At 47.0% G+C, this 672510-nt stretch carries 551 protein-coding genes, 4 tRNA genes, 6 pseudogenes, 1 CRISPR repeat array, 1 riboswitch and 2 other annotated features; of the genes and pseudogenes, 441 read left to right on the top strand and 120 right to left on the bottom strand.

The window, feature by feature from the left end; genetic code table 11:
- Both HNP82_RS02780 and HNP82_RS02775 read right to left on the bottom strand, forming a co-directional pair.
- Positions 1-491: GDP-mannose 4,6-dehydratase (locus HNP82_RS02780; RefSeq protein WP_183771206.1), on the bottom strand; the 491-nt coding region annotated here is incomplete at its 3' end.
- A 106-nt stretch (positions 492-597) separates the two neighbouring features.
- On the bottom strand, positions 598-1668 hold the full coding sequence (locus HNP82_RS02775; protein WP_183771281.1) for a mannose-1-phosphate guanylyltransferase: 1071 nt from the start codon (positions 1666-1668) through the stop codon (positions 598-600).
- 461 nt (positions 1669-2129) lie between these two features.
- Here HNP82_RS02775 and HNP82_RS02770 point away from each other — a divergent pair, with 461 nt between their 5' ends.
- Positions 2130-4463, top strand: a complete 2334-nt coding sequence (locus HNP82_RS02770) for a type I phosphomannose isomerase catalytic subunit (RefSeq protein WP_183771204.1) — start codon at positions 2130-2132, stop codon at positions 4461-4463.
- A 25-nt stretch (positions 4464-4488) separates the two neighbouring features.
- Positions 4489-6213: a phospho-sugar mutase gene (locus HNP82_RS02765; protein WP_183771202.1), complete on the top strand. Its 1725-nt coding sequence runs from the start codon at positions 4489-4491 to the stop codon at positions 6211-6213.
- A 310-nt stretch (positions 6214-6523) separates the two neighbouring features.
- On the opposite strand, the gene HNP82_RS02760 is transcribed toward HNP82_RS02765, so the two are convergent.
- The 6 genes from HNP82_RS02760 to HNP82_RS02735 all read right to left on the bottom strand — a co-directional run bounded on the left by HNP82_RS02760 (position 6524) and on the right by HNP82_RS02735 (position 12746).
- Positions 6524-7465, bottom strand: coding sequence for a coiled-coil domain-containing protein (locus HNP82_RS02760; RefSeq protein ID WP_183771200.1), 942 nt, complete (start codon positions 7463-7465; stop codon positions 6524-6526).
- A 354-nt stretch (positions 7466-7819) separates the two neighbouring features.
- Positions 7820-8425: a dTDP-4-dehydrorhamnose 3,5-epimerase gene (gene rfbC, locus HNP82_RS02755; protein ID WP_183771198.1), complete on the bottom strand. Its 606-nt coding sequence runs from the start codon at positions 8423-8425 to the stop codon at positions 7820-7822.
- A gap of 17 nt (positions 8426-8442) precedes the next feature.
- Positions 8443-9330, bottom strand: a complete 888-nt coding sequence (gene rfbD / locus HNP82_RS02750; protein WP_183771196.1) for a dTDP-4-dehydrorhamnose reductase — start codon at positions 9328-9330, stop codon at positions 8443-8445.
- A 107-nt stretch (positions 9331-9437) separates the two neighbouring features.
- Positions 9438-10457 carry a dTDP-glucose 4,6-dehydratase gene (rfbB, locus tag HNP82_RS02745; RefSeq protein WP_183771194.1) on the bottom strand — a complete coding sequence of 340 codons (1020 nt, stop codon included), beginning with the start codon at positions 10455-10457 and terminating at the stop codon, positions 9438-9440.
- 19 nt (positions 10458-10476) lie between these two features.
- Positions 10477-11376 carry a glucose-1-phosphate thymidylyltransferase RfbA gene (rfbA, locus tag HNP82_RS02740; protein WP_183771192.1) on the bottom strand — a complete coding sequence of 300 codons (900 nt, stop codon included), beginning with the start codon at positions 11374-11376 and terminating at the stop codon, positions 10477-10479.
- Between the two features lie 188 nt (positions 11377-11564).
- Positions 11565-12746 carry a MerR family transcriptional regulator gene (locus HNP82_RS02735; RefSeq protein ID WP_183771190.1) on the bottom strand — a complete coding sequence of 394 codons (1182 nt, stop codon included), beginning with the start codon at positions 12744-12746 and terminating at the stop codon, positions 11565-11567.
- Between the two features lie 162 nt (positions 12747-12908).
- Between HNP82_RS02735 and HNP82_RS02730 the strand changes: the two genes are divergently transcribed.
- The 20 genes and pseudogenes from HNP82_RS02730 to HNP82_RS02640 all read left to right on the top strand — a co-directional run bounded on the left by HNP82_RS02730 (position 12909) and on the right by HNP82_RS02640 (position 30837).
- Positions 12909-14678 carry an LCP family protein gene (locus tag HNP82_RS02730; protein WP_183771188.1) on the top strand — a complete coding sequence of 590 codons (1770 nt, stop codon included), beginning with the start codon at positions 12909-12911 and terminating at the stop codon, positions 14676-14678.
- Positions 14679-15093: 415 nt separating this feature from the next.
- The gene (locus tag HNP82_RS02725; RefSeq protein WP_183771186.1) at positions 15094-15279 is read left to right on the top strand and encodes a hypothetical protein; all 186 of its coding nucleotides are present in this window, start codon (positions 15094-15096) and stop codon (positions 15277-15279) included.
- Between the two features lie 655 nt (positions 15280-15934).
- Positions 15935-16918 carry a DUF4367 domain-containing protein gene (locus HNP82_RS02720; RefSeq protein ID WP_183771184.1) on the top strand — a complete coding sequence of 328 codons (984 nt, stop codon included), beginning with the start codon at positions 15935-15937 and terminating at the stop codon, positions 16916-16918.
- Positions 16915-17376, top strand: coding sequence for a hypothetical protein (locus HNP82_RS02715; protein WP_183771182.1), 462 nt, complete (start codon positions 16915-16917; stop codon positions 17374-17376). Before HNP82_RS02720 ends, HNP82_RS02715 begins: the two co-directional genes overlap by 4 nt.
- 203 nt (positions 17377-17579) lie before the next feature.
- Positions 17580-17825: pseudogene (locus tag HNP82_RS18745) on the top strand (double zinc ribbon domain-containing protein); the annotation flags it as partial.
- Positions 17826-18356, top strand: a complete 531-nt coding sequence (locus tag HNP82_RS02710; RefSeq protein WP_183771180.1) for a ComF family protein — start codon at positions 17826-17828, stop codon at positions 18354-18356.
- A 710-nt stretch (positions 18357-19066) separates the two neighbouring features.
- Entirely contained in the window at positions 19067-19231 is a 165-nt protein-coding gene (gene rpmG, locus HNP82_RS02705; protein ID WP_207720528.1) for a 50S ribosomal protein L33, read from the top strand.
- A 25-nt stretch (positions 19232-19256) separates the two neighbouring features.
- Positions 19257-19460 (top strand): preprotein translocase subunit SecE, encoded by a 204-nt coding sequence (gene secE / locus HNP82_RS02700; protein WP_183771176.1) that lies wholly within the window; start codon positions 19257-19259, stop codon positions 19458-19460.
- A 14-nt stretch (positions 19461-19474) separates the two neighbouring features.
- Positions 19475-19990, top strand: a complete 516-nt coding sequence (nusG, locus tag HNP82_RS02695) for a transcription termination/antitermination protein NusG (RefSeq protein ID WP_183771174.1) — start codon at positions 19475-19477, stop codon at positions 19988-19990.
- Positions 19991-20069: 79 nt separating this feature from the next.
- Positions 20070-20495 carry a 50S ribosomal protein L11 gene (gene rplK, locus HNP82_RS02690; protein WP_183771172.1) on the top strand — a complete coding sequence of 142 codons (426 nt, stop codon included), beginning with the start codon at positions 20070-20072 and terminating at the stop codon, positions 20493-20495.
- A 78-nt stretch (positions 20496-20573) separates the two neighbouring features.
- Positions 20574-21266, top strand: coding sequence for a 50S ribosomal protein L1 (rplA, locus tag HNP82_RS02685; protein WP_183771170.1), 693 nt, complete (start codon positions 20574-20576; stop codon positions 21264-21266).
- A gap of 45 nt (positions 21267-21311) precedes the next feature.
- Positions 21312-21467: a sequence feature (ribosomal protein L10 leader region), on the top strand.
- Between the two features lie 129 nt (positions 21468-21596).
- The gene (gene rplJ, locus HNP82_RS02680; RefSeq protein WP_183771168.1) at positions 21597-22091 is read left to right on the top strand and encodes a 50S ribosomal protein L10; all 495 of its coding nucleotides are present in this window, start codon (positions 21597-21599) and stop codon (positions 22089-22091) included.
- A gap of 66 nt (positions 22092-22157) precedes the next feature.
- Positions 22158-22532: a 50S ribosomal protein L7/L12 gene (rplL, locus tag HNP82_RS02675; protein ID WP_183771166.1), complete on the top strand. Its 375-nt coding sequence runs from the start codon at positions 22158-22160 to the stop codon at positions 22530-22532.
- Between the two features lie 215 nt (positions 22533-22747).
- Positions 22748-23755: an N-acetylmuramoyl-L-alanine amidase family protein gene (locus HNP82_RS02670; protein ID WP_183771164.1), complete on the top strand. Its 1008-nt coding sequence runs from the start codon at positions 22748-22750 to the stop codon at positions 23753-23755.
- 159 nt (positions 23756-23914) lie between these two features.
- A complete protein-coding gene (locus HNP82_RS02665) occupies positions 23915-25249 on the top strand; it encodes a YARHG domain-containing protein (RefSeq protein ID WP_183771279.1) in 1335 nt (444 codons plus the stop codon).
- Positions 25250-25397: 148 nt separating this feature from the next.
- Positions 25398-26729 (top strand): MurT ligase domain-containing protein, encoded by a 1332-nt coding sequence (locus tag HNP82_RS02660; RefSeq protein WP_243164607.1) that lies wholly within the window; start codon positions 25398-25400, stop codon positions 26727-26729.
- A gap of 33 nt (positions 26730-26762) precedes the next feature.
- Positions 26763-27497 carry a type 1 glutamine amidotransferase gene (locus HNP82_RS02655; RefSeq protein ID WP_183771160.1) on the top strand — a complete coding sequence of 245 codons (735 nt, stop codon included), beginning with the start codon at positions 26763-26765 and terminating at the stop codon, positions 27495-27497.
- Between the two features lie 477 nt (positions 27498-27974).
- Positions 27975-29351 (top strand): sensor histidine kinase, encoded by a 1377-nt coding sequence (locus HNP82_RS02650; RefSeq protein WP_243164606.1) that lies wholly within the window; start codon positions 27975-27977, stop codon positions 29349-29351.
- Complete coding sequence (locus HNP82_RS02645; RefSeq protein ID WP_183771155.1) at positions 29344-30033, top strand: response regulator transcription factor; 690 nt, start codon at positions 29344-29346, stop codon at positions 30031-30033. Before HNP82_RS02650 ends, HNP82_RS02645 begins: the two co-directional genes overlap by 8 nt.
- A 69-nt stretch (positions 30034-30102) precedes the next feature.
- Positions 30103-30837, top strand: a complete 735-nt coding sequence (locus HNP82_RS02640; RefSeq protein WP_183771153.1) for a histidine phosphatase family protein — start codon at positions 30103-30105, stop codon at positions 30835-30837.
- A gap of 123 nt (positions 30838-30960) precedes the next feature.
- Here the strand turns inward: HNP82_RS02640 and HNP82_RS02635 are convergent, their stop codons facing one another.
- Positions 30961-32115 (bottom strand): ROK family transcriptional regulator, encoded by a 1155-nt coding sequence (locus HNP82_RS02635; protein WP_207720527.1) that lies wholly within the window; start codon positions 32113-32115, stop codon positions 30961-30963.
- 318 nt (positions 32116-32433) lie between these two features.
- On the opposite strand from HNP82_RS02635, the gene HNP82_RS02630 reads away from it, so the two are divergent.
- The 5 genes from HNP82_RS02630 to HNP82_RS02610 all read left to right on the top strand — a co-directional run bounded on the left by HNP82_RS02630 (position 32434) and on the right by HNP82_RS02610 (position 38962).
- Positions 32434-33255, top strand: a complete 822-nt coding sequence (locus tag HNP82_RS02630; RefSeq protein WP_183771149.1) for a NifB/NifX family molybdenum-iron cluster-binding protein — start codon at positions 32434-32436, stop codon at positions 33253-33255.
- A 209-nt stretch (positions 33256-33464) separates the two neighbouring features.
- Complete coding sequence (gene uvrA, locus HNP82_RS02625; protein ID WP_183771147.1) at positions 33465-36317, top strand: excinuclease ABC subunit UvrA; 2853 nt, start codon at positions 33465-33467, stop codon at positions 36315-36317.
- Between the two features lie 258 nt (positions 36318-36575).
- Positions 36576-37046: a DUF2798 domain-containing protein gene (locus HNP82_RS02620; protein ID WP_183771277.1), complete on the top strand. Its 471-nt coding sequence runs from the start codon at positions 36576-36578 to the stop codon at positions 37044-37046.
- Positions 37047-37281: 235 nt separating this feature from the next.
- Positions 37282-38031: a class I SAM-dependent methyltransferase gene (locus HNP82_RS02615; RefSeq protein WP_183771145.1), complete on the top strand. Its 750-nt coding sequence runs from the start codon at positions 37282-37284 to the stop codon at positions 38029-38031.
- 61 nt (positions 38032-38092) lie between these two features.
- A complete protein-coding gene (locus tag HNP82_RS02610; protein WP_183771143.1) occupies positions 38093-38962 on the top strand; it encodes a DegV family protein in 870 nt (289 codons plus the stop codon).
- Positions 38963-39070: 108 nt separating this feature from the next.
- Here the strand turns inward: HNP82_RS02610 and HNP82_RS02605 are convergent, their stop codons facing one another.
- On the bottom strand, positions 39071-39463 hold the full coding sequence (locus HNP82_RS02605; protein ID WP_183771141.1) for a helix-turn-helix domain-containing protein: 393 nt from the start codon (positions 39461-39463) through the stop codon (positions 39071-39073).
- Positions 39464-39844: 381 nt separating this feature from the next.
- Between HNP82_RS02605 and HNP82_RS02600 the strand changes: the two genes are divergently transcribed.
- The 5 genes from HNP82_RS02600 (at position 39845) to HNP82_RS02580 (ending at position 51782) form a co-directional block, all read left to right on the top strand.
- The gene (locus tag HNP82_RS02600) at positions 39845-41437 is read left to right on the top strand and encodes a peptide chain release factor 3 (protein WP_183771139.1); all 1593 of its coding nucleotides are present in this window, start codon (positions 39845-39847) and stop codon (positions 41435-41437) included.
- Between the two features lie 88 nt (positions 41438-41525).
- Positions 41526-42404, top strand: coding sequence for a DegV family protein (locus HNP82_RS02595; RefSeq protein WP_183771137.1), 879 nt, complete (start codon positions 41526-41528; stop codon positions 42402-42404).
- Between the two features lie 233 nt (positions 42405-42637).
- On the top strand, positions 42638-46486 hold the full coding sequence (gene rpoB / locus HNP82_RS02590) for a DNA-directed RNA polymerase subunit beta (protein WP_183771135.1): 3849 nt from the start codon (positions 42638-42640) through the stop codon (positions 46484-46486).
- Positions 46487-46503: 17 nt separating this feature from the next.
- A complete protein-coding gene (gene rpoC, locus HNP82_RS02585) occupies positions 46504-50349 on the top strand; it encodes a DNA-directed RNA polymerase subunit beta' (protein WP_183771133.1) in 3846 nt (1281 codons plus the stop codon).
- A 974-nt stretch (positions 50350-51323) separates the two neighbouring features.
- Positions 51324-51782 (top strand): HNH endonuclease, encoded by a 459-nt coding sequence (locus HNP82_RS02580; RefSeq protein WP_207720526.1) that lies wholly within the window; start codon positions 51324-51326, stop codon positions 51780-51782.
- A 426-nt stretch (positions 51783-52208) separates the two neighbouring features.
- On the opposite strand, the gene HNP82_RS02575 is transcribed toward HNP82_RS02580, so the two are convergent.
- The 5 genes from HNP82_RS02575 to HNP82_RS02555 all read right to left on the bottom strand — a co-directional run bounded on the left by HNP82_RS02575 (position 52209) and on the right by HNP82_RS02555 (position 56910).
- Positions 52209-52610, bottom strand: coding sequence for a hypothetical protein (locus HNP82_RS02575; RefSeq protein ID WP_183771131.1), 402 nt, complete (start codon positions 52608-52610; stop codon positions 52209-52211).
- A 71-nt stretch (positions 52611-52681) separates the two neighbouring features.
- A complete protein-coding gene (locus HNP82_RS02570; RefSeq protein WP_183771129.1) occupies positions 52682-53305 on the bottom strand; it encodes a response regulator transcription factor in 624 nt (207 codons plus the stop codon).
- Positions 53302-54333, bottom strand: coding sequence for a sensor histidine kinase (locus tag HNP82_RS02565; protein WP_183771127.1), 1032 nt, complete (start codon positions 54331-54333; stop codon positions 53302-53304). Before HNP82_RS02565 ends, HNP82_RS02570 begins: the two co-directional genes overlap by 4 nt.
- Complete coding sequence (locus HNP82_RS02560) at positions 54330-55970, bottom strand: hypothetical protein (RefSeq protein WP_183771124.1); 1641 nt, start codon at positions 55968-55970, stop codon at positions 54330-54332. Before HNP82_RS02560 ends, HNP82_RS02565 begins: the two co-directional genes overlap by 4 nt.
- 694 nt (positions 55971-56664) lie before the next feature.
- The gene (locus tag HNP82_RS02555) at positions 56665-56910 is read right to left on the bottom strand and encodes a hypothetical protein (protein ID WP_183771122.1); all 246 of its coding nucleotides are present in this window, start codon (positions 56908-56910) and stop codon (positions 56665-56667) included.
- 271 nt (positions 56911-57181) lie between these two features.
- Between HNP82_RS02555 and HNP82_RS18740 the strand changes: the two are divergent.
- The 11 genes and pseudogenes from HNP82_RS18740 to HNP82_RS02510 form a co-directional block, all read left to right on the top strand.
- Positions 57182-57247 (top strand): annotated as a pseudogene (locus HNP82_RS18740) (zinc-ribbon domain-containing protein); the annotation flags it as partial.
- Between the two features lie 99 nt (positions 57248-57346).
- Entirely contained in the window at positions 57347-58558 is a 1212-nt protein-coding gene (locus HNP82_RS02550) for a hypothetical protein (RefSeq protein WP_243164605.1), read from the top strand.
- Positions 58559-58612: 54 nt separating this feature from the next.
- Positions 58613-59458, top strand: a complete 846-nt coding sequence (locus HNP82_RS02545; RefSeq protein ID WP_183771118.1) for a hypothetical protein — start codon at positions 58613-58615, stop codon at positions 59456-59458.
- Positions 59459-59548: 90 nt separating this feature from the next.
- A complete protein-coding gene (locus tag HNP82_RS02540; RefSeq protein ID WP_183771116.1) occupies positions 59549-60412 on the top strand; it encodes a zinc ribbon domain-containing protein in 864 nt (287 codons plus the stop codon).
- A gap of 53 nt (positions 60413-60465) precedes the next feature.
- Positions 60466-61932, top strand: a complete 1467-nt coding sequence (locus tag HNP82_RS02535) for a hypothetical protein (RefSeq protein ID WP_183771113.1) — start codon at positions 60466-60468, stop codon at positions 61930-61932.
- A gap of 298 nt (positions 61933-62230) precedes the next feature.
- Positions 62231-62620, top strand: coding sequence for a hypothetical protein (locus HNP82_RS02530; protein ID WP_183771111.1), 390 nt, complete (start codon positions 62231-62233; stop codon positions 62618-62620).
- Positions 62621-62751: 131 nt separating this feature from the next.
- Positions 62752-63135, top strand: coding sequence for a GIY-YIG nuclease family protein (locus tag HNP82_RS02525; protein WP_183771109.1), 384 nt, complete (start codon positions 62752-62754; stop codon positions 63133-63135).
- Positions 63063-63416: a reverse transcriptase domain-containing protein gene (locus HNP82_RS17900; RefSeq protein WP_330599387.1), complete on the top strand. Its 354-nt coding sequence runs from the start codon at positions 63063-63065 to the stop codon at positions 63414-63416. Before HNP82_RS02525 ends, HNP82_RS17900 begins: the two co-directional genes overlap by 73 nt.
- 5 nt (positions 63417-63421) lie before the next feature.
- A complete protein-coding gene (locus HNP82_RS18555) occupies positions 63422-63706 on the top strand; it encodes a group II intron maturase-specific domain-containing protein (protein WP_334298257.1) in 285 nt (94 codons plus the stop codon).
- Positions 63707-63956: 250 nt separating this feature from the next.
- Entirely contained in the window at positions 63957-64724 is a 768-nt protein-coding gene (locus HNP82_RS02515) for a hypothetical protein (protein ID WP_183771107.1), read from the top strand.
- A 287-nt stretch (positions 64725-65011) separates the two neighbouring features.
- Positions 65012-66364, top strand: coding sequence for a glucose-6-phosphate isomerase (locus HNP82_RS02510; RefSeq protein WP_183771105.1), 1353 nt, complete (start codon positions 65012-65014; stop codon positions 66362-66364).
- A gap of 64 nt (positions 66365-66428) precedes the next feature.
- On the opposite strand, the gene HNP82_RS02505 is transcribed toward HNP82_RS02510, so the two are convergent.
- On the bottom strand, positions 66429-67811 hold the full coding sequence (locus HNP82_RS02505) for a heavy metal translocating P-type ATPase (protein ID WP_334298260.1): 1383 nt from the start codon (positions 67809-67811) through the stop codon (positions 66429-66431).
- 2 nt (positions 67812-67813) lie between these two features.
- Here HNP82_RS02505 and HNP82_RS02500 point away from each other — a divergent pair, with 2 nt between their 5' ends.
- The gene (locus tag HNP82_RS02500; RefSeq protein WP_279288875.1) at positions 67814-68152 is read left to right on the top strand and encodes a TetR-like C-terminal domain-containing protein; all 339 of its coding nucleotides are present in this window, start codon (positions 67814-67816) and stop codon (positions 68150-68152) included.
- Between the two features lie 70 nt (positions 68153-68222).
- On the opposite strand, the gene HNP82_RS02495 is transcribed toward HNP82_RS02500, so the two are convergent.
- Genes HNP82_RS02495 through HNP82_RS02480 form a run of 4 tightly spaced genes read right to left on the bottom strand, consistent with a single transcriptional unit; the run spans position 68223 to position 73416 of the window.
- The gene (locus HNP82_RS02495) at positions 68223-68798 is read right to left on the bottom strand and encodes a flavin reductase family protein (RefSeq protein ID WP_183771103.1); all 576 of its coding nucleotides are present in this window, start codon (positions 68796-68798) and stop codon (positions 68223-68225) included.
- 16 nt (positions 68799-68814) lie between these two features.
- Positions 68815-70482, bottom strand: coding sequence for a putative manganese-dependent inorganic diphosphatase (locus tag HNP82_RS02490; RefSeq protein WP_183771101.1), 1668 nt, complete (start codon positions 70480-70482; stop codon positions 68815-68817).
- 12 nt (positions 70483-70494) lie between these two features.
- Positions 70495-72210: a putative manganese-dependent inorganic diphosphatase gene (locus HNP82_RS02485; RefSeq protein WP_408609650.1), complete on the bottom strand. Its 1716-nt coding sequence runs from the start codon at positions 72208-72210 to the stop codon at positions 70495-70497.
- The gene (locus tag HNP82_RS02480; protein ID WP_183771097.1) at positions 72211-73416 is read right to left on the bottom strand and encodes a DNA polymerase Y family protein; all 1206 of its coding nucleotides are present in this window, start codon (positions 73414-73416) and stop codon (positions 72211-72213) included.
- Between the two features lie 285 nt (positions 73417-73701).
- Between HNP82_RS02480 and HNP82_RS02475 the strand changes: the two genes are divergently transcribed.
- From HNP82_RS02475 to HNP82_RS02445, 7 genes are all read left to right on the top strand, one after another.
- Positions 73702-74217, top strand: coding sequence for a shikimate kinase (locus HNP82_RS02475; protein WP_183771095.1), 516 nt, complete (start codon positions 73702-73704; stop codon positions 74215-74217).
- Positions 74214-76841 carry a YfhO family protein gene (locus HNP82_RS02470; RefSeq protein WP_183771093.1) on the top strand — a complete coding sequence of 876 codons (2628 nt, stop codon included), beginning with the start codon at positions 74214-74216 and terminating at the stop codon, positions 76839-76841. The genes HNP82_RS02475 and HNP82_RS02470 overlap by 4 nt, the downstream gene beginning before the upstream one ends.
- Positions 76842-77104: 263 nt before the next feature.
- Positions 77105-78397, top strand: coding sequence for a UDP-N-acetylglucosamine 1-carboxyvinyltransferase (locus HNP82_RS02465; RefSeq protein ID WP_183771091.1), 1293 nt, complete (start codon positions 77105-77107; stop codon positions 78395-78397).
- A gap of 49 nt (positions 78398-78446) precedes the next feature.
- Positions 78447-78545: riboswitch (SAM riboswitch) on the top strand.
- A gap of 158 nt (positions 78546-78703) precedes the next feature.
- Positions 78704-79891 carry a methionine adenosyltransferase gene (gene metK / locus HNP82_RS02460; RefSeq protein ID WP_183771082.1) on the top strand — a complete coding sequence of 396 codons (1188 nt, stop codon included), beginning with the start codon at positions 78704-78706 and terminating at the stop codon, positions 79889-79891.
- A gap of 176 nt (positions 79892-80067) precedes the next feature.
- Entirely contained in the window at positions 80068-81423 is a 1356-nt protein-coding gene (locus HNP82_RS02455; RefSeq protein ID WP_183771080.1) for an MATE family efflux transporter, read from the top strand.
- Between the two features lie 279 nt (positions 81424-81702).
- Complete coding sequence (locus HNP82_RS02450) at positions 81703-82422, top strand: ABC transporter ATP-binding protein (RefSeq protein ID WP_183771078.1); 720 nt, start codon at positions 81703-81705, stop codon at positions 82420-82422.
- On the top strand, positions 82419-85076 hold the full coding sequence (locus tag HNP82_RS02445) for an ABC transporter permease (protein WP_183771076.1): 2658 nt from the start codon (positions 82419-82421) through the stop codon (positions 85074-85076). Before HNP82_RS02450 ends, HNP82_RS02445 begins: the two co-directional genes overlap by 4 nt.
- A 4-nt stretch (positions 85077-85080) precedes the next feature.
- On the opposite strand, the gene HNP82_RS02440 is transcribed toward HNP82_RS02445, so the two are convergent.
- A complete protein-coding gene (locus HNP82_RS02440) occupies positions 85081-85872 on the bottom strand; it encodes an SDR family NAD(P)-dependent oxidoreductase (protein WP_183771074.1) in 792 nt (263 codons plus the stop codon).
- A gap of 426 nt (positions 85873-86298) precedes the next feature.
- Here HNP82_RS02440 and HNP82_RS02435 point away from each other — a divergent pair, with 426 nt between their 5' ends.
- The 4 genes from HNP82_RS02435 (at position 86299) to HNP82_RS02420 (ending at position 90640) form a co-directional block, all read left to right on the top strand.
- On the top strand, positions 86299-87387 hold the full coding sequence (locus tag HNP82_RS02435; RefSeq protein ID WP_183771072.1) for a PucR family transcriptional regulator: 1089 nt from the start codon (positions 86299-86301) through the stop codon (positions 87385-87387).
- Between the two features lie 16 nt (positions 87388-87403).
- Positions 87404-88087, top strand: coding sequence for a cell division ATP-binding protein FtsE (ftsE, locus tag HNP82_RS02430; protein ID WP_183771070.1), 684 nt, complete (start codon positions 87404-87406; stop codon positions 88085-88087).
- The gene (ftsX, locus tag HNP82_RS02425; protein ID WP_330599372.1) at positions 88056-88988 is read left to right on the top strand and encodes a permease-like cell division protein FtsX; all 933 of its coding nucleotides are present in this window, start codon (positions 88056-88058) and stop codon (positions 88986-88988) included. Before ftsE ends, ftsX begins: the two co-directional genes overlap by 32 nt.
- 356 nt (positions 88989-89344) lie before the next feature.
- Positions 89345-90640, top strand: a complete 1296-nt coding sequence (locus HNP82_RS02420) for a S41 family peptidase (RefSeq protein WP_183771066.1) — start codon at positions 89345-89347, stop codon at positions 90638-90640.
- Between the two features lie 65 nt (positions 90641-90705).
- Here HNP82_RS02420 and HNP82_RS02415 read toward each other — a convergent pair whose 3' ends face one another.
- Both HNP82_RS02415 and HNP82_RS02410 read right to left on the bottom strand, forming a co-directional pair.
- Positions 90706-91188, bottom strand: coding sequence for a hypothetical protein (locus tag HNP82_RS02415; RefSeq protein ID WP_183771064.1), 483 nt, complete (start codon positions 91186-91188; stop codon positions 90706-90708).
- Positions 91189-91338: 150 nt separating this feature from the next.
- The gene (locus tag HNP82_RS02410; protein WP_183771061.1) at positions 91339-92073 is read right to left on the bottom strand and encodes a lysophospholipid acyltransferase family protein; all 735 of its coding nucleotides are present in this window, start codon (positions 92071-92073) and stop codon (positions 91339-91341) included.
- A gap of 227 nt (positions 92074-92300) precedes the next feature.
- Between HNP82_RS02410 and HNP82_RS02405 the strand changes: the two genes are divergently transcribed.
- The 6 genes from HNP82_RS02405 to HNP82_RS02380 all read left to right on the top strand — a co-directional run bounded on the left by HNP82_RS02405 (position 92301) and on the right by HNP82_RS02380 (position 101010).
- Positions 92301-92765 carry a hypothetical protein gene (locus HNP82_RS02405; RefSeq protein WP_183771059.1) on the top strand — a complete coding sequence of 155 codons (465 nt, stop codon included), beginning with the start codon at positions 92301-92303 and terminating at the stop codon, positions 92763-92765.
- 141 nt (positions 92766-92906) lie between these two features.
- Positions 92907-94118, top strand: coding sequence for a class I SAM-dependent methyltransferase (locus HNP82_RS02400; protein ID WP_183771057.1), 1212 nt, complete (start codon positions 92907-92909; stop codon positions 94116-94118).
- Positions 94102-96621, top strand: coding sequence for a hypothetical protein (locus HNP82_RS02395; RefSeq protein ID WP_183771054.1), 2520 nt, complete (start codon positions 94102-94104; stop codon positions 96619-96621). The genes HNP82_RS02400 and HNP82_RS02395 overlap by 17 nt, the downstream gene beginning before the upstream one ends.
- A gap of 58 nt (positions 96622-96679) precedes the next feature.
- Positions 96680-98071 (top strand): asparagine--tRNA ligase, encoded by a 1392-nt coding sequence (asnS, locus tag HNP82_RS02390; RefSeq protein WP_183771052.1) that lies wholly within the window; start codon positions 96680-96682, stop codon positions 98069-98071.
- Positions 98072-98086: 15 nt separating this feature from the next.
- Entirely contained in the window at positions 98087-99169 is a 1083-nt protein-coding gene (locus HNP82_RS02385; RefSeq protein ID WP_183771050.1) for a metallophosphoesterase family protein, read from the top strand.
- The gene (locus HNP82_RS02380) at positions 99169-101010 is read left to right on the top strand and encodes an ATP-binding protein (protein WP_183771048.1); all 1842 of its coding nucleotides are present in this window, start codon (positions 99169-99171) and stop codon (positions 101008-101010) included. Before HNP82_RS02385 ends, HNP82_RS02380 begins: the two co-directional genes overlap by 1 nt.
- Before the next feature lie 145 nt (positions 101011-101155).
- Here the strand turns inward: HNP82_RS02380 and HNP82_RS02375 are convergent, their stop codons facing one another.
- From HNP82_RS02375 to murC, 4 genes are all read right to left on the bottom strand, one after another.
- Positions 101156-102337 carry a ribose-phosphate pyrophosphokinase gene (locus HNP82_RS02375; protein WP_183771046.1) on the bottom strand — a complete coding sequence of 394 codons (1182 nt, stop codon included), beginning with the start codon at positions 102335-102337 and terminating at the stop codon, positions 101156-101158.
- Positions 102338-102538: 201 nt separating this feature from the next.
- The gene (locus tag HNP82_RS02370; RefSeq protein ID WP_183771044.1) at positions 102539-103555 is read right to left on the bottom strand and encodes an ATP-binding protein; all 1017 of its coding nucleotides are present in this window, start codon (positions 103553-103555) and stop codon (positions 102539-102541) included.
- A 3-nt stretch (positions 103556-103558) separates the two neighbouring features.
- A complete protein-coding gene (locus HNP82_RS02365; RefSeq protein ID WP_183771042.1) occupies positions 103559-104710 on the bottom strand; it encodes a DnaD domain protein in 1152 nt (383 codons plus the stop codon).
- 284 nt (positions 104711-104994) lie between these two features.
- Complete coding sequence (gene murC / locus HNP82_RS02360; protein ID WP_183771040.1) at positions 104995-106371, bottom strand: UDP-N-acetylmuramate--L-alanine ligase; 1377 nt, start codon at positions 106369-106371, stop codon at positions 104995-104997.
- A gap of 546 nt (positions 106372-106917) precedes the next feature.
- Between murC and HNP82_RS02355 the strand changes: the two genes are divergently transcribed.
- The 10 genes from HNP82_RS02355 (at position 106918) to HNP82_RS02310 (ending at position 119638) form a co-directional block, all read left to right on the top strand.
- On the top strand, positions 106918-108189 hold the full coding sequence (locus tag HNP82_RS02355) for a glucose-1-phosphate adenylyltransferase (protein WP_330599371.1): 1272 nt from the start codon (positions 106918-106920) through the stop codon (positions 108187-108189).
- Positions 108189-109313, top strand: a complete 1125-nt coding sequence (glgD, locus tag HNP82_RS02350; protein WP_183771038.1) for a glucose-1-phosphate adenylyltransferase subunit GlgD — start codon at positions 108189-108191, stop codon at positions 109311-109313. Before HNP82_RS02355 ends, glgD begins: the two co-directional genes overlap by 1 nt.
- Before the next feature lie 52 nt (positions 109314-109365).
- Entirely contained in the window at positions 109366-109656 is a 291-nt protein-coding gene (gene spoVG, locus HNP82_RS02345; RefSeq protein WP_183771036.1) for a septation regulator SpoVG, read from the top strand.
- A gap of 159 nt (positions 109657-109815) precedes the next feature.
- Entirely contained in the window at positions 109816-110385 is a 570-nt protein-coding gene (pth, locus tag HNP82_RS02340) for an aminoacyl-tRNA hydrolase (RefSeq protein WP_183771027.1), read from the top strand.
- 58 nt (positions 110386-110443) lie between these two features.
- The gene (gene mfd / locus HNP82_RS02335) at positions 110444-113929 is read left to right on the top strand and encodes a transcription-repair coupling factor (protein ID WP_183771270.1); all 3486 of its coding nucleotides are present in this window, start codon (positions 110444-110446) and stop codon (positions 113927-113929) included.
- Positions 113930-114049: 120 nt separating this feature from the next.
- A complete protein-coding gene (locus HNP82_RS02330) occupies positions 114050-115357 on the top strand; it encodes a peptidylprolyl isomerase (RefSeq protein WP_183771025.1) in 1308 nt (435 codons plus the stop codon).
- 179 nt (positions 115358-115536) lie between these two features.
- A complete protein-coding gene (locus tag HNP82_RS17895; protein WP_183771023.1) occupies positions 115537-116346 on the top strand; it encodes a class B sortase in 810 nt (269 codons plus the stop codon).
- A 136-nt stretch (positions 116347-116482) separates the two neighbouring features.
- Positions 116483-117694: an acetate/propionate family kinase gene (locus HNP82_RS02320; protein ID WP_183771021.1), complete on the top strand. Its 1212-nt coding sequence runs from the start codon at positions 116483-116485 to the stop codon at positions 117692-117694.
- An 81-nt stretch (positions 117695-117775) separates the two neighbouring features.
- On the top strand, positions 117776-118708 hold the full coding sequence (spoIID, locus tag HNP82_RS02315; protein WP_183771019.1) for a stage II sporulation protein D: 933 nt from the start codon (positions 117776-117778) through the stop codon (positions 118706-118708).
- A gap of 96 nt (positions 118709-118804) precedes the next feature.
- A complete protein-coding gene (locus HNP82_RS02310) occupies positions 118805-119638 on the top strand; it encodes a M23 family metallopeptidase (RefSeq protein WP_183771017.1) in 834 nt (277 codons plus the stop codon).
- A gap of 455 nt (positions 119639-120093) precedes the next feature.
- Here the strand turns inward: HNP82_RS02310 and HNP82_RS02305 are convergent, their stop codons facing one another.
- Positions 120094-120711, bottom strand: coding sequence for a flavodoxin family protein (locus HNP82_RS02305; protein WP_183771015.1), 618 nt, complete (start codon positions 120709-120711; stop codon positions 120094-120096).
- A 239-nt stretch (positions 120712-120950) separates the two neighbouring features.
- Here HNP82_RS02305 and HNP82_RS18550 point away from each other — a divergent pair.
- The 8 genes and pseudogenes from HNP82_RS18550 to HNP82_RS02270 all read left to right on the top strand — a co-directional run.
- Positions 120951-121154: pseudogene (locus HNP82_RS18550) on the top strand (GIY-YIG nuclease family protein); the annotation flags it as partial.
- 57 nt (positions 121155-121211) lie between these two features.
- On the top strand, positions 121212-122567 hold the full coding sequence (locus tag HNP82_RS02300) for a carboxylesterase/lipase family protein (protein ID WP_207720537.1): 1356 nt from the start codon (positions 121212-121214) through the stop codon (positions 122565-122567).
- 12 nt (positions 122568-122579) lie between these two features.
- A complete protein-coding gene (locus HNP82_RS02295) occupies positions 122580-123110 on the top strand; it encodes a hypothetical protein (protein WP_183771011.1) in 531 nt (176 codons plus the stop codon).
- Positions 123103-123588: a GNAT family N-acetyltransferase gene (locus HNP82_RS02290; protein WP_207720525.1), complete on the top strand. Its 486-nt coding sequence runs from the start codon at positions 123103-123105 to the stop codon at positions 123586-123588. Before HNP82_RS02295 ends, HNP82_RS02290 begins: the two co-directional genes overlap by 8 nt.
- Before the next feature lie 17 nt (positions 123589-123605).
- Entirely contained in the window at positions 123606-124277 is a 672-nt protein-coding gene (locus HNP82_RS02285; RefSeq protein ID WP_183771009.1) for a response regulator transcription factor, read from the top strand.
- A 12-nt stretch (positions 124278-124289) separates the two neighbouring features.
- Positions 124290-125276, top strand: a complete 987-nt coding sequence (locus HNP82_RS02280) for a sensor histidine kinase (RefSeq protein ID WP_183771007.1) — start codon at positions 124290-124292, stop codon at positions 125274-125276.
- 411 nt (positions 125277-125687) lie between these two features.
- Positions 125688-126452, top strand: coding sequence for an ABC transporter ATP-binding protein (locus HNP82_RS02275; RefSeq protein ID WP_183771005.1), 765 nt, complete (start codon positions 125688-125690; stop codon positions 126450-126452).
- Complete coding sequence (locus HNP82_RS02270; RefSeq protein ID WP_183771003.1) at positions 126449-128467, top strand: ABC transporter permease; 2019 nt, start codon at positions 126449-126451, stop codon at positions 128465-128467. Before HNP82_RS02275 ends, HNP82_RS02270 begins: the two co-directional genes overlap by 4 nt.
- Before the next feature lie 54 nt (positions 128468-128521).
- Here the strand turns inward: HNP82_RS02270 and HNP82_RS02265 are convergent, their stop codons facing one another.
- The 5 genes from HNP82_RS02265 to thiS all read right to left on the bottom strand — a co-directional run bounded on the left by HNP82_RS02265 (position 128522) and on the right by thiS (position 132170).
- A complete protein-coding gene (locus tag HNP82_RS02265) occupies positions 128522-129205 on the bottom strand; it encodes a thiamine phosphate synthase (protein ID WP_183771001.1) in 684 nt (227 codons plus the stop codon).
- Positions 129195-130361, bottom strand: coding sequence for a 2-iminoacetate synthase ThiH (gene thiH, locus HNP82_RS02260; protein ID WP_183771266.1), 1167 nt, complete (start codon positions 130359-130361; stop codon positions 129195-129197). The genes HNP82_RS02265 and thiH overlap by 11 nt, the downstream gene beginning before the upstream one ends.
- Positions 130362-130463: 102 nt before the next feature.
- Positions 130464-131231: a thiazole synthase gene (locus HNP82_RS02255; RefSeq protein WP_183770999.1), complete on the bottom strand. Its 768-nt coding sequence runs from the start codon at positions 131229-131231 to the stop codon at positions 130464-130466.
- Between the two features lie 97 nt (positions 131232-131328).
- Positions 131329-131976, bottom strand: coding sequence for a sulfur carrier protein ThiS adenylyltransferase ThiF (thiF, locus tag HNP82_RS02250; RefSeq protein WP_183770997.1), 648 nt, complete (start codon positions 131974-131976; stop codon positions 131329-131331).
- Entirely contained in the window at positions 131976-132170 is a 195-nt protein-coding gene (gene thiS, locus HNP82_RS02245) for a sulfur carrier protein ThiS (RefSeq protein ID WP_183770995.1), read from the bottom strand. Before thiS ends, thiF begins: the two co-directional genes overlap by 1 nt.
- 701 nt (positions 132171-132871) lie before the next feature.
- Here thiS and HNP82_RS02240 point away from each other — a divergent pair.
- On the top strand, positions 132872-133732 hold the full coding sequence (locus HNP82_RS02240) for a hypothetical protein (protein WP_183770993.1): 861 nt from the start codon (positions 132872-132874) through the stop codon (positions 133730-133732).
- A gap of 36 nt (positions 133733-133768) precedes the next feature.
- Positions 133769-134047 carry a glycine radical domain-containing protein gene (locus HNP82_RS17800; protein WP_183771257.1) on the top strand — a complete coding sequence of 93 codons (279 nt, stop codon included), beginning with the start codon at positions 133769-133771 and terminating at the stop codon, positions 134045-134047.
- Positions 134048-134148: 101 nt separating this feature from the next.
- Here the strand turns inward: HNP82_RS17800 and HNP82_RS02230 are convergent, their stop codons facing one another.
- A complete protein-coding gene (locus HNP82_RS02230; protein WP_183770990.1) occupies positions 134149-135117 on the bottom strand; it encodes a FliH/SctL family protein in 969 nt (322 codons plus the stop codon).
- 246 nt (positions 135118-135363) lie between these two features.
- Entirely contained in the window at positions 135364-136212 is an 849-nt protein-coding gene (locus HNP82_RS02225; protein WP_183770988.1) for a MerR family transcriptional regulator, read from the bottom strand.
- 223 nt (positions 136213-136435) lie between these two features.
- On the opposite strand from HNP82_RS02225, the gene HNP82_RS02220 reads away from it, so the two are divergent.
- Together HNP82_RS02220 and HNP82_RS02215 are read left to right on the top strand one after the other, a co-directional pair.
- Entirely contained in the window at positions 136436-137110 is a 675-nt protein-coding gene (locus HNP82_RS02220; protein WP_330599368.1) for a YitT family protein, read from the top strand.
- 165 nt (positions 137111-137275) lie between these two features.
- Positions 137276-137818: an isochorismatase family protein gene (locus HNP82_RS02215; protein WP_183770986.1), complete on the top strand. Its 543-nt coding sequence runs from the start codon at positions 137276-137278 to the stop codon at positions 137816-137818.
- A gap of 24 nt (positions 137819-137842) precedes the next feature.
- On the opposite strand, the gene HNP82_RS02210 is transcribed toward HNP82_RS02215, so the two are convergent.
- Positions 137843-139690: a GH39 family glycosyl hydrolase gene (locus HNP82_RS02210; RefSeq protein WP_183770984.1), complete on the bottom strand. Its 1848-nt coding sequence runs from the start codon at positions 139688-139690 to the stop codon at positions 137843-137845.
- A gap of 297 nt (positions 139691-139987) precedes the next feature.
- On the opposite strand from HNP82_RS02210, the gene HNP82_RS02205 reads away from it, so the two are divergent.
- Positions 139988-141577 (top strand): extracellular solute-binding protein, encoded by a 1590-nt coding sequence (locus HNP82_RS02205; protein WP_183770982.1) that lies wholly within the window; start codon positions 139988-139990, stop codon positions 141575-141577.
- 182 nt (positions 141578-141759) lie between these two features.
- Here HNP82_RS02205 and HNP82_RS02200 read toward each other — a convergent pair whose 3' ends face one another.
- The gene (locus tag HNP82_RS02200) at positions 141760-143223 is read right to left on the bottom strand and encodes a nicotinate phosphoribosyltransferase (RefSeq protein ID WP_183770974.1); all 1464 of its coding nucleotides are present in this window, start codon (positions 143221-143223) and stop codon (positions 141760-141762) included.
- Positions 143224-143597: 374 nt separating this feature from the next.
- On the opposite strand from HNP82_RS02200, the gene HNP82_RS02195 reads away from it, so the two are divergent.
- Positions 143598-145166, top strand: coding sequence for a CapA family protein (locus HNP82_RS02195; protein ID WP_183770972.1), 1569 nt, complete (start codon positions 143598-143600; stop codon positions 145164-145166).
- A 124-nt stretch (positions 145167-145290) separates the two neighbouring features.
- On the opposite strand, the gene HNP82_RS02190 is transcribed toward HNP82_RS02195, so the two are convergent.
- Together HNP82_RS02190 and HNP82_RS02185 are read right to left on the bottom strand one after the other, a co-directional pair.
- Positions 145291-145683, bottom strand: a complete 393-nt coding sequence (locus tag HNP82_RS02190) for a C-glycoside deglycosidase beta subunit domain-containing protein (protein ID WP_183770970.1) — start codon at positions 145681-145683, stop codon at positions 145291-145293.
- A 13-nt stretch (positions 145684-145696) separates the two neighbouring features.
- Positions 145697-146707: a sugar phosphate isomerase/epimerase family protein gene (locus tag HNP82_RS02185; protein WP_183770967.1), complete on the bottom strand. Its 1011-nt coding sequence runs from the start codon at positions 146705-146707 to the stop codon at positions 145697-145699.
- Positions 146708-146936: 229 nt separating this feature from the next.
- Between HNP82_RS02185 and HNP82_RS02180 the strand changes: the two genes are divergently transcribed.
- From HNP82_RS02180 to HNP82_RS02155, 6 genes are all read left to right on the top strand, one after another.
- Positions 146937-147791, top strand: a complete 855-nt coding sequence (locus tag HNP82_RS02180) for an AraC family transcriptional regulator (protein WP_183770965.1) — start codon at positions 146937-146939, stop codon at positions 147789-147791.
- Between the two features lie 159 nt (positions 147792-147950).
- Positions 147951-150560, top strand: a complete 2610-nt coding sequence (gene clpB / locus HNP82_RS02175; protein ID WP_183770963.1) for an ATP-dependent chaperone ClpB — start codon at positions 147951-147953, stop codon at positions 150558-150560.
- Positions 150561-150749: 189 nt separating this feature from the next.
- Positions 150750-151574, top strand: a complete 825-nt coding sequence (locus HNP82_RS02170; protein ID WP_183770961.1) for a MurR/RpiR family transcriptional regulator — start codon at positions 150750-150752, stop codon at positions 151572-151574.
- Positions 151575-151721: 147 nt separating this feature from the next.
- Positions 151722-153383: a DUF3502 domain-containing protein gene (locus tag HNP82_RS02165; RefSeq protein WP_183770960.1), complete on the top strand. Its 1662-nt coding sequence runs from the start codon at positions 151722-151724 to the stop codon at positions 153381-153383.
- A gap of 276 nt (positions 153384-153659) precedes the next feature.
- Complete coding sequence (locus HNP82_RS02160) at positions 153660-154205, top strand: prolyl-tRNA synthetase associated domain-containing protein (RefSeq protein WP_207720524.1); 546 nt, start codon at positions 153660-153662, stop codon at positions 154203-154205.
- A 321-nt stretch (positions 154206-154526) separates the two neighbouring features.
- Positions 154527-156008: an aldehyde dehydrogenase family protein gene (locus tag HNP82_RS02155; RefSeq protein WP_183770958.1), complete on the top strand. Its 1482-nt coding sequence runs from the start codon at positions 154527-154529 to the stop codon at positions 156006-156008.
- 183 nt (positions 156009-156191) lie between these two features.
- Here the strand turns inward: HNP82_RS02155 and HNP82_RS02150 are convergent, their stop codons facing one another.
- The 5 genes from HNP82_RS02150 to HNP82_RS02130 form a co-directional block, all read right to left on the bottom strand.
- On the bottom strand, positions 156192-156377 hold the full coding sequence (locus tag HNP82_RS02150) for an Arc family DNA-binding protein (RefSeq protein WP_183770956.1): 186 nt from the start codon (positions 156375-156377) through the stop codon (positions 156192-156194).
- A 21-nt stretch (positions 156378-156398) separates the two neighbouring features.
- Complete coding sequence (locus HNP82_RS02145) at positions 156399-157409, bottom strand: SPFH domain-containing protein (protein WP_183770954.1); 1011 nt, start codon at positions 157407-157409, stop codon at positions 156399-156401.
- Positions 157410-157585: 176 nt separating this feature from the next.
- The gene (locus HNP82_RS02140) at positions 157586-158083 is read right to left on the bottom strand and encodes a TVP38/TMEM64 family protein (protein WP_243164601.1); all 498 of its coding nucleotides are present in this window, start codon (positions 158081-158083) and stop codon (positions 157586-157588) included.
- A 198-nt stretch (positions 158084-158281) separates the two neighbouring features.
- A complete protein-coding gene (locus tag HNP82_RS02135) occupies positions 158282-158533 on the bottom strand; it encodes an HPr family phosphocarrier protein (RefSeq protein WP_183770952.1) in 252 nt (83 codons plus the stop codon).
- 338 nt (positions 158534-158871) lie between these two features.
- Positions 158872-159831, bottom strand: coding sequence for an AEC family transporter (locus tag HNP82_RS02130; protein WP_183770950.1), 960 nt, complete (start codon positions 159829-159831; stop codon positions 158872-158874).
- A gap of 198 nt (positions 159832-160029) precedes the next feature.
- Here HNP82_RS02130 and HNP82_RS02125 point away from each other — a divergent pair, with 198 nt between their 5' ends.
- Positions 160030-161658, top strand: a complete 1629-nt coding sequence (locus HNP82_RS02125) for a putative polysaccharide biosynthesis protein (RefSeq protein WP_183770948.1) — start codon at positions 160030-160032, stop codon at positions 161656-161658.
- 502 nt (positions 161659-162160) lie between these two features.
- Here HNP82_RS02125 and HNP82_RS02120 read toward each other — a convergent pair.
- From HNP82_RS02120 to HNP82_RS02095, 6 genes are all read right to left on the bottom strand, one after another.
- Positions 162161-164170, bottom strand: coding sequence for an FtsX-like permease family protein (locus HNP82_RS02120; RefSeq protein WP_183770946.1), 2010 nt, complete (start codon positions 164168-164170; stop codon positions 162161-162163).
- Entirely contained in the window at positions 164163-164972 is an 810-nt protein-coding gene (locus HNP82_RS02115; RefSeq protein WP_183770944.1) for an ABC transporter ATP-binding protein, read from the bottom strand. The genes HNP82_RS02120 and HNP82_RS02115 overlap by 8 nt, the downstream gene beginning before the upstream one ends.
- A gap of 71 nt (positions 164973-165043) precedes the next feature.
- A complete protein-coding gene (locus tag HNP82_RS02110; protein ID WP_183770942.1) occupies positions 165044-166063 on the bottom strand; it encodes a sensor histidine kinase in 1020 nt (339 codons plus the stop codon).
- 12 nt (positions 166064-166075) lie between these two features.
- Complete coding sequence (locus tag HNP82_RS02105; RefSeq protein WP_183770940.1) at positions 166076-166747, bottom strand: response regulator transcription factor; 672 nt, start codon at positions 166745-166747, stop codon at positions 166076-166078.
- A gap of 2 nt (positions 166748-166749) precedes the next feature.
- Positions 166750-167961, bottom strand: a complete 1212-nt coding sequence (locus HNP82_RS02100; protein WP_183770938.1) for a helix-turn-helix domain-containing protein — start codon at positions 167959-167961, stop codon at positions 166750-166752.
- On the bottom strand, positions 167930-169186 hold the full coding sequence (locus HNP82_RS02095) for a PucR family transcriptional regulator (protein WP_183770936.1): 1257 nt from the start codon (positions 169184-169186) through the stop codon (positions 167930-167932). The genes HNP82_RS02100 and HNP82_RS02095 overlap by 32 nt, the downstream gene beginning before the upstream one ends.
- A 196-nt stretch (positions 169187-169382) precedes the next feature.
- Between HNP82_RS02095 and HNP82_RS02090 the strand changes: the two genes are divergently transcribed.
- The 7 genes from HNP82_RS02090 to HNP82_RS02060 all read left to right on the top strand — a co-directional run bounded on the left by HNP82_RS02090 (position 169383) and on the right by HNP82_RS02060 (position 176854).
- Positions 169383-171164 (top strand): B12-binding domain-containing radical SAM protein, encoded by a 1782-nt coding sequence (locus HNP82_RS02090; protein ID WP_183770934.1) that lies wholly within the window; start codon positions 169383-169385, stop codon positions 171162-171164.
- A gap of 54 nt (positions 171165-171218) precedes the next feature.
- A complete protein-coding gene (locus HNP82_RS02085; RefSeq protein ID WP_183770931.1) occupies positions 171219-171947 on the top strand; it encodes a 3'-5' exonuclease in 729 nt (242 codons plus the stop codon).
- Between the two features lie 196 nt (positions 171948-172143).
- The gene (locus tag HNP82_RS02080; protein WP_183770929.1) at positions 172144-173619 is read left to right on the top strand and encodes a VanW family protein; all 1476 of its coding nucleotides are present in this window, start codon (positions 172144-172146) and stop codon (positions 173617-173619) included.
- A gap of 46 nt (positions 173620-173665) precedes the next feature.
- Complete coding sequence (locus HNP82_RS02075; protein WP_183770927.1) at positions 173666-174682, top strand: AIR synthase related protein; 1017 nt, start codon at positions 173666-173668, stop codon at positions 174680-174682.
- A complete protein-coding gene (locus tag HNP82_RS02070) occupies positions 174679-175161 on the top strand; it encodes an Lrp/AsnC family transcriptional regulator (protein WP_183770925.1) in 483 nt (160 codons plus the stop codon). Before HNP82_RS02075 ends, HNP82_RS02070 begins: the two co-directional genes overlap by 4 nt.
- Positions 175158-176348, top strand: a complete 1191-nt coding sequence (locus HNP82_RS02065) for an aminotransferase class I/II-fold pyridoxal phosphate-dependent enzyme (RefSeq protein ID WP_183770923.1) — start codon at positions 175158-175160, stop codon at positions 176346-176348. Before HNP82_RS02070 ends, HNP82_RS02065 begins: the two co-directional genes overlap by 4 nt.
- The gene (locus HNP82_RS02060; protein WP_183770921.1) at positions 176345-176854 is read left to right on the top strand and encodes a tRNA (cytidine(34)-2'-O)-methyltransferase; all 510 of its coding nucleotides are present in this window, start codon (positions 176345-176347) and stop codon (positions 176852-176854) included. Before HNP82_RS02065 ends, HNP82_RS02060 begins: the two co-directional genes overlap by 4 nt.
- Before the next feature lie 160 nt (positions 176855-177014).
- On the opposite strand, the gene pepF is transcribed toward HNP82_RS02060, so the two are convergent.
- The 3 genes from pepF to HNP82_RS02045 all read right to left on the bottom strand — a co-directional run bounded on the left by pepF (position 177015) and on the right by HNP82_RS02045 (position 182466).
- On the bottom strand, positions 177015-178814 hold the full coding sequence (gene pepF, locus HNP82_RS02055; RefSeq protein ID WP_183770919.1) for an oligoendopeptidase F: 1800 nt from the start codon (positions 178812-178814) through the stop codon (positions 177015-177017).
- Positions 178815-178968: 154 nt separating this feature from the next.
- Positions 178969-179808 (bottom strand): undecaprenyl-diphosphate phosphatase, encoded by an 840-nt coding sequence (locus HNP82_RS02050; protein WP_183770916.1) that lies wholly within the window; start codon positions 179806-179808, stop codon positions 178969-178971.
- Between the two features lie 198 nt (positions 179809-180006).
- Positions 180007-182466 carry an endonuclease MutS2 gene (locus tag HNP82_RS02045; RefSeq protein ID WP_183770914.1) on the bottom strand — a complete coding sequence of 820 codons (2460 nt, stop codon included), beginning with the start codon at positions 182464-182466 and terminating at the stop codon, positions 180007-180009.
- Positions 182467-182859: 393 nt separating this feature from the next.
- Here HNP82_RS02045 and HNP82_RS02040 point away from each other — a divergent pair, with 393 nt between their 5' ends.
- The 5 genes from HNP82_RS02040 to HNP82_RS02020 all read left to right on the top strand — a co-directional run bounded on the left by HNP82_RS02040 (position 182860) and on the right by HNP82_RS02020 (position 187224).
- Positions 182860-183810, top strand: a complete 951-nt coding sequence (locus tag HNP82_RS02040; RefSeq protein WP_183770912.1) for a 3'-5' exoribonuclease YhaM family protein — start codon at positions 182860-182862, stop codon at positions 183808-183810.
- Between the two features lie 15 nt (positions 183811-183825).
- A complete protein-coding gene (rlmD, locus tag HNP82_RS02035; protein ID WP_183770910.1) occupies positions 183826-185208 on the top strand; it encodes a 23S rRNA (uracil(1939)-C(5))-methyltransferase RlmD in 1383 nt (460 codons plus the stop codon).
- A 278-nt stretch (positions 185209-185486) separates the two neighbouring features.
- Positions 185487-185630: a hypothetical protein gene (locus HNP82_RS02030; RefSeq protein ID WP_183770908.1), complete on the top strand. Its 144-nt coding sequence runs from the start codon at positions 185487-185489 to the stop codon at positions 185628-185630.
- A 314-nt stretch (positions 185631-185944) separates the two neighbouring features.
- Positions 185945-186499 carry a hypothetical protein gene (locus HNP82_RS02025; protein ID WP_183770906.1) on the top strand — a complete coding sequence of 185 codons (555 nt, stop codon included), beginning with the start codon at positions 185945-185947 and terminating at the stop codon, positions 186497-186499.
- A gap of 179 nt (positions 186500-186678) precedes the next feature.
- Positions 186679-187224 (top strand): hypothetical protein, encoded by a 546-nt coding sequence (locus tag HNP82_RS02020; RefSeq protein ID WP_243164600.1) that lies wholly within the window; start codon positions 186679-186681, stop codon positions 187222-187224.
- Between the two features lie 288 nt (positions 187225-187512).
- On the opposite strand, the gene HNP82_RS02015 is transcribed toward HNP82_RS02020, so the two are convergent.
- From HNP82_RS02015 to HNP82_RS01995, 5 genes are all read right to left on the bottom strand, one after another.
- Positions 187513-188868, bottom strand: coding sequence for an ABC transporter permease (locus HNP82_RS02015; RefSeq protein ID WP_183770904.1), 1356 nt, complete (start codon positions 188866-188868; stop codon positions 187513-187515).
- A gap of 9 nt (positions 188869-188877) precedes the next feature.
- Positions 188878-191634: a hypothetical protein gene (locus HNP82_RS02010; protein WP_183770902.1), complete on the bottom strand. Its 2757-nt coding sequence runs from the start codon at positions 191632-191634 to the stop codon at positions 188878-188880.
- The gene (locus HNP82_RS02005; protein WP_207720523.1) at positions 191631-192392 is read right to left on the bottom strand and encodes an ABC transporter ATP-binding protein; all 762 of its coding nucleotides are present in this window, start codon (positions 192390-192392) and stop codon (positions 191631-191633) included. The genes HNP82_RS02010 and HNP82_RS02005 overlap by 4 nt, the downstream gene beginning before the upstream one ends.
- A 14-nt stretch (positions 192393-192406) precedes the next feature.
- Complete coding sequence (locus HNP82_RS02000) at positions 192407-193933, bottom strand: efflux RND transporter periplasmic adaptor subunit (RefSeq protein WP_183770900.1); 1527 nt, start codon at positions 193931-193933, stop codon at positions 192407-192409.
- A 197-nt stretch (positions 193934-194130) separates the two neighbouring features.
- Entirely contained in the window at positions 194131-194883 is a 753-nt protein-coding gene (locus HNP82_RS01995) for a LytR/AlgR family response regulator transcription factor (protein ID WP_183770898.1), read from the bottom strand.
- 144 nt (positions 194884-195027) lie between these two features.
- Between HNP82_RS01995 and HNP82_RS01990 the strand changes: the two genes are divergently transcribed.
- On the top strand, positions 195028-195501 hold the full coding sequence (locus HNP82_RS01990) for an accessory gene regulator B family protein (RefSeq protein WP_183770896.1): 474 nt from the start codon (positions 195028-195030) through the stop codon (positions 195499-195501).
- Between the two features lie 4 nt (positions 195502-195505).
- Here HNP82_RS01990 and HNP82_RS01985 read toward each other — a convergent pair whose 3' ends face one another.
- The gene (locus tag HNP82_RS01985; RefSeq protein WP_183770894.1) at positions 195506-196816 is read right to left on the bottom strand and encodes a sensor histidine kinase; all 1311 of its coding nucleotides are present in this window, start codon (positions 196814-196816) and stop codon (positions 195506-195508) included.
- A gap of 284 nt (positions 196817-197100) precedes the next feature.
- On the opposite strand from HNP82_RS01985, the gene HNP82_RS01980 reads away from it, so the two are divergent.
- The 23 genes from HNP82_RS01980 to HNP82_RS01870 all read left to right on the top strand — a co-directional run bounded on the left by HNP82_RS01980 (position 197101) and on the right by HNP82_RS01870 (position 222755).
- On the top strand, positions 197101-197253 hold the full coding sequence (locus tag HNP82_RS01980) for an AgrD family cyclic lactone autoinducer peptide (RefSeq protein ID WP_183770892.1): 153 nt from the start codon (positions 197101-197103) through the stop codon (positions 197251-197253).
- A gap of 1 nt (position 197254) precedes the next feature.
- Entirely contained in the window at positions 197255-198325 is a 1071-nt protein-coding gene (locus tag HNP82_RS01975) for a hypothetical protein (protein WP_183770890.1), read from the top strand.
- A 23-nt stretch (positions 198326-198348) separates the two neighbouring features.
- On the top strand, positions 198349-199122 hold the full coding sequence (locus HNP82_RS01970; protein WP_183770889.1) for a hypothetical protein: 774 nt from the start codon (positions 198349-198351) through the stop codon (positions 199120-199122).
- An 84-nt stretch (positions 199123-199206) separates the two neighbouring features.
- Complete coding sequence (locus HNP82_RS01965; protein WP_183770888.1) at positions 199207-200052, top strand: hypothetical protein; 846 nt, start codon at positions 199207-199209, stop codon at positions 200050-200052.
- A gap of 1 nt (position 200053) precedes the next feature.
- Complete coding sequence (locus tag HNP82_RS01960; protein ID WP_183770887.1) at positions 200054-200764, top strand: hypothetical protein; 711 nt, start codon at positions 200054-200056, stop codon at positions 200762-200764.
- The gene (locus tag HNP82_RS01955) at positions 200757-201422 is read left to right on the top strand and encodes an ATP-binding cassette domain-containing protein (protein ID WP_183770886.1); all 666 of its coding nucleotides are present in this window, start codon (positions 200757-200759) and stop codon (positions 201420-201422) included. The genes HNP82_RS01960 and HNP82_RS01955 overlap by 8 nt, the downstream gene beginning before the upstream one ends.
- 343 nt (positions 201423-201765) lie before the next feature.
- Positions 201766-202026: a hypothetical protein gene (locus HNP82_RS01950; RefSeq protein ID WP_183770885.1), complete on the top strand. Its 261-nt coding sequence runs from the start codon at positions 201766-201768 to the stop codon at positions 202024-202026.
- 131 nt (positions 202027-202157) lie between these two features.
- Positions 202158-202550, top strand: a complete 393-nt coding sequence (locus tag HNP82_RS01945; RefSeq protein WP_183770884.1) for a hypothetical protein — start codon at positions 202158-202160, stop codon at positions 202548-202550.
- A gap of 88 nt (positions 202551-202638) precedes the next feature.
- Positions 202639-203568, top strand: coding sequence for a hypothetical protein (locus tag HNP82_RS01940; protein WP_183770882.1), 930 nt, complete (start codon positions 202639-202641; stop codon positions 203566-203568).
- 68 nt (positions 203569-203636) lie between these two features.
- Positions 203637-203903: a DUF2500 family protein gene (locus HNP82_RS01935; RefSeq protein ID WP_183770881.1), complete on the top strand. Its 267-nt coding sequence runs from the start codon at positions 203637-203639 to the stop codon at positions 203901-203903.
- Between the two features lie 482 nt (positions 203904-204385).
- Positions 204386-207499 carry an isoleucine--tRNA ligase gene (gene ileS / locus HNP82_RS01930; protein WP_183770879.1) on the top strand — a complete coding sequence of 1038 codons (3114 nt, stop codon included), beginning with the start codon at positions 204386-204388 and terminating at the stop codon, positions 207497-207499.
- 15 nt (positions 207500-207514) lie between these two features.
- Complete coding sequence (locus HNP82_RS01925; RefSeq protein ID WP_330599367.1) at positions 207515-210016, top strand: glycogen/starch/alpha-glucan phosphorylase; 2502 nt, start codon at positions 207515-207517, stop codon at positions 210014-210016.
- Between the two features lie 241 nt (positions 210017-210257).
- The gene (locus tag HNP82_RS01920; protein ID WP_183770875.1) at positions 210258-210875 is read left to right on the top strand and encodes a hypothetical protein; all 618 of its coding nucleotides are present in this window, start codon (positions 210258-210260) and stop codon (positions 210873-210875) included.
- Positions 210876-211168: 293 nt separating this feature from the next.
- Positions 211169-211939, top strand: a complete 771-nt coding sequence (truA, locus tag HNP82_RS01915) for a tRNA pseudouridine(38-40) synthase TruA (RefSeq protein WP_183770873.1) — start codon at positions 211169-211171, stop codon at positions 211937-211939.
- Position 211940: 1 nt separating this feature from the next.
- The gene (locus HNP82_RS01910) at positions 211941-212627 is read left to right on the top strand and encodes a response regulator transcription factor (protein ID WP_183770871.1); all 687 of its coding nucleotides are present in this window, start codon (positions 211941-211943) and stop codon (positions 212625-212627) included.
- Between the two features lies 1 nt (position 212628).
- Positions 212629-213621 (top strand): sensor histidine kinase, encoded by a 993-nt coding sequence (locus HNP82_RS01905; RefSeq protein ID WP_183770869.1) that lies wholly within the window; start codon positions 212629-212631, stop codon positions 213619-213621.
- Positions 213622-213653: 32 nt separating this feature from the next.
- A complete protein-coding gene (locus HNP82_RS01900; RefSeq protein WP_183770867.1) occupies positions 213654-215252 on the top strand; it encodes a helix-turn-helix domain-containing protein in 1599 nt (532 codons plus the stop codon).
- Between the two features lie 11 nt (positions 215253-215263).
- Positions 215264-216286: a sensor histidine kinase gene (locus tag HNP82_RS18325; RefSeq protein ID WP_183770865.1), complete on the top strand. Its 1023-nt coding sequence runs from the start codon at positions 215264-215266 to the stop codon at positions 216284-216286.
- A 2-nt stretch (positions 216287-216288) separates the two neighbouring features.
- Positions 216289-217752, top strand: a complete 1464-nt coding sequence (locus HNP82_RS01890; RefSeq protein ID WP_183770863.1) for an ATP-binding cassette domain-containing protein — start codon at positions 216289-216291, stop codon at positions 217750-217752.
- Between the two features lie 141 nt (positions 217753-217893).
- Complete coding sequence (locus HNP82_RS01885; RefSeq protein WP_183770862.1) at positions 217894-219009, top strand: sugar ABC transporter substrate-binding protein; 1116 nt, start codon at positions 217894-217896, stop codon at positions 219007-219009.
- 114 nt (positions 219010-219123) lie between these two features.
- Positions 219124-220602 (top strand): sugar ABC transporter ATP-binding protein, encoded by a 1479-nt coding sequence (locus HNP82_RS01880; protein WP_183770860.1) that lies wholly within the window; start codon positions 219124-219126, stop codon positions 220600-220602.
- 14 nt (positions 220603-220616) lie between these two features.
- The gene (locus HNP82_RS01875; protein WP_183770858.1) at positions 220617-221582 is read left to right on the top strand and encodes an ABC transporter permease; all 966 of its coding nucleotides are present in this window, start codon (positions 220617-220619) and stop codon (positions 221580-221582) included.
- A 207-nt stretch (positions 221583-221789) separates the two neighbouring features.
- The gene (locus HNP82_RS01870; RefSeq protein ID WP_183770856.1) at positions 221790-222755 is read left to right on the top strand and encodes a flavodoxin family protein; all 966 of its coding nucleotides are present in this window, start codon (positions 221790-221792) and stop codon (positions 222753-222755) included.
- Between the two features lie 49 nt (positions 222756-222804).
- On the opposite strand, the gene HNP82_RS01865 is transcribed toward HNP82_RS01870, so the two are convergent.
- Entirely contained in the window at positions 222805-223449 is a 645-nt protein-coding gene (locus HNP82_RS01865) for a YczE/YyaS/YitT family protein (RefSeq protein WP_207720521.1), read from the bottom strand.
- Positions 223450-223641: 192 nt separating this feature from the next.
- Here HNP82_RS01865 and HNP82_RS01860 point away from each other — a divergent pair, with 192 nt between their 5' ends.
- The 7 genes from HNP82_RS01860 to yihA all read left to right on the top strand — a co-directional run bounded on the left by HNP82_RS01860 (position 223642) and on the right by yihA (position 233346).
- Entirely contained in the window at positions 223642-224280 is a 639-nt protein-coding gene (locus tag HNP82_RS01860) for an endonuclease III domain-containing protein (RefSeq protein ID WP_183770854.1), read from the top strand.
- A gap of 36 nt (positions 224281-224316) precedes the next feature.
- Positions 224317-226596, top strand: a complete 2280-nt coding sequence (locus HNP82_RS01855; RefSeq protein ID WP_183770851.1) for a bifunctional diguanylate cyclase/phosphodiesterase — start codon at positions 224317-224319, stop codon at positions 226594-226596.
- A gap of 414 nt (positions 226597-227010) precedes the next feature.
- The gene (tig, locus tag HNP82_RS01850) at positions 227011-228294 is read left to right on the top strand and encodes a trigger factor (RefSeq protein WP_183770848.1); all 1284 of its coding nucleotides are present in this window, start codon (positions 227011-227013) and stop codon (positions 228292-228294) included.
- 62 nt (positions 228295-228356) lie between these two features.
- Positions 228357-228941: an ATP-dependent Clp endopeptidase proteolytic subunit ClpP gene (gene clpP / locus HNP82_RS01845; protein ID WP_183770846.1), complete on the top strand. Its 585-nt coding sequence runs from the start codon at positions 228357-228359 to the stop codon at positions 228939-228941.
- A 15-nt stretch (positions 228942-228956) separates the two neighbouring features.
- Positions 228957-230255: an ATP-dependent Clp protease ATP-binding subunit ClpX gene (gene clpX, locus HNP82_RS01840; protein WP_183770843.1), complete on the top strand. Its 1299-nt coding sequence runs from the start codon at positions 228957-228959 to the stop codon at positions 230253-230255.
- Between the two features lie 104 nt (positions 230256-230359).
- Positions 230360-232675, top strand: a complete 2316-nt coding sequence (lon, locus tag HNP82_RS01835; protein WP_183770841.1) for an endopeptidase La — start codon at positions 230360-230362, stop codon at positions 232673-232675.
- 29 nt (positions 232676-232704) lie between these two features.
- On the top strand, positions 232705-233346 hold the full coding sequence (gene yihA, locus HNP82_RS01830; protein ID WP_183770838.1) for a ribosome biogenesis GTP-binding protein YihA/YsxC: 642 nt from the start codon (positions 232705-232707) through the stop codon (positions 233344-233346).
- Between the two features lie 65 nt (positions 233347-233411).
- Here the strand turns inward: yihA and HNP82_RS01825 are convergent, their stop codons facing one another.
- The 4 genes from HNP82_RS01825 to HNP82_RS01810 form a co-directional block, all read right to left on the bottom strand.
- Positions 233412-233936: a DUF4364 family protein gene (locus tag HNP82_RS01825; protein WP_183770836.1), complete on the bottom strand. Its 525-nt coding sequence runs from the start codon at positions 233934-233936 to the stop codon at positions 233412-233414.
- Positions 233937-233965: 29 nt separating this feature from the next.
- Complete coding sequence (locus HNP82_RS01820; RefSeq protein WP_183770834.1) at positions 233966-234976, bottom strand: TIGR01212 family radical SAM protein; 1011 nt, start codon at positions 234974-234976, stop codon at positions 233966-233968.
- A complete protein-coding gene (locus tag HNP82_RS01815; RefSeq protein ID WP_183770831.1) occupies positions 234969-236141 on the bottom strand; it encodes an NAD(P)-dependent malic enzyme in 1173 nt (390 codons plus the stop codon). The genes HNP82_RS01820 and HNP82_RS01815 overlap by 8 nt, the downstream gene beginning before the upstream one ends.
- A gap of 125 nt (positions 236142-236266) precedes the next feature.
- The gene (locus tag HNP82_RS01810; RefSeq protein ID WP_183770828.1) at positions 236267-237274 is read right to left on the bottom strand and encodes a LacI family DNA-binding transcriptional regulator; all 1008 of its coding nucleotides are present in this window, start codon (positions 237272-237274) and stop codon (positions 236267-236269) included.
- Between the two features lie 237 nt (positions 237275-237511).
- Here HNP82_RS01810 and HNP82_RS01805 point away from each other — a divergent pair, with 237 nt between their 5' ends.
- Genes HNP82_RS01805 through HNP82_RS01790 form a run of 4 tightly spaced genes read left to right on the top strand, consistent with a single transcriptional unit; the run spans position 237512 to position 241981 of the window.
- Positions 237512-238591 (top strand): ABC transporter ATP-binding protein, encoded by a 1080-nt coding sequence (locus tag HNP82_RS01805; RefSeq protein ID WP_183770826.1) that lies wholly within the window; start codon positions 237512-237514, stop codon positions 238589-238591.
- Positions 238575-239438: an ABC transporter permease gene (locus HNP82_RS01800; RefSeq protein ID WP_183770824.1), complete on the top strand. Its 864-nt coding sequence runs from the start codon at positions 238575-238577 to the stop codon at positions 239436-239438. Before HNP82_RS01805 ends, HNP82_RS01800 begins: the two co-directional genes overlap by 17 nt.
- 15 nt (positions 239439-239453) lie before the next feature.
- Positions 239454-240926 (top strand): GldG family protein, encoded by a 1473-nt coding sequence (locus tag HNP82_RS01795; protein WP_183770822.1) that lies wholly within the window; start codon positions 239454-239456, stop codon positions 240924-240926.
- Complete coding sequence (locus tag HNP82_RS01790) at positions 240923-241981, top strand: DUF4340 domain-containing protein (protein WP_183770820.1); 1059 nt, start codon at positions 240923-240925, stop codon at positions 241979-241981. The genes HNP82_RS01795 and HNP82_RS01790 overlap by 4 nt, the downstream gene beginning before the upstream one ends.
- Positions 241982-242053: 72 nt before the next feature.
- Here the strand turns inward: HNP82_RS01790 and HNP82_RS01785 are convergent, their stop codons facing one another.
- The 6 genes from HNP82_RS01785 to HNP82_RS01760 all read right to left on the bottom strand — a co-directional run bounded on the left by HNP82_RS01785 (position 242054) and on the right by HNP82_RS01760 (position 248485).
- Entirely contained in the window at positions 242054-242995 is a 942-nt protein-coding gene (locus HNP82_RS01785; protein ID WP_183770818.1) for a glycosyltransferase family 2 protein, read from the bottom strand.
- 83 nt (positions 242996-243078) lie between these two features.
- A complete protein-coding gene (locus tag HNP82_RS01780) occupies positions 243079-245022 on the bottom strand; it encodes a hypothetical protein (protein WP_183770816.1) in 1944 nt (647 codons plus the stop codon).
- Positions 245019-246068, bottom strand: a complete 1050-nt coding sequence (locus HNP82_RS01775; RefSeq protein ID WP_183770814.1) for an aldose epimerase family protein — start codon at positions 246066-246068, stop codon at positions 245019-245021. The genes HNP82_RS01780 and HNP82_RS01775 overlap by 4 nt, the downstream gene beginning before the upstream one ends.
- Positions 246049-246693, bottom strand: coding sequence for a YdcF family protein (locus HNP82_RS01770; protein ID WP_243164599.1), 645 nt, complete (start codon positions 246691-246693; stop codon positions 246049-246051). The genes HNP82_RS01775 and HNP82_RS01770 overlap by 20 nt, the downstream gene beginning before the upstream one ends.
- 138 nt (positions 246694-246831) lie before the next feature.
- Positions 246832-247605 carry a polysaccharide deacetylase family protein gene (locus HNP82_RS01765; RefSeq protein ID WP_183770811.1) on the bottom strand — a complete coding sequence of 258 codons (774 nt, stop codon included), beginning with the start codon at positions 247603-247605 and terminating at the stop codon, positions 246832-246834.
- 151 nt (positions 247606-247756) lie between these two features.
- Positions 247757-248485: a UTRA domain-containing protein gene (locus HNP82_RS01760; protein ID WP_183770809.1), complete on the bottom strand. Its 729-nt coding sequence runs from the start codon at positions 248483-248485 to the stop codon at positions 247757-247759.
- Positions 248486-248848: 363 nt separating this feature from the next.
- Here HNP82_RS01760 and treP point away from each other — a divergent pair, with 363 nt between their 5' ends.
- The 4 genes from treP (at position 248849) to rpoN (ending at position 254756) form a co-directional block, all read left to right on the top strand.
- Positions 248849-250867 carry a PTS system trehalose-specific EIIBC component gene (gene treP, locus HNP82_RS01755; RefSeq protein ID WP_183770793.1) on the top strand — a complete coding sequence of 673 codons (2019 nt, stop codon included), beginning with the start codon at positions 248849-248851 and terminating at the stop codon, positions 250865-250867.
- An 18-nt stretch (positions 250868-250885) separates the two neighbouring features.
- Positions 250886-252535 carry an alpha,alpha-phosphotrehalase gene (gene treC, locus HNP82_RS01750; protein WP_183770791.1) on the top strand — a complete coding sequence of 550 codons (1650 nt, stop codon included), beginning with the start codon at positions 250886-250888 and terminating at the stop codon, positions 252533-252535.
- A 136-nt stretch (positions 252536-252671) separates the two neighbouring features.
- On the top strand, positions 252672-252929 hold the full coding sequence (locus HNP82_RS01745; RefSeq protein WP_183770789.1) for an HPr family phosphocarrier protein: 258 nt from the start codon (positions 252672-252674) through the stop codon (positions 252927-252929).
- A gap of 465 nt (positions 252930-253394) precedes the next feature.
- Positions 253395-254756 carry an RNA polymerase factor sigma-54 gene (gene rpoN, locus HNP82_RS01740; protein ID WP_183770787.1) on the top strand — a complete coding sequence of 454 codons (1362 nt, stop codon included), beginning with the start codon at positions 253395-253397 and terminating at the stop codon, positions 254754-254756.
- A gap of 132 nt (positions 254757-254888) precedes the next feature.
- Here the strand turns inward: rpoN and HNP82_RS01735 are convergent, their stop codons facing one another.
- Entirely contained in the window at positions 254889-256124 is a 1236-nt protein-coding gene (locus tag HNP82_RS01735) for an MFS transporter (protein ID WP_183770786.1), read from the bottom strand.
- A 357-nt stretch (positions 256125-256481) separates the two neighbouring features.
- On the opposite strand from HNP82_RS01735, the gene HNP82_RS01730 reads away from it, so the two are divergent.
- The 3 genes from HNP82_RS01730 (at position 256482) to sdaAA (ending at position 259144) form a co-directional block, all read left to right on the top strand.
- Positions 256482-257486, top strand: a complete 1005-nt coding sequence (locus HNP82_RS01730) for a hypothetical protein (protein WP_183770783.1) — start codon at positions 256482-256484, stop codon at positions 257484-257486.
- A gap of 102 nt (positions 257487-257588) precedes the next feature.
- Complete coding sequence (gene sdaAB, locus HNP82_RS01725; RefSeq protein WP_183770781.1) at positions 257589-258257, top strand: L-serine ammonia-lyase, iron-sulfur-dependent subunit beta; 669 nt, start codon at positions 257589-257591, stop codon at positions 258255-258257.
- Positions 258258-258268: 11 nt separating this feature from the next.
- A complete protein-coding gene (gene sdaAA, locus HNP82_RS01720) occupies positions 258269-259144 on the top strand; it encodes an L-serine ammonia-lyase, iron-sulfur-dependent, subunit alpha (RefSeq protein WP_183770779.1) in 876 nt (291 codons plus the stop codon).
- A 130-nt stretch (positions 259145-259274) separates the two neighbouring features.
- Here sdaAA and HNP82_RS01715 read toward each other — a convergent pair whose 3' ends face one another.
- Complete coding sequence (locus HNP82_RS01715) at positions 259275-259697, bottom strand: winged helix-turn-helix transcriptional regulator (RefSeq protein ID WP_183770776.1); 423 nt, start codon at positions 259695-259697, stop codon at positions 259275-259277.
- Positions 259698-260066: 369 nt separating this feature from the next.
- On the opposite strand from HNP82_RS01715, the gene HNP82_RS01710 reads away from it, so the two are divergent.
- From HNP82_RS01710 to HNP82_RS01645, 14 genes are all read left to right on the top strand, one after another.
- On the top strand, positions 260067-260414 hold the full coding sequence (locus tag HNP82_RS01710; protein ID WP_183770774.1) for a cupin domain-containing protein: 348 nt from the start codon (positions 260067-260069) through the stop codon (positions 260412-260414).
- A 41-nt stretch (positions 260415-260455) separates the two neighbouring features.
- Complete coding sequence (locus HNP82_RS01705) at positions 260456-261250, top strand: SDR family NAD(P)-dependent oxidoreductase (protein WP_183770772.1); 795 nt, start codon at positions 260456-260458, stop codon at positions 261248-261250.
- A gap of 27 nt (positions 261251-261277) precedes the next feature.
- Positions 261278-262225 (top strand): 3-hydroxyacyl-CoA dehydrogenase family protein, encoded by a 948-nt coding sequence (locus tag HNP82_RS01700; protein ID WP_183770769.1) that lies wholly within the window; start codon positions 261278-261280, stop codon positions 262223-262225.
- A gap of 136 nt (positions 262226-262361) precedes the next feature.
- Complete coding sequence (locus HNP82_RS01695) at positions 262362-263318, top strand: cyclase family protein (RefSeq protein WP_183770767.1); 957 nt, start codon at positions 262362-262364, stop codon at positions 263316-263318.
- Positions 263319-263483: 165 nt separating this feature from the next.
- Entirely contained in the window at positions 263484-264329 is an 846-nt protein-coding gene (locus HNP82_RS01690) for a BKACE family enzyme (RefSeq protein ID WP_183770765.1), read from the top strand.
- Positions 264330-264341: 12 nt separating this feature from the next.
- Positions 264342-264530, top strand: coding sequence for an excinuclease ATPase subunit (locus tag HNP82_RS01685; protein WP_183770763.1), 189 nt, complete (start codon positions 264342-264344; stop codon positions 264528-264530).
- Between the two features lie 312 nt (positions 264531-264842).
- Positions 264843-265619, top strand: coding sequence for an enoyl-CoA hydratase-related protein (locus tag HNP82_RS01680; protein WP_183770761.1), 777 nt, complete (start codon positions 264843-264845; stop codon positions 265617-265619).
- Positions 265620-265728: 109 nt separating this feature from the next.
- Complete coding sequence (locus tag HNP82_RS01675) at positions 265729-266580, top strand: 3-hydroxybutyryl-CoA dehydrogenase (RefSeq protein ID WP_207720520.1); 852 nt, start codon at positions 265729-265731, stop codon at positions 266578-266580.
- 186 nt (positions 266581-266766) lie between these two features.
- Complete coding sequence (locus tag HNP82_RS01670; protein ID WP_183770759.1) at positions 266767-267918, top strand: acyl-CoA dehydrogenase; 1152 nt, start codon at positions 266767-266769, stop codon at positions 267916-267918.
- A gap of 12 nt (positions 267919-267930) precedes the next feature.
- Entirely contained in the window at positions 267931-268713 is a 783-nt protein-coding gene (locus HNP82_RS01665; RefSeq protein ID WP_183770757.1) for an electron transfer flavoprotein subunit beta/FixA family protein, read from the top strand.
- A gap of 24 nt (positions 268714-268737) precedes the next feature.
- Positions 268738-269784, top strand: coding sequence for an electron transfer flavoprotein subunit alpha/FixB family protein (locus tag HNP82_RS01660; RefSeq protein WP_183770755.1), 1047 nt, complete (start codon positions 268738-268740; stop codon positions 269782-269784).
- 391 nt (positions 269785-270175) lie between these two features.
- The gene (locus HNP82_RS01655) at positions 270176-270883 is read left to right on the top strand and encodes an MBL fold metallo-hydrolase (RefSeq protein ID WP_183770753.1); all 708 of its coding nucleotides are present in this window, start codon (positions 270176-270178) and stop codon (positions 270881-270883) included.
- Between the two features lie 30 nt (positions 270884-270913).
- Positions 270914-272005 (top strand): HAD hydrolase-like protein, encoded by a 1092-nt coding sequence (locus tag HNP82_RS18320; RefSeq protein WP_183770751.1) that lies wholly within the window; start codon positions 270914-270916, stop codon positions 272003-272005.
- Positions 272006-272413: 408 nt separating this feature from the next.
- Positions 272414-273709, top strand: coding sequence for an adenylosuccinate synthase (locus HNP82_RS01645; RefSeq protein WP_183770749.1), 1296 nt, complete (start codon positions 272414-272416; stop codon positions 273707-273709).
- Positions 273710-273807: 98 nt separating this feature from the next.
- Here the strand turns inward: HNP82_RS01645 and HNP82_RS01640 are convergent, their stop codons facing one another.
- A complete protein-coding gene (locus HNP82_RS01640; RefSeq protein WP_183770748.1) occupies positions 273808-275310 on the bottom strand; it encodes a carboxypeptidase M32 in 1503 nt (500 codons plus the stop codon).
- Between the two features lie 282 nt (positions 275311-275592).
- Here HNP82_RS01640 and deoC point away from each other — a divergent pair, with 282 nt between their 5' ends.
- The 3 genes from deoC (at position 275593) to HNP82_RS01625 (ending at position 278212) form a co-directional block, all read left to right on the top strand.
- Positions 275593-276240, top strand: coding sequence for a deoxyribose-phosphate aldolase (deoC, locus tag HNP82_RS01635; RefSeq protein ID WP_183770746.1), 648 nt, complete (start codon positions 275593-275595; stop codon positions 276238-276240).
- 17 nt (positions 276241-276257) lie between these two features.
- Positions 276258-277319 carry an acyltransferase family protein gene (locus HNP82_RS01630; protein WP_183770744.1) on the top strand — a complete coding sequence of 354 codons (1062 nt, stop codon included), beginning with the start codon at positions 276258-276260 and terminating at the stop codon, positions 277317-277319.
- A gap of 65 nt (positions 277320-277384) precedes the next feature.
- Positions 277385-278212, top strand: a complete 828-nt coding sequence (locus tag HNP82_RS01625) for a helix-turn-helix transcriptional regulator (protein WP_183770742.1) — start codon at positions 277385-277387, stop codon at positions 278210-278212.
- On the opposite strand, the gene HNP82_RS01620 is transcribed toward HNP82_RS01625, so the two are convergent.
- Positions 278184-279539, bottom strand: coding sequence for an MATE family efflux transporter (locus tag HNP82_RS01620; protein WP_183770740.1), 1356 nt, complete (start codon positions 279537-279539; stop codon positions 278184-278186). The two genes, HNP82_RS01625 and HNP82_RS01620, sit on opposite strands and share 29 nt — an antisense overlap.
- 104 nt (positions 279540-279643) lie before the next feature.
- On the opposite strand from HNP82_RS01620, the gene HNP82_RS01615 reads away from it, so the two are divergent.
- The 15 genes from HNP82_RS01615 to HNP82_RS01545 all read left to right on the top strand — a co-directional run bounded on the left by HNP82_RS01615 (position 279644) and on the right by HNP82_RS01545 (position 298660).
- Positions 279644-282067: an ATP-dependent DNA helicase gene (locus HNP82_RS01615; RefSeq protein WP_183770738.1), complete on the top strand. Its 2424-nt coding sequence runs from the start codon at positions 279644-279646 to the stop codon at positions 282065-282067.
- Between the two features lie 120 nt (positions 282068-282187).
- Complete coding sequence (locus HNP82_RS01610; RefSeq protein ID WP_183770736.1) at positions 282188-283066, top strand: NAD(P)-dependent oxidoreductase; 879 nt, start codon at positions 282188-282190, stop codon at positions 283064-283066.
- 243 nt (positions 283067-283309) lie between these two features.
- Positions 283310-283549 (top strand): NAD(P)H-dependent oxidoreductase subunit E, encoded by a 240-nt coding sequence (locus HNP82_RS01605; RefSeq protein ID WP_183770734.1) that lies wholly within the window; start codon positions 283310-283312, stop codon positions 283547-283549.
- 2 nt (positions 283550-283551) lie between these two features.
- Positions 283552-285273 (top strand): [Fe-Fe] hydrogenase large subunit C-terminal domain-containing protein, encoded by a 1722-nt coding sequence (locus HNP82_RS01600; protein ID WP_183770732.1) that lies wholly within the window; start codon positions 283552-283554, stop codon positions 285271-285273.
- The gene (locus HNP82_RS01595; RefSeq protein WP_183770730.1) at positions 285270-286445 is read left to right on the top strand and encodes a SpoIIE family protein phosphatase; all 1176 of its coding nucleotides are present in this window, start codon (positions 285270-285272) and stop codon (positions 286443-286445) included. The genes HNP82_RS01600 and HNP82_RS01595 overlap by 4 nt, the downstream gene beginning before the upstream one ends.
- Before the next feature lie 31 nt (positions 286446-286476).
- Entirely contained in the window at positions 286477-287934 is a 1458-nt protein-coding gene (locus HNP82_RS01590; RefSeq protein ID WP_183770728.1) for a 4Fe-4S dicluster domain-containing protein, read from the top strand.
- A 491-nt stretch (positions 287935-288425) separates the two neighbouring features.
- Positions 288426-290681, top strand: coding sequence for an anaerobic ribonucleoside triphosphate reductase (locus tag HNP82_RS01585; RefSeq protein ID WP_183770726.1), 2256 nt, complete (start codon positions 288426-288428; stop codon positions 290679-290681).
- A 73-nt stretch (positions 290682-290754) separates the two neighbouring features.
- The gene (gene nrdD / locus HNP82_RS01580) at positions 290755-290910 is read left to right on the top strand and encodes an anaerobic ribonucleoside-triphosphate reductase (RefSeq protein ID WP_183770724.1); all 156 of its coding nucleotides are present in this window, start codon (positions 290755-290757) and stop codon (positions 290908-290910) included.
- Complete coding sequence (gene nrdG / locus HNP82_RS01575; protein ID WP_183770722.1) at positions 290900-291406, top strand: anaerobic ribonucleoside-triphosphate reductase activating protein; 507 nt, start codon at positions 290900-290902, stop codon at positions 291404-291406. Before nrdD ends, nrdG begins: the two co-directional genes overlap by 11 nt.
- Positions 291407-291777: 371 nt before the next feature.
- Positions 291778-292320: an NADH peroxidase gene (locus tag HNP82_RS01570; protein ID WP_183770720.1), complete on the top strand. Its 543-nt coding sequence runs from the start codon at positions 291778-291780 to the stop codon at positions 292318-292320.
- Between the two features lie 148 nt (positions 292321-292468).
- Positions 292469-292870: a Fur family transcriptional regulator gene (locus HNP82_RS01565; RefSeq protein WP_243164597.1), complete on the top strand. Its 402-nt coding sequence runs from the start codon at positions 292469-292471 to the stop codon at positions 292868-292870.
- Positions 292871-293157: 287 nt separating this feature from the next.
- A complete protein-coding gene (locus tag HNP82_RS01560) occupies positions 293158-294138 on the top strand; it encodes a LacI family DNA-binding transcriptional regulator (RefSeq protein ID WP_183770718.1) in 981 nt (326 codons plus the stop codon).
- 89 nt (positions 294139-294227) lie between these two features.
- A complete protein-coding gene (locus tag HNP82_RS01555; RefSeq protein ID WP_183770716.1) occupies positions 294228-296219 on the top strand; it encodes a PTS beta-glucoside transporter subunit IIBCA in 1992 nt (663 codons plus the stop codon).
- 18 nt (positions 296220-296237) lie between these two features.
- Positions 296238-297683 carry a glycoside hydrolase family 32 protein gene (locus HNP82_RS01550; protein WP_183770714.1) on the top strand — a complete coding sequence of 482 codons (1446 nt, stop codon included), beginning with the start codon at positions 296238-296240 and terminating at the stop codon, positions 297681-297683.
- Complete coding sequence (locus tag HNP82_RS01545; RefSeq protein WP_183770712.1) at positions 297680-298660, top strand: carbohydrate kinase family protein; 981 nt, start codon at positions 297680-297682, stop codon at positions 298658-298660. The genes HNP82_RS01550 and HNP82_RS01545 overlap by 4 nt, the downstream gene beginning before the upstream one ends.
- 40 nt (positions 298661-298700) lie before the next feature.
- Here HNP82_RS01545 and HNP82_RS01540 read toward each other — a convergent pair whose 3' ends face one another.
- From HNP82_RS01540 to HNP82_RS01525, 4 genes are all read right to left on the bottom strand, one after another.
- Positions 298701-299201, bottom strand: a complete 501-nt coding sequence (locus HNP82_RS01540; protein WP_183770710.1) for a Gx transporter family protein — start codon at positions 299199-299201, stop codon at positions 298701-298703.
- A 52-nt stretch (positions 299202-299253) separates the two neighbouring features.
- A complete protein-coding gene (locus tag HNP82_RS01535) occupies positions 299254-299637 on the bottom strand; it encodes a NusG domain II-containing protein (RefSeq protein ID WP_183770708.1) in 384 nt (127 codons plus the stop codon).
- Between the two features lie 3 nt (positions 299638-299640).
- Entirely contained in the window at positions 299641-300747 is a 1107-nt protein-coding gene (locus tag HNP82_RS01530) for an FAD:protein FMN transferase (protein WP_183770706.1), read from the bottom strand.
- 67 nt (positions 300748-300814) lie between these two features.
- Positions 300815-302323, bottom strand: coding sequence for a DUF4214 domain-containing protein (locus tag HNP82_RS01525; protein WP_183770704.1), 1509 nt, complete (start codon positions 302321-302323; stop codon positions 300815-300817).
- A 280-nt stretch (positions 302324-302603) separates the two neighbouring features.
- On the opposite strand from HNP82_RS01525, the gene HNP82_RS01520 reads away from it, so the two are divergent.
- From HNP82_RS01520 to HNP82_RS01505, 4 genes are all read left to right on the top strand, one after another.
- The gene (locus HNP82_RS01520) at positions 302604-303617 is read left to right on the top strand and encodes a nucleoid-associated protein (RefSeq protein WP_183770702.1); all 1014 of its coding nucleotides are present in this window, start codon (positions 302604-302606) and stop codon (positions 303615-303617) included.
- Between the two features lie 105 nt (positions 303618-303722).
- Entirely contained in the window at positions 303723-304631 is a 909-nt protein-coding gene (metA, locus tag HNP82_RS01515) for a homoserine O-acetyltransferase MetA (RefSeq protein ID WP_183770700.1), read from the top strand.
- A gap of 40 nt (positions 304632-304671) precedes the next feature.
- Positions 304672-307032, top strand: a complete 2361-nt coding sequence (locus tag HNP82_RS01510; protein WP_183770698.1) for an HAD-IC family P-type ATPase — start codon at positions 304672-304674, stop codon at positions 307030-307032.
- Between the two features lie 76 nt (positions 307033-307108).
- A complete protein-coding gene (locus tag HNP82_RS01505) occupies positions 307109-307612 on the top strand; it encodes a hypothetical protein (RefSeq protein WP_183770696.1) in 504 nt (167 codons plus the stop codon).
- A 343-nt stretch (positions 307613-307955) separates the two neighbouring features.
- Here the strand turns inward: HNP82_RS01505 and HNP82_RS01500 are convergent, their stop codons facing one another.
- Positions 307956-309239 (bottom strand): peptidoglycan-binding protein, encoded by a 1284-nt coding sequence (locus tag HNP82_RS01500; protein ID WP_183770694.1) that lies wholly within the window; start codon positions 309237-309239, stop codon positions 307956-307958.
- A 420-nt stretch (positions 309240-309659) separates the two neighbouring features.
- Between HNP82_RS01500 and HNP82_RS01495 the strand changes: the two genes are divergently transcribed.
- The 6 genes from HNP82_RS01495 (at position 309660) to HNP82_RS01470 (ending at position 318063) form a co-directional block, all read left to right on the top strand.
- Positions 309660-310772: a carbamoyl phosphate synthase small subunit gene (locus HNP82_RS01495; protein ID WP_183770692.1), complete on the top strand. Its 1113-nt coding sequence runs from the start codon at positions 309660-309662 to the stop codon at positions 310770-310772.
- Positions 310756-313959 (top strand): carbamoyl-phosphate synthase large subunit, encoded by a 3204-nt coding sequence (gene carB, locus HNP82_RS01490; RefSeq protein WP_183770690.1) that lies wholly within the window; start codon positions 310756-310758, stop codon positions 313957-313959. The genes HNP82_RS01495 and carB overlap by 17 nt, the downstream gene beginning before the upstream one ends.
- 280 nt (positions 313960-314239) lie before the next feature.
- The gene (gene dapF, locus HNP82_RS01485) at positions 314240-315178 is read left to right on the top strand and encodes a diaminopimelate epimerase (protein ID WP_183770673.1); all 939 of its coding nucleotides are present in this window, start codon (positions 314240-314242) and stop codon (positions 315176-315178) included.
- Between the two features lie 210 nt (positions 315179-315388).
- A complete protein-coding gene (locus tag HNP82_RS01480; protein ID WP_183770670.1) occupies positions 315389-316165 on the top strand; it encodes a MurR/RpiR family transcriptional regulator in 777 nt (258 codons plus the stop codon).
- An 81-nt stretch (positions 316166-316246) separates the two neighbouring features.
- Positions 316247-316504, top strand: coding sequence for an HPr family phosphocarrier protein (locus HNP82_RS01475; protein WP_183770668.1), 258 nt, complete (start codon positions 316247-316249; stop codon positions 316502-316504).
- Positions 316504-318063 carry a discoidin domain-containing protein gene (locus tag HNP82_RS01470; protein ID WP_183770666.1) on the top strand — a complete coding sequence of 520 codons (1560 nt, stop codon included), beginning with the start codon at positions 316504-316506 and terminating at the stop codon, positions 318061-318063. The genes HNP82_RS01475 and HNP82_RS01470 overlap by 1 nt, the downstream gene beginning before the upstream one ends.
- A gap of 15 nt (positions 318064-318078) precedes the next feature.
- On the opposite strand, the gene HNP82_RS01465 is transcribed toward HNP82_RS01470, so the two are convergent.
- On the bottom strand, positions 318079-318285 hold the full coding sequence (locus HNP82_RS01465) for a hypothetical protein (RefSeq protein WP_183770664.1): 207 nt from the start codon (positions 318283-318285) through the stop codon (positions 318079-318081).
- A gap of 227 nt (positions 318286-318512) precedes the next feature.
- Here HNP82_RS01465 and spoIIR point away from each other — a divergent pair, with 227 nt between their 5' ends.
- The 7 genes from spoIIR to fba all read left to right on the top strand — a co-directional run bounded on the left by spoIIR (position 318513) and on the right by fba (position 324429).
- Positions 318513-319121 carry a stage II sporulation protein R gene (gene spoIIR, locus HNP82_RS01460; protein ID WP_183770662.1) on the top strand — a complete coding sequence of 203 codons (609 nt, stop codon included), beginning with the start codon at positions 318513-318515 and terminating at the stop codon, positions 319119-319121.
- Between the two features lie 166 nt (positions 319122-319287).
- Positions 319288-320355 carry a D-alanine--D-alanine ligase family protein gene (locus tag HNP82_RS01455; RefSeq protein WP_183770660.1) on the top strand — a complete coding sequence of 356 codons (1068 nt, stop codon included), beginning with the start codon at positions 319288-319290 and terminating at the stop codon, positions 320353-320355.
- Positions 320356-320367: 12 nt separating this feature from the next.
- Complete coding sequence (murI, locus tag HNP82_RS01450) at positions 320368-321174, top strand: glutamate racemase (protein ID WP_183770658.1); 807 nt, start codon at positions 320368-320370, stop codon at positions 321172-321174.
- A gap of 113 nt (positions 321175-321287) precedes the next feature.
- Positions 321288-321731, top strand: a complete 444-nt coding sequence (locus HNP82_RS01445; RefSeq protein ID WP_183770656.1) for a DUF1934 domain-containing protein — start codon at positions 321288-321290, stop codon at positions 321729-321731.
- Positions 321732-321743: 12 nt separating this feature from the next.
- Positions 321744-322634: a UTP--glucose-1-phosphate uridylyltransferase GalU gene (gene galU, locus HNP82_RS01440; protein ID WP_183770653.1), complete on the top strand. Its 891-nt coding sequence runs from the start codon at positions 321744-321746 to the stop codon at positions 322632-322634.
- Between the two features lie 132 nt (positions 322635-322766).
- Positions 322767-323390 carry a cytidylate kinase-like family protein gene (locus tag HNP82_RS01435; RefSeq protein WP_183770651.1) on the top strand — a complete coding sequence of 208 codons (624 nt, stop codon included), beginning with the start codon at positions 322767-322769 and terminating at the stop codon, positions 323388-323390.
- Positions 323391-323565: 175 nt separating this feature from the next.
- Entirely contained in the window at positions 323566-324429 is an 864-nt protein-coding gene (gene fba, locus HNP82_RS01430) for a class II fructose-1,6-bisphosphate aldolase (RefSeq protein WP_183770649.1), read from the top strand.
- Between the two features lie 147 nt (positions 324430-324576).
- Here the strand turns inward: fba and HNP82_RS01425 are convergent, their stop codons facing one another.
- Positions 324577-325641 (bottom strand): GH25 family lysozyme, encoded by a 1065-nt coding sequence (locus HNP82_RS01425; protein ID WP_183770647.1) that lies wholly within the window; start codon positions 325639-325641, stop codon positions 324577-324579.
- 159 nt (positions 325642-325800) lie between these two features.
- Complete coding sequence (locus HNP82_RS01420; RefSeq protein WP_183770645.1) at positions 325801-326748, bottom strand: flavodoxin family protein; 948 nt, start codon at positions 326746-326748, stop codon at positions 325801-325803.
- Between the two features lie 271 nt (positions 326749-327019).
- On the opposite strand from HNP82_RS01420, the gene cls reads away from it, so the two are divergent.
- Positions 327020-328549 carry a cardiolipin synthase gene (cls, locus tag HNP82_RS01415; protein ID WP_183770643.1) on the top strand — a complete coding sequence of 510 codons (1530 nt, stop codon included), beginning with the start codon at positions 327020-327022 and terminating at the stop codon, positions 328547-328549.
- A gap of 10 nt (positions 328550-328559) precedes the next feature.
- Here cls and HNP82_RS01410 read toward each other — a convergent pair whose 3' ends face one another.
- Positions 328560-329438, bottom strand: coding sequence for a radical SAM/SPASM domain-containing protein (locus tag HNP82_RS01410; RefSeq protein WP_183770640.1), 879 nt, complete (start codon positions 329436-329438; stop codon positions 328560-328562).
- Positions 329439-329556: 118 nt separating this feature from the next.
- Between HNP82_RS01410 and thiD the strand changes: the two genes are divergently transcribed.
- A complete protein-coding gene (gene thiD / locus HNP82_RS01405; RefSeq protein ID WP_183770638.1) occupies positions 329557-330336 on the top strand; it encodes a bifunctional hydroxymethylpyrimidine kinase/phosphomethylpyrimidine kinase in 780 nt (259 codons plus the stop codon).
- On the opposite strand, the gene HNP82_RS01400 is transcribed toward thiD, so the two are convergent.
- Genes HNP82_RS01400 through HNP82_RS01380 form a run of 5 tightly spaced genes read right to left on the bottom strand, consistent with a single transcriptional unit; the run spans position 330314 to position 333703 of the window.
- Positions 330314-331039, bottom strand: a complete 726-nt coding sequence (locus HNP82_RS01400; protein WP_183770636.1) for a PHP domain-containing protein — start codon at positions 331037-331039, stop codon at positions 330314-330316. The genes thiD and HNP82_RS01400 overlap by 23 nt on opposite strands.
- A gap of 11 nt (positions 331040-331050) precedes the next feature.
- Positions 331051-331389 (bottom strand): hypothetical protein, encoded by a 339-nt coding sequence (locus tag HNP82_RS01395; RefSeq protein WP_183770634.1) that lies wholly within the window; start codon positions 331387-331389, stop codon positions 331051-331053.
- Between the two features lie 20 nt (positions 331390-331409).
- Positions 331410-332900 (bottom strand): [Fe-Fe] hydrogenase large subunit C-terminal domain-containing protein, encoded by a 1491-nt coding sequence (locus tag HNP82_RS01390; protein WP_183770632.1) that lies wholly within the window; start codon positions 332898-332900, stop codon positions 331410-331412.
- A 31-nt stretch (positions 332901-332931) separates the two neighbouring features.
- Positions 332932-333357, bottom strand: coding sequence for an ATP-binding protein (locus HNP82_RS01385; protein ID WP_183770631.1), 426 nt, complete (start codon positions 333355-333357; stop codon positions 332932-332934).
- A complete protein-coding gene (locus HNP82_RS01380; protein WP_183770630.1) occupies positions 333350-333703 on the bottom strand; it encodes a DRTGG domain-containing protein in 354 nt (117 codons plus the stop codon). The genes HNP82_RS01385 and HNP82_RS01380 overlap by 8 nt, the downstream gene beginning before the upstream one ends.
- 276 nt (positions 333704-333979) lie before the next feature.
- On the opposite strand from HNP82_RS01380, the gene HNP82_RS01375 reads away from it, so the two are divergent.
- From HNP82_RS01375 to HNP82_RS01355, 5 genes are read left to right on the top strand one after another with little or no spacing between them, the layout of a single operon-like run.
- A complete protein-coding gene (locus HNP82_RS01375) occupies positions 333980-334474 on the top strand; it encodes an NADH-quinone oxidoreductase subunit NuoE family protein (protein WP_183770628.1) in 495 nt (164 codons plus the stop codon).
- Positions 334475-334478: 4 nt separating this feature from the next.
- Complete coding sequence (locus tag HNP82_RS01370; RefSeq protein WP_183770626.1) at positions 334479-335036, top strand: ATP-binding protein; 558 nt, start codon at positions 334479-334481, stop codon at positions 335034-335036.
- A 50-nt stretch (positions 335037-335086) separates the two neighbouring features.
- Entirely contained in the window at positions 335087-335458 is a 372-nt protein-coding gene (locus HNP82_RS01365; RefSeq protein ID WP_183770624.1) for a (2Fe-2S) ferredoxin domain-containing protein, read from the top strand.
- A 12-nt stretch (positions 335459-335470) separates the two neighbouring features.
- Positions 335471-337261, top strand: a complete 1791-nt coding sequence (nuoF, locus tag HNP82_RS01360) for an NADH-quinone oxidoreductase subunit NuoF (protein WP_183770622.1) — start codon at positions 335471-335473, stop codon at positions 337259-337261.
- Positions 337262-337275: 14 nt separating this feature from the next.
- Positions 337276-339021, top strand: coding sequence for an NADH-dependent [FeFe] hydrogenase, group A6 (locus tag HNP82_RS01355; protein ID WP_183770621.1), 1746 nt, complete (start codon positions 337276-337278; stop codon positions 339019-339021).
- 83 nt (positions 339022-339104) lie between these two features.
- Here the strand turns inward: HNP82_RS01355 and HNP82_RS01350 are convergent, their stop codons facing one another.
- Positions 339105-339995, bottom strand: coding sequence for a hypothetical protein (locus HNP82_RS01350; RefSeq protein WP_183770619.1), 891 nt, complete (start codon positions 339993-339995; stop codon positions 339105-339107).
- A 293-nt stretch (positions 339996-340288) separates the two neighbouring features.
- Between HNP82_RS01350 and HNP82_RS01345 the strand changes: the two genes are divergently transcribed.
- Complete coding sequence (locus HNP82_RS01345) at positions 340289-341245, top strand: hypothetical protein (RefSeq protein ID WP_183770617.1); 957 nt, start codon at positions 340289-340291, stop codon at positions 341243-341245.
- Positions 341246-341343: 98 nt separating this feature from the next.
- Here HNP82_RS01345 and HNP82_RS01340 read toward each other — a convergent pair whose 3' ends face one another.
- Positions 341344-342708 carry an MATE family efflux transporter gene (locus HNP82_RS01340; protein ID WP_183770615.1) on the bottom strand — a complete coding sequence of 455 codons (1365 nt, stop codon included), beginning with the start codon at positions 342706-342708 and terminating at the stop codon, positions 341344-341346.
- Positions 342709-343077: 369 nt separating this feature from the next.
- Between HNP82_RS01340 and HNP82_RS01335 the strand changes: the two genes are divergently transcribed.
- The 6 genes from HNP82_RS01335 (at position 343078) to HNP82_RS01310 (ending at position 349255) form a co-directional block, all read left to right on the top strand.
- A complete protein-coding gene (locus tag HNP82_RS01335; protein ID WP_183770613.1) occupies positions 343078-344082 on the top strand; it encodes a substrate-binding domain-containing protein in 1005 nt (334 codons plus the stop codon).
- Between the two features lie 106 nt (positions 344083-344188).
- The gene (pstC, locus tag HNP82_RS01330) at positions 344189-345058 is read left to right on the top strand and encodes a phosphate ABC transporter permease subunit PstC (protein WP_183770611.1); all 870 of its coding nucleotides are present in this window, start codon (positions 344189-344191) and stop codon (positions 345056-345058) included.
- A complete protein-coding gene (pstA, locus tag HNP82_RS01325) occupies positions 345048-345893 on the top strand; it encodes a phosphate ABC transporter permease PstA (protein WP_183770609.1) in 846 nt (281 codons plus the stop codon). Before pstC ends, pstA begins: the two co-directional genes overlap by 11 nt.
- 6 nt (positions 345894-345899) lie before the next feature.
- A complete protein-coding gene (gene pstB / locus HNP82_RS01320; RefSeq protein WP_183770607.1) occupies positions 345900-346652 on the top strand; it encodes a phosphate ABC transporter ATP-binding protein PstB in 753 nt (250 codons plus the stop codon).
- Positions 346653-347306, top strand: a complete 654-nt coding sequence (gene phoU, locus HNP82_RS01315) for a phosphate signaling complex protein PhoU (protein WP_183770605.1) — start codon at positions 346653-346655, stop codon at positions 347304-347306.
- A 200-nt stretch (positions 347307-347506) separates the two neighbouring features.
- On the top strand, positions 347507-349255 hold the full coding sequence (locus tag HNP82_RS01310; RefSeq protein ID WP_183770603.1) for a [Fe-Fe] hydrogenase large subunit C-terminal domain-containing protein: 1749 nt from the start codon (positions 347507-347509) through the stop codon (positions 349253-349255).
- Between the two features lie 61 nt (positions 349256-349316).
- On the opposite strand, the gene HNP82_RS01305 is transcribed toward HNP82_RS01310, so the two are convergent.
- Together HNP82_RS01305 and trkA are read right to left on the bottom strand one after the other, a co-directional pair.
- Entirely contained in the window at positions 349317-350756 is a 1440-nt protein-coding gene (locus tag HNP82_RS01305; RefSeq protein WP_183770595.1) for a TrkH family potassium uptake protein, read from the bottom strand.
- Positions 350757-350887: 131 nt separating this feature from the next.
- Positions 350888-352243, bottom strand: a complete 1356-nt coding sequence (gene trkA / locus HNP82_RS01300) for a Trk system potassium transporter TrkA (RefSeq protein ID WP_183770593.1) — start codon at positions 352241-352243, stop codon at positions 350888-350890.
- Between the two features lie 315 nt (positions 352244-352558).
- Here trkA and HNP82_RS01295 point away from each other — a divergent pair, with 315 nt between their 5' ends.
- The gene (locus tag HNP82_RS01295) at positions 352559-353722 is read left to right on the top strand and encodes a SpoIIE family protein phosphatase (RefSeq protein ID WP_183770591.1); all 1164 of its coding nucleotides are present in this window, start codon (positions 352559-352561) and stop codon (positions 353720-353722) included.
- A 104-nt stretch (positions 353723-353826) separates the two neighbouring features.
- On the opposite strand, the gene trhA is transcribed toward HNP82_RS01295, so the two are convergent.
- Positions 353827-354489: a PAQR family membrane homeostasis protein TrhA gene (gene trhA, locus HNP82_RS01290; RefSeq protein WP_183770589.1), complete on the bottom strand. Its 663-nt coding sequence runs from the start codon at positions 354487-354489 to the stop codon at positions 353827-353829.
- Positions 354490-354890: 401 nt separating this feature from the next.
- Here trhA and HNP82_RS01285 point away from each other — a divergent pair, with 401 nt between their 5' ends.
- Together HNP82_RS01285 and HNP82_RS01280 are read left to right on the top strand one after the other, a co-directional pair.
- A complete protein-coding gene (locus HNP82_RS01285; protein ID WP_183771239.1) occupies positions 354891-356417 on the top strand; it encodes a DEAD/DEAH box helicase in 1527 nt (508 codons plus the stop codon).
- Positions 356418-356537: 120 nt separating this feature from the next.
- Positions 356538-357458 carry a helix-turn-helix domain-containing protein gene (locus tag HNP82_RS01280; protein ID WP_183770579.1) on the top strand — a complete coding sequence of 307 codons (921 nt, stop codon included), beginning with the start codon at positions 356538-356540 and terminating at the stop codon, positions 357456-357458.
- A gap of 110 nt (positions 357459-357568) precedes the next feature.
- Here the strand turns inward: HNP82_RS01280 and HNP82_RS01275 are convergent, their stop codons facing one another.
- Positions 357569-358603, bottom strand: a complete 1035-nt coding sequence (locus HNP82_RS01275; RefSeq protein ID WP_183770577.1) for an NAD-dependent epimerase/dehydratase family protein — start codon at positions 358601-358603, stop codon at positions 357569-357571.
- A gap of 276 nt (positions 358604-358879) precedes the next feature.
- Here HNP82_RS01275 and HNP82_RS01270 point away from each other — a divergent pair, with 276 nt between their 5' ends.
- From HNP82_RS01270 to HNP82_RS01245, 6 genes are all read left to right on the top strand, one after another.
- On the top strand, positions 358880-359476 hold the full coding sequence (locus HNP82_RS01270; protein WP_183770575.1) for a TetR/AcrR family transcriptional regulator: 597 nt from the start codon (positions 358880-358882) through the stop codon (positions 359474-359476).
- Positions 359477-359617: 141 nt separating this feature from the next.
- Positions 359618-360058, top strand: coding sequence for a cytidine deaminase (locus tag HNP82_RS01265; protein WP_330599354.1), 441 nt, complete (start codon positions 359618-359620; stop codon positions 360056-360058).
- 308 nt (positions 360059-360366) lie between these two features.
- Positions 360367-361713 carry a phosphoglucosamine mutase gene (gene glmM, locus HNP82_RS01260; protein ID WP_183770573.1) on the top strand — a complete coding sequence of 449 codons (1347 nt, stop codon included), beginning with the start codon at positions 360367-360369 and terminating at the stop codon, positions 361711-361713.
- A gap of 92 nt (positions 361714-361805) precedes the next feature.
- Positions 361806-362855, top strand: coding sequence for a sugar ABC transporter substrate-binding protein (locus HNP82_RS01255; protein WP_183770571.1), 1050 nt, complete (start codon positions 361806-361808; stop codon positions 362853-362855).
- Between the two features lie 160 nt (positions 362856-363015).
- Positions 363016-363594 (top strand): RNA polymerase sigma factor, encoded by a 579-nt coding sequence (locus tag HNP82_RS01250; RefSeq protein ID WP_330599385.1) that lies wholly within the window; start codon positions 363016-363018, stop codon positions 363592-363594.
- Positions 363595-363624: 30 nt separating this feature from the next.
- The gene (locus HNP82_RS01245) at positions 363625-363846 is read left to right on the top strand and encodes a hypothetical protein (RefSeq protein ID WP_183770567.1); all 222 of its coding nucleotides are present in this window, start codon (positions 363625-363627) and stop codon (positions 363844-363846) included.
- A gap of 202 nt (positions 363847-364048) precedes the next feature.
- On the opposite strand, the gene HNP82_RS01240 is transcribed toward HNP82_RS01245, so the two are convergent.
- Positions 364049-365017 carry a hypothetical protein gene (locus tag HNP82_RS01240; protein WP_183770566.1) on the bottom strand — a complete coding sequence of 323 codons (969 nt, stop codon included), beginning with the start codon at positions 365015-365017 and terminating at the stop codon, positions 364049-364051.
- 286 nt (positions 365018-365303) lie between these two features.
- Here HNP82_RS01240 and HNP82_RS01235 point away from each other — a divergent pair, with 286 nt between their 5' ends.
- From HNP82_RS01235 to HNP82_RS01110, 26 genes are all read left to right on the top strand, one after another.
- Complete coding sequence (locus HNP82_RS01235; protein ID WP_183770564.1) at positions 365304-366158, top strand: hypothetical protein; 855 nt, start codon at positions 365304-365306, stop codon at positions 366156-366158.
- 57 nt (positions 366159-366215) lie between these two features.
- Positions 366216-366782 carry an RNA polymerase sigma factor gene (locus tag HNP82_RS01230; RefSeq protein WP_183770562.1) on the top strand — a complete coding sequence of 189 codons (567 nt, stop codon included), beginning with the start codon at positions 366216-366218 and terminating at the stop codon, positions 366780-366782.
- A complete protein-coding gene (locus HNP82_RS01225) occupies positions 366748-367512 on the top strand; it encodes a hypothetical protein (protein WP_183770560.1) in 765 nt (254 codons plus the stop codon). The genes HNP82_RS01230 and HNP82_RS01225 overlap by 35 nt, the downstream gene beginning before the upstream one ends.
- Positions 367493-368380, top strand: a complete 888-nt coding sequence (locus HNP82_RS01220; protein WP_183770558.1) for an ABC transporter ATP-binding protein — start codon at positions 367493-367495, stop codon at positions 368378-368380. The genes HNP82_RS01225 and HNP82_RS01220 overlap by 20 nt, the downstream gene beginning before the upstream one ends.
- Positions 368361-369593 (top strand): MATE family efflux transporter, encoded by a 1233-nt coding sequence (locus HNP82_RS01215; protein WP_183770556.1) that lies wholly within the window; start codon positions 368361-368363, stop codon positions 369591-369593. The genes HNP82_RS01220 and HNP82_RS01215 overlap by 20 nt, the downstream gene beginning before the upstream one ends.
- A complete protein-coding gene (locus HNP82_RS01210) occupies positions 369590-370297 on the top strand; it encodes a M15 family metallopeptidase (RefSeq protein ID WP_183770554.1) in 708 nt (235 codons plus the stop codon). Before HNP82_RS01215 ends, HNP82_RS01210 begins: the two co-directional genes overlap by 4 nt.
- A 265-nt stretch (positions 370298-370562) precedes the next feature.
- Positions 370563-371927 carry an MATE family efflux transporter gene (locus HNP82_RS01205; protein WP_183770552.1) on the top strand — a complete coding sequence of 455 codons (1365 nt, stop codon included), beginning with the start codon at positions 370563-370565 and terminating at the stop codon, positions 371925-371927.
- Complete coding sequence (locus tag HNP82_RS01200) at positions 371924-372715, top strand: PP2C family protein-serine/threonine phosphatase (protein WP_183770550.1); 792 nt, start codon at positions 371924-371926, stop codon at positions 372713-372715. Before HNP82_RS01205 ends, HNP82_RS01200 begins: the two co-directional genes overlap by 4 nt.
- A 52-nt stretch (positions 372716-372767) precedes the next feature.
- Positions 372768-375311, top strand: coding sequence for a serine/threonine protein kinase (locus HNP82_RS01195; RefSeq protein ID WP_183770548.1), 2544 nt, complete (start codon positions 372768-372770; stop codon positions 375309-375311).
- Positions 375312-375376: 65 nt separating this feature from the next.
- A complete protein-coding gene (locus HNP82_RS01190; protein WP_183770546.1) occupies positions 375377-375952 on the top strand; it encodes an N-acetylmuramoyl-L-alanine amidase family protein in 576 nt (191 codons plus the stop codon).
- Positions 375953-376180: 228 nt separating this feature from the next.
- A complete protein-coding gene (locus HNP82_RS01185) occupies positions 376181-377725 on the top strand; it encodes a murein hydrolase activator EnvC family protein (RefSeq protein ID WP_183770544.1) in 1545 nt (514 codons plus the stop codon).
- 270 nt (positions 377726-377995) lie between these two features.
- A complete protein-coding gene (locus tag HNP82_RS01180; RefSeq protein WP_183770541.1) occupies positions 377996-378472 on the top strand; it encodes a hypothetical protein in 477 nt (158 codons plus the stop codon).
- 5 nt (positions 378473-378477) lie between these two features.
- A complete protein-coding gene (locus tag HNP82_RS01175; RefSeq protein WP_183770539.1) occupies positions 378478-379278 on the top strand; it encodes a histidinol-phosphatase HisJ family protein in 801 nt (266 codons plus the stop codon).
- Between the two features lie 62 nt (positions 379279-379340).
- Positions 379341-379964, top strand: a complete 624-nt coding sequence (locus HNP82_RS01170) for an NUDIX hydrolase (RefSeq protein ID WP_183770537.1) — start codon at positions 379341-379343, stop codon at positions 379962-379964.
- Between the two features lie 27 nt (positions 379965-379991).
- The gene (locus tag HNP82_RS01165) at positions 379992-380639 is read left to right on the top strand and encodes a rhomboid family intramembrane serine protease (RefSeq protein WP_183770535.1); all 648 of its coding nucleotides are present in this window, start codon (positions 379992-379994) and stop codon (positions 380637-380639) included.
- 110 nt (positions 380640-380749) lie between these two features.
- Entirely contained in the window at positions 380750-381451 is a 702-nt protein-coding gene (gene pyrH, locus HNP82_RS01160) for a UMP kinase (protein WP_183770533.1), read from the top strand.
- Between the two features lie 90 nt (positions 381452-381541).
- Complete coding sequence (frr, locus tag HNP82_RS01155; RefSeq protein ID WP_183770531.1) at positions 381542-382096, top strand: ribosome recycling factor; 555 nt, start codon at positions 381542-381544, stop codon at positions 382094-382096.
- 215 nt (positions 382097-382311) lie between these two features.
- Positions 382312-383010: an isoprenyl transferase gene (locus tag HNP82_RS01150; protein ID WP_183771235.1), complete on the top strand. Its 699-nt coding sequence runs from the start codon at positions 382312-382314 to the stop codon at positions 383008-383010.
- A gap of 2 nt (positions 383011-383012) precedes the next feature.
- Positions 383013-383825, top strand: a complete 813-nt coding sequence (locus HNP82_RS01145; RefSeq protein WP_183770529.1) for a phosphatidate cytidylyltransferase — start codon at positions 383013-383015, stop codon at positions 383823-383825.
- A 59-nt stretch (positions 383826-383884) separates the two neighbouring features.
- On the top strand, positions 383885-385027 hold the full coding sequence (locus tag HNP82_RS01140; RefSeq protein WP_183770527.1) for a 1-deoxy-D-xylulose-5-phosphate reductoisomerase: 1143 nt from the start codon (positions 383885-383887) through the stop codon (positions 385025-385027).
- Between the two features lie 3 nt (positions 385028-385030).
- Positions 385031-386068: an RIP metalloprotease RseP gene (rseP, locus tag HNP82_RS01135; RefSeq protein ID WP_183770525.1), complete on the top strand. Its 1038-nt coding sequence runs from the start codon at positions 385031-385033 to the stop codon at positions 386066-386068.
- A 190-nt stretch (positions 386069-386258) separates the two neighbouring features.
- Positions 386259-387173 carry a sugar phosphate isomerase/epimerase family protein gene (locus tag HNP82_RS01130; RefSeq protein ID WP_183770523.1) on the top strand — a complete coding sequence of 305 codons (915 nt, stop codon included), beginning with the start codon at positions 386259-386261 and terminating at the stop codon, positions 387171-387173.
- Between the two features lie 243 nt (positions 387174-387416).
- The gene (locus HNP82_RS01125) at positions 387417-388256 is read left to right on the top strand and encodes a sugar phosphate isomerase/epimerase family protein (protein WP_183770521.1); all 840 of its coding nucleotides are present in this window, start codon (positions 387417-387419) and stop codon (positions 388254-388256) included.
- Between the two features lie 80 nt (positions 388257-388336).
- Complete coding sequence (locus HNP82_RS01120) at positions 388337-389623, top strand: Gfo/Idh/MocA family protein (protein WP_183770519.1); 1287 nt, start codon at positions 388337-388339, stop codon at positions 389621-389623.
- 126 nt (positions 389624-389749) lie between these two features.
- The gene (locus tag HNP82_RS01115) at positions 389750-390988 is read left to right on the top strand and encodes a helix-turn-helix domain-containing protein (RefSeq protein WP_183770517.1); all 1239 of its coding nucleotides are present in this window, start codon (positions 389750-389752) and stop codon (positions 390986-390988) included.
- Between the two features lie 28 nt (positions 390989-391016).
- Positions 391017-391886, top strand: coding sequence for a LysR family transcriptional regulator (locus HNP82_RS01110; RefSeq protein WP_183770515.1), 870 nt, complete (start codon positions 391017-391019; stop codon positions 391884-391886).
- 76 nt (positions 391887-391962) lie between these two features.
- On the opposite strand, the gene HNP82_RS01105 is transcribed toward HNP82_RS01110, so the two are convergent.
- Complete coding sequence (locus HNP82_RS01105; protein ID WP_183770512.1) at positions 391963-393513, bottom strand: xylulokinase; 1551 nt, start codon at positions 393511-393513, stop codon at positions 391963-391965.
- Positions 393514-393919: 406 nt separating this feature from the next.
- Here HNP82_RS01105 and HNP82_RS18545 point away from each other — a divergent pair, with 406 nt between their 5' ends.
- From HNP82_RS18545 to HNP82_RS01075, 6 genes are all read left to right on the top strand, one after another.
- A complete protein-coding gene (locus HNP82_RS18545; RefSeq protein ID WP_243164595.1) occupies positions 393920-394972 on the top strand; it encodes a zinc-binding dehydrogenase in 1053 nt (350 codons plus the stop codon).
- 801 nt (positions 394973-395773) lie between these two features.
- Positions 395774-397684 (top strand): BglG family transcription antiterminator, encoded by a 1911-nt coding sequence (locus HNP82_RS01095; protein ID WP_183770510.1) that lies wholly within the window; start codon positions 395774-395776, stop codon positions 397682-397684.
- 39 nt (positions 397685-397723) lie between these two features.
- Positions 397724-398542 (top strand): HAD hydrolase family protein, encoded by an 819-nt coding sequence (locus HNP82_RS01090; RefSeq protein ID WP_183770508.1) that lies wholly within the window; start codon positions 397724-397726, stop codon positions 398540-398542.
- A gap of 181 nt (positions 398543-398723) precedes the next feature.
- Positions 398724-399251, top strand: coding sequence for a nitroreductase family protein (locus HNP82_RS01085; RefSeq protein WP_183770505.1), 528 nt, complete (start codon positions 398724-398726; stop codon positions 399249-399251).
- Positions 399252-399501: 250 nt separating this feature from the next.
- Positions 399502-401274, top strand: a complete 1773-nt coding sequence (locus tag HNP82_RS01080; protein ID WP_183770503.1) for a DUF4214 domain-containing protein — start codon at positions 399502-399504, stop codon at positions 401272-401274.
- A 239-nt stretch (positions 401275-401513) separates the two neighbouring features.
- Entirely contained in the window at positions 401514-402908 is a 1395-nt protein-coding gene (locus tag HNP82_RS01075; protein WP_183770501.1) for an ATP-binding protein, read from the top strand.
- Between the two features lie 107 nt (positions 402909-403015).
- On the opposite strand, the gene HNP82_RS01070 is transcribed toward HNP82_RS01075, so the two are convergent.
- On the bottom strand, positions 403016-404749 hold the full coding sequence (locus HNP82_RS01070; RefSeq protein ID WP_183770499.1) for an ABC transporter ATP-binding protein: 1734 nt from the start codon (positions 404747-404749) through the stop codon (positions 403016-403018).
- Between the two features lie 279 nt (positions 404750-405028).
- Here HNP82_RS01070 and ispG point away from each other — a divergent pair, with 279 nt between their 5' ends.
- Together ispG and HNP82_RS01060 are read left to right on the top strand one after the other, a co-directional pair.
- Positions 405029-406090: a flavodoxin-dependent (E)-4-hydroxy-3-methylbut-2-enyl-diphosphate synthase gene (gene ispG, locus HNP82_RS01065; protein ID WP_183770497.1), complete on the top strand. Its 1062-nt coding sequence runs from the start codon at positions 405029-405031 to the stop codon at positions 406088-406090.
- The gene (locus tag HNP82_RS01060) at positions 406087-410622 is read left to right on the top strand and encodes a PolC-type DNA polymerase III (RefSeq protein WP_183770495.1); all 4536 of its coding nucleotides are present in this window, start codon (positions 406087-406089) and stop codon (positions 410620-410622) included. Before ispG ends, HNP82_RS01060 begins: the two co-directional genes overlap by 4 nt.
- 46 nt (positions 410623-410668) lie before the next feature.
- On the opposite strand, the gene HNP82_RS01055 is transcribed toward HNP82_RS01060, so the two are convergent.
- Positions 410669-413164 carry a GH39 family glycosyl hydrolase gene (locus HNP82_RS01055; RefSeq protein WP_183770493.1) on the bottom strand — a complete coding sequence of 832 codons (2496 nt, stop codon included), beginning with the start codon at positions 413162-413164 and terminating at the stop codon, positions 410669-410671.
- 285 nt (positions 413165-413449) lie between these two features.
- On the opposite strand from HNP82_RS01055, the gene HNP82_RS01050 reads away from it, so the two are divergent.
- The 4 genes from HNP82_RS01050 to HNP82_RS01035 all read left to right on the top strand — a co-directional run bounded on the left by HNP82_RS01050 (position 413450) and on the right by HNP82_RS01035 (position 418890).
- Positions 413450-415033, top strand: a complete 1584-nt coding sequence (locus HNP82_RS01050; RefSeq protein WP_183770490.1) for an ABC transporter substrate-binding protein — start codon at positions 413450-413452, stop codon at positions 415031-415033.
- Positions 415034-415047: 14 nt separating this feature from the next.
- The gene (locus HNP82_RS01045) at positions 415048-417498 is read left to right on the top strand and encodes a glycoside hydrolase family 2 TIM barrel-domain containing protein (RefSeq protein ID WP_183770488.1); all 2451 of its coding nucleotides are present in this window, start codon (positions 415048-415050) and stop codon (positions 417496-417498) included.
- Between the two features lie 19 nt (positions 417499-417517).
- A complete protein-coding gene (locus tag HNP82_RS01040; RefSeq protein ID WP_183770486.1) occupies positions 417518-418345 on the top strand; it encodes an alpha/beta hydrolase in 828 nt (275 codons plus the stop codon).
- Positions 418346-418653: 308 nt separating this feature from the next.
- Positions 418654-418890 carry a DUF3502 domain-containing protein gene (locus HNP82_RS01035; RefSeq protein WP_183770484.1) on the top strand — a complete coding sequence of 79 codons (237 nt, stop codon included), beginning with the start codon at positions 418654-418656 and terminating at the stop codon, positions 418888-418890.
- A 73-nt stretch (positions 418891-418963) separates the two neighbouring features.
- Here HNP82_RS01035 and HNP82_RS01030 read toward each other — a convergent pair whose 3' ends face one another.
- Positions 418964-419965, bottom strand: a complete 1002-nt coding sequence (locus tag HNP82_RS01030; protein WP_183770482.1) for a LacI family DNA-binding transcriptional regulator — start codon at positions 419963-419965, stop codon at positions 418964-418966.
- 303 nt (positions 419966-420268) lie between these two features.
- Here HNP82_RS01030 and HNP82_RS01025 point away from each other — a divergent pair, with 303 nt between their 5' ends.
- The 7 genes from HNP82_RS01025 (at position 420269) to HNP82_RS00995 (ending at position 426732) form a co-directional block, all read left to right on the top strand.
- Positions 420269-421711 carry a 6-phospho-beta-glucosidase gene (locus HNP82_RS01025; protein WP_183770480.1) on the top strand — a complete coding sequence of 481 codons (1443 nt, stop codon included), beginning with the start codon at positions 420269-420271 and terminating at the stop codon, positions 421709-421711.
- 19 nt (positions 421712-421730) lie between these two features.
- Positions 421731-422357 (top strand): PTS transporter subunit EIIB, encoded by a 627-nt coding sequence (locus tag HNP82_RS01020; protein ID WP_183770478.1) that lies wholly within the window; start codon positions 421731-421733, stop codon positions 422355-422357.
- On the top strand, positions 422246-422566 hold the full coding sequence (locus HNP82_RS01015) for a PTS sugar transporter subunit IIA (RefSeq protein WP_183770476.1): 321 nt from the start codon (positions 422246-422248) through the stop codon (positions 422564-422566). Before HNP82_RS01020 ends, HNP82_RS01015 begins: the two co-directional genes overlap by 112 nt.
- 144 nt (positions 422567-422710) lie before the next feature.
- Positions 422711-423826, top strand: a complete 1116-nt coding sequence (locus tag HNP82_RS01010; RefSeq protein WP_183770474.1) for a hypothetical protein — start codon at positions 422711-422713, stop codon at positions 423824-423826.
- Between the two features lie 190 nt (positions 423827-424016).
- Complete coding sequence (locus HNP82_RS01005) at positions 424017-424901, top strand: DegV family protein (RefSeq protein WP_183770472.1); 885 nt, start codon at positions 424017-424019, stop codon at positions 424899-424901.
- Between the two features lie 217 nt (positions 424902-425118).
- Positions 425119-426357, top strand: coding sequence for an ammonium transporter (locus HNP82_RS01000; RefSeq protein ID WP_183770470.1), 1239 nt, complete (start codon positions 425119-425121; stop codon positions 426355-426357).
- Positions 426358-426375: 18 nt separating this feature from the next.
- A complete protein-coding gene (locus HNP82_RS00995; RefSeq protein ID WP_183770468.1) occupies positions 426376-426732 on the top strand; it encodes a P-II family nitrogen regulator in 357 nt (118 codons plus the stop codon).
- A gap of 70 nt (positions 426733-426802) precedes the next feature.
- Here HNP82_RS00995 and HNP82_RS00990 read toward each other — a convergent pair whose 3' ends face one another.
- Positions 426803-428353, bottom strand: a complete 1551-nt coding sequence (locus tag HNP82_RS00990) for a DUF4214 domain-containing protein (protein ID WP_183770466.1) — start codon at positions 428351-428353, stop codon at positions 426803-426805.
- A gap of 526 nt (positions 428354-428879) precedes the next feature.
- Here HNP82_RS00990 and HNP82_RS00985 point away from each other — a divergent pair.
- The 22 genes from HNP82_RS00985 to HNP82_RS00880 all read left to right on the top strand — a co-directional run bounded on the left by HNP82_RS00985 (position 428880) and on the right by HNP82_RS00880 (position 451850).
- Positions 428880-429344: a ribosome maturation factor RimP gene (locus HNP82_RS00985; protein WP_183771232.1), complete on the top strand. Its 465-nt coding sequence runs from the start codon at positions 428880-428882 to the stop codon at positions 429342-429344.
- Positions 429345-429412: 68 nt separating this feature from the next.
- A complete protein-coding gene (gene nusA / locus HNP82_RS00980; RefSeq protein ID WP_183770464.1) occupies positions 429413-430591 on the top strand; it encodes a transcription termination factor NusA in 1179 nt (392 codons plus the stop codon).
- Between the two features lie 18 nt (positions 430592-430609).
- Positions 430610-430888 (top strand): RNase P modulator RnpM, encoded by a 279-nt coding sequence (rnpM, locus tag HNP82_RS00975; RefSeq protein WP_279288874.1) that lies wholly within the window; start codon positions 430610-430612, stop codon positions 430886-430888.
- Positions 430875-431186 (top strand): L7Ae/L30e/S12e/Gadd45 family ribosomal protein, encoded by a 312-nt coding sequence (locus HNP82_RS00970; RefSeq protein ID WP_183771230.1) that lies wholly within the window; start codon positions 430875-430877, stop codon positions 431184-431186. The genes rnpM and HNP82_RS00970 overlap by 14 nt, the downstream gene beginning before the upstream one ends.
- A gap of 17 nt (positions 431187-431203) precedes the next feature.
- Positions 431204-433969, top strand: a complete 2766-nt coding sequence (gene infB, locus HNP82_RS00965; protein ID WP_183770460.1) for a translation initiation factor IF-2 — start codon at positions 431204-431206, stop codon at positions 433967-433969.
- Between the two features lie 11 nt (positions 433970-433980).
- Complete coding sequence (rbfA, locus tag HNP82_RS00960) at positions 433981-434412, top strand: 30S ribosome-binding factor RbfA (RefSeq protein WP_183770458.1); 432 nt, start codon at positions 433981-433983, stop codon at positions 434410-434412.
- Positions 434405-435367: a DHH family phosphoesterase gene (locus HNP82_RS00955; RefSeq protein WP_183770456.1), complete on the top strand. Its 963-nt coding sequence runs from the start codon at positions 434405-434407 to the stop codon at positions 435365-435367. Before rbfA ends, HNP82_RS00955 begins: the two co-directional genes overlap by 8 nt.
- Positions 435360-436346: a tRNA pseudouridine(55) synthase TruB gene (gene truB / locus HNP82_RS00950; RefSeq protein WP_183770454.1), complete on the top strand. Its 987-nt coding sequence runs from the start codon at positions 435360-435362 to the stop codon at positions 436344-436346. Before HNP82_RS00955 ends, truB begins: the two co-directional genes overlap by 8 nt.
- A gap of 14 nt (positions 436347-436360) precedes the next feature.
- Complete coding sequence (gene ribF / locus HNP82_RS00945; RefSeq protein WP_183770453.1) at positions 436361-437350, top strand: riboflavin biosynthesis protein RibF; 990 nt, start codon at positions 436361-436363, stop codon at positions 437348-437350.
- Between the two features lie 437 nt (positions 437351-437787).
- Positions 437788-439125 carry a putative DNA modification/repair radical SAM protein gene (locus HNP82_RS00940; RefSeq protein ID WP_183770451.1) on the top strand — a complete coding sequence of 446 codons (1338 nt, stop codon included), beginning with the start codon at positions 437788-437790 and terminating at the stop codon, positions 439123-439125.
- Positions 439126-439139: 14 nt separating this feature from the next.
- Positions 439140-439910 carry a TIGR03915 family putative DNA repair protein gene (locus HNP82_RS00935; protein WP_183770449.1) on the top strand — a complete coding sequence of 257 codons (771 nt, stop codon included), beginning with the start codon at positions 439140-439142 and terminating at the stop codon, positions 439908-439910.
- Positions 439911-440142: 232 nt separating this feature from the next.
- Complete coding sequence (locus tag HNP82_RS00930) at positions 440143-440856, top strand: Maf family protein (protein WP_330599349.1); 714 nt, start codon at positions 440143-440145, stop codon at positions 440854-440856.
- On the top strand, positions 440857-442137 hold the full coding sequence (locus tag HNP82_RS00925; protein WP_183770444.1) for a hypothetical protein: 1281 nt from the start codon (positions 440857-440859) through the stop codon (positions 442135-442137).
- A 295-nt stretch (positions 442138-442432) separates the two neighbouring features.
- Positions 442433-443539: an ABC transporter ATP-binding protein gene (locus HNP82_RS00920; RefSeq protein WP_183770442.1), complete on the top strand. Its 1107-nt coding sequence runs from the start codon at positions 442433-442435 to the stop codon at positions 443537-443539.
- Positions 443540-443709: 170 nt separating this feature from the next.
- The gene (locus HNP82_RS00915; protein WP_183770440.1) at positions 443710-444798 is read left to right on the top strand and encodes a PucR family transcriptional regulator; all 1089 of its coding nucleotides are present in this window, start codon (positions 443710-443712) and stop codon (positions 444796-444798) included.
- A 442-nt stretch (positions 444799-445240) separates the two neighbouring features.
- Positions 445241-446587 (top strand): electron transport complex subunit RsxC, encoded by a 1347-nt coding sequence (gene rsxC / locus HNP82_RS00910; RefSeq protein WP_183770438.1) that lies wholly within the window; start codon positions 445241-445243, stop codon positions 446585-446587.
- Positions 446588-446595: 8 nt separating this feature from the next.
- Complete coding sequence (locus HNP82_RS00905; RefSeq protein ID WP_183770436.1) at positions 446596-447546, top strand: RnfABCDGE type electron transport complex subunit D; 951 nt, start codon at positions 446596-446598, stop codon at positions 447544-447546.
- Entirely contained in the window at positions 447543-448106 is a 564-nt protein-coding gene (locus tag HNP82_RS00900; protein WP_183770434.1) for an RnfABCDGE type electron transport complex subunit G, read from the top strand. The genes HNP82_RS00905 and HNP82_RS00900 overlap by 4 nt, the downstream gene beginning before the upstream one ends.
- Positions 448106-448795 (top strand): electron transport complex subunit RsxE, encoded by a 690-nt coding sequence (gene rsxE / locus HNP82_RS00895; RefSeq protein WP_183770432.1) that lies wholly within the window; start codon positions 448106-448108, stop codon positions 448793-448795. Before HNP82_RS00900 ends, rsxE begins: the two co-directional genes overlap by 1 nt.
- Positions 448795-449415 carry an electron transport complex protein RnfA gene (locus HNP82_RS00890; RefSeq protein WP_183770430.1) on the top strand — a complete coding sequence of 207 codons (621 nt, stop codon included), beginning with the start codon at positions 448795-448797 and terminating at the stop codon, positions 449413-449415. The genes rsxE and HNP82_RS00890 overlap by 1 nt, the downstream gene beginning before the upstream one ends.
- Before the next feature lie 12 nt (positions 449416-449427).
- Positions 449428-450201 carry an RnfABCDGE type electron transport complex subunit B gene (locus HNP82_RS00885; protein ID WP_183770428.1) on the top strand — a complete coding sequence of 258 codons (774 nt, stop codon included), beginning with the start codon at positions 449428-449430 and terminating at the stop codon, positions 450199-450201.
- A 362-nt stretch (positions 450202-450563) separates the two neighbouring features.
- A complete protein-coding gene (locus HNP82_RS00880) occupies positions 450564-451850 on the top strand; it encodes a PLP-dependent aminotransferase family protein (protein WP_183770427.1) in 1287 nt (428 codons plus the stop codon).
- Between the two features lie 243 nt (positions 451851-452093).
- On the opposite strand, the gene HNP82_RS00875 is transcribed toward HNP82_RS00880, so the two are convergent.
- Genes HNP82_RS00875 through HNP82_RS00865 form a run of 3 tightly spaced genes read right to left on the bottom strand, consistent with a single transcriptional unit; the run spans position 452094 to position 455432 of the window.
- Entirely contained in the window at positions 452094-453350 is a 1257-nt protein-coding gene (locus HNP82_RS00875; RefSeq protein WP_183770425.1) for a DUF4129 domain-containing protein, read from the bottom strand.
- Positions 453343-454476 (bottom strand): DUF58 domain-containing protein, encoded by a 1134-nt coding sequence (locus HNP82_RS00870; protein WP_183770423.1) that lies wholly within the window; start codon positions 454474-454476, stop codon positions 453343-453345. Before HNP82_RS00870 ends, HNP82_RS00875 begins: the two co-directional genes overlap by 8 nt.
- Positions 454473-455432, bottom strand: coding sequence for an AAA family ATPase (locus HNP82_RS00865; protein WP_183770421.1), 960 nt, complete (start codon positions 455430-455432; stop codon positions 454473-454475). Before HNP82_RS00865 ends, HNP82_RS00870 begins: the two co-directional genes overlap by 4 nt.
- Before the next feature lie 376 nt (positions 455433-455808).
- Here HNP82_RS00865 and asd point away from each other — a divergent pair, with 376 nt between their 5' ends.
- The 4 genes from asd to HNP82_RS00845 all read left to right on the top strand — a co-directional run bounded on the left by asd (position 455809) and on the right by HNP82_RS00845 (position 462599).
- The gene (asd, locus tag HNP82_RS00860; protein ID WP_183770419.1) at positions 455809-456897 is read left to right on the top strand and encodes an aspartate-semialdehyde dehydrogenase; all 1089 of its coding nucleotides are present in this window, start codon (positions 455809-455811) and stop codon (positions 456895-456897) included.
- Positions 456898-457262: 365 nt separating this feature from the next.
- Positions 457263-460604, top strand: coding sequence for a tetratricopeptide repeat protein (locus HNP82_RS00855; RefSeq protein WP_183770417.1), 3342 nt, complete (start codon positions 457263-457265; stop codon positions 460602-460604).
- Between the two features lie 5 nt (positions 460605-460609).
- Positions 460610-462304, top strand: coding sequence for a molecular chaperone HscC (locus tag HNP82_RS00850; protein WP_183770415.1), 1695 nt, complete (start codon positions 460610-460612; stop codon positions 462302-462304).
- A gap of 224 nt (positions 462305-462528) precedes the next feature.
- Positions 462529-462599 (top strand) — tRNA-Gly (locus HNP82_RS00845).
- 123 nt (positions 462600-462722) lie between these two features.
- Here the strand turns inward: HNP82_RS00845 and HNP82_RS00840 are convergent.
- Positions 462723-462810, bottom strand: a tRNA-Ser gene (locus HNP82_RS00840).
- Positions 462811-463315: 505 nt separating this feature from the next.
- On the opposite strand from HNP82_RS00840, the gene HNP82_RS00835 reads away from it, so the two are divergent.
- The 30 genes from HNP82_RS00835 (at position 463316) to HNP82_RS00690 (ending at position 503023) form a co-directional block, all read left to right on the top strand.
- Entirely contained in the window at positions 463316-464032 is a 717-nt protein-coding gene (locus HNP82_RS00835) for a class I SAM-dependent methyltransferase (RefSeq protein ID WP_183770413.1), read from the top strand.
- 75 nt (positions 464033-464107) lie between these two features.
- On the top strand, positions 464108-465049 hold the full coding sequence (gene nikB / locus HNP82_RS00830) for a nickel ABC transporter permease (protein WP_183770411.1): 942 nt from the start codon (positions 464108-464110) through the stop codon (positions 465047-465049).
- Positions 465050-465955, top strand: coding sequence for a nickel transporter permease (nikC, locus tag HNP82_RS00825; protein WP_243164594.1), 906 nt, complete (start codon positions 465050-465052; stop codon positions 465953-465955).
- A gap of 31 nt (positions 465956-465986) precedes the next feature.
- Positions 465987-467609: an ABC transporter substrate-binding protein gene (locus tag HNP82_RS00820; RefSeq protein WP_183770409.1), complete on the top strand. Its 1623-nt coding sequence runs from the start codon at positions 465987-465989 to the stop codon at positions 467607-467609.
- Between the two features lie 8 nt (positions 467610-467617).
- Positions 467618-468418 carry an ABC transporter ATP-binding protein gene (locus HNP82_RS00815; RefSeq protein WP_183770407.1) on the top strand — a complete coding sequence of 267 codons (801 nt, stop codon included), beginning with the start codon at positions 467618-467620 and terminating at the stop codon, positions 468416-468418.
- Positions 468402-469367: an ABC transporter ATP-binding protein gene (locus tag HNP82_RS00810; protein WP_183770405.1), complete on the top strand. Its 966-nt coding sequence runs from the start codon at positions 468402-468404 to the stop codon at positions 469365-469367. Before HNP82_RS00815 ends, HNP82_RS00810 begins: the two co-directional genes overlap by 17 nt.
- A gap of 181 nt (positions 469368-469548) precedes the next feature.
- Positions 469549-470220, top strand: a complete 672-nt coding sequence (locus HNP82_RS00805; protein ID WP_243164593.1) for a GTP pyrophosphokinase — start codon at positions 469549-469551, stop codon at positions 470218-470220.
- 463 nt (positions 470221-470683) lie between these two features.
- The gene (locus HNP82_RS00800; RefSeq protein ID WP_183770401.1) at positions 470684-471460 is read left to right on the top strand and encodes a PP2C family protein-serine/threonine phosphatase; all 777 of its coding nucleotides are present in this window, start codon (positions 470684-470686) and stop codon (positions 471458-471460) included.
- A gap of 3 nt (positions 471461-471463) precedes the next feature.
- Entirely contained in the window at positions 471464-473320 is a 1857-nt protein-coding gene (locus tag HNP82_RS00795) for a serine/threonine protein kinase (protein ID WP_183770398.1), read from the top strand.
- Positions 473320-473916 (top strand): hypothetical protein, encoded by a 597-nt coding sequence (locus HNP82_RS00790; protein ID WP_183770395.1) that lies wholly within the window; start codon positions 473320-473322, stop codon positions 473914-473916. Before HNP82_RS00795 ends, HNP82_RS00790 begins: the two co-directional genes overlap by 1 nt.
- Before the next feature lie 180 nt (positions 473917-474096).
- Positions 474097-481902, top strand: a complete 7806-nt coding sequence (locus HNP82_RS00785) for a hypothetical protein (protein ID WP_183770392.1) — start codon at positions 474097-474099, stop codon at positions 481900-481902.
- 241 nt (positions 481903-482143) lie between these two features.
- Positions 482144-482392 (top strand) — a binding site (T-box leader).
- Between the two features lie 130 nt (positions 482393-482522).
- Positions 482523-484289 carry a threonine--tRNA ligase gene (thrS, locus tag HNP82_RS00780; RefSeq protein WP_183770389.1) on the top strand — a complete coding sequence of 589 codons (1767 nt, stop codon included), beginning with the start codon at positions 482523-482525 and terminating at the stop codon, positions 484287-484289.
- Between the two features lie 227 nt (positions 484290-484516).
- Positions 484517-485431 (top strand): aryl-sulfate sulfotransferase, encoded by a 915-nt coding sequence (locus tag HNP82_RS00775; RefSeq protein WP_183770386.1) that lies wholly within the window; start codon positions 484517-484519, stop codon positions 485429-485431.
- A gap of 212 nt (positions 485432-485643) precedes the next feature.
- The gene (infC, locus tag HNP82_RS00770; RefSeq protein ID WP_183771226.1) at positions 485644-486138 is read left to right on the top strand and encodes a translation initiation factor IF-3; all 495 of its coding nucleotides are present in this window, start codon (positions 485644-485646) and stop codon (positions 486136-486138) included.
- Positions 486139-486172: 34 nt separating this feature from the next.
- Positions 486173-486370 carry a 50S ribosomal protein L35 gene (gene rpmI / locus HNP82_RS00765; RefSeq protein WP_183770384.1) on the top strand — a complete coding sequence of 66 codons (198 nt, stop codon included), beginning with the start codon at positions 486173-486175 and terminating at the stop codon, positions 486368-486370.
- Between the two features lie 26 nt (positions 486371-486396).
- On the top strand, positions 486397-486753 hold the full coding sequence (gene rplT / locus HNP82_RS00760; protein ID WP_183770381.1) for a 50S ribosomal protein L20: 357 nt from the start codon (positions 486397-486399) through the stop codon (positions 486751-486753).
- Positions 486754-486893: 140 nt separating this feature from the next.
- Entirely contained in the window at positions 486894-487439 is a 546-nt protein-coding gene (locus tag HNP82_RS00755; RefSeq protein ID WP_183770378.1) for a hypothetical protein, read from the top strand.
- Positions 487440-487655: 216 nt separating this feature from the next.
- Positions 487656-490007 (top strand): ABC transporter substrate-binding protein, encoded by a 2352-nt coding sequence (locus HNP82_RS00750; RefSeq protein WP_183770375.1) that lies wholly within the window; start codon positions 487656-487658, stop codon positions 490005-490007.
- A gap of 373 nt (positions 490008-490380) precedes the next feature.
- Positions 490381-491367, top strand: coding sequence for an ABC transporter permease (locus HNP82_RS00745; protein WP_183770373.1), 987 nt, complete (start codon positions 490381-490383; stop codon positions 491365-491367).
- A gap of 15 nt (positions 491368-491382) precedes the next feature.
- A complete protein-coding gene (locus tag HNP82_RS00740; RefSeq protein ID WP_183770370.1) occupies positions 491383-492915 on the top strand; it encodes an ABC transporter permease in 1533 nt (510 codons plus the stop codon).
- A gap of 14 nt (positions 492916-492929) precedes the next feature.
- On the top strand, positions 492930-494129 hold the full coding sequence (locus HNP82_RS00735; protein ID WP_183770367.1) for an ABC transporter ATP-binding protein: 1200 nt from the start codon (positions 492930-492932) through the stop codon (positions 494127-494129).
- Entirely contained in the window at positions 494129-495154 is a 1026-nt protein-coding gene (locus HNP82_RS00730; protein ID WP_183770364.1) for an ABC transporter ATP-binding protein, read from the top strand. The genes HNP82_RS00735 and HNP82_RS00730 overlap by 1 nt, the downstream gene beginning before the upstream one ends.
- Positions 495155-495232: 78 nt before the next feature.
- Positions 495233-495445 carry a hypothetical protein gene (locus tag HNP82_RS00725; protein ID WP_183770361.1) on the top strand — a complete coding sequence of 71 codons (213 nt, stop codon included), beginning with the start codon at positions 495233-495235 and terminating at the stop codon, positions 495443-495445.
- Between the two features lie 95 nt (positions 495446-495540).
- A tRNA-Asn gene (locus tag HNP82_RS00720) sits at positions 495541-495613 on the top strand.
- Positions 495614-495811: 198 nt separating this feature from the next.
- Positions 495812-496759 (top strand): magnesium transporter CorA family protein, encoded by a 948-nt coding sequence (locus HNP82_RS00715; RefSeq protein ID WP_183770358.1) that lies wholly within the window; start codon positions 495812-495814, stop codon positions 496757-496759.
- Positions 496760-496821: 62 nt separating this feature from the next.
- Positions 496822-499887, top strand: a complete 3066-nt coding sequence (locus HNP82_RS00710; protein ID WP_183770355.1) for an ATP-binding domain-containing protein — start codon at positions 496822-496824, stop codon at positions 499885-499887.
- Positions 499888-500027: 140 nt separating this feature from the next.
- The gene (locus tag HNP82_RS00705; protein ID WP_183770352.1) at positions 500028-500543 is read left to right on the top strand and encodes a YIP1 family protein; all 516 of its coding nucleotides are present in this window, start codon (positions 500028-500030) and stop codon (positions 500541-500543) included.
- 114 nt (positions 500544-500657) lie between these two features.
- On the top strand, positions 500658-501119 hold the full coding sequence (gene bcp / locus HNP82_RS00700) for a thioredoxin-dependent thiol peroxidase (protein ID WP_183770349.1): 462 nt from the start codon (positions 500658-500660) through the stop codon (positions 501117-501119).
- Positions 501120-501122: 3 nt separating this feature from the next.
- Positions 501123-501881 carry a peroxide stress protein YaaA gene (gene yaaA / locus HNP82_RS00695; RefSeq protein WP_183770347.1) on the top strand — a complete coding sequence of 253 codons (759 nt, stop codon included), beginning with the start codon at positions 501123-501125 and terminating at the stop codon, positions 501879-501881.
- Between the two features lie 266 nt (positions 501882-502147).
- Complete coding sequence (locus HNP82_RS00690) at positions 502148-503023, top strand: FKBP-type peptidyl-prolyl cis-trans isomerase (RefSeq protein ID WP_183770345.1); 876 nt, start codon at positions 502148-502150, stop codon at positions 503021-503023.
- Between the two features lie 85 nt (positions 503024-503108).
- On the opposite strand, the gene HNP82_RS00685 is transcribed toward HNP82_RS00690, so the two are convergent.
- On the bottom strand, positions 503109-503870 hold the full coding sequence (locus HNP82_RS00685) for a 4Fe-4S binding protein (protein ID WP_183770343.1): 762 nt from the start codon (positions 503868-503870) through the stop codon (positions 503109-503111).
- A gap of 338 nt (positions 503871-504208) precedes the next feature.
- Here HNP82_RS00685 and HNP82_RS00680 point away from each other — a divergent pair, with 338 nt between their 5' ends.
- The 18 genes and pseudogenes from HNP82_RS00680 to HNP82_RS00595 all read left to right on the top strand — a co-directional run bounded on the left by HNP82_RS00680 (position 504209) and on the right by HNP82_RS00595 (position 527249).
- Positions 504209-505354 (top strand): aldo/keto reductase, encoded by a 1146-nt coding sequence (locus HNP82_RS00680; RefSeq protein ID WP_183770340.1) that lies wholly within the window; start codon positions 504209-504211, stop codon positions 505352-505354.
- 26 nt (positions 505355-505380) lie between these two features.
- Complete coding sequence (locus tag HNP82_RS00675) at positions 505381-506121, top strand: metallophosphoesterase (RefSeq protein WP_183770337.1); 741 nt, start codon at positions 505381-505383, stop codon at positions 506119-506121.
- Between the two features lie 113 nt (positions 506122-506234).
- Positions 506235-506507 (top strand): hypothetical protein, encoded by a 273-nt coding sequence (locus HNP82_RS00670; RefSeq protein ID WP_183770335.1) that lies wholly within the window; start codon positions 506235-506237, stop codon positions 506505-506507.
- 79 nt (positions 506508-506586) lie between these two features.
- Entirely contained in the window at positions 506587-507525 is a 939-nt protein-coding gene (gene bsh, locus HNP82_RS00665) for a choloylglycine hydrolase (protein ID WP_183770332.1), read from the top strand.
- Positions 507526-507543: 18 nt separating this feature from the next.
- Positions 507544-508314 (top strand): MurR/RpiR family transcriptional regulator, encoded by a 771-nt coding sequence (locus HNP82_RS00660; RefSeq protein WP_183770330.1) that lies wholly within the window; start codon positions 507544-507546, stop codon positions 508312-508314.
- Positions 508315-508484: 170 nt separating this feature from the next.
- On the top strand, positions 508485-509402 hold the full coding sequence (locus HNP82_RS00655; protein WP_183770327.1) for a glycyl-radical enzyme activating protein: 918 nt from the start codon (positions 508485-508487) through the stop codon (positions 509400-509402).
- 18 nt (positions 509403-509420) lie between these two features.
- The gene (locus tag HNP82_RS00650) at positions 509421-511817 is read left to right on the top strand and encodes a pyruvate formate lyase family protein (RefSeq protein WP_183770324.1); all 2397 of its coding nucleotides are present in this window, start codon (positions 509421-509423) and stop codon (positions 511815-511817) included.
- Between the two features lie 79 nt (positions 511818-511896).
- A complete protein-coding gene (locus HNP82_RS00645; protein WP_183770321.1) occupies positions 511897-513537 on the top strand; it encodes an ABC transporter substrate-binding protein in 1641 nt (546 codons plus the stop codon).
- Positions 513538-513802: 265 nt separating this feature from the next.
- A complete protein-coding gene (locus HNP82_RS17870) occupies positions 513803-513958 on the top strand; it encodes a hypothetical protein (RefSeq protein WP_243164592.1) in 156 nt (51 codons plus the stop codon).
- A 318-nt stretch (positions 513959-514276) separates the two neighbouring features.
- Positions 514277-516823, top strand: a complete 2547-nt coding sequence (gene cas3, locus HNP82_RS00635) for a CRISPR-associated helicase Cas3' (RefSeq protein WP_330599383.1) — start codon at positions 514277-514279, stop codon at positions 516821-516823.
- Between the two features lie 39 nt (positions 516824-516862).
- Complete coding sequence (gene cas5c / locus HNP82_RS00630) at positions 516863-517606, top strand: type I-C CRISPR-associated protein Cas5c (protein ID WP_330599347.1); 744 nt, start codon at positions 516863-516865, stop codon at positions 517604-517606.
- Entirely contained in the window at positions 517603-519732 is a 2130-nt protein-coding gene (cas8c, locus tag HNP82_RS00625) for a type I-C CRISPR-associated protein Cas8c/Csd1 (RefSeq protein ID WP_183770313.1), read from the top strand. Before cas5c ends, cas8c begins: the two co-directional genes overlap by 4 nt.
- Positions 519729-520583, top strand: coding sequence for a type I-C CRISPR-associated protein Cas7/Csd2 (gene cas7c, locus HNP82_RS00620; protein ID WP_183770311.1), 855 nt, complete (start codon positions 519729-519731; stop codon positions 520581-520583). Before cas8c ends, cas7c begins: the two co-directional genes overlap by 4 nt.
- Positions 520583-521240: pseudogene (gene cas4, locus HNP82_RS18540) on the top strand (CRISPR-associated protein Cas4). The gene cas7c and the pseudogene cas4 overlap by 1 nt, the downstream one beginning before the upstream one ends.
- Positions 521237-522268, top strand: coding sequence for a type I-C CRISPR-associated endonuclease Cas1c (gene cas1c / locus HNP82_RS00610; protein ID WP_183770308.1), 1032 nt, complete (start codon positions 521237-521239; stop codon positions 522266-522268). Before cas4 ends, cas1c begins: the two are co-directional and overlap by 4 nt.
- A gap of 83 nt (positions 522269-522351) precedes the next feature.
- On the top strand, positions 522352-522648 hold the full coding sequence (gene cas2, locus HNP82_RS00605; protein ID WP_183770306.1) for a CRISPR-associated endonuclease Cas2: 297 nt from the start codon (positions 522352-522354) through the stop codon (positions 522646-522648).
- Positions 522649-522898: 250 nt separating this feature from the next.
- Positions 522899-524957: direct repeats of the CRISPR family, unit length 33 nt; unit sequence GTCGTCCTACGTAAGTAGGACGTGAATTGAAAT.
- Positions 524958-525120: 163 nt separating this feature from the next.
- The gene (locus HNP82_RS00600; RefSeq protein ID WP_183770304.1) at positions 525121-525915 is read left to right on the top strand and encodes an HD domain-containing protein; all 795 of its coding nucleotides are present in this window, start codon (positions 525121-525123) and stop codon (positions 525913-525915) included.
- Complete coding sequence (locus tag HNP82_RS00595) at positions 525912-527249, top strand: MATE family efflux transporter (protein ID WP_183770302.1); 1338 nt, start codon at positions 525912-525914, stop codon at positions 527247-527249. The genes HNP82_RS00600 and HNP82_RS00595 overlap by 4 nt, the downstream gene beginning before the upstream one ends.
- 128 nt (positions 527250-527377) lie before the next feature.
- On the opposite strand, the gene HNP82_RS00590 is transcribed toward HNP82_RS00595, so the two are convergent.
- The gene (locus tag HNP82_RS00590) at positions 527378-528508 is read right to left on the bottom strand and encodes a DUF362 domain-containing protein (protein ID WP_183770299.1); all 1131 of its coding nucleotides are present in this window, start codon (positions 528506-528508) and stop codon (positions 527378-527380) included.
- A gap of 202 nt (positions 528509-528710) precedes the next feature.
- On the opposite strand from HNP82_RS00590, the gene HNP82_RS00585 reads away from it, so the two are divergent.
- From HNP82_RS00585 to HNP82_RS00525, 13 genes and pseudogenes are all read left to right on the top strand, one after another.
- Positions 528711-528986 carry a PB1 domain-containing protein gene (locus HNP82_RS00585; protein ID WP_183770297.1) on the top strand — a complete coding sequence of 92 codons (276 nt, stop codon included), beginning with the start codon at positions 528711-528713 and terminating at the stop codon, positions 528984-528986.
- The gene (locus tag HNP82_RS00580) at positions 528983-529174 is read left to right on the top strand and encodes a DUF6472 family protein (protein ID WP_183770295.1); all 192 of its coding nucleotides are present in this window, start codon (positions 528983-528985) and stop codon (positions 529172-529174) included. Before HNP82_RS00585 ends, HNP82_RS00580 begins: the two co-directional genes overlap by 4 nt.
- A gap of 40 nt (positions 529175-529214) precedes the next feature.
- A complete protein-coding gene (gene glpK / locus HNP82_RS00575) occupies positions 529215-530708 on the top strand; it encodes a glycerol kinase GlpK (protein ID WP_183770293.1) in 1494 nt (497 codons plus the stop codon).
- A complete protein-coding gene (locus tag HNP82_RS00570) occupies positions 530709-532100 on the top strand; it encodes an MATE family efflux transporter (protein WP_183770291.1) in 1392 nt (463 codons plus the stop codon).
- 172 nt (positions 532101-532272) lie between these two features.
- On the top strand, positions 532273-533715 hold the full coding sequence (locus tag HNP82_RS00565) for an NAD(P)/FAD-dependent oxidoreductase (protein ID WP_183770289.1): 1443 nt from the start codon (positions 532273-532275) through the stop codon (positions 533713-533715).
- Position 533716: 1 nt separating this feature from the next.
- Positions 533717-534997 (top strand): NAD(P)/FAD-dependent oxidoreductase, encoded by a 1281-nt coding sequence (locus HNP82_RS00560; protein WP_183770287.1) that lies wholly within the window; start codon positions 533717-533719, stop codon positions 534995-534997.
- A 17-nt stretch (positions 534998-535014) separates the two neighbouring features.
- Positions 535015-535374 (top strand): DUF1667 domain-containing protein, encoded by a 360-nt coding sequence (locus tag HNP82_RS00555; protein ID WP_183770285.1) that lies wholly within the window; start codon positions 535015-535017, stop codon positions 535372-535374.
- 280 nt (positions 535375-535654) lie between these two features.
- Positions 535655-536221, top strand: a complete 567-nt coding sequence (locus HNP82_RS00550; protein WP_183770283.1) for a glycerol-3-phosphate responsive antiterminator — start codon at positions 535655-535657, stop codon at positions 536219-536221.
- 215 nt (positions 536222-536436) lie between these two features.
- A tRNA-Leu gene (locus HNP82_RS00545) sits at positions 536437-536521 on the top strand.
- A gap of 234 nt (positions 536522-536755) precedes the next feature.
- Positions 536756-536938, top strand: a pseudogene (locus HNP82_RS18735) (Fic family protein); the annotation flags it as partial.
- Between the two features lie 114 nt (positions 536939-537052).
- Positions 537053-537526, top strand: a pseudogene (locus tag HNP82_RS18730) (PDDEXK nuclease domain-containing protein).
- Positions 537486-537740 (top strand): GNAT family N-acetyltransferase, encoded by a 255-nt coding sequence (locus HNP82_RS18725; RefSeq protein WP_408609648.1) that lies wholly within the window; start codon positions 537486-537488, stop codon positions 537738-537740. The pseudogene HNP82_RS18730 and the gene HNP82_RS18725 overlap by 41 nt, the downstream one beginning before the upstream one ends.
- Before the next feature lie 373 nt (positions 537741-538113).
- Positions 538114-539706 (top strand): carboxylesterase/lipase family protein, encoded by a 1593-nt coding sequence (locus tag HNP82_RS00525; protein WP_183770279.1) that lies wholly within the window; start codon positions 538114-538116, stop codon positions 539704-539706.
- A 66-nt stretch (positions 539707-539772) separates the two neighbouring features.
- Here the strand turns inward: HNP82_RS00525 and HNP82_RS00520 are convergent, their stop codons facing one another.
- A complete protein-coding gene (locus HNP82_RS00520; protein WP_183770277.1) occupies positions 539773-541914 on the bottom strand; it encodes an LTA synthase family protein in 2142 nt (713 codons plus the stop codon).
- Between the two features lie 205 nt (positions 541915-542119).
- Here HNP82_RS00520 and HNP82_RS00515 point away from each other — a divergent pair, with 205 nt between their 5' ends.
- From HNP82_RS00515 to HNP82_RS18165, 34 genes are all read left to right on the top strand, one after another.
- Positions 542120-542617, top strand: a complete 498-nt coding sequence (locus tag HNP82_RS00515; protein ID WP_183770275.1) for a hypothetical protein — start codon at positions 542120-542122, stop codon at positions 542615-542617.
- 522 nt (positions 542618-543139) lie between these two features.
- A complete protein-coding gene (locus HNP82_RS00510) occupies positions 543140-544849 on the top strand; it encodes a CvpA family protein (protein WP_183770273.1) in 1710 nt (569 codons plus the stop codon).
- Between the two features lie 203 nt (positions 544850-545052).
- Complete coding sequence (gene gltX / locus HNP82_RS00505; RefSeq protein ID WP_183770271.1) at positions 545053-546519, top strand: glutamate--tRNA ligase; 1467 nt, start codon at positions 545053-545055, stop codon at positions 546517-546519.
- Positions 546516-548522: an ATP-dependent helicase gene (locus tag HNP82_RS00500; protein ID WP_183770269.1), complete on the top strand. Its 2007-nt coding sequence runs from the start codon at positions 546516-546518 to the stop codon at positions 548520-548522. Before gltX ends, HNP82_RS00500 begins: the two co-directional genes overlap by 4 nt.
- A 374-nt stretch (positions 548523-548896) precedes the next feature.
- Positions 548897-549235: a DUF1292 domain-containing protein gene (locus tag HNP82_RS00495; RefSeq protein WP_183770267.1), complete on the top strand. Its 339-nt coding sequence runs from the start codon at positions 548897-548899 to the stop codon at positions 549233-549235.
- 331 nt (positions 549236-549566) lie between these two features.
- Entirely contained in the window at positions 549567-550793 is a 1227-nt protein-coding gene (locus tag HNP82_RS00490) for a M20 metallopeptidase family protein (RefSeq protein ID WP_183770265.1), read from the top strand.
- A gap of 13 nt (positions 550794-550806) precedes the next feature.
- A complete protein-coding gene (locus HNP82_RS00485; RefSeq protein ID WP_183770263.1) occupies positions 550807-552207 on the top strand; it encodes a YfcC family protein in 1401 nt (466 codons plus the stop codon).
- A gap of 94 nt (positions 552208-552301) precedes the next feature.
- Complete coding sequence (locus tag HNP82_RS00480; protein WP_183770261.1) at positions 552302-553921, top strand: M20/M25/M40 family metallo-hydrolase; 1620 nt, start codon at positions 552302-552304, stop codon at positions 553919-553921.
- A gap of 14 nt (positions 553922-553935) precedes the next feature.
- Positions 553936-555039, top strand: a complete 1104-nt coding sequence (locus HNP82_RS00475) for a putative NPN-dependent ornithine cyclodeaminase (protein ID WP_183770259.1) — start codon at positions 553936-553938, stop codon at positions 555037-555039.
- Between the two features lie 39 nt (positions 555040-555078).
- Positions 555079-556086 (top strand): DUF7309 domain-containing protein, encoded by a 1008-nt coding sequence (locus HNP82_RS00470; protein ID WP_183770257.1) that lies wholly within the window; start codon positions 555079-555081, stop codon positions 556084-556086.
- A gap of 14 nt (positions 556087-556100) precedes the next feature.
- Positions 556101-558191, top strand: a complete 2091-nt coding sequence (ftsH, locus tag HNP82_RS00465) for an ATP-dependent zinc metalloprotease FtsH (protein WP_183770255.1) — start codon at positions 556101-556103, stop codon at positions 558189-558191.
- A 133-nt stretch (positions 558192-558324) separates the two neighbouring features.
- Entirely contained in the window at positions 558325-560184 is a 1860-nt protein-coding gene (gene uvrC, locus HNP82_RS00460; RefSeq protein ID WP_183770252.1) for an excinuclease ABC subunit UvrC, read from the top strand.
- Between the two features lie 103 nt (positions 560185-560287).
- A complete protein-coding gene (gene hprK, locus HNP82_RS00455; protein ID WP_183770250.1) occupies positions 560288-561265 on the top strand; it encodes an HPr(Ser) kinase/phosphatase in 978 nt (325 codons plus the stop codon).
- Positions 561266-561391: 126 nt separating this feature from the next.
- Positions 561392-562336, top strand: coding sequence for an ROK family glucokinase (locus HNP82_RS00450; protein WP_183770248.1), 945 nt, complete (start codon positions 561392-561394; stop codon positions 562334-562336).
- A gap of 321 nt (positions 562337-562657) precedes the next feature.
- Positions 562658-564703 (top strand): polyphosphate kinase 1, encoded by a 2046-nt coding sequence (ppk1, locus tag HNP82_RS00445; RefSeq protein WP_183770239.1) that lies wholly within the window; start codon positions 562658-562660, stop codon positions 564701-564703.
- Positions 564704-564848: 145 nt separating this feature from the next.
- On the top strand, positions 564849-566222 hold the full coding sequence (locus HNP82_RS00440; RefSeq protein ID WP_183770237.1) for a PhoH family protein: 1374 nt from the start codon (positions 564849-564851) through the stop codon (positions 566220-566222).
- Positions 566223-566324: 102 nt separating this feature from the next.
- A complete protein-coding gene (locus HNP82_RS00435) occupies positions 566325-566996 on the top strand; it encodes an HD domain-containing protein (protein ID WP_183770234.1) in 672 nt (223 codons plus the stop codon).
- Between the two features lie 187 nt (positions 566997-567183).
- Complete coding sequence (gene murB / locus HNP82_RS00430) at positions 567184-568110, top strand: UDP-N-acetylmuramate dehydrogenase (protein WP_183770233.1); 927 nt, start codon at positions 567184-567186, stop codon at positions 568108-568110.
- Positions 568111-568170: 60 nt separating this feature from the next.
- Positions 568171-569046 carry an RNase adapter RapZ gene (gene rapZ / locus HNP82_RS00425; protein WP_183770231.1) on the top strand — a complete coding sequence of 292 codons (876 nt, stop codon included), beginning with the start codon at positions 568171-568173 and terminating at the stop codon, positions 569044-569046.
- A 28-nt stretch (positions 569047-569074) separates the two neighbouring features.
- The gene (gene whiA / locus HNP82_RS00420; protein ID WP_183770229.1) at positions 569075-570028 is read left to right on the top strand and encodes a DNA-binding protein WhiA; all 954 of its coding nucleotides are present in this window, start codon (positions 569075-569077) and stop codon (positions 570026-570028) included.
- A gap of 30 nt (positions 570029-570058) precedes the next feature.
- Complete coding sequence (locus HNP82_RS00415) at positions 570059-570325, top strand: HPr family phosphocarrier protein (protein ID WP_183770228.1); 267 nt, start codon at positions 570059-570061, stop codon at positions 570323-570325.
- A 208-nt stretch (positions 570326-570533) separates the two neighbouring features.
- A complete protein-coding gene (locus HNP82_RS00410) occupies positions 570534-570932 on the top strand; it encodes a PaaI family thioesterase (protein ID WP_183770226.1) in 399 nt (132 codons plus the stop codon).
- Positions 570933-571013: 81 nt separating this feature from the next.
- Positions 571014-574484, top strand: coding sequence for a DNA polymerase III subunit alpha (locus HNP82_RS00405; RefSeq protein WP_183770224.1), 3471 nt, complete (start codon positions 571014-571016; stop codon positions 574482-574484).
- Positions 574485-574618: 134 nt separating this feature from the next.
- Positions 574619-575596, top strand: a complete 978-nt coding sequence (gene pfkA, locus HNP82_RS00400; RefSeq protein ID WP_183770222.1) for a 6-phosphofructokinase — start codon at positions 574619-574621, stop codon at positions 575594-575596.
- Between the two features lie 159 nt (positions 575597-575755).
- On the top strand, positions 575756-576547 hold the full coding sequence (locus tag HNP82_RS00395) for a TrmH family RNA methyltransferase (RefSeq protein ID WP_183770220.1): 792 nt from the start codon (positions 575756-575758) through the stop codon (positions 576545-576547).
- Between the two features lie 128 nt (positions 576548-576675).
- Positions 576676-577113 carry an NfeD family protein gene (locus HNP82_RS00390; RefSeq protein ID WP_183770218.1) on the top strand — a complete coding sequence of 146 codons (438 nt, stop codon included), beginning with the start codon at positions 576676-576678 and terminating at the stop codon, positions 577111-577113.
- Positions 577114-577159: 46 nt separating this feature from the next.
- Positions 577160-578089, top strand: a complete 930-nt coding sequence (locus HNP82_RS00385; protein ID WP_408609649.1) for an SPFH domain-containing protein — start codon at positions 577160-577162, stop codon at positions 578087-578089.
- A 323-nt stretch (positions 578090-578412) separates the two neighbouring features.
- Positions 578413-579348, top strand: a complete 936-nt coding sequence (gene argF, locus HNP82_RS00380) for an ornithine carbamoyltransferase (RefSeq protein WP_183770216.1) — start codon at positions 578413-578415, stop codon at positions 579346-579348.
- Between the two features lie 201 nt (positions 579349-579549).
- Positions 579550-579909: a DUF6145 family protein gene (locus HNP82_RS00375; RefSeq protein ID WP_183770214.1), complete on the top strand. Its 360-nt coding sequence runs from the start codon at positions 579550-579552 to the stop codon at positions 579907-579909.
- Positions 579910-579912: 3 nt separating this feature from the next.
- Complete coding sequence (locus tag HNP82_RS00370; RefSeq protein WP_183770212.1) at positions 579913-580686, top strand: type III pantothenate kinase; 774 nt, start codon at positions 579913-579915, stop codon at positions 580684-580686.
- A 1-nt stretch (position 580687) separates the two neighbouring features.
- Positions 580688-581698: a tRNA dihydrouridine synthase DusB gene (gene dusB, locus HNP82_RS00365; protein ID WP_183770210.1), complete on the top strand. Its 1011-nt coding sequence runs from the start codon at positions 580688-580690 to the stop codon at positions 581696-581698.
- A gap of 226 nt (positions 581699-581924) precedes the next feature.
- Positions 581925-582410: a transcription elongation factor GreA gene (greA, locus tag HNP82_RS00360; RefSeq protein ID WP_183770208.1), complete on the top strand. Its 486-nt coding sequence runs from the start codon at positions 581925-581927 to the stop codon at positions 582408-582410.
- 20 nt (positions 582411-582430) lie between these two features.
- On the top strand, positions 582431-584356 hold the full coding sequence (gene lysS, locus HNP82_RS00355) for a lysine--tRNA ligase (protein ID WP_183770206.1): 1926 nt from the start codon (positions 582431-582433) through the stop codon (positions 584354-584356).
- A 280-nt stretch (positions 584357-584636) separates the two neighbouring features.
- On the top strand, positions 584637-584771 hold the full coding sequence (locus tag HNP82_RS18165; protein ID WP_279288873.1) for a hypothetical protein: 135 nt from the start codon (positions 584637-584639) through the stop codon (positions 584769-584771).
- 330 nt (positions 584772-585101) lie between these two features.
- Here HNP82_RS18165 and HNP82_RS00350 read toward each other — a convergent pair whose 3' ends face one another.
- Both HNP82_RS00350 and HNP82_RS00345 read right to left on the bottom strand, forming a co-directional pair.
- Positions 585102-587009, bottom strand: a complete 1908-nt coding sequence (locus HNP82_RS00350; RefSeq protein ID WP_183770204.1) for a heavy metal translocating P-type ATPase — start codon at positions 587007-587009, stop codon at positions 585102-585104.
- A 265-nt stretch (positions 587010-587274) separates the two neighbouring features.
- Positions 587275-587550, bottom strand: coding sequence for a metal-sensing transcriptional repressor (locus HNP82_RS00345; RefSeq protein ID WP_183770202.1), 276 nt, complete (start codon positions 587548-587550; stop codon positions 587275-587277).
- Between the two features lie 269 nt (positions 587551-587819).
- On the opposite strand from HNP82_RS00345, the gene HNP82_RS00340 reads away from it, so the two are divergent.
- The 42 genes from HNP82_RS00340 to HNP82_RS00135 all read left to right on the top strand — a co-directional run bounded on the left by HNP82_RS00340 (position 587820) and on the right by HNP82_RS00135 (position 642952).
- The gene (locus HNP82_RS00340) at positions 587820-589931 is read left to right on the top strand and encodes an NAD(P)-dependent oxidoreductase (RefSeq protein ID WP_183770195.1); all 2112 of its coding nucleotides are present in this window, start codon (positions 587820-587822) and stop codon (positions 589929-589931) included.
- Between the two features lie 16 nt (positions 589932-589947).
- Positions 589948-590847, top strand: a complete 900-nt coding sequence (locus HNP82_RS00335) for a hypothetical protein (protein WP_183770193.1) — start codon at positions 589948-589950, stop codon at positions 590845-590847.
- Positions 590844-592691 (top strand): DUF2194 domain-containing protein, encoded by a 1848-nt coding sequence (locus HNP82_RS00330; protein ID WP_183770191.1) that lies wholly within the window; start codon positions 590844-590846, stop codon positions 592689-592691. The genes HNP82_RS00335 and HNP82_RS00330 overlap by 4 nt, the downstream gene beginning before the upstream one ends.
- A gap of 18 nt (positions 592692-592709) precedes the next feature.
- Positions 592710-594134: a GT4 family glycosyltransferase PelF gene (gene pelF, locus HNP82_RS00325; RefSeq protein WP_183770189.1), complete on the top strand. Its 1425-nt coding sequence runs from the start codon at positions 592710-592712 to the stop codon at positions 594132-594134.
- The gene (gene pelG, locus HNP82_RS00320) at positions 594115-595575 is read left to right on the top strand and encodes an exopolysaccharide Pel transporter PelG (RefSeq protein WP_183770187.1); all 1461 of its coding nucleotides are present in this window, start codon (positions 594115-594117) and stop codon (positions 595573-595575) included. The genes pelF and pelG overlap by 20 nt, the downstream gene beginning before the upstream one ends.
- Positions 595572-597374, top strand: coding sequence for a CotH kinase family protein (locus HNP82_RS00315; RefSeq protein WP_243164589.1), 1803 nt, complete (start codon positions 595572-595574; stop codon positions 597372-597374). Before pelG ends, HNP82_RS00315 begins: the two co-directional genes overlap by 4 nt.
- Positions 597364-598131: a polyphosphate polymerase domain-containing protein gene (locus HNP82_RS00310; protein WP_183770185.1), complete on the top strand. Its 768-nt coding sequence runs from the start codon at positions 597364-597366 to the stop codon at positions 598129-598131. The genes HNP82_RS00315 and HNP82_RS00310 overlap by 11 nt, the downstream gene beginning before the upstream one ends.
- Positions 598132-598160: 29 nt before the next feature.
- Positions 598161-598832 (top strand): DUF4956 domain-containing protein, encoded by a 672-nt coding sequence (locus HNP82_RS00305; RefSeq protein WP_183770183.1) that lies wholly within the window; start codon positions 598161-598163, stop codon positions 598830-598832.
- Between the two features lie 20 nt (positions 598833-598852).
- Positions 598853-600211: a DUF4832 domain-containing protein gene (locus HNP82_RS00300; RefSeq protein ID WP_243164588.1), complete on the top strand. Its 1359-nt coding sequence runs from the start codon at positions 598853-598855 to the stop codon at positions 600209-600211.
- A 168-nt stretch (positions 600212-600379) separates the two neighbouring features.
- On the top strand, positions 600380-603571 hold the full coding sequence (locus tag HNP82_RS00295; protein ID WP_183770179.1) for a bifunctional diguanylate cyclase/phosphodiesterase: 3192 nt from the start codon (positions 600380-600382) through the stop codon (positions 603569-603571).
- 13 nt (positions 603572-603584) lie between these two features.
- Complete coding sequence (locus tag HNP82_RS00290) at positions 603585-606125, top strand: chemotaxis protein CheB (RefSeq protein WP_183770177.1); 2541 nt, start codon at positions 603585-603587, stop codon at positions 606123-606125.
- A 162-nt stretch (positions 606126-606287) separates the two neighbouring features.
- Positions 606288-608048 (top strand): molecular chaperone DnaK, encoded by a 1761-nt coding sequence (gene dnaK / locus HNP82_RS00285; protein ID WP_183770175.1) that lies wholly within the window; start codon positions 606288-606290, stop codon positions 608046-608048.
- A 274-nt stretch (positions 608049-608322) separates the two neighbouring features.
- The gene (locus HNP82_RS00280) at positions 608323-609495 is read left to right on the top strand and encodes an SAM-dependent methyltransferase (protein ID WP_183770167.1); all 1173 of its coding nucleotides are present in this window, start codon (positions 608323-608325) and stop codon (positions 609493-609495) included.
- Between the two features lie 230 nt (positions 609496-609725).
- Positions 609726-610670 (top strand): ABC transporter permease, encoded by a 945-nt coding sequence (locus HNP82_RS00275; RefSeq protein ID WP_207720517.1) that lies wholly within the window; start codon positions 609726-609728, stop codon positions 610668-610670.
- A gap of 27 nt (positions 610671-610697) precedes the next feature.
- Positions 610698-611624, top strand: coding sequence for an ABC transporter permease (locus HNP82_RS00270; RefSeq protein WP_183770166.1), 927 nt, complete (start codon positions 610698-610700; stop codon positions 611622-611624).
- A complete protein-coding gene (locus tag HNP82_RS00265; RefSeq protein ID WP_183770164.1) occupies positions 611625-612623 on the top strand; it encodes an ABC transporter ATP-binding protein in 999 nt (332 codons plus the stop codon).
- Positions 612616-613632, top strand: coding sequence for an ABC transporter ATP-binding protein (locus HNP82_RS00260; protein ID WP_243164587.1), 1017 nt, complete (start codon positions 612616-612618; stop codon positions 613630-613632). The genes HNP82_RS00265 and HNP82_RS00260 overlap by 8 nt, the downstream gene beginning before the upstream one ends.
- Before the next feature lie 84 nt (positions 613633-613716).
- Entirely contained in the window at positions 613717-615312 is a 1596-nt protein-coding gene (locus HNP82_RS00255; protein ID WP_183770162.1) for an ABC transporter substrate-binding protein, read from the top strand.
- Between the two features lie 467 nt (positions 615313-615779).
- Positions 615780-617327: a hypothetical protein gene (locus HNP82_RS00250; RefSeq protein ID WP_183770160.1), complete on the top strand. Its 1548-nt coding sequence runs from the start codon at positions 615780-615782 to the stop codon at positions 617325-617327.
- On the top strand, positions 617324-618325 hold the full coding sequence (locus tag HNP82_RS00245; RefSeq protein ID WP_183770158.1) for a glycosyltransferase family 2 protein: 1002 nt from the start codon (positions 617324-617326) through the stop codon (positions 618323-618325). Before HNP82_RS00250 ends, HNP82_RS00245 begins: the two co-directional genes overlap by 4 nt.
- Entirely contained in the window at positions 618303-619943 is a 1641-nt protein-coding gene (locus HNP82_RS00240; RefSeq protein ID WP_183770156.1) for an amidohydrolase, read from the top strand. Before HNP82_RS00245 ends, HNP82_RS00240 begins: the two co-directional genes overlap by 23 nt.
- A 233-nt stretch (positions 619944-620176) precedes the next feature.
- Complete coding sequence (locus tag HNP82_RS00235) at positions 620177-620617, top strand: hypothetical protein (protein ID WP_183770154.1); 441 nt, start codon at positions 620177-620179, stop codon at positions 620615-620617.
- The gene (locus HNP82_RS00230; RefSeq protein WP_183770152.1) at positions 620601-621938 is read left to right on the top strand and encodes a hypothetical protein; all 1338 of its coding nucleotides are present in this window, start codon (positions 620601-620603) and stop codon (positions 621936-621938) included. The genes HNP82_RS00235 and HNP82_RS00230 overlap by 17 nt, the downstream gene beginning before the upstream one ends.
- 99 nt (positions 621939-622037) lie before the next feature.
- On the top strand, positions 622038-622919 hold the full coding sequence (gene cdaA / locus HNP82_RS00225) for a diadenylate cyclase CdaA (RefSeq protein WP_456298367.1): 882 nt from the start codon (positions 622038-622040) through the stop codon (positions 622917-622919).
- Positions 622897-624213, top strand: a complete 1317-nt coding sequence (locus HNP82_RS00220; protein WP_183770148.1) for a CdaR family protein — start codon at positions 622897-622899, stop codon at positions 624211-624213. The genes cdaA and HNP82_RS00220 overlap by 23 nt, the downstream gene beginning before the upstream one ends.
- Before the next feature lie 28 nt (positions 624214-624241).
- Entirely contained in the window at positions 624242-624505 is a 264-nt protein-coding gene (locus HNP82_RS00215) for an HPr family phosphocarrier protein (RefSeq protein WP_183770146.1), read from the top strand.
- A gap of 377 nt (positions 624506-624882) precedes the next feature.
- A complete protein-coding gene (leuA, locus tag HNP82_RS00210) occupies positions 624883-626556 on the top strand; it encodes a 2-isopropylmalate synthase (RefSeq protein ID WP_183770143.1) in 1674 nt (557 codons plus the stop codon).
- A gap of 4 nt (positions 626557-626560) precedes the next feature.
- Positions 626561-627136, top strand: a complete 576-nt coding sequence (locus HNP82_RS00205; RefSeq protein ID WP_207720516.1) for a GNAT family N-acetyltransferase — start codon at positions 626561-626563, stop codon at positions 627134-627136.
- A gap of 69 nt (positions 627137-627205) precedes the next feature.
- Positions 627206-628318, top strand: coding sequence for a UDP-galactopyranose mutase (gene glf / locus HNP82_RS00200; protein WP_183771210.1), 1113 nt, complete (start codon positions 627206-627208; stop codon positions 628316-628318).
- Positions 628319-628363: 45 nt separating this feature from the next.
- Positions 628364-629341: a glycosyltransferase family 2 protein gene (locus HNP82_RS00195; protein ID WP_183770139.1), complete on the top strand. Its 978-nt coding sequence runs from the start codon at positions 628364-628366 to the stop codon at positions 629339-629341.
- Positions 629325-629738: a GtrA family protein gene (locus tag HNP82_RS00190; protein WP_183770137.1), complete on the top strand. Its 414-nt coding sequence runs from the start codon at positions 629325-629327 to the stop codon at positions 629736-629738. The genes HNP82_RS00195 and HNP82_RS00190 overlap by 17 nt, the downstream gene beginning before the upstream one ends.
- 128 nt (positions 629739-629866) lie before the next feature.
- Positions 629867-630967: a hypothetical protein gene (locus HNP82_RS00185; protein WP_183770135.1), complete on the top strand. Its 1101-nt coding sequence runs from the start codon at positions 629867-629869 to the stop codon at positions 630965-630967.
- A gap of 221 nt (positions 630968-631188) precedes the next feature.
- Entirely contained in the window at positions 631189-631728 is a 540-nt protein-coding gene (locus HNP82_RS00180) for an RNA polymerase sigma factor (RefSeq protein ID WP_183770133.1), read from the top strand.
- A 173-nt stretch (positions 631729-631901) separates the two neighbouring features.
- A complete protein-coding gene (locus HNP82_RS00175) occupies positions 631902-633515 on the top strand; it encodes a S1C family serine protease (protein ID WP_183770131.1) in 1614 nt (537 codons plus the stop codon).
- Between the two features lie 340 nt (positions 633516-633855).
- Positions 633856-635289, top strand: a complete 1434-nt coding sequence (gene clpX / locus HNP82_RS00170; RefSeq protein WP_183770129.1) for an ATP-dependent Clp protease ATP-binding subunit ClpX — start codon at positions 633856-633858, stop codon at positions 635287-635289.
- A gap of 69 nt (positions 635290-635358) precedes the next feature.
- Positions 635359-637062, top strand: a complete 1704-nt coding sequence (locus HNP82_RS00165; RefSeq protein WP_183770127.1) for a S8 family peptidase — start codon at positions 635359-635361, stop codon at positions 637060-637062.
- A 57-nt stretch (positions 637063-637119) separates the two neighbouring features.
- Positions 637120-637587, top strand: coding sequence for a zinc ribbon domain-containing protein (locus HNP82_RS00160; protein WP_183770125.1), 468 nt, complete (start codon positions 637120-637122; stop codon positions 637585-637587).
- Between the two features lie 13 nt (positions 637588-637600).
- The gene (locus HNP82_RS00155) at positions 637601-639034 is read left to right on the top strand and encodes an aminopeptidase (protein ID WP_183770123.1); all 1434 of its coding nucleotides are present in this window, start codon (positions 637601-637603) and stop codon (positions 639032-639034) included.
- Positions 639035-639630: 596 nt separating this feature from the next.
- Positions 639631-640947 carry a thiolase family protein gene (locus tag HNP82_RS00150; RefSeq protein WP_183770121.1) on the top strand — a complete coding sequence of 439 codons (1317 nt, stop codon included), beginning with the start codon at positions 639631-639633 and terminating at the stop codon, positions 640945-640947.
- Between the two features lie 15 nt (positions 640948-640962).
- Positions 640963-641379: a Zn-ribbon domain-containing OB-fold protein gene (locus tag HNP82_RS00145; RefSeq protein WP_183770119.1), complete on the top strand. Its 417-nt coding sequence runs from the start codon at positions 640963-640965 to the stop codon at positions 641377-641379.
- A gap of 92 nt (positions 641380-641471) precedes the next feature.
- Complete coding sequence (locus HNP82_RS00140) at positions 641472-641711, top strand: acyl carrier protein (protein ID WP_183770117.1); 240 nt, start codon at positions 641472-641474, stop codon at positions 641709-641711.
- Positions 641712-641947: 236 nt separating this feature from the next.
- Complete coding sequence (locus HNP82_RS00135) at positions 641948-642952, top strand: phosphate acyltransferase (protein ID WP_183770115.1); 1005 nt, start codon at positions 641948-641950, stop codon at positions 642950-642952.
- Positions 642953-643131: 179 nt separating this feature from the next.
- On the opposite strand, the gene HNP82_RS00130 is transcribed toward HNP82_RS00135, so the two are convergent.
- Positions 643132-643743, bottom strand: a complete 612-nt coding sequence (locus HNP82_RS00130) for a 4'-phosphopantetheinyl transferase family protein (RefSeq protein ID WP_183770113.1) — start codon at positions 643741-643743, stop codon at positions 643132-643134.
- A gap of 154 nt (positions 643744-643897) precedes the next feature.
- Here HNP82_RS00130 and HNP82_RS00125 point away from each other — a divergent pair, with 154 nt between their 5' ends.
- Complete coding sequence (locus tag HNP82_RS00125) at positions 643898-644647, top strand: polysaccharide deacetylase family protein (RefSeq protein ID WP_183770111.1); 750 nt, start codon at positions 643898-643900, stop codon at positions 644645-644647.
- Between the two features lie 33 nt (positions 644648-644680).
- A complete protein-coding gene (locus HNP82_RS00120; protein WP_183770109.1) occupies positions 644681-645577 on the top strand; it encodes a deoxyribonuclease IV in 897 nt (298 codons plus the stop codon).
- A 27-nt stretch (positions 645578-645604) separates the two neighbouring features.
- Here HNP82_RS00120 and HNP82_RS00115 read toward each other — a convergent pair whose 3' ends face one another.
- The gene (locus tag HNP82_RS00115) at positions 645605-646369 is read right to left on the bottom strand and encodes a DUF6062 family protein (RefSeq protein WP_183770107.1); all 765 of its coding nucleotides are present in this window, start codon (positions 646367-646369) and stop codon (positions 645605-645607) included.
- A gap of 286 nt (positions 646370-646655) precedes the next feature.
- On the opposite strand from HNP82_RS00115, the gene HNP82_RS00110 reads away from it, so the two are divergent.
- The 5 genes from HNP82_RS00110 to HNP82_RS00090 all read left to right on the top strand — a co-directional run bounded on the left by HNP82_RS00110 (position 646656) and on the right by HNP82_RS00090 (position 652306).
- The gene (locus HNP82_RS00110) at positions 646656-647918 is read left to right on the top strand and encodes an O-acetylhomoserine aminocarboxypropyltransferase/cysteine synthase family protein (protein ID WP_183770105.1); all 1263 of its coding nucleotides are present in this window, start codon (positions 646656-646658) and stop codon (positions 647916-647918) included.
- A 187-nt stretch (positions 647919-648105) separates the two neighbouring features.
- Positions 648106-648762, top strand: a complete 657-nt coding sequence (locus HNP82_RS00105) for a hypothetical protein (RefSeq protein WP_183770103.1) — start codon at positions 648106-648108, stop codon at positions 648760-648762.
- 19 nt (positions 648763-648781) lie between these two features.
- Positions 648782-650419: an ASKHA domain-containing protein gene (locus HNP82_RS00100; RefSeq protein ID WP_183770101.1), complete on the top strand. Its 1638-nt coding sequence runs from the start codon at positions 648782-648784 to the stop codon at positions 650417-650419.
- Between the two features lie 121 nt (positions 650420-650540).
- A complete protein-coding gene (locus HNP82_RS00095; protein WP_183770099.1) occupies positions 650541-651374 on the top strand; it encodes a transketolase in 834 nt (277 codons plus the stop codon).
- Positions 651368-652306: a transketolase family protein gene (locus tag HNP82_RS00090; RefSeq protein ID WP_183770097.1), complete on the top strand. Its 939-nt coding sequence runs from the start codon at positions 651368-651370 to the stop codon at positions 652304-652306. Before HNP82_RS00095 ends, HNP82_RS00090 begins: the two co-directional genes overlap by 7 nt.
- Positions 652307-652332: 26 nt before the next feature.
- Here HNP82_RS00090 and HNP82_RS00085 read toward each other — a convergent pair whose 3' ends face one another.
- The gene (locus HNP82_RS00085; RefSeq protein WP_183770095.1) at positions 652333-652962 is read right to left on the bottom strand and encodes a GNAT family N-acetyltransferase; all 630 of its coding nucleotides are present in this window, start codon (positions 652960-652962) and stop codon (positions 652333-652335) included.
- A 170-nt stretch (positions 652963-653132) separates the two neighbouring features.
- Here HNP82_RS00085 and HNP82_RS00080 point away from each other — a divergent pair, with 170 nt between their 5' ends.
- Positions 653133-653909 carry a ZIP family metal transporter gene (locus HNP82_RS00080; RefSeq protein ID WP_183770093.1) on the top strand — a complete coding sequence of 259 codons (777 nt, stop codon included), beginning with the start codon at positions 653133-653135 and terminating at the stop codon, positions 653907-653909.
- A 115-nt stretch (positions 653910-654024) separates the two neighbouring features.
- Here HNP82_RS00080 and HNP82_RS00075 read toward each other — a convergent pair whose 3' ends face one another.
- On the bottom strand, positions 654025-654762 hold the full coding sequence (locus HNP82_RS00075; protein WP_183770091.1) for a hypothetical protein: 738 nt from the start codon (positions 654760-654762) through the stop codon (positions 654025-654027).
- Positions 654763-655094: 332 nt separating this feature from the next.
- Here HNP82_RS00075 and purB point away from each other — a divergent pair, with 332 nt between their 5' ends.
- Positions 655095-656525 (top strand): adenylosuccinate lyase, encoded by a 1431-nt coding sequence (gene purB / locus HNP82_RS00070; protein WP_183770089.1) that lies wholly within the window; start codon positions 655095-655097, stop codon positions 656523-656525.
- Between the two features lie 95 nt (positions 656526-656620).
- Positions 656621-657118 (top strand): DUF5721 family protein, encoded by a 498-nt coding sequence (locus HNP82_RS00065; RefSeq protein WP_183770087.1) that lies wholly within the window; start codon positions 656621-656623, stop codon positions 657116-657118.
- Between the two features lie 227 nt (positions 657119-657345).
- On the opposite strand, the gene HNP82_RS00060 is transcribed toward HNP82_RS00065, so the two are convergent.
- Positions 657346-657795, bottom strand: coding sequence for a hypothetical protein (locus HNP82_RS00060; RefSeq protein ID WP_183770085.1), 450 nt, complete (start codon positions 657793-657795; stop codon positions 657346-657348).
- 424 nt (positions 657796-658219) lie between these two features.
- Here HNP82_RS00060 and htpG point away from each other — a divergent pair, with 424 nt between their 5' ends.
- The gene (gene htpG, locus HNP82_RS00055; protein ID WP_183770083.1) at positions 658220-660214 is read left to right on the top strand and encodes a molecular chaperone HtpG; all 1995 of its coding nucleotides are present in this window, start codon (positions 658220-658222) and stop codon (positions 660212-660214) included.
- Between the two features lie 125 nt (positions 660215-660339).
- On the opposite strand, the gene HNP82_RS00050 is transcribed toward htpG, so the two are convergent.
- The 6 genes from HNP82_RS00050 to HNP82_RS00025 all read right to left on the bottom strand — a co-directional run bounded on the left by HNP82_RS00050 (position 660340) and on the right by HNP82_RS00025 (position 667228).
- Entirely contained in the window at positions 660340-661635 is a 1296-nt protein-coding gene (locus HNP82_RS00050; protein WP_183770081.1) for a M18 family aminopeptidase, read from the bottom strand.
- A 119-nt stretch (positions 661636-661754) separates the two neighbouring features.
- The gene (locus HNP82_RS00045) at positions 661755-662240 is read right to left on the bottom strand and encodes a TspO/MBR family protein (protein ID WP_243164586.1); all 486 of its coding nucleotides are present in this window, start codon (positions 662238-662240) and stop codon (positions 661755-661757) included.
- Positions 662241-662404: 164 nt separating this feature from the next.
- Positions 662405-662668 carry a metal-sensing transcriptional repressor gene (locus HNP82_RS00040; RefSeq protein ID WP_183770079.1) on the bottom strand — a complete coding sequence of 88 codons (264 nt, stop codon included), beginning with the start codon at positions 662666-662668 and terminating at the stop codon, positions 662405-662407.
- An 18-nt stretch (positions 662669-662686) separates the two neighbouring features.
- A complete protein-coding gene (locus HNP82_RS00035) occupies positions 662687-665401 on the bottom strand; it encodes a heavy metal translocating P-type ATPase (RefSeq protein ID WP_183770071.1) in 2715 nt (904 codons plus the stop codon).
- 266 nt (positions 665402-665667) lie between these two features.
- Positions 665668-666471 carry an ABC transporter permease gene (locus HNP82_RS00030; protein ID WP_183770069.1) on the bottom strand — a complete coding sequence of 268 codons (804 nt, stop codon included), beginning with the start codon at positions 666469-666471 and terminating at the stop codon, positions 665668-665670.
- Positions 666461-667228, bottom strand: a complete 768-nt coding sequence (locus tag HNP82_RS00025) for an ABC transporter ATP-binding protein (RefSeq protein WP_183770067.1) — start codon at positions 667226-667228, stop codon at positions 666461-666463. Before HNP82_RS00025 ends, HNP82_RS00030 begins: the two co-directional genes overlap by 11 nt.
- Positions 667229-667563: 335 nt before the next feature.
- Here HNP82_RS00025 and HNP82_RS00020 point away from each other — a divergent pair, with 335 nt between their 5' ends.
- The 4 genes from HNP82_RS00020 to pcrA all read left to right on the top strand — a co-directional run bounded on the left by HNP82_RS00020 (position 667564) and on the right by pcrA (position 672477).
- Positions 667564-668385 carry a hypothetical protein gene (locus HNP82_RS00020; RefSeq protein WP_183770065.1) on the top strand — a complete coding sequence of 274 codons (822 nt, stop codon included), beginning with the start codon at positions 667564-667566 and terminating at the stop codon, positions 668383-668385.
- 96 nt (positions 668386-668481) lie between these two features.
- Entirely contained in the window at positions 668482-669291 is an 810-nt protein-coding gene (locus HNP82_RS00015; protein ID WP_183770063.1) for a SurA N-terminal domain-containing protein, read from the top strand.
- 15 nt (positions 669292-669306) lie between these two features.
- Positions 669307-669987, top strand: coding sequence for a DNA/RNA nuclease SfsA (gene sfsA, locus HNP82_RS00010; protein WP_183770061.1), 681 nt, complete (start codon positions 669307-669309; stop codon positions 669985-669987).
- Between the two features lie 21 nt (positions 669988-670008).
- Positions 670009-672477 carry a DNA helicase PcrA gene (gene pcrA, locus HNP82_RS00005; RefSeq protein WP_183770059.1) on the top strand — a complete coding sequence of 823 codons (2469 nt, stop codon included), beginning with the start codon at positions 670009-670011 and terminating at the stop codon, positions 672475-672477.
- Positions 672478-672510: the final 33 nt, after the last annotated feature.

Here is a 672510-nt window from a genome sequence, read left to right as displayed (position 1 = left end):
CTTTCACGGTAGTTTTTGGTAATCCAGTGGCCGTAAAGCTTTGCTACGCCGTAGGGGCTTCTGGGATAGAAGGGGGTCTTCTCTGTCTGAGGGATTTCCTGGACAAGGCCGAACATCTCAGAGGTAGAAGCCTGGTAGAAATGGGCGGACGGCTTTACAATGCGGATAGCTTCCAGCATGTTGGTCACGCCTAAAGCGTCGATGTCTGCGGTAGCCAAAGGCTGCTCCCAGCTTGTGGCCACAAAGGACTGGGCGGCCAGGTTATATACCTCGTCGGCCTGGGAGATCTTCATGGCGGTGATCAGGGACACCGGATCGGTCATGTCGGCGTAGATAAAATGGATCTTATCTTTGATGTGATCCACGTTGCCGTAGTCTACAACACTTTTTCTGCGCATGATACCATACACATTGTAGCCTTTTTCAAGGAGCAGTTCGGCAAGATAGGAGCCGTCCTGTCCGGTAATACCTGTGATCAATGCGTTTTTCATAATAAAAATCCTCCTGAATATCTATGATTGGCTGGCGTAAAGGTCTGTAAATCTCCGGAGAAAGGCGCCTGTTTAAGATGCCGCCTGCCGGATGCCAGCTAAAAATCTATAAATAAGTTTCTTTATTTTGACTGCGGAGCAGATCTAAAAGCTTTTTGATTTCGCCGGTCTTTTCCTTGTGGCAGATCAGGGTGGCATCAGGTGTGTCCACCACAATGATATCTTTCAGGCCGACGGCGGCGATGAGCTTATCCTGGCCTTCAATGATACAATGGGATGTATCTATAGCCACAACATTGCCGGTGAAGGTGTTTTCATCAGCGTCGGTGCCTTTAATCCGCTCAATGGCCAGCCATGAACCCACATCGTCCCAGCCGAAGTCTCCTGGGAGAATGTTAATGCCGGAAGCTTTCTCCATAACGCCATAGTCGATGGATTCAGACGGAAGTGAGGGAAAAACTTCTTTTAAGACATGTTCCTGGTCAGGTGTGCCGATAGCCTTTTGGATAGCGCTAAGCCCCTCAAAGGTGGCGGGCATATGATTTTTAAGGTTTGTCAGGATGGAAGAAAGCTTCCATATGAACATGCCGCTGTTCCAGTAATATTCGCCGCTCTGGACATACTGGCGGGCAAGATCAAGATCCGGCTTTTCAACAAAGCGCTCCACCAAGTAGGCTGGACCGTTGGGGGTGTTTTTGTCCGCCTTGATATAACCGTAGCCGGTTTCCGGGTAATTGGGTGTAATGCCCAGGGTAACAAGGTTCTGTCCCTGCTCTGCGATCTGGCAGGCGTCGGTCAGTGTCTGTACAAACATCTCATTATTTTTTATGAGATGATCTGAGGGAAGAACCATCATGATGGCATCCTCATATTTGTGATGGATATGGACGGCCCCAAGTCCGATACATGGGGCCGTGTTGCGTCCCACAGGTTCGCATAAAATATTTTCCTCCGGAAGCTGCGGGAGCTGCTGGCGCACCAGAGGCCGGTAAGCTTCGTTGGTGGCAATATATATGTCCTCCATGGCAACCAGCGGCAAAATACGCTCAACAGTAAGCTGGATCATAGTTTTCCCGTCGTTAGTTAACGAAAGAAACTGTTTGGGAAGACTTTTCCTGCTGCGGGGCCAAAAACGCTCACCGCGGCCGCCGGCCATGATTAATGCTGTTTTTTTCAATGACATTCATCCTCCATTTATAAATTTTTACAGCCGCTTCGCACTTTTACAGGCGAAAGGCTGTTTTTTCTCAATAAGAATCATACACTAAAGAGTTTTAAAAAACAATAGTTTGCCTTTATTTTTTCCGGAAAGACCGTGGAAAAGAACGGCAATTTCTGCCTGCTGTTAAAACCTTAGGAGTAATTTGTTCTTTTTCGGCAATATTTATAGTAAACGACAAATATATTTATCGTTTACTATATTTACAACCCGGAATGAAATGGGTATACTATAGGAAACGTCATAATAATTTTTATTATGACGTTTCCTGCGCCGGTTTTTGCTGCGCAAAGCGCCGATCTTTCCTTGCAAAAATCGTGCGCATCCCCCGGAGGTTTTATATTAAACGACAAATATATTTGTCGTTTAATATAAAACCATGATTGAAGAAGCAGTTTGATTATAGAAGGAGAATGTAAATGAAATGTATCATACTGGCAGGCGGCAAAGGGAACAGTATGTGGCCGCTGTCACGGGAAAATTATCCAAAGCAGTTTATGGAGGTTAAGGAAGGCCGCTCTCTGTTGCAGGAGATGGTGGCTAAAAATATTCCCTTTTGTGATGAATTTATCATTTCGTCGAATTTGAACTATAAATTTATTATCGAAAGCCAGATGAAAGCCTTCCAGGGGCTGCGCTATCGGTGTTTCCTTGAGGAGGATGCCAAAAAGACAGCTCCGGCGGTGGCCATGATCTGTATGGGCCTGAATCCATCGGAGCTTGTCTTTGTTTTGTCTGCAGATCAGATCATTGAAGGGGAGAATTATAAGGATACTGTGATCCGTGCCCAGAATATGGCTCGGGAAGGCGCTCTTGTTACTTTTGGCATGCAGCCGGACTCCCCTAATAACGGCTACGGTTACATCCAGTATGATGGTGAAAAAGTGCTGGCATTTAAGGAAAAACCGGATGTGGAGACAGCTAGCCGCTATATCCGGTCCGGGGATTATCTGTGGAACAGCGGAAACTTTTTATTCCGGTCCGGAGATTTTCTTCATGAGCTGAAGCTTCACGCTCCGCAGATCTATTCTTCCTGCGAGAATGCTGAGAAAAAGATTAATTACGGGCGGCAGATGATCCTTTTAGATAAGAAGTCCATGGCGCCGGTTCCGGCTATGAGTATTGAACACGCAGTTTTTGAAAAATCGGACAATGTGCGGGTCATTAAATCCGGTTTCCAGTGGTTTGATATCGGCGACCTGGAAAAACTTTCCGATTATACAAAATCCGGGGTCGGCAAAAATGTCATTGAAGAAAAATGTGGCAATGTTACTGTGATCAACCGCTCCAAAGAACAGCTCGTTGTGGCCAATGGTCTGGAGGATACCATCATTGTCAACACTGACGACGCTCTGTATATTTCAAAGAAAGGACAGTCAGGGAATATTAAGGAGATCATGCGTAAAAACCATGATCAGTACAGCCGCTTTTTTGAGAACCACAGTACATTCTATTATGAGTGGGGAACCCAGCAGGTGCTTGAGGATGATTCCTTCTTTAAGGTCAAAAAAGTGGTTGTATTTCCCGGAAAGACCCACCATCTCCACAAACACGGCATGCGCAGTGAGCAGTGGACGGTGGTCAAAGGCGTGGCGTCCATTACTCTTGGGAAGGAATGCCGGGATTACCGGGCAAAAGAGACGGTGTACGTGCCTGTTGGCGTGGAACATGCTGTGTCCAATAATACCGATTCCGAAGTGATCATTATTGAGATTTCCATTGGGCAGAAACTTGTGGACGAGGATTCTATTAAATCAGAGACGATGCCAAGACGCTATATCCAGGATGCCGGATTTGTCAAACTGGAGCCGGCCTTCAAAGATTACCTGTGGGGCGGAACGAAGCTGAGGGATATTTATCACAAAAAATGTGATTATGACGTGATCGCTGAGAGCTGGGAGCTGTCCTCCCACAAAGACGGGCAGAGTATTATCGCCGAGGGCCCTTACAAGGGTATGCTTTTTGGCGAGTACATTAAAGGCATTGGCGAAGAGGGGCTGGGATGGAAATGCCAGGCGTTTGAGCGTTTTCCCATTTTGATCAAGTTTATTGACGCGAAAAATCCTCTGTCCATTCAGGTTCATCCCAATGACGAATACGCTCTTAGCCGCGAAAACGAGTATGGAAAAAATGAAATGTGGTACATTATGGACTGCGATCCTGGAGCCAGTATTTATTATGGCGTGAACAGGGATATTTCCAAAGAGGAGCTGCAGCAAAGGGTAAAAGACAATACAGTTCTTGAAGTTCTCAATAAAGTGGAGGTTCACAAAGGCGATACATTTTTTGTCAAGGCAGGAACTATCCACGCCATCGGCGCCGGAATCCTGATCTGTGAGATCCAGCAGAACTCCAACTGCACTTATCGTCTTTATGATTATGACCGCCGGGACAAATTCGGAAATCCCCGGGAACTCCACCTGGAGAAAGCTACCGATGTTTCAACCCTTGAGGTTCTTCATAATAAAGCGGTGAACGTGGCGGACCGGATCACCACAGGCAACGGCTTTGAAATCGAGCTTCTGGGAAGCTGCAAATATTTTGAGAGCAGTAAATATACAGTAGGCAAAGAGGTTACACTGGATATTGATGAAACGTCCTTTAATTCCATTTTAATCATTGATGGGGAGGGCCATATCAGTTGTGATAAAAAAGTCCTTTCTTTTAAGCCGGCAGACAGCTTTTTCGTGCCGGCGGGACGTAAGAAAATACAGATCAGCGGCAAATGTACGTTTATCCGTACCCATGTTTAATAGGCCCTGACGAGGAGGAATAAAAATGAGTTATCAAGACACTTATCGCTTCTGGCTGGAAAATGATTATTTTGACCAGGCGACCAGGGAAGAACTGAAAAATATTGAAGGCAATGAGAGCGAGATTGAAGACCGTTTTTACAAAGACCTGGAATTTGGCACCGGTGGCCTGCGCGGCGTTATCGGCGCAGGGACAAACCGGATGAATGTATATACAGTCCGCAAGGCCACCCAGGGGCTGGCAAATTTTATTATTTCTGAAAATGGTCAGGACAAGGGCGTTGCCATCGCCTACGATTCCAGACATATGTCCCCGGAATTTTCTAGGGAGGCAGCTCTGTGCCTTAACGCCAATGGCATTAAGACTTACCGTTTTGATTCCCTGCGTCCTACGCCGGAGCTTTCATTTGCGGTGCGTCAGCTTGGCTGTGTGGCAGGCATCGTCATCACTGCCAGCCATAATCCGCCGGAATACAACGGCTACAAAGTTTACTGGGAGGATGGCGCCCAGATCACTTACCCGAAAGATAAGGAGATTATTTCCGAGGTCAATAAAGTGACCGATTATCATGATGTTAAGACTATGTCTGAGGCGGACGCGGTAAAGGCCGGACTGTATCACACCATCGGCAAAGAGATTGACGACGCATATATTGAGGCTATTAAAACCCAAATCATCCACCCGGAATATATTCAGCAGGTGGCCGAGGATATTAAGATTGTCTATACGCCCCTTCATGGAACCGGCAATCTCCCTGTGCGCCGTGTGCTTGAGGAACTGGGATTTAAAAATGTTTATGTGGTGTCTGAACAGGAACTTCCCGACGGAGATTTCCCTACAGTAAGCTATCCAAATCCGGAAGATCCCAAAGCCTTTGCTTTGGCCCTTGAGCTTGCGAAAAAAGTGGACGCGGACATTGTACTGGCTACGGACCCAGACGCTGACCGTCTCGGCGTGTATGCTAAGGATAGCGCTACCGGAGAGTATGTAAGTTTTACCGGAAATATGTCCGGTATGGTCATTGCGGAATATATTCTCCGTCAGCGGAAAGAAAACGGCACACTTCCTGAAAACGGCGCCCTGGTAAAGACTATTGTGACCACCAACATGGCGGACGCTCTGGCGGAGGCGTACCATGTGAAGCTCATTGAAGTCCTTACCGGCTTTAAATATATCGGTGAGCAGATTAAATTTTTTGAGCAGCAGCACACATATTCCTATGTTTTCGGTCTGGAAGAAAGCTACGGCTGCCTTGTAGGCACTCATGCCAGGGATAAGGATGCTGTGGCGGCTGTTATGGCGCTGTGCGAGGTGGCTTCCTGGTGCAAAATCCAGGGCAAGACTCTCTGGGATCAGATGATGGATATTTATAGACAGTACGGATATTACAGAGAGGGCCTTCAGTCCATTACACTGAAAGGTATTGACGGCGTAGAAAAGATTCATGCGATGATGGAAAAACTTCGCATCAATCCGCCGAAAGCATTTGATACTTTTAAGGTGGAAGCTGTTCGGGACTATAAAACTTCCATTCGTCTGGATATGAACACCGGCGCAAAGACAAAACTGGATCTTCCGGTGTCTAATGTTCTCTATTACGAATTGGAAAATGATGCATGGTGCTGTGCAAGACCTTCAGGTACAGAACCAAAGATCAAGTTTTATATGGGCGTTAAGGGAACATCTATTGAAGATGGAGACCGGATGCTGGCTAAACTGACAAAAGCGCTGATGGCGCTGGCGGAATAAAATGAGACAAGCGACAAAAGGTCATAATTTTCATGCTTGCATGAAAATTTATGACTTTGTGGCGCGTAAAACACCGAAAAGGAGCCATTTTTCGTAGAAAAATGTGCGGATTTGAGGTGTTTTAGGGCGCTGGGCGTCCGGGGGACGGCCGCTTAGCGCCGACCGAAGCGGAGCGAAGACGCGAAAATACGAAGTGCGGAGCAATCCGTGTCTCATGCCCATTTGTCGGGCAACTCATAAAATAAGGGGGACAGTCATGAATATGATACTTTTATGGCTGTCCCCCTGGTTTTGTCAGATTTTATCTTGCCTATGCTGTTTCACTGAGCTGTCTTTCATGACGGTTGACTAAAATCTTATATATCTCTTGTTCTGCATAAACTTGATTGGATATTTGGATAGCGTTGTCCAGTTTCCGGGACAGATCCAGATGCCCTTCCGCAACTATTTTGATATTGCGGTTAGTTTCCATATCCAGAATGACTTTAAGCAGCTCCAACGTCTCAGTATTTCTTTTTACCTGATTTTTAAGGAAGGCGATATCAGACTTCATCGCTAACGTCTCTTCTTTCAGGAAAGTAATGTCTGTCTTCATCATTGCCGTCTCTTCTTTCAGGAACGCAATGTCTGTCTTCATCATTGCCATCCCTTCTTTCAGGGAAGCAATGTCTGTCTTCATCACTGCCGTCTCTTCTTTTAGGAAAGTAATGTCTGTCTTCATCATTGCCGTCTCTTCTTTCAGGGAAGCAATGTCTGTCTTCATCACTGCCATTTCTTCTTTCAGGGAAGCAATGTCTGTCTTCATCATTGCCGTCTCTTCTTTCAGGAACGCAATGTCTGTCTTCATCATTGCCATCCCTTCTTTCAGGGAAGCAATGTCTGTCTTCATCACTGCCGTCTCTTCTTTCAGGGAAGCAATGTCTGTCTTCATCACTGTCATCTCTTCTTTCAGGGAAGCAATGTCTGCTTGCATTCTGGCGGATCCTTCCTTTAATAGAGTGATTTCAGATTTTACATTAGACATATCAGTCTTTAAATTTGCGACGTCGAGTTTAAGTCCAGCAACGTCGTCTTTGAGCGTGGCAACGTCGTCTTTGAGCGTGGCAACGTCGTTTTTGAGAGTGGCGACATCCTGTTTGAGATCAGAAATCTCTTCTTTAAGAAAGTTAATGTCCTCCTTCATGGCGCTAATATCTGCCTTTACATTTTGCAAATCGCCATAAATCGCCTGCAGCAATTGTGTGTCTGTCATAGAATTCCTCCTTAATGTGACTGCCTTTAATAAGGCTGGTCCCTGTGGCACTGTTCCGGACGATCAATGATGGGGCTTTTGGCGGTATATATGCGGTAAAAGACCATCCGGGCGCAGATTATAAAAGTGGCGTTTGCTTCATTGGCAGTTCCTCTGTCTTTAGGACAAAGACGCAGCGCGGATTGTAAATCCAAACGCTGCGTTACTGCCTGTTTTATCTTTAGTATTTTGTAGATTTGAAATCTTGAAAAAATTATAGCATAGAAAAAAGGAATGCGCAATTAAAAAATGTCAAATGCGCAAATGAATTGTAATAATTCGTTACTATTCACGGCAGCCGGAAACACTTGCTGTTTACGCCTGAAGTGAGGTCAGCCCTGGCCAGAGCTGATCTTTTTCGCTGAGAATCAGCGGCGTGCCGTCGGTCAGGGTGTAGCCCTTAGCGCTGGCTGTGCCGTCATAGGTTCCCTGGACCTGGGGCCATGCGATGCCGATGGACGGATCGTTCCATGCGAGACCGCCTTCGTCTCCGGGGTGATAAAAGTCGGTGCATTTATAGCAAAATTCTGCAATGTCGCTGAGGACAAGGAAGCCGTGAGCAAAACCTTTAGGGATATAGAACTGCTTTTTGTTTCCTTCCGTCAGCTCAATACCAAACCATTTGCCGTATGTCTGGCTGCCGGGACGAAGATCCACGGCTACATCAAAAACAGAGCCTTTAATGACCCGGACAAGCTTGCCCTGGGGAAACTGTTTCTGAAAGTGAAGACCGCGAAGCACCCCTTTGACAGAGCAGGACTGGTTGTCCTGGACAAAGGTCATATCAAGACCGGCTTCTTTCATGTCATTTTGATTGTAGGTTTCAACAAAATAGCCCCGCTCATCTCCGTGGACTGTGGGGGTGATAACACATAATCCGGAGATTCCTCCGGCATTTTTTTCTACAGTAATCTGTCCCATGACAGTCATCTCTCCTTTTAATATTCAATCTCCCGCAAATATCTGTGCAGGGCGTCCTTCCAGTCTGGCAGGGGCATAAAACCATTTTCCTCAAGCTTGCTTTTATCAAGGCGGCTGTTAAAAGGGCGGGCTGCTTTTGAAAGACCGTATTCCGCTGTGGTCACCGGGTGGACTGTAAGGTGTTTTTCGTCATATTCTTCGTGACCGTCGGCAGCGGCCTGGCGGAAAATCTCACAGGCAAAGTCATACCAACTAATATAGCCGCCGGAATTGGTGGCGTGGTAAATGCCGTATTTGTCTGTCTCGATCATATCCACAAGGAGCCGGGCCAGATCAAAGGTATATGTCGGTGTACCGATCTGGTCGTTAACTACCCGAAGCTCATCATGATTTTTTCCGATTTTTAGCATAGTCTTAATAAAGTTGTTCCCGTTTTTTCCGAAAACCCAGGCAATGCGGACAATAAAAAACCGGGATAGCGCCGCTGTCACCGCCTGTTCGCCGCAGAGTTTTGAATCTCCGTAAATATTGAGAGGTTTGTAATCGACGCAGTCCGGCGTCCATGGTTTTGTGCCTGTGCCGTCAAAAATATAATCTGTGGAAATGTACATCATTTTAATATCAAGATCCCGGCATACCAGGGCAATATTTTCAGTACCGCCGCCGTTGACTTTATATACTTTGGCCTGATTTTCCTCCGCTTCAGCCGCGTCCACAGCGGTCCAGGCGGCACAGTGGATTACGGCATCGGGATGAACCTGGGTGATCACCTGGCGGACACTCTCACTGTCGGTGATGTCCATTTCATCAATATCCACGCCCACAGCGGTGTGATTTCTCTTCTCAAGTTCATGGATCACATCATAGCCTAACTGGCCTTTGGAGCCTGTAACTAATACTTTCATAATAACCTCCTAAAACTTGGCCCAATCCGGACATGAGCCGCTAAGCCCGCAGCCGGAAGATTAAAAACTTCAGTGGCAGCCGCGTACTTTAGCGGTTGTCAGCAATTTTACCGATTGCCGTACATTTTTTCATAATAATTCTGATATTCACCGGAAATAATAGTTTCCCACCATTCTCTGTTGTCAAGGTACCACTGGATCGTTTTTTTAAGACCATCGTCAAATTTTGTCTCGGGAAGCCATCCAAGCTCGTTGTGGATCTTGGTGGGGTCAATGGCGTAGCGCATGTCGTGTCCTTTACGGTCAGTGACATATGTGATCAGACTTTCAGGTTTTCCAAGGGCTTTACAGATTAATTTAACAATGTCAATATTTTTTTTCTCATTGTGGCCGCCTACATTGTAAACCTCGCCTACTCGCCCCTTGTGAATGATCAGGTCAATGGCCTTGCAGTGATCCTCCACATAAAGCCAGTCGCGGACATTTTCGCCGGTTCCATACACCGGGAGAGGCTTATCATTGAGGGCGTTGATGATCATTAAAGGGATCAGTTTTTCAGGAAAATGATAGGGGCCGTAATTGTTGGAGCAGCGGCTGATGGTCACAGGAAGGCCGTAAGTGCGGTGGTAGGCAAGGACGAGAAGATCGGCGCCGGCCTTGGAGGAACTGTAAGGGCTGCTTGTGTGGATGGGGGTTTCCTCGGTAAAGAACAGATCCGGGCGGTCTAAAGGCAGATCGCCGTAAACTTCATCGGTGGATACCTGGTGATACCGCTGGATGCCGTACTTGCGGCAGGCGTCCATAAGGACGGCAGTCCCCTTAATGTTTGTGTCCAGGAAAATTTCCGGGTTCTCGATGGAGCGGTCCACATGGCTTTCCGCAGCAAAATTGACAACAATATCCGGATGCTCCTCCTCAAAGAGGTTGTAAATAGCCTCCCGGTCGGTAATGTCGATTTTCGCGAAGCGGAAGTTTGGCTTATCCATAACCGGAGCTAAAGTAGAGAGATTGCCTGCATAAGTCAGGCAATCTACGCAGATGATCCGGTACTCCGGATATTTTTTCAGCATATGAAAAATAAAGTTGCTTCCAATAAAACCGGCGCCGCCGGTAACAATAATGTTCATAATGAACCTCCTTATAAATTTATCCGTGGAGTACATCCAGGTATTTGCCGTCGATGACGTCTTTTAAATACTGGCCGTACTGATTATTTTTCATTTTTGTGGAAACAGCTAAGACGTCATCCTTGCTGATCCATCCGTTAAGATAGGCGATCTCCTCAAGGCAGGCAATCTTCCGGTGCTGGTGCTTTTCTACGGTCTGAACAAAATTTGTGGCTTCCACAAGACTTTCGTGGGTGCCTGTGTCTAACCATGTAAAGCCCTGGCCTAAAAGCTCCACATTAAGCTTGCCCTTTTCTAAGTAGATCCGGTTCAGATCTGTGATCTCAAGCTCACCCCTTGCGCTTGGCTTTAAATTTCTGGCATATTCTACAACGTCATTGTCGTAGAAATACAGGCCGGTAACACAGTAGTTGCTCTTTGGATGTTCTGGCTTTTCTTCAATGGAAATGGCCTTACCGTTTTTATCAAATTCCACGATGCCAAAACGCTCAGGGTCATCCACATAATAACCAAAAACAGTAGCTCCTTTGCCTGTGGACGCATTTTCCACAGCGGCTTTAAGCCGTTTGTTCAGGCCGTGTCCGGCAAAAATATTGTCACCCAAAACCATAGCAACAGCGTCATTACCGATAAAATCCTTTCCGATAATAAATGCCTGGGCAAGACCGTCAGGGCTTGGCTGGATGGCGTAGGAAAGCTGGATGCCCAATTGATGTCCATCTCCAAGAAGTTCCTCAAAACGGGGCGTATCCTGAGGTGTGGAAATAATAAGGATTTCCCGGATGCCCGCGTTCATAAGGACAGACATAGGATAGTAGATCATCGGCTTGTCATAGACAGGCAGCAATTGTTTGGATGTGACCATGGTCAGGGGGTACAGGCGGGTTCCGGAGCCGCCTGCCAGAATAATACCTTTCATAAAAATTCAACTCCTCTTGTGTCATTGTTGACGTTTACACTGAAATTTATAATTGGATTATAAATGGTGACGTAACGTAAGCTTCAAGAAGAATTTTATGAATCCGTTTGTTACTATTCAAATCGGACTGCGAAGCAGGAACTCCACAAAATGAGCGAGCATAGCTGCGGAAGCAGCGGGGTATTTGACTATGGCCGGCAAACAAATATTCCCGCTTCTTTTGTAATATGAAAGCCTTTTTTTGTCTGTTTTTCCACGTAATTGCGGAAATCTCTGTAGCGGTCAAGAAGATACTGGTTCTGATTGCCGTGACAGGATAAAATATAGTCGATCAAAGGCTGTGGGTCATGGATTTCAATGGAGTCTTCATATTGAATACATTCCACAGAGGAAAAAAATTCAGAGAGTATATTTTTCCCGTTTTCAAGGCCAAACTTATAGTATAAGATTTCATCGGAGAGAGTGATATGCCGGTCAAAGCCGGTGACCAGTTCGCTGATCTCCCGCATATGATGGCGGCCGTAGGTGCTGCACACAAAAGTGCCGTCGGGAAGCAGGGTGCGGCAAACCTGGGACAGGGTATGGCCGGTCTCGTCCAGATAAAATAGAAGATGATTGGCGAGTATCAGATGGAATATGTGATCATCATATGGAATATCCTGGCAGTCAAATTGTTCAAAGGTGAACCGGGGATCATCTTTGCCGATATTTCTCCGGGCATCTGAGAGCATACCGGAAGAAATATCCGATAAAATAATATGGCAGTTTGGCGGTATCTTTTCAATATTTTCGTACCACAGAGCGCCGTTGCCGCAGCCAAGTTCCAGAATTTTTGCGTGATCTTTAATATGGCATTGCTGGAAAATCCATGGAAACCATCCCTGGGGATTGACCGAATAATTTCTGTGGAGCCGTATCCGGGCATTAATGTTGGAGGCGTCCTGATATTGGCGGCGCAGCCGGTTTTCCCGGTTGGTCAGGTGGATGAGATGGAGCATGTGGCTCCAGTCGATTTCGTGGGAATCCCGGATCTCCTCAATAGTGCTGTCAATGGCCTGTTCCACCTGTTCCATCTGCTCGATCCGGTCCTGGATCAGTTTTTTTTGGAGACGCAGGGAATTGACCATCAAAGGCAGGTCTGTCTCCTTTATGGTCAGCTTTTGGATATCATCCAAAGAAAAACCCAGATATTTTAAAAGGAGAATTTGCTGGAGCCGGGCCAGGTCAGAGTCTGTATAAAAACGGGCGCCGGAGGGCGCAATATAAGATGGTTTTAATATATTTTTAGCGTCATAAAAGCGTATCGTGCGCACTGAAACGTTGGCCAGCCGGGCAAACTGACCGGAAGAATAGTAACCTTCGAGTTTCATATTATCGCCTCCTTGGGATTATTATATCAAAAAACGGAAAAAAATGCGCTTTTTGTTTGAAATCATAGGATATCCGTAGTATAATGGTGAATTGTTTAATAGCAAAGTCAGATGTATCCTGGCTTTGCATTGTTTAGAAATCGAATAAAAAAGAGGTGTGTCATGGACAGAGATCGTCGAAAATCTCGGTATCAGCGGCAGAATCCGGACGAAATCGCCAAGGGAAGCCGGCGCCGCAGCCGTGGAGGATATGAAGAAGATTATACTCCCCATTACAGCAGCCAGAACCGTCAGAATAATCAAAACAATTATACAGCATCATCTGCTGGCAGCGAAAACCGTTTCCGGGTGAAACGTTCCTCTGATGCATACAGAGATCAGAGCTTTGCCGGGGAAAAAACTCATAGAAAAATGCCTGATCCCAGAAATGAGATGGGTGGAGATTTCTCAGGCAAACAAAAAGGAAATCATAAAAAGAAGCATATGGTAGGGCGGGTGCTTGCCATTATCCAGGGCGGCTTATCAATTGTTGTCTTAGGTTTTCTTCTCCTTCTGGACATTCTTCCGATCCGCTATATTGCCATCGCGGCAGTGCTTTTACTGATCTTATGGGTATTTGCTTATTTTTCTCAGTTTACCAGGGGAACTCATATTGCGGGAAAAGTGGAATCCGTGATCCTATGCGTTGTTCTCGCAGTGGGAAGTTACTATTTATTTGTTACTAACAGTTTCCTCGGTGCCATTACAGGGACAACCACCCAGGTGGATAATATTGTCATCGCAGTGCTTGCCGATGACCCGGCCCAGACGCTGGCAGACGCGGCGGACTATACCTTTGGTATTCAGACCACTATCGACCGGGAAAATGTGGACAAAACCATTGAACAGATTAATGAAAATCTAGGCAAGGAGATTACTACCGCAGGGTACGACGGCATTCAGGCCCAGATTAATGCCCTGTATAACGGCGAAGTAGGAGCTATTATCTATAATGAAGCCTTTAACGGAAATATTGTGGAAGAGTTTCCCACATTTAATGATGACATCCGTGTTCTGGACAATGTAAAAATCGAGACACAAGTACAAGTGGCTGCTTCTGATAAAAAGGTTACGAAAGAACCTTTCACCATTTATATCAGCGGCAATGACGCCTACGGAACTATTTCTTCCAACGGCCGAAGCGACGTAAATATCCTGGCCACAGTAAATCCGGAGACAAAGCAGATTATTCTCACAACAACGCCGAGAGATTACTATGTGGAATTTCCGGGCGTAACTAACGGACAACTGGATAAGCTGACCCATGCGGGAATTTATGGTGTGGACTGCTCTATGCGCACACTGGAAGAGATTTATGGTATTAATATTGATTATTATGTGAAGGTCAACTTTACATCGCTGGTAAACATTGTGGACCAGTTAGGCGGTGTTGAGGTTTACTCAGATTATAGTTTTACAAGTTTTGATGGAAAGACTTTCCAGCAGGGCTATAACTATATGGATGGCGAGACTGCTCTGTCCTTTGCCAGAGAGCGAAAATCCCTGGCTGGCGGAGATAATCAGAGAGGAAAGAATCAGCAGGCAGTGCTGACCGCTTTAATCCAGAAAGCCATGTCACCGGCGATCCTTACCAATTACACAGGTTTGCTCAGCAGCCTTACCGGTAATTTTGAGACGAACATGAGCATGAATGATATTACAGAACTGATCAAAATGCAGTTGGATGACGGTTCCGAGTGGAATATTGTGTCACAGAGTGTTGTGGGAAGCGACGGTAATGATTATTGTTATTCTCTCAATGATACAGCTTATGTTATGATTCCGGATCAGGCGTCTGTTCAGGCAGCTTCCGATAAGATCAATCAGGTACTTAACGGACAGGTTGTATCAACAGATGATGCCTCTGAGACGGAAACTCAGCCGGCCTATTAATAAAATGGAATAAATGAAGGTCTATAAGTACACCGTCACCAGGAAAATGTCCCTGGTGGCGGTGTTGTTTTCTTGTTCAGCTAAATTTCTTATAAAAGTATTTGAGACAGTAAGCTTTGGAATAGCTCAGCTTATTCATTCCCCTCTGTCCAGTGAACCGGAACATGCGCTTAAATTATGCAAAATTGGCTTCGAAAATAGTTTAGGCGTATGCCTGAATTACTGGTTTACGCCGAAAGCAGCAAGTATTTCCACAACTGTGAGTAGCAGCGAACCGTTGCCACAGGTTAAAAAATAAAAATAGGTATTGACAACAGAACATTTGTTCGATATAATAAGGATGAAATTTCAACAAAGGTGTTTATACCTTTTCTTCCGGAAGACAAAGAAGGTGACCGTCAGGAGGATTATGATTATGAACACTGGTCCAGACAGAATATTAAAAAAACAGCTTTGTCCCAACTGTTCCAAGCGAATTTTCGATATTTGCGCGCCAAACTCCGGTCATGTGATCGTAGAGTTGAAGTGCCCCCACTGCAAGAAGATCGTTACGGTAGATTACCAAAGTGCGGACAGACATTGCAAAGACATGACGGGATGATGCTTGCAACACAGGTTTTTCTTTTTATACGATGGAAAAGATTTAAGAAAGTACTATCTAGCGAGATGGGTCCGATTTTGCGAGACACCTTACGGCAGAAGACGTTTCAGGAAGTTCTGAAGATGTTTTCTGCCTTTTTTATTTCTGACGGCAGCGAACGTTTATGTAAGCTTATCTTGCTGAAAGTACCTGTGTTCCCTCTGAATGGATCGGCGATGTGGGCCGCGAGGCAGGATGCTGTCCCCTTTTTTGGCCACTGTCCTGTGCCGGGCGGTATGGACAAGGAAAGAACACATATGCGTTATGATCATGTTGCAAAAAGTTAATAGCAATTTACCAAAGTTGTGTTATTATGAAGGGAGGAGATATAGTAGTGCCGGAAAACAAAGGAGCGGCGTGGGTTACAGGCCACTGCGTTACGCGCGGCCCAGCGTCCGCACCGGGACACAGTCGCGATTATTGTTGTCCGACAGCTATCGGGCGGTTAGCCCCGTTAGTGCCAGGAAGCCTAAAAACCGTAGCGGGGTGTAACTTTTTTAAATCCGGTGATTAATGATAAAAAACTGAATTATTTTGTCACAAAACCTTTGTTTAATGTGTTTTATCTATTGCAGAATATTTCAGTTCGGCTCCACAGTTGAAAGGAGGGGCGGGCATGACAGTGAAAAGAGAAGAGTGTGCGGCGGCTGAAAGTTCTGACAACACACAAAAAGCACAAATTAAAGGAGATGGAGCAGCGAACGATATCCACATCTATTCTGATGACTCTGACAGAACTGTGTCAGAAGGAGAGACTTCTGATTTGGAAGTTGGCGGGCCTGACCAAACGGACCTGGAAGATGAGTGGTTCCCTGAAGATGATCTGCTGAAAGAGGCTTTACAGCAATACGAAGATAATATGATCAATGAATTGCTGTCAGATACTGGGGATGAGAAGCCTTTCGCCCTTTCTCCGGAAGGTCGGAAAAATATGGAGCAGCTTTTTACCCAGTGGCTCGGCCCTGAAAAGGCGAGAGAGATCATGGATCAGGAGAAGAAAAATTACAGGGAGGACCTCCGCCGATGGAAGCAGCGGCGCAACGCGCGCCTGCTTCAATATCTGAAAAAAGGGGGAATGGTGGCCGCCGCCGCAGTTGTTGTGGTCATACTCAGTATTGCCAATTTCGATGATTCATTAGCTTTTAAATTGCCTGAAGCCGGATTTGAGGCTGTGTTGAAAGAGGATTATACGAAGTTGCTTCCGGAAAAATTTATTTATAATAATAATTTTGGAGAGTCGGAACAAAATAATACTTACGAAAAAAATAGGTATGTTTTGGGAAGAATTATTCCTAATTATAGATTGATAGATTCTGTAGATACCTATTTTGTATCTTATGATATATATGAAAATGAGGAAACTGATGATAGATATATTTTTTATCAACAAAGAGATTCAATTAAATTAGGTGTAAATACAGAATATTCTAATGTACAAGAACTAAATACAATGTATGGTTTGGCGCAATTATACCAGTTTGAGTCCGGATATGGTTTGGCTTGGCAATATAATGGATATCTATTTAGGATAGAAGGAAAATTAACTGAAGAACAATTAACTGATTTACAGGAAAGTTTGAGAAGTGAGGTAAAAGAATGAAAAAGATTTTATTGAAGATTATGTTGGCAGTGTCTATTATGGTATTGTCCATTAGTTCAATGGCTATGGCAAGTCCTGTTGAGGATAACAATGATTTCATGGAAGATGAATATCATGTGGAGGGAACGCCAAACTTATCAAGATGGAGTTACACAAGTTCGTATACTCTGGATATGGGTATTGAAAATGGAACAGCAATCATGGATGCAACAGTCACAGGATATAGTGGAATAACAACAAAAATTGAAATTTATTTTTATCTACAACAGTATTACGATGGTGGATGGAAGAATTATAAAACCTGGAAAGATACCGTTAATGATGATTATGCTGTAGTGGAACATACCTATTCCGTCCCCAAAGGGTATAAATACCGCCTGCGTTGCAGCTATTATGTTTACAGCGGAAGAAGTTACGACCACTTTATGGATTATTCTTATGAAGTGAATTACTATTGATTTAGCACAAAGCATTTGAAAACTCACTGACGCCCCAATAAAATAAGTACCAGGAAGGAAATAGAAGCCGATATGGACACACGTCTATTTCCTTCCAATCCCTTATCATTTCATTACATTTCTAAGAATCATATCCCAATATTATCATTATAAAAATTAAAATTGTAACGGCTTATCCTGTACTATCGCTAAGCTGCATACACATGCTTATTGCCGCCAAACTGCTATTAAAATTTCCCACACCTGGAGAGACGCTGGGAAAGGAAACTATGAATATTCAATCACTGATATCCCTTATTTATCCACCGAGATGTCCGGTATGCTTTGAAATTTTGGATGATACTAAAAGAAAGGTGCATGAAAAATGCGAAAAGAAGCTTATCTATGTAAAACCACCGGTATGTCTCAGGTGCGGAAAACCTGTGTACAGTCCTCTGCAAGAGTATTGTATGGATTGCTCCAGATCAGATGCTCCTATTGATGGAGGTACTGCTGTGTGGGTATACACAAAAGAGATGGCCCAATCCATTGCGAAATATAAATATGAAGGAAAAAAGGAATACGCTGGATTTTATGTGGATCGGGCAGTACGACAATGTGGGGAGTGGATTTGCCAGCGAAGGCCGGACTGCATTACAGCGGTTCCATTGAATCCACGGAAACAGCGGATGAGAGGTTTTAACCAGGCTTTGCTCATCGCCCAGGGGATTGGAAAAATGCTGAACATCCCTGTGGATAATGAATTGCTGGTACGTTCCAGATATACTGAACCTCAGAAAAATCTTACGCCGACACAGCGGCTGAAAAATCTACAGAAAGCCTTTGGTCCAGGAAAAAATATAAGAAAATATAAAAGTGTCCTTCTGGTGGATGATATTTATACTACTGGAAGTACAGCGAAAATATGCAGTTCTATTCTTAAAGGCGCAGGCGTAAGTTATGTATGGATTCTTAATTTGTGTATTGGAAGTGACTACTGAAGATTTTTAAAACTTTTTTATTCATTGGACAGAGCTTTTTATAAATTTCTTTTATAATGACCGGGAAACCAGAGCTGGGGGGACACTGGTCTTTTTTGCCCTGGCCCTCTATCTGTACTATAATTGTACAGAAGTGACAAAGAGAGTCTTGCGGCTGGTGTATGTCGCATTTTCTCTAGTCCTGTTCATTGATGTGATTTATTACAATTACTTTAATCAACTGGTCGCAATGAATCAGATTTGACAGTGCTGTGCTTTTTGGAAATTAAGTTCAGGAAAGGTTCTCTTGTACGGCCTTAAAGAATATTTTCAGAAAGCTGTGACGGTCACTGTGATATCTAAATATATTCTTGAACATGATCAGGCCGTGCCATTTGCAAAGACGCGCTAACGCGCTGATTCGCGGCTGAATCCTCGCTGATGGCTAAACACCATATGTCGGAGGAAGAAAGAAATTCTGCGCAAGTAAACTTGCTCAGTTTCTTTTTTCCTCTGACTCATGGCTGAATAGTTACCCAAAATCTTTTTTTCATGCTTGACGAATGGTGTCAAGTATGCTATATTAGACTAGCTATGGAAGGCGGTCTTTTTTTTATGCCTAAAAATCAGACCAGACAACATTTCATATACTGCCTGCGTTTTCGCAGGTGAACCCGTAAAGTGCGGCGATGCAGTGATTTTACTGGATGCCGCGTCAACGAATAAACGATATGGAGGTGGAAGTTGTGCGCGTTAAGATCACATTGGCATGTACGGAGTGCAAACAGCGTAATTACAACATGACAAAGGAAAAGAAGGCTCACCCGGACAGAATGGAGACTAAGAAGTACTGCAGATTCTGTAGAAAGCATACAATGCACAAAGAAACAAAGTAATTGGATAATTACAAGGAGGCAACTTATGGGTGACACAGCTCAGAAGGTAAAAAAACCCAGTAAATTCAGCCAGATAAAGGCAGAATTTAAAAAAGTTATCTGGCCTGACAAGGCGACTGCTGCAAAGCGGACGATCGCTGTCGTTGTAATTTCCGTTATACTTGGAGTAATTATCGCGATTCTCGATTTTATCTTTAAGTATGGTATTGATTTCCTTATATCATTGTAGGAAAAGGTGAGAATATGGCAGAAGCAAAATGGTACGTAGTCCATACCTATTCAGGCTATGAAAACAAAGTCAAAGCAAATATTGAAAAGTCCATCCAGAATCTTCACCTTGAAGATCAGATCTTAAATGTCGAAGTTCCACTGGAGGACGTTGTCGAGGTGCGTAATGGCCAGAAAAAAGTTGTGCAGAAAAAGCTCTTTCCGGGCTATGTACTGCTTCATATGGTCATGAATGATGAAACCTGGTATGTCGTGCGCAATACCCGCGGTGTTACAGGTTTTGTCGGTCCGGAATCTAAGGCCGTACCTTTGACAGAAGCTGAGATGGCCAACCTGGGCATTCGTCCGGAACAGCTTCAGATTGATTATGAGGTTGGAGATACAGTTAAGGTGATTTCCGGTGTCTGGGAAAATACGGTGGGACAGATCAAAGCGATCAACATGAGTAAATCCACAGTGACTATCGGTGTGGATATGTTTGGCCGCGAAACTGCCGTTGAGATCAGCTTCTACGATATCAAAAAGATGTAACATATGAAATACGGCTTTTTCGTGAGAGCCGGTGGGAGGGACATTCCCGCATTACCACAATATTCAGGAGGTGCCTAAAATGGCAAAGAAAGTAACAGGATATATTAAATTACAGATCCCTGCTGGTAAGGCAACACCAGCACCCCCAGTTGGTCCTGCTTTAGGTCAGCATGGTGTAAATATTGTTCAGTTCACAAAGGAATTTAACGCAAGAACTGCAGATCAGGACGGAATGATCATTCCTGTTGTTATTACTGTATATAACGACAGAAGCTTCAGCTTCATTACAAAGACTCCGCCTGCAGCCGTTTTATTAAAGAAAGCCTGCAAGATCCAGTCTGGTTCCGCGAACCCGAAAAAGACAAAAGTTGCTTCCATTTCCAAAGCTGAGATCCAGAAGATCGCCGAGTTAAAGATGCCGGACTTAAATGCTGCAAGCCTTGAGGCTGCTATGAGCATGATCGCCGGAACAGCGAGAAGCATGGGTATCACAGTAGAAGACTGATCCTTTCGCAGGGATTAAGTTTGTTGCAAACAATCGTGGGAGGGTCGCTCCCGATATGACCACAAGGAGGATTTTATAATGAAAAAAGGTAAGAGATATGTTGAGGCTACAAAGTTAGTAGACCGCTCCAATCTTTATGATGTAGAAGAAGCAGTGGCTCTTGTTAAAAAGGCTGCCAGCGCAAAATTTGATGAGACAATCGAAGCTCACATTCGTCTGGGCGTTGATGGACGTCACGCAGATCAGCAGGTACGTGGCGCAGTTGTATTACCTCATGGAACAGGTAAGACTGTACGCGTTCTTGTATTTGCCAAAGGCGACAAGGTTGCCGAGGCGGAAGCTGCCGGCGCAGATTATGTAGGCGGCGAGGAGCTGATTCCGAGAATCCAGAACGAAGGCTGGTTAGACTTTGACGTTGTTGTTGCTACACCGGATATGATGGGTGTTGTAGGTCGTCTGGGCCGTATCCTTGGACCTAAAGGCTTAATGCCAAACCCGAAGGCTGGTACAGTAACAATGGATGTTACAAAAGCTGTCAACGATATCAAAGCCGGTAAGATTGAGTACAGACTGGATAAGACAAATATTATCCATGTTCCAGTTGGAAAGGCTTCCTTTACCGAAGAACAATTAGCGGACAACTTCCATACATTAATGGGTGCAATCATTAAGGCAAAACCAGCAGCAGCCAAAGGCCAGTATTTAAGAAGCGTTGTAATTTCTTCTACAATGGGCCCTGGCATTAAGATCAACACTGTTAAACTGGCTTAAAAAATCTGCGGTTTGTGATTGACAACCGATATATATTATGCTATACTAGCAAAGCGAATGCTGCCAAAGACAGCAGGTGCCGTAAGGCATAAGTTTGAAAACGCCTGCCGAGGAAGATTATAAGCGCGCTCTTATGAGCATTTCTTATAGTGATTTACGCCTCTTTGTCTTTTGGACGAAGGGGCGTTTCCTTTTTCTAAGACCGGACGAAAACCGGCGCTTATAAAGGCAGTTCTCACCGTGTGTGGGGCATTGATTTTGCGTAACAGTTCAGCTATCAGAAATAGAGCTGGCTAAACTGTTGCGACTTTATAAGGAGGTGCGACCAGAATGGCAAAAGTAGAATTAAAACAGCCGATTATCGAAGAGATTTCTTCTTTACTTGACGGCGCTCAGGCGATGGTCATTGTTGACTACCGTGGACTTACAGTAGAAGAAGATACAAAACTTCGTAAAGCGTTAAGAGAAGGTGGCGTGACATACAAGGTATTCAAAAATACCTACATCAAACGTGCCATTGCCGGTACAGAGTTTGAAGCTGTTGCCGATCTTCTTGAAGGACCGACAGCCATTGCGGTAAGCAAAGAAGACGCTACAGCTCCGGCAAGAATCCTTGCGAAGAACATTAAAGATATGCCGAACCTTGAATTCAAGGGCGGTGTTGTAGCAGGTACATTCTACGACGCGAAGATGATCGAAGTAATCGCAAGCATCCCATCCAAAGAAGTTCTTCTTGGAAGACTGCTTGGAAGTATCCAGGCTCCGATCGCAAACTTTGCGCGTGTTATTAAGCAGATTGCTGAAAAGGACGAAACGGCTGCTTAATGGATGTTTTAGCCCTTGGTTAAAACAGGATTTATTAAACCATTTGAAAATTGGAGGTAAAATATCATGGCAAAATTAACAACAGCTGAATTTATTGAAGCTATTAAAGAGTTATCCGTTTTAGAGTTAAATGAATTAGTAAAAGCATGTGAAGAAGAATTTGGCGTATCCGCAGCCGCTGGTGTTGTTGTAGCAGCCGCTGGTGATGCAGGCGCAGCAGCAGAAGAAAAGACTGAGTTCGACGTTGAGCTTACAGAAGTTGGCCCGAACAAAGTTAAAGTTATCAAAGTTGTTCGTGACATCACAGGTCTTGGCCTTAAAGAGGCTAAAGAAGCTGTTGACGGCGCTCCTAAGGTTATCAAAGAAGCTGTCAGCAAAGAAGAAGCAGAAGACATCAAGTCCAAATTTGAAGCAGAAGGCGCTAAAGTTACAATTAAATAATTTTAGCATGCGATTTAAGCTATCGGCCCGGTACAGATCTATTTCTGTTCCGGGCTTTTTCTTATTCGTCACGGTAAGACTATAAGCGCTTACGCTGCGGCCGGCGAGGGATAATCTATTATGAATCCTCTGGGATTTTTTCGCTTTGGGGTGCGCGGTGCGCGACAATGTGATATACTGTGGAGGAAGAAATAAAATACGGAGGAGTAGCGATCGTGAAAAAGAATCCTAAGATAAAATGGCTGCTTTGCGGAGTGATCGCTGTTTTGGCGGTCATACTCTGTGCCATTATTTTTCTTGTGTTTCGCACTTTGTCACCGGCCCGGACGCCGGTGAATGACACAGCGGCAGGCGCTGAGATTGAGACAGAAATCGACAGCTCCACTGAAAGTGACGGCGGTATTCAGACGGCGGAGCAGAGCCAGAGCGCAGGTGAAAATCAGAAGGTGGATGACAGCGCGGCGCAGACAAAGGCGGAAACCGAAACTGCGGCGGTAGAGGAAAACATGACAGAATCAGAAACCGCTGCTGAAACTGAGATAGATATTGAGCCGGAGACTGAGGCGGAAGCAGAGGCGGATCCCATCCGAATTGTCCTTGATCCGGGACACGATGATATTTGTTCAAGGAATCATCCCGATCTTGGATTTAACGAACAGGACCTGAACTTAAAGATTGCTCTGGCCTGCCGGGAGGAACTGGAAACTTACAAGGGCGTGGAGGTCTTTATGACCCGTGAGGATGGCTCATGTCCAGACAACGGGGAAGGTTCTGACGATGTTACAGGGAGGACAGCCTATGCCGAGAGCGTTGGAGCGGATCTTTTTGTGAGTTTACATAATAATGCCACCGGACTGGGATATCCATCAGAGGCCAATGGCACAGAGGTTTACGTGACTGTTTACTCCCCTTTCCATGAGGAAAGCCAGAAGTTAGGGGAATGTATTCTTGAGGAACTGACAACACAGGTGGATCTCGCGGGGAGAGGCGTCCTGACCCGGACAAAACCGGAGAAGGGCTATTACGATGACGGAAATGTAAAAGATTGGTATTATCTCATCAGCACAAGTGTAGAGCGAGGCTTTCCCGGAATTATTGTGGAACATGCTTTTATGGATAATCCCCATGACAACGCCCTGCTGAAGGAGGACGAAAATCTAAAGGCTATGGGTATTGCCGATGCCACCGGCATCGCTAGGTATTTTGGCCTGGAAAAGAAGTAATAGGCCGTAAAAAAGAAGGCGCTGCAAAGAATTGCACATTCGTTTCAGATGTGGTAAACTAACATATAAACAACGGACCGGCGGTGTGACTGCCGCCGGAAATTTTTTCCGGCGCTCTGAATTTCAGGGCGCGGCGAAATCGCAGAGGAGGGTAAGTGTATGTTTTGTCCAAATTGTGGCAGCTCCATTGATGATGATTCTCTGTTTTGCACCAATTGCGGTGCGAAAATTGAAGATGAAGACCGTCCGTCTCAGACACCGGTAAGACCGGATTTTTCAGGGGCGCAGGGCCAGGAAGCCGGCGGGCAGCCATCCCAGACATTTTTTCCCGGACCTGGGCCGGGAATGGGGGCGGCACCTGGCAGCAGGCCTGTAAATGCCGGACCCAATCCCCAGAATACCAGAGGGAATCAGCCAAAACCGGCGAAGAAGGGGAAAGGCGGGATGATCGCCCTTATAGTGATCATTGCAGTTCTTGTTGTGGCTATCATTGCGGGTGCCGTTATTTTTATTATGATACAGAGAAACCGGAGTCAGCAGATTGCTGCTTTCCGCGACGCGGTGGAACGTTTTGAGGAGCAGCTTGATTCGTCCAATTACACAAGTATTCAAGACGCAGTCAGCGATCTGATGGCAGAGTGCCAGCAGGCTATTGAAAACCGTGATGTGGGCAGTATCAGCGAGCTGGAAGAGAGGATCAATGATCTGAGTCAGCAGCTTACGGCCATTACTGATCAGATTACATCTCTTGAGGAGCTTAAAAATACATATCAGGAGCTGATCGCTGATCAGTACTATGTCCCTGAGGATCTCCAGCAGTATGTGGATGATATTTTTGCAAGTCTCCAGCAGGCCATTGATGATGGCGCCGGCGACCAGCTTGAAAATATGCGTTCGCAGATGGAGGAGCTGATTCAGGGGCTTGAGGAAAAAAATCAGGAAATGATTGATTCTTTCCTCAGCGCCGGCGATAGCCTTGACGAGAAGAATATGACCGATGACGAGAAAAACTCCCTTCAGAGCTGTCTGGATGAAGTTACGGAGCTTGTGGAAGCGAAAAACTTTAAACAGGCCATTGAGAGAGCCCAGGAATATGCTAATCGGGCGGAACAGGTAGCTATGGCTATTCTTGCCCGGCAGGAGGAGAGCGAAGAAGCGGCCCGCCAGAGTGAGGAGGAGGCTCGCAGACAAAGCGAGGAGGAGGCCCGCCGACAGAGCGAAGAAGAGGCGAAGAATGATTATATCTGCCCGGACAGCAGCACCAGATATCTTACTGAGGCGGATCTGGCCGGACTGAGCGACTGGGAACTTCTTCTGGCAAGAAATGAGATCTATGCCCGCCATGGCCGTCAGTTTGACGATCCAGATATCCGCGCTTATTTTGAATCAAAGAGCTGGTACAACGGCACGATCGCTCCTGATGCCTTTGACGCTTCCGTATTTAATCAGTACGAGAAGGCCAACATTGCTTTTATACAGGAGCATGAGCAGTAAAAATTAGTGACGCAATTTGAGCCGTCTTTTGGAGGGGGAGCTTCAGAGAGGAAGTTTCCGCCAAAAGGCGGCCTTGTTTTTAGCAGGGGGGTGTGCTATAATCACCATTATGAAAATTAGAACAATCCTTTCAGTAGCAGCTTGTAAGATGTCGCGGAGTATATTAAGATGGCTGGGAAAAGGTGGAACAAATGTCCCCGGCCGGGTGGCGCTGAAATTGTACCCGACCCTCCTTGGAGAGCTGGCCCAAGGCGTTACTACCATTATTGTTACTGGAACCAACGGAAAAACAACGACATCGCGAATGATTGAAAAGAGTCTGGCGGACTCAGGAATACGTTATTTTGCTAACAAATCTGGGGCAAATATGCTTCCCGGTATTACCGCGGAATTTGCCATGAATTCATCACTTGGAGGTAAAAATAAATATGACGTCGCCCTTGTAGAGTGCGACGAGGCAGCATTTAAAACCGTTAGCAAGTATGTGGACGCCAAGTGTGTGGTTGTCACCAATGTTTTCAGGGATCAGCTTGACCGGTATGGTGAAGTGACCCACACATTGAATAGTATTCTCACGGGCATTAAAAATTCTCCTAACGCTGTGGTATGTATTAATGCCGATGATTCTCTGTCCGTGTCCATGAAAGATGAGATTTCCAATAAAGTGGTATTTTACGGCGTGGAAAGCGAGATTTATAAAAACCGTGTCCATGAGGTATCTGACGCCCCCTACTGTATCCACTGCAAGACGGAGTATGTCTACGACTATGTGACTTACGGTCATTTGGGTGGATTTCGGTGTCCTAATTGTGGATATCACCGTCCAAAGACAGAGATCGCTGTGGAAAAAGTGCTGGAAAGTACCGCCGACGCTTCCACGATCGAGATCCGGGTGGGCGGAAAGCATTATCAGGCCACCATTAATCTGCCCGGCGGCTATAATATTTACAATGCAATTGCCACGGTGGCCGCAGGTCATGTTCTTGGACTGAAGGACGAAGTAGTTATTGCGGCATTAAACAGTTTTGAATGCGGTTTTGGCCGCATGGAGAAATTTACCATTGAAAATACAGATATCCGCATGATCCTGATCAAAAACCCTGCCGGTTGTAATCAGGTATTGAACTTTTTGAGCAATACGACCCAGCCAGCCCTTTTTGTGGTGGCACTTAATGACCGCTACGCTGACGGAACAGATATTTCCTGGATTTGGGATGTGGATTTTGAAAAACTGAACACAGTGGAGGAACGGCTTACCGGAATCTGGGTGACTGGACGTCGTGCCGACGAGATGGCTATGCGCTTTAAATATACCGGCCTTCCTATGGAGAAGATCCGGGTGATCAAAGATTACGATCAGCTTATTGAGCAGATGATTCTTCAGAATGCTCCGGTTTACATAATGCCGACATATACAGCTATGTTGGATATTCGGGAGAAGATCAGCAAAAAGTTTGGCTTTAAAGAGTTTTGGGAATAAAGCGCCAGGATACTTGAGAATGGAGAAAATAAAATGTATGAATTGAGAATTTGTCATTTATATCCGGACATTTTAAATCTTTATGGTGACCGGGGAAATATTATCTGCATGACTAAACGTATGGAATGGCGCGGTATCAAAACCCAGGTGACGGGAATTTCCGTGGGCGATGCCCTGAATTATGAGGACTATGATATCTTCTTTATTGGCGGCGGCCAGGATTTTGAACAGGGGGTTCTCCTGGAGGATCTGGCACAGGGAAAAGCCAGGCAGATTACTGAGGCCATTGAAGCGGAAAAAGTCTTTTTGGCTATCTGCGGAGGATATCAGATGCTGGGCCAGTATTATAAGACATGGGATGGACAGCAGTGCGATTTCATCGGAGCTTTGGATCTGTACACTGTAGGTGAGAAGGAGCGCATGATCGGAAACTATATGTATCAGTGCGGAGCCGGGGACGGCAATCTTACCGTGGTGGGCTTTGAGAATCATTCCGGAAAGACTTATCTTGGACAAGGCGTGCGGCCTATGGGTACAGTGCTTGCCGGCTATGGAAATAACGGCAAAGATAAGACAGAGGGCGCCCGCTATAAAAATGTGTTTGCAACCTACAGTCACGGCCCGCTTTTGCCGAAGAATCCAAAGTTGGCCGATCATATTTTAAAAACGGCGCTGCTGCGCCGGTATCCGGATCTTTGTCTGGAAGAACTGGATGATACTTTCGAGAACAATGCTCATGATTATATGCAGCACCTTCTGCATGGATAAAGAATGCAGGATTTTCTATTTTCTTGTCCCTAAGAGGCTGGTCCCTTTGAGGGAAGGTCCCACAGTCGGCTGCGGCAGCGCGGCCTGTCTGTGGGGCTTTTATTATTCACCGGAAAATGTTGCCTCGTATATCCGGTGGGAAGATGATTACCACCACAATAGGTCGTGAGTAACAAATGAGTATCAGGGGAGGAAGTTAATTTCCCTCCGCCGGATATGCGACCTGTGAGTCTTGAATTAATAAAAAGTTTATAAATATATGAAATTGTTTAGACACTCTTTTTATCAAGTATGCTATAATCAAAAAGAGACTAAAGGCAGGGAGAAGTCTGCTTTTAGGCGGGATTTCACATAGAAAAAGGTGATCGTTTGAAACTTTTTACCCGAATTAAGATTTCTTATTTCTTATTGTGTATTGTTCCTGTTTTACTGATATGCGCTGTCACCTATGCTGTAAGTATGCTGGGATCAAACTCATTGCAGAAGCGCTATGACGTTTCAGATGGTAGCGTGGATATGCTTACAAATCCTATGGAAATATTAGGGAGCCTGACAAGCAGCATCAAGTCAGAACTTGATGAAGTTATGGCGTCGGAGCCTGAGAAACTTGAGAATATGGAATATCTTCAGTCTGTCAATTCAGAGCTGATGGGATATTCCTCTTATTTAATTGTGAGGAAAAATGGCGAGACGATCTATTCCGGGAAACCGGAATCGGAGAAAGATTATCTCGATGAGGCATATTTGGAGCTGGACATTGGGGAAGGGAATATTTACGTCCCTGATCCTGTTCCTTATCATCTGACCCAGATGGGATTTACTTTCCCTGATGGCAGCAGCGGCAGGGTATGTATTGTGACGAACCTTTCCGCTATGGTTCCCCAGCTTCGCTCATCGGCGCTCCAGTGGATTGTGCTGGCCATTGCCGTCCTTGTCTTGTGCGGGGCAGTGTTGACGATGTGGCTTTATAAAAGTATTATCAAGCCTATCGGCCTTTTAAAAGCGGCCACTGAGAATATTAAAGAAGGAAACTTGAACTTTAATGTGAAAGCGGAAACCAATGACGAGATCGGTGAACTGTGCATTGCCTTTGAGGAGATGCGCCAAAAGCTGAAAGAGCAAATTGATATCAGTATGCAGTACGAGCGGGAAAATAAAGAGCTGATCAGCAATATTTCCCATGACTTAAAGACTCCGATTACAGCCATCAAAGGCTATATTGAAGGGATCATGGACGGTGTGGCGGATACGCCGGAGAAGTCGGAGAGGTACTTGAAGACTGTTTACACAAAGGCTACGGATATGGAAAAGATGATTGAAGAATTGTTTCTTTATTCCAAGTTGGACAGCAATTCAGTGCCGTATTCTTTTATTAAACTTAATCTTAACGACTATTTTCAGGACTGTGTTGAGGAGATCAGCATGGACTTAGAGCGGAAAAATATTGACCTGGGATTTTTTAATTACGCTGACAAAGATGTGGTCATTATCGCAGACCCGGAGCAGCTTAAACGGGTGATCATTAATATTGTGAATAATTCATCCAAATATATTGGTAATAAAAAGGGGATTATTAACATCCGTATCCGGGAGGAGGCGGAATTTGTCCAGATCGAGATTGAGGACAATGGCAAAGGGATTGCCAAAGAAGATATCGGCCATATCTTTGAGCGCCTTTACCGGGCGGACGCATCCCGAAATTCTGCTCAAAGCGGCAGTGGCCTGGGACTTTCCATCGCTAAGAAGATTATTGAGGAGCATGGCGGCCGTATCTGGGCTACCAGCAAAGAAAATATAGGGACAAGCATCTGTTTTGTCCTGAGAAAATATGAGGAGCATAAAATTGATGAGTAAGATATTAATTATTGAAGACGAGATCAGCATAGCAGAGCTTGAGAAGGATTATCTGGAACTGAGCGGTTTTAATGTGATTATAGAAGAAACCGGCGATAAAGGACTGGAAACGGCCCTCAGAGAAAATGTGGATCTGATCATCCTCGATTTAATGCTTCCAAATATGGACGGCTTTGACGTGTGCAAAAAAGTGCGGGAAGTGAAAAACATCCCCATTATTTTAGTCTCAGCTAAAAAAGAGGATATTGACAAGATCCGGGGCCTGGGCCTAGGCGCCGACGATTATATTACAAAACCATTTAGCCCCAGCGAGCTTGTGGCCAGAGTTAAGGCTCACCTGGCCCGGTATGATCGCCTTGTAGGCAGCGGCGCGAAAAAGAACGAAGTGATTGAGATTCGCGGAATTAAAATTGACAAGACGGCCCGCAGGGTCTATGTTAACGGTGAGGAGAAGGCTTTTACTACCAAAGAGTTTGATCTGCTGACTTTCCTGGCGGAAAATCCAAACCATGTATTTACCAAGGAAGAGCTTTTCAGCAAGATCTGGGATATGGAGTCTGTGGGCGATATTGCCACAGTCACCGTCCATATTAAAAAGATCCGGGAAAAGATTGAGTTTAACACATCTAAACCCCAGTATATAGAGACAATCTGGGGTGTTGGCTACCGGTTTAAAGTTTGATCCTGATAAAGGCGGAGCGGGTGAAAGACTACTTTATGATGGGAGAAGCCGGGCACAAAGGAGAATGTTATGAAATTATTGATTGTAAGACACGGGGATCCGGATTATGAGCGGGATTCTCTGACCCCTAAGGGCTGGCGGGAGGCGGAGTATCTTTCCAGACGTCTTGAAAATGCGGGGATTAAGGCGGCCTATGTGTCCCCTTTGGGGCGGGCCAAAGATACGGCATCCCTCACTCTTAAAAAGATAGGGATCGCAGGAAGAGAGTGTTTGTGGCTGAGAGAGTTTGATACTCATATATGGCGGCCGGATGTGAGAGATCACCAGAAGATTGCCTGGGACTGGCTGCCTCAGGACTGGACCCGTGAGGAGCGTTTTTTTAGTTATGACCAGTGGTATGATGTGCCGGTCATGGCCCAGGGACGGGTTAAGGAGGAATATGACTGGGTAGTTGATGGGCTGGATCAGGTTTTGAAAGACCACGGCTATGTCCGGGACGGGCATTTCTATCGTGCGGTTAATGCCAGTAATGACGCCATCGCGTTTTTCTGCCATTTTGGAGTGGAGTGCGTGCTGCTTTCCCATCTGCTGAATATTTCCCCCATGGTTTTGTGGCATGGGTTCTGCGCGCCTCCGTCATCAGTGACAACGCTGATCACGGAAGAGCGGCGGCAAGGCATCGCCTATTTCCGGATGAACGGATTTGCGGATATTTCTCATCTCTATGCCAATGACGAGCCGCCTTCATTTGCCGCCCGTTTTTGTGAAACTTATGAAAATAGCTGGGAGCGCCACGATGACTAATGGCGCTCCCTTTATTAATGCAACCGCAGCGAAGAGAAAACCAAAGCCCTGAAGCTTACGCTGTGTTGACTGTTTTTATACCCCGTCAGCTTGCTGCGGGGTATTTAACTTGACTGTGTGGATTTATGTTTTTAACTGGAGATCTTTGATCTTGAGAAATTTTTTGGCGCAGACGCAGCATCCGCCCAGAAGAATCACTGTTTCCTGATCCTGGGACGCAGGCACAAAAGTGCAGTTTCGGTTAAATGTGTTGCGCATATGCCGGGATATTTCATCGGTCAGTCCGGGAATGCCAGTGGTAAAATCGCTGTTGATAATCACAATATCCGGATTGAAAATATTGAGGATATTGTTGAGGGCGATGGCCATGTACCGCACAAAAATATCAATACAGCGGACAGCTTCCGGACGCCCTTTATTGTAGGCGCGGCACAGATCTGCAGCGGTCATCTGAGGATCCCTGGTGATCTCACGAAACATGGATACAATGGCTCTGCGGGATGCATACTGTTCGATGCAGCCCCGGTTTCCGCAGGGACAGGGCTTCCCGCCGGGCTCAATGATGGTGTGGCCAAACTCTCCGGCGTATCCGTTTTGACCGGTATAAAGGCGGTGATCCAGAATAATACCCATACCTATACCGGCGTGGATGTTTAGATTGATCAGGTTGGGATAAAAATGGAAAAATGTCCGTTCTCCCTGGGCCGCAAGGTTGGCCTCATTCTCAATATACACTGGAATATGAAAACGCTGTTCCAGAAGGTCGCCAAGGTCCGGGCAGTTTAGATCATAGTATGGGGTAAACTCAATCCGGTTTTTGTGGACAACTCCGAGAACGCCAACAGCGATCCCTACAATGTGATAGCGGGAGGGCGGGCAGTGGCTCATGGCGTCCTGAATGTATTCGCACAGTTTTTCAAGCGGGCTTGGATTCCCTGAAATGCCTGGATAAGAAAAAAACTGCCGCTGTTCTCCGGTGAGGCTGGCAATGAGTATAGATGTGGCATCCACATCCAGATACACCGACAGAGTGAATCCACAGTTCCCGTTAAATTGGAGAAGAATGGGTTTGCGGCCTTTTGTTGTATCCAGGCTGCCGATTTCCCAGACGTAACCGTCATCAATAAACGTCTGTACAATGGAAGAAACTGTGGCCTTTGTCAGTCCCAGAGCCTTTGAAATGTCTGCCCTGGATATAGGTCCATGGTGTATGATGTGCTGGAGGACCAGCCGGCTGTTCATGTCACGTATATATTCCTGATTCCCCAAAGATGGCATAGTGATTGTTCGCTCCGTTTCCTGATGTCATGATACAAGTGTCAAAATACCTTTTGATGTCTTTGTCATATTATTTCAGGCGGCAGTCAGTCTGACGCCATTTGCATTAAGATAGTTATTTAAAATTTATTTTAACATATATTTTACATAAAAACATCTATTTGGGGAAAATTTTTGAAAAACAGAGGTAACTATTCAGCCATGCGGCTGGTTTAATAAAAATACGGCGCAAGTTTACTTACAGAAAATTATTGACATATTCCAATAAAAGATATATTATAAACATATGTTAATAAACTTTGGAGAGGAGGCGCTGCAATGCCGCGGCCAAATAAACCGAAAATTGTTGGTAAGATTCCTTCCTGTACGCTGTTTGTTTCGTGTAAAGACGATGATGGTGAGGGAGAAACTTCTGTTTTAGGGAAAAGTTCCCCGCAAATCTGTATGAATTGTGAGGAGTATGAGACGATCCGCCTGATTGACTATATGGGGATGACCCAGGAGGAGGCCGCCGGACGTATGAATGTGGGCCGGGCGACGGTACAGGCGTTGTATATGGGTGCGCGGCAGAAGCTGGCAAGGTTTTTGGTGGAGGCTGCCAGCCTGAAAATCGGCGGAGGAAATTATGTAGTGGATACCAGAACTTCAGATCAGGTTTTGGGCAACGGAAAACAAGAGAAATTTCAGAGAGGAGAATTGAATATGACAATCGGTGTAACTTATGAAAATGGACAGGTTTTTCAGCATTTTGGCCATTCCAGCCAATTTAAGATCTACACTGTGGAGGATGGAAAGATCAAAGAATGCCGTGTGGTGGATACTAATGGCAGCGGCCATGGAGCCCTGGCCGGATTTCTTAAAGACCAGGGCGTAGATGTGCTGATCTGCGGCGGTATTGGCGGAGGGGCCCGCAACGCGCTGGCGGCTGCAGGCATCCGTTTATTTCCGGGAGCCAGCGGGGATGCTGACGCTCAGGTAGAGTCTTTCCTGGCCGGTAATCTCAATTATAATCCGGATACAGTGTGCAGCCATCATGAACATCACGGGGAACACGAATGCCATGGCCATGGTGATCACCAGTGCGGCGGTCATGGAGGTCATGAATGCGGCGGCCATGACGGACAAGGCTGTGGTCATTAATAGAGCGGTGACAGACAAAAGGGCAGTTTTTGCATAAAAAATGTGCGAAAACTGCCCTTATCTTTGTGACCTTTTAAAACGAACAAATGTTTGAACTTTTTTGCGGCCTATGCTATACTGAGAACTACACAGCAGCAGATTTGTTGTAACAGTTTATCGTCTGAATGGTTCGGGCAAAGCTGTTACGATTTGTTGAAAGAGGAATGACTATGGCAAAAAAAGATATTGTTAAAGAATATATTACAATTAAAGGGGCCAGAGAGCATAATCTGAAAGGCATCGACATCCGGATTCCGAGAAACGAGCTTGTGGTTCTGACCGGCCTTTCCGGGTCGGGAAAGTCTTCCCTGGCCTTTGACACAATATATGCGGAGGGGCAGCGGCGCTATATGGAGTCTTTATCTTCCTACGCCCGTCAGTTCCTGGGGCAGATGGAGAAGCCGAATGTGGACAGTATTACCGGACTTCCGCCGGCCATTTCCATTGATCAGAAATCTACCAACCGGAATCCCCGCTCCACTGTAGGTACAGTGACGGAGATTTATGACTATCTCAGGCTGTTATACGCCAGAATTGGCATACCCCACTGTCCTAAGTGCGGCAAGGAGATCAAGAAGCAGACCGTTGATCAGATGGTGGACGCGGTGATGGCTCTTCCGGAGCGGACCCGATTCCAGGTTTTAGCTCCGGTTGTCCGGGGGCGCAAGGGCGAGCATGTAAAGCTTTTTGAGAATGCCCGGCGCAGCGGCTATGTCCGGGTTATGGTGGATGGGAACCTTTACGATCTGTCTGAAGAGATTAAACTTGAGAAAAATAAAAAGCATAACATTGAGATCGTTGTGGATCGTCTGGCCATCCGGGAGGGCATTGAAAAGCGTCTGACCGATTCCCTGGAGAACGCTCTCAAGCTGGCAGAAGGTCTGGTGATCGTGGACGTGATCGGCGGCGAGCCGATGACTTTCAGCCAGAGCTTCTCCTGCCCGGACTGCGGGATCAGTCTGGATGAGATTGAGCCGAGAGTGTTCTCCTTCAATAACCCTTTTGGCGCCTGCCCGGTCTGCGCCGGTCTTGGCTATCGAATGGAGTTTGACGCGGACCTCATGATTCCGGATAAGTCGTTAAGTATTGCCCAGGGAGCCATTGTAGCTATGGGGTGGCAGTCAGCCACAGACAGTTCCAGTTTCACCCATGCTATCCTCGTTGCTCTGGCAAAGGAATATGATTTTGACCTGAACACACCTTTCCAGGATTATCCGGAGAATATTAAGAATATCCTCATCCATGGAACTAACGGTCATGAGGTGAAGGTTCATTACAGAGGGCAGAGAGGTCAGGGGGTTTACGATGTGGCTTTTGACGGCCTGATTAAAAATATGGAGCGCCGTTATCGTGAGACAAGCTCCGAGACCCTCAAGCAGGAGTATGAGAATTTTATGACTATTACCCCATGTACCGAGTGCGGCGGGCGGCGTCTCAAAAAAGAAGCGCTGGCAGTAACGGTATGTGATAAAAATATTTCACAGCTTACAGATATGTCTATGCTGGAACTGTCGGATTTTATGGAACATATGGATCTGACCCATCAGCAGCGTTTGATTGGCGACCAGATCATTCGGGAGATCCGTTCCCGTGTGGGATTTCTCATTGATGTGGGGCTGGATTACCTGATGCTGTCCCGGGCTACCGCTACTTTGTCCGGCGGTGAGGCCCAGCGCATCCGTCTGGCCACTCAGATCGGTTCCGGGCTTGTGGGTGTGGCCTATATTCTGGATGAGCCCAGCATCGGTCTTCATCAGAAAGATAATGATAAGCTCCTCAAGACTTTAAAAAATCTGAGAGATCTGGGAAATACCCTGATTGTTGTGGAACATGACGAGGATACCATGCTGGAGGCGGACTACATTGTGGATATCGGACCGGGAGCCGGAGAACACGGGGGATATGTGGTGGCTCAGGGTACAGCTCAGGATATTATGGACAATAAAGATTCACTCACCGGCGCTTATCTCAGCGGAAGAATAAAGATTCCGGTGCCAAAGATCCGTAGAAAGCCTACAGGCTGGCTGACCGTGAGAGGCGCCCGTGAGAACAACCTTAAAAATATAGACGTAAAGTTCCCTCTTGGGGTGTTTACCTGCGTTACCGGCGTGTCTGGCTCAGGCAAGAGTTCTCTTGTCAATGAGATCCTTTATAAACGGCTGGCGAGAGACCTGAATCATTCGAGGACAGCCCGGCCGGGCAAGCACAGAGCCATTGAGGGGATTGAACAGTTGGACAAGGTGATCGACATTGATCAGTCGCCCATTGGGCGGACGCCCCGGTCTAATCCAGCAACTTACACCGGGGTGTTTGATATGATCCGGGATCTTTTCGCGGCGACTACAGACGCCAAGGAGCGGGGATATAAAAAGGGCAGGTTCAGCTTTAATGTGAAGGGCGGCCGCTGCGAAGCCTGCGCTGGCGATGGTATTATCAAGATTGAGATGCACTTTTTGTCTGATATTTATGTGCCCTGCGAGGTTTGCCGGGGAAAGAGGTATAACCGGGAGACGCTGGAAGTGAAGTATAAAGGCAAGAATATTTACGACGTTCTGGATATGACTGTGGAGGAGGCACTCGCATTTTTTGAAAATGTACCTTCTATACGGCGCAAGCTGGAGACGCTTAATGATGTGGGGTTATCCTATATTAAGCTGGGGCAGCCATCAACTCAGCTTTCCGGCGGTGAGGCCCAGCGGGTGAAGCTGGCCACAGAGTTGAGCCGCCGCAGCACGGGAAAGACGGTGTATATTTTGGATGAGCCCACCACCGGGCTTCATTTCGCGGATGTCCATAAACTGATTGATATTCTTCACCGGCTGGCAGAAGGAGGAAATACGGTCATCGTCATTGAGCATAATCTTGATGTGATCAAGACCGCAGACTACATTATTGATATTGGTCCCAATGGCGGCGACCGTGGCGGAACCGTTATCGCCAAAGGCACGCCGGAGCAGGTGGCTCAGGTTCCTCAATCCTATACCGGCGCTTATATAAAGAGGATTTTGGAGAAATCTATGTAAAGTTCCCCTACTCCGGGCTATTTCCAATGGCTGAATTGCTGCAAATCTATAAATTGACGAAAACGGATTGTTGTGATACAATCGTTAAGGTTTAATAAACAGGTATCTCTGGTATAATTGGAAACGTACAGATTTTTCTGCTAACGAACAACACACGTGAACTGTTAAGATACTGTGAAAGCCGCCAATAGGCTTTCCTGTGTGGTGGCACCGCCGGGAGCGGACCATGGAAGTTATACAGAAAAGGAGTTTTTAATGATGCCAAAGACAAAATTTCAAAATGTGATTTTCACCCTGATGATGGCATTTCTCATGGTTTACGTGATGATCTGCTACAATATCGCCCTGAACAGGGGAGATATGACCAACGAGGTATTTATCCTCGCTTTTCATGAATTGGCGATTATGTGGCCTGCAGCCTTTATTCTGGAGTTCTTTATTGTGGATAAGGTGGCCCATAGACTTGCTTTCCGTGTGGTGGACCCACAGACGGACCGGCCGATTTTTATTACGCTGGCCATATCTATTATGATCGTCTGTATCATGTGTCCGGTAATGAGTCTGATCGCAACTATTCTGTTTAAGGATGCTGGAAGTGAGTTTGTAGCTGTATGGTTTAAGACAACAGTCATGAATTTTCCTATGGCGTTTTTCTGGCAGATGTGCTACTGCGGCCCGCTGATTCGTCTTATCTTTAGGGCCATTTTTCGCAGGACGTTGGAAAAATAATGGGTTTGAGCGGCGTAAGCTGAGGGGCAGCGCGTATGCGCGGCAGAGCCGATGGCGCGGGCTGAATTGCCGTTATTGCCGCAACAGACTATACTGCACACACATAAGATAAAACTGAGCGGACATACCAGAAAGTCTGCGCCGGTAAAGGCAGTGGCTTTTTGGTGTGTCCGTTTTTAATTTTCAGGTATGTATGACGGTGGCGGTAACGCTGCCGGGAAGGAGATGTTTTCCGATGAAAGAAAATAAATATGACGATCCGGTCTTTTTTGCAAAGTACGGTCAGATGAGCCGCTCAGTCCAGGGATTATCAGGAGCGGGGGAATGGCGCACACTTAAAGAAGTACTTCCGGATTTCTCCGGCCAAAAAGTGTTGGATCTTGGATGCGGCTATGGGTGGCATTGCGCTTACGCTGCCGCAGAAGGAGCTAGCTATGTTTTAGGAACAGATATTTCCGGGAAAATGCTGGAGATTGCCAGGGAAAAAAACAGCGCCGGAGTGATCCAGTACCGGCAGGCAGCCATGGAGGATCTGGAGTTTCCAGATGAGAGCTTCGATGTGATTTTTAGTTCTCTGGCCTTCCACTATGTAAAAGATTTCGGCGCTCTGGCCGGAAAGATTTACCGTTGGCTGGCAACTGGGGGAAAGTTTGTTTTTTCTGTGGAGCATCCGGTGTTTACAGCCATGGGAAGTCAGGATTGGTATTATAATGACGAGGGAGAGATCATGCATTTTCCTGTAGATAATTACTATTATGAGGGGGATCGGGACGCAATATTTCTTGGGGAACATGTGACAAAGTATCACAGGACATTGACAACCTATCTTGAAACCCTTCTGAAACTTGGGTTTTGCTTGGAACATGTGAAAGAACCTGAGCCTCCGGAAGATATGATGGATATTCCCGGAATGAAGAACGAAATGCGCAGACCGATGATGCTTATTGTTGCCGCCGGCAAGAAAAAGAACCTGTACAAGGGCTGACAAGGATGTTATAATAAAAACAGTGATATCTGGTTTTTGAAACTATATTGGAGGCGCTTGTATGAGAAAATTTTTGATTACTACCGATGGCAACAGTGATTTGACAGAGGCTTATGGGAGGGAACATCAGATCCGTCTGATTCCTCTGTATTATAATATGGACGGAAGGATTTACGGGGGAGACGATGTGCTGCCGCCGGAAGATTTTTACAATATGATGCGGGCGGGGAAGATGCCTACGACTATGGCGGTAAATCCGGAAGTTGTGGAAAAAACATTTCGCTCGGTCCTGGAAGACGGATATGATATTTTACATATTGCCTTTTCGTCAGCGCTCAGTGGAAGTTATAATGTGGCGGCCATGGTGGGGCAGCAGCTTGAGGAGGCGTTCCCCCAGGCAAAGATTTTTGTCATAGATTCTCTGTGCGCGTCTTTAGGCCAGGGGCTTTTGATCCATAAGGCTAACGGTATGAGAGAGAAGGGCGCTTCTATCGAAGAGACTGCCGCCTGGGTAGAAGAGCATAAAGGCCACATATGCCATCAGTTTACAGTGGATAGCCTTTTCCATCTGTTTCGGGGCGGACGGGTATCCAGAACAGCCGCAGTGCTGGGGACATTGGTTCAGGTGAAGCCGGTGCTTCACGTAGATGATGAGGGGCGGCTTGTGGCTGTAGGAAAAGTCCGTGGGCGTAAGAAGTCGTTAAATGCCCTTGTGGACAAGATGGCGGAGACTATAGGCAGTTACCGGGATGAAAATGACATTGTATTTATCAGCCACGGGGATTGCCTGGAGGATGCCAGGTATGTGGCGGATTTAGTGAAGGAACGCTTTGGTATTGAAAAGTTTTACATTGATATGGTCAATCCAACGATCGGAGCCCATTCCGGGCCTGGGACAGTGGCATTGTTTTACTTGGGCGATAAGCGATGAAAAAATTGAAAAGGCCGCAGATTACTTAGGACTGCGGCCTTATATGTCTGTTTTTCTGTCTTTGTTTTTTTATTCTTTTCTGTCTGTTATTTCCATGTCTGTTTTGTTTCAGAAGATTTCCAGATAGCAACGGAGGGATTCTTTAAAGTATTGTTTGGCTTTATCCGGGAGCTGCTGGATTAATACATAAAGTTCATCGTCTATGGGATAGAGGTGGGCGTCGCGGGTGGAAAAATAGGAGCTGGGCTGCTGGCCGTCCTCCACGCTTTCCCCTGAGACCGGATATAGGTGAGTCTGCGGATTCTGTTCAAGGAGAGATGCGGCGGATACATTTAATACTCTGGCAATGCGCAGTAGCTTAGAAACACTGACCATAGTGCGACCCGTTTCCAGACGGCTGATCACGCTTAAAGAGACGTCAATCCTCTCAGCAAGTTTTTCCTGAGTAAATCCCGCTTTGATCCGCGCCCTTTTTATGTTTTCCCCAATATATTTCTCCATAGCTCTCCATCCCTCATCTTTTTATTCAGTGTAGCAGGTCAAAATAAAATTGTGAAATAACTAAAAAGACAATAACTAATATGCATATAACAATATAGCCATATATCAGGTGCCAAGAGACTTCTTCTTCTCTAGGCGGCAAGCAATAAATTAGTGCCTGCGGCGGGGGTCAATCCCCACCTGATATACGTTCCGGTATTTTGAAGGCGCAGTTTAGCCCCGCAGCCGAAGAGGAACTTTTTCAATGACTTGACAAGTGATGTGCGAAACAGATATAATAACTTAGTTTAAGAGATAGTATGCCCAAAATGTGAAATACTATAGATAACGGGTTCGTATAAGAGAACGGAAAACTTTCAAGAGATATGAGGAGGTCATTTTGTGGCGGATTTGAAAAAAGAGATTGAGCGTCGAAGGACATTTGCGATCATTTCCCACCCTGACGCGGGAAAGACCACCCTGACGGAAAAGTTTCTCCTTTACGGCGGCGCCATTAATCTTGCCGGATCGGTGAAGGGAAAAAAGACGGCAAAACACGCGGTTTCTGACTGGATGGAGATTGAAAAAGAGCGTGGTATTTCTGTAACTTCATCGGTAATGCAGTTTAATTATGACGGGTACTGTATTAATATCCTGGATACGCCGGGCCATCAGGATTTCTCGGAAGATACCTACCGGACGCTTATGGCGGCAGACTCTGCGGTTATGGTCATCGACGCGTCAAAGGGTGTGGAGGCGCAGACGATTAAGCTGTTTAAAGTCTGCCTTCTGAGAAATATCCCTATTTTCACCTTTATTAATAAGATGGACCGGGAAGCGAGAGATCCTTTTGATCTTATGGATGAGATCGAATCTGTCCTGGGCATAAAAACCTGTCCCATTAATTGGCCTATTGGAAACGGCAAGGATTTCCGCGGCGTTTATGACCGGCGGACACGGCATATCCACGCATTCACAGCGTTTGCCAACGGCCAGAAAGAAGTGGATGACACGGATCTTACGGTGGATTCCCCTGATGTGGTCAGCGTTATCGGTGATACGCTTTACGAGAAGCTTATTGAGGATGTGGAGCTGTTAGACGGGGCTAGCAATGAATTTGATATTAAGGAAGTCACAGAGGGAAAGCTGTCTCCGGTATTTTTCGGGTCGGCGCTGACAAATTTCGGTATCGAGCTGTTTTTAAATTATTTCCTTGAAATGACTTCGCCGCCGCTGCCGAGAATGTCTGATGAAGGGCTTATTGATTCTTTTGATCCGGATTTTTCCGCCTTTGTATTTAAGATCCAGGCCAACATGAATAAGGCTCACCGGGACCGCATTGCATTTATGCGCATTTGCTCCGGGCGCTTTGATGCCGGTATGGAGGTATACCACGTCCAGGGCAATAAGAAACAAAAACTTTTGCAGCCCCAGCAGTTAATGGCGTCGGAGCGTAAGGTTGTGTCCGAGGCTTATGCTGGAGATATTATCGGAGTTTTTGATCCGGGTATTTTTTCTATCGGAGATACGCTGTGTGTGCCGGGGAAAAAGTTCCGGTTTGAGGGTATTCCCACATTTGCGCCGGAACATTTTGCCAGAGTTCGTCAGGTGGATACGATGAAGCGCAAGCAGTTTATTAAAGGTATTTCCCAGATTGCCCAGGAAGGCGCTATACAGATTTTTCAGGAGTATAACACCGGTATGGAGGAAATTATTGTCGGTGTCGTGGGTGTTTTGCAGTTTGATGTGCTGAAACACCGTCTCCACTCAGAATATGGCGTTGAGATCCGCATGGATATGATGCCTCATGAGTATATCCGGTGGATTGCTAATAAAGACGAGGTGGACGTAGCCCGCATTGTTGGAACATCGGACATGAAGCGCATTAAGGATCTTAAAGGAAATCCGCTTCTCCTGTTTGTCCATGAGTGGGCGGTCAATACAGTCCTTGATAAAAATAAGGGCCTTGAGCTGTCAGAATTTGGCCGCTGGTAAAAGGCATACATGATGGAAATGTGGCAGAGGATAAAGTGAAGATACAAAAGAAGGTTTAAATTTTTACATCTTGATAAGGAGGATAAATATGGGAAAGATAGCAGTGATGACGGACAGCAACAGCGGCATCACACAGAGTCAGGGGAAAGAACTTGGGGTTTATGTTATCCCGATGCCCTTTAACATTGGGGATAAGACTTATTATGAAGATATTGATCTGACACAGCAGCAGTTTTATGATATGCTGGGGGACGGCGTGGATATAGGAACATCCCAGCCAACTCCGGAAAATGTTCTCAATACATGGGATGAACTTTTAAAGGATTATGATGAGATTGTTCATATCCCTATGTCCAGCGGCCTTTCTGGCTCCTGCGATACGGCACGGATGCTGTCGGAAGATTATGACGGCCGCGTCTGTGTTGTCAATAATCACCGCATTTCCGTAACCCAGCGTCAGAGCGTTCTTGATGCCCTGGAACTGGCGAAGCGGGGCTATAATGCACGTCAGATCTGTGATATTTTGGAACGGGAGCGCCAGGAATCCAGTATTTATATTATGGTAGATACTTTAAAATATCTGAAAAAAGGCGGGCGTGTGACGCCAGCAGCCGCGGCGCTGGGCACACTTTTGCGTTTAAAGCCGGTGCTGCAGATCCAGGGCATGAAGCTGGACGCTTTTGCCAAGGCCCGCACTGTAAAGCAGGCACGGTCGATTATGATCGACGCTATGAAGGATGATCTGAAAAAGCGCATCGGTATGTCTGAAAAAGGAGAAAAGGTCTACCTTGAGATTGCCCACACTCAGAATCAGGAGTTGGCGGAGGACTTTCGCGAGGAGATATTAAAGTCCTTCCCTGACCATGATATTTATATCGCGCCATTGTCTTTGAGTATTTCCTGTCATATCGGGCCGGGAGCCCTGGCCATCGCCTGCTCAAAGATGATCCCCGAACTTGAAGACTAAGTCATATGAAAGCCGTACTTTGACCGGACTGTCAGAGTACGGCTTTATTTCTGTGCCCCACCAGCTTGCCGGGGATCAAGTTGCTGTAAAAAAAACTTGACAATTTTATCCTTTTCGTGGTAAGATATTATACTGCAATTAGTGTGGGGTGCTAGGCCATTTGGCCGGAAAGCCCACTGTCAAACTGCACAAAAGGAACTCGTACACAACGATTTAAGGGGTGAAAACGTCTAATGAATAGCAAACGAATTAAACCAGTAAAAGCCGGTAAAGGCATCCGAATGAGCTATTCTCATCGAAAAGAAGTCCTTGAGATGCCCAACCTGATCGAGGTCCAGAAAAATTCCTACAATTGGTTTCTGGAAAAGGGTCTGAAGGAAGTTTTTGATGATATATCTCCAATCGCTGATTACAGCGGGCATCTGAGCCTTGAGTTTACAGACTTCACATTATGTGAAGATGATGTTAAGTATAGTATTGAAGAGTGTAAGGAACGCGACGCGACCTACGCGGCTCCGCTGAAGGTTAAAGTCCGTCTTATTAACAAGGAAACTGATGAGATCAATGAGCATGAGATCTTTATGGGCGATCTGCCGATTATGACAGAGACAGGTACCTTCGTGATCAACGGTGCTGAGCGTGTTATTGTCAGCCAGTTGGTGCGTTCTCCGGGTATTTATTATGGTATTGGCCACGACAAGATCGGTAAGAAGCTGTTTACATGTACAGTTATCCCTAACAGAGGCGCATGGCTGGAATATGAGACAGATTCTAATGATGTTTTCTATGTTCGTGTGGATCGTACCCGTAAGGTACCTATTACTGTGCTGATCCGTTCTCTGGGCGTTGGCACTAACCAGGAGATCATTGATCTGTTTGGCGAAGAGCCAAAGATTCTTGCCAGCATGACCAAGGATACTTCTGACAATTATCACGATGGTCTCCTGGAACTGTATAAAAAGATCCGTCCGGGCGAACCTCTGTCTGTGGAGAGCGCGGAGAGTCTGATCAACGCTATGTTCTTTGATCCGAGAAGATATGATCTGGCCAAGGTGGGCCGCTATAAATTTAATAAGAAGCTGGCATTCAAATACCGGATCAAAAATTTTACTTTGGCTGAGGATGTAGTTGACACTTCCACAGGGGAGATTCTGGCGGAAGCAGGAACTACCATTACGGAAGAACTGGCGGTAGCCATCCAGAACGCTGCTATCCCCGCAGTATTTATTACAAATGAGGAAGGCCGTAAGGTAAAAGTGCTGTCCAACATGGCTGTAGATCTTTCCGCTTATGTGGATGTAGATCCGAGAGAACTTGGCGTGACAGAACTGGTTTACTACCCTGTGCTTAAATCCATTCTTGACGAGTTTGATGATATAGAAGATATTAAGAGAGCGATCCGGAAAAATGTCCATGAGCTTGTGCCTATGCATATTACAAAGGAAGATATTTTTGCTTCCATCAACTACAATATGCATCTGGAATATGGTGTTGGAACATCTGACGATATCGACCACCTGGGCAACCGCCGTATCCGCGCTGTCGGAGAGCTTCTCCAGAACCAGTACCGCATCGGTCTTTCCAGAATGGAACGTGTGGTGCGTGAACGTATGACTACCCAGGATCTGGAAGGTATCTCACCACAGTCTCTCATTAACATCAAACCGGTAACTGCGGCGGTGAAGGAGTTCTTCGGAAGCTCCCAGCTTTCTCAGTTCATGGATCAGAATAACCCTCTGTCCGAGCTGACTCACAAGCGTCGTCTCTCAGCCCTGGGTCCCGGAGGTCTCTCCCGTGACCGTGCCGGATTCGAGGTCCGCGACGTTCACTATACTCATTACGGACGTATGTGTCCGATCGAGACGCCTGAAGGTCCCAATATCGGTCTGATCAACTCTCTGGCTACCTATGCCCGCATTAACGAGTATGGTTTCATTGAGGCGCCTTACCGCAAGGTGGACAAATCTGACCCGATGAACCCAAAGGTAACAGATGAGGTTGTTTATCTGACAGCCGATGAGGAAGATAATTACATTGTGGCTCAGGCTAACGCGCCTCTGGATGAGGAGGGCCACTTTGTGGAACATAACGTATCCGGACGTTTCCGCGAGGAGACATCCCAGTTTGCCCGCTCCAGGATCGACCTGATGGACGTATCCCCGAAGATGGTATTTTCTGTGGCTACATCCATGATCCCCTTCCTGGAAAATGACGACGCCAACCGAGCCCTCATGGGTTCCAACATGCAGCGTCAGGCAGTGCCTCTCATGCTTACCGATTCATCTATCGTAGGTACAGGTATGGAGGGCAAGGCCGCTGTGGACTCCGGCGTGTGTGTCATTGCCAAGCGTTCCGGTGTGGTTGAGAAATCTTCCGCCAGCGAGATCGTTGTCAAGACAGATGACGGTGACAAGGACCGCTATAAATTGCTGAAATTTATTGGAAGCAACCAGGGGGCCTGCTATAATCAGCGCCCAATTGTCTATAAAAATGACCGTGTCAATGCCGGTGATGTTCTGGCCGACGGCCCGTCCACATACAATGGAGAGCTGGCCCTTGGAAAGAACCCGCTGATCGGTTTTATGACATGGGAAGGCTATAACTACGAGGACGCCGTACTGCTCAGCGAGCGTCTTGTTCAGGAAGACGTTTACACATCGATCCACATTGCCGAGTATGAGGCGGAAGCCAGAGATACAAAGCTGGGGCCGGAAGAGATCACAAGAGATGTTCCGGGCGTCGGTGATGAAGCACTGAAGAACCTGGATGAGCGGGGAATTATCCGTGTGGGTGCCGAGGTGCGCGCCGGGGATATCCTTGTAGGTAAAGTTACACCTAAGGGCGAGACTGAGCTGACCGCTGAGGAGCGCCTGCTCCGGGCGATTTTCGGCGAGAAGGCCCGTGAAGTCCGCGATACATCACTGAAAGTGCCTCACGGCGAGTACGGTATTATCCTGGACGCCAAGGTATTTACAAGGGAAAACGGCGATGAGCTGTCTCCAGGCGTTAATGAATGTGTTCGCGTCTATATCGCCCAGAAACGTAAGATTTCCGTAGGTGATAAGATGGCCGGCCGCCACGGTAATAAGGGTGTTGTTTCCCGTGTACTTCCTGTGGAAGATATGCCTTTCCTGCCCAACGGACGTCCGCTGGATATTGTTCTTAACCCCCTGGGCGTGCCTTCACGTATGAATATCGGACAGGTGTTGGAAGTCCATCTGGGGCTTGCGGCAAAAGCTCTCGGATTTAAGATTGAGACTCCGGTCTTTGACGGCGCCCACGAGGAAGATATTATGGATACCCTGGAAATGGCTAACGATTACGTGAACACTTCCTGGGAAGAATTTACAGAGAAATGGAAAGATAATCTTGACCCTGAGGTTTATGATTATCTGGATAAAAATAAAGCTCACAGAGAGGAATGGAGGGGCGTTCCTATCAGCCGTACCGGTAAGATCCGTCTCCGCGACGGCCGCACCGGCGAGGAATTCGACAGCCCGGTTACGGTAGGTTACATGCATTACCTGAAACTTCACCATCTGGTTGATGATAAGATCCATGCCCGTTCCACCGGCCCGTACTCCCTTGTAACCCAGCAGCCTCTGGGCGGTAAGGCGCAGTTCGGCGGACAGCGTTTCGGTGAGATGGAGGTTTGGGCGCTGGAAGCCTACGGCGCATCCTATACCCTTCAGGAAATCCTTACCTTCAAGTCCGATGACGTGACCGGACGTGTGAAGACCTATGAAGCGATTATCAAAGGCGAAAATGTCAGCGAGCCCGGTATCCCTGAATCCTTTAAGGTACTTCTCAAAGAGCTTCAGGCACTGGCTTTGGATGTGCGCGTTCTTCGTGATGACCAGACAGAGGTTGAGATTGGCGAGAACATCGACTACAGCGATGAGGATATTACTAATATGATGAACGGCAGCCATAATTTCGAGTATGATAATGAATCTATGGGCGATTATGGTTATAAGGAGCAGGAGCTTGATGACAATAATGAACTGATTGATGTTGAGGAGTCTGACGATGATTTTGATGACTTTTTCGACAGCAGCAGTGATTCCGATTTAGATGACTAAAGAAGGGAGTGCCATATATGCCTGAAACAAAAACCAATGAAACCTACCAGCCGATGACATTTGATGCCATCAAGATTGGCCTGGCTTCACCTGAAAAGATTAGACAGTGGTCACACGGCGAAGTGAAAAAGCCGGAAACCATTAATTACAGGACATTAAAGCCGGAAAAAGACGGTCTGTTCTGTGAGCGGATCTTCGGGCCCAGCAAAGACTGGGAGTGCCACTGCGGCAAATATAAGAAAATCCGTTATAAAGGCGTAGTCTGCGACCGCTGCGGCGTGGAAGTTACAAAATCCAGCGTGCGCCGTGAGCGTATGGGACATATTGAACTGGCAGCTCCGGTATCCCACATCTGGTATTTCAAAGGAATCCCAAGCCGTCTGGGTCTGATCCTGGATATGTCTCCAAGGAATCTGGAAAAGGTTCTGTATTTTGCCTCCTATGTTGTGCTGGATAAGGGAAATACAGATCTCACTGAAAAACAGGTACTTTCCGAAAAAGAATACCGGGAAGCCTACGATAAATACGGCAATACTTTCCGTGCCGGCATGGGCGCAGAATCCATTCAGGAGCTTTTAAAGCGCATTGACCTGGATAAAGATGCTGAGACTCTTAAAAAAGAGTTAAAGGACGCTTCCGGCCAGAAACGTGCCCGAATCATTAAACGTCTGGAAGTTGTGGAGGCCTTCAGAAGCTCCGGCAATCGTCCAGAATGGATGATCCTTGACGTGATCCCGGTGATCCCGCCGGATATCCGTCCTATGGTACAGTTGGATGGCGGACGTTTCGCTACATCCGACTTAAATGATCTCTACCGCCGTATTATCAACCGTAATAACCGTCTGAAAAGACTGCTTGAGCTTGGCGCTCCGGACATTATTGTCCGCAACGAAAAGCGTATGCTCCAGGAGGCTGTGGATGCCCTTATTGATAACGGACGCCGGGGCCGGCCTGTGACAGGCCCCGGAAACCGTGCCTTAAAATCCCTGTCCGATATGCTTAAAGGTAAACAGGGACGTTTCCGCCAGAACCTTCTTGGTAAACGTGTGGACTACTCCGGACGTTCTGTTATCGTTGTAGGCCCTGAGCTGAAAATTTATCAGTGCGGTCTGCCCAAAGAGATGGCCATCGAGCTGTTTAAGCCGTTTGTTATGCGCCAGCTTGTGGCTAAAGGACTGGCGCACAACATTAAATCCGCCAAGAAGATGGTTGAACGCCTTCAGCCGGAAGTGTGGGATGTTCTGGAAGACGTGATCAAAGAGCATCCGGTAATGCTTAACCGTGCCCCGACGCTCCACCGTCTCGGTATCCAGGCTTTCGAGCCTATCCTTGTGGAAGGAAAAGCGATCAAGCTCCATCCCCTGGTGTGTACCGCTTTCAACGCCGACTTTGACGGCGACCAGATGGCCGTTCACGTACCGCTGTTTGTGGAAGCCCAGGCGGAGTGCCGTTTCCTCCTGCTGTCACCCAACAACCTGTTAAAGCCTTCCGACGGCGGTCCTGTGGCCGTTCCTTCCCAGGATATGGTCCTTGGTATTTACTACCTGACCCTGGACAAACCGGGAGACATTGGCGAGGGTAAGGCATTCAAGAGCATGAACGAAGCCATTCTGGCCTATGAAAATAAAGTGATCACTCTCCACTCCAAGATTAAAGTGCGCCGTGAAGGCGAGATCAACGGAGAGCATGTGGTGAGAAATATCGAAACCACACTGGGACGTCTTCTCTTTAATGAGATCATCCCTCAGGATCTGGGCTTTGTAGACCGTACAAACCCAGACAATTACTTCCTTCCGGAAATTGATTTCCTCGTAGGAAAGAAGCAGTTAAAGAAGATCATTGACAAGCTGATCAATAACCACGGCGCCACAAAGACTGCCGAAGTTTTGGACGATATTAAGTCTATCGGCTACAAGTATTCTACCATCGGTGCTATGACTGTATCTATTTCAGATATGACCGTGCCTAAGGAGAAAAAAGAATACTTGGCTGAGGCTGAAAAGACCATCGACGCTATTACAAAGAACTTTCGCCGTGGTCTTGTGACCGAAGAAGAGCGTTATAAAGCGGTTATCGAAGCCTGGAAGACTGCCGATGATAAGATTACAAACGCTCTGTTGACGGGTCTTGATAAATATAACAACATCTTCATGATGGCGGACTCCGGCGCCCGTGGTTCTAACCAGCAGATCAAACAGTTGGCCGGTATGCGTGGTCTTATGGCCGATACATCCGGACGTACCATCGAGTTGCCGATCAAGTCCAACTTCCGTGAAGGTCTTGATGTACTGGAATACTTCATTTCCGCCCACGGCGCGCGTAAAGGTCTCTCCGATACGGCTCTTCGTACCGCTGACTCCGGTTATCTGACCCGCCGTCTTGTAGACGTTTCTCAGGATCTTATTGTCCGTGAGACCGACTGCTGCGAGGAAGGTAAGGAGATTCCGGGAATGTGGATCGAGGCATTTACAGATGGCCGTGAAATGATCGAGAGCCTTGAAGATCGTATGACTGGACGCTATGCCGCAGAGGATATTGTTGATCCTGAAAGCGGTGAGGTGATCGTTAAGGCTAACCACATGATCACTCCTAAGCGGGCGGCTAAAGTTGTGGCTGCCGGTATTGAGCGGGTGAAGATCCGTACTGTACTGTCCTGTAAGTCGCATATTGGTGTGTGTGCTAAGTGCTACGGCGCTAACATGGCTACTGGCCAGGCTGTTCAGGTGGGCGAGGCTGTAGGTATTATCGCTGCCCAGTCTATCGGTGAGCCGGGTACACAGTTGACCATGCGTACATTCCACAGCGGCGGTGTTGCCGGTGACGATATCACACAGGGTCTTCCCCGTGTCGAGGAGCTTTTCGAGGCCCGTAAGCCTAAGGGTCTTGCTATTATCGCTGAGTTTGCCGGCGTGGCTACCATCAAGGATACAAAGAAAAAACGTGAAGTTATTGTCACTAACGATGAGACTGGTGAATCCAAGGCATACCTCATTCCTTACGGTTCCCGTATCAAAGCCATCGACGGCCAGAAACTGGAGGCCGGTGATGAGCTGACAGAAGGTAGCATTAATCCTCATGATCTGTTAAAGATCAAAGGCGTGCGCGCTGTTCAGGATTATATGATCCGGGAGGTTCAGCGTGTATACCGTCTCCAGGGTGTTGAGATCAACGATAAGCATGTTGAGGTGATTGTTCGCCAGATGCTCAAAAAGATCCGTATTGAACACAGCGGAGACACGGATTATCTTCCGGGCACACTTGTAGATGTCCTTGATTTTGAGGAGATCAATGAAAACCTTGTGGATGCAGGAAAGAAACCGGCGGAAGGCACACAGGTAATGCTTGGTATTACAAAAGCCTCCCTTGCCACAAATTCCTTCCTGTCCGCGGCTTCCTTCCAGGAGACGACGAAGGTTCTCACAGAGGCCGCTATCAAAGGAAAGGTTGACCCGCTGATCGGTCTGAAGGAAAATGTTCTCATCGGTAAGCTGATCCCTGCGGGTACAGGTATGAAGCGCTACCGCAGCGTAAAGCTGGATACAGATGAGGCTTTTGAGGCCGAGATGGCTAAAAAGCGCGAGGAGGAGGCTGCTGTCCAGAGAGCTATGGAAGAGCAGAAAGCCGCTGAAAAGGCGGAGCGGGCTCAGAAAGCCGCTCAGAAAGCGGCCCTTGAAGCTGAGGCTGCGGAAAGTGAAGCCATGGAGGACGTGTCTGACGAGATCATTGACGACGAAGAAGATATGGAGGATATCCTTGCAGATGCCCCGACAGAGGGAGAAGAGGATGCTTTCCTTGCTGAGACAGATGAGAATATGGACGTAAGCGATGACGTTTCTGAGGACAATGACGACAGCGAAGAATAATATGTCAATCCTATCCAATCGAGGAGCTTTGAGAGAAATCTCAGGGCTCCTTTTTTAGTTCGCCCGCCATGGGCGGGCTCTAACGGGTGAAAGTCCCGAGTGCGCGTAGGCAACGACGAAGCACATAGCTGAACAGCAAGGGTGCCCATCGTGAGGTGGAATCTGGAGGAAGCTGTAGGCAAACCTCTGTGTTAGGACGTCACTCTGATAGCAGAATATGCATTTCTCACGGCTTTGCTTTGCGGTTACGCCTAGAGCGAAAGCCGTGAGAAAATGAGAATTTGCACCAATTTTTGTACTGGTCGGCGAGCGGCAATGCTATAGCTTAATATTCAGTGTCTTATCTTGCCAAAATGAAGCTTTGTAGTGAAGCACTGGACTAGCGTCATCTTTAAGTACTTGAAAATAGAGATCAGCAGACTTTTTACCTTCGAAGCTAAATCACTACTATTGAGGGCGTCATCTACTGTAAACTGTGAGTCCGCATCAGTAACCCGAATGTTGCTATCGCTATCTTGAATCTCCCAATAATATGAATTGTAAGAAAGTTTCTTGTTAGATCTCGATTGATGAAAATCATTCTGAACTCATTAAGCTCGGCAATAATGTCAAGGCATTGGATGATTTACTATCTATTCACTAACAATGTCGATACTAATCTGACTTAGCCAAACGGGTAATGGATGCCTACAGGGTGATTATATCCTGCAGGCAATAATTCTATAGCATGTAAATCTCGTCTTCTGAAAACCAACAGTTTGATAAGGCCGTATCTTTAACCGATTCCAGATTTTCCGTATGCTGTGTATTCCGGTACATGGACCACTGAAGCGAAAAAGTATTTTAGCAAGACAAATTGCGTTGCCTACAATCTTGCCAGTGACTATTTAAACGGGAGTCCAATCCGACAGGATTATTTACATACAGTTCTTACCTGGATATCTGACGCTGAAGGTATAGCTCTCGAAGATTATATGGCGAAACATCAGCATGATACCTCAGCCAATGATTTATGGATGTATTTCCAAAATGTTATTAACTGGGTCAAAACTGTATTTCCTAACTATCGCAAATATATGAAAGGGCTTCCGTGGGGGATTTATTACAATCGCCATAAAGATGAGCATTATAACTCCGATGAACTTGAAGCAAGAGTTGCAGAGCTTGAAATGGATGACGATGTTACAAATAACAAAGGCATCTATGCATATTTGTTAACCGGGGAGGAAAAGCATCTCAATATCCGAACTTTTAACGAAAAAGATAAATTACGTAAGTACAACGAACAAGAAGGCGTATGCGCTAAATGTGGCAATCACTTCGCGTATACCGATATGGATGGTGATCATATTCTGCCCTGGTCAAAAGGAGGAAAAACGGAATATGATAATCTCCAAATGCTTTGTATTTCCTGTAATAGAAGCAATCTATGACAACCAAAATTAAATATAAAAAATGCTGAGTTTTAGATTATAGAATATGCCATAAGCGGTCAATAGGACGCAGTAGAGGACCAGAATCGTCGCGAGAAAAACGAGCCACTAATGCGTATGGAATAAAATAGACATAAAAATAAGCTCGCTTTGCTGCGAGCCTATTTTTATGTTATCTTTTTTAGTTTTCTATATAACTTATAGCGTCCCCACGTAGCCTCAATCCACCAAACTATTTTCTCGAGCATATCGAGTCTCCTGATTAATTGTAGAAACAAGATAACTTATATAGGAAAGCATTAAAAGCATAAGTTCGATGCTTTTATACTTTTAGATCGGCTCTCCTAAAAATCAATCCGCAACAGAATTGAGCCGAGAAGTTTCACGCGAGTAAAAGACCGTCGAGCTAAACTCGGCGGTCTAAAATTATCTTGCATTTATTCCATTCACGAAAGCTAAATAGCAGGCGAAGTCTCCGATGGCTTTGCGGTTATATGGATTATCCTCTTCATAGCCAAGTTCGTCACGCCATGCGGCGGCTTTGCCTTGTTGTTTTAAATAACGCACCAGCATATTGAAATGCGTTATCACGGAGTTGTGGCAGGAAGTCCTGCCAGAGTCCTGCTCGCTTTTCTCCTCACGGCTAAGCAGTAGCCAATTTGCCCGGATTGCAGCATAGCGAGTTGCAACCTTCATTAACTCGTCATATAGCTCTAGTGCTTCCGTGTCTGCGCCAATCTCGGCAAGCATTTCCGCATGAAATATTTGCATTTTTCCAAATGTAATCGCTTTTGGTTGCTTTAAATATTCTTCATAAGTGCAAACCATAATAACCCCGCCTTTCCTTTTTAGAAGTATAGCTTACGGCATATGTTGCAGGAAGTCCAGTGGATTCTTAATTAATATTTTGGTAAAATCAATCGTTTTTCTACGACCTCAGCCACCAACTGCAAGGTGTTCTGATAGCCCGTTTTCTGCAAGATATTCTTGATGTGGTACTTGACTGTATTTAGTGTAATATCCAGATCTGCCGCAATCTCCTCGTATTTTCTGCCTTGCACCAGCTCCCGGATAATATCAAATTCTCGACTGGTAAACTCAGCGCTGTTGCTATACCCAATACGAATTACCGGCGTGTCCTCGGGATAAACAAATTCGCCGTTCATCACCCGGTCGCAAACCTCCATCAAAGCAGTGCTGCCATATTCCTTGTACCAAAAGCCATTACAACCGCATGTTTTCGCCTTTTGGATAAAGGAATGCTCCGGCATGGAAGTCATAATGACAATCTTGATTTTAGGATTGTACTGTTTGATCTTTGCCGCAGCTTTCAGCCCTGATTCTTCATCGGCAGTGCAGACATCCATCAGGATCAAATCGACACTTCCACGCAGACAGGCAATTTCTGCATTTGCCGCATTTTCTATGGAGGCGTACAGGACATATTTTTTTGATTTGGCAATCTGGCTCTCGATGGCGTCCCGGGTAATCCTGGAATCTTCTACTACTAAAACTTGTATCATTTCCGTCCTCCTTTCTGTGGCTTATCAAAATCAAAGGGAATATCTACAAGCAGAGAAACACTGCCATTGCAGCATACTTCCAAAGAAGCCCCTTCCTGCTCCAGCCGCTGTCTTAATGCGCTAAGGCCGTTGCCTTCCGTGATTTTTGAGACAGTGACGCTGCCGTTATTGGATATCTCTATGTGATAACTTTTCTCGTTCTGCTCGATTTTTACCGTCAGTTCCGTAGCGTCCGCATAGCGTACCGCATTGGTGAGTGCCTCGCGGACGGCGGCATACAAAAGCTGTAATGCCTTGCGACTTTTTGGCTGTTCGCCAAGGAATACAACCTTACAGCCAATCAGCTCTGCCACCTGCATCAGTTCGGGCTGCAGAGAGGAATCGGGAACCGTCCACACGGTAGAAATATTGGAAAAATCCTGAATGGTACTGTTCCAGCTTTTCCGCAGTGTGTCGGCATTCTCAGCCAGACTGTCTTCCGTAATTGCCTTAGTGGTGGCCAGCAGACAATGACCCAGCTCATCATGGATATGCATTTTCGCGGTGAGAATCTCTTTATTCAAATTGACTTCAACGATACTGTCCAGCAAGGCTTTCTGACGCTTTTGCATATCCTGTAGCCGAATGGTGTTCTCGTACAGTTCTTCGCTGAGTCGGTAGAGTTCTGTAATTTCCGCCGCCTCGATCTGAACGGTATTGGAATCAAGAAATCTCAGTTCAAAACGCCAGACCGAGCTGTCGGAGAAGCGGAAGAACAACTGTTGGTGGGTGCTTCCATTTTCATTGTCCGGATCTTTCGGTAACCAGGACTGATTCAGTTTTTCCGCCTTGCCGTTATTGGCAAAGTTTGCGAGTTCCTCCCATACCACCTTTGCATTCAAAATCGTGTGTCCGGTCAGTTCAAGCATCAGCTGATTCATTTTCTCATTAACAAGAATGACCCGCCCGTCCAATGCAGAGAAACAGATACCGCCGGGATAGGAATCGATTGCCTTTTTGATCATTTTGGCTGATGTTTTCTTTTTCATGACTGCCCCACCTCTCCTTCTTTCAAAAGTAGAAGCCGATAGCCTGCCGGAATTTTCTCTGTCTGAAGGCTATATCCGCCTTCTAAAGAACGGGAAACAAACTCGTGATCTGTACCGGTAATCTCAAAGCAAACCGTATCGCTGATTTGGATTGCCACAGAAGTCAGACGAAAATCTGCCTCCTCTAAAATCTCTTCCAAAGTTTTCATGATGAGAAGAATCAGCTCTGGTTCTAAATTCGATATGGGACAAAAATCCAGGCTTGTTCGGATGCCGATATTCTTCATACATTTGGCCATGTCCTGTAAGCTGAGAGCCAAATCACCCATCGGTATCGTTTGTGTTTCCTGATAAGTAAGCTGCAGATTGCAGAATCGTTTGATATAAGTACCGATGAGGCAGATGTGATTCCAGTCGTCTGACGAAAGGGATTCCTTCGATAAAAGCTTTGTCAGCAGGGTGAGCTGTCCGGCAACCTCTGAGGATAAGCTGTCATAAATACCATTGCGCGCCTGAATGCTTGCCTCATCTGATTGAACGCGGATTTCCTGCGCCAGCAGATCTTGTTCTTCTTCCAGTTCCGCATTCAGTCTCTGAAGCTCCCGTAAAGCCTGATTGATCTGCGAGAGATCGGTCTGCCAGACCATATACCCACCCGGGATTTGATGCAGGTGCATGATAACATCTTCCGTAACAGAAAAATGCTGATTCTGCTTTAGGGATTCCAGTATAACCGGTGTGATATCTGCCGCGTTTTCCGATGTTGCAATCGTCTCCCCACTTGGGGAAAGAGTCTGCATTGCCACCGTAGACCGCCGGAACACTTCGCCGTACTGCGTGTTTACGGGAATCAGCCCAGTCAAAATATAGAGCTGCCAGCAAAGCACGATGATGAAAATCAGTCCCGCCGAATATTCCACAAGCTCAAACCGCACTACGTAGGCCGTCGCAGCATAAGGAATACTGAACAGAAAGAGTAAAATCGGCTCGTAGAAGGGAGCCAGCTTTCGGTAAAACGGATCTGACTTTGCCGTGCCGTTACGTTGATAAATCACATACACCTGATATGCAATGATACTAAGCGCCCATATGTGAATCATATATGTGCCAATGTATGGGTGAAAATACAAATTCGGCTGTGGCTCATTTGGCACGATATAATAGAAAAAATGATGCAGATCGTTGGTCAGCGCCATTACGCTCAGAAAACAAGCCGGTATCAGGAGCAGATACCACTTTTTGCTGATTCGGTAATCCTCAGCTTTGCCAAGATAGAATGCACTGTAAAGACCGAACAGCGGTATGAAAACGGCGGCTATATTGATAAAGTATCCGGTAAAGCGCATCCATGGAATATCGGTGTAGAGGAAGGCGTCCTGGACGAAGCGAACCGTTAAATACAGGATACTGACGATATTCTGCGCCGTCAGGTGGCTGCGCATGGACTTCTGCATGATTTTTGTTGTAATGGTATGCTGCCAGCCAAAGAGGAGCAGCATATAGACCGCCCAGACAAGATATGGCTGTAGAAAATCCTCCGGCCAATACCGCATGCTGAGCTGCCGGTATGCGGAGACTGCAAACAACAGCGTTGCTGCCGCAAAAAGACGGACAACGGATTTTTTGCGCTCGCCCATCGAATCCCCCCCTTACAAAAGATGGTTCCAGCCGATGGATACAGTTAGAACAGGATAAGGATATTATAGCACAATAAGCCAAATTCGCCCCACACAAAAGGGTAGGGATAACGATTTTTCTGAAGACAGGCCTTCCTTTCGAACTATTTATAAACGAGTATCGTCAACGCAACTACGCTGTATAAAAAATGCCACGCCTCTTATGGCGTGGCATCTTGGCCTAAAAGCCAAGTTTAGCTTTATGGAACAGTAACAAAATAGAGATCGGTCTCAAATGCGGGCTCAATACTATAGCGATAGTAATCTACCAAGTACGCATATACAACAATCTGATCAAATGACACATATACACTGCTTTTTCCAATTAAATATGGATCGTTTGATATGTTTTCGCTCGCTATAACATCCCCACTGAACTTGATAACATCGCCCGACGCGTCAATACACGACACTGACCACGTGTGAGACCTCCTCTCGCCACTTGGCAAATCATAGTCATTCCCAGTATGCTGTTCGCTTATTCCAGCGCGGCTACCGTCTTCATAAGTAAAAACAGATGCACCATATCCGCCTGAAATAACATCCCAACCAAGATCATCGGCTATCCCACTCAGATTCACGCGATCGTATGGCGTATCGTTAGTGATGTAATCCTAGACATTTACGCAGGTCCTTATCTCGGTTTGCACGCCGTCTAATGTAATAACATAGACGTAGTTACCATCAGCATCTTGCGTTGGCGTGTCGCCCACAGGCGAACCACATCGGTTATATCGTCATTATCTGACTCTACAACTCCATCACCGTTCTCCACGGTCTCATTCTGACCTTCAGAACCGGTTGCTCCCGTGTTCTGCTCGCCTTGCTGCCCGCAGCCCGTAAGAGCCAGGGCGAACACCATGAGTACTGCTAAAATCCCTAATAAACTTTTCTTCTTCATATGGTTGTCTCCTCCTGTACATAATCTGATAAATATCCGCATTTCAGAATTTACGCCATATCGGCAATACGTGACGCTTGTCCTTGTTCAATATTATATTTGCAGAAAGGGACTTTGCCCCCACACAAAAGGGTAGTGCACAGAATAATTTCAAATTATTTTCTGAAAACTACCTGATTGTGTGGGGTGCTTTTTTGTCGGTTCAGGTAAAATGGGATAGAAAATAAGCTGGGGTTGCTTTTGTCTCCGGCAAGCGAGAGGAGTAGAGATTATGTTCTGTTCAAAGTGCGGAAATCCTTTGTCGGATGACGCGAGATTTTGCAGTGTGTGTGGTGCACCTGTAAAGATATCACAAGAAGCTTCGCCGGTGCCGCAGCAACCGGCAGGTATATCGGATGAAACGGAAAACATCCAAACACCGAAACCGGAGCCACTGATGCAGGAGCCTAATTTTAATGGGCAAATGGGCTATGGTGCGGCGGCTCCGGTTCAAAAGAAATCTAAAAAGGGGCTTATCATCGGCCTTTCTTTTGGCGGCGTGCTGCTTGCGGTCATTCTTGCCGCGGGGCTGATTTTTGTGTTCGGCCTGAAAGGCGGCTCTAAAGGCAACGACGGCTCTATCAATCTGGGATATTCCACAGTTGTTTACGATGACCAGTATACATATTTTCTAAGTGAGACCGAAACCTGGGCGCCCTGTATTAAGCGGGTCAGCAATGATCTGAGCGGACAGCCGGAGATTCTATACGAAACAGAGAAAATTGAAGGCGATGGATGGTCCAAGTATCCGCTGGGAGCGCTGTTTCTATGGAACGATAAGATCTGCTTTCTGGAATTCACAAATGCCACAGAGCAGGGCGATGAAGAATACGAAATTCACTGGCTCAGCAAAGACGGCAAGGAAAACGGCACCCTTGTAAGCTATGAGGACTTCATTGGATATGCTAGGTCACTGTATCGAGACGATTTTCAGCCCCTAATGGAAGAGGTTTACTTCTTTGGAGACTATCTCATCTTCAGCGACAGATATTCCTTCTGTCAGTTGAATCTGAATACCGGTGGGATGTTCGAATACGACACTCTGCTTTCCATCCAGGGGCCTGCCTGCTTTGTCGCGTATAACGACGGATACTATTATTACTTTGTTCCCGATACAGAGAATAATCGCATGGGCGAAACCCTGTACCGAATGTATAGAGATATTGAGGAAGGGGTACTCGGAGAGGCAGAGGAAATCGGGAAAGTGCCATTGCGGGACGATGAAGACGTGCTGGATTTCCGGGAGAAATATTACCCCTTCATTCCCAAAGGTGACTATCTGTATTATGCAGATTCGGAAAATATCTACCGATTAAGCATCAACGACGGCGAGATCGAAAAGCTTACATCTTATGACGATAGCACATATAACCGATTTGCCTTATGCGAGAATGGACTCTACTATTATAAGGATATGACCCTCCACTTCCTCAATACAGAGACCCTGGAGGAAACGATTTTTGACGAGGTTGAAGGGATTCCGAACTTGATTTATGCCGGAGCTGATGATGCATGCTGGATGCAGGATGATGCAACCAGTCATCGGTATAACTGCTTCCGCCCGGATAAACAAGGTGAATCGTTTATTTATTTTGGAGAATCCGATTAGGACGCTTCCATAGATCATCAGGAGACTGTCAATACCGCCGAGCTGTATGCGGATGTGATTGACCGAACCATTGCAGAGCATGGCGCTCTTTGGTTTGATGAAGTTGAGTATGAATGCTGCGCACGTGGAGTATTCAAAATTGATTTGATGGACTTTAATCAGGATGGTACTAAGGAATTGGTGATGCTCTATAACAATCGCGAGAGTATTTTTCCGTTTGTTGATGTATGGACAGTAAAAAACGGCGAAGCGGTTCAGCTTTTCTGCGAAAGGCAGCAGGAGGAAAACCACGAAGCTGCCATTAGCAGCCGCATTTATCAAAATGGCGGAAACCTGTATGTTCCGGTATATGATTCTCTGGATCAAAATCCCGTGTATGTTCATTTATATGGCTTCGACGAGAATGGGGAATTTGGAGAGGTTTATCAATATGAAAACAACGCCTTTTATATGAATCAGCTTCCGGATGATATGGAATTTACGGAATATAGCTCAGTTCAGTTCTACGTATGCGACCGTGTCACTGATTACGGAGCACAAAAAAACCTGATGAAGGAATCACTCCAGACAGATATGGAAGATATCCTGAAACGGTTGGAGCTTACTGTTCCAGAGAATTCATCAACGCAGACCAGCCAATCGGAATTTGACATCACCTCTATGCTGGGCGAGTGGACGCTTGAAGTTGCGCAGCCCAATACGGAAAATGTCAGCCGTCACCTGATTAGACTGAACGCTGACGGTACGATGACTTTAAGAGCCGAGGACGGAAGCTGGCTTGATTATACCTATACGATGGATGAAACACATTTTTATTACACCTATTCGGCAACCGGTATCACAGGCGGCGGAACGTATGCGATCTCCGGGGACAAGATCATCCTTTCCAAAGAGAGCTAGAAAAGGATCTAGGCTTTTGGCGGCGCATATGCTCTGCCGATAGCGATTGCGGCCATTGGCGGTCTAATTATATTTCTTGGAGGTAGAAACATGAACGAAACGAAGAAGATTAAATTCCCGATTGCCTCTATTTTCACGGCAATTCTGGCTTTTGGCCTCCTGACCAATTTACAGTGGCTGCGGGCCGGAAGCGCTTGGATGGACGGCAAAATCGGCTACCGCATGGTGGTGGAGTTTGGTAGCACCTACTCTGTTCTCCATATCCTATACCAAGTTCTGCTGATTGGCAGCATGATCCTGCTGGCGGTTCTGCTGTTCATGCGGAAGCGGAACAGCCTTCTGGCGGGCGCACTATCAATTCAAGTACTTTTGCCCGCTTTTACGCTTACGAGCTTTCTTATGAACTGCAGTTCCCGGGACTTTTTTGATGTGTATGAGTATGAGCTTCATTTTGGCCCGATGATGTGGGCAATCGGCATCTGCGGCTGCTATGTGTTGGAAATTCTATGCTATCTGCTCCTTACCCTCATGACGATCACGCCGTGCGCCGAGGACGGTGAGCACAAGCGTAGGCTGCACAGGCTGTGGTTCCTGCCTGGCATACTCGGTGTCTTTATCGCCTTTGCGCATCTTGTGGGAAATATCTATTTTATGCGTAGCGACTTCTACTGTTTGTCTATCCTGTTCCTAGTTCCTATGACATTCCTGCTGGGCTGGTGGCTGACACATCCTTATAAAAAGGAGAAACCGGTCTATCAAATGCCCGTCGCGCAGCCTTATGGACAGCCGGTCTATCAGAGCGTTGGCGTTTCAGACGCCGCACAAAAGGTATTCTGTACTGGCTGCGGCAGAGAGCTTCCGCCGGATGAGGATTTCTGCGGTGCCTGCGGTACAAAGCGTCCCACAATCAAAGGAAGTGATCATACGAAGCAAGGCAACCATATTGAACTATGAGGACATCCCTGTTGGATGAGAATACGGAAATACTAAAAACGGAGGAAATCTAAATGAAAAAATGCATCACAATTTCCCTTACTTTCTGCATGCTTCTAGCTTTAGCCTCTTGCGGCAAGACGGATACGAGTTCACCAGAAAACAGCATAAGTATCGATACAGAGAATATGGAAGAATCAGAGGAAGCTGAATATTCCGAATCAGAACAATCCGAATATACTGAGTCGGAAGAAGAATTCATCACCGTTGACAGATCAACTATAAAGAACGCCACCGGCTATCACAATGGGTACAACTACGTCACCTTCAATGACGGAACCTCTGCTGTCTTTGATATGGACGGAATCGAGGTTGCCCGGTTCCCCTTTGCCATGGAATACGAATATACCAACTGGCTCAATGATGACCTGCTGGTGGTGGCAAGAGAAGGTGTCCATTTTGCGGTTTATTACGACGAATTCGCAATTCTCAGTATTTCCGAAGGCATCATCTATGACAGCACAAAGGACGATGAGCATGATTGGACCTACCTTGGAGGCTATGGGAACACCATTTTGGTGCAGCGTTATTTGCAGGGCTTTAACGTTGACGCCACCTATCAGATTGCTTTTACCGATCCATATGGTTCGGAGCCGGAAGCCTGGACGGACGTAGCAGACCGATTCGCATATGACTATGATCTGGGTGAAGGGATGTACCTGCTGAATACCGGTTCCTCGGGAAGCGCAGAGACGGATGATATACGGCTGTGCAGTTTGTCGGACCGAAGTATTGTCAAGCTTTCAGAATTTCCCGGCTTGCTTGACGGCGCTAAGTTCTATGACGGATATATTGTTGAAGGTTCCGAGGACTGCAAAAAGATGGATATGTCCGGGAATGTTTCACGGACATTTGGTGAGGACATACACGCTGGCGGACCTAGTTGGGGAAATACCGTTTATGCAGAAGGTTTGATTGGATTTATAAGTGTCTACCCGTATGATAACTATGATGATTATCGGTCCGGGTACTTTGATGTCAACGGAAATTGCATTGTCGATCTGAAAGAATACACCGAACGATATTATTTTGACAGCATGGGCGCTTTCCTGAATGGCCACGCCGGGGTAATTCTGGAGGCAAAAGACAACGGAAGCAAATTCTATGCCTGCTTCGATTCCCAGGGCAATCTGATGTATGAACCCTTTATGTGTGAAGACGGCTCTTCGGATATTGAATTGATTGACGGCGGGTATTTTCTCGCAAAAGCCTATGGAGCAGACAATACCTTCTATGACGTCACCGGCGAAACCTATATCCCCCTTACAGATGACATGAGCTTCTTGCCCGACAATGTGACCTTTGAGGGCGTCACCACAGATGGTGACCAGTATTCATACAGCGAGGGAATTTTCACAGTCAAGGCAGATCTCGGGACGGGCTATGCCCATGTCTACGAGCCTTGCTATGAATTTTACCAAAAAGACGGAACTCAAATTTACCTTCAGATGAAAGTAGACCCCATGGATGGCGAATTCTAAGTGTGATGGATACTCTTTTCTATTTGAAGGGAGAACAAAGGAGAAAGCGATTATGAAAGCAAAAGAAACATGTAGCTGCGGTCTGTACTTCTGACCGTCATCCTGTGTGCGACCATGCTGAGTGCCTGCGGAGGCGGCAGTGATTTGCCGTTCTTGTCCGGGTACTATGAATGTGAGAGCTATGCCTTTGACATCTGTGCCTTATAATTTGAATCGAACGGAACCGCAACGTTCTACATGGACTGGAACTATACAGGTACATACAAAGGATAAGTATATCTCAGCATGCAGAACGCAGATGGACGAAGCGGACGCTCTCGAAAAAATACGTTCTAAGCGCGAGAAGGCGGAAGCAGCACTAGCAACGGACATGGCTAAAATCCAAGGCCTCGTGCGCGAAAACGCCTACATCTCCCAAGATCAGCAGGTTTATCGTCAGCGATTCGAGGAGATGTCGGAACAAATTGAGCGTCAGAAGAATACTATCGCAGAGCTTCAAGAACAGGAGCTTCGTCTCGTAGGTGTTCGCGAGAAATTATCCCGCTTTGTCGAGGCGCTTGAGTCCTTCGATTCGGAACCGATATTTGATTCGGTAACATGGAATTCCCTCGTTGAGCGAGTCCTTGTAAACCCGAAAAATCTTATCTTCGAGTTTAAGAATGGCGAGAAGATAAAAATCACAATCTAATCTCAACGCAAACTATATACCAAGAATATGAGCGGCCAGCAATGACCGCTCTTTTTTATGCAATTCCATCCGTGATACAATAGCCCCATCAGTTCAACGCAATTATCGCAAATCGAGAGGAAAATTGAAACATGCAAGAAAAAGGATATGTATATATTTTAACGAATCCCAGTTTTCGAGAGGATTGGGTTAAGATTGGGAAAAGCTCTAGGCCCGTAGATGTTCGTTCAAAAGAATTAGACAATACTGCTGTGCCGCTACCATTTGAAATCTACGCCACAGTAAAGAGTAATAAGTATTCTTACATTGAATCAAGTCTCCACAAAATTCTTACAGATTTAGCAGATAAGCGTATTCGTAAGAACCGCGAGTTCTTTAATATAAAGCCGGAAGAAGCCTTGACCGCTTTGTACAACAGGCAGTCGCACAAGTACTCACACCAATCTTTGAGGAGCAGTTCCATGACCATAGTTATGGATTCCGACCGAATCGGTGTGCGCAACAGGCAGTGCTGAAAGCATTAGAAATGATGAATGACGGGCATAGCTGGATAGTGGATATCGACCTTGCAAAGTTCTTCGACACGGTAGACCATGACAAACTGATGACGATTTTCGGACGGACAATCAAGGACGGAGACGTTATTTCAGTGGTAAGGAAATTTCTGGCCAGTGGAGTGATGATTGATGACGAGTATGAGGATACAATCGTCGGCACACCGCAGGGCGGGTTATGTGGAGTTCCACATAACCCGCCTTATGCGGACACTTTCATTATGCTGAGTCAATCAGCATAAATGCGATGAAGGGATTATGTGAGCGTCTAGACAGTAACATACGGTACCGACTGCGGATGTGTATTTGGAAGCATTGGAAAACACCACAGAATAGGGCAAAGAACCTGATGAAGCTGGAAGTACCCCGCTGGGCGGCATACAATATTTCTTACTGCGGAAACCGATATGCGCGGCTAGCTCATAACGGCTGGGTACACAAAGCAATAAGCAACGAAAGACTAGCCGCATTTGGTCTAGTCGCCATGAGCAACTACTACGCCGAGAGGTGTGTCATATGTGAAGTTGATTGAACCGCCGCTTGCGGAACCGCATGAGCGGTGGTGTGAGAGGTCGGAAATTCCTCAATCAGAGGAATTTTCTCCTACTCGATTGGATTTTTTCTCTGAGCGTGTTGAGTAATGACAAATACTGCGACCGATGATAAGTGAAAAAACCATTTTTCTTATATATAATACTCATATGAAAAAAACAACAGTTTAAGCCCGTTTATTCTGTGCCTTAACTGTTGTCTGTCAAAAAACTTGAAAGGGAGCATTTTTTATGAGAGATTGGATCGTTGGACAAGGTGTGATTTTGTATATTCTCACAGGCTGTCTTATTGTGGGGCTTTTGTCGGCTTTTATGGCGAATCATGGCTACAAAAAGCTGATACGGGAGTCAGAGATTATGGGAAATACCCAGAATCGGCTGCTCAAGTACATAAAACTTAAATTTGGCAGTTACTATAAGCTGAACATGCGGCCACAGGATACAAGGGCGCTGACCCGCCATTATATGTACAAATGCAAAACCGGCTTTTTAAGCGTAACTACATGGATACAACTGTCAAAGCTGGCAGCGGGGGCCATCGGCATCGTGGCTTTGGGATATATGCTTTTTCTGATCTGGGAAAACGCGGCTGTTTCACGGATCGCTACCATTCTGTGCTGTGCCATTATCGGCGTCGGCCTCGTATATATCCAGCATCGGGTTTATGACTTCTCTGAAAAAAGAGATATGCTGGAATGGTATTTACTGGATTACCTGGAAAATTTTCTGAAAAACAAAATTGAGTCGGGAACCCGTCTACAGACAGATGCGTCTTCGGATAAGGGGAATGTCCAGAGGACAGAAGATCGTCAGTTATTTAACGAGGACGGAAAACTGCGTATGGATCTGGCGGAAGAGAGAGGGACTGCAAGAGCCGAAAAGAAAAATTTGAGAGCAGACGGCAGCAGCGAAGCCGCCGCGTCCCGGATCCGGGGGGACGCGCCGGAAGATGAGATTGACGCCGGGATCGTGGCGGATATATTGAAGGAGTTTTTGTAACTGTTCAGTCCGCGCCATTCGCAAAGCCGCGCTGACGCGCTGACCCACGGCTTACGCCGCTCCTTTGCTCATAATCTGGCGCTCCGTTCATCAGGGACAGGTCAGGCTGGCCCTTATGCAAGCATAAGCCATCCTGCCCTGTCCCTGATGGCTGAACGGTTGTAAAAAATTCCATGATTTAGTTGATAAATATTTGTCGATTTGCTATTATTAATCTGGTACATATACAATGAACCTGAAAACTGCGGCCTTAGGCCGCAACATGACGAAAATGGAGGTAAAAAATAATGGCAAATAAGGTTACGTTTGATTATTCAAAAGCCAAAGTATTTATCAGGGAAAACGAAGTGAAGCTGATGAGTAAACTGGCACAGGATGCGAAAGATGCCCTTATTAATAAAACATGTGCAGGGAATGATTTCCTTGGATGGATTGATTTGCCAGTGAATTATGATAAAGAGGAGTTTGCCCGGATTAAGAAAGCGGCGGAGAAGATCAAAGAGGATTCAGAAGTTCTCTTAGTCATCGGTATTGGCGGTTCCTATCTCGGCGCCCGGGCAGCTATTGAATTTTTACAGAATAATTTCTACAATATGCTTCCAAAGGAAGCCCGCAAAACACCGGAGATTTATTACTGTGGCAACAATTTAAGCAGTTCTTACCTGTATGACCTGATGGGACTTGTGGGAGACAGAGATTTCTCTATTAATATGATCTCAAAATCCGGAACAACCACAGAGCCGGCGGTAGCTTTCAGAGTATTTAAAGAAAAACTTGAAAAGAAATATGGCAAAGAAGAGGCCGCAAAGCGTATTTACTGCACCACAGATAAAGCGAAAGGCGCGTTAAAGCATCTTGCCGATGAGGAAGGCTATGAGACTTTTGTTGTGCCTGACGATGTGGGAGGACGTTTTTCCGTGCTTACAGCCGTAGGTCTTCTCCCAATCGCTGTCAGCGGCGCGGATATTGACCAGCTTATGGCCGGAGCTGCCAGCGCCAGAGAGCGGTGCCTGAACAACGCTTTCGAGGAAAATGACGCTATGCAGTACGCGGCGATCCGCAATATTTTACTGCGCAAAGGCAAATCTGTGGAGATCACAGCCAGCTATGAGCCATCCCTCCAGTATATTGGCGAGTGGTGGAAACAGCTTTTCGGCGAGAGCGAAGGCAAAGACCAGAGAGGTATCTTCCCGGCATCAGTTACCCTTACTGCCGATCTTCACTCCATGGGCCAGTTTATTCAGGATGGCTCCCGCATTATGTTTGAGACGGTTCTGAATGTGGAGAAGCCTAAGGCTCAGATCACTATCAACGAGGAGCCAGTAGACTTAGACGGTCTGAACTATCTTGCCGGAAAAGATATGGATTTTATTAACAAGAGCGCTATGAACGGCACAATCCTTGCTCACACTGATGGCGATGTGCCGAACCTGATGTTCTCTATTCCGGAACAGAACGAGTTCTATCTGGGCGAACTGTTCTACACCTACGAATTTGCCTGCGGCGTCAGCGGCAACATTCTCGGCGTCAATCCATTTGATCAGCCAGGTGTTGAAAGCTATAAGAAGAATATGTTTGCTCTTCTTGGAAAACCGGGATATGAGGCTATGACAGCCCAGCTTCTTGAGCGCTTAAAATAATAGAGTAAAAATACCCCGCCCGTGCAGCGGGGTATTTTAATGTCGCAGGAAACTTTTATGAGGATTATTCAAATTTTCTGTCATAAAGCAGGGCGGCAATCAAAACGACAAAACATGAACCGGCATTATGCACCAGCGCCCCGGTAGTCGGTGTCAGCACTTCCATAAGCGAGAGGACGATCGCCGCGAAATTGATGCACATGGACAGGGTAATGCTGGCTTTGATTGTAGCTACCGTTCCATTGGACAGGCGTTTTAAATATGGAATTTTGGAAAGATCATCGCTCATAAGGGCGATTTCGGCGGCATTTATGGCGATGTCGCTTCCCATAGTTCCCATGGCTACGCTTACATCTGCTGTTTTCAAAGCCGGAGCGTCGTTGACTCCATCGCCGATCATACAGACTCTGTGATTTTCTGCCTGAAAATTCTCGATGCTGCGCACTTTTTCTTCCGGCAGCAATTCTGCACAAACCCTGGAGATGCCAACCTGGCGTGCAAAATAATCGGCAGTCTTTTGATGATCGCCGGTAAGTAAAACAGTCTGGGTGTGCATATCTAAAAGCCGGGCGACCATGTCTTTCGCTTCCGGACGCAGTACATCTGAAAGGGCGATAACCCCCAAACATTTGCCTCCTTCACCGACAAGGACAGAGGCTTTTCCCTGTGCGCGAAGCTGTTCTAATGTATCCTGAACATTAGTGTCGGTCAGAACTCCGTTTTCAGTGATAAATTTTTCGCTGCCGCAGAGTAAACGGCGCTCATTTACCGTTGCGAAAATCCCCTTGCCGGCAGTCATTTTGAAACTGTTAGATTCGGTCAATGGGATTCCCCTGCTTTTGGCGCAGGCGACAATAGCCTTTCCCAGCGGATGTTCACTTTTGGCTTCGGCGGAAGCGGTCAGAGAAAGCATGTCTGTTTCACTGAGGGTTTCATCAAAAGAAATGATATCGCTGACATCTAAACGGCCATAGGTTAAAGTGCCGGTCTTATCAAATGCAATCGTATCCACTTTTCCCATTTTTTCAAGGGCTTCCCCGGACTTGATGATTACACCGTGTTTTGTCGCCTGACCGATGGCTGCCATTATCGCGGTAGGTGTGGCTAATACAAGGGCGCAGGGACAGAATACAACCAACACGGTTACGGCGGTAATGATATTTTCGGTGAATACATAGGATCCGACCGCGATAAGTAAAGCCACGGGAACAAGCCAGCTCGCGGCCCTGTCGGCAATTCTCTGCATGGGCGCCTGCTTGTTTTCGGCGTCCTGTATCATGCGGATCAGCTTTTGCAGCGAACTGTTTTCTCCCACTTTTGTCGCTGTGATATCAATGGATCCAAAGCAGTTGATGGTACCGCAAAACACCTCTTCTCCAGGACCTTTGTCTATCGGCAGGGATTCTCCGGTCATAACAGACTGGTCAACAGATGTCTCCCCGTTTATGATTGTTCCATTTATATTCTGACAGAAACGAGCCGGAGTCTGTATTCTGCCATCTATTACAACACTTGCAGGAAAACGAGAATAACATTCTTGAGCTGCTTTCCTGCGAAAGCGGAGAACCGTTTTTGCGGTATTTCAAAAACAGTTTAAACGACTTGATTCAAAAACAGTTTGTTATCCAAAATAGAAAAAATAACAGGAATATTCCACAGGATTTTTTAATCAATCATATCTCAGGAAGCTTTGTGGAAATGGTATTGTGGTGGATTAAAGGCCGGATGAAGGAAACTCCGGAAGAATTAGACCGCTATTTCCGGGCGGTCATTGAGCCGATACTGTAAGATAAACAGTCGACAGCAAAGCGCCTGATCCATTGAAAATCAGGCGCTTTTGCGGCAGGGATACCTGAACTTAATTTTTTTTCTTCTTTTTCTCCACAGAGTAGCCGAACTTTCCAATATGGCGGCCGGTGCCGTAGTACTGGCCGTGAGAGTAGATAAGGGGTTTGGCCTTTTCCAGGTCAAAGCGGCCATTGACGTCCATATATTTTTCGTCGGCATGGACGGCGGCCACTTTTGCCATAAACATATCGTGGCTCCCCAGCTCTAAAATCTGTGTCACTTCACATTCAATACATACCGGACTTTCATCAATCATTGGAGCGTACTTCAGAGTGCCTTTCACCGGAGTCAGGCGAAGAGTTTTGAACTTATCCATATCTCTTCCGGAGCGCACTCCGGCAAAATCTGTGGCGTAGGCCAGATCTTCGGTAGTCAGGTTAATACAGAACTGGCCGCTCTCTTTGATCATATGGTGAGAATAGCGGCTTTTCCGTATAGATACATAGACCATGGCCGGGTCGGAGCAGATGGTTCCTGTCCACGCCGCAGTCATGACGTTAATATTTCCTTCTTTATCGCCGCAGCTCACTAAAACTGCCGGCAGGGGATAGACCATGTTCCCCGGTTTCCATTGTTGTTTTGCCATTAATGGCCCTCCTTTTCTAATTTTGCTGCAGCTCTTCCATAAGTTTTGGAATGAGCTGCTTTTTTCTGGAGACAACTCCGGGAAGAGGGATCAGGTCGCCTCCCGCCTCCATGGAGAATGCATCGGCGGCGATCTTCGCCGCGTTGTCCGGACAGCACAAAAGCTGGGTGGACTGAGACAAAATATTGGTAAGCATAAAATAGATCATATCCACCTCATGGTGAGACCGGGCGAGGGACATATATTCTTTCAATCTTGGAAGAACTTCGTCCAGCTCCTCCTGGTTCATAGAGGATACCTGGCCCACGCCAAAGGTAGTATTGCCCGCAGTGAACTTTTTAAAATCCTGATAAAAAATTTCTTCCGCTGCCTTATTTTTCAGATTGCTTCCTGCGGTAAACATGTCCCGTGCATAGCTTTCCATGTCAATACCGGCAATGTGTGCCAGTGCCTGTGCTGCTTTTTTATCCACCGGCGTACATGTGGGGGAGCGAAAAAGAAGGGTATCCGAGATAATAGCGGAACACATGAGGCCGGCAATGTCTTTAGGGATATCTATTTTATTTTCCTGGTACATCATGTAAATGATCGTGCTGGTACACCCTACCGGCTGGTTGCGAAAACTTACCGGCTGTAAGGTTTCCACATGGCCCAGCTTGTGATGGTCGACGATTTCCAGAAGCTGGGCATCGTCAATGCCATCCACAGCCTGGGATTTTTCATTGTGGTCCACAAGGATCATTTTTTTCTTATCCATGTCAATGAGGCTGTGGCGGGAGAGCATACCGATAAAACGGTCTTCATTGTCCAGCACCGGGAAATCCCTGTGGCGCTGTCTGGACATAATAGGGCGTATATCTTCCACAAAATTATCCTGGCGGAAGGTGATGAGATGTTCCCGGACCATAAAGTGGGAAATAGGGATGCTTTGATTCAGGAGACGGGCGGTGATAAATGTGTCGTATTCAGTCGTCATAATGGCACAGCCTTTTTCCGCTGCCAGCTTTAAAATTCCATCGGACACTTGGGCGCCCATGCAGACAATAAGGCAGGAGGCATTCATCTCAATAGCGCAAAGCTGGGATTCGTACCGGTCGCCCAGGATCACAATATCCCCTTCCTCAATATAATTTTCCATAAGATCCGGATTTGCGGCAGCAATCAGCACTTTGCCCCGGTCCACCTTCTGGTCTGCGGAACCGGCGAGCAGTTTGCCGTCGATCGTTTCGAGAATATTTTTATAAGGAGTTCCGGCCTCTGATAAAATAGTGCTGCCGTAAACGCCCATAAATGATTTGGCAATATCCCCCAGGGTAATGAGCCCTGTGAGATGTCTTTGGCTGTCTACCACAGGGAGGGTTGCAAGATGTTCCTCGTTTAAAATACGCCAGGCATTTTTCAGGGACATGTGGCAGGAGACAGGGTGGCTCTCGTCAAGAGCGGCATCACCGACCTGGCTGCGCACATCATTTATATAGGAAGGAACATCCTTATGAAAATAGTTGAGGACAAAGGCAGTCTCTGAACTGATCTGCCCGGCGCGGCGGGCGGTGTAGTGGTTAGAGCCTCCCTGGCGCTCCTCGATCTGATTTTTCAGCCAGGCATAGGCGATGGCTGAACAAATGGAGTCTGTGTCCGGATTTTTATGCCCGATAATATTGATCTCTTTTGAATGTAATTGCATAATAAGACCCTCCTACTGCTGTAATGTGGCCATAAGCCTGGGAATCAATTGCTTTTTACGAGAAACGACGCCGGCCAGATAGAGCTGGTCATTTTCTGCGGGGATCATGAAACTGTTCTCGGCCACCTCCCGGGCCTGTTCGTCGGAATAAAGAAGTTGGGTAGACTCATCCATAATATTGGTGAGCATAAAAAATACCATATCTACCCCGTGATTCTTCTTTGCTTTGTGCATGTACGGGATCATCCGGGCCTTGATCTCGTCCAGTTCGTTCTGGGTCATGGACATGATCTGGCCTACGCCGAAAGTGACGCTGCCTGCGGTAAAGCGTTTGAAATCCTGGTAGAAAATCTCCTCATCAGATTTTGAGTGAAGGTCGCTTCCGGCGGCGAACATGGCCTGAGCCAGCTCATGGGTCTTAATATGGGCAATGTCCGCCAGAGCTTCCGCCGCCGCCCGATCCTCCGGGGTGCAGGTGGGGGAACGGTATAAAAGGGTGTCGGATAAAATGGCGCCGCACAAAAGTCCTGCGATATTTTCCGGGATATCTACGGCATTTTCCACAAAAATCTGGTAAATGATAGTGGCCGTGCATCCCACCGGCTGATTGCGTACCGAGATGGGACTCATAGTCTCGATGGTCCCCAGTTTGTGGTGGTCTACGATCTCAATAACACTGGCGTCGGTGATCCCGTCCACTGCCTGGTCGATCTCATTGTGGTCCACAAGGATGATCTGCTTGGATGGCATATTAATAAGAGAACGGCGGGAGATCATGCCTACAAACCTTTTGCTTCTGGAAAGGATAGGGAAATCCCGGTGCCGCTTCTTTAACATAGTCCCTTTGATCTCCGCGATAAAATCGGTGGTTTTAAAGGTGACAAGATCCTCTTTTTTCATGAAATAGCTGACCGGTACGCTCTGGTTAATGAGACGGGCCACAGTGTAGGTATCATAGGGGGTGCTGATGACTGCGCTGCCGTTTTGCTCCGCGATCTTTTGGATGGTGCGTGACACAGGGGAACCTTCACATACAATGAGGAGCGCAGCGTGCTGCTCAATGGCGCACAATTGAGTTTCATACCGGTTGCCAAGGATGATCACATCTCCGGGATGAATATGATCCCGGATCATTTCTGTAGTGGCTGTAGCGATGGTCACAGTCCCATCCTTTACATATCCGTCAGAAGTTCCCACGATCATAGTGCCGTCCAGGGCGTCAAGAATATTGGTAAATGGCGTGTGGGACTTGCCAAGGATGGTATTGTCATAGACAGCCATATAGGAACGGGCAATATCGCCGATGGTGATCAGTCCTTTTAACGTCCGGTCTTTATTGAGGACCGGAAGGGTGGCGATATTGACAGAACGCATAATTGTCCACGCCTGTTTTAGTGAGAGAGTCTCCTTAATGCCGTCAACTTTCCGGATATCAATATCACTGACCTGAACCCGCACGTCGTTAGTGTAGACCGGGGCCGGGGTGTTAAAACGTTTAAGGAGATATTCGGTTTCAGGGCCAAGTTGTCCGGCCCGGCGGGGGACATAAACTGTATCCGGCTGCTGTTCCTGGGCATAAGCCTGAGCCGTTAGGGAGGCGAAGGAATCCCTGGCCTGGGCTCCGATCTGGTTTTTCAGCCAGGCGTAGGCAATGGCCGAGCATATGGAGTCCGTATCGGGATTCTTGTGACCGAAAACATAAATTTCTTTTTTTGCAGTATCCATAATTTAAACTCCTTTTGAAATATCTTTAAGCTGGCTGGCCCGGACAATAGACTGGCTGCCGTACTTCTGGCGGATGGCGTCAAGAGCGGTGTCCAGCTTTTTTTGCTTTTCTGTCTCCGGATGGTCAAAAATGCTCAATTGCTGTATATCATCGGAAGACAGATTGGCCGTCCGTATGCCAAGGAGACGTATGGGACCACCTTTCCAAAGCTCGTCGAAAAGGCGGCAGGCGGTTTTGTAAATGGCATTGGTAGTGTTTTCCGGCGTCAGCAGGCGGGTCTGGTGGGATACCGACTCAAAGGTGCTGTACTTGATCTCAACGCTGATCGTGCCGGCAAGGACATGATGCTGCCTTAAACGGCGGGATACTGACTCCGACAGTTCCATGAGAAAATACCGGGCAGTCTCCCGGTCAGTGACATCAAAGGAGATGGTGGTGGAGTTGCCTATCCCCTTGGCCTCAGTTTTTGACCGGGTGTCGATGGATGTATGTTCAATACCATTGGCGTATTCCCAGATAACCTTTCCGTGAGTCTTTAAATGGGAGGTGAGGATTTCTGGGTCTGTGTGTGCCAGATCTCCGATGGTTCGGATACCTAAAAGTCTCAGGCGGGCCGCGCTGGAACGGCCGACCATGAACAGATCCTCAACCGGGAGAGGCCACATTTTTTTCGGTATTTCTTCCGGAAAAAGGGTGTGGACCAGATCCGGCTTTTTAAAGTCTGAGGCCATTTTGGCCAGGAGGCGGTTGGAGGAAATCCCTATGTTGACAGTAAAGCCAAAGGTATCCCGGATACGGTCTTTAATGCGGCATGCAGCCTCTGCGGGGGAATTGGCGCCTGGAAGAGGCACATATTCCATAAAGCACTCGTCGATACTGTACTGGCTGATAGATGGTGAGTATTCCTCAAGAAGGCGGATCATATTCTGGCTGTAGCGGGCGTAAAGCTTGTGATCCGGGGCAAAGCTGCGCAGGCCCGGACATTTTTTAAAGGCGTCCACCACAGGTTCCCCGGTGACGATCCCGTACTTTTTTGCCGGAATGGATTTGGCCAGGACAACTCCCCGGCGGCGGGAAATGTCACCGCCGATAATGGAAGGAACTGTCCGTATATCCAGTGTGTCCTTATCTCCCTTTTTTAGCCGCTCCACAGCAGTCCAGCTTAAATAGGCACTGTTGACGTCAATATGAAAAATAATATTGGCCATGGCCATCACCTCTGATATAAGTATAAAAGTTTGAAATAACTGTGTAAATAGTTGTCTTTCATTTTTTTTGGTGATAAAATGGTTATTATTCACGGTGGCCGGAAACACTTGCTGTTGCCGGCGTAAGAAAGTGATTCAGGGGTGCGCTTAAACCATTTGCGCAGCGAATTTTGCATGGTTTAAGCGCATATTACTGTTCACTCCGTGAACAGTAATATAAAATGAGGGCGTGTTGCTGGTCATAGAATGGGCAGTAACAATGTGTTTAATTGGGAGATGAATACTATGAAAAATATTGTATTAATCGGTATGCCCGGCGCCGGGAAAAGTACCATCGGAGTGGTGTTGGCGAAAATCCTGGGCTACCAGTTTATTGACTCAGACCTTCTGATCCAACGTCAGGAAGGAAAAGTTCTCCATGAGCTGATTGAAGAACACGGAATTGAGGGATTTTTATCCATAGAAGAACAGGTGAACCGGGATATCCATGTCACCCACAGCGTGATCGCCACCGGCGGAAGTGTAGTTTATCGTGAGCCGGCTATGGAATCCCTTGGAAAAGAAGGCGTTATTGTATACATACAGTTGTCCTACGAAAATATTAAAGCACGGGTAGGAGATTTGGATAAGAGAGGCGTGGTGATCCATAATGGCTGCACTCTTCTGGATCTGTACAAAGAGCGCTGCCCTCTCTATGAAAAGTATGCGGATGTGACTGTTAACGTGGACAGCATGACTATTGAAGGGGCGATCGCGAAAGTCCGCACAGCGGTGCAGGAGGCCCTGGAAGGAGAAGTATGAATAGTAAAATAAAAAGCTGTCTTAGAACTTTTTATGCGGACAACAGGGTCGGACGGCTGGTTTTTCGGTATAGATATTATCTTTTGGCTTTTATTATCCCGCTGCTCATATTGACGGTGGCCTATGTGGCTATCGGGGTTTATCCCTTTGGGGATCGGCAGGTACAGATTATTGACTCTTACCATCAGTATGCGCCTTTTTTCTCAGAACTTCACCGGAAAATCTGGGGCGGGGAAAGTCTTTTTTACAGTTGGAACGGCGGCCTTGGCATGAATTTCTGGGCTATTGTGGCCTACTATCTGGCAAGCCCGCTCAACATACTGCTTCTTCTGTTCCCGTCAGGGCTGCTTTTGGAAGGATTCACTTTTATTCTGATGCTGAAGATCGCTCTGACAAGCACAGTTTTTGCATGGTACATCCGCCGGCGCTTTTGCCGCTATAATATTACTATTGTCTATTTTGCCCTTGCCTACGCCCTGTGCGGCTGGACTTTAGGGTATAACTGGAATATTATGTGGCTGGACTGCCTTGTTCTCCTTCCGGTGATTATCCTGGGGCTGGAGCGTCTGGTGGAGCAGGGGAAGGGATGGATGTATGGCATTTCTTTGGCCCTGTGTATTATCTGTAATTACTACATTGCCATTATGGTGTGTATTTTCCTTGTTCTTTATTTCTTTGTGACATTTTTTGCCATGAAGAAAAAATCCGTGGCCTTATTTTTCAGGCGGGGATTTCTCTTTGCGGGTTATTCTCTCCTGGCGGGAGCTGCCAGCGCTATTTTGGTACTGCCTACCCTGAGCGCTCTTGCGGTGTCTAATTCCGCCGGGTCAAAGTTCCCCACGGAGATAGAGTTTTATCACAGTTTTACCCAGCTTTTGAGCCAGCAGTTTGCCTTTGTTAAGCCTACGGATCTCAGCGGTGATCCCAACCTGTATTTTGGCGTGCTGACCTTACTTTTAGTAGTGCTGTATATTTTTGCCAGAGGTATCCCTGTCCGAACCCGGATACTTAAACTGGGCCTTTTGGCTTTTATACTGTTTTCCACCAATTTCAGAATACTGGATTATATCTGGCATGGTTTTCACTTTCCAAATAGCCTGCCGGCCAGATTTACATTTATTTACGCGTTTCTGGCCCTGTCCATGGCATATGAGGTTGTGATCCGCATCCAGAGGTACCGATTCTGGCAGTATTTTCTCGCCTTTGCCATGATGCAGGGGCTTGTGTGCTGGTGCTGGATGGATGACCAGGTGGATCATGAATCCTACGCATATATTATTACGGAAATCCTTTTGCTGCTGTATTTTATATGGATGTGCCTGTATAAGATCAGCTTTCGGCGCAGACGTATTTTGCGGGGCGCTCTGATGGCTGTACTCACCATTGAGGTAGCGGGCAATAGTATTTACGGTTTATGTGAGAATGGCAGTATTAACCGAACAAGCTATAATCAATATCTGGAATCTGCCGGGGAGCTTAAAAGTATAGCCGATGACCGGGAGAGCGGCGGATTTTACCGCATGGAACTGGATTCTTTCAGTGCCCGGAACAATAATATGTGGCTGGATCTTCCAGGAGTTTCACTGTTCGCATCTACTATGGGGGCAGATATTAATGACCTTATGGGCCGGGTGGGCTATTTTGAGGCGACCAATAAGTACAGCTATGTGGGAGCTACACCTTTGACGGACAGTATTTTCGGGATTAAATATCTTCTGGCCACAGAGGATACAGACCATATAAGGACATTTACCCAGTTGTATTCATCGGGAAACCAGTACCTCTATGAAAATCCTTATGCTCTGTCTCTCGGTTTTATGGTGGATGAGGCATATGCAGACTGGAATTGGACCGTTGGACGTCCGGAGTATGTTCTCAATGATTTTGTCCAGAAAACCACAGGAACGAACCGTTTTATGTTTATGGATGAAGAAGTCGGGGAGCTGACCGGGGAAAACTGTCAGGTTTCTGATGTGGGTGACGGACAGTATTCCTATACAAAGGACAATGCGGGCGATGAGGCGAGTGTAAGACTTACGATGGATATTACGGATGGACAGACCCGGTATATTTACTACAGGGCGTCCAACTGCAGCAGCCTGAAGGTCAGCCGGAATGACTCTGTGGAAACATACTCGGATACCCGGGGCCACATTGTGGAGCTGGGTGACAGCGGCCATGTGGAGCTGGAATTTGTCACTGACAGCGACCACAGCAGCGGCACTATTGAGATTTACCAGTTTACTTATAATCCAGAAGTTTTTGAAGAGTTTTATAACGAAGTCAGCCAGAATCAGTGGGAGATCAGTGAATTTTCCGATACCCATATTTTTGGAACCATCCACGCCGATGAGGACGGTATTATGTTTACGTCTATTCCATACGACAGCGGCTGGACGGTAAAAGTGGACGGTCAAAAAGTGGAGACAGAGTCTATTGACGGTACTCTGCTGTACATTCATCTTTCCGCCGGCGATCACACCGTGGAAATGACATATACTCCTACGGGATTTATTCCCGGTTTTATCATCACTGCGGGAAGCTGTCTGATATTTGCTGTGATTTTCTTTAGAAAACAGAAAAAGAGAGCCCATGACCTTAAACAGTTCCACACAACTCTGTAATAAAAACTTAAAAACTAATTTACAAATCAGGCCAATATGGTATAATAGTCGCAGAGCGGCTATTATACCGCGTCTTTTGCGCAGCGACCGAAGGGAGCATTCATCTGCGCAAAAGTACGCATCCGGGCGGAGCCCTGCGAGGCGAGCAGGATAAGGAAAAGCCCCTGCCGCTGAAATTTTGGTCAGAGGCGCGGCAGCATCCGCGTAGAAATCCGTAGCTATTCGGCCGCGGCTGGATAGATACACATATTAAGAGGTGTGCAATGGAACAATATATAATCAAAGGCGGCAACCCTCTGGTTGGCGAAGTTAATATCAGCGGTGCGAAAAACGCGGCCCTCGGTATTCTGGCAGCCGCAGTCATGTCCAATGACGACGTACTTGTTGAAAATATGCCAAATGTAAACGACACAAATATTTTGCTTCAGGCGATTGCTTCTGTGGGAGCAAAGGTGGAGCGCATTGATAATAATACAGTAAAGATTAACGGGGCCAATATTAGGTCTTTGTGTATTGATGATGGTTTTATCCGAAAGATCCGGGCGTCCTACTATCTGCTGGGAGCCCTTCTTGGAAAGTATAAACGGGCCAGAGTGGCCCTGCCCGGAGGCTGCGCTATCGGCAGCCGGCCCATTGACCAGCACATTAAAGGTTTTCGGGCACTGGGGGCCAAGGTGAGCATTGAGAACGGCATGATTGTTGCCGAAGCGGATCAGTTGGTGGGAGCCCACATTTACTTTGATGTGGTTACAGTAGGTGCTACCATTAACGTGATGCTGGCGGCCTCCATGGCCGAAGGCCGTACCGTTCTTGAAAACGCCGCGAAGGAACCGCACATTGTGGATGTGGCCAACTTCCTTAATAGCATGGGCGCGGATATTAAAGGCGCAGGAACCGACGTGATCCGTATCCGTGGCGTAAAGCGTTTCAAAGGTACAGAATATGCTATTATTCCGGATCAGATCGAGGCTGGAACGTTTATGTGCGCTGCTGTGGCCACCAAAGGCGATATCACTGTGAAAAATGTTATTCCAAAACATCTGGAGTCCATCACTGCGAAGCTTCTGGAAATGGGCGCGCAGATTGAGGAATCCGATGACGCTGTACGGGTGGTTGCCACACGCCGGTGTCATCCTACCAATATTAAGACTTTGCCATATCCTGGTTTTCCGACAGATATGCAGCCACAGATACTCATTGCCCTTGGGCTTTCTGATGGCACCAGTATTGTTACTGAAAGTATTTTTGAAAACCGGTTTAAATATGTGGATGAACTGGCACGGATGGGAAGCAATATTAAAGTCGAAGGAAATACGGCTTTTGTCACCGGAGTCAGTGAGTACCGGGGCGCCAAAGTGACGGCACCGGATCTCAGAGCGGGAGCGGCACTTGTGATTGCCGGTCTTGCCGCCGAAGGCTTCACAACAGTGGACGACATTCATTATATCCAGCGGGGTTATGAAAATTTTGAAGGAAAGCTTCGTTCCCTGGGCGGTATGATCGAGCGCGTCAACAGTGAAAAGGAAGCTCAGAAATTTAAATTAAAAATTGGATAAAGGCGTAGCTGTGCGGCCATTTTGTGGCTGATCAGTTACAAGAAAAACTCTCTTATTCAGAGCAATGGAGACTAAGGATCTGCGAAATTGCGGCAACCCCTAATATGGAAGGTGCCTTACCCAAGCGAGTGAAATCGAACAATAAGAGGATTTGAAAAGATGAAATCAAGTCCGCTTTACAGCGGACTTTTTTCTGACATAAAAATATTGACTGTTTTGTTATGCTTTTCGGATTACCGGAAGAAATGCAGGGATTAGCCTGTTCGCGGCAAAACAGTTACACATTATGAAAGGAGTATTTTACCAATGGAAAAATTACTATTTACCTCCGAGTCTGTAACCGAAGGACATCCGGATAAAATGTGCGACCAGATCTCAGACGCGATCCTGGACGCTTTACTGGAACAGGATCCTATGAGCCGTGTGGCCTGCGAGACATGTACCACGACAGGTCTTGTTATGGTTATGGGTGAGATCACAACTAATGCCTATGTGGATATCCAGAAGATTGTGCGCGACACTATCGCTGAGATTGGCTATACACGGGCAAAATTCGGCTTCGATGCGGAAACCTGCGGCGTTATGACCGTTATTGACGAGCAGTCCGCAGATATTGCCATGGGCGTGGATAAAGCTCTGGAGGCAAAGGAAAACAAAATGTCTGACGAGGAGATTGACGCCATCGGCGCCGGCGATCAGGGTATGATGTTTGGTTACGCAACCAACGAAACTGAAGAGTATATGCCTTATCCCATTGCCCTGGCACACAAATTGGCCCGTCAGCTTACAAAAGTCAGAAAAGACGGTACACTGCCTTACCTTCGTCCCGACGGCAAGACACAGGTGACCGTTGAATATAATGAGGACGGAAAGCCTTTCCGTCTGGATGCTGTCGTATTATCCACACAGCATGATGAAAATGTAACTCAGGAACAGATTCATGAGGATATTAAGAAACATGTATTTGACGTGATCCTTCCGAAAGATATGGTTGACGGAGAAACAAAATTCTTTATCAACCCTACAGGCCGTTTCGTTATCGGCGGACCTCACGGCGACAGCGGTCTCACAGGCCGTAAGATCATTGTAGATACCTATGGCGGCTATGCCCGTCACGGCGGCGGCGCATTCTCCGGAAAAGACTGCACAAAGGTAGACCGCTCCGCAGCTTACGCTGCAAGATATGTGGCTAAAAATATTGTAGCCGCAGGTATCGCTGACAAATGCGAGATCCAGCTCTCCTATGCTATCGGTGTGGCTCACCCCACATCTATCATGGTAGATACTTTTGGCACAGGCAAACTTTCAAATGAAAAGATTGTTGAGATCATCCGTGAAAACTTTGACCTCCGCCCGGCTGGTATTATCAAAATGCTGGATTTAAGACGTCCTATCTACAAACAGACTGCAGCTTACGGTCACTTTGGCCGCAATGATCTGGATCTGCCGTGGGAAAAGCTGGACAAAGTAGAGCTTCTTAAAAGCTATTTATAAGTAACAGTTCAGCCAGCAGGAATGGGCAGGCTGCTTGCAGACCGAAAAGTCTTTGCATTAAGATTCAAAAACGTATGAATATGATTGTAAGCCCGGCCGTATATTTCGGCCGGGCTTTGCTGTCAAAAACAGAGATATTGAAAAGGTGTATGGAGGGAAATAGGAGGAGAGAGATAATGGAAGATGAGAAAAAAATAGAGTTGTTTGAAAAAGTGCCTATTATCCGGGCAGTTACTAAACTAGCCATACCTACTATATTAAGTTCGTTGGTGATGGTTCTTTATAATCTGGCGGATACATTTTTTGTGGGCATGCTTAATGACCCGGTACAAAACGCGGGAGTTGCCCTTGCGGCGCCGGTTCTTTTGGCATTTAATGCGGTGAACAATCTTTTTGGCGTAGGTACTTCAAGTATGATGAGTCGGGCTCTGGGAAGGAAAGATTATGAAACGGTTTATCGGAGTTCTGCCTTCGGGTTTTACTGTTCCATTATCTGTGGTATTGTTTTTTCACTGCTTTGCACCCTGTTTAGCGGCCCGCTGTTATCTCTACTCGGTGCGGATGCCACAACCGTCCAGGCTACGGAAGCTTATATGTTCTGGACAGTGACCTGTGGCGCTGCTCCGGCTATTTTAAATGTTGTAATGGCTTATCTTGTCCGATCGGAGGGGGCAGCTATGCATGCAAGTATCGGAACGATGAGCGGATGCTTTTTGAATATGCTTCTTGACCCTGTATTTATTCTCCCCTGGGGGCTTCATATGGGCGCCGCAGGAGCTGGACTTGCCACTTTTTTATCCAACTGCGTGGCATGTATTTACTTCTTTGTTCTTCTTTATGTGAAGCGGGGGCATACTTATGTGTGTATACGTCCGGCCATGTTCTCTATCCGGAAAAAAATTGTCCTTGGAGTTTTTGGCGTGGGAATTCCCGCATCTATTCAGAACCTTCTTAACGTGACCGGAATGACTGTTTTAAATAATTTTACTTCCTCTTTTGGCGCTGACGCGGTGGCCGCTATGGGGATTACTTATAAAGTCAATATGGTTCCCATGAATATTTCCATGGGAATGTCTCAGGGTATTATGCCTCTGATCAGCTACAATTATGCCAGCGGCAATCATAAACGGATGAAAAAAACAGTTGTATTTGCCTATAAGGCAGCGCTTATTTTTATTATCCTTATGGCACTTATTTATTTTGTCGGCGCGCATTTTGTAGTGGGGCTGTTTATGGATAATCCGTCCATCGTTGATTTTGGCACCCGGTTTTTGCGGGGATTTTGCCTGGGATTACCTTTTTTGTGTATTGATTTTCTTGCTGTAGGAGTATTTCAGGCTGTCGGTATGGGAAAGGAAGCCCTTATTTTTGCTGTTTTAAGAAAAATTGTTCTGGAAATCCCGGCTCTGTGTATTTTAAACTGGCTGTTCCCTCTGTACGGGCTTGCCTATGCTCAGATGACAGCAGAAATTGTTTTGGCGGCGGCCGCTGTTCTTGTTTTATCCCGGTTTTTTGGAAAATTAGAAAAATGACAGAATTGTCACTTTTTTTGTCACCGCCGGGTCATTCCCCAGGGATATACTATGAGTTGCCCGACAAATGGATATGAGACACGGATTGCTCCGCACTTCGTACTCCCGCAATCCTAAAAACACCTCAAATCCGCTCATTTTTCTGCGAAAAATGGCTGCTTTTCGGTGTTTTGCGCGTCACAAGGTCATGCTTGCCTGTGCAAGCGCAGCCCGCATGACCTTTTGCCGCTTGTCTCATACTATGTTTGTCAAAAGGAAAAAAGAAAGCGAGAGGACATTATGAATATTCTGGAAGTCAGTCATTTGACAAAAATTTATGGAAAAGGGGAGAACGCGGTAAAGGCTTTGGATGACGTCAGTTTTACTGTAGAAAAAGGCGAGTTTGTAGCGATTACCGGGCCTTCAGGATCGGGAAAATCCACCCTGCTCCACATTATCGGCGGCGTGGATGCGCCCACCGGAGGAAATGTGACAATTGAAGGGACAGACATTTATAAACTTAATGAGACAAAGCTGGCGATTTTCCGGCGCCGGCAGATCGGCCTGATCTATCAGTTTTACAATCTTATTCCGGTGCTGGATGTGCTGGAAAATATGACGCTTCCCCTGCTTTTGGACGGGCAGAAACCGGATCAGGACTATGTGAAGGAGCTTGTGAAAACTCTGGGGCTGGGTTCCCGGCTTCATCATTTGCCAAACCAGCTCTCCGGAGGGCAGCAGCAGAGGGTGTCCATCGGACGGGCTTTAATGACCCATCCGGCCCTTGTCCTGGCCGACGAGCCTACGGGCAATCTGGACCGGAAAAACAGCAGAGAAATTGTGGAGTTGCTGAAATATTCCAACCGGCGCTACCGCCAGACATTGATCGTTATTACCCATGACGAGAGTATCGCTCTTCAGGCGGACCGCATTATTAATATTGAGGATGGCCGGATTACCAGGGATGAGGTGTTGCGCCAGCCGTCCCACAGGGAGTATATGCCGGAGGTGACACCATGAGTATTGTATCCAAAGTCACATGGCGGTATATGAAAAAGAATAAAAAACGAACTCTCGTGACTATGTTTGGGGTCATTATTTCTGTGGCCATGATCACTGCCGTGCTGACATCCATAGGATCGTTTTTAGATTTATTTCTCCGTCGGGAAATAGAAAACGGAGGCGCATGGATGGCAGAGTATGACGGCATTGACCAGGAAGGATTGGATCAGCTTTACGCTCAGTCGGATATTTCAGCAGTTATGCTGCGGACAGAACTGGGATACAGCCCTTTGCCGGAAGAAAATATGCGGGACATGAATAAACAGTACCTCTATATAGAGGCGGCAGACGCCGGAGCTATGGAAGATATGGGGCTAAAAGTGTCCCAGGGCAGGCTTCCTGAGGCCCCCGGTGAAATTGCGATTTCCAACCAGCTTCTTGCAGATATGGGCGATATTTATGCCATTGGGGATGAGATTACCCTGGATATTGGCCACCGGGAGATGGAGATGGATGGAACGACACAGATCCTTGGTCAGGACTGGGGGTATGTGAATAACCAGCAATATCCCGATTCCGGGGGAGAGCGTTTTGTCTCTGATGATCTGGAAGTCACATACACGGTGGTAGGTTTTGTCAATGTGGGAAGCACCGATTACACCTGGTCTGCCGGGTATAACGCGGTGACTTTTCTTGACCTGGATACATGGCCGGCGGAGAAAAAACTTTCCGCTAGAGTAATTTTCGACCATGTAGACAGAAATATTTATGAGCGGGGCAGACAGATCTCTGAACTTACCGGCTGCGAAAACTTCCGTATGCATGACGACCTTCTCCGTTACTACGGAGTAACACCAAATGATCATATGAACGACTTCCTTTATGTGTTTGCAGGCTTTCTTATCGTCCTTATTGTGGTGGGTTCCGTGTTGCTGATCTACAATGCTTTCGCCATATCTTTGTCGGAGCGGAGCCGGCAGCTTGGTATGCTTTCCAGTGTTGGCGCAACAAAAGCCCAGAAGCGGCGGTCTGTATTTTTTGAAGGGGCAGTCATCGGCGGGATCAGCATTCCCCTGGGCCTTGTGGCCGGTTTCGGCGGAATGACAATCACTTTCCGGTGCATTTCCCCCATGGTTTCTATGGTTATGGACTCCAATCTGGCAATCCGCTGTGTGATTCGTCCGGATATTGTGGCTGCCGCCGCAGGGCTGGCGGTTCTCACAATTTTTATATCCTCCTGGATTCCTGCGGCCCGTGCTTCCAGAATTTCGCCTATAGATACGATCCGCCAGAACAAGGATATTAAGCTGACCCGGCGGAAAGTCAAGACCTCCCGGCTGACCCGGTTTTTATTTCGTTTTGAGGGGGATCTGGCTGTCAAAAATATGAAAAGAAATAAAAAGGGTTACAGGATCACGGTTGTTTCTCTTGTGTTGAGTTTTACACTGTTTCTGGGAGTGGCGGGATATGCGTCCATGATCCAGAGAGCTATGGATGTCAGTGACAATACAAGTAGTTACGATGTGTATGTAACCATGAACCCGGATCGGATTGAGCAGGCGTCTTTGTGTACTTCTCTGGACCAGGTGGATGATTACAATATTATTGTGCGCAATTACCTGTCACTCTATTTTAAAGAGGCAGACAGCCAGAAAATTATTACACAGGATTACCGGAATATTACTATGGATTTTCAATGGGAGGATTACGGCGTACAGTTTATCGGTATGCCCAGAGAAGAACTGGAGAAATATGTGGCGTCGGCGGAACTGGACGCATCGGTGATGGACACTTTTGATGAAAGTCTTGAAAATGGCCAGATACCAGTAATTTTTCTGAATCAGTATAATGTGGTGACCGACAGTTATCAGTGGGCTCAGATGGAAGTGGCGGACGTGGCTTCCGGTGACACTTTTGGAATGACATTGTTTGGATATGATGTTGACGGCAACAGTCATCCTATTAGTGATTTTACACAGATGACGGTGGCGGCAGTGACAGACCAGGTACCGATGGGGATTGCACAGCGGTTCAGACCATTCACTGATTTTTATGTGATCACACTGGATCAGTGTGTTACAGATATGCTAAAGCAGTCTCAGAACTATAAATATAATATCGGCGGAAGCAATACCGCATTTGTCTATATGTCATCTTCAGATCCCAAAGAGCTGTCTGAGGCCGTATCCCAGGTTTATGACGAGCATAGAGGTATTTTTATTGATTACTATTCAGTGTGGGAGACAGAGCAGAGCGACCGGTCTCTGGCCTTTGTCATGCAGGTGTTCTGCTACGGCTTTATTGCCCTCATGACGCTGATCTGTATCGCCAATATTTTAAATACTATATCCACCAGCATTGATCTGAGGCGGCGGGAGTTTGCCATGCTGAAATCTGTGGGCATGGACTCGAAAGCCTTTAACCGGATGCTTGTGTTTGAGAGCCTGCTCTACGGGATAAAGACGCTGATATACGGCATTCCCCTGAGTATCCTTCTGATCTTGGCAGAGTTTGAGATGATGAGAGGCACGTTTTCTTTTGGATTTTTCTTGCCTCTGCCTTACTATATCGGTGCGATCGCAGCTCTCTTTGGCGTTGTTCTCCTTGCCATGGCCTACTCATTCAGCAAGGCGCGCCGGGAGAATATACTGGATGGACTGAGAACGGAATAGGATTTCATATCCATCCCCCGTCTAAAGTAATAATCTGGCCGGTAAGATAGTCATGGCCTGTGGCCAGAGCGAAGATAAGTTCCGCCACCTCCTCAGGGCGGCCCATGCGGCAGGCAGGAATTTCGTCAATAATATCCTGCTGTTCCTTGGGAGAGAGGGTGCTGTTCATATGGGTTTGAATCAGACCACAGGCGATGGCGTTAACTTGAATACTGCTTGGTCCGAGTTCTTTGGCCAGGGCTTTTGTAAAGGCGTTGACGCCGCCTTTTGCGGCGGAGTAGACTGCCTCGCAGGAGGCCCCCACGCTTCCCCATACCGAAGAAATGTTAATGATCTTGCCCTGATGGCGGCGAACCATGGCAGGAATGGCCAGGTGGCAGCAGTTTAGCACAGACAGAAGATCGGTCTGCAAAAGCCGCTTCCACTGGTCCGGATTCATGTCGGTAAAAAGGCCGATGTGGGCGGCCCCGGCGTTGTTGACTAAAACATCAACATCGCCGAAATTTTTCCGGATCTCCTCAAACATAGAAGCGCAGAAATTATAGTTTCCTACATCCCCGGTCAGAGCCAGGCACGGGACGTTTAGAGCCCGGATCTGGCTGGCGGTATCTTCCAGAGCCTCCGGGCTGTGGCTGCTGTTGATAACAATATTCCACTGTGGCCGGGCCCCAGCGCTGTTTTTAACGCTGTGGGTCTGCCCGGCATCACGGGCAAAGCGCAGAGCGGCGGCCTGTCCGATTCCCCGGCTTGAGCCGGTGATGAGGACCGTTTTTTTTGTGTTCTCTATAGTTGACATAAGTTATTGTTCCTTTCATCAAGATGATGTTGAAGTTAAATTATAGCAAACCTCATAATTCTTTTTATTATGACATTTGCTGTGGCGTTACCCTTCCCTGACGGATGACTATCACATGAAAACAGTGTACCTTAAATTGTCAGAGAAGACAAGGAAGTCATGGGCAAAATTCACAACTTTTTTACAATGAAATTATACAAAATCAAGGCTTACATCTTGACAAATCATAGAAATGCAATTATTATGTAACAGAAATGTAAAGAAATAAACCGTTCCATGAAAAAAAATACAAATTCCTCTTTATTTTTTGTGGTTATTGCATTAATATATAGATAGAGTGCAGCCGGAAGTGGGGATGTGTGGTTTTCCGGCGCATTCCGGCTTATGGGTCGTGTAATAAAACATATATGAATAGGGGAGAAAAATATGATATCAAATCAGATTCTTCAAAACACGATGGAAGGTTTGAAGACAATTACACGTGTCGATTTGTGTGTGATGGACACAGAGGGCAACACTCTGGCGTCAACCTTTGATAATGCCCAGGATTACGCCAAGGCAGTGCTGGATTTTGTTAATTCACCGGCGGACAGCCAGGTATTACAGGGGATACAGTTTTTTAAGGTTTTTGATGAACATCAGTTGGAATTTGTGATTCTGGCCAGGGGAGACAGCGAGGATGTTTATATGGTTGGAAAGATCGCCTCTTTCCAGACTCAGAATCTTCTTGTGGCTTATAAAGAGCGGTTTGATAAAGACAACTTTATTAAAAACCTTTTGCTGGACAACCTGCTCCTTGTGGATATTTACAATCGCTCCAAAAAGCTCCATATTGATACGGACGCCCGGCGCATTGTATTTATTATAGAGACCAACATGGACAGAGATCAGAACGCTTTGGAGACGGTGCGGGCCATTTATTCCAGTAAGACTAAAGATTTTATTACTGCAGTGGATGAGAAGAGCGTGATTCTTGTCAAGGAAGTGGCTCCCTCAGAGTCCTACGAGGAACTGTGTAAGTCGGCTAAAGGGCTTCGGGATATTCTTGTGGGAGAAAATCTTCCCGATGTGCGTGTGGCTCTTGGCACCATAGTCAATGAGATTAAAGACGTTTCCCGCTCCTACAAGGAAGCAAAGATGGCTCTGGATGTGGGCAAGATCTTTTACAGCGAGCGCAATGTTGTGGCTTACAGTAACCTGGGGATTGGCCGTCTGATCTATCAGCTTCCCATTCCTCTGTGCAAGATGTTTATTCGCGAGATTTTTGATGGAAAGTCCCCGGATGATTTTGATGAGGAGACATTAACAACTATTAATAAATTTTTTGAGAACAGTCTCAATGTTTCCGAGACAAGCCGCCAGCTCTATATCCACCGGAATACCCTTGTATACCGTTTGGATAAGCTCCAGAAAAGCACAGGGCTGGATCTGAGAGTTTTTGAAGATGCCATTACATTTAAGATTGCTCTTATGGTTGTCAAATATATGAAATATATGGAGACATTTGAGTATTAAGGAGGAAAACCATACCATGATTGCTTTGGATAATGTCTATAAGACTTATTCCACCGGCGTATCTGCTCTTAACGGGATAAGCATGAGGATCAAAAAAGGTGAATTTGTTTTTGTAGTGGGCAGCAGCGGTTCCGGTAAGACGACATTATTTAAGCTGTTATTAAAAGAACTGGAGCCAACTTCCGGTACCATCTATATCAATAATAAAAATATCGGCCGTCTGAGACGGCGCAAGATCCCTAAAATGCGCCGGGGCATCGGCGTAGTGTTCCAGGACTTCCGCCTTTTAAAGGATCGGACAGTCTATGAAAATATTGCTTTTGCTCAGCGGGTAGTCGGAAAATCATCAAAGCAGATCAGGTCCAGCGTGCCTGCCCTTTTAAGCCTTGTAGGCCTTTCCGATAAGGAGAAGGCCTACCCCAACGAGCTGTCCGGCGGTGAGCAGCAGCGCGTCGCCCTGGCCAGAGCCCTGGCCAATAATCCGCCGGTGCTTCTCGCCGATGAGCCCACAGGTAATCTGGATCCTAAGAATGCTTGGGAAATCATGAAACTTCTTGAGGAGATTAATCTTCGGGGAACAACAGTAGTTGTTGTCACTCACAATAAAGACATTGTGGAACAAATGCAAAAACGGGTGATCACACTGAGCAACGGCGTGATTATCAGCGATGAACAAAAAGGTGGATATTATGAGGATTAGCAACTTTTTTTACTGTATAAGGCAAGGTTTGAAAAATATTTTCCGAAACCATACGTTTTCCCTGGCGTCTATAGGTACGATCACATCCTGCCTTTTCCTGTTTGGTATTTTTTTCTGTGTCCTTGTAAATTTTCAGGGATTAATGAAAAATATGGAGACGTCCGTTGGAGTGACTGTGTTCTTTAAAGATGGGGTAACGGAAGAACGTATTCTGGAGATCAGAGACACAGTTGAGCTGAGAGATGAAGTGGCCTCAGTGACCTATGTATCTGAGGATGAAGCCTGGAATCAGTTTAAAGAGCAGTATTTCCCCGATGGGGATGAAGGTATCCTCACTAATCTGGATGAGGACAACCCTCTGACTGGTATGGCCAACCTGGAGATCTCCCTCAGTGATGCTTCACAGCAGAGCGATCTGGTGACTTACCTGGAATCTTTTGAGGAGGTGGATCATGTCAACTCCCTGGATTCAGTGGCGGCCAGTTTTGCGGATATCAGCCGGCTGGTCAGCTATGTGGCCCTGGCTATTATCCTTATACTTATCCTTGTGGCCATCTTCCTTATCAGTAATACGGTGCGCATCGGTATCGCGGTGCGCAGGGAAGAGATAGCTATTATGAAGTATATCGGCGCTACAGATATTTTTGTCCGGGGACCGTTCCTTGTGGAAGGTATTGTTATTGGTCTTGTCGGTTCTCTTATCCCTGTGGCTATTATCCGTTTCCTCTATGTGGAGGTTGTCCAGTTCGTTACGGGGCAGTTCCCGGTGATGAATGTGCTGATGAATTTTGTGCCTGTCCAGAGGATTTTTATTATCCTTTTGCCGGTCTCCCTTGTGATTGGCCTGGGAATCGGCTTTATCGGAAGTTATATTACACTTAGAAAACATATCCGTGTCTAAACATAAAAGGCTCTCTGTACAAATGTGCGGAGGGCCTTTGTAACTATTCAGCCATGCCTCTCGGATTCCCGCAGCTAACGCTGCTTTCCCGCCGCTTGCGCGGCTGGATCCTCGATTATGGCTAAACGCCATATGTCTGGTTTAATAAAAAATCCTCTGCAAGTAAACTTGCGCCGTATTTTTATTAAACCAGCCGCATGGCTGAATAGTTACGAGCCTTTTGTGAATTTATGGTGAATCGGGTTTTATTCCGAAAAGTTTTGTGGTAACATAGAATGAAATGAGACCGGGTTGCCGCCGGCGGCGAGACACCGGTGCAGATGATTTAATCTATCATAGAAAGAAGAGGCAATATCATGGGCAAGAAAAGAATTGTATACGCAGTTCTGGCCGGATCGCTGGTACTTAATTGTATGTTTGTGTTTGCCGGGTGTATGGGGTCCTGGGATTTTTCAAGCTTTTTTCAGGCTCAGGATCAGGGCGGACAGGAAGAATCCTATGAAACAGGAGTGGCAGACGCGGCCAGCCATGCGGATGAGATCGCAGCAAAGCTTGGCACCATTGACGAGATTATTAACAATTACTATCTTAATGAATCTGAGATTGACGAGGAGGCCATGATCGAAGGCATGTATGCCGGGTATGTGGCGGGCCTTGGCGAAGCTTACACCACCTACTATACAGCAGAAGAGTATGCAGATCTTATGGAATCTTCATCGGGAGAGTACTCCGGCATTGGTGTCAGCGTGAGCCAGAATGTGGAGACAGGTATTATTACCGTAGTCAATCCTTTTGAAAATGGTCCTGGATATGAAGCCGGAATCCGCAAGGATGATATCCTTTACGCGGTGGAAGGTGAGGAAGTGACAGGCGAAGATATTAACAATGTTGTGGCCAAGATCAAAGGTGAAGAAGGCACCACAGTAAATTTGACAGTATACCGCCCGTCCACAGGGGAATACCTGGATCTGACCGTGGAGCGCCGGGTTGTACAGAATCCTACAGTGACCTATGAGATGCTGGAGAACAATATCGGCTATATCCAGATCACTGAATTTGACAAGGTGACTGTGGAGCAGATGAACGCAGCGATTGATGATCTTTCCGGCCAGGGGATGAAGGGTCTGATCTTTGATGTGAGAGATAATCCGGGAGGACGGCTGGACAGTGTGTGCAGTATGCTGGACCGGATCCTGCCGGAAGGGGATCTTATTGTCTATACTATGGATAAAGACGGAAACAGGGAAGACCACTATGCCCAAGACGCGGATACTCTGGATATTCCTATGATCGTTCTTGTCAACGGCAACAGCGCCAGTGCCTCGGAGATATTTACCGCAGCCCTTCAGGACTATGGTAAGGCAACGATCATGGGAACAACAACCTTTGGCAAAGGCATTGTCCAGGTGATCCTGCCGCTGGATGATGGTTCCGCAGTGAAAGTGACCCAGTCCCAGTATTATACCCCAAATGGCGTCTGTATCCACGGCGAGGGCGTGACCCCGGATATTGAGGTGGAGCTGGAGACAGGCAGCGAAGCGGCCACCGATGGCGGGACGGCGGCAGACAGTGAGACAGCCGCGGAGGATGAGAATGACATAGATAATCAGCTTCAGGCGGCCATCGACCAGATGAAAACCATGATTCAGTAGAAAAATACAGGCCAGAGCATATATCCGATGCTCTGGCCTGTATTTGATTTTCATGGAGTGTGTAATTATTTTTTCATGACTTTGTTTTTCATGCGCTGTACGAATCCTACTTTCTTTGGAGCTACAAGGGCAGGTCCTCTGAGACTGCGCACTTTAGTAATGTAAATGCCGCTGACAGTGGCTTTAACTTCCTGCTTTACAGGGATCATATCAAAAATTTTATCATCGGAGATGAGAACCATAACTCTAGGGCCGACCTTAGCCTTGACCACCGGTACTTTGGAACGGCGGAGAAGCTTTGGCGTGGCATCCACAACGACCTGTGGGAGCCCGGCCTGTTTTAGAGGCATCTTCTTTTTATCAATGATCAGCATGGTTACATTCTGAGCGTTGGCTTCGATCTCTTTCTGGGATTCATCCATACGCTTCTGCTGTTTCTTTCCCCAGATGGAAAGTACAATAATGGCCGCTACAAGGATCGCCAGAACGACAATGAGAACGATGATCCATGGGGATACGGAAAAAAGTGTGAGTGGTGTTAATGTCACAATAGACCCTCCTTATTCGTTATTGCTCACTGGTGAACAGTAACATTTATTCTTAAGTTACAAAACCGGAATCAGCGATGCAGCCTTGGGGCCGAATCACAGCGGCAAAATACATTGTAGCATTTTTTCCTGTAAAAGGAAATAGGCAATTTAAACAGCGCCCCGGTTTTTTTCCACCATTTCTTTAATGATGGACTGAACATGCTGCCCAAGGTGTTTTTTGTCATCCCGGCTCATGCTCTTAACATCCAGAGGCGTGCCGAATTCAAAGATTACATGGCTGCCTTTGACCCAGGGAATGTGATTCTCAAAAATGGATTCCGTGTTATTAATGGACACGGGGATGATGGGACAGCCGGATTTCTCGGCAATCTTAAAACTGCCTTCCTTGAAGGGAAGCATTTCGTCACCGGGAGTTCGGGTACCTTCGGGAAAGATCCATATGGATGTCCCGGATTTTACCAGATCAATACAGTGGAGAACCATTTTCAGTCCGGCTTTAATGTCATCCCGGTCAAGAAACTGGCAGTTAAGAAATTTCATCCACAGACTGACAAAGGGAAGTTTCTCCATCTCTTTTTTGGCGATAAAACCTGTGTTATTTTTCGCCAGGGTGTATCCAATAATAATATCAAAATAGCTGCGATGGTTGGCCACATAAAGGACGGGAATACCTTTGGGGATATTCTCCCTGCCTTTTACTGTCAGCTTTACACCGGAGAGGAAAAGAATGGGTTTAAAGCCCAGTTTGCAGACGACCCACTGGGAGCTTTTGACTTTCGCCTCCTTGTTGATCCACCCGATGATTGTTTCAATGAGAAACATGGGAATGCTGAAAATAAAATAAAGGATCAAAAAAAGTATAATAAAAATAAGCCGGATCATAATGTATGCCTCCCTGAACTGTTGCTTTCCAGTCTGGTCTGCAAGCAGCCCGATCGGCTTTGCTTTGAGACTGGCTTTCATAATATATCATACACGATTTTTGGCAGAAAGCATAGAGAAAAAATAAAAAATGTACTTCTTTTCCCATGGGGGCGCATATAATGGGATATATGTGTTTTAGGGAATGCTCCGGGAGTATGGCGGGGGCATGAAGGAAAGGAGCAGTTATGGTATTGGAAAATAAAGGGTCAGGGGTGGAACCAAAGGCCATGGATGAGAAGTGGATAGAAGAGGCGCTTATGGCATCGGATATGTGGCAGTTTATAGGAGATGCGGAATATATGCGTCTGTTTTATCCGCCCATGGCCAGAGAAATCCTGGGATATGTTTCGATAGTGTGTGACCGGGCGGAATATGAGGGCAGTCTCATCTATGATCAGTATCCGGATCGGGTAGGATTCCTGAAAATGGCTGATGATGTGTATCAGATGGCGTCCTACATGGATAATATGTTCCGCCCCGTTCTCGAAGAGGATGAGGAAATTGATCCCCAGGGACATTGTGTGAGCTGCCGGGGAACCCAGAGCTGGCTTAAAAATCTTATTGACGTTATTCTAGCAGGGGAGCTTGTGTATCGCCGATACAGATATTTCACCGGCAAAAACATCTCACAGTCTCCGGCGTGGCGGTAAATGGAGCCGGATTTATCTTGTTTCACAGGGAAAAATGGTCTATAATATGAGACAAGTGACAAAAGGGATAAAGGTATTTTGACGCCTGTGACACTCAGATTGCGATTTGCGTCAGATCCCATCAAGTATAGGAGAATTTGCATGGAACAGATAAATGCTTTGTTAAAAGAAATTTTAACAATTGATCTTATAAATATTACTATCAGCGGCGTCAGGGGAGATGAACCGGCGTCTAAGATAAAAATACGGCCTGTGCTTATGAAAAAAGAGCTTTACTTTCAGGCTACCAGTTACATTGACACAAAAGTGATCCACTCCAACGATAAGGCGGAGGCGATGGCAAAAAAAATAGCTGGCTGGATGGAGGGCAGCTATAAGCAGATGCAGATCACGACCGGCACAGAGGAGATTTCTGTGCTGGTCAGTAAAAAGGGAAAGGTCACTGTGAAGCGGCGTAAGAAGGCCGTGTCTGTCAGCCCCTTTGAGATGGTGGCTTCTCACAACCGGGAAAAGCGTTATATACTCAAAGAGGGACAGCCGGTAGATTTTCTCGTGGATCTTGGCGTTATGACCAGGGAAGGACAGGTTGTCCACTCAAGATACGACAAGTTTCGCCAGATTAACCGCTTTTTGGAGTTTATTGAAGATATCCTGCCGGCCCTGGATAAAGGGCGGACTGTCCATATTATTGATTTCGGGTGTGGCAAGTCCTACCTTACTTTTGCTATGTATTATTATCTGAAAGTTCTGAATGGCTACGATATCCAGGTGACAGGACTTGATCTTAAAAAAGATGTGATCGAACACTGTAACCAACTGGCCCGGCGCTACGGCTACGATAGCCTGAGATTCCTTCATGGGGATATTGCGTCCTATGAAGGACAGGATCAGGTGGATATGGTAGTAACCCTTCATGCCTGCGATACAGCCACGGATTACGCCCTTTTCAAGGCGGTTTTGTGGAATGCCAGGGTTATTTTATCAGTGCCCTGCTGCCAGCATGAGCTGAATCAGCAGATGGAGTGCGGGGCTCTGACGGCAGTCTTTCAGTACGGCATTCTAAAGGAGAGGATGGCTGCTCTTGTCACCGACGGGCTGCGGGCCGAGCTTCTCACATGTGCCGGGTATAAGACTCAGGTGCTGGAATTTATCGACATGGAGCATACCCCGAAAAATATACTTATCCGGGGCGTGCGGGAAAAAGGGGAAAAGCCTTTTGCCCTAAGTGACAAGTATCTTTCATGCCGTGGGCTCCTTCATGTGTCCCCTACGTTGGAAAGACTTCTGACAGGGGCCTTTGGCCAAAAGACTCCTGACGGGAAGGAGGAAAGCCACAGTGAAACGAAGGACTAAGCTCATTCTGGCGGCGGGATATGTGCTGACCTTTGTCTTCGTTCTGGTGGCCACCTGCTTTATTCAGAATTATGGCGTAGGGGGAGATTCTTTTGAGACTTCGGCAGGGTTGCCTGTACTTTATGTAAACTATCAGGAAACTCAAGTCAATAAAATGAACGCCTATGTCACTCCCATTGACTGCGGCTATCTCAGAGAAAGCGTATCTCTGCTGGACAGCGACGGAAGTATTACTTTTCAGGTGATCAGCAATGGCCATACGCCGGTGTCCCTGGGTTATACTCTGTCAGATGCCGCCAATGAATATGTGACGGAGGAAGGGACTGTTCAGGCTGTCTCTTCCGGGGAGAGCGGTGCCGGGGGATACCGGCTGACTTTTAAAAATCCTTTGGTGGAGGACCGGGAGTATTGCCTCACATTGACGCTCGCCGACAGTGAAGATCAGGTTTACTATTTTTATACCAGGGTGATTTCCGGGCAGAATTACCGTCTGTCGGACAAGCTGGATTTTGTATGGCAATTTAACCAGAATACTATGGACCCGGACATGAGCGGTACAGTGGGGGATTATCTTGAGACTTCCGGTCTTAATGATAATTCCACGTTTGCAGATGTAGATATTTATTCCAGCACATCCATGGTCATGTGGGGCGGCCTTGAGCCGGCAGTGACCGGGACTATGGCGACGACTATAAAGGCCATCAGCGCCGATGCGGCTACAATCCAGCTCCGCTACAAAGTTCAGATTTATCAGGACGCCTCCGATTATACGGAATATTATGTGGATGAGTATTATACGATCCAATGGGACAATAATGTGTGGCATTTGCGTGATTTCCACAGATCCCTCAGTGAGATACCGGGAACCAGCGGTTTTGAGATCTCCTCAAATATGCTCCGCCTGGGAGTTGTGTCCCCGGAGAAAACCGGACTACTTGCCGGTGAGACTGGGGACGGCTACAGCGCCGCTTTTGTTATGGACGGCCGTTTATGGTACTATGATGTGGGGAATAATATTCTCACATGTGTCATGTCCATGGACCCGGACGATTCGGCGGCCTGCTCCGGGGATTATCCCTACGGGATCAAGGCGCTGGATATTGCGTCCGATGGAACGCTTTATTATATTGTATACGGATATATGACCGGGGGAAGCCATGAAGGTGAGAATGGCATCGCCGTCTACGTGTTTGACCCGTCTAAAAACACCATCCAGGAACAGGCGTTTATCCCTTCAGACCGGGGATACGAGATGCTTATGATGGATGTGGAAAAACTGGCTTTCATGAACGACAATCATCAGCTTTATTTGTGCTTAAATGATATTGTCTACCGAATTGACTATATGACTGGCCAGGCCAGAGAAGTCATCGAGCAGTTGGATATTGAAAATTACAAACTCAGCGGTGACGGAACCATTCTGGCCATGCCAAGTTCGCCTACGGCTCAGGATGCGGATCAGATCCTTGTCTATTATCTGGATACAGGACAGACGCGGACGATCCAGTCGGAGGGCAAGGTGATGCGTCTTCTTGGATTTTTTCAAAATGATATTGTCTATGGTACAGCAGACCCTTCCAGAGTTTATGAGGACAGCGTGGGTACCCAGATCGTGCCCATGGATACCCTTTACATTGCCGACAGCGAACTGAATGTGGTTCGACAATACAGCGTGGAAGGACAGTATATTGTCAATGTCCGCCTTAACGAGACAACAGTGGATATTTCCCTGGCCCGTGCCGTGGAGGAAAACGGGAGGACTGTCTATGAAAATATGCCAGGTGATTACCTTGTCCACAATGAAAAGGAGACGGAGGAAGATATTTACCTGACTACAGTAGATGACGCCACTATGCGCAGCGAGACATATATCCAGCTTCCATCATCCCTGTCCTCGGAAGTTCTGGCAGGGGAGGCCGTTGTCCGTGACAGCGGTGAAATCGTCTTTGAGATTGACGGGCCCGCCAAACCGGCTCAAAAGTATTATCTCTATACAGGGGATGGGCTGTATCAGGACTATACCAGTCTTGTGGAGGCTATTGAGGACTGCACCCAGCCGACAGGCCTTGTGGTCAGCGAGAGCAAGCAGATCGTCTGGGAAAAGTCTATACGCAGTTCAGAGTACCGGACATCCTTTAATTCCATTTCACAGGGAGACATGATCACATCTGTGGTATCGGCGATATGTGCTTACGCGGAGGGGAAGGAATCGGTCTCTGTGGACAGCTCTATGACATTGAGTCAGGCCCTGGCGGCCAATCTGACCGAACATACGGTGGTAAATTTAAGGGGATTGTCTTTGGATGACGTGCTGTATTTTGTTTATGCCGACCGGCCGGTGATCGCTCAGCTTCGGGAAAATGAGTTTGTGGTGATCGTGGGATATAATCCTTATTATCTCCAGGTGGCAGACCCGTCCACCGGGGAGATCAGTGACTGGAATTATGAAACTTACAGCCAGGTATTTGAGGAAGAAGGCAATATATTTTTAAGCTATTATTGATATCCTGTGGGCAACTGTGATAAGATAAAAGAATCGTAACGATTAGGAGGAATATGTGATGAACTTAACAACTGTGCGGGATTTATACAGGGACCGTGAAAAATATGTTGGACAAACTGTTAAAGTGGGCGGATGGCTCCGCAATATCCGTGATTCCAAAACTTTTGGCTTCCTTGTAATGAATGACGGAAGCTGTTTTTCGACGCTTCAGGTCGTATATACAGATCAACTGGAAAATTTCAGCGATATCAGCCGCTTAAATGTGGGCGCCTCTGTGATTGTGAAAGGCACCCTTGTGGAGACGCCAAAGGCAAAACAGCCCTTTGAGATACAGGCAGAGGAAGTGGTCATTGAGGGAACGTCCATGCCGGACTACCCTCTTCAGCCTAAACGGCACACCTTTGAATATCTCCGAACCATTCCTCATTTAAGAGCGCGGACCAATACTTTTCAGGCGGTATTCCGTGTCCGCTCTCTGATCGCATACGCCATCCACAAGTTTTTCCAGGAGCAGGGCTTTGTCTACGTACACACGCCGCTGATCACCGGAAGCGACTGTGAGGGCGCCGGAGAAATGTTTCAGGTAACCACCATGGATTTGAACAATATCCCAAAAACTGAAGATGGGCAGGTAGACTATAAAAAGGATTTCTTCGGAAAACCGACAAACCTTACAGTGAGCGGGCAGCTTAACGGTGAGACCTACGCTATGGCTTTCAGAAATATTTACACTTTCGGCCCCACATTCCGGGCGGAAAATTCCAACACTACCCGTCACGCGGCGGAGTTTTGGATGATTGAGCCGGAGATGGCTTTCGCTGATCTTGAGGACAACATGAACATGGCTGAGGCTATGATCAAGTATATTATCCAGTACGTCCTTGAAAATGCTCCCGAAGAGATGGCCTTCTTTAACCAGTTTGTGGACAAAGGTCTCCTTGACCGTCTCAACCATGTGGCCACCTCCCAGTTTGCTCATGTGACTTACACGGAAGCGGTGGACATTCTTATGAAGAACAATGATAAGTTTGATTATAAAGTATCTTGGGGCGTGGATCTTCAGACAGAGCATGAGCGGTATCTCACAGAGCAGGTGTTTAAACGCCCTGTATTTGTCACCGATTATCCAAAGGAGATCAAAGCTTTCTATATGAAACTCAATGATGACAACAAAACTGTGGCGGCTATGGACCTCCTTGTGCCGGGTATTGGTGAGATCATCGGCGGAAGCCAGAGAGAGGACGATTACGATAAGCTGGCGGCCCGCATGGATGAGCTTGGTTTAAATCGTGAAGATTACGACTTTTATCTGGATCTGCGCAGATACGGTTCCGTATACCATTCCGGCTATGGACTTGGCTTTGAGCGGTGTGTGATGTATCTTACAGGTATGTCCAACATCCGTGATGTACTTCCATTCCCAAGAACTGTCAACAACTGCGAACTGTAATTGGAGGCAAGACTATTGCGTTTTTTTCACCTTGCCGATGTTCATCTCGGAGCTGTGCCGGATAAAGGCACAGCCTGGAGCGATGAACGGGCCCGGGGAATTTATGAAAGTTTTTATCAAGTGCTTGAGACGGCGCGGCTGGAGCAGGTAGATGGAGTGTTTATCTGCGGCGATCTCTTTCACCGTCAGCCCCTTTTGCGAGAATTAAAAGAGGTGAGCTACCATTTTGCCAGGTGCGCTCCGGTAAGGATCTTTATCATCGCGGGTAATCACGATCCTGTGACAGAACGGTCGAATTATGTCAACTATTCCTGGCCGGACAACGTCATATTTTTTAAGGGGGATGCCTGTGCCCGAACATATATCTCTGAATGGAACTGCTATATTTATGGCCTCAGCTACCATGACAGGGAAATAATCCGCCCCCTCTATGCTAACCTGCGCCCGGATCTTTTTGGGGCAGCGGCCCCGGACAGCACTCATATTCTATTGGCCCATGGCGGTGACAGCCGGCATATTCCCGTTCATTTTAATGAATTGGAAAATGCCGGTTTTGATTATATCGCTTTTGGACATATTCACAGGCCATGGCTGGCTAAAAGTGGGAGGATTGCCTACAGCGGTGCCTTAGAGCCTGTGGACAAGGAGGATGAGGGGCCCCACGGCTATATGGAGGGGGAGGTCACGGCAAAAGGTGTCCGGGTAAGATTTGTGCCTCAGGCAACATGGACTTATGTCAACTTAAATGTGGAGATCAACGGGCAGATGTCCTGGGAAGAGATCAAAGACAGGGCAAAGCAATTGATGGATAGGGCAGTGAAACCAGGACGGAAGGCGGTTTTTAAGGTGACAATCATCGGAACCAGGGACATGGATATGGTCTGGGATTTGGATGAATTATACCGGCTGGGCCAGGTGATCCAGGTTACGGACGCCTCAGAGTATGACATTGATATTGAGCGCCTTTATAGCCAGAATAAGGATAACCTTTTAGGCCGTTTTATTGAGCGGGCAAAAGATCTGGATATGGATGAGGATATGAAGAAGAAAGTGCTTTATTACGGCATACGTTCCCTTTATGACACAGGAGACAGGTAATGATTATTAAAGAATTGTGGCTGACCCATTTTGGAAAATTTCATGATTTCCATATGGAGCTTGGGCCGTCTATGAATATTATTTCCGGCGGCAATGAGGCGGGAAAGTCTACCGTCTATCATTTCATTGAGGCTATGTTTTTTGGAGCGAGACGTCTACGGGGCCGGGCGGCGTCCTCGGATATGTACAGCCGCTTTCAGCCCTGGGAAGGGAAAAACAGCTATGAGGGAACGATGATCTTTGAGCATCAGGGCATGACTTACCGACTCTACCGGAATTTTTACAAGACGGAGGTCAGCGTCACCCTTGTATGTCTGGATACCAATAAAGTAATTCCTCTGCCTGACGGCACACTGGAAAATTTTATAGAAAATTTTACAGAAGAAAATTTTGAAAATACTATAGGTGTGGCTCAGACCCAAAGCCGTCTGTCCCGGTCATTTGCCAGGACGCTCCAGACCCAGGCAGTTAACATGGCTATGACGGGCAGTTCCAGACTTCGTCTTGACAGTGCCCTGGAATGCCTGGAAAGAGAACGGCGCAGACTTCGCCGCGGGAGCGCTGATGGGGAACTGGAAGCTCTGGGAAAAAAGGAAACTTACTGCCGGCAGGAACTTGAGGAAAACCGTCAGCGCCTGGAGATGCTTGATGGGGAGCTGGAAAAGTTTTCGGAGGAAGATTTAAAAAGAAAGCTTGAAAGCAGTGAAAAAGGGCTGGAAAGCTGTCAGATGGCCATTGGAGCCCTATCTGAGAAGCTTTCCCAACATGCGGCCCAAGCTGGACGAAACAGGGCGCCGTTATCCCCCAGGCAGCCGCCCCTGGGCAGTCATGGTTCATCCACGGACCGTCCATCCTACGGGCTGACCAGCCACGGGCATGATCCAAGATTGGAAAAAACGGGAAGCCGGCTTCCTGTCTGGCTCTATGGAGTTTTGTTAGTGGCCGGGATTTTGACGGGAGTGATTTTGGCTGGTATCCATGAACATATCCCTCTGCCTGCCCTAAGGCTTTTCCTGGTTTTAACAGCCTTTTTGATGGTTTGCGGTTTGCTGGGATTTGTCCGGGGGATCTTTGAGCAAAGGCGGGAACTGTCCGGGAGAGCTTTTGATGAGGAGCGCCACCGTTCCATCAGGGAGAGTGACGGGGAAGAGGAATCCCACGGCCGTGAAGCCGCTGGCCTTCAGATGGAATTGGCCCGGATGGAGGAGAAGAAAAGGGCTCTGGAACAGCGGCACAAAATCTGCCTTCAGGCACTGGAACAGTACCGCCAGATAAGAGAGCGCAGGGCATGGGAGCAGGAGCAGTACAGCAGGATCAGCAACACTCTGGAGGACGTAATTGAGGAAGATCAGCGTCTTAGAGATAAGATCAGGGAAGAAAAGAAGGAGGAATTGTGCGTGGATACCGCCAGAAAGATATTGGAAGAACTGGCAGGGGAAATCCACGAAAGTTTTGGCAAGCCTCTGGCTGATCGGGCTTCTGAGCTTATGAACCGGATTACAGGAGAGGAGCGGCAGTTTATCATTAATGAAAAGCTGGAGATGATGGTTGACAATTCTCAGGATTTTGTGCCGGTCAGCCGTTTAAGTGAGGGGGCATTGGAGCAGCTTTATCTGGCAGTGCGCCTTGGGGCTGCCAAACTTCTTTTTAAAGATGCGACAGTGCCTCTTATACTGGACGATACTTTTGCCTATTATGACGATCAGCGTCTGAGAACAGTACTGTCCTGGTTTGCGTCAGAGTATAAAGGCCAGGTGATCGTGCTGACCTGTCAGCACCGGGAGTGTGATATTCTGGATGGGCTCAATGAAGATTATAATTATGTAAACTTAGAGCGGTAAAAGTTTGGCGGCCATTTATGGCCGCCATTGCTGTATCGTAAGGAATAATGTTCCGGCATTTTGTTGCCGCCGCCTGTAGAGGCGGTGGTATCGCCCATCAGATATAATCGGATGGGAGAAGGAATCTTCCCTCACCTGATTAAGATCAGATTTTTTGATGTTTGCGGTATTTCTCCAGAAGAGCGTCGATCTTGTCGTAAGGATCAAGAAGACGGCTGATGGAGTGGTCGTGGTTAATGGAATCAATGAGGAGAGCGATATACTTGCTCAGATCCACATTGATATAATACTCCCGGCTTAACAGCTCCGGTGTCTGGTAGATCACATTGGATGTCAGCACCTTGTCGATCAGACCGTTGGCGTAATATTTATCGAATTCCGCCATGCCGTTGGTAAATAATCCAAATGTGGCAGCCACAAAGACACGTCTCGCTTTGCGCTTTTTAAGCTCTCTGGCCACATCCAGCATACTCTCGCCGGAGGAGATCATGTCGTCCACAATAAGAACGTCCTTGCCTTCCACAGAGGCGCCTAAAAACTCGTGTGCAACAATAGGATTGCGCCCGTTGACGATGACTGTATAATCACGGCGCTTATAGAACATACCCACATCAACGCCAAGGACAGTTCCGTAGTAAACGGCCCTGGTCATGGCACCTTCATCGGGGCTGATGACCATCATATGATCGCTGTCGATCTCCATATCCGGTACGTTCTGGCATAAAGCTTTGATGAACTGGTATGTGGGCTGGATATTGTCAAAACCATTAAGGGGGATAGCGTTTTGTACACGGGGATCGTGGGCGTCAAAGGTGAGGATGTTCTCTACGCCCATATCGTTCAGCTCTTTTAAGGCAAGGGCGCAGTCCAGAGATTCACGTTTGGAACGCTTGTGCTGGCGGCTCTCATAAAGGAAGGGCATGATCACATTAATACGGCGGGCCTTACCTGCGGCGGCGGAAATAATACGCTTGAGATCAGCGAAGTGATCGTCCGGTGACATCCGGTTTTCATAGCCGCAGAGTGAATATTTAATGCTGTAGTTGGTGACATCCACAAGAAGGTACAGGTCTTTTCCGCGGACAGATTCGTTAATGGAACCCTTTGCTTCGCCGCTTCCGAAACGGGAACACTTGGCGTCGATAATATAGTTATCTCTCTGGTATCCTTCAAAATGGATGGATGACATATGGGCTCCGTTCCGGTCTTTACGCCAGTCAACAATATAGTCATTGACACGCTTTCCAAGCTCGCTGCAGCTTTCAAGCGGAATAATCCCCAGTTCGCCTACAGGAACAGTTTCCTTAAAATTATCAGTCTGATTCATGTTCTACCTCCATGATATATGTGCGCAGATTTGTTGTATGGCAAAAAGATTTCGCGCGTAAAATGATTATTTTTCACATTCATTGTATATAAGATAGTTCCATAACACAAGAGCAAAAAAAAATTTTGTAAGGATTCGTCGAATTTTGTAAAAATCTGTAAAAAACTCTGTTAATAATGAATAAAGATCATAGGATGTAGTTTATGATGATATGGCCTTTTTTACCCGTATATCTTCCCCAAAAATGAAAAGCACCTGGTATTCGCTGACAATCCGGGAAAAGATCCGTTCGCTGTACTCCCTCTGGAGCTTGTCCAGGGACAGATTGGTGGATATGATGGTGGATCGCCGGCGAAGGAGCCTCTCATTAATGCAGAGAAAAAGCTGGGATGTTATAAAGGTATTGTTCATCTCTGTTCCGAGATCGTCAATGATCAGCAGATCGCAGTCCAGAATATAGGTAAACATATTTTCAGTGACATCGCTGTCTTCATCTTTCCCAAAAGTATTGTCTTCGAGAATATCCACAAGCTGGAAGGCCGTAAGGTAGATCACAGTGTGAGCCCGGTCCAGAAGGGCCTTGGCAATGCAGTTGGAAAGAAAGGTCTTGCCTACGCCGGTGCTGCCGTAGAGAAGAAGATTTTTAGGCCCCTGGTCAAAATGTTCAATAAAGTTATGGCAGGCAGCGACTACGTTTTCCATGTTTTCCCTGGGACTTATCCCAAGACGCGGGTCTTTTTCCGGGGAGTAGTAGTCCATGCGGAAGGTGTCAAAATTCTCAGACTCCAGGCGGCTGCGGATGTTGGACTGGGCGTACACAAGATCCACCACAGCCTGTTTAAAACAGTGACATTTCCGGCTTCCGATAAATCCCGTATCTTTACAGTCCCGACAATGGTAAACCGGTTCCAGATAGTCGTTTGGGTAGCCGTGATCTGTGAGAAGCCGACTCTTTTCCCGGTTCAGCCGTTCCATGTCCGAATGAAAGGCTGAGAGAGCGCCGTTTCCGCTCTCATGGCCTTTCTCTTGGCTTGTTTCCAGGACAGCCCTGCGGGCATAATCGGCTCCGGTGCGGGCGATGGCTTCGTCCAGCCGGGCGATTTCAGGGATAGCATTGTAGATCTCTTCTTGACGCTGCTCAAGCTGGCGCTGATTTTGGGCCTGTAGTTGATCATACCACCGGAGGATGGTATTGTATTGTGAGTTTTTCAGCGGCATGTCTTACCTCCCATCGTTGTTTTTCATGGACCGTCCCCATAACACCTGCTCAAGCTGGTCATAATCATAGGAGCGCTGGTCAAAGTTGTGAAAACGGTTGGTTTTCCTGGCGTTGTGGTCCTTGGATCCGTCAGCGGTGCCGGTGGATTCCTGGCGTTTGGCAGCCTCCGCTTTTTCCTTTTCGTGGATGTTGTCCAGCCGCTTAACATCGTCCAGACTGCCTACATTATTTTTATACCACCGTTCCAGAATTCCCTGAGCGTAGGCGAAGCTGGGCTGATGGGTGGCCTCGATGGTGCGGCGGCACGCCTCCAGAATCACCGGCATAGGGAAACCGTACTCCCTGGTCCAGCGGCGGATGTGTTCCATCTCACCGGGGGCAGGATTCCGGTTGGTAATGCCAAAGGCCCGGAGAATTTCAAAGCAGGTCTTATTATAGTAGGTTGTCCTGGCTTTTGCTTTGGCCACAGTGTCAATACCGTCTTTTGCCCAGGCGATGGCCGTCTTCTCAATATAGTGAATACTGTAGTGATCGTTGGAAACACAGTACTCAAACAGATATTCAATAAGGTCTGCGGAAAAGCCAAGCTGTTCACCGATAAAAACTATAATATTAATGTCTGTGGAACCTAAAGGTTTGCCGAGATACTGCTCAATAACAAAGAAAAGCTGCTGGCCCTTGTCCTTCTTAAAATGCTCCAGATCCGCGGCAGAGTATGCGGGGGTACCATTGTACATGTTGGTGGGGCCGGCGGTGTCCGGCATAATAGGTTCGGCGATGGTGATAGCAGGCTCTGACTCTGACGGACCTGCCGCTGCCTGGGGAACCGGCATTTCGGTCTGGGGCTGGCAGGAAGTATCAGTGATAGGGAGCAGGCGGATGGAGGTAATCAGGCGGTCGGTATAGCCAAGCAGGATCAGCCCTTCCCGTTCCCAGTATTTTAAAGCGCGGACAATGTCGCTTTCGGTCATACAGAAAGTGTCAGCGGCGCTGGCAAGGCTGACGCCAGCCCCAGGACAGGCACTATAGCGGAGAAAATAAAGGTAAACCTTGACAAAATCTCCGCTGGCTCCCGGCATATATTGGTCAATAAAAATGTTGGACAGGGGGGTGACGGAACTGTCATCCGGACCCTGAAGTGTCAATGTATTCATGGGATCACCTTCACTTTTGGCTTCTGAGGGTAGTATAGCACATTTGTCGGAAAATGAGAATAGGAGGAAAAATTTGAGGACTGTGTATAATATAAATGTGGATAATGTGGATAATGTGAATAAACGGTGGACATAATAAGTCGAATAATGTCTGGGAAATGGCGTAAAATACAGGAAAAACATAAATTATGGCGAAACTTCCCGGTGGATTTATGTAAATAAAAATATCCACAAATCTATAAACATAAAATTGTTTATAAATTTGTGGATATTGTGGATAACTCTTAACGAATCAGATCTTCACCAATGTTTACAACGTCTCCCGCACCCATAGTTATCAACAAATCACCGTGGGTACAATTTTTTTGAAGAAAATTTTCAATCTCCTCAAAGGATGGAAAATACCATACATCTTTTCCCTGATCAGCGAGGAGTTTCTGTATATCCCTGGAGTGGATATCTCCTGGATCAGTTTCCCGGGCTGGGAAAATATCCGCCAGAACAACTTTGTCCGCCGCACTGAGAGCTTTGGCGAAATCCGGCAAAAAGGCCTTTGTCCGGGAGTAAGTGTGGGGCTGGAAAACGCACCACAGTGTTTTGTGGGGATATTTCTGGGCTGTGGTCAGCGTGGCGTGGATTTCTGTGGGGTGGTGGGCGTAATCGTCGATTACTGTAACGCCGTTAAAGGAACCTTTATATTCAAAACGGCGATCTGTCCCATCATAGTTTAAAAGGCCCTGCCGGATATCCGCCATGGGGATATTAAGGCGTACAGCGGCGGCGATGGCTGCCAGAGCGTTGGTAATATTGTGGAGCCCTGTGACATTTAACTGGATGTGATCAACAAATTCATTGCGGATCATCAGGTCGAAGCTTCCCAGAGCCATATCATCAAAAGTAATATTGGAGGCGGAAAAATCGTTTGACCGGTCAAGACCGAATGTGACAACCTCACAATTCAGCCCTTCGGTGATCTCCTGGAGATGACTAATGCCGCCGTGGATGATCAGCGTCCCGTTCTCTGGAAGTTTATGGGCAAATTCCCGGAAGGAATGGCGGATATCCTGTAGATCTTTAAAGAAATCCAGATGGTCTTCTTCTATATTAAGTATGACAGACATTTTAGGAGCGAGTTTTAGAAAACTGTTGGTGTACTCGCAGGCTTCAGTGACAAAATAGGGGGAGCGGCCGATGCGGAAATTCCCGTGGATAGCTTTGAGAATACCGCCCACGCTGATGGTGGGGTCGCACTTGTTTTCAAGGAGAATATGGGACAGCATGGATGTCGTTGTTGTTTTTCCGTGAGTCCCGGCAATAGCCACAGAATTTTTATAGTGCTTCATGATCTGTCCTAAAAGTTCTGCCCTGTCCATCATAGGGATATTGTGCTGTTTGGCCGCTACAAATTCAGGGTTATCCGGGTGAATGGCAGCGGTATAGACAATAAGATCAATATCGTCGGTAATATTCTGGGCGCACTGCCCGTAGTGTATGGCAACACCCTGGGATTCAAGATGGCGGGTGATGCTGCTTTCGTGGCTGTCAGAACCGGTCACTGTAAAGCCCCGGTCCAGGAGTACTTCTGCCAAGCCGCTCATACTGATACCGCCGATGCCCATGAAATGTACTTTAATAGGGCTGTCAAAATTTAACTGGTACATAAATTATACACATCCTGTCTGTTATTTATAAAAGCCCGGCCATTTGGCGAACCCCGTGAGGGGGCTATATGCCAGTGCCAGGTGAAATATTAATTTGACCTTCATCATGATTTATGTTCATTATAAACACAGTTTATAAAAAAAGCAAAGGCTTTATGTAAAAAAGGGGAACTGTTACGAAAAGCATAACAGTTTATGACTTTTCACAGAAGCCATAATCCTTGCTGCTTCCGGCGTAAAATAGTGATCCTTGTGAGGGTCAAACAGTTGTGTAGGGTAAAAATATCTAAAAAATGGTCTTTGCTCCTGTGTAAATATATTCAAAAGAACGAATCGAATTGAGACGAAAAAACTCGAAAAATGGTAAGATTGCATAGATTAGAAGCTTAAAAATAAAAAAAACTGGTAAAAGTATTCACATTTAGAAGGAATGGTGGTATAATGAAAAACACATGGTGGACATGTACTGCTGCTTTATTATTAAGGCCAGTCAGCCCGCCGATAAACTCAGTTTAACACATAAATAAAACAACAAGAGGTGATTGCGTGATCAAGAAAGAAATGATAGCAATGCTGCTGGCGGGAGGCCAGGGCAGCAGGCTGGGAGTCCTGACTGCCAATGTGGCCAAGCCCGCCGTTGCATTTGGCGGCAAATATAGAATCATTGATTTCCCTTTAAGCAACTGCATCAACTCCGGTATCGACACGGTAGGTGTTTTGACGCAGTACAGACATTTAAAGCTGAATACCCATATCGGCATCGGTGTTCCATGGGATCTGGACCGTAATTACGGCGGAGTGACCCTTCTTCCGCCTTACGAGAAGACCGAACATTCCGATTGGTACTCCGGTACAGCCAACGCCATCTATCAGAATATGGAGTACATAGAGAGTTATCATCCAGAATATGTACTGATCCTTGGAGGAGATCATATTTATAAGATGGACTATGAGGTGATGCTGGACTATCACAAATCAAGAAATGCCGATGTGACCATCGCCTGTATGCCGGTGCCCTGGGAGGAGGCCAGCCGGTTTGGAGTTGTGGTGGCGGATGCCACCGGCAATATTCAGGAATTTGAGGAGAAGCCGGAGAAACCCAGCAGCAATCTGGCGTCCATGGGTATTTATATTTTTAACTGGAGTGTTTTGAAGGAAGCACTTCTGACATTAAAGAGCGTCCCCGGTTGTGATTTTGGAAAGCATGTGATCCCTTACGTTCATGATAAAAACCATAACTGCTATGTTTATGAGTTTAATGGATACTGGAAAGATGTGGGAACTTTAGGTTCCTACTGGGAAGCCAATATGGAGCTGATCGACATTATTCCCGAATTTAATTTGTATGAGGAATTTTGGAAGATCTACACCAACAATGATATTATCACGCCTCTTTACTTTGGGGAGTCCTCAAAAGTGGAGCGGTGCATCATCGGCGAGGGCGCTGAAGTTTACGGCGAAGTGTCCGGAAGCGTCATTGGCGCCGGCGTGACCATCGGCGAGGGCGCCGTGGTGAAAAATTCTATTATTATGCGGGGCGCGTCCATCGGAGCCGGCTGTGTCATTGATAAGGCCATTATCGGCGAGAATGTGAAGGTGGGCGATCATGTGGAGATGGGCGTGGGCGAGTTTGCGCCTAGTGTCTTAAACCCCAAGGTTTACGCTTTTGATCTTGTGACGATCGCTGAAAACTCAGAGATTCCGTCAGATGTAAAGATCGGTAAAAATACAGCGATTTCCGGCGTTACTTTTGCAGAAGATTATCCGGATGGGTTACTGGCAGGCGGACAGGCAATAATTAAGGCAGGTGATATGTGATGAGAGCAATAGGTATTGTATTGGCAGGCGGAAGCAATAATAAGATGGAAGAATTATCCAAACGCAGAGCTGTCGCGGCGATGCCCGTTGCGGGAAGCTTTCGCTGTGTGGATTTTGCTCTGAGCAATATGACCAATTCCCATATTAAGAAAGTCGCTGTCATGACCCAGTATAACGCCCGGTCATTAAATCAGCATTTAAACTCATCCAAATGGTGGGATTTTGGCAGAAAGCAGGGAGGACTTTTTGTTCTCACTCCCACCATCACCGATGATAACAGTTACTGGTACCGGGGGACGGCAGATGCTATTTATCAGAACCTGGATTTCCTGAAGGACTGTCATGAACCCTATGTGATCATCACTTCCGGGGACTGTATCTACAAACTGGATTACAATAAAGTGCTGGAATATCATATTTCCAGAAAAGCGGACATCACTGTTGTCTATAAAGAGATGGATCCTGAGGAAGACGATCTGACCCGCTTTGGTGTTATAAAGCTGGATGATCAGGAACGTATCACTGATTTTGAGGAGAAACCTCTGGTGGCCCGTCAGAATCTTGTGTCTACGGGAATTTACGTAATCCGGCGCAGGCATCTCATTGAGCTTCTGGAGAAAGCCCATGGGGAGCAGAGAAATGATTTTGTTCAGGATATTCTTGTAAGATATAAGGAGCAGAAACGGATCTTCGGCTATAAGATGGAAGGGTACTGGCGCAATATCGCCACCCTGGATTCCTATTTTAAGGCCAATAAGGATTTCCTAAAAAAAGAAGTGAGGGATTACTTTTTCAAGGAATATCCCAGCGTTTACTCAAAGATTGCGGACTTGCCGCCGGCCAAGTTTAATCCCGGAGCCAACGTGAAAAACAGTCTGATCTCCAGTGGCTGTATTGTCAACGGGGATGTGGAAGATTCTGTTCTTTTTAAGAAAGTTTATGTTGGAAACAACTGTGTGATCCGCAATTCCATCATTTTAAATGATGTCTATATCGGCGATAATACAGTGATTGAGAACTGTATTGTAGAGAGCAGAGATACGATCCGGGCAAATACTTCCTACACCGGTGAAGATGGAAAGATAAAAGTTGTTATTGAAGACAATGAGCGCTATATTCTTTGATTAAGGCAGCCATTGAATTGAATATGTTAAGAACTTAAGGGGGACTTGCACTATGCAGATTACAGATGTGAGAGTACGAAAAGTCAGCAAAGAAGGTAAAATGAAAGCCGTTGTATCCATTACCCTGGATAATGAGTTTGTTGTCCATGATATTAAAGTGATTGAAGGAGAAAAAGGCTTATTTATCGCAATGCCCAGCAGAAAAGCGGCAGACGGGGAGTATCGTGATATTGCCCATCCTATTAATTCCGAGACACGGGAGAGGATACAAAATATCATTCTCCAGAAATACGAGATCGCTGCTCTGGAAAGTGAAGAGGAAGAAGCGCAGGCCCAGTTTTAAAGAAGGCTAAAAAGGCTGTCTGAAAGAATTTTAAGACCGCATGGCGGACATTATCTGTCCGCAGTGCGGTCTTTTTAATAAGTTTCTCCGGCTGCCCCTTGCAAAGGGCTTTTTTTTGTGCGTATAATAGAGGGGCAACAAAAAGAAAGCTGGTGAGATATGTATATAATCGCAGGGTTGGGAAATCCGACCAAGACTTATGAAGGAACCCGCCATAACATTGGCTTTGAGGTAATCGACCGCCTGGCAGACCGGTGCCGTACACAGGTCACTGTGAGAAAGAATAAAGTTCTGTACGCAAAGGCTATACTGGAAGGTGAGCGGGTGATTTTGATCAAACCCCAGACCTATATGAACCTGTCCGGCGAGGCGGTTCGTGAAGTGGCGGATTACTATAAAACGGAACCTGAAAATATTATCGTTATCTACGATGATATTAATCTGGAACCGGGGCAGCTCCGTGTCCGGCAAAAAGGCAGCGCCGGTGGGCATAACGGCATTAAAAATATTATCGCTCATCTGGGAACACAGGAATTTCCACGAGTCCGGGTGGGCGTGGGAGAGAAGCCCAAAGGCTGGGATCTGGCAGATTATGTGCTGGCCCGTTTTAGTCCGGAGGACAGGAAGATTATGGACGAGGCGGTAGATCTGGCTGCGGACGCTGTGGAAATGATCCTGAGGGAAGGCGTGGCCGCGGCGATGAACACATATAACGCAAAGAAAAAATGACAGCTTTGTAAAACGGGAGGGAGACCATTTGAAAGCTTTTTTTGAACCGTTGCAGGAGATGGGCGAATTTGAGAAAATCCGGGAGGATATCGGGAAAGACCGGCTGCCTATCCATATTGACGGATGCATTGACGCCCAGAAAAGTCACTTTGCCTGGGCTCTTTCCGGGGATTTTAAGTATAAGATCCTGATCACTTATGACGAGGCAAAAGCCAGGGAGCTTTATGAAGACTACCGTTTTTTTGACCGGAACGTTCTTTTTTATCCGGCGAAAGATGTGATTTTTTACAACGTGGATATTCATGGCAATCTGATTGTCAGCCAGCGGCTGAAAGTGATCCGCCGGCTTTTGGATGGCGAACCCCTCACCGTGGTCACAACCATTGATGCTCTCTTAGACCGGGTACTTCCCCTGTCGCTGATCCGTTCCCATCAGATCATTGTGGAGAGCGGGGCAGTCGTTGATACGGAGGATTTAAAGATCCGGCTGCTGAATATGGGCTTTGAGCGTGTGGGACAGGTGGAAGGTCCCGGACAGTTTGCCGTCCGCGGCGGCATTATCGACATTTATAATATGTCCGATGACTGCCCTTATCGTATTGAGTTGTGGGACGATGAGGTGGATTCTATTCGCAGCTTTGATGTGGAGAGCCAGCGTTCTATTGAGCAGGTGGAAACATTGACCATTTATCCCGCCTCAGAGTTTGTATTTACAAAAGAGATCTTAAATGCAGGCGTGGATAAAATACGCCGGGCCAGAGATGAAGGGGTAAAGAAATTTTTAAAAGACAAAAATAATGACGCGGCCCTCCATCTGAACCAGACGATCGACGAGCTTTTGGAAGGGATCGAGGAAACTTACTCTTCTATAAATATTGACAGCTTTATCCCCTACTTTTACGGAAATACATGTTCTTTTTTGGAATATTTTTCAAGGGAAGAAACAGTCTTTTTCCTGGATGAGCCGGTGCGGCTGGAAGAAAAGTGCCGGGCGGTGGAGCTGGAGTTCCATGAGGGGATGACCGGGCGTCTGGAGAAGGGCTATATTCTTTCCGGACAGATGGACGTGCTTTTTATGAGCCGGACCATTTTTGCCCGTCTGGAAATGGGAAAAACGGTGATGCTCAGCACTATCGCCCAGCGGATACGGGAGCTTACGGTGAAAGAGAGCTATAATCTGACAGTAAAATCCATCAATCCATACAACAGCAATTTTGAGCTGCTTGTAAAAGAACTGGAGCGGTGGAAAAGGGGGCAGTACCGGATCATTTTAGTGTGCCGCTCCCAGACCCGCGCCCAGCGGCTGGCCAAAGACCTGACAGAATATGATCTGAACGCTTTTTATACCCCGGATATGGACCGGATTGTCCAGAGCGGGGAAATCATGATCGTCCACGGCAGCCTTGGCCGGGGGATGGAGTACCCTCTTATTAAGTTTGCCATTGTGGCGGAGAGCGATATTTTCGGGGAAGAAAAGAAGAAAAAACGCCGCCCTAAAATCCATGAAGGGGAGAAGGTCCGCAGTTTTGCTGATCTTTCCGTGGGCGACTATGTCATCCATGAAAATCATGGATTGGGAGTTTACCAGGGGATTGAGAAGGTGGAGGTGGACGGTGTTACCAAGGATTATATAAAGATTCAGTATGCCGCCGGAGGAAACCTTTATATTCTGGCCACCCAGTTGGATATGATACAAAAGTACGCCGGAGCCGGAGGGCGGCATCCGAAATTGAACAAGCTGGGCGGCCCTGAGTGGGGGAAGACCAGGGCAAAGGTACACAAGGCTGTCCGGGAACTGGCCACAGACCTTATCCGCCTTTACGCTGCAAGGGAGTCAAAGACCGGATTTGCCTACAGTCCGGATACAGTGTGGCAGCGGGAGTTTGAGGAAATGTTTCCCTATGAAGAAACGGCGGATCAGCTCACAGCTATTGAGGCCACGAAAAAGGATATGGAAAGCACAAAGATTATGGACCGGCTCATCTGCGGCGACGTGGGCTACGGAAAGACTGAGGTGGCCATCCGGGCCGCCTTCAAGGCAGTGCAGGATGGAAAACAGGTGGTGCTGTTAGTGCCTACCACCATCCTGGCCCAGCAGCACTATAATACCTTTGTCCAGAGGATGAAAGATTATCCGGTGACTGTGGATCTTTTATGCCGGTTCCGGTCAAAAGCCCAACAGACGGCCACCTTGAAGGAATTGAAAAAAGGCATGGTGGATATCCTTATCGGAACCCACCGGGTACTGTCCAAAGATGTGGAATTTAAAGACCTGGGCCTACTCATTGTCGATGAGGAGCAGCGCTTCGGGGTGACCCACAAAGAGAAAATTAAAAAAATGAAGGAAAACGTGGATGTTCTTACGCTGACAGCCACACCTATACCAAGGACCCTCCATATGAGCCTGGTGGGGATACGGGATATGAGTGTGCTGGAAGAACCGCCCATGGACCGCATGCCTGTTCAGACCTATGTCATGGAGTTTAATGAGGAAATGGTCCGGGAGGCGATTAACCGTGAGCTGTCCAGAGGGGGCCAGGTCTACTATGTATTTAACCGGGTCAACGGTATCCAGGAAATGGCTGCGGCTATCAGCCGGCTAGTGCCTGACGCCCAGGTGGCCTACGCCCACGGGCAGATGAACGAGCGGGAGTTGGAAAAGATCATGTATGGTTTTATTAACGGTGAGATCGACGTCCTTGTATCCACAACCATTATTGAGACGGGACTTGATATTTCCAATGTGAATACAATGATCATCCATGACGCGGATAAACTTGGACTGTCCCAGCTCTATCAGCTCCGCGGCCGGGTAGGGCGGTCCAACCGCACTGCCTACGCCTTTTTAATGTACCGGCGTAACACTATCCTTCGGGAAGTGGCGGAAAAACGTCTGTCGGCTATCCGTGAATTTACAGAGCTTGGCTCCGGGTTTAAGATCGCTATGAGAGATCTGGAGATCCGGGGGGCGGGAAATCTTCTCGGTGAGCAGCAGAGCGGACATATGGAGGCTGTAGGTTATGATCTGTACTGCAAAATGCTCAACGAGGCGGTGAAGGAACAGCGGGGCGAAGAAGTTGAGGAAGATTTCGAGACGACTATTGACCTTGATATGGACGCCTATATTCCTGCAACCTACATTCGCAACGAGTTCCAAAAGCTGGATATTTATAAGCGTATTGCGGCCATATCTTCCCAGGAGGAATATGAGGAGATGGCCGACGAGCTGATGGACCGGTTTGGAGAGCTGCCTAAAGCTGTCCAGAATCTTCTAGGCATTGCCTTGGTGAAAGCCCTTGCTCACAGCGCGGGGGTTTCTGCGATTACCCATCGGGGCAATGAGACAAAAGTGACTATGTTTCCACGGGCCAAAGTTCGGGGGGAGCGTATTGGTCCTCTTCTGGAAAAGTACCGGGGGGCCATGAAGTTTACTATGGGGGATAACCCTTACTTTTCAGTGAAAACAAAAAGCGGGCCGGGATTTGACCTGATCCGCTGTGAGAAGATACTTATCTCAGATATAAAAACATTAACAGGGGAATAATTTTTCGTAACAGTTTAGGGCGGCGGGAAAACATCCGATGCTTCTTGTCCGGCCACAGGACGGACAAGAAGATGCGCCGCCCCGAATAGTTACAACTTTTCCCGGAAAGGATATTGGAACATGATTAAATTACTGAAAAAAACAACTGCAGCGGCTGCGGCGCTCTGCCTCGCGGCTGGAATGATCGCCGGCTGCGGAGAAAATACGGCGGATACTAACGGGCAGACCCAGGCGTCCCAGACAGAGGAGAGCGGGGCGCAGACCGGCGGGGAATCGGAGACGGATGTTCAGGAGACGGAGGCTGTGACTGAAAACCAGCCGGTGGACCCTGACGCTGTGGCCCTGACCATCGACGGCGTGGATATTATGGCGCCGGAGCTGTTTTATAATTATCTGAGTATGCGAACTCAGATGGAATACACCGGGTCTATTGACTGGACAATGACTTTGTCGGAGGACGGGATGACCTACGGAGATTATCTGAAACGTCTTGTGGAAAGCCAGGTTCTCCAGACCGCGTTCTGGAATACCATGGCAGAGGAGGATCAGATCACCTTATCTGATGACGATCACGAACAGATCGCTGAAAACCTTGCCAGCTTCAACGCCAATGTCTCTGATGCGGACAAGGAATTTTACGGTTTTAATGATGAAAATGTGACCCAGATCCTTGAGCATCTGTCCATCGCGGCGAAAGTGCTGGATACAGAGGTGGAAAAGCAGATCGCCCAGTTTACGGAAGATGAGCAGCAGGACTGTATTTTCCGCACAGTTGATCATATTCTCCTGCTGACGGCTGCACCTGAGGAGACCAATGACTCCGGGGAAACACAAAGCATGTCTGAGTCAGAAGCCCAGAGCTACAAAGAGTCCCGTTACGCTCAGGCCCAGGAAATTCTTGAGCGGGCCCAGGCCGGAGAGGATTTTGAGGCACTGGCGGAAGAATATAATGAGGATAGCGGTTTTGAGTATTCTCTTAACCGGAACGGGGAGAGTCCTGACGGAGTGACTTATGTCCAGGAATTTACCGATGGCGCCTTTGCCCTGGCTGAAGGGGAGATGGCTATTGTTGAGACAGAGTACGGTTATCATGTGATGAAGTGCGTTTCTGAAAATAACGAGGAGCTTACCCAGTCCGCCCAGCGCAGTCTGGCGGTGAGCAAGTATAACGAGACTTACCAGCAGTGGCTGGAGGATAATAACCCTGAGTTTTATCAGGGATGGCAGGACTTTGTCGTGTTGAACACGCCTGCCCAGGAGAGCAGCGGTGAGACAGAGGCGTCTGACCAGAGCGGCAGCGAGGCGGACACAGCCGCCGCAGACAGCTCCAGTGACACAGCCGCCGCAGACAGCGGTGAAGGGGATGCAGGCGCCGGCCGCGGCGACAGTGAGACTGACGCCGGACAGACGGAGACGGCGGCTCAGTAACGGGAAAAGGACAGACCGGTGGTGGGTTACTGTTCACTGGCAAGCCAGTGAGCAGTAACCTTCGCAGGCTTATTTAAAGTTTTGCTTCGCAAAAGAAGCCTGCGAACACCTGAATCACGTTCTTACGCAGCCATACAGCAAGTGTCTGGCTGCTGTGTGAAGGTAACGGAGGTGGTACTGTGAAAAAGGGAAAAAAGAAGAAAAACATTGTCCTTAACGTTATTTTGGTGATCGCACTGATCTGCTTTGTAGGGAGTGGCGGATATTTGCTGAAATATTACTGGGATGGATGGCAGTCTCAGCGGGAGATTTCTGCTCTGGAAGATCTCATCCTGCCTGATGACCAGGTGGCCGACCAGTCCTCATCGGAAAGGGAAAATCCGGAGACTTCCGGCGAAGGGGCTGAGACAGAGGCTTCTAACCGCTACGCCAGGCTTGTGGAGCAGAATCCGGATTTTGTGGGCTGGATTGAGATCGAGGGTACTGCTGTCAGCTATCCGGTGATGTACACTCCTGAGGACTCTCAGTATTATCTTCACAGGAACTTTGACAAAGAGTATGAGTACAGCGGTCTGCCCTTTGTGGACGGGGCCTGTACTCTGGAGCCTCGAAGTACCAACGTGATCATTTACGGCCACAATATGAAAAATGATACGATGTTCAGTCATCTTCTGGACTACCAGGATGAGGATTTTTATAAAGAACACCCGGAAATTACTTTCAATACCATTTACGGCGACGGGCAGTATGCCATTGTGTCCGTGATCCTTGGCCGGGCGCTCTATGAAAATGAAGATGGATTTCGCTACTATGGTCTGATCAATGCTGCCTCCAAGGAGGAGTTTGATCAGTATATGGACAACATCCATGCACTTGAGCTGTATGACACCGGAGTGGACGCCTCCTACGGCGATGAACTGCTTACCCTGTCCACCTGCGAGTATTCCCAGGAAAACGGGCGGCTGGCCATAATTGCAAAAAAGATATAGCCTTAACCGGGAAAATGTGCTACAATACACTCAGTACCATTGGTAAAAACTACTAATGATAGAGCGAAATAAATTCGTTAAATTATCAAGAAACAACAAAAAACGCGGTACGGCAATTAAACCAGGAGGTAGCTTTATGAATGTATTTGTAGTAAACTGTGGTAGCTCATCATTAAAATACCAGCTTATTGACGCCCAGTCGGAAGTGGTGCTGGCCAAAGGTCTTTGCGAGCGCATTGGCATTGAAGGCAGTCAGATCGTCTATAAGCCGGCCAGAGGCAAAAGAAGCGGCGATAAGATTGTGATCCAGTCCCCTATGCCTGATCACACCAATGCCATCCGCATGGTGCTGGAATGTCTGGTTAACGAAGACTATGGTGTGATCGGTTCTCTGGAGGAGATCGGTGCTATCGGACACCGGGTAGCTCACGGCGGCGAAAAGCTGGCGTCCTCTGTAGTCATTGATGATGAGGTTCTCAAAGATATTGAGGAGTGCTGTGAACTGGCTCCTTTACATAATCCGGCCAATCTCATCGGCATCAATGTGTGTCATGATCTGATGCCCCATGTTCCCATGGTTGCTGTGTTTGATACAGCATTTCATCAGACTATGCCGGAAAAAGCCTATCTGTATGGTCTTCCCTACCGCTATTATACTGATTATAAGATCCGCCGTTACGGTTTCCACGGGACTTCTCACAGCTATGTGTCTAAAAAGGCAGCCCAGATCCTTGACAAACCTTATGAGTCCTTAAAGACTATCGTCTGCCATCTGGGTAACGGCGCCAGCATATGCGCCGTTAAAAATGGAAAATCTGTGGATACAAGTATGGGATTTACTCCGGTGGCAGGACTGGTCATGGGTACCCGCTGCGGCGACATTGACCCGGCCATCGTAGATTATCTTGTAGAGAAAGAACACAAGACTGTTCATGAGATCAATACGATTCTTAATAAGGAATCGGGGATCTACGGCCTGTCCGGCGGCCTGGTAGACTTCCGTGACATCCGCAAGGGCTGTCAGGAAGGGGATGAAAAGTGCCTGCGGGCCATGGACGTCTTTATGTATAATATTGCCACACGTGTGGGCGCCTACGCGGCAGCTATGAACGGCGTGGATGTTATCGTTTTTACCGCCGGCATCGGCGAGAACGGCGACCAGATGCGCAAGGATATCTGTGAGCAGTACTGGTCCTATATGGGTATAAAGATTGACGATGAGAAGAATCGTCTCTCCGGAGAGGATGTGGTTATTTCCACACCGGATTCTAAAGTGACTGTGATGGTTATCGGAACAAACGAGGAACTGATGATCGCCAGGGAGACAATGGCTCTTGTAAAGGAATGAAAAGGATTCTCCGGGCATATTCTGTAACAATCATGTGGGCCGGATAAAGTCCGGCAGGGATATGTCAAAGGTGGGGATCTTATGAAGGGAAAGATTCTGCCAATTATGGTAATCGGTATTATTTTATATCTGATTCCCTGGGCGGTAACATTATGCATACGAAAGAACATCCCTGAGGAGAAGGGCGAAACCTTTGACTCAGGGATTCGTGTTTATTTAAGCAATGGCGATCAGGTAAACTCCATGGATCTGGACGAATATCTGGTGGGGGTGGTGGCTGCTCAGATTCCGGGGGATTCTCCACTGGAAGCCTTAAAGGCTCAGTCAGTCATTGCCAGGACCTATGCTATGAACACTATTGGAGAGCGGAAAAGCGTGGAGGCTACAGAGCTTTCTCTTCCCTATTATTCCGATGGAGTTTTGCGCAGCGAATATGGGGAAAATTACAGCGCCTATCACGGAGCAATCTGTCAGGCTGTGAATGGCACCACGGAAGAAATCCTTACCTATGAGGGCAGCGCAGTCATCCCGGTATTTTTTAAATGCGGCAGCGGAAAGACCCGGGACGCCGGGGAGGTATGGGGAAGCTCTATTCCCTATCTTGTTTCCGTGGACAGCGCCTGGGACACGGACTGTGAGACCTGCCCACAGGAGATCGTTATGGATGTGGAAAAATGTATTGACCTGCTCAAAGGCGGGTTTAAGGATTTCCAGGCGTCACCGGAAACCTTTAAGGATACGGTGCAGATCCTTGAGCGGGACGGCAGCGGTTATGTGACCCGCATACAGATGGGAAACTGTGAGTTTACAGGGGAGGAGGCGCGTACTGCCCTGAATCTTCCGTCTTCTAATTTTGAGGTGCGGGCAAAAAGCAAAACGATTACCTTTAACGTGACGGGAATCGGACACGGCGTAGGATTGAGCCAGTGGGGAGCCTGCGCCATGGCCCAGGAGGGACAGGGGTACGAGCAGATCCTGTCCTGGTATTTCCCCGGCACAGCCATTGACACCTGAAGACTTTTGGGAGCGAAGAATCATTCTTCCCAGGATTCTTTAAGTCTTATATGTATAAAACTTCGGATTATGGTGAGACTATAGTCAGAGGTGATAATGGTGAAAAGGAATCTATTTAATTTTTTCAGAAACAAAGGATTTTATCTGGCCATCGGAGTATGCGCCTTAGCGATCGTGGCAGTCGCGGGGGTTGTTAATTATCAGTCATCCATGCAGGATCAGCAGATTGCTGAGAATGCGGCCGGATTTGAAGACGTGCCTGAGTCTGCCAGCGGCGCTGATGCCGTGGCGGATAACCGGACAGAAGATAATGATTACGATATGGATTACACCGAAGGTTATAATGCTGATGAGGTACAGGAGATTTTAAATGAAATGCAGGAGGAAGCGGCAAGAGCCCAGAGTGACGCCATCGCCGCCAATTCCGGGGAAGTTTCAGGCGTTGACGGCGCCCAGACTTCCGGTGAGGAAGATCAGGAAAGTACCGGTGAGTCCGCGCAGAGTACCTTTGCCGGATTTGATGGGACACAGAAGATGAGCTGGCCGGTTCAGGGGGATATCCTTCTGGATTACAGTATGGATACCACTGTATACTACAAAACTTTGGATCAATATAAATGCAATCCGGGAGTGCTTATTGCCACATCCATCAACACTCCTGTCAATGCGGCCTATGAAGGTACTGTTGCCTCGGTTACCAATGATGCGGCTCTGGGAACTGTTGTTACCATTGACATGGGCAACGGTTATCAGGCTTCTTACGGCCAGCTTAAAGATGTTACCGTCGAAGCTGGAAATACTGTTGAGAAAGGACAGACCATAGGAACAGTGGCTCAGCCGACAAAATACTTTGGCGAAGAAGGAAGTCATCTCTATTTTCAACTGACAAAAGACGGACAGCCAACCGATCCCAAAACCTTTATGGAATAAGAGAGGGGCAGGCATGTCCCTTGCACCAACCTGGCAGGCGTTTGCCGGATCATTGATTCCGGAAAACGCCTGCTTTTTATGTCCGGAAAGTGGACGGCGCAGGGAACACATTGCCGTTCCGGCGCATATATTATAACAAACGGCAAAAACTGCAGTAATTTGGCCGTTTGATCAGGTCTGAGGGCAGACCTGATGCGAGCAGCCGGTGTGTCATGTCAGCGGTGAATCCAATATGGAGCTGTTTTGGACAGTACATATTGAAAATCCGCAGCATATGAATTTTTACAGTGTCATCCACCGCCCCATAACATTTCAGGCTGCTTAATTATAGAGGGCCGGCTTTTGGCCGGCCTGTACATATATTAACTGTTTGGCCCGTCTATTCCGGATGGCTGAACATGAGAGAGTGACCGTTCAGCCCGCGCCTACGCTGCGCCGCGCTGATGGGTTGGACTTTAACGTATAAAGTTTGTGAAAATGGCCGGCTCTTTTTCAGGAAATCCGAAGGCTTCTTTGCCAAGCTGGATACTTTTAATGAGGAAGGCCATATTCTGTCCGAGAATGCGCATGGTCTGGAGCCCTTCTTTATCCTGGAGAGCTTCCTGGGCGTTGTTGCCGTGGATCATGTTCCAGTAACGGCTGGAGGCGATGGGCATATTGGAAATGGTAAAGTATTTGTTCAGCTCGTCAAAGGTTGCCGTATTTCCTCCTCTGCGGCAGCTTACCACGGAAGCGCCCACTTTCATGGATTTATCTGCATTGGAGCTGTAAAACAGCCGGTCTAGGAAGGAAATAAGGGTACCGTTGGCGGAAGCATAGTAGACGGGAGAACCGATGACCAGCCCGTTGCAGCGCTCAAATTTCGGGGCAACCTCATTGACCATATCGTCAAATACACATTTTCCAAGCTGAGAACATTTACGGCAGGCAATACATCCCCGAATGTCTTTGTTTCCCACGTGGATGATCTCCGTATCAATATTTTCACGGTTTAATGCCTGAGCCACTTCGTTGAGGGCAGTGTAAGTACATCCGTTGGCATGTGGGCTGCCATTAATCAATAAAACATTCATTCCAATTCCTCCTTGACGTGATCGTCTTCTTTTCGTTACAATATGGTGTAGGATAACCGTTTTGCCATCAGGAATACGCGGGCTGAACGGTTACGATGTAGGAGCAAAAAAAATCTTTTGACCCTGGCATCGTATTATGAGTTGCCCATTTGTCGGGCAACTCATCGTATTATTTCACAATATATTTAATCATTAAACAAGGTATCCGGTCAAGAGTAAATGAAAGCGGGCTCAGATTTATGAATTATACATACATTGTTCAATGCAGCGACGGGACGCTGTATACAGGCTGGACCAATGATATTGACAGACGGGTAAAAAACCATAACTTGGGCAGGGGGGCCAAATATACCCGGAGCCGGCGGCCGGTAAAGCTGGTTTACTGCCAGCCTTTTTTGACAAAAACAGAGGCGGCCAGAAGGGAATATTGGATTAAACAAATGCCGAGGAAAGAAAAGGAAAAGTTATGTAAACTATATAGTGAAAATGGAGGAATACAGATGAAAGAACAAACCGTTATGACAAAACAGGGTATGCTTGAGGGCGTACGGGAAGATGGATGTATTGTATTTAAAGGCGTGCCTTATGCTGAGCCACCGGTGGGAGAACTCCGGTGGAAGGCGCCAAAGCCTCTGAAACCCTGGCAGGGTGTGTTAAAAGCGGATCATTTTGGAAACCGTCAGGCTCAGACGGACCGCCAGGATCCGGCCTCTTTTTATGGAAAGGAATTTTACCAGGATACGGTATACGCTACTCCGGTGTCAGAGGACGGACTTTACTTAAATATCTGGGTGCCGGAGGACGCCCGTGAAAAGAACGCCGGGGAAGATTCCCTACTCCCTGTTGCCTTTTATATTCACGGCGGAGGTTTTTTGGGCGGCTGCGGCCATGAAGTGGAATTTCGCACCAACGCCTATGCCAGACAGGGCGTGATCCTTGTGACCATCAATTACCGCCTGGGAATCTGGGGCTTTTTTGCTCATCCATGGCTTGCCGCGGAGGATGAGGCGGCCTGCGGCAATTATGGGATCATGGATCAGTTGGCAGCGTTAAAATGGGTTCGGGAAAATATTTCCGCTTTCGGCGGAGATCCGGAAAATATTACGATTTTCGGCCAGTCCGCCGGATGTATCAGCACCCAGACATTAATATCCTCACCCTATGCCAAAGGTCTTTTTGCCAGAGCGATTTTGCAGAGCGGCGCAGGATATCCAATACTTCTGCAAAAAGATGTGAGCCTGGAGGACGCCTTTGAGCTGGGAGAACGGATTGTGAAAAAGGCAAAGGCGGACTCTGTGGAGGCGCTTAGAGCCCTTCCGGAGGAGATACTCTGTGATATTCAGACAAAACTTATTGTTGAAAATATGAGCGCCGGCAAAGGACTGCCGTTTTGGCCAGTGATGAATGGAAAGTTCCGTACCGGTACTTTTGATGAACTGACAAGAACCGGTCAGATTGCCGATGTCCCCATTATGATCGGTTCTACAAAGGACGATATTACCGTGACCCCTGATGAGGCCAAAAACAAAAACAGCCATTTGCGGCAAAGCTGTAAGGATTTTGCCCTTGAGACAGATAAGAACAGCCACAAACCATGCTATGTCTATTATTTCCAGAGAGACCTGCCGGGGGATGAAGCGGGGGCATTCCATTCCGCAGAGCTTTGGTATATGTTCGGCACTTTGGGTCAGTGCTGGCGGCCTATGACTTCCGGGGATTTTGCCCTTTCGGATCAGATGGTCCGCTATTGGACAAACTTTATGAAGAATGGCGATCCTAACGGTGCGGGCCTTGAAAAATGGCGGCCCTGCAGGGTGGACGACCCATTTGAGATGATTTTTGACGTGGAAAAATAAGGCAGAACCATTATGTCAAGGTGGAAAAACAGGATTCTCAATCCCCTGATCATGTTCCTGGCGGGGCTGGCTTCCGGTTTCATTGTTAAAGAGATTGACATTCATTTTTATGCCCAGCATTTTGGAATATCTTTAAGCGAAATTTTTTCACAGGCCGGCGTGTGGGTGCTTATAGGCGTTGCCATCAGCCTGTTCAGCAGAAACAGAAAATATGCCATGGCCAATATTTTTACATATTGCGCGGGAATGCTGATCACATATTACCTGACGGCCATGTGGACCCATTCGGTTTACGGATGGACATTTATTAAAGGCTGGGCGGTATTTGCCTGCCTTTCGCCGGTGATGGCCTATATAGTTACATTGACCAAAGGCCGGGGATTTCTCCCCATGGTGATCAAAATCGGTATTTTTGCAGGATATATTGGGTTAAATATTCTTTTGGGTGGCTTTATTAAGATTTATGATATTTTATTTTTAATTTTATTAGTCTATCTGTTATTTATAAAAAATTTCACTCAGACTGGAGAGCGTGATGATTAATATTTTTCAGCTATCCCAGACTTTTAACGTGAGAAAATTAACACCGGATGATGTGGATCAGATTCTTAAATTAAGTCTGGGAAATGAAATTTTTTACCAATATCATCCGCCGGTGGCTACGAGGGACAGTATTCTCAAGGATATGGAGATGCTTCCGCCGGGGAAAGATCTATCGGATAAGTTTTATATTGGGATTTTTAAAGAACTGCAGTTGATAGCCGTTATGGATCTGATCAGCGGTTATCCGGATTTGGAGACCGCGTATATTGGTCTGTTTATGATGGATATAAAATTTCAGGGCAAGGGAACAGGATCGCAGATTATTGAAGAATGCGCTTGTGGCCTGAAAAAGATGGGGTACAGGAAAATACGCCTGGCCGTGGATTGGGACAATCCTCAGAGCAATAGCTTCTGGCGAAAAAATCATTTTATTGTGACTGACGAAGAAAGGTATATCTCTATGGAGAGAATATTATAGAGCGCGGAGGTAAGACAATGTACAAGATTTTGATTATAGAGGATGACACATCTATGGCAAAGGCCATGAAGAAACATCTGGAATCCTGGGGCAATACTGTGGAGTATGTGAAAGACCTGGCCCATGTGATCACAGAGTTTACCTCCTTTGATCCCCATCTTGTACTTGTGGACATTATGCTGCCTTTTTACAACGGCTATCACTGGTGCAGTGAGATCCGGAAAATTTCCAATGTTCCGGTGATTTTTATATCGTCGGCCTCGGATAACATGAATATTGTTATGGCCATGAATATGGGCGGCGATGACTTTATTGCCAAGCCTTTTGACTTAAATGTCCTCACGGCCAAAATCCAGGCTGTGCTGCGCCGGACCTATGATATGGCGGGGAAAATACCGGTGCTGGAGCATAAGGGCGCGATACTGAATTTAAACGATACAACTCTTGTCTATGAAGATCAAAAAATTGATCTGAGCAAAAATGAGTTCCGTATTTTACAGACCTTAATGGAAAATAAAGGCAAGGTGGTCAGCAGAGATACACTGATGATGCGTCTGTGGGAGAGCGATGTGTATGTGGAGGAAAATACCCTCACAGTCAATATTGCCCGGCTGAGGAAAAAGCTGGATGGCGCCGGTCTGAAAGGATTTATTACAACAAAAGTGGGCGGCGGCTATATTATACAGTAGGGAGCGAAAGACATGGTGTTTTTTAAATATTTGCGCCAGTGCCGCAGGTGTATCCTGGGAATGGTTTTGTGTCTGGGGATTTATGGGGCTATTTTTGCCATGTATAAAGAACCGTGGGCGGTGATCTGGTATCCGGCGGTTCTGTGTGTTCTTGTAGGTGTGATTTTGTTTGTTGCCGGGTTTTTGGCGTATTACCGGAGGCATAAAGAATTGCTCCATGTCAGGGACAATATTGAACTTCTCTGGAAAAAACTGCCTGCGCCTCTGAATCCTGAGGAGGAAGATTACCAGAGCCTTTTAAAGTCCCTTGGCAGCAGAAGGGATGAGGAATACTGCCGCTGGCAGTCAAAACAGGCGGAGATGGCGGACTATTACGCCACCTGGGTCCATCAGATCAAAGCGCCCATTGCTGTTATGCGTGTGATTTTACAGAGCGAGGATACCCCGTCTAACCAGGAGCTATTGTCGGAACTTTTCCGGGTGGAGCAGTATGTGGAAATGGTGCTGTACTATGTTCGTCTGGATGAAGGGGCGTCGGATTTGGTCATTGAGGAGTGCAGTCTGGACAAGATTATCCGTCAGGCGATCCGAAAGTACGCGGGACAGTTTATCCGGGGGCGTATCCGTCTGGTTTATGAGGGTACCGGACGCACCGTCCTCACCGATGAGAAATGGCTGGGATTTATGCTGGAGCAGCTTTTGTCTAACGCGGTGAAATATACGGAAAAGGGGATGGTAACTATTTCGGTGGATGACAGCGATCATCTTATTGTGGAAGATACAGGGATTGGCATAGCGCCGGAAGATATGCCCCGGATCTTTGAGAAGGGATTTACCGGATATAATGGCCGTTCCGAGAAAAAGTCTACCGGTCTTGGTCTGTATCTGTGCAAAAGCGCCGCAAAGAAACTGGGGCATAAAATTTCTGTCTCCTCGGTTCTGGGACAGGGTTCACGGTTTGTTATTGATCTTGGCCATTATGATTTTAAAGGGGAATAGGCGCTCCTTTGCTCACGATCTGGCGCTCTGATGGCTGAACCATATGAGGCAGCAGTTCAGCCCGCGCCATTCGCAAAGCCGCGCTTGCGCGCTGACCCGCGGCTGTCGCCGCTCCTTTGCTCATTGTCTGGCGCTCTGCTCATCCGAAATGGGGCGGGCTGATTTTTATGCAAGCATAAATCATCCCGCCCATTTCGGATGGCTGAACTGCTGTTACAAAATTGTCACATTGGGATGTCCTATTGTCATGCCTTTCGATGGTTGATAATGGGGCATTTTGTTATTATAAGCCTATAGAAGTTTACACAGTGATCCGGCAGATATGTTAAATCGCCGGGAATGCCTGTATAGATGGCGGCTGTCCACTCTGTAAATAGCAGCAATATTTGGTACACCAGGAGGTTTATAGAGATGTCAATTTTAGAAGTTCATAATCTGGAAAAAATTTATACGACCCGCTTTGGGGGCAATCAGGTGAGGGCTCTCCACAACGTGTCTCTGGCCGTAGAGTCTGGGGAGTATGTGGCGATTATGGGCGAGTCCGGCTCAGGAAAGACGACACTGCTGAATATTCTCGCCACGCTGGATAAGCCTACCCACGGGGACGTGATCCTTGACGGGAAGCCGGTATCCAAGATACGGGACAAAGATCTGTCCGCCTTCCGGAGAGATAATCTTGGATTTGTGTTTCAGGATTTTAATCTTCTGGACACATTTTCCCTGGAGGACAATATTTTTCTGCCCCTTGTGCTTGCCGGGCAGAAATACAGCCAGATGTCTAAAGAGTTAACTCCGCTGGCGCAAAAACTTGGCATTACCCAGCTTTTGAAAAAATACCCTTATGAAGTTTCCGGCGGGCAGAAGCAGAGGGCGGCAGTGGCCAGAGCCCTTATCACTCATCCCCGGCTGATTCTTGCCGATGAGCCTACAGGGGCGCTGGATTCCCGGTCTTCCGACGAGCTTTTGGATCTTTTCGCCCAGATCAACAGGGATGGTCAGACTATTTTAATGGTGACTCATTCCGTAAAGGCGGCCAGCCATGCAGGGCGGATCTTATTTATTAAAGACGGGGAGCTTTTCCACCAGATTTACCGGGGAGAGAATACGAATGAAGAACTTTATGAAAAGATTTCACGGACACTGACAATGATCGCGACAGGTGGTGACAGACGATGAAAATGTTTTTCTACTGGAAGCTGGCGGGGACGGGAATCTTTAAAAACCGGAGAATCTATTTCCCATATATTTTAAGTTGTATCGGCATGGTCATGATGGAGTATATTATTATATTTCTGGCAAGTGACCCCAGCGTTACAAGCCTGCCTGGAGGCGGCGACATGCAGATGTTTATCCAGCTTGGCGTTGGAATTATCGCCGTATTTTCAACATTTTTCCTCTTTTATACTAATTCCTTCCTCATGCGGAGGAGAAAAAAAGAGTTTGGTCTGTACAGCATTTTAGGTATGGGACAAAGAAACCTTGTTCTTGTATTGTTCTGGGAAAGCGTTTTTATTACGCTGATCGCTCTTATTGCCGGGGTTTTACTGGGAATTATATTTTCTAAAGGCGCCCAGATTGTTATGGCCTATATGCTCCACGCTACTGCGGGATTTTCCCTCTCTGTGGGTGGGAAAGCCATTGAAACCACATGTGTTATCTTTCTTGTGATCTTTGCCCTCCTCTTTCTCAACGGGCTGCGCCAGGTGTACCGGGCAAAGCCTGTGGAACTGCTTAAAAGCGAGACAGTGGGGGAGAAGCCGCCGAAGGCTAACTGGGCCCTTGCTATTATCGGGGTGGTTATCTTAGGGGCAGGCTACTACCTTGCCATAATCATTGAGGAGCCTCTGTCAGCCATGCTGATGTTTTTCGTGGCTGTGATCTTCGTTATCGTGGGGACTTACTTTCTGTTTATTGCCGGTTCTGTGGTCTTGTGCCGCCTGCTGAAAATGAACAAAAGGTATTATTATAAAACAAGCCATTTTATTTCCGTATCTTCTATGAGCTATCGGATGAAGCGCAACGGCGCCGGCCTGGCGGCGATCTGTATTTTAAGCACGGCGGTGCTGGTGATGATCTCTTCCACAGCTTCCCTCTATTTTGGAAGCAACAACCTGCTGGAACACCGGTTTCCACGCCAGATCACAGCCAACATGGACACAGTGGATGACGCTGCGGCGCAGAAAATTTCAGATCTGTCCGATGCTATTTTGACAGACTACGGTCTGACCAGGGAAAATACTCTTGTCTATAAAAGTCTGGATTTAAGCGGGCTCATGGAGGGGGATACGCTGTATTTTGATCAGAGCCGGCTGACCAGCCTGACCGATTACGCCGCTGTGCGCCAGATTTTCGTGATCTCCCTGGATGACTATAACCGGCTGATGAATACCGATAAGACGCTAGCGGAGGATGAGATCATGCTTTACTGCACAAAGACATCCTATCATCAGGATATCTTAAACATTGAAGGCTACGGTACAGTGAAAATTAAAGAAAACCTGGATTCCTTTGTGGCCAACGGCATTGACACCCAGCAGGTCATGGCGTCTATGTTTATATTTGTCCCGGATTTCGATACGGCTATCCAGCGTTTTGACGCCATGCTTACATCCTACGGCATGGACAGCGAAGCCATTAGCAGCTACAAACAGACCTTTTTCGGTTTTGACATGGCGGGAGATAAAGAGACACAGATCGAAATTTATAACCGGCTGACCCAGGCACTGGCCGCAGACACGTCATTTCCAGAGGCGATTCTTGAGAGCCGGGCCAGCTCCTATGACGGCTTTATGGGCCTATACGGCGGTATGTTTTTTCTTGGAATCCTCCTTGGGATTGTCTGCCTGTGCGCCGCTGTGCTGATTATGTATTACAAACAGGTGACAGAGGGCTATGAAGATCAGGACCGGTTTGATATTTTACAGAAAGTGGGAATGACCCGGAAAGAAGTGTCAAAAATTATTCATTCTCAGATTCTTACTGTATTTTTTGCCCCGCTCATCGGCGCGGGAATCCATATGGCTGTGGCTTTTAAAATACTTACGGTGCTGCTGGCCATGTTCGGCCTGTATGATACAGGATTTACGGCCATAGTGACGCTGATCTGCTTTGCAGTTTTTGCGCTCTTTTATGTGTTGGTATATTTTGGCACATCCAAGGCATATTACCGGATCGTCAGCAAGGGGAGATAATTGAAGCTTGTGAAAAAGGCGCAGCAGTTCGGCTGCGCCTTTGGTAAAATTCCCTTACGGGCTGATCAGGCTTTCGGGATTTTCGGCAGTCATCAGGGACGACATCATACATCCCCCGGCGGCGCCGGCCTTTAAAATGTCCGGCATATTTTCAGGGGTAATGCCGCCGATGGCAAAGACGGGAACGGGACTTTCTTTACAGATCAAAGAGAGAAAGTCAAGGCCCCGTCCGGGCAGTCCGGCTTTGCACTGGGTGTTAAAAATATGTCCGGCGGTCATGTAGTTTGCCCCAAGAGCGGCGGCACGCCGGGCCTCATCCAGGGAGTGGACGCTTGTCCCCACTGCCTGAAAATCTGAAAGCAGTCCGGCATTTGCCTCAAGGACCGGCAGAGGCAGATGAATGCTGCAGATTTGCGCCGCCCTGGCCGCCTGAATAAAGGTGTGGGCGAAAAGAGGAACCTTATAGTTCTGACAAATGTCCCGGCACTGGATGAGGAGATCCAGATAATCCCTCTCATTCATGTCTTTTTCCCGGAGAATGATCTTTAACGGCCGGGCTTTTGCGATAGCCCGGAGCTGTTCCAGAAAAGGCCGGCGGCAAAGATTTCTCTGGGTAACGCAGATGACCCGGCCGGAATGGGTGACATAACCGGTCTGGCCAATATGGATGGTTTGCTGGTTTTTCCCGGATTTTGCGCTGGCAGGACAGCTATTGGGAATGTTGTGATCAGCAGGCATGGTTTCTTAAATCCTCCGGGAAATCTTCCGTCCACAGGTAATCGCTGTAAACCGGCTGGAGACCGTGAGCCCGGATGGCCGTGTCAACTTCAGCCACACTTCTTGGATCTGAAATTTCAAACTGTTCGTCCCCTTTGGCTTCCTCCTCATGTCCGCCGACGCCCACACTGACGCCGGCGGATATTTTTGTAGCGGCAAGGCCGATAACGTTGTCACGGAACCCGGCCCGCTCCCGTGTGGAGATAGTAATGCCGGCATAGGGCAAAAACAGGCGGTAGGCCATCATGACCTGAAGAAGCTGAGGCTCATGGACGTCTTTGGGGTTATTTTCCTCATTGTTGATGTAAGGGCGCAGCCGTGGCGTGGAAAATGAAATTTCCGCATGGGGGTATTTGTGCTGGATAAGGCTGGCGTGAAGTCCTGTTGCGAAGGCATCTTTGCGGAAATCATCCAGGCCGAGGAGAGCGCCGAAAGCAACGCCCCGCATACCGCCCATAAGGGCACGCTCCTGGGCGTTAAAGCGGTAGGGGAAAATCCTCTTTGGCCCGGAAAGATGCATTTGCTCATATTTTACAGGATTATAAGTCTCCTGGTACACACAGACATAATCCGCGCCGCACCGGTGAAGATAGGTGTACTCGTCGGTATTTAAGGGATAGATTTCCAGGGATATGGAAGAAAAATACTTCTGGGCGATTTTCAGAGCTTCGCCGATATACTCCACATCGGACATATGGCGGGACTCCCCGGTGAGGATCAGAATATCTTTCAGACCGGTTTTGGCGATGGTGGATAGCTCCCGGTCGATCTCTTCCATAGTCAGACGTGCCCGGTGGATTCTATTTTTACAATTAAAACCGCAGTAAATACAGTTATTTTCACAATAGTTGGCAATGTAAAGGGGAGTGAAAAGGGAAATGCTGTTGCCAAAGTGCTTCCGTGTTTCCGATTTTGCCCGGCGGGCAATATCTTCCAAGTGAGGAAGGGCGGCGGGGGACAGGAGCGCTTTGTAATCCTCTACAGTGATAGCGTCGTGGTTTAAAGCCCTAAAAACATCCTGTTCTGTGTATTTTTCATAATCATAATCTGCGGTGGCGGCAAGAACCGTGTCCATAATGGAATGGTCAATGGCTTCCATGCCGTCCATATAGGTCATATGGTCTGTTTTTGCTGTATTCAATGTGAATGCCTCCTAAAAATGTTACGGCAGCAATTTGGCTATCAGGGATAGGGCGGACGAAACTGCTGCACAGATGTATCAGTCCTGCAAAAATCCAGTCAGAGGGCTGGACGCCTCGCCTTTGTGTTCGAGAACACGGCCGGGTCCGGCAAGATAGGCCAGGCGGCCCGCCTCAATGGCAAGCTTAAATGACCGGGCCATAACGGCCACATCCCCTGCTGTGGCAATGGCTGTGTTGGCCATGACAGCGGCTGCTCCGATTTCCATAGCCTCACATGCCTGGGACGGGCGTCCGATGCCGGCGTCAACAATAATGGGAAGATCAATTTCTTCAGCAAGAATTTTAACAAAATCTCTGGTGAGGAGTCCCTTGTTGCTGCCGATGGGCGCGCCGAGAGGCATGATGGCCGCTGCTCCTGCATCAGCCATAGCTCTGGCGGCGGCGAGATCCGGCATCATGTAAGGCATAACAATAAATCCTTCTTTGGCCAGGATTTCTGTGGCCTTAATTGTTTCCCGGTTGTCAGGGAGAAGGTATTTGGAATCATGTATGACTTCCACTTTAACAAAATCGCCGCAGCCAAGCTCCCTTGCCAGGCGGGCGATGCGTACAGCCTCTTTGGCGTCCCTGGCGCCGGATGTATTTGGGAGCAGTGTAATGCCTTCCGGCATATAGTCAAGAATATTCTCTTCACCTCCGGCATTGGCCCGGCGAAGGGCCAGTGTCGCCATTTCAACGCCGCCGTTTTCGATAACGGCTTTCGTCATTTCAAGAGAAAATTTCCCTGAACCTAAAATAAAACGTGAGTTAAAGGTGTGTCCTCCAATAATTAATGGATCATTCATTGTGTGTGTCCTCCTGTATATTGTGTGATCTGAAAGATACCAGGGTCAAATTTTAATTTTACCTCAACATTATCTAAAAAGAATAGGGTCAGACGGATTACGGCTGGTCAATTCCCAGGATAAGCCGCAGGACCATGTTGGCCTGGTGAGCGGCGCACAGGGCAGCTCTGGGAGCCATGAGGCAAAGGCCGTCCTCAATACCGCTTTCATTGTCCCCACACAGATAAAGGTTTTTCATGACCCTGTGGGTTTTTATGTCATTGGCACTTCCATAGCCGGCAAGACCGGAAGCGGCCACCAGTTTTTTCCCCGGCTCCTGATCCAAAATGGAATTAACAAGGGCCGCTTTTGCGTCCGGGTCATCGAAAGCCTCACAGATAATTTCACAGCTTTTAAAAATATGAGGGGCGTTTTGGGCTGTGATTTTTTCCTTGTAAAGGGTGAGGTCAATGTAGGGATTGATCTGGTAAAGCTGCTGTGCCAGCGCCTTTGTTTTATCCATGCCTACGTGGGTGAGCATATAGTGCTGGCGGTTTAAATTGGACAGATCTACCTGGTCAAAATCTGCCAAAACAAGATGACCGACGCCCAGGCGGGTGAGCATGACGGCAATGTTTGAGCCAAGGCCGCCAAGACCGGCAATGCCCACATGAGCCGCTGCCATGGCATCAAAGACCGGGCGGGTATGGCGTCTAATCAGTGCCTCGTCCAGCATTTCTTTGGTGGGAAGTATTGTCTTTTCCATCAGCCGCCTCCCACAAAATGGACAACTTCAAGAGTATCGGCGTCGGATAGCATTGTTGTTTCATAGGCCCCTTTTGGGATAATGTCCCCATTTAATTCCACAGCCACCCGATCAGAATTAAAGCCTTTCTCTTCAAGGAAATCTTTAAGGCTTAACGGCTGGGCCAGTGAATAAATTTTTCCGTTGACTTTCATTTTTTGCCTCCTTAATTGAACCATCTCTAAAGCAGGACCATCCAGGATTGCAAGCAACCTGTTTGGCCTGCTTTGAGACTGGCTTCAGTTGTATCTGATATGCCGCGCGATGCGCGGCAACACCACGGATGAAAGCCACGGATGGCTCCGTGCAACGCACTCTCGCCATCCTACCCGTATTCGTACTCTACGGGCTGCCTATGGCATCCCTCGTACTCATACGGGTTAGCGTCTCTAAAGCAGGACCATCCAGGATTGCAAGCAGCCTGTCTGGCCTGCTTTGAGACTGGCTTTCATTGTAAAAAAATGCACAAAAAGGGCCGCACCCGCGGTGGTGCGCCCCTTCAATTAACGTTACCAGTATGAAAATGATCTGTCTCGGAAATCATATAAGTGATATATTCCGAACGTAAATAACTTAGCATAAAATAGCGGATTTGTCAACAAGAAGGGACATGTTTTGATTGTATTATAAGGGACATGTTTTTGATTGTATATTTTATCCATTGATTTTCATTGGCAAATATCATATATTATAGCTGTGAGCTGCGTCAAAAAGTAAAAAAGAATTTTTCAATCTTTGATGCCGCAGCTTTCTCTGCATTTACTGCTTCCTGAAAGCATTTGAGGGTTCATGTATGGAAAGAAAAAAATGAGGAAAACTATAAGGATATTAGAATAGGAAAAGGAGTGTGACAGTGATGAAAAAAACAGCAGCTTTTTTATGCCTTATTTTATCATTAAGTCTTATGGGATGTTCTGGCAAAGACCAGACACAGGGTGAAACCGTGGCCACTAATGCCAGTGAGAGCCAGACAGTAACCGATACGCAGACAAAGCAGGAAGCTGTCCGGGCCGTATATTTGAAAAATGACCAGGGCGCTTTATTTATAAACCTTGATCAGGAGAGTCCATTTACGGGGACATTGCCCCAGGACATTACCGATGAGGATGGCAGCGCTATTTCCGCAGATGATTTAAACAGCGGAGACGTAGTGGAAGTTTACGGCGACGGTATTATGCTCAATTCCTATCCCGGACAGTATCCCGGCATTACCCGGATCGTGCGGGTAGAAAAAGAAAATCAGGATTATGTGGAAAAATACGGGGAATTGCTGGATCAGTTCTTCCCGGCGCCAGATACGTCAAATCCGCCGGAATTATCCCTTAATTATACACAGACTGACGCTATTGTGACTGCGGTGTGTGACCGGTTTGGATATACATGGAGCTATACCAACGAAAATGGTGAGACGGAGGGGATTGCTGTTGATTCAGAACATGTTCTTCAAAGCGATGGCCTTGTGACCTTCACTCTGGAAGGAGAGACTGCTATGACTGTGGTTTCCGCCTATACGCCTGAGAGTGTTACTGTAACCCGGTGGACTGAAGAGGATCGTGAGGGCAGCAAAGATTCTATCCCTGATGGCGAAAATGTGACTGTGGAAAGCACAGAGGAAGGACTGACATTTACAGCTCAGCCGGGATATATTTATGAGATCGTCGGCCAGTGGCCGGAAGGGGAGGCAACCTACGGGTTTGAAGCGGTTGAAAAATCATGATGGCCGCAGCATGGATAATCTGGACGTTGACTAAAAATAGAGATAAAAGTATATATAAAATTCCATCCTGTGGCATTAAAGACCGACGAAGATCTGATGAAACTGGCCTTTGCCACAAAGACTTACCTTCTCAACGGCGGTAAGCAGGTGCAGTTTAACGTGGTTGACCGGGATGTGTTGATCGACGCCCAGAAAAATCCTCAGAACCACCGTGATCTTATTGTCCGGGTAGCGGGATACAGCGCCTATTTCACAACACTGACAAAAATGATCCAGGACGAAGTCATTGAACGAACTGGATTTCAAAATATGTAAATACGTATAGCATAACAACGGGGCGTCACCTGATCACAGGTGGCGCCCTTTAAAATCACAGGAACATACTTTATCATTTGTGAAATAAAATCAGCTAAAATTTATGCTTTTTTGTGATGAGGACTTTCTATTGTAATGCGATATTCTTCAAGTAGTTTATTACGGTACTCTTTATCAATGGTCGCCCGTTTCAGATCATCAATGCGGGCGTCGTTTAAAAGACAGGAATACAGATGGCTCACACGTTCCGCTCCTTGTTCGAGCCCTTGTTCGAGCCCTTGTTCGAGCCCTTGTTCGAGCCCTTGTTCGAGCCCTTGTTCAAGCCCCCGTTCAAGTCCCTGTTCCTGACCTTGTTCAAGGCCTTGCGCTAATCCCTGTTCAAGTCCCTGCGCTAAGCCCTGTGCCATTCCGCGCTCATGACCTAGCTCAAGGCCCTTGTCAAAAATCATCTGACCAAGCCTTGTCATAAACATCACCTCTTTCACTTCGTCCAAATCTTCTTCATTTTTGACAAATTTTTCAGCGAAAGCATAAAGCATTGCCAAAATCTGGATCTTATCATCCTCCGAAACCTCCTTTATGATGGATACAGCCGTGAGAATGCGGTCTTTTATGGAGGATGTTCCGCCCATGACCGGAGTGAGGGCAAGTTTTACCAGATCTTCGCGGGTCAGGAGTAGCCCCTCACTCTGCATTTTTTTTAATTGGGATAAGGTGAGATCGCCGTCCTCCTCGGCCATGGATATAGGTATAGTACGGTAAGTGTTAATACCGTAATGTTCCTCATAAACCTTCTTTTTTATACCTCCGGTAAAAATAACATATGTAATCACTTCTCTTTTTGTAACATAGTGAAGATGGGCTTCATAGGAATGAAAACGCCTTAAATCTTCGTCGCCGCCATCATGGCTCTGAAATTCAAAGTGAAGATATTTCCCCGTGGTTGTTAAAAAAGTATTGTCCATGTACATATTTGTCAGTATGAGAAGAGGAAGTTCTGTGAGCCCATTGTCGGCTTCGATCTCATCGGTGATCCCCCAGAAGGGGAGCAGTTCTTTGCCAAAAAACAAATGGGCTGTCTTAAAAATAATATCTTCGTAATGTGAGTTGCCGCTCAAATAGTCATTCCTTTCGTATGATTTGTCTGTTATCTTTTGTATTATCCAGAGCGTTTATACGAAAGTAAATTTGCCTGTCTTGCTTTGAGACAGACGTTCGTTGTACCTTTTATGTTCCTGACTCTAATATACCAAATTAAAAAAGGCAGCTCAAGACCTTCGACAAAATAAACTAATTTTCCTGTAACAGTTCAGCCATCAGGGATGGGCGGGATGAACTGTTACATTTTCCCTGACATAAAACATGATCTTAGTAATATACTCATTTTCATCATCGGTGGTGATATAGTCATTGACGCAGAACTCATAAGAATCCGACAAAATTTCCAGATGATGCTCACTGCAGTAGTCCAGTATTTTTTTATAGGAATTGCCAATGGACATATAATCGCCTACATGAAAAATGCTTGCGCATAATCCCTCCGGGAGGCGGCGGATAGAGGAACTTTTGTCAGTCTTTTCAATGGGAAGAAACGCGTGGGAAGCCTGGGTACAGCGGCCGCTGATAATACGCTCCATGGGTACAATGACGCCGCACTCAAAAAAAACGGGGAGAGAATCTTTAAAGGCGCCGGCAAAACACTGTTTTGTGGCAATGCTGATTTCCCGCATAGAGTAGGGGGCATCCACTTTTTCAAGAAGAATATATTGACTGGGCACATTCTCCACAATGACGGAGACTTCCTTTTTAATATAACCTTTGGCCTGCTCCATCTGGGAGCAGCGGTGGGAGAGACGGTTTTCAATGAGGCGAAGCTCACGGATCTGTTGGCGGATAACAGTCAATTGCCTGCGCAAAACCACCAGGCTGCTATCAATAGTGTAGTCTTTCATATATTCCCGGATTTCCTTTAATGAGAATCCAATCTTTTTCATGATCAATATTGTATCCAGCTTGTCGATCTGACTGGTGCTGTAATAGCGGTAGCCGTTGTCTGGATCTACATAGGCGGGACGAAACAATCCAATCTTATCATAGTAAATTAGAGTCTGATTGGAAATATTCTGATATTTTGATAATTCCCCAATAGAAAAATAGTTGTCCATAGTTTCACCCCTTTTATGTTCCATGGCTCTTGACATTATAGTTACTATAGCCTTTATGCTTTGATTATAGAACAGCGGTTTGGCCATACAATGAATAGTCCTATTATATCCTTATAAAAGGAAAATGGCAAGGCCGCGTGACAGCGCGGAACAAACTGTTACGCTGCGCTGCAGGACTGCGGTCTTTTGTTTCCGCCGTCAAAAATGACTAGGAGGTTTTATTGTGTTAAAAAAATGGTTTTCAAGAGACAGGATACTAGATGGTCTGTCCTGGAAACGGATTCTGTTAATTATTATTGGCGCTGCCATCTGTACCTTTGGTATTCACAACATCCATCAGCGCACCAGTATTACAGAGGGTGGTGTGATCGGAATGATGCTTCTTGTGGAGCGGTGGCTTGGCTTGTCCCCGGCAGTGATTACGCCTGTGCTGGATATTACATGTTATCTTTTGGCTTTTAAATATCTGGGCGGACGTTTTATTAAGATTTCGGTAATCTCTACTATGGCTGTCTCCCTTTTTTATAAGGTCTGGGAAATGTTCCCGCCTATACTTCCGGACTTTTCTGGATACCCCCTGGCGGCTGCAGTGTGCGGCGGCCTGTTTGTAGGTGTAGGCGTAGGAATTATTGTGCGCCAGGGAGGCTCCAGCGGCGGCGATGATGCCCTGGCCCTGACGATTTCCAGAGTAACCCGGTGGCGTATTTCTCGGTCCTATCTCTTTACCGATTTCACAGTTTTGGCATTATCTCTGACTTATATTTCATGGCAAAGGATTATTTTTTCAGTGATCACGGTGACTATCTCGTCATTCCTTATTGATTATATTCAAAATATGGGAAATGACAGATCCGGGCAAACTAAAGGTAAAAAGTCTCAAAATGCAGAAGTTTCTTAAAAACAGTGAACATAGGATGTGGTGAGAAAAAACGGAGATTAAAAACTGCAGGACCGCGTTGTCAAAAAAAGAAATATCCGATATACTGTATATGAATTGGGCCGGGCTTGCAGAAAAGTGTCCGGCTTTCAATCAAAGAGGTCTAGATCAGGAGGTTCAGAGACGATGCGTTTATTATTAGAAGAGACAATGGCGCTGGTGGTGGATTATCAGGAGCGGCTTATGCCGGTCATCTACGACAATGAGGAACTTGAACGGCGCAGCGCTGTTTTGCTGAAAGGCTTAAAAACACTGGGGGTTCCCATGGTGATGACACAGCAGTATACTAAAGGGATCGGTATGACGGTTCCGGCGATTACTGAAGCTGTAGGAAGCAGTGATTATTTTGACAAAATTACTTTCAGTTGCTATGAAGACGGCGCTGTGCGGGCGAGGATTGAGGAACTTGGAAAGAAAAATGTGATTGTATGCGGTATTGAAGCGCATATTTGTGTACTTCAGACATGTATTGATCTCAAAGCTGCCGGATATACGCCGGTGCTTGTGGCGGACTGTATCAGCTCAAGAAAGTCTTATGATACAGAAATCGCGCTGCTGCGGGCCCAGAGCGAAGGCATATATGTAACTACCACGGAAGCTGTTTTGTTTGAACTTACACGCAAAGCAGGAAGCCCGGTATTTAAAGAAATTTCCCGGCTGATTAAATAGCCGGGAAAGAAGTGACATTATTTTTTATTCCACAGGGCACAGGGAAATATAACAAATTTCGTAAGCTTTAAGTTCTTCAGAAATTTCCAACTGCTGGCCGGAGGCTGTCAGATGGAGGACATTCATTGCCGGACGGGCTGTGTGCCAGAGATATTCCAGTTCATCTAAAGTGATTTCCACGGATTCCCCGAATTTTTGTAGATGGCCTAAAAGATCATTTTGTCCGGGAGTGAGCCGGGTGATCTGCTGTCGATAAGCAGTATGGGAAGTATGTATGCCTAGTCTGAAAGTATATGTGCTTCCCATAGACAGATCCTGAAGAACAATGCGATTGGTGATTTCATATTCTTTCAGATGATAATATAGATCCGGCAGAGGACAGGCATTAAATAAAAGAAGATCAAAGCGTCCGGCCTGGTCTGTGGTGATGATATATCCCGGACCATGGGCAATAAGCCATGACGGCATCTTTTTGTAGAAAAGCAGGGCATAAAAGGACGGTTTGTAGAAAGAATTTCTCGTCATCAGGCCATTGCCGCCAAAAGTGAGTGGAAGTGTGTCAAGCTGAGAAACGCCGATGTCGCTGACATGACAGTAGACAATGGGATCTGTGTGATCCAGTGTTTCTTCCATATTGCTTAAAAGGCTGCACGCCGCGATACAACTGTCATTGATAGCGTTCCTTGGGGATACGGTTATGTTCCACTGAGTGATATATACAGGAATATGTTCCATGTGGTGTTTTCTCAGAATGCCATTCATAATATCCAGCGCCATTTTGGTAAACTGCGTCTGCCGCAGCTTTACCGGCGCCTCATTTTCCCCTTTTTGGTAAGGAAAACAAAACATTGAAATAAAGTCCGGTTCGGCATCGGAAGGCCAGTGTCCCAGAAGCGTGTCGATTTCCGCGGCCATACTGGGGAGCGCGTTTCCAACAGCGCCCAGCCGTGCTTTTGGTATAAGATTTTTGATCAATTTCCGGATCAAAATAAAGGTCAGGAGGTAATTATCCCTGTAGTCCGGGTCAAGGCTTCTGTCATTGTACCAACATTCAAATCTCCACTGGGAGACGGTATCGCTGCCATAGCGGATGATCCAGTGTTTCAGGAGATTTTCGTAAAATATTGAAGAATCTTCCGGGGACAGGGCGATATCCTCTTCCGGAGGCGTTGATGTAATATTTTCGATATCTTTTAGCGGGACATCGGAGCTTTTTGTCAGGTTGATCCACGGTTTAAGGTTATGGTTTACCAGAAAGTCAAAAATACTGTCCAGATGGTTGAAATCCAGCCGTGTAGGTTCGCCAAAACCGCAGGGAAAGATCTCTTTGGAGAAAATATCCCACAGCCTCACATAAGAGATGGATAATTTTTTTGTGACGTCCAGAAGCTGCTTTTGAAAATCGGAGCGTATGAGGATACAGGCTTCCCCCGCGTTGATTGCGTCAAGCCAGGGCTTTTTGTAGGGGATCGCTGTCTTTTGGGATACCTCCATGGATGTTTCGGCCGGGGTGGGCTTTTCTTTCCGGTCACTTGATTTATATTTTTTGCGAAAGTCCGAAGGACTTAATTTAGTATACTGGCGAAAAATTTTGCTGAACACGGAACTGTTGGAAAATCCGTGTTCCATGGCGATGTCTGTGAGAGGCCGTCCGGTGGTGATCAGGTCTTTTTGGGCGTGTTCCACACGGAGTCGGTTAATATAATCGGTAAAGCTGCACTGAGTGAGCTGAAAAAAATATCTGGAGTAAGTCGCCGGCGACATATAGTTCTGCCGGGCTAGGGTGTTTAAGTGGAGCTGCTGATTATAGCTTTCATTTATGAGATGGATGGAGTTTTCCATAATTTCTGTAATTTCAGATGGGCGTTTCATAGGACTTATCCTCCCTCCTGTGTCGATGTATTTATGAAATCTTTACAGAACTATTTTATAATATGCTCAAAGAAATGTCAAAAGAAGAAAGAATGAATGGCAAAATGAAAGCTGTTTTTTTGATGGATTTGAATATTTTTCCTAAAAAATGGGAGTATTTTAATGAAATATTATCTAAAATGCCCTGTTTTTGAAATGAAAAACAAATTTTATGAAAGAAACGGCAAGTAAAAATTTACACTTCCAGGTATAATTGAAACATCCTGTTAAACGATGTATATAAAGGGAGGAACGTAAATGCTGAGAAAAAAACTTTCAAGTATTATTGCTGTTGCACTTTGTATGGCCTTCGGACTGAGCGCCTGTGGAAACAGTGAAACACCGGCGGCTTCTTCAGACAGTACTCAGGCTGTTTCAGAAGATGCTTCGGCTGATGCCGGAGATACCACCGCTTCAGATGCCGATGGCGGAGAAGATTTGGAAGATATGGCAGAGATTGAGATGTATTATTATGCCTTCATTGCGCCTAAGGATGTTCAGCATGTGGAGGACGCGGTCAATGCTATTACTGAGGACGCCATCAATGTCCATGTAAATATTAATGTTCTTGATGTCAACAGTTTTATCCAGCAGATGAGTATTATGATGGCTGGAAGTGAGCGGATCGACCTGATGATGACCGGTTTCGCATCGGCTTCCTACTCTAACATGATGGCTCAGAACCAGTTGATGGATATCGCTCCGTACATTGAGGAGTATGGCCCTAACATTACAGAGACTCTGGGAGATATGCTCGACGCCACAACGATCGGCGACGCTATCTACGGCGTTCCCGCTTACCGGAATGTTGTATCATCCGCCTATATCTTTATGAGACAGGATGTTCTGGACGATCTTGGGCTCACTGAGAAAGCCCGCAACATGACATCCTTTGATGAATTTGTGGAAATCCTTGAGGCTGTACATTCCAGTGAAAAGTGGAGTTATCTCTATCCGTATCTGTACCAGCAGGGTTCTGGCCCGTTACAGACCAACGCCAATGTCAGCGGCAATTTTGCCGACGCTGATGTGTTCGATACACTGGGAGATACATTAGGTATTGTCCATGCCGATGAAAACGGCCAGGTAACATTAAATATGTCCACAGAATCCTACCAGGCGGCAGCGGCCATGGTGAGAGAGTGGGAGGCTGACGGATACAGTTATTTTGACCTGAGCGGTTCCGGTGGTTCCTGCGAGGACTATATTAAAAATGACGCTCTGTTTTCCTTTATTTCCTCTGCAGAGTTTGGCGCTGAGACAGCCAAATCCGCGGCGGCAGGTACGCCTATGGTCGCTGTAAAACTGTACAACAGCACCATATCTTCAGAAGCATGTACAAAATTTGCATTCTGTGTTCCCAGCACAGCCAAAGAACCTGCAGCTGCTGTGAAATTCCTGAATCTGGCCATTACAAGCCCTGAGATCAATAATCTTCTGGCATGGGGCGTTGAAGGCGTGGACTATGAAGTTGTAGACGGCGTTGCTCAGTATATCGAGGGCAATGAAGAGCCGGACTACCATCTGTTTGACTACAGCGTGCCTAACCAGTTCCTTTGCTACCCATGGGACGGCGATCCGGCAGATTTCAGAGAGCAGTCTGAGGCTGATCTCAAAGCATCGGAAGTTTCCCCATACCTTGGATTCTCCTGCGATCTTTCCGACTTTGTCAATGAGTCCGCGGCAGTGTCCAGTGTTATTGAGGAGTACCGTGATCAGATCGGCAGCGGTCAGGGATCAGAAGCAGTCCTTCAGGAGTATATTGATAAGCTCAACTCTGTAAATGTTCAGGCACTTATTGACGAGTATCAGAGACAGCTTGACGAGTGGATAGCTGCACAGGAGTAATATGCTCCAGTGAGGGTAATATGACCCAAGGCCCTGCATTGAACTAAACATCTCATAAAATACTGCCTGATGGGCAGATAAAAAACGCACCTTTGCATGAAAGCGGGGTGCGTTTTTTTATCGGTATTTTTCTTGATCAAAAATATGGGCGCCCGGCCACAGTCCCAGGCGCCGCAAAAATATCATTTCTTATCTTTAAAGTTGTGAATATTATCCAGGAGTTGATTTTTAAGCTCCCACAGAGGGCGGGATAAGTCCACGTAGACGGTCTGCGGGTTGGCAAGACGGCGGGACTCATCCCAGAGCGTATTCAGTTCTTTTTGGCAGTAAGTCTGGATATCCATAACGCAGGGGGATGTGTAGACACATTGTCCGCCCATAAAAATCGGGACGAGGAGTTCCCGGATAGTGTAGGAGCCTCCTTCCAGATAGGTGCGCTTCCATGTGGCGATAGGATCAAAAATGATCAGAGACTGCTGACTGTCATAAGTTTCATCGGCCAGAGCGATGAGGTCGCCGCGGATCTTTCCGGTCTCTTTGTCGTAGATCCGGAAGATGGTTTTGTTTCCGGGATCGGTGACTTTTTCAATATTTTCAGATACCTTGATTTTGGGGATAAACTTGCCGTCCGGGCCCTGGACGGCAGCCAGTTTGTAAACGCCCCCAAAGGCGGGACAGTCTTTGGAAGTGATGAGATTAGTGCCTACTCCCCAGGATGTGATCTGGGCGCCCTGGCTTCTAAGGCTCTCAATGAGATATTCGTCCAGATCGCTGGAGGCGGAGATCACTGCGTCTGTAAATCCTGCGGCGTCCAGCATTTTCCGGGCTTTTTTGGACAGGTAGGCAAGATCACCGCTGTCTAAGCGGATACCGTAGACCGAGGGCTTTGGAAGTCCGGCTTCTTTCATCTCGGTAAAAACCTGAATGGCGTGGGGAACACCGGATTTTAATGTGTCGTAGGTGTCCACCAAAAGGAGGCAGTTATCTGGATAAAGTCTGGCGTAATTGCGGAAAGCCTCCAGTTCTGTCTTAAAACTCATGATCCAACTATGGGCATGGGTTCCTTTTATAGGGATATTAAAAAGCTTTCCGGCAAGAACGTTGGAAGTTCCCACACATCCGGCAATGACGGCGGCTCTGGCCCCGTAAGTGCCGGCATCCGGACCCTGGGCCCGGCGCAGGCCAAATTCCATAACCCCGCCTCCGGCAGCATAAACCACCCGGGATGCCTTTGTGGCGATTAAGCTCTGGTGGTTGATAATATTTAAGATGGCTGTTTCCACAAGCTGGGCTTCCATAATCGGAGCGATAACTTTCAGCAATGGTTCTTTTGGAAATACGACAGTCCCCTCTGGGATGGCATAAATATCGCCGCTGAAAGAAAAATCAGCGAGATATGCGAGAAAACTTTCCTGAAAGATACCTGTAGACCGGAGGTATTCAATATCCTCCGCCTCAAAACGGAGATTTTTAATGTAATCAATGATCTGATCCAGTCCTGCGGCTATGGCATAGGCTCCGCCGCTTGGATTGTTCCGGTAAAAGACGTCAAAAACAACAGTTTCGTTGGTATTATTTTCGTAATAGCCCTGCATCATGGTTAATTCATATAAATCTGTGAGTAGAGTCAGATTATATCGGCTCATATCGGTTCCCCCCATTATTAAAAAATTGTTACTGCTCACCACGTGAACAGTAACACGCGCTTAAATTACGTGAAATTCGCTGCGCGAATAGCTTAAACGCGCACATGTATCACTGTTTTATTCCGGAAACGGCAAGTGATTCCGCTATCGTCAATAGTAACGAATAGTTATTATTTTAAAGCCTTTTGGAACAAAAAGCAATGACATTATCCGCTTTGGCGTACAGCTTGAAAGAAATGTAGAAAATTGTCTCGACATCAGGGCGGATATTCTTTATAATCAAATAAACAGGAGAAAAAATATAACAGTTCATCCCGCCCCATTCCTGATGGCTGAACTGTTACAAAAAATACTATGGGATTCAGGTGATAGTTATGAGTGATGGGAGAAAACTTCCTGGGAAGGATGGCCTAAACCACGGCGGAATGGAGAAGATCAGGAGAAAATTCCTGGAACAGACCATACGGGGCAAGTTTATACGACTGGCAGCATTTATGGTGCTGGGGGCATTGCTTGGCTGCATTATAGGTCCGGTCCGGGCGGCAGCGGTCAAAGAACCTACGTCGGTAAATGAAGATATTTCACCTCAGGGGAACGCACCGGAGGAAGCCGGCGCTGTGAGTGGCGGTGAAACTGCCGGCAGCGGCGCTGAAAGCGACGGAGGGGAGGTAAGCGGAGCGGCCTCGGATTCAGAATCTTTGGGGGCGGCTCAGGAATCCGGCGCGGCGGTCGGCAGTATGGATGAAGGAGAGAGCCAGGCGGCGGCCGGAGCCCAGTGTGTAAAGACGGTCAATCTTCTGGCTGTGGGAGATGATCTGATTCACTCCGGCATTTTTAAATCCGGACTTCAGGCCGACGGCTCCTACAATTTTGATCACTTGTACGCCAATGTTAAGGACGAGATTGAAGCCGCGGACCTGGCTATTGTCAACCAGGAAACTATTTTTACATACGACCGGAACGATTATTCCGGCTATCCTGTATTTGCCGGGCCTGTGGAGATCGGGGATGCGCTGGTGGCTGCCGGATTTGACGTGGTCACTCACGCAACGAACCATGTCTACGACCGGGGCGTTCAGGGAATCGAGGATACTCTGGATTTCTGGAAGACAAATCATCCGGAAGTGACGGTCCTTGGCATCCATGAGAGCCAGGAGGACGCAGACACTATTAAGACTGTGGAGTGCAACGGCATTACTTTTGCCATGCTCAACTATACTTACGGCATGAACGGTTTTGTACTGCCAGATGATCAGCCGTACCTTGTGGACATTCTCGATAAGGAGAAAGTGGCGGCGGATATTGCCAAAGCAAAGGAGATTAGCGATTGTGTCATTTTTTTCCTGCACTGCGGTGTGGAATATACATACACTCCCGCTGATGAGACAAAAGAGTGGGTGCAGTTCCTGCTGGAAAACGGTGTGGATATTACTATTGCCTCCCACCCCCATGTGCTAGAACCTTACGCTTACCTTACCGGGGAGGATGGCCATGAGATGCTTGTCTACTATTCCATGGGCAATTTTATTTCCACCCAGGATGAATATCCCCGCCTTATCGGCGGTATGGCAGAGATTACCGTTCAGCTTAAAGGCCAGGGAGATAACGCCCAGTTATCTGTTCTGGATTACGGTCTGGAACCTTTGTATACTCATTATAACCATAATACAGGCGTTTATACCGTTTATAAATTCAGGGACTATACGGACGAGCTGGCCCTTCAAAATGGCCTGAATGGAAAGAACGGGGTGACGCTGAGCCGTCAGGTCATCTGGGATGAGTTTGACGAAATTATGTCAACTTCCATTGAACAGCCGGGGGCGGTCTCCGTGGTTCAGCCGTGGCTGGAAACAGAACACAGTCTCCCGGCTGTGGGCGAACGGATTACCTTACAGGAGGCTGGATCTGCCGACGGGCCGGCTCTATCTGGAGCAGCACAGTAAACGGACATGCCAAACTCTGGGATGTAACGCTACAGATAATGGGGATTTAAGATGATATAAAAAATAGCTCTGCCGGAAAATACCATCTCCTGCAGAGCCATTTTTTATATTTGGGGATATAGATTTATTCGATGACTACCGTCCGTGTCATTGTCCCTTCCAGGGGCATGGGGATGTAGGCGGTGCGGGTGCAGACTGTAAGTGTCACCTGATGAGTGCCTTTGGAAAGTCCGCCCTCCGCAAGGACACGGACTGTTCCTGGTTCGCCGTATTCCCATTTGATAGTTCCCACAGTTTCCATCTCTTTTAATGTAAACCAGTCAATGTGATCCGGTGTAAAGCGGATATTTTCAGGATTCACTTTGACCCCGTCCACTTCTACGGCAATATAGTTGATCATGGAAAGAGGAATGCCTCTGTAGTAGGTAATATACGTCTGCATTTCATAGCCGATCACTTTTCCGTCTTCAACAACATTTTTACAGGTACCGTCAATAAATACATTATTATCAAACATAGTGATATCCTCCTTACCCTTCGATCTCTTTGATAAGTTTCTGAATTAACTTCTGATGGGCGGCTACCTGCTCTTTTTCCGGGATCTCATGATCCGGAAGTACCCACCGGTTGCCTTCATACTCTGTGGATACATAGCCGTTGTAGCCGTGTTTGTGGAGATACTCCAGGACTTCTTTATAATCAATGCTGTATTCTGTGCCTTCTTCGGTCATTTCATATAATTTAAAATGGAAATGTTTAATATATTTCACATAAGGGTCCATGCAGGAAAGGGGCCGGTTTTCGTAGCCTTCCAGATTCTGGGCGAAAAACATATCCTTAGCAGGGTCCTTGATCAGTGATTTCAGTTTTGGATCCATACCGCCGTTTTTCACATTCAGGGCAAAGAAATCCGTTCCACTGGCAAAAACTTCCTCAGCGTATTTGATAATTTCCGGGTTGGTTCCATAAACCTGCCGGCAGTAGTCACTGACAACTCTTGGAGGCCGGCGGCAGAACAGGCTTGTATCAGGAACAATACCTATGTAGGGGGAGTCCAGGCGGATCATTTCCTTCAAAAATTCTTCTGTTTTTGGCACGTCAAAGCCAAGGCCGCCGTGAACCTCAATGCAGAGGGCAACGTCGTTTTTAGCCGCTGTTTCAAGACAGGGCTCAAGAATCCAGGCCGGAACCATGGATACAAGGCGGATGACTTTAAAGCCAAGGCGGTGGGCCATGATAATTTCCTTTTTGATCAGGTCAATACACTCTCTTTTTGTCAGTTCCCTGTTTTTATAGAGATTTGTATTGAGGAAAATATCATCGCAGGCAAGACCAAGGCCGTATTTATTTACAAGATTATGCCACATGGCATAGGTTTCTTCTGATGGCTCCGGCGTGCCTTTGAGCATCTGGTCGGGGAGAAGCTCGATGCCGTCCACATGAAGATCTTTCATGTATTTAAAAAGATCCTCCAGTGTCATTTTTCCCCACAGAAACTGGTACTGCAGACTGTATAAACTTACACTTGATTTGATTCCCATATGAATCCATCCTTTCTTAATACCCCATATGGCCAAAAAACGCTTTTTGCCTCTTTATGGGGATTATTTTACGTTTCTTGTTTATGCTTATATTATAAGGCTTTAAAAGGTTTATAAACATATCTGAAAGCTGTCATAGACATGGACAAAACGATCTACATGAAGTAAAATAAACAAAAGAAGTCCGTTACAATGCTGTCGGATTTGCGGGCAAAGGAGGGATAAACAGATGAATGTTTCAGGTGTGGGAAGGTCTGGCCATGCATATTACAGTTTTCCGATGCATAAGCACGGTTACTGGGAGATCATGATAAATGTGAGAGGAAAAGGGCAGATGGAGATTGACGGCGAAAAATATAGTTTCCGTCCGGGTGATATTTTTGTTATTCCTCCGGCGCTGCCCCATAAAAAGCAGTCTGAGGAGGGCTTTGAAGATATCTGTATGTTTATTGAGGATTTCAGGAATATAGGTAACCCCGGGGTGAAGTATTTTCGGGATGACGATCATGGAAATGTGAGAAAGATCATGGATATGGCCTTTGAGTTTTGGAATAAAAGTGATAATAAGTGTAATACAGCGGTTGTCAACGCTATGGGCGATCTTCTTTATCAGTTGCTGGCCTTTATTTATAATCAGGGTCAGAAGCAGGACATCCGCATTGAGGCAGTGTTGGAGCAAATGCACGAAAATCTTGGCAATCCAAAGTTTTCCCTGGCAGACGCGGTAGACCGGTGCGGATACTCTCCATCTTATTTCCGGAAGATTTTCAGAAACGTAATGGGGGAATCGCCTCTGAGTTATTTTAACCGCCTTCGCGTATCTCTTGGGAAATCTCTGATCCAGCAGTACGGGGACAGCCGGAAGGTTAAAGATATTGCCGCGGACTGTGGATTTTCCGATGCCCTGTATTTTTGCCGGGTCTTTAAAAAATATGAGAACATCAGTCCGGCGGAGTATCAGAAAAAGGTTCAGGTCATTGATGTGGGGCCGATTTTTCTTGATAAATCCGAGGAAACTTTGCAGCGGGAAGCGATTTGCGATAGTTCACTCAGTTCCGTATCTGATAGCAGACCTGTTATTTGAATATAGCAAAAAAAGATTAAAAAAGGTATTGCATTTTATCACAAACTCTGTTATATTACATATAGAACAATTGTAACATTTGCGGCGGCCTGGTTTTTGAGAAAAGAGATTTTCCTCGGGCCGGGCCGCTGTTGACAGAGATAGAAGGAGGAAAGTCTTATGGATGTGAATAAATTTACACAGAAATCGTTGCAGGCTGTGCAGAATTGTCAGAAGATCGCCTATGAGTATGGCAACCAGGAGATCGACCAGGAACATCTGCTCTACAGCCTTTTGACTATGGATGACAGTCTCATCGCCAAATTGATCAATAAGATGGATATTAACAGCCAGGGCTTTGTAAATCAGGCTGAGAAGCTTGTGGCCAAGCGGGTGAAAGTTTCCGGACAGGTCCAGGTTTATATGAGCGACGCCCTCAACCGCGCTCTGATGCAGGCTGAGACGGAGGCCAAGCAGATGGATGACGAGTATATTTCCGTGGAACATCTGTTTCTGGCTCTGCTGGCTGTCCCAAACAGAGAGCTTAAAACATTATTTAAGAATTTTAACATTACCCGGGATAACTTCCTTTTGGCCCTGTCCAGCGTCCGGGGAAATCAGAGAGTGACTACAGATAATCCGGAGGACACTTACGACAGTCTGGCCAAATACGGCGAGAATCTTGTGGAGAAGGCGAGAAATCAAAAGCTTGATCCGGTGATCGGCCGTGACAGCGAGATTCGTAATATTATCCGTATTCTTTCAAGAAAGACGAAAAATAACCCGGTGCTGATCGGTGAGCCTGGTGTCGGTAAGACCGCCGTTATTGAAGGTCTGGCCCAGCGTATCGTCCGGGGCGATGTGCCGGAAGGTCTTAAAGATAAGCAGATCTTTTCCCTGGATATGGGCGCCCTTGTGGCCGGTGCCAAGTACCGGGGTGAGTTTGAGGAGCGCCTGAAGGCGGTCCTTGAGGAAGTCCGCAAAAGCGAGGGCAAGATCATCCTCTTTGTGGATGAGCTTCACCTGATCGTGGGCGCGGGCAAAACGGAGGGCGCCATGGACGCGGGCAATATGTTAAAGCCTATGCTCGCCCGGGGTGAGCTGCACTGTATCGGCGCCACAACTCTTGACGAGTACCGCCAGTACATTGAAAAGGATAAAGCTCTTGAGCGGCGTTTCCAGCCGGTGATGGTGGATGAGCCTACAGTGGAAGATACTATCTCCATCCTCCGTGGCCTGAAAGAGCGGTACGAAGTATTCCACGGCGTGAAGATCACCGACAGCGCTCTTGTGGCCGCCGCTGTCCTTTCCAACCGTTATATTTCCGACCGTTTCCTTCCGGATAAAGCCATCGACCTTGTGGATGAAGCCTGCGCCCTTATTAAGACGGAGCTGGATTCCATGCCCACAGAGCTGGACGAAGTATCCAGAAAGATCATGCAGCTGGAGATCGAGGAGGCTGCCTTAAAGAAAGAGGACGATCATTTAAGCCAGGAGCGTCTGGCCCATATTCAGGCGGAACTTGCCCAGCTTAGGGAAGATTTCCAGCTTAAAAAAGCTCAGTGGGATGAAGATAAGAAAGCTGTGGAGGGAGTTCGGACGATCCGTGAGCAGATTGAAGATCTGAATAAACAGATTGAGAAGGCTCAGCGTGAGTATGATCTGAATAAAGCCGCCGAACTTCAGTACGGACGCCTGCCTCAGCTTAAAAAACAGTTGGAGGAAGAGGAAGCCCGCATTCACGACCGTGAGGATACTCTTGTCCGCGAGCAGGTGACAGAGGATGAGATCGCCAAGATCGTTTCCCGCTGGACCGGCATTCCGGTGACAAAACTGACGGAGAGCGAGCGCAATAAGATCCTCAACCTGGATAAAGTCCTCCACAAACGTGTCATTGGCCAGGATGAGGCTGTGACCAAAGTGACAGAGGCTATCATCCGCTCCAAGGCCGGCATTAAAGATGAGACAAAGCCGATCGGTTCCTTTATGTTCCTCGGGCCTACCGGCGTCGGTAAGACAGAGCTTGCCAAGACCCTGGCCGAAGCGCTCTTTGATGACGAGAATAATATGGTTCGTATTGATATGAGTGAGTATATGGAGAAGTTTTCCGTGTCCCGTCTCATCGGAGCGCCTCCGGGATATGTAGGATATGAGGAGGGCGGACAGCTGACAGAGGCTGTGCGGCGCAGACCTTACTGCGTTGTCCTCTTTGATGAGATTGAGAAGGCCCACCCGGATGTGTTTAATGTTCTCCTTCAGGTACTGGATGACGGACGTATTACCGATTCCCAGGGCCGGACGGTGGACTTTAAAAATACCATCCTCATCATGACCTCAAATATTGGCTCCTCCTATCTTCTTGACGGCATTGACGATCAGGGCGATATCAGTGAGCAGAGCCAGGAACTTGTCATGAACGATCTGAGAGCCCACTTCCGCCCCGAGTTTTTGAACCGTCTCGACGAGATCATTATGTTTAAGCCGCTGACGAAAGATAATATCCGCCACATTATTGATATTATGGTGGATCGTCTGAATAAACGGATCGCTAACCGGGAGCTTAGCATTGAGCTTACGGACGCAGCCGCCGCCTACATTACAGATCATGGCTATGATCCTGTTTACGGTGCCCGCCCGCTGAACCGTTTCCTCCAGAAACATGTGGAAACCCTTGTGGGCCGCATGATTTTAAGTGATGATGTCCGCGCCGGGGACGTGATTGTCATCGACTGCGAGAGTGAGGACAGTGGTCTTGTGGCAAAGATCCGCCAGAATGTCCAGGCATCCTGACAAATGATTTATAATTGATATATGTGCTGCCCGCCTGTTGGCGGGCAGTTGTTGTTTTTGTGGGTTTCTTGAAATCGGGGCATCTTTTTGTTAATATATATCAGGAGAATTGTAACATTTCAGCCCGCACCAGCTCAGATGGCTGAACCGTCACGGAAAATCATTGATGCTAAGAACAGGAAGATAGTGATGAAAACTGAGGGAATATCAAAAAATTATAATCGAAACGCGGAAAATGTGGTTGCGGTCCTTGTGGGTTGTTATACATTTTTAGGCGAATCGGATATTAATAAGCGGATTGCCCAGATGACCCTTAAAAATGTATCCCGGATTCCGGAAATGTCGGTGGAAGAAATTGCCGGGGAATGCGGCGTATCTGTATCGTCCTATTTAAGATTCTGTAAGGAAATAGGATATAGGTCTTTTACTGATTTTAAACTTCGTCTCAGCAGTTCCCTGAAAAAATATTTATATATGGGTTCAACGCCTATTGCAGAATACTTTACGCCGGATAATTTTTTTGATCTATATAAGGAATTTGTCTATCAGGATTTTGAAAAATTGGAAAAGCTAATGGACCCGGAAGTTTGCCGTCAGGCTGTGGAAAGTTTGGATCAGGCGGAGAATATTTATATGGTGGATCTTTTTTATTCAACGATACGTTTTGCCCTCCAGGGAGATTTGGCATTCGCGGGAAAGTGTGTGACAATGGAGGCGCCATCGGACGCTCTGATCGAGCGCTTTAAGGCCGGGCTTCCGGAAAAGAGTCTTGTCCTTCTTTTTCTCGACGGGACATATCGCACGGAAAATATGTGTTTGGCTATCCCTGAGTTAAAGAAGATGAATGTTCATGTAACGGCAATCTCCTGTAATAAACATTTTAAGCATTGGGAAGAATGTGACGAAATTATTCATACAGGTCCCGGATCTTCTCCCATTTCCTCGATGATGATACACGATCTGGTAATTCATTATCTGTCAATACTTTATCGGCATTTTCATATTTCAAAATAGATTGCCGACATGTCAGATTCTGACATCTGGAGGGACAATCGGGAAGCTTATGGAAAAACAGCCCTGTGGTATAATATTTTTATTCCATTCCGAAATATTTACCTTTTGCAGGAAGGGAATAAAAGAAACCAACAAGGGGGTTTATCTATGAGAATGAAACGTTTAATGGCTATGGCGCTTGTACTAGCTATGGGAACGGCGATGGCAGCCTGCGGAAACAATGAAAGTTCCGGTAATCAGTCACAGGTTGATACGGCGGCTGCGTCCACTGATGCGCCGGCGAGTGCTTCTGAAGAAGCCGGAGGCCAGGACAGTCAGGCCGCGGCGACAGAGGGCGGCAGTGAAACTGCAGCTTCCGGTGACTATAATGTAACCTGGGAGGATACGGCGGAGATTGTTGTTTTGTATCCGTCAATGACGTCCATACCTTCCGGGCTTCAGGCTGTGGAGGACGCTATTAATGAGATCACAGAAGCAGAGATCAATACCCATGTTACATTGAACATGATTGAAGTAGGCAATTATGAGCAGCAGGCGAATTTGATGGTATCTTCCAATGAGAAGCTTGACCTGATGATCACATTGCCAGGTGGCCCTACATCCTTTAGTACAATGGCATCCCAGCACCAGTTATTGGATGTTGGAGAACTTATGGACACTTATGCGCCGACGCTGAAAGCCACAGTCGGAGATCTGGTCAATGGCCTGCAGGTCGATGGCGTAACCTATGGATTTCCTCTTTATAAAGGATATGCCGGCTCCATTGATATTTTAATGCGTACCGATGTTCTGGAAGATTTGGGGATGGTAGACAAAGCGAAAAACCTGACTTCTTTTTCTGAGTTTGAAGAGATTCTTGAAGCTGTAAAGAACAGTGAAAAATGGGGATATCTTTCCGGCATAGCGGCGTGTGACGGTCATGGTTCTGTCCTTCCATCCTGCGCCACAGTCGCCTATGCGGATAATTTCGCGGACACAAAAGTTGTGGATAATCTGGGAAATACCCAGTTTGCTGTCTGTGTGGAGGATGGAAATAACACAGTTGTAAATACATACGCCACAGATATGTACCGAAATAATTATGAGCTGATTAAAAGCTGGTATGATAAAGGATATGTGTATAAGGATTCAGCGACCACACAGGAGATGGGGGCTTCCCTTGTCAAATCAAACATTACATTTTCTTATGTCAATGCTGTGGAGCTGGGCAATGAGGCTGCAGTCAATACAAGCTGCGGCATGGATATGACCTGGGTTAAAATTGTTGATATGCCGATTTCCACAGGCAGTATCACCAAGTTTACATGGGCGATCCCCACAACTGCCAGAGAGCCGGAAGCCGCGGCAACATTTTTGGAACTGATGTTTACTGACACCCGTGTCGCCAACCTTTTCGCCTGGGGTATTGAGGGCGTGGATTATGAAGTTGGGGACGACGGAGTTGCCAGATTTATTGAAGGCAACGAAAACCCAGCTTACCATGCGGTTGACTTTTTGAACCCCAATGGTTTCCTCCTTCACCCATGGGATGGACAGGAGCCGAATGCCAATGAGATTCGTCAGCAGTATATGGAGGAGGCGACATACAGCCCCTATCTTGGATTTTCTGCCGACACATCGGCTGTTTCCGACACTGTCAGCGCTATAACAAACGCTATGGAACAGTACACCGCCCAGATTACCAGCGGTGTGGCCACTGAGGAGACTTATCAGGAATTTCTTGATAAATTGGAGATTGGCGGCATTGACCAGCTTGTAAGTATGTATCAGGAATCCCTGGATACATGGCTGGAAGCTACTGGAAATTAATAATAAAATTTTTAAATGGATGTGTATGTGTGCAGATACTCTGTGTTGCAAAACATAGGGTATCTGCTTTTTAGTCAGAAAAACATTTTTAGTCAGAGGTTTTGCTGCCGGAAGGGGGATTATTCTAAGTGTTGGCAGTTGATGTCTTTGCCGCAAACTGCTACAATTACACCGTGGCCTTTGAAAAATGAGGCAAAGAAGCGGCGTAAGCCGCGGGTCAGCGCATAGCCGCGGCACAGCGTTGCGGCAGAACTGTTACATTGGAGGAATGAATTTATGAGCGAATCAATCACTGTATGCCATGGCCGCCCTGAAAATGTCCAGGGGCGCAGCGAGGCAGAGATAAAAACTTATGACGTTTTGGAACAGCTGGGGATATTTTATGAGCGGATCGACCACCCGGCAGCGATGACCATGGAAGACTGCCAGTGCGCTGACGATGCTTTCGGCGTGCCGGCCTGCAAAAATCTGTTTTTAAGAAACAGTCAGAAAACAAAATTTTATCTGCTGCTCATGCCGGGAGAGAAAAAGTTTAAGACAAAAGATCTGTCCCATCAGCTTGGAATTGCCCGTCTGTCCTTTGCGGAGGAAGAATATATGGCCAGGTATCTGGGCGTTCATCCCGGAGCTGCGACTGTTATGGGACTGATCAATGACGCCGGACACCATGTGTCTCTCGTTATTGACCAGGAGGTTGTTGACGCCGGATATATTGTGTGCCATCCCTGCGCCAATACATCCAGTATAAAAGTCGCTGCCGAAGATATTCTGGAAAAATTGCTCCCCTTTACAGGTCATACGCCGGCCTTTGTTAACCTGTAGACGATAATGGCCTTTTTTGCAATTTTTTGCCCGTTTTCTTTCAAATGACTTTGTTAAAATTATATTTTTCTAGGGGCAGAATTGGAAGCCTGTATGGCGGAGCATCTGTCCCTGTGGATTAGCCCGGCTTATGGATTCCCCTTGAGACTTTTTGCGTTTTTTTGCGATTATATATAAGTAATGCTTATATATAGAATTTTCTGAAAATATATCATAATTAACAATAAATAACAGCTAAAAGGTTAATAAAATAACTATTGTTGACACATATTTTGGCGAATGTTATGATATTTACATAGAAGTTTCAAAGGGGGAATTTACATGGAAATTCGAAACTATATTAATGAATCTTATAAGATGTTTATCGACGGGCAGTGGTGTGATGCCTCTGATCAGGGGACATTTAAGTCTTATTGTCCGGCAAATGGAGAATTTCTGGCCCAGTGCCCTCAGGCGACCAAAGAAGATGTAGACCGGGCGGTGGACAGCGCTTGGAAAGCATTTGTAAGCTGGAAGAATACCACTGTCAGCGAGAGATCCGATATCCTTATGAAGATCGCTGATGTAATCGACGCCAACAAGGAGCGGCTGGCTATGGTGGAGAGTCTGGATAATGGCAAGCCGATTCGTGAGACAATGGCTATTGATGTGCCTTACGCGGCGGATCATTTTCGTTATTTCGCAGGTGTGATCCGCGGGGAAGAGGGCAGTGCCGCGATGCGGGATAACAATACGCTGAGTTTGATTCTGAGAGAACCTATCGGGGTGGTAGGACAGATCGTGCCGTGGAATTTTCCATTTTTAATGGCGGCCTGGAAGCTGGCGCCTGTTCTGGCGGCGGGATGCTGTACTGTATTTAAACCGTCTAGCACCACATCTCTGAGTGTTTTAGTTTTTGCGGAGCTGATTCAGGATATTTTGCCCGCCGGAGTCTTTAATGTGATTACCGGCAGTGGTTCAAAATCCGGAAATTACATGTTGGAACATAAAGGCTTCCGTAAGCTGGCATTTACCGGATCTACAGAGGTGGGGCTGGACGTGGCCAGAGCGGCAGCGGATAAGCTGATCCCCTCCACTCTGGAATTGGGCGGAAAATCAGCGAACATTTACTTCCCGGACTGCAAGTGGGATATGGCCATGGACGGGCTTCAGCTCGGTATTTTGTTCAATCAGGGACAGGTATGCTGCGCTGGCTCCAGAGTATTTGTCCATGAGGATATTTACGACCGTTTTATCGAAGACGCAGTGGCGGCTTTTAACAAAGTGAAAGTGGGTATGCCATGGGAGAGCGATACCCAGATGGGCGCTCAGATCAATGAGGGCCAGGTAAAGAAGATTCTTGGATGGATCGAGGAGGCCAAATCTGAGGGGGCCAAAGTGGCCTGCGGCGGTGAACGGGCCACGGAAGGCGAGCTGGCCAAAGGATGCTTTATGAAGCCGACACTCCTGGTGGACGTGACCAATGATATGAAAGTTGCCCAGGAGGAGATTTTTGGGCCGGTAGCCTGTGTCATCAAGTTTAAAGATGAAGATGAAGTAATCCGCATGGCTAACGATAGCCGGTATGGTCTCGGCGGCGCTGTGTGGACAAGGGATATTAACCGTGCCATCCGCGTATGCCGCGGCATTGAGACCGGCCGTATGTGGGTGAATACATATAACTCCATTCCGGCGGGAGCGCCTTTTGGCGGCTACAAGGAATCCGGTATCGGTCGGGAGACCCATAAAGTGATCCTGGATCATTATACCCAGATGAAAAATATTATGATTAACCTGTCTGAAAATCCGTCAGGATTTTATTGATGCGGGCAATGAGCCAAGGGGCGCTACTAGCTTGATGTCCCATTGTTTGCAGCGAGGGATATGACTGATAGCAGGGAGGCGCAGTCCTATCTTTTGAATATCCGAACCTGAAATGTATTTTGATAAAAAAGCGGGCGCCTGGAAATTTCCGGGCGCCCTTGTGCTGAAAGCAAGCGAAGTACATTAGACATTCTCTTTTTTGGGGTGCTTTTTACGGTATTTGACACACTCTGTGAGTAAATATTCAATCTGTCCGTTGACCGAGCGGAATTCGTCTTCCGCCCAGGCCGCCAGATCCGCGTAAAGGGAAGCGGACAGACGTAAAGGCACCTGTTTTTTAGCTTTTTCTTTAGGTGTTCTTTCTTCCATAGCTTCCCCTGCCTTTCATGATTAATAGATGCTTCCGCTGTTTACAATGGGCTGGGCGTCCTTGTTGCCGCACAGGACAACAAGGAGGTTGCTGACCATGGCAGCTTTGCGCTCTTCATCTAATTCCACGATATTATTTTCATTGAGTTTTGTCAAGGCCATTTCTACCATGCTGACGGCGCCATCAACGATCTTCTGGCGGGCGTCAATAATAGCCGCTGCCTGCTGCCGCTGGAGCATAGCTGAAGCGATCTCCGGTGCATAGGACAGATTGGCGATACGTACTTCAAGAATTTTAAGGCCGGCAATGGAAACCTTTTCCTGAAGCTCCTGCTTCATAATATCGGCGACTTCCTGGCTGCTGCCGCGAAGGGACTTTTCATCGCCGCTCTCACAGGTGTCGTAAGGGTAGCAGCGGGCAGTGTTGCGCACAATAGAATCGCACTGGATGGACAGGAAAGTTTTGTAATTCTGCACATTAAACACGGCTTTCACCGGGTTGACAACCTGCCAGATGACAACTGTGCCGATAATGATAGGATTACCCAGTTCATCGTTGACTTTCTGCTGGTTGTTGTCCAGGGTCATGGCCTTCAGGGAAACTTTTTTGCTCAATGTACTTCCCGTGGAGCCTGTGCTGACCCGGCCGGTATTGGCAATCTGGGAAAGGCCGGAGCTAAACACAGACACTGTGGGGTTGACTGCGGTACAAAATGGGTTGACATAATAGAAGCCTTCGCTTTTTAATGTGCCGTAGTAGTTACCGAACAAAGTCAAAACAAGAGCTTCGTTGGGGCCAAGAACTTTGAATCCGGGAAAAATAAAACAGGACAGACACAAAACAACGATTCCCGCTCCAAGGAGCAGTCCTCCGGCGACTGTCTGCTCATTATAGAGCATCATACTCCCTACAACGATGGCCGCCACAGATGCCGCAATAATGACAATGGTTACAAACAGCATGAGAAAACCATTGACAGACGGCGCCTTCTTTTCTTCATACACCTTTTTAGATACAAATTGATCTTCCATAAAATCCTCTCCTTTGATCTGCAAGTCAGCTTTATGCTGACTATTTTGATATCAATTTGATATCATCATAATATCTCAAGAACGGTGAAATGTCAAGAACGAAATGAAAAAGGGGGCTGTCGGATTTCCCGGCGGACCTGCAGCATGAACACCATGTTTGTAGATATGGGATGATTTTATAAAAAATCCAGAATCTGGGAAAAACGGGCGGTGCCGATGCTGTAGAGAGCAATGACAAATGGTTTCCCAAGAAGGATGATTGTTACAAATTTTTTTCCTTTTTCAAGCCAGCGAATATATTTATTATAGGTTTCCTCTTTGATCAGCTTTTGTACCAGCGTTGTTCCGTATCTTCGCGCTAGATAAAAAGCGGCTATGGATCCGATACATACGCCGATATAGCTGTATATAAAACCGGCCACAGGGCCAAAGATCAGTGCCCCGGCAATACATGTGACAAAACCGGGGAGCATGGGGATAACGACCTGGAGCGCCTGGATGATCATGAAGATTACCGGTCCCCACAAGCCTGCGCTTCCGATAAAGGCCCGGAGGGAGTCCACAGAATCAAAAATGCCCGCCCGGTATCCGGCAAAAGCCAGGACGGCGCACGCAAGAATCAGCAGGACGGTCATAATACCGGATATAAGTGAAACATAATTTTTCTTGATCATAGCGGCTGTCGCTCCTTTGAAAGTATTTGATGGGATCAGTGGTATTTTGCGCGCCACAAAGCCATGCTTACACCTGCGCAAGCGAAGTCCGCGCCGGATGGCCGATCGGTTACAAAAAAATATAAAAGACAAAACAAAAAGGTTTTGACAGGAACTGGATCAAATAAATCCGTCTGTCAAAACCTTTTTTGGATTACGTTACATCTTTGAAAGAAAACCTTCAATACGATTGAGGGCATTCTCCTCATCCCTTCCTGAAGTATATAATGTAATTTCATCTCCGCTTTTCAGACAAATACCCAGAACACCAACGATGCTCTTGACATTAATCGTCTGGCTGCCTTTTTGTAAGTAGATACTGCTGTCGAACCGTGATGCTGTCTGTACGAGTAACGAAATCGGCTTTGGGTATGTACCACTCGATGAGCCAACAACAACCTGCTTTTCCATAGGCACACCTCCTTGTCCTGCTAGAGAAGCAAAGAAAAAGGATTTTAGGTTACGTCCTCATAACCTAAAGTTTACATTTTCAGTATACACTAAAGTTGTGGGAAATGCTAGTAGTAGTTTATTAAATTTTTGTTAAAATTGGGCATTGTGATAATATATCCAGAAAGTCAAGAGAAAAGTCTGAAAAAAATGTCGAAACAGATAAATTTTTTTGGGCTAAAAATGGCCGAAAATTGTATATTTTTCTGAATGCTCATTCAAAAGCCTCGATATTCCTGGATATTACTCCCCCATTGCAGGAAACGGAGGAGTAACATCCAGGATTAACGTTTGCGCCGTCAAATCAGGTTAAGACTACGCAGTAAAAATACCCAGAAAGTGAGGGTTATGGAAGATAGAAGTGTTGCCGTTACAACGATACTCGAAGAGAGGACTTCATCATTGCCCATATTTTTGGCCATAATGTAGCAGGTGACGGTGGTAGGTGAACCAAGCATCACCAGGATAGCCACAAGTTCGCTGCCCCTAAATCCCATGGCCACGGCAAATGGGAAGAAGATGGCCGGGAGGGCCACAAGTTTGATAAATGTGGCAGCCATAGTAGGCTTGATCTTTTTGATCGCTTTGCGGCCTTCAAAACCAGCGCCGACGACAAGAAGAGCGATAGGGGTAGCCGTGTTGGCAATGTTCGTGATAGCGTTGTATGGGATCGTAAAGGCGTCGCCGGTAATGTCAATTCCAAGAAGGGAAAAGGGCAGTCCGGCAACAATTCCGATAATAATGGGATTTTTTAGTACATTTAAAAAGGTGGTGCGGATCTGGTGGCCCCGGTCAGCGTTTTTGTCATTGGAGCAGACCGAGAGGATGATCACCGAAAAAATGTTGTACAGAGGGACAGCGGCCACGATCATCATGGGCGCCATGCCTGATGAACCGTATATATTATTGACAAAAGCGATGCCTAAAACTGCCGCGCTGCCCCGGGCGCTGGCCTGGACAAAAGCGCCCACCATGGTTTTATCTTTCATGAAAATGCTGGTCAGGCCCCAGACGCCTAAAAACATAATTGTCGTAGAGATCATGCAGAAAAAGAAGAACCTGGGGTCAAATTCACTGCGTATATCCGCGGTGGCAATATCGTGGAACAGAAGGACCGGAAGGGCAACCTTAAAGACATATTTATCCGCGGCGGCATTAAAGCCTTTGGTAAGGATTCCCAGCTTCATTAAAAACCATCCCAGAACAATGAGAATAAAGATTGGAATGGTGGCGTTTAAGCTGAAAATAAAGTTGTTCATGTTCATTCCCCGTTTCTTTTGAATTTATCATGCTAATACGGTAGCACATATTTTTCAGGGTGTCAATGCGGGTAAAAGACAGAGCCTTGCTGCTTTACGCCTGAGGCAGAAAGGGTTTTGGGGCTGCCTGAAATCCTGACGAATGATTCCCTCTGCGTCGGAATATATTTTACAGATAAAAGATTACCGGAGACGGCAATGTCCGCTGCGGTAAAAGATCTGGGGGAAATTTTGGAAGAATTAGGTTCATCAATAAAAAAGCAGGTTCTGTGGGGGACTGTGATCCTGGCCGGCACAGGTGTTGTCACCCGGTTTCTTGGACTTTATAACAGGGTGTTTCTGGCAAATATTATCGGCGCTGGGCAGATCGGCATCTATCAGATGATTTTTCCGGTATTTATGGTCTGCAACGCGGTGTGCTGTTCCGGGATCGAGACGGCCCTCTCCCGGCTGGTAGCTACCTATGGGGGGATGGGCTGTCAGAAAAATGTTGGACGCCTGGTCCGGATCGCTGTTAGTTTAAGTATGGTTCTGGCGCTGCTCTTTGCCGTAGGGGTTTTTTGGGGCGCTGAGTTTATCAGCACCTATCTTTTAAATGAGCCGAAGTGCGCGGCCTGTCTGAAAGTCATGTCTCCGGTGATCCTGTTTTCCACAGCCCATTCCTGCATCCTGGGGTATTTTTATGGACTGAAAAAGACTGTCATACCTGCGTCATCCCAGTTAGTGGAACAGATTTTCCGAGTTCTGGCCATCTATATTTTGGCGGAAGCATGGTATAACCAGGACGCGGACGGAGCCCTGCTGGCTGTTTTTGGAATGGCGGCCGGGGATGGTATCTCATGTATTTACACTTTTATTGCCTACAAAATCCATGTCCGGGGGGAGAGAAAGAGGACTCTGAGTTCCAGGCAGCCTGCGGCGCCATATGGTTTTCTATTTAAAAAACTTATGGGAGACGCTCTGCCGCTGACGGTGAATCGTCTTGCCCTGACCATGCTCCAAAGTGTTGAGGCGGTTCTGATCCCGGCAATGATGAAACTTTATTATCTGGCTGAGGGCGAGGCCATGGAAATTTATGGTATCATTACAGGTATGGCCATGCCATTTATTACTTTCCCTTCAACTCTGACCGGTTCCCTTGCGTCCATGCTCTTGCCGACAGTGGCGGAAGCTGTGGGGAGAGGGGACTATTCTCTTGTAAAGCGGGCGGTTTCCAAAAGCCTTCACTATTGCCTTATTATCGGTATTTTGAGTATGAGTATTTTCGGCCTTTACGGAAATGGTCTCGGCACGGTTTTCTTTAATAATTCGGCGGCGGGACAGATATTGGCCGCTTTTGCCCTGCTGTGTCCCTTTTTGTACACATCCGCTTCACTGGCCAGTGTGTTAAATGGCCTGGGAAAAACTCAGATGACACTCCTTCACAATGTGGTCAGTTCAGGGCTGCGTATGATCTTTATCGTGGCTCTTGTGCCGTCCATGGGAATTTCCGGCTATTTGTGGGGGATGCTTGCCTCCAGCATCCTTTTGTGTCTTCTGCACACCATCCAGATTGGACGTATCTGCGGCCTCCGCTTTAATGTAGTCAAAACGCTGGTTGTCCCATTTGCCGGGACTGTTCTGGGAGCCTTTGTCTCCAGAGCCGTATACCGCTGGACTTTAAATGCCTGGTCCCTGTCTCCAATAGCGGTTATCGCAATCCCATGTTTTTCTATGGCTGTTGTCTATGTTCTTGTTCTCATGGCTGCGGGCAGTATTCCTTCTGTAAATCCTCTGGATTTTTTATGGAAAGAAGTCAGAATAATCAGACAAAATAAAAATAAGTAAAAAATCAGTAAAAAATAAACAAAGAAGTATTGACAATTGTGGCGAGAAAGGGTATAATAAAACCATCAAAAGGAACTTGTAAAAATAAGGCGAAAGAGAGGTACGGACCACCGGACACGTAATTTAAAACTCAAAAAGCTTTAAAAATTCATCTTTTAATCGTGTTAACTCAGCAGACCTGGTTTCATTTAATCAGAAGATCGCGTTGGATCTTATAAGTTGATGAAGAGGATTAACATATATATGTTGATGAGAACATAAACAAAGAAGATTAAATCATAATCAGCACCGGTTGAAAGTAGCAGGATTGCAGGAAGAATTATTTAAAGGAAGATTAGAGAATTCAGCGAAAGAAGAGGTAAAGTCCAATGGATTCAATAGTCTTATAAGGAGAGTGTCATTAAAGTCGATGAACACTCTCCTTTTTTGTATGTGCGGTATGCCGGGAGGGGGCTGCGTGCCAGTCCGGCCCAGCCCTGGTATCACGAGACCAAATTTAACATTATAACATTTTTACAGCTACAATTTTGTGATAAACTCGTGCTGTAATTAGATAAACAATGGTGTAAAACAGGGCAAAGACCCCAATAGTACATACAAGACCAATAATATAGAGGCTTGTGTTGTTCATCATGAGAAGCGCCAGAAGCCTTGTGATGATGGGAAAGGCGAAGGCTGTATGGACGCAGGCCATTCCCAGAGGAAGGAAAAACACAGACAGAACCTGAGTTTTTATAGTCCCTCTGACCTCCTGGCGGCTCATTCCCACATGCTGCATGATCTCAAAACGGGCCTGATCTTCATAGCCTTCAGTCATCTGTTTGTAATAAATGATCAACACGGTAGCCATTAAAAAGAGAATACCGAGAAAGATGCCGATAAAGAGCAGGCCGCCGTAAAGCTGATAATAACTGTCAGTGGACTCTGCCACGCTGGTGATAGAACCCTCTATACTTACAGGAACCAGGCCGCTGTCAAAGATTGCCTTGGTTAATGCGTTTTTGCAGGCAATCTGGGCATCGTCATTACCGTCAACGTCAAAGGCATAAACGTAGCTGGTGAAAGCTACATCGCCGTATTTTTCAGCGAGAGGGTCCCTTAAAGCCTGGACAGCAGCGTCATCTTTGGCGATGATGTAGTATGTGTCCACCATATATTTTAGTGCGCCGTCTGCAATCTCAAAAGAAGGGATGCGTTTCTGGATGTGCAGGCTTGTATTTTCCAGGACAAGAGTATCTTCCTGAAAACTGTCTTTAGGTGCCACAAGATAAATATCGTCAGCATTTTCCAGAGTAAGATTTTCCCCGGTCAGTCGGTTATAGTCTGCCAGAGTGAGGAGATTAACAAGGACTGTACCGTTTTCCGAGTAAGCGTTGACATTTATGTCAAAATAAAACCTGTTTCCCTCGGTGAAGAGGAGGAGGGAAGTTTCGTGGAAGCGCTGGAGATTTTCTGCAGAAACAGATAAGTCTGCTACCGTCTGGTCGATGAATGCTTCAACAGCGGGAATGTCCTCTGTGTTTATGGAATTTATGTCAATTTCAATATTTCGCGGATAGTTGGTCCGCTGCTGGTCGCCGATGCTGACATACAGAAGAATGGATGTGGACAGCATGACAAGGACCATAGTGGATAAAATACAAATGTTGGCAAGGCCCACGGCGTTCTGTTTCATGCGATAGAGCATACCGGAAATAAAGGTGAAATGCCGGGGAGTATAGTAATATTTTTTCCGGCGGCGCAAAAACTTTAAAAAAGCGATGGTGACAGAGGTGAACAGGGCGTAGGTCCCCAGGATGACCAGGATGACGGCAAAGAAAAACAGCCCCACCGTCTCCATGGGGGAAGTGGCGGTAATGGAAATATAGTAACCGCCGCCAAGACACGCAATCCCTCCAATGACAAGAAGAATTTTGGCTTTAGGCTCTTTTTCTCCTACCTGAGAGCCTTTTAGCAGCTCAATGGGGCTGACGGCGCCAATCTGGCGAAGGGTGTTTAGAAAAGTGAGAAAAAACAGGATGCCAAAAAAGAACACCGTGGAGGCCGCCGCGCCAGGAGAGAGAAAACCGCCGGGGATGGATTCAAGATGGACGAGTTTCATAAGGAAAAGCTGAGACGCCCGGTATAAAAGGATGCCAAAAAACAGGCCAAGAATCAACGTGATCAGGGCACAGTAAAGGGTTTCAAGAAACAGGACGAGGGCGATATGTTTCTTTTCCATACCCAGAATGTTGTAAAGCCCAAGCTCTTTTTTGCGCCGTTTGAGGATAAAACTGTGAGTGTAAAACAAAAACACAAAGGCAAAGATGCCCACGATCCACTGGCCGTAGGACAAAAAAGCCCGGACTTCTCGCAGACCGTAGAGTTGATCCAGATCGCTGGCGGTTGCCAGGGCGGACATGATGTAAAACATGGCAATAGTGATCACGCATGTGATCATATAGGAAAAGTAGCTGCTCCGGTTTTTGCCAAGGTTTTGAAAAGCAAGCCGTGGGCAAAAATATTTACGCATTTTGTTCACCGCCCCTTCCGAAAGATGGCTCTCCAGACAGACGCCGGGCACCGCCGGTGGCAATTAGTGTGAGGGTGTCGGAGATTTTTTGATACATATTTTCATAGGAATTGCCTGCCCGGTAAATCTGGTGGAATACGGAGCCGTCCTTGATAAAAAGCACACGGCTGGCGTGACAGGCGGCGTTAGTGCTGTGGGTGACCATTATAATTGTTTGACCGCTGCGGTTAATGTCCTCAAAGAGTTTTAAGAGACTGTCAGACGACCGGGAATCCAGGGCTCCTGTGGGCTCATCGGCAAGGACGAGATCGGGATTAGTGATCAGGGCTCTGGCCACAGCGGCCCGCTGTTTCTGGCCGCCGGAAACTTCATAGGGAAATTTGTTAAGAATGTCCGTGATTTCAAGGCGCCGGGCAATAGGTTCAAGCTTTTCTTCCATGGCGGCGTAAGGTGTGCGGGATAAAACCAGGGGAAGAAAAATATTGTCTTTCAGTGAAAATGTGTCCAGCAGATTAAAATCCTGAAAGACGAAGCCAAGATGGTCTCTGCGGAAAGAGGAAAGCTCTTTTTCACGGATTTTTACAATATCTTTTCCGTTTAAGAGAACCTGTCCCCCGGTAGGGCGATCCAGAGCCGCCAGGATATTTAAAAGGGTTGTCTTGCCTGAACCGGATTCCCCCATAATTGCCACAAACTCTCCCGACTCCACAGAAAAGGAGACATTTTGGAGGGCCTGAACGTGCTGACCGCCGAAGCGGGTCGTATAAACTTTTTTCAGATTGTTTACTTCAAGAATTGTCATGAACTCACCTCAATAATATTTGATCATCCAAAGTATAGCAAAGGATTGGGGCGGCAAGCCATAATTCTGACTTACAATTCCCTGCCAAACCTTACATTCCTGTAAGTATCCAGTCCGATGCGCACCGATGTGCCCTGGCCTGGGGCGGAGGTAATGTGGATGGTGTGGGAGAGGCGGTCAAGGATGCGGCGGCACAGGTACAGGCCGAGACCTGTGGATTTCTGGCCGGAGCGGCCGTTGTATCCGGTAAAGCCTTTCTCAAAAATCCGGGGAAGATCATCGGGCCGTATCCCGATGCCTGTGTCGGAGATAATGAGGGCTGGCTGCTTTCGGTCAATAGTTATGGTGACGCTGCCCTCTTTTGTGTATTTCAGGGCGTTGGATAAAATCTGTTCAATAACAAAAGAAAGCCATTTTCCATCAGAGAGAACATAAAATTCTTCCTCCTGGAAGTTCAGACCAATCTTTTTCATGACAAAAATGCGGGCATATTTGTGGATGCTTTCCTGCACTGTTTTTACAAGGGGACAGGGGGCAATGATAAAATCTGTGGAATCGCTGTCCAGCCGGAGGTAGGAGAGAACCATGTCTACATATTGTTCAATCTTAAACAATTCCCCTAAAAGGGCGGTACTCTCCTGAGTGTGTGAGGGGCGCAGCAAAAGGTTCATGGCGGCGATAGGGGTTTTGATCTGGTGAGCCCACATAGTATAATAATCCATCATCTCTGTGCGGCTGGCGTCATTTTTTTCCATAAGCTGGCGGTGATAGCCATAAAAGCAGGTAAGGATCTCCTGATAGTCTTTTTCAATAAATGTGCTTTTGGGCCACTGACGGTCCAGTTCTACAGTGATCCGGTCTTTTATATCTGTAAGGGCCCGGTGTTTGTCCAGGAAGTTTTTAAATGAACGGATAAATATAATGAAAAGAAAGGTGGCGCACAGCACAAGGGCGTAGGCAACCGCTTCCAGCGGCAGGCTGTAAAGGTAAAACACCCCGCAGAAGATGGCCGCGCAGACCAGCCCGGACGCCAGCATAGTGATCTTGCCTTTAAAGTATTCCCAAAGCAGTCCCCAAAAGGATCTTTCCATAAACTTTGCCTCCTATTCGATGATGTAGCCCACGCCTTTTTTCGTCTGTATAAAATCTTTCAGGCCGCAGGCCTCAAGCTTTTTGCGAAGCCTGGTCATGTTGACGGTCAGGGTGTTTTCGTCCACGTAGCAGTCCGTCTCCCAGAGGCGGGTCATTAAAGTGTCTCTGGTGACAACAGTTCCCTTATTTTCCATGAGTGTGAGGAGAATGCGGTAATCATTTTTCGTCAGGTCGATTTTCTCATTGTTGCAGGTGAGGGTGGCGTCGGATGTATTTAAGATCGCCCCTTTATGTTCCAGAAGCCCGGAAGGAGTGCCGAAATCGTAGGTGCGGCGCAGGATGGCCAGCACTTTGGCGGTGAGAACGTCCATATCAAATGGCTTTGAGATAAAATCGTCGCCGCCCATGTTCATGGCCATGACAATGTTAAAGTTGTCTGAGGCGGAGGAAATAAAAATAATAGGGACTTTGGAAATATTGCGGATCTGACTGCACCAGTGGTAGCCGTTGAAAAAGGGCAGAGAGATATCCAACAGCACAAGGGAGGGGCTGTACTTGGCAAATTCGGACAATATATCCTCAAAGTTCTGGGCGCATTGTGTATCGCATCCCCAGTTTTTTAAGTGGGCGGCAATAGCTGAGGCAATGACAGCGTCATCTTCCACAATAAATATTTTGTGCATATCTAGTCCTCCTTTTCATAGTCCATAAGAATAATTGAAAAATACAGATTAAAAAGGCACTGGGGCGATTCAAAATTCTGCTCCGTGATCTTTTTGATCCGCTCAAGAATACGGTAAATGCTGGCCTTGCTCAAATGCATTTTTTCGGCGGTTATCTGGACATTTTTTCCGGTTTGAGCGTAGATCTTCAACACTTTTACATAATCGGTGCGGTTTTGCCGGTCATAGTCCAAAAGGCGTAAGACGCCGGGATGGCAATAAGCTTCAAGGCGGTCTTTATGTTCCTTTAGAAAAAGAAATGTGGCAGCGCTCTCGTACCGGTAGATGCCGGCTCCCTTTCTCGGAGCAAAAAATTCGATAGTATCTGCAGCCTGGCGATAATGGACATACAGATCGCTGATCTGGAAAAAACAGGCGCTGACGCCGCCGATAATTCCCCAGTTTGCCAGGTAGTCGTTCATCTGGCGGCAGGGCTCAGAGAAGGCCGGGAGAAGGTGGAGAGGCCCCTGGCGGATCAGGACAATATTGCCGTCAAAAAGGACGCAAAGCTTTGTGCCGCACATGTCCATGAGGGTTCGGGTAATGGCCAGGGCCGGAGTGTTAGCTTTGGAATATCCCAGAATTTTAAAAACAATGACATACAGGCTGGTGTTTTTTTCAAGGCCCAGGCTGATGGTCAGGTCCGCGTTGTTGTGGAGGGGGTTTTTAAGGCCCGAAAGAAGGCGCTTTAAGGTGTGGTCCCAGGGTTTGCTCTGGGGAAAAAAGGCGGAAGGATTTTTTCCCAGTTCGGCCTGGACTGCGTCACGGATCAGGCATACAAGGGCCATATCATTTTCCCGGACCGGATGTCGGGCCATGAGGACGCTTAAATATCCGGTAATCTGACGGTGGACGGTGAGCCGGGTGATAATGGTCTGGTAACCGCCATACTGAGGCGGTGTCAGGACCGGTTTTTCACTGTAGTAGGCGGCCTCGTTGTATTTAATAAATTCATTATCTGTAGAAAAATCCGGGGGAATGATCCCTGTGTGGGACATAGGTACGCTTTCCGGCATATTTTCCGATATAAAATGAACAGTAAGGCTGGTATCCCCCAGGGCAACAGGATTGTCCATGATCTCGCCGGCCAGTTGGATAAGGGATTTTGGGCCTTCATTTTTTGCCAGGGCCAGCATAAGCATTTCACTGGCCTGGGCCAGGGATATGTTTTTCATGTTGATCGTCTCCTTTAAAAACTGTTCCAGTCAGTTCCATAGATTTAAAAGACAGATATAGCATCAGGAAAGTTCCCGAATCCTCCAGGGACAAATCAATGATTTGGATGATCCGTCCAAGACGATATTTTAGCGTATTATAGTGGACATGAATGGCGGTGGCCGCGTCCCTCATGCTGCAAAAATGGGTGATGTAGGCGTAGAGGGTGCGGGTGTAGTCTGTTTTGTGTTTGGTGTCATATTCCTGAAGGCGACGGATACAGGGATGGCAGAAGCTGCCCTGAATATTCAGCTCTTCGATAAAGCGGTAGACCGCGTAATCCTCATAGTGATAAAAAAGTTGGTGGGGTTGGATGATGGACCCGTATTCCAGAGCGAGGACAGTCTGCATGTAAGCCGGGTAAATATAGGCCAGATCCTCGAAGGGGATGGAAATGGCCGCAGTCAGCCCGTATTTTTTCAGCAGGGGCATAATCCCGCAGGAAGGAAATGTGACGGAGCTGAATATGTTTTCCGTGAGGATGGTGACGGTCCGGTTGTGGTGAACCACGGTTTTGCATTTGTGAAACAGATTTTCCAAATGGCTCCGGACCATATTCAATATGGAGGGGGCGGCGATATTTCCGGGATGACATATGGTCAATATCTGCATAGGTGGTCTGGGATAAAAGGACACGATCTTACTCCGCTCTGCAACAGAGGAGGAATCAATGTCCGGGGTGTCCAAAAGATCGCAGATGAGATAGTCGCTGGCGTGGATCTTTGGGCCGCTGTCTGGGTAGCACTCATCCAGTATGGTGGAAAGACTTGTGGCGGTTATGGCCAAAAGATTTTTGTCTTCCTCACAAAAAGGCTGATTTTTTTCAAGGACGATCAGGTTCGCCCGGAAATTGCTTGGCGTTCGGAGGCCGCACACAATGAGATTGACGCTGCCCGGCGCATTGGTGATCAATGTGGGTGACAGGCTGCCTCGGATCTTTTGTACATTCATACGGCAGGTACTCTGATAAGTCTCATGGTCAATATAGCCTTTTTCTTCAATGCCGTCCCAGATGGGATCCACAGGGCTGTTTCCACGGGAACAGGCCAGAAGTTTTCCTGTCAGATCGGTCAGATGTATAGGGTTGTGGAGATAGTCCCTCGCTGTGTTTAAGATCGCTTCCATATTTTGAGGGTCGCCTAAAAGCTGGATCAGTTCATAGGAAAGCTGTGATTGTCTGGACATAAGATTCCTCCAAGATGTTCTGATGTGTTTATCCTACCACAAAAGGGGCTGAGTGAACAAGGGAAACAGTTCAGATGGCCGAACTTCTGACAGGATTTTAGCGCGTATATTTGACTTTCCATCCCAGGAAAACTGTGGTAAAATGTACGCAATAGTCAGGGCATGGTCAACTGCCCCTGTGAGAAAGGATTTTTTTATGAAAATTGTGCTGGCGGCTATTAACGCCAAATATATCCATTCAAACCTGGCGGTATATTCATTAAAAGACTCTGCTTGGGCGGAGGGCGTGGATATTTCCATCGAGGAATTTACCATTAACAATTATATTGACGAAATACTGGCCCGGCTCTATAAGAGCCGCCCGGATATTCTGGCGTTTTCCTGCTACATATGGAATATTTCCATGGTAGAGGAGCTGGCAGACCTTCTAGGCAAAGTGCTGCCCGAAACGTCTATATGGGTGGGAGGCCCGGAGGTGTCCTATGACGCCGGGGACGTCCTGAAAAGAAATCCGGCCATTGATCTGGTCATGTGCGGCGAGGGGGAGGAAACTTTTCGTGAGCTTGTGGAAGCCGCAGCAAAACAATTTCCCCTGGAGGGGGAGCTGCTCTCAGACATTGCCGGTATTGTATTCAGGGGGAGGGACGGCCGGATCACAGACACCGGCGCCCGGCCGCCTTTATCTATGGATCTGCTGCCATTTCCTTATAAAAATATGGAGCTTTTTAAAAACAGGATCATTTATTATGAGAGCAGCCGGGGATGTCCCTTTTCCTGCAGCTATTGCCTGTCTTCCATTGACCGCCATGTCCGTTTCAGGAGCATGGACAAGGTGAAGAAAGAGCTTTCAGTATTTCTGGAAGCTAAAGTCCCCCAGGTGAAGTTTGTGGACAGGACTTTTAACTGCCGCCATGATCGTACTTTGGAAATATGGCGGTTTATCCGGGATAAAGATAACGGGGTGACCAACTTTCATTTTGAGATTACAGCGGACCTTCTCAATGAGGAGGAGCTGGAACTTTTGGAATCTATGAGGCCGGGGCTCGTCCAACTTGAGATCGGCGTTCAGTCGGTGAATCCGGACACCCTGCAGGCGATACAGCGAAGTATGGACTTTGAAAAACTGGCGGGGATTGTCCGGCGTCTAGGTAAAAACAGGAATATCCATCAACACCTTGATCTCATCGCCGGGCTGCCCTGGGAGGATATGGACAGTTTTGCCCAGTCATTTAACAAAGTCTACAGCCTGGAGCCATCTCAGCTTCAGTTAGGCTTTTTGAAAGTACTGAAAGGGTCTCCCATGCATGATATGCAGGAAGAATATGCTCTTGTTTATCGGACCCGCCCTGTGTATGAAGTTATGTCTACCCGATGGATGTCTTTTGACGATATTCTCTTCCTCAAGGAAATTGAGGAGATGGTGGAAGTCTACTATAACAGCGCCCAGTTTTGCCAGAGTCTAAAATATCTGGAACATTTTTTTGAACATCCCTTTGAACTGTTTTCCAGGCTGGCTTTTTTTTACCGGAATGGAGATTTTGCCGGACGCCATTATTCCAGGTTCGAGCGATATGAACTGCTGAGAACTTTTGCTGCCCAGGTTTTGGGGGATGTCCGGGGATTCTTGCAGGAGCTTTTTGATGAGATATTAACCTATGATTTATATTTGAGAGAGAATGTGAAAAGCCGTCCCTGCTGGGCCCCGGACCAGACACCGTGGAAAAAGGCTGTTGCCGCTTTTTACAGCAACCCGGCGATGATCGAAAGGTATTTTAAAGACTACAGAGATAAAAACTACCGTCAGATACGCAATCTGACCCATGTGGAAGTATTTCACTGGGATATTATAGAAAGCGCCCAGGCGGGAGAAGGCCGGACATCCGGAAAGGGATTAGGCGCCATGGTGTTTTACTACGACCATAAAGACTGTCTGACCTACGGCGGCAGGGCGATTTTACTTGAAGAAGAATTGGAGTAACTGTTTGTCCATTCGGGACAGGCGGTTACGATTTTAACGGAGGTTTCAAAAGAAATGCTCAGATCCTATGTTGCTTTTGACCTGGAAACCACAGGCCTTAGTGTGGAGGAGAACTGTATTATTGAAGTCGGCGCGCTGAAAGTGAGGGACGGCGCTGTGGCAGGGCGTTTTATGACTTTTGTAAAACCGGAGGAGACGATTTCTCCAAAGATCACAGAGATTACAGGGATAACCAACGCCATGGTAGAAAAGGCTCCGACGGCGGACGAAGTGATGAAGGCTTTTGTAGATTTTTGTGAGGATGATGTGCTTATCGGACATAACCTGATGTTTGATTATTCTTTCGCAAAAAAATATGCCGGGCGCATTGGATGCCCTTTTGAAAAGCGGGGCATTGACACTCTGAAAATAGCAAGGGCCGTGTGCAGCGGCATTGTCTCCAAAAGCCTTGGCGCCCTGTGTGATCACTATGGTATTACAAACGACCAGGCTCACCGGGCATATCACGACGCTTTGGCTACGGCCAAGCTCTACCAGACATTGTCCCACTATTATGAGAACGGCCATGAGGACTTGTTTGTCCCTGCCCCCTTGATCTGGAAAGAAAAAAAGGTCCAGCCGGCGACGGCAAAGCAAAAAGCCTACTTGAAGGAATTGATCAAATATCATAAAATAGACTTTAATGAGGACATAGAGACGATGAATCGAAGCCAAATGTCAAAGGCTATTGATAAAATTATACTGAATCATGGTATCATGCCCCGTAAACGGGGAAATATATAAGAAAGAAGGAATTTTGCATGTTTTATAACCGTAAATCGAAACGTATCGTGTCCGGTGTTATTATTGGAATTGTGATCTTTGCCATGGTTGCCGGGATCATTGCCAGTTTCGGCGCGTAAAAAGCCTGCAACTAAAGGTTTGGGCCGCTGGTATCACCAAAGAGATAAGCTGCCGGCTTCTTGAAAGGAAAATGCCTATGAAAAAAATTATACGAAATATACTGGCGGCGCTGGCTATAGTCCTGCTGGGCTGTATGTTTCCGGCGCTGACCTCTAGTGCCGCTTCTGAACCTACCATCCCCGATGGTGTTACGGTGGAGGGAATCGCTCTGGGGGGGATGACTGCGCAGGAGGCAAAAGACACCTTAAACGGTTATGTGGAGCAAGTTAAAGGACAGACCCTTCATTTGACTGCCGGGGAGGATACTGTGGTGGATATTCCTTTTTCCCAGTTTGGCGTGGATATTTCTGATCCTGGGGTCATTGATACGATCAGCCAGATCGGCAGCGGTAAAAATATATTAGCGCGCTATAAAGCCCTTCGGGATGTGACCAATGAAAATGCTGCCTACACCCTGACTTTTACATGTGATCGGGACGCCCTGGCGGGGGTTCTTAATGAGCGGGCGGGGGAAGTAAACCGGGAACCTCAGGACGCTATTTTAGTCCGCCACGGGGGACAGCTTCTTATTACAGATGAAGTGATCGGACGCACTTTACAGCCGGACGCTACTGCTGATCAGGTGGCTGCCGCAATTTCCGGGGACTGGGATCAGAAAGATCTGACTGTGGCCATGACTGTGGAGGAGACTCAGCCGGAACATACGGCTCAGGAACTGTCGGTGGTCCAGGACGTTCTAGGGACATATTCCACAAGTTTTGCGGGGAGCAGCTACAACCGTATTGAAAATATTAAAAACGGAGCGGCCAAAATTGATGAGACTGTCCTTTATCCGGGAGAAGTGTTTTCATTTACGGAAAAAGTAACACCCTTTACATCGGATAACGGATATTATATTGCCGGGGGCTATGCATCGGGAAGAAATGTGGACAGTATGGGCGGAGGTATCTGCCAGGTATCTTCCACACTGTACAACACGGTGCTGCGTTCAGAGCTGACTGTGGTGGAGCGGACAAACCATATGATGACTGTCGGTTACGTGCCCCTGGGAGCGGATGCTACTATCGCCGAGCCGACCATTGATTTTAAATTTAGAAATGACTATGAGTACCCTGTATATATTGAGGCATACACGTATAACGGCTCTGTGACAGTGACGTTTTATGGGAAAGAAACCCGGCCGTCCAACCGGACGGTGGAGTTTGAGAGTGTGACCGAGCAGACCATCGCCCCAGGGGCAGATGTTGTGACGGAGGATCCGACCTTGCCGGCGGGATATGAGGAAGTGACTCAGAGCGCCCATACCGGCTATGTGGCCTCATTTTATAAACTGGTCTATGTGGACGGTGTTCTGGAGAGCCGGGAACTGGTGAATCGAAGCACTTACAATGCTTATCCCAGGTATGTGATCCGGGGCACATATGTTCCGGAAACGGAGCCTCCACAGACAGAAACTCAGGCTCCGGCGGATACCCAGGCTCCGGCGGACCCGGCCGGGACACCCGCCGATCCGGCGGCGGTGCCTTCGCCGGATCCGTCCAGCGGAATATGAGGATATTTAAAACGGATGACACCAGGAAGACAGGAGGTTTGTGTATTTGAAAATTGGAAAATTGCAGGAGAGCATTTTAGACCGTTCTGTTTTCAAGCAGATTCATAAAAGAAATGATAATATATTATGTAAACCTAAAGTAGGGCTGGGATACCAGATTATGAGAACCGGCCCGGATACATACGCTGCCGCCGCAGTGAATACTGTGGAAGGGACGCCCTTTCAGGTGGGAGTTCTGGCTGTGCCAAGAGGTGTCAACAGTCTTGCATGTGCCGGCGTCCTTCCGGAGGGGATCATGGTTTCCCTCACTGTGCCTGAGAACACCCAGGAACAGGATTTCAGAAAGATGATCGAGGCTATGGAACAGGCATGTCGGGCGGAAGGGATTGATCTTGCCGGAGGTCATACTCAGATCAGCCCTAATGTGACGAAAGTGGTTGCTTCTGTCACTGCATTAGGCGTTCCAGGGAATACTGACGCCGGGATATTGCCGGGAGGCAATCCAGCGGCCCCCTCGGAGGGGCAGAGTATAGTAATGACAAAATGGGCCGGACTGTCAGGTTCCTGGCTTTTAGAGCAGGACTGCCACGAGGCTTTTGTAAAAAAATATAATCATGATATTGCCGATGCTATTGCCGGTATGGATCAGTTTTTTTCTGTCAGCCGGGAGGCTTATATTGCGGCAAAACTTGAACCGTCGTTTATGTTTGATCTGTCGGAAAGCGGCATCTTCGGAGGCTTGTGGGAGGCGGCCCAGATGGGCCATGTGGGCCTGGAGGTCGATCTGAAAAAAATACCTGTCCGTCAGGAAACGGTGGAGTTGTGTGATTTTGTGGATGTGAATCCTTACAAAATACCGTCGTTGGGATCGCTGCTCATCGCCACCGACCACGGGGAGCGGCTGACCCATCTGTTAAAGCAGCAGGGGATTGACGCTGCGGTTATCGGCTGTTTTACATCAGGCAATGACAGGGTGATTATCAATGACGATGAGAGGCGCTATCTGGAACCTCCAAGAGGTCTGGAAGAATGTATAAAAATGAAAGGAAGGCAGATAGAATGAAGGAGAAAATATTATCTGTTATAGAGAAAAACAGCAAGATCAGTGTAGAAGACCTGGCCATCGTGCTGGGTGAAAAGGAAGAAGATGTGGCCCAGGCCATTTATGAAATGGAGAGGGACAAAACCATCTGCGGTTACCATACTATTATCAACTGGGGAAACACTTCCGTGGACAAGGTTGTGGCTCTTATTGAAGTCCGGGTGACACCTCAGAGAGGGCAGGGCTTTGACAAGATCGCTGAGCGCATTTACAATTTCAGCGAGGTAGATACGGTGTATTTGATCTCCGGCGGCTTTGATCTGCTTGTGATCCTTGAGGGCAAGTCTTTACAGGAAGTGGCTCATTTCGTATCTTCCAAGCTGGCCACTATGGAGTCTATTTTAAGCACGGCCACTCATTTTGTATTAAAGAAATATAAAGACCACGGAACGATTATGATTCCGGAAACGAAAAAGGAAAGGATGCTGATTACACCTTGAGAAATCCATTGTCAAAAACTATAACACAGATTAAGCCTTCCGGCATCCGGAAATTTTTCGACCTTGTGACTGAAATGAACGACCCGGACGTGATATCCCTGGGCGTAGGCGAGCCGGATTTTGATACTCCGTGGTTTATTCGGGAGGAAGGAATTTACTCCCTGGAAAAAGGGCGCACTTTTTACACTTCCAACTCTGGCCTGAAGGAACTGCGGGAGGAGATTTCCCATTATCTGGAGCGCCACTGCAATGTTACATATGATTATCAGCATGAGATCCTGGTGACTGTGGGTGGTTCTGAGGCCATTGATATCGGTCTGCGGGCTATGCTTGATCCTGGCGATGAAGTGCTGATCCCCCAGCCAAGCTATGTGTCCTATGAGCCATGTACTATTTTGGCCGGAGGGGTGCCGGTGATCATTAACCTGAAAGAAAAAAACGAGTTTCGGCTGACGAAGGAAGAACTGCTGGCGGCCATCACTCCAAAGACCAAAGTACTGATCATGCCTTTCCCCAATAATCCAACAGGGGCAATCATGGAGAAAAAAGATCTGGAAGATATTGCAAGGATCTGTATTGAAAAAGATATATTTGTCATGTCTGATGAGATTTACGGTGCCCTGACCTACGGGGCAGATCACGTGTCCATCGCCTCCCTGCCGGGGATGAAAGAGCGGACCATCCTGATTAACGGTTTTTCTAAGGCATTTGCCATGACCGGTTGGCGTCTGGGCTATGCCTGCGGACCGAAAGATATTATTGAGCAGATGATAAAGATTCATCAGTTTGCCATTATGTGCGCCCCTACCACCAGCCAGTACGCCGCGGTTCAGGCATTAAAATACGGGGATGCCGAGGTGGAAAAGATGCGCCAGTCTTATGACCAGCGCCGCAAGTTCCTTGTTCACACTTTCCGAAAAATGGGACTGGAATGTTTTGAGCCTTTCGGGGCCTTTTACATTTTTCCAAGCATTAAAAGCCTGAACATGACTTCAGATGAGTTTGCCCAGAAACTTCTCCAGGCGGAGAAAGTGGCTGTAGTTCCGGGAACTGCCTTTGGTGACTGCGGCGAAGGATTCCTGCGTATTTCCTACGCTTATTCCCTGGAAGAATTAAAGACGGCTACAGACAGGATCGCCCGCTTTGTAGATTATGTGAGAAATCATCCGGAAGGTGAAACAAAATGATGAACATTGTTTTGCTGGAGCCGGAAATGCCGGCCAATACCGGCAATATCGGGCGGACATGCGTGGCCACGGGAACCCGTCTCCATCTCATTGAGCCTCTGGGCTTTAAAGTCAATGACAAGACAGTAAAGAGGGCCGGGCTGGATTACTGGGATGATCTGGATGTGACCATCTACGACGATTTTAAGGATTTCCTTGAGAAAAATCCTCAGTGCGCTGGAAAACTGTATATGTTTACTACAAAGTCCAGACAGTGTTACTGTGACGTGACCTACCCAAAGGACGCCTGGCTTATGTTTGGCAAAGAGAGTGCGGGAATCCCAGAGGAAATTCTTGTGGACTATGAGGATTACTGTGTCCGTATTCCTATGATCGGTCAGATCCGCTCACTGAACCTGTCAAATTCAGTGGCTATTGCTCTTTATGAAGCTTTGCGGCAAAATGGCTTTGACCAGCTCAATCCAAAAGGTGATCTTCACCGTCTTCACTGGAAGTCGGAGAACTGAGAAGGCGCACCGGCTTTTCCTTCCCAAACATTGATAGTTGAATATCAGAAAAAAGAAAAGGCATCGGCGAATATCAAAATGCACATTGATATTCGGGATGCCTTTTTTAACAGGGGATACCCCGATCGGTGCTTCGGGGTATCTGATTAAGAGATTTACATTACATAAGTTCCTCCATCTCGTCGATGAGGCTGGAGAAGAGTTTTAATGCTTCCTCAATTGGCTTAGGAGATTCCATATCTACCCCTGCGCCTCGAAGCAGAGAGATAGGGTCTTTGGAGCAGCCGCCGGACAGGAAGGAAATATAGTCTTTCACCGCTGGCTCCCCTTCTTTTAAAATGCGCTGGGACAGGGCGATGGCGGCGGAAAATCCTGTAGCGTACTGGAAAACGTAGAAGTTGTAGAAGAAATGGGGGATGCGGGCCCATTCCATATCAATCTCGCGGTCTACAACAACGTCCTCGCCGTAGTATAAAACGTTCAGGTCGTGATAGAGTTTATTTAAATAGTCCGCAGTAAGTCCCACGCCTTGTTCACTGGCTTCGTTGATCTTCATTTCAAATTCCGCAAACATGGTCTGACGGTACAGAGTCGTGCGGAACTGTTCAAGGAAATAGTTGATCAGGTAGGCGCGGACTTTTTTGTCCTCTGTATTTTTAAGGAGATACTGCATCAGCAGAGCTTCATTGCAGGTGGAAGCCACCTCCGCCACAAAGATCACGTACTCCGCGTCCGGCGCCGGCTGATTCTTGTTGGAGAGCCAGGAGTGGATGGCATGTCCCATCTCATGGGCCAGAGTGAACTCGGAATTTAATGTATCTTTATGGTTCAGCAGCACGAAAGGATGGACTTTATGTCCGGCGGAATAAGCGCCGGAGCGTTTTCCTTTATTTTCATAGACGTCGATCCACCGGTTGTCAAAGCCTTCTTTTAAAATGGCCTGGTAGTCTTTCCCAAGGACAGCTACAGCTTCCATGACATTTTTCTTGGCTTCCTCAAAGGTGATCTTAACGTCAGCGTCAGGCACCATGGAAGTGTACAGGTCATACATATGAAGTTCGTCAAGGCCAAGGAGCTTTTTGCGAAGCTTCATGTATTTGTACATATATCCCATGTTGTCGTGAACAGTGTTGATCAGGTTTTTATAAACGCTGACAGGAACGTTGGTCACGTTGAGGGCCGCTTCGATGGTTGAAGGGTATTTCCGGGCCTGGGCGAAGAATTTAAGCTGGTTGACCTGGGCTGCTAAAACAGCGGCGGAGGTGTTTTTGTGACCTTCCAGCGTGTGGTACAGGTTCATGAAGGCGTCACGGCGGATTCGGCGGTTACTGTTCTCCATAAGAGAGATAAAACTTCCGTGGGTTAGAGGAAGCTCTTTGCCATCATCGTCGATAACAGGAGGAAAGACGGCGTCGGCATTGTCCATCATGGAGAAAATCGTCTCCGGGCCGTTGGCCACTTCTCCGGCGGCAGCCAGAAGCTTTTCTTCCGCCGGGGAGAGAATGTGGTCTTTTAAGCGGCGGATCTCCATAATGCTCCGGCGGTAGATGGAAAGGCGGGGCTCATCTTTAAAAAACTGTTCCAGGATATCATCGGGAATGGCGAGAATCTCAGGGCTTGAAAAGGACAGACGTCCCACACAGTCTACATAGATAGATGTGGCCCTAGACATCATAGCCTGATAGGTGCTGTTGGTGGTGTCTACATCGTACTGGCGGTTCGCGTAGCCGTAAATATTCTCGATATTTTCATTGATCTGAGTTTCCAGGGCGCAGTAGCCGTAAAGGGACTGGGCGCTGTCCCCAAGTTTTCCCTGGTATTTTACAATTTCATCGGTCTGTGCCTGAAGCTGTTTCACAGCTTCCTCCCATGCCTCGTCGGAGGGGAAAAGATCTTCAATAGCCCAGGTATCTTTTGGGTCAACTTCACTTCTTAATAAAATTTTTGTTGCGTCTGACATATGTGTCACTCCTTTATTGTTTATTATCCTGGCGGTGAGCCGAAGGGACACGCCTGCGCGCCCCTTTGGACAGCACCGCGAGGGTTAAGCTCGCGGCGGTGAGCCAAACGAACGCGCTCGCGCGTCCGCTTGGCGAACTGCCCGCGGAAATAAATTAAAATGTCTGGACGGCGAACCATATCAGGATCAGTATACCTAAAACAATACGGTACCATCCAAAAACTTTAAAATCATGTTTTTTTATGTAAGTCATAAGGAACTTAATGGCCAGGATGGATACAATAAATGCCACAGCCATTCCTACAATGAGGATGAGAAGTTCCTGGGATGTAAAGCTGAAACCGAACTTTACAAGTTTTAAGGCACTGCCGCCAAGCATGGCCGGGATGGCCAGGAAAAATGTAAATTCGGCGGCGGTTGTCCGGGAGATCCCGATAAGCAGGGCGCCTACGATAGTAGCGCCGGAGCGGGAGGTGCCGGGGAATACGGCCGCGATCATCTGGAATACGCCGATGATCAGGGCGGCGGTGTAAGTGATTTCCGCGATGGAGGTCACTTGGGCATTTTTGCTGAAACGGCTGTTTTCAATGACAATAAAAAGGACACCGAAAATGATCAGCATAATGGCAACAGTGACATAGTTATAAAACATGGCGTTGAGCCAGTCGTCCAGGAACAGTCCTACAATGGCCGCCGGGACTGAAGCGATGATAATTTTCAGCCACATGATCAGCATAGGACGGTCGGCTGTCAGCCGTGAGCGGCCTTTTTCCTTTTCAATGCCGAAGGGGAACAGACGTTTCCAGTAAATGACTACAACGGCAAGAATGGCGCCAAGCTGGATGACAACGAGGAACATTTCAAGAAATTCCGGGGTGACATTTAAGGGCATAAATTCATCCAGCAGTATCATGTGCCCGGTACTGCTGATAGGAAGCCACTCGGTGATTCCCTCTACAATGCCAAAAATGATCGCCTTAATTAACTCTATCATAGTAAGTCCTTTCTGGGGTTTTTTTTGTCAAGCAGACATGCTTTTTCATACAAGTATGTCTGCTTGACTTAGGTATCACTATCATATGACCGGCTTTACAGAGTTATACGCCGGGAATAATGTTTTATGGACGCGGGAACGGGCCGTGGGCCGGCCCATACTTTTAAGGCCTGCGGTCCCGCTGTATTGAAGCTCTTTTCAGTCTTTAAATTCTACTATAGTGACGCCGGTCTCTCCCTCTCCGAAGGTACCCAGGCGGAAAGATTTAATATTTTTCATTTTTCTGAGGCGCTGGTGAACAGCGTTTCTCAGGGCGCCGGTACCCCGTCCGTGGATAATGGTGATCTGGGACAGATGGGCCAGGTAAGCGTCATCCAGGTATTTTTCCATTTCAGGGATGGCCTCGTCCACGGTTTTGCCGATCAGGTTAATACTTGTAGAAACGGTGGCAGACTTGCTCATCTTAATCTTTCCCGCGCCGGTTTTTTTAAGGATTGGTGTTTTGATCACTTCTTCGTCTAAAAGTTCAAGATCGCTTAGCGCTACACGGGATTTTAAGATTCCCATCTGCACCTGGACATTTCCTTTGGAGTCGGGAAGGGAGGAGACAATACCTTTAATACCCATGCTGCGCACCATGACGCTGTCGCCGGGCTTAATATCGCCGGGTTTAAGCCGGTTTTTCTTTCCAGTCCCGCCAAGAGTCAGACCACTGCTGACCTTGCCAAGCTTTTCACGGACAGCGCTGCGCTTAGCCTCCATGGCTTTGGCATTGCCGCCGCCAGCCGCCAGTTTGTTCATATCGCGGATGGTCTGATCCGCAAAGTCCTTGGCGTCCTGAAGAATTTTCTGAGCCTGTTCCCTGGCTTCCCTAAGAATCCGCTCTTTTTGTTGGGCGAGATTTTCCTGTTTTGTTTCCAGACGATCTTTTAAGGCGGCTACCTGAGCTTTGTAGCTTTCAATTTCTTCCCGCTCGTTTTCAATCGTTTTGCGGCTCGTCTCCAGATCAGAGAGGAGATCTTCAAAATCCTGGTCCGCCGCGTCCATATTTTTTCGGGCGTCGTTGATAATGTATTCCGGCAGTCCCAGCTTTTTGGAAATGGCAAAGGCGTTGCTCTTTCCGGGAACCCCGATGAGAAGTCGGTAGGTGGGGCTTAACGTGGCTACGTCAAACTCGCAGCAGGCGTTGCAGGCCCCTTCCTGGGACAGAGCGAAAACTTTCAGTTCGCTGTAATGGGTGGTGGCCATGGTGGTCACGTCCCGTCTTAAAAGGTTTTTCAATATGGAAATGGCCAGTGCAGCCCCCTCTGTGGGGTCTGTCCCCGCGCAAAGCTCATCTAAAAGGACAAGGCTTTTATAGTTGGAGGCGTCCAGTATTTTTATAATGTTGGTCATGTGGGAGGAAAATGTACTCAGACTTTGCTCAATACTCTGCTCATCGCCGATATCCGCGAAAACATTTTCAAATACCGCCAACTGGGAGTCGTCAAAGGCGGGAATGTGGAGCCCGGCCTGACCCATCAGGGTAAAAAGTCCCACAGTTTTTAAGGACACGGTTTTTCCGCCGGTGTTGGGGCCGGTGATGATGAGCAGCTTAAAGTCTTTGCCCATAGTAATGTCAATAGGCACCACCTTCTTTTTGTCCAGGAGAGGATGGCGGGCCTTTTTGATCTGGATAAAACCCTTTTCATTAAAGCGGGGCTGAGTGCCGTTGTACGTCCGGGAAAGAGCCGCACGGGCGAAAATAAAGTCCAGGGCGGTCAGGGCGGAAATATTGCTCTCCAGGGCGTCGGTGTACTGGGCGGCCTGGGCGCTCAACTGGGCCAGAACTTTTTCGATTTCCTCTTTTTCCTGGATCTCCAGCTCCCTAAGGTCATTGTTCAGCTTGACAACAGCCATGGGCTCGATAAATAAAGTGGAGCCGGAGGAGGACTGGTCGTGGATCATCCCCTGGACCTGGCTGCGGTACTCAGCCTTTACCGGGAGACAGTAGCGTCCGCCACGCATGGTAATAATGTTGTCCTGAAGTTTTGTGGCCATACTGGGGGAGTTGACCATGGTATTAAGCTGGGAACGTATACGGTCATTAGTGAGGCGTATATTGCGCCGTACCGCTTTTAAGGCGGGGCTGGCATCGTCGGCAATGTCCTCCTCGGAGAGGATGCACCGCCGGATCTCATGGTTGAGAGGGCTTAATGGCTCGATCACAGCAAAGAGACTTTCCAGGCTGTCGCCCTGGTTGTCGCTGTCTCTTCCGTTGGGTCCGCTGCTCCGGTCATCCGTCCCGCTGCTGTGCCTATCGGGATCATTGCTTCGACTATCCGTCCCGCCATCCCGGCGTCCGTAGGATTTGGCTCTCAGAGCAACGTCCAGGAGGGAGGCGATAGACAATAGTTCGGGAATATTCAGCGTGGATCCTACATTCAGCCTCAGCAGTGAGCCGCGGATGTCTTTAAGGCCGGAAAATGACAGTGAGCCCTTGGCGTAGATACGGGAAAGGGCGTCGCTGGTCTGTGTCTGCATCTGGTTAATGGTTCCCAGATCTGTGGAGGGCTGGAGATTTTTGCAAAGCTCCTTACCCATGGGAGATCCGGCCAGTTCGGTCAGTTTGTCAATGATTTTATTATATTCCAGTATGCGGAGTGCTTTTTCGTTCAAATTTAATCACCTGCGATTCTTTTATTATTTTTTTGTAAGAGTTCAGGATGGCGGGAAAAATCGGGAGATACGCCGCTCTGCATAGTCGCAGTTTTTGCATAACCGTTCAGGCGAAATGGTTTATGCCTGTACAGGCGCAAGCCCCGCGGGCAATTGGCTGCGCGGCGGCAATGCAACATTTCTATTGTAACCTATATGGGAAGAAAAGGGAAGGATTTCGAGGGATTCTTTATTTTTATATAGAAAAATCTATATCTATGAAGTATAATACTTGTGGTTATGTTGTTATAAAATTTATAGAAGTCACAGTTTTGCCATCAGGATGAGCAAGGCTGGGCCGTGATTTATTATAATAATAGAAAGAGGATTTTTAATAATAGAAAGAGGATTTTCATGAAATTTATTGAGACATTTCGCGAGGGAGAAAATATATCGGACATTTATCTTTGCAAATCCAAGCAGACAATGAAGACAAAGGCTGGGAAAACTTATTATTCTCTGATCCTCCAGGATAAAACCGGAACCATCGACACAAAAGTATGGGAAATTTCCGGCGGCATTGAGCATTTCGAGGCCCTGGATTTTATTAAGGTGGACGGACAGGTCACAAGTTTTCAGGGGGCCCTGCAGCTTAACGCCCGCCGCATCCGCCGGGTTCAGGAGATGGAGTACAATCCCCAGGATTATATGCCTACAAGCCAGTATAAAGTGGAAGATATGTACAAGGAGCTGACCGCTTTCATTTCCGGGATCAAGGAACCCCATTTAAAGGCGCTGGCGGAAAGCTATTTTATAAAGGATAAAGAATTTATCCAGAGTTTCGTGCGCCATTCCGCCGCAAAAAGCGTCCATCACGGCTTTGTCGGCGGTCTTTTGGAGCATACGCTGAGTGTCATGAAGCTCTGCGATTTTTATTGTACCCGCTATGCCATGCTGAATCGGGATCTTCTCATGACCGCTGCTCTTTTTCACGATATCGGGAAGACAAAGGAGCTGTCTCTGTTTCCGGCCAATGATTACACTGATGCCGGACAGTTGATCGGCCATATTGTCATCGGCGTGGAGATGATCCATGACCGTATCCGGGAAATCCCAGGTTTTCCACAAGTGCTGGAAAATGAGCTGAAACACTGTATTGTGGCTCATCACGGGGAACTGGAATACGGATCGCCAAAGAAACCGGCCCTCATGGAGGCTATGGCTTTGAATCTGGCAGACAATACAGATGCGAAGATGCAGACAATGACAGAGATTTTCAAGGCTGCCGGGGACAATATGGAGTGGCTTGGCTTTAACCGCATTCTGGATTCCAATGTGCGCCGTACGTCAAAACCCAATCAGTAAAGGAAAGGATCACCTATGATTAAAAAAAACGATGAATTTATATTGGAGATCACTGATCTTGGGACTAATGGCGAGGGTATTGGCAAGCTGACGCAGGAAGGGGAGGACAAGGGCTACACCCTCTTTGTCAAGGACGCCCTTATTGGGGACTGTGTCCGTGTCAAGGTGATCAAAAGCAAGAAAAACTACGGCTACGGGCGTCTGATGGAGATTCTTACCCCGTCGCCTTTCCGTGTCCCGGCCAAATGCCCTGTGTCCCGAACCTGTGGCGGCTGCCAGATCATGCATTTGGACTATAAAGAGCAGCTTCGTTTTAAAGAAAATAAAGTGAGAAATCTTCTGGAACGTGTGGGAAAACTTCAGGATTTCCAGATGCTTCCCATTATCGGAATGAAAGAGCCTTATTATTATCGTAATAAGGCTCAGTTTCCCGTGGGAAAAAATAAAGAAGGAAAGATCGTTATGGGCTTTTATGCCGGACACACTCATTCCATTGTAGATACAGAACACTGTTACATTCAGCATCCTTTAAATGAGATACTGGTCCATAAAATTAAGGGATGGATGGAAGAGTATTCAGTGGAACCCTACAATGAATCCACAGGCCAGGGACTGGTGCGTCATGTCCTGACCCGCATCGGCGAATCCACAGGTCAGGTGATGGTCTGTCTCGTGATCAACGGCGAAAAAATTCCCCATGCCCAAGAGCTGATTGGCATCCTGACGGCTGTGGAGGGCATGACCAGCATTTGCCTGAACATTAACCGGGAAAAAACCAATGTGATCCTGGGAGATAAGGTTGAGACGCTGTGGGGACAGCCCTATATCACCGATTATATTGGGAAGATTGCCTACCAGATTTCACCGCTGTCTTTTTATCAGGTCAATCCCAGACAGACCCGGATTCTTTATGAGACTGCCTTGAAATTTGCCGCCTTAAGGCCAGGGGAAGTGGTGTGGGATCTGTACTGCGGCATTGGAACCATTTCTCTTTTCTTGGCCCAGACGGCCTCACGGGTCTGCGGCGTGGAGATTGTCCCCCAGGCTATTGATGATGCCCGATCCAACGCCCGCCTGAACCATATGGAAAACGTGGAATTTTTTGTAGGGAAGGCGGAGGAAGTCCTGCCGCGGGAATATGAGAGCAATGGTATTTATGCCGATGTGATCGTGGTGGACCCGCCGCGGAAGGGCTGTGATCCGGAACTGCTGGAATGTATGGTCAAAATGGCTCCCAATCGCATCGTCTACGTGAGCTGCGATCCTGCCACCCTGGCCAGAGACTTAAATTATCTAAGCGGGAATGGATATAGGGTGGAAAAGGTTCAGTGTGTGGACATGTTTGGACATAGTGTGCATGTTGAGACGGTAGTATTGATGTCAAAAGTCAAAGAATAGGATAGCGAAAAAGTGTAGAAAACAAGGGATTTCCGGGAGCCGGGGCTTGTCAGAGGACAGGTTCGGGTTCCCGGATTTTTATTTTTTATGAATACAATAAAAGATGGCTATGTCCAATCTAAAATTGCCCGTTATATTACTGTCAGGATGTCAGAATTTTGCAAGTACAGAGAAATTCGTGGAATCGTGGAGCAAAGATATAATGAGTATCCGTTGATTTTCAGAAAACTCTTGACTTATAAATTTTACAAGCGTAATGTTTATGGAGGAGAGGATGAATGAACAGTTTTGATTTACAAGCGGCTGTGTTAATATTGATGGTGAGCGGTCACGGGACAGAATTTTTGCCGGGAATGACCGTTTGGATGTGTTGGCTGGGGAGATTAGGAGTTCCCATTTTTAAGGGCTTTTGGAATAAATGATCTTAGAGATATAAGAAAGAGAGAAAATAATATGAAACTGGAATAGAAATTTTTGCAGACAGATTCAGATGCTTTACAGGCAGACCGAGTTTTTATGCGGATATGAAAGTTGTTTTGGAATACAAAAATTTTCTTTTTATAAAAGCAGATGGTTGATGGCTCGTCATCAAAGCCGATGATAATGAAAAGAAGGTCATACTTTTAAAGATCAGGGAAAAAGGGAACGTTGGTTTTGTGGAACTGAAAGAAATATTTGATCTGCGGAAATTTCAATGATGAACGTGGGTATAAATAGCACTGGAAAAGAGGTTTTCATGAGTGGATACCAACAGATAAGTGAAAAATGTAAAAAATATTGGGGCGTTATTCCCCTTCTTCTGTTTTTGGCGGGAAAGACTGCTGTTGTGCTGATCGAAGTTTTCACGGATTCAGCATTGCGCAGTGTCCCTCAGATGATATTGTCCTGGTTTGGAGGGATATCTGTGGGTATATTGATCTTCTGGATCGGAAAACGCATGCTTTGGAAAAAGAGAGAAAAAGTTTCTGCGGCAATCCGGGTATTGCGGGCTATACTATGTATGATCTATTGCGTAGTTGTGGCAGCGGCGGTGTGCATAGGTTTTGTGATCAATGTGTTCGTCTATCATCCGGAACATGTTGTGGAGAAAAATGGGACGCCTATGGTAGCCAGTGTCAGCAGTTTTCTCCAGGAGACGGTGACCTATTATGACTACAAAAATGTTTTGTTTCGCGGAAGGGAAGCCATCGGCTGGGAAGATTATGGAAATGGCGGAGGAGATCCCTTTGAGCAGGGGATAGAACCCGGAAGTTCCTATTTTAGAGATACAGATATAAATAGTGAAAGATGATTAGAAAACGAACTGGCGGACAGTGATCCGCCACCCGATCAGAAAAATCTGAATGAAACAACAATACAGGCAGGAGTGAATTTTTCACAAACATTGCAGGAAGCTTTGTTGGTAAAATTAAATATTAGCAAATAATTTGATTTGAAAAGAAAAGAGGAGCAAAAAGGGGCTGACAAATAGTGAAAATAAATTGCGTATGGGAACACAATGGAAATGATACTCTTCTGTATGCGGTAAATCTTCCCGGAGCGTACACCAGAGGTGAGCGTCTTGAAATTGCAATGGGGAAAATGAGTGCAGAAGCATTTTCTTATCTTAGATGGAAAAATGCTCCATGTCCGGATGAGATATTTGTAGAGGTTGTACAGGAGGCACCTTGCAGCCTGCAAGTACGTGACGCGGATTCAGATGTGCTGTTTGAGGGAGAAAAAGCGCCCCTTTCTATGGATGAATATTTGGAATTAAAAGATTTGGTTTTGAAATCGGCATCGGATTTTTTTGCACTTTATCGGTCGATCCCTGACAAAGATAGAAGCAATAGGCCGAGGCGAAAAACTTTTTACGGTCAGGTTCCCCGTTCTGCCAAAGAAATGTATACGCATACTAAAAATGTGAATGCGTATTACTTTGGTGAACTTGATGTGGCAGGGGATAATGAAGGTGATATTTATGATTGCAGATACAGGGGCTTTAAATTGTTGGAACAAAAAAAGATTTCCTTTTAAATTCAGTGTATCAAGGGAGTTATGGCGAATACTGGACATTGCGAAAAATGCTGCGCCGCTTTCTCTGGCATGACCGTATTCACGCAAAGGCTATGTACCGCATGGCATCAAATATTTTTGGCACTGTTAATATTTCCAATCCATTCTGCTTTTGAAAAAGCTAAACCGCCCTTTTGCCTGGAAAAAGCCGTCGCTTTTCGATGATTTTTCATCGTCAAAGCGACGGCTTTCTTTACTTTCCTGGCGCGGATGGACAAACTTTCTGGCCGGCAGTTTGCCACAGGCCGTTTATTCGTGCCGCAGGGCGTCGATAGGATTAAGGTTTGCCGCCTTAATGGATGGCAGCAGACCGAATATAATACCGATGACTACGGAGAAGAGGACGGAGCCGACAATGGCGGGGACGCTTATAGCCACCGGCGTGGACGAGATCCGGGAGATCACTTCCGCCAGGATGATACCGGCGATGATGCCGATGAGACCGCCAAGGCTTGTCAAAACTGCCGCCTCAGTGAGAAACTGGCCGAGAATACGGCTTTTTCTGGCACCGATGGCTTTTTTCAGGCCGATTTCCTGTGTACGTTCTGTGACGGATACAAGCATAATATTCATAACGCCGATGCCGCCCACCAGCAGGGAAATGCTGGCGATCCATATGAGCTGCTGGTTGGTTGAGGCGCTTAATTCCTGAAGATTTCTCGCTGTCTCCATAATATCCGTGCCTCGGTAAGTGTAAGGCTGGCTGGAGGTGCCGGAGTCCATGGAGGACATGTCTGAAGCGGCGGCATCAAGGGCCATATCCTCAGTGAGAAGATCATCTCCGGAAGGAACCTGGGTGCCGTCTGTGGAAACGCCGATAAATGCATTGATAGCGTCCTCCGCTTTCTGCCCGGCGGTACTCATGGAATCTGTATCTACGGCCCGGACAACCACGTTGGGGATTTCGTCGTAACAGTAGATGATCGGCCATGAATCGTAAGGAATATAAATGGTTGTCATCTGATTTCCGCTGTACTGGTAATAATCTTCCAGTGTATTGATCACCGGTTTAAAAGTGGATGCTTTGTCTACTACGCCGATGACGGTAAAGGGCTCTCCGTTGATTTCCAGTGTTTTTCCCAAGGGATCTTCACTGGGAAAGATCGTTGAGGCGGAATCCTTATCTAACACCACCACCTTTCGGAAATCGGTAAAATCCTGATCTACAAAGGTGCGTCCTTTGGTGCTGATAAAACCGCAGGTGTCGAAGTACTGACGGTCAACGCCGTAAATCTGCATATTTGTATAGGATGTATTTTGATAGTACAAACTGTCGCTGTAATTGCGGTGGAGATAGTAGGACACATTATCCACCTCAGGGATAGCAAGTAGTTCCTCCCGCAAAGATTCATCCAGGATAGGGATGGAAGATGGAATATTATAATTATCTGGATAGTATTCATAATTATTTTCCATCAGCTTAATATCAATGGTATTATTTCCCGCGCCTACAAGGTTTTGTTTAATCTGCTCATTAGTACCCTTGATAGTGGAGACAATGGCAATGATGGATGCGATACCAATGATAATGCCTAGCATTGTCAGGAAGGAGCGCATCTTATGGGACCATACCCCCTGAAATGAGAGTCGAATATTTTCTAACATGGCAACCTCCTAATAATACATGACTCCGTTTTCTTCATTGATTTCGGTTTTTACGCCTTCTTTAATATTCTTTCCGTAGGGGAAAGCCAGGTAATCGCTCTCGGTAACAGCACCGTTGGTGATTTCAATATAACTTCCCAGAACCTTTCCGGTGACAACGACCCTGCGCTCTAAACGCCCTTCACTGTTGGCGGCAAAAACACAGTTTTCACCGTTATCTTCGGTGCGGATATATGCTTTGGAGAGATACAGGTTTTGGCCGGTCATATCCGGGTTGATCATGCTGTTGTTTCCTGTGGTGATCTCCACGTTTTCATTTTCCATCAGCCCCTCCGGGGGATCACTGATCAGGGCGATAAACGGATAGCTGGAAGAATTTGGATTCTGCCCATAGCTGTCCGCGCTGGTTGTTGGGTAGGGAGAAACCTCTTTGATCACCGCGTCAAAGGATGCCCCGGTGTTCCAGGACATAGCGGAGATGGTCTGCCCGACTGTCAGCGTTCCCAAATCCAGCTCGTTGATGGCGCCGGTGAGATAGAGCCCTTCTGTGCTGTTGATAACCATAAATGGATCGGAGGTATTGGTGTTTTCATTTAATTCGGACATCTGAGTGACTACGCCGTTGACAATACTGGTCACTGTAGCGTTTTCAAGCTGGGTTTGCAGTTTGGCCAGGTCAAGCTGGGCCTGGCGTTTCTGGGTCTGGAGACGACTTAGTTCAAGCTGTTTTGCTTTAAGCATTTCCTGGATTTCTTCTGCGGTATAGGAAATACCGCCGCCGCCGATTTCAATACCGCCGCCCCAAATATCGTCACCGGGAAGCTCTGTTGTTTCATCAGGTTCTTCATTTAAAGCGATACCGTTGGCAATAAAATCAGCGATAGGGGTATCCATAGCTTTTTCCGAGGGTTCTTCCATTTTGCTGCCGTCCAGTGTGATCCAGCTTGCGTGTCCCTCGATCTTTAAGATTACGGAAATTTTTTCTTCACGGATGCGGTTAATAAAATCTTTGGTGATAATGGTTGACTCATCGCAGTAAATTTCATAAACTTCCCGATGATCGTGGGAAACATCTAAGGCCGTATCTTTATTCAGTTCTTTTACAGGCTCCTGGGCAAGTTCAAAGTCGTTGGCTATAAAATCGGCCAGGGACGTGGCGATGGATGTCACGTAGGGCAGGGGCAGAGTTTCAGGATCAAGGAGACACAAATCTTCTCTTTCATCGGTATCCGCTGCGTCCTCCGCATCCTCCATCCATAAAAGAGCGCTGTGGGAAATGCCGTCTTTGTTCTCGCTGCCGTCAGCATTTCTACCCAGAAGTATGTAAATAAATTCCGGAGTGAGCTGTGTCTGTGATGTACACTGGATCAGTATAGGCCGGTCAGTGATCTCTGCCGTCTGGGGATAGTCTGTAAAAAAGTCTTTATTAAGCTCGGCGATTTCATCCACAGGCATCTGAAAATCGTTGTCAATAAACGCCTGGAGCGTACACTCTTTCTGAGTGTTTATAAAAGGCTCGTTTAATTTGTTGCCATCCAGTAGCAGCGTTTTGTCATAATCTTTAATGGTTAGCCGGACTTTTTTTGCCGGAACCGGGATAGTCTTATCCGGGTTATCTGGATCGGGGATGTCTTCCGGTGTGGAGCCATCAGGATTTTTTCCGCGGATAAGATTGATAAATTCCGGGGTGATTGTTGTTGTCAATGTGCAGGGAATCACCATCTCTCCTTTGTCATTGACAGCATTTTCATATTTGGAAAAATCAAAATCTTTATCCAGAGTCTTTTCCTCTTTAACTTCCTCAGAAGGTTCTTCGGTCTGAGATTCTCCAGTCTGAGATTCTCCGGTCTGAGGCTCTTTTGTCTGAGACGTATCCGACCCCGGAGTCTGAGTGTCTGTTTGAGAGGACGGCTCTGTTTCAGAGGCGGAAGCGCTTTGCTCAGAATCAGATGTCTGTGAAGATTCCGTCGCTTTGGGGGGATCTGTCTCAGATTCGGTACCGGGCTGAGTATCACTTTGAGGCTGGGTGTCAGGCTGCGTTTGAGACTGGCTCTGAGGCTGAGTGTCCGGCTGCGTCTGGGACTGACTTTGGGGCTGGGTACCCGGCTGCGTCTGGGACTGACTCTGAGGTTGTGTACCCGGCTGAATCTGTGTATCGCTCTGAGCCTGGGGAACGCTTTGGGGTATAGTACCCGGTTCTGTCTGAGCGGAAGTATCTGCCGTCACTTGGGGAACTGATTCCGTCTGAGAAAACGTTGCCGCAGAGGCTGTGATGATCTTTGGCGCCGCCGAAGTCAGGTTGGTATCGTTGCCTTCAACATCAGCGGAAGGCTGATCGGGCGTATCAAAGGAAATTCCACCGGAGGGGACAACGCCGTTTTTAAGGCTCTGTATATCTTTATTCGCTTGATCAATATCCATGTCAATGCCCTGGATATCCAGTTTCTTGCTCTCTATATCCAACTGGGTCAGTTCAGTGTCATACTGGATCAGAGGCGTTCCGGCGGTGACAGTGTCCCCTACATGGACATAAACTTCTTTGATGGTGGCGTTGCTCTCAAGATAAATGGTCTGACTGACGTCGGAAGTGATCCGGCCATAGGATGTTGAGTAACTGCCGTAATCATAGGTGGAGATGGTGTTGACAGGGACAACCTCCACCGTTTTATTATTATTTTGAACCTGGACAGCCGCGAAGATACCGCCGCCCACGAGACCTGCGATCAGCAGGGAACATATGGGAATGAATATTTTTTTGCGTTTCATACCTGATCCGGCACCTCCTTTTGAACAGAGATATCTTCTTGAACAGAAGTATCTGCGGGAATATTGTGAACGTGAAGGGCGGATGTATTTAAGTCCGGAACGATCTGGCCATCGCGGATCAGGATTTTGCGTTGAGCAAATCCGGCGATTTCCGCGTCATGGGTGATCATTACAACGGTCACTCCTTCTTCGTTGAGTTTTTGGAACAGATCCATGATCTGCTGACCGGACTTACTGTCCAGGGCGCCGGTAGGCTCATCCGCCAGGAGTATCTTAGGATTATTGACAATGGCCCGGGCAATAGCCACCCTCTGCTTTTGACCTCCGGAAAGCTGTGTCGGCTTAAAATCCACACGGTCGGCCAGACCCACCCGCTCTAAAGCTCTGAAAGCTTTTTCTCTGCGCTCTTTTTTGCTCACGCCTGCGTAGATGAGCGGAAGGCTGACGTTGTCCAGAGCGCTCTGGCGGGAGAGAAGATAAAAGCTCTGAAAGACAAATCCGATGCTCTTTAATCTTAAATCTGACATGGCTTTGTCGTTATATTTAAAAACATCCTCACCGTCAAGAAAATACTGGCCGGAGGTGGGGCGGTCCAGACATCCGATAATGTTCATCAGTGTAGTCTTTCCCGAACCGGAGGGGCCCATAATAGCCAGATATTCTCCCTTTTCAACGTCTAAGGAAATATTGTTTAACACCGGCACAGTCATTTTTCCCTGAATATAATCTTTGTATATATTTTTTAATTCAAGTATCATATAATGCCCCCGTTTCACTCTGCCTGGGTGGCGGCCATGGGGCCATCATCCATCATGGAACTGTCATTGGTGACGCTGCCGTCATCAGTGATTATACCGTCATCCACAGCAGCACTGTCGTCAGTGATCATACCATCATCCACAGCAGCACTGTCGTCAGTGATCATACCGTCATCCACAGCAGCACCGTCATCTGTGATCATGCCGTCATCCACAGCAGCACCGTCATCTGTGATCATGCCGTCATCGGAGGGGAGCATATCGCCAGCACCCAAATCTGAGCCGTCCATTCCGTCTATGCCGTTTAAGTCCATGGAATCCGTATCCTGTGAGGAATTGGTGTGGGTACCGTCATTTAACACGCATTCCATACCTTCATGGAGAAGATTTCCGGGAAAAGCGATATAGTCCTCGGCGGTGAGGCCATCAAGGATCTGGTATTCGTCCATACCGCTGTCATAGTCGCCTAATGTAAGGTGCCGCCGCTCAAGGCGATTGTTGGCTCCGGCAACCCAGGCGTAGGCGTCATTGTCTTCCAACTCCAGGTACATGGCGGAGATCCACAGCCCCTCTTTCGCATTCTCCTGTCCGTTGTCCAGTTCGATAAATACATGCTGTCCAAGCATAAAATCGCTGGAGGAATCCGGGGTTACATAGAAAGCATAGCTTGTAGATGTCTGTCCGCCCTCGCCGGAACCGCCAATATATGTAACACTTCCGGAACTATCTGTGCTGGCGTAAGTGTTGCTTGTGTCAATCTTGCTGATGGTGCCAGTCCACGTCATATTCTCGTCGGTACGTGAGCGGATAATCACCGGCTGACCTTCGGAAAGATTCCACACATTCTGCTCATTGACCTTACCTTTGACCCGGTATTCGCCGGAAGCCATAATGGTCATAAAGGGCTTGGGATTTCCCATATTGTCGTAGGTGGTATTTTCGTTGACTTCCTGGATGATGCCGTCCATAGGGCTGGTGACGGTGGCGTTAGTCAGGTCATTTTCCAGAGTTTCAATCTCAGCCTCTTTGGCCCGCTTGTTATATTCAGCCCGCTTGGCGTTGGTCTGAGCCGTCTGGATCTGCATAGTGTAATTGAGCTGTTCGTCGGCCGACGCCTTATTCTTTTCTTTCTGAAGCTCGGCAATCTGATTGTAATACCCGGTAATATCATTTTGGATACTTTCCAGATTGATCCGCTCCTGTTCAAGTTTCAGAGCGGTATCTTCGGTGTCGTATTCAAAGAGGGGAGCACCTGCGGCAACTTCGTCTCCGGCAGAAACAAAAATTTCTTTGATAGTTTTGTCTGCGCTTTTTTCCACTTTAGTTGTCTCCTGGGATTCGACAACACCGGAAAAACGGTTTTGAACGCCGGTGCCGCTCCCCAGTCCCGCAAGCATGGAAACAGAATCCACATAGGCTACATTATTGGCGTCGCCGCCTGAACTATTGCGGAAAACAAAATAGTAAAGGGCTGCCGCCGCAATGGCGATGACAGCAACGATGACGCAGATGATCAGTATCATCCGATTCTTTTTTTTCATTTTCTACAGTTCCTCCTTAAAGATTGATATGAATGTAGCAGTTCAGTCATCCCTGATGGCTGAACTGTTACCTGCACATAGCTTTGCTGATTTTATTATAGCATTAATGGAGTAAAAAATCTGTTTAAGGTTATCAACGAAATTCTTACATTTTCTTAACGGAAGTTTAAGCGGCTGTTCACCCCGCGGGCGCATATTTACGAATTGAAATTTTTCAGCATCTTTTTCAGGACTCCTTTTTTTCGGGTGGACAGCGGGCAGGTTGTCCCGTCGCTTAATGTAATGACACATCGGGTATAGTCCACGTCTGTAATGTGGCGGATGTTGACAATGGCTGAGCGGTGGCAGCGAAGAAAATTTTCATTGAGTTCCTTCTCGATGTCAGACAGATTTCCGGAAAATTCGATTACCCGATGGAGTGCTTTCAACTGGATTTTGTGGTTGATGGGCGACGTCTCAAAGGACAGAATGTCGTTATAGTAGACGGTGATCTTTCGTTTGCCGGGCGTGGCTAACTGATAGACATTTTTGTAGGTATCCCATCCCCCGGTATATTTTTCATAGGCGTTAAGGATACATTCATGGATTTTATTTTTTACAGCTTCCGGGCGGTCTTTAATAATAAAGTCCAGAGCCTCCACCTTATACTGGTAAGTGAGATAGCTTAATTCGATGTGGGAGGTAATAAATACAATAAAGCACCGGGGCTCGATCTTGCGGATATTTTGAGCCAGGAGAAAGCCATTGGTGTTTTCATTTTTCAGATCAATGTCAAGAAAATAAAGGCCGCAGCCGGTGGAATCCCGGACTTTTTTCAAAATTTCATCGGGATCGGGGGAAGCGGCCGCAAGCTGGATATCCAGCTCCTCAAAGGCAATGAAATTTTCTGCTTTTTCTTTGATCATGGCCAGTTCACGCGGGTTATCTTCACATATATAAATATTCAGCATTTTTGTAAATCCCCTTTCTGTATGGCAGTCTGCCATTTATCTCTGATAACAGTATACACTATGCAAATGCGTATAAATGAAATTAAAAATAAACGATAAAAATTGGCGAATAAACGCGGCTTTGGGAGCGTTTAGGGAAGAAATATGGGCGGATTTGAGGGAATCCTCCATCAATGTCTGCTGACGGCTGTGATTTTTTCCATTGCCGGAATATTACATATATTTGTTCCTGTGCTGCTGTTTTTCATTGTGTTTGGCAGCTTTCGGACCGCGGCGGGAGGACTTCATTTAAACACCAGCCTGAAATGTACAGTGGCCACCACATCCATTATGATCTTTGGGACAAAGGCGGCCCTGGCCATTTCACTGAACATGGGGATATCTGTGATCATTTTTGCCCTGGTACTTCTGCTTGTCCTTATGTGCGCTCCGAGAAAATCCGGGGTTTTGCCCGGCCGGGATGAGACATTTAAGAAGCAAAAAGCCATCGCCTGGGGGATAGCTTGCTGCTGGGGAATCCTGGCCCTTATTGACCCATGGAATATCAGGGAAATTATTTTAGCGGCCCTGGCCGTTGAGGCATTAACCCTTATTCCCCCGGCACACCGTGACGACTGAATGGTTACGATTTGTAAATGTGTAAAAACTGGATAAACTGTCCATTTTGGGCGCTTGTCTCCAGATAGAGAGCAGGATACCGGGTCATGATCTGGGCCACATTGTAAAGGCCGATCCCCCGGTATTTTCCTTTGGTGGATACTTCCGGGGAAGAAAGGTGGTTTAAATCTATTTTTTTATCAATATAGCTGTTGGCGATCCGAAAAGCCGTCTCATCGGCGTCCTCAATAATGATAAAAGAAAGGGAAGGATCTTTTGTTTCAAGGGCGGCCTCGATGGCATTGTCTAAAAAGATTCCAAGGATTCGGGCCAGATCCACAATGTCCACAGGCACATGGCTGACAGGCGTATCAATTTCAATGGTTATGGCAATATTCATTTCCTGAGCATAGATGATCTTCGATGTGATCAGACTTTTTAATTCAATGATTTTCAAATTGGACAGGCGCCCCAACTGATAGTTTTTTGGGGCAAGATGCCGGGTCTGGGGCAGGATTTCTTCTGTAAAATACTCTGAAAGTCCGTCGATATCCCTGTTTTCAATATATCCGTACATGGTGGCTATGATATTGACGTAGTCATGTTTAAAGGCGCGCATACTGTTGTACAGATTTTCTACCTGCTCTGTATATTTTTGCATGGATTCCAGGGAAGCCTGGCGCATGGAAATGGCCGCTTCTCGGCGATAGGTACGGACGGCGTAGACCACCGCGCTGGCGGCCAGGACAAAATAGGCGGCAAAGACAAAGGTGTTAAAAGTGACAACCATTGGCGAATAGCCGATCCTTTCTCCTGCCACAATATTGATCACAAAAAGGATCAGCGCCAGTGCCAGCATGAGGATCATGAAAAATAAAATTTTTTTTGACAGCAGCGACAAATTCAGGGTAAAGTGAAATTTTTGAAAAAGCCATACAAGGAGTCTGGCGGCAAGGCACGTGATCAGAATGGAAAATAAGCAAAAAGCAATATATAAAGGCGGCGTCTGCCACATCTGATCAATGGCGATCCCTGTGCATAGCCAGAGGACGGTTGATTCCAGATTGTTTAAAACAACGTTGAGCAGATAGCTGATGATCAACAGGCATATGTTGCGTATACGGTGGCTGTCGATGAGCGACAGATAGAGACTTAACGCCAGAAGGAGAACGAGAACCCATGAGTTATCAAACCGGTTCAAAAGGCAGAGGCAGAAAAATGTCAGGGCAAATAAGAGAAGCTTCCGGCCGCGGGATAATTTAAAGGGCAGAAGTATAAGGAGAGGACTTATGTATAAAACCGCTGTTAAAACTGTAATCGCCAGAGGATAAAGCATTGGATGATCACCTCATTTAAATTTGATGAGACAAGCGACAAAAGGTCATGCGGGAGCGCGAAGCACAGGCAAGCATGGCTTTGAGACCCGACAAAAAAGACATTTTGTCCGTTTGCCATCATTATAAATGAGCCGACGGTATTTTTCAATAAGCGTTTAAATTGCCTGAACGCTATTGCCGGAAAATAAAACAGCGTTCAGGCGTCAAAAAACGTCATTTAAAAGTTTTTTGAACAGATGACCGCAAAAGGGGTTATAATCGTACACATGAGGAGGTGAATGTGATGAAGATAATAAATATTTCAGGTAAGTGCCTGGCGGCTGCCGCCAGGGCGGCAATCAAATGGGGAGAGAATAGTTCACTGGCAAGTTCTTTGGCAGGATTATATGAACCTAAAATCCCTGAGAGACTGAAAAAGAAAACGGAAAAAGGGTGATTTGAATGGTGATGATATGAATAAATGCAGAATAAGGAAAACGGTTATATTCGGGTTTTGTACGGGAATGTTGTTGGCAATATCCTCAGGATGTCAGACAACTCCGGAAGCAACGACAAAAAATAGTATTTATACTGTAGAAGATGAGACAATCGCAGCAGATACCCAGGCCGCAGGGCAGGTTTTGGCACAGTTGCCCGAACATTATACCCAGTCGTTTACTTCACAGGGATATCCGTTAGAAATTGATGCGGATATTACTGTTTCTGATGCAGAAATTATGCAGGGGAGCCTGGAACAAACGCAGCAGCCTTCAGAATCTGTCATAAGTCATGTTTTATTTAATGGAGAAAATATTACTTCTGAAACAGAAGATAATTTTACAACATGGCAGATTACAGGAAAAGAGGATTTCGTAGAAACCTTTTCCATATCGACAGCCAGTGGCCTGAATAATTATGGGTATAGCAATAGTTTGTTAGATCAATATTTCAGTATCCGGGCAGTCCCCGTATCCTATAACCAATGTACAGAAGCACAAAAACAATGGATAGAAAATCTGGCTTTGAACGTGCAGAATATGATGGATGAATTAGGGTTTCATCAGGAAATCGTATCTGCTAAATATTATGAAGGGGATTATCCCTATGCCAATTTTGAGACCGTCAATGAAATTAATGGGGTTAAGTGCTGCTCCAACGCTATTACAGGAGCCAAACCGTATGTAGACTGCTCTGGAAGTGTAGATATTTCGGAACATGGAATTAATTTGCTTAGTGTCCATTCTGATTTCGTGGTTAAAAATCAGGAAGAAAGTTTTTTGATGCCCTGGGAAAATCTCGAGAAAGCGTTGACATCGCTGTATGAGCAGCAAAGTTTAAGGCGTCTGGATAATGCTCCGCCTATTTCGGATATTGAATTAAAATATATGATTGATTCAGATGAAAATGGCTACAGATTTTATCCTGTGTGGAGTTTTGAATGTTACTCTGACGTTTTTTTTAAAAATGTTTCTGTTTTTGCCATTAATGCCCAAAATGGAACGCTTGAATATATGAACAGTGATTTTTAAAACAGAATTAAGAGGTGCTGATCATGTTTTTAAAAATGAATTTAAAAAGATCTGTTATAAATTGGGGAATGGCAGTCTCTGTGATTATAAGTACGGTGATTCTTTTCCGATCGTACATTGTAAACGGTGTTGTTGGAAATTCCAATACAGATATTTTAACAATCTCTATTTATCCGTTAGCAATGTCAGGATATGTTCCCTTCGCGGCATTATTTCCTGTTTTACCCTATGGTTTTTCCTACCTTGAGGAAAAAAACAGTGGTTTCCAGAAGTATATATTTATGCGGACGACGTATCAAAGATATATGGCACATAAAATATTTTTTACTGGCTTTGCCGGTGGCCTTTCTATGGTTATTCCATTTATTTTTGCCTTCGGGTACGCTGTTATTGTAGGGCAGCCCGTAAGTCCGGAGTTGTATCCTCAGGTATACACCGAACATATTTGGGGAAATTATATGTTTATCTGGGGAGGTATGCTTGTTTTACTGTTTCGCCTGATTTTGTTTTTCTTATTTGGCTTTTTATGGGCGGAAGTCGCCTTACTTATCTCTGTTTTATGCTCAAACCGATATGTTACATTTGTTGTTCCGTTTATTATCTACCAGGCGTTATGGATGCTATTAAAAGAATCCTTCTTGGTTTATCTGAATCCGGCGGTTTTGTGGCGCTCAGATTTTGGAGCAGATACCCCTTTGGCGGCACCGTTTATTATACAAACTGTGAATATATTCATTGTCATCGTATTTATAATAGTATTTATGCGTCGCAAATTTAAGAGGATATTAAATGTGTGATTATGGATAAAATAACATACCAGGTATAATGTGGCGTTATATAATGCCATATTATACCTGTATTTCTATGGAGAGTGACATTTTATGGCTGGTATAAGACAAAGTTTTATTATTGCCTGGGCACAATTTAAAACCGAAATAGTTTCTTTGAGAGTCATTATGGGATACATATTAGGCTTGATAGGGATTGTTCAATACAGCTACCGATATATTCAATATACAATGAATATCCCGGCTCAGTTTTTGGAACCTTTTATTTTATATTTTAATTCCCGGAGCAATCTAACTTTTACGTTGCTGGGGTTGTTTCTTATTTTATCGGACGCACCTTTTGTAACATCAAGATCAATGACAGCAATTTACCGTACGACCAGGAAACGATGGAGTTTGGGTCTGACATTTTATATTTTGATGCAGGTTTCGATATATTACATAGTGTTACTTGCGTTTTCGGTAATCAGTGTGGCCTCAGTCGCTTATTCAGGGAATGTATGGAGCAGATCTATATACAGAATGGCGATGTATGATCCAATTGCTATGTCGGATTATGGATTAGAATTGCCAGAACCCTCTCTGCTTCAGAATTATTTACCTGTAGATGCGGCCATTCATACCTTTTTGCTGATTATGCTATATAGTGTGATTTTAGGATTATTACTTTTTGCGCTTAATTTAAATAATGGAAAACTTGTCGGGAGTATTGTTACCTTTGTCATTCATTTTTTAGGGTATGTTATGATAAGTGATACTTCATTAGGAATCCCACTTAAATTTTCACCTTTGGCAAATACGATTTTACAGTGGCATTCCAGAGAAATGCCATTATATTTTTCTTATGGAATGTTTTTTATAGCAATATTGATTATTATGATGATATTACGAATAACTGTTTTTCATACAGATTTTAAAATTTCAGTGAGTGGTAAATAGGATGAAAGGAAAAATAGAGCGCATTTTTGTTTTAGGGGGGTTACTGGTCATTATCTATGTGATTTTTTTTTCGCTTTTCAGATATGGGCTGGGAATATCTTCTCAAAATATTTTTCAAGGTATTGAATTTCCCGAAATAAAAGGGAATGGCAGTGTTAATTTTCTTGAGTTAAGTCAATGGATCTGGATTTATTTTTTTTACTGGGTTGTAGCAGGATATTATATTAATGTTCGCTTCAGAACACGTTCATTAACCATTTTTCGTTATCACTCTAAATGGAGCTGGTTTTGGCATTTGTTATGTGGCCTGTTTTTTTTACAGTGTATTTATATGGTTATAATCGGGGCGGGTGTGTATAAAAGCCATTTGTCATATGGATGGCTATCGGTTATATTGCTGTCTATTCACAGTTTCCTGGGAGTAAGTATTATTTTGTTGTTGAAAATACTCAGTGGTTCATCCGTTGTTTCATTGCTGAGTATGCTTCTTTTAGAATTTTTTTCTTTTGTGATTGGGGAAGAAGCCGGTTTTAATGTCAATATTGTTCCTGCTTTTTGGGGCATGAGTGTCAGGAGTGATATAGCAGATACAGGGAACGGATATAATAGTGGTCTCGTTATAGTAGTGCAGCTTCTTATGATTTTTTTAATTCTGGGATTTGGAAATCACTTGCAAAAGCACTTTGAAGAAAGAGGTAAGATGAATGAATGACAATAATTTGAAAGTAAAAGGTGTTTCAAAATCTTTTAAGGGTGAAACCGTATTGGAAAACGTGTCTTTTACATGCGTTGGAGGTCATATTTACGGTGTTATTGGTCGTAATGGTTCTGGAAAATCTGTCCTGTTTAAAATTATCTGCGGTTTACTTAGTGCTGATTCAGGCAGTGTTATTGCTAATGGTAAGTGTATCGGGAAAGATATAGATTTTCCCGAAAAGTTGGGAGCAATCATTGAAAATCCTGGATTTATATGGTATGAATCGGGATTAAAGAACCTGTTGTATCTTGCAAGTATACGAAATATTATTGATCGGTCGAAAGTTAAAGATGCAATGCGTTTAGTTGGACTTTCACCGGAAAATAAAAAGTGGGTTGCTAAATATTCTTTAGGAATGAAGCAGCGTCTGAGCATAGCTCAGGCTATTATGGAAGACCCGGACATTATTATTTTGGACGAGCCAATGAACGGATTAGATGAAGCTGGCGTGGAAGATATGCGCCGTATATTTTTAGACTTGAAAAATGAAGGAAAAATTATACTTCTGGCGAGTCATAATAAAGAGGATATCGAATTATTATGTGATGTAGTTTATACGATTCAAAATGGAAGATTAGAAGAAAAACAAAAGATAGAAACTATGGAAAAATAAAACAAAGTTATATTGACAATACGCCCCTTTCGTACTACAATTATAGTATAAAAAGGGGCGTTGGCAAATTTGTGAAAAGGGGAGTGTTATGAAAAAATTTTTTTCAAAAAAATCCGGATTTTTTATGTATTATGGGTGTTGTCAGCGATTTTATTATTGATCTTAATCCGTGTCACAGTCGCGTTAGACAGCAGTTTTATGCGGGACGTTATGGGAAAAGTGATTGACTTATATTTAATTGCCTCAGTGATTTCCAGCGCTGTGATTGCCTTTGCCACTCACAGAAAAAGAGTGTAGGTTATTGTGATGATGTGATGCGCATACGGGGAGGAGGGGGATGCCATTGAAGGCTGAAAATCATGAAAATAAACCCGGAGATTCAAAATTGAAGATGTTCTTTTTTGGCTATTCAAGAAGCCGTTCACAGCAAATCGTCTATCTTATCAAAAGACTGTTCTGGCTCCTGATCGTATGTTCTGCAGTGCGGTACTGGTGCAGTCTGATCTACGGACTATGTGTTGTGGGAGAATTTACAAGTCTTGGTATGCTGTTCCCGGCCATTGTCGCCACAGGGATCGGCGTCCTGTTTTGTAATTTTGACTGAACATTGGTTACTATTCACATGGGATTTGAAGCAGATACACAGATTCGTCGGGCTTGCCCGTAAGAAGATGGGTTCCTGCTTCAAATCAGACTGCGAAGCAGCCGTTTGTGTATGGAACAGGGGGGAGTTTTATGAATCCATCCATTGACTGGAAATATTTCTGGGATCAGCTAGGAACGATTATCATTATTACGGCAGTCATTATTGTTTTCATTGTCCTGTGGCTTATCTGGCGGCGTGTCCATGATAAAAAGGCAGTGATGGACGCCAGAGTGGTGAAAGTCAGGGAATTGACCGACGCTTACCCAACTATGTATGTATCAAGAAATTCCATCCTTGCATGGGGGATACGAAAGATTGATGTTACTTTTGCCACATATGACCCTTCGGGCAGTCCGGGGGAAGTTGTTTTGAGAACGCCCATAAGAAAGGCTGAAAAACTTGTGGAGGGAATGAAAGGACGTTTGTGCTACAGGGGGACAACATTTCTCTCTTTTTTTCCTGACCCTGACCGTTCTTTGTAATGGCTGCGGCGCCGATTCGCCGGCCGTGATCAGCTATGCTTCCGGGCCAAGTTATAATCACAATGTGATCCTGGTGGGAGAGCGTCCCGTGACAGCGAGGGATGGCTTGCTGTACGCGTATAATCCGGCAGAGGATTTATGGGAGCCTTTATGTCAGAAGGAGAACTGTCCTCACAGTTCGATTACTGAAGATCCGGCGTCCGCCTGCCAGGGGGCTGTTGATCCGGGATGCGCTGTGGGATATGACAAAGATATGATCTACACGGCGGCCTGTGAGGGAAATACCCTGAGGATTAAAGAGAAAGAGCCATACACCGAGGATTACAGGGTGATCAAAAAGATTTCTGATTTTACATGGCGGGCTTACAACGGAGCTTCCTTTAACGCGGTGTTTGATAACGGTTATATTTACTATACTTACTTTCGGCCGGGCGGCATCGACATTCTTCCGGCGATAGAGCTGCGGCGCTGTTTGCTGGAGGCGGATTCGGCGGGGGAGGAAGTTCTGTATTCCTCCAGTTTCCAGGGAAAAACACCTTCCGTAGTGGACGTCCACTTTTATCCCGGACACATGGCCATTCTCTATCACCTGTCAGAGCCGGGGGCGTCCCGGTTTTACTATGGCATCTATACGTTCAGTGATGAAAAATGGCGGGAGTACCCGGTTCCCACATCCGCCCTTCCGGCCTATTGTCCGGGCAAGATCATTTACATAAACCCGGAGAATGAGATGGAGGTTTATGATCTTAAAGGAAATGCCGTCTGTGCCAGCTTTGTGCCAGAAGAATTTCACCCTGACAGTATTGTGATCAGCGATGGCTCCTTCATTTATATCTGTCACAGTGAGGACGCTTTGGAGGGAAATGGCGGGGACAAGATTTTAGAGGATCTTTATGAAGCGGATATTTATGATATGAATGGAAAGTATATGGGCCGGTTCCCGGCCCCGGATACAGTGGCCTTCGGGTTTATACTATCCGGAAAGGATGGAGCGGCAGGGCTTGTGAATGGCCATTAGGGGGAATTTCATCTGCCTTGCCAGGAAAATGGCATTGTGTTAAAATTCAGAAAAAGGGGTGTATGTTTATGAGAAATGAAAAAGTGACAGTGAATGTGAAGGTTATGGATATCGTGGAGGTGACGGCGGCAAATCCCACCATGACCATGGCCAGAAATGTGCCATTGTCATCGGCGTCGAGCTGGTCAAAAGTGACCTTTGCCATGACCGAGGGCGAGGGAGAGATGACCTTCCGCTTATCCGATTCCCAGGCGGGAAAGCTGACGACGGGGATGAGGGGACAGTTGACTTATAAAGGCGAAAAATTTGTCGCTTTTAAGCCGGAGAATAGTTGACAGAAAAAGTAAACTATATTATGATGATATATGGATTCCGGGAGTTTTTTGTATGAACAGCGGCTCTTTTGGGAATCCTCTGACTGATGAATGAAAAACGCAGATGGAGAGAGTAGTCAGGCGGTGAAAGTTTTAGCGAGCCGGCGATGGTGGAAGGCCGGTATGAGTAGCGTCTGGTGAAGATCACTTCGGAGTTGCAGGCTGAATTTTTAAGTAGGCCCCGCCGGCTTTTCACCGTTAAAGGAAACGCATATAAGATGTATGATGGAATAAGGTGGTTGCGAAACAGCAGGCTTTCGTCCTTTTCTGGGGATGAAAGCCTTTTTTATTTCATAGGAAACTTCGTTTTCTATGAAATAAAAAGGCTCCGCTTTGGATCTCGCTGCGGCGGAATGGAAAATGTTGCTTGGGCAACCCGCCGCAGGCCAAGAATCCTGCGGAGCAGGATTCTTTTTTAAATGAACAAAAGGAGGAAAATAACGGTGTACCAAAAAGTAGATACCAATCTCAATTTCGTACAGCGGGAAAAACAGGTTGAAAAATTCTGGGAAGACGAGCATATTTTTGAAAAAAGTATTAAGTCAAAAGAAGGCTGCCCGGAATTTATCTTTTATGACGGCCCGCCAACAGCCAACGGAAAACCCCATATCGGCCATGTGCTAACCCGTGTCATTAAGGACATGATCCCCCGTTATAAAACAATGAAAGGCTATCAAGTGCCGAGAAAAGCGGGATGGGATACACACGGACTTCCTGTAGAGCTTGAGGTAGAGAAAAAACTTGGGTTGGACGGCAAGGAACAGATCGAGGAGTATGGTCTGGAACCGTTTATCGAACACTGTAAAGAAAGTGTGTGGAAATATAAAGGCATGTGGGAGGATTTTTCAGGAACTGTAGGCTTCTGGGCGGATATGGAACATCCCTATGTCACCTATCACAATGATTTTATTGAATCCGAGTGGTGGGCGCTGAAAAAGATTTGGGAAAAGGGTCTGTTGTATAAAGGCTATAAGATTGTGCCTTACTGTCCACGCTGCGGGACGCCTCTGTCCAGCCATGAGGTTGCCCAGGGCTACAAGGATGTTAAGGAACGCTCCGCTGTGGTTCGGTTTAAAGTCAAAGATGAGGATGCCTATATCCTGGCATGGACCACAACCCCGTGGACGCTGCCGTCCAACGTGGCGCTGTGCGTCAATCCTGATGAGAACTATGTGAAAGTAAAACAGGGAGACTATACCTATTATATGGCGGAGGCCCTTGTGGAGAAGGTCCTTGGGGAAGACTGCCAGCTCCTTGCGACATATAAAGGAAAAGAGCTGGAATACAAAGAGTATGAGCCCCTCTATTCTTTTACAAATTTGAATAAAAAGGCATATTATGTAACCTGCGACAATTACGTTACACTCACTGACGGTACTGGCGTGGTTCATATCGCTCCGGCCTTTGGTGAGGACGACTCCAATGTGGGCCGCAAATACGACCTGCCTTTCCTGCAGCTTGTGGACGCCAAAGGCGAGATGGCGGCGGATACGCCGTGGGCCGGGACATTTTGCAAAAAAGCAGACCCGATGATCCTTAAAGATCTGGATGAGCGGGGACTTTTATTCTCCGCGCCAAAGTTTGAACACAGCTATCCTCACTGCTGGCGCTGCGATACGCCCCTGATCTATTACGCGAGAGAATCATGGTTTATTAAGATGACTGCGGTGAAGGAGGATCTGATCCGCAACAATAATACGATCAACTGGATTCCGGAGAGCATCGGCAAAGGCCGCTTCGGCGACTGGCTGGAAAATGTTCAGGACTGGGGGCTGAGTCGCAACCGTTACTGGGGAACACCGCTTAATATCTGGGAATGTGAGTGCGGCCATCAGCACGCTATCGGAAGCATTGATGAATTAAAGGAAATGTCCGACAACTGTCCCGACGAGATCGAGCTGCACCGCCCTTACATTGACGCTGTGACCATCAAGTGCCCGAAATGCGGAAAGCAGATGCACCGCGTGCCGGAAGTGATTGACTGCTGGTTTGACTCTGGTTCCATGCCATTTGCCCAGCATCACTATCCATTTGAAAATGAAGAACTGTTTAAATCCCAGTTCCCGGCAGATTTTATTTCCGAGGCTGTAGATCAGACCCGCGGATGGTTTTACTCACTGCTGGCCATCTCCACACTGATCTTTAACAAGGCGCCTTACAAAAATGTTATTGTCCTTGGCCATGTGCAGGATGAGAACGGTCAGAAGATGAGCAAGTCCAAAGGCAACGCCGTAGATCCTTTTGAGGCTCTGGAAACATACGGAGCGGATGCCATCCGCTGGTATTTTTACATTAACAGCGCGCCCTGGCTGCCAAATCGTTTCCACGGCAAAGCTGTCATGGAAGGCCAGCGCAAGTTCATGGGAACTTTATGGAATACTTACGCATTCTTTGTATTATACGCAAATATTGATAACTTTAATGCTTTAGAATATACATTGGAATATGATAAATTGTCTGTCATGGACAAGTGGCTTTTGTCCAAGTTAAATTCCACTGTCAAAGCAGTGGATGACCATCTGGCCGCTTACCGTATTCCTGAGGCCGCCCGGGAACTCCAGGAGTTTGTGGACGATATGAGTAACTGGTATGTGCGCCGCAGCCGGGAGCGTTTCTGGGCCAAAGGCATGGAGCAGGATAAGATCAACGCCTATATGACTCTGTATACTGCCCTTGTGACGATCTGCAAGGCCGCAGCGCCTATGATCCCCTTTATGACCGAGGAGATTTATCAGAATCTTGTGAGAAGTGTGGATAAGAACGCGCCGGAAAGTATTCATTTGTGTGACTTCCCTGCGGTGGAGGAAGCATATATTGATAAAGAGCTGGAAAAAGATATGGATCTTGTCCTCCAGGTTGTGGTACAGGGCCGTGCCTGCCGCAATGCCGCTAATATTAAAAACCGTCAGCCTATTGGTCAGATGTATATTAAAGCCAATTTTGAACTTCCTGAATTTTTCCGGGAGATCATTGCCGATGAGCTGAATGTGAAGCATGTGGAGTTTGTGGACGATGTCAGTCCGTTTATTTCCTACACATTTAAGCCGAATTTCCAGACGTTAAAGCTGAAATATCCTAAAAAGCTGGGTGTTCTGCGGCAGATCCTCTCAGGCATTGACGGGCATGAGGCTATGGCGCAGCTTAAATCCCAGGGACATCTCACCGTGGAGGCGGACGGAGATTCATGTGAGCTTTTAGAAGAAGACCTGCTCATTGAGGCAGCCCACACTGACGGCTATGTATCCAGCACAGAGAGAGACGTGACTGTCGTTTTGGATACTAATTTAAGCGATGAGCTTCTGGAAGAGGGTTTTGTCCGGGAGATCATGTCCAAGATCCAGACTATGCGCAAGGAGGCCGGCTTTGAGGTGATGGATCACATTGAGATTTCCATGGAAGGAAACGACAGGGTTGCCCAGGTGATTAAGGATAATGAAGATCAGATCCGGTCGGAAGTTATGGCGGATAAAGTTTGCTATGATGGGGCTTTTGGTTATGTGAAAGAATGGAATATTAACGGTGAAAAAGTGACACTGGGCGTGACACGCATCCAATGAAAGGAGATGCTCGTTGTGAAAGAAAAAGTGACATCGGTGGAAAGTACACCGGCAAAGAACAAATTATTTGATAAAGCTGTATTTAAAAAAGAAATTCAGGAAAATGTCAAACTGTTATTCCGAAAGACCATTGACCATGCCAGCCAGGAGGAAATTTTCCAGGCCGTTTCTCTTGCGGTTAAGGATATTATTGTAGACGAATGGCTTGCTACTCATAAAACTTATAATGACACAAATCCTAAAATTGTATATTATTTGTCCATGGAGTTTCTTATCGGTCGTGCCCTTGGCAATAACCTGATTAATCTGCGCTGTTATAAAGAAGTGTCAGAGGTTTTAGATGAGATGGGCATTGACATTAATGTTGTTGAAGACCAGGAGCCGGATCCGGCTCTTGGAAACGGCGGCCTGGGACGTTTAGCCGCATGTTTCCTGGATTCATTGTCAACCCTGGGCTATCCGGCTTACGGATGCGGTATCCGTTATAAATACGGACTTTTCAAACAGAAGATTGAAAATGGTTATCAGATTGAAGTCCCCGATAACTGGTTAAAGAATGGCTATCCTTTCGAGATCAAGCGGGCTGAGTATAAACAGGAGATCAAATTCGGCGGCTATGTCCGGGTTGTGTGGGATGAACAGGCCCATAAAAACCGTTTTGTACAGACCGATTATCAGTCAGTGTACGCAGTTCCCTACGATCTCCCCATTGTGGGCTATGGAAACAATATGATCAATACGCTGAGAATTTGGGACGCTGAGCCTATTGTGGAATTTAATCTGGAGTCTTTTGATAAAGGAAATTATACGAAGGCAGTGGAGCAGGAAAATCTGGCAAAAAGTATTGTGGAGGTTCTTTATCCGAACGACAGCCATTACAGCGGCAAAGAACTGCGTTTGAAACAGCAGTATTTCTTTGTATCTGCCAGCATACAGAGAGCCATCCAGAAATATAAAGAGTTAAATAACAATGATATCCATAAATTGTACGAAAAAGTCTGCTTCCAGATGAACGATACTCATCCAACCATTGCTGTGGCGGAACTGATGCGAATCCTTGTAGATGAGGAGGATCTTGAGTGGGATGAGGCGTGGGATATTACGACAAAGTGCTGCGCTTATACAAACCATACGATTATGGCGGAGGCTTTGGAAAAATGGCCGGTGGATCTGTTTATGCGCCTGCTGCCCCGTGTGTACCAGATCGTGGAAGAGATTAACCGCCGTTTCGTCAACCAGATTGAGGAGCGTTATCCAAATCAGTACAATAAGGTCAAGAGCATGGCTGTTATTTATGAGGGGCAGATCCGTATGGCTAACATGGCCATTGTGGGTGGTTCATCGGTCAATGGCGTAGCCCGCCTTCACACAGAGATTCTTGAGAAACGGGAACTGAAAGATTTTTATGAGATGATGCCGGAGAAGTTTTCCAATAAGACTAACGGTATTACTCAGTGCCGTTTTCTTCTTCATGCCAATCCTCTACAGGCAGAGTGGGTGACAAAGAAGATCGGGACTGACGGGTGGATCACAGATCTTTCCCAGATTAAAGGCCTTGAAAAATATGCTGATGATCCTACGGTCCAGAAAGAGTTTATGGATATTAAATATCAGAACAAATTGCGTCTGGCAAAATATATTAAGGAGCATAACGGCATTGATGTGGACCCCAACACTATTTTCGATGTTCAGGTCAAACGTCTCCATGAGTATAAACGCCAGTTAATGAACATCCTTCATGTGATGTACCTGTATAATCAGTTAAAGGCCAACCCTAACATGGATTTTTATCCGACCACCTTTATTTTCGGCGCCAAGGCCGCAGCCGGCTATAAGCGGGCGAAAGAGACCATTAAGCTGATCAATTCCGTGGCGGATGTGGTCAATAACGATCCGACCATCAACGGCAAGTTGAAAGTGGTATTTATTGAGAATTACCGGGTATCCAATGCGGAGATCATTTTCGCGGCCAGCGATGTATCAGAGCAGATATCCACAGCCAGCAAAGAGGCGTCAGGTACTGGTAATATGAAGTTCATGCTTAACGGCGCTCTTACCATTGGCACTATGGACGGAGCCAATGTGGAGATGGCTGAAGAAGTGGGCGAAGAAAATATGTTTATCTTTGGTATGTCTGCCGAGGAGGTTATGGCCTATGAGGCCAACGGCGGTTATAATCCGTATGATATTTATAATTCTGACGGAGATCTGCGCAAAGTTCTTGAGCAGCTTGTGGACGGCACATACTCTAAGGAAGGAGATCTCTTTAATGAGATTTACACCTCCCTTCTTAAAGGCACAGGTTATGACCGCCCGGATGTGTACTTCAATCTGAAGGATTTCCGCTCCTACGCTCAGGCCCAGGCCCGTGTCAATAAAGCCTATAAAGACAGGAACAACTGGGCGAAAATGGCAATTTTAAATATTGCCAGTGTAGGCAAGTTTTCATCAGATAGGACCATCGAAGAATATGTCAAAGATATCTGGCATCTGGAGAAAATTACAGTGAATGTTTAATGAGACTGTGATAAAAGCTGTCTGTTGTCGAAATGGTGCGGATTGAACCGCTGTTTATGTCGAAATTTATGGTACGGTTATGGGTAGTTTTTTCTATCCGGCTATGATAGAATAAAATCACATACTATGATTGAGGATGTCGAATGTGTCTAGCCAGGCACATTCGGCAATCCTGTCTGTAAGGGTATGTCGTTTCCACTGTTTCAAAGTATCATATTTCTGGCGGGAGGTGATAAAGCATATGACCAATGAAGAATTGTTGATAGCATTGTCTGATATGCTGGATCAAAAACTTAAATCCGAATTACAACCGATAAAAGATGATATACAAGAGATGAAAGAAGACATCCGAACGCTGAAGGCGGAGATGAAGATCCTTAAACAGGATGTAGAGAGCCTTAAACAGGATGTAGAGATCCTTAAACAGGATGTAGAGAGCCTTAAACAGGATGTAGAGATCCTCAAACAGGATGTAGAGATCCTCAAACAGGATGTAGAGATCCTCAAACAGGATGTGGAGAGCCTCAAACAGGATGTGGCAGATCTTAAACGAGAGATGAAGATCCTTAAAGCAGATGTGGAAAATCTCAAAGCCTCTGTACATATTCTGGAAGGCCGGGCCGATCTTACCGATGCGAGATGGCGTCAGATGTCTGAAGATATACGGGCAATTAAAGCGGAGATCGAGACTGAGATCAGGCCCGCCATTGCCCTCCTTGTGGAGAATTATGTGCCGGCGGCCCGCCGTTTTTCTCAGGCAGCGGATCGAATTGAGTCTATGGAAAAGGATATTATACTGATCAAGAAGGTTGTCCAGGAACACAGCCGCAGGTTTGAGCAGATGGACCGATGTGTCTGACGGCATGTCTGGTTTAATAAAAAATCCTCTGCAAGTAAACTTGCGCCGTATTTTTATTAAACCAGCCGCATGGCTGAATCGTTACAAAATAATAAGCAAATAAGAAAAGGTATGAGATCACAAAATGGGAATTGCCCCAAATGATGTGATTTCATACCTTTTTTGCTGCCGGGTTGTGCCAGGTAACAGATTATGTTAAAATGAAGAAATAATCCGGAGACGGACAAGTGGGTTGTCAAAGATCTTCGGATATGGTTTTGGCGCAGATAAAAATAAGACAATGGAGTGGGAGCATGAGAAATATCAGGCTATTGATGGAATATGACGGCGCCCGCTATGACGGCTGGCAGCGCCTTGGGAAAAAAAGCGGGCAGACGACCATTCAGGGAAAGCTGGAGGAAGTTTTAAGCCGTATGACGGGAGAGAACGTGGAGGTTATCGGTTCCGGGCGGACAGACGCCGGCGTCCACGCCATGGGCCAGGTGGCCAATTTCCACACAGAGTGCGGCATGGACTGCCATAAGATCCGGGAATATATGGAGCGCTATCTACCTGAGGATATCGGGATCTTATCGGTGGAAGAGGCGCCGCAACGGTTTCACAGCCGCCTCAACGCTATTGGCAAAAAATATCTGTACAGAGTTTATGTTGGCGAGAGGGCCGGTGTGTTTTGTAGAAAATATGTTCACTGTATACGGCGGATGCCGGATCTTGATAATATGAGAGCGGCGGCTTCAAGCCTTGTGGGACGCCATGATTTTATTGCTTTCTCATCAGTCAGGCGGACAAAAAAGTCTACGGAGCGGGAGCTGTACTCCATAGAGATCCTTCCCTCTGAAAAAGAGATCCATATGATTTTTGACGGCAATGGTTTTTTGCACCATATGGTGAGGATCATGGCCGGAACTCTTTTGGAAGTAGGGCTTGGAGAAAAAAAACCGGAAGATATGGTTAAGATTCTTGACAGCAAAAACCGTCAATGCGCTGGAGTTATGGCGCCGGCTAAGGGACTGTTTCTCATGGAAGTCCGTTATAGCGGCGGGCAGGAAAAGATAAGGAGTTAAGATGAGTCGGATTTTAGTTGTAGAAGATGACGCGATGATCGCGTCAGGGCTGACCTATGCCCTGGAGCAGGAGGGCTATGAGACGGTGGCGGTGTCTGGCTGCGCGTCTATGAAAGAAGCATACGCCCCGGGCCGGTTTATTATGGCGATTTTAGACATTACCCTGCCTGACGGCACAGGATATGATTTATGTAAACTTATACGGGGGCAGGAAGATATTCCGGTTTTGTTTCTTACCGCCTGCGATGACGAAGTCAATGTAGTTATGGGTCTGGATATGGGGGCGGATGACTATATAACAAAGCCTTTCCGCATCCGGGAACTTTTAAGCCGGATTAAGACTATACTCAGGCGCTATGGTAAAAACAAGGAGGATGAGAACCTTTTTTGCTACGGCAATGTTTCCGTAGATCTGAAAAAAGCCCGGGTGACTAAGGGGGATCAGGAAGTTTTGCTCACAGCCATGGAATATCGGCTTTTACTGACTCTGATCCAGAATCAGGGCCAGGTTTTGACACGGTCCCAGCTTCTGGAAGGTATATGGGATATTGCCGGGGATTTTGTCAATGATAACACGCTGACCGTCTACATTAAGCGGCTTCGTGAAAAACTGGAGGACGATCCTGCTCACCCCGCTCTGATCAGGACTGTGCGTGGGCTTGGGTACTGCCTGGAAGCTGGGAGGTAAGATGATACGGAATAAAAAATTTTTAGCCATGATCCTGGCATTTGTTTGTATAATGGCGGCGTCCTTTTTGGCAGCTCTGTGTTTCCCTCGTTACGCTCTTTTTATTATGGGCGGCGGAATGATCCTTCTTGCCGTCTCTTTTGTCATATTTACATGGTTAAGATATAAAGATTTAAAAGATCTGTGCCAGCAGATCCGCAGGTTTGGAAAAAATCCTGAGTTTTGGACAATGAAGCAATTTTCAGAGGGAGAATTAAGTTATCTTGCCAGTGAAATTGGCAAGCTGGAAGTCAAGCAGCGGGAACAGGCGGCTTTGTTGGCGGCGGATAAAAATTATCTGGCTGATGCTATTTCCGATATTTCCCACCAGTTAAAAACACCATTAACGTCTATGAGTATGATGGCTGATTTTTTGAGGGACAGTCATCTCTCCGCAGAAAAAAGGGAGGAGTTTACCGGGAATATCCGAAGCCAATTAGAGCGCATACAGTGGCTTGTGTCGGCCCTCCTAAAAATGGCCAGGCTGGATGCCGGGGCAGTAACTATGAAAAAAGAACCTGTTAATGTGCTGGAGCTGGTCAAAAAAGCGTCTCAGCATTTGATGATTCCCATGGAACTTAAAGGCCAGCAGTTGAAGATCAACTGCGGTTCTGAAATTACTTTTCAGGGGGATTTTTTATGGATGAGGGAAGCTTTGGCCAATCTTCTTAAAAATAGTATGGAACATATGTCTTTTGGAGGTACCCTTTGGGTGGATGTCACAGATAATCCTCTTTATGTGAGCATTGATGTGGCTGATGAAGGCAGTGGTATATCCAAAGAAGATTTGCCCCATATTTTTGAGCGCTTTTATAAAGGAAAGAACGCCTCACCGGACAGTGTGGGCATCGGCCTTGCCATGTCCCGCCAGATCATCCATCAGCAGAACGGAGATATCCATGTGGATAGCCAGGAGGGGAAGGGTACCCGGTTCTGTATAAAACTTTACAAGTGATAAGCTGTATTTTATGGAAATGGAGAGTATTTATGTTAAAAGTATTAATTGCGGATGATGAAATGATCATTTGCCAGATGCTGAAAAAACTGATCCATTGGGAAGAAAAAGGATTGTCTGTTGAGGGGATTGCCACAAATGGCATTGAATTGTATGAAATGATGAAAAGTGTCCGCCCGGATATTGTTATTACAGACATACGGATGCCTGGGTACGACGGCCTTCAGATCGTAAAGAAGGGTATTAGTCTGGGCTTGTCCGCCGATTATATTATTATGAGCGGTTACAAAAATTTTGAGTATGCCCATACAGCCTTAAACCTGGGAGTAAAACATTATCTGCTCAAACCTATCGACGCTAAAGAGCTGAATGATACATTAGACCAGATCCTTAAAGAGAGGAATTTCCTCGAAAATGCCAAAAAGGAAAAACAGGAGGCGGAGGCCATCGCCCGAAGCGGAAAACATAAGATCCGACAGCATTTTCTCAATTCTATTGTGGAGTCGGTGTCTAATGTTGATGATCGTCAGGCTCTTGTTCAGGAAGATTGTGAATTTACTAACGGATGTTTTTTAACCTTCTTTACAAAAATTGATTCTGAGATCCCGGTGACGGATATAAAAAGTCTTCTGGAAATTATTAATTACCAGATTGAAAAAATTATGGACATTCCTTCCTGCGAGTTTATTAATTCTCATGTCCAGAGCGGCATCATTACAGTAGTCAATTACCCTGTGGAGCTTCGCCAGTGCGTCCATGAAAGGATCAAGGACGCTTTAAAGTACTGTCAGAAGGAACTGGATAAATTTAACAATTATCATGTGACTATCGGCGTGGGTCAGGAAAAAAACTCAATGGCAGAAATCCGGGGATCTATTCAGGAAGCTATTGAGGCTGTAAAATGCAGATTGAAAAAAGGTGTAGACATTGTGATTTTTTGGAACGCGCTTCATTACAAAAACGTTTCTGTGGAGAATATATTTCTTCCCAAATATCAGTCGGTGATGAAAAATCAGGTGGAGATACTGGATGCCCAGGGCTTTGTGGATGTAGCGACGGAAATGTATGAACTGGTTCGCAAAACTATTAATTATTCCCCGCTGATCTTTTTCTCACTGATTGACCGGATGACAGCCATGATTAAAGAGGTCTGGACAGCAAATCAGGTGGCGCCCCAGACTATTGAGGAGCTGGAACAACGCATTCAGATGATCCTGGACTGTAATTACGAGGAAAATATGCTTTTGTACACCTATGACGAGACGGTGAGCCGTTTTTTTGAACGGGTAAAAGAAGAAAAGAAAAATGCCAGCCAGCTCCCCATACGGATGGCACGGCAGTATATTAATGAAAACTACAGCCGGGCCATATCCCTGGAGGAAGTGGCCGAGGCTATCGGATTCAGTCCCGCCTATTTAAGCACCCTATTTAAAAAAGAGATCGGCATTAATTTCAGCGATTATCTCACATCATGCCGGATGGATGCCGCAAAAAAACTTCTGAAAGAGGAGAGTCTTTCTATTAATGAGATCGCAGGAAAAGTCGGGTATTCAGATTCAAAATATTTTAGTAAGATTTTCAATAAAGTGGTAGGGTTAAAGCCCAGTGAGTATCGAAAACTCTACCGTTAGGAGCGCATAAAGTGAGCAAGAGGATTTTTAAACCAGGGAAAAATACCTTTGGGATTATTTTTTCCGGCATTATTTTGGTGGGAGTTTTCGTGTTTATTTCCCCCTTTTTATATGCCCATATGAACAGCCTTGTCTACTGGGTTGTAGTGATCGCCGTGATGGCTGCGGTTCTTGGAATGTGTCTGCTCTTCTACCGGACAGTTTATCTGCCCTTTCTGAATCTGGAGCGGCGGATACAGATGCTTCAGGTATCTGACGGTGATGATGTGTCAGACATGTTTTCAGATACCGATTCCGTCCTGGAGAGGATTGATGACCTGATCAAGTTAAAACAAAATGAGATGGAGCGTGAGCAGGCGAGGATTCTGATGGAGGAAAAGATGAAGTATGCCGAGCTGCAAAATCAGATTAACCCTCATTTCTTATATAATACTCTGGAAAATATACGGGGACAGGCTATTATTGACGATAATATGGTCATCGCGGAGATGACGGAAGCATTGTCCAAATATTTTCGCTACAATATCAGTAAAGATAATGATATTGTAAAACTGGCCCAGGAACTGGAAAATATAGAAACATATGTGAAAATACAGCAGTACCGTTTTAATGGCCGATTCGACTTTAGGATCATCAACCATGATCAGACGGATGTAGTCTTTCGCTGTATGATTCCTAAACTGACGCTGCAGCCTATTGTAGAAAACGCCATATTCCATGGGATGGAGAACAAGATTCAAAAAGGTCATATTGTGGTTCATGTAGATCTGTCGGGAGAACATGTGGCGGTCATTGTGGCTGACGACGGCGTGGGAATGGACGAGGAGACGCTGACGCGGCTCCAGGAAAAATTAAAAACACCTCCATCGGCGGGAAGATGGAAGGACAGCGGCAGCGACGGCATTGCTATGAGCAATATTAACGCCCGCTTAAAACTGCTGTACGGCCCCGAATATGGGCTAAATGTCTCCAGCATAAAAAATGTGGGGACTCAGGTGGAGCTTATACTTCCGTTGAAGACAGGAAAGGGATAAGGATGGGCAGTCAAGAACTATTATTTATGCAGAATGTTGTCACGGGAGAAGGGCGGGAGGCTTTAAACGGCCTTGACCTTCACCTGTGCCAGGGGGAAGTGGTGGAACTGTTCGGTGTGTCCGGGGCAGGTAAGACCGCCCTTTACAATTATTTTATGGGATACGAACCCTTAAAGGAGGGCTATGTAGCCTTTAACGGCCGGACTTACCGGCCGCAGGAAAGATTTGCCGACCAGAAAAATGTAGTCTGTGTCTCCAAAAACAGTACATTGATTGGCGGTCTGACCATCGCAGAAAATATCTGCGTTATTGCCAGCAGGAGAAAGGTCCGGGGGCTGGTCCACCGGAAAAACATTAATTTTCGCACAAATTTTTTGCTCCAGCAGTATATGCCGGAGCTTAGGGCAGAAATGACCGCAGATACGCTGACTGTTTCCCAGAGGCATATGGTGGAACTCCTCCGGGCTGTTGAGTGCGAGGCCAAGATGATTTACATTGATGACATTATGGCCGGTTATGGCCAGGGTGATTTTAAGCGTATGGAAAGAATGCTTATCGCTCTGAAGGAGAAAAATATATCCATACTTCTGGCACGTCAGGGCAAAGATCCTCTCTCATCTGTCAGCGATAGGGTGGTGGTCCTTTTTCGCGGCAAAAATGTAAAAACCTTTTACAAGGAGGATTATAATACAGTGACCGTGAATCAGTGGATGCTTGGCAGCGATACCCTGGCAGCCCTGCGCCGCAGCTCTTACCGGACAGATAAGGTGATATTTTCTGCCCGGAGGGTGCAGGGGCCGGAATATATAGCTTCCCTGACGCTGGATCTTCACAAAGGGGAGGTGGTGGGCTTTTATGATATGAATAATTATGCCAACCTGGAAGGTGCGCGGATGCTAACCGGAGAGGAACCCTATATTTTTGGACAGATGCGGCTTAATGGCCGGACGTACGCCCCTGAAAATTTGTTTCAGGCCATAAATCTGGGGGTAGGCTGCATTCCGTGGTACAGGGATGTCTCAGGCATTGTGGAATCCATGGATTGCGGGGAAAATCTTTTCCTTCCAGTGATGAGGAAGATGAGCCGGTGGGGAATTTTTTACAATAAGAAAGCGGAAAGGTTTCTGGCCCGGGAATATTTCTCAAAAACAGGGATTTCACGGGAGTTTCTGGGGATGAGAGCGGAAAAACTGGATGTATATAACCGGGTGCAGCTTATATTGACCAAGTGGATACTCACCCGGCCGGCCATTCTTGTCTGTGAGGAACTGACAGAGGATAGCGACCTGAAGATGAAAAACATTATTTTAAGCGCCGTGGACACGCTGGCTGCCAACGGAACTTGTGTGGTCATTACGGCTCACGATATGAAAGACCTGATGAATATATGCGACACCATCTATATTATGAACAGCTATGCCGACAGCAAACGGGCAGAGAAAATTCAGGTAATGAAAAATATGTGATTACGGACAGCTCTTATCCTTGGGATGGGAGCTGCTTTCTTCAGGTTCAAAAAAAAGTCCACCTTTTAGAAAAATTGTCGTATTGAAGGGGGGCGGGAAAAATGTTAAATTTTTATCATCAAAATCAAAGGAGAGGTTACTATGAAAAAAAGATTTTTTGGATTATTCCTTGGCGCTTCTATGGTGCTTTCTATGCTGGCTGGCTGCGGCAATTCTGGCAGTGAGACTACAGCGTCCACAGGCGCAGCGGAGAGTGAGACTCAGGCTGCCAGCGAAGCTGCCGGTGAGACAGCTACAGGCGCTTCTGAGGCCATTGAAGATACAGCACAGAGCGTTGCCGACGCTGTAGAAGAGACTCTTGGCACAGCCAACGGCGAGGGCAAGCTGGTAGGAATTACCGTTCCAAGTATCGGCAATGACTTTGCTCTGGCAGTAACCAACGCCATGCAGGAGGCGGTAACAGCCACAGGCGCTACAGTGCAGTTTGATTCCGCTGAGGTTGATGTAACAACACAGATCAGCCAGATTGAAAACGATGTAACTATGGGATGCGACATTCTTGTCGTATGGGCAGTTAACGGCGACGGTGTTGCCAGTGCGGTTGAACAGGCAGTAAATCAGGGCATTCCTGTACTTGCCTTTGCCAATGAAATTCCTACAGCAAGCTGCTCTATGATATCTGCAAGCGACGCGGATATGGGTACTGCCTGCGGTGAGATCGCTCTTGACTGGCTGGATCAGACATTCCCGGATGCCGGCGATGGCGAAATTAAAGTGCTTGCCATTACAGCATCAACATATCCTGAAGCCGGATGGCGTTCTGACGCTATTGTGGCAAAGGTATCTGAAGACAGCCGCGTCAACCTCATCGAGGCTGAGGTTGCTGACTGGAACGATCAGGCTGCTGCCCGCACAATGGTAGAAAATCAGCTCCTGGCAAATCCTGATGTAAAGATGATTGTTACCTGCAACGGAACGACAGCCCTTGGCGCGGAATCTTTCGTAATGTCCAGCGCTTCCAATATTGAAGACAAAGCCAATTTCGGTATCTTCACTGTTGACCAGACCGATGAAATTGATTCCAAGATTCAGGCTTCTGTAAATAACGAGAGCGTACTGAGAGGTACAATTTCTATGGGTACTATTGATGACACAGTGGGTGATTTCATGAAAGCGATGACTCCGCTTCTTAACGATCAGGAGCCTGTTGACGTGAATGGATCTGCTTTCAAAGTAACTCCGGAGTCTTTTAACTAAATAATGTCTGACATTGATCAAAAGTTTCCCCTGTCTGTATAAATGCAGGCAGGGGATTTGGATTCAAGAGTTATGACATCTGCAATAAGATTAAATTCTGGGAAGGGTGCAGGCATGGAGTCAAAAACTGTATTAAGCATGAAAAATATTACCAAATTGTATCCTGGAGTTGTTGCGCTGGATAACGTGAGTGTGGATTTTAAAGCTGGCGAAGTGCATGCGCTTTTAGGAGAGAACGGCGCAGGGAAATCCACATTGATTAAAGTGCTGTCCGGCGCGATTACTAATGACGGCGGAAAGATTGTGATTGGCGGAAATGAGTATGATCATATGACGCCGGCTATCTCCAGGGGTTGCGGTGTAGAAGTTATTTATCAGGAATATAACCTGATCGGAGGATTGTCCGTGGCTGAGAATATCTGTCTGGGAAGACAGATGCATGGACTTGTCAATAAAAAAGAAATGGTTTCAGTGACACAGGAGCTTTTTGAAAAATATCATATTAATATTAATCCGAGAGCCTATGTCAAAGAACTGTCCACAGCCCAGCAGCAGCTTGTGGAGATCACAAAGGCCATTTCCAAGGATGCCCAGATTATTGTTATGGATGAGCCTACGGCTCAGCTTACAATGTCTGAGGTTAATAATTTATACGAAATTATCCGGAATTTAAAAGCTAAAGGCAAAACCGTTATTTATATTTCCCACCGTCTGGAGGAACTTTTTGAGATCACGGACCGGGTGACCATTATGAGAGACGGCGCCTATGTGACTACTGTAGACACAGATAAGACAACCAGAGATGAGCTGATCACTTTAATGGTTGGCCGTGAGTTAAATGATTCTTATCCAAAGAGAGACTGTGTCAGGGATGAGGTTGCCCTGAAAGTTGAACATGTCAGCGGATATCATAATACCGACGTTTCCTTTGAACTGAAAAAAGGGGAAATCCTGGGTGTGTCCGGCCTTGTGGGTGCAGGGCGTACGGAGCTTATGAGAGTCATCTTCGGCGCAGATAAAAAACTGGCCGGAACGGTTTATGTTGACGGAAAAGAAGTCCATATCCATTCTCCCAAAGAAGCCCTTGAACTGGGAATCGGTCTGATTCCGGAAGACCGTAAGATGCAGGGCTGTTTTCTCAACAGCAGTATTGAGTGGAACATCAGTATTTCCAATATACGAAAACTGACAACAGGACGTTTTATTGATAAAAAGAAAGTCCGCCGTCAGGCGGAGCATTACGAGAAAATGCTCAATATTAAAACCCCGTCTCTGGAACAGAAGGTCCGGAATTTAAGCGGCGGTAATCAGCAGAAAGTTGTTCTCGCGAAAGTACTTGCGGCAGATACGGAGATTATTATTTTCGACGAACCTACAAGAGGTATTGATATCGGAGCGAGACATGAAATTTATGATCTTATGAGCGACCTTGTCAAAGAAGGCAAAGCGATCATTATGGTCAGCTCTGATATGGAAGAACTTCTCGGAATGTCGGACCGCATTATCGTACTCAGCGAAGGCAAGCTGACCGGCGAACTTAAAAAAGATGAATTCAGCCAGGAAGCCATTATGCATCTGGCGTCTCATGAGTAGGGAGGATAAGGACAATGACAAAAAGTAAGATCCAGAAATTAATTAAAGATAATATGATGCTGATCATACTTATCTTAATGGTGATCATCTTCTGTATTTTTTCACCAAATTTCCGTTCTTTTAGAAATATTATGAATGTATGTACACAGAATGCGTACTTCATTATCGCTGCCATCGGCGTGGCCCTCGTCATGATTAGCGGTGGTACCGACCTTTCCGTTGGACAGGCCATGGCGGTTATCGGTATCAGTATCGCCATGTTTATGCAGAATCTTGGCCTTCCGGTAGTTGTAGCCATCATCCTTGGCCTGATTGTCGGTATTATTTTAGGATGCTTCAATGGTTTTATGGCCAATCTTTTGCGAATACATCCCATGATCGTCACCCTGGCGACCATGACATTATTCCAGGGTATTTCCTACACATTGTCCGGTTCTAAATCATTTTATGGTTTCCCGGACAGTTATATAAATATCGGACAGGGATATGTCGGTCCTATTTCTGTTCCTGTAATCATCGTTATTGTTGTAGCTGTTGTCATTCATTTAATGCTTGAAAAGACCTGCTTCGGACGTTTCATCTACGCTGTCGGCGGAAACGCTGAGACCGCAAGACTTGCCGGTATCAATGTAAACAAGATCAAAGTCATGGTTTTTGGTATTGCCGGAGCCCTGTTCGCTCTTGCGGCTATTGTGCTGACATCCCGCGGCGGTTCCGCCAGTTCCAACATCGGGCCTGGCGTAGAATTTGACTGTATCACAGCCTGTGTTCTCGGTGGCATCTCCTTTATCGGCGGTGAAGGCAAAGTAAAAGGCGCCATTGTCGGATGTCTGATCCTTGGTTTCCTCACCAACGGTATGCAGATGATCGGTATGGGTACATATATTCAGTACATTGTCAAAGGTATTATCCTGCTGGCATCTATCGGATATGATACATATCAGCAGACAAAAGTTAAAAAAGCGCCTGCGAAAGCATAATTGCTCGGCTTGTGATCAGGGACGAAATTTTGCGGATTTTGTCCCTGATTTTGTGTGATACGCCCGGAGCAAGATTTTCAAAACAGGTGTTGAAACCGCCGGATAAATCGTTTAAAATAATAATAGTAAAAGAGAAGAAGGGTTAATAACAGCGTGAATAGCAAGTATTCATGCGTGATAATAATCAATAGAAGGAGGCATTTCCAGATGAAAAAAGTTTTAGGAATTGCGTTTGGCCGAAAAATGTCCAACACGGATGTCATGGTAAAGACAGCCCTGATGGAATGTGAGAAGGCCGGTCATGATGTGCGTTTTATCCGCGCCGATGATCTTAAAATTGAAGACTGTACCGGATGTATTTCCTGTGTTGTAGGTATGATTTCCGGGCGGGGCAAAGGCGGATGCCCGATCAAAGATGATATGGCTATTCTGGATGAAGCACTGATGGAATGCGACGCTTTGATTGTCGCTTCCCCCACATATGAAATGTCGCCCACAGGCAAGTTTAAAACTGTATGCGACCGTATTGGCCCCTCTCATGATGTAAGTTTTCGTCTGGAGGCAAGAAAAGAAGGTCTTGCCGCCGGAAAAGATCCTAAAGATCTGCCTGATGAGCGTTCCCTTAAAAAACGTGTGGGTGCCCTGGTTTCCGTGGGCGGAGCTATGACAAAGAACTGGCTCAGCTTTATGCTGCCTACCATGTTTGAGATCACTATGTCTATGGGTATTGACGTTATTGATACATATGAGTATTACGGCGCCATGGCTTATGAGCATGTTGTAGGCAATGAGCCTGTGATGGAGAGAATGCGCCTTGTAGGACGCCACATTGCCGAAGCCCTTGCCGCTGAGAATGAGGAAGAACGGACAAAATGGCGGGGTGACGCTGAGGGAACATGCCCGGTATGTCACTGTGATATGCTTACAGTCCTTCATGACGGCACCGGTGTGGAATGTCCGGTATGTGGTATCCGCGGTGAGCTGTCTGTTGTGGACGGAAAAATTAAAGTGGTATTCTCAGAGAAAGAGCAGAAACGGTCAAGACTGTTTTATGCTGGAAAGCTGGAGCATTCTACGGAGATCAAAACTCAGGCAGCGCCTCCGGGAAGTATTCCCAATAAGGCTCAGCTTCTTGAACCTTACAAAAATTACGCTACAGAATGGAAATCCTGATAACGCAGCAGAGCCTGTCCCCGGTCTTGGCCGGGGGCGGGCTCTGTTTTTAATCCTGGGGAACAATTTTTTCGTAAAACTTTCTAAGCCTCCTCTGGCAGAATGCCACTACGCGGCCGGTAAAGATCATGGCAACGATAGTACCAATGCCGATGCCTAGAAGACTTCCACAGGCGATCCATCCGATGATCAGGGAAATGATGATGGAGGAAAGATCGAACACGTTTTTTCCGAAGCCGAAGCCCCGCTTCAGCTTCTGACCCAGAGCATTGGCAAAGCCGTCGGCAGGGTTGGGAACGATCTTCATGCTGACGGTCATGGAAGCTCCAAGACCTGTGAAAATGATGGCAAACACAAGGGCGCCTATCCGCAGGGGAATGTTGTCCGCCATAGGCAGAAAGCGGTCAAACAGGTCGATGAACACGCTTGTGAAAAGACTGGCGGCAACCTGGAGAAGCTGCCATACTTTAAAATCTTTTCGCAGCAGAAGGATCTGTAAAAATACAAGAAAAACATAATAGAAGAAAGTCATTGTGCCAAAATTTATCCCTGTCAGCACAGAAATACAGTAGGCGACAGAGACAATGGGGGATACGCCCAGACCGGTCTTAGTGTTCAGGGTAATGCCGAAAGCAAGGATGATGATCCCGGCCAGATAAATGATGATCCGGCGGAACAGTTTAGATTGGTGCAAAGGAAACGCCTCTTTTCTTATTTAATATTGTGGGATGGAGTTCTATGATGCTTCCTATAGTATAAAGCAAATTTTTCCTTATTACAAAGATATTTTTTAAGGATTTGTATTCCTTAGCCGTCTATGTTATGATGTAGTAGTCAAAGAGTCTTTTGATGTGACAATTCAGCCATCAGGAAAGGAAAGTTTTAAATGACAAAAGAAGAATTGGCATTGGAAGTTATAGACCGGTTAAAAAAAGAATATCCGGACGCGGGATGTACTTTGGACTATGATCAGGCGTGGAAGCTGCTTGTCAGCGTACGCCTGGCAGCCCAGTGTACAGACGCAAGAGTCAATATTGTTGTGGAAGAGCTGTATAAACATTTTCCGGATGTCAATGCCCTGGCAGACGGTGATGTGGACGAGATCGAGGCCATTGTCAGGCCATGCGGCCTTGGAAGGAGCAAGGCCAGGGATATTCACAAGTGTATGCAGATTTTAAGAGATGAGTATGGGGGAAAAGTCCCCGATGACTTTGATCTCCTTTTAAAACTTCCAGGGGTGGGGCGCAAGAGCGCCAATCTGATCATGGGGGATGTTTTTGGAAAGCCCGCCATTGTCACAGATACCCACTGTATACGTCTGGTCAACCGAATGGGCCTTGTGGACGGTATAAAGGAACCCAAAAAGGTGGAAATGGCTCTCTGGAAGATCATTCCCCCGGAGGAGGGCAATGATTTCTGCCATCGCCTTGTGTATCATGGCAGAGACATCTGTACTGCCCGGACAAAGCCCTTCTGCAGTAAATGCTGCCTGGAAGATATCTGTGAGAAACACGGTGTCGATTAGTGAGACGGCCCCCGCGTGAAATGGAGTGGATAAAAGGTGAGTGAGAAAAAACTCAGGGATCATATTGTGAAAATCCGTGTAACTGCCGCAGTGCTGAGCCTGCTTTTGCTGTTTTTTTCAGGTATCGCTATACTATTTATGGTGCTTGCAGAGCGCAGTTCTTATACAGCTCAAATGCAGGCATTTGTCAATGAATATAAAATCAATGTGGAGCGCCAGTATGATTCCGACCTTGAATCACTGGAAACACTGGCGGCATTTATATCGAATCACTGGCTGGAAGCGCTGGAAGGCAGAACAGATAATGGTTCAGGCTCCCAGGGAGCTTTTTTGCGTCTTGGTTATTGTGAAAAGGATACGGATAAAATCACCATCAGCCTGACTAAAAATATGGGACAGGATCTTTTATTAGAAGAGCAGTCTCCCAAAGTGCAGGAGATTGTTAAAGCAGCCTGGGAAGGGGAGGTTCGCATTTCCAGAATGTACAGCGATGAATCTTTCGGACAGCAGGTGATTGCTTATTGTGTTCCGGTGTATGATGGCGACGTGGTGACTGGAGCTTTGCTTGGCGTAAAAAGTCTTGAAGTTTTTGAAGAGATCTTAAACAACGCTACACTGTCCCAGATTTCCATGGATGTCGACTGGATTAATTCTAAGGGAGAGTACATTATGTCTTCGGAGAATAGCATCATAAAGGATTCTACGGAGAATATTTTTGATATGCCATATATTTCAGAGGAAAACAAGGCGGCAATTAAAAGGCAAATGAGCAAAGGAAGAGCGTTTACGTCAAATTTCAGGAGAGATGGTAAAACATATCCGCTGTATTTTGAGCCTTTAGATCAAAATGGATGGTATCTTGTATGTACAGACCGAACCAGTGAAATTAAAAGTCCGGTGTATTTCCGTTTCGTTATTGTTGTATTTACCTTTGTTGTTGTGATCGTATTAAGTATTGTTTCTATATTATACGGATCGCGTTTTCTTAGAAAAAATCACAAGACATTGCTTGAGCTGGCCTATTATGACCCGTTGACCGGCGCTTATAATCTGCCTAAATTCAGGGAGGAGGCAGGGGAACTGCTCAATGCCGATTCCAAGTACAGTGTTGTTTTGCTTAATATTCGTCATTTTCAGTATATGAACGAGATTTTCGGAAGGGAAGGCGCTGACCAGCTTTTACGCAGTTTTTACGACGTATTGCGGGATTCTCTCAAAGAGGGCGAGTGCTGCTGCCGTTATATGGCAGATGAGTTTTATGTTTTGATTCACTCTCAAAATATTTCCGAAATCCGGGAGCGGATTGGGAAAATAATGGAAAAGGCCGGCACCCTTGGGTCAAGTATTCAGAAAAACTATCCGGTTTATCTTTATGCCGGTGCGGCAGTAAACCAGGAACAGAAGTCCGGTGATCAAAACGGTTCACGTACAGGGACAATGGAAGAGCATCTTATTCATAATGCCGAGTTTGCCTTAAAGCATGCCAGGGAGGAGACAGGAAACGCTCTTGTTTTTTATGATGAAGATATTTATCAGGCCGATCTTTTTGAAAAATCTATTGAGAGCCATATGGAACAGGCACTTAAAGAGGGAGAATTTAAACTGTTTCTACAACCGAAAAAAAATTTGAGAACGGGAAAAATTGATTCCGGTGAAGCTCTGGTGCGCTGGATCACAAAGGATGGTTCCATGATTTATCCGGATCAGTTTATACCTGTGTTTGAAAAGAATGGATTTTGCGCGGTGCTGGATTTGTATATGGTAGAGCAGGTATGTATCCAGATGCGCCGTTGGCTGGATGCCGGTTACGCGCCTGTGAAGGTATCTGTCAATCAGACAAAACGGCTGTTTTACCAGTCGGATTATATTGACAAGCTTTGTAAAATTACCGAACGTTATAATATACCGAGAGAATCTATTGTGTTGGAAATATTGGAGGGCCTGGCGGCAGAAAGTATTCCGGAGTTAAATAAAAATATTTCCATACTCCATGAAAAGGGCTTTAAGATTTCTCTTGACGATTTCGGAACCGGATATTCGTCTTTAAATCTCCTGGCAAGCCTGGAAATTGACGAGGTTAAACTGGATCGCGGTTTTTTGGCTTATAATGGTCCTGAAAATAAAAAAGTGGAGATCCTGATGACCAATATTATACATCTGGCCGGGGCTTTGCATATATCTACCGTGGTGGAAGGCGTAGAAACTAAGGAAGATGAAAGTTTTATTTCCGGAATGGAATCGGATTACGGACAGGGTTATTACTACAGCAGGCCTGTACCCGTGGCTGATTTTGAAAAATGGCTGGAATCTGTATAAAATTTTACCCACGCCCCCACGTTAGCAATCGTTGGGCCCGCGCCATTCGCAAAGCCGCAGCTGACGCTGCTTTCACGCGGCTTACGCCGCGCCTTTGCTCATTATCTGGCGTTGTGAACGTATTAGAACTATTCAGCGTGCATCTCGGATCACGCGGCTTCGCCGCTTCACCGCCGCATTAGCGGCTTTGATCCTCGATTATGGCTAAACGCCATATGTCCGTATCAATAAAAATCCTCCTGCAAGTAAACTTGCGGTGGCTTTTTATTGATACAGACGCACGGCTGAATAGTTGCAAAAAATCAGCAATTTGTGTATTTACATATTTGAAAGGCTATAATATAATAGGGTTTAGAGTGCGTAAAAACGGATACTTGGCATAAGTCATTACGCCAGATCAAGGAGGATATAATCATGAGTGTACAAGTAGAAATGTTAGAAAAGAACATGGCCAAACTGACAATTGACGTTCCGGCTGATGAGTTTGAAAAAGCCATCACCAGAGCTTACAATAAAAATAAAGGCCAGATTTCCATTCCTGGTTTCAGAAAAGGCAAAGTGCCCCAGGTTCTGGTTGAAAAAATGTACGGCCCGGCCATCTTTTATGAGGAGGCTGCAAATTATGTAATGCCGGAAGCCTATGAGAAGGCTGCCGAGGAGTCTAAGCTGGATATCGTGTCCAGACCGGCCATCGACGTGACACAGATGGAAAAAGGCAAAGACTTCATCTTTACCGCCGAAGTGGCTGTAAAACCGGAGGTAACTCTTGGCGAATATAAAGGTATTGAAGTTGAGAAAACTCAGATCGAAGTGACTGACGAGGAAGTTGACGCGGAGATCAAAAAGACTCAGGAGCAGAACTCCAGAGAGATCACTGTAGACCGTCCTGCTGAAAATGGCGATACGGTTGTTATTGATTACGCCGGAACTATTGATGGCAATGCCTTTGACGGCGGTTCCGATAAGGGCCATTCCCTTGTCCTTGGCTCCAACACATTTATCCCCGGTTTTGAGGATCAGCTCATTGGCGCTACAGCGGACAGCGACGTGGAAGTACATGTAACATTCCCTGAAGATTATCACGCAAAAGACCTGGCTGGAAAAGAAGCTGTATTTGCCTGCCATGTCCATGAAGTAAAGACAAAAGAATATCCGGAGATCGACGATGAGTTCGCTCAGGATGTTTCCGAGTTTGATACTCTGGCTGAATACAAAGAAGATGTGAAGAAACATATCACTGAGAGAAAAGAAAACCAGGCTAAGGCTGAAAAACAGCAGAAGGTTATGGATAAAGTCATTGAAAACGCCACAATGGATATCCCTGACGCTATGGTAGACACACAGGCTGCCAATATGGTTGAGGAGTACGCTCAGAGACTGAGCTACCAGGGTCTTTCCATGGATCAGTATTTCAAATTTACAGGCATGAACGCTGAGACATTAAAAGAGCAGTTAAAGCCTCAGGCACTGAAAAATATCCAGAGCCGTCTTGTTCTTGAGGCAGTGATCGCCGCTGAGAACATTGAAGTTTCTGACGAAGAGTTTGATAAAGAGATTGAAAAGATGGCTTCCATGTATCAGATGGAAGTAGACAAAGTGAAAGAACTGCTGGGCGACGCAGAGAAAGAAAACATTAAGAATGATCTGGCAGCCCAGAAAGCGGTTGAGTTTGTTACAGACGCAGCCGTTGAAAAATAATACAGACCAGGCAGGGCGGTGTGAATAATGCCGCTCTGCTTTTAAAGACAGGAGGAATAAGTATGAGTTTAGTACCTTATGTCATTGAGCAGACCAGCAGAGGAGAGCGGTCTTATGATATCTTCTCCCGGCTTTTAAAAGATCGTATCATTTTCCTTGGAGAAGAAGTAACAGACGCATCAGCAAGTCTTATTGTATCTCAGTTATTGTTTTTGGAGTCTGAGGATCCGGGCAAGGATATCAGCCTTTACATTAACAGCCCCGGTGGTTCTGTTTCTGCGGGACTGGCGATTTATGATACAATGAACTACATTAAATGCGATGTGTCCACCATTTGTATGGGTATGGCTGCCAGCATGGGCGCATTCCTTCTGGCCGGCGGAACAAAGGGAAAACGTTTTGCCCTGCCCAACGCCACCATTATGATCCACCAGCCCTCCGGCGGAGCCCAGGGTCAAGCTTCCGATATTAAGATCGTTGCTGACCGGATCATTGAGACTCGTAAACAGTTGAATCAGATTTTGGCTGAAAATACAGGAAAGCCTCTTTCTCAGATTGAGATCGACACAGAAAGAGATAATTATATGAGCGCTGAGGACGCCAAAGCCTATGGTCTGATCGACGATGTGATCAAGAACAGAGTATAGAATGTGAGGTAACCTATGGCAGGTCGTATGGATGACAAAAAGTTACAGCCCAGATGCTCTTTCTGCAATAAGACTCAGGATCAGGTCCGCAAACTTATTGCAGGCCCCAACGCCTATATCTGCGACGAGTGCGTGGATATCTGTGCCGAAATCATTAGTGAAGAATTTGAGGAAGATCAGGAGTACGGGGATATTAATCTGTTAAAACCTGTGGAGATCAAAAATTTCCTGGATCAGTATGTGATTGGTCAGGATGACGCCAAGAAGGTACTGTCTGTGGCTGTTTACAACCATTATAAAAGAGTTATGGCTGTTAAGGACCCAGATGTAGAACTTCAAAAAAGCAATATTATCATGGTAGGTCCTACAGGTTCAGGAAAGACATTGCTGGCGCAGACTTTGGCGAAGATGCTCAATGTGCCATTTGCTATTGCAGATGCCACTGCTCTGACCGAAGCCGGTTATGTGGGCGAGGATGTTGAAAATATTCTTTTAAAGCTGATCCAGGCGGCAGATTACGACATTGAGCGGGCTCAATATGGTATCATTTATATTGATGAGATCGACAAGATCACCCGGAAATCGGAAAATGTTTCCATTACAAGAGATGTTTCCGGAGAGGGTGTTCAGCAGGCATTGCTGAAGATTCTGGAAGGCACAGTAGCCAGCGTTCCCCCTCAGGGCGGACGCAAACATCCCCATCAGGAGTTTATCCAGATTGACACGACAAATATTTTATTTATCTGTGGGGGAGCCTTTGACGGTCTGGAGAAAATCGTGGAATCCCGTATCGGACAGAAGTCCATTGGATTTAACGCCCAGATCGGCATGACTCCGGAAGAAGTCAACGTCGGCGAGCTTCTGAGGAAAGTCCTTCCGGAAGACTTTGTAAAATACGGACTGATTCCGGAATTTATTGGCCGTGTTCCCGTCAATGTGGCTTTGGATCAACTGGATGAGCCGGCTCTTGTGCGGATACTGACAGAGCCTAAGAGCGCCATAACCAAACAGTACAAACGGCTCTTTGAGATGGACGGCGTGACCCTGGATTTTGAGCAGGGCGCTATTGAGGCTATTGCTAAGAAAGCTTTGGAGCGCAAAACCGGCGCCCGCGGACTTCGGGCCATTATGGAAGATACTATGATGGATATGATGTTTACCCTTCCTTCAGAGGAGCAGGTGGAACGGTGCCTGATCACCCGTGACGTAGTGGAAAAAGGCGCGGCTCCGGTGCTGACTTACGGGGACCGTATGATTCCAAAAAAACCGGTGACCCGCAAGCTGCCAAGAAAGAACAGCGGCGAGATCGCCTGAAATCCCTCCTTGAGAGGGGGCTTTCATAGTACATAAGATAAAAATGAATGAGGGCTGTGGCAGTGATGAGATCTGACACAGCCCTTATTCAGACAGGAGAAAAAATGAGCGAGATTAACATAACACTTCCAGTGATCCCTCTTAGGGGCCTGGCCGTCCTTCCGGATATGATCATTCACTTTGATGTGATCCGGAAAAAATCGGTCCAGGCTCTTGAAGCGGCCATGGTGGAAGAACAGAATGTATTTTTAACGGCACAGCTTGACCCGGATGTAGATAATCCTGAGGCAAAAGATTTGTATACCGTGGGTACGGTGGCAAAGATCAAACAATTGGTCAAGATGCCCCAGGATACGGTCAGAGTCCTTGTGGAAGGAAAATTCCGTGGGAGAATGGACGATCTGATTCAGAGCGAGCCTTATCTGATGGCAGACGTATCTATTTTTGAAACCGGCGGCCACCTGGAAGAAGTTCAGGGGGAGGCTATGCTGCGTTATTTGAAAAATCAGCTTGAGGTTTATTCCTCGGTCAATACTCAGTTTGGCACGGAGCTGGTACATAAACTGGAAAATGAAGAAAATCCGGTAAAATTAATGGATCAGATGGCCATTAATATTCCTATGGATTTCCGTTCAAGACAAAAACTGCTGGAGGCGGTGGATATACAGAGCCGTTTTGAGACTTTAGTCGGCCTTATATCCAGAGAGGTGGATATTATCCAGATCAATAAAGAAATCCAGGCAAAAGTAAAAGAGCGGGTGGATAAAAGCCAGCGGGAGTACGTTCTTAGGGAGCAGCTTCGGGTAATCCGCGAGGAGCTTGGGGAGAACAATCTGATGTCCGAGGCGGAAGAATTTGAGCAGGCTCTTAAAAAGCTGAAAGCGGACAAGAGCGTAAAGGAAAAAATCGCCAAAGAAATCGAACGGTTTAAAGCTACCGGGAACAATCCTTCGGAGAACGGCGTCCTTCGCGGTTATATTGAGACTTTGCTGGAAATGCCCTGGAATAAAGAGGGAAAAGATAATCCGGATACAAAAAAGGCGGAGCGGATTTTGCGGGCTGACCATTATGGTCTGGAAAAAGTGAAAGAGCGTATTCTTGAATATCTGGCTGTGAGATCTCTGGCCAAAAAGGGAGATACCCCGATTTTATGTCTTGTAGGACCGCCGGGTACTGGAAAGACGTCCATCGGACGGTCTGTGGCGCGGGCCCTCAACAAAGCCTATGTGCGCATCAGTCTTGGCGGAGTCCATGATGAAGCGGAAATCCGGGGACACAGAAAAACCTATGTGGGAGCCATGCCCGGCCGTATTGCCACTGCCTTAAAGTCTTCCGGAGTCAATAATCCGGTCATGCTTTTAGATGAGGTGGACAAAGTGGGCAACGATTATAAGGGGGACCCCTTTGCGGCTCTTCTGGAAGTTCTTGACAGTGAGCAAAATAATAAATTCAGAGACAACTATATTGAGATCCCCATTGATCTTTCCAATGTGCTTTTTATTGCCACTGCCAACACCACATCCACTATTCCAAGGCCCCTTCTGGACCGTATGGAAGTCATTGAGATCAGCAGTTACACGGAAAACGAAAAAGTACATATTGCCCGGGAACATCTGATCCCCAAGCAGCTTGAACGTCACGGTTTTGGCAAAAAACAGATTTCCATCAGTGACCGGGCTCTTGAAAAGATGATTATGAACTACACCAGGGAAGCCGGCGTGCGAAATCTGGAGCGCCGTATTGGGGATATCTGCCGCAAGTGTGCCAAAAAAGTGATCGCCTCCAATGTGAAAAACATAAAGATTACTGAGAAGAATTTGGAAAAATATCTTGGAAAGCCACGGTATACTTTTGATCTGGCCAACACAAAAGATGAGATCGGTGTTGTACGCGGACTGGCGTGGACCAGCGTGGGCGGAGATACCTTATCGGTGGAAGTCAATGTACTTCCCGGTACCGGAAAGTTTGAACTGACAGGACAGTTGGGGGATGTTATGAAAGAGTCGGCAAGAGCCGGTATCAGCTACATCCGCTCCATGGTGTCCAAATACGGCATCGACAAAGAATTTTTTGAAAATAATGATATCCATATCCATATTCCAGAGGGCGCTGTGCCGAAGGATGGTCCGTCTGCCGGTATTACTATGGCTACGGCGATGATATCCGCCATTACCCGGCGTAAAGTGAGGGCGGACGTGGCTATGACGGGCGAGATCACTTTAAGAGGCCGGGTACTTCCCATCGGCGGCCTGAAAGAAAAAGTTTTAGCGGCAAAGATCGCGAAAATAAAAACAGTGATTGTTCCTGAGACAAACCGCCAGGATATTGAGGAGCTGGAAAAAGAGATTACCGACGGACTGGAAATTGTTTTTGTCTCTGATATGGATCAGGTGCTTGAGGTCGCTCTTTGTCCGGAATGATTCCTGTCCAGTGAAAGGAGGACGATAAGATGCATGTGATCAAAAACGTAAACCTGGAAACCGTGTGCGGGATTACCAGCGCCCTCCCGGAGAATATCCATCCGGAGGTAGCCTTTGCCGGAAAATCAAATGTGGGAAAATCATCCCTCATCAACGCCCTGATGAACCGGAAGTCTTACGCCCGCACGTCACAGCAGCCGGGAAAGACGCAGACCATTAACTTTTATAATATTAACGATGAGATTTATTTTGTGGATCTCCCCGGATACGGCTACGCCAAAGTTTCCAATGAGATTAAAGCCAAATGGGGGCGTATGATCGAGAATTACCTTCAGAGATCAAAACAACTGCGCCTTGTCTTTCTGCTCATTGATATCCGCCATGAACCTTCCCAGAATGACCGGCATATGTATAGGTGGATCGTGGAGAACGGATTTTATCCTGTGATTATTGCCACAAAGGCGGATAAGATCAAGCGCAGTCAGCTTTCAAAGCAGCTCAAATTGATCAAAAACACCCTGGATGTGGCTGAGGGAACGCCTGTGGTGGCGTTTTCAGCCTTGTCTAAACAGGGGCGGGATGAAATATGGGATCTCATCGAAACCTACGCTTTAAATATGGATTACGATGAGGCGGATGAAAACGGCTTAACTGACGGGGAAGAAGTGTAATCTCTTTTCTACATGAATAGAAGTGACAAAGACCGCGGCGCGGAAATGAAATAGCGCCGCGGTCTTCATTTTTTGCCCATTAACAGAGTCTGGATGAGATAGGTGTAAATATCCGCATTGTGTTTTTTCCAGTTGTCACAAATGGCGATGGCCTGCTCTTTCGTAGTGACGCTTAAAGACAGGGCGATGAGCTTATGATTTTCCTCACGGATCTCGCAGTTGACAATAAACAGGTTGGGTTTCTCCTGATAATAGTCCGCCAGGGTCGTATTTTCGTTTTTTAGCTGATAATGATGCTCATTGAGAAAATTGTCCGCGTCATTGCGCATGGCCTTTGGAATATTTTTTCCGAAAAATTCCAGCGTTTCCTTTCCGGATTCTGTGAGAGAATAGAAAGAACTGTTGCGGACCTGCCGGGAATGGATTAGCTCAGCGTCTAACAGTTCGTTGATCGCCTGCTGTAGTGTGAAGTAAGAGGTATATCCCCGGTCAAGGATAAACTCAGATAACTGTGAATTGGTCAGGGGAAAATCCACTTTATCCAGCATATATAAAAGAATCAGTTTATAAGTTGTCAGCGAATCGGTCATGGGATACGCCCTCCTTTCATAAAAGGGATTTAACCCTCAAAACGTCTTCCCTGCCATGTCTGGCGGTCTTTCAGTGCTTTGTGGATATAATTCATAACATATTTTTTGTGGCCGCTCCACAAAGGCTGGATCAGCAGGCTTTTAGGCCCGTCTCCGGTGATACGGTGGATAACCATGTCCGGTGGCAGAACTTCCAGGCACCGGATGAGGATATGGGTATATTCTTCCAGTGTCAGAATGTGAAATGGCCTGCGGCTATAGTCCGCAGCCAGATCCGTACCTTTTAGAACGTGTAGAAGCTGGGGTTTGATTCCCTGAATATTCAGAGCGGATAAATACCGGGCCGTCTCCTCCATTTGATCAAAAGTTTCTCCGGGAAGGCCGAGAATGGTGTGGACAACCACATCCAGCCCGTACTTTTGAAGCAGTGCCAAAGCTTTGTGAAAACAGGAAAGATCATAGCCCCGGCGGATGTATGCGGCAGTATCCTCATGGATCGTCTGAAGGCCAAGCTCCACCCATACCGGTTTTATCCCGGAAAGACGGGATAAGAGACGGACTTTTTCTTCATCCAGGCAGTCAGGTCGGGTGGCGATGGAGATGGCTGCCACCTGGGGATGAGCCAGGGCCGGGGAAAAAATCTTCTCCAGAACAGGGACAGGGGCGTAAGTGTTAGTGTATGCTTGAAAATAGGCAATATAACGGCTGCCGGTGTGCTTGTTTTTCAAAAGATGCCGGCCCTCCTCCAATTGTGCGTTAAAATCCTGTCCCCGCCTGGCAGCAAAATCGCCGGAGCCGCCCTGGCTGCAGAAAATACAGCCCCGATATCCCAGAGTCCCATCCCGGTTTGGACAGGTAAATCCTCCGTCCACAGCGATTTTATAAACCTTTTCATGGAAAGTGTTCTGGACAAAGGCGTTAAATCCATAGTAAGGGCGGCCGCCCCACAAACTCAGAGCTTTGCTGTAGCTGTGGGGGACCGGCGACCGGGGATTCTCTCTTTTATTATTCGCAGAAGTATTTTCAAGCTTATCAGTCATGGCGGATATTCGTTTCCCGGATGTGGTCTTTGACGGCCTGGCTGACCGCCTGGGCAACCCTGGGGTCGAAGGCGTAGGGCATAATATTGTCCTCTGAAAGTTCTTCGTCAGAGATCAGTCCGGCAAGAGCGTTGGCTGCGGCCAGTTTCATCTCCTCAGTGATCTGTCTGGCACGGCCTTCAAGGGCGCCTTTGAAAATGCCGGGGAACGCCACCACATTGTTGATCTGATTTGGAAAATCTGACCGTCCGGTACCAACAACACGGGCGCCGGCAGCTTTTGCGGCGTCAGGCATAATTTCAGGCACAGGATTTGCCATGGCAAAGATAATGGCGTCTTTATTCATGGACTGTACCATTTCCGGCGTCACCATGTTGGGGGCGGAAACACCGATAAAAATGTCAGCGCCTTTAAGGGCGTCAGCTAAGTTGCCTGTCCGTTTTTCAAGGTTAGTGACTGCGCACATTTCCTTCTGCATCCAGTTTAAATTTTCATAGGATTCGGAGATAATGCCGAAACGGTCGCACATCATCACATGTTTAAATCCGTAGGTGAGGAGAAGGCGGGTGATGGCGATGCCTGCGGAGCCGGCGCCATTTACAACAACCTGGCAGTCCTCCTTTTTCTTTCCCGTAACTCTCAGAGCGTTAATGACGCCCGCAAGAACAACAATAGCTGTGCCGTGTTGGTCATCGTGAAATACGGGAATGTCCAGAAGCTCTTTTAAGCGTCTTTCGATCTCAAAACAGCGGGGGGCAGAGATGTCTTCCAGGTTGATGCCGCCGAAAGCAGGGGCAATATTTACCACGGTTTTAATGATCTCCTCAGTATCCTGGGTGTCCAGGCAGATAGGGAAAGCGTTGACACCGCCGAACTCTTTAAATAAAGCCGCCTTGCCTTCCATGACCGGCATAGCGGCCAGAGCCCCGATGTTGCCAAGGCCAAGGACAGCGCTGCCGTCGGAGACAACAGCTACAGTGTTAGATTTGATGGTGTAGGTGTAGGCTGCCTCTGGGTCTTTGGCAATGACTTTACACGGTTCTGCCACACCGGGAGTATAGGCGATGGCAAGATCATCCCTGCTTTTTACCGGGCATTTGGGAATTGTGTCAATTTTACCGTGCCATTGCTGGTGGAGCTGGAGTGCTTTTTCGTTGTTCGTCATAGTTTCATCCTCTTTCTGTTAATCTTTTGCCGGTCTTTCCTGGCGTCATAGTGATCTTTTCAGGTCACAGGCTGCTTTCATTTTAACACACAATAAAAAAGGGGGCAACAGCAAGCCTTCGAGGTTTAAGTCTCTCTTTGGGTCAGAGGCGTGTCCAGTGTTAAGTTTTTTTCCGGGATGGGCTGGCCCGTCAGATGAGCCAGCAAAAATTTAAGACACTGGCAGGCCATATCCTCCATGGGCAGATAAACAGTGCTTAAAGAAGGGGTTGTGTACATGGCGTTTTCTTTCTCTCCATTTCCGATGCTGATGACGGATATGTCTTCAGGAATTTTTATGCCCTCCCGGTTCAATGTGTACAGGCACCCCATGGCGATGGCGTCAGAAAGACAGTAAATGCTGTCGCAGGGATGTCCGGAGGTAAGAACCTGGTTCGCCATTCGGGCGCCGTCCTGGGGAGTGTTCTCCCCCTCCAGGTAGTTTTCGGGGGAAATTGGGCTTAGCACCGAGGCAAAGGAATCTTTGAAGCCCTCAAGGCGTTGTTCCATGCCGGGGAAGGTTTCCTGGGAACTGAGAATCCAGGGAAACCTTTTTTTCCGGTCAAGGAGTGCCTGGGCCGCCAGGACACCCATGCGGTAGTTATCTACAGTTACGCTGCAGTAGCCGGGCAGGGAGCGGTTATAGAGGACAACAGGCACAGGAAAATAACTGTCCCTGACAAATTCCATATCTTTTTGGGAGGCATTAGCAATGATCGCGCCGTGAAAACGCCGGCCTGTGAGAAGGGCAGTCTGATCTTTTAATGTGTCGTTGTCATAGGGGTAGATGATGATCTCATAGGGAACGGCGGCATCGGCGGCGGCCATGGAAAGCCCTTTTAAAAAACGGGACAGCATGGTGGTACGAAAATCGTTGGCCCAGTAAAGGGCAATGGTGTAAGAACTTGAAGCCGCGCCCTCCCTCAGTGTGCGGGCCGCAATGTTTGGCTTGTATCCCAGGGCGCTGACAGCGTCCCACACCTTTTTACATGTTTTCTCTGAGATTTTCCGTTCCCGGCTTTGTCCGTTGAGAATAATTGATACGGTGCTGGGAGAGACACCGGAGGCTTTGGCGATGTCTTTAACTGTAACCATATAAAAATGTTCCTTTCATATCATAAAACCTTTTGTAACTGTTTAGTACCTTCATAGTTACAACCTTTCTTTGATTATAAAGAAATTTTTTTCCAATGTCTACCGGTATGTGGCAGTAACAGTTCCCCACACTTTTTTCACAGATTTATCAAAAAAAGTTCACAATCTTTCCAAGGATTATACACAGTCGGCCCTTACAATAAAAACGATTGATAAAATGAAGGAGGAGCATATGGCATGATAGAGGTTAAAAATCTCGTGAAAAAATATGGTGACCATGTTGCTGTGGATCATTTGACCTTTACCGTGGAAAAAGGCCAGATTTACGGTTTCTTAGGGCCTAACGGCGCGGGAAAATCCACGACCATGAATATTATGACCGGATATATCGGCGCCACGGAAGGTGAAGTCCTTATTGACGGCCATGATATTTTAAAGGACGCCCAAGAGGCAAAAAAGTGTATCGGATATCTTCCGGAAATTCCGCCGGTTTACCCGGATATGACAGTGGAAGAATATCTTCATTTTTCTGCTCAGCTCAAGGGTGTGAAGAAATCCGAGCAGGAGGCCCAGATTGAAAGGGTAATGAAGATGACTGAGGTGGAAGATGTGGCAGGGCGCCTGATCAAAAATCTATCTAAAGGTTATCGTCAGAGAGTTGGCCTTGCCCACGCCATTATGGGGTTTCCGCCGATTATTATCCTGGATGAGCCCACAGTAGGACTTGACCCGAAACAGATCATCGAGATACGCCAGTTGATCCGGGAACTGAGCAAGGAGCATACGATTATATTAAGCTCTCATATTCTTTCAGAGATCAGCGAGATTTGTGATTATGTCATGATCATTGCCCATGGGAAACTTATTGCCAGTGATACGACCCAAAATCTTACAAAAATGATGCAGGGACAAAATATTTACAATTTCCTTGTAAAAGGCGAAAAAGATCAGGTGCGGCAGGCTCTGGAGCAGATTGGCGGCATTGAGAAGATCGACATAAACCCGTACCGGGAAGAAAATATTGTGGATGTTACTGTGGAGTGCAGTGTGGAGCCCGCACATGACGGCCGGGATGTGTCTGCGGATGAAGAATCTGTAAAAACGACTCGCCGGGATTACAGGGAAGAGATATTTTATGCCCTTGCCCATGCGGAATGCCCGATGATGGCTTCGGCAAAATATGTGTCTTTGGAAGATATTTTCCTGGAGCTGACGGAAGAAACGGATGCGCAGAATATTAATAAAAAAGAAAAACGGCGCTTTTTGTTAAAACGCCCTAAGGCAGAGGAGGTACAGGACAATGGCAGCGATTTATAAAAAGGAGGTCCGCTCATATTTCACGTCTATGATCGGCTGCGTTTTTATCGCGTTTGCCCTGGTCATTATCGGATTATATTTTTTCGCCAATAATCTTTACGGCGGTTATCCCTATTTTGGATATTCCCTGTCGGCGACCATCGCCGTGTTTATGATCCTGATCCCTATTCTGACTATGAAAAGTATGGCAGATGACCGCCGCCAGAAAACAGATCAGATGCTTTTAACAGCCCCGGTGACGACATGGCAGATTATTTTCGCCAAATATCTGGCCATGGTCACTGTATTTTTGGTGCCGGTGTGCGTTATGCTGTTTTACCCGCTGATCATGGCGGCTTACGGGACAATCTCCTACGCTATGGCTTACGCGTCTATTTTTGGATTTGCCCTCATGGGATTTTTAGGTATCGCGGTGGGTATGTTTATCTCCTCACTGACAGAGAGCCAGGTTATTTCCGCGGTTCTTACATTTCTGATTTTGTTTGCTTCCTATATGGCAGAATCAATCGCTGATATGATCCCATCAACGGCGTGGGTTTCAATGGCGGCTTTTATTATTCTTATCCTGGCGGTGGCCCTTATTGTTCACTCCATGACCCAGAGTACGCTCCTGGGAGGCGGCGTCGCCGTGATTGGCGTGGCGGTAATCCTGATATTATATTTTATGGATTCCACAAGTTTTCAGGGCGCTTTTGGGGATCTGATCAGCTCCTTATCCCTGACCGGGCATTTTTATAATTTTGCATCAGGTATCATTGATATTCCGGGGATCATTTATTATCTTTCCGGCAGCTTTCTGTTTATTTTCCTTGCCGATCAGGCTGTGGAAAAACGGCGCTGGTGTTAAGGAGGTGGCAGGAAAATGAAAGAAAAATTAAAAGGAATAATCAAAGGAAAACAGTTCAGACAGGGATCATACAGTTCTGTTCTTATAGTGATTATTATTGCTATCGTTGTTGTCATCAATCTCGCGGCGGGACAGATCCCTTCTCAGTATTCTCAGGTGGACATCAGTGATAACCAGCTTTACAGTATCGGCGACCAGACCCGGACGCTTTTGTCAGATCTGGATACCGATGTGGACATTTATTATATCTGCCAGGAAGGCAGCGAGGACACCACTATCCAGCGTATGCTCAACCTCTACGAGGACAGCTCATCCCACATTAATGTGACCCAGGTGGACCCGGTAGTCAGCCCGGCGTTTGCCTCTCAATATACAGATGAGGAGGTGGCGGACAACAGTATTATTGTTGTATGCGGAGAGACTTCCCAGTATATCGCCTATTCGGATATGTATATTACAGAAGTAGACTATACCACCTATTCCTATCAGACCACAGGCTACGACGGCGAAGGCCTTGTGACCAGTGCTATTGCTTACGTCACAAGCGATGATCTTCCTAAAATGTATATCCTGGAAGGCCATAATGAATCGGAAATTTCCAGTGAGCTGCAAGACCGTATTACAAAAGCCAATATCGTTACAGAAAATTTAAGCCTTGTAACTCAGGAGAGTGTTCCCGAAGATTGTGATATTCTTTTGATCAATGCTCCGCAAAATGATCTGTCAGAAAATGAGGCGTCCTATATTATTGATTATCTGGATCAGGGGGGAAAGGCAATTATTACATCCAATTATACCACAAGTGATATGCCTAACTTTGATTCGGTGTTAAGCCACTACGGATTGTCCAGAACAGAGGGCATCGTTGTGGAAGGTAATGGAAGTTACTATTATCCGGGTTATCCCATTTATCTTGTTCCGGATCTTGAAGCCCATACGGTCACCAATGACATGATCAACAATAGCCGTCTTGTCCTGCTGCCAAGTGCCCAGGGGATTGAGATTTCTGAAGATCTGCCGGACGGCGTGTCAGTGGATACTCTGTTGTCCACCAGCGACCAGGCGTATTCAAAGGTGGATGTGGCCGGCGCGACAACTCTTGAAAAGGAAGACGGGGATATTGACGGCCCCTTTGCCCTTGGTGTTGCCGTAACAAAGACTGTGGATGAGAGCAGTGATGATGCTGATGAGGAAGAGAGTGAAGCGGATTCTCAGACTCAGCTTGTCTATGTGTCCACCGCAGGGCTTCTGGATGATACTATGAACGGGGCTGTCTCTGACGGCAATTATGATTTCTTTATGAACGCCATTAGCTGGATGAACGGGGAAACAACCAGTGTCTCCATTGATTCAAAATCACTGACCTATGATTCTCTTATGGTAACTGCGGGAAGCGCTAATATGTGGGGAATCGTTCTGATTGCTGTCATTCCTATCGCAGTGCTGCTTCTTGGCGCCGTTGTATGGATTCAGAGGAGGAAGCGATGACAAAAAATAAGCAGACCATGAAAATGGCGGCGGCAATTATTGTACTTGTAGCCGCCGCAGGAGTATATTTTGGAACGTCGGCGTGGAATCGGGCCAGCCAGGAGCAGGAGGCGGCCAGCGAAGACACATCCACAGATATTACCTCTCTGAGCAGCGATGACGTCACTCAGTTTTCCTATGTTTATAATGGAGAGACATACACTTTTGTCAAGGAAGACGGGACATGGTACTATGACGCGGACCGGGAATTTCCTGTAAATCAGTCCAGCATTGACGGGAAACTCAGTTCCGCCCTCAGCACTACCGCCAGCAGAGTGATCGAGATTTCAGAGGATAATTTATCGGATTACGGTCTGGATGAACCGTCCAACGTTATTAGTTTTACAGACAGCGAGGGCAATGAGACTGTCTTTGAGATCGGCACAGACAACGGGACTACAGGAGAATACTACTGCCGGCTGGGTGACACACAGACGGTATATATGATTTCCTCCTCATTAAGCACCATGATGTCTTTTAATATTTATACAGTGGCAGATATGGAAAGCTTTCCGTCTATCGCTTCTGACGATATTAAGACGATTACTGTGGATGACGGAACCGAAAGCCGGAATTTGGATGCGGATGATGACGCATCTGCATTCTCCACGATCAGCACGTTGAGTTACAGTGCCCATGTAGACTATGACTGCGAAGATATGTCCGTCTATGGACTGGACGATCCCCAGTATCTTGTGACTATTAAATATCTGGAAGATTCCGGGGAGTCTGCCGACGAAACATCGGCGGAAACGTCCTCAGAGGAAACAGATCAGACTCAGGAAATCCAGACTGACGAGACTGAAGCGGAGACAGAAGAAACTTCCGGGGATGAAGAGGAAACCTATGATGAAAATCAGTTGTCTATTATTTATCTCAACATCGGAGACGCTACAGATGACGGGTACTACTATGTAAATCTGAGCGGTTCCACAGAAGTCCACCTGCTGACCGCAGATACAGTATCCTCTATTGTGGGGACAAGTGATACAGGCTCGGAGGAAAGTGAATCCTGAGCCGGTGAAGAGACAAAAAGCGCCGCCATGGCTTGTTAGTCACGGCGGCGTTTTTATGCTTATATTGTGATATTATTGATCTGTTTTCTTCATATATTCGTTTTGAAAATAATTCAGTATGATCTCGAAATTCTGGAGATTTTGGGCTTTCAGCACATTGAGGATCAGTCCGCTGAAATAGGATATAATCGCAGCCAGAGCCGCGAATCCGCTGACAATCAATGTGGGAAATTTAGGAACCAGACCGGTTTGTATATATTCAATCAATACAGGAATAAAAAAACCGATGGCCAGGAGCAGGAGGATCACGGCGATGATCCCAAAAAACATCATTGGCCGGTAATTTTTAAAGAGTCGAAATATGGTCTTTAATACTTTGAATCCGTCGGAGATGGTGTTAAGTTTGGACTGGGAGCCCTCTGGGCGATCCCGGTAATCCACCACCACATTTTCAACCCGCATCCTCTTGTCCAGGGCGTGTATAGTCATTTCTGTTTCAATCTCAAATCCCTGGGACAAAACGGGAAATGTTTTCACAAACAGGTAACTAAAGGCCCGGTATCCGGTCATAATATCCCGGATATTGTTTTTAAAAAGAAAATTAATCAGCCCACGGACGACTTTATTTCCGCTGTTGTGGAAAAGCCGTTTGTTTTCTGTGAAATAAGTGGAAGAAAGCCGGTCCCCTACAACCATATCCATGCCTTTGTTTAAAACTGCGTCCACCATATCCTTGGCGTTCTGTGCGGGATAGGTGTCATCTCCGTCGATCATCAGATAACATTTGGCGTCGATTTCCCGAAACATGGAGCGAATGACCGCGCCTTTGCCCTGCTGGTGTTCATAGCGGACAATAGCGCCGTTCTTTTGGGCAATTTCGTCGGTGCCGTCAGTAGAATTATTGTCGTAAACATAAATGACAGCCTCAGGAAGGGCTTTTTTAAAATCCGCCACAACTTTTCCAATGGTTTTGGCTTCGTTGTAGCAAGGAATTAAAACTGCGATAGTATCCATAAGTAACCTTTCTTTCATGTTGTTGATAGTTGTTTTGCCGTGAGGTTTGTAAAAGTTCAGTCATGCAAAATGCGGGTGACTGCTTATTTTGCCAACAGCCACACGAAGTTAATGCCTGCGGTCCATATAAAGGAGAGATAAAGGGCTTTCTGATAAATTTTTTGTCCGTCACCGTTTGTGGCTTTTTCGCCAAGGGCGAGGATACAGATTACAGCAGGGAGGATGAAAAACAGGCCAAAGTCGCTGCCATACCGCTGAAGGATACCGGCCAGCTCCACATCAGCACAGACGACAATCACGGCCATAACCGCGGAAAGGATGGATAAAAGCCACAGCTTTTTCTCTTTTAGCTCCCGTTTTACGTTTCCGAGAAACACAAGGGCCATCGCTCCGCAGTTGAACCAGAAAAAGCCGCCGTACATCGTCTCAGCGATGGTCATCCCCTGGTAGGTGTTCTGCAAAGACACTGAGGACATAAAGGGAAAGTGGCCGATGAGGGAAGGTGTCTGGAAAAGATAGGCAAAAATGCCAAAGGGCAGCCGGTCCAGATGAAATCCCCGGTGGGTCATGTCGTTTGTGGTTAAATTGTAATTGGCCCCAAAATCAAAAGGCGATCCAAAGCGGGCAAAGTTATAGTACATTACCAGGGCAGCGACAATCATATAAGGGAGGGCAGCCTGGACAAAGTTTAAGACAAATGTCCTGAATTGCTTCCCGGACAGAGCGGACTTTATATGTCCCCAGAAAATAGGAATGATCAGAAAACTTCCCACAAGCATCTGGGGGCGGCTGGCAGCCACAAGGGCCATAAGCAGCGCGCCCAGGGAGAGAAATCCGGGATGAATGCGGGGATTTTTTGCAGCTCTTAGCCAGAAATACAGTCCCCATAAAGTCAGGGCCAGAGCCATGGAGCCGGGCATATTATAAAATGTTGGCGGATTGACAATGAGCAGGGTTCCGCAGCCAAGGATGAACATACACTGACAGAGGATAAACACTCCCAGGGAAGTATTGGGAAAGTATTTTCTGGCCAGGGATCTGAGAAGAAAATAAGCGCCGGCAATGATGAAGGCCACATTGATCAGGATACCCACATACGTGGGGAAAGCCTGTCCGGTGATCAGGTAGTAGGGGAGATAATATACAAATACCGGAAGGATGCCAAAGTAACTGTAATATTTCCCGTTAAAATAGGCGGTGTCCCACTGAAATTCCACCTGATCCGCGTCCCGCTGGTTATTATCATAGGGATTCTCCATGGCCATCAGATCTTCTGAGGGCTCAATATCCAGGTAAAAATGGCCTTCGGTGAGGGATACAGCAAGCTGGTGATACTGGTAGTGATGGGCCCAAGGGGGATCACAGTAGCGGGGATCGCCCTGGGAAATACCGATACAGCCGCCGAGAAATGCCGCCATCAGGCATATGAGGAGTCCGGTCTGAAAAGCGTCTTTTGGGTTGTATTTAATGGCATAAACAGGGGCGCCCGGTCGAAGCCCCCATAGCACCACAATGATAAAGAAAGTAGCGGCGATCCTTACCGGGGAGAGATCCAGAGGCCGTATCCGGTTAATATCCACATTTTTTATGATTAATTCTTCGCCTGCCTCTGTCTTTACAGTGACACGCAGACTTTTAGCTTTCCCGCTTAAATTAAGCCGGATATACTTGTCCGCCTCCCGGACTGCGGAGACGGCAGTTTCAGGCAGACTGTAGTACTGATTGTTTCCTTCGTCCCTGGCCTTGATTTTTATGGCAAAAAAACCATCCGAAGAAGGACCTTCCAGATCCAGGTAAAGATTACCCGCAGTCTGTCCGATATTTTCAATGACAAAGACAGCTTCCCCATTTTCGTCGCCAGTAAGACAGCTTCCCATGGGAAGTTTTGCGCCGGCGGCGTCTGTCAGCGTCCATCGCTGTGCCGGACTAAAGGTGAGAGATTCAAATGTCCTGAAATTAAAACCGAACAGCTCGATGGCAAGGGCGATGATGGCAAAAAGGATACATTTTGGAAGAATGTGCTTCATTGTCCGCTCTCCTGTGAGACATCAAAGGCGTAGATCGTCTGGGAAAAGTAAGGTATGCCCGCCTTTAACACAATGGAGGGGAAATCCGGACAGGCCATGGCGTTGGGGTAATATTGGGTTTCCAGGCAGAAACCGCTGCGGGGGCCGTAGGCGGTACCGGATTTCCCAATTTGTCCTGTGAGAAAGTTGCCGGTGTAAAACTGCATTCCAGGCATATCAGTATACACGTCCATAGAAATCCCTGTTTTGGGGGAAAGAACGCGGGAAACCTTACGCATACCCTGGCCGCCTAGACAGAAGTTATGGTCATAGCCCCGGCAGAAGACAAGCTGCTCCTGCTGCTGGCCAATATCCTGTCCCATGGCTTTGGACCGGCGGAAATCAAAGGCTGTGTGTTCTACCGGGAGCAGGCGCCCTGTAGGCAGACAGTTGGCGTCATTTTCTGTGATATAGTCTCCGTCAATGGTCAGCAGATGGGAACAGATATCTCCGGAGCCCTCCCCTGACAAGTTAAAATAGGTGTGATTTGTCAGATTAACAATGGTATCCTTGTCGCTGATGCCGCGGTAAGTCAGAGACAGGCGGTTTTGGTCATCAAAAGTATAATCCACGGAAACATCCAGGTTCCCGGGATAATTTTCCTCGCCGTCAGGAGAGCGGCGGCTGGCCCGGATACCTCCGGGGATTTCCTCAATATGAAAAAAGTGGCGGTCGAAACCTTTAACGCCGCCGTGAAGGTGGTTTGGCCCGTCATTGGCGGCCAGGTGAAAAGTCTGTCCGTTTAAGGTAAAGACAGCACGGCCGATGCGGTTGCCCACTCTCCCGATACAGGCGCCAAAGTGGGCGTCGCTTAACTGGTATTCTTCCGGCGTTTTTAATCCGAGAATGACATCCACAGGACCCTGGGGCGTATGGATTATAGCGGATGTGATGGCTGCTCCATAATTGGTGATCTGGACAAAATTGCCGTGATTGTTTGTTAATGTATATAAATATACAGGGTGGGACTGGAGCGTTCCCCATAACTTACTTGCAACCGTTGTCATTATCGTTCCTCCTGTGTTTTTTTTGCTGGTCCATGCCATATTGGCGTACAATCTGGTGAAACTGATCCCCCAGGCGGGATATTTCTCCAAGGACTGTATCAATTTTTCTCTCGTCTCTGTACCAGTTATTCCGGGATATGTCCTGGGTACTGACTGGACAGATGAAAAACTGGGTATCCGGATATAATATTTCATAGTAGATCCGGCATCTTTTTGCGTGATAAGCCTGACAGCATATAATGGCCCGCCGGATATGCAGTCCGAGACGGTCTGTTGTCTGCCGCGAAAAAATAGCATTCTCGTAGGTAAAGGTGGCCTGATCTTCTTTTAAAATAGCATCCGCTGGTACGCCCTGGGAGCGCAGGATGTGATCCATAAAGGCCCATTCCGTTGGACAATTTTTTAAAGCGGAGTCTGGCATATCTGCCGGTCCCTCAAAGAATCCCACCAGCTTGCTGTATTTACCTGAGGGCAGGATAAGAGGTGCCATCCCCTCTTTGTAAAGCCGGGCGGCCTGTAAGGCAAGGGCGCCGTAGCGGCCTCCGGGAATAAATATAATATCGCTTTTCTGAGGAAGATCTTCGACAAAAACAAGATCTGTCAGTTCTTCTAAAAATTTCATCATAAAAACTCCAAAATCTATAGTGGCAAATGACGCGGTATAATAGCCACTTATGTGGCTATTATACCATGAAATTCCATAAAGTACAGGGGGGAGAAAATTCTTAAGAATTTTGTCAGTAAACTGAACTGCTGCATTTTGTCAGTTTCCCGACAAAATTTGTTTGCCGGTATGGTCTGTGGTGTAATTTTGAGTGTAGATGAGCTGGGAGATGGGGACGATTTCGTATCCTTTTTCCTGAAGGCCGGTAATAACGGCGTCTAGGGCGTCTTTGGTATATTTTGCGCCGTTATGCATCAGAATAATAGAGCCGTTGCAAAGATTTTCGTGGTTGAGGACGCGGGATATAATATCCTGGGCACCGTAATCTTTCCAGTCCAGACTGTCCACATTCCACTGGATCACATGGTATCCCAGGCCGTTAGCGATGTCAACAAGCTGATCGTTGTAATCCCCGTAGGGCGGTCGGAAAAGTGTCATATCCACACCGGTGAGGGCTTTGACCTGGTCATGGACCTGTTGAATTTCATCGGCGCACTCGGAAGATGAGAGGTCGGACATCTGCTTGTGGTTCTGGGAATGATTTCCAAGGTCATGTCCGGCGGCGGCAATAGCTTTTACATCCTCAGGGTAGCTTTCTACCCATCCTCCGGTCATAAAAAAGGTGGCATGGACGTTGTGGCTGGCGAGAATATTCAGAATCGTGGAAGTATCCTCATTGCCCCAGGCCGCGTCGAAGGACAGAGCTACCTGGGGTTTTTGGGTGTCCACACAGTAGATTGGGATTTTTCTGGAATTTTGGTAAAAGACGGAGGCTACGGAAGGGGCCATAAACTGGCGGACGGCAAAGACACACAGCAGGAGGGTGATCACCAGACATCCGGTGCGGAAGAAGGTTTTCAGAGATTTTTCCATGGGAAAAGGTTCCTTAAATGAATTTGATATATGGATATGAAAAAAACAGGCCGTTTATGCTTTTTTGTGCGGCATTGCCACAGAGCTTTTATGTAAAAGCAAAAACATAAATGGCCTAAAAATCAGATATCCCGCAGCGGACACCAAAAGGTCAGTCCTTCGTGCGGCGTATGGCGTTATCCTGAAAACGGAAATAGTCCGGGCGGTGGCGGGACTGGGTGTATTCAAACATTTCTCCGTCCCCATTGTAAGTCTGGCTTGTAACTACAGCCAGACAGTTATAGTCATCAAGATCGAGATATTTTTCGTCGATTTGAGTCATCTTTTCCACAGTCATAATCCGTTTGGATGTGACGATGGTCTGATGAAGGACGTTTTCAATGTATTCGTAGATAGACTGGGAGGCAATTTCAGGTGTGAGTCCGGGGATGAGATCCTGACGGAAATAGTTGTGGTTTAAAATCAGCGGTTTGCCGTCCATATAATGGACACGCTGGATATAGTAAAGAAGGGTACCCTTTGGGAAACCGGTTCGGTGAGAAATCTTTTCATCGGCTTCAAGAGTTGTAAAACAGACTACTTTTGTCATCCCTGTTTTATGATTGCGGAGGGAGGATTCCTTAAAGGACTCTATACTTCCAAGAATAAAAGAATTTGGTTCTACCGGCTGGAAAATCACTTGGACTCCCTTACCCTGCATGGTCTGGACATAACCGTCCCGTACCAGGTCGGAAATGGCCCGGCGAACTGTGTTCCGTGAACAGTCATAGACTGCCGTCAGGGTATGTTCTGAGGGAAGATATTCCTGGAACTCATAGTCCCCGGTTTCGATTTTTGTTTTTACATCTTTGTAAATTTTGTCGTATATTGCTTTGGGCATAAAACCCCTCCTGTCAGTTCTAACTTGTTTAAACATCTAAGATTATTATAATAAAGTTTGAGGGAATGTCAAGGGATAGCGACGGGAAATTAGGGACTAAAAGCAGCAGATCTTGCTGTTCGCTCCTCTGTAGCCGGTGCTAAACGTGTGCCACTGCACATAGCACCGCCAAATGGGCGTGCAAGCGTGGCCGCTTGGCTCACTGCCCGCGGGAATAAATGAATTAATGTACAAAAAAGCCGTGGATAAATTGTGGAGTATTTACAAAGTTCGTAAAAGTTGTGAAAAGAAATTGACATGTTTAAACAAGTTTGGTATGATGAGCATGTTTAAACAAGTTACGTGATTCAGGGAGGTTAGAGTATGGCTAAGTATGACAAGCAAGTGAAAGAACTGCTGGACTATATTGGCGGAAAACAAAACATTCAGGCTGTGTCCCACTGCATGACCCGTATGCGTTTTGTACTTACAGATCCGGCCAAAGCCGACGAAAAGAAAATCAACGAGATCGACTGTGTGAAGGGAACATTCACCCAGGCCGGTCAGTATCAGGTCATTATCGGCAACGATGTGGCCAACTTCTATAACGAGTTTACCAAATACGCCGGTATTGAAGGCGTGAGCAAGGACGCGGTGAAGCAGGCCGCGAAGACGAATCAGTCCGTTCTCCAACGTATTATGGGCGCTCTTGGCGAGATTTTCGCGCCTATTATCCCGGCCCTGATCTGCGGCGGTCTTGTTCTCGGTTTCAGAAATGTTATCGGTGAGATCAACTTCTTTAACAACGGGACTCAAAGCCTTGCGGATATTTCCCAGTTCTGGGCGGGTATGTATAGCTTCTTATGGCTTATTGGAGAGGCCGTTTTCCATCTGCTGCCTGTAGGTATTGTCTGGTCCATTACAAAGAAGATGGGGACTACCCAGATCCTTGGTATTATCCTTGGTCTGACCCTTGTATCCCCTCAGCTCCTCAACGGATTTAACGTGGCCACGGCCACAGAGATCCCTGTTTGGGATTTTGGATTTTTCCAAATTCAGATGATCGGTTATCAGGGACAGGTGATCACCGCCATTATGGCCGGCTTTGTCCTTGTATTCCTTGAGAAGTTTTTCAAAAAGCACTGTCCGGAAGTGGTGAGCATGATTGTCGTGCCTTTCTGCTCCCTGATTCCCGCCGTATTTATTGCCCATGCTGTTGTAGGGCCCATCGGATGGCGGATCGGCGACGCCATCGCTTTTGTTGTAAATCTTGGACTGACAAGCAACGTGCGCTGGCTGTTTGCCGCAGTCTTCGGTCTGGTTTACGCGCCGATTGTTATGACCGGTCTGCATCACATGACCAATGCCATTGACAGCCAGCTTGTCAATACCACCGGCGGAACGATTTTGTGGCCGATGATCGCTTTAAGTAATATTGCGCAGGGATCCAGTGTTCTTGCTATGTCTGTTCTTCAGAAAAGGAACGAGCGGGCACAGCAGGTCAATGTTCCCGCATGTATTTCCTGCTATCTTGGTGTTACTGAACCGGCCCTTTTCGGTGTCAACCTAAAATATAAATTCCCGTTGATCTGTGGTATGATCGGCTCGGCCATCGCGGCTATGATCTCCGTGGGAACAGGTGTGGAAGCGTTAAGTATTGGTGTGGGCGGTCTGCCTGGAATTTTGTCGATTAAACCTCAGTTTTACCTGAATTTTCTTCTTGCCATGATTGTAGCCGTTGTGGTGCCTTTTGTCCTTACATTTATCGTTGGCAAGAAGAAACTGACAGACAGCCAGAAAGGGCTTGTATCCCTGCCCTCCGGCAGCTCTGGTGGAAGCCAGCCTAATCTTGCCCAAAGCGATACACAGGCCGGATCAAAGGCAGTTACGCCGAACCGGACTGAAATTGATGAAAATGGCGCTGATGATTCTGCCGCTTCCTATGAGACAATGGTATTAAAAGCGCCTTTAACAGGAAAAGTTATTCCTATTGAAAAGATGCCCGATGAAGTATTTTCTCAGAAAATCATGGGTGACGGCGTTGGCATTGAGCCTGACGGGGACACCGTCTATGCTCCGGCGGACGCTACTGTAGGCGTAGTGATGGCAGATTCGGGACATGCCTGCGGCCTTGTCCTTAAAAATGGTTTGGAAATTCTCATCCACGTAGGCATTGATACGGTGGATATGAACGGTGACGGATTTACCCTTCATGTCAAAGAAGGTGACACTGTGCGCTGCGGCGATCCCCTCATTACCTTCTCGCCGGAAAAAATCCGGGCGGCCGGCCATACAGTAACTACAGCGGTGATTATTACCGGTGAGGGCGAGGCGAAAAATATCCGTCTATTAAGCGGTATGGATGCCAAAGCAGGACAGACCGTCATCGCCACATTTGAATGATCCGGGAGGTTTTTGCAGATGAAGGATTTCAGGAAATGTACCGTATATCAGATTTATCCAAAATCATTTTATGACAGCAACGGCGACGGCCTGGGAGACCTGGCCGGCGTCACTGCCAAGCTGGACTATATCAAGGCCCTTGGGGTGGATTATATTTGGCTGACGCCTTTCTTCGTATCCCCTCAAAAGGATAACGGCTATGATGTGGAGGATTATTACAACATTGATCCCCGCTACGGGACCATGGAAGATTTTGAGGAGCTGTCCGCCCAGGCCAAAAAGCGGGGCATCCGTCTGATGCTGGACATGGTGTTTAACCACACATCAAGCAGGAATCAGTGGTTTGCCAAAGCCATGGCCGGGGATGAGAAGTATAAAAATTACTATATTTTTAAAAAGGGAAAAGGGCCGGGGGTTCCTCCGACCAACTGGGAGAGCAAGTTCGGCGGCAGCGCCTGGGAATATCTTCCCCAGATGGATGAGTATTACCTCCACCTCTTTGACGTATCCCAGCCGGATTTAAACTGGGATAATGAGGAAGTCCGCCGGGAAGTGGCCAAAGTGGTTCGCTTCTGGATGGATAAAGGTGTCCAGGGATTCCGCTTTGACGTGATCAATCTTATCAGCAAAGGTGCCTTTGAGGACGATGACCAGGGGGATGGACGGCGATTCTACACTGACGGCCCTAAGATCCATGAGTATCTCAAGGAACTGAACGCTCTGTCCTTTGGCCAGAATGCGGATATTATTACCGTCGGGGAAATGTCCAGCACCACTATGGAAAATTGCTTTAAATATGCCGGAGCTGACAGCCATGAACTGTCCATGGTTTTTAATTTCCACCATCTGAAAGTGGACTTTATGGGCAATGAAAAATGGGTTCTCGTGCCTTTTGATTTTAAAAAGCTGAAAGATATTCTCTTTGACTGGCAGGTGAATATGTCCGATCACAACGCCTGGAACGCGGTATTCTGGTGCAATCACGATCAGCCAAGAGTTGTGTCCCGCTTTGGAGATGAGGGGATTTACTGGAAAGAATCGGCAAAAATGCTGGCCACAGTCATCCACTGTCTGAGAGGAACGCCATATATTTATCAGGGCGAGGAACTTGGGATGACCAATCCGGGATTTACGGATATTTCTCAGTACAGAGATGTGGAAAGTCTTAACCATTTCCAGATTCTTCAGGATAAAGGGTTGAATAAAAAGTGCGCTTACGATATTTTGAGCGTTCACTCCAGGGACAACAGCCGCACACCGGTTCAGTGGACCGACGAGGAGAACGGCGGATTTACCACAGGAACTCCGTGGATTGAAGTCAATAAAAATTATAAGACGATTAATGCCGCCTCTCAGGTGGATGATCCGGATTCTGTCTTTAATTATTACCGTCAGCTTGTTCAGCTTCGCAAAGATAACGACGTGATCGCCTACGGCGATGTGGTGCCGGTAGATCCTCATCATCCTAAGATATTTGCTTATGAGCGCAATTATGAAGGCCGTCAGGTTTTAGTTGTCTGCAATTTTTATAAAACGCCGGAGATTTGGGATCTGGGACGGGATCTGGCCGGCTATAAGGTGATTCTCAGCAACTATGCCTCCCATGATTTTTCCGGAACGGCGATCAAGTTAAAACCTTACGAGTCCATTATCTTTGAAAAAATATAAAAAATTATGTTCTCTTAAAATAAAATGTGCTATACTAAAGCTGTGATGTTGGAGTTAAATTAAAATTTGACCTCATGATACCACGGACCGCTCCGTGCTATCGCACTATCGCAGAACGAAAAGGAGATTGATGACCATGAAGAATTTTAAGTACACCATTACAGACGAACTTGGTATTCATGCAAGACCGGCGGGCCTCCTTGTAAAAGAAGCCGCGAAATTTTCTTCAAAGATCACCATTCAGGGCAATGGCAAGAACGCAGACCTTAAAAGACTTCTCGCTGTTATGAGCCTTGGTATTAAAAAGGGAGCAGAGATCGAAGTGACAGCGGAAGGCGATGATGAAGCCGCTGCAGTTGCCGCTCTGGAAGATTTTTTTAAATCCAATCTGTAATTTGTTAGAGACAAGCGACAAAAGGTCATGTTATTCATAGGTATCAGGAAACATTTGCTGTTTCCTGCGTAAGAAAGTGATTCAGGGACGCGCTTGAACTATTCGCGCAGAGAAGTTTGCACAGTTTAAGCGCGGGTTACAGTGAATATTGACTAAAGATTGGTATGGCGCAACAGTTCAGATGGCACAACTGTTACGGTACGGCTGGCGTAGACACGCAAAAGTGTTTACCGCCAGCTTTTTTTTGTGTATAATAAGAGCAATGCATTACTGTTCACTCTGTGAACCTATGTCAGTTAGAAGATCGTGGATGTAACCGTAATGGACAGGGAAATTGTACGGATTCTGACAGGAAAATTCCTAGTTATGTCCGTAAAACTGTATTTTGTCTCCGGATGCTTACTTTTAACTAACATTGTCTGTGAACAGTAACAGCAATGCGGAAGAAGAAAGGAACTTGCCATTATGGAACTAAAGATGGAAATGTCTCAGAATATTGTTCTGTCTCAGAAAATGATCCAGTCTACGGAGATCCTTCAAATGAGCGCTCTTGAGCTGGAAAAATACATCAAAGATCTGGCTATGGAAAATCCGGTGGTAGATCTGGAAGAACGGACGAATGAACCCGTACCTGGGGATGAGCTGACCAGAAAACTGGAGTGGCTGGATTCCAGTGATGAGCAGAACCGGGTTTATTATTCTTCAGATTATAATGAGGATGAGAAAAACCGGTGGAATTTTTCTGTGGATGAGGGCGAAGATCTGGGCGATTATCTGATGTCCCAGCTTATTGGCGCAAACTACAGCCGCAATGATATGGAACTGCTGAATTATATGGTACAGTGCCTGGATTCCAGAGGTTATTTTACGGAGGAGATATCCCAGGTGGCCCGGAGTTTTTCTGTGGATGAAGATAAGGTGCTTTCTCTCCTGTTCGTAATCCAGGGACTGGAACCTGCCGGGGTGGGGGCGAGAGATTTGAAGGAATGTCTTTTGCTCCAGATGGACCGGCTGGGAATACAGGATCATATCACACGGGCCATTGTTACAGATTATCTGGAGCTTTTGGGAAAGAATCAGCTTCATGTGATTGCCAGAAAAATGAAAGCATCTTTAGATGAAGTATCCACGGCGGCAAGGATGATAAAAACATTAAATCCAAAGCCGGGAAGTGGCTTTTCTTCAAGGGAGCATTTAAAATATATTACTCCGGACGTAGTGGTCGTCCGGCTGGGCGGTTACTATGAGATTCTTCTCAATGAATATATGTATCCCAAAATGTCTATTAACAGTTATTATTTAAAGTTGCTGAAATGTGGGGATTCCCAGGAAACCAAAGACTATATCTCGGAAAAAGTCAGCCAGGCCCACTGGATTATGAACTGTATTTCCCAGCGTAATCGGACGCTGATCAATGTGACGAAAGCAATTATCGACGTTCAGAATCTATTTTTCGCCATGGGGCCGGGAAACTTAAAGCCTATGAAGCTTGCGGATATTGCGGAGCGGCTGGATATTCATGAATCCACAGTGAGCCGGGCGGTCAGGGACAAATATATGCAGTGTTCCTGGGGGGTTTACCCATTAAATTACTTTTTCTCAAAGGGGATCGCGGCAGGCGTCCAGAAGACGGAAGTGACGCCTCAGGATGTGAAGCGGTGTATTCGCCAGGTTATCCAGAAGGAAAATAAAAAGAAGCCGTTAAGCGACCGGCTCATCGCCTTGGCCCTGGAAGATTTGGGGGTCCATATTTCCCGAAGAACGGTGGCGAAATACCGGGAGGAGGAAGGGATCAAAGATGCCAGCGGGCGGAAAGTTTTCGACTGATTCGGTGACGGACAGGCGATTGGCGAGGACAAAGCCCTTCCGTCTGCTGTGAGATGAGCGAGGTATCGCGAGAGCGGATGGGGAGATGAAATCTCCCCTATCCGATTATACATATTTTCGATTTAAAAGCCGTCAAGGCTTTTTGATCAGGAAAGAACATACGGTGCCGATGACGATGGCTACCAAAAGGACAATAAATGTACTTAAATAAGACTGGCTTGCATCATAAAGCGCACCTGCGATGGTGCCGCCAAAGGAGGCGAAGATCAGGTTCAGGTTGATGATCGGGAAGTTCACCGGGTAATGGGTCGGACCGTAAAAGCTGTTGGCAAAGGCCGAGTTGGTGGGTGTGACACCGCCGTAGGAAAGGCCGCAGCATATAAAACCTACAATGAGGATCGGCATACTGCCTGTCAGGATAGCGGCGATAACGATCAGCACTGAGATGAAGAAAGCGGCATTAATAGCAAACATGGTCTTGCCTCTGCCGAATTTGTCATACATTCCGCCGAAAATGACACGGCCGATACCGTTAAAGATCGAGATCAGCCCCACGATCGTTGCGATGTTATTGTCTGATACAGCGCTTCCGCCTTTTGCAACAACAGCGGCGTTGATTTCATTGGCAACACCGGTAGCCTGGGCAATGAGAGCCAGACCTGCGGCGCTTAAAAGAATTGCCCAGATAAAATAAAGCCAGAAAGCCGGACGTTTCAGCATAACAGACGGGCCGACATCAATCCCTTCGTCAGGGCGTTTCTTAGCGGCTTTGACAGCGCCAGCGGGAGGCTTGAAATCACTGCCCGGTTTTGCTACAAAGAAGCCGCAGATGCCGATGACAACGACAAGTATAATGCCCATGCCCATAAACGCTGTGCGCCATCCGTTGGCCAGCGAAGGAACAACGGCGGTGTAGATCTTTCCGACAAAAAAGCTTCCGAAGCCGAAGCCCATGAGAAGAATACCGGAGATCAGTCCCTGCTTGTCCGGGAACCATTTGGATACAGAACTCATAATGGCGTTGTACACAAGACCGGAAGCAAAACCGGCTAAAATGCCGTAGCCAATGTAAAGACCGGCCAGAGAAGTCGTCTGAGAGGCAATGACAAAGCCAACCACAAATAAGAGGGCAGAGATCCACACATTGACCTTGACACTGATCTTATTGGACACAATGCCTCCCACCAGCCCGCCAATACAGAACAATGTCATACAGATCGTGAATGTGAGGGATAACTGTGCCTGTGACCATGAGGTGAACTCATTGGCGATCGGCGCGGCCAGAACACTCCACGCGTAGACAAGGCCAGCCAGAAGCAGGACAATGACGCCTACAATGGCATAGACCCATCGGTTTAAGGTTTTCATAAAATATTCCACTCCCTTAATAAAATTTATTCCCGCGGGCAGTGAGCCAAGCGGACACGCCTGCATGTCCATTTGCCGAATGCCGCGAGGGTCAAATCCCCCGTTGCTTGCAGCGGGGGATTTAACTCAGTTTATTGTAACATATTTGTCCGGAAAGTGGAAGCAATTGTTTACGGCTGCCGTGAAAAGGTGCGTCCAGATCCTTATGCAAGCATAAATCTGTCCGCCCAACTCTGATGGCTGAACTGTTACGACAAAATTCTTAAAAAATTCTTGCGAATTTTATAAAAGTTTAATAAAATAGTAATAACAAGTTTTTTATTCTTGATGTTTGATGGAACAGAAGGAGGGACGGCGATGGCTCATAGATTTTTTAAATACTGTATCGGCTTGGCCGGAATAGTTGCTTTGTCGTCCTTTTTTGTGCCTGAGCAGGCCATAGCGTCCCAGCTTTTCCCGGAGGTGGTTCTGTCTTCTGAGGAGGAGGCCGGCGATGCCCTGAAAAATGATGTGGTTTGTCTGGATATTTCCCAGGGAGATATTTATATTTCCTCGGAAGGATACAGCAGAGAAGATGATGGGACACTAACTGCTTTTGAAGGCGTCTACCGGATCAGCGGAAACAGCCGCGAGGATTATGGTATTTATATTCTGGATGGCATCCACACGGTGATCCTGGATGATCTGACCATTGACCAGAGAACTCTGCGCCAGTGCTGTCCTATGATTGTGGGGGAGGATTGTGATCTGACGCTGTATCTCCACGGAGATAATGTTCTCTTTGCCGGAGCTGGATACAGCGGACTTGTGGTTCGGGATGGGGCCAGCGTAGATATCCAGGGATTTGGATTGGGGTCTATTGCCCTGATGGCTTATCCTGAGAACACGGGGGAAGGTCTTGTAGGAACCAGCGCTATTGATGTGGAAGAGGACGCATGTATTCAGTATCCTGAGACTATTGGCGATGAGGACGAAATCGACATTTATACAGGGGATAACAGGCTTAGCCCGGAAAGAGCCTGTACCTATAATGAGGAGCCTTATTTACAGATAACTTATTCTGTCAGCCACAGATGTACGGTTCTCTCGCCGGAGGCGGACTGTACCCATAGCCAGTATTGTCTGGAGTGCGGACGGGAAGTCCGCGGGAAGACGCCCCATATTATAGGCAGCGCGGCTACCTGCACCGAAGGGGCCACGTGCAGTGTGTGCGGGGAAACTGTAGGAGATGCGCTGGGTCACAGAGGTGTGTGGAAACTGGATCAGGTGAGCGGGAATGGCAGATACCGCCGGGAAGTGATGATCTGTACGGTGTGCCACGAAACGCTGTATAGAACTGTAGATACAGGAGAAAATAAATAAAGCGTGGGTTAAAGCAGGAGCATAAAGCTTTTATCCACGCTTCTTTTATGCGTTCCGAAAGATCAGGATATGACCCTGCAGAGGATAGAGGGAGAGAGGTATATGGATATCAGTATTTTTCAGGTGCTGGGGCCAGTGATGATCGGGCCATCTAGCTCACATACCGCCGGCGCCGCCCGACTTGCCAGAATATGCGCGATGATCTTTGGGGAACCTTTTTGGAAAGTTACCTTCGGACTTCATGGTTCCTTTGCCCACACTTATAAAGGTCATGGGACGGATACTGCTTTGCTGGCGGGCGTGCTGGGAATACGGGAAGATGATGAACGGCTGCCCCAGGCCAGAGAAATTGCCCAGGCGCGGGGGCTTGAATACCGCTTCTATTTAAAAGAACTGGATAATGTTCATGAAAATTCAGTGATGATCACCTTTTATGGCTGTAACGGCAATCAATGCCGTGTGGTGGGATCTTCTATCGGCGGCGGAGAGATTGAGATCTGCCGTGTCAATTCTTTCGAGACTCAGTTCCGGGCTCAGGCGCCGGCTCTGATGATCAGTCATTACGATCATAAAGGGGTGATCAGTAAGATTTCAGGGATACTTTCCGATGCTGATGTAAACATAGCCATGATGAAACTTCATCGGCGTTCCAGGGGAGATGTGGCTTTCTGTCTCATAGAGACAGACGGGCAAGTGCCCCCATCGGTAGCTGCGAATATTCAGAAACTTGAGGATGTTCTTAATGTTCGCAATATAGAAATAGCCCAATAGCAGGAGGAAATATGTATACTACAGTTTCGGAATTATGTAAACTATCGGAGACGGAAGGAAAGGCACTGTGGGAGATCGTTCTGGAGAATGAGATAAAGACAATGGAAAAAACGAGGGAGGATATTTTTGCTGGACTGAAAAGCCGGTTTGAGGTAATGGAAAATTCCGCCCATAAAGCTTTGGAGCAGCCTTTTTCCACTGTGGGAGATCTGATCCGGGGAACTGCCCTTATTCAGAACCGCTATACGGTAGAAAACGGGGGATTGTGTGGTCCCTTTATTAACAGAGCTATGGCTCTTGCCCTTTCAAGCTGTGAGATTAACGGGGCGATGGGGAAAATATGTGCGGCGCCCACAGCAGGTTCCTGCGGAATACTGCCGGCTGTCCTGATCTCTGTCAGGGACCGTCTCGGATTAGATGATCAGAAGGTCTATGAGGGAATGCTCACAGCCGCCGGGATCGGTGCCGTGGTGATGAAAAATGCCACCGTTGCCGGTGCGGAAGGTGGATGTCAGGCGGAATGCGGCGTGGCTGCGGCCATGGCTGCAGCCGCAGCAGTCCACATGAGCCAGGGAACCAGCCAGATGTGCGCTAATGCCTGTGGTTTTGCCCTGATGAATGTTATGGGGCTGGTCTGCGACCCTGTAGCCGGACTTGTTCAGCTTCCCTGTGCCCTGCGCAACGCTTCCCAGACGGTCAATGCTCTTATCAGCGCGGACATGGCTCTTAGCGGGGCTCCATGCCTTATTCCGGCAGATGAGATTATTGAGGCCATGTACCGGGTTGGAAAGGCACTGCCGGTATCGTTAAAAGAAACAGGGGAGGGAGGACTGGCGGCTACGCCTACAGGCCAGGCTATCCGGAAAAAGATCTTTGGAAAATTATAAATTGAGCATATGAGACAAAGGGAAAAATGGGGAGCAATCCATGTCTCATGAGCATTTGTCGGGCAACTCATCATATAAAGACAGGTACAGAACCCCGTTGCTTGCAGCGGGGTTCTGTACCTGTCTTTATTTATTCTGATTCCTGGGTGTCGGGATCAAAGCCGTTCTCAATCATAATGTCTTTAAGTTCGTTGGCATAGCGCTGATCCATATGAACCACAAAAGCGTCGGGATCAATGGGAACACCCCGTTCGTGCATCCTGCGGACGCTCCATATGTATATAATATCAAGAGCCGGAATCAGCTCTTCACCAATGGGAGTGAGAACATATTCAACCTTCAGTGGCATGACCTGATACTGTATCCTGCGGACAAGGCCATCCCGTTCCAGTTCTTTAAGCTGCTGGCTGAGAACTTTTTCACTGATAGGCAGTGTCTTTTTTGTCTCATTAAAACGGATTCTTCCATAAGTATATATATGGTGAAGGATCGTGGTCTTCCACTTCCCTGAAATACAGCGCATACCATATAAATAAGGGTTGACGTATTCCATTCTCTGACCTCCAATTTTAAAAATTTCTTCTATAATTATATAATAAAACCGAAAATGAGTAAATAAGACCTCAATGGAATTTGTGAAAAAAATAGCAGTAACTAAACGGTAACCACCTAACTTCATTGTAATTATTGCATAAAATCTGACGGTGTTATATAATAAAAACACGGTATGCGTAGATGTTAATTTTCTCACAAAAGCTGTATGTCATGATAAATACTTATTTTGGGGTTAAAATCCTGCGAAAATTGTGCAGATTGCTACCAATTCTTAAATAAGTATAAAAACTGTAAAAATTATGTGATAAAAAGACACTGAAAAGCGTTTTGGAGTCACAAAATATTAAAAAGAAAAGGGGTAATTCAAATGGTTAAAAGAACACTTGAAGATGCAACTGTTTACAATGCAGCCGGTCATCATGGATGCACCTGCATGCGTTACCACGGAAAAGATGAGACAGGAGCTGCGAAATTCTGGGTTGGCCAGAGCGTGTTCTTACCTGGCGGCGGCGCTGAATATGCTTATGAGGATAATCCACTGGAAAAAGTATATTATGTGCTTGAAGGTGAGATGACTGTTACAGACAAAGACGGAAATGAATATGTGATCCATAAAGATGAATCCATTTCTTTCCCTCCCAATGAAGGACGTTATCTTGAAAATAAGAGCCGTAAACCTGCAAGAATGCTCGTAATCATTAATTATCCGGATTGATAGAGATTTTCAATTGAAATTTGTGAGGAGGACGTATCGAAATGGTTCCAGTAAAAAAAGAATTTGTGAATAATATGTTTTCTGTAGAAGGCAAAGTTGCCCTGGTTACAGGCGCTACAGGAGCTCTTGGCAAAGTTTTGTCTAAAGCTTACGGCTATGCCGGAGCAAAAGTTATGATGACTGGCCGCAACGAGGCTAAATTAAAAGCTCTCGAAGAGGAATTTAAAGCGGAAAACATTGACTGCGCGTACTATGTAGCTGATCCCGCACAGGAAGACCAGGTTGCTGATCTGATCAAAGCGACTGTTGAAAAATATGGCGAGATCAATATCCTCGCTATCTGCCATGGCTACAACAAACCTCAGAACATTCTTGATCAGTCTGTTGCTGACTGGCAGTACATTATGGACGCTGATTGCAAGTCCGTATACATCGTATGCAAATATGTTGCTCAGCAGATGGTTGACCAGGGCAAGGGCGGTAAGATGGTTGTTGTTACATCTCAGCGTTCCAAACGTGGTATGGCCGGATATACAGGCTACTGTACATCCAAGGGCGGCGCGGATCTTATGGTTTCCAGTATGGCCTGCGATCTCACAGCAAAATACGGCATCAATGTAAACTCTATCTGCCCGACAGTATTCCGCAGTGAGCTGACAGAGTGGATGTTCGATCCTGAATCAGAAGTTTACAAGAACTTCCTGAAACGTGAGCCTATTGGCCGTCTGGCAGAGCCGGAAGATTTCGTGGGATTCGCTTTATTCCTTTCCTCCGACGCTTCCAATTTTATGACTGGCGGCAACTACGACTGCAGCGGCGGTTATCTGACCTGCTAATTGTCAGGAGTTTAAGGAGAAAAGATCATGAAGGATATTAAGAACTTCTTAATCTGCGGCGGCGGCATGATGGGCAGCGCTATTGCCCAGGTACTTGCCGGTATTGAAGGCTCTCAGATCACAGTTTATGATGTATATCCTGTGGATATTGAGGCTAAGATCCGCGGCAATATGAAGCTTCTCGTTGAGAAAGGCATTGTCACTGAGGCGGATGTGGACAATGTAGTTTCCAAGATCCGTTTTACACAGGACTTAAATGATGAGGGCGTAAAGTGCGCGCAGATGGTTGTAGAGTGTGTACTTGAGGAGATGGAGTTAAAACAGAATCTTTTCGCTCAATTGGAAGATTATGTTTCCGATGACACTATCTTCTGTACAAACACATCGGTGATGAGTCCCACAGAGATTTCCGCAAAGTGTAAACATAAAGAACGTCTCTGCGGCACCCATTTCTGGAATCCGGCATTCCTTATCCCGCTTGTGGAAGTTGTGAAAACTCCGGACACAACAGATGAGGTTGCGGACACAGTGATGGATATCCTCACAAGAGCCGGAAAAAAGCCGGTGCTGTGCAAAAAGGACGTTCCCGGCTTTATCGCCAACCGTATGCAGCACGCTCTGTGGCGTGAAGCAATTTCCATTGTGGAGAGAGGCATTGCTGATGCAAAGACTGTGGATGACGCGTGCAAGTACAGTTTCGGCCTGCGCCTTCCGTACCTGCCGCCTCTGGTCAATTCCGATATGGTAGGCACACAGCTTACATACAACATTCACAGCTACGTTTTAAAAGATCTTGAGGATCGCCACGACGCATCTCCCCTGTTAAAGGAGATGCTTGACGAAGGCAAGAACGGTTTCAGAGCCGAGGCTAAAGATGGCGTTCATGAAGGTTTTATGAAGTATACCGATGAAGAGATCGCTCAGATTAATTCCGGTTTAAACGAGTATCTGATCAAGATGCTCTATGGCAAGTAAATCACCCCGCAGCAAGCTGATGGGGCATGGAAATAGTTAGCGCGGCGTTCGCCAAGTGGACGCGCGGGCGCGTCCGCTTGGCTCACTTCCCGCGGAGATAAAAAAAGAATTTTAAATTACGGAGGTAATTCAAACAATGGGCAAGAAAGTATTTGTAGACTTAACACATCCATTCAGCGCAGAAATCCCACGTTGGCCATATTTTGACAAGCCAGTGATCGACAGCAAGCACACAATGGCTAAAGGCGGCGTTTTAACTCAGTATATCGGCTGCACAATGCACACAGGTACACACTGCGACGCGCCCCGTCACGTTATGGAGATCGAGTTTGACGGCAAGAGAGCCCGCTATACTCATGAGATGCCGGTGGACGCCTATACGGGCGACGCTGTTTGCCTTGATATCCAGATCGAGCGCTGGGGCCTGATCACAGGAAAACATTTGGATGACGCCTGCCGCCGCGCCGGCATTGATCCGGATTCCGGTGAACTGGAAGGCATGGTACTTTGCCTTGATACAGGTATGCATCTGAAATTTGACGATTCCAAGGAATATTATCATTACTCCTGCGGTACAGGCGTTGAAGCCGGCCAGTGGTTTGTTGATCACAAAGTAAAATGCGTGGCAATGGATATGCAGGCACTTGACCATCCTCTTCACACAGCTATGGGCAACAACGGTATGACAAGAATGAACCTTCTGGGAGCTTCAGGCAGACCGATTACAGAAGAGTACAAAGAACTGTTCGGAGAGGAAGCTTACGCTGAGTTTGATAAAGAAGAGTACATCCGCATCCACGGCAAGGAAGCATATGACAAGAAGTTCGGCGCTCTTGAAGCTATTGGATGCTGGGGAACATGGGAACCCTGCCATAAGACAATGCTTGGACATGGCATTGTAGGTGTTGAGAACCTTGGCGGTGACCTCGAAAAAGTTAAAGGAAAACGTTTCAGATTCTACTGCTTCCCATTAAGATGGTACATGGGCGACGGCTCTATGGCCCGCTGCGTTGCAGAAATCGACGAAGATGATCTGAACGATGTTCCGGACAGAACATATCTGTACTGCGGTACAGGCGTTCAGAGCAGATAATTACCGTTGCTGTTCGCTGGCTTGCCAGTGAACAACAGCGAATGGTCTGCCCCCTGAACATTTCGGATATAATTGTCGTGGAATATTCAGTCATAAACTGATATAATGAAATCCAGGCGAAGCCTTTTGCTTCGTCTGGATTTAGTTGGTAGAGGAGAGGAAAAAATGGCTAAGAAGAAAACAATTATTACAGCTGCCGTGACAGGCGCATGGCCTAAAAAAGAAAATAATCCCAATGTACCTATGACACCGTCAGAAATTGCCGATGATGTATATGCTTGTTGGAAAGCCGGCGCTGCTATCGCCCATCTTCATATGAGAGATGATGAAGGTAACGGTACAATGAGTACAGAAAAATTTACAGAGACATGGGATCTAATCCATAGCCGTTATCCGGACTGCGATATTATCTTAAACCTGACCACATCTGGTGACATTAATGCCAATGATGAAATCCGTGTGGCTCATGTGAAGAAATTAAAACCGGAGATGGCTTCCTATGACTGCGGAACTATGAATTGGCTGAATAGCAGTATTTTCGTAAATTCCCCTAAATTCCTTGAGGACTGCGGTTTGTTATTCCAGGAATTAGGCGTAAAGCCTGAGATCGAGGCGTTTGATCCGGGTATGATCGCCAATGCCGCTTATTATCTGAAGAAAGGTGTTTTAAAGGCACCCCTTCACTTCCAGTTCTGTATGGGCTGCGCTAACGGTATCCCAGGTTCTGTGAAGAATCTTTTATTCATGAAAGAAACTATGGAGCAGCTTTGCCCAGGTTCCACATGGTCCTGCTTCGGCGTTGGACACAGCGCGATGGAGATCCTTTACGCCGCTGTGGCTTTGGGCGGACATATCCGTGTGGGTATGGAAGACAATGTTATGTATGCTAAAGGCGTATTGGCAGACAGCAATGCTCAGTTTGTAGAGAGAGCTGCCCGCGTGATCAGAGAGTATGGCAACGATGTGGCTACACCTGCTGAGGCTCGGGAGATCCTTGGTCTGAGAGGCTGATGAGGTTCGTATATGTCCTGGGGAGCTTTATATTTTTATTATAAATGTCCGGAGTGCGGCAAACTGTTTAAGTATGCCATTGATCTGATCCCTGAATTTGGGGATGATTTCGGAAAATGCCCGGACTGCCATGTGATGGGTACCTTTATCAAGGAAGGCGCCCGCACAAAGGACGATCTTTTATACGAAGAGGTTGAATAACCATTCAGTCTGCATCTGGATCACGGCGGACGAGTATAAAAAGAATCCTGCAATGCAGGATTCTTTTTATACTATGAAATTTTATGTCTTAAAAAAAGTATAATATTCAAGTTTCATCTGCAAAACTTGTTCTCACCTGATAAACTGGATTTGACAATATCTTAACAGTCTGTTTTTTGACGGTTTTAGGAAAAATGATTAATTTCCAGGGGAAATCTGCCGATTATTTTACAGGATGGATATTTACTTATGAAGGTGAATATTGTAGAATAAGGTGTAGAGTAAATCCCAGAAAGAGAGGAAGTTAAAAAAATGTCAAATGTCTTATATGAAGTCGAAGGCAATGTTGGTATCCTTACCATCAGCCGTGAGAAAGCATTAAACGCTCTCAACTCAGAAGTCCTTGAGGATCTGAACGCGGCGCTGGACGCTGTAAATCTTGACGAGATCCGCTGTCTTATTCTTACAGGCGCCGGACAGAAATCTTTCGTGGCCGGAGCGGATATTGCCGAGATGAGTACACTGACAAAAGCAGAAGGCGAAGCCTTTGGTAAAAAAGGCAATGATTTGTTCAGAAAGATAGAAACATTCCCGATTCCTGTCATCGCGGCAGTAAATGGCTTTGCTCTCGGCGGCGGCTGCGAGATCGCTATGAGTTGTGATATCCGCATCTGCTCAGACAATGCCCAGTTTGGTCAGCCTGAAGTTGGCCTTGGCATTACTCCGGGATTCGGCGGAACACAGAGACTTGCCCGTCTTGTATCTCCCGGCATGGCAAAGCAGTTGATCTACACTGCAAGAAATATTAAGGCGGACGAAGCATACCGTATCGGCCTTGTGAACGCTGTCTACACTCAGGAAGAACTGATGCCTGCGGCCCAGAAGATGGCAGCAACTATTGCCAAAAACGCGCCTATCGCTGTGCGTCACTGCAAACAGGCGATTAACGAAGGGCTTCAGACAGATATGGATCAGGCTATCGTTATTGAGGAGAAACTTTTCGGCGACTGCTTTGAGACCCACGATCAGGTGGAAGGTATGAGCGCGTTCCTTGAAAAACGTAAAGAGAAAAATTTCATTAATAAATAATGAGTAACTTATTTATAACAGTTCAGATGAACACCAATCCAGTGATGGGATTGGAGGGACTGGACTGACCCATTTACTTTGAACACATAAAATTTCAGGAGGTATCGCTATGATTAGCAAAGTATTTATTGTTGGCGCCGGACAGATGGGGCTGGATATCGGACAGGTTATGGCAAAAGCCGGAAAGAAAGTAACATTCAGAGATATGACCGATGAGATCCTGGCAAAATCCATGGCCAAGTTAAATAAGGGCCTGGACAAACAGGTAGCCAAGGGTAAGATGGATGAAGATACAAAGGCAGCCATTCTGGCTAATATCTCCACAACAACAGAGCTTGCTCCGGCGGCTGACGCTGATTTGGTACTGGAAGCTATTGTTGAAAATGTTGAGATTAAGAAGACTCTGTTTAAAGAACTGGACGGCATCTGCAAACCAGAGTGTATTTTCGCTACAAATACATCTTCCATCTCTATCACACAGATCGCCGCTGCTACAAATAGAGCGGACAAGTTTATCGGTATGCATTTCTTCAATCCGGCTACAGTGATGAAGCTGGTTGAGGTTATCCGCGGACTTCACACATCTGATGAGACTTTCAAGACTGTTTACGATCTTTCCGCTGAGATCGGAAAAGATCCTATTGAAGTTAAAGAAGGACCGGGCTTTGTTGTCAACAGAATCCTGATCCCGATGATTAATGAAGCTATCATGGTTCTTGAAGAAGGACTGGCTTCCGCAGAAGATATTGATAAAGCTATGAAACTGGGCTGCAACCATCCGATGGGACCGCTGGCGTTAGCTGACCTGATTGGTCTTGATACATGCTTACATATCATGGATGTATTCTACGCAGAAACATGTGATTCCAAATACAGAGCTGCCCGCCTGTTAAGACAGATGGTTCGCGGCGGGAAACTTGGCCGTAAAACCGGCGTAGGATTTTTCGATTATACAAAATAATATATTCCGGACGGCCTTGGCCGTACCGTGAAAATAGTGCTGTGCCACAAGACGCAGGCAATTTAACGACAGCCACAGGGAAAGCCATACCCTATGGCTGTCTGTGTGCCTGACGGTTGGTGGACACGGGGTAGTCCGCCAGTTTTGGGGCAGCATCATTAAATATTTAATATGGAGGAAGATTAAATGGATTTCGCATTAGATAAGAAACATGAGATGGCCAGAAATCTTTTCAAGGATTTTGCCGAAAACGAAGTGAAGCCTCTGGCTCAGGAAGTTGACGAAACTGAAACTTTCCCAAGAGAAACCGTTGATAAAATGGCTAAATACGGTTTCCTCGGAATCCCTGTTCCAAAGGAATACGGCGGACAGGGCTGTGATCCCCTCACCTATGTAATGTGTGTTGAGGAACTTTCCAAAGTCTGCGGTACAACAGGTGTTATTGTATCCGCCCACACATCCCTGTGCATTGATCCGATTCTTACATACGGTACAGAAGAGCAGAAACAAAAATACCTTCCGAAACTTGCTTCCGGCGAATGGCTGGGCGCTTTCGGACTTACAGAGCCCGGAGCCGGTACAGACGCCCAGGGCCAGCAGACAAAGGCAGTGCTTGATGGCGACGAGTGGGTATTAAATGGCTCCAAGTGCTTCATCACCAACGGTAAAGAAGCCAACGTTTATATTATCATCGCCGTAACAGGTACAGTAGAGAAGAGAGGCAGAAAACAGAAAGAAATTTCCTCCTTTATCGTTGAGAAGGGTACTCCCGGATTTACATTTGGAACAAAAGAGAAGAAGATGGGTATCCGCGGCTCCTCTACATATGAGCTGATCTTCCAGGATTGCCGTATCCCTAAAGATAATTTACTTGGACCTAAGGGCAAAGGCTTTAATATTGCCATGCATACACTGGATGGCGGCCGTATTGGTATTGCCGCTCAGGCTCTCGGCCTTGCGGAGGGCGCTCTTGAAGCGACTGTTTCCTATGTGAAAGAGAGAAAACAGTTTGGCCGCACTATTGCTCAGTTCCAGAATACACAGTTCCAGCTGGCGGACATGGCTACAAAGGTTGAAGCTGCTAAAAACCTTGTATACAGAGCCGCTATGGCTAAAGCTACTCAGAAGTCCTACAGTGTTGAAGCCGCTATGGCTAAACTGTATGCTGCTGAGGTTGCTATGGAAGTGACAACAAAGGCTGTTCAGCTCCACGGCGGTTATGGTTACATCAGAGAGTATGATGTAGAACGTATGATGAGAGATGCAAAGATTACAGAAATCTACGAGGGAACATCCGAGGTTCAGCGTATGGTTATTTCTGGAAGCTTATTGAAATAGGAGGTACGGATCGTGAAGATAATTGTTTGTTTAAAACAGGTACCAGATACAAAAGGCGGGGTACAGTTTAATCCCGATGGTACACTTAACAGAGCAGCAATGCTCACTATTATGAACCCGGATGATAAAGCCGGACTTGAGGCCGCTCTTCGCATTAAAGAGCAGTATGGCGCTGATGTTACTGTACTGACCATGGGTCTTCCAAAAGCTGATGAGATGCTCCGCGAAGCTCTGGCTATGGGCGCGGATCACGCCATCCTTGTGACAGACCGCCTTCTTGCAGGCGCTGATACATGGGCTACATCCAGCACAGTTGCCGCTGCTATTAAGAAACTGGACTATGATCTGATCATCACAGGACGTCAGGCCATCGACGGTGACACAGCCCAGGTTGGTCCTCAGATCTCCGAGCATCTGGACATCCCTGTCATCTCCTACGCTCAGGACATTAAGATTGAGGGAGATTCTGTGATCGTACAGCGTCAGTATGAGGACAGATATCATGTTGTAAAGGCTAAAATGCCTTGCCTGATCACAGCCCTTTCCGAATTAAATGAGCCCCGTTATATGACACCAGGCGGAATTTTCGACGCTTTTGAGAAAGAAGTGACTGTATGGACCCGCGCGGATCTGACAGACCTTGATGACGCTAATATTGGTCTTAAAGGTTCTCCTACAAAGATCGCCAAGGCTTCCGATAAAGTCCGCAAAGGCGCTGGTGAAACTGTAAATCTTGACCCGGATGAAGCTGTGGCTTATCTTATGGGCAAATTAGACGAGAAACATCTCATTTGATGAAAAGGAAAAGTGGTGAATACGATGAATTTAGAAGAATATAAAGGTGTATTTATCTACGCTCAGCAGGTAGATAATGAATTATCCGGAATTTCATTTGAATTACTTGGCAAAGCTAAAGATCTTGCTGCTGATTTAAACACAAATGTTACAGCCGTTCTGATCGGTTCTGATGTTAAAAATCTCTGCGACGCACTGGCTGAATATGGCGCTGACAGAGTCATCGTTGTTGACGATCCTGAATTAAAAGTATACAGAACAGAGCCTTATACACATGCCCTTGCTTCTGTGATCAATGAGTTCAAGCCTGAGATCATGCTGGTGGGCGCTACAGCTATCGGCCGTGACTTAGGTCCGAGAGTGTCTGCCCGTGTGGCTACAGGTCTGACAGCAGACTGTACAAAACTTGAGATCGGTGATTTCCCATTAAATCCGGGGCCAAATCAGAAACACAACCAGCTTCTCATGACACGTCCTGCTTTCGGCGGCAACACCATCGCTACCATCGCCTGCCCGGACAACCGTCCTCAGATGGCTACTGTACGTCCTGGCGTTATGCAGCGTATCACTCCGGTTAAAGGCGCGAAAGCCGAGATTGTTGAGTTTAACCCTGGCTTTACGCCAAATAAAAATTATGTGGAAATCCTTGATGTTGTTAAATCCGTGACAGACACTGTGGATATTATGGACGCTAAGATTCTTGTATCCGGCGGCCGCGGTGTTGGCAGCCCGGAAAACTTCAAGATCCTTGAAGATCTTGCCAAAGCCATCGGCGGCGAAGTGAGCTGCTCCCGTGCCGTTGTTGATAATGGCTGGATGCCAAAAGACCTTCAGGTTGGCCAGACAGGTAAGACTGTTCGTCCCCAGATTTACTTTGCCATCGGTATCTCCGGAGCCATTCAGCATGTTGCCGGTATGGAAGAATCTGACGTGATCATCGCCATCAACAAAGACGAGACAGCACCTATTTTTGAAGTTGCTGACTACGGCCTTGTTGGCGATCTCAATAAGATCGTTCCAAAGCTTACAGAAGCTATCAAAGAGTATAAAGCTAATAAAAACGCTCAGTAAGAGTTCAAGATCCGCTCACGGATCTTGGCGCGGGAATATATGAATATATCGGCTTGGGTCGATATATTCCTGCGGGCTATGAGCCAAGGGGATGTGTTCGCGCGTCCATGAGCCGGGTTGCGGAAAGATTTTACAGCAAAAGCCTTGACGGCAGAGTTTGTCGTCAGGGCTTTTTGCTGTAGTGTCAGGAACTGTCCATGAGGTGAGCAGTACCAGTTAGATGTTTTCGGCTGCCCGTGAATAGTAGCCAGATGTATTCTTAGCTGTAAAAGTTGAGAATAAAATATTTCTTTTAAAGTCTCTCCATGATATAATCTTTGGTAGGATTATAAAATCTGCTGCCGCTGGGGAGCGGCACTATTGCTTATAAAACCAGATTGGAGGAGATATTATGCCAGAAACAGTAATAAAGGTGGCCGAACATTTTTGGCGGATAGAGGAGAGCGGCGTTCGCATGTTTCTGTTTGAGGGAAAAGAGCGGGCTATGCTTGTGGACACAGGTTTTGGGACCCTGCCCCTGAAAGAGATCGTGTCCGGCCTTACACCGCTGCCGGTGTTTGTTGTCAATACCCATACCGACGGAGATCATACGGCCTGCAATAATGATTTTGATACCCTCTATATGCATCCCTCAGAGATGGATTATTATGTCTGGCATGGCAGAAAGGCCGGGGAGAGAGAACCAAAACTTATGCCTCTTTGGGAGGGGGATGTTATCGACCTTGATTACTGGAAATTTGAGGTGCTCTTAACGCCCGGACATACGCCGGGAAGTATTATGCTCCTTGAGCGGGAAAAACGGATGCTGGTCAGCGGGGATACTATACAAAACGGGGAGATCTATATGTTCGGCCAGGGCCGCAACCTGCCTGCCCTTATGGTGACATTGGAGAAATTGGATCGGATGAAAGATGATTTCGATGTGATCTGGCCATCTCACAGCGATTGTCCCCTGACGCCGGATATTATCCCTGGATTGATCAGGGGGGCACAGGCGCTGGCGGCAGGTGAGCTGACTGCACAGGCGCCGGATAGAGATATGCCCTGCCAAAAATACCGCTGTGACGTGGCGGCATTTCTCTACAATGACGGAAAATAGACGGCAGTTTGACAGGACAGGAGGTATGATATGAGCCGGTATAAATATATTTTATTTGATCTGGACGGTACGCTGACGGATCCCTTTGAGGGGATTACCAAGAGCGTTCAATATGCCCTTAACGCTTTTGACATTAAGGATGAACCTTTGGAAAAGTTAAAAAAGTTTATCGGGCCTCCGCTGAAAGAGTCGTTTATGGAATTTTACGGCTTCGACAGTGATAAGGCAAAGAAGGCGGTGGAAAAATACAGGGAGAGGTTTTCGGAAAAAGGTATTTTTGAAAACAGCCTTTATCCCGGCATTGACGGGATGCTCGCTCATTTAAAAGAGGCTGGCTGTGTTTTGGCCATCGCTTCGTCAAAACCGGAGGTTTTTGTAAAGCGTATTGTAGATCATTTTAATATAGAGAAATATTTTGATCAGATTACCGGCAGCTTCCTGGATGGACGGAGAACGAAAAAAAGCGAAGTGGTTCAGGCTGCGCTGGAGGCGCTTCATGTTGAGGACAAAGATACGGCGATCATGGTAGGTGACCGTTTCCATGATGTGGAGGGTGCCAGGGAAGTGGGGCTTTCCTGCATTGGAGTGAGTTTCGGCTATGGTGGACGGGAGGAACTATCCAAAGCCAAGGCAGCAGCTATCGCAGATTCTGTGGATGAGCTGGAGCATATGCTTCTGGCAGATCCCCAAAAAGAGCTGGAGCCGCTGATGCGCCTATTTCGCCATGTATGGCGCATCCACGGGATTGCCCTGGACAATGTGACGTCCAGCAGAGGGATATACAAAAGCCAGATGAAAATGCTGGGCTACATTTTCCATCATGAGGGGGTATCCCAGAGAGAACTGGCCACGCAGCTTCAGATTTCCGCTCCGTCCATTGCCGTTACCGCGAAAAAACTGGAGAAAATGGGGTATATCCGCAGACATATGGATGAAAAAGACAACCGGATGAATGTTTTAAATACAACGGCCGAGGGAAGAGCCCTTCTCGGACAGACATGGAAAGCCTTCAGCCAGGTGGATGTGCGTATGTTTAACGGATTTTCTCCGGGGGAGATCGAGCAGCTCCGCATGTTTTATGAGCGGATTGCCAAAAACCTGGAAGAAAATATGGATTTGTAACAGCTCAGCCATGTGGGGAACGGCGGGATGATTTATGCTTGCATAAGACTCATCCCGCCGTCCCCCACATGAACGGAGCGCCAGAACATGAGCAAAGGAGCGGCGGCCGCCGCGGGGCAGCGCGTAAGCGCGGCTTTGCGAATGGCGCGGGCTGAGCTGTTACGTAACAGCTCAGCTATCGGGAATGGGCGGGATGATTTATGCTTGCATAAGGCTCATCCCGCCGTCCCCCACATGAACGGAGCGCCAGAACATGAGCAAACAGATGCGAAAAAAGTGTATTTTATGGTTTACATTTCCTGTGTTTTGGAATAAAATAGGACTGTATGTGACAATGTCCGCCTGTTGATTTTTGGCAGACTGTTCACAGATCAGGTACGTTTACAAAACATTTAAGGAGCTGAGTTTATGGTAAAAGCGATCGTTGGCGCAAACTGGGGAGATGAAGGAAAAGGTAAGATTACAGATATGCTGGCCGAAGAGTCCGATATTATTGTAAGATTCCAGGGCGGAAGCAATGCGGGTCATACGATTATCAACGATTATGGTAAATTTGCCCTTCACCTTCTGCCATCCGGTGTTTTCTATAGCCACACAACAAGCGTTATTGGAAATGGAGTAGCGCTGAATATCCCTTATTTATTTAAAGAGGTAAATGATCTTGTGTCCAGAGGCGTTCCAAAGCCAAGGATACTGGTGTCTGACCGGGCGCAGATCCTTATGCCTTATCATATTTTATTTGACCAGTATGAGGAGGAGAGACTGGGCGGTAAATCTTTCGGCTCCACAAAATCCGGCATTGCGCCTTTTTATTCAGATAAGTACGCAAAGATTGGATTCCAGGTCAGCGAATTGTTCGGCGAGGAATCTGATCTGAGAGATAAAGTCAACAGCGTAATCGAGATGAAGAATGTTCTCATTGAGCATTTATATCACAAAGAGCCTTTAGATCCGGATGAGATCTTTAAGACCCTGCTGGAGTACAGAGAGATGGTGCGCCCTTATGTGTGCGATACATCTAAATTCCTTCATGATGCAATTAAGGATGGAAAGAAGATTCTCCTTGAGGGGCAGCTCGGATCTCTGAAAGATCCTGATTTCGGTATTTACCCAATGGTAACGTCTTCATCCACACTGGCTTCCTACGGCGCCATCGGTGCGGGGATTCCATGCTATGAGATTAAAGATGTGGTGACTGTTGTCAAGGCTTATTCCAGCGCTGTAGGCGCAGGAGAGTTTGTGTCAGAGATCTTCGGTGATGAGGCAGATGAGCTTCGCCGCAGAGGCGGTGACGGCGGTGAATTTGGCGCCACAACAGGACGTCCCAGACGTATGGGATGGTTTGATGCTGTAGCTACACGGTACGGCTGCCGCATGCAGGGCGCTACGGAAGTGGCTCTTACTGTTCTCGATGTTTTAGGTTATCTGGATACACTGCCAGTGTGTGTCGGCTATGAGATTGACGGTCAGGTGACAAAGGATTTCCCGACAACCCACCTGTTAAAGAAAGCGAAACCTGTTTATGAATATCTGCCGGGCTGGAAGGAAGAAATCCGCGGCATTAAAGAATATGATAAACTTCCGGAAAACTGCCGGAAATATATTGAATTTATTGAGAAGGAGATCGGCGTGCCTATCACCATGGTTTCCAATGGACCGGAGCGCCATGAGATCATCCGCAGAAAATCTGAACTTCAGAAATAAAAGTTTTAAAAACTCCCGGCGGGCTGCCGGGAGTTTTTTTTGAGGAAATCTGAGAAAGATGACCGGCCTTCGCCGTGCTGCCATCCCCCGCGGGCGCGTTAAAGGTTGTACAGTTCTGTATATTTTTGCGTCAGATACTGAATATAGTAATCCGGGTTAAATGGTTCGCCGGTCATATCCTTTAATATTTCCTGAGTGTTTTTGCATTTCCCAAAACGGTGGATGTGTTCTTTTAAATACTCACGGATGGGGGCGAGGCGGCCTTCTGTGAGATAGGTTTTTAATGGCATAACTGTGGCCAGATGGTGGTAAATCTGGGCCGCGATGGCGCTTCCGATGGCATAGGAGGGAAAGTATCCGAAGCTGCCGCCGGACCAGTGCATATCCTGGAGGATGCCCTCAGTGTCATTGTCCGGGACAACACCGAGATATTCTTTGTATTTTTCTCTCCACAGATCCGGGAGCTGCTTGACGGTGACAGTACCCTCAAAGATGGCCTTTTCAATTTCATAGCGGATCATAATGTGGAAGGGGTAGGTCAGCTCGTCCGCCTCAGTGCGGATCAGGCTTGGCCGGGAAGCGTTAATGGCTCTGTAAAAATCTTCCAGTGACACATTTTTAAGCTGGGAGGGGTAAGTGTCCACAAGTTTGTCATAGATGGGCGTCCAAAATTCGCGGCTACGTCCAAGATTGTTTTCGTAAAATCTGGACTGGGATTCGTGCATTCCCATAGATGTGCCGCTCCCGGCGATGGTCATAGTGATGTCGTCGTCGATCCCTTGCTCATAGAGTCCGTGTCCGCCTTCGTGGATGGCGGAAAAAATGGCGGAATCCAGGGAATTTTCGTAATAGTGATTCGTAAAGCGCACGTCGTGATTGTGGATCTGAGTGGTGAATGGGTGTTCGCTCTCAGAAATCATCCCCCGGTTAAAGTCAAAACCGATGTACTGGGCGATAAAATGACAGAAATCTTTCTGTGTGGCAGCCGGGTAGGTTTTGTGGAGGAAAGACGTATCAATGAGATCCTGTTTCTGGCTGATCGCTTTGACCAGGGGGCCCAGGGACGTGGAAAGGCGTTCAAAAAAGTGATCCAGGATTTGGGTGGTGAAGCCCTCCTCATAGTCGTCCAGGGCGGCATCATATAAAGTCTGCCCCGGTTTTTGGCTGTAACCGGCAAATTTTTTGGCGTAGGCGATGATCTCGTCAAGGACCGGGGCGAAAGCAGCGTAGTCGTTATTGTTTTTCGCTGTCTCCCAGACGGGATAGGCTCTGGCGATGAGGGCGCTGAAGACCTCGTACTCTTTTGGAGGTATCAGGGAAAGTTTGTGGAATTGTTTATTTAAAAGTTTCAGTATAGATCTTTCGTGGAAAGAAAGATCTTTTAGTCCTTCATCTGTGGATAACTCTTCAAGGAGACGGCGGACATCGTCGTTGATCAGAGCCCGGTAATGTTCGCCGGACAGGGTACCGATAATTTTGGCTGTATTTTCAATGGATCCCTTCGGGGCATTGTACTGATCCCAGTTAAACAGCGTGCAGGCGGCCTCAAGGGCATAGGCCCGGTCAAGTTGGGATTTAAGCTGAGAAAACTTTTCGTTCATAATATCCTCCTGATGTGATTTTTTAACTGTGATAAAGGAATGCTTTTCATGCAAATATGAAACACATGACCTTTTGATCCTGGCATCTCAGTATGTTTGTATCATATCATTTTCGGGGGGATTTATCAATGGCCTTAACTTTTGTGGGATTGTAACAGCTTATCCGGTGTTACCGTTTGCTTTTTGGAACGTACGGGAATTGTCCGGGGGCTCGTAAAGGATTGCATTGCCATTTTGCCGGCCATGAGGTATGATAGAGGAAACGAGAGAGGAGGCGATGACATGCTGTCACCAAAACTGTTTGATCATACAATATTAAAGGCGGACGCCAGGGAAGAAGATGTGGCCAGAGTTTGCCGGGAAGCTGTGGAGTACGGTTTCGCGTCGGTGTGCGTTAATTCTTTCTATACGCCTCTGGCGGCAAGTCTTTTAAAAGATACAGATGTTAAGGTGTGTACAGTGGTGGGGTTTCCGTTAGGAATGGCCGCCGGTAAAGTTAAGTGTTTTGAGGCCCGGTGGGCTGTGGAGGAAGGCGCCGGGGAGATTGACATGGTGATCAATGTAGGTGCCATAAAAGACCGCAAAGATGGAGAGGTTCGGGAAGAAATCGCCCAGGTAAAGGCCGCCTGCAAAGACAGGGCTTTGTTGAAAGTCATTATTGAAACATGTCTTTTGACAGAGGAGGAAAAAGTGAGAGCCTGTCGTCTGGCTGTGGAGGCTGGAGCGGACTTTGTTAAGACGTCTACAGGTTTTTCCACAGGAGGTGCCAGAGTGGAGGATGTGGCCCTCATGAGCCGGACCGTGGGGGATAAGGCGGGGGTGAAAGCCTCCGGGGGTATACGGGACGCAAAGACTGCCCAGGCCATGGTGGACGCCGGCGCCAGCCGCCTGGGGACAAGTGCCACGGTGTCCATTATCACAGAATCATGAAGGGCGGGACAAAAACGTTGAGACATCACTCAGAATGGCAGTTTTACAGTCTTTCCAGGTACCGCAATGTACTTATGGGGCTGCAGATTTTGCTGATTATTATTTTTCATTTTGCCGAGGACTGCCGGCTCTACGACGTCCGGTACGACGGTTTGGTGAAGTTTTATGATATTTTTATCCACAGCTCAGGGGTGGACCTCTTTTTGCTCCTGTCAGGGATGGGACTCTATTTTTCTATGAAAAAAGGGCCAGACCTGAAATCTTTTTATAAAAAAAGATTTCAGCGGCTGCTGATCCCCTATGTAATCGTGGCAGCGCCGGCATGGCTGTGGCTGGATGTTATTGTCCAGGGCCAGGGGCCACTGGCTTTTTTTAAGGATTTTTTCTTTATTTCCTTTTTCTTTGAGGAAAAACGGTGGTTTTGGTATATTTTCATGATGGCTCTGTGCTATCTGATCTTTCCATATATTTTTTCCACGGCAGAACGGGCGGGGGATAGAATCAGCAGACATATGCGGCTGGCTCTTTTATGTATGATGTCCACACTGGCCCTTGTGATGCTGGAGCTTTATCACCACGATCTCTACATAAATATCAGTATTGCTCTTTCGCGGTTGCCGGCCTTCTTCGCAGGAGTTTTTGTAGGGAAGGCGGTCTGGGAAAAACACAAAGTGCCGTTGTGGAAGATTTTTTTGCTGCTGATTCTTGTGGTTTTGGCGGCCGGGCCTCTGGGGCTGGCCGATAAGTCTATAATTGGCGTGTATATAGCTGCCCTTTTAAACTTTTCACTGTGCCTTGTCTTTGTCTGGGTACTGGACATATTGTCGGAGAAAAGAGGCTTTCCACTTTTGGCATGGCGGGGGATTAACAGCATTTTAGGATGGTTTGGCAAATATACCCTGGAACTGTATCTTGTTCATGTGGCGGTGCGCAGAGTGATGAAAACACTTGGTTTTTATACATACCGGCTGTCTTGTGAAGGGATCATGGTGATTATTTCTGTGGCCCTGGCAGTGCTTTTGTCAAAACTGACCGGTGCCATTGTGGGCCGTCAAAAAAAACGTCTTAAAAACAAGTGAGAAAGGCGCAGCCGTCCAAACCGCTATTACTGATGGCAGGAGGCTGCAGAAAGGTTGCAGATATTTTGAAGTACTTTTATGAGGATAAAGATCGGGCCCTGAGCGTATACATGGGGACACAACTGGATTTTGGGCCCCATCTTCATGGCCATGTAGAAATTGTAGGAATGCTTAAAGGGAGCAGCGCTGGGTTTGTCGAATCAAGAAAATATGAGATCACTCCGGGGGATGTGTTTATCGTTTTCCCTAATCAGATCCATTATTATGAAAGCCGGACAGATGAGAATTACATTCTCCTTCTTTTTCCGGCTTCTTTTGCCGATGAATTTGTTCATCTTTTAAACGGAAGAGTTCCCGACAGCCCGCTGCTCAACAATGCCCTGGATGATCCGGAGCTTTTTCACGCTTTTGATACGGCGGCAAAACTGTACCGGCCGGACTTAAATATTACCGGGATGCTTCAGCTCAAGGGCTATCTTATGATCATTATGGGCCGGATTTTTGAAAAACTCAGGCTTAGCCCTTCAGATCCGGGGGAACTTGCCACAGTCAATCTTATCCTGAATTACTGTATGGCTCACTATCGTGAGCGTCTGCGCCTGGAAGATGTGGCAGGAAAGCTTCACATTAATAAATATTATATTTCTCATCTTTTTGGGAAAAAACTGGGGATGGGTTTTGGGGATTATGTCCGCTCCCTGAGAGTGGGACAGGCATGCCGCCTTCTGGAAAAAGGAGGCATGTCCATAGCCCAGGTGTCCGGAGCGGTGGGCTTTTCCTCAACCCGAACCTTTAACCGGGCTTTTAACCGATATGTGGGAGTGACGCCCAGCGAATATCAGAAGAAACAGTCCAACGGTGAGATTATTTACCCAGCCTGCGATAAACCGTAAAGATCATGGTGACAAAACAGGCTGTTCCGCCGATAAAATTGGAGATGGGTTCGGCGAGAAAGACGCCGTCCACTCCAAGGCCGGCGATGTGGGGCAGGATCAGAGTGAGAGGGACTACAATAATAGCTTTGCGCAGGAGGGAGAAGAAAATGGCGAATTTTGCTTTGCCCAGTCCTGTAAATACACACTGCCCGCAAAACTGAAGGGACATCATAAAGAAACCGAAAAAATAAAGACGCAGGGCGGGAATGCCGTTTTCCAAGAGGGCGGCATCGCTGTTAAATAAGCGGATAAAGACACCAGGAAAGGCAAAAATGACAGCCCACGCGGCCACGGTATAGACAATACCTACCAGGGATGTAAACTTAATGCCAGAGCGGACACGTCCGTGTTTTCCGGCGCCGTAGTTGAAGCCCAGAACCGGTTGGGCGCCGCTTGTAATACCCTGGACTGGCATGGTAAAAATCTCCCGGACAGAGTTTAAGACGGTCATTATAGCTACATAAATATCTCCACCCCATGTCTGGAGAGTGACGTTGCATACCATCTGTACGGCGCTGTTGGTGACGGACATAATAAAACCGGACAGGCCAAGGGTGCAGATTTTTCCGGCCAGTTTAAAGTCCGGAGCCAGAATACGTTGCTCCAGTTTGATGATCGCCTTGGGCCCGGTAAGAAAAACAAGAACCCACACAGCGGATACCCCCTGGGAGATAATAGTAGCCAGGGCGGCCCCGGATACGCCCATGTTTAGGACAAAAATAAAGACCGGGTCAAGGATGATATTGAGGATAGCGCCGATTAGTACAGTGAACATGCCAGTGCGGGCAAAGCCTTGGGCATTGATAAAGCTGTTCATGCCAAGGCTGATCATTACAAAGACCGTTCCAAAGAGATAAATGGACAGATATTCATCGGCGTAGGGAAATGTGTCGCCGCTGGCACCGAGAAGATAGAGTAGAGGTCTTTTTGTGAACCATAAAAACAGGGTCAGGATAACGCCGATGATCACCAGCATGGACATGGAAGTTCCGAGAATTTTCCGGGCTTTTTCCAGATTTCCCTCACCCCGGGCAATGGAAAAAAGGGGAGCGCCCCCAGTGGAGAATAAATAAGAAAAAGCCATGACCATGGAAGTAATGGGAAGGGTAAGGCCTATACCGGTGAGGGCCAGTGTGGCTACCCCAGGAAGGCGGCCGATGTACATCCGGTCCACAACGGAGTACAGTACGTTGATGAGCTGGGCCAGAGTCATGGGAAGGGCAATATTTATAATATTTCTGGCCATGCTGCCCTGGCCGAAATCACTCTGGGAAGCTTTTGCCATAGAAACACCACCTTTGATGTAAAATGGGATGCCGGGCGCCGGGGGCCGGCATCAGACTATATATAGTATACAACGGAAAAACTATAGAGAAAAGAGGCAGTTTTATGGATAAAGTCAAAATATCAGTGCGACGCCTGGTAGAATTTATCCTCAGATCCGGGGATATTGACAGCGGGGCCCAGAGTCTCAGGGATCCGTCGGTGATGCAGGAGGGGACTGCTATTCACAAAAAGATCCAGAAAGAAGGCGGCGCTTCTTACCGCCCGGAGGTTTCCATGAAAATGGATTTTCAAATGGACGAAAATCTGACGATCACTTTGGAAGGCCGGGCGGACGGTATCATTGAGGATATGCATATTCCGGTGGGCGAGGGGGACAGCGGATATTTTTACACTATTGATGAAATTAAAGGAACCTATGCCAGCCTCAGGCGTATGGATGAACCATCGCCGGTCCACATGGGACAGGCGTTGTGCTATGCGTACATGTATGCTAAAAGTGAAAATTTGCCAAAGATCGGCGTGCAAGTCACTTATGTCCATATGGAGTCGGGGAAGATCCGCCGCTTTACCCAGGAGCGGACCATTGACCAGCTCCAGACATGGATTGAGTCGGTTCTGGAAAAATATGCCCTGTGGGTCCGGTGGGCCCTGGACTGGAAGAAGCAGCGCAATATTTCTATAGGGAAACAGAACTTTCCTTTTGAGTACCGGCCGGGGCAAAAACGGCTGATCGCTGGGGTTTATCAGACAATTGTCCAGGGGAAAAAATTGTTTATTCAGGCGCCTACAGGGACAGGGAAGACCATATCCACCCTTTTCCCGGCCATTAAGGCCATGGGAGAGGGAAAAAGCGACAAGATCTTTTATCTCACAGCAAAGACCATTACCCGGACTGTAGCGGAAGATACGTTCCGTCTTTTGGGGAAAAGGGGGCTGGAATTCAAATATATCACTCTGACAGCCAAAGAAAAATGCTGTGTTTTGGAGGAACCTCGGTGTAACCCGGCGGACTGCCCCAGGGCCAGGGGACATTTCGACCGGGTCAACGCTGCTGTCTTTGACATGATCAATGCTGAGCCGTCAATGAGCCGGGAGGTGGTGGAAGCCTACGCTCAGGAGTATATGGTATGTCCATTTGAGATGCAGCTTGACGCGGCAGTTTGGTTGGATGGGGTTGTCTGCGATTACAATTACGTTTTTGACCCTTATGTATACCTGAAGCGCTTTTTTTCAGACACCAAGGAAAATTATATCCTTCTCATTGATGAGGCCCATAATCTTGTGGAGCGGGCCAGAGATATGTTCAGCGCTGATTTGAAAATTTCTCAGTTTAAAGCCCTCAGGAGCATTGTGAAACAGGAATTTCCAAAGCTTTGGGCAAGGCTGGGGAAATGTATTAAATTTATGTCAACCGTAGCCCTGGATTGTCCCGACTGCACCCGGACAAACAGCAGCGGCGGATTTACCCTTTATCTCATGCGGATGATGTCTGAGATGGAACTGATCCTGAAAAATAATGAGGATAAAAGCGCTACCCGCCTGGCCTTAAAAGAGCGGATACTGGAGTTTTACCTTGAGGCCCGGCGTTTTGTCAACACCTATGACAGTATGGATGAGGAACGCTATATTGAATATGGGAAGCCACTCCCCGACGGGGATTTTATGCTGAAGATTTTTTGTGTGGATCCGTCAAAAGATCTGAGCCTGCGGCTGGACTTAGGGTTATCCGCTGTGTTTTTTTCAGCCACTTTGCTGCCGGTACAGTATTATAAAAGTCTGCTCAGCGTTTCAGCGGTCACAGATTACGATATGTATGCCGACTCACCGTTTAAAGAGGAAAACCGGCTCCTCATGGCGGCCACCGATGTGAGCAGCCGTTATACCCGGAGAAATCAGGAGGAGTATGAGAAGATATCCGATTATATCCGGGATATTTCCAGGGCGAGAAATGGAAATTACTTGATCTTTTTCCCGTCCTACGTCTATATGGAAAATGTTTTTGAAGTGTTTTCATCAAGAGAGCTTTCCAAGGCGGGCCATGGCTTTGAGGTCCATGTCCAGGAAAATTCCATGAGCGAGGAGGCCCGGCAGGAATTTCTGGACGTCTTTAAGGCAAAGACCCACAGTACGGTCCTGGGCTTTTGCGTTCTCGGAGGAATTTTTTCCGAGGGGATTGATCTGAAGGAAGACCGGCTCATCGGCGCGGTTATTGTGGGAACAGGCCTGCCCCAGGTGGGGGACGAGAGAGAGCTTTTACGGGAATTTTATGACAGAAAGTGTGGCATGGGATTTGAGTATGCCTACCTCTATCCTGGGATGAATAAAGTCCTCCAGGCCGGCGGCCGTGTCATCCGCACAGAAAAGGACCGGGGGATCATCGCCCTTTTAGACGAGCGGTTTAATTACCGTCAGTACCGGGGCCTTTTTCCGAGAGAGTGGAGCGGATGTGTGAAAGTTTGCCGGGATACAGTGGTGGAGACGGTCAATGCTTTCTGGGAAAAAGGGATAGATGGTAAAAAAGTGTGAAAATAAATGGCGTCAAGAGGGCATTAATGGTATGATAGAGATAGAATATTAGAATAATGGCAGCAGTTCATCCTGCTTATTTTTGATGGCTGAACTGTTAAGAAAAACGAGGTGATGTTAATGCGCATAGGCTTTATCGGTCTGGGGATCATGGGAGAGGCCATGTGTTATAATGTGCTGAAAAAGCACGACGACGCTGTATTCATCTATGATGTGATTCCCGGCCAGATAGATAAGGTGGCGGGTTACGGAGGCATTCCCTGCCACAGCGCCCCCCAGGTTGCTCAAAAGAGCGATCTTATTATAACGGTCGTGCCCCGATCGGAAAACTCTATGGATGTGTATACTCAGATTCTGGATGTGGTGGACAATACAAAGATCTGTGTGGATATGAGTACCATTGATCCGGATGTTTCATTGAAGATCTGTCATATGCTGGAAGAAAAAGGATGCCCCTTTCTGGACGCCCCTGTGGTAAAATCTCAGGAGGCGGCATGGCTGGGGGACGTGGGTATTTATGTGGGAGGACCGAGAGATGTTTACGATAAGGTTAAACCTCTGCTTCAATATATGGGCCGCAGCATTATCCATATGGGCGATAACGGGAAAGGCTTGATTATGAAGATCTGCCATAATGCCCTTGTGGCCCAGATTCAGAATGGAGTCAACGAGACGCTGGCTCTGGCCAAAGCAAACGGCATTGATCTGGATAAGTACACGGCGGCGGTGTCCTACGGCGTAGGTCAGAATTATTATTATGATTCCAAGCAGATTGCCCTGATGAACCATGATTTTTCTACCCAGTTTTCTGTAGAAAATATGGCCAAGGATTTGGATATCTGTCACCGTCTGACACAGAGCCAGGGCATGGAAATGGCGGGGCTGGAAGTGTCCCGGCAGGTATATCAGGAGGCGCTGGCCCGTGATATGGGAGCTATGGACTATTGCTCTACTTTAGAGATCATTATGTCCCATTGCTGTCCGGAAAATGAACAGTAGCGGCTGTGATCATATTCTGCTGCCGGCCATACCGCAGCCGACAGCAATGTCTTAAATAAAGAACAATAATTTTAAGTAAAGGATTTGAATATCCATAGTATTTATGTTAGAATTTGTCAATGAAATAACAAAGAGTTACATAGGGGTCATGAGGCCATGGCCCGGCAGCTATAAATTTTCGCCGTTCCTGCTCAGTTCATCGGGGACGTGCGGGAAAATCTTGAATTGAGAAGGAGGTATAGTATGCTTGTTACAATATGTATCGGGAGTTCATGTCATCTAAAAGGCTCCAGAGATGTGATTTCAATTCTGGAACGTCTGATCTCTCTCCACGGTATTTCAGATAAAGTGGAGCTGACTGGTTCTTTTTGCATGGGCGAATGTGCCAAAGGTGTCTGCGTGAAAGTAGATGACGAGCTTTATTCTGTTTCACCGGCCACCGCTGAGACATTTTTTAATGAGCAGATTCTGGGGAGGATTTGAATGTGGGAGCGATCGGGTTTAGAAAGGCGAAATGTAAAGACTGTTATAAATGTGTCCGTCTCTGTCCGGTAAAGGCGATTATTACCCAGGAGGATCATGTCAAGTACGTGGCCAGCGAGTGTGTTCTGTGCGGACGGTGCCTGGAGTCCTGTCCTCAGAATGCCATTACCGTTTTCAGTGATATCGACAGAGTCAAAACTTACATAGACAGCGGGGAGAAGGTCATCGCCAGTCTGTCTCCGGCATATCTTGGAATTTATTCTGACATTGAGCCGGGACAGTTGATCGAAGGTTTATTACAGCTTGGTTTTGATCAGGTTCGGGAATCGGCAGAGGGAGCGATTTATGTGACCAATGCTTACGAGCAGTTGATGGAGGAAGGCCGGATGGATAATATAATTACTTCGGTCTGTCCGGTGATCAATCAGCTTGTGGAAAATGATTATCCGGATATGATTCCATTTATGGCGCCGGTGGTCAGTCCGGTCATCGCCCATGGGAAGCTTCTAAAGGAAGAGTTTGGTGATTCCGTTAAAATTGTATCAATTAGTCCATGCCTGGCGGAAACTGTTGAGGATCAAAAAGATCCCCGGACAAAAGGCTACATTGACGCAGTGATCAATTTTGACCAGCTTAACGGCTGGTTCAGAGAGAAAGGGATCTCTCTGAAAGACTGCCGCCAGTGGCGCCACGACCGGATTAATCCTCAGATCAACGGAGCCTACGCAGCCAACGGAGGCATTTCCATGGCTATTCACGCCAAAGGTAAAGGTACTTACGGCTATCAGACCTTATGTGTCAACGGTCTGGACGCCTGCCGGGAAGTATTTTCTTCCATCAGAAAAGGGGAGATTCATCACTGCTTTATCGAGTTAAATTCCTGTGATCAGGGATGTATTAACGGACCGGTGACAGGAAAAAGCCAGACAAACCGCTTTAAGGCCAAACTGACTCTTATGGGACGGATTATGAGGGATTTCCCGGAATATGCCCCCATGCCTGACTCTATTGATCTGTCCCGCCCTTTTAAGGAGACAGGAAAAACGGTAAAAATGCCGGAGGAAAAGGATATCCGGCGGATACTGACGATTATTGGAAAGGATACAGCGGAAAAGGAGCTGAACTGCGGCGCCTGCGGTTTTCCGACATGCCGGGAGAAAGCCATCGCCGTATATCAGGGAAAGAGCAATATTCAGATGTGTATTCCCTATATGTATGAGAATGCCAGATATTTGTCCGATGTGATCCTGTCCGTTACGCCAAGTCTGGTTATTATTGTGGATGAACAACTGAGGATCAGAGAATTTAATAACGCGGCAGAGGTCAAATTCAACATATCCAGGGAGGAGGCCCTGAAATCCTACCTCTATGAGATTGTAGATTCTGAGAGCTTCCAGGAAGTGATCCAGGAAAAGCACAGCCGGATTAACCTTAGGGTGGACTATCCTTCGTATCATATGAAGACGATCCAAAACCTGATCTATGTCCGGGAGCAGGGGGTTGTCATCGGTATTATCCGGGATATCACCCAGGAGGAGGAGAAAAAGGCCAGACGCTATCAGTTAAAGATCGAAGCTGTCAACAGCGCTCAGAAGGTTATTGATAAGCAGATGATGGTGGCTCAGGAAATCGCCGGGCTGCTGGGAGAGACAACAGCCGAGACAAAAATGACCTTGACCCGTCTGCGTGACCGGCTTCTGGAGGATGGAGAGGATGTCAAATGAATATAAGCCTTGATGTATCCTGGAAAAGTCTCAATAAGCATGGCGAGGAACTGTGCGGCGATACTGTGGGGATACTCAAAAACGATGTTTCCGATATTTTCGTTTTATCCGACGGTATGGGAAGCGGTGTCAAAGCTAACATTCTGTCCACACTGACCACAAAGATCGTCGGTACCATGCTCCGGGACGGAGCCAATATCAGCGACTGCGTGGAGACTATCGCCAAGACACTGCCAGTGTGTAGTGTGCGTCATGTGGCATATTCTACATTTACGATTCTTCAGATTTTTAAAGACGGCCGCGCCTACCTTGTGGAGTATGACAATCCCGGCTGCGTCCTTGTCCGCAGCGGAAAGCTTGAACAGATCCCCTATGAGGTTCATGAGATCGAAGGAAAGAAAATCCGGGACTGCAGCCTGAATGTAGCCCTGGGAGATTATTTTGTATTGATGAGCGATGGCGTTACCCACGCCGGTGTGGGAAATATGATGAGTTTTGGCTGGGGACAGGCAAGAGCCAGCGAGTATATACGAAAGGCATGTTCCATGAACAATCTGTCAGCGCCACGATTGACGTCTATGATCTGCAAGGCGTGCAGTGATCTCTACCTGGACAGTCCGGGGGATGACACAACGGTGGCGGTGATCCATGCAGTAAAGGCAAAGCATGTGAACATCTTTACCGGACCGCCCCAGTCCTACGATGACGACGCGGTGTTAATGAGAGATTTTATGACGTCACCGGGAAAGAAGATTGTCAGCGGTGGAACAAGTGCAAATATCGCGGCCCGGATATTAAAAAAGAAAATTGTGGCCTCCATTAAATATAATGATCCTGAGATCCCGCCCATTGCCACCCTGGAAGGTGTTGATCTGGTGACAGAGGGGGTTCTTACTTTAAACCGCTGCGCTAATATGCTGGAACAGTATAATAAGGGCGATCTGTCGGACCGCTTTTTTGACAGCCTGGACGCGGATAACGGCGCGGCTATGATTGCCAAGATACTGGTGGAAGAGTGTACGGATCTGCACATGTTTGTCGGTCAGGCAATGAACGCGGCTCACCAGAATGTGGGGCTTCCCTTTGATCTGAGTATCCGCATGCGCCTGGTGGACAAGATCCGCCAGGAATGCGAGAAGATGGGAAAGACCGTTACTGTCAGGTACTATTGACATCATCCGGTGGATAAAGAAAGGATAGACTATGAAAAGACAATTTGTAACAGATATTAATATGATCAAATATGAGGTCTGTGTGGAAGTTGCCAAACAGGCTTTCGCGGGTGAACTGGAGACCCGCCGGGATGAGATCCCCTATACGATCATCCCCGGAAATAATCCCAGATGGCGGTGCTGCGTTTACCGGGAGCGGGAGATCGTGCGCCAGCGGGTTAATCTGGCGGAGGGACGCCCGGCTGTAGGGACAAAGTCCAATAAAAATATTGTCCAGGTACTCCCCGCGGCCTGTGAGGGTTGCCCTATTAACCGGTTTAGCGTGACAGATAGCTGCCAGATGTGTATGGCAAAAAAATGTATGGGCGCATGTAATTTCGGCGCTATCTCCTTTGAGCGGGGCCGGGCCCATATTGACCCGAAAAAATGTAAAGAGTGCGGGCGCTGCGCCGAGGCTTGTCCTTACAACGCTATTGCGGATTTAATGCGTCCATGTAAGCGTAGTTGCCCTGTGGACGCCATTACTATGGACGAGGATGATATTGTGGCTATTGATGAAGAAAAGTGCATCAACTGCGGCCAGTGTGTCATCAGTTGTCCTTTCGGCGCCATTACGGACAAATCCTTTATGGTGGACGTGATCAATCTCATCAACAGCGGCGCAAAAGTCTACGCTATGGTGGCCCCGGCGATTTCCGGACAGTTTGGCGCTGACGTGACCAACGGTATGATCCGTGAGGCTGTCAAGGCCCTGGGCTTTACAGATATGTTTGAGGTATCTTTAGGGGCGGATTTTGTATCTAAAAATGAGGCCCTGGAGCTGGAAGAACATGTGAAGGAAGGCAAAAAGATGACCACATCCTGCTGTCCCGCTTTTGTGAATATGATCAAGAAGCATTTTCCACAGGTATTAGACGCCATGTCTACCACAGTGTCCCCAATGACAGCCACCGGCCGTCTCATTAAGGCCATGGATCCGGACGCGGTCTGCGTGTTTATCGGACCATGTATTGCCAAGAAAGGGGAGGTCATCGACTCCATCACTTTGGGCGGCGCGGACTATGCTATGACCTACGAGGAGCTGGCCAGCATGTTTGAGGCCAAAGATATTGACCCGGCGGATTTCCAGGGACAGATGCAGCAGGGAAGCGTTTACGGCATGGAATTTTCAGTGTCCGGCGGTGTGACCAACGCGGTGCTGTCCACATTTAAGGAGCGCAATGAAGACATTGACGTGAAAGTCTGCCGCGCCAACGGCGCCCTGGAATGCAAGAAGGCTCTGATGATGCTTAAAGCAGGAAAACTTCCGGAAGATTTTATTGAAGGTATGGCCTGTGTAGGCGGCTGTGTCAACGGTCCGGCCATGATTAATAAGAGCCGGACATTTATGAAGGACCGTAATGCCCAGATCAAACAGGCAGATGACAGAGGCGTCCTGGAAAACTGTTCCAAATACGATAATCTGGAGTTTAGCATGGTAAGAAAATGATGGCAGCCCCACATAAGCGAACCCCACAATGACGTTCTTATGCCGAAAACAGCAAGTGTTTCCGGCTAACTGTGAATAGTAGCGGACTGTTATTTGAGGCTAAATATTTATAGCATAAAGGTATTGATTTTTTCATAGAAAGTGACTATAATAGGAAAGGAACACAAGATATAGTGTTCCTTTCTTGCGTTTTATACAATATAATGATGACATCAGGGCCAAGCTTTATTCCCGCGGGCAACGAGCCAAGCGGACATGCTTGCATGTCCATTTGGCGACTGCCGCGAGGGTCAAATACCCCGCAGCTCTGCTGCGCTGCAAGTTTGATGCCCCGTAGCTTGCTGCGGGGTCTTTGACTTTGGCCTTAATATCATAATGATGTTGAGGTCAAATTAAAATTTGACCTCATGATACCACGGATTGCTCCGGAGGGGGAGATGATCCGGACAGAACACAGGCATGACATAAGTCTTTAGGAGGTCTTTGGAGCAATGATAGAAAAAATACAAAAAAGAAACGGGGATATTGTTCCCTTTGATTCTATGAAGATCATGAACGCCATCAGCCGGGCCAACAAGGCGGTGGAGGGGGAAAAAATGTCACCCACGGATCTTTTATTTCTGACAGAAAAAGTGACGGAGCGCCTGGATGAGAAGGAGCTTAACAGCGTGGAACATATCCAGGATCTTGTGGAGGAGATCCTTATTCGTTTTGGCTATGCCCGCACTGCCAAGGCATATATTCTGTACCGGGCCGATCATACAAAGATCCGTAAGTCAGAATTTGATCTTATGGAGATCTATAAAAAACTCACTTATTCCGATGCCAAGGACGAGGACATCAAGCGTGAAAACGCCAATATTGACGCGGACACAGCCATGGGAACCATGCTTAAATATGGCTCCGAAGGCTCTAAGTATTTTATTGATAATTATGTCCTTCCCAAAGATATCGCCGCAGCCCACATGAACGGGGATATTCACATCCATGATATGGACTTTTACATGCTGACAGAGACCTGCTGCCAGATTGATCTGATCAGGCTTTTTAAAGACGGTTTTTCCACTGGACATGGTTATTTGAGGGAGCCTAATTCCATACGCTCCTACGCTGCCCTGGCCTGTATTGCCATTCAGGCCAATCAGAATGAAATGCATGGCGGACAGAGCATTCCAAATTTCGACTATGCTATGGCTATGGGCGTGGCAAAGACCTATCGCAAAGAATATTATAAGTATTTAAAAACCTATCTCCAGTTAAAGCTGGACATGGAAGAGGAAGAAGCCATTGAGGTTATCAATGACCTGAAATGCAATCTCTCCACCCCTGTGGCTATGGGAAACAAGGAGATTATGGCCAGGGAACTTAGAGGCTACGGCGCAGGTAAGGTGTGGGGCGAGGATCTCCAGAAAGCTCACAGTTATGCCTCAGACGCTGCCTATAAGAGTACAGATCGGCAGACTTACCAGGCCATGGAAGCTCTGATCCACAACCTGAATACAATGAACTCCAGAGCCGGTGCCCAGGTACCTTTCAGTTCCATTAACTACGGCACGGACATTTCACCGGAGGGACATATGGCCATCAGGAACCTTCTCCTGGCTACAGAGGCCGGCCTCGGAGCCGGGGAGACGCCGATCTTTCCGGTACAGATCTTTAAAGTCAAGGAAGGGGTTAATTTCAACAAAGAAGATCCAAACTATGATCTTTTTAAACTGGCTATTAAGACAAGTGCCCAACGTCTGTTCCCCAATTTCAGTTTTATTGACGCGCCGTTTAATATTGAATATTACAAGCCCGGAGATTATAATACAGAAGTGGCTTATATGGGCTGCCGTACACGGGTCCTGGGCAATGTCCATGACCCGTCCAAGGCGGTAACCTGCGGCCGGGGAAATTTAAGTTTTACATCCATTAACCTGCCCCGTCTGGGGATTGAAGCCAAGGGGGATGTGGATCGGTTCTTCCATCTGCTGGACGAGAGGATCGACCTGGTGATCCGTCAGCTTCTTCACCGGTTTAAGATCCAGTGTACAAAGCGGGTACGCAACTATCCATTTCTTATGGGTCAGGGGATTTGGATTGATTCTGAGGATCTGGATATTGACGACAGTGTGGCTGAAGTTCTTAAACACGGCACATTGAGCGTTGGATTTATTGGACTGGCAGAGACGCTGAAAGCTCTCATTGGCTGCCATCACGGGGAAAGCCGGGAGGCCCAGAATCTCGGACTTAAAATTATCGGCCACATGCGTCAGCGTATGGATGAAGAATCTCAGAAGACGGGCCTGAACTTTACCCTTCTGGCCACGCCGGCGGAAGGGCTGAGCGGACGCTTTGTGGCTATTGATAAAAAGATTTACGGGGAAATTCCAGGGGTTACTGACCGGGAATACTATACAAACTCTTTCCATATTCCCGTTTACTATCCCATCAAGGCTTTTAAAAAGATCTCCCTGGAGGCGCCCTATCACGCCCTGACCAACGCCGGGCATATCAGTTATGTGGAACTGGACGGGGATACATGTAAAAATCTTGAAGCCTTTGAGACGATTATCCGCTATATGAAGGAGCAGGGGATCGGCTATGGTTCCATTAATCATCCGGTGGACCGGGACCCGGTGTGCGGATATACCGGCGTCATCGGAGATGTATGCCCGCGGTGCGGCCGGCGGGAAGGCGAGACCGTCAGCGTTGAGAAGCTGCGCCTGCTGAGAAAAAAGTTCCCCAACGTACCGAATTATTAATAACAGTTCAGCTATCAGGGATGGGCAGGGTGAACAGCTACAATTATTAAGAAAAAAACAGGAGGAAAAAATTATGAGTCAGAAAGTTGTCATTAAAGATGAAATGGTTGGAGAAAACGTGGGATTTGACCGTATCCGCAGGATCACCGGGTATTTGGTCGGCACAACAGAGCGCTTTAACAATGCTAAGAGAGCTGAGGAAAAGGATCGGGTTAAACATGGGATTTAAGCTCAAGATCAGCGGTATTATTGATGAGTCCATTGTGGACGGACCGGGGCTTAGGTTTACCGTTTTTACCCAGGGGTGTCCCCACAGGTGCCAGGGCTGTCATAACCCGCAGACCCACGACTTTGACGGGGGATCATGGATGGATACCGATGAGATTATGGCCAGATTTGACGAGGACCCGCTGCTGGCCGGCATGACTTTTTCCGGCGGGGAACCTTTCTGCCAGCCGGAACCCCTGTGGGAACTGGCGCGGCAGGTGAAAGCGCGGGGCAAAAACATTGTCATTTATTCCGGTTATACCTTTGATCAGCTTAAAGAGATGGCGGTTAAGGATGAGTGGGTGGAGAAGCTTTTAAGAATGTGCGATCTCCTTGTGGACGGCCCTTATGTGGAAGGGCTGCGGGATCTGGATCTTTTGTTTAGGGGAAGTTCCAATCAACGCATTTTAGATATTTCCAATTATCCCAATGTCCGGGATGTCAGTAATGAGCTGTAAAAGCTGTCTGCTTGGAGTGCTGTTTAAAAATAAAGTAACTATTCAGCCATGCATCTTAAGATTCCCGCAGCTACCGCTGCTTTACCGCCGCTTGCGCGGCTGAATCCTCGATTATGGTCTGGCGCCATATATCTGGTTTAATAAAAAATCCTCTGCAAACAAATTTGCGCCGTATTTTTATTAAACCAGCCGCATGGCTGAATAGTTACAAAATAAAAATAATAATAATTATTATTTTTGAAAAAACTATTGACAATTAGTAGGTTAAGGTGTATTATAATGATATCAGTAATGATTACTGATATTGAGATAAGAAACAATATTCACCTGGATGAATTTTATTCAGGACCATCAAAAGGAGAGTAAAGCGTATGAAAAAGTTTGTATGTACAGTATGTGGTTATGTTTACGAAGGCGAAAGCGCACCAGCAGAATGTCCAATCTGCCATGCACCGGCTGAAAAGTTCAAAGAGCAGACAGGCGAGAGAGAATGGGCTGCTGAGCATGTTGTTGGCGTAGCTAAAGGTGTCAGCGAAGATATTTTAGCAGATTTAAGAGCAAACTTTGAAGGTGAATGCTCCGAAGTTGGTATGTATCTTGCAATGGCAAGAGTTGCTCACAGAGAAGGATATCCGGAGATCGGCCTTTACTATGAGAAAGCTGCATGGGAAGAAGCAGAACATGCTGCTAAGTTTGCTGAGTTACTTGGCGAAGTTGTTACAGACAGCACAAAGAAAAACCTTGAGATGCGTGTAGACGCTGAAAATGGCGCAACAGCTGGCAAGACTGATCTTGCAAAACGCGCTAAAGCCGCTAACCTTGACGCAATCCATGACACTGTACATGAGATGGCAAGAGACGAGGCTCGTCACGGAAGAGCATTTGAAGGCCTGTTAAAGAGATACTTTGGCTGATAAAAGGCATTGTGGGCACCGGGTCCGTTGACTCGGTGCTTTTTGCTCTATAGAAAAGCTGACGGTCTTGCCTGTGAAAGAACAGATTTCACGTTTTCCTATAGAGCAAAAAGCTCTCCCAATGAAAGATCTTAAAGGAGGTGTGCATTTGAAAACAGTAAAATATAGTCGTCAGAGAGAAGCTATTAAAAAATATCTGATGTCTACCAAAGAGCATCCTACAGCAGAGATGGTCTATGAGGCGATTCGTCAGGTGTGCCCTAACATTAGTCTTGGGACTGTTTACCGCAACCTGACTTTCCTTGAGGAACACGGGGAGATCACACGCCTTCACTGCGGCGAGGGAAGCGACCGGTTTGACGGAAATATAGATCCCCATTATCATTTTATCTGCCGGGAATGTGGCTGTGTTCAGGATCTGCCCATGCTTCCCATTGATCACATTGATACCATTGCTGCAGAACATTTTGACGGAACTATTGAAGGACATTATACTTATTTTTTTGGAATCTGCGCCGGATGCAAAGCCGGGGAAAATATTGCAGGGTAATACAATAGGACAGATCAAAGAAGCCGCCGGGCCGGCCTTTGCCGAAGAACAGATGTAAAGTTTGTTTTTTGGCGGAGGGTATTGGCCCGGCGGCTGTTTTTTTGTGTCATAGGAAACTGTGCTTCCTATGACACAAAAAAACGCTCCGCGGGATATGTGACTTTGACAATAATATAAAAATAATATAAAATGATACACATTAATGACTGAATAATTATCGTTACAGTTCAGCGGGCTGAACTGTTACTAATTATCCGAAAGTTTTACACAAAAGGGACGTGAAGATCATGAATATTAAAGATATTGCTGAGATGGCAGGAGTGTCCAGGGCTACGGTTTCAAGATATCTCAACAATGGTTATGTCAGCGATGAAAAAAAGCAGAAGATCCGCGCGATTATTGAGAAGACCGGATATGTGCCGTCAACCCAGGCAAAAATGCTGCGGACAAAGCAGACAAAGCTGGTGGGCGTTATTATTCCACGCTTAAATTCTGAGTCAGTATCCCGCATCCTGGAAGGTATTGGCAGTGTGCTTGAGGACGGCGGCTATCATATGCTCCTGGCAAATACGGATAACCACTATGAAAAAGAGCTGGAATATTTAAAGATTTTTTCTAATGACCGGGTGGACGGGGTTATTCTCCTGGCCTCAGCCCTGACCCGTCAACACAGGGAACTTTTGTCTAATATGCCGGTACCGGTGGTAATCGCGGGGCAGGAATACAGGGAAAAATGCTGTGTGTTCCACGATGACAAAAACGCTGCCAGGGCTCTTGCCAGACAGCTTTTGGAAAAAGGATGCCGCCGTCCGGTATATTTTGGGGTCAGTGAGGAGGATGTGGCTGTGGGAAGACGGCGGCGCGAAGGATTTGAGTTGGCTTTGGAAGAACAGGGACTTTTATCTGACGCCAGAATTATGGGACCATGTCTCTTTAACGCCCAGTCAGGATATGAGCAGACGCAGAGCCTCATTGCCGGGGGCAAAGATTTTGACGGGGTGATCTGTGCCACAGACACTATCGCGGCAGGTGTTCTTCTAGCCCTGCGGGAAGCGGATATTCGTGTGCCAGAAGATGTAAAAGTGGCAGGCTTTGGCGATTCAAAACTGGCAGCCCTGATGACCCCTTCGATGACTACTGTTCACTATTATTATGAGGAGAGTGGCAAAGAGGCGGCGCGGATGGTTATGGAGCAGATGGAACAGGGGAAGGATTTTGCCAAATCGGTGATGCTTGGATATGAAATCGTTCTCAGAAAAAGTCTGTAATGACATTCCTGTATTGACAATAAAATACTCTGGTTGTAAAATAATAACAACATGTGGAATCGGTACCATATCAGAAGGAGGATGTTGCTATGGATTACCAAAAGACAGCCAGAGAAGTTCTGGAAAAAATCGGCGGCAGAGATAATATTATTTCTGCTGCTCACTGCGCGACCCGGCTGCGTCTTGTCATTAAAGATAATGATGTCTGTGACAGTAAAGCTGTGGAAAACATTGACGGGGTCAAAGGTGTATTCTTTGCCCAGGGACAGCTTCAGATTATCTTTGGAACAGGAATCGTCAATAAGGTTTACGACGCCTTTATCCAGGAGGCAGGGATCACTGAAAGCTCCAAGGAAGATGTGAAGCAGGCGGCTAACGCCCGACAAAATGTTTTTAAGCGGGCTATAAAGACACTTGGAGATATTTTTGTCCCCATTATCCCGGCCATTGTTGCCAGCGGTTTCCTTATGGGTATTATGGAAGCGCTGAATTTTATGGTCAATAATGGCTTTTTAAACATTAGTACCACAAGTTCGATCTATGTATTTGCCCAGCTTTTTTCCAATACAGCTTACACCTTTTTGCCGATACTTATTGCGTACAGTGCTGGAAAAGCCTTCGGCGCCAATCCTTATCTGGCGGCGGTTATCGGTATGATCATGATCCATCCCGATCTGCAAAACGCCTGGACTGTAGCTACAGAAGGTGTTCAGGCGACACAGCCGGTCTTTTTCGGCCTTTACAGTGTGGACATGGTGGGTTATCAGGGGCATGTCATTCCGGTCATTATCGCCGTGTGGGTGTTGGCATTTATTGAAAAGCGCCTCCACAAAATCGTACCTGCGGCGCTGGATCTGTTTGTGACGCCGTTAGTCAGTGTGTTTGTCACCGGCTATCTGACACTGGCGGCCATTGGCCCGGTTTTTGTCACTGTAGAAAACGCGGTGATTGGCGGTATTCAGACGATTCTCACTCTTCCTTTCGGCATCGGCAGCCTGATCGTCGGTTTTCTTTATGCGATCACAGTTGTGGCAGGTATTCACCATATGTACACCACCATTGACATCGGACAGCTTGCGGCTTATCAGTATACCTACTGGCTGCCTTTGGCCTCTGCCGCCAACGTAGCTCAGGGCGCCGCTTCTTTGGCGGTAGGGATAAAGGCAAAGGACAAAAAGACACGGTCTCTGGCCCTCCCATCGGCATTAAGTGCTTTTATGGGAATTACAGAGCCGGCTATTTTTGGTGTGAATCTCAGATATTTTAAACCATTTATCTGCGCCTGTGTGGGCGGCGGTGTGGGTGCGATGTACGCCTCTATTGTAGGTCTTGGCGCCACTGGCACAGGGGTTACGGGGATTTTTGGCATCCTTCTGTGTCTTCATGATCCCATTAATTATGTCGTAGCCATGCTTATCGCGGCGGCAGTCTCTTTTGTTCTCACATGGCTATTTGGATTTAAAAATCCAAAACAGCAGCCATCGGGGGAAACATCCGGACAGCCGATGGAGGCCGCATTGCCAACACAGAATCAGACCGGGGCGCCTGTTAAGGTACTTGGTGATGCCTCTGAGCGGGAACCGGCCGCAAAAGAGTCTTCTAAATCGGCAAAAGGGGAGGAATTTGAGGAAATTATTTTCGCCCCGCTAAATGGCCAGGTAATGGAAATGAAAGATGTACCTGACCCCACATTCGCGGCGGAGGTCCTTGGAAAGGGAGCAGCCATCAATCCTTCCGAGGGCAAGGTTTTTGCCCCATTTGACGGACAGGTGAATCTGGTCTTTGATACAAATCACGCTATTGCCCTGACCAGCGACAGCGGGGCCCAGGTGTTGATCCATATCGGTATTAATACTGTGGAGCTGAATGGAAAGTTTTATACCGTCCATGTGAAGGATAACGACTGTGTGACGAAAGGGCAGCTCATCGCCGAATTTGATATGGAAAAGATCAGAGAGGCCGGATATGAGCTGATAACACCGGTGATCGTCAATAATACAGACGAATACGCTTCTGTGGAAGTTATAAAAACAGGAAATATCGCCGGCGGCGAGCCTTTGGTGAAAGTTGTAAAAAAGTAATCAGGGGGGACAGATTTTATGAAAACATCTCTGACTAAGGAATTGGAAAAATACACAGGTATTTTGGAAAAACAAAACAAGGATAGTGTCAGTGACCCATGGCGGCTGAAATATCATGTGATGCCGCCGGTGGGCTGGCTCAATGATCCTAACGGACTGTGCTTTTTTAACGGCAGATATCACCTGTTTTTCCAATATTCACCATCAGACGCTATGGGAGGTCTGAAATACTGGGGCCATTATACAGGCACAGACATGATCCACTGGGAATATGAAGGCATTGCCCTGTATCCTGATATGCCCTATGACTGTGACGGCGTTTACTCCGGCAGCGCTCTTGTGGAAGGTGACTGTGTATGGCTGTATTATACAGGCAATGTTAAGCTGGCAGGGGATTATGACTATATTTATACCGGACGGGAAGGCAATACAGTGCTGGCAGTCATGAGAACTGACGGGACAATAGGTGATAAGACATTAATTATGAGCAATAAAGATTATCCAGCCAACCTGTCCTGCCATGTCCGGGACCCTAAAGTGTGGAAAGAGAGCGGTCTCTATTACATGGTTTTGGGTGCAAGGACAAAAGAAGATCATGGGGAGGTGCTTCTCTATGTATCGGAGGACAAGTTCCATTGGTCTCTGAAAAACATTTTCACGATTTCGGGTTTTGGCTATATGTGGGAATGTCCGGATATGTTTGTCATAGATGGGCGGCGGTTCCTCTCATTTTCGCCTCAGGGGATTGAAAGGGACGGTCTTGATTTTGCTAATATTTACCAGTCCGGTTATTGCCTGCTGGATGGAGACTTTACCGGGGATGCTTCCCTGGGACAATTTAAGGAATATGACCGGGGATTTGATTTTTACGCCCCCCAGACTTTTTTGGACAGGGATGGCCGCCGCATCCTTATAGGATGGATGGGTATGCCGGACTGCGATTATATAAATCCCACCGTGGAGAAAGGCTGGCAGCACTGTATGACTGTTCCAAGAGAGCTGACAGTGAAGGCTGGAAAGATTTTCCAGTACCCGGTGAGGGAACTGGAAGAACTCAGGGGCGGTGCGGTCACAAAGACGCAGGAACAGGGCGAGAGCCTGGATGTGAGTATAAGCAGCGATGTGATTATAAAGATTGATGATCCTGAAAATCTTCACTTATGTGTAGATCATGATCTCCACATTGTTTATAAGAAAGCAGATCAGATCTTTAAGATCGAATTTGCCCCCGGTTCACCTTTAGGCGGAGGCAGGACCATGCGGGGCGTGGCCCTTGAGAGTCTGGAGGAGATACGGATTTTGTCAGATACATCAGCACTTGAGATTTATGTAAATCATGGAGCGGAAGTTTTTTCAACCCGGTTTTATCCACAGATTGATGGAACCGGGAAGGATTGCCACACCATAGAATTCATGGAAGGCAGCGGTTTTCTGACTGCCTGGAGTTTGGAGGAAGCAAATTGAAAAAAGATAAGTTATTAGCCATCGGGGAAGCTCTTATTGATTTTGCTCCGAAGCAGATCGGCGTTCCCTTAAAGGATGTGTTAGAGTTTAAACGGGACGTCGGTGGCGCTCCTGCCAACGTGTGCGGCGCATTCGCCAAATTGGGAGGCAGGGCTGGCATGATCACTCAGCTTGGCAAAGATGCTTTCGGCGACTGTATCGTGGAAGAGCTTCAGGGTTTTGGCATTGACACCCGTTTTATTTTAAGGACAGAGGAAGCCAACACCGCTCTGGCTTTTGTATCCCTGGAGGAAGACGGATCGAGAGATTTTTCCTTCTACAGAAAACCAAGCGCGGATATGCTTTTCCCGCCGGAGGCGCTAAAAAAGGAATGGTTTGATGACGCTTACACCCTTCATTTTTGCTCGGTAGCTTTAGTGGATTCCCCAATGCGCCAGGCTCACGTGAAGGCCATTGATATGGCCCTTGACTGTGGCGCCCTTATCAGTTTTGATCCCAATGTGCGTTTCCCGCTGTGGGACGACCATGAGGCGCTTAAAGGGACGATCCTGGAATTTATGCCCAAGGCTCATATTTTGAAAATTTCTGATGAAGAGCTGGAATTTATTACCGGATACAAGGATATTGACGAGGCGGCCCCCTTGCTCTTTAAGGGCAATACTGCTATGGTGATTTACACCATGGGCAGCGGCGGCGCCATGTGTCTGACAAAGAACAGCCGGGCTCAGGCACCCTCACGCCGGGTAAAAGCGGTAGATACGACAGGGGCCGGAGATGGCTTTATCGGATCATTTCTCTATCAGCTCTGGAGAGACGGCGTGGACGTTCCCGCTTTGGATGGGCTGACAGAGGAGCAGATGGAAGAATATATTACTTTTTCCAACCGTTTTTGCGAGTACAGTGTGTTTGGAAACGGCGCCATCGCCTCTTACCCCACTGAGGAACAATTAAAACAGTACGTGATGGAAAATCCATAAATCAAAAACCCCGCTTCGGCGGGGTTTTTTGCGATACGTTTTATTTTGGAAATTTTGGAATGCGCGGATAGAGATAAAAGGCGGCCAGCCCTGTAAATAAGCCTGTAATAACGCCGCTGACCAGAAGATAGGGATAATAATACAGGACATAGCCGGAGCCAAGGATAAAGACCGCAACGGCGATCTGGCCGGTATTGTGGGCGATGGCGCCAATGATGCTTGTAAACCACAGAAGACGCCGGCCAAGAAAATGGTTAAGGACGGCCATGACAAGGAGGCAGAGAAGTCCCCCGGCCAGGCTGTAGAAAAAGGACATCATCTGCCCCGCGAATATGCTGCCAAGGACGATGCGGACAATGAGGACAACCAAGGCTTCTTTCCATGTGGCGCAGGCCAGAAGTATGAGAGTCACAATGTTTGCCAGCCCCAGTTTGATGCCGGGAATGGGCACCAGGGGGGGGATCATGGATTCCAGCATAAATATGGTCAGGGCAATGGCTGCAAAAAGGGCAAGGGCTGTAAGTTTTTTTACGGATTTCATAGGTGCCTCCTTTTGGATTCCGGGAAAGCCTTTTGTGACAGTTCTGTCCGGCCTACTGAACGACTGCGTCAAGGCTGGTGCTTTCCCCGCCGCTGATCTCAATGACAAGTTCGTTGGGCAGGCAGGTAATTGGGGACAGGCTTGTGGATATATAGCCGGTGTGGACGCATATTTTGTCAGGGCATGTGGCGTCGATGACGGCGATGCGTCCGGGCTCTACCCGGATAGTGTTGGAGCCGCCCAAGTCACTGGTTACTGTAAATTCAAATGGTTCCCTTACCTGGCTCAGATCAATAGTGCGTATACACTGGCCATGCTGATAAACGGAGGCAATGTGGCCTTCTCTGGAAAAAAAGCGGAGGGCGAAAATAGAGCCCACGCCCACCGCCAGCAAAAGGACTGTGATGATCAGGCAGATTTTTGCTTTTTTTGTCATGGATTATTCCTCTTGAGTTTCTGTTTGAATTTCTGCTTGAGTTTCTGACTGAGTTTCTGTCATCTGAAGCTGGCCGCTGACACCTTCGGTGGCACTTAAATGACCGTCGCTTCCGATAAACACGCCGTCAAAACCGTCCAGAGATTCCAACAGTTCCATACCTTTTTCCTCGCCAAGGACAAAGCAGGCAGTGGAGAGAGCGTCGGCGTCCATGGAAGTGTTTCCAATGATGGTTACGCTGGAAAGATGGGTGTCTGCCGGATACCCGGTGGAACCGTCGAGAATGTGGTGGTAGCGGTTTCCGTTTTCATCCTCAAAATACCTCTGATAGTCCCCGGAGGTGACAAAGGTTTTATCGGTAACAGCCATGGAGGCCACTGTCTGAGAACTGTCCTGAGGGTTTTTGGGGTCGGCGATGCCAAGAGTCCATGGCTGCCCGTCGGGACGGCTGCCGATGGTCATAATATTGCCGCCCAGGTTAATAAGGCCGCTGGCAATATCGTATTCTTCCATGAGAAGCTTTTTAATCTCATCGGCGGCATAACCTTTGACGATACCGCCAAGATCCAGGGAAAAATCGCTGTTCTCAAAATACACGGTATGCTCTTCCTCATCCAGGATCACATGCTCATAATTTTTTTTGCCAACAAAGGGGCTGATCTCGCTTTCTGAGGGCACTCTGGCGTTCTCAGTGCCGATGCCCCAAAGCTGGATCAGCCGTCCAAGGGTGGGATCAAAAGCACCGTCGGTGAGCTGAGCAAAATAAAGGCTCCGTTCAAGGACTGCGTAGAAATCGTCAGAGACGTGGACAGGACCTGCAGCCGCATTTTGATTGACATAAGTGATTTCGCTGTCCTCCGAATATACAGAAAAAATATCTTCAAGCTCTCTGGCCCGGCCTAAAGCAGCGTTGGCCGCGCTGTTTAAGGCCCCCTGGGGAATCTGACTGTAGAGACGCACATTGACCAGCGTGCCTAAAGCCACATCGCTGACATTGGCCTCCCGCATTTGCTGGTTGCGGTTGGAAAAGAAAGCAGTACATGCTACGAGAATAACAAGGACGCAGATTAACGCGGTGCGGCCGCTGAATTTGTGGGGCGTTCGTTTCATAAGATTCCTCCTTAGATATGTGTATATTATGGTTAATATCCTTTACAGCCGGTAAGGAAATTAAAAATTATCGCTTAGTTAAATTATAATAGCGGGCGATGCCTGTGGCATCAGCGATCCCCATGGCTTTAAGCTGTTCGTCATTTTTCAGCAGCGCGTTGTCGTGGGGATTATCCATGAAAGCGTGTTCGATAATGATTCCGGGGAATCCCCGCTCCACGCTGCTGCTGATAAGATAATAAAAATCTTTGACATTGCCGTCAGGATATCGGCCCTTGGATAAGTCTGTCCGTGTCATAACTCCCAGGTTTCTTAAATCTACAGATGAGGTCAGCTCATCCAGAATAGACTGGGCCAGAGCCTTGCTTTCTTCGGCATATCCGCTGTGAACAGAGACAAAAGCGCAGGCTCCGTTGGCGGACGAGGGATAGCCCAGCCCTGAGGCGTTATTATGTAAACTTATAAACACATCGCCCTGGACGGAGGCGGCATAGGCCGTGCGTCCGGTAACATCATCGCTTCCAATGCCGTTGTCCGGACAGGAACCGTCTTCCCGGGTTAAAAAGACCTGAACACCTTCGTAAGTCATCAGCTCATCCCGGCAGGCCAGGGCAATTTTCTGGTTAAGATCCTGCTCATTAAATCCAAGATCTGGATGGTTTCGGGCACAGATATCGTCATGGCCGGGATCGAGGACAATACGAAGGGGAGGTTCGGGGAGGTTCATTTCTTCACAGAGACGGGCAAATTCAGGGGAATCGGCAAAGCCGTTAAAAATATCTTCCCGGCTGGCGCCGTTATCCATCATAGAAAGCCAGTCCGATAGTCCCGCGCTGTCTGCTTCACGATCCATAAACACCCGATACAGCACTTTGATGTAGTCCTCATCGCTGAGATTTTTTGACTGAAACTCATCGGAAAATACAAATCCGTAAGCGACATCTTTAGCTGTATTGGCACCATTCAGGAGCTGGCTGCACCAACTGTTTAATCCGTCCTGGTCCACTTCGCGTCCAAGGCAGAGACGATAGCAGCGCACAATAAAACGGGTGACTCCTTCATTTTGATCCATCGGGGCGGTAAGACTGGCATTTCCGCGAATGATTCCATAATCCGCGCATATGGCCGTAAATTCATCGGATTCCACAAATCCTTTAAAGACATGCAGCCGTGAAAGGCCATCATTAAGCACCTGCTGCCAGGCGGCAAGCCCTGCAGCATCCGCCTCCCGGTCAAGAAATGTATGATAGAGAATGGTCAGATATTCCGTATCTGTCAGGCTGCGGGACATAAATTCCGGACTTTCAATAAATCCCTGGGCAACCCTGGCTCCCTGTTCCTGACCGGATTTTAATACATTTGTCCAATCCTGCAATCCATCTGCGTCCGGGTCGCGCTGAAGAATGTTTGTGTACAACCGCTCTACAAAGGCCTCCACAGGATCAGAAGTTTCCGCAGGGGCGGAAGTTTCTGCAGAATCAGAATATGTACTGTTGTCCTCGGCGTAAACAGGCAGACAGCCAATACACATTGCAAAGACAATCAGTATGGTTAGTATTCTTTTTTTTATTTTCATTTTCGTTGACTCCTTTTGTTTGTTTGAAAAATCAGGTGCTTTCAATGCTTTTAGGGCGTCAGGCGCCGGTGGCTTCTGCCCTGCGCCGACCGAAGCGAAGACGCGTGAGATGAAGAAGCATGTTGAAATCCGGGACATTATGGGCCCGAAAAGACCTCCTGACTCTAACATCATGTGTATTGTACATAGGTATAATAATATCCGAAAATTATTTTGTCAAATATTATGGCGGGACATGGAAAATCATGCTATGATGAATGTTCAGAAAGGAAGATGATGTATGAATCGCGATGATATTATTATAAAAAAAGCCATTATCCACATTCTCGACTCATCGGTAGGGATGCCGGTGCTGTCGGACAGAGAACTTGACTGCGGACCGGATCTCTACGATTTTTTTAAGGTACATCTGGAAAAAATAACAGAGAGCGACGATCTGAAAAAATGCTGCTTTAACGAGGACTCTGAGATATTGGATGAGCTGCGCCAGTTTGAGGCTGAACAGTTTATCTCCACCAGCCAGAAGCTGGCTGCCTTTTTATACGGGATCATGAACAGCAACATTGCCATCCCGGCGGCTGACCTGGCGGTGCTTTTGTTCCGTTATGACGAACAGGATTATCTGGGGCTGCTGAAAATGAATTATAAATCTTCATATACCCATTTAACTGTATCTGATCTGGGGGAGAATACAAATAATATTATTAAACAGAAGGCCCTGCTGCCGTCGGAAGGACAGAAATTATCGGAGGCGGCTCTGATCTGTTTATCCGGAGATTTTGACATTATGCTCCTTGAGCGCAAGTATGAGGTCAACGGCGTAAAGACCAATTATCTGTCGGAGCTGTATTTAAAATGTCATGGCCAGCTTTCACAAAAGGCCCGCTTAAATATTGTGACAAAGGCGGTGGATCAGATCAATCAGAAATATTTTGACGAGGAAAATGTCCAGAGGACAATGGAGACAAAGAAGGTGCTGTATGACGCTTTTGAGGAGGATGGCAGCTTAAATGTGGAGGAGGTCAAGACAAAACTGTTTTCGGAAAATGAAGACATGGCCAGGGATTTTGAGGAAAAGATAGAAAAGTACCATATGGCCGACGATGTGATCCGCCCGGTAAATAAGCAGACGATCCGCAAGTTTGAGCGCCAGTTTATAAAGACGGACACAGGTATTGAGATCAGTATCCCTATGGATCAGTATGATAATCAGGATGTGGTGGAATTTATCACAAATGCCGACGGAAGTATTTCTGTACTTATAAAAAATATCAGCCACATGACAAGCAAGTAAATTTATGAAATCTTTAGGAAATGACAGTTGATATTTGAAAGTTTAATTTATATAATGAAGATGGAGGCAATTTTAGCCTCCTTTAATATAGAAGGAGAAATTCAGATGCCAATTAAAATCGACGATGATCTTCCGGCACGTCAGATTCTGGAAGATGAACATATTTTTGTAATGACACAGAAGCGGGCTCTGACACAGGATATCCGTCCGCTGAAAATTATTATTTTAAATCTTATGCCCACAAAGGTTGAGACGGAGACTCAGATTTTAAGGTGTATGTCCAATACGCCCCTTCAGATTGAGGTGGAGCTTCTCCAGACGTCCACCTACACATCAAAGCATACGTCGGAGGAACATATGCTGGCGTTTTACAAGACCTTTGATGAGATTAAAGATCACCGGTATGACGGGATGATTATTACCGGGGCTCCGGTGGAACTTATGGATTTCGAGGAGGTGGAGTACTGGGACGAGCTTTGCCAGATCATGGACTGGAGTGTGGACAATGTCCATTCTACCTTTCACATTTGCTGGGGCGCCCAGGCGGGGCTGTACCATCATTACGGCATTCCAAAGCATCTGCTGGATCAGAAGCTGTCCGGGGTATTTAAACACCGTATGCTCAATCCGAAATCCAGACTGTTTCGGGGAATGGACACATATTTTAATGTGCCTCACTCCAGACATACAACGGTTCATGCTGAAGATATTTTAAAAGTTCCGGATCTGCGCATTATGGCCGAGTCTGACGAGGCCGGCGTTTACCTGGTGAGCAATGAGAGCGGTTCCCAGTTTTTTGTCATGGGACATTCGGAGTATGACGCGGATACATTGAAGAAGGAATACTTCAGAGATCTGCAAAAAGGGATGAATCCCCAGATCCCCAAACATTATTTTCCAGACGATGACCCGTCTAAGGAGCCGGTGCTTACATGGCGTTCCCACGGACAGTGGATTTATTCCAACTGGCTGAATTATTTTGTGTATCAGACAACACCCTATGAGCTTGAATAAGATCATTTGAAGGGTATTTAAAAGGGAAGAAGAAAGATCTATGGAAAAAGAAGGATATAGCGGCCTTTCTGAAAAAGAGGTCCGGGAACGGATCTCCAAGGGCCTTGTCAATGAAACAAATACAAGCGTGTCCAAAACTACAGGCCAGATCATACGGACCCATTCGCTGACCTATTTTAACTTCCTGAATATATTTTTAGGCGCTTTGGTTGTTGTCTCCGGACAGATTAAAAATCTTACCTTTATGGCCATCATTATTATTAATACCATTATCGGTATTTTTCAGGAGCTGAAGGTAAAGAAGCTGGTGGACGGCCTTTCGGTGATTACAGCGACAAAGGCTACAGTGCTTCGGGACGGAAAGCGGAAGGAGATTCCCATTGACCAGATCGTTATGGATGATGTGATCGCCGTGGAGAGCGGCAATCAGATCAGCGCTGACAGTATTGTGCTGGAATCCACTGGCATTGAGGTCAACGAGTCCATGATTACCGGTGAATCCCGTCCGGTGAAAAAGAAACAGGGAGATACGCTGTTTTCCGGAAGTTATCTGGTTGCTGGCAGCGGCCTGGCACGGGTAGAACATGTAGGTAAGGATAACTATGCCACAGTGCTGGCCAACCAGGCGAAAGATAAAAAGCGGGCCACCTCTGAGATGCAGGACTCAATTAAACGGATTATTAAGACCGTTGGGTTTATTATCATTCCCGTAGGTATCCTGTTGTTTATCTCCCAACTGAATGTGGCAGGAATGACCCTTTCCGACGCCCTGGTGAACACTGTTGCCGGTGTCATCGGTATGATTCCTGAGGGGCTGGTGCTTTTAACAAGTATTTCTTTTATCCTTGGCGTGGGGCGTCTGGCGGGAAAGCGGGCCCTTGTCCAGGAGATGGAAGCCATCGAGGCTCTTGCCAGGGTAAATGTACTGTGTACTGATAAGACGGGAACTATTACCACCGGGGACCTTCAGGTCACTGATCTGATCCCTCTGTCGGAGCTGTCTGTGGAGGAAATCCGGACGATCATGAATGAGATCGCCTTTGCCTTCGATGACGTCAATAATACCCAGACGGCGCTGATGAATTATTTTACCGATACAAAAGAGTGGGAGATTACGGATGCCATTCCATTCTCATCGGCGAGAAAGTTCCGCGCCATTTCCTTTAAAGACCACGGCGCTTATGTGTTAGGCGCCCCGGAATTTATTATGAAGGGCAATGAATCCCTGGCCCAGCAGGTGGAGGTTTATTCAGAAAAGGGACTGCGTGTCCTTTTGCTGGCCAGCGCCCGATATATTTCCAGCGAGGAAGAGCAGGTGGAGGGCGTCAGTCCCCTGGCACTGATCCTGATCTCCGACTGTATCCGGACAGAGGCCAGAGCAACCTTTGAATATTTTGCCAGCCAAAATGTAGCTGTTAAAGTTATTTCCGGGGATAACCCGGCCACGGTTTCCCATATTGCCGTGGAAGCCGGCCTTGCGGACGGTGAAAAATATGTGGATGCCACCCAGCTTCCCCAGGACGATGAGCGTCTGCGTCAGATGGTGGATGATATTACCGTCTATGGCCGGGTAACGCCGGAGCAGAAACAGCGGATTATTAAAGCCTACCAGGCCAACGGCAAGGTTGTAGGTATGGTGGGCGATGGCGTCAACGACGTTTTGGCTTTGAAAGATGCGGACTGCGGTATCGCCATGGCGGCCGGATCTGACGCGGCCAAGCAGGTGGCCCATATCGTTCTTCTGGATTCGGATTTTGCCTGTATGCAGGATATTGTCCGTGAGGGCCGCATGATCATCTCAAATATTGAGCGTGTCAGCGCTCTGTATCTGACAAAGACTATATATTCCGTCCTTTTAAATGTGATTTTTATTATTATCGGTCGGGCTTATCCGTTTGTGCCTATCCACCTGAGCCTGATCAGCGCGGCGGCCATTGGCCTGCCAAGTTTCTTCCTGGCGCTGGAGCAGACGGAGACGGTGACCCAGGACGGTTTCTTAAAGAATGTCCTGCAGGTGGCTCTACCGGGAGCCTTGGTGATGGTCATCTCCATGCTGATCAATCAGGTTCTTGGAACATTTTTCGCGCTGAGTTCAGATGTTTTGTCTGCCTATAATCTGCTGGTGGCCAGCAGCATCAGTATGATCATCCTGATCAAGGTATCCAGCCCGCTGAACATGAAGCGGAAGATCCTGTGTATTGTCTGCGGCGTTGTTTTAGTGGGAGGCGTCCTGTTCTTCGGAGACTTTTTCAGCGTCACCACTATTTTCCAGTGGCGTATGATTTTTGTGATTCCGGTGGTCGCCATCACTTATCCGATGATGAACGGCTTTATGACAATGATGCGCCGCCTCACTTCTATCCGGCATAAAAAGAAAAAGACTGTTATGGAGGAGGGGTGAGGCCCGGAAAAACTGTAAAAGCGGCGCCGGCTCTGTGAGTATTTCACAGAGCCGGCAGATAAGAAAGGAGTCCCATATGAAACTTACACCTGACGGAGCGCAAAAGTTAATCCATTCATTAGGTGAAGAACGAAAACAGCTTATAGATCAGATTAATAAACTGGCAACGTTTGTCGTGGCCGTGTCCGAGGGTGACCCGGAAGAATTGCGGCCGGATTTTGATTTCTCAGCTACGGTTGATGCTATCCGCAGCATTGATGATAGAATCCGCAAGATCAAACATGCAAGAAATGTATTTAATACAACCACACTTCTTCCTGAAGAAAATATCACTGTGGATGAAGCTCTGGTTCTTATGGCCACATTAAATAATAATTACGGCTACTTTGCTGATCTTGGAAACAGACAGCCAAAAACCCGGAACCGTACCCAGTATAAAGGCGAGATTGAATATACGTATACTAATTATAATATTGAGGAAGCAAAAAAGCTGGGAAGGGATATGTATGAAAGAATTTTGGAAATTCAGTCAAAGCTGAACCTTGTCAACAGCACATACAATTTTGATATTAATCTGTAAGCTGATTTTCCGTGATATGAATATATTCAGAAATATAAAATGTGTGTATTAGAATTTAATATGAGGTCAATGTTAAAGTTTATTGTTTATGTCCAAGTTTGCCCTTATGTTATTCATTATCTGTTATGGTTAAAGGTTTGTATCAATTCAGGCTTTTTAAATTATTCAGGATATTATCATATCAAAAAACTTTCGGATGTCAAGTACGGTTAGAGATATCCATTGACAGATGCAAAGCCAAAGCCTGCTTTTGGGAGCGAGCGATTTACATTAACCGGGGCAGGGATGTTTTAAAAGAAACATCCCTGCCCCATATTTAATAAAATAAACAGTCAGACTTTGATCAGCTAAGTTCCGCGATCCGGCTTACGCCCACATAAATCTGGCTGATCTTATACCATGTGGCGTAGTCCACCACCCCGGTAACAGGCAGGTCAAAAATCTCCTGAAATTTTCTCACAGCGTTGGCTGTTGCCGGACCGTAAATGCCGTCGGCGGCAATGGTTGGCAGAGCCGGATAATTCCTGGCAATGCGGTTAAGCTGTTCCTGCATCTGGAGAACTTTTTCTCCACGGGAGCCAATGGTCAGATCGCTTCCCGGCCAGGAAGATGGGATGCCGCTGATCTGGGGAGCCCAGTTAATGTACATGGAATCGCCGTAATAGTAGCGGAGGATTTCAATGGCAGAATAGCCCTGATCTCCCAGCGCTTTGGAACCCCACTGGCTCATCCAGTCCGGGCAGGTGACTCGCTTGCCGTCGCAGTACTGGGTCAGGATGGGCTGGCGCACGTTGGGACGGGACAGGTAGTTGGGAAAAATACTGTCCACCACCTGGGAAATATTTTCAAAGATGTTCCTGCCATAGACAAAGAAGTGGTCGTAGGCGGTGGAGGAGGTAATGGTAAAGTTATATCCTTTATTTCTGTACCATTCCGTATATACCCGGTTCAGTGTAAAGGACATGATGGCCAGAACATTGGCGTAGATAGTGGCCTCCGGCCAGGTGGCATAGATCTCGCTGGAGGCCACGTTTTTTATATACTCTTTGTAGGGCACATAGTAATTGTTGGCAGCGCTGTCCGAGGGCGGGCCGTCGTGAACAACTACAGTTTCCGGGATCACCACCCGGCTTAAAACAATCTCGCCGCTCTCGTTCACTGGCTTGATCTCATCTTCGGGAATCTTTGGCGGGTAATCGCCGTAAAGAGTGTGGGCGGGGATGACAATATTTCTTCCCGAAGGGTTGTTCCTGGAGGGCGCCATACGGATTTCCTGAATGGCAGTCTCCCCGGATAGAAGCTGGGTGCCGGCCACCACCTGTTCATCGTATCCTGGGGCCAAGGCAGTTAATGTGTACTGGCTGTAAGGCTGATTTGCTTCAGGTTCCAGAGAATAATCCCGGTTAGGGGCGGGAAGCTCGATGGTCTGGGTTTGACCGGATTCATTGGTGGTCACTTCTTCAATTATCTGATCCGGATTTCCCATATATGAGATTCGGATGGTGGCACCGGCCACAGGGGTGTATCCGGAGCCTGACGTGATAGATATTTTCAGTCGTCCCATAGACTGGGTGCCGACCTGGGCCGGACAAAGGATGGCAGGACGGGATTGGGAGGGATCAGTCATAAAGAGAAAACTCCTTAAAATTTTGTTCTGTTTTTATTGTATGAAGGTTGGCTGGAAAATGTTTGCTAAATAAAATTTATGCGACCTAAATTTTATTTAGGGATAAAATGACTTGTATTATCTCTGAGAGTATGATATACTTTTGAAAGTTTAAGAAGAAGTTGGGTTTACAAAGGGGTGAATCGTATTTTTATACACTTAAAGTTGTAGATCCTCTTTTTTTTTGAAAAAATATGCATAAAATGTATAATTATTCCAAAAAATAGCTATTTATATGCATATACATACATAGCCGGCAAGTAAGCCTGCGACAATTAAAATGATACAAGCGTCAGCACCAAGCGATCCGTGTATCATAGGCGTCAAAATATCTTTTGATGCCTTCATCATTAAAATGCGTTGAAAGGAACAGGTGATGAGATGAAAGCTTTTTTAATACTGGCGGACGGGCATGTTTTTGAAGGCAGAAGCATTGGCGCGGTAAAAGAAACCATCAGTGAAATTGTATTCAATACTTCAATGACAGGCTATCTTGAGATTCTGACAGACCCATCCTATGCCGGAGAGGCTGTGGTAATGACATATCCTTTAATTGGCAACTATGGCGTATGTTGTGAAGATATGGAGGATGAGCTGCCCTGGCCGGACGGCTTTATTGTGCGGGAACTGTGCCGGGAACCCAGCAATTTCCGCAGTGAGACAGCCCTTGAACAGTTTTTAAAAGCCCATGACATTCCCGGAATCGAGGGCATTGATACCCGCGCCCTTACAAAGATTTTAAGAACCCAGGGAACCATGAATGGCATGATCACCACCAATGAGAATTTTGATCTTGAAGAAGTTCTCCCCAAAATAAAGGCTTTTAAGGCTCACGATGTTGTGGGCAGAGTTACCTGCAAAGAAACGGGATTTGTTCCGGCGGATGTGCCCAAGGATTGGGATGGCCCACGTCTTAAAGTAGCTCTCATGGATTTTGGCGCTAAGAAAAATATTGCCGGCGAGCTGTCCAGAAGAGGATGCGATGTGACCATCTACCCGGCCTACACTTCCGCGGAAGAAATCTTGCAGTCAGCGCCTGACGGGATCATGCTCTCTAACGGACCGGGAGACCCTAAGGACTGCGGCCCCATCATTGCTGAAGTTAAGAAAATGTTTGATTCAGATATCCCTATGTTTGGTATCTGCCTGGGCCATCAGCTTCTTGCTCTGGCCAACGGCGCCGATACCCGAAAAATGAAGTGGGGGCACCGTGGCGCCAACCATCCGGTAAAAGATCTTGAGACCGGACGGGTATATATTTCCACCCAGAATCATGGTTATGTTGTCGCTGACCGGACAGTGCCCGATGATGTGGCTGAAGTCAGTTTCAGAAATGCCAATGATGCCACAACAGAAGGACTTCACTATCTTGGGAAGGATGTATTTACTGTCCAATTCCACCCGGAAGCCTGTGGAGGGCCTCAGGATACCGCGTTCCTCTTTGACCGTTTTATCAATATGATGGAGGTTTGTAAAAATGCCGAAGAAGAATAATATCAAAAAGGTTTTAGTCATCGGTTCCGGTCCCATTGTTATCGGACAGGCAGCAGAGTTTGATTACGCCGGAACACAGGCATGCCGTTCTTTAAAGGAAGAAGGCATTGAAGTTGTGCTGGTCAATTCCAATCCGGCAACCATTATGACTGATAAAAATATTGCCGATAAGGTTTACATTGAGCCGTTAAACGCGGAGGTTTTGAAAAAGATCATTATTAAAGAAGAACCGGACAGCATCCTGCCTACACTGGGGGGCCAGGCAGCTTTAAATATCGCCATGGAATTGGATGAGGCCGGATTTTTAAAAGAGCATCAGGTTGAGATGATCGGAACATCTTCCGAGACCATTAAAAAAGCGGAAGACCGGCTGGCCTTCAAGGAAACTATGGAGAAGATCGGCGAGCCCTGCGCTCCCAGTGAGGTCTGCACAACCCTCCAGGGCTGTATTGATTTCGCCCAAAAGATCGGGTTCCCTGTGGTTATCCGCCCGGCCTATACACTTGGAGGCAGCGGCGGCGGTATCGCCCACAATATGCAGGAACTTCACGACATTGCCACCAACGGTCTGAGATTAAGCCGTGTGGGCCAGGTTCTTGTAGAGCGGTATATTGGCGGCTGGAAAGAGATTGAGTATGAAGTGATGCGGGACAGCTACGGCAACTGTATTACTGTCTGCAACATGGAAAATATTGACCCGGTCGGCGTTCACACCGGCGACAGTATTGTTGTGGCCCCGTCTCAGACTCTGGCGGACAAAGAATACCAGATGCTGCGTACATCCGCATTAAAGATCATTACAGAACTGAACATCCAGGGCGGCTGCAACGTTCAGTACGCTTTAAAACCGGACAGCTTTGAGTATTGTGTCATTGAGGTGAATCCCCGTGTCAGCCGTTCTTCCGCTTTGGCTTCAAAGGCTACCGGATATCCAATCGCAAAAGTGGCGGCAAAGATCGCTTTAGGCTATGCTCTGGATGAAATCAAAAACGCCGTGACCGGCAAGACTTTTGCCAGCTTTGAGCCGGCTCTGGACTATGTTGTTGTTAAAATTCCAAAATGGCCTTTTGATAAGTTTGTCAGCGCGAAACGTACACTTACCACACAGATGAAAGCCACCGGCGAAGTTATGAGTATCTGCACGAACTTTGAGGGGGCTCTTATGAAAGCTCTCCGCTCTCTGGAGCAGAATATTTACAGCCTTCACTATGGAGATTTCGATAAACTGACCGATGAGGAGCTGGAAAAACAGCTTTACGCCATTGATGACCACCGTCTGTTCTGTATCGCCGAGGCCATCCGCCGTGGGTATTCCCTGGAGCATATTCATGAGATCAATAAGATCGACATGTGGTTTTTATATAAGATCAAAAATCTGGTAGATATGGAGCATCGGCTGAAAACCGAGGAGCTGACGCCGGAACTGTTAAAAGAGGCTAAAAGGATCGAGTTCCCTGACCGGGTGATCGCCCAGCTTACAGGATTGTCTGAGGCCCAGGTGAAGTCCATGCGCTACCGCAATGATATCATTGCCTCCTTTAAAATGGTAGATACATGCGCCGCTGAGTTTGAGTCGGAGACGCCTTACTATTATTCCTGCTTTGGCAGCGAAAATGAGGTGGAGCGGGATGAGATGCGCAAGAAAGTCCTTGTCCTTGGTTCCGGTCCCATCCGTATCGGACAGGGTATTGAGTTTGACTACTGTTCTGTTCACTGTGTGTGGGCATTAAAAGAGTGCGGCTATGAGACGATTATCGTCAATAACAATCCGGAAACTGTAAGTACAGACTTTGATATCGCCGATAAACTTTATTTTGAACCGTTGACGCCGGAGGATGTGGAAAATATTGTCCGTCTGGAAAAACCTGACGGCGCTGTTGTCCAGTTTGGCGGACAGACAGCTATCAAATTGACCCAGGCTGTAATGAAAATGGGCGTTCCTATCCTTGGCACCGCCGCCGAGGATGTGGACGCGGCGGAAGACCGCGAGCTGTTTGACGAGATCCTTGAACAGTGCAAGATCCCACGCCCTCAGGGTACAACAGTATACACCACTGAGGAGGCCTTAAAAGCCGCTAATATGCTTGGTTATCCCGTTTTGGTGCGCCCATCCTATGTTCTGGGCGGACAGGGTATGCAGATCGCTGTCAACGACGGGGATATTGTGGAGTTTATGCAGATCATTAACCGGGAAGTCCAGGAACATCCCATCCTTGTAGATAAATATCTTATGGGCAAGGAAGTGGAAGTGGACGGCGTGTGCGACGGCAAGGATGTTTTGATTCCGGGTATTATGGAACATATTGAGCGGGCAGGCATTCACTCCGGCGACAGTATTTCCGTTTATCCGGCACAGACATTGTCCGACCCTATTATTGAACAGATCGAGGATTATACCGCCAGACTGGCCAGAGCCCTTCATGTAAAAGGCCTTTTAAACATACAGTTTATCGTCCATGAAGACCAGGTGTATGTTATCGAAGTCAACCCCCGTTCCAGCCGTACCGTGCCTTATATCAGCAAAGTGACCGGCATTCCTATTGTGGATATTGCCTCTAAGGTTATTGTTGGCAAGACTATCGCTGAGCTGGGATATAAGCCGGGACTTCAGAAAAAATCCGACTATATTGCCATTAAGCAGCCGGTATTCTCCTTTGAAAAGCTTCGGGGAGCTGAGACAAGTCTCGGCCCGGAGATGAAATCCACGGGAGAAGTTCTCGGCATTGCCAAAACCTTTAATGAAGCTCTCTATAAATCCTTCCTGGGAGCAGGCATTAATCTTCCGCGGACAAAGAAGATGATCTGCACCGTAAAGGACAGCGACAAGGCGGAACTTGTCCCCATCGCAGCCCGCTTTGCGGCTATCGGCTATACGATCTATGCTACCCGCTCCACAGCGGATGCCCTCATTGCGGGAGGCGTTCCTGCCATTAAGATCAGGAAGATCTCCGACGGATCACCCAATGCTTTGGATCTGATCCTGGACGGCGTTGTGGATCTTGTTATTGATACACCGACTCAGGGACACGGCATGGATAAGACAAGAGACGGATTCCTTATCCGCCGAAACGCCATTGAGACCGGCGTCACCTGTCTTACAAGCCTTGACACAGCCAAAGCGCTGCTGACAAGTATTGAAAGTGAAAATATGGACACGCTGACTGTTGTAGATATCGCGTCCATCTAAGTTGCGGATATGCCCGTTGCCGGCGGAGATATTCCCATTAATCAGTTAAAAATAAGATCAGGCCAGGGCAAAAACTGCCCTGGCCTTTTGTATCCTTGAAAACTGTCAGGCATGATTCTTTCAGTTCATAAATTAACGGCCCAAAGCATATAAGTAGTAACAGTTCAGGGCGCAAGGGCGGCTTTGCCAATGGCGCAGACTGAACTGTTGCTGTAAGTACATAGACAACTCTCCTCCAGGAGGGAGCAAAGGCAAGTTTTGAAAACAGACAGGAGGGCGTATGGAAGGACAGATTTCTTTTGTAAAAATGGAAGGGGCCGGAAACGACTATGTTTATGTGGATTGCTTTGACCAGTATGTGAAAAATCCTCAGCTTCTGGCAAGGAAAGTCAGCAGCCGCCATTTCGGCGTTGGAAGTGATGGGCTGATCCTGTTAAAGCCTTCCCCAAGGGCTGATTGTTTTATGGATATTTATAACAGCGACGGCTCCCGTGGGAGAACCTGCGGGAATGGGCTGCGCTGCGCGGCCCGATATATGTGGGAGAAATCTGGGAAGACAAAGACAGATCTGCGCATTGAAACACTGTCAGGGATATGCCGGGCCTACGTTCATCCTCTCAATGAGCGCCGGTGCTGGGTTCAGGTGGACATGGGCCGTGGGTTTGTCCGGAACGTTCCTGTGCCTGTGAGGGAGCTGGGGAGATTTCTGCCGGCGGGAATATTTGTCTCCTGGGCCTGTCTGTGCGATATCGGTAATCTCCACTGTGTTGTCATGGTCAAAGACTGGCGGGAGGTGAAAGAAAAGCCGGTTTTAGAAGAATTGGATATGAACAGGGTGGGGCATTTCCTGGAAAATTATCCTGATTTTGGGGAAAAGGTGAATGTAGAAGTGTGCGCAAAAATTCGCGCTCCCCAAAAAGAAATTTACGTTTCCGAAACGGAGGTTTGCGCCCCCGGAAATCTGGCGGTGAGGGCCAGGGTGTGGGAGCGGGGGAGCAAAGAAACATTGTCATGCGGCAGCGGTGCCTGCGCCATTTATCTGGCGGCGTCCCGGATGATCAAGGCAGACGAGGCGCTGCCCAATGGCGGGGAGTCCAGTTGTCAGCCCATGAAACAGTGCTGTGTGTTCATGCCCGGCGGCCGCCTCCACGTGGAAAATATCGGCGGCCATCTTTTTCTCGGCGGCTATGCCACAGAAGTTTTTACGGGAAAGGTCTAGGTGGATGTTCCTGGCTGCTGTTTGCAGAGTGAACCAATGTCAGTTCGTTAGGAAGAAAAAAATCCGGAGGCATAATTTGCAAAATCCGGGTGTTGCAACTTGGAGAAAAATGCGATATCCTATTTTATATAGTGGTTTTGCCGCCAGGTATGGTGCGGCAGGACGGTTACTTCTTTAAATTATCGGACGGGAAAGTTTAGGAGAAAAAGAATGCTGTACAGATTTCTTACATATGTGAACTCAACCAGCAGCCAAACAACATATGCCAATATTGCCTATTATATCAGCAACAATTTTTCAAAGATCATCCATATGAATCTGGAAGAGCTGGCCGATGCCTGCTATGTGTCCCAGGCCACCATCAGCAGATTTTGCCGCTTTCTGGGATTTGAGAGTTTTACCCATTTTAAAATGGAGTGTCAGAGGTCTTTGAGGGACGGAGAGCGGCGGATCAATGATATATGCAGCACAAGCAGCAAGGGCGATGAGGAATACCAGTATTTTTTTCGCGGTTATGGGGACGAGATCATCAGTGAACTGAAAGATTTTATAAATACAATGGATATAAAGCGCCTTGACCAGCTTTTGGACAGGATACACAATACATCGGATGTGGCGCTGTTTGGCATACACCGGTGTTCGTCGGTGATCCAGGAGCTTCAGTTTTCTTTTGCCCTTAAAGATAAGTTTGTAAAAGCTTATTCCGGTTTTACTCATCAACTGGAGTGCGCCAAAACTTTAAATGAGGACAGTCTGGTCATTGTCTTTACGGCCAAAGATGGTTTCTGGTTTGAGGCCCACGATGTAGTTGACGCCCTGGCAAAAAGCAAATGCTATAAGATTCTGGTTACTACGGAGAAAAATGGTGAGCGCCAGGACATTTTTGATGAAGTTTATTTCCTTGGCAGCGGCCGTGGGCGGGGCAGCCTTTATGTTATGGCCAACTACAGTGAAGCGATGATCAGCCGCTATTTTACCAGATATTAAGAAACTATGGTTACTGTTTAATGGTGAATGGTAACGAAATGCTTATGCCGAGAGGCTGAGAAAGGTACGGAGGACAGACCAATGGTAAGCAAAAAAATAGTTATTAACAATGACCTTGGGATCCATTTGCGGCCGGCGGGAAAGCTGGCTGACGCGGGGATGCACTATTCCTGTTCCATTTATCTGGCCCGCAACGGAAAGCGGGTCAATGGGAAGAGCCTGCTGAGCATTTTAAGCCTTGGTATTAAAAAGGGCTATGAAGTGGAGATTCAGTGTGATGGCAAAGATGAGCAGGAAGCGCTGGATGCGTTTGTAAAAATTCTGGAGGACAATGGGTGATGGGACAAAATTGTAGAAAATGCGGGGCGCCGCTGGAGCCGGAGGCAAGTTTCTGTACTGTTTGCGGCGCTGCTGTGCATGATCGCCAGGAATCAGGTATCAGTGATGCCTCCAAGGCGAAAAACCGGAAAAAAGCAGGGATTATTATGGGCTGTCTGGCTGGCAGCGCGGCAGTTATTGTCCTGTTGGCGGTGGTTTTGATTGGACGGCCCTGGGATAAAAAAGCCGTCTTGGAAAGTTCCCCGGAATTTGTTGTGGAAACAGGTTCTGGCAATGGAAATGGAAATGATCAAAAGGGTGAGATTTATGTCCAAAGCAAGGGAGAGGATGAGACCGGGGAGTCTGGCAGCAGCCAGACATCTTTGGAGAGCCGTTCAGAATCGGAAAGTGAAAATGCTGCTGCTGAAAAAAACGATAAAACAGTAGGGTCCCAGATCATTCTCCCGGCGAATTTTACTTTTTCAGATGAGGAATGGAACCGTTTAAGTTATGCAGGCGCATGGCTTGCGGCACTTCTCTCCGATGATGAGCTTGCCGGCGGTACTGCCTTTGAAGTTGGAAATATGACAAAGCCGTCGTTGGAAAGATATGTTATGGCATTGATGACAAACATTTACGCCGATGATGAAACCTATTCCAGAGACAGAGAATTTGAGGAGAATCTTGGCCTTGTGGGGGATGGGAAAAACTATATAGCCTATTCAAAGAAAACGGTTGATGTCCTTCTTGGCAATACCCTTGGGTATGCACCAGAGACCTCTCTGATAGAGAACGGCAGCGCTTCCGGTGACGGTATGTCCTTTGACGGTGAAAATTATTATTGGGAAGATCGGGAGTATCCCGTTGTTTATGAACTGCGCTTCTGCGGATGTGAGGTGGAGGATAATCTGGCGGTAACAGAGGCCGAGCTGATGGCATCAAACGGCAGCGGATATTATCCCTCCGGAATTTATAAAATATGGTGGCAGAAAGATGACAAGAGCAATCTGGGTTATGTGATTATACGGATTCAAAAGGTATTTGAGGCGGCACCTCAAAGTGTCCAGGCTGAGGCGTCATCAACGCTCATATCCTATGAACGGGCGGATAAGTATCAGGTGTCCAATGTACTCGACCATGATTTGTCCACCGCCTGGGTGGAGGGCGTAAATGGCTATGGAGAAGGGGAGAGTATTTTACTTACCTTTGACACAGCACAGGCGCTCCATGGTATACGAATCTGCGGCGGCTACCGGAAAAACGCGGCAACCTACCAGGAAAACGGAAGAGTGACCTCTTACCGGCTTGAATTTTCCGACGGAACCGTTATGGATGTGAATATGGGGGATTATCCGTCGGATGGAATGCTTGGAAAGGCTCCAGCAGGCGTTATGGGCTGGGAAACTGTGCTTTCAACAGACGGCAGAGAGTGGCAGGGCTGGGACAGCCTTAAATCAGGTATGGATTATATTTCTTTTGGCAAAGCGGTCACCACGGATTATGTCCGCCTTACAATTCTTGCCGTAGCACCGGGAACGGTGTATGAGGACACATGTATTACAGAGATTGAGGTTTATTAATGACAGCCGGAAACACTAGTGTTTCCGGTTTTTTAAAACTCTGTAGATCAGACCGATGGCGTACAGAAGCACCGGTACGGCCACCGTGGCAAAGATGGAAGCCCGAAGCAGTCCCTGAGCCAGTTCCCCTTCCATCAGGGAAAAGATGAGGGTGCAAAGGTACAAAAGAATAAGAAGAACGGCACCTGCCAAGGCAACAAAACGTTTAATTTTATTATACATAAAAACTCCTTTGGGTTGGGTGATGCATGAATGTTTCGCTATCTAATATTTTACATGAGAAAATGTAAAAATGCAAGCTAAGGTCCGCTGCTCATTTTCCGGATCATGGGTTATCGGGAATGGGATGGAATAAAAAAAAGCCAGATGGGAAAACTTCAGAGGACGGTGTTCCTGGAAAAAACAGGAACAAAAAACGTTTAGGTGGAATCATAACAGGAGGAAGTTGGATGAAACGACCATTAATTTTTTTATGTCTGGCCTTTTGCGGAGTGCTGTTAATGTTTGTTCCGGATAAAAACTATCAGAGGGAGATCTCGGACAAGATTTTGCGGTTTCATGTGATCGCCAACAGCGACAGCTTTCAGGATCAGCAGTTAAAAATCCAGGTGCGCGATGCGATTCTTGATTTTTTGCGGGAACCTTTAGCTCAATGTGAGAGCAGGGAGGAGTGTGAGGCGGCGGTTTTGGAAAATCTGTCGGGAATCGAGGCGGCTGCCCTGGCCTGTGTGCGACAGCAGGGGTATGATTACAGCGTTGACGCTGCGCTGACAAATCAGTATTTTCCGGAAAAAACTTATGGGGATATGACTTTTCCCAGAGGCTTCTACCAGTCCCTTACAGTGGATATTGGCAGCGGAAGGGGGCGGAACTGGTGGTGTGTCCTTTTCCCAAGCCTGTGTTTTACCGACGCTGTCACAGCAGATGTGGGTGAGGAGTCACGGGAAACCCTTGAGAATACATTAACGCCTCAGACTTACGAGACGCTTCTGGAAGGGGCTCATGTCCAGATTCGTTTTAAAATTTGGGAAATCATTGATCATTTGTTTTTGAAATGAGGTTGAATAATCAGCACATTTACGTTAAAATAAGTCCGAGCCCCCGATGCGGGCATCGGGGGCCTGGTTCATTGCCAGAAAGAATAAAGTCGCAGGCAGGGTGCCAGAATTTATCAATTTTGGAGCCCCTGTGCATAGATAATAATAAAAAAGAGGTTATTTTATAATGGAAGAAAAACTGACAGTTGCAGTCTTATTTGGCGGACAGTCATCGGAACATGAGGTTTCATGTATGTCTGTTGTGAATATTGTTTCTGCAATGGATAAGGAAAAGTATGATATACATATGATCGGGATCACAAAAGATGGGAAGTGGCTTCTTGTGGATGATCTCGACAAGGTTAAGGAGGACACATGGCGTGAGAGCGACGTACAGGCGATTTTAAGCCCTGACGCGGAGGATCACGGCATTTTGTGTGTGAAAGATGGAAAACTTGAAAGGCTTCATGTGGATGTGGTTTTTCCGGCGCTTCACGGTATGTACGGGGAGGACGGAACCGTCCAGGGACTTCTGGAATTGTCCAGGATACCTTATGTTGGCTGCGGGGTTTTGGCATCGGCCATTTCCATGGATAAGGTTTATACGAAACAGATCGTGGACACACTGGGAATCCGCCAGGCCAGATATGTGGTGATCCGTCATACAGATCTGGAGGATATGGCCGGCTGCATCGCCAGAGTAGAGGAAACCCTGGATTATCCTGTGTTTGTTAAGCCGTCAAAAGCCGGTTCCTCCAGGGGCGTCACTAAAGCCTCCGACGCGGCACAGCTTGAGGAAGGCTTGAGGGAAGCGATCCGCCATGACTCCAAGATCCTTGTGGAGGAAACCATCGTTGGGCGGGAGATTGAGTGCGCCGTCTTAGGCGGCTATGATCCAAAAGCTTCCGGCGTGGGCGAAGTGCTGTCGGCAGACTCGGCCCTGTACTCCTATGAGGCCAAATATTTTAACGCGGACTCACGGACAGATATACACCCGGCATTTCCGAAAGGGGTGCTGGATGAAGTGCGGGATGACGCTGTCCGGATTTTTAAGGCGGTGGACGGCTACGGCCTTGCCCGCGTAGACTTTTTCCTGGAAAAGGATACCAATCAGGTTGTCTTTAACGAGATCAACACCCTCCCCGGCTTTACCGGCATCAGCATGTACCCCATGCTCTGGGCCGATAAAGGGGTGGACGCGTTTACCCTTATTGATACACTCATCGCCCAGGCGTTTAAGCGCTTTGGCGCATAAGGAGGAGTTACCGTGGTAAAAGACGCTCCGATCGGTGTGTTTGACTCCGGTGTGGGTGGACTTACCGTTGTGCGGGAGATCATCCGCCAGCTTCCCTCGGAAAATGTGGTCTATTTTGGTGACACAGCCCGTGTGCCTTATGGCAGTAAGTCACAGAAAACCATTATCGAGTACACACGTCAGATCATTCATTTTTTAAAGACAAAACATGTAAAGGCCATTGTTATCGCCTGTAATACGGCCAGCGCCTACGCGCTGGATACGGTGGCCCCCGAAGTAGATGTGCCTATTATCGGTGTAGTACGGCCAGGGGCATACACCGCGGCCTGCACAACGTCCACGGGAAATATCGGGGTCATTGGGACTGAGGGTACTATTAATAGTGGAATTTACACATCGGTGCTTCATGAATATAATCCCTCATTTAATGTGATCGGGAGGGCTTGTCCTCTTTTTGTACCTCTGGTGGAAGAAGGTCTGTTAAATGATTCTGTGACTGATGAGATCGCCTCCAGATATTTGAAAATCTTAAAAGATGCCAAAGTAGATACGCTGATCCTTGGCTGCACTCACTATCCCTTGATCCGCAGCACGATCCGCAGGATCATGGGGGAGGATGTCAATCTGGTGAATCCGGCCTATGAGACAGCTATCAGTCTTCGGGCCATGTTGAAGGAGAAAGGACTTTACCGGGAGAGCGGCGAGCCTCACTACCGCTTTTTTGTCAGTGATGGTACAGATAAATTCAGCGCTTTCGCAAACTCTATCCTGCCGGTCCAGCTTATTGAGACCCGGCTGGTGCCTATAGATGAATATTAGTTTAACTATTCAGCCGCGCAAGCGGCGGTAAAGCAGCGTTAGCTGCGGGAATCCGAGAGGCAGGGCTGAATAGTTACATATTAGCTTAGAATTAGAAAAGGAAGGTTTTACTTATGACAAAAGATGTCATTGTTTCCATCAGCGGACTGCAGATGGACGCGGACCAGGCTATGCCGCTAGAAGTCATCACTGTGGGCAGTTACTATTATAAAAATGGAAAACATTACATTTTATTCGATGAAATGTCTGAGGATGGCCAGGAACAGACGAGAAATACCATTAAAATCACAGACAACCGGGTGGATGTGATCAAAAAGGGCGAGAGCAGCGTTCATATGATCTTTGAGCCGGATACAAAAAATATGACTTATTATCAGACGCCATTTGGCAATCTTCTTGTGGGGATCAATACTCTGGGCATTTCCCACAAGGAGGATGACTTAAATATCAATACAAAAATTGATTATGCTCTGGATGTGAATTACGCGCATATGTCCGACTGTTCCATAGAGATCAATATTAAATCCAAAGAGGATAAAAATTTCCGATTACAATAGAGGAGGGTTATAATGAAAATTAAAAAAGCTATCATCCCGGCAGCCGGGCTGGGAACACGTTTTCTTCCGGCAACTAAGGCTCAGGCCAAAGAGATGCTGCCCATCGTAGATAAGCCTACGATCCAGTATATTGTGGAGGAGGCGGTAGCCTCAGGTATTACCGACATTATTATTGTCACAGGAAGAAATAAAAAGCCTATCGAAGACCACTTTGACCGTTCCATGGAGCTTGAGATGGAGCTGGAAAAGGCTCAAAAGCAGGAAATGCTTGACCTTGTCCGTCATATTTCCGAGATGGCCAACATATATTATGTACGTCAGAAAGAGGCAAAGGGTCTGGGTCACGCTGTACTGACAGCCCATAATTTTATTGGCAATGAGCCTTTTGCCGTTATGCTTGGGGATGATGTAGTAGAGGCAAAGAAGCCCTGTATCGGTCAGATGATTGATATCTATAATGAATATCGTACAAGTGTTCTCGGCGTTCAGAAGGTAGATGAGAGCGTTGTGAGCAAGTACGGTATCGTGGACTGCAAACAGATTGATGACAGGGTTTACAAAGTCCGGGATCTGGTGGAAAAACCAAAGCAGGAGGAAGCGCCGTCCAATATTGCTATTTTAGGCCGCTATATTCTTACGCCGGACATTTTTGACTATTTGAGAAATCAGGGTGCCGGGGCAGGCGGTGAGATCCAGCTTACAGACGCTCTGCGCCGCCAGGCCCAGGACTGCGCTATGTATGCCTACGACTTTGTGGGTAAACGCTACGACGTGGGCTCAAAGATCGGTTTCCTCCAGGCAAATGTAGAGTTCGCTCTGAGAAACCCGGATCTTCGTCAGGAAATGATCAACTATCTGGATCAGCTTCATGATCACATGGATGAAATGATAAAAGTTGACTGATATTTTATTTATCTTTTACGATAGAAATCAGTACACATAATCCATGGTTTTATGGTATAATAGCCACAAAGTGGCTATTATACCGCTTTATAACCGGCGTATGAACCGGACTGACAGATGGGAGGAATTATTATGGCAGGTAATCTTATTATTGCGATCAACAGACAGTATGGCAGCGGCGGCAAAGAAATTGGCACAAAACTGGCCAAAGATCTGGGCATACCAATCTATGACCAGGAGATTCCGGAGATGGCCGCTAAAAAGAGCGGCATCCGCAAAGATTATTTTGAAAAAGTTGACGAAAAGCCTACAGATAGTTTCCTGTACGCTTTGGCGATGAACACTTTTTCAATGAATGGAACAATGAATCCTTTTGACCATGCGTTGTCCAGCGACCGCCTTTTTAATATCCAGGCGGAAGTTATCCAGGATCTGGCAAAAGAAGGTCCCTGCGTGATCATTGGGCGCTGTGCCGAGTATATCTTGAGAGATGAACCCAACAGGATCAGTGTCTACATCTGCAGTCCTATGGAAAAGAGGATCGAGCGGATCTGCCGTCTGTATCAGCTTTCTGAAAAAGAGGCGCAAAAGAAGATCATGTCTATTGATAAAAAGCGGGACAGCTATTATGGCTATTATGCGGGGAAGGACTGGAGAGGCTGTTCCAGCTATAATCTGTCCATTGATTCCGGCATTTTAGGCATTGAAAATACAGTGGAGATGCTTAAAAACTATATTCAGCTTCGGCAGAAATGATATTTTTTTCACATACGATATTTCCTTTTTGGAAAAAATAGAGTATACTATTGTCTTGGAAGAAAGTCACAGGCACCGTTCGTCCGCAGCACCTCTTTGCCGGGCCGGTTTTATGCCGGGTTTAGGGGAGCCGGGAGTTGGATGCCATTATAACAATCTATGGAGGAATTATTTTATGTTAGTATCAGCAAAAGAGATGTTGACAAAGGCGAAAGCCGGACATTACGCAGTTGGTCAGTTTAATATTAACAATCTTGAGTGGACAAAGTCTATCCTGCTGACAGCTCAGGAGTTAAATTCTCCGGTAATTCTTGGTGTTTCCGAAGGTGCCGGAAAATATATGGCAGGTTACAAGACTGTTGTAGGTATGGTCAACGGTATGCTTGAGGAACAAAATATTACTGTTCCTGTAGCTCTCCATCTGGATCACGGCTCCTATGAAGGCTGCTTTAAATGTATCGAAGCAGGTTTTTCATCTATTATGTTTGATGGTTCCCATTATCCCATCGAAGAAAATGTGGCAAAGACCAAAGAGCTTGTTGCTATCTGCAATGAAAAAGGAATTTCTCTGGAAGCGGAAGTTGGCTCTATCGGTGGTGAAGAAGACGGCGTAGTCGGTATGGGCGAAGTTGCTGATCCTAAAGAATGTAAAGCGATCGCTGATCTCGGCGTGACTATGCTTGCTGCAGGTATTGGCAATATTCATGGAAAATATCCTGCAAACTGGCAGGGATTAAGCTTTGAGACTCTGGATGCTATCCAGCAGCTTACAGGGGATATGCCTCTGGTACTTCACGGCGGCACAGGAATCCCTGCGGACATGATCAAAAAAGCCATCTCTCTGGGCGTATCAAAGATCAATGTAAATACAGAGTGCCAGCTCGCTTTTGCGGAAGCTACACGTAAGTATATTGAAGCTGGAAAGGATCTTGAAGGCAAGGGCTACGACCCACGTAAACTTCTGGCTCCTGGGGCTGAAGCGATCAAGGCTACAGTTAAAGAGAAGATGGAACTTTTTGGTTCTGTTGGAAAAGCCTGATCTGTGATGGGACAGCCAGCCCAGTTATAATTAAAGCCTGCCATATCCATAGGAAATACCTTTGGAAATGGCAGGCTTTATATATCACAAAACGCATTTTCTGTTATATAAAAACGCTTGGCAAAGCTCACACTGGGGCGGATGGAGCTATGAAGCTGTGGAAACGGGGATTTTTAATAGCTGTCCTGCGTAGATCAGGTTGGGAGTTCTCAGATCATTGATCTGGATCAGCTCTTCCACAGAAGTATTGTATCTTTGGGCAATGCTCCACAGAGTATCTCCTGAGCGGATGGTGTAGTACCTGTAATCCGGGGAAGAAACAGGCGTTTGTGAACCGGGGATGATAAGCCGCTCTCCGGTATAGATCAGATCCGGGTTGGAGATTGCGTTGGCAGAGACAATCCTGGAGATGGTGGTGTCAAAACGCCGGGCGATGGACCACAGAGTGTCTCCGGCACGCACAGTATAATCTGTGTCCTGAGATGTTGTGGGAGCCGGCCCAGGGTTTGGAGAGACAAGGCCGGAGGTATCCAGTATGGTGGAGGTGAAATAATTCCGGTCAACGCGGCCATTGATTCCGTCAACCCTTCCCGCGTCTGTATACTGCCAGCCGCTCCACCACCCCCAGTACAGCGGGTCTTCCACCGCGTCAGAACCATATTCTGCCGCCCAAAGGGGATAGGAGGAGAAGGAGGCATCAAGGCGTCGGGCATTGGAAATATCGCTGTAGATCACCGGTTTTTTGCCGGTGTAGGCTTCCAGGCTTTCCAAAAAAACTTTGGCAATAGTCTGTACCTGGGCGTCATCCAACCCGGCCAGATCTTCAAAATCCATGGCGGGACGGCAGTCAAAAGTTTTGCCGGAGAGCAGGATGGCAAAAGCGTGGGCCTGAAGGCGGGCCTGGGATGAATTCCGTGCAGTGACATAATAATAGGCGCCAACCTTTAACCCGGAAGCCTTAGCGCCGGCGTAATTTCTCTCAAAAAAAGGATCGGTGTAGGAGGCGCCCTCCCCCGCCCGTATATAGACGATCTCTACGCCGTTTTGGCTCACCCGGTTAAAATCTATATATCCCTGCCACTGGCTGACGTCAATGCCGGGGATTAAATCTTGACGGTCTGGCGGGATGGAAGCGCCGTAAACTCTGGCGGCATAGGCACAGGTTAGTATAAGGATTCCGGTCAGGAGAAAAATAAAAGTTGTCTTTTTCACTTTAAACCTCCTGTTTTTGACTTGTGGGAATGATGATATCCCACTACTACAATATGACAAAAATCGGGAAAAGTGAAAATCCGGTCGAAACTTTGAAAAATGAAAAATCCGCGTCTCTCTCTTTGAAAAGAAAGAGACACGGATCTTTTTGTCAGCAGATCAAACTCCGGGGAATTTCATATCTTTATATTTCTGGTAAGCGTCTTTGATAGATGCCTGGTTTTTCATAAAATCAATGCGTGTGGCCACGATCTCATCCAGGTGAAGTTCCCGGGAGGCGTTTTCGTTTCTGTCTCTGCAGAGACCGTTCTCGGCCAGGACAAATTTTACCTCCCCATTTTCATCGCGGACAAGATCACCGCCGGCGCCGCACACGGCGCATTCAAATGGGAACTGGATGCCGTCCCAGTGGGGTTCGCCTTTAAATACGAGGGAAGAGTGGCAGTTAGGACAGAGTCCTTCATTAGGGTCGCCCAGCCATGTGCGCTCTTCGTAAGGGGTATTGACCGCTTTGACAATATTTTCCCCCAGCTTATGGGCTCTCTGGATCTGTTCCGGGCGCAGCAGCACATTGCCGGGGCGGCCGTTGCGGATAGACATCATCTGATCTACAACTTTTATGGACTGTGTAAACATAGTAGCGCCGATACATTCTAAAGACAGCGTCTGCCAGTCGTGGCAGGAACCGCCCACGGCGATAATGCCGGCAACTAAGTGGGGATCCCGTTTTGCCTTGCCGATCTTGATCAGGAAGGACAACTCATAGGCGAGAAAACGCTGGGCAAAACGAAGATAAAGAGAGCTTGGCATGAGATCATAGGTTGGACATCCGATGATTACTGCGTCATGTTCGCGCATAGCTGCCACGATCTTATCCATATCGTCCTTTTGCTGGAGAACACAGCCGGTGTAGTCCCCTTTGCCCATGGCTACATCGCCCATGCTCATTGTACACGCCTCGCAGCCAAGGCAGGGTTCGATGTGATAATCAAAAAGATTGATCAGCGTACATTCACCGCCAGCCTCCATAACGGCGGATAATGCTTCCTTGACAAGAATTTCGCTGTTGCCGTTATGTCTTCCGGCTACAATACCCATAACTTTCATAAAATATTTCTCCTTTGCTTTTTAGTGTCGCCGCACACAGAGCAGCATGAATTATGAATTAAGTATAACATTGTTAAGAAAAAAACAGATGAATCAAATTTGAGAAAAAAACATTGGCTTTTTGCAGATTTGTTTCAGCTTGTCAGGAGAAAAACACAAACGGCCTTGCATTTCCCGTTTTTTGGTAATAAAATGATATCAGTTCAGCTATCGGGCTGTAAGCTACCTGAAAAACAGGAATAGAGAGCATACAAAAGATGGGAGCGGTTTTATGAATTTATTGCGAAAACGCCATGCCGGAATCACCCGTGCCGTTACCGTAGCTATTGCCGTACTTTTACAGTTGATCACTATGTTTATTCTTGTAACGTTGCTGCAGGAGTATGTGTCATGGTTTTATATTCTTTTTGAAATTTTCAGTATTTTTCTTGTTTGTATGCTGGTCAATGATGGCCAGGACTATGAATTTTACTGGGTGATCATCGTGCTGATCCTTCCGGTTTTCGGCTTTTTTCTCTATTTTATGTGGGGAAGAAAGCGGACAAACAGCAGAGAATATCGGCGGTTCAGGGAAGTCAAGGAAAAGGGTCTGAAATATAAAAAGCAGGACGAGGACGTGATCCGGGAATTTCGTCTGCTTCATCCAAACAAGGCGCAGATCAGCCGGCTTTTGATCCACTATGGGTATCCTCTGTATAAAAATACTCAGGTTACATATTTCCCTGTGGGAGAGAGAAAGTTTGAGGCTCTTATAAAAGATATGCGCCAGGCAACCCGGTTTATTTTTCTCGAATATTTTATTATTTATGAGGGAAAGATCTGGGAGGAGATCAAAGAAATTTTAAAGGAAAAGATCAGTCAGGGCGTTGAGGTACGCCTCCTCTTTGATGATTTCGGTTCACTTATGATCAATACAGAGGAATTTCGACATGAGCTGGCGGTCATGGGCGTTCGTTTCGGTATTTTCTCACCCATCCATGAAGGAACATCAAGGCTGACTTTTAACTACCGCAATCACCAGAAGATTGCTATTATTGACGGTAATATCGGCTACACCGGCGGTGTGAATATCGGGGATGAGTATGCCAATATTTATGAGCGTTTTGGCCACTGGAAAGACACGGCGGTGCGCCTGGAAGGGGATGGCGTCTGGGGGCTGACCTGTATTTTTCTTGAAATGTGGGAGTTTGTCAAAGGTTATGAGGATCTGGATTACACAAAATACAAGTCGCTGTATTCTATGGAAACTGCAGGGTTTGTACAGCCTATGGCCGATGGACCGGCTAATAATCCAAGCAATCCTATTGAGGAGACATACACCCATATGATCAATAAGGCCAGGGAGTATATTTATTTTACAACCCCCTATCTGGTCCTTGACGAAAAAATGGTCAACGATTTGTGCCGTGCCGCCCGCAGCGGCGTAGATGTGCGGATCATTACTCCCAGGAAGTATGATAAATGGTATGTCTACATGGTGACTGTATCCAATTATGGTAAGCTGCTGGCAAACGGAGTAAAGATTTATGAGTATGTCCCCGGATTTATCCACTCAAAGACGGCAGTAGCGGATGACGAGTGCGCCATCTGCGGAAGTATTAACATGGATTACCGCAGCTTTTATCTCCACTATGAGTGCGGTGTCTTTATGAGCGAGAACAAAGCAGTGCTGGATATCCGGGATGACATTTTGGAGACGATTGAAAAAAGTCAGCAGATTTTTTACGATGCATGGAAAAAGCGTCCGGTACATCAGCGGATCATTCAGTGGTGTCTGCGTCTCTTTTCCCCCATTTTGTGAGCTGCGCCGGTTAGAAGCGGGTCCGGTAGCCGCAGCGGCGGCAGAGGGGCTGGGTAATCTCATGGCGGGCAAAGCCATGGGATATGGCCAGACTTTTTGGGGAGGCAAGGATTTCCTGGATGTCCTGGGTAAAAATATTGCCGAGAGCCAGACCGCCGTTGCCATCCAGACAGCAGGGGACGACGGTGCCGTCCCACAGTATGGCGATGTGGGTCTTTAAGCCCTGGCAGGTCCCCCTGGGGCCAAAATCCGGCCCATCCATATCCGGCCAGGAAAATTCGTGGTCAAAACTTAAAAATGTATTTTTTGCCAGCTTCACGTCGGTGGTGGTGTAATTCCGGTAATCGGGAACTTCCGGCAGATGGAAAAAACGGGTCAGTTCATTTAAGATGTATCTGTTTTTTTCAAATTGAGGCTGGCTCATTTTTTCAGGGTCCAGATTCCAAAGGCGGAAAGCCGTGATTCCGTGGATGGGGGAGAATTTCACGGAAAATTCCAGGGCAGAGCGGACATATTCCTTAAAGGTCATGTCACCGGGAAGTCTTGTGTTTGCCTCAAAGCTGTGGAGGGAAAGGTTGATCTGGCGTATGGGCCGTGAGAGAAGAATTTTTTCTTTCTGGCCCAGCAGTGTGGCGTTGGTTGTTAAGTTTACATAAAAATTGTGCTTCGCTGCTAAGGCCAACAACTCATCCAGGTGGGGATGGGTCAGCGGTTCCCCTTTAACATGGAGACAGATGTAGTCCGTCAGTGGGCTGACAGCATTGAGAATATAGGCAAATTCCCGTGGGAAAATCATTCCGGGATTGCGTTTTGTGGGCGGACAAAAGGCGCAGCTAAGATTGCACCGGTTAGTAATTTCAATATAAATCTTTTTAAATCTTTTCTTCATTGTGATCCTTGTATTTCCTTAATATATCTGATATTTTAAGAGGGAAAGCATCAAAGATTATTTTAATCGCTAAAAGGCAAAAATGCCAGAGAAGTTTGTAAAAAAGAAGGTAAATGTGATGAAAAAAGTTTTGACTATCGCCGGTTCCGACTGCAGCGGAGGCGCAGGAATACAGGCAGATTTAAAAACAATGATGGCCCATGGTGTCTACGGTATGAGTGTGATCACCGCCCTGACTGCCCAAAATACAACAGGCGTCTACGGTGTGCTTGACGCTGGCGGGGATTTTGTCGGGAAACAGATGGACTGTGTTTTTACAGATATTTTTCCTGATAGTATAAAGATTGGTATGGTATCTAACAGTGATACGATTAAAGTTATTGCCGGAAAGTTGAAAGAGTACGGAGGACGAAACATTGTTATAGATCCGGTCATGGTGTCCACCAGCGGGTGCGCCCTTATGAGCCCGGAGGCCATGGACGCACTGATTGGCATCCTTCTGCCTATGGGTGATGTGATTACTCCCAATATTCCTGAGGCCCAAAAGCTGTGCGGTTTTTCCATAAAGAGCAGAGATGATATGACAAGAGCTGCTCAGGTGATCGGGAGTAATATTGCCGGGAGCGTCCTTATTAAAGGCGGGCACTTAACAGAAACCGCTGATGATCTTCTTTATACTCAGGGCGAGATCCGCTGGTTTAAAGGAGAGCGGGTTGCCACAGAAAATACTCATGGCACTGGCTGCACCCTGTCCTCGGCCATTGCCAGCAATCTTGCTTTAGGGTACAGTCTTGCGGACAGCGTGGCCAGGGCCAAAGATTACATTACCGGCGCCCTCAGGGACGGGATGAATATTGGACAGGGCAATGGTCCCCTTAACCATGGCTGGAATCGGTAAGACTTCTTAAAATATCCTTTGGGGACGGGCTGTCACAGTGGATGCGGTGGACAGCTTCGTGGATATGTTCCAGATAATGGGCGTCGGAGTCAGTAATGACCCGGCACTTGGAGAGATATGGGTTGTTCGCTTTGAGCTGGGGCAGACGGTTCATATCTTTTACCTCAACGCAGGTAAAGCGGCTGTCCGGAGGGATGAAGCCCAGATTAGAGAGGAGACTTGTGGAATTTTTGTCTATATGGGCCGGGATCATAATGCCTCCAAAGGACTTTGTCAGATCGTACACGTTGTCGAAAGAGATATCTGTGGCGTTAATGAGCAGATAGGGATAGCTTCCGAGAATCTCGTCGGTATGGGAGCAAATCGTCTGGCGGCCAAAAATATCTTCATTGTTGGGGATTTTTGGCAAATGTTTCTGAACATAGGCGTCAAAATCCATAGCTCCATCAAGGGAATCAAACAGGCACAGGACATGGACTTCCTCACTGGTACAAAGTTCCATGCCGGGGATCACCGTCAGCCCCAGCTTTTGTCCCGTGCGCACGACTGCCGGACAGTTTTGGCAGGAGTTGTGATCGGTCACAGCGATGACATCCAGGCCGATGAGGGAGGCCAGACCGGCAATGTTGGCCGGTGTCATATCCTCGTCCCCGCAGGGGGACAGGCAGGAATGAATATGCAGATCATAAGTCAGTGAAATCATAGCTTCTCCTTTTACGGCTGCGAAATCTCCTCCCACACTTTCAGGGCGGCTTCAAAAATGGGAAGCGTTGTGGAAAATACAGGGATACCCTGTTCCCGCGCTTTGTTCAGGCAGGCTTCATCAAATGACGTGCCTTCCGCCAAGATCACACAGGCGCAGTCCGTGAGGGCGGCCACAGCCAGAGTATTCATGTTGGCCATAACTGTAACCCAGGCGCACCCGGCGGGAGCCCGGCTCATGGCAATGCTCAAAAGATCACAGCAGAAAGGAACGGTAATTTCTGTATCTGTGTGTTCCGGAAGATACAGGGATGTAAAAATTTCTTTATCAACAAGTGTTTGAAGCGTCATAGATAAGCCTCCTTCTGGCTTTAATAATAAGGACAGACGTGATTGCAGTGGACACAGTCGCCTTTCCCAGGACATTTGGACGGGTCTTTTCCTTCAGGCAGGCTGGTAGGGCGTACACCTTCATTTTGGGCTTCAAGGTGAGCGTCTAAGAGGGATACTTCCCCCATAAGATTTTCGATATAGCGGCGTACAACCTGAATATCAACAGTGTTGTTTTGAGTCTGCGCCTCAAGGCTGTCCAGAAGTTCCATATAATTTTGTGAGAGATCATGGATATGGCCTTTCAGCACAGGGATACAGTAATCTTTGGAGGCATCTCCCCGGACGATATCCTCGGCGAGGGCCCGGCATGTGGGAGCCCCGCAGGCGCCGCAGTCAAGGCCGGGAAATTCATTGCACAGATTTTCCACTTCTTTAAGCATGCGTATGCTTTCAGAAAAACTATTGCCGAGACGAAAGACCGGTTCATATTGTACCGGTACGGTCCAATCCATGGGAGGATTTTCATAGTCTTCCAGATGATTTAAGGATACGGGAAGATATTTATTCAAATGTTTAAGTTTGGCTTTCGCTACATAAGGATTTTCCACCGTGAGTACACCACCCACACAGCCTCCGTTGCAGGCGTTCAGCTCAATAAACTGAAGATGGCCAAACTTCTCATCCTCCAGATCTTCAAGGACACGGATCACATTTTCAATGCCGTCAGCGGCCAGATAGCTGTCAGTAATCAGGCCCCCGGCTTCTCCGCCGGCACCGCCCCAGCCAATGCCGATTTTCCCCGACATGGCAAGATCTTTTGGATTTTGCCGCGCTCGTTTCATCAGGGGAAGGAGCATGGGATAGATATCCTTAATGGCCAGAACATTGTCAATCTGGCTTTTTTCCACGCCCAGAGGGGACTGGACGTAAGTGACCTTGGAAGGACAGGGGGAAATAAAGACAATACCGATGTCCTCAGGGGCCAGTCCGGTGCGCTCCACTGCTCTTTTCCGGGCAAGCTTGGCCGCCACCTCCACCGGAGGATTTAAAGGGAGCATGTGATCAATGAGATTGGGAAAACGTACCCGGATCAAGCGGACTACAGAGGGGCAGACCGTGCTGATCAGCGGCCACTTTTCCGGGTGGGCGCTGACATAGTTGCGGGAGGCAGCGCTAACCAGCTCCGCAGCGGCGCTGACCTCAAAAACATCATCAAAACCCAGATAGATCAGGGCGGTAAGGACGATGTTCACATCATCAAGGTGGTTAAACTGGCTGTACAGAGTAGGCGCCGGGAGGGCCACCGTATATTTGTACTGTTTAAGGACGTCAATGGTGTCCCTCCGGATCTGTTTGGCGTGATGGGGGCAGATACGGACACATTCACCGCAGTCAATACAGAACTTCCCTGTGATCACAGCTTTTCCGTGGCGGACACGGATCGCCTGGGTTGGACAGCGCTTAATACAGTTGATGCATCCCATACATAACTCCTCATCTAAATATACAGAATGGAAAAATTTATCCATGTCCTCACCTCCTTTATCACATCCCTGATGATCACTGCATATGTATGACCATAGTTACTGTGGTTCCTACGCCGAGAGTCGTATCAATATTCATAATGTCGGAATATTTTTTCATGTTGGGAAGACCCATGCCGGCACCAAAACCCAGATTCCGGATATTATCCGGAGCAGTGGAAAATCCTGCCTGCATAGCTTTTTCCACATCGGGAATCCCCGGCCCTGTGTCCGCCAGAACAATGGTAATATCTTCCGGGGAAATGGTGACGGTGATCTCACCGCCATTGGCGTGGATGACCATGTTGATCTCCCCTTCATACATAGCGATGGCCGCTTTGCGCACGACTTCCGGCGGTACACCAATCTGTTTGAGCTTGGCTTTTACGTTGCTGCTGGCCTCCCCGGCGCGAGTAAAATCATCGGGAGAAACCGTGTATTTTAAAACAATCTTATCATCCAATGGAAGCACCTCCGCGCAGCCCGGCGTTATATAGCACGCCGCATGCGGAAAACATGGGCAGTTCAGTGGACAAAACAGCGATGTCCCGCTGGGACGCCAGGTTTATCATATTATCGTCGGGGACTTTCCCACGGACAAAGACAAGACAGACAATATCCATCATTTCTGCTGTGCGGATGACCTGAGGGTTGCACAGTCCTGTAATAAGGACCGATTGGTCCTTGACAAAGGCGAGGACATCGCTCATCATATCTGAGCCGCATGCGGAATGGACTTCTTTATCCAGAAACTGGGCGCCGGAAAGAAGTCTGGCATCCAGCAGGTCCTTAATCTCCTGTACAGTCATAAAATACCTCCTTCTGATCTGATGACATTATGGGGACAAAACACCTTAGTCCCGGCATCTTATATCAAGTATAGCATTGCCATTATATGTTTTCAACAAATTCTTCTTGTTAAATATGTAACATTTAATAAACATATACAGTTTTTTTGTCGGGTTTTTTTGAAGAATCTGTATTCTGGTAAAAAATTAACAAAATTTTCGGAATCATTCTATGGAAAATTGTCAGGGCTAATGGTATAATAAATTTATTCTACGTTTATTTAAGGAGGGATTTACTTGAGTTCTACAAAGCAGACGGTTCCTTTTAATGGAACAAAGGCGCAGGAAGAGCAGCTTATCAAAGTCATTGCGGAACTTAAATCAGAACCGGGCGCTTTAATGCCGATCATGCAGAAGGCCCAGGAAATCTACGGCTATCTGCCCATTGAAGTGCAGACGATCATTTCCGATGAGACAGGGATTCCGTTGGAAAAGATCTACGGTGTGGCAACATTTTACTCTCAGTTTGCCTTGAATCCAAAAGGAAGGTACCAGATATCCGTCTGTCTTGGCACGGCGTGTTATGTGAAAGGGTCCGGCGATGTTTATAGCAAGCTCATGGAGCTGTTAGGTATTGTAGGCGGAGAATGTACGCCGGACGGCAAGTTTTCACTGGACGCGTGCCGGTGCGTTGGTGCCTGTGGACTCGCGCCGGTGATGATGATCAATGATGACGTTTACGGCCGGTTGACCGTTGATGATATCGCCGGTATTCTCGCGAAATACCAGTAGCCTTATGATGACGGAAATCGCGTTAAATGTGCTTGATGTGGCCCAAAATTCTGTGCGGGCTCAGGCGACGCTGGTGTGTATATGTGTGATGGCAGATACTCAGGCTGACCGGATGGATATTACTATTGAGGACAATGGCTGCGGAATGTCCCCGGAAGAGATCCGGCAGGTTGAGGATCCCTTTTTTACCACACGCAAGACCCGCAAAGTGGGCCTTGGCGTTCCTTTTTTTAAATATTCTGCTCAGTGTACCGGGGGTGATTTTAAGATCACTTCCACAAAGGGACAGGGGACGAAGGTGTCTGCCAGTTATGTTCTGTCCAGTATTGACCGTATGCCCCTGGGCGATATGCCCGGAACGGTCCATACGCTGGTCACATTAAATACCCATATCGACTTTGTCTATACATATACAGTCAATGGACGCAGTTTTACTCTGGATACAAGGGAGTTTCGGGATATTCTTGGGGATGTCCCGCTAAACGCGCCTGAAGTATCGTCTTATATCGAAGAATATCTTTGGGAAAATACCCGTGAAGTGAATCAGGATATTGTGTTGTAAGTCAGGATATTGTGTTTTGTGTTGTAAACAATGAGGAGGAGTGTGAAATTATGAAATCACTTGCTGAATTAAAAGCTATCCGCGAGCGCATGCAAAGCCAGGTAGGTATGCGCGCTGAGGACGATTCCCAGACCAGGGTTGTGGTGGGAATGGCTACCTGCGGTATTGCCAGCGGAGCCAGACCTGTACTTAAAGCCCTCTCAGACGCGGTGCAGGAAAAAAAGCTGTCTAATGTGATGGTCACTCAGACCGGATGTATCGGTCTTTGTAAATATGAACCTATTGTTGAGGTTATGGAACCTGGAAAGGAAAAAGTAACCTATGTGAAGATGACCCCCGAAAAGGCGCTGGAAGTTGTGGAGCAGCATCTGATCCGGGGCCAGGTTGTGACCGATTACACCCTGGGCAACATTAAACTATAAGGAGGGGAAGGAATGTATCGTTCACATGTACTGGTCTGCGGTGGTACCGGATGTACGTCTTCCGGAAGCGAGAAGATCATTGAAGCGCTGAAAAATGAACTGGAAAAAAATGGACTGACCGATGAGGTAGCTATTGTCAAGACAGGATGTCATGGCCTGTGTGCCGCCGGACCGATTATGGCGGTTTATCCGGAGGCATGTTTTTATTCCATGGTCAAGGTGGAGGATATCCCTGAGATCGTATCGGAACATTTGCTCAAAGGCCGTGTGGTTTCCAGACTTCTTTATAAAGAGACTTCCGCTGAGGGTGGAATCCTTTCTCTCAATGAGACGGATTTTTATAAGAAACAGACTCGTATTGCCCTGCGCAACTGCGGTGTGATCAATCCTGAAAATATTGACGAGTATATCGGTACCGGCGGCTATGAAGCGCTGGGAAAAGTGCTGACCGAGATGACGCCGGATGAGGTGATCCAGACCCTTTTAGACGCCGGACTCCGTGGAAGAGGCGGCGCCGGATTCCCTACCGGCCTGAAATGGAAGTTCGCTTCCGGCAACCGGGGCAATGTTCAGAAATATGTGTGCTGCAACGCTGATGAAGGCGATCCGGGAGCTTTTATGGACCGTTCTGTCCTTGAGGGCGATCCCCACGTGGTTTTGGAGGCTATGGCTATTGCCGGCTATGCCATCGGAGCGGATCAGGGATATATTTATGTCCGCGCGGAGTACCCCATCGCTGTTGAACGCCTGAAGATTGCCATTGCTCAGGCGAGAGAGTACGGTCTTCTCGGAAAAAATATTTTTGATACTGGTTTTAATTTTGATATTGACCTTCGCCTTGGCGCCGGCGCTTTTGTCTGCGGTGAGGAGACAGCCCTGATGACATCCATTGAGGGCAAGAGAGGCGAACCCCGCCCACGTCCGCCATTCCCGGCAGTGAAGGGGCTTTTTGACAAACCGACGATCTTAAATAACGTGGAAACCTACGCTAATATTCCTCAGATCATTTTAAACGGCGCCCAGTGGTTTGCGTCTATGGGTACGGAAAAATCCAAGGGGACAAAAGTATTTGCCCTGGGCGGAAAAGTTAATAACACCGGCCTGGTGGAAATTCCTATGGGAACAACACTTCGCACTATCGTGGAAGATATCGGCGGCGGTATTCCGGGCGGCAAAAAGTTTAAGGCGGCTCAGACTGGCGGTCCTTCCGGCGGATGTATTCCTGCCGAGCATTTTGATGTCCCTATTGATTATGACAATCTTATCGCGATCGGCTCTATGATGGGTTCCGGCGGTCTGATCGTTATGGATGAGGACAACTGTATGGTGGATATTGCCAAGTTCTTCCTCCAGTTTACAGTGGATGAGTCCTGTGGAAAATGTACCCCATGCCGTGTGGGAACAAAGCGTATGTATGAGATTTTGGACAAGATCACCAAAGGCCAGGGAACCATGGAGGATATTGATAAGCTGGAAGAGCTGTGCTACTACATTAAGGAGAATGCTCTGTGCGGCCTGGGACAGACGGCGCCCAACCCGGTATTGTCTACCCTCCGTTACTTTAGAGACGAGTATATTGCCCATGTGGTGGACAAAAAATGTCCGGCCGGCGTCTGTAAAGATCTTCTTTCTTATAAGATTGATCCGGACAAATGCCGAGGATGTACGCTGTGTGCCAGAACCTGTCCGGCGGACGCCATTGAAGGCAAGGTTAAAGAAACCCACTATATTAATCCGGATAAGTGCTTAAAGTGCGGCGCTTGTATGGAGAAATGCCGTTTCGGAGCAATCTATAAAGAGTAATGGAGGAGTCAGACATGGAAAATGTTACAATCAAAATCAACGGTGTTCAGATCAGCGTGCCTGCCGGCTCAACCATTTTAGAAGCAGCCCGGATGGCTCACATTAAGATCCCGACACTGTGTTTTTTGAAAGAGATCAATGAAATTGGGGCATGCCGCATGTGTGTGGTGGAAGTGAAGGGAGCCAAGTCACTGGTGGCCGCCTGTGTGTATCCGGTGAGCGATGGCATGGAAGTGTGGACCAATACACAGAAAGTGCTGGATTCACGGAGAAAGACCCTTCAGCTCATCTTATCCACCCACCGGAAGGAATGTCTTTCCTGCGTGCGCAGCGGCAACTGTGAGCTTCAGCAGCTTTGCCATGAACTTAAAGTGGATGATGAAAATAAATATGCTGGAGAGATGCAGCAGTCTATGGTAGATGATTCCGCACCTCATATGATTCGGGATAACAGTAAATGTATTTTATGCCGCCGCTGTGTAGGCGTCTGTGAAAATATTCAGGGCATCGGCGTCATCGGTGCCAACGGTCGTGGATTTTCCACTTACATCGGCCAGGCTTTTGATATGGGGCTGGCCCAGACAAGCTGTGTGTCCTGCGGACAGTGTATTGCCGTATGTCCCACAGGGGCCCTCACCGAAAAAGATAGTACAGATCAGGTTTTCGCTGCCATCGCCGACCCCACAAAGCATGTGTTTGTTCAGACAGCCCCGTCTGTGAGAGCGGCTCTTGGCGAGGAATTTGGAATGCCTATCGGCACAAATGTGGAAGGGAAAATGGTTGCTGCTCTGCGCCGCCTTGGCTTTGAGAAGGTCTTTGATACGGACTTTGCCGCGGATCTGACCATTATGGAGGAAGCCCATGAGTTCCTTGACCGTGTTCAAAACGGCGGAGTGCTTCCGTTGATCACTTCCTGTTCACCGGGCTGGGTTAAGTACTGTGAGCATTATTTCCCGGACATGACAGAAAATCTGTCCTCCTGCAAATCACCCCAGCAGATGTTTGGCGCTACGTTAAAGACCTACTATGCCCAGAAGGCAGGCATTGACCCGAAAGATATTGTCAGCGTCAGTGTGATGCCCTGCACGGCCAAAAAGTTTGAAATCGGCCGGGATGACCAGGATGCCGCAGGAGTAGCGGATGTGGATATTTCCCTGACGACTCGGGAGCTGGCTCGAATGATCAAGCGGGTTGGCCTGGATTTTACAGAGCTTCCCGATGAGACTTTTGATGATCCTTTAGGGGAATCTTCAGGAGCCGGCGTCATTTTTGGAGCCACCGGCGGAGTGATGGAAGCGGCGCTGCGCACCGCTGTTGAGACTTTGACCGGAGAAAGCCTGGCATCCCTTGATTTCACAGAAGTCCGGGGGACACAGGGCATTAAGGAAGCTTCCTACAATGTAGCTGGTATGGAGATCAAAGTGGCTGTGGTCTCCGGCCTTGGCAATGCCCGCACCCTTTTAAATAAAGTAAAATCCGGTGAAGCCACCTATCATTTTATTGAGATTATGGGATGCCCCGGCGGCTGTGTCAATGGCGGTGGTCAGCCTCAGCAGCCAGCCAGCGTGCGCAACTTTACCGACATCCGGGCGCTCCGCGCGAAGGCTTTATACGATCAGGACGCGGCTATGCCAATCCGCAAATCCCACGAAAATCCGTCCATTCAGCGGCTTTATAAAGAGTTTCTCGGAGAACCTGGCAGCCATAAGGCTCACGAGATCCTTCACACCACATATGTAAAGAGAAAAGTAAATCAGTAAGTATAAAAAACCGGGCGTCCGGCTCTGTCGTGAGACAGCGTCAGACGCCCGGTTTTATGTATGGCCGTCCTGAATAGTTATAGTTACATTTCCATTGAATCGTCCTGGTGTAAAAGTTCCAGATATTTTTCCCTTTCATTGTCCGGAATCCGCAGGGCGGACATTGCCTCTTCCTTTGTCAGATTTAAAGAAGCCATAATGCTGCGGATTGCTTTTAATGTACCCTGCTCAAGACCCTGCTCAAGACCTTGCTCAAGACCTTTGGCCACAGCAGTTCTTTCAATACCTTCACTTAAATTACACATACGCCAAACCTCGCTTTCTAAAGAATACGTCATCTCTATATGAAAGTCTTCCTGAAGGATCTTTTTCTTCTCTTCCGCTTTTCGGCTGGACGAAAGGAGAACTTCCAACAGTTTCAAAATGCCGTTGTATCGTTGACCATTGGGAGATCCAAGGCAGATGATAATCACAGTAAGAAGATCATAGTTCTCTTTGGGTTCAGAAACATCTCCCACCAGTTTTTCCTCCTGAAAACAATAGCGGTTAATAGTATTTTGACGATATAAAGGCGGGGAAGAACAGATCCATATCGAATAGACCTTTTTTATTTTTTCAAAGTGAGATTTTACAAACTCAAGGCCATATTGAGATGAGATCATACGGCTGCAATAGTAGATCCCACGTTTAATCAAAGGATAACCCGGATAAAAGTTATTTTGTGCCTCAATATTGATGATCAGACGGATTGTTTCATGGGAACCGGGGGCAAGTGCATGAAAGCGAATGTCAAAAGTGACGGTGCCTTCGTTGATAGTGCTGTCTTCATTTGTATACCGAAATTCCTCAAGACAGCTTTTCATGATCCATGCCAGGATAATTTTGTTGGCAAGAAGACGTTTACAGGCAGCATCATAGGCAGATTTGTCAGCTGCGGAAGAAATACTTTGAGATAATATGTTGTCTGTTTCCATAAATAACACGCTCCTCTAAGATTGAGATTTTATATGTTATGAGTCTACAAAACAGCATCATGACTTGATAGTGTCATGGTTTTATCTTAAAGTAATTTCCTAATAAATTTTTCCGGTAGTAATGGTTTTTCTTTAGTATAGCAGAACTTGGTGGAATGTCAACGAGGGTATTCTACTAATGTTCCATTTCAAAATAAATAATGGAAAAAATAAAGATGTGCCCCCTGACACTTGCATAAATACTATACTTGTAGTAAAATATCAATATAAAGAAAGTGACAGGGAGGGATTTTATGGAAGAGAATATGACATTGTCTGGCATGGAAAGTCCTGAATGCAAGGTGGGGAAAAAGTTTTTTGGAATCTCTTTCGCTACATTTCTTCTGCTTTTTGCCCTGGTTGAAATCTTTTGCTTTTATCTGCCGGAACAAAGAGAAATTAAAAGGTTTGAAGAAGATGTGAAAAATGATCTTCAGACGGCGGTGGGGGAGATTTTTACGTGGACGGAAGAACTTCAGGACTATATGGGAAGCAGCGATTCCTTTTCCCAGGAGGATATCCAAAACTACCTTTTTGACGGTACGGGCATGTTTCAGGGACCATGGAGTATTAAAGGGATTCTCTATGCCAGTGACAGCAATGATTCCTATGGGTATTGGAATCTTGAGTCGGATATGGAAGATTCTTTCATTCTGGATTACGTTACTGATTACAGACAAAATGCGAATGACGGTCAGCGCTGGATACAACTGGATGGGGATGATGTTCAGTCCATGTACATAAATATTGCCGCAGCGCTATATGTATCCGATGATATTCAGTTTGCCAGAACAAATATGGAGCCTGCTCTGTGCGGTGTTGGTTCAGTCCATGCAGTGAACGGTTTTAAAGGTTTTGTAGCCTATGTGCCTTTGGAGGGGACAGATGAAGCGCTTATGGCTGTTATTGAAGAAAAAGCGCTGACAAATCGTCCGGTTTTTCAAAGTCTGACGGGCAAAGGATATGGCTATACGCTGTCAAAAGATGCGTCTTATTTCAGCGTTGCCCTGGCAACGGGGCCGGATTTCATGGCCAGAGAAAAAGGCGATTATGAAATTGAGCTGCCGGGATGTATATGGAATCTGAATATCTATCCATTGAAAGGCGTTTTTTCACTATACCGTATTCTCCTTGAAGTGGGGATTAGTGTTCTTGGAGCATGGGTCATTGCCTGTAAGATGGCAAAAAATATTAGACCAGCCAGAAATTAAGCAGAGACGGCGTCAAAAATAGCCGCATTTGCGGCCATAACATATAAGGATAAAAAGAGAAAGCGTTTCCCGGAAAAGGGAACGCTTTCTTTTTTACCCTATTTTTCAAAACCCCGCATCCACGATCCTTTAAGAAAATAAAAAAGGAAGATTATGGAACTCAGACTCCAGGTCAGCGGATAGGCCCAGAAAACAACATGGATATCCGGGATAAAGTGGACAGTTACAATAATATATGTAATTCGGATCACACACCAGCATAGGAGCATGATCAGCATTGGAACCGCAGCTTTTCCCGCGCCCCGAAGGATTCCCGCCACGCAGTGAGAAAAGGACAGAAGGAAGTAAAACAGGGTGACTGTCCGGGCCTGGGCCGTTCCATAGGCGATAACTTCAGGATCATTGTTAAAAGCGGAGATAAAGACAGGGGCCAGCGCGTAAATACACAGTCCGACGATCTCAGCGAGAATGACAGAACAGATGATGCCAAAACGCGCGCCTTTCTTTACGCGGTCATATTTCTGGGCGCCCAGGTTTTGGCCGATGAAAGTGGTCAGCGCCAGGGCAAAACAGGTAATGGGAAGGAATCCGAAACCTTCAATTTTTGAGTAGGCGCCGCACCCGGCCACAGCCATTTTCCCGAAGCTGTTAATATTGGACTGAACAATTACATTGGCAAAAGCAATGATGGAGTTTTGCAGCCCGGAAGGCAATCCGTAGGAAATGATCATTTTCAGGTGGCGTTTATGAAAGCGGATTTTTTTTGGCTCTACTCGATAATCTGTCTGGAGGCGCATGAGACGGTAAAGGCAAAGGAAAGCGCTGACGAACTGGGAAATGATCGTTGCCAACGCTGCGGAGCCTACACCCCATCCAAAGCCGCCGACAAATAAAAGGTCAAGGACAATATTAATAATAGAGGAAATGATCAGGTAGATCAGTGGGTGACGGCTGTCTCCCACAGACTGCATGATTCCCACAAAAATATTGTACATGACAAAAGCGATAGAGCCGCAGAAATAAATGCGGAAATAGACAACAGAATTTTTCAGAACGTCCGCAGGCGTCCCCATCCATGTCAATATCCTTGGAGCCATAACAAGGCCGATAATGGTCAGCAGGACACCGGCTACAAGTCCGAAGGCCAAATCAGTGTGAATAGCTTTGGAAAGGTTTTCTTTATCTTGGGCACCAAAATACCGGGCGATGACTACACCGGCGCCGACAGCGATGCCATTAAAAAAGCCCACAAGCAATAATATAAGACTGCCTGATGAACTGACTGCGGCCAGAGCGTCGCTGCCTAGAAAGTTTCCCACAATGAGGGAATCTGCCGTATTGTAAAGCTGCTGAAAAAGATTGCCGAAAAAAAGAGGAATGGCAAAAGTAACAATTTTTCTCCAGATCGGCCCTTGGGTCATAAGTGTGGCGCCTGAGGAGGCTGCCGAGGCTTTTGAAGCCATAATAAATCATCTCTCTCCCTTAAATAATAACAAAACATTAATTATTATATCACTTCGGATGAAGAATAAAAATCCTTTTTTTCATTATAATATATGAAGCAACAGTTCAGCCGTCAAAAATGGCGCGTGACTGACAGGCTATTGTGAAAAAAAGGAAAAGATCTTAACATGTATTTTACAAAAACTTTATAAAACTTACTGAATAAATTTTACATAGCCCTCTTATACTGTGTTTGTACTTGAGGAGAGGACATAACAGAGAGTCCGATACATAAAGTTTCTATCAGGTACAGCCGCAAAAATCTGGTAACAGTCCATACAGGCAAAGTGGACGGTTACAAAATCAGAAAAGAAGAGAGGAATTTTAAAATGAAGAAATTTATGAGTCTTGCAATGACAGGAGTTTTAGTTTTAGGTATGGCTGCATGTGGCGGTACAAGCACAGAGTCCACAGAGGCTCCGGCAACAGATGCTGCTACTACAACAGAAGCCGCTGCTACAGAGGCCGGTTCTGAGGCTTCCTCCGAAGCATCTTCAGAAGCTTCCACAGAAGCAGGTTCCGAGGCTGCTGATGCAGGTTCCACAGGGACAATGGAAGGATTCATCAACGTTATCTCCCGTGAAGATGGTTCTGGTACAAGAAGCGCTTTTATCGAACTGATGGGTATTGAGCAGAAAGATGAGAGCGGTGAAAAAGTTGACATGACACTTCCTGAAGCTCAGATCAGCAACAGCACATCCGCCGTTATGACAACAGTTGCCGGTGATACATCTGCTATTGGTTATATCTCCCTTGGTTCTCTTAATGACACTGTAAAAGCTATCAGCGTAAACGGTGTGGAGCCTACAGCAGAAAATGTAAAGAGCGGTGACTATGTTGTAAGCAGACCGTTCAATATTATCACAACAGAAAACATCAGCGAAGTTGGCCAGGATTTTGTAAACTTCATCATGAGTACAGAAGGCCAGGCTGTTGTTGAAGCGGAAGGTTATATTCCAGTAGACGGCGTTTCAGCATTTGAAGGTACACAGCCATCTGGTGATGTTACTGTAGGCGGTTCTTCTTCTGTAACACCGGTTATGGAAAAATTAGTAGAAGCTTACGCAGCAGTTAATCCTAACGCAAACATTGAAGTTCAGCAGTCCGATTCCACAACTGGCGTAACATCTACAAGCGATGGACTTTATGATATCGGTATGGCTTCCCGTGCCCTGACAGATGATGAAACAGCTTTAGGTCTTACACCGACAGTTATCGCTACAGATGGTATCGCTGTTATCGTAAACAACGAAAATCCTATCTCTGACCTTACAAGCGATCAGATCAGACAGATCTACACAGGCGAAATCGAAGATTGGTCCGAACTCAACTAATCTAAGCGACAAAAGAACATTGAAATATCCGGCAGAATAAGGCGGATGTTCATAGAGGTATCAGGCTGGAGCGAAACTTCAGCCTGAACTTTTGAGGAGAACGTTTATGAAATCGAATTATATTAGAGAAACTGTAATGAAGGTCATTTTCTTTATAGCAGCCTGTGCCTCCATTTTCGCGGTAATCCTCATTTGTGTGTTCCTGTTTGCAAATGGTATTCCCGCAATGGGTGAGATTGGTTTCTTTAAGTTCCTCCTGGGTACAGAGTGGAGACCTTCAAATGATATTTATGGAATACTTCCTATGATCCTTGGAAGTATCTATGTTACGGCAGGGGCCATTGTCATCGGTGTCCCCATCGCCCTTCTGACAGCAATTTTTCTTGCTTATTTTTGTCCTAAAAAAATTTATAAATTTTGTAAATCCGGTATCAATCTGATGGCTGGTATTCCGTCAGTTGTCTATGGTTTCTTCGGCCTTGTGCTGATGGTACCTATGATCAAATCCATATTCAATATCCGAAGCGGTTCAACAATGCTGACCGCAGCCATCCTTCTGGCCATCATGGTATTGCCGACGATCGTAGGCGTTACAGAAGCTTCTCTGGAGAGTGTGCCTCAAAGCTACTATGAAGGCGCGCTGGCTCTTGGAGCTACACATTCACAAAGTGTTTTCTTTACAATGGTGCCTGCGGCAAAATCCGGTATTGTGACAGGTGTTGTCCTTGGTATTGGCCGTGTGATCGGCGAGACAATGGCGGTAATCATGGTGGCAGGTAACCAGGCAGTCATGCCTGAAGGGTTGCTCAGCGGCGTTCGTACGATGACGGCGAATATCGTTCTGGAGATGGGTTATGCGTCCGGCCTTCACCGTGAAGCCCTCATTGCTACCGGCGTTGTACTTTTCGTATTTATTCTTATTATCAACCTTATTGTCGCAGCGTTAAAGAAAGGGGCGATTCAGCATGGAGACTAATAAAATAACAGTAACCTATAAGAAAAGCCGCTTTTCAAAATTTTTGACTGCGATTACATGGGTAGCCGCGGCAATCTCCATGGTTGTTCTTGTATTTTTAGTTTTATTTGTTCTGATCCAGGGTGTGGGAAATTTTTCTCCGGATCTTTTTGCCCTGGAGTATACCAGCGATAACGGGTCATTGATGCCAGCGCTGTTCAATACCGTCTTTATGGTTATTCTTTCACTGATCATAGCGGCGCCTCTGGGTATTTTCGCGGCCATATTCCTTGTGGAGTACTCGTCCAGCACAAATAAATTTATCACTGTGATTCGTATGACTGCGGAAACACTTTCCGGTATCCCTTCAATTGTTTACGGTCTGTTTGGTATGCTGTTTTTCTCATCAGCTCTTCACTGGGGATATTCAATGCTGTCCGGTGCCTTTACAATGGCTATTATGATTCTTCCGCTGATCATGCGTACATCTGAGGAAGCGCTTATGGCGGTACCTGATTCCTACAGAGAAGGAAGTTTTGGTTTAGGTGCAGGAAAACTGAGAACAATTTTCAGGATCATTCTTCCCAGCGCGGTTCCGGGAATTTTATCTGGTGTTATCCTTGGTATCGGACGTGTTGTAGGTGAAACTGCCGCTTTGATGTTTACTGCCGGAACTGTAGCGGATTATGCCGGTTTTCTGGATTCTGGACGTACATTGGCGCTTCATATGTATGTACTTTCCAACGAGGGCCTGCATATGGATAAAGCCTATGCAACTGCTGTTATTCTTATGGTGCTTGTTCTTGGTATTAATGCCCTGTCCGGTTTGGTGGCAAAGAAGCTTACGAAAGGATAATGAATTATGGATAAAATTACAGTTGAAAATATGAATCTTCATTATGGAGATTTTCATGCCCTGAAAAATGTTAATCTTAACATGGGCGAAAAAGAGATTACTGCCTTTATCGGCCCCAGTGGATGTGGTAAATCCACATTGCTTAAATCTCTGAACCGTATGAATGATCTTGTTCCGGGATGTAAGATTGACGGCAAGATCTGTCTGGACGGGGAAGATATTTATGATAAAAAAATGGATGTAAACCGGCTCAGAAAGAGGGTGGGTATGGTTTTCCAGAAACCTAATCCATTCCCAATGAGTATTTATGATAATATTGCCTATGGCCCCAGAACTCACGGTGTTCGCAATAAGGCCAAGCTGGATGAAATCGTAGAGAGATCCCTCCGCCAGGCAGCTATCTGGGATGAGGTGAAAGACCGTCTTAAAAAGAGCGCTCTTGGTATTTCTGGCGGTCAGCAGCAGCGTCTGTGCATTGCCAGAGCCCTTGCGGTAGAACCGGAAGTTCTTCTTATGGATGAGCCTACATCCGCCCTTGACCCGATTTCAACGTCTAAAATCGAAGACCTTGCAATCGAATTAAAAAAGGATTATACTATCGTTATCGTTACTCATAACATGCAGCAGGCTGCCCGTATTGCGGACAAAACCGCGTTTTTCCTTCTGGGTCAGATGATTGAGTACGGTAATACTGAAAAAATGTTCTCTATGCCGGAGGACCCGAGGACTGAGGACTACATTACAGGGAGGTTCGGTTAAATGCGTAAACAATATGATGAGGAGTTGGAAAATCTTCACAATCTTCTGGTTGAGATGGGGAATCTCTGTCAGGAAGCCATCTTTATGGCGGCTCATATTTTACAGGAAGAAAATCCTTCAAAAGAAGCTGTAGATGAAAAGGAAAAAGCCATTGATAAAAAAGAGCGGGAGATTGAACAGCTCTGTATGCACCTGATCCTGCGTCAGCAGCCGGTGGCCTCTGATTTAAGACGCATCGGGGCGGCTCTGAAAATGATCACGGATATGGAACGCATCGGCGATCAGGCAGCAGATATTGCGGACTTATCCCGTTTTATTTCCGGTAAAGAAAAGCAGGGCGAGAGTGAAGGTCATCTGTGGGAGATGGCTCAGGCGACAGTAAAGATGGTAACAGACAGTGTGACATCTTTTGTAAACAATGATTATGAGCTGGCTCTCCAGGTTATGAAATCAGACGATACAGTGGATACACTGTTTGAAAAAATTAAAAAAGATATTATTGATATGATCCGCACACAGCAGGTGGAAGCGGAAGGTTCTCTGGATCTTTTAATGGCTGCCAAGTACTTTGAGCGTATTGGCGATCACGCTGTGAATATTGCTGAATGGGTAGAATATTCTATTACCGGCGGTCATGAAAATAAAGAAGATTAATAACAGTTCAGCCATCAGGGATGGGCGGCCTGGCCTGCCGCTATATAAAACAGGAGATATACGGTGAGTAGATTTACCGGTGTCTCTTGTTTTTTTTGTGCCTTTATGAGAAAATAATAGTAGTTTTAGCCCGCGCTCTTTGCAAAGCCGCGTTTGCGCTGACCCGCGGCGGAAATGTAAAAAATGGAGGTTTACATAATATGAAGGTTATTGATTTTAAGCCGGCAAGCTGTAAACATTGTTACAAATGTGTCCGTTCTTGTTCAGTAAAGGCAATCCGCGTCACTAACGCCCAGGCCCAGATTATGAATGAATATTGTGTCCTGTGCGGCCACTGTCTGGAAGTCTGTCCCCAGAACGCTAAAACATTTGCCAGCGATATGGATGTGGTTAAGGTATGGCTGAAACAGGGGGATAAGGTGGTTGTTTCCCTGGCCCCTTCATATCTGGGGATACTCAAGTACCGTCAGCCGGGACAGGTGGTTGACGGTTTGAAAAAACTGGGATTTTATCAGGTTCGCGAGACGGCCGAAGGGGCTGCCTATGTCACAGCAGCATACAGCCGGCTGCTGGAAGCGGGAAAAATGAAAAATATAATTACTACTTGCTGTCCAAGCATCAATGATCTTGTGGAAAAATACTATCCTGATCTCACCCCTTACCTTGCGCCGGTCGTTTCCCCTATGGTAGCTCATGGCATGTTGATCAAAGAGCTTTGCGGGAAAAATACAAAAGTTGTTTTTATTGGTCCCTGCATCGCTAAAAAAGAAGAAGCGGAAGGGGATGTGCGTACCAGAGGCTACGTGGACGGAGTTATTACTTTTGAGGAGCTGGAACAGTGGTTTGCCGGAGAAAATATTGATTTGTGCCAGTGCGGCATACAGAAGATGGATAATCCGGATCCGAAAGTCAACCGCCTTTACCCGGTGCAAAACGGCGTGATCACATCGGTGATGAAAAATTATGAGGCGGCAGTATCCGGAGAAAATCTGCCGGGCAGAGGGGCGCAGATGTACCGGAAGATATTTGTAGACGGAATTGGCGCCTGCCGGGAATTGTTTGACGGCATGGAGCGGGGAGAATTTGAAAACTGTTTTATTGAGGCAAATATGTGTGAGGGCGGATGTATTAACGGTCCCGCAGTTAATCGTCTCCATGTTTCCAGGTTTAAGGCCAAGATGAATATGGAGCAGCAGATTGAATACGAAGATCCGGGCTATGCCCCCTTCCCGCCACAGCTTCACATAGAGAAGATGTTTTATTCCCGTGCTAATAAAGATCACATGCCTACGGAAGAACAGATCCAGGTGATCTTAAAGGCTACCGGCAAATATAATAAAGATCAGGAACTCAACTGCGGAGCCTGCGGTTATCCCACATGCCGGGACAAGGCGATCGCCGTGTTTCAGGGTAAGGCGGAGCAGGAGATGTGTCTCCCCCACGCCTATGAGAAAGCGCATTCTATGGCCAATGTAGTTATGGAGACAACCCCCAATGCTATCTTTATTCTTGACAACGATCTGAAAATCCTGGAATTTAACCGGATGGCCCAGAAGTTTTTCGGAATCAGCAAGGAGGACGCCATGAAATCTTATTTGTTTGAGATCATGGAAACTCAGGAATTTGAGGAAGTTCTTAAAGATCACCACAACATTCTCCGTCGCCGGATGGATCTGAAACAATACGGTCTTAAAACTCTTGAGACGATTGTCTATATTGAAGATATGGACGGGCTTTTATGTATTTTGCAGGATGTGAGCAAAGACGAAGAACGGCTGGAGAAGGAATATGAGAAGAAACTGCAGATGGTTGGAAGCGCCCAGGATGTCATCGACAAACAGATGATGGTGGCTCAGGAGATCGCCGGACTCCTTGGGGAGACGACGGCGGAGACGAAGATCATCCTTTCCCGGCTGGGGGATCTGATCTCGTCCGATGAGCAGGATTAAAAATAAATCGTAACTACTCAGCTATGCTGCTAAGTAGTTACGATAAATCATCCTGATAGTTTTAAAACTTTTTCCACGTATCCCTCATAAACAGGATTAGCAGAGGAAAGATTTCCAGGCGGCCGGCCAGCATGTCGATAGTCAGAACGAGGGTGGAAAAATCGGAAAAAATGCCGAAGTTGCCCGTTGGCCCCACCATTCCAAGGCCAGGCCCGATATTGTTAAAGGTGGCGGCCACAGCGGTGAAGTTGGTGACCAGGTCGGTATTGTCAATGCTGATGAGAAGCACTGAGAATGCGAAAATGAGAAAGTAGGCCACCATAAACACATTGACGGAACGAACTGTTTCATGCTCCACCACTTTGCCGTCCAACTGGATCTTTCTTACGTTTTTGGGATGGATGATCTGCTTTAACTCCTTTCCCACAGACTTAACGAGAATGATCAGGCGGGATACTTTAATGCCGCCGCCGGTGCTTCCGGCGCAGGCGCCCACAAACATAAGCATGACTAAGATCACCCGCGGGACTTCCGGCCAAAGGTCAAAATCTGTTGTGGCGTACCCGGTGGTGGTTATAATGGAAGACACCTGGAAAAAAGCATGTCTCAGAGCGGTTCCCACAGAACCATAGATGTTGGTAATAAATACAGTGATGGCCACGGTAGAGGCCGCGATAATCCCAATATACCACCGGGCTTCCTCACACTTCAGCGCCTGTATGGGACGTTTCATTAAAAACAGGAAGTATACATTAAAATTTACCCCAAAGAGCATCATAAAGACGCCGGTAACTACCTGGATATAGGGAGAGTAGCTGCCCATACTGTCATTTTTTATGCCGAAACCGCCGGTACCCGCACTTCCGAAGGTGGTACACAGGGCGTCAAATAAAGGCATATCTCCGATTAGGAGAAGAATGATCTGGACAATGGTCATAGCCATATAAATGCCATACAGAATCATTGCCGTGGTCCGGATTTTTGGAACCAGCTTACTCACTGACGGGCCAGGGCTCTCTGCCTTCATAAGGAACATCTGATAGCCGCCGTTCATGGGCAGGATCATCAGAAGAAACACAAGTACCCCCATACCGCCCAGCCAGTGAGTAAAACTGCGCCAAAACAGGACGCTGTAGGGGAGGATTTCAACATCGGACAGGATACTGGAACCTGTCGTTGTAAATCCAGACACAGTTTCAAAAACAGCGTCAACAAAATTTGGGATGCATCCGCTGATTATAAAAGGCAGCGCACCGGTGATACTTAAAATGATCCAGCTTAAAGCTACAGCCACAAATCCTTCTCTTGCAAAAAAAACCCGGTTTTTTGGTTTTTTTAGGGTCAGCACAAAGCCGATGATCCCGCAGAGGATAATGCATAAAATAAAATCCCAGACTTCATTTTCTCCGTAAATGATCGCTACGATTCCCGGAAAAAGCATGGCAAATGCCTGAAAGTTAAAAATCCATCCGAGAATATAGCGGATAATGGAATAATTCATGTCAATCGTCCTTTATGTATTTTTATAATTGATCTGCCGCAGAGGTAAAGCCTGGAGAGCAGGTTTTACCTCTGCGGCATGTAGGGGATTGTGAATAGTAACGCCGCAGGAAATAGCGGACAAAACCTTGTTTATTTTAGTATATCGTTAATATCCCGAAGGCCCTTCTGGGTGGTAACAACCATGACGGTATCTCCGGGAAGGATATAATCCTGGCCTCTTGGAATAATAATATTTCCGTTTCGGTTAATACAGCAGATCAAAAGATCGCTCTTTAAGTTCAAATCCATGAGAGGCGTCTGGGTTATGGCGCTCTCCTGGCGGATGGAAAATTCCAGCGCCTCCGCCTGGTTATTAAGGATCTTATATAAAGTCTCCACGTTGCTCCCCATGGAATTTTGCGCTCCGCGGACATACTTGATGATCTTGTTGGCCGTCAGATATTTAGGATAGATTACACTTCCAATGTCCAGCCCGCCGATAATATCGTTAAAGGCAATATGATTGACTTTGGCGACAACTTTGGCTGAAGAATGTTTCATGGCAAAGAGGGAGAGCAGAAGGTTCTCTTCATCAAAGCCTGTCAGGGAGATCACAGACTGGGCATAAGGAAGCCCTTCCTCCATAAGGAGAGACTGGTCTGTGCCGTCGCCGCAGATCACGTTGGCCTTTGGCAGAAGTTCAGACAACTGTTCACACCGGGCACGATCCAGTTCGATAATACGAACACGGATGCCCATATCCAGAAGCTGAGCGGCAAGATAATAGCCGACTTTCCCCCCGCCGATGATCAGAGCTGTTTTGACTCTGTGACTGACAACGCCGATTTTTCGAAAAAATTCCGCTGTATCTTTCGGGGAAGCCATGATTGACACACTGTCGTTATCCCGTAAAACAAAATTGCCGTTGGGGATAAAAACATCGTCCCCCCTCTCTACGCCGCATACAAGAATATTGCATTTGAGCCGGTCGGAAATATCCTGCACCGTCATATTTCCAAGGCCAAATTCCGGCTTGAGCTTAAATTTCAGAAGCTCCGCCCGGCCTTTGGCGAAGGTATCAATTTTGATGGCGGAAGGAAAACGAAGTATTTTGGCGATTTCCATAGCTGTGGTCAACTCTGGGTTAATGATCATGGAAATGCCAAGCTGGCGTTTGATAAAACTGATTTCTTTACTGTAGAGCGAATTGCGGACACGGGCAATAGTATTGCAGTGGCCGCTTTTTTTGGCGATAACGCAGCATAACAGATTCAGTTCGTCAGAACCGGTGACAGCGATGAGAAGATCGGCGTTTCTTACGCCGGCTTCCTGCTGTACATTAAAGCTGGCCCCGTTGCCTGCCAGGGTCATAACGTCATAAGTGCTGGATATGGCTTCAAGTTTGGACTCCTGTATGTCAATAATGACAATATTGTGATTTTCAGCGCTCAACTGTTCCACCAGGGTGGCGCCTACCTTGCCACATCCAATAATAATAATGTTCATAACATCCTCCACATACAGCTTCACAGATGAACGGTAAATATGTAACAGTTCAACCTGGCCGCGGCTGATGGCCAAACTGCCGCATAAATGTTCTTTTCGTGAAAAAAGACACAACCAATGGCGTGAGCCAGTGTGCCTTAAATCTTTCTGTGAGAACATATTCCTTTGTAAAATATCATTCCTATTATAGCACAGTTGAATAAATAGTAAAGGCTTCCATAAAGGTTTATACATTATTCCTATTAATTACTGTTTTTTGAGAAATTTTTATGATAAAATAGCATAAAAAGGGAGACTTTAAGGGGGAATCGTCAAGTGAAAGTCAGTACGGAGATGGCGTGGAAAAGCCTGAATAAGTATAAAGAAGAATTGTGCGGGGATAAAGTTGAGATTTTAAAAATGCCGGATTCGGATGTAGTGATTCTCGCGGACGGTATGGGAAGCGGCGTGAAGGCCAATATTCTGGCTACCCTCACATCTAAGATTCTGAGAACGATGTTTGCCTACGGAGAGCCTGTTGACAAGGCGGTTTCCACCATTGCCAAGACACTGCCTATCTGCAGTGTGCGGCAGGTAGCCTATTCAACATTTAGTATTTTGCAGATCTTTCACAACGGGGATGCTTATGTGGTGGAATTTGAGAATCCATCCTGTGTTTTTATAAGAAAGAGGGAGTTGGCCCAGATTCCATTTACTGTCAGGGAGATTGATGGTAAAAAGATCCGTGAGTGCTGGTTTAAAGTTCAGCCCGGCGATTGTTTTGTGCTGATGAGCGATGGCGCCATTTACGCCGGCGTGGGGGAAATCCTTAACTTTGGCTGGACGTGGGACAGCGTAGCGGAGTATGCGGTCAAATGTTCAAAAAAAACACTGTCGGCCTCAAGACTTACCGCCATGCTCTCTCAGGCATGTGATGATTTGTATATGCAGCGTCCTGGCGATGACACCACTGTGGCGGTGGCCCATGTGATGGAGCAGAAGGTTGTCAATATTTTTACCGGGCCGCCCAGGGATATGGACGACGATATAAAGATAATGCGGGCTTTTATGGAAAGTGACGGCAAAAAAGTGGTCTGTGGGGGGACGACAGCGAAGATTGCTTCCCGCTTTTTAAATAAGCCTATCCACAATAATATGGATGGAAGCCCGGAAGTTCCACCCACATCCTCCATTGAAGGGCTGGATCTGGTGACGGAAGGGGTACTGACCTTAAATAAAACATTACAGATGTTGAAAATTTATGCCAGCGATGAAGTGGATGGGGATTTCTTTATTGCCCTGGATGAAAATAATGGGGCTGCCCGGCTGACCCAGATGCTTATTGAAGAATGTACGGTGCTTCGCCTCTTTGTGGGGACGGCTGTGAATAATGCTCAAACCCATGTTGTTCCGGAGATCAGTGTGCGAAAAAATATTGTGGAGCAGTTAAAGGAGGCTATGGAAGCTATCGAAAAGAATGTAGAAATTTTTTACTATTAAAAAACAGACCGCCGCTGTCTGAGAAAAACAGCGGCGGTATTTTGCGGTATGACGGGTTATCGCGGTAATCGGATGGTGGAAAATTTCTTTTCCCATCCGATGGGTTAGTGGATAGGCATGGCCGCAAGCATATACATGACGATAAAGTGGCAGAAACTTCCGCCCATGACAAAGAGATGAAAAATTTCATGGGAGCCGAAATATTTATGCCGTCCGTTAAAAATCGGCAGTTTCAGGGCGTAGATGATACCGCCCACTGTATAAATAATTCCTCCGGCCAAAAGCCACAAAAAAGCGCTCCGGGGCAGGGAATGAAGTATCGTTGTAAAAGCCAGCAGACAGGTCCATCCCATACCGATATAAAGAACGGAGGATACCCATTTGGGGCAATTGACCCAGATGGCTTTAAAAATAATTCCGAGAACCGCGATGCCCCATATGAGGGCGAGCATACCAAAGCCTAAAGTTCCCCGGATAGCAATGACACACACGGGAGTGTAAGTTCCCGCAATGAGGACAAATATCATCATGTGATCCAGCTTTTTTAGTCTCTGGTTTACTTTTTTATTAATATCCAGGGAATGATAAATAGTGCTGGCGCCATATAAAGCGATCATACTGACAATAAAAATTGTCAGAGATATAATGTGGACCGGGTCCGGCGCGGAAGCAGCTTTAAGAATCAGGGGAAAAGCTGCCAAAAGTGCCATAAGCCATCCGATAAAGTGGGTAATAGCGCTGCCGGGATCTTTTGGGAAAAATTTCATATTAATCACCTTCCTCAATATCAAAGGTACCTCTGAGTTTCAGAGGATTACCATTACTATATTCTGTTTACGACAAAACTATACATAGTTTTTAAAACTAGATTGAGCATATATTAATACTACCATATATCTTTTTGAAATGCAATATGCTATCAGAGGAAAATATGTTGACTGAACTATGACAAGTGCTGTCCGAAAAACATAGGAAAAAGTGATTTGACAGACTCTGGCCCATCTGTTATGCTATACAAGTTACCCTCAGTGGTTATCAGGTGGGATATGAGTTGGATCACAGGATCGCTGAGGGATCTTTTTTGTGACTGGAAACCTATACGGAGGTAAATATTTTGAAATTTGACGAATTAGGAATTAATGAAAAAATTGTCCGCGCAGTGACAGAAATGGGATTTGAGGAGACAACTCCGATCCAGGCCAGGGCAATCCCGGTGGTTATGGAAGGCAGAGATATTATCGGCCAGGCCCAGACAGGAACGGGAAAGACTGCGGCCTTTGGCATTCCCCTTTTGGAGCGCATCGACCCTAAAGATAAGCATGTCCAGGCGATCGTATTGTGTCCTACAAGAGAACTGGCGATTCAGGTGGCAGATGAGATCCGCCGGCTGGCAAAATTTATGCACGGGATCAAAGTGATCCCTATTTATGGAGGACAGGATATTGTAAAACAGATCCGTTCCTTAAAATCCGGTGTTCAGGTAGTTATCGGAACACCGGGGCGGGTTATGGACCATATGCGCCGAAAGACGGTGAAATTTGACCATGTGACTATGGCCGTGCTGGATGAAGCAGATGAGATGCTGAACATGGGATTTCGTGATGATATCGAGACGATTCTCAAAGAAGTTCCCCATGAGCGCCAGACCGTACTGTTTTCCGCCACGATGCCCCAGCCCATTATGGATATCGCTGCCCAGTATCAGAAGGATGCCCAGTTGATCCGGGTAGTGCGCAAGGAACTGACTGTAAAAAATATTGAGCAGTATTATTTTGAAGTGCGTCCAAAATCTAAGGAAGAGGTTCTGTCGAGACTTTTGGATATTTACAATCCTCATCTGTCCATTGTTTTCTGCAATACTAAGAAACAGGTGGATGAACTTGTCACCGGCCTTCAGGGCAGGGGTTATTTTGCTGAGGGCCTTCACGGGGACATGAAACAGCAGCAAAGAGACAGGGTAATGAACGGTTTCAGAAATGGACGGACGGATATCCTTGTGGCCACCGATGTGGCTGCCAGGGGCATTGATGTGGATGACGTGGATATTGTATTTAATTATGATCTGCCCCAGGATGAGGAATATTATGTCCACCGGATTGGAAGAACCGGGCGGGCAGGCCGCATGGGACTGGCCTTTTCCTTTGTCGTAGGACGGGAAGTGTATAAACTGAAAGAGATCCAGCGCTACTGCAAGACAAAGATCATAGCGAAACCTATTCCGTCCCTCAACGACGTGGCAAGCACAAAGGCGGATATGATCTTTAAAAACCTTGGGGACATGATTGCCAGTGAAGATTTGTCCTCCTACATCTCCATGATTGAAAACCGTGTCAATGAAGAAGATTATACGGCTATGGATATTGCCGCGGCATTTCTGAAAATGTCCATGCGGGACGGTACAGATGTGGACAGCGCCATGGGAGATGATGAATTTGGCGATACCGGAGCCCAGGAAGGAATGGTTCGCCTCTTTATCAATGTGGGACGCCAGCAGAAAGCCCGGCCGGGAGATATTTTGGGAGCCATTGCCGGAGAGACCGGTATTTCCGGACGGCTCATCGGAAGCATTGATATGTATGATAAATATACTTTTGTCGAAGTCCCAAGAGAGTACGCCCAGGATGTCCTCCGGGCTATGGATCATGTGAAGATCAAAGGAAAGAGCATTAATATTGAGCCGGCTAACAGAAAATAAAAATGCAACCGCCGGTTGACAAAATTCCATCTCCTCTTGCTGGCTGTCCTCTGTAAAATATGGTATGATGATGCCAGAATAAGAACTGAAAAAGTTGAACCTATATAAAGGAGGACGGCAATGAGACTTAATGAGAAAATCATGGTGCTGAGAAAGAAAAACGGCTGGTCCCAGGAACGGCTGGCGGAGATGGTGGGTGTTTCCCGGCAGTCGGTGTCCAAATGGGAGAGCGGTAACGCCATGCCGGATCTGGATAAAATTGTAATGCTCAGTCAGATTTTTCATGTAACCACAGATTATCTGCTGAAGAACGATGAAGGGGAGTCCGATTCCAGTGACCAGGAGAAAGAAAAGGAAATGGATGATGAATCATCTGGGGATGCCCGGAACTGGCAGTGTGACAGAGACAGCGCTGGCAGCGATCCGGGCCGGGACGGAAAGGACTTCGGCCATGCCGGCGCTGACCGGGGTTACGGAGGATGGACGCCCCGCCTTGTGAGTATGAGCGAGGCATGGAGCTACCTGGATATGGTACGTCGGTGCAGTTCATGGATCGCTGCCGGTGTCACCCTGTGTATTCTCTCCCCCTGCTGCTTAATTATACTGGGGGGTCTGGCGGAATCTCAGATGACTGTCATCAGTGAGGATTTTGCCGGAGCTATAGGGGTGATGGTTCTCCTTTTGCTGGTCTTTGTGGCGGTGGTAGATTTTATTATATGTGGAATGCGCTACAGCCATTTTGACTATCTTAAAGTAGAGAACTTTATGCTGGATATGGATGCGAGTCAGAGCGTGGTTCAGGAAAAATACAGGTTTGAGCCTCGATTTACCGTAGGTATCGCTACAGGCGTGGGATTGTGTATTTTGAGTATTGTCCCAATGATGGGCGTAGCTCTTGTTAAGGAAGGTCCGGCTCAGGATCTGGCCGGATGTCTGGCCACAGTTTTTTTGCTGATGATGGCGGCAGTGGGGGTCTTTTTGTTTATCCGGGTTGGCCTTGTTTACGGAGCATTAAATTTGCTTTTACATGAAAAATCTTAAATAAAAAATACTTTAGCGGCATGGCTTTTGTTATGCACCCTTATGTAAGACAAGTGAAATCCTAAAGAGACTTGTCTTTGGGAAAATAACTTTTAGCCATGCCGCTTGTTTTATGCCAGCGGCCGTCCGATTTTATGGATTCTAAGCCATCGGAGCGTGTCTTTTAATGTATCTTTTAAAGAACGGGGGCGGTAGCCCAGCTCGCGGGTGGCCTTATCATGGGAAAAATGACCGTTGCTTTTCAGTGTATAGAGAGAATAGCGGGTGTAGACCGGTTTGGTATGGCGTATTTTTGCTCCGAGGCCAAGGAAGGGGGCGGCGATTTTGGCCATCCACATAGGGATCAGAGGCACTTTTTTTGTGCCGGCCATGGATTTTACGCTATCAAGCATTTTCTTTACTTCCAGATGTTCATTGGAGAGAATGTAACATTCGCCGATCTTGCCTTTATGTACGGCTGCAAGACATCCGGCGGCCACATCCCGGACATCCACAAAATCATAGCCGCCTTTGACACAGGCGGGAAGCTTCCCGGAGATATAGTCCCGGATTACAGCCACCATATGATTGCGCTGGGTATCAAAGGGTCCGATGATGCCGGAAGGATGGACGACGATGGCGGGAAGCCCCATGGCCACGCTGCCTAAAACATACCGGGTAGCTTCAGCTTTTGTCTTTGCATATCCGCCCACCACTTTGTCCGGCGAGAAATTTTTTGTCTCGATAATGGTTTCATTGTCGGGAAGTTCAGGGATGGCGTGGACGGAGCTAACGTAAAGAAAACGGAAGACATTGTGGGCCAAAGATGCAGCTACCATATTTTTTGTGCCGCCCACATTGACCGCCATCATTTTATCGGTGGCAGATGACGCGGTAATGTCGATGATTCCCGCAGTGTGGATGACAATGATCCGGGAATCCCCGGTGTGAGCAAAGAGCGGGACAAGAGAAGAGATATCTGTCACATCGCCGTAGTACCAGTGGATGTAACGGTCTTCTTTAAAGGGCGGCTCCTCACCGGGAAGGATAAGTCCCCGCACCTCCTGAATGTTGGAAGCGTGATTGCGAAGATGGCGCCGCAGCGCCCGGATGATAGTGCTGCCCAAATGGCCATTTGCGCCGGTAATAATATAAATATCTTTCATATAGATTCCCCATTTCATAATTCCATTCACGGCAGGAAAAGTGCTGCCTGCCGCAGGTACAATTAGTAACCGTCGTTTCATGCGAAAAACAGTGGTTCAGGTGAGCGCTTAAAACGCAGCGGTTTGGCCTACGCCATTGGAAAAAACGGCGGTTGTTGACTATCTTTATATAAATAATTATAATATAGAAATAAAGCAGTTAAAATCATCAATTTCGGGAGATATGTTTGTTATTGAACAATCAGACTGTATTGTGTTGAATTGAGGTGATTTTTATTGGAAAGTAAAAAAGAAAGCGCCAGGGTACGCCTGACAAAACAGATGCTCAGGCAGGCATTTACCAGCCTGCTGATGGAGAAACCAATTCAAAACATTACAGTGCGCGAATTATGTGAAAAAGCCCAGGTTAACCGGGGAACCTTTTACACCCATTACGCGGATATTTACGATCTGATGGAGTCTATTGAAAGTCAGATGACGCAGCAGTTAGGCTTGGTTATTAAAGAACTAAATGTGTCATTAAAAAATGAGAACGGCCTTTTGGAAGCCTACTGTCATGTGTTTGAGTTCCTGAAACAAAATTCGGATATGTGCATTATCCTTCTGGGCGAGAATAGCGATTTTGCCTTTCTTAACCGCCTTTTGGCTATGGGGAAGGATTACAGCCTTAAACAGTATATGGAGGCCTATCCCCAGGCGACACCAAAACAGGCGGAATATTTCTACAGTTTTATTTCCTCCGGCTGTATAGGACTTTTACGCCAGTGGATGGCCAACAATTTCAGGGATTCTACCCGGTCTGTGGCGGTTATGGCCCAAAATCTTGTGCTTGGCGCGGTTAGAGCCCTGACGATCCATGTGGAATGGGGCTGAACATCCAGCGGATGTTTGGTCAGCGCCGTCCAGAAAGGAACATAGAACGCGGGGATTCGGATCGTAAGAGGTTTGTTAAAGCTGATCCGAATCCCGCGGAAAGACTTGCGAGAGCGTCATGAATGAGGAGATGAAAAGATTGTGTCAGTTCAGAAGGATAATCAGATAGATTCTGGGAAAACAGGCTGGGAAAAGGCCCTTGTTCAACAGGCTTTGGATGCGAGAGAAAAAGCATACGCCCCTTATTCCGGATTTAAAGTGGGGGCGGCTCTGCTGTGCGGCGAGGGCAGAGTATATACCGGCTGCAATATTGAAAATTCCGCCTATACACCATCAAATTGCGCTGAGCGCACCGCTTTTTTTAAAGCTGTCAGCGAGGGCGTCCGGGATTTTCAGGCCATTGCCGTGGTGGGCGGCAGGGAAAAGGCAGAGGAAGAATGTCCGCCCTGCGGAGTGTGCCGTCAGGTCATGGCTGAGTTTTGCTCCGGGGATTTTATGATCCTTCTTGGAAGAGAGGGGAAGGATCTCCAGTGGCGGGCGTTTACTCTGGATCAGCTTCTGCCCTTGAGTTTTTCACTGTAGCTTTTATGGCGCGGCAGCATTGAGAATCACAGTCGCAGATGTGAGCTGTCGTTTGCCAGGGCAATTCTTTTGTTGCCTGGTCCGGAATGGCTGTGCTATAATGTGATTTGAAATGACGCCTGATTTAATGCCTGTTGCCGGAAGCGGCCAGGCCGCGAGGATAGGATAGCAGATTCCAACCCTCAGTATCATGAATATAAAAACAGGGCATATAATAATAAAGGCGTAAAAGGTATTTTGACGCCTGTGATACATGAACAAGGCGTTATGATACCAAAGATGTAAATGATGAAATGGAGATATTAGTCATGGGAAAATATTTTGGAACAGACGGTTTCCGCGGTGAGGCCAATGTAAATCTGACAGTTGAACATGCCTTTAAGGTGGGCCGTTTTTTAGGCTATTATTACGGCAAAGATCATAAGGCCAATATTGTGATCGGCAAAGATACCCGCCGGTCCAGCTACATGTTTGAGTACGCTCTGGCTGCCGGCGTTACAGCCAGCGGCGCTGACGCCTATCTTCTTCATGTGACCACAACACCCAGTGTGTCCTATGTGGTGCGCACCGAGGATTTTGACTGCGGTATCATGATCTCTGCCAGCCATAATCCTTACTATGACAACGGCATTAAAGTGATCAATGCACAGGGCCATAAACTTGAGGCTGAAGTTGAGCAGCAGATTGGGGATTATATTGACGGAAAGATGGGAGAACTTCCTCTGGCTGTCCGGGAGAAGATCGGGCGTACTGTGGACTACGCCATGGGCCGCAACCGCTATATCGGTCATCTGATTTCCCTTGCAACCCGCTCCTTTAAAAACAAAAAAGTGGGACTGGACTGCGCCAACGGCTCAGCATCGGCCATCGCGAAAAGTGTGTTTGACGCTCTAGGTGCCAAGACCTTTGTTATCCACGCTGAACCTGACGGAACAAATATTAATAAAGACTGCGGTTCCACCCATATTCAGTCTCTCCAGAAATTTGTGGTGGACAACGGGCTGGACGTAGGTTTTGCTTATGACGGCGACGCGGACCGCTGCCTTGCGGTGGATGAAAAGGGACAGCTTGTGGACGGGGATATGATCATGTACGTGTGCGGCTGTTATATGAAAGAGTGCGGAAAACTGGCCAATAATACAGTGGTTGCTACCATTATGTCCAACATCGGTCTGTTTAAGGCTCTGGATGAAGCCGGTATTGCTTATGAAAAGACAGCTGTGGGTGATAAATACGTCTACGAAAATATGATGGCGGGGGGACACTCTCTGGGCGGCGAACAGTCCGGTCATATTATTTTCAGCCAGTATGCCCGTACAGGCGATGGAATTTTAACGTCTATCCAGTTAATGGAAGTTATGCTTGAGAAAAAAATGAGTCTGTCTGAGCTGACAAAGCCTATTCAGATTTATCCTCAGCTTCTTGTAAATGTTAAAGTGGCGGATAAGCGGGCGGCACAGAGCGATCCCCAGATTATTGCCGCTGTGGAGGCTTCCAATAAAGAGCTTGGGGGCAACGGCCGTCTCCTTGTGCGAGAGAGCGGCACAGAGCCGGTGATCCGGGTCATGGCTGAGGCAAAGACAGATGAGATCTGCCGCCAGTATGTAGAGCGAATCGTAGATTTATTAAAGGCCAATGGACATGCTGCAGATTGAACGGTTACAATGGTTGCGGAGGAAAGGTTGCTGATCGGGGAGACGAAGGGACGGTCGTAGGGACAGTGTCTGGACAGGAGGCGTATATTGCAATGAGAAGTTTGGACGAAATTATGAAAAAGAAAAGCAGAAGGACCCTGTCCTGGGTTCTTTGCCTTGGGATGGCGGGACTGCTGCTGTCAGGATGTTCGCAGACAGATGAAAACAGGGTGGATGAGAGCGAACTTCCGGAATCGTCCCAGGTGTCATCGGTATTTTCCAACAGTCAGAGTATGTCTAAAGATACGGTGATTGCTGTGAGTCTGCCATCGGCGGAGGAAGGCTGGTATTATGACGCAACACTTTTGGCTTCACAATATCTGAGCCAGATTTCTACAGACAGTCTTGGCTATGTTCTTTTGACAGCGTCCACTGCTCAGGAACAGTCGGGGCAGCTCGATGATCTTGTAGGGCAAAATGTCCACGCGGCAGTTGTATGTCCGGTAGATGCTTCTCTGTCAGCCCAGGGGGCGGCTAACCTGAAAAATTCCGGTGTTCCTCTCATTGTTTTTAATGGAAGCCTGGATGGGGTGACTGCAGATGTTACGGTATCTATGGATGAAGGGCAGCTTGGAAAAGACGCGGCCCAGGGCCTTGAGAATGCCGGTTGTTTAGGGATGGATGTCCTTGTGTTTTCTGATGAGAGCCAGGAAGCGGATATTTCCAGAACCCAGAGCTTTGAGAACGCTCTGTCTGATGAGATTTCCGTAGTTTACGGCGGTTCTGCCTACGGCGGCAGCGCTGCGGCCCGTCAGGCCCTTCTTGACTGGATTGATGGCAAAGATCTGGACACAAGGGAAAGTGTGGGAGCTATTTTTGTTTCCAACGAGGAGGCTATGCTTGGAATACTGGAGGGGCTGTCATCTTATGAAAGCGCCTACGGGACAGTATTTCCCAATTTAAAAATCATTGCCGGCTGCGGCAGCAGCGAGGAACTTCAGTCGCTTATTTCTGAGAATACAGAGATTCCTGCAACGATCTGGTATTACTCCCCACAGGCCATTAACACAGCCATTGATCTGGCCGTGGACATGATAGGCGGTCAGACAGTAGAAGACCGGGTCAGTGTTGACGGAGAGAGTTTCGGGAATATGTCTCAGTAATTCACATGCGCTCCGCTCATCAGGAATGGGGCGGGCTGCTTCTTATGCACGCATAAATCATCCCGCCTATCCCTGATGGATGAACTGTTACAGAAAATCTTATGAAAAATAGCGCCGTATGGGGTTACACCTGTACGGCGTTTTTGTGTGATACAGGAAGATATCTTTTTATATCCGATCTGTTAGAAAATCATTTTCCAAACTAGAGCGGCTGTTCAGGTTATATGAACAGCAGATGTACAGGATCGCCTACAGCATACTCAATAACAGTTCACAGGCGGAGGACGCTGTGGCGGACGCCTTTGAGCGTCTGATCCCTTACCTGGACCGGTGCCGGGGACTGACAGATATGAAAACAAAACGTCTGGTGATCACTGTGCTGCGAAGCAGTGCCCTGGATATTTACAGAAAGAATAAAAGAGAGCAGATTCGGGTGTCCCTGGACGCTGAGGACTTTCTGGACAGGGGAGTTAATACCATTGATGATTATATGAAGCGGCGGGATTGTGAAGAACTGGCCGGAAAAATCGTGGATTTGCTTTCGGAAATTTATGCCGGAGTGATACGGCTGAGATATTTTTATGATATGGATGTGGAGGAAATCGCAAATATATTGGGAATCAGCGTGTTTGCCCAGGATCTTGAGGATTCCTATATTTATTTTACGCCTTCCGGAGCTGGACTTGACAGCAGCGCCAATGATTCCGTACAGTTTTATGATTTAAAGCCGTGGCTTTAATTCCCGCACAGGGAAATGGAGGTGCAGTATATGATGTTAGAAGAAATGCTCAAAGATGAGCGGGAAGCCGGACGTGATGAGGGTCTGAAAATCGGACGTCTGGAAGGCGAAAAACGCGGAGAAGAACAGTCCCTGGCCTTGGTCAATGCCCTGATGAGCCAGGGGCGTTATGAGGATCTCAAACGATGCCTTGAAGATGAAGTATTCAGGAAAGAACTGATGAAAGAATTTGGTTTAAAAAGTAAAGAGTAGCGTTGTATAACTTGTAAACAGAGGAATTCTGTTTACAAAAGATAATCTTATACAATGTACTAATGAACAGGAGCCGCGTCCAGGAAAAGGCGCGGCTCTTGAGATCAGGGCAAATATTGGTAGAAAACGAAAGGGATCATCCCATAAAGATCAGGGGTTTTATCAAAGACTGGATTTTACAGGATGGTTCTTTTCTTGTTCCTTAGGCGTCTGTAGAAGAATCCGCACCGTCACTGCCCAAGGACACCGTGGAAGCTGGCGTGGAGGGAACAGTGTTGGACGGTTCCACAGGAGAACAAGTACAGCAGTCGCAAGTTTCCTCACAGGCATTTTTTAAATAACCCTCACATTTTGGCGGCCCAAGTTCCAGAGGTTTAATGGAAAGATCCAGGAGATCGCCGCAGACAAAATCCATGCAGATCGTATCGTCGTTGGGCTGGATGCTGGCTTTGGGGACAATCGCCCTGCCATTGTGGGGGATGAGATACTGGGAGTAATAAATACTTTTAACATAAACGGTCAGTCCGATGGTGATGGTATCTGAGGACAGATCCATGTTCAGGATCTTAGGAATGGCGATCATATTCAGTCCCTGGTGCATGGTGTTATTTTCCGATGAGAATCCTACATACTGGATCACAGGGGTATTGTTGGACTGGGTGTTGACAGACACTCCGTAAGGGGCGAAGATCTCCAGCTCTACAGAGGAGGGATTGGTGTCATCGTCCAGGGCGTCATATCCGTCAACGCTGCTGTCAGAGGGCAGATAGGTGGCGGTCAGGGTCTGTGTGTCCAGACTTCTTCCGGCGCAGTCATAAAAAGTAATTTGGAAAGTAACGGACAGATTGGTCAGGGTAACCAGGTAACAGTTAGGCCGCCCATTGATCTGAGCGACCGTTGTGGAGGCGTTTTCCGAGGAGTTGAATGAAATATTGATGATCTGGGCACAAACACTGGAAATTCCTGTGGCCTGGGGCGGCGTAATATCTATAGTCCGGCAGAGATTAATGCCAAGCTCGTCATAAACTACCGGAGCCAGAAGTGTAAGCACATCAGGCTCGCCGCAGATAGGGTCCGTACAGATGTCATGGCACTCGTGTCCGTTTTGGGCTCCGGTGCTGACATATCTTTTTGGACAGCTTTTACAGCCAGAAGTATTGTTTTTGGCCATAATAACATCCTTTCTATAAAATTTTCTTAATTTATCTTATGCATATCGTGATTTTTGGTTCTTATATCCCCATATACATATAAAGTAACTATTCAGCCATGCATTTTAAGATTCCCGCAGCTACCGCTGCTTTACCGCCGCTTGCGCGGCTGAATCCTCAATTATGGCTAAACGCCATATGTCTGGTTTAATAAAAAATCCTCTGCAAGTAAACTTGCGCCGTATTTTTATTAAACCAGCCGCATGGCTGAATAGTTACTTTAAAATGGTTTGTGGAGGAGAATACATGAATGCTGTTTATGATCTGGCTGATGGACGGAAATTAATGATGTATGTGGAAAATAATCGTATTTTACTGTTATTCACTCCTATGCGTCCGGGCCATATGCCTTTCGTACGCCATAACGATTGTCTGGGCTATCTGTCTTCTCTGGCATGGCGGGGACGCATCTATTATGTCTATGAAAATTTCACTAGGCAGATTATTTTCGGATGCCTGGATGATCCTAATACCCAGGTGATTTTAAGCCCTCTCGCTCAAAATCAGTGGTTTGAGCGTCCGGTTCTTCACGAGGCAGGGGGCAATCTGTATCTTTTTTATATCCGGTGCTTTGATGATGAAAAAAGAAGTTTTTATATGCGAAGCCCATGGGATGGTGATCTGGAGAAATGTCTTTGGCATGGGGAAGAAGGACCACTTTATGTCAACTGGTATCATCATAACCATAAAGACTACATGGAGCTGGAGAGCGGTCATGAGAGTCAGAGCTTTTCCGGAAATTTTGATGAAAACTTTGCGGATTCAGACCGGGGAAATGAGATAGTCCGGACTTTTGTATGGAACATAGAGGAAAAATCCTACGAGATTATTGATGAGAATTTCGGCGGCGTGGGGGCGGATCAAAATGGAAAAGAATTGTTAAATGCGAAGGAACTGTGGCAGAGGGAAAAAGAATCGTTGGAACATGCCCTTGACAAAGTCAGGGAGGAGAGAGAGACGCTTAAAAAATTGTGTTCGCAAAAAGACGCCATGCTGGAAAGCGCCAGGGCACAGTACGACCAGCTTGCACAGACCGCCAGGGAGCTTCAGAAAATTGGCAGGCAGTGGCGGGATAAATATATGGAGAAGAAAAAAAATTAAAAATATCCTATCTTTTTTTGCCTGTTCGTTGTTATATAAGATAGGAAGGAGGCTATCGTGGATGCGGATTTTATTTTAATACACAAAATGAAACAGGGGGACGAAAAGGCTTTTAATGAATTTGTAGGAAAATACTACGGACAGATTTTAAAATACTGCCGTTGGCATTGCTTTGACGAGGAAGAGGCAAAGGATCTGACCCAGGAAACCTTTGTGCGTTTTATGGCCGGACTTTCCAGTTACCGGCACAGCGGAAAGGCGAAAAATTATCTGTATACCATCGCCGGTAATCTCTGCAAAAATTATTATAAAAAACCGATGGAGATTTTGACACAGGATGGACAGATCATGGAAAACGGCGCCGCAGCCCAGGGGCCGGAAGAGGATATTACCGATAAAGTACTGCTGGAATGGGCCATCGGAAAACTTCCCAGGGATCTGTCTGAGGTTGTGATCCTTTATTATTTTCAGGGCCTTTTAATGTGGGAGATCGCCAAAGTTCTTGGCATTGGCCTGCCTCTGGTGAAATACCGGCTCAGGCAGGCCAGAAATCTTCTGAAAAAATTTATAGAGATGGAGGATGGAAAAAATGAATCTGGATCAGATGTTAGAAAAATACAGTAAAGTCCCCGATCCCTATATTGATCCACAAAAGATCAGTATAGTGGCCAGCGCGGCCAGAGAAGCATTTCTGAGCCAGGAGGAAAAGCGGGTATTATCCTACGGCGGTTTTTTGCGGGTCCAGCTTAAAGTTCTTCAGAAAAAATGGTGGATATTCCAACTTTTTTTGCTGGCAGGCGTGTGGCTCATTTACCCTTTAATGGATGATTTTCTCTACGGGCGCCGCAGTCTTGGCATTGCCGCCACATTATTTATCATTCTGATCATACCGGAAATGTGGAAAAACCGCAGCGGGAACACTTTGGAGATTGAGGGGGCGGCCTTTTACTCCCTCAGAGAGATTTACGCGGCCCGTATTCTCCTTTTTGCCATCGCCGATGTGCTAATGATCACAGTTTTTATGGCGGCGGCCCCTTTTTATATGAGTCTTGGAATGGCGGATCTGCTCATACAGTTTTTACTGCCTATGACCATTACCGCCTGTATATGCTTTGGATTTTTGTGCAGCCCAGGCCTTTTTGGACAGAGCGCTGCTGTGGGGATGAGCCTTATATGGAGCGTTATATGGTGGTTTATTGTTTTAAATGAAAATATTTACCAGGCGATCTCTTTTCCGCTGTGGGTAGGAATCTTCTGTGCCGCCACAGCCCTCCTTGGCACCTTTGTGTTTCGGCTGATCGGAAGCTTTGGCAGGATTTGGGAGGTGAATTTAGGTGGAACTGAATCTAAATGATCTGACAAAAAAATTTGGACCGGTGACAGCAGTGAACCATTTCAGCGGTAAGATGACCCATGGCATTTATGGGCTTCTCGGAGTCAACGGGGCGGGAAAAACTACCCTTATGCGCATGTTGTGTACTCTTCTCGAACCTGATTTTGGAAAGATCACCCTTGACGGGGAAGATATTTTTCAAATGGGGGGCAGTTACCGGAAAATCCTCGGATACCTGCCTCAGGATTTTGGATATTACCCGGATTTTACTGTAAAAGATTATCTCATGTATATCGGCGCTCTGAAAGGATTAAGGCCGGCAGTTGCCAAAAAAAGAGTGGGAATACTTATGGAGAAGACCGGGCTGACAAAAGTGTCCGGGAAAAAAATGAAAAAACTTTCAGGGGGGATGAAGCGCCGGGCGGGAATTGCTCAGGCCATGCTCAATGACCCGAAAATACTGGTACTTGACGAACCCACAGCGGGCCTTGACCCTAATGAGCGCATCCGTTTCCGCAATCTTATCAGCGAACTGGCGGCGGAGAGGGTGGTACTTTTGTCCACCCACATTGTGTCTGATGTGGAGTATATTGCCAATGAGATCTGGCTGATGAAAGATGGCGGTATTGTCCTGGAGGGAACGGTGCGCCAGCTTTTGATGTCCATGCCTGAGACTGTGTGGACATGTTTCGCAGACCCTGCCATGGTTCCCATGCTTGTACACAAATATAAAGTTTCCAACATTAAGTCTGAGCCTGACCAGGTGGAGCTTAAAATTATCTCCCAGGCAAAACCTGTGGAGGACGCGGTGCCTGTCCAGGCATCTCTGGAGGATGTGTTCCTCTATTACTTTGATGAGAAGGCGGGGGATGGCAGTGGTTTGCTATGAAATCCGAAAAGTGTTTTTAAGGACCGGCAGTCAGATCGCGGCGGCTATATGCGCCATTGTTGTCATCCTCTTTGGGGTCATGTCTGTCAACAGCATATTTTTTGTGGATGACCAGGGCAATCATATTACAGGAATACAGGGGGCCAGACTGCTGGCTGCGGCCAAAGAACCCTGGGAGGGACCGCTGACGGCAGAGCGTCTGGCTTTGGTCATAGAGACAAATCAGAAGGAAAACGCAAGTCCCCAGGCTTTGTCAGAGGATATCACTCAGAATAACATTTCCTATGGGCGCAAGCAGGGATATTCGGATATTCTTCTTTTACTCAGCGACGCCTTTGGGGATTTTTCTTACTTTGATTACTATGCCGCTGACAGGCTCACGGTTGATGACGCCGATAACTTTTATCGGCAGCGGGTTTTAAGCCTGACCGAGTGGCTTTATACAAAGGCCGACAGCCGTTTTTCTCCGGCAGAAAAAGAGTTCCTCATACAACAGTTTGAAAATGTCCGTCAGCCGTTGTACTATGCGGCGGCTGACGGGTGGGACCAGTTGTTTTATACAGCGCCAAGTTTGATCACGGTTTTAGCTATTATGTGCGGCTTCTTGGTCTCCGGCATTTTTTCCTGTGAAAAACAGTGGAAATGTGATGCCGTATTCTTTTCTTCCTTTCACGGCAGAAAAAAGGCATGTAAAGCCAAGATCGGAGCTGGGGTGGCAATCGCCACGATTATCTACTGGGCGTCAATGCTTCTTTGCTCCGGGATTATTCTGGGATGTATGGGGGCCGGAGGGGCGAACACCATGATCCAGGCTCAGTTTTTCGGCAGTGACAGTTTTTATAATATTACGGTCTGGCAGGAATTTCTCCTCATCCTTTTTGGCGGATATGCAGGCTGTCTTTTCTTCGCTCTTTTGGCTATGCTTGTCTCAGCTAAAAGCGGATCGGCCATTTTTGCCGTAACTATTCCTTTTATTTTAATCCTCCTGCCCCAGTTCCTGTCCAACATGGAAATCCCTAAGTTAGACAGGCTTCTGGGAATTTTGCCGGATCAGCTTCTTTCGGTCAGTCTTGTGCTGGGGGGATATAATCTTTATGATTTTGCCGGTAAAATTGTGGGGGCGCTGCCCATATTACTTGTGGTTTATCCGGCGCTGTGTCTGGTATTGCTTCCTGTAATTTACACAATTTACAAAAAGACGGTGGTTCGATGAAAAGATACGGAAAAAGAAAGAGAAAAACAGGGATTGCCCTTCTGATCGCACTTTTACTGGTTTTTGCCCTGCTGGCAGGATGGGCCGGTTTTTCCTGGACCGATGGAAATCATTTGGGTCAGGCCCAGAGTCTGGCTCAAAATGAAGAAAATGAGAGGCCCTGGTATTTGATCCTTGTCAACAAAGATCACCCTATCCCTGACGACTATGAGGTGAATCTTCTGGAGCTGTCCAACGGGGAACAGGTGGATGAGCGTATTTATCCCGATCTTCAGGCTATGTTTGACTCTGCCAGGGCAGAGGGAATTTATCCGTTCGTGGCTGCCGGATACCGGACCCATGAACGGCAGCAGGAGCTTCTGGAAGAGAAGATCACAGCCTATGAAAATGAGGGCAACTCCCGGTCTGAGGCTGAGAAACTGGCAAAGGCGTGGGTGGCGGTGCCGGGGACAAGTGAACATGAGCTGGGGATATCAGTGGACATTAATGCGGACACCCAGCGCTGTTCCAGCGATGCCATGTATCAATGGCTGGCCCAACACGCCTGGGAGTATGGCTTTATTTACCGATATCCTCAGGATAAGACGCAGATCACTGGGATTATCAATGAACCATGGCATTATCGGTATGTGGGCAAAGAAGCCGCAAAGGAAATTAATGAAAAAGGTATATGTCTGGAGGAATATTTATCAGATGAGGAATAGACTCCTAAATTTGTGCCAAGACCCGCGAACGGGTCTTGAATAAACCAGCCGCATGGCTGAATAGTTACAAAAAATGAAGACAAAGCCCCCGCTGTTTGCAGCGGGGGCTTTGTGCTGTGTCTGGCTGAACCGTTACGAAAAATTTTCACTGTCCGATTGTGGAAAAAATATCTGGATTGTGGTACAGTAATGTCACAGTTTCTGAAATGGATTACCGGACGGTAAAATTTTCAGGAGACAGAGGATAGACGGGAGAGAGTAGGTTATGGAAAATAATCTGGGAAAAGAGAATGTAAAAAGTCTTGTATGGCGTATTGCCATACCCAGTATGCTGGCTCAGTTTGTCAGTGTGCTGTATAGTATTGTGGACCGGATGTATATTGGAAATATCCCCCGGATTGGGGATGAGGCCCTGGCGGGTGTGGGAATATGCGGCCCTGTGGTGACTATGGTCGGGTCAGTGGCGTTCCTTGTGGGAATTGGCGGATCGCCGCTGATGAGCCGGCGCATGGGGGAAGGCCGGATGGATGAAGCCCGAAAAATTGTGGCCAACGCCTTTGTCATGCTTATTGGCCTGGCTATGATCCTTATGGTGCTGATGACTGCCATACGCCGCCCCATGCTTATGTTTTTCGGAGCCAGCCAGATCACTTACCCGTACGCAGACATATACTTTACAACTTATCTGACGGGAACCGTTTTTGCTTTACTTTCCACAGGTATGAACCAGTTTATTATTGCCCAGGGTTTTGCGAAGACCGGGATGATTTCTGTCAGCCTTGGGGCTGTGCTAAATATTGTCCTTGATCCGGTGTTTATTTTCGCTATGAATATGGATGTCAGAGGGGCGGCCATCGCCACAGTTATTTCTCAGATGGCAAGCTGCGTTTTTGTCCTTGTCTTTTTATTTGGGCCAAAGCCGCCGGTGAGAATCAGTTTTGGAGGCTACCGTCCGGGGATTATGGGCAGGATTCTTGTTATGGGATTTACGCCTTTTATTATTATTGCCATTGATAATGTAATGATTATCGCTCTCAACGCGGTTTTAGCCCGCTACAGCGCTGCTGGGACCGGGGATATGCTTATAACATGTGCCACCATTGTCCAGAGTTTCATGCTCGTTGTCACCATGCCCCTTGGAGGGATCAGCAGTGGAACACAAACGATTCTTGCCTACAATTATGGCGCCGGGCAGAGAGACCGGGTGATGATGGCACAGCGGTATATCGTCCTGTTGTGCGTGGCCTTTACGGCGGTCATGTTTGTGGCAGCCCAGGTATTAAGCCCTGCGTTTGTACGGCTGTTTACATCAGATCCGCAGATCAGTGCGACGGCGGTGTGGGCTATTGGGGTTTCAACTATGGCTCTGATTCCTCTGGGCGTTCAATATGCTGTTGTAGATGGTTTTACCGGACTGGGACAGGTTCGCTATGCCCTGCCTCTGTCTTTTTTTAGAAAACTTGTCTATTTTGTCCCCCTTTTTGTGCTTCCTGTGTTTTTTGGGGCTAAAGCGGTATTTTTTGCTGAGCCAATCTCAGATATTGCAGGACCGGTGGTCACATCTATCCTTTACAGCGCTGTTATGCCCCGGTTGATGGGGGAAGAACGTCGGGAGGCGGGAAGCCTATGAGTTTTAAAATACTTATGGCCGGAGTGACCCACCACGGACGTATCCGGACAAATAATGAAGATAATCTATATATGGGAGGAAAATATCTGGCTTTGGGGATACAGGATCTTTCTGAGATTTTGTATGTGGAAAAGTCATCTCGGCCATGGACGGCTGCCGGGGTTTTTGACGGCATGGGCGGAGAGAACGCCGGGGAGACGGCGGCCTTTACGGGGGCTCAAACATTCGCTTCGTGTATGGCCTCATGGGAGGCGCAGTCTATGCGGCCGGAAGATTTTCTGGAGCATACATGCCAGGCCATGAACCGGGCTGTTGTCTCTCACGCCGGGCGCTTTCGCCTGGGACAGACAGGCACTACGGCGGCGGTTCTTTATTTCAGGGACGAGAGAGCGTGGGTGTGCAATGTGGGGGACAGTTCCGTTTTTTTGCTCAGAGAAAATAAAATGCGGTGCCTGACAAAAGCCCATACAAATGCGGCTTTTTTAAAGCAGCAGGGCATTGAGGGCAGGACGCCGGCGCTGACTCAGTTTATTGGCATACCGGAGGATGAAATGACCCTCTGTCCGCATATAGGATCAGGAAGGCTTCGCCATAACGACCGTTTTCTTTTGTGCAGCGATGGACTGACGGATATGGTTCGCGAGGAAGATATTGCCCGGTGGCTCTATACCAGCCCAACGCCGAAAGCTGCCGCTGCGGTTCTGACAGATCAGGCTTTGGAAAAAGGCGGGCGGGATAATATTACAGTGATTGTTTGTCATGTGGTTTACGAACCGGCCGGAAAATGATAAGATGGTGATGATACCAGGGCAACTGGCTAATTAAAGGAAGGAAATGTATATGCAGGATGTCATTTTAGAAAATATATGGCCCAACTGGCATATTGAAGCGCTTATAGGGAAAGGTTCATTTGGCGCGGTCTATAAGGCGAGGCGCACAGGTGTGGGATTTGACCATGCATTTTATTCTGCCGTAAAAGTGATCCGTGTTCCCGCCGATGACGGGGAGATCCGTGGACTTCTGGCTGATGGAATGAGCCGGGAACAGGTGGCTGCTTACTATGAGAGCGCTCTGAAGGGCCTTGTAGGGGAGATCGAATTGATGGAATCTTTAAAAGGATCTCCCAATATTGTCACTATAGAAGATTATGAAGTTAGGAAAAACGCGGACGGTATTGGTTGGACGATTTATATCCGCATGGAACTTTTGAAAAACCTGAATCAGTACCGTACAGAGCATCCAACGACTGTGGACGATGTCGTGCGTCTGGGAATTCATATCTGTTCAGCTCTGGAGTACTGTGCCCGGAAACAAATCGTACACCGGGATATAAAGCCGGACAATATATTTGTCAATGAATTTGGGGATTTTAAACTGGGGGATTTTGGCATTGCCCGTCATCTGGAAATGACGGCGGCCCATTTGTCCCAAAAGGGGACAAGTAATTATATGGCTCCGGAAATCTACAGAGGGGAAGCCTACAATGGTTCTGTGGATATTTATTCTCTTGGCATTGTTATGTACCGGCTGTTAAATAAGGGAAGGCTGCCCTTTATGCCGCCTTATCCCAAACCTATTTCTTATGAGGACAGCGAAAACGCCATGTCCCGTCGGCTGAATGGGGAACCCCTGCCGGAACCGGCGACCGGAGGGAAACTGCTGGCGGATATTGTCCGGCGGGCCTGCAGCGCGGATGTGAATTTTCGCTATGCCACGGCAGCTCAGATGAAAAATGATCTTTATCAATGGAAGAACCTTGGAGTGAGACAGGCCACAGTCCCCAATGTGATGAACCGGGGGCCGGCACCCAGCGGGCCAAACTTTACTTATAATAATCAGGGGGCCGGCATGCCCTTTGACCAGGCTTTGCCAGGTGAGCATGGCCGACAGTCATCTTACGGCAGTTTTGGAACACCGCAGATGTCTGGCGGACCGGGCATGGGTCAGTCAGCGGGCGGCGTGAAAAAGAAAAAGAGTATGGCCTTGCCCATTACCCTGGGTTGCATTCTTGGCGTACTTGTTCTTGGGGTGGTCCTGTTTCTTACTGTGCCTGTCAACGGATATGAAACTTTATTTGACCAGATGAGGTACCGGATGTCGGATACCGACAGCCGCTTTAATTACGCAATGGACCGGGGGGAGCAGGCTTACACTGAAGGGGATTATGAGGAGGCTTTGTATTTTTTTGAGGATCGCGCCTTAGCGGAAAAACCACGGTCTTTGGAGGGCTGGATTGCTTTAATGCAGGTTCACACCGGTAATCCTGCGTCCCCGGAAGATGTGAAATGGGAAAATCTGATCAGTGACCTGGAGGCCGTGGGAAGACTTGACGCTCAGCCTGACGGCTCGGATAGCCAGGATATTATCAATTGTGTCAATGCCTGTCTCGATGCCCAGGGAGAGGGTCTTTTGCAAAGCATAAATCAGGGGGATACTCGAAACGCTCAGGCTCAGGTAACCGCCTTTTTCCAGAAATACCAGCAGTGTACCGATGCTGTGGCCGGGAAAGTAGATTGTGGTTCAGATAATGCCCGCTGGTATCTTTCTTTTTTTGATGCATTGTCCGGCATCTCCGGATGCGAGGAATACGCAGCCCAGCTTTTGGCCGAAGGATATGAAAAATATCCTGAAGATACCCAGTTGGCGGACCGTCAGGCTCAGGTAGATCAGGCCAAGCTGGCCATGGCCTACGAAGGCATTAATGATGCTCTGTCAGAGGGGGATTTTGACACGGCCTACAGTCTTGCCGGGGAAATGGAGGAGACGATGGATCCGGAGGCCTATGAAAATCTTGTGGGAAGTATTGACTATATCCAGGAACGTACAGAACTTCTGGAATCCTTGCAGTCCATGCTGAACGCCGGGGATTATGACGGTGTAGCGCGAAGGATCAGGGAAGATGCCCAGGGAGGCATCGCGGCCTGTTATCTTGTGGATGGCGTCTATACGGAGAGCGTCTCGGAGGGAAGTGCCCTTTTATATGACAATAATGGTCTTTATTACGGGGAGATCCGCGATAACGAGAGATATGGAAGCGGATTTCAGTTAAAGTATTATTCTGATGGTAGCTATCAGCTTCTTGATGGGAACTGGGATGGCAACGCCAACGGACAATGTACTTACACATGGTGGAGCGGGGACGGAACCCGGGCTGTAGTTACAGGAAACTTTACCGACGGCTATGAAGACGGCACCATGTCCATTACATGGGATCAGGACGGACAGACATGGACGGCAACTTATACTTCAGATATGGGAACATACACAGAGATCCAGAAGGATGAGAGTGGCGCCTCCATCTATGCTATTGCCTATGATTCCGCCGGAAATTCATCTTGGTGGTCCACCACGGAATTAAGCGGCAACGGCTGTTTTATAAATTAATATGACAGGTACATCATCTGACCCCTTAACGCATATGCTGTGATATAGCGTTAAGGGGTGATTTTTTGCCAATTAAGATTTTTGTGGATCAGGGACATAACCCTTCCGGACATAATACCGGGGCTGAAAACTCAGGGATCAATGAACAAGATATTACGTATAATGTAGGGATGTATCTTGCCCAGATGCTCCGGGCAAATCCTGAGTTTGAAGTGCGCGTCTCAAGGCCTGGACCGGACACGATTCTGGGAACATCTAATGCCACAAGTCTAAAAGCCAGGGTAGATATGGCAAATGACTGGCCGGCGGATTATTTTATCAGCATTCATACCAATTCTAATGTAAATCCTAATATTGAGGGTACAGAAGTTTATGTTTACAAAGCTTACACAGAAAGTTATTTTCTGGCGGAGCATGTTCTTAGGGGGATTGTGACGGTGGTAGGGACAAAAGATAACGGCGTCCGGGTCAATCCTTCCCTGTATGTCCTGCGCCGCACCCGAATGCCTGCCATTCTTGTGGAACTGGCCTATCTGTCGAATTTTGAGGACCGGCAGCGGCTTATTGATGAGCAATATGCCTTTGCAGAAGGGATTTATGACGGACTGCTCGTCTATTTTGGCTTGCATCCGGCAGAGTGAGCTGTTTATGATGGCTGGCACCTGAATCACTGTAGCCGGAAACAACAAGTGTTTCCGGCTACAGTGATTAACAACGAGTTGTTACAAATATATTAAATAATTTTTGGTTTGGTATCGACATTTTGTAACAAATATGTTATGATTATTAACGGATACCCAGAGTGATTGTATAGTGCTGCCGTGTGGAAGCGCGGTATGTGAAAGTACAAAAGAAAGGAGTAAATTATCATGCAGAGGAAAGTTTTACGTACTCTGAAGGCAGCAGTAGCCTTTTCTATGGTATTTTCTTTGAGCGTACCGGCGTGGGCTGCCAGTGATAAGCAGCAGATCCAGCAGAATTTGGACGCTCTGGAAAGCCAGAAGGACGCCCTGGAGAGCAGATTGTCAGCTTTACAGGCCAATAAGGCAGATACAGAGTCCTACATTGCCCAGTTGGATCAGGAGCTGAACTCCGTGTATGCCCAGGTAAGCAGTCTTACACAGCAGCTTGAGCAGACACAGGAAGAACTGACATCGACACAGGAACAGCTTGAAACGGCCAAGGCAAAAGAAGATGAGCAGTATGAAGCACTGAAGTTACGTATCCGGGCTATGTACGCGGCGGGAGATACTTCCATGCTGTCAGTCTTTTTACAGGCCAGTGATATCTCTTCTATACTTAACGCCACAGAGTATATTTCAAGACTGTCCGACTATGACGCTAATTTGCTGGAAAGCCTGAATAATACCCGTCAGGAAATCGAAACCCTTGAAGCTCAGCTTCAGGAGCAGGAGACAGAACTTACGGATCTCAAGGCCCAGGAAGAGAGCAAGCAGACAGAACTCGAAATGGTCATGGAGGCAAAACAGGCAGAGCTTGGCTCGATCAACAGTGATATCGGAGCCGCTTATGATAGTATTGCCAATACCCAGGAAGAGATCGAAGAAAATAATCAGATCCTTGCGGCTATTGAATATCAGGAAGAGCTGGACCGTCAGGAAGCTTTGAAAAAGCAGCAGGAGGCGGAGGCAGCCGCTGCGGACAGCGCTCAGGAAAGTGAGAGCGCTGCTACAGAGACGGAAAACGAAACAAAAGAAACCCAGTCTTCTCAGTCAGACAGTTCCACACAGGAAACTCAGTCTTCTCAGTCAGAAACTGAGAGTACAGTTTCAGAATCTCAGTCTACCGTGACAGAGACAGAAAGCACTGTTTCAGAGACAGAGACAGCGCCAGAAACAACGGCTCCTGAGACAACGGCTCCGGAAACAACAGCGCCAGAGACAGAGCCAGAAACAACAGAGCCAGAAACAACGGCTCCTGAAACGGAAGTCTCTGACAACGGCAGTACCGCTGCTGAGGATACATCTTCCGGCAGCAGCGCCGGAACGTCAACAGCCGGTGTTGCTACAGGCAGCTTTATCTGGCCATGCGCAGGCGGATATATTTCCTCTCATTTTGGCGGACGTACCGCGCCTACAGCGGGAGCGTCGACGAATCACAAGGGCGTGGATATCGCGGCAAGTTCGGGAACAGATATTTACGCGGCTGACGGGGGAACAGTTGTGACAGTTTCCTACAGTACAGCCAGAGGTAATTACATTGTAATCAGCCACGGCAACGGAATGTCTACTCTGTATCAACACTGTTCAGCGATCTATGCGTCTGTAGGACAGCAAGTCAGTCAGGGTGATGTGATCGCGGCTGTGGGAAGCACCGGATATTCCACAGGCGCTCACCTTCACTTTGAAGTGTGGGTCAACGGAGTACCGGTAGATCCGGAAGATTATATCTAAATGTAAATGAACAAAATACCCTGAGGGTGTCAACTCTCAGGGTATTTTTATAGCAAAGAACAAATATATTTGTCCTTTATTATAACCCTCCAGGGGAGACGTACAATTTTTGAAAGGAAGGCTCTGCGCTTTGCGCAACAAAAATCGGCGCAGAAAAGACTTGATGTTTTGTAAAAAAGGCGCTAAGGTATAGAGGAAATATTTTATCAGATGATAAAGGTATCAATGATCTTTTGACGATTGTATCATCAGATTGGAAAGGATGGATTTATGAGAAAGTTTTTCAGACGCTATTATGTCATTGAGATCACACCGATGAAATTTCATAAATTTTATCACTGGGTGTTAACGCCTATTAATATTGTGTTGACAATATATGCTCTGATATCGTTTATGCTGGACCCGGCACAGGCCGACGTGATCACTATATCTTATGATCTGGCACTGCTTGTGTGTCTCGCATTGACATTTATCGGTTGCTTTAAAATGAAAAAATATGCGTGGATTGCCATTATATTCAGTTTTGGACTGGAATTGATTTACGACATATGCTGTATCGCCGTTTTTGTACCCCTTGGTGTTCAGGCTGTGATCTATGCCCTCAGCCAGGTGTTATGGCGGATCGTGTTTATTATCCTTATGGCAGGTTATTATATAAAGCGCCAGCCCTTGTTTTTTGATCCGGTGCCCTATGATCAGATTCCCAAAGAGCTGCGCGATTCACTGGAGAAAAAAGGGAAAGGGTGACTTTTATGTTTTTAACCGACGATCATCTCCACACCCGGTTTTCCTTTGACGGAAAAGCCGACCCGGAGGATGTGTGCCGTCAGGCCATTGGCCGGGGATTGTCTGAGATATGTATAACAGATCATATGGACATATATTCGGATCAGCCCTACACGTACCAGTTGGATTGTGAGAACTGGAAAAAAACAATGGATGATTTAAAAGAAAAATACCGGGGAAAACTTTTGGTTCATGTGGGTATTGAGCTGGGACAGCCTCAGATCAACCCAAAACAGGCCCGGATTTTTATGGAAAAATATTCCATGGATTTTATTATCGGCTCCATCCATAATATTGAAAATGATCTGGATATTTATTACTGTGATTATAAAAATATGGATATCCGTAAGTTTTACAGCCACTATATTGACTGGCTTATGGAACTGGCCAAGAATTATGATTTTGACGTAATGGGACATATTACTTATCCGTCAAGATATATTCTGGAGCAGACGGGAACAGCCCCGGATATGACAGAATTTTATGACCGCTTTCGGCAGCTTTTCAAGTGTGTCATTGAAAAAGGCAGGGGCATTGAGCTGAATCTTTCCGGATTGGCCAGAGGCGGCGGCAAACCCATGCCGGAAGAAGATCTTTTGAAATTGTACCGGGAATGCGGCGGGGAGATTATTACTGTAGGTTCTGACGCCCATGTGGCGTCCCAGGTGGGAACGATTTCCAAAGCCGGACAGGAAATTCTTGCCGGCGCCGGATTTCGGTATATTACATGGTTTGAAGAGAGAAAGGCTTATTTTGAGCGGATCTAGCGGCAGCGTCCGGCAAAAGATCCCAGAGGTACGGCTGAATTTAGGCGGAGGTTGATAATCATATGCGAAGAGTTCATGATGTAAAGCAAGTGACAGAAAATCCTTTTTTAAATCTTTATACACTTGATATGGTCAGCGATAAAGGAAAGCACAGCGCCTATTATGTGGCGTCCAGAGCAAAACATTCGGAGGATCTTAAACTGAATACAAAAAAAAATACGGCGGATGGGGTGATTATTTACAGTCTTTACGGCGAAAAACAGGATAAAGTTGTATTGATCCGTCAATACCGCTGCCCTCTGGATGATTATATTTATGAATTTCCGGCCGGCCTTGTGGATCCCGGAGAAACTTTTAAACAGGCAGGCGTCAGGGAATTAAAGGAAGAGACGGGACTTGATTTTACGCCTGTGGACGCTCCGGAAATGTACTGTAAACCATTCTTCACAACGGTGGGAATGACAGATGAATCCTGTGGAACTATTTACGGATATGCCAGCGGCACGCCTTCCAAGGAAGGCCAGGAGGAGAATGAGGAAATTGAGATCGTTCTGGCGGATAAAGAGGAGGTGCGGCGTATTTTAAAAGAGGAAAATGTGGCCATCATGTGCGCCTACATGCTGATGCATTTCCTGGAAGCGGAGCCGGGACATGCGTTTGATTTTCTGAACCTTTTAGACCAGTAAAGTCTGTGGAAAGGAGGTGCCGCAAGGATGAATGTTTATCGGTATGGCGGTCCTGGCCGCTACGGATATAACCCAGTGAAGAGGATGTCGCCGGTAAATACAGCCATTATCGCGGTCAATGTGATTGTTTTTATCATTATTGAACTGATAGGGTCGACAACTGATACGGGCCTGATGATCCGGTGGGGCGCCTCTTACTGGCCGCTGATCCGGTATGGCCATGAATATTGGCGGCTTTTGACAAGCGCTTTTCTCCATTTTGGCCTGGAGCATCTGTTCAGTAATATGATTATCCTGGCTTTTATCGGGGACAATCTTGAGCGGGCACTGGGAAAAGTCCAATATCTGATCTTTTATCTTCTGTGTGCCGTAGGTTCGGGGGCAGTGTCCTACGGGGTCAATATGCTCACCGGGGACAATGTTGTTTCCGCCGGGGCCAGCGGAGCGATATTTGGCGTGGCCGGAGGAATCCTGTTTCTTATTATTAAAAACAGAGGTGTCCTGGAGGATCTCACATTTTTTCAGATCGGCATGTTTATTTTGTTTACTCTGTATCAGGGAATGCGAAGCCGGGGCGTCGATAACGTGGCCCATTTTTCCGGTCTGGTCATCGGTTTTTGCCTGGCGGCGCTGTTTTGGAATGCTAAAAATATTAGAGGTCAGAGAAGATGGTAGGGACGTGCAGCTTATACTTTTTTTAACGCACGTCTCGCTTGTTTCGAAAATTTATGTAGAAATATTGCGGGTTTTATGGTAGATTAGTAGTGAGGTGAATGATGGTGCAGTTGAAGAGAATTTTGTTGAAGTTAAGCGGGGAGGCCCTTGCCGGAGGCAAGGGATTTGGTTTTGATGAGGAGACATGTCTTGGTGTTGCGCGCCAGGTGAAGGTACTTTTGGAACAGGGAATCCAGGTGGCTATTGTGATCGGCGGCGGTAATTTCTGGAGAGGACGCAACAGCAGTAAGATCATTGAGCGGACAAAATCAGACCAGATCGGTATGCTGGGCACAGTGATGAACTGTATTTATGTGTCAGAGATTTTCCGCACGCTGGGGATGAAGACAAAGGTATATACCCCATTTTTGTGCGGTTCCTTTACCGAATTGTTTGCAAAGGATTCGGCGGTGGAAGCCCTAGAAGAAGGGAAGGTTGTCTTCTTTGCCGGAGGTACGGGCCATCCTTACTTTTCTACAGATACAGGGACAACGCTGCGGGCCATTGAGATTGAAGCCGACGCTATTTTGCTGGCAAAGGCTGTGGACGGCGTCTATGACAGCGATCCAAAGACGAACCCCCAGGCAAAGAAGTTTGATAAGATCAGCATTCAGGAAGTGGTTGACCGCAGACTCCAGGTTGTGGATCTGACATCTACCATCATGTGCATGGAAAATAAGATGCCCATGGTTGTCTTCGGACTGAATGAAGAAAACAGTATTGTCAAAGCTTTAAGTGACGAATTTAACGGAACCTATGTCACCGTTGATTAAATGTAACAGTTCATCCCGCCCCTTCCTGATGGCTGAACTGTTACGATTAAATATTTACGCTGTCGCTTGACAGCTTTAGGAGGATTTTTTATGGATGAGAGAATTAAAACCTATGAGTCTAAAATGAAAAAGACATTGGAAAGTCTTGAAAAGGAGTATGTGTCCATCCGTGCCGGACGGGCAAATCCTCATGTGCTGGATAAACTGATGGTTGATTATTACGGCGCGCCTACGCCTATCCAGCAGGTTGGAAACATTTCCGTACCGGAGGCCCGTATGATCGTGATCCAGCCATGGGAGTCCAAACTGATCAAAGATATTGAGAAAGCTATTCTTGCATCCGATATTGGGATTACTCCTACAAATGACGGCAAGTCCATCCGGCTGGTATTTCCTGAGCTGACTGAGGAACGGAGAAAGGAACTGGCAAAAGACGTAAAGAAGAAGGGCGAGGCTGCCAAAGTGGCTGTGCGCAATATTCGCCGGGATGGCAATGACGCTTTCAAGAAGATGAATAAAGCCAAAGAAATTTCCGAAGATGATTACGCGAATCTGGAAGAAGCGATCCAGAAACTGACAGATAAATATATCGCTGAAGTGGATAAAGCTGTGGAAACAAAAACAAAAGAAGTGCTTACTGTATAAAGCCGTTACTGTTTATCGTGAACAGTAACATAAAGTCTGATGTCTTTAAAGGCTGCCGCCGGAGTATGGGGCGGCAGCCTTTACTGTGCAGCGCGCCTGACGGTGGGAAGCGGGATTGAGACTTAAGCCTCCCGCCTGCCAGTGCCATCTGCTGGAGACTTGATCGGATGTGAGAGGAGGCAGATCTTATGGAAAAAGAGATTGATGGAAAGCTGATGAACATTCCGTCTCATGTAGCCATCATCCTGGACGGCAATGGCCGGTGGGCTAAAAAGCGGTTTATGCCGAGAAACTACGGCCATGTCCAGGGAAGCAAAAATGTGGAAAAAATGTGCGAGGTGGCCTGGAATCTTGGCATCAAATATTTGACGGTGTACGCTTTTTCCACGGAAAACTGGAAGCGGCCACCGAAAGAAGTTAGTATGCTTATGAAGCTTCTGCGGGACTATCTGGTGGATTGTATTGAGCGGACGACAAAAAATAATATGCGTGTCCGTATTTTGGGAGATAAAACTGGACTTTCCGATGATATTCGGGAGGCGATCGAGCGTCTTGAAAAAGTTTCTGCAAAGAATACCGGCCTGAATTTTTCAATTGCCTTAAATTATGGCAGCAGGGACGAGATGGTGCGGGCTATGCGTCATATGGCCGGCGATGTGGCCGAAGGGAAACTTAAATCTTGGGAGATAACGGAACAGGTATTTTCCAGATACCTGGACACCTGGGATATCCCGGATCCGGATCTGATGATCCGTACCAGCGGCGAACAGCGCCTTTCTAACTTTTTGCTGTGGCAGCTTGCATACACAGAATTTTATTTTACAGACGTGCTGTGGCCGGATTTTGGCAGGGATGAACTGATTGCCGCTATTGAGCAGTATAACTTGCGCGAACGAAGATTTGGAGGCGTGTAACTATGTTTTTCACACGGCTCATCAGCGGCATTGTTCTGCTGGTGATCATGATTGCCGCTATGATCCTTGGGGGAGATGTCCTGTTTTTTCTGGCGGCTCTTTTATCTTTTATAGGTTTATATGAGCTTTATAAAACATATAATATACACAAAAATATGTTAGGCTATCTTGGAATGGGGGCAGCGGTCATCTATGTGGCGGCTGTGCGCATCCAGACCGTGGCTGGCGTGGAAGAAATAACCATGGCCGGGCTGATGACGGGCTTTTTGTTGTTAATGTTTGTCTATGTTTTTACTTTTCCAAAGTTCAAAGCGGATCAGGCGGCCTGGGCCGTTTTTGGCCTGGTTTATGTGCCGGTGCTTATGATGTGTATGTATCAGGTGCGTATGCTGGAAGACGGTCTTTTCTTGATTCCTCTGATTTTTCTCGCCGCCTGGGGCAACGATACATGTGCCTACTGTGTGGGACGGCTTATAGGCAGGCATAAAATGGCTCCGGTCCTTAGCCCGAAAAAGAGTGTGGAAGGCGCCGTAGGCGGTATTGTGGGAGCGGTGATCCTTGGTCTGATTTACGGATATTTTCTCATGAGATATCTGCCATCCTTTGATACCCCGGTATTTGTCTACGGGATTATCTGCGGTGTGGGCGCATTGATTGCCATTGTGGGTGATTTGGCGGCGTCGGCCATAAAAAGGAATCTGGGGATCAAGGATTACGGAAAACTTATCCCCGGTCACGGCGGTGTTTTGGATCGTTTTGACAGTATATTATTTACTGCCCCGGTTGTGTATTTCCTGGGACTCTTTATAGGCTGAGGAAAGATTACAGGGGAATTCCTGAGCAGGAAAATTCCTGCGCAGATAGGAGTGTAGAGATGAAATATATATCCATTTTAGGGTCTACAGGATCTATTGGCACACAGACGCTGGATATTGTGGAACACAACAGAGATCTGTGTGTCAGGGCTCTGGCTGCCGGACGGAATGTGACCCTCCTGGAAAAGCAGATCCGGCAGTTTCACCCGGTGATAGCGGCGGTGTGGGACGAAAAAGACGCCGCTGATCTTCGTAACCGGGTGGCAGATCTTTCAGTAAAAATCGTGTCCGGGATGTCCGGGCTTATTGATGTGGTTACAGAGGAGAAGACACAGACCGTCGTCACTGCCATTGTGGGCATGATTGGCATCCGGCCTACTATTGAAGCGATTAAAGCAGGAAAAAATATTGCCCTGGCCAACAAAGAAACTCTTGTGACGGCAGGACACCTGATTATGCCTATGGCTAAGGCTATGAATGTAAAGATCCTTCCAGTGGACAGTGAACACTCGGCCATCTTTCAGTCTCTTCAGGGGTTTGCCCCGTCCCAGGTCAAAAGAATCCTTCTGACAGCCTCCGGCGGCCCTTTTCGGGGATGGACAAAGGATGAACTGAAAAATATCCGTGTGGAGGACGCCTTAAAGCATCCCAACTGGGTGATGGGGCGAAAGATCACTATTGATTCGGCGACTATGGTCAACAAGGGCCTTGAGGTGATGGAAGCTTGCTGGCTCTTTGATGTGAGTCTGGATCAGATCCAGGTGGTTGTCCATCCCCAGAGTATTATCCACTCAGCGGTGGAATATGTGGATGGCGGGGTGATTGCCCAGCTTGGAACTCCGGATATGCGGCTGCCTATACAGTACGCTCTCTTTTATCCGGACCGGCGGGATCTTGGTTCCAAACCGCTGGATCTGTTTGAAGTGGGGACGATGACTTTTGAGAGGCCCCGCCCAGATGTATTTGAAGGGCTGGATCTGGCATATAAGGCAGCCATGGCCGGAGGATCTGTGCCTACAGTATTTAACGCGGCCAATGAGCGGGCTGTGGCAAAGTTTTTAGACAAAAAGATCGGATTTTTGGAAATTCCGGAAATTATCCGCAAAGCTATGGAGGCCCACACAAAGATCGACGATCCTGATCTGGATCAGATCCTTATGACAGAACAGCAGACCTACGACTTTATTGAAAGCAGGTGGTAAAATTTGGGTATTATCCTGGCGTTTATTATATTCAGTGTCATGATTATCATCCATGAACTGGGGCATTTTCTTCTGGCAAGGCAGCACGGGATCACTGTGACTGAGTTTGCCGTGGGCATGGGGCCAAAACTTTTGTCTCACAAAAGTAAGAAAAGCGGCACGGTCTATGCCTTAAAACTGGTGCCTTTCGGCGGTTCATGTATGATGCTGGGAGAGGACGAGGATGAAAACAGTGAGGGCAGCTTTAACACAAAGTCTGTCTGGGCGAGAATGAGCGTGGTGTTGGCAGGCCCCATTTTTAATTTTTTGCTGGCATTTATCTTTGCCATGATCATTCTGGCCAACACCGGCTACCAGAATACCGCGGTGGGAAGTGTGGAAGAGGGAACTCCGGCGGCTCAGGCCGGACTTCAGGCCGGGGATGTGATCACCCGCATCGGAAATGAGCGGGTTCATCTGTTTAAGGAGATCAGCCTTTATATGTATCTGAATCCCAACGAGCCCTACGACATTACTTACACCAGGGACGGCCAGACCATGGAGGCCACCATCACCCCATTTTGGGACGAATCCACAGGCAGCTACCGTATCGGTATTGTCAGTAGCCCTTACCAGAAGGCCAATATCCTTCAGCTTTTTGAGTATGGCTTTTACGAGGTGAAATATAACATTACCACAGTTATTAAAAGCCTTGGCATGCTTTTTACGGGACAGTTGAGCCGGGATGATGTGGCAGGGCCGGTAGGTATTGTGACCATTATCGACGACAGCTATCAGGCGTCAAAATCTTACGGCGCCCTCAATGTCTTTCTTGTGATGAGCCAGCTCATTGTCATGCTCAGCGCCAATCTTGGCGTCATGAACCTGCTGCCGGTGCCGGCTCTTGACGGCGGTCGATTTTTATTCCTCATTGTCGAGGCTATCCGGGGCAAGCCCTTTGACCGTGAAAAAGAGGGCCTTGTCAATTTCGTGGGATTTGCCCTGCTGATGATCCTTATGGTATTTATTTTGTTTAATGATGTTTCCCGGCTTTTCGCTTAGAGGATCGGGGATAGGAGGGACACTGTATTATGCGGTGTTCTTCTTCTTTGTTTCTCAGGCAGAATCACAACCAAGGTGACATCGCCCTGAATTTGATAATAATGCCCTAAATATGATATAAAGCTGGAGCGTTTTTTGGTAATATCTAAATGTCGGCGAGAAAACTTTAGACACAAAGGAGGTAAATTGTATGGAATCAAAAATTTGTGCGCAGTTATACTCGCTGCTTAAAACAAATCAGAAAAGAAGCGCCGAGGTCCTGAAACAGATGTCTGAGATTGGATTTGATGGCGTTGAGTTAATGGGAACAGATACATGCGGTATGACAACGCAGGAATACAAGAAGTATATTGCTGATCTGAACCTGGATGTGGTTTCTTCTCATAACCTGAAGACCGTTCAAGACTTTGAGTGGGCTCAGGAGATGGATATTCATCATACGGATATCCGCCCGGATCTGGGTGACGGATCCTATGACGCTGTTATGAGAGCCTGCGAGGAGATGAACCGCGAAGGCGAGGAGCGAGCTAAATATGGTATTTATTCAGCTCTTCACAATCATTCCCAGGAGTTTCGTAAAGTGACGGGACGGGAAGCTGATGAGGATCGTATTTATGACCTTCTGATCAAAAATACAGACCCTAAGTATGTGGGATTTGAGTTGGACTGCGGCTGGTGCGCTTTTGCGGGCTGCGATCCTGTAGAATATGTAAAGAAATATCCGGGCCGTTTTCCGCTGGTTCATGTGAAGGAAGCTCTGCGCAGCGCCTACTGTGACGATGAGCTTGAGCATTTCCCCAAGGACGTTTTAAAACTTGGAAAACCTATGCCGCCTCAGAATCCTAAAGCTGCAAAAGAAGGTTTCCTTGCGGATATTAATTATTTTACAGAGGAACAGGCAGCAATCATGTACTGGGGACGCCATTGGAACGGACGTCTGGGTGAAGGTATCATCAACTGGAAAGCTCTCTCAGACGCTCTGGAAGCCCAGGGAATCGAAGCCTACATCTGCGAGAGAGAATATTTCAGCTATGAAGGCGGCGGCGATGCGTATACATGCGCAAAACAGGACTATGAGTATCTTAAACATCTGCTTGGCAGATGAGAAAGCATATAATGATACAAGCGTCAAAAGGTCATGCGGGCTGCGCTTGCGCAGGCAAGCATGACTTTGGGACGCGAACAACACCGAAAAGAAGCCATTTTCCAGAGGAAAATGTGCGGATTTGAGGTGTTGTAGGATTGCGAGAGCGCTTCAGCGCGGAGCAATCCGTGTATCATAGGCGTCAAAATACCTTTTGACGCTATCATCATATAATGAATACCAGAAGGGAGAAGTGTAAAAGAAATGAGTAAGAAACTTCCAGTAGCAGTTCAGGTTTATGGATTGAGAGATCTTCTTGAAAATACACCTGAAAATTTCAAAGACGTTATGCAGAAAGTAAAGGATTTAGGCTATGACGGCGTTGAGCTGGCAGGTCTTTACGGACTTGAGCCTGAATTTGTTAAAAAAACATTAGATGAAGTGGGTCTGGTTCCTATCAGCGCCCATGTGCCTTTCGTAGATATGATGGAAGATCTGGATAAGGTTATCGCAGATTATTCCACCATCGGTGTTAAATATCTGGTAATGCCTTATATGGCGGAAGAGTACCGCCCGGTAAATCCGGAAGGATTTAAAGGCTTCCTGCCTCTCTTAAATGAGATTGGCGAGAAGATCCACAAAGCTGGCATGACATTCCTATATCACAACCATGACTTTGAGTTTGTTAAACTTGAAGACGGCAGATGGGGATATGACGCTATGTTTGAAGCTATCCCTCACGACAATCTTATGTCTGAGCTGGATACATGCTGGTGCGATGTAGCTACCGGCGATCCATGTGGATTTATCCGCAAATATACAGGACGTATCCCTGTTGTTCATCTGAAAGACTACATCAAAAAAGGTGAAGTTAAAAATATGTACAAACTCATCGGTATTGAAACTGAGGAAGATGACAGCGATACAGGATACTTCGGTTTCCGTCCGGTTGGCTTTGGCCAGATGATCTGGGAACCCGTTCTGGAGGCATCCATCGAAGCCGGCGCAAACTGGGTTGTTGTAGAGCAGGATGAACACTATGAAGTTGATCCTCTTGAGTGCGCGAGAAGAAGCCGCGAATATTTAAAGATTCTTGGCTGGTAAGATTTTCAAAACCTGATGTGAAGGCGGAAATATTCTGCCGTCGCATTATAAATAATTAAAAAGATTAAGGAGAAATCACAATGAAAAAAGATCAGGAAATCAGAATTGCGATTATCGGAACTGGTATGATTTCACACCGTCATATGACGGTTATCAACAACCTGAAAAAACAGGGCCATAACCTGAAGGTTGTTGCTGCTGCTGAGATCCAGAAAGACAGACTTGAAGCGTTCGGAAAACAGTACGGCCTGGATGAAAAAGATCTGTACCAGGATTTCCGTGAAATGTTAAAACGTGATGATATTGATGAAGTTGAAGTATGCGTACATAACAACCTTCATACATCTGTTGCCACAGCAGTTATGGCTGCCGGATATCCTTGCTACAGTGAGAAACCAATGTCCGCAAGCTACGCTGACGCTAAGATCCTTTACGATGCTCAGAAGAAATACGGACAGAAACTTGCTATCCAGATCAGCTCTATTTACAATCCTCAGACAAGAATTGCAAAACAGATGATCGCAGATGGCAAACTTGGTAAAGTATATCACGCACGTTCTGTTGGACACAGACGTCAGGGCCGTCCTGGCTATGATATGCCTTTCTTCAGCAAAGATTTCATTGACCCGAAGATTGGTGTACACGGACCTCTCTTTGATCTTGGTATCTACCATCTGGCACAGATGCTCTATGTTCTTGGCATGCCCGAACTTGAGAGCGTTTACGGTGTACAGAGCTGTGATTACTGGACAAATCCAAAACTTGATAAAGTTACAAACAGAACTGTTCCTGTTGAAGACCTTGGCGTTGGTATCGCTCGTTTCAAAGGCGGCATCTCCATGGATATCTATGAAGACTGGGCAATGCATATGGATGAAATCGGAACAAGCTTCATCGCTGGTTCCATGGGCGGCCTGAAGTTCATTGATGTTGATACAACAGGTGGTCCTCTGGCTGTTCCGGAAGGCGGTGCTATTGTCGGCGGCGGCAACTTACAGCTTCCTCGCCTTGAGTGGTTCGGTATCACTGAAGAAGGCCAGACATTCGCCAACAAGATCGACTGCGCTATCGGTGATGTATCCGGTCAGCTTGAGATCACTATGGATCCTGAAATGGAAATGTACAATGACAATCAGCTTCAGTGGTATTCTTACCTTCGCGGTGACCTCACAGATGAGACAAGAATTGACTCCCCATACATCGCAATGCAGACAGCATTCCTGTCTGAAGGTGTTGTTCTTTCCAGCGAACTTGGCCGCAGCGTAACAGCTGATGAGATCAAAGCTATGAGCAAATCCATCGCTCTCCGTGAACAGGAGACTCCGTTCGGCACAATCAAATACGATTTTGATGATTACAAAGGCTGATCGTGTAGCTTTGAGAAAATGAATATCTGATAAATAAACCTGCGGATGTGGCAAAAGAAATTGCCATGTCCGCAGGTTTTGTTATATAATAAGGAAAAACACAGACGGGAGATTAAAAGGAAAACAATGGACAGGAGATTAAGTGGAACAGGTAAAATTCAGGATACATGTGTGGATCTGTGGAATGATCTGTATTTAACGTCAGGGATCGCATTTGCTGTTGCGGATATGGACGGCGCTGTCCTCCATACATTTCCCACAACATTGCAGAAAATGGTCGTTCCCCAGCTTTTTGAGTTCTGTGCCATGGAGATTAAAAAGCATCAGGTAAAAAATGAGGTGATGATGTATTTTATCAGCGATGACTGTTACTGTATCATATGTCCTCTGGACGTCTCGCTGTTTTTTGTCAGCGTCCCCCTTTCCATGCAGAAGTCCAAAGCCATGCCCCTTAATTTTATCCGCCATTTTGTAAAGCCTGATCATACAGGAGCCTTTTTAAATCTCATCTACAGTATCCACTCGGTTTTTCAGGCGTCCCGGTTTGCCAACTTGATAAAATTTGCCTATTGTTCTAAGCCTGTGGGGGAAACTCTTCTCTGCGAACATACTGTGATCGGGAACAGAGCGCCGGAACATGAGCCTGAAAAAATACAAATGGAAGCGGGGACGCCCTACGAGGATTCTATGGAACTGAACAATGCGTCTTTATATGTGGAGCAGGGCATTATAGAAGCTATTAAAGACGGCGACCTGTTTTCATGTCTCCAGGCGCTGAACCGGCGGTTCCCTGGAAGCCTTGGACGAATGAGTGATAATCCTGTCCAGCAGCAAAAGTATGTCTTTGTTATACTTCTGTACGTTTTTACCCACGCCGCTGTACAGGGAGGGCTGAAGGAGGAGTTTGCCCTCAGGCTTAGCGATCATTACTGCCGGAGACTGGATGCCTTAAAGTCTGTGAAGGATATTGTAGCCCTGGAGACAACAGCGGCAAAGGACTTTTGTGAACAGGTCCGGAAGATCAAAGAAATGCCCAGATATTCCAGGGAAGTGTCTGTCTGCTATAATTATATTCTCCAGCATCTCTATGAACCGATACGTGTTCAGGATCTTGAGAGTGTTGCCCATATGAACAGGAAAAATCTGACCATCCATTTTAAGAAAGAAACAGGCATGACCATTCCTAGCCTGATCATGAAAAAAAGGCTGGAAGAGGCCAGATACCTTTTAGAAACATCGGATATCAGCCTGTCAGGCCTCAGCAGTTTACTGTGCTTTTCCTCTCAGAGTCATTTTTCCAAGCGGTTTGGCGAATATTACGGGATGACGCCCAAACAGTATCGGGATAGCAGAAAAGGCGCTTAGAGAGGGGCCTGTCCGGAAAGGAAAAAGTATGGAATTATATCAGCTTCATTGTTTTAAGATTGCCGCGGAATGCGAAAGTATTACAAAAGCGGCTCAAGCGCTGTATATCTCTCAGCCGTCTCTCAGCCAGACTATTCGCCGTCTGGAAAAAGAGCTGGGATATCCGCTATTTAACCGGTTAAATAAAAAAATTAAATTAAATTACAGCGGGGAGATTCTTTATGAGCGTGTCTGCCATATGGAGAAATATATGGATAATACTTTGGCGGAGCTGAATGAGATCAATAATATTGGGAAATCTGTTGTTTTTCTTCAGGTGAGCTGTGCCTCAATGCTGCTCACAGATCTGCTGATTTACCTGAAAGACTGTCTGCCCCAAATCGAATTTAGAATCTATCAGTTAAACACCGCACATAAATATATTGAAAAATGCCTGTGGATTGTGTCAGAACAGATTGATGAGCAGGATGACCTTCTTCTCCATGAGGATATCAAGCTGGTAGTACCGGTGGATCATCCTCTGGCGTCGGCAGAAAAAATATGGCTTGAAGATCTTGTAAAGGAAAAATTTATCACCCTTACTGAAAACTGGAAGTTGTTTCATCTGATCAAATCGGAATTGGATAAGCGAAGTTTTTCATCACAGATTACCATGCACTTTGACAATCCTACGCTGATGAGAGCTATCTTAAATCAGAAAGTAGGAGTGGCTTTTGTCCCCTCTGTTTCCTGGAATACTCACAGTACGGATCAGTTGGTGATCCGTACTGTGGAAGATTTTAAAGTCAGCCGGAAAATTTATCTTCATAAACCTAATATGTTTCTCACAAAAGATCAGCAGCAATGTATTGAAAAAATCCGGGCTTTTTTCAAAATGCAAAAAGACAGGTATACATAAAATATCAGACGCCGGCCTTAGCTGTAAACAGCGGGAACCGGCGTCTGACGGCATTAGCTGAACTGATACAAAAGTATTACAGTCCCATTTCTTTTAATTTCACCAGGTCTTTGTCAAGATGCTGGTACATCTCAATGTAGAGCGGATACATCTTGTCGTAAACCTTTTCCCATTCTTCTACTGGCTGGATCACGTCTTTGATCTGAATGATCTTGTTAATACTTTCCTTCATATCCGGGAAAACACCCACAGCGTTGCCTACAATGAGGGTATCGCCGAAAGGAACATCGCCGGATTTTTCATCCAGGGTGTAGACTGGCATATGGAGCATAGAAGCTTTGATCTGGCACCATGTCCGGCTCTTGGAACCGCCGCCGGTAATACGGAGAGCGTTGGCTGTGGCTCCGGTTTCCTTGATGGTTTCCATAACATGGCGCAGGGCAAAGGCTGTACCTTCAAAGACAGCGCGGATAAAATCATTGCGGGTTGTATCCAGAGACATACCGATAAACATACCGCGGGCGTGGGAGTTCCACAGCGGAGCGCGCTCACCGAGAAGGTATGGGAAGAAGTACATGCCGTGGCTTCCGGCGGGAACTTCAAGAGCGCAGGCGTTTAAGTGGTCATAGACGCCGATGTTGTGGGCAGCAGCATAATCTTTTTCTGGCTGGCCAAAAGTGTCAAGGTACCATTTGATGGAAGCCCCGCTGGTGTTAATAGGCGCGTCAAAAACGTAAGGCATGCCAGGGATGGAGCAGGGTTTTGTTACCACAGGGATATCGCTGGCGCTCTGACGGTCCGCGCCTACAAATACAAGGCTTGTGGTGCCTGAAGATTCTCCGGCCTCTCCAAGCTGGCAAAGACCTGTGGCATACATGGAAGCCATAGCATCGCTGGCGCCGGCAACCACAGGAGTGCCGCTCATCAGACCGGTAAGGGCGGCAGCTTCATCGGTAACGCCGCCGATGATCTCGTTGGATGCCAGAGGCTGTGGCAGAATACGGTTTAAATCAACGCCCAGGACATTGCCGATTTCGTCGGACCATTTTAATGTCTGGATATCAAGGCACTGGCAGCGGGCCGCCTGGTCAATGTCCATAGTCATTTTTCCAGTCAGCTTCATATTAATATAGGAGCTGGCCTGGAGGATTTTCTCTGTTTTAGCGAAAAGTTCCGGCTCATTCTGCTTAAACCACAGAAGCTTTCCAGGAAGGAAGGCCACGTCCGGCTGAGCGCCGATAATGGACACATAGTGATCAAATCCCAAGGTGTCAATGATGTAGGCAAGCTCATTGGCGGAGCGGCTGTCCATCCAGATCAGCGCGTTGCGCAGCGGATTGCCGTCCTTGTCCACAGGAAGCATAGTTACGGTCTGCGAGCTGATGCAGATACCGCGGATTTTGGATACCACATCTTTTCCTGCTTTGTCCGTAACTTCTTTTAAAATAGTTACAGCGTTTTTCCACCATTCTTCCGGGTCCTGCTCAACCATGTTTGTCCCCGGAAAGATGAGATGATTGGCCTGTGAAGCGCTGGCGCACACATTGCCGTTTTCATCTAAAATAATGGCTTTGATGTTGGTTGTCCCAAGGTCCATACCTAAAAGATAATTTTGTGCAGAAATCAAAATCAATTCCCCCAATCGTGTAAATAGTATTGCCGCCGTGGCGCGGCGCTTTTAATATTTAATGATCATACCCCGCTGTAGGCGGTGCCGCCACGGATGAAAGCCGGATGCCGGGCTTTCATAGTATACGGAAGTCTGCCAATTCTTGGGATAAAAAGGCATTTTCTCCCAGTATTCTTATTCTATACTAACAGAGGGCAGGGAGGATTTCAAAGTAACTTTTGCCGGAGGATAGTGGTAATTCCCTGTTTGAAAAATGGAAGGAAATTGTCTAAACTATAACCATAGCAAGGGGGCAGGCAAAAAGCTCCCGGCAAAGCGCCAAGATCCTGCCGGTCAGGCAGATGGCTGCTGAAAGTGAAGAACTAAAATGTATTGTATGTATTGTGGAAAGGAGTCTTTTATTATGAAGATGAAAGCAGCGTTAATGTACGGACCAAATGATGTGCGTGTTGAGATGGTAGATAAACCGGAATGCCCTAAAGACGGCCTTATTTTAAAGATCATGGCTGTCGGCCTTTGCGGTTCAGATATCCGTAACCTGACAAGTGATTCCAGAAAGGGAGATTACCCCTTCATCTATGGCCATGAGATCGTTGGCGTTGTTGATGAGATCGGACCGGATGAAACAAAATACAAAGTCGGCGACCGTCTGTTCCTGTTCCCAGGTACATATTGCATGGAATGTGACGAGTGCATCAGCGGTCACAGCGAGAACTGTGGAAATGAGCATGTCGCAAAACTTGCAGGTACCGGCGGATTCGCTCAGTTCGTTGCCGTTTCCGGTGAAAAGATTAAATATGGCGGAATCTATGAGATTCCTGAAGGCGTAAGCTATGACGCCGCAAGTCTTGGCGAGCCTTTAACTTCTGTATTTGCCTGTGAAGAGAACATTGGCGTTGGCTATAATGACACGGTTGTTATTATCGGCGCTGGCCCAATCGGATGTTTTATGACTCAGCTCGCAAAGATCCGCGGCGCTCAGAAAGTGATCATGATCGACATTAATGACACCCGTCTTGCTATGGTTAAGAAGTTTGGCGCAGATGAAGTCATCAACAGCGCGAAGGTAGATCCTATTGAAGCTGTTCGCAAACTTACCGATGGCAAGGGCGCTGATAAGGTTATCTCCGCTAACCCATCCAACTCCGCTCAGGCTCAGAGTATTTTCATGGCAAGAAAAGGCGGTATCGTCGTATTCTTCGGCGGTGTTCCAAAGGGATCTCTGACAGAACTGGATACAAACTACATCCATTACAACAATCTGTGGATCAAAGGGCATTTCGGTGCTTCTTACAGCCAGTCCAAGAGAGCTTTCCAGTTGGCCATCTCTGATACATTCCCAACAGAGAGCTTTATTACACACCGTCTGCCTCTGGACAAGATTAACGAAGGTATTGAGCTGACAAGAACCGGCGAAGCCATCAAAGTTGTTCTGTTCCCGTGGGAGGAAGCATAATTATAGTAAACGACAAATATATTTGGCGATTACTATAAACCCTCCGTGGTATCATGAGGTCAAATTTTAATTTGACCTCAACATCATAAAATGAGACAAGCGACAAAAGGTCATGCGGGCTGCGCTTGCGCAGGCAAGCATGGCTTTGTGGCGCGCAAAACACCGAAAAGCAGTCATTTTTCGCAGAAAAATGAGCGGATTTGAGGTGTTTTTAGGATTGCGGGAGTACGAAGTACGGAGCAATCCGTGTCTCATGCCCATTTGTCGGGCAACTCATAAAATAAAAAGCCAGGCTTTTTTGCGAAAATTCGCGGAAGGCCAGGCTTTTTTTCAGTTGCGCCGCATTTTATTAAACCAGATCCATGGCTGGAGAGTGAGATAAAACCAGTTCAGCCCGCGCCATTCGCAAAGCCGCGCTTGCGCGCTGACCCGCGGCTTGCGCCGCTCCTTTGCTCATTATCTGGCGCTCTGCTCATCAGGGAAGGGACGGGCTGGCCCTTATGCAAGCATAAACCATCCCGTCCCTTCCCTGATGGCTGTAATAAACTGCCTCTATTCAGCCATGGAACCTCGGATTCCCGCAGCTAACGCTGCTCAACAGCCCCGTTTCGGGGCTGAATCCTCGGTTGCGGCTAAACGCCGTATATCTGGTTTAATAAAAAATGCTCAGCAAGTAAACTTGCACCGCATTTTATTAAACCAGATCCATGGCTGAATAGGATTACAAACTTTACAAAATGTGCATTTATGTTATACGAAAATCACCGGAAGTGTGTTAAAATAGACAGGGGTGATTTGGACATGGAAAAGTACGGACTCCATGACCGGCAGCGGAGGCTTTTGTATCTGCTCAACTGTGAACACGGTATGATTACAGGCAAAGACCTGGCGCTAAAGCTGGGGATTTCCGAGCGGACAGTGCGCAATGATATTACACAAATTAATGAAAAGATGGCCGAGCATCAACTGGAGATCCTTGCGGTCCGTGGAAAAGGCTATGCTCTGAAAGTGGGCAGCCGCAAAGTTTTCCATGAACTTTTTTCTTCCAATAACGGTATGCTGACCCGTGAGGACCGGATTAAGTTCCTTATTATGAAGTTAGCGCGCACATCTGAATGGTGTGATCTTCTGGAACTGGAAGACGATCTTTTTGTCAGCCATACTACCCTGGAAAATGATATCCGGGAGATAAGGAACCGTATCAGTGAACATGAGCCCTACCTGACTGTGTTGCGGGAGGGAAACAGAATCCGTCTGGACGATGATGAAGTAAAGCGGCGCAATATTATGGTCCGCCTTTACAGCGAGAACTGGGATTATGATTCCAGAGACGGGATCATCCTGGAAGATCAGCTCATGTCGCCGGAAACTCTGGACATGCTCAGGAGAACATGGAAAGATATCCTGCGCCGCAACAATATTCTTGTGGATGATTTCGGCATGATCTATATTCTTATCGCCTCGGCTGTTGCCCGTACCCGGCTTATAGAGGGACATATCCTTCCATCAGCCATTGACGGCCAGACTTTTCATCTTCACCAGGCCCGCCGGATTTTCGAAGCGGTGGATATGTTCTGGGAATGTATGGAACGGGAATGGAAGGTTAGTGCAGATGTATCCGAACACCGATGGATGGAGAATATATTGGGCCAGTTGGTGATCCTGAATTTTACTGATGAGAATAAGGAGGCCATGGCAGGGAAAACAGACCGATGCTGCGGGAATTTTGCGGATCTTCTTATGGGCGAGATCCGTGATAAGTATCATATTCCTCTGGATCTTGCGGGAGATTTTCGTAATGATTTTATTTTGCATATTCAGGCGCTGATGAACAGTATGGTTTCAGTCCAGACCCAGAGTAAGTATATTATTGATGAACTGAGGATGCGTTATCCGTTCATCGGGGATCTGTGTCATTACCTGTGCCGCCGCCTTAAAGACCTTTGCGGCGTCAGAATGAGTGAGGACGATGAAGACTATCTGCTTCCTTTTCTTTGCGACGCCTGGCAAAGTGTTGCCAGGAAGGAGACAAAGGGCAGGATCCGGGCGGTTCTTGTCAGCCATTTTAATTATGGACTGTCCCATTATCTTATTAACGAAATCCGGATCCGCTATGGAAACCGGATGACCATCGAGGGCCCTTTTCCTATTTATGACCGGCAAAAGATCGACAGCGTAGAGCCTTCTCTGATATTGACAACGGCCCGTATGAATGCTTTTCGGGAATATCCCATTCCTGTTCTGACAATTTCACCGCTGCTGGAGCGTACAGCCTGTGAGAATATTGAAAAATGTGTAGATACTCTGGTCAACCGCTATATGTATCCAGATCCGCCTAAAGGGACACATTATTTCAGACATTCTGGGCTTGAGCTTTTTGTTGAGCGCCGTATGGAACTGTCACAGATCCTTGGACTGATGGAGGAAAATCTTCGGGGCAATTACCTTGTGAACCAGCTATTGACTATATGCTGGGAAAAATGTTATTATATTTTATTAAGTACAGAATGTCTTTTTATATATATGATTGGCAGCCATGGCCAGTCCACGGTGATGACTAGTGTGGTCTGCAAGTATGTGACAACCTGGCAGCAAAACCGGAATATACGAAAGATCATTTTTATGATCGTAAGTGAGGACGAGATACAATATCTCGGAAGCTTTTACCGGCTGATGCAGGAGGAGGCTTCGGAAAATTTCACCGATCGCTGATGGCATGAAAAGGCGGACGGAAAAAAGGAGGCAACATTCATGAGCAAGATCGCGTTTTTAGATATTGACGGAACTATACGTGCTTTTGATGGGACCGTTCCAGAGAGCGCCGTGAATGCGATCCAAAAAGCCAGAGCTAACGGACATCAGGTCTGTATAAGTTCCGGGCGCCCGGTGGAGGAGATTGAAAAGAGGATCATCGACATTGGATTTGACGGAATCATTTCCGCTTCCGGAAGTTATGTGATTTACGGAGGAAAATGTATCCGACATGTGTATTTCCCCCAGGAATTGTATTTGGATATCGCGGAGACGATGCTGAAAAATGATTGTGTTATTGAGATGCAGTGTCATGATAAAAGCTGTATTGTGGAAAGTCAGACAGAGGATTTTTTAAAGCTTGGGGAAGAACTTCAGGCGCTTCTTGGCAATTCCGCTGCGAAACTTGCACAGATTCCCGGCGTTGTATCTAAAGCCGGAGACATGGAACAAGTGGAAAAGATATTGTATTTTAGCGACACTTTTTCGAATGATGATGTCAAAAGACTGTGGGAAGATCTCCTCTATGTGGTACCCCTGTCTTTTCCCAATCCGAGAAAGTTTGGCGGAGAACTCTCCATGGCCACAGCCAATAAGGCGGAGGGAATTAAGAGTATACTGGAAGTCTCCGGACACTGTGTTCAGGATGTGGTGGCTGTGGGTGACAGCGAAAATGATGTGGAGATGATCCGTCTGGCGGCCCTGGGAATCGCCATGGGCAATGCCACCGATGGCGCCAAAGCTGCTGCTGATGCTGTCACAGATACTCTTGAAAACGATGGACTTTATAAAGCTTTTGAGATGGCCGGAATGTTGTGATTTAGTAACAGTTCAACCATCAGGGATGGGCGGGATGAACTGTTATGTGATTTATAGGGATAATACGCCGCCTATGCCGCGGTTGTATAAATATATGATGTCAGAAAACTGTCTGATATGTTACTGCTCACAGAGTGAACGGTAACTCTGACATCCATTTTATGAAAGGAAGGTATTGACTATGAAAGAAACAGTAATGGACCTGCAGAACCGCCGCAGTGTCAAAGAGTTTAAGAAGGAGCAGGTCAGTGACGCCGAATTAATGGAAGTGATCAAGGCAGGTATGAACGCTCCTACGGGAGGAAACAAACAGTCACCGATTATTATCGCTGTTCAGAATCCGGAGTGGATTAAAAAGCTTTCAAAACTTAATGCCGAAATCGCAGGCGCACCGGAAGGCTTTGATCCTTTCTACGGCGCTCCTACAGTCATCCTTGTGTGCGCTCAGAAGGGCGTTGGCGATCCTGTGGAGGACGGCAGCCTTGTTGTCGGCAACATGCTTAACGCCGGTTATGCTCTCGGCCTTGGAACACGGTGGATCAACCGTATCCGTCAGACTTTTGAGACAGATCTTGGAAAAGAGCTGTTAAAAGAGTGCGGCTATGAAGGCGAGTACATTGGTGTCGGTTCCTGTATCTTAGGTTATCCTGCCGGCGATTATCCGGCTCCGATCCCAAAGAAGGATAATTACTATAAAATTGTAAAATAATACATAAAATTTGTCGCAGGGATTGGCTGTCATATCGCTGATTTTCAGATATTTTGATCTGATTTTCAGGGGTGTGGCAGACATGCCCTGCGGCTAAGTTTTATTCCCGCGGGCAACGAGCCAAGCGGACATGCTTGCATGTCCATTTGGCGACTGCCGCGAGGGTCAAATACCCCGCAGCTCTGCTGCGCTGCAAGTTTGATGCCCCGTAGCTTGCTGCGGGGTATTTGACTAAGGAGAGAGAATGAGAATGAATTATAAAATAGATAAGGGCGGCAGGATCAGACGTTATCTGTGCCATCTGTCTGTGGCAGTGATGGCGTTGATCCTGCTGTGCTGTATTCATGTTCTCCCGGTGCGGGCCCAGGAAAACACTGGTGTGGAAGGATTTGTTACCCGCCTGTATAATATCTGTCTTGACCGTGACCCGGATCCGGCAGGGTTTAACGCCTGGGTCAATCAGCTTAAAAGCGGAGCCAACACAGGGGCCGAGGCTGCCTATGGTTTTGTCTTTAGCAATGAATTTAAGTCAAAAAATCCCTGCAACACTGATTATATTGCCAGCCTTTACCGCTGCTTTTTAGGCCGTGAGCCGGACAGCGCGGGAATGAGCGCATGGCTGGCCCGCATCGAAGCCGGGGATTCCAGAGGCACTATTTTTAACGGTTTTGTGGGAAGCGATGAGTTTACAAAGATCTGTCAGAGTTACGGCATTAACCGTGGCAATGGCGACTGGAGCAGTTCTGCTTTTGTTCTTACCGGTGACTGCCAGATCTGCGGGGGAAAAAACAAGACTGTGTCTGATTTTGTCACCCGTCTGTACAACGTATGCCTGGATAGAAATCCGGACAGCAATGGACTGAATAGTTGGGTCAACACGATTATTAACGGCCAGTCCGGCGCCCAGACAGCATACGGTTTTGTGTTCAGCAATGAATTTGTGCTTAAAAATCTCTGCAATGAAGATTTTGTAGAGTATATGTATAAGGTGTTTTTCGGCCGAGACTCCGATGCCGCCGGGAAGGCCGGATGGGTGAATGTCCTTAACAATGGCGGCACTAAAGGCCATGTCTTTTCCGGATTTACAGGGAGCGATGAGTTTAAAAAACTGTGTGCCCAGTACGGCATCAGTGCCGGTACCGAGGATTATAGCTCTGTGGATTTTAAAGCGTCCGGTCCATGTTCAGTGTGCCAGGGCGAAGCTCAGCAGCCGGAGGATCCGTCCTATCAGCAGAAGTATGATTACAAGATGTTTATTGTAAACAAATATAAGCCGCTGTACACTACTAACAACTTTTCATTTGTTAATATTTATATTAAAACAGATAATCCAAGCAGCGAAGGATTTTCTGTCACTGTCAACGGAGAACATTCTGTTGTGGGTATGGAGTATTCTGATGTATCTGTAGAAGGAGAATTTGTCACAGGACTTCCCAATAAGGTAGAGGGCGGTTATCTTTTCTCACTCAGCATGAAAAATGCAGGCAGCTATACAGTAAGTATCGAAGAGATTAAAGAGGGCTGCTATGAGGAATACGCTTTTAAAGGATGGAAGACGGCGGAAAATCACTGTATCACTGATGCGAAGCTGAACTTTACCTGTGAGGATTATCAGACCGCCTATGATCAGTGGATTGACAGTCTTGTGGATACTTATACAAAGCCGGATATGACGCCGGAAGAAAAGTTTTATGCCATCGTCAGAGGAGAATTTAGCAACGGCCGGTATACATATGATGAAGTTGTCAAAAAAGAGGACGGCACTTACCGGAAAGCGCCTACATTAGCGGATAATGGAACGATCTGGCAAAATCACAGGTTAAATTCCGCAAATTCTCCAAAACTTCTGGTATCTATCGGACAACGGGTAGGATATGATGTGAAAGCGGTTTCCTATGATATTTCCAATTGGTTTCACGCATATGTGGATACGCCTGATGGAGACCGGCTGACCATTTGTCCGCCGACTACGACAGGAGATCTGGGAACCATTAAGCCTTTTGATTTTTCCGTGTATAAATAAAAAACGATAAAACCCAGGAGAGGGATAGCTTTTGTCATCCCGATCCTGGGTTTTGCATATTTAGTCAGTTGTAAATTAGTCAGATGTAAATTAGTAAAGTATAAATTAGTAAAGTTAAATTGACTAAATAGTGTTTTTATGTTATTTTTATAGTGAACCCTCCGGAGGATGGGCACAATTTTTGTTATAAGATTCCTGTAAATTTGCAATCATAAAGTCAGAGAAGGAGGCGGGCCTGTATGTTTGTTGGCAGAGAGAGGGAGCTTGGGGCGCTGAGTCAATTATATTCTTCAGGCAAGTTTGAGTTTGTTGTGCTTTATGGCCGGCGCCGGGTCGGCAAGACAGCTCTGATCAATGAGTTTATTAAAGATAAAAAAGCGATTTATTTTATGGGGGTGGAGAGCAACGCCAAACAGAATCTGGAAAATTTCAGCAGAAGTATTCTGGAATTTGGCACAGGTATGTCACTGGAGACGTCCTTTTTAAATTTTCAGGCGGCTTTAGAGTATGTATTTAATATGGCGCAAAATGAGCGCCTTATCTTAGTCATTGACGAATATCCTTATGTTGCCCGATCGCAGGAAAGCCTTGCGTCCACACTCCAGCTTCTCATAGACAAGTACAAAAATACTTCCAGGCTGATGCTGATTCTCTGCGGCTCCTCCATGTCCTATATGGAAGATCATGTCCTGGCGTATAAAGCGCCTTTATACGGCCGGCGGACTGCTCAGATGAAGATCCTTCCTTTTGATTTTTTCAATGTTTACCAATATCTGGAAGATTTTACGCCCCAAGACCGGGCGTTGATTTACGGCATGGTGGGAGGAACGCCTCAATATCTGCTTATGATGGATGGTCGGCTAAGCGTGGAGGACAATATAAAAAATACATTTTTAAATCCTATTTCATCCATTTACGAGGAACCGGAAAATCTTCTGAAACAGGAAGTCCGTGAACCTGCCTTGTACAATGCCATCATTACCGCTATTGCGGGCGGCGCGTCCCGGATGGCAGAAATTTCAACAAAAGTAGGGGAAAGTACAAGTGTGTGCGCCACCTATCTGAAAAACTTAATCGGGCTGGGACTTGTGCAAAAAGAGACGCCTTATGGGGAAAAAAATTCAAGAAAGTCAGTCTATTGTATTGATGACAATATGTTCCGTTTTTGGTACAGATTTATTCCGGAAAATAATTCTCTCATAGCCAGGGGAGCCGTTGATCTGGCTTACCGCAGGATCGAACCCCTTCTGGCAGATTATATGGGAAAAATTTTTGAGGATATCTGCCGGCAATATCTTTGGAAATTGCTGATGGATGGGCGGTGCCCTGTAGATTTCAAAGATCTTGGCCGTTGGTGGGGGACTGATCCGGCAGCGCGTAGCCAGACAGAAATTGATATTATGGGGGAGCAGGACAGGGAAAATGCTCTTTTTGGCGAGTGCAAGTGGACAAACAGTAAAGTCGATACGGGGGTACTGGATACTTTGGAGTATCGCAGCCAGTTATTTACTTATAAAAACACAAGATTATTTCTTTTCTCAAAGGCTGGTTTTACGGCAGGTTGCCGTCAAAAAGCCAGCGTCATGGGAAACGTGGAGTTAATCACATATGAGGATATTGTAAAAGATATTTGAAGAAAAAACCCAGGACAGGGACGGCAAAAGTCATCCCGATTCTGGGTTTTATTTTTGCGGGCACCGAGCCAGACGGACGCGCTCGCGCGTCCATTTGACTTCATAAATTACCGCTCAAACTGCATCTGGTAATAGTGGGCGTAAATACCGTTAAGTTTCATCAGATCATCGTGAGTGCCCCGCTCTGTGATCTTGTTGTCAGATACTACAAGGATCTCATCGGCGTTTCGGATGGTGGAGAGGCGGTGGGCGATGGTGATGGTTGTACGGTTTTTGGACAGATCTTCCAGGCTTTTCTGGATCCAGCGCTCGCTCTCATTATCCAGGGCGCTTGTGGCCTCATCCAGAATAAGGATAGGCGGGTTTTTAAGAAAGACCCTGGCGATGGAAATACGCTGCTTCTGTCCGCCGGACAGGCGTGTGCCCCTCTCGCCCACAAAGGTATCATAGCCGTCGGGAAGGGACATGATAAAGTCATGAATATTGGCCTTTTTAGCTGCCTCAATGATCTCGTCCATGGAAGCGTCCGGCTTGCCGTAGGAAATATTTTCTTTCACAGTGCCGCAGAACAGGTATACGTCCTGTTGGACAATACCGATCTGGCTGCGCAGGGACTTTAATGTGAGCTTGCTCACATCTTTGCCGTCAATGGTGATCCGGCCGCCGGTAATGTCATAAAAGCGGGGCAGCAGATTGCAGATGGTTGTCTTGCCGGAACCGGATGGCCCTACAAGGGCGATAGATTCCCCGGCAGGGATAGTAAAGGACACATCCGAGAGAACAAGGGTGTCGTCGTCGGAATAATGGAAGGACACATGGTCATAGGTAACTTCCCCTTTAACATCGGTCAAAGGTTTTGCATCGGGGGCGTCCTCAATATCCGGGTCTGTCTCCATGACCGCGATAAAGCGACGGAAGCCGGACAGACCTTTCTGCATCATTTCCGTCAGCTCAACAAGGATCTGGATAGGGCTGATGAAAATGCCGATATACAGGGCGTACATGGCCAGATCTGCAACATCCATCTGCCCCTGGGCGATGAGAAATCCACCGAAGATTAATGTGACAAGATACATCATTCCCTGGAAAAAGGAGTTCCAGCTCATAAACTTTCCCATACACTTATAGTTGCCGTCTTTGGACATAAGGAAAGCCTGGTTGCTTTTTCTGAATTTATGGCGCTCAATGTCTTCATTGGCAAAGGACTGCACCACGCGGATGCCGGCAAGTGTATCCTGAAGGCTGGAATTGACCTCGCCGATCTTTCTGCGGTTGTCCATGAAGGTTTCCTGAATACGGCTGTTTTGTGTGAAGGAAAAAATAAACATAATGACCACCAGGATCAGCAGAGGAATGGCCAGCCGCCAGTTGATCAGAAACAGGAAAATAAAAGAACCGATGATCTTTATGAGAGAGATAAACAGGTTCTCAGGCCCGTGATGGGCAAACTCGGCAATGTCGAAAAGGTCGGACACAAGCTTGCTCATCATCTGGCCGGAATTATTCTGATCGTAGTAGGAAAAAGAAAGCTTTTCATAGTGGTCAAAAAGCTGTTGGCGCATATCCCGCTCCATATTGGCGCCCATCATATGTCCCTGATAGCTGACATAATATTTGCACAGGCATTGAATGATGTACATGATAAGCATTCCAATACCCAGGGGAAGAAGAGATTTCATAATAACGTCCCGGCCCTGAGTGAACAAAGAATTAGTGGCGCTTCTCAGAATCTGAGGGTAGATCAGATCCACAACGCTGATAATAGCAGCGCATATAAGGTCAATAAAGAAAACCGCTTTATAGGGTTTGTAATAATGGATGAATTTTTTCAGTGTATCCATGGTGTATCCTCTCTCTCTTATTTTTAGCGATGGCAAATCACTTGTATTTTAGCAGTTTTATGGACCCTGTGTCAATGAGAGAAAAGTGTAACGGTCAGATCGTGAACGGCTGTAGAAAAGACCGGGATCGCTGTTCACGGGTATTGTTCCTGAGAAAAATTTCATGTATAATAGGTAAGACAAGTCGCTGTTCCTCTGTGAACAGTAACAGAAACTGTATGGCGGATGTCCGGAATATAATTTTCGGATGGATTTTTTATAGAAGTAGGGAGTGTTGATATGCTCAGAGAAAATACAAAGGTGGTAGATATTGGCGGAGTGAAGATTGGCGGGAATAATCCTATTGCCATTCAGTCCATGTGCAATACAAAAACCGAGGATGTGGCGGCAACGGTAGCCCAGATCCATGCTCTGGAGGACGCCGGATGTCAGATCGTCCGGGTGGCTGTGCCGGATATGAACGCAGCCCAGGCTATTAAAGACATTAAGGAGCAGATCCATATTCCTCTGGTGGGGGATATCCATTTTGATTACCGCCTGGCTCTGTCAGCCATTGAAAACGGGGTGGACAAGATCCGGATTAATCCGGGAAATATTGGCAGTATGGATCGGATTAAAGCTGTGGTTGACGCGGCGAAGATGAAAAATATCCCTATCCGTGTAGGTGTCAACAGTGGTTCTCTGGAAAAACACATTATTGAAAAATACGGACATGTGACAGCGGAGGGGATTGTAGAGAGCGCATTGGACAAAGTCCGTATCATTGAGGATCTTGGCTATGATAATCTGGTGATCAGCATTAAATCATCCGATGTAATGATGTGCGTGAAAGCCCATGAGCTGATTGCCAAAGAAACATCCTATCCTCTTCATATTGGTATTACAGAGTCGGGAACTATTATTTCCGGAAATATTAAATCGGCGGTAGGTCTCGGCATTATGCTCTATGAAGGCATTGGAAATACGATCCGCGTGTCTCTCACCGGAGATCCGGTGGAGGAAGTGAAGTCGGCTAAACTGATTTTAAAAGCCCTTGGACTGCGCAAAGGAGGCATTGAGGTTGTCTCCTGTCCCACCTGCGGACGGACCTGTATTGACCTCATCGGCCTTGCCAATAAAGTAGAAAATATGGTTCAGTCTTATGACCTGGATATTAAAGTGGCGGTTATGGGATGCGCTGTCAACGGACCTGGCGAGGCGAAAGAGGCGGATGTAGGCATTGCCGGGGGTAAAGGCGAGGGATTGCTGATCAAGAAAGGGCAGATTGTGAAAAAGCTTCCGGAAGATCAGTTGTTAAACGCTCTTAAATATGAGCTGGATCACTGGGGAGATGTTCAATGAGTACACCCTTTTTTCAGGTATTTCCTGATCTGAAATTAAACGGCCCGCTGACCGATCTGTTTGAGCGGGTGACCATAGATAAGGTCACAGCCGCCCGGTCAAAAAAACGGCTGAAAGTTCATATTGAAAGTGAATATCTCATCGAAAAAAAGAAAATCCATATGGTGGAAAATGAGATCAAGGCGCAGATGTTTAATGATCCTGAGATTGAGATACGTCTGATCGAACATTATAAACTTTCCGATATGTATACCCCGGAGCGGCTTTTTACCCTCTATGAGGACTCTTTTGAGGACGAACTGCGGGAGGAGAGCGAGCTTGAGGCCAATATTTTTCACTGGGCACAGAAGGAGTTTGTCAATAATTCTTCCCTGAAGCTGACCTCCGATGATAATTTTATCACGGCAACAAAGATGGAGCATGTGAAAGCAAAGCTCATTGCCATTTACCAGGAGCGCTTCGATTTTGAACTGGATGTGCGGGTGGAGTTAAAGCCGGAGAAAAAGAGCCGTCAAAAAGAAATGGCGGAGGAGGCCCTGAATCAGGAGATTGCTCAGATTGTCAAGGATTATGAGAAGGCCAAAAAAGAGAGTGCCGCTCATGACAGCCAGGAAGGGGGCAAAAGCGCTGACGGCGGCCAGGCTCAGAAGGGAAGTTTTGGAGCAAATCCGGGGAATGATGGAAAGAAGCCGTCCTGGCGAAGAGAAAACTACCAGCCCAGAAAGCCGGTGGATGATAAAGATATTTTTTATGGCCGGGGCTTTGAGGGCGATATCACCCCTATCAGTGATATTACCGACGAGATCGGAGATGTGGTTATTCACGGCCAGGTCTTTGCTTTTACAAAGGACGATAAGGTGGAGACTCGTGAAATCCGCAACGAAAAGACGATCGTCATTTTTAAGATCACTGACTTTACGGATACTATTAAGGTCAAACTTTTTGTGAAAAATGATTTTCTCCCCGATGTTTTGGCCAACGTTAAGACCGGTGCCTTTTTAAAGCTGAAAGGGATGGCGGTGTATGACAAATATGACCGTGAAATCTCTATTGGCTCCGTAGTAGGTATTAAGACGATTACGGATTTCAGAAAGAAACGTATGGATACATGTACGTTAAAGCGGGTGGAACTTCACGCCCACACCATGATGAGCGATATGGACAGTGTGGCTGACTGTAAGACTATGGTAAAGACCGCGGCGGCCTGGGGACATCCGGCCATTGCTATCACAGACCATGGGGTTGTTCAGGCATTTCCTGACGCTAACCATGCCATTGAAGATCTGGATAAAGCCTACAAAAAACAGTATGAGAAAGACCATCCTGACGCAACAAAGGAGGAACTGGCGGCGGTAAAAAATCCCTTTAAGGTGATTTATGGCTGTGAAGCTTATATTGTGGACGATCTAAAGCCTATTGTGGATAACGGTCACGGAGAGCGTTTAGACAGTGACTTTGTTGTCTTTGATATTGAGACTACCGGGTTCAGTTACATGAACGACCATATTATTGAGATCGGCGCGGTCAAGGTGGTGGGCGGGCAGATCGTAGATCGCTTTTCCGCTTTTGTCAACCCCGGCGTTCCTATTCCTCTGGAGATTGAAAAACTGACGGGGATCAATGACGCCATGGTGGTGGACGCCCCGGATATTTCCGTGATACTTCCGGAATTTATGGAATTTTCCGAAGGGTGCATGATGGTGGCCCACAACGCGGAATTTGATATGAGTTTTATTCGCTATAACTGTCAGCAGCAGGGCATTGACAGAGATTTTGTCACGGTGGACACTTTAGGTATCGCCAGAGCCCTTTTGCCGGACCTTAAAAACTATAAGCTGGATACAGTGGTGGAGGCCATGGACTGTGTTTTGGAAAACCATCACCGGGCGGTGGATGATGCCGAGGCGACGGCCCATGTTTTTGTCAAGTTTATTGACCGACTCAAGAAAATGGACGTCCACGACCTGACCGCCTTAAACGCCATGAGCAGTATGTCTGTCCATGCCATCCAGAAGGCCCGGTCTTTCCACTGTATTATCCTTGTGAAAAATGAGACGGGACGGATCAATCTGTACCGCCTTGTGTCAGAGGCCCATCTGACTTACTATGCCCGACGGCCAAGGATTCCCAAAAGTCTTTTAAATAAATATAGGGACGGTCTGATCATTGGCTCGGCCTGCGAGGCGGGAGAGCTTTTCCGGGCTCTTGTGGACAGGCGTCCGCCTCAAGAGATTGCCAGAATTATCAGTTTTTACGATTATCTGGAAATTCAGCCCATCGGCAACAATCAGTTTATGATTGATGACCCTAAGCATCCCGACGTTCACAGTGAGGAAGATCTCAGGGAATTTAACCGCCAGATCGTAAAGCTTGGGGAAATGTTTGAAAAACCGGTGTGCGCCACCTGCGATGTCCATTTCCTCAATCCGGAGGATGAACTTTACCGACGTCTGATTATGTACGGCAAAGGGTTTGACGATGCGGATAATCAGCCGCCTCTGTTTCTTCGCACAACCGACGAGATGCTGGAGGAATTTGCCTATCTTGGCCAGGAAAAGGCGGAGGAAGTGGTTGTCACCAATACCAACCTGATCGCCGATATGATCGAAAAGATTTCTCCTGTAAGCCCGGATAAGTGTCCGCCGGTCATTGAAAATTCTGACGAAAACCTGCGAACCATCTGTTATGAGAAGGCCCATGAGCTTTACGGCGAAAATCTTCCCACCATTGTGTCCGAGCGTCTGGAGCGGGAGTTAAACTCCATTATCAGCAACGGTTTTGCCGTGATGTACATTATTGCCCAGAAGCTGGTGTGGAAATCGGTGGCTGACGGCTATCTGGTAGGTTCCCGTGGTTCCGTAGGTTCCTCCTTTGCCGCCTATATGGCAGGTATTACTGAGGTAAATTCCCTGCCGGCCCACTATCTTTGCCCTAACTGCAAGTACGTGGATTTTGACTCTGATTATGTGAAAAGTTTTTCCGGGCGGTCAGGGTGTGACATGGAAGATAAGCTTTGTCCAGTGTGCGGCCAGCCCCTTTCCAAGGAAGGTCACGACATTCCCTTTGAGACATTCCTCGGATTTAAGGGAAACAAAGAGCCAGATATCGACCTGAATTTCTCCGGTGAGTACCAAAGTAAGGCTCACAGCTATACGGAAGTTATTTTCGGATACGGTCAGACCTTCCGGGCGGGAACTGTGGGCGGTCTGGCGGATAAGACGGCCTACGGCTACGCCATGCATTACTGCGAGGATCATGGCATGTATAAGAGAAGCTGCGAGATCGAGCGTATGTCTAAAGGCTGTGTCGGCGTGCGGCGCACCAGCGGCCAGCACCCCGGAGGCATTGTGGTTCTCCCTATGGGTATGGAGATTTACACATTTACCCCGGTACAGCACCCGGCCAATGATATGACAACAACCACAGTAACAACCCATTTTGATTACCATTCTATTGATCACAACCTGTTAAAGCTGGATATCCTCGGACACGATGATCCCACAATGATCCGTATGCTTGAGGACATTACCGGGGTGGACGCCACAAAGATCCGCCTGGATGATCCTGACGTACTGTCATTGTTTCACGGACTTGACGCCCTTGGCATCACCCCTGAGGATATCGGCGGCACAGAACTTGGCTCCCTTGGTGTACCGGAGTTTGGCACGGATTTTGCCATGCAGATGCTTAAAGATACCCATCCCACAGCATTTTCCGACCTGGCCCGGATTGCCGGACTGTCCCACGGTACAGACGTGTGGCTGGGCAACGCTCAGAAACTGATCATGGAAGGCACAGCGACCATTTCCACAGCTATCTGTACCCGTGACGATATTATGATCTACCTTATTAACAAAGGCATGGAATCAGAGCTTTCTTTTAAGATCATGGAGAGCGTGCGAAAGGGCAAGGGACTGACGCCGGAGTGGGAGACTGCCATGAAAGAACACGACGTTCCGGACTGGTATATCTGGTCCTGTAAAAAGATCAAGTACATGTTTCCCAAGGCCCACGCTGTGGCCTATGTTATGATGGGCTTCCGTATTGCCTGGTTTAAGATCCACGAGCCTCTGGCTTTTTACGCGGCTTTTTTCAGCATCCGGGCCACATCCTTTAACTATGAGCTGATGTGCCAGGGCAAGGAAGTCCTTGACCGGCATATTAAAAATTATAAGGCGAACCCTAAGCTTTCTCAGAAGGAGGAAGCGACGCTGAAGGATATGCGTCTCGTCCAGGAAATGTACGCCAGAGGATTTGAGTTCCTGCCTGTGGATCTGTACAAATCCGCCGCCACAAAATTCCTCATCGAAGACGGGAAGCTGCGGCCGCCCTTCTCCTCCATTGAGGGCATCGCTGATTCTGCCGGCGAGCTTCTCTATGAAGCGGGCAAAGGCGGAAAATATATTTCCAGAGACGATATCCGCCAGCGTTCCGGCGTGGGCGCGTCGGTGATCGAGACTCTGGCTGCCCAGCATATTCTTGATGGGCTGCCTCAGAGCAATCAGTTGTCAATTTTCGATTTGGGATTATAAAAAACGAAAACACCGGGATGGCCTCCCGGTGTTTTCGCTTAGTTATTTACATGGAATAATGATCTTCCCATGAAATTTCTGCCATCCTCACTTCCAGAGGTTCAAGGCTGCATTCATAGATCAGTGTGCCGTTGTCAGAAGCTGTTTTTCGGATGTGTTGTCCTGGAACCGATATGTCGCGGAGATATTCATAGTCTTTGGGGTGGAGATTTTCAGGCGCTCCCATATCAATCCAGGCGTCAAAGGCGGAACCGTGATTTCGGTTGACATAAGTTTCGCAAATAGTCCATGTACCGTTTTCAACACCTTTCAGATGGGCCTGGACATGGCAGGGGACCAGATCAGGGAAGACGGTGTACCGGTTAGTCAGAGTCATATCAAATAATTCTCCCGAGGACAGCAGTTTATTATAGTGGGTATAATTGTAAAAAATCATAACAAAATGCCGGTTATTTTCATTTTTGGTCATAAAATATCCGGGGCCGGAGGCAATTTTCCGTTCTTCCAGGCGGGACATGAGGCGGAAAATATAATAGACCGGTTTGGGGATACCGTTGGTGGTAAACATACCCAGGCCGCCGTGGAACAGGTGAGACGACGGCTGGATCTCGCCGACAAAATCCGAGATAGACCAGTAGGCGAAAGATTCCAGCCGGTCATAGTTTTTCAGCAGGTTTTCTGTAAGATAACAGGATTTAAAACAGGTATCGTTAATATAGTTCCTCTGGCTGACGGTCAGATTCCATTCCGTCATATAGACGGGAAGATCCTCGATACCGTATTCTTTAAGCTGCGCATACATCTGGTCGATATACCGGGTAAAAGATTCCTCGTCGGGAGATAATCGGTTTAAGACCGAACCGGATGGATAGTTTTCATCCATCGTCAGGTCGTCATCATAATAATGGATGTTTAAAAACTCGGGGACGCACTGGTGTTGACGGCAATAATCGAAAAACGAGTGATACCAGTCCAGGGGATCGCTTAAAATAAACATAAGCGCCGGAGTGCCAAACCACAGCCTCGGGTGGATCTTTTTGACCGCTTTGTAAGTACACTCATAGAGTTTGAAAAAATCTTCTTTATGTTCAAAACCAAACATTTTTACTGTAGTATCCGGTTCGTTCCATACACAAAAAGGCCATGTGAGGACTTCATCCAGACCGTATCTCTCAATACAGTGACCGATGAGCCGGGTGACAAGGAGCGTCCAGCGGTCATAATCTTTGGGAAGACTTGTATTGTATTTCATAAAAAAATTAGTCTTGTCCGGTGCGGAAGCCAGGGCGGAGGGCGTAAATGACAGCTGCATCAGGGGTCTGAGACGGATACTTAATAAAAAGTCAATGATCTTGTCGATCACAGTAAAAGAAAATACCGCCCTGCCGTCAGGAAGTTCATCGTAGACCATTGTATCGTCGGAAAAAATGCCGTGAAAGATAATATATTTAAAAGGCATTTCCGTCTGCACACGGCGAAGGACATCCTGAATTTCCCCGTAGAGCAGTTCGCGGACGCTGCCCAGACAGCAGATATTGCGCCAGGTATGGCGAAGGCGCGTCCCTTTTGCTGAAATATCAATATTTTCAATATCTAATCTTTTTTCTTTTCCGGAAGTTTCCTTTAGCGTGTCATTCAGAAAATTTTCCTTGAGATACCGGGCCAGGGGCGCAAGGGCGGAGGATGAAGTGACTGCAAGATAGTTCACTTCATTCATAAATCTGGTCTGAGGCATGAAATCCAGGTGACGGGAGCGGTATTCTCCCGGAAGAATCCCATATTTTTTCTTAAACAGAGCAGACATTGAGCGGGCATCTGAAAAACCATTCTGAAAGGCAATTTCCGTCAGAGAGTCGGAAGTTGACAAAAGCTGGTCGGTGGCCTTCTCCAGACGGAGATTATTATAATATTCAGAAAAAGTCATGCCCAGATGACTTTTAAAAAAGCGGGACATGGACGGCTGGGAAAAATGAAACATTTCCGCCAGATCTTCCAGACGGATATTGTTTCGGTAATTGTCCTGGATATAATCTGTGATCTGGGCAAGCGTTTTTCCGGCGGCCGGGCGGAGAACCCCGGAAGGTTTTGTCTGAGAAGGAAAGTGTTCCGTCAGTTCGCTGATAATGGCAATTAGATGGAGAAGGGCGCCGAGATCATGTTGACCGCCGCTTTCTTTAACAAGATGGGCCAGGTGAAATTTTATGGGATAAAAGCGGGGATCAGAAGTGTTTTCGGCGGAGCAGCAGTCAAAAGTCACATCTTTATAAGATGTAAGGAAAGGAAACTCTGAAAAGTTTACTTCCAGAGACAGCATCTGGGCATCTTCAGAGTAAAGTTCATGGATTTCCAGTGAATTAATGACTAAAATGTCTTCCGCCTTCAGTAAAATGGCCCGGCTGCCGGTAAAGGTCCGAACCTGGCCGGAGAGGATAAAAAGCAGTTCAAAGGCAGGGTGACGGTGTCTGGAAATACTGACCAGGCGGTAGAGGCACAGTTTTCCCGGAATTTGCCCTGGCAGTGGGATTAATTCGTAATTTTCCATAAAAAACTCCTTAAAATGAGATATAAAAGAACGTATAGCTTGACGTGATTTATTTATGACATAATTATATCATATTTTGTGCAAAAATATAGCATTTTCTTTTATCTTCCCCAAAAAGCAATTCCAGAAAAACAAATAAATATGCAGGAAAGGGGGTGAGGAATGACGTTGTTTTACCGATGAAATTAGACTATGATGTGTCTATCAAAAATAAAAAACTGAAGGTGAAGCAGTTAAAAGGATTTTGCGGCGGATTTTATCAGATTCGCGGGAAGGAGAAAAGTAATGAAACAAAAAGTAATGGCAGGGATTTTAAGTGTGTGTATGATTTCAGGTCTGGCTGCGGGATGCGGAAACTCAGAGCCGGCGCAAAGTACGGCCGGGGAAACCTCTGCGGCATCTGAGGTCGCTGGAACAGAGGCCGCTCAGAATCAGAGTGCGTTTGCCGATGATCCGACAGAAATTGTTGTCGTCTATCCTACAACGTATGCCACCCCGGATCTCCAGATGGTGGAAGACGCTGTCAATGAGATTACCCTGGATAAAATCAATGTTATGGTGGATCTCCAGACTTTTGAACTTGGAAATTATAACGATCAGATCAATCTTATGATCTCGTCGGGAGAAAAATTGGATGCCATGCCTACGTTTTTTTTCGGATCCACAGAATTTACAAGCATGGCAGCCCAAAAACAGCTTATGCCGTTGGATGACCTTCTTGAAGATTATGGTCAGGGAATACTTGACACACTTCCGGCAGATTATTTAGAAACTACACGGATTGAAGGGAAGATTGTCGGTGTTCCTGTCTATAAAGACAATGTCAATACAACATATTTTGCTATGCGAACAGACATTTTGGAAAAATATGGTCTGACAGAACAGGCACAAAATATCCAGAGTGTCGATGATATGGAAGCTATTTTTAAAGTGATTGAGGAAAATGAACCGAATTTGGTTCCTGTTTTCGTAACAAAGGATACGGGGATATTAACATGGGGCGGCTATATGTATGATACTATTGATAATGCTATGTCTTATGAGCCGTTCTGGCAGGAATATATTGTAGGCTTTGATGATGCTCCGGAAAATGTTCAATCCGTTTTTCATTCCGAATATTATGAAAAAGCAGTAGAGAAGGTTCATGAATGGTATGAAGCAGGATATGTTTATAAAGATTCAACAACAACAGAATTGACTAATACAACGGCAATTGCTAATAACGTGGCTTTTTCTATGGTTTTTTCAGCAGAGTATGGAACTGTTATGGATACGGTACAGAATTGTGGATATGACATGACATTGGTAGCTTTATCCAGCCAACCAATCACATCGCAGAAAATTCGCCAGATTGACTGGGTAATCCCGGTAACAAGTACAGAACCGGAGGCGGCAATGCAGTTTATTAATCTTTTATACACAGATGAGCAAATAGTCAATCTTCTGGATTATGGTATCGAAGGCGTTCATTATATTAAAAATGAAGACGGAACGATTAGTCTTCCTGAAGGTGCTGATCCGGCTTCTATGGGATATTATGGAAATATGAGTTTTATGATCGGCAACCAGTATTTATCTTATGTTTGGGATAATTATGATCCGGATACACGCCAAAAATCATTAGAAATTAACAATACAGCCCGTAAATCACCAAACCTTGGCTTTACCTTTGACAGCAGTGATTATGCCAATGAAATCTCCGCGGTAACCAATGTTATTACAGAGTACAGTTCCTCTCTGGTGTGCGGTATTGCCGACCCGGCCACAACGCTCCCTGAGTTTAGGGAAAAACTGGACAATTCCGGAATGAATGTTCTTGTGGACGCTGTCCAGGAGCAGCTTGACGCCTGGATTGCTCAAAATAAGTAATCGGGGGAAGCATTATGAGGGAAATAAAATGGAATGATGGGTGGAAATTCTGGCCTGAGAAAAATGTTTTCGCCCTGGAGTGGTCTGTGCCGGACGATGCAGAGTCTGTCACCGTGCCCCATGACGCAATGCTTATCCACGAGGCATACAGCGCCAGCCCAAACGGGTTAAACACAGGATTTCGGGACGGAGGCGACTATATTTACAGCAAAATGTTTTATGCGCCGCAATCATGGAAAGATCAGACAATCGCAGTAAAATTTGACGGAATATATATGAACAGCTTTATCTATATCAATGGGCATCTGGCAAAACAGATGCCCTACGGCTACACAACCTTTTTGGTGCGGCTGGACCCGTGGCTCAACTATGGCGGGGACAATGAGTTGAGGGTGATTGTGCGCAACGGCGCTATGCCCAACAGCCGGTGGTATTCCGGAAGCGGTATTTACAGGGATGTGTGGTTCCTTGAAGGGGGAAAGGCCTATATTGTTCCGGGCAAGATACGTCTGACGACAGAGTATGCGGATCAAAAAAAAGCGGTGGTTGTGGCCGGGATGACCATAAAAAACCGGATGGCCCGGACGGAAAACTTTCATATTAACATCACCATTCATGATCCGTCAGGCAGGAAAGCTGCCCGGGGCGAGTTCCCGGTGACACTCCTGGAAGATGAAGAAAGTGAATTTAACTATCGTTTTGCCATTAAAGAGCCGATGCTCTGGGACTGTGACCATCCCAATATGTATACATGTACTATCCGCCTTGTCCGTAAGACAGATGGGGAAGATGAGGATGAGCTGGATATTTCCAGGGAAACTTTCGGAGTGAGGACAATCACAGTAGACGCCATTGACGGGTTTTGTGTCAACAAAGTTCCGGTGAAGCTGCGAGGCGCATGTATCCACCATGACAGCGGGCTTTTGGGCGGGGCAACTTTTGAACAGGCCCAGTTCCGCCAGATCCGTATGCTGAAAAAAGCCGGATTTAACGCAGTGCGCATGGCCCATCACCCTATGGCTTCGGCAATGCTTCGGGCCTGCGATCGGGAAGGCATGTATGTCATGGACGAGGCTTTTGATATGTGGAGCCGGAGCAAAACCAGCTATGACTACGGCCTGTTTTTTGAACACTGCTGGGAACAGGATGTGGAAGCCATGATCCGGAAAGATTATAATCATCCGTCGGTAGTTATGTATTCTCTCGGCAATGAGATTTCCGAGATTGGCCTGACCCAGGGGCAGAAAGTATGTCAGATGCTCCAGAACAAGGTTAAAGCCCTGGACCCATCTCGTTTTACACTGGCGGCTGTCAACGGGGCCTTTATTGCCGGAGATAAAGTTCAGGAAATTACAGAGAGTATTCTTGGACAGCCGGCAAACGCTTCACAGGGGAATGTTAATGATTTTATGACCCTGATGCAAAGCCATATGCGGGAAGTTGTTAATCACCCGGTGATCACTGAAAGACTGGAAAAGGCCTTTGCCCTGACAGATATTGCCGGATATAATTATATGGAAACCCGATATGAGAAAGACTGTGAGACTTATCCGGACAGGATTATTGTTGGAAGTGAGACATGTCCTCCGGCCATTGCCTCTATATGGCCTGTGGTGGAAAAACATGCTCAGATTATCGGAGATTTTACATGGACCGGCTGGGATTATCTTGGAGAAGCCGGTGGGGGAATTGTGGCCTATGACGATGAAAAGGGCGGTTTTGCCTCAGATTTCCCAGCTCAGATTTCCTATCAGGGAGATATTGATATTACCGGATTTAGGCGCCCGGCCTCATATTTCAGGGAAATCGTTTTCGGACTGAGGACAGATCCCTATATCGCCGTACAGAATCCGGAGAATTTTGGAAGAGTATGCCATAAAACCCCATGGGCATTAACCGACGGCGTCAGCGGCTGGACATGGGACGGCTGTGAAGGTATGCCGGTTCGGGTCGAAGTCTATGCCCCCGGAGACGAAACAGAGCTGCTGGTCAATAACAAAAGTCTGGGGCGGATGCCGGCAGGGGCGCCGGCGGGATGGCGCGCGCTGTTTGAAACAGTCTATGAACCGGGGGAAATTTGCGCTATTGCCTACAAAGATCATGAGGAGATCGGACGCTTTACCCTGCAAACCGCAAAAAAGGAGCGAAACATTGTTCTTGAACCGGAACCTGGCCTGCCCGGAAAAGATGACGGCGGTGAGCTTGTCTACGTGGATATTAAAATTTGCGACGGCTCTGGCACAGTGGCTTCCGACGCTGCATGGAAAATCAGCGCCCGGGTCAGCGGCGGTGTTCTTATGGGATTTGGCAGCGGAAATCCGAAGCCTTTATATAATTTTAATGGAACTTGTACAGAGACCTTCCATGGGAGAGCTCTGGCGATTATAAAAAAGAAGTCCCCCAGGGACACAGTCGTTGTTGAGATTGCGGGGGAAAACGGATTAAAGACAGAGTGTACGGTATAAAATATTGGAGGAAACAAAGATGGCGATAACGACAACAAGATATTTATCTCCGGCTCTGGGACGTTATGTGACTTTTACGGCAGTGATCCCCTTTGAGGATTATGACTTTTTTATGAATAAAAATGAATATCCATTTACAGACGTGCATCCGCTGCCCACATTATATCTTCTCCATGGAATTACAGGAGACGACAGAGACTGGATTTACGGCACCCAGATTACGGAATTTGCCAGAGAGCATCGTCTGGCTGTGATCATGCCGGATGGACAGAATAATTTTTATGTGGATAACAATCCCTGTGAGTGCTGGGGAAGATTTATCGGAGAGGAGCTTGTCGCAATGACCAGAGCCTTCTTCCCTTTATCAGACCGGCGGGAAGATACATATATCGGAGGTCTTTCCATGGGAGGATACGGGGCATTGCGTAATGGACTGAGGTACAGTCACACGTTCAGCAAGATTATTGCTCTTTCCAGCGCTCTGATTATGGAAGATGCTATAAATTCTACAGAAGAAGCTGAGGTGAATTTTTCAAAAAGAAGTTATTACAATCGGATTTTTGGCGGCGACGTATCGAAACTTCCGGGAAGTGACATGGATATAGAGACATTATTTTTAAAAAATCAGCAGCCGACAGATATTTTTATGGCTGTAGGCAAAGATGATTTTCTGCTGGGAAAAAACAGAAAATTCAAAAAATTCCTGGAAGACCATGGCGCAAGCCTTACCTATTATGAGGATGAGGGCGGCCATGAATGGAATTTCTGGAACAGAAATATTGAAAAAGCTCTTCAGTGGCTATCTTCCGGCGAAAAAAGCTCTGAAAAATATAGTAAACGACTTTAATATCTTTACTTTAATGAACAATACGATTTGTTAATGCTATTATGACATTTAGGCAAAGTAAGAATAATTTTGTCATTTACTATAAATAGACGGTATGGGGAGTCGGCAGTGCCTTAGGCTATCAGACGCTATCTGATTTCATACCATAGGATTCATCTATATGGAAATGTAACTATCAACTGTATAGATGGGAATTGGGATGAGGGGGAGAATTCTTAGAAGTTTACTATACGAGGGGAATAGGGGGACGTAGTTTCTTTAGTGAAACCAGAATATAATGCGTCTAATAAAAATATAGACTGGAAAGTATGGAAAATCAGAGATGTCAGTCTTATCCATATGTTAAAAATGACAATGGCACCATCAGTTTCCCGGAAGGAATGCTGGAAGATTTCCGGAATAAGTTAGATGCCAGCGGTATGCCGACATTGGTTGCCGGTGTTCAGGAACAGTTAGACGCATGGATTGCTGAAAATGGCCTGCAGACATCAGAAAGTGCCGCGTCATCAGACACAGCGCCAATGACCGGGGAGACAGAAGAATGACATAAAAACAGTAAAAATACAGACAGGCGGCTGCGTCACTTCCCGGCGCGGCCGCCTGTCTTCTGCTGTGCAATTAAATTGTCTGTCCCGGCAGTATACCTGTAGGAACAATGACGTGTTTATTTTTTACGGTCTGTCCGTCTATGAGACATTCAAGCTGCCGGCAGGCACTATAGGCAAGCTGGCTGACATTTTGCTGGACGCAGGTGATATTTAAAACACTGCGGGAAGCCAGGGAGATGCCGTCAAATCCGATAATTTTAATATCCTTTGGGATACTTTTTCCCATGCTTTTTACGCCCATGTAAGCGCCAAGGGCCCTCCAGTCGCTGACTGCGAAGACTCCGTCAAAAGGGAAGTTTTTGGTCAGAAGATAGCGGACAATATCCTGACTTTCTGAAAAAGCATCCTTGATGCTTGGAAGATAGAGAAAATGGTTCTCTTCCAGGTGGATTCCTTTTTTTTCATATTCTGATATAAAACCCTGATTACGCTCAAAGGTGCGGTGACTGCGCTCAATGCCGTTGATGAGGATGGGGCGGGTGCAGCCGTGATTAAGGAGTTCCAGGGCGGCAATCTGCCCGGAAGTATAGTGGTCGCTCTGGGTGCAGCAAATATTCGGACAGTCTTCGGGCGAATCATTGCAGTCCAGCCAGACGTGAGGAATACGGGGATTAAGGTGTTCTTTTATCTCAAGATAAGGGCAGCGGATGAGAATGACACCCATAACTCCGGAATCATAAAGTGTATCTAAAGTCTCAGGGATACGGGAATAATCCCGTTCCGAGTTGCAGGCAATGACCTGTATGGACCGGGCAAAAAAATAGTCAGAGATGGACCGGAGCAGTCCCGTGTTGTAGTCTGGATTGTTAATGCGCATGATCACCCCCACTTTGTGGACTTTGGGCCGGGCTGCGGCGGATAAATTATAGCCGTAGACGTCAATAGCGTTCAGAACTTTCTTGCGGGTGTCTTTGGAGACACGCGCATCTTCATTGAGTACTCGGGAGACGGTGGCGGTAGACACGCCGCATTTTTCTGCGATAAATCGAATATTTATATCTTTTTTTCTCATACAGTGACCTCAATTCCCTTTTTTATCTGTCTTTATGAAACATCCTATCATAAATATATGAAAAAATAAAGTCAAAAATGATATATTGTTACAACAAGAGCCGATAGTGCCGCGGCTCGGGGATGACCATAAATGTACGTCCGAAAAATTGCACATTTCTGATGGTATAAAAATGTATAAAATGCTGAAAATAAAAAAGTGAGGATAAAAGTATTGCATTTCTGTGTGTAAATATGATACATAAATTAGTGTAATAAATACATAACATTAGGAAATAATGTTACATAAAAGGAGGCGGGTGTTATGGGATTTCCCCAAAATTTCCTGTGGGGCGGCGCCACGGCGGCAAACCAGTGCGAGGGCGCCTATAATGTTGATGGACGGGGGCTTTCCAGCGTGGATACTATTCCTTTTGGGCCGGATCGTATGAAGGTGGCCAGGGGGGAGATGAAGATGCTGGAGTGCGACTGCGATCACACTTATCCGGCCCATGAGGCCATCGATATGTATCATCGTTACAAAGAAGATATCCGGCTGTTCGGCGAGATGGGGTTTAAGTGTTATCGCTTATCCATTGCCTGGACGCGGATTTTGCCTGAGGGCGACGACGATGAACCTAATGAGGCGGGACTGGCCTTTTACGAAGACCTTTTCCGGGAATGCCATAAATATGGCATTGAACCCCTGGTAACTATTGATCATTTTGATACCCCTGTGGCTCTCATTAAAAAATACGGCGGATGGAAGAGCCCCAAAATGATCGACGCTTATCTGAAATACTGCAGGGCGATTTTTACGCGCTACAAAGATCTGGTCAAATACTGGATTACTTTTAATGAGATCAATATGCTCCTGCATATGTCTTACATGGGCGCGGGAATTATCTTTGAGCCGGGAGAAGATAAGATACAGATTAAATACCAGGCGGCGCACCATGAACTTCTGGCCAGCGCCCAAGCGGTAAAGATGGCCCATGAGATCATACCCGGATGCATGGTGGGCTGTATGCTGGCAGCAGGCCAGTTTTATCCCTACACATGCGCGCCGGAGGATATCTGGGACGGACTGGACAAAGACAGAGACAACTATTTCTTTATTGACGTTCAGGCCAGAGGGGCTTACCCTGTGTGGGCCAGAAAGCGGATGGAGCGTGCCGGCGTTGCCATTGTCATGACAGAGGACGATGAGAAGACGCTGCGGGAGGGCACTGTTGATTTTGTGGCTTTCAGCTATTACAACAGCCGCTGTACCAGCGCGGACCCCGACATTCTGGAAAAACATGCCCGGCCGGGAAACGCTGTGTTCAAATCTGTAGTTAATCCTTATCTGGAATCTTCCGAGTGGGGATGGCAGATTGATCCGCTGGGACTGCGCATTACAATGAACACTTTGTATGACCGGTATCAGAAACCTTTGTTTGTCGTGGAAAATGGCCTTGGCGCCAATGATACCATTGGTGAAGACGGCAAGATCCATGATCCGTACCGCATTGATTTTATGCGACGGCATATTAAGGCTATGGATGACGCCATTACTCTGGATGGCATTCCGGTGATGGGCTACACGGCCTGGGGATGTATTGATCTTGTCTCGGCGTCTACCGGTGAGATGAAAAAGCGGTACGGCATGATCTACGTGGACAAGGACAATGAAGGACGGGGAAGTCTTGAGCGTATGAAGAAGGATAGTTTCTACTGGTACAAAAAAGTGATCGCCACCAACGGTGAAGATCTGTCGGATATTTGATTGAGGGAGGTTGACGCGTATGGATAATAAAGCGTTAGCGACAGAAATATTGAAAAATATCGGCGGGAAAGAAAATGTGAGCAGTGTGGTACACTGCGCCACCCGCCTGAGATTCCGCCTGAAAGATGAGGGCAAGGCGGACACGGAAGCTGTAAAAAAGATTAAAGGCGTACTGTCTGTGGTCAACGCCGGAGGACAGTATCAGGTAGTCATTGGCCCGGATGTGCCCCAGGTTTACCAGGAAGTGGTTGCTGTGGGCGGCTTTGACGCCCAGAAGCCTGTGGAGGACGACGGTCCGGCGGATAAAAATAAGTCAAAGCTCAGTTCTGTGCTGGAAGCTATCGCCAGTATGTTCCAGCCGATTATCCCGGCCATTACCGGAGCTGGTCTTTTAAAGGCGATTATGGCTCTGCTGGTGGCTGTGGGCGTGCTGGACACAACAACACAGACCTATACCATCCTTAACACTTTCGCGGACGCGGCTTTCTACTTCCTGCCGATCTTACTTGCGGCCAGCGCCGCCAAGCGGTTTAAGTGCAATCAGTTTGTAGCTATGGCTCTGGGCGGTATCTTAGTATATCCTCAGTTTATCAGCCTGATCAGCGCGGCACCGGTCTGCTGGTCCATATCGGCATTGACACCGTAAGCCTTGAAGGCAAGGGCTTCCACGTTCTTAAAAAGCAGGGAGACACAGTGCGGGCCGGAGAGCCTGTAGTCCGTGTAGATCTGGATGTGGTGGAAAAAGCCGGACTTTCCATGCAGACTATGATCATAGTAACTGAGCCTGCCAGCGATACCCCTGTAGCTTTCATCAATTTCGGAAAAGTTCAGCGTGGACAGGTGATTAATAAATAATATAAAAATGGCGGACAGCATATAAAAAACTGCTGTCCGCTATTTTTTGCCTGCCTGTTGGCAAGCGTATATAAACCGGTTGCCACAATCTTAAAAATGGTATATGCTAAGATCAGATACACGAAAGAAAAGGGGGTATTTGCTTTGGATTTTTCATGGGAAAATAATATATTTGGATTGGAAGACAATATAAAACAGTGGGTAAGACTGGGAGAAGAGATGGAAAAATATGTCATACGGGGGGAGGCGTCTGATGATCTGGACACCATTCTCCATACGGCGCCGGAGTCCCTCCTTGACTGGATCATGGAAACGTGGAATATGGCGCCGGAAAATGTGGACAGACCTGGAAAAGAGGCGATGACGAAGGAAGTCATCGAGAAAACTTTTGGAACTAATAAAGAGTACATGGCCCCTCAGGTATTTAAGCTGTTTGCGAAATATGAAGCCGGCGAAAACATGACTGGGGAAGATATGCTGTTGATGTGGACGGAACTGGTGGAGAAAGGCTGGGGATTTTTCTTTATGGACAATGAGGGGCACGTGGTGCCGGTGATCCCCAAAACCATTATGGATATGTTCAAAAGGCTTCTGACAGATGAGCAGGAAAAGGTCAACCTGTCATTTATCCATTTTGTCCGGCTGACGTTGCACGCTTTTGTAAACATCTTCGGGGTGACTGAGAAGGAAAAAATCATACAATATGTGGCAAAAGAATTTGATCAATGGGATGACATAAAGGAAACCGCAGGCTATGTCCTTGACAATCTGTTGGATACGGAAGACGGGGTATGGCAGGATAAAGAGTATGTCATATCCGCAGATCTTGAAAATCGCATGGAATACCGCAGGATTCTCCGCCAGGCCAGAGAAAACGATTATTTTTCCCCATCCTATGATCAGATTGAAGTTTATAAAGATACTATTGTGGATGAAAATGATCCCCGTTTTAAAGCTATGGAAAAAAATATCAAAAAATTTACGGCCGGCGAAGAGGACGCCCGGACACTGCTGAATTATATTGTGTATCGGGTAGTGGAAGAGGACGCCGGGATCGGGGACGTGGCCGCGATCATGGCCGACAGCGTGGAGACATTTCCATCCAGACATACGGACAGTTTTATGGAAAGCTGTAATGATTGGATGTATTATGTGGGCCGGTGGGCTAATCGGGGAAGATCTAATGCGCAGATAGGGAAGCCAAAAATCGGTGTCAGCAGGCAGTTTTTGTCCGAGGGCCATAAAAAAAGTCATCTCTGAAATGAGATCGGGTAAAATAGGGCTAGGATTTAGCGGTATATTGTGATATAATAGCTCAAAAGCATAAGTAGTATTTGAAACTATGTATGCGATTGCATGGTGTTTTTCTGGCGGCTGTGCGGACGCTTTTTTGTGATTGCGCCATAGCGCTTTTGCTGCCGTCAGAGACCATTTCAATTTGGAGGCTATTATGTTATATGAGATTTTTGCAGACAGCGGCTGTGATATTCCTCTGGATCTTATGAAGAAATGGAATATCCATCCGGTATATTTTTATGTTTCCTTTGATGGAGAAACATACAGGAAAGAAAAGCTGGAAGTGGATACTACGGATTATTATACAAGAATGATTGAAGAAAATGCCTTTCCCAAAACCTCACTGCCAAGCGTCCAGGATTATGTGGACGCCTTTACGCCGGTGGTCAAAGAGGGAAAGGGGATTATATGCATCTGTATGTCCGGTAAACTGAGCGGTTCCCATCAGTCGGCGAAGACGGCCAGGGATATATTGCTGGAGACTTACCCCAAGGCGCATATTAAAGTTATTGAGAGCAAGATGTGTACAGTGGATGAGGGCCTGTATGTCCTTGAGGCGGCCCGGATGAGAGATGCGGGCGTCAGCTATAAAGACGCGGTAGCTCATCTCAAGAGAATTCTGACTACGGGAAGGATCTGTTTTACTGTTGGCAATCTGGATCACCTGAAGAGGGGCGGAAGAATCGGAAAAGTCGCCTTTATCGCGGGAAGCGCTCTTGGTATTAAGCCGTTGATTGTCATGAAAGACGGTGAGATCTTTTCCGGCGGCATTGCCCGTAATAAAGCGAAGGCCCTCAAGAAATTGCTGGAGATCGCCAGGGATTATTTTGAGAAAGCCGGGGAAAATCCCAACAATTACCGCTTCTGTGTGGGTATGAACATTGACCGCGAAGAGGCGCGGACGCTGGCCGGCCAGGTGAAGGACACGTTCTGGCTGGGCGAGGATGTGCCTATATGGCAGATTGGAGCCACGGTGGCCACCCATACCGGACCTTACGCTCTGGGCTTTGGCTTTGTAAAAAAATATGACGCCAGATAGGACAGAACCAGGCTGTAGAAAGTCTTTGGTTTTCGGACTTAATGTATAATTGTATACAAAAAAATGCAAAAATGGGCTTGCATTGAAAAATCAAATGTGCTAAAATGCATTGCATAACGAGGACGTTAGATCAAAAGTATCTGCGTCCTCTTTTTTTGGTTTTATATACGTATATCTGACCGAATTCAAAGTGAGAGAGTTTGAAGGAGGAATCGTTATGAACAGTGGCGATACAGCTTTTATCATTGTTTCAGCAGCGTTAGTATTTTTTATGACGCCTGGCCTGGCCTTTTTCTATGGAGGCCTTGTACGGCGGAAAAATGTAGTGAATACTATGATGGCATGTGTGGCTATCATGGGCCTTTCAGTAGTGATGTGGGCGCTTTTTGGGTATTCATTATCTTTTGGCGGAAACCATGCCGGCATTATTGGAGATTTCCGCTGGTTTGGATTAAATGGCGTGGGTATGGAGACAGGCCCCTATGCGGACACTATTCCCCATCTTGTTTACTGTGGTTTTCAGATGATGTTTGCTATGATCACACCGGCACTGATCACTGGCGCTCTGGTGGGGCGTATCCGTTTTAATGCATTATTTATTTTTATCATTCTGTGGTCCATTGTTGTTTACTATCCGATGGCCCATATGGTTTGGGGAGAAGGCGGTTTTCTCGCTTCTATCGGTTCTGTAGACTTTGCCGGCGGCAATGTCGTTCATATCAGCTCCGGCGTCAGCGCCCTTGTGATGGCTATTCTTCTTGGAAAGCGGCGCGGTTATGAAAAAGTAACTTATCGCATCCATAATATTCCATTTGTTGTCCTGGGCGCAGGCCTTCTGTGGTTTGGATGGTTTGGCTTTAACGCGGGAAGCGCTCTGGCAGCCGATGGACTTGCGGCTCACGCGTTTATGACAACTGCGATTTCCGCGGCATCCGCTCTCCTTTCCTGGATGCTCATGGATGTGATTAAAGGAGGAAAACCAACCCTTGTGGGCGCCTCCACAGGTCTTGTTGTGGGCCTTGTAGCTATTACGCCGGGAGCAGGATTTGTACCGGTCTGGTCATCCTTTATCATTGGCTTTTTGGTAAGTCCCATCTGCTGCTTTGGTGTATCTCTTGTTAAAAAGAGGCTCAAGATTGATGATGCTCTGGACGCTTTTGGCTGCCATGGTATCGGCGGTATCTGGGGCGGTATTGCCACAGGACTTTTCGCCCAGTCTTCCATCAATGACGTAGCTCAGTGGGATGGCCTTGTATTCGGCGAAACCCGGCTTTTTGTGGCTCAGATCATCGGTATTATAGTTACTATAGCAGTAGCTGTTGTCGGCACACTGATCTGCGCCGGTATTGTCCGGATCTTCACGCCGCTGAGAGCCAGCGTAAAAGAAGAACAGGTCGGCATGGATGTTTCTCAGCATGGAGAGCAGGCATATCCAAGCTTTAACGGGCTTGATTGATGATGGGAGGTCTTTGGGATGATGATAAAAGTTGAAGCTTATGTGCGGGAAGAAAAGTTTGAAGACGTGAAAGCGGCGTTAAATGACATAGAGGTCAATGGTATTACTGTATCCCAGGTGATGGGCTGCGGCACACAGCGGGGATATAAAGAGATTGTCCGGGGTATGGAGGTCGAGCCTCAGATGCTTCCCAAAATTAAGTTTGAGATTGTCGTGTCTTCTGAGGAATGGGCGGAAAAAACCGTTAAGGCTATTAAAGATGCAGCTTATACCGGAGAAGTAGGCGATGGAAAGATATTTACCTATGAGATCCGCTCTGCATTAAAGATCCGGACCGGCGAGACCGGATACGACGCTATTCAGGCCAGTGAATAAAGAACTGTATCTTCACAGAAAAAGGACTGTACCCGGAATGCTTTTTTCCGGGACAGTCCTTTTGAACTATTTATTCGTAATAGAAAGAGTCATAAAGTTCGCCTAAAGCGCTCTGTTTTTCCGCAGTGGTAAACTCTGTCCATTCCTCATGGGAAATAAAACCGGCGTTCCACTTTGTTCCTTCTGCGATAGCGTCATAAGCCGAGACAGCGCTTTCATAAGCCTGCTGGCTGACTTTTTCTCCCTCAATCTGGTAGGTAATGGATTCCTGGCCGTCAAAGCTCTTTGAGACGACTTTTCCATAGATCTCACGGGAAGTGTAAGTATTGCCGGAGAAGACATACTCAATCTGGCCCTGATAATAGCCGTTTGATCCGCCGCGGGTGATCGTATCGCAGGTGTAGCAGTACTGTCCCAGGTCTTTGTTGTAGATCAGTTCCACGCCCTGGAAATCCAGGCCATATTCTTCGGTGATCTGCACAAGGTTGCCGTTGATGACTTTATAGACCGCAGTGGGATTATTGTGCATGGAGCCGCCGGCGCAGTTGACAAGCAGCTCAAGGGTTCCGTCAAAATCCAGATCCATTAATGTATAGCCGGTTTCAAAATAGCCGTTATAGACCTTGGCTTCATAATCGTCCATTTCCCACAGCGTGCGTTTGCTCATGAGAAGCTGGATGAAATCTTCCTTGGACATAGACGGAGATGACGGTTCCTCAGGTGTCTGGGGAATACTTTCTACAGGAGTGCCGGCCCAGGAGTTATCAAGTCCGAAACTCGCGGCCAGATCGCGGAATTCTTTAGAGTCGGCGAAACCATAGAATACATCTTCCCTGGAAACGCCTTTGTCTAACTGGGATACCCACTGGGAAAGTCCTTCGCTGTCGGCTTCCCGGTCAAAAAGTCCCTGATATAATCTTTTAACATAATCTTCATTGCTCAAATTCTGACCTTTCAGCTCATTGCTGAATACAAAACCGCTGGCGGCTTCTTTGGCGTTATTTTGTCCGGTAAGAAGGACATTGGCCCATGCGTTTAAACCGGCATCGTCAGCTTTCCGTCCAAGGAATTTTTCGTAGCAGCGGTAGACAAACATGGTTACTCCCTGATTTTGATCCCTGGGCTCAGTTAAGGTCGCCTGGCCCTGATTGATTCCGTAACTTGTGCAGATTTTGCCAAATTCCGGGGAGTTGACAAAGCCCATATAAATGTAGGGACGGGACATACCTTTGTTTAAAAGATTGACCCATTCAGCTTTGCCCTTGCTGTCGGAAGAACGGTTCAGGAAAGTTTTATACAGGACTTCCACGTAGTCTTCGTTGGACAGATTCTGGGCTTTGAGTTCATTGCTGTAAATAAAACCGCTGGCTACGTGGGCGCCAGTGGCCTGACCGCTGGTTAAAAGCGCGGTCCATTCACTAAGACCCTTTGCGTCCGGCTTACGGCCAAGAATCAGCTCATAGAGCCGGGCGACAAAACCCTGGACTCCGCTGTTTTCTTCGGTTTGCGCTGTTGCGGCCGCTGGGGCGGCGTAAGTTGGGACTGCCTGTGAAGCGTAGGCTGGTGTGGAAGCGATCAGCATAGCCGCGAGAATGCCGATCATAGTTCTTTTTCCTTTCATAACAAACCTCCTCATATAGAAAAATTGTGATATTTCCATAAAAGTTTTGGGAAGTATCCTATATAATTATATATTTTGCTGTATATTGTGTCAATCTGTTGAGGGAAAAGTCTTCAAAAAATGTAACAGTTCAGCCCGCGCTTACGCTGCGCCGCGCTTGAGCGCCGACCTGCGGCTTATGCCGCTCCTTTGCTCATTATCTGGCACTTTGCCTATCAGGAATGGGGCGGGCTGCTCTTTATACAAACATAAATCATCCCGCCCATTCCTGATGGCTGAACTGTTACGAAAAAATCCTTGCATATTTATATAAGAAGTGCTATAATAACAGAGATAACAATATGATGAAACTAGAAGAGTGGACGAAAGTCCACTCTTTATCTTTGTGTGCAGCCATCTCAGCGTTATCCGTTTTATAGTAAACGACCAATATATTTATCGTTTACTATAAGCCCTACGGGATTTTCATCGAAACAGTAAGACATTTAAAGCGGATGACACTGGGATGGCGGAAAGGGTGGAAGTCATGGCCAAAAAAGATTATGAAAAAATGACTGAAGAACTGATCACTCCCATCATTGATGCCCATCACTTTGAACTGGTAGACGTTGAGTGGGTCAAAGAAGGCTCCAACTGGTATTTAAGAGTCTATATCGACAAGGAAGGCGGGATAACCGTGGATGACTGCGAGGTCATTAACCGGGAGTTTGGGGATGTTCTTGATGAAAAGGATTATATTTCAGAAAATTATATTTTTGAGGTCAGCTCTCCAGGCCTGGACCGTCCCCTGAAAAAGGAAAAGGACTTTGCGCGCAGCATTGGCAAAGACGTGGAGGTCCGTCTTTACCGTCCGATAGACAAGAAAAAGGAATTTGTCGGCGTACTGGACAGTTACGATAAGAATAGCGTGACGATTGTTCTGGACAGCGGCGAAAAGATGACTTTTGAGAAGTCGGCGATCGCTCTCATAAGACTGGCATTTTTTTATTAGTGGAGCCCCGCAGGGGGGATATACCTGATGGGCAAAGTAAGGGCCCAGATAAGGAGGAATGATTAAAAATGAATGAAGGACGCGAGTTAATCGAAGCTTTGGCCCAGATTGAGAAGGAAAAAGGGATCAGCAAAGAGATCCTTCTGGAGGCCATTGAAAGCTCTCTTGTAGCAGCCTGTAAAAATGAATATGGGAAATCGGATAATATCCATGTGATCATTAACCGGGATAACGGAAAAGTGTTTGTGTACGCGGAAAAGACCGTGGTAGAGGAAGTGGAAGATCCGGTAACTCAGATCAGCCTGGCAAACGCCAAATTAAAAGATCCGAAGTATGATCTCGGTGATATTGTCCAGGTGGAAGTGACGCCGAGAAACTTTGGCCGTATCGCAGCTCAGAAAGCCAAACAGGTGGTTGTTCAGAAGATCCGTGAGGAAGAGAGAAAATCTCTCTATAATCGTTATTATAGTATGGAAAAAGACATTGTCACCGGTATTGTACAGCGCTATGTTGGGAAAAATGTCAGTGTAAATCTCGGAAAAGTGGACGCCCTCCTGACAGAAAGCGAGCAGGTGAAAGGAGAAGTGTTCCGCCCCACAGAGCGCATCAAACTTTATGTGGTGGATGTTAAGGATACGACTAAGGGACCAAAGATCACTGTTTCCAGAACCCATCCGGAACTTGTAAAGCGTCTCTTTGAGGCGGAAGTGACAGAGGTTAAGGACGGAACTGTGGAGATCCGAAGCATTGCCCGTGAAGCCGGTTCCCGGACGAAGATTGCCGTTTTCAGCAATGATCCCAACGTGGACCCGGTAGGCGCATGTGTCGGTGTCAACGGCTCCCGTGTCAACGCTATTGTTGATGAGCTTAGAGGAGAGAAAATTGACATTATCAACTGGAGCGATGATCCGGAAATCCTCATTGAAAATGCCCTGAGCCCGGCAAAAGTGATTTCAGTAACCGTCAATGAAGATGAAAAAAGCGCCAGTGTTGTAGTGCCGGATTACCAGCTTTCACTGGCCATCGGCAAGGAAGGGCAGAACGCCCGTCTGGCAGCCCGGCTTACAGGGTATAAGATTGATATCAAGAGCGAGAGTCAGGTACAGCAGTCTTTATATGACGATGACATCCTTGGCGAGGAGTCCTTTTATGACGAGCATGGCAACCGCTATGACGACGATGATATGGACGGCTATGATGATGACGATAAGGAATATTTTGATGACGATGATTTCCAGGACGAGTAAAGCGGAGGATTTAGGACGTTGGGAATGAAAAAAATTCCATTAAGACAATGCATCGGCTGCGGTGCCATGAAGAATAAAAAAGAACTGATCCGGGTCATTAAAACTCCGGAGGACACCATATTGATTGACGCCACCGGAAGAAAAAACGGGCGCGGCGCCTATATCTGCCAGAGCAGTGAATGTCTGAAAAAAGCCATAAAGAATAAAGGACTGGAACGCTCATTGAAAGTAAATATTCCCCAGGAAGTATATGAGCAGCTCACAAAGGAGATGGAGAGTATTGATAAAAAGGGATAAGGTCCTGTCAATGATCGGTCTTGCCATGCGTGCGGGCAAGGTGATCAGCGGCGAATTTTCTGTGGAGAAAGCCGTAAAAAGCGGGAAAGCCGTTCTTGTACTGGTTGCCGGTGATGCGTCTGAAAATACAAAAAAAGCATTTAAAGATATGTGTACATTTTACGATGTGCCTTATGGGATCTATGGAACAAAAGAAACTCTCGGCAACGCCATCGGTAAAGAATACCGGGCGTCTATAGCATTGCTGGACCGGGGGTTTGCAGGGTCCGTTTTGAAACTCATTAACCCGGAATCGTAAAGAACGGAGGTAGTCCTATGTCAAAAATAAGAGTACATGAATTGGCAAAAGAATTGGGAAAAAGCAGCAGGGATGTGATCTATGCTCTGAAAGGTCATGGAATTGATGTAGAAAGCCATATGAGTACGATTACGTCAGAAAGTGCTGATAAAATAAGAAAGTATTTTACATCTGATAAAACAGCCAAACCGGAATCAAAGCCGGTGCAGGCAGGAGATAATGGACGTGGAGAACAGCGTATGAATCAAACAGGACAAAGAGAAAACAGCCGTCAGGAAAACGCCGGACGTCAGGGACAGGACCGGGCAGCTAATCGTTTCTCCGGACGGGGCAATGACACAAGAAGCCGTGACAGAAGCGGCGCAGATAATACCCGCAATGCGGACAGCAACCGCGGCGCAGATAATGGCCGGGGAGAAGGACGCACAGATAACAGCCGTGGAAATGACAACAACCGTGGCGGCCGTTTTAACCGTGATGGTCAGAAGAACTTTGGAGACCGCAGCGGCGGCCAGAGAAACAGCGGCGATAGAAGTGGCGGACGCTTTAATAATAATGAAAGAAACCGCTCCAATGATGGCCGTGGAAATGACAACAACCGTGGCGGCCGTTTTAACCGTGATGGTCAGAAGAATTTTGGCGATCGCAATAATGGTGAGCGAAATAATAATGACCGAAACAATAATGACAGGAACAACAACCGTGGCAATGCCGGCGGCCGTTTTTCCAATAACGGCGACCGTGGCGGCCGTCCCTTTAATAACAATAACAGAGACAACCGCAGCGCAGGGGCCAGAGGTCGCGGCGACAGGGACAATAAGTTTAATCTGGATTCTGCCATTAACAAAGAAGTGGTTGTGACAAAGGATACAACAAGAGAAAACCGGAGAAGCTATAAGGACTCCAGGGATAAAGACAGAAACAGCAGAGACCGCGAGAACGATAAGAAAAATTCACGGGGCAGAAATACGTCTGTCGCTAAGAAGCCTTTGACGCCTCCTGTTCAGAAACCGAAACCGGTTGTAGAAAAAGTGACAAATATTGTCCTTCCGGAAACGATCACTTTAAAAGAGCTGGGGGACAAGATGAAAGTGCCTGGCGCCGAGATTGTTAAAAAGCTGTTTATGGCAGGAAAGCTTGTCAGCTTAAATACAGAGATCACCTACGATGAGGCTGAAGAGATTGCTCTGGATTACGATATTTTGTGTGAACACGAAGTTGTGGTGGATGTTATTGAAGAGATGCTCAGAGATGAGGAGGACAATGAGAAAGATCTTGTGGAAAGACCTCCTGTTGTCTGCGTTATGGGCCATGTTGACCATGGAAAGACGTCCATCCTGGATGCTATTCGTAAGACCAGCGTGACTTCCGGGGAGGCCGGCGGCATTACCCAGCACATCGGCGCCTATGTGGTAGATGTCAACGGACAGAAGATCACATTCCTGGATACGCCGGGACATGAGGCTTTTACCGCCATGCGTCTGAGAGGCGCCCAGTCTACGGATATTGCCATCCTTGTTGTGGCCGCAGACGACGGTGTTATGCCTCAGACTATTGAAGCCATCAACCATGCTAAAGCGGCAGAGATCGAGATCATTGTGGCCATCAACAAGATTGATAAGCCAAGCGCCAACATTGACCGGGTAAAACAGGAGCTGACTGAGTACGGTCTTGTGGCTGAGGACTGGGGCGGCCAGACGATTATGGTTCCCGTTTCCGCGCATACCGGCGAAGGTCTGGATGAACTTCTGGATATGATCCTCCTTGTAGCTGAGATGCGTGAACTTAAAGCAAACCCCAACCGTAAGGCACGGGGACTTGTCCTTGAGGCACAGCTTGACAAGGGCCGCGGCCCGGTAGCCACAGTGCTTGTCCAGAAGGGTACTCTGAAAGTGGGCGACTGCCTGGCTGTAGGCACCGCTTTTGGTAAAGTCCGGGCCATGGTGGATGATAAGAGCCGCCGGGTGAAAGAGGCCGGCCCTTCAACACCTGTGGAGATCCTTGGACTTAATGAAGTTCCCCAGGCAGGAGAGATTTTTGTAGTGACTGACACAGAAAAAGAGGCCAGAGCCATGGCTGAAACATTTATTGCCAGCAATAGGGAAAAACTTCTGGCAGATACAAAGACAAAACTGTCTCTGGATGGCCTTTTTGATCAGATCCAGGCCGGACAGATCAAGGAACTTAACATTGTTGTCAAGGCTGACGTTCAGGGTTCCGTGGAAGCGGTTAAACAGAGTCTTGTGAAGCTGTCCAATGAGGAGGTTGCTGTTAAAGTGATCCATGGCGGCGTCGGCGCTATTAATGAGAGCGACGTAACTCTCGCTGCTGCCTCCAACGCTATTATTATCGGTTTTAACGTGCGCCCGGACAGTATGGCTAAAAGTGTGGCTGAGCAGGAACATGTGGATATGCGTCTTTACCGCGTCATTTACAATGCCATCGAGGATGTTGAAGCTGCCATGAAGGGTATGCTTGACCCGACCTATGAGGAAAAGATTATCGGTCATGTCGAGGTTCGCCAGACTTATAAAGTATCCGGTGTCGGCACCATTATCGGCGGTTATGTCCTTGACGGAAAAGTACTGCGCAACTGCAAGGCCAGACTTCTGAGAGATAACGTTGTTATTTATGAGGGGGAATTGGCATCCCTGAAGCGTTTTAAAGATGATGTGAAGGAAGTCAATGCCGGTTACGAGTGCGGTATGTCTCTTGAAAAATTTAACGACGTTAAAGAAGGCGATCAGGTAGAAATGTTTATCATGGAAGAGGTTCCAAGATAGGAGGGACATCTATGCGAAAAAACAGTATTAAGAATACCCGTATCAATGGAGAAGTCCAAAAAGAACTTTCCCGGATCATTTCCAGGGAAATCAAAGATCCCCGGATTCATCCCATGACCAGCGTTGTTGAAGCTCAGGTTACGCCGGATTTAAAGTTTTGCAAGATATATATTAGTGTCCTGGGGGATGAAAAAGCCCAGGAGGATACTATGGAGGGTCTTCGGAGCGCTGTAGGATTTATCCGCAAAGAACTGGCCAGAAGCGTGAACTTGAGAAATACCCCGGAACTGATCTTTGTTATGGATCAGTCCATTGAATATGGCGTGAATATGTCTAAAAAGATCAACGAAGTCATTAGTGAGGATGAACTTCACAGTGCCCACGGGTCTGCGGATGAAAATGCAGATCCTGCCCAGGAAACGGACGTGAGCAGCGATGAATGATAAAATAGGTGTGTATCTTGGCGGAGCGGGTACCATAGCCATTGCCGGACATACCCGCCCTGACGGGGATTGTACCGGGGCCTGCCTGGCACTGTATAATTATATCCGGAAAAATTACCCCCAGATCCAGGCAGACATCTATCTGGAGCCGGTAGCCGACGTGTATAAAGTCATGGAGAACGCGGATCAGATCATCAGCGATTATAAAGACGATAAAACATACGATGTGTTTTTTGCCCTGGACGCCAGCGACAAAGGCCGTCTGGCCGGGGCGGTCCGCTACTTTGATACAGCAAAAAAGACGGTATGTATTGACCATCATATTAGCAACGAAGGTTTTGCCATGGAGAATATTATATTTCCCCACGCAAGTTCCACCTGCGAGGTGTTGGCAAAGCTGATGGATATGGATGGAGTGGATCAGGCTGTTGCGGAGGCTTTGTATATCGGAATCATCTGTGATACCGGCTGCTTTAAGCAGTCTAACACAGGTAAAGAGACAATGGTGATTGCCGGAACGCTTATGGAAAAGGGCGTTCGCTTTTCTCAGCTTACAGATGAAGTCTTTTACCAGAAAACCTATACCCAGAATCAGCTTTTGGGGCGGTGCCTTCTGGAAAGTTTTCTTATGTTTTCCGGGCAGTGTATTATTTCCGTGGCGGACCGGAAAGTTATGGATTTTTATAAGGCGATCTCCTCTGATCTTGAGGGGATTATTGACCAGATGCGCGTCACCAGGGGCGTGGAGGTAGCTGTCCTCCTCACAGAGATCGGACATATGACCTACAAAGTCAGTATGCGTTCTAATAATTACATGAATGTGGCTCAGATCGCCGGCTATTTTGGCGGCGGCGGTCATATACGCGCCGCAGGCTGCACTATGGCGGGGACAAAATATGATGTTATCAATAATCTCACGCGGCTAATCGAGGAGCAGTTGAAAAATCATGATTAACGGTGTGATCAATGTATATAAAGAGCGGGGATTTACGTCCCATGATGTTGTGGCAAAGCTGAGAGGAATCCTCCATCAGAAAAAGATCGGACATACGGGAACCCTTGACCCGGACGCGGTGGGGGTTCTCCCGGTGTGTCTTGGTAATGGAACACGGCTTTGCGATATGCTGACAGATACCGATAAGATTTATGAAACCCAGATGATTCTCGGCATGAGGACGGATACCCAGGATACGTCCGGACAGCTCCTGGAAGAGTGTGCGGCCAGGCTGACAGAAGAGAAGATCAGGGAAGCGGTTTGGTCCTTTGTGGGTGATTATGATCAGATTCCCCCAATGTACTCGGCACTGAAAGTTCACGGGAAAAAGCTATACGAACTGGCCAGGGAAGGAAAAGAAGTGGAGCGCCCGGCAAGACGGGTACATATTTATGATATTCACATACAAAGAATAGATGTACTGGATTCCAGGAAAGATTTTATACTTTCGGAAACAGGAGATCTTCCCGCTATTCCATTAAAACCAGAGCCTGAAATATTTCCAAAGATGGCGGTGACTATGGAAGTGACATGTTCTAAGGGAACCTATATTCGCACCCTGTGTGAAGATATTGGCCGCACTCTTGGAACAGGAGGCTGTATGTCCGCTCTGAAGCGTACCCGTACAGGGATTTTTTGTGCTGAGCGGGCTGTGACTCTTGATGAGATTCAAAAGGCCGCAGCCAATCAGTGTGTGGAGCAGTTTGTTGTACCTGTGGATGCCATGTTTTCCCAGTTTCCCGGTCTGTCCGTCAACGAAAATGGGGAGCGCCTGTTATATAACGGCAACCCTGTGAAGATCGAAGATTTTTGTGAAATTCCCGCGGGACTTGCCGACGGCACATCTGTCCGGGTATACGACCAGTCCGGTGCTTTTAAGGGAATATATCAGTACTGTGAGAAGCTCCGGGAATTTAAAGTAGTGAAAATGTTTTTGTAGGAGAGCGTTGAATTATGATTTTTATTTCGGGAACAAAAGAGATTTGGCTGGAAAATACGGCGGTTGCCATAGGAAAATTTGACGGCCTTCACCGGGGACATCAGTCTCTGATCCAAAAAATCAACAGTTATAAAAGTCATCATATGACCTCTGTAGTCCTGACATTTAATTATAATCCTGCCTGCCGGCTGAAAGGCCAGAACCCGGTGCTGATCTATACATCTTTAGAGCGGCGGATCATTGCCAGCCGTCTGGGAGTAGATGTTCTCATTGAGTACCCCTTTACAGATGAGACGGCGCACATGGAGGCGAAAGATTTTATACAGGAAGTGCTTATCGGCCGCCTGGGAGCCAGACATATTGTTGTGGGTGAGGACTTTCATTTTGGCAGGGAACGCAGGGGAGATGGCGCCCTTCTTACAGGGATGAGCCTGCCTCTGGGCTACAGCGCCCACATCTGCCCCAAAATCCACACAGAGCTTCCAAAGAGTTTTCTCAGTGACGATCCGGCGATCCCGGCAGATGTGAAGGATGAGGCGGATATCAGCGCAACTCTCATACGGAAGGCTATTTCCAGGGGGGAGATTGAAATTGCTAATGATATGCTGGGGATACCTTATACCATCATCGGTGAGGTTGTCCACGGCAGGGAGATCGGACGGACGATTGGTATGCCTACGGCGAATCTGGAACCGGGCCCGACAAAGCTTCTTCCGCCCAACGGCGTCTATGCCTCCGCGGCTGTCATTGACCGGAGAGTTTATCCCGCAGTGACTAATGTGGGCAGGAATCCCACTGTGGCTCAGAATCAAAATCGGCGTGTTGAAACCTATATTCACGGTTTTTCCGGGAATATTTACGGCCGTCAGATCGAGGTGCGCCTTTATCATTTTGCCCGGCCGGAGAGAAAATTTGAAAATCTGGATGCCCTAAAGGCACAGATGCACAGGGATATGGAAAATTCCCTGGCGTATATGGAGAAAAATCTCAGAGATGGTCAGTGAGAATGAATTGTATTGATTTAGGTAAAAACCGGAAGCCGGTTGCGCGGGACTTTTGACGTGCCGCTGATCGCCCCAGCGATCAAGTACAGGCAGGGAATCAGGTAAAACAGGATTCTTTTTTATATTGTCTAAAGTCCTGCGATTAATTTTGTAAATTTTATCAGCTCAGAGCATGTGTCTCCTGACGGCCTCTTCTAAGTCCTTCTATATGAACCTCTTTTCTTTCAATGAACCTTTTTCTCAAGCATGTATATATTTCACACTCACTTCCTCGCTACTGTGGATTTTCCGGATTTAAAGCCTGCTGTTAGAAATATCAGGATACCACAGACATAAGCAGCAACAAGAATCGTTCGACAAAAAGATTTACAAACATATGTTCAGGTGATATAATAAAGAAAAAACAGAACGTACGTTCTTTTGCGGGAGATGACAGGATGGAACATTTACAGATGATGACGACGGAGGAGAAGCTGGCCATACTGGCGGACGCTGCGAAATATGACGTAGCCTGTACATCATCAGGCTCTAACCGGAAAAATGGCCGGCATGGCATGGGCAGCGCAGTGGCCGCGGGAATCTGCCACAGCTTTGCCGCCGATGGCCGTTGTATTTCCCTTTTGAAAATACTGCTGAGCAACGACTGCATATATGACTGCAAGTACTGTGCAAACCGCCGAAGCAACGATGTGGCCAGAGCGACTTTTACTCCGGAGGAGATATGCAGCCTGACTATGGGATTTTATCGGCGCAATTATATTGAAGGGTTGTTTTTAAGCTCCGGTGTGGTCAAAAATCCGGATCACACCATGGAGCTGATGACCCAAACGCTGATGCTGTTGCGGGAAAAGTGTCATTTTTACGGTTATATTCATGTGAAGGCCATACCGGGAGCCAGCCCGGAACTTATTGAACAGGCGGGCTATTTTGCCGACCGTATGAGCTGCAACCTTGAACTGCCCACAGGCGAGGGCCTGGCCCGTCTGGCTCCCCAGAAGTCGAGAAAGAAGATATTGCTGCCAATGCGCCAGATTCAGAATGGGATCGCAGCCAATAAAAATGAGCTGACACTCTATAAACACGCTCCCAAATTTGTCCCTGCCGGTCAGAGTACACAGATGATTATCGGTGCCACTCCGGAGACGGACCTTCAGATTATGCAGGTCAGCCAGTCTTTATATGAAAAGTTCCAGTTAAAGCGGGTATTTTATTCCGCTTATGTAGCGGTTAATTCAGACAGTATGTTACCTGCTTTGACCCAGAGGCCGCCGCTGCTCAGAGAACACCGCCTTTATCAGGCCGACTGGCTTCTTCGTTTTTATGGATTTCGGGCGGAGGAGCTGCTTGATGAAGATCATCCCAACTTTAATACTTTGCTGGACCCCAAATGCCATTGGGCTCTCAGACACTTAGAGGAATTTCCTGTGGAGGTAAACCGGGCGGATTATCATACTCTTTTGCGGGTACCCGGCATTGGAGTGACGTCTGCCAAGAGAATCTGCCGTGCCAGAAGGGAGAACAGGCTGGATTTTGCCGATCTGAAAAAAATTGGTGTTGTATTAAAACGGGCGATTTATTTTATCACCTGTTCCGGAAGGATGATGTATACTATACCATGGAATCAGGAGTTTATTTTCAGAAATCTATTGGCTGTCAAAGAGCGGCTTCCGGATCTTGTGAGGGAGCAGGAGCTTTCATTCCGCCAGATGTCCCTGTTTGATGATTTTAATGTGAACGCACAGGATCAGACGAAAGCTCTGACCGGGCAGATTTAAGGGAGGCATTGGGCATGGAGGAGAAACGTCCGAGAGTCTACGTGTGCGAGGATTGCACTGAGGGGATTTTGTCTGCGGTTTATGAGGCATATTTATCAAGATACGGACATAAATATATAACTATTGAGACTGAAAATTTCTGTCAGCCTTCTTTTTTCTGCGACTATATCCAGGTCCCTACAGATATAGAGCATGGGGAATCTGTGGCCAGAGCAATCATGAAAAAAATTTCCGGTGAAGCGTGGCATTGGGTATACATGGCTTCCATGGCAGGGGAGCCAGGAAAGGCTCAGCATATTTACCGATTTTTAAATATGGGCTTTGCAAACCCTGAAAAAGTGTGCAGCGCTCTGACTCAAGATGACGTTTTAGCCGTCTACAAATTGTCCCGGAAAGTTGGGCGGGAGACCGATAAGCTCATGGGATTTGTCCGTTTTAAAGAACTTTCCGGGGGAATCCTTTTTGGAAAGATTGCGCCAAAGCACCAGCAGCTTCAGCTTCTGGGAAATCATTTCGCGGACCGGCTCCCTGAGGAAAACTGGGTTCTCTACGATGAAAACAGGAGAATGGCATGTGTCCACAAAGCTCTGGGACCGTGGGTAATCCAGAAGGATGTGGAGGCGTTTTTGGGAAGAACGGAAAAGATATCCGAGGAGGAGGCGGAGTTTTCTCATATGTGGAAGACATTTTTTGAGCATATCGCCATTGACCAGCGTGTCAACCCCCGGCTTCAGATGCAGATGATGCCTAAGCGCTTCTGGAGCAATATGACGGAGATGAAATAGTTCAGCTATTGCGCCAATGGTTTAAGCGCACACCTGAATCACTGTATTACGCCGGAAACACTTGCTGTTTCCGGCGATTGTGAATAGTAACTGGAGATTACCCTTTTATAATAAACGGCTTCTTTTTTAATTTGTTTTATGGTAAAATATGTTACAGTCTATGATTTCCGACGTTTTTTTCACGGCTGTCGGAAGCTGGTATTATGCTATTGATATAAAGGAGTTTTGTTTTGTGAAGATCATACTTGCGTCCGCCTCGCCAAGGCGCCGTGAACTGTTAAGTCAGGGCGGTCTGGAATTTCTGGTGATCCCAAGCCAGGTGGAAGAACATATGGAAGGGGATACCCCCCAGCAGGTGGTTATGTCCCTGGCCAGGCAGAAGGCGGAGGATGTTTTTGATAAGATAAAGGCTGATTATCTCCAAAAATCTGGGGAACGTTTTGTTGTCCTTGGAGCGGATACGATTGTGGTGTGCGATGGAAAGCTGCTTGGAAAGCCATCGGGACCAAAGGAAGCTTTTGATATGCTCAAGCTTCTGTCCGGCAGAAGCCATCAGGTTTACACCGGTGTATGTCTATGCGCCGCCGGGGATGGAGATATTTGCCGGGATGTGTTCTTCGGTTGTACCACAGTTTCTATGTATCCTATATCTGACGCTCAGGCCCGCTGGTATGTGGACAGCGGGGAACCTCTGGACAAAGCGGGATCTTACGCTATTCAGGGGTTGGGCGGGGTTTTTATTAAAGAGATCCAGGGCGATTACAACAATGTTGTAGGTCTGCCCCTGTCTTTAGTATGGCATCATCTGGATGATATGGGGATGCTGTCAGAGCTAAAGGCCGGACCGGGTGCGGCCGGAATAAAAACAGAGGAATATAGGGGAGATAAAGGCAAGGATACTAATGATGAAATAGATAGAAATGAACAGGCAGGGAGCGAAACTTGAATGGAAAGCAGTAATTTAACAACAAAAAAGACCATTGATTATTCCCTGGAAGATTTCGCACGGTTTTATACAGGTTCCAGCCGGCAAGCGATTCTTCTGTTTGCTAAGCTGGTGGAGCGAAAGCAGGTTATCCCTTATAAGATACGGAACAAGGATTTTTCTGTGGAAGTGGCATCCACCACAGCCTTTACGCTGAATCTGGTGTTTCACAACGTGCTTATTGAGGATGGGCGTCATCCTGCGGAAATTCTCATGGATCAGATCCGCATTGAACGGGAAACAGGGATGTTCCGCCTGCGTTTTTATAACCGTCTTAAAAAGGAAGATCCGCCCAAAGAAAGCTCGTTTGTTTTTGACAGTCTGACATCGGGAATCATTCTATGGAATTATAACTTTTACACTCAAATACTGGATGAAAATTCCCATAAGATTCCCTGGTCCCTTCTGGATGAGCCTATGCGGGCTCTGCTGGGCAAAGCGTCCGCCCTGGGACGGGACTCACTCAATGAATATGAGAGGAAGATCCTGCCTGCTGTTGAGTTTTTACAGGTGATATTTGACGTCTTTCTCGATGATCAGACCAGGATTGCCTATGGACGCTCCAATATCTACTATGATAAAGAGCTGCTGGAAGGAATGTCTTTTAATGAGCAGCAGGTGAAAGCCGGGCTTGAGATGATGGAGCATTTCGGATGGATCGAGTGCCGTCAGAAATTTCTTCATTTCAGCGAGAACAAGGATGAGTTTTTTAAGAGTTTTGTGCGTCAGCTCACTCAGAAAGAGGGGAAGACGTTGTATACCTGGCTTAAAGGTAATCTGTCGGCAGCAACGTCGGAATATCCCAGATTGAAGCAGATCCTCCCGGTTTACGCAGGTAATCACAGGATCATACATAACTGTATTGATAAAGTGATGCATAATTGGGGGTATGAGGGGACATATCCGGATTATCGGAAAGAGAAAAAGGCTGCTTTTATTGAGATATCACAGGTTTACCAACGCAAATATACTTACCTCAATGAGAAAAAGAAGCTTGAACTTGTCACCTTTATTGAAAATATTGTCAATGGATGTCTGACGGTCACGGCAATCTATGGCACCATACTGGGGAAGCGCAAAGCAGATATTTACGATACGGCTATGACGGCCATTGACGGCTGTTTTACAGAGCAGGGCCGCCGCAGATGCCAGGTGGGGGAGTCACTGACCATTGATCCGGATATGGAGGAAGGAGAAGTGCTGGAAGCTACTCAGAATTATGTCCTGGAACTTGTCAAGTAGAATTTTGCACAGTGAAAGCGAAAATTCTGGAGAAAATCCCCGATAGTCTAATTTCGCATAGTTTTTCTTGAGATTTTATGACAAAATGCTGACAATTTGCTGAAAAACTTTTTAGACTTTGAAAAAAAGTTTGGGCAACCTGTTCAAGAAAAACGCCAAACAGCAAAGTAAACAAAATCGAGAAAAATTATTTGTCTAAAACCGCTATGGCTAAAGGGCGTTAAATAGTGTAATATATACCTATCAAAAAACAGAAGAATTAACTTCTATCTAATCACAAGGGGGATATTTGATAATGGCAAGTTTATCATTAAAAAACATCTACAAAATCTATCCAAACGGCTTCAATGCTGTTAAGGATTTCAATCTTGAGATTGAAGACAAAGAGTTTATCATCTTTGTAGGTCCTTCTGGATGTGGTAAATCCACAACTCTCCGTATGATCGCCGGCCTTGAGGAGATCAGCAAAGGTGAGCTGTACATTGATGGCAAACTGATGAACGATGTAGAACCTAAGGATAGAGATATCGCCATGGTATTCCAGAGCTACGCTCTTTATCCTCATATGTCTATCTATGATAACATGGCTTTTGGTCTTAAATTGAGAAAGACACCAAAAGATGAAATCGACAGACGTGTTAAAGAAGCTGCCCGTATCCTTGATATTGAGCATCTCCTTGACAGAAAACCTAAATTACTTTCCGGTGGTCAGAGACAGCGTGTTGCTATGGGTCGTGCCATTGTGCGTGAGCCTAAGGTATTCCTTATGGACGAGCCGTTATCCAACTTGGACGCAAAACTCCGTGTTCAGATGCGTATTGAGATCTCCAAACTCCATCAGAGACTGCAGACAACAATCATCTATGTAACTCATGACCAGACAGAGGCTATGACACTTGGTACACGTATCGTTGTATTAAAAGATGGTGTTATCCAGCAGGTAGATTCTCCGCAGAACCTCTATGACAGACCAGGCAATCTCTTTGTTGCCGGATTCATCGGTTCTCCGCAGATGAACTTTATCGATGCTACACTTACAAAAGAAGGCAATAATACATACCTTGTATTTGGCGCTAACAAGATTACTGTTGTTCCTGAGAAGGCTGAAAAAGTAAAAGATTATATCGGCAAGGAAGTTACTTTCGGTGTTCGTCCTGAAAATATTTACGCAGCCGCTACATATCCAAAGGCTAATCCGAACAACACTGTACATTCTACAGTACGCGTATTCGAGATGCTTGGTGCGGAAGTATTCGTATATGTAACTGTTGAAGGTGTGGATGTTACTGTACGTGAAGCTCCGGGTACAGTTGTTAAACCTGGCGATGATGTGGATATCTGCTTTGATGTTGATAAGATTCATATCTTCGACAAAGAGACTCAGGTTACAATCTGCAATTAATTGATTATCTAAACTGTTATTAAAACCCAAGGGAAATACATAAAAAATGTATTTCCCTTTTTTTTGCTCCTGTGGTAAAATAATTACAGTCCGGCACTTTGAGACGTTGCTTTCATGTGTAGATCTGCCGCATAGTCCGCGGCATAGAAGTTTAGGAATGGAGTGGTAAGATGGCATACAACCAGATGCTTCAAAGTACAATTGACGGGGTAAAAGCGATTACCCGCACCGATTTATGTGTGATGGACACCGATGCTAACATTATTGCATCTACCACAAGTACAGTTGAGGAGTATAAAGAAAGTGTTCTGACCTTTGTTCAGTCCCCGGCTGAGATCCAGGTGGTCCAGGGGTATCAGTATTTTAAGATCTTTGACGGAGGTCAGTTGGAATATATTATGCTGATCCGCGGAGACAACGATGGTATTTACACTATTGGAAAATTGGTGGCTTTTCAGATTCAGAGTCTGATGTCCGCATACAAAGAGAAATTTGATAAGGAAAATTTTATCAAAAATGTCCTTTTGGACAACATGCTTCTTGTGGATGTTTATAACAAAGCCAAGAAGCTCCGCATAGATATTGAGGCCCGCCGGGTCGTTTTCGTCATTGAGACGCCCAGAGACCGGGATAATAATACACTGGAGATCGTTAAGAGTCTCTTTGCCGGGAGAAATAAGGATTTTATCACAGCGGTGGATGAAGACAGCATTATTTTAGTAAAAGAACTGAAAGATAAAGAGGAGTACGATGATCTGCGCAATACGGCCCGCATGATCCTGGATATGCTCAACTCTGAGGCGATGACTAACGCTTATATTGCCTACGGCACCATTGTGGACTCTATTAAAGATGTGTCCCGATCATATAAGGAGGCAAAAGTGGCTCTGGATGTAGGCAAGATTTTTTACAGCGAGCGGCATATTATCGCCTATAACCGTCTCGGTATCGGCCGCCTGATCTATCAGCTCCCTGTACCGCTGTGCCGAATGTTTATTGACGAGATATTCCCCGATGTGACTCCGGATCAGTTCGACGAGGAAACTCTGCTGACTATCAATAAATTTTTCGAGAACAGTCTGAACGTTTCCGAGACTGCCCGGCAGCTTTATATCCACCGGAATACTCTCGTCTACCGTCTGGATAAGGTACACAAAGCCACAGGTCTGGATTTGAGAGTGTTTGAGGATGCCATTACTTTTGAGATTGCGTTGATGGTTGTGAAATACATGAATTTTGTGGAGAGCAATTCATTTTGATTCAGCGCTTGGGCTGACTGCAGCGGAGAGAAGACTTGTTTGACCAAGCGCGGCAGGCACTTGACGGGCGTATCACTGAAATAAGGATGCCGTGATTTTGTCCGGCATCCTTTTCTATTTTAAAGAAGTCGCCCCAGCAAGGACGTGTTGGTGAAGCGGCCTCCTGTGCATAGTATACCCGCTTGTGCGGTAGTCATGCATCAAGGTGTAAAACAGTTCAGCCTGTGCCTACGCTGTACTGTTACGTCAGGGTAAAGTTTTATTGGTTTTTCAGTTTACATACTTTAAAGATTCATGTAAAATGATAAAGAATATGATGAGACAAAGGACAAAAGGTCATAATTGTCATGCTTGCATGAAAATTTATGCCTTTGTGGAGCAATCCGTGTCTCATGCCCATTTGTGGGCAACTCATAATATGTATTTGATGAGGAGGATGAATATGGCAGGTTATTCAAACGGATTCCTTGGGAAGCTTGGCATTGTCAAAAGTCCGGGAGCGCCTGTACCTCACAGAAAGCATACCACCGACTGTGAGACTGTGGATATGCCGGTGCCTGCAACTGTAAGCATATGTATGCAGCAGCATATAGGGGCTCCCTGTGTGCCTGTGGTTAAGGCCGGAGACCAGGTTTTTGTAGGTCAGCTCATCGGCGACAGCGACAAGTATGTCAGCGCCCCCATCCATTCCAGTGTTTCCGGAAAAGTGGTGAAGATTGACACTCTTTTAATGCCTTCCGGAGCCTCGGCTCAGACGGTAGTCATTGAAACCGACGGAAAGCAGACCCCGGATCCGGGGATTAAACCGCCGGTAGTGAACAACCGGGAGGATCTGATCAAAGCGGTCCGTGATTCCGGGCTTGTGGGGCTTGGAGGAGCAGGTTTTCCAACCCATGTCAAGTTAAATCCGTCGTCGGAATCTAAAATCGACACATTGATCATTAATGGGGCGGAGTGTGAGCCTTACATAACGTCTGATGTGCGGGAAATTATTGAAAATTCCTGGGACATTTTGTCCGGCGTCTACACAGTCAGCGAGCTGCTTGGCGTTAAAATGGCTTATATTGCCATTGAGGACAATAAGCCGGAAGCGATACGCATTATGGAAAATATCGCGTCAAAGGATGATGCCCACGGTGATATAGTCCAAGTAAAGGTATTGCCGTCACGTTATCCGCAGGGCGCTGAGAAAGTGATTATTGATCAGTGTACCGGACGGAGAGTGCCTCCGGGAAAGCTTCCGGCAGATGTAGGAGTTGTGGTAATGAATGTAGCCTCTGTGGCCACACTGGCACGATATCTCAAGACAGGTATGCCTCTAGTGAGCAAAAGGCTGACTGTGGACGGGTCGGCGGTGAGCCAGCCTAGAAATGTCCGGGTGCCTATCGGCACTCTGGTGAAAGACGTGATCGCCTTTTGCGGCGGATACAAGGAGGAACCGGCAAAGATCCTCTATGGAGGCCCTATGATGGGAACCGCTCTGGCCAGCGATGAGATGCCGGTGATGAAGCAGAACAACGCGATCCTGGCCTTTAACGCGGCGGAGGCAAAAAGCTATGAGCCTGGGGCATGTATCCGGTGCGGCCGCTGTGTCAACGCCTGTCCCATGAACCTTATGCCCACAAAACTGGAGCAGGCGAGCCTTCATAACCGGCCCGATGAGCTGAAAAAATATAATGTCAACGTATGTATGGAATGCGGCTGCTGCGCCTATGTATGTCCGGCGAACCGCAGGCTGGTTCAGTCCATACGTGTGGGAAAAATGATTCTTAGGAATCTCGGAAAGTAGGTGCAGTCATGGATCGTAAATTAATCGTTTCCTCATCTCCCCATATACGGGGCGTGACAAAAACAAGAAATATTATGCTGGATGTGATTATCGCCCTGATCCCGGCGTGGATCGCTTCGGTGATCATTTTCGGGCCAAGAACCATTGTGGTGACGTGCGCTACAGTGGCGGCCTGTGTTCTCGCCGAATATATCAGCCGTAAAGTGATGAAGCGGGATAATACTGTGGGGGATTTAAGCGCCATTGTCACAGGAATGCTTCTATCTTTCAATCTTCCATCAGGGATTCCCATATGGATCGCTGTGCTGGGCGGTATTATCGCCATTGTTGTCGTTAAGCAGATGTTCGGCGGCCTGGGACAGAACTTTGTTAACCCGGCTCTGGCAGCCCGTATTATTTTAATGACATCTTTCCCGACCGCAATGACTACATGGCTGGCGCCTATGTCATGGAGAGGCGCTGACGCGGTGACTACAGCCACCCCTCTGGCCCTGACGGCTGCCGGGACGACGGATCAGATTCCGGATTACCTGGATCTTTTTCTTGGACTTAGAGGCGGCTGCCTTGGGGAGACATGTATTTTAGCTCTGCTCATCGGCGGTGTCTATCTGGTAGTGCGCCGGGTGATCTCTCCCATTATACCGGTAGTGTATATCGGTGTTGTGGCCATTTTTTCGGCCATCCTGGGACAGGACCCTCTGACTCAGATTTTAAGCGGCGGCCTGTTTTTAGGCGCTATTTTCATGGCTACAGATTATGTGACAAGCCCGCTGACCAATAAGGGAAAAGTGATCTACGCTGTCGGCTGCGCCATTATTACGGTGATGATCCGCGTATTCGGATCTCTGCCGGAAGGGGTATCGTTCTCGATTATTATTATGAACATCCTTACGCCTCATATTGAATCTCTGACAGCGCCCAAAGCCTTCGGTATACGGAAGGAGGCGCCAAAATCATGAAAGTGAAAGAAATTATCATGCCTACCCTGGTCCTTGTGATCATTACAGTGGTGACAAGCGGCCTTCTGGTAGTGACAAACAGTATTACAAAAGAACCGATCCGCCAGCAGCAGATTGCTGCGGACAATCAGTCCCGGCAGGAAGTGCTGCCCCAGGCCGACGGGTTTGACGATGGTCAGACCATTGAGTTGGACGGGACTGAATATACATACTGGACGGCCCAAAACGGAGCAGGCTACGTTTTTTCCACCCAGTTTAAAGGCTATGGCGGTCCTGTAGTTGTTATGACCGGTATTACTACCGACGGGGCGGTGGCCGGCGTAAAGATCACTGAGCAGGATGAGACGCCAGGTTTGGGGCAGAAAGCCCTGGATGCCTCCTTTACTGATCAGTATATTAAGGCGATTCCGGAGGAAGAGTTTGTGGTGACAAAGCAGGGAGCGTCAGCGGATAATGAGATCGACGCTATTTCCGGGGCAACCATCACGTCCAATGCGGTGACCAACTCTGTGAATCAGGCTATCCAGCTTTATAACACATTAACAGGAGGTGGAGACTGATGGCTAAAAAAGAAAAAACTCTCGGACAGGTATTTACTGCAGGTATTATTAAGGAAAATCCTGTGCTGCGCCTGGTCATCGGCACATGTCCCACACTTGCCATTACAACGATGGCGTCCAATGCCATCGGCATGGGTGTGGCAGCTACTATAGTGCTTGTCTGCTCCAACGCGGTCATCTCCATGTTGCGCAAGGTGATACCGGATAAAGTGCGTATCCCTGCATTTATTACCATCATTGCCGCTTTTGTGACACTGATACAGATGCTTGTCCAGGCATTTTTGCCATCTATCAATGACGCTCTGGGCATTTACCTGCCTCTGATCGTCGTCAACTGTATCATCCTTGGCCGGGCGGAGAGCTTTGCCAGCAAAAATAAAGTCCTGCCTTCTATTCTTGACGGGCTGGGCATGGGTATCGGCTTTACAGTGACTTTGCTGCTTATGGGCAGCATCCGGGAAATCCTGGGCAATGGCACTTGGTTTGGCATGGTGATCAATAATGGCTCAGTGATCCAACCCATACTGATCCTGATTTTGCCGCCGGGAGGCTTCTTTGTTTTCGGTATGCTGGTGGCTCTGGCCAATAAACTGGCGGAGCGCAAGGGCAAGCCGCCGGCAAAACTCGGCTGCGGGGCCTGTCCCGGAGCCCAGAGCTGCTCTAAAGCAGCAAAAGGAGGTTGTGAATAATGGAAGTAAGCTGGGTTACAAATCTGGTGTCCATTCTTTTGGCTGCCATTTTGACCAATAATTTTATTTTATCCCAGTTCCTTGGGATATGTCCCTTCCTCGGCGTTTCCAAAAAGCTGGATACAGCCGTGGGGATGAGTGCCGCTGTTATTTTTGTCATGCTGATTGCCACAGCGGTGACCTGGCCTATCCAGGTATTTTTACTGACACCTAATGATCTGGACTATCTTCAGACCATTGTGTTTATCCTCGTTATTGCCGCTTTGGTACAGTTTGTGGAGATCATCCTGAAAAAATATATGGTAAGTCTTTACAAGGCACTGGGCGTTTACCTGCCTTTGATCACAACCAACTGCGCGGTGCTTGGCGTAACGATCCTTAACTTTACCAACGGTTATACATCGGTACCCTACGGTTTTGTCCAGTCTATGGTCAACAGTCTGGGCGGCGGTCTGGGATTTATGCTGGCCATGGTGCTGTTTGCCGGAGTGCGGGGGCGCATCGAACACAGTGATATCCCCAAATCTCTTCAGGGTCTCCCTATTACCCTTGTATCCGCGTCATTAGTATCCATCTCCTTCCTTGGTTTTCAGGGGCTGGTGGACGGATTATTTGCGTAAGGGGGCGAGAAGATGATCACTGGTGTAGTCATTGTAGTAATAATCGGTCTTGTGGCCGGTCTGATCTTGTCGGTGGCCTCCATTGTCTTTGCTGTGCCTGTGGATGAAAAACAGGAAGCTGTTCGGGCGGCTCTTCCGGGAGCCAACTGCGGCGCCTGTGGATTTTCCGGTTGTGACGGGTATGCCAAAGCCCTCGCCGAAGGGTCTGCCGAGATTGGCCTGTGTTCCCCCGGAGGGGAAGACGTGGCTAATGAATGTGCCGCCATCCTTGGAAAAACGGCGGGAAATGTGGAAAAGAAGGTGGCTCTGGTGCGGTGTGCCGGCCATAGCGGTAATGTGTCTAAAAAGACAGATTATGACGGTGTAAATACATGCCAGGCCGTTTCTATGATGTACGGCGGCGACAGCGCCTGCGCCTTTGGGTGCCTGGGCTACGGCGACTGTATAGCCGCCTGCCCTGAAAATGCCATTTCCCTTTGCAGCGGTGCGGCAGTTGTCAATCCGGACCTGTGCGTGGGCTGCGGCCTCTGTGCCAAAGTCTGTCCTAAAGGGGTTATTGCTATTGTCCCGGCAAAAGCGCCCCACCATGTCATGTGCGTGAATCGGGACAAAGGGGCCTTGACCCGGAAGATCTGCAAAAGCGGCTGTATTGGCTGTATGAAATGTGTAAAGACCTGCCCTGAGCAGGCCATCACAGTAGAGAATAACCATGCCGCTATCGACTATGATAAATGTACAGGCTGCGGTCAATGTGCCGGCGTATGCCCGGTAAAAGCGATTTGCTGATACAAAGAACCTGTCTGGCTTTAAAGCAGGGAGGGCGGATTTATGTTTCCATAAAAATCCGTCCTCCCTTTTTGAGTGCGCCCGGCGGAACACTGTGTGCCAGTGGCTCGCATTTGGAGGATAGAAGAAGAAATTTTTTCTTTTTCGTACGGGAAATTAATGATATGAACGAGCCGAACCTGTACTTGCAAAATTTAAAGGGTTTGTCTGGAAAAATTCGGATTTTTATGGGAGAAAATGACATTTTTACGTCAAACAATTGCAAAAATAGGCAATTTGCCAATTGAAACCCCATTTTTTTTAGTGTATAATAAGCACTAAATGAAAAAAGAAAGTAAAAAGAAAGGGCGGGATTTGACACAATGAAGTCGTATAAATCCATGAGTAAAGAAGAACTTGAGACATTAAAATCTGAACTGGAAAAAGAGTATAATGATTTTAAAGCTCAGGGGTTAAAACTGGATATGTCCAGAGGAAAGCCAAGTGAAGAACAGCTTGACCTGTCTATGGAAATGATGGATATATTAAGCAGCCATGATGACCTGAGATGTTCCACAGGGGTGGATTGCCGCAACTATGGTGTTCTGGACGGTATTCCTGAGGCGAAAGAGCTTTTGGGGGCTATGTGCGAGGTGGATGCGGATAAGATTATTATTTACGGAAACTCCAGCCTGAACGTGATGTATGACACTGTTGCCCGCGCCATGACCCATGGTGTCTTAGGTTCCACGCCGTGGGGCAAGCTGGACAAAGTAAAGTTTTTATGTCCGGTGCCCGGATACGACCGTCATTTTGCCATTACAGAATTTTTCGGTATTGAGATGATCAATATTCCTATGACCATGGAAGGGCCGGATATGGATCTGGTGGAAAAGTATGTGTCTGAGGATCCCGCCGTTAAGGGAATCTGGTGTGTTCCCAAATACTCCAATCCACAGGGGATTTCCTACTCAGATGAGACTGTCCGCCGTTTTGCCCGCTTAAAACCGGCTGCCAAAGATTTCCGCCTTTTCTGGGACAATGCATATTCTGTTCATCATTTATATGATGACGACCAGGATGTGGTTCTTGAGATCCTTGAAGAGTGTGAAAAAGCAGGAAATCCGGATATGGTTTACAAGTTTACATCCACATCCAAGATCAGCTTCCCAGGATCCGGCATCGCGGCCATTGCCACATCTAAAAATAACCTGGAAGAAATCAAAAAGCAGTTATTTATCCAGACTATCGGCCACGATAAATTAAACCAGCTCCGCCATGTGCGCTTTTTCAAAGATATTGATGGCATCCATGCCCATATGAGAAAGCACGCGGCTATTTTAAGACCTAAATTTGAGGCAGTCATTGATATTCTGGAGGCAGAACTTGGCGGTCTGGAGATCGGTTCCTGGATTAAGCCAAAGGGCGGCTATTTCATCTCCTTCGACTCTATGGACGGCTGCGCCAAAGCTATTGTGGCCAAGGCCAAGGAGGCCGGCGTTGTAATGACAGGAGCCGGCGCTACTTATCCTTACGGAAAAGACCCTCACGACAGCAATATCCGTATTGCCCCGTCTTTCCCCACATTGGATGAGTTAAAACTGGCGGCTAAGCTTTTTACTGTATGCGTGAAACTCGTCAGCGTAGAAAAACTGTTAGAGCAGGCGTAAGGGCCCAAAAAAGAGGCCGTGAAAAAATGAGAAATCATTTTTCACGGCCTCTTTTCTTTTGAAATCTTATTGCTTTTTCGATAGGCTGTGGGGGAGATGCCATAATATTGGCGAAATGCCTGGGAAAGTGCTGTATTTAAAGATCTGCCGTAAACCAACGGCTGCCATCCAAAGAAAACTGAGCAGTTTTTGGGGTGGCATCCTTTCCGTTTCGAATCCCTGCGCATCCTCGCGGCGCGTATATCACACTTTTTTTGCCAGATTTTTATAGGCAGCCACATCCTCGGCCTCAGTACGGCCGCTGTAGCGCACTCTCTCATAGATTTCGGTAAATTGCCGGGCGGCCTCCAAGTCCTGGGGGGATATACTTTCCGTCAGTTCCTGTGGGGACATGGACCGGTCAATAGGCGACTTTTTATGACGCCCCGAAATCTTTTTATAGTAGATGCGGCGGATCTTGTCATCGGGAAGGGCAGAGGAAAAGAAGAAAGACGTCCGGCGCCCTTTTGGGGCGATGATTTTTTCAATCACATCTTCACTTTCCGGCTCTTTGGCCTTCTCTTTCGATCGTCTGACTGTGAGGCCGTTAAAGCGCTGAATTAACTGGTAGATCATAAAGATCACAAGGGCGGCGGCGCCCACCACAAGGATGACCCGGAATAGGGCCATGATAAAGTCGCTGGCCGCAATAAGGATCGGGCTGGTACCGTCATCGGGAAGAGGAGCCGTATTTGTCTCCATATCTGGCAGAGGAGCGGATGTCTGTGCCTGCGAGTAGGTGGTCTCCTCGTTGCTGGGAGCAAAAGAGAAAAGAAAACGTACAGCGGCCAGGAGCAGATTTTTAAGGCCGTTAAAGAGCTGTCCCAGCCCCATATTTGTAAACATAACCATGGCCCCCAGGGCAAGGAGCATAAACAGGGAAATTTGAAAATTGCCGGAACGCACCAGGGCACGTACAGGCATATTAGCCATCTGGCGGTTGCCGGTGATATAGGAGAGCATATTGGTCAGATACATGGTCAGTATGCTGGATAACAGGTAGACACAGGCGGTGACTACAAGGACTGTGGAGAGAATCCCATGGCCCATCCCGTTAGATATGATCCACAAAACAAAAAAGAGAATAGCCAGAGCGGGAGATGCTTTCAGATAACGCGCCTGCTCTTTACTGTGGAGCCGTTTTGAAAAAAACAGGATCATTTGAAACAGGATCAGCACTGTGATGGCCCATGTGCTGATCAGGCCTGGGGAGGCAAGGGTACGGGAAAAGCCCCATGTTATGGCAATCAAAAGAATGTGATACCCAATGTAAAAGATGGCTCTAGCCCGGACGCTGAGATAGACTGTGCCAATGAGGGTCACAGCCAGGGTCAGGGCGATGATAAACTGGTTGCTGTTTTGGGTGATGAGATACAGAACCGAAGCACAGAGACCGAAGTACATACAGCACCAGCACAGAAGGTCGGCCAGGTTTCGTCCAGTTTTTAATTTTTCAGTCAATGTGTTCCACCTCCCAAAACATAGTCTTATTTAAAATTTCAGGGGATACCTGGAAGCTGTCTTGCATATCCCTATGGTAAGTATAGATCATCTGAAAGCTGTCGTTGGCCCTTGCCATGGCGTTGACAGCCTTGATCATGTCATCATGGCAGTAATTAGTGATGTAGATGATATATGGAATCTGTCCGCCGAGTTCCAGATCTTTTTGAATCTGTTCAGATAGATGTCTTACGGGAAGCTCCAGATCAATGCGGGCAAGGCTTTGGAGGAGACGGGTCTGATGTCCCGCGCCGGTTCCTGCATCCACCTGGATCGGAAGTTTTGATGTGCAGTCGCATCCGTTGGTCTTTAATGACACCGGTATACCTTTGGAGATAAACATATCGGACAGTGTGGCTCCAAGGCGGATATTTTCTTCCATAATATCATAATGGTTGACATAACCATTGTTTTCCAGATTCAGATAAATACACACCTCCTGGGAGGAGGTATCCTCATAAACATTTACTTTCAGTTCTCCTGTGCGGGCGAAGGCTTTCCAGTTAACCCGGCGCATAGAGTCAAAGGGTTGATACTCCCGCATCCCCCGAAATTCAAAGGGATCCTCAAAATACCTGCGCTTAGAAAGAATGGCTCCGTAAAGCTGGTTAAAAGGAATGAGAAGCCTGCGGATGTCCACATACCGGGGATAGACATAAAGCTGGGTAAAATTATCCCGTATTTCTGTCAGTTTCTCAATATAGAGAAGATCTGTGCAGGAGAGCGCCATCTGGGTGATGGTGTAATACCCCCGCCGGGTGCATGTAAAGGGCAGTGTCCGGGTAATTTTCTCCCTGCCATTAAAAGAGAAGATATCGCTGCGGTAATAAAGGTCTGTGACGGAACTGTTCTCGCTGTTGAGAAAGGAGAGCCGTGAGGAGGTCTGAAATTTCACAGTCAGAGCCGGGAGAGGAAGCTTTTTGTCATTGACAAGAACTTCCACAAGGGCAGCTTCCTCGCCTTCCACAGCAGTCTCTTTGGAATAGGCCATGGTCACGTTGAGATTTTTATTCCAGTTGCGTTGGTACAGCTTTTTCTGGATCATATAAAGAATAAACAGTCCAAAGGCGGCAAATATGATGTTCATCGGTTTTTCCACTCCTCCGTGGGAACGGGAACACTGGAGAGAAGATCCCGGACAATTTCGGCGGCCTCAGTTTCCGAGGCGGACATGGAATGGGAGAGGATGAGACGGTGCGCGATCACCGGAACCGCCAGGTGACGGATATCCTCAGGGATACAATAGTCCCGGCCCCGGATTGCGGCAAGAGCCTGGGAGGCCCTCATTAAGGCAAGGCTTCCTCTGGGACTTAATCCCAGGGCAATGCGTGGATGATTGCGGGTCTGTCCGGCAATGGCGATAATGTATTCCCTGAGCGCTGGATGGACAAAAATCTCGTGGACCCGGCTAATGATCTGGACAAGCTGCTCTACGCTGCACACAGATTTTACTGTTTCCAGAGGATTGTCGTTCATAAAATTGGAGAGGATGGTCATTTCCTCGGAAGCGTCAGGCAGTCCCATGGAAAGCTTCATCAGAAAACGGTCAAGCTGGGCTTCCGGCAGAGGGAAAGTTCCGGCGGTCTCAATGGGATTTTGCGTGGCGATCACAAAGAAAGGTTCAGGAAGGGAGCGTGTCTGGCCATCCACAGTGACCTGCTTTTCCTCCATAGCTTCAAGGAGGCTGGACTGAGTTCTCGGCGTGGCCCTGTTAATTTCATCGGCCAGGAGAATATTGGTAAATACCGGGCCTTCCCGGAATACAAAGGCATTTTTAGAGTTGTCATAGAAATTGATGCCGGTCACATCTGAGGGCAGAAGATCCGGCGTAAACTGAATACGGGAAAACTGTCCGCTGACACACCGGGCCAGTGTTTTTGCCAGCATGGTCTTCCCTGTTCCGGGAACATCTTCAAGAAGAATATGGCCGCCGGAAAATATGGCGGTGAGGATGTAATCAATATTTTCTGATTTTCCGATAATTACTTTTTCAATGCCGGCTTTAATGCTCTGGCAAATATTTTGAATTTCCTGTGTTGTCATAAAAGCTTTCCCCCATTATAATAATGATGATGTTGAGGTCAAATTAAAATTTGACCTCATGATACCACAGCTTACTTCGCTGCCGCGGGCATAGTATATTTTTTTCAGGTGCGTACTATTGCGCAGAGGAATGCGCCCTTGGGCTGCCATGCAAAAGACGCGGTACACTAGCCGCTTTGAGGTTAGTATACCATATTTTTGTGTATTTTGTGTAAACGAAGGAATGAAAAGTTGAAAAAATCTGAATAGTATACAAAAATTAGGATACAGTGAAAAAAAGGTTGATTTTTAACTGGAAAATGTGGTATATTTCTATGCAACGACAAATGTTTTTCTGAAACGGACATTTAGTATATTTTGAGGAGTGACTAATGCTATGGAAAAGAAATTAAGAGTTGGAGTACTTGGGGGAACAGGTATGGTAGGACAGAGATTTATTTCTCTGCTGGAAAATCATCCCTGGTATGAAGTAGTTGCTATTGCAGCAAGCCCCAGGTCTGCCGGTTTAACATATGAGGAGGCTGTGGGAAATCGCTGGAAGATGGCAAAACCTATGCCAGAGGCAGTAAAGAAGCTGATCGTTATGAATGTCAACGAAGTGGAAAAGGTGGCCTCCCAGGTAGATTTTGTGTTCAGTGCCGTGGATATGACAAAAGAGGAGATCCGCGCCATTGAGGATGCTTACGCGAAGACAGAGACACCTGTGGTTTCAAACAACAGTGCGCACCGCTGGACACCGGACGTACCTATGGTCGTACCTGAGATCAACCCAGAGCATTTCGCGGTGATTGAGCATCAGAGAAAGCGTCTGGGAACAATCCGGGGATTTGTTGCCGTTAAGCCTAACTGCTCCATCCAGAGCTACGCTCCTGTGCTGACAGCGTGGAAAGAGTTTGAGCCTGTGGAAGTGGTTGCCACAACCTACCAGGCCATTTCCGGAGCTGGAAAGACTTTCAAAGACTGGCCTGAGATGGTGGAAAACATTATCCCATATATTGGAGGCGAGGAAGAGAAGAGCGAGCAGGAACCTCTTCGTTTATGGGGACATATTGAAAACGGAGAGATCGTCAAGGCTACAAGCCCGGTGATTACTACCCAGTGCATCCGAGTTCCGGTACTGGACGGACATACAGCCGCTGTATTCGTAAAGTTTGCTAAAAAGCCTACAAAAGAGCAGCTTATTGAGAAGCTGAGAAACTTTAAGGGACTGCCCCAGGAGTTGAACTTACCAAGCGCACCAAAGCAGTTTATCCAGTATATCGAGGAGGATAATCGTCCTCAGGTTCGCCTGGATGTCAATTATGAGAATGGAATGGGTATTTCAGTAGGCCGTTTAAGAGAAGATACTGTCTATGATTATAAGTTTGTAGGCCTTTCCCACAATACCGTCCGGGGCGCTGCCGGCGGCGCCATTCTGTGTGCCGAGCTGCTTACTGCCCAGGGCTACATTACAGCAAAAGATTGACTGGGGAGCTAAAGATTCGACGTGCCTGTCAGACAAAATCTCGGTGACTTGTCAGACCAGCCTGTGGCTGGCAAGTTGCCGGATGTCTGGCAGGCATCTTTTTTATGTCACCAGAAAAATGCCTTTCCCGGTGACGTAAAAACGCTCCGCGCACAATTGCACTGCGGCGGAGAGGAAAATGCCGCCGGTGCGGTCCGCCGCAGGCGAAGCATCCTGTGAGGCAGGATTCTTTTTAAACTGGATTTATTATAGTTTCAGTGGTAGAATGTATATCAGATACGCCGTCCGGATAAAAAGAGGCGGCGTTTTGACACAACAGGGCCGGATGATCTGTATCCAAATTTAAAAGAGCAGGAGAAAAAAGAATGTCAACAATTTGGGATATACTGGAAATTGAACCGACAAAAGATGAGGACCAGATAAAAAAAGCATACCGGACAAAACTGGTACACGCAAACCCGGAAGACCATCCGGAGGAATTTAAAGCGCTGCGCCAGGCTTATGAACAGGCTGTGAAAGAGGCTCAGGATAACAAAGACCAGGGATGCAGCGGTCAGGAAAATGGGGGCAAGGACGGCGCGGGGATTCCCGGCGGTTTGTCAAAGGAAAGTCCTATTGGACGGTGGCTGTCTGAGGTGGAAGAACTGTATCAGGATTTTTACCGGAGAATTGACGAAAAGAACTGGGCCCCTATTCTTTCTGATGATCTGTGCATCGGTCTGGAAAGCAGCGACGAGGCGAGAATCGGGCTTCTGCGCTTTTTTATGTCCCATTTAAAACTGCCAAATAAAGTGTGGCGGGCCATTGACCGGACTTTTAATATCGTCCAGGATAAAAAAGAACTGTATGAAGTCTTTCCAGGAGAATATATTGATTACATTGTCAATCTGATCAAATATGAAAATTTTCTGGACTACACTCTTTTTGAAGGAGATCCGGAAGAAGATTACGACAGCTATATAGATACCTATTTTTCTCTGAGACAGGCTGTTTTGGACCAGAAGACTGAGGAAGGAAAACAAATATATGAGACGCTGACTCAGTCGGACATTTACCATCCCTTTGTCTCGGTCGAAGGAGCCTTGCTTGCCCGGTTTTCCGGAGATCTTTGCGGCGCCCGGTCTGTTTTGGAAGACTTGTGGGGACAGTATGAGGACAGCTTTTATATTGGGGATACTTACGCGGATATTCTTCTCGAAATGGAAGATTTTGAGACTGCTGCCCTGGTATGTGAGCGGATTTTGGAAAAGACGCCTCAAAACTATACGGCCAGCCTGGGCTATGCCCGGTGTCTTGCCCACAGAGGAGATTACCGCCAGGCTAAAGAGGTGATCCTGGATCTTTTTGAATCGGTTCCAGGGGATGAGAAAGCCATGGAAGTGTTGCAGAAGATTAATCTGAAATTGATGGCGGACTACAGGAAAGGGCTGGATGAACATCCCGGTGATCAAACACTGCTGCTGGATCTGGGATGGTGTATGTGTCAGAATGAAGACTATGACCAGTGTCTTGAAATTCTTCTGAAATTTGAACCTGACAAAGATCATCTATATGATTATGTAAACTTACGGGGGCGGATCTACCTGTGTTTGGAACGCTATGAGGAGGCGCTGCCATGGCTGAAGCAATGGCGGGAGATGATCCTGTCCATTAAGGATGACGGGACAAAAGAGACAGGAAGGCGTATCCGCCGTATCGGCTATGCCAATTACGCTATTGCCTGCTGTTATTCGTGGCTGGGAGAACATAAGGACTCCAGGCTCTATGATCTGGCTCTGGAGGCAGCTTGTGAGGCCATTCAAACGGAGGAGGAAAGCCGCCAGCGCTACAATTGTATCTATATGAAGGCTGAGCTTTTCCACAAGATGGGAAAAGAGGAAGCTTGTATTGATCTGTGCGGTTCTCTCATTGATGAGGAGACGGGATTTTTTCCGGCTTATATTCTGCGCCAGGAGGCATGTTTGGCCTTGGGATTGGCGCGGCAGGTGATTGATGATTATTACAGAGCCATACGCATTTATCCAAAACATCCAAAGCCCTATGAACTGGTGGCCCGGATGTTCCTGGATTTCCAGGAAGAGAAGGAAGCTATGGAAGTGGTGCGCCAGGCCAGAAAAGTCAATGTGGAGACAGACGAACTTCGGCTGATCTGGCTGAACTGCCTGAGAAATCTGTCCCAGAGCCGGGAGGATTACGATCAGACACTGGAATATGCCTGTAATATATTAAAGGAAAGCCATGAGGAGCGCACAAAACAGTGGATGGCCCAGGTTTACCGCATTATGGCTCTGTGCTATCTGGAGACGGGGCGTTATTCTCAGGCGCTGGAAGTCATTAATCAAGCGCACAGCTATAGTCCTATGGATAACACAATTCTTGCGGTGAAAGCGAGGATACTGGAGTGTTCCGGCCAGAGCAGCGAAGCTCTGGCATTGTATCTGGATCTGGCGTCTTGCATGCCGGACAGCCCTTTTATCACACAGGGGATCGGGCGGATTTACGCAGAGCGCAACGAATTAAAAAAGGCGATTCATTATATGCGGATGACGCTGGCCCTCAATCCGGATTATCCCCAGTGCCATTATCTTCTGGGACAGCTATATAAGCGCAGCGCTCTGGCTGGAGCTGCCGGCGACTGGAAGAGGGCTTTGGAACAGATGAATCTGGCAGTGAAAGAGAAAGACTGCGTCAGCCATCGGATGGAGCGGGGAGATATTTTTTTCCAGATGAGCAACTACCGGGCGGCAATTGATGATTTTCTGTGGGTGCTGCAGCGGGAGCCGGAAAACGAGCTGGCGATTATAAGTCTGGCCGGCGCTTTTTACTGTATGGGAGATTACGGCCGGGCGCTGGATGGATTTAAAAGATGTATCCGTCTTTCGTCAGCGCCTCCTGTACTTATGAGAGCCTATATGCGGGCAGCATGCTGCTGTGAAAAACTTGGGCAGGTGGACGAAGCCGTCAACTATTATCATGAAGGTCTGAAGAAGTTTCCAAGGCATGGGGAGTTTTATACAGCTCTGGGGGACCTGCTCATATCCGGCGAAAAATACAGGGAGGCTGCAGACATTTATCTGCGGGGAGTGGAACTTCTCCCCGATGAGGCCAGGGATTTTGCCGATAAAATATGTGTATCCTTGATATTGGCAGAGGATAAAAAAAGCGCTAAAATATGGTGGAAGCGTTTAATGGGACAAAAGGATCCCAGAGGCCCTTATCTGGGAAATTTAAGGGCGGGACAATATTATCTGTATATTGAAAATAAGCCGTCCAGGGCCAGAAAATATTTTGAAAAAGCTGCGGCAAGCCTGGATGGAGAAAATGAGATGATCTTAGTATGCCACGCAGGATATTGTTGGGGCTGCGCTCTTGCCATGGCTGGAAACAAGGCCGGGGCGGCAAGGCGGTTTTACGATGTCGCCCAGAAACTTAAAAACCGTTTCGGTCCGGCGATTTTAAAAGACTCACCGAAGATGGCGCCTCTGATCCGTCTGTACTCCAGTGTCAACCTCTGGCTTAATTACTGCCGGCAGGAAAACTTCGATGAGAAGCTGATCCCGTCAAAAGACTTGGCGGTCCAGGGGCTTCGGGCTTTTTTGTCCGGCGATATGGACAGGGCTGTGATATTGTTTGGAAAGAATAAAGGACAGTTGGGAAAATGGGACTTTGAATCGGAAGGTATGTTGCGATTATTGAATAAGAGGTGATAAGTTTGATCATAGGTATAGATTTAGGAACGACAAACAGTCTGGCAGCTTGTTATACAGAAGACGGCCCGGTGATCATTCCCAACCGTCTTGGCAAATCTCTGACTCCCTCAGTGGTCAGTATGGATGCGGATGAGCAGATGTATGTGGGAGAGTCGGCAAAGGCACGGAAGTTATTGTACCCTCAGACAACGGCGGATGTTTTTAAGCGGGATATGGGCAGCGGGAAGGAGTTTCTTCTCGGAAGCAAAAGTTTTACAGCGGAGGAACTGTCCTCCTTTGTCCTCAGATCTCTGAAGGCGGACGCGGAAGAGTACCTTGGAGAGCCGGTGACTGAGGCAGTGATCAGTGTGCCCGCCTACTTTAATGATGTTAAGCGCAAAGCCACAAAGCGGGCCGGGGAACTGGCCGGCCTGAAGGTAGAGCGGATTATCAGCGAGCCCACAGCGGCTGCCATCGCCTATGGACTTTACCAGAAGAATAAAAATACAAGATTTTTAGTCTTTGATCTGGGCGGAGGGACATTTGACGTATCTATTCTGGAATTGTTTGAAAATATTTTGGAAGTGAGAGCTGTAGCCGGGGATAACTATCTGGGCGGTGAAGATTTTACCCAGGTTCTTATCCAGATGTTTTTGCGGGATAATCAGATCAAAGACGAAGAATTATCAGAAAAAGAAAAAGCGGCTCTCCATACTCAGGCTGAATTATGTAAACTTGGTTTCGGAAAAAGCCGCACAGGGATCATGAGCTGTAAGATTCATGATCAGGTGGTGGATTACAGCATCGGCCTGGAGGATTATGAGCAGGCATGTCAGTTTTTGCTGGAGCGGATACGCAAGCCTGTAAAACGCAGCCTTTCCGATGCAAATATCCGTCTGTCGGACATTGACGAGATTGTTTTAGTGGGCGGCGCAACAAAGCTGTCGATTGTGCGGAAATTTGTGGGCAAGCTTTTTGGCCGTATGCCAAACACCAGCGTAAATCCGGATGAGGCGGTGGCCCTTGGGGCCGCTATCCAGGCGGCGATGAAAGAGCGTCAGGCTGCGGTCAGAGAAGTGATTCTGACGGATGTATGCCCCTTCACTCTGGGGACAGAGGTGGTTGTTGAAAAAGAAAATAATCATATGGAAAGCGGGCATTTCTGTCCCATTATCGAGCGTAACACTGTGATTCCCGCCAGCCGCACACAGCGTCTTTACACGGCTCACGACCAGCAGACCCGGATGCGGGTCAACATTTTACAGGGAGAGAGCCGTTTTGCCAAAAATAATCTGACCCTTGGTGAGATTTATATTGATGTGCCGGCCGGTCCGGCGGGACAGGAGGCGGTGGATGTGACCTACACCTATGATATTAACTCCATTCTGGAAGTGGAAGTGACCGCCGTATCCACTGGACACAAAGAAAAACTCCTCATTAAGAATCAGGAAAATAATATGACTGATGAGGAGATTCAGGAGCGGATGGAGGCTCTTAGTTATTTGAAGATTATTCCACGGGAGCAGGAAGCCAACAAGATGCTCCTGATGCGGGGAGAGAAGCTTTACGAGGAAAGTGTTGGCGATCTCCGCAGGAAGGTGGAGTGGTGTCTTCGGAAGTTTGAGAGTGTTCTTGACACCCAGGATCCGTCCCGTATTGAGGCCGCCCGTATTGAGTTTGGGGAAGAACTTGATGTTTTAGAGCAGGAGCTGGAGTGAGGCTCCCTTATGCAGGCATGTTTCATAAATTGAGTCCTTCAGTATGTGCCTCTTCTATTTTTCTTCCTGACAACACATTTCAAAGGTGTAGACATAACGATCTCTGTTAAACAGGGGGGCAACTTATCCCGCATGGCTGAATCGTAACCTGGTATCAGAACTGTTGTTTAAAATTTTTCAAAAAATATAGACATTTCAGACGAAAGGTGTTATAATACTCCCATGCAGATATGGTTCATCGGTAGAACGCTAGCTTCCCAAGCTGGAAAGGGGGGTTCGACTCCCCTTATCTGCTCTATATACGGCCAAAGTACCACAGATAGGTACTTTGGCTTTTTTTAGTGGTGTGTCAGGCACATAGGGAGAATAGAAATAAAAAGCCCTCAAAGGCCGACCCTTTGAGGACTAAACTATTTAACGGAGATGGAGGGATTTGAACCCTCGCGCCGGTTGCCCGACCTACCGCATTTCGAGTGCGGACCCTTCAGCCACTTGGGTACATCTCCAAAAATTTTGTTAACAACTGTTTTATTATATATTGTTTTAGAGATTTTGTCCAGTATTTTATGACGGGGATTTGACGTAACATAACAGTTCATCTATATGAACTTCCGAATACAAAAATCTTATGGAGATTGCCGGCATTCTGTAAGTTTGCACCAAGACGGCTGTATCGCGGAATCCGGTACTGTTTCTGAATGAATAGAATATTACAGATTTATAGAAAAATATCCCCCCAGGGGGCTTTGATTTTATTAACTGCTTTGTTATAATATAATCCTGTGATTCGGGGATAAAGAATTTTATCCCCGGACAGTAAGGATTACTTTATAAAAAATTCCAGTGTCCAAGCACCGGCAGAGGGGCTGAAGCTCCTGAAAATTTAAAGTTCCTGAAAAACACAGTGACAGATTAATTATTGAAAAATGGACTTCGGGCTGAAGCCTGTTGCATGCGCCAAAGGAGGCAGCATACAGCAGGCTTTTATTGTATCAGGAGGAGTGACAGATTATGGAAACATTAAAACAGCGTATGGAGGCTTATTGGACACAGAGGGCCGATGATTTTTCTCAGCAGCGGCTTAAAGAATTTGAGGGGAAACGGCATGATTTGTGGATGAAGGAACTGGAAAAATATATTCCTATGGACCGTTCGCTGGATATTTTGGATATAGGAACCGGACCTGGGTTTTTCGCGGCCTTGCTGGCATCCAGGGGGCACCATGTGACCGGAATTGATTTGACACCGGATATGATCCGGGCGGCGAAAAAAATGTCTGGGCACTTGGGCATCCACGCTGATTTTTACGTTATGGATGCGGAAAAACCGGAGTTTGCGCCGGAAAGCTTTGACGTGATCGTGTCAAGAAATCTTACGTGGACGCTGCCTCATATGGATAAAGCATATCAGGCATGGTATAAGCTTTTAAGAAAAGATGGGTTTATGGTCAATTTTGATGGGGATTATTGCCGGGAAAAGCCTATGGAAATATCATCCGCCAATCATGCCCATGAAGATCTTTCAGCGGAAATGGTGGAAGAATATGAGTGCTTAAAGGCGGATCTGAGAAATGTTCAGCGGCCGCGCCCTCAGTGGGATCAGGAACTATTAAAGGCTGCGGGGTTTTCAAAAATCCAGGTGGATACGTCTTTGTGGCAGCGGATTTACGGGGTAAAGGATGAATTTTATTACCCTACGCCGATTTTTACAATCGCGGCTTATGTATAAACAGTCTGCGTATAAAACATGCTGCTTTTCAGATGATGAACAGCGGAGTAAAATAAGTCAGAAGGGATAAAATCAATGATTCAGTACATTGCAAAACGTCTTGTTCAACTGATCGCCGTCCTGTTTGGCGTGACCTTTTTAACATTTATGATCACTCAAGCGGCGCCAAGTGATGCTGCGCAGATGCAGTATATTTCTATGGGGACGATCCCGTCAGAAGAACTTCTGGAACAGACGCGGGAGGAGATGGGGCTAAATGATCCGGTGCTTGTTCAGTATGGGCGCTGGCTGTGGAATGTCCTTCACGGAGATCTGGGAACGTCCACAAAATTCAGCGAGTCCGTTTTAACACAAATGAGCCGGAAATTGCCAATGACTATTGAGCTGGCAGCCGTATCCGGCGTGATCATGGTGCTGATTGCTTTTCCTCTGGGAATTTTATCTGCGGTAAAGAAGAATAAATGGATTGACTATCTTATACGTTTTCTTTCTTTTTTCGGGATTTCAATGCCTAATTTCTGGCTTGGATTACTTCTGATGTATGTTTTCGCGGTTCGCCTTGGATGGTTTCATGTTGTCAGCACAAATGATATTGCGGGGATCGTCCTCCCTGTAGCTACATTAACGATTCCCATGGTATGTACCTATGTGCGTCAGATCCGTGCGGCTGTGCTTGAGGAACTGAATTCAAATTATGTGGTGGGAGCAAGATCCAGAGGCATTTCGGAGCGCCGTATTATTTTCGGGCACGTTCTCCCTAATGCGCTGCTGCCTATCGTCACCCTGATTGGACTGTCTGTGGGTCATCTTTTAGGCGGCGCGGCGATCATTGAGACCTTGTTTTCATGGCAGGGAATCGGCAATATGGTCGTGGAAGCGATACGGGTCAGGGATTATCCGCTGATTCAAGGATATGTGATCTGGATGGCAGTGATCTATGTCATGGTAAATCTTCTGGTGGATATTATGTATCGTCTGCTGGATCCCCAGATCCGTTTGAGAAAGAAGGTGGACTAAATGGGACAGGCATCGGAAGAAAAAGGAGCGGTCATCCATCGCTACAAAGAGTGGAAACGCCATGGCCGGAAGGCTTTGTTAAAGCCGGCCATGACAAAGAAAGGAAAATGGCTGCGTTTTATTATATTTGCTATATTGGCATTGGCAGTGCTGTTTATAGCTTTTCTGGGGCCTGTGCTGGCACCCTATGATCCCCTTGCGACAGATTATGGAGCAAGCTTATCGCCGCCAAGCCCTGAACACTGGTTTGGTACGGATAATGTGGGCAGAGATGTGCTGTCCCGTATTCTTTATGGCGCGGGCAATTCTTTCTCTCTAACGTTTATCATGGTAGCGGCGGTTTCAGTTATCGGAACGCTGATTGGTATGGTGTCCGGATATTTTGGCGGCATCTTAGATACCATCATTATGCGTTTTACAGATATACTTCTTGCCTTTCCGGATACTGTATTTGCTATCGCAGTTGTAGGAATGATAGGTCCAGGGTTACTGAATACGATTTTAGCTCTGTCACTGGTCTGGTGGACGAAATATGCCCGTCTGACCCGCGGCCTGGCATCAGTCATGCGTTCCAAAGATTTTATAATACAGGCAAAATTTGGCGGGGTAAAAACACCAGGGATTTTGTTTCGGTATATTTTGCCAAATGTGCTTCCCCAGGTCGTTGTGACGATGACTCTGGATATTGGCGGGATGATGCTTTCTCTGGCGGGGTTATCCTTTCTCGGCCTGGCATCTCAGCCGCCGACTCCTGAGTGGGGATATATGCTCTATGAGGGTAAGTCCTATTTGCAGACAGCGCCATGGATCATGTTATTTGCCGGTCTGGCGATTTTTATTACAGTATTGGTCTTTAATCTTTTAGGCGATAGCCTTAGAGACATTTTAGATCCAAAAGAAGAATAGTTATAAAAAAATGAGAGGAGATTATTAAATAATGAAAATAAAAAAAGTAATGACATTACTTTTATCTGCTGTTGTGGGAGCTGTTTTCCTTGCAGGATGTTCCGGAGCGGGAACTCAGGGTACGGAAAACACGGCCGTATCCGAAGAATCCTCGGCAGAGGAAAACGGCAGTGAGGCTGCCGATGCCGGCGATACTGGAGAAAAACATGTGAACGTGGCATTTTTCTGGATCACCCCCACATTGGATCCGGCAGTGGATTATCAGGGATGGGTCACATGCCGTCTGGGCGTTGGAGAAGCTCTTGTAAAGTTAAATGACGATCTGGAGGTTGAAGGCTGCGTTGCCGATTCCTGGGAGAATATTGATGATACAACGTGGGAATTTCATATTCGTGACGGGATCACATTTAGTAACGGAACGCCGGTAACTGCGGAAGCTGCAAAGGCTTCACTGGAAAGAGCCATTGAAATGAATGACCGCGCGGCAGAATATTTGAAGGTAGATATGATCGAGGCGGATGATCAGACGCTTACGATCACAACAACAGAGCCTAATGCCGCACTTTTGAACAATCTTGTAGAGCCTGTATTTTGTATTATTGATACCACCCAAAGTGAAGAATCTATTGAGACGGCGCCCATTGGAACCGGTCCCTACGTAATTTCCTCATTTTCTCCGGAGCAAACTGTGGAATTGGTAAAAAATGATACATACTGGGACGGTGAGCCAGGGCTTGATACCATCACTGTAACTCAGATCGCTGATGCGGATGCCCGGACAATGGCCCTTCAGTCTGGCGAAGTGGACATTACAAATACTATTGATAATACAAGCGTTACATTATTTACAAACAATTCGGATTATAATGTATCTTCCATTATAAGTCCCAGAGTCAACGTGGCCTATATGAATAATGCGCAGTCCAGCCCGCTCCATGACATTGAACTGAGAAAGGCAATATCTTACGGCGTTAACCGGGAGGCTTATGCGGAGCTGATCGGAGGAAGCGTTGCTCACAGCGCCTATTCAGATGCCACGCCGTTTGGAAATGATACGATCACAGCATATACCTATGATCCGGAACAGGCTGTTGAAATATTAGACGCGGCCGGGTATGTTGATGTTGATGGTGATGGCTACAGAGAACTGCCGGACGGGTCAGGGATGAATCTGAGATATCTCCAGGCTGCGGATCACGGTTCAGCGGATTCCGCAATTCTGGCAACAGCAGTTCAGTCTGATCTGAAAGAGATCGGGATTCAGGTAGAGATCTTTTCTGTGGAAAATCTGACAGAATATCAGACAGAAGGAAACTTTGATTTTTACACTGGAAATGATAATTCCGCGCCTACAGGAGATCCTCAGATATGGCTTGAAACAATGTATACGGATCTGGGAACCTCAGGGAAGTCCAATTTAACCGGTTTCCAGAATGACCGAATTGATGAGATTATTGAAGAAATGGATACGGCCTTTGATCCGGAAGAACGGTATGCCCTTGCGGCTGAAGCTTCTCAGATCCTGAATGATGAAGCGGCAAATCTTTTCCTGACAAATTCTTATCTGAATATGGTTTCTGTGGCTAAAGTGAAAAATGCCATTCAGCCGGTTGCAGATTTCTATTTTATTACAAAAGATATTACAGTAGAGTGAGGAAAGCCATGAATGTTTTGGAATTTCAGGATATTTCTGTTATATATCAGAATGGGAAAACCGCTGTACATAATGTGAGCTTCACTGTACCGGAACATAGTATAGTTGCGGTTGTCGGCGAATCCGGAAGCGGGAAATCCACTTTAATACGGGCCGCCATGGGGCTTTTGTCCACAGGCGGCAGCGTAAGCCAGGGAAGGATCCTTTTTGAAGGAGAGAATCTGCTGGGATTTTCAAAGGAGCAGATACGCAGTATACGGGGATCGGAAATGGCTATGATTTTTCAGGATGCCGGAGATTACTTAAATCCCCGGCGCAAAATCGGACCCCAGTATATTGAAACGATCCGCTGTCATATTCAGGTTTCCAAGAAGGAAGCCGGACAGATTGCTCTGGATATGCTCTCCCGCTTAAAGCTGGCAGATCCTGAAAGAATCATGCGCTCCTATCCCTTCCAGCTTTCCGGCGGTATGCGGCAGAGAGCGGCAATTGCCATGGCAATGAGTATGCATCCCAAGCTGCTCCTTGCAGATGAGCCGACTAGTGCCCTGGATGTAACCGTTCAGGCTCAGGTGGTCCAGGAAATGTTAAAGCTCAGGGAAGATATGGGAACGGCCATTGTGATCGTGACTCATAATATGGGTGTTGCTTCGCGTATGGCTGACTATATTGCAGTGATGAAAAATGGTTATTTAAGAGAATTTGGAGCCAGGGATCAGGTGATCAATGCTCCTAGGGATGAGTACACACAGCAAATGCTGATGGCGGTCCCGGAATTGGAGGATGAGCAGATTGTCAAAATCAGATAACCTTCTGCGTCTGGAACATGTAAGTAAAAATTTTGACCTGAAAGGCCGCGGTGAGGTGAATGCTGTCAGAGACGTATCCCTCACTGTTAAAAGCGGAGAAATTGTCGGGATCGTAGGCGAGTCCGGATGCGGAAAGAGTACATTAGCCAGATTGATCACCTGCATCGAACCTGTGACTTGTGGACAGATTTTTTTTGATGTCCGGGAAATTTCCTCATTTCGAGGGAAAGAATTGCGGGCATACCGTAAACAAGTACAAATGATTTTTCAGGATCCGTCCAATGTGTTTAGTCCCCGTATGAAAATCGGGACGTTTTTAATGGAGCCCTGGAGAAATTTTGAACACACAAGCCGGCCGGAAGCCATGAGGTTAGCTGTGGAGGCTTTAAAAAACGTAAATCTGGATGAGGATTATTTAAAAAAATATCCCCATCAGCTTTCCGGAGGTGAGCTTCAGAGGATTTCCATTGCAAGAGCCGTGGCGCTTCATCCCAAACTCCTGATCTGTGATGAGGCAACGAGTGCGCTGGATGTATCTACCCAGAGTCAGATCATAAATTTGTTAAAGGACAACCATAAGAAATCGGAATATTCAATACTTATGATTAGCCATGATCTTGCCCTGGCAGAAAATTTCTGCGACCGGATCGCAGTGATGTATCTGGGAAGTATTGTGGAAATACTTCCCGGCCGCGGACTTAGAAAAAATGCGCGCCATCCATATACAAAAGCATTGCTTGATTCTGTATTTTCCGTCCATGGAGATCCCGAAAAAAAGATCCGTATTTTGACTGGCGAGCCTCCCAGTCCAGTGAATGTTCCTGCCGGATGCGCTTTTTGCGGGAGATGTCCATATGGGGATTCCAAATGTGAAAGAGAAACTCCTCAATTAAAAAATATAGACTTTCAACACCAGGTTGCCTGCCATAAGGAAGAGCTGCCGCGCTGATCAACGCGGCAGCTTTTTTGAGAAAAGTGGCGAAACTATATAACTATGTCTAGCCGCTGAGTTATTAACCTGCTATAATATAACTGCAATACCTGTTCATCGACTCCGGAGCCGCAGGGGTGATATCCGGCATCTGGATGAGAGACGGAGTGAACAAATGTAAAAGGACGTGATGGGGATTATGACTGAATTGGAGAAGGTATTAGGTACTTTTGACGGGGAAGAAGATACTCATGATGTGGCGGATACGCAGCTTCGCAGAGATTTCGAGGTGGCAATGATGATGTATGCCGGAGCCATCCGGGAGGTGCGCACCAAGCTTGAGGTGTTGAACGATGAGTTCAAGATACGCAGCCGGAGAAATCCCATTCATTATATTAACAGCCGGATAAAAACACCGGCCAGTATCTTAGAGAAGATGCACCGGAGGGGATATCCGGTGACCATGGAATCTTTGCGGGAAAATATGCATGATATTGCGGGTATACGGGTGATCTGTGCTTATGCCTCGGATATTTATTCTATTGCCGATATGCTTATGAAGCAGGATGACGTGATGGTACTGATGGTGAAAGATTATCTTAAAAATCCAAAACCTAATGGATACCGCAGCCTTCATCTGGTGATCGAGATCCCAGTATACTTTTCCGACCGGAAACAGTTTATAAAAGTGGAAGTGCAGATCCGAACCATGGCCATGGATTTCTGGGCGAGCCTTGAACATCAGATCCGCTATAAAACCGATGGCCGGCCCAGTGAGGATATTTCCAACGAATTGCGGGAATGCGCGGAGATCATCCATGATACTGACGCGAGGATGGAGCGGCTCTATAAAAAAATGCAGTCGTTGTAATGTTGGCAAATCCCAACACGAATAAACGCTCTGCCTGTGGGCGAAATATCTCCACAGACGGAGCGTTTTATTCATATGACGGCTGTCAATATTGTTTATATGTTTTCTAATATTCAGACACGCTTTGATCTGCTGCCGAAATGTTCTTTGGCGGCAGATCTATTCTTACCCTTTTGTCGGATTTAAGAAAATCCTGTAGAAAAAAGGGGAATAATCTTGTAAGTTGTTGATAAATTATAGCTGAAAAACTGTGAAAAGTATATTATAATAAAACATACTACATCATTTCTTTAATATTCATCCGATGTTTCTTCGGATGTTTTCCCTGTTTATAGAAAAAGCATAACTCTTTGTAACATTTATTGTAACATATTGTGATGTTCATGTAACTTTATTACTGAATTCAGTACAGTTAGATGAGAAATTCAGATTTTGAATGTAGCAAAAAACAGGTGGATGAGATATGGATTTGTTAATTGCGGCACACAGTGACGTGGGAATTAAGAAAAAAGTCAATCAGGACTCATATCTTATAAAAGTGGCACAGACAAACATGGGAAAGGTTTGTCTGAGTGTCATCTGTGACGGTATGGGCGGACTCTCAAAGGGAGAGCTGGCCAGCGCCACAGTCATCCGTGTTTTCGAGAACTGGTTTGAAAAGGACTTTCCCGCCATGATGGCTAAAGGTTTCGATAAAGAGGAGCTTAGGCTGGCGTGGGACAATATTGTTCTGGAACAGAATCAGGTTCTGGCTGCCTATGCGGCAAAAAGCGGGACAAGGATGGGGACAACAATCGTCGCTCTTCTTATTATTAATAATGAATATTTTATTATGAATGTTGGCGATTCCAGAGCCTATCTGCTGGATACCCAACTCAGCCTTCTCACAAAGGACCAGACTTTTGTCCAGTATGAACTGGATGAGGGGCACATTACATGGGAGCAGGCTCAGAACCACCCTCAGCGCAATGTGCTTCTTCAGTGCGTGGGCGCCTCAGATGTGGTGACACCGGACTACTACCAGGGACCGGTTTATCCGGACAGTACATTTGTCATGTGCAGCGACGGCTTTTGTCATGTGCTGCCCCTGGAGGAAATTTTCAAATATCTCAATCCTCAGACGGCGAGAGATGAGCAGACGATGAAAAATAACGCCGTGGCACTGACAGAATTAAATAAACAGCGTATGGAAGTGGACAATATTTCTGTTATTGTCATACGCACAGTCCAGAGGGGATAAAGTATGCTTCAGATCGGTTCCGTTGTGGATGGAAAATACAAAGTTTTAAATAAGATCGGCCAGGGCGGCATGAGCGTTGTTTATCTGTCCCTCAATGAGCGGGCCAACAAAACATGGGCCATTAAGGAAATCCGGAAAGACGGTGTCCAGGATTTTGCCACAGTCCGTCAGGGTCTGATCGCGGAGACAAACATTTTAAAAAGTCTTAATCATAAATATCTTCCCAGTATTGTGGATGTTATTGACGATAAAGATACATTTCTCATTGTAATGGATTATATCCAGGGAAAATCTCTTAACACGGTTCTCAAGGAAAGTCTTGAACACGATGGGCTTCCTATATTTGTGGAAGATGTGATTTCCTGGGGAAAGCAGCTCTGTGATGTTCTTTACTATCTTCATACCCGTACCCAGCCCATTATTTACCGGGATATGAAACCGGCCAATGTTATGCTGAAGCCGGACGGTGAGATTTGTGTTGTTGATTTTGGCACTGCACGGGTTTTTAAGACAGGCAATACAGAAGATACCACCTGTCTTGGAACACCGGGATATGCCGCGCCTGAACAGTATGGCGGAAATGGACAGACACGCCCTCAGACAGATATTTATAATCTGGGAGCGACGCTCCACCATCTGATCACCGGGAGAAATCCGGCAGCCACGCCGTTTAATTTCCCTAAGATCACCCAGTGCCGGCCTACCCTTCTGGAGGAGACGCCCAGAGATCTTCGGGGAAAACTTCTTGGCCTTGAGATGATCATTGACAAATGTACCCAGTATGAGATCAAAGACAGGTACCAGTCATGTGTGGAGTTGAAATATGATCTTGAGCATCCCGAAGAGCTTGGCCTGCCATACAGGAAGTTGCTGAAAAAAAAGTTTTATTCTTTTGTCGGGTGCGGTGTTATGGCGCTGATTCTTGGGGGAGTCTCCCTTGTTGGCATGGCTATGGAAAACAATACGACCAAAAGCGGCTGCGATTATTACATACAGAGCGCTCAGACGGCTGCCAATGATGAAAAAATCCAGCTATACCGCAGCGCCATCGCCTTAAATCCCACAAGGGAGGACGCCTACCTGGATATGCTGGATACCATGGTTTCGGACAATGTTTTCTCTTCAGACGAGGACGTCTATCTGACGTCAGTACTTAACTCCAGGGACAATGGACGTGACCGGGATAACCGTACATACCTTCAGGCTAACCGGGCCGGTTATGTGGAGTTTTCCTACCAGCTTGGCCTGGCCTATTACTATTCGGTAGGCAATAACGGAGATAAATCCTCAGCGGTAGGGTGGTTCCAGAATGTCATTGACGCGGACATGGATTCCCTGGATATGGGCGATAACGATGAATATAAGTACGCCTGGCAGGCCAGGGCTCAGATTTTGGGGCGGATCAGCGATTATTATAAAAATAAGATTGGCGTGACCAATAAAGCCGGAGATGCGGAAGTATCCTATGCGGATTACTGGAATGATCTTATGTCCCTTTTTGACTCGGACGCTGTCGGCCAGGACAATATGATCACTGACATGCGTCTTTACAGCGAGATCGTCTTCCAGATTTACAGCCGGACAGTAGAGTTTAAAGATGAGGCCGGCATCAGCCAGGAGGAAATGGAGCAGGCTCTTGACGCGATTCAGTCCAGAATGGACATTATGGCCATTGACGGGGATGCCCAGGCTATGGAGCTGGCGGCGGATATCGAAACAATGATAGAACAGGCCAGAAGAAGTATTACTGCCACCTTTGCCACCAATCCCAACGCCGGTGCCGGGAGCGCTGCATCTCAAAGCCCGGACAGTGAAGGCGGGAGCCAGGAGGCAGATTCAGAGGAAGGAGGCGGTGAGTAATGGGTTCTCAGGATTACGAAGGGCTCGTGAGCCTTTATCATGGTATATTTGTCTACTGCGGTATCGCAGCTTTAGTATTTCTCTGTGTGGCCGCTCTTTTGTTTATTGTATTAAAAATCCCCAGAGTGTTTATGGAGCTGACCGGTCGGGGCGCTAAGAAAGTCATAGCCCGCATGGAGGAGGCAGGATCTGCCAGCGGTGACCTCAATTCTGTCTCGCGTCAGATCGGGGACGACGGACGCCGTCACCGCAGGGTCCGGACTGGGGCCCTTGGGACGTCAAAGCTGCGCCGCAAAAGCGGAAGCCTTTCAGGTGGACTGACTACGGAGAAGATGGCCGGGACGTCTTTACAGGCATCCCCGGAAGTGTACAGTTCTGGGGACATTGACGGCGGAGCGGCGCCCACCGATGTTCTGAGCCGCGATATAACGGGGGCCCCTTCCGGCACGGATACAATGGATTCAGGAATAAACATGGCATTTCCAGCAGCGGATAGCTTTGGATTTTCCGAAACCGTTGTCCTTAACGACGGGCAGCCGACCGGGTTCACAGTGCTTCGCAGCATTGTGGAAATCCATACAGACGAGGTGATTTAGATGGAGAGAATGAAGATTTTTAAAGGTTTTTTGGTTATATCCATAGCCGGTTATTTTATCACCGCTGTTATTGTATATTGAACAGCCGGGTATACCGGTTCCTGTTTGACAGAAAGAAGAAGGGCCTGATCAGAAAAGCCAGATCAGGTAAGAGTCATATAGAGGAGGAAGGAGCAAGTTATGAAAAACAGGTATAAACGTCTATTTGCCTGGGTGCTGGCGGTTGCTATGGTTTTAGGCAATGGAGCAGTTTCAGACCTTGGACAGACCCAGGTTATGGCGTCAGAAGTTACTGAACAGACGCCTGTCGATGGAGATGGTTCCGGCGGTGATCAGGGCAGCGCTGCATCCGTGCCGGTTCCGGCAAACGTACCGGAGGTTAGTGAAACACAGACGGCGGATATTATTTTTGATGTTAGTGATCTGAGAACTAGCCTTGAAAGTACATATGGGATAAAAACCGGGGATATTGAGATAAAGTATTATGTGGGTGATGATGTCGGTACTGCATCAAGCACAGAAGAAAGTGTGACTATTGCGGGATCGGCATCGGCATCGGATGAGTCTTTAGTTCAATATACTGAATCTGCTAATATACTGTACTATGAGGTAGAAAGTATTGGAAATTATATAGTTATTGATGACCAGGGACAGCCTTGTATAAAAGGTTCTGTTTCTTTGAAGAATAACCAGGAGCTTACAATTCCTGTGGGTACAACAAGTCCTAGTGTTAGTCCGGCTTCGGGTCAGGTGCTGATTACAGGAAATGATACATTTGAACTTGAGACAACACAAACATTCAATGTTTCTGTACCTAACGCAGTTGAGAGTGCAAAGTTTAGTTATTCTTGGAGTGTAACGGACGTTGATGGAGAAGCGGAAATTAGCGGTAACGATAATGTGAACTCAGTGAAGCTTACTCCTCAAAAGGCCGGAAAAGTAAATTTGTCTGTTGAAATCAAAAATAATGGGCAAAGTATTGGTAGCTTTTCCAAAACACTTACGATTGATAAAATCAGCAGGGAAATTGAGTTATCTTATTTACCAAATGATGCGACTCAATCTTGGAATACGGAAATTACGTTAACAGCTACGGTAGAACCATTTGAGACTTCTGAGATTGTTAAGTTTTTCTGCAATGGAGCAGAAATTGGCGAAAGTCCGATTACTGATGGAACAGCAACGTTGATATGGAAAACTGATACTCCAACTGGAGTGGGTGTGTATAAGCTTACCGCAAGTATTATTGCAACGGACAAATATGAGTCAGCAATATCCAGTGAAGTACAATATAGCCCAGGTAAAGCTGATCAGAATTTCGCTTTGGAAGAGACCAATAATCAGATAACCTATGGAGAAAAAGTGCATATAGCGAATATTGTAGATACCAGCGGGATTACTACAAGTTTTAACGCTACTGTTGCAGGTGATGCTGGCGGAAGCGTTGATATTGAAGATAATAAGGTCTATTGGACGCCCGGACAGTCTGGTGATGCAACTATTACTGTTACGAAAACTGAAAATGACAATTATAATACGGCAACACAAACAATTGATGTTACTGCGGGTAAGCGGAACGTTGAAATATCCAGTGTAACAGCGACAGACCGGGCATATAATGGGACTGATGTCATTGATCTTACCATCACTTTAGATGGTGTGGTAAGCAGCGATGGTGATAATGACAACAGCACCACAAGAACAATCAATGTTCAGGGAAAGGCTGTAAGCGCCGCTGCTGCGGAAACGGCTATAAATGTTAACGCTAATGTTAATATAAAGAATATTTGTTCTGATATCATAGATTTTGACAGCAAATATCAGTTGTCTTATGATAACATTTCAGTGGCAGATACATCAAATGTCTCTGTCGACACAACAGTCAATATCAATCAGGCAGTGCTGAAATTATCTATTCCCGATGGCACAATGGAATGGCAAAAGACCACTGATATAAATAATGTTACATTTAGTCCTGATGAAAAAATAATTGTTACAGGGTTTGTTAATGGGGAAAATACTGATAATCTGACAGGATTTAGTGTACCTGATCTTGATTTAGATACTTCTGTGTTCGTCAATCAGATAGATGGTGTTGTTGAGAATGCCATCGTGGCAAAGGAACAAACAGGTAACCCAACGAACAACTATGTTTTTGATTTTGAGAATTACGACAAAAAAGGAACCTTAACCCTTACCCAAGAGACGGTGAATGATTACACGAATTTTATTACAGTTGATAATAGTTCCTGCACTAATGTATATAGGGGTGAAGAAAAGGGCACAATTTACTATAGTGTTCAGACGGATGATGAAAATCAGACAATTAATCCGAAGATTGTTTTCAGTCAGGAGAACAGTAACTACAGTAAAATCTGCAGTAATGATGTTGATGTAACGACAGAAGGCCTGACCATCACTTTTCAACCGACAGATGATGAGACAGGGAGAACAATTGAAATCTGGCTTGAAGGAGATGCTCCATATAAGCGGACAGAATCTTTTACGATCAGCCTGATGAGAGATCAGAACGCTCCATCGGCGCAGATCCAGATTGGAGAATCAAAAAGTCTCTGGCAGAACTTTTTGCAGAACGTAACGTTCGGCGTTTTTGGAAAATCACTGCAAGCTGACATTACAGTTTCCGATTCCGGGGATATTTCCTCCGGACTTAAAAGCTGGTCTTACGCAGTGGCGAATACAGCCAGTGATGTTTTGTTTGATGAACTGCCAACAACAGAAGAGGATGTGAAGAATCTTTTTGCAAACCTCAACTTTACTCCTGTAGCTCCTGAAAGGACTACACAGACAGTGAATTTGAACGGGGATGGTAATTATATTGTCTTTGTCTTTGTAACTGATAACGCGGGAAATTCCGCCCTCTATGGCTCAAACGGCGCTATTGTGGATAATATTCAGACAGGTTCTATCAGCATTACAGATGAGCAGAGTGGAGATTATTCGGTAAAGGACTATTATAATGGTAATGTTTCCCTGAATGTAACCATAGATGAAGCTGTTTCAGATATTTATTCCGGTGTGGCAAAAGCGGGTTACAGTATTACATCGGAGACGCCTTACTCGGTGTCAACAAATGATAAGGAAGCCTCTGAGGGAGTTTTTATTGACCGCACAGAAAAAATTCCCAATAGCACTCTTGGAGTGTTAAAAGAAACTTATGGTACATATTCAGATGTTTTAAATATTGGAATTGGCAAGGGCATAAGTTCCAAGTTTACAGTAACTATTAACGCGGAGGATTTTGCCGGAAATTCTCTGGCTTCGGATACGAACAATCAGGTGTCCTTTGTTATTGACATGAAAGCGCCTGTAGTTGTCAATACCCTTAGCTCAATGGCTCAGGTTCAAAACGGGTCTTTCTATAATCAGCCAGTAACATTAACGACAACGATTACCGAGAGATTTCTGGATAAAAGCGGAATTGGATATACGATTAATGGCATCTCCTATTCCCTGACTCAGTTGGAGGATACTTCCGTTCAGAGCGCGCTTGGTCTGACTGCGGTGAACATTGGCGAAATGCCTGGGGAAAATGCCACTGACGAAGCAACAACCGTTATTACATTAACTTTTAATGCGGACAATGATTATGAGATTATAACAAAAGTGGTAGATAAAGCAGGGAATCTTGCGCTCAACGAAGACGGTGAACGTGCAGACAGCGAAGCCATTCAATTTACTATTGATAAAACAGAACCGCAAGTCTCTATTCAATACTATAATGAAAGCGGCGGTGAGATTACAGAAGATGTGGCCGCAGCTTGTCAGACAACCGATGGCAGATACTACAGCGCAGTTCCGGCATATGCTCTTGTGACCATTACAGAGCATAACTTTGAAGAAAGAGATATTTCTACAGAATATACTGGCGGCCTGGCCTTAAACTTCACTGCCCAAGACAGCGGTGGTAATGAGGCAGAAGGGGTGGCTATTACAAGGAAATGGGAATCTGTGGAGGAGTCAAAACCTGATGAACATATCCTGAGAGTGGATTTTACCGAAAACGCCAATTATACAGTCAGCTTTACCTATACGGATAAAGCGGGGAATGATATAACAGATTATTCTCTGTACAATATCACAGTGGATCAGGATGAAAATCCTGAGGCTTCAATACAAATTGATACATCGCCGGATAATGTGTGGAAAAACATTATTGATACGATTACTTTTGGTATTTTTTCAAATAAAGACCAGACCGTAACTATTGAAGGAACAGATATAACTTCCGGTATCCGATCCATTCATTATCTGGTGGACAGCAATAGTGAAATCCAGGCAATGATAGCTATGGATGAGGATGATTTGAAGGATTCCTGGACCAATGAAAAAGATAACTGGGTAGAAAGTAATCAGGTTACCATATCTCCAGATCAGCAGACCGTGATTTACGGACGGATTGAGGATAAAGCGGGAAATTGTGTATTCATTAGTACAGATGGTATTGTCCTGGAGACAGTAAAGCCCAGTCCGGTGACGTTAAGTATTGCCGGTGATGACCAGACAGGTATTTATAATAATGACGTTACGGTCCATGTTTCTGTAAAAAATGAAGCACAAATCTATTCTGGTATTGAATCTATTACGGCAAAAGCTTATGTGGATGGCGTGGAAGTTGAGGGCGCCGTTGAAGGAAACTATGCCGGAATCCAGGGGCAGAGAACAGAAGATCAGCTTAAAAATGATGCAGCCGCAGAAGTTGATTTTAAAGTATTTGCAGAGAAATGTAATATTAAAACAGGCAATGGCGATTCAAATAATGTGGTAGTTGTCGTTACAGTAAAAGACCGGGCTGGCAATGAGACGACAGATGATATCGACTTTATTATCGACCAGAACACGCCGGATGTGGAAGTTGCTTTTTCGCCGTCAGATCCAGTACACAGCTACGATGGCGTTCATTACTTTGATTCTGTCCGCACGGCAACGGTGACTGTAACCGAAGCGAATTTTAACGAAAATCTGGTGAATGTGGCCATAAATACTATGGAAGGCGTGACTGTCAGTGAGTGGACGCACAATGGTTCTGTTCATACAAAGACCTATACCTTTGAAGCCGACGGTGATTATACATTCAACGTGACGATGAGTGATATGGCTGGTAATTATGGAGCGATGAGAGGAGATGCTCCGTCCTGGGACAAGGCGTTTACCATTGATCTGACAGATCCTGTAGTTGAGTCTGTTCAGTATTATATGACAGTCAACGGCAGTGACGAACCGGTCACTCCCGGTAAAGCTGAAAGAGAAAGACTTTATGGCGATCATCCCGTTTATGCGGTAATTACAGTAATTGAGCATAACTTTATTGTCAGCGATGAGCAGGGAGACGGCGGCCTTACCTTAAATATAACGGCCGACAGCCAGGGCGCGGAATATACTGCACCGCTGTATAGCTGGCTTAGCCATGACGGAGACCGGCATGTCCTAAAAGTGGAGTTTAACGGTGATGCCAATTATGTATTTGATATAGCCTATACCGACCTGGCTAAACGCGGTCTGGCTCAGGACTACGCCTCCGATTATTTTACTGTAGATACTGTTGCTCCCACAGCCAATATCCAGATCTCCGCTTCCACTGATTCCTGGGATGAGTTCTGGGGAGATTTATTGGAAAAAATCACCTTTGGTATTTTCTCTAACAAGGATGAAACAGTTTCCATAACGGATATTAACGATGTGACGGCCGGAGTGGCCTTTGTCCATTATCTGGTCAGCCACGATGAGATGACATGGGACGAACTGGAAGAGTCCTGGAAAGCAGAGGATAACAATTGGTTATCCGGCAGCCAGGTAAGATTATCGCCTGACCAGCAGGCTGTTGTCTACGGGCGTATTGAAGATAAGTCAGGAAACTATATGTATCTCAATACCAATGGTTTTGTTCTTGATGACACAGATGTGGAGATTGAGATTACAACGCCTCAGCCGTTGGATTATGTGTATAACAGTGATGTGGATGTGGCGGTATATGTAAAAGACCCTGATACTGCAAATAATCATGATTATTCCGGCCTTGCATCGGTTTATTACGAAGTGCGCAACACCGGCAATGTGACCCAGAGCGGTAATATCCCGGTAACGGCCGGTGAGACAAGACAAAAGAGCGTGACCCAGACCATCACTGTTGACGCTGCTCTAAATAACAGCAATGACGTTCAGGTTTATGTCCGGGCAGTGGACAACGCGGGCAATACATCGGAGGCTACACTGTCTCAGCCTATGGCTATTGACATCACTCAGCCACAGATCACCATATCTTTTGATAATAACGCGCCGTTAAACGGACAGTATTATCAGGATACACGGACAGCGACGGTTACTGTCCGTGAGAGAAACTTTGATCCCAACAATGTGCAGATCAATATTACCAATACTGACGGCACACAGCCGGCCATCACTGGATGGTCCTCCTCGGCCAACGCGGGGGTATCCGATGAAGCGACCCACACATGCCAGATCATTTTCGCTGCGGACGGGGATTATACATTTACTGTGGGCTGTACGGATCTCGCCCTGAACCCGGCGTCAAATCCATATCAGTCGGAGCAGTTTACCATTGATAAAACTCTTCCGACGGTGAGCGTTTCCTACAATAATAATGCTGTCACCAATGGACATTATTATAATGAAGGCCGCACAGCAACCATTAGCATCACTGAACACAATTTCCGGGCAGCGGAAGCCCGCGCCACCATCACAGCGGCTTTAGACGGAGCCGGAATTTCCGCGCCGTCCATCAGCGGGTGGTCCACCAGCGGCGACCGTCACACAGCTACAGTTTATTTTGACAGTGACGGCGATTATACATTTGATATTGCTTATACGGATCTGGCAGGCAATGTGATGGCCGATTACACCCAGGACAGCTTCACTGTGGATCTGACGGATCCGGAGGTTGAGATTACAGGCGTTGAAAACCGTTCGGCCAATAAGGGGACGGTTGCGCCGGTGATCACACTGACCGATGTCAACTATACGGCTGACGGCGTTTCCCTGACGCTCACAGGTGCTAACAAAGGACGGTTAAATGTTGATTCCATGATCAGCCGTTCCGCTGTCAATAACGGGCAGGTGATCACCTTCAGAAACTTTGGAAGTAATATGGACGATATTTACACTCTGACGGCTAGACTTACAGATCAGGCCGGCAATGAGACAACACGCAGCATTACCTTCTCAGTGAACCGGGATGGCTCCACTTATGAACTCAGCGATTACACACAGAAGCTCATTGATACAGGATTTACCAACAGTCCCCAGGACATTGTGATCCGGGAAATCAATGTGGATACTCTGGAGTTTATTGAAATCACTTACAGCAAAGACGGCCAGGTAGTCACCCTTATCGAAGGGGAAAACTACACCGTTGAGGAAGAAGGCGGTGACGGCCAGTGGAAGGTTTATACTTACACGATCAAGGCAGGATGCTTTGAAGAAGAGGGCGAATATTCCATCACCATTTATTCTGAGGACCGGGCCCGGAATACTTCCACCAATCGTGTAAAGGAAAAGACCATCGAGTTTGTTGTGGATAAAACGGCGCCGTCTGTAAGTATCGCAAACCTGGAAGACCGGGGACGCTACAGAGAAAACGCCCATGAATTTACATTAAGTGTTAAAGATAATACCGTGCTGTCCTATGTAGAGCTTTATCTGGACGGAGAACTGGTACATACCTATTCCGGCGATGAGCTGACGATTGAGGACGGTGTGCTGACCATTACTGTGGACAGCAAAAACGCCTATCAGACAGTCAGGATCATTGCCTACGATGCGGCAGGCAATCCGACGGATCCTGTGGAATATCAGGTCCTTGTAACATCCAATTGGTGGATTCAGTTCTATATGAATAAACCGCTGTTCTTTGGATGCATTACCGTTATGGCTGCTGCGGCAGGATGGATCATATTTGTGATTGTCAGACGCGGCAGGAAGAAGAAAGATCATTATAAAAAGATCTGACGCTGATGTCCAGTGGATGGACGGCGATAAAATTACCGCTTACAGGAGGTGAGAATATGAAGGCCGCCGATCTTAACAATTGTACATACTTTGCAGCCCATCGGTCGCGGCGGACACAGAGGTTTCAGCGGCCGGTGCCGGGGGAGCGGGACTTGCGGCAACTTTCCTGGCCCTTTTTATTTCAACCCATTGACAAAAGGTATGACGGTGAGTAAAATGTTCTCAGAATGAACTTCACAAAGTGAACGCGCAGATGAGATGAGTAAGCCGTGAAACATTACAGAGAGAGGCACAGATGCTGGAAGTGCCTTATTGGGAAGCGGCTGAAAACTACCTCGGAGCGGCCCCAATCCGGCCCGGCAGACACCGTTACCGTCATAATGAGTGGTTTTATAGCCGTTGCCTGGTTTCAATTGCCAAGCAGCAGTATTTGATTATGTTGTAAAACAACAAGGGTGGAACCGCGAGAACCTGTAATCTCGTCCCTTTCCGTATGTGTTTTGTGCGGAAAGGGACTTTTTTGGTTTAGCTATGAGAAAAGCACAAAAGCGCGCGGCTTTGCGAATGGCATGGAAAAATGGTAACATTTCGTTCATTGGAAATTTAAGGAGGTTTTTATAATGAAAGTCATTTATAACGACGGCACTGTTGGCGAGTGCCCCAAAGAGGAAGAACTTCATGTGATCCGCCATACGGCGGCCCATATTATGGCCCAGGCCATTAAACGCCTGTATCCCAATGCTGATTTTGCCTATGGCCCGGCCACAGAGCATGGCTTCTACTATGACGTAGATCTGGGAGACACAAAACTTTCCGACGAAGATCTTGGCCGCATTGAAAAAGAAATGCAAAAGATCTGCAAGGAGAATCTTCCCATCAAGTCTTTTATTCTGTCCAGAGAGGAAGCTAAAAAACTTATGGAAGAACGTCAGGAAAAATATAAACTGGAGCATATTGACGATCTTCCTGAGGACGCTGTCATCAGCTTCTATCAGCAGGGAGAATACATTGATATGTGTGTGGGCCCTCATCTGACCTACACCAAAGCATTGAAAGCATTTAAGATCACACAGCAGTCCGGCGCTTACTGGAAAGGCGATAAAAACAATAAGATGCTCACACGCATCAACGGTATCGCCTTCGCCTCAAAAGACGACCTTGAGGCCCATCTGAAATTGATGGAAGAGGCTGCAAAGAGAGATCACCGCAAGATCGGCCGGGAGATGGAACTGTTTATGACCAGCGATTACGGCCCGGGCTTCCCGTTTTTCCTGGACAGAGGGCTTATTGTGAAAAATGCTCTCATTGATTACTGGCGAGAACTCCACCGCCGGGAAGGATATATTGAGGTGTCCACACCTATGATTTTGGACCGGGAACTGTGGGAAACTTCCGGTCACTGGGATCATTACCGGGATAATATGTATACAACGAAGATCGACGACAACGATTTTGCTATTAAGCCTATGAACTGTCCAGGCGGCATGCTTGTATACAAGAGCCGTCCCCACTCTTACCGTGAACTGCCTATCCGCTGCGGTGAGCTGGGGGTTGTCCACCGCCATGAGCTGAAAGGCGCCCTCCACGGCCTGTTCAGAGTGCGGTGCTTTACTCAGGATGACGCGCACATTTTTATGACAAAGGAGCAGATCCCCTCTGAGATCAAAGGCGTTGTCCGCCTTATTGACGAAGTTTATAAGAAATTTGGCTTTAAATATCATGTGGAATTGTCCACTCGACCGGAGGACAGCATGGGAAGCGATGAGGACTGGGAGGAGGCAACCAACGGCCTTCGCCAGGCTCTGGATGAGATGGGCCTTGAGTATGCGGTCAATGAAGGGGATGGCGCTTTTTACGGCCCGAAGATCGACTTCCACCTGGAAGATTCCATCGGACGTACATGGCAGTGTGGTACCATCCAGCTTGATTTCCAGCTTCCTCAGAATTTCCAGGCAGAATATATTGATGAGAATAGTCAGCCTCAGCGCCCGATTATGATTCACAGAGTTGTTTTTGGTTCCATTGAGCGTTTTCTTGGCATCCTTATCGAGCATTATGCCGGAAAATTCCCGGTATGGCTCGCGCCGGTTCAGGTGAAAGTCCTTCCGGTATCTGACAAAACTCTGGAATATGCCACAGAAGTTTATAAGGCAATGACAGCCGCGGGAATCCGCTGCGTTCTTGACGACCGCAATGAAAAGATTGGTTATAAGATCCGTGAAGCTCAGCAGGTTGAGAGAGTGCCTTACATGCTTGTTCTTGGAGCAAGGGAAGCTGCGGACCATACAGTCACTGTGAGAAACAGAGATACAGGAGAATCCGAGACAATGTCTTTGGAGGCATTTGTTGAAAAGACAGTCCGGGAAAATAAAGAGCGGATTTTCTAATAAAGAGAAGCGGTAACAGGTCAGCATGGGTCATCTCTGCAGACTGGATTGTTACGAAAATCTTATATTTCTTGCGAAATTATAAATATTTTATACTTTTTTTCTGAAAAAGATACAAATTCTTCAAGATACGTTCACAGATATGTTTTATGCTTAAAAAAGGTAACATCACGGCCGCCTGTCAATGGCGGCCGTTGTTATAAAAAACACTGTGGAGAATGAAGAATATGCGTAAACAAAAGAATAAGCCCAGGAAAAAGCTGAAAAAATGGCAGAAGATTTTAATAGGCGTGATCATCGCCGCTATTATCTGTATTGTGGCCTTTGGTGTTTATAAATGGATTGTCAGGACACAAATGGATGAAGAGACAAAAAAGAGAGATTCCTGGACGGTGGAAACTGGAGAATTGATTGGAACCAACCAGGATCAGCGGGTAAATATCTATGAATCAGCCACAGACAGTCAGATCTCAGTATATCAGATCGTGCCCAGGGAAGTTGAAAGAGATTCCTTTACATTCCATGTGACAGAGCCAAAAAACGTATCAGGCTATGGTATAAAACTGGAGAGTACCGAAGGAACGTCCGGCGGGGCGTTGGAACGGGGACTTTATTATACTCTGGGAACCCAGGGGTATTATGGCTATATGTTCTTTTTTGACAATGACGGCGTTATGCGCTATGAAATGCTCCTTGACGGATATAAAGCTGACCGTGTCCTTATGGACGGAGGGGAGATGATCTGCTGTGTCTCATCAAATCAGATCGGCCGGATTAACGCTCTGGGACAGGTGACGGAGCTGTATACCATGGACGGTTATGTGATGCACCATGATTTTAATTGGGGGAATGATGGAACTCTTCTTGTTCTCGCCACAAAAGAAAATGACCGGGACGATGCGGTTATGGACCGGGTGCTTGAGATTGACATGGATGCCGGAACTGTTGAGGAGATCATAAATCTCCAGTATCGTTTCCAGCGTTCAGCTTTTGGAGGAAAATTATGTGGTCAACAGCGGCGTGGCGAAAACTTATGGGAGTATGATTCTCAGGGCGAAATGATCCGGAGTTTTAGTTATGATACAACCTTCCAGGGGTATCGGGTCATGAAAGATGATTTTTTACAATATTGGTTCAAATAAGTGCTTGACGAATCTCTGTGAGAGTGGTATTATATAAAAGCTGTATGAAAATACGCGGACAACAAAGCAGAGTACTCACTCTCACCTTAGCATTCATTGGAGATGACTTGGGTTTATATTTAAGAGATTAACACGGTTATGACTTAAATGGTGAGTAGTATGCTGCTCACCATTTTTTTAGACATATGGAGGTGTCAATTATTAGCGATTTAATGATCAATGAGCAAATCAGGGATAGGGAAGTCAGACTGATCGGTGAGGACGGTTCCCAGCTTGGGATTATGTCGGCCAAAGAGGCGTACAAGATCGCCCGGGAGGCCAACCTGGACCTTGTAAAGATTGCTCCGACGGCAAAGCCGCCAGTATGCAAGATTATCGACTACGGCAAGTACCGGTACGAGATGGCGAGAAAAGAAAAAGAAGCGAAGAAAAAGCAGAAGACCATCGAAGTGAAAGAGGTTCGTCTCTCACCCAACATCGATGTTAATGACCTAAATACGAAGATGAATCAGACACGTAAGTTTATTACCAGCGGCAATAAAGTGAAAGTCAGCGTCCGTTTCCGCGGCAGAGAGCTGGCCCACACAGCTTCAGGTAAGGTTATCCTTGATCAGTTTGCTGAAAAATTGTCAGACATTGCAGTAATTGACAAACCTGCAAAACTTGAAGGTAGAAGCATGGTCATGTTTTTATCAGAAAAACGATGAATCTTTCGATATTGATATTAAGGAGGAATTAATAATGCCAAAAATGAAAACTAGCAAAGCAGCAGCAAAGCGCTTTAAAAAGACAGGTACTGGTAAATTAAAAAGAATGAAAGCTTACAAGAGCCACATTCTTACAAAGAAATCCACAAAGAGAAAGAGAAATCTCAGAAAAGCGATAATGACCGATGTAACTAATGTAAAGAACATGAAGAAGATTTTACCATATCTTTAATCTGAAGGAACGGAGGTACTGTAAGAATGGCAAGAATTAAAGGCGGATTAAACGCGAAGAAAAAACATAATAGAGTATTAAAATTGGCGAAAGGTTACAGAGGAGCCAGATCCAAACAGTATAGAGTAGCAAAACAGTCTGTAATGAGAGCGCTGGCTACATCCTACGCTGGACGTAAGGAGAGAAAGCGTCAGTTCAGACAGCTCTGGATCGCCCGTATCAACGCTGCAGCCCGTATGAACGGCTTATCCTACAGCAAGCTGATGTATGGCTTAAAGCTGGCTCAGGTTGAAGTAAACCGCAAGATGCTTTCCGAGATGGCAATTAACGACGCTGAAGGCTTCACAAAACTGTGTGAAGTTGCGAAAGCGAAATTGGCTTAATTTTCCTCCTGGAAGAACGCTGAGTATTAATTTCTTATAAAACCCTTGAATTTCAAGGGCTTTTCTCGTAAAAGACCAGATGGCGCTGTAAATCCTGAAACAGTGCCCCGGTTTTTGCCCCGGAGGTATGACCGTAAACGATGAGTGAACCACGAAAAAAAGGCCGCAGAGCCTATTTAAGTCATTATAAGAAAAAAGAAGATGGCGGCTATGCGTATACAGGAAAAATGTACACCTGTGAAAGCAGCGAGGACTATAAACACATAAAGTTGCGTCTGTGGCTCTTTGTGGGATGTATTTTTGCCTGTGTGGTGGCCGCCGGCTGCGTGTCTCCTCCGGGAGCTAACGGACAGATTTTTGTCCTTCTCCCCTATGTGGCAGGTTTGATGACAGCGGTAAGCCTTGTGTGGGCTATGTGCCGTCTGTCGGTGAGAGGCCCCGCTCTGGAGGAGCATGTGTATGAGGCCACGGCAAAGGCCATTCCTATACGGGCCATGGCCGTACTGATTCTTATGGTTTTATCCCTGGCGGGTCTTATTGTCTATGTATGTTTCAATGGATTTGAGGACAAGTTCATACACTTTTTAATATCATGTCTGACACAAGCTCTGAGTATTGTTTTTTGCCTCGCTTTGTGGCGATATATGAAAACGATATCATGGAGGGATGTTCCATCACAGAATTAATTGACAGACAGGAACAAAACATATATACTATTACAAAGTTGTTAATGATCAGCGGCGAGAGTCCGGCAATGGGGGTACCCCCATTGCTATATACAGCAGATTGCCTGCAATCTGCTGTATATATATAAATCCTGTCCGCTTTTCATAGATAAAAAGTAACTTATAAATCAGCTTTTGAGGCTGAATAGTTACAGAAAAAACAAGGAGGAAAAGAAGATGAAACTTTCCAAAAGATTTATGGCATTGTTTCTTGCTGCAGCAATGACATCTTCCATGTTTGCAGCGTGCAGCTCACCGGCAGCGAGCGGCGATACAAACAGTGCGGAATCTACATCCGGAACAGAATCTACAGGCGAATCCACGACAGGTGATTCCGCTGCTGCAGACGCTTCCGGCGAAACAAGAAGCGGGGACTCCAACACCCTTGTTGCGGCAAGCAACCATTTTGAGGGCAAATTCTCCCCATTCTTTGCGCAGAGCGCGGAGGATATTGACATTGTTGGTCTTGTAACACCCCCGATTCTCCAGGCCGACCGTGAAGGTTCTATCATTTACAACGGTATCGAAGGCGAAACCCGTAATTATAACGGAACCGATTACACATACTACGGTCTGGGAAATCTGGCAGTTACAGAAAATGAGGACGGATCTGTTTATTATGATATTACGATCCGTGATGATATCACTTTTGCCGATGGTACACCAATGACAATCGACGATGTGATTTTCTCCATTTATGTTCTCTGCGATCCGACTTATGATGGTTCGATTACACTTTATAGCCAGCCGATTCTTGGCCTTGAGGAATACCGCGAAGGTATGTCCCTTTTATCTGCGGCTATTGCGGCGGCTGGAGAAGATAATACAGATTTCAGCCTCTGGACAGAGGAACAGCAGACTGCTTTCTGGGATGCTGTCAATGACGGCGGCGTGAAGTTTGCGCAGGCCATTGTTGACGCATGTGTAGCACAGGGCCTTGCAGAAGATTCTAGTGATGTTGCTACAGCAGCGGCAAACTGGGCATATCCGGATCTTGCGGCAGATGCTACAGCTAAAGATTTCTTCATGGCTATCGGCGATGCTTACGGATGGAATTTCACAGCTATGGAAGCTGAGGGTTCCGGCACCGAGGGAACAGCTCTTTCTGACCTGATTCCTGAAGATGTATACAACTATTCTACAGAAGGTGTCAGCACCGGCAGCTCTGTAGATTACATCGAGGGTGTACAGCGTGTGGATGATTACACTGTACGTATTGTGGCAACAGAAGTTGCTGCGAACATGGTTTACCAGTTAGGTTTCTATGTTGGTTCCTTAAACTACTACGGTGATCCCGCAAAATATGACTATGACGCTCATCAGTTCGGCTTTGACAAAGGTGACCTTTCCACTGTCCGCGCGAAAACAACTGAGCCTCTCGGATATGGTCCGTATACATTCAGCGATTACAGCAACGGTACTGTATATCTGGATGCCAACCCATCCTACTTTATGGGCGAGCCTAAGATTGCTCATGTAAACTTTATTGAGACATCTGAGGATGACAAGACAACCGGTGTTGCTTCCGGTACCATTGATATCAGTGAGCCTTCCTATTCCACAGAAGTCCGCAATCAGATCACAGACTACAACGGCGGAGATGACAGCTTTGACGGCAGCGTGATCACTATGCGTCTCTATGACTTCCTTGGATATGGTTACATGGGTATCAGCGCTGACAACGTAAATGTTGCCGGTGATCCTTCTTCAGAGGCTTCCAAAGACCTTCGTAAAGGTATCAATACATTAATGGCTGTATACCGTGACGAGGCGATTAACTCCTACTACGGTGACACAGCGACAGTTATCAACTATCCGATCTCCGATACATCATGGGCTGCTCCTAGAGTAACAGATGACGGATATCAGGTAGCTTATTCTGTAGATGTTAATGGCAACCCGATCTACACAGAGGGTATGTCCACAGAAGAACGCTATGAAGCTGCAAAACAGGCTGCTTTAGGTTTCTTTGAAGCCGCAGGCTATACAGTAACCGACGGCAAGCTGACAGCAGCTCCGGAAGGCGCTAAACTTGAGTACGAAGTAAACATCGGCGCTATGGGTAACGGCGATCATCCGGCTTTCATGATGCTTACTAACGCCGCTGACGCTTTCGCGGAAATCGGCATGACACTGACGGTTACTGATATCAGCAACGCCGCAGACCTGTACGCGACTTATCAGTCCGGTGTGGCTGAAATGTGGTGTGCCGCATGGGGCGCAACGGCTGATCCGGATATGTACCAGTTATATCACAGCCTGGGAAGTACAAACTACTATAAGATCAACGATGCCGATCTTGATGAGATGATTCTTGCGGCTCGTCAGTCTACAGACCAGACATACCGCAGAGGCCTGTATAAAGCCGCTATGGATATTATCATGGACTGGGGTGTTGAACTTCCGATTTATCAGAGAAGTGAATGCTACATTTTCTCTACAGAACGTGTAAATACCAGCACTATTGCGCCAGATATGACACCTTACTGGGGTTGGATGAACGAGATTGAAACTCTTGAACTGAACTGATCTTATTCTTGATCCTCAGTGGCAGGGAATCGCTCCTGGCAGGGAGCGGTTCCCTTTTTTATAGTAAACGACAAATATATTTGTCGTTTACTATAAGCCCTCCGGGGGATGCGCACGATTTTTGCAGGGAAAGATCTGCGCTTTGCGCAGCAAAAATCGGCGCTGGAAAGGTCATAATAAAAATTATTATGACCTTTCCTATAAATCTAAACTCTGGCAGTATTTTTACAAATAATGTATCAATATTTTGAAATACTAACAGTGTCTTGTCTCATTCGCGTTTGGTTAAAGGGGGGCTTTGGCTGAACACGAATGAAACAAGGCACTGGGAAGACTAAAGTTAACACACCATAAAAGAAATGGAGCGGTTTCCATGAAGAAATTTATTATAAAAAGAATATTGATCTCCATCGTTATTCTTTTTTGCGTTACTTTTATTATATACGCGCTCATGCGGTGCCTCCCGTCTTCATTTGTGGAGAACAGGGCTATGACTCTGGCTCAGGCGCCAGGTGCCAAGCCTTATGAAGAGTGGCTGGAACAGTTAAACGCCAGCTACGGTCTGGATAAAGGCATTATTCCCGGATATCTCACATGGCTTGTGGGCGCTGTTCAGGGCGATTTTGGAGATAGTTGGGAATATACTGTGCCTGTACTTGAAAAATTCGGGGACGTTATCGGACTGTCTGTGGTCATGGGCGTTATTTCCTTTATTTTGCAGCTTATTATTGCCATACCTCTGGGTATTGTAGCGGCAACAAAGCAATATTCAAAACTGGACTACGGGATTACCGCAGGGGCTCTTGTAGGCATATCCCTGCCAACCTTTTTCTTTGCCACTCTGCTGAAACTTGTATTTTCCGTAAAGCTGGGATGGTTTGACCTGTATGGTCTTGTTGGACGAAATTACGCCCAACTGGATTCCATGGGCAAATTCCTTGATATGGCCCACCATCTGGTGCTGCCTATCGCTACCCTGGTTATTGTTTCCGTGGGTTCCCTCATGCGTTACACAAGAACAAATATGCTGGAAGTGTTAAACGCGGACTATATCCGCACAGCAAGGGCGAAAGGTTTAAGTGAACACGTAGTCATTTACCGGCATGCTTTCAGAAACACACTGATCCCTTTGGTGACTATCATTGGCGGTTCTCTGCCGGGCCTGCTCTCAGGCGCACTGATCACAGAGACACTGTTTTCCATACCGGGGATCGGATACACATCATACACGGCCATGGCCAACGGCGATATTCCATTTTCCATGTTTTATCTGACATTTATCGCCATTTTGACACTGGCGGGCAACCTGATCTCAGATATTTTATACGCTGTCGTTGACCCACGGGTGCGTATCGCGTAGAAAGGAGAAAGATTCATGGATGATAAAATTAAGAAAAATACTCAGGAAGAATTCTCCCTTAACGATGACCGCCGTGTGAAGGTGTTGTCTCCGGGAGCCATGGTGGCAAAACGGTTTTTCAGAAACCGTCTGGCTGTTGTGGGCCTGACCATGCTGATCATTATGTTTCTTTTTTCATTCCTTGGCGGAGTGATCAGCCCTTACGAGCAGGATCAGCAGTTTTATACCTATGAAGTTATGAACCAGGATTACGCCGGCGTGGTGGAAAATGACGATTTTCGCTACTCTATTGCCGACGGCCAGGAATTTGGCACGATCCTCCAGGCTCAGTTTTTGCTGGCGGCCAATAGTCAGGCTGAGTCCTTTGAATACAAGGATGTGACCTATGATCTGGCACTGGAAGGCCCTGATTTCTATACAATATCTTCCAACGGAACGATACTTGCCATTGCGGCAAAGGATATTGTTACCAGTGACAGCGGAGAAGATTTTTCATTTAATGTAAAACTGGAAGGCCTTCGCGCTTACACCAATGGGGAAACCTCTTTTTCTGCTGACGGCGTGGATTATACTTTAGACGAGGACGGCAACATTATGGAAGGCTCCAATGTTCTTGGAAGTATCAGCCGGTTTGTTGTATCCCCCATTGAAAACGGCGTGACAATTTCACGTACATTCAAAGAGCAGATCGCCGAAGCTATTGATCAGGACTTGAGTGAAGTTGATATTACCGATGAAAATGGCGAGACTCAGCATTTTGAACTGACCTACGCGCCGGAAAATAAAACCTGGACAATTATACGGGAAGAGGAGACTTATGTTTATGACCGGTATGCCTCACCTTCTGCACAGCACTGGCTTGGAACAGACGGCAACGGAATGGATATGCTTACCCGTCTTATGTATGGCGGCCGTATCTCTTTGGTTATCGGTTTCATTGTAGTGATCATTTCCGGTGTCCTTGGCATTATTATGGGCGGTATCGCCGGCTACTTTGGAAAATGGGTAGATAATTTGATCATGCGTATCGTGGACGTCTTCTACTGTATCCCACAGTTGCCCATGATTATTATTCTGGGTGCGGCCATGGATGCCATGCGTGTGGACCCCATGCTGCGTATGCTTTATCTCATGCTTATTTTAGGTTTCCTGAGCTGGCCATCCATTGCCCGCCTTGTCCGCGGACAGATATTGTCACTGAGGGAGCAGGAATTTATGACTGCCACAGAAGCCTGCGGTATCCGGGCAAGCCGTCGGATTTTCAGGCATCTGATCCCCAATGTTATCCCCCAGCTTATTGTTATCTGCACCATGAGCCTTGGTTCAACGATCCTGACAGAAGCTACACTTTCCTTCCTGGGTCTTGGTGTTAAGTTCCCGTTTGCTTCCTGGGGTAATATTATCAATGACGTTAACAACTCTTATGTACTGACCAATTACTTATTTATCTGGATTCCTGCAGGTATCTGCCTGCTTGTAACTGTACTTGGATTTAACTTCGTCGGCGACGGTCTGCGCGATGCGTTTGACCCGAAGATGAAACGGTAAGGGAGGCGAATTAAATGGCTAAAAAACAATCAGAAGGCTATCTTTCCGGTAAGGAGTCCCGCCGTATATCCAAAGAAAACCGACGGATCACCAATGAGCTGGAAAAGCAGCGCAAGCGCAAACATATACCGGAGTCAGAGTATGTAACGTCCATGCATGACTCTAAAAATGCCGTAGAGTTCGACAATCTTCACACCTATTTTTTCACCGACGCGGGTACTGTAAAAAGTGTGGACGGCGTGACCTTTGACGTTCCCATCGGAAAGACTGTAGGCGTCGTGGGCGAGTCCGGCTGCGGAAAGTCGGTGACAAGCCTCTCCCTGATGCAGCTTATTCAGCGGCCCCAGGGTCAGGTTGTGGAAGGGGCAATCCGCCTCAACCTTGGCGACAAGGCTATTGACGTGACAAAAGCGCCTTTAAGTGAAGTTCAGAAACTGCGGGGAAACTTTATGTCCATGATCTTCCAGGAGCCTATGACCTCCTTAAATCCGGTGTTCCGTATCGGCCAGCAGGTGGATGAAGTTATCGCTCTCCACGAGGGCGAAGGAAAGAGTAAGGAAGATATTAAAAAGAGGACCATCGAGCTTTTAGATATGGTTGGTATTGCCAATAGTGAAGGTGTATACCGTATGTATCCCCATGAGCTGTCCGGCGGTATGCGTCAGCGTGTTATGATCGCCATGGCTCTGGCCTGCAATCCGAGAGTCATTATCGCCGATGAGCCCACAACGGCTCTGGACGTAACGATCCAGGCGACGATTCTGGATCTTCTCCGCCGGTTAAAAGATAAGATCAATTCCTCCATTATGTTTATCACCCATGACCTTGGCGTGATCGCAGAAATGGCAGACTATGTTGTGGTTATGTATGCCGGCCGCGTGGTTGAAAAGGGAACTGTGGAGGAGATTTTTGAAAATCCTTCTCATCCTTATACTATCGGTCTTATGGCCTCCAAACCTGTAGTTGGAAAGAAAGTGGACAAACTTTATTCCATCCCCGGCAAGGTGCCAAACCCTATCAACATGCCGGATTACTGTTATTTTAAAGACCGCTGTGAAATGTGTCTGGACTGCTGCAGCGGCAAGTATCCCAATGAGGTCAGCTTATCCCCCACACATAAGGTGAGTTGCTATCGCTACTATGAAGGAAATCCTGGAGCGGTGTCTCTGGACGCTGTTACAGGTCAGGACCAGCAGAGAAAGGAGGAGAAATAATGGCGCAGGAAAAGACAGAGAAGAAATTGGATTATGAACCGGTGACTTATGATCCCCAGTATATTCTCATGGTCAATCATCTGAAAAAATACTTCCCTATTAAGGGCGGTATGGTTTCCCATACTGTGGGCCATGTCAAGGCTGTGGATGGCGTTACCTTCAATTTGAAGAGGGGCGCTACCATGGGCCTTGTAGGTGAGTCCGGCTGCGGAAAGAGTACCACAGGCCGCACCATTCTCCGCCTTTCCGGCGATAAGACTGACGGCCAGGTGCTTTTTAACGGCCAGGAAGTTTATGACCTGTCCTCGAAGGAAATGCGGGCTCTCAGACCGAAAATGCAGATTATTTTCCAGGATCCTTTTTCCAGCCTTTCTCCAAGACTTCCGGTAGGAGAGATTATCGGTGAGGCGGTTCGGGAACATAAACTTGTACCAAAGGCTGAGTTTAATGATTATATTGATCAGGTTATGGATAACTGCGGTCTTCAGCCATTTCATAAGGACCGTTATCCCCATGAGTTTTCAGGCGGTCAGCGCCAGAGAATCTGTATTGCCAGAGCATTGGCCTTAAATCCGGAATTTATTGTATGTGATGAGCCGGTATCCGCTTTGGACGTATCTATTCAGGCTCAGATCATTAACCTGTTAAAGGAACTTCAGGAAAAATATCATCTCACCTATCTGTTTATCTCACATGACCTGTCAGTGGTTGAACATATCTCCGATCATGTGGGCGTTATGTATCTGGGAAATCTTGTGGAATACGGCGAGACGGAAGATATTTTCCGTGAACCTCTTCATCCGTATACAAAGGCGCTGTTCTCAGCGATTCCAATCCCAGATCCAAAGGCAAAGATGAACCGTATCGTCCTTGAAGGTTCTATTCCCTCTCCTGCCAATCCTCCGGCGGGATGTAAGTTCCACACCCGCTGCCAATATTGCATGGAGCGGTGTAAGAGCGAAGTGCCGGTACAGAAAGAAGTGGAACCGGGACATTTTGTAAGATGTCATCTTTATGACAAATAACAGTGAAACATCTATGGATACAGCTTTGACAGGGCTGCTGCTTTTGGGCAGCGGCCCTGATTTGTAAAGGAGAATTCAATGGAAGACGAAAGGGATGAAATAAACATTATCCATGACGAGGGGGAAGATATTTCAGACCAGGGGCCAAAAATGATCCCCAATACAGAGCTGACGCCCAAAGAGCGGCGGTGGGTCATTCTCGGCGCGCTGTCAGGCGCTCTGCTCATTGGCCTTGCTTTTATTGTGGGACTGGGGATCATTATTGCTCTCATGGTGATTTTCTGGACGTAAATACATTTTTTGCGGGGCTGCCCTGGGGCGGCCGCCATGTATCAATGAAAAAATTCTTGACAAATTTGTTTAAAAGGTCTAAGATATATTCATATTCCTCCTTAGCTCAGTCGGTAGAGCATTCGGCTGTTAACCGAAGTGTCGCTGGTTCGAGCCCGGCAGGGGGAGTGTTTGAAAACCCGTAAATGTTTTTGTTTACGGGTTTATTTTATATCGAAGGAAACCGTGTTCCCTTCGATATAAAATAACGCTCCGCGCAGATCCGCACTGCGGCGGAGCGGAAGCTGTTGCTGGCGCAACCCGCCGCAGGCGGAGAATCCTGCCTGGCAGGATTCTTTTTTTATGTCAAAAAAGGAGGAGATAAGAATGATAAAAATGTTTAAAACCTTAGATGGCCAGATCAGGCAGATCGAAAGACTGGAGCCGGGAAGCTGGATCAGCGTCACCGCTCCCACTGAGGCGGAAAAAGAGTATCTGATCCGGGAAATCGGCATTACTCCCGAATTTGTCCAGGCTTCGTTGGATGAAGAGGAAAGCTCCCACATTGATTATGACGACGAATCTGATCAGACGCTTGTGATCATTGACTGTCCCTGTACAGAAAAATCTGACGTCAACTATGGCAATATTACCCTCCAATATTCCACCATGCCTCTGGCTATTATTTCCATGAAAGGTTATATTATTACCATTTCATTGTATGAGAATATCAGTATCCAGGACATGGAAAACGGAAAAGTCAAAGGCGTGCGGACGGAATTGCGGACGCGGTTCTTGCTGATCCTGTTATTCCGTATCTCCCAGAGATATCTTGTATGCCTTCGTGAGATTGACCGTCTCTCCTCCTTTACAGAGAAAAAGCTTCACAAATCTATGCAGAATAAAGAGCTAATCCAGATGCTGGGGCTGGAAAAATCCCTGGTATACTTTTCTACATCTCTGAAAGCGGACGAGGTGACTCTGACAAAGATTACCCGGGGCAAATTGATCAAACTCTATGACGATGACCAGGAGCTTCTGGAGGATGTTCTCATTGAGATCCATCAGGCTATGGAGATGTGTAACATTTACTCCAATATTCTATCCGGAACTATGGACGCTTTTGCCTCTGTGATCTCAAACAACTTAAACATTGTTATGAAAGTTTTAACGGTGATCACCATTGTTATGGCGATTCCCAATATTATATTTAGTTTTTACGGCATGAATGTCACCGGGCTTCCTGTATCTGTCTGGTGGTTTCCAACAATGCTCGCAGTAGTCGCCTGCCTTGTGGCTACCATTATTTTCATTAAAAAAGATATGTTTCACTGATTTTTGATAACAGTTTAGTGATCAGGGATGGGCAAGGGCAACTCATTGCATGAGGAGGGGCTATGGAAGTAAAAAAACAAAAAGCGGCTATTCGTCCGGTTCCCGGACGGAGCCGTGAGGCGGAGGAGGAACAACTGAAAATCATTACTGGCATCGCCGGTGAGAATCTTTTAAAGGCGGAGGAGGAATTGTCCGGCCTTTCCGGTCAGCTTCATGATCTGATGGAATCCTACGGGCCAAAGGATAAAGAAGCCCTTTCAATGATCCACAATACCCAGGTGATGTATTCGCAGAGCCAACGGGCCCTTCTCCGGTGCAGGAAAGCCCGGCAGAAACCTTATTTTGGCCGCATTGATTTTAAGGATGACGGACGGGATCAGGAGGAGTCCTATTATGTAGGCCGGGTGGGGATCGCAAAATCCCTTTCAGAACCTGTGGTCATCGACTGGCGGGCGCCTGTGGCTTCCCTTTATTATGACAATACTTCCGGCCGCTGTTCTTACACAGTGAAAAATGAGGGCACCTATGAGGTGGATCTGCGCCTTAAACGGACCTATGAGATTGAAAACGACCGTCTGATAGATTTTTTTGATTCTGATGTGGTGGCCAACGACGCACTTTTGACTAAGTATCTGGCGAAAAATAAGACGGCGGTGCTGGGAGAGATTATTGCCACTATCCAGGCAGAGCAGAACGCCATTATACGAAAATCGCCGAAAATGAACCTGATCGTCCAGGGGGTGGCCGGATCGGGGAAGACGACGGTGGCAATGCACCGCATTTCCTATATTTTGTACAATTATGAGGAGGACTTTCGCCCTCAGGATTTTTATATTATCGGCAGCAATGAGATTTTGCTCAACTATATTACAAGCGCCCTGCCGGATCTTGATGTGTATGGGGTTCGCCAGATGACTATGGAACAGTTGTTTGTCCGTCTTCTTTACGAAGACTGGAATCCTAAGCTCCATAAGATCTGCCCGGTGAACAATGCCGGTGACGTTAAAGGAAGCAGCGCGTGGTTTAAGGATCTGGAAGATTTTTGCGCCGCCTTCGAGACGGCGTCCATTCCCAGGGAAGAGGTTCGTCTTGAGAAAAACCGTGTTGTTCTTATGGACCAGCCGTCTATTGAGAGACATATTTATGACCAAAGGGGCCTTTCCACTCAGGAAAAAATCAACAGGCTGAACGCTATTCTTATGTCAAAACTGGAAAATGAAATGGCCGGAAAATATGTGACTTATCCCGATGGGGAGCGAAAGGCGCTGATACGCCAGTACCGGCAGCATTTTGGAAAAAAGGTATGGAGAGGCTCCATTTTTTCCGTTTATGAAGACTTTCTGGCCGCTCAGTCGGACCGGGGAAAGGATATTCCCCATCATGAAGAAAATGTTTTTGACCTTTATGATCTGGCGGCTCTGGCCTACATTTATAAGCGGATTAAAGAAACCGACGGTATTTCGGAGGCCAGCCACGTGATCATTGACGAGGCACAGGATTTTGGAATGATGGCCTATCAGTCCCTTTATTACTGTATGCGGGACTGCTCCTACACCATCATGGGCGATGTTTCCCAGAATATTCATTTTGGACACGGACTTAACGACTGGGAGGAATTGAAAGCACTTATGCTCCCAGACGGGCGGGAAGGTTTTTGTCTTCTGAAAAAAAGTTACCGCAATACTGTTGAGATTTCAAAATTTGCCACTGACATTTTGTGCCATGGCAATTTTGCCGTTTATCCGGTGGAGCCTGTTCTCCGCCACGGCCATTCTGTAAATATACTTCAATGTTCAGATGAGGCCCATATGGTTTCTGAGACAGAGAGGACCATCCGAAAATGGCAAAATGAAGGCCGGGAGACCATAGCTGTGATCTGCCGGGATATGGATGGGGCTAGAGCGGTCAGCGACATGCTGGGGCAAAATCTGGCCCTGGCCGACAGTGACCCCAAGACAGCAGGCTTTTCCCAGGGTGTCATGGTACTCTCGGTAGAATATACCAAAGGTCTGGAGTTTGACGGCGTCATTCTCTATGATCCCAGTGGGGATCATTATCCCCCGGCAGATCAATATGTGAAGCTTTTGTATGTGGCAGCCACCCGTGCCCTCCATGAGCTGACGGTGGTCCATAAGGGTGATCTTACAGATCTGATCCGGGTTCCCGCAAAAGAAAAGTCTATGGCCCTGCTGGAAAATCAGGCGGCTAAAGAGCCGGCGTCACGCCGGGAACGAAGATTGCATAAGGTGCCGGCTGAGTTACCTGAAAATGGTCATAGGAGGGATGGACAGCCTTTCCAAATAGCCGGGGAGGAGATAGAAAGCAAAGGCAGAAGCCGGATTTTACGTCCGGATGTGAAAGAGCGCCCGGTGAATCCCTCACTATGGCATTTCGGAGATTGTCCAAAGATCAGTTCCCTGCAGGCTCAGAAAAACTGTGTCCTGGCTCTCACACATGCCCCCCAGGGCGCCATAGATTTACCCATCCGAAGTCTGAAAAAGACAAAGAAATCCCTATATCTTTCCAGCGGCCAGGGCACCCTGCGTCTGACCCCGCTTGCTCCGAATATGATCCGGGTCCAGTTTAAAAAAGGGGAGATCGGGCCTTTTAAGGGAGGCTTTTGGGAGCGGGCAGTCCAAGTACCGCCTGTATGGAATGTCAGAGCTGGAAAATCAGTGATCCAGGTGGAGACTAAAGATTTGATCGTTTCTGCAGATAAAAGAACCGGGGCTCTTTCATTTTTGGATAGGGACGGAAAAATACTGGTTGCTGAGAATCCTAAAATCCCCCGGTGGATCGGCGGGGAAAACAGAGAGCAGACCTGGAATTACTTTGACTGGGAAAAAAATGAGAAAATTTACGCCAAGGGCATTCTCCCGGATGACCGGGAGCGGATGAATAATAAGGCGAGATATATCAGCTTCGGAGGAATGAAGATGCGCATGCCCCTGGTATTTTCCGACCGCGGTTATGGCATCGGCGTGGCCGGGGAGCAGACCGTCATGTGCTGCGCCATCCCCATGTACGGTATGTATCTGTACGCTGACGGAAAGGATGAGGTGGATTATTATTTTATTTACGGAAAAACCTATGAGGGGATTCTGGAGCTGTATAAAATGCTGGGATAGCCTAATGTTTTGGAAAAGTCAAAAATAAAGGGGGTGAGATCTTTTGCTCCCGACATTATTATACATAATGAACGCCGTCCTTTGAATACTCTGGTTGAAAAACTTCAATCTGCTGTATAAGAAAGCAGGAGTGATCATAAATGAGTGGACCCGAAAAGAAAAAAACAGCAACTAAAATTTATCATTATATTTTCTGGGCGTTAATCCTTGTGCCTGTGGCGGTGGCTGCGATTTTTCCGGTGACAGGTCCCTATGTTCTTCTGGATGAAGGATGCGTAGCTCTTGTATTTCTTGCCGCAGCCCTTTACCTGGCAATATTTTTATGCCAGTCCTTTGACAAGAGAAAAAAGAAAAGGGCATTGATTATCGGCATCGTATGCGTTTTGATTTTTTCGCTTTTAGGGTTTTGGTTTGGGAGAAATGTAGTTTTAGACGGCGTACAGGGGACCCAGATCGTTACTGTCACCGATATTGAGGTTGGAAAAAGGCTGGGAAATAAGGGCCGCAGGGCCGACTATTTTCTCAGTGGAACAGCCAACGGACAAAATCAGATCCAGGTGAAAATATCCCGAAAGGATTATGATCGCTTGGGCAAAATAGACAGGATAGCTATGGAGTATTATCCTCACACCCGAAGGGTTGTCCGTTTCTTATGATTCCCGTCGTCGAAGGTTTATATATTTACGCCTGCGATCCCAAATTGGGGGAAGCGCTGCTTCAGGCGGCAGGACAATAATGGAAATATAAATATTTTGAAAAGGAGAATGACCATGTTAGAAGTTCAGATGAAAGCACCAGATTTTACACTTTTAGATAAAGACGGGCAGGAGGTACGGCTGTCTGATTTTCTTGGGAAAAAGATCGTCCTTTATTTTTATCCTAAAGACAACACACCCGGATGTACCCGCCAGGCATGCGCATTTGCAGCCAATTACCAGCAGTTTAAAGATAAGGATATTGTGGTTATCGGTATCAGTAAAGACAGCGTGGCGTCCCATCAGAAATTTGCCCAGAAGTATGACCTGCCATTTATTTTGCTTTCTGATCCGGAACTTCAGGCTATTCAGGCTTATGATGTGTGGAAAGAGAAGAAACTTTATGGCAAGGTGAGCATGGGAGTAGTACGCACGACCTATATTATTGATGAGCAGGGAAATATTGAAAAGGCGATGCCAAAGGTAAAACCTGATACAAACGCTGCCGAAATCCTGGCCTATCTTGCAGGAGAGTAAAAGATGCGGATTATTATTTCTCCGGCTAAAAAGATGAATCCAGACACAGATAGTATTGCCTGGCGTGATCTGCCGGTTTTCCTTGACCGGACAGAGAAGATTTTCGCCAAAATGAAAGATATGTCCTATGAGGAATTGAAAAAGCTGTGGAAATGTAATGATTCCATTGCGGCTTTGAATGTTGACCGTCTTGCATCTATGGATTTGCGTAACGGCTTGACGCCAGCAGTGCTTTCTTATGAGGGAATCGCCTATCAATATATGGCGCCAAAGGTATTTACCGATAAAGAATTTGCCTATATCCAGGCTCACCTTCGCATTTTATCCGGATTTTACGGTATTTTAAAGCCATTGGACGGTGTGACTCCGTACCGTCTGGAAATGCAGGCAAAGCTTAGCATTGGCCCGGCGAAAAATCTTTATGACTACTGGGGAAGCCTCATTGCGCGGATTCTTTTTGAAGAAACGGACTGTATTGTAAACCTGGCCTCTAAAGAATATTCCCAGTGCGTTTCAAAATATGTGCCTGGCTCTGCCCGTTTCATTACCTGTGTGTTTGGCGAGGAAAAAGATGGGAAAGTGGTGGAGAAGGGAACAAAATGTAAAATGGCCCGGGGCGAAATGGTGCGCTATATGGCTGAAAGGCAGATTGCCGATCCGGAGGATATCAAATCTTTTGACCGGCTGGAATACCGGTTTGATCAGGCGCGTTCCGATGATAAAAATTGGGTTTTTTTGAAGGGTGACCATCAGAAAAACTGACGCAAGACTATATGGCAGTAACTTTTGATCTGGGATATAGAGGAATCCTCCGGGATTGATATAGCTACAGAGGCTATCCTGGAAGATGGACACATGCTGTCCGGAAAAACGGCTGCGGGTCAGACAAACCCTTCCGGTAAAGGTATTGACATCCCTCCCCACATTTATTAATATGTGTGTTACAGGCACAAAAATACGGCTGCTTTTCTGGATTTGAGAAAGGTTGCTGACTGTGTATACATTATGAAAGTAGAGGATTGTTAAGGATGAAAATCGCGGTAACATATGACAATGGAAATATTTTCCAGCATTTTGGAAGAACAGAGTTTTTTAAGGTTTACGACGTTGAGGATAATAAGATCGTTTCCAGCGAAGTGATCGGTTCCAACGGCACAGGCCATGGCGCTCTTGCGGGACTTCTGGCAAACCATGGCATTGATGTACTGATCTGCGGTGGTATTGGCGGCGGAGCCCAGGCGGCTCTGTCTGAGGCTGGTGTGGAACTGGTGGCCGGAGCATCAGGTGATGTGGATCAGGCGGTGGAATCTTATCTTAAAGGAGAACTGGAATCTACAGGCGCCAACTGTGATCATCATCACGGCGAAGGACATTCCTGCGGCGATCATGGCTGCGGGCACCATGAGGAAGACAACGCCTGTGGTGATAGCTGTGGAAGCGGCTGCGGCGGCGGATGTGGTTCGCATCCGGTGATAGAGGGCCGCAATGTAGGAAAGACATGCCGGGCTCATTATGTAGGTACATTTAACGACGGCACACAGTTTGATTCATCTTATGACAGGGGCGAGCCCCTTCAGTTCGTTTGCGGTGTAGGCCAGATGATCCGGGGATTTGACGCGGCTGTGGCGGATATGGAAGTAGGAGAGATTGTCAACGTGCATATCATGCCGGAGGATGCTTACGGCCCAGCAGACCCCAATGCTATTCTGACTTTTGAGATTGAGCAGCTTCCGGGGTCTGAGGATCTGGAAGTGGGACAGAAAGTTTACCTGGCCAACCAGTACGGCCAGCCTTTCCAGGTAAAAGTAACGGCAAAAGATGAGAAGACGATTACTCTTGATGCCAACGATGAGATGGCCGGAAAAGAGCTGAATTTTAAAATTGAGCTTGTAGAAGTGAAGTAACAAAAAGGACAATATACCTGTTCATATAATGAAGGCGGCGGAATGGTCAGCAAACCTTTCCGCCGTCTTTGTCATATAATAGGATTTACAGATACAGTTCGCACTGTTTTCTTTCGGTACAGACTTTAGAGAGCATGCCGGCCACAGCGGACAGCATGGCGTTGTTAACCTTTCTGGCAGATTTCGGACAGTTGGATACACAGCGCATACATGAAATACATTTGCCGCCATCTACGATTGCCGGATCTTTCAGATCAATGGCCTGGACCGGACATTTTCTGGCACACAAACCGCATTTAACGCAGTCGTGAGTTGGCGCGGGCACCATACCGCCGCCGCCGATCTCTTTATAAGGGCGGTTTCCCGGAATTACCGGTGAATCTGTTGCGCCAGACCTGATTTTTTCAAGAATTTTTTTGCCGAACAAGGACAGCTCCTGGGTATCTTCTGTGTCAGGACGGCCTTTGGCAAACTGGCGGGCGATGGAATGCTCGGCAATGGCGGCTACCGCGCCGATTACTTTAAAGTCTGAGGCCGTTGCGATGTCTTCCAACTCGGTTAAAGTATCTTCATAAGCCCGGTTGCCGTAAACACAGACGAGAACCGCTCTGGCGCCGCTGCCTTTAATATGGGCCAGGCGGGCCGCTGCCACAGCCGGAACACGTCCGCCGTAGGACGGTACCGCGATCACGGCCACATCATCGCCGGAAATAACACTATCGGAAAAATCTGCCGAAGGATCAGTCAGGTCGATAAACTGGAAATCTTCAGACAGCTCTTTGGCAATCATGTCAGCGACTTTTTTTGTTCCCCCTGTGGGGCTAAAACAAATTTCATAAAGTTTCATATGTATGTCCTCCATTCTGTAAAAATACATAGCTAAGTCGCAAAAGAGGTTTCGCCAATGGCGTAAACCAGGCTGCAGTTTTTTTGAAAATATATGCTTTTCCTTCTTGCCCTGCAGACGGCCAAATCTTATAATATTCTTTAGAACACCGGATGGCTGCCGGTACTTTAAACAATGGAAATTCAGCAAGATAAGATCAGATATGGAATGTGATATGCTGATACTATCATCAGTTTAACATAGGCGCTGATACAGAGTCAAGAGTTGTTACATTGGCCGCTGGACGTAAGTTGGGAAAAGACGGATTGTTTTCAGTCCGGAAAAAGGGAGGAACATTTATGAGATACCGAGATTTGGGAAAGACAGGACTTAAAGTCAGTGAGATTGGCCTTGGTGCTGAATGGCTGGAGCGGCACAATGAGGCGGAGGTCAGGGAAGTGATCCGCTGCTGTGAAGATTATGGGATCAATCTTTTAGACTGCTGGATGTCGGAGTCAAATGTCCGGTCCAATATTGGAAAAGCACTGGAAGGACACCGGGATCGGTGGATCATCCAGGGACATTTCGGCTCCACATGGCAGAACGGCCAGTATGTGCGCACAAGGGAAATGGATAAAGTCCGGGAAGCTTTTGCAGATCTGCTTACCCGTCTTCGCACGGATTACATTGACCTTGGAATGATCCATTTTGTCGATGAAGAAGTTGAGTTTCATCAGGTGATGGCGGGCGAGTTTGTAGAATACGTCCGGGAGCAAAAAGAAAAAGGTGTCATCCGCCACATTGGCATGAGTACCCATAATCCCAGAGTTGCCAAGCTGGCGGCGTTAAGCGGTGTGGTGGAAATGATTTTGTTCAGTATTAACCCGGCCTTTGATCTTCTTCCTGCAAGTGAGGATCTGAACGATTATTTCGCGGAAAGTTACGAGGAAGGCCTGCGGGGCATTGACCCGGAAAGGGCGGAACTTTACAAAATCTGTGAGCAGAGAGGCGTGGGGATTACAGTGATGAAGGGTTATGGCGGCGGCCGGCTGTTTTCTGAAAAAACATCTCCCTTTGGGGTGGCGCTGACGCCGGTCCAGTGTATTCATTACGCGCTGACCCGGCCGGGGGTAGCCAGCATTCTCACCGGCTGCGATACTCCCGATCATGTAAAAGCTGCGGCGGCTTATGAGACGGCCACTGAGGAGATGAAAGATTATGCCACCGTTTTGGCCGGAGCGCCCTGCCACGCTTACAGCGGCCAGTGTACCTACTGCGGCCACTGCGCTCCATGTCCGTCCGGTATTGATATTGCCATGGTGAACAAATTATATGACCTGGCCGTTATGCAGACGGAAGTTCCGCCTGCGGTCCGGGCCCACTATGAAGGCCTTGGGGCTAATGCCGGCGACTGTATAGCCTGTCATGGCTGTGAAACCCGCTGCCCTTTTAAAGTGCCTGTGGCAGAGCGGATGGAAAAGGCGAAAGCTCTTTTTGAAGGCTGAATCTGAATACAGGAGGTAATATTTTCATGGCACTTTACGCCCTGGGGGATCTCCATCTCAGCTTTCAGGCTGACAAGCCTATGGACAGCTTTGGACGGGTATGGAAACATCATGAGCGAAAAATTGAAAAATATGTGAATCAGATTGTAAAGCCAGAGGATACTCTTGTTCTCACCGGCGACCACTCCTGGGGGAGAAAACTGGAGGAATGCCGGGAGGATCTGGCCTTTATTGAAAATCTTCCGGGACGCAAGATCCTTCTTAGGGGCAACCATGACATGTTCTGGGATGCGAAAAAGACAGAGCGGCTGAACCGGGAATTTTCTCCCAGGCTGTTTTTTCTTCAGAATAACTTTGCGGTATACAAAGATTATGCTTTAGTAGGCACTAAAGGATTTGCTTTTGAGGGGCCGTTTTATGTAAACTATAGAGGGCAGATTATCGGCTGGGATGAGGAACGGCAAATCCAGGCGAAAAAGCTGGTAGATCGGGAAATGACCCGTCTCAGGGAATCTTTCCGCCTGGCATACGGCGCCGGCTACCGGAAGTTCATCATGTTTCTCCATTATCCGCCCACCAGCGTTCTGGAAAAGACATCGCCCTTTACAGAAATCGCCAGAGAGTATGGCGTTGAGACGGTAGTTTATTCCCACTGCCACGGGGAGAGCCGCTTTGGGGACAGTATCCGCGGGGATTTCCAGGGGGTTCACTATATACTTGTGTCAGGAGACTATCTGAACTTTCACCCCGCTCTTGTCAAAGAGTGATGAGCAATTCAGATCAAAAAAACAAAGGGTGATGAGCGGTCCGGCTCAAAAAACTCAAAGAGGGACGAGGGATCCAGCATAAAAGTACAGGAAGATGGGGAGGTGCAAAAGTTATGGCTTCGGATAAAACTCAGGAGCTTTACCGGCTGCTTTTGGAAAAAGGCTATCCCACAGAATTTTGCCGGGAGGTCGCTTATAAATATATGAATACAGATTATACTGCGATCCGGATGATCGGCTATCTCTACAGGATCACCAATCCGAGAATAGAGGATCTGGTAGATGAAATGCTGGCGATTTTAAGTGACAGGGACGCGATTATGAAGAAAAAGGAAATGGAGCAGGCCCAGTCTGTGATCAATGACGTGTATAGAAACGGTCTTTAACGAAAAAATAGAGAATAGGACGGCTTTAGAACTGCCATAATGGGAAAAAGAGGTTATAGTGTATAGAGGAGGGACAGTTATGTGTACATGTATCACTTATGAAAACGGCGATTTTTATTTTGGACGGAATCTGGATCTGGACTGCTCTTTTGGAGAGAAGGTGACAGTGACTCCGAGAAATTTTTCGTTGAATTTTTGCAAATCTCCGCGGCTTGAGCATCATTATGCCATGGTAGGGATGGCCTCGGCCGCTGACAGTTTCCCTCTCTATGCGGAGGCCATGAATGAAAAGGGGCTGTGTATGGCTGGACTGAACTTTCCAGGCAATGCCCTTTACCAGGAAGCCTGCGGCGAGGGAATCGAAGTGGCTTCTTTCGAGATCATCCCCTGGATTCTGGCAAGGTGTGCCACAGTGGCCCAGGCCAGGGACTATCTATCACAAATGCGTGTTATAAACACGTCTTTCTCCCCGCAGATGCCTCCGGCGCCTCTTCACTGGATGGTGGCGGATCGGGAGAACTGCCTGGTCATCGAGGCTGTCCGCCATGGACTTAAAATTTATGACAATCCCTATGGCGTTTTGACGAACAATCCGCCCTTTGATTATCATCTGATGAATATGAATAATTATCTGAACCTGACGCCCCAATGCCCGGACAACCGTTTTTCGTCAAAATTGAATTTAAATTCCTACGCCCAGGGTATGGGAGCCCTGGGACTGCCGGGGGATGCCTCCTCGGCGTCCCGCTTTGTCCGGGCCGCGTTCTTTAAGTGGAACTCGGTTTCTAAAAAGGATGAGGCGTCCAATGTGTCCCAGTTTTTTCATATCCTTGACGGCGTTGCCATGATCCGGGGCTCAGTGATTACAGAGGAAGGTAAGTATGATATCACCACATATTCCTGTTGTATGAACACCCGGACAGGAATGTACTATTATAAGACTTATGATGATAGCTGTGTTCGCCAGGTGGATATGTATGGGGAGGATTTGGAGGGTGGAGCGCTGGTGTTTGTGTAGGGGGAGGGGGATTGGAGAATGCACGCTATTAACGAGCTGATATTATTATATAACGAATTGGAAGATGATGATTTTTACAAAAACGCTGCCGCGCAGGTACTTAAAAATTTGGAGCAGGTGCCGTTTTTAAGCACTTATGAGCTGGCAGATCTGTGTTATGTATCGCCGGCCACGATTTTGCGCCTGAGCCGGAAACTTGGATATGATTCTTATGGGGATTTCAAACTGTCTGTAGGGATGGATCTAAAAGAAGTCCAGGACAATATATTGTTTTCTTACGGAGAACTTGAGTGGGATCATCAATATATGAGCCGGGGCCTGGACTATATTGAGGATACATTTAAAAGAATACGGGAGGATGTCTCCGATGATGTCGTTCTGGCCGCGGCAAAAGCCTTTCTAAAAGCTGACCAGATCTGTTTTATCACAGCGGTGGGATCGTCATTCCTCAGAAACTTTCAGATGCGGCTGATTTTATCTGGAAAAGATGTATGCGTATTAAAAAGTGAAAAAACTCAGGAAGACTATACTGTTCATGTAAAGCCGGGAACTCTGGTTTGTGTAGTGGAAATGATGTATTCCCACAAATTTGACATACTGCTTGAAAAACTTAGATCCAAGGGAGGCTTTGTCGTGTATATTTCTAACCATTTTCTGGAACAATGTCCGGACAATATGGATTTATATATTGGCTTTCATGGATCGGCTTTCCGCAGAGACGGACTTGGGATAGAGGCTATATTGGCCGCGATCTCGGTCGCTTATACCCATGAAAGAACGCTTAAATAAAATAAGTTGTTGAGAATAATCCTGTGCTGGTATGTTTAATACTGGTACAGGATTTTTGCTTCTCATTGGGAAGCAAACATTCTCATGGAGACCATCGCAGAATAAAGGGGATATGTTACAATAAGTGTGGAAAGAGTGTTGAAAGTAAAGGAGAGAGGGGGATCTGCTAAGTGTCGCGTGCATGTGTTTTTGATATTCAGCCCTATTCTATTCACGATGGGCCGGGAATACGAACAACGGTGTTTCTAAAAGGATGTCCGTTAAGATGTCTTTGGTGCCATAATCCTGAATCTAACGAATACTATCCACAGCTTATGTATTATGGGGTAAAATGTGTTGGCTGTGGGGCCTGTGTTTCTTCTTGTCCATCTCAGGCGATCACCTATGTGGATGGAAAAGTAAAAACAGACAGAAAGCTGTGTAAAAACTGTGGAGTGTGTGTACAGAGCTGTCTGTATAAAGCAAGAGAGATTACCGGAAAAGACATGTCGGTGGAAGAAGTCTACGAAAAAGTGCTTTCTGACAAAATGTTTTTTGACCATTCGGGAGGAGGAATCACTGTCAGCGGCGGGGAACCACTGGTTCACAGTGAATTTGTCGGGGAATTGCTTGAAAAATGTCATAGAAACGGTATCCACACCGCTATAGAGACCTGTGGTTATGCCGCAAAAGAGGGGATCAAAAAGGCGTTGAAATATGCAGACCTTGTTCTTTATGACCTGAAAGCCATGGACCCCGGACTGCACGAAAAACTGACCGGACGTGATAATTCCATTATTTTGGATAATTGTAAAATGATTCTTCATGAAATGAAAAAAAATATGGTGATCCGCATACCGGTTATTCCGGAATGTAATGACACGAGAGAAAATCTTGAAGCAACAGCAAAGTTTGTGAAGAACAATCTTGGTTCAGATATACCCATCCATTTACTTCCATTTCATCTTTTGGGGGATTCTAAACTGGACAGTCTGGAAAGTTCAAAAAAACGGTTGGATATACAGCCGCCATCAGATGCTGCCATGGAAAAAATAAAAATTTTTATGGAAAGTTTAGGCGTTAACGTTCAGATTGGCGGAGCGATGTAAAGGAGGATTATTGATTATATGACCGAACGTGTAAAAAAAATGAGGGCTGCACTTAAACGCAAACCTCAGATCTGTATCAACATTTTTAAAATTACACAGGAAACTTACGCGGCCATGCAGGGGGAGCCTGCAGAGCTTTGCCGGGCGCAGGCAATGTATAATATTTTAACTCAGATTCCTATTTTTATTCAGGAAGGGGATTTGCTGGCAGGCAATGGCGCCGGAACGCCGGGCGGCCTGGAGATTGATATTGCCAACGGGATCTGGGATGAGTACGAGATAAAAATGCTTCGGGAAGACGGATATACTTTTGATGAAAGAGATGAGCCGGTTCTCTATGAGCTTAATCGCACCGTGCCTCCCTACGGACTGAATGACGGTATGGGAGCGGCTCTGGATGATAACAGCTACCTGATGCCTTTTTTGTATTCCGGCATGGGATTATCCCGGTGGACAAGCCGAAAGAGAGGCCGCCAGAATATGTCCTGTAATGCTCAGGGGGGATTAAGTCTGTCTCCGGCACACGCCCTTGTCTGCCTGGATTATAAGACTGCGCTAAAGACCGGGGTTAAAGAAATGGTGGACGAATGTGACCGTCAGTTAAGTAAAATCCGCTTTAATTCTATAGAAGATTATGAACATAGCGTCTATATTAGATCGATTAAAATCGCCCTCAGCGGACTTTTAGAGTATGGAAAACGTTATGCCAAACTGGCCCAGGAGATGGCGGAAAAGGAGAAAGACATAAAACGCCGGGAGGAACTTTTGACGATGGCTCAGACTTGTGAGCAGGTTCCGGCTTATCCTGCAAGAAATTTCAGAGAGGCTTTGCAGATGTATTGGTTTATTTTTTCTGCGGTGGCCTGCCCTAATGCGGTTCTTGGCATGGGACGGCTTGATCAGTTGTTATATCCCTACTACGAAAAGGATATTGCCGAGGGGAGGATTACTGATGAGGAAGTGCTGGAATATCTGGATATTTTGCGGATCAAGGATATGGAGCTGGGTTCTGTGACAAGCAAGGACCACCGGGATGTTTCTGATGGGGAAGCCCGCTGGCACAATGTGGTTATCGGCGGGGTCAAAACGGATGGAACTGACGCCACAAACCGTCTGAGTTATTTAATTTTGGACGCAATTATGGATTGTCCAACGCTCCATCACACAGTGACAATCCGCGTGGCGGATTCCACGCCGAGAGATCTGATTATCAAGGGACTTGAATGTGTTAAAGCAGGTTTGAGTATGCCGGCTTTTGTAGGTGATAAATCCTATTTGAAGTATTTTGAGCTAAACAATGTGCCTGTGGAATGGGCCAGAGATTATGTGTTGACCGGATGCCTTGACGCTAATCTTCCAGGGAAATCAAGATCATTAAACTGCAGTATGTTTATTGTGCCGATGTGTCTGGACGTCTTTTTAAATCAGGGCATCGACCGTAATACAAAACTTCAGCTTGGCCATGCCGTGGGAGATTTGGATCAATGGAAAACTTATGAAGAATTTCTTGAGGCGTTTAAATATGAATTTAAGTATTTTATTGAACTTTTTGCCCAGCGGTGCAATCTTATGCTTTCGGCGATTCAGAAATACTTTCCAGATCCGGCAAAAACCGCTTTTATGTACAGAGGGATTGAAGATGGTGTGGATTTCCAGGAAAAACAGATGCCTTTTGAAAACGCCGGAGTTTTCAGCCCGGTGGGGATGGTCAATCTTGGAAACTCGCTGATGGCTATTAAGAAACTGGTTTATGAACAGAAAGTTGTTTCATTATCTGAAATGAAGAAAGCTCTGGATGCAAACTGGGAAGGCTATGAGATGTTGCAGCGTATGTGCCTGAACGTTGATAAATATGGCAATGACGTTCCGGAAGTGGATGAGATTGTAGGAGACATGTATTTGTACTTTGAACAATGTGCCAGTGAATGCCCATGTATTACGGGAACCTATTACCGCACATCCGCTGTATCGATTTTCGCCCACGCGCCGGGAGGTATGCTGACGGGGGCAACTCCGGACGGCAGAGTTGCCGGAGAAACGCTGGCAGATGGCGGTGCTTCTCCCGTAGGCGGTCAGGATACCCATGGCCCTTTGGCGGCACTCAAGAGCAGTTTAAAAATTCCTATGGACGATTTCCAGGCAGTTCTTTTGAATATGAAGTTTCATCCATCGGCATTTAAGGATGATAAAGATGTGGAAAAGGTTGCCATGATGCTTGAAACTTACTTTGCGCAGGGAGGTAAACATGTACAGTTTAATGTGTGTGATTTAAAAACCCTGCAGGACGCTCAGGAACATCCGGAAAAACATGAAGATCTTATGGTCCGTGTGGCCGGTTACAGCGCTTATTTTGTACAACTGACAAAACGTCTCCAGGGGGAAATTATGAGACGTACGGAAAATACAAGTTTGTAAATGTTTCAGGGGGATTTACCTTGCGGCACCGGCTAGACTGGCCTGCTGCCGCAGAAATGAATAAAAGGGAGGTTTACACATGAAAAAATGGGAAAAAATGATGGGTTTGATACTTGCGGGATGTATGATGGCCGGTTCTGTAGGATGTGGAAGTTCCAGCAAAGAAACAGCCGCCGCCAGCGGGGGTGAAAGTATCAGTGAAAATGCAGAAGCTTCCGGGGAAACAGAAGCGCTGCAGGAAGAAAACAGCCCGGCGATAGCGGGAGACGCTGCCGGGGATACAGAGGATATTGCCGAGATTGTTGTCGCTTTTGCCGGAACAGGGACAATCCCTAACGATGTGCAGATGGTGGAGGACGCAGTTAATGAACTGATCCGAGATAAGATTAATGTGGTCATTGATCTTCAGTGTTATACTATTGGTGATTTTTCCCAGCAGATCAATCTTGCCCTTACAAGCGGAGAGCAGATTGACCTGATGTGTACTACGCCGGTAGGATCTGCCCAGTTTTCGGTAATGAGTTCTCAGCGCCAGTTCCAGCCGCTAAATGATCTGATTGATGAATATGGCCAGGGGATTGTCGATGTGGTCGGCGAAGACTGGTTTACCAGCACAACAACTGATGGAAATATATATGGTATTTCTTCATACAGTAATAAGGCTCAGGATACTTATTTCTGTGTTCGTACCGATTTGGTTGAAAAATATGGGTTGGAGGAAAAAGTAGCCAATATAAACTCCATTGAAGATATTACAGAGATCCTGGAAGTTTTAAGTACAGATGACGGTATTGTCGCCCCCATTGGCGGAAAACAGCAGATATTTACGGGAACCTATGGAATTTTATATGATACAAAGGCCGACGCGTTTTATTACGATACACTGGGAGCGGCAGCACTTCGGGTAGCTGGTGTGGAAATTGATAACGACACAACAAAAGTGGTTAATCTTTACGAAACTGAGGAATATAAGAAAGCACTTGAGGTTCTTAAAGATTGGTATGATAAAGGTTATATTTATAAAGATGCCGCTACCTTTAATGAGTCTGCGCCGGATTTGATCAAAACTAATGTGACAGCCTGCTCATTTACAGATTCCCAGTTGGGTGTTGAGACGTCACAGGAACTTGCTACGGGTTATGATATGACTTGCGTTAAGGTTATTGATGGAATTATTGATTCAAATTCTATGAAGAAATTTGTATGGGGGATTCCAACTGTGGCAAGAGAACCGGAAGCAGCTATGAAATTCCTTGATCTTATGTATACAGACGCGGATCTTGTAAACCTGCTGACATGGGGCATTGAAGGTACCCATTATGTTGAGAATGAAGATGGAACGATCGGACTCCCGGAAGGATTGACAAGTGAGACCAGCGGATATTATCTTGGCGGCCTTGATTTCGTTTTTGGAAACTGTTTCCTGGCGAAAGTCTGGGAAGGCAATGACCCGGATTTAAGAGAAAAATCCCTGAAAGAAATGGAAACTCATAAAATGTCACCGATCGTAGGATTTTCCATGGATACATCGATGCTGGAAAATGAAATTACCGCGCTGACCAATGCTGTCAGCGAATACCGCCCCTCACTCGAATGCGGTATGGGCGATACAGACACACAGCTTCAGGCATTCTTGGAAAAATTAAAGGCATGCGGTTCTGAAAAGTATATTGCGGAAATCCAGAGTCAGTTGGATGAATATCTGGCGAGTATGGAGTAATGGAATAGGGAAGTAAAATAAACTGGTGAAAATATCCTGGCGGAAGATGGAAAATGTCTGTCTGCCAGGATATTTTGAGTTTTGGGTTAAGAATAGAGATAGATATGTGAGAAAAATATGATGTATTTGTTTGCATAATTTGTTGTTCAGCTTTTTCAAAGTGCTGATATAATACATATCTGTAACAAGAAGTGGTATTAGTATCACTTTATACTGTGGACATCCTGTGAGAGGGTGTCATGAAAATTTAAGGAGACATGCTCTTATGAAAGCGATAAAAATAAAAGTGAAACCCGGTTGCAAGGATTCAAAATGTACATGGGAAATCGATTCTATTTATATCGATGGTTTTTATTCATATAAGAAAAAAGAAGAAGTTTATGATTATCTGGTTAAAAAACCCGTATTCCATTCAGGTTAATTTATATCCCTATCCTTTTCTCCAGCCGGTAAACAGCAATATCAGGGGAAAATATGTACGGTTCCAGTCTAATGATACAGAAAATGATAATCTGTTAAAGCTGCCAAGAGAGTAAGATCAATAAGGGATACTTTGATCCGCATTTGAACATCCAGCGGCCCTGTGGTGGGAGAAAGCTTTGCGATCCCGCCACAGGACTTGCTGAAAAAATAGAGTCTGGCAAAAAATTACATTAGTAACCATCACAAAAGAAAATGTATTGATTCACTGTTGTCATACCTTTGCTAAAGTGCTATGATTGTATAAAATGAACAAAAAATAAAATGCGATGCAAATAATAAAGGTGATTTTGCTGGAAATGAGGCGGTTGGAATCAAAGAAAATAAACAAAATCCGGATTCTGTCTTTATAAAGGACGACGCTTATATAGCCCATGTATACTGGCCTGAAAAATCTCCGGGAGAAAAGCGTAAACAAAGTGTGGCACAACATTTATCCGGTGTGGAGCGTATTGGCCTGGAGCGATGCCCGATTCCTGTTCTTAAAAATATATATCGGGTGGCCTCTCTTTTGCATGATGCAGGTAAACTTAGCGATGATTTTTATAATTATATGAAATCGGTCTGGGAGAAGGGAGACGCAGCTTCAAAACAGCATGTGGATCATTCCTCTGCTGGCGGCCGGATTATTGAAGTTATGGGTGGGAAAAAGCTGGCAGCCTATTTGATCGCTGCAGCAATTTATTCCCACCATGGTCTGCAGGATTGTATTGATGCAGACACAGGAGAGTCTTTATCTGAAAAAAGGTGGAAAAAGGAAATACAATATGACACAGTGATCCAGCGTTTTTTTCAGATCTGTGATCTGAATCAGTTTAAACAGTACGTGATCGAGGCATATAAAGATGGTGAAAAGTTGGATCGGCAGATTTACGCCTTTGCTGACGGTAAAGGCGGCCAGGGGCATGTGTTCGGCAGCGGCTCTTTTTACAGAGGAATGTTTGAGCGATTGCTGCTGTCGCTGCTGATGGACAGTGACTGGACGGATTCCGGAACATGGATGGATCCCCTGGCTTCTTCCCAATCTCATCTCCAGGAGAGGGATGACATTTGGGAAAAGGCAATGATGAATTTTGAGAATTATATGAATACTTTGAAACAGAACAAGGAAAGCAGTATTCTGGATGTTTATCGCAGTGAAATTTCCCTACAGTGCCAGAAAATGTCAGAGCTGTCGGCGGCCGTATTTCGGCTGAATGTTCCTACAGGCGGGGGAAAGACTTTGAGCAGTCTCCGGTATGGACTGTACTGCGCGAAACGTCATCATAAAAAACACATATTTTATGTGGCGCCTTACAACTCAATACTTGAGCAAAATGCTGAGGCCATAAGAAAAGCGGTAGGGAACAGCCAGTGGGTTTTAGAGCATCACTGCAATGTATTTTATGAAGATGAAAAGGATGAGGAAGCCTACAGAAAACTGACGGAAAACTGGTCATCGCCGATTATTGTTACAACGGCGGTACAAATGCTGAATACGTTATTTTCTTCTGAAAAGAGCAGTATCCGAAGAATGTACAGCTTATGTGACAGTGTGATCATTTTTGATGAGGTACAGGCCTTTCCTGCCAAATGCACGGAACTTTTTAATCTGGCGGTAAACTTTCTCAGTGTTTTTTGCAATACATCCGTAGTGCTTTGCTCAGCTACCCAGCCTTCAGTGGTCCGTTTAAAAGAAAACAATGTGTTTAACTGCCGGGAAATGGTTGAGGCTTCACCATTGTATGAGGAAGGCTTTAAAAGAGTTGTTATTGAAGATAGAACCGAAGACATACCTGGCGGCATGTCCGTTGAAGAACTGTCGGAATTTACATTAAGAGCCTTTGAAGCATATGATTCAGTATTGGTTATTGTGAATACAAAAAAGTGCGCCAAAGATACTTTTGAATATTTACAGAAAGCAGTGCCTGAGGACTGCCTGTTGTTTCATTTGAGTACCAACATGTGTCCAACGCACCGAAAGAAAGTTCTGGAGGAAATAAAAAAGGCTCTCTCAGATAAAAAGGAAAAAGAGGGTCCTTTTGACAAAAAGAGGGTGATTTGCGTCAGTACCCAGTTAGTGGAGGCAGGGGTGGATTTTTCTTTTAATTGCGTAATCCGTTCCATGGCAGGTTTGGATAATGTGATCCAGGCAGCAGGCCGCTGCAATCGGCATAAAAGTCTTCCATATTTGGGAAAGGTTTATATTGTCAAGCTTTCCAAAGAAGCAGAAAATACAGATCCCATGACAGAAATCTGTCTGGCAAAGGAGGCTCTTGAAGCGTTGCTTTGTGATTACCGCAAAGCCCCGGAAAAGTATGGCCAGACATTGGATTCTGAAGCGGCTGTGCATGTATATTATGAGCAGTATTATCAAAAGCTCCGTCTTAGGGACCAGCATTATACACGCTATCCTTATCTTGACTGGCAGACAAATCTGGTAGAGCTTTTAGGGGACAACCCGGTAGGTGTAAATATGTATCGAAGGGAACATTCCGGGAAAATGGTTCAGAGCTGTTTAAATCAGGCATTTAAAACCGCAGGAGATGCTTTTCAGGTCATTGAAGAAGATCAAAAGATCTCTGTCGTTGTTCCTTATGATGAAATCGCCTGCCAGGCGCTTGATATTTTGGATAACCCCTATACGTCTTTGTCAGAACGGAAAAAGGCTTTGCGCCGTCTACAGCTTTACTGTGTGGGTGTATCTCCGGCTTTGGCCGCAAAGCTGGGGGATGATGGGATCCGCGAGCATGGGACGGAGGGGATAAAGGTTTTAAATATGGCCTATTATGACGAAAAAATCGGTATTACTGAAAATAGACATTAAAATTTATGGATTTTATGGTTTAAGGAGGGGAGAATGTTCATGGAAAAGTACAGAAATACTATAGAGTTTGAAGTTTATGGAGACCATGCATTGTTTTCAGATCCGGTCACCCGGGTGGGCGGAGAAAAGTCAACCTACCATATTCCTACATATGAAGCAGTTAAAGGAATGGTAGAGAGCGTTTATTGGAAGCCTACGATTTTTTGGATCGTGGATGCTGTCCGTGTCATGAATCCTATTCAGACGGAAACTAAGGGAATCCGTCCCCTGGGATATAATGGCGGAAATGATCTGGCTTATTATACCTATCTGAAAAATGTGCGTTATCAGGTACAGGCTCATTTCGAGTTTAACCTGAATCATCCGGAACTGGAAGGCGACAGAAATGAGCACAAGCATCACAATATTGCCAGGCGGATGGTCCAGCGGGGCGGCAGACGGGATGTGTTTTTGGGTACCAGAGAGTGCCAGGCTTTTGTAGAGCCGTGTGTATTTGGCGAGGACAAAAGTTTTTATGATCAAATCCCAGGCGAAATTGACTACGGATTTATGTATCATGGCATTACTTATGCTGATGAAGCTATTTTACCGGAAGAAAAGAATAAAATGACAGTTAATTTCTGGAAACCTAAGATGGAGCCAGGCGGGATCATAAAGTTTATCCGTCCGGAACAGTGTCAATATAAGCGCTATATTAGAGATATGACGGTTCGGGTCTTTGGAAAAGAAAAAGATAACTTTTCAGGCCTGGAAGAATTTACAGAGGCGGAGGTGGCAGATTGAGCTGGGAAGAAGATTTAGTAGAGCTGTATGATAAAAATGCGGATCGTGTGGGGGAGGTTATGTACAGAGCCTACGGGAAAACCCAGGTGCCCTATGTCCTTATTCCGCCTTTCCACACCACAGTGACGGCTCAGATCAATGTAATCCTTGATGAGGCAGGGGATTTTTTAGACGCTTCTGCTGTGGCTGAAGAAGATAAAATGACGATTATTCCGGTTACAGAAAAATCAGGCAGCAGAACTGCCGGCAAAGAACCCCATCCCCTGTGCGATAATCTGAAATACCTGGCAGGGGATTATGACCAATATGTACCGGATAAAAAAGGCGCCTTAAAAGAATTTTATACATTGTATATTGAAGCTCTGGAAAAATGGCATTCCTCGCCTTACACCCATCCAAAAGTCGATGCTGTGTATAAATATTTGAAAAAGGGGACGCTGATGAAGGATCTGATCGGGAAAAAGGTTCTAAAATACGATGAAAATGGATTACTATCGGATAAGATAAAAATTCAGAACGTTTCTCAATTAACCGCCTTTGTCCGGTTTACGATACGAAGCCCTTTAAGCTTGGATGCTTCTATGGATGAGACACCCCAGGAATGTTGGAGAGACCCTTCTTTGTGGGATTGCTTTAATCAATATTATCGTGAGCAGGAAGGAGAAAAGTCCCTGGACTATCTCACCGGACATATGGAAGCGCCTTCCTACCTTCATTCTAAGAAAATAAGAAATGAGGGGGACGGCGCCAAATTAATATCATCCAATGATGAAAGCACATATACTTTTCGCGGACGTTTCCATACCAAAGAACAGGCATTTGCTATTGGCGGAGAAACTTCCCATAAAATGCACAATGCCCTTAAGTGGATCATACGGCGTCAGGGGGAAAGTTTTGATTCATTGATGATGGTAACCTGGGAGTCTTATCTGAAAGAAATGCCGGACTGGACCGCGGATACTGAGCAGATCGGAGCCAATGCTCCGGCTGGCAGCGGCTCAGATGGCAGCACGGCGGATGGCAGCGTCTCGGAATTGGATCTGACCATTAATTTTGATGATGTCATTATGGAAGATCCGGAACCGGACAATTTTTACGGACCAGGGCAGGAAGCTTCAGATTTTACTCATCAGGAGAATAGCAATCTTCCGGGAAATACCAATTCTCAGGAAAATAGCAATTCTCAGGGCAAAGGCAGCTATGACAGCAACCTGCTGACTGCAAAAGCATTTTACAGCGCATTAAATGGCTATAAACGCCGTGTGGAGCATACAGGCCATATGATACTTATGGCTTTTGATGCAGCTACTACCGGCCGGCTGTGTCTGGCAGAGTATAAAAAGCTGGATGATGCCCGTTATTTGACAAATATTGAAAAGTGGCACAGTCAGTGCGGATGGATCCACTGGAAGTACAAAAATGGAAAAAGGCAGACCTATTATGGGATGACCGGGGTGCGGGATATTGCAGATATACTTTATGGTATTGAGAGCAACGGTATTTTGACGATCGTGGATAAGAATAGTAAAAAAATGTATGCTGCTGTCAGTCAAAAGCTTCTGCCCTGTATATGGGACGGAAGCCGTCTCCCTTTTGACCTGGTCAATCTGGCTGTAGTTAAGGCATCTTCACCTTTATCCTATAAAGACCGTCATCTATGGGAACGTGTACTTTCTTTAGCGTGTTCATTTGTAAAAAAATATCGATATGATCAATATAATAAGGAGGAATGGAATGTGGCATTAAATCTTGAAGAAAAAAATCGCAGCTATCTTTACGGCCGTCTGCTTGCTGTAGCAGACCGGATTGAGTACCGGACCTATGATCAGGATCAGGATTCGGGGCGGGTGACTAACGCAAAGCGTTATATGAATACGTTTTCCCAGCGGCCGTTTGACACATGGAAGATTATTGAGGAAAATGTGCAGCCTTATCTCAATAAGCTGAAAATAAACGAGCGTAAATATTATGAGCGTACCCTTGATGAAATTTACAGTTTATTTGATATAGAGGGTTATCAGGATAATACCCGGCTGGATGGGCTGTATCTTTTAGGGTTCCACAGTCAGTCTTATGCCATGAAGCAGCCTAAATTTGCCGAAAACGAGGGAGGAGAGAAGAAATGAGTGAATTAAAAGGAAAGATTGATTTTACATTATTTATCAGCGCCTATAATGCCAATCCAAACGGGGATCCGTTAAATGGCAATCGTCCAAGGACAAACCTTGACGGCTACGGAGAAATTTCCGATGTATGTATTAAGCGGAAGATCAGAAATCGCTTTCAGGATCTTGGAGCCAGGATTTTCGTCCAGTCCGATGACCGCGCTGATGACGGATTTAAAAGCCTGAAAGACCGTGCCGACGGATGTGAGGCTTTGAAGGCGGAAATGAATAAAAAGAAGAAAGAAGAAAGAAACCGTGATCTGTGTGCAGCCATTGCCTGCCGGGAATGGCTGGATGTTCGGGCCTTTGGACAGGTTTTTGCTTTTAAGGGAGAAGATATTTCCTTTGGCGTTCGCGGGCCGGTGTCTATCCACCAGGCGGTTAGTCTGTCTCCCGTGGATGTTATTAGTATGCAGATCACTAAAAGTGTTAACAGCGAATCCGGAAAAGAAAGCAAAGCATCAGACACTATGGGATTAAAGCACCGCATTGGGTTTGCTGTGTATAAGGTTATGGGAAGCGTTAATGTACAGTTGGCAGAAAAAACCGGATTTTCCCAGGAAGATGCTCAGATGCTTAAAGAGGCTTTAAAAACATTGTTTGAAAATGATGCTTCATCGGCCAGACCTGAGGGAAGTATGGAAGTAAGCCGCATGTACTGGTGGCAGCATAATGAAAAAATGCCTTCTGCTTCCAGCGGAAAGATCCAGAGAAGCTTTCAGATCAACTGTAAAACAGAGCGGCCCAAATGCTTTGAGGATTATGATATTCAGTGGCATCTGGATAACTGCGTAGAACCGGAGGTTATTTAATCTTGTACAGCGAAGATGATTATCTGCAATTATCGGGAATCCAGCATTTTGCCGCAGACAATGGGCTCTGGCATATATTGAGTTACAGTGGCAGGAAAATGTACGCACTCTGGAAGGGCGTTTCCTTCATGAAAATGCCCATGATCCGGCCTTTGACGAAAAACGGGGAGATACTTTAATTGTCCGTGCCATGCCCGTTCATTCCAGAACCCTTGGTATCAGCGGAGAATGTGATGTTGTAGAATTTCATAAAAGTCCTGATGGTATTGAATTGGCAGGGCATGAAGGAAAATATAAGGTTATCCCTGTTGAGTATAAGCGGGGAAAACCAAAAAAAATGATGTGGATATTCTTCAATTAACAGCGCAGGCCATGTGCTTAGAGGAAATGCTTTGCTGTGATATCGCCTGTGGATTTATTTACTACGGCGAAACACGCCACAGGACAAAGATTGTATTTGATACAGAGGGCCGTGAAAAAGTACGTCAGATGTTTAAAGAAATGCATAAATATTTTTCTCAGCGCTATACACCTAAGGTTAAGATCAGTAAAAGCTGTAATGCCTGCTCTTTGAAAAATGTTTGTGTACCAGAGCTGAATAAAAATATTTCTGCAGCACAATACATTTCACGAAAGCTTAAGGAGGAAGACGGATGAAGCATTTGTTAAATACGCTGTATGTTACAGGGAATAACAGGTATCTTTCCCTGGACGGTGAAAATGTTGTAATCTCTGAAAAACAAGAGGAGATCGGACGTATTCCCCTTCATAATCTGGAAGCAATCGTGACCTTTGGCTATATGGGGGCAAGTCCTGCGCTTATGGGTGCATGTGCCCAGCGGAATATTGATTTAACCTTTATGTCTGCCCATGGAAGATTTCTTGCCAGAGTGACTGGTGAGGTAAAAGGCAATGTGACGCTGAGAAAGCAGCAATATCGTGTCAGCGATGACCCGAAGGCAAGCCTTGCCATAGCAAGGAATTTTATCTTGGGTAAGGTTTACAATTCCCGTTGGATTTTAGAACGGGCATGCCGGGATTATCCGCTGCGGCTGGATGTGGAAACAATAAAAGGAAAGTCGGATTTCCTTTATCAGCGGCTGGATGATATTCGCCGGTGTTCATCTTCTGAAGCTCTTTTAGGCTATGAAGGAGAAGCTGCATCCGTTTATTTTTCCGTATTTGATCAGCTTATTTTGCAGCAGAAAGATACGTTTTTCTTTAAAGGCCGCAATAAGCGCCCGCCTTTGGATAATGTGAATGCATTGTTATCTTTTGCCTATAGCCTGTTGGCCGGCATGTGCGGTGCGGCTCTTGAGGCTGTTGGCCTGGATCCTTATGTAGGTTTCTTCCATACAGATCGTCCGGGAAGAATGTCTTTGGCTCTGGATCTTATGGAAGAATTTCGCGGTGTTATGGCAGATCGGTTTGTACTTACACTTATTAATAAGCGAGTCATTAAGGATAAGGATTTTATTCGGAAAGAAAATGGTGCAGTGATCCTTGAGGATAGCGGAAGAAAAACATTTCTTAAAGCATGGCAGGAAAAAAAGCAGGAGATCATAAAACATCCGTTTCTTGATGAAAAAATCGAGTGGGGTATGGCGCCATATGTTCAGGCAATGCTTTTAGCCCGGTATTTACGGGGCGATCTGGATGAATATCCGCCGTTTATGTGGAAGTAAAGGCAGTATGTTGATGGTGCAAACAAAGACATTAATGTCTCTGTTTTGAAATGGCTTCTGATAAAATTTCAGGAGGAGAACAAATGTTGATTTTGATTACCTATGATGTGAATACGCAGACAGCTTCCGGCCGGAAGCGCCTGCAAAAAGTTGCCAAACAGTGTGTCAACTATGGCCAAAGGGTGCAAAACTCTGTTTTTGAATGTCAGTTGGATTCTGTAAAGTATCGAGAGGTTCGTGAAAAATTGGAGAATCTCATTGATAAAGATACAGATAGCCTAAGATTTTATAATCTTGGGGATAAGTATAAAAGCAAAGTGGAGCATATTGGAGCAAAACCTGGGTTTGATGTAACAGAACCGCTTATTTTTTTTGATTGACTCACCAAAATCCTTCTTTTGCAAGAGTAGGAATGGACGATATATCTGTAAAATGTGTTATGATTATTCAGTGTTTTTCGGTGCGAGTCCTATGTATCCGGTATATCGCGGGAGATTCGCACCAGAAAAATTATATAAAAATTACGTTGAAAGCGTAATAAAAATGAAAACTTAGGAGAAAAGAAGATAAATATTGGTGAAAATGCTTTGATTACAAAGGAATATGTCATGTTTTTTGTGCGTGATTGCTGTCGTCCTACGTAAGTAGGACGTGAATTGAAATGCTGTCCTGACAGCCTATAAGGCCGGGACATATTGTCGTCCTACGTAAGTAGGACGTGAATTGAAATGTGGATGAAATTATCCAGGATAATGTGCAGTTTGGTCGTCCTACGTAAGTAGGACGTGAATTGAAATCACCAATACTTATTTCTGTGTCAAAGTGATCAATAGGGTCGTCCTACGTAAGTAGGACGTGAATTGAAATATATTGGTGGAAGGAATTTGATACATATAAAGTGGTCGTCCTACGTAAGTAGGACGTGAATTGAAATGACACCCTGGATGCCCTGTGGTCCCTGTTCGCCAGGTCGTCCTACGTAAGTAGGACGTGAATTGAAATGTAAGATAATTGCCGCTCCGCCAATATATGTATTTGTCGTCCTACGTAAGTAGGACGTGAATTGAAATTTTGAATATGCAAACTTCCACAGTCAGAGGCCAAGTCGTCCTACGTAAGTAGGACGTGAATTGAAATATACAATAAATCAGCACTACGCATTAGATGTACTGTCGTCCTACGTAAGTAGGACGTGAATTGAAATGCTTAATTTTAATCCGACAATCTCCAGGATCTGGTCGTCCTACGTAAGTAGGACGTGAATTGAAATCCGTCAGCGCCGGCAGGCCCTTGTGGCCCCGGCGGGTCGTCCTACGTAAGTAGGACGTGAATTGAAATATCCTGCTGGATTCTCCCTACAAGACCGATTCGAGGTCGTCCTACGTAAGTAGGACGTGAATTGAAATTCGAGTAAAACTTCTCCATCGAAAATCGCTGGCGTCGTCCTACGTAAGTAGGACGTGAATTGAAATTTCCACTGGCTGCTTGTATCTCTCCCTCGATATAGTCGTCCTACGTAAGTAGGACGTGAATTGAAATTTGAAGAACCAGACGGAATCATGGTGCAAAATAGTCGTCCTACGTAAGTAGGACGTGAATTGAAATAAGCGCAATGGGTATAAAAGTAATTAGCTTATCAGTCGTCCTACGTAAGTAGGACGTGAATTGAAATATTTTGGCAAAGGGGGACAATTCTACATCGTCCCGTCGTCCTACGTAAGTAGGACGTGAATTGAAATGTATGATGTAGAGCATATGAGCGTATACATTGCACGTCGTCCTACGTAAGTAGGACGTGAATTGAAATTGATTTTCTGAATAGCGCTCAATACAAACGACTCGGTCGTCCTACGTAAGTAGGACGTGAATTGAAATATGTATCATTGGCAGTTCTATCTTGGCGGTTTTGGTCGTCCTACGTAAGTAGGACGTGAATTGAAATGGGTAACTGCCCATGCCCGGAATTGGTTACAGCGCGTCGTCCTACGTAAGTAGGACGTGAATTGAAATGCATGTACGAAGCCTTGAAAGAAAAATTAGATCCGGTCGTCCTACGTAAGTAGGACGTGAATTGAAATAAACAGTCGGTGACAAACTGCAATAAAACTCTGGCAGTCGTCCTACGTAAGTAGGACGTGAATTGAAATTCCATACAAATATCACCGGACACGAAACCAATCAGGTCGTCCTACGTAAGTAGGACGTGAATTGAAATATTCATGCCTAAGATATCCAGACCAACATCTAAGTCGTCCTACGTAAGTAGGACGTGAATTGAAATTACAACTCCCGGAATAGCTTTCTGCCAATTCAATGTCGTCCTACGTAAGTAGGACGTGAATTGAAATGTAATAAATACTGGGAAAATATCGTTAGAACTGAAGTCGTCCTACGTAAGTAGGACGTGAATTGAAATGTATCGCCGTGACCTGTCCCTACTTACAAGATTATGTCGTCCTACGTAAGTAGGACGTGAATTGAAATAGTACAGTTTTGTTACGCAACACCCGAGGGAGTAGCGTCGTCCTACGTAAGTAGGACGTGAATTGAAATTGTCACAGCAAATTTTGAATGGCTCGGAATAATATGTCGTCCTACGTAAGTAGGACGTGAATTGAAATATTGCTCTTAATACTCGAATGATTCAAGAGTGTTTGTCGTCCTACGTAAGTAGGACGTGAATTGAAGAATGTGATTATAACCGGGAGAAAAAGCTATTTAATTAAGGGTTGATATATGAAATTTTATCTTATGGTAAAAATATTTTGGTGTTAAGGTAAAATAGAATTTTTATGTTTTTATCTGTAATGTTTGATATAATAGATACATCTCTTAACATACGAGGCATACATATGATTGATTTACTGTACGCCCAACGCATTTTTGACCAATATCTTGATCAATTCTGCCGGGAGGATGAAAAAATAAAACTAAAGATTGTACATACCCAGGGCGTGATCCGGTGCGCCGGGGAGATCAGTGCGCGGATGGGCCTTGGCGCCGGAGAGCGGGAGCTGGCCGGGCTGATCGCCCTTCTTCACGATATTGGCCGGTTTGAGCAGCTCAAACGATTTGACAGCTTCGAACCTTCGGTGATGGATCACGCTGCTTACGGCGTTGAGCTGCTGTTTGGAGAGCGGAAAATGATCCGGGATTTTATAAAAGAAGATACATGGGATCATATTATCTGTGAGGCCATCGCCAGACACAGCAGCTATGATATTGGGGATGGGTTAAGTCCCAGAGCGCTGTTCCATGCACGTATGATACGGGACGCGGATAAGCTGGATAACTGCCGGGTTAAGCTGGAAGATAAGATCGAAGTGCTTCTTGGCTGTTCGCCGGAAGTTGCTGGAAGCCAGGCAATTTCTCCTGAAATCTGGCAGGAGTGTCTGGACAGAAAATCTATCCACTCTGAAAAGAGAAGGACAAAAATGGACTACTGGGTTTCCTATATCGCCTATTTTTTTGACATTAACTTTCCGGAAACGGCGAAAATTATTTTAGATGAGCAATACGTCCAGAAGATTACAGAGAGAATACCTTATGGATGTAAAGACACGGCGCAAAAAATGGAAATGCTGTGCCATATGGCGATAGGGTGGCTGGAAAAATTGGCAATGACGAAAAGAGATGACATTCAATGACAGATATGACTGAGGGGAAGATCATTCCCCAGTTGACAAAGTTTACCATTCCTCTTGTCCTTGGAAATCTGTTCCAATTGACCTATAACGCGGCGGATTCGGTGATCGTGGGAAAGTTTGTCGGCGATGACGCCCTGGCGGCGGTGGGAAGCGCCGGCCCTATTATGAACATGGTCATCCTGTTCATCAGCGGGATGTGTATGGGTGCGGGCATACTTATGAGTACCCTTTACGGGGCGAAAAATTATGAACGGCTGGAACGTCAGATCAGCACAACGCTGCTTGGCGGGCTGGCATTCTCAATAGCTGTGGCTGTGCTGCTGCAGATTTTTGCCGATCCGATCCTGGAACTTTTGCAGGTGCCAAAGGCCATTCTTCCATGGGCGGAAGTTTATCTTCGGGTTGTTTTTGGCGGCCTGATTTTTACATTTATATATAACTTTTTTTCCAATACCCTCAGAGCCCTGGGAGACAGCAAAGTCCCCCTGTATTTCCTTATTATCAGCGCTGTTTTAAATATTGTTCTGGATCTGGTTTTTGTAGTTGGATTAGATCAGGGTGTTTTGGGGAGCGCGGTGGCCACTGTTTTAAGTGAGGCGCTGTGCTGCCTGTGCTGCGTGATCTATATTAAAAAGAAGATTCCCATCCTTTGTCTCGGAAAAAGATGGCTGGTGTTTGATCCGTCAGTGTTGTGGCGGACGTTTACCTACGGCATTACAAGCGCCCTTCAGCAGATGTGCATTCAGTTGGGAAAAATCTGCGTTCAGACCATTGTAAATGTCCAGGGCGTTGCTTTTATCGCCGCCTTTACTGCCATTAACCGGGTGGATGATTTTGCCTTGACGCCGCAGCAGAATATCTCCCATGCGGCGACGACTTTCATGGCACAAAACAAGGGCGGCGGCAATGTAGAACGGATGAAGCGGGGATTTTTATCCTCTATTGTGCTGCAGATTATTTATACGGCGGCGGTTTCTGTCCTTGTATTTGCCGCTGCAGGGCCGATCATGGGCCTGTTTGTCAGTGATGGATCAGAGGAAGTTACCGGCCTGGGTGTTTCCTATCTTCATCTGATCGCTATTATGTATATCATGCCAGCGGCGACCAACACGATTCAGGGGTTTTTCAGAGGAATCGGGGATTTGAAGGTGACTTTGATCAGTACCATTTTGAATATGTCTGCCCGTTTTTTTTCCGCATGGCTGATGATCCATGTGCTGCACGGCGGATTTGACCGTCTGGCCTGGGCCAATTTCTGGGGATGGATTGCCATGCTGGCTTTTCAGATTCCGATGTTTATCTGGGGCTGGAGAAAAGAAAGTAAAGCTGTGTGAAAAAATTAGATGACAAAATCCAGGATTAGGGGGACTCCAGGTCATTTCACGACTTGGAGCCCCTTAATCCGTTTTCCCGTCTTTAATGACCGGATGACTGTGAGCAAGAGTCCTGGCTTTTTCGTGATTTATACCTGGATCAGCTCATAGCTGCGATGGCCCAGGCCGATCTTTTCTCCGTGAGCCAGACAGTCTTCCCATTCGCTTTCCGGTGTGGTGTTGCGGAAATGATCATGGAGGTCGCAGAATCCCTCCTCATGAATATGCTCATCCAGCAGACTTCCAGGGATAGGCTGCTGGGCGTTGCAGGCGTCCGCACATGCCTGATCCAAAGCTACCGGGTCAAAGCTGGCAAACATACCGATGTCCGGGAGGATGGGAAGGTCGTTTTCACCGTGGCAGTCGCAGAATGGGGAAATGTCCATGACAAGGTTAATATGGAAGTTGGGGCGTCCATCCACAACTGCTTTGGCGTACTCAGCCATTTTCATATTTAATTCTTTGACAGCGGAACTATTGGCGTTATAAATGGCGTTAAAGTTGCACGCGCCGAGACAGCGGCCGCAGCCCACGCATTTTTCGTGGTCGATATACGCTTTGTTGTCGGTGAATGTAATGGCGCTCTGAGCGCAGTTTTTGGCGCATGTGCGGCATCCGACACACTTTTTCTGGTTGACTTCCGGTTTGCCGGAGCAATGCATTTCCATTTTCCCGGCCCGGCTTCCGCAGCCCATGCCGATGTTTTTAATGGCGCCGCCAAAACCTGCGGCTTCGTGACCTTTAAAATGGTTTAAACTGATAAAAATATCCGCGTCCATAATGGCGTGGCCGATCTTTGCGCTTTTCACAAGTTCCCCGCCACGGACAGGAACTTCCATATCGTCTGTTCCTTTTAATCCGTCGGCGATAATAATATGACATCCGGTGGAAAAGGGTGAAAAGCCATTTTCGTAGGCTGCATCCATGTGTTCCAGGGCGTCTTTGCGGCGTCCAACATACAGCGTGTTGCAGTCGGTGAGAAATGGACGGCCGCCAAGCTCTTTGATCAGGTCTGCGACGGCCTTGGCATAATTGGGGCGAAGGTAAGAGAGATTGCCGGGTTCGCCAAAATGGATCTTAATGGCTACCATCTTTTTTTCAAAATCAATATCCTTGATACCTGCGGCAAGCATAAGTTTTTTCAGCTTTTTGATCAGATTGGTGCCGGGAAGGGCCCGAAGATCAGAAAAATAGACTTTGGATTTTTCTGAGGTTGACATGATATAGATCAGTCCTTTCTCGTAAAATTTAGGATAGCCCGCCAGTCTGTTTTTGAGACCAGCGTTATAAAGAAAGCCTAATACCAGGCTTTCATTGTAAATTATAAATGGTATTTGAAGTAAGTCAAGATAAATCGCAGTTCGCTTTACAAAGAAGGGGGAAGATGGTAAAATTTTAGACAAAGCCACAGGAGGGATCAGTATGTATAAAGTACACTTTACAGCTATTGAAAAAAAGAATAAAAATAAGGAAACGAAAGAGTTTATCCTGGGAGAAGTGGATACACCGGAATATGATGAGGTGATGGACGAGATTTCCAGGACACTATACGACATGGATCTTGTCTACAATGATATTGACGGTGATGGGGATATGGCTATAGATGATATGCTGATCTCTATTTCTGAGGAGGAAGACTTTGAAAAAATGATGGAGGGGAAAAAGTTTGCTTACCATATCAAAGGAGAAAATGTATGAAAGACGGTAAGAGCCGGACAAACTGTGAGTCCTGCATGAACTATTATTACGATGAAGAATATGGATATTATACCTGTGATGTAAGCCTGGATGAAGATGAGATGGCCCGGTTTATCACCGGAACTTTTGATGCTTGTCCATATTTTCAGTATGGGGATGAGTATAAGATCGTGCGGCACCAGATGTAAGCGTGCCTGAGGCGGCGCAGGCTGTGGGGAGGTTTTATCAGTGGAGAAATATATTATGTCTCTGGATCAGGGAACTACCAGTTCCAGAGCGATTTTATTTGACAAACGGGGAAATATCGCGGCGATTGCCCAGGAAGAGTTTCCTCAGTATTATCCCAAGCCGGGATGGGTTGAACATGATGCCCAGGAGATTTGGTATTCTCAGCGCTCTGTGGCGGAAAAAGCCATAGCTGCGGCCGGAGTGGGGCCTTGGCAGATCGAGGCCATCGGTATTACAAACCAGAGAGAAACGTCCATTGTGTGGGACAAGGAGACAGGGGAGCCGGTGTATCACGCTATTGTCTGGCAGTGCCGCAGGACGGCGCCTGTGATTGATGGACTTGATCCGGAATTTTGCCAGTATATTAAAGATACTACAGGGCTGGTGCCAGACCCTTATTTCAGCGCCACAAAGATCCAGTGGATTCTTAATCACGTGGAAGGGGCGCGAGCGCGGGCATTGGAAGGGAAGCTCTTATTTGGCACTGTGGACACATGGCTGATTTGGAAGCTGACTGGTGGCAAAGTCTTTGTGACGGATTATACCAATGCCTCCCGAACGATGCTTTTTGATATCCATAAACTTTGCTGGGATGAAAAAATTTTGGATTATTTCGACATACCAGCTTCTATGCTTGCCCAGGTGAAGCCTTCAAGCTGTGTGTACGGTGAAACACTGGCAGAGTATTTTGGCGCGCCAATTAAGATCGCCGGAGCTGCGGGAGATCAGCAGGCTGCATTATTTGGACAGTGCTGCTTTGAGCCGGGCAGCGTGAAAAATACTTACGGAACGGGATGTTTTCTTCTGATGAATACAGGGAAGACGCCAGTGAAGAGCCATCATGGCCTGGTGACGACCATTGGGGCAAGCTGCAGCGATTCGGTAGAGTATGCCCTTGAAGGCAGTGTGTTTGTAGCCGGAGCCTGCATCCAGTGGCTCAGAGATGAGTTGATGATGATTGAAAGTTCGGCAATCTCAGAGGCTGTGGCCAGGGAGGTAGAGGATACCGGCGGGGTTTATATTGTTCCCGCCTTTACCGGGCTGGGAGCGCCCTACTGGGATTCCCATGCCAGGGGAATGGCTGTGGGTATGACACGGGGCACCGGACGCGGGCATTTTGTCCGGGCGGCTCTGGAATCCATTGCCTATCAGACTTACGATGTCCTTAAAGCTATGGAAAAAGATACAGGAAGCTGTCTTAAATCTTTAAAGGTGGACGGCGGCGCCGCCGCCAACAGTCTGCTGATGCAGTTTCAGGCGGATATTTTAAATGTCCACGTACAAAAACCGGCATGCTTAGAGACGACGGCTCTTGGGGCAGCCTATCTGGCCGGACTGGCCGTAGGGTATTGGACAGATAAAGAAGAGATTAAAGCTAACTGGAAGTTAGCGAGAAGTTTTGAACCGTCTATGGACCGGGATAAAGCAGAGAAAAAACTGAAAGGCTGGGAGAGGGCTGTCCGATGCGCTCTTGTCTGGAGCCGGGAGGACTAAATGAAACGATCAATTAATTTGCTGGAAGGGCCTATTTACCCATCCTTAACACGGCTGGCACTGCCGGTAGTCGGGACATCGCTTGTGCAGATGGCCTATAATATGGTGGATATGATCTGGATTGGCAGAGTGGGGAGTGACGCGGTTGCCGCCGTGGGGGCGGCCGGTATGTATATGTGGCTGGCGAACGGAATTACATCCTTGTCACGGGTCGGGGGACAGATTAAAGTAGCCCATGCTCTTGGCGCCAAAGATAGTGATGAGGCCGTATGTTATGCCAGAAGTGCCCTTCAGATGGGCATTATTTCTGGTATCCTTTATGGTCTTCTCGCACTGATTTTTAACGGACCGCTTATTGGTTTCTTTGCCCTTAACAGCCCGTTGGTTGTGGCAGACGCCCAAATTTATATGATGATTACCTGCGGGCTGATTACGTTCAACTTTGTTAATGTGATCATGGGCGGGATTATTAACGCCATGGGCAACAGTCAGACTCCTTTTTTGGCAACCTGTGTGGGGCTTGGATTTAATTTTATTATGGATCCGGTGCTGATTTTTGGCATTGGCCCTTTTCCGAAGCTGGGGGTGGCTGGAGCTGCGCTGGCTACAGTGCTTGCCCAGGCTATAGTGACTTTGGTTCTTGTCCTTTCAGTGCGCAATGATGCGTTAATTTTTTCGAAGCTCCATCTTTTGAGCCGTCCGGATCTTTCGCGTTTAAAAACCATTGTTTGTATCAGTTTGCCTATAGCTGTACAGAGTATGATTTTTACGTTTATCTCTATGGTTATTGCCAGAATTATTGCAGGATGGGGAGACTCCGCTGTGGCGGTTCAGAAAGTGGGAAATCAGATTGAATCCATTTCATGGATGGCTGCTGATGGATTTTCTGTGGCGGTCAACGCTTTTATCGGACAAAATTACGGAGCCGGGAATATGGAGCGCGTTCGCAAAGGCTATCGGACGGCCACGGTCCTTACCGTATGTTGGGGGATTTTGTGTACAGTTATTCTTCTTTTCCTTCCCGGATATATTTTTCGGATTTTTATTCCACAAGCCGATCTTTGGCCCATGGGGGTGGACTACCTGCAGATCCTTGGAGTGTCGGAAATCTTTTTATGTATGGAAATCATGACAACAGGCGCTTTTTCCGGGCTGGGACGGACTATGCCTCCCGCTGTGGAGAGTATTATCCTGACCGCCGCCCGCATCCCAATGGCGCTTGTGTTGTCGGCAACGGCTCTGGGGCTTAACGGAATCTGGTGGAGCATAAGTATTTCAAGTTTCTTAAAAGGAATTGTCCTAGTTCTTTGGTTTATTTTCTGCCTGAGAGGATTGAAAAAAGGCGACGGCTGTGGTAACATAGTTGCAGACCATAAAGTTTCTAATGAATAAAAGCATCCGTCGCCTGTTTGAGAGATTTTTAGACGACGGATTATAAAGATGCCAGGAGTTTAGAGTCAGGCAGGATCAGGTGTACATTAGGTTGTATGCCTGTTTTGCCTGATTTTTTATGGCAAACGGCAAAAATTTTGTTGTTTTCTAGATAAGACAGGGAGATGATCAAATGTATGATGCAGTAATTATCGGCGCGGGTGTGGTTGGAAGCGCTATCGCCAGAGAATTGTCAAAATACAGGCTTAATGCCTGTGTTGTGGAGAAGGAGGAGGATGTGTGCTGCGGCACATCTAAAGCAAACAGCGCTATTGTCCATGCCGGGTTTGACGCGGAGAGCGGCACATTAAAGGCAAAACTCAATGTGGAAGGAAACGCCATGATGGAGCAGCTCTCAAAAGATCTGGATTTTTCTTTTAAGCGCAACGGATCTATGGTGATCTGCACAGATGAGGCGGGATTTTCGGTGCTTGAGACTTTAAAGGCGCGGGGCGAAAAAAATGGCGTTCCGGGATTGGAAATTTTAAACCGGGAACAGCTTATGGCCCTGGAACCGAATTTGTCGGACGCTGTTATTGGGGCTTTATATGCCCCCACAGGCGGGATCGTATGTCCCTTTAACCTGACCATTGCCCTGGCGGAAAACGCGGCGGTCAACGGCGTGGAGTTTAAATTTGGGACAGAGGTGGAATCTATCGGGCGTACAGACAGCGGCTATACAGTGACTACGGATCAGGGAACGATCTATGCTAAAACTGTTGTCAATGCTGCGGGAGTTTATGCGGATAAGTTTCACAACATGGTCAGCAAAGATAAAATCCATATTACGGCGAGAAAAGGGGAGTACTGCCTTCTGGATAAAAATGTAGGCAATTATGTATCCCACACGATTTTCCAGCTTCCAAGCGCCATGGGTAAAGGCGTCCTTGTGACGCCTACCGTTCACGGAAATCTTCTGGTAGGCCCAACTGCTGCTGATATTGAGGACAAGGAAGCTACCAACACCACGCGGGAAGGGCTGGATTTTCTTATTGAAAAGGCTAAGGAGAGTGTCAAAGATCTTCCAATCCGCCAGGTGATCACCTCTTTTGCCGGGCTGAGAGCCCATGAGGACGGGGATGAATTTATTATTAAAGAGGTGGAGGAAGCTCCCGGATTTTTTGACGCCGCAGGCATTGAATCTCCGGGACTGACCAGCGCCCCGGCCATCGGCGTTATGGTTGCCGGGATGATCGCCCAAAAACTGGGACTGGAGGCCAATCCCAACTTTGTGGGAACACGGAGAGGCATTCCCCATCTGGACGCTATGAAACAGGAGGAGCGCGCCGCGTTGATCCGACAAAATCCTGCCTACGGCAATATTATCTGCCGGTGTGAAATGGTTTCTGAAGGGGAGATCATGGACGCGATTCACAGACCTCTGGGAGCCCGTTCTCTGGACGGCGTAAAGCGCCGTGTCCGTGCCGGCATGGGACGGTGCCAGGCCGGCTTTTGCTCTCCAAGAACCATGGAGATTTTACATAGAGAAGTTCCCCTTTCCATGCTGGAGCTGACAAAGAGCGGTCCGGGCTCGGAGATCGTTGTGGGACGCAGTAAAGAGATGGAGGGAATGTAAGATGAAAGCATATGATATTGTGATCGTAGGCGGCGGCCCGGCGGGGCTTGCGGCGGCAATTTCCGCCAGAGAAAGCGGGATTGAAAGCGTGCTGATCCTTGAGAGAGATAAAGAGCTTGGCGGAATTTTAAATCAGTGCATTCACAACGGTTTTGGACTGCACACATTTAAAGAAGAACTGACCGGACCGGAATATGCGGGACGTTTTATCCAGAAAGTACTGGATATGGAAATTGAATATAAATTAAATACAATGGTGGCGGATATTTCAAAAGACCGGGTGATCACAGCTATCAGCCGGGAAGAGGGCCTGACCCGGATCAAAGCCGGAGCTATTGTCCTTGCCATGGGATGCCGGGAGCGTCCGAGAGGCGCCCTGAATATTCCGGGATACCGCCCGGCGGGGATTTTCTCTGCGGGAACGGCTCAGCGCCTTGTGAATATGGAAGGCTACATGCCGGGCCGGGAGGTTGTGATCTTAGGTTCCGGTGACATCGGTCTGATCATGGCCCGCCGTATGACCCTGGAAGGGGCAAAAGTTAAGGTTGTAGCTGAGCTGATGCCTTACTCCGGAGGATTGAAGCGCAATATTGTACAGTGTCTTGACGACTTTGGCATTCCGTTAAAGTTAAGTCATACAGTGATTGATATTGACGGGAAAGACCGGGTCAAAGGCGTGACCATCGCCCAGGTTGGCAGCGACGGAAAGCCGGTGGCGGGGACGGAAGAATATATTTCCTGTGACACGCTGCTGCTGTCAGTGGGTCTGATCCCGGAAAATGAGCTTTCCCGCGGAATTGGTGTGCAGATCAGCCCGGTGACTAACGGCCCTGTAGTCAACGAAAGTCTGGAAACAAGTATTGACGGCGTTTTTGCCTGCGGAAATGTTCTCCACGTCCATGATCTGGTAGATTACGTGTCCGAGGAGGCTCACATGGCCGGGAAATGTGCGGCGGCTTATGTCCAGGCTCAAAAATTGGGAAATACAGAGGAATTTCAGGGCGGGCGCGCGGTTTCCCTCAAGGGTGAGAACGGCGTGCGCTATACTGTGCCGGTCTTTGTCCGTCCGGAACATATGGAAGATACCCTGACCGTCCGCTTCCGCGTAGGCAATGTATATAAAAATGCCAGTGTATGTACATATTTTGGAGACACCTGCATTTCCCGGCGCAAAAAGAGGGTTCTGGCCCCCGGTGAGATGGAGAATATCGTTTTAAAGAAAGCAGAAATAGAAAAATATCCGGATCTGGAGACCATTACGATCCGTATTGAGCAGGAATGACAGGAGGGACATAAGGAATGGAAAAGAGAGAATTGACCTGTATCGGATGCCCTCTGGGCTGTGCTGTGACCGTTGTCCTGGAAAATGGGGAAATTAAAAGCGTTACAGGAAATACATGTAAGCGGGGCGACGATTATGCCCGCAAGGAAGTGACACATCCTACCCGCATTGTGACAAGCACGGTTACGGTGGAGGGAGGCAGCGCGCCGGTAGTTTCTGTAAAGACAAAGGAAGATATTCCCAAGGATAAAATATTTGACTGCGTCCGGGCCCTCAGAGGCGTCAGCGTCAAAGCGCCTGTTCATATGGGCGATGTGATTTTGGAAAATGCAGCCGGCACCGGGGTAGACATTATTGCCACAAAAACCGTGTTATAAGAGCCGCATGGCTGAATAGATACACTTGACATCCGTCATTTCCTGTGGTATGTTGACTTAAATTATAGGAAACGTCATAATAATTTTTATTATGACGTTTCCTGCGCCGATATTTGATTCTCGCGGCGGCCGCCAAAGGGATATGCAGGCATATCTGAATGGCTCGTTGCCCGTGGAAATAAAAGCGGCGGCAGACACAGGGGGCGGATGTCTGTGTTTTGTGTGATCTTATAGGCTTTCTGCCCCAGGGCCGCAGAGAAAAAGAAAGGGACTGGCGTTTATGAACCGTGATTTTATCCGTGCTATTGAAGATTCCCCGGTGATCGGTGCGGTAAAGACGATGGAAGGGCTGGAAAAATGCCTGACTTCAGATATTGGTGTGATTTTTATACTTTTCGGCGATATCTGCAATATCGGGGAGATTGTGGATAAAGTGAAAGACAGAGGACGGCTGGCTATGGTGCATCTGGATCTTATTGCCGGTCTTGGAAATAAAGAGATTGTTGTGGACTTTATTAAAAAATATACCCACGCCGATGGTATCATCACCACACGGTCGTCCATGATCCGCCGGGCAAAAGAACTGGGTCTGTACACTGTGCAGCGTTTTTTTGTCCTGGATTCCCTGGCTTTTGAAAGTATCGGGCGCCAGCTTTTTTCCAGCCATCCGGATGTGATCGAAGTCCTTCCGGGCCTGATGCCAAAAGTGATCCGGAAACTGGTGAAGATCTGCCATGTGCCTGTGATCGCCGGAGGACTGATCGGAGATAAGGAGGATGTGCTGACTATGCTGGACGCCGGCGCTATGGCCATATCCTCCACCAATGAAAATACGTGGTTTATTTAAAAAAGATTTTTTGGCTATCAGGCGTTTGTCTTTTGCCTACGGCGGTTGAGGAACCCTGTTGGAAAGCCGTGAAAATGGAGGTTTTATAGCGAATAGTTGGAATTGAATAAATTAAATGAAAAATTTTGAAATTAGGTATTGACTTTTTGATAGGTTAATGGTAATATATCATTTGTCAGGAGGACAGAGAGTTCTTCTGGGAACAGAATAAGGATGCAGTTGTGGCGGAATTGGTATACGCGCTAGACTAAGGATCTAGTGGTCATTGCGACCGTACGGGTTCAAGTCCCGTCAACTGCACTGCTTTAGGCTCGCTGGGTGCGGGTCTTTTTGTTTTTTTGCGGCAAGATTCGAGGCAAAATTATTTCTATGGATAATATGGCTTTGTTCTTCATGTCTTTTCACATTATTCCGATAAACGCTAAATATTATTCCGATAGCGTTGCTATTATTCCGATAAGAGGGTATATTATTATCTAAGCGAGGTGAAATACTTATGTATATGTCAGTGAAACAAGCGGCAGAGATTGGCAGATACCATTATCAGAGAGCGTGATAAAACAGATTCATTATCTTATTCAACCTAAAATGGAGCAGTTGCTGGAAGCTTATAGAAAAAGCACTGAGCATATCATTCCCAGACTCGCCCGGTTCCATATTGAATTTGAAGGTATTCATCTGTTTATAGATGGCAACGGACGTACGGGGCGGTTGCTTGTTAATCTGGAACTGATGAAAGCAGGATATCCTCCGATTGATATTAAATTTACAGATCGGGTTGCTTATTACAATGCTTTTGATGAATATCATGTAAATCATAATTTGAATGCGATGGAAACCATGGTCTACGCTTACTTTGAAATTGGCCGGATGATTGTGGAAGAAGAACAGCACGGCGCGAACCGCGCTGCGTATGGAACACCGCTTTTAAAAGAACTTTCAGTATATCTTACAGAGCAGTTTGGTAAGGGCTATTCTGCAGAGAACTTGAAACTCATGCATATTACCAATATAGATGAGTGACATTTTTATGAGATTGAGGCGGTCAAGAATGACTGGAGCCTGGGTGAACTGAAACGGCAATACAGCAAAATGTACGTGCATTACTGTGACCGCAAGGTCAAACTCCCAGATGAAAATCCGACAATTAGTATTGTTCTTTGTAAAGATAAAAACAACGCGATTGTAGAAATGACACTTCTGAAAGATTATATTCAGGAGCATAAAGATCAGGGCGAAACTTCAATTAACGGCGGCGCCGGTATTGAGAATATGCCTTTTGAGAAATGGCTGGAAAAAATATAGGGATATCGGATATGGTGTCCGCCCGGTCCGGAGACGAAAAGGTTTCGCTTCATTAATACTTGGCAAAGGCGTTGAAATCTGCCGGGAACTGGGGATGAAAAGCGTTATCGTCGGATGTTATAAATCCAATGCTCATAAAAGTCCGGCACAACATTCGCTGCGGGAATGGTTTAAGCCCACGAAAGTTGCTGTTCGCTGGCTTGCAAATGAATAGTAACGCGAATTGCTGTGTCACAGATTTGCGGAAGATTTTTTGTTTACATCAGCTCTGTGAAATGTTAAAATTTACATAATGGTTCTGTACAGACTAGGAAATTTCATATTCAAGACCCGCTTGCGGGTCTTGGCGCGGGATTCGGGTCAGCTTTAGCTGACATCTTCCTTACCGAATCCCGGTGTATCTTAAGCGGAGCGTTTATCAGATGGGGGATTGACTCCCGCCACTGATACAAATTTGTTATACTCGCCGCCTATAGAGGCGGGAGTCTTTCTACATCTGATAAAACTGAATGCCGCAGTATGGGCGGCAAAACCATGGATGGAAACCATGGTCAGGATTTACAAAATTTACAGGAGGATATTGTTGTATGGGAACTCGATTTAAGTGTAACGAAGAAACTATCGCCCAGACCAAGGGGGGAAAGCTGAAAGGCTTTTACTATGATGGAATTTACACATTTCACGGCATCCGCTATGCAAAGGCAAAACGGTTTCAGATGCCGGCGCCGATCAAACCGTGGGAGGGTGTGAAAGACGCGTTAAGCTATGGTTATATATGCCCGATCTTAAATAATCCTAAGCCCACAGGGGAGGTGGCGACGCCTCACCGTTTCTGGCCGGAAAATGAAAATTGCCAGTACTTAAATATATGGACGCCAAGCCTGGACAGTTCGGCAAAGAAGCCGGTGCTTGTATGGCTTCACGGCGGCGGCTTTTTCTCCGGCTCATCCATTGAGCAGGTGTGCTATGATGGCGCCAATCTGGCGGAGTTTGGAGATGTGGTTGTGGTTTCTGTAAATCACCGTCTTAACGTTTTTGGCTATCTGGATATGTCTTCCTTCGGCGAAAAATATAAAAATTCCGGCAACGCCGGTATGGCAGATCTAGTAGCTGCCCTTATGTGGGTGAGAGATAATATTTCCGCATTTGGCGGCAATCCGGACAATGTGACGATTTTCGGCCAGTCCGGCGGCGGAAGCAAAGTGACGACTCTGGGACAAATTCCAGCGGCAGACGGCCTTTTCCATAAAACGGTTGTTATGAGCGGCGTTTATTCCAGTATGTCCCAGGGAGAGCAGGTGAAAGGAAGAGATCTGGTCCTTGCTATTTTGGAACAGTTAGATCTGGAAGAAAAGGATGTAGATGATCTGGCCACTATTATCACTACCCAGCGTCTCATTGAGGCAGTGAACGCCGCTGAAAAGAAGCTGGCGGCAGAGGGCAAGTATATTGAATGGGGGCCGACACCCAATGACTGGTACGTGGGAAATCCCGTGGAGGTTGGATTTGCAGACCACTTTAAGACCATCCCCACAATGATCGGGACAGTTTTAGGTGAATTTAGTATGGAGCCGCCTATCCCTCATAAAGATCAGTTAAGCGCCAAAGAGCGCCGGGATATCGTGGCCCAGAAATATGGCGAGGAAAACGCTGACGAGGTGATCCGCCGTTTTAAAGCAGCTTACCCGGATAAAAATGAAGTTTATGTGCGCAACCTGGATCTTATGTTCCGTCCGGGAACGCTGAAATATATTGAGCGCAAGGCAAAGGAAGGAACTGCTCCGGTTTATGCCTACATGTTTACACCCACATTTGAGATTGATGAAGATAAGCTGGCGTGGCATTGCTCAGATATTCCTTTCTGGTTCCATAACACATCTATTATTCCGGTGTGTCAGCTTGATGGTATTACCGAGAAGTTGGAGAATGTTATGTCCTCCGCCTTGGTTAACTTTGCCCGCAGCGGCAATCCAAACGCTGCCGGTCTTCCCTGGTGGGATCCATGCACAGCAGAACATACCAATTGTATGATCTTTGACAAGACATGCGAAGTGCGGGTAGATCATGAAAAAGATCTGATCCCTTATATGGAGAAAGTGACGCCGCCGTTTGTGTTTGATCCGTCCATGTTCCCTTCCGATGAGGACGAAGTGGATGAGGGCAGCGCCTGGTTTTATTAAAAAATTAAGAAGGGCTCCTGCCTCTGAAATTTTCAGCGACAGGAGCCTGTTGTTATTTTTAGGTGTTTATTCATCCTCAGCGCTTGAGGCATGGGAAAATAAATATCGGTAATAATCCGTATCCAGTATATAGGTAGAAAAAGTAAATTTTGCGGCAACTTCATTGTGGATGGACTGAACATATTCGTCAGAGACGGTTTCTTTCGGGCTCAGGGAAGTGACCTGACCATTTTGAGAGTTGTACATGGCCTTGTCGGTGATCCAGCTTTTGTTGGAAAAGATCACAAGGGGCGGGGAATTGGACAAAATATCCCTTCCCATGAGCAGCCGTGAGTCATATTCCAGACCGAAAAGGTTGGACAGGGTCGGAATAATATCCAGATTGGAACAGTATTTGTCAACAATGACCGGAGCATCGCCTTCCATGCTGCCGCTCCACAGGATCAGCGAGCTTTCGTAAAGTTCAAAATTGGACTCCACACTATGTCCGGCAAGTTCACTCAATTCGCTCTCCTCAAGACCGTAGGGATAATGGTCTGCGGCCATAACAATAACGGTATTTTCCAGTTTTCCTGCGGCGTCAAGCTGCTCTATGAGATACTCAAGGGCCCGATCCAGTTCCATGTTGGCAGCAATATACCCTTTGACATTTTCCGAGTAGGGGAGGGATTCCACGGCGTCCCGATGCTTGGAGGCCATGGCGTTGCCGCCCCAACTATAGGGCAAATGGCCGCTGACAGTCATATAGTAAATGCTGAAATGATCGTCATTAATGTATTCCGGGATGGTCAGCTCCATCATTTCCAGATCAGATTCCGGCCAGACATAGGTCACATCCAGGCCATTTCCGTAACCTTTGTAGGTGTAGCCCAGATTTGGATGGGACAGGTCACGGTCATAATAATCATAAGTATGATTGTGGTAGGCCAGAGTGGTATAGCCCTGGGCCAGAAACTGGTTGCCCATAGTGAAGGGAAGCCAGTTGTCGCTGGAGTGGGACATGCTCCATACGCCGCTTTTGGGGATCAGGCCGAGACAATTGACATACTCCCCGTCGGAAGTGCTGACGCCCCACACAGGATTGTAAAAATTCTGGAAAACAAAACCTTCGTTGGCCAGTTTATACAATGTGGGGGTCAGATCTTCGCTTATGGCATAGGGAGAAAATGCTTCAGCGGTGAGAAAGATCAGGTTAAAGTCTTTAAACATACCCGTATATTCATTGGTGTATGTAGGTTCCACCTGGGCAAAGTATTCGTCCATAGCTTTGTACACCTCATCCGTCTCGTTGGCTGCCAGAGCTTTAAAATCTATATCCATCACATTGGGAACCGGGATCTTCGGCGCCTCAGTTTCCGTCTCAGTTTCTATGGTCTCGCTTGCCTTTTCCCCGATGCTGTCTGTGGATTCCCCTGTTTCGGAAAATGAAGTGCTGTCTGGTTCGTTTTTCCAAAAATCCGGGGCGTCTGGTTCGGCAGCAGGCTCTTTTGAAAGCGCATCCTGGCCTGAACTTTGGGTCAGAAGGAGATCCCCTTTAAGCTCATCGGGAAAGATCAGGGCTTTCAGATCATTTTTTACGCAGCATAAAAGTCCAAAACGGTTCAAAACAAGCGTGCCCGGCTGCTCATGGTAATAAATGGCGTAGGCGCTTCCCGCCGCCTGACCGCCGGAGCGGAGCATAAGGAAAATAATCCCGAAACCGGCAATCACCGGGAGTATAAACAATCCAAGAAAGGGGAGGCGGTATTGCCGGTACACCACATGGAAGCGGGTCAAAAGAACGCGGGCGATGACCGGAACGGCAACCATAAGGGTCAGTGGGGGCACATTTTCAATAATAGTGTGGATAATAATATCCATAAACTGTGCTGCCTGGCCGGCATTTCCCATGGAGGAAAGAACCATAGGCGTGCGGAAAATTCCCATATATACGGTCTGGACCACAAAAGGTGCGATGGCCACAATAGTCAGAAGGAGGGAGAGTGTTTTGTTGACTTTAGGCTTCCAGAAACTGCACAGCAAAGTCATGGCGCTGCCAAGACTGACACATAAAAGCAGAGTGATGACAAATGTCCGTCCGGGAAAAGTCCCGATAACGAAAGCGCGGAAAATGCTCTCCTCATAGAGCAGCAAAAGCGGAAAGTAAAACAGCGGAAGAAGGTTTCGTTTTTTATACACTGAATCTGTGTGTTCTTTATTTTTCCCCATGTAATGTTCCCCCATATATTGTGAAAAATGTAATGATCTGATCTAACCATAGCAATATTAAAAGAGGGTGTCAAGGTATACTTTTGTTCAGATAACATGACCACATTTTCGTAATACATATCAATTGACTTAGGGGAAAGAGTCTGATAAAATTGTATTAACATAAAAACGTGATTTAGCTTTTAAAAGAAAGCAGGTGGGGGAAATGAAGGGAAAAATCTTTACACTACTGTCGACGGCCATATTGGCCGGGGTTGTGACGGGCGGCTGCGCTTCCCTGAACAATGGAGGAAGCTGTGGATTTGCCTATGATGGAAAGACCGCAGTGATTGAAGAAGATCTGGAAAATGTTGTTTTTGTGGATACGGAGGGCGATGTTTCCCTCAGTTTTGACTATGGGGGAGTAACCTATTCCATGGATTTTTCTCCGGAAAATGCTTCACAAATTTCCGGGGAGACGATATACACTTGTACATTTTCCAACAGTGAGGGCAAGGAATGTCTGGGAAATATTATTATGTCCGATGAGGCTGAAGGTTCAGCCGCAGGAACGGTTCGCTTTCGGGATGATATGACCAGCGATGAAGCCTTTGGCTTTATTGTGGCCCCAAATGCCTCTGATCTGGAAGATTACAGGGATGCTCTGGAGGAAGAAAGAATACAGTTGGAGACATGGACAGATTCAGCACAACAAACTCAGTAAAATCTTTCTATATATCTGTCGGGGATTTTACAAAGGAAACAGCGTATAGAGAAAGCGCCGGACACAAAGACTGCTGGTTTTTGCTGCCGGCACTTTTTTAAAGCATTTTGTTTTCTATAAAACCTTCATAAATATAAGAAGGATTTTCATAATATACGCTGCTGTTATAATCATAAATTTTTTCAAGATTATTTTTTCCGAGAGCATTGACTACATCTGCTCTTTTATTCTTTGTTTTCCGGGCAATATAATCAATCAGGCTGCAAGTAAAAAAAGATCATTATCTTTCCTGCTTTCTCTGCCTTTTTCTTCCATTATTTCATTACATCCTCATATCCCCTGTATTCACTTTAAAAGTAAGTATAGCACAAATGCCTGTTTTTGACTATCGCAAGATGATTTCCCCTCTTTACTTGCAGCCTGGCAAATGCTATGATAGCGTTAAGTACCGGGTCGGCCGTCACTGTTTTGCCGGGCCGGCAGGTTTAAAGAATATACCTTTTTTGAGAGGAGAGTTAATGTATGAAAAAGGTCATTACAAGCGTGATCATTACTCTGGTCTACGCGCTGCTGGCATTTTACTTTGCTTTGCCGGCTATTAACCTGAAATCCAAAGAATTTTATATGTACGTGATTTCAGTGATTGTTGTGTATCTCATTGTGTCTTTCCTGGCGGGAATGAAAGGTGCTTCCCGGTTTGACTGGAGCGGGAAAAGTAATTCCTTCTCCGGCGTAAATTTTCGCGGTATGAAAGTGAGTACCAAAATCCTTGGGGGGATCATTGTCATTGCCGCAGTTGTCCTCCTGGGGGGAAGTCTGATTTCCAGCGAATTTTTTCACGCGAAGAGCTACCAGCAGCTCATGCCGGTGGAGGAGCGGGAATTTGCCACAGATATCAGCCAGATTTCATTAAGGGACGTGCCGGTAGTTGACAGGGACAGCGCTGTGCGCCTTGGCGACCGGAAGCTTGGCGAGCTGGTGGATCTTGTATCCCAGTTCGAGGTGGATGAAAGCTCCTACTCTTATACCCAGATCAATTATAACGATGTGCCTACCCGGGTGGCGCCTCTGCGCTACGGCGACATTATTAAATGGTTTAATAACCAGTCCGACGGACTTCCTGGGTATATTTCTGTAAATATGACGACACAGGAAGTGTCCTTAGTCCAGTTGGATCAGGGGATAAAATATTCGCCGGGAGAGTATTTTTTCAGAAATCTTGACCGACATCTGCGGTTAAGCTACCCGACCCTGATTTTTGACGATTACCGTTTTGAGGTAGACGATGAGGGCAAGCCTTACTGGATCTGTCCTGTTGTGGACTATACCATCGGGCTCTTTGGCGGAAAAGATATCCGCGGCGTTGTTTTAGTGGACGCGTGCAGCGGCGCTACAGAGTATATGGACATTGAGGATGCGCCTACATGGATTGACCAGGCGTATTCATCGGATATTGTTGTCCAACAGATTGATTATTGGGGCAAATACCGCAACGGTTTCTTTAATACGATTTTCGGACAGAAAGACGTTGTTGTGACTTCCGGCGGCTACAATTACCTGGCTCTGGAAGACGATGTGTGGCTGTACACCGGACTGACGTCTGCCGGAAATGACGCTTCCAATATCGGCTTTGTTCTTGTCAATATGCGGACGAAGGAAGCCAGGTACTATACAGTGTCCGGGGCCACAGAGTATTCGGCCATGTCCTCGGCGGAAGGACAGGTGCAGCATCTATCCTATGTATCAACCTTCCCTATCCTGTTAAACATTGGCAATCAGCCTACCTATTTTGTATCTCTGAAAGATAATGCCGGGCTTGTGAAAATGTTTGCCTTTGTCAATGTGGAGCGCTACCAGTTAGTGGCTATCGGGGATACGCTGAATGAAGCATACTCGGAATACTTAAAGCTTCTGGCTCAGAACACCCAGGTAGATTCCTCGGCGCTGACTACCACTGAAGGTGTGATTTCCTACATCTCTTCGGCGGTGCGGGATGGCAATACCTACTATTATATTGAGCTGGAGGATCTGGATAAAGTCTTTGTGGCTTCCATTCAGTCCAATGAGATCCTGGCGGTTCTTAGGCCGGGAGATCAGGTTTCGGTGGGGTATGTGCCGTCGGAAGATGAGTTTATTGATATCAGCGAGATCAGCCGAACCGCAAGGGCCGCGAATCAGGAAAGTTCAGCCGGATCCGCGGCGCTTAGGGAAGCAAACGAGGAAACAGAATAGCTCTTGCGGCATTTTAAATGTTGGTATATAATGTTGAAGGTGTCAAAAGGTCATGCTTGCCTGCGCAGGCGCAGTCCCCATGGCCTTTTGACGTTTGTATCATAAATTTTGTGATGTCCGGTTCAGGCAGAGGGAAACCTTCTGTGTTTAGCCCGGTGATTGTGATGGAATTAAGCCGATGATTAAGGAGGAAATATACAGACATGAGTAAAGTCAGAACACGTTTCGCGCCAAGTCCGACAGGGCGGATGCATGTGGGAAATCTGCGCACCGCGCTGTACGCTTATCTGATCGCCAAGCATGAGGGCGGCGATTTTATACTTCGCATTGAAGATACAGACCAGGAGCGCTATATGGAAGGCGCGGTGGATATTATTTACCGGACTTTGGAAAAGACCGGATTGATCCATGACGAGGGGCCGGATAAAGACGGCGGCTGCGGACCCTATGTCCAGAGTGAGCGTCAGGCTCAGGGTATTTATCTGAAATACGCCCAAATGCTTGTGGATAAAGGGGAGGCATACTACTGCTTTTGCGATAAAGAGCGGCTGGATTCTTTAAAACAGGAGATCGCCGGCAAGGAGATCGTTGTCTATGACAAGCACTGTCTCCATCTTTCCAAAGAGGAAGTCCAGGCAAAACTGGACGCGGGAGTGCCTTATGTGATCCGTCAGAACAACCCAACCACCGGGACAACCACATTCCACGATGAGATTTACGGGGATATCACGGTGGACAATTCAGAGCTGGATGATATGATCCTTATAAAGTCTGACGGCTACCCCACCTATAATTTTGCCAACGTTGTGGATGACCATCTCATGGGGATCACCCACGTAGTCCGGGGCAACGAGTATTTGTCCTCATCACCGAAATATAACCGCCTCTATGAAGCCTTTGGCTGGGACGTTCCGGTATATGTTCACTGTCCGCTGATTACTAACGAGGAACACAAAAAGCTGAGCAAGCGCAGCGGTCATTCCTCCTACGAGGATCTGCTGGATCAGGGATTTATTTCCGAAGCCATTGTCAATTATGTGGCCCTCCTTGGCTGGTGTCCGCAGGATAACAGGGAGATCTTTTCACTGAATGAACTTGTGGAAGTCTTTGATTACCATCATATGAGCAAGACACCGTCGGTGTTTGATATGACCAAGCTGAAATGGATGAACGGCGAGTATATGAAGGCCATGGATTTTGATAAATTTTATGAAATGGCAGAGCCTTACCTTAAAAAATCCATTACGAAAGATCTGGATTTAAAGAAGATCGCGGCTATGGTTAAGACAAGAATTGAAGTATTTCCGGATATTTACGATCATGTGGACTTTTTTGAAAAAATTCCGGAGTACGATCCATCTATGTATGTTCACAAAAAGAGCAAATCCACCATGGAGACGGCTTTGGACATCCTTAAAGGGCTTGTGCCGGTACTGGAAGGTCAGGAAAATTTCACCAATGACGCTCTCTATGAAATCCTTGTGGCTTTCGCCCAGGAACATGGCTATAAAAATGCTACCGTTATGTGGCCGGTGCGCACGGCCGTTTCCGGAAAGCAAATGACGCCGGGAGGCGCCACAGAGCTTATGGAAGTATTAGGCAAAGAGGAATCTCTGGCCCGCATTCGCAAGGGCATTGAGCTTTTAGAGAGCGCGGTGGGCGGAGTATGAGTTTTAATCCCGCCCAACAGGAGGCCATCAGCCACGTCGCCGGCCCGGCAATGATCCTGGCCGGTCCGGGATCGGGAAAGACTACTGTCATTACACAGCGGGTGCGCTATCTTATTGAGGAGGCCGGAGTACATCCGGCCTCCATTCTTGTTGTTACCTTTACAAAGGCCGCGGCCAGGGAAATGAAAGAGCGCTTTTTTGCCCTCTGCAAAGGGCAGCCCATGCCAGTCAGTTTTGGAACCTTCCACAGTATTTTTTTCGCTGTCTTAAAAGCAGCTTACAACTATACGGCGGGGGACATTATTACGGACAGCCGGAGAATGGAGCTTTTCAGGCAGATCGTTGAGGAAATGGATCTGGAAATTGACGATATGGCGGATTTTATCGTCAACGTCTCCGGGGAAGTCAGTCTTGTGAAAGGGGAAAATATGTCCCTGGATCACTATTATTCGGTCAACTGCGCCGATGATGTGTTTAAGGCGATCTATAAAGCCTACGGCAGAAAACTGAAAGAAAACCGTCTCATTGATTTTGACGATATGCTTTTGTATACCTGGGAGCTGTTTAAGGCACGTCCGGATATTCTTGGGGCGTGGCAGAAAAAGTTTCAGTATATTCTTATTGACGAGTTTCAGGATATTAACCAGGTTCAGTATGAGATTATCCGCATGATGGCGGCGCCGGAAAACAATCTGTTTATTGTTGGGGATGATGACCAGTCTATTTACCGTTTCAGAGGCGCCCGTCCGGAGATCATGCTTGGATTTACAAAGGATTACCCCAAATCCAAAACGATTCTTCTGGATATTAACTACCGCTGTACCCAACAGATTGTGGAGGGAGCTTTGCAGGTCATTAAAAATAACCGGGAGCGGTATGAAAAACAATTAAAGGCATTTCACAGCGGCGGCGAACCTATAGAGGTGAAAATGTTTAATACTATGGCGGAAGAATATGAAACCCTTATCCGGGAAGTGTACCAGAGCCATAAAGAGGATAAAATGCCCCTTAAAGATATGGCGGTGCTGTACCGGACCAATACCGGGGCCAGACTTTTGGTGGCAAAGCTGATGGAGTACAACATTCCTTTCCGGATGAAAGACAGTGTGCCCAATTTATTTGACCACTGGATCGCCAAGGACATTTTTGCCTACATTAAGGCAGCTTTGGGGCAGGCTTCGCGGAGCGATTATCTTAGAATCATCAATCGGCCAAAGCGGTATATCTCCCGGCAGATGCTTACCGGAACCGGTCATTTTCTGGAAACATTAAAGGCAAGCTATGCCGGGAAAGACTGGGCCCTGGAGCGGTTGGACCGTCTGGCCTATGATCTGGAAAGCCTGGGGAAAATGAATCCCTACGGGGCGGTGAACTATATCCGCTACGGGGTGGGCTACGACAATTTTCTCATAGAGTATGCCAGGGATCACCGGGTGAAAGAGGAAGATCTTTTGGATATTGTCACTGAACTTCAGGACAGTGCCAAAAACTACGAAAGTTTCCAGGACTGGTTTGCTTATATGGAAGATTATGGGCTAAAACTGAAAGAAAAAAGCCGGCGAAGGGAAGAAACTGCCGACGGCCTTGTCCTGTCCACTATGCACAGCGCCAAGGGGCTGGAATACTCAACGGTTTTTATTATTGACGCCAACGAGGGGGTCATGCCTCACAAAAAGGCGGTGATGGAGGCAGATGTGGAAGAGGAACGCCGCATGTTTTATGTGGCCATGACCAGGGCGAGGAACAAACTCCACATTTATTTTGCTAAAGAGCGGTATCATAAGCCGGCGGATATGTCCAGGTTTGTAGGCGAACTGCTTGTGGACCGTTCCCTCTTTAGGACTGGGGCACGGGTGCGTCACCGGATCTATGGGGAAGGTACTATTACAAAAGTGACCCAGACGGCGGTGACCATTTTATTTACAGAGTCCAAAGAAATAAAAACATTAAATATTTCTTTTTGTATTTCTAACGGACTGCTAAGGCTTTTGCATAATGAATGAAAACCGTCCTCTTCCTGATGACTGAACTGTTGCGGTCTTTGTGCTATGGATGAAAGCCACGAATGGCTTGTTTTGAGACTGGCTTTCAGCAACAGTTCAGTCCGCGCCATTCGCAAAGCCGCGCTTGCGCGCTGACCCGCGGCTGACGCCGCTCCTTTGCTCATGATCTGGCGCTCCCCTCATCAGGAAGGAGGCGGGCTCGTCCTTATGCAAGCATAAACTATCCCGCCTCTTCCTGATGACTGAACTGTTGACTTTCACATTTTGCTTGCATTTTACATGGGAATCTGATAAAGTCATAGGTGTCAGTATAATGACGGGAACCAGCGGTCAGACGGCTGCGTTCCTATTCTAAGGAATGAGAGGTATTGCTTATGAGTGAAGATACACATGGCAAGAACTGTGATTGTGGATGCCAGGACAATGATGACGAGGCAACTGTTACATTGACACTTGACGATGGCTCTGAACTTGAGTGCGCTGTTTTATCTATTTTCCCTGCGGGGGAAAATCAGTATATCGCTCTGATCCCATTAGATCAGGAGGACAGCGAGGACGGCGATGTTTATCTCTACCGTTTCCAGGAATTTGACAACGGTGAGATTCAGCTTGACAACATTATTGATGACGAAGAGTATGAGATCGTTGCGGACGCTTTCGATGAACTTCTTGACAGCGAAGAATTTGACGAGATGTTTGACGACGAAGACTGATAGCTGAATAGTTACAAAATGCATTAAAAGCCCTGAAGTTTATGGCTGAGGACAAAAGTCTCTCACGCTGTGGACTTCAGGGCTTTTGTAAAGCTTTTATAAAAAAGAACTACTGTTTTTTTGGCAACTGTGCTATAATGAGGTCAAATTTTAATTTGACCTCAACATCTTTTTTATAACAGTTCAACCGCCGGGGATGGCGCGGGCTGAACTGTTACTTTTTATAAATCATGATGAGACGTGATAAAGTGATAAAGAGCAGGGAATCCGGAGGGAGAGCCGGCAGCAGGACTATCGGTTTGTAGCGCTCATTAAAGACAGGAGTGATCAGATGAAAGAAATATTGGAGATGGCCCAAAGTCTGAAAGACCAGATCGTTGCCGACCGGCGGTATATCCATGAGCATCCGGAGATTGGCATGGATCTACCGGCAACATGCGCCTACATTAAGAAAAGGCTGACAAAGATGGGCATTCCTTTTAAGGAACATATAGTGCCGATGCCGGAAAAGCTGATCCGGGATTTTTTGGAGGCAGGTTTTCCCAAGATGGAGCGGGCCACAGGTGTCACAGCCCTGATTGGCAGCGGAAGCCCGTGTATACTCCTTCGGGCGGATATGGACGCCCTCCCCATAAAAGAGGAAAATGACCTGCCCTTTGCAGCTAAAGGCGGATATGGTCATATGTGCGGCCATGACAGTCATGTGGCCATGCTTTTAGGAGCTGCGGCCATCTTGAAATCTATGGAATCCCGGCTTTGCGGCACAGTTAAGCTGCTGTTTCAACCTGGTGAGGAGACTGGCGCCGGCGCAAGGCTTATGGTGGAAGGCGGTGTTCTGGAAAATCCTCATGTAGACGGGGCTCTTGGAATCCATATCCATGCCAATAAAAAAGAAGGCCAGGTGACTTACTGTAAGGGCGTCAACTCCGCTTCTCTGGACACTTATATTGTGAAAATCAAAGGCAAAGGAGGCCACAGTTCCGCACCCCATGAGTGCGTGGACCCGTTAATGATCATGAACCAGGTCTATCAGGCGGTGAATCTCCTTGTGACAAGGGAGGTGGACCCGGAGGCCATGGTGGCTCTGACCTGTGGCGTTGCCAAAGGAGGGACAGCGGTTAATATTATCCCAGACACCGCCCAGGTTCACATTGGTGTGCGCACACTAAATGTGGCGGCCAGGAACCATCTGGCCAAACGGATTCCTGAGCTTGTGGACGGCTATGTCCGGGCGTGGCGTGGCAGTTTTGAGATGACCTGCTTTAAAACGCCAAGCACTTGCACAGATCCGGAATTTTGCGATGCCCTCCTTCCCTATATTGAGGAAGTGGCGGGAGATGGAAATGTGTCTGTAACGCCGCCCATGAAAGCTACGGAAGATTTTGGATATATTACAGAGAAAGTGCCGGGAATGTATTTAAGTCTAGGTGATGGCGAGGAAGGGGCAGCGCCTATGCATAATCCCAGGATGATGCTTCGGGAGGAGGCATTTACCACCGGGGCGGCGCTTTACGCTAACTGTGCCTTTGAATGGCTTAGAGAAAAAGCGGCCCGGTAAGGAGGAGATTGCAATGCGTCAAGAGAAAATGAAAAGAGGATTTAAGCTGCCTCATGTCTATATTATATTAATGTTTATGATGCTTCTCGTGGTTATTTTGTCCTGGATTATTCCAAGCGGCGCTTACGAGAGGGTTTTAGACTCCGATACCGGGCGGGAGATCATTAATCCGGATAACTTTTCCTATGTGGAGCAAAGTAATCCTATTACATTTATGAATTTCTTTGAGGCCATTTATAATGGTTTTGTAAGCGGTGCCAGCATTATGGGTACTCTGTTTATAAGTTCCGGTATTATTTACATACTGGAAGTCAGCGGTGCTTTCGGCGCCGGGATACAGAAGATCCTCAAACACACAAAAGGGAAAGAATTTTCCGTTGTTGTGATCTTCTATACTATTTTTGTTGTTTTTGGCGTACTTGGATACGGTGAGGCGGCCTATCCCTTTTACCCTCTGGCGGTGACTATCGGCCTTGCCCTGGGCTATGACCGGGTGGTGGGCGCGGGCCTTGCCATTGTGGGAAGTACTGTAGGTTTTACCTGCGGAATGCTTAACATGTTTACCACAGGCGTGGCCCAGCAGCTTGTGGGGCTGCCTATGTTTTCCGGTATGGGAATGCGGGCTGTAGGACTTGTTGTCTTTTATATTATCGGATTTTTTGGGCTGTTTTTTTACTGCAAAAAGATTAAAAAGACCCCGGAAAAGAGTATTGTCCGAGACGAGTATTTAACTCAGAAAGCAGAGGATTTTCAGGAAAATGACCAGAAAATGACGCTGCCCAGGGTTTTGGGCCTGATCGCTTTCCTTGTAGTTATTATTATCCAGGGCATAGGCGCTGTGGGATTCGGATGGTCTTTCCCGCAGATTGCCGCCCTGTATGTTATTTTCGGATTTGTGTTGGCTGTCATTTTCCGCATTGGCCCAAGCCGGGTATGTACTATATTTACCCAGGGAGCTACTAGGGTGTTTTCTGCGGCCTTTGCCATCGGCCTGGCTAACGCTGTCGTTGCGCTGATGAACCAGGCCCAGATTCTGGATACGCTGGTTTACCACATGTCCGGTTTCCTCAACGGAAAGAGCGCAATTGTGACGCTGCTCATTATTTATGTATTCGTCACGTTGTTTAACTTTTTCGTTGTATCCGGCAGCGGCAAAGCGGTTATTGTTATGCCCATACTTCAGCCTCTGGGAAATATTTTACATATTAATCAGCAGGTCCTTGTTTTGGCCTATCAGTATGGCGACGGCATTACCAATAGTTTCTGGCCGGGCAGCGCTATGGTCGGGTTATCCATGTGCAATCTCGGCTATGGAGAGTGGATACGGTTTTGCTGGAAAATCTATGTATCTATGATGGTGGCGGCTTTTGTCCTTGTCATCATTGCCAATGCCATCGGCTACGGACCATTTTAAAAGTTGGCAATTAATTATTAATTCAGCCATGCCTCTCGGATTTCCGCAGCTAACGCGGCTGAATAGTTATAATGTTGATTTTGAGGTGAACAAAGTGAAAGCGTTGGACATATTATATGAACTTGCAGGTGTGCGCAGCGATACCGGGAGCGCATACGAAAAAGCTCTTGGGGAAAAAATATATGACATGATCAGTGAAAACTCTTATTTTAAGGCGAATCCTGCCCTGTGCGGCATGGAAACCTTTGGGGATTTCATGGACCGCCCGGTAGTGTGGGCTCTTCGTCCCGGAAAAAGTAAGAAAACAGTGTTGTTATCCGGACACTATGATGCGGTGGAGATTGATAGCTACGGGCCTTTTAAGGATGTGGCCACTCAGCCGGATCTTCTCAAAGAGCGGATGCAGCAGGCTCATCTGGAAAATGACGGGGTAAAAGATGAGAGTTTTTTTAAGGATCTTTATGACGACAACTGGATTTTCGGCCGGGGATGCGCCGACATGAAAGGAGGGCTTTCAGCGGCTCTTGAAATTGTTCTTGGTGAGGAATGTTTTGAAAATACTATTTTATTTGTGGCCGTCTATGATGAGGAGAACCTTTCTGCGGGAATGCGCTGTGCCATGCCTCTCATCCGCAGGCTGCGGGATGAGTATGATCTGGATTTTCGCCTGTGCCTCATCGGGGAACCCCAAGACAATGACCCGGAAGCGTCAAACCATGTGAACATGTACGGCGGCGGTGCGGGAAAGGTGCTGCCCCTGATCCTGGCCAGAGGATATCTGTCTCACAGTGCCCAGGCATTGGAAGGGCTGAATGCTGCCTACATGATCTCGGAAGTTGTCCGGGAGATCGAGATGAACGCAGATTATATTTCCACCGATTATGGTATCAGTGTCCAGCCTCCCACAGTTTTGTGGCAGAGGGATTTAAAACCGGCTTACGATGTGTCTTTAGTGGAGTATGCTGCTGCGGCCATCAGTATACTGTTCCTGGAAAGCGTTTCTCCTGACGCACTTATGGAGCGGGTGGAGGCTTCCTGTAAAAAAGCCATGAAGAAGGCGGCGAAAAAATACCGGAAATCTTTTGAGAAAGCCAGGGAACTTGGAGCCGTCAGGACAGAAGTTTTTAAAGATTTCAGGCCGAAAGTGATGCGCCTGGAAGAAGTGTTGGCTATTGTAAAAGAGCGGGAGCCGGATTTTGAAAAGCGCCAGCAGGCGTTTAACGACAGTCTGTCCAAAAAAATCCGGGGCAATGAGATGACTCTGATCCAGGCCAGCGTATCTTACATGCAGGATCTCACAGAGCGGTCAGGAATCAAAGATCCGGTAGTGGTCATCGGCATCGCGCCGCCATATTATCCGGCGGTGACAAGCTTTCGCTTAAAGGGCGGCATTGGAAAGCTGGAGCAGCTTTACGAGAAAGCCGCTGGTGAAAATGGATATACGGGAAGTGTTGAACCTTATTTTGCCGGTATGGGGGATATCAGCTATATGATGTGCGCCGATGCCCAGGCCCAGCGCCGCCTTATGAGCAATCTGACGCTGCCGGAAAGTATTTATGATATTCCTTTTGAGGACATCCAGGAATTGAGCATGCCCTCCTTTTGGATGGGGCCCCGATCTAAGGCCATGCATCAGTGGAAGGAGCGGGTATATAAGCCGGATATTGAGGAACTTTTGCCGGCAATGATGCGCAGTCTGATCAGAAACATATAAAAGGGGTGTTGACTATGGGTTTTACAATGCCGGAGTACATAGAACCGGATTTTAACCAGGAATTTTTACAAAAAGCGCCGGACGCTGTGATGGCGGCCGTGGAGAAAGATTTTGTGGCGCCGGATAATTACCACGCGACAACAATTTTTCCAGAGTATTTTAAGGTTAATGGCCAGTGGATACTGGCAAAGGAAAGCCGTATGGACTGTGTGGCGGTTTACGATCATGGCCAGATCCGTGTAGTAGAGTTTCGGAACCTGAAAAAGGGAGACCTTGTTTTTGTGGGGCGCACTGAGGATGGCAGCGAAGGCATCTATGTCTGGCCCCACGGTTTTAACCAGGGGAAAATTCGGGAAAATGAAGACACTTTTGCCTTCAGGGCTTTGCGCTCCAGGGAGACCGCCTACTCTAAAGATTACGATGAGCTTTATGAGCTTTTAAAATATGAAAAGGAGGGCGGCGGAAATATTTTATGGGTCATGGGGCCGGCCTGCGCCTTTGACGCGGACTCAAGAAACGCCTTTGCTGCCCTGATCCGGGCTGGCTATGTCCAGGGATTAATGGCGGGAAATGCCCTGGCAACCCACGACCTGGAGGCAGCTTATCTTCGAACGGCCCTGGGGCAGGATGTCTATACCCAGGAGAGTATGCCGGGCGGACATTATAACCACATTGACACCCTTAACAAGGTCCGGGGCTGTGGAAGTATCGAAAATTTTGTCGGCGAGGGCTATGCCGGCGACGGGATCATGTATGAGTGTGTGAAAAATCATGTACCTTACGTCCTTGTCGGCTCCATCCGTGATGACGGCCCTCTGCCGGAAGTTTTCGGCAATGTCTATGAAGGCCAGAACGCCATGAGAGATCTTGTGCGCAAGGCTACCACTGTCATCTGTATGGCGTCAGCCCTCCACACCATTGCCACTGGGAATATGACCCCCTCTTTCAGGGAGTCCGATGGAAAAATCCGTCCGCTGTATTTTTTCTCCGTAGATATTTCGGAGTTCGCGGTGAATAAGCTGAGGGATCGGGGAAGCCTTTCTGTGAAAACTTTTGTGACCAATGTTCAGGATTTCATTGTCCATGTGCGCAATGGGTTGAATCTAACGGAAGAGTAGAGAACACGATGAAGATAAAAATAACGAAGGGGGTTGTCTATGCGTAAAGAAGCATCTATGGATCAGTGGAGAGCGCTGTACGATATTACAGATCATTTAAAACAGATGGAGCCCTGGAATCTGTTCTTTGACACGGATCTTTTATGTATACAGTCGGAAGAAGCGGAAAATATTGTGTTTGTCAGCATTATGGGGCGGGCCGGACAATGTTTTGGCTATACCGTCTATGAGGGTATGGAAGGTCTGGCCGATTTTGATATGATTGCCACGGCGGACCACAGCGGGCTTCCTATGGACTATCTGATGTATGAGCAGAGTTCTCTGTGCTGTTACTGGGGGGATCGGGAGGAAGTGCCGCCACCTCAGAAGAAAAATATTACTGCTCTAGGGCGCAAATACCGGGGGCGGGGACAGTGGCCTTACTTTCAGTCTTATAAGCGACGTTACGCCCCGTTTACCCCGGATGCCCGTGAGGTGGATGTGATGATCCGGGCCATTGGTCAGGCCATAGCCTTGGTGGAGGAAATGAACCGGGGACAGTTGAAAGCCAATTTTGACGCCGGGGATGCTTTGTGGCGGATCGCCGATCCGGTAACCGGACAATGGCGCAGTGAAATAGCGCCTCTTCCCTATCGTCAAAAAACCTATCCTATGCTGGATCTGGCCGATGAGGTGCTTAAAAAGCGGCTGCAATTAAAACCAATGATCGACGTCTGCCTGATTATGGAATTTGCCTATCTTAATGGTGCAGTGAAAGACGATCATGAGGATAGGCCTGTAAATCCGCTCCTGTTTATTGTGGCAGATGAAGATCAGGAAATGATTTTGTCCATGAATATGTTAAGTCCAAAGGATAAAGAGGAGGAGATCGTCCTTGGATTTTTTGTCAACTATGTTTTAGAGTATGGACGTCCGGATATGATCAGGGCGAGAAATCCATGGATACTGACGGCTTTGGATAAGCTCTGTGAGGATTGCGATATTGCCGTCGAAGAAGAAAATATGGAACTGATGGATATGATCTCAACTGGGTCATCATTGGCGTGATCGCGGTAATCATAATGATATTTTTCAATTATTTATCTGCCCAGATCCGGGACAGCCGGCGTCAGGAGATCACATATAATGAATTTCTGGAATGGATTAATAATGATGAAGTCCGGGAAGTCCTTGTAAAAAATGATGGAACCATTGAACTGACACGTAGTGATGAGGATCCGTTCCTTGGCATGGTGTATTATACCGGGCAAATGAACGATCCGCAGCTTACTGAACGTCTGGACAACGCGGGGATAGATTTCCGCCGTGAGATTCAGCAGTCCAGCAGCACCCTGATGACGATACTGCTGTATTATGTACTGCCTCTGGTAGTCATTTACGTGGTTATGGTCTTTGTATTCCGGGCCATGTCCAAAGGCGGCGGCGTCATGGGGGTGGGAAAGAGTACCGCTAAGGTCTATGTACAGAAGCAGACCGGCGTTACGTTTAAAGATGTGGCAGGTCAGGAGGAGGCCAAGGAATCTCTCCGTGAGATCGTAGATTTCCTTCACAATCCGGAAAAGTACACTCAGATCGGAGCGAAACTTCCCAAGGGCGCCCTTCTTGTAGGCCCTCCTGGAACAGGTAAAACTCTCCTTGCCCGGGCTGTGGCCGGAGAGGCCAACGTGCCCTTTTACTCCCTGTCCGGTTCGGATTTTGTGGAAATGTTTGTGGGCGTGGGAGCTTCCCGTGTCCGCGATCTGTTTAAGCAGGCCCAGCAGTCCGCTCCGTGTATCATTTTCATTGACGAGCTGGACGCTATTGGAAAGAGCAGAGATTCCCGCTATGGCGGCAATGACGAGCGGGAGCAGACGTTGAACCAGCTCCTCTCAGAGATGGACGGTTTTGACGCCTCCAAAGGTATTATTATCCTTGCGGCCACCAACCGGCCGGAAATTCTTGACAAGGCTCTGCTGCGGCCGGGACGTTTTGACCGGCGGATCGTTGTAGAGAAGCCTGACCTGAAAGGCCGTATTGATACGCTGAAAGTCCATGCCCGCAACGTGCGCATGGATGAGACTGTAGATTTTCATGAGATCGCCCTGGCGACCAGCGGCGCTGTGGGTTCTGATCTGGCCAATATCATTAATGAAGCCGCCTTAAACGCGGTAAAACATCACCGTCAGGCGGTGTCCCAGCAGGATCTTTTTGAATCGGTGGAAGTTGTTATCGCCGGTAAAGAAAAGAAAGACCGGGTTCTCAGCGAAAAAGAGCGCAAGATTGTATCTTATCACGAGGTGGGCCATGCCCTCTGCGCAGCTCTCCAGAAAAATACGGAACCGGTGCAGAAGATCACTATTGTGCCAAGGACTATGGGGGCTCTTGGCTATACTATGCAGGTGCCTGAGGAAGAAAAGTATCTCATGTCCCAGAAGGAGATTGAGGAAGAACTGGTTGTCCTTTACGGAGGCCGGGCTGCGGAGTATGTCCGCTTTGACTCTGTTACCACCGGGGCCTCCAACGATATTGAGCGGGCCACAGCTCTGGCAAGGGCTATGGTGACCCAGTATGGTATGTCGGAGCGCTTTGGGCTAATGGGACTGGAGTCTATTGAAAACCGGTATCTGGACGGCAGAGCTGTGTTAAATTGCGGCGATGCCACAGCCGGGGAGATTGACCAGGAAGTCATGAAAATCCTGAAAGGGGCCTATGAGAAGGCTGTAGCCCTTTTAAAAGATAATCTGGAGGCTCTTGATAAGATCAGCGCCTACCTTATTGAAAATGAAACCATCACCGGCAAGGAATTTATGCATATCTTTAATCAGGTACGCGGGATTCCCGATGATGAAGATGTTCTGGAAAAGAAAGGACCAAAAGAACCGCCCAGACCTGAAATGCCTGAAAGAAATCCGGACGCGGATCCGTCCCGGAAAAACACACCTTCTGGAGGGAACCCTTTGTTTAAAGTGTCTATGCCTCCGGAACAAAATGGCGGGGGCTCATCCCAGGGCCGCCAGACGCCGCCGTTAAGCGAGGATAGTGTGTGGCCGCCGGTGAAACATAATCCTTCTGAGGAGGAAAGCCCGGAAAATCCTACGGGAAATCAGGATCATCCTGAAAATCGCGGCAGCCAGGGAAGTCCTTTTGTATCACCGGGCTCCATTAAAGAATAATTAATTGCGAATTATCAGACTGCAGGGAGACCTGGGGGGACATAGAGCGCCCTTCAGGTTTCTTTTATGCTCCGGGACAGCGCGTCTTACAGGAAAAAACTGTCCATGGGTATGGAGAAAGGATATATTTGTTATGTTTGATATTGAAGAAGAACTTAAAAAGCTGCCGGCAAGTCCGGGTGTTTACATTATGCATGACAGCCACGATGATATTATCTATGTCGGCAAAGCCATCCGCCTGAAAAACCGTGTCCGCCAGTATTTTCAGAACAGCCGGAATCTTTCACCTAAAATTGCCAGTATGGTCCAGAAGGTGGCACGTTTTGAGTATATTGTGACGGATTCCGAGCTGGAGGCTCTTGTCCTTGAATGTAATCTGATCAAAGAACACCGGCCTAAATATAATACAATGCTCAAGGACGATAAAACCTATCCTTACATCCGGGTGACAGTCAATGAGCCTTATCCCCGGATCATGATGACCCGCCGGGTCAAAAAGGACGGCGCCAAGTATTTTGGTCCCTTTACCAGCGGACTGGCGGTGAAAGATACCATTGAGCTGCTGAGAAAGATTTATAAAATACGAAGCTGTAATCGGACTCTGCCAAATGACAGGGGAAAAGAGCGGCCATGCCTTTACTACCATATGGGTCAGTGTTTTGGACCATGCCAGGACTATATTTCTCAGGAGGAGTATCGGAAAAATGTGTCCGGAGCTTTAAGTTTCCTTGGAGGAAACTATAAAGAAGTGGCTCAGACGCTTCAAAATAAAATGCAGGAAGCTTCCGATGCCATGGAATTTGAAAAGGCCATTGAATATCGGGATCTTTTAAACAGTGTTAATCAGATCTCCCAGAAGCAGAAGATTACCAGCACAAGCCATATGGATGACAGGGATGTGATCGCCTTTGCCAGAGCCGGGGACGAGGCGGTTGTCCAAGTGTTTTTTATCCGGAGCGGAAAGCTTATCGGCCGGGATCATTTTTACCTGACAGGAGTAGAAAATGACAGCCACAGGGAACTCCTCACCGCCTTTGTCAAGCAATTTTACGCCAGTACCCCTTTTGTTCCGGGAAATCTTCTCATACAGGAGGATATTGACGAGAGGGATGTGATCACTCAGTGGCTTTCGGAGCGCCGGGGGCAGAAAGTGACTATCACTGTGCCAAAAAAAGGGGAAAAAGAGCGCCTTGTGGAGCTTGCGGCCAATAATGCCAGCATGGTTCTTCAAAAAGACAGTGAGAAAATCCGGCGGGAGGAAGCACGAACTACCGGTGCTGTCCGGGAGATTGGCAGGGCTTTGGATATTCCGTCGATTATGCGTATTGAGGCATTTGACATTTCCAACATCAGCGGTTACGAAAATGTGGGGTCCATGATCGTTTATGAAGATGGCAAGCCAAAGAAAAACGCCTACAGGAAATTTAAGATCAAATGGTTTAAAGGGCAGGATGATTACCAGTCTATGGAAGAAGTTCTTACCCGCCGGTTTATCCACGGCCTGGAAGAGCAAAAAGAGCTGAGGGAAAAGAAAATGCCGGATTCCATGGGAAGCTTTTCGGTTTTCCCGGACCTGATCATGATGGACGGCGGCAAAGGCCAGGTGAATGTGGCCCTGAAAGTTCTCGGCAGCCTTCATCTCAATATTCCCGTATGCGGTATGGTTAAAGATGACCACCACAATACCCGTGGGTTGTATTATAACAATCTGGAGATTCCTATCAGTAGGACGTCGGAAATGTTTAAATTGATCACAAGAATACAGGATGAGGCTCACCGGTTCGCCATTGAATATCACCGCAGCCTAAGACAGAAAGGTCAGGTTCACTCAGTTCTGGATGATATTGAGGGCATAGGCCCGGCGCGGCGCAAAGCCTTGCTTCGACACTTTAAAGAAATTCAGGCTATACAAAACGCCACGGTGGATGAACTGGCGGCTATTGACTCTATGAACATGGCGGCAGCCCGGAAGGTTTACGATTTTTTCCATTGATGTACATTGTCAGATATGGTAAAATAATACTGTATTTCGGGCCGGAAATCAGCGCCCATACAACGGGGGCTTGGCCTGTGAAACAGTGTAAAGGAGGCGGCCTATGTTTGAAGATGGCAAAGGCAATTACAGTGTAAAGCTCAGCAAAGTTATTGATAAGCTGGGACTTATTAATCTGAATCCGGAGATTAACACAAGCAAGATTCTTATTAAGCAGCCGGATATTAACCGTCCGGCCCTCCAGTTGGCGGGGTATTATGATTTTTTTGACAATAACCGTATCCAGATTATTGGAAATGTGGAATATTCATATATTAACCAGGTGTATGACGATAAAGGCGCGGCCAGTATTGAGCGCATGTTCCAGTTTGGAATACCGTGTCTGATTTTCTGCCGCAATAATCGTCCCTGCGATGCCATTATCGCGCTGGGGAACAAGTACGGGATACCGGTACTCCTCACAGACATGGGGACTTCCTATTTCCTGGCAAAAGTGATGCATGTTCTTAACGAGGAACTGGCGCCGAGAATATCCATCCACGGTGTTCTTGTAGATGTTTACGGCGAGGGTGTGCTGATTATCGGCGAGAGCGGCATCGGAAAAAGCGAGGCGGCCCTTGAGCTGATCAAGCGGGGACACCGCCTTGTATCCGACGATGTGGTGGAGATTAAAAAGATTGGCGAGGATGTCCTTGTGGGCACAGCGCCGGACATTACCCGCTATTTTATTGAACTTAGAGGGATCGGCATTATTGATGTAAAGACATTGTTCGGTGTTGAGAGCGTTAAGGAGACGCAGAATATTAATCTGGTTATTAAGCTGGAAGAATGGGACCGTGACCGGGAGTACGACCGGCTGGGCATGGAAGAACAGTACACGGAGTTTCTCGGCCACAAAGTGGTATGCCACTCCATCCCCATTCGTCCGGGACGTAATCTGGCCATTATCGTAGAATCTGCGGCTGTCAATTACCGTCAGAAGCAGATGGGCTATAATGCAGCCCATGAGCTGTACCGGAGGGTCACGGGAAATCTTCAGAAGAAGCGTGCTGAGAGCGAGAACAGCGATGCTCAGCAGTAGTCACAGGCTTAGCTTAGCGGCAGGCACAGGGCGGCCTGCGGAATATCAGGGGGCCATCACTGCCGGATGAGTATAATGTCCAGGCAGTTGAGATAAACTTTTTACACATTAAGGAGGATACTTAAAATGGCTAAGATTTGTTTTGGTATTGATATTGGGGGAACCACTGTCAAGATCGGCGTTTTGTCCATGGAGGGCAAGTTCCTGGACAAGTGGGAGATCACTACCCGTACAGAGGAAAACGGCAAATATATTCTTGGAGATATTGCGGATTCTCTGAAAAAATATGTGGCTGACAAAGGCATTGATATGGCGGATGTTGTGGGCGCCGGCATGGGCGTTCCCGGCCCCATTAAAGATGACGGCACAGTATTAAAGTGTGCCAACCTTGGCTGGGGCGTATTTAACTGTGCCAAAGAACTGAGCGACCTTCTGGGGGTTCCTGTAAAGGCAGGAAACGACGCCAATGTCGCCGCTCTCGGCGAGCAGTGGCAGGGCGGCGGCAAGGGCCATGACGACCTTGTTATGGTGACTCTGGGAACTGGTGTCGGCGGCGGAATTATTTTAGGCGGCGAGATCGTTGCAGGTGTCAACGGCGCGGCCGGTGAGATCGGACATATTCACATTGTAGCGCCGGAAGATACCATCGGCACATGTGGATGCGGCAATCATGGATGCCTTGAGCAGGTGGCTTCCGCTACAGGTATTGTTAAGCTGGCAAAACGTCTCGTGGAAGAGACAGACACACCTACATCCCTGAGAGATCTGCCTCAGATTACCGCGAAAGATGTTCTTGACGCGGCGAAAGCCGGGGACGCAGGCGCCGAAAGCGTTGTTGATAAGATGGCAGGATATCTTGGCGACGCTCTGGCTGCCATCTGTGCTGTTGTCAATCCGGAGATCATTGTTATCGGCGGCGGCGTATCCAAAGCCGGACAGTATCTCATTGACAAGATTCAGGCAGCTTTCACACCCAATGCTTTCCACGCGCTGAGAGACACCCAGTTCGCTCTGGCTACCCTTGGCAATGACGCCGGCATGGTGGGTGCCGCGAGACTGGTACTGCAGTAAGGGGTTACGAGCGCAGACAGTGGATCTGGAAAATATGTCTGAACCGGTGCTTTAGACGATTATATGTGAGGATTAAAACCCTCTTTCCCAAAGACAGGCTGTAGTAATGAACCGGCTATGGGCCGGATTGTTACAAAATACAGGGCAATCTTTGCGGGAAGGGGGTTTCTCTTTATATCTGGCGTTTTTTTCTCAGATCTGTCTGAATGGCTGGGAAATGTAAGTTCCTTTACACAATCTTAACATTTCACAGGGGAGGATTTTACAAAAGTCTGATAACATAGTATACGCAAATACTATAACTTGAGGTGTTAAAATTCAATGAAAGATATTTATATGAACAGAGAGCTGTCCTGGCTTAAATTTAATGAGAGGGTTCTGGAGGAAGCTGAAAATGAAAATGTTCCCCTGTGCGAGCGCATGTCCTTCGCTTCCATCTATCAGAGCAATCTTGATGAATTTTTTATGGTCCGGGTCGGCTCTTTAATGGATCAGAAACTTTTAAACAAAGAGATCCGGGACAACAAAACAAATATGACGTCCCAGGAGCAGATTGATGCTATTTTAAAGAAAGTCCAGAAGCTGAACCGCCGCCGTGACAGCGTGTACGCGGAGATTATGGAAAAGGTGGAGGACTACGGTTTTCATTTGACAACCTTCAGAAAGATGGAAAAAGAAGATGAGTCTGTTATGGAAGCCTACTTTGACGGAGAGATTGCCCCCCTGATCTCCCCAACCATAGTGGGAAAGCGTCAGCCCTTTCCGTTTTTGAGAAACAAAGAAATTTACGCCATTGTCATTCTTGAGACAAAAAATAAAAAAGAGCGCATGGGCATAATCCCGTGTACAAGCAATATCTTTGGCCGTCTGATTGAGATTCCCGGAAAAAGCGGCTATTTCGTATTATCCGAAGAAGTTATCCTTCATTTTATCGCCAAAGTTTTTAAAGGCTATTCTGTAAAAGCAAAATCTCTGATCCGTATTACCCGAAACGCGGACATTGACACCGATGCCCTCTATGATGAGGATCTGGATTACCGGGAATTTATGGCGGATCTGATCAAAAGCCGTAAGAAACTATCCCCGGTGCGCCTGGAACTTTCCAGAGAGATGGACGGGGATGTGGTAGACGTGCTTTGCCGTTATCTGGAAGTGGAACGCAGCCACGTGTTTCGCGGGGACGCGCCTCTGGATATGTCTTTTTTATCTTCGGTCCGGGATAAACTGAGAAAAAATCCGGAACTGTTTTTTGAAAAACGGGTGCCTCAAAAATCCCCTCAGTTCGAGGAGGGACGCTCTATTATTGAGCAGATCAAAGAAAAGGATAAAATGCTGTCCTACCCCTATGAATCTATTCGCCCATTTTTAAACCTTCTCAATGAGGCGGCCCACGATAAAAGTGTTGTTTCCATTAAAATGACACTGTACCGTCTGGCCCGCCACAGCAAAGTGATCGAAGCCCTTATCGAAGCCGCCGAAAACGGCAAAGAAGTTGTTGTCCTTGTGGAGCTGAGGGCAAGATTTGATGAGGAAAATAATATTGAGTGGTCCAGACGGTTAGAGAACGCCGGATGCCAGGTTATTTACGGATTGGAAGGCTATAAAGTCCACTCCAAGCTATGTCTGATCACCCGGAAAAACGAGGGGCAGATCGAGTATATTACACAGATTGGTACAGGAAATTATAACGAGGCCACAGCCCGTCTCTACACCGATCTTTCTCTTATGACCGCTAACGTGGATATCGGTCTTGAGGCCGCTAATATTTTCCAGTGCCTTGCCAAAGGCGAATTTGTGGAGCAAACAAAAAATCTTTTAGTCGCTCCAAAATGCCTGCAAAACCGTGTGCTGGATTTGATTGATGAGGAGATCGGCCACGCCAAGGCCGGGGAGCCTGCCTATATCGGCCTGAAATTAAATTCTCTCACTGATAAAAAGATTATTGATAAGCTTATTGAGGCGTCCTGTGCCGGAGTCAAGATCGACATGGTGATTCGAGGCATTTGCTGCCTGATCCCCGGCGTGGAAGGGGCCACAGCCAATATCCGCGTCCTGAGCATTGTGGGACGTTTTCTGGAACATTCCAGAATTTATATTTTCGGCTGCGATGGCCGGGAAAAATATTATATTTCTTCTGCGGACTTTATGACCCGAAATACGGTGCGCCGTGTGGAAGTGGCAGCTCCCGTTTTTGACCGTGACCTGCAGATGGAGTTGAGCGAAATGTTTATCATGCTGCTGAGCGACAACCAGAAAGCCCGCCGGGAGGATTCCAACGGCAATTATACGATCTCCGATGAAGGAGAGTCACCATTAAACGCCCAGGAGGAATTTTACGCTCATGCCTATGCCAGAGCGGCCCAGTAGTCAATTGCTCCGCAGCAAGCTGACCGGGCATGAAAATAGTTAACGCAGTGTAAGCTGCGGGGCATTGACCCTCGCGGCGTTTGCCAAATGGACCCGCAGGCGCGTCCGCTTGACTCACTGCTCGCGGGAATAAAGGAGATTATACATGTTAAAGACCTATGTGCTGGATACCAACGTTCTCATTCAGGCACCTTACGCCTTTGAATGTTTTGAAGATAATCAGGTAATCGTGCCTGTGGTTGTTTTAGAGGAACTGGATAAACTTAAAAATGGCGAGGGTGAAAAAGGGTACAATGCCCGAACTGCCATACGTTTTCTTGAGGAGCTGCGCCTTAAAGGCGACCTGCTGGCCGGCGTGGAATTAAAGTCCGGCGGATTACTTCGGGTGGAGAAGAATTTTATCAGCGTAGAACTTCCTCAGGATATGCCGGAGGACCGTATGGATAACCGTATCCTGAAAGTTTGCCTTGGATTAGCCCGGTCTCAGTCTGATCCGGTAGTTCTTGTCACAAAAGATATGCTTTTGAGAGTGAAGGCCCAGATCGTAGGTATTAAAGCCGAGGACTTTACAACAGAACAGGTAGGCACCCATGACGGCCAGTATGAAGGTCGGATCAGCGTCTATGCCCCGGAGGAAATCTTTAAGGATTTTAAGAAAAAGGGCATTCCCGTCTCTATGGTCTATACCTGCGACAGCGAAGGCAATCGGATAACTCCCCAGCTTTGGGAAAATGAGTTTGTCATTATCAGCGCGGATCAGTCCACAAAAAAGACTCAGCTTGGACGGGTGGAAAACGGGATCATACATAAGCTGGAATATAAAAAGGCAAAGCCCTACGGGGTATCGCCGAGAAACTGCGGCCAGTATTTTCTCCAGGAGGCCCTTATGCAGCCGGCGAAAAAAGCTCCGCTGGTGATCGTCAAAGGTATGGCGGGGACGAGCAAGACATTTTATTCTCTGGCGGTGGGGTTGGAGAAAATGATCAACAACCCTACAGGGGAATACCGGAGAATCCTCATCTGCCGACCAAACGCCCAGTTTGATTCAGACATCGGTTTCCTTCCTGGAGATGAGCAGGAAAAGATCTCTCCCCTTATGCGTCCCATTATGGATAATCTGGAGCAGCTTGTGGATTCCAATGAAGAGCTGCGCTTTGAAAACGAGAGGGAACTTCAGGGAAAAGTGGAAGAAATCTTTGAGAGGGGGATCATTCAGGCGGAGGCCCTGAACTTTATCCGGGGAAGGTCCATTATCAAAACCTATCTGATCATTGACGAGGCCCAGAATATGACGCCGGCCCAGGTCAAGGGGATCATTACAAGAGCCGGCAAAGACACAAAGATCATTCTGCTGGGAGACCCAAACCAGATCGACCGCCCGTTTCTGGACGAGCGGACCAATGGATTAAGCTACGCCTCTGAACATATGAAAGGGAGCCCTCTGTGCTGGCAGATCACTCTGACGGCGGAAGAGTGTGAGCGCTCCGGATTGGCCATGGACGCCATACAAAGGCTGTGAATAGTAACATAATGTGACCTCAATATCATAAATAAGAAAAGGGAAAAAGAGGCGCAGCGGCGGAAATTTTTTTCGCCGCTGTCGCTGTATCGAAGGATTATTATGGAAGATATAAAAGTGACCTATAAACAGATACGGGATGATGAAGAAGTCAATCTTTTAATTGAGAAGGGCAACGATGTGTTGGGTGTTTTGGGATACACCGAGCATTCACGCAAACACGCCGCGAAGGTGGCTCAGACTGCCGGGCAGATTTTAAAAGCGCTTGGCTGCGGGAAAAAGACGGTGGAGCTGGCAAAGATTGCCGGGTACATGCATGATATCGGCAACAGTATTAACCGCAATGATCATGCCCACAGCGGGGCTATTTTGGCTTACGATATATTAAAGGCCCGTAAAATGCCTTTAAGTGATGCCATATGTGTGGCCTGTGCCATAGGTAATCACGACGAGTCCACAGGTACGGCGGTAGATATGGTGTCTGCCGCCCTGATCCTGGCAGATAAGACCGATGTGCGCAGAAACCGTGTACGCAATACGGTGATCTCCAGTTTTGATGCCCATGACCGGGTCAACTACGCCGTACTGTCTGCCACCCTGACGGTACATCCGGAAAAAAAGGTGATCCAGATGGATATGTACCTGGACGATTCTATGTGTACAGTGATGGACTATTTTGAAATTTTTCTCCAGCGTATGATCATGTGCCGGAGAGCCGCCCAGGTTCTGGGCTGCCGTTTTAAATTGGTAGCCAACGGCAGCAAGCTGTGTTAAGATAAGACCGTGTATATGCGGAGTAACTATTCAGCCGCGCAAGCGGCGGCAAAACAGCGTTAGCTGGGAGAATCCGAGATGCATGGCAATAGTTACTATGCGGACAGCCGCCGATAGAAAAAGGCTTGAATATCCAGGGTAAATCATGTAATATAAATACTATTAAATGATGGATTGGAGAGCAGCCATGACAACAGAATTTATAAATGCATTGACAGAAATCGTTGGAAAAGGCGCCGTCCGTTTTGACGAGCCGATGAGCCTGCATACCACCTTTCGTATCGGCGGACCGGCTGATCTTTTTGTCATACCGCCAGATGAACAGTCTCTGGTGAAGGCTGTGGAGTGCTGTAAGCAGTGGGAGATTCCCTGGATGATCATTGGAAACGGCAGTAATCTTTTAGTTGGCGACAAAGGTATCCGGGGCGTTGTTTTTCAGATTTTTCAGACCATGGATCAGGTGTCTTTTGAAAGGCTGGATGGCTGTCAGGTCCGTGTTCAAGCAGGGGCTGGGATCTTACTGTCCCGCCTGTCCCGTCTGATCGCCGGGGAGGGGCTGGAAGGCTTTGAGTTTGCCAGCGGTATTCCGGGAACCTTTGGCGGGGCAGTGACTATGAATGCCGGCGCCTACGGGGGCGAGATGGGGCCTCTCATGGATTTTGTCAAAGTATTGACCGTCCGGGGAGAACTCCTCTTTCTTAAAAAAGAGGATCTGGCTATGGGTTACCGGACAAGTATTATCCAACGGGAGCAGATGATCGTACTTGAGGCTTCCATGCTGCTCTGTTATGGAGAACCTGGGGATATAAAGGCCAGAATTGAGGATTTTTCACTCCGCCGCCGGGAAAAGCAGCCACTGGAATATCCCAGTGCCGGAAGCACCTTTAAACGGCCGGAAGGCTATTTTGCCGGAAAGCTGATCCAGGACGCCGGCCTGAAAGGCTGCCGCGTAGGAGGGGCTCAGGTGTCAGAAAAACACAGCGGCTTTGTCATCAACACGGGAAGCGCTACAGCCAAAGATGTTCTTGAGCTGATTCGCTATATTCAGACTGTTGTCCAGGAGAAGTTTAATGTTTGCCTGGAACCGGAAGTGCGGATCGTAGGAGAATTTTAGACATTGTACACATATGTGCCGGATAAAGCCTGTGCCATCAGGCGGAAAGAGGTGAGAGGGATGCGTTTTGTAATTGTAACTGGAATGAGCGGCGCCGGAAAGTCGTCAGCCTTAAAAATGCTTGAGGACGCTGGCTATTTTTGCGTAGATAACTTGCCGATTCCTCTGATTGCCAAGTTTGCGGAAATCGGCCTTCAGGAGCCGGAGATGATGAATAAAGTAGCGCTGGGGATTGATATTCGCAGCGGAGAGGATCTTCCTCAGCTTCTCCCCATGCTGAATCAGCTTTCCCTGAGCGGTATCCATTATGAAATATTGTTTCTGGATTGTCAGGATTCTGTCCTTGTTAAGCGTTTTAAGGAAACACGCCGCAGCCATCCCCTGATGAAAGAGGGACGGATCGAAGAGGGGCTGGCCAGCGAGCGCCGGCAACTGACATTTTTAAAAGAAAAGGCAACTTATATTATAGATACGTCCCAACTTCTTACGAGAGAATTAAAATCTGAAATTGATAAGATATTTGTGAAAAATGAAAATTATCAGAGCTTTTTTGTCACCGTTTTATCCTTCGGCTTTAAATATGGTATACCTGCCGACGCGGATCTGGTATTTGACGTGCGCTTTTTGCCCAACCCTTATTATATTGACGAATTAAAGGCAAAAACAGGAAATGACAAAGAAGTTTCCGATTATGTATTAAAATTTGAAGAAGCGGGCATCTTTCTTGAGAAGCTGGTGGATATGATCGAGTTCCTTATTCCCAAATATATGAATGAGGGAAAAAATCAGCTTGTCATTGCCATCGGCTGTACCGGGGGCAAACACCGCTCCGTAACTTTAGCCAATGCCTTTTATCAGCGGCTGTCTGGCCATGCTTACGGTATTAAGGTGGAACACCGGGATATTGACAGAGACCGCCGTTATATCCAGCACTGATCCCGCGCAGAAAAGGAGCAGCAAGAAGATGTCGTTTTCCTCAGTGGTTAAAGAAGAATTATCCAGGCAATGTCCATCGGCCAGACATTGCCAGATCGCGGAGATGGCCGCGATCCTGTCCATGTGCGGCCGGGTATTGATTGATGAAAATGATAAAATTTCTATAAAAATTCATACAGAAGTTATTTCTGTAGCAAGAAAGTACTTTACATTATTGAAAAAATCATTTAATATTAATAGCGATGTTTCTGTTCGGTGTAATTACTACTTAAAGAAAAGACGAACCTACATTGTTACAGTATCTCAGGACGCTATGGCGCGCAGGATTCTGTATGCGACACGGCTGATGACGCCCGAAGGCCAGATACGGGAAGATTTTTCCGTATCCGATCACATTCTTGTTCAAAATCCGTGCTGTATGCGGGCCTTTCTGCGGGGCTCATTTTTGGCCGGAGGATCTGTAAGCGATCCACAGAAAACATATCATTTTGAAATTTCTTGTTCCAGTAATGAAAAGGCACTTCAGTTATTACAGCTTATGGCTCAGTTTAATATCGAAGGCAAGATTATTGTCAGGAAAAAGCACTACATTGTTTATATCAAAGAAGGTGCGCAGATTGTTGATATGCTTAATGTTATGGGCGCCCACAATTCCCTTATGGAGATGGAAAATATTCGTATTCTCAAGGAGATGCGCAATAGCGTCAACCGTCGGGTAAATTGCGAGACTGCCAACATTAATAAAACTGTGTCCGCCGCTGTAAAACAGGTGGAAGATATTACACTTATCAGAGATTCCATAGGCTTTAGCCAGCTTTCTGACGGCTTGAAGGAGATTGCTTATCTGCGTTTGGAATATCCTGAGGCAACCCTGGTGGAGTTGGGAAAGATGCTCAGCGAACCGGTGGGAAAATCCGGAGTTAATCACCGTCTGAGAAAGTTAGGCATGATAGCAGACGAGCTTCGATGTCACGGGCATTGAAACGTAAGTAAGGAAGGCGAGGTACAAAATATGGTTGCAAAGGAAGTTACAGTTAAAATTCCAACCGGATTAGAGGCTAGGCCGGTAGCGTTGCTGGTTCAGGTAGCCAGTCAGTATGACAGCAGCATCTACCTGGAGAACGGAGACAAAAAAGTAAATGCGAAAAGTATTATGGGGATGATGAGCCTTGCCATCAGTGAAGGGGAAAACGTTACAATTATCGCAAATGGCGCTGATGAAAACAAGGCTGTAGAAAACATCGAAAAATATCTGATTGGTCAGGAAGTCAGCAAGTAATTACATTTTTATTTTCTGGAATAAGAAAGAACGCGATGAATCCCATATTGTAGCTGCCGGAGAGCATTTCCGGCAGCATTTTTTTCTAATATGGTAACAGCTTTGCCATCAGGGATGGCGCGTTTTTGTAAATAAGCGGGCTGAATTGTTATAAAATGAGACAGGCTACCGGTATGGAGTCTGTAAGATTTGACAGGAGGTTTTAAAGATGACAAAGGAAGAAATCAAAGCGCGGGTAGAATCCAACGGGTTCGCGAAACATATTGGTATTGAGATCCTTGAAGCGGATCAGGGACACGCCGCAGGGCGCATTGTGCTTGCGCCGATCCACGGCAACCCTATCGGTTCCATCCATGGCGGATGTATTTTCACCCTGGTTGACACCATCGCTGGCACTGCCTTCGTGTCCACAGGGAAGTCCTGTACGACACTTTCCTCCAATATTGATTTCCTTAACGCAGCTATTAAGTCTAAAGTGCTGACTGCCAGGGCAGAGCCGGTGCGGATCGGAAACCATATCGCGGTATTCGACGTGCGCGTCACTGACGAACGGAATGTACTGATCGCCCGGGCATCTGTGACTTTTTACGTGTTAAACAGCAAGTAACTGATCCATATATTGTTGCCATGAATGGTAACAATACAGCCGGAAAATTTAGAGAAAGGCTGGAAAAGTTGGGAGGCTTTTATGAGCTTTACACATTTGCACGTCCACACAGAGTACAGTCTGCTGGACGGTTCCAATAAAATTAAAGAACTGATCGGCCGGGTGAAAGAGCTTGGCATGGACAGCGTGGCCATTACCGACCATGGCGTTATGTATGGTGTTATCGACTTTTACCGGGAAGCGAAAAAAAACGGCATACGGCCCATTATCGGATGCGAGGTTTATGTGGCGCCGGGGTCCCGTTTTGAAAAGGAAGGACGGGATGACAGCCGGTATTATCACCTTGTGCTGCTGGCGGAAAATGATGTTGGGTACCACAATCTGATCAAAATCGTCTCCAGAGGCTTTACCGAGGGGTTTTACTATAAGCCCAGGGTGGATAAAGAGCTTCTGCGTCAGTACAGCGAAGGAATCATCGCTTTAAGCGCATGCCTTGCCGGAGAAGTGCCAAGTTATATTACCAAGGGGCTCTATGACGAGGCTGTGAAAGCGGCCCTGTCTCTGGAGGAGATTTTCGGAAAGGGTAATTTTTTCCTGGAGCTGCAAGATCACGGCATTCCCGCACAGCGTATGGTCAACCAGGCCCTTTTGCGTATGAGCCAGGAGACCGGCATCGGCCTTGTGGCGACCAATGATATCCATTACACTTATGCCGAGGACGCCCAGGCCCACGATATTCTTTTGTGTATACAGACAAACAAAAAGGTCAGCGATGAAAACCGTATGCGCTATGAAGGCGGGCAGTATTATGTAAAGTCGGAAGAGGAGATGAAAGAACTCTTTCCCTATGCCCTGGAAGCCCTGGAAAATACCCACCGGATCGCCATGCGCTGCCAGGTGGAGATCGTATTTGGGGAATACAAGCTGCCCCAGTATCCTGTGCCTGAGGGCTATGACGCATGGACTTATCTTCAGAAACTTGCCTGGGACGGCTTTGCCCGCCGCTATGAAAATCCCGGCCAGGAACTTAAAGACCGGCTCACCTACGAGCTTGATGTGATTCACTCCATGGGGTTTGTGGATTATTTTCTGATCGTCTGGGATTTTATAAAATATGCCAGAGACCACGGGATCATCGTCGGACCTGGCCGGGGCAGCGCTGCGGGGAGTATTGTGTCTTACTGTCTGGAGATCACAAAGCTTGATCCCATTAAATACAGTCTCCTTTTTGAGCGCTTTTTAAATCCTAATCGTGTGACCATGCCGGATATTGACGTGGATTTTTGTTTTGAGCGGCGCCAGGAAGTGATCGACTATGTGGTGGAGAAATACGGCAAAGACCGGGTGGTACAGATCGTCACCTTTGGTACGATGGCGGCGAGAAATGCTATCCGTGATGTGGGAAGAGCCCTGGATCTGCCTTACGCCCAGGTGGACATGGTGGCAAAAATGATCCCCACAGAGCTTGGGATCACCATTGATAAGGCGCTTAAAATGAACCCGGAGCTGCGCTCCCTCTATGAAAAGGACGAGCAGGTTCATTATCTAATCGACATGTCTAAAAGACTTGAAGGATTGCCAAGACATACGTCCATGCACGCCGCCGGCGTTGTCATAAGTCCAAAAGCGGTGGATGAATATGTCCCCTTGTCCAGAGGCGCCGACGATGCCATTACCACCCAGTTTACTATGACAACACTGGAGGAGCTTGGACTGTTAAAAATGGACTTTCTGGGGCTGCGTACATTGACAGTGATTCAGAACGCGGAAAAGCTTGTCAACCGCCGCCCTGGCGTCCACCTGGATATTGACCAGATCAATTACAATGATCCAAAGGTTTTTGAACTGATCAGTTCAGGAAAAACCGATGGTATTTTCCAGTTGGAAAGCGCGGGTATGAAAAACTTTATGAAAGAGTTAAAGCCTGCCAGTCTGGAAGATATTATCGCCGGGATTTCTCTGTACCGTCCAGGTCCTATGGATTTCATCCCCAAATATATTAAAGGCAAAAACGATCCCGCCTCCATCCACTACGACTGTCCGGAACTGGAGGAGATTCTGGCCCCAACTTACGGATGTATTGTGTACCAGGAGCAGGTTATGCAGATCGTTATGAAGCTGGCCGGATATGATCTGGGCCGAAGCGACCTTGTCCGCCGCGCCATGTCCAAAAAGAAAGCGGACGTCATGGCAAAGGAGCGGGAATATTTTGTCTACGGCAATGAGGAGCTGAATGTCCCCGGTTGTATTAAAAACGGCATTGACGAGGCCACCGCCAACAAGATTTTCGACGAGATGGTGGATTTTGCCAAATACGCCTTTAATAAATCCCACGCGGCGGCCTACACCATCGTATCCTATCAGACCGCCTTCTTAAAATGTTATTATCCGGTGGAGTTTATGGCGGCCCTCATGACGTCAGTCATTGAAAATTCTTCCAAAGTGGCGGAATATATTATGACCTGCCGCCAGATGGGCATTGATCTCCTGCCGCCGGATATTAACGAGGGGGAGAGCGCCTTTTCCGTGACAGACGGAAAGATACGTTATGGACTTTCCGCTATAAAAAGTATCGGAAAGCCGGTCATTGAGGCCATTGTGTCGGAGCGCCATCTTGGCGGCCCATTTAAGAGCATGACAGATTTCTGTGAGCGGATGGCCGGCAGGGAAGTCAACAAGCGGACCATCGAGAACTTTATTAAAGCCGGCGCTTTTGACAGTTTCGGGTACACCCGCCGCCAGCAGATGATGGTCTACGTGCGCATCCTTGACCAGGCGGTGGCTGATAAAAAGAAGTCTATGACCGGGCAGATGTCCCTTTTTGATTTTGTGGGGGAGGAGGAGAAAAAAGCTTTCGAAATCCGTTATCCCGATGTGGGAGAGTACGACCGGGAGGCTCTTCTGGCCTATGAGAAAGAAGTTCTTGGTGTGTATATCAGCGGCCATCCCCTGGAAGCCTATGAGAAGGCGTGGCGGAGAAATATTACCGCCGTGACCACAGATTTTGAGACCGATGAGGATAACATAACTGACGCCCACATTTATGACGGCCAGACCGTTATCGTTGGCGGCATGATTACGGGAAAGACTGTAAAGACGACAAAACATGACCAGCTCATGGCCTTTATCACCCTGGAAGATCTTTTGGGTACGGTGGAAGTGATCGTATTTCCAAGAGATTATGAAAAATACAGGGAGTATCTCAATGAGGACGAAAAGATCTATGTCCGGGGCCGGGTATCTTTAAGTGAAGATGCCAAAGGCAAGCTGATCTGTGAGAAAGTGGTGGCCTTTTCACAAATTCCTAAGGAAGTGTGGATACGTTTTGACGACAAGGAAACGTTCATGAAAAACGAAAACCGGGTGTATCAGGCCATTGAAAACAGTGACGGTCAGGACCGGGTGGTGATCTACTGCCAGGCCCAGAAAGCCATTAAACGTCTGCCGGCTATTTATAATGTGTCTGGGGACGAAGGGCTCTTATATCATCTCGGTGAAGAGTTTGGCAGCGAAAACATCAAAATCGTACAAAATGCCTTGAAAATGTCTTAATTTTATATTAAAATTTAAGTGCTTATAATAGTTCAGCCATCAGGGATGGGCGGGATGAACTGTTGTAAGTGGTTTCATTGAATTGCAACAGCTCATTGATCAGATAAAAGATGACAGAAATTGGAGGTAATGTCATGAGCGAGAAGAAGATTAAGACCATTGGTGTTCTGACCAGCGGCGGCGATGCACCGGGTATGAACGCGGCTGTCCGCGCTGTTGTCCGTACAGCTATTGCCTATGGCTGTTCGGTGAAAGGTATACAGAAAGGCTTTTCCGGACTCCTCGATGATGAAATTATTGACTTAAACGCCGGAAGCGTTGCAGATATATTAAGCCGGGGCGGCACATTTCTCTACACGGCCCGGTGTCCTGAATTTAAGACTCTGGAAGGGCAGAAGAAAGGTGCTGAGATCTGCCGCAAGCACGGCATTGACAGTGTTGTTGTTATCGGCGGCGACGGATCTTTTCAGGGAGCCCAGAAGCTGGCTGCCCTTGGAATCAACACCATTGGCATCCCCGGAACCATCGACCTGGATATTGCCTGTACCGAGTATACTATCGGCTTTGACACAGCGGTAAATACGGCTATGGAAGCTATTGATAAAGTCCGGGATACATCCACATCCCATGAGCGCTGTAGTATTATCGAGGTTATGGGAAGAAACGCCGGATATATTGCCCTGTGGTGCGGTATCGCCAACGGCGCTGAGGATATCCTCCTTCCGGAACTTTACAACTTTGATGAGGCGGCCATTATTGACAATATTATAAAGAACCGCAAGCGGGGGAAAAAGCACCATATTATTATTAACGCCGAGGGTGTAGGTCACTCCACCAGTATGGCCAAACGCATTGAGGCGGCTACAGGCATTGAGACCCGCGCCACCATTCTCGGTCATCTCCAGAGAGGCGGAAGTCCTACTGCCAAAGACAGAGTCTATGCGTCTATTATGGGAGCCTATGCCGTGGATGCCCTTATGGCCGGAAAGTCCAACCGGGTAGTTGCCTACAAACATGGTGAATATGTAGATTATGACATTGACGAGGCTCTGGCTATGCAGAAGGATATTGATCCCTTCCAGTACAGCGTCGCCAAAATCCTTTCAATTTAAAATAACAGTTCAGCCATCAGGGACGGGGCTGAACTGTTAGCAATAGCTGTGACATCAGGGATGGTGCAGGCTGCCGCAGACAGGCGGCACAATACCACAAATGATCAGGGGCAGGAGCGCTGTGAGGGCGTTTCTGCCCTTTGCTGACGGAGGAATTCTATGATTACAAGTTTAACAAATTCACAGATCAAACATGTGGCGGCACTTCAGAATAAGCACCGTTACCGGGAGGAGCAGGGCCAGTTTGTGGCCGAAGGGATAAAAATGGTAAGTGAGACGCCGGAAGAACTTTTGGAACGGATCTATATCAGTGAGACCTTTGTGCCGGACAGACGGCTTACATCCTGGCTTGAGGGAAAAAAGACGGAGACCGTGTCTGAAAAAGTCTTCCGGGGGCTTTCTATGACCCAGACGCCCCAGGGAATTCTGGCGCTGGTGCGTATGCCACGGCGGGACGTAAAGAGTCTGCTCAAAAAAAGTGCTTTTCTCATCCTTGAATCCATCCAGGACCCAGGAAATCTTGGAACCATGGTGCGCACTGCCGAGGGCGCCGGGGTGGACGCTATTTTTATGAGCAAAACCTGCGTAGATATTTATAATCCAAAGGTGGTTCGCTCAACGATGGGATCACTGTACCGGGTGCCTTTTGTGTATGTGGACGATCTTCACGGTCTTTTAGAAGAGATGAAAAAGAATAAGATCACTCTCTTTGCAGCACACCTTAAAGGGGAGAAATACTATTACGAGGCGGACCTTTCGGGAAAATGCGCTTTCCTTATAGGCAACGAAGCCAATGGCCTCACATGGGAGACGGCCTCTATGGCGGACACTTACATTAAAATTCCCATGTCCGGTCAGGTAGAGTCTCTTAACGCGGCTATGGCAGCGGGCATATTGATGTACGATATGCGCCGGCAAAAAGAAGCGGCCGCCAAAAAGATTGTTTTGTAAAAAGAGGCAGCTTATGATATAATGTTTACAAACGCGCCAGTGGCGCCTGTCCAGCGCCGACTGTAGCGGAGCAATCCGTGTCTCATGCCTATTTGTCGGGCAACTCATCATTTAATGGAGGGGTGTGTATGATTGTTTTTGGATGGCTTATCGCCATGGCTGTGCTGTTGGTTATAGAGATTGCCACGCTGGGGCTGACCACGCTCTGGTTTGCCATCGGTGCGCTGGCGGCCTTTATCGCGGCAGTGCTGAATCTTCATATTGGAGTCCAGACCGCCATTTTTATCGTGGTTTCTCTTGTTCTGCTTATCTTTACCCGGCCGTGGGCGCTGAAGTATCTTAATTCCCGGACCAGCCGGACCAACGCGGATAGTCTGGTGGGAAAAAAGGCAAGGGTCACAAAGACCATTGATAATATTGCCGGGGAAGGCCAGGTGGTCATCAACGGTATGGAGTGGACGGCCCGTTCTCTTGAGGATGAGGTGAAGATTGCCGAAGGCGCCGTGGTGATCATTAATAAGATTAGTGGCGTAAAACTTATTGTCAGTAAGATGAAGGAGGGGTAATGTTATGAATGGAAACGCTGTGATGGATTTCGGATCCACTGTTTTGATGGTTATAGGGATCGTCGTTGTTGTACTGATCGTATTGATCATCGTTATGTCCTGTTTTAAGATTGTTCCTCAGGCCAACGCCTATGTTATTGAGCGTCTGGGCGCTTACAAGGCCACATGGTCTGTGGGGTTCCATATGAAGGTGCCATTTATTGATAAAGTGGCCAAAAAAGTGATTTTAAAAGAGCAGGTGGTGGATTTCCCGCCCCAGCCGGTGATCACAAAAGATAATGTAACTATGCGTATTGATACAGTTATTTTCTATCAGATCACAGACCCTAAGCTTTACTGTTACGGTGTGCAGAATCCCATTATGGCCATTGAGAACCTGACAGCGACTACGCTGAGAAATATTATCGGCGAGCTGGAACTGGACGGTACGCTCACATCCAGGGAACTGATCAATGCCAAGATGCGGGCCACTCTGGATGAGGCCACAGACCCGTGGGGGATTAAGGTCAACCGTGTGGAACTTAAAAACATTATCCCGCCGGCAGCAATCCAGGACGCTATGGAGAAGCAGATGAAGGCCGAGCGTGAGCGCCGCGAGTCCATTCTCATCGCGGAAGGCGAGAAAAGGTCCGCCATCCTAAAGGCCGAGGGCCACAAAGAGTCACTGATCCTTCAAGCAGAAGCTGATAAGCAGGCAGCGATCCTGCGGGCCGAGGCTGTGAAGGAGGCAAAGATCCGTGAGGCTGAAGGTGAGGCGGAAGCTATCCGCAAAGTTCAGCAGGCTACAGCCGATGGTATCCGTTCCATTAAGGAGGCGGGGGCCGATGCGTCAGTGCTTCATATTAAGAGCCTTGAAGCATTTGAGAAGGCAGCGGACGGCAAGGCCACAAAGATTATTATCCCTTCAGAGATTCAAAGTCTGGCCGGCCTTGTAAAGTCAGCTTCTGAGATCATTAAGGATGAACCTTCAGAATAAAATACCCTGTTGAGAGCAGCGGGAAATTTGAATGCCACAGGCGCCGCCATTTCGCGGCGCCTGTGATTTTTATATTGCAGGAAATGTTTCCTGCAATATAAAAAGTGCTTTCCTTGCACTTTCGCTGCGGCGAAGCAGATGACGTGGGCAGTAGCGTCCGGTTTTATAAAACAGGATTGTGATATGTATAAATATACATACAAAGTGAATAAAAATGAAAAAAATCTATTGACTGTTGCATAATCATGTGATAACGTATATTTATTCACAAATTTCCAGGAGAGGGACCTGGTTTTGAGACGAATATAGAGAGGATGACTAAAATGAACCTGAAAGGAAGAAGTTTTCTCACACTGAAGGATTTTACTCCGGAGGAGATTCAATATTTGATAGATCTGGCTGCTGATCTGAAAGCCAAAAAAAAGAAAGGCATTACAGGTCAGAGTTTAAAGGGGAAAAATATTGCCCTTATTTTTGAAAAGCCTTCTACCCGTACCCGGTGCGCTTTCTCTGTTGCCTGCAATGATGAAGGCGGTTTCCATGAATATCTGGGACGCAGTGAGATACAGCTTGGGAGCAAAGAAAGTGTGAAAGATACGGCCAGGGTTCTGGGACGGATGTTTGATGCTATCGAGTTTCGGGGATTTTCCCACAAACATGTGGAGATGCTGGCCCAGTACTCCGGCGTTCCCGTGTGGAACGGGCTTACTGATGAGTACCATCCCACACAGATTCTGGCAGATTTCCTTACTCTTCAGGAACATTTCGGATATCTGAAAGGGTTGAATTTTGTATATATGGGAGATGGACGCAACAATATGGCAAACAGTCTGATGATCGGTTGCGGAAAGATGGGCGTGAACTGCACCATTATTGCGCCGAAGGAACTGTGGCCCAATGAAGAGATCGTCGGACAGAGCCGGGAGTATTCCGCGGCCGCAGGAAGCGTGATCACCATTACTGATGATATATCCGCTGTAAAAGGAGCCGACTGTGTATATACCGACGTGTGGTGTTCCATGGGAGAGGAAGAGAAAGCCGCCGAGAGAGTTTCTCTGCTTCGGCCTTACCAGGTAAATGCTCAGGTGATGGAGACTACGGGAAAGGACAGCAGTGTATTTATGCATTGCCTTCCGGCGGTCAAAGGCAACGAAGTGACAGAAGATGTATTTGAGGCGGACTACAGCATTGTCTTTGACGAAGCGGAAAACCGTATGCATACCATTAAGGCAGTTATGGTGGCTACACTGGGAGAATAGTTGATCCAGAGAAGGAGTAAGATGAAAATGCCTGCCGGAGGATTCCAAATCTTGGGATGCTCCGGTTTTTCCATTCTTGTGCTTGAAATCCGTGGATAAAGTGGTTATAATTAATCAGCGGCCAGCGGATAAGACCGTTTAAGCCGTGTTTTTATGAAACCAGCAGCATGGCTGAATAGTTAGTAAAAAAGGAGCATGACCATGTATCAGGACAATGTGGTGCTGTGCGGTGCCAGCGCCTATGAAAAGAAGTTTTATTTTAATGAAGACTTTTCCTCTCTGCCCCAGAACATCCGCGATGAGCTTCAGATCATGTGCGTGCTGTTTACTGAGGATGTGGGCGGCGTGCTTACTCTGGAATTTGATGATGAGGGAACTTTGGATCTGAAAGTTTCTGTGGATGACAGTGACCTGCTCTTTGATGAGATTGGCAGCGCCTTAAAGATAAAACAGCTCCAAAATGATAAAAGGGAATTATTTGAAGCCCTGGAAATGTACTATAAAGTATTTTTTCTTGGGGAAGACTATGACACTGACGATAAAGACGAAGATGGAGAGTGACATATGATTATTGTTGTGGATGTGGGAAATACCAATATTACTGTAGGTATGTTCTGTCAGGAAAAAATTGTGGGCCATTACCGGATGACCACACAGATGGCCCGCACGTCGGATGAGTATGGCGTACTTCTCCGGGATTTTCTAGGGGACGCCGGTTTTAAGGCGGAGGACGTGGAAGATGTGGTGATCGCCTCTGTTGTTCCCAGCATTATGTACTCCCTCAATCACGCCATAAAGAAATATTTTCACGTGACGCCCATCGTTGTGGGCCCAGGTATTAAGACAGGCATAAAGATCGGCGCGGAAAATCCTAAGGAGGTGGGCGCGGATCTGATTGTGGATGCCGTGGCTGTCAAAGAGCTTTACGGCGGGCCGGCAATTGTTATTGATTTTGGTACGGCCACCACGTATGAGCTTGTTTTGTCCGACGGAACCCTGGATTCTGTAGTCATCTGTCCGGGAATCCGCATCAGCGCCCAGGCGCTATTTAACGGAACCGCTAAAATTCCCAATATTGAGATCCGAAAGCCCAAAACGATTTTAGGTAAGGAGACAACCGTATGTCTCCAGGCCGGATTATTTTACGGAACCATTGGACAGGTGGAATATATTGTTGACAAAATGATCGAAGAGTCGGGATTAAAAGATGTGAAGGTGATCGCCACCGGCGGTCTTGGCCGGATTATTGCCAATGAGACAACAAAGATTCAGGTTTATGACAATATGCTGACCCTTCAGGGGCTGAGGCTGATCCGGAAGCGGTGCCGGGGGCTGTAGTATGGACAAAGTGTTATTGAAGCCGGTATCTGTGGGCGGCGTGACGGTGGATTTTCCTGTGACTCTGGCGCCTATGGCCGGTGTGTCGGATCAGCCTTTCCGACGCATATGCAAGGCCCAGGGCTGCGGCCTGCTCTGTACAGAAATGGTCAGTGCCAAGGCTCTTTACTATAATAATAAGAATACTTTCCCTTTAATGGCTATTGAGTCGGATGAGCATCCCATTGCTCTCCAGATTTTTGGCAGTGAGCCTGAGCTGATGGGGGAGATGGCTGCGAAGATCGAGGCGCTTCCTTTTGATATACTGGACATTAATATGGGCTGCCCGGTACCCAAAGTGGTTAACAACGGCGAGGGCAGCGCCCTGATGAAAGATCCGCTACTGGCGGGAAGGATCATTGAATCCATTGTCCGTTCCATTAAAAAGCCGGTGACGGTGAAGTTTAGAAAGGGGTTTGATATGTCCAACGTCAATGCTGTGGAGATGGCTCATGTGGCTCAGGAGAGCGGCGCTTCTGCGGTGGCGGTTCATGGACGCACTCGTTCCCAGTACTATAGCGGAAAGGCAGACTGGGATATTATCCGTCAAGTCAAACAAGCGGTGTCTATTCCTGTTTTTGGCAATGGGGATATTGTCTCACCAAAAGATGCCCAAGCTATGGTCGAGCAGACTGGTTGTGACGGTATTATGATCGGCCGGGGAGCCCAGGGCAATCCCTGGATTTTTTCTGGCATCCGCCATTATTTCAACACCGGGGAGATTTTGCCAAAACCATCAGTGGAAGAGGTGGCGGCTATGATTCTGAAACATTCCCGGATGGAAATTCAATTTAAAGGGGAGTTTCACGGCATCAGGGAGATGCGCAAGCATATCGGATGGTATACTGCCGGATATCCGGATTCAGCCCGGCTTCGCCGGCAGGCTAATCAGGTGGAAACACTGGATGAATTAAAGCGACTTCTGGATGAATATATTGTTGACAGAGAAAATCCCATACGTTATAATACTTAAAATGTACCAGCAGTTTTAAACGCAGGCGGAGAATCCCGCAGGACAGGATTCTTTTTATATACACCTGAAAATAAGGGCCAGCCATTACGGCGGGTCTATATTTTCGGGTTGTCGGCGTTTCTAAATAGAACTTAAATGTAACTTTTGAGGACGGCGAAAAAAGACGGGACGTCCATAAAAGTCACATATTTAATTTTAAATATAACAAGGAAGGATTTATAGTATCATGGTTGAGACAAAAAAGAATATAATGACTTTTGCCGGTTTAAAGGCACTGGAAGACGAATTATTTGACTTAAAGGTGAACCGCCGTCAGGAAGTGGCCCAGAAAATCAAAGAAGCCAGAGAGCAGGGTGACTTGTCCGAGAACGCCGAATATGATGCTGCCAAAGACGAGCAGAGAGATATTGAAGCACGTATCGAAGAACTGGAAAAGCTTCTCAAAAACGTAGAAGTTGTGGATGAGGATGAAGTTGAGCTGGATAAGATCAGCGTAGGCTGTAAGGTTCGTCTCTATGACGCGGAGTTTGATGAGGAAGTTGAGTACTCCATCGTAGGTTCCACAGAAGCAGACAGCTTAAACGGAAAGATTTCCAATGAATCCCCTGTAGGCGCGGCACTTCTCGGACGCAAGATCGGAGAGACTATTGAAGTGGAAACTCAGGCAGGAGTCGCTATGTACAAGATCCTGGAGATTCAGAAAGCAAACTAAAGAGTGAAGGAGCGATAAAAGTGGCTGAAGAAAAGAAGAACGGCCAGCAGGATTTAAACCAGTTGTTAAAGATTCGCCGGGAAAAATTGGCGCAACTGGTGGAAGAGGGAAAGAATCCTTTTGAGATCACAAAATATGATGTGACCCATCATACAACAGATATTGTAGAGCAGTATGAAACACTGGAAGGAAAGGAAGTTTCCGTTGCCGGACGTCTCATGTCCAAACGTGTTATGGGCAAGGCTTCATTCTGCCATATTCAGGATCTGAAGGGCATGGTCCAGTGTTATGTGGCCAGAGACGATCTGGGAGAGGATGCCTATAAGGACTTTAAGAAGTACGATATCGGAGATATTGTAGGTGTTAAAGGTTTTGTGTTTACAACAAAGACCGGGGAGAAGTCTATCCATGCCAAAGAGATGACTCTTCTTACCAAGAGCCTGCAGATCCTTCCGGAGAAATATCACGGCCTGACCAATACAGATCTGCGTTACCGCCAGAGATACGTGGATCTGATTATGAACCCGGAAGTAAAGGAAACTTTTATCAAACGTTCCCAGATCATTAAGGAGATCCGCAATTTCCTTGATGGCAGGGGCTTTATGGAAGTGGAAACGCCTATGCTTGTCGCTAACGCCGGAGGCGCTGCGGCCCGTCCTTTTGAGACTCACTATAACGCCCTGGATGAGGATGTAAAGCTGCGTATTTCCCTTGAGCTTTACTTAAAGCGTCTCATTGTCGGGGGCCTTGAAAGAGTTTATGAGATCGGCCGCGTGTTCAGAAATGAAGGGGTAGACACCCGCCATAATCCGGAATTTACTCTTATGGAGCTGTATCAGGCATACACAGACTATGAAGGTATGATGGAACTGACAGAGAGCATGTTCCGCTATGTTGCCGAGAAAGTCTGCGGCACGGCGGTGATCACTTACAACGGCACTGAGATTGATATGTCAAAGCCATTTGAGCGTATCACTATGATCGACGCTATTAAAAAGTATGCCGGCGTTGATTTTAACCAGGTAGGAACTTTAGAAGAGGCGAGAGCCCTGGCTAAAGAACACCATGTTGAATATGAAGAGCGTCATAAAAAGGGCGATATTATTAATCTGTTTTTTGAGGAATACTGCGAGGATAAGATGATCCAGCCTACATTTGTCATGGATCATCCGCTGGATGTTTCTCCGCTGACAAAGAAGAAACCGTCAAATCCGGAACTGGTAGAGCGGTTTGAGCTGTTTATCTATGGCCGTGAGATGTGCAACGCCTACTCTGAGTTAAACGATCCTATTGATCAGAGGGAGCGTTTTGCGGCCCAGGAGGAGGCTTTTGCCGCCGGTGACGAGGAAGCCAACCACACGGACGAGGATTTCTTAAACGCTCTGGAGATCGGTATGCCTCCCACAGGCGGCATTGGCTACGGTATCGACCGTCTGGTCATGCTTCTTACCGATTCACCGGCCATTCGTGATGTACTTTTGTTCCCGACAATGAAGTCACTTGATCCGAAAAAGGGTGAGGTTAAGGCGGAAAAATCTGTTGCAGCAGAGGAAAAACCGGCTGAAAAAATTGATTTTTCCAATGTGAAGATTGAGCCGCTCTTTGAGGAAATGGTTGATTTCGACACTTTCAGCAAGTCAGATTTCCGTGCCGTAAAGGTTGAGGCGTGTGAGGCAGTTCCGAAGTCTAAGAAACTTTTAAAGTTCACTCTGAATGATGGAACAGACCGGAAACGCACGATTTTAAGCGGTATTCACGAGTATTATGAGCCGGAAGAACTGGTTGGAAAGACCTGCATTGCAATCGTAAATCTGCCGCCCAGAAAGATGATGGGCATTGACTCCGAAGGTATGCTGATCTCAGCAGTCCATGAGGAGGAAGGAGAGGAAAGACTTCATCTCCTGATGGTGGATGACCATATTCCGGCAGGAGCGAAGCTGTATTAATCGTTTTGGCTATATTGAGTTAAATTGCCTTTTATAAAGGCAGCGTTCTATCTTTATAACACAGCTTTAACACATTTGAGAAAAAGTTTATCCCCCTTTTCCGGCGACGTGTCGGGCGAGGGGGATTTTATATACTCATTTTCCTTGATATATTGCGGGATTGCACTATATGCACATATTCTCTGTTTTTCGGGAAATGCTTTATAAAATTTTTCTGGTTCGTGTTTAAGATTGTCTGCTTTATCATGCTGTTATTTGACACATGAAGGAAGCAGACATTGTGAGAGCAATCCTAAAGTATCTAAAATCCCTTCCGGGATGCTTTTCGTGGAAAGAACATGGAGGTATGTACAATACCGCAGGAATACCGGATGTGATCTGCTGCTATCAGGGCAGATTTATTGGTTTTGAGTAAAGACTGATGCTGGACAGCCGACTGAATTGCAGAAGGATACCATTATCAGTGATATGCCGGGTTCTGCCACAAAAAAATATCCTCCGCATGGAGGATATCATTATGAAAATCATGAATCTGGGAGCAGGAAAATGAATTTACCTCAAAGGAAAATCTATAACAGCGGCAAACTTTGGAAAGGTAATGAGGCAGCCTGACTTTTGTAAGAAAATTTGAAAGGCACGGATTCAGAAGCCGCCATACGCTGCGGGCCATATGAGACCCGCGGCGGTGGGGAAGGTGTCGTGGAAGATCCCCGCCGCAGGCGGAGAAGCCTGTACAGCAGGAGTATTATTCCCGTATCTTCCACCGTAGAAGCAGGGCAGAGTTGATAATCACAAGAACAGAGCCGGCATTGTGGACGAGGGCGCCCACCACTGGGTTTAAAATACCAGTAATGGCAAGGATGATGGCAATAAAGTTCAGTCCCATGGAAAAAGAGAGATTGATCTTTATGGTCGTCATCATTTTTTTTGACAGAGCCAGCAGATGGGGAAGCTCCCGGACCTCATCGTCAATGAGGGCGATGTCGGCGGCGTCGACGGCAATATCGCTGCCGATCTTCCCCATGGCAATCCCTGCGGTGGCCGCTTTCAGTGCGGGAGCGTCATTGATGCCGTCGCCGATCATGCAGATGGGTCTATTGTTTTTCTGGCAGTCATTAATGTATGTTAATTTATCTTCCGGGAGGCAGTTGGCGTGGACTTCGCTGATATTAAGCTGCCGGGCCATAGTGTTTGCCGCGTTCTCATGGTCGCCGGTGAGAAGGACCGGCTCCACGCCAAATTTGCGGAGACGGCGAATCATGTTCTTACTTTCCGCCCGGAGAGTATCTGAGAGGGCAATGTAGCCGGCAGGGATCTGGCCGATAGCTATATAAATGACGGTGCAGCCCTGATCTAAACACTGTCGGGCATCTTTTGGCGGCGTAAAATCGATGCCATGTTCTGTAAGCATCTGCTGATTTCCTGCCAGAATTGTCGCTGCCTCCGGACTGTCGGTCTGGCCTGTCAGTGAATCTACAGTGGCCGATACCCCTCGTCCGGGGATCATTTTAAAGTCAGAAACCGTGGGAACGCTTTTTTTGATCTGATCTTTATAGCACTGGACAACAGCTTTGCCCAGGGGATGTTCGGACATCTGTTCAGCGCCGGCAGCAAAGGCGTAAATCTGTGATTCACTGTATGCCGGAGACAGAGATTTGACGCTGATGACTTTGGGGACGCCGTAGGTCAGAGTTCCCGTTTTGTCAAAGGCGATTTTTTTGACGGTGGCCAGCCGTTCCAGGGCGTCGCCTTCACGGACAAGAAAGCCGTGTTTGGCCACATTGCCGATGGCGGCCATGATTGCCGTGGGGGTGGCAAGGACAAGGGCGCAGGGGCAAAAGACAACAAGTATAGTAACTGCGCGAATGATCTGTCCGGAAATGGCCCAGGTCAGGGCTGCCGCGGTCAGAGCGATGACAACGATCCATGTGGCCCACCGGTCGGCGATACCTACAATTTTTGCCTTGTCAGCGTCTGCGGACTGTACAAGCTGGATCATCCGCTGGATGGAACTGTCCTCGCCAATCTTCTCTGCCATCATCTCAAAAGCGCCGAACAGATTGACCGTTCCGCTGGATACAGGGTCACCCGCTGTTTTATCCACAGGGAGGGATTCACCGGTCATGATAGCCTGGTTAATGGACGTCTGCCCTGAGACAATGACCCCGTCCACTGGGATACTCTCGCCGGGAAGAACTCTCAGTCGGTCCCCCACTTTCACCTGTTCGGCGGGAATGATCCGTTCACTGGCATTTTCGAGTATCCGGGCAGTCTGAGGGGATAGGTGGACAAGCTTTTCAATGCCTGCCCGGGCCCTGGCGACAGTGAGATCTTCTAAAAGTCCGCCGAGCTGCATGATAAAGGCAACTTCTCCGGCGGCAAAGTCTTCGCCGATGCACACAGAAGCAATAAGGGCAAGGGAGACAAGGACGTCCGCTTTAATATCAAAAGCGGTGACGAGTCCGATGACGGCCTCAAGGATGATGGGGATACCGCACAGCAGGATGGCCGTCCATGCCGGATCAAAGGGCAGGGAAAAGGGATGGAATATGCTTAGAAGCAACGCGACGCCTGAAATAACCAGCAGCGCGATGTCTTTTTTGACACCGCCCAGTTCAAGAACATATTCTAGTTTGGCCATTAATTTCTTCATAATGGAAACGCCTCCTCTGAATTCAGAATGTTGAAGTCAAAAGTTTTCTGACTCTATCATTACCTTTTTACTATACCTATAGGGGTATACCCATATAATACTATAGGGGGTATAGGTATGTCAAGGCGCAAAAATCCGTGAAAACAGTAAAGTAAAATCTGCGAAAATGACAGCGGGACTGCTCCACAGATGAGTCCGTGGGGCAGTCCCGCTTTTTTGGCAAAGATTCATACTGTCGGATCGTTGCCTTGATTCCATATTTGAATTAGCCCATATTTGAAAAACGTTCCACAGCTTTTGTAAAGCTTTCAATGGTCTTGTCGGCGTCGCCATGTTCAATTCCATCCCGGACGCAGTGGCGGATGTGACCTTCCAAAACAACCTGTCCGCATTTGTGGAGAGCAGACTTAGCCGCGTTGAGCTGGGAGAGGATATCTTCACATGGGATGTCCTCATCGATCATCCGGTCAATAGCCTGTACCTGGCCGATGATCTTTTTTAATCTGCGATGAAGATTATCAGCATCCATACATTGACGCATTGTTTCCACCTCCTATACCTTTGGGGGTATATGTATATTATCCGGCTTCGGAGCGGATTTGTCAAGGCAGAAAGAAATGGAAAAAACTGGCTTTAGAATATATAAAAAAGACTGTAAATATGAATTAAAATGTGATATCATAAAAAATGAATTGTGATTATATATAAAAAGTATGTGACTAAATAATTTATTCCATCTAACAATAACGCCTGCGACAATTAAAATGCACAGTGCTGTAGGAACACAGAATATAGGAGAGACGAAAATAAATGGAGATTTTGCTGACAGGTAATATCGGCTATCTGACCGAACGTTTTATTTTAAACACCTTTCCTGACTGCCATGTTTTTATTGACGGGGAATGCGGCGTAAAAGAGAGCAAACATATATCTTGTTTAAAAGGAACAAAGGATATGGAAAAAGGGGAACTGCTGGAAATCTGTGATGTGGATTATGTGATTTATTTTTCCCAGTTTCTCACTTTTCACGGGCGCCAGACCGGTGAGCTGGAGCAGCTGCGCCAGATTCTTTTATATTGTCAAAAGCGGAGATGTTCCTTTATATACCTTACCGGACCGGAAGGGGGGGTTCCCTCGACTACGGGCAAGACGATCATGGCGTCTGCCGGGGAGTCCTTATGCCGGTATTACGCTGATCTTGGCGCCTTCCATATGAAGATTGTGCGCATACCTTATCTTTATTCGGCGATCTGTCCGGAGGATTATTTATTTCATATTTTCGAAAGTGCCAGGAAGGAACAGAAAGTACATATGGAGGAGGCTGCTGATGGGCCGGCCTGTTTTTTATCTATGGATGATCTCTGTGAACTGCTCTACAGGATTTTGGACAGTTGGGACGAGTATCATGAAAATGAGATTTTAAATGTGCCGGATGTGTTTTCTATAACCCTGGGGCAGGTGGGACAAAGCCTTAAAGAACGGATTCCCGGACTGGAGGTAGATTACGGGGAGACTTGGGACGGCAGGGAGGAAAACGGTCTGCAGCCTTCGGCGCCGGATGATAAAATACTCCGTTACCGCTATGGATGGTTCCCCAAAATATCGCTGCTGACGGAACTTTCCCAGCTCTGGGAAGAATATTGCCGCACTATGGAAAAGCCGGAGCGTTTTTGGGATAAACTGAAAAAATGCATGAAAAGAGCCGCCAAAGTGTGGAAAGTTCTGGAGACCGTGGGCGCTTTTATACTGATGCTGATCTTAAATGTGCTGTTAAATAATCAGGTGCAGTTCCGTTTTATTGATGTGCGCCTGCTCTATGTGGTCATTATCGGGACGATCCACGGGATGAACATGGGCATACTGGCCGCGGCTCTGGCGTCCGTCTCCCTCATCTTTGCCTACATCGGCCAGGGAACCAACTGGCTGACCCTGTTTTACGAGCCATCCAACTGGCTCCCCTTTATTCTCTATTTTACGGTGGGGGCCATCTGCGGCTATATCCAGATGAAAAACCGCAATGATGTTGGCTTTGTTAAAAAAGAAAATCAGCTTTTACACGATAAATTCTATTTCATGCAGACGTTATATCAGGATACATATAGAGAAAATCACGACTTAAAACGCCAGATTCTCGGAAGCAGAGACAGCTTTGGAAAGATTTATGATATCACCCGGAAGCTGGATCTTGTCCGTCCTCAGGAAATATTTATGCAGACGATACATATTCTGGAAGATGTTTTGGAAAATCATTCTATTATGATTTATACCATTGGGAAAAATCCTAATTTTGCCCGGCTGGGGGCAGCTTCAAGGGAGATTTTGGACGGGATTCCCCGCTCCCTGGATATGAAAAATTATTCGATGATCCTCTCCCAGATTGATCCTGGCAATATGTGGGTAAATACCCGTCTGGATCAGGAGCTTCCCATGTATGTTGTGGGCCTTCACCGGGAACAGCGGCTTATGCTGATGATTGCCATCCAAAGGGCTCAATATACTCAGATGACCCTGGCCTATCAGAACATGATTAAGATTTTGTGCGGGCTGGTGGAGACGGCCCTTTTGAGAGCGCTGGATTATCAGAGGAGCCTTTATGAGCAGCAGCATGTGGGTAACACCATATTTATGAAAGAAGAATATTTTCTTGCGCAGCTTTCACTGTATCACTCCATGAGGGAGGAAAAGATGGCAGATTATACGCTGCTGCGTGTGGATCGGGGAAATATGTCTCTGGAAGAAGCCGAGGATATCCTCTCTGTTAAGATCCGTGAGACAGATACTGCGGGCCTGTCCAAAGATCAGCAGATCTACCTGATCCTTCACCAGACCACAGCGGATGGGGCCAGACATGTATGTACCCGTCTGGAGGCTTCCGGGCTGAAATGTACCATTGTTTCCGGCTCGGAGGAAGGGATGTTGTAAAGGAGATGGATTCCGGATGTATGTGACAGTTATTGGAATAATATTGCTGATTCTCCATGTGATTATCTGCTGCCTTGTGTATGTGGGAATCCGATGTCATATTTTAAAAGTGAAAAAACATATGATGCCCATGGTCATTTTCATACCATTCTGGGGTCTTGTGTGCTGTCTGATCCTCCACTTTCAGATCTTTATTAAGGCCAACGGAGAAAAGAAAAAAGGTGTGGAGAAGCTTCAGGTGGAAGACCAGGTATACCGCAGCATTCTTCCGGACAATTTTCAGGATCAGAAGGATATTGTCCCTCTGGAGGAAGCTTTGATTATGAACGACTCAAAGACACGAAGGGATCTGATGATGGATATTTTAAACGATCATCCCCAGGATTACATGGAAGCCCTTCTTCAGGCACGGATGAATGAGGATGTGGAAGTTGTTCACTATGCGGCGACAGCCATGACGGAACTGTCGAAAAGTTATGACACCCGTCTGCGGCAGATGGAGCGGACGTACCGGAGAGATCCGGAAAATTACAGCGTTTTAGAGGAGTATTGTGATCTTTTGAAAGAATACCTGTCTCAGGGACTGGCTCAGGGTCAGTTGGAACGGATGCAGCGGGAGCGATACTCCCAACTGCTGGAAAAAAAGCTGGCCAGGGAACCTGTGCTGGAAAATTATGTCCGGCTTGTGGAAAATGAGTTCTCGCTGAAACGGTGTGACAGGGCCGGGGCGCTTTTAGATCAGATGGAGAAAAAGTGGGAGGATCATTCAGACTATCATATGCTCAGACTTGAGTATTACGCCCTTATGGGGAGGGGCGTGGATCTGGAAAATCAGATCCGGGAAATTGATAAGCGGCACATTTATTTATCCCGCGCTCAGCGGGAACGTATAAACTTCTGGAGGCAGAAGCAATGAAGAAAAAAGATAAAAAACTTCAGCGTTGGAAAGCTTTTCATTACAAAGGACTTGTTGGCATTTTCTGTGTGTTTGCCGGGATCGGCGTCATACTTTTCGCTGAGCGCAGCGGCATCCGCTATTCCTCGGCTCAGATATCCAGCGCCTACATACCCGTGGACGAGTCCCTCGCTGCCAGGGAAGTCTATGAAACTGTAGATAAAGACTGCCTGGTGCTTATGGACAGTGAAAATGCTTCCAGTATGCTGGCGGTAGAGCAGTTTCAGCGGATCCTTCTGGATATGAAGGTGGGCTATGAGATGGTGGACGTGCAAAGCGGCCAGTCATGGGATTACGATGACTATGAGACTCTGGTGGTTCTTATGTCCGATTTAAGTCTTCTGGGGGAGGAAGTCCTTGCCATGGCCGACTGGGTGGAGGACGGGGGCAGCGCCCTCTTTGCCCTGACCCTCCAGAAAGAACCCTATGAGATGCTCATTGAGCAGAAGCTTGGAATTATTTCATCTGGCTATGACAATGTTTTGGTGGACAGTATTTGCCCGTCAGAAGATTTTATGATCGGAGGGGGCGTCAGCTACACCATCACCGATCCCTTTGATTCCGCATGGGCTGTGGAGCTTGGGGATCGCGCGGTGGTCCACGCCACAAACGGCGACGGCCGGGTCCCCCTGATATGGGAGACTAAATACGGCGACGGAAAGTTTGTGGTCGACAATTTTGGGCTTTATGAGCGGGCTGTCCGGGGCTTTTACGCGGCTTCCTACAGCCTTCTCACAGACTGTGTCATCTACCCGGTGATCAACGGCTCAGCCTTTTACCTGGATGATTTTCCATCGCCGGTTCCCGGCGGGAACGGCGCCTATGTGACCCGGGACTACGGCATGAGCATCGCCGATTTTTATTCCAATGTGTGGTGGCCGGATATTTTAAATTTGGCGGACCGGTATGGCGTCCGCTTTACCGGTGTGATCATCGAGACTTACGAGGATGACACAAGCGGCCAGGTGTCCAGAACTCAGGATATATCCCGGTTCCAGTATTTTGGAAATATGCTCCTTCACCAGCAGGGGGAGATTGGCTATCACGGATATAACCACCAGCCGTTGGCTTTGGATAACATTGACTACGGGGATATTCTTCCCTACAACACATGGGAGAGCTGGCAGGCCATGGAAAATTCCGTGGAGGAACTGATTGAATTTGGGGAGGCGGTTTTCCCGGGTACGGAAAAGACGGTGTATGTGCCGCCCTCCAATGTGCTGACGGCGGAGGGGCGCCAGATGCTGGCCGAGGCGTTTCCTCAGATTCGAACTATTGCCAGCAATTATTTCTCTGATGATTTTGTCTACCAGCAGGAATTTGAAGTGGCCGAGGACGGTATTGTGGAGCAGCCAAGGATCATTTCCGGTTGTCTCATTGATGATTTTATGAAACTGTCCGCGGTCTCAGAGCTGAATATGCATTTTGTCAATAATCACTTTATGCACCCGGACGACCTGTTGGACGAGGACCGGGGCGCCGCTCTTGGATGGGAGACGTTAAAGGGGAATCTGGCAGATTACATGGATTGGCTCTATACATCGGCGCCGTCCCTGAGGAATCTGACAGGCTCTCAGCTTTCCGGAGCCATCCAGCGCTTTGCCGCGGTGACGGTGGACAAGACGGTGACGGAAGATGAGATCATTTTCAATGTGGATCATCTCTATGACAGCGCATGGTTTTTTGTCCGCTTTAATGAGGGGACGCCGGGGAGCGTGTCCGGGGGCGAGCTGGCCCGCCTTACGGGAAATCTTTATCTTCTCCGGGCGGATGAGGCAAAAGTGACGGTGGAAATGAGCAGATAATGGAGACGGGTGAGAATAATGAAGATTTGTCTGATACTGGAAGGCTGCTATCCCTATGTTCACGGCGGCGTGTCCACATGGATGCACCAGTATATTAATATAATGAAGGAACATGAATTCATTTTGTGGGTCATCGGCGCCTGTGAAAAAGACCGGGGAAAATTTGTCTATGAGCTTCCCGACAATGTGACAGAGATCCATGAAGTTTTTCTGGACACGGCCCTCACATTAAAAGAGAAAAAGGACCGGCGGATCACATTTACCGACGAGGAGGAGGAAGCCTTTGAACAGCTCATGGACTGTCAATCCCCGAAGTGGGAGGTTTTGTTTGACCTGTTCCAGAACCGCAGGCTTAACCCCATGACATTTTTAAAAAGCTCCGTCTTTTTGGAGACGCTGACAAAAATCTGCCTGGAAAAATATCCATATATTGCCTTTGCCGACGCTTTCCACACTATGCGGTCCATGCTGCTGCCGGTTCTTTATCTCCTGGGAACGGAGGTGCCCCAGGCGGATGTGTACCATTCCATCTGTACCGGGTACGGCGGCCTTCTGGCAAGCCTTGGGAGCTGGCGCTATCAGCGCCCCCTGCTGCTGACGGAGCATGGAATCTACACACGGGAGCGGGAGGAGGAGATCATTCGGGCAAAGTGGGTTGTCCCGGCATTTAAAAAGCAGTGGATACGTTTTTTCTATATGCTTTCTGATATTATTTACAGCCGGGCTTTCCGGATCACAAGCCTGTTTACCAACGCCATGCATATACAGATGGATATGGGCTGTGACCCGAAGAAGTGCCGTGTCATTGAGAACGGTGTGGATTATGACCGGTTTGCCGGTATACCTGTGAAGGCGGAGGACGGCTGGGTGGATATCGGCGCGGTGGTGCGCATGGCGCCGATTAAAGATATTAAAACCATGATTTACGCCTTCTATGAGCTGTGTTCCCGTGTTGAGAACGTGCGGCTCCACATTATGGGCGGGGTGGATGACGAGGAGTACGCCCAGGAGTGCTACGCCCTTGTGGAGCAGATGGATCTGAAGCAGATTATCTTTACCGGCCGGGTGGATGTGGTTAAATATATGGAAAAGCTGGATTTTACCCTGCTCACAAGTATTTCCGAGGGACAGCCTTTGTCTGTCCTGGAATCTATGGCCGCGGGCCGTCCCTGTGTCACCACCGATGTGGGCTGCTGCCGTGAACTTTTAGAAGGTAAGGCAGGGGATGCGCTGGGACCGGCGGGATATTGTGTGCCGCCCATGTACCGGGAGGGATTGGCGGACGCCATGGAGAAGATGTGCGTTTCCAGGCCCAGACGCCTGAGAATGGGGGAGGCCGGAAAGCAGAGGGTGGCCGCCGGATACCGTCACGAGCGGATGATCCGGGAATACAGAAGATTATACAGAGAGGTTGAGGAAGTCTATGGCGGGAATCGGATTTGAATTAAAAAAACTGTTCCGTAGAAAAGGTATCTTTGCTATTTTCAGGGCTTACGGCTATGCCGGCGTCATCTGTGCCGGCCCCATGCTCCTGGGAGTGCTGCTTTTACTTGGCGTCATGTTTTTGTGTGACCGCATGGGAGCGTCTCTCCACAGCCGGGAGCTGATCGTATGTATGATCACCTACACCCTTCTGGCCTCCCTGACTGTGACCAGCTTCTTCTCCATGGTCGTCACCCGTTTTATCGCGGATATGATCTATGCCCGTCAGGAGGAGACGATCCTGCCATCCTTTTGGGGGTCATCAGGGATCATGCTTGTGGCAGGGGGTGTCCTTTACGGGATCTTTCTCATATTTTCAGGGATCAACCTGATTCTTATAGGGATCAATCTGGGGCTGTTTTGCGAGCTGATTATTGTGTGGAACGCTATGAGCTATCTCACAGCCATTAAAGATTACAAGGGGATTATGCTGTCTTTTCTGGCGGCAGTGCTGGTCACTTTTGTCACCGGGTACATCTTTTTAAAACTGGGGATGTCCTACGAGATCGGCATGATGCTGGCAGTATTTACCGGGTACGGGGTTATGCTCGTGTGGGATATGATTCTCCTCTACAGCTATTTTCCACAGAGCAGCGTCAGCGCCTTTTTATTTCTTCGATGGATCGATCAGTTCCTTCCCCTGGCATTTACCGGCCTGTGTATTAATCTGGGCCTGTTTGCCCACCTGGTCATTATGTGGGCCGGCCCTATCGGCATTCAGGTTCAGGGGCTGTTTTACGGCGCGCCATGGCACGACGTTCCGGCGCTGCTGGCTTTTATAACGATCCTTGTGACTACCGTCAATTTTGTAGTGTCGGTGGAAGTGAATTTTTATCCTAAATACCGGGCCTACTACAGTCTCTTTAACGATCAGGGATCCATCGGGGATATTATCCAGGCGGAAAACGAGATGCTGGAAGTCCTTAACCATGAATTAAAATATACGGCCATTAAGCAGTTGTTTACAACGGCTCTGGCCATCTCCATCGGGGAGATCGTGCTGAATCTCCTCCCTCTTGGATTTAATGATCTGATGCAGGGATATTTTCGGATTCTCTGCGCAGGATACGGAGTTTACGCTGTTGGGGAGACGATTGTTTTGATTCTTCTCTATTTTACCGATTATAAAGGGGCTCTCTTCGCCTCTGTTCTCTTTGCGGCGGTGGCCGGCACAGGCACGGTGATCTCCCTGTTTTTCCCTCAGACCTATTACGGTTTTGCCTTTATGATTGGGAGCAGCGTCTTTTTGGTGGCCGCCCTTATAAGGCTGGATATGTTTACAAAAAAACTGCCCTACTACATATTAAGTACCCAGCCTGTAGTTGAAATTGATAAATACGGACTTTTTACCCGTTTAGAGTATTTTCTTGAAAAAAAACTGGAAGGAGGAACAGATCATTGAAATTGAACGAGCTTTTTAAATGCAGCGCCATTATGGCCCTTTGCGGGGTGTTGGCGGCATGTTCCGCGGATTCAGGTATCCCGATAGATTCCAAGACCAGGGAAACTATGGATGTCTATAATGTGTCCGGGGATGAAGAAAGTTTTTCCGTGGATAAGGCGCCGGCCCAGGATATTAACAGCATCCATTTGAGGGACAAAGATCTTCTCTACGCCAACGAGGATGATACAAGTGTGGTGACTATGTACCTGACAGTAAGCCGGGGAAACTCGGCGGAAAATACCGATCACACATGGGAGGAGATCAATACCTACTCTGTTTATGACTATGAGGAAATGGGGGTGGAACGTTACCAGGTGGCCGCTCTCTTGCAGGTTGGGGATGAGAACGGCCCTGTGGCCGGGGAAGTGGGTTACGGGGAAAAAGCCCCCAACGCTACCGTCCAGATCCGGGGGCAGACTTCCAGCCGCAACACTCAGAAAAACTATAAGATTGAACTCAAAGACAATAAAGGGACATGGAACGGCCAGCGCACCATTAATCTGAACAAGCATCAGGGGGATGGCACCCGTTTCCGCAATAAGCTTGTCTATGAGCTGCTCCAGGGCATTCCCCAGATCATGAGCATGAGGACTCAGTTTGTCCACCTCTATGTGAAAGATAACACCCAGGGGACGGAAGGCCAGTTTGAGGATTACGGCCTTTATACTCAGGTGGAGCAGCTCAATAAACGGGGGCTGGAGGCCCACGGTCTTGACAAAAACGGCCATCTTTATAAGATCAACTTTTTCGAGTTTTACCGCTATGAGGATGTGATCATGCTGGAGACTGACCCGGACTATGACCTTACTGCCTTTGAAGAGCTTCTGGAGGTGAAGGGGGACAGCGACCACACAAAGCTTATCGCCATGCTGGACGCGTTAAATAACTACACCATTCCTATAGAGGATGTGCTGGAGGAATATTTTGATGTGGAAAATATTGCCTACTGGATGGCTTTTCAGATCTTGATCGGGAATACAGATACTCAGAGCCGGAATATGTATATTTACAGCCCTCAAAATTCCAACACATGGTATATTATCCCATGGGATAATGACAAGGCTTTTTCCATTACAGAGTACGAAATGGAAGAGTTTATTGAAAGCGGAAGCTGGGAGGCGGGGATCAGCAACTACTGGGGCAATATATTGTTCCAGCGGTGCTTAAAGTCGGAAACTTTCCGGGCTTACCTGGATGATGTGATCCAGGAGCTTAGAGAGTATCTTTCTGTGGAGCGGCTGACCGAGCTGACCCAACGCTATGCCGCTGTCGTCAAACCCTACGCCTATTCTATGCCGGATGTGATGTATATGGAATTTACTGAGGAGGAGTACGACGAGAATGTGGCGGCCATCCCCTATGAGGTGGAGGAGTGCTACCAGCGCTATCTGGAAAGCCTGGAAAAACCTATGCCTTTCTATATTGGCGTTCCGGCCATTGAAGGGGATAAATTGGTTTTTACATGGGACCCGGCCTATGATCTGGACGCGGAAGACATTGTCTACACTGTGGAGCTGTCCTCCGATTATATGTTTAACGATGTGATCTACAGTGAGGAAAATGTTGTTCTGCCTCAGGTGAGTGTGGACATCCCGGAGACCGGTCAATATTTTGTACGCATCCGGGCGACCAATGAATCGGGATATACTCAGGACGCCTTTGACTACTATGTCACTGACGCGGGAAAACATTACGGTATGCTGTCCTTTTATGTCAACCCTGACGGCACTATCGGGGAGGATACCTATGAAGAATAGCGAAAAAACTGCCTGGTTGGATAGCGGGGGGACGGACAGCGGGAAGAAAGAGCAGTTTCGCCATGAATGGAAATATCTTATTAATACTGCTGAAAAGGAACTGATTCGGCTGCGGCTGAAACATTTTCTTACCCTGGACCCTCACGCCGCCGGCGGCGGATATATGATCCGAAGCCTTTATTTTGATGATTACTGGAACAGCGCTCTTGAGGAGAAGTCCGGCGGTATCCTCATGCGGAAAAAATACAGGATACGGATCTACAATTGCAGCGACAAAAGTATAAAGCTGGAGCGGAAAAGGAAATTCGGCAGCTATATATACAAGGAGGACGCCCCGCTCACCCGGGAGGAGACGATGAAGCTGATTCGGGGGGACTATGATTTTCTGCTCCACAGTCCATACCCTCTGTGCCGGGAGTTTTATGTGGAATGCATGTGCCATGTGATGCGTCCTCGTGTGATCGTGGATTACGAGCGGGAGCCCTGGATTTTAGATGAGGGAACCGTGCGCGTTACCATGGATTCCGATGTGAGGGCGGCGGTGGGAAACTATGACATTTTTGACCCCAAGCTCCCCTGTATTCCTGTGCTTGAGCCGGGAAAGATGGTTATGGAAGTGAAATATACCCAGATGCTTCCACAGTTTCTCAGAAATATCCTTCCGCCGAAAGCCTCGGAATTTACAGCGGTGTCCAAATATGTGCTGTGCTGTGAGAAAACCCAGTATCTCCACAGTTTTGAATACTGGCATGAATAAGAGAACGTTTAGAAGAAAGGGAGAAAAAAATGAGTATTCGGGATATGATCAAAAATTCCATCCTGGAATCCGGAGTTTTTACCACCTATGACGCGCCAAGGGTGATCATAGCGTTGTTTTTATCATTGCTCTTAGGCTGTTTTATTTATTTTATTTACCGGAAGTTTTATACTGGCGTTGTGTTTTCAAGAAGTTTTGCTGTCACCCTGGTGGGGATGACTGTGCTGACCTGTATGGTAACGCTGGCTATCAGCACCAACATCGTGATTTCCCTCGGTATGGTGGGCGCCCTGTCCATCGTCCGCTACCGCACCGCAGTGAAGGACCCTATGGATCTTCTGTATCTGTTCTGGGCTATTACCACCGGTATTACTATGGGGGCGGGGATGTATCTTCTGGCCCTGACCGCCGCAGTTTTTGTGGTGATCATGATCCTGATCTTTTATTACCGCCAGGAAAAGGGTAAAATATACATAACCATCATCCATTATACCGGGGATGATATCGGCGATAAGATTATCCAGAATTTTGGAAAAATGAAATATTTTGTCAAATCCAAGACTATGCGGGGCCAGCAGGTAGAAATGGCCGTGGAAGTTTTCTGTAAGCGGGAAAATATCAGTTTTATGGAAAAGATCCGGTCTATGGAAGGCGTGGACGATGTCACGCTGATCCAGTATAATGGAGAATATCATGGCTGAAAAATATAATGGAGAATAGTATGGCTAAAAAATGGGTGGCGGCAGGCATTTTGGCTGCGGCTGCAGTGATAGGAGTATATTTTTGGAACATGTTTTTTTATAGTGAAAAAAAGGTGTTTACCCAGTCGGGGGAAGTGTTTGGAAACCCTCTTATGGGCTATGCTCCCAGCGCTTGGCATGAGGAACTTTCCCAGGATATCCAGCTCCTTTATGTGGATGTGACCTGGCGGGAGCTGGAGCCTGAAAAAGGAGGCTATGACTGGGAGAGTATTGAGGAAGAAAATCAGTTTTTACGGTGGCGTGAGGAAGGCCGGCATATTGTCCTTCGATTTGTCTGCGATATCCCAGGAGATGAACCTCATATGGATATTCCTGATTGGCTCTATGAGGAGACAGGGAAGGATGGACAGTGGTATGACATGGAATATGGCCTTGGCTACTGTCCCGATTATAACAATGAAATTTTTATCGAGGGGCATCGTCGGGCGGTGGAGGCCATGGGGCAGCGATGGGGCGGCGACGGCCTCGTCAGTTTTATTGAACTTGGAAGTCTGGGCCACTGGGGAGAGTGGCATGTAAATACATCTGTCGGGCTCCCATCCATACCTGACAGCGATGTGCGCCTGGAATACATTCTTCCCTGGAGGGAGGCCTTTCCAAACGCCATGATCCTTATGCGCCGGCCGTTCAAGGAGGCCGCGGAGTACGGGTTTGGCCTTTACAATGACATGGCCGGGGAGGCGGACAGCACCCGGACATGGCTGTCGTGGATTGACAGCGGAGGCGTCTATACCCAGACCGGGGAGGAAGACGCCCTGGCGGCTATGGAGGATTTTTGGATGACAGCGCCAAGCGGAGGGGAGCTGACAAGTTCCGTACCCATGGAGACGCTTATGGGAGAGGCGCTGGATCAGACGGTGGCTTTGACAAGAGCTTCCCACACTACATTTCTAGGTCCGAAGATTCCAGACAGGGAAAATGTGCCGGGCTATGAGACTCTCCTTGAAAATATGGGATACCGGCTGTGGATTTCGTCAGCCTCGTTAAAACCGAGATTTGGAGGCAGCCGTTTGTCCTTTACACTGGAAAATGACGGCGTGGCTCCTTTTTATAAAGATTGGCCGGTATGTGTTTACATTCAGGACGGCCGGGGACAGATTGTTGAGAAAAAGAAACTGGATTTTCGACTTTCACAGCTTCTACCGGGAGAAAAGATAAATTTGTCTGTAAAACTTGAAACTCATGTGCTGAAATCTCTGGACAGCGGCATGACAGTCAGCCTTGGGATTGTGGATCCGATGACCGGGAAGGACGCAGTGCGCCTGGCCAACGAAGGGACACAAAATAGTGAAAGATTTGTATTATTTTCGGGGCAGTAAGCTAGACGGACGTTCTCAAATCTCTATTTGTCCAACGCTTTGAGAGTCAGCGACCCCGCTCTGAGTCCGGCTTGATGCCCTGATGTCTGCGGTGGAAAAATTAACTGGGATAAGATCAGATGGCGGCAATATAAGATATTAGATCTGAAAAGGAAAAGAGGGGTGTTTATGGATCATGCAGCTGCGGCAGTAAATCAGGCATTCAGAGAGGAACATGAGATGCTCGCTCTCGCTATGGGAAAAGCGCCCCATATTTTGTGGGAAGTAGATATAAACAGCAGAATTTACAGCGTATATGACATAGAAAAGTGGGCCTGTGACGAAACAACAGAAATTAAGAATTTTCCGAAAGGATTTATAGATAGGGGACTGGTTCATCCAGATTCTGAGGAAGCCTTTTTAAAATTCGGGGCAGATCTTTTAAGCGGCAGCAGCGGAGGATCGGCCAATTTTATCATGAAGGAACAGGAGGACGGATGTTACCAGTGGGTTTCTCTGACCTACCGGATGATTCTGGACAGCGGGGGGATGCCGGCGAAAGCTGTGGGGATACGGGAGAATCTTCCAAGTGTGTCCGGGACAATTTTTTCAGCGTTTCCAAGGCGGCCTCTGCCGGAACTGGTGCGCCACCGTCTTCTTCTGCGGATCAGCGCCAGTCTGACGGAAGATGTGATTGAAAACCTGTGGCTGGAAGGCGCTAACTGCTCCCCATGGGCCCGCGGACTTTCTTATAGCGATATGATCAATCACAGAGAAAAACATCTTTTTGCCCGGGGAGAGACGAAAGCTTTTGAGGAGGATTTTCAGAGGGAGGCGCTGATTTTACGATACAAATCCGGACAGCGGTGGTTTTCAAAAGATTACCGCCGTGTGGACAGCGGCGGTAATATCCGCTGGATGCGTGGGACTGTTAACCTTAAAGAGGATAAATCCACGGGACAGGTCTATGTTTTTGCCTGTTTTACCGATGCTCAGCCCATACATGAGAAAGAAAATCTTCTGACGGAAAATATTGAATATGATCCCAATGGTGGGATGTATCAGTATTTCACAGGTGTCGGTATGATTAAAGCATGGCTTGCCACCTTAGATCCGGACAAAACCTGCGCGCTTATCGCTGTCACTCTCATAGGGGGAGAAGCCGGGGAGGATAGAAAGAGCGGGGATCAGCGGATTTATGACTGGATAGGTGTGGCATTGTCCCTGGCCCTTGGCAATGACGGAATTTTTGTCCGATACGATGTGGGAAAATTTCTCTTTTTCGTGGAGGAGGATTCCAAATACAAAATCCGCCAGCACGTAGAGGATGGCTTTGCCTATGTGCGCAACGTCTTAGGCGATGTGAGGCCGGTTGAACAGATGCGGTTTGTCGCAGGTGTTGTCATCAGGAAAGTCCTGGAAATCCAATGGGATCATCTTTTGGAACAGGCGGATTTTCTGTGCCATATGTGGGCTAATGCCGCTATGGATTCCGTAGTTTTTGCCCGGGAGGATGACCTGCAGATCCAGGGAGAAAGCCGCGCTCTGTCCGGGACGGACAAGGTTTTAAAATGCGACACCGGTGTACCGGGAGAGCCCTGCGCGGACGCATCTGGCCGTACACAAAAAGAGCCCCGCGCTGCTAAGGACGGTGATTTTCGGGAGGAAGACGAGGCAAAGGCAGCCTTTGACTGTGTGACGGCCATGATTACTTCAAAATCTCTGAGTGACTGCGCTAGACGTCTCTTAGAGGGAATCGGCGATTATTATCAGGCGGACAGAGCCTTTATGCTGACATTGTCCAAAGACCAGAGGGAAGTTTCTCTCCGCTATGAGTGGGATAGCCATGGAAAGCACAGTATCCGACAAAGCGGGGCCGGCATCAGCATTGACAAATTTCCCACGCTTCTTCAGTGCGTGGAGACTTCTGAGCCGGCCACGGTCAGCCGGCCGTGGGGATCTGCGGATCATACCTGTCAGTACAGCTGTTTTATGATTTGTCCCCTGTTAAGCGGCAGGAAGACGCTCGGCTTTGTGTGCGTGGAAAATGCAAAAGTTCACGCCCAATCGCTGCATTTTGTTCAGCAGGTCAGTGTACCCTTTTTGGAAATCGCAAGGCATTTTTGGAAGACGGAAAAGGCCGGGGGATCTGCAATACAGGACCCTTTAAATAACCTGCCAAATCTGCGGGATTATGAGAATATCGCCTATGCGTTTAATTCGGACCATTACAGTACCATGGGGGCTGTCGTTTTGTGTGTCAGCGATTTTTCATCGCTCAACGCCACCCGGGGGTTTTCCTATGGCTGTGATGTCCTGAACTGTATGCTGGAAGAATTGGAAACGGTTTTTGAACATAAATATGTGTTCCGGATTTGGGATGCGGAGTTTGCCGCTCTGCTGCCAGACACCACGCAGGATGTGTTTAACGCGCGCTGCCTGCGGTTAAGGACGCGGATTGCCCGCCGTTATCCGGGAATTATAAAAATGGGCAGCACATGGTCTGACGGGATCTTTAATGCCAGAGCCCTGGTGAGGGAAGCGAAAAACCTTATGAAATGTGACGTGGCCCTGTCGCCGGGAATGTCTGCTTCCTCTGTCAGCCTGTGGTCCGAGAAGACTTTCCCCGTGGCTGTAAAGCAGTATATTCCTTATTATCAGCCGAAAGTGGATATGAGAGACGGTCATCTGGTGGGTGCGGAAGCTGTCGTCCGGGGACTTGGGGAAAACGGCCGGATCATTATGCCCGGCGAATTTGTCGAATCTCTGGAGAGAGACGGAGGCATCAGAGAACTGGATTTCTTTATGTTAGAAAGTGTATTTTGCCAGCTGGATCAGTGGCGAAAAAAAGGCCTTGCTCTGCCGAAAATTTCTGTAAACATATCCCGGCGCACATTGTTTCACCCTAACACACTGGCCTCTGTGCTGGCAATTCAGAGCCGCTACCCCGATATTCCCCAGGGGCAGGTGGATCTTGAGATTACTGAGACCGCGGGGACGGTTGAGACGCCAACGCTCTCGGCGGTGGTGGAACGCTTCAGGGAGTTTAATATAGAATTTGAATTGGACGATTTTGGTTCCAGTTATGCCAATATGTCTATTTTAAGCCATATCCGGTTTAATACGATCAAGCTGGACCGAAGTCTTGTCAAAGATATTGTGGGGAACGAGATCAGTACAATGCTTGTGAAAAATATTGCGGATATATGCCGGAATTTTGAAATGAACTGTGTGGCTGAAGGGGTGGAAAACCGCCAGCAGATCCGCACGCTTGTTGAAGCGGGATGCCTTTACGCCCAGGGATATTATTATTCAAAGCCGGTGCCGGCATGGAAGTTTGAGGAGCTTTATTTAAGCGGGCAGACGACTGAGAAAGTTTGAGGAGGTTGTACCGATGATGAGTGGAGAGATATTAAAAGAAAATCATCAGAATGTGGAAAATCACCCGGATAAAAAGGATAAACTTTTGGTAATCGGCATCGGGGCTTCTGCCGGGGGTTTAGAGGCCCTTCAGCAGTTTTTTCATCATATGCCGGGCAACAGCGGCCTGTGTTTTGTTGTGATTCAGCATTTATCCCCGGATTATAAAAGCCTGATGGCAGATATTCTGGGAAAACATACGGAGATGACTGTACTCCAGGCGGAAGATGGCATGGAAATTTTTCCGGATACAGTGTATCTGATCCCTCCCAAGCATAATCTTCTGTTAAAAGGCAGTCACCTCATCCTGGAAGAACAGATTCCGGGCCGCCTTAATCATCCCATTGACGTATTTTTTAATTCCCTGGCCAGGGAGGGGCGGGAAAAGGCCATTGCCGTGGTTATGTCCGGCACTGGTTCCGACGGCACCAGCGGAATTAAGGCGATCAAGGAAAACGGCGGACTTGTGATTGTTCAGGATCCGGAGACTGCTAAATTTGACGGGATGCCCAGAAGCGCCATGAACACAGGGCTGGCGGATTTCGTACTTTCGCCGGAGGAGATTGTGGAGGAGATTTTAAATTTTTCCAACAATCCTTCTATTATAAAGTTACATGAAAAAGAAGTGCTGTTTTCCGACGAGGAGACATTTTCCCATATTTACAGCCTGCTGAAAAAAGCCAGCGGCATTGATTTTACAAATTATAAGCGCACGACGGTCCTTCGCCGGATTGAGCGGCGGATGGTGGTCACTCACAGTGCCAGCCTGAACGAGTATGTGAATCTTTTAATGAATGATAAGGAGGAGAGCAACACCCTCTCCAAAGAGATTCTCATAGGTGTGACCAGTTTTTTCAGGGACGCGGATTATTTTGAGAAGCTGAAGAATGAAATTATTTATACGATTGTCCGGCGCACTGCCCCCAACGGCTCTATCCGGGTGTGGAGCGCCGGGTGTTCCACCGGGGAGGAGGCTTACTCCATCGCTATTTTGTTCAGTGAAGTGATGAATGAGATGAATACTCACAGGGATGTGAAAATTTTTGCCACGGATGTGGACACCAGGGCGATCGAGCAGGCGGGCAAAGGTATATTTACAGAAAGTATTGTGGACGATGTATCCGCGGAGCGGCTGGCCAGGTATTTTACAAAGAAAAATGAGCAGTATATGATTTCCAAGGACATTCGCCGGATGATTATTTTCGCGCCTCACAATATGCTCTCGGATCCCCCTTTTGGAAAGTTGGATTTAATTTGCTGCAGAAATGTGATGATCTATTTTCAGCCGGTTCTCCAGCGGACGCTTTTTGCAATTTTTCACTCTGCCCTTAAAAAGGAGGGCTATCTGTTTCTTGGAAAAAGCGAGACTGCGGGAGAGTACAGCAATGTCTTTTTGCCGGTCTGCGGCGCGGAAAAAATTTATATCCACAAAGGGGAAGGGCGTGTGGATGAGTTTACGCCGCCGGCCTTTAATATTCCAAACATCCATACGGTGACGCACAGGGCAACGGGCATCGGTGAGCGGGATAGCGGGGATTACACCATAGAGAGTACATATGTGCAGTTTTTAGAAAAATTTCTCCCTGCCTCTGTTATTTTAAATGAAGCTAACAATGTGGTCCATTTTTTTGGAAATTATCAGGATTATATGAACATTGCCCCGGGAAAGGCGACGTTTAACTTTTTTGCCATGATCCATCAGGATTTAAGCCTTGTGGCTTCTACGGCCCTTAACCGGTGCCGGTCTGAGCATGAAGCGGTGACCTACACCGGGATTGCCGTGGATTTAAAAGACGGGCGCAGGATAGTGGATCTGACGGTGGCGCCTGTACCCGGGCGGGGCAAGGAGGAGAGCGGGCTTACCGCCATACTGTTTTTTGAACATCATGAAGGAGACTCTGAGGAGGGGATCACGGAAAAGTATGATGTGGATATTACGGCAGCGCGGCGTATTGCGGATCTGGAGCAGGAACTTCATGAATCCCAGAATGATTTAAAGGCAACGATCGGCGAGCTTGAGACCGTCAATGAGGAACTCCAGGCGGCCAATGAGGAGCTGCTGACTGCCAACGAGGAGCTGCAAAGTTCCAATGAGGAGCTTCAGTCAGTCAATGAGGAATTATATACCGTAAATACGGAATACCAGCAAAAGCTGGATGAACTGACGATGCTGACCAATGACCTGTCTAATTTTCTCTCATCGACCATGATCGGCATTTTGTTTGTGGACAGCAATCTCAACATCCGGAAATTTACGGAATATGTGGGGCGGGAGTTTCAGCTGATGGATCACGATGTGGGGCGTTCTGTACAGATTTTTGCCCACAGCTTTCCCAGCGAGGATATTGTCAGTGACGCGCAGCAGGTTCTTAAAAATCTTGTGCCCATTGACCGGGAAGTAACATCTATGAACGGGCGGTGCTATACCCTGAGGATTGCCCCCTACCGGACGACGGAAAACAGTATCCGGGGTCTTGTCATCACGATCATTGACAGCCTTGGAGCTAAAAAATAAAGGGCAAGTCTTTCAAAGAGGCCTCCGGCAGCGCCGGAGGCCTCTTTGGGAAGTTACGAATTTTTTATGAAAAACATTAAAAAAATATAAAAAAGGTTGATTTTGCCAGCGGGTGTGCTAGGATTTTCTTATCTATTTTATGGATTAAAGGAGATTTTATTAATGGGAAAAGTAATCGGCATAGATTTGGGGACGACCAACAGCTGTGTCGCTGTTGTGGAAAATAATGCCCCGGTGATTATTCCAAGTACATCCGGGGCCATGACCACGCCAAGCGTAGTGGCTTTTACGAAAAAAGGGGAGCGGCTTGTGGGGGAGAGCGCCCGCAGACAGGCGGTGACCAATCCGGACCGGACAATCGCCTCTGTAAAGCGTCATATGGGTACAAACTGGCATATGCGCATTGACGGAACCGATTATAAACCTCAGACCATCAGCGCCATGATTTTAATGCAGCTAAAAAAGGACGCGGAAGATTTTCTTGGCGAGCCGGTCACAGAGGCAGTGATCACCGTGCCCGCCTATTTTAATGACGTCCAGCGCCAGGCCACCAAAGACGCGGGGCGTATCGCAGGACTGAATGTGAAGCGTATCGTTAACGAGCCTACCAGCGCGGCCCTCTCTTACGGGTTGAACCACGGTGAGGATCAGAAAGTTATGGTCTATGATCTTGGCGGCGGAACGTTTGATGTATCCATCATTGAGATTGGTGACGGGGTTATTGAGGTGTTGTCCACTTCCGGCGATAACCATCTTGGCGGAGATGACTTTGACGAGCGGATTGTCTCCTGGATCGTATCAGAATTTAAAAAAGAACATAGAGTAGATTTATCCAAAGATTTCGCCGCTATGCAGCGGATCAAAGATGCGGCGGAGCAGGCCAAGAAGGAATTGTCTGCCACGGATCAGACACAGATCATGCTCCCATATTTGGCCCAGGTCAAGGGGGAACCGGTGCATATGGACCTGACGCTGACGAGAGCCCAGTTTGAACGGCTTGTATCCGATCTCATTGACCGGACAGAAGGTCCGGTGCGGTCCGCTCTCTCCGACGCGGGGATATCCCCGGCCCAGCTTGGCCGGGTGCTTTTAGTTGGCGGATCTACCCGCATTCCGGCTGTACAGCAGAAGGTTCGTTTTCTTACAGGAAAGGAGCCGTCACAAAATATCAACCCGGATGAGTGTGTAGCCAAGGGCGCAGCTATCCTTGGCAGTACGCTGGCAGGAACCGGCCTTGTGTCGGCAGGAACTGGAAAAAATCTTCTCCTTTTGGATGTGACGCCTTTAAGCCTGTCTATCGAGACGGTGGGCGGCGTGGCTACCCGGCTTATTGAGCGCAACTCCACGCTTCCAGTGCGTTACTCTAAGATCTTTTCCACTGCGGCTCCCTATCAGACAGCGGTAGATATCCATGTCCTTCAGGGCGAACGGCCTATGGCCAGGGATAATAAGACCATCGGCAAGTTTAAGCTTAAAGGGATCAAGCCGGCACCGGCGGGGGTTCCTCAGATCGAGGTGACTTTTGATATTGACGCCAACGGCATTTTGAAAGTCTCCGCCAAGGATCTGGATACGGGAAAGCAGCAGTCCATCACTATTACCGCCGATGATCGTATGTCTGAGGCAGAGATTGAGCAGGCCATTGCGGACGCCCAAAACTATGCCGGCCAGGATGAAGTGCGGGTGAAGGCAGTAGATCTTCTGGGGGAAGCCCAGAAACTTTTAAGTCAGGCAGACCAGGCCATACAGGCTGGGAAAAAGCAGATGGATAAAGGACTGAGAAAGCAGTTGAAAAATGATACGGCCGCCCTTCGCCGCCTTGTGGTCAAGTGCCGTCTGGAAAAGGTGGATGAAGGGCAGCTTGACCAGATCCGCGCCGCCAGGGAGCAGTTGGAGGGCACCCTTTCACAGGCCGGGAGATAAAAACAGAAGAACATATAGGAAACGTCATAATAATATTTATTATGACATTTCCTGCGCCGATTTTTGCTGCGCAAAGCGCAGATCTTTCCTTGCAAAAATCGTGCGCATCCCCCGGAGGGTTTATAGTAAACGACAAATATATTTGTCGTTTACTATAAAAGGCAGACGGCGTGTGTTTAACGCTCTTGACAATCCGGAAAAATGGGGTAATAATAAAATAAGTTCCGGGTAGCTTTGGCAAACCGGAAATGATGAAAGACCGGAGGTAGAACCTATGTTAAAAGCACTTGAAGAAAAGGGCATGGTCAAGTTTTTAAGCAAGTTTGACGATTATCCTTTTCGTATCCGCTTTGAAGGCAAAGAGTACCTTGTTGGTGAAGGTGAGCCTACTTTTACTGTAGATTTTAAAAAGGCCATCCCGGTGAGCGATTTGCTGACCAGTACGTCGATCGCCCTGGGTGAGGCTTATATGAACGGAGATATTGAGATCGAGGGAAATCTTTACAATGCCCTGGATCATTTTCTCGGACAGATGGGTAAGTTTTCCACCGATTCCGTGGCTTTGAAGAAACTGATCCACACATCCACGTCTAAAAAGAATCAGGCAAAGGAAGTGACCAGCCACTACGATATTGGCAATGATTTTTACAAGCTGTGGCTGGATGAGACGATGAGTTATTCATGCGCCTACTTTAAAAATGAAGATGATACACTGTATCAGGCCCAGGTGAATAAAGTGGATTACATCCTGCACAAGCTTTGCCTTAAAGAAGGCATGAGCCTTCTGGATATTGGCTGCGGATGGGGATTTCTTCTCATTGAAGCTGCCAAAAAGTATAAGATCAAAGGTACGGGCATTACTTTAAGCCATGAGCAGTATGATGAGTTTAAACGCCGGATCAGCGCCCAAGGGCTGGAAGATTACCTGACTGTGGAGCTGAGGGACTACCGGGATCTGCCGTCATCAGGCAAGACCTTTGACCGGGTGGTCAGCGTAGGCATGGTGGAGCATGTTGGCCGGGAAAACTATCAGCTTTTTATGGACAGCGTCAGCAAAGTGCTTAAAGACGGCGGTGTATTTTTGCTTCATTTTATCAGCGCCCTGAAGGAACATCCCGGTGACGCCTGGATCAAAAAGTATATTTTCCCCGGCGGTGTTGTACCGAGTCTGCGGGAGATGATCTACTGCGCTGCGGAAGACAATTTCCACACTCTGGATGTAGAAAATTTAAGACTTCACTACAACCGTACCCTCCTTTGCTGGGAGAAAAATTATAAAGAACATATTGAAGAGGCAAGGAAGATGTTCGATGAGAAGTTCCTGCGCATGTGGGATCTGTATTTATCCGCCTGCGCCGCCACCTTCCACAACGGCATCATCGACCTGCATCAGATCTTAATGACCAAGGGGATCAACAACGATCTGCCTATGGTGCGCTGGTATTAATGCCGGAAGATATTTATGGAAAACGGATGAATCACGGAGTTCCTTCATTTACAATGAAAGCGATCAAAGGAGATCCCTATGTCGGGATCTCTTTTTTTGAACGCAAAAGCACTTGACACTCCCGAAAAATCAGTATATATTTTAATGAAGCGTACTGCGTTATGCTAAAGCGCCGATGAGTCCCGATAGGGAAATACCGGCGGCTTCTATACAAGAGAGGAGGATTATCATTGATCCGGTATATTATAAAAAGGCTGATGCAGCTTATTCCTATTTTATTTGCGGCCTCTGTTCTGATCTTTTTTCTAGTGCGGCTGGCGCCATCGGACCCCATCGCGTCCATGACCGAAGGGCGGCGTATCAGTGAGGAAACCCGGGAAGCTCTGGAAAAACAATATTATCTGGATCGTTCCTATCCGGAACAGTATTTTATATGGATCACCCACGCCCTTCAGGGGGATCTGGGCGACAGTTTCCAGTACCGTCAGTCGGTAACGTCACTGATCGCGGACCGGCTTCCAACAACATTGCAGCTTGTCATTATGAGCGCCATTTTGTCCATTATTATCGCTGTACCTGTCGGAGTTTTCAGCGCGGTGAAAATGAACACGGCCCTGGATCGGACGCTTTCTATATTGACGCTGATCTTTGTGGCGTCGCCGGTGTTTTTGACAGGTATCGTGCTGATGATCGTTTTTGCCCTGAATTTGAATTTGTTCCCAACTTTTGGGACGGGCTATGATTTTGTGTCCAATTTGTATTACCTGTTTTTGCCGGCGTTGGCTCTGAGTCTGAATATGGTAGCCCTGATTGCCAGGATCACCCGAAGCAATATGATCGAGCAGCTCAATTCCAACTATGCCACTACAGCCATCGCTAAAGGCATTCCATACCGGAAGGTAGTTATGGGCCACTGCTTTAAAAATGCCCTGATCCCGGTGATCACTGTGGCCAGTATCCAGATCGGTACCATGGTGGTGGGGGCTGTGCTTGTGGAAAACGTATTTGCCCTTGGAGGTCTTGGGGATGTGCTGATTTCCGGCGTCAAAGCGTCGGATTACCCTGTGGTCCAGGGAATCACCCTGATGCTGGTAACGCTGTTTCTGGTGATTAATTTGATCGTAGATATTGTTTATGCGTTTATTGATCCCCGTATCCGTCTGGGGAAAGCATAAGACCATCATGACGAAGGAGCGTACATAATGAAATTTAGTGGATTATTTTGGCACAGGCCGTTGATCCGGACCCAAAGGCGCAAGGAAGGTTCCTTTTTTACAGTGCCTATGGCCATCGCCCTGGCTGTGCTTATTCTTATTATATTATGCTGTATTTTTGCCCCTGTGATCTCGCCCTATTCTCCCACGGAGCAGGATCTGTCCAAGGCCCTGGCCCAGCCGGGGGCCAATCATCTTCTGGGAACGGATAATGTGGGACGGGATCTTTTGACCCGCCTGTTTTACGGCGGCCGTACAACACTTCTGTGCGCTTTGGGGGTTGTTGTATTGTCTATGGTCATAGGGATACCTCTGGGACTGTTTTCCGGGTATTACGGCGGATGGATAGATACGGTCATCGGCCGTATATGTGACGTGGTTCTGTCTTTCCCGTCTCTCCTTCTGGCTTTTGTATTTGTTGCCGGTTTTGGCAGAGGGGTGAGCAATTCCATTATCGCACTGGGTATTGTCTATGTGCCTATGCTTGTCCGTCTTGTCCGGTCTCTGACACTTGTGGAAAAAAACAAAACCTACGTGGAAGCGGCTATGTCCATCGGATATTCAGATCTTCGGATCATGTTTGTCCATATTCTTCCAAACTGTATTTCCACAGTGACTGTCCAGGTGACTCTGGACCTGGCATACGCTATACTGGACCTGGCATCTTTAAGCTTTCTCGGCCTTGGTGTTCAGCCGCCTACGGCGGATTGGGGAGCGATGCTGGACGAGGGACGGAATTTCCTTTTGCAGAATCCGCTCCTTGCCTTAGCTCCAGGCATTGCCATTATTGTGACGGTGGTGGCCTTAAATATTTTCAGCGACGGCCTGCATCAGTACTTTGAACCTGTTCAGAGAAAGCTGCCTAGCTTCGCGAAATATGAGAAAAAACAGCGCAGGAAGGCAGGTGCGGCATAAATGACAGATAAATTACTTGAAATAAAAGATCTGTCTCTGGATCTGATGTCTACCCGTGGCATTGTCTACGCCCTGGACGGGGTGTGTCTGGATATTGCTCCTGGCGAGATCCACGGCCTTGTGGGGGAGAGTGGCTGCGGAAAAAGTATGACGTCAAAATCCATTATGGGCCTTCAAAATCCTGCCCGCAGTCGTATGCGGGGGGAAATTATCTTTGAGGGAAAAGATCTCTTAAAATTATCAAAAAAAGAAATGAATAAGATCCGGGGAAGGGAAATTTCCATGATCTTTCAGGATCCGATGACTTCCTTAAATCCCCTGATGACCGTTGGACGGCAGATTGAGGAGTGTTTTCTCACCCATGAGAAATGTTCCAAGGCAAAGGCCAGGGAGCAGACATTGGAAATTTTGGCAAAGGCGGGGATCGAGCCGCCTAAGAAGCGGATCGACCAGTATCCCCACGAACTTTCCGGCGGCCTTCAGCAGAGAGTCATGATCGCCATGGCTATTGCATGCCGTCCCAAACTTCTCATTGCCGACGAGCCTACAACGGCCCTGGATGTGACTATCCAGGCCCAAATACTGGAACTTCTTAAAAATCTCAGCCGGGATATGAATATGGCGATTTTGCTGATCACCCATAACTTTGGCATTGTGGCGGAGGTCTGCGACCGCGTGTCGGTTATGTATGCCGGAAGGGTTGTTGAGACGGCAGACACCCGGACTATTTTTAAAAATGCTGCTCATCCCTACAGCCAGGCCCTGATTGACAGTATACCCAGGGCCGGGAGCGAGGAGGAGTATCTTCCAACTATTCCGGGAAGCCCGCCTCAGCTTTTTGCCAGAAATGAGGGCTGTCCTTTCCGCGACAGGTGCCCTAAGCGCTTTGCCGCCTGCGACCGGACGCCTGGGACGGTCTGGTGCCAGGACGTGCCGGGGCATACTGCCGCCTGTCATTTAATATCCCAGGAAGGCCCGGAGGTGACAAAAAATGCGTGAGAATGAACCAATGATCACAGAAAGTGATCAGGAAATCATAATGGATGTCAGGGATATTAAAAAGTATTATCCCGTGGCCAGAGGGAGCTTTTCAAAAGGTAAAAAAAAGACGCTGAAAGCTCTGGACGGTGTTTCATTAAAAATAAAAAAAGGGGAGATTTTCGGTATCGTTGGCGAGAGCGGCTGCGGTAAGTCCACTCTGGGGCGGGCCATGCTGCGTCTCTTTGACATTACCGACGGCCAGGTGATCTTTCAAGGCCAGGATATTACCCATTTTTCCAGAAGACAGATGAAAAATTACCGGAGAGATATGCAGATGATCTTCCAGAACCCCTACTCTTCATTTAACCCTAAGTTAAAGATCGGTACGTCACTTCGGGAAGTGGGGCAGGTCTATGGCATGAGCCAGGAAAAGACCGGGGAGAAGATCAGAGAACTTCTGGATTATATTCATCTGCCGGAGGATATGCTTGTCCGCAGCCCAGGAGAACTTTCCGGCGGCCAGCTCCAGCGTCTGGCCATTGCCAGGGCGCTGATTTTAGACCCAAGTTTTATTGTGGCCGACGAGCCGGTGTCCGCCCTGGATGTGTCTGTACAGGCTCAGATTTTAAATCTCATTACGGATCTGAGGAAAAAGATGGGGATGACTATGCTTTTTATTTCCCATGAGATGACCGTGGTTGAACATATATGTGACCAGGTGGCAGTGATGTATCTTGGAAAGGTCATGGAGGTGGCCCCCACAAAGGTACTGTTTAAAAATTTGCTCCACCCCTACACACAGGCTCTTATGTCCGCCATCCCAAAGGCGGATCCGGAGGCTAATACACAGCGGATTATGCTGGAGGGGGATATCCCCAACGCCATTGATCTGCCTCTGGGCTGCCGTTTCGCTTCACGCTGCCGTTTTTGTACGGAGGAGTGTAAAAAGGTTAGCCCCCAGCTTACCGATGTCGGCGACGGCCATTTTGTGGCCTGTCATAGATATAAAGAGGGCGGGAAATCCTGACCCTCGCTATTGTAGCAGTTTTGCTGTCCCATCCCGGATGACACAACTGTTACGCGTTATATTCTTTTATTAAGGAGGTTCACTATGAAAAGATGGATCAGTTTGGCGCTGGCAGGCGCAATGGCATTGTCCCTGCTATCCGGATGCTCAGGGAGGGAGGCCGGAGGCTCTACATTTACTGTAGCCCTGGACAGTGATATTGTTGCTCTTGACCCGGCGTTTGCTTACGATTTTACAACAAACCCTGTGATCAACCAGATCACAGAAGGACTGCTCACATTTGATGAAAATAATGAGCTTGTGCCATGGCTTGCTTCTTCATGGAGTCAGACCGATGACACAACTTATGTGTACACGATCCGGGATGATGTCTGCTTCTCCGACGGCACACCCATGACTATGGATGACGTAATTTTCTCTATTGAGCGTACGATGAACCCAGATACCGGTTCCTACCTGGAATGGATGTTCGCACCTGTGGAAAGCATTGAGCAGACCGGAGACTGGGAACTGACTGTTAAGCTGTCTCAGCCGTCGGCCACATGGCAGTATGTTTTTGGTACCACTGCCGGACATGTGATCAGCAAGACTTATTATGAAGAACACGCCGATAATTTCGGCACCGCCGAGGGCGGCATTCTTGGCACCGGCCCCTACAAATTTGAGAGCTGGTCCAGCGGACAGAGTATTGTTCTGACGAAAAATGAAAATTACTGGGATGATACAGCCGATACTCAGATTGAGCGCCTTGTATTTAATGTGATCCCTGAGGACACCACCCGCGTCACAGCTTTACAGAGCGGCCAGGTGACTTTTACAGCGTCCACGCCGCCGGATATGCTGGAAACACTTGAGAGCGACGATAGCCTTGAGGTACAGAGCATTCCTACTATGGGCGTGACTTTCCTGGCCTTTAATACCCAGAGAGCGCCTTTTGATGACGTGAATGTTCGCAAAGCCATTTATTCAGCCATTGATGTGGCGGATATTAAAGAAAACATTGTCAAAGATACCGGTGAGACAGCAACCATGCTGCCCAGCAACTCTTCTCTTTTTACAAGCAGCACAGAAACCTGGAATGATTATGCCGCTGCTCATCCGGCTTATACCTATGATCTGGATCAGGCCAAAGAATATCTGGCGGCATCCGCTTATCCGGATGGGTTTGACTGTACGCTCCTGACAACAGAGGCATCCATCCGCTACTCCATGGCACTGGCGATTCAGGAAGACCTGAAAGCCTTGAATATTAACGTGGAGATTGTCCGTGTTTCCGCTGATGAGCATACCGCTTACCAGTTTGGAAATATGCTGGACGCAAACGGCGACAGAGATTACGATATGATCATCGCCGGATGGGAATCAGATTATCCGGATATTGCGGGAAATATTGAGCCGCTCTACTCCGGCGCAAACACCGGCGAGGGCGGATCGAACACAGCCGTTTACACCAATGACCAGGTGGACGAACTTCTGACCCTTCAGGCGCAGAGTACAGACCCGGATGAGCGCACCAGCTACCTTCTTGAGGCCATGGATATTATTGTTGAAGATGTTCCTTACATTTTCCTTGAGTATCCAAACCGCCAGGTGACCATGCAGAAAGGCTATGAAGGCTTTACCCTTAATGCTTCCTGGCTGTGGAACCTGCAGTTTAAAAATTTCCGTCAGGCCCAGTAACCCTTAACTCTTTAAAAAAGTGGGATTTCATCCTTCGCCCGGTGAAATCCCACTTTTTTTTCGTGGTGCGAGCCCGGTTGTTCCTGCGGGCAGTGAGCCAAGGGGGCGCATTCACTATTTTATGCCCCATCACCTTGCTGTGGGGAAATTGGCTTTATGCGATAAGTCCGGTTGTTGACTTATTCTCCCAGTCCAGATATAATATGGTGAGACAAGCGACAAAAGGTCATGCGGGCTGCGCTTGCGCAGGTAAGCATGGCTTTGTGGCGCGCAAAACACCGAAAAGCAGCCATTTTTCTCATAAAAATGAGCGGATTTGAGGTGTTTTTAGGATTGCAGGAGTACGAAGTGCGGAGCAATCCGTGTCTCATGCCCATTTGTCGGGCAACTCATATGGTGAGACCAGGGTCAAATAGACACATATTTATGCTTGCATGAAAATGTGAACTGAGTCAGGAGAGTGAGTTATGAATAAGACACCTTTAAATTTTATGTACCGTTTCTGCTCAGGAGCGGTGACGGTGGCCGGGACACTGGCCCTTGTGCTGCTTAGTGTCTTTGCGCTTATATTTCGGACATGGATTCCCATGAATAAAAATGAAGAAGTATATGTTCAGTTTCAGAACCCTTTTGTGTGGTTGGCTATTCTTGCCGTGATTGGGCTGCTGATTGTTTTGGCTCCGCAGATTGGCAGGATTCCTGAACATACACTTTTTCTCTGCCTGGGGTGCCTGTATGCTGTGGCAGGATGTTTTCTGATCTTTAATACGGACCCTTCTGTACGGTCCGACGCCTACGGTGTCTTTGAGAGCGCCCTGTCTATGAATGAGGGACGGTTTTCCTCTCTTGAACCGGGAGGCTATCTTTATATTTATCCCCACCAGTTGGGTCTTGCCACTTTTGAGCGGATCTTAATGGCCTTTAGTGCCGATATTACCTTTTTCTTTTTGGCAAATCTTGTGATGATGATCGCCATTAATTTTATCCAGTGGAAATGCTGTCAGATGCTTTTTGACAACGGGCTGGCACGCAGATATACCATCCTGCTGTCCTTTCTGTTTCTCCCCGGCCTGTTTTCCATTTTGTTTGTCTATGGACTGATCCCCGGCCTCCTTTTTCTCTATATTGGTGTTTACGGCCTAATATCATGGCTTTACGGCAGGGGAAAATTTGCACCGGCGGCAGCCGTTTTCGGGGTAGGTATGGCCTGTTTGATCCGAAATAATTATCTTATAGGAGCCATCGCCGTCTTTATTATTCTGTTTATGGATTTTCTGAAAGAAGTCCGGTGGAAGAGTCTGATTTTGGCACTGGCTATTGTGGCGGCGGCTCTCATTCCGGGAAAACTGCTGACTTGGGGATATGAGGCGGCCGCAGGCGCTGATCTGAGCCGGGGAATTCCTAAAATCATGTGGGTGACTATGGGACTTCAGGATAATGAGGACTCGTCTTTTGTGGGCGGGTGGTTTAACGGCTATAACTATAATGTGTATATGGACAAGGATATGGACTCGGAGACTTCCGGGGAGCAGGCAAAGGAAGATCTTAACGACCGGGTGTCAGAGCTGCTTGGTGATCCGGCAAAGGCTGCCGTTTTTTTCGGAACAAAGGCGATATCTACATGGACGGACCCTCTCTTTCAGTCCATATGGTCTGGGCCTCTGGAAGATATGGGACAATATACCCATAAGGGGATACTTAAAAATATTTATACGGGCCAGGAAGGTTATGAGATTCTTATGGTCCTATGCGCAGCTATTCTTTTTATTATTTACGGGGGCGCCGTCCTTGGAATCTTTTTGAGGCCGGGCGGAATGAAATGCGGCCTGGATCTAAAAGTCATGTTTCCTTTTTTGTTTTTGGTGGGCGGTTTTTTGTTCCATCTTGTCTGGGAGACAAAAAGCCAGTATGTCTTTCCCTTTGTGATGATGCTCATTCCCGGCGCTTCCTTTGGACTTGTATTATTTAAAGAACGTTTGGAGAGATTAAGAAGAAAAACAGGAGGAGCAAAATGAGAGAACTTCCAGTATTATCCATTGTCATTCCCTGCTATAACGAAGAAAAAGTCCTGCCAGTGACAGCGCCGGAATTTCTGGGAGAGCTGGAACATCTGGCCGGCCGGGGAAAGATCAGCAAGGACAGCTATATCCTTTTTGTCAATGACGGCAGTAAAGACGCCACCTGGGACATTATAAAAAATCTCTCCCTGGAAAATCCCCATTTCAGAGGAATTTCCCAGAGCCGCAACCGGGGCCATCAGAACGCGGTGCTGGCAGGTCTTATGGACGCCCGGAAAAGAGCGGACATTACGATTTCTATTGACTGTGACGGTCAGGATGATATCCACGCCATGGAAGCTATGGTAGACGCCTATCATGGCGGGGCGGATGTGGTTTACGGGGTTCGCAGCAAGCGGACAACAGACACATTTTTTAAACGTTTTACTGCGGAAAGTTTTTACCGCCTTATGAACTGGATGGGGGCAGAGGTCGTGTTTAACCACGCGGATTACCGTCTCCTCTCTTCCAGAGTTTTGGACGCTCTGGCGCAATTTAAAGAGGTGAATATTTTTCTCAGGGGCATGGTTCCCCTTATTGGCTTTAACAGTACCTCGGTGTACTATGAGCGCCATGAGCGCCTGGCCGGGGAGAGTCATTACCCTCTAAAAAAGATGATTGCCCTGGCATTTGACGGGATTACCAGCCTTTCTATCCGCCCCATACGCATGATCACCGGTGTGGGCGCCCTGATCTCTGTTCTGGGATTGATCGCCATTTTGTGGGCTATTATCATGCGGGTGAGCGGCAACACTGTGGACGGTTGGGCCAGCCTTGTGTGTATTGTTGCTTTCCTGGGTGGCATACAGCTTTTGTGTCTGGGGATTATCGGGGAATATGTGGGAAAAACATATCTGGAGACAAAAGGAAGACCAAGATACATTATCAGCGAGCGTACACCCGGAGAGAATGTCCGGGAGAAAGGAAATATTGATGATAGAAGCAATTTATTATAACGGAACGATTTATACAATGATCCGGGAGGGGGCGTCTGTGTCGGCGGTGGCTGTGTCTGGCGGACGGATCGAGGCGGCCGGCACAGATGAGGAGATCCTTGCCATGGCGGAAAAACATACATATTTGTGTGATCTTAAAGGAAGATGTGTTGTCCCTGGATTTACAGACAGCCACTGTCATCTTATGGCTACAGGGCTTGATCTGATCCGCCTGGATTTAAGGGGGGTGAGATCCTGGGATGAGATTATTGTCCGGGGAAGAGCCTTTATAGAGGAACACCCTCCGGCGCCTGGAGAGTGGGTTATCGGCTACGGCTTTGACCACAATATTTTTGATGATCCCATTTTGCCGGACATTCATGTGGCGGAAAGTATTTCCACACAATACCCGGTGTTTTTAGACCGGATCTGCGGCCATGTAGGGACAGTCAACCGAAAAGTTTTAGAAATTGCCGGCTATGATGACGACACGGTGGTCACCGGCGGTGTCCTGGATAAAGACGAAAACGGGCACCTTAACGGAATTTTGAGGGAAGCGGCTTTGGATTATATACGGCGGCTGGTCCCGGTTCCGGATGTGAATATGCTAGCAAGAAGCGCAAAAAAAACTATGGATATTGCCAACAGCTTCGGGATTACTTCCATGCACACGGATGATTTGGAGAGCGCTGATTTCGATTCTGTGATGGCGGCCTATGACCTTTTAAAGTCCAGAGGGGAAATGACGGTGAGAGTCTGGGAAGAAGTACAGCAGCCGAGAGTTCCCCAGCTTAAAAATTTCCTTCAGCGGAATATGACTACCGGGTGGGGCGATGAATATTTCCGTATTGGAAATATTAAAATATTAACAGATGGTTCCCTGGGGGCCAGAACGGCCTACATGCGCCAGGACTATGCCGATGATCCGGGAAACAGAGGAGTTGCGGTCTATACTCAGGAAGCCCTCGATGAGGTGGTGGAACTGGGGCACAGATCCGGTATGCAGATGGCGTTTCATGCCATCGGCGACGGGGCTGTGGAACAGTGTGTACGGGCTGTGGAGAAGGCTCAGAATGCCTGGCTCCAAAAAAAGCTACGTCACCGCATTGTCCACTGTCAGATTGCCGGACGGGATCTTTTAGAGCGGCTTGCCGCTGCGGGGATAGGCGCAGATATCCAGCCGGCATTCACAGCCTCTGATGCGCCACTTGTAGGAAGCCGCCTTGGAAAAGAGCGGGAACAGGAATCTTATATGTGGAAGACCATGCTTGATGTAGGTATGACTATCGGGGGAGGCTCCGATTCCCCGGTGGAGACATTAAACCCGCTGTGGGGGATCTATTGCGCTGTCACTCGCAAGGACGGGGAGCATAAGCCGGAAGGAGGCTGGCATCCCACAGAGAGATTGAGTGTTTACGAGGCGGTTTCTTTGTATACCAGGGGCGGCGCCTACATGTCTTTTGATGAAAAAGAAAAAGGACAAATTGCCGCCGGATATCTGGCAGATATGGCTGTTTTATCCAAGGATATTTTTAAGACTGACCCTGAAGAAATTGCAGATATTTCTGTGGAGTTGACGATTATGGGCGGAAAGATCTGTTATGAGAAAGACCATTCCGCGCCGCTTCTTTGCTCATGAACTGGCGCTTTGCACATCAGGAATGGCGCGGTCTGGTCCTTATGCAGGCATAAACCATCTCGCGCCGTTCCTGATGGCCAAACGGTTGCTACAAATTTTGTAAAAAATTTTGAAATTAGATATATAGTGTGCTATAATGTCCACAGAGCAGACTTTAGTGAAGAAATGAATGGTGACAGTTAGCCATGAGAGATGGCAGATCTGTATTGTTACAATGTATGAGAGGTAGATCTATGCTAAATAAGGAAAAGATCCGTCTGATGACCCGTACTGCCATTTACGAAAAGCGTGAAGGCAAGGACGATTTAAAGATGAATCAGTATTGCAGCAGTGACTATGTGCGTTTTAATATGCTTAAAACGTTAATTGGCGTAACCATTAGCGTTTTTTTATGCAGTTGTATTTATTTGATGTGCATTTCCGAAGATATTTTTCAACTGATCTTTAAAATTGATATCGAGGCACTGGCAAGGCTTTTGCTTACGGCTTATTTTCTCGCCCTTGTAGTGTATGTGATCATCTGTCTGCTGTATTATCCCTATAAGTACAGCCGGGCGAAACGGCGCCTGAAACAGTATAATAAAAATCTGACCATGATCGAGGAGTATGATGACATGGAAGAGTCCGATAAAGAATGGCCAGGAGGTAGCGAAGATCATGACGAAAGCAATTGAATATAAAGAAAAGATTATCCAGGTGTATAAAAGCTATGAAACTTATTTCCAGATCCTTTTCAAATTCCTGGTAGCGTTTTTTGTCTTTGGTTATATCAACGACAATCTGGGGTATTATGCCGTACTGAACAATCTGGGGATTCAGGTGCTTTTGTCACTGATCAGCGCTATCATCCCATCGTCGGTGTTCGTCCTTCTGGCGGCGATAGTGTCATTGATCCATTTATACCGGCTGTCTCTTGTGATGATGCTGTTGGCTTTTGTTGTGTTTGTGGTATTTTATTTTCTCTATCTGAAATTTGCACCCACCCATGGTGTGCTGATGATGGTGATTGTTGTTTTAATGCCGTTAAACCTTCATTTTGTCGTACCGCTCATCGCCGGCCTGTTTTTTACTCCCTTTACTATTGTGCCTGTGGCCTGCAGCTTTATTGTAGCCAGTTTTGTCCGTTATATTGTGGAGGCTGCGCCTATGGTGGAAGATGTGGGAACCGATCTGGAAGCCATTGTGGCGGCTTACCAGTATGTTATTGACCATGTTCTTGAAAATCACACCATGCTTTTGTATGCCGGTGTTTTTGCGGTGATGATCGTTGTCACATATGTGATCAGCCGTCTGCCTTTTGATTATTCCTGGTACATTGCCATCGGTGCCGGAACCCTTGTGGGGATTATCGGTATGATTGTAGGCGCCGGAATTGTGGATGTCCAGATTTCTGTGGGGGGAACCTTCCTTGGATGTGTTATTTCCGGCCTTTTTGTGGCGGTGGTTCAGTTTTTACGCTGCTCTGTGGATTACAACCGCAAAGAATTTGTCCAGTTTGAGGACGATGACTATTACTATTATGTGCGGGCAATTCCTAAAATGGGAGTGTCCCTCCACCATAGCGAGAAAAAAGCGGCTCCGCAACAGCCCGCAGCATCCCGCTCTGAAAAGCGTGTGCGTGGAAAAGGCGAAAAAGATTTTAAAGACAGCCTGAAAGGTATTTTTTCCAGGCATATGGATGATGATGATGTATTTGAGGAGGATTTCTCGCGGAGTGACGATATTCCCGATGTGACAGTTCCAAAAGAGGAGGAGGGAGATTCCTTTGGAGACAGCTCCAAAGAAAGCGAAATCATCATCCCTCAGATCAAAGTCCCTCAAAGAACTGTGGTTCCCAAAAGTGCTGTGCTAAAAAATGGTTCCTCAAAGCCGGAGGTTTCAAAATCGGTTTCGCCGGCTCAGCCGAAAACTGAAAAGAAAAGTTTTGACTTTGACTTCGATGATGGCTATGACGATTCTGTGGAAGATTACAGTTCCGACGATTCGGATTTTTAATTGTTGCATGTAAACGCAGAGGGCCTTTCTTTTATAGGGGAAAACCTTTGCTGGTTTGTAGTATATTATGATTAGGCAGGTGATACGGGTATGGATGCGATTTCCGATTTTTTTCGCCATATATTTTCCTGGCTGGCCGTGCCATCGCTGGACAATCTCAGGATAAGCAATTTTATCGAAATTTTTATTATTGCTTTTGTCCTTTACCAGCTCTTTAAGTGGATAAAAAATACGAGGGCATGGACGCTCTTTAAAGGTATCATTGTAGTCATTGCCTTTGCGGTGATTGCCTATGTGCTGGATCTGACCACGATCTTGTGGATCTTTACAAATACCTTTAATGTGATTGTTATTGCCATATTTGTTTTGTTTCAGCCAGAACTTCGCAGCGCGCTGGAGCAGCTTGGACGAAAACGGATCATGTCTTCCATTTTTAACCCGTCTGCTTCATCGGACCGGATGTCCAAGGAGACTGAAAAGTGCCATGAGGAGATCATAAAAGCTGTTTTTGATATGGCAAAGGTAAAGACCGGCGCCCTGATCGTTCTTGAACGGCAGGTGCTATTAAATGAATATGAGCGTACTGGCATTACTCTTGATGCCCAGGTGTCCAGCCAGCTTTTGATCAATATTTTTGAACATAATACGCCTCTTCATGACGGCGCTGTGTTTATAAGAAATAATCGGATCGTGGCGGCCACCTGCTATCTGCCACTGTCGGAAAACGCGAAACTGAGCAAGGCTTTAGGTACCCGTCACCGCGCGGGGGTGGGGATCAGCGAAATTTCCGACTGTATTACCATTATTGTCTCTGAAGAGACAGGTTTTGTATCTGTTGCCAGAGACGGCGTACTGCACAGTCATTTAAGTGTCAATGAGCTGAGACGGGAACTTCAGGAAGAGAAGAATACGCCTCAGTCCGGTGGTAAATTCAGAAAGTTGAAAGGTATTTTGAAAAATGAAAAAAAAGCTGACCAATAATCTGGGGTTGAAACTGGGTTCTCTTGTTCTGGCTGTTGTGATCTGGCTGCTGATCCAGAGCGTAGCCGATCCATTGACAACAAAGACCCTGACACAGACCGTTGAGGTCCGCAATGAGGAAGTACTTTCACAGCAGGATGAAAACTATACATATTCTATTGTCAGCGGCGAGACCGCCAGATTTACCATCAGCGGCAGATCTTCCGTGATCAACCGTCTCAGTGCTTCTGATTTCAATGTTTATGCAGATATGTCTAAGCTGTCTATTGTGGATGCCGTGCCTGTGGAGATCACGCCTAAGGCATACGTAGACAGCAATGTGGAGATTCTGCCCCAGAGCAATACATTACAAATTGAACTTGACGAATTGACAACAATACAGAGGGATGTGACCGTGACCACATCGGGGACACCTGCCGACGGCTACGCGGTGGGAAGCACTTCCTGTGAGCCGAGCCTGGTGACTATCAGCGGTCCAAAGAAAATCCTTGAGAACGCGGACAGGCTTGTGGTATCCGTCAATGTGGAGGGCCGCAGTTCAGACTTCTCAGAGGATGTCCAGCCGGTTTTATATGATAAAAACGGCGATATGATCACAGCGGAGACTGTGGATATTGAGCTTGAAAATCCTGTTCGGGTTAATGTTGAGATATGGAGGACACAGACTTTGGATGTGATCCTGGATTTCAGCGGAGTGACTGCGGCGGATGGTTATGCTATCACTGGAACGGCTTATAGTCCCCAGCAGATCGTTGTCACAGCTTCCGATGAAGATATGGAAAAGAGCGATATTATTTCCAGAGGTTCTGTCACTTATTCCATTCCGGGAGAGGAGAATCTCACGGAGACCACGGAAGGAGTATTTCCTATTGCGGACTATCTGGGGGATAATCTGCGGCTGGTAGATTCGGATCTTCGGGAAAATGGGATCACCTACCAGATTACAGTGGAGGAAGAAGTCTCGGCGTCATGGCCGGTATCTTTTGAAAATATACAGTTGATTGGGGAAAATTCAAATTTCACATACCGCCTTGCCTCCGGTGACGATACAGTGTCTATTACCGTGACAGGAACAGAGGAGAATCTGGATAGTGCCCGAAGCGATACTTCGCAGAAAAGTCAGTTTTATCTGGATGTCACTAACTGTGATGAACCTGGAGAGTATTCGGCTACAATTTCAGCCAGTCTGCCTGAGAATATATCTCTGGCACCGGGACAGGAAGTGGCCATAATTGTGGAGGAGGCGCAGCCCCAGACCCAGACCGGGTCTCAGTCTGAGGAAAGCGGTCAGTAATGATTTGAGAGATATTGGGAGGGATAGTATGCTGAAAGAAACTGTTAAGGTGCATAATCCCGCCGGCCTGCATCTAAGACCTGCCGGGATACTTTGCAAGGAGGCTATTAAGTTTAAGTCCAGGATTTCCTTTCAGAAAGGCGACAGCACAGCCAACGCAAAAAGCGTCCTCAGTGTTCTTGGCGCCTGTGTAAAGTGCGGCGATGAGATCCTGCTTATATGCGACGGACCAGACGAGAAAATAGCCATGGAAAAGCTATCGGCCCTTATTGACCATGGCCTTGAGGCTTGAATACATTCCCTGCTTCCAGCAGTGGTGTATTTACGGATATGACAGGCGGCCCCGCTGATGACAGCGGGGCTGTTTCTTTTGGACATCCTTTATGTCAGAAATGGGGGGTGCCAGGTTCTTGACATGGAGACTTTTATTTGATAAAGTAACTACTGTAAATCGAAATTTTAAAATAAAAGGGATGATGAAGGATGGGGCTAGTATAGTCCGCCGGCCGACATTATTTATACTGGATAAGTACAGTGTGGTCCTCCGACTCCCCAAAAAGGGGAAGGCATAAAAATTACAGGGCTTTTGGCTATAGGTCAGAAGATTCCAGAAAGAGAGAATCGGTTTGGTTTTGACTTGAAATGAATTTTTATCAGGAGGAATAAGAAATGTTAAATTATAAAAAATATAAAAGAGTACCGGTTGTTGATCTGCCCGACCGCAAGTGGCCCGACCGCCAGATCCAGAAAGCGCCTGTTTGGTGCAGTGTAGATTTAAGAGATGGAAATCAGGCCCTTGTTGATCCTATGGTTGTTGAAGAGAAGATTGAGTTTTTTAATCTTTTGGTCAAGCTTGGTTTTAAGGAGATTGAAATCGGTTTCCCGTCAGCCTCCCAGATTGAATATGATTTTTTGAGAACTCTTGTTGAGAAAAATATGATCCCCGATGACGTGCGGGTGCAGGTACTTACTCAGTGCCGGGCCCATCTCATTGACAAGACTTTTGAGGCCATTGAGGGCATTAAAAATGTGATTGTCCATATTTACAACTCCACATCCACGCTTCAAAGAGATGTGGTCTTTAATATGAACAGGGAAGAGATCAAGCAGATCGCCATTGATGGCACACGGATGGTAAAAAGCCACGCCGCTGATTTCAAAGGTAATCTGTGGTTGGAGTATTCTCCGGAGAGCTTTACGGGGACAGAGCTGGACTATGCTCTGGAAGTGTGCGAGGCTGTCATGGACGAGTGGAAGCCCACGAAAGAACGGCCGATTATCATTAATCTTCCGTCCACAGTGGAGATGACAACGCCCAATGTTTACGCGGATCAGATCGAATGGATGGATACCCATTTTAAAAACAGAGAGAGCATTATTTTAAGCGTTCACCCCCACAATGACCGGGGATGTGCTGTGGCGGCGGCGGAACTGTCTCTTCTGGCCGGAGCTGACCGTATTGAGGGAACATTGTTCGGCAATGGTGAGCGTACCGGCAATGTGGATATTCTGACCATCGCTTATAATATGTTTTCCCAGGGCATTAATCCGGAGCTTAACCTGGAAAATGTCAACGAGATCATTGACGTCTATGAGAGATGCTGCAAGATGCAGGTGCCTGAGCGTCATCCATATGCGGGCAAGCTTGTATTTACCGCATTCTCTGGCTCTCACCAGGATGCCATCAATAAAGGCATCAAGGCTATGAACGAGCGCCATCCGGATACATGGCAGGTGCCTTATCTGCCTATTGATCCTTCCGATGTTGGCCGTAATTACGAGCCTATTGTCCGCATTAACAGCCAGTCCGGCAAGGGCGGCGTGGCATTTATCATGGATCAGTATTATGGATTTAAACTGCCTAAGGAGATGCATAAAGAGCTGGCTGATGAGGTTCAGAAGATTTCCGAAAAACAGGGCGAGGTGGCTCCGGAACAGATTATGTCTGTATTTCGGAAAATGTATGTCGAGGCCAAGGAACCTCTCCATTTCCGTAAGATCCGTGTGGAAGATATCAGCGACCAGCACGATACATTTGATACTAAAGTGGTCCTTACATATACGGATCATGGCGAGACAAAGGTGATCGAAGGCTTTGGCAACGGTCCAATTGATGCGGTGAAGCATGGTCTCTGTCAGCAGGCCGGCTATAATACCCGCCTGACCATGTACAGCGAACACGCACTGACCAAAGGCTCAGATTCACAGGCAGCCAGCTATATTCAGCTTGTGGACGCAAAAACCGGAAAATCCGCCTTCGGCGTGGGTATTAGCTCCAATATTACCCGGTCTTCTGTTCGGGCTATTTTCAGCGCCCTGAATCGTCTCTACTATGGACAGTGAACGCTTGGATATAGGAGTGTCTCATGGGAACAATCAGCCTTCACGGGAAGATTCTGAGGGTTCGGAGCATTGCGTTATCGCAAAAACCCGCCGGCTGATTCTGCGGGAGTTTAAGGCAGATGATCTGGATGAGATTTACTCTGTCTGTGATTCCTGGGGAGAGGTGCCCGGTCTTTTGCCGTTAAGCGATGACAGGGATGAAGAACGGGAAAAACTGGAGAGTTATATCCATTTCATGTACGGCTTTTATGGTATGGGCCTGTGGGCCATATGTCTGGCTGCTGACGGCAGGATGATCGGTTTTGGAGGACCGTGGCCTTCCCAGATTGGCGAGGACTGGCTGCTGGAACTTGGATATGTGATCCGCAAAGATTATTCCCGGAAGGGCTACGGCTACGAGGCTATGTCCGCAGTTGTGGATTATATCCGCAGTGAGACAGACTTTGAGAAAGCTGCCGCGCGGATTCCAAAAGATCATAAAGGATCCAGAGGTCTGGCCCGGAAGCTGGGTATGCATCTGGACACACAGTATTTGGATGAAGATGCCGGAATGTGCCTGTACAGGCTGGATATTTCGTAAGCTTTTAGACATTTATGCAGATATTCTGGGCCGCATCCTCAGGGTGCGGCCCTTTTTTTGGAGGTTATGATGAAACATTATGATTATGTTCTTGTAGGAAGCGGACTCTTTGCCGGGACATTTGCCTGGCATGCTGTGAAAGCGGGAAAGAGCTGCCTTGTCATTGAAAAGCGTGAGCATATGGGCGGAAATATTTACTGTGAGGATGTGGAGAAGATTCATGTCCATAAATACGGAGCTCATATTTTTCATACCAGCAACAGGAAAGTGTGGGATTTTGTAAATTCTCTGGCGGAGTTTAACCGGTATACCAATTCTCCTATAGCCAACTACCACGGTGAAATCTATAATATGCCTTTTAATATGAATACTTTCAGCAAGATGTGGGGTATATCAACGCCGGCTGAAGCCAAAGCTATCATTGAGGAGCAGAGGGGAACCATTACCCATGAGCCCCGGAATCTTGAAGAGCAGGCCATCAGCCTTGTGGGAAAGGATATTTATGAGAAACTGATTCGGGGCTATACCCAGAAACAGTGGGGCAGAAGCTGTAAAGAACTTCCCGCCTTTATTATCAAACGTCTCCCGGTGCGCTATACTTATGATAACAACTATTTTAATGACCGTTACCAGGGCATTCCCATGGGCGGCTATAATGTGATCATTGACCGGCTTTTTGAGGGCTGCGATGTTCTTTTGAATACAGATTTTAATGAGGACCGGGAAAAATATAAATCCATGGGTGATTATATGATCTATACGGGAACCGTGGACTCCTATTTTGACTACTGTTACGGGAACCTGGAATACCGCAGCTTAAAATTTGAGTCCGTTCTGCTGGACACAGACAATTATCAGGGGGTGGCTGTGGTCAACTATACAGACGCCGAGACGCCTTACACTAGAATCATTGAGCATAAGCATTTTGAGTTCGGAACATCGCCTTCAACGGTGATCACCAAAGAATATCCGGTGACATGGCAGCCGGGGATGGAACCTTATTATCCGGTGAATGATGAAAAGAATCAGGAGATTTTCGCCAGATATGAGGCTTTGGCAAAGACCGAGAAAAATGTTTCATTTGGCGGTCGGCTGGCAGAATATAAATACTATGATATGGATAAAGTTATTGAATCCGCGTTTGGCCTGGTAGAGAAGCTGCTTGGAGCGGACCGGATCTGAAATGTCCCGGCAGGATAAGACCTGGACTGGGTTAAGGAGGAAAATATGCTTTTATCAGTAATTGTTCCCTGCTATAATGAGACCGCTGTCATTGACGCCACATGGACAAGGCTGAGCCAGGTTTTGCGGGAAAATGGGGACAGGAACGGATATGAATATGAGCTGATCTTTGTAGATGACGGAAGCCGGGACGATACCCTTGAAAAGTTAAAGTCTGCTGCATCCAAAGATACTCACGTCCGATATATCTCTTTCAGCCGTAATTTTGGAAAGGAGGCGGCCATGCTTGCCGGACTTACTTACGCCGGCGGGGACTGTGTGGTGATCATGGATGCGGATCTCCAGCATCCGCCGGAACTGATTCCAGAGATGATCCAGTGGTACAGGCAGGGCTACGATCAAGTGATCGCCAAGCGCAACCGCAAAGGTGATAACCGTCGGGCAACGCTGATGGCCCATTTATATTACCGTATTGTCAATCACATTGTGGATGTAAAAATGGTGGACGGCGTGGGAGACTTTCGTCTTTTAAGCCGCAAAGCTGTGGACGGCCTGCTGGCCATGCAGGAGTATAATCGTTTTTCCAAAGGTCTTTTTTCATGGATCGGCTTTAAAGAGAAAATCATTGAGTATGAAAATATGCAGAGGGCTGCCGGGGAGACAAAGTGGTCTTTTAAGAAACTTTTATCTTACGGTATTGACGGTCTGATTTCTTTTAACAACAAGCCGCTGCGGGCCTGTTTTATTATGGGCGGCCTGCTGGTAGTCATCAGTGTGATCTACATTCTCATCACCCTGATACAGATCATTCTCCACGGAATTGTTGTCCCCGGATATTTTACAACGATCTGCGCCATATTGATCATCGGCGGTGTCCAGCTTATCTCCGTGGGAGTTCTCGGAGAGTATATTGGACGGATCTATTACGAGGTAAAACGCCGGCCTCATTTTCTTGTGGCGGATACAAACGCCCGGTTAAAAGGCGCAGATAAGAAGGTTGACCAAAATGAAAACAATAGTTGAACTTTATAAAAAATACAGGGAACTTGTGTGGTATGTAATCTGCGGCGGCATGACTACTCTGGTCAATATTGTGTCCTATGGCGTCTGCGCGGACATTTTAGGTATTCACTATCTTGTGTCAAATTTTATTGCCTGGGTACTGTCGGTGCTGTTTGCCTATGTCTCTAACCGGACACTGGTATTTAAAAGCAAAAAGCGGGGAGCTTCGGCGATTTTCAGAGAATTTACTCTTTTTGTCAGTGGACGTCTCATGTCTATGGCAGGGGATATGATTATTATGTTTTTATGCGTATCTGTGGCTATGCTGCCCGGTATTGTGGCAAAAATACTCTCAAATATTTTTGTAATGATCTTTAATTATGTGTTTAGTAAACTGATCATTTTCAGAAAACGGTAAACTTCTTGACATCGACGCATCAGCGTTTTACAATGGAACTTATAGGGGATTTGTACATCCTATGCATATTCAGGTGAGTTAAATCCTGAAGATGTGCAGCGAATTTCATAGGAAAGGAAGTATGAAAAATGGCATTTTGTGCAAAATGCGGAACACCGTTAAATGACGCCGGTCAGTGTCCAAACTGCGGTTATGTTCTGCCAAAGAATGACCCTCCTGCGCAGCCGGAAAATAAAGCGGCAGACGAGACGGTTGTACTGGGAAATTCAGGAGAAAATTCACCGGAAAATATGGGAGCGGCTCCGGGCAGTGGCATGTATGCCGGCCAGAGCAGTCCTGCTCCAAACGGTCAGCCCGGTTATGGGATGCCAAATGGCTACAACTACGGCGGTCAGGGCGGTCCACAGGGCTATGGAGGGCCAAACGGCCAGCCAGGCTATGGCCCACAGGGCTACGGAGGACCAAACGGCCAGCCAGGCTATGGCCCACAGGGTTACGGAGGACCAAACGGCCAGCCTTATTATGGAGGCCAGCCCTATGTAAACCGTCAGCCCAGCGAATTTGGCTCCAATCTGGCAAAATGGTTCCTTGGTATTTTTACAAAAAATCCTGTGGAGGTTTTTGACAAAGCTGGCAGTTCAAAATCACCGGTATGGGTGATCTATATGCTGGTATACGCCTTTTTTGGCGCACTGACACTGGCCTGCTCTGTAGGCGGCCTGATTGATGTTATCGGAGATATTGGTTCTCTGGATATTATTGAAGAGTTGTTTGACCACGCATCTTTTGTGGCTGCGTTAGTCACATTTTTTGGCGGGTTTATTTTCTATGTGGCCATGACCTTTTTGATTTCCCTGACAGTTTGGGTTCTTCTGTTGATTGCAGGAAAGAAGATCTCATTCTGGAGCGCGTGCAATGTTTCCATGGTCGCTTATATTCCGGTGATCCTGGCATCCGCTTTAAGTTTTATATGCTCTTTTACATTCCCGACTGCTGTGCTGGCGCTGTTTGTGTCATCTATCGCCTCCATTGCCACAGTAATTCTTCTTTACTGTGCCGTTGACCGTCTGTGTGGAGGAGAAAAACGTATGTTCTGGCCATATCTGGCAGCTCAGGCCATATTAAAGATTGTCACAGTTATTGTTGCAGTTATTTTAATCTTTATCTTTGTGATTATTTTAAGCGCCATTATTGCAGGCACATCTTCATATTATTACCGCATGTGGTAATATCATAGAATCTTAAGGCGAAAAAGCCGCATCCATTACGTGATGCGGCTTTTTTGTTCGTTACAGCATTTCCATTAGTATGATAGGATTGGCAGTAATACTCCAAATACACCATGCCTTACTCTACATTTGTGAATTATTTTGTCGAAAACTGTCACATTTTGTCGTTTTATCGTGCTTTATACGTGAACGCTAAAAAGATTTCACAGTGGAGGTAGAGTATGGACGGGGAAGGCAGAATTTCGCCAAAAGAAACAAGTGAGGAGTATGTATCCGAATTATATTTAACCTATGGCCCTAAATTGGTACGGATGGCCCACAGTATGCTTCATGATTTTCACCGGGCTGAGGATGCGGTACAGATCGTATTTACGTCGGCCTTCCGCAATCGGAATAAATTGGCAAATATGGAAGGTAAGGCGGTGTTGGGATATTTATGTACAGCGGTGAGACGCACAGTCTACAATTTAGAGCGGGATAATAAAAAGTACCGGCTGGCGGATGAATGGGATGATGAGGAGAATTATTTTGGCACCGGGGATGACAGCTATATTTACGAGTCTGTGACAAAGGACGAGCTGGTGACGGAAATTGCAATGCTCCCGCCAACCTACTCGGAAGTTATGATGATGCGGTTTGTCCACGAAAATACTGTAGATGAAATATGCCAGCTCCTAGAGATAGACGCGGCTCTGGTGAGGCAGCGGATTCACAGAGGGCGGATTCTTCTGAGGAAAATCCATGACTCCAGAGCCATATGACGCCAGGAAAGGCATGGCTGAACGGTTAGATAAAATATGATCTGTGATTCAAATTTTTTTAACATTGTATTCACAACAAAGACACATTTCACTGCTAATATTATAGCTGTAGAAAGAAAAACAGTAAGACAAAAGATTAAAAAACGTCTTTAATATAAAGAAAGGTGATTTGTATGTATAATGAATTTGATGATGAAAGAAAGACTTCGGATCATGAGGGCACAAACCAGACAGCCAATGATCAGACTTATAACGCATCAGGAAATACACAAAACCAGGAAAACACCGGTGAGAACTTTGTCCAGCCTTCTCAGACTGGCGGTCAGGCAGATCAAAGCGGAATTTATCGTATGAAATTTGATCACAGCAGCGCCGGAGAAAACCAGACAGGCGCCGGAACAGGCAATTATAATAATAATTACCAGAGCGGCGGCAGTAATTATCAGAATAGCACAGGTTATAGTTATGGTTCCAATTATAACAGTCAGGGCAGCTATTATCAAAATGCTAATGGCTATAATAATTACTATCAGAATACATCCTCTCCAAAGTCCGGGCGCCGGCCTAAAAAGAAAGGCGGATTTGGACGGCAGATGGCAAAAGTTGTCTGCTGCGGCCTTGCCTTTGGTCTTGTGGCAGGGGGAACTATGTGGGGTGTGAACACTCTTGGAAACGCGGCCACCGGAAGCGGCAGTTCTCAGACTCAGACGTCATCGGACGGCTTTACTCTGGATGTTGTCCGCACGTCCTCAACAGAGGTAGAAACTATTGAGGGTACCAATGTTTCCGATATTGTGGAGGAAGCAAAACCATCCATCGTGGCCGTGACAACGGTTGTTCAGACAACGACCCAGGATATTTTCGGAAGAACCTATTCTCAGGAAGGCGCGGGAGCAGGTTCAGGTATTATCTTCAGTGAAGAAGACAACACCATGTATATTATTACAAACTACCATGTTATTGAAGATTCCACAGAGGTTAATGTAACTTTCTCCGATGACACTACAGCGTCTGCTGTTGTCCGGGGCTACGACCAGGACGCGGATATCGCTGTGCTGTCTGTGGATATGAGCCAGTTAAGCGATGATACAAAGAATACCGTGAAGATCGCCGTTATGGGTGATTCTGATACTATCAAAGAAGGGGACGGCGCCATCGCCATCGGAAATGCCCTTGGCTATGGACAGTCTGTGACAACAGGAACGATCAGCGCTGTGAACCGTCAGGTTCAGATGACTGACGGAACGCAGACGATGATCCAGACAGACGCGGCCATCAACGAAGGCAACAGCGGCGGCGCTCTTTTAAATACAAATGGCGAAGTCATCGGCATTAACAGCGCAAAGCTGTACGGAGAGACGATTGAAGGTATGGGATATGCTATTCCCATTAACAGTGCCATTGAGACTGTCAACAATATTATGAGCGGCAACGTTAAGACGGATGAAAACACAGCAAGTCTGGGAATCCTGGGCGGAACGATCAGTGAAGCCTATACACAGACATACGGATGGCCGGCAGGGGTTTATGTCAGCGCTGTTGTTGAAAACTCCGCAGCTCAGAGGGCCGGTATCCAGTCCGGATATATTATTACCGGATTTAACGGTGAGACGATCACTACTATGGAGCAGCTCCAGGGATTGCTGGAATCCTGCAGTCCTGGGGATGAGGCTACGATTACTGTGATGGTGCCAGATGACTCAGGTCAGTACACTCAGGAGATGACGCTGACAACACTTCTTGGCTCTGCGGCTGAGACAGCAGCCAACAATTATATCCAGGAGTAAAGAAGCGGTGCCGTCCATGGTTCAGCTTGTAATTTGCGGTTTGACCCGAAGCGGGAACCAGTTTACAAAATTATAAAGGGTAAAGCAGCGCAGGAAGCCTGAAATAAGGTTTCCTGCGCTGCTTTGCATATGGTTTTATAACAGTTTGGCCTGTCCATTCCTGATGGCTGAACTGTTATAGTGTTACTGTGAATAGTAACGTTATAGTTCATAATTTTTTTATTTTTATTTCAGTTGATTGTCAATAAACAATAGATTATAATAAAATTTAAGTGTAACAGTTCAGCCTGGCAGAGACAGGTGATGAACTGTTACTATTTTGACGCAGGAGGAAGAGAAGATGAGCGATGATAAAAATAAAGACGAAGTCTTAGAAACTGTTTCCGACAGCGATGATAAGAAAGAGTTTGAAGATATATGTTATATATGCCGGCGTCCGGAAAGCAAAGCCGGGAAGATGATTCATCTCCCAATGAACAGCAATATCTGCATCTGCTCCGACTGTATGCAGAAGAGTCTGGACGCTATGAACAACAGCAATTTTAACTATTCGGACATGATGAACCAGATCAATATGCAGGATCTGTTTGCCATGCCGCCGATGATGAATAATTTTACCGGGGACCCGGTGCCAAAATCTCAGAAGATCAAGAAGAAAAAGCCGAAAGAGGAACAGAAACCTCTTATTGATCTGAAAAATATTCCTGCGCCCCATAAGATTAAAGCCCAGTTGGATGATTATGTCATCGGCCAGGAATATGCAAAAAAGGTTATGAGCGTGGCCGTCTACAACCATTATAAACGTGTGGCGACAAACACTCAGGATGATATTGAGATCGAGAAATCCAATATGCTGATGATCGGGCCTACAGGAAGCGGAAAAACTTACCTGGTGCGCACTCTGGCCCGGCTGCTTAATGTTCCTCTGGCTATCACCGACGCTACATCTCTGACAGAGGCGGGATATATCGGCGATGATATTGAGAGCGTTGTATCCAAACTTCTTGCCGCGGCGGACAATGATGTGGAGAAGGCTTCGCAGGGTATTATCTTTATTGACGAGATTGACAAGATCGCCAAGAAGAAGAATACGACAAGCAGGGATGTCAGCGGAGAATCTGTACAGCAGGGACTTTTGAAACTGCTGGAGGGCAGCGATGTGGAAGTGCCTGTGGGGGCCAGCAGCAAAAACGCTATGGTGCCTTTGGTGACAGTGAACACAAGGAATATTTTATTTATCTGCGGCGGCGCTTTTCCGGATCTTGAAAATATTATCCGGGAGAGACTCAACAAAAAAAGCTCCATGGGCTTTGGAGCGGACCTCAATGACAAATATGACAATGTCCCCAATATTATGGATCAGGTGACCATTGAAGATCTGCGGGAGTTTGGTATGATTCCGGAATTTATCGGCCGTCTGCCCATTATCTTTACCCTTCAGGGATTGACAAAGGATATGCTTGTCAAGATCTTAAAAGAGCCTAAGAACGCTATTTTAAAGCAGTATCAGAAACTTTTGGCCTTAGACGAAGTTGATCTTGAGTTTGACGACGGTGCTATTGAAGCTATCGCCGAGAAAGCCATCGCCAAAAAGACAGGGGCGAGAGCCCTGAGGTCCATTATTGAGGATTTTATGCTGGATATTATGTATGAGATTCCCAAAGATGACAACATTGGCCGGGTGACCATTACCAAAGATTATATTGAACATACCGGCGGTCCGGTGATTGAGATGCGGGGCACACCTGCCCTTGAGGAGAAGCATCAGGTTTAAATTTTTTGAATGGTCTGGCGGTCCGGGGCATAAAGTAGGTGGAAGAGTTTTTTTCGGAGGCATTGAGAAATGGCTTCTTGCAGCAGTGCCATTGTGTCCCAGGATTTTGCCGATTATATTGTGGAGTATGGCGGGATCGGGGAGAATATTTACAGTCTTTACCAGACAGACTGCGTGCAGATTTTTAATGAGCGCTACGCCGCCTTCCATCTGCCAGTGGCGTCCATGGATGTGGCTGTAAATCTTCTGGCCTACAGTGCCATACCAAAGCTTTTTGGCCTAATGGATACCTCATCTATGGACAGCTCAGGGATCACCCGGCTTCAGCAGCAGACATATTTGGATCTGAAAGGCCAGGATATTATTATCGGCATTATAGATACAGGTATCGACTATACCCATCCGGCTTTCAGACGGAGCGACGGCGGGACTAGGATCTTGCGTTTGTGGGATCAGAGCGGTCTTTCTCAGACCGATGGGGAACCCTCTGTTCCGGCGGTGGATTACGGAGCGGCCTACACAGGCGCTGACATTGACCGGGCTCTGGAATCTCCAGATCCGGGACAGATCGTTCCATTGAATGATGTGGACGGCCACGGGACTTTTATTGCCGGAATTGCCGCGGGGAGCGAGGATGAGGCAGGCGATTTTACCGGCGCTGCGCCGAGATCTCAGATCGCGGTGGTAAAGTTAAAGCCGGCTAAAAGATATTTGAGAGACTTTTACCAGATCCGGGAAGGGGTTCCGGCCTACCAGGAAAATGATATTATGGCCGGAGTGGCTTATTTGATCCGTCTGTCTCAGACAGAAAAAAAGCCTATATCCATCTGTATCGGTCTGGGGACTAACTCAGGGGATCACAGCGGGGGATCTTATCTGAGCAGATATCTTAACATGGCGGGAAGCCTGGCAGGAACATGTGTGACCTGTGCTGCCGGCAATGAAGGCAGCCGGGCCGGGCATTTTCTGGGAATTGTGGAGGAGAACGCCCCTTACACAGAGGTGGAGCTTAGAGTTGGTTCTGATGAGAGAGGTTTTGTCACAGAGCTATGGGCTCAGGCACCCGATATTTATTCCGTGGGCTTTGTCTCCCCAGGCGGCGAGGTGGTTGAGCGCCTGGATCTGGGCCTTGGGGAGAGCCGAAGGATACAGCTTCTCCTGGAGCCCACCGCTATTTATATCAATTCAAGGATATCCGAGGCCGCTTCCGGGAGTCAGGTGATCTTCATCCGTTTTGAAAAGCCGGTTCCGGGAATCTGGCGTATACGTGTTTACGGGAGTAATCTTTTATATAAGCGGTTCCACATGTGGCTTCCTATCCACGATTTCATCAGGGAAGAGACGATGTTTTTGACGCCCTGGCCGGACAATACGGTGACAGCGCCTGCCGATAGCTGGGGAAGTTTGGCGGTGGGCGCCTATGACCATTACAACAACAGCGTTTATTTATATACTAGCCGGGGATTTACGCCATCCGGTATGGTAGTTCCAGATTTTTGCGCGCCGGGCGTCAATGTCTTTGGAGCTGGGAGAAACGGCCGTTATACGGCCAAAAGCGGTACTAGTGTTGCCGCGGCCCATGTGTGCGGCGCTGCTGCTTTGCTCCTTCAGTGGGGGATCTACGGGCGGGGGGAGTATACTATGTCTACCCTCCAGGTACGCCAGTATCTCATTCGGGGAGCCAGGAGACAGGACAATACCACTTATCCAAGTACAGTTTGGGGATATGGTACTCTGGATGTTTATCGCGCTTTTGAAATTTTTATACAATAAATACAAAACATAAGGATCGCCTTTGGGCGAGCTATTGATGGAGAGGAGGAAATAAAAATGTCATTATTGGATGATCTCAAGAAAAGTGTCACTGATTTTACTGAAAATGTGGCTCAAAAATCTACTCAGGTCATTGAGACCCAGAAACTCAAAATGAAAAAATCTTCACTGGAGAGTGATCTGAGAGATATTTATGTTGTTTTGGGCCATCTCTATGTCCGGCAGTTAGGATCCGGCTTTGATGAGGGGTCTGAGGAAGGCCGTCTTTTGAAGCGGCTTAATGAAACCCGAAGCGCTATTGCTTCTATCGAAGATGAATTGCGCCAGCGAAAAGGGATGATCATCTGTCCGGGATGCCGGGAAAGCGTATCTGCTGATTTTGATTATTGCCCGAAATGCGGGGCTAAGCTTGCCAAGGAGGCTTCAGATGAGAAAACTTCCCAGGAGGATGTACCGGGGAATGGAGAGGCGGAAGAAAAGACGCAGACCCCGGAACATGATGACGAAAATACAGACAGAGAATGAGAGGATAAACACAATGAAGAACAAAGAATTACAGGAAATGGAAAAGAAACTGACATGCCAGAGCGAAAGCGCGTGGCGTGAGTACAGTGAGAAGCAGCAGGAGAAGATTTTTGCCTTTGCCCAGAAATATAAAAACTTCTTGGATCAGGGTAAGACAGAGCGGGAGTGTGTTCTGGCCGCAGTTGACCTCCTTGAGAAAAACGGCTTTTGTGATATCGCCCAGAAAGATACCCTTCTGCCGGGAGACCGGGTATACCGCACCATCCGGGGCAAGGGCCTTGTGGCTGGTGTGATCGGTACAGAACCTATACTGGAGGGCATGAATATTTTAGGCGCCCACATTGACTCTCCTCATATTGACCTGAAACCCTTACCTCTGTATGAGGATTCCGGCATGGCCTTAATGAAGACCCATTATTACGGCGGCATTAAAAAATATCAGTGGTCCACCATCCCCCTGGCCCTTCACGGCGTTATGTACAACAGTGAGGGCAGGAAGGTGAACATCTGCATAGGCGAGGATGAGGAAGACCCGGTATTTACCATTAACGAGCTGCTTGTCCATTTAAGCCAGGAGCAGCTTGCCAGAAAAGCTTCCGAGGCAGTTAAAGGTGAGGAGCTGAACGTACTGGCTGGCGGTATTCCTGTCCAGGAAAAGGAAGCAAAAGAAGGGATCAAGCTGGCGGTGTTAAAGCTGCTCAATGACAAGTACGGAATTACCGAGAAAGATTTTATGACCGCTGAGCTGATGCTTGTTCCGGCAAGCCGGGCCAAAGACGTAGGCTTTGACCGCTCTTATGTGGGCGCCTACGGTCAGGATGATCGGGTATGCGCGTACACAGCACTTGCCGCTCTGATGAAAGTGAAAAATCCGGAGCGCACCTGTGTGTGTCTGTTCTCTGATAAAGAGGAAGTTGGCAGTATGGGGAATTCCGGCGCTCAGTCTGCTCTCTATGAGAACGCGCTCATGGAAATGATCGTTAAATCCGGCAGCCCTTGTGGTCTCTGGGAGTTCCGTCAATGCCTGGATCACTCCCATATGCTTTCGTCCGATGTGACAGCAGCTTTCGATCCAACTTACGCCAGTGCCTATGACAAGAGCAACACTGCCTTTGCGGGAAAAGGCGTGTGCCTGTTAAAATACACAGGTTCCCGGGGCAAAGCCGGCTCTAACGATGCCCACAGCGAGTTCTTTGGCGCCGTAGCCGATATTTTCGCTAAAAATGACATCCCATGGCAGACTGGCGAGCTTGGACGGGTGGATCTTGGCGGCGGCGGAACCATTGCCGCAGACATGGCCAATAAGGGTATGAATGTCATCGACTGCGGTGTGCCTGTATTGTCTATGCATGCGCCTTTTGAGGTGACCAGTAAAGTGGATATTTACAGTACATATGAGGGATTCCTCACTTTCCTGAAGAAGATGAAAAAAGATATCTGGGACTGATGGATTTTGTGTGAGCGTACAAGGTTTTTATCCTGTGGTTCATTCTTTTTGAAACGCCCGCCTTCCTGGCCAAAGCCGGCGGCAGCGGTGCCGTTGTTGGAAAATTTGGAGAAAAAACCGGGGATTTTTCCGGGTTTTTCCAGATAAATTAAGTAAATATTTGAATCAGAAAAAAGCCGCAAATTTTATTTGTGGCTTTTTTGCAACACTGTTGTCATTTGGATACAATTTTCCTCAATAAAAAAGTAAAATATTTGTACGTTTGAACGATGAATTTAGGCGGATACTATAATAAAATATATTCAATGTCGGTGCTAAGGGTCAAACTTTAATTCCCGCGGGCAGTGAGCCAAGCGGATGTGCTTGTCTATCCATTTGGCGGACGCCGCGAGGAGGCTGTGTACCAGTGACACACGTTTAGTACCGACCAAAGGGGAGCGAAAAAACCCGAAAATGACCCCTTTTCCTATGGAAAATGAGAGAATTTGAGGTGTTTTTAGGATTGTGGAAGCACGAAGTGCTGAACAATCTGTGTCTCATGCCCGTTTGTCGGGCAAATTATGAATATAAAAAGGGAGAAAGGAAGGGATTTTCTAATGAATCACACAAAGTTAAACAAGTATGCAAGAAGTGTATCAATCATTGGTGTTGGTTGTACACCATTCATGTATACCGTGGATAATCCGGAGACCAACGGCCTGACTGAAGGGGAGATGTTTGGTTATGCGGCGCTGAAAGCTATGGAGGATGCGGGGATCACTGCCAAGGACGTGGATTTTTATTTTCATGGTGAGGCCAGCCCGTTAAACGGCTCAAACTATCTGACACCTGGTGTTCAGATCGCAAACTGGTTTGGTATGAAGGGCAAAGCGAATATTCACCATTCAGAGGCATGCTGTACAGGATATCTTGCCATCGAGGAGGCTGCCAACGCTGTTGCTTCCGGCAAATATAACTGTGTACTCACTGGCTGTGTCGAGTTCGGCGACAGCACTCCGTCACCGGCCGATAACGTGGAGTCACCGAAACATCCGTATAAGCGTGACAAGATGACCATGGAGAAGTTCCTTAAAACAACAGCATGGCTCTATGACCGCAACTACGCGAGAAGCTTTATGGCACCTATGGAGCTGATCTATGACGATGCTGCCGAGGATTATGTCCGCACCCGCGGTATCAGCGCCCAGGAGATGGACGACACATTAAACTGGATGGCTATCAACAACCGCCGCAATGCCGCTAAGAATCCTCTGGCTCTTGAACGCAAAGAGTTTGCCGAGATCGCCAAGGAAAAAGGCTTTGACGATGTTATGGCTTATATGCGCTCCCCATATAATCCAAAGATGGGCGATTTCCTCCGTATGGAAGGTGTTGAGCGTAAGTGCGACGGCGCTGCCGCTGCCATTGTGTGCGCTACAGAGATGATCCCACAGATTGCGAAAAATCTTAAACATAAACCGATCGAAGTTCTCGGTATCGGATGCTCCGCTCTGGAGGCCACCAACCCTCATTTTGAGATCCGCGCCACAGAGGAAGCTGTCCGCCAGGTTTATGAACTGACCGGCGTTAAACCAGAAGAATTGGATCTGTTTTTTGCCAATGACTTTATCATTACTTCTCACCTGGTATCCGCTGAGATCGCGGGATATCTGCCTTACGGCGAAGGTTGGAAATATATCTGTGAAGGCCGTACGGCTTATGACGGCGACAAGCCGATCAACACTAACGGCGGAAGAACATCCTTCGGACATGCCCATGCGGCTTCAGGTCTGGCAGATATTTATGAAGCGTGTATGCAGATGCGCGGCGAGTGCGGCGAGCGTCAGGTAAAGAAACTGCCTAAGACAACAATGCTTCGCGGATACGGCGGCGCTCAGAACGTAGCTGCTGTACTTCTCAGAACTATGGATTAACAGGAGGTAAGGATAATGGCTATTAAATTGGAAAAAGTCGTAGAGAAATTTTACCAGGGCCTTGAAGAAGGCAAGTTCCTTGGCCGTAAATGCCCGGTGTGCGGCGCCGTAGAGTTTCCTCCGGTATACGCCTGCAATACATGCGGAAACCTGGAGACAGAGTGGGTGGAACTCAGCGGCAAAGGCAAGATGAAATCCATTGTTATGCCGGCTGCTCTCTCCACAAAACCGGAATACGCTCAGATGGGAGCTTTTGCCTACGGTGAGGTTGAGCTTGAAGAGGGCGCTTGCTTTAACGCTGTTGTTAAAGGCATCACCAAAAAGAAGAGAAGAGAGATCATGGAAAACAACAAACTTCCGGTGCCTGTACACGCTGAGACATTCCAGAGAGACGGCTATAAGACGATAGTGTTCGCTTTGGACGAAGAATAAAGAGCGGCATCTGAAAATTTACATATTTACGTCCGGCATATCCTTTGGGATTTGCCGGACGGATACAGAAATAAAAAGGAGTTAATGGAATTATGGACAGAAAAGAATTAGAAGCAAAAGTTATTGAATTAGTTGCAATGTCTTACAATAAGGATGCCAGCGAGTTATCCGTAGATACAAATATGAAGGAAGAACTTGGCGGTGCGTCCGTTATCATGGTTGGCCTTGTTTCTGAGATTGAGAACGAGCTTGACGTATTAGTTCCCCTGCCAGTTGCAGCAGCCTGCAAGACAATCGGCGAACTTTGTGATAAAGTAGAAGAGCAGATGTAATTACTGACCCATGGGGGGAATGTATTTAAAGACTGCTAATATCGTAACTGTTCAGCCATGTATCTTGTATTCCCGCAGTTAAAGCTGCTTTAGCGCCGTTAGCGCGGATGAATCATCGGCTTGGCGCATTTGTCTGGTTTAATAAAAATCCTCTGCAAGTAAACTTGCGCCGCATTTTGATTAAATCAGCCCCATGGCTGAATCGTTACCCAAAATTTACAATTGGAGGTCAGACAATGAGCATTTTGGATAAGCTTTATGAAAAAGCAAAACAGAATCCTCAGAGAGTAGCATTTCCTGAAGCCACCAATGAAAAGATGATGCAGGCCGCTTACGAAACCGGAAAAGACGGCTACATCGTTCCGATCCTTGTCGGCGACGCTGATGAGATCAAAAAGCTGGTGGCTGAGAGAGGCTATGACGAGAACGTATTTAAGATCGTTGATATTAACGAGGAGGGTTACAAGGCAGAGCTGATTGAAAAGTATGTAGCTCTTCCTACAAGTCTTCTGAAAGAAAAGGCATTGAACCGCCGTATGGCTAACCCGCTTTACTACGCTATGGTTATGCAGGCTGTAGATGAGGCGGACGTTACTTTTGCCGGAATCGACAATACAACGGGTGACGTGCTTTTAGCCGGACAGATGATCATCGGCATGAAACCGGGCATCAAGACCATTTCCAGTATCGGTCTTTGCGATATTCCGGGATACGAAGGCAGCGAAGGTTCCCTTCTCGCCGTAGGTGACAGCGCCGTATGCACCAATCCTTCTGCTGAGGAACTGGCCAGCATCGCCATCTCTGCCTGTGACACTGTTTCCACATTGCTGGATTGGGAGCCGAGATGCGCTATGGTTTGCTATTCCACACTGGGAAGCGGCCAGGGCGAGCTGATTGACAAAGTGACAGAGGCATTAAAGATTGCCAACGAGCAGCGTCCGGATCTTAACATCGACGGTGAATTCCAGTTAGATGCCGCCATCGTTCCCGAAGTTGCGGCTAAGAAAGTGAAGAGAGAGAGTAAAGTTGCCGGCAAGGCAAACGTTGTTATCTGGCCGGATCTTAACGTAGGCAATGTTGCTGTTAAGCTGATCCAGCAGTTTGGCCATGCCAACGCTTACGGACCAATGCTCCAGGGCTTCAATAAGATTGTCTGCGACTGCTCCAGAGGAGCGCCAGTTTCCGAGATCAAAGGTAACGTGGTGATTTCCGCAGTCCGTGCCGCAGGATCAAAAAAATAATAAATAGTAACGATTCTAAAAAGGCAAAGTCATAATCGGCTTTGCCTTTTTTATGTCATAGGAAACTGTGTTTCCTATGACATAAAAAACGCTCCGCGCAGAATCGCACTGGGTCGGAGAAGAAAATGTTGCCGGCGCGACCCGCCTCAGGTGGAGAATCCTGTGAAGCAGGATTCTTTTTAATGGTCAACAACAAAAACCGGCGGCCTATCCTCATGATGCTCCAGGCATAGGGAGAGGATATAATCCTTTAAGATAAGCTGCTGGTAAAAGTAAAGTCCCGGCCGGGAACAGTGGATTTTTACAGGCTCCTGGCTCAAATCCAGTTTAAAGCCGACGTCGGTCAGAGGCATGGACAGTCCTGCGCCGGATTGTTTGATCAGGCTTTCTTTCAGTGTCCACAGGCGGAAAAAATATTCATTATACTGCCATGGGTCAGATTTGAATTGATTCAGATCCTGGGCCTCCTTCCGGGTTAGAGCCTTCCGCAAAATGGCAGGTTTAAAATCTTTGACTTTTTCAAGATCAAGGCCAAGAGGACCGGAAGAAAAACCGCAGGCCACCATACCGGAGCAATGGCTGATGTTAAAATGGATGTGGGGATAGTCTTTAAGAAAAGGTTTTCCCCGCCGGGTCTTTTCAAGCCTGGTGTCGATGGCGTCTGTATCTGTGGATATATGGTAAAGTTCATAAAGGCCCTTGACCAGGAGAGAGCGGCCCAGATTGTGTTCAGTATTATATTTTTCACCGGGGGGACATGGATCGTAGGTGTTCAGATAAATGGTAACCATAGGAGCCTCCTTTTTGAATCATTGAGGGGTATAATAGTATTATACCATAGAAAGATAGATAAGATAAGATGGATAAAAAACGATAGAAATGGGGCGTATAGATTTTATGGAGGATACATACATTATTTTAAGCTGATCAAAACCGGATGGTTTTATGGAAATAAATATTAAAAAGCGGATGCTCAGGTTTATTTTTGCCGGGGTTATTCTCAGTCTCACCTACAGCTTTTTGCAGGGAGATTCCAGTGTGTTTGTGGGAAATTTCACTTCCGAAAGCTCAGGAAAATATGTGGCTATTACCTTCGATGACGGGCCAAAAGCGGGGACTACGGATGTGCTGCTGGACGGACTTAAAGAGAGGGGCGTTCGTGCTACTTTTTTTCTCATTGGCAAACAGATTGATGAAAACCGGGACATTGTGGTCCGCATGGCCGCAGAGGGCCATCAGATTGGCAACCACACATTTAATCATGTAAACCTGGCCCAGATGTCTGATGCCGGGGCCTGTGAAGAATTAACATTGTGTTATGAGGAAATTTTCTCCGCTGTAGGAGCCGGTGAAGGCAGTGAGGGTGAGGCGTATTTTGCTATACGGCCTCCTTTTGGGGAGATTGGCGCCAGTGTGAGGGAAAATGTGGATAGCCCGGTTATTCTGTGGTCTGTGGATACAAGAGACTGGACGGGAATGGGGGCAGAGGATATTGCCGATTATATTGTGAAAACCGCCGGGGAGGGTGACATTATACTGCTCCATGATATTTTTGAAAACAGTGTGGCCGGAGCCTTAATGGCCATTGACACAATGATGGAAAATGGATATACTTTTGTCACAGTTGATGAAATGTTTGAAAACAAGGGAATTTCACTGGAGCCGGGGAAGGTGTACAAAAAGGCATCTCCCTGAGACTTCAGGGAAAAAATGATCAAGGAGGAAGATATGTTAAAGATTGGTTCCCATGTGGGAATGAGCGGGAAGGAAATGTTTTTAGGATCAGCCAAAGAGGCGGCATCTATGGGGGAAAATGTGTTTATGGTTTATACCGGCGCACCCCAGAATACCCGGAGAAAACCGGTGGAGGAGTTAAATATTGAAGCCGGCTGGGCCTATATGAAAGAACAGGGGATCTTGGATGTAATTATCCATGCTCCTTATATTATAAATCTGGGCAACTCAGTAAAGCAGGAAACATACAACCTGGCAGTGGAATTTCTGGAGAAAGAGATTGAGCGTACGAAAGCCATGGGAAGCAAAGTTTTGGTCCTTCACCCAGGCTCCCATGTGGGAGCGGGGGTGGAAGCCGGCATGGCCAAAGTTATAGAAGGTTTAAATCATGTGATGACGAAAGACCTGGGGGTGTACATTGCCCTGGAAACAATGGCTGGGAAGGGCAGTGAGCTGGGATGTTCTTTTGAGGAGCTGGCAGCCATCTACGACGGTGTGAGGGAAAATCAGTGGCTGAGGGTGTGTTTTGACACATGCCACACCAATGACGCCGGCTATGATATTGTCAATGATTTTGACGGTGTGATCCAAAAATTCGATCAGTTGATCGGGAAAGACCAGATTTGTGTTTTCCACATTAACGACAGCAAAAATCCTATGGGCGCGGCCAAGGACCGGCACAGCAATATCGGCTACGGCACCATCGGTTTTGACGCACTGTCCTATATTGTCCATCATAAAGATTTCGAGGAAGTTCCTAAAATCCTTGAGACGCCTTATGTGCCTGACCCTGAAAATGCTAAAAAGTCCTGGCCGCCCTACAAATATGAAATCTCCATGTTAAAAGACCGGAAGTTTCATGATTTTATCGGCCAGGGTTACTGTGAATAGTAAGTGCGGCCAGGAAAGAAAGGGGTCTTAGCGCTTTGTAAATACAGGATCGTCGGGGTAGCCGCCGGTGAGCTTTTGGATGCCCCGCTGGATGGCGTCTTTTGAATTTTTCCAGTCTGCTTCCCGGTTGCGGTAGTCGTATTTGTCCACAAACCAGGAGACGTCCTCCTCAAGGCGCTTCATATTTGTCTCCATCCGCTCAAAGAGAACCGGATAGAACTTCTCTTTTTCTTTGTTGGACAGCGTTTTTTCGGCGGCCTCAATAATGTCGCCGAAGTGGTGAAGACAGAAGCCTTTGCCTTTGGAGAAATTCTGGAAAAATTCGGCGTTCCCGGTTACCAGTTGCAAAAAGGTATCAATATACCGTGGATATTTTTCTTTAAAATGTCGGCAGACGTAGCAGGATTCGTCTCTTTGGCGCACCCACTGTCCAAGACTTGTCTGCGGTTCCCCTGAAGAAGAGGATGATTTTTTAAAACGGGCCAGCGGTCCGTTTTTTTGTGGTGTGAAAGCGGCGATCTGTTCATGCATATCTTTATTTAGTTTCTGGTAATAGGTGTGGAGCATGAGGGCGGTACCCAGTTTGTTGCCGTAATCGTAGAGCATTTTATGGTGATGGCGGCAAAAACCAAGCTTGTCTGTCTCCTCACGGATATCGTCTTCCATGTAGGCGGGACCCATAATAAATTCCACCGCCTCCTGCTCAAGTTTCCGCTCAATATAGCAAAAGGGACACTCATCGTCCGCGTTAAAGGCGTCCATAACAGGTATGGTGTAAATGGTTTCTTTCATAAATTTCTCCTTCCTTTTTTCGTTTATTCCTGCGGCAGTGAGCCAAGCGGACGCGCTTACGCGTCCATTTGGCGAACGCCGCGGTATAATAGCGCTTTGCGGCTATTATACCATAGATACAGGGATTTGCGAATGGGGCGGAGCAAAAGGACAAGGATTTATGAAAAGTCATTGGCTATTTGCCTTAAATATGTTATGATTAAACAGAAATAGAATCTAAAGTAACAGTTCAGCTATCAGGGATGGGGCTGGATTGTTATAATTTAACAGATAGGAGATTGATTACATGAGAGATGAAACAAAATGCCTCCGCTCTGGATATACGCCGGCTAACGGTGCCCCGGGCGTTATGCCTATTGTGCAGAGTACGACTTATGTCTTTGATTCTACCGAGCATATCGGCGATTTATTTAACTTACCTACTGAGCATATGTATTCCCGTTTTTCTAATCCTACAACAGAAGTGGTAGAGAAAAAGATTGCTGATCTGGAAGGCGGCGTGGGCGCTATGTGTACTTCTTCAGGACAGGCAGCCAACCTTTTCGCGGTTTTAAATCTGTGCAAGGCAGGGGACAGTATTATCAGTGTGCCTGATATTTATGGCGGCACAGTGAATCTTTTTTCAGCGACATTAAAGCGTCTGGGCATTGAGTGTATTTTTGTGGATAGCGACGCCGATGAGGAGACGATCCAGAAAGCCTTTAAACCAAATACAAAAGCGGTTTTCGGCGAGACACTGGCTAATCCCGCTCTGGTTGTCTTTGATATTGAAAGATGGGCGGCCATCGCCCATAAAAATAATGTTCCTCTCATTGTTGACAATACCTTTGCCACACCGATGCTGTGCAAACCTATTGAGTTTGGCGCAGATATTGTCACCCACTCCACAACAAAATATATGGACGGACATGCCCTTCAGGTTGGCGGTGTAATTGTGGACAGCGGAAACTTTGACTGGACTTGCGGGAAATTTCCTGAGTTTACAGAGCCGGATGAAACTTATCACGGAGTGATCTATACCAAAGACTTTGGCAGAGCAGCCTATATTATTAAGGCCCGCATGCAGTTAATGAGAGATTTTGGCGCTTATCCAGCCGCCCACTCATCCTTCCTGTTAAATCTTGGACTGGAGACACTTCCGGTGCGCATGGAGCGTTATTGCAGCAACGCTCTTAAAGTAGCCCGTTTCCTTGAGGGCAGCGATAAGATTGAGTCGGTCAAGTATCCCGGTCTGGAGAGCGATCCGGATCATGAACGGGCGAAAAAATATCTGCCTAAAGGCTGCTCCGGGGTGATCTCTATTGTGATCAAAGGCGGAAGGGATAAGGCCGTTGAATTTATGGACGGTCTTAAAATGGCTTCAAACGAAGTCCATGTAGCGGATATCCGCACATGCGTCCTTCATCCGGCCAGCGCCACTCACCGCCAGCTTACCGATGAACAGCTTGTAGCCGCCGGGGTTACTCCGGGAATGGTGAGGGTATCTGTGGGTCTAGAAAATGTGGAAGATATTATAGAAGATCTGAAGCAGAGCCTGGACCGCCTGTGATCGTGCAGGCTTTATGGCAAATGTCAAAAGAACATAGAATATGATCTTACAGACGACGGTATTTTTTGACCGCCGGCTGGGGGTGAATGCCTCTGTTCCGGGGAGAACGGAGGCATTTTTAAAATGGCCAGCCGTCAGGGATGACTAGATCAAAGAGGTACATTTTTATATGGAAAAGGTATGTAAGATGAAAAGAAAGATTTTTACAGATATTTTTAATGTTTCCATGGACAGGGAAAATGTTTTATTTAAAATTAACTGCTCAGAGGACAGCCCGGTTTATGACGAGGTGATTGAGACGTATAATCAGCTTCTGCCCTGGTTTATGAATCATGTGCGCCCCATGGCTGTTGTGGCATGGGAGAGTCCATGTCAGTCTTTGGAGGATATCCCCCCGGAGCTTGACAACAAAACAGGACTGATGTATATGATCCAAACCGCAGGGCTTGGGCCGGAGGAGGAAAGCCGGCGCAGGTTTGCAGAGGGCGACTATCTGGCGGGAATGCTTCTGGACGCCATGGCGGATGTGTATCTGTTTTCCATGGATCAGTTTTTGTTTCCCATGTTGAAAGAAATCTGCCGGGAGGAAGGTTTTGGAATCGCCTGCCGGAAGGAAGCGCCCACAGATCTTCCCCTGGATTTTCACCAGTATATATACGACCGCTGTCTGAAGGATCTTGATGGGATTTTTAAGCTGAGCAGCGGATTTATGTTTACGCCGGTAAAAACAAGCTGCAATGTCCTGGAACTGACGGCGGACAAAACTGCGTTTGAGGCGAGACACGATTGCAGCCGGTGTCCGCTGAAAAACTGTCCGGTGAGATTAATGCAGCAAAAAGGCTGAGATGTAAGAAAGGGACAAGATGGTAAAGATTACAATCGCGGATGGAAAGACAGAGAAAGTTTTTGGGTGCGTGGAAGGCGACAGTATTTTAGTGACACTGAGAAAAAACAATGTCTATGTGCCTGCCTACTGTGATGGGAGAGGTACCTGTAAAAAATGCCGGGTGCGTCTCATTGAAGGTGAACTTCCAGTGACTGATGAGGACGCCGCTGCATTTACGCTTCGCCAACTGGAGGAGGGATGGCGTCTGTCCTGCCGGGCTTTCCCTGAGAAAGACTGTGTTATCGTCCTTGAAACACAGAAAGAAGAGGACTTTGAAGTTCTTGGCGGTCGGGATAAAGTTCAAATGGAGGGGGCGCCGGAAGTTCACCGGACCAAAAAAAGTGACGGCCATTTGGAAAAAGCGGATCTGGACAATAGTGAAGCAAGGGCATTTGGGGTGGCTGTAGATGTTGGGACAACGACCATTGCTATGGAACTTGTGGACTTAAAAGATGGGCAGGTTCTGGCCTGGGAGAGCAGTATTAACCATCAGAGGGCTTACGGTGCCGATGTTATTTCCCGCATACAGGCATCGGTGGCCGGACTGGGATCCGCCCTTAAAAAGTCGGTGTGGACCGATCTTATAGAAGGAGTGGCTGCCCTTGAAGAAAAGGCCGGTATTTTGTCCGGCCATATTGAAAAAATGACAGTGGCGGCCAATACGACCATGATCCATCTCCTTATGGGGTATAGCTGCGAAACTTTGGGGGTAGCGCCATTTACCCCGGTGACCACTGATCCTATTCATTCCCGGATCAAAGAGGCTGCCGGGGATGTTCTGAGCCGGGAAGAAATCCTTAAATACGGGAAGATGGAATTGATCATCCTGCCGGGAATTTCCACCTACGTTGGGGCGGATATTGTGGCAGGAATGCTTGTGTGTGGCTTTGATCAGATCAAGGCGCCGGCCATGCTCATTGACCTTGGTACGAACGGGGAGATGGTTATCGGCGGCAGGACAATGAGAGTGGCTACTTCCACAGCCGCTGGTCCGGCCTTTGAAGGGGGAAATATTTCCTGGGGGACAGGAAGTGTCGGTGGTGCTATCTGCGCCGTGTCCTATAAAGACGGAGAGATGGCCTATGAAACCATCGGTAATAAGCCTCCTGTGGGGATTTGCGGCACCGGCGTGCTGGATATTGCGGCAGAGCTGGTAGGTCATGGCCTGGTGGATGAAACCGGACTGCTGGATGAGGATTATTTTGACATAGGGGTTAAGATTGCTGATGGACCTGGAGAAGAGCCCATTACTTTTACCCAGAAGGACATCCGGGAGATCCAGCTTGCCAAGGCGGCGGTCCGGGCAGGGATCAATGTGCTTCTGAAAAGATACGGCACCAATGGGGCTGATCTGGCCAAGGTGTATCTGGCCGGGGGGTTCGGATTCCGGCTGAATATAGACAAAGCTGTGGCCATCGGCCTTCTTCCGGAAAGTTTTTCCGGAAAAATAACCGTGGTAGGCAATGCTTCCCTGAAAGGTGCCCTCATGTGCCTTTTAGACGAAAACCTTATAGGGAGAGCCTGGAAAATGGCGAGAGATACTCAGGAGATCAGCCTGGGAAATGATGGAGACTTTAACGAATATTTTATGGAAGCTATGTATTTTGAGCGTTAATGTCCTTTGACTTTTTCTAAAAAAATTGATACTATGGTGAAAGCGTCAAAAGGTATTTTGAACCTGTGATGCTGCGGAGATTGTTCCGTATTGAATATGAAAAAATAAAGGTGGTTGTGAAATGAATCAGTCAGAACTTAAAATGACGGCCAACGAAATCCGAAAAGGAATCCTGACTGCCGTACACAGCGCGAAGTCCGGCCATCCCGGCGGGTCTTTGTCATCGGCGGATATTTTTACCTATCTGTACTTTGTGGAATTAAATATTGATCCCCAAAATCCTGATAAACCGGACAGAGACCGGTTTGTTTTATCCAAAGGCCATGTGGCGCCGGGGCTTTACGCCACTTTGGCCCAGCGGGGATATTTCCCCAGGGAGGATCTTACGACGCTGCGTCATGTAGGTTCCTATCTCCAGGGACATCCGGATATGAAACATATTCCGGGCGTGGATATGTCCAGCGGTTCTTTGGGACAGGGCATTTCCGCCGCTGTAGGTATGGCTCTGTCGGCCAAGTTAAGCCAGGAAGATTACAGAGTGTATACCCTTTTGGGCGATGGGGAACTGCAGGAAGGCCAGGTGTGGGAGGCTGCCATGTTTGCAGGCGCCAGAGGGCTGGATAATCTGGTTGTGATCGTGGACAACAACGGTCTTCAGATTGACGGAAATATTGCCGACGTGTGTTCCCCTTACCCTATCGGCAAAAAGTTTGAAGCCTTCAATTTCCATGTTATTGATAATGTGGATGCCCATGATTTTACTGCTCTGGACGCAGCGTTTAAAGAAGCCAGGCAGACAAAAGGCTGCCCATGTGCCATTATCGCTAAAAGTGTTAAGGGCAAGGGTGTTTCCTTTATGGAAAACCAGGCCGGGTGGCATGGTACGGCACCCGATGACGAGCAGTTTAAAACAGCCATGGAAGAATTAGAAAGGTTAGGTGCCCTGTTATGTTAGAAGTAAAGAAGATCGCCACACGGGAAAGTTATGGAAATGCCCTGGTGGAGCTTGGAAAAGAACATGAGGACGTTGTTGTCCTTGACGCGGATCTGGCGGCGGCAACAAAGACGGGGATTTTTAAAAAGGCTTTTCCCCAGCGGCATATTGACTGCGGTATTGCGGAATGCAACATGATGGGCATTGCCGCGGGGCTTGCAGCTACCGGGAAAGTTCCTTTTGCCAGCTCTTTTGCCATGTTTGCCGCAGGAAGAGCTTTTGAGCAGGTGCGCAATTCCATTGGATATCCCCATCTGAACGTTAAGATCGGCGCCACCCATGCCGGCATTTCTGTCGGCGAGGATGGGGCCACTCATCAGTGTAACGAGGATATCGCACTGATGCGGACGATCCCAGGAATGGTTGTGATCAACCCTTCCGACGATGTGGAGGCGAAAGCCGCTGTCCGGGCGGCCTATGAACATCAGGGGCCGGTATATATGCGTTTTGGACGTCTGGCTGTCCCTGTGATCAACGATCGTCCGGACTATAAATTTGAGCTGGGCAAGGGCGTTGTGTTAAAAGAGGGCAGCGATGTGGCGGTCATTGCCACGGGATTGTGTGTCAGCGAAGCACTGGACGCGGCGGCAATGCTGGAAAAGGACGGTATTCATCCGATGGTGATCAACATTCATACTATTAAACCTTTAGATACGGAGCTTGTCATTTCCGCAGCCCAAAAAACCGGAAAGGTCGTGACAGTGGAGGAACATTCTGTCATCGGCGGCCTTGGAAGCGCCGTATGCGATGTCCTTTGCGAGAATGCCCCTGTAAAGGTAAAAAAGATCGGCATTAACGATTGCTTTGGCGAATCTGGACCGGCTGTGGAGCTGATCTCAAGGTATGGTCTGGATGGAAAAAGTATTTACGAGAAGATTAAGGCATTTTTATAATCCTCCGGGATGATGTGCGATTTTTATCAGAAATAGGAGAATTTATACAGATAGAAGGCAAACGCCTGAGGGCGGGATTTCTCCGGCCAGTAAAGGGTTGAGAGCCTTTCAAAGCGCTGCCGGTCATAAAAGGAGACCGCGCAGGCGCTGTCTGTAAAGAGGCAGATCTGTCCGACACCCATGGACAGCATATAGGCGTGGAAGCTGCCAAGGAGGGACAGAGCCACGCCCTGGTGACGGAACCGGGGATCTACGGCTATAAAGATCAGTTCGCCCTGGAAGGATTCAGGGCAGGTCTGCAAAAGCCAGCGGTCAGCTCTGTTAAAAAGACGGTAGGCATTGTAATAGCTCCGGCCCAGGCGGCTGGCAAGAAGACGCAGGACAAGCAGCTTTTTTTGTGCCGCTGCATGTAAATGGACAGTCCGCTGTCCCTGGCAGCGGCCCAGGATCAGTCCAATGAGTTTTTGACCTACATAGGCGCCTTTGGCATAGCTGCACCCGCAGAAGCTGTCCATAAGATACAGGTGGTGCAAAAGCCGCTTTTGTGGATACAGAGGGGCGTTTTTGGGATTTTGCAGACGGTCTATAAAGTCTGTCAGATCACGGCTGTCTCTATATGTAATCTCCCGGTAAGAGATGGAATGAATATCCGGCATCTTTAAATTTCCTCCCTCAACATTATCCTATCAGTTATCTATGAGAATAGCATTTTCCGGGACGCAATAAATGAAAAAGCTGTCGAGGGTGAAAACATAATTTTTTGACAGAGATATCTTTTTGAGAAGATAGGTATATACTGATTATAAGCGGCATAAAGGAGGAGTGTATGAATACGTTAATCGGGGTAATGATACCGTTATTGGGAACAACTTTAGGCGCGGCATGTGTGTTTTTTCTGAGAAAGGAACTTTCTTCTCTGGTGCAGAAAGCTCTTCTTGGGTTTGCTTCCGGGGTGATGGTGGCCGCCTCTGTGTGGTCTCTTTTGATCCCATGCATGGATATGTCTGAGCATATGGGGAAGTTTGCCTTTGTCCCTGCGGCTGTGGGGCTGCTTCTGGGCATAGCCTTTCTGCTGGCCATGGACCGGGCGGTGCCTCATCTCCATATGGGTGCTGATAAATCTGAGGGGCCGAAAACTTCCTTAAAAAAAACAACTATGCTTGTCCTTGCGGTGACACTTCACAATATTCCTGAGGGAATGGCGGTGGGTGTGGTGTTTGCAGGAATGCTGGCCAGCAGCACTCAGATCACGCTTATGGGCGCTATGGCCTTATCTATCGGCATAGCCATCCAGAATTTTCCGGAAGGAGCAATCATCTCTCTTCCTCTGCGCAATGAGGGCATGAGCCGGAGAAGGGCATTTTCCAATGGATTTGTTTCCGGTGTTGTAGAACCTGTGGCTGCGGTAATTACTATTGCCCTGGCTGGCTGGATCGAGCCGGTACTCCCTTATTTGCTGTCTTTTGCCGCCGGGGCCATGCTTTATGTGGTGGTGGAAGAATTGATCCCGGAGGCCAGCGAGGGGGAACACAGCAATATCGGCACTATTGGATTTGCCGTAGGCTTTGTGATTATGATGGCTCTCGACGTGGCTCTTGGATAAAAATCGGAAAATAAAAAAAGGAACGCTTCACAAAAGACAGTTTCAATGTCTTTTGTGAAGCGTTCCTTTTTTTTCGGGATGAGTATGGGATTGCGGTCATCGGATAGGAGAGTGTTTATCCCTCCATATTTTCAATGGCCATGACAGAATCCCGGCCAAAGAGCATATTGATAAAATCCAGGGCCAGATCCTGATGATTACCGGAAATGATAACGCCGATGGCCATATCTTCCAGCATAATTCCTTTTTCCTGGAAATAGCTTACGTTGTCTAGGCGTATGCCGCAGTAAAAGGTTCGCTCCACGGCGCCGTCGGCCATCTCCTCCTCGGTAGGAGTATAGGTGGTTTCAAAGAGAACGCCTTCCTCCTTGAGCTGTTCAAAAAGATCCTGAGGAAGAACTTCTTCAAGGTCTGAGAACATATTTTGCGCTCCGTAATATTCAATGGCAGAGGCCGGCCCCACCATTAGATCCGCTCCGCCGCTTAAAACGAGAGCCATAAGTTTCTGGAGCATGGCAGCGTAGGAAGCGTCGCTGTTTCTGGCGGAGAATGAGATTGTGTCGTCAAAACTGATAGGATCTTTCTCCTCCTCATAGAGGGCTATATACTCACGAAAATCGTCATTAATAGATTGGTAAGCTGTGTGGGTATCTTCACAGTAAGTGTCGCACATGAGCATGGTCATGGCGTCAGGATTATAGGCAAGCTGAGCCTGGACAAAGGCGGCCACAACTAAAATACAGACCGCAAAGATCAACATCCAGAATTTGTAGTAGGTCCAAATATAATCAACTTTCTGGCGAAAATTCATTTTCGACAGTTTTTCACGCTCTTCTTTAAATGCGTTTGACATTCTTCTCAACCTTTCTTTATCTCGAATATAGAAATTTTAGTAACAGTTCATCCCGCCTATTTTTGATGGCTGAACTGTTACAAATTTTATCATATTTGTATGAAACTTGCAATTTCAAATGGCAATGGTTTATGAAAGTTTTATAATTTGATGAGACAATCGACAAAAGGTCATCAATTTCAAGCTTGTATGAAATTTTATGACTTTGTAGCACGAAAAACACCGAGGCCAATTTGGCGTATTGCCGATTGCCTTTTATGTGTGAATCATGTAAAATAAGAAAAGAGCGACCGCGGTAAAAGCGCGGATCAAGTGAAGATGGAGGAATTGAAATGAACGACAGATATCAGACCCCTTTGGCAGAGCGCTATGCCAGCAAAGAAATGCAGTATATTTTTTCACCGGATAAAAAGTTCAGAACATGGAGACGCCTGTGGATCGCATTGGCAGAGACAGAAAAAGAGCTTGGACTGGACATTACCGATGAGCAGATCGAGGAACTGAAAGCCGCCAAAGACGATATTAACTATGACGTGGCAAAGGCGAGAGAAGCTCTGGTACGCCATGATGTTATGTCACATGTTTACGCTTACGGCCAGCAGTGCCCTAAGGCTAAAGGGATCATTCATCTGGGAGCCACAAGCTGTTATGTGGGAGACAATACAGATATTATTCTTATGAAGGAAGCCCTTCGCCTTGTTCACCGCAAATTGGTCAATGTTATTGATGAGCTGGCAAAGTTTGCCCGCACATATAAAGATCTGCCAACTCTGGCATTTACCCATTTCCAGCCGGCCCAGCCGACAACTGTGGGAAAAAGGGCAACTCTCTGGCTTAACGAGCTTGTTATGGATCTGGAAGATGTAGAGTATGTGATCGGCAGCTTAAAACTTCTGGGGTCCAAGGGGACTACGGGAACACAGGCCAGTTTCCTGGAACTTTTTGACGGGGATCAGGAGAAATGCCGCGAAGCTGACCGGCGTATTGCCAAGAAGATGGGCTTTGATTCCTGTTATGCTGTATCAGGCCAGACATACTCCAGGAAAGTGGATTCCAGAGTGATCAATGTGCTGGCAGGTATTGCCGAGAGCGCCCACAAGTTTTCCAATGATATTCGTCTTCTCCAGCATTTAAAGGAGATCGAGGAGCCTTTTGAAAAGAATCAGATCGGTTCTTCCGCTATGGCTTACAAGAGAAACCCAATGCGCAGCGAGCGTATTGCCGCTCTGTCCAGATATGTGCTGGCAGATATGTTAAATCCGGCCATTACGGCGGCAACCCAGTGGTTTGAGCGTACACTGGATGATTCAGCAAACAAGCGCATGAGTATTCCAGAGGCATTTTTAGCGGTGGACGGTATTTTGGATTTGTATATGAACGTAGTTGACGGCCTTGTTGTATATCCCAAAGTGATCCGTCAGCACCTTATGAATGAGCTGCCTTTCATGGCCACAGAAAATATTATGATGGATGCGGTAAAAGCCGGCGGGGATCGCCAGGAACTCCACGAACTGATCCGGGAACATTCTATGGCTGCCGGAAGGGTAGTAAAAGAGGAAGGCAAGCCAAACGATCTTTTAGAGCGCATTGCCGCAGACCCTGCCTTTGGCATGACTATGGAGCAGCTCCAGGCCATTATGAAGCCGGAAAACTTTGTGGGACGGGCACCATGGCAGGTTGAGGAATTTCTTGACCAGGTGGTGCAGCCCATCCTTGACGCCAACAAAGACGTCCTTGGCATGAAAGCCGAGATCAATGTGTAAACGGATGAATGTTATCCGATAGATCAATGTGACAGGACGGGCTCTCTGATAAAATGGGGAGCCGGTCCTGATTTAAAAATTAATGGGGGATCGCCATGATCGCGCTGAATATTGTGGATGTACGGGATTTTATGTCTAAAATGCTGGTGCATAACACTTTCGATAAGTTTTATCTCTGCGAAGCCTCGGTGGAAACGTTTACATCCTTCCAGTTTGGAGGACCCCTGCATAAAAGCTATTATTCAGCTTCGGAGCAGGAGGCACTAGGTGACCGGACGCTGACGCTGTGGCAGGAAATGAAGCCTTTTGCCTATGAGCTGATCCGGGGAAAGAAACTTCCCCTGTCTTTTAAGTTTGTCTTTGCCCTCTCTCACGAAAATCTGACATGGCTGCTGGAACACAATCACACAGGTATTGACCCGTCCAACGTCAGCGGCCTGTTTCTAAATGTGCGGTATGAAAATAAAAAAGTCACCTGTGTCACGGGAACTTCTTTTAAGACTTTTATCATGGATAAATCTCTGGAACACCTCTGGGATGATACTGCTCTGAAATTTATGAAGCAGAATCAGATCGGGGTGGAGGTGTGTTAGTTTATAGTAAACGACAAATATATTTGTCGTTTACTATAAACCCTCCGGGAGGATGCGCACGATTTTTGCAGGGAAAGATCTGCGCTTTGCGCAGCAAAAATCGGCGCGGGAAACGTCATAATAAAAATTATTATGACGTTTCCTATAGAAAAAAGCGGGTAGCTTCATCAAACAGTGAAGCTACCCGCCTTTTGTATGAGTGCGCCCGGATGGACGCTGTGCGGTCGTCATACCACTCCGAGCAACTGGAGTACGAGTGCGCCTAGCAGGATAGGGAGAACAAGGCACACGACGGGAAGGAATCTTGACTCCTTCTCTTCACCTGTGAACGCCTTTTTGGGGTTATTGAGATAGTACAGAGTCAGCATGACAGGTGGCGTTACTTTACGCATGTAGCGGCAGGTATACTTCCTGCCGTCCACCTCATAAACGTATCTCGCGTGGAACCAAGAGTCAACGCTGTAACCCGTCGTGTCATCATCCCATGTTTTGACGCGCATTGCTTGGACTACGTGTCCGAGGGAAGCTGCGCGTTCCCTACGCCTGTTCTTTCTCTTATAGCTTCTAAAGATCTTGATTTCCAAGACGAAAAAGAGGATTGCGACGGCGAGGCCGCAAAGAACCCTAATGTCAAGAATCTCCCAAAGCCCAGCGATAAGTTCTGGTAACTTTTCCATTTCCACACCCCCTGAGTGGTTTTCTATAATAAATATTTTACCATGTTTATAGTCTAAATGGAAAGACCGGGATTAAAAAGATATCTCCGCTCTGCGAGATGTCCAGTGTCCAGCTACCGGCATACGGGAAATCGGAAATTGGTCACAAAAAAGTTTAAAGCTGAATTGTTACCCAAATTTTCCTCATATGTCCTGCGCCATACAGCGTGTACATGAGATTTTACTGGATTTGTTAAATTAACATAATTTTATTAGCACTCACTAAAAATGAGTGCTAATTTTTTCTTGACATTTACTCTGATAAGGATTAAAATAAGTTTCAGAAACAGACAAAAAATGAATGATGTGTCCGGAGGACGGACTGCGCTGACTGGGCGGCGGAGACTGCGGCCAGTCACTTTTATCATATAGAGGAGTGATTCATATGAATAAACAGGGTAATTTATCCATTAACAGTGAGAATCTGTTTCCCATTATTAAAAAATGGCTGTATTCAGACCATGATATTTTTTACCGAGAGCTGATCTCCAACGGCTGCGATGCTGTGACAAAGCTGAAAAAGCTGGAGATCATGGGAGAATATCAGCTTGAAGATAACGAAAAGTTTAAAATCCAGGTGGTTGTCAATCCCGATGAGAAGACTCTGAAATTCATTGATAACGGTATCGGTATGACTGATGAGGAAGTGGAGGAGTATATTACTCAGATCGCCTTCTCCGGAGCCACTGATTTCCTTGAAAAATATAAAGATAAAACCAATGAGGATCAGATTATCGGACATTTTGGTCTTGGCTTTTATTCGGCCTTTATGGTGGCTGATAAAGTGACTATTGATACATTATCCTGGCAGAAGGATGCCAAGCCGGTTCACTGGGAGTGCGACGGGGACAGTGAGTACTCGATCAGCGAAGGCACACGGACAGAGCGGGGAACAGAGATCACCCTGTATCTCAATGAGGAAAGTTTGGAATTTGCCAATGAGTACAAGGCCAGAGAAGTTATTGAGAAATACTGTTCCTTTATGCCGGTAGAGATTTATCTCTCCAAAGAGGGCAATGAGCCGGAGTATGAAACTATCGACGAGGATGAAGTTAAACCGGAAGATACGGTAGTCGAGCATATTGTGGAGCCGGCCAAGACCGAGGAGCGGGAGAAAGAAGACGGCACCAAGGAGACTGTGGAGGTAACTCCGGAGCGCAAACGGGCTAAAATCCTGCAGCGTCCTCAGCTTATGAATGATATCCATCCGCTGTGGACAAAACACCCCAACGACTGCACCGAGGAAGAGTACAAAGAATTTTATCGCAAAGTGTTTATGGATTACAAGGAGCCTTTGTTCTGGATTCATCTGAACATGGATTATCCATTTAATCTGAAAGGTATTTTGTACTTCCCTAAGATCAACTATGAATATGAGTCTATTGAAGGCAAGATCAAACTGTACAATAACCAGGTCTTTATCGCCGACAATATTAAAGAAGTGATTCCGGAGTTCCTTATGCTGTTAAAAGGCGTAATTGACTGCCCGGATCTTCCGCTGAACGTATCCCGTTCTGCTCTCCAGAACGATGGTTTTGTCCGCAAAATTTCGGATTATATTACCAAGAAAGTGGCTGATCGCCTGTCTGGTATGTTTAAGACGGACCGGGAAAATTACGAGAAATATTGGGATGATATTAATCCATTCATTAAATTTGGATGCATTAAAGATCAGAAGTTTAACGAAAAGATGAAAGATTATATCATCTACAAAAATCTTGAAGGCAAGTATATTACTCTGGATGAATATCTTGAGGCAGCCAAGGAAAAACATGAAAATCAGGTTTTCTATGTGACTGATGAAGAGCAGCAGTCTCAGTATATCAATATGTTTAAGAAAGAGGGCCTTGATGCTCTGATCTTAAAACACAATATTGACCAGCCTTTCATTTCATCCCTGGAGCAGGCTAAGGAAGGCGTGAAGTTTAGACGTATTGATACGGATTTGGCAGATGTATTTAAGGAAGCTCCGTCGGAGGAGGAGACAAAGGCTCTTGAGGAAGACGGAAATAAGCTGACAGATATTTTCAAAAAAGCCCTCAGCCGTGAGACGCTGACCGTTAAGGTTGAGAAGCTTAAAAATCCTGACGTTTCTTCTATGATCACATTGTCCGAGGACAGCCGGAGAATGCAGGATATGATGAAGATGTACGGTATGGGAGATACATCTATGTTCGGCGGGGAGGGTGAGACACTTGTCCTCAATGCCAATAATGATCTTGTTCAGTACATTTTGGCAAATCCGGACGGGGAACATACAGATCTGATTTGCCAGCAGCTCTATGACCTGGCTCTGCTGGCACACAAGCCGCTGCCAGCAGACGCGCTGACAAAATTTGTTGAGCGCAGCAATAAGATTATGAAATTGCTCGCGAAATAAAACTAAAAAAGATAAGAAGACTCCGGAAAAAAATCACAGTGATGTTTTTTTTCCGGAGCTTTTTTCTGCAATTTTTTGTGCTTGCAGTTTTAGAAATTTGAACTTTTCAGAAAAAACAAATTACCTTAAAGACGCATAAAAGCCGCAACTGCCTGCTCCAGGGCCTCCTGATCAGCGGCGCCCATGAGTTCTCGTGAAGAATGCATGGCCAGTAGAGGTACGCCGATGTCCACGGTTTTCAGCGGGATATGGGAGGAGATCAGGGAAGCAATGGTGCCGCCTCCGGCCATATTGGAACGCTTCGCGAACCGCTGAAATGGAATGTTAAAATGGCGGCAGAGCTGGATCATAGCCCCGGTGGCCTCGCAGTCCCAGGCATATCTTTGGTTGCTGTCGGTCTTAATGACAAAACCTTTGCCAAGAACAGGGAATGAAGTGATGTCAAAGGTGGCAGGGTAGTTGGGATGGTACCCATGGCCCACGTCAATGGACAGGATCATGCTGTCACTGATATCGCTGTAGCATTCCACGCTGGATTTTCCAAAAGAAGCCCAGATTTTTTCAAGGACAAAATTTAAAGTGGAAGCGTCCGCTCCCTGTTTAGTCTGACTGCCCACTTCCTCGTTGTCAAAGAGAGCCGCCAGACTGACGGTGTTTTTGGGGCATCCGGCAATGAGGCCGTGGATGATGGCGGAGACTGCCGTCGTATCGTCCAGGCGCGGGGAACTGATAAATTCGCCGTGGAGGCCCACATGGGCAGGGGCGTCCATATTGTAAAGGTAAAGTTCATAGTCCAAAAGATCATCCAGGGCAATATTTTCATGGCGGGCAATGTATTCCAGGAGCAGATCATTTTTATTGAGAGTATCTTCAACCATACCCAGCACTGGCATGAGATGGGTCTGTTTGTCAATGGCTACGCCCTCGTTAACTTGATGGTTCATATGTATTGCCAGGTTGGGAATAATGCATACCGGTTCCTTCAGGTCAACATATCGGATCTGGGGATGGAGGATATCCCCGCTCTTGACAGCTATTTTTCCGGCCAGGGACAAGGGACGGTCAAAAAAGGTATTCAGGATAGGGCCGCCGTAAACTTCCACATTAGCCTGAATATACCCCTTTTTTGTAAATGTTGGCGCCGGTTTGATCTTCAGGCACGGCCAGTCCACATGGCCGGCAGCGATGCGGATACCGTTGGACAGATCCAGATCTTTTCCCAGGCGGAAAGCGAAAAGTTCGCCGGAAAAGGTTTGGCAATAATAGGCTCCTCCGGGAGTCAGATCCCATGGGGTTTTCATATCAAGGGCCACGAATCCGGCATCTTCAAGCTGCTTGCGGGCGTGGATCACTGTATGAAAGGGGGATACGCCGGCTTCAAGAAAAGAAAATAGATGTTTTACAGATAAATTTTGTGACATTTTCCTACACTCCTCTTTATCGGTCGTTGCCGGACACAGATTCCTGTGTCCAGAGCATATATGACATCATAACGAATCTTACGGGGGAAGTCAAGGCGGTGATAAAGGCTGGGATATTCTCAGTTTAAGACGGCAACGCCAAGATTAAGATAGGCGGCGAACACAAGCCAGAGAATATAGGGGATTTGAAGTTTTGCACTGATTTTGGAAATCTGGCTGTATCGCAGGACCATCATAATGACAAGGATCAGAAGAAGAAGGAGCCAGAAAAAAGCTGTGAGGTAGTATTCAAGATTAAAAAAGATCAGCGGCCAGACAAAATTTACGGCAAGCTGGGTATAATGAAGCGCCAGTGCTTTCTGTTTTGCCGGGGAGGCAGACACGGCAACCTTATAGGCAGAGATGCCCATAAGGACGTACAGGGCTGTCCAGGCAATGGGAAAGACAATAGACGGGGGCGACAGGGGCGGATGTTTGGCAGCCATATAGGCAGACATATGATCTTTAATGAGAAAGCCTGAGAGCCCGCCCGCGGCCAGTGGGACAGCCAGAGAAATAATAAGGGCTTTCAATGAAATTTTTTTTAATATACCGTTGGAATGCAATAAAAAAGCACCTCCTGATTTTAGGACTCCCTTGGGAGTACACTTGTATAAATGTGATCGTGAGACACACATATTATATGTATCAGGAAGTGCTTTTATTCCCGCAGCAGTGAGCCAGGCGGACACGCTTGCAGCGGGATATCTGCTTGTTTGTGATCAAGAGATCATTTCATCATTTTATCAATGAGAGTCATGATCTCGTCGATTTTTTGCCCGGATTCCTCAGAACTCATGGATTCTTTGACACAATGTTCCATATGAGCGTGAAGGATTTCTTTATTGATTTTGTTAAGGATCGCCTGGGTGGCCAGAAGTTGATTGGAAATATCAATACAGTACCGGTCCTCCTCCACCATATTTAAAATTCCGTCCAACTGGCCCCGGGCGGTTTTTAAAAGCCGGGTAATATTTTTCTTATCTGCTTTCATTGGATCTCCCCTTGAATATTACCGAACTGCGGTGACTTCGTAGCCAGCGTCGGTGACGGCTTTGATGAGAACGTCGTCGGGAACATCTTTGGTGAGAGTAAGCTTCGCGTTTTTGTCTTCCAGGCTGACAACCGCCGATACTCCGTCAATACCGTTTAACGCTTTTGTCACATGGGCGACACAGTGGTTACACATCATTCCTTCGATCATCATTGTTTTTTCCATTACAGATTCCTCACTTTCATTTTTTTCAATAATATTTTCATCGGAAAAATTTCCCGGGGCCAAGTTTTGCGTGGAACCGCCCAACGGGGCTTTATCCTGAAAAATCGTGGTAACTTTCGCTTCGGCTGTCTGGCCGGAAGGCGCGCAATCCTCCGTGGAATCAATGCCTTTGGGCTTAAAAAATTTAAGGCGGAGAGCATTGGTTACTACGCACACAGAGCTGAAGCTCATAGCCGCGGCGCCGATCATCGGGTTAAGTTTTAAGCCGAGCAGGGGATAGAGAAGGCCGGCGGCCAGAGGAATCCCCAGAGAGTTATAAAAAAACGCCCAAAACAGATTTTCTTTGATGTTGCGGATTACAGCTTTTGAAAGCTGAATGGCTGTGACTGCGTCTAAAAGATCGCTTTTCATCAATACGATATCGGCAGATTCAATGGCCACATCCATTCCCGCGCCGATAGCAATACCTACGTCCGCTCTGGTCAGCGCCGGGGCGTCGTTTATGCCGTCGCCCACCATAGCCACACACTGGCCTTTTTCCTGAAGCTGGCGAACTTCTTTCTCTTTATCCTGGGGCAGGACATCGGAAATTACAGTATCCGCGCCGACAATTTTTCCCACCGCCCTGGCAGTGCGCTGATTGTCCCCTGTAAGCATAACAACTTTAATGCCCATATGTTTCAGTGCCTTGATGGCTGCGGCGCTTGTAGGTTTGACAACATCTGCGGCGGCGATAATACCGGCCATAGCATTGTCGCAGGCAAAGTACAAAGGCGTCTTGCCTTCGCCGGAAAGCCGGTTTCCGGCCTCAAGCCACGGGCTGTTATCATCGTTTTGGCTAATCCCCTGGATGTGTTCTTCTTCAAGAAACTTTAAATTGCCGGCAATATAATGATGTCCGTTAATATCTCCCCGGATGCCCCGCCCAGGTACTGCCTGAAAATGGTCTACCGGCAGAAGGGAAAGCTTTTTTTCTTTGGCGTATGACAGGACTGCTCCGGCCAGGGGATGTTCTGAAAGCTGTTCCAGGGAGGCGCAGATCTGGATAAATGTATCCGGATCAAAATTGCCCGACGGCAGGATATCAGTCACCCGTGGTTTCCCCATGGTGATTGTGCCGGTCTTGTCAAGTACAACAGTGTCGACTTTATGGGCGGTTTCCAGAGCATCACCGGATTTTATAAGGACGCCGTACTGGGCGCCTTTCCCGGTACCGACCATAATGGCTACCGGCGTGGCAAGACCAAGAGCGCAGGGGCAGGAGATGACAAGGACGGCAATGCCAATGGACAGGGCGAATGAAAAACTTTCACCGATAATGAAAAACCATATGAGAAATGCCGCCAGAGCAATGGTCATTACTGTTGGAACAAAAATACCGCTGATCTTATCTGCCAGCTTCGCGATAGGCGCTTTGCTGGCGCTGGCTTCCTGGACAAGGCGTATGATCTGGGACAATGTGCTGTCCTCCCCGACTTTGACGGCCCGGATCTTTAAGGCGCCGTTGCCGTTAATGGAGGCGGACAAAACTGTGGAACCCTTGCTTTTTTCCACAGGGATGCTTTCGCCGGTAAGGGCGGATTCATCGACAGAGGAATGACCTTCCTCCACCTGTCCGTCCACAGGAACTGAGGCGCCGGGACGTATGAGAAGAAGATCTCCGGGCAGTACATTCTGAGCGGGAATTTCCTCCTCGGAGCCGTCCTCGCGGATGCGCACCGCTGTTTTTGGAGCCAGATTGACCAGTTTTTCAATAGCCTCGGAAGTTTTGCCTTTTGAGCGTGTTTCAAGAAACTTGCCAAGGGTAATCAGTGTGAGGATCATTGCTGCGGATTCAAAATAAAGGTCGTGCATATAGTGTTCCACCAGGTCTATACGGCCATGTCCCTGGCCGTAAGCCATCTGATAAATAACAAATATGCCGTAAACCAGGGCTGCGCTGGAACCGACAGCAATGAGGGTGTCCATATTGGGAGCGCCTTTAAAAAGCATCCGGTATCCGTTAATATAGTATTTTCGATTGACGTAAACTACTGGAAGTGTCAGCAGAAGCTGAGTAAAGGCGAAAATCACCGCATTTTCCGCTCCGACAAAAATAGCAGGAACGGGAAGTCCCATCATATGTCCCATGGCAATATACATCAGCGGAATCATGAAAATAAAGGACACGATCAACCGGAACTTCATATTTTTTATTTCCCCGGCCATAGGATTGACATAAGTCTTTGCCCCTGGAGCTGAAGAAATGCCGCAGCCGACACCGCATGAGCTTCCCCTTCCCTGGGCGGACACAGGGATGTCCTTCGGGGAAGCGCCGTACCCGGCATGTTCCACGGCACGGCATATATCATCGGCAGTGAGCATAGATTCATCGTAATCAACTTTCATGGAAGCTGCCAGAAGATTAACAGATACTTCCCGGACACCTTCCAGTTTGGCCACGCTTTTTTCCACATGGGACGAGCATGCAGAACAGCTCATGCCGGTTACATTAAATGTCTGTTTCACAAAAAAACACCTGCCTCTCAATTAATCCCTACACCCTGGGTGGGGTGTTTATATTGTGAGTATAATTTGATAAGCGGATTTTGTCAAGCACCAAATTTTGGACAACAGTTCAGCACCAAATTTTGGACAACAGTTCAGCCATCAGGGATGGGGCGGGCTGAACTGTTGCTTCATTGCTTTCAGCCATCAAGGATGGCGCGGTGGTTTATCCTTCCAGAGTGGAATCCATACATAGATTGTGCCGCGGCGGGCGCGGCACATAAAAATCATTTTTCACCGTATTTCTTTTCAAAAAATCGGACGATCCCGTAGAGCATGGTGGCCATAATACAGAGGATGACAATACTCATCATGACCCAGTCCAGTTTAAATACCTGGCTCCCATAAATGATCAGATATCCCAGCCCTGCGTTGGCGGCGAGAAATTCTCCAATGATGACGCCCACAAGGCACAGACCGATGTTAACCTTCATGCTGCTGATCAGCGCCGGGAGATTTTGGGGAATGACCACTTTAAAAAGGATATCCTTTTTATTGCCGCCGAGGGTTTTTACCAGTAGTATTTTGTCTGGATCTGTGTTGACAAAATCTGTGTAAAGATTAATGATGGTGCCAAAAACAGCAAGCATAATGGCGCAGACAATAATCGTTTTCATATTATTGCCCAGCCATACGATAAGAATCGGAGCCAGGGCAGACTTGGGGAGACTGTTCAGGGCGATCAGGTAGGGCTCAATGACCTGGGAAATACTTCGTTTCCACCAGAGGATGACAGAAGTTACAAGTCCGAGGGCGAGAACCAGGAAAAAGCTGATGAATGTTTCAAGTAGGGTAATTCCCATGTGGAAAAAGATTTCCCCTCCCGGAAGAAGGTCAATAAATGCCTGAATGAGGCGCACCGGACTGCTGAAAATAAAAGGATCAATGAGAAAAAGGCGGGCAGCCCCTTCCCAGAGAAGAAAAAATAAAACCAAAATGAATACGCGCAAAAAAATGACCAGTTTTTTGTCCTGTTTATAGCGCCGGATAAATTCAGTCTGGGTCATAGGCAGGGAAGATTTAGTTTTCATCGTGAAGTTCCTCCCAGAGCATATTAAAATATTCCCGAAATTCCGGGGCGCTTCTCGCTTTGAGAGGCGTTTTCTCCGCCACGGAGAGGCGGATGGGCACAATTTTTTTTACCGTACCCGGACGTTTGGTCAGGACAAGAACCCGGTCGCAAAAACTGATAGCCTCTGAAATATCGTGGGTAACAAGAATGGCACTTTTGTGTTCTTTGCGAAGAATCTGGTAAATGTCCTCGGAGACACTTAAACGGGTTTGGGAGTCCAGGGCGGAGAAAGGCTCATCCAGCAAAAGCATTTCAGGCTGCAGGGCCAGGGTGCGTATCAGAGCGGCCCGCTGGCGCATACCTCCCGAAAGCTGAGAGGGGCGGGCATTTTTAAAGTTTTCCAGGTCGTATTCACGAAGCATCTGATCAATTAACTTTTTTTTCTCGTCGGTAAGTTGATGATGGATCTCTAATCCAAGGGTAATATTTTTATAAATAGAACGCCATTCAAAAAGATGATCTTTTTGAAGCATATATCCAATGGGAGTTTTATCTGAGGCATCCGTCAGATCAGCCATGATAATCTCACCGGATGTGGGCGTCAGAAGTCCGAAAATCAGGGACAGGATCGTGGATTTTCCGCTGCCTGACGGGCCGATGATCCCAAGAAATTCATTTTCATAAACGTCGAAGGAGATATTTTCTACAGCTTTTGTTTCGCCGGTCAAGGTATGATAGGAAAAATCAAGGGAGCGGATCTCCAGTATTTTTTTCATCAATAATCCTCCTTTTTTTCCATATATAACTAACATATGCATCAGAAAAGAAATTGCCGCAGCTAATGCTGCTTGATCGCGCCATTTCATGCCGAATGATTATAGAAAACGACAAATGTATATGCCGTTTTCTATAAAACTTCCGGGGGATGCACATGATTTTTGCAAGAAAAGATCTGCGTTTTGCACAGCAAAAATCGGCGCGGGAGAGGGCATGATAAAAAATTAGTATGCCCTTTCTGATAAAAAAATTAAAAAAATCAAAAAAAATATGTCACGTTTTTTTATGTACTTCCGTTTGTTAATATAAAGATTTTTTAGGAGGTACTATACTTATGAAAAAAACAGTGTCTAACCCAGTGATGTATGAGGCTTTTGCGGGTATGTGCAAGATTGCCAAGGAGGAGGGCGGCGTTATGCATAAAGTTATGGCCATTGATATGGGTATCGAGTTTAGTGTGTTCAGTAAATTGCTGACAGGAAAACGGCCAATCAGCGAACATTACGCGGCAAAAATCTATAAATATTTCAGTGATGCCAAATGGGCGTCCTACGGTCCGTCTCTGGTGAAATACATTTGTGATCGCTTTAAAATCCCGGCGACAAGTCTTTTATACCGGAAGATGGCTGCAAAAGAGTATAAAGATCTTGTATCCTACCTGTTTTTTGAGTTGAAACTTCAGGATATCGGTTCAACGGTCGATCTGCTCAATCTGTTCTTGTCTTATTTGAAAAAATATCTGAAGACTATTTTGGAAGAACATTCTGTAGAATGTGATGGCTACAGAATTATTAACGATGATTCTTTTCAGAAGCTGGAAAAGGATGTGAATCTTCCTCAGAACTGTGTTATTACAGTAGGACAGCCGTCAGAGTCAGGCTGGGTAAAACGAATATGCATATTGATTTGTCCATATCAGTGGGATCATGAGCGAATGATTTTTGATAATCCTCTGTTTATTGAAACTTTTAAAAACTGTATGGTTATCCGCCTGAGAGAAGAACGGGCTCAAAGTCTATGTACCATGGATAAAGTTGAGAATTTTACCGGAGCGTCGGCAGAATTTGAGACGATTTATACCGGACGTCTGTGCAGCAACGCCAAAGAACTGGCGGAAATCATTTTCAAAAAAATCTGCAGAGATCTGTTAAGCTGAACTGTTAATTTACTTCCGATCTGATAGAGAGTAAGGGTTAACAAAAGTCCACAATTATGGTATACTGATGAAACGAACGAAAAAGGAGATGAAGCTATGAGTAAAAATAAAGCAAATACCGGCGCGCTGTGCGCTGTTTTAGTGATTGTTGCCATGATCGTGGGAATTTTGATCGGTATTCTTATTGGAAGGACAATGGGATCATCCTCCCAGAATCAGGAATCAGAAACTTTTTTGGAAACTACGGATCTCAATGTCGGAGAATCCCAGACGGATACCGGAACTTCTGTGGAAGAGCAGACGGGACAAAACAATGAGACAGTGCCCCAATCCGGCGAGAGTGGTGGAGAAGTGACGGTGCTGACCATTAACGGACGCTCGGTCTCAATGGAAGAGATTAACTATTATCTGTATCAGCAGAGAGATTATTTTGTGAGAGAGTATGGAGAAGAGCCGTGGAGTATAGTCATGGATGACGGGCGGACGGTGGGCGAGTATGCCAAGGAACAGCTCTACAATGACATTGTCCGCACCCAGGTTCTGATCGGACATGCTCAGGATTATGGCATTTCTCTGGCGGATGAGATGAATGCTCAGCTTGCGGATTCCGCTCAGGAATATGTGGATGGGTTAGGGTCAGAAATCTGCCAGCAGTTTGGTCTGAATACATCCGCTATCGCAAAGGTGTACCAGGATCAGGAACTGGCCAATGCTGTAACTACCGCTGTTAGAGATGAGCTGAGTGCCCAGATGGAGTCCGATGAGAACTACAGCGGACTCTCGGAAGAAGATTTTTCTTCAGCATTGGACGACGCTTACAATGCGCTGTACACCCAATGGCTTGAGGACGCCGACATCCAAACCACAGATATTTGGGATACCATTGTGGTTGGTTCAGCAGGGTGATCTGGAGGAAAGCATATGCGTTATGATTCTGTGATCCAGGGGACTTTTTTGTCACGGCCTAACCGATTTATTGCTGTTGTAGATATTTTGGGCCGGGAGGAAAAAGTTCATGTGAAAAATACAGGCAGATGCCGGGAATTGTTAATTCCCGGTGTCTGCGTTTTTCTTGAGAAAAGCCGTAATCCGGCAAGAAAGACTGCCTATTCTCTTATTGCTGTCCAAAAGGGGGATCGCCTGATCAATATGGATTCCCAGGCTCCAAATGCGGCGGCATGGGAGTATCTTTTATCGGGAATGTCATGGATAAAGCCAGATCTTGTCCAGCGGGAGAAGACCTACAAAGATTCCCGCTTTGATCTGTACTATGAACAGGCGGGGAAAAAAGGCTTTATTGAAGTGAAAGGCGTGACTTTGGAGGAAGACGGTGTCGTTCTGTTTCCCGATGCCCCTACGCTGAGGGGATTAAAGCATATCAAGGAGTTGGAGAACGCGGCTTGCCAGGGCTATGAGGCTGAAATCTGGTTTATCATTCAGATGGAAAATGTGCGCTATTTTACGCCCAATATCCGTATGCAGCCGGAATTTGGCCAGGCACTGAAAGACGCTAAGGGGAATGGCGTAAAGATCCATGCCCTATGGTGCCATGTCACGGAGGATTCCATGGAAGTTGCCGGCGAAGTGCCTGTCATTTTGTAAATAACATTAAGGGGAGAAAATATGAGCATTTATGAAACATTAAATCCTGTTCAGCAGGAAGCTGTGTATCACACGGAAGGGCCTTTGCTGATCCTGGCCGGAGCAGGGTCTGGAAAGACCCGTGTTCTGACCCACCGTATCGCCTATTTAATTGATGAGAAAAATGTAAATCCATGGAATATACTGGCCATCACCTTTACCAATAAAGCGGCGGGAGAGATGCGGGAGCGCGTGGATCAGATTGTCGGTTACGGTTCGGAAAATATCTGGGTCAGCACTTTCCATTCCACATGTGTGAGAATTTTGCGCCGGTATATTGATAAGATAGGCTATGAGCGGAATTTTACCATTTATGATACAGACGATCAGAAGTCGGTTATTAAAGAAGTGTGCAAACAATTAAATATTGATACAAAAATATATAAAGAGCGGACGCTTTTATCTGCCATCTCATCAGCGAAGGATGAGCTGGTTACGCCTAAAGAACTGCTGGGGCAGGCTCACGGTGATCTTGCCCGGACCAGGGTTGCCAATGTCTATGAGGCCTACCAGAAAAAATTAAAAAGCAATAACGCCCTTGATTTTGACGATCTGATTATGAAAACGGTGGAGCTTTTAAAAACCCAGCCGGATGTGCTTGACTACTATCAGCAGCGTTTCCGCTATATTATGGTGGACGAATATCAGGATACTAACACGGCTCAGTTTAAATTTGTCAGTATCCTTGCGGATAAATATCAAAATCTCTGTGTGGTGGGCGATGATGATCAGTCCATTTACAAATTTCGAGGGGCAAATATTTATAATATTTTAAACTTTGAAAAGCAGTATCCTCAGGCCAAAGTTATAAAGCTGGAGCAGAACTACCGGTCTACAAAAAATATCCTCGCGGCGGCCAACGGGGTGATCAGCAACAATGCCGGAAGAAAGGACAAGGCGCTGTGGACCTCCAATGAACGGGGAGATCTGGTAGATTTCTGCCAGTATAACACAGAGTACGAGGAAGCAGCGGGGGTTGTAGATGATATTTATATGCTGGCCAAAGATCATCAGGTTAGCTATAAGGATTGCGCTGTCTTGTACCGCACCAACTCCCAGTCCCGTGTCCTGGAAGAAAAGTTTGTGCTGCGGGGAATACCCTACCGCATGATCGGCGGGCAAAATTTTTACGCCCGCAAAGAGATTAAAGATCTTCTTTGTTATCTGAAGACCATTGATAACGGACAGGATGATCTGGCTGTACGGCGCATCATTAATGTTCCCAAACGGGGGATCGGAGCCACTTCATTAAGCCGGGTGGATGATTATGCTCTTAACCATGGCGTTAGCTTTTTTGAGGCTCTTGAAGACGCAAAAGAAATACCGGGGCTTGGAAAGGCTGGCTCAAAGATCAGCGCCTTTGTCAATATGATTCAGGTGTTTCGGGCCCAGTCTGAATATATTTCCCTGAGCCAGCTTTTTGATGATATTCTTGATGAAACAGGCTATGTCAAAGAGCTTGAAGATGAAAAGACAGAGGAAGCCATGGGCCGTATCGAAAATATTGAGGAATTGCGGAATAAAATTGTGGCTTACGAGGAAGAACATGAGCATCCGGATCTCAGTGAATTTCTCGAAGAAGTTTCGCTGGTGGCGGATATAGACAGCCTTGACGAGACCAATGACAAAGTTGTCCTTATGACTCTCCACAGCGCTAAAGGACTGGAATTTCCTTATGTCTTTATGACCGGCATGGAGGACGGCCTATTCCCAAGCTATATGTCTATTGTCAGTGACGATTCCATGGAGATCGAAGAGGAGCGGCGTCTCTGTTATGTGGGAATCACCCGTGCCATGAAGCATCTGACTCTGACCTGCGCAAAATCCCGTATGGTCCACGGTAATACTCAATATAACAAGATCTCAAGATTTGTCCGTGAAATTCCGGCAAAACTCCTCCATTCCAACCGGCCTTTGGAAGGGGATTCTGACCGAACATGGAGCCGTTACGGCGAATTTTCTCAAACGGAACCATCTCAAAGTTTCGGCAGATTTGGAGCAGGCATTCAGAATAACAGCAGCGGGCTTAAAGGCTTTCAGAGCGCGGAATACGGCAGGGCCAGTGTTAAGGGCGCAGACAGTTTCAGTGGGGGACCAAAGAGTGATGGAAGCAACTCTATATCCCAGGGACGTTCTAAGCTGGACGAGCTTCTTAAAAGCCAGAAAATTTTTAAGGGCAGCGATATTTTTAGTAAGAAAAGTTCAAACCCCTCCTCAGACATCTATGGGGGAAAAATGAATGTTTCCGCTCGTCAAAAGATTGAAACGGCTCAAAACCTGGCGTCCGGACTGAATTACGGAGAAGGAGACCGGGTAAAACACGTGAAATTTGGCGAAGGAACAGTAGTTTCCATTGTCCGGGAAGCGGCGGATTACGTGATTACAGTAAGCTTTGATAAGGCCGGCGTCAAGAAGATGAAAGCCGGGTTCGCGAGGCTTAAAAAGATCTGAACATGTAACTATTTGTTGTAATTTTGACATGTT

This window comes from Catenibacillus scindens, from assembly GCF_014202115.1.
GTDB classification, from domain to species: Bacteria; Bacillota; Clostridia; order Lachnospirales; family Lachnospiraceae; genus Catenibacillus; species Catenibacillus scindens.
Note: the sequence above shows the minus strand (reverse complement) of the source record. Positions and strands in the feature narration are given on the sequence as shown.

Excerpts from the sequence above, each read along its gene's own strand:
- HNP82_RS02150 (WP_183770956.1), bottom strand. The coding sequence starts at position 156,377 with ATGGAAGAAAGAACACCTAAAGAAAAAGCTAAAAAACAGGTGCCTTTA.
- HNP82_RS01805 (WP_183770826.1), top strand. The coding sequence starts at position 237,512 with ATGATAGAGGTTAAAAATCTCGTGAAAAAATATGGTGACCATGTTGCT.
- HNP82_RS00175 (WP_183770131.1), top strand. The coding sequence starts at position 631,902 with ATGTATAATGAATTTGATGATGAAAGAAAGACTTCGGATCATGAGGGC.
- HNP82_RS01900 (WP_183770867.1), top strand. The coding sequence starts at position 213,654 with ATGTTAAAAGTATTAATTGCGGATGATGAAATGATCATTTGCCAGATG.
- HNP82_RS00120 (WP_183770109.1), top strand. The coding sequence starts at position 644,681 with ATGTTAAAGATTGGTTCCCATGTGGGAATGAGCGGGAAGGAAATGTTT.
- HNP82_RS00885 (WP_183770428.1), top strand. The coding sequence starts at position 449,428 with ATGATCACTGGTGTAGTCATTGTAGTAATAATCGGTCTTGTGGCCGGT.
- HNP82_RS02440 (WP_183771074.1), bottom strand. The coding sequence starts at position 85,872 with ATGTCAACTATAGAGAACACAAAAAAAACGGTCCTCATCACCGGCTCA.
- HNP82_RS01935 (WP_183770881.1), top strand. The coding sequence starts at position 203,637 with ATGAGAAATGAAAAAGTGACAGTGAATGTGAAGGTTATGGATATCGTG.
- HNP82_RS00510 (WP_183770273.1), top strand. The coding sequence starts at position 543,140 with ATGAAAAAGGTCATTACAAGCGTGATCATTACTCTGGTCTACGCGCTG.
- HNP82_RS01285 (WP_183771239.1), top strand. The coding sequence starts at position 354,891 with ATGGGATTTGAGGAGACAACTCCGATCCAGGCCAGGGCAATCCCGGTG.
- HNP82_RS01180 (WP_183770541.1), top strand. The coding sequence starts at position 377,996 with ATGAGAAAGTTTTTCAGACGCTATTATGTCATTGAGATCACACCGATG.
- HNP82_RS01775 (WP_183770814.1), bottom strand. The coding sequence starts at position 246,068 with ATGACAACGGTTGCAAGTAAGTTATGGGGAACGCTCCAGTCCCACCCT.
- HNP82_RS01860 (WP_183770854.1), top strand. The coding sequence starts at position 223,642 with ATGACAAAAGAAGAATTGGCATTGGAAGTTATAGACCGGTTAAAAAAA.
- HNP82_RS00080 (WP_183770093.1), top strand. The coding sequence starts at position 653,133 with ATGAATACGTTAATCGGGGTAATGATACCGTTATTGGGAACAACTTTA.
- HNP82_RS02370 (WP_183771044.1), bottom strand. The coding sequence starts at position 103,555 with ATGCCGCTGAAAAACTCACAATACAATACCATCCTCCGGTGGTATGAT.
- bsh (WP_183770332.1), top strand. The coding sequence starts at position 506,587 with ATGTGTACATGTATCACTTATGAAAACGGCGATTTTTATTTTGGACGG.
- HNP82_RS02095 (WP_183770936.1), bottom strand. The coding sequence starts at position 169,186 with ATGTCCAGACAATCACAGCTTTCCTATGAACTGATCCAGCTTTTAGGC.
- HNP82_RS00085 (WP_183770095.1), bottom strand. The coding sequence starts at position 652,962 with ATGCCGGATATTCATTCCATCTCTTACCGGGAGATTACATATAGAGAC.
- HNP82_RS02635 (WP_207720527.1), bottom strand. The coding sequence starts at position 32,115 with ATGCCATCTTTGGGGAATCAGGAATATATACGTGACATGAACAGCCGG.
- rapZ (WP_183770231.1), top strand. The coding sequence starts at position 568,171 with ATGCGTTTTGTAATTGTAACTGGAATGAGCGGCGCCGGAAAGTCGTCA.
- ispG (WP_183770497.1), top strand. The coding sequence starts at position 405,029 with ATGCTCAGAGAAAATACAAAGGTGGTAGATATTGGCGGAGTGAAGATT.
- HNP82_RS02180 (WP_183770965.1), top strand. The coding sequence starts at position 146,937 with ATGAATGTTTCAGGTGTGGGAAGGTCTGGCCATGCATATTACAGTTTT.
- HNP82_RS01735 (WP_183770786.1), bottom strand. The coding sequence starts at position 256,124 with ATGAAAACCTTAAACCGATGGGTCTATGCCATTGTAGGCGTCATTGTC.
- HNP82_RS01710 (WP_183770774.1), top strand. The coding sequence starts at position 260,067 with ATGGTTAAAAGAACACTTGAAGATGCAACTGTTTACAATGCAGCCGGT.
- HNP82_RS00675 (WP_183770337.1), top strand. The coding sequence starts at position 505,381 with ATGGCACTTTACGCCCTGGGGGATCTCCATCTCAGCTTTCAGGCTGAC.
- infC (WP_183771226.1), top strand. The coding sequence starts at position 485,644 with ATGATCAATGAGCAAATCAGGGATAGGGAAGTCAGACTGATCGGTGAG.
- HNP82_RS17870 (WP_243164592.1), top strand. The coding sequence starts at position 513,803 with ATGAAAGCGATAAAAATAAAAGTGAAACCCGGTTGCAAGGATTCAAAA.
- HNP82_RS02525 (WP_183771109.1), top strand. The coding sequence starts at position 62,752 with ATGCAAGAAAAAGGATATGTATATATTTTAACGAATCCCAGTTTTCGA.
- HNP82_RS00590 (WP_183770299.1), bottom strand. The coding sequence starts at position 528,508 with ATGTCAACCTCAGAAAAATCCAAAGTCTATTTTTCTGATCTTCGGGCC.
- glgD (WP_183771038.1), top strand. The coding sequence starts at position 108,189 with ATGAGAGCAATAGGTATTGTATTGGCAGGCGGAAGCAATAATAAGATG.
- truA (WP_183770873.1), top strand. The coding sequence starts at position 211,169 with ATGAGAAATATCAGGCTATTGATGGAATATGACGGCGCCCGCTATGAC.
- dnaK (WP_183770175.1), top strand. The coding sequence starts at position 606,288 with ATGGGAAAAGTAATCGGCATAGATTTGGGGACGACCAACAGCTGTGTC.
- HNP82_RS00095 (WP_183770099.1), top strand. The coding sequence starts at position 650,541 with ATGAATCAGTCAGAACTTAAAATGACGGCCAACGAAATCCGAAAAGGA.
- HNP82_RS01365 (WP_183770624.1), top strand. The coding sequence starts at position 335,087 with ATGAAATCACTTGCTGAATTAAAAGCTATCCGCGAGCGCATGCAAAGC.
- HNP82_RS01995 (WP_183770898.1), bottom strand. The coding sequence starts at position 194,883 with ATGCTGAATATTTATATATGTGAAGATAACCCGCGTGAACTGGCCATG.
- HNP82_RS00390 (WP_183770218.1), top strand. The coding sequence starts at position 576,676 with ATGATTGTTTTTGGATGGCTTATCGCCATGGCTGTGCTGTTGGTTATA.
- HNP82_RS00025 (WP_183770067.1), bottom strand. The coding sequence starts at position 667,228 with ATGAAAAAAATACTGGAGATCCGCTCCCTTGATTTTTCCTATCATACC.
- HNP82_RS01540 (WP_183770710.1), bottom strand. The coding sequence starts at position 299,201 with ATGAAATCCGTAAAAAAACTTACAGCCCTTGCCCTTTTTGCAGCCATT.
- HNP82_RS02710 (WP_183771180.1), top strand. The coding sequence starts at position 17,826 with ATGGATTGCTCCAGATCAGATGCTCCTATTGATGGAGGTACTGCTGTG.
- HNP82_RS01985 (WP_183770894.1), bottom strand. The coding sequence starts at position 196,816 with ATGCTTTATCCTCTGGCGATTACAGTTTTAACAGCGGTTTTATACATA.
- HNP82_RS01820 (WP_183770834.1), bottom strand. The coding sequence starts at position 234,976 with ATGACTGATAAGCTTGAAAATACTTCTGCGAATAATAAAAGAGAGAAT.
- HNP82_RS00940 (WP_183770451.1), top strand. The coding sequence starts at position 437,788 with ATGGAACATTTACAGATGATGACGACGGAGGAGAAGCTGGCCATACTG.
- HNP82_RS01005 (WP_183770472.1), top strand. The coding sequence starts at position 424,017 with ATGTTATATGAGATTTTTGCAGACAGCGGCTGTGATATTCCTCTGGAT.
- HNP82_RS00295 (WP_183770179.1), top strand. The coding sequence starts at position 600,380 with ATGGATCATGCAGCTGCGGCAGTAAATCAGGCATTCAGAGAGGAACAT.
- HNP82_RS01025 (WP_183770480.1), top strand. The coding sequence starts at position 420,269 with ATGGGATTTCCCCAAAATTTCCTGTGGGGCGGCGCCACGGCGGCAAAC.
- HNP82_RS18555 (WP_334298257.1), top strand. The coding sequence starts at position 63,422 with ATGAAGGGATTATGTGAGCGTCTAGACAGTAACATACGGTACCGACTG.
- HNP82_RS01790 (WP_183770820.1), top strand. The coding sequence starts at position 240,923 with ATGACAAAAAATAAGCAGACCATGAAAATGGCGGCGGCAATTATTGTA.
- HNP82_RS00375 (WP_183770214.1), top strand. The coding sequence starts at position 579,550 with ATGTATCAGGACAATGTGGTGCTGTGCGGTGCCAGCGCCTATGAAAAG.
- HNP82_RS01200 (WP_183770550.1), top strand. The coding sequence starts at position 371,924 with ATGAGTTTTAAAATACTTATGGCCGGAGTGACCCACCACGGACGTATC.
- thiH (WP_183771266.1), bottom strand. The coding sequence starts at position 130,361 with ATGACCTATATGGACGGCATGGAAGCCATTGACCATTCCATTATGGAC.
- HNP82_RS01870 (WP_183770856.1), top strand. The coding sequence starts at position 221,790 with ATGAAAAAAGTTTTAGGAATTGCGTTTGGCCGAAAAATGTCCAACACG.
- HNP82_RS02620 (WP_183771277.1), top strand. The coding sequence starts at position 36,576 with ATGCCAAAGACAAAATTTCAAAATGTGATTTTCACCCTGATGATGGCA.
- HNP82_RS00880 (WP_183770427.1), top strand. The coding sequence starts at position 450,564 with ATGAAGTCGTATAAATCCATGAGTAAAGAAGAACTTGAGACATTAAAA.
- HNP82_RS01595 (WP_183770730.1), top strand. The coding sequence starts at position 285,270 with ATGAATATAAGCCTTGATGTATCCTGGAAAAGTCTCAATAAGCATGGC.
- HNP82_RS00555 (WP_183770285.1), top strand. The coding sequence starts at position 535,015 with ATGGAAAAGAGAGAATTGACCTGTATCGGATGCCCTCTGGGCTGTGCT.
- htpG (WP_183770083.1), top strand. The coding sequence starts at position 658,220 with ATGAATAAACAGGGTAATTTATCCATTAACAGTGAGAATCTGTTTCCC.
- cas1c (WP_183770308.1), top strand. The coding sequence starts at position 521,237 with ATGAAGCATTTGTTAAATACGCTGTATGTTACAGGGAATAACAGGTAT.
- HNP82_RS00060 (WP_183770085.1), bottom strand. The coding sequence starts at position 657,795 with ATGGAAAAGTTACCAGAACTTATCGCTGGGCTTTGGGAGATTCTTGAC.
- HNP82_RS00660 (WP_183770330.1), top strand. The coding sequence starts at position 507,544 with ATGCACGCTATTAACGAGCTGATATTATTATATAACGAATTGGAAGAT.
- HNP82_RS02015 (WP_183770904.1), bottom strand. The coding sequence starts at position 188,868 with ATGTTAGAAAATATTCGACTCTCATTTCAGGGGGTATGGTCCCATAAG.
- HNP82_RS00525 (WP_183770279.1), top strand. The coding sequence starts at position 538,114 with ATGGGAACTCGATTTAAGTGTAACGAAGAAACTATCGCCCAGACCAAG.
- HNP82_RS02285 (WP_183771009.1), top strand. The coding sequence starts at position 123,606 with ATGTACAAGATTTTGATTATAGAGGATGACACATCTATGGCAAAGGCC.
- sdaAA (WP_183770779.1), top strand. The coding sequence starts at position 258,269 with ATGTATACTACAGTTTCGGAATTATGTAAACTATCGGAGACGGAAGGA.
- HNP82_RS01215 (WP_183770556.1), top strand. The coding sequence starts at position 368,361 with ATGGCAGTGGTTTGCTATGAAATCCGAAAAGTGTTTTTAAGGACCGGC.
- nrdD (WP_183770724.1), top strand. The coding sequence starts at position 290,755 with ATGAGTCAGAAAGTTGTCATTAAAGATGAAATGGTTGGAGAAAACGTG.
- HNP82_RS00755 (WP_183770378.1), top strand. The coding sequence starts at position 486,894 with ATGAGTGAACCACGAAAAAAAGGCCGCAGAGCCTATTTAAGTCATTAT.
- HNP82_RS00020 (WP_183770065.1), top strand. The coding sequence starts at position 667,564 with ATGAAAAAAACAGTGTCTAACCCAGTGATGTATGAGGCTTTTGCGGGT.
- HNP82_RS01195 (WP_183770548.1), top strand. The coding sequence starts at position 372,768 with ATGCAGGATGTCATTTTAGAAAATATATGGCCCAACTGGCATATTGAA.
- HNP82_RS00570 (WP_183770291.1), top strand. The coding sequence starts at position 530,709 with ATGAAACGATCAATTAATTTGCTGGAAGGGCCTATTTACCCATCCTTA.
- HNP82_RS02120 (WP_183770946.1), bottom strand. The coding sequence starts at position 164,170 with ATGCGTAAATATTTTTGCCCACGGCTTGCTTTTCAAAACCTTGGCAAA.
- thiD (WP_183770638.1), top strand. The coding sequence starts at position 329,557 with ATGAAAAAAGTTTTGACTATCGCCGGTTCCGACTGCAGCGGAGGCGCA.
- greA (WP_183770208.1), top strand. The coding sequence starts at position 581,925 with ATGGTTGAGACAAAAAAGAATATAATGACTTTTGCCGGTTTAAAGGCA.
- rpmI (WP_183770384.1), top strand. The coding sequence starts at position 486,173 with ATGCCAAAAATGAAAACTAGCAAAGCAGCAGCAAAGCGCTTTAAAAAG.
- HNP82_RS02405 (WP_183771059.1), top strand. The coding sequence starts at position 92,301 with ATGGTATTGGAAAATAAAGGGTCAGGGGTGGAACCAAAGGCCATGGAT.
- HNP82_RS01115 (WP_183770517.1), top strand. The coding sequence starts at position 389,750 with ATGGACAGGAGATTAAGTGGAACAGGTAAAATTCAGGATACATGTGTG.
- HNP82_RS01470 (WP_183770666.1), top strand. The coding sequence starts at position 316,504 with ATGGGACAAAATTGTAGAAAATGCGGGGCGCCGCTGGAGCCGGAGGCA.
- HNP82_RS01090 (WP_183770508.1), top strand. The coding sequence starts at position 397,724 with ATGAGCAAGATCGCGTTTTTAGATATTGACGGAACTATACGTGCTTTT.
- HNP82_RS01810 (WP_183770828.1), bottom strand. The coding sequence starts at position 237,274 with ATGGTTACAGTTAAAGACATCGCCAAAGCCTCCGGTGTCTCTCCCAGC.
- tig (WP_183770848.1), top strand. The coding sequence starts at position 227,011 with ATGAGTGTACAAGTAGAAATGTTAGAAAAGAACATGGCCAAACTGACA.
- HNP82_RS01795 (WP_183770822.1), top strand. The coding sequence starts at position 239,454 with ATGAAAGAAAAATTAAAAGGAATAATCAAAGGAAAACAGTTCAGACAG.
- rlmD (WP_183770910.1), top strand. The coding sequence starts at position 183,826 with ATGATTAAAAAAAACGATGAATTTATATTGGAGATCACTGATCTTGGG.
- HNP82_RS00305 (WP_183770183.1), top strand. The coding sequence starts at position 598,161 with ATGAGTATTCGGGATATGATCAAAAATTCCATCCTGGAATCCGGAGTT.
- HNP82_RS02170 (WP_183770961.1), top strand. The coding sequence starts at position 150,750 with ATGAAAACTGAGGGAATATCAAAAAATTATAATCGAAACGCGGAAAAT.
- HNP82_RS02320 (WP_183771021.1), top strand. The coding sequence starts at position 116,483 with ATGAATGTATTTGTAGTAAACTGTGGTAGCTCATCATTAAAATACCAG.
- HNP82_RS00195 (WP_183770139.1), top strand. The coding sequence starts at position 628,364 with ATGCTTTTATCAGTAATTGTTCCCTGCTATAATGAGACCGCTGTCATT.
- treC (WP_183770791.1), top strand. The coding sequence starts at position 250,886 with ATGAAGGATTTCAGGAAATGTACCGTATATCAGATTTATCCAAAATCA.
- rplL (WP_183771166.1), top strand. The coding sequence starts at position 22,158 with ATGGCAAAATTAACAACAGCTGAATTTATTGAAGCTATTAAAGAGTTA.
- HNP82_RS01205 (WP_183770552.1), top strand. The coding sequence starts at position 370,563 with ATGGAAAATAATCTGGGAAAAGAGAATGTAAAAAGTCTTGTATGGCGT.
- HNP82_RS02470 (WP_183771093.1), top strand. The coding sequence starts at position 74,214 with ATGAATAGTAAAATAAAAAGCTGTCTTAGAACTTTTTATGCGGACAAC.
- HNP82_RS01990 (WP_183770896.1), top strand. The coding sequence starts at position 195,028 with ATGGGCGGATTTGAGGGAATCCTCCATCAATGTCTGCTGACGGCTGTG.
- HNP82_RS00230 (WP_183770152.1), top strand. The coding sequence starts at position 620,601 with ATGACGAAAGCAATTGAATATAAAGAAAAGATTATCCAGGTGTATAAA.
- HNP82_RS01675 (WP_207720520.1), top strand. The coding sequence starts at position 265,729 with ATGATTAGCAAAGTATTTATTGTTGGCGCCGGACAGATGGGGCTGGAT.
- HNP82_RS02225 (WP_183770988.1), bottom strand. The coding sequence starts at position 136,212 with ATGGACAACTATTTTTCTATTGGGGAATTATCAAAATATCAGAATATT.
- HNP82_RS00550 (WP_183770283.1), top strand. The coding sequence starts at position 535,655 with ATGAACCGTGATTTTATCCGTGCTATTGAAGATTCCCCGGTGATCGGT.
- HNP82_RS02400 (WP_183771057.1), top strand. The coding sequence starts at position 92,907 with ATGGAACAGATAAATGCTTTGTTAAAAGAAATTTTAACAATTGATCTT.
- HNP82_RS00075 (WP_183770091.1), bottom strand. The coding sequence starts at position 654,762 with ATGTCAAACGCATTTAAAGAAGAGCGTGAAAAACTGTCGAAAATGAAT.
- HNP82_RS01905 (WP_183770869.1), top strand. The coding sequence starts at position 212,629 with ATGATACGGAATAAAAAATTTTTAGCCATGATCCTGGCATTTGTTTGT.
- HNP82_RS01610 (WP_183770736.1), top strand. The coding sequence starts at position 282,188 with ATGCGCATAGGCTTTATCGGTCTGGGGATCATGGGAGAGGCCATGTGT.
- HNP82_RS00745 (WP_183770373.1), top strand. The coding sequence starts at position 490,381 with ATGAAGAAATTTATTATAAAAAGAATATTGATCTCCATCGTTATTCTT.
- HNP82_RS00985 (WP_183771232.1), top strand. The coding sequence starts at position 428,880 with ATGGCCAAAAAAGATTATGAAAAAATGACTGAAGAACTGATCACTCCC.
- dapF (WP_183770673.1), top strand. The coding sequence starts at position 314,240 with ATGGAAGGACAGATTTCTTTTGTAAAAATGGAAGGGGCCGGAAACGAC.
- HNP82_RS00680 (WP_183770340.1), top strand. The coding sequence starts at position 504,209 with ATGAGATACCGAGATTTGGGAAAGACAGGACTTAAAGTCAGTGAGATT.
- HNP82_RS02550 (WP_243164605.1), top strand. The coding sequence starts at position 57,347 with ATGCAGGAGCCTAATTTTAATGGGCAAATGGGCTATGGTGCGGCGGCT.
- HNP82_RS01730 (WP_183770783.1), top strand. The coding sequence starts at position 256,482 with ATGGCTCATAGATTTTTTAAATACTGTATCGGCTTGGCCGGAATAGTT.
- HNP82_RS00490 (WP_183770265.1), top strand. The coding sequence starts at position 549,567 with ATGAAAGAAATATTGGAGATGGCCCAAAGTCTGAAAGACCAGATCGTT.
- HNP82_RS02735 (WP_183771190.1), bottom strand. The coding sequence starts at position 12,746 with ATGAAACTCGAAGGTTACTATTCTTCCGGTCAGTTTGCCCGGCTGGCC.
- HNP82_RS00775 (WP_183770386.1), top strand. The coding sequence starts at position 484,517 with ATGCGTAAACAAAAGAATAAGCCCAGGAAAAAGCTGAAAAAATGGCAG.
- HNP82_RS02210 (WP_183770984.1), bottom strand. The coding sequence starts at position 139,690 with ATGAAACGCCCATCTGAAATTACAGAAATTATGGAAAACTCCATCCAT.
- HNP82_RS01085 (WP_183770505.1), top strand. The coding sequence starts at position 398,724 with ATGAAAGAAACAGTAATGGACCTGCAGAACCGCCGCAGTGTCAAAGAG.
- HNP82_RS02375 (WP_183771046.1), bottom strand. The coding sequence starts at position 102,337 with ATGAATCAGACTGATAATTTTAAGGAAACTGTTCCTGTAGGCGAACTG.
- HNP82_RS01165 (WP_183770535.1), top strand. The coding sequence starts at position 379,992 with ATGAATGTTTATCGGTATGGCGGTCCTGGCCGCTACGGATATAACCCA.
- HNP82_RS00250 (WP_183770160.1), top strand. The coding sequence starts at position 615,780 with ATGAATAAGACACCTTTAAATTTTATGTACCGTTTCTGCTCAGGAGCG.
- HNP82_RS02155 (WP_183770958.1), top strand. The coding sequence starts at position 154,527 with ATGGAAATTCGAAACTATATTAATGAATCTTATAAGATGTTTATCGAC.
- thrS (WP_183770389.1), top strand. The coding sequence starts at position 482,523 with ATGAAAGTCATTTATAACGACGGCACTGTTGGCGAGTGCCCCAAAGAG.
- HNP82_RS02050 (WP_183770916.1), bottom strand. The coding sequence starts at position 179,808 with ATGATAGAGTTAATTAAGGCGATCATTTTTGGCATTGTAGAGGGAATC.
- HNP82_RS00015 (WP_183770063.1), top strand. The coding sequence starts at position 668,482 with ATGAGTAAAAATAAAGCAAATACCGGCGCGCTGTGCGCTGTTTTAGTG.
- HNP82_RS01395 (WP_183770634.1), bottom strand. The coding sequence starts at position 331,389 with ATGACGCTTCAAACACTTGTTGATAAAGAAATTTTTACATCCCTGTAT.
- HNP82_RS02760 (WP_183771200.1), bottom strand. The coding sequence starts at position 7,465 with ATGACAGACACACAATTGCTGCAGGCGATTTATGGCGATTTGCAAAAT.
- HNP82_RS01780 (WP_183770816.1), bottom strand. The coding sequence starts at position 245,022 with ATGAAGCACATTCTTCCAAAATGTATCCTTTTTGCCATCATCGCCCTT.
- HNP82_RS01435 (WP_183770651.1), top strand. The coding sequence starts at position 322,767 with ATGGCAGGTAATCTTATTATTGCGATCAACAGACAGTATGGCAGCGGC.
- ribF (WP_183770453.1), top strand. The coding sequence starts at position 436,361 with ATGATTTTTATTTCGGGAACAAAAGAGATTTGGCTGGAAAATACGGCG.
- HNP82_RS00130 (WP_183770113.1), bottom strand. The coding sequence starts at position 643,743 with ATGGTTACCATTTATCTGAACACCTACGATCCATGTCCCCCCGGTGAA.
- HNP82_RS00300 (WP_243164588.1), top strand. The coding sequence starts at position 598,853 with ATGGCTAAAAAATGGGTGGCGGCAGGCATTTTGGCTGCGGCTGCAGTG.
- HNP82_RS00340 (WP_183770195.1), top strand. The coding sequence starts at position 587,820 with ATGGAGATTTTGCTGACAGGTAATATCGGCTATCTGACCGAACGTTTT.
- rbfA (WP_183770458.1), top strand. The coding sequence starts at position 433,981 with ATGCGAAAAAACAGTATTAAGAATACCCGTATCAATGGAGAAGTCCAA.
- HNP82_RS01980 (WP_183770892.1), top strand. The coding sequence starts at position 197,101 with ATGAAGATAATAAATATTTCAGGTAAGTGCCTGGCGGCTGCCGCCAGG.
- HNP82_RS01590 (WP_183770728.1), top strand. The coding sequence starts at position 286,477 with ATGAAAAGACAATTTGTAACAGATATTAATATGATCAAATATGAGGTC.
- HNP82_RS00155 (WP_183770123.1), top strand. The coding sequence starts at position 637,601 with ATGAAGAACAAAGAATTACAGGAAATGGAAAAGAAACTGACATGCCAG.
- HNP82_RS02530 (WP_183771111.1), top strand. The coding sequence starts at position 62,231 with ATGGACGAAGCGGACGCTCTCGAAAAAATACGTTCTAAGCGCGAGAAG.
- HNP82_RS02645 (WP_183771155.1), top strand. The coding sequence starts at position 29,344 with ATGAGTAAGATATTAATTATTGAAGACGAGATCAGCATAGCAGAGCTT.
- HNP82_RS02445 (WP_183771076.1), top strand. The coding sequence starts at position 82,419 with ATGAGTATTGTATCCAAAGTCACATGGCGGTATATGAAAAAGAATAAA.
- HNP82_RS00935 (WP_183770449.1), top strand. The coding sequence starts at position 439,140 with ATGGAGGAGAAACGTCCGAGAGTCTACGTGTGCGAGGATTGCACTGAG.
- HNP82_RS02630 (WP_183771149.1), top strand. The coding sequence starts at position 32,434 with ATGCCGCGGCCAAATAAACCGAAAATTGTTGGTAAGATTCCTTCCTGT.
- HNP82_RS00220 (WP_183770148.1), top strand. The coding sequence starts at position 622,897 with ATGAAAAAAAAGCTGACCAATAATCTGGGGTTGAAACTGGGTTCTCTT.
- HNP82_RS00125 (WP_183770111.1), top strand. The coding sequence starts at position 643,898 with ATGGAAATAAATATTAAAAAGCGGATGCTCAGGTTTATTTTTGCCGGG.
- HNP82_RS01585 (WP_183770726.1), top strand. The coding sequence starts at position 288,426 with ATGATAGAAAAAATACAAAAAAGAAACGGGGATATTGTTCCCTTTGAT.
- HNP82_RS02730 (WP_183771188.1), top strand. The coding sequence starts at position 12,909 with ATGGACAGAGATCGTCGAAAATCTCGGTATCAGCGGCAGAATCCGGAC.
- HNP82_RS00450 (WP_183770248.1), top strand. The coding sequence starts at position 561,392 with ATGGCTAAGATTTGTTTTGGTATTGATATTGGGGGAACCACTGTCAAG.
- HNP82_RS01235 (WP_183770564.1), top strand. The coding sequence starts at position 365,304 with ATGAATGCTGTTTATGATCTGGCTGATGGACGGAAATTAATGATGTAT.
- HNP82_RS02165 (WP_183770960.1), top strand. The coding sequence starts at position 151,722 with ATGAGAATGAAACGTTTAATGGCTATGGCGCTTGTACTAGCTATGGGA.
- HNP82_RS02040 (WP_183770912.1), top strand. The coding sequence starts at position 182,860 with ATGAAATTTATTGAGACATTTCGCGAGGGAGAAAATATATCGGACATT.
- HNP82_RS02215 (WP_183770986.1), top strand. The coding sequence starts at position 137,276 with ATGCGTTTATTATTAGAAGAGACAATGGCGCTGGTGGTGGATTATCAG.
- HNP82_RS00245 (WP_183770158.1), top strand. The coding sequence starts at position 617,324 with ATGAGAGAACTTCCAGTATTATCCATTGTCATTCCCTGCTATAACGAA.
- HNP82_RS02570 (WP_183771129.1), bottom strand. The coding sequence starts at position 53,305 with ATGATACAAGTTTTAGTAGTAGAAGATTCCAGGATTACCCGGGACGCC.
- HNP82_RS00065 (WP_183770087.1), top strand. The coding sequence starts at position 656,621 with ATGATCGCGCTGAATATTGTGGATGTACGGGATTTTATGTCTAAAATG.
- leuA (WP_183770143.1), top strand. The coding sequence starts at position 624,883 with ATGTTAAATTATAAAAAATATAAAAGAGTACCGGTTGTTGATCTGCCC.
- HNP82_RS02200 (WP_183770974.1), bottom strand. The coding sequence starts at position 143,223 with ATGAGCCGATATAATCTGACTCTACTCACAGATTTATATGAATTAACC.
- HNP82_RS00890 (WP_183770430.1), top strand. The coding sequence starts at position 448,795 with ATGGAAGTAAGCTGGGTTACAAATCTGGTGTCCATTCTTTTGGCTGCC.
- HNP82_RS01550 (WP_183770714.1), top strand. The coding sequence starts at position 296,238 with ATGAAAACATCTCTGACTAAGGAATTGGAAAAATACACAGGTATTTTG.
- HNP82_RS00405 (WP_183770224.1), top strand. The coding sequence starts at position 571,014 with ATGAGCTTTACACATTTGCACGTCCACACAGAGTACAGTCTGCTGGAC.
- HNP82_RS00690 (WP_183770345.1), top strand. The coding sequence starts at position 502,148 with ATGAAAATCGCGGTAACATATGACAATGGAAATATTTTCCAGCATTTT.
- HNP82_RS00725 (WP_183770361.1), top strand. The coding sequence starts at position 495,233 with ATGGAAGACGAAAGGGATGAAATAAACATTATCCATGACGAGGGGGAA.
- HNP82_RS01480 (WP_183770670.1), top strand. The coding sequence starts at position 315,389 with ATGCTGTACAGATTTCTTACATATGTGAACTCAACCAGCAGCCAAACA.
- HNP82_RS02135 (WP_183770952.1), bottom strand. The coding sequence starts at position 158,533 with ATGGAAAAGCAGGTTGTTGTTGGCTCATCGAGTGGTACATACCCAAAG.
- HNP82_RS01690 (WP_183770765.1), top strand. The coding sequence starts at position 263,484 with ATGGCTAAGAAGAAAACAATTATTACAGCTGCCGTGACAGGCGCATGG.
- cas5c (WP_330599347.1), top strand. The coding sequence starts at position 516,863 with ATGGAAAAGTACAGAAATACTATAGAGTTTGAAGTTTATGGAGACCAT.
- HNP82_RS00990 (WP_183770466.1), bottom strand. The coding sequence starts at position 428,353 with ATGAAAGGAAAAAGAACTATGATCGGCATTCTCGCGGCTATGCTGATC.
- HNP82_RS01765 (WP_183770811.1), bottom strand. The coding sequence starts at position 247,605 with ATGGAAAAATCTCTGAAAACCTTCTTCCGCACCGGATGTCTGGTGATC.
- ftsE (WP_183771070.1), top strand. The coding sequence starts at position 87,404 with ATGATTGCTTTGGATAATGTCTATAAGACTTATTCCACCGGCGTATCT.
- HNP82_RS01060 (WP_183770495.1), top strand. The coding sequence starts at position 406,087 with ATGAGTACACCCTTTTTTCAGGTATTTCCTGATCTGAAATTAAACGGC.
- HNP82_RS00915 (WP_183770440.1), top strand. The coding sequence starts at position 443,710 with ATGGCATACAACCAGATGCTTCAAAGTACAATTGACGGGGTAAAAGCG.
- HNP82_RS01465 (WP_183770664.1), bottom strand. The coding sequence starts at position 318,285 with ATGTATAATAAAATTAAACGTTTTGTTGCCTTGGCAGGTGCCGTTCTT.
- HNP82_RS02720 (WP_183771184.1), top strand. The coding sequence starts at position 15,935 with ATGACAGTGAAAAGAGAAGAGTGTGCGGCGGCTGAAAGTTCTGACAAC.
- HNP82_RS00740 (WP_183770370.1), top strand. The coding sequence starts at position 491,383 with ATGGATGATAAAATTAAGAAAAATACTCAGGAAGAATTCTCCCTTAAC.
- HNP82_RS00135 (WP_183770115.1), top strand. The coding sequence starts at position 641,948 with ATGAGCATTTTGGATAAGCTTTATGAAAAAGCAAAACAGAATCCTCAG.
- HNP82_RS00330 (WP_183770191.1), top strand. The coding sequence starts at position 590,844 with ATGAAGAAAAAAGATAAAAAACTTCAGCGTTGGAAAGCTTTTCATTAC.
- HNP82_RS00160 (WP_183770125.1), top strand. The coding sequence starts at position 637,120 with ATGTCATTATTGGATGATCTCAAGAAAAGTGTCACTGATTTTACTGAA.
- HNP82_RS02655 (WP_183771160.1), top strand. The coding sequence starts at position 26,763 with ATGTATGAATTGAGAATTTGTCATTTATATCCGGACATTTTAAATCTT.
- HNP82_RS01355 (WP_183770621.1), top strand. The coding sequence starts at position 337,276 with ATGGAAAATGTTACAATCAAAATCAACGGTGTTCAGATCAGCGTGCCT.
- HNP82_RS00785 (WP_183770392.1), top strand. The coding sequence starts at position 474,097 with ATGAAAAACAGGTATAAACGTCTATTTGCCTGGGTGCTGGCGGTTGCT.
- HNP82_RS02080 (WP_183770929.1), top strand. The coding sequence starts at position 172,144 with ATGAAAAAAATTATACGAAATATACTGGCGGCGCTGGCTATAGTCCTG.
- HNP82_RS00715 (WP_183770358.1), top strand. The coding sequence starts at position 495,812 with ATGATAAAAATGTTTAAAACCTTAGATGGCCAGATCAGGCAGATCGAA.
- murC (WP_183771040.1), bottom strand. The coding sequence starts at position 106,371 with ATGTACCAGTTAAATTTTGACAGCCCTATTAAAGTACATTTCATGGGC.
- HNP82_RS00925 (WP_183770444.1), top strand. The coding sequence starts at position 440,857 with ATGGAAAGCAGTAATTTAACAACAAAAAAGACCATTGATTATTCCCTG.
- rpmG (WP_207720528.1), top strand. The coding sequence starts at position 19,067 with ATGGAGGTGGAAGTTGTGCGCGTTAAGATCACATTGGCATGTACGGAG.
- HNP82_RS02025 (WP_183770906.1), top strand. The coding sequence starts at position 185,945 with ATGAGTGGATACCAACAGATAAGTGAAAAATGTAAAAAATATTGGGGC.
- HNP82_RS01500 (WP_183770694.1), bottom strand. The coding sequence starts at position 309,239 with ATGACTGATCCCTCCCAATCCCGTCCTGCCATCCTTTGTCCGGCCCAG.
- nikB (WP_183770411.1), top strand. The coding sequence starts at position 464,108 with ATGATTCAGTACATTGCAAAACGTCTTGTTCAACTGATCGCCGTCCTG.
- HNP82_RS00150 (WP_183770121.1), top strand. The coding sequence starts at position 639,631 with ATGAATCACACAAAGTTAAACAAGTATGCAAGAAGTGTATCAATCATT.
- nusG (WP_183771174.1), top strand. The coding sequence starts at position 19,475 with ATGGCAGAAGCAAAATGGTACGTAGTCCATACCTATTCAGGCTATGAA.
- HNP82_RS01170 (WP_183770537.1), top strand. The coding sequence starts at position 379,341 with ATGCGAAGAGTTCATGATGTAAAGCAAGTGACAGAAAATCCTTTTTTA.
- HNP82_RS00705 (WP_183770352.1), top strand. The coding sequence starts at position 500,028 with ATGAGTGGACCCGAAAAGAAAAAAACAGCAACTAAAATTTATCATTAT.
- HNP82_RS00485 (WP_183770263.1), top strand. The coding sequence starts at position 550,807 with ATGCGTCAAGAGAAAATGAAAAGAGGATTTAAGCTGCCTCATGTCTAT.
- HNP82_RS02185 (WP_183770967.1), bottom strand. The coding sequence starts at position 146,707 with ATGGGAATCAAATCAAGTGTAAGTTTATACAGTCTGCAGTACCAGTTT.
- HNP82_RS01370 (WP_183770626.1), top strand. The coding sequence starts at position 334,479 with ATGATGACGGAAATCGCGTTAAATGTGCTTGATGTGGCCCAAAATTCT.
- HNP82_RS01445 (WP_183770656.1), top strand. The coding sequence starts at position 321,288 with ATGACAAAAGATGTCATTGTTTCCATCAGCGGACTGCAGATGGACGCG.
- HNP82_RS02100 (WP_183770938.1), bottom strand. The coding sequence starts at position 167,961 with ATGAAAAACATATCCCTGGCCCAGGCCAGTGAAATGCTTATGCTGGCC.
- HNP82_RS00750 (WP_183770375.1), top strand. The coding sequence starts at position 487,656 with ATGAAACTTTCCAAAAGATTTATGGCATTGTTTCTTGCTGCAGCAATG.
- HNP82_RS00710 (WP_183770355.1), top strand. The coding sequence starts at position 496,822 with ATGGAAGTAAAAAAACAAAAAGCGGCTATTCGTCCGGTTCCCGGACGG.
- clpX (WP_183770129.1), top strand. The coding sequence starts at position 633,856 with ATGAGCGATGATAAAAATAAAGACGAAGTCTTAGAAACTGTTTCCGAC.
- HNP82_RS02030 (WP_183770908.1), top strand. The coding sequence starts at position 185,487 with ATGAACAGTTTTGATTTACAAGCGGCTGTGTTAATATTGATGGTGAGC.
- HNP82_RS01770 (WP_243164599.1), bottom strand. The coding sequence starts at position 246,693 with ATGATGAAATTTTTAGAAGAACTGACAGATCTTGTTTTTGTCGAAGAT.
- rpoN (WP_183770787.1), top strand. The coding sequence starts at position 253,395 with ATGGAACTAAAGATGGAAATGTCTCAGAATATTGTTCTGTCTCAGAAA.
- asd (WP_183770419.1), top strand. The coding sequence starts at position 455,809 with ATGGAAAAGAAATTAAGAGTTGGAGTACTTGGGGGAACAGGTATGGTA.
- HNP82_RS01030 (WP_183770482.1), bottom strand. The coding sequence starts at position 419,965 with ATGAGAAAAAAAGATATAAATATTCGATTTATCGCAGAAAAATGCGGC.
- HNP82_RS01095 (WP_183770510.1), top strand. The coding sequence starts at position 395,774 with ATGGAAAAGTACGGACTCCATGACCGGCAGCGGAGGCTTTTGTATCTG.
- HNP82_RS02085 (WP_183770931.1), top strand. The coding sequence starts at position 171,219 with ATGCTCAGATCCTATGTTGCTTTTGACCTGGAAACCACAGGCCTTAGT.
- rsxC (WP_183770438.1), top strand. The coding sequence starts at position 445,241 with ATGGCAGGTTATTCAAACGGATTCCTTGGGAAGCTTGGCATTGTCAAA.
- HNP82_RS01280 (WP_183770579.1), top strand. The coding sequence starts at position 356,538 with ATGAGACTTAATGAGAAAATCATGGTGCTGAGAAAGAAAAACGGCTGG.
- HNP82_RS00190 (WP_183770137.1), top strand. The coding sequence starts at position 629,325 with ATGAAAACAATAGTTGAACTTTATAAAAAATACAGGGAACTTGTGTGG.
- HNP82_RS02595 (WP_183771137.1), top strand. The coding sequence starts at position 41,526 with ATGGGAAAGATAGCAGTGATGACGGACAGCAACAGCGGCATCACACAG.
- truB (WP_183770454.1), top strand. The coding sequence starts at position 435,360 with ATGATTAACGGTGTGATCAATGTATATAAAGAGCGGGGATTTACGTCC.
- HNP82_RS00795 (WP_183770398.1), top strand. The coding sequence starts at position 471,464 with ATGCTTCAGATCGGTTCCGTTGTGGATGGAAAATACAAAGTTTTAAAT.
- HNP82_RS00040 (WP_183770079.1), bottom strand. The coding sequence starts at position 662,668 with ATGAAAGCAGATAAGAAAAATATTACCCGGCTTTTAAAAACCGCCCGG.
- HNP82_RS02490 (WP_183771101.1), bottom strand. The coding sequence starts at position 70,482 with ATGCAATTACATTCAAAAGAGATCAATATTATCGGGCATAAAAATCCG.
- HNP82_RS01345 (WP_183770617.1), top strand. The coding sequence starts at position 340,289 with ATGGAAGAGAATATGACATTGTCTGGCATGGAAAGTCCTGAATGCAAG.
- HNP82_RS01970 (WP_183770889.1), top strand. The coding sequence starts at position 198,349 with ATGTTTTTAAAAATGAATTTAAAAAGATCTGTTATAAATTGGGGAATG.
- HNP82_RS00800 (WP_183770401.1), top strand. The coding sequence starts at position 470,684 with ATGGATTTGTTAATTGCGGCACACAGTGACGTGGGAATTAAGAAAAAA.
- HNP82_RS02615 (WP_183771145.1), top strand. The coding sequence starts at position 37,282 with ATGAAAGAAAATAAATATGACGATCCGGTCTTTTTTGCAAAGTACGGT.
- HNP82_RS00815 (WP_183770407.1), top strand. The coding sequence starts at position 467,618 with ATGAATGTTTTGGAATTTCAGGATATTTCTGTTATATATCAGAATGGG.
- yihA (WP_183770838.1), top strand. The coding sequence starts at position 232,705 with ATGCATGTGATCAAAAACGTAAACCTGGAAACCGTGTGCGGGATTACC.
- HNP82_RS00140 (WP_183770117.1), top strand. The coding sequence starts at position 641,472 with ATGGACAGAAAAGAATTAGAAGCAAAAGTTATTGAATTAGTTGCAATG.
- HNP82_RS01910 (WP_183770871.1), top strand. The coding sequence starts at position 211,941 with ATGAGTCGGATTTTAGTTGTAGAAGATGACGCGATGATCGCGTCAGGG.
- HNP82_RS02605 (WP_183771141.1), bottom strand. The coding sequence starts at position 39,463 with ATGGAGAAATATATTGGGGAAAACATAAAAAGGGCGCGGATCAAAGCG.
- HNP82_RS01800 (WP_183770824.1), top strand. The coding sequence starts at position 238,575 with ATGGCAGCGATTTATAAAAAGGAGGTCCGCTCATATTTCACGTCTATG.
- HNP82_RS02380 (WP_183771048.1), top strand. The coding sequence starts at position 99,169 with ATGATTATTAAAGAATTGTGGCTGACCCATTTTGGAAAATTTCATGAT.
- HNP82_RS00260 (WP_243164587.1), top strand. The coding sequence starts at position 612,616 with ATGCGTGAGAATGAACCAATGATCACAGAAAGTGATCAGGAAATCATA.
- rfbD (WP_183771196.1), bottom strand. The coding sequence starts at position 9,330 with ATGAAAGTATTAGTTACAGGCTCCAAAGGCCAGTTAGGCTATGATGTG.
- spoIID (WP_183771019.1), top strand. The coding sequence starts at position 117,776 with ATGAAGGGAAAGATTCTGCCAATTATGGTAATCGGTATTATTTTATAT.
- HNP82_RS01760 (WP_183770809.1), bottom strand. The coding sequence starts at position 248,485 with ATGCCCAAAGCAATATACGACAAAATTTACAAAGATGTAAAAACAAAA.
- HNP82_RS01255 (WP_183770571.1), top strand. The coding sequence starts at position 361,806 with ATGAGAAGTTTGGACGAAATTATGAAAAAGAAAAGCAGAAGGACCCTG.
- HNP82_RS02160 (WP_207720524.1), top strand. The coding sequence starts at position 153,660 with ATGAGCGAATCAATCACTGTATGCCATGGCCGCCCTGAAAATGTCCAG.
- HNP82_RS02330 (WP_183771025.1), top strand. The coding sequence starts at position 114,050 with ATGATTAAATTACTGAAAAAAACAACTGCAGCGGCTGCGGCGCTCTGC.
- HNP82_RS01020 (WP_183770478.1), top strand. The coding sequence starts at position 421,731 with ATGGATAATAAAGCGTTAGCGACAGAAATATTGAAAAATATCGGCGGG.
- HNP82_RS01040 (WP_183770486.1), top strand. The coding sequence starts at position 417,518 with ATGGCGATAACGACAACAAGATATTTATCTCCGGCTCTGGGACGTTAT.
- HNP82_RS02090 (WP_183770934.1), top strand. The coding sequence starts at position 169,383 with ATGAAAATTGTGCTGGCGGCTATTAACGCCAAATATATCCATTCAAAC.
- pstA (WP_183770609.1), top strand. The coding sequence starts at position 345,048 with ATGGAGACTAATAAAATAACAGTAACCTATAAGAAAAGCCGCTTTTCA.
- HNP82_RS02000 (WP_183770900.1), bottom strand. The coding sequence starts at position 193,933 with ATGAAAAAAAAGAATCGGATGATACTGATCATCTGCGTCATCGTTGCT.
- HNP82_RS00585 (WP_183770297.1), top strand. The coding sequence starts at position 528,711 with ATGTATAAAGTACACTTTACAGCTATTGAAAAAAAGAATAAAAATAAG.
- HNP82_RS00180 (WP_183770133.1), top strand. The coding sequence starts at position 631,189 with ATGGACGGGGAAGGCAGAATTTCGCCAAAAGAAACAAGTGAGGAGTAT.
- nrdG (WP_183770722.1), top strand. The coding sequence starts at position 290,900 with ATGGGATTTAAGCTCAAGATCAGCGGTATTATTGATGAGTCCATTGTG.
- HNP82_RS01530 (WP_183770706.1), bottom strand. The coding sequence starts at position 300,747 with ATGAAACGAACGCCCCACAAATTCAGCGGCCGCACCGCGTTAATCTGC.
- HNP82_RS01120 (WP_183770519.1), top strand. The coding sequence starts at position 388,337 with ATGAAAAAAGATCAGGAAATCAGAATTGCGATTATCGGAACTGGTATG.
- HNP82_RS01920 (WP_183770875.1), top strand. The coding sequence starts at position 210,258 with ATGACCAATGAAGAATTGTTGATAGCATTGTCTGATATGCTGGATCAA.
- HNP82_RS02450 (WP_183771078.1), top strand. The coding sequence starts at position 81,703 with ATGAATATTCTGGAAGTCAGTCATTTGACAAAAATTTATGGAAAAGGG.
- HNP82_RS02290 (WP_207720525.1), top strand. The coding sequence starts at position 123,103 with ATGATTAATATTTTTCAGCTATCCCAGACTTTTAACGTGAGAAAATTA.
- bcp (WP_183770349.1), top strand. The coding sequence starts at position 500,658 with ATGTTAGAAGTTCAGATGAAAGCACCAGATTTTACACTTTTAGATAAA.
- HNP82_RS02660 (WP_243164607.1), top strand. The coding sequence starts at position 25,398 with ATGTCGCGGAGTATATTAAGATGGCTGGGAAAAGGTGGAACAAATGTC.
- rfbA (WP_183771192.1), bottom strand. The coding sequence starts at position 11,376 with ATGAAAGGTATTATTCTGGCAGGCGGCTCCGGAACCCGCCTGTACCCC.
- HNP82_RS01420 (WP_183770645.1), bottom strand. The coding sequence starts at position 326,748 with ATGAAAGTTATGGGTATTGTAGCCGGAAGACATAACGGCAACAGCGAA.
- HNP82_RS02010 (WP_183770902.1), bottom strand. The coding sequence starts at position 191,634 with ATGAAACGCAAAAAAATATTCATTCCCATATGTTCCCTGCTGATCGCA.
- HNP82_RS02540 (WP_183771116.1), top strand. The coding sequence starts at position 59,549 with ATGAACGAAACGAAGAAGATTAAATTCCCGATTGCCTCTATTTTCACG.
- HNP82_RS01410 (WP_183770640.1), bottom strand. The coding sequence starts at position 329,438 with ATGAAGAAAAGATTTAAAAAGATTTATATTGAAATTACTAACCGGTGC.
- HNP82_RS00905 (WP_183770436.1), top strand. The coding sequence starts at position 446,596 with ATGGATCGTAAATTAATCGTTTCCTCATCTCCCCATATACGGGGCGTG.
- HNP82_RS00415 (WP_183770228.1), top strand. The coding sequence starts at position 570,059 with ATGGTTGCAAAGGAAGTTACAGTTAAAATTCCAACCGGATTAGAGGCT.
- HNP82_RS01340 (WP_183770615.1), bottom strand. The coding sequence starts at position 342,708 with ATGGCTTCAAAAGCCTCGGCAGCCTCCTCAGGCGCCACACTTATGACC.
- HNP82_RS01240 (WP_183770566.1), bottom strand. The coding sequence starts at position 365,017 with ATGGCCAAAAACAATACTTCTGGCTGTAAAAGCTGTCCAAAAAGATAT.
- HNP82_RS02255 (WP_183770999.1), bottom strand. The coding sequence starts at position 131,231 with ATGAATGATCCATTAATTATTGGAGGACACACCTTTAACTCACGTTTT.
- HNP82_RS01505 (WP_183770696.1), top strand. The coding sequence starts at position 307,109 with ATGAAACTTACACCTGACGGAGCGCAAAAGTTAATCCATTCATTAGGT.
- pfkA (WP_183770222.1), top strand. The coding sequence starts at position 574,619 with ATGAGCGAGAAGAAGATTAAGACCATTGGTGTTCTGACCAGCGGCGGC.
- HNP82_RS00600 (WP_183770304.1), top strand. The coding sequence starts at position 525,121 with ATGATTGATTTACTGTACGCCCAACGCATTTTTGACCAATATCTTGAT.
- HNP82_RS02070 (WP_183770925.1), top strand. The coding sequence starts at position 174,679 with ATGAAGGAGAAAATATTATCTGTTATAGAGAAAAACAGCAAGATCAGT.
- HNP82_RS02665 (WP_183771279.1), top strand. The coding sequence starts at position 23,915 with ATGTTTTGTCCAAATTGTGGCAGCTCCATTGATGATGATTCTCTGTTT.
- HNP82_RS01225 (WP_183770560.1), top strand. The coding sequence starts at position 366,748 with ATGAATCTGGATCAGATGTTAGAAAAATACAGTAAAGTCCCCGATCCC.
- HNP82_RS00495 (WP_183770267.1), top strand. The coding sequence starts at position 548,897 with ATGAGTGAAGATACACATGGCAAGAACTGTGATTGTGGATGCCAGGAC.
- HNP82_RS01965 (WP_183770888.1), top strand. The coding sequence starts at position 199,207 with ATGGCTGGTATAAGACAAAGTTTTATTATTGCCTGGGCACAATTTAAA.
- HNP82_RS00115 (WP_183770107.1), bottom strand. The coding sequence starts at position 646,369 with ATGAAAGAAACCATTTACACCATACCTGTTATGGACGCCTTTAACGCG.
- HNP82_RS01890 (WP_183770863.1), top strand. The coding sequence starts at position 216,289 with ATGGGCAGTCAAGAACTATTATTTATGCAGAATGTTGTCACGGGAGAA.
- HNP82_RS02280 (WP_183771007.1), top strand. The coding sequence starts at position 124,290 with ATGGTGTTTTTTAAATATTTGCGCCAGTGCCGCAGGTGTATCCTGGGA.
- pstC (WP_183770611.1), top strand. The coding sequence starts at position 344,189 with ATGAAATCGAATTATATTAGAGAAACTGTAATGAAGGTCATTTTCTTT.
- HNP82_RS01745 (WP_183770789.1), top strand. The coding sequence starts at position 252,672 with ATGAAGAATTTTAAGTACACCATTACAGACGAACTTGGTATTCATGCA.
- HNP82_RS01310 (WP_183770603.1), top strand. The coding sequence starts at position 347,507 with ATGAAGGTTATTGATTTTAAGCCGGCAAGCTGTAAACATTGTTACAAA.
- pstB (WP_183770607.1), top strand. The coding sequence starts at position 345,900 with ATGGATAAAATTACAGTTGAAAATATGAATCTTCATTATGGAGATTTT.
- HNP82_RS00255 (WP_183770162.1), top strand. The coding sequence starts at position 613,717 with ATGAAAAGATGGATCAGTTTGGCGCTGGCAGGCGCAATGGCATTGTCC.
- HNP82_RS02300 (WP_207720537.1), top strand. The coding sequence starts at position 121,212 with ATGAAAGAACAAACCGTTATGACAAAACAGGGTATGCTTGAGGGCGTA.
- HNP82_RS00735 (WP_183770367.1), top strand. The coding sequence starts at position 492,930 with ATGGCTAAAAAACAATCAGAAGGCTATCTTTCCGGTAAGGAGTCCCGC.
- HNP82_RS00290 (WP_183770177.1), top strand. The coding sequence starts at position 603,585 with ATGATGAGTGGAGAGATATTAAAAGAAAATCATCAGAATGTGGAAAAT.
- mfd (WP_183771270.1), top strand. The coding sequence starts at position 110,444 with ATGGGCGAATTTGAGAAAATCCGGGAGGATATCGGGAAAGACCGGCTG.
- HNP82_RS01045 (WP_183770488.1), top strand. The coding sequence starts at position 415,048 with ATGAGGGAAATAAAATGGAATGATGGGTGGAAATTCTGGCCTGAGAAA.
- HNP82_RS00650 (WP_183770324.1), top strand. The coding sequence starts at position 509,421 with ATGACCGAACGTGTAAAAAAAATGAGGGCTGCACTTAAACGCAAACCT.
- pelG (WP_183770187.1), top strand. The coding sequence starts at position 594,115 with ATGGCGGGAATCGGATTTGAATTAAAAAAACTGTTCCGTAGAAAAGGT.
- HNP82_RS01495 (WP_183770692.1), top strand. The coding sequence starts at position 309,660 with ATGAAAGCTTTTTTAATACTGGCGGACGGGCATGTTTTTGAAGGCAGA.
- HNP82_RS00670 (WP_183770335.1), top strand. The coding sequence starts at position 506,235 with ATGGCTTCGGATAAAACTCAGGAGCTTTACCGGCTGCTTTTGGAAAAA.
- pcrA (WP_183770059.1), top strand. The coding sequence starts at position 670,009 with ATGAGCATTTATGAAACATTAAATCCTGTTCAGCAGGAAGCTGTGTAT.
- HNP82_RS01210 (WP_183770554.1), top strand. The coding sequence starts at position 369,590 with ATGAAAAGATACGGAAAAAGAAAGAGAAAAACAGGGATTGCCCTTCTG.
- HNP82_RS00475 (WP_183770259.1), top strand. The coding sequence starts at position 553,936 with ATGGGTTTTACAATGCCGGAGTACATAGAACCGGATTTTAACCAGGAA.
- HNP82_RS00030 (WP_183770069.1), bottom strand. The coding sequence starts at position 666,471 with ATGAAAACTAAATCTTCCCTGCCTATGACCCAGACTGAATTTATCCGG.
- trhA (WP_183770589.1), bottom strand. The coding sequence starts at position 354,489 with ATGAAATTTTTCCCAAAAGATCCCGGCAGCGCTATTACCCACTTTATC.
- carB (WP_183770690.1), top strand. The coding sequence starts at position 310,756 with ATGCCGAAGAAGAATAATATCAAAAAGGTTTTAGTCATCGGTTCCGGT.
- HNP82_RS00920 (WP_183770442.1), top strand. The coding sequence starts at position 442,433 with ATGGCAAGTTTATCATTAAAAAACATCTACAAAATCTATCCAAACGGC.
- HNP82_RS02275 (WP_183771005.1), top strand. The coding sequence starts at position 125,688 with ATGTCAATTTTAGAAGTTCATAATCTGGAAAAAATTTATACGACCCGC.
- HNP82_RS00520 (WP_183770277.1), bottom strand. The coding sequence starts at position 541,914 with ATGGGGAAAAATAAAGAACACACAGATTCAGTGTATAAAAAACGAAAC.
- asnS (WP_183771052.1), top strand. The coding sequence starts at position 96,680 with ATGAACTTAACAACTGTGCGGGATTTATACAGGGACCGTGAAAAATAT.
- HNP82_RS01380 (WP_183770630.1), bottom strand. The coding sequence starts at position 333,703 with ATGACTGTACAGGAGATTAAGGACCTGCTGGATGCCAGACTTCTTTCC.
- HNP82_RS00050 (WP_183770081.1), bottom strand. The coding sequence starts at position 661,635 with ATGTCACAAAATTTATCTGTAAAACATCTATTTTCTTTTCTTGAAGCC.
- HNP82_RS02195 (WP_183770972.1), top strand. The coding sequence starts at position 143,598 with ATGAGTGATGGGAGAAAACTTCCTGGGAAGGATGGCCTAAACCACGGC.
- HNP82_RS18320 (WP_183770751.1), top strand. The coding sequence starts at position 270,914 with ATGAGCCGGTATAAATATATTTTATTTGATCTGGACGGTACGCTGACG.
- HNP82_RS01620 (WP_183770740.1), bottom strand. The coding sequence starts at position 279,539 with ATGGCAAAAGCTTCCCAGAGTGATTTCGGCCAGGGCAGCATGGCCAGA.
- HNP82_RS01350 (WP_183770619.1), bottom strand. The coding sequence starts at position 339,995 with ATGGAAACAGACAACATATTATCTCAAAGTATTTCTTCCGCAGCTGAC.
- HNP82_RS02640 (WP_183771153.1), top strand. The coding sequence starts at position 30,103 with ATGAAATTATTGATTGTAAGACACGGGGATCCGGATTATGAGCGGGAT.
- HNP82_RS02765 (WP_183771202.1), top strand. The coding sequence starts at position 4,489 with ATGAGTTATCAAGACACTTATCGCTTCTGGCTGGAAAATGATTATTTT.
- HNP82_RS01185 (WP_183770544.1), top strand. The coding sequence starts at position 376,181 with ATGCAGAGGAAAGTTTTACGTACTCTGAAGGCAGCAGTAGCCTTTTCT.
- HNP82_RS00440 (WP_183770237.1), top strand. The coding sequence starts at position 564,849 with ATGTTAAAGACCTATGTGCTGGATACCAACGTTCTCATTCAGGCACCT.
- HNP82_RS00805 (WP_243164593.1), top strand. The coding sequence starts at position 469,549 with ATGACTGAATTGGAGAAGGTATTAGGTACTTTTGACGGGGAAGAAGAT.
- HNP82_RS01645 (WP_183770749.1), top strand. The coding sequence starts at position 272,414 with ATGGTAAAAGCGATCGTTGGCGCAAACTGGGGAGATGAAGGAAAAGGT.
- HNP82_RS02560 (WP_183771124.1), bottom strand. The coding sequence starts at position 55,970 with ATGGGCGAGCGCAAAAAATCCGTTGTCCGTCTTTTTGCGGCAGCAACG.
- frr (WP_183770531.1), top strand. The coding sequence starts at position 381,542 with ATGGATGAGAGAATTAAAACCTATGAGTCTAAAATGAAAAAGACATTG.
- metK (WP_183771082.1), top strand. The coding sequence starts at position 78,704 with ATGGAAAAATTACTATTTACCTCCGAGTCTGTAACCGAAGGACATCCG.
- ppk1 (WP_183770239.1), top strand. The coding sequence starts at position 562,658 with ATGAAAGATATTTATATGAACAGAGAGCTGTCCTGGCTTAAATTTAAT.
- HNP82_RS01560 (WP_183770718.1), top strand. The coding sequence starts at position 293,158 with ATGAATATTAAAGATATTGCTGAGATGGCAGGAGTGTCCAGGGCTACG.
- HNP82_RS01520 (WP_183770702.1), top strand. The coding sequence starts at position 302,604 with ATGAATCGCGATGATATTATTATAAAAAAAGCCATTATCCACATTCTC.
- HNP82_RS00580 (WP_183770295.1), top strand. The coding sequence starts at position 528,983 with ATGAAAGACGGTAAGAGCCGGACAAACTGTGAGTCCTGCATGAACTAT.
- HNP82_RS02495 (WP_183771103.1), bottom strand. The coding sequence starts at position 68,798 with ATGGCAAAACAACAATGGAAACCGGGGAACATGGTCTATCCCCTGCCG.
- HNP82_RS02205 (WP_183770982.1), top strand. The coding sequence starts at position 139,988 with ATGCTGAGAAAAAAACTTTCAAGTATTATTGCTGTTGCACTTTGTATG.
- HNP82_RS00435 (WP_183770234.1), top strand. The coding sequence starts at position 566,325 with ATGGAAGATATAAAAGTGACCTATAAACAGATACGGGATGATGAAGAA.
- HNP82_RS01080 (WP_183770503.1), top strand. The coding sequence starts at position 399,502 with ATGAATTATAAAATAGATAAGGGCGGCAGGATCAGACGTTATCTGTGC.
- HNP82_RS00310 (WP_183770185.1), top strand. The coding sequence starts at position 597,364 with ATGAAGAATAGCGAAAAAACTGCCTGGTTGGATAGCGGGGGGACGGAC.
- infB (WP_183770460.1), top strand. The coding sequence starts at position 431,204 with ATGTCAAAAATAAGAGTACATGAATTGGCAAAAGAATTGGGAAAAAGC.
- clpB (WP_183770963.1), top strand. The coding sequence starts at position 147,951 with ATGGATGTGAATAAATTTACACAGAAATCGTTGCAGGCTGTGCAGAAT.
- HNP82_RS01875 (WP_183770858.1), top strand. The coding sequence starts at position 220,617 with ATGACAAAAAGTAAGATCCAGAAATTAATTAAAGATAATATGATGCTG.
- HNP82_RS01275 (WP_183770577.1), bottom strand. The coding sequence starts at position 358,603 with ATGAAAGATATTTATATTATTACCGGCGCAAATGGCCATTTGGGCAGC.
- HNP82_RS01130 (WP_183770523.1), top strand. The coding sequence starts at position 386,259 with ATGGAATCAAAAATTTGTGCGCAGTTATACTCGCTGCTTAAAACAAAT.
- HNP82_RS01705 (WP_183770772.1), top strand. The coding sequence starts at position 260,456 with ATGGTTCCAGTAAAAAAAGAATTTGTGAATAATATGTTTTCTGTAGAA.
- HNP82_RS02515 (WP_183771107.1), top strand. The coding sequence starts at position 63,957 with ATGAGAGATTGGATCGTTGGACAAGGTGTGATTTTGTATATTCTCACA.
- HNP82_RS00240 (WP_183770156.1), top strand. The coding sequence starts at position 618,303 with ATGATAGAAGCAATTTATTATAACGGAACGATTTATACAATGATCCGG.
- HNP82_RS00470 (WP_183770257.1), top strand. The coding sequence starts at position 555,079 with ATGCGTAAAGAAGCATCTATGGATCAGTGGAGAGCGCTGTACGATATT.
- HNP82_RS02465 (WP_183771091.1), top strand. The coding sequence starts at position 77,105 with ATGGAACAATATATAATCAAAGGCGGCAACCCTCTGGTTGGCGAAGTT.
- HNP82_RS00145 (WP_183770119.1), top strand. The coding sequence starts at position 640,963 with ATGGCTATTAAATTGGAAAAAGTCGTAGAGAAATTTTACCAGGGCCTT.
- HNP82_RS18545 (WP_243164595.1), top strand. The coding sequence starts at position 393,920 with ATGAAGATGAAAGCAGCGTTAATGTACGGACCAAATGATGTGCGTGTT.
- murB (WP_183770233.1), top strand. The coding sequence starts at position 567,184 with ATGACAACAGAATTTATAAATGCATTGACAGAAATCGTTGGAAAAGGC.
- lon (WP_183770841.1), top strand. The coding sequence starts at position 230,360 with ATGAGCGAGATTAACATAACACTTCCAGTGATCCCTCTTAGGGGCCTG.
- HNP82_RS02715 (WP_183771182.1), top strand. The coding sequence starts at position 16,915 with ATGAAAAAGATTTTATTGAAGATTATGTTGGCAGTGTCTATTATGGTA.
- HNP82_RS01050 (WP_183770490.1), top strand. The coding sequence starts at position 413,450 with ATGAAACAAAAAGTAATGGCAGGGATTTTAAGTGTGTGTATGATTTCA.
- HNP82_RS02725 (WP_183771186.1), top strand. The coding sequence starts at position 15,094 with ATGAACACTGGTCCAGACAGAATATTAAAAAAACAGCTTTGTCCCAAC.
- HNP82_RS01660 (WP_183770755.1), top strand. The coding sequence starts at position 268,738 with ATGAATTTAGAAGAATATAAAGGTGTATTTATCTACGCTCAGCAGGTA.
- rplT (WP_183770381.1), top strand. The coding sequence starts at position 486,397 with ATGGCAAGAATTAAAGGCGGATTAAACGCGAAGAAAAAACATAATAGA.
- HNP82_RS02580 (WP_207720526.1), top strand. The coding sequence starts at position 51,324 with ATGGCGAAACATCAGCATGATACCTCAGCCAATGATTTATGGATGTAT.
- HNP82_RS02005 (WP_207720523.1), bottom strand. The coding sequence starts at position 192,392 with ATGATACTTGAATTAAAAAATATATACAAAGATTATATTCAGGGAAAA.
- HNP82_RS00270 (WP_183770166.1), top strand. The coding sequence starts at position 610,698 with ATGAAATTTAGTGGATTATTTTGGCACAGGCCGTTGATCCGGACCCAA.
- HNP82_RS02270 (WP_183771003.1), top strand. The coding sequence starts at position 126,449 with ATGAAAATGTTTTTCTACTGGAAGCTGGCGGGGACGGGAATCTTTAAA.
- HNP82_RS02475 (WP_183771095.1), top strand. The coding sequence starts at position 73,702 with ATGAAAAATATTGTATTAATCGGTATGCCCGGCGCCGGGAAAAGTACC.
- dusB (WP_183770210.1), top strand. The coding sequence starts at position 580,688 with ATGGACAAAGTGTTATTGAAGCCGGTATCTGTGGGCGGCGTGACGGTG.
- HNP82_RS01335 (WP_183770613.1), top strand. The coding sequence starts at position 343,078 with ATGAAGAAATTTATGAGTCTTGCAATGACAGGAGTTTTAGTTTTAGGT.
- rfbB (WP_183771194.1), bottom strand. The coding sequence starts at position 10,457 with ATGAACATTATTGTTACCGGCGGCGCCGGTTTTATTGGAAGCAACTTT.
- HNP82_RS01945 (WP_183770884.1), top strand. The coding sequence starts at position 202,158 with ATGAATCCATCCATTGACTGGAAATATTTCTGGGATCAGCTAGGAACG.
- HNP82_RS01570 (WP_183770720.1), top strand. The coding sequence starts at position 291,778 with ATGAAAAAGTTTGTATGTACAGTATGTGGTTATGTTTACGAAGGCGAA.
- HNP82_RS02435 (WP_183771072.1), top strand. The coding sequence starts at position 86,299 with ATGATATCAAATCAGATTCTTCAAAACACGATGGAAGGTTTGAAGACA.
- HNP82_RS01110 (WP_183770515.1), top strand. The coding sequence starts at position 391,017 with ATGGAATTATATCAGCTTCATTGTTTTAAGATTGCCGCGGAATGCGAA.
- HNP82_RS01400 (WP_183770636.1), bottom strand. The coding sequence starts at position 331,039 with ATGATTTCACTGACTTATGATCTGCATATTCATTCCTGCCTGTCCCCC.
- HNP82_RS02265 (WP_183771001.1), bottom strand. The coding sequence starts at position 129,205 with ATGCCTGCTGATCACAACATTCCCAATAGCTGTCCTGCCAGCGCAAAA.
- yaaA (WP_183770347.1), top strand. The coding sequence starts at position 501,123 with ATGCGGATTATTATTTCTCCGGCTAAAAAGATGAATCCAGACACAGAT.
- nikC (WP_243164594.1), top strand. The coding sequence starts at position 465,050 with ATGGGACAGGCATCGGAAGAAAAAGGAGCGGTCATCCATCGCTACAAA.
- pelF (WP_183770189.1), top strand. The coding sequence starts at position 592,710 with ATGAAGATTTGTCTGATACTGGAAGGCTGCTATCCCTATGTTCACGGC.
- rfbC (WP_183771198.1), bottom strand. The coding sequence starts at position 8,425 with ATGGGACAGATTACTGTAGAAAAAAATGCCGGAGGAATCTCCGGATTA.
- HNP82_RS00865 (WP_183770421.1), bottom strand. The coding sequence starts at position 455,432 with ATGACAACACAGGAAATTCAAAATATTTGCCAGAGCATTAAAGCCGGC.
- HNP82_RS00215 (WP_183770146.1), top strand. The coding sequence starts at position 624,242 with ATGCTGAAAGAAACTGTTAAGGTGCATAATCCCGCCGGCCTGCATCTA.
- HNP82_RS00870 (WP_183770423.1), bottom strand. The coding sequence starts at position 454,476 with ATGAACATCATATTTGCCGCCTTTGGACTGTTTATTCTTTATATGATC.
- cas2 (WP_183770306.1), top strand. The coding sequence starts at position 522,352 with ATGTTGATTTTGATTACCTATGATGTGAATACGCAGACAGCTTCCGGC.
- HNP82_RS01815 (WP_183770831.1), bottom strand. The coding sequence starts at position 236,141 with ATGACGAACAACGAAAAAGCACTCCAGCTCCACCAGCAATGGCACGGT.
- HNP82_RS00820 (WP_183770409.1), top strand. The coding sequence starts at position 465,987 with ATGAAAATAAAAAAAGTAATGACATTACTTTTATCTGCTGTTGTGGGA.
- HNP82_RS01000 (WP_183770470.1), top strand. The coding sequence starts at position 425,119 with ATGAACAGTGGCGATACAGCTTTTATCATTGTTTCAGCAGCGTTAGTA.
- HNP82_RS00595 (WP_183770302.1), top strand. The coding sequence starts at position 525,912 with ATGACAGATATGACTGAGGGGAAGATCATTCCCCAGTTGACAAAGTTT.
- argF (WP_183770216.1), top strand. The coding sequence starts at position 578,413 with ATGAACCTGAAAGGAAGAAGTTTTCTCACACTGAAGGATTTTACTCCG.
- HNP82_RS01640 (WP_183770748.1), bottom strand. The coding sequence starts at position 275,310 with ATGAACGAAAAGTTTTCTCAGCTTAAATCCCAACTTGACCGGGCCTAT.
- HNP82_RS02410 (WP_183771061.1), bottom strand. The coding sequence starts at position 92,073 with ATGATCCGGCTTATTTTTATTATACTTTTTTTGATCCTTTATTTTATT.
- HNP82_RS00685 (WP_183770343.1), bottom strand. The coding sequence starts at position 503,870 with ATGAAACTTTATGAAATTTGTTTTAGCCCCACAGGGGGAACAAAAAAA.
- nusA (WP_183770464.1), top strand. The coding sequence starts at position 429,413 with ATGAATGAAGGACGCGAGTTAATCGAAGCTTTGGCCCAGATTGAGAAG.
- clpX (WP_183770843.1), top strand. The coding sequence starts at position 228,957 with ATGGCAGGTCGTATGGATGACAAAAAGTTACAGCCCAGATGCTCTTTC.
- HNP82_RS02305 (WP_183771015.1), bottom strand. The coding sequence starts at position 120,711 with ATGAATGTTTTATTGATTAATGGCAGCCCACATGCCAACGGATGTACT.
- treP (WP_183770793.1), top strand. The coding sequence starts at position 248,849 with ATGGCTAAGTATGACAAGCAAGTGAAAGAACTGCTGGACTATATTGGC.
- HNP82_RS01035 (WP_183770484.1), top strand. The coding sequence starts at position 418,654 with ATGGAAAATCAGAGATGTCAGTCTTATCCATATGTTAAAAATGACAAT.
- HNP82_RS02535 (WP_183771113.1), top strand. The coding sequence starts at position 60,466 with ATGAAAAAATGCATCACAATTTCCCTTACTTTCTGCATGCTTCTAGCT.
- HNP82_RS00370 (WP_183770212.1), top strand. The coding sequence starts at position 579,913 with ATGATTATTGTTGTGGATGTGGGAAATACCAATATTACTGTAGGTATG.
- rpoB (WP_183771135.1), top strand. The coding sequence starts at position 42,638 with ATGAATAGCAAACGAATTAAACCAGTAAAAGCCGGTAAAGGCATCCGA.
- HNP82_RS00100 (WP_183770101.1), top strand. The coding sequence starts at position 648,782 with ATGGTAAAGATTACAATCGCGGATGGAAAGACAGAGAAAGTTTTTGGG.
- HNP82_RS00560 (WP_183770287.1), top strand. The coding sequence starts at position 533,717 with ATGAAAGCATATGATATTGTGATCGTAGGCGGCGGCCCGGCGGGGCTT.
- HNP82_RS01535 (WP_183770708.1), bottom strand. The coding sequence starts at position 299,637 with ATGACAAAAAAAGCAAAAATCTGCCTGATCATCACAGTCCTTTTGCTG.
- HNP82_RS00900 (WP_183770434.1), top strand. The coding sequence starts at position 447,543 with ATGAAAGTGAAAGAAATTATCATGCCTACCCTGGTCCTTGTGATCATT.
- HNP82_RS01245 (WP_183770567.1), top strand. The coding sequence starts at position 363,625 with ATGATGTTAGAAGAAATGCTCAAAGATGAGCGGGAAGCCGGACGTGAT.
- HNP82_RS01655 (WP_183770753.1), top strand. The coding sequence starts at position 270,176 with ATGCCAGAAACAGTAATAAAGGTGGCCGAACATTTTTGGCGGATAGAG.
- thiF (WP_183770997.1), bottom strand. The coding sequence starts at position 131,976 with ATGGAAAAGACAATACTTCCCACCAAAGAAATGCTGGACGAGGCACTG.
- HNP82_RS00185 (WP_183770135.1), top strand. The coding sequence starts at position 629,867 with ATGGCATTTTGTGCAAAATGCGGAACACCGTTAAATGACGCCGGTCAG.
- ftsH (WP_183770255.1), top strand. The coding sequence starts at position 556,101 with ATGATATTTTTCAATTATTTATCTGCCCAGATCCGGGACAGCCGGCGT.
- rplK (WP_183771172.1), top strand. The coding sequence starts at position 20,070 with ATGGCAAAGAAAGTAACAGGATATATTAAATTACAGATCCCTGCTGGT.
- HNP82_RS00345 (WP_183770202.1), bottom strand. The coding sequence starts at position 587,550 with ATGCGTCAATGTATGGATGCTGATAATCTTCATCGCAGATTAAAAAAG.
- HNP82_RS00500 (WP_183770269.1), top strand. The coding sequence starts at position 546,516 with ATGAGTTTTAATCCCGCCCAACAGGAGGCCATCAGCCACGTCGCCGGC.
- phoU (WP_183770605.1), top strand. The coding sequence starts at position 346,653 with ATGCGTAAACAATATGATGAGGAGTTGGAAAATCTTCACAATCTTCTG.
- pepF (WP_183770919.1), bottom strand. The coding sequence starts at position 178,814 with ATGTCAGACGCAACAAAAATTTTATTAAGAAGTGAAGTTGACCCAAAA.
- HNP82_RS01125 (WP_183770521.1), top strand. The coding sequence starts at position 387,417 with ATGAGTAAGAAACTTCCAGTAGCAGTTCAGGTTTATGGATTGAGAGAT.
- HNP82_RS02130 (WP_183770950.1), bottom strand. The coding sequence starts at position 159,831 with ATGAACAACTTTATTTTCAGCTTAAACGCCACCATTCCAATCTTTATT.
- rplJ (WP_183771168.1), top strand. The coding sequence starts at position 21,597 with ATGGCAAAAGTAGAATTAAAACAGCCGATTATCGAAGAGATTTCTTCT.
- uvrC (WP_183770252.1), top strand. The coding sequence starts at position 558,325 with ATGTTTGATATTGAAGAAGAACTTAAAAAGCTGCCGGCAAGTCCGGGT.
- cas7c (WP_183770311.1), top strand. The coding sequence starts at position 519,729 with ATGAGTGAATTAAAAGGAAAGATTGATTTTACATTATTTATCAGCGCC.
- HNP82_RS02060 (WP_183770921.1), top strand. The coding sequence starts at position 176,345 with ATGATGAACATTGTTTTGCTGGAGCCGGAAATGCCGGCCAATACCGGC.
- HNP82_RS01700 (WP_183770769.1), top strand. The coding sequence starts at position 261,278 with ATGAAGGATATTAAGAACTTCTTAATCTGCGGCGGCGGCATGATGGGC.
- rsxE (WP_183770432.1), top strand. The coding sequence starts at position 448,106 with ATGGCTAAAAAAGAAAAAACTCTCGGACAGGTATTTACTGCAGGTATT.
- spoVG (WP_183771036.1), top strand. The coding sequence starts at position 109,366 with ATGCAGATTACAGATGTGAGAGTACGAAAAGTCAGCAAAGAAGGTAAA.
- sdaAB (WP_183770781.1), top strand. The coding sequence starts at position 257,589 with ATGGATATCAGTATTTTTCAGGTGCTGGGGCCAGTGATGATCGGGCCA.
- gltX (WP_183770271.1), top strand. The coding sequence starts at position 545,053 with ATGAGTAAAGTCAGAACACGTTTCGCGCCAAGTCCGACAGGGCGGATG.
- HNP82_RS02365 (WP_183771042.1), bottom strand. The coding sequence starts at position 104,710 with ATGAATACATTGACACTTCAGGGTCCGGATGACAGTTCCGTCACCCCC.
- HNP82_RS00955 (WP_183770456.1), top strand. The coding sequence starts at position 434,405 with ATGAATGATAAAATAGGTGTGTATCTTGGCGGAGCGGGTACCATAGCC.
- HNP82_RS01825 (WP_183770836.1), bottom strand. The coding sequence starts at position 233,936 with ATGACCGATTCGCTGACAACTTATAAACTGATTCTTTTATATATGCTG.
- HNP82_RS01955 (WP_183770886.1), top strand. The coding sequence starts at position 200,757 with ATGAATGACAATAATTTGAAAGTAAAAGGTGTTTCAAAATCTTTTAAG.
- HNP82_RS00855 (WP_183770417.1), top strand. The coding sequence starts at position 457,263 with ATGTCAACAATTTGGGATATACTGGAAATTGAACCGACAAAAGATGAG.
- HNP82_RS01150 (WP_183771235.1), top strand. The coding sequence starts at position 382,312 with ATGAACATTCCGTCTCATGTAGCCATCATCCTGGACGGCAATGGCCGG.
- HNP82_RS00835 (WP_183770413.1), top strand. The coding sequence starts at position 463,316 with ATGGAAACATTAAAACAGCGTATGGAGGCTTATTGGACACAGAGGGCC.
- glf (WP_183771210.1), top strand. The coding sequence starts at position 627,206 with ATGAAACATTATGATTATGTTCTTGTAGGAAGCGGACTCTTTGCCGGG.
- HNP82_RS02110 (WP_183770942.1), bottom strand. The coding sequence starts at position 166,063 with ATGGAAAGATCCTTTTGGGGACTGCTTTGGGAATACTTTAAAGGCAAG.
- HNP82_RS02145 (WP_183770954.1), bottom strand. The coding sequence starts at position 157,409 with ATGGAAGATCAATTTGTATCTAAAAAGGTGTATGAAGAAAAGAAGGCG.
- HNP82_RS00235 (WP_183770154.1), top strand. The coding sequence starts at position 620,177 with ATGCTAAATAAGGAAAAGATCCGTCTGATGACCCGTACTGCCATTTAC.
- HNP82_RS00350 (WP_183770204.1), bottom strand. The coding sequence starts at position 587,009 with ATGAAGAAATTAATGGCCAAACTAGAATATGTTCTTGAACTGGGCGGT.
- HNP82_RS00790 (WP_183770395.1), top strand. The coding sequence starts at position 473,320 with ATGGGTTCTCAGGATTACGAAGGGCTCGTGAGCCTTTATCATGGTATA.
- HNP82_RS02125 (WP_183770948.1), top strand. The coding sequence starts at position 160,030 with ATGTCCGCTGCGGTAAAAGATCTGGGGGAAATTTTGGAAGAATTAGGT.
- HNP82_RS01070 (WP_183770499.1), bottom strand. The coding sequence starts at position 404,749 with ATGGATACACTGAAAAAATTCATCCATTATTACAAACCCTATAAAGCG.
- HNP82_RS00165 (WP_183770127.1), top strand. The coding sequence starts at position 635,359 with ATGGCTTCTTGCAGCAGTGCCATTGTGTCCCAGGATTTTGCCGATTAT.
- thiS (WP_183770995.1), bottom strand. The coding sequence starts at position 132,170 with ATGAAAGTCAACGGAAAAATTTATTCACTGGCCCAGCCGTTAAGCCTT.
- HNP82_RS02555 (WP_183771122.1), bottom strand. The coding sequence starts at position 56,910 with ATGAAGAAGAAAAGTTTATTAGGGATTTTAGCAGTACTCATGGTGTTC.
- HNP82_RS01685 (WP_183770763.1), top strand. The coding sequence starts at position 264,342 with ATGTCCTGGGGAGCTTTATATTTTTATTATAAATGTCCGGAGTGCGGC.
- HNP82_RS01885 (WP_183770862.1), top strand. The coding sequence starts at position 217,894 with ATGAAAAAAAGATTTTTTGGATTATTCCTTGGCGCTTCTATGGTGCTT.
- HNP82_RS00730 (WP_183770364.1), top strand. The coding sequence starts at position 494,129 with ATGGCGCAGGAAAAGACAGAGAAGAAATTGGATTATGAACCGGTGACT.
- HNP82_RS02140 (WP_243164601.1), bottom strand. The coding sequence starts at position 158,083 with ATGATCAAGAAAAATTATGTTTCACTTATATCCGGTATTATGACCGTC.
- HNP82_RS01615 (WP_183770738.1), top strand. The coding sequence starts at position 279,644 with ATGGATAAAGTCAAAATATCAGTGCGACGCCTGGTAGAATTTATCCTC.
- HNP82_RS02105 (WP_183770940.1), bottom strand. The coding sequence starts at position 166,747 with ATGCACAAAATATTTATTGTGGAAGATGACGCTGTCATTGCCTCAGCT.
- secE (WP_183771176.1), top strand. The coding sequence starts at position 19,257 with ATGGGTGACACAGCTCAGAAGGTAAAAAAACCCAGTAAATTCAGCCAG.
- HNP82_RS02295 (WP_183771011.1), top strand. The coding sequence starts at position 122,580 with ATGTCAAGGTGGAAAAACAGGATTCTCAATCCCCTGATCATGTTCCTG.
- HNP82_RS00410 (WP_183770226.1), top strand. The coding sequence starts at position 570,534 with ATGACAAAGGAAGAAATCAAAGCGCGGGTAGAATCCAACGGGTTCGCG.
- HNP82_RS02575 (WP_183771131.1), bottom strand. The coding sequence starts at position 52,610 with ATGGTTTGCACTTATGAAGAATATTTAAAGCAACCAAAAGCGATTACA.
- HNP82_RS01785 (WP_183770818.1), bottom strand. The coding sequence starts at position 242,995 with ATGGATACTATCGCAGTTTTAATTCCTTGCTACAACGAAGCCAAAACC.
- HNP82_RS00645 (WP_183770321.1), top strand. The coding sequence starts at position 511,897 with ATGAAAAAATGGGAAAAAATGATGGGTTTGATACTTGCGGGATGTATG.
- HNP82_RS01670 (WP_183770759.1), top strand. The coding sequence starts at position 266,767 with ATGGATTTCGCATTAGATAAGAAACATGAGATGGCCAGAAATCTTTTC.
- HNP82_RS02115 (WP_183770944.1), bottom strand. The coding sequence starts at position 164,972 with ATGACAATTCTTGAAGTAAACAATCTGAAAAAAGTTTATACGACCCGC.
- HNP82_RS01715 (WP_183770776.1), bottom strand. The coding sequence starts at position 259,697 with ATGGAATACGTCAACCCTTATTTATATGGTATGCGCTGTATTTCAGGG.
- HNP82_RS01525 (WP_183770704.1), bottom strand. The coding sequence starts at position 302,323 with ATGAAAATAAAAAAAAGAATACTAACCATACTGATTGTCTTTGCAATG.
- ftsX (WP_330599372.1), top strand. The coding sequence starts at position 88,056 with ATGAACAAAAAGGTGGATATTATGAGGATTAGCAACTTTTTTTACTGT.
- HNP82_RS01055 (WP_183770493.1), bottom strand. The coding sequence starts at position 413,164 with ATGGAAAATTACGAATTAATCCCACTGCCAGGGCAAATTCCGGGAAAA.
- HNP82_RS02510 (WP_183771105.1), top strand. The coding sequence starts at position 65,012 with ATGGCAAATAAGGTTACGTTTGATTATTCAAAAGCCAAAGTATTTATC.
- HNP82_RS00110 (WP_183770105.1), top strand. The coding sequence starts at position 646,656 with ATGAGAGATGAAACAAAATGCCTCCGCTCTGGATATACGCCGGCTAAC.
- nuoF (WP_183770622.1), top strand. The coding sequence starts at position 335,471 with ATGTATCGTTCACATGTACTGGTCTGCGGTGGTACCGGATGTACGTCT.
- sfsA (WP_183770061.1), top strand. The coding sequence starts at position 669,307 with ATGCGTTATGATTCTGTGATCCAGGGGACTTTTTTGTCACGGCCTAAC.
- HNP82_RS02310 (WP_183771017.1), top strand. The coding sequence starts at position 118,805 with ATGGTGAAAAGGAATCTATTTAATTTTTTCAGAAACAAAGGATTTTAT.
- HNP82_RS01555 (WP_183770716.1), top strand. The coding sequence starts at position 294,228 with ATGGATTACCAAAAGACAGCCAGAGAAGTTCTGGAAAAAATCGGCGGC.
- HNP82_RS01880 (WP_183770860.1), top strand. The coding sequence starts at position 219,124 with ATGGAGTCAAAAACTGTATTAAGCATGAAAAATATTACCAAATTGTAT.
- fba (WP_183770649.1), top strand. The coding sequence starts at position 323,566 with ATGTTAGTATCAGCAAAAGAGATGTTGACAAAGGCGAAAGCCGGACAT.
- HNP82_RS01960 (WP_183770887.1), top strand. The coding sequence starts at position 200,054 with ATGAAAGGAAAAATAGAGCGCATTTTTGTTTTAGGGGGGTTACTGGTC.
- HNP82_RS02480 (WP_183771097.1), bottom strand. The coding sequence starts at position 73,416 with ATGGCCAATATTATTTTTCATATTGACGTCAACAGTGCCTATTTAAGC.
- HNP82_RS02610 (WP_183771143.1), top strand. The coding sequence starts at position 38,093 with ATGAGAAAATTTTTGATTACTACCGATGGCAACAGTGATTTGACAGAG.
- HNP82_RS00280 (WP_183770167.1), top strand. The coding sequence starts at position 608,323 with ATGTTAAAAGCACTTGAAGAAAAGGGCATGGTCAAGTTTTTAAGCAAG.
- HNP82_RS00105 (WP_183770103.1), top strand. The coding sequence starts at position 648,106 with ATGAAAAGAAAGATTTTTACAGATATTTTTAATGTTTCCATGGACAGG.
- HNP82_RS01680 (WP_183770761.1), top strand. The coding sequence starts at position 264,843 with ATGTCAAATGTCTTATATGAAGTCGAAGGCAATGTTGGTATCCTTACC.
- HNP82_RS00565 (WP_183770289.1), top strand. The coding sequence starts at position 532,273 with ATGTATGATGCAGTAATTATCGGCGCGGGTGTGGTTGGAAGCGCTATC.
- rplA (WP_183771170.1), top strand. The coding sequence starts at position 20,574 with ATGAAAAAAGGTAAGAGATATGTTGAGGCTACAAAGTTAGTAGACCGC.
- clpP (WP_183770846.1), top strand. The coding sequence starts at position 228,357 with ATGAGTTTAGTACCTTATGTCATTGAGCAGACCAGCAGAGGAGAGCGG.
- galU (WP_183770653.1), top strand. The coding sequence starts at position 321,744 with ATGAAAATTAAAAAAGCTATCATCCCGGCAGCCGGGCTGGGAACACGT.
- trkA (WP_183770593.1), bottom strand. The coding sequence starts at position 352,243 with ATGAACATTATTATTATTGGATGTGGCAAGGTAGGCGCCACCCTGGTG.
- HNP82_RS01175 (WP_183770539.1), top strand. The coding sequence starts at position 378,478 with ATGTTTTTAACCGACGATCATCTCCACACCCGGTTTTCCTTTGACGGA.
- HNP82_RS01390 (WP_183770632.1), bottom strand. The coding sequence starts at position 332,900 with ATGGATAAATTTTTCCATTCTGTATATTTAGATGAGGAGTTATGTATG.
- HNP82_RS01605 (WP_183770734.1), top strand. The coding sequence starts at position 283,310 with ATGCTTGTTACAATATGTATCGGGAGTTCATGTCATCTAAAAGGCTCC.
- HNP82_RS01510 (WP_183770698.1), top strand. The coding sequence starts at position 304,672 with ATGGAAAAAGAAGGATATAGCGGCCTTTCTGAAAAAGAGGTCCGGGAA.
- purB (WP_183770089.1), top strand. The coding sequence starts at position 655,095 with ATGAACGACAGATATCAGACCCCTTTGGCAGAGCGCTATGCCAGCAAA.
- HNP82_RS00515 (WP_183770275.1), top strand. The coding sequence starts at position 542,120 with ATGAAGGGAAAAATCTTTACACTACTGTCGACGGCCATATTGGCCGGG.
- hprK (WP_183770250.1), top strand. The coding sequence starts at position 560,288 with ATGTTTGAAGATGGCAAAGGCAATTACAGTGTAAAGCTCAGCAAAGTT.
- HNP82_RS00265 (WP_183770164.1), top strand. The coding sequence starts at position 611,625 with ATGACAGATAAATTACTTGAAATAAAAGATCTGTCTCTGGATCTGATG.
- cls (WP_183770643.1), top strand. The coding sequence starts at position 327,020 with ATGAATTTATTGCGAAAACGCCATGCCGGAATCACCCGTGCCGTTACC.
- HNP82_RS02565 (WP_183771127.1), bottom strand. The coding sequence starts at position 54,333 with ATGAAAAAGAAAACATCAGCCAAAATGATCAAAAAGGCAATCGATTCC.
- HNP82_RS00395 (WP_183770220.1), top strand. The coding sequence starts at position 575,756 with ATGATTACAAGTTTAACAAATTCACAGATCAAACATGTGGCGGCACTT.
- HNP82_RS01695 (WP_183770767.1), top strand. The coding sequence starts at position 262,362 with ATGGGCAAGAAAGTATTTGTAGACTTAACACATCCATTCAGCGCAGAA.
- uvrA (WP_183771147.1), top strand. The coding sequence starts at position 33,465 with ATGGCAAAAAAAGATATTGTTAAAGAATATATTACAATTAAAGGGGCC.
- spoIIR (WP_183770662.1), top strand. The coding sequence starts at position 318,513 with ATGAAACGACCATTAATTTTTTTATGTCTGGCCTTTTGCGGAGTGCTG.
- deoC (WP_183770746.1), top strand. The coding sequence starts at position 275,593 with ATGCTGTCACCAAAACTGTTTGATCATACAATATTAAAGGCGGACGCC.
- HNP82_RS01075 (WP_183770501.1), top strand. The coding sequence starts at position 401,514 with ATGTTTGTTGGCAGAGAGAGGGAGCTTGGGGCGCTGAGTCAATTATAT.
- HNP82_RS02770 (WP_183771204.1), top strand. The coding sequence starts at position 2,130 with ATGAAATGTATCATACTGGCAGGCGGCAAAGGGAACAGTATGTGGCCG.
- HNP82_RS01145 (WP_183770529.1), top strand. The coding sequence starts at position 383,013 with ATGTTTTTCACACGGCTCATCAGCGGCATTGTTCTGCTGGTGATCATG.
- HNP82_RS02420 (WP_183771066.1), top strand. The coding sequence starts at position 89,345 with ATGGGCAAGAAAAGAATTGTATACGCAGTTCTGGCCGGATCGCTGGTA.
- HNP82_RS01475 (WP_183770668.1), top strand. The coding sequence starts at position 316,247 with ATGGTAAGCAAAAAAATAGTTATTAACAATGACCTTGGGATCCATTTG.
- HNP82_RS00335 (WP_183770193.1), top strand. The coding sequence starts at position 589,948 with ATGTATGTGACAGTTATTGGAATAATATTGCTGATTCTCCATGTGATT.
- metA (WP_183770700.1), top strand. The coding sequence starts at position 303,723 with ATGCCAATTAAAATCGACGATGATCTTCCGGCACGTCAGATTCTGGAA.
- HNP82_RS01305 (WP_183770595.1), bottom strand. The coding sequence starts at position 350,756 with ATGAATTATTCCATTATCCGCTATATTCTCGGATGGATTTTTAACTTT.
- glmM (WP_183770573.1), top strand. The coding sequence starts at position 360,367 with ATGGGAAAATATTTTGGAACAGACGGTTTCCGCGGTGAGGCCAATGTA.
- HNP82_RS02190 (WP_183770970.1), bottom strand. The coding sequence starts at position 145,683 with ATGTTTGATAATAATGTATTTATTGACGGTACCTGTAAAAATGTTGTT.
- rpoC (WP_183771133.1), top strand. The coding sequence starts at position 46,504 with ATGCCTGAAACAAAAACCAATGAAACCTACCAGCCGATGACATTTGAT.
- HNP82_RS00090 (WP_183770097.1), top strand. The coding sequence starts at position 651,368 with ATGTTAGAAGTAAAGAAGATCGCCACACGGGAAAGTTATGGAAATGCC.
- HNP82_RS00995 (WP_183770468.1), top strand. The coding sequence starts at position 426,376 with ATGATGATAAAAGTTGAAGCTTATGTGCGGGAAGAAAAGTTTGAAGAC.
- HNP82_RS01455 (WP_183770660.1), top strand. The coding sequence starts at position 319,288 with ATGGAAGAAAAACTGACAGTTGCAGTCTTATTTGGCGGACAGTCATCG.
- whiA (WP_183770229.1), top strand. The coding sequence starts at position 569,075 with ATGTCGTTTTCCTCAGTGGTTAAAGAAGAATTATCCAGGCAATGTCCA.
- pth (WP_183771027.1), top strand. The coding sequence starts at position 109,816 with ATGTATATAATCGCAGGGTTGGGAAATCCGACCAAGACTTATGAAGGA.
- HNP82_RS02455 (WP_183771080.1), top strand. The coding sequence starts at position 80,068 with ATGGAAGATGAGAAAAAAATAGAGTTGTTTGAAAAAGTGCCTATTATC.
- HNP82_RS02240 (WP_183770993.1), top strand. The coding sequence starts at position 132,872 with ATGAAAAAAACAGCAGCTTTTTTATGCCTTATTTTATCATTAAGTCTT.
- HNP82_RS00385 (WP_408609649.1), top strand. The coding sequence starts at position 577,160 with ATGGTTATAGGGATCGTCGTTGTTGTACTGATCGTATTGATCATCGTT.
- HNP82_RS01140 (WP_183770527.1), top strand. The coding sequence starts at position 383,885 with ATGAAATATATATCCATTTTAGGGTCTACAGGATCTATTGGCACACAG.